The following is a 922,746-nucleotide window of genomic DNA, read 5'->3' on the forward strand; positions in this document are numbered from 1 at the left end:
GTTGCCCTGCCATTGGTATTCCCAGCCACCTTGCTGCCATTATGGAGGGGCGGAATTTTCAAGGGTTCTTTTTTTTCGTATTTTATCGTATTGTTTAAGTTCGGATTTTGAATATCGCCGTATTTCGGCCTTACGGTCAAATTCATTTTCTTCAATCCAAAAATTGTTCTTAGAATTTGTATTTTCACTTAAGAAAGATGAATTTTTTGGTAAATTATTGGCAGAATTTTTAAAATTTATCGGAGTTTTTAAAATAAGATTTCCCTGTTTATCATAAATATAATTCCAATTTTTATCCTTTAGAATCTTACCCGATGCACCATATATTTGATCGGATTTTTTGAAGATTGGTATACAAATTTTATAGAAAAAATCATCATTCAAATATAAAGAAATATAAATCCTCAAGAATTTTTAATTATTTTACTATATCTAAAATTGAGTCCTGATGATAAGAATTTAGGTTTTTCGCTTAACTCTATTTGTAATATTGGGCAAACAGCCTTTTTAGCGGAAACGCAGTGCAAAGGGCTTACGCTCTGCCATTCTCACCTAGATTTTTATAACCTGCTCTGGCTCGTTAAAATCCTTCACCCTAACTCAGAATCGGAATTGTTAGAGAAACTAAATTGATTGTTAAACCAAAAAACCAAATTTTACATTGGTTTTTCCCTTTTAGTTTTTATTTAGTATAGTAAATTCTACACCGTCATTTTCAATATACAAATCATAAATGCGTATATTATTCCTTTCAAGGAATAAATCAAAACTATTGATTTGTTCATCAAGCTCATCTAAAATAGAAAATAAACCCGTATTAATAGATTCTTCTTTTTCTTTTAAAAGATTTTGTAAAGACTCTGGTATTATATCTTTTCCTTTACTTATATTTCCACTATAATGCAATTTATTAATATTATTAAAACTAATTTCTCTATGTAGGCTAACATTGATACTTCCTATGTTCAATTTATTAGAACCTACTATCAATATGATATTATCTATTATTTTCTTCATTTCGTTAAGGACATTTAAAGTTATCTGATAATTTTTTCAAATTACTATTACTAAATCCATCGGCTCCATCCGGATGGATTAATCTAGCATGCGCATCACCTATACCTTTTGTAGGATTATGAATTACATCAAAACCTGCTTCTCTTATACTTTTTGCATCTATTTCTGCAATATTTCCAGCATTAATAATATCATGTAATCGAGTAGCTTTAGTAAAAGCTTCTTTAGCACTACTCGCTTGAACTATTTGAAATTTCAAACCTTATTAAAATCCTTATCCCTAAGTATGAAGTCGAACTAGTAGATAAGCTAAATGCTTAGAAAAAAACCAATTCTATAAGTTGGATTTTAAGATTATTTTAAATATCTATCTAAATTTTCTAATAAATAAAAATCTTCTAGATTTTCTTTATTGTAACCCGTTTTTTTTAAATCTTCTTTTATCTGATTTAATAACTTTAACCATTCTTTGATAAATGCATCTATATCTATAATTAGTTCATTTGAAACTTTCTTTATCTCATTAAGTATTTCATTCCCCCCTCTTAATGCAGTCCAATCAGATTTTATCTTAATAGTGTTTTTATATTGCAAACACTCCCATGTTCCAAAGAAAATATTACTTCCCCAATTAATTGTGAATTGTTTCTCATTTTTTAAAGAATTAATTAATAATAAAATATCTTTGAAAATATCTGAAATTTCTGCACATAACCACAGTTCTAAAATATAACCATTCCAATACATATAAATTGATGATTCTCTTGTGTATGGATAAATTGTTTGTAAAGCTTCATTTATAGTAATATCTTCTTTATCTCTAGGTAAAAGATTATTAGGGTGGCTTATTAATAATTTAAAATTCATTATAATATCATTTTAATGACAGGTTGATTTTAATTTAGCTTCTTTCCCTTGGGCTATAGGTTCAGCTGTGCAATCTATTGGAAAACCATGAAATGTACCATCTCCATTATTTCTAACTCTATAATGTGTCGCCGGATGAGGAGTTGCTACATCAGGAGCTATTCCTGGATGAAATACCACACTCTTACTATCAGCATTTACAGGAAAATCCTTAAATCCACCAGGTTCTAATGTATCTGCTAATTTTCCCGCATAATTTAAATCAACTTTATTTCCCCATTTTCCGTGTGGTAAATTCTCTGTATTAGCTAAAATTTGAGCATCTTTATTAGATAACTTTGTACCATGACGTTTCCCTCTAGTATATCCATTTTCAGGTTTTAAATCCAATCCAAACGGATCAACCCAAGCATTACTATCATGCACATACGCATAAAAATTCGGGTTGTTTCCTTCAAGTTTTATAGGGTCTTGGCTTATATAAGTTCCTGTATTACTGTCGTAATACCTAAACCGATTGTAATAAAGCCCATCTAGTTCTTCGTCTTATATTGTCCTAGATGTATGAAGAGTATAAATCACCTGTTGTTAAATTTATCATGATTTTAAAGCAAATTTTTATGGCCGTATTTTTCATAATTAAAAATATTTCTCAATATTTTTATATAAAGTTTTTAATTCTTCTAAATTATTAAAATCTTTTCGTTGATGAAGAACATTTTTTTCAGATAAAATTTCAATTAATTCAAAAAAACAACTATTATCATCCCAAACAACAAATTTTCCGATGTAATTGTCATTTGTAATATCTATAACTATAGTTCTTTTTAGAGTACTATCTAATATATTTTCACCAAAATTTATTTTTTGTATTTCTAATTCACAATTATTAGGAGGTATTAAAGTTAAAAACCAATTGTAAAATTCATCTATTATCATAATAAAAATTTACCTACATTCAATTTTTGCCCCCTTTCTTTATTCCGCTTTGAAGCGGTTTTTTGGTAGCCAATTTATTTTACAATGTAAATTTTTTCAGGGTTATATATTGGAATTTTTATCGTAATACCTTTTGTGCTTCTTACTTCGATGAAATCATTTTCTAATTTCACTTCTATAAAAGGATTGCTATTATCTAAAAATAAGAACCAAAGTAATTTTCCTGTTTTGTCATTAAGTTGAACAAAACCGTCATTACCAAAACTTCCTTCACCAACATTTATAATAAAGTTATCTGTTTCAAATTTTTTAAGTATATCAAAACAGGAAACCCAGTCTTCATTATTGTATTTAAAAAAACTTTCAATCGTTGATTTACATAATACTCTTATATATTCATTATTATTTTTTAAAACTAACATTTCTCCATTTGGAAAAAATAAAGCATTAATTAATGGACACTCAAAATTATCAATTAAATCATTTATATTCATAAAAATATCTTTTATCCACAAGAAATTCGAGGTTTTTCTTTTAGTCCTTTGTCGGGAACAACTCCACCTGCTTTTTTATTTCTTATATCGTTAAATCGTTCTTTGATTTTTTGCCCCCAAGTTTTTCCTGTTGTAGAATCGGGAAAAACATCATCTGCTTTTACAACATTAACTTCAAGTTTATCTATACATGCATTTTGGGCGGAAAGCAACCTTCTATTATCGTAAGATACCAATTGTCCATCAACTTCAATAACATTTATCGGCGTATATTTAGACGCATCAAATACTCTTACTTCAGACACAGTCCTTTGTGAAAAGTTAATATCATTGGGATTTACAAATATGGGGGACAACCCAAACGGATCCACCCAAGCATTACTATCATGCACATAAGCATACAAATTCGGGTTATTTCCTTGCAGACCGATGGGGTCTTTGCTGATGTATTGCCCTGTTTCAGAATTATAATATCGGAACCGATTGTAATAAAGCCCCGTTTCAACATCCTCATACTGCCCCAGTTGCCTGAACGGAATAAATAACTTATTGTTAAAGATATCTTCCCGTATTCTGCCATAGATGTCAAATTCTACCTGCCAAACCAATTCACCTTTGTCATCATAGGCCTGAGCGGGTCTGCCCAAATAATCCGAAACAATCGAGTAGGCCTTACCCTCGCAAAACTTAGCAGTGGGTACTAAACTTCCTTCCTCATAAACCCAAGTGGTCAGGTTTTCGATCGGTTCGGGTTGTTCCAACATAAGCATTCCCAGCTCATCAGAAACAACCTTTGGACGCCGTTCACACTCATAAAACCACTCATGCAATATTGCATTACCATCCCAAAGATAACGATAAATCTTTGTATTTACAATTTTTGCTGTTCTTCTACCTAACGCGTCGTATTCAAAACGGATCCATTTCCCCTGAGGATTGCGTACCGCTTTTAACATTCCGTTGCCCTGCCATTGGTATTCCCAGTCACCTTGCTTCCATTGTGGAGGGGCAGAATTTTCAAGAGTTCTTTTTTTTCGTATTTTATCGTGTTGTTTGAGTTCAGAATAAAAATGGAAAAGAATCCTTAATTCTTAAGAATTCTTACTACTTTACCATAACTTAAATATATTCCTGTAAATAAGAATTCAGGCTTTACCCTTAAATCTTTATGTATTATTGGGTAAAGGCTCTTTTAGTGGAAACGGAATGCAAGAGCTTACGCTCTGCCATAGCCCGTTAGATTTTTATAACCTTTTTTTGCTTATTAAAAACCTGCTCCCTACCAGTGAATGGGAATTGTTAGATCAATTGAAGAATTCTTAAAATCAAAAAGCCAACCTTTTAGGTTGGCTTGTTAATTTAGTTTACTTTATTAATCATATTATCTATTTCTTTTTTTTTAGCTAATTTAGATAGCCATTCTTGAGGAATATTCTTATAACTATATAATAACCCTGCTAATCCTCCAGTTACTGCTCCTGTTGTATCTGTATCTTCTCCTAAATTAACTGCTTTTAAGATTGCTTCACTATAATTTTGTGTTTGGAATAAACACCAAATGCTAGCCTCTAATGTATCTATAACATAGCCACTACTTTGTATGTCTTTTTCTTCTAATTTATATATTTTATTTTTTAAAAGGCGATCAAATTTTTTAATTTCGTTTGGTTGAATATTTTGTTCTAGTAAAAAAGAAGAAATGTGTTCTTGTGTTTTTAAATATATTTTTTCTAAATCTTTTTCATGTAATAAAAGCAATGCAAATTCCAGATAATAGAAACAAGCTATAATTGAGCGAATATGTGCGTGGGTTATGGAAGAAACTTCCTTAACTATTTTAAATCTTTCTTTTGGAGAAGAAACATCTTTAAGTATTATTAATAAAGGCAATATTCGCATTAAAGATACATTTCCATTCGAATATTCGTCATTCCCTCCTGCTAAAATGGGATTTATTCTTTGTTTCAGATTGTATATGGCTTCTTGGGTGGCTATACCTATATCAAAAACTTGATTATGTGCTCCCCAATATCCTTCATCATTCCACTCAATAAATTTATTTGCAACATCTTTAATGTTATAACCATTCATTATAATAGATTCGGCTAAACATAAGGTTAGAGAGCCATCATCTGAAAAAGTCCCTGACGGTTGATTATGAGTTCCATAACCAAACATATCTTTTGCAGGGTATTTTTTCATAATCTCTCTGGTTCTAAATTCATAGGGAACTCCTAATGCATCGCCTATTAAAACGCCATAAAGGATATTTTTTAGTAATTCTTTTTTTGTCATTTTAATATGGTAAGCCTTCTATACTTTTTAACCATTGATTATAATAAGCATTCTGTTCTTCAAGTGTAACTACTTTTTCAATATCTTCTTCAGAAGAAAAAATACTAACTTTAGTTGTTTTATAATCAACTCTTTCCCCTAGGGATAATTTCATAGCATACAGAGTATTCTTAAGAAATTTAACCATATAATAATCTATACTACAACCTTTTATAAGCATTTTTATGTTATAACTATCAGTATCTTTATAAAGTTTATAAAAAGCATCACTAGTTCTTATATCCTTTTCTTTAAAAGTCCTTCCTTCTTCATCATTATAAATGAAATAATAAACTTTATAATCTCCTTGAAAAGTATAAGGCTCCCTTGTCTTTAGATCTATAATTGTAGGGTTTTTTTCCTGTTTTATATCTAAATTTATTGTTGCTTTAATTTTTAATCCATTTGAATTTAAACATTCTATCTGAAAAAATTGATTCTCCATATTATTATTTACATTTTGTCCATTTAATATCATTAACATTATCAATATCCTCAATATTAGCATATCCTTTTATATTTTCATTAGGTATTTTTTTTATTACTGCAAATTCATTTTCATTGGGGAAAGGACTATTTTGTTTTAATCGTTCATTTACATTAATTCCTTTGCTATCATCAATTTCTATTTTATAAATATAACCAGTATCATAATATTCTTTACCAAATTCGATTGTACTTTCTAAATTATATGAAGTAGAAATATATTGGGATTTTGTATTATTTTTAGCATAATCTAACAGGTCTACATTAGCATCTGGCTTATATGCGCCAAATCCACCTCCTTTTTTTATTACATCTGGAGATCTCTCATCAAATCTGTAAACAGTTATAATATCTAGTCCAAAAGGATCAAAAAATGCATTAGAATCATGCGCATACGCATATAAATTCGGGTTATTTCCTGCCAGTCCGATAGGGTCTTTGCTGATGTATGCGCCTGTTTGAGGATTATAGTAACGGAAACGATTATGAAAAAGAAGTAGATAATGTAATTCAGAATTTTAAAACTAAAAAGACTTAAAGATAATTTATCTAACGCTTTAAATAGATTAGAAATAACAAACCAACCTAAAAGGTTGGCTTGTTATTATCAATTTAATTCAAAGAAATCTTCTAAAAATTCATTAAAACTATTCCATTCTTTATCAAAATTATTATTTTTTAGTTTATCAATATTTCCACCCTCTATGAGTACAACATGCTCATTTTCTTTATTATATAACAAATAATCTTCTGTCTCTAAGTTAAATAATGAAATATACTTTAAAGGGACTTGTTCTTTCTCATGCAATATCTGTGTGACATTATCATCTGTACTTAAATCTGCTGCTATATCATATAATAAACCATATTTACCATAATATTCATCACTATATTTCGATACAAATTCAAAAAATGCACTATTGGGATTAATGTGGTATTTTGATAAAGTATTTTTATATTTTTCTTGGAACTCTGGAAGAACAGTACCATATTCTTCATCTAAATAGTTTTTAATATTTTGTTTTAACATATTATTTACATTCTATTTTTAATTTTCTTGTTTCTATTTCAGCATTAGCTCTATCTTTCCAATATTGTTTTCTATCAACATCAAAGGCTTTTCTATCAACTGGATCATACGGATTAAATTTAGTCCCATCAGGATTAGGAGTTACTCTATATGGATGTAAAGCATTTGTATGTCCATATTGCTGATGTGAAGTAGCTGACAATTCAAATAGAGGGCCATGTGCTTGTTGTTTGGAATGGTGTAAATTTATAGATTTGCCATCTGCTCCTATAGGAGCTAGTCCTCCTAAAGCTCTATCTAAATTAGTTCTACCTTTAGAATCAATTAAATCCCAATTTACATCTTTTTGGAAAATTTTGTAAGTATACCCTGTTCCTCCTTTACTAGGATCAGGAGCCGTCCAATCAATAACACTAAAGATATCTAACCCAAACGGATCTATCCATGTATTACTATCATGCGTATAGGCATAAAAATTCGGGTTATTACCTGCTAACCCTATCGGGTCTTGGCTTATATAAGTTCCCGTATTACTGTCATAATATCTGAAACGATTGTAATAAAGCCCCGTTTCTATATCCTCATACTGCCCCAGTTGCCTGAACGGAATAAATAACTTATTGTTAAAGATATCTTCCCGTATTCTGCCATAGATGTCAAATTCTACCTGCCAAACCAGCTTACCTTTATCATCATAGGCCTGAGCGGGTCTGCCCAAATAATCCGATACAATCGAGTAGGACTTGCCCTCGCTTAACTTAGCAGTGGGTACTAAACTTCCTTCCTCATAAACCCAAGTGGTCAGATTTTCAACCGGTTCGGGCTGTTCCAACATAAGCATTCCCAGCTCATCAGAAACAACCTTTGGACGCCGTTCACACTCATAAAACCACTCATGCAATATTGCATTACCATCCCAAAGATAGCGATAAATCTTTGTATTTGCAATTTTCGCTGTTCTTCTTCCTAACGCGTCGTATTCAAAACGGATCCATTTCCCCTGAGGATTGCGTACTGCTTGTAACATTCCGTTGCCCTGCCATTGGTATTCCCATTCACCTTGTTGCCATTGTGGAGGGTCAGAATTTTCAAGCGTTCTTTTTTTTCGTATTTTATCGTATTGTTTGAGTTCGGATTTGGAATATCGCCGTATTTCGGCCTTACGGTCAAATTCATTTTCTTCAATCCAAAAATTGTTCTTAGAATTTATATTTTCACTTAAGAAAGATGAATTTTTGGGTAAGTTATTGGCAGAATTTTTAAAATTTATCGGAGTTTTTAAAATAAGATTTCCCTGTTTATCATAAATATAATTCCAATTTTTATCCTTTAAAATCTTACCCGATGCCCCATATATTTGATCGGATTATTGTGGATCGGAATACAAATTTTATAAAAATCAATTTTTATAAAACGGAAAAGAATCCTTAATTCTTAAGAATTTTTAATTAATTTACTATATCTAAAATTGATTCCTGATGATAAGAATTTAGGTTTTACGCTTAACTCTAGTTGTAGTATTGCACAAACACCCCTTATAGACGAGAATCGGAATTGTTAGAGAAACTAAATTGATTGTTAAACCAAAAAGCCAACTTCTAAAGTTGGCTTTTTATAAAATTTATAATTTTATTTTTAATTAAAGTTTTATTTTCTACAAGATCGTTAGTAGTAATCACAAGCATACTTTTATTATCAAAATCACTTAAAAAATCATTGAAATCAATGTCAGGATCTTGAATAATCTTAATGATTTGTGTTTGATTAAAATTAATTAAGCTAATGATTGGATCTAAATCTTCAAAAAAATTACCGTTACTATAACGAGTTTTAAAGAATGGAAATTGCCAATTATCTATTTCATCAGATTCAATTAATAAATCAGTAATAAAGTAATACCATTTTTTTTTAATTCGAGTATGTGAGGTGTTTTCATACAAAAGCTTTCCCTGTAATTATTTCAATGTCTATTCTAACATCTTTAGTACCTTTTATTAAGAAAGTTTTACTTACAGGTGCATCCGCTCCACCATTTTTACCAGCATTAATAATCCACTTTTTTAGCTTTATCAATAGCTTCTTGTCTTGCTTTACGTTCTCCCTTTGTTAAACTTTCAGTTAATTCATCTAACATAGATAGCCCTTCCTTTGACGTTGGTGGAGTCGCTCTATTCCATGATACAGATTTTTCTAAACCATCACCTTGAGCTTGAATTATCACCTTATGTCAATCCAACCCGAACGGATCGACCATCGTATTGCTATCATGCACATACGCATAAAAATTCGGGTTGTTTCCTTCAAGTTTTATAGGGTCTTGGCTTATATAAGTTCCTGTATTACTGTCGTAATATCGGAAACGATTGTAATAAAGCCCGTCTAGTTCCTTATCTTCGTACTGCCTCAGTTGCCTGAACGGAATAAACGGCTGATTGTTAAAGGTATCTTCCCGAATTATGCCATAGATGTCAAATTCCACCTGTCAAACCAGCTCACCTTTATCACAATAGGCCTGAATCGGTCTGCCCAAATAATCCTATACAATTGAGTAAGACTTGCCCTCGCATAACTTAGCAGTAGGAAGATAGCTTTACACTTCTTAATTTTTAAAATTAAGAATTTAAAACAGCTCGAAAAACACTGAAAAAACAAAAAAGCGCTAAATCGCCAAAAATACGTAAAAAAACATTCTCAAACCGCCAAATACAAATTGATAGTTTGTAATAAGGTGGAAATGTTGAACAGTAAAGGGATTTAAGCAATTTTTATAAATGCGTGGCTTTGCCACTCCTTTTTTTGCCCCTTTTTTTCTTTTTGACACAAAGAAACTGCTTTTCTCGAAGCGGTTTTTTATCTACTTGATGTTTTTTTTAATATTCTATTTTCTAAATCAAAAAGAGGCTGTCTCAAAAGTGAGACAACCTCTTTTTCTATTTTTGACATAGACTATATTCATAATCTTTAAAAATATATTCAAGCCAACATCCTGTATCTTTGCTAAATCCTTTCAATTCCAAAATATTGTCTTTAGCTAAAATTTCTTGAATGAATTCGAACGATTCATATTCTGAAATTGATAAATTTTTCTCTATGAATTTTGAAAATGGTTGTTCTGAAATATATACTTTTATTTTAAACTCTTTCCAATTATTAATCTGGAGTTCTACATTTTGAATAAATTCTTTTTTTTGAATATCATATGCCTGTTCAAAAAAAATACTTACAAAATTGTTATCTACTATTGTATTTGTAACATTACAATCTGCTACGCTTATGTTAATTAAATCCATTAGTTTATCTTATGTGCATTTTATTTTTATATGAGCATCTGGGGATTTTGAATCAACTTTATTTCCGTTAATATTTAAAGAATTTCCATTATTATCATATAAATGAACATGGTCATATTTAGTAACGGCATCAGGTGGATCTATCCTTACAGCTGTATTTCCTGTATCAGTATATTTCCATTGCATAAATTGTCCATCAGGAGATCCTCCTTTCCATGAAATATTTTCAACACCTGATAAAATTTCACCAATTTGGTCTCTCCTCATATTGCCTAAATCTAACCCAACTAAAGGATTAAGCCCAAACGGATCCACCCAAGTATTGCTATCATGCGTATACGCATATAAATTCGGGTTATTACCTGCTAACCCTATCGGGTCTTGGCTTATATAAGTTCCCGTATTACTGTCGTAATATCGGAAACGATTGTAATAAAGCCCGTCTAGTTCCTTATCTTCGTATTGCCCTAGTTGCCTGAATGGAATAAATGACTTATTGTTAAAGGTATCTTCCCGTATTCTGCCATAGATGTCAAACTCAACCAGCCAAACCAATTCACCTTTATCATCATAGGCCTGAGCGGGTCTACCCAAATAATCCGATACAATTGAGTAGGACTTGTCCTAGCATAGCTGATAGACACCTATAAAAAACGGGTAACTGTCAGATCAGGTTTGAGTTACTACATCTAAGATTTTACTTGCATAAAATAAAATTGAACTTCATAAAATTTATATTAAATTTAATGTTTATAACCAATCCCATGAACAGTTTTAATTAAAGTTGGTGTGGATGGATTAATTTCTATTTGTTTTCTCAATTTTGAAATATGTTGATCGAGCGTTCTGCTATTAGGTAAAAAATCATATCCCCAAACGTAATCAAAAAGCATATCTCGAGTAACAACCTGATTTTTAAATTGATATAAACACTCTAAAATCTTAATTTCTCTTAAGGTTAATTCGATAACCTGATCGTTTCTTTTTGCATACAATTCGGAAGAATAGACATTTAAATCACCAAATTGAAAATAATCTTCTTTAGAGCAATTTGAATATTTTGATTTTAAGTAACGTTTGGCAATTGCCTTGATTCTTGCCCTAAGTTCATGAATACCAAATGGCTTATTCATATAATCATCAGCACCGAGCTCTAATCCAATTACTCGGTCGATCTCTTCATCTTTAGCAGATAAAAATAGAATTGGCACATCCTCATTTAATTTACGAATTTCACGACAAACAGAATAACCGTCAAGTTCAGGCATCATAATATCTAAAATAATAAAATCGGGTTGATGTTGATTAAACATTTCAAGTGCAACTTTACCATCATTTGCTTTGATAATCGTATAACCTTCTTTTTCTAGAAGATCTGACATACCATTAAGAATATGCTTATCGTCTTCAGCAATTAAAATCTTCATTTTCTAACTCCATTAAAATAAGTGAAAACGCAATTCCTGGATTCTGATTCATAACTTTAATTTCACCATTGATCTGATTAGCTAACTGATTGGCAATCGTCAACCCTATTCCAGTACCTGAAACCCCTTCGGTTATGGATGAGCTAACCCGATAAAAAGGATCAAAAATCTGTTTTAATAAATGATTCGCAATGCCCTCACCATAATCTCGAACCGTAATTATCACCTGTTTTCCCGATTTAGTTAAAGATAAATCAACTTGCTTGCCCTTAGAAGCATATTTCTCAGCATTACTTAGAAAATTATTGAGAATTTGCATTACACTGTCTTCATCTGTATTAACAATACAATCACTTGCAATATTAGTGATATTAAGATGTAACGATTTTGCCTCTAAAATAGGACTAAAGGTATGATATATCTGGTTGATTAGCTCGGTTAAATTAACTGGTTTTATATTGATACTAAGTGGTTTATTAAAACTTAAAACATTTTGAACTAGCCTAGTTAATCGCTTACTTTCAGCACTGATTACATGCAAATAATCAGGAATGGGCGCAGGCTCATCTTCTAGATACTCTGATAACATATCAGAATATAGTGTGATATTGGTTAGAGGTGTTTTAAATTCATGGGAAACTTGTCCAACAAAACTAACCTGCTGCTTTGCTAAGCGCAATGTTCGAGTATATTCTCGATAGCTATAGAAAATCAATCCAAGTATTACGGTAATGAAAAGACCAATAACAACAGAACCTAATAAATACAAATTAACAACATTTGGGGAGGAATAATAATAGGTTAAATGCCAATTTTGTAAAGGATAGTCAAGCGATATCAAAATTTCATTATCAGATATTTCACCATTGGTATAAATCTGCTTATCGCCATCGGATAATTTAAAATTATCATCAAAAGCTTGCTTATCTAATAAATTGATCATATCAAAAGAAAGCTTGATGTTAGAAAGCTCAAAACCAATAATATTATCCGATTGAATTGACCAGTAAATTAAGTGGTTATACATTTGATACCAACCAGAACTTGGTTGAAACTGTTCAGTATGATCTTGTTGATTGAATAAAACAGAATTATCTAAAGCGATGGATTCTACTATCTTATGCCATTGCGAATCATACACATCACTTACAAATAAAATTTTATTTTTATTGATGATAAAAATATTTTTAATATCAGTTTCTGATCCTAATAAATCTTCCGCTTTATCGTTGTCGTCATTAATTTGAAGTGTCAAACTACTCAAATAAGATAGACGCTGATTTAGCAACGATTCAATCGATAACTTGATATTATTTATACGGCTTTTGGCGAGTAAGATTTGGTTGCTTTCTCGTAATAACACTTCGTGTTCTACACTTCGCCAACCTAAATAGCTTATAAACGCTATTAACATCATTAAAGATAAAATCGTTGCTAATCTTTTCATAATTATTTCTTAATTACATTGCTTTTTGACTCAAACTGCTTTTCAGCTGAAATTTTGTTGAAAACGTCTTTATCAGCTTTAGCAGCATCAGCCATAATATTATTTTTTTCAATTTGGCCTCTTAATCTTTCTTTTGCCTCTTCTGAGGATACTGAATTTGAAATTGAGCTAAGTTTTTTACTATTTTCCATAAGAATATCTTCTGCTTCTTGGAACCTACCTAGATTGTAATACTCTAAGGCTTTTTCATTCTCAATGGTTACCTTCTGGATCTCTGATTCAGCTAAAACTTCTTGAATCATTGAATCCTTGACCAACTTTTTATCATCGGTATACGCTACGCTTACAAATTGAGTTTCGTGTTCAGCTTTATTTTTCAATAAATTGTCATATGATAAATCAATTTGAGCTAACGTTTTACTTTGGCCAACTTTTCCTTCCTCAGGGATGACTTCTAACAGTACATATTTTTCTTGATTTGAAAACAATTGATTCATTTTAATCGTAACTTGATTACCTTTGATTACACCATCTCGACCAAGTAAACGCACTGGTTTAACGCCATCTTTCAATTGGATAGTAATCACAACATTTTGAGCAACCGTGGACATCACGTCAGTAAACTCGTGAACAAACATTTTTTCAAGATCAAAAGTATTATTAACAAATACATGATTACCATCACTATAACTTGCGATAGATGACATTAATATTTCATTATAATCTGAACCGATCCCCATTGTGGTAATAGCAATATTCTTTTTAGCCGCAATAATAGCTAATTGAGAAAGTTCAGCTACTGAACTAGGACCTATATTGGCTTGACCATCAGATAACAAAATAATACGATTAACTTTATCTTTCGTAAGTTGGCTTTCAACTTGTTTTATTCCCTTACTCAATCCTGCAAATAAGGCTGTTCCTCCACCTGCAACTAAATTTTTATTGATTAGTTCAATAATTTGTTCTTTATTCTTTACTTTAGTTGCTGGAACAATAACTTTCGCATCATAATCATAAGTAACAATAGATAATGTATCTTCTTCATTTAGCATATTAACCGCAAAAATAGCAGCTTCTCTCGCTTTTACTATGCGATCGCCTTTCATTGAACCTGATTTATCAATAACAAGCGCTAAATTGATCGGCACATGTTTATTAGAGTTCGCTTTTTCACCAGTTAATGAAACTTTTAAATAATTGGTTTCTTCACTTCCTGCCATAATAATAGGTGAAGACAATTCTGAACGGACGTTAATTTGTGAAACTTGTGAACTTGGTAGAATTGTCGTGGCATAGCTAAATAAACTAGACAAGACAAAACCTAACATGACAAATATTTTAATAAATTTCATAGTATTTTCCTTCCTATATAAAGTTTATTCAATTATTCATCAATCGCCAAATAAATTGTCTAAATAATGTATTTAATTGTAAAAAGTTGTAAATAGTAAAACCGTGATAAAAAACACCTATTAGTACTTAAACTAACCAATCTCTCTATTTTACGGTGCGTTAACTGTTTGTTTATTGCCAGTCTAAAGTGCAAAGGTATATAATAAAAAATTAGTCGCTCTTGAAGAGAATAGTTAGAGAACATTTAAAATGACTCAATCAAAACTTGAACTTATTAAAAATAGCATTATCACAATACCAAATTATCCTAAACCAGGTATCTTATTTCGTGATATCACCAGTCTACTTGAAAACCCTATTGCATTTAAAACATCTGTCGATCTTTTAATTGAGCATTATAAAGATAAAAAAATCGACAAAGTGGTTGGCACCGAAGCTAGAGGTTTTATCTTTGCAGCGCCACTTGCGTTAGCATTAGGCGTTGGTTTTGTACCAGTAAGAAAACCAAATAAACTGCCGCGTAAAGTATTTAAAGAAGAGTATCAACTTGAATACGGTACAGATACCTTAGAAATGCATTGCGATGCGATCAAACCTAACGAACGAGTGTTAATTATTGACGATCTACTTGCAACTGGAGGCACAGTTGCAGCTACCGCAAAATTAATTCAAAAAGCAGGTGGTATTGCTCAAGATGCGGCATTTGTAATTAATTTACCTGATTTACACGGGAAAACAAAATTAACTGATATGGGAATTAACTGTTACACATTAGTCGATTTTGCCGGTGAATAACGCATATTTTTAGGGCGAAATGTCGCCCTATTCGTCTGCAACATCCTCATTTATTAATATCCTTATTTTTGCCATCAAATTCAGGCTTATCTTATCCGCTACTCTAATTTCATTTTAACTAGCCCAAACCACAACAAATATCGCCATACTCAATTTGCATAAAATATCAACTTAACGCTTGAAATAGTTATTATTATGAATTATTATTCAAAAATAATGAATATTTATAACAGGAATTAAACAGTGAAAAAATTTAATCATATTATTGCCAGAACCCCAGCTAAGTCACTTATCAACGGATTAACCTCTGCCAATTTAGGAAAACCAGACTATCAAAAAGCGCTTGATCAACATAACAACTACATTCGAGCATTACAGCAATGCGATGTCGATATCACAATATTACCTGCCGATGAACGATTTCCAGATTCTGTTTTTGTCGAAGATGCCGTGTTATGTACGCCCTGTTGCGCCATTATTACTCGCCCTGGCGCGGTAAGCCGTCGTGCAGAAACAGAAATCATCGTTGATACTATTGAACGATTTTATCCTAATAATGTTGAACACATTACCGCCCCTGGCACTATTGAAGCGGGCGATATTATGATGGTTGAGAATCACTATTACATTGGTTTATCCGCTCGTACCAATCAAGAAGGTGCCAATCAAATGATTGCTATCTTAGAAAAATACGGACTATCCGGTTCAGTGGTGACTTTAGAGAAAGTATTACATCTAAAAACCGGACTTGCTTATTTGGAACACAATAATTTATTAGCTGCGGGTGAATTTATCACTAAGCCAGAATTTCAACATCTCAATATTATTGAAATACCAGAAGAAGAGAGTTATGCCGCTAACTGTATCTGGGTTAATGAGCGAGTCATCATGCCGGCTGGTTATCCAATTACTAAAGCTAAAATTGAAGCGCTTGGCTATCAAGTCATCGAAGTTGATACCTCAGAATATCGCAAAATTGATGGCGGAGTTAGTTGTATGTCATTGCGATTTTAATTAAAACTTAACTGAACAATTAAAATAAGAAAACGATATGAATATGCCAGTAAGAAAAAAGCTTGGCATACTCCCACTTACATTAATGGTAGTGGGCAGTATTGTCGGTAGTGGTATTTTTAGCCTTCCTCAAAACATGGCCGAAGGGGCTGGAGCAGGTGCAATTTTAATTGCATGGGTAATAACCTTATTTGGCATGTTTATGCTTACGCGAATTTTTCAGTATCTTTCAATTCGTTTTTACAAAATCAATGAAGGATTATATGGCTATGTTCGTGAAGGATTTGGTGATTATATTGGTTTTAATGCCGCTTGGGGCTATTGGATATCGGCATGGATGTCATGTGGCAGCTATTTAGTTATCCTATTTAGCGCATTAGGTTCATTTGAGTGCTTCAATTATTTTGGTAATGGCACAACTATTCCCGCTGTGATTGCTGGACTTATATTCTTATGGATTATCCATTTTTTTGTCATAAAAGGCATCTATCAAGCATTCTTACTTAATTGTTTAGTCACATTAGCTAAAATTGTGCCTATTTGTTTATTTATTGTTTGTGTCGTTTTAGCGTTTAAAGTTGATACTTTCAATATGGACTTTTGGGGGACACCTCAATTAGGAACCATCCTCAGTCAAGTAAAACATACCATGCTTTATACCGTATGGGTTTATTTAGGGATTGAAAGTGCAACAGTTTATGCCGCTCGAGCTAAAAATATAATTAGTATAAGTCGAGCCACCTTTTTTGGTTTTGCTATTACCAGTCTATTATTAGTCTGTGTTTCGGTACTATCTTTAGGGATCGTCCCACAACACGAACTAGCACAAATGAAAAATCCATCCATGGCCTTAGTGATTGAACATGTTGTAGGTAGTTGGGGAGCTAAATGTATCAACATTGGTTTGATTGTGTCGGTCAGTGGTGGACTATTGTCTTGGTTAATGTTAGCGGCTGAAATGCTGTTCCTTTCTGGCCAAGGAAATCAACATACCGTACCTAGTTGTTTCGGTAAACTTAATAAAAACAGTACACCCGCTAATGCATTGTGGTTAACAACGAGTTTAATTAGTGTACTTATGATTTTGGCACATTTTTATCAATCGGGTTACAACACCTTAATTCAGCTATCAACTTCAATGGTACTCATCCCCTATCTACTATCAGCATTATTCGTGTTTAAACTATCTATAAGGCAACGAAAAAAACATCTATTATTCATCGGTACACTGGGTTCAATTTATGGATTCTGGTTAATCTATGCTGGTGGAGTTTCTTATTTATTACTATCCATGATCTTATATAGTGTTGGATTATTATTCTACCTTTATGCAAGAAAACAAAGGCATCTATCATCTTTCAGTTATTTGCATGACAAAATTTATGCCATAACCATAGTTATACTAGCTATTATAGCGATAATATACTTCTACATTATTCCGCAATAACCAAAAAGGCATTATTTACGAAACAGATAAAAATCAGCCAATAATTCTCTAAATGGTTGAGAATACCTCCCATGGTCATCGCGCATACACAATGATTGACTAAGGAAATTATCATTTTGATGAAATGAAAAGGCCATCAGTGCCAACGAAAAATCCTTATCAGCTGAATATTTTACTTGCATTTCACTGCATAAAAATAACCTATTTAACTCGCATAACTGTTTAAATTTATCTGCAACATGATAAGGTAATACTAAACAAAATAATCCATTTGATTTTAATAAACGAATTACCGCATCAATAAGTTGCTGATAGTTTAAACTCTCGGTATAACGAGCCAACTGACGTTCTGTATTTCGACATTCGACTGCTGATTGGAAATAAGGTGGATTAGTTATAATCAAATCATAACAAGCATTATCATCTATTCTAAATTGATTAACATTGATATTTAATGCTCGGATCGTTTGAAAATTAGCATTTAAGCTATTTTGCTGACATTGCATAATCGCTTGCGGATCAATGTCGATCGCATCAATTTGACATGAATGGTTTTCTAAACGCTGGGCAAGCATCAATGCAATAACGCCACACCCAGTACCAATATCTAAAACATTTTGTATATCAGGTTTAATTGGTGCCCATGCACCTAACAAGCAACTATCCGTTGTCACTTTCATGGGACTTTTATCATGGGCAACAAAAAAACGCTTAAAGGTAAATCCACCTTTTTTTAATGGTAGCTGATTATTTGGCATGACTAAACTTTCTAAATAATGGCTTATTGGACGCAATTGCATCAGCCCAACGAGTTGGCTCCGGCAAACGGTAACCGCGTAAACATTGTTTGACCCAATGTAATGCACTGTCCTGACTGATTCTATGCCCTGCGGAAACAAATAACGGATTACAATTATCTTTACTTTGTAAAACCCAGCCTATCTGTTCTTGCTTATCAAACAGAGGCGTTACATTTCCCGCTTTTTTCGATTGAGGCTCGAATTGTCCACATAATTTTCTTTTTGCTACACCAATCGTAGGTATATCGAGCAATAAACCTAAATGACTTGCAATTCCTAATCGTCTGGGATGAGCAAAACCCTGCCCATCAACCAACAACAAATCAGGTTTGTGCTTAAGCTGTTGCCATGCTTTAAGCAATGCCGGATACTCCCGAAAAGACAAATATCCTGGAATATAAGGAAAATTTGTTTCCAATCGAGCAATATTATATTCAACCACTTCAAAATCAGGAAATGCCAATATCACAATCGCAGCACGAGTTATCATGCCACCTTGTTCAAAACCGACATCCGCCCCACCAATCAATTTTATTGCTGGGTTAAAATCATCCACCAAGCTAACCTGATTGGCTAATTGCTGTTGTGAAAGTTTTAATTGTGCTAAATTAATAGACATTTCAACTCTGCTGAGTATTATTAGTTACAATAAAATGATTTTACCAGAATAAGTATGCCTTATACATTAGCAAATCCAACCGAATTAACCGAAGAAATAAAAAAAAGTCGCTTTATTGTCAACGCGGCACCCATTATAAATGCGGAGCAGGCTGCACAATTTATTGATAGCATTAGTGATCCAAATGCAACTCACAACTGTTGGGCATGGAAAATAGGACAACAATATCGTTTCAATGATGATGGAGAACCAACCAGTACTGCTGGGCGCCCTATTCTATCGGCTATTGAAGGACAAGATTGCGATCAGGTCGTCGTTGTTGTGACTCGCTACTTTGGCGGAATTAAATTAGGTACAGGTGGACTAATCCGTGCTTATGGCGGCTCAGCAAGCCATTGCTTACAACAAGCTGAATTAATCGAACTTATTGCCAGAACAACCTTAGAGTTTCACTGTTACTATAACGAGTGGCCTATCATAGAAAACCGGCTGAAGGAATTCGATGCAATTATTGAACAGCAAAATTTTGATGCAGAAGGTGTCACAGTTGGCATCGCTATCACGCAAGACAATTTGCTCACACTTAAAAAGAATATTAGTGATATTACTCGCGGAAGAGTGATTATTGAATGAAATCTGAAAACTTTTTAAATACCTTCAATAACGTTAAATATACTCTTGATTGAAATGACTTCGAAATAGATAAGCATAAAAATAATTTAAATACTGCTTCAATCAATGCACTCAGCACGTTGGAAAATATACACTTAAAGTAGCGGGATGACGTTTAAAATTAATTTAAATGTTTTTAATCATTCAAAAAATGACCTCAAAAACCCCGCTCCTCAACTTTTTTTCTTTCCCCTTAAGGATAAATAATTGCTAGTGATAAATAGTTAATTATTAAACTCATATACACTACCGTCACCCCACGTGCCAATGTAATAACGGCTATTATGATAAGCTAATGCAACAGCTTGAGATAAGTTCGAAACTAATGTCGTCACTTTTTTGCTTTGTACATCAATTTTTCGCACCATACCGGCACCATTATCAACCACTGCTACTACATTTGGGGCAATTCGTACAATACCTACACCTGGGCGACTAAATTCGGCGCCGAGTTCCGTTTGAATACCATTTGGACTGATCATAGTTAGACGTCCACTGTATTGAGAAACAACTAAACTATTATCCGCTAATTGAGTCACGCCAACTGGTGTAGTTAATCCACGAGCAACAATATTTTTTTGTTTTGTTTGAAGATCAAGCGAAACAATTTCACCTGTTGAACGATTAGTGATGAGTAATTGCCCCTGATTAGAAAAAGCGATTCCGGTAGGCGTATGATAACCATCAGAAATTTTTTCTGATTTACCATCACGATTAATTTTTAAAATATAATCATCGCCATAAGATGAAACATACATATTATCTTTTGCATCAAACACTATTCCAGCTGGTGATGATATACCCGAATAAAAAGTCTCTTTTTTACCATTAGCATTTATTTTCAAAACTGAATTATTTGACCAATCTGTCACATACATCTCCCCTTTACTATTAAATGCGATTCCTGTTGGAGCATTGAAGTCTGAGGAAATCTTTGTTAAACCTGCCATAGATGACCCTCCATAAAAACAGCAAAATATAAACATCGATATACGCAGTAAAAATTTTTTCATTATTAATTTCCTTATTTATAACACATTAATTTTTGATACTATTTCTAATTAATCGAATCGCAATTAACGCTAGAATTAAATTAACGATAGACAAAAAGACACAAAGTATTATGGCGCCAATCCAAGCTTTGTTTTGATAAACAATACCGAGTAAATAAGTACCAATACTACCGCCAGCCAAACAAGCAAGAAGATATAAAGACGAAATAGCACCTCTAGAACTAATTGGTACAATTTTATTTAGCATTGCAATAACTAATGGTTGAATACCAAAAACGAATAGGAATAAACAAAAAATGCCTAATCCAATAACATATAATGATGAGCTAAATCCGATAGTGACAATCGACATACATACAGCTAACAGACAGATAATGAATAAGTATTTTTCATTGATGACTTGAGTTAACTTACCAGTGATCATGCTACCGACTACCGCACTTAAACCAGCAAAATTCAACCAACCTAAAACGGTTGAAGATAAGTAAAAAGGTGCGCCTTTCAAATAAAAAGTGAGTAAAGAAGATATTCCAAGATAAACAAAAAATAGTAAAAAACCGATTACTAAAAAAATAACGACAGTTTTATCTAGAAATAATTTAAGTGCAGATAAATACGTACCTATCAAACTGGTTGTTGGAGATTGATTTGTTGTTTGCTTTATACCAAAAGGAACAAAAAGACATGCTACAATGATTAATCCCGCATAAATGATAAAAGCAATCTGCCAAGACCAAAAATCAGTTAACATCGCAATCACACTTCGGCTAAAAATGATGCCAACAATTGAAGCTGAAATCATAATTCCCATTGCTTGTGGTAACTTATGATTTGGCGTGTTTTTAGCGGTATAAGCGAACAGAGCTGCAGGAACAGCAGCTGCAAAAAAGCCTATTAATGACATAACAACCAAATATAAATTAAAACAATCAATGATCACCGATAAAATAAGACAACAAATAGTTCCAATACTACCAATCAGAACTAATAACTTTGTTGAAACGTTATCCGAGAGTGGACCATAAATAAAAAAAGAAATGGCATAAAAAAAACAAGATAAACTAAACACATTTCTCGCTTCTAAAATATCAATATGATAACTTTTTGATATTTCTTGAAAGATAAGTTGACTTATATAAACCGAGCCGACTAATAGCACAATTAAAATTGCTGATAAAATTAGACTGGATTTTTTCTGTATTGTTTCTTCTTTTAACATAGATTTCATAATAAAGATTGATTAGTTTTCAAGAAGACTATCTGACAAATAGCTAATTTAAAAATACATATTTTGTTATACGAAAATCGTATAGAAAAAAATGATGATTAGCAAAAGATGTAAAACTCATTCATAATAACTAAATGATTATCGTGCTAAAAAACTATACGACGATTTGGACACCAAACTAATTCATGTATTAAGAACTGTGTAATTATGGACATTTACAGCAAAAGATTACCGACTATTAAGCAATTACAATATTTCATTGCGGTCTGTGAAGAACTTAGTTTTACTGGCGCAGCCAAAAAACTTGGTATTAGCCAACCTCCTCTTTCAACTCAAATTAAAAATTTGGAAGAAACCCTACAAAGCACACTTTTTTTAAGAAACTCTCACAATATTGTATTAACCAATGAAGGCGTAATACTAAAATCTAAAGTAACACAATTATTAAGTGATCTTTGTTCAATGGTTAAATCAACAAAGCATCTAGAAAAAGTTATTATAGGAACAACTAAAACCTTAAGTTTTGACTATATTCCTTATTTCAAATCGTTTTTATCCAAATTTAGTGATGAAACAGAAATATATAAACATAACTATACCTCTAAAGAGCTAATACTAGAGTTACAAAAAGGCAATATTGATTTTGCCTTTGTTTCCGACTATCCAACTAGAGATTTTAATGAAAACTCAATACTAATCTATCAAGAACCCATGACCTTAGTATTGCCAGCTCATCACCCATGCAGTAAACAAGATAAAGTTAACCTTAATGATGTGATTGATTTACCACTGTTTTGGTTTAAACAACATTTAAATCCATTTTTTTACGACCAGTGTGAAAAGGTTTTCAATAGCTTAAACCACCCACTACATCGTCGTGCCGAACTTGCGGATAATTTATCTATGCTACTGGAAGTTGCATTAGGTAAAGCAATAATGCTTTTACCACAATCGATGACACAAGTGAAAGTCGATGGTGTTATCTATAAAAAGTTGATCAACAACCAAGATAAAAAATTAAAAATAAATATTTATCTGATATGGCGTAAAAACATTAAAACTTCAACTGTTAATCAAGCAATAATTGATTATTTTAATCAGCATAAAATCAGCTAAATTAAACCTCAAAAACCCCGCTCCTCAACTTTTTTTGCTAATTTATTCATTATTGAAATGGTGTCAAAAATGTTGAGGAAAGGTTTTTTTGGTAAATTCTTTTAAACTATTTTTCTTTTTTTAGCTATTAAATCGCCTTTGGTTGCTTGTACATAATAAAGCCATTACAATTATGCAAAACTAATCACTTTTCTTTTAACCTTATGATTACTTACACAGATGCAACTTTAGATGATTTGCCTTTTATCGTGGATGTATATAATTCAACAATTGCTAGTCGCCAAGTTACAGCTGATTTACAGCCGGTGTCTGTTGAAAGTCGTTTAGCGTGGTTTGATCAGCATAATCCACAAAAACGCCCACTTTGGTTAATCAAATATCAAAATCAATCTTGTGGTTGGGTGAGCTTATCATCATTTTATGGTCGCCCGGCTTACGATAAAACGGTTGAAATTAGTTTATACATTCATCAAGATTTTAGAGGGAAGAAAATCGGCCAAGCCACAGTGACACAAATTGAATCATTTGCAAAAAAAGTCGGTATTCAATCCATACTTAGCTATGTTTTTGGACACAATACGCCTAGCATAAAACTATTTGAAAAACTTCATTATCAACATTGGGCACTACTCCCCAAAATTGCCGAACTTGATGGCGTCAAACGTGATTTAGTTATTTTGGGTAAGCATCTGGATTAACACATTTATCTAACTTAGTTATGATTTATTTTTTTTCAAAAGGGATACTCCACACATGAGCAATCTAAGAAATCTTCAATATTTATTTCAACAAGCAAAGATTACGAGTATTTTAGTTCTGCTTAATGTTGCATGGTTTGTTATTTCTCATCTACTTGATTCTCGTGGTTTTTCAACATATATGGAAAACGCCTTCTTGATTGACTGGGGTGCTGATGTTGCTCAGTTAACTTTTTCTGGTGAATATTGGCGTTTATTTACCAATATCTTTGTACATGCAGGATTAGCTCATCTTGCTATGAATATGTTAGCATTATGGAGTGTTGGGATTGTTTTAGAACGATTAATCCCACCATTTTCTTTTATTGGTATCTACTTATTGTCCGGCTTATTTGGTAGCTTAGCGAGTGACGTTTCAACCATTCGTCATAGTGTTATTAGTTGTGGTGCTTCGGGGGCTATCTTAGGTATTATCACTGCACTGCTTGCTTATTCGCTCATCAATCGTACCGATCTGCAAGAGATGCCTATCAAGTCTATTGTAATCAGTTTATTTCTGACTCTGGGATTAGGTTTGTTACCTTCTATTGACAATATGGCGCACATTGGTGGTGCGATTACAGGGTTTATTCTAGGTGGGATAGTTACGGTATGTTTGAAAAAATTTCGCTATCAAAGCAATATTTACACTCTATTAATCTTAATCCTCTTTGCGGCATCGTGTTTGCTGTTATATTCAATTTATCAATATTATAAAACAACATATGGTTTTAATTATTAAAAATAAAGGCGCAAATTGAACTTTACGCCTTTATTATTTTATCTGATTTATTAATAACTACTTAGCACTCGAGCCGGATCAATTTTATACGCTCTTCGAGCTGGGTAATAGCTGGCAATCAAACTTAATAACATTGCTGTAATAAATACAATGACAACATCAAATAAATGAATTTCAGATGGTAAAAAATCAACAAAATAGATGTTGCTATTTAAGATTTTATGTCCCATCATCGACTCAAAAACACCCATTATGTTTGAAAGTTGCCATGAAACGATAACGCCAAGCACCACGCCAATCACACTACCAATCAAACCTGAAATTACACCATACCAAATAAAAATACGTTTTATAAGATTATTGGTTGCGCCAAGTGTTTTAAGAATAGCGATATCTCGTTGCTTATCTTTAACTGCAATAACTAGCGTCGATACTATATTAAAACAAGCAACGCCAATTACGACAATCATCGCTAAATACATAATTTGTCGAATCATTTGAATATCACGATACATAAATCCAAATGTACGTTCCCAACTATTAAAATCGAGATTCTCTTCAAGATTCAACGTTGCCTGGCCAATAATATCACTAGCTTGATAAACATTATCTACATTGATCATCAATCCTGTGACACTGTCACCAATATTGAGTAGCTTTTGTGAATCAGTTAAAGGTAATAAAGCCATATTGTTACTCAATGAACCACTAAGATCTAAAATACCATGTACTTGTAAACGAACTCGACGAGGTGGTTTAAGTTGTTCTGGATTGTTTGAAACCGGAATAAGCAAAGAAACCCACTGCCCTTCTTGAACTGCAAGTGATTTAGCTAAACCGGCACCTAAAATGATTTGTTGATTATCGGCTTTAAAATCTTGCCATTTATTATTAAGTACATAATTAGGTAATGCACTTATCTTCTTTTCTTGTTCTGGGTCAAGCCCTTGCACTTCAACCGCACCAAGCTTGCTACCATTTTCAATCAATCCCGTAAAACTAACAAACGGCATGGCAGATACAATACGTTTATTTTCTTGCAGTTCAGTTTGAATATGTTCCCAATTTTCCAAATTGCCCATATGAGAATAAACTTGTCCATGAGGCACGACCGATAAAACTCGATCATTCAATTCACGCTCAAAACCATTCATGGCACTTAAGCCAATGATCAGCGCAGCAATACCTATAGCAATGCTCAGAGTTGAAATAATTGATATCAACGAAACCATACCGCTTTTACGGCGTCCTTTACGGAATTTTATGGCTGTGATTAATGATAAATTCATAATCCATTTACCTTTATTTCACCGAATGAGACAACTGCCCATCACTCATAATCAATTGATGATCGAGTTGATTTGCTAAAGCGAGATCATGCGTCACCACTAAAAAAGCCGTACCATGTTCACGATTAAGTTTTATCAGTAACTCAAAAATTGAATCAGCTGTTGATTTATCTAAGTTACCCGTTGGTTCATCAGCCATCACGAGTGCAGGATTATTAATCAACGCTCGTCCTATCGCAACGCGTTGACGTTCACCACCTGATAGTTCAGATGGACGATGATTAGCACGTTTAACTAGATTTACCGACTCTAACATCGCCATAGCACGTTTTTTAGCTTCGCTAGGTGATGTGCCTCCAATCAACAAAGGCATTGCTACATTTTCAAGCGCAGTAAAGTCAGGCAATAGATGGTGGAACTGATATACAAATCCAATTTCTTGGTTACGCAAATGTGCTTTTTCTTGTTCTGATAAGCGATTCAGTTGTTGAGATTTAAATGTGATTTCACCTGAAGTTGGTTTGTCTAATCCACCAAGCAAATGCAACAAAGTACTTTTACCTGAGCCAGAGCTACCAATAATTGCCAGCAATGATTTAGGATAGATATCAAACGAGACATCTTTTAATACCTCGGTCACCATTTTGCCTTCTTTATAGGTTTTATAGAGATTTTTAGCTGAAAGAAGTGGCTGTGAATTATTCATAACGTAAAGCCTCGGCTGGTTGGATATTGGCTGCACGATATGCAGGATAAATAGTTGAAATTAGCGATAACATAAGTAATCCGAAAATAATAAATATAATTTGTGCAGGTTCAACTAGCGTTGGTAATTCAATACCAGCAAAGGATAAACCAAGCACCGACATCAACTCATTTAAATATGAGGCAAGTAACAAACCAATGGCGCTACCTAATAAAGTTCCAATGACACCTGAACTAGCACCTTGAATAATAAAAATCAGCATAATCTTAAAGCGTGATAAACCCTGCGTTTTTAATATGGCCACCTCGCCTTGTTTTTCCATAACTAACAAGCTAAGCGAAGTAATAATGTTAAATGCCGCGACAATTACAATTAAACTAATCAACAGCCCCATCACATTTTTTTCCATCTTAATAGCTTGGAACAGCTCACCTCGTTTTGCTCGCCAATCGGTAAACACCAAGTCTTCAGGTAATGGATTTTTTGTTACAGATGAAATTTCAAGTGGATGAGCTAAAAATAGACGCCAGCCACTAATATTATTAGCAGGATAACGTAATAAATTTCTAGCATCAGTTTGATTGATATAAATTAACGCTTGATTGATATCATGATTAACGGAAAACAACCCGCTCACGGTAAATAAACGTTGGGAAGGAATACGCCCTACTGGTGTAATCTGACTGGCATCGGTGACCATCAAGCGAATCTTATCACCAACTATCACCCCTAATTGATCGGCTAACGTCTGCCCTAATATTACATTATAGCTACCCGCCTGTAAGGTATCGATTGAACCAGCATAAACATAATCTTCAATCGGATCGTGGTCGTCAACAGTAATCCCCATTAAGGTGCTAACCGTGATACTTTGTTGGCTTTGTAAAACCACATCACCGGTAATAATCGGCGTTATCCGCTCAACACCTTGGATATTTTCAAATTGCGATGAAGTGATAATACTAGAATCAATTTTACCTGTTTTAGAGGTAATTTGTGCTTGAGGAAAAAACTTTAAGATACTATTTTGCATCTGCTCTTCCAGCCCATTCATTACCGACAATACCACAATTAAACCGATAGAACCAAGCATAATTCCAATCATAGATAGCCAGGAAACAAAGCGGCCAAAACCATCGTTTTTTTGCCCATATACATAGCGTAAACCAATATAAAATACTAATGGACGAAATATCTTTGACATAATAGTTATTAAATACCTGAAGTTTTCAATCAACTTTTTAAATTTTAGTTGCTTATCATACAGGATTAAACAGTTATAGAAAACAACCATATAATTACGTTATAATATCACGATAACTTTGTCGCAATTATCTATTATTCCAACATGCCTAATAATATTTCTAGCATCATTCCTAAAAAATCAGGTGAAGTTAAACAAGTTGGTCAACTTGTCGGTTCTTCATTATCTCAATTTTGTGCGCAAGTCATTGACGCACATGATGGTTTAGTGGTGATTGTTACAGATGATATGCAACAAACAACTCGTCTCCATGAAGAGCTAAAACAATTTTCACACTATCCGTCGATCTTCTTCCCCGATTGGGAAACGCTTCCTTATGATAGCTTCTCACCGCACCAAGATATCGTGTCAGAACGATTATCTTGCCTTTATAATCTAGGGCATTTGACCAAAGGTGCATTAATCTTACCAATTAATACGCTTATGCAAAAAGTTTGCCCGCAGAACTATTTAGGTGGGCATGTCTTTATGATGAAAAAAGGCTTAGCCATAAGTCGGGAAAATCTACGCTTGCAACTTGAAAATGCGGGTTATCGTTCAGTTAGTCAAGTCATGGAACATGGTGAATATGCTACTCGCGGAGCATTATTTGATATCTATCCGATGGGCAGTGAAAGTCCTTACCGCATTGATTTCTTTGATGATGAAATAGACAGCATTCGTACCTTTGATGTCGAAACTCAACGGACTCTCGATGAAATTACCGAAATTCAACTACTACCTGCTCATGAGTTTCCTTTTGATAAAACATCAATAGAATTGTTTAGAAGCCAATGGCGAGAGAGATTTGAAGTAAGGTTAGATCCTGAAAGTATCTACCAACAAGTCAGTAAAAATATTTTACCAACCGGTATTGAGTATTGGCAGGCATTATTCTTTACTGAACCGCTCACGCCACTATTTAGCTATTTTTTATCTAATACACTGATCATTAACACTGCTAACATCGAACAGTTTGCTAATAAATATTGGCAAGATATTACTCAGCGTTATGAGAGCCGAAAAGTCGATCCTATGCGACCGCTTTTAGAACCAACAATTATTTGGTCAAAAACCGATGAAATCTTTGCTCATTTCAAACACTATCCACGAATTACGGTTTCACGCGCTCAAATCACTGAATCGAACAAAAGTATTAATTTACCATTTAGTTTACTGCCTGAAATAGCTATACAGATTCAGCAGAAAAATCCCTATTCACATTTTGAACAATTTACTCAAAATTTTAATGGCAGGATTATTTTTTCAGTCGAATCGGAAGGTCGAAAAGATGCATTGCTAGAAATATTAGGCCGTATAAGAATACATCCAACCACCATCACTCAACTTAGCCAACAATCGGATAACCGTTATTGTTTAATGATTGGTGCTAGCGAACAAGGTTTTATCGATCATCAACAAAATTTGGCCTTTATTACTGAAAACGAATTATTGGGCCGTCGAGTTATTCGCCGTAAGAAAGAGAGCAAGCAGGCAATTAATACTGACAGTTTAATCCGTAGTTTAGCAGAATTAACACCAGGTAAGCCTGTTGTACATCTTGAGCATGGTGTTGGTCGCTACGCTGGTTTAACCACATTAGAAACAGGTGGTATTACTGCTGAATACCTTATTTTACTTTATGCCAATGATACTAAACTCTATGTACCCGTTTCATCGCTAAATTTAATTAGCCGTTATTCAGGTGGTGATGAAGAAAATGCTCCACTCAATAAATTAGGAACTGATGCATGGAGTAAAGCTAGACAAAAAGCTGCCGAAAAAGTACGAGATGTTGCAGCTGAATTGTTAGATATTTATGCTGAACGCGAAAGTAAGCCAGGCTTCGAATTCAAACAAGATCGTGAACAATACGAGCTGTTTTGCCAAGCTTTTCCTTACCAAGAAACGGAAGATCAGCAAAATGCCATTGGTGCTGTTATTGGTGACATGTGCTCACCTTATGCTATGGACCGATTAGTTTGTGGTGATGTTGGTTTTGGTAAAACCGAAGTGGCAATTCGTGCTGCATTTTTAGCGGTGATAAATCATAAACAAACCGCAGTTTTAGTCCCGACTACTTTACTTGCACAGCAACATTATGAAAGTTTTTGTGATAGATTTGCCAATTGGCCAATACGCATCGAAAGTTTGTCACGATTTAAAACCGCTAAACAGCAACAAGCTATAATTCAAGAACTCGCTGAAGGTAAAATCGATATTGTTATTGGCACCCATAAACTTTTACAAGAAGATGTAAAATGGAAAGATTTAGGGCTTTTAATTGTTGATGAAGAACATCGCTTTGGTGTTCGCCAAAAAGAGCGTATTAAAGCGATGCGAGCCAATATCGACATATTAACCTTAACGGCTACCCCTATTCCTCGAACGCTAAATATGGCAATGAGTGGTATGCGTGATCTCTCAATTATCGCTACACCACCTGCTCGCCGATTAGCGGTAAAAACCTTTCTTCGAGAATATGATAACTTAGTTATTCGTGAAGCCATCTTGCGTGAAATTTTGCGTGGTGGTCAAATTTATTACTTACACAATGACGTATCAGATATTGAAAATGTGGCTGAAAAGTTAGCTGAATTGGTACCTGAAGCACGAATTGCAGTTGGTCATGGGCAGATGCATGAACGCGATTTAGAGCGCGTAATGAATGACTTTCATCATCAACGATTCAACTTATTGGTGTGTACTACCATTGTCGAAACCGGAATCGACATCCCTAATGCCAACACCATTATTATTGAAAGAGCCGATAAATTTGGTTTAGCACAATTACATCAATTGCGTGGTCGAGTTGGACGCTCATATCACCAAGCTTACGCTTATTTATTAACACCACACCCTAAATTACTAAGTAAAGATGCTAAAAAACGTCTTGATGCTATCGCTACATTAGAGGACTTAGGTGCTGGTTTTGCTTTAGCTACACATGATCTTGAAATCCGTGGTGCAGGCGAATTATTAGGCAGTGATCAAAGTGGGCAGATTGAAACAATTGGTTTTAACCTTTATATCGAATTACTTGATGATGCCGTTAAATCTCTTAAGGAAGGCAAAGAACCGACTCTTGAATCATTACTCAATAATCAACAGACCGAAGTTGAGTTACGATTACCAACGTTGATTCCTGATGATTTCATCCCCGATGTCAATACTCGATTGTCACTATATAAGCGAATTGCAAGTATCGAAAGTTTAGATGAATTAACCGATATTCAAGTCGAAATGCGCGATCGCTTTGGTCAGCTACCTGATCCGGTACTTTTTTTATTAGAAACAACGAAAATCCGTTATCAAGCACAAAAATTAGGTATTACAAAAATTGAATTTGGTGAAAAAGGTGGTTTTATTGAGTTTGGATCTAACAACAAAATTTCAGTTGATTATTTAATTGAAACAATTCAAAAATCACCAAAAAATTATCGCTTGGAAGGAACAAATCGATTAAAATTACTCAAAGCTGATTTAGAGCGCATTGAACGCATTGATTATATTAAAAGTTTATTAGCTGATTTTGCTGAACATCAAGAAAAATAGCTCGAAATATACAGGAACATAAGAATTGAAAAAAACAATATTAACTATTATTACTATTGCTATATTAACCATTATTACTATTGCTATATTAGGCTATATTTGTATAGCATGGCATACAGGTATCGTAATAGAAAAGGAACTATACAATACGTTACCCGAAACCGTTGCAAAATTTAACAATGCGCAAAATATCTTTAAGTTAAACATTTCCCATTCTAATCATGAAAGACATCTGTTTTCAACCAAAACACACATCTATATGACGTTAACACCCAAAGATGGAAGTTCAGAGGATGTATTAACGTTAGCTGATAAAGATTTTACTATTCATCATGGACCATTCCCAATTGCAGCTTTAAAACAAGGTATATTTTCACCACAACAGGCTTGGATTGATTATGAAATCAGCCAAGAAGCTAAATCTGCGTTATGGGAAGCTATGGGAAATCAACCATTTATTACTGGCTACATTAGTTTGGATTATAGTAATAATCTGATCATGAAACTTTTTAGTCGAAAATTTAGTGAAAAAAGGGAGTTCGAAACTAATATTAATCTTGAATACGAATTAGGTAATGGTAGTTTTACATTTATTAGTAATAATGATTCCCCTATACCTTCGATAACGCTGGATTTAGATAGATTTCACACCAAAAAAGCTAATGTATATTTCACTTTAGATAAGCTTCACATTGAGTTTGCTGGCGAAAAACAATCAACAAATACTCATTATTTATTGAGTTTAGATTCTTTAAATACAAATCTAAGAGATGCTTTTTTCAATCCTGATTATGACTTTACTAAGTCCGATAATGACACTTTCTTAATAAACAATCTAAAAGTAGATAGCACTATTGATTCCAATAATCAAAATATAACCTTACAAGCTAACCTCGATAAGTTTACCTTAATTCCTGAGTCAGACGATAAACGACCTGCTATAAAAGTAAATAAAATTTCAGTCAATCAGAAAGTTAATTTTGGTGATAGCCGTACTCTAAATGGCTTTTTTAGCGGTAGTATTGATTCGATCTTATATGGACAACAAGAGTTAGGAAAAGCAGAAATAAATATTGATTATCAAGGGTTAGATAAGGCGGAATTTGGTGCAGCGTTTATCGATGAAGATACTCAATATAATCAACCTATCAATAGTCGATTTGAGTTAAAAAAATTAAATTTACATAATGATAATGGTGACATCAATATCAAAGGTTTACTTGATGTTACTAATCTTAATAAAATTTATATAATTAACGATCCGTTAGATAACATCAATAACTTTACATTACACGTGAACGCCCCACTTAACGTACTAGCGCGTACATTTGCTCAATATTATTCTCCTAATAATAGTGGTATAACAGAGGATCAATTTAATAAATCTAAAAAAATAGTCCAAGACATATTGGCACATATGTCTAATGATTCGCCATTATTTACCTTTAGTAAAGACGGAGAGCAAGGTTTATTTATTGATATACTTCAAGATAGCAATGATGTTAATATTAATGGAAAAATTTATAATAAAAGTGATGTATTGGAACTATTAAAATAATAATGAATTAAAACCCAATTAGTCTTAAACCCGAAGTAAAAAGCAGTAAAAATTATTAATTTTAGAAAAGTAACTAACAAGTAATAGAAATTAAGAGAGTAAAAATGAAGAAAACAAAATTAGCAGTTGGTGTTATTGCAATATTAGGTTTGGGGTATGTTGGTACTGCATGGTATACCGGAAATGTAATTGAAAATGGTCTTGATGGCACATTAAAAAATTTAACCCAAAAAGTTAATAGTTTACAAGATAATTTTAATGTACAAATCACGCATACAAATGACGAAAAAAGCCTTTTCTCAACTAAAACACACATAAAAATAGCTGTAATTAAGGACTCAAAAACAGTTGTATTATACGATGATGATGTGATTATTCATCATGGTCCTTTTCCAATTGAAGCGTTAAAAAATGGCGTATTCACACCACAACAAGCTTGGGTTGAATTTCAAAATAGTGAACAATTTAATCCTGATTTATGGAAAAAAGCGGGCAATCAGCCATTTATGAAAGGTCATATAAGCCTGTCTTACTCTGACTTCATAGACTATAACATATCAACTCAACCAATTGTACTTGATTTGAAAGATATCGGAGTTGAAGATGCTGATGGTAAACTTGATCTTGGTGAGATAAATTGGCGTGCTTCAGGAAACATTAATTTTGTTGCCCCATCAATTTCGATTGAAGCAAGTAAAATTAATTATCAACATGATGCAGATAATCAATTAAAAATAACCAATTTAAAAGTTGTTAACGATGCAGATTTTCAAAATAAATATACTTTAAATGCTAGCGTTGATGATTTCTATTTTAATTTTGAATCGGCCAGAGATACACCAGAAATTTCTCTGAAAAATTTAGCTTGGAATTATGTGTTAGAAGCAAAAGAGAGTGGCTTAAATGGTGATTTTGCATTCAAGATTGGTTCATTTAAATATGGTAAACAAGACATAGGTAATGGTTCGTTTGAATTTGATTTTGAAGGATTAGATAAATCTTTTTTAGAAATTTACCCAGAAGCAGCGCCGTTTTTAGCTAAAATTAAACATAGTTCACCTAATACCAAAATAAACATCAAAAAAGTCAATTGGCACAATGCAGTCGGTGATTTTAACTACAGCGCATTTTTTGATGTTTCTGATTTCACTATAATGTCAAGTTTCAGATTGGCTCAAAATATCGATCAACTTAACCAATTTAAAGTAAATCTTGATGCACCATACAAAGTTATAGCACGTATTAAGACTCAATTTGATAATCCAGAAAATGAAAATATTTCTGAACAACAATTTGAGTCTGATGCTAAACAAATGCAATTCATCGTTGAAAGATCTTTCAATAGATCTCCATATCCAGCAATTTTATTTAAAAAAGGAGATGTGGAAGGTATATTCACTGAAATTGAATACACTAAACAAAGTGGTCAATTCAACCTTAATGGCAAAAAAATGAGTTTTCAAGAGCTTCAAAACCATTTTTAAAAGTTAAACTCTTTATCACTAATTTATCCCGCCACCTTTTGGCGGGATAGCTTCAATAAACAATTTATTTGTAAATCCGATACATATTATTTGATTAGTTATATCAAATCACAAAATGAAGTATTTGTTTAAACAATGATAGATGAATATTTAAATCATAATTCAACTTACTTAGAATTATGAATTCTTTTACTTTAACTGAAAATAAATTTTATGAATAAACATTCTTCTGTTAGTAATGAAAATCAATTTAAACGCACCATGAAAACTCGGCATTTAATTATGCTATCTTTAGGTGGTGTAATTGGGACCGGTCTATTTTTTAATACCGGTTATATTATTGCCACTGCTGGCGCAATTGGTGCAATCATTGCCTATTTAATTGGCGCATTAGTCGTTTATCTTGTCATGTTATGTTTAGGTGAACTTGCTGTGGCTATGCCTGAAACGGGTGCCTTTCATACCTATGCATCTCGATTTATCAGCCCTGCTACAGGCTATACGGTAGCCTGGCTTTATTGGTTAACTTGGACTGTCGCATTAGGCTCAAGCTTTACCGCTGCCGGATTGTGTATGCAATACTGGTTCCCGCATGTCCCTGTATGGCAGTGGTGTTTAGTTTTTTGCTTAGTCATTTTTATGTTGAATATAATTACTGCACAATTTTTTGCCGAAAGTGAGTTTTGGTTTTCGATAATAAAAGTCATCACTATCGTAGTATTTATCATTGCCGGAAGCGCAGCTATTTTTGGCATAATTCCGATGAAAAATGATATGCCAGCTCCATTTTTACATAATATTACCGAGTATGGCTGGTTCCCTAATGGTATTACGCCAATAATTATGACCATGGTATCAGTTAATTTTGCTTTTTCTGGAACCGAACTTATTGGTATAGCTGCTGGTGAAACCCATCAGCCTGAGAAATCGATTCCATTAGCGATTAAAACCACTATTTTCAGATTAATCATCTTTTTCGTCGGTACAATTTTTGTATTAGCAGCGCTACTTCCAATGGAGCAAGCTGGTGTAATCAAAAGTCCATTTGTTGAAGTGTTCGAAAGTATTGGTATCCCCTATTCGGCTGATATTATGAATTTTGTTATTTTAACCGCTATTCTATCTGCCGCTAATTCTGGACTATATGCTTCTGGTCGGATGTTATGGTCATTATCCAATCAAGGCACATTACCTAAATACTTTAGTAAACTAAATAAAAAAGGTATTCCAACCACAGCTATTGCCGTTAGTATGATTGGCGGTTTATTAGCGCTGTTTTCTAGTGTCATCGCCCCAGATACGGTGTTTGTCGGCCTAACCGCGATTTCTGGATTTGCTGTGGTGGCGGTTTGGTTAAGTATTTGTGCTTCTCATTACTTTTTTAGAAAACAACTTTCATCTTCTGACATTGAAGGTCTCAAATATAAAGCACCTTTATACCCATTAGTACCAATTTTAGGCTTTATTCTATGCTTAGTTGCTTGTGTTGGTTTGGCATTCGATCCAGAACAGCGCATCGCGCTTTATTGTGGTATTCCATTTGTGGTGTTTTGCTATATTGCCTATCATGTTACCCGAGCTTATCAACAACGAGTAAACCGATAATGTTTAATCCAATATCATTCAACCAAAATATCATAATTGACGGTGCTTTAGCTAGTGAGTTACAGCGCCGTGGCTGTGATCTTAATGATAGTTTGTGGTCAGCCAAAGTATTAATAGAACAACCCGATCTGATTAGGCAAGTTCATTATGACTACTTTAAAGCTGGTGCAGATTGTGCAACCACAGCCAGCTATCAGGCATCACCTTTAGGGTTCGCTAAAAAAGGGATATCTTTAGATGAATCTATAAAGCTTATCAAAAAAAGTGTCGAGCTGGCTCAACAAGCAAAAGAGCAATATTTAACTCAGATTGGTAAAAATAAACCACTATTTATAGCTGGTTCAGTTGGTCCTTATGGTGCTTATTTAGCTGATGGTTCAGAATACACAGGCAACTACCAATTAAGTGAAGAAGAATTTATCGAGTTTCATCAGATCCGAATACAAGCACTAATCGATGCAAAAGCCCATATCCTAGCTTGCGAAACCTTACCCAATTTTGCTGAAATTAAAGCGCTTGTTAAAGTACTGAAACAGTATCCAACAATGACAGCATGGTTCTCATTTACCTTAAAAGATGCTAATCACCTTAGCGATGGCACTCCATTAAAAGAAGTGATCGATTATCTAAATAACGTTGATCAAGTGGTTAGTGTTGGTATTAATTGCATTGCCTTAGAAGAAGTAACTGCCGCATTAACCGTATTACAAACCTTAACTAGAAAACCTTTGATTGTTTATCCAAACTCAGGTGAACAGTATGATCCAACTACCAAACAATGGCATAAAACTCACCAACACAACTGTACTTTCAAAAACCAATTACCAACTTGGTTAAAATTAGGTGCTAAATTGATTGGCGGATGCTGCCAAACTACACCTAAAGATATTGCTGAAATTGCTGACTATTTAAAAAGCATTAAATAGTGATTCAATCTGTAAGGAATAAAATCGCTGTTAATTGAATAAATAAATTAATGGCGGTTTAACTTTTTAAGAGCTATTTGCATTCTCATCCCCTCAAAAACCCCGCTCCTCAACTTTTTTTGAATCAAAAAACCCCGTTCCTCAAAATTTTATAAAAATATTAAATGCTATAATGTTAACTATCCCATATAGTGTAGATGCAATGGACTTGCCTCCAAAAGCATCCATCACTAATTTAGGTTTGAGACTTGGAGTTTTTAAGATTCAATGCTATTCAATATTGGCATGTCGATTTTTCATTGATTCTGGCGTTTGATTTAAATCGTCCATTAGACTATAAATGATGCTGTCATAAGTCAGCAGAGATAGTTGTTCAAAGGTACTGCCCATAGGTTGATTTAATTGAACAACATTGATTGGAATTGCAACAATGTTATCAGCTAGTTTTGCTAAACTTGAGTTGTTGTTGGTGGTAAATAGGATTATTTTAACACCGATTGCTTTTGCTTGATTAGCATAAGCAATAAGACTTTTAGTTTCCCCAGAATTAGATCCTAAAATCAATAAATCGCCAACATTTGCTTTAGGTTTGCTGATTTCAGTTATTAAACTCACATTTAAACCTAAATGCATTAATCGATTAGCAAAGGCACTAATCATTAATCCTGAACGGCCGGTTCCAGCTAAAAAAATATGTTTTGCGGAAATAATAGCATTTTTAAATTCCTGAAGTTGATCTTCATTTAAATTGACTTCCTGCGCCGATATTTCTGTCAATATATTGCTAAGAACATTTTTGATTTTCACTATTTTATTCCTATTTTATTGCCATTTTTAATTTTTCTATATTGCTTTCTATAGCATTATTTTTAAAGATGAATCCACCCGATACAATGCTATTTGCCCCAGCGGCAATGCATGGTGATATAGTTTGGTCAGTAATATTGCCATCAACTTGGATGTCGTAATGATAATTACCTTTTTGCTTTTCACGGGTTAATTGTTCAATTTTTTTTAAGGTAAAAGGTAAAAAGTTTTCTTTTTTTTGACCCGGATTAACAGTCATAACTAATACTAAATCGATAAAAGGTAATAATAATTTTAGGTTTTCAACCGGTGTGCTTGGATTTATAGCTATTCCAGCTTTGATATTGTTACTTTTTATTTTGTTGATAATGAATGAGTGATGGGCCGTTGCTTCGTAATGAAAGGTGATGATATCAGCTTTAGCATCAATAAAATCTGCTATGGCTAACTCAGGCTTCTCAACCATAAGATGACAATCTAAAATAAAATCAGTATGTGTTTTTAAATTTTTGACAAAGCTTGCATTAAAACCGAGATTTGGTACATAGTGATTATCCATCACGTCAATATGTAATTGACGAATACCCAATAATTTAAATTTTTCCAAGTTTTCTTTAATCTGATAAAGATCAGAATTAAATAGTGATGGGGACAGTATCATAATATTCCCTCTTATTAACAGCCCATTAACATAAAATTGACATTGCGTATTCGTTCACGTAACGCATCCCAGTCAACAAAATAGATTTTTCCTAATTGCCCTAATAGTGGCAAACCATCTTTAATAATCAACACCAATGAGAAATGACCAAAAAGTGATGATTTGATATGAGCATCAGTATTTAACATAACCCATTTTTCTGCTGGATAATTGGGATCACTAAGTCCTAAACCAAATTCAACATGCTTTGGACCAGGGCTGTTGTACTGATTTTCACTAGTCATGCGCGGTACAATTTTTTCTAAGGTATTGTTGATATCGACATGAAGAAACTCATCACCAAAAAAATTAGTGTCATGCATACACTCTTCAAAAAATAGTGAGCAAGTTGTATGTGTGGTAGCTATGGTTAACTGACCATTTTGGATATTGGATTGCTTAACAAATTGATTTAATTCTTCAGTAATATCATGGTAAAGTAGTTTAAGTAATTTGATCTGTCTTTCCATTACTCAACTCCTTTTTCTGTATGTAATACCTTCATGATGATTTAAAGTATAGTTAGATAAATAAATAAGACGATTACATTTTTTTCCAGATTAATCTGGAATCCAATGTGATAATAAACAATGTTGAAAAGTCTGAGTGCCTAAATAGCAATCTTAAAGTGGGGTATTTTTCTTAATCTAGATGATTATAAAGGTCTTAATAATGAGGTAATACATTTAGTCATTTGACATGAAATTACTATTTTATACTTCTTTTTAATGAATAAATTAAGAATGATGATTATTTGGATGATTCATTTCAGATAGTAAAGCATACCTTTAATATTTTCATCTTATTAAATAGCTGAGTTTATTTTATATAAAGAGATAAATGTTTGTAATAACTTATGTTATAAGTTAATTCAATAATAATGGTTTGATGCTTTTAATAGTTTGCTTTTATTTCAATAAAAAGTATATTATTTTGCAATAAACCATTATCAAATAATCTTTTGTGCTCAATCATTTATTTTGCTAATACGCGTTCAACCGTATCGACAATAGCTTGAGTTTGTGAATCAATTTCGATATTAACACTATCCCCTACTTTTTTGGTATCCAGAGTAGTAATCGATAAGGTTTCTGGGATCAGGTGAATGTTAAAATGGTTATCTTTAACCTCACCAACGGTTAAACTTGCGCCGTCTATACCAATAAAGCCTTTATATAGCACATATTTCATAAATTTTTCAGGCATAGCTAAGGTCATTTGACAGTTGGTAGCTGTTTTTTGGATATCGATAATGGTTGCAGTACAAGAGACATGTCCAGACATTACATGCCCGCCAATTTCATCACCATATTTAGCACTTCGTTCAATATTAACAAAGTCATTTTGCTTCTTATTGCCGAGAGTAGTTAAAGCAAGGGTTTCTTGCATAATGTCAAAGGTTACGCAATCATTTTCAATTCCGGTTACAGTTAAGCAACAGCCATCATTTGCTATTGATGCTCCGATTTCAATATTATTTGTTAAGTTGTGTGGAAGTTTGACTTTATAGGTTCTTAATTTGTCTCGATCTGTGATACAAATAATCTGACCAACACCTTGTACAATTCCTGTAAACATTATCATAACCTTTATATTTAATCATTTAGCTAAATATTTTAGCGCAAACCAGTAAAAAATAATAACGATTGAAATCGAATATTTAATAAATGAATGATTTTATCTTCAAAAAGATATCCAATTGGATGCTCTACTGATATGATCGGATTTAATTTATGGTTTAAAGGTTGCCCATTTATGTTGAAACTTATTTTAGCTATTTCAATCGGTTCAGTTTTCGGAGGATTGCTTCGCTGGTTCTTATCGTTAAAATTAAATGTCATTGTTTTTGCTATTCCTTTAGGTACATTATTTTCTAATTTGATCGCTGGTTATATTATTGGTTTTGCAATTGCTTTTTTTAATCATGCAAATCTTTCTTCTGAGTGGCGATTGCTGATAATTACAGGTTTTTGTGGTGGGTTATCTACTTTTTCAACGTTTTCGGCTGAAATTGTTAACTTTCTTCAAGAAGGTCGTATTGGTTGGGGATTAGCGACCATTGCAGTTCATGTTACTGGCTCAGTTTTAATGACATTTTTAGGCTTTTTTACCTATCAATTTTTTCGTTCATGAAGGTATATTAATCCAAAACAATATAAAAAATGATCACAAATAGTATTTACAACCTAAAATTACTGTATTAATATACACTGTATATGTAAACAGTATTGAGGTTTTTATGCTTATTGAACATTCTTCACCACAACTTATGGCTATCAATTTTGAAACACCCTTTCAACAGGTGTTACAACAACAGCGACCTTTATTACGTTCATTTAATAAAGAGAAAAAATGGCAATTATGGCTATCAGATCGTCCGATGCTAAAACGATCATGGGTAAATACTGCTGGGCTTGATAAAGGAAAAGTTGTTCATCTAGCTAATTTGAATAATGAAAATTTAGTATCTACTATTGAGAAAGCATTACAAAGTAAAACCTGTAGTTATGTAGTTGCATGTGTTAATGATCTTAATGAGCAAGATAAACTGCGTTTACAACAAGCCGTTTTAACTAGCAATACCTGTTTGTTTTTAGTTCACGATGAACAAAACCAACAACCAATTCAATACCATTAAAAAAATATCTGTTTCTAAAATTTATAGTTATAAAAGAAAGACACTGTCTAATATGGCAGTGTTTTTAATGATTTTTCGTTTTAAAAACTTAGAAAGGAATAGGAAAAAAACACGTTAAGTGTTAGCATCATTTTTCGCTTGATTAATGATAGCGTTAGCTATCCATTGAGAAAGCGATATAATATATGAATCATCTAAATTCCAAACATCTTTTAAAACCGTTATTTGCGAACCACAGATGATTGATATGGTATAAATGACTTTATTATATTGCTCTTCACTAAGCTGTGATTGTAACGGTTGTAATAATTTCGAAATTACCTCTTTACGATTTTCCCGTACTCGTTTTGTTGTATTAGGTGCTAATTTAGAACGCTCATTCGCCCATTGTTGCAAAGATAATCGCATCGTCGCTCTTATAGCACCTTCATGTTTTATCATTTCAGTATAAGCAAACGATATGAATTCATTAACTCTTTGGTTTATATTTTGTTCGTCTGTATGCCATTGTAAAATAGGATCAAGTGAACGATTAACTACAGCCGATATCAGATCATTTTGTGTTGGAAAATAGCGATAAGCAGTCGATCTTGAGATTCCTGATTTATCAGCTAACTCAGTAATCGTAGGTTCAATTCCATTTTCTAATGAGTCCAAAGCAATCTCTAATAGTCGCTCATAATTCTTTTTTTTAAGACTTGTAAAGTTGTTCAAAGAACTAGTTTCAGATTTGTTCATAACAGTGTTTTTTGACTTATATTAATTTTACGCCATTTATTTCATTTTAAATAATAAATTATTAATTGTGAAATATTTTAAAAAAATGAGACTAAAGTCTCATTTTTGATATATAATGTTACCCAATAAAATTTGAATGTTTAGAAACATAATTTAGGCAAACAAATTTAAATACCAATTCTATTCGACACCAACAATAAGTAAGTAATACCGGTGCGACATTAGTCGCACCGCTATTTTATCGCAATTAATAGTACTAATTCATATTGATAAGAAGAACTTTAATTTTTTTAATGTTCCTTTACTATTGATTGTTAACTGTGAGACAATCTCACATGCAGTATCCTATGTTTCAAATAAGTAATAGATATATAAGATTTTTATTATTTTGTTAACTTAATATAGGAAACACACAATGAAAGAATATCAAACTGATGTAGCTGCTTTCGTATTACGAATTGCTTTAGGTATGATGTTTTTAGCCCATGGTTTTACTAAATTACTTGTTCTAACACCAGAAGGTACCGCAGAGTATTTTCACACTCTTGGTTTTCCTGGGTTCTTTTCTTATATTGTAATCGTTTTTGAAATTGGTGGCGGTGCATTGTTGCTATTAGGTATTCTAACTCGCGCTGTTGCATTGATAGCCTTTTTTCAATTAGCAATAATAACTATTGTGCATTGGGCTAATGGTTGGTCATTTACTAATCCAGGTGGTGGTTGGGAATATCCAGCATTTATGTCTTTAACTGCTTTTAGTCTTTCATTGCTTGGAACCGGCAGATTTAGTGTTCTATCTGGTAAAAAATATCCACAAATTATCGAGTCATAATATGTTAAATTTCTAGGAAAGGTAAAATGATTACCTTTCCTCTAATTTTGATTTATCCCTTAAATAAATAGTTCAATCTAGTTTTAATAATGGCTTATTTTTCCTATCGATATTGTTTATTACTCTTCCCTATCTTAACATTCAAATAATTATATTTTATTTAAACCAGTTATGTTTATATGATCTATTTTATTAAACATATTACGTTACAATTTTTTGATTGTTTATTTATTGATAATAAGAAAACTATAATATGTATATTCTGGGTAAATTTATCTAAGCATTGAAAGCTTTATCTGAAATCAATCCTTAAAATATAAACTAACATCAATCGGCAAGTAATTTGAAACTATTTAACTAAAGTCTCAATCCACCATATCTTGCTTGTTACTTAGACTCTCAATAAAATCTTCAACTACTAAAGCGGCTTTTTGAGCACCTTCTAAATATTTATCAATGAACTCTTGGTTGTAAATGGGTTCCTCTCCATAATTGGCTTTATTATCATGATTAATAAATTCATAGTGAAGTGATACTTTAAAATCCCCTTTATATTCGTAAATATAATGACATCCTAAATCTTTATCAATTGAACATTTAATTACTAATGGTTCAGATTGAATAGGTAACCAATTTGGTTGGGGAACAATTAGAATATTTTCATTTGTAAATTTATATAATTCTATATTATTGTCAAATTGATTACTCTCTATAAATTTATTATAACAATAATCACAGTTTTCTTTACTTTTTGCATACTCTAAGTTTTCTTGAAATATTTTAAATGAACTGTCATCAGAGCTATTCTTATTAGTTCTAAAAAAATCAATATCTAAATTGTTAAATTGTAAATTTTCATTTTTTATATTATTGCAATAGGCAGTTAATGCTTTGGATGTTGGATGAAGGCAAATATCACTCGAGTCAATTCTAATATCACTAATTTTATCAATTTTATGAGCTACATCATTAGAAAACTTCTCGCAAAATTTTCTTTCTGAAACATTAGCACTATTATATCCTTCAATAACCCAAAATGGTGAATATTTAGAATTAGGATAAATACGTAAGATTGTATCTTTTGACAGTTCAACTAAACGGCCATTTTTTTTACACTCGCTACTTGGTCTATTTTCTAAATACTTAGTCACGCCAGGTACTATGATTAAATAAGTCGGCCAAAAGAAAGTACAAAATAATGGTAATAATATATAACTGAATAGAGAAGCCAATTTATGTCTTGAACCAAAATATTTTTTCGTTTCTGATTGGCAAAAACGAATGATAAGCGGAAAAACAATAGCTGAAAGAAAAAATACAAAAAACTCTAAATTAGCATTGATTGAAATATAAACAGTTAAAGCCAAAATTATAGTTGCTAGAATTGCTCTAATAATTCGATTCATTCTTACAAAGATAGTTATGAATGAAAAAACATAAAAGAAATAAAAGATTGGCAACAAGAATAATAATATAATAACCTCTCTTGCTACATGATGCACATCAATGGATTGAAACATGTAAAACACCTATAAAATACTAATTAATATTAAATTATTTTTAATTAGCCAGTATTATCACAGATAAATATTAATGTCAAAAATAAGAATATTTACTTCAATTATTAAAGTTTAAAATAGTGTTTTATTTATTTCACTTCATTAAATTTTTTGTATAAATGATTCACATTTCTTTACTGTTGCAAATCGCATTAATGCAGACATAAAACTATCATGAACTATTTGTGAAGCAATTATATTGCCATTAAAGTTAAGATCACGAGTAGTACAAGCATCATGAATCAAAATTGGTTGATAATTTAGTTCAAACGCACAGCGAGTGGTGGAATCAACACACATGTGACTCATCATTCCACAAATCACTAATTGTGATATACCTAATTGCTCTAACGTCTGTTGTAAATGAGTTTGGTAAAAGCTATTTGGATATGCTTTTTGAACAATAAATTCATTATGCTCTTCAAGAGGAAGTAATTTAGAATGTAACTGACTTCCGTAGCTATTTTTTACAAAAAAAGCGGCATTAACATCTTGATTAACGTGCTGTATATAAATAATCGGTAATTGCTTTTGGCGGAAATAATGTTGTAACTTTAAAGTATATTGTAACGTTTGTTCAGTATTATTTAACGGATATTTTCCCTGAGGGAAATAATCATTTTGTACATCAATAATCATTAATGCTTGCCTCATTTTGCTCTCCTTTATAATGTTTTATGTTATTATTCTGCAGGTATTAACTTTTAAATAACATAGTAAGTTGAAGGAATTAACAGCAGTTCGCTTTCAAAATGAAAATATGGATAAAAAAGATCGCGCTATATTAAATGAGTTAAAAGAGAATAGTCGTCAACCTTGGCGAGAGATTGGAGAGAAGGTATTCTTGTCAAGCCAAGCAGTTGGTCAACGTGTGCAAGAGTTATTAAATAATCATATTATCGAAAAATTCACCATTAAAGAACAAAAATCTCAATTACAATTTATTACTATTTATATGAATTCAAATCAATTTGAATCATTTGAAAAGTTAGTAAAATCTTTTGATGAGGTTTCCGAATTTTACAAAATTACTGGTGATGGTTGTTATATGATGGTCTGCCACTTTGAAAATAATAGTCTAGAGAACTTCTTAAATAAAATTGCTGATTATAGTCGTTACAAGGTCAGCCATAAGTTAAAACAAATCTTATAATTAATCGTAAAAATAAATGATTAAATATTTATATTTGATAAGTCATTATTGTTAATAATAATCGCTTGCTTACAATTTATTTTAATAAATTAACAAAAAGCTATTGCTCATTAATCGTTTCTGTTATATTTTGTACAACAGTTAAATTTAAAGGTTTTATTTTTTATGAATTGTTTTTGTATGACTAAACACCATCATCACCATCATTCCTGAATAGTCTTCGGGCGATTGGTGCTGGAAGACAAATGGTCTTCCGGTGATTTCGCAAAAGCAAATAGAGAACCCTCGGAAGATCAAACTTCCGAGGGTTTTTTGTTTGTGGTTAATAATTTTATTTAGGGAGAATAACATGTTGGATAATTCACGTTTACGTATAGCAATGCAAAAATCAGGACGTTTAAGTGATGAGTCAAAAAAATTACTAGCTCAGTGTGGTATCAAAATTAATCTACAAGAGCAACGTCTAATTGCTTTCGCTGAAAATATGCCAATTGATATTTTACGCGTTCGTGATGACGATATACCAGGCCTTGTGATTGATGGCGTAGTTGATATTGGTATTGTGGGCGAAAATGTTTTAGAAGAAGAAGTTCTAGATAGGCAAGCTGAAGGTTATAATCCACAATATAAAAAATTACGTAGACTTGATTTTGGAGGATGTCGTTTATCTATTGCCGCCCCTCGTGACTTTAACTATACAGGTCCTGAGTGCTTAAATAATTTGCGTGTAGCAACAACTTATCCTCACCTACTCCGCCGTTATCTCTCTCAATATAATGTAAGTTTTAAAACTTGTTTGCTTAATGGTTCTGTTGAAGTGGCTCCTCGAGCTGGTTTAGCTGATGTAATTTGTGATTTGGTATCAAGTGGTGCAACTCTTGAGGCCAATGGTTTACAAGAAATAGAAGTCATTTATAAATCTAAAGCATGCTTAATTCAACGTGAAGGTGAAATGTCCTGCACTAAACAAGCCTTAATCGATAAAGTGATGACTCGAATTCAAGGTGTAATTCAAGCTCGTGAATCTAAATATATTATGCTTCACGCTCCAACAGCAGTTTTAGATCAAGTTGTTTCGCTATTACCTGGTGCAGAAAATCCAACTATTTTACCATTAACTGGTGAACAAAATCGGGTAGCATTACACATGGTTAGTACTGAGTCATTATTCTGGGAAACCATGGAAAAACTAAAAGCATTAGGTGCTAGTTCAATCCTTGTATTACCAATTGAAAAAATGATGGAGTAATCAAATGAAGCTTTCTTATTGGCAAAATTGTTCTAAAGAACAGCAAGCAGAATTATTAACTCGCCCGGCAATTGCTGCCTCAGATTCTATTAGCCAAGTGGTTAAAGATATTTTGACACAGGTTAAACAAAATGGTGACCTAGCCCTCAACGCATTGAGTAATAAATATGATAAAACTCAAACCAATCAAATTAAATTAACGGAAGATGAGATAAAAACAGCAACTAGTCGTGTCAAATCGGATTTAAAACAGGCAATGCAATTGGCTGTAAGCAATATTGAAAAATTTCATCAGGCACAAGTAAGACAGACCATAACAGTTGAAACTATGCCAGGTATTCAATGCCAATCAGTGACCAGACCTATTGATTCAGTTGGTCTTTATATACCTGGTGGTTCTGCTCCTTTATTATCGACTGTTTTAATGTTGGCTATTCCAGCCAAAATTGCTGGTTGTCGTAAAGTGATTTTATGCTCACCTCCCCCAATTGCTGATGAAATTTTATATGCTGCCGATCTTTGTGGTGTAACAGAAATCTATCAACTAGGTGGCGCACAAGCGATTGCTGCAATGGCATTAGGTACCGAATCAGTTCCCAAAGTCGATAAAATATTTGGCCCGGGTAATGCTTATGTTACTGAAGCCAAACGTCAAGTAAGTCAACGTCTTGATGGCGCAGCTATTGATATGCCAGCAGGCCCTTCTGAAGTATTGGTCATCGCCGATAGTTCTGCTAATCCATCTTTTATAGCTGCTGATTTACTTTCTCAAGCTGAACATGGACCGGATTCACAAGTGGTACTACTTACTCCTGATGAGAAGATTGCACAGGAAGTTTCGATTGAGGTTGATAAACAACTTATGCAACTATCGCGCCAAGATATTGCTGAAAAAGCGTTGAAAGAAAGCCGACTTATAGTAACCAACGATTTAGAAGAATGTGTAGATATCAGCAATCGTTATGGGCCTGAGCATTTAATTATTCAAACTAAAAATGCCGATCAACTGGTTGATAAAATTAATAGTGCCGGTTCAATATTTATCGGTGATTGGTCACCAGAATCGGCTGGCGATTATGCATCAGGTACAAATCATGTATTACCTACTTATGGTTATACCTCAACTTATTCAAGCCTCGGGTTACCAGATTTTCAAAAACGGATGACTGTACAAAAATTAACGCCTGATGGATTGAAAGCGATAGGTACAGCAGTTGAGCTAATGGCACAAGCTGAGCAACTGACTGCACACAAAAATGCGGTAACGATTCGCTTAGCTAAACTTAATGCTGATAATAAATAATAGGTGGATAAAATGGATATTAATCAATTAGTCAGAAAAAACGTACAAAAGTTGACACCTTATCAATCAGCCAGACGTATTGGTGGTAAAGGTGACGTGTGGTTAAATGCCAATGAATACCCTGTTGCCCCCAATTATCAGTTAACAGAACAAACATTAAACCGTTATCCAGAAGCACAGCCTGAACATGTTATAAATGGTTATGCGCAGTATGCAGGAGTTCGACCTAATCAAGTGATAGTTAGCCGCGGTGCTGACGAAGCGATAGAACTGTTAATGCGTGCTTTTTGTGAGCCTGATACAGATACAATACTTTACTGTCCACCAACTTATGGTATGTATCAAGTCAGTGCTGAAACTTTAGGAATAAAAACTAAAACTGTACCGACCAAATCAGATTGGCAACTTGATCTTGAAGGAATTAAGCAAAATATTGATAGTGTTAAATTAATCTATGTTTGTTCACCAAATAATCCGACTGGTAATTTAATCAATCAAGATGATATTAAAACATTACTTAATATAGCCGAAGATCGAGCGCTAGTTGTGATTGATGAGGCTTATATTGAGTTTTCGCCTAATTCAACGGTAGTCAGTTGGCTTAAAGACTTTCCTCACTTAGTGATTTTACGCACCTTATCAAAAGCTTTTGCACTTGCCGGTTTACGTTGTGGATTTACTTTAGCTAATAAGCCTGTAATCGACGCGTTACAAAAAGTAATCGCTCCATATCCATTAGCTACACCTGTAGCTGACATTGCCACTCAGGCATTGAGTAAAGATGGTATTAATACGATGAGATTGCATGTCATCAATCTGAATAATCAAAAAGAAAAGCTGGCTAAGCAACTTTCAGCACTGCCTATAGTCGAAAAAGTTTATCCGAGTGAATCAAATTATTTATGTGTTAAATTTCAGAGTAATAAGGATGTATTTCATAAACTTTGGAATGAAGGCATTATATTGCGTGACCAAAGTAAATCAATTGGTCAAGATGGTTTTGTTCGAATTTCGATTGGTACTCAAGCTGAATGTGAAGCAGTAATAACAGCACTTAAAGCCATATTATAGGAGCAAGTATGTTACAAAAATATTTATTTATCGATCGTGACGGAACATTAATTGTTGAACCTCCTATCGATTTTCAAGTTGATAGTTTTGAAAAACTTGAATTTGAACCCAATGTGATACCCGCATTACTTAAATTACAAGTTGCTGGTTATAAATTAGTTATGGTGACCAATCAAGATGGTTTAGGCACCAGCAGCTATCCACAAGCCAAATTTGATGGCCCTCATAACTTAATGATGCAAATATTTGAATCACAAGGCGTCAGATTTGAAGAAGTTTTAATTTGTCCACATTTTCCTGAGGACAATTGTGAGTGCCGTAAACCTAAACTAAAACTGGTTCTTCCTTATTTAATGAATGGCAACTTAGACAAACAAAATAGCTATGTAATTGGTGACAGGGTCACTGATATCCAGCTTGCAGAAAATATGCAAATAAAAGGGTTACGTTATGATCCAGTAAATCTTAATTGGAACGAAATAGCTCAACGTTTAACCACAGCAGATCGTTATGCAAAAGTCGAAAGAAACACCAAAGAGACTAAGATTTTAGTTGAGGTTTGGTTAGATAGGCAAGGTGGTAGCCAAATTAATACAGGTATTGGTTTTTTTGACCATATGCTCGATCAAATTGCTATTCATGGTGGCATTAAACTCAATATCCAAGTTGAAGGTGATCTTCATGTTGATGATCATCACACCATTGAAGATACAGGCCTTGCTTTAGGTGAAGCGCTAAAACAAGCTCTTGGAGATAAACGTGGAATCACGCGCTATGCATCAGTTATTCCAATGGATGAATGTTTAGCAAAATGTGCAATAGATATTTCTGGTCGCCCTTACCTTGTATTTTCGGCACAATTTAGTGATCCTAAAGTTGGAGATATGAGTACACAAATGGTAGAACATTTCTTCTACTCTTTAACTTATGCTATGGGGATCACCTTACATATTGAAACATCAGGAAATAATGATCATCATAGAATCGAGAGCTTATTTAAAGCGTTTGCTCGAACACTTAAACAAGCAATTAAAATTGAAAGTGATAGATTACCTAGTTCGAAAGGAGTGCTATAGATGAAAATTGTCATTCTCGATACAGGCTGTGCAAATCTTTCATCAGTAAAATACGCAATACAACGACTAGGCTATAATCCAATTATTAGTCTTGAACCTGATATTGTGCTTGAGTCGGATAAACTCTTTTTACCGGGTGTAGGTTCCGCATCTGCAGCAATGAAAAAGCTAAAAGAACGGAATTTAATCGAGCTGATAAAAGTTTGCACCCAACCTGTATTAGGCATCTGCCTTGGTATGCAACTTTTGGCCGATTATAGTAATGAAGGGCATGTCCATACGTTAGGTATCATTCACGAAAAAGTATCTGAAATTCCTGATTGTGGACTACCACTACCGCATATGGGGTGGAATCAAGTTAACCCTAAAGCTGGCCACCATTTATTCCGAGATATTCCTAATGGTGCTTATTTTTACTTTGTACATGGATACGCCTTACCATTATGCTCATCAACTATCGCAGAAACCAATTACGGCGAAAGCTTTACAGCTGCCGTACAAAAAGACAACTTTTACGGTGTGCAATTTCATCCAGAGCGTTCTGGCTCAGCCGGTGCAAAATTACTAAAGAACTTTTTGGAGATGTAAAAATGGCAGTTTACCCTATTATTATTCCTGCTCTTGATTTAATTGATGGCACTGTGGTTCGATTACATCAGGGTGATTATGAACAAAAACGTGATTACGGTAATGATCCTTTAGCTCGATTACAAGACTATCAGAGGCAAGGAGCTAAATTACTACATTTAGTTGATTTAACAGGTGCTAAAGATCCAAAAGCTCGACAAATCGCATTAATTAAAACACTGATTAATGGTGTCCAAGTTCCAGTACAAGTTGGAGGAGGAATTCGCAGTGAAGATGATGTTAAAGCGCTTCTCTCTGCTGGTGCAACACGAGTTGTTATCGGTTCAACTGCAATTAAAGATCCCAAATTAGTAAAAAAATGGTTTGAAAATTATGGACCTGAATCTTTGGTATTAGCATTGGATGTTCGTATTGACAAATATGGCAATAAAAATGTCGCTATTCATGGCTGGCAAGAAGATTCTAAGCAAACTTTAGAACAAGTAATTGAGGATTACTTACCTTATGGCTTAAAACATGTCCTTTGTACTGACATTTCAAAAGATGGTACATTAACTGGTTCTAACATAAGCTTGTATCAAGAAATTAGCAAAAAATACCCAACTATTGATTTTCAAGCTTCTGGTGGAATCGGACAGTTGAACGATGTAAAGGACTTAAAAGACAGTGGTGTTGCTGGTGTCATTGTGGGTCGGGCATTACTAGAAGGTAAATTTACAGTTCAGGAGGCAATTTCATGTTGGCAAAAAGGATAATACCTTGCTTGGATGTTCGTAATGGTCAAGTTGTTAAAGGTGTGCAATTCCGTAATCACGAAATCATAGGTGATATTGTACCATTAGCTAAACGCTATGCGGAAGAAGGTGCAGATGAACTGGTTTTCTATGATATCACTGCTTCATCTGATGGGCGTGTGGTTGATAAAAGTTGGGTGGCTAAAGTTGCTCAAGTTATTGACATACCCTTTTGTGTTGCTGGTGGTATAAAAACGGTTGAAGATGCTGGGCAGATTTTAACTTATGGGGCAGATAAAATTTCAATCAACTCCCCTGCTTTAGCTAACCCAAACTTGATTACTCAATTAGCTGATTGCTTTGGTGTGCAATGTATCGTGGTAGGGATTGATACTTGGTATGATAAAGATTCAGATAGTTATCACGTTTATCAATTTACCGGTGATGAAAAGCGAACTGTAGCCACCAAATGGAATACAATTGATTGGGTTCAAGAGGTCCAAAAGCGAGGTGCCGGTGAAATTGTATTGAATATGATGAACCAAGATGGTGTTCGTAATGGTTATGATCTTAAGCAACTTAAAACGATTAGAGAAGTTTGCCAAGTACCACTGATTGCTTCTGGCGGTGCGGGTACTATGGAGCATTTTTTACAAGCTTTTAAAGAAACTAATGTTGATGGTGCTTTAGCGGCTTCAGTCTTTCATAAACAAATTATTAATATTGGCGAACTTAAACAATATTTAGCTCAACATGGAGTAGAAATACGATTATGTTAACTCAACATTCCCAAATACAGATAGATACAAAATCACTTGATTGGCAAAAAGTCGATAATTTAATGCCAGTTATTATTCAGCATTATATTTCTGGTGAAGTGCTCATGCTGGGTTATATGAATCAGGAAGCTTTAGCTCAAACCCTAAATAGCGGAAAAGTAACGTTTTATTCTCGAACTAAACAACGTTTATGGATCAAAGGCGAAACCTCAGGCAACTTTTTAAACGTGGTTAATATCTCAACCGATTGTGATAACGATACGCTGTTAATTTTAGTCAATCCGATTGGACCAACTTGTCATACTGGAACAAACAGCTGCTTTAAGAATTCTAAAACTGAATGGGGCTTTCTATACGATTTAGAACAATTACTTGGCTCTCGTAAGCAAGCTGATCCTAACACCTCTTATACTGCAAAACTCTATCATGATGGTACTAAGCGTATTGCTCAGAAAGTCGGAGAAGAAGGTGTAGAAACCGCCCTTGCTGCCACTGTACGAGATAAAGAAGAATTGAAAAATGAATCGGCAGATTTGATTTACCATCTATTAGTCTTACTACAGGATCAAAATCTATCACTCCAAGATGTGATTGGCATTTTAAAAGCTAGACATAAATAATATTAAAAAGAAACCAAGCGAGGCACAATCTTTGAGCTTGGTTTCTTAAAATACATTTCAAAATGACCTATCGGTTTATCTAACAGGTAATTTAACTCCATTAAACATAGCTTGCACTGCTACATTGTTTTCACAAAGACTAATTTTATCTATAGTTTGTCTATTTAAATGTGGAGAAAATTGACTAATAAAATCATACATATAATTACGCAAGAACAGAGATCGTGCGAAGACGATATAAGTTGTACTGTAAGGGAATATATGGCCGGCATTTAGCACCACAAATTCACAATCTGAACTTTCATCAACCGCCATTTTAGCCACAATGCCAACACCAACACCTAATTTGACATAGGTTTTAATCAAATCAGCATCAGTAGTGCTAAATACAATATTTGGGACTTGATTAGCTTTAATAAATGCCTGATTAAGATCGGAACCATCATTAGAAAAATCATAACTAACTAATGGATATTTAGATAGCTCATCAATTGTAACTAAACTGCTTTTAGCTAAAGGGTGATCTTTCATGACAATGACAGCTTGGTTCCAATGATAACAAGGTAATGCAATCATATCATCACTAAGATCTGATAAATCGGTCACGATAGCAAAATCAGCTTGTCCAGTTTGTACTTGCATCAGGCATTGAGGAGATGACCCTTGTTCCATATGAAGAGTGATACTCGGGTACTGTTGCATAAATTGTTGGATAACAAGAGGTAAAGTATAACGAGCTTGAGTATAAGTGGTTGTTATCCTTAATGAGCCTTGATTTGGTTGACTAAACTCTTTAGCTAAAATTTTAATATCTTGTGCTTTATTTAAAATTTCACGGGCTAAAGCTATAATCTGCTCACCAACTGGTGTAACTTCTGAAAGATGTTTACCTACACGGGTAAAGATTTGTACATTTAGCTCATCTTCCAATAATTTAATCTGCTTACTTATTCCAGGTTGAGAGGTATAAAGTTTTTCAGAGGTAAGCGATACATTGAGATCATTATTAACAACCTCAACAATATAACGCAGCTGTTGCAACTTCATGACAAAGGCTCCTTTAACTATATACCTTTCCCTTTTCTCAAAAAAAACTTGAGGAAAGGGGTTTATTAAGGTAATTCCCTTCACACCTTATCACATAAACGGCTTTTTATATTAAACAGCTACTGAACCTGAGCTATTCTTTATAAAATGATTAAGTGTTATTACCTATTTTTTACTATTAACCCATTTACCATGAACATATTGCATGACCCAACCAGTAGATTTGCCGTTAACTTCAGAAGTAACATACTGTTCTTTATTCTTTCGGCTATAACGAACAATACTTGGATTACCATTTGGATCATGGCTTGGTGCTTCAGTTAAATAAATAAATTTTTCTGGTAAACGATATTTAAAGCGTTGTAACTCTTCAACTAATGGTGCACGAGTTTCCCGTGATTTTGGGAAATTATGCGCTGCTAAAAATATACCTGATGCACCATCTCTAAGGACAAAATGTGCATCTGATTTAGTACATTGTAATTCAGGCAAATCAACTGGATCTTCTTTAGGAGGAGCCACATCACCATTTTTCAAGATTTTACGTGTATTTTTACAATCTTGATTAGTACAGCCCATATAGAGTCCAAAACGACCTGATTTAAGGTGCATTTCTGATCCACATTTTTCACATTCGATAATGGGCCCATCATAACTTTTTACTTTAAATGTACCCTTTTCAACCAAAGAACCATCACAAATAGGATTATTACCACAAATATGCAGCTTACGCTCATTATCAAGCAGATAGCTATCCATAGCGGTATGACATTTAGGGCAACGTTTAAGTGCTCTTAAAGCGTTGGTTTCAGCTGTTTCAGCTTCTTCCAAAATGTTTAAGGTTTCATGTTCTGGAATTAAGTTAATTGTCTGCTTACAACGCTCTTTTGGCGGTAATGCATAACCAGAACAAGCTAAAAACACGCCGGTTCCTGCAGTTTTAATCCCCATTTCACGACCACAATTAGGACATTTAATTTCTGGTGTTAAAACTAAAGGATTTAATTGCATTCCACCATGATCTGGATCTTGTTCAGCGATTTCAAGATGCTGGCTAAAATCTTCAAAAAATTGATCTAAAACTTCGCGCCATTCTTGTTTTTTATTAGCGATCTCATCAAGTGCATGTTCCATACGAGCGGTAAAATCATAACTCATAAGATCATTAAAATTTTCACTTAATCTATCGGTAACAATTTCACCAATTTTTTCTGCGTAAAAACGACGATTATCTAATCGTACATATCCACGATCTTGAATAGTTGAAATGATCGTTGCATAAGTAGAAGGACGACCAATTTCTCGTTTTTCCAACTCTTTTACTAAAGAAGCTTCATTGTAACGAGCGGGTGGTTTAGTAAAGTGTTGATCTGGATTTAAGCTAAGTAACTCTAAAATATCTTTGACAGATACAGCAGGTAACATTTTATCTTCATTGTTTTTACTCAACTGAGATTGTACTTTTGTCCAACCATCAAAACGTAAAGTACGACCTTTTGCTTTTAAAGTAAAATCCCCAGCTTTAACAGTAACAGTAATTGAGTTATATTCAGCTGATGTCATTTGACAAGCAACAAATTGACGCCAAATTAATTGATACAACTTAACAGCATCAACTTCAACATCACTCAAACTTGTAGCTTGTATATTAACATCTGAAGGACGAATAGCTTCGTGTGCTTCTTGTGAGTTTTTCTTACTGGTATAAACATTCGGTGATTTTGGTAGATATTTATCACCATAATTTTCACCGATATAATCTCGGACCATCGTTAATGCATCTTGACTCAAATTTGTAGAGTCGGTACGCATATAAGTAATATAACCTGCCTCGTATAAACGCTGTGCTAACATCATTGTCTTTTTCACCCCGAAGCCAAGGCGAGTACTTGCAGCTTGTTGTAAAGTCGACGTAATAAATGGCGCAGTTGGATTACTTTTAGTTGGCTTTTCTTCAATATTAGTTACTTGATATTGTTTATTATTTAGCTCTGCTAAAGCAATATCAATAGCAACTCGATCTTTCGGTTCAAACGCATCATCTTTATAATGCGTAACTTGCATCGTTAGTTTTTCTTGATTAGCTGTTTTTAAGTCAGCATAGAGCTCCCAATACTCTTCAGGAATAAAGGCATGGATTTCACGTTCACGTTCAACAACTAATCGTACCGCAACGGATTGGACTCGACCAGCTGACAAACCTCTTGCTACTTTTTTCCAAAGTAATGGCGACACCATAAAACCAACTACGCGGTCCATAAATCGGCGTGCCTGCTGAGCATTAACACGATCCATATCAAGCATAGCAGGATGCTTAAACGCATTTTGAATCGCAGTTTTAGTGATTTCATTAAATACAACACGTCGATATTTATCATCATCACCACCAATAACATCTTTTAGATGCCACGCGATGGCTTCCCCTTCTCTATCCAAGTCGGTTGCGAGATAAATCATATCAGCATCTTTGGCTAACTTTTTAAGCTCATCAACTACCCGCTCTTTACCGGGTAAAATTTCATAATGAGCCTTCCAACCATTATAAGGATCGACACTCATACGATCGACTAAGATCTGCTTTTCAGATCGTTTTACTTTCTTCTCGGCTTTATCTTTACTGGTTTTTTCATTGCGGTGGCTACTACCACTAACTGGAAGATCTCGAATATGCCCTACGCTTGATTTAACCACGAAATCTTTGCCAAGATATTTATTAATTGTTTTTGCTTTTGCTGGTGATTCCACAATAACAAGGGATTTTCCCATAATTAAACCTATTTATCCTGTAGTTTAAGTTATTTACTGTCTAAATTAACATCAAGTAATGACAGTAAATCATCTTTAATTGTCGACACTTTACTTGCATACTGCTCTTTTTGCTCTGCATCTTCAATTAATTGTGTAATTGTTTGTGACAACGTACATCCCCGGCGTTTAGCTAAATTAGCTAATCTTTGCCAGACTAGAAATTCTAAATCAATAGACTTTTTACGTGTATTTTGCTGCTCGGCATTAAAATGTCGTTTTCGTCGCGCCCGAATGGTTTGCTTCATGCGGTTATCTAAATCGGGATTTAAATGCTGCTTAATCCAATCAACGACGGCTGTCGGTTTATGTTCTAATAACAATAGTTCATTTACGGCTTGTTGAGCTGCACTCTTTTCAACATAACGAGTGATAGGCTCCCCTTCTAAATGTCTTTTTACTAAATAGTGCCACTTCCAACCGCATTCAAGGTTTTCTAATTGTTGATATTTCATAAGCTCACCTTGTGACGCTGTAACTAAATATGTTAGTTGTAGCATAATCTTGACACACAATAAAGAAAATTATTGCATTTGACAAATTTTTTATAAATCTGCTATCGTTCGCCTATCATTTTGAACTTCTACTTAAGGAATTACAAATAATGGCAAAAGCCGATGTTATTTATATTAATGGTTACATTTACACTGCAGACGAGCATGATACCGTTTGTGAAGCGCTTGCAATTAAAAATGGCTATATTATTGCAACTGGTACCACACAAGAGATAAATAACTCCCAATATGTTGATAATTGTACAATAATTCATGATCTACTAGGTAAAACAATGATGCCTGGCATAATTGATGCTCATCTACATACCTTTTGGGGCGGTATGCAATTATCATCATGTAATTTAAATTATCAAAGTTTAACTGTTGATACTACCTTAGCCATTATTCAAGAATATTTAGATAATGATTCCGCAGACAATAGTAAAAATTGGTTACAAGTTCGTGGCTGGTTGCGCCAAGAAGTGTTACCAATCGGAACCGACATTACCCGCTTTGATCTTGATAAACTTAATACCACGCGCCCCGTAATTCTGTTTTCAAATGATTGTCATACGCTTGTTGCAAATAGCATTGCTTTAGAAAAATTTGGACTTGACCGTAATACGCCAGAGCCTTCTGATGGAAAAATTGGACGCACTGAAGATGGCGAATTAAACGGTATATTAGAAGATGCCCCTGCTATGCGCGCGTTTGACAGCATCTCTAAAATTACCGATGAACAAGCAGTAAACATAGCTAAATTATCACAAACTGAATTAAATAAGCAAGGTGTAACGTCAGTTATGGATGCACGCATCACTGAAACACAAGCCGATGCATTTCTAAAATTACAACAACAAGATCAGCTCTCAATACGTTTATTTGGTGCACGTGAATTACCACCTGATGATGTCGGTACTATTGAGGATATTCCTGCTGTTATTGATCGCGTTAAACAATTTGCTAAGCGTTATGATGATAAAAACTGGCAACCTAAGCCAGGTATAAAAGTATCGCATACCAAATTATTTGTCGATGGAGTGATGCAAGCACCATTAATGACAGCTCGCTTACTAAAACCTTATCAATTAGAAAATGAAAAAGATCGCCTCGGTGATCTATATTATTCAACAGAGATGTTAGATGCATTAATACTCGAATCATCTAAAGCTGGATTTCATCCTCACATGCATACTGTTGGCGAAGGAGCAATTGAAGTTGTTCTTAACGCGATTGAAAAAATGCGAAAAACACTACCAGATGCGGATATTCGTCCAAGTACTGCACATAATGAACTCAGTGCAATGCATCAATTTGCTCGTTATAAACAATTGAAAACCAGTGTAGTATTTTCATTCCAATGGGCTGGCTGTAGCTCAGCAATGGTAGAACAATACGAAACCTTATTTGGTGCCGAACGCTATAATGGTTTAGAAGCCCACGGTCAGTATATAGATGCTGGAGTCACTTGTGCGTTTGGTAGCGATTGGCCAATTGATCCACTTAATGAATGGTATGATTTCCAAATCGCCATGACCAGACAAATTGATGCACAGCACCCTCGTTTAAATAGTGACCGCAATTTAACAGCGACCGAAGTCCTACGCTGTGCAACAATTGGCGCCGCTTATGTGTTAAAACAAGATGATTATATAGGCTCTATCGAAAAAGGAAAATTTGCAGATTTAATTATTTTAGATCGTAATCCATTTACCATTCCAGCAACGGATATTCAAAATGTCAAAGTATTAACGACGATTGTTGGAGGGAAAACAGTTTATCAACACGCCTAATAATCGTTAAAAAATTTATTACCCCGCCTATTAGTCGGGGTAATTTTTCAATGATTAATCAGCATCAACAATAACATCGCCTTCCACTGCTGGTTTTCGAGAAAAATGTAAAATCGCAGCAATAATAAATGCTCCGATAAACATATCAATGACATACCATAATGCACCTTTGGTTACACCACCTAACGCAACTAAACCACCAAATGCAACTAATGAATCAATACCATTAATCATGCCTAGCATTCCCGCAACTGCTGTACCAACAACGATCGCAATAATAACGCGTTTTGGATCTTTAGCCGCAAATGGAATCGCCCCTTCTGTAATACCAGCTAGGGATAAAAAGAACGCAGTAATACCAAACTCTTTTTCTTCCTTAGTATATTTAGAGCGAGACACAATTAAAGAAGAAATAGCCAATCCTAAAGGAGGAATTGCACAGCACATACGAAATACACCATTAGGACCGTAAACACCTTCTGCCATAGCTGCTAATGTAAAGGCTGTAGCTGCTTTACTACATGGTCCGCCCATATCTAGCGCTGCAAGAACACCAATTCCTATACCTAAAAATGCCGCGTTAACTTCAGACATGCCTTTTAAAGTTTCGACCATCGCTTTTACAAACCAATCTAGCGGATATGACAAGCCATAAATATAAATAGGAGCCATAACTAATAAGGTCACAGTTGGAATAATCATAACCGGCATAACCGAGGCAATAACTGGATGGACTTTAACTGTTTTAAACCATTTTACAAAATAACCAATTAAAACACCGAAAATCATAGCACCAATAAAGCCTGTACTTACATGATTAGCACCAATTGGATTATTTACTACATACCCCATAATAAATGCTGGAGCTAAAGCGGCATTTCCACCAATCGAATAAGCCATATATGCCGCAAGAACAGGTACCATCATTGCAAAGCCATAAAACGCAACTTGCTGTAAATCGGCAAAGAATTGATTACTTGGTAAAATAGTGTCACCAGTTACATGACCTGTCATTAACACTATTGAAAAAAGAATACCTGAAGCAATAATAACTGGTAAAAATTTACTGATACCGGTATTTAATGACCTAAATATTTCTTTTCCAATACTCTCCTTAACTTCTTTTTTTGATGATAGTGCTTCAGCATTGTTAAAAATATTAACCGTGTTTTTAACCGCTTCACCGGTGCTGACCTTAATCACATTTTTAAAAGGTTCTAACCTTTCAGCATTATCAATAGAAATATCTGTTGCTAACAAAATCACATCAGCACTTTTTAAATCTTGTTCTGTTAAAACATTATCAATCCCTGCTGCGCCTTGTGTTTCGACCTTACAATCCCATCCTCGTTTTTTAGCTTCATTTTCAATTTTTTGTTTAGCAATATAAGTATGAGCCATACCCGCTGTACAGGCACATATGGCCACAATTTTTTTATTTTTTAGCGATTCTTTACTCATATAAACCTCGGATTAATTTTGCTACAGTTTGAATATCACTATTTAAAAGTTCTTCAATAAAATCATCATCAGCCAAATTAGATGCCAATTTAGCAATTATTGTCAAATGCTCTTTATCCGCATTTTCTGGAGCGCCAATCATTACCACTAACTTAACTTTATTTTCATTATTCCAAATTACTCCTGGATTATACTTACCGACAACAATAAATGGTGTTTTTACTGCGCTACTTTTAGCATGAGGCAAAGCAATATCTGTTAGTACATCTGTATCCATTTCTTTTTCATGATTCATAACATCTTGGAAAAATTGTGTGACATTGTTTAAATACTCGTTACTGTTTTCTGCCATTAATTTGACCACTAATGATTTATCTTGAGCAAGATTATCAGTTAGTTCGACGGGAATAACCGGAATTAAAGCCATAAATATGTCCTCTTGATAATTATTTAGTATAAAATTTTAGTAAAATAAAGATATACAAAACAAATATATAACGTTCATTTTTTATTTACACTTAATTTTTTGATTAAATAATTTGATCTTGCTCACAAATATGAAATATTTAAAATTTATTGATGATTAAAGTAATCATTACTTTCAATAGCAAATTATCACACCGAATAAAACTAGTTGATAAAAATTAACTGCTGAGCAGCAACCAATTATTGCGTTATAAAAGAAGTAAAAATTCTAGATGTTGAGAATAACATTCTAAAAATCTCACATGTACTTAACCAATTATCAAATATTAAGATAACATGCTGGCTTTTAAAATTTGTGCTGCATTGAAAAGTAAAGCTTGCATTCGAATTGCATAATCAAAGATTTATAAATCAGTGAAATATGGAGTAATATTATTACAATTTAAAGCATCATCAAGGGTTTAAGCAATCATTTGTTTTCAGCAGATAATAATACTTGAACGTTTAAAAGAATAATCTTCAAGTTTATTAAGCTTTACATTCAACTCTGATGCAGCAAAATTTTTAATAGGGGAAAAGCAATCTAATAAATAACTTGCTTGAAATACTGACAGTTAGAAATTAATACAATAATTTCAAGTTTCTTAAGGAAGGTCTGTTTTTTATTTAGATATAAACTTTAAAATCAACTTATTTTAAAAAACATTAACTTGTTGACTGATTGAATGTTTACCTTATACTATGCGCAATTGTTTACCGGCAGTACAAAAATGTTCAACTCCTCAAATCTTCTTAATTGTGTACTCTTTCCAATCGTTAAGCCTAATTATTCAAAATTAAAATGCCAATTAGAAAATAAAGTGATTGTCATTACCGGCGCTAGCTATGGAATTGGTGAAAGTCTGGTTAATCTTTTAGCCAATATTCAATGTCATCTTATTTTAGTCGCTAGAACACATGATAAATTAATAAATATACAGCAGTCATTAGCTCACAAAAAAGCTAAGATTGATATATTTTCGGTTGATTTGCGCGAATCGGAACAATTGGATAATTTAATTACTAATTTACAGCGACACTCTGTTGATATCTTAATCAATAATGCTGGCAAATCAATTTGTCGGTCAATACTGCAATCATTATCACGTATGCATGATTTTGATAGAACGATGAAGTTAAATTATTATGCACCGGTCAAACTCTGCTTGGCGTTAATTCCCCAATTACAGCGTAATCAAGGGCAAATTATTAATGTTTCTGCCATAAACGTACTTTTAGCCCCAACGGCTAATTGGGCTGCTTATCAAGCCTCAAAAACGGCCTTTGACCAATGGTTAAGCTGTGCAAGGCCAGAATTGGAAAATCAGAAAATCAATGTTTCAACAGCTTATTTATCTCTTGTTAAAACACGAATGATTGAACCTACTAAGATTTATAAGAGATTTCCTGCCTTACAAGCTGATAAAGCTGCAGCCATAATCTGTCGTTTATTACAAACAAAAAAACATCAATATAAACCATGGTGGACCATTATAGTTCAACTTGCCTCATTATTTTTTAATAATATTTGGGTTAAATTGAACCGTTATTTTTTGAAGAAAACGCTATGATAAAACTTATTAAAGCGCTATATAAAAAGAAATTATTAACTTTACTAGGCATTTGGCACTTATTAAATAGCGTTCATATTGTTGGTATCAATTTAATGGCGTTGCTTTATGTTCGTCAAAAGCTTTCTCCTAACCAAATTGCTATCGATGAGAATGGCACTGGCACTGATTATCGCACTCTTTTTAATCAATCTCAGCACCTTGCCAAACAATTAGCGATTAATTTTAAAATAAAGCGTCATCAAAAAGTCGCTATTATAGCGCACAACCACCTACTCTTAGTTCACACTTTATTTGCAATGACAAGATTAGGCGTTGATGTTTATCTTATCAATACTGAACTGTCGACAAATCAACTTAAGTCCATTCACGAAAATGTCGGTTTTGACTGGATAATTCATGATCCAGAAATAGAGTGTTTATCAAATGTAAAAAGCTTACCCATTTATCATGAAAGCCTTATGTCAATTCACTCTCTATTAGCTTCAACGTCAACAATTGATGTAAAAATTAAAACGACCCACTTCTCAAAAATTACAGTTTTAACGAGTGGTACAACAGGACGTTTTAAATTAGCAGAACGCAACAGTAAGGCACAAAATTTTATTAGTCCATTTTGTCAACTACTGGTGAAACTAAATCTTTTCCGTTATCAAAAAATCTATATTGCAACGCCTATTTATCATGGGTTTGGTATGGCAAGTTTATGTATAGCTGTGTTATTAGGTGCGACAATGTTTTTAACAAAAAAATTTGATAGTCAAAAAGCATGCAGGTTAATTGCTAGTAACCAAATAGAGGTGGTCACACTTGTTCCTTTAATGTTAAATAGGATGCTGAAATGCTCTAAACATCAACTCACTAGTTTAAAATGTATTATTACCGGAGGCGCGCCAATTACAGCAATATTAGTTGATCAAGTCATTGCTACACTTGGAAAGATATTATTCAATTTGTATGGTACATCAGAAGCAGGCGTTTGCATGATTGCCTCGCCTGATGCTCTCTCTATCAAGCCAGAAACCATTGGTAAACCGCTGAGAGGATTATCAACAAAATTACAGAAGCAAAACAATGAATCACAAAAACACCATGAGCTGTTTATTAAATGTGCTTGGTCAACTGTAGGCAACCATTGGGTTTCAACAGGAGATTTAGTCTATCAAGATGCTGACGGTTATTACTTTTTAGCAGGTCGCGTTGATGATATGATTGTTTCAGGTGGTGAAAATGTTTATCCATATGAACTTGAACACTGCTTATCAACTCATCCGGAAATTAATGATGTAACAGTGATAAGTGTGCCGGATGAAGAATTCGGGCAAAGATTGGTCGTCTTTATTGTTTTAAATCCTAATACCGAACAATCCGAAACTAAAATACAGGACTGGCTTAAATCAAAAATAGCCCGTTATCAGATGCCCAAAAAAATCATTTTTATAGAAGAACTACCTATGACAAGTATTGGAAAAATAAACCGTAAAAAATTACAAAAGCTATTTTTTAATCATTTAAGTAATGCATAACATTTAGTTAGCAATAAATGAACTGTTGTCCATTATTATATTCTAATAAAAATTTTTCTTAGAAAGGTATTATGAATTTGTAGGCGGCGCTATTTAACCTCTACTTTGAGTTACTCTTCTTGAAAAATAAGCCTGAAAAGTTGACTGGTTTATTTCTAGTTTTCAGTATTTATTTATGGTTAACGTCCTAAAAAAATATCTTTACTGGATCTAGAACTCTCATCTTTAATTTGTTTCTTCTTTTCTATTAAATAGTTATTTGCTTTGATATATATATCTTTATCGCATTCAATGTTTAAGATTAATTTATTATTACTTTTATTTATGACGAGAAAATGATTATCCTTATAATCAAAAATAATATTTTCTACCGATGTAGCGCCTTTATTAAAATTAGATAAATTATAATAATATCTGAAAGTTACATATTGTTTTGAGATATGAATATAACCATACTCTTTTTCATCAACTTTAGCAAAAATTTTTAATGTTAAAGAATCCTCATCTTCAATTTTATCATATTTATAGGATTTTATATAAAACTTAGGGCTAGTAAATGAGCACGTAAATAACAAAGATATTATTAAAAAAGTTATAACTGAAATTACCTTAAAGATTTTCATATCATTATACCTGCTGCTTAAGATGCACTATACATAGAACTTGCACATTGTCTTTTGAGCAAATTATATCCTTTTGTTGTATTTACCACATCATAATTATCAACATACATTTTTAAAATTAGACATTTGCATATCATCTACAACAAAACTTGTTCCTTTGAGACTAACGAACGAGAAAAACAAAACTTGAATTAAAAGAAAAATTTTTCCATTATGCCTATCCCTCTATTTTTAAATTTAAATCTTCTGGTGCTATGAAGATAGTTTCTTTGAAACCAACGCTTTTAGATGCTCCAACCAGAACTTTCTTTATTATCTTTTTCAACTCACCAATACCCATCCTAATTAATATATCCATAGCTTTTCTAGATATTAAAAGACCGTCCCCGAAGGGATTAACGAGAGTATTATAATCATGCGTATAAGCATGAACTTTGGTTATCTTCCTTTTAGTTTTATGGGATCTTGGCTTATATTGGTTCCGGTATTACTGTCGTAATATCGGAACCGATTAGATAAGCAGAAGCGTTGAAACTTTAAAAGGATTATGCATTACCATTCTAACACGAGCTGCTTTACTCATTCCGTCAGTTTAAAAATCAGCACTGGCGAGATATCAACACCATATATCTCCTTATATAGAAATAATGTTTATTTCATTCCTTTATTAAGGATATAGCAACTTTCTTTAAATTTTAGCTCACAAGCTTGTTCAAAATACTTTTTAGCTAACTCGCTATTTTTTTCAATACCATCACCTTTATAATACATAACGCCTAAATCATGCATTGCTTCAGTGTTACCATTATCTACAGATTTTTTATACCAAAATAGTGCTTTCTCTTTATCGACTTCGACTCCCTCACCTTCTTCATACATGCGTGATAAACCATATTGCGCAATAGAAACCCCTTGTTCCGCTGCCTGAGTAAGCCAATATAGCGCTTTTTCAGTATTTTCTTCGACGCCGTCGCCGTTGTAATACATAAATGCTAAATTAAACTGAGCATCTTTATCTCCCTGCTCAGCCTCAGTGTTACAAGCAATAAAAACTTTATCAAAAGCTTTTTGTTCAAAATAGTTAGCGCAATTATTAGCGTAATCCGTCGTCGATAATAATGCTGTTAATACAACATATACCAATATAGCGCTTTTTCTTTATTTCCTTCATGATCAAACATCCAGGCTAAACCACTGTGCTGCGCATAAACAAACCCTTGTTTAGTAGCTTTAGTGTACCAATAGAGCACTTTTTTTCTATTTTTATCGAAATTGAACGACCGCCCTAATTCATATTGAGCAACAATAAATCCTTGCTCTGCTGCTTTAGTGAGCCATTTTTCACGTTCAAACCTATTGGATAAATCATATTGCGCTTGAACAGATCCGGCTTCCGCTGCTTGAGTGAGCCAATAGAGTGCTTTTTCTTTGTTTTCCTCGACTTCCTCACCTTCTTCATACATGCGTGATAAACCATATTGCGCAATAGAAACCCCTTGTTCCGCTGCCTGAGTAAGCCAATATAGTGCTTTTTCAGTATTTTCTTCGACACCGTAGCCGTTGTAATACATAAATGCTAAATTAAACTGAGCATCTTTATCTCCCTGCTCAGCCTCAGTGTTACAAGCAATAAAAGCTTTATCAAAACCTTTTTGTTCGAAATAGGTAGCGCAATGATTAGCGTAAGCCGTCGTCGATAATAATGCTGTTAATACAACAAATAGTACTTTTTTCATTAGTTTTCCTTAAATTCCTAAAAATAATAATAATTTTTTTATTTTGCCTGCTGGCAAGAAAAGAACAAAAATACGCTTACTATCTATTACTTGTTAACAATGTACTTTTAAATCGCTTATCGGTATATGCAGTTGATAAAATGACTAACACGCCAACCCAATATCTTGAGCCGTATTAAAATGTCACTGTTAAGCTAATTTATATCAAAAAAGTGATTGTGTTAACAGAAGAAATAACATTTTGAGTCTATATAAAAAAAGAACTGCCTTAATATATGAGGCAGTTCTTTTAACATGTTTCTAATTTGCATGACTTATGAATAATGTTTATTTGATTCCTTTGTGAAGGATATCGCAACTTTCTTTAAATTTTAACTCACAAGCTTGTTCAAAATACTTTTTAGCTAACTCGCTATTTTTTTCAATACCATCACCTTTATAATACATAACGCCCAAATCATGCATTGCTTCAGTGTTACCATTATCTACAGATTTTTTATACCAAAATAGTGCTTTTTCTTTATCGACTTCGATCTCGTATCCTTTGTCATACATATGTGCTAAACGATATTGTGTTTGACTAAGCTCTTTTTTCATTGCGTTACTGAGCCAATATACCGTTTTATCTTTATTAACTTCGAGACCGTCTCCTTTGTCATACATTTCTGCTAAATCATATTGCGCTTGAGCAATTCCATATTCTGGTACATCGCTTTTTCTAGGTAACCTCTTACGTAGTTCTGCTATAACATCGTCACTTTCATTATTCAAAACTGCTAAATAATACTGCGCCTCAACATATCCTTTTTTTACTGCTTTCGTGTACCAATATACTGCTTTCTCTTTATTGACCTCAACACTGTCTCCTTTATCATATCTCTTTGCTAACTCGAATTGCGCCCAACCATCCCCTCGTTCCGCAGCTTTTGTATACCAATACACCGCTTTTTCTTGATTGACTTCGACACCGAGCCCATAGTTATAAATGTTTGCTAATCCAATTTGTGCAGAAATAAGCCCCTGTTGCTCAGCTTTAGTATACCAATATAGCGATTTTTCTTTATTACCATGTTGCCCTAAATCATATTGCGCAACAACAAATCCTTGCTCTGCTGCTTTAGTGAGCCATTTTTCACGTTCAAACCTTTCGGATAAATCATATTGTGCTTGAACAGATCCGGCTTCCGCTGCTTGAGTGAGCCAATATAGTGCTTTTTCTCTGTTTTCCTCGACTCCCTCACCTTCTTCATACATGCGTGATAAACCATATTGCGCAACAGAAACCCCTTGTTCCGCTGCCTGAGTAAGCCAATTTAGTGCTTTTTCTGTATTTTTTTCGACGCCGTCGCCGTTGTAATACATAAATGCTAAATTAAACTGAGCATCTTTATCTCCCTGCTCAGCCTCAGTGTTACAAGCAATTAACGCTTGAGCAAAGTCTTTTTGTTCGAAATAGGTGGCGCAATTATTAGCGTAAGCCGTCGTCGATAATAATGCTGTTAATACAACAAATTGTACTTTCTTCATTAGTTTTCCTTAATTTCCTTAAATATAATAATTTTTTTATTTTGTCTGCTGGCAAAAATACGCTTACTATCTATTACTCGTTAACAATGTACTTTTAAATGACTTATGGGATATGGAGTTGATAAAATGGTTAACACGCCAACCAAATATCTTTAGCCGTTTTAAAAAGTCACTGTTAAGCTAATTTATATCAAAAAAGTGATTGTGTTAACAGAAGAAATAACATTTTGAGTCTATATAAAAAAAGAACTGCCTTAATATGTGAGGCAGTTCTTTTAACATGTTTCTAATTTGCCTGACTTATGAATAATGTTTATTTGATTCCTTTGTGAAGGATATCGCAACTTTCTTTAAATTTTAGCTCACAAGCTTGTTCAAAATACTTTTTAGCTAACTCGCTATTTTTTTCAATACCATCACCTTTATAATACATAACGCCCAAATCATGCATTGCTTCAGTGTTACCATTATCTACAGATTTTTTATACCAAAATAGTGCTTTTTCTTTATCGGATTCGATACCGTCACCTTGGTCATACATACGTGCTAACTCATATTGCGCAGCAGTATGCTCTTCTTGCGCATCACCATCCCATAGTTCAGCGACTTTTGTGTACCAATATAATGCTTTCCTTTTATCAACTTTGACCCCATCACCTTCAGCATATATACTTGCCAAAGAATATTGCGCCCCAACAAACCCTTCTTCCTCTCCTTGAGCTTGAGAAAACCAATATGACGCTTTTTCCTGATTGACTTCGACACCATCTCCTTGGTCATACATATATGCTAACTCTAATTGCGCAGAAATATCCCCTTCTTCAGCTGCTTTTGTGTACCAATATAATGCTTTACTTTTATTAGGTTTGACCCTATTGCCTTCGGCATACATATGTGCCAAATCAGATTGCGCTTCAACAACCCCATATTCTTGTCTTTCTCCTTGAGCTTTAGCTCGAGAGTACCAATATCGTGCTTTTTCTTTATTGACTTCGATACCCTCACCTTGGTCATACCTATATGCTAACTCTAATTGCGCAGAAATATACTTTCCTTCCGCTAATTTGGTATACCAATATAGCGCTTTTTCTTTATTGATTTCGCCATCTATACCTTGGTCATACATAAGAGCTAACTCATATTCTCCATCAGCAAGTCCTTCTTCCACTTCTTCAACTTTAGAGTACCAATATGCTGCTTTTTCTTTATTGATTTCGACACCCTTACCTTGGTCATACATATATGCTAACTCAAATTGCGCAAATTCATACCCCAGTTCCGCTGCTTGAGTGTACAAATAGAGGGCTTTTTCTTTATCGACTTCGACACCATCTCCTATTTCATACATACGTGCTAAATGATATTGCGCCTCACTAAGCCCATGTTCCATTGCTTTAGTAAACCAATAGAGGGCTTTTTCTTTATTTTTTTCGACACCGTCACCTCTATAATAAAGAAGCGCTAAATCATTTTCCGCCTTATCAAACCCATGTTCTGCTGCTTGAGTGAGCCAATATAGCGATTTTTCTTTATTGACTTCAATACCGTTATCGTCAACATACATAAGTGCTAACTGATATTGCGCCTCAAGAAATCCTTGTTCCGCTGCTTTTGTGAACCAATAGAGTGCTTTATCTTTATCAATACCGACACCATACCCATTGTTATACGTCTGTGCTAAATCATATTGCGCCTTAACATGGCCTTGTTCCCCTGCTTCTGCGTACCAATAGAGTGCTTTTTCTTTATTGTCGGCACCTATACGTTCGTCATATATAAGTGCTAAATTATACTGAGCTTCCCTATCTCCTTGATCAGCCTCAGTGTTACAAGCAATAAACGCTTGATCAAAATTGTTTTGTTCATAATAGGTCGCGCAATTATTAGCGTAAGCCGTCGTCGATAATAATGTTGTTAATACAACAAATTGTACTTTTTTCATTAGTTTTCCTTAATTTCCTTAAATATAATAATTTTTTTATTTTGTCTGCTGGCAAAAATAGAACAAAATACGCTTACTATCTATTACTCGTTAACAATGTACTTTTAAATCGTTTATCGGTATATGGAGTTAATAAAATGTTATCATATCAACCAAATATCTTGGGCCTAATTAAAAAGTCACTGTTAAATCAATCTATATCAAAAAAGATTGGGATAACAGAATCAATGACATTTTGAGTCTGTATAAAAAATTGTCTTAATATATAAGACATTTTTAGCATATATATTTTCAATATGAATTAATCGTGTTTATTTAAGGGAATTATAATCATCACATCCTTTATCAAAACCAAGCGAACAAGCTTGCTTAAAATACCTTTTTGCTAACGCTATATCTTTTTTTACTCCGTCTCCGTGGTGATACATAAGTCCTAAATTATATTGCGCTTCACTATACCCTTGTTCCGCTGCTTTTGTGTACCAATATAATGCTTTCTTTTTATCAACTTTGACCCCATCACCTTCAGCATAAATACTTGCCAAATAATATTGATCTACCATAAACTCATCTTCCTCTTCTTGAGCTAGAGATAGAACTTGAGCTTGAGAATACCAATATAGTACTTTTTCTTTATTAACTTCGACACCAACTCCTTGGTCATACAAATAGGCTAACTCTAATTGCGCAGAGATATCCCCTTGTTCCGCCGCTTTGGTGTACCAATATAGTGCTTTTTCTTTATTGATTTGGACCCGATCTCCTTGGTCATACATACGTGCTAAATTATATTGCTCATCACCATTTCCTTGTTTGGTAGCTTTAGTATACCAATCTAGCGATTTTTCTTTATTGACTTCAACACCATCTCCTTGGTCATAGATATATGCTAACTCTAACTGCGCAAAAATATGACCTTGTTCCGCTGCTTGGGTGTACCAACTCCGTACTTTTTCTTTATTGTTTTCGACACCATCTCCGACTTCATACATACGTGCTAAATTGTATTGCGCGTCACCATCCCCTTGTTTGGCGGCTTTGGTATACCAATATAGCGCTTTTTCTTTATTGACCTCGACACCATCTCCGACTTCATACAAACGTGCTAAATTAAATTGCGCATAACTAGCGCCTTGCTCAGCGGCTTTAGTATACCAATATAATGTTTTTTCGATATTTCTTTCGAGACCTTCCCCTTTGTAATACATAAGGCCTAAATTATATTGCGCGTCACCATACCCTTGTTTGGCGGCTTTAGTAAACCAATATAGGGCTTTTTCTTTATTGACTTCGACACCGAATCCTCTGTTATACATAGCCCCTAAATTAAATTGTGCATTACTAAGACCTTGTTCAGCGGCTTTAGTATACCAATATAATTCTTTTTCAATATTTTGTACGACGCCTTCCCCATTACCATACATAACCCCTAAATTATATTGCGCTTCACTATGCCCTTGTTCAGCGGCTTTAGTATACCAATATAGTGCTTTCTCTTTATTGACTTCGATATCCCATCCTATGTAATAATTATATGCTAAATCAAATTGCGCTTGAGCAAATCCAGCTTCCGCTGCTTTTGTTTCCCAATATAGTCCTTTTTCAATATTTTCTTCAACGCCATCGCCGTTGTAAAACATTAGTGCTAAATTATACTGAGCTTCCCTATCTCCCTGCTTAGCCTCAGTATTACAAGCAATAAAAGCTTTATCAAAATCTTTTTGTTCATAATAGGTAGCACAATGATTAGCGTAAACCGTCGTCGAGAATAATGCAGTTAATGCAACAAGGGGGATGTTTTTCATAAGTTCCCTAAATTTCCTTAAATATAATAATTTTTTTATTTTGCCTACTGACAAGAAAAGAATAGGCTTACTCTCTATTACTTTTTAACAATGTACTTTATGCGTATGTGGAGTTGAAAAAATTGTTAACACGCCAATTATTGGATCACATAAAAATGTCACTATTATTAGAAAAGTATTTAACCATAATATTCCTATAAATATATTTTCTCATTACTTTATATCAAATCCTTAATATTTCCCTTTCTTCAGAAATTAAAAATGCGATTTATTTTTATAGGCAAATAACCTTGGTTTAATCTATTTTTATTCTTATTCATAATAGAGAGCTTAACCTAAATATAAATCACTTTCTTTGAGTCTAAAAAATCTATTTTTATTAAGAATTGTTCAGAAATAATTCATATTAAATGGTTAAATCCAGAATTTACTAAATTAAATGTCAATATAATAAAAATTAGCTTGCATAATTATGATAATGTGGCAGAATTCCCTGCCGCTTCAAGCGGGTAAAAGGCAAAACTATACTTAGTAGTTTTTTATTGTTTTTTGGGACAGAGGAGCAAAAATAAATCATGTCCGCAATAAAAATGAAACGAGTTTTAACCACACCTGCATTAATTGCATTTGGTTTAGCTTATATGGTTCCTTTAGGGATCTTTACCACTTATGGGGAAGTTACCGTTGTCAGTAATGGACACTTACCTATAGCCTACATCATCACCCTTGCCATGATCTTTTTCACAGCATTGAGTTACTGCCGAATGGCAAATAAACTCCCTATTGCTGGTTCGGCGTATACCTATGTACAACGAACTTTTGGTGGAAAAGTTGGTTTCTTAGTTGGTTGGGCACAAATTCTTGATTACCTATTTTTACCAATATTAAATTATTTGGTTTTAGGAATATATCTACATGAGCACTTTGAGAATATTCCAGCCTATGTATTTGTATTAGTATCGATTATGGGTGTCAGTATATTAAATTATCTTGGAATCAAGTTAATCAATTGGGCCAATATCACTTTAAATTTATTTCAAGCGTTATTTATCGTATTGTTTATTATTATAACTTTAATAAATGTTGATTTAACACCTGAAGCGATGCTCAAACCAATATCTGTTACACCAGATGACTTTAGTGGTTTATTTTCTGGAGCCGCCATATTATGCCTTGCATTTTTAGGTTTTGATGCAATAGCGACACTGGCTGAAGAATCAAATGAAGCGAAAAAAACCTTACCAAGAGCTATTATTGGCACCGTACTTATTGCTGGTTGTATATTCCTAGTTGTTTCCTATTGTGCGCATTTAGCGTATCCGCAATGGACTGATTTTGTTGATAATAGAGATACAGCGAGTTTGGATGTAATGCATAGAGTTGATAGCATAAGTCATTTAAGCGATATTTTCGGCAAGTATGGAGATAATTTTATTTATAATTTCTTCCAAACAGCATATCTAACAGGTGTATTTGCCTCAACCATGACAGCCCAAACTAGCGTTTCTCGAATTTTTTATGCTATGGGACGTGAAGGTGTATTACCTAAAAGAATCTTCTATAGAATTCATCCACGTTTTAGAACACCTTACTTATCAATAATTTTTGTTTCTATTTTTTCATTATTCTCTTTGGTTCTTGATTTAACCTTAGTGATATCGATGATAAGTTTTGGTGCATTAGTCGCTTTTACCTTTGTCAACCTATGCGTTATCAAAAGCTACTTAGGTGGTGAAACCAAGAAAACAGTGTTGATGCTATTAAAATATGGACTAATGCCTGCAATTGGTTTACTACTTTCGTTGTGGCTATGGACTAGCCTTGAATCGACAGCAATGATGGTTGGATTGATTTGGTTGGCTTTTGGATTCTGTTATTTACTTTATTTAACTCGATTTTTTACAACAACATTACCATCAATTGATCATTCGGAATTGGATTCAATTATCAAAGATTAGATAATTCTATTAGGTCTACTTAAAAGTATTTAGTTCATGCCCTTTAAAAATAATCCCGTCGACCAAGGTCGACGGGATTTTTATTTTTAAGTAATAAAACTTGATTAAAATCGCTTAAAATTATTCACCAAAACCTGTAGCAAATAATTCACGGATTTCATCCATAGCTGCTTTTTCATCTTCACCATCACAGATGATTTCAACAGTTGAACCACCTTTAACGCCAGCACCAAGTAAACCCATCATACTTTTTAATTTAATAGCTTTATCGTTATAAACAAGTTCAATTGATGATTTATAACGACCAGCTAATTTAACAAGTGTCGTTACTGGGCGGGCATGTAAACCAGTTGAATTTTTTACTACCATTTGCTCTTTTAGCATATTATATGTCCTTACTTATATCTAACGTTAATACGATACCTGTATTTATATCATAAATTCATTTTTTTTGCTCTTTTTTAGCGTTAATTTTTGAAATTTATTCATAACATTCTGATTATTAATAGCTGTTTATTAATAATACTAAAATTACTCTACCCAGAAATATCTCACCACATGGAAAAAAATTGGAGCAGCAAAACAGATTGAATCGAAGCGATCAAGTATTCCTCCATGACCACCTATAAGCCTTCCCCAGTCTTTTACACCCCGATCACGTTTGATAGCAGACATCACTAATCCCCCAAAAAAGCCCAAGAGTGTAATCATTAGCGAAATTAAACCCGATTGCAGAAAAGTAAAAGGCGTGATCCAAAACATACATGCCCCAATAAAACTGGCTGATAAAATACCGCCAACAAACCCTTCTATCGTTTTCGCTGGTGAGACATTTGGGCTAATTTTATGTTTTCCAAATAATTTTCCAAAAACGTATTGCAATACATCTGATAGCTGAACGACGAGTACTAGATAAGCGATTAACAACAGGTTACGACCTTGATAATTTTCGATGTCTAACACTAATAATGCTGGCACACATGAAATACAATAAACCGTAATCATCAATCCCCATTGCACATCCGCTATTCTTTCTAAAAAATTTCGGGTCGATCCTGTAATTGTAGCAAATATTGCCAGGAACAAAAACGCATAAACTGGAATAAAGATACTGAATAGACCATACCAAGCATAAGCGACCAAAATATATTGCACAGGTAAAGCGATACCAAATGCAAAAATTAATGCAAAATAGTCGTAGCGATTAATCGGCGTTAAAATAAGAAATTCACGTAAAGCTAAGCCCGAAACAATAAAAAACAAAAATATCACTGCCAATTGACCTAACCAAAAAGCTCCACCAATAATGGCTACCATCACCCACCATGCATTAATTCGAGCATTTAAATTATCAATACTGGGGGATTTGAAGCGGTATTTTAGAAGCTGACCAATTATCGATGCTACTAACAAAAACAAACCGATGCCCAAAAACAATAAAAATGTATCATATTGATAATGGGACATCTTAATTCTCCTTGTGTGTAATGTTACAAAAAAATCCGTTAATTATTGATAATACCATTAATGACAGCAAAAACGATTAAACAATTTTGTAATAAAAATAAAATTATTTGGAATCTTAACAGCGATAAAACTCCCTTTTGGCGATCATCCACTGTCCTTAATGTTGGAGCATTAATGAGTTTTAAATTGATTAACGCCTTATCCATCGCCAACAACTCATTTTGCAAATGGTCTGAATGATTGGCTAAATATTCAAATAACTTTTTATCAAAAGCGACTCTTATAGCGTAATATTTACTTATTAAACCAAGGAGAAAAATAATCAAACAAAAAATGGTTAAAGCCCCTTCCCCAAAACTTATCAAAGCAACAAAAGCACCTAATACGGATAAAAGCATAGAATAAATATCAATCTGTCTGCTAATTGATAAATAATGACAAAATATCTCCAAATCGGTTTTGCTAATACTATTTTGCAATGGGTCCGAACTTAACATCTCCCTATCCCTTCTTTAATCGTTGAAAACCAATTGGATAAAATCAATTGTTGTTGGTTAGATATAACAATCGAATTCCGACAGGCTTTTACTTTGTTTATTGCTTCTTGTAAATTATTGGCTCTTTTCGTCCATAATAACCACGCAATCACAGCGGTTGCACTTCTAGAATAACCTAAAGCACAACAAACTAATAATTTACCTTGTTGATGATAAAGTTCAATAGTTTTCGCGGCTTGTTGACACTCTTCCTGCGAAAGTGGGGTCATATCTAAAACGGGAATAAGAGTATATGCACCTTTAAAATGCCCAATTGGTAACTCGGCGCACAAATCTACCACGGAATTATAATGATTTTGCTTTAAGCTTTGACTGGATGGAATGCGGCCTAAATAAACTTCATCAACGATCAAATCATCAGTTTGATGTCTGATTGTCCATATCCTTGAATTTAGCCACATAATGATAAAATATGGGAAAAAAAGCAAAATAACGGGAAGCTTAAAATGGCCATTTTGTTGTTTTTGAAAGTCTGATGAGAACAAATAATTAGCAGCAACCAATAACAAAGCACCTGCCAACCATAATAGAGCCCATACAGAATAATAGACAACAACGGCCAGTGATAACAAGCTCAAACCAAAATAAATCAATGCCCAGCAATAGCTTGACGGTCGATGTTTTATCTGTTTTTCTCTCTTATCCGGCCATAACCAAATACAAAAACACCCAACCCATAATCCAGTTGGAATATCAAAAAAATGATGCTGCCAAGTGGTTAAAACTGAAAGTCCAATTAACAAGCACCAAATATGTAAAAGATAACGACTCAATCCACGAAAATAGTTAGCGTAAAACTGCCATAAAATAACTAATAACGTAATATGTAATGAAGGAGCTTGATTAAATGGCTTATCAAATCCCATCAAAATATCAAACATCAATCCAAAAAATCCGTCCAAAGCCGGACGATCAAAATAGAATTTAAGTGGAAAAAGCAAAAAACAAATAATACAAATGACTTGCGCCGTTAACAGCCGTAAACCAAGAGTCTTAAGAGATTGCCATGAAGATGTTAGTAAAATGGCAAAACCATACATGAGATCGATAGACCAATAAGGAACAATCGTCCATGGCCAAAGTGGAATATTACGCTCCCAACTAAAAAACAGACTCGGTACCCCCTCACGTTGAGACGTAAACCAGTTAGCAAAATTGTAACTAGTAAAAAAGAACACCGATAAACCGACTAACCATATACACTTATAAAAGTTAAGTCGGTTATATATTTTTAACATAATTAATTCGAATTTCGTTGTGCAAGCGAAACGGTAAAAATACCCCACTGATCTACCAACATGGTAACTTTAGTAAATCCAGCTTCCTCAACTAACTGATCCATCTCAAGCTGAGTCCGTCGTCGCATAATCCATGCTTTCCCTTCTCGATGAGAGGTTAAAGCTCTAGCAATAAATTCAAGTTGAGGATGCCAAGGTTGATTGGTATAAATTAAATATCCCCCTGCTGGAATCACATCGGACAATCCTAACAGAGATTCACGTAATAACTGATTATCATCAAACAATTCATATAAGCCTGAAACCACCGCTAAATTAGGTTTTGGAGAGAGTTGTGAAAGTTCATTACGACTAAATGCATCACCTTTTTCAAAACGGACAATATCACTTAAACCTTGTTGTTCTATGAGTATACGCCCATCACGAATATTGATATCACTATAATCACGTAATAAAACCGAATTTGGTTTATGGGCTATTTGATTAATCGTTTCTAGAATGTAGCGACCATGTCCTGCAGCTATATCAACAATGTTAACTTCATCAGATTGTAGCTTTTCAATAGTTTGCTTTAACAATTGCTCTAAATGGTTTTTGCGTTGTCGAATACCCCTCCAGCCAATAGATTGCAAATAGAGATAATCAAAAAATTGACCGAGTTTAGAGGAACCAGAAGGTTCATTTCGATAAACATAATCTAGTGTACTACCCGAATCAAATCCTGTTTCTAAGCCTAGCTTGATACCATCCGACATTTTACCAGCATGTTTTAAGGTCGCTCGGACACACTTCCAATACCATGACTTAATCCATCCAGAAGGCGGTAATGCTAATTTATCGGTTTCCATGCGAGTATAACCAACTCGATCAGCATTTGTTAATACCGGAACATTGGGTTGATTTGCAAAACAGCCTTGTATAAACCGCCTCGCCCTATCGATAGCCATATAACGATCTTTCTCGCCAAACGTATCGTGATAAAATTTTGGTAAGATATGGAACTCTTTTTGGTTTGTTCCCAAATTATCATAAAAAATTTTCTGCGGTTTACGACGCACCACAAAATCAGAGCCAGAAACGAGTAATTGAGTGGGAACAGTAATGGCGTTGGCATCTTTAACAATTCGATCTGATACCGCATAAAGATCAAGCAATAATCTAACTGAAATAGGTCGAGTAATTAATGAATCTTTATTAAAAGATTCAGCCCGACTAGTATCATGCGTTAATAAATTCGGTTTGACATAACTATTTACGAAAAAATTTCCTTTTAGATTATACAGTAACTTAAGTCCTGGCACAGCTAATGGTACATATAACTTAACGCTAAATGCGGGTGATCCTAAAACCAAGGCGCGAATATTTGGCACATAATCATGCACCCAAGCGCTTGCAATTACCGCCCCTACACTTTGAGCGATAATGGCAATATCTTGCATAGTCAAAGAGTATTCCTCAATGATATGCTTAATAAAACAATCAGCATCTTTAATTAGCGTGGCAAAATTGGGAGCATCACCACGCTCACCTTCTGATTGACCGTTTCCTCTCGCATCCCAAGCAAAAATATGAAAGTCAGGTAAATCAAGTTCATCAGCCAAATGGGCTACTCGTCCAGAGTGTTCATGACCTCGATGAAAAAGTACAATTGCTTTTGAAGTCATTTGATCATTAGTCTCGACAGCTGGCCAATAACGATAGAATAATTGACAACCATCATGACTAATAAATGTTTTTTGCTGCTGTTCACGCATAAGCTAATCCTTGATACTTGTTGATTCTTGCAATCCCTTTCTAACTCTATTAACTACCGTAATTAATAACAAAAAGATAATTAGCCACAATACAGTATTAAGCCAATCAAGTGGTAACAAATAGGTAGAAATGCCTAAACTTATTAGGCTAAAAACAAAAGCCCGATCACTTTTACCCATGGGGCCATCATAACGTCGTGAGCTACCAATCATCACACCAAGTACTCCAACAAACTCAGTTAAAAAAGATAACAAAACGACTAAAATAACTAAACTGTTATTGACCTGATTCAATTGAGTAAAGATTAATAGTAATACAGAATCAGAAACCACATCACAAATCTCGTTTAAATAAGAACCAAGATTAGATTTTTGGTTATATTCTCTTGCTAGCATACCATCAATCGCATTGAGTGCCATCCGAATAAACATCCATAATGGTATTAACAAAAATAACCATAGATGATCTGCAAAATAACCAACGAACATAGCAACTAATATCGACCCAATACAAGCACCTATTGTCACCTGATTGGCAGTTATTTGTGAATCATAGAGCAACTTCACATAAGGACGAAGCAATGCTTGAAAGCGCGATTTTAATTGATAAATAGAAAACATTTTCGTCCCTTAATACATAATTAAACAATACGTTGTAATTGAGTATACTTTAATGAACTCACCATAAAATGCAAACGGTTAAGCACATTAACTTCACCTGCGCCATCATCAAAATCCAAATAAAGCAAATTAAGTTTTGGATTAAGGTCACGCATACGTTTCTCTACCCCTTTTGAAACAACATGATTAGCAATACAGCCAAAAGGTTGTAGACTAATCACATTATTAATACCGTGTTGAGCAAAAGTCATAATACCAGCTGGAATTAACCAACCTTCACCATATTGATTAGCTAAACTAAGAATTTCTTTCGCTTTTGTCGCCATATCACGAATATTGTGGAATGGTTGATAATATTTAAATCCCGACAAAATCTGATTAGTTTGATCAATGTACTTCTGCGCTACTTTTTCAAAAAAGTGAACAAAATAAGCAACAAAACTCTTGTTGATAATATAATTATCAACATTACTATCATAGTTAACAAAAGACTGAGCAAAAAACTCGATCATTGGCGGAATAACCGGTTCTATTCCCTGTTCAACTAGCCAATCTATGCTATTTTGATTTCCGAAACCGTTATATTTAACGTAAATCTCCCCAACAATTCCAATTTGAGGGCAATCTTTATTTAAGGTTTCGATTTGATTGAAATGATCGACAGCTTCTTTTAACAGCAAAAAGATCGCCTTTTTGCCTTTATGTTGATTGATAATTTGTTGTAACTTTCTAATATAAAGTTCTTTCAACTGATTAGCTTGCTGTCTATATTTTGCTCTAGGCGCAATCGAATAAAACATCTTTGAAATCGAATCGGCAAACAGCATAGCAAAAAAAGTTGTTGGTAATGTTTTCAGCCAGTTAAGTTTAAAGCCTGGTTGTTCGATTTCATTAATATTACCTGTACTTAGCGACACAATCGGAATATCTTCATAACCATTACTAATCATTGCTTTCTTAATTAAAGAGAGATAACTACTCGCCCTGCACTGGCCTCCTGTTTGGGTAATACCGATAGCCACTTCATCACGCTGATATTTACCTGAATTTAGCGCTTTAATAATATCTCCAACAATAATCGTTGCTGGATAACAAATCTCATTATTACAATATTTAAGTCCCCACTCGACCGAACTTTTGTCTGGTTTTGGAAGGATTTCAAGCTTATAGCCAGACAAAGCAAAAATTGGAGGTAACAATGGAGAATAAAAATCTGAAATAAATGGCGCCAATATAGTACGGCGCTGTTTGTCTTGCTTAGCAAAAATAGTCGTATTTTTACGCTTAACTATTTTTAATGGTTGTTGATGATTCATGCGGATTGATTCAATAATCGAACGCAAACGCAAACGAACAGATCCTGTTGCAGTGATCTCATCGACACGAATAATCGTACATGTTTTACCTTTGGATTCTAAAATCGCCTTACACTCATCGGTAACAATTGCATCAGGACCACACCCAAAAGAGTTAAGTTGCACAAACTGAATATTTTTGGGTTGCTCAGCAACAAAACTTGCTGCTGCATACAATCGATTTGGATAACTCCATTGTGAACAGATTTGTAACTCTGGCGATAATCGACTGATTTCACCCAACACGGAATCCTCGGTTATGACATCACAACCTAACGCATTTAAAATCTCAGGTGTTTTATGATTTATTAAACTATCGCTATGGTAAGGTCTACCCGCTAAAATAAACACATAACGACCAGTCTCTTTAGCATTATTCAACACCTCAACAGCTTTTTTATTCAGTGATTGTTTATATTCAGCTTGAGCAACTAGTGCATCTGCAAAAGCCTGACTCGCCACATTTTTAGGAATACCGAGCGACATTAAATAATTGATACATCCTTTTTTCAGTAACTTCTGATCACTAAAATTAATTACTGGATAATCCAACGGCACATTATATTTCGTCTTTGGATTGATCGCGCTATTTATCACCTCAGCATAACTACTCACAATCGGACAGTTATAACTATTAATTGCATTATCAAAATGGTCAGACTCAAATACCACCATCGGCATAAAAATGCGATCAACCTTCTGCTCGATCAACTCCAAAATATGGCCATGAACAAGTTTGGCAGGAAAACAGATGCTATCTGACATCACGGTACCTGCCCCTTTCTCATAAAGATCATATGTCGAATAGGGTGAAAGCGTCACATTTATTCCACTTCTAGTTAACAACGTATGCCAGAATGGAAAATTTTCATATTGCCCTAAAACACGAGGGATTCCAATATGGAGTTTAGCGTCAACATTATGCGTATTAGCTCTATCGAATAACAATGCATTCTTATAATCAAACATATTAAATGCATTTTTATTTTGATGCTGATTATTGCTTAAAAATCGCTCACACTTATTACCGGAATAATAACGTTGACCATTAGCAAAGCGATAAATCATAATATCGCAATTATTCTCACACCCCTTACAACGTGAAGGTTTAGCTTTATTATCTTCAGCTTTTTGTAGATTATCTAAGCCAATAAACTGCGAAGGGGTTTGATTATTTATATAATGATTTTTCGCAACTAGCGCTGCACCATAAGCCCCCATCAATTCAGGAATATTGGACGTAGCGATTTGAGCACCAGTTAACTGCTCTAAAGCACGAAACACAGCAGGATTCTTAAAAGTACCACCTTGAACCACAATATGATCGCCAAGCTTGCGCATATCATGAAGCTTAAGCACTTTATGAATCGCATTTTTAATCACCGAAAAAGCAAGTCCAGCTGAAATATCGCCAACAGTCGCATTTTCACGGAGTGCTTGTTTCACTTTAGAGTTCATAAATACCGTACAACGCGTTCCTAAATCACAAGGATTATTGGATTTACACGCTGCATCAGCAAAATCGATAGTATTGGAATTAAGGGATTTAGCAAAAGTCTCAATAAATGAACCACAACCTGACGAACAAGCTTCGTTAAGCTCAATATGATTCACTACGCCATTGGCTATAAAAATGGCTTTCATATCTTGACCGCCAATATCCATGATGAAACTCACCTTAGGGTCGATATGTTTAGCCGCGGCAAAATGAGCCATTGTCTCAACCAAACCATCATCGATGGCAAAAGCTGCTTTCAACAACTCCTCTCCATAACCAGTAACACCAGTACGAACAATTACAATCTCTTTACCAGATGCCTCAATCTCATCCTTAAGTACCGTTAACCCTTTAATTAATGCCTTAATTGAATGACCATTATTGGGGGCATAATAGGTAAAAAGTAGCTCATCATTCTCACTAATTAGCGTAATCTTAGTAGTTGTTGAACCACTATCGATACCTAAATAAGCGTTTTGCTTTTGATAAGAGGCTAAAGCTAGGCGAGGAATTTCGATATATTTGCGTTTTTGTTGCCAATCATTAAATGATAGCGACTGGTTAAATAACGGTTTTAAGCGAAAAGATTGATTGACTTGAATCTTATTTGACGCACTTAGCCTATCAATGAAATCATTGATAGTAAGTTCACTACGTTCAATAGCATGGATTGCCGCTCCCCAAGCCGACAATAACGTAGGATGCTCTGTAGTAACAATTTGTTCCTCATTTAACTTTAACGTTTCTAATGCGGCTTTGCCTAAAGTTGGAATAAATGAAAACGGCCCGCCAATCAGCATCACTTTTGGCACAATATCATAACCACGCGCTAGCGTATTCACTAACTGAATACAAACTGCATGTAGAACAGAGTATGCAATATTTTCTTTGGAAACATTACGGCTAATTAAATTTTGCACATCGGTTTTCGCAAACACACCGCAACGAGAAGCGATGGGGTAGACTTTATCGTGTTTGGTTGCAAGCAGGTCAAATTCCTGCACAGGGGTATTAAGTAAAGTTGCCATCTGATCGATAAAGGCACCGGTTCCTCCAGCACAGCTCCCATTCATACGAATATCGGGCGGACGATCAGGAAAAAAGAAGATCATCTTACTATCTTCCCCACCGATATCAATTAGAGTTCGCACCTCAGGATATTTTCGTTGTACCACTTCCGATGCTGCTACAACTTCCTGAATAAAAGCGATACCGGCCTTCTCAGAAATCCCCATCCCAGCAGAGCCTGTCACCTTAACCGACACAATAGCATCATCACCAATCTGCTGTTTAATTTCATCTAACAGGGATAAAGCGGTATTAACAATATGGGTGTTATGACGAACATAATTGGTATAAATAAAATTATCCTGTTCATCGAGTACAACACACTTAGCTGTTGTAGAACCAACATCCAATCCAAGCCTATATATTTTTGGCATAAACAAACTCACATTTTGCAAAATTAGACTTAACCAATAATAGGATTATAAATAATTATTATTCTTCTTTTATAAAATTATTATAGCGAAATCTTTCAGATTTTTAATCAATTTGTTAGGGAAATGACATTTTGGATGTTTTGAAGAGGATCAATATCGAGTTATACTTTCTCCAGCCCTTGCTTAGCGATAGCAATTACATTCTTCAGATCGACACCTTGTGCTTTTGCAGCAAAAATACAACCGCAATAACATTGACGATAAACATCGTACTCCTTACAAAGTTCGATAGAACGCTTATAACCATTATTCTTTTTGAAATCGGAAGGTAAATAATTAACTGAAAAAATTTCCTGAATTTCGAAACCAAGTTGGTTGATTTTTTGACTATTCTTTTTAGGACTCAGTGTTAACGCACTAGCAAAATAATCAAAGCCCAACTCTTGCGCCTTAATCGCCGCCAAATCTAACCGCATCTTATAACAAAGATGACACCGCTCACCACCTTCTGGCGCATCACGCAAATGCTCTACCTGTTTAATAAACTCAGCCGGTTGATAAGGTGCTTCTAAGAACTGCACCTGGTTGCCCGTCTTTTGATTAAAGTCAGCAATAAACTTCTGTTGAATGACACTGCGATACTCATATTCCACGCGGGGATGAATATTTGAATTGGCAAAATAGATCGTGATATCAGCATACTGTGCTAAATATTCCAGTACATAAGTACTACATGGTGCACAGCAACTATGGATTAACAACTTAGGTCGAGCCGCTGCCAACTGCCAATCAGCAATCACTTCTTTTAAAATTGAATCATAATTCACTTTATTATGAGGATTTAATTTTTCGAGAATATCTTTGGCGTTGATTAACATTCGTACTCTTTAACGTTTGCTTAAGTAAATAATGGAAAATAAGGCAGCTATAATATAGCGAACTGAAAAAGCGTTCAAGTTTAAGGCGAAAAGATCGCTTTTTGGAGAAAATTAAAGCTTCAAAAACCCCGCTCCTCAACTTTTTTTTGTGATTATCTCTTCTTATCTCAACATTACTTTTTAAACACTTAAAAAAAGTTTATGCCCTTTACTTAATTATGTGTTGAAATTTTACTATAGCTAAATCATATTTTAATGGATCAAGTTTGATCTTCACACACTGAAATCATATAAAGATAAGCTATCTTTTTACATAATCACTATAAGTATGTAGTGAAAATTTCATCCTTTTATAATTTGGTGATTAAGATTTAGTTACTTAGAAAAAAGCATCTTTTTCAAGCACCACTTATAACAAGTTCTCTAGAGAAACGGCAATAAGCAGCTCTAAAATTACCTAATCATTTAATTTTTAATCTTAAATATCATAGATTAAAGAAACAATGCACTGACAATGTTGAGTATTATATCAATTAAAATTGATAGCCATTTTTTTAAAACATAATTTCATTTTTATCACATAAAGGCGTTATAATAGCCACAAATTATCGAATAAAACTTTAGGCCTTAAATTGGATGTTCTAAGTCGATTGAAGAATCTTCAACTTTATAAAAAACGACGTTCAAACAATGTGCTATTCTGGCGCGAAATATATCCTTTAGCAATGCCAATTCTGATTGAGAATTTGTCTGTCATTTTAATGGGTATATTCAGTACATTTTTAGTAAGTTGGATTGGTAAGGCCGAGATGGCTGCCGTCGGTTTGGCCGAAAGCTTTAATATGATTGTGATGTCCTTTTTTATGGCGGTTGCGCTCGGAACATCCGTCGTAGTCGCGTTTAGTTTAGGACGACATAATCGTAAAAAAGCAGTAGTAGCAGCAAGACAATCTATTACGCTATTAGTAATAATCTCAATTTTACTATTTTTGTTCGTTGAGTTTTCAGGCTATTGGATTGTTGAGATTATTGCCGGTAAGGCTGATCCTGAAGTTAAGGAATTAACACTAACCTTTCTAAGATTAACCGTTTTAGGTTACCCCGCCCTTGCCTTTATTTTAGTTGGTTGTGGCGCTTTGCGTGGCGCTGGCAATACTAAAATTCCCATGTATTTAAATATCCTTATGAACATTCTGAATCTATCTATTAGTTATGTACTAATTTATGGTGCTTTCGGTTGGCAAGGACTTGGGTTTATCGGTGCAGGTATTGGTTTAACTACATCTCGTTATTGTGGGATGTTTTTTATTTTGTTGGTGTTGACCATCAAACCAAGCCGGGCATTATTTATCCCACTTCGCAGTTATTTTCATTCATTTAATGGCAAGATACTGATTGATATTTTAGGGATTGGTATTCCGGCTAGTGTTGAGTCGGTGATGTTTAATATTGGAAAATTACTAACGCAAACCTTTGTTGCAGGTATGGGCACATCGACTATTGCGGCAAACTTTATCGCGTTTTCAATTGCTGGATTGCTTAATTTGCCAGGTGGAACACTTGGCGCAACCTCAACCATAATTGTTGGTAAGCGCATTGGTATGGGGCAAATCTATCAACCAACCCGGCAACTTAAGTATATCTTTCATTTAACCAGTTTATTACTCTGCTTTTTAGCGTTTTTATCGATTCCATTTGCTGGTTTATTAAGTTCGCTCTATACCGATGATCAGGAAGTTATCGAAATTTCCAAACACTTACTTTGGTTTAATGCCTTATTTACCCCATTCTGGGCGTCATCCTTTGTTTTGCCATATGGTTTTAAAGGGGCGAAAGATGCTAGCTATACTATGTGGGTCGCTATCGGCAGTATGTGGATGTGCCGTATTGTAGTAGGCTATATTTTTGGTGTTTATTTCGGCTTTGGTGTGATTGGTGTTTGGTTTGGTATGTTCTTAGATTGGATCATACGAAGCATCTTCTTTTATCATCGACTTATCAGTGGCAAGTGGCTTTGGCGTCATCAAAAGCGAATTTAAATCAAATTGACCTATTGAATCTGAATCAATTGAACAAAAAGGACTATTAATTAATTCATCAAAAAATCTACCATATCATTACTCATATTATGGTGCTAAGATATTCATCAATACCTTTAGGTTATTGTCAATCCTTTAAAGCTTTATATTAAAAAACGGTCTGTTAATGAAGCATATATCACGCTCAGTTAGCAGTTTATATAAATATAATAAGGAGATAAAAATGAGAGTATCGTCAATTGCTATGCTAGTTACTTTCGGATTAGCAAGCTCAGCCGCTCTGGCGCATAGTGCCGACCAAATTATCATCCGTGGTGGTCCTGTCTATGTTCATCCTCAAGATAAAAGTGATCATGTTAAAGTGGGTGGTACAAAGAGTGATCTTAAGGCTAAAGCCGATAATGACACGCAACTAGGCCTGAATTTTCAATATATGATTACTGATAATTTTGCTGTTGAATTATTAGGTGCCACACCTTTTAGTCATCAAGTTAAACTTGGCGGTGGTAATTCTACTGGTTTATCCGGTGCTCATTTAGGAAAAATTAAACATTTACCACCAACATTGAGCGCACTGTGGTATCCGCTTGATAGTAGCTACGAGTTCCAACCTTATGTTGGCCTTGGTGTTAACTATACTTTCTTTTTTGATGAAAAACTTAGTGGTGAAGCTAAGAAAGCAGGCTTTCATGGCTTAGACTTGGATAATTCCTGGGGCTGGGCTGCACAAGTAGGTGCTGATTATTCTTTAGATGATAATTGGCTGATTAACGCGCAAGTCCGTTATATCGATATTGAAACTAAAGCTAAAACTCATTTAGGTAATACTAAAGTCACGGCAAAATACGAACTCGATCCTTGGGTTGTAATGCTCGGTGTCGGTTACAAGTTTTAATCATAAAAAAACCTCTCATATGAGAGGTTTTTTATTGATGTCCTTAAAGACTTTTTATTGCTTCATACTGCTCTTGTAATTTAGCTTTGTCAGCAACATAGCCTTGTTGTTTCTCTTTCTCTTTAGCCACTACAGCTGCTGGTGCTTTATCAACAAAGCTAGCATTGGAAAGCTTGTTATCAATACGTGCAATTTCGCCTTCAATGCGAGCTATTTCTTTTTGAAGTCGAGCTAGCTCATCATCTTTATTGATCAAACCAGCCATTGGAATAAGTAGTTCTGCACCATCAACTAATTTGGTTACCGATAATGGCCCTGCTTCACCTTCATCTAACAAGACAATTTCTGATAATCTTGCTAAAGACTCTATAAAGGTGACGTTGTCACCAATAATGCGATGCACCGTCGGTGATGCTTTTCTGATCAATAATTGTAACGGTTTGCTTGGCGCAATATTCATTTCAGCACGAATATTACGAACAGCGATAACGGCATCTTTAATCCAATTGATATCAGCAACTGCTTCATTATCAACTAATTTGCTATCAAAGGCTGGCATTGGTTGTAACATAATAGTATCTGCTTTGATGGCCATTAATGGTTTAACACTTTGCCAAATAGCTTCAGTTATAAATGGAATGATTGGATGAGCCAAACGCAAGAGTGCTTCAAGGACTGTTACTAACGTATGACGAGCTGCTCGTTGTTGATTTTGCTCGCCATTAGCTAATACTGATTTGGTTAACTCCAAATACCAGTCACAGAACTGATTCCAAGTAAATTCATATAAGATATTAGCCGCTAAATCGAAACGATAAGTATCAAATGCTTCGCGGTATGTTTTCACCGTTTGATTAAACTCCGCTAAGATCCATTTATCCGCTATTGAATACTCTAAATCACCACCTTTAAATCCACAATCGTGATCTTGAGTGTTCATTAATACATAACGGCTAGCATTCCATAGTTTATTACAGAAATTACGATAACCTTCTAAACGTTTTAGATCCCAATTAATATCACGACCAGTGGACGCCAGTGCCGCTAAAGTAAAACGTAATGCATCGGTACCATGGGCTTCAATGCCATTAGGAAACTGTTTTTCAGTACGTTTGGCAATTTTTTCAGCAAGCTGTGGTTGCATCATGTTACCAGTACGTTTTTCTAATAAATCGGCAAGTGATATCCCATCAATCATATCTAAAGGATCAATAACATTCCCTTTAGATTTTGACATTTTTTGCCCTTCTTCATCACGAATCAAGCCAGTTACATAAACTGTTTTGAAAGGTACTTGAGGTTTGCCATGTTCATCTTTGATGAAATGCATCGTCATCATAATCATTCTTGCGACCCAGAAGAAGATGATATCAAAACCAGTTACAAGAACATTAGTTGGATGGAAAGTCGCTAAATCATCGGTCTTTTCTGGCCAACCTAAGGTTGAGAATGTCCACAGCGCTGATGAGAACCAAGTATCAAGTACATCATCATCTTGTGATAACTCGATATCAGCAGATAGCCCGTTTTCACGGCGAACTTCAGCTTCGTCACGACCAACATAGACATTACCTTGATTATCATACCAAGCCGGAATTCGGTGTCCCCACCATAATTGGCGCGAAATACACCAATCTTGGATATCATTCATCCATGAAAAATACATGTTTTCATACTGTTTAGGTACAAATTGAATATCGCCATTTTTTACGGCAGCTATTGCTGGTTCAGCTAAGACTTTAGCGCGAACATACCACTGATCGGTTAACATTGGTTCAATAACCACGCCACCACGATCGCCATAAGGAATGGTGAGATCATGTGGTTCAATTTTTTCTAAAATACCTTGAGCTTCACACTCTGCAACAACTAATTTACGTGCAGCAAAGCGTTCTAAATTTTGGAATTGTGCCGGAATCTCAGTTGAGTAAGCGGTGCTTGGCTCGCCATTAGTATCAAATACTTCTGCTTGCGTACGAATCTCACCATCAAAGGTAAAGATATTAATCATCGGTAATTGATGACGACGCCCTACTTCATAGTCATTAAAGTCATGAGCAGGTGTGATTTTTACGCAACCCGTGCCTTTTGTCATATCCGCATGTTCATCGCCAACAATAGGAATACGACGATTGACGAAAGGTAATATAACAAATTTACCAATGAGATCTTTATAACGAGGATCTTCAGGATTAACCGCCACACCAGTATCACCAAATAGCGTTTCAGGACGAGTCGTTGCGACAACAAGATAATCTTTACCATCTGCCGTTTTTGCACCATCCGCTAATGGGTAGCGCAAATGCCACATTGAACCTTTAACTTCGCGATTTTCCACTTCAAGATCTGAAATTGCCGTGCGTAATTTGGGGTCCCAATTCACTAAGCGTTTACCGCGATAAATCAAATCTTCTTGATAAAGTCTGACAAATACTTCTTTAACTGCATTAGAAAGGCCTTCATCCATCGTAAAACGTTCGCGATCCCAATCAACAGAATCCCCTAAACGTCGCATCTGCTTCGTAATACTTCCACCTGATTCAGCTTTCCATTGCCAAATTTTTTCGATAAAGGCTTCTCGACCATAATCATGGCGAGTTTTATTTTCTTCAGCGGCAATTTTACGTTCTACCACCATTTGGGTAGCAATACCTGCATGGTCAGTACCTGATTGCCAAAGCGTGTTATTACCTTGCATACGGTGATAGCGAATTAATGCATCCATAATAGTTTGTTGAAATGCATGTCCCATATGCAAACTACCCGTTACGTTTGGCGGTGGAATAGCAATGCAATAACTAGGCTGAGATTTGTCACCATTAGGCTTAAAGTAACCACTTTCTTCCCAATGTTGATAGATAGGTTGTTCGATTTCTTGTGGATTATAAGTCGTATTTTTCATAATAAAGGCATCAATCCTAATTCAAGGCATAAAAATGGCTATTATTCTACAGTAAAAAGACATAACAATAAATTGCTAGACGAATAAAGTCGTTGATTAAATCGATTTTCCTAGACGGTAGGAATATGGTAAACAAAAGATCGCTTGTCGATAAGCGATCTTTTATCTCAATAAATGGATTGTTAATGATGATAAATAAAATTATCGATCAATCTAGTTTTACCAATATAAACCGCTAAAGCGCATAGACTATCTTGCTTTAATACATCAACATTGGTTAACGTTGCAAAATCAACAAATTCAATATAATCAATTTTAGCTAATGGCTCATTATTTATAATGTTTTGCATGGCATTTAAGATAGTCGCAACTGATTTTTCACCAGCTTTGATCATTTCCTTAGCCTGCTCAATTGAACGATATAAGCAAATAGCGGCTAAGCGTTCTTGTTCAGACAAATAGCTATTACGCGAACTTTTAGCCAATCCATCACTTTCACGTACAATCGAGCAACCAATAATTTCGATGGGAATATTGAGATCTTGTACCATTCGTTGAATGACGGCTAATTGTTGCGCATCTTTTTGTCCAAAATAGGCACGATCAGGTTGAGTAATATTAAATAGTTTGGTGACAACTGTACAAACACCTTTAAAATGTCCTGGTCGCTTTTTTCCACAAAGCGCATCAGTTAAACCATTAACATTGACATAGCTATTGAAATTCGCATCATACATTTCATCGGCGGACGGACAAAAAATCAAATCAACGCCCATTTGCTGACAGGCTTTTTTATCTCTTTCTAAATCACGCGGATAGCTAGCTAGGTCCTCTTTAGGACCAAACTGCATTGGATTAACAAATATTGTAACAATCACTCTTTGATTATCTTTTTTAGCACTAGCCATTAAGCTTTGATGACCTTCATGCAGATAACCCATGGTCGGCACTAAACCAATACTTTCGCCATTGTTACGCCATGATTTAACCTGATCGCGGACTTCATCAATAGTGGTTATAACTTTCATGTTTATTATCCTTCCAAGCTAGTTTGAAAATTCAGATTTGAGTTTGGTCATGATCTCATCATCAATAGCAAACTCATGAATAGGTGCAGGGAATTGTTGCTGTTTAACTTCTTGGCAATAATCCGCAAATGCCTGTTTCATTTGATCACCCATTGGGGCAAAAGATTTAACAAATTTGGACGATACACCATCATACATAGATAACATATCTTGATAGACTAAAACTTGCCCATCACAACCATGACCAGCACCAATCCCAATAGTAGGCACGCTAACAAGTTCAGTTATAAATTTAGCTAAATCAGCAGGTACACACTCGAGTAAAATTGCCGCAGCGCCAGCCTGTTCAACAGCTAAAGCATCTAAAATAATCGCTTTGGCTGCTTGATAATTCTTACCTTGTACTTTGTAACCACCTAATGCTAATACTGATTGTGGCATTAAGCCAATATGGGCAATGACAGGTATTGAGGCTTGAGCGATCATCTTAATATGCTCACAAAATGCTTGTCCACCTTCAAGCTTCACCGCCTGAGCATTCCCTTCTTGTATCAATCGTCCAGCATTATGCACGGCATCATAAACAGATGCATGGTAAGACATAAACGGTAAATCGGTTACAACCAATGCTTTTTTAGCACCTCTGGCCACGGCTTTAGAGTGATGGATCATATCGTCCATAGTGACTGATACTGTGCTTTCATAACCCAGCATAACCATACCTAAAGAATCACCTACTAATAGACAGTCGACACCGCTATCATCCATCAATTTTGCTGTCGTATAGTCATACGCGGTTAGCATGGTGATCTTTTCTTGATTTTGTTTGCGTTGTTGTAAAGTCAAAATTGTATTTTTCAAGGTAACAGTTCCATTTCTAATTGATGATAATCCCTATCCGGATGTTTTTGACGACTGATATTAAGCAAAATAGTCGATAATTGTTGATAAATTGGTTTGAGCTCATCTGGCATTGCCATCATATGTTGCTTAATGGTTTCAATATCGTTACGCTCCACAGGTCCAGTTAATGCATCTATGACTCCCGCTTTACAAATGTTGTTGGCATTACCAAGAAATAGCGGATGCCAAGCTTGTTCAATAAACTCTTTATCTAATCCACATTGATTAAGTAAATCTACACCTATTTGTACGAGAGCTAGCACTTGATTACTTAGCATGACACAAGCAGCATGATATAGTGGCTTTTTATTTGCTGAAAGAATTGCTAAGCGATTAGGTAATAGCGCTAAAAAACGTTGTAATTGGTCGATAATAGCTTTATTTGCTTCGAGCGTAAAAGAGACGTCCGACATATTATTATAGCAATCGAACTTATCATAAATAGCGTATAAAGGGTGTAATGAAAAAGCGAATGGATGCACAACTTTATTTTGCTGAAATATGTGTGATGTCAATAAGCCACTACAATGACCAATCCACTTATTGGTAATAGGTAATTGACATAATTCATGCCAGACAGAAGCAATTTGACCATCAGCTACTGTCAACAATAAACAATCGCAATTATTCACTAAATCAGCTAAAGATGAATAAGCATAAGATTGAGTAAAATCACTAGCTTGTTTAGCGTGTTCATAAGTTCGGCTATAAAAACCTGCAACTTGTAAACCCGATAAACTAAAATATTTCGCTAGTGTACATCCAACTTTACCAGCTCCGATAAAACCAATATTCATTATTAATAACAAAATTTAAACAAAGCGGCATTATAGCCTAATTTGATTGAGATTCAATTTTTAACCCAAAAACAAGAAAATACTCAAGAATTACTCGCGAATTACCCCCACAAAAACCCCGCTCCTCAACTTTTTCGATAATTTAAAAAAGCAATATAAGCGATTGAGAATGATAAAAATAGTTATTTTTCAGGATAGTCAGTTAATTCTTCTTTTTTCTTAATCTTTTTTATCTTTCCTGCTTTCTGAATTGAGTTGACGTTTATCTTCTTCCAATTTTTTATTTTGCTTTGATTCTTCATAGTTTTTGTAAATATGATATAAAATAATACCAACTGCAATGGCGAATAGTAAAATGATAATTATAGAGGCATCATCTCCGTCGCTCCCCCTTGATTGATGACTAGGAGAATAATGCATGTGAACTCGTGGGATATAAGTTCTGTTATATCCAATCCCATACGCATTTTGTATCAGAGTAATTAAAAAAACTAAAGCTACTATTATTTTTGTTTTCATTATTTATACATCCCTGTAATAACGAAGTGATCTTATTTTAAGTAATCTTAATTATCTTATTATTATACAATAATATAATTATACTAACAGTTAACTATCTTAAAAGTCATTTTAATGAAAAACACACTGATTCTTTTACAAAGAAATCGCTGAAATAGAGGGTTTTAAGGTATGCGCTTATAAGTCGCTTCAATATTATACTCCACAAACATTTTTTGAATCTTATCCCCCTTTATTATTAATAAACAATCTTACTTCAATTTGCCTTCTAAAATAAATTTATTCGCCATTTCAGTTATAATGTTATTAAGTTGAACCTTCGATTCACATTCAATTGCATCTTTAAATTTTGGGTAATTATTCTCAGGTAAAATTTGAAAAATAATTATTTTTCAATATAGTAGGTTGATTGTATATTTTGAAATTGTTTTGTATTTTCATACCATTTTTCCAATCTCGATCGACAAAAATAATCTTTTTCGTTTGATATTGATTCTATTTTGCCAATAGTTTTTAAATAATATTTATCTTCTTTAGGTATGAAAATGAATTTCTCTTTATTCCATTCGCATGTATATGAGTTTATATGAGTAGCACCAATCCAAAGAGAACTAGGCACATAGTCATATTGTCCACCACACTTGGTATCTATATCAAAATTATTAAGCGCTGCATAAATTTGAATTAAAGCGCTGAAATCAACTTTTAAAAAATTATAATTTAAAATTGTAATTTGTTTTGTATAATCGGAATACTCATTTAGAAATGGAAATTTAGTGAGTTTATAAGTTGGCGGTATAACTGCATCATCGACAAATCGATAAAAATGTTGAATTCTATAAGAACCTCTATAGATTGCTTCATAACGTTTTTTTTTCTCTTCTTCTACTTTTTTATTTTTTTGATGTTTTAATTCAGAATAAGCATAGTAAATACTAAGTAACATACAAGCCGATACAAACGTTAAAAACATAATTATGATGGCATATGTTGTATCCATATCAACTTTTGTATGCCTTGAATGACCGTGTAAAGCAGGAGTATTATGCATCATAAACCTACCATACGCATTTTGTATTGTAGTCATAAAATAAACTAAAACTACTATTACTTTTGTTTTCACTACTTGTACGTCCCTGTGAAGAGCAAATAATCCTTAATTCGAATCAATCTTAATCTTCTAATTATTTAATATATTATTAATTTACTATCAGTAAACTATTCTAAAAATCCTTTTAATTCAAAATACGATGCATCTTCCTACAACAAAAAAACGCAAAAGGAAGTTAAATTCAAGGTACACGTTTACAAGTAGCTTCAATATTAAATTCCATAAAGGTTCTTCTTGGATCACAATGTTCGTATTTTGTAAATGAACTCTCTTTTAATTCATTTTTTGAAATAAACTTATACTCAATTTCAGTTATAATATTATTGATTTGATCTATCGATTCACATTCAATTGCACCATTGAGTTTTGCGTAGTTATTATCAGCAGAAATAGGCGCAATAAACGCATAATATTTTGTTTGTACTGCGAATCCTTCTTCCTGTTTCTTAATAAGCGCTACATAACCTGTATTATTGAGTGTATAAGATTGTATTCCTTTCAATTTTGAGTCGTAATAATGATAGCTTGTACCGCGACTATCGTCGACTTTACAATCCCAAGTTCCTTCTAGCATTTCAGCAGTAACTTTTTGTCGCTCTTGACAACCAACTAGAGTCAATAATGATATTGAGAGCGCCAATAAATTTTTAAACATTTTACTTCCTGTATAGAATTGACTATTGTCTATTATAACAAACAGTTTAATAAATTATTCATTAATTTAATAGGTTACACATAGCGACAATATTATTCATAGGTGAAATTTCCTTTCAATAAAGCTTTGCCAACCTTCGACTAAGGTCTTTTTATAATTTGAGATGCTGATAGGATTTTGAAATTTTATTAAGCAGATTTTCCAGCTCGTGATGCTGTCTTTATACAGTATTACTGATGCTAGAACTACCTTGCCACATCAGATATAGCCATTACTTGTAATAATAAATTTATTGATAAAAACCTTATTTTTATAAATTTAAGAGCATAAAACAGGGATGGTTTTTAGGTTAAATCCAGCTTCTTTGTAGGTTTTATATCTTTCACGGGCTAGCGATTTTTGTTGTTCTTCAATGGGGACAAAGTCAATAATATCGCGGTATACACCAGCAAATTCTGGGTATTGCTCTTGTAGATTGATAAGTAAGTGACGTGAACCATTGCTACTGCGCTTTTGTGGCCAACAGATTTCGACAGGTGATCCGCTTTTCAGGCCTTCGCCAGCTAGATTATGGGGAACAAAATTTTCAGTATCGAGTTGCCATAAATATTCATCAATACGTTCGGCTTGAGCTTGATCTTGACAGGCCACTAACACACGTTGCCGATTTTGCCATGCTTCAACAATTTTTTCACACGCTAACTTTTCTTTGAATAAAACCCCGGCATCATTGGCTGGGGTTGGGTTTTCAAGTAGATAAAATATCACTTTTTTCATGTATTTACTCATTTTTGGTTAAGTAAGTATTGAATTAACATCGCGACTGGTCTGCCTGTAGCACCTTTGTTTGCACCCGATTTCCAAGCTGTTCCTGCAATATCAAGATGTGCCCATTGGTATTTTTCAGTAAAGCGAGATAGGAAACAAGCGGCTGTAATCGTTCCTCCATCTCGACCACCAGCATTGACAATGTCAGCGCAGGTTGATTTGATTTGTTCTTGGAAATCACTATCAATCGGTAATGACCACGCTTTGTCTCCTGCTTGATTTGAGGAATTTACCAATTGTTCAGTAAGCTCTGCGTTATTACCCATCACGCCAGTATAATGATGACCGAGTGCAATGATACAAGCACCAGTAAGTGTAGCAATGTCAATCACAGTCTTGGGTTGGAAACGTTCAACATAAGTTAAAGCATCGCATAATACTAAACGACCTTCTGCATCGGTATTAATGATTTCAACGGTGGTGCCCGACATGGTGGTTAAGATATCACCAGGACGGTATGAATTACCATCTGGCATGTTTTCACAACCAGCCATCACGCCAACTACGTTGATAGGTAGTTTTAATTCAGCCACAGCTTGCATTACACCAAACACAGTGGCAGCACCACACATATCATATTTCATTTCATCCATACCGGCTGAGGGTTTGATGGATATGCCACCTGAATCGAAGGTTAATCCTTTACCAACTAATACATATGGTTTGGCTTTTTTGTCTTTGGCACCATGATATTCTATGACCGTCATAATTGATTCGTTAGCTGAGCCTCGTCCAACCGCTAAATAAGCGTTCATGTTGAGTTTAGCAAGCTCTTTTTCACCTAAGCATGTCACTTTCAAGCTTGAATGCTGTTTACCTAAACTTTTGCCCTGCTCTGCTAAGTATTTAGCATTGCCGATGTTAGATGGCATGTTGGCAATGTTTTTGGTACTGACAATAGCATTTGCAATAATTTGTCCTTGCGATAATTGACTTTCTACATGCTTGATTGTTTTTTTATCGCTATAAAGTAGCGTTACTTTTTGTAAGCTTGGTTTTTCTGATTTTATTGATTTGAATTGGTCAAAGCTATAGGTTAATTCGCTAGTAATTTGTGGTAGTTGTTTAGCAATTTCACCACTTATTGCAGGATTTAGAGTTAGAATGTCCCAACTTATATTTTTAACTTGTTTTGTTATTAACTCTTTTGTAGCTGCTTGTATCATTTTTTTTGCAGCGTTAATATCAAAATTTTTTGCTTGGCCACACCCTACAACTAATATTTTCGGAGAATTCGGGCAAGCGTATAAAAAGGTGGTTTTGCCTAATTCGCAGTTAATGTCACCTGACTTGATCAGCTGACTAATCATACCCTTGGTTAATTCATCTATATCCTTGATTAAACTAGTTTGTTTCTTGCCTAATTGGACAGTTACCACTAAACATTCTTCTTTTTGTAATGTGATTAATGAGCTGTTTTTGATTGAGTATTTCATAGCGTTCTCTTGTAAGATTTTTATGGTGAATAGTAACATTTTATCGGTTCATTAAACGATAGCAACAAAAAGATAACGAAACAACGCAAATCAGATTATAATAGTGCGATTTGATAAAACGGATAGATAGGTAAAAAAGTGATAATTCGCCGATATTTAATTAAAGAGACGATGAAAACACAAGGTGCAATACTGTTTATTTTATTGCTAATTTTCTTTTCTCAAAAATTAATCAGAATTTTATCCAGCGCTATTGATGGCAGTATTCCACGTGATTTGATTATGCCACTTTTAGTGTTAGGTGTGTCGAATATGGCTGATCTTATTTTGCCACTAAGTCTGTTTTTAGGTGTGCTTGTTACCTTTGGTCGGCTTTATTCGGACAGCGAGATGGTCGCAATGCATGCATGTGGGATTAAGAGAAGACTTAACTATCAGGTTGTGCTATTTCTGTGTGTGATCACCTGTATATTCACAGCACTCAATAGCCTTTGGTTTGGGCCTTGGTCTAGTGTGAGACAAGATCAGCTAGTCGAAAATGCCAAGATTAATCCAAGTTTAGCCGGTTTATTAGCTGGCCAATTTCAACAAACACCTGATGGCAACTCGGTAATTTATATTGGTAATGTTGATCATAATAAGCTAGATAACGTATTTATAGCCCAAATCAATCCGAAAAATGCTCAACGCCCTTCTATTATTATTGCTAATAAAGGAAAAACTGAAGAAGATAAAGATGGTAATCAAATCATCACACTTGAAAATGCAAACCGTTATGAAGGCACAGCACAGTTAAAAGATTTTAGAATTTCGAATTTTCATAACTATTTAGGTATTATTAAACCTAAGGAGCTAGAAAGCAATGTTGATGATGATAAAGTGGATGTTCAGCAATTAGGATTGCTTGAGCTTCATGAAAATCCAACACCGAAGGCTAATGCTGAATTTTATTGGCGATTGACGTTGATAATTTCGGTTCCTTTGATGGCTTTTTTAGTGATTCCATTGAGTGTGTCAAATCCAAGACAAGGAAGGCTTGCACAAATTTTACCAGCGTTACTGCTTTATTTAGTCTATTTTTTACTTTCTAGTTCGGTTAAAGCTAATGCTGGTAAAGGTCGCTTAGATCCCGCTTTGTGGTTTTATCTGATTAATCTAGGGTATTTTGTTCTGGCTTTGATTTTAAATTGTTGGGATAACTTATTTATGCGTAAACTTCGTTTAAAATTTATTGCGTCTTAAGGGGAGAACGATGTTTTCGATTTTAGATCGCTATATTGGTAAAACTATTTTAAATACCATTGGCATTTGCTTATTTTTATTAATTAGTTTGTCAGGAATTATTCGTTTTATTGACCAACTTAGAAAAATCAAAGTTGATTATGATGCCTTGTCAGTTGGTTTTTATTCTTTGCTAATGGTACCTAAAGATATAGAAATATTTTTCCCTATGGCAGCACTTTTAGGCGGCTTAATCGGTTTAGGGATTTTAGCTTCAAGAAGCGAGCTTATTGTGATGGAAACTTCAGGCTTTAGTCGTTTTAAAATTGCATTAGCTGTGATGAAAACTGCTCTCCCTTTAGTGCTTATAACAATGGCAATTGGTGAATGGGTTGCTCCTATCAGTGAACAAACCGCTCGTAATATGCGCTCAGAAAAGCTTTATGGTAATTCTTTATTAGCTCAACAAGGCAGTTTATGGGCGAAAGATGGTAATGATTATATCTATATCGACCATGTTAATAATGATAGTTCTATCTCAAATATTGATATTTATAAAGTTGATAAAAATAAATTACTATCGATTACTCATGCTGATAGCGGAGTGTTTGAAAATGGAAGTTGGACGTTATCACAAATCGAGATGAATGATTTAACCAATCCACAACAAATAACGGGTACGAACTCACTTACTATGCAGTGGAAAACTAATATCACACCTGATAAGTTGAGTATTGTAGCTTTTGACCCTGATTCATTGTCAGCATCAGGACTCTATCAATATTCGCAATATTTGAAAAATTCGGGCCAAGATACAAAATATTATGATTTGTTATTTTGGAAAAAGCTGATTAAACCCGTTTCAGTTGCAGTGATGTTATTGTTGGCCTTATCTTTCATTTTTGGACCATTACGAAGTGTATCTATGGGTATTAGGGTGATTATAGGTATTACTTTTGGCTTTATCTTTTATATCGCCGATAATCTTTTTGCTCAAGCCAGTATTGTGATGGGCATTTACCCTATCGTTGGCTCTATGATAACTAGCTTTGTGTTTTTGTTAATCAGTTATATTTTATTTAAAAGAAAAAATTAAATTATAGCTTTGATCTCCTACGATATTGGCATATAAAAAAATGATAAGTTATATGCCAATTTCATTCGCAATATTCATCAAAATTTTCTTTATGTATATCAATTAAGCTAAACAATGATTTTGTAGGCTTTAGGCTAAGGTTGATTGGTTTAGTTCGCACCCTTTATTTAAATAAAGGATGCGTAAGATTAATTTATTTAAACAATTTTAAGTAGTCACCATAGCCTTGAGCTTTTAATTCTTCTTTTGGTATGAACTTTAGCGCTGCAGAGTTGATACAGTAGCGCAATCCCCCTAAAGCTGCAGGCCCATCATTAAATACATGACCAAGATGTGAATCAGCTTCTAATGAACGGACTTCTATCCTACGCATTCCATGGCTGTTATCTTCTTTTTCAACAATTTGTTGCTGTTTAATCGGTTTAGAGAAACTTGGCCAACCACAGCCTGAATCAAACTTATCTAGTGAGGTAAACAGTGGTTCACCAGAGACGATATCAACGTAGATCCCATCGCGGTGGTTAGCGTTATATTGATTATCAAATGGAGGTTCTGTACCATTTTGCTGCGTAACATGATATTGCATTGGTGTTAGTGCTGATATAGCTTTATCTTTCATTGATTTGTTCATGTTGTATCTGCCTCACGTTATAAATGTGATATAAATAAACGTTTAAATTTGTGTTAATCATTGCTATTTAACATTGATTGCAATACTTTATCTTTAACCCAAAAATAGTGGTACAACGCACCTAATACATGAAATATAACTAAAATAGCTAGTACATAAGAACTAATCAAATGTAATGAATGAAACATTTGGTGATATGGCATATCAATAGCAGGGATCGATATTAAACCAAATATATTAAGGTCCCTTCCACTCATTAAATACCCCGATAATGGCGTAATTAGCAGTAAAAGGTAGATCACTCCTTGAGTGGATTTTGACAAAATTCGTTGCAGTTTTTTGTCTTTCGGTAAGACATCAGGCACACCTTGACTGCGGATCACCATAATTCGCCATATTGTTAATATCAAAACAAGCACTCCAAAGGATTTATGTAATAAATAGACTATTGCCATTCCACCCAATATATGTGACATTGTCACTTTAATTAAAAGGAGCATTGTTACCATTATGACAAGTAAAGCTGATGTCCAATGAATCCATTTTTGTTTACTGCTATATTGCGGGTACTTTTGCATATTTACTCACTTTTGGTTGTTGACTTATCTTGCCAGTTATCTGCAATAAAATTAGCTCGTCCAGATAATTGATAATAACGGTTATAATGTTCTGGCTGTTTTTTATAGTAATCTTGATGATACTCTTCGGCGGGATAAAATATTGTTGCCGGTTCTATAGCGACATCAATCGGATGATTAAATCGTTTGCTTTCTTCAAGCGCTTGTTTAGATGCGATCGCTTGCTGTTGTTGTAATTTGTTATGATAAAATATTACTGGACGATAAGAATCGCCACGATCGGCAAATTGTCCTTGCGAATCTGTCGGGTCAATTTGTTGCCAAAAAATATCAAGTAATTTTTTATAGCTGATCATCGTTGGATCAAAGGTAATTTGCACCGCTTCTGTATGGCCTGTGTTGCCTTGGCAAACTTGTTGATAAGTTGGATTTTCCGTATGACCACCAGTGTAACCTGAGATCACATTAATAACGCCTTCATATTTGTCGAAAGGTTTTACCATACACCAGAAACATCCACCTGCAAATGTTGCTTGTTCATATTGTTGCATAAAAACCTCCAATTAACTTACATTAACAGAAACGATCTTTATAAAAAATATAACACTTACTTTGCTTTTTAAATGATGTGTTCATATTACTTGAAACTGGTCAAATAAGCACCATATTATTCATCTAATATAAATTTTTAGGAGGTGTAATTATGGCTAGTGGCTGGGCATCTGACGATGCCGTTAACCAACAGATCGAAAGTACAATCACAGATGCTATCGAAATCGCCAGACGCCAACTAAAACACGATAAACCTAGTGCCGAGTTTTGTGTTGAATGTGGCGATGCTATTGCAAAAGCCAGACAAATTGCTTTACCAGGTGTGCAATACTGTTTAGCTTGCCAACAAGAAATAGATAAGCAATTGGCAAAATCTGCAATATTATATAATCGACGTGGTAGTAAAGATAGCCAACTAAGATAACAAGCTCTTAATAAGGGGATTGAGTAAAACTCCTTCCCCTTTTATATTTTGCTTTCCTCAATTATTCTTTATTTTTTGAATTACGGACTTCATCATAAGGGTAAACTAATAATTTACCATCAAACCATTCTGCACAAAAAACTTCATCAATATCTTTATAACCTTGTTTTTTGATTTCATTCTTAAGCCATGTTTCACTTTTGTGGAGTTGTTCAAGGTTGTCTTGACTAATAGCGCCATTTTCAATCACCAGTACTGCGATATCTTTATCTCCTTTCTTGATAATGGTTAAAGATCCATTTAATTCGTACCACACTTGTTTTAATTCACTAAATGCGCAAATTCCTTGAATATTGATTAGCGTTTCAAAATCTCTAACAGGTAAATTCGCTTTTTTGAAATTTTCAGAGATTAGATTGCCATTTTTGACTAATTGGATAGGTTCACCATCAATAGCATCTCGGAGTTTTGAATTTTTAGATTTGATAAATCGCACTAAGATAAGAAGACCTGCCCAAATCGCCACAGCTCCAGCGGCTTCCCACGCAGAAACATTAGCATTAAGTAATGTTCCACCTACCAATGCACCAATAACCATGCTACCAACCTGATCCAGCTGTGACATCGGTGCGATTTGGCTTTTTCCTGATAATTTGACATAAATAAGTAAAATGATAAGTGCAATTAAAAATTTTGGTGCCATTTCAAGTAAATACATTCCTGCCTCCAAGTGTAGATCCAATCTAAACGACCATTGCTTAGCTATCTGGTCTAATCGGATAAATAAAAGATGTATTACGAATTAACTAAATTTTTATTTATTTGAAATCAATGACTACTTGTTTTTTAATAGAGATTAGAAAGTTTAATACGAGAACATTGTTATTCTACTCCAAAAAGGATTTTAAAAAAATGATACTTGCAATAGATGTTTACTATTTAAATGATAAAGCAAAAACTGTTGGCATTTTATTTGAGCAATTTACTGATGGTATCAATGAGATAAAATCTGTTATCAATGATTATCAATCGAATGTTCTGCCTTATCAATCAGGCCAATTTTATAAACGTGAATTACCTTGTATATTAGCATTATTGTCTCAGGTTGATCTCAATTCGATTGATGTGATTATAGTCGATGGTTATGTTCATTTGAATGGTGGTAATCTTGGTTTAGGTGGTCATCTTTATGAAGCACTGGATAAAAAGATACCTATTATCGGCGTTGCAAAAAAATCTTTTACAGATAATAAACAATATGCCATTGAAGTAATGCGTGGTAAAAGTAATAATCCAATCTATATAACATCATTAGGAATGTTACTTAAAGAGGCAGCAAATCATATTCAATCAATGGCCGGCAAATATCGCATACCAGATTTACTGACCTATTTGGATCAACAAACTAAGTTGTTTAAATTCGAATAATACAATAAAAATGGTTAAACAGGTTTATGTTATTAATTCACCAAAATACTATTGATATAGATTTTAATATAGTCTTCATATTAGTCATTTAATATTAATAATTTGCACCAAAGAGTTTATATATTGAATATCTTTCGTTTATCTTTTTTTAACTTAAGTTGTTTATTAAAACGCTAGAATTTTTAAGCCAAACTTTTATGTAATATATTTAAGATGTTTCTTAGATCTTTTACATCTAGCTGACCTGGTGCAGATGCATTTTTTGCTGCACCAAAAGTGAGGTCTGACCCAAAAGTTTCACCTGCAATTCGGCTAATCGCACCTGTTCCAGCCATTGCCATAGTAATTAGTGGTTTACGTGCATATTTGTCTTTCATTTCAGCTGTTGCAGCAAGTAAGTTAATTACATCTTCACGCGAACGTGGCATTACGGCAATTTTAGGAATATCTACACCAAGATCCTGCATTTTGCGTAATCTTGCTACAATTTCATCTTTTGGCGGAGTCTTATCAAAGTCATGATTGGAGGCTATCACTAAAACGTTATGCTGATGAGCTAACTGGACAATTTCTTCAACATATTTGTCACCAGTGAAAACTTCGATATCGACAAGATCAATTAAACCACTTTTTATCATCTGTTTATTAAGGTTGATATAAAATTCAATCGTAGCAGGATAAACTCCGCCTTCATTAGCGGTACGGAATGTAAATAAAATGGGTTTGTAGCCAATGATTGTTTGTAATTTATTTGCTGTTTGTTTTACTTTTTCAACATCATCAACTTTTTGAAAATGGTCTACTCTCCATTCAACCATATCAAAGTCAATTTTTGTCAAAAATTCAGCTTCATTAACTAATTCTTCTTCTGTTTTTCCTACAATTGGAACAATGATTTTAGGCGCTCCAACACCAATATCTAAACCTTTAACAGTAATTCTTGACATCTCTCCACCAATTAATCTTTTCTACTCTCTTAATTTAAATTACTGAGAGTATAGTCTATATTTATAAATAATTTTAATAAGTTAACTAAAATTTTTTAGTCATTAAAGCCCATTTTTTCTTTAACATAATCAATTGGAGCTTCTTTTCCTGTCCAAATTTTAATTTGTGCATGACCTTGCCATAACATCATACCTATACCGTTTAACGTTTTACAACCTTGCGATTCAGCTATTTCTAATAATTTTGTTTTACGTGGACTGTAAATACAATCGGTTACGACGAGATCTTTTCTTAGCATAGTTGGATCGGTAATTAAGCTTTTTCCTTCTGACGGCTTCATACCAATACCAGTAGCATTGCATAATACTGCACTTTCAGCAATTTCCTGACGTAATTTTGAGTGATCAGCTAAATCATAAACTACTGCTTCACAGTCAGTTTTTGCATTTATTCGGTTAACTATTTCTACAATTTTGTCAAAGCATTCATCTTTTTGATTAAAAATTGAAATCTTTTTAACACCATCTAATGCGGCTTGTACGGCAATAGCACTTGCAGCACCGCCTCCGCCAAGTAATGTCAACTTTTTACCTATAACATCAACACCCGCCTCTTTTAATGAGCGCATATATCCTATTCCATCAGTATTATATCCGGTTAATACTCCATCATCATTTGAAATGGTATTACAGGCTCCAATAAGCTCTACTGCTGGTGTTAATTTATCTAAATATTGGCACACGAGTTGTTTATTCGGCATTGAAACAGCACTACCGCGTAAACCTAATGCACGTAAGCCTTTTATAGCATCAGGTAATTTTTCTTGCGTCACTTCAAAAGCTAAATAGACATAGGGAATATCTAATTTAGAGTAAATTATATTTTGCATTTTTGGTGATAAGCTGTGCCGAATTGGATATGCCATTAATCCAATTAATAAAAAGTGTCCATCAATATTAGCTCTCATGCTTCTCTCCAATTATTAATGATTAAAATTCAGCGAGTTTTTTAAGTAATCTTTTCGTATCTTATAGATACATTTTTGCTCGTTCAATTGGAGAATGACTCAATAAAAATTCATCATCATTACGCTAAATTGAAATTGGCATTTCATGTAAAGATTTTAGTAATGTTATTACCTCAATACCACCTCGCTCGGTGATAATTGATAATTCTTGCTTAATAAAGTAACTCCTAACTGTTATTAAGCTTTTCTCAAATTATATAATCGCATTTGATAATTCTTAGATGTTTTTTCAAACCTAGGATTAATACTAAAAACACCAACATTAAGCCATAAAAAACACGAAAATCAGCGATAAATACTTTCCAGTATTATTTTGATGTTTAAGATAACTTTCTAAAAATTCTAGGCTTACTAATTTACCATTTTTTTTACTTTAAATTACTTATCATCGTAAAGCACCTTATCGTGATATGGTGCTTTTTTAGTATTGCTGAAAGTCATTAAATTTTATTCATATCAATAACTTTTTTGAAACGTGAATAAACAATTAATCCTAATATTACACTTGATAATGCAACAACTAGATCGACTAAAATAGCATAGCTAACATTGATTAATGCTAACTTAGGGACTATTAGTGGAATGACAATAAATGATAAACCACTGAAAGTATACATTGTTCCAACTGCAAACCCTTTACGATCAGGAAATAGCTGCTGCATAACAACTAAGGTGAGTTGTAATATACCTCCTGCTGCTGTTAATCCCATTCCTATTGCCACAATTAAACTCATTGTAGGATTAAGATTAAATAAAAACATTAATAAAGTTAATGCAGAAAGTAACGGCAATATAATAATGCAATAAATTGGTTTTATGAATTTTTTAACAATATAGGCTGTTGTAAACACAGAAATTATTGATGCAGTACTATAATAACTGATCAATTGTTTAGAAGCGATTGGTTCCATTCCTATACCTTTCTCTGCAATCGCAGGTAGCCATTGTAAAATGATGACAAAGGTTGCAGTGGTGGTGAAGCCCATAATGATTAATAAAATACCTTCAAAGAAAATATTCGGCTTTCCAATGAAGTAGTCACTATGGCCTTCATTGCCACAAATAACTGTATTTTTGGAAGGAAATTTTCTTGGCGCTAAAAGTAAAAAATTAATAATGATAAAAGTAACAAAACCGATGAAAGCATAACCATACCATAAATCATAAGCATGAAAGAATGTAACAATAAATGGTAAGACTAACGTTCCTATTGAAATAAATGCTTTAATTAAAACACTTGCAGTACCTGCCGAACGAGGAAAGCATTCGGTTAAAGCAGGCATGGAGCCGGTATCTAAAAATGAGTTTCCAGCACCAATAAACATAGCCAAACAAAATGCAACATGTATATTGTGACAAAAGAGAGTCCCAACAAAAAAGATAATATAACAAGACATGCCCATAAGGATAAATGGTTTGCGTCCAAATTTATCAGATAGTATTCCGCCAATAAACATTAATAATATTTTTCCATATCCTATCCCTGATGCAACGTAACCAATACCTATAACATCATCAGTTTTTAATTGTGCAGAAATTTCGACAGAAAATTGCATAATTACTATTAAAGCAATACTTTGAATAATGTAATTAGCATAGATAGAGCCAGCTATCGAATATGAGTTGTGATTACTCATTAGTTAATACTCCAATACAAATTTAAAAATCTTATAAAATTAACTGGCTCAATATTAGCGGTAAAAGTATCTGAATAAAAGGAAAAATAATCTTTGAAATAGTTTTATTAATTAATTATTGTTAATTTAGATAAATTTTTTAAATAATCATCTCAGAATTGAAATTGGAGGAGCATTTTTTAAAAGATTATAAAAAATTGAATATTTCTAGCTATGAAAAAAATCTAGATAGTTTATTTGTAATACGAATTGAGTAATGAATTTCAATGATAAATTTGATTGAGGATAATGATTGAAAAAAAATTGGAGCGGGAAACGAGGTTCGAACTCGCGACCTCAACCTTGGCAAGGTTGCGCTCTACCAACTGAGCTATTCCCGCTTACAAAAAAAAGTGTTTTTAATGGTGCCCGGGGCGAGACTTGAACTCGCACGGCCAAAAAGGCCGAGGGATTTTAAATCCCTTGTGTCTACCGATTTCACCACCCGGGCTCAAAACTTATTACCGAAAGGTAACTGCGTTTTGGATGCTGTGCATTTTACCTATCTTAAAATTTACGTCAATAAAAAAATTAAAATAATTGTCTAACTGCTCAATGTTTGTCACATTTAAGGAAATTTTAATCAATTCCCTTAAAATTTGGATTTAATATAAATAAAAATTTTGGCTAATGTTTTGTTACTAATTAGACGCTGAAAGATGATCCACAACCACAGGTTGTAGTTGCGTTTGGGTTATCAACAACAAAACGAGAACCCTGCAATCCTTCAATATAGTCTATAGTGCCTCCAACAAGATATTGTAAACTCATAGGGTCAATAATAAGTGAGACACCATTTTTTTCGATCGCCAGATCATCTTCATTTACTTTTTCATCAAATGTGAAACCATACTGGAATCCACTACAACCACCACCAGTGATATAGACTCTTAATTTAAGATTTGGATTTTCTTCTTCCGTTACTAAAGTTTTTACCTTGTTTGCAGCAGCATCAGTAAAATTAATGGGTAACGCATCGCTCATTTTATTCTCCTACTTTAAGTACTAATATATTATATACTCTTGAAAAAATAAAATACAAAATGAAAACATCAATTAGTTAAATTTGTAATAGCTTGCTTGAATTTAAGTTAATTTTATGAATAAATACGACAACAATTACTATAAAGAAGACCATAATTATGCTTAAAACATTTAAATCTGAAATACTTTACCGCGAAGCAATGGCTTTTATGCCAGGTGGTGTTAATTCACCTGTACGTGCTTTTAATGGAGTTGGTGGTACGCCATTATTTATAGAGAAAGCTAATGGTGCTTATATTTATGATGTTGATGAAAAAGCTTATATTGATTATGTCGGATCTTGGGGACCTATGATTTTAGGTCATAATGACCCTGATGTTGCCAATGCAGTTATTAACGCTGTTCGTAATGGTTTGAGTTATGGTGCGCCAACCGAAATCGAAACAAAAATGGCTAACCTAGTTACACAATTAATTCCATCAATAGAAATGTTACGTATGGTGAATTCAGGCACTGAGGCAACTATGAGTGCAATTCGCCTTGCACGAGGCTATACAGGACGTGACAAAATAATCAAATTTGAAGGTTGTTACCATGGACATGCTGACTATTTGCTTGTTAAAGCCGGTTCTGGCGCGCTCACTTTTGGACACCCTACTTCACCGGGTGTGCCTGAGGATTTTGTTAAACATACATTAGTTTGTGATTATAACGATTTAGAATCAGTAAAAAAACAATTTGAGCTATATCCTAATGAAATTGCTGCAATTATTATTGAACCTGTGGCAGGCAATATGAATTGTGTCCCAGCTAAAAAATCGTTCTTACAAGGATTAAGAAGCTTGTGTGATACTTACGGGGCTTTATTAATTATTGATGAGGTGATGACTGGGTTTAGGGTTGCACTTGGCGGAGCTCAAGAATATTATGATTTAGTTCCTGATTTGACTTGCTTAGGTAAGATTATAGGTGGCGGTATGCCTGTAGGTGCTTTTGGCGGGCGTGCTGAAATTATGCAACAATTAGCACCAACTGGACCAATTTATCAAGCAGGAACACTTTCAGGGAATCCTGTTGCTATGGCAGCGGGTTATGCCACGTTGACAAAGTTAATGGATGTTGGTATTTATTCAGAGTTAGAAGAAAAAACTGCCTCACTAGTTAATGGCCTATATGCAGAAGCAAAACGATATAATATTCCGTTTGTGGTTAATCATGCAGGAGGAATGTTTGGATTTTTCTTTACAAATGCTCTAGAAGTGAGCAGTTATAAGGATGTAATGAATTGTGATGTTGAATTATTCAAGAAATTCTATCATCATATGCTCGCCGAAGGGGTTTACTTTGCGCCTTCAGCTTTCGAAGCAGGTTTCATGTCACTTATGCACACAGATAAAGAAATCGATCATACGATTGATGCAGCAAGTCGTTTTTTTAAAAACATAAGTTAATTTGATAAAATATAGTAAATTATACCCATAGCGATTAAAATTTTAACTATTAACATAGGTAATAAATTTATGGTTAATCCTTTAAAAGAAGGTGAAAAAGCACCTCAATTTTCTCTGCCTGATCAGGATGGTGAGCTAATTAGTTCAAAAGATTTCAAAGGTCAGCGTATTTTGCTCTATTTCTATCCGAAAGCGATGACTCCTGGTTGTACAGTACAAGCTTGCAATTTACGAGACAGTGCTGACGATTTTAAGAAATATAATGTAGTTGTTATTGGTATTAGTACGGATAAACCTGAAAAGCTATCGCGTTTTGTTGATAAAGAATTGTTGAATTTTACTCTACTTTCAGATGAGGATCATAAAACCTCTGAAGCGTTTGGTGTTTGGGGCGAAAAAGAGTTTATGGGAAAAACTTATGACGGTATCCATCGTATAAGCTTTTTGATTGGTAAAGATGGTAAGATCGAGAAAGTCTTTGATGACTTCAAAACGACCAACCATCACACTGTGGTTTTAGATTATCTTAAGAACCATAGTTAACACTTCTAATTAAAGCAGATTATATTTTCATTAATCTGCTTTTTTTCCATTTTTAATATTATTAATTTCTTCAAGATTTGGCCAAGCATTTATAATCGCTTTAACTAAAGTTGCTAACGGTATAGCAAAAAATACGCCCCAAAATCCCCATAACCCGCCAAAAATGATAACAGCTACAATAATCACTAAAGGATGCAAGTTAAGTTTTTCAGAGAAAAGATAAGGAACCAATAAATTGCCATCAAGAGCCTGAATAAGGATATAAAAGAACATTAAATATCCAAATTGTGCAGTAACCCCCCATTGGAAAAGTGCAATTAGGACAATAGGGATACTTGAAATAATAATACCAATGTAAGGAATAAGTACTGAAACACCAACTAACACTGCTAACAATAATCCATAATCTAAACCAAAATACCAAAATGGAATATAGACACAGGCAGTTAAAATAATGATGTGTAAAACATTACCGACTATGTAATTAGATATTTGTTGATCCATCTCTGTAGCTACTTTGTTTAATATTGTTCGATTTTTTGGTAATATTTTCGAACAATATCCCCATATCTTAGATTTATCTTTCAATAAGAAAAACATAATAATCGGAACTAATACCGCATTTATAGCAACAGAAACTAAGCTAAACAGTGAGCTAATTGAAAACTGGAGCAATGAGTTACCTGTTTGCATAACTTTATTAGTTATACCTTGGAGTATTGAGTCAAATAGACCAACATCGATAAGCTCCGGATAATGTTCAGGCAATGATGTGATGAATTTATTTACAAAATTCAACATATTTGGGATATTTGTTATTAAACTAACACCTTGTTGCCAAATCAATGGTAACAAAATCATAATTCCGGTTAAGCCGACAAACATAAATACAAATAGTACAATAACAACAGCTAATGTGTGAGGAACTCTCTTTTGTTGTAAATACTTAACCGGTCTATCTAGTAGATAAGATAAAACAATAGCAATCAAAATAGGCAGTAAAATTTTATTGAAAAAATAGATGATAAAAAATAAAACAATGATAACAATCATTAACGAAACCACATGAGGATCGCTAAAGCGTTTTTTGTACCATTCAATAAACAATTTTAACATCTATAACTCCTTTTTGTAGTTTATTAATCTAACCTATTTTTTGAAACCACCCAAGATTCCTCGAGTAATTTGTCTTCCAATTTGATTTACCATCTGTCTAGTCGCACTTTTAGCAACACTTTGTACGATACCGTCATGCTGTCCACCTTTTGGGCCGGTTCTACCAAAAATAAGTGAACTTAAAAAGTCCATTATACCACCATGTTCCTCTTTATCAGATGGATTCTGATTGGAATCAGTTTCTATTGAATTTTGACTATTTTCAGTATTTATACTAAAACCCTGTTTAAGTTTTTCGTAGGCTGATTCGCGATCGATGGTTTTTGAATATTTATCATAAAAGCGAGATTTTTGAATAATCGTCAACTGTTTTTCTATATCCATAGGCCCCATTTTTGATTCTGGCGCTATTATCATTCCGCGTTGAACAATATTAGGGCGCCCCTTTTCATCTAGAAATGAAATTAAAGCCTCTCCTACCCCAAGCTCCATAATAGCTTTTTCAGTGTTAAAATTTGGGTTAGCTCGCATGGTTTGAGCTGCCACTTTGACTGCTTTTTGATCTTTAGGTGTAAATGCTCGTAAAGCGTGCTGCACTCGATTCCCCAATTGACCAAGGATAGTTTCTGGAATATCGGTTGGGCTTTGTGTAGCAAAATAAATCCCCACTCCTTTAGAACGAATAAGGCGAACAACTTGTTCGATTTTTTCTAATAATGCGGGAGAAATATCATTAAAAAGTAAATGTGCTTCGTCAAAGAAAAAAACAAGTTTTGGTTTATCAAGGTCACCTACTTCTGGTAAATGCTCGAATAGTTCTGATAATAACCAAAGTAAAAATACTGAATATAATTTTGGTGAATTATATAATTTACTGGCAGATAAAATATTAATAACACCACGACCATCAGCATTAGTTTGCATTAAATCATGTATATCAAACATCGGCTCACCTAGAAAGAATTCAGCACCTTGCTGTTCTAAAGTAAGCAATCCACGTTGAATAGCACCAATAGTTGTTAAACTTATATTGCCATATTGGGTAGTAAATTTTTTAGCGTTATCACCAATAAATTGGATGAATGTTCTTAAATCCTTAAAGTCTAGTAATAATAATCCATTATCATCGGCAATTTTAAAAACTAATTGTAGAACGCCAGATTGAATGTCATTGAGATTTAATAATCGACCTAATAATATAGGACCTATATCGGAAACTGTACTGCGAACGGGAATACCATTTTCACCAAATACATCCCATATTTCTAAAGGAGAAGAATTAGGAAGCCAATCTTTTACACCAATACTTTCTAGCCGTGCTTTTAATTTTTCAGATAATAGGCCATTTTCCCCTAAACCGGTCAAATCACCTTTTACATCAGCAAGAAACACGGGTACACCAATCTGCGAGAATTTTTCCGCTATCTTTTGTAGGGTTACGGTCTTACCTGTACCTGTTGCACCGGTAATTAAACCATGGCGATTAGCCAACGATGCAAGGATGTATAAATCATTACCTTCACTTTTTGCAATAACGATCTTTTCATTCATAGACATCTCCCATTCAAAAATTGCTATTAAAACAATTGAGAATATTGTAAGCTGAATTATTGTTAACTGCTATTATTTTAATTAATCTTATAAGGAGGCTGTATGTTTCCAGAATACCGTGATTTAATCTCTAAACTAAAAAACTCAGATTTACATTTCCAAAAATTATTTGATGAGCACAATGAGCTCGATCAAAAAATTAAAAATATCGAGTCTGGTATTGCAATTGATACTTCGGAAACGATTGAAAGTCTAAAAAAACTGAAGCTAAAATTAAAAGATGAACTTTACGAAATTTTGAAAAAAGCTTCTAAATAACTCATCAAATATAAGCTTATAAAGCTTTATTGTGTTATAAAACCCCAAGCTGTGGGGTTTAATTTTATAGCAATTTTTTGCAAATCATTTATAGAAAGTTATTTATTAACTTTCTCTTGTTCTTTTTTCAGTTTGCGATGTTTGATTAGTGTAATTAAATTTTTGTGTGGGGTTTTCATTTTTTACTCCTCTTATTGTTATTTATAGGCTCCTTAAAAACATTTCTAAAAAGCTCGATTATTTATACAAATATTATTATCAATTATATTTATCAAATGTGTACTCATCACTACTATAACACACTAGTTCAATATTTATACTTCTTTAGTTAATGATGTAAGCAACATCGTCACTTACATCAATTTTGTTATTTTAGAACCATTGTCCAAAGCGTTTTATGTAAATCCTTTTCATTATTTGAGCAACCACACAGTAACTTAATAATGTTGCAACTAACCATGGAAAATAGGACCATGGTAATGGTTGAAGACCAATTAGGCTACCTATTGGTGAAAAAGGAATATAAATACCCACCGCCATAATTAGCATAGTCATTACTATTACTGGGAATGCCGCGGTACTTTGTATAAATGGTATTTTCTGAGTCCTTAGCATATGTACAACTAAAGTTTGTGATAACAATCCTTCGATAAACCAACCTGAGTGAAACAATGATTCAGCTGCAACACTATTAGCACCAAAAACAAACCACATCAATGCATATGTTGTTATGTCAAAAATAGAGGATGTTGGTCCAATCCAGATCATAAAACGTCCAATATTTTGTGCATCCCATTTACGAGGTTTTTGTAAAAACTCTTCATCCATCTTATCCCAAGGTAATGATAATTGTGAGATATCATATAATAAGTTTTGGATAAGCAAATGAATCGCAAGCATTGGTAAAAATGGTAGAAATGCACTAGCCACTAATACAGAGAAGATGTTACCAAAGTTAGAACTTGCGGTCATATTTAGGTATTTCATAATATTACCGAAAGTTTCGCGTCCGCAAATTACACCTTCTTCTAATACAAGTAAGCTTTTTTCAAGCAAAATGATATCAGCTGATTCTTTAGCGATATCAGTAGCGGTGTCCACTGAAATACCAACATCTGCATCTCTCAACGCTGGCGCATCATTAATACCATCACCTAAAAATCCAACAGTATGACCATTACTTTGTAACAATCTAATGATTCGAGATTTTTGTAATGGAGTCAACTTAGCAAAAATAGTGCGTTGCTCAATTTGCTCTTTTAACTCAGCGTCACTCATTTTTTCAATGTCGTTACCAAGTAAAGGTATACCCGGTTCTAAGCCAACTTCTCGGCATACTTTAATCGTGATGATTTCATTGTCACCAGTTAGAACTTTAACGCCAACACCATGTTCATTCAATGCAGAAATAGCTTCATAAGCACTCTCTTTAGGTGGATCTAAGAAAGTCAAAAAACCACGAATGGCTAATGATTTTTCATCTTGGACACTATATTGAGCTTTAGTTTGTGATGCTGAAATATCTTTTACACCTACTGCTAACACTCTAAATCCATCTTTATTATAATTGTGTGCAAGTTCAATCAATGCTTGTTTACGATTTTCGTCTAACGGTAAGTATTCGCCGTTTTCATAAACAAAATCTGAAATAGATAGCATTTCTTCAACTGCGCCTTTACAGATCATTAAATGATTTTCATCATTGCCTTGTACAACAACCGATAAACGACGGCGAACAAAATCAAACGGTAATTCATCAATTTTTTTATAAAGACCAACACCCACTTTTTTAACACTGGTTTTTTCTTCAGCAAAACGAATGATCGCTTTATCCATCAAGTTTTTCATTCCACTTTGATAGTAACTATTGAGCCAGGCCAGTTGTAAAACAGATGGATCAATCTGCCCATTAATGTCTAAGTGATGTTCTAAAATGATTTTATCTTGTGTTAAAGTACCTGTTTTATCAGTACATAAAATGTCCATCGCGCCAAAGTTTTGAATAGCATTCAAACGTTTTACCACAACTTTTCGTTTTGCCATGCCAACAGCACCTTTAGCTAGATTTGCACTAACAATCATCGGTAACATTTCAGGCGTCAAACCAACAGCAACAGCTAATGCAAATAATGTTGCTTCCCCCCAATCGCCTTTGGTAAATCCATTTATTAGTAATACAATCGGAACCATCACTAACATAAAGCGAATTAGTAACCAACTTACGCTATTTACACCGCGATCAAATGAGGTTTCGGCTCTTGAACCCACTATTGATTTTGCTAATGAACCAAAATGTGTATCAGCACCTGTTGCAACAACAATAGCTTTAGCTGTTCCACTCACTACATTGGTGCCCATAAAACAAATATTGTTTACATCAAGTACATTGTCCTTATCAATTTTTGAAGAATCTATCTCTTCTGTCGTTTTTTGCGATACCGCACCTAAGGTGTCATATTTTTCAACTGGAATTGATTCACCGGTTAACACCGCTTGACTCACAAATAAATCTCGCGATTCGATTAAACGAATATCGGCAGGAATCATGTCCCCAGCTGATAAAAACACAATATCTCCAGGAACGATATCGCTTAAAGGAACTTCAATATGCTCAGTTGGCATATTTTTATTACGACGACGTAGAACTGTGGCTGTAGTTCGGATCATTGACTTTAATGCTTCAGCAGCTTTATTTGAACGAAACTCCTGCCAAAAACGCAATAATCCACTAAGTGTTACCATGGTTAAAATGATAATAATTCCAGTTAGATCTGTCTCTTCACCGTTTTGTAATGGCAACCAGTAATCAGTAAAAAAACTTACCAGTGCTAATATTAATAGTACAAATATAAATGGGTTCTTAAAAGCTAAAAGTAACTGGACAAAAGCTGATGGCACTTTTTCTCGAGCCACTTCATTTTTACCATACTGTTCCAATCGAGATTTTACATTTTCTTGAGTTAACCCCGAAAGACTTGATTGAAATTTAGACAAAATGCTATCTAAGCTATTCTGAGCTTCTTCAAGTGCTTTTATGTTTAAAGTATTATCTGTCTTTACTTGAGATGTTTTTTTAATCATAGTTTGTACCTATCTATTTTTCAGGCAAAAGGAACCCGCTCTTAGTTAACGTTAAACTAGGAGTTATTAAGTTCTTATCGACTAAAATTTAAACGTAAAGCAATAACTAACCATTGCAGTTAAGGCTTAACATGAAATAAAAATATTAAAAATAATATTAATTAAAAGTTAGATACAACTAGGTGGCTCTAAATGCTTATCTGTCAGATATAACACTCGCAAAAGTGCTTTATGAGCACAAAGGTATTTTGAATTTGTGTGATAGCGTGTAGAAAACTGCATATCGTTCACCGTTACCGTTTTTATCAATTTCGGCTTGTGAACTGAAAAAATAACTATTTAGACAGGTTCATTAACCGATAATGATGTGTTTGAATTTATCTCCCCATAGTTTGGGGTGACCCGATTGACTGTCCATATTTCTCCTGTAAATTGAACTCATCACTTTGTATTTCAACTTTTCTTAAACCTCATTTTTAACCATCTCTTATCGTTAAAAAAGTAAGAAAAGCTCAAAGGCGAGCACTTTATACGCTTTTGCATTCAAGAAGTCAACCGATTACTTGTAATAAAGTTGCAATTGATTAAAAACACCACTACTAGGATGATGAAATGTAGAATTAATACCCGTTTTACATAATATCAGTTACAATTAACCAATTGTTAACAACACTGGTTAAATTGGATGGATATTACTCAATTGTTGCAAGATAATTGGTTTAATTTATTTATTATCTTCGCTCTATCAATTATTGGCTTTATTTATAAAAGAAACACACCTAATAATTACTTTGACAATATTATTAGATATACAGATATATTAGAAAAAGTACCTCAACCTAGTTATCAAAAAGATTATTTAAACAATATCAAGAAAAAACTGATTTGGGAAAAAGTTTGTTTTTATAAACCAGGCAATATTAACAAAGAAAGAATTGCTATTTCTGTTGTTAATGCAGATATTCATAATGTTATTGAATTGAGTCAATTAAATCAATTAACTCAATATTTCGGTATTGAAAAAAACCGTATTACATTTCTTAGACCTTTTTTAATTAAAGACGTGATTTTAACTGCTGCTGTTAGTCTGTTTACCTTTTTTATGGTTATATATAATCTCCATACTATTTTCAAATCAGAATGGATTATTAATGTCATTATTTCTGTATTGACGATTTTTGTTCTAATAATCATTATTGCGCAATTTGCTAAAGGACCATTAAAAAGATTAAATAGTTACCGCATCATTTTAAAGGATAAACAATTTTTAATTAGAGCAAATAAAGTATTTGCTAAAATCCTCGATGAAAATAGACCAATTGAGACAATCTCAAGAGAAATTGACAAAAAAGAGTCTACGGATTTAGAAGAATAATTATTATTTAGATTTTATTATTAGACAGGACAATAAATAATAAAAAAACTATTTATTGTCCTTTTGGTAATAGAAATTTATGATTGAATTTTCAATCTTGAATTTTTTAACTGTTCAACTAATGTAAGCAAAGACGAATTTAATTGATACATAAATTGTTGATAACTGAATTCTTTTTTACTAATTTCTTCAAGCTGCAACTCCCAATGTGCAGTCATATCTGGCATTGAAACACTTTCCGGTAATGATAAAATCAAGTTTTGGCCTACCTTCGTTGAACGAATTGATTTACCTTGACGCGTTAAAAATTGACGTTTAAATAAAAGCTCAATAATACCAGCTCTTGTTGCCTCAGTACCTAATCCATCAGTTTCGCGTAATATTTTTTTTATCTCAGGATCTTTAACAAATCTAGCTATACCTGTCATTGCAGAAAGTAAAGTCGCATCCGTAAATGGTCTTGGAGGTTGAGTTTCTTTACTGAGTAATTCGGTATCAATACATAGGACTGATTCGCCTTTTTTAACTAATTTAGTTAATAAACCATTATTCTCACTATTATCGGTATCGTTCTCTGCTTGATAATTTTTACTTCTAAACAGTACTTTCCAGCCTTCGTCCAACATTTGATTGGCTTTAGAGATAAATTTACCACCATTGATATCAACATCAATCTGTAACTCAGCATATTTATAAGCTGGATAAAATTGTGCTAAGTATTGTGTAGCAATCACTTGATAGACGGCTAACTCATTACTAGATAAACTTTCGGCTCTCACTTTACGCAATGTTGGAATAATAGCGTGGTGAGCCTCAACTTTTTTATCATTCCAAGCTTTAGAACGTAAAGTGAAATCAGCATTATTAATTGCAAGTTGTAACGCAGAACAATTGTTTTCAATCGCAGATTTTACACCATTAATTTGTGTTAAGTGCTCTTCAGGCAAAAAACGGCAATCTGAACGAGGATAGGTAATTAATTTATGTTTTTCATATAATGATTGGCAAATATCAAGCACATCTTGTGCACTTAGACCATTTCGTTTTGCCATTTCAATTTGCAAAGCCGATAAATTAAATGGCATAGGTGGTGCAAGTTCTTTCTTTTTATTACTTACTTTATCAATAGTGCCTGTCTGATCTTTAATTCGTTGACAAACGTTTTCTGCTAAACCTTTAACTAAAACCCTGCCCTCTTCATCTTGATAAGGTTCACATGCCTCGCTTGGTTGCCATTTGGCCTTGAAGGTTTCGTTATCCTTGGTTTGTAATATGGCATAAACTTCATAAAATGGTTTAGGAACAAATTGCGCTATCTCTAAATCTCGTCTAACCACTAATCCTAAAATCGGTGTTTGTACGCGCCCAATAGAAAGTACACCACGATAACCGCTTCGTTGCCCCACAAGAGTACAAACACGACTCATATTCATCCCATATAACCAATCAGCTCTTGCTCTTGCTAAAGCAGAAGTAGATAATGGGATAAAATCTTGATTACTACGTAATTGCTCAAGTGATTTTTCAACAGCGCTAGCATTCAAATCGCTGATTAAACAACGTTGAATAGTTTTCCGCTTTTCTGGTGGTAACTGGCAATAGTTAAGTACTTCATCAACTAATAATTGCCCTTCTCTATCTGGGTCACCCGCATGTACAATTTGTTCAGCTGATTTAATCAATTCAACTAAGGTGTTAAATTGTTTTTCGGTACTATTTTTGGGTATCAATATCCATTTTGCAGGAACAATGGGTAGATCGTCTAAAACCCATTTTTTATAGCGTTCATCATATATTTCAGGTGTTGCTTGTTCTAATAAGTGCCCAATACACCAGCTAACAATATCACCATTACTGGCTTTGATAAATCCATTTCCCTTTTGGTGGGGTTTAGGCAAAACATCAGCAATAGCTCTAGCTAAGCTCGGTTTTTCGGCAATAAATAGACGATAAGGTTCTTTAGATTGCATAATAATTAGTGTTAATCATAAATTCCAAACGACATAAGCATTATAGGGTTGATTTAAAATATAACCCAACTCAGTAGCAAGCTTTAAAGAGGGCTTGTTGTGAGCATCCCAGTTAGGTGTTATTTGACGATCTAGGCAAGCTAAAATTAACTTTGCCGAACTAATTAATGCAAGTCCTTTTCGTCTTTCCTCAACTATTGTATCGACTTCAATGTCGATACTATTATTATATGCTAAATAAGATGATGCACCAGAAACAATAACATTATCTTTTAAAATAATAAATCCCAATCCTGATTTTTCAAAATCCAAGTATGAGTTAAAGTTTTTACACAAGTCTTTAGCCCATTCAAGATTGAGAATTTGCTGATAATACTTTTCATCAATAGCTTTTAATTGATAGTTTTCAGGTAATTTTGAGATAATTAATTGTAGTTTCTGAATATCAAATTCTGTAGGAGTATAAAAACTATAACGTGTAATTTTTTCATAATTGTTGCGATATATATTTTCAATTAAATTTTGCCAGGTTTTATCAATAGGGATAAGAATTGCATAATCATCACTATATACTTTTGGAATATAGTGAAGCATTTGCTGGTTCGGTTGACCTGCTAAAAAAAAGAAGCAACCAAGATTAATTACTACTGATGTAGGCCGCAATAAATCATCAGCATATGCAAAACCGATATTTCCTTCCCAATAAGCTTGAATAATTGTTTGAGTTGTATTTTGAAATAATGATTCAATATCTTTTTTATTAATAATTTTATCAAAATACATCAATATATTTCCTTTTTCATATTTAAGCTTAATTTTTTACCACCATTTTTTTAGCTTAAGCCATACCACTGAAAGTATACTGATCAGAATTAATAGGAATATTAACCCTATAAAAGACCACTCTTTTTCATTGAACGGAATGCCGGCCAAATTAACACCAAGCAAACTAGTGATAAAAGTAATTGGTGTAAAAATGATGGTAAACAAGGACATTAAATAAATACGTTTATTCGTCGATTCGGCCAAAATGCTATTAATTTGTTCCATAACGGAACCAATTCTAATCAAACAACTATCAATTTCAGAGACATAGTGATTTTGTTGGCTAGAAATGTCATGCAATCGCTGGCGATCATTGTCATCAATCCAAGATATTCTTTCAGTCGAAATTTTGACAAATATATCGCGCTGTGGGGAAAGTAAACGACGTAATATAAAAAGTTGTTTACGAACTCTTCCAATTTCCTTGTGAGAAAAAATCCGTTGATTTAATAATAGATCTTCCAATTTGATGATTTTATTGTGAACCCCATCAAAAGATAAATTAACTTGATCACAAATTAATTCAGAAAGTTGAATTAGCCAATCAGCAACATCTACAGGGCCAATACCTTTTTCTAAATTTTCTTTTAATTTGATGATGGCATCAATTTTTTGGTGCCTAGTTGATATTATAAAATTATCAGTTATATAAAATCGGAAAGTGACGATAGGATCAGGTAGCTCATTAGGTGTAAAATTAACACCTTTAAGTACGACTAAAATGCCTGTATCAAAGCGAATTTCTTTAGGAAACTGATTGGGTTTAATCAATTCATTTTTGACAAGATCTGGAATTAAATTTGTTTGGTTAATCCAATTGATTGTTTCGCTTTTAGCAAAATCAAGATGTATCCAATAAGGTTGTGAAATTGAAGCTTCACTTTTATCATTTAAAGGGTTGGCTTTGCCCTTCCCATCCAATTGACAACTAAAGACAGGGTGTGCTGCAAGTAGATCTGAAACCAGAATAGAATTATTACTATTTTCGTTAATCATCATCAGCCCCAATTGTTAAGTTTGCTTAATTATATACTCATTTTGAACGAAAATGGAGCGGATGATATTAGATTTATCCTTTAGGGATTTAAATAGATTTGAGGTATTGATGAATGTTTAGGGTGATTATAAATACCTAATTCAACACCATACCATCGATTGATATTTTCAACAGTTAATACTTCAGATGGTACGCCTTGTTCTACAATTTTTCCTTGGTTAACAAGAATAATTTTATCAGCATACAAAGCAGCTAAATTGAGATCATGTAAGATGCAACATACTGCTAATTTCTGCTTAATAGCTAACTGCTTTAATAATCTTAAAGTATGTTGTTGATGATAAAGATCAAGTGCAGAGGTAGGTTCATCTAAAAATAATAATTTTTCATTAGATTGCGGTTGCCACAATTGAGCTAAGACTCTAGCTAATTGAACTCTTTGCTGTTCTCCTCCGGATAAACCTCTATAATCTCGGTCAGCAAATTGTAAACAATCAGTTTGTATCATCACTTCGTGAATTGATTCATCAAAATGTATTTTGCCATAAGGAGCTCGTCCCATTGCTATTACTTCTTTTACTTTAAAAGGAAAAGTAAGTTGGCTTTGTTGAAGCATAACTGTTCTTATTTTTGCTAATTGTTTTTGTGGCCACTGTGATAATGGTTTATCTAATAGATAACATTCACCAGATAATGGTTTTTGATAACCTGTTAGTAAACGCAATAAAGTGGACTTACCTGCGCCATTAGGACCTATGATAATTACAATTTCGCCTGAATTTATTGATAAAGATACATCATTAATTATCATTCGACGACCATAACCAAATGTTAAATTTTTAGCGGTTAACACAATAAATCTCCATCAGTTATTTATGTCTCAGAATAAGCCAAAGAAAATACGGACCACCAATTAGGCTGGTTAAAAGACCGACAGGAATTTCAGTTGGAGCAACTAATGTTCTAGCTAAAGTATCAGCTAATAAAAGTAAACAAGCACCACCTAATGCAGAGCCAGGTATTAGCCATTTATGGTTTGCACCGACTTGTAAACGAATCATGTGAGGTACAACTAATCCAACAAAAGCAATAATGCCACTCACTGCAACAGAAGTACCAATCAGTACAGCACTAAGTAATAATAGATAGCGTTTAGTGCGTTCAACATTGATACCTAAATAATGAGCATCTTCATCCCCCAGCTGTAATATGTTGAGATGATGAGCAAGTTTAATAACACATAATAACGTAGGTAAAATTAAAGAAATGGATACAATGACCAGGTCCCAAGAGCCTTTTCCTAAATGTCCCATTGACCATAACGAAAGTTGACGTAATTGAGATTCATCACTAATGTAACTGAGTCCTCCCAATATTGATCCAATGATGGCATTAATTGCGACCCCTAACAAAATCATTTTAGCTAAATTACATTGTTCATTAAGACTATAGAGGTATATAAGAATACAGATAGATAAACTACCAGCAAATGCAGCAATCATTTTTCCGTAAAGCATCATAATCGGAGGAAAAACGGCAGGAAATAATATCGATATACCTACCATTAGGCTTGCACCACTACTAATACCTAATAAACCAGGATCAGCTAAAGGGTTTCTGAATAATCCTTGCATAACAGCACCAGAAGTGGCTAATGCCATACCGACCACTACAGCAAGTATAATTCTGGGTAATCGAATGTTACACCAAATATTCCATAATGGATCATCAAATGACATATTAATTAATTGCGTAAAAGATAATTTTAATGCTCCAGAGTTTGCCGAATAGACAATTAAAATTAAAAGTAAAGCAAATAATCCCACTAACAATATTTGTTGACTAGATTTTCGCACCGATTAACCTCATATTTTTAATACTAATAACTCACCGCTAAGCTTGGGTCAACAACACTATATGCTCGGTTATCAAATTGTTGATTAGCAATTTTATCAATGATTATTCTGGCTAATTCTTTGCGATATACAAAACCATGAACTTCCTTAGCGAAATAACATTCACCGCGATTGGTTGTTTCTCCATCTCGTAAACCACCTGGTCTTAAGATCACATAATTTAATGAGCTGGTTTGTAACCAAATTTCAGCTAGTGATTTTTCTCGAACCGCATTACCAAATGCTTGCTTAGCTCGTAAGGATAATGTTGACCATGAATCACCACAACCAAGCGAGGTCACTAATATCATTTGTTTAATTCCAACCTGTTCTGCGCAATCAATGATAATGCGCTGAGCAATGTAATTACCCGTTTCTCCACCTAAAGTTGAAATTACTGTCGCGTCACTACCGTTTTGTTGACATATCTGTTTCACTAATTCAACGTCAGTTGCATCGCCAACATGAGTTTCAATACCTTGTTCAGATAATTGTTTTGCAAAATCGGCATCACGAACTAATACAATACAACGCCACTCAGGGTGGCATTGTTTGATTAATTGAGATACTTGATAACCAGTTCCTAGCTTTGAACTTACACCAAAAATAATTACTGTTTTCATTTTATTGTTTCTTAAAATTAATTGATTTTTTTTGCTAAAGCTCTAAATTTTTCAAGTTGTTCTGCTTTTAATTGATGTTTTTCATCACGCCCAACAAAAATTTTAAACATTGATTGACCTAAATGATTAAGGAATATAATAGAAGCAGTCGACATTTTCATAAATTTTCTTTCAATAAATGCAATATATTGGCAATGTTCTGCTTTTATGTGACCACTTAACCCTTTTTGATGGCGTAAGTTAAAGTATTTTTGGCTATGAGTTCCAGGAGGCAATTCACCTGAAATTTCAGCAATAATGTCACCAGTATGAACTAAAAACAATACGTCACCCCAAGTTGTTACTTCTTCCCAAATTGTATCAAAGTTACTTCCATCTACGATTTTTGCATCAGGTATTGCTTGGATCACTTGCGTCATAGTGACTTTATGATCTTGGGCAATTTTCTCTAGTAATTCTTCAGGGTTAGATTGCATATAAGTTGCAAGACTATTTAAAAGGGTTTGTTTATCTGCCATAGTAATTTCCTTTAATTTTCTGTTTTTACTTGGATGTTTTGCATATGTGGGTGAGATTTAGGCATACCATTACCTTGTTGCATGGCTTGTCTAGCTTGTGCCATCTTGTTTTGTAATTCAATATGCTCAGGATTATTAAGCTGTAGTAAAAGCTGTTGCAAAGCTTGTACAATATTACTTGACCAAAAACGTCCCGATAAAGTCAATCGTAAACAACGATCTTCATTTTGTAGTAATCCTACTTCATGCCATTGCTTGATTAATGGATCAAATAATTCAGCTTGATTAGTAAGTTGCGTTAGATCAACACGCCCTTTTTCTATACCTGCTTGTAATTTATGCAGCCAGTCACCGAGTAATGGTTTACCGGTTAACATCATTAGGGGCTTTTTACCTTGATCTAATAAGGAATAATATTGATTTAAATCACGATGGATCATATATGATTGCCCGTCTAGCTTTCCACCAGCACAAGAACCAAATCCAAAAAAGTGTGAGCCTTGTTTGATTAAAAAATTGTATAAATTCCGTTCACGACTCGTTTTTGCCCAATGAGCATTGGTTAAATGAGTCCAACCCTGTCTATCTAAATATTTAGCTCCTTGATGATAAAAATCGCACTTATCAGTTACTGTTGGAATCTCTATTCTTTTATTTTCAACACCTTTAGCTAATGGCGTTGTTGGTAAAAGATTTAAGGAGTAAAGATCAACCCCGTCGAGAGGCAATTGATCGGCGATTTCTAAATCTCTTTGCCAAGTAACTGGAGTTTGATTAGGTAGTCCAAACATAAGGTCACAAACTAAAGCAACACTATCTCGTGCAGCAATACGTTCAAAACTTTTAATAATTTCCTTTTCAGAAGACTGGCGTCCTAATCGCTGTCTAATTTCGGTATTAAAGGTTTGAATACCTATCGAAAAACGGTTTGCCCCAGCCTCAATGTAACTATCAATTTTATCCTCATCGAAATCAGAAATTCGCCCTTCTACAGTAATTTCGCAGTCAGGTGCTAGAGGAGCATGTTTTTTTAGATAATTTATTACACGAGCTAATTGTCCTGCAGCTAAAGCTGAAGGTGTTCCACCTCCAAAATAAATAGCATGAATTGGCGCAGACTGCATCGCTTTATTGTTAATTTCTAGGAATATCTCTTGTAATAAGTAATCAATATAAGTGTTGGTATCAAATTTACGCAAAGGATTTTGATAAAATCCACAAAATTGACAATGAATATCACAAAAAGGAATATGTATATAAATTAGACGTTTTCTTCCAGATAAATCTGAATTTTGAACAATACTCCATTGTTGTTCCAATTCTTGAGGTGATACTGGTAAACTTGCTTGTAAAGGCATTACTGCCCAACGATCTTTAAAAGGTAAAACTGAGTTTGAAGCGTAAAACGCACTTACATCAAATGATTTCATAACATCCATTCATAAAAATAATCTCGGTGAATTAAATAATAATTATTATCATTTATCAATATTTTTTTAATTATTTTCTTATTTATCTATTTAAATCTGATTATTTTTTAAAATTTATGCTCAGTTTTCAAACTAAACGCTAGTATTTTCATAAAAAATTAGCAAATAAAAACCTTTTTTTAATAATGCTGATCGATTTATTGTATTGATTAGTAACTCGTGGAACCTTTATACAAATTGTATTTACATATTTTGCTAAAGATGAAATTACTATGGATAACATTATTGTTTCCCCAAATAAACGCTTATCTTGTATTGATATTTCGGTAATTTTAAGTCAATTTTATTTCTTAATTCCTTATAATATTTAGCATAATCGTTAATTTTCTTAAGTTATTTAATCAATCAAAACTTGATGATTAAGCGCAAAATGTGAAGCTAGTAAAATAGAATTACTCTATGAAAATATGAGTAAAATTATATTTAAGTTAAATAAACTGAAACAGAAATAAAAAGTACCAAAATTTCCCTACAAGATATCATTCTAATTTTCATATCCCCCAAAATATCAATATATTATTTTTGTAATAATTTGTTATAACATTATTATTTATTTAAATAAATTTTAATTTATCATTTATGCTTGATCAGTTTCTAATGCTTTACTATTAAATCCCCCAATATTTTATGTTGATAATGGTTATCATTTTCACTATATTATTCTTCCAAAATTGAAAACCATGGTAGGTAAATTAAATCATGAAGAAAAATTTTATAAAAAGGATTAGCCTATTTTTACTATTATTTAGTATCAACAGTCTTCTCAATTATAGTTCAGCAAATGAAAGAATTGTTATTGCTGGAGGATCTCTTACTGAAATTGTATTCGCACTAGGTGCTGGAGATGATGTCGTAGGTGTTGATAAAACAAGCAGTTATCCTGAGAAAGTTAAACAATTGCCACAAATCGGTTATTGGAAATTATTAAATATTGAAGGTGTTTTATCGCTTAGACCAACCTTGTTTATAACATTAAATGATGTAGAACCTGATAATGTTATCGAAAAAGTGTCTGAGTCAAAAGTAGATGTATTAGCATTAAGGCGTGTACCTGGTACAATTGAACTGTTATACGAAAATATCAATAAAATTGCATCTAAATTAAATAAACAAGAAGAAGGCGAAAAATTAATCAATAGAATTAAAGCCAATCTTGCCGACATTCAAGCCAAAATCGCAACTCACCCACAAAAAACAAAAGTTTTATCCCTAATGAGTATGAGTGGTTCAAATTCTGTAGCAGGTAAAAATACTACAATTGATGCATTAATTACTATCGCTGGTGGTGAAAATTTGGCAACGCATAATAGCTTCAAAAGTTACACTGCAGAATCAATTATAGCTATCAATCCAGAAGTTATCATTTTAAATAAATATTCGATTGATCAATTAGGTGGTTTAGACAAAGTCAATACTATTCCAGGTATTACTGAAACGAATGCATTTAAAAATAATCGTATTACGGTTATAGATGATAGTTACTTATTTGGAATCGGGCCAAGAGTTGATGAAGCAGCAAAATTGCTATTCCAAAGCTTTTACCCTGAATAAACTATTTTAATAATATTTTTATTAATTGAAGCAATAAATGCGCGCATTAAACATATTAAGTTTGAAAGGATAAAAATGTGAATTTTAAATATTTAAAAAAGACAAGTTCATTAGCAATAGGTTTAACATTAGCACTACCCTCTTTCGCTACTGATAAACATAATGATGAAAAAGACATTGATACTATTACTGTAACAGCTCATGAAGCAACAAAAAATCCGGGAATGAATACTGAAATTTCTGAGCAAGATATTCGCCGTGATGGAGGTACTAATTTTGGTACTATAATGCGTTATCAACCTCTAATTTCTGCCCCAGGAAGTATTTCAGGTTCAGGTAGTAGTAAAAGTAGTTGGGACCGTGGTGGGTTTACTGGATACAATATTCGTGGTTTAGATGCTAACCGCGTGTCAATCGATATTGATGGTATGCCTTTACCAATAGCTCAAGGTCGGGTTAACTCTGTTGGACGAGCTGGGTTTGGATCTTACGGTATTGGCCGAGATTATATTGATACCTATATGTACAATAAAGTTGATATTCAATCAGGAGCGACATCGGTTAGTAATGCAAATAATGCTCTAGGTGGCTCAGTTTCATTCCAAACTAAATCGGCAAGTTATTACCTCTATCCGGGTAAAACGACCTACTTTGGTTATCAAAATAACTATGATAGTTCAGATAGAAGTTTCCACCAGGGCTTAACTATGGCTGGTGGTGATGATTATCTAAATGGTATTTTGGTTTTAAGTCGACGCGATGGCCAGCAAACACGTAATAATGGAGACTCAATAAGTAGTTATCCAGAAAACTGGCACTCTAACTCAATTTTAGCTGGTTTTGGCTGGCAAATGACAGAAGAACATTTAATTAATACAACAGTTGATTACAATAATAAAACCAAAAATTCTCATTATGATACTTGGGATAAATACGGTAAAAAAGTTGAGTCACTTGATCATCAAAGAAGCAAAAACAATCGCTTTAATCTTGCTATTAAAGATCAATGGAAACCAACTGCTATAAGCTGGATTGATAGTTTAACTACTCAATTAAATTATCAACGAACCAATGTCTATGATAGTACCGATATTAGACATACAACTAAAGGTAATTTTAATACTCAAACAAATTACAATACAAAAACTTATAATTTTATTACTACTTTAGTTAAAAACTATGAAAATCAGAAAATTAGCGCTGGTTTAAATGGTAAATGGAGTGAAGATGAATCACCATTCTTTACTTCAGCCCAATCTCAAAATGGTAGAATATTTCCAGACGGAGATTACACTAAACCCCAAGCAGATAGTCGAAGTTATCAATTAGGGGGATTCCTCGAAGACAGAATTAGTTTTAATATTAAAGATAGTAATAATTTCTATCTAGTACCTGGTGTTAGAGTTATTTACCAAAATACTAAACCTCGTAATTTAGAAAATATGGCTGTAACAAACATCAATGGTAGTCAGTTAGGTAAACAATACAGTAGTAATAGTGATTTCCAAGTTTTACCTTCTATGTCATTTATGTATGATATTAATCCTGACTTCACTGCTTATTTACAATACAAACGTTCTGCACAAATGCCAAATCAGAACCAATTATATGGATCTTATTTAGCGCATAGCAATATGTATGTACTTGTTGGTGATTCAAATCTTAACACTGAAACCAGTGACAATTTTGAATTAGGTTTGAAAGGACATCCTGTTTCAGGTGTAACTTTAACATCTTCAGCTTTTTATAATAAATATAAAAATTTCATCGCTTATACACGTTATAGAAAGAACTTTGTTGGAACAGGTAACCGAATTGTTTATCAAGCAGAAAATCGTGATAAGGCATACATCTATGGTGCTGAATTGAGCAGTGAATTCAATATCGGCAAATGGGTAGAATCTGCTAATGGCTTAAGCGCTAAATTTGCAATTGGTTATAACCAAGGCAAATCAAAATCAAGCTATTTAGGTGATAAATATATTGAAATGGATTCAATAGCACCAATGAAAGGTGTTGTCGGTTTAGCGTGGGATGATCCGAATAAATTTTATGGTGTGGCTGTTACAGCAACATTCCAAAAAGGTAAAAAAGCCGAAGCGACATCTAGAGAATCTTATGGTAATGATGGTAGACCACTTCCTAATTCTAAAGATGACTATTTTAGAATCGCCGGTCATGGCATTATTGATTTAACTGGTTATATTAATATTACCAAGAATGTTAAATTGAATGGTGGAGTTTATAATCTTACCGATCAAAAATATTGGGATTATCTAAGTAATAATAAATTATACAGCACATCAGATCATAAATATCTAAACATGTTTACTGCTCCAGGCAGAACATTCCAATTAGGTTTAGATGTTGATTTCTAGAATGATATATCATTTTTTCAAATAAATAACCCGCATCATGCGGGTTATTTATTCTATAGCCTTCTATAAAACCTCCCTAAAGATGTTTAGTTTTTTATTAAAATTAAAGTAAATTTAGCATCAATAAATTGATAAAAAATATCACATGTAATATTTACATGTGATAAAATTATGCTAATATAAGTTGTATAAAAAATTAAAGAATAACCAAAATTTATGAAAAAAACCAAAGAAGCTAAAAGCTCAGCATTTTATCAACAACAATACCGACAACGTTTAAGAGAACAGGGGTTGATAAAAAAAGAAGTTTGGATTTTGCCTGAAAATACTGCTGAGTTACTTGAAATCGAAAAAAAATTTCGTCAACCAGCTGTAGAAAATAAATCTTTTTTGTACCATGTGAAGGAAAACAATGAAATGAAAAATACAGAAATCTGGAAAATTAATGACCTTTTCCAAGAATTAAATCAAACTGATTTAATCAAACAAAGTTCTGCAAGTATTGAAATAATTGATGGTGTCGATGCTTGTTTACATATCATTATGCATGACTATGGTGATTTACCACTTTTTTTAAGCGTTTCAAATCAGCAAATTATTGTAGAAGCACTACTTTGGCCAGTTTCACTAATCAAAAATCCTTCATCATTTAATGAAGAAATTCTGTCTGCTAGAAAACTATTTGCTTTATCAACTATAGCAATTGAAAAAACAGGAGATGGAGAAATCAATTACATTATGTATGGTGCACTTAGTTCATCCTCAACCTTAAACGATATTATTTATGAACTCGAAATGTTATCAGACAATGTGATCAAAGCGACTGAAGCTTATGAGCATTTCTTTAATATTGAATAGTTAAAGCGAAAAGTTATAGAAGGAGTTAAATATGGTTATCTTCAAAAAATTAGTAACAGCATTACGTGGTGGAATAAATGAAGTTGGCGAATCAATAATTGATTCTCAAGCATTACGTATATTAGACCAAGAAATTAGAGATGCTGATGAAGAATTAAGACAAGCTAAAGAATCATTAGCTAATATTCTAGCAGAACAAAAATTAGCAGAGAAACAAGTTGAATCAACAAAAGCTCAAATAACTGAATATGAAGCATATGCTATTAAAGCACTTGAAAATAACAATGAAGAGTTAGCTTTGGAAGTAGCGGAAAAACTTTCGGTACTCGAAAATCAATATGAAAATAACAAAAAGCAAGCTAACTATTTTGCTGAAAGTGTTAAAAATTTACGACAAACTATTTCACAATCTGAAATCAATATTCGTAATTTAAAACAACAAGTTGATATAGTTAAAGCTACTGAAAGTGTCCAAAAAGCACAATCTGCAGTAGCACAGCGTTACGGTGGTTCAACAGCTAAATTGCATACTGCACTCGATTCATTAGATAGAATCAAAAAACGTCAAGAAAAAGCTGCTGCCACTTTTGAAGCAAAAAAAGAATTAGCAGCAACTGAAAATCCTGATTCGCTTGATAGTAAATTAGAAGCGGCCGGTATTAAAGCTGGCAATAATAATGCAGCTTCAATTTTAGCTAGATTAAAAGAAAAACAATCGAATTAAAGTTTTCGCGTTTTGATATTTTTAAGTTAGAATAGCAAAAACAATTATAGAATAATTAATTAGTTAAAACTAGTTTGGATAGATGAAGGGAATATAATGGAACTGTTTTGGGGAATATTTTTTTCTTTTCCCGTAATTATCTTTAGTGCATTGTTAACAATCTGTATCTTATATTGGTTTGTTGCAGCATTAGGACTATTAAGCGTTGACTGTTTAGATTTTGATATCAGTGTCAATGATGTTTATAGTGATGTTCCATCTACTGGATTAGGTGGTTTATTAATGAAATTTGGCTTCAATGAAGTACCAATGACTCTCATCATCACATTGATCTCTTTAATTGGATGGTCAATTTGTTATTTTGCCTTTCGTCTATTAATCCTACCTTTGTATAATTTTGTATTTCTTTATTATTTAGCAGGGATAGCTCTTTTAATTATCTCATTTATTTTATCAGTCTATTTAACTGCTTTTTTTATTAAACCACTTCGTCCTTTATTTAGAAAGTTGATAATTAACCACAATCATAAATCATTGTTAGGACAAGTTATCGAAATACGCTCAAGTACCGTAACCAGAACTAAAGGACAAGCTACCTGTGAAGATGGAGGAGCGGGCCTTATTTTAGAGGTAAGATGTGATGAATCTTATCAATTCAAGCGCGGTGATAAAGCCGTAATCCTTCAGTATGATGAAACAACAAATTGTTATGAAATAATTAGCCTAAAAGATTTTAATGGCTAATAGAAGTTAATTTGGAGAATAGAAAAATATGTCTTTAAGCAGTGATACTATAATGTTTTTTTTGGTAATAGTTGGAAGTATATTCCTTGTAATTGTCGGATTCTTCCTATTATTTAAGGCATTTTACATAAAGGTTCCTCAAGGTACGGCGCTTATTGTTAATGACATGACGTCAAAACCTAAAGTTCATTTTACTGGTGCATTGGTATATCCAATCATCTACAAAAAAGAGTTCATGAAAATTTCCTTGATCACTTTTGACGTAGAACGAAGAGGTAAAGATGGTTTAATTTGCCAAGACAACCTTAGGGCTGACATCTGCGTAGCATTCTATTTACGCGTTAATGAAACAACAGAAGATGTTCTTAAAGTTGCCAAATCAATCGGTGTAGATCGTGCATCAGACCAACAAGCGGTAAGCACATTATTTAGTGCTAAATTTTCAGAAGCATTGAAAACCGTAGGTAAACAATTTGAACTTGCAAAGCTGTTTGAAGATCGAATGAATTTCCGTGAACGTATCATTGATGTAATAGGTAAAGACCTTAACGGTTATGCCCTTGAAGATGTTGCTATCGATTATTTAGAACAAACTCCAATTAAATCACTCGACCCAGATAATATTTTTGATGCTGAAGGTATTAATAAAATTACAGCTATAACTGCTGTACATAAAGATGAAACCAATAAGCGAGAACGCGATCTAGAGTTAGCTCTTAAGAAAAAAGATACTGAAACTATCGAAGCTAAACTTGAATTAGAACGTCAACAAGCTGACGCTGAGGCTCGACAAAAACGTGAAATTGAAACTATTCGAGCTAGAGAAGCCGCTGAAACATTAAAAGTTCAAGAAGAAGAACGTTTGAAAGCTGAACAAGCTAGAATTCAAACCCAACAAGAAATTGAAGTAAGAGAAGAGAATCGTTTACGTGAAGTAGAAGTTGCACAGAATAACCGCCTAAGAGCTATTGCGATTGAAGAAGAACGTGTAATCCGAGCTCGTTCACTTGAAATTGTTGCTCGTGAACGTGAAGTTGAACTACAACGAATAGAGAAAGACAAAGTTGTAGAAGAGGAAAAGAAACAGATTGCTAATGTTATTCGTGAACGTGTAGCAGTTGAAAAAACAGTTGCAGTTGAAGAGGAAAACATTAAAGAAGTTCGTGAAGTTTCAAGAGCAGATCGTGAAAAACAAACAACAATTATTGAAGCTGAAGCTAGAGCTGAACAAGAGCTAGTTAAACAAGTAAAACAAGCTGAGGCAGATGAACAATCATCTAAACATCGCGCAATTGAAATCAGCACGATGGCTCAAGCTGAATTAGAAGCTGCAGCTAAACAAGCTGAAGCTAAAAAACAATTAGCTCAGGGTATAGAAGCCGAAGAAGCGGCAATAGGCCTTGCCGAAGCTAAAGTACGTAAAGCAAGAGCAGAAGCAGAAGAAAAAGAAGGTTTAGTCAAAGCAAATATTACAGCTGAGACATTATTAGCTGAAGCGAAAGGTAATCAAGAAAAAGGCTTAGCAGAAGCTAAAGTTATTGAAGCCAAAGCAATTGCAGTAGAAAAACAAGGTTTAACTGAAGCTAAAGTACTTGAGGAAAAACTTTCTGCTCAAGCTCGTGGTGATGAACGTATTGGATTCGCAAAAGCATCAGCAACAAAAGAACAAGGTCTTGCAGAAGCGTTAGTAATTCGCGAAAAATTAACTGCTGAGGCAAATGGTTTAGTAGATAAGTTCCAAGCAATGGGTACGATGAATGAACAATCGAAAAATCATGAGGAATTCCGCTTAGCGCTTGAAAAAGGTTTCGAACAAGCCATGGCTGCTATTGCTGCTAACAAAGAAATTGCTAGAGAACAAGCTGACGTGCTTGCTGCAGCATTCAGTAAAGCCAATATTGAAATTGTAGGCGGTAATGATAACTTCTTTAATAGCTTCTCTAAAGCAATTAGTGTAGGTAAAGCAATAGAAGGAACTGTTAATCAGAGCCCTGTACTACAATCTGCATTACAATCAGTACTATCTCGCTTATCGGGAGACAAAAACATAAAAGAGACTTTGCAAAACACTGATTTAAAAGCGTTAGCAAAACAATTTTTGTCATCCAATAATGAAAATGAATAGGTTACTATCAGAATAGCCATTTATCTATAATGTAATCAGTTTTAGGTAGGATTCATTTCCTACCTAAAACATTAGGTATTTCAGTATTATCTTCAACGAGTAAAACATGTCAGAAACCCAAGATCAGCAACAAACATCAATTGATAAAGCAGTCGCGGAAGGCGGAGCTTATGAAATTCTTCGTAAACGTTTAACCTCTTTAGGACAAGAACTTAATCAAAAGACAGAAGCTCTAAATCAGGAAAGGCTATCTGAGTTTGGTAAAAGTGACATGTCCATTATTAGCCGTATTCGTATTAGAACGGAAAATAACTGTGTAGCACGAGATATTGTTCGCTTTGGTGATTGGTTGTTGTTTGGTTATAACGTCTATTTAGGATTAAAAAAAGAAACCAAGATAGAAGATGTATTTTCACTTTATCAATTAGTTGAACGTGATAACAATTATGAAGCTGATCCGGTTGATCTCTCAAATACATTCTTAAATATAGATCGATTTATACAAGACTTTAATGAACTTTATACTTATTATAAAAATGCCCAGTTACTTCAGCTTGTTGAACGTGATGGAAAACTTCTTGCTAGTTTTCAAATTGGAGAACGAATTAGTGATATTCGTGTATTTCGATGGTCTATATCCAGCGATAAAAAAACAATTGAATATATAGATAATCGAGGTGAGCGCGACATTGCACTACCTCCTGCCTACGATTTTGAATGGATCGAAACAACACGTGAAGATATTGTTAATGGGCGATTTCCGCATATCAATGTTCTTGATACAGTATTTGTTGAAACCATTGGTGGTGACTTAACAATAAAGTGTGAAAATAATACTAATGATGGTTTAGGAATTTATCGAGAAGAGGTTGTTGATAAAAATCAATCAATTAATGATGCTAAAATAGAATATGCAAAAGTTGGTTCATTAATCCTATTGAAAATTCTCCCTTACCGCGAAGACAATTGGCGCTATTTAGTTTATAACTCGCTAACCCAGCAAGTCCATCGTATAGATTTTATTGGTCAATCATGTATTCAACTTCCAGAAGATCATGGAATTATATTTCCTGGGGGATACTACTTACAAAATGGAGATTATAAAACTTTTGACCAATCAATGTTAGGTATGCGTTTCAGACGAATTCGCCGTTCACCAAATGGTGAAGATGTTTTATACATTTTCTATGACCCAAGCAATGGGCGACTAGCACTGTTCAATTATAATATGATTGAACGCAAACTAGATAACCCAATTTTAGGTCATGGCTACGCCGTTTTTGAAGATGGTCGAATGGTCGTTTTTGAAGGAGAAAGTGATGAGCCAACTAGAGTTCATCCAATGCAAATTTGGCAAACTCCTTTTTATAGTGATGAATATGCAGCACAACAACCGACAAATAATAGCTTCCTCGGAAAAATAGGTAATGCTGAACTTGTTCGCGGAATTTCAGATCTGTATTTTATCTCGCGCGAAATCGATAACCAGGCAGTCTCTTCACAACTCTATAGCAAACTAAGTGAAGATACAAAACGGCTCTTTGATAATTACTTTTGGCTCAATGACGAGAAACAACTATCATTCTCCCCTATTCTTCGTAATATTTCACAAACGAGTGAATTAGTTATAGATGAGTATGAAAAAGTCGAAAGCATTCGACGTCAATCCGAAAGCGCTATGCGTGAGGCAATTTCTAATCAACAAGATTTATTAACCAAGCTTTACCCTGATAGCTGGCAAGAAACTCAAGAATTTGTTGATGCATTAAATGCAATAAAATTACAACTTGGCAGTTTAGTCACATTAAGAACTTACCGATACATTGATTTAGACCAAATCGATGAAATGGAAAATAAACTAAAAGTTAGACAAGCTGAGGTTTCATTAGCTACTGCTGAGTTTTTAGGAAGTGATAAAGCATTAGAGCCATTCAATATAAAAATTGACGATATTGAACAGCAAATTACCAAAGCAGATACTGTTGCAAAATTACTTGAATCTGTTGAAATAACAGAAACTATGTCAACTGATTTAGATATGCTTTCACAATTGATAGCAACTCTAAAATTTGATGACGTCACATTACAAACTAAAATCATAGAATCAATAGCTGAAGTCTATGCAAAACTTAACCAAACAAAAGCTAAAATCCAACAAAAACGAAAAAATTTAGCTAATGTTGAAATGGTCGCTCAATTTGGTGCTCAATTTAAATTATTTGGCCAAAGTATCGCCAATGCCTTGAGTATGGCAACAACACCTGAAAAATGTGATGATGAGCTATCTCGTCTTCTAGTACAACTTGAAGAGCTTGAGAATCAATTTAGTGAAAGTGAAGAGTTCCTTAATGATATTCTGGCTAAACGGGAAGAGATATTAGAATCATTTGAAACTCACAAACAATCACTACTTGAAGATAGAACAAGACGAACAGAAGCGTTACTTACGGCTGCCAATCGAATTTTAGATAGTATACCAAGAAGAACGGCTAAATTTTCTGATCAAAATGAGTTAAATGCTTTTTTTGTTGCCGACACTTTAGCTTTAAAAATTCGTGAAATTGTCGAAAAATTAAGAGCACTCTTTGATAATGTCAAAGCAGATGATATTGAATCTCGTTTCCAAAGTGCCAGAGATCAATCAATACGTGCCTTACGAGATAAATCAGAAATATTTGAATCTGGCGGTAATGTAATCAAACTGGGGCCAAGACATAAGTTTAGTGTCAACACCCAAGAACTTGATTTAACCATTGTACCAAAAGAAGATCATCTTTATTTGCAATTAACGGGTACTGATTATCAAGAAAGAATTAATCACCCTAAATTAGAAAGTTATAAGCCTTTCTGGTCAATTTCATTAGAATCCGAATCGCCTAGTGTTTACCGTGGTGAATATTTAGCATATTCAATAATTAATTCAGCGCTTAAAAAAGAGCATGATTTAAGTTATGACGATTTAAAAAATCAATTAAACAAACCTGAGGTATTAGCTAAAACAGTAAGAGATTATGCGTCAATGCGATATCGTGAAGGCTATGAAAAAGGGATTCACGATCACGATGCATTAAAAATATTAGCCAAACTGATCCCGCTAGGTGAAGCGGCCGGTCTATTACGCTATAACCCTTTAGCCCGAAGCTTAGCTATCCTTTTTTGGCATCATAATCAAAAGAATGAAATTGCCAAATTATGGCCAGAGCGAGCCAAAACTTGTAAAGATATACAGGCGTTATTTGGTCATGATGAAGGTATAAGAAATCTTCAAACAGAGATGTCTTTTGAATTAACCCAATTTTTAGAAAAGTACCCTATTCAACATGAACAGTATCATGTAAAACAAGCAACTGAATATTTAAGCTATATATTAGCCGAAACACCACAAGAATTTACGTTAAGTAAATATGGCCACTATCTATTTGAAGGTTTAAAAGCCCGCCTCGAGGAATCTCATATGTGGGGTGATTTTAACCAATCACAAAGCAATCTTCAAAAACGACTTGCCGATCGCTGGATTCTAATCGAAAGTTGGTTTAAAGGTCTTTGTACCCTCCCCCAATATCAAAAACTATCAGACTATATTGCTGAAGCTTTAGTATTGTGTATGTTAGATAAAGAAAGTAGCATTACGCTGGGAATTAGCGAGCTTGAGCTTGATATTTCCGTCAACGATTTACTTGGCGATCATCCAAGTATAATTCAGGGAGTGTTGAATATTAATCTTGATGATTTCTTTAGTCGCATGCGTAAACAGTCCAGAATTATTATTCCGGAGTTTCAGCATTATCAAAGTCTTCGTCAGGAAGTACTCGATGAACAACGTGATCTTCTACATCTGGAGGAATTTAAGGCTAAACCATTAAGTTCGTTTGTGCGAAACAAACTCATTAATCAAGTTTACTTACCTATCATTGGTGATAACTTAGCTAAACAAATGGGAACGGTTGGTGAAACTAGACGTACCGATTTAATGGGGTTATTACTGCTTATATCTCCACCAGGTTATGGTAAAACGACGTTAATGGAATATGTTGCTAATCGTCTTGGATTAATCTTTATGAAGATTAACGGTCCGGCTTTAGGTCATAGTGTGTTATCTTTCGATCCAAATCAAGCACCGAATGCAACTGCCAAACAAGAGTTAGTAAAACTTAATCTTGCGCTTGAAATGGGAAATAACGTCATGCTTTATATTGATGATATACAGCACACCAATCCGGAATTCTTACAAAAATTCATCTCCCTTTGTGATGGTTCACGCCGAATAGAAGGTGTTTGGAAAGAGAAAACTAAGACCTATGATCTCCGAGGTAAAAAATTCTGCGTTATTATGTCAGGTAACCCGTATACTGAATCAGGAGAAGTATTCAAAATACCAGATATGTTAGCTAACCGTGCAGATATTTATAATTTAGGTGAAGTTCTTGGTGGTATGGATGAAGTTTTTGCTTCAAGTTATATTGAAAACTGCTTAACTTCAAATCCAATTCTAGCGCCACTTGCGTTGCGTGACTTAAATGATCTTTATCAACTCATTGACCATGCACAAGGCAAGCCACTTAATAGCAATGAATTAAGTTACGCTTACAGCCAAGCAGAAATCAGTGAAATTGTTGCAGTACTTAGTCACTTATTGAAAATTAGAGAAGTGGTGTTCAAAGTTAACCAGCAATACATCGTTAGTGCTGCTCAATCAGATAAATACCGTACAGAACCACCTTTCAAACTTCAAGGTAGTTATCGAAACATGAATAAACTTGCTGAGAAGGTTTCTTCTGTTATGAATGATGATGAACTTAATCAAATCATCAACGATCACTATGTGGGTGAAGCTCAACTATTAACTAATGGTGCTGAAGAAAATCTTCTTAAACTCGCTGAAATTCGTGGCGTATTAACTGATACACAAACTAAACGTTGGCAACAAATCAAAGCTGATTTTATACGCAATAAAGCACTAGGTGGTGATGAAAGTGATACCGGAAACCAAATTGTTACGCAATTGGCTGACTTAGTGCAAAGTGTACAGGCTTTACAGTTATCATCAAATAAAAAACCGAAAAAAGAGAAAAGAAATACAAAAGGTAAATAGCGAATTTTAATTATATTTTATTGTTAATAAAAAAGGCGGAAATAGACTTCCGCTTTTTTATTATTTAGTAAAAAAGGTAATTAAAATAGGTCAAATCAACATTAATGATAAAAATCCGTATAATAAATAGGCAAAAATATAACAACTTATTGGTGTGATTATCAATAAAATACCTAATCTTCGCATAATTTTGGTTTTAGCGAAGCATAAAATTATTATACCAATTACGAAAACTAATAAATAAACCCACCAAAACATAAATAGTGACAATAAAAAAAACTACTCCATTTAAATAAATCATTTAATTAACTCCATTAATTATTATTTTTTCTATTTTTATCCTTTTCGAGTTATTTACCATAATTGACTAATCCGACTTTTATTTCAGAAGCTAAAGAAGACAAAACGATACTGGGTATTAATTCATCAAGCTCAGACAAATAAAGTATACTAGAAATAATATTTAAAAATAGATTTCATATGTGTCGACCATTCTAACACTTTTTGCGATCCACTTCCCAACTTCTCATTTCAATTCACACTTCCAAAAATATCGGGCTATGATGAATAAAACTAGCTAAACTTTAATAACATGATCACAATAAACTACACAAAACAATTTACATACTAACCTACCCTGATAACTATTCAATTTACGGTTGCGAAAATGATTCATACTTGATTTTTCCGTCTCTCGATATACACAATGTATTGTGTGGTGCTTTTATCATAATGACAGATTAAACAAAATCCAAATTTTTGAATCGTATCAGGATGCGGTTGAGTATGTGAAGCTGAAGGTTTATATCGTTTAGTTATTCAGGTTTTTCAGGCCAGTCGATATCAGGTGCGGTATTAACATCTATCTGATTTAATTCAAAACGATATTTTTTCCATTTTTTTAACATTTCTCTTTGATGTTCTGTAGCTATATCAGCATCAACAGCATCCTGCAAATTACTTATGGCGCTATTTGCTCCGTTTAGTAATTGCAATTGTTGTGATTGAGCAATCGCTATCTCGTATTGATGTTGTTTGTCTTTATCTAACACCCACTTTTTACCATTCCATGAATCAAAATCTGAATTTGGTTTTAACAATGTAAAATCGTCTGGTATATCACCTATAAAAGTTACTATTGATTCAGCACCAGTTTCTATTGAATAGATTCTTTTACCACGATAATCAGTTGGGTATATCCATTTATCATCTTGTCGTACAATAGCATGATCATCGTCTACTTCTTTTGGCGCATCTAAATATGACTGAGCAGGCAATCCAACACCGGCAGGCAAAAATTGATAGGTTGATCCTTGATATTCATTCGTTTGAGAATTAACATTAAAAACCATCCTCCAACCTGGATGTGTTGTTATTCCACTATTATTTAAAATAGCTGTTTCTGGTTGTAATTGATATTTCATTATTTTCTCCTGTTATTCGGCTCTAACAATATAATTAAATGCAACATTACTCGGATGATTGTCGTGAGAAACTGGTACCACACGAGACGCATCAAAATTAATTCCACCTGCGTCCCCTACATCAACCTTTGTAGGTGTCCCTGAGGCATGTCTACTATAAGCTCTAAATGCTCCAGTACCTGTCCCTCCATTTTGCCCGAATGTTTCTGATATAGGACCTACATCTCCCCAAATATTTCTAATTGCGTCATTCTGGAAACTAAGTATGTTACGATTTGGATCTAATCCACGCCCGTTATCTTTCCCCCTAATAAATACACCTCGTAAATCTGGTAATGTTCCCCTTGGATAAACACCAGCCAATTTGGGAAATTGATTAACATCAAACTGTGCACCATTACATAAAAACCATCCATTTGGTATATGATCACTAGGCCAAGGTTGCGGAATTCCTGCCGGTAGCATTTTATCTCGAACGAACAAATCCAGATTTGTTACTCGTTCAGCAGGTACGTAACCCTCACATAGCGATCCCTCAGAATTAAATCCCCACGCTGCCCTATTGCTCACCCTATTATACATTGCAACAACACCGTCATCACGTACAAACAAATAAAATCGTTTATCGTGAGAATGTACCCGGGATTCATTTGAGCACAACTCAAATTTATCAGAAATATCGCCGATTCTATTATGTGCATTGTTAGCATTGGTATTTGCCTTCGCCGCATTATCATTAGCTTTTTTAACAGCCAGAGGTGTAGCCGCTTCGGTTTCTGATTCGCTGTTAGTTGATGAGTTAAGCTTTACACTACCTTTACTGACAAACTCTTTAATAGCTGTGGCAAGTTGATCATGTTTTGTTTTATCAAGCACGAAACCTGCTGATTCAATGGCATTAGCAATTTCCTCTTGAATCGAATCACAATACAAATAATCAAGTTGTGTTGCTGGTGTACCAGTTTGTGGATTTCCCCTAGTAAACCCATTTTTTCCTTGCCCAAATTTATCTTTTTGGGCTGTTGGTGTGTCAATTCTATGCATTGATTACTCCGTATTTAAAAATTACATAGGTATGTGATGGGCATAATTTGTCAATTATGCATTCGATCTGTTTGTCACTCCATTCCCTTAAATATGAATCACAATGATCCTCACATGTCATTTCTGTTATTTTATAATTGTGGGGAATGTTAATAATCCAGTAAAAACGCCATTCTTCATCATACAAATAATCTTCACATGATGATTCACATGTAAAAACTTCATTGTTATAGTTAGTGATAGTTGCATCTGGATAACCGTTGATAGCTAATATATTTAGATAAAAATCTTTATTGATTGCTCCAGTCAGATTTAATTTAGAATCTAAACGATTTCGACGAGTTGTTAATGTTTGAAATAACTCTGAATAACAACTATCAGGTAAACCACAAACTTGCTCATATCTGTCAATAAGTTCTGTTGAAGTTCGCGGATCAATTTCTAGCATTAGGTCATCAACTCGATGATGTGTTTTTGATAATGTTAATGCTAATGATAAAAGTATTGGCTCTTCTTTATCCCATGCTGGGCCGTATGGTAATAAATGACTAACCATACTTTGATATTGTTTTTCTATATCCATTCAATATTCCCCAATACTGCAACTTCATTTTTTTCTATAAAAATATTTTTATTTGGGTACATTAATTCATGAGAATATTCACCAAATGAAGCACTAATAACTTCACTAATACGAGATCTAAATAGTGTCGATTGTGGTCTTCCTTCGCGTAAAAGAAAATCTTTTAACTCTGCTTCTATTTGATAACGAATTTCTGGGTTGTCGGGGGTTACTATAATTTTAAAATCAATGGGCTTGGGGAGAGGCGAAAAAACGATTAACCTAGAGCCAGCAACAGGTGCTAGAGGTTCAATGTGCTTTTTGATATTTTGAATTGTGGTATTGTCTAAAATAGGATTAACAGGATCGCTATTTGCAACCATCAAACCTACGCTACCTGTGCCGACCCAATGACGATAACACCAAGCCCTTGTAACTCCTGATACTTCTTTAGCCCATTGTACATAATCCTGATCTGCTCCACTTTGAGGGGTGTAATACCACCTATCTATAACTCGTTTTCTGAATGTTTCTATATCTTCAACATCTGAACCGCTTTCAATAGAATCAGCGTAACATGTTGATGATAGCCCTGTAACTGGTGAAATCAGTGACATGCTTGTGCCATCATCACAGTTCCCTTTTTTTCCAAGTTCATCACAAATTACAGGCACTCTTAAGATATTATTTGCAGATGTTGTTGTCTGTGTAACTGTATACATGCATTGATCAACTTGGCGTCTAACCTTTTGATCTTTTCTGATAATAATGCCGTCTGATACTTCATCAAACCTAATATAGCCAACCGCAGATGTAGGTTGTTTTCTATAGCAACGCTTCATATTACCGTGCCGAATTAGCCAATTATCATCAGCTTGATCCGGTAAAATATTTTTGGCCATGTTTTCTATATAACCCAATAATATATGAGTCGCCCCAGCGATAACACGCCCATAAACTTCAGGATCATTGCGTCGTAACGATATTAATTCATCATCAATAGCTAAACGTGCATACAAATCATTGCGAATAGTTGTGATTAAATCTGGTAAAGTCGGTCTTGAAAATTCACTAGCCATTGATTTTACTCCAAAGGTTATCAAACCTATATTCTTCATTACTTCCATCTTCTTTAAAGATATTAATAGTAGCAGCTAAAACAGTTAAATCGATTCGCTTAACTGAAACATCGATACGTGATGCCAACCCATCATTAATCATCCATTGCACAGCTTCTTTTATATAAATTTTTGCAAAGTTAGCTGTTTGGTTATTTAATTTTGAACGTGCTAATAAATAAAGGCGTGATCCGATTTTGTCATTAGCGATACTAGGATATGAGTCACCCCACCAACCATATGGATGTTCTGAATCATCACTGGTATTTTTTCTGCGCCAAGTGAATAAGGAAATTATTAGTGCACGATATAGCTTATTTTGATTATCAGTTGGATTGGTATTTTTGCCATTTATTGTCAATATCATTTTTTTTACTCATAAAAAAACCGTCATTAGACGGTTTATATAGTGAAGTGTTAATTATTCTAATCGTTGATTAGGAACATGCGTAATGGAGTTTGTTTCATTATGCGTATGCTCATTATAAATGGTTCTAATATCAGAAATAGTGCTGGTTTGGTCTTCAATTTCACCTGTAGATTTTAATAACGGTGTATCAAAATTTGTCCCAACTGATGCTTTAACAACTAAGTTTTTGGTATTTAGTTCTATTGCATCATCAGCATTCACAATAAATTTTTTAGTTTTTACATTAATTTCATTATTGCGATTAAAAATAATGTAATCACCTTCATCTGTATAAATGGCTACTTCACCCTGCTTAAGCGACTTAATTCGATAACGACGATCCCCTGTTACTAAAATTACACCATGAGACTTATCACCGTCTAAAAATAATGCAACGGCTTCAGCTCCATCTAATGGCCTTGAAGTAAAACCATAAGACTCTATGTGTTCTATATCGCTTTTCTGCTCACCACCAGACATTTTTATTTGCAATGTTTGACATTTACTTGCACTGTTACTAGATGTTATATAACCACGTGAAACCAAATTCATTATTTTATTTAAAACTTGTCGCATTAAAACACCTCATAAATATCTGCTTTAACTATTTTTCCTTTTTCTCAGGTAAATATGCCTCGACTGGACCAACCTTCAATTCACATAGTGTTCCGCGGCTACTTAAACTATATTTAACTTCGGCAATAACCAGTTTTTCACTTTCAAATCCCAATAGAGGATCATCAACAACTACCATTTGATTAGGTTTCCACAATGACCCATCACCTTGTCGCCAGCCTTGAATGGTATAAGTCGCTTCTCGGGTTTTACTCGCTCTTAACGTTTTTTCCATTTCACAGCGCTCCTGGCACGTACCATTATTTGAATCCCCTGATTGTTTAATAATTAGAGGGCGATAACGAATAATTTCTTCATCCTTAGATGAAGAGCTGACTGAAGAAAGCGTTGCTTTTCCAAAGTTTTTATCATCACCAATGCTCTGTCCAGAAACAAAATAATCTGAATAGCGATCTTTAATACTTTTATCAGCATCTCCTGAGAGAATATTAGCACCAAGGACCAATGCAGTTTTTGCCTCATCTGAACCAATATCACCAATAACTAGTTGTCCTTGTTCATCATCAAATACGATAATCTGTTTCATGCCCATTATTTTGCTAATAACATCGAAAACAGTATCACCCTGATCTGCCTGAATGCTTAGAGAACCTGCATCAGTACTTTGGTTAAATACATTTAGTTTGAATGGCTCAACTAAATCTTGTATCACTTGTATTGTTGAACTATTACTATATTGTTTTGGTAATGCACTACAATCAACACAATCAGCAGTTTTACTCCTACCAACGATGCCCATAGATAACGATCCTGCATCATATCGAATCGGCAACGATTCAATATAACCAGTTAAAACAACATCATCATCAATAAACACCTCAACAAGATCACCGTTTTTAACAGCTATTTTTGTTTCTAGATTTTCTCCTGATGAAGGCCATTGACGGGTGATAGTGACATTAAAATCTCTTGCCAGTCGTTCAATACCTGCCGAGATACTAATTTCAGTCCATCCTCCGAAATATTTGCCATTAACCTTTAATAAAACGTTATTCATGGTTTGGGTACTCTTAGTTCTTTAACCGGAACGAATCCAGGATGAAAAATACTGTTGCGAATCGAGATATCCTCACAACGTGTAGCATTGTTATAGAGATAGTGAGCTAAAACTAAATCAGGCAACACCTCATTAGGGATATAGACAATTGTCTTTTCTATTTTGATTAGGCGAGCATTGATATCTTGATTTACTGCGGCCTTTAATTTTGCTAACGCAATGTATAATCCATCATACTCAGTTCGCGATAATTCTTTATCAAATGACTTATTGATGAACTCCTTGATATTCAACAAATCATCAAATGAAATGGTATTATGTTTTTCAACTGTTGATGGTGTTGATACATGTGTGCTTGTTATATTAGTAGTTAAATGACTAGTTGGTAACGTATGTTCTTGATCAAAATAATTCTCTTTTTTACCTTTTGTTGACTCTAATGCCACAGGAGCAAAAGCTTGTTTTCTTTTATCTTCAACTTGTTTAGGTAACGATGCAATTATTCGTGATACTTCTGTAAGTGCAGTAACTCGAATAGCAGTATTAATCAAGTTTTGATTTTTCTTTCTTTTTTTTGTGGATTTGCTATCAGTTGACCAAATTGCACTCGGAAAAATGTTTTTTATAAATGATATACCATTAAACACCTTTACTCTTGCTATTAACCCGTTTATAGAATTGGAAAATTTTGTCGCACTATGCCACACCTTTTTGATTGAGTTAACGATTGATGGGCCACCCGTTCCGAGAATAGGCGATAAATTACCATTTAGGATTTTAACTGCATCATTAATATACGGGGTTATTGCATTAAAAGCATCGGCTATGTCATTTAAAATTGACATGGTGTTATCAAGAATACTGTGCTGTACAAAATCAGGTGCATCGATTAAGTCAAAATCCTCAAACGCATCTAAAAGTGCTTGATCTACATCATCTGCATTTTCTTCTACTATGTCATCAGTCGCTACAGAAGAATCGGGGAATATTAACTCACCAGCTTCGACAAATGAAAATGAAATTACACTCATTCGACCGTTTTCAACTGAATTATTTACTGTTATTTGCCCTTCTATATTAACATTAAGTTCACCAAGAAATGGATGAATTAACATTCCTGAACCTTCCTGTTCAATAGCATTAACTAATTTTTCAGTTTGTTCTTGATAGTCATCCCCAATTAAAAAAGCTTCTATTTTATTTTTACGTGCTGAACGCCCCATATCCTCAGTATACGGTATATCTCTAAATGGATATTCATGAGTTTGATTACGCCGTCCAAATTCAGATGAGGTGCTTCTAACTTGAAACCCTACACCACGAAAACTTGCTGGAAGCAAATCATTCAACCAACTTAGATTTATCATCAACCTCTCCCTAAATTCGCATACGGATTCCAGCCAACATCCGTTTTCATATTAAAACCTGATGCTTGTTTAGTTTCCTTTACTATTGTACCTTCAGGTGCATTCTCAAACTTCACAACAAGTTCGCCATTACCAACTGTATTTGAAAATTTATTAATTGGCATTTGAGGTGTTTGATAATAAGGATAATTATCCATCAGCTTTGTTACTTCTTGAGGTAAGCTCGATGTATCAATATTAACCTTTATATTTTTTTTATCATCACCGAAAAGAAATTTCCACACATTCAATAACGGTTCAATGCCAGACTTAACGTTATTCCATAACTCTTTGAAGAAGTTTTTGACACTATCCCACATTTTAGGAATCAAATCACCTGCTGCTTCAAATGGGGTTATGAATACATCAAAAATAGGCATCAGACATGGCTTTATAGTTTCCCATAAACCACTGAAAAACTTACTGACGGCTTCCCATGCCTTTACAATTATTTCACCACCTGCTTTGAATCCCGCTATAAAGGCGTCAATAATAGGCATTACAAATGGTTTGATAAATTCCCATAGCCCACTAAAGAACTTACTGACAGCACTCCAAGCATTAACAATGAAAGAAGCCCCAGCTTTTAAACCTTCAACAAAGAAATTAATAATCTTCATAACATAAGGTTCAATTGTTGACCATAAATTGCTAAAGAATTGACTAACAATTCTCCATCCATTTACAATCAATGCTGCTCCATCTTTGAATACTTCAATAAAATCATTAATAAATGGCATAACGTGAGGTTCGATAATTCCCCAGAGCCATTTAAAGAATTGAACTATTTCATCCCAATATTCGATAATTAAACCAGCTGCTAATGCTATGGCGCTCATAGCAAATCCAATTGGATTAGCTTTCAAAGCAGTGTTAAATCCTATTAATCCTATTCTTGCAAAATCAAATGCTTTTTTTAATTTCAGTTTAGCTATAGCTAATGCCTTTGTGAACCAAATGTATCCCTTTGTTATACCAGTTGCTATTGTAAGCGTGTTAGAAACTGCGCCAACAATAATATTTACACCCGCACATGCAATACGAAGACCAATTAACCCAATAACTGCCATTGCAACCATTTTTACTAGTTCAGGATTTTCTTGAATAAAATGACCAAATTCAACAACTAGCGGCTGTAATTCATTTAAAAGCTCTGTAAATGCAGGTAATAAGGCATCATTTATCGATAAACTAATATTAGTTAACGCATTGTTAAAAAGCTGTAATTTATTAGTCGTTGTATTTGAACTCGAATCATATTTTTTTTGCATCGAACCAGCATATTGTGCTGCATCACTAATTCGGTTAAAGTTAGTTTTTAACAAGTCCATATTGCTAAGCAATGGAGATATATATTCAACATTTTCCTTACCGAATAACATAGTTAGCGCTGTTGCGCGTTTATCTGCTGACATATTTCCCAAAGATTCAAGCACCTTCATAATCGTTCCTTCGGCATCTTTTTGCATGCCTTTGGCTATTCGTGTTGATGTGAATCCCAATCGTTGTAATACTTTTTGTTGTTCTGCTGTAGCTGCCTTACCTGATGTTAACGTCAGCATAAAGTTTTTAAGGCCAGTTGCTGCCTGTTCTGTATTTGTACCTGTTGCAATAATGGTTGAACTTAATGCAGCTAATTTATCAGCACCAACACCAGATTGTGTTGCAAGAGTACCAATTCGTGAAACAACATCAGAAATATCTTTTGCGTTTACATTTTGTGTATTGCTTAATAGATTGATTTTATCTGATAAGCTAACTACCTCTTTTTGTGTCAATTTTAAAGACGTTCGCCATGTAGCCATTGTAATACCAGCTTCCTCAGCAGATGTCTCAAACGCGATCCCCATTTTTATGGCATCTTGAGCAAACTGTATTAATTCATCCCTTGGAATATTTGCACGACTTCCCTGTGCAACAATAGAAGCAATATCTTTAGACGCAATTGGTAAACGTAATGACATTTCGCGAATATCTTGCCCCATTTCTTTAAATTGTTCTGGCGTATCAAAGTTAATAACTTCTCTAATATTTTCCATTTTTTCTTCAAATGCCATGGCATCCTTCATTCCTTTGACAAACATCGAAGAAAAAGGAAGATCAGTAACAGCATTCTTTAAACTAAGTTTCCCAAAATCTGATTTACTTAAGTTTTTGTGAAATTCTTTGAATTTATTATTCATTTTATTTAAATTTGGTGACAGTTTATCAACACCTATCACTAATTTTTTTGAGTCAAAGTCTGCCATTATGATTTCCTACTGCTTTCTATGCGGTTTGCTTGTTCGACTAATTCAAATACTTCCGATAGTGAACGTTCTTCTAAGATGTGAAATGGTGACAATTGCCAGTACTTGGCTATATCAAAACAAAGGTTTACAAGATATTCGATTGTGATTATTCCGGTGTCACTTCTCCCTCCACTGTAGTCTCTTCCTTCGCCTTTGGGCCAAAGAACATCATGATTTCACCGGTAATCATTAAAAAATCGTAAGGTGTTAGTTGTTCGACGGAGCTGGGTGTAACGTTACCTAGTGTAACGATATACTCAGCAATTTTTTTGGGATCCCCAATCATATTACTATCAAATGGAAAGCCTAATTTTTTAATATCCTTAACAGTTGGTTCGTTAAGTTCAAGTACATGTAATTCGTTGCCATGAGCCATAATAGGCTGTGATAATTTGATTTCTTTCATTATTGATAAAATCCTTCTTGACCATGAAATTCGATTTCTGCTGTACCTTCTTCTGCGTTGTGATTTACTTCACCTTCAATCCATGCGTTTGACAGTACATAAACTTTTCCGTTGGCTAGTTCTGCTGTAACTGTCATTGAATCACTTGAAACTAACATGTCTATAGGAAAATCACCTGGCACTTTAAATGTTCCTTTAATGTAGGGAGCACGAAATGTTTCTTTATAATGAACACTATTATCTAACCCTAAAATACTTTCTTTAACGTTAGTATTCATTGGGACTTCTATGCCGCCGGTTAATGACAATTGAAAAGAATCAACTTTGATGTAAGTTGTTCCTGAAATACGTTGTTGTGTCATTATTTTTTCTCCTCTGGATATTGCAATCTAAACTGTGCTAACACAGCAAAAACACGTAATTGATTAACGAGATCGGGTGGAAATAATACATCCAATCGGTTAGGATCATTGATATTTCGCTCAACAATTAAGTTCTTCTTAAACACATCAAAATTTTCAACTAATCCCATTAATTCTAGTTGACGATAAGTTGCGTTAATTTCAGCTTTAGCAACCGCCGGTGTAATAATTGCCTGCCCAGCACCAAATCGAGTACCATCGTTTGCTAGTTTATGTCGTGGATATTTCGATGTAATCACACTGCGTAATTTACGTAACACATATGCAAGCGTATGCAATGTTTCACTATCAAGATAGCTATTATCAGCAATACCATAACTGTTACGTTGATATGTAGTGATATCTCGTTGAATTAATAAATTACCACTTGAAACATATGCCGTAGCAATACCGTGACTTAGCAATGATTGTTGCTCAGTTAGTGTAAACTGATTACTATCAGAAGCTGGTAATGCACCATTTAACATTCCAGATTGAGTTGGACGTGCAGGATCATTACGAATAAAAATAGCATTACGAGCAGTGCGCATTGCAATTAATTCATCAAGTCCTGTTTGAACCCTTGATTCATAGCCTGCAACGCTAATATGTTGATAATTCAATTTATCACCAAATTCGACTAATTCTGTCAAATTACCTTTTTTAGCGGTATAAGCATGTCCATACAATTGGCGCGCATAGCTCCAACGTCCTGTAGTGTCATCCATCTCATGATTAAATGTAGCTAAAGACGATAGGTCATTAAATGGGAATGCTATAAAATCAAGTAATTTGTCGCCCATAGCTGCAATAACGGAGGTTAAATTAGGGGTACCTGTTCCTCCGCTCATTTGATTGATAACAATATTTAAACCATCAGGAGTATCTTCTCCTCCGACTGTACCATAATAGTTAAAACATAGAGGAATATCATTGCCACTCAACCCTTTATTTTTGGCTGTTAGCGTAATTGTGCTATTATTTAAGACCGCGGTGACAGGTAAATCAAGATGAGTATTAATCGCATTATGCAGTCCATTTGCTATGGTTTCTGCACTATCAGAGACGGTTACTTGTGATTGAATTTTACTATTACCGATATAGAGACTTAATGTTCCTGTTTCTTCTGCAGTACCTGATATTTGAATAGTACCAGTCGCATTCGAGCCAGCTGTAGGTTCATCTACCGCGATAACAAAAAGCTCGCCAAAATTATCAATATTACGATAGGATTCTACCATTCTTGATAATTGACTGCCTCGCCCTGCAAGTTTTTTAGCCTGATCTGCAGATGGCATAATAATTAACTTATTACGTTCAATGCTACTATCAGCTAACGGATAAGCAATAATTAGTGAAGCACCGTTATCTTGAATAGTATTGGCCGCAGATGAATCTACTTCCGCATAAAATAAAGGAACCTTTATATTGCTAGGAAAATTGTTAAAACTAATTGTCATTTTTAGCTACCTTTTTTTCTTGTTTCACTTTGATGTTTGTAACTTCTTCAACATCATTATTTGTCAATCGTCTAGCCCAGTACTGGTTATACTCAACATTACGACCGTCTACTGGTAAATAATCCCCATTATTGGGGTCATATACCTGTTTATTATTGACTGGTTTAATTATCATTATTATCCTCATAGATATTGTTATTTAAAAAAGTTATTGTTACTCCTGAGTCTTGTTCATTAGCTGTACCCGAAATGGTATCAAAATTGCCGATATTTAACGGGTTATATAATGGAGGTTTGGTAATACCGGGATTATTTGGATCAAATTGCCAATCAGGAACGGGGATGGGATTATCAGCAACTTTCAAATCAAAATATTGCCGAGTATCTTCAAAGCCAATTTCACGCACCGAACTGAAATTAAATTGATAACAAATTCTATCTTTATCTAAATCGAGTAATTTCCCACCATCATATTGAATTGGATAATGAAATGGAGTTAGTTCAAGACCAAGTAAAACTTGCCAAAGTTCAACTTTGATATTCTCAACAAGATCATATATTTCTTGTTTCCCTTGCTCTCCTATCAGCTTTAATACAACAATAACTCCAAAACTCTCTGTTACATTTTGCCAATAATCTGTTTTTGACTTATTGTTCTGCGCTTTATCATCTAGTGGAACAACATAAGCAGCTGGTAGTTCTGAAAATGTCGTATCTTTAACAGATGAGAATTTTGCAATCCAACTAACTCGCCCTTCAAAACTTAGGCCAAAATGGCGTAATGTATGGACGACATGAGATAATTTCATTGTTTAACCTGCATAATTTAAGGTGTTTTTGACATGCTTTTATTTGCTATATGTAATTTTTTATTTAATTCTTCAATCATAAAGTTTGCACTTGAAGTACCATTGGCAAAATCTCACCAGCCTTTACCACATTTCTATTTAGCTTTATGAGACAACAAACTTGAGCCACTACAATTCAACAATAACCTATCAGTTAACATCGCCACATCGTTTCTTTAATTATTTGTCAATTTGATCCAATGAGCATTTTTGAAGTTAGGTCCATGTATATACTTACTTTTTTGAGTAAATAGAAGATAGTTATATAAATTAGCTGAGTAAGTCATAATTTTATCGCCGTAATACTCAATTAATACGCTATTTATTGATCAGTAATTTGTTTGATAGCTTTTTTATCTGCATTACACTTCTCAATGACATTTAATAAATGCTCGTTATATCGGAGGCTATCACCAAAAGTCATGGGATTAGGTGGTAAATTTGGTAAACAGTCACTTAATAGATTGGCTGTTATAGGTCGATTCACGTATGCCTTTCGCTCGGTTGTACAAGCTTGCAGAAACAGGCATAGGCACAAACTGCTTAGCACAATCATTATCTTTGAGTTGCTCATTAATTTGCTCCTGCCGTTCTAGTGATTGTTTTTCTAGTTCACGTTTTGATAATTCGTTATCTGCGATGATTTGGTTGTTTCTAGATATGGTTTGCTCTAACTGATTTATTTGATTAGTTAGCTCAGCATTAGCGTCTTTTAATCGTTTTTTTTCTTCAAAATTGTTATAACAAAAATAAATAGCAAAAGTGATAATGATTAATGATATGCTCAATATCTTTTCATTATTCATAGCAAACCGCTCCTATAAATAGTTTTACCACCTTGCTTAACGGCTGTTAATACTATTTGTCGGTTATTGTTAGGACTAAATCCTATGTGTACCCATTGATTATGCTCTTGGATAAGTTTGTCGAATTGAACGCCAGCATCAATCAATCTTTGACATATTTCTTTAGGGGTACCATATGATGAACGAAAATCAACCGCTAAGCCCTTAGTATGAGAGCTTGTTGATACTCCTCCTACTCTTGCATTTAATGCAGGACAGCGATATCCAGAGGTGATAATAATGGGTTTATCTAATGCTTTTCTAACAAGTTCTAGCTTTATGGCTGTTAACTGCACATTTGGCATTAAGTTTTGGGGGACTGAATTATCAATTTTTAAACGACTAGCAGTTAATGAACGTGTAAATTCTTCTAACGTGAAATGTTCAGTTAATTTCATTAATCATCTCCTTTGGCTTTTCTTATTAATTGTTCTTCTAATGCCTTGATTAACGCCGCACCTGACCATCCAGCTAAGCCAGCTATACCTCCTGCTAACTCAAAGTCCCAATTAAAATAACTTGCGGCTAATACAACAAGCGTTCCAGCAAATATCGATATAAATATTTGCGCAAATAGCACCCCAATATTAAATTTATTTCCATTTAGGAACTGATAGCAATAACTTGATAGAGAACCAAGCAAAGTAACAAAAAATAAATACACAACAACAGTCCAATTGACGTTGTTAGGGTCTTTTATCGGCATATTTAAATCTTCTTATTAGTTATGAGTGGCAGCATACTAGCTGGATGTGAGTTATGGCTGAGTCTAGCGTTGCTATCGATTCAGTGATGAGCAAATAGTCAAAATATTGATATAAAAAATATAGTAAACGAAAATAAATTAAAATAACTACAACAGAAATAAAATCACAGTTAGTATTTCATTAAATGAGGTTGGCAAAAAAGGAATTAAGCTAGTAGCTAGCGTATTGATTATTATTTTTTCTAGAAAAAAACAGAATAATATAGATATAAAAAAACCCAACTAATTAGCTGGGCTTAACTATATGCGTTCTAAACCGCATTCTTAACTTATTATATATGCGCATTTGCGCAAAGTCAAGCGGTTATGAAACTTTTTTAAAATATTGATAAATATTTCCTCTTATAAACATCTCGGCTTGATTCAATAAATTAATGATATCGTGTGGACGCTTCCCAATTGCTTTTGCCTGCGAGTTACACGAAACACCTCGCAGATAATATGCGGTCAATACAATCCATTGAGAATAATTGTCATTTTTTAAAATCAGTACCGCATTATCAACAATTTCAGCTTCATCTTCTGTTAAATATTGGCGATAATCAACATCTGTTGGCGCTCCCAAAAAAACAGCCGATTTTGAAGGATATTCAGTTCCAATTCTTTTCAATATACGCGTATTTTTCCATGCAGTTAAAATATCTTTAGTTTCTCTCATTACTCTCTCCCTACTTTGCCAATCTTCATTCACTTTTGCCGTTGTTTTGTAATTCATTTCAGTATTAATCCCTTCGATTTGCTTACATTGTTCCGAATGTTTCGTTTATTGACTTGCTTTATAGATTTATATTTATTTTTTGCTACATTTGCTGTTAATCCTAATACACAGTCTTTTACTATTTTGTTAAACATCTAATAAAGTCGCCATTAACAAAGGCTAATCAGTTTTAATACAAGTTCTGCTTTTTTTTAACATCTCTTTAATGTTAGCGATATGCTCCATACTCTTTGCAGAAACCTGATCATCTTTAAACTCAAGCATTGCGATCGTGTTTTCTGGTTTTGGCAAATAGCAATTAGCTTTTTCTGGTGTTAATAAACCAATGAAAACAGCACGATTAATTGCATCAGCACGTTTTGTTTTATCGCTACCAAGTGATACAAACACCTCTACATTTTTGCCATTCATCATTGATGAGTTAACTAAACGTCCATAAGCTTCGATAAAAGTTCTTCTTGCTCCAATTTTGTCGCCATTACGATAAACAAGTTCAGCTTGTGCCCATGCCTTTGCTATTTCCTTAGTCCAAACCAAAGTATTAGTTTCATCACTAGCAAGTATTGCTATTGCCCATGCCTCATCGGGTGATAAATGGTTATTAGGACCACCCATTAAATTAATTAAATCAGCAGGCTTCGGCATAAATTCACTTTTACGCACCCATACATTGGCTGCTCTGCGCAATGAATCAATTGGGTATTGACTAAGTGTTGACCAATAAATATTGATTTTAGTTGTACTCGCTTGCTGTCCGTAGAGTTCAAGAAGTCCACCAATAATTGCTAAAAAACCATCTGAGATTTTTGCCATAATCAGCTCCTCATACTCTCTAAGACAGCTCGATTACGTTCTGCAAGAGTCATAAATCTTGATTGAGAGTGATTCGATTTTTTATAGTTCCCTGCATTACGTAGCCAATTATTAAATGCAGCGTTCCAATCAATATATTTTTTCCCATTAGCCAAGCAATAATCTTTAAACTTAATAAATTCAGTATCCAAATTGACATTTTCATTTAGTGCTATGTTTCGATGATGATCGTTGGGTTTAAAATCATTAGGCAACTCCCGTTTTTGGGGTTGTGGTTTATCCGCAATAATATTTGTAGTATTCTCTGTAATAGTCTTTGTTGTAATCTCTTGAAATAACGAACTCGACTTTCTAGCCTCCCCGAAATCTACGATGTCTACTTCGGGGTGATTACTTTCTTCATTTCGCGGTAAATGATTAATAGATTTGGCGAAATTAGCTAAAATTTCATTGACTTTTTTATTGTCAATTTTGTAAAAAGTTTTATGATCTAATCGCTTTTCAGTAATTATCAAAACGCCTTTATCTTGTAGTTTTTTTATAGCTGTTCTTTGTTCGTTGTGAGATAAACCAGTTTCTTCCTCAAGTTCATCGCGCGTTTTATACACCCCTAAATCAGATATAGCTTTATCTTGCCAATAAAATAATTGAGAAAATAAAACAGCTGCATTAACACCACCTAACGGCTTAGCCATTTTTGGATAATAGGCGTTGGGTCTTCCTTTCAATTTCAATATTTCAACTATATTCATTGTTTTACCTCAAAAATATTCAGCAAAATTGATATCATTTTTATAAATAATTTCAGTCACTATTTGGTAATTTATTAAATCGTGGATACATGCCTTTAATCTAACAATCGGATAAATTTTATGTTTGTGCTGAATTGATTGTTTTATCACTTGCAAGTGTTGTAAGGTTTCGAACGCATTGACTTTAGTTTTTAATGTGTCCATACCCCCTTTTGTGTAATCTAATAGTGATTTTTTATCTCCTTTAACTTCCTAAAATATGGATAGCTTTTGCAGCAGTCTCAATTATTATCTTTTAAGCCTGTCGATAATATTTATTATCAATAATAACCAAAGTTATTGAGCAAATCAATAACTATTGTTATTTGATGGGTGATAACTTGAGTTATATAATTAATAAATCAATAAACCGAGAAGAAACTATGACTACATTTACAGATAGACTAAATTTAGCATTAAAAGAATCTGGGCTGTCTCAGCATCAACTAGCCGAGAAAGTAAAAATTAGCCAACCAGCTATTCAAAAATTGCTTTCAGGAAAATCCAGTACATCACGAAAAATATTAGAAATCGCTAACGCATTAAACGTCGATCCTATATGGTTAACAAAAGGCGTTGGACAAGCCAAAGAAAACAAAAATAAATCTAATGCGACAGTACTAGGAACTATCGGAGATTGGGATAGTAAAACACCACTAGATGATGATGAGATTGAAGTACCATTTTATAAAGATGTACGGCTGGCAGCTGGTGATGGTTTCACTAATGATATCGAGGATTATAACGGATATAAATTACGCCTATCCAAATCAACAATGCGAAAATATGGAATTGATAAAGAATGCACTGTATGTCTAACTGTCTATGGAGACAGTATGGAACCTGTATTTAGAGATGGAGCGACAGTAGCAATAGATCAGGCAGATAGACTTATCCGTGATGGTAAAATTTACGCAATAAATCACGACGGATTATTAAGAATAAAGATTCTAGAAAAAATACCAGGCAACCAAGTTAAAATCAGAAGTTATAATATTGGCTATGATGACGAAATAGTATCTCAAGATGAAATAACTATATTAGGGCGTGTTTGGTGGCAGTCGTCTATATTGGATTGATAATAATATAGCAATAACCACTTCAGCGGTTTTTTGAAAGAGAAAAACAGATAATTGAAATACGGTAAGGAATAATTATGGAACAAAGTTCGTTGTTTGCTTTAGAAATAACAGACAAGGCACCTGCTAATACTATGACAGCTCATTTAAAAATGTTTGTTATTGCTGATGATGGGCAAGAATATGCTGCAAAAGGTATTCATGACGGTTACAACGAACATGTTTCAGTTCCTAACCCAAATCAGATCCCTGCTGCTGAATGGTTGTGTTCAAATTTAGCTGAAATTTGCGGGCTACCTATCCCTAACTATAAAATATTATTAGATAAAAATAATGGCAATTACTATTTTGGATCAAGAATAGAGTTAGCTTGTGATAAAACCAATTTAAATGAATTAAGTTGGTTAAATAGAATAAAAAATGCAAGTGAACAATTTAAAAAACAATTATGGGCCATACATGCTTTTGATTTATTTATTTACAATATAGATCGACATATTAACAATTATTTGTATGTTGTAAATAGAAGTAATTCATTTGATATTCAAGCTTTTGACTTCAGTCTATCATCACTTGTTTTAGGTTGGCCCAAAGGGGTAGACCTTAGCGCATTCCCAAATTGTAACACATCGAATTCTTGGAGTTACATAAAAAAAATAACGGGAATAAAAGATGAATACACAAAAAGCGCACTAAAAATCTTAGATAAATTAAAATTAATAGATGTAAGTAAAATTGATGATATTTTTAGCAAAATGCCAAGCCAGTGGGTTAATGAGGAGTTAAAAATTAATTTAATTGATTGGTGGCAAAGTCCAGCCAGATTAAGTAAAATTGATTTGGTTATAGAGGAGATAAAAAATGAATCAATATAAATATAGCATTATAAGGCTATCGCCTGATCATGTTAAAGGTGAGATTATTAATGTTGGTATTATTATTTATCTTAATGAAAACCTAGATATTAGAACGCTTCAACAGAAAAACAAAATACAAGCCATAACAAAAAATTTAACGTTAGAATCATTACAAGATTTTACAGAAGATCTTAATTGGTTATATCAATTAAACACTGACTCTGAAAATTTCTATAAGCTATTCTCTGGTTCAATAGTTATATCAAGCCCAGGAATGTTTACTTTAAGGGAAAGTATGACTTATGAAAAACAAGTCGATATTTTGTTTGAAAAATACGTCGCGTCACCCCGATTACAAAAAAGGAACACTCAAAATAAAAGAATTATCACACAATTAAAGAATGTATTTGATAAAGCCGGCATTTTAGGAAGGGACCTATCTGATATTTCAAACCATAGAGTAGTAACTAATTATCCAATAGCTGAAGGTGAAGGTATATATGCTGAATTATTACTCAAAAATGGCGCTTACCACTTAACTGAAACTCTTGATTTAAGAACTGACAATAACAAACAAAAAACAGGAGAATCAGCCTTGAAAGCTATAACAATCTCGAAAGCCAAGAGTATATTATCTGGAAATGTTAATTCATTTGTAATTTACGCTAGCGTTGACAGTCAACAAGATAAAAAATTAATACCACAATTAAATCTTATAGATAATTATGCGGACTCAATATTCAACATTAATAGCAAGGAAGATATGTCAACGTATTACGACCATATATTTAATGCCGCTAGTACACAAATGAAGATTTATAATTAACATATTAAAACAGCTGATCCCGCCCGCTTCATGCGGGTTTCTTCACGCCTAAAATCCGCATCAATCCCCTATAGATACAGCCCACTGATAACCACCGATAACCTCACTCCTTGTGATAACTTTTGTTATTGACATTAATGATAACTTATATTATCATTGTCGTATCAAAACAAATCAACTTAACAACAAAGTTAAACAAGACCACGAGTTATTTAACAAGTTAAGAAGGTTCAAGTAGCTAGCTGAGGCATATGAAAGTACAGCTGTTTTGGAAAGCAATCAATAAGAGTACGCATCGGGTGAGCGACTAAATCACTCCTAGCCTCGATAGAGACCGACTAGCCATCAAGTTCTTTAGTAAATAAGGATTGCTAATTAAATTCAAATCAAAGCCCATTCAGTGAGTGGGCTTGAGTTTGAGCAAATACTGACAGCTCGGAAAGACGGCGCAATGCTACATCCTATTTGCCCTCCAAGCGAGGTCTTTTTTCGAGGTGATTATGACTAATAAAGATTTTGTGAATATGAAAATCAAAGATAGATTTCACAAGGATTATGAGTTAACAGACAGCGAAATAAAGTTTGCCCTCTTTTGCACATACTTTGTGATTTTAGGTGGATTATTTTGCTTGTTCTACTGGATGCTACAGATTGCTACGAGGTGAGTTATGCAGTTACATAAATTGGTTGAAAATGGTTACGAAAGCGCTTACTGCAATATGTTAAACAATATTGAAATGCAAGATGCTAAGGATGAATGGATTGAAAGCCGAGCCGAAGAACTAATTAAAAACTTTGGTAATGACAATGACTGGCAAATCATCGAACTACTCAAAATCAAACTGGAAAGTAAAAGTATTGATGATGATATTTATAACCAATTTATTGTTGACATCTGTTATTCGCAAGCTCGCTTTGAATATAATAATCAATCATATTAATAAATTTAATAAAGATTAATTATCCCATATAAAAAAGTTAAAGCTCCTAAATATTATGCTAATAATTCTGTCGTTAATGAATTGAATTTGCAATATTTAAATATGAAATAGGGTTAATAAAAAGCGTAAAAAAAACGAACCAAAATTAATAACCAGGCAAATTCAGAACGACGATTTTATAGATGACGGACGTTCATATTAGATTCTTTTTTATTTTGTTGTATCTAATAGGCTTTACGCCTGAACAATCACTTTCTTTTAAGGTAATCATAAACAAATATTTATTCTCCTCGGTGGAGTATAGATATTGAAAAATTGCGCCTTTTTTTAATAATTGTTTAATTTGATCATTAGTACAACCATCATTTTTTATTTGAGAAAACAGAAAATCACGGAATTTATCAATTTCACTTTTATCTATCTCATTAAAATTAATTTTTTCAACAATATATCTATAAGTTAATGTATTGTTTTCTGCATAAGATGTGGTCAACATAGTAAATTGATCTAGACGAATTGGAGTGCGTTCATTCAGTGACTGAGAAATCTTAAAGAGTTGGCCACTAATAGACCTTTTATTAAATAGATCAAACTGGTTAACAAAAAAATAGCAAACAACTGAAACAATAATACTTAAGATAATGTTTCGAATTTTTTTAATACTCAATTAATACTCACTTATAAATTCTAATAATTTTGAAAATGATAATATGGATAAACGAATATTATAGAATTATCAATACCGTTTATAACATTCATTTTATAATATTGATTTAATTAAATTAATGCAATTATTAATTATTAAAATTTATTATGACGTAAACACTTTAAATAGTGTGATAGAGTATGTAAAGATATTAAGGATTAAACTTAAGACTCGTTGATTATATATAGCTTTAATGGCGTCCCCTACAGGATTCGAACCTGTGACCTACGGCTTAGAAGGCCGTTGCTCTATCCAGCTGAGCTAAGGAGACATCGATTGGATTTAGTGATTAATCGCTGAGTATTATATAAAGCTATTTTGATCCGTCAATGCTTTTTAATTGATTATCAATCTATATAGACAAAATATCGTCAATTTTGACGTTATCGGCAATAAATTCAATACTAATAATCAGAAAAAATAAAAAAATATTCATTTATTCGATCTCAAAAACCCCGTTCCTCAACTTTTTTTTCAATTATTGCGATAAATTACTTTAATAATTTGAGCAGTAGTTAATTGTTTTTGATATATAGATAATTTATTTTGCGCTAGCTATTTGCGCTTTTAGCATCGCTAACCGGCTTTGACCTTGTTGCATTTTCTTTTCTGGTGATAGTTCATTACGCTGATCTTGCCAAGCTAAATCGTCTTGTGGAAGTTCGAGTAAAAAGCGACTTGGTTCAACATAAACTGTTTCACCAAATTGTTTTCTCTGTCGGCTGAATGAAAAGGTTAGCTCTTTTTGGGCTCGAGTTATGCCTACATAAGCAAGTCGTCTCTCTTCTTCGATATTGTCTTCATCAATACTTGTTTGATGAGGTAATACCCCTTCAGACATACCAACTAAATAAACATAAGGAAATTCGAGGCCTTTTGAAGCGTGTAATGTCATTAACTGTACTTGATCTAGCTCTTCTTCAGTTTCATTTCGCTCTAACATATCACGTAACGTAAATCTTGCTACTGCTTGTTCTAGCGTTAATGCTTCGTCTATTTCATCACCCTGTAACATTTCATTTAGCCAGCTAACTAATTGTTCAACATTACGCATTCGCATCTGCCCTGCTGTTGGTGAGGTAGACGTTTCATAGATCCAACTTTCGTAGTGAATCCCATGTAATAATTCATGAATCGCGGCCATTGGTTCGGAATGTGATTTTTCTATCAGAGAATCGAACCAATGGATAAAGGCATGTAGGGTTTCCATCCTTTTGCCTGATAATAATTCGGTTAGCCCCATATCATGACTTGCATGATATAAACTTACACCACGTTGATTTGCCCATTCACCCAGTTTTTGGATAGTTGCTGGCCCTATTTCTCGTTTTGGTGTATTAATAATGCGGATAAAAGCATTATCATCATCAGGGTTAGTTAATAGGCGTAGGTATGCCATTAAGTCTTTAATTTCAATGCGAGCGAAGAAAGATGTCCCACCAGAAATTCGGTAAGGTATTCGATACTGCATTAGCATTTTTTCAATTAAGCGAGACTGGTGATTTCCGCGATATAAAATAGCATATTCACCGTATTGGCTATTATTAGCAAAACGATGACCAATTAAGTCATTAACAACTTTTTCCGCTTCGTGTTCTTCATTGTCGGCGGAGATCACTTTTAAATGTTCACCATAACTGAGTTCTGAAAATAATTTTTTTTCAAAGATATGCGGATTGTTTTCAATTAAGATGTTAGCAACTTTTAGAATTCTTCCTGATGATCGGTAATTTTGTTCTAATTTAATCACTTCTAACTTAGGAAAGTCTTGTTTTAGTAAAATTAAATTTTTAGGGCGAGCCCCCCGCCATGAGTAAATCGACTGATCATCATCACCAACAACCGTAAATTTAGCTCGGCTACCTACTAATAATTTGATAAATTCATATTGGCTGGTATTAGTATCTTGATATTCATCAATAAGCAGGTAGCGGATACGGTTTTGCCATTTTTCTCTAACTTCTTCATTTGTTTTTAGTAACAATGTAGGTAGTAAGATTAGATCATCGAAATCTAATATACTGCAAGACTTAAGTTGTTTTTCGTAAAGTTGATAGCAGTGAGCAAATAATTTTTCTTTGTTGGTTTGTGCTCTAGCCATTGCAACTGTCGAATCAACGATATCATTCTTCCAATTTGAGATGGTAGAGCGTAATTGGTTGATGAGATCTTTGTCTCCATCGAACCATTGTTGTGTTAGTTCTTTGAGTAGAGCAATTTGGTCGTGGTCGTCAAATAATGAAAAATTAGATTTTATACCAAGGTGTTTATGTTCTCGTCGAACAATATCTAAGCCTAAAGTATGAAAAGTTGAAATTTTCAGACCTCTTGCCTCTTGCTTACTTAGCGATTGAGCAATACGTTCTTTCATTTCTCGTGCAGCTTTATTAGTAAAAGTCACGGCAACGATATGACGAGGTAAATACTCTTTGACTCGAATTAGATAAGCTATTTTATTAATGATTACCCGAGTTTTGCCCGAACCCGCACCAGCCAATACAAGGCATGGCCCAGAAACATATTCCACAGCTTGTTGTTGACTTGGATTTAAACGCACAGAAGAAAAGTCCTAAGTAAAATTGTTCGTTAGTATATACTGATTTATCAATCCCGCGCAATCAGACGCATGACCAATTAAGCTAGACAAAATTCTTTAATGAATGAAAGTTAACGCGTGTTCAACAACTTCAATTCCCGCTCCTGGTTTATGCGCATTTTCGCTAAGATAACGTCGCCACTGTTTTGCACCTTTTCTACCATTAAATATTCCTAAGGTGTGTCGCATAATATGATTGAGTTGTCCGCCTTGACTAAGTTGTGTTTCAATATATGGATAAAGAGTTTGTATTGCGACAATAGGATCGATAATTGGCGTATCATCTCCAAAGATTTGCTGATCAATCTGAGTTAATAGCATTGGATTTTGATAAGCTTCTCGCCCAACCATGACACCATCAACATAGTTTAGATGATGTTTGATTTCTTCAATGGTTTTAATCCCACCATTTATGGCGATAGTTAACTGCGGATAGTCACGCTTTAGCTGATAAACTCGCTCATAATCAAGTGGTGGTACTTCTCGATTCTCTTTTGGGCTTAGCCCAGAAAGCCATGCTTTGCGAGCATGAACAATAAATGTATCGGTATATGGCATCACTTTTTCAATAAAATCACATAAAAATGAATAACTATCTTGGTTATCAATACCTATGCGTGTTTTTACCGTGACAGGTATATTTACCTCTTTTTGCATGGCATCAATACAATTTGCGACTAAATCAGCTTTTCCCATTAAACAAGCACCAAACATACCATTTTGAACGCGATCTGATGGGCAACCTACATTAAGGTTAATCTCATTATATCCTCGTTCCTCTGCCAACTTAGCGCATTTAGCCAGAGCTATGGGATCACTTCCACCTAATTGTAAACTTACTGGCTGTTCCTGTTCATTAAAAGCGAGATAGTCTCCTTTACCATATAAAATTGCGCCAGTGGTTACCATTTCGGTATAAAGTAATGTTTGTTTAGTTAATATTCGATGAAAATATCGACAATGTTTGTCAGTCCAATCGAGCATTGGAGCTATAGAAAATTTATTTAAGGTTGATTTCATTGATATACCGGTGATTAAAACTGTCTTTGTTGGTTATATTAAAATATTATTATACTTGGAACAACTTCATCTACACTCTTTAAACCTTCATTGTAAATACACTTTAGCCTCAATCAGGCATTAAGCAGCTAATTTTAAGATGTTTAAAGTCTTTTTCTAATATCATTCCCAGTGGTACTATTTTTTCATTTAATTATCTTACTCAAATGCACGTTGGAGCTAGTCGTTTCGTTATTTCAGGGGTTTACCTTTGAATGATGTGATTAATATAAAAGTTAACAATGTACAATTCTTAAACAAATTTACCTCGACATAGGTAAATAACGTGTTATTCTGACTTGCATTTTTTTAAATATAATAATTGGTAGTGATAGGAATGGAAATGTTAACAGATAATACAGATACTATTTTAATTAAATCAACAGAATTGTTAAAAAGCCAATTGAGATTTATTGGAGTTATGCAACAAATCTTTGGCGTAGTAAATATTGTTATAGGTGCAATTAGCTGTTTAGGTATAATTACAGCTATTGTTGGTATTCCAGTAATAATCAACGGAGTTAAACTTTTTCAATCCGGTAGTGCATTTAGTCTAGCAGCAGCCCTCGGTAGAGGAGAAGACTTTACTGAAGCTATCAGAAATTTACATGGGTATTGGAAATATGTATTAATTGGAATTATATGTACAGTTATTCTTTTCTTTATCTACTTTTTAATCATCTTTTCAATCATTGCTTCTATAGCTAATCACTAATAATTTCCACAGTAATAATTTATCGAATTAAATAAATAAAAACCTCGCAGAATGACGAGGTTTTTTTGAAAATTATATTCCGATTGTTACTCTTCAGGGGCTTGTGGCGGACGTGAACTATTCGGTTGATCATCATCAGATTTTATATTAATTGGGTCTGAAATACCCTGTTGGTTCATCTCTTCTAAAGATAAAGAACCTTCTAAAGACGAAGTTTTAATATCAGTAACTATACCCATCTCATTAAAGTAAATAGCATAATTAATTTGGCTTAATTTTCCATGTTGAGGTTGTTGACGGAAAACATAGTACCAAACATTGCCACCAAAAGCTGAAGTTAACATTGGCGAGCCCATAATAAATACGACCTGATCTTTGGATTGACCAACTTGTAATAATTCAATCGCTTCTGGAGAGATATAATTACCTTGATTGATATCAGGTCTATAAACTAAACGGTCAACAAGTGAACAACCAGTTATCGATATACTAGTCACAATTGCAAGCGGAATAAGTTTGAAAAACGACATCTAAATTAATCCATTCAAATATATAATGTCGCTTATTATCGCTGATATTTTGACTAAGCGCTAGATAAAATAAAAAAAACTTTAGGTAATAGGATATAAAATGTTTGCTTATATTGATGATAATTAACAACTGTTAATATTTTACTTTTTATCTCGAATGTTAATGCTCTATAATAAAAAACTATTCTCAACAAATGACAGGTAAAAAATGAAATTAGATACAATTGAGCAAAAAGCAAGTTATGCAATTGGACTTCAAATTGGCCAACAGCTAAAAGAATCTGGCTTACATAATTTAGAGTTAAATGCATTGAAACTTGCTATGGAAGATGTGCTAAGCGGTAATCAACCGGCTTTACCTTTACAAGAATTGCATGATGCCCTTCGTCATGTTCATGAAGAAGCAGCTAAAGAAAAAGCTAAACAAGCAGAAAAAATTGCCCAAGCAGGTAAGGACTTTTTAGCTGAGAATCTAAAAAAAGATGGCATCAAATCGACTGAATCTGGTTTACAATACGAAATTATTAAACAAGGTGATGGTGCATTCCCTAAAGCAACAGACCGTGTTCGAGTCCATTATACTGGACAGTTAATTGATGGTACGGTATTCGATAGCTCAGTTGAAAGAGGACAGCCAGCTGAATTCCCTGTCAATGGTGTGATTCGCGGTTGGGTTGAAGCATTACAATTAATGCCAGAAGGTTCAAAATGGCGTTTATATATTCCTCAAGAGTTAGCCTATGGTTCGCAAGGGGCTGGCGCTTCAATTCCTCCTTATAGTGCATTAATTTTCGATGTAGAATTATTAAAAGTGCTATAAGTTTATATGGGCGCATTCGCGTCCATATTATCAAGTTCAATCGCAAATCAATTGCTTTATTTGATCTCTCAATATTTCGCAATAAAAAATGGATATACCAAGCAAGTATTATCTATAAAATAAGACAACGCTTTTTGACTAAAGTGTAAATTATCAGCAATAGGCAAAAATGCCCCCTTCAAATCAATCCTCTTAAAAATATGGTTAAAAGTGCCGTCTTATGGCATCCGTTATTGCTATTTAGTTTCGACTTAGTCTCATAAAGCATGAAATGTATATCATTTTGTTTAAGTATATAACTTGAAAGTTTTCCGCTATAATAATTTGTTATAAATATCTGATAAAAAAGTTAAGGAAAGTTATATGGCTACAAGTATGATTCGTATCGCTATTGCTGGCGCTGGTGGAAAAATGGGGCGACAGCTTATTCAATCTGTGTCACAAATAGAAGGGGTTACATTAGGTGCAGCATTTGAACGAGAAGGATCATCATTGGTCGGTAGCGATGCTGGTGAACTTGCCGGAATTGGGGCCTGTGGAATTAAAGTGACTGATAATCTACAACAGGCAAAAGACCAATTTGATGTATTAATCGATTTTACTCGTCCTGAAGGCACACTGGCTCATTTAGCTTTTTGTACAGACAATAAGAAAATGATGATTATCGGTACAACAGGATTTGATGAAGCAGGCAAAAAAGCTATTGCAACAGCCGCTAAGCAAATTGCTATAGTATTTGCTGCAAATTTTAGCGTTGGCGTGAATTTAGTGCTCAAGTTACTTGAAAAAGCGACTAAAATTATGGGTAGTTATACTGATATCGAAATTATAGAAGCACATCATCGTCATAAAGTTGACGCACCTTCTGGCACCGCACTAGCCATGGGCGAAGCAATTGCTGATACTTTAGGCTGCGATTTAAACGACCGCGCAGTTTATTGCCGAGAAGGACATACCGGTGAAAGACCAAAAGGCGCTATTGGATTTGCAACTATTCGTGCTGGTGATATTGTTGGTGAGCATACGGCTATTTTTGCCGATATTGGCGAAAGAGTCGAAATTAGCCATAAAGCCTCAAGCCGAATGACGTTCGCCAATGGTGCAGTCCGTGCTGCATTATGGCTTGCTGAGCAACCTGAAGGACTTTATGATATGCGCGATGTGCTTAATTTAAACAATCTATAATATTGAGTATGTTAGATGAAATTTGGATGCGACGAGCATTAGAATTAGCAAAACACGCAGAATCACTAGGCGAAATTCCTGTTGGAGCGGTTATTGTTGATGAACATAACCAAATCATTGGTGAAGGTTATAACCAATCAATAATTAATCATAATCCAACTGCTCATGCGGAAATTATGGCAATAGAACAAGCCGGTCAGCATAAAAAGAATTACCGATTAGTAAATACAACTTTATATGTCACCCTTGAACCTTGTATCATGTGTGCGGGTGCAATCATTCATAGTCGCATCAAGCGTGTGGTCTATGGAGCAAGTGATTTTAAAACTGGTGCGGCAGGTTCTTACATTGATATTCTTTCCCGAACAGGAATTAATCATTATGCTCAAATCATTGGTGGCGTATTGGCTGATGAGTGTAGTTCAATGTTAAGCGCTTTTTTTCAGAAGCGCCGCCAACAAAAAAAGCAGAATAAACAATCAATCCTCAAAACAATTGAAGATTAATTTAATATTTAAAAGAAAATTCTTTTAATCATTTCTTAATTATTTGATAAAAAATTAATTCTTTTTACCTATGAAAATTGTTAAAATCTGTTCTGATTTTTTTAAAGTACACTGAGCATTATTGATGAAAAAGCACACATTAGAAACGATGATATCGGCTGAAGATATCCAAACACGAGTAAGTAAATTAGGACAACAAATTAGCCAAGATTATGCTCAAAGTCAAAACGAGCTTATATTAGTTGGTTTGTTAAGAGGTTCGTTTATTTTTATGGCTGATTTAAGCCGTGCTATTACTGTCGGGCATGAAGTCGATTTTATGACGGCTTCGAGTTATGGCAATGCGGTGGTAAGTAATAGAGATGTTAAAATATTAAAAGATTTAGATGAAGATATTCGCGACAAAGATGTGTTAATTGTCGAAGATATTATTGATACAGGTAATACGCTTAGCAAAGTGATGGCAATACTTAAGTTGCGTCATCCGCGTAGTATTGAAATTTGTACATTACTAGACAAACCATCTCGGCGTGAAGTAGCAGTACCTGTTAAATATATTGGATTTTCCATCCCTGATGAGTTTGTGGTTGGTTATGGTATCGATTATGCACAACATTACCGCCACTTACCTTATATTGGACATGTGAAATTACTTGAATCTTAAACATTATCGAGGTGTATGTGTTACGATTTTCTCGCTCATTATGCTTACTTTTAATGGTTACGACAGCATCAACTTATGCAAATATGAAGTTATCCATTAAAGGATTGTCTGGAGAGCTTGAAGAAAATGTCGACGCGCGCCTTTCTTTAATTACGCCAGATAAGATTAATAATACGCCAAATTTCAAACGTTATTTTGAGAGTGAAACGCAAAAAGCACTACGTGCTTTAGGTTATTATTCCCCTACTTTTGAATATGATGAAACCGATCCTAAAGTATTATCAGTAAAAATAACTCCTGGACAACCTGTTAGAATAAAACAATTAAATATCAATCTGAATGGTGAAGGGAAACAAGATAAAGATTTTCAAGAATTAATGGCGACACAATTACCTAAAATTGGTGATGTGTTGAACCATGGCACTTATGAGAATTTCAAGAAAGGATTACAAAGCATATCGTTAAAAAAAGGGTACTTTGACGCAGATATGCCTACTCATCAATTGGCGATAGCTCAATTTGATCATCAAGCTTTTTGGAATATCGACTTTAATACAGGTAAGCGTTACAAATTTAGTAAAGTCAATTTTCCTAATGCAAAAATCCGTCAGGATTATCTTCAAAATATTGTACCGTTTAAAGAAGGTGATGAATACTCTGCTGAAGATTTATCTTTATTAAATCGCCGTCTTAGTTCAACTAACTGGTTTAATTCTGTTGTGGTTACACCAGATTTTCCTCATCTTACAGCAGATAAAGCATTACCCATTGAAGTTGCAACAACACCTAGAAAAAGAAATGCAATGGACTTAGGTTTAGGCTTTTCAACCGATAATGGTGTGCATGGTAAAATTGGTTGGAATAAACCTTGGATTAATAGCCGAGGACAGAGTTTTCAAAGTAGCTTATCCCTCTCATCGCCTGAACAGATTATTACGATGAGCTATAAAATCCCATTGAAAAAAAATCCGATTGAACAATATTACACGATTCAAGGTGGTTATAAGAAAATCGATAATAACGATACTTATTCTCGATCTTATACATTTGGCGTGCTTCGTAATTGGGATAACTTTGATGGTTGGCAAACAGCATTAGGCTTAAATATGTTGCGAGACAACTTCACCCAAGGTGATGACAGTTACAAAACCAACTTATATTATCCATCAGTTAGTATTTCGCGTGTTCGTAATGATGGTAAGTTATTGCCTATGTGGGGCGATTCTCAACGTTTTTCAATTGAAGGCGGTGCTGATGCGTTAGGATCTGATATCAATTTAGTGCGTTTTCAAACGCAACAAACTTGGATTCGTTCAATAAATCAATCTCATCGATTCATTGCTAGAGGTAATTTCGGCATTATCCAAGCCAGTAACTTTGAACGAGTTCCGCCCTCTTTCAGATTTTTTGCTGGTGGTGACCGAAGCATCCGCGGATATAGTTACCAATCCATATCACCTAAAGATAAAAAAGGTAAATTAAAAGGCGCGTCAAAACTGATAACCGGTTCTGCTGAATATCAATACAATGTTACTGGTTCTTGGTGGGGAGCGGCATTTATTGACACGGGTGAAGCGATAGATAAAGTCGATAAAGCTAAGTTTTATACAGGTACAGGCTTAGGTGTTCGATGGGCTTCACCGGTAGGCCCAATTAAGTTCGATTTAGCAACACCTCTAAACAAAAAAGATAAAGGCTCAATACATCTATATATTGGTTTGGGAAGCGAATTATAAAATGGCAAAAAATCCAAATAGAGTAAAAAAAGCTGAAAAAATAAAGCGAATCCGAAAGTGGAAAAAACGCAGTATTGTCGTGTTATCCATTTTTGTTTTTCTCATCACCTTTATTATTTTGATGATCTATACCAGTTTAGGTGTAAAACTAACAACTTACGTACTTAATAAGTTTTTACCCGAATTAAAAATTGAACAAGTAGATGGCACTTTTCATAATTTACACCTTCAAGGGCTGTCATTAGAACTTCCGGGCATTGATGTTAAAGTAAAAGATGCAAAATTCAAATTGAATGGTTCATGTTTGATTCAAACCAAAATTTGTGTCAAACAGTTTGATGCTGATGGTGTAAGCGTTATTATTGATACTGACAAAATCAATCGTTCACCAGATGAACCTATTCCCGAAAAACGAGAAACAATTAGTACACCACTACCAATTGATCTTAAGCAGACCCATATCACTAATGTCAATGTAAAAGTCAATGATATGCAATTTGGCATGTCAGACTTTACAGGTAAAGCTAGATGGGTGAATGAAAAAATTTATGTTTATCCATCAGTTGCTATGGATTTATCAGCTATCCTTGCCGATACTGATGATAATAAATCAATTACTACTTCAAATGATGATTTACCATTAAATCAAAAAATTAACCAAATATTTAATCAACCTCTAATTACGTCACTACCACAAGTTAATATTCCATTAGATTTTGATGTTACTAGTTTAACCGGTAACAATTGGTTGCTACATATTGGTGGTCAAGATTACCATTTCAACCAGGTTAATATTAAAACGGATATGATTAATAATCATATTATTGTAAAACAAGTTGAAACTGATGCTATAACACCATATGCCAATGGACATGCTTTTGTATCAGGGCAGATTACCTTAGGCGATGATTGGCCTATTTTTGCTTTAGTGAAAGTGGATACTGAAAGTAATCATCTTAATGGACAGTTTTCAGGAAAATTATTAGGTCAATTGTCCACTTACACCAATATTAACGGATTGAATCAAATTACTATTGATGGGCAAATTAACTTTATTGAGAAATATTTACCATTAATGGCTAAAATCAATGGTAAACATATTCAATGGCCAATTGAAGGTAAGCCACAATATCAGTTAGATAATTTTGATATCGCATTAGATGGAAATACCGAAAAATATAATATGCTAGCCAAAGGCGATATTAAAGGTGAAGGTTTACCTGATACCAGTTTCGACGTTATTGGTAATGGAACAAATCAATCAGCTTCCTTTGATCATGCTAATATTAAATTACCTCAAGGTAGCATTAATATTACAGGTTATTTAGATTGGCAAAAAGCTTTAAAATGGGATACTAATATAAAATTAGATAATGTTGATCTTACTAAAGAATTACCTGCCTACCCTATTCGTTTAGCCGGACAATTAAAAACCACAGGGGCATTCGATGAGGATTCATGGCAATTAAATATACCGGATATGCAGTTAAAAGGTAATATAAAACAAGCAAACTTTTCAGCTAATGGTAATTTGTTTGCCGATTCTAACCACGCTATATCAGCCAATAACCTTGAAATGGTTTGGGGTAAAAACCAAATTAACATCAATGGTTCTACAGATAAGGGAAATTTGACTGCGCAACTTAATTTAAGTGCTTTATCATTACTGGCTGATAATCTCAATGGTGCTGTTGTAGGTAATATTAAAATGACAGGAAATAGTGCTTCCCCTGTTATTAACACGAACTTAAATATTAACGCATTAAGTTATGAAACTATTTCGATAGCCAAGGCAAACCTAACTGGCAAAGTTCAATATACCAATCAATTTAGTGGTCAATTGAATCTAGTTGGTCAAAATATCGATATTACAAGTGAAAGTATCAAAAAAGCTAACATAGAACTTTCAGGTAATGAAGCTCATCACACATTAACCATCAATCTTGATGGTAGCCCTCTTTCCATGACAACTTCTTTAACAGGTGAACTTGATAAAGAACGTATTATATGGACTGGAAATATACCACGTAGTTTAATAACATTAGGTGATAAGAGCCGTTGGCAATTAACCAAGCCGATCAGTCTTTCTTATGATATCACTAAAGAAATTCCAACTATTGGCGCTCATTGTTGGCGTGATAATATTTCAAGTATCTGTTTAGATAAATCATTTTCTATTGCGCCAAATAATGAAACATCAATTACATTAAAAGATATTGATCTGGCTAAGTTACCTATTCCAAATGATGGTGAAACTAAAATTGATGGTTTCATAAATGGAAAGGCAAATATTAAATTTGATGACTCAAGCAAAATTCCAAGTATCAAAGCAAATATAACTAGTAATAAAGTTTATGTTAAACAAATGATCACTAATCAAGCTTTGCCGATTCCATTTGATTTATTCAATATCAATGCAGAATTTAATGAGCAACAAGCTAAGCTAGATTGGCGTTTTAGTTTAAATAAATTAGGAAAAATCACTGGTGATTTATTAATTAAAGATCCTACCGCCAAAAAAGAGTTAAGTGGCCAATTGAATATTGACAATTTGGCATTAGCGATTGTGAATCCGTTATTGAGTAAAGATGAATATGCCAAAGGCGCTATCAATGGTAATATCAAATTCTCTGGCTCATTAATGGACCCAATCTTAAATGGTGGCATCAACTTAAGACATAGTGATATTAAGACTTATCAATTACCAATTGATGTAAAATCCGCTATGGTTGATATTAAATTTAATGGTAAATCATCAACATTAAAAGGTGTATTAGTAACTAAATCTGGAAATATCAATATTAATGGCCAAGCTAGTTGGAATAACTTCGAAAAATGGCAAGCTAATATAACTGTAAATGGTGCCGCTATGGAGGTTACTGTACCGCCAATGATTGTTATGTCTGTCATTCCAGACATTAAGATCGAGGCAACGCAAGATGAACTAACGGTACTTGGTAAAGTTTCAATTCCAAAAGGTAAAATTACGGTTGATTCACTTCCGCCTTCAAGTATTGATGTTTCTCCTGATGAAGTAATGTTGGATAGGAACTATAAACAAATTCAACCACAAAACTTTGGTATGAAAATTAATAGTCATATCGAAATCAATATTGGTGATAACGTCACGGTCGATGCATTTGGATTAAAAGCATCATTAAAAGGGAAATTGATCGCAACACAGACTAATAAAGGGTTGGATTTACATGGTGAAATTCTTATTCCTAATGGTCGATTCCATGCCTATGGACAGGATTTAATTATCCACAAAGGCGTTGTCACTTTTTCAGGACCAACCGATCAAGCTATCTTAGACATAGAAGCAATAAGAAATCCTGACTCAATGGATAATAGCAATATTACAGCAGGGATTCGAGTTAAAGGATCTACAGAAGATCCTAAGATCGAAATATTTTCTGATCCAGCTATGTCACAACAAGAAGCACTTTCTTATTTAATTCGAGGTCAAGGTCTTGATAGCTCCGATCAGAGTGACAACGATATGATGACGGCATTTTTAGTCGGTGTTGGGACAGCAAAAACAGGAAAATTCATCGGTGATATAGGTAATGCTTTTGGAATTAAAAATCTTACTTTAAATACTCAAGGAGCAGGTAATAATTCAAAAGTGGTAGTAAGTGGCTATATTTTACCTAATCTACAATTAAAATATGGTGTAGGTATTTTTGACTCATTAGCAACGTTTACCTTACGATATAGACTTTTACCAAATTTATACGTGGAAGCTGCTTCTGGTCTAGCACAAACTTTAGATCTTATTTATCAATTTGAATTTAATTAATTTCAAACATCTAATTTAGTTTGCCAAAATTGGCAAACTAAATTAAGATTTACTACCAATAAGCATTTCTCGCTTAACCCCAAATCCCTTATGTTTTTTGACATTAAAACCTGCATTGATTAAATTACGTCGAACAAATCCTGCCGCAGTAAAAGTAGCAAAAGAACCTCCTTCATTCGTTAAGTCATAGCACTTTTTAAAAAGCGATTCCGACCACATTTCAGGATTCTTTGCAGGTGAAAAACCATCAAAAAACCAAACATCAATCAAACAATTTTGTTGTTTTAAAAACTTTGGATAGTGAGTGATATCGTCATAGCAAATAACTAAATGAGTATCATCTAAAACAATACTTTGAGACTCGTTTAAAGAATCTCTTAATTGTTTGGCTAGTAAACTCAAAGAATCATTACTGTTGATTATTTTACTATGAACTTTTGACATTTCTTTTTCAGATAAAGGATATTTTTCAACACTAAAAAAATCCAATCTTTTAAGAGGACTATTAGGTTTATTCTCTCTAAATTGTTTGAATATCTGCCAAGCAATTAAAAAACTTAGACCTGTACCAAAACCTGTTTCTGCTATAGTGAAGATTTCGCGCTGATGTTGCAAAAAACGCTCATATAAACTATTTCCTTCAATGAACACATAACGTGTTTCATCGATTGCGCCGTTGGTATTAAAATAGATATCATCAAAATAACGAGAAATTGGGGTTTGATTTTCATCCCAAATGATTGTTGATTCGTGCATAAACATCCTTCAAAGCGATATTTAACAAACTGTATATTCTTATAGATTACGTATATAATACGCCAAGTTAACTTATGAGGTAAATTATGGTTTTTCTTTTTCGCTTAATCATCGTGTTATTTATTGGTATTTTAACTTGTGTACTAGGCGTTATTTTTTGCTTATTCAATCCTCGCAACCCCAAAAATGTGGCTCGATTTGCCCATCTTTTCAGCTTTTTCTTTAAACCAATATTAGGAGTAAAAGTCGATACTCGTAAATACCCCGAAATTGAAAATTTAGGTAGCTGTGTATTTATTGCTAATCACCAAAATAATTATGATATGGTTGTCGCTGCTGATATTGTACAGCCTAAAACAGTTACAGTAGGCAAAAAAAGTCTTGCTTTGATTCCATTCTTTGGTCAACTTTATTACCTTACAGGAAATATTTTGATTGACCGTAACAATAAATCAAAAGCTCGTGATACGATTAATTTGGTCGTTAAAGAAATAAAAAAACGTGGTATATCAATTTGGATGTTTCCTGAAGGAACCCGTAGTAAAGGGCGAGGTTTGTTACCCTTTAAAACAGGCGCATTTAAAGCAGCTATTGCAGCTGGAGTCCCTATTGTGCCAATTTGTGTATCGGATACGAATAACATTAAGCTAAATCGCCTCAATAATGGTCATATGATTGTCGAAATGCTATCACCTATTGAAACAAAAAATTTACGTAAAGAAGATGCAAGAACTTTGATGGAACAATGTTATCAACAAATGTCAGAAAAAATTGCTCAAATTAATTTAGAAGTAACTAAATTAAATAATAAATATGACTGTTAACGATCGTAATTTTGATGATATTAGCCATAAATTTGCTAAAAATATTTATGGTACAACTAAAGGCAAAATCCGAGAAGCTATTGTTTGGCAAGAACTTGAAACCATATTGGCCAAATATCCTAAACCTATCAACATCCTTGACGCTGGTGGTGGTCAAGGACAAATAGCGCGTAGACTTGCCAAATTAGGACACAATATAACTGTTTGTGATATTTCCAAACAAATGCTTGATTTAGCTAGCCATCAAGCGCAGCAAGAAAATTTAACCTTAAACTTTATTAATTGTTCAATTCAAAATCTTGATCAGTTTATCGATCAACCTTTTGATCTTGTGATTTGCCATGCTGTATTAGAGTGGGTGGCTGATCCTGTACAGATAGTCCAATCTTTAAAAAGACATCTAAAAAAAGAAGGTTATTTATCTTTAATGTTTTATAACTATCATGGACTATTATTTAAAACGGTGACATTAGGTAACTTTGGATATACTCAATCAGGACTTGCTAAACGCAAAAAGAAAACCTTATCGCCTGATTATCCTCGTGATCCAAATCAAGTGTATCAATGGCTAATTGAACAAAGTTTTGAGATTACGAATAAAACAGGAATCCGAGTCTTTCATGACTATTTAACTAATAAGTCAAAAGCAGAAACTCATTTTGATCAGTTATTAGAAATTGAAAAACAATACTGCCAAAGCGAACCTTATATTAACTTAGCTAGATATATTTTAGTTACTGCAAAATTATTAAATTAAGATTTTGAGATAGCGTAGTCCCTTATCAGATGCTTTAAATATAATGGAACAACACAAACCAAGACCAATAACAGTTTTACCGGTACTTGATGTTAATAAAAAATTCATAGGTATGATTCACATAACTGATATATACCATTAAATCGTGTCATTTTTTATCATAATTTCATTAGCAACAAAACTAAGATGTAGAAATGAATACTCGAAAATTTGCCAATAAATCGTTATTATATCAATTTTACTAGTTAAAGGTTGTGATTATGATTGTTGTTACTGGCGGTGCTGGGTTTATTGGAAGTAATATCGTTAAAGGATTAAATGATCTAGGGCACAAAGATATTTTAGTGGTAGATGATTTAACTGATGGTACTAAATTTTCAAATTTAGCCGATTTAGATATTGCTGATTATATGGATAAAGATGAATTTATAGCAGAAATAATATCTGGCGAAAATCTTGATATTGATGTTATTTTCCATCAGGGTGCTTGTTCATCCACAACTGAATGGGATGGCAAATTTATGATGGAAAATAATTATAATTATTCTAAGGATTTGCTCCATTATTGTTTAGATTTTGATATTCCTTTTTTATATGCTTCTTCAGCTGCCACCTATGGTGGTCGGAGCGATAATTTTATTGAAGAGCGTTCCTATGAAAAACCATTAAATGTTTATGGTTATTCAAAATTCTTATTTGACCAATATGTCCGTGAAATATTACCACAAGCAAGTTCACAAATTTGTGGATTTCGTTATTTTAATGTTTATGGTCCACGGGAAAACCATAAAGGTAGCATGGCTAGCGTCGCATTCCATTTAAATGAACAAATCAATAAAGGGGAAAAACCTAAATTATTTACTGGAAGTGATAATTTTAGACGTGATTTTATTTATGTTGGAGATGTCGTTGAGGTAAACTTATGGTTCTGGAAAAATAATGTTTCTGGCATCTTTAATTGTGGAACTGGACGAGCTGAATCTTTCCAATCAGTAGCTGATGCCGTTTTAAATTATCATCAAAAAGGTGAAATTGATTATATTCCTTTCCCAGATCACCTGAAAGGACGTTACCAAAGCTTTACTCAAGCTGATTTGACTAAATTTAGAAAAACAGGATGTCCAATTGAGTTTAAAACAGTTGCACAAGGTACAACTGAATATATGAAATGGTTAAACGAGCAATAAGAGGAACAACAATGAAAACCCTGATTATTGGTCCATCTTGGGTTGGTGACATGATGATGTCCCAAAGTTTATATCGCACTTTAAAGCATCTAGAGCCAAGTATTGAAATTGATGTAATGGCACCAGCTTGGTGCCGTGCTTTATTGAATAAAATGCCTGAAGTCAATCAATCAATTGCTATGCCAATTAATCATGGGGAGTTTGCATTAACTAAACGTTACCAACTAGGCAAAGAATTACGTCAATACGACCAAGCAATCATTTTACCTAACTCATTTAAATCAGCACTGATTCCTTTCTTTGCTAAAATTCCTAAACGCACTGGCTGGAAGGGTGAGATGCGTTATGGTTTATTAAATGATATGCGCATACTTGATAAAAAAGCTTTTCCATTAATGGTCGAACGTTATGTCGCCCTTGCCTACCCTAAACAAGATATCCATTCAGCAAAAGATATTCCTCAACCAATTTTATGGCCAAAACTGAGTGTTGAAAAGGATGAGGTTGAGCAAGCATTATCAAACTTTAATATTCCTACAGATGTTCCTTTAATTGGATTTTGTCCTGGCGCTGAATTTGGCCCTGCTAAACGTTGGCCTGATTATCACTATGCTGCATTGGCTGATTTGATAGTAAAACAACATGCTAAAATTATTATCTTTGGTTCAGAAAAAGATAAAGCTGTTGGTGAACAGATTATTGCCAAAATGGCGCATGGTGATCAGTGTATTAATCTTGCTGGCCAAACAAAATTAGAACAAGCGATCAACTTGATTGCGGCATGTAAAGCAATTGTCACTAATGATTCAGGCTTAATGCATGTTGCAGCTGCACTTGATAAGCCTTTAGTTGCACTTTATGGACCAAGTAGCCCTGATTTTACTCCCCCATTATCAAATAAAGCAGAAGTCATTAGACTCATTACTGGCTACCACCGCGTCCGTAAAGGTGATAGTGAGCAAGGTTATCATCAAAGTCTAATTGATATAAAACCCGATCATGTTTTTGAAACATTGATGAAACTTATCGTTCGCTGTGAAAAGAGTAATTAATTATGCGTGTATTGGTTGTTAAAACTTCATCAATGGGTGATGTGTTGCATACTTTACCGGCTTTAACCGATGCCGCCAACAATCTACCAAATATTACATTTGATTGGGTAGTTGAAGAAAACTTTTCACAGATTCCAAGTTGGCATTTTGCTGTAGATGAAGTTATCCCAGTTGCAATAAGGCGTTGGCGAAAAAACTGGTTTGCTAAAACGGTTCGTCAAGAACGTCACCAATTTATAGAACATTTAAGACGACAACAGTATGATTGCATTATTGATGCTCAAGGTTTAATAAAAAGCGCATTTTTAATTACTCGTAAAGCGCGAGGTATTAAGCATGGCTTAGATCGTCAAAGCATCAAAGAACCCATCGCTAGTTGGTTTTATGATGTTAAACATCATGTCCCTAAACAGATGCATGCGATAGAACGTGTTCGTATGTTGTTTGCTAAAAGTCTTAATTATTTGCAGCCTGATTCAATCGGTGATTATGCTATTGCTCGTCATTTCTTATCTGCGTTACCTGATGATAACCAAAACTATTTAGTCTTCCTTCATGCTACTACTCGTGAAGAAAAGCATTGGACAGAAGAAGCATGGCGAGAATTAATTAAATTAATTCAACCAACAGGACTAAGGATTAAACTACCATGGGGAGCTCCTCATGAGCAAGAACGGGCTTTACGCTTAGCACAAGGATTTAATCACGTTGAAGTATTACCAAAGCTTTCTCTTAACGAAATCGCAACGGTTATTGCGGGTTCAAAAGCTGTAGTGTCAGTAGATACAGGATTAAGCCATTTAACAGCGGCACTAGATCGTCCTAATATAACTTTATTTGGAAAAACCGATCCAAACCTAATTGGAGGATATGGCAAAAACCAACACAGCATCATTTCAAAAGATAAAACGATGCAATCAATCACATCCAATGAAGTTTATCAAATTTTAACTGCGTTTATTTAAATTGTATTTGAGTTTCAAAAAATAGGAAGATAATAATATGAACAAATATCATGAGCTAATTCGTGAAAGATATGCTCAAATTGGCAGTAATGATTTAGGTTATATTGAAGATGCGTTAGTTGCGGTAATGATGGTACTTAATGAAGTAGTCGATAATCAACTAGTACCGCAAGATCTAAGAGAAAAAGCCGCATACGCTGCAGCTAATCTCTTAATAAGTGATTATGATGTTAAATAACGGTCGGAAGATTGATTATAAAACGTGTAGACAGATCATCTGATTCAACATAAATATGCCCCTTATGTGTATCGATAATCGATTTTACAATAGCCAAACCAATTCCGGTACCTGAGCTATCTTTGTTATTTCGATGACGCGATTCATCAACTCGATAAAAGCGGTCAAAAAGATGAGGTAAATGACGACTTTCAATCTTTTTACCAGGGTTAGAGATGATAATTTGAATTCGTTTTTGTGTAAGTTGACCCAATTTAATCTTAATTGTTTGATTTTCAGGGGTATAACGAATCGCATTGGAGATGATATTACTTATCGCCCGCCCTAACATCATTTTATCGCCTTGAATATGAGAACAATTACCTTCAAGTTCAAAAGTAATATTTTTCTCATCAGTCAAAGGTTCAAAATATTCACACATTAAACTAATCATCGAATGTAAATCTATATCGATAAGATTAGGTACTAGCTGATGATTATCGGCTTGTGCTAAAAAAAGCATATCCGAGATCATCTGAGACATTTTTTCATACTCTTCTAAATTAGAATATAAAATTTCTCGGTACTCTTCTGTAGAGCGCGCATTATTTAAAACAATTTGCGTTTGTGTCGTTAGATTTGTGATTGGTGTTCGCATTTCATGGGCAATATCTGCGGTAAAATTGCGTTGTCGTTCAAAGACATCTTCCATTCGATGAAGCATATCATTAAACGCCTTAACCAAACTCACATATTTTACAGGAACCGAAGCTGTTGAAATACGATAATTTAAGCTTTTCATATTAATTCGTTCAATTTTTTTAATTAAACGATTAATTGGTTTTTGTGTGTAATAAATGGAAATTAACGATCCAATCAATGCTAACACACAAGAGATAGCAATTAGTAAACCTAATCCATTTCTCAATCGATTTATAAATTCAAGCTGTAAATTACGTGCTACTGCAACTATTGTCGTATATTGACGCCCTTCATCCAGTAGAACTCTGGAAGCCCCGATACGATAAGATGATTTATCGATATTCCAAATCGCCGTACTATTTTCGGTAATCAATCGTTCAAAATCTTCTTGTGATAAAGCAATAGATAAATTAGGACCACGAGTGCGATACACAATTTTTCCTGAATCATCAATGATATAAACAAATAGATGATGATGACCGGTCAAAATGAGTAGTAGATTTTGAAAGAATTCATCTCGATTTTCATCGGGTGAATAATAGGTAAGTTCACGTTCAATTGAGGTAATAACTGAATTCAATTCCGAAACATTTTGCTGAATTGAAATTTTTTCAAACGTATGTTCAATAAGATAACTGAAACAATAAAGTAGCCCGCAGGTTAGCAGGCATACGATAAGTGGTATACGAAACGATATGAAGTTACTCTGCTTCATCCAAGACATCTAATTTATATCCCATTCCACGGACTGTATGAATTAATTTAGGTTCAAAATCGGCATCGATTTTGTTCCTCAATCGCCTAATTGCTACATCAATTACATTGGTATCGCTGTCAAAATTCATATCCCATACTTGTGAAGCAATAAGGGATCTTGGTAAAACTTCTCCGGGATAACGTAAAAAATATTCTAGTAATAAAAATTCTTTATTCGTTAAATCAATTCTTTTATCACCTCGGGTTACTGTTCGTTTAGGTAAGTCCATAATTAAATCAGCAATGCTTAATTGATAATTATTGACTTGTGGAACGTTTCGTCTTAATAAGGATTTAATTCTTGCTAACAATTCAGCGAAAGAAAAAGGTTTAACTAAATAGTCGTCTGCGCCTAAATTGAGTCCTTTCACTTTATCTTCAACACTTCCCATTGCAGTAAGTAAAATAATTTGAGTATCTTTCCCTGCTTCACGCAAAGACTGTACAATTTTCCAACCCACAATATCAGGTAGCATTACATCAAGAATAATCAGATCATAATCTTCAGTCATTGCTCGATGATAACCATCGAGTCCGTTATCAGTAAGATCTACAATAAATCCTGATTCAACTAAACCTTGACGAAGATATTCACCGGTTTTTTGTTCATCTTCAACAACTAACAATTTCATATTGAATATTCCTTAATGTTTTATCAGGTTATCGAAATTGCATAATGCAGTTATAGGATATATTAGGAAGTCAAATGACATCATGACATTTCAGTGACTATTTTGTAATTTTGCAGTCATTAAAACGTCTGTTTAGGTTTGCTATAGTAGCACCACAATGATTCATGAGGCTAGACAGTATTGTTTCATTGTTTTATTTCCTTTCATCCATTCCTTGCAATTTAATGCAGCCCTAGTTTATCTAGGGTTTTTTTTTGCTTTTTAAACCACTTAATATGAAATAATTGGAATAAAACAGTTAATTTGGCATAAAATTTATCTTATTTAAACCAGATTAACCGTTTTTGAATATTATTGATATTCCTTTTTACGTAATACAATACCTGTTTCAATATGATCAGTATAAGGAAATTGGTCAAACATAGCAAAATGTTCTATATAATGCGTTTGAGTAAGTTGTTGCAAATTATCTTTTAAAGTATAAGGATTACATGAAATATAGACAATTCGATCATAACTTTGAATGATATTAATCGTTTTATCGTCTAATCCCGCTCGAGGAGGATCTACCAACACAGTTTGACAATGATAATCTTCTAAATTAATACCATTTAATCGATTAAAATCCCTCTCTTTCCTAATGGCAGAAGTAAACTCCTCAGCAGATAATCTCACAATAATTAAATTATCAATATTATTGATTTTGATATTATGTTGTGCTGAATAGACGGAAGCTTTTGCAATCTCAGTTGCTAAGACTTTATTAAAATTTTGAGCCAATGCAATAGAGAAATTACCGTTACCACAATAAAACTCTAGAAGATCACCTTTAGACTCTTTAGTTACCGAAATAGCCCATTCCAACATTTTTATATTGATAGCCGCATTAGGTTGAGTAAAACTGTTTTCAACTTGTCGATACTTAAAAGTCTTATCAAATATTGGTAAAACCTCATCAACATAATCAGCATCAATGGCAATTTTTTGATTACTTGCTCGACCAACCAGATTAGCATTAATCCCTAGTTCAGCTAATTGTTGTTTTAAACGCTCAGCAGCAATTATCCATTCGTCACCTAATTTTTTATGATACAAAAGCGTTATTAATAACTGCCCACTAAGTGTAGAGAAATAATCAATTTGAAAAAGCTTATGACGTAAATTATCGTTATATTGAATTAAAGGTAAAATTGACTGCATTGCCTTGTTAATCAGTTTTGAGGCAATAGGAAAACTATCTATTCTGACTCTTTTTTTCTTATCATACATTATATGATAAAGCTCATCACCATTATGCCAAATTCTAAATTCAGCACGCATTCGATAATGACTAATAGGTGAAGAATAAGTCACTAACTCGGGTAATTGAAAATCAGATAATATCGTTTTTAAATTGATTATTTTATTTTGTAACTGCTGGTTATATTTATCGTTCGAAAAAGATTCTGTCATATTTATAATTCGACCATCAATTTTGATAAAGAGTGAATAGTATTTTATAATTTCTAAAAATCATAATTCTATCATAATCCCCAGCTTATGATAAGCTCATACGCCAGTAGTTGCCTATCAAATAAAGCGTCTGCAATTAAAACAATTTTTACTTTCATATAATATGATTGGTTGCTGATAAAGATTGTAGTTATAGCGATTGCCGTTATAATGTGGGGCAAAATGATAGATTAGAAGAGCACTATGACAACGCAAACTTTCTCTGATTTACAGTTAGATGATATTTTAATTGAAAATCTGCAAGCGCAAAACATTAACGAACCCACAGTAATACAAGCACAAACTGTCCCTGTAGCCCTAGACGGTAAAGATGTTCTAGGATCAGCTCCGACAGGAACAGGTAAAACATTGGCATTTTTAATTCCAGCAGTACAACATCTGCTTGATTTTCCGCGTCGAAAACCTGGACCTCCAAGAATATTAATCTTAACCCCCACTCGAGAATTAGCTATGCAAATAGCTGAACAGGCAAAACTACTAACAAAGTCAACACACTTGAGTATAGCCACGATTACAGGTGGAGTTGCTTATATGAATCATGCCGAAGTTTTCAGCAAAAATCAGGATATAGTCATTGCAACAACCGGACGTCTATTACAATACATTAAAGAAGAAAACTTTGATTGTCGTGCAGTTGAAATGCTAATTTTGGATGAAGCCGATCGCATGTTAGATATGGGGTTTGCTCAAGACGTTGAAACCATTTCAGCTGAAACGCGCTGGCGTAAACAAACATTATTATTTTCAGCAACGTTAGAAGGTGAAGGTTTACATAGTTTTGCTAATCGAATTCTTAACGAACCTGTTGAAATCAATGCTGATCCTTCCCGAAAAGAACGAAAGAAGATTTTACAATTTTATTATCGTGCTGATGATTTAACACATAAAGTCGCATTGTTAACTCACTTATTAAAGCAGAAAGAAGTTAAAAAAACTATCGTCTTTGTTCGTAAACGTGAACGTGTACATGAATTGGTTTCACTGCTGCATCAAGCGGGAATTCATAGTTGTTATTTAGAAGGAGAAATGGTTCAAGCCAAACGTAACGAAGCTATCAAACGGATGAATAACAACACGGTCAACGTACTGGTCGCAACTGATGTTGCTGCTAGAGGGATAGATATTAACGATATTACCCATGTTATAAATTTTGATGCACCTAAAACGGCTGATGTTTATCTACATCGAATTGGTCGAACCGCTAGAGCAGGGAAAAAAGGTACAGCAATTATGTTGATTGAGGCACACGATAATGAGTTATTACAAAAAATTGAACGTTATATTCGTGAGCCTATCAAATTAAGAACAATTGATGAACTACGCCCAAAAACCAAAGCACCTAAACCAGTAACAAAAAAGAAACCTTCGCAAAAAGCTAAACAAAAAAATGCGGCTAAAAAGCAAGAAGAGACTAAAAAGAAAAAGTTAAAACAACGTCACCGAGACATTAAAAATAAGGGAAAACCCAATAAAACGATAACTAAAACCGAATAATAATTTATTTACCATAGGTTAAACTTATGAAATCAATTGCTGATAACAACTTGGCGTATTGGCTAAGATTGATATAATAAAACGCATATTCAGTATATACATTAGCTACACAAGGAAAAAATTTTATGACATTAGTCACTCGTAAAGCACCAGATTTTACTTCAGCAGCAGTACTAGGTACTGGCGAAATTGTAAATAATTTTAATTTAGCTGAGCATATTAAAGGTAAATATGCCGTAGTATTTTTCTGGCCTATGGACTTCACTTTTGTATGCCCATCAGAAATTATTGCATTCGATCACCGTTTAGAAGAGTTCAAAAAACGTGGTGTTGAAGTAATTGGTGTCTCAATGGACTCAGAATATGTTCATAATGCATGGCGTAATACACCACAAGATAAAGGTGGTATCGGAGAAGTGAAATTCCCTATCGTTGCCGATATAAAACATAGCATTATGCAATCTTATGGTGTTGAACATCCTGAAGCAGGTGTTGCTCTTCGTGCATCATTTTTTATCGATAAATCAGGCGTTGTTCGTCATGAAACAATTAATGATTTACCAATCGGTCGTAATATTGATGAAATGCTGCGTATTGTTGATGCTTTCCAATTCCATGAAGAACATGGCGAAGTTTGTCCTGCACAATGGACAAAAGGAAAGCAAGGAATGCAAGCAAATCCAAATGGCGTTGCTAGCTACTTAAAACAACACGCTAATGAAATCTAAGTTGAGAAACATGCTATTATAATTAGCTTAGAAATATTTTAAAAACGCAAACCGGAGTACAACTCCGGTTTTTTTATGTTCAAACGCGAACTACAGTCAGATAACGTTCAAATAGTATTTAAGTTATTATCAACGCAATATGTTTATATTAATGCCCGCTAACATTTGAAAATAGGTTAATAATAACCACACCAAATATAATAAAGCCCATACCAATTAATGCTGCTAGATCTAAAGATTGCTTCATAAAAATCCAAGCTATCAAACTGATAATAATAATCCCGATCCCCGACCAAATCGCATAAGCAATACCGACAGGAATAGTTTTTAAGGCCAATGAAAGAACATAAAATGACGCGCTATAACCAATAATAGTAATTATTGAATACATTAAATGCGTAAAACCGTTAGAAAGTTTTAATGAAGAAGTTGCAATCACTTCACAAATAATTGCAATAAAAAGTAATAGATATGAATTCATATTATGACTCATAAGTTAGTTGAAATAAAAAATGAAGACTCGCCATAAATCTTAGTGTGATCTATACAAACTCAGTAAACACACAATTCAGGAAAAAATAGAATAAATGCAGGGGTATGAGGGATCAGAAAAGAGCTATTAAAAAAATACTTATTAAACATATAACGTTTATTATCCACTCAACACCTTGATGTAATATACCACTCCTCAATAATAAAGTAAAAAGTTAAAAGAAAACGGATTACTTTTTAGTATATTACTTTTCGAGTGATGAGTCCCTTAAAGTCATTATCAATTTTCATTGATTTATACATTTGATTCAGAACTTTTTATAAATTACGCTAAACGATTAAATATGTTAATCAGCACGACAATTGCTCACTATTTTTGATAAAATAAAAAATACCCTATTAAAAGATTTCGGTAGTCGATTCAATCTCAAACATTGAAAAAATTGTTCAAGTTCGATTAAATACCGCACTTCAATTAGCATTCAATACTCTTATCTTATCAGCATCATCTCAAAAAATATTCAGCTATTAAGTAAACACAAAATGCTTAATAATGAAATAATTAAGCTAACAATGATAAATCCAATTAAAAATTTACCAACTTTATAATAAAACCTATTTGTCTCATTTTCTCGCTTCTTTCTATTGAAACAAAGCAAAAGAATACCTATGAGAAGAATTGGTAAATAGATATACCAAAAATAAAACGGTGCAACTATTAACAGAATTAGAATTACTTGGCCTGTAGTTAGTGAAAACATTTGGAATTTCTATACTTAAATAATTATAACGTGCTATTAAGAATCATAACAAATCTATGATTCAACTTCATAGAAGAGAAATAGTATATGTAACGCCTTAATAAATCAATAATTATTTTCCAAGATGTGGGATAATAGTATTGGATGAATCTGGTGAATGGTGGGTTGTGAGGGGATCGAACCCGCGACCAATTGATTAAGAGTCAACTGCTCTACCGACTGAGCTAACAACCCATTTAGTTAGTGGGGATATTCTATATAACTTTATATTCTAATGCAAATCCTCTATTCTCAAATTAATATAAACTCATTTACGACTAAATAGTCACATGCAAACCAACGATACCGATAATAATCACACTCAGCCCAAATATTCGAGTGAAATTCTTCGGTTCATTGAAGATGAGCATATTAGCCAAAACCGCACCCGAAGTACCTAGCCCTACCCACACTGGATAAACTATACTTAAATCCAGATACTTGAGTGAAAAATAAAATAGTATAAATGAAACAAAAAAACCACCCCAATAAAATATTAATCGCAACAAGCTTTTTTGTTGCGAGTATAGCTTAAGACCTATAGCGCCAATAACTTCGAAAATTGCAGCAGTTAAAATAAATAACCATCCCATATCTCAATCCAAATTTTAGTTAATTAGCTATCAGCTCGTTTTAATTGCACAACACCAATGATAATTAATGCTACAAAAAATATTTCAATCAGTTTAATTTGTTTGCCAAATACAACCATATCAATCAGTAATGAGCCAATCGCGCCAACACCAGAAAATATTGCATAGACAGTGCCTGTAGGAATAGTCTTACATGCATTAGTTAAAAACGTAAAATCAACAATAATGACTAATACAACAATCACCCAATGCCACCACTGGCTCGCAGTAGTAAAACCAAATACCCAACACAATTCAAAAAAGCAGGTGAGAACAACAAATACCCACTCTTTATTCCTGCTGTACATAATGACCTCATTATTTTTTGTTTATATTGCTTAATTTTATTATTTCATTAATGTGCTTAATGAAAACAAAAGACGGTTCGCAAACTAAAACATTTGCCACCTAAAGATTATGATGTTTATGCAGAGAAACAGTTCAACCTTATATATAATATCGATAGTTTCTGAAACACTTTAATGCTATTTCTTACTATTTATTAACAATTCTATAATGACGGATGAAAAATGGCAAGTCTAGAATTATTGATAATTGTATGCTTTTAAATAACTTTCTCAAAAATTGAGAGAAAATCCGAAATAAAATTAATCCATTTAACTTAAATCAATTACCAAAAATGATAACTTAATATAGCTTAGATCCTATCCTTAATCCCAGCAAATGATCAATCTTACTCAACGCGTAATTGACGAATAAAATCTATCTAATTTAAAAAAAAAGTTGAGGAAAGGGGTTTTTTTTCAATTAAATCAATATAGAATACGTCGCTTAGTATTTTAATTCATTTTAAATCAAAATAATTCAAGTACTTTAAGTGTAACTTATTTAATATTTATATTAGAAAATAAGTCAGATAAATCAAAAAGGAATAGACAATGTCAAATAAATCGGACAATGAGTTTAAAGTCGGAATAAAGGCCTATGTGTCACTAGTTGTTGCCATACTGTTTTTTTCCGGGCTATTTTATAACGTGGATGGAAAAGCTTGGTTAGGTGCATTTGATTTTACCAGCTTAAGTGGTAAGTTTGGTACGATGCTTCACCCTGAAAAAAATACCTTTGTTGGTGAAGGTGGAAATAGCGCCAGAGCCGGCTTTATTTTTGCCTTATCACTAATACCGACAGTGATGCTTGCGTTAGGTGTTTTAGAAATTTTTACCCATTACGGTACAATTCGTGCAGCTCACAAACTATTAACTCCCCTTCTTAAACCTATTTTAGGGGTTCCTGGTAAAACGGGTCTTGCGTTAATTACTGATTTACAAAGTACTGACGCTGGAGCCGTATTAACTAAAGAGTTGTATGATGAAAAACAGATCAGTAAAAAAGATCTTATCATTATCAGCGCCTGGCAATATTCAGGAGCAGGCTTAATTAATAACTATTTTTCTATTGGTTCTGCGCTTTTCGCTTCAATGACTGTCGCAATATTTACACCATTAGTCATTATGATTGTATTGAAATTCGTTGGTGCAATTTTAGTACGCATGATTTTAAATTCAGTTTATAAAAAGGATTTTATCAATGAATAACTCAACCAATCAAAAACAGACTAACAATCCATTAGATATTTTCGTTATTGGTGCTCGAAAAGGTTTCAATATTGCAATAAACAATTTAATGCCTAACATTATTATGGCATTTGTTATCACGGAAATATTAAAAAGATTAGGTTTGATGCAATTAATCGGTGAAGTATTTGCACCCGTTATGGGGCTATTTGGTTTACCGGGTGAAGCTATAACGGTATTGTTGACCGCTTGGCTATCAGCTTCAGCAGGAACGGGTGTTGCTGTAAATTTAATTTCTGGCGGTATTTTAAGTGGTGTTGATATCACGATCTTAGCACCAGCTATTTTCTTAATGGGCTCACAATTACAATATATGGGACGTTTATTGGGTGTTGCTGATGTACCTAAAAAATATTGGCCACTATTAATGCTTAACAGTATAGTTAATGCTTTAATTGCGATGATCATCATGCGATTTATAGTGTGATAAAGGAGATATCTATGTCTAATGTACTTGAACATTACCACTATTTACATCAAATTCCTGAGTTGGGTTTTGAAGAATTTAAAACCTCAGCCTATATCGCGGATAAACTTGAAGCTGCTGGCTATAAAGTAACACGAAACATTAACAATACCACAGGAATTATTGCTGAATTTGACAGTGGAAAACCCGGTCCAGTGTTAGCATTACGAGCTGATATGGATGCTCTAGGTCATATCATTGAAGGTGAACACTGTGCGAGACACACTTGTGGACATGACGGTCACTCATCAATGTTATTAACTGCAGCCCAAGAACTCATTAAAGAAGGTAATATAAAAAAAGGAAAATTAAAGCTAATTTTTCAACCTGCTGAAGAGTTAGGTTCAGGTGCTTTAGCCATGATAGAAGGCGGTGCTATTGACGATGTTGATATGATCATTGGCTTACATGTACGTCCTAAAGATGAATGCCCAAAAGGCTGTGCATCAGCTGCCATGTTTTATTCAGCCTCAACGACAGTTGAAGTAAATATTCATGGTATTCCTGCTCATGGTGCAAGACCACATTTAGGCGTAAATGCATTAGATGCTGCAACTATGGCAATTCAAGCTGTGAATACTATTCATCTAGCGCCTAGCTTAACTTATAGCGTGAAAGCAACGCGTTGTATATGTGATGCAGGTGTAACGAATGCTATTCCATCAGAGGCCTATGTTTGTTGGGATTTAAGAGCCCCAACTAATCCTGCCATGGATGATTTAAAAGCAAAAACACTTAAAGCAATCGAACTCAGCGTTGCATCAATTGGTGCTAAAGCTGATATCAAAGTATCAAAAGAGATACCAGCAGCTGAAATTGATGATGAAGTCACAAAAATTATTGCTGAATCTATTATAGATGTGCTTGGCAAAGATGGATTAAAAGATCCTATTTTTACCCCAGGTGGAGAAGATTTTTTCAATTATCCTCGTGAAAGAGATGTAAAATCAGGTTTTTGGGGATTGGGTGTTGACTTAACACCAGGTCTACATCATCCAGATATGACTTTTGATACATCAGCATTAGAAAATGGTGTAAAAATCACTAAAACTTGTGCTTTAAAAGTTTTGGGTTAAGTAAATTATTCCGCCGAATATTTCGGCGGTTTCTTGAAAGGCTTATAATGATTTACGATAGGCCACAATATCATCAATTGTCACTACTGGTAACTGATGCTTTTTAGCAAATTCGACAACTTGTGGTGCTCTAGCCATTGTTCCATCATCATTCGTTAATTCACAAATTACTGCTGCTGGTTTAAAGCCCGCTAATGAAACTAAATCAACAGAGGCTTCTGTATGACCTCGACGACTCAAGACACCATTCTCTTTTGCGACTAATGGAAAGACATGACCTGGATGATTTAAATCACTTGGTTTTGCATTATCTGCAACCGCAGCTTTTACCGTAGTGACTCTGTCCGCAGCCGATACGCCAGTTGTTACGCCTTTCGCAGCTTCAATAGTAATAGTAAAAGCGGTCTGGTTTTTACTGGTGTTGTTAGCAACCATCATTGGCAACTCTAATTTATCGCAAAAAGATTGTGGCATACATAGACAAACTATACCACTTCCATATCGAATCGTTAGCGCCATTTGTTGTGTTGTAATTGTTTGTGCAGCCCAAATAATATCGCCTTCGTTTTCGCGATCTTCATCATCTAGCACTAATACGCCAGATCCAGCTTTGATTGATGCGATTGCTTTTTTGACACGCTCGATGGGTGTTCCGAATTCATTTAAGTTAAACTGATTCATGGTAAATACCTATCCTGTTTTATTAAACTAATTATATTTATTCTTAATAAATATGAATTCATTAAGTTATAAATATATTAAATACCAGAATCAGGGCAAGTGCTTGACCATAGTGATTTTGCTATAGCGCAAATATAGAAAAGATAAGCTACTCTCTTTCATCCAGACTTTAACTGTCGGCTTTGGAATCTCACCAAATCTGCTAGTCCTTAATAAAATCTATTTTATTAAGCGCTCGTGGGCTATACCACCGGTGGGGAATTGCGCCCCGCCCTGAGAATTTTTTGTCAGTGAACTGACTTCAAACACTATAATATAATTCAATAAAAAAAACACGTATATTTTATGAGGATAAATAAATTGCCGCATAAAGCGGCAATTTTTGATGAGGCAATTAATGCATTCGAATTTCACGCAAATGCCGTTTTTCAGCTCGACGCATCCAAAGCCATGAAATGAAGCCAATAATACCAACAATTAATAAAATAATTGTCGCTAAGGCATTAACTTGAGGATCAACCCCTAATCGGACTTTAGAAAATACCAGTTTTGGTAAGGTCATCGCACCTGGCCCTGTCACAAAATTAGCGATAACCACATCATCAAGTGATAAAGTAAATGCCAATAACCAACCAGATACAAGAGCTGGAGCAATCATAGGTAACGTTATAATGAAAAATACCTTTAATGGATTAGCACCCAAATCTAATGCCGCCTCTTCAATTGACCTATCTAACTCTCGTAATCTTGCGCTAATAACGACTGTCACATAAGCGGTACAAAATGTTGCATGAGCGAGCCAAATAGTAATTGCACCTCTTTGTGTTGGCCAACCAAGTACTTGTCCCATTCCAACAAATAACAATAGTAATGCCAAGCCGGTTATTACATCTGGCATAACTAGTGGTGCCGTTGTCATAAACGAAAACAAATTAGAACCTCGGAATCGTCTATATCGTATTATGGCATAAGCAGCTAAGGTACCAAGTACGATTGCTAATGATGCAGCACCCGCAGCAATAGAAAGGCTCAATCCTACCGCTTTAAGTAAGGCTTCATTATGGATCAATTCAAAATACCATTTAGTTGAAAATTCAGACCAAACAGTTACAAGTCTTGAACTATTGAAAGAATAAACAATCAAGATGATCATCGGTATATATAAAAAGGAAAACACTAATAATAGAATTAATCCTTTTAAAAATTTACCTAGCAATGATATCGTTACAATAATTGTCAAAATAAGACTGAAGACAAAACATCCCACATATAAGCTACTACTACTTAATAAAGCAAATCCTGAAATCAAAACCGATAGCACCAATGAACCTAAGAATGCGGAGATAAAAACAATCAATGCTGATCGCACGATTAATGGTAAATTATTCATTTATTTACCTCCCATTTGTCGGTTTTGGAATTTGTTAAAGTAATAGATAGGGACAATTAATATCAATAACATCACTGTTGCGACAGCTGATGCGGCTGGCCAATCGTGATTATTAAAGAATTCAGCCCATAGCTGAGTACCAATCATTAGACTATCTGAAGGCCCTAACAGTTCAGGGATTACATATTCCCCAACCGCCGGAATGAATACCAACATGGCTCCAGCAATAACACCATTTTTAGTTAATGGTACAATAATCCTAAAGAAGGTTTTGATTGGCTTACAGCCTAAATCTAATGCTGCTTCAATTAGGGTTGAATCGACTTTACTTAATGATGTGTAAATTGGTAACACAACAAATGGTAAGTAAGAATATACAATACCGATATAAACAGCTAGATAAGTTTTCATAATGATTAGCGGTTGATCAATAACACCTAACCACATTAAGAAATGATTTAACAAACCATTAGGATTCAATATTCCAATCCACGCATAAACACGAATTAAAAATGATGTCCATGATGGTAATATAATCAATAATAATAAAATATTTCGAGTAGATGGTTTGCATTGCGATATAGCCCATGCTAATGGATAACCAATCAAAATACATAATAATGTCGAAATTGCAGCCACTTTCAATGACTGTAAATAGGAGTCTAGATAAATAGTATCAGCTAATAAATTTAGATAATTACCAAAATTTAAAACAATATTTACCAGTCCATCTTCATAACTAAAAAGTTCAGTATAAGGAGGAACGGCTATCGCCACTTCCGAAAAGCTGATTCTAAATACGATTAAAAATGGTAATAAAAAGAGTAACAGCATCCAAAAGTAAGGAATCGCGATAACTAACAAACGACCATATAATGTCATTAAGTCAGAATCATCACGTTGTTGTCGCATCTTTTTATAAGCATAATAGATAGCAACCAAACCGACTAATTCAGGTATATATAAAATACTACCAGCTATTATCAACCGATAAGCAAATTTAGATGGTTTATAATGCGCTAAATATGCACCTAAACATGATAATAAAAAGCTTAATACCATTGATGTAAATAACGCATCTAAAAAAAGATTGTCAAATGCATTTGTTGTTACAAAACGTAAATAAATACCTAGTAACACCAAGGCATTTAATAACAAACCCCATATAATGGATCGCATCAATATATCCTCTTGTGTTTATTCAGTAAGCACAACACAACTATCGATTTCCCAACTAAGGTTGACAATATCACCCCAAGTAGGCATACCTTTACGATAGCGATGTTCGTTTTGTAGCTGTGCAATAATTATCTGACCACTTTGCAATTTTACGTGATAAATTGAAAGATCGCCTAAATAAGCAATTTCAACAACTTCACCTGTTGCAACGTTATAGGCATCCTCAGCAATTTCATCACAAAGTTTGATTTTTTCAGGTCTTAAGGCAACTTGAATAGGAACCCCTTCGACAGCGGGTGAATCATAATCAACTTTTAAAGAGTGCTTAATCATAGGACAACTAATAATTAATCCATCTTCTAATGTTTCTTGTAAAATGCCATCAAACACATTTACTGAACCGATGAACTCAGCGCTATAACGACTATTTGGATGCTCGTAAATCTCTTCAGGCTCACCAATTTGCACAAATTGACCTTTGTTCATAATCGCAATGCGCCCTGCCATTGTCATCGCTTCTTCCTGATCATGGGTTACCATTACACAGGTCGCACCAACTTGTTCTAAAATGCTAACCACTTCAAGTTGCATACGATCACGAAGTTGTTTATCCAAAGCGCCCATCGGTTCATCTAATAATAGAAGTTTTGGTCTTTTGGCTAGACTTCTTGCTAAAGCAACTCGTTGTCTTTGACCACCAGATAGTTGATGAGGCTTACGTTTACCAAATTGCTCCATGTGTACAAGCGCTAACATCTCTTCTACACGCTGTTTAATGTCGCTTTTAGCTAATCTATCTTGTTTAAGACCAAAAGCAATATTTTGCTCAACCGTCATGTGAGGAAAAAGAGCATACGATTGAAACATCATATTAATTGGACGATTGTAAGGAGGAACTTGTGATAAATCCTTACCATCTAAAATAATTTGTCCGGATGTTGGTTGTTCAAACCCTGCAAGCATACGCAATAAGGTCGATTTACCACTACCCGATGCACCTAATAAGGCGAAAATTTCCCCATCATAAATGGTTAAATTTACATCATCGACGGCATAATAGTCGTCATTAAAAACTTTAGTTAAATTTTTGATCTCCAATAATGGAGTTATCATCTTTTTTTTAGGCTGTACCTGATTTGTTGTTTTATTGTTCACACTTTTTTCCTCATAACAACAAGCCAAAAAAAACGAGACGGAAAGGTTATTAAACCTCTCCGCCTAGAATATATAAGTCAATAATTTGACGTTCAAACGGTTATTTACCCGTTTTAAGTTTTGTCCATGTGCGAGTAATCACACGTTCGAGCTTAGGATCTTTTACTGTAAGGGTAAATAATTTTTCCATAACTTCTGGTTTTGGATAAACTGCAGGATCATTTTTCACTGCTGGTCTTACAAACTGATCGTTAGCCGCTTTATTTGCACTAGCAAAGTTAACATCATTAGTTACCTGTGCAGCAATTTCTGGAATCATAACGAAGTTTAAAAACTCGTGAGCTTCATCAGGATTAGCTGAATCTTTAGGAATAGCAAATGTATCAAAAAATACTAATGCACCTTCTTTAGGAATATGGTAGCCAATATGCACACCATTATTTGCTTCGTTAGCTCTGTCACGAGATTGTAATATATCACCTGACCAACCTAAAATTACACAAATATCACCGTTAGCTAAATCAGTTATATATTGTGATGAATGGAAATAACGAATATTTGGTCTTACTTTTTCTAACAACTCGTAAGCGGCACCGGTATAATCTTTCGCATCAGTACTGTTCGGATCTTTACCTAAATATTTAAGTGCACTTGCAAAGATTTCAGTTGGCGCATCTAAGTAAGCAACACCACAATCTTTAAGTTTTTCCATATTTTCAGGTTTAAAGACTAGATCCCAACTATCAACTGGAGCATTATCGCCAAGACGTTCTTTAACTTTATCAATGTTATAACCAATACCTGTCGTCATCCATACATAAGGAATTGCATATTTATTATCAGGATCGTGGTTTGCCATTAATTTCATCAAATTAGGATCAAGATTTTTCCAATTTGGTAATTTACTTTTATCTAATGGCAGATAGATATCAGCTTTGATCTGTCTTGCTAAAAAACTATCAGAAGGTGAAACTACATCAAAACCAGAATGACCGGCCATTAATTTACCTTCAAGTGCTTCATTAGAGTCATACACATCATAAACTAATTTGATACCAGTCGATTCTTGAAAATCAGTGATAGTATCGTTACCAATTTGACCTGCCCAATTATAAAAATGCACAACGCGATCTTTAGCTATAGCAGATTGAGATAATGCTAGTGAAACACCAGCTATGATTGAAAGAATTGTTTTACGTTGAGTAAACATGCTCACCACTTCTCCTCTAGTTAGGGATATTACATGTTAGACACAAGCCCATTGTGAAACACAACGGACCCCCAAATTTTACCATTATCTTAATTAACGGCGAAACCGAGGTAATCAGGCAATTACGAGTCATTAATTGAATTAATGAACAAGTAGAGCTAACCTTGCATTACGAGGGATAAAATACCTTTTTTTTTACAGATGTCTACATAAAAAATCAAATAAACTTAGATTAAGGACCGAATGACTATATTTTAATCAATCAGCCCTTTGTTAGCGAGCTATTAACAATTAATTAACGTTTTTTATTCGGCAGTGGCTTGCAAAACTTTTGAATCTGGTTGCCAAATTCTATATCTAACTGTTACATCGTTTGGTACATAAAATACCAATGGTAACTGACTGTTATAATTTAATAAACCTAAATTATGTCTGATTGTAACGAACTGGTTTTTGTTAGCACTTTCAGGGCAAGCCATCATGGTTGAAAGCGTTCCTTTAACTTCTTCAACTTCGTAATAAGAATATCCCCATCCTTTAAGCTCTTTTTCTTTAATTACCCCACCTAAATTATGTGCATTACAATCTACATTCATATCTTTACCAACTAATATTTCTACTTTTGCGTTAGCTTCATCTTTTAAGCTAGGAAGATGAATCACATAACGCGTAGCACCGACTTTAGCGTTAGGATATGGCGCGATTTCATTCAATTTTTGCGCAACTTGAGGAACTTTTTGTGTATTTGCACACGCTGATAATGTTACACCCATCAAAACTAACAACATTAATTTTTTCATTTTATATCTCCAAGAAAATTGTCTAATTGATACGACATCGTATGCTTTTCAAAACATAATGCGTATAATAACATTATCTAGATTAAAGAATATGAGGTAAAAATGCCAGCAGAAAAAAAAAACGATGATTTACTAAAGCTAATTTTAAATCTATTACTGATAGGTTTACTTATAACAGTAACTTATCGAGTGATAGAAGTATTTTTGTTTGGCTTTTTTTGGGCTGTTATGGTGGTTATTGCTACTTGGCCATTAATGATAAAAATCCAACAAAAGCTGTTTAATAAACGTTGGTTATCACTGTTAGTTATGGCATTAATATTGGCATTTGTTTGTGTCATTCCTTTTCTTCTCATCATTAGTAGTGTCGCTCAAAATGGACATTACCTTATCGAATGGGTTAGAAACCTATCTCATAGAGAATTACCTACTTTTGACTGGTTAATAAATGTTCCTATGTTTGGTGAGGAGCTACACCAAAAATGGCTCGAAATTATTAAAACCGATGGGTCGGAATTAGTATCTGATATTCAACCCTATATTGGTACAATGATTGGCTGGCTATTAGAACAAGTCACCAACATTGGCGTTTTCATATTCCATGCTGGTGTGATGATTATATTTAGTTTATTACTATTTCTTAAAGGTGAAAGCATTACTAAATATGTTTATGTTTTAGCTAATCGTTTATCTAAACAATATGGAACAACTACCGTTACATTAGCCGGTCAATCTATACGAGCGGTTGCATTAGGCGTGGTTGTCACCGCCATTACATTAGCTTTAATTGGTGGCTTAAGCTTTATTATTACCAAAATGCCATTTCCAGGCATATTAACCCTTATTTTATTCATCTGCTGTGTTGCTCAAATTGGACCAGTTATCGTAATGATTGGCTGTATTATTTGGCAATTTTGGGATGGTCATATCGTATCAGGTATTGTATTAATTGTAGTTGCCATCATATTAACCACACTAGATAGCGTAATGCGAGCATATTTGATAAAAAAAGGGGCCGATCTACCTTTCTTACTTATACTTTTTGGTGTAATTGGAGGTATTCTGGCTTTTGGTATTATGGGACTATTTATTGGTCCAGTCGTGCTAGCATTAAGCTATAAAATTATTCAAACTTGGGTTAATGAACAATCTTAAATATTGAGTTAATAGACTGAATAAAAACAGATTAATTTAAACATAGGATAACCTATGAAAAATAGGAGTGTTATTTTCTGACATAAATTGTGATATTCTACACTTTGTGTCAGTTTTAATGATATTTAAATCATGCGAATACCATTTATTAAATACAACCATCAAAAGCATCTAAATGAATTAGCAAAACTTCAGCAAAATGCTGAGCAATATCATATTGTATACGATCCAACATCTTATCGAATTACATTGCTTGAGCATATCATGAAAGCTAAGCACCGTATCTACATTGTTGCACTTTATTTAGAAAAAGATGAAGCCGGCCGTGAGGTACTTGATGCACTTTATCAAGCAAAAACAGCGCACCCAGATTTAGATATCAAGATTTTTGTTGATTGGCATCGTGCTCAACGTGGACGAATAGGTGAAGATAAAGCCCAAACGAATGCTCGGTATTACTATGATCTAAAACAGCAACATCCAAATATTGATATTCCTATTTATGGTGTCCCCGTTAATCGCCGTGAAGTACTTGGTGTACTACACTTAAAAGGTTTGATCATCGATGACACCGTGATTTATAGTGGTGCGAGTATCAACAATGTATATTTACATAAACTGGATAAATACCGCTATGACAGATATCACTTTATAACCAATAAAGCGCTATCTGACACCATGGTCAATTACGTCAATAACAATTTCCTTTCTGCTGAAGGGGTGCAACGTTTAGATGTTAGTGAACATAAAACTCGCAAACAAATTAAACCAGAAATTAAAGCGTTACGTCAAAATCTTACCGACGCAAATTATCAATATGTGGCAGATACGGATAATGATACATTATCGGTCTCTCCAATTGTTGGTCTTGGGCGAAATAATCAGCTCAATAAGGTCATTCACCATTTAATAAATGTCACAAAACAAAAAATTATATTTTGTACTCCGTATTTCAATCTACCCAATATATTAGTGCGCGATATTATTCGTCTCCTAAGAAAAGGTAAACAAGTTGAGATCATTATTGGTGATAAAGTGGCTAACGACTTTTATATTCCAGAAGATCAGCCATTTAATATTTCGGGTGGACTACCCTATTTATATGAAATCAACTTAAGACGCTTTGTTGAACGCCTTCAAAATTTCATAGACAAAGAACAGTTAATCATTAGGTTATGGAAAGATGGCGATCAAACCTATCATCTAAAAGGTATTTGGGTCGATGATAGCTGGATGATGATCACAGGTAATAATCTTAATCCTAGAGCATGGCGTTTAGATCTGGAAAATGCAATATTAATCCACGATCCAAAACATGAATTACAAAAACAAATCAAACAAGAACTTGTCGCAATTCGTGAAAAAACGACCTTAGTTACGCATTTTCAACAAATTCAAGCTAGCCTGTTCTATCCTAAAAATGTACATAAATTAATTAAACGATTAAGCCGAATTCGGGTTGATAGAATTATTAAGCGTTTATTATAATTAACAAAGTGATAATAAATAGCTATTTGTTACACAAATAGCTTATATACAACTTAAATTTTATTTAGGTTTAACACCATCCTAGCATTTGAAGCACTAGTAGCAATAATATCAATGACACCAGAGCGAAGCGCACCTAAAATTGCTGTCGCTTTAGTGTTTTCTGATGCAATGGCAATAACACAAGGAATGTTACGTAGCTCATCAATACTTAAACCAATTACCCGATCATTCATGGTTGTATCAACAGGATTGCCATTTATATCAAAAAAACCATAACCTGCAATATCACCAACAACACCTTGATTCAAAGTCGCATATGTAACTTCTTGCGGAGTAAACCAGCCCAGCTGCACCATGTAACAGTTTTCATTCATATCACCAATACCAACTAACGCAATATCAGCTTTGCTAGCGCGTTCTATCGTATCTTTAATAACCCGATTTTGCATAAACGCACGTTTCAGTTCACGATTCTCAACATAAGCTGGCGCATACAGAGTTTCGCTACTTGCGTTAAATTTTCTCGCAAAGCTACGGCTGATATGATCGGCATCGATAATCTCTCCAACGCGCTGAGTACCACCAATACCACAGATAAATTTACACTGTTTTTCAGGAAAAACGCCTACATGACTAGCAATTGCAGCCACATTACGCCCTTGCCCAACCGCTACTGTCATACCATTTTTTAAAGTACTGGATAGATAATTTGAAACAAGTGCCGCCACTTGTCGTCGTTGCTCATCCTCATCTTGGTGATCTAAAGCAATTAACGCTCTTTTAATACCAAAATTATTAACGAATTGCTGTTCAATACGGGAGCTAAAAATTGGGTGATATTTGACATTAATCTCAACAATCCCTTCCGCTCTCGCTTTTTTTAGCAAACGCCCTACTTTAATACGTGAAAGACCAAATCTCTTGGCAATCTCTTCTTGCGTTTGTTCATACTCATAGTAGGCAACGGCAATTTCAGTAAGTAGTTCTGACTCTTGTTTATCTTCAAATATATCCATTAGGCTTGCCTTTCATTCTTAGCTTAGCTGATTGTTAATATATTACAAAATCCTCTAGCTTGCCATTCTCCATATCTAATAAATGATTTCGCAATGTTTAGTTTATCGATTAATAATCTTTAATTTTCGAGATTTGCACTATCTTTGTATAGTTAAATTATTAAAATTATTATCAATTTAATCAATGCAGAACATAATTTAACATATATATTTTTCTTCATTAGGATGAGAAATAGATCTTGTTTGGTAATGGCAAATTGGTTGATGAGCTATTATGACTTAGCTAACTTGTATTTTATAGAAATAGAATAAAGCTACCTTCATTTATATAACAGCGGCTTGAGCTTAGACATCATTTTTCTTTAGCTCGCTCATCAGTATATATAAATGGAGTAAAGTTAGATTTTAATAAAAAATATTCGCTTTTTTAAGTTCAAAAACCCCGTTCCTCAACTTTTTTTTCATAGTTAAAGAGTTGTCATACAGATTAATCAAACCCATGTGATGATTATCACATGAGCCTATATCTAATCGAATTTATGCGTTCTTACCAAGTTTCTTTACAAACTTCAAACGTTACTGAGAAAGGCGCACTAGGCCAAGGATTGTTATAAGCTTTAAAAATTCCACCATTTAGCATAAATACAACACGATGTACTTTTCCTTGAGGCTCCATAGTGAAATCAGAAACCCATGCTAGCCGTTGGTTAGTACCATTAATTGCACTGGATGTAGGAAAATCTGATTTAGGATAATAATCAATAGCTAGCTGTCCCCATTCACCGCTTAAACCACCATTCATTTTTCTGGTCATCGCATTTCCGGTTTCTCTAAAACTTGAGTTAGTATTTGTGTTGGTTGCTTGAGGCGTATTAACCCAGTCAGTAAGCGTTAATTGATTTTGAATTCCTCCGCAAAGACCTTCTGAATATGTTAATGTCTGTTTCCCGGGTTTTGCCCAGAAATTTAAATCACTCCAAAATACAATCCTATCAGACTCTCCGCTTGCATCTTTAGGCCATGCAAAAATTTGGATGGTTCTTTTTTTAGGTTTGCCATTAAAAGTTACAATACCAAGTTTATCAATTGAGATATTATTATCATCTGTTGAAAACAGATAATCTTGTTGTTCATTACTCATCCAAAGTTGGAATGATGCTCCTTTAAATGCAGTATGAGGAAAACGATTATTATGCCCAGCACTGGTATTGAGTAAAAATCCTAATTCTGGATGCCACTCATCTTTATTATAACCACCTCCATGTTTTGGATTAGGTGTAGGATCTATTGACGCTCCCCAACCATAACCACTAGGAGTATCATTATTATATTGAGTCCAAGACCATATATTTTTATCCATGGTTGGATAAGTCCGAGCATAACACACTTGATTAATTTTGGATTTAAAATTATATGTTTTAAAAACATCGTCATAAATATGTTCTGATTCATTTGGCAGACCATATTCTGTTTGCACTTTTATATTCTTAATTGAAAGCTCTAATTTATAAGGTGCTTTACAGGGATCTATTTTTTTAGTTAACTCATTTTCAGGTACTTTTTTATATTCACCTAGCCCATTTTTATTACCACCAGGAACACTATAATACCAAGTAGCCGTTAATACGCCATCAGGAATACCTGTATCTCCATCTTCATCAAAAATACTGATATTGAGATTATTGGCGATATCCATCAATTTAACATCGTGACCATTGGCATCAATAATTATTGTAATTTCATTTGAACCTTTTTTTCCTTCAATTATCCAATTTATTTGGCTAAGAGTGATATTAGAGTCCAATTTAAAATCGTTAATATCACTTTCTGAATTGCGTAGCCGACCATCCGGCATGCTAACAACACTCAATTTCTCGTTAAAGGCAGTTGAGTCAACTATTTCATCATTGATCGCTATCATTGGTGAATTACCATGAATCAATTGAGTCGTTGAGACGGGTAGTAATGCATTAATATTATTAACTAATGACAATAGTAAAATGCCCAATAAATAGTTTTGTTTATTTTTTAATACTTTATTGCCTAATATAGAAATTGAATTAAAGTATCCACTTTTTAATATTGCTAACCAGTTCAAGGTAAATCTCCTTTTTATTAACATGCTGTTGCAAATAAATATAAAAACACTCCTTTATATGTCCACTTTTGATACACTACCTCAAACAGCTAAACCGAATAGAACTCATACAGCTTGTTATTATGAAATTGTTCTTTAAAGATCAGACATTAAAGCTTTTAAATTTTAAAACGATCAAATTATTGATCGAAATTATCGATCAATCAATAATAATTTAATCAAATTAATCTATTGAATATGCAAGTTAAATTTCTGAAGTATGAAATATGATAAAAGTTGATTTAATATACAATTTCATATAAAGACTATATTTATATGATTAATATTGATTAATATTAATTAATAAGAAATTTTTATAATAAAATTATGTGTTAATAAAAAATTAGATAATTTTTAAGAATGGTTAAGAAAGAATAATTTTAACTATTTGATCAATAGACTAAATAAAAGATAATTTTTAGTTAATCAAAGATCATTTTGCAAATATCGATAAAAAATAATTTCAAATAGAGTTAATTAATTAAAAACGATTAATTAAATAAATATAGAAGAGTTATTAGAATTTTAAATCAGTTGTATTATGGGTTAAATAAACAGTTTTACCAAGTAGCTAAGAAGTCTAGCTACTTGGTGAGATTTAAATATTAAAAATTAATTTCTGTTCCAATAAAGTAACGACGCCCTTCTAATGTTTTACCAAAGTCATCGTTTGAAACATCTTTGTCAAACAAGTTATAAACGCCACCATATACTTTAGCATTTTTATTTATTTGGAAAGACGCACCGACATCCCAGAAGGTATAGCCTGGATATTCAATTTTCTTACCACTGCGATCTGTGGTAGTTTCTACCCCATAATAAGCAACCTTAGTCCATAAATCCAACTCTTGAGTGAGATTCCAATCAAGTTGAGTATTGAATTTTTGTTTTGGTGTACGGTTTAAAGGGTTACCCTTATTTTTACCGGTTTTTTGCTCTGTTTTGATCCAAGAGTAATTAGAACTTAATACGAAATCAGTAAACAATGGTGTTTTGAATGAAAGCTCAAGACCTTTAAGATCGGCTTTATCAACATTTTCTCGCCCTTGAACAAAATCAAATTTTTCCCTATAACCAGAAATTTGACAATTTCTTGAACCCGCTGCACCACGACAAATATAATATGATTGGATCTTATCTTTATATTTTGTATAGAATGCCGTTGCAGAAGCATCAATACCATATTCATTGGTATAACCGACACCTATTTCGAATTCATTTGTTTTTTCTGGTTTAAGATCTGGATTACCCATTATCATCCCTTTATTACCCGTTCCAGAACCACCAGTAACTTGACCCCAGTCAGAAACAACTTGACGCAGTTGAGGCGTCGCAAATCCAGTTGAATAGCCACCTTTTAAAGTAAAGTTATCATTAATATTCCAGACACTATAAATCCTTGGATTCCAGTTATTACCATAGTTTTCATCTTTATTATAGCGAAGACCTAATGTCATACTCCAATTGTCTAAAATACTTAACTCATCCTCAGCGAACAACGCATAGTTCCAACGATCGATTTTGGTTAAAGTTTTCTTTAACTGGTTGCCTTTATCATGAAGTTCTTGATAAGTATATTTACCACCGATAGTTAACATATTGATTGAAAATGGAATTGTCATACGTGAGTCAACATCAGTATTACGAATTTTCATTTTTCTTTCTGGATTATTATTGTCTTCATGAGCAATAAAAGATGTCGTTGATACATCACCAAATAAACCATTATGAGTTAACGCATAAGAGTTTCGGCGATTATCTCGATTGAAATTACCACGACTAAGAGGTCTTGTTTTTCCTGCTGATGCATTACTATTTTGTCTAGAGCGACCAAAATCTAGATCAAATTTTTGTGTGTCTGAAGCATTAAGCGATAATTTTCCATTTATACTACGTAATCTTTGTCCGGAATGGCCATTCAAAAATGTATCTTCATGACGCTTACTATATTGACCATATAATTGAATCCCCAAAATATCATCAATAATTGGTCCCATAGTTGAAAAACTACCTACATAGGTATTTTTTTCATCTGAACGATAAGGCATGATTGATTCAACTCGAATACCGCTATACCATTTATTTGAAACTTTCTTAGTAATGATATTGACGACCCCACCCATAGCATCTGAACCATATAACGATGACATTGGTCCTCGGACAACTTCAATACGTTCTATAGCAGTTAAAGGCGGTAACCAGCCTTGTTCAAAACCAGAATTATCACTATTAGGTCTGGTTTCACGAGTGCTAACTTTTTTACCATCAATTAATAATAAAGTATATTTGGCATCCATACCACGAATACTAATATCAGTTGAATCACCGCCACCAGTTATCGTGACACCTGGAATATCCTTAAGCGCATCAGTCACATCACGATAAGGTTTTTTGCTGATTTCCTCTGGCGTGATTACCGAAATTGTTGCTGGAGCTTCTTTAATTTGTTGAGAAAATCCTGATGCTGTCACCACCATAGTATCAGTATTTTTATCAGTGTCTGCTATCGCTAAACCAGATAATGAAAATAAAATACTTGTATTTATGACATGTGTTGCCAGTTTAATTTTAGTATTCATGTTTTATAACCTTATTATTTATATTGATATTTTGCAAAGCAAGCCGTGCGTTACAATAACCTACATGAGAATAATTATCAATAACTTTTCGATAATAATTATCAATATCTTTACGAAAAATTATTTATATCTAGACATTTCACATCATTTAAATAATAATGGTTATCATTTTCATCAAAGCGAAAGGTATCAATATGAATAAAAAAATATTATTAAGCACTCTAATAGCTTTTACTTTAGGGTTATCAGGTTGCCAATCATCAATCACTGTGAATCCAGATAATAAACAAACCGTTGTTGTTCCTAAATCACCAAGTAAAGTGGTAGTAATGAACTATGGTGCTTTAGATACCTTAGATGCATTAGGTAAAGGTTCTATTGTTGTAGGAACACCTCTTTCCGTTCTTCCTTCTTATCTTGAACAATATAAAAGTGTCTCTGATACAGGTAGTATGAAAGAACCAAGCATCGATGCAATTAAACAAGTTAAACCGCAACTCATCGTTATTGATGGTCGTCAAGCTAGTCGAACTGAAGAATTATCGAAAATTGCACCAGTAATTAATTTAAGTGTTGACGCGAAGAATTATCTTGAATCAACTAAAAATCATATCAATGTTCTAGCAGATATAACTGGAACTAAAAAGAAAGCTGAAGATTTGATTCAATTGCTTGATACAAAAGTGACCAACGCACAAGCTGTTGCACAAGCGAGTCACAAAAAAGCAATAGTTGCTATTCATAATGATGGAAAAATGATTCTTATTAATGGCAGTTCAAGCGCAGCATTAATTCATGATGTGTTGAAAGTAAAACGGGCTGTACCATTAACACCACAGCCTAGTGGCAAACCAAAACCGACCTTTATTGATAACAGCTATATTAGTAAAGTAAAACCTGATATTGTTTATGTCGTTGACCGAAGTAAAGCTATTGGTCAATCAGCAATGAAAAACGACTTTTTAAATCCAAAAGTATTAGCGAAAAGTAAAACTGAGGTTATCTATTTAACACCCGATCTTTGGTACTTATCGGGTGGTGGTATCGAAAGTTTAGATCGTCAAATTGATGAAGTCATTAATGCATTGAAATAATTTTTTATCATAATGTAGGCCCTTATTTCAGTAAGGGCTTGTTTCTCGTTTCTCTCCATATTCATCACTGCAAATTAAAAATTTTTATTTCGACTAATTTAATTATGTTAGAATGCTCACCTATTATTTTAATCTAAATTAATAAACTTTTAGATTCTCGATAAATACCTCAATAAATTTTAAATTACTATGAATATGTCATCCCCTACTATTGGATTTGTGAGCCTTGGTTGTCCTAAAAATTTAGTTGACTCTGAGCGAATTTTAACTGAACTACGTACTCAAGGTTATCAAGTAGTGCCAAGTTACGACAATGCTGATTTGGTTATTGTTAATACTTGTGGCTTTATTGATAGTGCTGTACAAGAATCATTAGAGGCCATCGGTGAAGCCCTTAATGAAAATGGCAAAGTTATTGTGACAGGTTGTCTTGGCGCGAAAGAAGATCAGATACGTAATGTTCATCCTAAAGTCCTAGAAATATCAGGACCTCATAGTTACGAAGCTGTTCTTGAACATGTTAATAAATATGCACCAAAACCTAGCTACAATCCATTTACAAGCCTTGTACCGGAGCAAGGAGTAAAATTAACACCTAAACATTATGCTTATTTAAAAATTTCTGAAGGTTGTAACCATAGCTGTACATTTTGTATTATCCCATCATTACGTGGGGAGATGGTTAGTCGTCCTATCGGTAATGTTCTTGATGAGGCAAAACGTTTAGTCGATAGTGGCGTAAAAGAGCTTTTAGTTATCGCACAAGATACCTCTGCTTACGGTATCGATGTCAAAAATCGTACAAACTTTTGGAATGGTATGCCATTAAAAACTGATATTCATACCCTTTGCGAGCAATTATCTACCCTTGGTATTTGGGTGCGTCTACATTATATGTACCCTTATCCAAGCGTCGATAATTTGATTCCATTAATGGCTGATGGAAAAATATTACCTTATTTAGATGTCCCTTTACAACATGCTAGCCCTAGCGTTTTAAAATCAATGAAACGCCCTGGCACAATTGAAAGAACCTTAGAGCGAATTCATCATTGGCGTGAGATTTGCCCTGAAATTACCTTACGTTCAACGTTTATTGTTGGCTACCCTGGTGAAACTGAGAAAGATTTCGAACTATTACTCGACTTTTTATCTCAAGCGCAATTAGACCGTGTTGGTTGTTTCCCTTATAGCCCAGTGGAAGGTGCTGCTGCAAATCAACTAGCTGATCAAATACCAGAAGAAATCAAGCAAGAACGCTTTCATCGTTTTATGCAATTACAACAATCGATTTCAACACAGAAACTTCAAAATAAAATAGGTAAAACATTATCTGTATTGATTGATGAAGTTGATGATGAAGGTGCTATTGGGCGAAGCATGGCCGATGCGCCAGAAATAGATGGTGTTGTCTATCTAAATGAAGAAAAAGATGTTAAAGTCGGCGATATTGTTCAAGTAAATATTGAACATTCAGATGAATATGATTTATGGGGTACTGTAAAACAGTAAATAAATCCAATGAAGCAACATTATCGACACGAAATAAAAAACTTAGTTACGTTAGCAATCCCTGTCATGATTGCACAGATATCTCAAACCGCAATCACGTTTGTTGATACCATTATGGCTGGTAATTACAGCAAAACAGCGCTATCGGGTGTAGCCATAGCTGTATCAATTTGGTTGCCTACTATTTTATTTGGACAAGGCTTATTAACGGTATTAACACCAATAATTTCCAATTTAAATGGTGCGGCTAAACGTGAACAAGTTGCTGATCAGACTCGTCAAGGTGTTGTGATTGCTTTGATCTTATCCATCATCATGATGCTAGTTTTGTACAATTCGGACAAAATAATTAGCTTTAGAAGCTCAGCTGACCATCCAATCGATCCAGAAATGGTTGATGTGGCGGTATCATTTTTACGCTCAATTATGTGGGGCGTACCTGCTTTCTTGCTATTTTTAGTTTATCGTAATCAATGTGAAGGTTTATCTAACACAAAACCTGCTATGGTGATTATATTTATTGCATTACTTGCCAATATCCCCATTAATTATGTTTTAATTTACGGTAAATTAGGATTGCCAGCATTTGGTGGTGTAGGTTGTGGTATTACCGCAGCAATAATCTTTTGGTTAATGTTTGCTTTAATTCGTATCTATACATTGACGACACCTAGTCAACGGGATATTCGTAAAACACCGCTAACAAAACTGATTGATTTTGCTATTATCAAAAAAATAGTTGTATTAGGCACGCCTCTTGCTTTAGCCTATTTTTTCGAAATGAGTTTGTTCGCGGTAGTTGCATTACTTATTGCACCGCTTGGTCAAATAACGGTTGCTGCACATCAAATTATCTTCACGATTAGCAGTTTAACGTTTGCAATACCTTTATCTTTAGGGGTAGCAACTAGTATTAGAGTTGGTTATCTATTAGGAAAAAACAAACCCATATTGGCCAAACAAACAGCTTATGTAAGTTTAGCCATATCATTCATGATAGCCGTAGTGGTAGCATTAATTCTGGTGATATTCAGATCACCAATTATTACCATATTCACCCATGAGATTGATGTTATCACTATTTGCCTACAACTTATTATTCTACTCGCTATCTATCAAGTATCTGATTACTTGCAAGTTGTAGCAAGCAATGTATTACGTGGTTATAAAGATACTAAAAGCATATTTTTTATTACCCTTATCTCTTATTGGGTAGTAGGGTTACCAGTTGGATATATCTTAGGATTAACCGATCTTGTCATACAGCCAATTGGTGCTGCCGGTTTTTGGATAGGAATTATTTTAGGGCTAGCTGTAGCAGCGTTCTTACTTATCGGTAGAATGATCTACATTCAAAAACAACCGCAAGATATTATACTGAAAAGAGCTTCACGATAATAAAAATTTCTCGCCAAACTTATCAATAAACAGAGTAAGTTTGGCTATATTTTATCTAAAATTGTTAATATCTATACTTAATCTAACTTAATAAATATAAAAGTCATAAAAGAAACTAAATTGTAAATAAATTTATATTGCTTAAAATTTAATTACTTATATAATTTTTACATCTTCAATGGATTGTTATTAATATAAATTTGTAATGTTAAAAAAAGAATTACTATCGCATGTTATTTGTATTTGTCTTTCAGTAGTATTGGTTTACTTATTAGGTTACCCGCTAAGATTTGATAGGATACTTCTTACTTATTTTTCTCTAATTTTTTTAGCTAGATTCACTTTTTTCCGTTTCTTATTCGGATTAACATTCGTCATAGCTGCACTTTATTTTCCAATAGGATTTTACTATGGATATCCCAATGTTGCTGTAGTCAGTGCCATATCAGAAACTGATATCGATGAAATGCAAGAATTCTGTTCGCAATTACCTCTCTATTTTTATTTAATACCATTCCTATTAGTAATTTTCTTTATTCTTTTTTTTAAAAAGTTTAGATTTCCTAAAATAAAAAATTATTATGTTATTGCACTAGCATTAATGATTTGTTTTTATAAACCGGTTAAAAGTGCCATCAAATATCAGCCAACTACTTTATCTTCGATAACAACTTTAATAATAGATAATTTCAAATATCCCGCATTTGAGTTTTGCTTCGATTTATATTTAAGTGCAAAAATATATCAGACTGAAAAGGCTGAACAACTTAGACAAATACAACAACCCAATACAATACCCATTGTTTCTGTCAATCCTAAACATAAAACCTATGTTGTTATCATTGGTGAAAGTGTTCGTAAAGATTACATGAGTGCTTATGGCTTTAAATATGATAATACTCCTTTCACCAATAAAAATGCCTCGGTGATTTGGGACGGATTAATTGTTCCTGCATCAAATACCCAATCCTCAATTCCACATTTAATTAGTCAGTCTAGCTATTTAGATGATAATGAAGTCAATGCTCAATTAAATAATAATATTATTGCTATTGCTAATGATGCTGGATTTGAAACCTATTGGCTATCTAATCAAGGAAAACTAGGTAGAATGGAAATAACTGTACCAAGAATTTCCGCTTATAGTAAAAATATCTTTTACACTAAAAAAGGTGAGTACAATGGTAAATCAACTCGTGGTAAATATGATACTTTACTACTACCAGAATTAGATTCCTTATTATCTAAAAAACAAGATAAACCAAAACTCATTATTATGCATTTAATTGGTTCACATCCTCATTTTTGTAAAAGATTACAATTTGATATTCAGTTCGATCTCAAAAACGAGAATATATCTTGTTATGTCAGTAGCATTAAAGAAACCGATGACTTAATAAAATCTACAATTGATATATTGAAAAAACACAATGAAGATTACTCTGTAGTCTACTTTGCCGATCATGGGCTTTCTCACGCTGAGAAATATCAAGATTTAAGGCATAATTGGGAATACCAAAATAGTTATCAAGTGCCATTAATATTTTTTGATTCATCAGAAAAAAATCAAATTAAAATCAATAAACAAATTACCGGATATCAATTCGTATATCTACTAAGTCATTGGATGGGGATTGACTTAAACGTTCACCATGATTATATGCAATATAATCTGATTGATATCCCCGAACAAAAAGATATTCAAATTAAAGATTGGAAAAATAAGTTATATCCATTTGATAATTTGAAGAAAGATCCTAATCCGTATTAAGTATTGATGTTTACTGATTAAGATCAATTCACCATCACTAAATTAATAGTGATGGTTTTTCAAAATTTGTTGAATCAAAAATAATAATTATTGTCTACAAAATGGATAAATTCCTAGCTATTATTCAAAACAAATATCATCACCAATATTTAAATCAAGAAAAAAGCAAAAAATATAAAATAGAAATATAAAAAAACTTCGCTAAAGTTATTAGCGAAGTTTTATTTTGTTAATGAAACTATAATTTATTTCAAGAGACTTTTGGCTTGGTTTAAAACATTTTCAACCGTGAAACCAAACTTAGCAAATAATTGTTCTGCTGGGCCTGATTCACCGAAGGTTGTCATGCCAATGATTTTGCCGTTTAAACCGACATATTTAAACCAATAGTCACTAATACCCGCTTCGATAGCGATACGAGCTGTTACTGAAGATGGTAATACTGATTCTCTATAAGCTTGATCTTGCTTATCAAATGCATCGGTTGATGGCATTGAAACAACTCTTACTTTTTTACCTGCTTCGGTTAATTTGTGATAAGCCTCAACAGCTAGCTCAACTTCTGAACCTGTTGCAATAAGGATAAGTTCTGGCGTACCGCTACAATCATTTAAGATATAACCACCACGGTAAACATTAGCTAGTTGCTCAGCTGTACGCTCTTGTTGTTTAAGATTTTGTCTTGAGAAGATAAGTGCAGTTGGACCATCTTTTCGTTCAACCGCATATTGCCAAGCAATGGCTGATTCAACTTGGTCACAAGGACGCCAAGTACTTACATTTGGTGTCACGCGTAAGCTTGCCATTTGTTCTACTGGTTGGTGTGTTGGTCCGTCTTCCCCCAATCCAATTGAATCATGAGTATAAACGAATAAAGAGCGAATCTTCATTAATGCTGCCATACGTACTGCATTTCTAGCATATTCCATAAACATCAAGAAGGTTGCACCATAAGGAATAAAGCCACCATGTAAAGAAATACCATTCATAATTGCTGACATACCAAACTCACGCACACCATAATGAATATAGTTACCAGCAGGGTTGGCTAAAATTTCTTTAGAACCAGACCACATGGTTAAATTACTTGGCGCTAAGTCAGCAGAACCACCTAAGAATTCAGTTAATACTGGAGCAAATGCTTCAATTGCATTTTGTGACGCTTTACGAGTTGCAATTGTTGCTGGATTTGCTTGTAATTTATTAACAAAATCTTTGGCTGTTTGTTGCCAATTACTTGGTAAGTCGCCATTCATACGGCGTTTAAATTCTTTCGCTAAATCAGGATAAGCTTTAGCATAGGCATCAAAACGAGCATTCCATTCATCTTCGCGTTGTTTACCTTTAGCTTTTGCATCCCATGCATCATAATATTCTTTAGGAATTTCAAATGCAGGATGAGACCAACCTAATGCTTTACGTGTTGCTTCAATTTCAGCATCACCAAGAGGAGCCCCGTGACTTTCATGGCTACCGGCTTTATTAGGCGAACCAAAACCGATGACAGTTTTACACATTAATAATGATGGTTTATCAGTTACAGCTTGTGCTTGTTCGATAGCTTCAGCTAACGCTTTCGCATCATGTCCATCAATACCGCGAATCACATGCCATCCATAAGCTTCAAAACGTTTAGCAGTATCATCAGTAAACCAACCTTCAACTTCACCATCGATTGAAATACCATTATCATCGTAAAAAGCGATAAGTTTGCCTAATTTAAGGGTTCCCGCTAAAGAACAAACTTCATGAGAGATCCCTTCCATCATACAGCCATCACCCATAAATACATAAGTATTGTGGTCAACAATTGTATGGCCAGACTTATTAAATTGAGCAGCTAATGTTCTTTCAGCTATTGCCATACCCACTGCATTAGCAATACCTTGACCAAGTGGACCTGTTGTGGTTTCAACACCTGGAACATGACCAAATTCAGGGTGACCTGCTGTTTTAGCATTTAGTTGACGAAAGTTTTTTAAATCATCAAGCGTTACGTTATAACCAGTCAAATGTAACAAGCTATAGATTAACATTGACGCATGACCGTTGGATAACACAAATCGGTCACGATCTGCCCAATTTGGATTGGTTGGATTATGTTTTAAAAATCCACGCCAAAGTACTTCAGCCATATCAGCCATCCCCATTGGTGCACCTGGATGACCTGATTTTGCCTTTTGCACGCCATCCATACTTAATGCTCTTATCGCATTTGCTAATTCGCGGTGGGATAGTGTGGTTGCATTCATGATAATGATCTCCAAAAAATATTTAATAATTCATTGATAGTCTGCGATCAGCAGACAAATAAAACAGGTTAGTAACAAAATTAAAAAGGGGAACTATTTCCCCTTTTATTAATAATTAAAGCAGTGCCCCGATCATATCTTCGAGTTTACCTTGATCGACCGCAAAGGCTCGAATTCCTTCAGCTAATTTCTCAACTGCCATTGCATCACTATTATGTTGCCATCTAAACTCAGCTTCAGTCATTAACGATGGACGCTCTACAATTGTTTGATTCGGATTCAATTTGCGTTCTACTGGCGCATTTGATTGTTGCATTTCCGCTAATAAATTAGGTGAAATGGTCAAACGATCACAACCCGCTAACGCTAATATTTGATCGACTTTACGGAAACTCGCTCCCATCACAATTGTTTTATAACCATGCTGTTTATAATAGTTGTAAATATTACGAACAGATACTACGCCCGGATCTTGATCAGCAACATAAGGTTCTATTGGTTTCTTTGCTTGATACCAGTCATAAATACGTCCAACAAATGGTGAGATTAGAAATGCATTAACTTCTGCACAAGCTCGCGCTTGAGCAAAGGAAAATAGTAAAGTTAAATTACAGTTAATACCTTCTTTCTCTAAAACTTCTGCTGCTTTAATTCCTTCCCAAGTTGAAGCGATTTTGATTAGAATTCGCGATTTATCAATACCTTTTTGTTTATATAAATCGATAATTTTCCTAGCTTTTTCAATACATCCCTGTTTATCAAACGACAATCTAGCATCGACTTCGGTTGAAATTCGACCTGGAACTGTTTTTAGAATTTCGGCGCCTATATTCACCGCAACTTGATCACAAGCATTAACCAATTGCTGTTCTTTACTGCCACCTAATTTTTTAGCTGTATCAACAGCTGAATCAATTAAAGAACGATATTGAGGAAGTTGAGCTGCTTTTAACACAAGCGATGGATTCGTCGTTGCATCTTCTGGAGAAAACTGTTTAATCGAATCAATATCACCTGTGTCGGCAACCACGACAGTTAATTTTTTAAATTCATCTAATTGGCTCATACTTCAAATTCCTCTACTACATGTTTTTTAAACATAATTATAATAACATTTATTAAGTAATAAAACGACAGGATAAAGTCGTTTCAGTTCAGGCTATTTTTATCAAAAATAGTATAAAAACAAAGCAAAATTAAAAGTTAGCAAGCTCAAGCAAGCTAAATTTAAGCGTAATTCAACAACTCGTTACTTTAAAACTCATCGTAATAAAAAACGTTCTACTTCTTCAGAAAATAGACCACTTTTAAATTATGATTTTTATCTTAGTTGAATCAATTTTTAGCAAATTCAACCCTTTTGCATCCATTGCCATAATGTGATCACTATTTTTCACGGCGGATATTCTATCACGGCTTATACTGCATGTATTTCATGACTTTATTTAAGCAATGTAAACTAAAATACTGTTTTAATATTCTACAATGCTTTGTCTCACTTTACATACAGCATCATCTGCACCAATAGCTTCATGTTTTATATTTTGTGTTTCATCACACCAAAATGAACATGCGTTCATATTAATATCATTTGTTACTTTGAGGTATAAATAAATTCAATTTTGTGATGTAAGTCTCGAAAAAAGATATTGAATAAAAAATATATTGACCTTTTTATTTAAAAGATAACAAAAATAGGCAAAAATAAGCGGTTAAATTTTTAAAAAAGTGACAGGGTTTAATCAAAGGTTAAAGATTAATACATTTGATACATTTAGTCTATTTAAGGCAGGTTAACCTGATTTAATTAATTAAGATTGTTAAAAGAAGATAAATTATTGAACCCAAACATAATTGGGATAAACGGCTAAATTACAACTAATACATGCAGAACACTGCTTACCAGCACAAGTTAATAAATTATTATTTACTAATTTAATGACTCCTTTATTTACCCAAAAATCAAGCATCGGTTCAACGGCGCTTTCAGGCAAACGAAAGTGACGAGCCACATCTAGCAAATTGGCTCGCCCTCGTAATTGAACATAATCTCGGATTGATGTTATCAGCATAAAAATTAAAGTCTATTATTCACAACAAGCCGATTTATTGTGTGAGCGTGGTTTAGGTAACTGATAATGATTAAAGCATGGCAGATTCCCAAGTTTACGCATAACAACAAAAGTCAGAATAATAAATACCCCTATACCAGTTAGCCAATATGGTGCAAATGTTGAATGACCTAATAGACTAGATTGGTAATAAACCGTTGCACATAACCACCCTATAACAAATGTCCAAACTGCGACAAAGATCATCCATTTTAGCCCTGCCTCACGATAAATGGTGCCTAATGCTGCTGCACACGGTGTGTATAGTAGAATAAAAATGAGATAAGCAATGGCAGAAGTTGAAGTAATGAAAGAATTGCTTATTTTAGTTATCGTAATTGAATCAACAGATAATTCATCTTGTCGGCTATCTTGATTAACGAGCCCGAGTGGATCGCCAATTGAGTTTGCTAAATCAATAAGATGAGCAGGAATCGTGGAAAAAGCTGACTTAATTCCACCATAAAATGAAAACTCTTCTTGATCATGATGATCCATTGAATAGAGTGAATTTAAAGTTGCCACCACTGATTCTTTGGCAAAAATTCCGGTAAAAATACCCACGGTAGCTGGCCAATTTTGTTTATCAATCCCCATGGGTGTAAAAGCTGGCGTCACTTTTTGGCCAATAACAGATAACATAGAGTCATTTGAATTTTCATGCCCAAACGAACCATCAACACCCCATGAGTTTAATATGCTAAGTACTGTCACCATCACTACAATTGCTTTACCTGCCCGTAAAACAAAGCTTTTTAGCCGTTGGCAAGTTATTCGCAACATACTGCGTAAAGTCGGAATACGATATACCGGCATTTCCATAATAAATGGTGTTAATTCGCCTTGTAGCAAAGTATTTTTTAAAACAAAACCGGTCAGCATCGCCACAAAAATACCAAGTAAATACAACATAAAAACCACAACCGATGCATAATTAGGAAAGAATATCACAGCAAACAATGCATAAACTGGCAAACGTGCACTACAAGACATAAACGGAATTAGACAAATAGATAAGAGACGATCACGTGGGCTATCTAATGTTCTTGTCCCCATAATAGCTGGCACGCCACAACCAAATCCCATTAACATTGGTACAAAGGCTTTACCGGGCAGTCCGATACATCGCATAAAACGATCTACAATCATCGCAGCTCGAGCTAAATAACCTGAATCTTCCAAAAAAGATAAAACAAAAAACATCGCGGCAATAACTGGAATAAATGTTGATACAGTCGTGATCCCATTACCAAGCCCGTCAGCTAAAATAACCGTTAACCAAGTTGGCGCATGTAGCATATTTAAAAGGTAATTAAAGCCATCAACAAAAATCGTACTAAAAATACCTTCAAAAAAATCAACAAAAACCGAACCAAAATTAATCGCAACCAAAAACATGGCATACATTGCAAACAAAAAGAATGGAATCCCAGTAAAACGTCCTAAAGCTAATTTATCCAATTTTTCAGTAAGATTTAAGCTGGCTTCACGAGGTTTATCGACCACCATTTTGCAAACCATATCAATCGTATCGTAACGTATAGAGGCTAAGGCTACATCAACTTGATAATCAAAATTAATCGATACCAAACGACGACAAGTCTCTAACTTCTCATTTTCAACTAAATCAAATGAGCGATCAGAACCATTAAGCAATGCTTCTATTAATTGCCACCGGTTAAATTGATGGATTTTGCTCGTCACGGGTAATTCATCCAAATAGCGATTAAAGATCACTTTTGAATCCCAATTTAAGGTATCTATTGTTGGTTTTGCTATTTTCAGATCTAGAGTGCTAATTTGTATTTGCTGATAAAATTGTGTTAATCCCATTTTCTGCGTAGATGAAATAGCCACAACTGGGCAACCTAATAGTTTCGCAAGTTTAGCGATATTTAACTTTTCCCCCATCACTGTAAGTGCATCAACCATATTAAGCACAATTATCATCGGCACTTGCATATCAATTAGCTGAAAAGTTAAATACAAGCTACGTTGCAAATTGGTTGCATCAATAACATTAACAATCAAACTGTCTTTGTCTGTTAACAAAAACTGACGTGTAATAAATTCATCTTGAGCGGTTGAATCTGACTCAATGGAATAAGTTCCAGGCAAATCAACAACATCATACTGTGTATTTTGATAATCAAATGAGCCTGACTTATGCTCAACCGTTACACCAGGCCAATTACCAACACGCTGCTTTGAGCCAGTTAACAAATTAAATAAAGTGGTTTTACCACAATTGGGATTACCAATTAACGCAATTTTCATGCAGCTACCTCAACTTCGATGGCTGCAGCTTCTCGACGACGCAAACAGAGCAAAAAACCTCGAAGGCTTATTTCAATCGGATCACCTAGTGGTGCAATTCGCAATACCTTCAATTTACATCCGGGTGTCATTCCCATAGCTAAAAGTTTGCTTCGAAAAGGTAAAGAGTCAGGTAACAGGCGTTTAACAACAGCCTCGTGACCTATAGAAAGGTGTTCAAGGGTAAATACAGACATCATACTTCCTATCAAATACGGTTGTATTTCAATAAATGGCGACATTTTAAAAGATAATCATTCGCATTTTTAGTGTTTAACTGCGAACAAATCGCAAAGAACATCTAAAATAAGTGAAAACAATTGAATTTATAGGCAAATTAGAAGATAACCCTGACAAAAGTTGATAATTCAAGGCTCAAAAACCCCGCTCCTCAACTTTTTTTGGCATTAGAAAAGCGCTTTTCTACAAATCTCTTCAAAATCGTTTTTAAGTTTTTATTAAGATGCTTGATAGCCATTATAGGGTGATAAATCATCATTCTTGGACCAGAATAACGCATGACTTCTTTTATTCGCTGTTTGTAGTCTTTACGGTAACAATGTTTTAAACAGAGTTCGCAGGTAGTTTTAGACTCGCCAAATCGGCACATAGTCAATCGTTGCATAGCATACTGTAATAGATCATTACACTCATCGCATAACTGGTTTTTTGAGGTGTGGTGTTTTTGGTGACAATAAAGATATATCATCACTTTTACTGTGTTTTTTTCCTGATTTATTTTGGGGCCAGTGTTGTTTGCAACCATAATTAAATATATATCGGTCAAAAAGATGCTAGAATACTAAATTAATTAGTATGATCACAAGGATTTTGGTTAATGGCAAGAATTATCAACAAAGATACTACTGTTTGTATGTCACTTTCAGCTAGACCAAGTAATTTTGGTACTCGCTTTCATAATTATTTATATGAAAAATTGGATCTAAATTATATCTATAAAGCCTTCACCACCAATAATTTGAAAGATGCAATTTACGGCATTAAAGCATTATCTATTCGTGGTTGTGCAATTTCGATGCCTTATAAGCAAGCTTGTATAGAATTTATTGATGAATTAGATGTATCAGTACAATCCATTCAAGCAGTGAATACGATCGTTAATACCGACCACTATTTAAAAGCGTATAACACCGACTATATTGCTGTAGAAAAACTAATTAAGGCAAATCATATTAACAACAACACGCCATTTGTTTTAAAAGGCAGTGGAGGCATGGCTAATGCGGTAATTGGCGCTTTTTATGATGCTGGTTTTAAACATGGGATTGTATGTGCCCGAAATCAGATTAAAGGCGAAGCTTTAGCTGAGCGTTACAATTATAAATGGGTTAAGGATGAATCAACCATTACGCCAGAACAAGCAAAATTAATTATTAATGTGACCCCTATTGGTATGCAAGGTGGCGTTGAAGCAGATCAACTAGCATTCAGTGAAGTCCTGATTAATCATGCCGATATTGTATTTGATGTGGTCGCCCTACCAATTGAAACACCACTAATTAATTATGCAAAAAAATTAAATAAAACTGTCATTACCGGTGCAGATGTTGTTGTGTTACAAGCCGTTGAACAATTTATTTTGTACACCGGTGTTACGCCTAGCGATGAACTCATCAATCAAGCTGCTGAGTTTGCCAGACAAGGTTAATCTCATTGATAACATAATTTGTAAAGCACACTCTAAAAAATCTCTTGGTTCGGACGTTTATTCCTTAATGAAATACAGGTTAAAACGTCCAAACTTACCTAAAATCTGTTTAATAGAAAAACTCGAAGCCCCCTTTTTTACTCCAAAAAAAGTTGAGGAGCGGGGTTTTTGATGTTTGCAAACCTTCTATAAAATATCATTAATTAAAAATAGGAAGTAAAATGCTTACTAAACGTTTTACCTACTCGATTAATATCAACCAAGTTTGGCATAGCGCTTCGCCCTCTTTTTTGCTGGTTAACAGCAGCAACTGATAGATTCGCAAATAATAGGGTCTTTTCTAATGGCCAATCATAACTAATGCCATAAGCAAAAGCGCCCTGAAAAATGTCACTTTCGGTCATCTTATCAATCGGTTGGTTTTTAAAACCGGGAATAATGATGACCTCTTGACGATCAAGATATGCACTCCCCTTTTCACCCATGCGGATGATGACTTTACCGCGAGTTAAACTACGCAATTTTTTAAATGCGTCTTTAATTGTTTTCTTATCACTAAAGGATTTTATTTTTAAAAATGCACACGCAAATTGTTCAGTTACAATGACATAATCTGCATGTTGAGCTAGGTACAGACTTGAATCAGACAGACTATCTATACTCATAATAACTTTCGTTTTAGGTAAATTCTTGATGATATATTCACTTAATTCGGCTTCATATCCATCGACTAAAATAACAATATTGTAGCCACGAATGGTTTGCATAAAGTGATTGAGTTTATTTTTTTCATCATCAGTTAATTTTGGTGGCGAGGTTAATCGGTGCGATATAACGGTTTGCATTCCGGTTTGTTCATCAATAGTGATTGCTTCTAATGGGGTGATCATTTTTTCTGAAAAAATAAATTGCTCAGTATTCACGCCTGCATCGGTAAGTTCAGAAACAATCTGATTACCATAGGAATCATTATTTAAATGACTAATGTGATAAATAGCTTCGCCCCAAAGTGCGAGCAAATAAGCCGTATTAGCACAAGAACCACCTCCACAACGGACTATATTATCTGGCGGGATAACACCGTTTTTTTCTAAATTAGGTGAAGTAAAACAAACTAGATCTAAACAAGCAAAACCTACGGTAAGAATTGTCATCATTTAGCCTCAATAAATGGATTAATTTAAAAAAACTAAAAATTGAAAATTTTTGACTTAACTTTGTTCGACTTGATTTAAATAATTATGCCAGCGTTCAAACTGCTAGAGAGAAAATGAAAAGCAATAAGGGAATCTACTTATTGCTTTTAGAAAAACGATGCCTCAAAAAGGCTTTATCATATAAAACTATAATATATTATTATAGAACAACCCGTTTAAGGATTCATTTTATGCTAAGTGAATTTTTTAAGTTTAGTAAGCATAAAACTTAAATTTTGTGATAGATGTCTCAAATATAGTCCTTTTATCACTAAATATCAAATTCAAATGTACATAAAATCATCAGCAAAGATGGTTTAGGTTTATCACTGATGATGAATGCTTTCTCTTTAAATAATGATTTATCTTAAAAAACAGCAATTTTACATGGTCTGTTTTAATTTGTTGTAGACCTCTAAAAGTTTTTGATGCATCACAAATTGATCCATTGGATGATTATGCTCATTGCTAATCAAATCAGCGAGGCCAAAAAACTGTTTTTTGCCTGTTGCATATTGCCACATTTCGTCAACGCAAGTTTTTCCATACATTTTATTGAATGCATTTTGGTAATCACTAAATTGGTTTTCACCTCGTTCAATAATAAAATTCACTAATGTTTGCAAACAACGATAAGCATGGTTACGTTCAGGCGTAAAGATGGATTCGTTCATTTCAACCGTCCAATCGATCCACAATTTTGCTTGCGGTAAATCACCAGCGGCTAATGCCAGCATAGCTTTTAATTCACCAATTCGTAAAGTCAGCCATGCATTATCTTTACCTGTTGCAATGCCAAGCAGTTCACGAACACGAGCAAAATCATCTAAACCTTCATCATCGAACTGTTCAATAATTGCCTGCAACTCTTTTGCTGTTCGCTTTTGATGAGGAAGCGATAAGATCAATTCGCGTAAATGGATCGCCATATTATTGTTTGCGATCAATAGATCTTCAGGTGGATAGATTTCTGACATGCCGACAGCTAAAATACGGCAAGCATAAACCCCAAGATGTTGGTAATCCATGATCAGGACTTCAATTTGATGACGATTAAAAATTGCCATTAAATTAGCAAATTCTTGCTCTGTCGATCCTGAAAAATCCCAATCTACAAATTCATAATCCGATTTTTCATTAAACAGATCCCACGAGATTAAACCACTTGAATCGATAAAATGCGTTTCTAAGTTGCTTAAATCGGCAACATCATCATTATCAAAACTTGGTGGTGAAAACACATCCAAATCTTTAAGGCTTCGGCCTTGTAAGAGCTCGGTAACGGTTCGCTCAAGAGCCACACCAAAATTAGGGTGTGCACCGAAAGAGGCATAACAAGTACCATTTTGAGGATTAAATAAAACAACACAAATAACGGGGAATTCGCCACCTAATGAGCCATCAAAGCAGTAAATCGGGAAGCCTTCGTTTTCTAGAGCGTCGATTGCAGCTAATACTGCTGGATAACGATTGAGTACTTCGACAGGTATGGTTGGCAAACTGATTGCCTCAGTAATAATTCTATTTTTAGTGTAACGTTCGAATATTTCTGACAGACCTTGTACTCGTGCTTCGTTTGGAGTATTGCCTGCTGACATTCCATTAGAAGCATATAAATTAGCTATTAAGTTAACCGGTACATAGATGGTTTGACCATCGGATTGTTGTACAAACGGTAAAGCACAAATCCCACGTTCACCATTACTTGACTGTAAATCAATTAAATCAGTAGCAGTTAATTCATGATCCGGATCATAAAACTTGAGTAATTTTGGCGATAATAATCCTTTAGGTAAACTATTATCTTTCGGTATCATAAACCATTTTTCAGTTGGATAATGAACAAATTCACTATTGGCAGCTTTTTCACCTAAATAAAAATCAGAAAAAAAGTAATTGGTTGAAAGCCTTTCAAAATACTCACCAAGAGCAGAAGCTAATGCCGCTTTTTTGCTGGCGCCTTTACCGTTAGCAAAACAGAGTGGACATTTAGTATTTTGAATATGTACCGACCATACGTTAGGTACAGGATTAAGCCAAGATGCTTCTTTAACAACTAAGTCAAATTTTTCCAATTGTTGCTGAAAATAGTTAATCGAATCTTCAAGTGCTGCATCTTTACCGGGGATAAATGTTTTCATTAAAAAACCTTTTTAATATAGCTTGAACAATTTATTTGTCATTAAGTTCACTTAATGGCGATCTTGGTTTAACTTCTATTGCCAGATCAGCAAATTGTGAGGATTTAAGATGGATCATACCTGCATAAGCAATCATCGCACCATTATCTGTACAAAATTCTAATCTCGGATAATATACCTGCCCTTTTCGCTCAGCCATTAGTTGAGCTAATTTACGGCGTAACGTTTTATTGGCGCTAACACCACCAGCGATAACTAAACGATTAAAACCGGTGAGATCTAAAGCTCGACGTGATTTAATCAACAACGTATCAACTAATGCATCTTCAAATGCTCTAGCAATATCAGCTTTGCTTTGCTCGTCAAGGTCTTGCCCTTGTTGATGAATAGTATTTGCTGCGGCCGTTTTTAGACCAGAAAAACTAAAATCTAAACCCGGTCTATCTGTCATCGGTCTTGGAAAATGAAAACGTGACGCATCACCTTGCTCAGCAAGTTTAGATAATTTAGCGCCACCAGGATAATCCAAACCTAATAATTTTGCTGTTTTGTCGAACGCTTCACCTGCGGCATCATCAATCGATTCGCCAAGTAACTCATATTCGCCAACACCAGTAACTTTAATTAATTGAGTATGACCACCGGATACGAGCAAAGCAACAAAAGGAAACTCAGGCGGATTATCTTCTAACATCGGCGCGAGTAAATGGCCTTCCATATGGTGCACCGCAACCGCAGGCACATTCCAAGCATAAGCAAGCGAGCGACCGATAGAAGCTCCAACCATTAATGCACCAATTAACCCAGGCCCAGCGGTATAAGCTACGCCGTCAATATCACTGGGTTTTAAATTTGCTTCTTTCAATGCAGCTTGAATGAGCGGTACCGTCTTACGAATATGATCGCGCGAAGCGAGCTCAGGTACAACACCACCGTAATCAGCATGTAATTTGATTTGTGAATAGAGTTGATTGGCGATAAGACCTTGCTTGTCATCATAAATAGCAATCCCCGTCTCATCGCACGAGGTTTCAATGCCTAAAATCTTCATTAATGTTTACTCATCAGATCAGAAATTTCGTCTTCACTCCAAAGATCTTGTTCAGAAAGTTCTTTATCAGCGATGCGATGTTCTTCTGTGGCCCAATCACCTAAATCAATCAATTGGCAACGTTTACTACAAAATGGACGATATGGACTTTTTTCAGACCATTCAACATCTTTTTGGCAGGTAGGACATTTTACAATGGTATTTTTATTCATTTAAACGCTCTTAAATTCTATTTGACTAACAACATGCAAGTTCAAATTCGATTGCATCAATATTGTTATTATCGCCAGCATAAAGGGGTAAAAAACGAATACTATAACGAGACATGTGACCGGATACTTGAGGATAAACATTTTTATCCAAAGCAACACGAATTCGAATCAAACTCACATCACCATTGGTTTCTTGGAAGAAGTTGTTGGTACAAGTGAAAAGACTAAATTCGCCTAATTGTCGAATAAATTGTAAACAAGCTTTCAAAGGCTCATCAAGTACCGCAATATGTTTTAACCACTCATCAACTTGTGAATTGCGTTTTTCTTGTGTTTGATTTAACCATAAATGAAATGATGGTAAATCAAAACTACAACATCCACCTGGGATCATCAAACGCTGACGAATTGCCGTAATAAAACGGTCATCTTTCAAAGCTTGTCCTAAGCGTAAACTCGAATTAAACTTTGTTAAAAAAAGATCATATTTTTTAAGCATATCGCCAAGTAACTCTTTGTCTACACCATCAAGTTCAATCCAAGATAGTATTTTCTGTTTTTGAGCTTCGATCTCTTTAATTAAATCGCCTTTAACATCATTACGCTCAACGATTTCTAATAACTCTGATAATGCATGAAAAAACAATAATGCATTATTTTGTGAGAAATGGCGATGTAAATGTAATTGTTTAAGTAAAAACTCGATCCGTAACCAAGTACGCATTCTTTCATTTAATGGATGTTCGAAAATTATGTTATTCATAGCTATTCTTAACTTTTAAGTTATGTAGATATTGCTTATGCAAGTTATCTACTTGAATTTTCAGTGACTCTAAATCACCATCATTCACAATAATATCATCGGCAAAGGCTAAACGATCGGTCAAACAAACCTGTGTTGCAATCATTTTTTTTGCCAATGACTCACTAATTCTATCTCGATTAATCAGGCGTTCTAATTGTAACGCTTCTGGAATATCAATCATCAAAACGCGATCAGCCAGCTGGTGTAAATTGTTCTCAATTAATAAAGGCACCACCCATATCACATAAGGTTTGGTTTGCTGAGCAAATTGTTTTTGCGTCTCTTGTGCAATAATCGGGTGCAATAAATTATTTAACCATAACCGTTCATGATCATTGTTAAAAATGATCTCTCTTAATTGGCTACGGTCTAATTCACCATTTTCTAACAAGATTTCTTGGCTAAAATGTTGAGTAATTTGCTCCAAAGCAGGCGTACCTACTTCAACCACTTGGCGAGCAATAATGTCAGCATCAATAATTGGAACGCCTAATTGAGCAAATAGATGGGCAATGGTACTTTTACCACTTGCAATGCCTCCACTAAGGGCAACAATATAAGACATAAATCAAATTCCAACTAAAATGACTATATTAAGGGATTATATCATACAACTGGGCAACAGAATATATAGCATTTATCACTAAAATAATTTTAATCATTCCCCCCAAAAGGTCCCGCATAAAACGTTTAAATCATTTCTGTCAGAATATCATCAATAACGCAATTTGATGAAAAAATAGCGCCATATTTTGTGATTTAGATCAAAAATAATACTTTTTGTGGATTTTTTAATGTCCAATATCAAAAAAATTAGATAAAACAGTTGTTTTGTTCGTATAGCTGTATATAATCACATGTATCTGTATATAAAAACAGGAATAAACCATGAGACCATTAACCGAACGCCAACAACAAATTTATGATTTAATTAAAGAAAATATTCAAACAACCGGTATGCCACCGACTCGAGCGGAAATTGCCCAAAAATTAGGATTTCGATCCGCCAATGCAGCTGAAGAACATTTAAAAGCATTAGCTAAAAAAGGGGCGATTGAGATGATAGCTGGCTCATCTCGTGGAATTCGTTTATTACTTGAGCAACCTGATGACGCATCCGATTTTGAAGGCATCCCTTTAATTGGTAAAGTAGCCGCTGGCTCACCAATTTTGGCACAAGAACATATCGAAAGCCATTATCAAATGTCACCAGCATTATTCAAACCACAAGCTGACTTTTTATTAAGAGTAGAAGGCATGTCAATGAAGGATATCGGTATTTTAGATGGTGATTTACTTGCCGTACACAAAACTCAAGATGTAAAAAATGGCCAAGTGGTTGTAGCGCGCATTGATGACGAAGTTACTGTAAAACGATTATCGCAAAAAGGAAGACATGTAAAACTTCTTGCAGAAAATCCTGAATTTGCGCCAATCGATGTTGATTTAGAGCAACAAAATTTTGCCATTGAAGGTATCGCAGTTGGTATTATTCGTAATGGTTCATGGATGTAATCTTAAAGTTAGTATAAAATATCCAATAATTGTTGCTTAGGAGATAACAATATGTGGTTATTTTGGGTATATGAATTTTTAGGATTTGTTGGCGTTATATTATTAGTCTTCGCTTACTGTCGTATTCGTAAACAAGGGTTTTGGTTTTTTTTGTGGCACAATTTAAAATGGATTTCGATTGGTGTTGCTTGTGTTTGGCTACTAATAGCACTCATTTGTCGAAATGATTTATACAGCGCTGCAAAATGTTATTTCCGTGGTGAAAGTATGCACGCTAACACCAAATACTCTATCTTTTGGAGTGAGTGTCAAATCGAAACGTCTAATGGTAACTTTCTGCCGATTGACCGCACCCGAGCACTGCCTGGCGCCAAAGATGGTGGTGATAGTCATGGTGACGGAGTGCCTGCTGATGATTTAATCATCAATTAAATGGGTTGATTCTAAAAACAGGCAATGCAAAACGTTGCCTGTTTTTTATTTGGTAAAATTCTATTTGATTGACTTTATTTATATCACTTTTTCATTAACCCGCATGTAAGCTAAGCAATGTTTTTCGAGTTGTTTAAAGCCAAAAATCAGAACAAAACTCACACACAAATAGATCACCGCTGCAATCCCAAAGGCATGAAAAGGTTGATAGGTTTCAGCATAAATATCACGGGCTATCTTCATCACATCTTGAACCGTCACAGTAAAAGCTAATGCGGTTGAGTGCAACATAAAAATCACTTCATTGCTATAAGCAGGCAATGCAATTCGAAAAGCTCTTGGTAAAATAATATAGCGATACAATTGCCAACGATTAAAACCAAGTGCGGTAGCGGCCTGAATTTCACCACTTGGTACATTACGAATCGCACCAGCAAAAACCTCAGTAGTGTATGCGCAAGTATTGAGTGTAAAAGCTAAAATAGTACAATTTAATCCACTTTGGAAAAAGTCACTTAAGTATTGATGTTCGCTAACAAAACTTAATGTATATATGCCGGTATAGATAATCAATAACTGCACATAAAGTGGCGTCCCACGAAAAACATAAGTAAACAAACAAATCGGGCATTTAATGAAGATATGGTTAGCATTTCGCCCCACCGCTAACACTAGTGCTAAAATCCCACCTAATGACACAGACAGAATCAAGATCCAAAGCGTCATTGCCAGACCTGTAATATGGTATCCATCCGACCATAATAGTGCTTTCCAATAATCTTGAATGATTTCTAACATAATATGGCTCGATTATAATTTTGCTTTAGTGATTCCGGCGGAATAATGTTTCTCAAGCCACCATAAAACAACATTAGATATAGAAGTAAAAAATAGATAAAACGCTCCGGCTAGTAAGGCAAAAAATAGCGGTTGATAGGTTGCCTCGCCAGCGGTTTTGGTTGCTTTTACTAGATCAAACAATCCTAATAATGATACAAGTGCCGTGGCTTTTAAAATGACTAACCAATTATTAGCAACTCCGGGAAGAGCATAACGCATCATCAATGGGAATCGCACATAGATAAAAACTTGACGCTTGTTTAAGCCTAATGCAGTAGCAGCATCAATTAATGTTTTGGGAACCGATTGAAAAGCACCGCGGAAGGTTTCGGTAAAATAAGCACCGTAGATAAATCCTAATGTTATAATACCTGCCACAAAAGGATTGATTTCGATCATATCAACTTCAAGAAAATCAGTAATGCTATTTAACAAAAATTGCAAACCGAAAAAGATCAGCATCATCAAAACTAAATCAGGCACACCACGAATTAATGAGGTATAAGCCTGACAAAGTAGTTGCAAAATAGGCTTTTGAGATAATTTGCCAAGAGCACAAACTACCCCCATCATTATGGCAAGAATTAGCGAACAAATCGCTAATTCAATTGTAACTAGTGCACCTTGTAATATTAATGAACTATAGCCTTGCATATAATTTATTTTTTATTGCCATAAACGTTAAAATCAAAATACTTATCATTGATTTTCTTATAGGTGCCATCATTTAAAATTTCAACAAGTGCCTGATTAAACGCTTCACGAAGCTCATCATCCTTTTTACGGAATCCTAGCCCAACACCAACATCAAAATAACCTTTATCACTAAGCACATCACCAGCGAACGCAAAGTCTTTACCTTGGGGCTGTTTTAAAAAGGCGTAGCTACCAGTAACCTCATCTTGCAATGCCGCATCTAAACGCCCCGCGGCCAGATCCGAAAACACTTGTAACTGATTTTGATATGGCACAATCACTACACCATTTGGGCGCCACTTATCATTAGCAAAATGCTCTTGAGAAGTCCCCTGCTCAACGCCAATCCGCTTACCTTTTAATGACTCAATGGTTGGTAACAAATCAGAGCCTTTTTTTGCGATTAAGCGAGAATTAGTAATAAAAATTTCGTCGGAAAAAGCTATCTGTTTTTTACGTTTTTCCGTCATCATCAATGAAGAGGATATCATGTCGATTTTGCGTGACAATAAAGAGGGAATTAACGCATCAAAATCAGTAGTTTGAAACTCACATTTGATCTTAGCCTTTTCACAAAGTGCTTTGGTGATTTCGATATTAAAGCCACTAATCTCACCATTTTTATCAATAAAATCAAACGGCGCGTAGGATGTATCCGACCCAATTTTAATCGATTCAGGCACTTTGGCTTGAATTGCCCAAGCACAACTTAACAACATCGCTACCGAGGCAATTTTAAATAGACGCTTCATGATTTAATCCTATAAAATTTTTGAACGCATAATATAGCGTGTTATTAAATGAATTAATAATAAAAAAAAATTATCAACATGAGGGTGAAAATTGAGTAAAAGTTATAATTAACATTGTTAAAAGGCGAATTTTTAGGCCTCAAAAACCCCGTTCCTCAACTTTTTTGGCTTAAAAAGTATGCCATTCAATACTTTTAAGTCTGATTTGATATTAATAAATTTACTTTCGCTAATTATATAGTATGCTTTGCATTATGATGTTAACTCATTTCAAACACTAAATAACGTGCATTCTTTTATCTTATCTTTGCGTAAAGTTTTTTATAGCAGTAATTTGCTATTTAGTATTCGTATGCTGGTTAGTTTAACTGGCTCTACGCTCGTGCCTTGGTATTTTGGTTCAGTTTCGTTGGTGATTCCACTCACTTTAGGCGTGGTTGCCGCAGGCCTGACAGAGATTGATACCCGGTTGCTCAGTCGCTGTATTAATATTTTACTTACGTTAGTTTGTTTTGCGATTGCAACGTTTTCGGTCGAGTTGTTGTTTAATTTTCCTTTGTTATTTATTGTTGGATTAGTTAGCTCGACGTTTATGTTTATTATGCTTGGTACGCTTGGACAACGATATGGCGTGATTGCTTTTGGTTCGTTATTGATTGCTGCGTATACCATGCTGGGCCACAATCTGTTTGATGATAACTATACTCTGCCTTGCTTTCTACTATTGGGTGCACTTTGGTATAACATTGTTTCATTGATTGAATCTATAGTACAACCGATTCGTACAACTCAGCAGACATTAGCAAATTGCTTCTTGAAATTATCACTTTATCTTGATGCCAAAGCAGCGATGTTTGATCCTGATGAAACTGATGGCTTTAGACGACAAACGCTTGAATTAACAGAATGCAACACTCAAGTGATTAATGCGTTTAATGATACCAAGCGTTCGCTATTTAATCGTTTAAAAGGCTTTCGTGGGCAATCTTATATTAGAAAGATGCTTAGTTATTATTTTGTTGCCCAAGATATTCACGAACGAGCAAGCTCCTCTCATGGTGATTATCAAGCACTCAGTGAACACTTTAAGCATAGCGATCTGTTATTTCGTTTTGCAAGAATTTTGAATTTACAAGCTAAAGCTTGTGCCAAATTAGCGGTATCGATTAAATTAAATCAAACTTATCACCATGATCCGCTGTTTGCTCGTTATTTTGCTTATTTAGAAGAGGCAATCGTCCAATATCAACAGCATCCTAATGCCAATATGTTATTTATTAAATCGTTGCAAAATCTCTATCAAAATTTGCAAGCCATCGATTTATTATTGGCCAATATTGATACCGAGCAACACTTATCTAAGATACAAGAAGATAATCAGTTGATTGACGAGGAACTAACTCGCTTTCATGATATATTTTCACGAATTAAGCAAAATTTAACTTTGAAATCATCATTATTTCGTCATGCTATTCGTATGAGTCTAGTGCTTTTTGTGGGTTATATGGTGATTTTCTTCTCTCATCTTTCACATGGCTATTGGATTATTTTAACCAGTTTATTTGTTTGCCAACCTAACTATTCCACCACTAAATACCGCTTAAAATTGCGAGTAATCGGGACAATTTTAGGGATCATCATCGGGATTCCGTTAACCTATTTATTTCCAAGTATTGAAGCACAATTAGTATTGATTATTTTGACCGGCTGGTTGTTTTTTCTATTTAAGAATTCGCAATATGCCTATGCGACTGCTTTCATTACTTTATTAGTATTTTTTAGTTTTAGCTTGATCGGTGAAAGTAGTATTTCGGTGGCAATATCACGTATTATAGCAACGTTAATTGGATGCTTTATTGCATGGTTTGCGGTCAGTTTTATCTGGCCTGATTGGAAGTTTAGAAACTTACCTAAATTACTTGATCGAGTCTGCCATGATGATAGTCACTATTTGGCGCTAATTGGTAGTCAATACGTATCAGGTAAAACCAATGATCCTAAATACCGTGTTGCACGGCGAGCTGCACATGATAGTAACGCCGATTTATCTTCACTTATCAGCTTAATGACCAAAGAGCCTCATGTAAAACCCGATCTGATTGAGCAAGGTTTCCGATTATTAACACTTAATCATACATTTATCAGTTACTTGTCAACCTTAGGGGCGCATCGTGATAAAAACATCTCGCCCCACACGCTTGAACTATTTGATGATGTTTCGCTTTATATTATTACCATTTTGAGCAATAAGAAGATCGACTCTGAATATCTTCCTTTGAAGAAAATGGTGGATGATCATCTTGAGATTGTATCCGATGATGATAAAGATAATGATTTGCTGGTCATGCAACAGTTAGCTTTGATTTTGGATATTCTTCCGGAAATCATCGATTTAATTACCTCAATTGAAGAAAAAACTAATTGATCACCATGCTTATTAATTTAACTTCGTTATTGAATAAATGGGTTTTGTTCACCAATGTAGACTAAGGGTTGTTCGAAGTTGTTAACTTTATCTGCATCAATTTCAAAACCATATAAATAATCTGATTCGAAATATGGACCTTGGTTTTGATTCGGTTTAATCACTGCTGATATTTTGAGATCTTTAATATCAAATGATACTGATTGCTTAGTGGCTTTGTCATAAATAAATATTGACGAATTTGGTAGACCTATTTTGCCAAGAAAAATGTCGTGGTATCTGCCGTCAATTGAATAATAGGGTTTTGAATATTGTGCATTGACAGGATCTGAGTGAGTTCGTTCTTCATCTGGTATCAAAAAGAAAGCCTCAATTGATTTATCGCCATGAGCAAGTAAATCATCTGTCACAGAAACGAATGCAAATCGCTTTTTATCTTTTATATAATCAATAAACGTTAGTTGATGAAGATTTACTTTTTCAGTTGATGATGAATGATTCACTGTTTTTGGATGCACTGATGTTTGAGAATAAGCACCAAAGCTTAATAAAGAAATAATAGATACAATTAGTATTTTTTTCATTGTTTACCTACTCCTTAAGTACATATCCACAAAATTAATCTGAATTTTATCTTGATCTATGATCTTCCTGTCGATAATCAGATTTTATATCTAAACGTTTAAATGTATATAATGGATCAATATAATAAATATATGAATACGGAAATATCATTGATTCAAATCCAAATGCCACTAAAGGTTGATTTTTAAACAATTTGCCAGTCCATTTGTCTTTATTCATTTCATTAAAATCTTTGTCAGTTAGACTTCCAATCCTTGAACTTTCAGTATTGGAATATTCAAAATAAGTAAAAATGTTTTTTTCATTATCAGCTATTACCAATTTCCTATGATAGGTCCCAATAAAGTTGTCATGCTTAATTATTTCATCTTGAAGATAGTAATTTAATTCATTTAATTGAGCTAAATAGCTTTGAGTAATGCTATTTTGAACAGAAGTATCGTTATTTTTCGAGACTTTTGGAAAATCTTGATTGTCAATTTTTTGCCAGTCTAGTCGCGTTAGTTGTTGCATAGCAAACGGACTTTCCTTACCGATATAAACAAATGTATTTTTAGGGTTTAAGTTGTGTAATTGCTTAAGGTTCAGTTTAAAACCAAATTGATAACTCTTCTCATCATGATGTGGTGTTTTACCGATACTATAAATATTTATGATTGCAAAAGCTTCTAATTTGCGAATAGGGTAAGTAATTAGTCGATTATGTTCGTAATCATAAAGATAGAAATTATCGTCTTCAGATATTCCAGCTTCTTTCAAAAAACGTTGTCGATAGATTTTTGTTAATTTATAGCTATCTTTCTTATAATTACCTATTTCATCTGGAATTAAGTGTGGAACGATTCGAGTATTTCCATTTTCATCATATGAGTTAAAATTAATTTTTTCTGATACTGAAGTAAAATAGAAAATGGGGTTATCTTTTTTCTCAACGATAAAAATATCTAAGTCTTTTATAGTGTTATCTGAATGATTTTTTATTTCCTCGTTAGCATTTACAAAACAACTCAGTAATAATAATATTAATAACTTTATTTTCATTATTTTCACTTTTCTTGCTCTTTTAACCAAGCTATTTCTTGTTTCCAAAGATCCGGATCGACAGTTTCGAGGATGAGAGGGATTTCATCGATTCGCGAGTCTTGCATGATAAATTTAAATGCCGTTTCACCGATGGTTCCTTTGCCTAAGCTATCATGACGGTCAACATGGCTTGCCAACTCACTTTTAGCATCGTTTAAGTGCATACCTCGTAAGTATTTAAAGCCAACAATTTTTTCAAACTCATCAAAAGTCTCTTTGCAGGCTTTTTCAGTACGTAAGTCATAACCGGCAGCAAAGGCATGACAGGTATCAATACAGACTCCAACACGACTTTTATCTTCTATTTTGTCAATAATTTGTGCAAGATGTTCAAATTTATACCCGAGATTAGACCCTTGCCCTGCGGTGTTTTCTATCACTGCAACAACATTTTTAGTTTTATCTAAAGTGATATTTATCGATTCGGAAATACGCGCCAAACACTCATCCACCGAAATTTTTTGTAGATGACTACCAGGATGAAAGTTGAGTAAAGTTAACCCTAGCTGTTCACAGCGTTGCATTTCGTCTAAAAAAGCTGTTCGGGATTTATCGAGTTGCTCACTATCAGGGCTACCTAAATTGATAAGGTAACTATCATGCGGTAGGATTTGTTTACTAGTAAATCCATATCGTTCACAGCGTTTTTTGAAACTATCAATCACTGCTGATTCAAGCGGTTTTGCATGCCACTGGCGTTGATTTTTAGTAAATAAAGCAAAAGCCGTTGCACCAATTTGATAAGCATTAATTGGAGCATTATCGACACCACCAGAAGCACTCACATGAGCACCAATATATTTCATAATTTTTTCCTAGTTTGAGCCACTGTTTCGTTGAAGTTGGTCACGTAAATTAGGTGGAACACCTTTAATCACAAGTGAGTCAGTTTGCGGGTCCCATTTGATTCGTTCGCCTAATAGATCAGAATCAAAGCTTAAGGTTAATCCACCACCGCTACCAGAGAATTTTTTAAGTTGGCGTAGTGCACTACGATCAACGGGGAAAGTGTCCTCTAGATCATATTCATTATTTTTGACAAATTCCATAAAATTATTCTCGTCAGTCGTTGGCAATTCGTTAGCAAGATTTTTCAGTTCAATCTCTTCACCTGCTTGTAATTGCGCTTGGCAATAATTATAAACATTTTCACGGGCATTATTCTTGTTGTCAAATTGCATTTCTTGGCAATAGTCATCAACCGCTTTAACAAGTGTTTTATTTTGCGCTTTAGCATCTAATCCTTCACTCGCACCTAAATAATCCATAAAGAAGTCAGAAACCTTACGCCCTACTCGTCCTTTTAAGAAAGTTAGGTAACGTTTTGAGTCAGGAGCCGTTTCCCATTCGGTTATATCTATACGAGCAATGATGTCGGCATGGTCAATATCTAAATACTGGGTTTCTGATATATTGAGTTGTTCGTTGACTAACATACTTAAACAGCTATTTAATACAGCAATAATAAGGTATTCAACAGCTAGATATCGATAATGGCAAAAAATAACGGTGCCACCTTCAGCAAATGGATATTTGGCCAGTTCATTACGTAATTGTTTGGTAGATTCTTGACTAAAATTAAGGAAGTCTTGATTACCTAAACGTAATTCTTTAAGCGACTGTTCAAAGAGGCTTTCACTATTAAATAGTCCATAAGCTTTACTTTTGTTGTTATAAACGCGGTTTATATCTTCAATCAAGTTGGTTACCGCTTGTTCATTGTTCAGTAATGAGTCACGAAGTTGTAATTCGATTTCCGTATCGCTTTTTCTTATTAATTTATGTAAAACAACGTTTTCTATTTGTACACTCATGAAAATTCCTAATACGCTAGACGATTTGATAATTGACTATTTTATCAAAGCACTAAAAAAGTGCTATCATCAATTTTTATCTCTGTTAAACTAGTTATGATTATTCAAGTCAATTTTATACTTTTACGTATATTCTAAAATTCTTAGCAACTTTAACTTTTTTTCAATGTGAATAAAAATGACAAACTCACGCGATATTTATGATGATTTTAAACATAAAAAAATTAGCCTAATATTTTGGCAATATGCGCTACCATCAATTATTGGGACAACAGTAAATACGCTTTACAATATTATTGATGGAATTTTTATTGGTCATTGGATCGGTCGCGAAGCGTTAAGTGGCGCTGGTATTATTTTGCCTGTGATGAATCTTGCTGCCGGCATTGGTATGTTGGTCGGTATTGGTTCGGCAAGCCGTATTTCGATATTTTTGGGTCGAGGCGAGATTGATAAAGCCGAAAGAGTAGCAGGCACATCGTTTATGTTAACTGCCGTGCTTAGCGGTATTACTTTAGCATTATTACTTTATTTTATTGATCCGGTTTTACACTTTATCGGTTCAAGCCCCACTAATCATATTTATGCACGGGAATTTTTAGAGGTATTTTTACCGGGTAGTATTTTTATCACACTAACATTTAATTACAACAACATGATGCGCGCCAGTGGTTATCCTTTCAAAGCCATGGTAACGATGTTTATCAGTGTGATTGCTAATATTATTCTCGCACCAATTTTCATTATTGCTTTAGGTTGGGGAATGCGCGGTGCAGCGTTTGCAACTACACTATCGATGTTTATTAGCTTTTTGTTTGTAATGCAACACTTTATTAGCAAAAACAGCAACATTAAATTATATCGTCGCAACTTTAAGCTCGATTTTACTTATGTTAAATCTATTTTATCGATTGGTATGTCACCGTTTGCTATGCAGGTGGCTGCGTCGGTTGTTGTGGTATTTATCAACTGGCAGTTAACCCATTATGCACCAATATCACATGTTTCAAGTGATGATGCAATTGCCGGCTATTCTAACGCTAACCGATTAATTACACTGATTATTATGATTGTTATTGGCGTAAACCAAGGTATGCAACCGATTATTGGTTATAACTACGGTTCCAAAAATTATGCTCGGGTTAAGGAAACGTTTATTTATGCGGTTAAAATTGCCACCGTCATTACTAGCGTTGGTTTTGTACTAGGTTGTTTTATTCCTGATGTGCTGGTTAGAGCATTTAGCTCTGATGTTGATTTAGTAGCAATATCTGCAATTGCACTACGTTATACTACATTTTCTTTTGCGTTTGTTGGGTTCCAAATGGTAACTACCAGTTTCTTCCAATGTATTGGTATGGCAAAAATTTCTATTTTGTTAAGCCTTTCAAGACAAATTCTAATCTTGTTACCAACACTTTATATTCTTCCATTATTCTTTGATTTAGATGGTGTTTGGGCTGCCTCTCCAACTGCGGATCTGTTATCGACTGGCACGGCTTATGTCGTACTTCATTGCTATTTTAGATCAATCAAAAATAGAGATTGTTCACCAAAACTCAATCAGTAGATCTTTTTGCAAATGGGATAAAATAGGAAATAATAATATGGTTATAAACAATAAAAGCATCCAATAAAAGTAAAATACCAGTTAAAAAATTACTATTTCCTAATAAGATAATTGTTTTATGTCAATATAAAGATACACTTACCTATAAAAAGCAGTACATTTAGTACTGCTGCTTATTTAGGAAGTTATTTTAAAATTTATTAGAATGAATAATTAATGCCTAGTTGTCCTCCTATATGTGAATATTTATCAGAACCAAATCTGGTATCTAATTGAGCATAACCACTAAGTGAATTTGTGAAATTACCGTTCACACCCACTTTAACCTCAGCAAAGTTTTTGCCTAAATTTGATTCAACATTTTTACCTTTTACTTTAGCTTCAGGTGCTGAAGAGTCATAAAGCCAGTTTGCTTCAATAAATGGTAATACACCAAATCCTGATTTAGTGCTTTGGCCATAGTAACGAGCACCTAAGCGTAATTGGGCACCATCAGCATTGATGTCATCCACATCACCTGCGCGACCGAAAGTGAATTTATCGCTGTTTAACCAGGTATATCCAACTTGAGCATGAGGTTCAAGTAACCAATTTCTTTCATCTCCTTCAAGCATAACCATTCCGTAACCTACTTCAGCAGATAAACTTACCGCATCTCCATCGTATTTACTTGAATAGTTTCTTATGTTTGATAAATGAACTGATGTTTTGTGTTTGAACCAACTGTATTGTGCCCAAGTATCAACAAAAAGACCTTCGCCATTGGTTTGTGCATTCCAATTACCGTATACGCCTAAGTTATACCCTGTAACACTACCGTCACCTTTACGGCGAGAATGTTTTTGTTTAGTATCGATTGTACTGTGACCGTATCCGCCATAAACCCCAGCTTTGAATTGGTCTAAACTTAATACATCAACACCCATTTCGATCATTGAGGTTTTCATGTCTAATGACTGTTTGCCATTAAACAAATCGGTTTTGGTTCGGTCATAGTTATAACGCATCCAAACATTAGAATCTGGAACATAAATCGAAGTATCTCGATCATGGGCACTATGACGGAACATATTTAATGCAGCTAGCTGATTACCAAATATAGAAGCAACGACTGGAGAATTAGTTACACTTGATAAAACATTGGTATATTCAATAGTTAATTTACCATCTTTATCTCGTCCAATGGTGTAATCAAATTCACTGTCAGCTTTTTCGACTACATTCCATTTACCGCCATCTGTACCACCAACCTCAATAACATTAATGGTTCCGTTATTAGCTTTACCATTACCAATTTCATTTATATCGATGTTAGTTGTACCAGTGACATTACCAGTGACAACCATTTTATCTGTCTTACCATTTTCGGTATCCATATAAATATTTAGTTTACCGTTATCTCCGTGGTAATCGCCATTGACTGTTAGTGTGGTATCAGGTGAGTTTTTACCTAAGTCAATAGTACCCCCATTAACAACACTTCCAATGGTTTGGTTATGATCATTTAAATTAAGTGAACCATCTTTACCAATATTGTAATCAGAGTTAGGACTAAAGACATTTTCACCTTTTGCAGTCCATGACCCGCCAGTTATATTAGTTTTTCCTTCATAAGAGTGATGCCCACTAATTAAGTTATCACCAGAAGTTACATTCACATCACCTTTTCCAGCTATATCCCATGTTATATCGTAATCGGTGTTAGTATGATTAATATTTAATTTACCACCATCGTTTAATCCAACTTTTGATGTATCAATGGTACCGGCTTTTTCAGCTGCTTTTCCAGCTTCTCCACCGATATTGACGACACCATTCTTATCAATTGTTATACCTAAATCTTCACCTGATTGGTCACCTTTTTGAGTTTTAACCACAGCATCATTTGAAACGGTTAAACTTGAAGAATGATTACCGCCTTGATTAACAACAAGTTCAGTCATAACATTCAATTTAGAATCTTTACCGTCAACTAATACTTTACCATTTCTGATTGCTAACTTTTTGTATAGACCCCAGTCACCATCAGAAACATTCATGGCTCCGCCATTAGTTATATTGATTTCACCATAGCCAGTTTTATCCGCAGAAAGCGCTCCAACTCTCATACCACCTGTATTAAAAGCTGAACCTTTTCCACTAATATTAATAATACCCTTGCCGTTTTCATGACCAACAAATGTACCTCTAGTAGAATTGATAACACCGCCATCTAATACGTTAACCACTGCGTTACCATTAGAAGCAATACTCATATCTTGTGATTTAACTTGATTTAACTCACTACCTTTACCGGTTACAGTTAGATTTACATTTGAATTAACACCAGAAGCCACGCGCAGAACCGCCCAACCAGCATTAGTAAAAGTACCACCATTGGTAATAAGAACATTCGCGTTACCTTCAGCACCAAAATAAGGATCGCCAAAAGTATTAATTAGATGACCGTTATCAAGTGTTAATTGGCCAGTGCTTCCATCAACATGTCCCACCATGATTCGGCCCATTGATAACTTACCATTATCACTGATTGTTAAATGTCCATTTTGACCAATAAAATATTCATCTTTAGTGTCTTGGCCACTCGCTATTGTTCCTGTGTTATCTCCTTTGATAGTTTGATTTGTATCTATATTAACTCGAACCGCAGATGCATTACCTGCCATTAATACAGATAAAGCACTGGCTACAGTAGCACTAATTAATATTGATTTCGTTTTTTTCCCTCTTCCCTTGGCTAGTTCTGAAACCGCCAAGCTTATTCCTTTACTATTTTTTAAAACTTTGTAAATTTTGTTCATTTGTTAATTTTCCTTATTTTACAACAATTAAACATTGCTAATAATTAATTAGCGATGTCTTAAACATTATTGATCGAAATAAACGATCAATCAATATTTAATCATTCGAAAATTTCTATTAAAAAATATTTAAATTATTTCCAATAATCGACATACATTGTTAAAAATAAGTTAATGTAATGAAAATTAAGAGATTTTTTGCTCGTCAAATTTTGTTAAATATTTATAAAAAATATTATTAATTTATTATTTTTCTATTACTTTTATTTACAATTGAGAAGGAAAAGATCATTTTAAAAATGATCCTTTTTAGAACTAACTCGTACACATATTCAAGGGTAAAATTAATCTTTTAGTTTTGAGGGAAAAATAGATGATCGATTTCAAGTTTATGAAGGAATAATTTACAGGATTCCATTTTTTATCACAAAAAAGCCTCAGCAGTTTTAATTTTATACAATAAAAAAGGGACATCTGTCCCTTTTTATCTTTCTTACCAATTTATATTTCTTTTTCAAATAATGCATCGGTTTTGTTATCAATATAGGCATCTTGGACTATAAATCCATCACTAACACCTTTTAATTCATACTCTTTTTTGTCTTTTTTCAACAATTTTTTCTCTATGGTAAGAATGCTTTTCTGACGACATTTTGGGCATTGGCAATATTGATATTCTAATACATCGATATTTCCTGCTGATTGATCGACTTGATTAACTATTCCTTTTGTATCTGTATAAAAAGTTGTTTGCGATAATACATCGGCATAACTACCAGTTAAATTGGCAGAAAGTTTAGTTTCTAGGCTTTCATTACTTGATGAAAAGAATTGATATTTTTTGTACCATGCTTGGCAATCTTCACAATAATAATCGTCAATATGAAATGAAACGATTAATGGGTAGAAGAAAACAAGCAACTCAATTAAATAAACAACACCCAACATTAAACCAGAAATGTGACTTGTATTCGATTTTCTGGTGATGGATATTTCACGGTATGGAAGAATTTCATCAAACATAATGTCAACGACTGTGAACGGTGAAAAAAACAGTTTAATATAATCTGTAAAATCACCCGAAAAAAGACCTACTTCAAATCCACATACACTTGAGTAGTAAGCAAATAAACAGATAAAGAATGCCATAAAAAAATTAACCATGGTATTTCTTACTTTTGCTGCTTTTGCAAGAAATGAAGCAAGATAGGCTAACGTCAATCCCATTACAACGACTAAACCAATATCAATTATGACAAACGGAGAATAATAAGAGATGATTGAATAGATAATGCCCAAAACAATTGCGACAAAAATACCTATTATGGTAAAGACAATGGTTAAAAGCGGATTAAACTTATGTGACAACTGATAATGACTAACTGTAGAGCTCATTGTTTTATTCCTTATTATTCCTTAAAAATTATAATACTAATAAAAAAACTTCTAGCTATGTTTAAATGATAATTGTCAATTTTTGTTATTTTTTCCAATAACTAGGACTGAGTTATTAATTTGACTGGTGCATTTTAAACATGCTCTATGAAAAGTAAAGTTTATTAGACTAGATAAAAGTAAAGATTTTTCTTTTTAATTAAAAATAATCTTTGAAAAAGCAATTCATAATATCTTGACATAAAAAAGGGGCATTGCGCCCCTATTGTTAATTTAATCTACATTGATTGTTTTTTAGAGTAAATAATAAATCAGTCTGTTAATCGATATAAACATTTAAGACTATATTGAGTGAAGTACTTTGCCGATGACAAAATACTTGCTCATTAAATTACTCGATATTTTGTACTTGCTCTCGAATCTGCTCAATCAATACTTTAAGTTCAATCGCACTTGCAGTTACATCCGCATTAATTGATTTTGAAGCGATGGTATTTGATTCACGATTAAATTCTTGCATCATAAAATCAAGTCGGCGCCCTACTGCTTCGTTTTTCTTTAAGATTGCATAAGTTTCTTTAACATGAGTAATTAATCGATCTAACTCTTCAGCCACATCAATTTTTTGTGCAACCATCACAATTTCTTGTTCAAGACGTGAGCTATCAAGTTCAATATTAGCTTCTTCTAGTTTACTTTTTAAACGCTCTTTCTGCCAATCTAAGATTTGTGGCATCCAATCTCGAATTTTATTAACTTCGAGAGTTATTGCGTCTAAGCGTTGAGTAATTAATTCGCTTAAGGCTTTACCTTCACGTTCACGAACAGTGATAAATTCATCGATTGTCTTTTCAAGTAAAGCTAAAATTTCTTGCGAAATTGCATCTAAATTTTGTTCTTTACTCGACATCACTCCCGGCCAACGTAACACATCAAGCGGATTGATTGGACCGGTTTGGTATTCACGTTTAATCCAATCACCTGCATTTAATATCTGTTTAGCTAGCTCAATATTTAATGATAACTCTTGGTTCTGAGTAGCGGGATCAAGTTCGAAGCGTAAGTTACATTCAATCTTTCCGCGAGTTAATCGAGCACGAAGACGCTCACGAACGATCGGCTCAAGTGAGCGGAATTGTTCTGGTAAACGAATATAGGTTTCTAAGTAGCGTTGATTGACCGAACGCAACTCCCAAGACGCATTACCCCATGATTGGTTCAACTCTTTTCTCGCATACGCGGTCATACTAGAAATCATAATAGGTTCCTAAATTTATAAAAACTTAGTGTGCATTGTAACACAAATTCTGTATAATGTGCCCTTAGCTTAGGCTAAACATCGACGCTTTCTTGTTGATGTCCCCCTAAAAAATTAATTCGAAGATAAAATAAACTGCTGGAGAATTGCATGCGCCCGTCTGGTCGATCTGCGGAACAAGTCCGCCCAATCAAAATAACCCGTCATTACACTAAGCATGCAGAAGGTTCTGTATTAGTCGAATTTGGTGAAACCAAAGTACTTTGTAATGCAACAATTGATGAATCTGTACCCCGCTTTTTAAAAGGTCAAAATCAAGGTTGGATCACTGCTGAATATGGCATGTTACCTCGCGCAACAAATTCAAGAACACAACGAGAAGCTGCAAAAGGCAAACAAACTGGCCGAACAATGGAAATCCAACGCCTAATTGCCCGTTCACTGCGCGCGATGGTTGACCTTGAATTATTAGGTGAATACACCATTACCCTTGATTGTGACGTTATTCAAGCCGATGGTGGCACAAGAACTGCATCGATTACCGGAGCTTGTGTTGCACTCGTTGATGCAATAAACATATTAATTTCTAATGGCAAAATCAAAGAAAATCCAATTAAATCTTTAGTGGCGGCCGTATCGGTAGGCATTGTAAACGGTGAAGCGCTATGCGACTTAGAATACATTGAAGATTCTAATGCTGAAACCGATATGAATGTCGTTATGACAGATGATGGTCGTATCATAGAGGTTCAAGGCACTGCCGAGGGTGAACCATTTAGTCATGAAGAATTATTAACCCTATTAGAACTAGCAAAAAATGGCATAAAAACTATTACAGAAGCACAAAAACAAGCTTTAAAAGATTAATTGGAGAGGATCGATGAAATCATATAAAAGTGAATTTATAGAATTTGCTTTAGATAGGCAAGCATTAAAATTTGGCGAGTTTACTTTAAAATCAGGTCGAAAAAGCCCTTACTTTTTTAATGCAGGACTATTTAATACCGGTAAAGATTTAGCGTTATTAGGTCGTTTTTATGCCGCTGCATTGATCGATGCAGATTTACAATATGATGTTATCTTTGGTCCAGCCTACAAAGGCATTCCAATCGTTTCATCAACAGTGGTTGCCCTATCTGAACACCACAATGTTGATGTTCCTTACTGCTTTAACCGAAAGGAAGCGAAAGACCATGGCGAAGGTGGTAATCTTGTAGGTAGTTCAATATATCAACAACGCGTTATGTTAGTTGATGATGTAATTACCGCTGGTACAGCAATTCGTGAATCAATGCGAATTTTGGAAGACAATCAATCTAAACTTGCTGGCGTATTGATTTGCTTAGATCGTCAAGAAAAAGGCCGAGGTGATTTATCTGCTATTCAAGAAATCAAACAGACTTATCATTGTGATGTAATTTCAATTATTACTTTAGATGATTTGATCCAATACCTCTACCAAGATCCATCACGAAAAGACCAAGTCACCCAAGTCGAAGCCTATCGTGCTGAATATGGAATAAAATAATAAAGCGTCGTAAGACGCTTTTTTATATTCATAAAGTTTTACAATTTTTTTACAACTTTCCAATTATATTAATTATAATCATCTTATCTTTCTACATTGAACCTACTTTACTATCCCATTTCACTAGACTGAATAAAGGAAATAAAATGAAAAAAACCTTATTATTAATCCTATTAATGAATATGAGTACCATCTTTCCATCTCACGCCCAAAATAATGCGTTAAACGTTAGCAATAATTATTTAGAACTACAGCAATTAAAATATGGAAAGAACCTTATCCCTGTTGGAGAAATCACCTCCAAAATTACTGATAACATTATATTAAAACCCGATACAGTTGAATTTTATGTAACCTTAGAAACAGAGGGTGAAACACCAACGGAAGCTTCTAATCTTAATGTCGAAACAATGAAGAAGTTAAAAACTTATTTAAATACACTTAATATTACCGACGATAATTTAGTTACCACCGACTACAAAAACAGTGTTAGAACTATTACGAAACCAGATAGTAAAAACAATACCACTTATGCAGCTATTCTTAATGTTGTATTAACGATTGATAATAATGATAGCTTCATCAAGCTTAATAAAATACTTGATAAATATGGTATAAACAACATTTATCAGATTGACGATAAAAATTTGACTAACTACTATGAATTCTCCATTGCTACAACCAGTAATAGAGAAAGTAGAGCAAAGGATGATCTGTACAAAGACTTTAACAATATCGCTAACGAATTAAAAAAGATAGGCTTAACGAACGTATCAATTAAAAAATATATGGTACGCGAAATGGAGGCTAAAGAAATTGAAGAAAAACACTATTTCGTCAATAACACACTAAAAATAAAAATAAATAAATTAGATCTTATTGGTAAAATTATTGCTAAAGCGCAAGAATTAAAGATGCAAGTCAACAATAACATCTCTTATAGTGTTTCACCTGAAGCAATTCAAGCTGCGCTAAACGAGCATGAAACCCTTTTACTAAACAAATTGAGCGCTAAAGTTGAACGATTACTGGATAAACAGTATGTACTAGGCGCACCAATTACACTTTCACTTGACTCAAGAGATTTTGATACATCATATTCATCATTTAACAACGCCAAAAGTCAAAAACGTTATCTAGGTATGGATAGAAGTGTTGATGATGCTATGGATGTAGATATCAATACCCCACCAGAATATGAAGTCACATTAACTTTATCAGGTACATTCGAAACACTTAAAAAAGTTGAACAAAAGTAGTAGCTGTTAAATTGATAAAATTTCATTTAGTTAGTAATTTATTTTATTAACTAAATGAAATACCTTCGACTATTTTGAATGACTTTGTACATAGAATTTTGCATTGTCGTAATGATAAATAATTCTTGAAAAATCGAAAGGTTCGCCTGCTGTAGTATAAAAAATCTCTTCAACACATAAAGCGGGATCGCCAGGTTTTAATCCTAAATAAGGGGCGATCTCCTCATCTAATTTTATCGCTTTGAAATATTTATCAGAAAAACCAATATTGATTTTACAAATCTCTTTAACGTAACTAAAAATTGAGTTTTCGGCAATTTCCCGATTAAGGTAAGAGATGATCTTTTTACGATAATAAGATTGCTCAAAACCATAAACCTTGCCTTCAACCAAACGTAATCGTTTTATATAATAGACTTCTTCACCATCTTCACACTGTAAGTTCTCTTTTACTTTGGCATTAGGCTGAATAACGTCAACATTAAATACTTGTGAAGCGCCTGGTAAATCATTTAGGTCAACACTAAAACCATGACTCTCTAAAAAATTCAGATAACCCCGTTTTTTGGGTTGCCTAACAAAAATTCCACTGCCTTGAATTTGATAGATCACACCGTGCCTTTCAAGGCGATTAAGTGCTTTGATAATGGTGGTACGACTAACTTGATATTGTTGAATTAACCCTTCGATATTAGGCAATTGTGTATCTTTAGGCAGATTTTGTTGATAAATCGACTGTTGAATTTTCTTTGCCACATCTTGGTATTTTAACATTAGTCTTTCTTTGATATTGGTATAAATGACTGACATTCTATACTTATCGTTAATTAAATAAATCAAAATTGCTTGAAAACGCGATCTAGATCACAAACAATAAAATTGGTCATTAACAATTTTCAATTTAAGGATAATATATGCTCTCTTACCTGTTAAAAGGAGCTTAATTGATGTCATCTAAAATTAGAGATTATAATAAATTAGCAGTTGATATATTAAATGAGTTAGGCGGCGAAAATAATATTGTTTCTGTCGCGCGTTGTGCAACTCGTTTGCGTGTCGTTACTCAAACCACCCCAGCAGAAGCGAAAGAGAAAATCGCCAGTTTACCTGGTGTTATCACCGTGGTTGAAAAAGGTGGACAAATTCAAGTTGTTATCGGCACCAATGTTGACAAAGTCTATAATGCATTTACTCAATTGATGAGTGGAAACAATAAAATTGATGTAAATAGCAAAAGTAGTATGTTAAATCGTATTATCGCAACAATGTCAGCTGTTTTTGCCCCATTCGTTTATGTTTTAGCTAGTGCGGGGATATTACAAGGGATCTTAATTTTAATTAAGCTTGCCTATCCAGAATTTGAACAAACTGGCACTTGCCAAGTATTTAGCTTTATCTCATGGGCGCCATTTACCTTTTTACCTATCTTTATTGCCATTACTGCATCGCAACATTTCCGTTGCAACATCTATATTGCAGTTGCATGTTGTGCAGCGCTACTATCACCAACATGGGCAGAAATTGCAGCATCAATAAAAAATGGGGGAACTTTTGATCTATTTGGTTTACCGCTATCGGAAACCACCTATATGTCAACAGTATTACCACCACTATTTTTAGTCTGGTTACTCTCTTATCTAGAACGTTTCTTAGAACCTCGCTTACACAGCATTATTAAGCCACTCGTTATGCCTTTAATCTGCTTGGTCATTATGGTTCCATTAACCTTACTAGTAATTGGACCAATTACAGCGGGTGCAGCGCACTACCTTGCAAGCGGATACAACTGGATTGTAAACCTTGCGCCTTGGGTCGCGGGTGCAATTATCGGGGCATTTTGGCAAGTTCTGGTTATATTTGGTGTGCATTGGGGTATTACACCAGTTATTATCGAAAACATTAACCAATATGGTAAAGACTCTTTCCAAGCCTACCAAACTATCGCGGTAATTGGTCAAGTCGGTGCAGCATTAGGATTCTATATCAAAACTCGCTCAAAAGAGATGAAAGGTGTATCAATCTCTGCATTTATTACGGGTCTATTTGGTATCACAGAGCCAGCTATTTATGGAGTTAACTTACGCTTTAAAACACCATTTATTTATGGTTGTATTTGTGCTGCAATTGGTGGGATGGTCGCTGGTATCTTTACGCCTTACTACTACACCTATGCAGCATTACCTGGACCACTAACTATTGTTAATGCAATTAATCCAGAACATTATGGTTCAATCATCGGCGTAGCACTGGGTTCAGCAATAGCACTATTTGGGCCAGTGATTTTGATGCAAATTTTCGGTACTAATGAAAAAACACAAAGTGATGAAAAAATTGAAAACGACACCCCAAAAGTCGTTCTTGATAAAGTGAATATCACTAGCCCAATGATCGGTAAAGCATTACCACTAAGCGAAGTACCAGATCCCGCTTTTGCACAAAAATTAATGGGTGAAGGTATTGCTATCGAACCAACAGATAACCATGTTTATGCACCATTTGATGGCGTAGTTAGTGCGGTATTTGAAAGTTCAAAACATGCTATCGGCTTAGTCCTAGATAACGGTGTAGAATTATTAATTCACGTTGGAATAGATACCGTTAATTTAACTAATAACGAATTTAGTTATCACATCAGTATGGGTCAACAAGTTAAAAAAGGTGATTTGCTAATCAGCTTTGATCCACAAGCGGTCAAACAAGCAGGTTATCCACTAATTACACCAATTATGATTGTTAATACAGATCAATACCAATTGATCACATTAACTGAAAATAAAGACGTAAATCTTGACGATATCATATTCGAAATTAAGCAATAACAAGGAATCAAAAATGACTAAAAAACCATTTTTATGGGGCGGTGCATTAGCCGCTCACCAATTCGAAGGCGGCTGGAATGAAGGGGGCAAAGGACCAAGCGTGGTTGATGTCATGACCGCTGGCGCACATGGTGTTGCAAGACAAATCACTCAAGATATCGAAGCAGGCAAATTTTACCCAAATCATACAGCAATCGATTTCTATCATCATTATAAAGAAGACATCAAATTATTTGCTGAACTTGGACTAAAATGCCTTCGTACCTCCATTGCTTGGACTCGAATTTTCCCTAAAGGCGATGAGCTAGAGCCAAATGAAGCAGGCCTACAATTTTACGATGACGTATTTGATGAACTCATTGCAAATGGAATTGAACCGGTTATTACCCTTTCACATTTTGAAATCCCATTACACATTGCTCGTCAATATGGTGGTTTTCGTAATCGTAAAACCGTAGAGTTTTTTGAACGTTTTGCTATAAGTTGTTTTGAACGTTATAAAAACAAAGTTAAATATTGGATGACTTTTAACGAAATCAACAACCAAATGGACACCAGTAACCCAATCTTCTTCTGGACCAACTCAGGTGTACAAGTTAAACCAGGTGAAAATCCACAAGAAGTGCTTTACCAAGTTGCGCATTACGAATTATTAGCCAGTGCTAAAGCCGTTATTGCTGGTAAAAAAATCAATCCTAACTTTGAAATTGGTTGTATGATTTCTCACGTGCCAATTTACCCATACTCATGTAACCCTGAAGACATGATGGCATCAGAAATTGCTATGCATCAACGCTTCTTCTTCCCTGATGTACATGTTCGTGGATATTATCCATCGTACGCATTAAAAGAGTTTGAACGCGAAGGCTACAAACTTGATATTACAGAAGAAGACTTAGCTTGTTTAAAACAAGGTACGGTTGATTACATCGGCTTTAGTTACTACATGTCAACGGTCGTAAAAGCGGATGTTAAAAACGACAACCGTGACAACATCGTCAATGGTGCATTACCAAATGCAGTTGAAAATCCATACATTAAAAGCAGTGACTGGGGTTGGCCGATCGACCCAGAAGGATTACGTTACACACTTAATCGCTTATACGATCGTTATCAACTACCACTATTTATTGTTGAAAATGGTTTTGGCGCGATTGATGAACTTGAGCACGACAACCAAATTCACGATAAACCACGAATCGAATACCTCGGCGCGCATATTAAAGCGATGCAAAAAGCGATGGATTACGACGGTGTTGATGTGATTGGTTATACCGCTTGGGGGATTATCGACGTCGTTTCATTCACCACTGGCGAAATGAAAAAACGTTATGGCGTGATTTATGTTGATCGTGACAACGAAGGTAACGGAAGCATGAAACGCTATAAAAAAGAGTCATTCGAATGGTATAAAAATGTGATTAAGACCAATGGTCAAAGCTTAAAATAATCACTTAATAATATAAAGGATCTGATTTGCGAATTAAAATCAGATCCTTTAACCCATCTCATCTAATCAAAACATCATCAATCAAAACTTAAAAATAAGTTGCTTTTCAACTTGTGGATCAATCAACGTCACATGAAAACCAATTAACCTAACACCCCGATCATTGCGCCTTTCTAGCCAAACTTTATGAGCTTGTTCAATCAAATCAGCTTTATCCAACTTAGACCAAACATGCTCTTGAGTCGTAAGCTGAAAATCATCAAACTTAAATTTCACACCTTGGCGAGCAATAGAGAGATCGGAGCGGACTTTACTTAAACGCTTCTCCAACTCCTCAAATAGCGGATCAAATTGCGCTAAACACTCATCCCAACTGTGAATATCATCAACCAACGTGCGCTCTACCCCAACTGACTTGCGTTGCCTATCATTACAGACTTCGCGTTCATCAATCCCTTGGCAACGTTCATATAAAATACGTCCAAACTTACCAAACTGATTAAGTAACTTAGTCAAATCATAATTAACCACATCTTTACAGGTATAAAGCCCCAACTCTGCTAGCTTCTTCTCGGTCACTTTACCCACACCGGGGATCTTCTTCAGTGGAAGTTGCTCAATAAATCCTTCAACCTGATCGGGTGTAATCACATATTGCCCATTTGGCTTATTCATATCGGAGGCGATTTTAGCTAAAAACTTAAGTGGTGCCACACCTGCTGACGCGGTTAACTCTAGCTCCTTATAGATTGCTTGTCGAATATCTTGGGCGATTAACGTAGCAGAACCATGACAAAGCTTACAATCCGTCACATCCAAATAAGCCTCATCAAGCGAAAGCGTCTCAATGGCTTGAGTATAACGCTTAAATATTTGATGGATTTGATTGGAAACCTCTTTATAGACGGCATGACGACCTGGAATGACCTTAATATTAGGGCACAGCTTAATTGCCTGTGCCATTGACATCGCACTATGCACACCATATTGACGAGCAATATAATTCGCAGTTGCCACCACACCACGCTTACGTGGATCGCCTCCTACGGCGATCGGCACATTGCGATAACGTGGATTGTCTCGCATTTCGACAGCAGCATAAAAACAATCCATATCGACATGAATAATTTTTCGCATATTGAGGGTATTAGTATATAGAAAATAACTGTATAAATATACAATACCATACCTTTACTTTATCTGTAAATCCCTATTTAGCCAGCTGATCGAAATCGGTTAACCCCTCTTTACCATGAGGATCACCAATCCATCGAGTTGGCTGTGCAAATTTTTCATTCACAATACTTTTTTCGGGTTGATAATCATCGAAGCTTAACCCAGCCAAATCAGACCAAGTATGAATCAAATCCTGAGTACTAAATTTTCGATTCACATAAGACTCAAAATGATTATTAGGATGACTCACTAACCACTTAGGCGATTGCCAAAGCATAAAAGGAACCGTATACATAGCTTTAGTTGGCGCCTTCTCATTACGCCCTAAAACATCATGCGGAGCCGTTTGATAAACTTCCTCACCATGATCGGAAAAATACAAAATAAAACCATTTGGATCACTATTCTTAAATAGCTTAAACAGCTCAGTGGTAACAAAATCATTAAACGCGACCGCATTATCATAACTGTTATAAACTTTTAACTTATCGTTATCCAAATCAAAATTTACGCCAGTCTTATCTTTAAAACGCTGATACTCCTCACCTTCCGGATAGCGCAGCTCATATTTCATATGCGTACCGAGCAGATGAATAACAATAAATTTCTTTTCAGCAGGATCATTTAGCACATTCTTAAACGGTTCAAAAACCGACGAATCATATTGTCTGGAACTCTGGTTACGATCATTATTCATATAAAACTGCTCATCAGCTTGCTTAGAGAACATCGTCAACATCGTATTGCGCTTGGTCATCGTTTGTTGATTGGTAATCCAAAAAGTCTTATAGCCGGCCTGTTTCATCAAATGAATTAATGATGGCTTAGAAAGATATAAATCAGGATGTTGCTCATCGGCCAAAGTTAGCGCTTGTTGCAAAATCTCGATCGTATAAGGTCTTGATGAAACAACATCATTAAAAGCAAGAAAATCAGGATTATCTTTTTTAAATTGCTCGATTAACGGCGTCGTATCACGGTCATAACCATAAATGCCCATACGGCTACGAGTCGTTGACTCACCAATCACCAGCACTAACGTTCTTGGAGTATTTCCATTGGCATCAGTTAAATTTTCGAATTTAGGCAAGGTTTCGAGATGATTTAAGATTTTTTCCATATTAGAAAGCTGAGAACGATAAGCAATATAACTACTGAGCAATTGCCATGGAACCGTCGTTTCCATCCGACTTAACAGATGCTGGGTAGCGCGCTCAAACGAAGTCTTCTTAATCGCCACACTAATAAACAAAGGCATCAACGCATAAACCACAATGATTATCGACACTAACCATTTAGTCATATTTTTTACATAAACCGGTTTAACCTTAAACCACAAAAACACCCCAACCAAAATATAAATCAACAGCACGGCGACGAGTTTAATACTAAGGTACTGGGAAATAAATTCATGTGACTCATTATAATTCGACTCTGCCATCACAAAAAAAACACTCTGCGAAAACTCCTGTCGATATATCGTAAAATAACCAATCGAAATTAGTGACAACCCACCGACGATAATGCCATAAACGGTAGCAAATTTTTTGGTAATATTAGGAAAAAAGAGAATAGGCACCAGCCAAATCATACTATAAATTATCGAGTCACGAAGCCCAATAAAATTAGCATGTCCTGACAATGCAATGTAAAGTTGTAATGCACAAGAAAAGTAACAGAAATACAAAATAGCATAAACCAACGAGCGCCAACTAAAATTTCTATCCAAATTTTGCTCCAATAATTACAAATAAAAGTGCAACTAAACTAACAAAAACAGATTAACAAAACCTTAAGATGGAACTAATAAAGATTATTTATTGATTGATTATGATGAAAGGGATTCAAAAACCCCGTTCCTCAACTTTTTTTGATGCAAAAAACGGCTACTAAAAAAAGCCACAGTTTAAGGCCGAATTATTTATTTAGACAACATTGCAGAATTTTAAACCCTAAAAACCCCACTCCTCAACTTTTTTTCGATAAAAAACTAAAAAAATCACCCTAGTTGAAACGGATGATTTATTTTCAACATCACTCTGTTATTAATGCAATTCACTAAAATAATTCTTCAACTCCTGAATAAACGCACTATCTACCATAGCAGGATATTTATTTGCCTGCCATGATTGTAAAAATAATAGATGCTGAACCGTTAACGGTTTGTTCATATCGCGAAATTCGTTTAACTGTTCGTTTACCTCTTGGGATGTTGTGAGAAGGGATTGTGGTGTTTTTTGCTTCGGTATTTGGCAATGCTTTTGATACCATAGCTCATAGCCACTTAAATCATAATCACCCAATAACTCATACCCCGTTAAATTAGGGCTGGCATTGGGGTAACGTTTAGTAATAGAACTGGTAGGAAACCCACCGCAAACGATAATTTGGTCTATCTTTTTTATAAACTTTGCCGTTACCTTTAAGTTAAAACCCAATAATTGCTCAACCACATATAATGATTGATTATAAAGCTTTAAAAAATTACCTTCGGCTATAAACTGAACCGGCCTTTTACTTAACGCTATTTTTTCTTCAATATTCATTTTATATTACTCCTTTAATATCAATATTTTTAACCACCACCTCGGTGCCCAGCATTTTTGCCGCTTAGCCACAAAATCGCTTTTTATAGCTAAACGACGTTGACTCCTTGAGTCAGCTTACTTTTAATCACCTAATACTATTTTTTATCACCCCCACCCCCGCCCTAAGGATTAAGGACGAAGAAATAAATACTAAGGATGGGAGCAAAGTCCGAGGCTGCTGTTGTAGATGTAGTTCGTAGACACGATACCTTCGTTTGTGTTCACGACAAACTGGTCAATACGATTCGGGTCACTAGTCCAGTGCCACTGGTAGTAGAAGCCCAAACCTGAATAATCATCCATTTTGCCCCACTCCGCAACAAAGCCAGAACCTATATGACGCATATAATAATTAACTGGCGAGGAAGGGGTGGCGCCTAAATTATGATAATTTGAATTTGTTAAATCCCTTACGCTAGGTAGACGATAACCAAGACTATTACACCAAGATAATGTATTAGGATAAGTGTCATACTTAGAACCTCGGTTGACGAACCACTGCTTCAAAGTAAAACCATATTTGACGACTGGAGTACCATTACTATCACGACCGACCAACTCGAAAGTCTGAGGCAAAGATGGAGTGGAAACACGACTAGGACTGGATGAATTAATCTGGGATTGAGTAGCGTAAGGACCAGTTAAAGTAACACGAACGCTTGTAGCAGTAGGATTAGACATTGTGACTGTGATACCACCCAGAGAAACAGGAGACCAAGACAATGGCTGACTAACACCACTAATATCTAAATCAAAGTACAATCCATTAGCGCCAGTTGTAGGAAAGTTTCTACCGTAAGAGGATGGGCCAGTTGACTGAGGGATAAAACCATTACGAGGGTTCCACATTGAAGCTGGGCCAGCATAATTATCTGTACCTTCTGTCAAATTAGGTCTGGCAAAACAAACTACAGGCGCAGCCTTAGGATTGACGTAATAAGTCTCACTACGGGCACTGAAAGTACTACGATTAGGAAATCCGTAACGAGTAGATAATGTACCGTTAGTACTGGATAACTTAACTTTATAAGGTGCGTTACAAGTTGTTAACACGGAATTACGTGATACTGATTGACCTCTTTTATCGACGATAGATAAACTTAAAGAGCCTGTAGCAGTAACGCCAGAATCACCATCATCATCTCCCCAATAATTATTAGGAGGACCGATAAGAGAACTCAAAGCGACTGAATTAGTATTAGTAGGAACGAACATACTTATATCAGCAAAACTCTGACTTGTGGCAGGTAACACAATAGGTGTTGTTGATGATGAGGGATTGGATGATGGCGTATATTGCGTACCATCAGATAGTGTAATCCCAAGCAGACCGTTAGTATCAACAACACGAGTACGACCACCATCGAAAGTCAGATAAGGTGCACTACCCTGTATCGCATTCCTAGTTGTCTGTGATGTCAATGCATGACTGGAAAAAGGAAGGAAAATAACCACGAAAAAAACAATCTGCCGGGATAATTGGGAAAAGGATCGAAAACAGGATCCGAAAAAGGATCTGTAAAACGATCGAGAAAAGGATCGCGCGAAAATTCGCAGAATTTCACTTGATTGAGTAGAAAAATAAGCTTCTGTGAAAAATTTAAACTGGGTGCTGGAGTTAGACGAATTTAAAAGATAGGTTTGGCAGGTTGGCTGTTGGCTGTTGGCTGTTGAAAATTATAATGCATTTTAGACTATCCTGTCAAGTAATTTTTTGATTAATTTACAATTTTATACGTTTCTATCAAATTTTAGCCTCATAGCTAAAACCGTGTAAAAAGTATAGTGACTGGAAAAACACGATGCAACACTTTTTTTCGCTCATTTACGTTAACTTTTGTAAATAGGATCTAAAAAGGATCTAGATGATAATTGATTAAGCGCTGTTTTAATTAAAGGTTGTCATCATTACAAATCTTTAGAATCACAGCTATTGATCCTAAAAAAATTATTTTAGTATTTAAAATAGTGGTTATGATCATTTAAAAGTTTTAAGTGAAATTTAAAACCTCAAAAACCCCGTTCCTCAACTTTTTTTACTGAGGACACTAATTATGAATAATAACTTATCCCTAACAATTTAGCTATCTCTTGATTTTCAGCTAGCTGTTTTGGTTCTGCATTAAAAATGACGTTTCCATTTTCAATAACCACACAGCGGGAAAAATGGCTAAGTGACTCATCCAGATAATGCGATACCATCATTAAGGTCAGATTAAATTCACTACAAACCTGATTAACCAATGCCAACATTTCAAAGCGCAGAGCTTGGTCAAGAGCAGAAAATGGCTCATCTAATAATAGTATAGGACGATGTTGTATAAGACAGCGAGCCAAAGCCACGCGTTGCCGTTGACCACCCGATAGCTGTTCGGGATAGCGATGGTTAAAGCCTTCCAGCCCGACACGAACCAGAATATCATTAATAGTCGTTTGTTCAGCTCGACTCAGTTTTAATGTCGGCTTGATGCCTAAAGCAATATTTTGTTCAACCGTTAGATGGCTAAATAAGTTATTTTGTTGAAATAGCATCGAGACAGGGCGTTTACCGGGTAACGTTGTTGTGACATTTTGGTTATTTAAGATGATTTGTCCTGATTTAGGAAAGATGAACCCCGCAATCAAGCTAAGTAATGTACTTTTGCCCGCACCACTTGGACCGACAATAACAACCCGCTCTTTAGCAGCAATATTTAGCGTAAAGTGCATGTTGAAGTTGTCATATTGATATTCAATTTTTTGAAGTTCGATCATAATCCATCACAACCAATAAACTAAAAGATAAAAGTAATAATATCGCGGCTGTCACGATACTTTCTTGATAATGATAATGCGATATCTGTTGATATAAATAATAAGGTAACGTGGTCACCGACTGCCCGCCAAACAGAGCTATTACCCCAAAATCGCCCAATGACAATATGGCAGCAAGGGCAAAACTCATCAACATAAGGCTTTTTAACCCCTTAAAATCGACCAAATAAAAATGCGTTAATCCATTGATATTAAGGGTTTGGGTTAATTGCCAATAGCGTGCCGTAATATCATACATCGGCGTAGCTAAATTTTTAAGGATGAAAGGTAGCGCCATTAACCCATTACAAACCATAATTAATAAGCAGATAAAAACAGTGTGATGACTATAACCAAATAACAATAAAAACAATCCCGATGCTAATACCATGTTTGGTATGGCTAATATCAGTGAGGCAACCAGCATAAGCCGATTACTTAATTGACGTTGTTGGTTAATCAATAGTCGGCAATTGGTCCATAGCAAAAGTAACCCAAGTAACATCGCTATCATAGCGGAACCTATAGCAATAAGGATTGAATAGAGTAAGGCTTGTTGCAACATCGATGTGAGTAATGAGATTTGGAAAAAATAGAAACCTTGAAAAAGTATGGTAATCATCGGAGACAGGATAAATAATCCCCCTATTACGATAATGATCATGCTAATCATTTTTAGCCAATTGGTTATCGGTAATTGATAGTTGGAGTGACTAAATTTAACACTCAGCTTTCTATCATTTCTATTTATTTTCTGCATCAAGCTGATAAAAACAATACAGCAAACCAACTGCACGCAAGATAGTAATGCGGCTTGTAATAGATCAAAGTCTCGCACCGCTTGATAAATAGCCACTTCCAGCGTGGTATATTTTGGACCACCACCCAATGCAAGCACTATGGCAAAACTCGAAAAACAGAGCATAAAAATAAGTGCTGCCATAGGCAATATTTGTCTACGAAGTAACGGCCATTCAAGTAATTTAAAATAGGTAAATGTTGAAAAATTAAGTTGTGCCGCTAGCTGTCTTTGTTCTATCGCAACACTGTTTAATGTTTTGTAAAAGAGCACACAAGCATAAGGAAAATTCAAAAAAACATGAGCCAACAAAATACCTTGCAAGCCATAAATAGGAAATGAAAATGGGATATGCAGTACTTGGCAAATGTAAGCCAGTAAACCTTGTTGCCCATATACCGACAACAACCCTGTCACAACCACTAAAGCGGGTAAAATAAAGGTAATTGGCATTATTTTTATCAGTAACTTTTTACCTTTAAAATCAATAAAGGAGAGCGCCTTAGCCATTAATATTGCTGATGCCAGCGAAAGTATTGTCGATAACAAAGCTTGATAAAAAGTGATCCAAACAATATGAAGTACATAACTATCAAGATAAATCGTCAAATTTCCTGACTCTAAGGCAAATCGCCAAATAGCAATAAGTGCCGAGCTTAAAATAATGAGTATTAAGCTCGCTGCACTCATTCCGGGTAATAACGATTTAAATTTCAACATTGGCGATACGGATCTATTTACTAATTGCCGATTGCCATTCTCGAATCCAAGCCTTTTGATGTTTTTCAATCTCTGCTGGCTCAAATTCTAACGATTTATTGACCGAATTAATTTGCGCAAAGGCATTAGGTAGATCCGTTTTGATAATCGGATACATCACATTTTTCTCAGCAAATTGGTGTTGGACTTCAGGTGTCAGCAAATAACGTAAAAATTGGCGCGCTAGGTCAATTTCTTGACTGTATTTAATAATTCCGGCTACTTCAACTTGACGATAGTGCCCTTCATCAAAAATAGCTGCTTCGTAGTGATGCTCGTTTTCATTAATGATATGTGCCACTGGCGATGTACTGTAACTAAGTACAAAATCCGCTTCGCCTTTTAAAAACATACCATAAGCTTCGCTCCAACCTTTGGTGACTGTCACCGTGTTTTTAGCGATTTGTTGCCACGCTTCTGCTGCTTTATCACCATAAACTTTTTTTACCCAAAATAGTAAACCAAGTCCTGGTGTACTGGTTCTTGGATCTTGGTAGATGATTTTCCAACCGGCTTTATTTTCAACCAGTTCATGTAAAGAATGAGGTGGATTTTTGACTTTGTTATTATTGTAGATAAAAGCAAAATAACCAAAATCATAAGGCATAAAACTATCATCCCACCAATTGGTGTTGAGATTGTCGGGTTTAGCGATTTGATGAGAAATAAGAATATTCGCTTGTTTGGCTTGCTCTAATAGGTTGTTATCTAACCCTAAAATAACATCCGCATTCGTTTTATCGCCTTCAAGGCGAATACGATTTAAAACCGACACACCATCACCTAATGTCACAACCTCAAGTTGGCAATTGCATTGGGCTTCAAACCCTTTTTTGATTGCCTCACCGGGTCCCCATTGTGACATAAATGAATTATAGCTATAAACCGTCAAAGTCGGCAGTTCTGCATTGGCTAATGGGCTAAAAAGTGAAAATAAAAAAATAACAGGTAGTAAAAAGTTTTTACAAAACATTTTGCCTCCAAAGAAATAGGTAAAAGACAAAAGGTTTGAGCAGATATAATAACTCAAATCCCTCCGCTGGCATTATCCAGTTCAGGTTCGACGAGTTATGTCAGTCAATCTGACACTCTCAGCCCACTAGGGCACCCCGTTGAGAACGACATTAGTTTAGAGGGTGAAGGTATAATTGTAAATAGTTACCTTCAACGGTTGCCTGCAAACTTATCTACGATTTTAGAAGAGAGTAACTGCGCTTGATCAAACTGATAGCTTTATAAAATTTCCGCTTAACCCTATTTGTAATCGGAAAATCGATTTCTTGCTTATTTAAGGGGGGAGTGAGTTTTGCATATTTATCCAAAAAGATATTTTCACCATTATTATCATACTATTTTGTCAATTGTGAATCTGAGTTGTTGCAGATGGTCTTGAGCAAACACCAACGTTGAAAAGAGCAGAAGGATATTTATAATCAGGCAGTTAAACAAATTTCGGCACCTGTTTTCTCTTTATTTTTTTATCTATTTTATAATTGAATTGATAGATTACATCTAAATAAAAAAATTTTCGTTTATAAAAGAATCAGCTATTTACTTGTCCTTAACTAATCCCACAGTGACAATTTATCAATTTATCAGTATTATATTGGGCATTTTATTTTAATCGATTAGGTTCAGTGTGAATATTCAACAACTATTAACACAACGTGTTTCTCAAGCAATGATTATGGCGGGTGCTGATAAAAACTGCGACGCTTTAATCAAGCAATCAGCTAAAGCCCAATTTGGTGACTACCAAGCAAATGGTATCATGTCTACCGCTAAAAAATTGGGAATGCCACCACGAGCATTAGCTGAAAAAGTTTTACAACATCTTGATATTGATGATATTGCCGATAAAATCGAGATCGCCGGTCCTGGTTTTATTAATATCTTTTTAAAAGATAGTTGGATTGCTGAACAAAACGAAGTCGCGCTAAATAGTGATAAACTGAATATTACTTTACCAGCCAAACCACAAACTATTGTGGTTGATTACTCTGCACCAAACGTAGCAAAAGAGATGCACGTCGGCCATTTACGCTCAACTATTATTGGTGATGCTAGTGTCCGAGTATTAAGCTTTCTTGGTCATAATGTTATCCGTGCCAACCATGTTGGTGATTGGGGAACCCAATTTGGGATGTTAATCGCCTACCTTGAAAAAATGGAAAACGAACATGCCAACGATATGGAACTTTCAGATTTAGAATCGTTCTATCGCGCAGCTAAAAAACATTACGACGAAGACGAAGCCTTTGCCGAAAAAGCCCGTAATTATGTCGTAAAACTTCAAGGTGGTGACCAATATTGCCGTGAAATGTGGCGAAAACTGGTGGATATCACCATGACACAAAACATTGCCACATATAAACGCCTTAATGTCACCTTATCGGTTGAAGATACAATGGGCGAAAGCATCTATAACAGTATGCTACCAGGCATTGTTGCCGATCTAAAACAGAAAAAATTAGCGGTTGAAAGTGACGGTGCCATCGTCGTATTTCTAGATGAATATAAAAATAAAGAAGGCGAACCAATGGGCGTTATTATCCAAAAACGTGATGGTGGCTATCTTTATGCAACAACCGACATTGCCTGTGTAAAATATCGTTACGAAACACTTCATGCTGAACGTATTTTATATTATACCGATTCACGTCAACACCAACATCTAGAACAAGTTTGGGATATCGTGCATAAAGCGAAATATGTACCAGAATCCTTAAAACTTGAACACCACATGTTTGGTATGATGTTAGGTAAAGACGGCAAGCCGTTTAAAACTCGTTCAGGTGATACCGTAAAATTAAACGACCTGCTTGACGAAGCTACAGAGCGAGCAGAAGCACTCATTAAAAGTAAAAATGCCGATCTTTCACCAACAGAACTTGCCAAAGTGATTGATGCTGTGGCGATTGGCGCAGTGAAATATGCCGACCTATCCAAAAATCGTACCACCGATTATGTTTTTGATTGGGATAACATGTTGTCATTTGAAGGCAATACTGCACCATATCTACAATATGCCTATACACGCATACTGTCGGTGTTTAGAAAATCAAATATCAACGAAGATAGCTTAACTGGTAATATCAATTTAGGCACGGACAAAGAGCGAACATTAGCAATTCGATTAATTCAATTTGATGAAACCGTTTCAACCGTTGCTGCAGAAGGCACACCGCATGTGCTGTGCGCCTATTTGTATGATATCGCCACCCTATTCTCTAGCTTCTATGAGCACTGCCCAATTTTGGCAGCCGAAAATGAAGACTTAAAACATAGCCGTCTAAAACTGGCATCTTTAACAGCAAAAACCCTTAAAACCGGTTTAGATATGCTTGGTATTAAAACGGTTGAAAAAATGTAACAAAACCAGCCACCGATATTGTTCAATATCGGTGGTATATCGCCACTTAAAAACATCTTAAAAATTTCAGCGTTTAAAATTGAGGGGAGTTTTATAAAACGAAATTTATCCCCAAAAAATCCTCAACTTTTTGATATAAAAACACAACTAAACGCTACAGCTTAAAGCTGGATTATTCATATAAAACAATATTAAAAAGTAGGATTTAGAACCCCAAAAAACCCGCTCCTCAACTTTTTTTGTGATAAAACACCTCAAAAATAAACCCGCGGGTAATTCAAACGTCGCTAAGCCACAAAATCGCTTTTATGGCTAAACGACGTTGACTCGTAGCTTACTTTTAATCACCTAATACTATTTTTTATCAATCCCCCCCCCGCCCTAAGGATTAAGGACGAAGAAATAAAAACTAAGGATAGGCACAAAGTCCGTCGCTGCCTAAGAGGCTCTGCCTCACCACATTACCACGCTGCGTACCCACGATAACCTGGTCACGACCAATGGAGTCACTAGTCCAGAAAAAAAGTTCGAAGGCGGTGCCAACGGTATTATAACCCCACTCAGTGAAAAAACCCGAACCTATATGACGCATAAAACTATTACCAAATGAGGAAGGAGTGGCACTAGGTACAACTAAATCTTTACGAACTGCATTGGTTAAATCCTTTACGCGAGGCATTCGATAACCGATACCATTACACCAAGATAAGGCAGGAGAATAATTGCCATTCCAAGAAACACGGTGGACGAACCACTGCTTCAAAGTAAAACCATATTTAACAACTGGATTACCTTGACCATCACGACCGACCAACTCGAAGGTCTGAGGCAAAGAAGGTTTGGAAATACGACTAGGATTGTCTGAATTAATCTGGAATCTAGTAGCGGAAGGACCAGTTAAAGTAACACGAACGCTTGTAGCTGTAGAATTAGTCATTTTAACTGTGATACCACCCTGAGATATTGGAGGCCAAGACAACGCCTGACTACTGCCACTAATAAGTAAATCAAAATACAATCCATTAGCACCAGTAGTAGGAAAGTTTTGACCGTAAGAGGATGGCTCATTTGACTGAGTGAGAAAACCCTTAGTAGGGTCCCATATCAAAGCTGGGCCAGCATAACCACCTGAATTAGGTCTGGCAAAACAAACCATCGGTGTAACGTTAGGGTTGATGTAATAAGTTACACTACTTGCACTGAAATCACTACGATTGGGAACGCCATAACGTGTAGATAATGTGCCGTTAGTACTTGATAAGGTAAACTTATAAGGTGCCTTACAAATTGTTGGCACTGTACTACGTGATACAGATTGACCATATTTATCGACGATAGATAAACTTAAAGAACCTGTAGCAGTAATGCCAGAATCACCATCTTCATCCCCCCAATAGTTATAAGGCGGACCGATAAGAGAACTTAAAGCGACTGAATTAGTATTAGTAGGGACCAACATACGAATATCAGCAAAACTCTGACCTGCAACCGGTAAGACGATTGGGGTTATAGATGAAGAATTGGTAGAAGGCGTATAATGTTTACCATCAGATAGTGTAATACCAAGCAGATCGTTAGTATTAACAATACGAGTACGACCACCGTCGAAAGTCAAATACGGCGCACTACCCTGTATCGCATTCCTAGTTGTCTGTGAAGTTAATGCGTGCCCCGAAAAAGGAATAAAAAGAGCCACAAAAAAAACAATCTGCCGGGATAATTGAGAAAAGGATCGAAAAAAGGATCGCGCGAAAATTCGCTGAATTTCACTTGATTCAGTAGAAAAATAAACGTCAGTGGAAAATTTAAGATGGGAGCTGAACTTAGACGAATTTAAATTATAGGTTGGCCAAGTTGCCTGTTGCCTGTTGCCTGTTGAAAATTATAGAACATCTGCGACAATCCTGTCAAGTATATTTATGATTTATTTAATATTTTTTTATTTATTGTTTTAGCTATCCCGCTAAAATTATGTAAAAAGTATAGTGACTGAAAAAACACGGTGCAATACTTTTTTTACTTTAGATCGTTAACTTTCGTAAAGATTATCATGAAATAACATGGTTAAAAAATAACTACATATTGTTTTAATTGGAAATATAGCATTTACAAAACCTTAGTAATTATAATTATTGATCCTGAAAAATTTTATCTTAGCATTTAGAATTAATGATGTTGATCATTAAATAATTTTTAAGTGAAATTTAAAACCTCAAAAACCCCTCTCCTCAACTTTTTTTCGATAAAAAACCACAAAAATAAACCCGCCGAGGCGGGTAATTGTAGCGTCACTAAGCCACAAAATCGCTTTTTTTATGGCTAAACGACGTTGACTCGTAGCTTACTTTTAATCACCTAATACTATTTTTTATCACTCCCACCCCTGCCCTAAGGATTAAGGACGAAGAAATAAAAACTAAGGATAGGCACAAAGCCCGGGGAGAGTTTGACGATAGGAGTACCCATTCACATGACCGGAGTTTGTTTGCACGGCAAAATTGATATCCTGGGCATTACCATAGACATTGGGGTCACTAGTCCAGTGCCAATTGCTGATGAAGCCAACGCGATAGTAAGACATAACGCCCCACTCCGAGAAAAAGCCAGAACCTATATGACGCATAAACTCATTTCCTGGTGAGGAAGGGGTGGCACTAGGTACGACTACACCAGGATAAGTATGAACAGCGTTGGTTAAATCCTTTACGCGAGGCATTCGATAACCAATACTATTACACCAAGATAAAGTATTAGGATAAGTATCAACCTTATCACCACGGTGAACAAACCACTGCTTCAAAGTAAAACCATATTTAACGACAGGATTACCTTGACGGTCACGACCGACCAACTCGAAGGTCTGAGGCAAAGATGGAGTGGAAACACGACCAGGATTGTCTGAATTATGCTGGGATGTGGTAGCGTAAGGACCAGTTAAAGTAACACGAACGCGTGTAGCAGTAGGATTAGACATTGTGACTGTGATACCACCCTGAGAAACAGGTGACGAAGACCAAGACAATGGCTGAAGACTACCTCTAATATTTAATTCAAAGTACAGTCCATTAGCGCCAGTTGTAGGAAAGTTTAAACCGTAATGTGATGGGTCAGTTGACTGAGGGATAAAACCACCTCTAGGGTTCCACATCGAAGAAGGACCATCTATACCACTATTCGAAGCAGATCTTACAAAACAAAGCACCGGCGTAGTCTTAGGAATTACGTGATAATACGCATTACGAGCACTGAAATCAATACGATTAGGAACACCATAACGTGTGGATAATGTACCGTTAGTACTGGATAACATAATAACATAAGGAGAATTACAAGCCATTAACACGGAATTACGTGATATAGCTTGATTAAATCTATCTAAGATAGATAAACTTAACGAACCAGTAGCATTAATGTCACTATCACCATCATCATCCCCCCAATAATTATAAGGTGGACCGATAAGTGTACTTAAATCGACTGAATTAGCACTATTAGGAACCAACATACCAATATCAGCAAAACTCTGCCCCTCAACGGGCAAGACGATAGGTCTTGAATCAGATGAAGTATTCGTAGAAGGCGTATAATGTGTACCATCAGATAGTGTAATCCCGAGCAGATCGTTAGTATTAACAACACGAGTACGACCGCCGTCGAAAGTCAAATACGGCGCACTACCCTGTATCGCATTCCTAGTTGTCTGTGAAGTCAATGCGTGACCCGAAAAAGGAAGGAAAAGAGCCACAAAAAAAACAATCTGCCGGGATAATTGAGAAAAGGATCGTAAAAAGGATCCGAAAAAGGATCGCGCGATAATACGCAGAATTCCGTAGAATTGCGTGGAAAAATAAGTATCGGTATAAAAAAGATGTTGGAAGCTGAACTTAGACGAATTTAAATTATAGGTTGGCCAAGTTGCCTGTTGCCTGTTGCCTGTTGAAAATTATAAAACATGTGCGACAATCCTGTCAAGTAGTTTTTTGATTTATTTGAAATTTTACACTTCTAAGCTGCGTTTTAGCCTCGTAGCTAAACCGCGTAAAAAGTATAGTGATTGGAAAAACACGTTGCAACACTTTTTTTCGCTCATTTGCGTTAACTTTAGTAAATAAGATCTAAAAAGGATCAAAATGATATTTGGTTAATTGTTGTTTTAATTAAATATATTTCAATTACAAATCTTTAAGAATGTGATTATTGATCCTGAAAATTTTATCTTTGAGTTTAAAATCAATGACATTGATCATTAAATAATTTTGAAATGGAATTTAGAAGATCAAAAACCCCACTCCTCAACTTTTTTATTAAAAAGATTATCCGTTTTCAACGCTTTTAAGCTGTCTTTAGATATTATTTATTGGGATTAAGAATATTCTGGAGAAGGCGTTCACTGGGTTTAATGATTGTCTATTATTGTTATGACTTGGCATTTTCTAAAGATTTTACTAATTTTTCTGAATATCACCTTGATTAGTAAAAATTGGCGTTAAATTTGGTCGCGCTGTGTTGAGTTTGGAATTAACCCTTTTATTGTTTTGTACTGATAAATTATTAAATTTGCAGTCAATACAATATTGTGACGGTATAGACTCCTCAATTATTTTTACATTGATAATGTTAATCTCATTTTTTCGACTCTCGTTAATTATTATTAAATAATCAGTTAGCTAAGTTTGGGTTATTTGTTTAGAAACTATAGACTATTTTATGATGATTTGGTTGGGTTAAAATCTCAAAAATAATACTTTAACCATTTCATTTGTTTAAATATTTTTTAATTTAAAGTGCTTGATCTTATCATTCAAATGATTAGAATTCTCTGCAATTTATTCAAGATTAAAGTTAACTATTTATGACAAATTGTAATTTTGCAGTCCTAAACAATAATGAATGTAAAGTAGTTTGATCCTCCTTTTTGGGGGATTTTTTTTGTCCAATTAATTTTAAAAGTAACTCAATTGTAGAGGCCCATTATGACCGATAGTAAAACCCTGTTATCAACGAGTCGAGATCAAAGTTTAAAAGCATATTTGATGAATAAAATTAAGCAAAATGGTGGTTGGGTTAATTCACATATGCACGCAGACCGTGCTTTTACCATTACGGTTGATAGTTTTGATGTCTATCAAAAACAGACGTTGATTGAGAAATGGGATACGCTTGATAAAGTAAAAGCCGCTATGAGCGAAGATGATTATTATCGCCATTTTAGCATGGCAGTTGAGCGGATGATTGAGCAAGGTGTGTCAGCAATGGGGTCGTTTGTTGATATTGATCCGATTGCTGAGGAACGGGCGATTCGAGGTGCTCTGCGGGCACGCGAGACGTATAAAAAAGATATTACCATTAAATTAGTGAACCAAACGCTTAAAGGGGTTATTGATAAAGAGGCGCGTTATTGGTTTGATAAAGGGGCTGATTTAGTGGATATTATCGGTGGCTTGCCTCGTCGTGATGAGCGTGATCATGGTGAAGGTATGGGGCTTGTCCATTTAGATGTGTTGATGCAAACAGGTAAATCATTAGGCAAAATGGTACATGTGCATGTTGATCAATTTAATTCATCAGATGAGATCGAGACTGAGCAACTTACCGATAAAACTATTGAGCATGGTATGCATGGTAAGGTGGTCGCTATTCATAGTATTTCGATTACTGCGCATAGTTTGGAATATCGCCAAAAACTTTATCAAAAAATGAAAGAGGCAAAGATGATGGTGATTGCTTGTCCATTTGCTTGGATTGATAGCCCTCGTCGTGAAGAACATGGCCCTACTCGTAATTCTTTAACGCCTGTAGATGAACTTGCTGCTGCGGGTATTCCTGTTGCAATCGGTACAGATAATGTGAGTGATTATATGTTACCTTTTTCAACCGGTAATATGTGGGAAGAGCTTAAATTACTCGTGACGGGTTGTCGTTATACTGATTTAGATAATGTGGTGAATGTTGCAACCAAAAATGGGCGAATGGTTTTAGGGCTTGAATAATTGCCTAGAAATCTGATTTTAAATTTTTATAAAATCTCACTTTTTGTGGGATTTTTTTGTTTATAGACGATAGTTTTCATTTCTCTTTATTTTTTTATTTTTAGCTTACTTACGTATCGTCTTTTCACTATTTAATCTGCTTTGATTAAAGTTGTAGAAATTTGAAGATAGATTATGCGTATAATTGTTTTAATTCATGGGTCTATTGATAAAAAGGGATCATCTTGATGAAAGAAGTTAAGACTGGTTGGCGGATTGATTTTTAACCCTTAAATAATATTTTATTTAAGGGTTAATCGCACTTTAAATGCGAGTTTTTCTTACGCGTTTATTCGTTCTTGGATTGAGTTTAACCCGTTTTGGAATGCGCTTTTCTGAGGTTGATTTGCTGGTAAAGCTTTTTACTTCCTCTGGTAAGCCTACTAATTGTCGTAAGTAATTAACCGAGTCTATGTTTAGTTCCATCCATGTGCCACGAGATAAGCCTTTCGGTAAGGTGATATTACCATAGCGAATTCGGAGTAATCGGCTAACTTGGACACCTACGGCTTCCCACATGCGACGGACTTCTCGGTTGCGACCTTCAGTAATAACCACATTGAACCACTGATTTAAGCCATCCCCACCTTGTGGTTTGATGGAGTTAAATGCAGCTGGACCATCTTCAAGCTGTACACCTTTGCGAAGTTGATTCAGTTGTTGGTCGGTAATATTGCCGAATACTCGTACCGCATATTCCCGTTCGATTTCATGCCTTGGGTGCATAAGGCGGTTGGCTAGTTCGCCATCGGTTGTGAAGAGTAATAATCCAGAGGTATTAATATCAAGCCGACCAATATTGATCCAGCGTGCGTTTTTTATTCGTGGTAATCGTTCAAATACGTTTGCACGACCTTGCGGATCATGGCGAGAGCAGATCTCCCCTTCTGGTTTATAGTAAGCTAGTACGCGACAGACTTCTTTTTCTTTGCTTCTTAACTGGACTAAGTGGCCGTTGATACGGATTTTAGGGTTGGCATTGACGTCAACGCGATCACCTAGCGTTGCTATTTTACCGTCAACGCTAATTTTGCCAGCTACGATCATGGCTTCAATCTCACGACGAGAACCATTGCCTAAATTGGCTAATACTTTTTGTAATTTTTCAGAATTCAATTTTTTCATTTTGCCTCGCTACCTTCACAGGTATCTTTATCTAAAGTTGGTTTATTTTACCTTGGGTAAAAAACGTATATCGACATAATAACGTTTTGGGTTTGCTTCATCAATATAGACGGTTATTGTCTCTTGATTAATGAAAGGTTTTGGATCAAACCAAATGTTTTCACTTTTAAAAAGATGAATCTCATCGGGTGTTGTTCTGTCTTGCCACTGGCTATAAATGATGTAAGGAGAGCGACCTCGGACAGTTAATGCGGTATTTTTTTCAATCGAATTTATCTTGGCTTCAATTTGTCGGCCACTTGCTAACAATGCTCGTTTTAGTTTATTTTTTTTAGATTTAAAATAAAAATAACCACCACTTGTTAAAAATAGTAGGCTTGCGAGTATGCCTAAAATTATTTCTCCAAGCCACATTGAGAAAGTATCGTTAATTTTAGCATGATCAGCGTTTTGCGGATCATAGATAATATCAACCACATCACCTTTCTGATAAGCTGAAGGATTACTACCAACATTTGATTTAACCTTTCTGACTTGTTCCTGAGTATCAACAAATTGAAAGATAGGATAATAAGATACGGATCGATTGCCATTAGAATCTTTTGAATACGACTCTTCAAAGTCAATAACGGTGCCGGTAGTACTTAGTGAAGAGTTAATAAAATTGATCTGTTTTATCGATAGATAGAGTACCAATGACATTAATCCAATACTTATAATTAAAATAAGTGCCATTATTTTCTTCATTTCTTTCCCTATATAATGTTTAATTTTTTTTATTTAAAAGGTGAAGTATCACCACTTCCTTCTCGAATAATATCAGGATAATCGTGAGTTAGATCAATAACGGTGGTTGGTTGTTCGCTGATATAGCCACCATGAACGATGGCATCAAGTTGATGACCAATTTTATCTTCTATCTCTTCAGGATCAGACTGGGCTTCATTTTCGTTAGGTAAAATTAGCGTGGTGGTCATTAAAGGTTGTCCAAGTAATTCGAGAAGCGCTAAATCTATTTTATTATCGGGAATGCGAAGTCCTATGGTTTTGCGTTTTTCGTTCATTAAGCGTCGTGGCACTTCTTTACTTGCAGGTAAGATGAAGACGTATTTTCCGGGTGTATTGTTTTTTAGCAACCGAAAAGTGGTGTTATCAACGAACGCATAAGATGAGAGTTCGGATAGATCACGACACATTAAGGTGAAGTTATGGTGTTTATCAAGGTTGCGAATTTGGCAAATGCGATCTACACCATACTTGTTATCAAGCAAACAACCTAGCGAATAACCGGAATCAGTCGGAAATGCTATTACACCGCCGTCATTTAATATTTTGACAACTTGATCTAATAATCTTGTTTGTGGATTATCTGGGTGAATATAAAATGTTTGGCTCATAATATTCTTCTTTGTTGATTGCTGGTTAAAAAATGTGAGGAACGGTGTTTTTCATCACGGTTTAATTTATATCCAATCATGCCATATAGGTGTTACGCTACCCGGCAATGGTGTTGTTTTACCTAAATCAAGATAATTGACCAAATCATGAAAATCAGAGCCTTGCGAAGCCAATAACTCAAATTCATTAGCCAGTTTGGCTAGTTTTTGTAAATCATCTTGTGTTTGTCGGCTTTGTGAAACTTCAATCGCATCACCGCCGAATGTTTTAAATTCACTAATTAATAATTTTAATTTAGTTAGGGTCAAATCATAACGAGATGGGTGTGCTAATACAGCTTGTCCACCAGCAGAATGAATGGCATTAATCGCATCAGCAATACCGCAACAATTGGCCGGAACATAAGCATAACCACCTTTGCCTAGGTATTTTTTAAATGCTCGTTTCATATCTTTGACATAACCATTAGCCACTAAAAAGCGAGCAAAATGGGCTCGAGAAACGATATCGCCTTTCGAATATTGTTGGGCTTGTTGATAAGCGTCGTGAATATTGACTTTAGCCAATTTTTCACTAATGCTTATTGCTCTATCAATTCGGCCTTTTTCTTGGGCTAATAACAATTCAAGCAACTGCGTATTTTCAATATCGACATTCAATCCAACAATATGAATTTCGCTATTTTTCCATATCGTCGATATCTCTACACCGTAAATCAATTTTACTGGTAAGTTTTCACGCGCGATAGTCTCTTTTGCTTCAGGCAAACCTTTGATCGTATCGTGATCGGTGATAGCTAGCATGTTGATTTGATTATCTGTAGCTCTTTTAACCAGTTCAGTTGGCGTTAAGATGCCATCTGATGCAGTTGTGTGCGAATGTAAGTCGACAATCACTTTTTTCTCGAAAATTATTTTTAAACGTGTAATATACCACACAATTTGCACGACCACTAAAAGGTATATTATGAAAGATCAAATTCAGCTTGCTCAGCAAGACACTCTTGCTATTATTCAGGAACTTTTAGAAGACGGTAGTGATCCACATGCTATGTATATTATTGAGTACCATATCTCATCACAAAACTTCGATCAGCTCGAAAAAGTGGCAGTAGAAGCTTATAAATTAGGCTATGAAGCAACCGATCCTGATGAGGATGTTGATGATGAAGGCAATGTTGTTATTGGTTTTGATATTATCGCTGAAAGTCCGTTAAATGCTGAGTCAATCAATAATCAAATTGCTCAGGTGATTACATTGGCAAACCAATTCGGGGTTAATTATGACGGTTGGGGAACCTACTTCGAGGATGGCAGTGATGATGATGCTGAAGATGTGGAAACTTTGCACTAATTAATCCCCCCTTCTTAATCACCCTTCAACTTTTTGGGATTTATTCTTATCCGCTAAAATAGCGGATAAGAATTATATTTTACATTTTTAAGCCTACAGCCCTACTGGTTCTTTTCTGATTTGGAGAGACACTACGAACCAATACGTGTTCGACATTGTTAATGGCAACGGGTCCTTTATAACGCTGCCAACTTTCGCCTTGATTAGTTGAATATTCAATGGCTAATCCCGGATAGACGATATTAGCAATGAGTTTACCATTTTCAATTTTCGCCCCCGGTGTTGGTAAGCGATAAACAATTTTGGCTAAATCAAGTTTGGATAATTCGCGTTGTCCCACTAAATTAGCAAATAATGTCCAATCTTTAAGTAATTGGTTTTGATTGACATAATGCGTCGTTCCTTTCGAAAATTCACGATCTTTTTGGTAAGCAATTTCCCAATCAGCTTGATGCCATGCTCGTTCCGCGACAGCTATTAACCTTGGATATATCATATATTCCATCTGATTATCAGTACGAACAATTTCGCTCCATAGTTGTGCGGATAAGCCGTAACTGCCAGACCAATCTAACGTGCCTTTAGCATTGAATGGGTTTCCATCACGATCAACGGATGTTTCAGCATTTTGAGGTAAGTTATTTGGCGCGAAGCTAAATATTTTACGTTCATCATTAAAACGAGTAGCCCAATAATAACCGGGTTCTAACGTATTAACTTCGTAAGGAAAATCAAGATAAACATAATCAGGATTCGATATCACTATTTGATAACCTTTGTTGGTCCATTCACTCGCTGAGTCAAAACCACCCCAGTAAAGTGTGTCCCAAAAGTTAACAGTGACTTTATCGACAGCGAAGTCTTTGGCACTTTCGGCATATTTTACGCCGTCTTGCCATGCTTGCATGTGATTGATGCCATGATTTTTAACTATTTTACTGGCTTCAATAGCAAAATAACTCGGTAGATGTTTTATATCTTTGATGGTGCCTTGTTTAACCAATGTTTGGCAGGCTTGGGATTTTGCCCACGGTAGATCTTCAATGCTTTGATCGATTAAGCCTTTACCCGCCTCTTTTGCGTGGATATCTTGATATCCCGGACCAAGTCGAATATTTTTGGCTTCATCACCGCCAAAGTGCCAAACAGTCAGTGGTTGTCCTGCTTGATTATGCATTTTGGCAATTTCAGTGATCACTTTATCGACAAAGCGTTTAGATGAATCTAAGCAAGGATTTAGGTAACTTTTTCGATCGTAAAATTGTACCGTTGTGGTATTTGAATCATCACTTGGATCAACTAAACGAAACTCATTAGCTTCTGCTTGTTTACCTTCTTGCATTAGGCGTTGATAACGTGCTTCCATAGACACAATTGCAGCTCTGGCATGTGCTGGCATATCAATTTCAGGGATCACCTCAATAAAGCGATCTTTAGCATATTTGACAATTTCAATGTAATCATCACGACTAAAGTAGCCACTACCTAAATTATCACTATCAGGTCCTGATCCTAATTGCGGTAATAGGCATTTGTTTTCGCTCAGATCATGACAACGCTTGCTACCGACCTCGGTCAATTCCGGAAGACCTGGGATCTCAATTCGCCATCCTTCATCATCACTAAGGTGAAAATGGAATTTGTTTAATTTATAACTCGCCATTTGATCGAGTAATCTTAATACCGCTTGCTTTGTTTTAAAGTTACGTCCGGTGTCTAACATAATGCCACGATAGTCAAAGCGTGGGTAATCTTCGACTTTTAGCATAGCAATGGTTGGGTTTTCGTTAACGGGAATCAACGATAAGATCGATTCTACACCATAAAAAATTCCGCGTTCATCAAAGGCAGTTATAGTCGCTTGCTTATCGCCAATATTCAGTTGATAAGCACCTGATACGCCATTTTTAAATTTGGCCGCATCAATATTTGCTACAATCTTATAACCTTTATCCGTTAATGGGATATTTAAATTGTTAAATTGTTGATTGAGTACGGCTAAGCTGGCGTCATTAAGTCCTTTTAATTGAAGATGAATGCCATTTTTACCAAGCTGTATATCTTTTTCAGCAAGGGTAAGTTTCACCGGCGTTGGAATAATTTGCCCACGCATGGCCTTTTTATCAAGTGGCTTAATATCGGCATTACGTTCAAATCGATTAACCGTCGTCATTAAAATATTATGATCATCGGGCGTGCGCTTCCACTGTTCACCGGTTAGGGAAACAAAATCATCGAATTCCGTATTACTGATCACTTTTGGTGTAGCGTCGGTTGATGTTACATACCAGCGAGGGATAACATCCGATTCGCTTAACTGCCAATACTCACCGATAATAGGTATATCTATGCTGGCTTTAGCCGGAAATCCGGTAAATTTTTCAGTTGGCTCTATTTTATGAAGATCACCGGTAAGATGAGTGATTTTGAATTGATCGTTGTCAACCGCCAATATCATTCTGATACTACTAAAATAGATTGCCCAATCTTTGTCGTTGATAGCTTCGCCATCATTGTTTAACGAGATTGTAGCTTTGAAACAAGATGCCCAATCAGCACCTAAAATTGCACAATCAACACCATGTTCACCAGCTTGATTATCAACAATAGTATATTTGACACTAAGCTTTGAACTTATTTCATCAACAATTTTCTGAGAGGCGTAAGCCGAAGAAGATACTCCAAAACTTAGCAGAGAAACGATTGAAGTAAACAATATTTTAGATTTTTTCATAATATTTCCCTATTTTTGCTTTGCTTGAAACACAGTGAAAGGTATTGTGACAATAAACTTGATATCTCGTTCATCTTGGAAAATGTTGCCATATCCACCACCCCAACTGTTGATATGATTTTCATGGTTATTATATTTGGTGTAATGTAATTGGAAAGAGGTGTCTTTAGCCCAAGTGTCTTGAATAGTGTAGCCTAAATCAAAATTGTAAGCTGATTCAACTAAGCGATTCTTTTGATTTTTTGCTATTGAATTTGGTTTTGCATCCCAACCAAAAGCATAAGATGCCCCCGTTCTCCAGCCGGTTAGATACGTTGATAGATTCCCTAAATCGTAAGTCACTTCAGCAAATAGGGCTTTTTCACCATTAGCATTAAAGTCCGATCGTGAGTTCCACCAAACATCTAGTCGTCCATTAGATGAAGCATAATCTGGCGTCATACGTTGTAAAAAGAAGCCTTGTTTACCTTCAGCCTTAATTGCTACCCCTTCAAGGCGTAGACCAACTGGTCCAACTTGGTAAGCTAATGTTGCCGCTTGTAACCATGCTAAGCCGTCATAGACCTTATCCCCTTTATGAGACTGGTCTTTGGCACCATAAAATTGATAACTCATGGTTAACGGATTATCAAGCATATCTGTTTTATAAGATGCTTTACCAAAATATTGATTCATGTAATTTTTGGCTTGACCAAAGGCGGTTTCTAACACTAAATCATTTTTAAAGTCATATTTCAAACCGGCTGAGTGTAGATAATCAATCTTCTTCCCTTTTCCCCATTGTTTAAATTCATAAAGGCGTTTGTACCATGGCGCTTTATATTTATCTGTCCACATATAAGACATCGATAAGGCACCAGCTTGATCAAAATCGAGCGTTGTGCCTAATTCAAAACCTCGATAAGTACCCGGTAATAAACTCCAGTGAGGGGCTAATAGTGTTTGACCAGATGGCTGAATAAAACCGGCTTTTAGCCAAAACCGTTCATCTTGTTTAAAATTGACCTGTGCTTTATAAAAACTCACACCACTGACATCTTTTTTCCAATCCTCATCCCAGCGGGTGCGTGCGCCACTAAAACCAATTTCATTAGGATGACCATTGCCACCGTTACTGACTTCCCATGCACCATATCCGCCCAGTTCAATACCAAGGTGATCAGCAATATAGCCTGATCTAAAATCTAAATTTGTGTTGAATGATGAGTGCCTGAGGTTTTTTTCATATTTATGTTCTTCAATATTTTTTCTTTCTCGATCACGATTCCAAAAAAATACGTTACCGGTTAATGATGCATCATCAATAAATTCACTAGCATATTGAGCTTGTGCGGGGCATATGCTACTTAAAATGGTTATCGATAAAAAAAGTTTAGTAAAATGATTAAAACGATAGGGTAAACCAAGTGCATTATCCAGACTCATAATTTCATTCCCATATTTATATAACTGACCGCTAAATTGCTTTAATCGGATGCTATAAGCCAAACTAAATTCGTTATTACTTTGAATTGCTTTCTAAACTACGAAACATATTTAGGTCGAGATTGGACAAATATGCATTTTTATAATGCATAAACATATTTTAGTTCGCAAATTAATTAATCTAAATTCGTGATCTAAATCACCAAAATGATGAAAATTCGGCTTATTTTTGTGGGATTTTCGGCTCTTTTTTTACGTGATAAATTAATTAAGCTCTATTTTTTTGATGGTTTTTAAGTCATGAAATTAAGGGCAGAATTAGTAATGAAATGAATAAGTTTAATGGGGTGAGTAATAGGTAAAAAAAAGAGAAATGTATAACATCTCTCTTAGGAATTGATAGCGCAATTAGTTTTCAGTATCTAGCTCTTCAAAACTTTTTACTAATTCATCAATGGCTTTCATCTGTTTTAAGAATGGTTCAAGTTTTGCTAACGGTAATGCTGATGGACCATCACATTTTGCATGACTTGGATCAGGATGTGATTCTAAGAATAATCCGGCAATACCTACCGCCATCCCTGAACGAGCTAATTCAGTAACTTGACCACGACGACCACCTGACGCTGCTCCCATTGGGTCACGACATTGTAGCGCATGAGTTACATCAAAAATCACTGGCGAACCCTTGCTAACTTTTTTCATTACGTTAAAGCCAAGCATATCAACAACAAGGTTGTCATAACCAAAGCAGCTACCACGATCACAAAGGATAACTTGGTCATTACCCGCTTCTTCAAATTTTTCGACAATATTGCCCATTTGTCCTGGGCTAACAAATTGTGGTTTTTTGACATTGATTACCGCACCAGTTTTCGCCATTGCAACAACTAGGTCTGTTTGTCTTGCCAAAAAAGCGGGTAATTGAATAACATCAACGACATCTGCAACGGGTTGGCACTGCTCTTCGGTATGAACGTCAGTGATAATTTTTATACCAAATTGCTGTTTTAATTCTTGGAAGATTTTCATCCCCTCTTCTAACCCTGGTCCTCGATAAGAATGAACTGATGAGCGATTAGCTTTGTCAAAAGAGGCTTTGAAAATATAAGGAATATTCAGTTTATCGGTTACTGTGACATAGTGTTCACAAATTTTCATGGCTAAATCGCGTGATTCAAGCACATTCATACCACCAAATAATACAAACGGTAAATCATTAGCTACCGTGATATTACCTACTTTTACTTTTTTTTGTTTAATCATAAACTCATTCCTAGTTAAGGTTTAAACCAACGACCAAGTGTGACTCTGTCATTGCCACTGTAATCGGTGAAGGTTTCGACTAATTGAAATCCGTGTTGTTTAAAAATAGTTTGCACCGCTAAGCCCTGTTTCCAACCATGCTCGATTAGCAGCCAACCATATTGATTTAAATGTTTAGTTGCGCCTTGTACAATGACTTTAATATCGGCAAGTCCATCATCTTCAGAAACTAATGCACTGCGAGGCTCATAACGAACGTCGCCTTGCGATAGATGAACATCGGTTGGATCAATATAAGGGGGATTACTGGTAATCATAGAAAATTTACGATTTTTTATCGGCTTATACCAATCACCCAGTAAAAAGTAAACATTATTAACATCGATTTGCTTGGCATTTTTTTGAGCTAATATTAACGCATCTTTGTTTTTTTCGATTGCGGTAAATAAGCAATCAGGACGTTCAGTTGCCATGGCGATTGCTATCGCTCCGGTTCCAGTCCCCAAATCCAAAACTTCACAAGGTACCTTTGGCAAATATTCTAAACCAAGTTCAACAAGCTTTTCAGTATCGGGGCGCGGGATTAATGTCGAGTTGGAGACATTAAATTTTAATGACCAAAATTCTTTTTCACCTGTTATGTAGGCAATTGGCTCACCTTCTTGACGTCTTTTTAAATAAGCATCTAACGCAATGACTTCATCGTCAGTTAATGATGTTTCACTAAAAGCCATTAAAAAGGTGCGTGTTCTATGAGTTACAAAACTCAATAAAATTTCTGCATCACGTTTTGGGCTTTCGCTTTCAGTTAAGGTTTGCGACGCAAATTTAAGCCATTCTAAATAGGTCATTCATCCTGTTCCGATAACGCTGCAAGCTGATCTGCTTGGTACTCTTGTACTATTGGTTCAATTAGCATATCTAATTTACCTTCCATCACTTCATCTAAGCGATAAATGGTGAGATTTATACGGTGGTCAGTAACCCGTCCTTGAGGATAGTTATATGTTCGAATACGGTCTGAACGATCACCCGAACCTAATAAGTTACGTCTGGTTGATGCTTCTTCTTGTTGACGTTTGCGCGCTTCGGCATCTTGTATACGTGCAACTAATACAGACATCGCTTTCGCTTTGTTTTTATGTTGTGAACGTTCATCCTGACATTCAACCACAATCCCAGTTGGAATATGGGTAATACGGATTGCTGAATCAGTGGTATTAACATGCTGACCACCTGCACCGGATGAACGGTAGGTGTCAATTTTTAAATCCGCTGGATTGATTTCTGGCATTTCTGCTTCAGGAATCTCAGGTAAAACAGCAACAGTACAAGCAGATGTGTGAATACGCCCTTGTGACTCAGTTTCAGGTACGCGTTGAACACGATGTCCACCTGATTCAAATTTTAAGTGGCCATAGACTCCATCACCACTGACTAACATGATCACTTCTTTATAACCGCCATATTCACCATCATTTGCACTCATGATTTCAACACGCCAGTTGCGAGATTCGGCGTATCTTGTGTACATTCTGGCTAAATCACCAGCAAAGATTGCAGCTTCATCACCGCCTGTGCCCGCTCTAACTTCAACAAAACAGTTGTAGTCATCATTCGGATCTTTCGGTAACAGGAGTACTTGTAATTGTTTTTCTTGCTGTTCAACTTGAGCCATGGCTTCATTTAACTCTTCTTGAGCCATTTCACTCATTTCAGGATCAGATAGCATCATCTTGGCAGTTTCGATATCTTCTTGAGTTTGCTGCCAATTAGCAAAGCACTTAACCACATCGGTTAATTGTGCATATTCTTTTGAAAGGGTTCGAAATCGGTTTTGATCGGCAATAACCGTTGCATCAGATAGTAATGCTTGAACCTCTTCATAACGCTCTTGTAGCGTTTCCAATTTACTGATAATTGAAGGTTTCATAACTCTATATATTTGATAATGATTAATTGAATTTGCCCGGCATTATATACTTAATTGCCTTTAAAATACAGTTTCTACTTACTTATGGCTAAGCTAAACAATATTGTTAATTGCACTGTATTGGTGAGGATATGATTATTAGATTGAATAAAAAATGTTACACGTGTCACAGATTTCAATTTTGGTCATTTTAAATTTACTTAACTCCATATAACATCATTTGTAAACGATGTCATCACGAATCAATAACGCTTTTATTAAGATTGAACCACCATTTTGCTTTAAATTTTGTTATCGCATACATAAAACTGTTGTTAAATATTATAACTATTCAAGGAGTTAATTTTATGAAGAAGATGTTTATGTGTAGTCTGATTGGGTTAAGTTCAATGGCAAATGCGGCTATTCAATGGGATACTCCGCAAGGACAGTTAAAGTTATATGGAGACGTCGAATTTAATGTGGATGCCGCTAGTAGCAAACAGCAACTTAGTTCTTTGAGGGAGACTGCTGATAAAAAAAATAAACCTTCTGACAAAGATCGTTGGGATATCAATGGTCGTATATTGATTGGTTTAGATGGCTATCGTGAAATTAACAACAAAAACTTTGCTGGATTCATGGTGCAACCCTTAGCAGATTTAGGTGGTGATGTGAATCTGGATGATGCGGCATTTTATTTTGGTCAGAAAAACGAGTGGAATATTAAAATTGGTCGTTATGAAGCTTATGATATGTTCCCGCTTGGACAAGATACCTTTATTGAATATTCAGGTAATACTGCCAATGATTTATATGAAGACGGCTTTGGCTATATCTATATGTTGAAAGAGGGTCGTGGACGTAGTAATAATGGTGGCGGTATTCAATTAAATACACCGCTATTTGATAATGTCAATTTTGAGTTAAATGCATTGGTCAATAATGGCGAGAAAATGTTTAATAAATCGGCTTATCATGGTTATGAAATTGATAAGAAGAAAAACGTGGTCTATTTACGTCCAGTTTTATCATGGAAAAATGAAAGCATTTCAACCGCAATTGCTGCCGAAACAAATGTGGTAAAAAATGCTTACGGTTATCATGATGATAACGGTAAATTCCGCGATCAATCACAAAGAACTGGTTATGGCGCGACTTTTTCATGGAACAATCAAGGCGATTGGGACGCAGCAGGATTCAGATTCAATGCCAGCTTTGCTTATATGAATGCTAAAGATGAAAAAGATATGACCATTGGCACCAATATTGTTTGGGAAAAAATCGGCTTAGGTTACTTATTTGCGAACAATGATATCAAAAAATTTAATCCATATAATCGTGTTAAAGATGGCCATATAAATAGCAAAGGTAAATATAAAATTCATACTGTTAATGCCTCATATCTAATTGATGATGTGTTAGATATGGATAATTTTAATATCTATTTAGGTGCTTATTGGTCATTACTTGATAGAAGTAAATCTCATGGCGATAACACCGATGATCGTTATGGTGCTCGTGTAAGATTTAAATACTTCTTTTAATTAGTTGAAGTAAATTCTCGATTAAGCCAGTTTAATACTTATTTTTAAAACTGGCTTTTTTATTGCTTTTGGCTAGTTAGTTAAATGATCAACCAATTAATAATTATTAATGATATTAAAATCAATTTTTTCTTATCAATTAGAAGACTCTCATTATAAAAAAGAATTTTAGCTACAATTTTATTTCCCATAATTTTACAAAAAACACCTTCAAAAACCCCGCTCCTCAACTTTTTTTGATATTGTAATTTATCATTTTGCGAATCATTAGATCATTTTTAATAAATAAGATTGTCGAAATTGTAAGTTTTTATTCGTACTTTTCCGATAATGTGAAAAAATTTAGCGGTTAAAAATCGCAAGATATTAAAATCAAATCTTCCCTATCAATTAGAAGACTCTCATTATAAAAAAGAATTATAGCTACAATTTTATTTCCCATAATTTTACAAAAAACACCTTCACAAACCCCGCTCCTCAACTTTTTTTGATATCGTAATTTATCATTTTGCGAATCATTAGATCATTTTTAATAAATAGGATTGTCGAAATTGTAAGTTTTTATTCGTACTTTTCCGATAATGTGAAAAAATTTAGCGGTTAAAAATCGCAGGATATTAAAATCAAATCTTCCCTATCAATTAGAAGACAATCATTATAAAAAAGAATTTTAGCCACATTTTTATTTTCCATAATTTTGCTAAAAACACATTCAAAAACCCCGCTCCTCAACTTTTTTTGATATCGTAATTTATCATTTTGCGAATCATTAGATCATTTTTAATAAATAGAATTGTCGAAATTGTAAGTTTTTATTCGTACTTTCCGATAATGTGAAAAGATTTAGCGATTGAAAATCGCAGGATAATAAAAGTAGGTTAGATTATTCTGATGAATTAGATAGTTATCTCCCCTTTTATACTCATTTAATCGGGAAGTTTGGGATGTTAATGTTCTCAAGCTAGAAAAATAAAATGCCGTCAGTAAGCTAACGGCATTATTTCAATGATAAGAATAGATATTACTTATTTTTTAACGGCCTTTGGATTAGGTAGATCGGTAACCGTACCTTCATACACTTCGGACGCGAGTCCGATTGATTCATGTAAGGTTGGGTGAGCGTGGATGGTTAGTGCAATGTCTTCTGCATCACAGCCCATCTCTACAGCAAGAGTGATCTCTCCAAGAAGTTCACCACCATTTGCTCCAACTACCGCACCACCAAGAAGGCGATTATCGGCTTTGTTAAAGATTAGTTTAGTCATCCCTTCTGAACAATCAGAGGCAATTGCTCGCCCTGATGCTGCCCATGGGAATATGGCGACCTCATAATCGATACCTTTTGCTTTCGCTTCTTTTTCAGTTAATCCTACCCAGGCAACTTCTGGCTCGGTGTAGGCAATGGATGGTATGGTTTTCGGATCGAAATAATGTTTTTTACCCGCTATCACTTCAGCAGCAACATGACCTTCATGAACCCCTTTATGAGCCAACATTGGTTGACCCACAATATCACCGATCGCGTAGATATGTGGAACGTTAGTTCTCATCTGTTTATCGACTTCAATAAAACCACGATCGGTCACATTTACTCCAGCTTTTTCAGCATTGATAAGTTTACCATTTGGCGCTCGACCTATCGCCACTAGTACTGCGTCGTAAGTGTGAGTTTCGATGGTTCCATCTTTCTTTTCCATGGTGACATAGATTGCATCATGTTTGGCTTCGACCGTATTTACTTTAGTTTCTAAGCGTAAGGTAAATTTCTTTTGAATTTGTTTGGTAAAGACTTTTATCACATCTTTATCCGCAGCTGGGATCACCTGATCTAGCATTTCAACCACATCCACTTCTGAACCCAATGCGTGATATACGGTACCCATTTCCAGACCAATAATACCACCACCCATTAACAGTAATTTTTTAGGAATAGTGGTTAATGCTAATGCATCGGTTGAGTCCCATATACGAGGATCGTCATGAGGAATGAATGGTAAGGTTATTGGTCGAGATCCTGCTGCAATAATAGCATTATCAAAGGTAATTTTAGTTATCCCTTTGGCAGAGGTGACATCCATTGTGTGACTACCGGTGAATTGCGCTTCACCTTGAATCACATTAACTTTACGCATTTTGGCCATGCCTGCCAGCCCGTTAGTAAGCTGATTGATGACCTTTTCTTTCCAAGCACGAACTTTGTCGAGTTCTAGCTTTGGCGTTCCAAAATGGATGCCATGTTCGGTGAGGGATTTTGCTTCATCCATTACTTTAGCAACATGCAATAATGCTTTAGAAGGAATACAGCCAACATTAAGGCAAACACCACCCAAGGTTGAGTAGCGTTCGACTAATGTCACATCTAATCCAAGATCAGCGGCACGGAAAGCAGCGGAATAACCCGCTGGCCCAGCACCTAATACAACAACTTGTGTTTTGATATCTTGACTCATAACTGATTTCCCCCCTTACATCACTAGTCGACGTAAGTCGGATAAAACATTAACAATATGGCTTAAGAAGCGTGCACCATCTGCGCCATCAATCACTCGGTGATCGAAGGATAATGATAAAGGTAACATTAAGCGTGGTGTAAATTCTTTACCATTCCATACTGGTTTCATACTTGAGCGAGATACACCAAGTATTCCCACTTCTGGCGCATTTACAATTGGGGTAAATGATGTCGTTCCGATGCCACCAAGGCTTGAAATAGTGAAACATCCACCTTGCATATCACTACCTGTGAGTTTACCGTCTCGCGCTTTTTTGGAGATTTCAGCAAGTTCACGTGAAAGTTCAATAATGCCTTTTTTATTTACATCTTTAAATACAGGAACAACTAAACCATTTGGCGTGTCAACTGCCACACCGATGTTGATGTATTTTTTAATGATAAGAGTTTGTGCATCTTCTGACAATGAACTATTAAAACGCGGATAAGCAGTTAAAGCACTCGCTACAGCCTTCATGATAAACACAAGCGGTGTAATTTTTAGGTCGAGTTTTTTCTTTTCTGCTTCAGCATTTTGTTGCTTACGAAATGCCTCTAATTCAGTGATATCTGTTTCATCAAATTCAGTGACGTGCGGAATCATCACCCAGTTTCGATGTAAATTTGCACCAGATACTTTTTGAATTTTGGTTAATGGTAAAGATTCAATTTCACCAAATTTACTGAAATCGACTTTCGGCCATGGTAATAATCCTGGTAATGCACCAGATGATCCACCGTTTTCGACTTGTTTTACGGCATTTTTGACATAGTTTTGGATATCTTCACGAAGTACACGGTGTTTAGGGCCTGTAGGTTGGATTTTTGCAAGATTGATACCAAATTCTCTTGCTAATCGTCGAACTGATGGTGTGGCATGTGCGTAAGCATCGTTTTCTACAAATTCATTTGCAGTTGGTGCAGGTTTAGCAGTCTCAGCAACTGGTGCAGGAGCTTGAGCTTGAGCTTGAGCTGGCGCAGGTTCAGCTTTAACGGGTGCACTATTCGTTTCAAACTCCATTATTTTGGAGCCAGTTTTGACTTTATCACCAATTTTAACAATGATGCTTTTTACTGTACCAGCTATAGTTGCAGGTACTTCCATCGAGGCTTTGTCACCTTCAACGGTGATGAGTGAATCATCAACTGAAACAGAGTCACCAACTTTAACTAATATTTCAGTCACTTCTACTTCATCGCCACCAATGTCTGGGACATTGACATCAACGACTTGGCTACTATTTTGTGCTGGCGCTGGTGCTGAAGCTGGAGCTGAAACTTCTGGAGCAGGCGTTTTTGACGCGCTTGCGCCCTCTTCGTCAAATTCCATAATACTAACACCTGTCGTCACTTTATCGCCAACTTTGACAATGATTGACTTGACAATACCTGCCTGTGGTGCCGGTATTTCCATCGAGGCTTTATCGCCTTCAACAGTCAATAGTGATTGATCTACATCAACTTTATCGCCAACTTTAACTAGGATTTCTGTTACTTCAACTTCATCGCTTCCGATATCAGGTAATTTTATTTCAATACTCATTATTTTTACCTCTTATGCAATACGTGGATTGAGTTTGTCAGCATTGATTTCGAACTTTTTAATCGCGTCTTCAACAATACTTGGCTGAATATCACCACGTTTAGCTAGTTCTCCTAGTGCTGCAATCACAACATAAGATGCATCGACTTCAAAATGATGACGTAAATTTTCTCGGCTATCACTACGACCGAATCCATCTGTACCGAGTACTCGGTAGCTTTCTGCTGGTACAAATCCTCGAATTTGTTCTGCATAGAGTTTCATGTAATCAGTGGAAACAACAGCAGGATTGTTATTCATTATTTGAGCAACATATGGCACTTTTGCTTCTTCGCTTGGATGTAACATGTTGTAACGTTCGCAATCTTGACCATCTCGAGCAAGTAAGGTGAATGACGTTACACTGTAAATGTCAGAACTGACGCCATAGTTTTTAGCAAGGATATCAGCCGCTTCACGAACATGACGTAGCATTGATCCAGAACCTAATAATTGAACTGTTGGTTTGCCTTGTTGGCCTTCAACGGTATCTAACTTATAAATACCACGACGAATCCCCTCTTCTGCACCTTCAGGCATTGCAGGTTGGGCATAGTTTTCATTTAGTGTGGTGATGTAGTAGTAAACATTTTCTTGTTCACCATACATACGACGTAAGCCATCTTGCATAATAACCGCGACCTCATAAGCGTAGGCTGGATCGTATGATAAGCAGTTAGGGATGGTTAATGCTTGAATATGGCTGTGACCATCTTGGTGTTGTAAGCCTTCACCGTTTAATGTTGTGCGACCAGAAGTTCCTCCAATCATGAAGCCTCGAGCTTGTTGGTCACCCGCCGCCCACATTAAATCACCAATGCGTTGGAAGCCAAACATTGAGTAATAGATGTAGAAAGGAATCATCGGTAAATCATTATTACTATAAGAAGTAGCAGCAGCTAACCATGATGCAGTCGCGCCACATTCGTTAATACCTTCTTGGAGAATTTGACCTTTTTCATCTTCACGATAGTAAGCAACTTGCTCTTTATCTTGTGGGGTATATTGTTGACCATGTGGGTTATATATACCAATTTGGCGGAATAAACCTTCCATACCAAACGTACGCGCTTCGTCAGCGAGAATTGGTACTAGTCGCGGTGCTAAGTCTTTATCTTTTAGCATGATGTTAAGTGCACGCACAAAAGCGATAGTGGTTGAGATTTCTTTAGATTGTGCTTCAAGTAACGGCGCAAATTCGCTTAAAGGAGGGATAGAAACCGTTCCTGAGAATTTAGTTAGCCGTGAAGGCACATAACCATGTAATGCTTGACGTCGTTCATGAATATATTTGTATTCCGGGCTATGTTCTTCGAATTTGATATAAGGTAATTTTTCGAGTGCTTCATCAGTAACTGGAATGTTGAAGAAGTCACGAACATGGCGAACGCCATCCATATTCATTTTTTTGACTTGGTGTGCAATGTTTTTCGCCTCTGCGGCTTCCCCCATTCCATAACCTTTAATGGTGTGGGCTAAAATAACTGTTGGGCGATCTTTTGTCTCTTTTGCTCTTGCAAATGCAGCAAACATTTTTTCGGGGTCTTGACCACCACGGTTTAGTCTAAAGATCTCTTCATCAGACATATCTTTGACTAATTCAGCCGTTTCAGGATATTTTCCAAAGAAGTGTTCACGTACATAAGCGCCGTCTTTTGATTTGAAAGTTTGATAATCGCCATCAAGAGTTTCATTCATTAAACGAATTAATTTTCCTGATTTATCTTTTTGCAATAATTTATCCCAACGATCGCCCCAAAGTACTTTAATCACATTCCAACCAGCGCCAGCAAACACACCTTCTAGTTCGTTCACTATTTTGCCATTACCGGTTACCGGACCATCAAGACGTTGCAAGTTACAATTGATAACAAAGACTAAATTATCAAGTTTTTCACGTGTTGCAACTGTGATTGCACCTTTTGCTTCTGGCTCATCCATTTCACCATCACCTAAGAACGCGTAAACAGTTTGTTCAGTGGTATCTTTTAAACCACGATGGTTTAAGTATTTTAAAAAGCGAGCTTGGAAGATTGCACTAATTGGTCCTAACCCCATTGATACGGTTGGGAATTGCCAGAATTCCGGCATTAATTTTGGATGAGGATAAGATGATAAACCTTTACCGTGAACTTCTTGCCTAAAGTTATCAAGCTGTTCTTCAGTTAAACGACCTTCAATAAAAGCGCGTGAGTAGATACCCGGTGAGATATGACCTTGGAAATAGATTAAATCCCCACCATCTTTTTCATTGCGAGCACGGAAGAAATGGTTAAAACATACTTCATAAAATGTAGCAGCAGATTGGAATGATGCCATATGACCACCAAGCTCTAAATCTTTTTTAGAAGCTCGTAAGACCATCATAATTGCATTCCAACGAACAATTGAACGGATTCGTCTTTCAATTTCCCAATCACCTGGATATGCTGGTTGTTCTTCGACTGGGATTGTGTTTATATAGTTACTGGTTGAAGAACCAAATAGTAAAGGTACACCACCATCTCTAGCTTTATTGACAATCTGTTCAATAATATATTGAGCACGTTCGACGCCTTCTTCTCGAATAATAGAATCTAAACTTTCCAGCCAATCCTTTGTTTCGACTGGATCGATATCATTCATTTGCATGTCCGACATATAAAACCTCTTTTTTGTTTAAAAAATGCAGTTTTTGCTATCCTTAGCTATAACAGACGCCATAACTAAAATTATAAGCTTCAACTTTGCATTACGGATGCTTAATTGATATCAGTCTGCCAGTTTCCATTAAAAAGTAAAGCAAACCACCGCTCTGAAAAGAATGTTAATTCCTATTAAATTAATCAACTATTTCAATTATTAATATAAATAAAAAGATAATTATTTGATATAAGTCAAATTTAACTCATGAGATTGGAAAGAATACTGCATTTTGAGTTATACCTTGAATAGTTAGCGGTTGTCAAGTTATAGTAAAATCTGCTATATAGTTGTTAATTTATTGTTAAATTAAGACTGAATTGACAGATAATATGCCAAGTAAAAACGTCATTATTAAAGAGTTAAAAACTATGCCTTATTGGCATACTTATCAAGCTATGCATGATTTTACTCAGCAGCGTGATAAGCAAACTCAAGACGAGATTTGGCTAGTTGAACATCCTCCGGTTTTTACTCAAGGTAAGGTTGGAAAACCTGAGCACCTGCTTACTAAAACGGATATTCCTGTTGTGCAAACTGATCGTGGTGGTCAAATTACATACCATGCGCCTGGACAACAAATTATGTATATCTTATTGGATTTAAAAAGGCGTAAAATAGGTATTCGTGATGTCGTCAATTATTTAGAAAATAGTGTTATTCAAACATTAAAACACTATGAGATAGTCGCCTATTCAAAACAAGACGCTCCTGGCGTTTATGTCAATCAACAGAAGATCTGTTCTCTTGGATTACATATTAAGCGTGGCTGTACCTTACATGGATTAGCCCTTAATATCGATATGGATCTCACTCCTTTTAATTATATTAATCCATGTGGTTATGCTGGATTAGAAATGACGCAGTTGAAACAACATGTTTCAAAAATTGATCGCCAAGAGATTAACCATTTATTGACTGATTATTTTATTAATCAGCTACCAAACTATTAAGATGTGAATTATGCAAAATACTGAAATCCGCAGTTCAAAATATCGTGATGCCGAAAAAACGCGTCTAATTCCCTCAATCACTATAGAGGATACAGCTCCTTTAAAAAAACCTGATTGGATGAGAATTAAGTTGTCGGCAAATACAGAAAATATTACGCATATTAAAAATACGATGCGTAAACATGGGTTACATTCGGTTTGTGAAGAGGCTTCATGCCCTAACTTGGCGGAGTGCTTTAATCATGGGACCGCGACTTTTATGATTTTAGGGGATATTTGTACTCGTCGTTGCCCTTTCTGTGATGTTGCTCATGGTCGCCCTTTGCCACCAGACCGTGAGGAACCGAATAAGCTTGCGCAAACAATTCAAGAGATGAAATTGCGTTATGTTGTGATCACCTCTGTTGATCGTGATGACTTGAAAGATGGCGGAGCGAGTCACTTTGCTTCATGTACTCAAGAGATTCGTTCATTAAGCCCGAATATAAAAATTGAAACTTTAACTCCTGATTTTCGTGGTTGTGTTGATGAAGCCGTTGCGGTTTTAAGTGAAAACCCTCCGGATGTGTTTAATCATAATTTGGAAAATATTCCTCGTTTGTATAAAAAAATACGCCCAGGAGCAAGTTATGAGGGATCGTTACAATTACTTGAAACGTTTAAACAAAAACATCCCGAAATTCCCACAAAATCAGGATTAATGGTCGGATTAGGTGAAACCAATGAAGAACTTATTCAGGTTTTAAAAGATTTGCGTAGCCATGGTGTTACCATGCTAACTTTAGGTCAGTATTTACAACCAAGTAAGTATCATTTGCCAGTGGAACGTTATGTTTCACCTGAGGAGTTTGATGAATTAAAACAGATGGCGCTGGCTATGGGATTTACCCATGCAGCTTGCGGACCATTTGTGCGTTCATCTTATCATGCTGATCTACAAGCAATGGGAAAAGAGGTGAAGTAATATTCACCTCTTTGGAAAAAATTGTTTAATTATCTACCACAATAAAATGACGATTTTCGGTGACAATTTGTAAGAATGTAGGTAAGTTTATCTTTTCATCTTTCAATTGATTACCGTTTAGATCATAGATTTTAGATCGTCCATACGCATCAATTACCACGGTTTTATTACCATAAAGCGCAGCAACCTGATTTTCACTTCCAGCTAGAATCCATTCACGCTCTTGAAATAGATTTTGACCTTGGCTATACTGTTTTGCAGGTGTAGTGACGTTGAGAGCATCTTGCATTAATGTTCTTAATATATCCGTTTCAGAAGTTATATTATCAACTTCTTTTGCCTCTTTACCTGGCCACGAAATAATTAATGGTACTTTTAAGGTATTTCGATTAAAGCTAATTTCATCATTACGTAAAGCAGATTTTTTAGCATCATCTATTTTTATGTCATTAGAACCGGTAATAATAATTATGGTGTTTTCGTATGCATTAGATAATGTTAAATATGCAATTAAAGATTCTAAATATTGGTCGAGTTTTTTGGCATCTGTCTCTAATTCGGTTATTGGCATTTTTTTATTTTTGGCACCCAGTGAATATTGGATGACAGAAAATAGAGGAGCGTGGTTTTCGAGTTGATTTTGTTCATCATGCCATGCCATCCAATTATCAGTGGTTTGCTTGTTAGACTGCTTTTTACCATCTGGGGTAGTAAAATTAGACAATAATGCATAACGATAAAGTGGTTCAGAAAAACCATCAGCAGAAAATAGACCAACGTTATAATGTTGTTTCGTTACAGTTTCGAATAATACCGATGGCTTATGCCCTGCCAAGATACTATTATAATAATTCGGGTCAAGTCCATAGAATAATGAGAAGTTATTTAAGTAGGCTTGGCTACTTGCGCCATAATGATTAGTAAATTGTATATTTTGGCTAGCAAATTCTTTCAGCCAAGGCATATTATTGGCTAATAGTCGATCATTCCAACCATTAATATCAATAATCAAGATATTCGGTTTATCTTGATTTTCATTAAATGAAATTTTATCGAGTGGGTATTCAATAGCGATCGCAAATGGGTTACCTTCTTGAATTGCGCGATTACGATAACCATTCTCTTCAATAAATCCATAGCGCTCAAGAAAATGACGCGCCGTTAACGGATACGACAGCGGTAAGCTTGATCGTTGCATCGTAATTGGACGATAGAAGTTAGCATCGGCCCAAATATGAATCAAATGTGATGAGACAAAGCATAGAATAAAACCTATTACTACAGGTCTAGCAAAACGTTTGCGTTTACTTAAACTGCGTTGTTTTTTCCAACTCCAAATCGAGAATAATATTTCAACCAAAAGAATAAAGGGTATTAATATAAATGCACTATTGAGAAAAGATGCTTTATCCGAGGTAAATAGTTGCCAGATAGATAAATTTAGATGCATTCTAAAATGCGAGAAAACTTCAACATCAATAAGCAGTAAACTAATTCCTATGGTTGCAACGATAGTTGCAATAATCCTTTGCCATCGTGAAGAGTGAATAAGAAAACTTAACGGAAAAAGCAATATCAAATAAACAATGAAAGTAAGAAAACTAAAATGCCCAATCGCACTAATAATTGCATAAAAACGCCCCATAAATGTTCGGGGCCAATCAGCAATGAGCAAATATTGGCTACCAAGTAAAATGACTACCAGAATATTAAATAGCGTAAACCAATGCCCCCAACTAACTATCTGCGAGGTTTTATCGTCTTTGATATGATTGTTTTTGAGTTTGAGCATATTTAATTGTAGTAATTACCAAGAAAAACTTAATTGAAATTTACGTCACAGTTTAACTGATTTTTTAAAATCTTTCCGTAATTTTTTTAGCATAAAGCCTTTGGTTATTTGTTGGCGTTGCTATCGATACTTGTTATAATTTGCTTTAATAATATAGCTAATTAAAAAGATACTAACTTTGGCAATCAAACAACTCAACTCTCAAGAAGTCCAACCTAACGTAAATGACATTGTAAATAATAGCGATATTAAAACAAATTTATGCAGTGATGGATTAACCAATTTGTTATCGTGGCAACCTCGCGTTGCTGCTGCTGTATCCTTATTGTGCAAAAATCATAATACGCAGTATCGTTCTCGCTTTGTGCTTTTAAAAGCATCTGAAAGCGAGCTTTTTTTTGATTTATTAAAGCAGTCGGTAAAGCGTAATCTCACAACGACCCATTTAGGTTATAGCTATTACTTTAGTGATAATAAAATTACCTTAACTGAAGCGAAAAGTAAGCAAGATAATTTTGCATCCCAAGATAATTGTCTATCAGCAACAATCGTTGATATGGAAAAACTATTTGGTTGTGTTAGGCAACCTGAAAATAGTCCAATCAAATTACAAGCTGGTTTAGTTCATGATGCTAATGGTGGTGTTTTAATTTTAGGATTGCGTTCACTGCTTGCGCAACCAGTAGTTTGGGCTAAGTTAAAACAGATGGTTCTGTCACAAACTTTTGAATGGTTTTCAGCTGATGATTCTCATCCATTACCATTATCTATTCCTGCCATGCCGTTGGATTTACGCATTATTTTAGTCGGAGATAGGCTCTCTCTAGCTGAATTGCAGGAATTTGAACCAGAATTTTATTCATCATCTATTTATGCTGAATTTGAAAGTGAAATGCATATAACTGAACCTCAGCGAATTAATGATTGGATGAATTATTTACAATTTATAAGTCACCACTTAGCGCTACCTAAAATTGAGCAATCTGCTTTTGCTAAAATTTATAAACACGCAACAAGATATACGGGTGATAAATATTATTTACCACTTAGCGTTGAATGGGTGCAATCGATTCTGCTAAATTCATCTTATTTTATAGAAAATGAGAATATTGATGCTTTAGCCGTCACAAAGGCTATAGAACAAAAAGCATGGCGAGAAAATTATTTAGCTGAGCGGTTCCATGATGAGATTTTTACCAATCAAATTTTGATTGATACTCAGTCACAAGTGGTTGGGCAGATTAATGGGTTGTCAGTTATTGAATACCCCGGTTATCCAAAAGCGATTGGTGAGCCAACACGGTTAAGCTGTCTTGTCCATTTTGGTGACGGTGAATTAATTGATATTGAACGTAAAACCGATCTTGCTGGCAATATTCATTCTAAAGGGATGATGATTATGCAAGCGTTTATTATGTCGGAGTTTGCAATCAATCATCAACTTCCGTTTTCTACATCATTAGTATTTGAACAATCCTATAATGAGATTGATGGCGATAGCGCTTCACTAGCGGGGCTCTGCGCGCTGATTAGTGCGCTATCTAATCAACCTATCGATCAGCAATTAGCTGTGACAGGATCGGTTGACCAATTTGGCCATGTTCAATCTATTGGTGGCGTTAATGAGAAAATAGAAGGCTTTTTTGCTGTTTGTCAGCACCAAGGTTTGACGGGCCAACAAGGTGTTATTATTCCTGCTAGTAATCAGCGCCATTTAAGCTTAAGCGATGACATTATTGAGGCAATTAATAATGATAAATTCTCTATTTGGACTGTCGAACATGTCGCCGATGCGCTCTATTTATTAACTGGTATTCCTTACAAAGATGAGAATAATATTAGTCTTTATAAGTTGATTCATGCTCGTATGCAATCAATGCTAATTCAAGATAGAAGACGTGATGGTTGGCTCAGTCGCTGGAAAAAAATTGCAAAAAGTAACAATACACAATAAACTTGAGACCAAAATTTCATTGATGCGATTAATGAAATAATCATGTAAAACTTTACAGCTTAGGTTAATTATTAGTTTTTTAATCAATAATGATTCTATAAGCAATTATGTAATGACAACAAAATAAAAGGTTTTTTTATGACATTTGAACGTAAATCTTCGTATGATAAAGCAGATCTAATTAAATCAGGTAATAGTGAATTATTTGGTCATGATGGACCACCATTACCGTCTGATTTGATGCTAATGATGGATCGCGTTATTGAAATGAATGAAGACGGTGGTAGTTTCGGTAAAGGTTATGTTGAAGCTGAGTTTGATATTAATCCTGATTTATGGTTTTTTAAATGTCATTTCAAAAACGATCCGGTAATGCCTGGTTGTCTTGGTCTTGATGCTTTATGGCAATTAGTCGGTTTTTATTTAGGCTGGATTGGTGGTAAAGGTAAAGGCCGAGCGCTTGGTGTTGGTGAATTAAAATTAAAAGGTCAAATATTACCTAATAACAAAAAAGTGACTTATAAAATTAATTTTAAACGTGTTATTAATCGTAAATTAATCATGGGAATCGGCGATGGTGAAGTTTACGTTGATGGTAAATTAATTTATGAAGCAACTGATCTTAAAGTTGGTTTATTTAAAGACACGTCTGAATTTTAATTCAATATAATCTTACACTCCTTGCTCACTATTATTAATTACTGATAATTAGCAAGGAGTAGCTTTTTTTACGCTACTATTTTAAGAAACAATCCGTAATGTATTTTTTAAGAAAATCTCTCCTAATCCTCTTATTTGTTGTAATCGGTCAAGCACAAGCAGACTTTAATGGTAAAGTTGTAAAAGTAATTGATGGTGATACCGTTGATATATTAACAAATAAAAAAATTCGCGTTCGGTTACTCGATATTGATGCACCAGAAAGACGACAAGCATATGGTAATGCATCAAGAAAATACTTAGCATCGTTGATTGCAGGTAAAACTGTTTATGTTAAAGAAAATAAAAAGGATATTTATCGAAGGACATTAGGCGTCATCTATCTAAAACAAGTCAACATTAATGCTAAGATGGTGGAAAATGGCTTTGCTTGGGCTTACCGCTTCAAAGGCGTTGCTAGTAATAAGAATATGGAGAAGCTCGAATTAAAAGCGAGACAAAACAAAAAAGGACTATGGAAAGATAAACATCCTATAGCCCCTTGGGATTTTCGCTATCGTAAGAAATAATAGCGCTTAAACAATAACTTTATTTTTTAGCTGGGATTGAAGCTTCTAGTTGTTTTAATACTTCAGTTGCTTGTTTACAGCCTTCTTCTTGATTTGCAGCAGGCATTGCTGAAATTTGTTGTTTAGCTGTTTCTAAATTTTGTTTGATCATATCTGTTTGTTGTTTAGTTGCAGCATCTTCAGGAATGGCTTTAACAAAGCTATCAACTTTTTCAAAGTAAGTTTTGCAAGATTCTGATAACTCAGCCATAGCAACAGAAGATAAACCTAATAATGCAACAGATAATACTAATTTTTTCATTGTTTCTTTTCCTTAAAATTATAAATATTTAGAACTTAAAATATGTTATTGAATTACTTCGGAGGGATAATATAAGAATTGCTAAGGAAAGTCTATAATTTAAATGTAAAAACTCTTATCAGTATTTGAATACTGATAAGGTTATATGAGAATACAATTAGATAATTGTAACATCAGCAGCAGCAGGGCCACGAGGACTATCTTGGATAGAGAACTCAACTTGTTGACCTTCGCCTAAAGTTTTAAATCCATCGCCAGAGATTGCAGAAAAATGAACAAACACATCTTTACTTCCATCAGCAGGTGAAATAAAACCAAAACCTTTACTTTCATTGAACCATTTAACTTGACCAGTTTTTTTAGACATAAAAATCTTCCTATAAATAAATTAATTACAGCCATCAAAGGCGAAACATTAGAACATAAAACCTAGACTACTTATTAACAAACAGAAGAGAAGACTGAAGAGAACTAATACAAATGTGATTAAAGTAAACTACAAACTGCATAAATCTAAATGTTACAAAATATATCTGCATGTAATATGCTGATGACTATTAACTCATAAATAGATGACTAACACAAGCAATGATTTGCTATTATTTACAATTAAAAATGAAATGAACAATAACTATTTGTTATTGTTCATGTTAACAATCTTTAATTTTTTGACAAATCTTTGGATTTTTGAATTGAAGCCTCTACTGCGTCAATGATAGCTGCTCGAAAGCCTTTTTCCTCAAGTACTTGCACGCCTTCAATTGTAGTACCGGCTGGTGAACAAACCATATCTTTTAATTCACCTGGATGTTTTCCTGTCTCCAGCAATAATTTAGCTGAACCCATCACTGTTTGTGCCGCAAATTTGTAAGCTTGTTTTCTAGATAAACCACCTTTAACTGCACCATCAGCCAATGCTTCAATGAACATAAATACAAATGCAGGAGAAGAGCCACTTGCCCCAACTACGGCATCAATTAAGTATTCAGGTACAACTTCTGTTTCACCAATACAATTTAATAAAGTTTCAACAATTGTTAATTCTTGATCAGTAATTTCTGTATTAGGTGTGATAGAACACATAGCGGCATTAACTAAAGCTGGAGTATTTGGCATAACCCTAACAATTTTTTGTTCATAGCCTACACATTGCGCAATAGTTTTAATCGTTACACCGGCGGCAATCGAGATAACAATAGTATCTTTTTTTAACTCTTTTTGAATATCATTTAATACATCCACAATAACATTGGGTTTAACTGCTATGAAAACAATATCTGATTCTCGTGCAACATCTTTTGCCGATTCTAAATTATTTATTGAATGAGTTTGATTAAGTTCTTGGCCCTTTTCGGGATGAGGATCATAAACGTAAATTTGCGTTCCCGGCACAATATTACTTGCTAAAATACCTTGTAAAATAGCATTACCCATATTACCAATACCGATAAGACCTATACGCTGTTCCATTTGTTTATACCTTTATGAATGAAATACTATAAAGATTATAAAATAAATTTTTGAATAAAACTTATAAAATTTACGAATAAAAAGAAGACGAAATTTTTACTATTTAACTTAATCAATCATTAATTGCATACCAAATTGTTGACCAGTTTGCATTAATGATAATATCTGCCTTGTTTTGCCTTCGTTGATCAAATTGCTGACGGCTGGGGTGTTGATCAGAACTTCAAAAATGGCTTTTCGGCTATCATTATAAGGGACCAATTTTTGACATATTATTGCCTTTAAACTATTTGATAGTTGAGTGCGAATTAATGCACGTGTTCCCTCTTCAAAGACATCAATAATACGGTTGATTGTCTGTATTGCGGTACGTGTGTGCAATGTAGCAAGAACTAAATGACCGGTTTCAGCAATAGTTAATGCAGCTTGAATGGTCTGTTTATTGCGTAATTCACCCAATAAAATGATATCTGGATCTTGCCTTAATAAACTATCAATTGCTTCACCAAAATGGTTAATTTCGCGTTGTTGGATAAGTGATTTATCACTTTGATAAATGAACTCAATAGGGTCTTCTAATGTGATAATATGTTTAGCTAACGTCTGATTTATATGATCAATTAATGCAGCTAAAGTTGTCGATTTACCGCTACCTGTTGCGCCAGTAACTAAGATAATTCCAGATTCTGCTTTTGCTAATTCATTTAGTACATCAGGTGCCTGAATATCAGTTAAGCTTGGTACTTTTTGCTTAATAATTCGAAATACGGCCGAAATACCACGTTTTTGATAAAAAATATTTACCCTAAAACGACCTATATCTTCAAGATGATAACCAAAATCAATTTGTCGATGCTGTTGTAATAGCCCCTTTTGATCGTCATTTAATAGATTAAATAAATCAATTTCAAGTTTTTGTGGCGATAATTTATCTTGCGCAATAGGTTTTAGCTCACCATTAATACGAATCCACGGTTTTTCACCACTAGAAAGATGCAAATCAGAAGCTTTTTGCGTTACACTAAAAGCCAACATTGAATTTATCATTTTCACTCACTATCCATTAGTTTATTGGGAATTAATATGAATACAGTACATGACAATTTAATCAAGATTAAAAATGAAATACATAAAATTGCCTTAGATTGCGATCGAAATCCCAATACAATTGAACTTATTGCAGTAAGTAAAACCAAGCCGGTCACATTAATCGCTCAAGCAATTGATGCAGGCCAATTAGCCTTTGGTGAAAATTATGTTCAAGAAGGTGTTGAAAAGATTGCTTACTTTAATAAAAATATGCCTAATACCCCGATTACTTGGCATTTTATCGGGCCATTGCAATCAAATAAAACTAAGCTAGTTGCTGAAAATTTTGATTGGATGCACACCATTGAACGTTTCAAAATTGCTCAGCGTTTAAATGATCAGCGACCTACAGATATGGATAAGCTAAATGTTCTTATTCAGGTAAATATTAGTAATGAAGAGAGTAAATCTGGAATTGCAGTAGATGAAGTCGTCGATTTAGTTAAGCAGATAATTACATTACCTAATTTAAGGTTACGTGGCCTTATGGCCATCCCCGAGATAGAAAATGATTACGCTAAACAACTTGAGGTATTTGAACAGATGACTCAGCTTTTAGAATCATTGAAAACGGATTATCCTTTTTTAGATACATTATCAATGGGCATGTCAGGCGATATGAAAGCAGCTATTGTTGCAGGCAGTACAATGGTTCGCATTGGTAGTGCGATCTTTGGAGCACGGCAATATGTGTGATATATTGCAGATCATTTTAGATTTTAGGAGTATTAAATGATTTCGTTAATCTTCTTAGGAAGGGCTATTTTCACTATTTGCTTATACATACTTATTCTACGTTTGTGGATGCAGTATGCGCGAGTAAATTTTCATAATCCCTTTACTCAATTTATTGTTCGTATTACCCAACCGATTATTGGTCCAATGCGAAAACTTATTCCATCTATTGGTCGTATCGACACGGCGACATGGATTCTTTTTTATGCAGTTGCATTACTAAAAATTATGTTTATTTTCCGTTTTGAGGGATATAACGCACCGTTGTTTAGCTCTTATTACCTATTATTCGCCTTGGCTGCAATGGCTCATGCGATTGGACACCTCATTTTTTGGTTATTATTATTTAGAGCTATTTTAAGTTGGGTTAGTCGTGGACAATCTTATACTGATGAATTACTTGCTCAATTAACAGAACCACTTATTGCACCTATTCGGCGCATTATACCGCCATTAGGTATGATTGATATTTCATTTATGATATTTGTTTTTATATTAATGTTTTTAAACTTATTAGCTGTCGATTTTCTTGGAAATTTATGGCTTATACTATAAAAATAAAAGAGAGCCTAGGCTCTCTTTTTAAATAATATGATCTTCCCAACAAATCACATCTTTTTCATACACAATTCGATTTTTGACTGATATTTTTAATTTGTGCATTAACTTTTTATTTCCAACAATTAATGGGTGCCATTGCGGTAACTGCCCTGTTTCTGAAAAATAACGATAAGCGCAAGTTGCTGGTAACCACTCAATTGTCAGTAAATTTTCTCTTGTTAGCTTGATGCAATCAGGCTCATATTTAAAACGGTTGTGGTAATGTCTGCACTGGCAGGTATTTGAATCAAGCAAATTACATGCAACATTGGTATACAGTATTTCGTCAGTATCCTCGTCCTGTAATTTATTTAGGCAACATTGGCCACAACCATCGCATAGTTGTTCCCACTCGTCATCACTCATTTGATCTAAAGTTTTATATTCCCAAAATGGTTCAATCATACTTTAAAATCGTCTTCATTTAACATTTGTAAGAAAAATCCATCCGCTTTAATTTTTTCCTCAATTTCCTGTGCTGTTCCTACCACAAAACGCCGTTTACCATCGAGTAAGACTTTCATGACAAAAGCTGGCGTGCCAAAAATTGACATAATTTTTTCAGGAATTGGAGAGAAATCGTTCTCTTTTTCCATATAAAGATAACAATTTTCTTTTTTTGTGCTTCTATAAATATAACACCACATCATAAACTAAAATCCTATTTCTCAATTATCTCAGGCTATTTTGCAAATAGACACCTGCACCAAATAATCCCGGATCTTTATGAGTAATCACATAAACAGGAATTTTTTTAACTAAATAAGACATACGACCTTTATGTTCAAATGCTTCTCTAAATGGTGATGATTTAAAAAATTCTATAAATCTAGGCACAATACCGCCAGCAATATACACACCGCCTTGAGTATTAAGTGTTAAAGCTAAATTACCCCCAAATCGCCCCATAAAAGTACAAAAATGAGTTAATGTTTCTGAGCAAATTGGGCAACTATTTGATAATGCTTTATTCACAATAATATCTGGGGTGATATCTTCAACTGGTTGATTATTGATCTGCAACAAAGCTTGATAGATATTAACAATACCATTACCCGATAAAAAACGCTCTGAAGAAACTCGACCAAATTTTTTTCTTAACTGAGCTAAAATTCGATCTTCTTGTTCATTAACCATAGGTAACTCTGTATGACCACCCTCGCCTGATAGGCTAATCCAATGACCATTAACTTTAACTAAATGAGAAACCCCTAACCCCGTTCCGGCACCATAGATTGCTATTGGATAATCAAGATTCGGCTCCTCACCACCAATTTTAACCACATCTTGCGCGGATAATTGAGGAATAGATGTTGAAACTGCAGTAAAGTCATTAATTACTTCTAACTTAGTTAGTTTAAGTTCTTTGATAAGTTCTGAACGAGAAAACGACAAATTATTATTAGTCATTTCAATCAAATCACTTTCATTGATTGGGCAAGCTATGGCAATGCAAGCCATATCCACTGTTACCGCTTGGGATTTCAAATAGTTTTTAATTAATTCAAGTAGTACATCATCTTTTGAAATGAGGATTTTAGTTATTGCGGATAATTCATTAGTTGCTAAATCATAAAGTGCAAAACGAGCGTTGGTTCCACCAATGTCGGTAACTAGTGCATATTGACTCATGTTATTCCCTTTTTCTAAAAATAAAATCTTTCTATATGAACAATAGTTCAATAAATATTAAAAATAAAACTGGCAATATTATGGACTATTTATAATGATTTAACTAGATTGCTTTAACCGAATTTACTATTACCGCTAACAAAATTGTTAGCGGGTAATTTTTAAAAAGTTGAAAGGAAAATAACCACTAAAGCCATTTTTTGAGTTTAAAGTAAATGTAAGGAGCGACCCCTGCTATTAACATCAACAATAAAGATAATGGATATCCATATTCCCATTTTAACTCAGGCATATTTTCAAAGTTCATACCATATGCTGATGCAACTACTGTTGGCGGTAAAAATACCACAGAAACAACCGAGAAAATCTTAATTATTCTGCTTTGTTCAATATTTATAAAGCTAGTAGCTGCTTGCATTAAAAAGTTAACCTTTTGGAATAATGACTCATTATGGGGTACCAATGATTCAATATCTCGAATAACTTCTCTCGCTTGTTCTAACTGTTCAACAGGCATCTTAGCACGACGAACTAAATAGTTAACCGCACGCTGACTATCCATTAAACAGAGGCGTACTTTCCACGCCGTATCTTCGAGCTCAGCTAAGGAAGTAATCGCTTCATCATAATGCTCTTGAGCGGAACGATCCATAATAATTAAGCTCAATTCTTCTAGCTCACTATAGATGTTTTCAATTTGATCGGCTAATTGTTCAACTTTAACTTCAAATAAATCTAATAAAACTTCATACGGATTTCCATCATTCATTCCCTGATAACGAGAACGCATTCGGTATAGTCGAAATGCAGGTAAATCGCGTTCACGCAGTGTAAATAAACGTCCATTATGCACGGTAAAAGCGACGGTAGAGTTACCGGCGCGATCTTCTGCATCTTCATAAAAAAAGAAGGAGTGAACATGTAGTCCTTCATTATCTTCGAAAAAACGAGCTGATGCTTCAATATCGTCTAATTCGATACTTGTTGCTAAATTTTGACCTAAATTGGTCAGGATGAATTCACGATCAGCTTCTTCCGGCTCGATCAAGTCAATCCAAGTCGCATTCTTTATATCGCCTTCATTAATTTTTACTAATTGTTTGTTTTTTAATCCAAACGCATTAATCATAAGGCCTCCAGCAGAAAAATGTTTAAGATATGAAATGGGTGGCATTATACTCGTTATAGGCAAAAATTCCTATGTCTAAGCCAATCTTTCTGAATTTTTAAAATTTGGATACAAACTTCCAAATTTAAATTAAATTCGGTGATGTTATTTCAGTCTCATGTTACAATAGCGCAATTATATATCTATGCAATTGTTAGGAGTTTATAATGGCAACCCGAGGAATTAATAAAGTCATTTTAGTTGGTAATTTAGGTCAAGATCCAGAAGTACGTGTCATGTCAACTGGTAATACTGTCGCAAATTTTAATGTTGCTACATCAGAAACTTGGAAAGACAAGCAAACTGGCGAGAATCGAGAAAAAACAGAATGGCATCGAATTGTCGTATTTGGTAAATTAGCTGAAATTACTGGTGAATACATTAAAAAAGGAACACTCGTTTATATTGAGGGGCAACTACAAACTCGTAAATGGCAAGACCAATCAGGTCAAGATCGTTACACTACAGAAGTTGTTATCAACCCTATTGGTGGCGTATTGCAAATTTTAGGTAACCGCCCTAATAATGACTCTTATAATGAAGGTTCAAAAAGTTGGGGACAAAGTGCAAATAATACATCCTCTGTGCCAACTACTCCTGCAGCATCTCGTGCTTCATCAACTGCACCAGCAAGTCAACCATCTATGCCTGAACCACCAATGGATTTCGATGACGATATTCCATTTTAATCGTTATTTATTCAATTCATTATTATATAGGCGTATAAATTACGCCTTTTTCAAATAATATTGCATTTATACCTCTTGCTATACCAAGCACCACTGGTCTAGGAATTATTTCGACGATTATCAGTATGTCCTCAACTTTGAAAAGTGGGGGATATAACCTATCAACTTGGGTAGTTTATGCATCATCTATTCCATTACTATTATGTATTATTTTATAGTTCTGTATGCGTAGCGCAGGCAACATAATGCGGTTTATGGGAAAAAGTGGCATTGAAGCCACTTCAAGAATTATGGTTTTTTTATTGGTTTGTGTGGGTACCCAGTTTATTATAAATGGTGTTAAAGAATTAATATTAAGCTTTCCAAATATTTGAGGAGCGCTATTTTTCATAGCTATTTTACAGATTTGGAATGTTTTTAATCATTTCAACCCGCATTAAATAATCATATAGTGGTAATAGTTGTTTAAAACCTTTAGCAAGTTTATCCGCTAAATTACCATCTAATACATCTTCAATATGATTATTGGTTACCATCACAGCAAGATTTTTTCGGTTATACCATTTCGATATTTTTTCATCTTTGATTAAAGGTCTTTTGTAAGACTCACCAACTAATTCAAATGGCTTTTTAACACAGCGAATAACTTTTAGAAATTTTTCGGTATCATTCAAAATTTCTTCACGAAATATATCCATAGTCTGTTTCGATGCACAATAATAACCTAATCCGTAACGATAACAATCAGGACTGATTTCAAAAAAATAGGCTGGCGCCTCTTTCCAATCACGATTTGGGCGTTTGAAAGTTAACCATAGTCGGCTACGATATAACGATTTGTCTTTTGAGAATCGAGTATCACGATGAATGCGAGATATGGTTTTACCAATAGCGGGACGCGTTTCAAACCACTCATCAATTTTAAGCATAGCTGGCGTTAACTGCTCAACTAATAATCTAAAAGGTTTTACTAAATCATTGTCATAAATAGCTCGGTGCTCATCAAACCAAGCCTTACTATTATTAACCCATGCATCTTGTAAAAAGTTTAATCCTGCCTGGGTAAAACCTGTAAACGTTGCCATCATCTACTCCTTAAATAATGTTCTTACTTTTTCTAAATCTTCTTGAGTATCGACACCAATTGCTGGAGGCTGTTTAGCGACAGCAACATGAATTTTTTCACCATACCAAAGTACACGCAGTTGTTCTAACATTTCAATTGACTCTAATGCCGAAGGTGCCCATTTTATATACTGTCTAATAAAACCAGCTCGATAAGCATATATTCCTATATGACGTAAATAAAAATCGCCAATTTGATCTACCTTACCTTGCTCATTTAAATTAGCAAAACGGTCTCGCTCCCAAGGAATAGTCGCTCTTGAAAAATAAAGTGCATAACCATCTTTATCTGTCACAACTTTTACTGCACCCGTATTGAACGCCTCTTCAACGCTATCAATCGGAACAGCTAACGTTGCCATGCCAGTTTTGAATTTCACTAGATTTTCGGCTACCTGATCAATAATAACTGGGGGAATCAAAGGCTCATCACCTTGAACATTAACGATAACTTCATCATCAGCAAATTTGTAACTATCAATTACTTCCGCTAACCGTTCTGTACCGGAATTATGCTTATCGCTAGTGAGAATTACTTCACCATTATAGCTTTTGACTACATCAAATACTTGTTGGTTATCCGTTGCAATGATTACTCGATTAGCTGACGATTTTTTAGCCTGCTCCATAACTCGAATTATCATTGGTTTGCCATGAATATCTGCAAGCGGTTTTCCTGGCAAACGACTTGAAGCATATCTTGCAGGAATAATTACTGTAAAACTCATAAAATTACCTCTAAACTTTTTTATTCTTTATCACAATGAGATGGAACTAATTGCTTTGCTTCGCTTGCTAATAAAACCGGAATACCATCTTTAATCGGGTAAACCAGCCGATCTTTTTGGCAAATTAATTGTTGATTTTGCTTATCATACTCCAATTGACCATGGCATATAGGACAAGCAATAGCGCTTAATAGAATCATTTTTTTTCTCTTAGTGATTTTTTTTCTACAAACAGTGAATAAATCTTTTCAATAGCTTGATTTGGTATTACTGCATCAATGGGTAAATACCACCAGTTAGGTAATGCAAATTGACGACATTTTACTGCATCTTTTTCAGTCATTAAAAGTGTTTGATTATTTTCCACTACTTTCTCTAATAACGGAAGCGTAAAATTTTGGTGATCAGCAAAAGATTCTGTATGAACTAAATCAGCTTTCATTTTAATTAGCATATCAAAAAAACGCTTTGGATTACTGATACCTGCAATTGCACAAATATGATGAAGTGATGACAATTCACATTGTTGGTTAGTTAAGAGATTTACTACATGACCAGGTAATAATTGCATGGTGAAGGTTTTATCTGAAAATTGATTTACTATATCACCTGTACTATCTCCATTGATAATAATTAAATCAACCGATTTTAATCTTTCTCTTCTTTCTCGCATAGGTCCAGCAGGTATCCACCACCCATTACCAAATTGGCGTTTCCCATCTACCACAACAATCTCAATATCACGAGCTAACGCATAATGCTGTAGACCATCATCGGTTAAAATCACATCCAATTGATAAGATTCTAATAACGCTTTAACTGCGTCAACTCGTTTTGGCGCGACTGCTACCGGTATATGGGTTCGCTGAAAAATTAATACAGGCTCGTCACCGGCTTGTTCAGTTCCAGTATGTTCATCTAAGACTAATGGATAGTGATCAGATTTTCCACCATAACCTCTCGAAACTAATCCTACTTTTAGCCCTTTAGATTTCAACGCCTCAATTAAACTAATGGCAAATGGCGTTTTACCATTACCACCCGCCGATAAATTTCCAATAACAATAATTGGAACAGGAGACTGCCATGATTTTAATACACCAAGTTTGTATAGTTGACGACGAACGGAAGCAATAAATCCATATAATAATGAAAATGGCAGTAGCAACCAAAATGATTTATTTTTACCATACCACAGTTTTTCAATCATCATATCGCCTGCTATTTTCAATCATTTTTAAACCTTTAGTGACCCTATTTAAAGTACTTCCCTTATTTTACTCATAAAACGGTAAACTACCAAACCAATCATGATACCATCTTAGATTAATGTCATGTCGCAACGTTTTTTGCTGCCATGAAGTAGGATAAAAAAACAGACTTATTTGCCCCTCTCTTCCTGTAACAAAATAATTAATATTTAACTCTTTATAACGAGCAGTGATTTTATTTGAAGGGAGTTGCCAAGGGTTATAACGTGAGGTTGAAGTTAATGCATTAACTGGATTAACGTAGTTTAAAAATGGGTAACTTGACGAAGTATTACTACCATGATGTGGAGTCTGTAATATTGTTGAAGATAGATTTTTCTTATGTTGCATAACTAAATCATACTCTTGCCTTCGTTCTAAATCACCGGTTAACAGCACTGAAAATCGACCATCAGTAAGTTGTATTACACACGAATCAGCATTTTCCGTGTTATCAACTAATTTAGTCGGCCATAGCACTTTAAGATTTAAGTGTTTCCAATAAAAATTATGCTTAGCTAAGCAATTATAATCATTGAGTAAACTTAAAGATGAACTCATAAGCCAGGCATTGGGATAACGTTGTTGTAAATAGGATAATCCTCCAATATGATCATTGTGACTATGGCTAATAATAATTCCTTCAAGCAGGAGGTTATGCCATTGCAGAAAAGGAGTAATAATTTGCTCTGCTGCTGAGCTATTTTCCCATTTTGCACCCGTATCATATAAAATAGCTGATTCACCATTGTGAATTACAATAGCAAGACCATGCCCAACATCTAGCATATCCATTCGCCAAAGATAATCTGGTTGTTTATAGAATGGAGAAAAAGCCAGCGTCAAAATAATGAAAAGTGTAAAACTAAACCTTCGCCAAACTGCTGCTCTTATTATTATAAAGGCTAACCAACCAATAAAGCTTAGAAAGTAAAAATCCATTGAGATAGTTAACCACATATAATTTAGACAATCTAAACAATGAAATAACCATTCAAGCGAATATTGGGCAACAAACCAGAACCATAAAGCAAGATAAAAACAGTTGATTAAACTAAATACTAGTCCCAGTAAAATTGCTGGGAAAGTGATTAGAGAGATAATAGGAATAGCAATCAAGTTAGCAACCAGTGAAACAACGCTTATACCATGAAAAACATACAATTGGATTGGTAGAAGTAATAGTGTCAAACCAAATTGTAAATGTAATAATCTAAATAAATACCACCGTTTTTTATTTTTCATCGCGTTAGGTAGTGGTAACCAATCAAACAAAAAAATTAAACTAACAACAGCATAGCAAGACAACCAAAAACTTTCGGACAATATCATTAACGGATCAATAACTAATAGTAATGCAATAATACGATTAACTTTTTGCCATGCACTTATTTGATTATTCTTATAACGCAAATATATCCAAATCGATAAAGCAAAAATCGCTCGTAATGCTGGTGGATTAAAGCCGGTTAACCACGTATAACCAATACTGCACAACCAACCTACTATAATCGGTAGGAAGAAATAAATATAACGTTGTGGTAAGCAAAAAAAGAATCCTTTAGTTATTCCAAAGCAAATATAAAAGACTAATAGAATATGCATTCCAGAAATAGCCATTAAGTGAGCAACACCTGTTTGCATCATTGTTATTCGATTATGAGTTTCAAGTTGTGAGCGATCACCAAAACCAAGTGCTAATAAAATATCTCGATAACTAAATAAATTAATATAAGGTAGGCATTTATCTGCAACGATTTGTCGAAAATTAGATTTATCCTCGAGTAAAACTGGTTTGATGACTTTGGCTTTCAATAAAGATTTATTGGCTATCGCAAATCGTTGTTTATCAAATCCTCCTTCATTTAAATAACTATGGACTACTTTAGTTTTTATGGTTAATTGCCAAATTTGTCCAGCTTTTATTAATTCGGGTTGTTCCCAATAGATAATGACGGGTATGGGTGAAGGCAAAGGTTGATCGGAAATATTGGTAATTGAAAATTTTACATAATGGGGAGTCATGGTTTGAATTTTAGCAGGAGCCTGTGTATTAATACTTTCAACTTTTGCCGTTATTGCTAATGTTTGGTCTATATAAGGTTCAATTGAATTGAGATATTGCTTTGCTATAGCGGTCGACCAGAGAAAGCTTAATCCAAGGATGATGATAAAAGTAAAATAACGTTGAAATTTAGCCGCTAAAATAATCAGTATCAAAGCTAAAATATACCAATCTTGATCATTGGGTAACGATGGTAAAAAAATTAATGGAATGCTACCTAATGAAATTGCTATTGCCATTAAATCTATTGAACACCGCATCAACTTCTACTTCTTATATTGACTAAACAGCCAATCTAACATGCTCAGACTTTTTTGAAGTTAATTTATAATTAATATTAGATCTCTATTCCAATTTACAGATAACTCTTTCACTTTTTATATTAAAGAAAATAACTTATTCAATAACAAAAAAGCCTTTGATTTTACTCAAAGGCTTTTTTGTTATTAACTAAATTTAATTATGCTTTAGCTGCATTATTTACGCGTTCACGTAGCTCTTTCCCTGGTTTGAAATGAGGAATATATTTGTGTTTAACTTCAACATTTCCACCTGTTCTAGGGTTTCTTGCTTTACGTGGAGCACGATAATTTAAGCTGAAACTACCAAAACCGCGGATTTCAACACGATCGTTAGTCTCCATCGCTAATGCGATTTGCTCAATAATATCTCTAACAGCATCATCAACCAGTTGCACAGGAAGGTGTGCCCGCCAGTTGACTATTTTTTCAGCTAAATCGGATCTGTTCATGGTCACTCCTAATTTAATTTATGTAGTATATAATTTATTCATTTTATACCACAAAAGAAAAAGAGGGCAAGCCCTCTTTACTCTTTCAATAGATATTTTTTACTCAGTTTTTGACGCAGCTTTGAATGCTTCAGCCATTGCGTTAGTAAATGACGCATCTTCTTGAGGTGCAGTATTATTTACAGCAGCAAGTGCTTCTTTCTCATCAGCTTCATCTTTAGCACGGATAGATAAAGAAATTGCACGAGTTTTACGATCGATATTTACAATCTTCGCTTCAACTTCATCACCAACGTTCAATGCAGTAGTTGCATCTTCAACACGTTCACGAGCAATATCTTGTGCTTTTAAGTAACCTTCGATACCTTCAGCAATCTCGATTGTTGCACCTTTAGCATCAACAGCGGTAACTTTACCTTTAACAATTGATCCTTTTTTGAAGTTAGATGCAAAACTGCTGAATGGATCGTCTTCAAGTTGTTTGATACCTAATGAGATACGTTCACGCTCAGCATCAACTTGTAAAACAACGGCTTCAATATCATCACCTTTCTTATAAGCTTTAACTGCTTCTTCACCTGGCATATTCCAAGAAATATCAGAAAGATGAACTAAACCATCAATACCACCGTCTAAACCAATGAAGATACCAAAGTCAGTGATTGATTTGATCTTACCGCTAACTTTATCACCTTTATTGTGTGCTTCAGCAAATTGTAACCATGGGTTTGGTTTACATTGTTTAAGACCAAGAGAAATACGACGACGTTCTTCATCAATTTCAAGAACAACAACTTCAACTTCATCACCTAAGCTAACCACTTTAGATGGGTGAATGTTTTTGTTAGTCCAATCCATTTCAGAAACGTGAACTAAACCTTCAACGCCAGTTTCGATTTCTACGAAACAACCATAATCAGTTAAGTTGGTTACTTTACCAGTTACTTTAGTACCTTCTGGGTAACGTTTAGCGATTGAAACCCATGGATCTTCGCCTAATTGTTTTAAGCCAAGAGAAACACGTGAACGATCTTTATCGAATTTAAGAACTTTAACAAGTAATTCTTGACCAACTTCAACCACTTCACTTGGGTGTTTAACACGTTTCCAAGCCATATCAGTGATATGAAGTAAACCATCAACTCCGCCAAGATCAACGAATGCACCGTAATCAGTAAGATTTTTGATGATACCTTTAACTTCAGAACCTTCTTGTAGATTTTCAAGAAGTTGTTCTCTTTCTGCGCTATTTTCAGATTCAATTACTGCACGACGAGAAACAACTACGTTGTTGCGTTTTTGATCTAATTTAATAACTTTTAATTCGATTTCTCTATTTTCAATATGAGAAGTATCGCGTAATGGACGAACATCAACAAGCGAACCAGGTAGGAACGCACGAACGCCATTAAGATCAACCGTAAAGCCACCTTTAACTTTACCATTGATAACACCTAAAACGGTTGCAGCATCTTCAACTGCTTTCTCTAATGTTAGCCACGCTTCATGACGTTTAGCTTTTTCACGAGATAAAATTGTTTCACCAAAGCCATCTTCAATTGAGTCAAGAACAACGTCAACAACGTCGCCAACTTGAACTTCTAATTCGCCTTGGGCATTTTTAAACTGCTCTACTGGAATTGCTGATTCAGATTTTAAACCAGCATCAACTAAAACAACATCTTTGTCGATTGCAACGACAGTACCACGGATCATATTACCAGAACGAGTGTCTAGTTGATTTAAAGACTCTTCAAAGAGTTGAGCAAAAGATTCAGTCATATTTTATTTACTTTAAGTTTAATTTAACGTCCACATTACTTCATGTCTTGTGGGGTTGTTTACGATACTCCACTCATCCTTGTAATGGAGCTTGGTTCACGCCAAAGTTTAAATATAAACTTACAGCGCAAGTTTTTCTTTAATATACATAACAGATTGATTAAAAACATCTTGAATTGAAAGCGATGTTGTATCAATTATTAGTGCATCAACCGCAGGCTTTAATGGCGCAACAACTCGATTACGATCTCGTTCATCTCGCGCGGTTATCTCCTGCAAAATTTCGGCGAATTTAGCATGAATTTGCTTATCTTGCAACTGTTTCATTCTTCTTTCTGCCCTTGATTGTGCACTAGCATCAAGAAATAGTTTAACTGGGGCATCAGTAAATACCACTGTCCCCATATCACGACCATCAGCAACTAGCCCTGGCAACTGTCTAAAGTCTCTTTGTCGCTGTAATAAAGCAACTCTAACTTCATTTATTGACGCAACTTTTGAAGCGGCTCCACCAGTCTCTTCTGTTCTTATCTCGCGAGAAACATCCACATCATCTAACAAAACTTTCACATCATCACTACTGGTATCAAACGTAAGCGGCAGGTTAAGAGCCAATGTTGCTAATTGCTTAGCATCATCTAAAGCAATATTTTGTTTCAAAGCAGCAAGTGCAAGCACACGATAAATTGCACCAGAATCTAAAAGGTGCCACTTAAAATGATTCGCTAATGCTTGACACAAAGTGCCCTTGCCAACTCCACTTGGTCCATCAACAGCAATAACCGGAATATTTTTAGTCATGTTATATTTCGCTTAATCGTTTAAATTGTTCAAAATAATCAGGAAAGGTTTTCATTGTGCATTTTGGGTCTAAAATTGTGACTGGAGTATCAGACAGTGCAACTAATGAAAAACACATTGCCATACGATGGTCATTGTAAGTTTTAATATCAGCATGATTTAATTTAATTGGAGGAATAATTGTAATATAGTCATCCCCTTCCTCAACGGTCGCACCTACTTTACGTAGCTCGGTTGCCATTGCTGATAAGCGATCCGTTTCTTTAACACGCCAATTGTAAATATTTCGAATAGTCGTTGGGCCTTTAGCGAATAACGCAGTAGTTGCAATGGTCATTGCTGCATCAGGTATATGGTTCATATCCATATCAATGCCATTTAATTCATTGCGAGTACATTCAATATAATCATCAGCCCAAGTGATTTTGGCACCCATCTTTTCAAGCACATGTGCAAATTGGGTATCGCCTTGTAAACTCTTTTTACCAATACCGGTTACACGAACGGTGCCACCTTTGATTGCTGCAGCAGCTAAAAAATAAGAGGCTGAAGAGGCATCACCCTCAACCAAATAATGGCCTGGTGATTGATAAGTTTGATTAGCTTTAATGATAAATTTTTGATATTTTTCATTAATAACCGAAACACCAAACATCTCCATCATTTTTATCGTGATATCAATATAAGGTTTAGAAACCAGATCACCAATAATAGTAATTTCAGTATCGTTGGCAGCTAGCGGTGCAGCCATTAAAAGTGCGGTTAAAAACTGGCTTGATACCGAACCATTTACCTCAATCTTTCCACCGGTAAAACCACCATGGATATGTAATGGAGGATAACCTTCGTTTTCAAGATAATCAATCTTAGCCCCACCTTGACGCAAAGCATCAACCAAATGGCCAATTGGACGCTCTTTCATACGAGGTTCGCCGGTTAATACAATATTGTTATCAGCTAAACACAACGCAGCGGCTAATGGACGCATAGCGGTCCCAGCATTACCTAAAAATAGCTCTAATGGATGAGTAGAGTGTAATTTGCCACCTACTCCTTCAATATCACAAATTGTTCGATCACTTGATAATTGATATTTAATATTCAAAGCTTTTAAAGCATCAAGCATATAGCGCACATCGTCACTATCAAGTAAATTAGTTAATCGTGTTTTACCATTGCTAAGTGCAGACAAAAGTAAGGCACGATTTGAAACACTTTTAGAACCAGGTAGATTAATCGTACCACTAAATTTTTTTATCGGTTGTAATGTTAAAGATAACATAGTAACTCTCTTTAATAATTTCAATATTCTTTAGAATTTATCTAAGGTGGCTTTCAATAAATTTATCGCTTGCTGATCTTTGGCACTATCTTGCCACAATTTATCAAATAAATGACGATAACGCTTAATCGCATCTTCTGATGAAGTTATTGAGGCGATACCAGTTGTAATATTAGGTAACTCACCTAATCTAAACGGGCTCATAGCTAAAGCTAACGCATTATCATTTTGATAAAATATTTGGAAAGCAATAGATGGAATAGCTTGCTCAGTAATAGCAATTGTTGGTGCATAAGCTTGATCTTCAATTAATTCGATTAAATGATAGACCTCCTTGCGCGCCAACAACATTCTTTCAGACTTTTTACCCGGCGAAATAGTCAGATTGCCAACTAAGCCAATATGCAAAAACCGTTCAACATTACGTAAGCTAATTAAATTAATTACTTTAGGGACAGATTGATAAAACTGAGTTTTGCGATCATGTAAAATAGATAAAGAAGTCGCATATCTTTCAGCTTCAATATTATCACTCGATTCTCTTAACATCATCCCTAAATGAGACAAATAATCAGGCGAAGTTAAAAGAAAAGAAAAGGGATCGAAATGAGAAAAGATATGAGTGGACTGCTCTTCGAGTTGACGCATACGCTCAAAAAAACCCTCACCACTTGAATAATATTCTGTATCAATGCCAAGTAAACTAGCAAATGACGTATCTAACAAAGAAGCTAATCGTTCAAGCGTTTCTATTTTAACGATTTCGCCTTTTTCTAAACGGTAAACCGCAGCTCTTGAGATCCTAAGACTTTCAGCAACCTCTTCAGCCCTAAGAGAGGCAGCGATACGATAAGCTCGTAACCGCTGTCCGATAGCAAAATAATCAGTCGATCCAGTAATCATAATTTACTCAAACTATTGGGATTTCGGCAGTGTACCATATGATAAGTACAATGCCAATTTAATGTAATGATATTTCAGATCGAATCTATGTTTGAGAATATTATTTTAACAATTCGTCTTGTAACGATGATGCATTTTTGAACTCAGTATAATCGGTAATCGCTTCAGGTTGTTTTTTACCATCCTCTGGTTGACCTAATACTTGCGATGCTATTACCAAACCTTTTTGTTCAATAACTGCACTTTTATAAAATTCAATTAAATCCTCTTTAGTGAGTTTTTTAAGTAACTCTATTTTTTTATCACGCGAATCGAATTGGAAACGAGATAAGCGATAGTCTGATCTCAAACGATCAAACTCTTCATCTAAAGATTGTGGTGGCATTGTCTGCTCTTCGATGATACTTCTTTTATACTCTTCAACATCATCATTAGATAATGCTTCTAGTTTAGTTAACATTGTTGGATAAAACGCTTGGTAACGTTTTAATAAATAAGCCGGATCATATTGATTGCTTTGAACAGCAAAACCCAATCCTACTGATTCACTTATGTATGATGGAAAAACACCAACTAGATAACCTAATTGTTCATTGCTACGCAGTTGATCAAAAAACCAAGAATACATAATGTTAGCTAAAGTATATCCAACTATTTGACTCTTAGTTGAATTATAATTTGTTGGAAAATAGGTCATTAACAGCGCATTATCTGTGCTTTTTGCTTGTTGGGTGATTCTAGCTGTAAAGGCAGTGTTAATTTTAATATCATCTAATGGCGTGAATTCAACATCGCGCTTTAAAGTCTTTTGAACGGCGTGATAAAGATCTAATGAATCTTCATTTGAGATATTACCCAAACTAATCATATAAGGAACTGATTGAGTCATTAAGCTATCGCGATAAGCTTGAACATCACTTACGGTGATATTATTAGTAATTTGTCGCCTTTCACCTCGTTCATAATAGTGAGGCATTTTCGATAAAGCGAGAACTGGCTCTGACGCTAGACGTATACTTTCAAAATGGTCAGCCCCATCAAGTCGTTGAAGATACCACGATTTAGCTAATTGTAAATTTTGCTCATCAATGGTCACTTGTCGATAACTATTAAGAATAGCTAAAACCATATCCGGTAAATGTTGATTAAAACCATTAGCGGTTACCATCAAACCATTATCAAGACCCGTTGATAATGATATTCCAGCATTACTTGCTTGAAATTGTAATTGCGTCAAATCTCGACTCACGATGTAATCAAGCAACTCAAAAGCAACTGACGATTTTGCATCTTTAAACGCCTGATTATTGCGTAAAGAAACAGCAATTACAGCCTTAGGATCGTTACTAAAGTGACGACTAACAAAATGGATATGATTACCCCGTTTACTAAATGTAGTAGGTTGAATCTGATCATTATTTTGTTTCACAATATCAAAGTTATCAGGAATATACGGATTTAACTCAGGCAAACTAAAAGAAAACACTTTACCTAAATCGGTCCAAGTTGTTTTTAATTCATCAGTAATATTATCAACTTTATAAGGTGCATTAAGAAAATAGGCCGTTTTATCTGTAGTTTGATTTGGGGCAATTAACCACACACGAGCATTTTCTGGAGTAAAACTTTTGATTCGATTGATAACCGCATCTTTATTCAAATGTTCAGCAACATAATCAGAATCTAATACATTTTTAACTGGATAAAGAAGCATCTGATCAGATAACCATTCTACATAAGACATATCACGGTTAACATCTTTATACTTAAAGGATAAAGCAAAGACCTTTTTTATCTCATCATAATACGCATCAGAAATACCTTGCTTCTCAATTAATTGTAAATAATTAAAAATCGCAGCAATAACCTTATCTTTCTGAGCTAAGCCTTCATCGGTTAAAATAACATTAATATTAAATGTGCCACTATTACCATAATATTTACTATCACTAGTAGCTTGAATAGCTTCAACCAATCCCTGTTTTTGTAGCTGATCAGCTAAAGTATTTTTACTATTATTACTGATGAGATAAATAAGGTACTCATTGGTCTTATCAGAAAATTTGTCGATATCATTTTCAATCGGAAATTTTAACGACAACATTTTTCTAGGTTGGGCTGGTATCATAGTAATTTCTTTACCAGTAAACTCCTGAGTAACAGCTTGTTGAGTAATTGGCGAAACAGTTATATTTTTATTAGGAATTTGACCATAAGTTGATTCAGCCAACGCCTCTAAATTTTTGATCGGTTGATTACTATAAATAACCCCAACCATAATATTAGCTGAATAATATTTATCATGAAAATTAACCAATGCATCTTGCAATTTACTATTATCTTTATCACGTAAAGTTTCTAAATTCCCACCAGAAAATTGTGATGCCGGATGATCCGGATTAATCGTCTCAGCATCAACCTGCTGAATTCGAAAACCATCACTAGAGCGGTATAACGTCATCTCAGCATTAACAGCATTACGTTCTTTATCAGCAAATTTAGGATCAAAAATTGGCTCAGCAATGGCATCGGCTAAATAATCTAACGCCTTATCAATTACACTATTTTCAACTTCAAAGAAAAATGCGGTGCGATTACCGCTAGTTGTCGCATTGTAGTTACCAGCATGTCGAGCCAAAAATTCTGTAAAACTTGATGGTTGTGGATATTTTTTCGAACCCATTAACACCATATGTTCTGTGTAATGGGCTAAGCCTTGTTGAAGGGCTGGATCATATAATGAACCAACAGGCAATGCGATAGAGCCGAGTGATTTGGTTGCCTTAGGATCGGAAACTAATAACACACGCATTTTATTATCAAGTTCAATCACTTCATATTGACGATCATCTCGTTCGCTTTGGTGAACTTTATCTAATAAAACAGAATGATCATGCTTATTTTCAATAGCAAATGAATTGTTAAAAGAAAAAAGAGTTAATGCAGTAAAAAATAGTGTTCTTGTTTTCATATTATTCATAGAATTCTTTCCAAATAAGCGTTCATTATATTCCGAATTAATAAATAAAACGATTAAAAACCAACAATAAAAGGACATATGTCAAATTTCAAAAAACATACTTAATTTTTATATGTATTTTATTATCTGTTTCATATATAATTCGGCCCAATACGTTTATCGTATTAATCTAGTAAAAATACGTTAGACGCTACTCAGTCCCAAACTTTCCCAAATTTGTCGATTTTATCGACGCATAAAGATACACATTAGTTTTTGATATTTAGAAATAATTTAATGGATTAAGGTAATTATATGTACTATAAGTTTGTCTTAATTGTCAGTATTTTGTTTTGCAGTTATCAAACAGTAGCAACCACAAATAGAGATAATGATGCAATAAAAGCAGATCAATTATTAAAAGAAAGTATTGATGCGAAAAAAACACAAAATTTTGAATTAGCAATATCAAAATTAATAAAAGCGAATCAACTACAGCCAAATAATTCCGATATTCTTGTCCAACTAGGTTTCAATTATTACGCACTAACTCAGTTAGAACAAGCAAAAAAATCGTTTGAATCCGCACTTGATATCGCCCCCAATTACGTAGATGCGCAATATGGTTTAGTTAGTGTTGTTTTAGCAAAAGATCCTAACCATCCCGAAAAAGCCAAATTGTTACTTGATAAGTACTTAAATCTAACACCTAATGACGAACAATTACTGTCCCTACAGGCAAACATTGATAACATAAAAAAAAATACACATTACTGGAATATTGTTCTATCTGGCACACATGGTCGATTATCTAAATCTTTGCCGAATTGGAATGAAGTGGATTTAGCACTATCTTATCGGCTATCACAACAAAATACCCTAACCGGCCATTTTACCCAAGCAAACCGTTTTCATAGCAACGACCAAAAAATAGGCCTCACTTATTGGCATACATTCAACAATAAAGCGTATGGTTATCTATCAGGTTCTGTCGCCACATCTAAAAAATTTTACGCAACATATACAATAACAACCGGTGGGGATTATCAATTATTTTCCCCGTATAATGATCAAATAAATTCATTCCATATCACCCTCGATGCAAAGTTGGACCACTATAACGATGGCAACATTAAAACTATTTCACCGGGTATTGAACAATTTTTCTTTAATGATCGTTTATCCATAGCAGGTAAATGGTTCAACACATTTGATCAAGACAACCATCATATGAGTGGTTATTTATTTAAAACCACCATATCACCTACAGAAGAATTACATCTATTTGCAGGATATGCAAATAGTCAAGAAACATCCGACCGTTCGATAAAATTTAATCGTTCATTAATTAAAGTCAAATCTCATTTTATTGGATTGTCATATGACATATCTAATTCAATAACTGGGTTTGTAAACTATAATAATGAAGAAAGAGTTCAAACCAACCACAGCCGTAAGTTATATACTAAAAAAACACTAGGATGTGGAATAAAATGGACATTCTAACTCGATACCTAAATTTATATAATGCCTGTTTCATTTTTATTAGCTTTATTGTATTGATAGTAACCATTGCAATTTACATCAAACGTGAAATTCAATTTAGAAGACACAAGAAATTAAAATTGCAATTGCTAAAAATTTACAAAAAAGCATTGAAAACTGGTGATGAATCTTATTTTAAGCAAGAGATAACAAAAAAATTATCGCTAAATTGCGTAGCAATAATTGCTGCCTATTTTTTCGAGAAGCATCGCGAAAAACATATTTTAACTTATTTTGATCTGGAACCATTCCAAAATAAACTTAGGTTACTATTAAAAAAAGGCACAATAAAACAGAAAATTGATGCAGCTAACATGTTAGCATATTATCCTTGCGAAAAAACGAATCAAGCGTTAATTCAGGCTTGTAACAGTTCTCGCCAAGAAGTCGCCATTGCTGCAGCATTGAGTCTAGTTAAAAACGCTTCAGGTATTTCGATAATTCAGATAATTATTACGCTATTTAACAAGATACCGCAAAAAGGCGTATTTTGCTTTTTTAGGCTTTTACCTTCTAATAAATTTTTAGAGCTTGAATCGCTAATCAATTGTGAAGATTTTAGCAATCACCAATTTTTTACTATCTTAAAAAAAATTTCTAAGAACTACATTACCCCCTATCTTATTCTTGCAAAAGAAGATGAGCGTACTTATATGCAAACTTTTTTTGAAAACTTACTGGAACTACAAACAACACCACAAGGGATTATACACAGTTGTTATCTTCTTAATTTCATTAATGAAGAATGTTACATAAAGAAATCATTAAGCATTGAAAAACTAATAACAGAACATTTTGATTTAAAAAGCAAACTATTTATCGATAAAAATTAAATAATTCTTAAAGCAAGAGATGTGGGTAAAACAATGAGTGATTATATAAACAACATAATGATGTTTGGTGTTAAATTCTTAGTTATAACGATAATGCTAATTGGATTAGTGCAAATATTCATCTATTTTGTGCAGCTACTAGTAACAATTTATGTGTTACTCAAAAATCCGAACAAAGAGAGAAAGATCCAGACCGAAAATGATGGTATTTCACATCCAATTACAATCATTTTACCAGCTTATAATGAAAGTGTAACTATAATTGATAGTATCGAATCAACATTAGCGACTCATTACCCTAATGTTGAAATGATAGTTGTAAATGATGGCTCAACAGACAACACTTTTTCAAAAGTGAAAGAATACTTTGATTTACAACCTATTGCGCATCACTTAAATGAACGTAATCAACTCTCTCATGCTAAAATAAGAGATGTTTATGTATCAAAAAAAGATAGCCGGCTTAGAGTTATAGATAAAGAAAATGGTGGCAAAGCAGACGCGCATAATGCAGCAATTAATTTAAGTAATTCCCCAATTATCTGTCTTATAGATGCTGATTCAATTTTAGCACCTGACGCCATTAACAAAGCTGTAGTCCCTCTAATTGACGACCCAAAAACAGTTGCAGTAGGTGGAGCTGTGCGAGTTGCTAATAGTTGTTCTATTAGAAATGGAATAATATCTAAAATCAATTTATCTAAAAGATTCATCGTACAAATTCAAATTCTTGAATATATGAGAGTATTTCTCTTGGCAAAAATTGCTTGGAATCATTTTAATACTTTACCGATAATTTCAGGTGCATTTGGTTTATTTAGACGAGATTTTGCAATAAAGGTCGGTGGTTTTTGTGTCGGTTCTGTTGGCGAAGACTATGATATTACTCTAAAATTGCACAAATATATTTATGACTCTAATGTTGATTACAAAATTGATTATGTACCAACCGCCATATGTTGGACCCAAGTGCCTGAAAAATGGAAGGTATTAAAAAACCAACGTATACGATGGCATATTGGCGCACTACAAACTTTTATAAATTTTAAGTCGTTAACGTTTAAACTAAAATATAAAAAGTTAAGCCTTATGCTATTACCTTTTTCAATATTAACCGATATTTTAGGTCCAATTGCTGAACTGCTAGGGTACTTTTTAATACCGCTTATTTGGTCTCTTGACATGATAGATAGCAACGTAATGTTATCTTATTTTTTAATTGTTTTTGGATACAATAGCCTTATAAGTGCTTTTGCTATAGCGATTGATGGTGTGTTATTATCAGGATTAGATAAAACTAGATATCTACTAAAACTATTTATTACTGCATTACTAGATAACTTTGGTTATCGACAGTTATACCTATATTGGAAGCTTAAAGGCTATGCTAGATTAATAAAGGGCAATTTATCTTGGGGAAAAATGGAGAGGGTAAAATTTGACAAATAAACTTAAAATCATCTATTTATTATTTGTGATAAGTTTTATGAGTCCTGCAACAGTTGCTGAAAATTTAGCATTAAATATTAGCTCCATCAATTTAAAACATTGGTATTACTTAAGTACTCATGAAATCAAAAAAAGTGCTACCTTACTATTAAAGCTACTTGAAAAAAAAGATTTCATAAACACTAATTCAGTGCTTAAAAATGCCAATGTCTATTCAAATATTAATCAATTAAATGCGGATAAGATGAAGTCAAATTATACCTCTTTGCCCAATCAATATAGATCCGATATCAATATTTCGATGTGGAATTGGCATACTGAAAATTGGATTCATTCACCAAGTCAATTTCTGACTAAACTAAAACAAAAAGGTATTAATCAAGTTTATCTCCAATTGAATATTGTAAATGGGCATATTCAAAATCAAGATAAGCTATTTCAGCTACTTGATATCGCAGCTAAAAAGAAAATGAGCATTATTGCTGTTGAAGGAGCACCTGATATGATTACTGATTCAGGTTTAAAAAATGCCATTGAACGCAATAAAGTCATTAAAAAGTTATGCCAAATACACAATCCTTGTCTTGCGGGAATTCAATATGATATTGAACCATACTTATTGGCTGAATATGCACAAAATAAAAGCCACATTTGGCAAAGATGGAATAATGCAATAAAAACATTAAGCGAAACTTGGCATGATAAAATTGAAATAGTCTTGCCATTTTGGTTACTTGATATAGAAGACGGAAAAAATATAGTCGAAAAGACACTACCATATAGCTCAAAATTAATTATTATGGCTTATCGCACAAAGTTAGCACAAATTTATACGATTAGTTCTCAATGGCTAACTTGGGGAGAGCTCAACAATAAAAAAATTGTTATCGCTCTTGAAAGCAGCATTATTGAAGATGAAACATCAGAAAATTACAATCAATATCCACAAAGTGACGAATCACAAACCACAAGCTTAAATCAATCTATTAGCTTTATGGGGGAAGAAAAAAAATTATTTAGCACGATTAACCAGCTATCAACCTATTTTTCTCAATGGTCATCATTTGAACGATTTGCTTTGAATGGTTTGGAAAGTAAATAAAAGAGACAGCGTCTCTTTTATTACATAGCATATTAATGTTCGCGAGTTTTTCTGAACTCAACATCCGGATAACGTTCTTGGGTTAAATTTAGATTAACCATACTTGGTGCAATATAAGAAAGATTATCACCACCATCTAAAGCCAAATTCTGTTCACATTTGCGTTTAAAGTCTTCAAGTTTCTTAGCATCGCTACACTCAACCCAACGCGCAGTGGTGACGTTAACTGGCTCATAAATTGCTTCAACGTTATATTCAGATTTCAAACGGGCAACCACCACATCAAACTGTAACACCCCAACTGCCCCAACAATTAAATCATTATTAGCAATTGGTCGGAATACTTGAACAGCCCCTTCTTCTGAAAGCTGAACTAAACCTTTTAACAATTGTTTTTGTTTAAGTGGATCTTTTAAACGAATTCGACGGAATAATTCCGGTGCAAAGTTAGGAATACCAGTAAATTTAAGATCTTCACCTTGGGTAAACGTATCACCAATTTGAATCGTACCGTGATTATGCAAACCAATAATATCACCAGCATAAGCTTGCTCAACATGATCACGATCGCCTGCCATAAAGGTTAATGCATCAGAAATATTAACATCTTTAGCAATACGAACATGGCGTAACTTCATACCTTTTTCATATTTACCTGAAACAATGCGCATAAATGCAACACGGTCTCGGTGTTTAGGATCCATATTTGCTTGGATCTTAAATACAAAACCGGTAAATTTTTCTTCGCTTGCTTCAACTTCTCGTTTATCTGTTTGCCGAGGTTGTGGTGCTGGCGCCCAAGCAGTTAGACCATCAAGCATATGATCTACACCAAAATTACCCAACGCAGTACCAAAAAACACAGGCGTTAAATCACCAGACAAAAATGCATCTAAATCAAACTCATTTGATGCACCTTGCACTAATTCTAATTCATCGCGAAGTTGTTGGGCCAAATCATCACCAATGGTGCTATCAAGTTCAGGATTATCTAATCCTTTAATGATTCTAACTTCTTGAATGGTATGACCTTTACCGGTTTGATAAAGATAAGTTTCATTTTTAGCTAAATGATAGACCCCTTTAAATAACTTACCACAACCAATTGGCCAAGTAATTGGGGCGCACATAATATTAAGCTCGTTTTCAACTTCATCTAACAACTCCATCGGATCACGAATATCACGGTCGAGCTTATTCATAAAAGTTAAAATAGGTGTGTTTCGTAAACGTGTAACTTCCATTAATTTACGCGTTCTGTCTTCGACACCTTTTGCTGCATCAATCACCATCAAACAACTATCAACTGCGGTTAAAGTTCGATAAGTGTCTTCCGAAAAATCCTCATGCCCGGGGGTATCAAGCAAGTTTACCAAACAGTCATTATAAGGAAATTGCATAACGGAGGTCGTAATTGAAATACCACGCTGTTTTTCCATCTCCATCCAGTCTGACTTAGCGTGCTGCGCATTAGCACCACGCCCTTTTACGGTTCCCGCAGTTTGAATGGCTTGTCCAAAAAGCAAAACTTTTTCGGTAATGGTTGTTTTACCAGCATCGGGGTGAGAGATAATTGCAAAAGTACGACGAGCATTCACTTCGTCTAAATAAGCTTGTTCTGTCATAAAATTAATTAATTTAGCTAAGCAAAAAAATGATGCGGTATTCTAGCAGGTCTCTATCTATATTGCCATTGATGAACGCTATTTTGCTATTTGCCTGATATCTATGCATAATAGAGCAAATAAAATCGATGATGATATAATTAATCAATTATAACTGTGTCTACGCTAAATATTTCTCAATAACTAAATAGATATGAATATTCGTGACTTAAAATTGTTTTTACATCTCTGTGATACATGTCATTTTGGAATAAGTGCCGATGCTATGCATGTAAGTCCTTCCACCCTTTCAAGGCAGATTCAGCGCCTTGAAGAACAATTTGGTCATCGATTATTTATCCGTGACAACCGGCAAGTTCAAATTACCCACGAAGGTGAAAAAGTAAAACACTTTGCCCAACAAGTCATTAATCTACACCAACAATTAAAACAAGAATTAGACCAAGCCGATCAACGATTAGTTGGTGAATTAACCTTATTTTGCTCGGTCACAGCGGCTTACAGCCATCTACCTGAAATACTTGATCGCTTTCGCCTACACTACCCATTAGTAGAAATTAAACTATCCACAGGAGATGCAGCCGATGCTGTTGAAAAAATTCAATCTCATCAAGCTGATTTAGCTATTGCAGGAAAACCCAAACAACTACCATCTGGTGTTGAATTTATTAAATTAGGCGAAATTGAAATGGTATTACTCATACCTAAACTTAATAGTTCATTCAGTGACAAATTGCATCAAAAAGCACCAGATTGGCATAATATCCCATTCATATTGCCTGAGCACGGTCCAAGCCGACATCGAATAGATTTATGGTTTAAACAACAAAAAATCATCAGCCCCAAAATTTATGCAACGGTAGCTGGGCACGAAGCCATTGTCTCCATGGTTGCTTTGGGTTGTGGAGTGGCTTTATTGCCTAAAGTAGTAATGGAAAATAGCCCAGAAAGAGTAAGAGAACGCATCACCGAATGGTCAACCAATTTAATGGAACCGTTTGATGTTGGCATCTGTGTGCAAAAAAGACGATTATCAGAAAAAATTATTTCAGCATTTTGGGCTATTAGTAACCCAAATTTACCAACCCAATAATAAATTATATAATAAACTGTAGTTAATGAGTAAATAGCTGTTAAGCAAAATGTAGGGAATGAATGTAATGCCAATAAAATTAAAAAAAACAAGCACGTTATCCACCTTACTCTTTTTAATAATATTTTCAAATCCTAGCGGTGCTGAATTAGGTGATCCTGCAAACCAAAATCCAATTAATCATAAACCTCAATGGTTGGTTGTTCATAGCTCAAACTACTATGATGGTGATAGTGATGATCTTGTTACCGCTGGAATGGGGTTTACAGCCTTATCGAAAATGATCCAAAAGATCAATTATGCCGATCCATCAAATCCAACCCCCCAAGAATTACGCCGTGCAAAATTAAATCGATTTATTGATACAAAAACCGGAGAAGGCTCTCTATTTGGATTCAAAAGTGAAGAATTGTCGCCTTTATTTGATGGAAAAATTGCAGGCACAGAAATTTTAGCCACAATAAAAGATGAAAATGTTGGCTTGCTATTACAAGTTCCCATCGATTTTAATAAGAAAAAACCCTGTATTGTTGTCGTACCAGCTTCTGGTTCTGATGGACTATATAACGCCAAAGATATACAAATCCGTGGATTGTGGGGTCTTAAACATAACTGCGCAGTAGTTTATAACGACAAAGGTTTAGGTACTGGTATTTATGATATTACCAACGAGCAAGGCTTTACTGTTGATGGTCAAGTTGCTAAGGACAATATACTCTTTAAGCCAACTATACAAAATCAAAAAGAGTTTATCAAAAATAATCCACACCGTTATGCAGTAAAACAGCTACATTCAAAGCAAAATCAAGAAGCAAAATGGCCAACATATACCTTCTATTCAATTGTTTTCGCTTTATATGAATTAAATGAACTATTTCCGGAACCTAATAATCTTTACTTTAACGATACTAATACCATCATATTAGTCTATGGAGCTGAGGATGGTGGAGCTGCGGCACTTAAGCTAGCTGAATTACGTTTAAGAAGTAGAATTAATGGTGTGGTTGCAGTTAATCCACAAATTCAAACAAGTTTAGAAAATAGTAACGAAAACATAAGCTCTCGTTCATTACCCGATTATAGCTCCTATGGGGCACTTTATATTCCTTGTGCCATACCGGCAATTGAACCCAATAAGCAGGACAAATACGTCCCCGATGCCTCTAAATATCTTTTTTCACAAAACCGTTGTGATGCATTAAAGCAAGCCAACTTACTATCAACCGGCACGCCGAAAGAGGCATTAAACAAGCTGTATGATTATGGTTGGAAGCCTGAAATGAGCATCCAATTACCTTATTTCTATCTTAATGAATCAATTGCCTACCCTTATAAATATATTAGCGCCTATGGTCGATATGATGTAACTGAAAACATGTGTGACTTTTCAGTGGCGAGTACCCAACAAGACCCATATTACAATTCTGGTGAAGTAAAACCACTAAAACAAGTCAATTTTGCCGAAATTTGGGGATTATCTAGTGGCCAGTTACCAATCTGGGCCAACCCTGATGCCACCGCTATTGACCTTGTTGAAAATAAAGATGTCACCTCTCCTCGACGTGAATGGTATTCAAGTTCTACCATTGAACATCAAATAGATTATGGAACTAAAGGTGCCATCTGTTTAAGAGAAAAAATAAAAGATCCACGCGTGATTAAAGGTTTAAAAGAAATCCAGGCAACAGGTAACTTAAACAAAGTCAAAACCTTTATTGTTCATGGTAAAAATAACCCTAAACAACTTATTGACTACACATCTCGACCTTATGTTGCATTAAACAGTAAAGTGGAAGGAAAAGAGTCACAACTCCGTTATATTGAAGTTGAAAATGCAAGTTATCTTGATGGCAAAGCGCCTTTTGACAATACGCTATTACCTATTGACTATTATGGTGATGAAGCCATGGAATGGTTATGGGCTAATATAACCAATCAAACCACTTTACCGGAAAGCCAAATCATTCGCACAAAACCGAGAGGAGGCATAAGTGGACAAGCGCCACAAGCTACGGCTGAAAATCTAATCCCAATATCGCAAACTCCAGATACCAACAATCTAATCACTGTCGATAATGGCAAGATTACCTTTTCGCAATAAAATCAAATTCACAAATGACTATCGAACAAATCAAGTACGATTCGATAGTCATTTAATCAGCTATATTCGATACCTTAATAAGTGAACACATTTTAGGATAAAGCTCGAAAAACAATGTTTTTAGTGGCGTATAGTTTTGTTCAAAATCAATAAAGGTATCGCTTAATAAATAGAGCTTAGGTCGACGTTTTGCCATACCGTTTAAAACGTTACCAATAAAATCCACCGAGGCATAATTTACCAACCATTCACCACGCCACATTGCGCCCATAAAATCTTGATAATCAACTGGATAATTTGCGATATAAGGCTGAATCTGCAACTTAGTGAAGGTATTGAATGATGAAAGAGATTGCTTAGCGTTAAATTCCGCCCAATATTTTGACAAAAAATGGTCCCAAATAATATCCAAGGTGATCGGTGCAACACGTTGATGTGATTGTCGAAAAAGCAATTTAGCCTGCTTAACTTCAGCAAAACTATCAATCAAACGATCAATCCTACGATGCAACATAATCCCATCGGCAATCTCTTTAGGATATTGTCGATAAGCATCACCTTTAACAAAATCAGCAACTGTATTACCAATCAACGAACTATTCGCCAAAGTTGCCAAATGTAAATGTGCAAGAATATTCATGGCTAATCTCGATGTTTAAACTCCCCTTCAGCAAAACCTTCTCGCCAATAACTAGTAATGTGGACCGAACTAGGTTGCAAATCGACATATTTATCTTTAATTGCCTGACGTAATTGCCGAGCAAGCGAACACTCTAACCCGCCCCAAAACAATAGATTATCCTGCTGACTCAAATCCCAACTCATCACCGCATCAACTAATTGATTAGGATGATTGGCATCTTTAATCAACCATTGAACAGTTAAATCAGATGGCAGTTCAACGATATCGCTCTTATGATTAACCTCAATAAAAGCAACTGCTTTATGATTTGCAGGTAAATGTTCAAGGGTATAACAGATGGTTGGCAGAGAAGACACATCACCCATCAAAATCAAATATTGATTATCAAATTCTAACTTACCTGCTGTCCCAACTATACCGATTTGATCGCCCACTTTTGCCTGTTGAGCCCAAACCGTCGCTAAACCGCTGTCGTGAATCGCAAAATCAATCACCATTTGATTGGACGACTCATCATAAGCACGAATACTATAACTGCGAGCAAATTGTCGAACTTTATCACTCACTAAAATTTTATTATTTTCATCTAACATCGGGAAAGTAATTTTGCCAGTCAAAGGATCAGCAAATAACAACTTTAAATGAGGACAAATCCAATTTGGATTAACTTCTAAAGGCTTATCACAACTAAAATGTAACCGAAAATAACTCTCTGACGGCCTTTCAACTTTAATCACCGTCAATGAAGCATTAATAATGTATTTTTTTGATTTTTCGTGCATTTGGTGTTCTCTTCTATTCCTCTAATATCGCATCACTATCATACAACATAATTGGTATAAAAAAGGGGAATTTTTAATCGCGGGAAAGAGAAAAAAAACCACCCTAAATGGGTGGAACCTAAATCAATAGCAAGTATTAAAAACGTAAGGCTCCAAACGCCCCACACCAATCCTGATCGAATTTAACCACCGCAGCATCGACGGCAGGATCTGAAATAAACAGCTCCGCCACATCCACCGGCAACGTAATTGACTGACAACCGGCAAGCATACAATCTAAAGCTTGTCTTGGCGTTCTAAAACTGGCTGCTAACACCATCGATTCAGGGCAATGCAAATCTAACAGCGCTTGTAGCTCATAAACCGTATCTTTACTATTACCACCTTGGGCATCAATACGGTTGACATAAGGAGCAATATATTTTGCACCAGCAAGCGCAGCCAAAAAGCCCTGACCCGCACCATAAACGGCCGTACCTAAAGTTGGAATACCCTGCTTGGTCAACTCCTTAATCGCCATCAACCCCTCGGCATTAACAGGGATTTTAGTCACAATCGATGGAATGACTTTACGAAGTTGCTCAGCTTCCTTAATCATCTCTTTAGCATTATGAGAAAGCACTTGCGCGAATAACAACTTATCAGAACCCAGCAAATCTTGTAATTCAGATAACAAATCAAAAATTGGCTTACGCGATTTAGCGACAATACTTGGATTAGTGGTAACCCCCTTTATTGGTAAAATTGCAGCTAAACGCTTAATTGCTGCAACATCGGCTGTATCTAAATATAATTCCATACCCACTCCTAATTAAATGCTTAATTGATGAGTAGCATAGTAAAAAAAAATTTAATTCAAGCCTAGAAGACAAAATTTCTATTTACTGGACTTTTGTACGATAAATAGCAAAATGCGATCTCGATCACATTTTTAATAATAATTAATAACACATTAAATTAAATAAATTTTTCAACTTTAACTCTACAAGCTATAATTAAACAAACTGCACATTACTTGGTTTACTAACAATATGACCACAAACCTAAAAAACGTATTAACTCAGCTCACTAACCAACAAATCAACCACCTCTATTTTGCCAATAACCAACAAACGGCACCGCTACATGCTTATCAAGTTGATTTTCCGAGGATCGAAGTGATTATAGAAGGTCAACAGCTTATGCAATGGGCTGACAGCAATGGCAAAATAATGACACAACAACTTGAAGTTAATGATCTGCTCTACATTACCGCTAACAGTTGGAACAAACCTATCCGCACAACCCCAATCACCTGGTTAAACATCTTATTTGGCAAACAGCAAATTGGCATCAGCATTGTTTATTGGGACGGTAACCAATTAATTCCGCTAGCACAAACCAACATACCAAGGCGAGGTCCACGAGTTGGCACCTTTATTATTCAAGCGCTATCTGAATTGACATGGCAAAATCAACCACAAACGCAAACCGGCTACTACTTGATTCAAAGCCTGCTTAGTAACACCCTAGATTTACTTAATGCCGACATAAAAACCGCATCAAAAACCACCAGCTTATTCGAAGCAATACGCCAATATATTGATACTCATTTTCGGGAAGATATAAGCCGTGAATTTCTAGCTAAAATGTTTTATATCTCACCCAACTATTTATCCTATCTATTCAAAAACGAAGGCAAAATTGGCTTAAATGAATATCTCAACCATATCCGGATAGAGTACGCAAAATCACTACTTAAAGATTACGACTTAAACGTCAAAGAAATCTCGCTTGAAGCGGGTTTTAAAGATAGTAACTACTTTTGCCGAATTTTTAGAAAAAAAACAGAACGAACACCCACTGAATATCGACGGCAATATCATAGTAAATTATCGGAAAAGTAAACTCAGTTAATTGAAAGTAAGACAGAAGTTTCTAATTGCAAGCAATTAAGGAGCCCAAAAACCCCGCTCCTCAACTTTTTTACTATAAAAACAAAAAAATTAGTCCTAATCAAGACGGTGTTTTAAACACTTCAAGTCAACTATCTAACGGACTTATTGCTATCTCCAGTTTATTTACTCAAGTAATATGAACTATCGAATAAAAGTTAAGGAGAAACACAAAGTCCGTTGTAGTTGCGAGATCGGTCCACGAATAGCGTATTACCGTAGTACGAGCCCACAACAAACGGCTGATTATATGTAGGATTGGTATCAACTGTCCAATAATTTTTAAAGGAAAAATTGGCTTGTGAGTAATTTTTCATCAATCCCCACTCGGTAAAAAATCCTGCGCCGATTATACGCTGATAATAATTATCGATTGAAGAAGGAGTTGCACCGACTGAACCTCTACATTCATTATTTAAAGTACTATTTTCAGCACAAAAAGCATTAGTTAAATCTTTAACCTTAGGAACTTTGTAACCGATACGTTTACACCAAGATAATGTATTAGCATAATTGTCTTCAAAAGTACCTCGGTTGATGAACCACTGCTTTAACTCAAACCCATACTTAACAACTTCATTACCTTGGCTGTCACGACCGATTAACTCGAAAGTCTGAGGTAAGGAGGGGCTTGGTATATTTCCAGGATTTTTAGCTCTCCATTGTGATGAAGTTGCAACAGGGCCAGTTAATGTAACACGAATCCCTGTATTTGATGAATTTGTCATAGTAGCGGTAATACCGCCATGGGAGACCGTATCCCAAGTTAATGGCTGATGATTACCAGCAATAATTAAATCAAAAAACAAATTGTTAGCGCCTGTAGTGGGGAAGTTTAAATTATAAGATGACGAAATAAAAGACTGTGGAATAAAACCCTTATCAGTTTTCCACATAGTAGTTGGACCAGCATAACTATAATTACCGTAAGTTGTATCTGGCTTGGCAAAACAAACCGTTGGCAATTCTTTAGGATTAATATGATAAGTAACACTATTAGCATTAAAAGTACTACTATTAGGAATGCCATAACGAGTAGTTAATGTTCCACTTGTATTAGCTAATGTAACACGATAAGAACCATTACACAGTGATGGCACTGTATCACGTGATAAGAATATATAGTCTTCATCAACAATATACAAATTTAGGTCACCAGTAACTGAAACATCAGCATCTCCATCATCATCGCTCCAATAATTAAAAGGCGCAGCAATAAGAGTATTCAAACCAACTGAATAGCTATTCCTTGGCATTAACATATCAATATCAGAAAAGCTTTGACCAGCTACAGGCAATTCAATTGGGATTGTTGACGAATTATTTGTTGAAGGTGTGTATTTATCCCCATTAGAAAGAGATATCCATAACAGATCGTCAGTATTGATGGCTCGCGTGCGCCCTTCATCAAATGTTAAATAAGGCGCATTCCCTTGAATCGCATTTGATGTTATAGAAGTTAATGCATCACAAGAATACGAAGTTATAAACAAAAAGCCATACGACAAAAGCATTTGGCGAGATAATATGAAAGCATAATATAATCGTTTGGAAGATATTTGCAATGATCTACATAACGATCTTAAAATTTTGACGATTAATAAACTAGAGTTAAAAAAAAGACTTTTTGAGCTTAAATTAAGTAAGTGTAAATTATAAATTGAACAGATTTGGTCTTTGAAATTGCATATCATAACAAATACCTTATCAATTAAGTTTTATTTAAATTTTTATTTTTATCTACTGCTCCTTAACTAACAATAACTTCTCATTAAAATACTACTTACTAAACTGCGAGTAAAGGATAAAAATCTCCCACCCTATGCGCAATGTATTTCATTACTAAATAATTAATACTGTAACATTCTATCTTACAAATAGACATTTTAACAATGAGAATTGTGATTTTATAATACAACACATTCGTCAATAAAATCCATCATAGCCTAAAGGCCGATTATTGATATGCTTTACAAAATCGTTTTTTAACGCTTGGCTACATTGACTCTTTGAGTCAGCTAACTCATAACAACTTAAGGCTATATTTTCTCAACCACCTTCATTGAGCTTACAATTAGGCACAGCAAAACTCTAACCTGTAGCAGGGAAAACGATGGGGGTTGCAGATGAAGAATTGGTAGAAGGCGTATATTTAACACTATTAGATAACGTAATACCGTTCAGATCATTTGTATCAACCGTTCGAATACAACCATCATCAAACGTTAAATATGGAACATTACCGTGGATAATATTTGAAGTTTGTTTGGTTAATGCATAGCTGGAAAAAAAGACAGACAGCAAAATAGCTAAAATAGTCTGCCTGAATAATTGAGGAATTATCGCGTTTGAGATCTCTTGTATAAACGCCTTAAAAACATGCAAAACATCGGCATTTAACTCCATTTAATTTATAATATATATTTGCAATTAACATAGTGATTTGATTTATTTTATTTTTATGCCTTCTGTTTCATCTTTTAGCCATTAAGCTAAAATTGGGTAAAAAGTATAATCGCCACCCAAAATTGGATTTTTCAATTCGTTAACGAATATACTTTTTATATTTCCACCTCGCTAATGGCACTAAGGATAAGTGCAAAACCCTACCGATTTATCATACGAGGGTTCAGCCCAATGTATATGACCATCTGTAGGAAAAACGACGAACCGACTCAAACTTTTTTCATCACTGGTCCAGTACCATCGGACGGCGTCAAAGTTGGTTCGATCATATTTGCCTATATTACCCCACTCCGCAAGCAAGCCTGCACCAATTGTACGCATATAATAATCACCTGATGATGAAGGTGTACCACCAGTAATTTCATAACGTTTTGCATTAGTTAAATCTTTAACTCTAGAAAGGCGATAACCAATACTTTTACACCAGGATTCCATGCTAGAATAGGTGTAATAGCTTTTACCTCGGTTGACAAACCATTGTTTTAATGTAAAACCATATTTAACGATAGCTTTACCTTTACTATCTCGACCAACTAACTCGAATGTCTGAGGCAAAGTAGGCTTAGTAATAGGACCTGGATTGCCGGAATTCCATTGGGATTGAGTTGCAACAGGGCCAGTTAAGGTAACTCGTGCGCTTGTAGCTGTAACATCAGTCATAGTAGCAGTGATACCACCATGCGAAACAGGAGCCCAAGATAGTGCCTCAGTATAACCAATCCGCAAATCAAAGAACATGTTGTTAGCTCCAGTAGTTGGAAAGTTTTTACCATAATCTAATGGGTTAGTTGACTGAGGGAAAAAACCAAGAGAAGGATTGAAAATTTCAGGAGGACCTGCTTTTACACCACCCTCTCCCTCATAAGATAAGCTTGGGCTGACAAAACAAATATCAATACCCACAGGTTTGACATAATAAGTGACATTATTGGAATTAAGACTACTACTATTTGGAAGACCATAACGAGTGCTTAATGTACCACCTATAGCCTCTAATACAATCCGATAAGGTGCACCACAAGACGTTAGCACTGTATTGCGCGATGATATAGTTCTACCGATTCTATCATAGATAGATAACCTTAAAAAACCAGAAATATTAATATCACCATCACCATCATCATCATCCCAATAAGGAAGTAGAATTCTGTCTAATTCGACTGAATCTTCTCCTCTTGGGATGAACATATTTATATCAGAAAAGCTTTGACCTTTAGCAGGTAACTCAATTGGTGTTGAAGATGATGAAGTATTGGTTGTAGTCGTGTATCGCTTTCCGTTAGATAACGTAATATTGAGCAGATAATCAAGATCAAGAGTACTAGTCCGGCCACCATCGAAAGTTAAATGCGGTGGATTACCATGAATCATATTCGTGGTTTTAGAGGTTAATGCATGGCTAGAATAAAAAGGTATTAACAAAAAGCCAAGCGGTAAAAAGATCTGCCGAAATAATTTAGATCTGAGAGTTGATCGGAATGATCTAAATGACGATCGAAATAACGATCGGTGCAACGATTCACTATGCGATCTTAAATTTTCGTCGAATAATAAACCGGAGTGAAAAAAAAGAGGTTTAGAGTTTAAATTTGGTGAATTTAAATTATAGGTTGGCCAAGTTGCCTGTTGCCTGTTGCCTGTTGAAAATTGTAATACATATTCGACTATCCTGTCAAGTAAATTTTTGATTTATTTACTATTTTATGTTTGTTGATAAAATTTTAGCTATTCAGCTAAATTGATCCGAAAGTATAATAACTGGAAAAATATGACGCAATAAATTTTTTACTTTATATTGTTAACTTTTGTAAATGCGATCAAAAAAAGATCCAAATAATTATTTGCTAAATTTGGGTTTAATTGATAAATATCAACTTTATAAATCTTTAAAATTATAGTTTTTAATCCAGAGAAAATTTAATTTTATTTAATTTTTGTTTATTTATTGATTTCTAGGTAGAGATTTAAATGCCAAAAACCCCGCTCCTCAACTTTTTTGATTATCATTTTTCGCTCTTCTTGATCAAAAAACGTCCACGCAACAAAACGGCTAATTTTTTGTCCTTGAGCCATAGAGACAATTTTATATTCAGTTGCCACTTTTAGTTGTTTTTTTATTTTGCTTAGCGTCTCTTTTTTCGATACCAATGAGGTAAACCACAGGCATTGCGTTTTGTATTTGATACTCTCTTTTATCATTCTAGTGATAAATGCACTTTCACCCCCTTTGCACCAGAGTTCAGCGTGTTGTCCACCAAAGTTGAGGATGAGATTATCTTTCGTTGAATTTACTTTTCCCAACTTTTTAAGTTTAGTGTAAGCACTTGCATGCGCTTCTTGTTCGGAGGCGTGAAAAGGTGGATTGCATAGGGTAGCTAGGTAAAATTCTTTAGGTTGAATGATATTTTCAAAAATAGCTTCGTTGTCAGGTTGTAAGCGACATTGTAATGTGTTTTTTAATAGATCATTAGATTGTGCTATCAATGAAGCAACTTTTATTGATGTTGGATTGATATCACTACCAACAAATGACCAACCATACTCTGCACAACCAATAATTGGATAAATAATATTCGCCCCAACCCCAATATCTAAAATGCGAACCTGTTTACCTGTAGGAATTTGGTTATCTTGCGCTAACAGATCGGCAAGATAGTGTATATAATCTGCTCGTCCCGGAATTGGCGGACATAGATAGTTGTCAGGAATATCCCAATACGAAAGTTGATAATAGTGCAATAATAGCGCTTTATTTAGCATTTTTACTGCAGTAGGATCAGCAAAATCAATCGTTAACCGTCCATATTGATTAGGCTTTACAAAATTAGATAGCTCGTTCAATGTTTTGATAAGTAAATCAAATGGATAACCATTAATGTGTTTATTGCGGTGGTGTAAAGCTGTTTTTTTGATTGATTGCATGGATGATCCAACATAGAGAATTAATCACTATTATAACGTTTTTGAGCAAATTTGTGAAAATAGCGAGAGATTTTATGCTTCAAAAACCCCGCTTATCAACTTTTTTTATAATCGTTAAGTTATACGATTGTGGATGATTCGAAAATTAATTTTGAATTTGTTATAATCATCCACTTTAAATCCAACCGATAATACAATGAAAAATATAAAAAAGTTTTTGATATTCCCTTTTTTGAGTTTAATGCTTATGTCTTTTGATTCCTATGCGAGTGAGTTTAATGGACAGGCGTTATCATTACTTTGGGTGATCCCTTTCGTTGGAATTTTGTTATCGATTGCTTTATGTCCACTATTTTTAGCCCGATTATGGCATTATCACTACGGTAAAGTTGTTGCCGTTTGGACGTTATTATTTTTGGGGTTTGCACTGGTTTCATTTGGTTTAACGACCACAATTGAGCTAACAGTACATGCCATTGTTCAGGAGTATATTCCTTTTATATTATTACTTTTGGCTTTGTTTACGGTTTCCGGTGGCATTCTGGTTAAGAGTGATAAAATCAGCACACCAAAATCCAACGTTATTTTACTGATGATTGGCGTTGTGCTTGCTTCAATTATGGGAACAACTGGCGCTGCGATGTTGATGATTCGTCCACTACTTCGAGCTAATCGTCAACGACAGTATGCTGTACACACGGTAATATTTTTTATCTTTTTAGTTGCCAATATTGGCGGTGGATTAACGCCTTTAGGCGATCCACCGTTATTTATTGGTTTTTTAAAAGGTGTCGATTTTTTCTGGACAGTTAAGCATATGCTGTTGCCTGTTGTGTTTACATCTGGGTTATTGCTAATTATTTATTATTTTATCGATCATTACTATTACGTTAAGCAGTATGGTGTGAATAGCAATCCAATTAGTGCTAAGCCTGTTAAGTTATATGGTCTAAATAATCTTGTATTATTATTGGCTATTATTGCTAGCGTGATTTTGTCTGGTGTGTGGCATTCATCGATAAGTTTTACTATTTTAGGTTCACAAATCGCATTACAAAATTTAGTTCGTGATGGTCTTTTTATTGCTATTACGATAATTTCAATAATGATTACCCCAAAACAAGTTCGAGCAGGCAACGAATTTAATTGGGAGCCGATAAAAGAGGTTGCTAAGTTATTTATTGGGATTTTTATTACTATTGTACCTGTGCTGGCGATTTTACGTGCGGGTAATGATGGTGCGTTGGCTTCGGTCATTTCATTGGTGACTAATGACCAAGGTGCGCCAATAAATAGTATGTATTTTTGGTTATCAGGATTGCTATCCGGATTTTTAGATAATGCACCAACTTATCTGGTCTTTTTCAATCTTGCTTCGGGTAATGCTAGTAGCTTAATGACGACGTTTGAAAGCACTTTACTGGCCATTTCAATGGGCTCGGTATTTATGGGCGCTTTAAGTTATATTGGTAATGCCCCTAACTTTATGGTTAAAAGCATTGCAGACCAAAATAAAATCAATATGCCTAGCTTTTTTGGTTATATGAAGTGGTCAATCGGGATTTTGATTCCGGTTTTTATTATTGATAATTTGGTGTTTTTTGTGTTTTTTTAAGAAATGACTCTTTTTAGAATTCCCCAAGCAAAGTGCGTATTATTTTTACTTGGGGTGAATGTTAATTAGTCTTATTTAAAAGAAATATTTAAAACGGACCCTTGCACCATAACGATTATCGTTACCTCCTCCTTGTTTTTCATCGCGCTCTAATCTAGATAAGTAAGTCCCTAAATAGATATTGAAGTTATCCATATCCATCACATTTGAAATTAAGTATGAGGCATTGACAGTATGTAATTTATATTTACCTTTAGCATAAATTTCACCATCACCTCGATAATTTGTATTAAATGCTTTTATATCATTGGCAGCATAGATGTAACCAAGACCAATACCTTTCCAAATACCATTGATACCCGCGGTAAAATCTTTTTCTTGTTCGGCATCTAAATAGGAGATGCTGCTATTGAGCAGTAATCCCTCAGATGATTTATCAAAATCACCTGCACTATTCCAACTCATCGTTAAGCCATACCCATTACGTTTTGACTGATCATGCCATTTGCCGTTTATATCATGATAAGCGTTATTAACAACATTACGCTCCATTGCTAGAGCTGCTGATATATCATTATTTCGGTAGGATATGATGGGACGTAAGTAAACGACGTTTTTATCTTTTTGCAATTTATATCCATGATAACGGCTATGATCAAATAAGGAGGTACCATCTTTTACCATTGCATTAACTTGCAAGTTCAAATCCCCCAACTCTTTGGTTAATTCGATTGCACCGCCGTTACTGCTACGCCCTCTACCCTCTTTCATCATATAGATGTAACCACACTATATAAATCGTTGGCAGTATTGCCAGAATATTCTATGAAGGTATCTTGCCCAAGTGGGAACATGTCGTAAGCTTCATAGCGACCAATTCGTAGGCGCCAATCATCTTTTTTACCAAAATAGAAACTAGCATCATCTAGGTTAACTTTACCTCCCATATCAGCAAGCGGTTGCACCGAGAATCCTGCATAGTTCTGATTCGCTAATTCTCTTTTCCCATCCAAGCCGAATAAAATACGGCCATTTATATCCCACTGATCTGTGTCATTAGCATCAAAGTCTGCCGATGTTCTAAGTGAGGTTAACTGCTTTTTTTTGCTTGCAGCATCAATATTAAATTCGACATCGCCATAAAGTTTAAGTGTTCCTTGTTCGGTCTGCCATTCAATGGATGCTAATGCGGATAAAGAATAGAAACAGCAGACTCCAGCTATTATTTTTAATTTCATCGTTATTTCCTTTTAATGTAAATTGATTAAACTTTTTGTTCATCATTAAGATTTCTGGCATCTAATTCAGCTCGAATTGAAGTATAACTGTCATCAAGTTTGTAGAACTTAGCTATCCAAATCATCGAGGCAATAATTAAAATGGCAGGTAAATATAAGTAACAGAGTTTGATTGCAAAAAGCGCACTTGGTACTTGAACTGCATTGGCAACATATCCACCAGATGAGAGTAAAAAACCGGTAATAGCACCAGCGCCAGCCATCGCCACTTTGCCAAAGAATCCATTGATTGATGTCAAAATTCCAGCAGTATTAATACCGGTTTTCCATACACCATAATCAACCGGGTCAGCCTGCATTGAAAAATAGATAGCAAGGCGTTGCCCAGCACCGAGTGATAAGATAACCGCGCCGATGATAAGACCAAGATGATTCACGCCCGATAACATCATTATTCCCATACCAATTAAGTTGATAGCGCTTGAAAATAGATAGACATGTCGTTTTTTCATCTGATTGGCTAAGAATGGTACGGTAAGTGTGCCAATTAAGGGGACGAAAGTTGATATTCCCGCAATTATTGCGGTAAGGTTTTCGCTTTGGACGTAATAGTTGAAGAAATAGACTAAGGAGCCAGTTTGTAAAAAGAATGCGCCCCACATAAGAAAGATGTTAGTTGCAAAGATTTTCCATGGGTTGTTGTCTTTAAACCTTTCCATGCTCTAGTTAAGGTCATTCGCTCTTGTTGTATAGTGATTTTTTCCTCAACATTTTTAAAACTGACTATCAGAAAGAAAGTCGCAATAATCCCAAAAACAATAGCGGTATATAAAAAGCCATGTGTTTGATCACCATTTCCCAATGTCGCAACTAGCGGTAATGTTGCCACTGCAACAATCGTTGAACCTAAGGAACCTAATAAAATTCTTACTGAAGATAAGGTTGTTCTTTCTAATGAATCCGCAGTTAAAAATGGCAACATTGCACTAAATGGTATATTGACCAAGGTATAGATAAAAGAGAGGCAAAGATAGGTGATAAAGGCATAGATTAGTTTACCTGTCGTACCAAAATCAGGCACATAGAAAACTAAAATACACAATATGCCAAACGGTATTGCGCCGATTAATAGCCATGGACGACAACGTCCCCAACGTGTGGATGTATTATCGATAACTAAGCCCATTAAGACATCAGCAACACCATCAACCAGCCGGGTAACTAAAAACATTAGACCGACATAATAAGCGGGTAGTGCCATTACGTCCGTATAAAAATACATAAGATATAATGAGATTAATTGCCATACTAAATTACAAGATAAGTCAGCAATCCCATAACCTATGCGTTGCCGCCAAAGAGAAAATAATGAATTGACCATTTTTTTATTCCTTATAAATTTTTAGTTAAAGTTTATTTTGTCGAATAAACCAAGCCGGTGTGCAACTCCAAGCATGACAGTAGCTATTGATGATTTTGCTACCATACGGTGAATAATTAAGGTCGTTTGGATCAAACAATTCCCAAAATGTGTCTGCCCCAAATTCGACCATTTTTCCCCAATATGCTTTAATCTCATCAATGGCTTGTTGTTTCATGCCTGTTTTGAACAAGGCTAAGATGTAGTGATGTCGTAAGTAAGGCGTGTTCATGCCGATTTCTGGTGGAGTTGTTATTAATTGGGTTAATAATTTTTGTTGATGAGCTAAATCGCCTACATCAGCTAAAACCATCCAAATTTGTGTGGCGTAACTAATTTGTTTTTGTTCGCCACTGGTGTAAAAACCGGCTTGCTCGTCCCATAATGTTTGTGCTGCTCTTTTAACCAAATCTAATTTTTGGTTAAGCGCCTGAGTTATATCAGGTTGAAAATGTTGGGAAAGTCGACATGCTTTGTCTAAACAGTAAATTAAAACACCTTGAGAAGCGCCTTGTTTATTGAGTTTTTCGTGCCAATCAATAAATGACCACCAATCATCACTATCTTGAACTAATCCTTGCGCGTCACAACGTTTTAGATTTATTTCAATTTGCTGTAATGCGATCGGCCATAGCTCTTTAACCGTTTGTCGATCATTAGTTTGATTAAAGTAGTCGTAAAGGACATCGACAAAAAGAAGTGAGTAATCAAATAAGAACGTATCGTCAGCAATAATGTCAGGTTTAACAAAGACATTAGAGGAAACCAGACCATCTTCCCGACGATGGCTAGCAAAGAGGTATAAGCATCTGCGAACTAAATCGTGCTGTTGAAAAGTGACGTTGTTCACTAGGGCTTGTAAGCGTAAATCGCCTAACCACAGTCTTCTATCTCTTTTCGGTCCATCCTCGAATACGTCTTGCATACAATTTCGAAGCGTGTGAATGGAGACTTGATCTATCTTCGCTAATAGCGGATCTGATGATTGATAGCTAAGACAGTGTTCTGGTGCTGAACTGACTGTGTTAAAAGTGATATCTTTAAATAAAATTTGGTATTTAGGCGATAGTGAGACAATATCTATTTTTAAGTATCGAAAACAGTAGCGTCGAGATAAGTTGATTTTAGCGGGTAAAATATCAATGTACTCATCATGCTGTTGTAACCAGCTTTTGCTAAGCCAACCTTGATATTGACTGAATGGTTCAGCAATTTCACACAGTGTTTCACCAAATGTTAATTTTATATGCGCAGGCGCATCAGGAGGGCTACCAGTAGATTCGCACAAGAAAGAGAGGTAACCAACATTGTGTTGACCAAAATCAATTATAAAACTATCACCTGAATGAAAACTCTGATTGAGATAATCATTTGCATCACTCACTATTTTTGATGACCAATGATGAATAGCACTTGGATCATTGATGAGCGAAATAATCTTTTGGGGTGAGATCTTTTTTTGATAAATCTTTGGTTGTAATTGCTTTGCTTTCAGAATAAATGCATTATCTTTTACCATAACTGCATCAATATTTTTTTGAATTGCTTGTGCCATATTCTTCTCCTATAGAAAACATTTAGGAGTATAGCTATGCAAAACAAAAGCTAGCCACTAAGATACTGCCAGATTGCGTTTATAAATGGCAATATTAAAAAGCTTATACCGAGCAAGTTCACATTTTTAAGAATATTATTTTTTATCTCATGTTTAATTACTTTATTGTATTTATATGACGGATAAAAATTGTCTTTTATTTAACGGGATACCTTGATAATAAGTTACCGTTGTAAGGATATAATCAATATGTATACTTTAAAAATTGACACTTATTTTAATCATAAATCAGATAAATTAGCCCTTTATAAGAGTGACCCTGAGGACAACGGTTGCGAGCATAATCATGAGTTCGATGAGTTAGTGATTGTTGAGCACGGTCATGGTTTACATGTTATTAATGGTAAGCCGTTATTTATTCAACAAGGTGATGTTTTTTTAGTTAGAGGGCATGATTACCATTTTTATGATGATCTCGGAACGCTAAAGCTAACTAATATCCTGATTAATCCCAATCAGAATTTTACTTTTTTGAAGAATATGGAGGAGCTATTAAGGCCTATCTCCGCAAGTGATTTAAGTTCTTATATTTGGTTAGCGCCTAATATTCGTAAAGAGTGTAATTCTGTTATTGATCAGTTATTTAATTTAAATAATTCAATTGAGCATCGTGAGTATCTGTTTTTTAAATTGCTTGTTATCATTAAGCAATATCAACGTCAGTCACAACAAAATAATACCCGCTATAAACTCCATCTTTTGCTTAACCATCTTCAAGAAAATTGCTTTGATGAATATGATTGGAACAATATAGCGCAAACATTTCATTTAACAACACGTACAATGTTTAGGCATATTAAACAAGCAACCGGCCTAACTCCTGAAAATTACATCAGACGATTACGGTTAATGTCAGCAAGATTAAAGATTAGAGAAAGTGATATGACTATTACCGAAATATCATTACTTTGTGGTTTTGTTAATAGTACTCATTTTACTACACTGTATAAAAAAACGTTTGGTATCACGCCATCTGAAGAGCGAAAATTTAACTAGATTTTAATATGGTTGGGTTTTAAATAACGATTAAGGATTTAAGTACTTGTGACAGTTTACACTGTCACAAGCATTAACTTAATTATTCAACGGATATTTGAGCCATGGGCTTTCTTCCGAAGTGGTGCTTTCGGTGTAGATATCAAATAGACCAGAAAGCGAAGCATCATCAGGCTGGTACACAGCACGACCTAGCATATAACTTTGACCAAATTCTTTCCAATTGGCAAAATTTTCTTTAACCGTTGGTAAAACTGAGTTAATCGATTGCCATGCTTGATCTTTGCTAATATAGCCCGCTATATAGCTTGCTCTGGCAATATAAACTAGGCGTCCTAAATCCCATGCAATTGAACCTCGTAGTAAAATTTGACGCAATTCGTCTTGGTCTTCAGCGACTTTGTTTTCAATCAGCATTGAAGATACTTGATCTAATCTTGAGCAATAGATTGTAATAATATCACGGTAATCTTCTGGAACTTGGTCATCAATACAACTTTGCCACTGCTCTTTAGGTACGTTTAGATAAATTTCAATCGCTACATCAATGAGTTTGTGAGTTGATCCAAAAGAGGATAAACATTCAGTAGCACTTTCCGGAGAAGTAATATCCCAAGCTGTACTTAAGCGATATCGCTGTTCTTTTTTACCAGAGTTTCTGGCATCACTTTCTAAGCTATCCCAACAAAACATATGCTGCTCAGCAATAATAAGTCCAGCTGATAATGCATTTTGCTGGTCAACTGTCAGTTGTTCAGTTTTTTGAGAATTTTGGGGAAAAGATTTGTGTTTTAAAGTTTTAATGAGAATCGTAATCACTCTATTGTATCGTACAAGTAGTGACGCTAAAAGAATCAAAATTACAATTAAGATTTCCATATGAGTATCTTCAATTTTTGACATAAATCAATTTAAGTGCTCAAAAAATATCACAAATAATAATTTCCAACAAGATAAAAATTAAAAAAAAATTAAGCTGTTTATATCACTCATTTTTTAAACAAAGTAGTTTGAAAAAATGTGAAGCTTCGCACATTTTTAATAAAAATTCCTGTATAGCTATAATTTATTGCCAAAATATTATATTAGCTGTCCAAATTTTAAAGGTGAGATTTCGATTTACTTTTTAGAATGTGGTTGTAGGTTTTTTATAAGGAGTGAGGTTCAAAATGATTGAGATGTTACTTGATAAAGATTTTTTTTCGTCTAGCGATCAAAATATCACCGTTGAGCCTCGGGCGCCTCAACCCGTCTACCCTGAACATACGCATAATTTTAATGAAATTGTTATTGTGACAAGTGGGTATGGAAAACATATTTTAAATGGGCGACTATTTGATTTATATCCAGGTATGATGTTTTATATTAAGGCTTCGGACTGCCATTTGTATGAGAACGTTAACAATCTACATTTGACCAATATTTTATTTAGGGATCCTGAGAATTTTCATTTTATTAATGGGATAAATCAGTTAATTCCAAATCCTGATCCGATTCATTCTCATTACTTTTTTGATAAAAAATCTGATGACAATATTCAATCGATTATTAAACAATTGACGCAAAATCAATCAAGTGCTGTACAGGAAAGTTTATTTTTACAATTACTACTTATTTTTAATAAGAATTTTTATGTCAATGAAGGTTCTGGATCATCTGATAATCGCGTTAAGCAGTTGTTGCGTTGGTTACAGATCAATTTTAAGGAGCAAATTGATTGGGAACAGTTAACGGCACAATTTTCATTGTCATTGCGCTCTTTTCATAGGAAGATGAAAAATGAGATTGGCATCACGCCTCAAAAATATTTAATCAAGTTGCGTTTAGCTAATGCTTATACTCAGTTAATTTATAGCAATAAATCTATTACAACCATTGCGCAAGAATGTGGTTTTAATGATAGTGCTTATTTTTCTACCTGTTTTAAACAAGAATTTACGTTTTCGCCACAAGCATTACGTAATAACCCAGATAAAGGGTATCATTAGTTGTTTTACTAGTAAGTCAGGAACAGTTTATGGAAAGATGTTTGCGTTTATATAAACAAGATTATTTTATTTCAAAGATGAATACTGTTACTGTCGAAAAACGTGATCATCAACACCCTTTTCCTTTACATGATCACGATTTTTATGAAATTGTGATTGTTTGTTCAGGTAATGGTTTGCATTATTGGAATGATTATATTTATCCAATTACCAGTGGGGATATTTTATATATTAATCCTAACGATGTGCATGGTTATGAGTCAGTTAATGATTTAAAATTGGATAATATTTTATATTTGAGAGAGTCACTTTTTTTATTATCGACTATCGAGTCTTATTTACCTAAAGTGACAGCCAAACATAATGAGCGTTCTTGGCGAATTCAACCTTCATACCTTAAACTTTTATCGCCTCTTATCGAAAAATTAGCTATTGAATCAAAGAAAAATAATTTAGCCTCCGTGCATTTATCTGAGGCACTATTTTTGCAATTAGTTATTTTGTTAGACCGGATAAAACAGGCACCCAAGGTAACGGAGCCGACTGCGACTCATCAGTTAGATTTATTGTTTACCGCGCTTCATAATAGTATTGCAACGCCATTTAATGTTGATGTTTTTTGCAAGGAAAATCATATTGCAAGCCGTTCACTTAGTCGTTTATTTAAAAGCCAAACAGGGATGACCATTAGTGGTTATTTACAAAAAAGGCGATTATGTGATGCCATGTCTTTACTTCGTAATACTAACTATTCGATTAGTATGATTGCTGCTGAGTGTGGTTACGATGATAGTAACTATTTTTCCTCAGTGTTTAAAAAGCAAACCAATCAAACGCCTTCAGAGTACCGGGCTAAATTTAATGATAAGAAGTGCTAGGTGAAGGTAGATTAAAAATATATTCAATTTACTCTCTTTTAGGCTTTAAAAGAGAGTAATGTTTTATTCTAAATAAAAGACTTCTGCTAATGATTCACTAATTGGGCTGTTGTCTGGGTTGCTTGGCATGATATCTTTCATAAACGCCCACCATTTTTGACAAGCTGCTGTTTTAGCTACTGCATCCCATCGCTCTTCTGATTCGATTTCAACATAAGCAAAAAGTAGATTTCTTTTGCTGTCTAAAAATATTGAGTAATTGTGAGCGCCATGGGCTTTTAGTTCTTTTACCAGCTCGGGAAAGATTTCGTCATGCCGTTTTTTATATTCAGCATGTTTGTCAGGATGAACCTGCATTATGCTTGCTTTTCTTATCATAATTGCTCCTTTTTAATGAAAAGGTTAAATTTGCATTTAACCTATTTCATTATCACGTGTACATTCAATTTTTATTGGTAAATAGAATGATATAGTTGCTCAATTTCTTTTACGTTAGTGTCACGCGGATTGCCTCCGGTACAAACATCATCAAAAGCAGCTTGAGCTAACGCAGGGATATCCTCAAGTTTTACGCCAATATCTTTTAATGTAGGAGGGATACCAACATCTACGTTAAGTTGTTTAACAGCATCGACAGCAGCTTTTCTTGCTTGTTCGATCGTCATTTGTTCTGTTTTAGCCACTCCCATCGCTTTAGCAATATCACGATATTTTTCACCAGTAAATTCGGCATTGTAAGCCATGATATGAGGTAAAAGTACCGCATTAGCTACACCGTGAGGCGTTCCATAAAATGCTCCAAGTGGGTGAGCCATTCCGTGAACTAAACCTAATCCCACATTTGAAAAGCCCATGCCAGCAATATATTGGCCTAATGCCATGTCTTGAGAACCTTTTGCAATCCCTTTTACTGAGTCACGTAATGAACGAGATATGACTTCTATTGCTTTAAGATGGAACATGTCTGATAGTTCCCAAGCGCCTTTGGTTATATAACCTTCAATGGCGTGAGTTAAGGCATCAACACCTGTTGCTGCTTTTAAACTCGCTGGCATACTTGTCATCATATCGGAATCTATGATTGCGACAACGGGAATATCGTGAGGGTCAACGCAGACAAATTTACGTTTTTTCTCTTCATCGGTAATGACGTAGTTAATGGTCACTTCAGCTGCTGTACCTGCTGTTGTAGGAATAGCGATTGTGGGTACTGCTGGTTTTTTCGTTGGCGCTACCCCTTCAAGACTACGAACATCAGAAAATTCTGGATTGTTGATAATAATACCGATCGCTTTTGCGGTATCTTGTGGTGAGCCACCACCAATTGCAATTAGGTAGTCGGCACCCGATTGTTTGAAGACTTCAACCCCTTTTTGAACAATACCAATAGTTGGATTTGGCATGACTTCATCAAATATTTGATAAGCAAAGCCATTGTCATCTAATAGTTTTGTTACTTTAGTTGCTACTTTGAATTTAATTAAATCTTTGTCAGTAACCACTAATGCTTTTTTAAAACCCCGTTTTTTTACTTCATCTACGATGTGGCTGATTGAACCAGCGCCAAAGTAAGATGTTTCATTTAGAATCATTCTATAAGCCATAATGTTTTCCTTTTAATTCGTCATGCCTAAACCAACAATGTTCGCTGCAAAAATGATAACTAAGCAGCCAATACAAAGTATTCGTACTGGTTTTTTGCCAGTACCAAACCACTCTTTTAGTGCTAATCCAACAATACCACCACAAAGTACATAGAAACTCATATGTAACATCCAACTCATGAAACCATATTCAGTTGGAATATTTGCATGCCCCCAAGCATAGAAGAAGAATTGGAAATACCACATTGCGCCACCTAAAATGGCAAATAGTATGTTGCTAATAAGTAGGGATTTGGCAACTGAGATATCTTTTTTAAATGAAAGTTCTTTTTTAGCGCAGAGTCGACTAATACAGAAACCTAGATTAATAATTGCACCACCACCCATAATAATGACATAGCTTGGGAGAGCTACGTATAGATGGTCTACGCCAAGTTCGGCAGCTTTTTCGTGCATTGGTACTGCTGCACTCATGGCAAATGACATACCAGCAGAGAAGATACCACACATGATGGCAAGAAGAAGTCCTTTCTTTAAATTAAAATCTTCAACTTGTACTCCGAGTGTTTTTTCTTTCAATAAACCCGCATAAGTTACGATAGCGACACCAATAACAGCAACAACGACACCTAATAATGTCATTTTTCCGCCAGTTGAAGCCAATAATTCACCAAATTTACCTTGTAGTATTGGCGTCATTAGCGTACCAACGATTAAGGTTATGCCAATCGCAATACCTATGCCCATCGACATGCCTAAATAACGCATTGTTAGTCCGTAACCAATGTTACCTACTCCCCACATGGCGCCAAATAAGAAAACTGGAATTAATATATCTGAACTAAACGATCCGTAATAAGACCAAAAGTCAGGCAATAAGAAGTAACTAATTGACCATGGCAATATGATCCATGAAAATAGTCCGGCTATTGACCACATGGTTTCCCATGACCAATTTTTTACTTTTTTAAGTGGTGCGTAAAAACACGCGGCAGAAGCGGCACCAACAAAGTGCCAAAATATGCCTAAAATAATTGAACTACCCATATATTTATCCTTATATTTTTGAAATATAATTTGATATTTTTTATTAGTAGCTTTTACTGTTTTAATGCTTCTTCCATTGGGTTCACATCAAAACGCTCAGCTAATAATCTGAACTCTTCCGTGGATATGGTTTGACGTTTTCCTCCCATTGATAGGACTTTTACAAGAACTTCTGCTGATTTTTCAGCTGTATCAATCAAGCCGAAAGCTTCATCTAACGTTGGTCCTGTTCCAAATACACCATGGAAAGCCCATAACACTAAACTATGTTTTGCCATCTGTTTTGCTGTGGCATAACCAATTTCGTCTTTTCCTGGAACCATCCAAGGAACGACACCAACACCATCTGGAAATACAACTAAACATTCGGTACTCATTTCCCACAACAATCGCGTTATTACCGCAGTATCAAGTTCTAGGACATAAGTTAATGCAATTAAATTGGTCGCATGACAGTGCATGATCACGCGGTCTTTTCCTTGGCTTTGTTCGATTCTTACAATATGTGATTGCAGATGAGCAGCGAGTTCAGAAGTCGGTAATCCACCATTTATTAATCCCCACATGATGTAATAACCCTTGCCTTGTTCATCAATTTTGACAATGGCTAACGTATCAGCAGGATCTAAAATGACATTGCGGAAAAACTTACCTGATCCTGTGACAATAAAGTACTGGTTAGCAAGTTTAGTCACATCTTGTGTTAACGATACGTGACGGGGATTTTTATAAAAGTCACTTTGAAAAGAGACCACATCACTTTCAAGTAATCTTAAGCTAACATTACCACCATTACGCTCATCCCATCCTTTTAACCACATATCGTAAGTGGCTTTGATCATCCCTTTTACAAACCAAGAAGAAAGAATCTGTTGCATTTTGTTTTCCTTATGATCGTTTAGTTAAAACTGTTGTTTCATATTGACGAACTTCATCTAACCATCGGCTACCAACTGGGACGTCATTCAATAAACAGTACTGATCCCAAACTGCTTGCCAAGGTAATGATTTTTGTTCTTCGAGTAATGCTAGTCGTGAAGTAAAGTCACGATCGTGTTCATATTTTTTTAATTGTTCGGTAGGTTCTAATAGTGCTTTTAACAAGCATTTTTTCATGTTGCGAGTGCCAATTACCCAAGCGGCAATACGGTTTATAGAGGCATCAAAGAAATCTAAACCAATATGTACGCGGTCAAATAGTTTGTTTCGAATGATTTCGCTCGCGATATTTTGAGTTTCATCATCAAAGAGCACTACGTGATCACTATCCCAACGCACTGGACGGCTAACATGTAGTAAGAGATGTTCAACAAAAGGCATTACGGCAGAAATTTTGTCTGAAATGACTTCAGTTGGATGGAAATGTCCAGCATCTAAACATAGTGCAGTTTTACGTGATGTAGCATAAGCGAGATAGAATTCATTTGATCCAGCAGTATAAGATTCAAGACCAATACCGAACAATTTACTTTCGACTGCATCAATGTGATATTTTTGATCAATCTTTTCTCGAATAATTTCATCCAATGATTCAACTAAATGTTGTCTTGGTGCAAATTTATCGACAGTAATGTCTTTCATTCCATCTGGTAGCCAGATATTCATGACTGATGGTGTACCTAATTCTTTACCAAAATATTCTGATACTTTACGACAAGCTTTTCCATGATCTATCCAAAATTGACGAATTTCTGGATTAACATGAGTAAGAGTGCCTTCGTTACTTAAAGGGTGTGAAAAATATGTTGGATTGAAATCTAGACCAATCTGATGTTTTTTAGCCCATTTGACCCAATTGGCAAAGTGTTCTGGTTTGACTTCATTACGATCGACTTTTTGATCTGATTCTAAATAAGAAGCATGTAGATTTAATCGTTTTGGTCCTGGTATAAGGCTAAAGGCTTTATCTAAATCTGATCTTAATTCATCTGCATTACGAGCTTTACCCGGATAATTACCTGTCGCTTGTATACCACCAGTTAATTCACCTTCTTGCTTTTCAAAACCAGCAACATCATCGCCTTGCCAGCAATGTACAGAAATCGGTAATTTTGCCATTGCTGCTATAGCAGCATCTGTATCCACACCGATTTCAGCAAATCTTGCTTTAGCGATCTGATAGGCATTTTCAATTGCGCTCATGAAATACTCCTTAATAAATATAAAATTTTTCTATAATTGGTTAATTACTTTTGGGTTGATAATATTTAGTGTCAAAATTCTGTGAAATGAGTTGTCTTAATGCGTTAACATCAGCAATTTCACCTAATGAAATTAACTGGTAACCCACATTGCCTAAGGCTGATGATTCAATGGGACCTGCGGTAACATTGACATTGCATAAGTCAGCACATAACTGGTTTAAAAAAGCATTTTGGCAACCACCACCGACAATATGTAATGTGTTAATTGGTTTACCACTTAGCATCGATAATTCGTTTAATACATCTCGATATAGATGTGCTAGGCTGTCAAAAATACATCTCACCAATTGAGGGAGATTTTTAGGAGCCTGACCAATGTTTTCTAAACATACCTGTTTGATGGTTTCTGTCATTTCATCAGGATTTAGAAACCTTGGATCATTAGGATTAATGAGAAAAGCAAAAGGTTGCTCTTGTTTTGCCAATGTGATTAATTGATTGATATCTTTGACTTCGTGTTCAGAACAAACGCGTTGGAATAACCATAATCCCATGATGTTTTTTAACACTCGATAATTACCATCAACACCACCTTCATTGGTAATATTCGCTTTTAACGCTTCTTTTCCTGTGAAAGGTTGTTTAGATTCCAATCCCATAAGTGACCAAGTACCTGAACATAAATAAGCACTATGTTGGTCCATTAATGGCGCAGCTATAACAGCACTGGCAGTATCATGGCTTGCAATTGCAATTACTGGAATACGATCGCCCTTTGCACTTTGCCAATATCCAACTTGGTTTCCGGGCATACAAATATCACCAAACCATTTACGTGGTATGCCTAGATAATCAAGTAGATCTTTGTCCCAAGTTTGAGTTGCAACATTAACAAGTTGGGTTGTGGTGGCATTGGTATATTCACGATTTAAAACACCGGTCAATCGATAAATCAGATAATCAGGAATCATCACAAAATCAGATGCTTGCGATAGCCAAGATGGTGATTCAAGCATCATAGCTTTGAGTTGATAGAGTGTATTGAAGGTTAAGAATTGAATTCCGGTTTTTTGATAAATATTTTCTGTTCCAATTTCATCTTGTACCTTTGACATGATATTGTCAGTACGATGATCGCGATAAGAGTATGTCGGTCCGACGATTTGGCCTTGCTTGTCAAGCAATACATAATCAACGCCCCATGTATCTATACCAATACTATCGAGTTTGATTCCTTGTTGAATAATTTTGTTTAATCCATTTAAGATTTCTTGTTCTAAATAGTTCAAATCCCAACAAAAATTTTTACCATCACTTTTATACCCATTACTGAATCGGTGGATTTCTGTTAATGTGATTTTTTGAGATTGATAACTCGACAACATAACTCGGCCACTAGATGCACCTAAATCAATTGCAGCAATATATCTATCTGCCATTATAACTTACCCTCAATTTTGCTAATGGGGATAGTCTAGAGAACTATTTTGATAGACACTTTTAATTGACTGCCATTGTTAGTGAAGTTTGGCAAAATTTTTAAAATTCTTGTGATCTTTGCCACAAAATATGAATTAAGTTGTGCTATTTATACTTTCAGAATAAATATTGATATAATGCATTATTTCGAAAATAATTTGAGAGCTATCTATGTTAAATCAGTTAAAAGCAATTATTCAGTATCTTCTTCCAAAACAATTATTAACTACCCTATTTGGTTGGTTAGCTAACAGACGTTTAGGAAAAGTCACTACATGGATGATTATCGGTTTTTGTAAATTATATAAAATCGATTTAAGTGAAGCTAAATTGACTGATGCTAAAGAGTACAAAACGTTCAATGACTTTTTCGCTCGTGAGCTAAAAGAAGATGCGCGAACAATCGATGATGCGGCAAATAGTATTGTAATGCCAGCAGATGGGGTAATTAGTCAATTTGGTAACATTCAAGATAATCTTCTTTTGCAAGCTAAAGGACATTTTTATTCTTTAGAATCCCTGCTTGCTTGTCATCCTGATATGATTAAGTTTTTTAAAAATGGATCTTTTGCAACTACTTATTTATCACCTAAAAACTACCATCGTTTTCATATGCCTTGTGATGGTATATTGCGTGAGATGATTTATGTTCCTGGCTCACTATTTTCAGTGAATAAAGCAACAACAGAAACTATTCCTAATATTTTTGCTCGAAATGAACGTGTAATTTGTCTATTTGAAACTGAATTTGGACCAATGGCACAAATTATGGTTGGGGCAACGATTGTAGGAAGTATTGAATTAAATTGGGAAGGCGTTATTACGCCTCCTCGTGACGGCATAATGAAACGTTGGACTTATTCTGGTCAGATTAAATTAGCGAAGGGTGAAGATATGGGTTGCTTTAAATTAGGTTCAACCGTTATTACGCTGTTTGCTTCAAATGCTGTTGAATTTGACAGCCATCTTAAACTTGGTGACGTTACTCGTGTAGGTCAAAAACTAGCTGAAAGGATCTAACTTTATGTTGATGCGTGGTTTTTTGGGTGGAATATTACTCCTTCTGTCTTGCTTTGCTTTTGCTGAAGAATCAATACCTAATATTGATAATGAAGATCAGCTTACCGAAGTTATTGCTAAGCTTAATGAAAAAAATGAAGATCTTCGTCAGAATATGGAGTATCAAAAAGCGCATTTAACCAGCATCATCAATGAACAAAATAATATTAATACCCAAATTTCCCATGTTCAAAATACGCTCGCAACCCTTGCTGAACAGGGCGAATGGTTAAGTTTTTCAACAGCATTAGGTGAAACCCTTCGCCAACAATTATTACGATTACCTGAAAAACCTAAATCACAACCCCTTGATGCTGAAATCGCAGAAGCCAAAGTTCAGCAACTCAATTATTCAAATACCTTAGCTAGGCTAGATAGTTACCCTACGTTACCAAGTAATTTGAATAATCTAAAATCAGCTAGTCAATATCGCCGTTTATTAAGAGAACAAAGTGAGCTCATCAAAACGTTGATTTCGGGTACTGATACCACGATTCTTGAACTAACTAAATTAAAAATATCGAATAAGCAACTAACCAATGCTATCGATGAGGTTAATGATGCTGCACACCGTTACTTTTTCTGGGTTGCTGACGTCAATCCCGTTTCATTAAGTTTTATTCTTGATTTAGCCAGAGATGTCGTTTATGTCACCGTTCAAATTGATACGCTGTCACAACTATATAATGCTGGTGTTGAAGTGCTTAGTGCGCCAAAACCACTGTTTTTCCTAGTATTATCTTTATTGTTTGTATTTGTACATTTCAAAATGCGAGGAAAATATAACGCTTTCTTAAATAAATCGGCGGCTCGGGTTGGTAAAGTCACCCAAGATAGTTATTCACTTACTTTGGAAGTGATTGTTTTGTCATTAATTATGGCATTGCCTGTTCCTATTTTATGGGCTGCTTTAGGTTATGCTCTTCAAATTAACTGGGATTATCCTGTAGCCGTTGCTCTAGGCTATGGCGTTAATGCAGCTGCTCCAATTTTGTGGGTGTTTATTATCACCGCGCATTTTGCGTCTCAAAATGGGCTATTTATTACTCATTTTGGATGGTCAAAGAAAAATGTCCGTCAAGCTATGAAATATTATCAACTGTCGGTTTGGGTGGTTATCCCTTTAGTAATGGTTGTAATGAGCTTTGATCAGTTTAACAATCGTCAATTTGCAGCAACTATCGGTCGTACCGCATTCATTATTCTCTGTTTTGCACTCGTATTTATGACTAATTCTATTCATCGCGCTGAAGTTCCACTTTATATCGATAAAAAAGGATCTGGCGATAATTTATTAAGTCATATTCTGTGGTTTGTGTTGTTGAGTGCACCATGGTTAGCCATTATTGCTGCTTGTTTAGGTTATTTATCGACAGCTGAAGTATTATTAGGACGGTTAGAAGCTTCGGTCATTATCTGGTTTGGCTTGTTAGTGGTCTATTTTATGATACGCCGTTGGATGTGGATACAAAAACGACGAATTGAATTTGAACGTACAAAACAACGTCGATTAGAACGTATGCAGCGCGCTAAAGGAATTGAAGAAGATCTCACCCCATTAAATGATAATATGGATGAACCTGTTATCGACTTAGATGTGATCAGTGCCCAATCATTACAACTAGTCAGGTCAATTATTATGCTAATTGCTTTAATTAGTATGATTTTACTTTGGTCTGAACTTCATTCCGCTTTTGCCTTTATGAATAATATCAAGCTATGGGGAACAAGTACCATTATTAATGGCAACGAAATTGAACAACATATTACCCTAGGTGCTGTCTGTATCGCGATCTTGGTTATGACCATTACTGTTCAGTTAGTAAAAAACTTACCGGCGCTGCTTGAGTTAGGCATTTTACAACATTTAGACCTCGCACCCGGCACTGGATATGCCATTTCAACCGTATCAAAATATATTATTTTGATGGTTGGTTGTATGATTGCTTTTTCATTTATCGGGATTGATTGGTCTAAGATTCAGTGGTTAATAGCGGCATTAGGTGTTGGTTTAGGATTTGGTTTACAAGAGATTTTTGCTAACTTTATTTCTGGCTTAATTATTCTGTTTGAAAAACCGGTGAGAATTGGCGATACCGTAACTATTCGTGATTTAACAGGTAACATTACCAAAATTAATACTCGTGCAATAACGATTGTTGATTGGGATCGTAAAGAAATTGTTATGCCAAATAAGGCTTTTATTACTGAACAATTGGTCAACTGGTCTTTATCTGACTCAATTACTCGTATTGTGTTAACTATACCCGCTACGATTGATGCCGATAGTGAACTGGTTATGAAGCTATTACAACAAGTTTCAGAGGAGTGTGAATTTGTTCTTAACGATCCTGAACCGCAAGTCTTTTTAGTGGATATTCAAGAAGGTATTCAATTATTTGAGCTACGTGTTTTTGCAGCTGAAATGGGGCATCGTATGAAATTACGTAGCTCAATACAAAAATTGATTCTTGAAGCTTATCGCCAACATAATTTGACATTGCCATTCCCACCTTTACAAACCAATTTAGAAGCGCTTGGTCGCAAAAGTGGGCGTCGTAGTTATACAATTGGTACTATTTAACCAAACAAGGTTTCTAACCATGGCACCCCAAATGCACCGGGTGCCAATAAAACAAATGCCCAGATTGGTGCTGAAGCAATATTGGCGATATTGAATTTTGCTGCTGGCATATGCATTGTTCCTGCAATTAATGGAACGATTGCACGCAATGGCCCAAAGAATCGACCAATAAACACGCCGAAAGTACCGTATCGCTGGAAAAATTGTTCAGCACGAAATATCATTTTTGGGTATTTATTTAAAGGCCATGAAGAGATTACCTGTTGGTGATAATGTTTACCTAACCAATAAGAGATGAAATCCCCTACAATGGCACCTAATGATGCCGATATCAAAACAGGAACAAATGAGATCACCCCTGTTCCCACTAATGCTCCTGCACCTAATAAAATTGCTGTAGCAGGTACCAGCAATGAAATAATCGCTAATGACTCGCCAAACGCTAATATGAAAATAATTGGCAATGCCCAAATTTGATGATGCTCAATAAATTGCATAATAGTATGCGTAATCTCATTTAATGACATAATTTTTTAGCTTCTATTTTTTTAGAATAACTCATTTTAACACAACAAAAGCAGTATAGTTCGACTAATCATTGGTAGAAACTAACAAAAGTAATAAGTTAAATGACAGGCTTTTTATTGATATCAACCTCAGTTATTATAATTGGAATTAAATTGCTAATAATGATGAGACATACCATGACAGTAGGCATTGAAAAATGTAATGTGAATAAATTTAAACAAGGTCAATTACAACCATTGCAAGAAGATACTGTCGCAATTGAAAAACCTGTTGCGCTTATTTATAACGGTATTTCTCACGTGGTAATGATGGCAACACCCAAAGATCTTAATTATTTTGCTATTGGCTTTTCATTAACAGAAAAAATCATCGAGTCTGTTGATGAAATTTATGGTATTGAGATCATCGATACTAAGCAAGGCATTGAAGTCCATATTGAGCTATCTTCACGACGTTTTATGCAATTAAAAGAAAAACGTCGAAATTTAACTGGTAGAAGTGGCTGTGGAATTTGTGGTACCGAACAGATAGAGCAAGTTTGCCAGTTTATTCCCCCCCTTTCTTTAAACGATAAAATTCATCTTTCTGATTTTGAACAGTCCCTTAATTATCTGAAGAAGGTTCAAACTGTGGGCAGCCAAACTGGTTGTACCCATGCTGCGGTATGGTTAGATTTAAACGGTAATTTTATTGTTGGATTTGAAGATGTGGGTAGGCATGTCGCTTTAGATAAACTATTAGGCTATCGTGCCACATTTCTACGAAAACATAATGAAAATTTAAAAGGGGTAATTCTTGTTTCAAGTCGGGCAAGTTATGAAATGGTACAAAAAACAGCCCGTTGTGGAGTCGAGATCCTCTTTGCCGTTTCAGCAGCAACTTCTATGGCGATTGAACAAGCTAAACAGTGTCAGTTAACATTAGTTGGATTTTTTAGAGATACTCAAGGTGTTATTTATTCGACTAAAGAACGTATTCTCAAATAATATGCAGTTTTTATTTAAATTAATTAAAAATTAATCGATATTAATTATCATAATAAAAACAATATATTAACTTTTTTATACGAAGATATCTCATCCCACGTCTTTCTTTATTGGTCGAAGACCATCATAATATACGCTAAAAATAAAAATGACTTTGTTTTTATTATAGATTACGTGAACTTTTTCTATTTATGATTTTGATCACACAGTTTTATCAATTAAGTATCTACTAAAATTTGAAAGGATAGTGTTATGCATCAAACAGCAGATATTCAACAAGCAGTTAACTATATTCAACAACACACAGACAAAAAACCAACAATCGGGATTATACTTGGATCGGGTTTAGGTCCTTTTGCCGAGACTCTTGAAGATGCCGTCCATATTCCTTATGACAATATCCCTCACTTTGCTAAATCTGCTGCTGTTGGCCATGCAAATGAATTAGTGATTGGTAAATGCGGTGATAAGACTGTTGTCGCAATGAAAGGCCGTTTTCATTACTATGAAGGTTTTTCATTAGATCAAGTTACCTTCCCTGTGCGTGTAATGAAAATGCTAGGCGTTGAAAAACTAATCATTACCAATGCTTGTGGCGCAGTCAATACTAGCTTTAAGCCAGGGGATTTAATGATAATCACTGATCATATTAACTTAACCGCTAATAATCCATTAATGGGGCAAAATAATCCTGAATTAGGGGTTCGCTTTTTGGACGTAAGCGAAGTTTATAATAAGCAATTAAGAGCAACAGTTAGCGAAATAGCCAAGGAACTAAATATCACATTACAACAAGGTGTTTATGCTTGGTGGACAGGCCCTACTTATGAAACCCCAGCAGAAATCAGAATGATCCGTACGCTTGGTGCTGATGCGGTTGGTATGTCTACGGTTCCTGAAGCAATTATTGCTCATCACTCTGGCATTAAAACTATCGGTATTTCATGTTTAACTAATATGGCTTGTGGCATTTTAGATCAACCTTTAGGGCATGAAGAAGTGATTGAAACAGCTGAACGCGTTAAATCAACTTTCTTACAATTGATAACTAAAACAATTGCGCGTTTTTAATTTGTATAATTTCACATCAGCAGTTCACTTTATTTTGGATATAAATAATGAACATGAAGCATAGATTACAAGTAATGATGTTTTTCCAATATTTTATTTGGGGAAGCTGGTTGACAACTTTTGGTATTTATTTAATCAATACGTTGCATTTCTCTGGTGCAGAAGTCGGTCTGGTTTATAGCACTAAAGGCTTTGCGGCATTATTTATGCCGTTTATTATTGGAATAATTGCGGATAAATTTATTCCACCAAAATACTTATTTATGCTTTGCCATACTGTTTGTGCTATTGCACTATTTTATGCGGCAACCGCAACAACACCAATTCAACTTTATTGGTTGATGCTTATCAATGCAATGGCTTTTATGCCAACAATTGCATTATCTAATTCAATTAGTTATCACTGTTTAGATAAAAGCAATTTAGACTCTATTACTGTTTTTCCAAAAATTCGTGTTTTTGGGACAATAGGCTTTATTATTGCTATGTGGACAATCAGTTTACTAAAATTCGATATTAGTAATGCACAACTCTATATTGCTTGTGGTGCGTCTGTGATTTTGGTCATCTACAGTGCGACTTTACCTGATATTAAAGTCATCGCTAATCAACAACAATCATGGATTTCACGCCTTGGCTTAGATGCGTTTGTATTATTGAAAAACCCTGTAATGTCGATATTTTTTCTCTTTTCGATGCTATTAGGGGCTATATTACAAATCACCAACACCTTCGGCGGAGCATTTTTGAAAGATTTTGGTAGAATCCCAGAATTTCAAGATAGCGTGATTGTACAACATCCAGCAATATTATTATCAGTGTCACAAATGGCTGAAGTTGCCTTCATTTTGACGATCCCATTTTTTCTCAAGAAATTTGGAATCAAAAAAGTCATAATAATCAGCTTAATCGCTTGGACACTTAGATTTGGCTTTTTTGCCTATGGTGATCCTACGCCATTTGGTTTTGTATTATTGATGTTATCAATGATTGTATATGGTTGTGCTTTTGACTTCTTTAATATTTCAGGCTCTATCTTTATTGAGAAAGAAGTTAACTCTAATATACGTGCGAGTGCCCAAGGGCTATTTATGACGATGGTTAATGGTATTGGTGCGATTATAGGTTCTTTCATCAGTGGTTTTGTCGTTGATATCAATACTCATGATGGATTAAAAGATTGGCACTCAATATGGTTAATTTTTGCGGCTTACGCATTAATTTTAGGTTTTGTTTTTTATTTTACCTTTAATTATAAACAATCTGCGAAGTAACATCTTATCAATATAAATAAGGGATACATCGTCCCTTATTTATCCTCTGTTTTTTTTGAGTATTACCATACCGTAAAAAATAGTGACATAAAGCCGCAAGATATAGCTTGTTGGCTATGATTGTTTTATGCGCCAATTATTGGCGATAAATATAGTTTTAAAAGTAATGAGATTTTAGTATGAAAGAAAAATTTTTTGGTGGTTTATTAGTTTTTTTAGGTGCATGTAGTTTTGGCGTTCTCTCTTCTATTGTAAAAACCGCTTATCAATCAGGTTATACCCTAGGACAAGTTACTGGTGTTCAATGTTTTTTAGGTATGTTGATATTATGGGGGATCCATCTGATTGTAAAAACGCTCAAACAACCAAAGATTAAAAATAAAAAAACATTAACCCCAAAATGGAAAGTATGTGCAGTAGGTATATTTCCCGGATTAGTGGGTATTTGCTATTATCAATGTGTACAGTTGGTGCCAGCATCAATTGCGATTATTTTGCTTATGCAATACTTATGGATTAGTGTCATTATTGATTTTGTTATTTTTAAAAATAAACCTTCACCACTTCAATTAGTCACAGTCGTTATCATAATTGTTGGTAGTTGTTTTGCTGCGGGTCTTTTTAATCAAGCTATTGAATTAAATTTAACAGGTTGTTTATTTGGTTTTCTAGCAGCGCTTATGTATTCGCTTTTTATTACAACTAGTAGCAATATCGGCAATGAATTACCAAAATTAGAGAAAAGTGCCTTGATGATAACCGGTGCTTGTATTGTGACTTTCTGTATTTTTCCGCCACTATTTTTCTTTGAACTCAGTATTGACGATAAAATTTATCAACTCGGATTTTTATTGGCCTTATTAGGCACAGTCTTACCCCCTTTTCTATTTTCAGTCGGTATGCCTAAAATCGGTATTTCGCTTAGTGCTATTTTATCCGCTGCAGAACTACCTGTTGCAGTAACCTGTTCTTATTTTTATTTAAAAGAATCGGTCTATTTGAATCAATGGATTGGAGTAGTGATTATTTTGTTTGCAATCGCCTTACCAAATCTAAAACATTTAAAGAAATAATATTCAACAAATTAAGTGTGGTTATCCACACTTAATTATCTTCAAACAGGTTTTGTACTTAACTTTTTAACCAATAGTCTAAATATTCTTTACAGGATTCTTTTGTTACTCACAAATATTATAACGTTAAGCATAGGCTGTTTTTATCTATCGTGGAGATACAATAAGTTGCCCGGATCCCCACTATTTTATCCTGAAGAATATTTGACGTGATAACAATTAGTATATTGTAATGATTCTGAGCTCAAAATCGCTCGAGTGAAAAGAGCAAAAAAAATAATCAGAATGCCAATAATATTTTTCACCGTTATTCTGCCCATTAAAATAATGAAATGTTTAAATAATCTCGCTAAATTAAATTAACAATATATCATTTATCAAATACTGGACAAAAATATAAAAAAATACTAGTATTTAATAACCTGAAAAACAGTAATGTTATTGATAAAATAGTTTATGTTTTTTAAGGTATTTTTTACATCTTTAAAATAAAGTCTTTACCGAGGTTGATACATTTTGTTATTTAGTTTATTTAGTTAAATAAAGTAGAAATGAAGTAATATTATCTTTTGGTATTTAAAAATTTATTGATCGTCCCAATATAAAGTAATATATTTTTATCTGAAAAATATTTTGCATCACCAAGAGTTAATTATTTTCTAAAAATATTTTCTAGTAGAGTAATAACGAAAGAGTTTAAGTCCGATATACGATAAATTAGTAGTTGAGTTTATCCCTTTTATTGCAAACATTTTCAAGAAGATTTGATACTTCTTAAATGGACTTATATCAACCAATGATTGGATTGAGGTATCAATATGCCCCCTAATCTATATTCTAAGACAAATATTTTATCAAGATGAATAGCTTGACTGAGTGATAAATGTTTAGTTGTAAGAAGTCTTATTTATTTTAATCCAGATAGAGTTTATTTAGTTAATCTTTGATTTGTAGATCATAATTGGTATTTTTTTAATTAGTTTTTTCAAAATATTATGGAGGGTACTGAAAAAATAGCCGGTTTAAATAAGCTAGTAATTAGTCTGATAGGCTTATCGTAATCGTATGGTCTTTTTTGTAAAAAAACCACAAGTTTTAATAGTCAGTAGTAAATAGCAGTATTTTAAAAATCTTAATTGATTTTTATTTATAAACATAAAGTTATACAGATATACCTTGGCAATGAGTGTTTATTATCAAATTTATTGTTCTATTTTTACCCTGAATTAAAAAGGAAGTTACAGAATGAAGACATATAAAAAGCCATTATTTACCTTAGTGCACAGTAATGATGCTATTCCTGAACACAAAACTTTAGCTTATTTAGATTCAACATTAAATGATTATACCGATCACATCGACGAAATTATTGGTTTACGTATCAAGGAGTTAAAACTACACCATTCTGAATACAGGGAACATCATAATGACACTAATAAGAAATCAGGTTTTTCATTTATTTTCCCTGAAATATTTGAATCAGAACACCATAAAAAACAGATTGGCATGTTAAAAGAAGAGATGTTAATTGCCAAAGAGTCCAATAAAGTTATGGAATTACTTAGTGATCGTTTAAAAGAATTTGCCAAATTTTACCCAGAAATACAACTTAATTTAAATAATGTTCAACTATTACCAACTAAATTTAAAGAGTACCTTTTTGCTCCACCTTTAGTCTTAACCGAAGATAATGCAATTATGCTTTGGGATGACTAGAAAAAACTTAACAATAATTAATAAGCTAAAAATCTACAGTAGTAACATACTGTAGATTTTTTTTATTTATAGTTTTTATATATTAACTATTAAATGCGCTTTCACCGTGACTGTTAATATCAAGTCCTTCACGTTCATATTCTTCTGAAACACGTAAACCAACTGTAATATCAGCGATTTTATAAGCAATGAAGGCAATAATTGCAGTCCAAATTACACAGGTAATCACACTCATTAATTGTATGCCAACTTGGCTAGCCATAGTAACACCTTCGGCAAAGCCTATACCACCCAGTGATTCGGAGGTAAATACTCCAGTTAATATACAGCCAACAATACCACACACGCCATGAACGCCAAATACGTCGCAAGTATCATCTACTTTTAAGACTCTTTTTAAAGATGATACGCCCCATACTCCTGCAAAACCACAAGCAAGCCCAATTAACATTGCTCCACCAACACCAACAAAGCCAGCAGCAGGTGTTACACCAACTAATCCAGCTATTACACCCGATGCAGCGCCTAAACATGATGGTTTGCCACGTAGTATCCATTCGGCAATGGTCCAGGCGAGTACGGCTGCAGCTGTTGCAGCTACGGTATTGATGAAGGCTAGTCCAGCGATTTCGTCAGCGTGTGTTGATGATCCTGCATTGAATCCAAACCAACCAATATATAATATTGCGGCCCCTAAATAAACATAAGGTAGGTTGAATGGTTTTAATGGTTCACGGTTATAGCCAATACGGCTTTTAAGCATATAAGCACCTAATAGACCGGCAACAGCTGCATTGATGTGCACAACGGTTCCGCCAGCGAAATCCAATGCACCTTCATCACCAAGGATACCACCACCCCATACCATATGTGCCATCGGAATATAGGAAAAAGTAAACCATAACACCATAAAGATAAGGACAGCTGAAAAACGGACTCTTTCAGCAAACGCACCTAAGATCAAACAACAAGTAATACAAGCAAATGAACCTTGGAATGCAATCCAAATTAGTTCGTAAATCGAACCTGAAATATCAGTAATACCAACATTAACCAATAAGAATTGCTCAAAATTGCCGAAAAACCAGTTACCTTCACCAAATGCTAATGAATACCCATAAGTAATCCATAATACAGCAATTAAAGAAAAGGTGACTAAAACTTGCGATAACATGGATAGCACATTTTTAGATCGTAATAATCCGCCATAAAAAAATGCGATACCAGGCACAGACATAAATAACACTAATGCAGTACAAATCATCATAAAACCATTATCGGCTTTATCCGCAATTTCCACTTCGTCGGCAAAGACTGGACTGGCTAAAACTAAACTTAAAGAGAGAATAATTTTCTTCAACATAATGATATCCTTATTGATAGTTATAGTGCTGACTCATCAGTCTCGCCGGTACGAATTCGAACTACATGTTCTAATGGCGTAACAAATATTTTGCCATCACCTATTTTTCCGGTATACGCAGCTTTTGTAATGGTGTTAATGACTTCATCGAGTAATTCATCGCTAATGGCTAACTCTATTTTTACTTTTGGTAAAAAGTTAACATTGTATTCAGCGCCTCGGTACAGTTCGGCGTGACCTTTTTGTCGACCAAAACCTTTAACTTCAGTAACAGTTAAACCAGTAACACCTATATTGGATAGTGATTCCCTAACCTCTTCTAATTTAAAAGGCTTAATAACTACAGTGACAAATTTCATCCATTACTCCTTATAACTATTAATCTTATTAAAGTTAATGCAAAGGGCGTGCCAAAAATTAAAAAGAGGGTGATTAATATTGTGAAATACTTAAAATGAGTAAGGGTTATTAGTTGCTATTTAAAAAAAGTTGAGGAACGGGGTTTTTGACGCTAAAAATAGCCTCATTGTCGCACTAATATGGTGCTTGTGCTTATTTTTGGTGCTGTTTTAAATGTGCCAAATTAGAATGTTACCATTAATTTTCGATATTCATCATAAGCAAAATGGTCAGTCATACCGCTGATATAATCTTGAATTAAACGACAACGATAGTAAAATTCCCAACAATCAAAGTGTTGATTGTCTATCTGCTCAAGTGCTTGTTGATAAGCTACGCAATGTTTTGCTGATAGTTTGTGATACAACCGAGTTTCGATAGGATATTTTTTGTGATTACCTGTTTTGACTAATTTTATAAAATCATCAGTAGGCATAGCTAAAAGTGGGCTGTAGATATCTAGCAATCCAGTAATGATTCGGTAACCTTGCAGTTCGATATTTTCAACCGTTTCATGGTTAAAGATGTGTTCAAAGCCAACTGTTTTGAAGATACTAAGTAATTTATATTCCGCACCATGATCTTCAAGTAGAGCATGATTAAAGGAACCATGATAAATTGCTTCGATGTTTTCGATAAATCGTTCAGCTGCATGAGGTACGAGTTGACCAATGGTATTTACGCGCAGATACATAAAAAACTGGTCGATACCTATCGCTTCAAATTCATTCTTTTTCAAATTTTCATAAGGGCGATTCACAACTTCATCAAATAAATCACCTTTTTTAACGGGTCCCCATGCTTCTTTTAAATAATGATAAAGCTGCTGAACAGTTAAAATTTTCTTTTCTACAGCATCTTCAAGATCGGCGATGCAGTAAGAAATATCATCTGCTGCTTCCATAATATAAGTGAGCGGATAACGATGGAAAGGTTGGATATCAAGTTGTTCCGAAAGTGTTTTAATAAAAGACTCTTCAGATAGATAATACCCAGGTTTTTTCATTAAGTAATTAAATTCATCAGGTATAGGATCAGACCAATAAGCTGGTTTCGAATATTTAAGAATTGACGCAATTTGCGAGTAAGTTAAATTGAGTCGTAAAATCGTATGAACTAATCGAATCGCTTGTGCATTACCCTCAAAATTAGAGAGATCTTGGCGTATTTTTAATTTTAATGATTGAGTTGATTTATCATCAGTATCCTGAATATTAAGCACTGAGTAGCATGACGTTTTATCTATACCTAAACGCATACCAAACCAATGATTGATTGCCGCTTCACCAAAGTGACCAAATGGTGGATTACCTATATCATGCATTAAACATGCCATTTCAACTAAGCTTTCAATTGACATAACTGAATTTTCAAGGCCAAAGGCTTTTAATTGTCCAGATTTATTAAGTCGATAAATAATCTCTTTTACAATATAACGACCAACTTGTTGTACTTCCATTGAATGAGTAAGGCGTGTTCGAACGACAGAATTACGCTCTAAAGGAAATACTTGTGTTTTTTGTTGTAAACGCCTAATGGCAGCAGAATTAAGGATGCGACCACGATCACTTTCGAAAAAGCGTAAAACCGAGTAATCATCAAATGCTTCACGCGGTTTACTTGCATATCGTTGATAATTAATTTTTTTACTAAAGTCGATCATATCGCAGTCCCTTGATTTAATCAGCTATAATTTTTGTTTTGCCCACGCTATTGGTTGACTATATTCCGCTGGTAATAAAAAGGATAATTGCTTTAATGCTTCAATTAATTTTGGGCTATAGTTATGAGTTAGGTTGATGTGTCCAACTTTTCGCCCTTCTCTTACTTCTTTTTCATACCAGTGTAGATGCGCTAAATCAACTGATAACCATTTGAGATTAAAATCTGTTCCAATCAAATTCACCATGACCGATGGGCAAAAAACATCCGGTTTAGGCATTGGTAGTCCTAAAATTGCCCTTAAGTGTAATTCGAATTGGCTAATAGATGCCCCATTTTGGGTCCAATGTCCGCTATTATGTACTCTTGGGGCTAATTCATTAATTAATAAGTTATCACCCATGACAAAACATTCCATCGCCATAACGCCTACATAATTGAGTTTATGCATGATGCTTGAAAGCATCTGTTCAGCTTTATTCTGCAATGTATTATTTTTACCAGGAATGGCAACACTCATTTTTAAAATGCCATCTTGATGGAAATTATTTGTTAATGGATAAAAGACAGTTTCACCTTTGGCATTTCTGGCACCAACTAGTGATAGCTCTTCTTCAAAAGGAATGGCTTGTTCAACAATAGCATGTTGATAAACATCGTCTGGAATCGAATCGTGAGCAGTTATGCGCCATTGGCCTCGACCATCATAGCCACCTGTTCGACGTTTAACGATTAATAAATCACCCAAATTTTTAAATAAATTCGGCCAATCATTTTCATTATTAAGCGGGTACCATTTAGCCGTAGGTAAATTAAGCTCATCAAGTAACTGCTTTTGACTTAAACGATCTGCTATTATTGGAAATACATCTCGATTAATGAAGTGGGGGTGGCTCGCTAAGAGTTGAGTAAATGTTGTTTCGGGCCAACGCTCAATTTCAGCAGTAATGACTGAACTTTGGTAAGGGATGGTTGCAGGATCAACATCCAAGCCAACTGGATAGACATGGATTCCTAAAGGTTCACCAGCTTGTCTAAGCATTCGTCCTAGCTGGCCATTTCCTAAAACACAAACAGATTGCATTGTCATATTAAATATCGACTCTCGGATCAGGATTATTCAAAACTTCATCAGTTTGACTCAATCGCCAATTTGATAAACGTAGATAGATCTCTGGGTTATGCAATGCCAGAATTTGTGCAGCTAATAAAGCTGCATTTGCCGCTCCAGCTTTACCTATAGCTAATGTTCCAACAGGAATACCTTTAGGCATTTGTACGATAGAATAAAGGCTATCAATACCACTAAGCGCTGCACTTTGAACTGGAACACCTAACACTGGTACTAGTGTTTTCGCCGCTAACATACCAGGTAAATGCGCAGCCCCACCTGCTCCAGCTATGATCACATCAAAACCTCGTGATTTGGCATTTTGCGCAAATTCAAACAATTTATCGGGTGTTCGGTGTGCAGAAACAATTTCGACATGATAAGCAATGGTTAAAGTATCTAAGATATCCGCAGCATGTTGCATGGTACTCCAATCACTTTTCGATCCCATTACAATGGCAATTTTAGGTTGAGTATGCATAAACGTTTATAGGAAGATATAAAATATTAAGTGTTCAAAGTATACACTAAAATTAAATGAATGGGCTAGCAAGAAGTAAGGTTGATTATCAATAAGTTAAATTATCAGATTGAGAATATCCGCCAAGATTATGACGGATAATTATCTGTATATTACGGACTCACTGCCGCAACAATTTTTATTTCAATTAAATACTCTTTTTTCATTAACCCTGCATGAACGGTACAACGAACAGGCGCTTTTCCTTTTGCTACCCATTCGTCCCATGCTTTGTTCATGGCAGAGAAATCGTTTTTATTTACTAAAAATAGTGTCGCATCAAGAATGCGAGTTTTATCACTATTTGCTCTAGCCAAGATGTGATCTATTTCAGCTAATGCACTTTTAGTTTGTATATAAGCATCATCACTCAAATCAGTTGGTACACTAGTATAGTAAATTACATTGTTATGAATTACGGCTTCCGACCACCTTTCCGCAGGATCTATTCGTGTTATTGTCATTATATTTTCCTTAAAGACTAATTATTAAGATACCTTTATAAAATCCGAACGCAATTTTTTAATCTCATCACGTAATACACCTGCTTTTTCAAATTCAAGATTCTGAGCAGCTTCGTACATCATGGCTTCAAGTTCTTTAACTCTTGCCTGAACTTCTTTTATTGAAACATAATTATACTGACCACCTTGTTCAAAGGCTTGAATTTTAGCCGTTGATTTTTTAGTGCTTAAACCTGCATCTAAAATATCTTTGATTTCTTTACGCACTGATTTTGGTGTAATACCATGTTCCTGATTGAAATCTTCCTGTTTTTTACGACGCCTTGCAGTTTCATCAATAGTAAGTTGCATTGCTGGCGTAATTTTATCAGCATATAATATTGCTTTACCATTAACATTTCGAGCTGCGCGTCCCACGGTCTGAATTAATGAGCTTTCTGAACGTAAAAATCCTTCTCGGTCAGCATCTAAAATTGCGACTAATGATACTTCTGGGATATCTAATCCTTCTCGAAGTAAGTTAATACCAACTAATACATCAATTTTACCTAAACGCAAGTCGCGAATAATTTCCATTCGTTCAACAGTGTTGATATCAGAATGCAAATATTTAACATTGACATTATGTTCTGATAAATAGTCTGTCAAATTCTCAGCCATTCGCTTAGTCAATGTGGTCACAAGAACGCGTTCGTCTTGGTTTATGCGTAATTTAATTTCAGACAAAAGATCATCAACTTGAGTAGCCACAGGCCTAACTTCGATGATTGGATCTAATAATCCTGTAGGTCTTACCACTTGTTCGATGATTTCACCTGCTGATTTTTCAATTTCATATTTAGCAGGTGTTGCCGAAACATAAATTGTTTGTGGCATGATATTTTCAAATTCTGTAAATTTTAATGGTCTATTATCTAAAGCCGAAGGTAATCGAAAACCGTATTCAACCAGATTAAGTTTTCGCGATCTATCACCATTATACATTGCACCCAATTGTGGGATTGCTACATGCGATTCATCAATAAACAATAAGCCATCAGCCGGTAAATAATCAAATAATGTTGCTGGCGGATCGCCTGCATTTCGTCCTGCCAAATAACGAGAATAGTTTTCTATCCCAGAACAATAACCAAGCTCTGTCATCATCTCAATATCAAATAGTGTGCGTTGAGTTAATCGTTGCTCTTCTAGTAGACGATTATTGTCCAACAATACTCTTTGGCGTTCTTGAAGCTCTTGCTTAATTTCGACAATTGCGTCATCCATGATATTTCTTGGTGTGACATAGTGTGTTTTTGGATAAATAGTAATACGTGGTACTTCATTAATTGCATTACCTGTTAATGGATCAAATATGACTATTCTTTCAACTTCATCATCAAAAAGCTCAACACGCACTGCATGTTCATCTGAATCAGCTGGAAATATATCAATTACATCGCCACGAACACGAAAAGTACCGCGACTAAAGCCAATTTCATTACGTGTATATTGTAATTCTGCTAAGCGCGTTAATACTGCGCGTTGGTCAGTAATCGTCCCTCTTGCCAAATGTAATATCATTGACATGTAAGTTTCAGGTGCACCTAAACCATAAATAGCCGATACCGAAGCAACGATAACAACATCACGGCGTTCTAATAATGATTTGGTTGCCGATAGTCTCATTTGTTCAATGTGCTCGTTAATCGATGCATCTTTCTCAATAAATGTGTCTGTAGACGGAACATAAGATTCTGGCTGATAATAATCATAATAAGAGACGAAATATTCCACCGCATTATCTGGAAAGAACGCTTTCATTTCACCATATAGTTGAGCAGCCAAAGTCTTATTAGGCGCTAAAATAATTGTTGGGCGATTATGCTTTGCAATAACATTAGCCATGGTAAAAGTTTTACCAGATCCTGTTACTCCTAATAATGTTTGATGCGCAATTCCATCATCAAGATTTTGATTTATACGATCAATTGCTACCGGCTGATCACCTGCTGGTTTAAAATCAGAACATAATTTAAATTTTCTCATTACATCGCAACCTAAAATTTCACCTATTAATAAAAATTATCCCCAAAAACACTTGACCTTTAAAAATGTTATATTTTTTGTTCAGTTAAGTTAAAAGTTTGTTAAGACATTATTAAAACTATACCTTGATTTATCGTAACGTTATGATTAATAATAATTATTAAAATCATGGCTAAGTTGTAATCAAATTAAATAAAAACCTGATAGACATTGAAGTTAGCACACTTTTCAATTAACTATTCACAGACTTATCCACAGGCAACGGGGATAACTTGCTAAGTATAATCAATATAGACTTTTTTAAATTTTTAGCTTAAAAAAACGCCACTAAAAAAAAGTTTTTTTATTGATTATTTCTATTTTTAAGTCTTATTTTAATAGTCTATAACTAATCCATTATTTGATACGCTCAATTTTATATTGATAGCCAACAGTATCATTTGGCACAAAAGTTAATCGATGAGTGATGCATTTTGGTGCATCTTCTGCATGATGTGAAACAAACAATAATTGTGTACGACCTTTACCAATTAAATTATCAATCCAATTTTTTACTAGTTCTCTATTTAGATGATCCAGTCCTTGTAGCGGTTCATCTAAGATAAGTAATGTTGGATGTTTCACTAAAGCTCTCGCTATCAATACTAATCGCTGTTGTCCCCAAGATAATGATTGAAAGGGTTTATCGGCTAAATCAGTCAAATTTAATAATTGTAACCATTGCTTAACTAACTTTGCTTGTTTATCACTAATCGCTTGGTAGACCCCAATTGAATCAAAGTACCCCGATACCAATACATTTTCCACACTCAAGCTAACTCGATAGTCAAGATGAAAACTACTACTGACATAACCAATATGACGTTTAATATCCCATATTGTTTCGCCAGACCCTCGTTTTCGCCCAAATAGCGTCAAATCATTACTATAACCCTGAGGATGATCGCCAGTTATTAGACTTAATAATGTCGATTTACCTGCGCCATTTGGACCAATGATCTGCCAATTTTCATTCGCTTTTACCAACCAACTAAGTCCATTAATAATTGCCTTTCCATCATATTGAACATGACCATTATTTAATATAATGCGGTCTAATGTATCGGGTAGTTGAATGGGTGTTTCATCCGGTTCGGGTAAAGTAAAGTTTGATAGCTGTTCTAAATTCGCAAGTTGCTTGATGGCTACGTCATTTAATATGGTGTCTTTGGGTCCAAATTTCAATAGCTGGCAGTTAGCAAGTATTCCAATATTTTTTACAAATATTGGGATTTCATTAAAACGATTCAACACCATTACAATCGTAATATTTTTTTCAGCGAGTTGTTTAAGTTTTTCAGCTAGGTTTGCTCGAGATGCAACATCTAAACCATCAAACGGTTCATCTAAAATTAGCAGCTCCGGTCGACTCATTAATGTGCGACATATCAATGTTTTGCGTGTTTCACCGGTTGAGAGATATTTAAAGCGACGATCTAACAGATGTTCAATACCAAATTGTCGGGCTAAATGTTCGCAAAGTTCGGCATCTTGATTAACTTCTTGAATAATTTCTGCTGTAGTTAATCCAGTATCATCTTCGTTGTCACTAAGCATATCGGTATTATTGCGTTTCCATTCATCATCTATTATTTTTTGAAGTTGCTCAAATGAGATATGCGCTATTGATTTAAATTGATTGATAACTTTACCCGACACTAACGGTTGATTACCAGCTAATGCTTTAGCCAATACCGACTTGCCTGAGCCATTTCGACCTACAAAAGCGACAATGTCACCACTATTGATAGTCAATGATTCAATTTTAAAAACGTTGAAATCACTTATTTTATATACTGCATTTTCAATTTGTAACATAAATACCTCAAACTGCTAGACTAATGTGGCAACAATGATGTTCTGGGGATGGATGGATATGGTAGTTTTTTGGCCTTCGGTTAATTTTAGATGATTAATTTCACTGGTTGATTTATTAGCATAAAGCATCATACCGGAAGGTAATGAAAATGAGATCTCAGATAATTGACCATCGCTTACTATTTTTTCAACTTTAACTCTCAATTGATTTTCATTTAAATCATTCAATTCAATCAAAGGTGCTTTAATCAATAAAAGAACAGTTTTATCAATATTCAATTTTAAACGCGCAATACTTTGTTGAGTTATATAAGCTTTTAATTCAGTTTGGTTATCATTTAATTTTACTTTTACAAACCCAGCTATATTGTTAGTTTCAATGCTCGAAACATTGCCATAGATTTGATTACGGGCGCTAGTCTGTAATGATAATTTAGCGGTTATTTTTAATATATCATCAAGAGGAATATTGTCATCATTTAGAATATTAAAAGCATTATATTGGAGTTGAGTTAAGAGATCATAAAGCTGAATAAACCTTACCGCATAAGCGCTAAGTTTTGTACCTCCGCCATTTTTACCACCCGTTGCTGTTATTAAAAAAGGTTTTGGTGATAACTGATTGATTTCGTTTATCGCATCCCAAGCAGTTTTATAGCTAATACCGACTTTCTTAGCCGCTTGGGTTAGTGAGCCAGTTAGTTCTATTGCTTTTAATAAGGCAATTCGTCTGGGATCAGTAAATAATTGCTGATTTATGTTTAAAGTTAATAATATTTCTGGTGACAGCATTACTTTATGCCTTAATTGAATAAACAAGCTACTTTCAATAAAAAAGTAAATCTATTGTAGACGTTTTTTTCTTTTCCTTCAAAAAATGTCCTTAGCCATATTCGTAAAGAATAAAAATAGTGTACTGCTTAAAGTTTGATTGTACTTTATTAATAAATTTTGATAGCATCGCTATATAGTTCATTATATAACGAATGTGAGGAATAAAATGCGTAGAATCATTGGTGTATCACTATTTATAGTAACTTTACTCGTCAGTTTAACAACATCTGCCACCCAAAAAATTACGGTATTTGCAGCAGCATCACTTACGAATGCAATGCAAGATATTGCAACTACTTACAAAGATGCAGAAATTGTTTTCTCATTTGCTTCATCTTCTGTATTAGCCAAACAAATTGAACAAGGGGCACCTGCTGATATATTTATGTCTGCTGACCAAAAGTGGATGAATTATCTTATTGAACACAAAGTTGCAGCAGATAAACAGAATTTGTTAAAAAATGGATTAGTATTGATTGCTCCAAAACAATCTAAATTAGAAAAGGTAGAAATTAATGCAAATACTGATTGGCAAGCCATTTTACCAAAAGGAGAAAGGTTAGCTGTTGGTGATCCTGACCATGTACCTGCAGGGCTTTATGCTAAGGAATCTTTAACCAATTTAGGCGTATTTGATAAATTATTGCCTCAAATGGCGCCAGCAAGTAATGTCCGTGATGCATTAATGTTAGTTGAGCGTAATGAAGCTGCATTAGGTATTGTTTACAGTACTGATGCGAAAGTAAGTGATAAAGTGAAAATTATTGGTAGCTTTCCCGCTGAGACATTTACGCCAATTGAATATCCGATCACATTACTTAAACCTGAAGCAAAAGAATTTTATCAATATTTAAGTTCTGAAACTGCCAAAAAGATTTTCCAAAAATATGGTTTTATAACTGAATAGAATTTAAACAAGATGATGTTAACTGAGTATGAATGGCAAACATTGCTGTTAAGCTTGAAAATAGCAGGAGCAGCAATTGTCTTTAGCCTTCCAATAGGTGTGTTGACAGCTTGGATTTTAGCAAAATGTCAATTTATCGGTAAATCACTATTTGATAGCATTGTCCATTTGCCTTTAGTGTTACCTCCAGTAGTATTAGGCTATCTTCTACTCTTAACAATGGGTCGCCATGGCTTTATTGGCGAATGGTTAGATAAATATTTTCATTTAAGCTTTAGCTTCAATTGGCAAGGTGCAGCTTTAGCTTCTGCTGTGGTTGCGTTCCCGCTTATGGTTCGATCGATTCGATTAGCAATTGAATCGATCGATTCACGTTTAGAAAATGTAGCTCGAACCTTAGGTGCTAAACCATTTCGAGTCTTTATGACTGTCACGTTACCGTTAGCTTTCCCTGGGATTTTAATGGGAGTCGTGCTCGGTTTTGCTCGTTGCTTGGGTGAATTTGGCGCGACAATTACCTTTGTATCAAACATTCAAGGAGAAACACGCACCCTTCCATTAGCAATGTACACCTTATTACAAACCCCAGATGGCGAGTCAGGAGCATTACGACTTTGTATTGTTTCGATCATTTTATCTTTAGTTGCCTTATTCGTTTCAGAGATGCTAAATCGTTGGCATAAAAAGAAATTAACAGGATAGCGATAATGTTAAATATCAATGTAAGCAAAAAACTTGCCTCGTTTGTTTTCGAATTTAAACATGAAATTAACTGCCAAGGTGTGACTGCTATTTTAGGGGTTTCTGGTTCGGGAAAATCAACACTTATCAACCTTATTAATGGTTTAATCAAACCTGATAATGGTTATATCAATTTAAAACAAGATAGTTTAGTCGATACAGAAAAACATATTTTTGTCACACCAGAGAAAAGACAAATTGGTACTGTTTTTCAAGATGCGCTACTTTTTCCTCATTATAAAGTAATCAAAAATTTAACTTATGGGGCAAAATCGTTAGATACAGAAAAATTTGATGATATTGTCACTGTGCTCAATATTGGCTCACTACTTGATCGTTATCCAGCGATGCTGTCAGGTGGTGAAAAACAGCGAGTTGCTATTGGTCGAGCTTTATTAACCAACCCCAAATTATTATTGATGGATGAACCTTTATCCGCTTTAGATATGCCTCGTAAAAAGGAGTTATTAAGCTATATTAATAAACTAGTGAGTGACTTGAACATACCTATTATCTATGTCACTCACAATATTAATGAAGTCAAACGTATTGCTCAGCATGTAGCCGTGTTAGAACAGGGGAAATTAATAGACTTCGGTACGACAGAACAAATATTACAAAGTAACTATTTGAAAGACTGGCTATAAAGCTTTAATGTAGTACTATTCTCTTCTTGTTTTATATATGAAATACCATCATGCCAAGCACCTAATACTATTCTGGTTACTGATTCACCATTAATGGTTAGATGATGGGTTGCAGGTTTATGAGTATGGCCATGAACCATTATATTGGCATTATTCTCAATCATCATATCAATCACTGCTTGTGGATTTACATCCATGATCGTTTCTGATTTTATTTGATTATGCTGACTACTCTCTTTTCGTAATTTCGTCGCAATTTTTAATCGAATAAATAATGGTAAGAATAAAAATAACTTTTGTAGCCACTTTTTATGCATGATTTTTCGGAATTTTTGGTATTGATGATCATCAATACAAAGCAGGTCGCCATGTAAAAAAACAATATTTTTATCCTGATTGACTAAACAATTAATATCACCTAGTAAGGTCATATCACATCGTTTAGCATAGTCTTTACCAATCAGAAAATCACGATTACCGTGGACAAAAAACTTTTTAATTTGCTTTGAGGATAACTCATTTAAAGCATCCGAAATCTGCTTGTGTAGTGTTGAATCAACATCATCCCCCACCCAATAGTCAAACAAATCCCCTAGAATATAGAGTTCACAGCCATTAGGTAATTGTTTAAGAAATGACAAAAAGCCTGCTGTAATATCAAAATGATGTGCAGCAGGCTCGTTTTCACCGAGGTGAATATCTGCGATAAAAAAGCGAACAGGATTATTCAACCGTTACACTCTTAATCACGACATCTTCAACTGGCACATCAGAATGCATTCCATTACGGCCAGTTTTAACGGCTTTGATCTTATCGACAACATCCATGCCATCCACAACTTCAGCAAATACGCAGTAACCAAAACCATTAATATCAGAAGAACGATAATTTAAATAATCATTATCAACGACATTAATAAAGAATTGAGCCGTCGCGGAATGAGGATCACTTGTACGTGCCATAGCTAAAGTACCACGACTATTTTTTAGACCATTAGCAGCCTCATTTTTGATTGGAGCCTTGGTTTTTTTCTGTTTCATACCTGGCTCAAATCCACCACCTTGAATCATAAAATTATTAATCACTCGATGGAATATAGTGTTGTCATAGAAACCTTCTTTACAATATTCAACAAAATTTTTGACTGTTTCAGGAGCTTTATCATCAAAAGTATTGATCTTAATATCACCTAAAGAAGTATGAAATATAATCATAAGATGTCCTTATTTTCATTTTTTAATTCATAAAAATCATAATACAAATCTGTCTATTATCTTAGACTTACTCGCTAAATCTTTCACATGCCTCTAATGTATTACTCATTAGCATTGCAACCGTCATTGGCCCTACTCCACCAGGTACAGGTGTGATCCAACCAGCATGTTGGCTAGCGATATCGAATTCTACATCTCCAACAAGTTTGCCATCAGGTAAACGGTTAATTCCAACATCAATTACGATAGCACCAGGTTTGATCCATTCTCCCTTAACATAGTTAGGGATTCCAACACCCGCAACAACAATATCAGCATTACGAACATGCTTTTCTAAATCAATAGTTCTGCTATGAGTAATCGTTGTGGTACAACCTAATAACAATAATTCTAACGCCATAGGACGTCCAACAATGCTTGATGCGCCTACAACTGTTGCGTTTAAGCCAGATAAATTAATGGCGGTTGATTCTAACATTTTAACAACACCATACGGCGTGCATGGGCGTAATATCGGATCGCGTTGTAATAAATGGCCAATATTATAAGGATGAAAACCATCAACATCTTTACGAGGATCGATACGCTCTAACACTTTTGTCTTATCAATGTTATCTGGTAATGGAAGCTGAACTAAGATGCCATGAACATCGGCTCGTTGATTTAATTCATCGATCAACGCTAATAATGCCTCAGTGGTTGAAGATGGATAATCATAAGCAAAAGAAGCAAAGCCGACATCGTCACAAGCTTTTTGTTTATTTTTAACATAAATTTTAGAAGCGGGATCAGAACCAACTTGTATAACAGCTAGTCCTGGAACAGATAAACCTTGTTCAGTCCGTGATTTTACCTTTTTGGCTATTTCGTTACGTATTTGCTGCGCTAACGCTTTACCATCAATTATTTTTGCAGTCATAAGCGATTACTTCTTTTACCCAATGAATGGGGTATTCTCGCAAAAGTTTTTATTATTGTCTATTCACTTATCGGTTGATTGACTAAGTTCTGTTAAAATCTGTTGATATTGTTTGTCTATATCAGTAATTACCGAACAAATATGTGAATCGAATGCTTTAAGTTTAGGTTTTTGAGCTTTCCATTCATTTTTTGAGATATCTTTGATGGCACCGAAGTTTTTAAAGAAGTTAAATTCTAAAATACTTCCCCCCACAACATTATAAAAAATACGTTCGCCGATATCTTGTCCATCTTTTTTTAATTTATTAAAGTTTTGGTAATAAAATTTTGTTGTTCCATTTTCAGTAATAATTGAACGATGTAATAACTTAACTAATCGTTTATATAATTTATTTAATTCGCCATGTAGTTCGCGGTCATCACTTAATTTTCTTGTTATTGCTAGATCAAAAGCAACTTTTACTTCCAATAATAAATCTAATGATTGTTGTTCTAGTAGTGGTAATTGTGATCTTAGACTTTTTTGAAATTCATTGAGATTTTTACGTAATTGAGGGCTAGCTGATATTGTTTTCTTATTAAGTATTACTTTGCCATCATTCTTGATCGACAAATCATTCGACTTATTTACGATTTGGATGTTGTCTTTATTTATCACTATATCGTAATTGGGTTTTACAGCACACTCTTTTTGTGCCGCAAACACTGTTATTGATAAGGTTAATGAAAAAATAACTATTATTTTTTTTAGCATTTTGACATCCATTTAATGGTTGAAATTTAAATTATAGCGAGTAATATCAAATTAGCATCAATTTAAAGAATTAAAAAACCCCGTTCCTCAACTTTTTTTAATAAAAGCAGCTATAAAATAATCAATTAATCATTTAAATGATTAAAACGTATACCTTACACGCTATGCGGATGTAATATCAATAGATATAATCTATTATATCAACTAGATTTATCTACTTTTTTTTATTCAAAACTAAAGTATAGTAATTTTATTCAATTTAACTCATAGAGGTGAAATATGTACGCTGTTATTTTTGGACGTCAAGGATGTCCATATTGTGTGCGAGCTAAAGAGCTTGCCGAGAAGTTATCTCAAGAACGTGATGATTTTTCATATCGATATGTAGATATAAATGCAGAAGGTATTACCAAGGAAGATCTTTCTAAAAGTGTTGGTAAACCGGTTGAAACCGTACCGCAAATTTTTATTGATGAAAAACCAATTGGTGGCTGTACTGATTTTGAAGCATATGCCAAAGCTAATTTGGGATTATTTCAAGACTAAATACTTTTGCACATCAAATACAGATAAACCATTTCGGTGGTTTATCTTAACGCCCCGGCAATTTTTGCCATGTAACTTCATTACGCAAATAAGTTGGCTCGACATCTTCAACTTTAACAACTTCTTTTCTTAACCATTTTTGATGAGCGATAACCACCAAATCTTGTGCTTCTGGTAAGAATACTTCACTAGGCTTAGTTCCTGTTAACATTTCAGGATAAGTTTGCCAACCCGTACCTGCTGAATAATAATCATTGTGACTTTTTTGAATTTTATTTATTACATTTTCAGGTTTGACGACACATTCTGGAATGATCGTTTGCCAATTTTGGTTTTGATACTCATATTGTCCTAAATAGACTTCGCCCATTCTAGCATCTATCGCAGGTATGACTTTCTTTGCCTCTGTTTTCCTATAAGCGCCTTGCGCTAGGGTCATCAAAGTTGAGACACCTATCATCGGTTTATCAATTCCTAATGCTAATCCTTGAGCTACACCAATACCTATTCTTACTCCAGTAAAGCTACCAGGACCTTGAGCAAAAGCAATAGCATCAAGTTGTGAAAGCGTGCAACCTGATTGACTTAAAATTTTATCAACCATTGGTAAGATCTTTTTAGTATGATCACGTGCCGAAATCATAAAATCATGAGTGATTTCATTTTGAAAATATAGAGCTACAGAACAAGCTTCTGTCGAAGTATCAATGGCTAAAATAGTACTCATTTGGTTTCCAGATTATCTGATTGGTTGTTAGATAATAAAAAATTGATTACCTTATTAACATCTCGGGTTCTTGGCGATGGTGGTAAACTATTTATAAACGTTGCCCCATAAGGTCGCATAACTAATCTATTATCGCAAATAATAATTGCTCCTCGATCATTATGATGACGGATTAATCGCCCAACACCTTGTTTTAAGGTGATAACGGCTTCAGGTAATTGCACTTCATTAAAGGCATCGCCACCTTGCATTTGGCAATCTTCCATTCTCGCTTTCATTAAGGGATCATCTGGTGAGGTAAACGGTAATTTATCTATAATAACACAAGATAAAGTATCTCCCCTAACATCAATCCCTTCCCAAAAACTGCTCGTTGCGATTAATAGTGCATTACCACTTTCAATAAACTGTTCAAGAAGTTTTGATTTGCTTGTTTCACCTTGAACTAAAACCGGTAACTCGGTATGTAAGCGAAAATGTTCAGCTAATGCATTCATCATTGCATAAGATGTGCAAAGGAAAAAACAACGCCCTTTGTTTGCCTCAATAACCGGTAATAAAATATTGACAAGTTTTTCAGCATTGCCCCTTTCATTTGGTGATGGTATATAACGTGGTACACACAAAATAGTCTGATTGGTATAATCAAATGGGCTTTCTAAAATTAATGATTCTGCATTAGTTAAACCTAAACGTTTGGTAAAGTAATCTAATTGATTATCAACTGATAATGTTGCTGATGTGAAAATCCAGGCACCTTTACGCTGGATTAATAATTCCTCAAATTTTTCCGTTACCGACAATGGAGTTAATGCAAAGAGGAAAGAGCTGTATGAACTTTCATACCAATAACTGAAACCTGGTACATGAGTTTCGGACAATTTTTTTAATAATTGCTGGTATTGGTTAACTCGATCATAACAATTATCTAAAGTTGTGGATCGCCCTATCGCTAATAACAGAACTTCTTTGCAAAAATCAAGCGCATCAAATAAATAAGATAATTCTTGTTTAATATTGGTTTGATTGAATAGATAACGAAGATTTCCTTTATTATTTTGCTGGCTTATCAACAATCTTAAATCTTGGGTACATTTTTGTAGTTTATCAGCACACTGCTGGAGTTGTGACATGTCTTTGACTTCTGTTCTATAAGCCAAATTTATCTCTTTAGCTAAGTCGAACAGTTGTCGACTTGTTAACTGCTCACCAAAATAGTGACACGCAAGATCAGGAAGTTGATGCGCTTCATCAAATATCATCACATCAGCTTTAGGAATTAATTCACCAAATCCGGTATCTTTCACAACAACATCAGCTAAAAATAGATGATGATTAACAACAACAATATCAGCGTTCATGGCTCTTTTACGAGCTTTAACCACATAACAATCGTTGTAATGTTCACAATCACTACCCAAACAATTATCATTTGTGCTAGTTAAAATTGGCCAAATTGGATTATCTTCGGTAACAGTTGTACATTTACTAATGTCACCATCTTTTGTTTTGATTGACCAATTTTTAACCCGAACCAGATCAGTTCGTAAATTCTTATCTAAATCTCCGGCAGCAGCATATTGATGATACATGCGCTCTAAACAGAGATAATTGGCTCGACCTTTAAGAAGTGAAATTTTACCAGTATAGTTTAAAGCTTTTTTGATAATGGGTAAGTCTTTACTATATAACTGTTCTTGTAAATTCTTGGAGCCTGTCGAGATTATTGCTTTTTTCTCACTGCGTAATGCAGGAACTAAATAAGCAAATGTTTTACCCGTTCCAGTACCCGCTTCGACCACCAATGACTTTTGTGCATTTATTGCTTCAGTGACCTTATTTGCCATATGTCTTTGTGGTTCTCTAGCAACAAAACCATCTATAGCTGTCGCAAGCAAACCATTTTCTGCAAAATCATTAATCACTTAAAATGCACCTAATTAGAAGATAAGCCCAATTTGTCTATGTATATTGGAAAATTTATTTAAGAAATAAGCTAACGTTTGAAAAAAATAAAATATTCATAAAGTTGAGATGAAATTATAAATAAACAGTTATCTAAATTACAAGCTATACTATAGCAATAACCCAGACAAAAATATATACATGAATATTCACTATAAAGAAAAAGCTTAGTTAGAAATAGATTAAGTTTCAAATCTATTGACTAAATAAGCTTATATCTATTAACCGTATATATTTTAGTATTACTTTTTAAACTTAGTTTTCAAATAAATTAGATAATGCTTTATTCCTAATAGATATTTTTTTTGCTTAAGCATTAACTTTGAATAAGCACGAATTGAAGAGGTTTTTTTAGGATTATACAAAGGTAAACTGTCATTCTGCCATGGTGATTTTTCTAAATAAGCATCAAATAATTTAGAACGATAAGGCTCATGCCAAGGTTTATTTTTCGTTATATAATGAATAAAAATAGTTTCGCTAGGGACATTTGCATCTTCATTACCATTAACCGATAATGCTAATAAATTATTAAATTTTCTTGGCAATATTAATCGTTTTTCTCCGACACAAATATTCAAAACATCTTGGTCTGGATATTGGTACTTTTCACCACTATTCAATAGTTCTAATGTCTTATCAGTAATTTCGTCTTCGCACCAAAGAGGAATATTAATCAGCATAACACCAGAATTAAAATAAGAGCCTTCAACTATATGATATTTAGTACATTGAGATTGTTGCATATATGGTTCGTCAGCAACCGCGGCGACTAAAATACCACTTAAATCAATACTATCAATATCTGATAAACTATTAATACATAAAGTATCACTATCAACATAGAGTAATTTATCAGTAGTATTTTTTAATAATATTGGTGCTATTAAACGAACACAGGCTGAAAGTGGAAATTGTTCGGTATTTTTTTGATCGACTTTAAACTGATCATTAATAATATATTCAGTTATTGATATAGTATCGAACTTTATTTCACTAAATTTAAATCTATTTTCATCAGATAGATTATGAGTAAATAAATGAAAATGAATCGGTCTTAAAGGATTATTTTCAAAAATAGATAAAATATTTATACCAGCTGATAATGCATAATTATCATCAAAGCATAATAAAATATGCAAAACAGACTGGTTATTGTCAAAATTATGTGACAGTAATTCATTTCTTTTGTTAATAAATCTATCAACTTGAATCACGACGAACATCCTTATCGTTTTTTAGTAACTTTGTGCTTAAGATAAAGTAAATAATATTTGAACGCCGAAAAATACTTTTTCTGACTAGCTAACAATTTTGCATACCGTCTTGTAGTTGAAGGCGCATTTTCATTAGCCAATGATAATTTTTGATTAGCCCATGGTGAAGAAGCAATATAAGTTTGATAAAGTGGAGTTAAATATAACTGATACCATGGTTTATTGCCGGTAACATAATGAATAATAACAGTATCTTCACTTAACAAATTATCTTCATTACCACCAACGGTAAGTGATGTAAGTTGATTATAAATTTTAGGAAGAAAAACAGTTTTACCTTGCATTAATATATTTAAAACATCTTGATCAGCAAACTTATATACTTTACCGCTATTTATCATAGCAAACGCTTTATCAGTAAGATTATTATCTACCCACATATCAGTATTAATATAGATCATTCCGGCATTAAAATATTCACCGTAAGGGATATCACAAGCTGGGCATTGTTTTTCTTGCGTTTTATCAACATCAGGTACCACTGCTGCATATTTATCACTTAAATCAGTGTGAATTAATTCATTAAGATTATTTGTACAAAGTACATCGCAATCTAAATACAAAACTCGCGAAGTCACTTTATTTAATATCTGAGGAACGACAAATCGTAAGCAGGTTGAGGCAGACACATGCAATACTAATGTATCAGGATTAATCGAAAAATCATCCCCTATTTCATAACAAATTATGCTAACATTATCGTTGTTTAGTTGATTAAACATTGATATTTTTTCATTAGTTACATTATTAGCAAATAAATGGAATACCAGATTTTTATCCATATTATTTGAGATAACTGAGGACATCGCTATTCCTGCTGGCATTGCATAATTGTCATCAAAACAAAATGCAATATGTGTGGTTTCTAAAGATGCTTGAGCATTTTCAAATAATGTAGAGATTTTTTTGATAAAAAGATTTTCTTTCATTTTTACTAATATTTAAGGATGATTTTAGAAAATTTGAAATAACATTGTAACATACGTTAAATTAAACAATGAAGTAATAATCAATTTTATATTGACATATTAATTGGGTAATGACTAAATATCACGATTAGTTATTTAAGAGTGTCTGGAATGAATAATATTATTAATATCGCATATTGTACTGATTCAAATTATCTTGAACATGTAGGTGTGTCGATAAGTTCTATAATGCATAATAATCTCAATAATAATATTCATTTTCATGTTTTTTTGTATGATGTTTCGCTAGAGGAACAACAGAAGTTAGAACAACTTAGTCCTTCAATTACGCTACATTCAATCCCTTTAGATGAGTTGACAAAATATTCTGATACTCAAAATTACAAAGTCAAACATATTAATCGGTCGATGTATATACGACTATTAGTTCCCAGACTATTAAAGGGTGTTGTTGATAAATTCATTTATCTTGATGCGGATACTTTATGTTTTGCTAATATTTCTTCAATTTCGGATATTAATATAGATTCGGTGGTTTGTGGTGTAACGCCCGATTCATTAGACAAAGAAAATATGTTGAAAAACCAGAAAAGGCTTCAACTTAATTCAACTAATTATTTTAACTCTGGTTTTTTGTATATTAATGTTAATAAGTGGATTGAGTTTGATACTGAAAATAAAGTTAATCAAATATTACTATCGTCTGAAAAAAAACATCTAATTTATCCTGATCAAGATGCTTTAAATGTCGTATTACAAAATCAAGTTTTATGGATAGATCCTAAATGGAATTATTTATTTACCTGGATAAATGACAAGCAAAAAGAGACATTTTTTTACAACAAAAAATCGTTACCATACATAATTCATTTTACTGGTGCAAGAAAGATGTGGTATCAAGAACACACTGGACTTGCACAAAATTTGTATAATTTTTATAAACACTTCACCCCTTGGGCAAATACCCCTCTTAAAAGTTATAAGTATAAAATGCGGGTTAATGATTATCGTATTTATGCCAAATCTCATCTTAAAGATAAAAATTTGATTAGTAGCTTAAAGTATTATTTGCTTTATTTAGTTTTGAAAATAAAGAAACAGTCTTAATTTAATTAAATATATTTATGCATAGTTGTAATTAATCTATCAGGCTTAAATGTATTATTACTAACATAAAAAATTTTTTGTTTATCCATATTATTATTAGGTAACCAGATATCTTTATCTATTCACAATTCCATATTTGTATGATATCTTCTATATATTATTTATCTGAAATCAAATTTTATTATAACCATTTGAAATAATTTGATAATTAAATATAAAAAGACTTTGAATTTTTAAATCTATCCGGAAATGTTTAAAGGTGTTATGATCATTATATCGTCAATGTAATCATTTCTGATTAAAAATCTTTTTTAACAAACTTAGGATTTAGCTGATTCTTTCTTTTGACAAATAAAAAAATTAAAATAGAAATAAATTTTAATTAAATGAATATCCTAATTTTTAGGAAAAAATAACATTTCCAATTGAATTTTTGAAATTTATATTTCAATCCATTTAAAATTATCTCTATTTAGAGCGTTATTTCATTCTAATTTTATTAATTCTTCTTTTAACTGTTCAAGTACAATGTTTGGATTAAGATTTGCAATTGGATCACCTAGACCTGTACCAAGATTTTCTTTAGTGAATATTTGCAATGCATTAGGATAGTTAGGTCCCCATACAAAGTTATTAATAAATTTATTATCAATTATTCGATTATTATATATACAAAGCATTTTTTTATCATATATCGATGCAACATGTACAATTGAAGTATCAACGGTAATAACTAAAGTTGCGAACTTAATCAAAGCTACAGTTTCAAAAAAGGAGCCTAACGGATTAATAATGATATTTGTTGAGGTCTTAATATGTTTTATTTTATTCGGCTCCCCAACTACTATAGTTACACAATTATCATAGTGAGATAGGAAAGATAAAATAGTTTCAATTTGTGTATCAGAAAAGCTTCTTGCTATATTGGAACCATAAGGGTTAAAAATAATAATATTTTTACCTGATAATAAATAGGGCCTAATAAATTTTTCTACAGATTCATGAGCTTGATCAGGAAGATTCACATGATATTTAATTGAATCAGCTTCTATATTTAATAGTTTTAAAATTTGTTCACTTCTCTTTGAAATATGTGATGTATATTGATCATAAAAAATCGATGTATCATACAATTTATATTTTTCTTGATTAAAACCTATAGCATGTAAAGGATTAATCGCTAAAATTATTTGAGAACGTCTTATACTATTATGACCTTTATCAACAAGATCAATAGCTACGTCAATAGATAAACTATTAAGTTGTTTTTTAAATTGCTTTATCCCTTTCTTTTTATCATACAATATAACACCATCAACGGTAATAAATTGTTCAAATAGAAATGCAATTCTTTTTTCAACTACAACATATACTTTTAATCTATTTTCTCTTAAAGATTTAATCAAATAAGAGGTAACTATTGCATCACCAATACCTTGATCATTCATTAAAATAGCTGCTGAAAGGTACTCTTTCGGAGTTAACGGTGATCTTACCTTTTTTTTTCGATTTAAAAGAGCTAATTTAACAGCTAGTTTTATTGGTTTAATTTTTAAATTCCGCTGCCTATTTAAGAATTTAATAAACTTCAAAAATTTATTTATCATCTTACTTTTAAGATCCTAAAGTGAAAAATTTTAGCAAATTATTTATTATTAATTTTTGATATTATTTATTAAAATTTATTTGATACAAATCTGCATACAATCCATTTAATGACAACAACTCTTTATGGGTACCTTGCTCTATAATTTTACCACTGTCTATTACTAATATTTTATTAGCATTTTCAATGGTGGATAAACGATGTGCAATAATGAGCGATGTTCGCCCTTTTTGTAAATCATCTAAAGCTTTTTGTATTGCTTGTTCTGATTCTGTATCTAAGGCTGAAGTTGCTTCGTCAAGAATTAAAATAGGAGTGTTTCGTAATAACGCTCTTGCTATAGCAATCCTTTGGCGTTGACCACCAGATAATAATACACCACTCTCACCAACAATTGTTTCGAATCCGTTTTCAAGTCCCATTATAAAATCATAGGCATAGGCTTGTTTAGCTGCTTCCTCTATTTGCTCTTGTGAATAATCTCCAACTCGGCCATAAGCAATATTATTTGCAACAGTATCATTGAATAAGTGTACATTTTGTGAAACCAAACCAATTTGATTGCGTAAACAACTTAGTGTTAAATCTTGAATATTATGGTTATCAATCAAAATTTCACCGTTACTGATATCATAAAAGCGAGTAAGCAAACTTGCTATTGTACTTTTTCCTGAGCCAGAACGACCAACCAAAGCAATGGTTTTATATGGTTCGACTGAAAAACTAATATTTTGTAAAGCTGGTTCTTGTCTGCTTTCGTAAGTAAAACTGACATTTTTAAATTCAATGGCGCCTTGTACCCGTTGAATATTTATTTTGCCATCATCTTTTTCAATTGGTTGTTCAAAAATAGCAAATAGAGTTTGACAAGCAGCCATACCTTTTTGAAAATCAGCATTAACACTTGTTAGACTTTTTATTGGTTGCATCAACGCAACTAGTGAAGAAAAAACAACTGTAAATTGACCAGGTGTAATATTCAAATCAGGGTTACTCGCCATTAATAGAACAAACGCAATGGCAAAGGAAATTATAAGTTGAACTATAGGTGTTGATAAAGCTGATATTGAGACTAGTCTCATACCATCTCGCCGAAATTTATTATTTACTTTATTGAAGTTTTTAGACTCTTCATCTTGCGCACCAAAAAGAATGATTTCACGATGCCCTTTCAACATTTGCTCGACGGACATAGTTACCCCACCCATCGAATTTTGCATGTTTTTAGCTAATTTCCTAAATTTTACCGATATAAAAGTTATTAAACCTATCACAATGGGAGTAATGATAATTAATGATAAAGATAGTTCCCAACTATTAATAAACATTGTATAAAAAAGCCCACAAATAAAGGCAGACTCTCGAACAATTGTAATTAATGCATCAGAAGAAGATGAAGCGACTTGGTCGGTATCATAGGTTATACGTGAAAGTAATCTTCCTGTTGAGTTTTTATCATAAAAACTTACTGGTGCATCAACAAAATGGTTAAAAAGTTGTTGACGAATTTTAAGTACGATTTTTGTGGAAATAAAAGATAAAAAGAATGAATATCCATAATTAGCAACTCCTCTCAGAAGAACTAACCCAAAAATATAGAAAGGAGCCATAATTAAAAATTGCTGATCGTTTTGAACAAATCCCTTATCCAATAAAGGTTGTAGCATACCAATCAATGAAGTATCAGCAAAAGCACTAATAACGAGTAAAATTATTGATAATAAAAGAATTAATTTATGTTTGGCAATATAAGGCCATAACTTGGAAAAAGTTTGCCATGTTGAAGCATCTTTATCGATATCACTATGAGCTGATTGAATATTTTTTTTCATAAAATTTTTTTATTAAGAATTAAATTGCATTTGGTACATTTTGGCATAAATACCATTTTCAAGTACCAGCTTATTATGTGGGCCTTCTTCGACTATTTTTCCATCATCAATAACTAATATACGATCAGATTGTTCAATAGTTGATAATCGATGAGCAATAATTATAGAAGTTCGATTTTTTTGTAAATTTTCTATTGCTTGTTGAACTAATCGTTCAGATTCATTATCTAACGCTGAAGTAGCTTCATCGAAAACTAATATTGGGCTATTACGCAAAAGCACTCTGGCGATCGCAATTCGTTGTCGTTGTCCACCTGAAAGTAAAATACCATTATCGCCAATTTCTGTATCAAAACCATGTTCTAATTTTTCGATAAATTCTATCGCATTAGCCTGAATTGCTGCATTAATAATATCTTGTTTCTTATATTTATTTTTGGCACCATACACAATATTGTCAGCTATAGTACCATTAAATAAATGCACTTTTTGTGATACAAATCCAATTTGATTACGTAGCGATTTTAGCGTGTAATTTTTAATATTTATACCATCAAGCAATATTTCCCCTTTTTCTACATCATAAAATCTTGGAATCAAACTTGCTATAGTTGATTTTCCTGCACCAGAACGACCGACCAATGCTACTGTTTCACCTGGCTTGATTTTAAAACTTATATTATTTAAAGAAGGAGTAGTTCTTGAAGGATAAGTATAGGTTACTTGATGAAATTCAATTTCCCCATTTGCCCGCTGCAACTCAACTGTTCCATTATCTTCCTCTAAAGGGGAATTTAAAAGCCCAAAAAGCGATTCGCAGGCCACAGAGCCTTTTTGTAATTCAAGATGAACACTCGTCAATTCTCTTAAAGGTCTCATAACAGCAACCATAGCAGAAAAAACAACAGTAAAAGATCCAGGAGTAATATCTATAGTTTGGTTTGCCACAAGAAATAAAATAAAACCTAACGCTAATGTGGCTACTAGTTGAATTATAGGAGTTGACAATCCAGACACTAATACGATTTTTAATAAGCTTCGTCTAAAAATTTTATTGATTGTATAAAAATTGTTTTTTTCGTGTTTTTGAGCATTAAAAACTAGTATTTCTTTATGACCTTTTAACATTTCATCGGCAGCTGTTGTGATATTCCCTATCCCTTTTTGCATAGAAAGAAGTGAATTTCGGAATTTTTTTGCAATAAATTGAGCAATAAAAATAACTAAAGGTACGACAATAATAAGGACTAGTGCCAATTTCCAATTCCCATAAAACATCACTATGCATAACCCGATAGCATAAGCTATTTCTCTTACTAATATGATAAGCGCATCAGAAGATGCTTTAGATAACAGCTGTGTGTTATATGTAATAACAGTAACAAGCTCACCAACTGGGTTTTTGTCTAAAAAATTAATAGGACTTTTGACTAAATGATCAAAAATTAATTGCCGAAACTTAGTTACTACTTTACCTGAAAGCCAAGAAAGACAATAGGTTGAACAGTAGTTAGACAAACCACGTAATGCGATTAATGCAATAATACCAACTGAAAAAAGAATAAGTAATTCATAATTTTTATCCATTAATCCATTGTCTAATAAAGGTTTAGTTAATGAAATTAATGTTGCATCAGTTGCGGCATTCAATAAAAGAGCAAAAATTGCAACAATTAAAGCTTTTTTATGGGGATAAATAAAAGGCCACAATTGTTTAATGGTATTCAGAGAGCTATATTTATTTGACATAAGAAAGTAAATAAGTTTATTTGAAGTCGAATTATACTATACATACTTTGTGAATTTAAATTTAATTGCAATTCTTTTTCAACTAGAAATAATTTCTATAACCTATATAATAATGTAAAGAATATCTAAATTAACTATCACTATTTAAACTGATCAACAGATAATATTAAGTTAAAAAGAACAGACACATCGATTTTCGTGAATTTTTCAATAAGTAATAAACATGATTTATTATAACTCAATAACAATAATAATAAATTAGATAGAAGTTAATTTAGTTCAAATAATGCAACAGGAAACTAGCAATGTATTTTAATGCGAGTAGTGTTATTAAAAAAAAAATTACAATTGGAACCACTAGTGATATTAATATCAATCAGTTAAACATTGCTTATGGAATTGATAAAAACTTTTTTTTAGGCTGTGCTGTTTCAATTATGTCTATCTTATTAACTAATTCAGAACTCAATTTTAATTTTCATATTTTCACAAATTCTATTAATGATGATTTTCAGCAAAAATTACAACAATTAACAGACAAATATAAAACCCAGATAACTATATATTTAGTGGAAGATTCTTATTTTACTAATTTACCAACAACAAAAAACTGGACATTAGCTACGTATTTCCGTTTCATTGTCGCAGATTATTTTTACAATAAAATAGACAAAATCCTTTATTTGGATGCTGATATTGTATGTAAAGGGTCTTTAGCAGAATTATTTAACTTAGAATTTGATAACAATATTGCTTATGTAGTTATTGAAAAAGACCCAATATGGTGGGAAAAATGTGCAAAAAGGCTTAATGAAAATAAATTATTGAATGGTTATTTTAACGCAGGTTTTCTACTAGTTAATCTGAAAAAATGGAAAGAGAATAATATAAATGAAAAAGCATTAAAATTGCTAACAAACGAGAACTTACGTAAGAAATTTACCCATTTAGATCAAGATGTGTTAAATCTATTATTATTGGATAAAGTTAAGTACCTTGATAGAAAATATAACCAACAAATTAGTATTAATTACGAGTTAAAATATAAATCAAATAAAGTTCGCAAATATCCTATAACCGATGCAACTATATTAATTCATTATATTGGACCTACAAAACCTTGGCACAAATGGGCTGAAAATTATGAATGTTCAAAATATTTTTTGGATGCAAAAAATAATTCTCCATGGCAAATGACACCCTTATTATTAGCTACCACTTCGAGCCAAATGAGATATTGTGCAAAACATAAGTTACATCAAAATAAAGTCGTTGAGAGTTTAATTAGTTATTTAATTTATTGCTTGAAAAAATTAAAATTATAGTTTAATCGAAAGCATCTGTAATTGTTTCTAACATTGCATTGGAGCTATATTTGTATAATTTATCTAAACTGATTGGAACAAATGGAGATTCTAAAAATTTTTTTATTTGATGGTGATTATTTTCATCAAGAATAAAAATTTGCTCTGGAGAATAAAAATCATATTCTTTTATAGATTTATTAGTAGTAATTAATCTTTTATTCAATAACACTGCTTCAATAGCTCTTAAAGTTACACCTGTTTGACCTATTTGTCCTATTTCTAAGATGACATCACTATGTTTTACTTTTTCAATATTATCTAAATAACTAATTTTATTACCGAGTTTATAATAATCTGATGAGTGAAATAAACTTTCAGTATTGGTTGCATTATAGTTAATTAAATTAAAATCTGTTTGATAACCATTTACATGCAAAATAGGGGCAATTCTGTTAAGCACTTTAGCTCTATCATCCCAATACTCCCCGATGAAAAAACATGTTTTAATAATATTAGATTTGTTATCTTGTTCGGCTCGCAATTTTTTCATTTCTGAATATGTAAAAGGAAGAAACTGATTCAAATATATAAATTTATATTTCTTACAATCATTAAAATCAAAACTGTATATTTTATCAAAATATGGTGTAATTTTACTTATATAATCTTCATTTTGTTGTAACCATTTTTTTTTATTTTTCATACTATCGTTTAAAACATCAATAGTATCTCGTAACACCAAAACTCGATGGCATTTAACATCCTTAATTAAATCTATAAATCCTGAAACACCAAAACCACTACATAATAAGATATCATCATATTTCAATTGTCTTAATTTTATAAATTGATGAAATTTTATAAACCAATGTCGAGGAAGGTTATTTCTATCAAGTTTTAAATTAATATTTCTAAAATGTTTCATTAATTTATTAAAAAGTACAACATCGTACTCAGACTTAAGGGTATTAACCATATATTTTTCATAGTCAGCATTCCACTCGGCAAAATAAATAGTCATACTTTAACCCTTAATTGAATCAATTTTAGCTATACAAAGTTCAAGTTTTTCAACCATATCTGAACTAAAAATACCATATTGATTTAGTTTTTTCATATCAAGAACAGAATATTTTGGTCTTTTTGCTTTAAATTGAAAAAATGAGGTTTTAACAGGAAAAACTTCCGGTATCTTATTCAATTTGCCTTGATTGGTAGCTGTCGTTATTATTTGCTTGGCAAATGAATACCAAGACATAGATTTATTACCACAATAGTGATAAATACCCCCTACAATATTTTTTTCGATAATACGAATCATCAACTCAGCTAAATCTCCTGCATAGGTTGGACATCCAATCTGATCATCCACTATAGATAATTTATTATTCTGATTGATTAATTTTAAAATAGTTTTTACAAAGTTATTTCCATATTCACTAAATACCCAAGATGTGCGAATTATTATTGCTGATGAATCAACACTCATAACAGCAATTTCACCTTCTCGTTTTGTTTTACCATAGACATTGATAGGATTTGTCAAATCATCTTCTGTATAAGGGTATTTTTTTAAACCGTCGAAAACATAATCCGTTGAAATATGGATGAATTTAGCTCTATTTTTTTTTGCCGCTAAAGCCAAGTTTTCCGGGCCAAAAACATTAACTTTATAAGCCAAATCGTATTCAGTTTCAGCTTTATCAACAGCAGTATATGCAGCTGCATTTACAATTACATCAGGTTTATATTTAGCAACCCATTCTTCGACATTGGACCTATCGCTAATATCCAGTTCAAAATGATCTGCAGTAATCAATTGCCAATTATTAGGATATATATCGCAAAAGCACTGACCTACTTGACCTTGAGCACCAGTTAACAAAACTTTCATTAAGTTATAATAATTCCTGTAAAGTTTTACCTAATTTATCTTTATCTGATAATATTGGATTTTTCATCGGCCAATTAATATTAATAGTAGGATCATTCCACGACAAGCATTCCTCAGAACTTGGATTATAATAATCAGTACATTTATATTCAAAAGCAGCAAAATCAGATAAAACTTGAAAACCATGTGCAAATCCAGGTGGAACCCATAATTGAGTATGATTATCTGATGACAAAATCATGCCCACCCATTTACCAAAAGTCTTAGAGTCCTTTCTTATATCTACTGCAACGTCAAAAACTTTACCTTGAACAACTCTCAGTAATTTTCCTTGAGGATTATCTTTTTGGAAATGCAATCCACGTAATACATTTTTATATGAATATGAGTAATTATCTTGGACAAAGTCATATTCAATCCTTAACAACTTTTGATAAAGTTTCTTCTGAAAAATTTCAAAAAAATGTCCTCTATTATCTTTATAAATTCTTGGCTGAATAATTTTCAGCCCAGGAATTGTTGTTTCAAAAATTTGCATAATTAAATCTTTTCAACTAATTGATATAAATATTGACCATATAAAGTTTTTTTAGCATCTAACGCCTCCCTTCTCACCTGTTCCGCACTCAACCAGCCATTTCTAAATGAAATTTCTTCTAAACAGGCAACTTTCAATCCCTGCCTTTTTTCGATAATTTGGACAAAAGATGATGCTTCAAGCAAGCTATCGTGGGTTCCTGTATCAAGCCAAGCAAATCCTCTACCAAGGATCTCAACATTCAATAATCCAGAATCTAAATACATTTGATTAAGTGTAGTTATTTCTAATTCTCCGCGGCTCGATGGCTTAACTTGTTTTGCCATCTCGACTACATTTTCATCATAAAAATAAAGTCCTGTCACAGCCCAATTTGATTTCGGTTTAATGGGTTTTTCTTCAATAGACAGTGCTTTGAAATTTATATCAAAATCTACAACCCCAAAACGTTCAGGATCTACGACTTGATAACCAAAAATAGTCGCTCCTACTTTGTTAGCTACAACTTTCTCTAACTTTTTACCAAAACTTTCACCAAAAAAAAGGTTGTCTCCCAAAATAAGAGCACAACGTTGTTTTTGAATAAATTCCTCACCTATAATAAATGCTTGAGCTAAACCTTCAGGTTTTGCTTGTACTGCATAACTCAGTTTAATTCCAAAGCGTGAACCATCACCTAATAATCGTTGAAACATAGGCATGTCATCCGGAGTTGTAATAATTAAAATATCACGAATCCCAGCTATCATTAATACTGATAATGGATAATAAATCATTGGTTTATCATAAATAGGTAATAACTGTTTAGATACACCTCGAGTTATAGGATAAAGACGGGTTCCTGAACCACCTGCAAGCACTATACCTTTCATAAATATTCCTATTTTTTGATTATCCCTTGTCGCGAACTTATATATGTACCATCTTTGATATGCTCACACCAACTTTTGTGATCTAGATACCATTGTACTGTTTTTCTCATTCCGCTTTTAAAAGTTTCTTGAGGTTGCCATCCTAAGTCTTTATATATTTTTGATGCATCAATTGCATATCGCTGATCATGCCCAGGTCTATCAGTTACATACGTGATTAGATCTTTATAGTGATTAACACCATTAGGTTTAATTTGCACTAACTCTTCAAGCAAGTCACAGATTATATTCACAACATCAATATTTTTTTGTTCATTGTGCCCACCAATATTATAGGTTTCACCTACAATGGCTTTAGTCGCAACTAAATAAAGAGCTCTAGCATGATCTTCAACATATAACCAATCCCTTACTTGCTGACCATTTCCATAAACAGGTAACGGTTTGCCTTCAATTGCATTAAGTATTGTTAGAGGAATTAGCTTTTCAGGAAAATGATACGGACCATAGTTATTAGAGCAGTTCGTAATAATAGTAGGTAAACCAAATGTTCTATACCAAGCACGGACTAAATGATCGCTTGAAGCTTTTGAAGCTGAATAAGGGCTACTTGGTGAATAAGGCGTTCTTTCAGTAAATAGATCATTGGTACCATTTAAGTCACCATATACTTCATCAGTAGAAATATGATGAAAACGAAAATTATTTTTCTTATCTTTTTCTAAACTATGCCAATATGTTAAAGCTGATTCCAAAAGCGTATATGTGCCAATTATATTTGTTTCAATAAATACTGATGGATTATCAATAGAACGGTCAACATGACTTTCAGCAGCTAAATGCATTATAATATCAGGTCTAAAATCATTCAGAATATTGTCAATAGCTTTTCGATCACAAATATCAACTTGTCTGAAATTAAAGCGATTATTTTTAGATACTTCATCTAAAGATTCCAAATTACCAGCATATGTTAATTTATCAATAACTAATACATGATGTTCAGTTTCTTCTATAATATAGCGCACAACAGCAGAACCTATAAATCCAGCTCCACCAGTAATAATAAATTTCATATGTTATCAATCCTAATTAGCAATACTTTTTTAAATTAATATTCTAAATTTCACTATTACAAAAATAGCTTAAGTCATATCTGTATTTTTATCATCAGATAAAATTATATTAATATCAAATACACAAATTTTTTTTTAATTTTTACTCTTGGATAATTTGTTTTTTTATCAGTTTCAATCTATATTTCATAAATTAAAATATCATACAACGCTCTAATTATTGCTAAGTTAGCACTAAATCTAGCTGCTAGGTGTTGTGAGATATAATTCCTTTAAACAATAATAAAGCTTTTTAAAAAGATAGATTTTATTATTTTATAAAATTTTTTTGCAGATAATAAAATCAAGTCCCAATAAATGTAATACCCACATTTTTACTCTATTTTTTTTATATCTACGTAATTCAATTATTTTGTAAAGCAAGATTAGTCTTTTTGTCAATTTCCCGTACAAGAAACAATTGAGCACCTCTTTGTTAACACATCTAAAATCTGTTTTAGCTAATAAAATATTTTCATACTGAAAAGTCAAATCATATAACTTCTGAATTTTTTCACTGTGTTTAATAGTATTATTTTGATGCCATCTATAAGAAAAAAGTACTTTATCTAAATATTTAATTTTAGCATATTTAGCAATTTGAAGATTCATAAACCAATCTTCTAATGGAGCATTTTTGTTATACAATCCTGTTTTATCATATATCGATTTTCTAACTAAGTAACCATTAGGTATATGATTACCTCTATACAAATACAGGTATGTTCCAAAATTATTTTTTAATTGTTTTATTTTTAGGAAGTCAGCAAATGTCTTATAGTAAGCCTTATCTTGATTATAAGTAATATTTCTAAATTTATCCCAATAAGAAACCTTACCATTATCATCAATAATTTCATTATCTCCAACTACTAAAGCATAATCACTATTTTTTTGTAAAAATAAAACTTCATCCTTAATTGCATCAGCCTTAGCTAAATCATCAGATGCTATGTAATAAATGTAATCACCTGATGATAAATTTATTAACTTGTTACAAGTTGAACCAATACCCTGATTTTCTTGTTTTTTAAATATAACATTAACAAATCTTTCTTTGCATAAACTTTCCATTTCAAGAATTTTTTCATAAGTGGAATCTGTTGAACCATCATCAATAATAATTAATTCTATATTCTCATAAATTTGAGAAATGATTGATTTTATAGTTTCTTGAACGTAATTTTCATGATTATAAGATGGAACAACCACAGAGACTAAAGGTAACTTATTGATAAGCATTTACTACCTCAATAACCTTCTCAATTTCTTTCTGTGTCATTACAGGACTAATTGGTAACGAAAGAACCTCATTATGTATTTTTTCAGTTATAGGATAGTTTAAATCATTCCATTCTTTATATGCTTCTTGTTTATGAATAGGAATTGGATAATGGATTAGGGTTTGTATTCCATTTGATTGAAGGTAACTTTGTAGCTTCGCTCTATTTTCTGTTCTTATAACAAAAAGATGCCATACATGCATATCTTTCTCTACAGATTTAGGTAAAACAATTAAAGGATTATTGATATTACTAATATAACAATTTGCTATTTTACGACGCTTGTTATTATCTTCATCTAAATAAGGTAATTTTACATTCACTACTGCAGCTTGTAATTCATCTAATCTGGAGTTGACGCCCTTATATAGATTAATGTATTTTTTATTAGAACCATAATTGGCAATTGCTTTGATCTTTAGATATAATTCTTCATCATTTGTAGTTACTGCTCCTCCATCACCTAAACAACCTAGGTTTTTTCCTGGATAAAACGAAAAACCGCTAGCATCTCCCAAATTACCTACTCTACGTCCTTTATAGATAGCACCATGAGCTTGAGCAGAATCTTCTATTATTTTTAAATTATACTTCTCAGCTAACTTCCATATAGATTTCATCTCAACCGCTTGACCATATAAATGGACAACCATAATAGCTTTTGTTTTTGATGTTATTGCACGTTCAATTAAGTCAGGATTAATATTATAAGTATCAAGATCAGGTTCAACCAAAACAGGTTTACACCCATTTTCTGAAATAGCCAGTACTGATGCAATATAAGTATTAGCAGGAACAATGATTTCATCTTCTGGACCGAAACCATAGGCTTTAATTATTAAATTAAGCGCATCTAAACCATTTGCCACACCAACTGCATACTTAGTTCCACAGTACGCTGCAAATGCCTCATTAAAAATATTATTTTCTTCTCCTTGTAAATACCATCCTTTATCAAAAATTTGTTTAAACCTTTCATTAATTTCTTTTTCATACATATTGTTAATACTAGCTAAATCAAGAAATTTAATCATATTATCTACCTTTTATCCATTTAATAATTTTCAAAATAAATGCAACATCTATTTTAATTACAGTCCCCCCTTTTTTAATAGTAAAAGTCAATAAAGGTATTTTCCAAAGATATAAGTTTTTTCGATTTCTTTCATTTGATTGCTTATAGTAAAAAAGAGGAATAAGATTGAAAATGTTTATTCTGCTATCGTTATAACGATTTTTGAATAAAGTAACTATTGAGATCCCCATTACCTTCCATCTTTTACACTTTTTATAGATTTTATAATTGAAACTTTCAAAATATCTATAAGTTAAAGATGTTTTTTCCATGGCATCTTTTAAATAAACGATTACAGATTCAATAGTATGATTCTTGATAAAATATTTATATGCATCCTCACCTAATATTTTTTTCTGATTATGAACATAAATATCTTCTATAATATCCTTTAGTGGTTTTGCATTCAAATTCAATTCTTCCATTTGAGAATCAAACCACCCAAGACAATATTTAACTGTATCTTGCAGATAAACATATTTATTACAAGTAAAGGGTACAACATTATGTGGAATAATTATAGAAGGTAATTTTAATGCTGCGCCCTCTAGAATCGACGTCCCCATTGCAAATAAAGCATCTACTTTAGTCGATAAAAATTCATCTAATTTATTATCAGTTATTGTCCCCATAAAATGAATTATCAAATTAGGAAAATCATTTATATGGATTTTTTCTTTATCTTCACCTGAACCTATAATATATATTTTTTTTTTAGTAAAAGAATCTAACTTATTTAAATGATTTAATAAATCAATAATTGAATATATCTTATCTGTACATAGCCTGCCTAAAACAGCAATATTAATTTCTCCAACTTTAACTAACTCATAACTAGCACATTTGCTTTTTTGTTTCATTACAACTGGAACATAGCATTCATCAAAAATTATTTTTTTTGTATTTTGTGCCATACGATGTGAGTAATCAGCAAAAAACACAGAATTGGTTGATTTAACTATCCTTAGGAATTTATTTAAAATTTTACGTTTTATACCCCATACATTTTTTAAGACAGAAATGCAACTATTATGCCAATTGAAAAATAAAATTTTACTATCTGGATGCATAGATGGTAACCAACATGCCCAGTATATTGGAGTGATCAATAAAATCGGTTCATTATCCATATGAATACCGAAATCCTGTTCACTAACTTCAATTTTTTTTACTAATGGATTTTTAAGAAGTTGATCTGATAACCCTTTCTTATAATCGGTATAATATACCTCAAAATTTGAATCTTCGGCTAGCTTATCAGCTAATCTAGTTAAATAATAGGGACCACCAGAAACCTCTTTCCAAGGAAAATAAAACACAACCTTTCGTTTTACAACATTAGTCATGTTTATACCTCAATCAACTCAATTATGTAAGTGTTTGGTAACATTAAGAAACAAATTCTTTTGTGAAAGTAAACCGATTTTTTTAAAGGTGAAATTACTTTGAATCTATTATTTTTAAATATTTCCAATGCTCTTTCAATGTTTTGAACATAATATGCAAAATGGTACATTTTATTTTTATTATTGATCCAATAGTTCAAAGTTGTACTATTATCAAGATTTTCTAATAATTCTAATCTTGGTTGATCATCTGCCACAATAAACATACCTCTAATACCTTGCAATTCATCCTCGAAAACATCACTTTCTTTTGAATAGCCTAACATTTTGTAAGTTTCAAATTCTTTATGAATATCTGTTGTGGCAACCCCAATATGGTGAAACTTAAAACCGTGAATATATTGTTTAAAATTTCTTTGAAAAATTAAAAAAATCTTCTTAGTTAATATAGTTTTTAATTCTTTCACAAAATAGTCGTGAGTAACAAAATGTTCAACACAATCATAGGGCAAATTGTTTAACATTACTTTAATTGTAGCTTCTCTTTTGTCTTCAGATAAGGAATCATGAAAAGATACAACAGATACATTATCAGAAATGGTTTTACAATATAATTCATCTAAATTTAGATGGTTGAATGCTACTTCATAAATCAAATAAACACTTTCTATTGCTGCTAAAGAACCTTTACGGATGACCCACCGTCCCCACTCAGCTTTATTGTCTTCTAAATTATAAATTGCTATGAGGCCTTCTTTTTTTAAAGTTAATTTATTTTCAATGACAAAATAATAATCACCTGTCTTCTCAAAATAAGTATTCAACCATTTAATTTGGTCATTAACATCTTCTGAAATTGCATTGATATATTTATTTCGTTCTTTGTCTTCTAATCTGACCGACACAATGAATTCAGCATCATCCATCGTAACAGGCCTGAGTTTATAACTATAACCATCTATATTTATAGAGTGTCTCATCTTTAATTCATTTTTCCTAATAAACAATTTAATATTTCATTTAATGTTATCATTTGAGCTATATCATTCTCATCAAATGAAACACCGAATTCATTTTCAAGCATTAAAACAATCTCAACATGTGATATAGAATCCCACAATTTATCTGAATCCTTATTATTTGATAAATCGTTAACGTTGATTTTTGTAATTTTAGATACTATTTCAATAACTTTTTCTTCCATTTTAAATACCTTTTTTGACAATGATTTTAATTAATTCGTCAGGCAATTGATAATCAAATTTATTAGACATATTATAGTTTGACAGATATTTATTGAAAAAATTTAAAGCTGGTGTATTTCGTTCACCTTTAATACACTTAGCTTCAAAACTATGTAAATTTAAATAATCCAAACCAATTTTTACTGCACCTAAAACAATAGTATCATCTATGCCACGACCTAAAGCTCTACAGCTTATGAAGCATTCCTCTAAAATGCCTACTTTATTCTTTTCTGAAATAATTACTCCACCTATAATACCGCTATCAGATAATCGATCGCGTAGGCTTATCGAAATAACTGCTGATCTCTTATCTTTAACCAAATTTTCAACTTCATTAAGAGAATATCTTTTATAACTAAAAATAAATTGATTTGTTTTATTTGCTAGCTCTGCAATTCTATCTGATTGTTGAATGTCATTGACACAATACTCTAACTGCATTTTTAAATCCGCAAAATATTCTTCCTTTGACAATAAATTAATAATTTTATTCCTAGCCTCATTAGATTGCGTATCTTTTTGTCTAAGTGAATCTTCAGCTTTGACATTCAATTTCAAAAGTCCAGGATAATTATTCAGTATATTGTTAGTTATATTTGCATCGTTATTCGCTAATAATATATGTATATTAGGATGAGCATTAGTAACACTATGCAATTCGCCTGTGTTATCATCAATAAATAACAAGCTATCGGTGTTGACATTCAAGTAGTTAGATATTAATCCAATTGATTCTGATTTACTGTTCCAGTTAGCATAAATTTTAGTAAAATCATCTAAGGATAAAGGAAAGTCTTCTCTCTTATTGAATAAGTCTATGACATCTTGCTCATTATTTTTAGATGCAATACATAGAAAAAAACCTTTCTCTTTTAATTTTTTTAAAGTGCTTTGTAAATTTCGGTGTCCCTGTGTTAAAATTACCCCATCTATGCCATCTTCACCTAAAACACCTTTATATAATGTGTTATCTAAATCAACAATTATACCTTTAAGGTTTGGTTTTAAAAGACTTGGAATATAATTCAACCCTATCTCTTTCGAGACTTCAAGGCATGATAATGAACTTAATTTAGTGCCAGAAAATTTTTCTAATCTAAGATCAACAAATTTATCACCTAATCTATCTTCAACTTTATCTAAATTGTAAACCACAACCTGCTTATCATTTAATTTGAAGTGATGCCCAAATGGTATAAATAAAATAGGTTTTTTATATTTTTTCTTCAGAAAATTCATTCTTTCTTCAATAAATGAATCTACATTTTCAATTCTATAGCGACTGAAATCAATCCACAAAATCAATAAATCTGATGCAAAATTCAAATTAAAAAAACTTAATGAATCATCATAATCACTGTACTCAAACTTTACACTAGTTTCGCTAAAAGCTAGATAAGGATAAATTGTATTTTCAATTAATTCAAAAGAATGATTTCGGTAAATTGAAATAGTGTAACACTCTGAAGGCAATCCTTTTTCTTTGGGATAATTTAACAAATCTAATCGTGAAGGATTATCTTCAAATAAAAATTTTTGTAATTGCAATTGATTTTTCATCAGTGATCACCTTTTAACTGAGTAAAATCATTAATATATTCGTTAGGATCATATAATTCATTAGATAAAACTAATAAAACAGCTTTATCTGAAAAATCATACATTTCTTTCCATACTAATTTATCGATCCATAATGCAGTATTAGGATTATTTAAATTGAATATCTTATCTACACCAGATTGTTCTTTGATCTTAATTTTAATAGAGCCATTGATCGCAATAAAAACAAACTGTGATTTTTTATTTGCATGAGCCCCTCTGGGAACATTACCCTGTACATTAAAAACATAAAAAATTCTCTTAATTTCAAAAGGTATCTGATTTAGGTTTTCCAATACCACTAAAGATCCTCTATCATCTGATATACTTTGTAAATTTATAATCCTATAGCTTTCCACAAACCCCCTCCCAGAAACTGTGTAAAGAATTTTTAATTTCATATTAAAATCTTTACAATATACCTAATTTATTACAAATTAACCTAACGAAATATTTAAAAATTAACAATATAATATTACTGCCCAATTTTGTAACACCTAAGCTTATTAGCAATCGCAGTATGCGATACACCCAATCTTTTTGCGAGTTTTCTAGAGCTTGGATATTCGGTATACAAGCTTTTTAAAACTTCTTTTTCGAATTGTTTGGTCATTTCATCAAGTGTTTTATTTTCGATATCATTGATCCAGGAAACTTGGGTCGATGTTATCGTAGGTAGAACAATATCTTTTACTGTTAATTGTGATGATGTCAATTGAGATAATGCGGAATAAAGTACATTTTTAAGCTGTCTTACATTACCTGGCCAAGAGTATTGCGTTAAGTAAGGAATAACATCCTGACTCACTTTTGGCGGTGTAATACCTTGCTTATTAGCAAATTCATCAATGAAAATATGAGTAAGTGGTTCTATGTCATCCTTGCGCTCTTTTAGTGAAGGTAAATTTAAAGACAATACATTCAAGCGATAATAAAGATCTTTCCTAAACTTTCCTTGTTCCACCAACTCAGCTAAATCAACTTTAGTCGCACAGATGATTCTAACATCAACGTAAACTTCGTTATCGTCACCTACTCTTCGAAAATATCCATCATTAATAAAACGTAATAATTTGGTTTGCATTTGGAATGACATCTCATCAATGCCATCAAGTAATACAGAACCACCATTTGCTTGCTCAAAAAAACCTTTTTTACTTTCAACTGCTCCTGGATAAGCGCCTGCTGCATGTCCATAAAGTTCACTTTCAACAACATCATCGGGCATTGCTGCACAATTTAAACCTAAAAAAGCTTTATCACCCCTAGGACTATATTGGTGACATGCGCTAGCTAATAAATCTTTACCAGTCCCAGTTTCACCAGTGATTAGTAATGGTTCTCGTTGCACCGAAAATGCTTTAGCTTGAGCAATCAACTTTTGCATAGCTTGACTTTGAACGGCGAAAATATCAAAAGCATGACTGCCAACAACATTGATTTTTGATAGTCGTCTTTTTAAATATTCAACCGGTTGTAAAACAAAAGTAATTTTGAATGATTCACGGACTTTTTGCAATAAAAAATACTGCGAATTTAAAACAATAATAGCATCATCATGCTGAGCCAAATTGAACGCTGCATCCAAATTAAATACATTTTGATAATCAAATTTTTGATTTAAATTCAATAGATTAATGGAAAATAGCGCTTTTGCTACATTATTATAAGCCAACAGTTTTGAATTATTATCGATTTCAATGATGGCTGCTTGCATTATAATTTTCCCACTTTTCATTTAACTTCATTAAATTGTTGTGACGAACTTGCCACTCATGGCTATTAATTAAGTCAACACAATTGATTTTAGTTGTCGTCAATAACTGTTTTGCTTTATCAGTTAGTAATGATTGTTTTTTATTTAAATTAGTCAACGCATCTAAAATAGCTAATGTGCCATTGCGGTTATTACATGCCAATAATAAATCACAACCGGCATTAAGTGCAGCTTCTGCTCGTTGAGCATGATTACCTAAAATCGCTGCACCTTCCATTGATAAATCATCCGAAAATATAATGCCATTAAAATGTAATTGTTCACGTAATACAGTTTTAAGCCAAAATGCTGATCCGCTAGCTGGTTTATCATTAAATTCAGGATAAATGACGTGAGCAGGCATAATGGCATCAAGTTTCTTTTCTGCGATCAATTTTGCAAAGATCTGCATATCATTTTCAATAAGTGCTTTAGAGCGATGATCAATTGGTGTTTCTTTATGAGAATCAGCAATCACATGACCATGACCGGGAAAATGTTTACCCGTTGTTTTCATTCCTGCACTATGCATACCATCAATCATAGATGATGCAATTTGATAAGCAATATTGATATCTGAATGAAAGGATCGACTACCAATTGCTAAACACTCATGGCCTAAATCTAATACCGGCGCATAACTAAGGTCGATGTCGTAGGCAATCAATTCTATAGCCAACAACCAGCCAGCATCAAAGGCCAATGATTTAGCCTGTTCGATATCATTAAGCAATGCGAATGATTGAGCAGGAGGAATATGGGTAAAACCTTTTTTAAAGCGTTGAACTCGCCCCCCTTCATGATCGACCGAAATTAATAAACGCTCAGATGTGGTAGTACGAATCTGTTTAATAAGTTCAGTTAATTGTTCTGGATCTTCGTAATTACGACTAAATAAGATGATACCTGCAACCAACGGATTTTGTAAAAGCTTTACATCATCATTAGTTAATGATGTTCCTTGCACATCAATCAATAAAGGCCCCATTACTCCGCAGCCCCTTGAACATTATCCGATGTCACATCTTTTGATGTTACCCGTTGTAAAATTTCACCAGTTTGCGTTGAAAGTAATTCCATAGAAAGGTTTGCATTATCATTTTCTGATGGAGATTTATAAAGTGTAGTAAAAAGCACATATCCAGCATTCATTGATTTTGCTAAGCCTATCATTTTGCTTCGTGATACAAGTTTATCATCAGCCGAAATACCTAATGCTTGTTTGGCTCGGTTGATAGATTGCCTATCAGCGACAGTAAAAAGATTTTGTTTATTCATTAAGCTATGTAACGTTTCATCAACCTGATTTGTTGCTAAATAATCCCCACTGCGATTTTGAATGTCACTAATCAACAAAACTTTATTGCCTTCAATTGAGGATGAAGATTGCATTATTTTATTTACAAGTGGTGATAAAATTGTATTCCAATCAATTGTCTTTGCAATCTGTGGAGGTGTATCTACTACACCTGGATCACTCGGTGTTTCAATTGGGGCTTTAACTTCAGTTTTTTGATTAGAACCTAAAAGTTGACAACCAGCCAAGCTTAAAGCCAGCATACTAATTACTGCGGTACGTTTAAACTGTTTCATATAAGTTAACCTATTAATCGCCCTAAATTTTTACCGCCCAATAAATGCATATGAATATGAAAGACTTCTTGTCCCGCATCCTTATTACAATTCATAATTAAACGGTAACCACTTTCATCAATACCTTCCTGCTTGGCAATTTTAGCTGCCACTACCACCATATGACCAAGCAAAGCTTTATCAGACGCTTCTATATGATTTATGGTTGGAATCAATTTATTGGGAATAATTAAGATATGTGTAGGAGCTTGAGGCGAAATATCTCGAAATGCAGTAACTTTATCATCTTGAAAGACAATATCAGAAGGAATTTCACGGCGAATAATCTTACTAAAAATGGTTTCTTCAGCCATATAAACACTCCCTAAAAAAATAGCTATTAATTTTAAATTTTTATTCTGTTAAGAATAGCATACTTTAATGACAAAAATGTATAGATATCGTTACATTTTTATATTTACGCTTCATATTTTGATAAAAAAAGTTGAGGAACGGGTTTTTTGAGGGAGCTAGTAGCCGTTTTTTTGATGATTAAGACTATATTTTGCTCGTAAATAGCCAAATCGTATTTTTATAACTTATTCATTTGTTAAAGAGATTAATTTGATATATAATGCGCCGTCGATTTCAACCGCTTAATTTTCATGTTCCTTGCTTTCAATGGGTTGCGGTTGCCCCGACAGAAAGCTGATTAATCCGTAGGGAGCGATAATGCGTCATTACGAAATTGTATTTATGGTTCACCCAGATCAAAGTGAACAAGTACCTGGTATGATTGAACGTTATACTGGTACATTAACCACTGATGGTGGAAAAATCCATCGTTTAGAAGATTGGGGTCGTCGCCAATTAGCCTATCCTATCGAAAAACTGCATAAAGCACACTATGTGTTAATGAATGTAGAAGCTACTCAAGAAGCAGTCAATGAACTTGAAGATAACTTCCGTTTCAATGATGCAGTAATTCGCAGTTTAATTATGCGCACAAAACACGCTGTAACTGAAACATCACCTATGCTAAAAGCTAAAGATGAACGTCGTAGTTCAGAAGAAGATTATAGCGATGTAAACATGGACGATGATTCAGAAGAATAATCGTTTAGTTTTGTCGGGCTTGGTTACCAAAACCCCGATAAAAAAAATGAGTCCCAGTGGGATTTTACACTGCCAGTTTTATTTAGAACACGTTTCTGAACAAATCGAAGCAGGATTCCCAAGACAAGCATGGTGCACAATGCCAGTTATTGTCAGTGGACAACAAGAGTTAAGTTACAGTATTAAAAAAGGCAGCAAAGTATTAGTAAGTGGCTTTATCAGCACACATACTAAACGAGATAAAACCAGTCAATTAGTTTTACATGCTGACCAAATTAAACTATTAGGAGAATAGCCAAATGGCACGTTATTTCCGTCGTCGCAAATTCTGCCGTTTTACAGCAGAAGGCGTTAAAGAAATTGATTATAAAGATGTTTCTTTATTAAAAAGCTATATCACAGAAAGTGGTAAAATTGTACCAAGCCGTATCACTGGTACTAGCGCAAAATATCAACGTCAATTAGCTCGCGCTATCAAACGCGCTCGTTACTTGGCATTATTACCATATACTGACAACCATCAGTAATTAGCAACAGAGGGAACATATAATGCAAATTATTCTACTCGATAAAGTTGCTAATTTAGGCAGCTTAGGTGATCAAGTTAATGTTAAAGCGGGTTATGCTCGTAACTTTTTAATTCCACAAGGTAAAGCAGTACCTGCGACTAAAAAGAATATTGAATTCTTTGAAGCGCGTCGTGCTGAATTAGAAGCAAAACTAGCAGAAACGTTAAAAGCCGCAGAAGAGCGCGTATCTGAAATCAATGCATTAGGTAAAGTAACTATTACTTCTAAAGCGGGTGATGAAGGTCGTCTATTCGGTTCAATTGGTACTCGTGATATCGCTGATGCAGTTAAAGCGCGTGGTATTCAAGTATCAAAAAGCGAAGTTCGCCTGCCAAATGGTGTATTACGTACTACTGGTGAACACGAAGTGTTATTCCAAGTACATAGCGAAGCTTTTGCTAAAATTATTGTTGAGATTATTCCTGAATAATCATCAGATAATAGCAATAAAAAAACCCGTTTACTATAACGGGTTTTTTTTTATATCAATTTATTTTTCTATCTATTACTACCTTAACAAGAATAATTCATTAAACGATTTTGTGACTTATTCTTCAGTTTCAACTTCAGTTTCTGATTTTACTTGTTCTTCTTTATAAAGTTTATTGTCATACATTTTGACAAACGGCAAATAAATCACCAAAGCTAATATTGCTGAAAGTATCGCAACAAACATAGCACGATAATCACCACCGGTACCAATAAATGCCCCTAATCCCATTGGTGATGGCCACGGCACTAGCGCAATAATAGGATTCATAAAACCACTACTTATAGCAAAATAACCTAAAGTACCACAAGCCATTGGCGCTAATAAAAATGGTATGGCAAGATATGGGTTATAAACTATCGGCATACCAAAAATAATTGGCTCATTGATATTAAAGATTGCAGGAACTGCTGAGGCCCGACCTAAAATTTTCAATTGACTCGACTTAGCACAAAAAGCAATAAAGAATGTCATAAGAAGTGTAGAACCTGAACCACCTAAAATAACCAAAGAATTGTTAAACTCTCCCGCAAATGGAATATGAGCACCACCAACGTTTTCATTCATATTAGCCAGCATTATTGGTGTTATAAAAGCACCAATGATACTTGCACCATGAATACCTACAACCCAAAGCGCATGAATTAAAAATAAAATTACCATAATACCAAGCCAGCTTTTAGTCAAATTGGTTACAAAGGTAAATGGAACACCAATAATATCGAAAATATCAGTACCAAAGAAAATTAAAATACCGTTTAAAATAATAACTGTAAAAGCAATAACAAAGGTTGGAATTAGTGCAGTAAATGAGCGTGATACACCTAATGGAACGGTTTCAGGCATTTTAACCACCCAGTTACGACGTACACAGAGGAAATAAAGTTGAGTTGCCACAATAGCCATTACTATTGCAATAAAAATACCCGAAGTACCTAATCGGAAAACAAATGGTTGTAATCGTAATCCATTGAAGACTTCACTTTGGTCACTAAGTAATACCATAGAACCATTTTGTAGAACTAATTCCGGTAAAGTCATAACAAAAGCAAATACTGATAACATAGCACCATTAAGCGCATTCACTTTTAAACCGGTTTCTTCTTCCTCAATTTTGGTTAATTCATAACCAACTACAATGTTAAAATAAAGCGCCAATATTCCCATTGTCGCTGTGTTCGCAATCATATAAAGATCGCTTACTTTGAAAATGGTATTTTGGAAAAGAGTTTCTAATCCAGTAAATGTCATTGGTAATGTATTAAATACTAAAAACATCGACCCAACGATACAAAAAGGAACTGATGCCATCCCCGCTGCCATTACTGCCCTTACAATCTTAAACTGCGATATTTTAGCCATCGGAGTCATTAGATATTTTTGTAGCAACACAAATCCGGTATTCATTTTGTTTTCCTCATTTAATTAATGATTTCTTGATAAGCTTGAATTCTTTTAAAATGTTTATCCTCATTACGTTCGATTTTTTTCAATTTTATTAATATAAGAATTGTAAAAACTAAACTTGTTAACATTATTCCCAATAGTATGTTTATGGCCTCTTGTGAATTTTTTAAGAATGGAAAGAAAAAGTGAAATAATGGAGTGAATATCGAAACAATTAACGCAATGATAGATATCAACATTATTTGATAAAATAAACTTGCATAGCGTAGATGGTTTTTATGATTTCGATAAAGTTTAATTTGCTCAAAACTGGTTAGCGTAGCAAGTATTATGAGCATAATAGGTAGCACGATAGCTATAGATAAACTTCCCATCAAAAAAACTGCCCAATAGAGATTTATAAACAAAAAAAATGCTGTAGCATATCGAACCGCTAAAAAGCGATTAAAATAGAGGTTAGTCAAACTAACTTTTTTATGTAATTTAAGTTGGCTTTCTAGTGGTGTATTCATCTCAAACCTCTTTATTGATTTGATAACTTATATGTTTGTTGATATAGATGGGACATCTCAATAGCAATTTCTCTCAATGTCATCGTCGTCATCAAATGATCTTGAGCATGAACCATAATGATTTCCATCTCAATTTTAGTGCCACTTGCATAAGATTGAAGCAATTCAGTTTGAGATTTATGTGCTTCTAAAATCTCATGATTGGCTTCTTCAAGTAACTGCGTTGCTTGTTCGAAATTAGCCTCTCTCATCGCTTTAAATGCAAGGTGAATTTTGGTTTTGGCATTACCACTATGCAAAATAATATTGAAAGCAGTAATTTGAATATCCTCCGAGCTCATTATGTCAGTCATTGCTACGCTCCTTTTTCAATTAGTTGGATAAAGTAAGATTTGAATTGATTAAAATCGGTAATTTTTAACATTGCATCTTGCATAGCTAAATCATCAATTAAATTGACAATCGCTTTGGTCATCATAGCTAAGTTGGAATTTTGGTATATTGATGGAGAAATCATAAAAATAAACTTAACATCTTGATAATTTATATCCCAACTCACACCTTGAGGCATAACAGCAATCGCTATTTTGGCTATCTTACCTACTGGAATAGCTGGATGAGGAACCACTATGGTTGGACTAAAGATTATTTCACCTAACGCCATCCTTTTTTCCATCTGTTTTTTCATCTCTTGCTTAAAGTTCTTTGATTCATTGATAGATAATAAATCAAGCAAATGATCCAACACGGCTTGTTTAGATGGTTTATCGGGACACAAGTAAAAAAAATCAGCAGCAATTTCATCAAATACTTGAGCTATATATTTTGAATGATTCTGTTTTTTATCATCAATTGGTAAAAAATTTTTGGGTAATGAATTGGGGGGTTGTCTATGAGAAAGATATCGGCGAATTGCTTGAACATCTTCCTCACAAAAAAATACAGAAACATGAAATACTGGTACTTTAAATACTTTGGATGATAAATCGACAGAAGAAATAATAAAATCGATATCATTTAACATCTCTTGTTCTATTTCATAATAACCACGTGTTGCTATAATTTTTACTCGCTCATCAAATTCACTTTCTACTCGATTTTTAAGTAATTGAGCACTACCAAGCCCCGTTGCGCAGATAATTAATACTTTAGCTTTCTGTTCATTTTTTAATTTTTCCAGTGATGCCAGAAAGTGAAGAGCTAAATACCCCCACTCATCATCAATAACATTATATTTATTTAAATTGGGTAATTGATTGAAGTAACGCTTAACTAACCCAAAAACTTCACCATATTGGCTTTTAATTTCATCTATTAGAGGATTTTCTAATTTTATATTCTGTGCTAAACGCACAAGCATTGGTTTTAAATGCTGAATTAACCCATTTTTCAACTGTTCATCATGCCAAAAAGGATAGCCTGTTTCTTGTTCAATTTTTAAAAGTAAATTAGTTAATAAAGCGCCAAGTTCTTCATCAAGATCGTCTTGGATTAAATTTGATTTACTCATCAAATGTAGCGTAAGGTACATTTGCTCTTCTTTAGGAAAATGAAAACCAATTATCGATTCAATACGAGCGATGATTCGATTAGCAACTTGATATTCAATAGCTGAATCAGCTGAAACAAGTAAATCAAGATTTTGGATTGTAAGCCCCGACTGCAAACGTTTAATACTTAATGACAAATGTAGGACTATATTTTGAATCATTACATCAGATAATTTGATATTCGCTTCACGACACTCATCTAAAATAATGATAGTTAAGGTATCAAAGCTAATTGCTTCACATGCTTGATTAAAATAGGATAAATGGTGTAAAAAATTGATTGAATCCTCATGAAAAAAGTAACTCATAATAAAATGACGTTTAGCTTTTTCTTCACCATCAACATAAATTAAAGAATGGCTTTTTTTAAGCGTGAGTTCATAAGGTTGTAATTGGGACTTAATTTCCGTAATATCTTTATTCAATTGGGATGAGCTAATAAATAGCTGTTCAGATAATGCTTCAACATCAATTTTTTGGCTTTCAAGTAATAATAAATTAAGGATATAGTGCTTTCGTTCACTTGCTTCCCGGCATTGGGATTTCTCAATATTTTTATCTAATAAATGATATTCAATCAAAAATAAATTAAATGCAGTTCGATCTAATATTTCAAGTTGAAAACCATAGCCTTGTTTACTAACAATATTACCGCCATTGCGTTCTATTAATGTTTTTAAATCTTTAAGATAGGTACGTACAGTACGATCTGATAACGATAATTCCTTCGCGAGTTCTTGACTACTTTTAAATCCATTTTTAGAACGAATTAATAAACTAATAAGTTCTCGTTGTTTTTGTTTTATCATTATCTACTATACCTTAACTATTAATGAGAATTATCCTAAAAGATCAAGTCATTAAAATATAAGCTACTTCAATGATGCGATTATTAAACTAAACAATCGCATCAAGAACGGTAGAACTCAGATTTGCCTAAAATTAATTAATATTGTCCTCAACTAATTTAGCTAGTTGTTCAATACCAGATTGAATTGGAATATAAGCCTGAAAAGGAATACTCACAACAGGTTTCCCCACTTCATCACCTAATGATTTTAATTTATCAAACATCATCATGGTTTGAGGACTAATTAAAAACAGTGAAAAATCACTATTTTTAATTTTATTACTACCTTCAGTTGCAGATACCGCATCAAGTTCAATAGGTACATTTTTACTAGCAAAAAATTCAGTGACCTTTTTGGCCATAAGCGATGATGACATACCAGCTGCACAAATAATTAACGCTTTTTTCATAACTTCTCCTAATGAATTTAAATCGTTATAAGGTTTCACCATTTGACTCAATGACTTTTTTATACCAAGCAAATGAATCTTTACGGCTACGTTTTAAGGTTCCATTACCTTTATTGTCTTTATCAACATAAATAAAGCCGTAACGTTTTTCCATTTCACCGGTTCCAGCTGACACTAAATCAATACAACCCCATGGAGTATATCCCATCAAATCTACACCATCTTCTTCAACCGCTAACTTCATTTGTTTAATATGTTCTCGAAGATATTCAATACGATAACTATCATGAATACTTCCATCAGCTTCAACTTTATCATATGCACCAAATCCATTTTCCACAATGAAAAGCGGTAAATGATACATATCAGTTAGCCAATTTAATGTGTAGCGCAAACCTTCCGGATCGATCTGCCACCCCCAATCAGATTTTTTAACGTATTGATTACCAATTAAATCGGTTTTTTCATTATATTCATAGTTATCTGATTTTTTTCTAATCGCATTAGACATGTAATAACTAAAACCAATGTAATCAACAGTACCGTTTTCTAACACTTCGAGATCTTGGCTTGTCACGTCTAATTTAAAGCCTTTGCGTTGCCAGTATTTGATAATATGATTAGGATATTGACCATGAACATGAACATCAGTAAAGAAATACTTACGTTCCATGACTTTTTGAGCCATTAAGATATCACCTGGTTTACAGGTTTCCGGATAGATTGGCACAACGGCAATCATACAACCAATTTGAAAATCAGGATTGATAGCATGACCTATTTGCACCGCTTTTGCACTAGCAACCAATTCATAATGTGCCGCTTGATACATTATTTGTTCACGATTATCGCCAGCTTTATAGTAGATACCAGAGTTAGTAAACGGTGCAAAATCTTCATTAAAATTAGCTTGGTTATTGATCTCATTAAAGGTCATCCAATATTTCACTTTATTTTTATAACGATCAAAACAGACCTCAGCAAAGCGAACAAAGAAATCAATTAATTTACGATTACGGAAGCCACCATATTCGGTAACTAGATAATAAGGTAATTCAAAGTGCGAAAGGGTAACAACCGGCTCAATATTATATTTTAAACATTCATCGAAAAGATCATCATAAAACTTCAACCCTTCTTCATTTGGTGCAAGCTCATCACCTTTCGGGAAGATTCGAGTCCAAGCAATCGAAGTTCGAAAACATTTAAACCCCATTTCAGCGAAGAGTTTAATATCATCTTTATAATGATGATAAAAGTCGATAGCCTCGTGATTAGGATAATACTCACCAGGAATGATTCCTTCGGTAATTTTTCGATAACTTTTAGGCGATCCAACAGTCATCACATCGGCAACACTAGGCCCCTTACCACCAGCTTGCCAAGCACCCTCTAATTGATGAGCAGCAACCGCACCACCCCATAAAAAATCTTTTGGTAAACCTTTATTATTCATGATCAAATACCTGTATTAAATGAGAGATTAAATACAGTATAAAAGGAAAAAATTTGAATTACTAACCAACTTTTTCCGTATTGATCAGGAAAATATACGCAAACAAAATAGATGTAAAAGCGTGATGATTAAAAAAATTAAATTGCCCTTACCGTGATCATTAACTAAATAAATTGTTCAAAACCAGCGGCATATTTGGACGGTACAAATTCGATAATATCGTACTGGGCAATTTGCTGAATATAAAACGGATCTTTTTGCATTATAGTTAATGCTTGTTCTTTATTCTCAGCACGACAAAGTATCACACCGCCAGTACGTGGCACTTTTCGGCCTGAAGCAATAAAATGTCCCTATCGATAATTATCTTCAAGGTAATCGATATGCTGCTGTAAAAATTTTTCAACTTCACTAATGGGTTTAATATAAGTGAGGGTGAATATAAACATAATAATTCTCCATATAAAAAACCAGCTTAATAGCTAGTTTTTATTGACTATACATATTGATAATAAACCCATATCTATAATAACTTAGTTGTGGACTTGATAGCATTTATAGTATTGAGTTTTTACTTGCGTTCCCATTGACCATTTTCATTTTTGCGGTAAACCTTTTCTACAGCTGACCACGCCACTCTAAATGCGATTTGCTCTGGCGAACTTTTATCTCGTCTTTTTTTGGGATCTTGGTACTCTTTTATGGCATTGTTAAAAGATTCTTTAAAAATATCTTGAGCATGTTCGGGTAAAACATGGCGTACAGATTCGGGTAAATCATCTCGTGTTTGATATGGCATATAACATTTCCTCAATAAATTAGTCATACATGAATGAAAATTTAAAAACGGTAAAAGTTAAAGCTGCTACAAAATCAAAATACGTTTAAAATTTAGTCTCTTTTTGGCAAGAATACAAGTTTTAATTTGCTTTGATTAATCACCCTATTTTTTCTTTTATCAGCTAGCTTACCATTGCGGTATTTTGGCTAAAAATAAGATCCAAATAGCTAGCCTTTAGTGTAATTAACAAAACTATCCAATTGAATAGTTGAAAATGACCAACACATGCAAAGTAGCTAACTACTTGACAGTAAATAATTTAGCTACTTGCATAGGTGACGATTTTGCTAATCATAGAAAACCAACAAATCTAAATAAAAAATGAATTGCGTTCAATAACACAACAAAAATGTGTATTAAATTCAATATAAAGTTATTTTATTTGTTCACATCTACCACAAAACGACCTTTTGTTTGTCCTGCTATCATGTTCTGCGCAATATCAACACACTCGTCTAAACAAATAGTATTGCCTATATGAGCCAAAATTTTATCATCTAAATACTGAGCTAATAAGTTCCATGCGGCAATACGATTATCATAACTTGCCATTACGCTGTCGATACCGGCCAATGTTACCCCGCGCAAAATAAAAGGTGCGACAGTTGCCGGGAAATCCATTCCTTGTGCTAGCCCACAACAAGCTACAATGCCACCATACTGAGTTTGGGCACATACATTAGCTAAGGTATGAGAACCAACCACATCGACAACGGCTGACCACTGTTCTTTTTGTAAAGGTTTACCAGCCTCTTTCAACTGTTTACTATCAATAATATTGCTTGCACCAAGTTTGTTTAAATATTCTTTGTCAGTTAATTTACCTGTTGATGCAGTAACTTGATAACCCAATTTGCTTAATAAAGCTACCGCAACCGAGCCAACTCCGCCACTCGCCCCTGTCACCAGTACTGTTCCGCTTTGTGGTTTTATCCCAAAATCAACAATACGTTTTACACACAATGCAGCAGTATATCCAGCGGTGCCAATAATCATCGATTGATAGGGTGTGATATTTTGGGGTAATGGAATTAACCAATCTGATTTTAAGTAAGCATATTGCGCCAGACACCCCCAATGGGTTTCACCACATCCCCAACCATTTAAAATAACAGTATCTCCAGCATGATAACGATCACTGCTAGATTCAATAACTGTACCGACACCATCAATACCCGGCACCATAGGCCATTGCCTAACAACAGGACTTTTATTAGTTAACGCTAATGCATCTTTATAATTGATACTTGAATAGTGAATTTTAACTAGAGTATCACCCTGTTGTTGCAGCAACTGTTGTTTAGTGATGGTTTTTAATGAATGTGAAAACCCATTAATCTCATCTTTTTCTAAAATAATGGCGTTGAATGACATGATAATTCCTTAATAATAAATATTGGTTAACTTAAAATTAAGATATCATTATCTAGTTTTTCCACGATTTACTTTTTCTGATACTGCACCAATAAATACAACATCACTTGATGAATTAAGCGCAGTTTCAACCGAATCTTGAATAACACCAATAGCTATACCGATACCAATGACTTTAGCTGAAATTTCGTTAGGTATTCCAAACATACTACAAGCGACAGGAATAAGCAGTAATGAACCACCTGCGATTCCTGATGCACCACAAGCGCATATACTCGTCACAATACAAAGTAATACTGCAGAAAGAATATCAACGTCTATATGCAAAGAATTTACGGTAGCTAACGTTAAAATAGTGATAGTAATTGCCGCTCCTGACATATTAATTGCTGCTCCCAGTGGTACAGCGACAGAATAAGTATCTTCATCCATTTTTAATTTTTTACAAATTTCGATATTAACTGGAATATTTGCTGCTGAGCTACGAGTAAAGAAAGCAGGAATAGCACTATCTTTTAATGAGGTAAAAACCAATGGATACGGATTTTTACGCATTACAATATAAGCTAATAATGGATTAATAATCAATGCCACAATTAACATACAAGACACTAATACAACTAATAGATGAGCATACTTAAGTAATTCACCAAATCCTGTTTCTGCAAGTGTTGAAGCAACCAAACCAAAAACCCCTAATGGAGCAAAACGAATAATGATTTTTACAATGAATGAAATTGCTAAAGAAAGATCGCTCATCATCGTTTTGGTTGTTTCACTTGAGTGTCTTAATGCAATCCCAATTCCGACTCCCCAAACAATGAGCCCAATATAGTTAGCATTAACAAGCGCATTAACTGGATTGTCTATCATTTTATTTAGCAGAGTTTTTAATACTTCAATAATACTACCTGGAGGTGTTAATTTACTCTGATCAGCAGCATCACCTAATGAAATATCAGAAGGGAAGATGAAACTAGCAATAGTTGCTAACAAAGCGGCCAACATCATTCCCGAAAAATATAGGGCAAAAAGTTTACCCATATTAGCGCGTTTACCACGTTGGTGATTAGATATTGACGCAATAACTAAAATAAGTACCAAAATTGGCGCGACTGATTTTAAGGCATTAATAAAAAGCGAGCCAATAAAAGACATATTTAACGCAACGTCTTTAGAAATTGCTGCTAATGTTATACCTAAGAGCAAACCCAAAACAATTTGAGGAATAAGCCCTACTTTAAAATAAAAACGCACCAAAGGATTGGTTGAATGAGTCATGGAACTTCCTTATATAACAAAACAATGCAAAAACATTACCATAAATAAATCTTAAAACTATAAAAAAATTATTATGATAACTATTTTTTATATGACTTAGATTAATTATTAAGATTAATTATTTTAAATGAATAAAGAAAAAAACCGATACTTTCTATTAAAAGTATCGGTCAGGAAGATAAACAACTTAGTTTATTACTCGTGTTACCAATTAGCTCTTATTCCTAAAGAGCCATTAATTGGCGACTTAACGTTTGCATCTCCACTATTGGACCAAGTATGACCAATCTCAGTATAAGCACTAACTTGATTATTAAATTCATAACTACCACCAATAGCCAATTCCGTACTTGTATAACCAGCACCACTATTAAATTTAGTTGAGGCTCTGGAACAATCAAATCTTATACGATCTGAACCATCGGGCGAATAGTATAAATTTAAACGAGTATAAGGGTGGAATGTTCCTAACTCTGACTGAAAATGATTTTCAAGTCTAGCACCCACTCGGAAAAGCCATGAATCATTATGACTTTGTTTGACGGTGGTATTACCACTTATATGACTATTATTAAGATTCATCCATTGGTGAATAATTTGAAACTGAGGTTCAATTCGCCAATCATAATAATTTAAATCAAATGGTTTACCGACTTCCGCAGAAGCACTTAACCCTATTCCTTTTTGTTTACTATTTTTATTATAATTTGGTTTAATGTCTACTTTATGACGCCCCCCTTGGAACACCAAATCTAAGTAAGCCCCATTCTCATCCATATAGTTGCCATAGAGACCTAAGAAATAACTATTTGAGCGATTTTTTCCTACATATCCTTTCATACTGCTGGCAAAACCATCAACATCTAAACTACCATGTAAATAACCGAAGTAACCACCTGCACGCCAATAGCTATCTTCTTTTTTCCAGATATCGCTACCTATTTGGAAACCAGTATAATTTCCTTTGCTATGTGTATCAGCTATACCATTTTGTTTTATATCTGTGCGCTCAGCGATTATTCGTCCCCAACTAATTTCTGAGTCTGGTAGTAAAGTATTACCAATACGTTGATGCATATTTGCTTGCATAATTAAATCAGCCTGACGTAATTGTGCCGCTACCCCAGCAAACATTGGTACTTCTTTACGATAAGCAACCTTATTCGGAGACACTGGATTAACAGGTTGCTCTGGGTTTGTTGGGTTTGTTGGGTTTGTTGGATTCGTTGGATTAGTTGGATTAGTTGGATTAGTTGGATTAGTTGGATTAGTTGGTTCAGTAGGTTTACTAGAACGTAAGTACCAGTTATTATTTTGTTGATTAATATCGCCTTTATGTAAATAGTATTCATAAGCGCCCACATCTAAATGTGATCCTTCTAAATTAAATGCATCGTTCGAACTTACACCATTAACATTGACAATTTCAATACCATTCGTTTTGCCAGTATCTGCACCTAATCCACCAATATTGGTTATTTTAACCAATGTATTTCCGGAAGCATTCCCTCCAATAAACAACTTATCAGTTGAGCTACTACTATCTTGCAATACTGTATCAAGCAAAAGCTGACCATTATTACCAATATAATTACCGGTTATAGTTAGATGATCTCCAGTAAAATTATTATTCAGCGCAATAGTACCACTATTATAAACATCGCCACTTACCGAAGCTTGATGTATCCTTGGAACAAAATCTAAAATAGCATTTGAATTTAGAGTAAGCTTATCGGTATTTAAGTTACCAGTTAATGATAACCTTCCGTTTGAACCAACATTGATATTTTCCCAGTTAAGAACCGCTACATCACCACGAATACCTACTGAATCAGAAGATCCAACTAGATGGGTACTAAAATTAAGAACATCCATTTCATTCGATGAACTAGCTCGAATATTTTTACGTCCACCATCAATCATGGTTAAATCTGAAATATCAGAGCCTTGATTGATATTAAGCGTATCATCACCTGTTCCTAGCAATATTTTACCACTTACTTTAGAACCACTATTTAAATTAACAATAGAATTGGTCACATCATTTCTTATTGCTGTACCAAGAACAGAATAAACATTAGCACCATCATTAAGGTTAATATTAGTTGTTGTGTCTGATTTACCTGTTGTATAGATACCCGCATCTAAATTATTGTTTACATCGGTCCCATTCGCATAAACCGTATCATAGATATCAATAACCGTTGAGCCAGTACCACTGTTATTGATTGTTATTCCATTATTTTTACCAAAAATTGTTCCAGAATTTTGTTTAACATTAACATCAGTGCTTGTACCTCGATTATTAATAACTATACCAGCTTGTTGTTCACCACTAACCGTTCCATAAGTAGTAATAATTGTAGAACCAGATCCTGTATTCTCTAATTCTATGCCATTTCTTAAACCATTAAGACTACTGGTTACTAATTGTTGAACAGTCAAGTTAGTAGCATTATTTTCATTTATAGCATAAATAGCATCATCTTGATCAGCTTCAATGTTGCCATTTAAGAGAATTTTTGTTTCACCATTTCCTTTATTTCTTAAATTGAGTCCTTTATTATGACCCTTAACAAAACCTGAGTCATTTAAAGAAACAATTAAGTTCTGTGCCGCAACATCATTAAGCACAAAAATGCCATCAGAATTATTACCAAAAACCTTACCTGCAATTTTTATTTCAGTCGTTCCACTTCCTTTATTGGTTACATTAAGTCCATTATAATTACCTGTAATCGTACCTCCAAATTGTTCAATATTAAGATTATTGGCTGTACTATTATTTAAAACGAACAAACCATGTTGTTGAACACTCTCTAAATCGCCTGAAGTTTTTACACTTGTTGAACCGATACCATTGTTAACTAAATTAACCGAATTTAATAAACCTTTGATTTTTCCAGCTATCTGAATTAAATTTAAGTGACTTGATTGTGTACCATTTTGAACTACAACGCCTTCATTAATATCGCCTGTTACTGAGCCACTAAGATTAACATTTGTATTCCCTTTTCCATTATTGGTTAAATTAATGCCACGAAGTTTGCCAGCAATACTACCTGCTGATTGGATTATCGTTAAATCACTTGATGTATTACCGTTAGTAACCACAATACCATCATTTTGATCACCAATAATATTTTTAGCTGTTTGAATTGACGTATAGCCCTGTCCATTATTCGTTACATTTATGCCATTAAGATTTCCATGAATTGTGCCATTTGACTGAATAACGCTCATATTAGAGGTTGTCGAATTGTTATTGATTGCCCTAATTCCATCGTTTTGAGCACCTTCAACAACACCAGAAGTTGAAATGATCGTCGACTTTTTACCATTATTAGTGATATTTATGCCATTATTATGACCTTTAATCGTACCTGATATCTGATTTAATTTTATATTATTAGAACTATTACCATTTACAACTACAATACCATCTTGTTGATCACCCTGAATATTATTTTTAGTTGAGATAGTGGTATCACCATTACCATTATTCAATAAATTCACACCATTCACATGACCATAAATACTACCGCCTAACTGTCTTAAAGACATAGCAGTTGATGTATCTGAAAGATTTTTAGCAACAATACCATCAATTTGCTCACCTGTTACCGAACCAGAAATGATTAAATCACTAAATCCATTACCATTATTAAGAATATTAATACCGTTATTATGACCTTTAATTTGAGAATCAGCCATTTGCGTTAAAAAGACATCTGATGTTGTACTTGATGACTCTGAATAAATTGCATCATTATTACGACCTTCAACATAACCAGCAATGGTGATATCAGTTTGTTCCTTACCATTATTATAAGCGGCCAAACCATAACTTTGCCCACTAACCGTACTACCATCATATTGATTAATTGTAATATTCTTGCCATTAGTGCTATTTTTAACAAATATACCTTCACTACTCAATCCATTCACATTACCGGAAACAATGATTTCAGAGATACCATTCCCTTGATTTTCAGCACTTATTCCACGATTATGCCCTTCAATACTGCCTCTTGATTGATTAATAGTTAAATCGGTAGATTGAGTCCCATTGAGCACTGATATACCGTTATCCTGATTACCAGAGATTATTCCAGCTGTATTAATAATGGTTAAACCTTTACCATTATTAGTAGCCTCTATGCCCGATTTACTCCCTCTCGTTTCACCACTCACTAATTGTGTTATTTTGATATCTTGTGAATTGCTACTATTTTGAGCATTAATTCCATCCCCTCCGTTACCAAAAACTTTCGCTAATGTATTGATGCTCAAAATACCATTGCCATGGTAATTAATTTCTACCCCATTTTTACTACCTGTAATGGATCCATCAGATTGGACAAATGAGAAAATATCAGAAGAATTTGTATTTTCATACCCATTACCGTTGGGATTATTTACATCACCGGTACAAGCCTGATTATTTGGATCGCTAGTAATACACTGAGCAAAGCTTGGATTTGTCATTGCTAAAGTTATGCTTGTTGTAGTAATAAATTTGATTAGAAATGCTTTACCTTTAAATTTTCCTTTCCTTGAATTACTAACAGCATATTGCGAATTCAAAATTAACTTATTTATTTTATTCATATTTTATCTCACTAAATCTTTTATTGGTTATAATCCAATTTTTAATTTAAAAACATGAAAAACTTAATTAATGAAACTCTTGAATAATGTGATCCTTACATTTCAAAATAAATACTGGATTTATTTTTTAAATAACTTGGATAACATGTTGATAGATAAAACAATTATTACTTTATTGAAAAACAAAGCTCAAAATCATTTTTAAATATTTAAGATGGAAAAAAGAAAAGTATTGATAGTTCAGAAATATTAAGGAATTAAACTTTCAAAAAAATGAACTATCAATTGCTAGTTGTACCATATACCATTAAAAACAACAATAAAATTATAAAAATTTACATATAATAATGTAAAGTTTCTTAAAAAACGGCTAAGCAATATTCTAATTCGAAAGCAATTATAGAAAATTATTGTTAAAAATTAGTCAATAACATAATTTATAGGAATAAAATTCTTCATCTCGGTTTTATTAAATCAACACACACATAATGGTCGTTTTTATAATCAAAATTTTATAAACTAAAAAGTTATATTAATTACTTTTCAATTTATTTATAAGAACTGACATAGAATTATAATTAGGAATATAGGAAATGAAATATTATCTGGAGTTTAAAGATACATTATCAAACAAATTTTGGTATATCACCCAACAAGACGAATCCCTAACAATCGTATTTGGTAAGATAGGTACAAAAGGACAAACACAAGTTAAAACGTTTTCATCGCCTGCCGATGCGGAAAAAGAAGCCAACAAACTGATCAAATCAAAAATCAAAAAGGGATATGAGGAAAAAGCAATTCCACCAACGCTTGAACAATCAACCTGTACAGAAAAAACAATCATCAAAATGCCCGATGCCCCAAAACCGAAAAACCACCCCAAACCCACACCACCCAAAGATGTGATTGATGACGGTAAAGAAAAACCATGGTTTTACCTCGACGAATGGGTTGGTGAAGGTCAACCTAACCCATTTGATTTTGAAGAGTTACGTAAGGTTCCGCCTAAAAAAGTTGCTCCAGTTAAACAACCACCAAAACAAAGTAATACTCCGATTAAAAAAGAGACAGTCACCAAAACACCACAAGAACAAGAATTTGATAACTTAAAAGTTTTGTTACGGAAATATATAAAGCAAGGTGAGCAGTTCGATATTGAAGCTAAGTTCGAACAATTAAAAGCGTTAAGTCCAAACAATAAGGAATTTCAAATTTTCATCAAAGATATGCTTCAAATGATATTTTCAAAATTTATGAAGAAAATATCACCGATTCACTTTGATTGCATTCCTTATCTTTTGAGAATCAGAGATCCAGAAATTCTTTTCCAAGAAATCTTTGCGCAAGGTGTGATGAAATATATTTATGACCGTTATCAGACTCATTCCGAATCAATCCATTATCTGGCTGAACAATATCTTACCGATTATCCGGTACAAATGGTGGATAAAATAGTTAACGCATTACAGAGTATTTTTGAAACTACCCAGACAGAAGAAGATGAAAAAAATACTCCAGCTAACAAATTCCCTGAAAATGTTTGTGGCTTTAATATCACCTTTGATTATAAAACGCTGGAAATATATGCTTTATTCAATGAACGAAATTCCAAACGCTATTATTCAGAAAGTCTAAATGAGCTAGAATATGATGGGACTAGTTATGGCGTTGAGATAAATAATCAATACTTTGTTCCATTACTTACCGAAAAACTTCAAAAAATGCTGGATGATGGTTTTTTTGGTGGTATGACTGATAAATATTTCAGAATTGCCCTTTTCCAAACAGATAATATTCTTATTGAAATACCAATAGAACAAACCTACCGACAAACAAGGATATTTAAGCTTGAAAGCGACCTAAAATATCTCGAGCAATCAGAAGAATATTATGCAGATTTGCTAACTGACACGATTGAGGAATATTTTGCCCTTAATGGCGTTATTGAGCAATACGATACCGATAGAATTTTAGCATTACTAAAGAAATATATTTATTCATGTGAAAAAGAGGCTGAATCGAAAGGACGTTCTCTGTTAAGGAAATACAAAGATTTTGATTATAACAAATGGAGTTTAGTTTCTTTACAGTTTGAATGGGAAAATTTTAGTTATAAATATGCTTATAACGGTGTTGAATGCTTAGTTGATAAAGGATATGAACCAGCAATTATACAAAAACAAGCATGGGATAAACTGGGCATTATTGATAACAAGCCTGATATTAAACTAGAAAAAAAAGACGATCCAGACGATCAATCAGAAACCGAACGTTTTTATGATACTTTTACTGAAACTGATGTTTTTTGTGAAACTGACACTATTATCGCCAGAGCCATGCCAACTGACGGAGAAATTTATTTACGCTTTAAACAAGAAAGCGAACAGGCATATTCCGATGCGCTTGATTATTTAAATAACTTAATGGCAAAAGGTTATTCAAAAATCTTTGAGGGGCATTGGCTTCATATTTATTTTGTTGCCAAGCCTGAATACTATTCTGAATTCGCTAAATACGTTGAAGAATATGAAGACTTTGAAGAATTAGAGCTAGGGGCAGGAGGAATCGCCTGTTGTTCACATGTCTTTTTCCGCAAAGCAGCCATGTACGAAAGTTTACATGATAAAATAAGAGAGTTTGTTGACTTAACCATGTATGAACTTGATTATAGTTTTGATTTACAAGATGAATATAATTCAGTCGCCGGAGCATTTGCTGCTATTGCCCTGGCAATGACGGATGTGAAACATATGGATTTGGCTATTAAATTTGCACTTGAAACCGATGGTGACCATGAATATTTGGCAGGTAATTTTGGTATTGTTCTTGAAAAATATTGGGGTATTACGCCCGAAACTGCGGTTGCGATTGCTCTATTGCAATTAACTCAAGGTCAACATATGTATGAATTATCCAGTCAATTTTATAAAATTCCGCAAAATTTAGCTAGTTTGACCGATTATTACAGTATGAACGAGCCAAAAAATCCATATTGTAAATTGAGTTATTTAGTAAAATATCTTTTTGGTAAACCTAGTGATAGTCTTAAAAAGTTAAAAAAATTATTTAATAATGCGACTGATCCGCAAGAGAAATTGATTTATGCTGATTTTTATAATTTAGTTTTAGAAGCTCTTGAGGAAGAAGGAGAAGTTAGAGGTCAACCAATTATCTATAATCTCCCACCTAAATATGAAAGCGAATCTGAAGCGTCAACAATAGTTGACCAAGATTTTATTGAAAATCCACCATGTGTTATTACACCCTTGCAAGCTAAAAAGCGTGGGTTTAATGTTAGAGAATTAGAAACTTGTGATTCCTCATGGATAGCCGTTATTTTTGCCCCATTAACGATAACTAATCCCTATATTTTCGACGCTATTATCCAATATTATAAGGTGCGAAATGACATAGGTGCCCGCTCTGTTATCATTTGGGGCGCTGAAAAAGCTTACTGTTTTGGTAAAAGGGTCGTGATTGATTTTAGTGGCACACCTTATCAAGTGGGTATGGGAATTTATGGTAAAAACCAAGCTCAGCTAATTTATGGTGTAATGGATTTTGCTAAGATTGCAGAAGCAATGAACAAACAAGCGCCCGATAAAGAGAAATTATTCGCACTGCGAAAACAATACTATTACTTCGATAGTCCAAAAGGAAGCCCAAACATTGATTACTCCAAGCCCGGTATGATGTATTTGGATGAAGCTATAGCCGCCGGAGTTTTGAAGGATGATAATTATCGGGCAATCAAACAGCTTGAAAAAATCACCCCGGATATGGGCGAAGCCTATGATGCCTCACTACTGTTTAGGGCATATATGCAGCAGAAAAAACTAGATTATGCATTGGAGAGAATGGAAAGAAAACTCGATACTACTGAACTAAAACAGGTGTACCAAACTGCACAAAAACGCCTGCCACAATATCAAGAATACTGGCAGGAAAAGTTAGCCAAATTATAATTAATAAAAAGGTTTACTAATTGGGGCTTAAGCCCCAATTAACAGGATAAATTCAAATTATTCTAATAAATATAAAAAAGATAAGTATAAGGAAAACATAAAACAATGAATCAATATTTTGAATGCATTGATGAAGTGAATAATAAATTTTGGTATATCGAGCAAAAAGATAACCTTTACACGGTGCTTTACGGTGCGGTTGGAACCGAAGGGCAAAAGCATACTAAGACTTTTGCCTCGCAGGAGGAAGCAGAAAAAGAAGCCGTCAAAATAATAAAATCAAAAATTAAAAAGGGTTACCAAGAAAAAAACATACCAACAACCCTATTGCCCGCGATAGCCCGATTAAGTCAAATTATCAAAATGCCCGATGCCCCAAAACCGAAAAACCACCCAAAACCCATTCCCCCCAAAGATGTGATTGATGACGGTAAAGAAAAACCATGGTTTTACCTCGACGAATGGGTTGATGAAGGTGAACCTAACCCATTTGATTTTGACGAGTTACGTAAACCCTCTGTAAAAAAAAACATATCAAAATCAACCAATACATCGGTTAGTCCATCATCCGCAAAATCTGTAATTGAGTCGCCGCCAATACACGTGAGTCAATCACCCAAAAGTAGCAAAGAATATCTGGATTTAAGAGAATTATCTCGAAACTATATAAAACAGGGCGTGAATTTTGATGTGGTAGCAACATTTAAAGAATTGAAAACATTAAGTCCGTCTATAGAAGTATTTAATACCTTAGTCAAAAATACTGTAGGAATTATATTTTCAAAATTTATAGAGAAAATAGCTCCGATACATTTTGATTGCATTACTTATTTTTCAACAATTCTTGATCCAAATATTCAAATAGCTGAACGAGAATCTAAAGGTGTATTAAAATATATTTTTAATCGTTATCAAACCAGTCCTGTTTCTATTCATCATCTGGCTGAACAATATCTTACCGATTATCCGGTACAAATGGTGGATAAAATAGTTAGCGCATTACGATACATTGTTGACACAATTCGAGCTGGTGGTGAAGATAATATTCCAGCTTACAAATTACCAAATCATGTTTATGGTTTTTATATTACCTTCGATGAAGGATATCTAAGAATACTCGCTTTAATTCGAGGCGAGAATCCCAAAAGTTATCGATCATTTGCTATCAATGATCTAGAGTATAATGCGCTTCAGTATAGTGATCAGATAAATAATCAATATTTTATCCCACTACTTACCGAAAAACTCCAGAAAATGCTGGATAGTGGTTTTTTTGAAGGTATTACAGATCATTATTTTAGAATTGCTTTCTGCAATAAGGACAATATTTTTATCGAAACACCAATAGAACAAACCTACCGACAAACCAAGATACTTGAGCTTGAAAGAGACCTAAAATATCTGGAGCAATCAGATGAATATGATGTAGATTTGCTAACTGACACGATTGATGAATATTTTGCCTATAATGGCATTATTGATAATTATGATACCGATAGAATTTTAGCATTAATAAAAAAATATCTTTATTCAGGTGAGAAAGAGGCTGAATCGAAAGGATGTTCTCTGTTAACAAAATACTGCAATCTTGATTATAACAAATGGCGTTTAGTTGATTTACAGTTTGAATGGGAAAATTTTGCATTTAAATATGCAGATGTACATATCAAATACTTAGTTGATAAAGGATATGAACCAGCAATTCTACAAAAACAAACGTGGGATAAGCTGGGCATTAGAGATAGCAAGCCAGGAAAAAAAGACGATTCAGACAATCAATCAGAAACCGAACGTTTTTATGATACTTTTACTGAAACTGATGTATTTTGTGAAACTGACACCATTATCGCCAGAGCCATGCCATGGGGCGGTGAAATTTACTTACGCTTTAAACAAGAAAGTGAACAGGCATATTCCGATGCGCTTGATTATTTAAATAGCTTAATGGCAAAAGGTTATTCAAAAATATTTGAGGGTTATTGGCTTCATATTTATTTTGTTGCCAAGCCTGAATACTATCCTGAATTTGCTCGCATTATCAAACAATACCCTGGGCTGGCCAGTAATTCACATGCCTTTTTCCGCAAAGCTGCCATGTATGAAAGCTTACATGATAAAATTCGAGAGTTTGTTGAATTAACTATGTATCAATATCACTACAGTTTAGATTTACAGGATGAAGAATCATCGGTAGCGGGAGCATTTGCCGCCATTTCACTTGCCATGACCGATGTGAAATATATGGATGTGGCAATCAAATATGCTAATGAAACTGACGGTGAACATGAATTTTTAGCAAGCCGTTTTAGCAATATTCTTGCAAAACATTGGGGTATAACACCAGAAACAGCGGTCGCAATTGCCTTGTTAAAATTGAGTTTTGACTGGTTATCTGGTGGTTTATCAAGTCAATATTATAAAGTACCACAGAATCTTGCTGCATTAACTGAATTTTTCCAACATGGTTCAATGTACCATAATAGTAATAAGATTATAGAGATTGCCAGCCGTTTATTTTGGTTTGGCTTTGAAGATGATACGGATATAAAAAGTATAAAAGCTTTAAGAAAAATTAAAGAGTTATTTAATTCTGCTAGCGATTTCGACGAAAAACTAATTTATGCTGATTTTCATGATCTGGTTTGGGAAGCATTGAATGAAAAAAATAAAGCGGTGGGTAATAAAATTGAATTTACACCACATAAACCAAAAAGCGATTCCGAAACGTTAATCATCGATGAGCAAGATTTTATCGAAAATCCACCTTGTATCATTACACCATTACAAGCTAAAAAACGCGGGTTTGATCTCGATGAATTAGATTCTGATGATTCATTGTGGAAAGTATTTGTTTTTGCCCCATTAACGATAACGAATCCCTACATTTTCGACGCTATTATCCAATTTCATAAAGTGCAAAATAACATAGGTGTCCACTCTTTTATCATTTGGGGCACTGAACAAGCGTACCGTTTTGGTAAAAAGGTCGTGATTGATTTCAGTGGCACCCCTTATCAAGTGGGTATGGGAATTTATGGTAAAAACCAAGCTCAACTAATTTATGGTGTAATGGATTTTGCTAAGATTGCTGTTGCAATGAACAAACAAGCGCCTGATAAAGAAAAATTACTCGCACTGCGAAAACAACACTATTACTTCGATAGTCCCAAAGGAAGCCCAAATATTGATAAATCCAAGCCCGGTATAATCTATTTGGATGAAGCTTTAAGAGCCGGGATTTATAAGGATGATAATTATCGGGCAATCAAGCAGCTTGAAAAAATCACACCGGATATGGGCGAAGTCTATGATGCCTCACTATTGTTTATGGCATATATGCAGCAGAAAAAACTAGATTATGCATTGGAGAGAATGAAAAGAAAACTCGATACTACTGAACTAAAACAGGTGTACCAAACTGCACAAAAACGCTTGCCACAATATCAAGAATACTGGCAGGAAAAGTTAGCAAAATTATAAAAAAGATGCAAATGAAATTAAAATGGACCTCCTTCTAGGCCTATAGAACTAGGAGGAAGTCAAATCTAGGTATATTCAATAATTTGGATATTATTACCTTGTTCATCTTTAGCTTAGTTTTTTATCACAGTTTAATTAAAATTTATATTTCACAACTAATTAATCCTAATTTGTGATAACTTTTCTAGTGATATATAATCTTTTTAGTTTTCTTAATTAACTAAGGAACAATAGTTAAAGGAATATTAAACATGTCTAGTCAAATAGTTTCATATGTAGATAGAGCAGTACAGTTGTTGAATAAAATCGGCATCATGGTTAAACCTCAGGCTGATGCGCCAATTTTAAAGTTATTGGATAATGTTGCTGAAATTGATAAAAATCGTATTATCGCCATTGCTCACACTTTGCAACAACAAAGTGCATTTAATGAAGTAGTCCGGGAACAAATTGATGGCGTACATGTTTCTGATCGCTATTCTAATATTGTTAAGCATTTTGATAGTATTCGTACCGATATGGAAAAAATGCTTGGTTGGTTAGATGACGGAAAGTTAGATTTTTTGGAAAAAATTAAAATGGGTTGGATGACATTTCAACGTGGTTCTATTCCTGATCGTTTTAGTTTAATCAAAAAAACCTATTTAGATGTTTCTAAAGAAACAAGTAATCAAGTCGAGCGTGAACATATTATTTTAAACGCCTACCAAGATTTCCGTTTTGGACTGAAACAAGCTCAAATCGTTGCTGAAGAAGTACTGCAAATTGCGACAGGTCGTCTTGAAGAACGCAAACAAAAATTAACCGACGCCATTGCTCAAGTTGATAATTTTACAGGTGATGATCATGTCGCTCGAGGACGATTAGAACTTGCTAGAGACGAAGCACTACGCAATGTACAACAAGAAGATAGCCGTTATCAAATCATCTTAGATCTCGCCAATAATTTAACCGTTTCTTATAATTCTGCCGAAGCAGTATTTGCAAGATTGCAACAAACAACCTCCATAAAAGAGCGTGTCTACCAACAAAGTGTAAGCTTTTTTTCAACCAACGAAATTGTATTTACTGCATTAAGCGCTTCTATAACTTCATTGACAGGTTTGAGCGAAAGCACTAAAACACTAGAAGCAATGAAAGATGGTATGAATAAAGGCATTGAAAGTATTGCTACTTCAGCTAATAAGCAACTTGAAGAAGGTTTAAGAGCTGGTTATGGTTCGACGATTAAAGCTGATTCTTTACGTGCATTAGTTGAAGCCATTGTCAATTATCAAGAATCAAGCCAACAATTAATTACAGAGCTAAGAAATGAATCGATTGATAATGCTAAAGAAATCGATCGTATAGTGGAAGATGGAAAACAGCGCTTTAATAATATTATCTTGAAGGTTGATGGTTAATGCAGGATGTTAAACTTAGTGACCAACTAGGTGCAATGGCAATAATTGATGAATTATATCAAAAACAACAATTACTACTTGAGCACCTTGACCGCGAAGGATTACGAGCTAATTTAAAAGAAAACATTAAAACCTTCTATGAAGCCAAAGGTCAAATTGTGGACGATAAAATCGTTGATGAAGGAATCGATCTTTGGTTTGATAATCGGTTACGGTTTGTTGCACCTAAACGTCCTTGGTTTCAACATTTTCTAGTTCGTTGTTATATCAAAAGAAAGTTAATATTTAGCCTTTTTAGCATATTCTTATTTATTTTAGCCTTAATCTTTTTTAATAATTTAATCTATACAAGAGACGTTAGACAAGAAATTGATAGTTACTATAGTCAAATATTAGCGTCGGAAGATTCATTAGCAGAATTACGCAACGAGTTTAAGCAAATTGATAAAACTTCTGTTCATTATGCGCAGATTCCAGTAAAAAATTTAAAGACCTCAATTTCTAATCTACTTAGCCAGAAAATTATTCCCACAGTCACCAAGCCAACCATTAACGGGGCTTTTATTACAGATGATGAAAATGATTTAGTTAAACAATTTAAGCAAATTAATGACTCAGTAACCACTAAATTGTCGGATATTAGAACTCAATTAAATATATTAAAAAAATTATTGGAAGATGATAAGCGGCTAGCTAATTTAATAGATGATGATGAGTTTATAAAAACAAGCAAAGAGTATCACGTACTACAAAATGCAGTCGATACCGTTCTTGATAATCTTAATCAAGGACAAAGAGTTATCGATTTCAATCAAATTGAAACACTTTACAATTCCACTGAACGAGCAAAAACCATTATAAATAAAATTCAGATTGATAATCAGAAATTATTAGCCCTAAAAGTTCCGAAGTCGGATATGGTACCGGTTATTGCTTTACAAAGTGATTTACAAGCTGACCTAAAAAATCTCAACTTTGATAAGTTTGAAAATTATCAACAAATGATGTCTTATTATTTCAATCTAGCTCAAACTAATTTGACACTTACTATTGTTGACAAACCTAATTATAAATCAGGAGTTGAGCGTACCCACGAAAAAACAAACGGTAAATCTTGGTATGTGATTGTCACACCAACAACATCATCCGGAATAGCAACACCGCTATGGGTAACCAGTATTGAAACAGGTGAAACGAAACTCGTAGATATGTTTGGTCAGCAGGTTTCTCAAAAAGAATTTAATAAGGTTAAAAGAGATAAAATTGCCGATGGGCATATTGATGAAAATAAATTATGTAAAAAACCAATTGGTCGTCTAGAATTTAACTGTCCTAATACAGTTAAAACAGGTAGGATTTTAGAGTGGTAAATATGCAATCTAGCAATATTGAACGAAGTATTGAAATAAAACTTCAGGAAATCTTTAGTGCAATCGAGAAAACTAATAACGAGGTGCAAAACTCTCGTCAAAAAATCCTTGATTTGACAAATAAACAAGTAGAGATTTATCAAAAGATAGCGACTATTTATCTATTAGAATCTCCCCAAAATAACGATTTGGAAATTCAGAAAATCATTAAACAGTTAAAGGATTTAAACTGTAATTTAAAAAATAAATCCGGAAATTTAGATCATTTTATTGCTGATTCCCAACAAAAAATGGATGAAACATTATTAAAATTAGATGAATTAACCGCGGAAAAGATTCGACAACTTGAAAGTGATGCAGATTATCTATCACTATTAAATAATTATAACATTACTAAAGACGAGCTAACCAAAGAAACAAAAAACTTCAAAAGTTCACAACAAGAATTTTCAACCAAATTGAAACAATATCAACAAAATTACTATTACAATTATTTAATTAATCGTCGCTTTGGAGAGAAAAATTATAAAGCCTTCAAAATATTTCGTTATTTAGACTCATGGGTAGCAAGGTTTATCAATTTTTCAGAAAATTTCAAAAATCATAAAATGCTTAAAGATTTATATAAAGAATCTCAGTTACGGTTTAATAATAAAAAACGAGCATATGAGCAAGCATTAAAAGCAAAAGAGCGTAAAGAACGCGAGGTTGATACTAACCTAAATTTATCTAAATTGAAAAAAACAATTGCGCTAACTGAGCAAGATTTAGCACATTATAAAAAACAGAAACAAAATACAGAAAATACCTTACAAGAGCTTCAAAAAGGCAATAATTCGCAGTTTAAACTAATTTCAAATCAATTAGTTAAACTGTTACAAAAACAATCTCTAAGTCAACTTAATGATTTAACTTTACAAACTAAATCAACAGAAGATGATAAATTATTAGAAAGAATTGTCGCGATAAATAAACAAATACTTGATATTGATGCATATCTTGCCTCGTTATTAAAAACGCTTAACGAATTAGACAATGTTTATAATCGTTTTGAACAAACATTTTATTTATTTAGGGAAAACAATATTCCTAGCTCAATTTATGAATATAACATACCATCGTTCAAGCTTAATGATTTATTAAACCAGTTATTTAGCAATCAAATTTTTCCAGAAACAGTTGTTCAAACCCTTTTTGGGTATAGAGCAATAAGGAGAGAATTAAAATCATCTAATCATAATTCAGGATGGGCGAGTGACGATTCATCATCAAGGAGATCTTCTTCTTTCTCTTCATCCTCTTCACGCTCATCATCATCATCTTCCTATTCGAGCTCATCTTCCTCTTCGAGTTCTTCCTCCTCGTCATCTTATAGTTCATCAAGTGACAGTGGGTTTTCATCCAGCTCATCAACAGGTGGCGGAGGTTTTAAAACGACTGATAGTTTCTAATTAGGACAAAAATAATCGTGTTTATAAAATTTTAATTACTGCTTTTAATAGCAAGAATTTCAAATTCCAGCAATGAGATCTGTTGCTAATGTATCAATTTATTTGTATTGTTGCTTTGTGGGTGTTAAAAACCAGAAACAGCATAATTATTCATTATTAACTTATTAATTAATGAATACAAAAATAATAATGTTTTAATTGTAAATAAGTTAACCATAACGGCTAGCTTATTTAATTATAAAGCTTAAAATTCCACAAAATTCATTAAGAATTAATCGTTTTTTATTCCAGATTAAATAATAAAACATCTAAAAAATTTCAGAAAAAATTTTGTGTTAAGATGAAATTGGAGCGGGAATCGTTCTTTTTTATTTAAATTTAATTCATTGAAATGTAATCATTTTAAAAAAACTATATAGTACTAATGTAGCACTTTCTATTGTATACCTATTTTAATATGAGAGAGCGGTTAACCAATACAAATCACCTAGAATGCACAAGGGAAAAGACTTTAAATCGTTATGCGGTATGTGAGCTAACCTAAATCATTTCTATTAACTGATAAGATCGTTATCGCCTAGCGCGCCCAATGCTTTAGTAAAAACGATTTATTTGACAAACCAGCATAAAAGAGTTTTTCACAAAAAACTGCATCAACAGTATTAAGTGCGACACAAATAATAGCTAGACATTTTCTTGTTGATGTAGTTAGCATCGGCTTTCCTGACTGCATCAGCTAAATCGTAGTCGTTATTGTTAAAAGGTATCTACGAAAAAAAAGATTCTGTTTGCTGATGAATAGTCATCGCATTATCTATCGTAATGTTGTAGTTAACAGCCTTGTTTTGTTCTATCGTTACTTACTACATCCTAGTTATAGTAAATCAATAAGGTATTTTATAATCATTTAGTTAGATCAATTCTGCATTATTGAGCGATTAAGAAAACATCTTTATCGATAGCTCTTTAAGGCAAAATTAATTTATTTGAGTGATAACAAGGATATTTTTATATCCTATAAAAGTTTTTTATTGGTTAATATAACGACTAAAATAGGCATAATACTATTTTCAAAAGTAACAACTTAAAATATAAAATTTAATATATTGTATACTTTACTCATTATACTTTTATACCTAAATGCATATTACCTATAAATAAATCTAAACTAACCATCATTTATTAGCATGAAGCTAAAACCATCGTTAACATCTATTGGAATTACCAAAAAAACATTCATAGACAACCGGTCTATTTTATTGTTTAATAAATTGAACTAAAGAAGTATTTTTATACTCAATATATAAATAAGGAATTTTATGAAAAAACAACTCGCTCTGATCATGCTAGTCTTTTGTAGTATGAATACTTTAGCTAAAACGGATGTTCCTAGTTTTATTGATTCAAAGTCTATTGAAAATGCTAAATTTATTTGTCGTAATGCTCCACAGAATTATTCTGATGAAGAAAAAATACTAGTTGATAAATTGTGGGATGAAACCATCATATATTTAGGTACTTTAGCAGAAGCACTAAGTACATCTCAGTCACCTGATTGCACAAATTCTGACACCGCTATTATACAAACAGGTTCGTCTATCTCACCAAATAAACCAATACGCCAATGTATTATGGATAACCGGGATGTACAAGTACTTGTTAAGCATTTGTATACAATTGTCCATAATAAAGAAAAAGCGTTTCAATGTTTTTCACCACAAAAAAGAATAGATGGATTATATAGTCCTAATGACACATTAGAAAGACAATCAGATGTTGCTATGTGGTTAAAACGACCATCATTACATAAATACTATCAAAATAGTGACAAAGTTCAAATTCAAACCGCTGGTACTAAGTTTTCAGAACAATTTTATTCAGTTACAACTGATGATTCTATCAAAATGCCACTAAATTTTGTAAATGATATCAGTGCCAGAGCACTTCCTACTCTTTGGGCTAGTGTCGGTTGGGTTCCGATGTACTCAACAAATACAGAAAGAAACCAACACACAGGAGATGAAAATTTTCGTGCGGGTTATGCTTATGCTGAAATTATGGGACATTGGGGGTTGCTACAAATTGATTCAATTAATGGTGAAGCAGTAGGAGCTGAAATTGGTATGACAGTTCAATCAGGTAACACTTTTTACCCTTATCATCATCATGACACAAATGAAATCTATTATACAATTCGAGAACCATCATGTAATGATGGAATTAAACAGTTTGTTGTCTCTCCAGAAGAAAATATTTTTACCTTATTATCTTCATTGCCAAATCAATTAGTTATTCAATTAGAAGGATCTAAAATAGTGGATTTAGATAGTTATTGGGCGCCAACAACCCCTTCAAAGGATGCTTTATTATATATTCCCAGAAATTCGATTCATGCTTTTAATCTAACAGAAAAAAAATGTGATAATCAAGATTATGCTCATGTAACCGTATGGGCAAGAACTAATGCCCATGAAAAAAATGAAGATTATGGTACAACCAATATTTGTCGATTAAAGGATACAACATTACCCAAAGATACCATTAATAAGATAAATCCAGATATTATCTGTTATATCAACAGAACTAGTAAGTAGTATTTTATATTAATAAACCCTTTAATATATTAAATTTGAAGGGTTTATAATTATCTATTAAGGTTATTACTCTACTATTTTCTGAATACAGAGATTATTTCGAACAAGCCCATTAGTTAGGTAGATCCTTTCATCACAAGTAATAACAATAGCTTCAATATTCGTTTGCTGATTTAAAAATTCGATACTTTGCTGAGCGTTTGACAGGAAACCAGCAGTACTCCATATTTCACCATCAAGAGATTGCTTTGAAATAATAGTAATACTCGCAATATTAGTAATAATAGGCGCTCCAGTAATTGAATCAAGTATATGGTGATAACGTTTATTATCAACAGAAAGAAATCGTTCATAAATTCCAGATGTTACAACAGAGCAATCTTTTGTTAGAACAGCACAAATCATATTACCACGTGGCTTAAAAGGATTTTGAATACCCACAACCCAGTTATTATTGAGATTATTGGGTGAACAACCAATAGTCAGTACATTTCCTCCTAAATCAATAAACCCACTACTTACTCCATGATTGAGAAATATTTTTTTTATTTGATCAGCAAAATAGCCTTTAGCAATTGAACCCAAATCAAGTTCCATTCTCTCTTTTGTTAGATAAATAGTTTTATCTTTTTGATTGAGTAAAATATTTTTGGGATTAACTAATGATAGGCAATCAGCTATTTCTTGATCAGTTGGGTGCTTTGCGTTATTGAAACCTATTCGCCAAGCCTTAACTAATGGACCGATTGCGATGTTGAATGGGTTATTAGCTTGTATACTTATATTTTTACTTAGTTTAATTAACTCAAAAATATCCTCTTTAACATATATCGGTTTTCTTCCTGCATTTTTATTGATTTCCATTAACTCGGAGTGTGTTCGGTTTACAGTAAAACGCGTTTCAAATTCTAATAGTAAATTATAAGCTTCGTTAAGGACTTTTTCACCATGAGTATGATAAATAAGTAGATTAATCATTGTTCCCATCAGAGGAAAGTTCGCCTCATATCTATTCATTACTAGGACACCTTATATTTTTGGCGGAGAGTGTAATTTAAAAGAAGAATGAATGGTGATCATCCTTCTTTTATTTAATGACATCTCTTATTTAAATCGACGCAGCCGCGCTTTCGCCTGCGATTCGACCATAGGTAAAAATATCAATTAAGGCATTACCACCTAAACGATTACCGGCATGAATTCCACCAGCAACTTCCCCCGCAGCATATAATCCACTAATAACATTACCCTGTTTATTAATTACTCGAGCATAAGTATCAATTTTAAGCCCACCCATTGTATGATGAACAGAGGGTTTTCTTGGTGTGGCATAAAATGGGGCTTGTTCTACTTTTAAACTCAATGCACTTTTATGAAACTCAGGATCTTTTCCTTGTGTAACATAATTGTTATATTTATTTATGGTTTCTATTAATGAAGACGCAGGCACACCAATTTTATCGGCTAATTCTTCTAAAGAATCAGCCTGATAAATAATACCTTCTTTAATTTCTCTTTCAATAGTTTCGTCTGAAGTATTCGCTGCTGTTTGTCGAATTTTTTCGTCTGCTATCATATAAACTAAACCGCCATTATCTATAAAGGCTTGCGATAAAATATCTCGGCTTTCACACTCATTTATAAACCGTTTACCTTGTTGATTAATAAAAACGAAGTTCTCAGGTGGAACGATTAGCCCGGTAAGTAATGCACCAGATTTAGGGTCTCCTACTGGCATAAGTTGTACAAACCCCATACCAACTAAATCAGCACCAACTTCTTCTCCCATTTTGATACCATCACCAACCAAAGCAGGTGAGTTAGTTGTTTTTATATCATCCGCGATTTCTTTCCAATAGGTATTATATTGTTTAATCATTTGTGTGTTGGCACCAAAACCGCCACAGGCTAGAATAACGCCATTATTTACATGAATAATCATTTTTGAACCATTAGCTTGCTTCGCTTCAATGCCAATAACTTTACTATCTTTTAAGATCAGTTTTTCTGCTTTAGTATCTACTATGATTCGCCCACCTTTTTCTTCAATACGTTGTTGTAATACATTAATGAACTCAACCCCCTTCGGACGTTTTGGTTTATGACTTCTACGCCATAAGGCACCCACAGGAATTTCTACTACGCTTCGATCAAAGTCAACGCCTTTTTCCGTTAGCCAATGAATTGATTCCATTGAACGGTTGGTGAGCGTTTTTACTAAATCATATTGGCCGTAAATAATTTGTCCATTAAGAGCCGTTCTTTTACCACCTAAATAGGTTTGAATTCTGTGCAGCTCAGTAGAATCAAATAGAAAATCACCTTGCTCGGTTTTTGCTAGGTATTCTTTTATTTGCTGTTTTAATATTTGAAAGTCTTGTAGATATTCAGCTGTAAACTCTGATTCAGGCATATTGATAAGCTCAACGAGTGTTTGTTTTTCTCCAGCTAAACTAGGGAATTGTTTTTGCCATTCTGGTTCGGCGGCATTAACCCAACCTCCAGTACGAATTGTATTACCTCCAATTGCCGGAAATTTTTCTAATAAAATAACAGTTTTCCCTTTATCAATAGCTGATAACGCTGCGCTTAATCCAGCACCACCACCACCGACAACAACAATATCCACCGTTTCTTCTATAAGCTGAGATGACCACTCTACAGGTACTTTCGCTCGATAACGTAGTGCTTCCGAGTTGCCTCCTGCCATATCAACCGCCTGAGCAACACCATTAATAACAGCTTGACTGCTGACCGTTGCACCTGAAATCACATCAACGTTAAGAGTTTGTCCATCAATAATTTGTTGAGGTATACGCTCAAATGCTGGATTAGCAATACCTTCTGACTCTTTAGATTGATCAACTAAAATATCTAGAATCTTATTTTCAGAGAAGGTGACTGTAATCGGTAGTTCACCATTATGTCCTCGACCGAAGGCGGTGTATTTACCTGCATTAAAACGAATGTCAATATTTTGTAATGCTTTAATTTTTTGATATTTTTGCTGTTCAGCTAAACTATCAACAATCATAAAATCCATAACATGCCATAATGGGAATGGGATTTTAAGTTGTTGTCTTTGCGTGATATCAGCAAAAGTAGCACATAGCTCATTATTTTTAACTTTCGTTGCCCACGTAGGTTCAACCAAATAACCTTTACCAATACTAACAAGATCATAACCACTCAATAGTGCATTTTCTGCATCAATACCTTGTGCTATACCACCTACACCAATAACTGGAATTTTCGCTAAAGTGGTTGATTGTAGTTTACGATATTGGCTAATAAGTTGCTGTTTATTATCAGTATCAACAATAGATGTTCTATCCCAATTGCCCATAGAGAAATGGATATAGTCCAAACCATAAGAACTCAATTTATTTAAAAGATACATGGAATCAGAAAAACGAATCCCCGGTTGTTCAATTTCTTCTGGTGAGAAGCGATAACCGACAATAAAATCACTTTTACCATATTCCTGTATAATTTGGTGGACTCTTTTCAATATCGCTAAGGGAAAAGACGACCTTTTTTCAATATCTCCACCCCACTTATCTGATCTTTGATTGGAATGAGGTGAAAAAAATTGCTGAATCAGGTAGGTATTTGCACCATGAATTTCAATGCCATCAAAATTTGCTAATAAAGCACGTTTGACTGCTTGCGCAAAATTTTCAATCATTAATTCAATTTGCTCTGACGTCATTTGCAATGGTGTTACTGCATTATCCCTAAGCGCAGCCACTGGGCTAGCAGAGATCGGCTGATGACCACCATTATATTCAGGATTAGCCATTCTACCAGCATGATAGATTTGTATAATCGCTTTAGAACCTTTGACTTTAATTGCCTCAGCTAATTGTTTTAGACCTTCTATTTTACTGTCGTGATCAATCCCAAGTGCACCAGGAAAAGCTCTTCCATAGTTTTCAACAAAAGCACTCTCGACAATGATAGCGGCCGCATCACCCGAGCGTAATGCATAATAATCGATCATCTCTTGCGTAACGCTACCATCAAAAAAAGCGGATTCAATTGTCATTGGCGCCATGACAATTCTATTTTTTAATACTGCCCCAGATCTTAAAGTTAATTTATTAAATAGTTGGCTCATTAGGAGTGTCCTCTGTTATGTTAATCATCTATCCATAGTACGTATTGTCGATTTATCAAATTAGTGTTTAGCTGGATGTTATTGGTTTACATCAACAATAAACCGACCTTTGATTCTCCCTGAGAACATATTCTCAGCAGCTAGTTGACATTGATCCAAGGTAATAATATTAGCGATATGATTAAGTTGTTGTGCATCTAAGTACGTTGCAAGAAAATTCCATGCTGCAATACGTTTTTGATAAGGGGTCATAACACTATCAATCCCTGCTAATGTTATCCCTCTTAAAATAAACGGAGCAACAGTTGATGGAAAATCCAAACCTTGAGCCAAGCCACAAGCAGCAACAATGCCACCATATTGAATTTGGGCACAAATATTTGCTAAAGTATGTGATCCTAATACATCAATAGCAGCTATCCATTGTTCCTTTTGCAATGGTTTCCCTGACTCACTTAGTATTTTTCTATCAATGCAATGACTAGCACCAAGTTGGTATAAATAGTCCGTATCCTGCATTTTAGATGTAGCCGCTGTTATTGAATAACCTAATTTAGCCAGTAGCATAATTGCGATAGAACCAACTCCTCCTGTTGCTCCTGTAACTAAAATACGACCTTGCTCTGGTTTAACGCCATGATCAATAATGCATTGCACACATAATGCTGCCGTATAACCAGCGGTACCAATATTCATTGCTTGTTGTGGTGTCATATTAGGTGGTAAAGGAATTAACCAGTCTGATTTTAAATAAGCATATTGGCTTAAACATCCCCAATGTGTCTCACCGCACCCCCAGCCATTTAAAATAACAGAATCGCCTTCTTTATATTGGCGATTGACGCTGTGAATAACCGTCCCAACACCATCAATTCCCGGAATCATTGGCCACATCCTTACCACGGGTCCTTTATTAGTGATAGCTAATGCATCTTTATAATTTAGGCTTGAATACTGAACTTGAATAAGTGTATCGCCTTCTTGTTTAAATAATTCTTTTTTTGAGAGAGAACTAACCTCGCAAGAGAATTTGGTATCATTTTTTTCTAATAGAATGGTTTTAAACAGCATATTTTATTCCTTAGCAATCATTACTAGACAATCGGTCTAATAATTATAGACCGATCGTCTAGTAATGATCAATAGAATTTGTAAGGTTAATTATTTATATGCTGTATAGGGGCAATTTAAGAGGAAAGAGCCAAGTCAACAAACGTGAGTTTTTGCTCTAATCTGTTAGTAAAATGAATAAAGAAACAAAAATATAATAATTAATCTGAAGGTTCGGATTTTATAGATAGTAAAAACTGTCGCATAAATATATCAAGCGGTTCGGCATTCTTAATCAATTTAGAACGAGTGACCGCACCTTCCCAGCCTAACCAGAAAAATACCGCAAGCTCTTCACAATTGACATTAGATTTTATTTCTTTTATTTTCTGAGCTTGTTGCAAACAAATTGCTATTTTCTGCTGCCAGCTTTGTAAAATATCCACTAATAAAGTGCTATAACCTTCGGGTAAAAGCGACTCCTCTTGTGTTAATTCTCCGATTAAGCAGCCCCTATCAAAATTATATTTTGCCATACTCAATTTTGCATCTTCATAAAACGACTTAATTCGAGATAAAGGCAATTCAATTGACTCATTTAAAAGGTGTTTATCTAACTTATAACGAAAAAAACTATCATAACTTTCTATGATTGCTTTACCGAAATCTTCTTTGCTTTTGAAGTAATAATAAAAAGATCCTTTTGGCACACCAACTTTTTTTAAAATATTTTCAATATTTGAAGATACATAACCATTGATGGTCATAGCCTCCACACCACTGCGGATCAATGCCATTTTAGTATTATTGCCTTTTTTTGAAAGCGAATGCTCTTTTGGGGTATCAATGACTGCCATAAAGACCTTAAAATATCTATTAATTTTGATTGTCTATTCTGGTTGTCATCATAACAAAATTTATCAATTTTTAATATAACCGAAGATAACAATTGGTAACAGATAAATAAATCTGCCTTACACTTCATAACTATACTATTTAATGCAGTTTTTTATTCCATCAAGAAGTTGTGGATTTAACTTTAATTAATAAGCACAACTTATTGTTTAAATCTTTTATAATTATGCTAAATAGTATAGCTATTCTAACCCATAGAAAACAAGGGTGTGAAGCCAAAATAAAATAGAAAAAAGAGATTCCAATTATTGATAGATAGAACTAAAAAACAGTCAAAAATACAGTAAACAGCTTGTTCTATTTAATGATCCGTTGGTTGTGCCACTTACGAATAGATTATAATACACATAAATACTCTTTAATGATATAAAAACAAAGCTTAATAACTGATACTAAAAGATAAAAATTCTTAATTGTGTGATTATAAAAAACTATAAATCTTGACTTGGAGCGGGAAACGAGGTTCGAACTCGCGACCTCAACCTTGGCAAGGTTGCGCTCTACCAACTGAGCTATTCCCGCATATTGAACGCTTCGAAAGAAGTGGTGAGCATTATACAAAAATATTTATATCTGACAACCTATTTTATTCTTTATTTTTTGTTTTTCCAGCTAAGTGCTTCAAAAACACCAAAAATAAAAAATCTAAGTGCTTTAAATTTATCCTGTTCTTTTTCTTGATTAACCATTGTTGATTGTAATATCCATGCTTGTAATCCATGAATAAGTGTAAAAGCAACCAATCCTATATAAGCGAGAATATTTGCTGGTTTAGGAAACGGATGAACAAGATTAAATAATAAAAATAACCATATAAATAAATAGACTAGTTTACCTAAAAGTATGAACATTATCTTTCTTCTCGTATAAATAAATAGCTATGAACTTGCCCTGCTGTCTTCTCTCGATGCAAATACCAATTTGATGGAATATTAAAAACATGCCCCAGCTCAGATTCGATATAAATATAAGCAGATGGGCTTAGCCAATGGTTATTCTCAAGAAGCCCTAGTGTTTTCTCGATTAAAGAATAATGAAAAGGCGGATCGATAAATACAATATCAAATTGTCTTTGGGCTGGTCTATCAAGCCATTGAAAAGTATCTGTCGAATAAATTTCGACATTATCACATGCAATCAACTGCTTATTTTTCTTAAGCTGATTGGCAACTTGTTTATCTTTCTCTAATAATGTGACATTTTGAGCACCGCGTGATGCGGCTTCAAAACCTAATGATCCACTACCAGAAAAACAATCCAAACAAACACTATTTTGTATAACTGGCATTAGCCAGTTATACAAAGTCTCTTTTACTCTATCTGTGGTTGGTCGCAAGCCTTGTTTATCAAGTACTGACAACTTTCTTCCGCGCCATTTTCCACCAATAATTCTTATAGAACCATTCATATAAAAACCTTACTTAGAATAGTTCTTGCGTATTACCTTGTGAATCCTTCACGCTGGTACCAACTTCTTGCGATCCATAGGTAGTTGGCTCGGTTCCCTTGATAAAGTATTCTGACATCGTTCTCGCTCCAGAACCTGGTAACATACCGGTTCGCTGATCGATAGTAACAGAAATAACATTATCCGGTTTTACATCTTGTTTTTCAGGTACATCTTTAAGAGCAACTTTCATATAGTCAACCCAAATAGGATTAGCGGTAACTGCACCGGCTTCAGCGCGGAAAGTTCGACCTAAAGCACGTCGGTGGTCATCAAATCCCATCCAGACCGAGGTAACAATGTTACCACCGAATCCAGAAAACCAAACGTCTTTCGATTGGTTAGTTGTACCCGTTTTACCACCAACATCCTTACGACCTAATGCTTTTACACGCCAAGCAGTACCTTGCCAATCCGAACCGCCAAAAACAATTGTTCTTAGTCCATCTTTCATAATATATGCAATACCACTATCAACGGTGTGTGGTGCATATTTAGGTGTAACATCAGTGGTTTTATTGTCTTTATTAATATTAGGTAAGATTAAATTATCTTCTGTTTTAAGATTTGCCTCTTCAGGCTCTTCACTACCCGTCTCATTTGATTCGTTTTCAACGTTATCTAACGATACTGAAACAGAATCAAATTTTACCACTTCATCTTTACAGTTATGACAAGCAATCAATGGTTGATGCTGATAAATTACGCCACTATCATTGTCATATTCAATTTTTTCGATCAAGTAAGGCGTAATTAAATACCCACCATTAACAATAACGGAATAAGCACGTGCAACCTGCAATGGCGTAAATGAAGCTGAACCTAAAGCAAGTGATTCATTATGTGAAATATTCTCTTTTGGGAATCCAAAACGTTCTAAATACGTGGCAGCATAATCGATACCGATTGCGCGTAATGCACGTACCATCATCACATTTTTAGACATCCCTAAACCAATTCGCATTCTTAATGGACCAGCATAAGTAGGCGGTGAATTTTTTGGACGCCAAGTCACACTACCTGTTGTACGAACGATCGGCGCATCATTAAGTAGCGTCGCCATCGTTAGCCCTTTCTCTAACGTAGCCGTATACACAAATGGTTTTATATTAGAACCTAGTTGACGTAAAGCTTGTGTTGCACGATTAAATTTACTTAAATTGAAATCATAACCACCAACAATCGCCTTAATTGCACCATTATCAGAATCCAGAGAAACCAGTGCAGCGTTAACTGCTGGAATTTGCGCTAATGCCCAATTCTCACCAGATTTTTTAACCCAAATCAGCTGACCTGGTTTTAAAGTATCATTAACCTTTCTCGGCGAGGCACCTTGTTGATTATCACTGATAAATTTTCGCGCCCATTTCATATCTTGAAAGGCAATAGTAATATTACTTTTATCGGATAATACTGCTTTTGCTTCCTTATCAGATGATTCTAGAACCACGGCTGGGCACATCCCGCTATAGCAAATATATTTATGTAAAGCTTCTTGAATTTTCTCGTCACTCAGTGCCGGTTCATTATTTTGCCATAACACTTTTTCAGGCCCACGATAGCCATGTCGCATGTCATAATCAATAATATGCTTTTGTATTGATTCTGTTGCTGCCACCTGATCTGTCTTAGATATGGTGGTATAAACTTTATAACCATCGGTATAAGCGTTCTCACCAAATTTATCGAACATAAACTGTCTTGCCATTTCAGCAACATATGGCGCAGAAAATTCAATTTTTGGCGTATGATAACTTGCATTTAAAGGCTTCTTAGTCGCTTCATCATATTGCGCTTGAGTAATATAATTTTGATCAAGCATACGACCTAAAACCCAATTACGTCTTGTTAATGCTTTTTCTGGGTGGGAAATTGGATTATAGGCAGAAGGCGCATTGGGTAGACCAGCTAGTAGTGCCGCTTCATCGATAGTCAACTGATCTGGCGTTTTACCAAAGAAAGTATATGAAGCAGCAGCCACACCATAAGCACGCGAACCAAAGTTGATCATATTAAGATATAACGCCATTATCTCGTCTTTAGATAATTCTCGCTCCATACGAATTGCAATAATCATCTCTTTTACTTTACGAGAAATACTTTTTTCTGGTGTTAAAAAGAAGTTTTTCGCCACTTGTTGAGTGATAGTACTACCACCTTGTGAAAAGCTCTTATCCTTCAACCCGATATACATAGCACGCACAATACCGATAGGATCAATCCCAAAATGCTCATGGAAACGTGCATCTTCGGTAGCTATAACAGCATTAACGACAATCGGTGGGATTTCATCATATTTTAGAGGAATTCGGCGACGTTCACCAAAAATAGCGATTAGTTCACCATCTTTACTTAATACTTGCATTGGGGTTTGCAAGCGAACATCTTTTAAAGTCGCTACATCAGGCAGATCTTTAGAATAATAACTGTAGCCAGCGATACCTATCACTAAGCCACAAAGTACTAAACCGATTATAAGTTTAAGGCAAAATTTTAATATTTTTAATATTATCACAAATCATTCCTATCCAATTGATTTTAAATCAAAGAAAGATAATAAAACTGTATTAATTGATCTCAATCCATTTTAGCCGATGAGTATACTACTTACTCGAAAAGACTCAAAATAAAAAGCGACGCTAACCCATGCTTAAAAAATTGTTTAAATCCATTAAACAATTATTAACATATTAAATTAAAAAAAGAAATTTACCTTTAATATATTTTCACTTTCATATTCCATTACTTATTAGTTTATAACTTAATTTTTTTAGCAGAACTTAATAGATCAGATATTAAATACTACATAGGTTTGCTACAGGTTAAACAACTAATTGATAGGTTCTCAAAAGTTAGTAAATTTTCAAATTATTTTGTGTATTATCTCACAATATTTTTATATTTTTAAATAAAACTGATAAAACGAATAGATAATTGTGATTTTATCAATTTAAACAAGATTAATATGTGGAGCACAAAACTTACCCCTTCGTTATTACAATTTTTGAGTGCAACCTGCTTTTATCTTATTTTGATTATTTTTTGCTTATTGCAATTAGCGCATACTTCATTAAATAGTTATACTTTTATTTTAATATTAATCTTAATAATCGAATGGTGGCGTAGTATTTGCTATTTCAAAACTATAAAAGGTGAATTTGCGCTATTTGAATATATACACCAAATTTATTGGTACAAACAGCGTTGGTATTTAACGCGAAAACCACTACTACTTCGTTACATAATCATTATTAATTTAAAATCACGGCGAAATGGTAAAAGAAGAACTCTTTTTTTAATGATTGATAACCTTGCGCCTAATGACTGGCGCACACTTCGTTATCATTTCAAAAAAATTGATTTATCAAAATAGGTAATAAAAAATAGCTTAACACACTATATTAATGAGATTTTTTAATCCAATATTCAAATGGTATGGATTCAACTTGTGAGTTAACTAATTGGTGATCCATATGCCGGCAAAAGCTGGGGATATCACGCGTTGTGGCCAAATCATCAGCAACAACGTGCAGTATTTGACCAACAGCTAATTCCCTAATCGCTTTACGCACTAGCATAATCGGCTCAGGACAACGCAAACCTAATGTATTTAATTCTTTATCAATAATCATAATTAATAGATTAAAGTAAAAGATTAGCTAAATAATGGGGAACAGCATCATCAGCATTAGATCCAATAACTTCCAACTCAGGAAGCAGTGCTTTAAGTTCAGGACTCGCATCTTGCATAATACAGCCCTTACCTGCCATTTTTAACATCTCGTAATCATTCATACCATCACCAAAAGCGATGCTGTCTTTAAGTTGATAGCCCAAGCTTTCAACCACTAACTTTAATGCACTGCCTTTAGTCACATTTTCCGCCATAACTTCAAGACAGTTTGGCGTTGAAAACGCGATGCTAACTTTATTACCATATTGCTTTTCAATTTTGTCCTTCAACTCCACCAAATAATGGTTATGGCTAATATCAGAGGTGGTAAAATAAATTTTGGCAATATCATCAGTCTCAAAATTAGTTGGATCAAAAAATTGATATTTAAATTTTGTATCAACAAAAAAGCTAAGCGAATAGGCATCAGGTTTATTAATTAGCCAATCATCGCCACGGTAAACATGGGTATAAATATATGGACTGTCTTTACAAATTACCGCCAACTCTTTAGCTAAATTAGGATCAAAACTACGGCTAAATACTAAATTACCATTACTATCGTGAACTCTTGCCCCATTTGATGTAATCATAAAAGCATCGATTTCCATATTTTCACGCATTTGAGTAACATCAATATGGTGTCGGCCTGTCGCAAAAGCAAAATGAATACCCATTTCCCGTAATGCCTGAAGAATTTTTTTTGTAAACGGCGATAAACTATGTTCGGTATTTAACAAAGTACCATCTAGATCAGAAGCAACAAAATGAAACATGATATTCTCAACTTTTATAATAATTGGTGATTAGAATAACGACACTTTGCAGAGAATCAACTAACTCAATACAAAGTCATAAATTATGGTAGAGTATGATACAACTCCATCGCTATTTACTCAACTAATTGCGGAGTAATAAAAATCACTAATTCCCTTTTTTGATTTTTTTTAGCATTATATTTAAAGGCATTCCCAATAATTGGCACTTGAGCAAGACCAGGTACTTTCTTTTTCCCATTACTATTAACTTGCTGAAAAATTCCACCCAAAACCACGGTTTCACCATCTTTAACTTTCACTTGAGTTTTAATTTCTTGCGTTTCAATGGCTAAAGCTTCTCCCCCATCACGGCGCTTAATCGAACGACCCGTAGTATTTTGTGTGATATATAAATCCAAAATCATTTGTTTATCAGCAACAATTTTAGGCGTAACTTTTAAACCTAATACCGCTTGTTTAAATTCAATGGATGTCGAACCATTCCCCCCCGTTGACACTTCGTACGGAATCTCTGTTCCCTGCTTAATCGATGCCATATTTTGATTTGCAGTTAATAAATTCGGACTAGCAATAATTTCTAACTGATTTTCTGATTCTAATGCTGAAAGTTCCAAATTCAACAAACTACCAGAAAGTTTAGCTAAATTAAAACCCGCAGAAGAAGAAGGATTAACGACCCCAAGGTCAACATCCAGCTGATTAAAAAATTGTGAAGATTTACCCAAATATCCCCATTTAATCCCTAACTCCTCCATACTCTCATCGCTCATAGTGACAATATGGGCCGAGATATGGACTTGTGGAATGGGTTGATCCAAAGCCTTAACTAACTTCTTAATATCCGCAAATTGTTTGGTCATATCAGTAATAAGCACTGAATTGGTTCGCTTATCAACTATCGCCTTACCGCGTTCAGATAATAATCCTTGTTGCTGGATGGTTTCTACTAAATTATTAGGATCGCCATGTTTAATCGGAATGGTTAACAAAGTTAACGGCTGATTTAATTCCTGTTCCTTCTGCTCTAATAACTCTCTTTGCGCAAGCACCTCCGGCTCAATAGATTTTGAGACAAACAAAATGTTGTCTTCAATTTCGGCCTGTAAATTTGCTGAATTTAACACCACCTTTAAAGCTTTTTGCCAATCAACATTCTTAAGTTTGATGGTTTGTTTAGTTGATATATCATCTATTATCACTAAATTCATCTGCTTATTATCAGCCAGCGCTTGCAAAATAATTGCGACATCCGTTTGATAAAAATTCATTGAAATAAGATCATTTGATTCTTTCTTTGCTGAAATGGAAGGCTCAGCCAAACATGGAATTGATAAAAGCATAAGCAAAATCGTCAATTGCCTTAAATTCTTTGCTAATTGACTAACTAATTGACTAAATAGTTGGCTAGCTTGATTCATTAATTACCACCTCAAATATCGATCTCATCTTATTTAGTTAACGGCATTGTCCAAAGCACTTTATCGTTACAATACTCTGGTAAACTTGCTTGCCATAAAATTTTATCGCTTAACACAGCTTCAATTTCCCAAGGAAACAAAACATGAGGAACATTATTATCAGTAATAGCTAACCAATCATTATCTGACGAAAGCCATAATTGCTGATAATTAACGCGTTGAATAGATCCTCTAAATTGCCAAGCCTGAATCTGCATATTTAAAAGATCGATTTGTTCTTGGCAACCTAGCTCAATCTTTTGCAAAAAAGGATCGCGATGACCATCAGCATTCACTATGAAACAACACATCATCAATGCAAAAACAAATAAATAGCGACTCATTACATATCCTTCTTAAACAACAAACTAAATCTAATCCGCAAATAATTATCTTGCTTACCGATTGATAACTGTTGAAAGTTCAAATAGTAGAAATTTTCGTTAAAATCGCCAATAAATTTCATAAAATCAAAAAATTGCCCATTTAATTCAACATCCCAATAAGTTGCTGAATCATTTTGTTCCAGTTTGAACGACATCAACTTCAAATGATGACGATCAATAGCGTTAGCAAGTTCATGCTCGGTTATCAAAGTTAGCGAACTATTTTTAGCAGCATGATAACGTTCAATTCTTGCTTGAAGCATTTCAATTTCAACTTGCTTTTCTTGATACAACGCCATTTGCTGATCAGCTTGTTGCTTTAAGTCCTGAATAAAAAATTGATAACCAATAAAAAACAGTGTTAACGGTAATAAAATACAAACTAAGTATTGTTGCCAAATCGGCCTCTCTAGAAAGTCGTTATTCATTCAACTCAATATCCATTTGAAAAAACAAACTATCCTGACTTTTCTCGATATTTTTTACCTGACTTTTCGTCACATTTGCAGAAAGTTGCTGATTAAAATTGATAATATCCACATAATTGACACTACGACCGGTAATTTTAATTTTTTCAGGCTCATATTCGTACAGATTTAACCAAATCGTTGCTGGTAGTTTGTTAGAAAGCATTTGTAGCGACTGTTGGATCTGTTTTTGACTTGGTGAAGGATTAGGAATATAAGATTCAGCCAACAACTCTTGTTGCAACACTTGTTGAGCAGATAATTGTTGAGAATAGTGTTCGATATCTGACTGCGTGTTCATCAAAAGATAAAAAAAATAACAGGTCAACCCCCCGATAAAATTAATAACAAAAAGAAGTAACTTGAATTGGTGCTGTTTTGCCTTTTGTTTTCGCCATGGTAGAAAGTTAAATGAACTATTTTCAAAATGACTACCAACGAATGTTACTCCATATTTTTGGAACAAATCTAACCAGCCATTAACCGTTTTACGCTCACAAATAGCAATCATTAATGTTTTAGGTGAAATGGATACATAATCAAAAAAAAGCTGATTGCCAGATTGTTGGAAAAGTTTATATAGGGATGCTTCAACATAACTAGTCAATTCGCTTACCGTCAGTTTAACATCGGGATAAGTGGTTTTTTGATACTGTACAAAATCATCACTTAAATTTAATTCAATTGACGTTAATCTTGGTAGTTTTAGATTATGCATAAACTGATCGATATCAGCCAAATCTTGATAAACGATAAAATCCTTATTCACCTTCCCGCTTGATTCGACTAACTGATAGTGCAGTTTTGTGGGTTCGATAAAAATTACTACGCGACTTTTATTAAAAACCATCATACTAAATAGATTGAAAAACAATATCGCCCAATCTTAATCACAATTATCTAGATTCAAACCTACAAAATCCATTTTTGCGAAGTATCATCCAAAAAATGACTAAAATTACACCGAACAGGGCTAAATTTTAGGAAAAGTAAAAAAAAAGGTTGACTGAAATAAGACACGCCTTATAATGCACATCCACACGGTAAGGGTGATTAGCTCAGTTGGGAGAGCACCTCCCTTACAAGGAGGGGGTCACTGGTTCGAACCCGGTATCACCCACCAATTCTTACCGTGAAGTTTTCGAAAGAAACATTGGGGTGATTAGCTCAGTTGGGAGAGCACCTCCCTTACAAGGAGGGGGTCACTGGTTCGAACCCGGTATCACCCACCACTTACTACTTATTTTATGGGTTGTTAGCTCAGTCGGTAGAGCAGCGGACTTTTAATCCGTTTGTCGAGCGTTCGAATCGCTCACGACCCACCATTTTTTCTCTCTTGTCAAAACATCATTAATTAAACGCATCATTCAATATATTTATTATTTACCTCAAAAAATTTCGCTGAAGCGTCCCTTCAAAAGAAAAATAAAAGAAATAAGTGAGAACTGTTGATTAAAGATAAAATTAATAGAGAAAATGATTTAACGCAAAACAGCTATTGCCTTTAGGCAATAGCATTAAATAAAACGACATATAAAAGGTCCAAACGACTAACGGGTTACTCCATAACCTAACGGATAGAGCGCCTTCATATCGTTTGGTAAATCAGAAGATTGTTTGATAACACTATCCATTGAATCTGGTAATGCAATTGGCAATTTAGCATTATAAGGTTTGCTATCAAATAAACGTTTAAATAGCACCTCATCTTTTAATACCAAAATTTGCAACGATAGCAATGAGAAAAAACGAACAGATTAATAGAAAATGTAACGCCAAAAACGTCACATTATTGACCACAAATCACATAAACAATAAGTCGATAAGCAATATAAAACATCACCAGCCCAACAACCGAATCCAATATAACCCACATCCTTTTTTGCCTAAATAGAGGCGTAAGCAACCTAGCGCCATACCCAATACCAAAAAACCAAATAAATGACACACAAACTGCACCAATTAAAAACGCCCATTTTTGCTCAGTAGAAAACGTACCGGCAATCCCACCAACTATTACCACTGTATCCAAATAAACATGAGGATTAAGTAAAGTCACCGCAATTGTCGACAAAATCACTTTTGTTAAAGAACTCTTTCGTTGCTCGGCAGAATCAACCTGCATACTGCTATCACCTATCACTGCGCTTTTAAATGCATTAAATCCATACCAAAGCAAAAACAATGCACCAAAGATGGCTAATGAATTAGTAATTATAGGATAACGACTAATAAAAGCCCCCACGCCCCATATACCAATAGTCATCAAAGCGAAATCACAAAAAAAACAGATGGCAGCAACAAAAAAGATATGATTTTTTAACAACCCTTGCTTAAGCACAAACAAATTTTGCGCGCCAATAGCAATAATTAAACTCGCTGAAATCATCGCGCCACGTAAAATATCGGTCAGCATTAAACCTAAAATCCTTAATCAACGAAAAGTAAGCATTATACAAAAACAATAAAGAATTTTGTATCAAAACCAAGAATTATTACGCACTTATAAAAAACAGTTATAATTATCCTCCTGAATAAAAAAATAAAAAAGTACAAGAAATGGTTGTCGAATTTATAATCTTCTTAATGATAGGCGCATTTGCGGGATTGCTAGCAGGTATATTTGGCGTGGGTGGTGGATCGTTAATTGTACCTGCATTAATTATAGTACTTAATCACTTTAATCATGGTGGAGAATGGATAAACCACATCGCCGTCGCCTCATCGCTTGCCACAATTATTGGCACCAGCTTATCATCAAGTTGGGTTCAGAATAAAAATCATAATATCCAATGGTCGATTCTAAAAAAGATGGTGTTAGGATGCATGATTGGCACGATGGGCGGATCGTATATGACACCTTATATTCCCGGTGTTTGGTTAAAATGGATTTTTATCGTTTTTCTTATCTACACCGGAAGTAAATTTATTCTCAAAAGCACCAATGTCGCCCAAAATCGAAACGCTGTATCATTTCATGACACGATTTATATCATTATTGGTGGACTAATTGGCGTGTTTGCAGCCCTAGTTGGTGTCGGTGGGGGTGTATTGGTGGTTCCTTTCTTAAAAAAATGCGGGGTAGATATACGTAAAGCGATTGGCACCTCTGCAGCATTTACCTTACCGGTAGCGCTTGGCGGAACGATTGGCTACATTATTGCAGGATGGAATATTGAAGAATTACCAGAATATAGTTTAGGCTTTGTCTATCTACCAGCAGTAATATCCATTATGATCACCAGTATCCCCATGGCAAAAATGGGTGTTCAAATTGCACAACGATTATCGATAAATAAATTGATAAAATACTTTGGTATCTTTTTATTGCTAATAGCTATAAAGCTTATAATTTCGTGATTTGAAGCTTCAAAAACCCCGCTCCTCAACTTTTTTTAAAAATAAGGCAAAAATAAACCCGCCTAAGCGGGTGATTCAAGCGTCGATAAGCCACAAAATCCTTTTTATCGCGTTGGTTGTGACTTCAAGTCTGCTATCAATTAATAACCTTTTTTCTATTCCAATTCCCTTAAAAATTAGGATGTAAAAAATAGTTAAGGTACAACACAAAGCATACCAGCTTTTGTATCATATAATCGCGCCACTTTTGCAAGACCTGTGCCTAAATGCACTACAATCGAATTGCTACCTAACTTATTACGAGTCACATACCAATCGTTGTAGAAATTGGCTCCAGAGTATAGGTACACAGTGCCCCACTCTGACAAGAGCCCTGCACCAATTCGTCGCTGAAAATGATTACCTGATGATGATGGGGTAGCACCTAAGCCATCAAAATTTGCATTAGTTAAATCCCTTACCGTCACAACTTTATAACCTCCTATTTTTTTACACAACGCACTTAATTCATCCAGTTTATTAACCCCATCACCGTTATTAACAAACCACTTATTTAACACAAAACCATACTTAACAACTTCGTTACCTCGACTGTCACGACCAATTAACTCGAAGGTCTGGGGTAGAGTCGGCTTAGCTATACGATTAGGATTCTTAGAATGCCATTGAGATGGCGGAATTACTGGACCGGTTAATGTAACGCGTAGAGTGGTATTGTTTAAATAGTACATATTCGCGGTTATACCCTCTCGTGAAACAGGCGCCCATGACAGCGGACCCACACCACCAATATCCAAATCAAAGTACAAACCATGAGCACCCGTTGTAGGAAAATTTAAGTTATAAGATGATGGGGATGTTGACTGAATCCGAAAACCTTTATTACTGTCCCACAACCAATCTGGACCATTGTACTCTCTTCTCTCATGAACAACATTTGGCTTAACAAAACAAATCGCTGGCGGTAAATTAGGTTTAACATAATATGTTACATTTCCAGCACCATAGAAACGGCTATTCGGAACACCATAACGTGAACTCAATGTACTGAATGTATTACTTAATACAATTCGGTAGGGCGCATTACAAATATCCAGTACAGTATAACGTGAAACAGGTTGGTCGTTTTTATCAAAAATAGATAAATTTAAACTGCCTGTCGCAGAAATATCACCATCACCATCATCATCGCCCCAATAATTATATGGCCAACCGATAACGGTACTGAGCGCAACTGAATTGGTATTAGTTGGCACAAACATACTGATATCTGCAAAACTTTGCCCTACTATCGGTAGCACTATTGGAAAATTTGATGAGCTATTCGTTGACGGGGTATATCTCATTCCATTTGATAAAGTTATCCCTAGCAAACCGTCGGTATTAGTTGCACGTGTGCGACCGCCATCAAATGTTAAATACGGAACATTACCATTAACAACATTTGATGTTTTAGATGTTAATGCATGGCCAGGAAAAGGATGAAAAGTAACCACTATTAACACTAAGAAGATTTGCCGGGATAATTTGGAACCACGAAAGAAGCATTGAAAAGCACTTCGCAATGAACAACGAAGCGTTCTTAAATTTTCGTGGATGAATAAACTGAAATTGAAAAATAAGCGTTGAATGCTTAAATTAAATGAATTTAAATGATAAATTGACCTGTTTTGTCCATGTTTGAAATTATAATGCATAACTGCCATCCTTGCTGATTAATATTTTGATTTATATATCGTTTTACTCTTAACTGTTAAGTTTTATTCGTTTATCTAAAACAACTTAAAATGAGTTGGTACTGTAAAAATACGGCTCATTAAAAATAAATCAGCCTCTATTTATGCACTCCACAACATCACTTTTTTGACATATTTTTCACTCTTTGAGTTAACTATCCTTTTAACGAGTTAATACTATTTTTACTATCTCTAACACCCGCTCACTAAATCAAAAGCGAAGGTTTAAGAACTAATCTGAAATGCAAAGACCTTTAATTTCATTTCCATCACGAGCAGGAAGAAGGGTTAAACTTCCTTGAGCCGCGTACACGGAAACATTGGCACTATCATAAACGTCACTAGTCCAATAAAAATTATTGCTGAAATTAGCTCCAGTGTAGTAGCTCATCATCCCCCACTCGCTAAAGAATCCTGCAGCAACTCGTCGCTGATAATAATCTCCTGATGATGGAGGTGAAGCACTAGCCACTATCACATCTGAACGAACAGCATTAGTTAAATCTCTGACAAGGGGAATTCGATAACCGAGACTATTACACCAAGAGACTGTATTAGAATAAGAGTAATTATCAGTGCCACGGTTGACAAACCACTTCCTTAATGTAAATTCATATTTGGCAACTTCGTTACCTCGACTGTCACGAGCTACTAACTTAAATTCTTGCGGCAAAACAGGTTTAGCAATACGCCCAGGGTTATCAGAATTCCATTGAGATGATGTTGCAACTGGACCTGTTAATCTAACAACAGCTTCATCAATTGATAAACCGCTTATAGTAGCCGTAATACCACTATGCGAAACAGGTGCCCAAGACAATACTTCACTACTACCTTCAATATTTAGTTTAAAGGACAAATTATTAGCGCCAGTTGTAGGAAAATTTATAGCATTGACTCTAGCTGTTCGAGTAAAAAAACCTTTTTTAGGATCCCATAAAGAAGCAGGACCAGCATATTTATTTGTACCATTTCTCAAGTTAGGAGTAACTAAACAAATCTCTGGCGTTCTCTTAGGAGTTATATAATATGTCACATTACTAGCATTAAAATTACGACTGCGAGGAACACCATAATTTGTAGCCAATGTACCGTCTGTATTGCTTAGTTCAACCTTATAAGGTGCGTTACATATCGTTAATATAGTTTTACGAGATATAGGATTATTGTTTTTATCAAAAATAGATAAACTTATATTACCGGCTGCTGTAATATCATCATCACCATCATCATCACCCCAATAATTATAAGGGGGTTTGATCAGCGTACTTAAAGTGATTGAATAAGTATTAGTTGGTACAAACATACTAATATCGGCAAAACTTTGACCCACAACTGGTAGCTCAATTGGCGTTGTTGATGAATTATTAATTGAAGGTGTGTATTTAACTCCATTAGACAAAGATATCCCGAGCAAACCATCAGCGTTTACAATACGTGTACGCCCAGCATCTAAGGTTAAAAATGGAGAGTTACCATAGATAACATTCGATGTTGTAGATGTTAACGCATGGCCAGGAAAAGGATGAAAAGTAACCACCATTAACACTAAAAAGATTTGCCGGGATAATTTGGAACCACGAAAGAAGCATTGAAAAGCACTTCGCAATGAGCGGCAAAACGTTCTTAAATTTTCGTGGATGAATAAACTGAAATGGAAAAATAAGCGTTGAATGCTTAAATTAAATGAATTTAAATGATAAATTGGCCTGTTTTGTCCATGTTTGAAATTATAATGCATAGTTGGCATCCTTGCTGATTAATATTCTGATTTATATATTTTTCTATGCTTACTCATTAACGTAACTAAGGTGAAACACAAATACCTGTGCCTCCAGCATTCGAATTAACAACCATGCCATCGACAGCGCTCACAACAAAAAATACAGATTGTTTACTACTATCATAGAGGTCACTAGTCCCGTACCAATGATTGATGAAATTAGCTCTGGCGTAAGTGGTCGTATCGCCCCATTCCGTAAACAGCCCGGCACCAATTCGACGCTGATAATGATTATTCAGAGACGGAGGCGTCGCACCAACTACCCCTTGACACAAATTGGGAGAAGAATCCGCACCCTGACAAGATGCATTTGTTAAATCTTCAACCTTAGGCATCCGATAACCAAGGCTATTACACCAAGATAATGTATTTGAATAATCGTAATAGCTGGTACCTCGATTGACGAACCACTGTTTTAACTCAAATCCATACTTAACGACTTCATTACCTTGACTGTCTCGTCCAATTAACTCGAAAATCTGAGGTAAACTAGGTATAGCAATACTACCAGGAGAGTTAGATGCCCATTGGGATGAACTGGCAACAGGACCGGTTAAGGTAACGCGCACGCTTGTACGTTTGGAATTGGTCATCGTCGCGGTAATACCACCATGCGAAACCGGTTCCCAGGACAATGCCTCATTAATACCACGAATATTTAAATCAAAGTACAGATTATTAGCACCTGTTGTAGGGAAATTTAAACCATAAGATGACGACTCAAAAGACTGAGGGAGGAAACCTTTATTAGGGTTCCATATCGAAGCTGGACCGGCATATTCATCAAAACCATCATCCAATTCAGGTTTTGCAAAGCAGACCACCGGTACCGCCTTAGGGCTTACATAATAAGTGACTTTACTTTCACTAAAAGTACGACTTTGAGGAACGCCATAGCGTGTGGTTAATGTGCCTTTTGTACTGCTTAATTTAACCTGATAAGGCGCATTACAAATCGTTAACACCGTGTCACGTGATACAGCTTGTTTGTTTCTATCCACGATAGATAAATGTAGACTACCCGTAGCTGTAATATCATCATCACCATCATCATCACCCCAATAATTATAAGGGGATTCAATGAGCTTACTCAATGTGATTGAATCAGTATTAGGTGGCACTAACATATTAATATCAGCAAAACTCTGACCTACATCAGGTAACTCTATTGGCGTTTTGGATGAAGTATTCGTTGATGGTGTATATTGCGTTCCATCTGATAAGGATATCCCTAGTAAATCGTCAGTGTTAACTACGCGTGTACGACCTCCATCGAAGGTTAAATACGGCGCACTGCCATGAATAATATTAGTTGTTTTAGAGGTTAATGCATGACTTGAAAAAGGGATCAAAAAAAACACCCCTAAAAAGATTGGCTGCGATAAATTAGATCGATAAAAGGATCGTTGAAATGATCCTAAAAAGGATCGCGCGAAAATTTTGGAAATTTCGCTGACTCTGGCGAAAAAATGAACTTTTGTAAAAAAAGAAGATTGAGTGCTTAACTTTAGCGAATTTAAATTAGAGGTTGGCCAAGTTGCCTGTTGCCTGTTGCCTGTTGAAAATTATAGAACATCTGCGACAATCCTGTCAAGTATATTTATGATTTATTTACTATTTTTCTAATTATTGTTTTAGCTATCCCGCTAAAATTATGTAAAAAGTATAGTGACTGAAAAAACCAGGTGCAATACTTTTTTTAATTTAGATCGTTAACTTTCGTAAAGATAATCATAAAAAAGCATGATTAAAAAATAACTAACCATTGTTTTAATTAAAAATATAGCATTTACAAAACTTTAATAATTATAATTATTGATCCTGAAAAATTTTATCTTAGCATTTAGAATTAATGATGTTGATCATTAAATAGTTCTGAAGTGGAATTTAGAAGATCAAAAACCCTGTTCCTCAACTTTTTTTACGATAAAATACTTAAAAATAAACCCTGCCCAGTTATGGGATAAGCTGTTTATGTTGAACTGTAAAGCGAGATTTAGCCCCCCAAAAACCCCGTTCCTCAACTTTTTAGATAGTTTATTAGGATTAATAAAAAAGGTCGCAACTGCGACCTTTTGCTTTTAAGGTTAATTTTATCTAGCTTGTTTAACGGCTAATCCCAATTGCCATACTGCCATTGCATAATGTGTGCTATGGTTGTAGCGGGTGATGACGTAGAAGTTAGGTAGTCCATACCAAAATTGGTAATTATCACCCATGTCTAAACGTAATAAGCTGACTTCTTTATGACCGTCGATTGAGCTTTTTGGTTTTAATCCTGCTTTAGCTAGATGTTCAATCGTATATTTGGTGCTAAAGCCTGTATCGAGTTCGATCGCTTGACCATCAGCAACCACTGCGACTTTTTTGTTTCGTTGCCAGCCGTGAGCTTTGAAATAGTTTGCTACACTGCCGATTGCATCAACCGGATCCCATAAGTCGGTATGACCGTCATGGTTGAAGTCGATAGCATGATTTCTAAAGGCTGATGGCATAAATTGTCCGTAGCCCATTGCTCCTGCAAATGATCCATTTAAATCAAACGGATCAACACCTTCATCACGACACATAATTAAGAAGTCTTCAAGTTCCTTAGCAAAGTATTGTGATCGTCTTGGGTAATAAAATGCTAGGGTTGATAATGCGTCGATAATTTTGGTTTTGCCCATTACTCTTCCCCACCCGGTTTCAACGCCTATAATTCCGACGATAATTTCAGGTGGTACACCGTACTCTTTGTAAGCACGTTGTAGATCTTTGTCATATTTATTCCAAAATTCGACACCTTTAGGTAAGTTACCTGGGGTGATGAATTTATTTTTATAACGAATCCATGCGCCATTAGGTACGTTTGACGTTCCTGATTTTGGCGCTTGTTTGTCCATTAAACCAATAACCCAATCAAGTTTGTTGGTTTGTTCTAAAACATTGCGAAGTTGTTGGCGATTAAAGCCATGTTTATTTACCATCATTGTGATGAATTTTTCTTTATCGACCGATAAAGGGGCACTATTGGCTTTTGGTTCTTCGTGTTGTTTTTCTAGATAAACGCCACCCTTTACATTCGAATGTCCTCGATGCTGCTGCATTGGCGATTTTGATGATACCCCACTCGAACAAGCAGTGAGCCATAAAACCATCATGACACAAATAACGATACGTTGCATAAATCATCCATATTCATTTAGTTAAAAAACGGCGACATATTAAATTATTTATTGTTATTTAACAATATTTTGACACTCTTTTCCTGCTGCTATTTGCGCTATATTATTTAAGGTTGTGTCAGAGATATTTAATAGTGCTTCTTGGGTTAAAAACGCTTGATGACCAGTAAAAATCACGTTATGGCAGGCTGATAATCGACGGAATACGTCATCTAATATGACATCATTAGATTTATCTTCGAAAAATAGGTCTCGTTCGTTTTCATAAACATCCATACCTAGTGCACCGATTTTGGTCTGTTTTAACGCTTCGATTGCAGCGGTTGCATCCAATAAACCACCTCGGCTTGTGTTGATAATCATCACACCATTTTTCATTTTGTTGAATGACTCTTTATTTAGTAGATGATAATTTTCAGGAGACATTGGGCAATGTAAGGTGATAACATCTGATTTGGCATAAAGTTCGTCTAATTGAACATATTGTGCACCTAATTCAACAGCAATATCATTTGGATAAGGATCATAAGCAAGGATATTCATGCCAAATCCTTTTAAGATGCGGATCACTGCTTGGCCAATTTTACCCGTTCCAATCACACCTGCTGTACGATTATGCATGTTAAAACCAGTTAAGCCGTCTAACGAGAAGTTAGCGTCGCGAGTACGTTGGTAAGCTTTGTGGGTTCTGCGGTTTAGTGTCATCATCAATGCAACAGCATGTTCAGCCACCGCTTCAGGAGAATAAGCTGGCACACGAACAACGGTGATCCCTAATTTTTTTGCTTCATCGAGATCAACATTATCAAAACCCGCACAGCGTAATGCTAAGATTTTAATACCATAATGGGCTAATTTTTGTAGAACTAATTTATCAACTTCGTCGTTAACAAATACACAAACAGCATCATAACCTTGTGCGGTGACAACCGTTTTATGGCTTAATTTATGCTCATAATATTCGATATCAAAACCAAAGTGTTTGTTGGCGATTTCGAGATGTTCTTTGTCGTAATGCTTACTGCTAAAAACAGCGACTTTGACTGTTTCTTTCATACTGCAATCCCCCTTATAGGCGTTTAATTAATGCATCTTTTAAGTTTTAGTGATGATTGAAACGCATTGTTTACTTGATATTTTTTTGGCGAATGTTGATTAAATGCTTACTTTTGAAAGTTGAGTTAAAAATTAACCTGTATAGTAAAACGCTTTATGTTAGCTTTAGCAATTATTTTTTTTATTAATATGCTATGATAGCACTTTGCTATATAACTGACCGATAATGTTAACTAATGAATAAAAAACAAGTTTCTCTTCTTAGGACTATCTTTTCCACTAAAATGCTTATTTGTATTTTTACTGGTTTGGCTTCCGGTCTTCCTTTTTATTTGTTAATTCAACTTTTACCTGCTTGGTTAACCAGTGAAGGGCTGAATATAAAAGCTATTGGTGCATTTTCATTAACTCAACTGCCCTATATTTTTAAATTTGTTTGGGCGCCATTTATGGACAATATTTCACTGTTTGGGATGGGGCGTCGACGGGGATGGATGTTTCTGTCGCAAATAATATTGCTCTTTTTTATTGCTATATTGGGGTGTTTTTCACCTACTCTGAATATTTGGATTATTGCTACACTCTGTTTCATTATTGCGCTGTTTTCAGCCACGCAAGATATCGCTTTAGATGCATTTCGCCAAGAAATTCTTTCTGATACTGAACTTGGATTAGGGAACAGTATTCATATTAACGTTTATCGTCTTGCCAGTTTGGTGCCCGGTTCATTATCGCTAATCTTATCTCATTTTTTACCTTGGAGTAGCGTTTTTATGGTCACGGCGCTATTTATGTTGCCCGTGATAATTATTACCTTGTTGATAAAAGAGCCAATTAATAAACCAATACCAAAATCCCATAATTTTGAAGATATTATTATCAATCCTTTTTTAGAATTTATTAAAAGAAAAGGCGTTAAATCCGCGATGATCATTTTGGCCTTTATATTTTTATATAAGTTAGGCGATAGCATGGCGACATCGTTAGCGACTACTTTTTATATGAAAATGGGATTCAGCCTACCTGACATTGGTTTGATCGCTAAAAATGCGCAATTATGGCCAGGGATATTAGGCGGGATTATGGGCGGCATTTTGATGATAAAAATAGGGATTAATCGGGCTTTATGGTACTTTGGTTTTGTTCAAGTCTTTTCTATTTTAGGTTTTGCCTGGTTATCAATTGAAGGCCCTTTTAATGATATTGGTGTCAGTGAAAAAATAATGTTAGCCATAGTGATCAGTGTTGAATCATTGGGGGTTGGTCTTGGTTCGGCAGCTTTTGTTGCTTTTATAGCCAAAACCACGAATCCATTATATACTGCAACACAGTTTGCGTTATTTAGCAGTATCGCTTCTATTCCTCGAACATTGATTAATTCAACAACAGGAATTATGGTTGAATATTTAGGATGGACCAACTTTTTTGGTTTATGTACGCTATTAGCAATACCCGGCATGGTGTTACTGTTGAAAGTGGCACCATGGAATAAGAAATCTTAGGAGACATTATGGACAAACTATCGTTAGCTTTGGAGTTTAGACATGCTTGTAAACGGTTTGATGAATCAAAAAAGATTAGTCATAGCGATGTTGAAATTATTTTAGACGCGGGTCGTTTATCGCCTTCTTCGTTTGGTTTTGAGCCTTGGCATTTTGTCGTTGTCGATAATGCAGATATCAAAGCTGAATTGCGTGCTGCTTGTTATGACCAAGAACAAGTTACTAGCTGTTCACATTTTGTGATTTTACTTTACCGTAAAGCGAATAATTTTACTTTGCAAAGTCCATATTTACGTCAAGCTATAGCAAGAACATTGCCAGATCAGAACGATCAAACGGCAATTGATAAAGCTAGCCAAGATTTTCTTAACTATATTGCTTATGGTTTACGAGAAGGTTTAAATGCTGATAGCTGGTCAGAAATGCAAGGTTATATTGCTGCTGCAAATATGATGACTACAGCGGCTTATCATGGCATAGATTCTTGTGCGCTTGGCGGATTCCAATATGATAAGGTGATTAATATTTTAGAAAAACATATTCCAACATTTAGTCGTGAGGTATTTGGTGTTGGGCTGTGTTTAGCGTTTGGTTATCGTATTGATGAGCAACCACCTCATATTCGTTGGTCACTTGAAGATGTCACCACTTTCTTATCTTAATTGCTATTAGTCTTATGTCGCCAACTGGCGGCATTAACTCTTTTTTTAACAATTATTCAGACGTGTTATTAAGCGTTTGCGCATCTGCTAATAGTGAATCTAAAATAAATTCAACACCCAATAATATATTTGCGATTTTTGGATCGTTAATATTCTGCTGAGTTAAGTTTAAAATTTCTTTTACCCACGTAGTTTTAGCTGATAGCATTTCCATTTTTTAATGGTGGCTTGTCGTATTTCGAGTGAAGGCGTTATCGCCTAATGATTAAAACAGTAATAATTAATTATTAAAACTTATAAAAACTTTAAATAAATAAAATCAATTTGTTAAAAACATAAATTAATTTAACAATTTGAAAATATAAGGAAAATTAACGTTACTCCGTGTTATTTATCACCTTCACCTATTGCTGTAATAAACATTTTTTTTACAAGAAAATAGTTGATAATGTTAGACTTATCATCTATAAATTGCGCTAATCATATTTTATTTAGCCAGAATAATAGGAAGGATACAAAATGAAAACCAAACATGCCCGTTTATTAATTTTAGGGTCAGGCCCTGCTGGCTATACCGCAGCGGTTTATGCCGCGCGAGCAAATCTCTCTCCAGTATTAATAACTGGTACTCAACAAGGTGGACAACTTACCACCACGACCGAGATCGAAAACTGGCCAGCAGCAAATCCAGAATTAACGGGTCCTGAACTTATGGTGAAAATGCAACAACATGCCGAACGATTTGATACCGAAATTATTATCGATCATATCGATAGCGTTGATTTTAGCCAAAAGCCATTCAAACTATTTGGTAGCGATACGGAATATAGTTGTGATGCGTTAATCATTGCAACTGGTGCCTCCGCACAATATCTCGGGTTGCCTTCTGAAGAAGCCTTTAAAAGCAAAGGTGTGTCAGCCTGTGCTACATGTGACGGTTTCTTTTATCGTAATCAGAAAGTGGCTGTTGTCGGTGGCGGTAATACTGCTATTGAAGAGACCCTTTATTTAGCTAATATTGCCAGTGAAGTCCATTTAATCCACCGTCGCGATAGTTTTAGGGCTGAAAAAATCTTAATGAATCGTTTAGCTGAAAAAGTGCAAGAAGGTAAAGTCATTTTGCATACTCATCAAATCGTCGATGAAATTCTTGGCGATAATATGGGCGTAACCGGTGTAAGATTACGAAGTACTATCGATTCTGATCTAACCGAAGAGTTATCAGTAATGGGGGTATTTATTGCTATTGGTCATAAACCCAATACCGCAATTTTTGAAGGCCAACTTGAACTTGATAATGGTTATATCAAGGTGAAATCAGGTACTGAAGGTAATGCAACACAAACTAGCGTAGAAGGAATTTTTGCTGCGGGCGATGTTATGGATCATATTTATCGACAAGCCATTACCTCGGCAGGAACAGGCTGTATGGCTGCGTTAGATGCTGAACATTATTTAGATAAATTAAAATGACACTAGATAAAAAACGTCAAAATTATTTACTTAGCTGGTTAAAACAGCACACAAAAATGCATAAACCAGATTTGCGTGCTTCAGTTTTATTCGGTTTTTTGTTGAGTCTATTAATGATCGGCCAAGCTGCTTTATTGGCGATTATTTTGCAGAAGTTGATCATCGATCAGACTCCTTTTACCACCGTTTTCCCTTATTTTTTATCTTTACTTGTCATCCTATTGGCGCGTGGCTTGCTTATTTACTTCCGTGAAAAGATTAACTTTGCTTTAGGCCAAAAAATCCGCCAACAAATTCGGCAAAAAATTATCGATCAGTTTGAATTGTTCGGCCCTGCATATTTAAGTCAAAGTACTACAGGAGCTTGGAGTACCTTAGTTATTGAGCAGGTTGATAATTTGCATGATTTTTTTGCTCGCTATTTACCGCAAATGCGCCTGGCAAGTATGGTGCCGATATTAATTTGTATTGCTATTTTCCCTTTTAACTGGGCCGCGGCCGTTATTTTGCTTTGTACTGCTCCGCTAATTCCTATTTTTATGATTTTAGTGGGAATGGGAGCCGCGGATATTAATCGCCGTCATTTTAAAGCACTCTCTTATTTAAGTGGGCACTTTTTAGATCGCCTTAAAGGACTGAGTACTATTCGCTTATTTAATCAAGGCAAACAGCAAACCGAGCAAATTGCCAAGGCGTCTGAAGATTTTCGAATTAAAACGATGCAAGTATTAAAGATGGCGTTTTTGTCATCAGCGGTTTTGGAATTTTTTACGTCGATTTCGATTGCAATTGTGGCGGTCTATTTTGGTTTTTCGTATTTAGGGGAGTTTGATTTTGGTGCTTATAATGGCACTGTCACGTTATTTGCTGGTTTTTTTGCCTTGATTTTAGCACCTGAATATTTTCAACCGCTACGTGATTTGGGAGTCTATTATCATGCCAAAGCAGAAGCCATTGCCGCAGCTGATAATATTGAAACTTTTTTAAATAAAAAATTGCCACTTGATAGCGTTCAGAAAAAAAATGAGTCTAATCAATCATCATCAACCATTCCTTCTGAAATAAATGTTTTAAAAACAATTGAAGCGAAAGATCTTATCGTGTTATCTAACGAAGGTTTGCCTATTGTTGGCCCACTTAGCTTTTCATTACAAGCGCCATTTAAATTAGCGTTAATTGGTACTAGTGGTGAAGGTAAAAGTTCTATTATGCAAGTATTGCTTGGCTTTTTACCTTATCAGGGTTCGCTAAAAATTAATGGGATTGAATTTAATCAGCTTGATTTAGTAAGTTGGCAACATCAAATCAGTTGGATTGGGCAAAATCCTTATTTGATTAATGGTTCTATTCGTGAAAATATTCTACTGGGTAAACCCATGGCTAGCGCCAATGAAATTGACGAGGTTATTGCAAAAGCGCAATTATCTGATGTTATTGCTCAATTACCAGAAGGCGTCGATACCCAAGTTGGTGAAGATGCGGTTAGATTATCAGTCGGACAAGCTCAGCGCATCGCCCTTGCTAGAGCAATGCTGAAACCTTGCCAATTACTGATACTTGATGAACCGACCGCAAGTTTAGATAAGCAGACAGTTCAGCAGTTGGCACCCTATGATATTGCGACAAATAGTATCACTATCACTCATCAACATGATGATATGCATGAATTTGACCAAGTATGGAAATTGTCGAAAGGACAACTTAACGCCATCAAGGAGAGCTTATGCTAGCGCTATTACGTCCCTATATTGCACTTTATAAGCACTACTTTTGGCAAATTGTTATTGGATTAGGTTTAGCTATTCTTACATTATTTGCCAGTGTTTTTTTACTTTCTTTATCTGGATGGTTTTTAGCTTCTACCGCGGTAGTCGGTGTGGCGGGTTTATATACTTTCAATTATATGTTACCTGCCGCGGGCGTAAGAGCGGCTGCCATTATGCGAACGGCATCCCGTTATGCTGAGCGCTTGGTTGATCACAATACCACCTTTAAAATATTAGCGTATTTAAGAACATTAGCATTTAAAAAAATCCTTCCTTTAAGCGCTAACCAGTTATCCCAATATCAAAAAGCCGATCTTCTTAATCGTTTTATTGTGGATATTGATGCCCTTGATCATCTCTATCTAAAACTCTTTTCACCTATTGTAACGGCACTGGTAATTATTGTGCTCTTGTTTGTCGGATTAAGTTATATCAACTTTCCTATTGCATTAATTATCAGCATGGTACTAACTACTACTCTACTTGCTATACCGGTGATCTTTTATTATGCAGGTAAACAATTAGGCGAAATACTGGCTAAACAGCAAAGTGAGTATCGCGCATTGTTGGTTAATTATCTACAAGGCCAAGCTGAACTGACTTTATTTAATGCGCAAGATCGTTATCGCTCAAAACTCGACAAACTTGAATCAGATTGGCTTTATCATCAACAAAAGCAGTCTACCTTAATGGCGCTCTCGAGTGCTCTTGTGGTATTAATTGCTGGCTTTTTGACTTTGTTAGTGCTTTGGCTTATCACTCAATATACATTATCGCCTTTAGTTGCCCTATTTGTGTTTGTCTGCCTTGCTAGTAGTGAAATTTTAGCGCCAATCCCTACTGCATTTATCTTTTTAGGGCAAGTATTAGCGTCAGCCAAACGAACAACCGCTTTATTTGATCAAACACCAGATATCCAGTTTGTCGAGCAAGGCAGTTCGATAGATTTGACTACCGCAAAACTGCGGTTTGAAGATGTTTGCTTTAGCTACCCAAATCAACCTTTTGCAGTTTTAAGCCATTTTTCATTAACAGTTGAAGCCGGTAAACATATTGGCTTAATTGGTAAAACCGGTTGTGGCAAATCCACATTACTTAATTTAGTCACGCGCGCGTGGGAACCCACTTCAGGTAATATCTTTATCAACGATATACCGATTAATCAACTTGACGAGCCAACTTTACGTCAGGCGATTGCTGTGGTTCCTCAAGTGATTACTATTTTTAGTGACTCGCTTAGACAAAATTTGTTAATCGGTAATCCAAACGCTTCTGATCAACAGTTAATGGATATTTTACATCAAGTTGGGCTTTCCAAATTGATCTCAACCGATCAGGGTTTAGATTTGCCATTAGGGCAAGGAGGACGATCATTATCAGGTGGTGAAACTCGACGTATCGGTATTGCTCGGGCATTACTACATAATTCACCATTAATGTTGATGGATGAGCCTACCGAAAGTCTTGACCAACAAACTGAACTGCAGATAATTGAACTTATCAAAAACTACGATAAAACTTTGCTGATGGTTACACATAGATTAACGGATAATCCATTGTTTGATCAGGTGGTTGAGTTGTAAGATTTGGGGTGTCAAAAACCCCGTTCCTCAACTTTTTTTATTTTAAAAGTGCGCTCCTCACATTTTTTGATTTGTACTGATTGAGATGTGCTATTTTCAAGGGCGATTTTGAAAAAATATGCTATACTATCGCTTTATGTATATTAGTAGAGAGTATATTTTGCAACAATCATTACAAGACTTTATTATTGATAAAATTGATGATTTAAAAGGCAAGGATATTGTTACCCTTGATGTGCGTGGTAAGTCAAGTATCACCGACTATATGATTATTTGTACTGGAACTTCAAATCGTCATGTTTCTTCAATTGCAGGGCATCTACTTGATGAAGCTAAAAAGCAAGGACATGTGGTATTAGGCAGTGAAGGCCAAAATGATGCGGATTGGGTAGTCGTTGATATGGATTCGGTGATCGTTCATATAATGCAAGAAGAGAGCCGACAATTATACGAACTCGAGAAGCTTTGGAGTTAGTTACGTGAAACTACAGCTTATTGCTGTTGGCAACAAGATGCCAAATTGGGTAACCACCGCTTTTGATGATTACCAATCTCGATTCCCCAAAGATATGCCTTTAGAACTCATTGAAATCCCCGCAGGAAAACGGACTAAAAATGCCGATATTGCGCGTATTTTAGATAAAGAAGGTGAGCAGATGCTGGCTTCTTGTAGTAAAGGTAATCGCATCGTGACGCTAGATATTCCCGGTAAACCTTATACCACTCATGATTTAGCTAAGCAACTTGAACGTTGGAAAGCAGATGGGCGTGATGTTAGTTTGTTAATTGGTGGACCTGAGGGACTGTCTCCCGCTTGTAAGGCTGCTGCTGAGCAAAGTTGGTCGCTATCACCTTTAACGCTACCACATCCACTAGTTAGAGTGATTGTATCTGAAAGCCTTTACCGTGCTTGGAGTTTAACGGCTAATCATCCTTATCATCGTGAATAGGTTGGGTATTTGAATGAATATTTTAGATTTGCAAATTGCCACAGAGCAACAAGATAATCTGCCAAGTGAGCAACAAATTATGCAGTGGTTAGAGGTAATTTTACCGCAGTTTGTGGAGAATGCTGAAATCACTATTCGGATTGTCGATAAGGAAGAGAGTCAACACCTTAATCATACTTATCGCAATAAAGATAAGCCAACCAATGTTTTGTCGTTTCCGTTTGAATCGCCGGTTGAAATTGATGTTCCATTACTTGGCGATTTGGTGATTTGTAAGCAAGTGGTTGAAGCTGAAGCAATTGAGCAACATAAATCGTTAACATCACATTGGGCGCATATGATTGTTCATGGCTGTTTGCATTTATTAGGATATGATCATATCCTTGACGAAGAAGCCGAAGAAATGGAAAATATCGAAATCGATATAATGGCACAGTTAGGATTTGATAATCCTTATTTATTAATTGATTAGATGACTAATTTTTAATAGTCTGTTTAATATAAAATTATAACTCAAAATACATTTGATATATGAAAGGAAGAGAGCAAATGAGTGATGATAATCACCGGAGACCCAAAAAAGGGTTTACATTATGGTTAAGTCAATTATTCAATTCAGAACCAAAAGATAAAGATGAACTTATTGAAGTGATTCGTGAAGCTGAAGAAAACGAACTTATTGATCCAGATACCCTTGATATGATAGAAGGTGTAATGGATATAGCTGATCAGCGCGTTCGCGATATCATGATCCCCCGCTCTCAAATTGTAACAATCAAAGATAATTTTTCCCTTGATGAATGTTTAGATATTATTTCTGAACACGGTCATTCACGCTACCCGGTTATTAGTGAAGATAGAGACCATATTGAGGGAGTACTTTTAGCTAAGGATTTACTTATTTATATTCGACAAGGTGTTAATGATTTTGACTTGAAGAAGATCCTTAGACCGACTGTTGTTGTTCCTGAAAGTAAACGCGTTGATCATATGTTAAAAGAGTTTCGTATGCAGCGCTATCATATGGCGATGGCCATTGATGAGTTTGGTGGCGTTTCAGGTTTAGTGACTATCGAGGATATTTTAGAACTTATTGTTGGCGATATTGAGGATGAATACGATGAGGTTGAAGATCGGGATATTCGTCGTTTATCACCAACTATGTACTCCGTTCGTGCCCTTACGCCAGTTGAAGATTTTAATGAGATCTTTGGCACCTCATTTAGTGATGAGGAGATGGATACTATCGGCGGTTTGGTGATGCAACATTTTGGGCGTTTACCAATTCGTGGCGAGACGATTACTATTGATGGCTATCAATTTAAGGTAACCATTGTTGACCGTAGACGAATTATTCAATTGCATGTCACAATTCCTGAAGATGCAGTTGTTCCTAATTTAGAGCAAAATGCTTAAGCATATTCTATTGAGCCTTTTTTTAGGCGCCATTGCCGTATTTAGTTACGCGCCCTTCCATTTTTGGCCAATTGCCTTTGTGTCTTTTGCTGGGCTTTTATGGCTAGTTGCTGATAAAACAAAAAAGCAAGCTATGCTAGTTGGCTTTAGTTGGGGTGTTGGCTACTTTTTAGCTGGTGTTCACTGGGTTTATATCAGTATTAAACAATATGGCGAAGTGCCAACGTCAGTTGCGATTATTATTTTGGGGCTGTTAGTTAGCTATTTAGCGCTCTATCCAATGCTATTTGCTTGGTTATTGAGAGCCTGTGACCGTTTTGCAACTAAGTGTTCAATGAAACAATTGGTTTTACTGGCACCAATTTTGTGGCAAGTTACCGAATTTTTACGAGGCTATATTTTAACAGGATTCGCTTGGTTAGAATTAGGTTATAGTCAACTTGATAGCCCTTTACGAAATTATTTCCCGATCGTTGGAATTAATGGGGTAACGTTACTCTTTACTATATGCTGTGGATTGGGTGTTTATTATTTGTACCATTTCAAGCAATCAGCCTTTATAAAGCACACATTTGGTGCAATTGTCGCACTATTTGCGATCATTTTTGCACCAGTTTCACTCAATTCAATTAATTGGACAACCATTGATCATTCCCGGACAGCTAATTTCAGCTTAATTCAAGGAAATATTTTACAATCACTACGTTGGAGCAGAGAGCAGTTAGATAACACTTTACAAACCTACGCTTCATTAACCGAAAAGAATTTTGGTAAAGATAAAATTATTATTTGGTCAGAAGCCAGTATTACTGATTACGAGATAAATCAGCAACCTTATTTACAGTTTTTAGATAATGAAGCCAGAGCAAATGGCAGTGAAATTGCAGTTGGTATTATTGATTATCGTATTGGTAATAATGGTTATCAAGCAAATCCAGATATTTATAATACTTTACTCGTTTTAGGTGAACATACCCCATATCAATACCCTACCGCAAATCGATATCAAAAACATCATTTGGTACCTTTTGGCGAGTTTACACCACTCCAATCGTTGTTAGATCCTATTGCAGATATCCTTGATATCCCTATGTCGTCAATGCAAGCGGGAGCAGAAAAGCAACCTCAGCTTACAATGAAGGGATTTAAGTTTACTACTGCAATTTGTTATGAGGTAATTTTATCAAATTTGATGTGGAAGAATTTTGCGCCTGATACAGATTTTTTATTGACCGTTTCAAATGATGCTTGGTTTGGTGATAGTATTGGGCCAAAACAACATTTGCAAATGGCGCAAGCTAGAGCGTTAGAGTTTGGTCGACCAATGATTCGTAGTACCAATACCGGCATTACAGCAATTATTGACCATCATGGTTATATTATTGAGCAGTTACCGCAATTTCAAACCAATGTTTTAAATTATACGTTATCTCCAACTGTTGGTTTGACTCCTTATGCTAGATTTGGCGATCTAGCTTATTATCTTATTCTTTCTTTGCTATTTATTTTGGTTTTTGTAAAAAAACGTCGATAATCAATTTTTTGGCATAAATATTGCTTGTATATTATTGAAATTCAAAAAATTGTCTGAGTTAAATTTTTGTGAAAATCTAGATAAACCTAGGTTGTAGCTTGTCCTTTTAATCGATAAATATACAGTAAAAAGTACTTTTATGATGAAAAATAAGTTATAATATACGCCCTTTGTAAAAATATTAAATTTATTTAATATGATACAAATTAAACAGTAGGAGATGAGTATGAACAAAAAGACAAAATTAACCAAATTAGTGTTATCATTAGCAATGCTTGGACTAATGAGTGGTGCCGCTGTTGCTGAAGAATTAAGTGGTACATTAGCCAAAATTAAAGATAGTGGTGTGATTGTTGTTGGTCATCGTGAATCTTCTATTCCATTTTCCTACTATGGTGAAAAACAAGAAGTTATTGGCTATTCACAAGATTATTCTAATTTAATTGTCGATGCAGTTAAAAAAGAGTTGAATATGCCAGATCTTAAAGTTAAATATTTACCGGTTACTTCTAAAACGCGTATTCAATTACTTAATAACTATACTTATGATTTTGAATGCGGTTCTACTACTAACAATCTTGAGCGCCAAAAGACAGTAAGCTTTTCTGATAGCATTTTTATTGTTGGTACTCGATTCTTAGTGAAAGCAGACAGCAATATTAATAGTATCGAAGATTTAAAAGGTAAAAATGTGGTAACTACTGCGGGTACTACCTCTGAAGTCCGATTAAATCAAATTAATAATAAAGATAATTTAGGTATTCGTATTATTACGCCTAAAGATCATGGTGATGCATTTAATGCCCTTGAAACAGGTCGTGCTGCTGCATTTTTAATGGATGATGCACTTTTAGCTGGTGAACGTTCACGCGCTATCAATCCAGCTGAATGGAAAATTGTTGGCGAGCCATTATCTTACGAATCCTATGGTTGTATGTTAAGAAAAGGCGATACCCAATTTAAACAATTGATGGATAAAGCTATTGCTGATGCACAAAAATCTGGTAAAGCATTAGAGTCTTATAACAAATGGTTTACTCAACCAGTTCCACCTAAAGGTGCGAATATGGCTCTTGAAATTTCACCTAAAATGGTTGAGCTTTTTGCAAATCCAAATGATAAAGCATTAGATTAATACTTTTCATATCTTTCTAATCCAATGTACTAAATGTTTTTGCATTTAGTACATAATCTAATTTAGTGAAATAAATATATTATGAGTTTCAATTGGACACTATTTTTTGAATCCACCCCTTATGGTGATGGAATTTACTTAAACTGGCTTTTTGACGGTATTATCGTTACCGTTTCATTGGCAGTAACAGCTTGGATTATTGCGTTCATACTAGGATCACTAGTAGGGATTTGCAGAACTTTAGAAAATAAATTTCTAAATAGCTTTGCTGCCGGTTATATCCAGCTTTTCCGTAATATCCCATTACTTGTTCAGATGTTTTTATGGTATATGCTTTTTCCAGAAATTTTATCTGGTAGCTTAAAAACATGGTTTATTTCTGGCATTTCTCCTAATGTCAGCGCATTTATTACTGCGGCAATCGCTTTAGGTTTGTTTACTTCTGCACGTATTGCAGAACAAGTTAGAACAGGTATTCAAACTCTACCTAAAGGCCAACGTTATGCGGCAATTGCGCTCGGTTTAACCAATCGACAAGCTTATATGTATGTTTTATTACCTAATGCTTATCGTCGTATTATTCCACCATTAACATCTGAAATGACCAACATCATTAAAAACTCATCAGTGGCTTCGACCATTGGGCTTATTGATTTGATCGGTCAAATCGATCGTATTAATGATGCAACTAATAGTATTATTGAAATATTATGTGGCGTTACCATTGCATTTATGTTGATAAATTATGCTGTGTTAACGATTATGCGTTTTGTTGAAAAACATACACGCTTACCTAATATGAGTCATGGAGGTTAATATGCAAATTTTAAGTTGGATTGCAGATATACCTTCATTGGTTTTAAACAATTATCATTTATTGTTATCTGGATTATGGCTAACAACTAAGATCACCTTTACCGCTGTTGTATTCGGTATTATTTGGGGAACTGTGCTAGCTTTAATGCGTTTATCAAATAATAAAATTTTAAATATTTTTGCTAAATGTTATGTCAATTTATTCCGTTCCATTCCATTACTATTAGTTTTGTTATGGTTCTATTTAGCATTACCACAAGTTATTAAGCATGTATTTAATTTGCCACCATATGCTGATGTTAGGGTTGTTTCAGCAATGATTGCGTTTGCTTTATTTGAAGCAGCCTATTACTCAGAAATCATTCGTGCTGGTATTAATGCCGTTGCTAAAGGTCAGTATCATGCCGCTTATGCGTTGGGTATGACTAAAGGCCAGGCAATGCGTTTGATAATATTACCGCAAGCATTTAGATCAATGGTACCATTGTTATTAACCCAAGGTATTATCTTGTTCCAAGATACATCGTTAGTTTATGTGATGAGTTTAATTGATTTATTTGGTGCAAGTGTGACACAAATTGGTGTCGTTCAAGGTGGCACAGTTAAGTATTCAATGATTATTTTTGCAGCAATAAGTTACTTTATAATTTGTTATACTGCTTCTCGTTTAGTTAATTATTTCAAGAAAGGGATAAGTAGATGATCTCCTTAGAAAATGTATCAAAATGGTACGGAAAATTTCAAGTATTAAAAAACTGTACTACTAAAGTAGGTAAAGGCGAAGTTGTTGTTGTCTGTGGACCATCAGGTTCTGGTAAATCAACATTAATTAAAACCGTTAATGGTTTAGAGCCTATTCAGAAAGGTAAAATTACGATTGATGGTACTGAGATTACTGATCCATCGACTAATTTAGCAAAACTACGTTCTAAAGTGGGTATGGTGTTTCAGCATTTTGAGCTTTTCCCACATCTGACAATTTTGAAGAATCTGACACTAGCTCAAGTTAAAGTGCTTGGCCGATCAAATGAAGAAGCACGTGAAAAAGCCCTTTCTCTTTTAGATCGTGTGGGTTTGTTAGCACATGCAGATAAATTCCCTGCTCAACTTTCAGGTGGACAACAACAACGTGTTGCGATTGCTCGTGCACTTTGTATGGATCCAATTGTTATGTTATTTGATGAACCAACTTCAGCACTTGATCCAGAAATGGTTAACGAAGTGTTAGACGTTATGGTTGAATTAGCCTATGAAGGGATGACAATGATGGTTGTGACCCATGAAATGGGCTTTGCTCGCAAAGTTGCGCATCGCGTTATTTTTATGGATGCCGGTGAGATCATTGAAGATACTTCTAAAGAACAGTTCTTTACTAATCCACAATCTGATCGTGCTAAAGACTTTTTAGCGAAGATCATCCATTAATATATAAAAAGCACCAGCTATTATTAGTTGGTGCTTGCTTAATCTTTTCTTTAATTCTTTTGCGAATAATTTGCTATTTGCTCAACTAATCCACTTTCCCGATCTATTTGACTTTTAACCACGCGCTCTAATATTTTGGCATCAGCATAAATGGATACGGACTTTTTCGCCCTAGTGATTGCCGTATAGAGTAGAGAGCGATTAAGTAACGGTGAGAATTCAGTGGGTAGTATTATATTTACATGATCAAATTCAGAACCTTGTGATTTGTGTATTGTCATTGCATAGGCTGTTTCATGTTCAGGTAGTCGATAAGGTGAAAAACCTTTAATGACTCCATCCGAAAATGGAAAATAGACTCGCAGTTTTGAACTATCGTGTTCAGCTGTTAGTGTAATGCCTATATCACCATTGTATAAACCTAACGATGTGCTGTTACGTAAAATCATAACTGGTCGACCGATATACCATTGTTCACGTTGATTTAATTTGATCAATTTATGCTTGGCTAGTAGCAGTTCAATTTGTTTATTTAATCCTTCTACGCCAAATTTTCCTTCACGCACAGCACATAATAAACGGCATTGAGCGAATTTAGCTAAAACTGTAGCGATATCATTATTGGCGTGATGTCTAATGGCATTTAAGTAATCTTTATAGTGTTCAACACAGTCTTCTAAAAGCGCTTGGTAGGTTTGATTTGATGAAAGTTCATAATAACTGACATCTTGTAATGTATTATCAACAAGTAGCTTTTTAACATTATTATACTGCCCTTCTTTTACTGCATTTGCTAACAATCCAATACCGGATGATTCGTTAAATCGATAACTTTTTTTCAGTAAACAGATGCTATCAGCGATTGTTGTTACAGGTTGATCCGTGATTGGGATGGTATAGCCGGTTAACTTGCTTAGCTCATCAGCTCTTGATTGGCTATACCCATTTGAAATAAAGTGACATAAATCTCCAAAGACCGCTCCGGCCTCAACTGATGAAAGTTGGTCTTTGTCACCTAATAAAATTAATCGGGCAGAAGTCGGTAAAGCTTCAATAATTCTCGCCATCATATTGAGATCAACCATTGAGGCTTCATCAATTACAAGAACATCGATATGTAATTGATTGTTCTTGTTATAACTAAACGAGCGATTATCCGTCTTTGCGCCCAATAGTCGATGAAGTGTTACCGCTTCGGTTTTAATATTTAATGATTCAAAAGATAGCTGTTCAATTGCTCGCCCTAATGATTCAGTTAATCGTGATGCAGCTTTGCCGGTTGGCGCAGCTGCTACGATTCTTGTTGCTGGGTTGTTTAATACGATTCCAGCTAGAATTTTAGCTACGGTAGTTGTTTTACCTGTTCCCGGTCCACCAGAGATGATGGCAACTTTCCGTGTTAATGCAACAGCAACAGCAATTTTTTGCCAGTCAATACTTGCGCTGTTGTGAGTAAAGAGTTGGTCGAGTATTTTTTTTAAGTCGATGCTCGACGTAATATCCAATTGAGTTTGATTGAAATATTGCGCAACAAAACGTTCATCTAACCACATGCGTTGAAAATAGAGTTTGTTTTCAATAAAAACTAAAGGTGCTAGTTGATCTCCAAAACTGACAACATGTTTATTAGACGCTAACTTAAGTACATTAACCCAATCGTCATTCGTCGGTGAATTAAGTTCTGACCAGATTTGTGGCTCAATATTTTCTAATCGAGTAAGATCAAGGCACACGTGCCCTGCTCTTACTTCCATACTTAAGGATAAAACTAAAAAAGCAAAACGTTTAGCAATGACTTCATCTTCACAATCAATTTTATTAACCAAAAATTGAGCCAAATGAAGATCTAATAAACTGATCTGACTATTTTGCTTAAATTGTTCTAACCACGTAATTAACATACTTTATTCTTTGTTTTATTAGGTTTATAAACCATATATATCTCGTTCTTTACCATCTGGATAAGTGATTTTAAAACTTAGATTAAGGTTTTTAGTTTCACTTGGGTTTAAGTTGAATTGCCACGTTAATAATCCGGTTTGTTTGTCATATACTGCGCCATCATATTTGGCATCATCAAGTGTTACCGCTTTATTTAAGATAACAGGTAGTTGATCCTTCACAACAATATTTATTGGCAACGCTTTGGTATTTTTGACATCAATAGTATAAGCATATTTTTCTGAAACATCATTACCAAATAGTGTAGGAGTCGAGGTCTCTTTTATATTACGATTTCGAGAAACTAAGATATTTTTATCACGCCCTAATGAAAAATCCAATGAGCCTTTAGTATTTTTAGTTGAAATGATAGTTTCCCCCATAAAATCACCACTGAAAAAGATATTGGCTTTTCCTGATAATAAATTCAGCTTATCCCAATCATTTATTTGCGCTAGTAAGTATACGCTACTATCAAATTTTGGTATTGAAACATATTGGTAATTTGCTTTAACATCTTTAGTTTGTAATGTGATTATGTTACTCTTACTATCATTTTTGATTGTATAAGGTAATTTGATATCAAAATGGGTATTGATACCTAATGTATTAACATTGCCAATTTGACTAGGATTAACCAATTGCGATTTGGCATCGCGTTCATAATAATCTTCTTTATCAGATTTGGAAAAAAATAAACCGCTTTTTTCATTATAAACGTCAATATACCAGGGATTAAAATCTGGTGGAGTAATATCTATGCTCGGATTAGATGTCGATAAACTAAAATCAACATTTTGCCAATCTAAACCCGTGTTTTGGTGGATTTCTGCTTTATATGTTAATTGGAGTGGTGAATTGATATCCGCTACTCGCACATCATAAGCTGGTTCCCAACCTGCTTTAGTTGTGATATATGAAAGCGTGATAGGTAGCGTTATATCTTTGTCAGAAGCAACTTTGATTATAACGGCATTGTGTAATTTTCCATTGTTAGTCTGATTTTCATCTAGTTGTTTTTCATATTCGCTTATCTGCCTGTCTAACTCATCGACTTCTTTTTGTAATCGATTTTGTTCATTTAATGCAGTGGTCAAATTGGTTTTCACAAAATCTAATACATTTTTCATTGCTGTTAAGTCATCAGGTCCTTTTTTAGCTAAAGTATCTAAACGGTTACCTTGTAAAAGCATAATTTGTTCATTAACAGCTTTGAGTTCGATTTCTAATGTATCGCGATCTTCTTGTAACTTATTCATTTTTTTAACAGTTAATAGAGTATCTTCGCCGTTACGAATATTAGCCAGATAGTTATCACTAAATGATGTAGATAATACTCGGACGTCACTATTATTACCAAAACCTACATTGATTGTATTTGGTTTAACATCATTAGCAATACCTGTTAATACTATTTCACTTTCACCTTTGGTTAATGAAACAGTTGACTGACCTTGTAATTCTGCTCCCTGAATAAATAATGTCACTTTATTTAATTTAACGTTATTATCTGCCAAAGCACTACCTGAAATTAATGCAATTGCTAATGCAATTTTTTTCATTGAATTATTTCCTTATATCATTCTGATTTTAATTATTAAATTATAAATGTTACTTAAAATGAAGATTGCCTATTTTTAAGATTATAAAAGTATCTCCTATTTTATATTTAATTACTATTAGATTTAAATTGATTAGGCAAAATTATTTTCCATGTTTAATATATTGAACATTTATTAAAAATGATGTAAATTTAGTTCCAAATAAAAAACAAAAGGTAAGGAGGCGATATGAATGGTTTTAGTTATTTAAAAACTGCCATAAAACGCAAAAATTTATCGTTACAGACAGTTGCTGATGCCTGCCAAATGACCAAAGGTTATTTGAGCCAATTAATTAATGATAAAATCAAAAATCCTAGTGCTCAAAAATTACAATCACTACACCGTTATTTGCAAATTGATCCCAACAGTAAACATAAAAAGGTAGGTGTCATTTTTGGTAAGTTTTATCCATTACATACCGGACATATTTATCTTATTCAAAGAGCGATTAGCCAAGTTGACGAACTTTATGTGATTCTTTGTTCCGATACGATGCGAGATATGGCACTATTTAAAGAAAGCGCAATGTCACGCCAACCAACAATTAACGATAGGATTCGTTGGTTATTACAAACGTTTAAATATCAAAAAAATATCCATATTGAACTTTTAGAAGAAGACGGTATTCCTTCATATCCAAATGGTTGGAATGAGTGGAGCGATCGCGTTAAAAAGTTATTCAAGGAAAAAGGCATCAATCCTAGTTGCGTTTATTCGAGTGAACCACAAGATGTAGCGATGTATAAAGATTTATTCGATTTAGATACTGTGCTTATTGATCCTACCCGCCGATTTATGCAAGTAAGTGGTACACAAATTCGTCAAGCGCCTTTAAAAAATTGGCAATATATTCCAACTGAAGTTAGACCGTTTTTTGTACGAACTGTTGCTATTCTTGGTGGTGAATCGAGTGGTAAATCAACATTAGTTAATAAGTTAGCCAATATGTTTAATACCACTAGCGCTTGGGAATATGGTCGTGATTATGTGTTTTCTCAACTTGGTGGCGATGAACGAGCATTGCAATATGCTGATTACGATAAAATTGCATTAGGACATGCACAATATATCGATTTTGCTATCAAACATGCGAATAAAGTGTCGTTCATTGATACTGATTTTATTACCACGCAAGCATTTTGCAAAAAGTACGAAGGCAAAGAGCATCCTTTTTTACAAGCCATGATCAACAACTATCGCTTTGATTTGGTTATTTTATTAGGTAATAACACACCTTGGGTTGCTGATGGCTTACGTAGTTTAGGAAGTCCAAAACAACGGAAAGATTTTCAGCAACTACTAATCTCATTATTGAAAAAGAACCATATCAGCTATGTTCAAATCGACTCATCTGACTATGATGAACGTTATTTACGCTGTATTGAATTAGTCAATCAACTTATTAATGATAAGAGTATTAATTATGAATAATTTAAGAGATGTTATCATCGCTATTGGACGAAACAAGTTTTATCCACTATTTTGTATTATCTGCGTCACCCTTGCATTTTTGTATACTGATCCATTTAATAATTTCAATTTACGCTATGCCGTATCGTATGCTGGTGCATTTTTGGGATTATTGTGTGTCATTTTATTAGCTAAACGAAAAAACTTAGGAAATGTGCTGGGAATGCTTGCTGTAGTAGCTGAGTGTTGTGCCAATTTTCTTGGTGGCAATATTGGGGCTGGCTTACCTACTTTTTACTATTTTGGTTCACATATTTATGGATTATTTACTTGGCAAAAAAATCTCGATCAGAATAAAAATGTTAAAGTTCGTTCCTTAAATGAAAGTGCATTTTTATATGCGTTGATATTTTTAATTGTTGCAGCATTTTTTAATATCTATTTAACTAACGAAATCGGTGCGAGCAATACTTCATATCAACTCATTACAAATTGCTTTATATTTGGCTTAGGTGTAGTTGCGCAACTATTATTAATGATGAGGTACGCCTTCAATTGGTATTTGTGGGTATTGTTAAATGTATTAGTGATCGGTTTGAATATTTATACTGACAATATTGTTATTGCAACTCAATATTTAATTTACCTATTTAATGCATTATACGGTATTAGTGAATGGAAGCTTTCAGAAGAAAAAGCAAAAGAAAATAAATTATAGAGAACATTCAATCAAAAAATAGAAAATAATTGATTATTTTCTATTTTTTGCGATTTATTCAACATCCCCATCAACAAGCGGTACAAATTTTACTTCCCCAATATTTGTAGTTATAAAATTGTCTCCATCACGCTCAATTAATTGTAACGTTTGTTTGTTTTTACCAACAGGTAAAACTAAGCGCCCTTTGTCAGCAAGCTGTTCTAGAAGGCTTTGAGGAACTTCTGATGCTGCAGCAGTAACGATTATGCCGTCAAATGGACCTCGTTCAGGCCAACCTTGCCAACCATTACCATGACGAGTTGAGATGTTATGAATATCAAGTTGCTTTAATCGCCGTTTTGTATTCCATTGTAAACTTTTTATTCTTTCTACTGAGCAGACATGATCAACCAGCTTGGCTAGTACTGCGGTTTGATATCCTGAACCTGTACCAATTTCAAGCACTTTGGCTGTCGGAGTTAACCTTAGTAATTCAGTCATTTTGGCAACGATATATGGCTGAGAAATGGTTTGACCGCTACCTATTGGTAATGATCGGTCATCATAAGCTTGATGAGAAAGCGCTTCATCAACAAAATTTTCACGCGGTATTGAAGCGATAGCATCTAAAACACGATCATCTTTTATTCCCTGCTGGCGCAATAAATTAATCATAGCCTGCATTTTTGAATTTTGCATTACTCATTTCCAATTATCAATTCGCGTAAAACACTTGTAGCATAGCAACCAGAAGGTAAGTAGAAATTGATTTCAATATCATTTTCGCCTATCCATTGCCATTCAAGTTGCTCGGGGCGCAATAATATTGAGCGCCTGATTGTTTCCATTCGTTCTTTCTTGAATAATTCCTCAAAGCAAGACCAATGTTTTAAACAATTTGTTTCAAATTCTAATGCAACTGATGTTGTGCCCAATGGCGAATCACCAACCATTGGTGCAGTAATATTAATTTCGCCATTTTGCAAACGTTGTTGTAAAAGTGATAATTCATCAGTTTTAGACAAAAACCAACTATTACTTTTAGATAGTTGTAATATATCACCATCGAGCACCGTTTGCTGAATATTTTGTTTAATTCTTTGACTGACAATATCATTGAAAATAGCACTACGAGCAGCAGAAAGATAAAAACCTCTTTTTTTACGATCTTTAACTGATATTTCGCCAGTTGCCCATTTTATTGCTTGGGTTATGTTATTTTGATCTCGTCCAAATCTTTGTTCACCAAAATAATTAGGGACACCATATTGTTTAATTGTGTTTAATTTAGGCTCAATATTATCAGTTAAGTTTCTTAAAATAATTTTAAAGCGATTACCTTTTAAAGCCCCTATTTTCAATTTTTTATTATGGCGTGTAATTTGCAATATTCGACAGCCTGCTAAATCAAATTTTGAAAAATCAGGTGTTTCTTTACCTGGCATATGTAAGCTAAACCATTGCTGGGTAACTGCTTGACGGTCTTTAAGACCAGCATAACTGACATTTTTAGCTGAAATACCGACATATTTAGCTAATTGTTCGGCGACAAAGACCGTATTGCAATCTTTCTTTTCAAGATAAACTAAAACATGTTCACCTTCACCAGTAAGCTCAAAACCAAGCTCTTCAATAACGATGAAATCTTCAAATTGCTGTTTATATAAACCATGAGTTGTCGGTTTACCATAAAAATAATTAAGTTCTGCTAACACTTATTTTGCCTATCGTTTATTTTGTATTTGTTTTTTTTGCTAATAGTACTACTGCCTCACAAGCTATCCCTTCTTTACGGCCTGTAAAACCTAGTTGCTCGGTGGTGGTTGCTTTAACACTAATTTGGTCAAAATGTACATTCAAATCTTCAGCAATATTAACGCGCATTTGATCTACATGAGGTCTCATTTTAGGTTCTTGGGCAATAATAGTTGTATCTAAATTAACTAATTCATAACCTTTAGATTGAACAATTTGGTAAACTTCTTGTAATAACAATCGGCTGTTTATATTTTTGTATTTGGGATCATTATCAGGAAATAGTTTACCAATATCGCCCAAAGCTAATGCGCCAATTAAAGCGTCAGTGATAGCATGTAAAACGACATCGCCATCAGAATGAGCAATAAGTCCATATTGATAAGGAATTGTTACTCCACCTAGGATAATTGGTCCTTCCCCACCAAACTTGTGTACATCAAATCCATGACCTATTCGCATAATCTACCTATATTAAATTTGATTAGTTAAATAAAACGTAGCCAAGCTTAAATCTTCTGGGCGAGTAATTTTTATATTATCTCGACGACACTCAATTAATAATGGATGACCACCACAATACTCTATCGCTGATGCTTCATCAGTGATGGCGACATGATTATTTAAAGCCTTACTCAAACATGCTTTAAGTTCACCAGCATTAAACAACTGAGGTGTAGCAGCACCCCATAAATATGTACGATCCACAGAGTGGCTAATGATATTCGGATCATCAGTATAAGCTTGCTTGATCGTATCACTGAGGGGGGTTGCCAATATTCCACCTTTGTTTTGATGTAAAACTCGATTTATTAATTTAGTGATATCTTCATGACTAACACAAGGCCTTGCGGCATCATGGACTAATGCCCATTGATTTTCAGCAACTAAGTTTAAGCCTGCTAAAACAGAGTCAGCACGAGTTTCACCACCATAAGTCACTTTAACTTCTGATGCAACGTCAAGTGTTTTGAAAAGCTTATCTTCTTGGTTTATCACCACTACTACTTGACTGATTTTAGGGTGGGTTAATAATTTTTGTAGGGTGTGTTCTAAAATGGTCATTTGACCAATTTTTAAATATTGTTTAGGTAATTGACTATCCATGCGACAACCAATTCCTGCGGCAGGAACGATTGCGATAATATCACTATTATTTGCCACGTAATACCTTATTGTTGTGAGTTGGAATCAATAATTATTCGATAAAAATACTCATTAGGTTTAACCATACCCAAATGACTTCGAGCTCGTTCTTCTATTGCTTCATAACCTTTTTGTAAATCTTCAACTTCAGCAAACATCTGTTCGTTGCGAGCTTTTAACTTATCATTCTCTTGATGTAGGTTTTCAAGCATTTGCACATTTTCTTGGTAATCATAAAAATTATTTTTACCATACCATAATGAGTACTGCAAATACCCTAATACAAGAAGTAATATAAATGGGAGTTTCCATCTAATCATGAGTATAATTGTTCTCTTAACTTAAATACATTTCACAGGTTTAGGTAAGCCTGCAAGTTTAGTTGCTTGTTTAGCTGGTCCGTCAGGAAATAATTTATATAAATAGCGACTATTACCTTTTTCTGGACCAAATTTTTTCTCCATTGCTTTAACTAACGCACGGATTGCTGGTGATGTTTTATATTCTAAATAAAAATCACGAACGAATAAAATGACTTCCCAGTGAGCATCAGTTAATTCAATAGACTCTTTAATAGCTAATTCAGGCACCAAATCAACAGACCAATCCTGCCAATTCTTTAAATAGCCTTTTTCATCGGTTTCTATTTGATTTAACATATTTCAAAACATGGTTTGATATTTGCGGTGTATTATACTCAAATAATAAGATTCCAACACTAATTTTGGTAAGTAAACCATATCAATTTACTTAAATTGACCCGAATTTGGCGAAAATTAGAGCAGTTGATGAAAAATATTAAATTAGCTATTTACAAATAAGTCCGTCTCCTTTAATATTCACAGCCATTGCGGAAGTGTGGCTGAGCGGTTGAAAGCACCGGTCTTGAAAACCGGCGAGGGGCGACCCTCCCAGAGTTCGAATCTCTGCGCTTCCGCCATCTTTCCAAGTATATAAATTATTCCTAATGTAATCATAATAAACTACATAAAGAAATTTACATGCTTGCGATGACTAATAATCAAGAAATTTAATTACTTAGAAATGCTATATTTTTAATAAAATACATTGCAAAAATATAAATAGATAAGACTCCACTTGTCTTGTTCTCCCCCAATCCAAAAACATAGACTCTGCAAAATCTTAATCTTCAAATAAATTTAATAAGATGCTTTTAACCATGAAAACTTATTCATATAAAACATGAAATTATAAAAATAACAAAATTACAGAGGTGAGTATTACCATATATTTTTATTACTTCCTTCATATAGCCTTAATGTTTTTGAATAATTTTATTACACTATTAGTAATGCTTAATAGAAAAAGACACTATATATAATTTTTAATGAAGTAATTAGGTATAATTTATTTTAACAAGCATTAGTATAATCATAACGAATATGTGCAGAAATATCGAAATGATAATCTTTTACGACTAATATTAATTTTCTCTTTCATAATAATTGTAAAAAATGTATTGTTCTACTTACACTTGATTCACATTTGACTTTTTCTATACCAGCTATTTTCTCTAAAAATTTCTAATACTAATCACATTTTCATTTATTTAGGTTGTAATTCATCATTTTATAAGCATTATACAACGAAATATTTTTGAAAATATTAACTTATTAATAACTCAAACTACCAACTTTCTTTGCTACAAGTGCTATGTCATTTGATAATAGATTGAAAATAAAATATTTTTATTGTTTTTCATAGGATTATTTGATTGATTTTTCGTATTACAGTATTCAAAAAACATACGTAAGAATAAATGAATAATTTGTCAATGTTATTATAATTATATTCGAACTAAAATTGGTTCTTAATTATTTGCATTCAAGGTATTATCAAACAGTAAAATAATTCAAGTTAAATATCACGCAAATTTATTGATTAAAGGGAACTATTTTTTAAGGCACTTCTCAAATAAATAATAAACTCTTAGTTAAAAAATAATTAGTTATGTGTTGAATAGGTGTCTATAAAACAACTTAAACACATATTATTAGATAAAGTTTCATCAAGTACTTTTTATCATTTCTTTCGCCAAAATCAAAGCTATCTATTCGAAAATAATTGACAATAATTTAAGTAATATATACTATGTCATACATATTGGTAAGGTACCTTACTAATTACCAAAAATTATAAATATTTTTGTTAAAGGATGTAAAAAATGAAGTTAGACGAAAGATATCTTTCATTCTGTACAGTTTTAGAAAAAGAAAAAAAAACTAATTTGAGAAGAATAAAGACATGTTTTACTCTATTATCTGTCGCAAAAAAAATTGATCAACAATGTGCTCAGCGTTTATTAAAATTTAAATTATCTGAAAGCCGATTTATTATTCTAGTATTGCTTAAAGAATATACAAAACTACCCCTTCAAGATATCTCTAAATTATTAGGTATAAAAAAAGCTTCAACTACAACACTTATAAGTTCTTTAGTTGAGGATCGCTTAATCCAAAAACAAAACTTTAATGCCGATAAAAGAATTTACCTTGTTTCACTTACAGACTCGGGAGCTCAATTGGTAGAAAAAGTTCTATCTCAACACAGTATTTGGATAGAAAAAATGACGAATAGTCTAACTGAAGACGAGATGAATAGCTTTAATAAAATACTAAATAAAATATACAAAAATATTTAACAAATACAGAAAGAATATTTATGAATTCGTTTTTTAATCAAAGAAAAAAGAGATTTAGGTTTCAATCTCATTTACTAGAAAGTTATAAAGATAATAATTTGAGTATAAGAATGGTTAATTCATTTCCTGACTATTTGGGTGCAATGAGATTACTTTATAATGAATACTCAACAAAAGGTTTAATTGAAAAAAACGATAGCCATCTTTATTTCTCTCCTTACTTACTGCTTCCTCGAAATATTTTATTTAATGCAGTTATAGATAATAAAATTATTGGAACTATTGCTCTTATTGAAGACTCTCCTATTGGACTGCCCATTGAGAATGTGCATTTCGATGACATCAAATTACAAAGAATGAGCAAAAAAGCAAGATTAGCGGAAATAGGATCTTTTGCTGTTGATAGCAAATTTAAGAATAAAGGAATAACAATTTTATTATATAAAGCAATGTTTCTTTATTTACAAGATTATAAAAAAATAGATAGTGTCTTAATATCAGTTCATCCCAGAAGTTATAATTTCTATTTATCAATGTTCCAATTCAAACAAATTGGTAAAGAAAGAAAATATGATTCTCTTAATGGTGCTCGCTCAATCCCCCTTGTTATGAATGTAAGAGAAACCGTTAATATTCTGAATAACAATAAATTATTTGATACAAATGCCAATATTCTCGAAGTGAAAGATTCTCTAAAAAAAAATATCAATAAAGAAAATATTAATAATGCTAAAGAAAAAGATATTTTTTACTTACCAATTTGGAAAGAATCTCACATTAAAAAATATTTCCAACATTGTGGTGTTAATGATAAATCGCTGACTTCAAAACAAAAAGAAATTATCTATTGGTTATATCCATCTTTAAAATTCAGTATAAATAAGGAAAACAATAATGTTATTTAAATTATTTCTCACAATTATTAGAGAAATGTTATTTATTTCAAATTTTAAACGACAAGCTGAACCAGAAATGTTAATGGAAGAAGCACTAAATATTCAGGCTTATGATATAGAGGGTCAGGAAGGAGTACTTCTTGGTGTATATTATTATCAAATTGCTCAAATGTGTGCAATTATAAAACCTGGAGATATTGTTGCAGATCTAGGTTGTGGTCCATGTAATTTGCTTTGTATCTTAGCTAAGTTGAATCCCGATGTAAAGTTTATTGGTGTAGATCTTTCGACTAATATGTTGCAACAAGCAAAGAAAAATATCTTAAATAATAAAATACAAAATATAGAACTTCTTTGTGACGACATTACAAATATAACTAAATTAAAATCTCAAAGTATTGATGTCATTATTTCTTCAATGGCTATGCATCATCTTCCTTCAGTTGAGTCATTAGAATCATTATTTATAGAAATTAACCGGTTATTAAAATCTGAAAAACGACTATATATATATGATTTTGGTAAAGTTAATAGAGTAGAAACTATAAATTTCTTTTTATCAACAGTGCAAAATAAATATGTTAAAGAGGATTATAAAAATTCTTTAATTGCTGCATTTAAAGTAAAAACATTTAGAACGTTTTCTCAAAAATATTTAGGCAAAAATATAGATATATATTACACCCGACCTGCTCATATTATTGTAGTCATTAAAAGCCCATCTCACGCTATCACGAAGAAACAAAAAGAGGACATCAAAAATAGAATTTTACAATTTAACTCCCAACAAAAAAAAGATTATTACATGCTTAAATACTTTTTAAGCCTAAATGGGCTAAGGAGCCAGGTTTAATATGGAAACACTAATTAAAGCATTTGAGAGTATTATTCCTAAGGATTGCATAATTTCTGACGTTAATAAAATGGCAAATTATAACACTGACACATCCACATTTAAACGTCAGATTAAATTAATTATTGAACCTGAAAATCATCAACAGATTCAAGCAGTTGTTAAGTTAGCTAATCAATTAAAAATCTCCTTATATCCAATAAGTTCAGGGCACAACTGGGGATATGGTACCTCATTACCTACATTTTCAGGAGGAGTTGTTCTTAGTCTTAAGAAATTAAAGAAAATAAGTATAGATGAAGAATTAGGTTTATTAACAATAGAGTCTGGAGTTACTCAACAAGAACTGTATGATTTTTTTTCAAAAAATAATTATCCATTTCTAGTCCCCACTACTGGAGCAGGTCCTAATTGTAGTATAGTTGGTAACGCCTTAGAAAGAGGATATGGAATTACACCTATTACTGATCATTTTGCATCTGTCATGGGAATAAATGCAATTTTACCTACAGGCGAAATATATAAGTCACCATTATTAGAAAATAATTTTACCCCCATACTTAAATGGGGATTAGGTCCTTATTTGGATGGTTTATTTGCCCAAAGTAACATTGGTATTGTGACTGAAATGACCTTACTCGTAGAAAGAAAACCTGAAACAATTAATACTTTTATTTGTAAGGTAAAAGATAAGCAATTTACAGCCGCTATTCCAATTATCAGAAAACTGTTAATAGAAGCTAGAGGCAATATAGCAGGCATCAATCTAATGCACAAAAAACGTGTATCGATGATGAGTGAAGATTATTTTGATTGTTCAAAAAAAAAATACTCAGACTGGATATTAGTCGGAACTATATATGGTACAAAACAGCATGCAGAAGCGACAAAAAAACAGATAAAATATTCACTCAAACAAATCACTAAAAAAATTCTATTTTTGTCTGTTAAAAAAGCAAGATTCATATCTAGATGTTCTAAATTATTACCGTCTAAGCTACTTCCAAAATTAAAAACAGAAATGTACCAGCTGAAAGATATTATAGGCTTATTTGATGGTATACCTTCTGAAGTATCCTTAAGATTATCATATTATAAGAATAGAGAAAACGAGCATAGCTATGGCTTAGATCCAGCCTTAGATGGTTGTGGCTTGTTATGGTATTCACCAATAATTCCAATAAAAAATGATTATGTAGAATCTTACATCAAATTTGTAACAGAAACATGTGTTAAATATAACATTGATCCAGCATTAACCTTTACCTCAATGTCTACCATTGCTTTTGACTGTACTTTACCTATTTTATATCGGACATCTGATCTTATTGAAGAAGAAAAAGCAATTTCTTGTTATAAGGAGCTTCTTACTGAAGGTCGAAAGTTAGGATTTACACCCTATAGATTGAACGCTAATTTGATGGATACAACGCTTATTAGAAATAAAACATATCATCATTTATTCCAAATGATTAGACGTACCATTGATACTAATAACATTATTGCACCAGGTAGGTATGAATAATGAAACGTTATCAAGCTTTAAATCAAGGATTAATTCAAAGTAAAGTTCTTAATGAATGTCTTAAAGTTGATCAAAAACAACTTTTTTCTGTCGTCATTAATCAGTATTTTAGTAATACTAATAAAAATACTGACGCATTATTAGAACAAATTAATAATAATAGCAAACCTAGTATTACTTATATGATGAAGTTAATCTCTACAACACTAATTGAGCACTTATCTGAACAAGAATTAAAAAAAATATTAACATATTTTAATCATCATGTTTCCGATACAGTACGAGGCTGGGGATGTTTTGTTATTGGCAATTCAAAATACCAAATTTCATTTGAAGAACGACTTCGTTTAATAATGCCATTCGCTAAAGATGAACATTTTGGAGTAAGGGAATGGGCTTGGTTAGCACTACGTGAGCAATTAGAAGCCAATTTAATACAATCAATCACAATATTAGAAAAATGGGCTAAATCTTCTAATCCTTACGTTCGGCGATTTGCTATCGAAAGTATTCGACCGAGAGGAGTATGGAGTTCTCATATTAAAGCATTAAAAGAGAAACCAGAGTTAGCATTGGCTATTTTAGAAATACTGCATAATGATCCTGAAAAATATGTACAGGATTCTATTTCAAATTGGCTTAATGATGCGAGTAAAAGCCAACCCGATTGGGTTATTACTCTTTGTAATAAATGGACTCATCAAAATCCGTCTCTTTATACCCGACGTATTATTAAACGAGCATTAAGGTCTATTAAACCAACAAAAATTTCAAAAGGAAATTCGAAATGAAACTAATTAAAGAACTAACCGAAATACAACACTCAATGGCAACTCAATTACCTGCAGACGTTTTAAACATTATGAGTTCTTCGTTATCTGAAATGTTGAGCCAAAAACTAGATATCAATGCATTAACTTGCGGCGATACTGCCCCTGATTTTACTTTAAAATCAACCAATCAAAGTAACGTCAATTTGTATGAGTTACTCAAAACAAAACCAGTAATTATTAGTTTCTTCAGAGGTAGTTGGTGCCCATTCTGCTTAAAAGAATTAGAACATTATCAAAAAAATTTAGTTACAGAAAATAAATCTATTTTAGCTCATTTTTTAGCTATATCTCCTCAGAAAACAGAAATCAGTTCTCAACTATGTCAAAATAATAATATTAGTTTGACTATTCTATCTGATCAGGGCAATGAAATTGCTAAAAAGTATGGATTAGTATTTACATTACCAAATAATATTAGACCTCTTTATAAAAACTTAGGTGCAGATTTACCTGATTTTAATGGTGATAACAATTATCAGCTCCCTATCCCAGCTACTTATATCATCGATCAAAATAAGAAGATTATTTTTTCTTATATCAATGTCAATTATATGGAACGAGTAGATATTTCAGAATTACAAAATGTTTTACAAAATTACTAATAAACTGTTATTAAATAATTAGGATTTAATATGCAAAAAAATAAATTAACTATTATTGGTAATGGTATCGTTGCTAATTTGGCAGCATTGTACCTTATAAAAAAGTTACCTAATATTGAAATAACAATTGTTGGTAAATCGGATAATAATAGAGCTATCGTTGGAGAATCAACTGTTGAATTATCTACCCATTTTTTTGAAGGATTAGGATTAGGTAGTTTGTTAGAAGATAATCACTATCATAAATATGGATTAACCTATTATTTTAAATCAGATGATATAAATTCTGATCGAAAATATGTAATCCATGAAGCACCTGGTGTCATAAGATTACCTGCTTATAATTTAAACCGATTTACATTTGATAAAGATTTAAGAAATATTATTAGGCAAAAAAGAATTACTGTTATTGAAGGAATTGTCCAAGATGTTTACATGAAAGAAGAAAACAATTCAGAATACAGTATAAATGTTAAAATGACTACAGGCGAAAAATTATTATTAACTTCAAATTGGTTAATTGATGCTTCCGGCACAAATCGATTTTTAACAAAAAAATTAGGATTACATAAAGACACTCCTTATCAGAGAAGTTCTTTCTGGTTTCGACTGATCAAGTTTGACAAAAGTATTTTGCAAAAAATCGATGCTTCTCGTATAAGCCATCTTTGTTATAACCCTTATTATGTGACACATCATTTTTACGGTAAAGCATATTGGGTTTGGATGATTCCTATGCGCGGTGCAAATGGTGAAACAATGATGAGTATTGGTTATACCTATCGTCCTGAATTAGGAAGTGAAAGAGTTAAAAATATAAGTGATTTCCTATCTATTATAGAAAAAGATCATCCAGTAATAGCTGAATTAGTTCGTAGTGGTGATATTTATAAAAATAATAATATAGATGATATAGTGACATATCGTAATTATATGTATGAATCTAAGCAATATTATTCTGAAAAAGGTTGGTTCATTATCGGGGATGCAGCTTTTCTATTCGATCCAATTAACAGCTTAGGATTATCCTATGTTTCTCATATGATTTGTCAGGTTGCATCCATAATAGAAAAAGATAAGAAAGGGAAATTATCCTCATCTTATGTTGCGCTTCATGAAAAGCATATTCAAGCAATATTAAAACTACAAGATACATGGAGCAATTGGTATGAATTTATGCATGACCCAGTAAAGTTATCTTGGACCTTACTAATCAATAATATGGCTTATTTTCATGTTCTTCTACCTTCATTCATCAATGGTGGTTTTTTAGATGGAAAACACATAAATGCTTTTTCAAAAATTTTCAATCGGGACAAAAAACAATTAGCAGCCTATCCTTATAGCTATTTGCTAAATATTTTATCAAAACAAACTGAATATATAGATTTGAATACATTACCTAATTTCTATTCTGATAATATTCCATTCAAATTATATAAGGCAGACGAAAAATTAAGAAAGAAATTATTGATTCGGTACTTTTATCGCTCTATGGTATTACGTTTAAAAATCATGAGAAAAATAAAATGGAAATTGAATAAAGAACATAGCTATGCATTTTTATTATCTCTAAAAGAAACTAGTTGCGATTTATTAAAAATGGTTATTATTTCTATATTCTCGCATGATCTAGTTAAATATAATCCAGATAATCATCCTAACGCATCTCCATTTGGCAAAAATGGAGATTTTTTAAAATTTTCTAAAGAAAATTTGGGGGATAAATAGAATGTTGAATGAATGTTTAAATATGAGTGCGTTAAAACTATCAAACTTAATTAAAACCAAACAACTATCTGTATACGAAGTTGTTTCCGCTCATATCGAACGTTCTCAATATTGTAATCCATATATTAATGCGATTGTTTGCAAACATTTTGAGGAAGCATTACTTTACGCTAAAAAATTAGACCAATGTCGCAAAATAGATGAACAACAAATATTTTATGGAGTTCCTTTTACCGTTAAAGAAAGCATTGCTGTGAAGGATAAAAGAAATACTAGTGGCTCTTTATATCGTAAAAACCATATAGCCAATTCTCATGCAACGTCTGTAGATAGATTATTAAATGCTGGAGCAATAATTATAGGGCAAACAAATCTTTCTGAACTTGCTCTTTGGCCTGAATGTAACAATCTAATTTATGGAAGAACAAATAATCCTCATAATTTACATCATACTTCAGGAGGAAGTAGTGGCGGTGATGCGGCTATTGTTGCATGTGGTGGAGTACCTTTTGGATTAGGAACCGATGGTGGCGGCTCGATTCGAATTCCTGCAGCTTGTTGCGGTGTTTTCGGCCATAAATCTTCAAGCAAATATATCCCAATGACAGGTCATTTACCTTTGGATAATTACTGGATTAATTATAAAAAATCCCAATTCATTGCTCGTTTTTTTTCTATAGGACCAATATGTAGAAAAGCTGAAGATATATTTCCTATACTTAGTATTATTAGTGGTCCAGATGGAAAAGATAAGAATATTACTAATAAATTTAGTTATTTCAGAAAATTATCTTCATTTGATGAAATAAAGATTTATTGTATAGACTTTAATATTCATCCTTTACTCAAAAAAGCGAATAAAGAAGTCAAAACAGCCTTAAGAACAAGTGTAAAGTTACTAGAAAGTGCTGGTGCAACAACCATTTATTTAGGTAATAATATTTTATATCAAGCCTGTGAATTATGGTTTGAAATATTTCAAATTACTGAAGAATTAAATATTCATTATTTAGTAAACGAAAATCGAAGTTTACTAAGTGAATTATTCAAACTTACGCTTGGAAAAAAACAACTAATGTTCAGTACTATTATAATGTTAATCATGGAAAAATTTCCTAAAAAGAAAAAAATGATAATCGATTTTTTATATAAAAAAAATAAAATTAGTTCACAGATTAATAAATATTTATCACCTCAGAATGTATTACTACTACCTACATTACCTACTAGCTCTGTAAAACATCATCAAACCTATTTTTCTCCGTTTAATTTTTTATATTGTGGATTATTTAATGTACTGGAATTACCCGCCACTTCTATACCTATATCTTGGTCAAAAACATATAACCTACCAATATCAATTCAAGCTATATGTGCACATGGGAAAGATCACATTTCTATTTCTGTAGCTTGTTTTTTAGAAAAAATGTTGGGAGGTTGGAAGTTACCTAACTTAGTAAAAAATATTCACAACACTACTTTGGGATGATAAATATAATGGATTCTGAATTAATAACAGTCAAAATACTTTTGCAATTACTTCTAATAATATCTTTCTCTAAAATTATTTCTCTAATAGCTAGAAAAGTTCTTAAACAAACTAATGTAGCGGGAGAAATATTGGCTGGAATTTTGTTGGGACCTAGTTGTCTTTCCATGATGTTTCCCAATCTAATGAATATAATTTTTGCTGAAGAAACTACAATTGTATTTAATGGACTTGCTCAAATAGGTCTTATATTTTTGATGTTCCAGATAGGTATGGAGTTTAATTTCTCTAAAAAATTAGGTCCATCTAAAATTACCTTTATATTGATTAGTATTACGGGGATTATTTCACCATTCTTGTTGGGATTTTTTTCTGCAGAATTTTTTTGGCAGCGACTTCCTTTCCCTCGTCCTGATATATTCAGTTTTAAATTATTTTTCGCTGTAGCTATGTCTATTACAGCAATTCCTATCTTAGGCCGAATTTTTATGGAGCTAAATTATTCTCAGACTAAAACAGCATCGCTAATTATTAGTGCCGCTGCAATTGACGATGTTGTTGGCTGGTTATTATTAAGTATTATTACAGCACTGGTTACATCCAGTTTTTATCTGTTCTCTACAATTCAAAATATATTTTTGTTAATATTATTTCTGATATTAACAATATTATTTGGAAAAAAAATAGTTAGTCCTTACCTAACCAGAACAATAAAAAAATATCATTGCCTTAATTATAACTGCATTTTCTTTATCATTATTAGCGTATTAGGTTGCGCTATTGTTACAAGTTATTTAGGGGTATTTGCTATAATAGGCGGTTTCATATTTGGTTTTAGTCTGCATGAAAATAGAAATTTTGTAAATATATGGGAACTTTCCATTGGTCGTTTCGTTAATGTTTTCTTTTTACCATTATTTTTTGCATATACCGGACTTAGAACCAACATAGGTTTATTAAATGGAGTTGATGAAATATTGCAGACAATATTAATTTGCATGATTGCATTTATTGGTAAATTTGCAGGAACTTATTTGATTAGTCGAATATTGAAAGAAAGTCATATTAATGCTCTTATTATCGGTTTTTCTATGAATACCAGAGCATTAATGGAATTAATTGTATTAAATGTCGGATACGAATTAAATATTATTCCTCAAAAAATTTTCACCATGTTAGTGATAATGGCTGTAGTTAGTACCTTTATAATAACACCTATACTAAAACTATTAATTAGTAAAATTGACTTATCTAATGCTTAATTGAAGATCCAATAAACCAAAGATTTGATGTTAATATGTAACTTAATCACAAAAAATTGTTTTATCTTACTCATGAATTGACAATGATTTTTTCTAAATTTAATGTTTATTTTTATAAACATTACTTTGAATAGAAAAATAATAGCCTGATTAAACCATTTTAATTCAACTATCTTTGGCGGTTTTCAATGATTAGGATCTCTGTCGATAGTATTGTTTATACATTAACAAACTAACTTGAGCATCAAAGAAATAAATCATGAGTATAAAATTGGTTTAAATTGGTCTGAATTGATTTGTTTTGATGATAATCAGATCTTCTATTTTATCCATCAATTTTTGTTCGCTTAATGGGTTATTTTTCGAGGTTAATGCTAACAAAATTAGTATAAACTCACACGCATTACCAACCATTACCGCGTCACCTGATTGGTAAGCATTACTATTGAATATCCTTTTAGGATCATAAGATAAAATTCTATTATTCAACCTCCCCTAAATGCATAAATTATGGATTTTGCATTGGTAATAGGTTCTGTAGTGGCATCATAATAATGAGTTAACAATTGATTGCTTTCTGATATAGTAAATTTAATGCGGTTTAACAACCTTGATCAGTATCCATCATTTCACACAATGCACTTATTGAATTCGAAAATTATTATTTTTCTGATTTGACAGTTACTTTCAATTAAACATTTTTAATTTGTATTCTTAATTCCTATTCATCATCTCTGATACTAAATTAATGGTATCTTGTTCAATCTGATCATTAAGATCCCTATCATTTTTATACACTACACTAATATTAATTAATCCTTCAAGAATCACCATCAGTTTATTTGTCAAAGACTCTTTATATGAATAATCTTCAAGTTTTGAATAAATTAGATGTCTAACAAATTCTTTATGCTCCATAAGTATATCTGATACGCAAGGCAAGGTTTCACGCATTTCCTCAACTGCTCGCATGAATAAACAGCCATTATAATCCACTTCAGAAAACCATTTTTTATGCCATTTAAATATTTCCAAAATAGCATTTTTTCCATTGAGTCCTTTAATAGAATCCTCAAGCTTTGAACGAAATATTGAGTCTCTATGTTTTAACACTTCTACGATAAGTTTATCTTTGCTTCCAAAGTGATTGTATAAAGTTGTTTTAGAACATCCTGATATATCCCTAATATCATCTACTCCTACACTAGAAAAACCAGTTCGATAAAACAGTTTTTCTGCTGTCTTAATAATTAATTCATCTGTTTTTTTCAAAATAAATCACCTAAATAAATTGCAAAGTGAACAGATCTGTACTACTATCAATTTTGTGTACAGATCTGTTCATATTTTCTATTCATATATTATAACTTATAAGGAAAACAATTAATGAAATTCTTTCTTTGGGGTAGTGAAAAACTACCTAATAGACCTAAATTACTTGATTTATTTCAAGGACTGTTAGGCGGAACTTTGGCAATTTTAACTCTGGAATATCTGACTATCTATTCTGGTAGCTATTTTATTATGGCTCCGTTTGGAGCTTCATGTGTTATCTTATTTGCTGTTTCTCAGTCTCCTCTTGCACAACCAAGGAATGTAATTTTTGGGCATCTTATATCAGCATTTATTGGTCTTATATTTTTGAAATTATTTGGTGATTCAATTTTTATTACTGCTTTAGCGGTGGGTTGTGCTATTGCAGCAATGCAATTCTTAAGATGTGTACATCCACCTGCAGGTGCTAATCCGTTGGTTATATTATTAACAGCAAGTCAGGTTAATTACGATTTCAGTTTTTTATTGTTCCCCGTGCTTTCAGGCTCCATCTCTCTGGTAATAATAGCCTATGCTGTTAACAATCTACTATCTAAAAACCAGTGGCCAATTTATTGGTTAGCATTTTTTAATGATAAAAAGGAGAAGTGATTAAATTAGATGCAAAGTAATAATTTTATGAGAACATTCAAAATGTGTTGCTATATGAAATAGTGTTGAACATTGCGTCATGATTTACAGTCACATCCATAAAAAAAGCCACTAAACAACGATAAAAAAATCAATATTATTGAATTAACTTGTTTCTTATTAGAATTGAATAACTAATATTTATAATGAAATTTGAGAGATATAAGAGAAAAAACCCTAGATAAACTAGGGTTTGATAGTAGAGTTGATAAGTTAATCAGTATGATTATCTATTTTTTATTAGCTTTACCTTGGTACTCTGCATAATACTCTTGTGCAAGTTTACGCATAGATAAACCAATTGCTGCATATTGATATTCATTTAAGTTAGCTAATGAAGCCCGAGCAGATGGATGTTGCACTGCAAACCCTTTACCTGGTAATAAAACTACACCAGCTTCATCAGCAATTCTAAATAACATTTCAGATGGATTTTTATTTTTTAAGATCCATTTAGCAAACTTATCATCATAAAGTTCACGACAAATATGTTCTAGATCAATTAAGGTATAATAATCGACACTATTTTCATCAGTATGATGTTCAAGTCCTAAATGTTGATACAATGATGCTGCTCGACGACGAATTAACGATTTCAATGCGGCTTTATAACTTTGATCGGTATCCATCATCTCACATAATGCAAATAACACCATTTGAACCTGTTGTGGCGTAGAAAGACCAGCAGTATGATTTAACGCAACCGCACGGCTATCTGCTACTAAACGATCGATAAATTTAAGATTTTCAGGATCGGTCACAATTGAGCTGTAACGTTTATCTAAAATCTGTCTAGCCTTGCTTGGTAATGCTTTAATTTTGTTATCTAAAATATTATCGTGTGCTATTGCAATCACACCTAAACGCCAACCTGTTGCACCAAAATACTTAGAGAATGAATAAACTAAAATCGTATTTTTAGGGCAAATAGCAAATAAGGATTGGAAATCATCAGCAAATGTACCGTAAACATCATCAGTTAAAATAATTAAATCTGGACGTTTTTTCACAATATCAGCAATGATTTTCAAACTTTTATCATCAATTTTTACTGATGGAGGATTAGATGGGTTAACTAAATAAAATGCTTTGATAGAAGGATCTTCTAATTTGCGCAATTCGGCTTCAGGATATTGCCAATTTTTATCAGGATCAGAATTAACTAACACTTCAACCAATTGATAATCATTAAGCTCTGGAATTTCCAAATACGGCGTAAAAATAGGTGCACCAATTGCAATTTTATCACCTTTTTGGATTAAGTTATTTTCTTTCATTGAATTGAAAATATAAGCCATTGCAGCAGTACCACCTTCAACAGCAAATAGATCAAGATCATCTCGTCTTAAATATTGCGCACCCATTTGAGAAAGAACATAGGCTTTAACCACCTCTTCACTAAAATGCAGCATTCTATCAGGTACTGGATAGTTACAGCCCAAAATACCTTCCACCATCTCTTGTAAGAAGGCATTTTCATCTAGACCAAGTTGATCGCGAATATATGAAAATGCTTTACCTAAAAATGACACGCCAGGAGTTTGATAATTTTGACGGACAAAATGTTCAAAACGACCTGTTAAACCAGCCTTAATTGGCATTCCTCCTATGCCTTCATTCATATATGAAAAAGACATTTCAGACTCTTGCAAAGCAAAAACACCAAGTTGGAAAAAAGCTTGTCGTGGCCATGTTGCCAAGAAATTAGGATTACCACGCCCCGCATTTAACATTACACGGTCAGTATGGCTTTGTGCTAGTTTAATTAAATTATCTTTCAATTCAAAAGGACTTAAATTCGCATATTTTGCATATTCATTATTACTTTTCATAACCATGTATCCTTAATTTGAGATGTCAATTAAACAAAAGCAACAACTAATGGCCCTAATAAAGTTAGGAAAACATTAGCTAAAGCATAGGTAATAGCAAAAGAGTTAGTAGGTGTTGAGTTACCCGCTTTATTTAGTACTTCACCAAAAGCTGGATTTGCACTACGAGAACCCGCCAAAGCACCAGCGAATACTGCAGAATTTTTATAACCCAGCACATACTTACCAAAGTAAATACCAAGCAACATAGGCAATAAAGTAACTACAACACCAATTAGAAATAAAGAAATACCTTGATCTTTAATGGTATCAATAGCTTGCAATCCAGAGCTTAAACCAACTACGGCTACGAAGCCAGCTAGACCAAAATCTTTAAGTAATTGCACCGCACCCGTTGGGATGTTTCCAACAGTTTGATGTAAAGATCGATACCATCCAAATAATAAGCCTGATAACAAAGCACCACCACCAGCACCTAAGGTAATTGGAATACCACTAACACGAATTACAATAAGACCAATAATAAGGCCAACGACAAGACCTAAACCATGGAATATCCAGTCAGTTTTTTCGCTCTTTGTTATCGGCGCACCAATTTTATCAACTACTCGCCTTAAGTCACCATCAGTACCATAAACCGTAATAATGTCACCTAATTTGAACACCATATCATTATTTAATGGCAATGGTTGCCCATCGCGATGGACAGCAATTAAATAAATACCATGTTTTAGTTTCATTACTTCATCAGATGAAAGTACTTGCGTTAAGTTTTGACCAACATAACGTGTATTACGCATTTCGACATCTTGAGTATTCATAACCACATCCATACCCTGTGCCGAATTCACCTCTTCACCTAATAAATCAGTGGCTTTAATCATGGCATCACGATGACCAACAACTAAAATAATATCTTTGGCCTTTAATATAGTTTCTGGCCCAGCTTCAATAATACGATTACCACGTTTGATTCGTTCGATGCTTATACCGTTAATCACCTTTTCTAAACTTTCAACGGTCTGATTAACTTTATTGGTAATACGATATAAACGACCAGTTACATCTGATAAGGCAAAGTTCTGACCACTACCTAATAAAAGTGAACCATGTAATTGTTCTGCTTCTGCCTGAATTGCATCATCGTTAATTTCACGACCCATAATTTTAGGTAAAATATTAACACAGACAATTATGGCTCCGAGTGAACCAAAGATATAAGTTACGGCATATCCAATAGTCACATTACCTTGTAATCGGCTTAACTCTTCAGGGCTTAAACCTAACTGAGTAAGAGCATCTGATGCCGTCCCCATTATTGCTGATTGGGTTAATCCTCCTGCAGCTAAACCAGCAGCAAGACCTTTATCTAAATGGAATAATTTGGCTAAAACGAGCACCGTAATAAAGCCAGCAACGGCAATAAATAGTGCTAAAAAGATTTCACGAAGGGTTTTAACCCCCAATGAACGAAAGAATTGTGGTCCACTTTCGAACCCTACTGCATAAATAAATAAAGCAAAAAGTACAGCTTTGACACCAGCATCAACCGTAACACCAAACACGCTTAATGCGACAGCAACTAGTAGGGAACCAGCCACTCCACCTAATTGAAATTTACCAATTCGAATACCACCAATCAAATACCCTAAGCTCAGTGAGAGAAATAAAAGTATTTCTGGTGAATGTTTAAGTCCATCTAAAATCCAATTTGAAAGCCATTGAAACATAATAATTGTCCTCAAGTGCTAAAATTTATGAAATAGAAAAAGATAGAAAAGAAAAGATTGGAACTTGAACTTTAATATTCATCACATTTTATGAATACTGTTATATATTAAACTTCAATGCAAAGAATAGATAGTTAATTTTAACGATTAATACTATTGTTAGGAGATAACAGATTATTAAAAAAGTAACATATTGTCATATTACAATATCTATAAATTGTTCTTAAAAAGAAGCCCAAACAATTTTTGGGCTTAAAGGTGGTTTAATTAAAAAATAAATTTCATTAAGTTCAAAGCGTTATTTTGCTCTGAAAATATTTTCTCTAATTTTAGCATCAAGATTGTTTATCCAACGATTGTAGTTGCGATGAACTTTTCCATTACTACCTTGTAAGTTTGAACTAACTGAAACATACTTAATTGAATACCCTGTTGCAGAGTAAGGGATATCAACAACAACTTCAAATTTACGATTGAATAATTGACCTCGGATAGTATCATTATTTAATGCTTGCATTTTCCAAGTACCAAATGCTGCTCTACCTTTAGTACCACTATCTAAAATAGCTTGTTTAACTTGTGCTTTAGTCAAACCATTAACTGGGGTACTAATACTATTTGGCGCTTGATATTTACTTGCACAACCGAATAATATTGAAACTAAAAAGAATGCTGCAATATATTTAAAAAATCTCATTGTTTACTCCTTAAGGATAATTTTAATTAACGTTTTTTACATATTAATAAAGTGTGTCCAAATCCAATCCCATCAATATCTTCCTCAACGTGAAACCCTGCTTCATTTAGACATTGATAAAATACTTTTGAATGGTAAAAACGGCTATTACCATTTGCTAAACAAGTAAAATAGAGAGAAGAAGCATTTAAACTTAATGCTCCTGCCTCAAAGTTTTGGCGATCCCAAAAAAGATCCATAATACAAACAGAAGCATCATCATTCATACTACGGTGTATTGTTTTCAAAATATGGACAATTTGATCTGAACTAAAACAATCTAAAAACTGGCTCATCCACCAGATATCAGCTTGGTTAGGGAAAATATCAGTTTCCAGTACATTTACACCAATACCATCAATACGATCTTCAAAGCCCGATTTTTTAATATTTTCTTTTGCAACTGAGATTTGTTCAGGTAAATCTAAGATAGTCACTTGAGTTTCAGGCAAATGTTTAGCTGAAAAAATTGCCCATTTACCTGTATTACCACCTATATCATAAACATGTTTAGGGTTCAATTTCATGATGTGAGGTAAAACAGCAGGAAAAGCGTGATCTGAATAAAAATGGTCGAAATCAAACCAACTTTTTTTTGCTTGTTCAGGCAGAGACTGCAACATGGGGTAAATCGTTTTACCATCACCAAAAACTTTGAGGCCACTCGGTTCGCCTTTTTCAAGTGCTTCTTGAAGAAAAAACATACTTTGGTAGCAGATATCTTGGGAAAAATTAAGGTTAACTTCTGTCATTTTATCATGCAATAAAAAATGACCAATTTTACCTAAAATATAGTTGGAGTCTTGCTGATAAATGACACGCATACTAAGTGCAACATCCAGCAGAAGTTCAATTGCATAAGGTGATAAAGAAACTTTTTTAGTTAAATCCTCTAAATTAATACCAATCTTACCAGACTGATCAATAGAAGATAAAATTCCTTTGTTTTTCATGCACATTATGGCTTGGAATAATATAGGAGCAAAGGCAATTTTTTGAGCTTCAGTAATTGCTTCTAATGCTGTATAAATTTCCTTATTGAATCCATACTTGATGTTTTCTTGTCCAGTCAATGTATTGCCTTTTTATTGTTTTACTGTATTGTATAAATAAATCAGATTTTTTCAGTATTATCGAATTAATAATATTACAAAAAGTTGCTAAGTAAAGAATTAATTAAAAAATATTAATATGAGACTTTCTTTTTCAATCGAAAATTGGTTTGCTTTATCTGCTGGTTTATCCTCCAAATCTGACTGGCAATTATGGTCAAAACAGATTAATCACAATTGGGATTTACACATACCCAAACTCAATAAACTGCCTATGATGCAAGCAAGAAGAATGAGCATTTCTTCACGCCTTGCTGTTGAAGTTGCTTTAGAGCTCATAGAAAATAATAATGTGGATTTAGCGATTTTTTCAAGCCAACATGGTGAACTTGAAAAAACATATAAAATACTAGTTTCACTTAATCAAGCTAATGACATTTCACCAACCGATTTTGCATTATCGGTCCATAATACTGCTTCAGGTTTATTCACAATTATTGCCAAGCAAGCTATCCCTATCACATCGCTTAGTGCAAATAATGATGGTTTTCAACAAAGTTTGATTGAGGCTCTACCAACACTACAACAAAAAGATAAAAAAGTACTATTGATTGATTTTGATGGAATGGTTCCTGAATCTTACCAAACAGAAATTCATCAAATAATTCCATATTATGCGGTAGGTTATATCTTAACAAATGGCAATCAGTTAACATGCCAAAGTATTAATAAAACATCACAGAAAAATCCAATCAATTATCCTCAATCATTGGCTTTTTTACATGCTTATCTAAATAAAAAACAAAATTTCATCATACAAGGATTATCTCAAGACTGGCAATGGACGATAAATACATAAATAAACAAAAATTCTATACTATAAACCAGTGGTGGCGATTATTTGCGACCGCACTGGGTTTTATTATATTTGGTCTTTTTGGATTATTCGTTTTATCGTTGATATGGTTTAGTTTATTGAGATTATTTGTTTGGAAGAAACAAAAAAGAATTATTATTGCTCAATACAGCATAAGTATTAGCTTTAAAGTGTTTTTATGGATAGTAAAATCATTATGTATTTTCAACTATCAATTTAATAAAGTTGAAAAATTAAAGCAAGATGACGGATGTTTAATTGTTGCTAACCACCCATCTTTGCTAGATGTTGTTCTTCTCGTTTCAGTTATGCGTCGATGTGATTGCTTAGTTAAGGGTGCGTTACTCAATAACCTTTTTATTAGCCGCATTATAAAAACAGCAGGTTATATACTAAACGGTGAATCAGGCCAAATACTGCCACAATGTAATGAAATCTTATCAAACAAAGGAAGAATTTTGATATTTCCCGAAGGAACTAGAAGCATACCTAATCATCCTATAACATTACAAAGAGGAGCTGCTAACATAGCATTAAGGTGTCATGCTGATATCCGAATAATACATATTCAATGTAATCCACCATGGTTGATAAAAAAACAAAAATGGTATGACATCCCTGAAAAAAAGGCATTGTTTAATATTACAGTAGGTGAAAAAATCAAAATAGATAACTTTCTAGAAGAAAATACAACTGTTGCAGCGAGAAAACTTACCAGACATCTCACAACATTATTAACGCTGGAACCATAAAAAAGAATAATAGATAAAAGGGAAATTAAATGGAAAAATTACATCATGATATAAAATCATTAATAATCGAAGTGCTTAATTTAGAAGATATCACATCTGAAGATATCGATACCCAAGCTCCATTATTTGGTGATGGTTTAGGTTTAGACTCAATAGATGCATTAGAACTAGGTCTTGCTATCAAAAATCAATATGGTATTGTTTTATCGTCAGAAAGTGAAGAAACCAAAAAAGCATTTTACTCAGTTAAAACGCTAGCTGATTTTATTAATTCTCAACAGTAATAAGGAAGATTTTTAATGGATAAGCAACAAATTTTTCAACAAGTACAATCAGCACTAATTCAGCTTTTTGAATTATCTGCCGATGAGATTAAGCCAGAATCTAAACTTTTTGAAGAATTAGACTTAGATAGTATTGATGCAGTAGATTTAGTTGTACATTTACAAAAAAAGATAGGCAAAAAAGTTGATCCTGAAACGTTTAAAGCAGTAAGAACTGTTCAAGACGTGGTTGATGCAGTGTACAATTTGCTAAATACTAAATAGCATAATGAATAAATTTAAGTTAATAATAAAAGCAATGACAGGAATAATCCTGTTTTGCTATCCGATAGTTATTTACTTATCTTTAAAATATCAAATTATTAATATCGCTGTTTTATGCATTGCTGCATTATTAGTGTTAAGGCTAATCGCCTTACCTAATTTATTTTCAAATATTGGTTGGTTAGCAAAAGTAACAACTTGCTTTGGTTTGCTTTTAGCATTAACCAGCTGGATATTTAACAAATTTCAATTTTTGCTCTATTACCCCGTAGCAACAAATCTTCTATTCTTAATATTTTTTGGATATTCATTGTATCAACCACAAAATATTATCGAAAGATTCGCCAGATTAAAACATGATAATTTACCAGCAAGTGCAATTAACTATACAAGAAAAGTAACTATATGTTGGTGTCTATTTTTCATACTAAATGGTTTAATCGCATTAATAACTTGTCTTATTAATGATATTTATTGGTGGACAATGTATAACGGATTAATAAGTTATATTCTTATCGGATTATTAATGGGGGGAGAATGGATTGTTCGTCAAAAAGCAAAACATTAGTTTTATTATCCGAGCAATTATTACGACCAGATAATGAAATAATTGCATTTAGAAAGCAACTAGCTTTAACTGTTGGAGATCTAAAACAACAAATTAGCATAATTGTTAATGAATTAGAAAATCATACTGAAGAAAATTGGGTTTTATTCATGGATGATAGTTTTAATTTTGTTGCAGGATTTCTCGCTCTCTTATATTCAGGAAAGCATCCACTTTTACTAAATCCTAGGCATGTCGAATTATTACACTATTATCAAGCTGTATTAACCGATACACATCTTACAAATATTAATTTGCCAACTAATTTGCCAATTATCAACATCAGCAATATTAATCAACATCAATCAGTTAAATCAGTAAAAAATAATCCGGATTTTAGACAAACATCATTTACATTATTCACCTCTGGCTCAACAGGTTTGCCAAAACCAATTAAAAAATCTATTTCTCAACTTGAGCGAGAAATTAATATATTAATAGATAATTTAAAAATTTCACCTTGTGACTTACTTATTGCTTCTGTGTCACATGAGCATATGTACGGATTAACCTTTAAGATAATGCTTTCTTTAATCTGCAATATACCTTTCGTTTGTGAAACAATACTCTATCAGGAACAATTAGCAACTTACCAATCTAAAAAAATCACTTACATCACAACGCCATCAATTATCAAAAATTTAGATCATAATTTATCTACTATTAACTGTACTTGTGTATTTTCATCTGGTGGTGAGCTTAGTTTTGAAAATGCCCAATTTTGTTTACAGAATTTCAAAGTGTTACCTTATGAAATTTACGGTTCAAGTGAGACAGGTATTATAGCCAAAAGACAACAAAAATCGCTTAATACACCTTGGGAACTCTTTTACCCATTACAATTAAAATATACCCCCAATCAACAACCATTATTAATATCACCTTTATTACCACAAGCTGAATTACTAAATGATAAATTACAAAAAATAGATGACATTAAATTTTATTTAAAAGGCCGGATGGATAAAATAGTCAAAATTGCAGAACAACGCCTATCTTTAACCTATATAGAGAACCAGATCAATAAAATTACAGCCGTTGAAAAAGCAATTGTTATTCCATTAGAAAAAAACAATAGAACAATATTGGCCGCCATCATTAAAATAAAACCATCTCATAGTAAGGAAATAGATAACTTTAATTATTTCAAACTTACACAATATTTTCGACATTTACTTAAAGATACATTATCATTAGTTGAAATACCTAAGAAATGGCGTTTTATTGAAAGTTTTCCGGAAAATTTGCAAGGAAAATGCACATATACTGACTTAAAAGCATTATTCGATACTCCAAATAAGATATGAAAAAAGAGTTTCCCAACGAAATAAGCATTAGTAAAACTGAAACAGAAGCTAATATTGAAATCACAATACCGCCAGATCTTTTTTGGTTTAAAGGACATTTTCCTACACAACCAGTGTTACCAGGTGTGACTCAGGTTAATTGGGTAATTGGTTATGCCCAAAAATTAATTAATCCAAACTTATCAATATCGTCCATCGAGGTGGTAAAATTTCAATCGCCAATATTACCTAATGATCGCCTAAAACTAACGCTACTCTGGAATGAAAATAAGCTAAAATTCACTTATAGTTTTATTACACAGCATGGCAACATAGCAAGTACAGGAAAGCTTACACTATGTCAGTAATTGAGCCTTCGCTATCAAAAAACTATTGCTTTATTATACCTTGTTACAATCATAGTGATGCTTTACCGCGTGTTTTACAAAATATTGAACATTATCAATTGACTTGTTTTCTAATTGATGATGGTAGCTCGTATGAACATGCACAAAAACTGACAGAAATAGCAAAACAATATGCATGGGTCAATTTAGTGCGTTTAACTAAAAATGAAGGTAAAGGTGCGGCAGTAATGTGTGGTTTTAGTCACGCATTAGATCATGGTTTTGCTTATGCCATTCAGATAGATGCTGATGGCCAACATGATAGCCAAATTGTCAAACAGCTTATTGAACAATCACAATTAAATCCCAACACTTTAATATCTGGTTGTCCTATCTATGATGATTCAGTTCCTAAACACCGACTTATTGCGCGATATATTACCCATTTTTGGGTATGGATTGAAACCTTAAGTTTTAATATTAAGGACAGCATGTGTGGGCTTCGTGTCTATCCATTAAAACAGACTTGTCACCTCATCAGTCAACAACAAATTGGTAAAAAAATGGATTTTGACACCGACATAATGGTTCGATTATATTGGCAAGGTACTGATTCTATTTTTGTACCAACACATGTCACTTATCCCGCTGATGGTGTTTCTCACTTTAACGCATTCAAAGATAACCTATTAATTACTTGGATGCATACTCGACTATTTTTTGGCATGTTGCCACGAATTCCAGCATTAATAAAACAAAACCGACGTAAGAAAAATAAAGATAGTCACTGGTCTCAAACTGACGAACGCAAAGGTTTAATGGGGATCAAGTTAATTTTAATGCTTTATCGCCTTCTAGGAAGACGTGTTGCTCAAATGTTCATGTTCCCAGTTATCAGTTATTTCTGGTTAACAGGGAAAAAACAACGACAAGCATCCAAAGCATATTTAGAAAAAATCCTTAAACAATATCCTAATGTGCCATTGATTGAAAAGAAAAAATTAACCTCTTTCCGACACTTTCAACAATTTGGTGAGTCACTGTTAGATAAACTAGCCAGTTGGCAAGGCGATATTAAGCTTGATGATATCTATTCACCAAACAAAAGCGAATATTTAAGACTAATTTCTGAGAAAAAGGGGATTATCTTAATTTGTTCACATTTAGGTGATATTGAAATGTGTCGAGCACTAGCAGAATTATCCCATAATGTGACAATAAATGCTTTAGTGCATAAAGGTAATGCTGTACGATTTAACAAAGTATTAAAACAGGTTAATCAAAATTCAATAATCAATCTAATAGAAGTTGCTACATTAGGAGCAGATACTGCCATAATACTACAACAAAAGCTAGAAGCTGGTGAATGGGTAGCTATCATTGCTGACAGAACATCAATTAATCCTTACCAAAGAGTGCCAGAAAATGCTATTGTTTGGGCCAATTTCCTTGGTAAACCTGCACCTTTTCCTAAAGGGCCATTTATACTATCTTCTGCATTAAAGTTCCCGGTTTACTTTTGTTGGGGATTAAAACCCAATGGTCGATTCCAAATATATCTAGAACATTTTACTGATGAGCTAAAGTTATCTAGAAAAAATAGACAAGCGGAACTAGAACAAACCATTGAGTATTATGCCAATCGATTAGAATATTATTGTTTACAATCACCACTTGATTGGTTCAATTTTTTCGATTTTTGGCAATTTAATCCACCTGAAATAACGAATAATAAAAATGAATAATTTTAATCACTGTCATATCACCATCGACTATAAACCATCTTTCCATGACACAGACGCCATGGGCGTGGTTTGGCATGGTAATTATCTTAAATTTTTTGAAAAAGCTCGCGAAGCATTATTTCGAAAATTTAATTATGGTTATAAAGAAATGGTTGACTCGGGTTATATTTGGCCTATTGTCGATGCAAGAATAAAATATACAGCCCCCGCCCTTGCAGAACAAACTTTAGAAATCTTTGCCAAACTAGAAGAATATGAGCATCGCATAAAAATTAGCTACCTAATAAAAGATAAAAAAACTGGTAAAAAAACAACTTCTGGCTACACAACTCAAGTTGCGGTCTCTACAGATACCAAGGAAATGTGTTTTGTTACACCTGATATATTTTTGAATTGCTTTGGATTAATTAAATGAACAAATGCCTAGTTGCTTTCGCAACAACACTATTATTAACTTTCTCAACAATAACGAGTGCAATCACGCTAAGTGATATACAACTGCTATTTAGCAAAAAACAAGTTGTTCGAGCTGATTTTACCCAAGATCGCTATATTAATGGTTTAACCTCACCCATCCATTCAACGGGAAAGATGATAATATCTAAGGAATTAGGTCTATGGTGGCAACAAAATACACCATTTGCTATGACATTGAAAATGAATCAACAGCGAATGGAACAATGCATAGAAGACCAAACTCCAGAAATAATAACTGCAGAAAAACAACCTCAGCTATTTCAGTTCAATCATTTATTAACGGCAATTTTCACTGCAGATAAAGAGATGCTTGAAAATAATTTTGATATAACAGTCACCGAACAAAATAATATTTGGACATTAACGCTAAAACCTAAATTAGCACCGCTAAATAAAATTTTTAAACAAATTATTCTTAGTGGAAAATCCTATTTAGAAAAAGTCACTATTAATGATATGCAAAATGACAAAACAGAGCTTACATTCAAAAATCATAAAACGACAAAATTAAATCAAGATGAACAATTGCTATTCAGATAATCAATTAACATTAAAAAGAAGAGCAATCTTATGGTTGATGATGGTCGCTTGTCTGATTCTTGCTGCTTATTACCTTTTAGCTAATAGTAAAATCAACAGTAGTGTTTTATCTCTATTACCTAAAGAGCAAACCAACAATGTTCCTACTGAACTTATTGATGGTTTTCAAAATCGATTAGATAGGCAACTTGTCTGGTTGATTAAGCCCACTAATGGCGAATTAGAACCAGTTAATTGGTGGTATCAAACCCTAAAAAAACAATCTTTTATTAGCCAAGTAAACGGTTATTTTGATGAAACATTTCAAAAAAATTGGGGAAAATTTGCTTTTCAATATCGTTATCAGCTACTGGACTCAAAAACTAGTGAAAGATTAAAAAATGGCACTCAGCTGAATTGGATAAAAAGCCAGCTATATTCTCCTTTTAGCGGAATAAGTGCAACTGAATTGGAAAATGATCCATTATTATTAACTCGTTCATCTCAATTAAATCAACTGGCTAACTCAGGTGGGTTGACCATTCAAAATAATTGGTTATCTGGACAAGATGACCAAGGCAATCAATGGTACATGATTTTTGCTGAGTTAAATAATTCATCATTTAACATGAGCCAATCTCACCAAATTACCACACAATTAAATGAACTTACCAAACAATTACATGAAAAGTGGCCAAATGTTGAAATTTTAAAACGAGGCGTGCTTTTTTATAGTGATTACGCAAGCAGTGAAGCTATAGATGATATAACAACCATCGGTAGCTTATCAATTATAGGCATTATCATATTGATAATTAGTGTATTTCGATCGATAAGACCAATTATTTTATCGATACTATCAATTTTTGTTGGAATTATTTGTGGTTTAGTGGCTGTTTTAAGCCTATTTGGTGAAATTCACATAATGACAATTGTTATGAGTACTAGTGTAATAGGAATAACTGTCGACTATTCACTGCACTACTTAACTGAACGACTGCTACATGGTAATCAAGAATCACCTTATGCAAGTTTAAAAAAACTCATTTCAACTTTGACGTTAGCGTTATGCACAAGTTTTATTGCTTATCTAATCTTATTAATTGCGCCGTTCCCGGGCTTAAAGCAATTATCAATATTTGCAGTTTTTGGTCTACTCGGTGCTTTTTTAACTGTAATATGCTGGTATCCTCTGCTGGTTAACAAATTACCAGTACGTGAAGATGTTGGTTATAAGTTACTAAGTAGCTGGCTAAATTTATGGAAAAATAAACAGATGCAATTGATAATGGTATCAATCGCTCTATTATTTATCGGTTATGGGTTTATTAATTTAAAAGTTGATGACGATATTGCCAAACTACAAGCATTGCCAGAACAATTACAACTACAAGAACAAAAAATTATCAGTATTACCCGTCAAACAACAGATCAAAAATGGTTTGTTGTTTTTGGTGATACAGCTGAACAAACCTTACAACGACTTGAACAATTTTTACCTAAACTTGAACTTGCAAAATCAGAAGGTTATTTTGAACAATATCAGAGCATAAACTTACCTTCATTCCAAAAACAGCAAGAAAATATCGAATTTGTTAAACAATATAGTCCTGAAATTATATCCTCTTTAACACAAATGGGAATTAAGGCTAACTTACCTACTTTTGAACAACCAATTATTACACCAGAACTATGGCAACAAAGTGAACTTAGCCAAGGTCGAAAACTACTTTGGTTAACCTTACCAACGGGAAAAAGCGCGACTTTAATTCCAATAAATGGAATTAAAAATATCATTGAAATAAAAAAATTATCGGAAGTAGATAAAGGAATCTATTGGCTTGATCGCCGTGAAGAATTTAACACTATGTTTGCCCATTACCGAATACAATTATCCCAGCTGATTGCTGGTGCTGTGATTCTTATTTGCTCTTGCTTTATCTTCTATCATCGCAAATATGGTTTAAAAGCTGCATTAAAAAGCACATTACCTACATTATTATCAACAGGTATAGCATTAGCTATTAATGGCATAACCAATCAAACTCTTAATTTATTCTCAATGTTAGCACTAATTCTTGTTATTGGTATTGGTATCGACTATAGTCTATTTTTGAGCAACAATAAAAGCCAAAACCAAAGTGCATTATTAGCAGTAAGCATGGCGGCATTGACTACTATATTATCTTTTGGGTTATTAATAATAAGCCATACCGTTGCCATAAAAGGATTTGGATTAGTATTAACTGGCGGTATTTTTACAGCATTTTTATTTGCACCACTAGTCATCAATAATAGACAAGAAATATTAGGGACAAAAGGATGAAGAAATATTTATATTTAACTTTTTTATTATTAAGTATGTTGATTTCAGCCTGCTCGTCCCAACCTAAATCAGAAGCTTGGTTAACCAAAGAAACCAAAGTTAACTTGCCTAAGATAAATCTAACTCAAGACTATCACGATCAACAACTATTAACCTTTAAATATAACAATCAAGAAAACTCGGTAATAGTAATCGTTGATATCAAAGATAACCAATTGAAAGTAATTGGGTTATCCACTATAGGTATTCGTTTGTTTGAAATTGAATACGACGGTAGTAAAGTTAAAGCAAAACAACATATATTTGTTAAGCAACTTCCCCCTCCTGAGCAAGTATTATCAGACATAATGCTAAGCATATTACCAACAATTTCATGGCAAAACGTATTACCGGCGAATTGGCAACTCATTGATAACGACTTATTTAGGACCCTTGTCAATGATAAAAAACAAACAATCATTAAGATAACTTATAACCAAAAATCTTCAACAGACATTAGAAAACCAATTAAAATTCAACATGCTATATTTGGTTATCAAATTACAATTAAGAGTATGGAATAGATGATTTATGTTGCTGCGCTTGGCGCGATAAACACATTAGGACACGACAAACAACAGATAATCGATAATTTATCCCAAAATTATTGTGCAAAGCACTACTTGACTCAAGAAAAGGGTTGGTTATTAAATGGCCAAAATACTTGGTTAGGTAAAGTAACGGGGGAGCTTCCCTCCATTCCTCACAATTTGACGCAATATGCGACAAGAAATAATCAATTACTTTATGCTGCATATTTACAAATTAAACAGCAGATACAACAAGTTATCGAAAAATATGGACCAAAAAGAATTGCGGTTATAATGGGTACTAGTACTTCTGGAATACACGAAGGCGACGTTAACATTGAGCACTATTTAAAGACACATCATTGTCAACCCCATTTCTATTATCACCAACAAGAACTTGGTAATCCATCGTGTTTTTTAACAAAATTACTCAATTTACAAGGTCCTAGCTATACCATTTCCACTGCTTGTACATCTAGTGCAAAAGCCGTAATAAGTGGCCAACGACTAATTGAATCAGGATTAGTTGATGCTGCCATTGTCGGTGGTGCTGACAGTTTAAGCAGAATGCCAATAAATGGTTTTAATGCGCTTGAAGCACTATCGAATAATCCCTGTATGCCATTTGCACAAGACCGTAACGGCATAAACATTGGTGAAGCCAGTGGATTGATGTTAATAACTAAAGAAGAATCAAGTGATATTGCATTATTAGGTGTAGGTGAATCATCCGATGCTTATCATATCTCCTCCCCTCATCCAGAAGGAATAGGAGCACAAGTTGCGATGGAAATGGCATTAGAAAATGCAAACTTAAAACCAAATCAGATTGGCTATCTTAATTTACATGGCACGGCAACGGTGCTTAACGACCAAGCTGAAAGTAGAGCTGTTTATCGATTATTTGAGCAAAACTTACCTTATTGTAGTTCAACAAAACATTTAACAGGACATACATTAGGTAGCGCAGCTATTACTGAATTGGCAATTAGTTACTTATTACTTAAACAAAATATTAATTTACCACAGCAAGATTTTTCAGTATCACCTTATGATAAAAATCTAGATAAAATTAATATTGTTACAGAAAAAATGATGCTACAAACACCAATCATTATGTCAAACTCTTTTGCTTTTGGTGGCAATAATGCATCTCTTATTATTGGAAAAGTATAATGCAATATCAATCAGCAAGTTACTATTTGCCACACAGAACTCCCATGATCATGATTGAGAAAGTTCATTTAGTCGATGAAAAACAATGCATTTGCAGTGTTCAAGTTACCAAAAATGGCATACTTTCTCCATTTTTAACTGATAATTATCAGCTACCCAATTTTTATGCTATCGAATTAATGGCACAAACTATTGGTGTTTGGAATGGATATCATGATTCCAAAAAAAATCACTCACCACAATTAGGCATGTTACTTGGAGGGCGAGCAATAAAAACCAATTTACCTTCATTTGAGCTTAATAGTGAATTAATTATAACCGCCAATTTAGTTCTTTTTGATTCTAAACTAGCTAACTTTGATTGTGATATCAGTATAAATCAACAATGTGTTGCATCAGGTAAATTAAATGTTTATGAACCTGATCCTAGTGAATTAGACCAACTTTTTGGTTCCCAGCGATTAAAAGGATAACAATTATGAGTCGAACAGTACTTGTAACTGGAGCAAGCAAAGGAATTGGTAAAGCAATTGCCTGTAAACTAGCGTCCGACGGTTTTGATATCGTCATACATTATCATAGTGACAAAAAAGGGGCGATTGAAACTCAAAAAATTATCGAACAAACCACCCAAAAAGCTAGACTAATTCAATTTGATGTAAGTAACACTGAGCAATGTCAGCAAATGATAGAAGCAGATACTGAACAATATGGAGCTTATTACGGTGTTGTTAATAATGCAGGTATTATCCGTGATGGTGCTTTCCCTGCTTTAACACAAGATGATTGGAAAGCTGTAATTCATACCGATCTTGATAGTTTTTACAATGTATTACATCCTTGTATTATGCCCATGATTGGACTACGTAATGGTGGAAGAATTATAGTTATATCATCAGTTTCTGGCATCGTTGGAAATCGTGGTCAAGTCAATTACAGCGCGGCCAAAGCAGGCGTAATTGGTGCAACCAAAGCGTTGGCACTTGAATTAGCTAAACGAAAAATTACCGTCAATTGCATTGCCCCGGGTCTAATAGACACGGGTATTTTAGATATGGAACCAATCGCTTTAAAAGAAGCAATGAACATGATCCCTCTTAAACGAATGGGGCACGTTGACGAAGTCGCAGGACTTGCAAGTTATTTAATGTCAGATAATGCGGGATATATAACAAGACAAGTCATTTCTATTAATGGAGGAATGGTATGACAAAACGAGTAGTCATAACTGGCGCAGGTGGCGTCACCGCATTTGGTAATGAATGGGATGATGTTGAGCTCAAACTAAAACAACTTCAAAATGCTGTTCGATATATGCCAGAATGGGAAATTTACGATGGATTGCATACCAAACTTGGTGCCCCAATTGATGATTTTGTTTTACCAGACCACTATACACGGAAAAAAATTCGTTCAATGGGCAGAGTATCATTACTCTCAACCAAAGCAACTGAAATCGCATTAGAAAAGGCAGGATTACTAGATGAACCTGAACTAACTAATGGAGATACAGGTATTGCATTTGGGTCATCAACAGGTAGTACTCAGCCCGTTGCATCATTTGCAACCATGTTAAATGAAAAGCATACTAACAACATCACCGCAACGACCTATATTCAAATGATGCCACATACAACTGCAGTTAATACAGGTTTATTTTTTGGTTTAAAAGGTCGATTAATTACCACATCAAGTGCTTGTACATCTGGAAGTCAAGCTATAGGTTATGCATATGAAGCTATAAAATACGGTATGCAAAAAATCATGGTAGCAGGTGGAGCCGAAGAGTTATGCCCTTCGGAAGCAGCTGTTTTCGATACCTTATTTGCTACGAGCCAACTTAATGACACACCAAAGTTATCACCAAGACCATACGATCGGGATCGCGATGGGTTAGTTATTGGTGAAGGAGCCGGTGCATTAATTTTAGAGGAATATGAACACGCCATGGCTCGAGGAGCAAAAATTTATGGTGAGATTATAGGCTTTAAAACTAACTGTGATGCGAGTCATATTACCCAACCAAGGCAAGAAACAATCCAATATTGCATTGAACAATCACTCAAAGATGCAGGTTTAGATCCAAGCCAAATTGGTTACATCAGTGCTCACGGTACCGCAACTGCTCGTGGAGATATTGCTGAAAGTAATGCTGTTGCCAATATCTACGGTAATAAAACCCCAATATCATCTTTAAAAAGCTATTTTGGTCATACTCTTGGTGCATGTGGCGCGATAGAGGCATGGTTAACATTAGAAATGATGCATACTGGCTGGTTTAATCCAACTATCAACTTAAATAATGTCGATCCTCAATGTGGTGATTTGGATTATATCGTTGGTTCAGGACGAAATTTAGATATTGAATATTTTCAAACTAATAACTTTGCTTTTGGCGGAATTAACACCTCAATTGTGATTAAAAGAATATAATTTGTAATTTCTTGTCATTAAAACAAGGCAAAAAAAGTTGAGGAGAGGGGTTTTTGAGGTTATTTTCAAACCACAAAAAACTTTTAGGGTTTAAAAACCCCGTTCCTCAACTTTTTTTGGCTTAATGGTAGATAAAAAAATAGCGCTATATAGCGCTATTTATTTGAAATTTATTTATTTTTTTCGCGTTCAATAGCTCGATAGCCAATATCATGACGATAGTAACAACCATGCCAATAGATACTTTTAATTTGTTCATACGCACGTTTTTGAGCGTCTGAAACACTATCGCCTAAAGCTGTAACACATAGAACTCTCCCACCATTGGTATAGACTTGACCGTTTTCTAAACAGGTGCCGGCATGGAAGATTTTGCAATTAGTATCTGTTTCAGTAGGTAGACCTAATATAACATCTTTGGTATTGTAATCGCCTGGATATCCGCCAGCAGCAAGAACTACACCTAAAGCAGGCCTTATATCCCATTTTGATTTTACTGTATTTAGTTCGCCCTTTGTGGCAGCCAAGCAGAGCTCAACTAGATCAGATTGCATTCGCATCATGATTGGTTGAGTTTCAGGATCGCCAAATCGACAATTGAATTCGATTACTTTAGGATTTCCTTGTTTATCAATCATTAATCCGGCATAAAGAAAACCAACATATACATTGCCTTCTTTTGCCATGCCATTGACGGTTGGGTAAATGATTTCTTCCATAACTTTATTGAAGACGTCATCGGTTACTACTGGCGCTGGAGAGTAAGCGCCCATTCCACCAGTATTCAAACCAGTATCACCATCACCAACACGTTTATGATCTTGGCTGGTTGCCATTGGTTCGACATGTTTACCATCGACCATTACGATAAAACTGGCTTCTTCGCCATCAAGGAACTCTTCAATTACGACTCGATGACCGGCATCACCAAAGGCATTTCCCGCTAACATATCGTGTACTGCCTCTTCGGCTTCCTTTTGTGTCATGGCAACAATCACGCCCTTTCCTGCCGCTAAACCATCAGCTTTTATCACAATTGGTGCGCCTTTTTGACGAATATAAGCAATGGCTGGCTCAATTTCTGTGAAGTTTTGGTATTCAGCAGTTGGGATGTTATGTCGAGCTAAAAAATCTTTAGTGAAAGCTTTTGATCCTTCTAGCTGAGCAGCCGCTTTTGATGGGCCAAAGATAGTTAATCCAGCTTTTTGAAAACTATCGACAATACCAATCACTAATGGCGCTTCTGGTCCAACAATAGTTAAGTCTATTTGTTGCTCTTGAGCAAAGTTGAGTAGACCAGCAATATCTGTTGCTTTGATGTTGATATTTTCTAAATTTGGCTCAAGTGCGGTACCTGCATTACCTGGTGCAACAAACACTTTAGAAACTAATGGCGATTGTGCTGCTTTCCAAGCTAAAGCATGTTCGCGCCCACCATTACCAATTACTAATACTTTCATACAAGGTCCTTTCAATACTTTTATAATTAATGCCTAAAATGACGCATATTGGTGAAGATCATGGCAATATTATGCTCATTAGCGGCTTGAATTACTTCGTCATCACGGATTGAACCACCCGGCTGAATAACACAGGTGACACCAACCGCAGCCGCGGCATCAACACCATCTCTAAACGGGAAGAATGCATCAGAAGCTACAACTGATCCAGCAACTTCTAGATTCTCATCTTGTGCTTTTATTCCAGCAATTTTGGCCGAATAAACACGACTCATTTGCCCTGCACCAATGCCAATAGTCATCTTATCTTTAGCGTAAACAATAGCATTAGATTTCACAAATTTTGCCACTTTCCAACAAAATAGTGCATCAGATAACTCTTTTTCAGTCGGTTGTCGTTTGGTAACTACCGTTAATTGGTCTTTGGTTACCATACCTAAATCACGATCTTGTACAAGCAATCCGCCATTAACGCGTTTTAAATCTAAACTGGCTTTTGTGCTCGCAGACCATTCGCCACATTCTAATACTCGAACATTTTTTTTAGTTTGTGTAATGGCCAAAGCGTTTTGATCAACCGATGGTGCAATAATTACTTCAACAAATTTTTTATCCACAATAGTTTGGGCTGTTTTAGCATCTAATGGACGATTAAAAGCAATAATGCCCCCAAAGGCAGAAGTTGGGTCGGTTTTAAAAGCATTAAGATAGGCATTTAAGATGTTATCACTCACCGCAACACCACATGGGTTAGCGTGTTTAACTATTACACAAGCTGGTTCATCAAATGATTTTACACATTCTAATGCAGCATCGGTATCGGCAATATTGTTATAAGATAGCTCTTTACCTTGTATTTGTTTGGCAGTAGCAATAGAACCTGGCTCAAGATGTTCTTCCACATAAAAAGCTGCATGTTGATGTGAGTTTTCGCCATATCGCATATCTTGTTTTTTAACAAATTGTAGATTTAAAGTGCGAGGGAATTCACCAGCAGGCTTTTCAGTATCGCCATAATATGGAGGTACAAGTTTACCAAAATAGTTAGCGATCATACCGTCATATTGAGCAGTATGTTCAAATGCTTTTATTGCTAAGCTAAATCGATACTTGAAAGAGAGGCAATTTTGCTGTTTATCTAACATATCAATGATTGTGCTATAGTCCTGACAATCAACAACAATGGCGACATCTTTATTATTTTTAGCTGCAGATCGCACCATTGTTGGTCCGCCAATATCAATATTTTCTATCGCATCTTCTAAACTAGAATTTGGGTCAGCTACCGTTTTCGCGAAAGGATATAAGTTGACAACCACCATATCAATCGGTGCGATCTGATGTTGTTGCATCACTTCGTCATCAATCCCTCGACGCCCTAAAATGCCACCATGTATTTTAGGATGTAACGTTTTGACTCGACCATCCATCATTTCAGGAAATCCCGTATAATTCGATACTTCGGTAACAGGAATGTGGTTGTCGATTAAAAGTTTGGCGGTGCCACCAGTAGAAAGGAGTTCAATATTACGTTCAGATAAAGCTTTAGCAAATTCAATGATTCCTGTTTTATCAGAAACACTGAGTAAAGCACGACGGATAGGACGAAACTGCTGCATGAAAAAGCTCCGAAATTGATATTCTAAATCCAAGTCTGTGAGCGGCTATTATATATAAAACGAGGAGTGATGTTTAGTATTAACTTTCTGAAAAAATAATTACCTAATAATTTGTATTTATTCAATGATATGGTCATTTTGCTTATCATAAAAGTAAAGCGAGTTGACACTTTGGATTTTTCTTTCATTTTGTTCTCGAGTGCTATTGCGATATTTTTGAGGACATAGACCAATTCTTTTTTTGAAGATTCGCGAAAAATAAAGTTGATCATCAAATCCGATTGAACGGCTAATTTCTGCGATACTCATATTAGTGGTTTGCAATAACAGTTTTGCACGATTTACCCGTTGCTCTTGTCGCCATTCTCCAATAGACATACCAATCTGGTCTTTAAATATATGAGCAATTCGCGATGTCGACAAACACACTTTCTGCGATACGATATCAAGCGTAAAATTATTTTCATCCAGAGTATCAATTAAATAGTTGCAAACTTGTAGTACTCGGGTATCTATTTTAGGGGGATTAGTGCAAGAAGTCTCTTGTGCGCAACGTATCAAGAATTGCTCTAACATGCTCATAGCTAAATTTTCAGAATATATCGTATTTGATTGCCCTACCTCGACAATTTTTATAAATAGCTGTTCTAGTTCATCTTTTACTTGGGTATTAGGGCGATAAAATCCCGTTTCTTTTAATCGGTTTTCCCAACTTAATAAATATTTCCATGTTGATTTTGGTCTGAAATATACCCAAAAATGAAACCAATTATTCTCATCTTCTTTACGTCCGTATAAATGGGGTTCTTTGGGAGGAAAAAGAACAAAGTCACCGGGATAACAATTAAATGATTCATCATCACGATAAATAGTACCTTGGCCTGCATAAGTGAGGTTAATAATGTAACCATTTAATCCATTAGGACGATCAATGAAAAAATCAAATTTTCCTTCTTTTTCGATCGGTGTTAAACCAGATACAAGATGGACATTAAATGAATAACCAGGTAACAAAGGGTTATTTTGTTGTTTATTGCTCATTTGTCATCACCAATTTTTTGAAACTATTTTATTTTTACATAAAAATTTTTTTTGAATAGTGATAATTGTGAGATCTACATCACAAAACAAATTAGGTGTGCAGAATCGTCTATATTTATAGCAACAACATACCTACTTGTTTTATCGATAATTATTTATTCTTCCAAAAAACTCCATTTAATTAGTCTTTGAGGTGTTAGCGGATGAATAAAAAAATAACCATTGGATTGGATTTTGGTAGTGATTCTGTCAGAGCTTTAGCGGTCGACTGTCAAAATGGGAAAGAGTTAGCTACAGCAGTAGTTTATTACCCACGCTGGTCTAAGGGCCAGTTTTGTGATCCGCAAAAAAATCAGTTCAGGCATCATCCCCTTGATTACATTGAGTCAATGACTCAATCAATACAATCTGTTGTCAATCAACTTAAATCTGATGCACAAAATATAGTTGCTATTGGTGTGGACTCAACAGGTTCTACCCCAGCACCTATTGATGAAAATGGCGATGTGTTAGCTTTAAAACCAGAATTTATGAACAATCCTAATGCAATGTTTATTTTATGGAAAGATCATACCTCGGTACACGAAGCTGAAGAAATTAATAGAGTGTGCAAAACTGAACCATACTCTAAATATTTGGAATATTGTGGTGGAGTTTATTCTTCAGAATGGTTTTGGGCGAAGATTATGCATATTTTTCGTCAAGACAGTGCTGTAAAAAATGCTTCGGCTTCTTGGATTGAACTCTGTGATTGGGTACCCGCTTTACTTTCTGGAACGACAGCGCCAAATGCAATAAAGCGTGGTCGATGCGCTGCCGGTCACAAATGTTTTTGGAGCGAAGAATGGAATGGTTTACCCCCTTATGAGTTTTTTGAAAAACTCGACCCAAGTTTAGTTAATAACTTACCTTATCCTCTATTTGAAAAGACTTATACCGCTAATCATAAAGTGGGCACTATTACCCAAGAGTGGGCAGAAAAATTAGGATTACCAACATCGACCGTAATTTCTGGTGGTGCATTTGATTGTCACATGGGTGCCGTTGGTGCGGGTGCAAAACCTTATACATTAGTTAAAGTAATTGGCACCTCTACCTGCGATATTTTATTGGCAGAACAAAACGTTATAAATAATCGTTCAATTAAAGGCATTTGTGGTCAAGTAGATGGTAGTGTAATACCAAACTTTATAGGTCTTGAAGCCGGGCAATCAGCTTTTGGAGACATCTATGCATGGTATAAAAAACTCTTGTGTTGGCCTCTTGAAAAGTTAGTTTCAATCTCACCAGAATCTCAACCAATAGTGAAGGAGTTAAAGCATAAATTATTAAATGATATTGCTCAAGCTTGGGCAGAAAATCCAAATCTAGACACAATTCCTATAACGCTTGATTGGTTTAATGGTAGACGAACCCCTTATGCCAATCAACGAATCAAAGGTGTTATAACCAATTTAACGATTTCAACTGATGCTGCAACATTATTTGGAAGCTTGGTTTTATCAACAGCCTTTGGCGCTAGAGCAATTATGGAATGCTTTATTAATCAAGATGTGCCTGTTAATGAAATTGTCGCTTTAGGAGGAATAGCTAAAAAATCCCCGGTTATTATGCAAGCTTGTGCAGATGTAATGAATAAACCGCTGACCGTTGTGAGTTCAGAACAATGTTGTGCATTAGGTGCAGCAATCTTTGCGGCTGTAGCGGCCAATGTTTACGCCGATATTTCCACCGCTCAAAGTAGCATGTCTAGTAAGCTAGAAACCACCTTTATCCCTGATGAAAACAGGGTCCCTAAATATGAAGAATTATATAGAAAGTATTTAGTTTGGTCAGCATCTAGTGAACCCAACTATAACGCTTAACTTAAAAAATATGAATAAATTATAAAGGAGTCCATTATGTTTGTTTATTCAGAAGCTGAAATTTGGTTTGTTGCAGGTAGTCAACACCTTTATGGGCCAGAATCACTTGAACAAATTAAAAGAAATATTCAAGAAGTAACAGATTACTTTAATCATGAAGCAAATCTACCCGTTAAAATTGTTCTCAAACCACTCGCAACAAAACCTGAGGATATATATAACCTTTGTCAGGAAGTAAATTATTCTTCAAAATGTGTTGGATTAATCACATGGTTACATACATTTTCGCCAGCTAAGATGTGGATTAATGGATTAACTCATCTGCAAAAACCTCTTCTACAACTTCATACTCAATTTAATAAAGTCGTTCCGTGGGATTCAATGGATATGGATTTTATGAATCTTAACCAAACTGCACATGGAGGACGTGAATTTGGTTTTATCGGTTCTCGTATGCGCCAACCTCATTCTCTGGTAACAGGTTACTGGAAAGATAAAGATGTTCATGAGCAAATTGGGAAATGGATGCGAGTTTGTGTGGCAATTAATGCAGAAAAAACCATGAAAATCGTTAGATTTGGTGACAATATGCGCGAAGTTGCTGTAACAGAAGGAAATAAAGTTTCTGCACAAATTAAATTTGGTTACTCAGTCAACACTCATGCAGTTGGTGATTTGGTTTCAGTAATTAACTCAATTGCTGATGGTGATGTCAATCAGCTAATTGATGAATATGAAACACTTTATAAACTTGCTCCCGTCGCCCAAATTGGTGGAGAGAAAAGACAAAACTTAATTGAGGCAGCGAGAATCGAATTAGGTATTGAGCAATTCCTTAAACAAGGTAATTATGGCGGATTTACCACAACGTTTGAAGATCTATACGGTATGGCACAATTACCAGGACTTGCTGTCCAACGATTAATGGCTAAAGGTTATGGCTTTGCAGGTGAAGGTGATTGGAAAACCGCAGCATTACTAAGCACAATGAAATTAATGGCCAAAGGACTTTCTGGCGGCACCGCATTCATGGAAGATTATACCTATGATTTTACTGAAGGTAATGAGTTAGTTGTCGGCTCACATATGTTAGAAGTTTGCCCATCTATCATAGATGATGATGTCAAACCTTTACTTGATATTCAACATTTGGGCATTGGTGGTAAAGCCGATCCTGCTCGACTTATTTTCCCTGCAAAACCTGGTTTAGCAATCAATGCCAGTTTAATAGATATTGGTAACCGCTTTAGATTAGTCGCTAATGAACTTGAGACAATCAAGCAACCTTATGCACTACCAAAATTACCTGTAGCATGTGCAGTTTGGAAACCAAAACCATCGTTAAAAGTATCAGCTGAAGCATGGATTCTTGCTGGAGCAGCACATCATTCTGTTTATACCCAAGCACTTTCTATGGATTATTTTAAACTTTATGCACAACTGCATAAAATTGAACTGTTGGTTATTGACGAAAGTACTCGAATCGATGATTTCAGGAATGAGTTACGTTGGAATGAGATTGCGTATTGTAATCCTTATGCTTGATAAATTTATTTTAGTTCAATAATTGGAAATATTATTTCCAATTATTATCAAAATTACAGAATAAAGGGAATAAAGAGGTGGATATGAATACGTCTTTAACAACGAATAAAATGGAAATAAATTCTGCAAAAAAAATGACCTTTCTAATCGGCTTTTCAGCTGCAATGGCCGGTCTACTATTCGGTCTAGATATAGGTGTAATTGCGGGAGCTTTACCGTTTATTACTATTCAGTTTGAACTAACGACTCAGCTACAAGAATGGGTAGTGAGTTCAATGATGTTAGGAGCTGCTTTGGGGGCTCTATCCAATGGTTGGTTATCTTTTTATTTAGGTAGAAAATATAGCTTATTAGCGGGCGCCTTATTTTTTATTATAAGTTGCTTTGGATCAGCTTTAGCACCTAATGTAGAAGTTCTTTTAGTCTGGCGAGTTATTTTGGGGTTTGCTGTTGGTATTGCATCCTATACGGCGCCACTTTATCTTTCTGAAATGGCGCCAGAAAACATTCGCGGTAAGATGATTGCTGCTTACCAACTTTTAGTCACAATTGGTATTTTAGTTGCATTTTTATCAGATACTTATTTTAGCTATACAGGTGATTGGCGAATGATGCTTGGTATCATTTCTATACCTGCAATCATATTGTTTATAGTAGTGATTTTCCTGCCTAATAGTCCTAGGTGGTTGGCATCAAAAGGACGATTAAATGAAACTGAGAAAGTTTTAAAATCAATTCGTAGCGATCCTGTAAAAATTCAACAAGAATTTAATGATATCAAGGATAGTTTACAGGAAAAACAGGAAGGCTGGACACTGTTTAAAGCAAACAAAAATGTACGCAGAACAGTTTATCTTGGTATGGCATTACAAGCGATGCAACAATTTACCGGTATGAATATTATTATGTACTATGCACCAAAAATCTTTAGCCTTGCAGGATTTGAAAGTACCCAGCAACAAATGATTGCTACAATTATTGTTGGTCTTACTTTTGTGTTAGCTACATTTATTGCAATTTTTACTGTTGATAAGTTAGGACGAAAACCAATTCTAAAAGTTGGTTTTGGTATTATGGCTTTAGGTACATTAGTACTAGGTATTTGTTTGCAACTTATCGAAAATGGTAATCCATCATCATTTACATCCTATGCAGCAGTTGGAATGGCAATTATGTGTATTGGTGGTTATGCAATGAGTGCAGCACCAGTGGTGTGGATTTTATGTTCTGAAATTCAACCTTTAAAAAGCCGTGATTTTGGTGTGACTTGTTCAACTGCGACCAATTGGATTTCAAATATGATAATTGGTGCAACATTCCTTACATTATTAAATCATATAGGTGTTGCTCAAACATTTTGGTTATATACCGGCATGAATGTTTTATTTATCTTCATTGTAATTTTCTTTGTACCTGAAACCAAAAATATTTCATTGGAACGTATCGAAAAAAATCTGATGTTAGGTAAAAAACTTCGTCATATTGGAGATGATCATTGAGGTTTATATTAGAACAATTGATATTGTTTTATGTTTATTCCTGATGTTTTATTTATTATCAAACAGGATGTTAATATGTTTACTGAATTAAAAGAACATGTTTTAGCAGCAAATTTATTATTACCTTATTATCAGCTTGTGACATTTACTTGGGGGAATGTATCTGCAATTGACAGAAGTAACGGTGTTATTGCTATCAAACCGTCAGGAGTCGCTTATGATAAGTTGCAAGTGAATGATATTGTTATTGTCGATCTTGATGGTAAAAAAGTCGAAGGTAAACTTAATCCTTCAAGCGACACACAAACGCATATTGAGCTTTATAAGGCTTTTGAACAAATTGGTGGAGTTATTCATACTCATTCAAGAAACGCAACAATTTGGTCTCAAGCAGGGTTAGATATTCCAGCTTTAGGTACAACTCATGCAGATTATTTTTATGGAGATATTCCTTGCACTCGCCAGTTAACACCAACTGAAATAATTAACAATTATGAACTCAATACAGGTAAAGTGATTATTGAAGAGCTTAATAAACGATCCATTGATGTATTGGCAATACCTAGTGTATTGGTATCCGGACATGGTCCTTTTAGTTGGGGAAAAAATGCAGATGATGCTGTTCATAATGCTGTTGTCTTAGAAGAAGTCGCTGCTATGGCATTAGCTACACGCAATCTAAATGTCGGCATAAAAATCCAACAAGAATTATTGGATAAACACTATTTCCGTAAGCATGGACAAAATGCTTATTATGGGCAGGGTTAGATATTTTTGGATAATATCAATCTACTACAAGTAGATAAAAAAAATCAGGCAAACTTTTGCCTGATTTTTTAGAGAGTTAGATTAATCGTCACTATAGCCTAAACTACGTAGCGCACGCTCATCATCAGCCCAACCAGCTTTGACTTTAACCCATAATTCTAAATGAACTTTGTTATCAAAGAAAAGCTGCATATCTTTACGGGCTTCAATACCGATTTTTTTGATTTTTTCACCTTTGTTGCCAATGACCATTTTCTTTTGTCCATCGCGTTCAACTAGGATTAAGCCATTAATGCGGTACATGCCAGTACGTTCATCAACTTTAAATTGTTCAATTTCAACCGTAACCGAGTAAGGTAATTCATCACCTAAAAAACGCATTAATTTTTCTCGGATGATTTCTGAAGCCATAAATCGTTGTGATCGGTCAGTGATATAATCTTCAGGAAAGTGGTGTTCACCAACGGGTAAATGTTTTTTGACAATATCTTTGATGATGTCAATCCCTTCACCTTTTTCTGCACTAATTGGCACAACATCTAAAAAGTTAATTTTTTGACTAATTTCTTGGATATGTGGTAACAGTTGGGTTTTATCTGTTACATTATCAATTTTGTTGATAACTAACAGTATAGGTGCCTTGCAATCTTTGAGTTTGCCTGCAACCATTTCGTCATCTTCAGTCCAGTGGGTTCCTTCCACGACAAAAATAACTAATTCAACATCACCAATTGAACTGCTAGCGGCACGATTCATTAAGCGATTAATCGCTCTTTTTTCTTCAATATGTAAACCGGGTGTATCAATATAGATAATTTGATCATCGCCTTGGGTATCAATTCCGACAATACGGTGACGCGTTGTTTGCGCTTTACGTGAGGTGATTGATACTTTTTGACCAAGTAGTTGGTTTAATAGTGTTGATTTGCCGACATTTGGTCTTCCGACTATGGCAACAAATCCACAATGTTGTTTTGATTCTGTCATTTTATTCCTAATTGGTTTAATGCTTCTTGAGCTGCGGCTTGTTCAGCCTTGCGACGGCTTAAACCTCGCCCTAAGTATTGGTGATCATCGTTTTCAATTTTACATTGAATTAAGAACTCTTGCTCATGATTGTCGCCAGTAACTTCAAGAATTAAATAACATGGTCTTTCATGTCGTATACCTTGCAAATATTCTTGTAAACGTGTCTTAGCATCTTTTTGCTTAATACCAGGTTGAATTTCATCTAAGCGTTTTTGATACCAAGATAAAATTATGCGGCGAATGTTTTCAATTTCACTATCTAGATAAATAGCGCCAATGATAGCTTCTACTGCATCAGAGATAATGGATTCACGGCGAAAACCACCACTTTTTAATTCACCTTGACCTAAAATTAGGTAATCACCTAATTTGAATTCTTTTCCCATTTCAGCAAGTGTCTGTCCACATACTAAACTTGCTCGCATTTGACTAAGATCACCCTCATCTTGCTTGAGAAATCGATGATAAAGTTCATCAGCAATGACAAAACTTAATATCGAATCACCTAAAAATTCAAGGCGTTCATTATGCATTTTATTAGCACTACGATGAGTTAGTGCTAACTGAAGTAAAGACGTGTTTTTAAACTGATATCCAATAGCTTGTTGTAGTTGATTCAAATTTTTCATCACAGTTAGTGGATTCCACCTATACGGCTAAAACGAATTCCTGTTGGCCATTGATCAGGTTGTTTTTCAAAACTGATCCAGATAGTTGTAGCTCGACCAACAAAGTTTTTTTCAGGAACAAAGCCAAAATATCGACTGTCACCGCTGTTATCACGGTTATCACCCATCATAAAATAGTTATCTTGTGGAACAACCCATGTTCCGATCGGTTGACCATTTTGATGATAAAAATAACTTGTATCTTCCATTTTTCCAGGCGTTGTTAGAACATCGTGAGTAATTTCACCTAAGGTTTCTTGTTGAATTTTCATATCTAATGTAATTCTAGAGTTAGAATCAACAATACCCTTATCTTTATATTGTTCTATTGTATAGAAGTCTGGGTTTTTCCCCATTTCGTCCACTTCTTTCCAATTACTTGCTTGGGGTTGAGTATAATGTAAATCTAATGGTTCAGAACGCTGACCAACACAATTATTATCGGTTGATTGACAAGCTGGATAAATGAGAATTTTCTTTTCATTAGACAAATAGACAATTTTATCGCCAGGTAAACCTACAACGCGTTTAATAATATCTCTATTTGATCCATCGGGGTGTTTGAAAACCGCAATTTCACCGCGTTTTGGGTGGCCAGTTGAAATTAAGACAGTATTGGTGATCGGATCACGTAATCCATATGAAAACTTTTGAACAGCAATAAAATCACCAACTAATAGTGTTTGCATCATTGACCCTGAAGGAATTTGAAATGGTTCATATATAAATGATCGAATAACAAAAACCACAAAAAGAACAGGGAAAAACGATGCTAAATTTTCAATCCAGCCTTTAGGTTTTCCAACTTCTGCCAAAATTTTACCATCAATTTCACCATTAGCTTGCTTACGAATCTCTTCAACTTTACGTTGTCTAGCTGGTTTCCATCGGTACTTCTCTAAAAACCAAAAGATCGCAGTAATGAATGTTGCTATTGTTAATATGATGGCGAATAAGTTAGCCATTTTTTATCCTCTTTAACTGATTAATCTTTACCAACATGTAGAATAGCTAAAAACGCTTCTTGCGGTAATTCTACATTACCTACTTGTTTCATGCGCTTTTTACCTTCTTTTTGTTTTTGTAAAAGTTTTTTCTTACGACTTACATCACCACCATAGCATTTAGCTAAAACATTTTTACGAAGTTGTTTAACTGTTGAACGAGCTATGACGTGGTTGCCAATTGCAGCTTGAATCGCGATATCAAATTGCTGACGCGGAATAAGATCTTTCATCTTTTCGACTAGTTCACGCCCACGGTATGGTGCATTGTCTTTATGGGTAATGAGTGCTAATGCATCAACACGCTCACCATTAATTAATACATCAAGCCTAACCATGTCTGCGACTTGGAAACGTTTGAAGCTGTAATCTAAAGAGGCATAACCACGTGAAGTTGATTTCAGTTTGTCGAAGAAATCTAAAACAACTTCAGTCATTGGAATTTCGTAAGTTAATGCAACTTGATTACCATGATAAACCATATTGGTTTGTACACCGCGCTTTTCAACACATAGAGTAATTACATTACCTAAATACGTTTGTGGAACTAATATGTTACATTCAGCTATAGGTTCACGAAGTTCTTGAATGTTATTCACCGCAGGTAATTTTGCAGGGCTATCAACATAGATAATTTCATTTTGAGTAGTCAAAACCTCATAAACTACTGTTGGTGCAGTAGTAATTAAATCAAGATTATACTCTCTCTCTAATCGTTCTTGAATGATTTCCATATGCAATAAACCAAGGAAACCACAACGGAAACCAAATCCTAACGCACCAGAATTTTCAGGTTCATAAAAAAGCGAGGCATCGTTAAGGCTTAGTTTTCCTAATGCATCACGAAATGCTTCGTAATCATCAGAACTGGTTGGAAATAATCCTGCATATACTTGAGGTTTAACTTTTTTAAATCCTGGTAGTGGCTTGTCTGCTGGAGATTTTGCTAAAGTTAACGTGTCCCCTACAGGTGCTCCTAATATATCTTTGATTGCACAAACAACCCAACCTACTTCACCACAATGCAAGCAGTCTTTATCTATTTGTTTTGGAGTAAAGATCCCTAGGCGATCAACATTATAAGTCATTCCTGTACTCATAACTTTGATTTTATCACCTTTATTTAACTCACCATTCTTGATACGAATTAGTGATACAACACCTAAATAGTTATCAAACCATGAATCAATAATTAGTGCTTGTAGTGGTGCATTCGAATCACCTTCTGGCGCAGGGATATCATGAACGAGTTGTTCAAGCACATCAACCACACCTACTCCGGTTTTAGCCGAGCATCTTACTGCATTGCTAGCATCAATACCAACAATGTCTTCAATCTCTTCTGCCACTCTTTCAGGTTCGGCTGCCGGTAAGTCGATTTTATTAAGTACTGGTACAACCTCAAGGTCCATATCAAGTGCTGTATAACAGTTTGCAAGAGTTTGCGCTTCAACACCTTGCCCTGCATCAACAACAAGTAATGCACCTTCACATGCAGCAAGTGAACGAGAAACTTCATATGAAAAATCCACATGTCCTGGTGTATCGATGAAGTTTAGCTGATATGTTTGGCCATCTTTAGCATGATAATCTAAAGTAACACTTTGTGCTTTAATTGTAATACCACGTTCACGTTCCAGATCCATTGAGTCTAAAACTTGAGCTTCCATTTCACGATCAGAAAGTCCTCCACAGATTTGGATAATACGATCAGAAAGCGTTGATTTACCATGGTCAATATGAGCAATAATTGAAAAATTGCGGATATTTTTATTCATATCAATAAGTTATATTTTAGTTATGTACTGTTAATTATCGTTAGTGTTATTGGCTATAAATAACAAGTCAAATAATCACGAAAATAGAAGCAAACATTCTACACATTAATGGTCAGTAAGCATAGTGTTATCGAGAGGTTTACGGCGATTTCTCAACAATATTTTGGGCAATTCTTTCAATTGTCCCTTCAGGTAAATTACCAATAATAATAATATTTTTGTTACCCAGATTAGTTGAGAATATTGTTCTTCCGCCCTGCTGAATAAGTTGATTAGGTTGACTTGCTTGCTCTAAAGAGACATTTACTGTAAAAGAAAATACGCCATCAGAAAACAATTTAGTTGCAATATCAGAACTATAAAAATTGACATTATACGCCGCTATTTCTTTAAATCCTTTTGGCAACCATGCTAAGCGCCAAGCATCAAGTAAATTATTCTGTTTTTCGATTGATAATAAAATTGGGTAAGTTCGATTATCAATATAATTTTTGAATTTTTTAACATCGAAATCAACATCGATATCAACAACTTTCAATTGATTAACAATGTCATTATCATCATCAATTAAGTCTATTCGTAATGGTAAGAAAGTCTCATCATCGATCCATATAACATAGCTATAGCGATCTTTGTCTTTTGCAATTATTTTAACTAATTGAGCACCACGATTTGCCGTTCTAGTTTTACCTAATAAAATAAAATCATAAATATTCGCTATTGAATTAAAGTCATTATAAATTACATCAGGAAATGCCTCTGTTATGCGAGAACTAGCAATCGAAAATGAAGGGCTATCAGGTTGAAAATAACTGGTGGTGTTGTTATGCAAGATAATCTCTTTTGCTGGACCTTCAAGATAAAGCAATTGCGCATTAATATTTTCTTTTTTAGCTGCGCCTAAGTGATTATATTCAAAAGTTGAGCCAAATTGTTCTCTATCTTGTGATACAAAATGAATTTGATAATCATTGATTTGCACCGCTTTACTCATTTTATTTAATAAATTTAACGCTTCATTTGTTTCTGTTGCCATGGTTGAGGCAGAAAACAATATAAAAAACAGAGTAATAATAAAATTATTACTCTGTTTTAGCTTTATTTTTATTAAAGAAAATAGAAAATTCATTTTTATTTAACGGGCATTTAACCTTTTTTGTAATTCATAATCTTGAACGAGCAATCTAATTTTATCGTATTGTCTTTTTTCAAGTAATTGCTTGTCATTATGTTGTATTCCACCAACAGGAGCTACATTAACACCCATAGGAACAGTATTAAGCGTTGGAGCACCACTGGCATCATCCGATTGACCTTGATGATATTGAACACCAGCAATAATTGCTAATGTAACACAAGCAGCAAGTCCAACTTGGCTAACTTTAGCCACAACATCTTTAATTCGCACCCAAAATAGATTTTCAGCTTTAGGAATTGAAATCTCATCTTGAGAAGGTTGCTCTGTTAATTGTGGGTATAAATCATCATCCGCAATAGCCATAGCAACTTGATTGCTAATATCTAATGTTAATGAACTACCGTGCAATTCTCCTCGCATTGCTTCTCTTGCGATATGATAGCGATGCCAGCAGGATTGCAAACGTTCATCATGGCTAACGACATCAACAAAGTTATCGTCTGTAAACTCACCATCCATCAATAATGAAAGTTGCTGCTTCTGTTCTATTTGCATAGTAGATACCTTAATTTCTTGCTACCTATTTTAATTTGTTCAAACCACTAACTAATTAATGGTTTTATTTTTTCATCAATAGCATCACGTGCTCTAAAAATACGTGATCTCACAGTTCCGACTGGTGTACCCATAATTTCAGCTATTTCCTCATAACTTAATCCATCAATTTCACGTAGTGTGATGGCGGTTCTTAAATCATCAGGTAATGCTTCAATTGCTTCAAATACTACTCTTTCAACTTCTTTAGAAAGAACTAAACTTTCAGGGTTATCGACATCTCTTAATGAGTCTGCACCTTCGTAACTTTCCGCTTCACTTGCATCAATATCCGAAGATGGTGGTCGTCTGCCTTGCGAAGTTAAGTAATTCTTTGCAGTATTAACCGCGATTCGATACAACCAAGTATAAAAAATACTTTCACCTTTAAAAGAGCTTAATGAACGATAAGCTTTAATAAAAGTTTCTTGCACAACATCAGGTATTTCAGAAGGTAAAACATAACGTGATACCAAATGAGCTAGCTTATTTTGATAACGTACCACAAGTAAATTAAACGCATTTTTATCTCCGTTTAAAACGCGATCTACTAAAACTTGGTCTGTTATTTGCTCCCCCATTAAAGGCCATCCCTCATTATATTATCACTATTAGTGTGGCCCAAAATTGTGCACTCTAACAGTTAGATTCATAAATTTAAAAAAAGTTCCCATTATTTTAATAGAAATTTCATTTTCATTGCTAATTCTTTTATTTTTTATCATGTTGCATACTAAAAAAGTACGTTCCTCAACTTTTTTAATATACTTTTTGAACAAAACTAATTAAGTAAGAAGATTTCGCGTTCACCAGCATCGTTGTATGTAATTTGGTAAAATTGTGGTAAATTAAAATTAACAGAGCTACTGGTGGTAAACGTAAAGCGGTCATCAGATAATACATAAAAATCATTAATATCCTTGACCATGTTCTCTTTGGTACCGTTACAATTACGGTAAATTTCGATCTGATTATGCTCGTTTAAAATGTATAAATCAAATCCATTTGCGGTATCTTCAAAAAAGAATTGAATAATACCTTCATAAGCGACGCTATCTATCTCTTTAGGTAATTCATTACTTTCATCTAAAATATTTAGCGGTCTACCTTGAACTTTGTTGTTTGATACTGCACCATAAAAATCAATAGCACTTTCAAATTGATGGAATGAAACGCCAAACCGTTCGAAGAATAGATACCAAGACGCCCCATCAATTCTCAATGGCTTAACTTGTGTTGAATTATTTTTAGTTGTCGATAATCTCAAATCAACACAATTGTACATCAGCCTTTTCATTTGATTTTTAATTTCATTACTTAGCTGGTTACTATAACAAAAGATTTCGACCGAATTGGGTAAATCAGCATCTTTGTGCATACGATTGAGTAAAGCTTTTATAGCTTCTAGCACACACAAAGTACCACTAAAATGCAAGACCCGAATTTCATTCCATGAGTTACGATAAAGCAAATCAATTGAGCTAACCAAACTTAATTCTTGCCTACCATAGTTTAGAACATTAGTGCTGATTTCATCTTCTAACTTTAAATTAACCGTTGGATCGTTTTCTAAATTCAATATGATTGCTAAATGGCGTATTTCACACGGACCATATAATTGTTCTTCTGTTGCTGTTGGAACATCAATTGGAAAGTAATTTTTCAGATCTTTAATCAGTTTGGTGATTTTTTTGTTATCACGGTCATCACCATCATAATAGTAAAATTGAGTTGAATCTGAAATCAAACCATTAAAGTAACACCAACCAACTAATTTGACTAAGTATTTACTATATTCTAGATATTGATGTCCAACAATCGAATTGAGTTTAGGTTTTTGGTTATAAACATACCAACCAGCTCGATTAATCCGGTCTTCTTTAACATGGATAAAAGTTAAAACATCTTCCTGTAAATTATCAGAAATATTCAATTTCAATGTAGAGATTTTACCAGGAAGAACTTCAAAAGAGGCATATAATTTGCGAGTCAATATTGCAAGATCTTGTGGGCTAATCAATGAATCTAAATTGTTACGACGACCAAAATTGAGCAAATTTCGATAACCCGTCATCATAGTATGTAGTAATATTTCGTGTATTTCACGAACTTGTTCTATTTTCCAAGTTTTACTAGCATCTAATTTTTCCAATAATGATTGTTGCCACCCCCAATTTTGTACAAATTCATTTAATATGTCACGTCGCCATGACGATGAATTTGCTTTTTGTGACAATTTTTCATTCACTTTTAAATAAAAGCAATGTCTAACTAACTCCAGTCGTTGAAAATCTCTAATCTTTGTTAAATAGTTTGAGATCCTATCCAATAACATCGAGTATGAATCAAGATAGTGATGGGAATGGATTTCTCCTTTTTGAATTAATTCCCGCATATCAAACGCGATAGGCCTATTTTTTGGATAGATCGAAGAATAAGCTTCAAGTAATAATGTTTTTAATACTGCTTTGAATGGTGAATCGATACTTTTATACAGTTGCCATAAACTTGCACCAAAGTACTCTTCAGCAGATAAACCCGTCAAAGGTCCAAAATCAATCCATTCTTCGCGTTTGATGATATTCGATACAACTAATGCCTGGACACATTTTTCATAGGTTGGATAAGTGACGTCATTGACTGTAAAATCAGAAGGAATCGCAAACCATAACAGTCGTTTACCTGCTAAAAGGTTGGCTGAACGGTAAAATTCTTCAAGTAGTAATATGTGCTGTGCAGATCCACAGTTTTCACCCATTAGACATTCATGATGTTGGTTAATAAACCGATCGACGTCAACAACAAATAAAGTAAGTTTAATGCCGAGATCTTCAGCCCAAGTTTCTATTAATCTGCACTTCTGTATTAATGCTTGCTTTTTAACATCAGATAAACTATTTTCGATACAGATCCATATATCAAGATCTGATGAGGTAGATTGCCCGATGGAACATGTGCTACCCATTGAATATAATGCAGAAATATTGGCGTGATTTTTTTTATTTACCTCACTGAAATTGAACTCATTTTTTAACTGTTCAACAATTTCATTGGAGGGTTGATAATACGCAATACCTAATGGAGTCTCTTCGCCCACATAACCTGGCAGATTGGGATGGTTAAAATGAAAAAGAACAGGCAATAATGAAAAGACACGCTGAAATTCCAGAGACATACCACTTTGAGCACGTTCGTGTTTTAGTATTGCAAGATCATCAAGTTCTTTTTTTATATTATTTATATCGTATTGCATAGCATTATTCAGGTGAAACAGATGTACTATTGACTAACAATTTCTCCAATAATTTTCTATTATAGCGTAAAAAGAATGTAAATTTACAAATAAATGAAATAAATATTATGATCACCCTAGAAAAAATATCACAATCTTTGAAAAATACCAAAAAGCAATTTCAATTCATGAATAAAGCTGCCGTGTTAATCCCTATTATCACTATTGAAAACCAATTGCACCTGCTTTTTCAGGTACGTTCAAAAAAACTTAAATGGCAACCAGGCGATATTTGTTTTCCTGGAGGACGAGTTGAGTTATCGGATATCAGCCCTGAATATACCGCCAAACGTGAAACTTTCGAGGAGTTGGGTATTACGCTTGATCAAATTACAATACTAGGTCAATTACCTAAATTTTATGCCTCATTAGGCATGATAATTTATCCTTTTGTTGCAAAAATTGAGCATGTAGATAAATTGGATAACTTACAAATTAATCATGATGAAGTTGAGTCGGTTTTTATGGTTCCATTAGCATGGTTTATTGAGCATCCCCCCAAAAAAGCAACTATGTTTGTTGGCTTTAAACCTGATGATAATTTCCCTTTTGAATTAGTTCCAAATCGCACAGCAAATTGGCAAAAGAAATCGCAACATGATGTACACTTTTATCAGTATGGTGATTATGTCATTTGGGGATTAACTGCACAGATAATTAATTGTTTTATAAGCACCATAAATATAAATATTTAGCTGTAATGTGATGATTTATTACAAAAATAATATTATTTAATATCGTAATATTTCTTTAGCATAAAATGCTTAAAAATATATTCTTTACAAAAATTTAAAGTGATACCTACAAAAATATTCTAATTGATATATACTATTTAACGGTTATTTTTCTTTTCCACAATTTCCACATTGTTTTATCTAGCTGTTTGAAAGAATTAGTAAAAGATAGATCCCGAGAGCGTTTTTCGTTTTCATACTCTCATGCAATACCCTCATAGAATAAGCGTTACAGATTGTTTTTTTATTTTTATAACATAAATACAAAGGACATTATTATGAAACGTTATAATAAATCATCTATTGCATTAGCTTTACTATTATCTCTACCTATTGCCAATATTTATGCGGCTTTACCATTAACAGCAGAAGAAAGTAATAACTTAATTCCCTTCAAAGAAATCTCTGTAACCGGTAGCTACTTACAAGCACAAAATGCAGCAGATGATATATCAAAAGCTGCAGACGAAGTTGGTGCTAAATATTATCATATAACTGGTATTGAACAACCTTCTACAGGCACATCAACTGATCGTGCAATTGTTTATGCCGATGTTTATAAATCAAATGCACCTATTGCGGTAAGCAATGAAGAAGTTACTCACAACGGTGTTGTGCTTTATCCTCGTTCAAAAGCTCTTTATTATTTACCATTTGCAGTCGTAAAATTTAAAGGCGATTATAATAACACTTCTGAAATTTTAGATGCAGCGAGTAAAATCGCTTCTGAAAAAGATGCCTACGCGTTTTATGTTTACTCAATTATTGCTGATGATGTAAAAAATCGTGAACAAGATGTTGATGTTGCATTATACAAAAAAGAGGCGCCAGTTCGTGACTTTATCATTTCTAAAGCAATCGCAGGTCAAGATGCTTATGAAATTACGAGCGAAGCATTCAAAATCATGAAGCCATATAAAACAATCGTTTTCCATGGAACATTTAATAATACCAGCGAAGTTAGCGCAGCAGCACAAAAATATGCTATCGCTAACGATGCACACTTCTACTATGTAAAAGAAATATCAAATAACCGTGCTGAAACAGCGCAAACTGTTTATGTAAATTTATATAGATAATCATTTTTTCAAGGCTGTCCATGCGTAAAAACTCTTTTTTCCGCATGGATAGTTTTTATTCAATTTTTGCATGTCAGTAATAAAAAAATATTTTTATCAATAAATTAATTTTCCCACATTTTTAACATTTTTAACATTGAAATAAGTATCAACTTAATTGAAACGTAATGATTGTATCTTTCTATTAAATTTAAGAATTAAAAGGTAAGGTAACATGATGTTATTGAAAGGATTTAAATTTAAAAAGTTTTCTCAATTTTCAATAAGGTTTATTGTTTTATTTTCGATATTTTTAATGAGTAATTTAGCTTTTGCACTGGTAGCAGTCACAGCACAATCTATTAATGGCAATCGCCCATATTTTATCGATCCTGATGCGGTTGGTGTTAATGGTTCCCGAGAGTATGATCAACAAAACTTCCAATATTTTGGGATAAAATTCCAATCTCAGGTTTTTACGGGAATCAATGACCTAAATCGTCAACTAAAAAATATCAATTTCCCTCAAGTTGATCCCAATGCCACCACACCTAATCAATTAATGACATCGTTAAAATCTAATTATGGTCTTGACGGTACAATGATACCTTTTTCCATGTCTAATCCAGTTGACAGTCAATTAGTTGCTGATGATGATGGAGATAGTATAACTCAAATAACCCCACCCGATGGGGGATTTAAAATAGATTGGTTCTATCGCTATGATAATAAATCCTATTTATTACTTGAATCAGATAGAAACAGAACTTTTTGTGAGTTGGCAAGATTAGGTTGGAGTCCTTATATTAGAATTTCAGGCTCTATTGCTTTAGTAACGCAATATGGTGTTCCAAATTATAAAGTTTATCCAGGAGCTAAAAAAGATTTTTTGATTTACAATGCAATCAAACCAACTGTTTGTGCCAATCGTCCATCAATTGTGCATTCATTCCTCTTCGAAAATCGGGATTATACTGGTGATTGGGTCTATTTAACTTGGGGGGATGCTAATCAACACGTTATTGATTCTGGTTTCGTCAATAAAGTAAGTTCTGGTGGGTTTCCAACAACGGGATTTGATCAAGCCCGATTCCTTATGTTTATAGCTGGAGCACCATTTGATTTATCGACGATAACATCATCAAATAGTTCAAAAGGCGTGAATATAGAAATAAACCAAATTACTGTTGGTGATATAGATAGTCATCTAATTAATACAGGGCTTCAAGTAAAATTGACAGGTGAAGCAACGGATGTAAATCCTACCTTTACCATAAAATCTGATGGCGAAGATATATACACGTTTACGATTAAGAAATGGTTCACATCGCCAAGCCAAGATGTTTACCATTACAACCAAAGCGCAAGTGTTTGCAATGGTAAATATGTTGTTCCTACTATTGAGGATTTGACCAATAGCGACCAAAACCTTATAACCAATGGTCCATGTAAATCAGATAATAATTCTGATAACTGTTTGGCTATTACAACTAATCACTATTATCGTAGGATTGGTAATAGCCTTCTAGGAGAATGGGGTAATGTAACAAACGAAGGAAAACTTTATCACCACACCTACCCGGGTAATCATTTTCCTAAAGGTCATCTATATTGGACATCTGATGAACGAGATGCTACCAACCAATATACTGTTGGTACAACTATAGGAGCGATTGAGTGGCAACCCAAAAATAATGAATTAAATTTCGTCTGTGTACTTAAATAATAATTGTTCTAATCATTGCGCTTGTAGATTAAAGTGCGATGATTATTACTTTTAAGTTTGACTGCACATTAATTCATTTCTCGACAGCAAACTAAAGTATTAAGTTAGGTCTTAATGGCTGGGGTACCAGGATTCGAACCTGGGCATGGCGGGATCAAAACCCGCTGCCTTACCGCTTGGCTATACCCCAATTATAAAGGAGAAAAGATATCTGGTACGGGTAGTGAGATTTGAACTCGCACACCTTTCGGAACTAGAATCTGAATCTAGCGCGTCTACCAATTCCGCCATACCCGTGAAGAGGAATAACTAAGAATGTAAAAAGCAAAACAGATTAGCTAATAGATATCAAAATTTGCAGATTGGAATGGCTGGGGTACCAGGATTCGAACCTGGGCGTGGCGGGATCAAAACCCGCTGCCTTACCGCTTGGCTATACCCCAATAAAGGATAGATATTAAGATTAAATGGTGCGGGTGAAGGGACTTGAACCCCCACGCCTCGCGGCGCCAGAACCTAAATCTGGTGCGTCTACCAATTTCGCCACACCCGCATAATATACTTTCGGTTAAAGTATAACTTAATCTTAATGGTGGCTACGACGGGATTCGAACCTGTGACCCCATCATTATGAGTGATGTGCTCTAACCAACTGAGCTACGTAGCCATTTCATTCGCAACGTCATAACCAACACTGCGAGGCGCATTATGCTTGTGTTACGGCAAATCGTCAACCCTTTTTTTTAGATATTTTGAAAAAAAGTGACAATTGATTAAGATGCAATCAAATACCGTTTAATAACGCTTCAATTCGCCTTTTTTGTAACTCATCTTGAATCAACTTTCCTTTATAACCTTCAGCAATAATATTTTGAACATTGACGCCATGAGCTAATTTATATGCCCTTTCTAGGTACTTTGCTTGTGGAAATGATTCTGTTTTAGCATAAGATTGGCTAGCAATAATTAATTGATTAAGATGATGAGGATTACGCCAAACATCTATTCGATTGAATAAATCAATAATTTGTTCAGCTGTTAATTGTGTCACGTTTTCAACTTTAAGACGGTATTGCTGCACCATTATCGCTAATTTTGTATATTGATTTGGTGCTTTAATTTGTGAACAAAGTTTTTCTGCTTCAGTTGTTAATTCACCAAATAATACTGCAAAACGAACCGTTAAATCATCGGTTAATAAAGTTGATTTCTTTAATGCATCTGCAACAGTATAAGAAAGAGTTAATGATGGAAATAATATCGCCAAAGCACCACATTGTTTTAACACTTGAAAATAAACTTGTGGATCGGAACTTGCTAATGCCCTCTCGGTCTCATTCCAAACACGCTCTGGAGTAAGAGTATTTATTTCACCGGCTAAAACCATCTCTTCCATTAACTTTTGCGTTTCAGATGCGATTCTAAAACCTAAATGATAAAAACGAGCAGCAAATCGAGCAACTCGTAACACTCGTAAAGGATCTTCTCTAAACGCAGGGGAAACATGACGCAATAATTTAAGTTTGATATCATCAATACCATGATAAGGATCGACAAGATTACCATCTTCATCCATGGCAATAGCATTAATAGTCAGGTCTCGGCGGATAAGATCTTGCTCTAAGGTAATATCCTTACTAAAGTCACAAATAAATCCAGTATAGCCTTTACCCGATTTTCGCTCGGTTCGAGCTAAGGCATATTCTTCTTTAGTTATGGGATGTAAAAAGACAGGGAAGTCTTTACCAACTTGTTGATAACCTAGAGCTAAAAGCTCATCGGGTGTAGAACCAACTACAACCCAATCTCGATCAACAAGAGGAAGATGTAATAATCTATCTCGAACAGAACCGCCAACAAGATAGAATTTGCTCATTTAGCGCATCCAGCGATCTTTTTTGCGGCGCCCCGGCATAATAGCTGGCAAAATTAAACCTAATAGGAATCCACCACCAGCTACTAAGCCACCATAAGTAAACCAAGTAACAATAAGGTCTCGTCGCTTGTCATCAACTTGATTTAGCATTGATTCAAGTTTAGTGTCTTGTGATTTATTGATTTGTTCTAATTCTTTATTTCTAGCTTGTAGGCTTTCAATTGTTTGTTCGGCTTGTTTTAATTTTTCGGAATAATCATTGATAGCATTTTGTCTATACTGCTCTGCGTTATCAACCTTATCTTTATATTCCGCAAGTTTTGACTCTAACGTTGGGACAAGTACTTTAAGGCTAGGTTGATCTTTTAGTTTATTTGATTCAATCCAAGCCGAGCTACCGTTAGGAAGTTGTATCCGGGTGTATTTACCGTCAGCGCTTTTCTCTAGTTCTGCAACTTTTTCCCCTGCTTTAACTGCATTCGTATAGGCATATTGAGAACCTGGACCGCGGCGAAGATAAATATCAACATTTTCAGTCACATATTTATCTGCTGCTTCAACACTAAAAACCAGCGTAATTAAAGAAAATAAAGTAATAATATTTTTCATAATATTTTAAAATTTCACCCATGATTAAAAATCATAATAACACAAAATACTGCCTTTTCGCACAACCATTTGCAATAAAAATTGCTTAATTAGCCATTTTAGAAAAATAAAATGGAAACGATTACATTAATTGGGATCTTAATCACAAAATTAAAAATTAATCATATTAATTAATAAAAATTATTATTATTCTATATCCGAAAAGTGATTAACCTTTGGAGAGAATATGAATTGCCATCTTAGAACCCGCGATATAGATATTATCTTACGCACCCAACCTTATGCTGAACTCTGCTATTTTGGTAAACGATTACAAAACGTAAATCTTGATGATATCGATATGCTTATACCTGCCGTGCCCAATTCACGTATTGATATCGATGTCCCGTTCACCCTTTGTCCTGAGGAAGGAGTAGGAAACTTTAGCTCGCCAGGACTAGAAGGTCATCGAAATGGTAAAGATTGGTCACCAGTTTTTGTTACCAAAAAAGTAACCAAGAAAAAAAATGATATAACTATAATTAGTGAAGATAGTATTGCAAAACTTCGTTTGACTAGTAAGCTGATTTTAGATGAAACCGGTGTATTACAATGTCAAAATAGTCTGACTAATCTAGGTAAAGAACCATATCAAGTCAACCGTTTATCTGTAACATTACCAATTCCTGAACGTGCACAAGAATTAATGGCATTTAGTGGTCGTTGGATTAAAGAGTTCTTCCCTCACAGAACAAAAATCGAACATTGTGGATACCTGCAAGAAAACCGCCGTGGTCGAACTTCACACGAATACTTTCCGGGTATGGTAGTTGGTACCGATGGATTTAAAGAACAAACTGGTGAAGTTTGGGGTATCCATTTAGGTTGGAGTGGTAATCATCGTATCCAAGTTGCAGTGAAAAGTAATGGTAAGCGCTTTATCCAAGCCGAAGCACTTTATCTTGCTGGAGAAATATCATTAGCTAAAGGTGAAACATTAAGTACTCCTTGGCTTTATGCAACTTATAGTAATGAAGGCTTAAATAAGATGAGTCAGCATTTCCATCAATTTTTACGCCAAAATATTATCCATTTCGCAAGCGATAAACCTCGTCCAGTCCATCTTAATACTTGGGAAGGAATCTTCTTCGATCACAACCCTGATTACATCATGAAAATGGCGACAAAAGCAGCACAACTGGGTGTTGAACGTTTTATCATTGATGATGGTTGGTTTGGCAAACGTGATGACGATTATCAAGCATTAGGCGATTGGTATTTAGATAAACGCAAATATCCAAAAGGACTTGAACCAGTTATCAAACATGTAAAAAAACAAGGAATGGAATTTGGTATCTGGGTTGAGCCAGAAATGATCAGTAAAAACTCTGATCTTTATCGAGCACATCCTGATTGGTTACTTGAATTACCTGGCTACAATCAACCTGAAGGGCGTCATCAATACTTACTTGATTTACAAAATCCAGCGGTATTTGATTATCTACTCGAAAGATTAAATTGGTTACTCGGTAGTTATGATATTGACTATATTAAATGGGATATGAATAGAGAAATTGTTCAGGCAGGCCACGAAGGTCACCCAGCTGTAGTTGGACAAACTAATGCGGTTTATCGTTTAATGGATATTCTGCAAGAAAAATATCCTAATGTTGAAATTGAATCATGTTCTTCTGGTGGTGGTCGTATAGATTTTGAAGTGTTAAAACGTACTCAACGTTTTTGGGCCTCAGATTCGAATGATGCATTAGATAGACAAATCATACAACGAGGTATGAGCTACTTCTTCCCACCTGAGGTAATGGGTGCTCATATCGGCGGCAAAACTTGTCACACCACCTATCGTGAATTAGATATGAATTTAAGAGGATTAACAGCATTATTTGGACATATGGGTGTTGAACTCGATCCCGTGAAAGAATCGGCAGAAGAACAAAAAGGTTTTACTCATTATATCCGTTTACATAAACAGCTACGCCCATTATTGCATAGTGGTAATAGTGTTCGTTTAGATGTTGATGATAGCGCAGCTATGCAAAGCTATGGTGTGGTAAGTCAGGATAAAAAAGAAGCAGCATTTATTATAGCGCAATTGGCATTACCGACTTATGCATTAAGTGGTAACTTACGCTTAGTTGGATTATTAGCTGATAAGCAATACAAAATCGAAATTCTAGATCTACCTGATCACATTGATCCGCAAGTAAATGGCCACGCCATGAAATCATTTCCAAAATGGATGACAACAGATACCACACTGTCAGGAGATTGGTTAATGAATATCGGCTTACCATTACCTGTACTCGATCCTGCTACCGCAATGTTAATAAAAGTTACGGCAAAATAGCACGAACTGGTTAAAATTTAACTAATTTGAGGGGAAATTAGTCAATTAATCATTCCCCTTATTAATAAATTACAACTGAAACGATTCAGGCGTCAATGCTTTGTTGGCAAAGCCAAAATTTTGCTTTATTATCATACATTAAGTCATAAAAGTGAGCAGATATCTGTATCAGCTATTTAAGATAAGTAAGAACGTATTCTGTAATATTTCATAACTTCATTATGAATCATTTTTGGCTTAGTTATTAACAGCTCTACTTAACTTGATACCAACACAAAACTAATAATAAACTTTAAAAAAGTTACGGTAATAATTTAAAAGGTTTTTTTTATGGCGACAATAAAAGATGTTGCACATTTAGCTAAAGTTTCTGTTGCGACAGTCTCGCGAGTGATTAACAACGCCGAAAACGTTAGTGATACCACACGCGAAACCGTAAAAAAAGCCATGGAAAAATTAAGTTATTATCCTGATGCTAATGCTCGTGCATTATCACAACAAAACTCTAATACTATTGGAATTGTTGTGGCTGACGTATCCGATCCATTTTTTGGTGCTATGGTTAGCACGGTAGAAAGAGTTGCATCCAAAACAGGACATTTTTTGCTAATTGGTAATGGTTACCATAATGAACAACAAGAATATAATGCAATAACTCACTTAATAGAGCATCGCTGCTCATCACTAGTTGTTCATGCAAAAATGTTACCCGATAGCAGATTGATAAAATTAATGGAGCAAGTGCCAGGGATGGTATTAATCAATCGGCTATTGAAAGGTTTTGAAAAGCGTTGTATTGCTCTAGATGACCGTTATGGTTCATATCTAGCCGTAAAACATTTAATCCAGCATGGACATACTAAAATTGGATATTTATGCTCTAACCATGAAATTTCTGACTCGTCCGATCGGTTACAAGGCTATAAAGATGCATTAATTGAACACAATATTGATGTTAATGAAAACTTTATTGCCTTCTCCTCACCTAATGAAGAAGGAGGAGAACAAGCAATGATGTCACTATTGGAACGTAATCGAGAAATTACCGCAATTGCCTGTTATAACGACTCAATGGCCGCTGGTGCAATGTCAGTGTTATATGATAACGACATAAAAATTCCAGCAGAAATTTCCATTATTGGATTTGATGATTTGCTACTTGCGCGCTATTTACATCCAAAATTAACCACCATCCGTTACCCACTTCATACAATGGCTGAACAAGCTGCGGAACTAGCATTATGCTTGGCAAAAGGCGAAGCACCTTCAGCAAATTTAATTAATATATATACGCCCACCCTCTCTAAACGGTATTCTGTCTATCCAATTGAATAATTGATACAAAATATAAATTAATCAAAGTATACCTACCAATGTAATCGCATACATAAAAAATTAAAATTATAAAAATAAAGTCAATTAAATAAAAATGTATTCGATTACACAAATGTTAACTTGATCACTGTTTTCAATAATTGAATCATTATAATTAAAAAGTCAAAAAAGATTTTAGACATTATCAGATATACTTGAACAAATGGAGAGGCTTATGAATCCGTCCCTAGATGATATTATCAACAGACAAGATTGGAATAATCTATCTGTATTAAGCATGAACAAACTTGATACCCATCCAAAATTTCATAGTTGGCGAAACAAGCAAAGTGCTAAAAATAATGCTGATTCAAGTGCCATTATTTCACTTAATGGTGACTGGTTTTTTAGTTATTACCAAAATCCTAAACAAGTACCTGTATCATGGTTAAAAAAAGAAATAGATAAAAATACTATTCCAGTTCCATCAAATTGGCAATTACATGGCTATGATGCGCCTGTTTATACTAATATCCGATATCCATTTCCTTATAATCCCCCATTTGTTCCTGAAGATAACCCAACTGGTTGCTATTCTCGCTATTTTAAAATTGATAAAAAATGGTTAAATAAAGGGGACACAAGAATTATATTTGATGGTGTCAGCTCAGCATTTCATCTTTGGTGTAACGGCAATTGGGTTGGCTATTCACAAGACAGTCGCATCGCTGCTGAATTTGATTTAACGCCTTTTTTAAAAGAAGGTGAAAATCGAATTGCTGTATTAGTATTGAAATGGTGTGATGGTAGTTATTTAGAAGATCAAGATATGTGGCGATTAAGTGGTATTTTCCGTGGAGTTTCACTACTTAACAAACCAAAATCACATTTGAGTGATATTCATGTTAAAACGGAGCTTGACGCTTGCTATCAAAATGCAATATTAACATTGCAAGTTAACGTAAAGCATGACAGTGAGATAGACATGCTAAATGTCGGTATTGAGTTATGGCAAAAAGACAAACTCATTCTTGAACAAACGCAACCAATCGGAATATCTTTTGTTGATGAAAAAGGTGGATATAATGACCGAATGACATGCCATATTCCCGTCAATAAACCACAATTGTGGAGTGCCGAAACCCCAAATCTTTACCGACTAGTTGTTAGCTTAAATCATAAGAAAACCGGCTTGATTGAATCAGAGGCTTATAATATTGGTTTCCGAACTGTTGAAATCAAACATGGGCAACTCTGTTTAAACGGTAAACCACTTCTTATTAAAGGAACTAACCGTCACGAATTTTATCCTGATATGGGCTATGCTGTTACCGTACAAGCCATGTTGCACGATATCAAGTTAATTAAACAGCACAACTTCAACGCTGTACGTTGCAGCCATTACCCTAACGATCCTCGTTGGTATGAACTTTGTGATGAATTTGGACTATACGTAGTTGATGAAGCCAATATTGAATCGCACGGCATGTTCCCAATGTCTCGATTATCTGACGATCCTCGTTGGTTAGCAGCTTATAGTGAACGAGTAACTCGCATGGTTCAACGTGACCGAAATCATCCTGCCATAATTATTTGGTCATTAGGAAATGAATCAGGGCACGGGGCAAATCATGATGCACTATACTCATGGATAAAAAGCAATGACCCAACTCGTCCAGTGCAATATGAAGGTGGTGGTGCCAATACTAAAGCTACTGACATTATTTGCCCTATGTATGCCCGAGTTGAACAAGATCAACCTCATCCTAATGTGCCTAAATGGGCGATAAAAAAATGGATATCCATGCCTGATGAAGAACGACCACTTATTTTATGTGAATATGCTCATGCAATGGGAAACAGTCTAGGTGCATTCTATAAATATTGGCAAGCCTTTAGACAATATCCTCGATTACAAGGAGGATTTATTTGGGAATGGGCTGATCATGGTATTCGTTGCCATACCAAATCTGGCGAAAGTTATTGGGCTTACGGTGGTGATTTTGGTGAAGCGTATCATGATAGACAATTTTGTTTAGACGGTTTAGTGTTTCCTGATCGCCAAGCACACCCAAGTTTAATTGAAGCTAAAAAAGTACAACAACCTTTCCAATTTAAACTTGTAAACCAAAAACCATTAGTTATTGAAGTAAAGAGTGAGTATTTATTTTATACTACTAACAATGAAACATTAGAATGGGAATTGTTGGTTGATGGTAAAATCCAACTGAGTGGTAAAGTTAAACTGACTATTTCACCTAATAACCCTATTGAACTCAAACTTATAGATGACATTGATAATAACTTTGATGGTGAAGACTTACACTTATCACTCAGAGTTATCCAAAATAGAGCTACTTCTTGGTCTCCAGCAAAACACGTTGTGGCTTGGGAACAATTTAAATTAACCAATAGGTTTATTCCACAATTAGCATTTAGTAACAACAAAACATCACTAAAATTAACTGAAAATAAAACCGAATTTGTTGTTAATTGGAAGAACCAGAGTTGGCAAATCAACAAAAAAACTGGCCAACTTAGTCAATGGAGCAAAAACAAAAAACCACTATTAGCCAGCGCTATTGCAGATCAGTTTATACGAGCACCAATCGATAATGATATTGGAATTAGTGGTGACTTTGACAGTAATAACAATCCATATGCATGGGTCGAACAGTGGAAGGCGGCGGGTTACTTTGATTTAAGCCACAAATGTTTAGCAATAAGAGCATCACAAACTGAGAATTATGTGATCATTGAAGTTTTGCACAGCTACTCGGTAAAAAAACGCAAAGTTATTCAAAGTAAGTGGGTACATCAGTTTGATCAAGATGGTATCTTAACTATCTCAGTTGAAGTGGACATTGCCAATGACATGCCAGCACCAGCTCGTATAGGTTTGACGTATCAATTAAAAGGGATACCAAAACAGGTGAAATGGCTTGGCTTAGGACCACATGAAAATTATCCAGATCGAAAAACTTCAGCGATTTTTGGTGATTGGTCATTACCATTTTCTGAACTTTACACACCTTACATTTATCCATGTGAAAACGGCCTACGCTGTGATGTAAAACAATTAACACTTAATGAGATGATGATTACTGGTCATCAATTTAAATTTAACATCAATCAATATGGAACAAAACAGTTGATGGAAAAAAGCCATAGACACTTATTAGAACCACAACAAGACGCCTATGTCAGTATTGATGCTTATCATATGGGAATAGGCGGTGATGATTCTTGGACACCAAATGTTCACAGTGAATATTTACTAACCGATAAACATTATCGATATCAACTAAAATTTACATGTTGATTTACATAATTTCTTCAAAAAATTAAAGGCACAACTATTTGTGCCTTTTTATTTAAGCTAAATTCTCACCATCAAACAATTTATCAAGTTTCTCAATAAACTCTTGTTTTGGTAGATGGTAAAAAACGCCTTTATCCGGAAGCCCACGTAAGAATAGATAGTAAACTCCGCCAAAATAAGTTTCATATCGATAGTCGGGTAAACGACTTCGCAAAAATCGATGCAACGCCAAACAATAAAGTTGATATTGCAATTCATAACGATGCTCACACATTACTTGATTTAATGCTTGCTCAGTATAGGCCTCCATACCATCACCTAACCAATTTGATTTATAGTCAACAATATAATATTTACCTTGATACTCAAACACTAAATCGATAAATCCCTTTAACATGCCTTGTACCGTTTCAAAATCTAAAGGTGGACACTGTTTAGATAAATCATCGTATTGTTTGCATAAACTATCTAGTTGCGAGCTAGTCAGGGCATGGCGAATAGGAAAATAAAATTGTAGTTCATTAATGCATTTGCTATTTAAAATACTGGCTAATGTCGAACAATCTTGATGTAGCTTAGTTGTTAATACTTGTTGAAGCCAATCATTTAGTACCCTTAACCAAGGTTCATCCAAACCCAATTTTTTAATCGTAGTTGTACATAATTCATCGGCATTACTTGGCGTTAAATTTTCCATAATGAAATGTAACAATGTACCAACATAAGCACCTTTTGGAAAATGATGAATATCATATTGCACCTCAGATAATAAAGAAGCATTTGGCTGTACACGACTCTCACTCCAATCACTAGCTAAATTAAAACCATTGTTATGTTTTTGTAACTCGGTATAGCTTGTCACTCGCCAACTATTAGATAATTTACGTTTAAATTCATTAGCAGCCAGTAACATATTAGGAGCTTCTGTGGCAGTATACTGCTCCCCCAATATAGGTAATTGTAGTTCAACCAAATCAGCAAATTTACCAATCGAGCGTAATTGGCCTTTTAATAAATAATCAATTGCTGATTGACTCTTTTTCAATGATGCTAAGCCAACACTACAATGATAGATTGAGCGCGTCATCGCCACATAAAGTAATCGTAGATCTTCAGCTAAACGTTCATCTTCAATTTGTTGTTTGACATCATCGGTTAATAACCAAGCATAAGTGGGTTGATAATCATTATTTTTATCATGATAAAACTGACTATCTGAATTACGAAATTGGGCAGCAAATGGTATCCATACGATAGGAAACTCTAAACCTTTTGATTTATGGATCGTAATAATTTTTACTAAATTTTCATCGCTTTCTAAGCGTTGTTCATGATTTTCTATATTAGAGTCAGGGCTGACAATTTGCCTAGATAACCAACGAACCAAAGCATGTGGGCTATCTAGTTCATCAGCGGCTTCTTGCAGCAATTCGCCTAAATGCATGAAGTTAGTTAATGTACGTTCACCATTTGGGCTAGCTAGGATATTTTCAGCTAACTTACGCTTTTTCATCATCCGCCGCAACATTACTAATACACCGTAATATTGCCAAATAATCTGGTACTGTTTGAACTCCTCTATCAACCCTTCCCATTTATCTTGATCATCGATAATTTGCTCTAGCTCGGCCATTGTTTGCCCTAATAGTGTCGTCATTAAAGCTAAACGCAAAGCCGCTTCATTTTCCGGCATTAAAACAGCTTGTAATAGATATAGAATCTCTTGTGCTTCTTTAGATAGGAATACGCTATTGCGATTGGATAAATAAACGCTTTTAACCCCAAAAGCAGCCAATTTTTGTTGGATGATTTCGGCTTCGCGCCCAGTTCGGACTAAAATCGCAATATCAGCAGTGGTGATTGAACGATGCTCATCTTTATCCTTTATCAAAATTGTTGGATCTGTCAACCAAGTCACAATTTGCTTAGCGCAACAGCTAGCAATATGTTCTTGATAATCTGTTTTTGTGGTAACTTCATCAGGTAATAAATAGGCTGTTAACGCATTAACTTCACGTTGATTGATGATCAATCCTTTATGCTGATTTCTTTCAGCACTTTCCATTGGAAAAAAAGAAATATTTTCAAAAATAAAAGGATTATGATGATTGCTAAATAGTGCATTGACTGCATCAACCATAGACGATGAGGAGCGATGATTAACCTGCATAGTAAAATTATTTTCACCGGTTGATAATTTCGCTTTTAAATAAGTAAAAATATCCGCACCACGAAAACTATAAATAGCTTGCTTCGGATCACCAATAAACAGTAAACCGGTTGATTCAGGATAACAACCATAGATACGATCAAAGATTTTATATTGCACAGGATCAGTATCTTGAAATTCATCAATCAAGGCCACGCAATATTTTTGCGCAATACTTTGTGCTAATCGCTTTCCATTTCTAGCTCGTAAGGCGCGATTTAGCTGGCTTAATAAATCGTCAAAACTCATCTTACCAAGTTTAACTTTTTGCGCATAAATACCTTTTTGAATGACGCTAACGATATCCATTAAAATTTCGCTACGTAAATCAATAGCACTATTGCATAACCGATCGATCTTTTCAAAAACAACATGAACAGGAGGATCTTTATCTTGCTTAGTTTTTTCAATTAAAATCGATTGGCTAAATTTAGTTAATTCACTAGGTATTATGAATGATTGGGTGGGTAATTGAGCCCAAGCAGTCACTTTAGCAAACCAATTCGGTAAAAAGCGGTTATTATAAGATTGTTTATTAACTCCTGATCGAGCAATGATTTCAGGAAGATCTGCAACAGAATCTAACCACAGTTTTTTAACTAATTCGATCTGCTCAAGATGTTTTCGATAAAACTGCTCGATCTTTTTAGTAATGTCAAAATTCTCTTCTTGCGATTGATCAAATTCAAAATTTAAATAAGGATTAATATCTGTTAATAATGATTTTGGATCTTGCCAATAATCAAGAATTAAATAAACTAATGCTCTATCAAGCGGAACAAAATAGTGACGCCAAAAATCTTGGACAACTTGTAACTTTAGGTCTTGCTCATCAGTAATTAGCGTCTGCTCAAACAGTACCCCAGATTCAAAAGCATGGCTAGTTAAAATGCGTTGACAAAAACCATGGATAGTATAAATCGCTGCATCATCCATTGATTGTTGAGCTTGAGTTAGTCTTTGGATAGCATCATCTGTATCTTCAACTAAATCAATTAGCTGTTGATAGATAGGATCTTCATGACGACCTTGTAAAAGTCCTAAACGCAGTTCTTGGATATTTTGTCTTATTCGCGATCTAAGTTCTTGAGTTGCAGCTTTTGTAAAAGTCACAACTAAAATTTGATTAACCTCGAGCGGTGTAGGATAGTTATTTTTACCAATCCCAAGTAATAACCGGAGATAAATGAATGCGAGCGAATAGGTTTTACCAGTCCCAGCCGACGCTTCTATCAGCGTTCGACCTGTTAACGGTAAATCAAAAAGATTAAGTTTTTTTATTCCACTGCATGAAACCATTCTAACTTTCCTGCCGCATTGGATGATAGTTCAACACAAGCAATAGCAGCTGTAGGAAACATTGGTGGTGAAACATCTGGACATAATTCATTAACCAAATAACCAACTAAAGGAAGATGGGAAACAATAATTACATTCTCGATCCCACGAGCGGGAAGTGTCATTAATAAATCGACAATATGGGAAGGACTTCCACCTGGCACCAAAAAATTATCACTTTCAACTTTAGGTATGTGGCAGTATGAAGACAATTCAGAGAAAGTTTGTTGTGCTCTTAGATAAGGACTAACTAACCCTAAATCAAATTTGAAATCTTGCTGATTAAGCCATATACCAGCCAAACTGGCTTGTTTTCTACCAAAATCAGTCAATGATCGACTTGCATCAGATGAAGCAGAAAAAACTGCTTCACCATGCCTCATAATACAAATCTTCATAAAACAGGAATTAACGTAATTTTAATTGGAAGATCATACATTCTGCACCACAACAGAAAGTAAATTTAGCTGTCAATTTATAGCCATTTTCTACTTTATCGATGCTGCTATTGATTTCGCAAGGTTCTGTTTCAACATCTTTAGCTGCTTGTGTCAAAGAGGCTAATTTTGCTTTTGCTTCTGATTCAGTTGTGAAAATATTTTCATATTCTGCACTACAATCTTCATTATCAATAATTGTGCCGACATCAACACAACAACAAGCTGGTGTTTCATTAGCTTTACATTTATTTAGAGAATCTGTCATCCTATACCTCTGTTCACCGATTGAATTGGTATTAGTATACTCTGAATAAACACCAAGGGCAAAATGTAAAAAAGCTTTACCACGGCAAAAATTTTTAGCGTATATTAGTTCCTAATTTTTATATTTTTGAATTAATTTGTAATATTATGGAACACTATAATCACATTCGTAAAATGGCTATTTTAGTAGCGGCAACCTTCTTCATGGAAAATCTAGACGCTACGGTGATAACCACAGCAATTCCCGCAATGGCGAAATCATTTTTAACTAATCCACAAGATTTATCTATCGGTATTAGCGCCTATATGTTAGCACTTACAATTGGCCTTCCCGCGAGTGGCTGGATCGCAAATCGATTTACAGCTTATCGTGTCTTCTCGATTTCAATTATATTATTTATGTTGGCATCAATATTGTGTGCTTTATCAACTAACCTAACCATGTTTACTATCGCAAGATTGATTCAAGGTTTAGGGGGATCATTAATGGTGCCAGTAGGTAGAACAGTAGTACTAAGTCGAACTGAAAAACAGCATCTTGTTAGCACAATATCAATTCTCGTTTGGCCAGGTTTAATTGCACCATTGATGGGACCCATTATTGGTGGATTTTTTGCCCAATATCTCACTTGGCATTGGATATTTATCCTCAATATTCCATTAGGCTTTATTGCATTATTTTTCGCTCATCACCTATTACCTAAAGAACTACCTGAAAAACGCTCATTTGATATTGTTGGATTTATCGCTTGTGGCTTAGGCTTATTATTGTTTGTGTATGGACTTGAAATGGTTTCCCACTCAAATAGTCGTTTATGGCTAGCTCTCGGCACTTCCTTTGCAGGTTGCCTAATATTAATCTTCGCCTATTATCATCTCACGCACACACAATACCCATTAATTAGCTTATACGCATTTTCAAAACGCACATTTAGAATGACCTTCTTTGGAGGCTCACTAATACGGATGGGCTTGAACAGCGCTCCATTTATTTTACCACTAATGTTTCAAGTCGGTTTTGGATGGTCACCATTAACAGCTGGTTCCTTATTACTTTCACTATTCGCAGGAAATATCATTTTCAAAACCATTAATACACCTTTAATTCACAAGTTTGGGTTTCGTAAAATTCTAATCGTTAATGGTCTATTATTGTCATTTAGTTTTGTATTGTGTGCGCTCTTCACACCAAAAACACCAATCATTTGGATTATATTGGTTCTATTCTTTTCTGGTGGTACACGTTCGATCCAATTTACTACAATAACAACCTTAAGTTTTTCAGAAATTGAAAAAAACGAAATGCAAAGCGCTAATATTTTATCAACCCTTTTTCAACAACTAAACAACGTGCTAGGCATTGTTTTAAGTGCCTTATTTCTATTTATTGCGTCAAGCTATAATAAACATAATCAGATAATGATTGAAGATTTTCGGTTAGCATTATTTATGGTGGCAGGAATGACTTTATTGGCGATGATTGATTTTATCATGTTACCCAAAAATGCTGGCAACAATTTAAATGAAAAAAAACCTCTGCCATAAGATGCAGAGGTTTAAGATGAATTAAAGTTCTAAAACTTAGGTGCTGATGGGCGACCCCGTTTTTTCGCAAAACCTTTATCCTTAGACTCAGGTTTACTACTTCTACTTCCACGCTTAGCTTCAGATGGTTTACCTGTAACTAAACTCATTTTCATCGGTTGATTTAGCACTCTAACGCGCTCAAAGTGCTTAAGGATATCTTTAGGCATACCTTTTGGTAATTCTACTGTTGAATAAGTCTCGTAAAGTTTGATATTACCAATATAGCGACTACTAATATCAGCTTCATTGGCAATTGCACCAACAATATGGCGCACTTCAACACCGTTTTCTTTACCAATTTCAATACGGTACATATCCATCTCACCAACATCTCGACGCTCACGACGTTTTGGAGACTCACGATTATCGCCTCGTAAACGGCGCTCACCACTTCGACCATCACGATACTCTCTTGTTGGTTTAAAGACCGGATCAGGAGGAAGAATTAACGGACGATCACTTTGTGCTAAACGTAACAGTGCAGTTGCAATCGTTTCAAGATCTGCACCACTATCAGCTTGGATTTGAGTTAATAACGATTGATACTGATCTAAATCCGCACTCTCAAGTTGTTGTTGAACTTGCTGAGTAAATTTAGCCAAACGACGTTTTTCAAGCAATTCTTTAGATGGTAGTGCCACTTCCGGAATGGGTTTCTTGATAGTTTGCTCAATATTTTTTAGCAAACGACGCTCACGACTATCCACAAACAAAATCGCTCGCCCTGCTCGTCCAGCGCGCCCAGTTCGTCCGATACGATGAACATACGATTCAGAATCAAGTGTAATATCATAGTTAATTACTAAGCTAATACGCTCAACATCTAACCCTCGCGCTGCAACATCGGTTGCAATTAAAATATCTAACCGACCATTACGTAAACGATCGAGTGTTTGTTCTCGTAGTTGTTGCGTCATATCACCATTTAAGGCTGCACAACTATAACCGTGTTTTTCTAATACTTCTGCTACTTCTAAAGTTGCAGTTTTAGTACGCACAAAAACAATCGCAGCATCAAAATCTTCAGCTTCTAAGAAGCGCACAATTGCTTCATTCTTACGCATACCGCGTACTAACCAATAGCTTTGATCAATATCAGGAGCCGTTTGATTAGTCCCTTTGATTTGCACTTCTTTTGGATTATGCATAAAACGTTTAGTAATACGACGAATTGGGGCTGGCATAGTTGCTGAAAACAGCGCCGTTTGATGCTCTTCTGGAATTGAAGCCATAATGCTTTCAACATCATCAATAAAGCCCATTCTTAGCATTTCATCAGCTTCATCTAATACTAAACCTTTAAGATTAGAAAGATCTAAAGTCTTACGGTTTAAATGATCTAATAAACGACCAGGCGTCCCCACAACAATTTGAGGGCCTTGTTTTAATGCACGCAATTGCACATCATAACGTTGACCACCATAAAGAGCTAATACTTTAACCCCTTTTACATATTTAGAATACTCAGCACAAGCATCAGCAACTTGAATAGCTAGCTCACGTGTTGGTGCTAAAACCAATAATTGTGGCGCTTTCAAATTAGCATCAATATTCATTAAAAAAGGGATTGAAAAGGCTGCAGTCTTACCACTACCTGTTTGAGCCATACCTAATACATCATTACCCTCTAAGAGTAAGGGAATACATTCAGCTTGGATTGGTGATGGTTTGGTAAAACCAAGATCATTTAATGCATTAAGGATTTCCTCAGATAAACCAAGGTCAATAAAAGATATTTCTTTTGTCATGTAAACTCGCTTATAAATTTGCCTATATACGCTTAATATTTGGTTAGGATTACATTTGATCGTTATTAATCAAGATAATTCATGAGGATTACTGCATACATCACAAATTATGACTATACCAAAATAAAGAAGCCTATATAAATTTATGCCAGCTCACTAAATTGAAAATTTACAACTCACCCCAATAACTAACAACCAATACTTACTCAATCAAATAGCCATTTATTCTAATGCAATTGATATTTGAAAAAATACAATTGATAAGAAACATGTAAAGAATCGAGAATATATTTTGGGCAAATCAGAACTACGCTATAACAATATTTTCACTTTTAAACTGGCATGACCCTTGTTACTTTTCGTCAAGTAACTTAATTTCATAGAGCGCCTGTTGATGTTCAACAAAGTTATAAATATTATTTGCTAAAGCATATTTAAATAACATTTTGGCACGCTCACTGTTACCTTTACTCTGGTAATACTTACCTAAATAAAAGTAAGCTTCACAAAGGCGCTCGGCTAATTGCCGATCATTTTCAACACCTTGTTGAAGGTTTTGCATTAATTTAGATTCGCTTATCTTACCTAAATAAAATGCAATGATATTACTGCCATAACTCGATTTATCGTTAATAAGATCGTAACGTTTTTGTAGCTGAGTTAAGGCAGCTTGTTTATCTATTTCTTTTTCAATCAAATAAAGCCATAAAATCCGAATAGGCTCATTGACATCATATTTATAAAATTTTTCTGCATCAAGCTTTGCAGCTTGATAATGCCCTGTACGATACAGAGTTACTGCACGATTGAAATAGGCATAAGCATAAGATGAATCCAGCTCTAATGTTGTATTAAACGCCATCATCGCATTATCGAAATCACCGTCTCTTAACGCATAAGTACCCAGAAAATTATATACATCTGGAATTTCTGGGTTAAAGCTTAAAAGATGGTTAAAATCACTTTGTGCAAATGCTTTAAAACCTAATGAATCGTAAATAATTCCTCGTTCAAAAATAAGCTGCATCCTAGATGGGGTATCAAGATCGCGACTTGATAACTGCTGACTAATTTGCGCTATTTTCAATTCATCGTCATAGGTAACTTGCTCAGGAGCAACAAGTAACGGCTGAGAATTTGAACAACCTGACAAAATAATGACTGCAAGAATACAGCACAACATCCTCAGGTTGAATAATCTCATTTTTTAACTCCTGGTGAATAATATCTTATTCAGCTGCTGGCTCAACATCAGAATTCGGCTCAACAGCATCTTTCATACTTAAACGAATTCGACCTTGGCGATCAATTTCAAGTACTTTAACATTCACTTCTTGACCTACTTTCAAGTAGTCTGCAACTTTCTCAACACGGTGATCAGCAATTTGAGAAACATGAACAAGTCCCTCTTTACCACCAATAATTGATACAAAAGCACCGAAATCAACAATACGGGTTACCTTACCAGTATAGATTTTACCAATTTCAACATCAGCAACTAAATTATTAATACGTTCGATTGCATCTTTAGCCTTATTGCCATCAGTTGCCGCAATTTTAACTGTACCATCATCAGTAATTTCAATGGTAGTACCAGTCTCTTCAGTTAGTGCACGAATCGTAGCACCACCTTTACCGATAATATCGCGTATTTTATCTGGATTAACATTCATCGTATAGATACGAGGAGCAAATTCAGAAATTTCCTGACGAGGTTTATTAATTGCTTGTTCCATCACCCCTAAAATATGCAAACGAGCACCTTTAGCTTGATTTAATGCAACTTGCATAATTTCTTTAGTGATACCTTCAATTTTGATATCCATTTGAAGTGCACTCACACCTTCACGGGTACCAGCTACTTTGAAGTCCATATCACCTAGATGATCTTCATCACCTAAAATATCAGATAACACCACAAAGTTATCGCCTTCTTTCACAAGCCCCATTGCGATACCTGCAACAGAAGACTTAATTGGCACACCTGCATCCATGAGCGCTAATGAAGCACCACAAACTGAAGCCATTGAAGAAGAACCATTAGATTCAGTAATCTCTGAAACCACACGAACAGTATATGGGAACTCTTCTTTACTTGGCATTACAGCAGCAACACCACGCTTAGCTAAACGACCATGACCAATTTCACGACGTTTTGGCGAACCAACCATGCCAGTTTCACCTACTGAGTATGGAGGGAAGTTGTAGTGTAATAAGAATCGCTCAGTATACTCACCAGTTAACTCATCAATAATCTGAGCGTCACGTTCAGTCCCCAAAGTTGCTGTCACTAGTGCTTGAGTTTCACCACGTGTAAATAAAGCACTGCCATGCGTTCTTGGCAATACATTGGTACGAATATCAAGCGCACGAATCATATCTTTTTCGCGACCATCAATACGTGGCTCACCAGCAATAACACGTTGACGAACGATTTGACTTTCTAAATCAACAATAATATTGATAACTTCGTTTTCATCAAGCTCTTCGTCTTTCTCTTTAAGTACCGCTAACACTTCTTCTTTGATCAAATCGATTTGTGCATAACGAGCTTGTTTTTCAGTGATACGATAAGCTTCACCTAAACGAGCTTTAGCTAACTCAGATACGGCATTAAACAGCTCTTCATTTTTAGCTGGTGCAACCCAATCCCATTTTTCACAGTTCGCTTTCGCTACAAACTCATTAATATTATCAATAACAACTTGTTGTTGATCATGACCAAAAACCACCGCAGCTAACATCTGATCTTCAGTTAACAAATCAGCTTCTGATTCAACCATTAACACGGCACTTTTGGTACCTGCAACAACCAAATCTAAACGGCTTGATGCTAGCTCTTTAACTGATGGATTTAGCACAAACTCATCATTGATAAAACCAACACGTGCTGCACCAATTGGACCATGGAACGGTACGCCAGATAAACAAAGCGCAGCCGATGCACCAATCATCGCAACCAAATCAGGGCTAACATCTGGATTTACAGACACCACAGTTGCAATGATTTGAATCTCATTAACAAAACCCTCTGGGAATAAAGGACGAAGTGGACGGTCAATTAAACGAGCAATTAACGTTTCGCCTTCGCTCGGACGACCTTCTCGTTTAAAGAAACCACCTGGAATACGGCCTGCTGCATAAGTACGTTCTTGATAGTTAACGGTTAAAGGAAAGAAGTCTTGCCCTTCTTTCACTTTCTTATTAGCTACTACAGTCACAAAAACCGCAGTATCGTCCATATTGACCATAACCGCAGCTGTTGCTTGACGCGCCATAATACCCGTTTCTAATGTAACTGTATGACGACCATATTGAAATTTTTGATATGTCGGATTAAACAAAATAAATTCCTCTTGTTATAAATCATGTTGAAGTTTGATATTTCGACAGGAAGCAGCGCAATGCTGGAACATATTGATACACACTTCAACCATGTGGGGGATACTCAACAAAAGATTATTTCACTGTCACGACTAATGACAAATCTATAAATTATAGAGCTCTCATTAGTCGCGCGAAACATGAGACATAATCTTCTATTTTTATTAATTTTTCTCTACAAAGCAATTAAACATGCTTTTCGAGCTCAGCATTATAGCAAAGCCCTAAATTTATACAACGAAAAAGAGGCCTAAGCCTCTTTTCAAGTAGATAAATATTAGCGACGTAAACCTAGTTTTTGAATCAACTGGTTATAACGGTCAAAGTCTGTACGACGTAAATAATCTAATAATTTACGACGGCTAGAAACCATACGTAATAAACCACGACGGCTATGGTGATCTTTCTTATGCTCAGAAAAATGACCTTGTAAATCATTAATACGCGCAGTTAAAAGAGCGACTTGAACTTCAGTTGAACCAGTGTCGTTAGTACCACGACCATATTCAGCAACGATTTTCGCTTTTGCTTCTACAGTTAGAGACATAATAAACCTCTTAAAATAAATAAAAAAATGGAATGACCGATCTCTAATTCAGACATTCCTCGGTATTCATATAATCAATATATGAATTGTGCGCAATTATACTGGAATTTATTGAAATAGCAATTTGATTTAGTAATTTAAAACGCTTATTTAAGTTTAAAACCATATTCTTCTTGGATAAGCTTTTTCAACGCTTCAATATAATTTTGCGCCGACAAACTTAATTGCGCTTTTTGCGAAGTTATCCAACCGATTAAAATCTTCTCATCAACGGCTAAAGGAATAGACAAAATATCCGAACCATTCAAATCAGTACTGAGCACGCCAGTACTAATTGTATAACCATTTAACCCATGCAATAAATTAAACAACGTCGCTCTGTCACTTACATGAATACTTTTCTTATGATAGACGGTACTTAAAATCTCTTCCGAAAAATAAAAAGAGTTATATTCACCCTGTTCAAAAGAGAGATATGGAAAATCCTCCAAATCTTCAAGCGTCAACGACTTCATAGCAGCTAAAGGATGATGGGTGCTAATAAACACATGAGGATCGGCTTCAAACAAAGGATTAAAAGTAAGACGATGCTCTTTAAGCAGTCGCAAAATAACCTTTTGATTAAAATCGGTCAGATACAAAATACCCACTTCACTACGCAAATTGGCAACATCAGTAATAATGTCGTAAGTCCGCGTTTCACGTAAGGTAAACTCATATTCATCTGTATGATTCTTCTTGATTAAATTAACAAACGCATTAACTGCAAACGCATAATGTTGCGTTGAAATACTGCATAACTGCTTAGAGGGTTCTTTTTTTGAAAAATGTTGCTCCAACAATTGAGCTTGATCTAAAACCTGCTTAGCATACCCCAAAAATTCCACACCATCAGCCGAAAGTGAAACCCCTTTTGATGTTCTTACAAAAATCTCGATACCGAATTCGGCTTCCAAATCCTTAACCGCAGTAGAAAGACTAGGCTGAGTAATATAAAGATTCTTAGCAGCCTCATTAATCGAGCCTGAGCGAGCTATTTCTAAAATGTAACGTAATTGTTGAAGTTTCATGGCATCACTTAATGGATTGTTATAAGCAAATCATTTTGCAATATAAATTTAACTATATATTAAATATAATTATATGTGCAGTAAAAACTATAGCTCAAAAATCCAATTTAACAAAATAGATAGACTGTTTAATTTAATATAGCATTTTGTTTACAATATAATTCATTGCTGTTATTCACCTTTGGATCGTCGATAATTATCATACTCATCAATTATCTAGTATCAATATATCTTACCAGTTTCCTATATAGATACCACAATGATAACAAATCACTTCTTCAATTTAGTAATTAAATAAATTTTTACTGAATTTTGTACGATTTATCCCTATGTATATAGGGAACACGTACTGAAATAGGGTGCGACGTGAATGGTATGCCGGTTTATCCCTATGTATATAGGGAACACTTAAAAAAGCCGTCATTTAGACGGCTAAACTGCGGTTTATCCCTATGTATATAGGGAACACATATCATCAGACAAAAAAGTAAGTCCGGTGCTCGGTTTATCCCTATGTATATAGGGAACACTTTATTAAAAATCTTCAAACCATATTGAGTTTCGGTTTATCCCTATGTATATAGGGAACACGTTGCTCAGTAATGTAGCAATTACATGTAAATCGGTTTATCCCTATGTATATAGGGAACACTCCCACGCCCACGCAAATTACTATTTTTTTGCCGGTTTATCCCTATGTATATAGGGAACACAACAGAGTTAGCTGAACGATTAAATTTGCCTGCGGTTTATCCCTATGTATATAGGGAACACTTCGAACCAGTCGCAAAGCTCGTTTTCTATTGCGGTTTATCCCTATGTATATAGGGAACACTCAATTATTACCCTAGCATCATTTAAAGTCCGCGGTTTATCCCTATGTATATAGGGAACACCGTCTTTTACAATAGAACGTGCAGCCCAGTTTCGGTTTATCCCTATGTATATAGGGAACACTCTTATTATAACCAATTGTTTTATAATTAAAATATTAACCTGGATTTTTCTACCAACTTTTTTGTGTTTTTTTATATCTAAGATAATAATCATAACAACAAAGATATAGTGCTACAGTTTTGTACAAGAAATTTAAGAAATATTTATGGTTTAGAAGAAGATATTTAATATGAAATTATTCAATATCAAATAATTTTTGTAAAAAAGATTGAGGAGTGTATACCGTTTCATTTTTGTAGTCTTTTAACTTCAACTACAAAACAACAACAAGTTTGTTATGAAAACCCTACTTATTAGTATAAAACGGAATAACTAAAAGAAGTTTTCATAGATGAGTTTGATACTCATAATAGTGGAAACGGTAATAAGCATTGGTCTTATCAATTTTCGCCCTTTAGCGATAACCATTTTGGCCCCTAATCTTGCGCCAATAAATTGACCAACAAGCATAACAAGACCAATTGACCATACCACTTCTCCACCAACAATAAAAAAGATTAAGCCCGCTAAGTTAGAGGTAAAATTGAGTACTTTGGTATGTGCAGTGGCTTTGGTTAAATTAAAACCGGCAAGGGTGATATAGGCGAGTGCGTAAAATGAGCCAGCTCCGGGCCCAAAAAAACCGTCATAAAATCCGATAGCTAATGCTGGTAATAAGGCGAATTGGATTATGGTTAGACGACTTTTACGGTCATTTTCCCCAATGGTCGGGGAGAGTAAGAAATAGAGCCCAACACTAATAGTTAAGATCGGTAAGAGTAATTTTAAGAAGTCAGCTTGTATATGCATGACGGATAATGTGCCAAGCGCCGAGCCAATAAAGGCACAGGTAATTGCGAATTTTTGCTGTTTTAAATCAACCATGCGTTCACGAATAAAGTAAAGGCTGGCAGAGAAAGATCCCCCAGTACTTTGTAATTTATTGGTGGCTAAAGCGCTGGCTGGCGGTAAGCCAACCGCCAAAAGTGCCGGTACCGTTAATAGCCCACCGCCACCAGCGATAGAATCAATAAAACCAGCCAACATGGCTATAAAAAAAAGTAAAGCCAGTAATTCGTAACTCATGATTATTTTACATCACTACATTGTGCTCGATGTCGAAGATAATGATCCATTAAAACAATTGCAACCATTGCTTCAGCAATTGGTACTGCTCGGATCCCCACACAAGGATCATGTCGACCATGCGTCGATACTTCAACGCTATCACCATAAACATTAATCGACTGCCCGGCAATTTCAATACTTGGCGTAGGTTTTAAAGCAATACTTGCCAAAATGGTTTGCCCGGAGCTAATACCGCCTAAAATACCGCCAGCATGATTAGATAAAAAACCTTCAGGGGTAATTTCATCACGATTTTCACTTCCGCGTTTGTTGACAGTAGCAAATCCGTCGCCTATTTCAACGCCTTTGACGGCATTGATGCTCATTAGGGCATGGGCAAGATCGGCGTCGAGTTTGTCAAAGACTGGTTCTCCTAACCCTACTGGCACATGCTCAGCCACTATACAAACTTTAGCACCGATAGAATCACCCTCTTTTTTTAGTTTTCTTAGTAATTCATCAAGAGCTTGCAATTTGCTTTCATCAGGGCAAAAGAAAGGATTTTGGTCTACTTGTTGCCAATCTTTTAGTTGGCACTCGATATCACCCATTTGAGCTAAATAGCCGCGAATAGTGATACCCAGTTTTTCATGTAAATATTTTTTAGCAATAGCACCTGCAGCAACTCGCATGGCGGTTTCACGAGCTGATGATCGACCGCCACCACGATAATCACGAATTCCGTATTTTTTTTGGTAGGTGTAGTCAGCATGACTAGGTCTGAAGATATCTTTTATTTTGCTATAATCTTGCGAACGTTGGTCAGTATTTTCAATAAGTAATCCAATGCTGGTTCCTGTAGTTACCCCTTCAAATACACCTGAAAGAATTTTTACTTGATCCGCTTCGCGACGCTGAGTTGTGTAGCGAGATGATCCTGGGCGACGACGATCAAGGTCATGTTGCATATCGGATTCGTTTAAACTCAGTCCTGGTGGTACACCATCGACAATGCATCCTAATGCAATGCCATGTGATTCACCAAAGGTAGTGACTTTAAATAATTTACCAATTGAATTTCCTGCCATAGTTCTCTATTCCGATTTTATTTTTTATATTTAATTTATTTAAAATAGTGTTGATAAGCTTTTAAGTCATTATAGGTCAGTGAAAATACACCAAGTCCACCATGTTCAAAAGTTATCCAGTTAAATGGTACGTCTGGATACTGTTCTTGTAAAGATACCCAGCTGTTGCCGACTTCGCAAATTAATAAGCCTTCTGGTGTTAAATAATTACTTGCATCATGTAAAATTCTTTTCACTAAATCTAACCCATCAAGCCCAGCTTCAAGCGCCAATTTTGGTTCATATAAAAATTCGTCTGGAAGATCATTCATGTCTTCATCATCGACATAAGGCGGATTAGTGACGATTAAGTCATATTTGTTATCAGGTAATCCATTAAATAGATCAGATAGAATTGGGGTGACTTGATATTGCATATCGTGCATTTCAATATTGGTTTGAGCAACATCAAGAGCTTCAAGTGAGATATCGGTAATATCAACTTGCGCCTCAGGGAAGGCATAAGCACAGGCAATCCCAATACAGCCACTACCGGTACAAAGATCTAAGATTTTCTTTGGTTGACTAATAATTAAGTCTTTAAATTGATTGTTAATCAATTCGCCTATCGGAGAGCGAGGTATTAATACTCTTTCATCAACATAAAAGCAGTGACCACAAAACCATGCTTGATTGGTTAAGTAAGGTGTTGGTAAGCGATCAGTAATTCGCTTATTGATGATCGCATTTAATTGTTGTTTTTCATCGCTAGTTAGATTTGATGCATAAAACTCAGGGGGAATAAATAATGATAAGCCTAACGTTGCTAAGATAAGTTGTTTAGCTTCATCTATAGGATTATCTGTTCCATGCCCTAGAAAGATATCTGATTGACTAAGTTGTGACGTGGTCCAGCGTATATAATCCTGAACGGTGCGTAAATTTTCCATATTAACTCCGGAAGATCAAGGAGAAGATGAGGTTACTCGTCAGGTCATTAACCTTGTGCGAATATGTCTCCAGTAATGAGATAGAACCTCTGGGTTCTTTGCTGCAATGACTAAATAAATTTTAATGGCGGTGAGGAAGGGATTCGAACCCTTGATACGTTGCCGTATACACACTTTCCAGGCGTGCTCCTTCAACCACTCGGACACCTCACCTTAATTTAGCACCCGCTTTAAAAAAGCAGGGTGCATACTATAATTATCTGGACCAAATTAATCAAGTCTTAATTCATGCAAACAACAACGCCAAAAGCTGCAATAATGGATAAAATTAATACGGTTGCAACTAAAGCATATTTTAAGTCAGTACACATAGTCTTTTCTCCTTACTTTCGTTTTAACACTATTCAATTGGTTTATCTAAAGATAAAAATCCACCTAAGTTTTTGCTTTCTTCAATACTTGGATAATTAGGTATTAAGTCAAACAAGATCTCTACCGATTCATCTAAGAATGGATCTGGCTGTTTATAATCTTTAGGGAGTTCCTTTAAATTTTTAATAGGTGCTAGACCTGCACGGTTTAAGCGTTCATTCATACGCTTAAGGTCTCGCTCTTCTTTAGTTTTTTGCTCTGTTTCACGTTCATTTTTATTTAATGAGACAGTGAGATTGTCATTTTTTTTGCTATTAAATTCTTTAATGTCTTCTTCGATATAGTTGAATTCTGGGTTTTTATCAATTCGAGCTTCATGTTGCGATTTTAAGTTTGCTAATAGTGGTTTGATGTTTGCTACAGTTAAATAGTCTGCAGAAGGAATTTTATCCCATGGCATAGCATTATCTAAGAATCGTTCACCAGTTTCATCAACATATTGGCTTTTGGTCATTTCAATATCAGGATCAACACCCTTTAATTGGGTACTGCCACCATTAATACGATAGAATTTTTGGACAGTATATTGAGCACCACCAAGTTCAGGCCAGCTTGGGTGTAAACGAGCATCAACTGGGTATGAGATACCTCGTGAAGTTTGTACTGTTCCCTTGCCATAGGTGGTTTCACCAACAATTACTGCCCGACCATAATCTTGCATCGCTGCTGAGAAAATTTCTGATGCTGAAGCACTATAACGGTTAATCATCACAACAATTGGACCACTGTAGTCAATACCTTTATTTTTGTCATCATAAGTCGTGATTTTTTGAAGATTATCACGTACTTGTACGACTGGACCATTGTCAATAAATAAGCCTGTTAACTCAATAACTTCAGCTAATGAACCACCGCCATTATTGCGCAAATCAATAACTAGGCCTTGTAATTTTTCGCTGTTAGCTTCCATTAATAATGATTGAACCTTTTTGCTTAACCCAATATAAAAGCTTGGTATTTCAATAATACCGACTTTGCCTCGGCTATTATTGATAACTTTTAATTTTGCTTCTCGATCTTCAAAATGAATTTTGTCACGTTTAAGTTCAATGATTTTAGGTTTGCTGTTGTTGCCCGCTGGTAAAATTTCTAATTTTACTATGGTGTTTTTAGGACCGCGTATTTTGTCAACAATATCCTCTAATCGCCAACCGATTACATCTTCTATAGGAGAATTGCTTTGCCCTACCCCGATAATTTTATCGCCAACTGTTAATAATTTACTTTTTTCGGCTGGGCCGCCTGTTACAAATGACATGATTACGGTATAATCATCTTGTTGACTAAGTGTGGCACCGATTCCTTCGAAAGATAAACTCATTTCAGAATCAAAATCCCGTTTTTTACGCGGCGCTAAATAGCTAGTATGAGGGTCAATTTCGCGTGCAAATGCATTCATAAAGACTTGGAAACAATCTTCATTATTAGATTGTTCAATAGTTTTTAATACGCGTTTATATCGTTTAGTTAATACTTCACGAATCTGAGTCTCGTTTTTACCCGTTAATGCTAAATTTAGCTCGTCATATTTAACGCGTTTTTCCCAATAGTCATCAAGTTCTTTTTCATTAGTTGCCCATGCTAGGTCTTCACGCTTAAAATTAATTTCGTCTTTAGCGCTAAAGTCCATTGGACGTTGCAATACTTCAAGCGCATATTGATATCGGTTGTAGCGTTTTTGTAAAAAAAGGTTGTAGATATCGTAAGCTGTTTTTAGATCGCCATCTCTTAATTCTTGACCTAATTGTTCTTGGTAATTACGGAATTTGTTTACATCATCTTGAAGAAAGATAGTTTTATTACCATCTAATAATTTGAAATAGCGATCGAAAATTTTAGCTGAAAATGCACCATCTAAGGAAAAATCACGATAATGTGATTGAGTAAAGAAATTAGTTACTCGTTTGGCGACAACTTGATGTACTTCATCTTGTTTTAAAACTGGAATTTGTTCCGTTGCAGGAGTTTTGGCCTGAGCCGTTGTACTAATAATACATAAAATGAGACCGAATTTAACAAAACCTTTCAGTAACTTATTCATATAAATTCTCTATCGATTAATAATATGCTCAGGTTTGACTGTTAGTTCCATTCCTGTTCCTACTTTGACTTTGATGTGCTCTTTTTCAATAGTAATGATCTGTCCTTTGACTGGTTTTTGACCAACATTGACTCGAACAAAATCACCAATTTTCAAAGCTCTAGGTTTTCGAGAAGGTTTAGGGGCTGCTTTACGTTTTTGTTTTGCCCTTTCCTTAGCTTGCTCCTTGCTTTCTTTTAATTGTTGCTGAGCATGTTCCATTTGTTCTTTGGTAATAACTTCAGTTGGGTTACCATCTAAGTCAACGCGATTTGCACCTTCCTTTATGCAATATAGATAGCGCCAACCCATGGTGTAGGTTCTAAGTGCAATGCGAAGTTTGGTTTTGCTCAATAATTCACTATTTTCTAGGCGAGAGATAATATCTTGAAAGATGCCAATTTTTAAAGGCTTTGCTTCCCCTTCAATAGTAAAACAATTAGGAAACTGCTGGTTTAAATAATTAATAATCTCTTTAGTATTTGTTAATTGAAACTGATTTTCCATTGATTATTCCATTGCTACTAAAAATTTTCTGACGATAAAGTATATCTCAGCTTGTACAATAACACTAATTATCTTTTTTGTGTTTGTTAATAAAAGAAACAAAATCTTTGATACCATTTCGCATTATCCATGAACTGACAATCGTTTGTTCTTCTGCAGATAATTGTTCAAATGCTGTCATCCACAGTTGTAGTGGATTAATTGGCGAAACAACATAAGTTGCACTCTCTTCCTCAAGATACAAAGCTTTTTTAACTTCTATTGACAAGCTGCTAATGTGATACTCAATAGCTTTACCACGAACACCTGAACGTTTACGAGAAGTCCAGTTTTCAGATCTTGCTTTACGATTTATACCTTGTGTTGTTGATGGCATCCCTGCAATACTTAATAGTTCTTTTGGTGAGAACCACTCTTTCATTCTAATAATCCTATTTTTAAGAAACAAGAAAAAGTTATAGAAATTAAAGAAACTTTGTTACAATACTAAGAAACTACCTACCATTGTTATTTAAAGTTAAATTATAAACTTACTGGTTTTGATAACTAGAAAGCATAACATAGATATTTAAGGTTATAAACTAAGAAGGAAGAAAAAAATGGAGATTAAATCTAATGATTGGCATAAAGCAGACATTATTGCCGCATTAAAAAAGAAAGGGACAACTCTCGCTGAACTATCTCGTCAATCCGGACTAAGTTCTTCAACACTTAGCAATGCGCTTGTTAGACCTTGGACAAAAGGAGAGTCAATTATCGCTAAAGCACTCAATTTAAAACCCTCGCAAATTTGGCCAAGTCGTTATATAAATTCAATGACAAGACAGCCAATTAAGCGAGTTTTGAGAAAAAGTTCAGATAATACATCTTCAAATCATTAACTGACAACAATCTAATTAACACTTTTTTACAAACATATGGAAACATATAGAAACACTTGTTTTCATGTGTTCGTTTTTGCTTTATTCTTTTATCAATTCAATTCATCTATTTTCCTTATTTAAACTAACTTGATTATTTTCATCAATATTAATCCTATGCTATGATTAGCCATCTTTTGATATAAATCATAGTTTAATAGGCAATTATTATGAAAAATCTTAGTAAAATTTTGGTGCTTTTATTTTCAGTATTAGCATTATCCGCATGTTCACAAAAAAATTATTTAGAACAAGGTACCCCACTAAGTCATGAGAAGGTGGATAAAATTGTTGAAGGCTCAACCACTGAGGCACAACTGCTGCATATTTTTGGTCAACCAGCAAGTAAGGTTAGTATTAATGCTAACGAATCAAAATGGACTTATACATATCTTAAAAAAAGTTCAACCAAAAATGCAATTTTTGGGGAAACTCAATACGACATTCTTGAGGGTACGTTAGAAGTAGTGGTAAACCAAGGTGTTGTAACTTGGTTTAACTATTCGCAAAACAATAAACAGAAGAAGTGGTAATTATCATTTGATTATTAAGCACATCAATTAGATGTGCTTTTTCATCTATTTGCTTAATGATTGTTTTTACCGTTAAATCACCTTATTCTCAGATTTTCATTTCATATTTTGTTTAGATTCCATTCATATACTTTATTCCGCTCTGGACAAAAGTCTTTATTACGTTATACTCGTTTGCGAAATTAACCAGACAATCGCTGCTTTGTTGTAGTCCCTTGCAAAAGGGAGACAAACAGAGGGGAGGAAAGTCCGGGCTCCATAGGGCAGAGTGCCAGGTAACGCCTGGGGGGTGTTGGCGAGAGCGAGCATTCACGACTAGTGCAACAGAGAGTATACCGCCGATGGCTTAGCAATAAGATCAGGTAAGGGTGAAAGGGTGCGGTAAGAGCGCACCGCGCAGCTGGTAACAGTTGTGGCACGGTAAACTCCACTCGGAGCAAGGTCAAATAGGGATTCATTGGCGCGGCCCGCGTTGAATCCGGGTAGACTGCTTGAGCTAATGCGTGAGTATTAGCCTAGAGGAATGATTGTCCACGACAGAACCCGGCTTATCGGTTAATTTCACCTTTTTATTCTTTACGGTTTTGCTTTGCTTGTTTTTTATTACCTAACCAACGCTTTATTGCTAACCAAATCGAAAATACTAATCCTAATACCAATAAAAATACTGGTATTAACATTAATAAAGACATAATCTGTTTTTCGTATGTTTTAAAAATTGGTGATAAACCAAATAAATAGCCTAATGTAACAATCAAAAATATCCATAATGTTGCACTTACCCAATTGTAGATATGAAATTTACGGCTATGCAAACCTGATAACCCCGCCATCATTGGTAATAATGTGCGAACAAATGCAATAAATCGTCCAATAAATAGTGCTTGTAAGCCATATTTGTGGAATAGTACCTCTGATTTATGGTGATATTTTTCTGGCAAATGTGCCATCCAATTCTGTACAGTTTTGGTATTACCCAGCCACCGGCCTTGTGCATAACCGAGCCATGTGCCGAAGGCAGCACCAGCAATTAGAATTAAGTTTATAAGACCAAAATGAAAAACATCAAGACTTATCAATACGCCAGTTAGAAACAGTAAACTATCACCCGGTAAAAAAGCTGCGGGTAACACACCGTTTTCTAATAGAATGATGACAAATAGCATTCCATATAATATCCATAACACATCTGGGTTTGAGAGTGTTTTTATATCCATATGAACAAATGCTTGGTATAGTGTAATGATTGTATCCATTTAGCTTATTTTCTCATTAATGTATTATTATTAGTGGTTAATAGTACCACCTACGGTTAAATTATTCACTTTTAAAGTCGGTTGACCAACTCTAACAGGAACGCTTTGCCCTGCTTTACCACAAACACCAACACCTGGATCAAGTTCGAGATCATTGCCTACCATTGAAATCTGTTGCATCGTTTCAATACCTGATCCAATAAGCGTTGCACCTGTGACCGCCGTAGTAATTTTACCTTTTTCAATTAAATAGGCTTCTGAAGTTGAGAAGACAAATTTTCCTGAAGTTATATCGACTTGCCCACCTGCAAAATTAGGTGCATATAGTCCATAATCTACACTTTGGATGATTTCATCAAAACTCGATGTTCCCGCTAGCATATAGGTATTGGTCATTCTAGGCATTGGTAAACAGGCGTACCCTTCACGGCGACCATTGCCAGTCGAATGGCAATTCATTAATTTTGCGTTAAGCTTATCAAACATGTAGCCTTTTAAAACACCGTTTTCGATTAATACCGTTTTTTGACTTGGCGTACCTTCATCATCAATAGAGAGTGAACCTCGACGATTTTCAATGGTTCCATCATCAACGATAGTACAAAGCTCTGAGGTAACTTGTTCGCCAATTTTTCCTGAAAACACAGAACTATTTTTACGGTTAAAGTCTCCCTCTAGCCCGTGTCCTACTGCTTCGTGAAGTAACACACCTGGCCAACCTGCACCTAAAACAACTGGCATAGTCCCTGCTGGAGCCGGTTTGGCTGAGAGCAAAACTAAAGCTTGACGCACAGCTTTTCGGGTATAACTATCTACATAACTTTCACCTGTTTCCGCGTTAGTCGTTAAAAAATAGTCATAACTAAATCGACCACCACCGCCACTACTCCCTCGTTCACGTTTACCATCTTGTTCGACAAGGACGGATACTGATAAGCGAACTAAAGGCCTAACATCTGCACATAAGGTACCATCAGTGCCAGCGATTAAAATGTCTTCATAACTACCAATTAAGCTTGCTGAAACTTCAATGACTCTTGGATCAATTGAACGTGCTAACTTATCAACTTGGTGTAATAAGGCAATTTTTTGCTCTTGCGAAAAGCTATTTATCGGATTAAGCGATGGATACTTGATGATATTATTAGCCGTTTTAAATGGAGTAACCATAATTGGTGTTTGATTTTTAGTAATAGAGTTTGCGGCTAATACACTTTGCTCTAATCGAGCTAAAGAAAGCTGATCAGTATAGGCAAATCCTGTTTTTTCACCAATAATCGCTCTAACACCAACACCTTGATCGCGATGAAAAGAGGCATTTTTAATAATGCTATCTTCAAGAGACCAACTTTCGTAATAACCAGATAAAAAATATAAATCACCAAAATCAATTTGCCTTGAACTAAGCATATCAAGCAAATTTACTATATCTTGCTGATTTAAGTTATTTGGATTGAGTAACCGTTCACTCACTTGGGCTACGTTCATAAATTCCTTAATCTAATGATTATCAATATAAAAACTGTAAAATTTATTATTACATAAGTACTACATCATATTGTTCTTGAATATAAAGTGGTTCAACTTTTACTTCAACACGTTTACCAACAAACACTTCAACTTCTGCTAGCGCATGTGATTCATCCGTCGTTAATGCATTAGCCACTGCAGCTGAGGCATAAACCAAAAAGTATTCAGAGCGGTGAGCTTTGTATATACGAACAATTTCACGGAGTATTTCATTACAAACCGTTTCTACTGATTTAACAATCCCTCGACCTTTACATGCAGGACACTCTTCACAAAGTATATGACCAATACTTTCTCGAGTCCGCTTACGTGTCATTTCAACTAACCCCAAACCAGAGAAAGTGTTCACAGATGTTCGTGCTCGGTCTTTAGCTAAAAAGTCTTGTAAAGATAATAACACTCGTTCACGGTGAATATCTTCTTGCATATCAATAAAATCGATAATGATAATACCGCCTAAATTGCGTAATCGTAATTGACGCGCAATCGCAATAGTTGCTTCGATATTGGTGTTGAAAATAGTTTCTTCTAAATTACGATGACCTACAAATGCACCAGTATTAATATCAATGGTCGTCATAGCTTCGGTTTGATCAATAATTAAATAACCACCCGATTTTAATTTGACTTTACGGTCTAACGCTCGTTGAATTTCGTTTTCAATATCATACAGATCGAAAATAGGGATATTACCGCGATAATGGGTTAATTTGTTGGTAACTTCTGGCATAAATTCCTGTGTAAACTCAACCAACAAATCATAAGTAAGTTTAGAGTCAACCAAAATTCGTTCAATTGGGTCGCCAACAAAATCCCGTAATACTCGCTGAGATAAAGCAAGCTCACCATAGACTAAATATTTGCTGATTGGACGCGCCATTCGTTCTTGAATTTTTGCCCATAAACGTTTTAAAAAATTGGCATCTTGTTCAAGTTCGTGAGCATTTGCTCCTTCGGCAGCAGTTCTAACAATAAAACCACTTTCATCGGTAACATATTGTTCAACAATTTTTTTTAGCCTTTCACGCTCTTCTTCCGATTCAATTCGTTGCGATGTCGCTACATGAGCAGAGTTTGGACCAGGCATTAAAACTAAATAACGCGAAGGTAAAGTTATATCTGTAGTAAGTCTGGCACCTTTAGTCCCCAAAGGATCTTTAACAACTTGTACCATTAAATCTTGGCCTTGACGTACCAATTCAGAAATATCTTTAACTTGAAACTGTTCTTGTTCACTGTCCGATACGCATTCGGTATGCGGCATGATATCCGAAGCGTGCAAAAAAGCAGCTTTTTCAAGACCGATATCAACAAACGCAGCTTGCATACCCGGTAAAATACGAATGATTTTGCCTTTATAGATATTTCCTACAATACCTCGACGTGATTCACGATCTACGTGGATTTCTTGTAATATCCCATCTTCAATATATGCCACCCGAGTTTCTGATGGCGTTACGTTCATTAATAATTCGACAGACATAATGATCCCTTATTAATTAATAGCAAAGTTTCGTCTTATTAGTCGTAAGAATAGATAAATCACTATCCATAATACCCCATCAACAAAACTAGATACTAAAATTAAAGGTGAAATCGTTATGGTATGATAAATACTAACTTGAAACAGAAATACTAATATATTATAACAAAGCGAAACGGCAAAAATAATAATTGATTGTTGCCATAAAGCTAAATTACGGATTAACTGGAATTTAAACATTAACAAATAAGCCACGCATGAAAAAATAAATGCGTGAATACCTAAAAGCGATCCTGAGAATAGATCTAAAATGATACCTAATAAAAATGCCATGCCCATACCAATTCGGTGCGGTAATGCTATTAACCAATAGGCCATAATTAACATTAATAAATGTGGCTTAAACATATTATATTCAGGTGACCACGGTATGATTTGTACACATAAGCCAATTAGCAACGTTAACCAAATAACCAGTATACTAATTCGATTATTACCCCTCATGTTTTACTCCTTGATCGCCCCACAATAACAGTAGATAACGTAAACGTTTTAAATCTGCGGTTGGCGTAGCAGAAATAATGGGGGTGGAATCACTTATATCAAGCTTTACTGAACTAACGACAGCCACTGGGTACCCTTCTGGGAAGCGACCATCAAGCCCAGAAGTGACTAAAACATCACCAACTTTGACATCAACATTGTTAGGTAAAAAATCAAGCGTTAAATCGTTACTGCATCCATTACCAACAGCTACCATTGAAATATCATTTCTTAATACTTGTACTGGAATTGCATGTTGATAATCACAAACTAAGATCGCTCGGCTTGTTGATTGAGCGGTTTGATAAATTTGTCCAACGATACCTTTTTCATCTACTACCGGCTGACCTATATATACACCGTCATTTTTACCTTTATTAATTACCACTTGATAAACGTAAGGATCAGTATCAGCTAATAATACTTGAGCAGCCATTTTATGTTCATCATGTCTTAAAGGTGAACCTAATAGCCCTCTTAGGCGGTCATTTTCATGCTTTAAATGTTCAAGCAATAATAGATTACTTTTTTGTTGCATTAAGGTTTCTTGCAGTTCTGCATTTTCTTTAATTAGTGTCTCTTGTGTTTTCGACATTTCATACAGCGAATCAAATGATGATTTTGGTGCATTTGAAACATGATAAAGTGGCGAAATTAAGGTATCTAAATAATAACGAACCTCTTTAAAAGGACGATAATTGATATCTAGCACTATTAACGTCAAAGCGAGTGCCAGTGATATAAATAATTGAACACTCAGAGGCGAACGTTTAGAAAAAAGTAATTTCATTGTCCAGTATTTACCTGTTATATATCTAGAATTTAACTATTTTAAGATATGACTCCGCCGACAATGTCGGCGGAAAAAATGAAATATTCGTTACTTGCTAGTAATATTATTACTCTTCACTGAAGAGATCACCACCATGCATATCTACCATATCAAGAGCTTTACCACCACCACGAGCTACGCAAGTAAGTGGGTCTTCAGCTACAACAACGTGAATCCCTGTTTCAGCAGATAATAATTTATCAATATTACGTAATAATGCACCACCACCAGTCAATACCATACCATGTTCTGAAATATCAGAAGCTAGTTCTGGAGGACACTGTTCTAGAGCAACTTTAACAGCACTAACAATACCACTTAATGGCTCTTGTAATGCTTCTAAGATTTCATTCGAGTTTAGTGTAAAACTACGTGGCACACCTTCAGCTAAGTTACGACCACGTACTTCGATTTCAAGGACTTCATCACCTGGATAAGCACTTCCAATGAAGTGTTTAATTTTTTCTGCGGTCGCTTCACCAATTAATGCACCATAATTACGACGAACATAATTGATTATTGCTTCATCAAAACGGTCTCCACCAATGCGCGCAGAAGCGGAATAAACTACACCATTTAATGAAATAACAGCAACTTCTGTTGTACCGCCACCGATATCAACAACCATTGAGCCAGTTGGTGCAGAAACTGGTAAATCAGCACCAATTGCCGCAGCCATTGGTTCTTCAATTAAATAAACTTCACGAGCACCAGCACCTAATGCTGATTCACGAATAGCACGACGTTCCACTTGGGTTGCGCCAACTGGCACACAAACCAATACACGAGGGCTTGGTCTTAAGAAGCTATGGCTGTGAACTTGTCGAATAAAATACTGTAACATTTTTTCAGTGACGGAAAAGTCTGCAATCACACCGTCTTTCATTGGTCTGATAGCTGCAATATTACCAGGTGTCCGCCCTAGCATCTGTTTCGCAGCATGGCCAACGGCAGCAACACTTTTAGGTGTTCCTGAGCGATCTTGACGAATGGCAACAACTGAAGGTTCGTTAAGCACAATGCCTTGCCCTTTTACATAAATAAGCGTGTTGGCTGTACCTAAATCAATCGATAAATCATTTGAAAACAAGCCGCGAACTTTTTTGAACATAATAAAAACTCTTCCTAGAATTAATCTTGTTTAAATATATTTGAGTATTAGAAGCAAACTTAGGCGTCTACAGAATATATATTTTAATTTTATCCGACAAATAATAGTTCATTTAGCAGATAAAAACCACAGCCAGCCTCAATAATAATTAAGGGTTATATTGTATCGCAATTTAAAAATAATACCTAGAAAATAGTATAACAAGTGTTTGTAAAGGAGATATATAATGACAAAATATGATTTACAGTGTATCCTTCCGCGTTAATGTTGAGTTACTATTTTTAGTATCGAATTAAAAGATTACTTTTAAGATATTAAAGGTACATTAAAATAATTGTTATTTATATCAAATAAACACGGTGTAATTCATGGATATACGTAAAATTAAAAAGTTAATTGAATTAGTAGAAGAATCAGGTATTTCTGAGCTTGAAATTTCTGAGGGTGAAGAATCGGTTCGAATTAGTCGGTCGACACCTACCTATACAGCTCCAGTGCAAAACATTCAAATTCCCCAACCGGTTGCTGTTCCTGCTCCAACAGTCACTGCGGCTACAGTTGAAGCAGAAGTCATCACAGAAACTAATAGTGGCACAACCATAAAATCACCAATGGTTGGTACGTTCTATCGAACTCCAAGCCCTGAATCTAAAGCATTTGTTGAAGTCGGTCAATCTGTAAATGTTGGTGATGTGCTTTGCATTGTTGAAGCAATGAAAATGATGAACCAAATTGAATCAGAAAAAGCAGGGACTATTAAAGCTATCTTAGTTGAAAATGGTCAACCAGTTGAATTCGATCAACCACTATTCATTATTGAATAATCAGAATTATTTGTTAACTTAGACGATTAAGAGATTGAATATGCTTGATAAAATTCTTATTGCTAACCGCGGAGAAATCGCTCTTCGTATTTTAAGAGCATGTAAAGAACTTGGAATTAAAACTGTCGCTGTTCACTCTTCGGCAGATAAAGACTTAAAACATGTGCTACTTGCAGACGAAACCGTTTGTATAGGTCCAGCAGCTTCAGCCAAAAGTTATCTTAATATCCCTGCATTAATCTCTGCTGCCGAAGTAACCGGCGCAGCAGCTATTCATCCTGGATATGGATTTTTATCAGAAAATGCGGATTTTGCTGAACAAGTTGAACGTTCAGGCTTTATATTTATCGGTCCAAAACCTGATACTATTCGTTTAATGGGTGATAAAGTTTCAGCCATTGAAGCAATGAAAAAAGCAGGCGTACCTTGTGTTCCTGGTTCTGATGGTCCTCTTGGCAGTAATATGGACCTTAATAAGCAAATTGCTAAAAAAATTGGTTATCCAGTTATTATTAAAGCGTCTGGCGGCGGCGGTGGTCGTGGAATGCGTATTGTTCGTGAAGAAAAAGATCTCGAACAATCAATCAAAATGACTAAACTTGAAGCAAAAACCGCATTTAATAATGATATGGTTTACATGGAAAAATTCCTAGAAAACCCACGCCATATCGAAATACAGGTTTTATCTGATGGGCAAGGTCATGCAGTTTATTTAGGTGAACGCGATTGTTCAATGCAAAGACGTCACCAAAAAGTACTTGAAGAAGCACCAGCGGTTGGTATTACACCGAAAATGCGTAAATTCATCGGTGAACGTTGTGTTAATGCATGTATCGAGATTGGATATCGTGGTGCAGGTACTTTTGAGTTCTTATTTGAAAATGGTGAATTCTACTTCATCGAAATGAATACTCGTATTCAAGTAGAACACCCAGTTACTGAAATGGTTACTGGAGTTGATCTTATTCGTGAACAAATTCTGATTGCAGCTGGACAACCTTTGTCAATTAAGCAAAGTGACATTGAAATTAAAGGCCATGCAATTGAATGCCGAATCAATGCCGAAGATCCTAAAACATTTATGCCATCTCCGGGCAAAATAACACGTTTCCATGCTCCGGGAGGATTTGGTATCCGTTGGGAATCACATATATATGCTGGCTATACTGTACCACCATATTATGATTCAATGATCGGTAAATTAATCGCCTATGGTGAAACTCGTGAAGTCGCTATTGCCCGCATGAAGAATGCATTAGCAGAACTGGTTATTGATGGTATAAAAACCAATATCGAACTTCATCTAGAGATTTTAAATGATGAAGGCTTCATAAAAGGTGGCACGAACATTCACTATTTAGAAAAGAAATTAGGTATTTATGAGTAAAATAAGCCCTCAATAATTTGAGGGCTTATTGCTGTATAGAAGTAAATAAAGTATAGGTAATACATATGAAAAATTGGAAAAAAAGCGCTGAAGAAATTTTAACATTAGGTCCAGTAGTTCCTGTTATTGTTATTGAGCGTTTAGAAGATGCCGTTCCTTTAGCAAAAGCATTGATTGCTGGTGGCGTGAAGGTTTTAGAAGTCACCTTAAGAACAGCTTGTGCACTTGACGCAATTAAGAAAATTATTAACGAAGTTCCAGAAGCTGTAGTCGGTGCCGGTACTGTAACCACAGTAGAGCAACTTAAACAAGTAACTGAAGCGGGTGTAGAATTTATCATCACTCCGGGTATTACTGACTCTATTTTAAAAGCAGCAGTTGAAGGTCCTGTGCCAGTTATTCCTGGGATTGCAACCATTTCAGAATTATTAACAGCTCAAGAATATGGTTTAACAGCATTAAAATTCTTCCCTGCTGAAATTAATGGCGGTGTTGCTGCGTTAAAAGCGTTTGCTGGTCCTTGTGGTTATATGAAATTCTGCCCGACAGGTGGTGTGAATCCTAAAAACTATCGCGATTATTTAGCGCTTGATAATGTTCTTTGCGTTGGTGGAACTTGGTTTATTCCAACTGATGCAATTGCTAAAGGTGATTTTGCTAAAATTACTGAAATGGCAAAAGAAGCCGTTGCAGGAGCAAAATAAGTTTTATCTTACCGCCGATATAAGTCGGCGGTTTAGTCTGATTTGTCTAACTTCTAAGCCCTCTTCCACTTTCAATTATTCGCCATGCTATAAAATATAAAATGCTAACAAATAATATAAGCATCGAAAAAGTAATAACTAATGAAACATCACTAATACCTAAAAAACCATAGCGAAAACCATTGATCATATAAACAATAGGATTAAGTTTAGAAACCCATTGCCAAAAAGTCGGTAACATAGTGATTGAATAAAAAACTCCGCCCAAGTAAGTTAACGGTGTTAATACAAAGGTTGGAATAATACTTATATCATCAAATGATTTTGCAAATACTGCATTTAACAATCCAGCTAATGAAAACAAAATTGAGGTTAATAATAAGGTGAAAACTACAAAAGTCCACGAATGAACTTCATATCTAACAAAAAATAACGATACAGCAGTGACCAACACACCAGTTAATAAACCACGCATTACACCACCACCAACATATCCCCAAATAATAATATGAGTCGGAACAGGAGCAACAAGTATTTCTTCAATATTACGTTGAAATTTAGCACTAAAAAATGAAGAACAGACGTTTGTATATGAATTGGTTATGACCGACATCATAATTAAACCAGGCACAATGAATGCCATATAACTAAAGCCACCCATATCACCAACTCGCGAACCGATTAAATTACCGAAAATAATAAAATATAGTGACATTGTAATAACAGGAGGAATCAGTGTTTGGATCCAAATTCTTAAAAATCGGGTAACTTCTTTACGCCAAATACTTTTTAAGGCAATCCAATATAAATTATTCATCAATAGCTCCTTTGGTATCATTTCGCAACAAATCTACAAATAATTCTTCTAATCGATTAGCTTTATTACGAACACTAATCACTTTTATGTTTTGTTGATTGAGTTGTTCAAATAACTGATTTAATCCTTGTTGTTTATCTACGTTTACTTCTAACATGCCAGATTCAATATCAGTATAATTATACCCTTTAAGGGAGATTGGTGTTGATGTTGGTACATAATCAATAATAATTGTTTCAGATTGACTTTTTGCTAGTAAATCACGCATTGAAGAGTTAGCAATTAATTCTCCGTGCTGAATTATACCAATGTGACGGCAAAGCATTTCTGCTTCTTCCAAATAATGCGTGGTTAATATAATGGTGATACCTTGTTTATTAATCTCACGTAGAAAATCCCACATGGAACGACGTAACTCTATATCAACCCCAGCAGTAGGTTCATCCAGAATTAATAATTTAGGTTCGTGGACAAGTGCGCGAGCTATCATTAGTCGTCTTTTCATCCCACCTGATAACATATTAGCTCTACTATGTCGTTTATCCCATAAATCTAAAATACGCAGATACTTTTCAGCTCGTTGTAAAGCCAATTTTCGTGGCAACCCATAGTAACCACCTTGATTGGTAACAATTTGGATTACTTCTTCAAATTGGTTAAAGTTAAATTCCTGAGGAACAAGTCCTAATTGTCTTTTTGCATTAACAAGATCCGTATCTAAGTCATATCCAAAGATTTTAACTTGGCCTGAGGTTTTAGTAACTAAAGAGCTAATAATACCAATGGTGGTTGACTTACCTGCACCATTTGGTCCAAGTAAAGCATAAAAATCTCCTGCCGCTACAGTTAAATTAATTCCTTTTAATGCTTCTACACCATTTTTATATTTTTTCTTAAGCGCTATAAGTTCTAGTGCAGGTGTTGACGACATAAATGTATCCTAATTGAGTAAATTGCTATTTGAATAATATGATATCATGTTTAATCAATTGACAATATTGTTTAATATTTAGATAAATATATGGATTAAGGAATAAATGTTATGGTTAAAATTGGATTAGTTTCAATATCAGATAGAGCATCACAAGGCGTTTATCAAGATGAAGGTATTCCAGCTTTGTTATCATGGTTAAAATCTGCATTGAAAACAGCTTTTATTACCGAACAACGCATTATTCCCGATGAACAAATCATCATTGAAAAAACATTATGCGAATTGGTTGATGATTTGCAATGTAATCTGATTTTAACCACAGGCGGAACAGGACCAGCAATAAGAGATGTAACACCTGACGCAACTTTAGCTATCGCAGATAGAATAATGCCCGGATTTGGCGAACAGATGCGGCAGATTAGTTTACATTTTGTTCCAACTGCGATCTTATCCAGACAAGTTGCTGTTATTCGTAAGCAATGTTTAATTTTGAATTTACCAGGTCGACCAAAATCAATCAAGGAAACACTTGAAGGTGTAAAGGATGATGAAGGTAACACTATTGTTACTGGCATATTTGCAAGTGTTCCATATTGTATTGATCTGCTAGAAGGTCCTTACATCGAAACACATGATCACATCATTAAATCATTTCGTCCCAAAAATGCTATAAAATCTAATCTTTAATTTTATGCAAATATCATGCATAATTATGTAGATTATATTCAATATTTGAATGAAGCTTTATAAGCATACTAGCTTAATTAGCAATCATTAAAAATAACTGACCGTAATCAAGCATTTTAGTTAACCCGTTAATATGACTTATTGTTTTAATCAGTTAGTCATAAATTAAATTTAAAGGAACAGTATGAAACAAAAAGATCTCACTAAAACTTTCAAAGAAATGCTTTTACAAGAAAAGTTTAGTTCTCAGATAGGTATCGTACAAGCCTTACAAGAACAAGGATTTGATAATATAAATCAATCTAAAGTATCGCGAATGTTAACTAAATTTGGCGCTGTAAGAACTCGCAACGCAAAATCTGAGATGGTTTATTGTTTACCTGCTGAAATGAGTGTTCCAACAACAAGCAGTCCATTAAAAAATTTAGTGTTAGATATTGATTACAATAGTTCAATGGTTGTTATTCGAACAAGCCCAGGCGCAGCTCAGCTTATTGCGAGATTGTTAGATTCAATCGGTAAATCAGAAGGGATTTTAGGCTCAATTGCCGGTGATGATACGATTTTTAGCACACCAACTAAAGATTGTTCTGTGAAAAAACTATATCAAACGATTATTGAATTATTTGAACGGAGTTTATAATTAACAGTTTATTTTAACAAAGCTCTATAATTTTTTTTAATATTTAACCTATTGACACATTTGGTAAAATCGTTAATCCTATACGACACTGAAATCAGAATTAAGAAGAGGCGCATTACTCAGGCAGATCATTTTAGGGACTGGAGCCGCAAATAAATGATTGAGGGGATGTAATGCCGAGGTTTAATTGTTATTCCAGAAAGCAATTAAATCGACTGCAAGGGCTGAATCCCTTGGGTTGTCACCCTAACAGGTGGAGCGCTTCATGGTATGTATTTTTTTAACTGTATTAGGACATGCCCGCTCTATCTCTGTTAAAAATAAAAATTTTTAATATGAGGAATACATGGAAAGATCATTTATAATTGCTAAGTTTGGCGGTACTAGTGTTGCAGATTATCCCGCAATGGTTAATAGTGCCAATATTGTTATAGCTAATCCTAGTGTCAAAGTTGTTGTGTTGTCTGCCTCTGCAGGTATAACAAATTTACTGGTAGCATTAGCTGAAGGTCGTGATGCCAATGTAAGAGCAAAACATATCGCTAAAATTCAATCGATTCAATACAACATATTAGAAAATCTTCCTGAAAATCCAACCCTACGCGCTGAAATTGACCAAATAATTGCAAATATTGCCTCATTATCAGAAGCAGCAAGCTTGGCAACCTCCCCTGCTTTGACGGATGAATTAGTCAGTCATGGCGAAATAATGTCATCAAAACTATTTGTTGAAATATTAAAACAAAAACAAAAAAATGCCCTATGGTTTGATGTACGTAAAGTCATGCGTACCGATGACAAGTTCGGTAAAGCAGTACCAAAAATTGACGAAATTAAACAACTTTGCTGTGCACATTTGAAATCTTTGAATCCAGAAGCTATCGTAGTTACTCAAGGATTCATTGGTAGTGAAAGTACGGGTAAAACCACAACTTTAGGTCGTGGTGGTAGTGATTATACCGCAGCTCTTCTTGGTGAGGCTTTAAACGCCACGCAAATAGACATTTGGACCGATGTTGCTGGTATTTATACTACCGATCCTCGTATCACATCAGGTGCGAAACGAATTGACGAAATATCATTTGCTGAAGCAGCTGAAATGGCGACCTTTGGTGCTAAAGTTCTACACCCTGCAACACTTGTTCCTGCTGTACGTAGTAATATTCCAGTATTTGTTGGTTCAAGTAAAGCGCCAGAAGCAGGTGGAACTATCGTTTATAACACACATAGCATAAAATCTGCACTACCTTCATTTAGAGCGTTAGCGCTTCGTCGCAAACAAACATTATTGACCTTAACTAGCTTAAATATGCTACACGCACAAGGTTTTTTAGCTAATGTCTTTACCATATTGGCTAAACATAATATTTCGGTTGATTTAGTCACCACCTCTGAAGTTAGTGTCGCATTAACCATTGATACTACAGGCACTAATACCAATGGAAATAGCCTATTAACAAAAGCATTATTCGATGAATTATCAACAGTTTGCCATGTTGAAGTTGAAGAAGATTTAGCACTAATTGCCATCATTGGTAACAATCTAACCACAACAAAAGGTATCGCTAAAGAAGTCTTTGGCGCTTTAGATGACTTTATTATTCGACTTTGTTGTTACGGTGCTAGCACCCATAATCTTTGCCTTCTAGCAAGAAGCAATGATGCTGAAGATGTAATAAAGGTTCTACACAAAACGATTTTCGAATAGTTTAATATCAGGGGCGATTACATTATCGCTCCTAATCATTAATCATATAAATCAACAATTAAACAAAATACCTAGAATATTTGAAAAAATAATTGTAAACTACGCCTAATATTTGTATGAATTTGTGATTCATACATCTATAGCTTCATACTGTTCTACATAATAATCATTTTTCTTCATATTTAGATAACAATTTTTAAAGCTGTAAATTTTACGTTTTATTAATATCTGTTCAACAACTATCATCGTTATTTTTTAGCTATACTAGTAACTTTCAACTTAATTAGACGAAGGAAATTATCATGGGTATTTTAAGCTGGATTATTCTAGGATTAATTGCTGGATGGATTGCTAAGTTTTTTATGCCATTAGGCCGTGTTGGTGTGATAAAAACTATCCTACTTGGTGTAGCTGGTGCATTAGTCGGCGGTTATATCAGTACCTTCTTTGGTTGGGGTAGTGTGACTGGTTTTAACTTCCCAAGCTTGTTTATCTCTGTGCTTGGTTCTATTTTACTTATTTATCTTTACCGCCTTTTTAAATAAATTTAATAGCAATTTAAATTGGCGAGTTTACTCGCCAATTTTCACTCATCTATCCAATCAAAGTTCTCTCATTTATATCAATGTTTAAAACCTATTAACTTAAATAGCTTTTTAAGTATCCAAATTAATATATATGATAGTGAGTGATAAATTAGCAAAAGACGCTAGAAGACATGCCAAAAAACCAACAAAAAGTACAATAAACTTATAAAACCCTATATTGCCAAAGCCTCCTAAATCCTTGTTACCAAAAACCACAAAGAATACTATTGCTAAAAGAATCCACGTAAATAAAAATAGTAATTTTTCTAAGCGATTATCAAATTTAAAGCCTATTGCAATACAAATAACTTGAAAGGCAGTGAATATAATCATTAAAATTAGCCCAAAACTTCTACCCCAAATTTTGATATCATCAATTAATTCCATTTAATTTATTTAACGAGATTATAAGAAGTAATTTCGCCACTTCCAGTTTTTTGTTATATTAAACACTAAAATTTATCAAATTTATTCTGCAGGATAAAATGCTCAAAATATTTAATACATTATCACGTGAGAAAGAAATATTTAAACCAATTACACCAAATAAAGTTGGGCTATATGTTTGTGGTGTTACTATCTATGATCTATGCCACATTGGCCATGGCCGTACTTTTGTCGCATTTGATGTCGTTACTCGTTATTTACGTTTTTTAGGTTACGATCTCACTTATGTTCGTAATATTACCGATGTCGATGACAAGATCATCAAGCGTGCATTAGAAAATGGTGAAACTTGTGACGAATTAACTGAACGTATGTTAAATGAAATGTATGCCGATTTCGATGCACTTAATATCAAACGACCCGATGTCGAACCTCGAGCAACTCGTCATATGTCACAAATCATTGAACTTGTTGAAGAGTTAATAAGAAAAAATCATGCTTATATTGCTGACAATGGAGATGTGATGTTTTCGGTAGATAGTGATCCTAACTACGGTATTTTATCACGCCAAAATTTAGAACAGTTACAAGCAGGTGCTCGAGTTGATGTAGTGGACGTAAAACATAATCCAATGGACTTCGTTCTCTGGAAGATGTCAAAACCCAACGAACCAAGCTGGGATTCACCATGGGGGAAAGGTCGACCTGGTTGGCACATTGAATGCTCTGCAATGAATAGCCATCAATTAGGCAACCATTTTGATATTCATGGCGGTGGTTCTGACTTAATGTTCCCACATCATGAAAACGAAATTGCCCAATCAACCTGTGCCCATAATGGTCAATATGTAAATTATTGGATGCACTCAGGCATGGTAATGATAGACCAAGAGAAAATGTCCAAATCACTGAATAACTTTTTCACTATCCGTGATGTTTTAAAACATTATGATGCTGAAACTGTTCGATATTTCTTATTATCAGGCCATTATCGTAGTCAACTTAACTATAGTGAAGAAAATCTAAAACAAGCTCGTACCGCTTTAGAAAGACTTTATACGGCTCTGAGAGACACCGATGCTAACTATCCGCACAACACGCCAGATAGCGATTATCATCGACAATTTTGTCAGGCAATGGATGATGATTTCAATACTCCAGAAGCTTATTCAACTCTATTTGATTTGGCTCGAGAGATCAACAAAGCTAAGGCAGAAAATAACATGCCATTAGCTAATGAACTAGCTGCTGAGTTACGTTATTTATCTTCTGTACTTGGTTTACTTGAACAAGATCCGGTTAAATTCTTACAAGGTAATAGTCAAGATGATGAAGATACACAGCTAATTGAAGCGTTAATTAAACAACGCAACGATGCTCGAGCAAGTAAGAATTGGGCTTTAGCTGATGAAGCTCGAGACAAACTCAATCAGATGAATATTATTTTAGAAGATGGTGCTAACGGCACAACTTGGCGTAAAAAAACTTAATAATAGAAAATCCCCTAGATTTACACAAAACTAGGGGACTAATCTCACTATTTTTTATCTATTGACGTTAAAATTCCCCGTAAAATATTGAGTTCTTGCTGTTCAATACCAGCTCGCGTAAATAATCTACGTAAACGACCCATAATCTGCCCAGGATGATTAGGATTAATAAATCCGGTTTTTAATAACGTCTGCTCTAAATGCTGATAAAACCGTTCAATATCTTCGCTTTTAGGATACTGAACCTCATTCAGATTATCATCATCATGTTTTAAAGATGCCTCTAAAGTTGACAACATTGACATTCGAATTTCGTAAGTTAGAACCTGAACTGACATAGCTAAATTTAAAGAGCTATAATCTGGATTAGCTGGAATACCAACATGAAAATGGCACTTTTGTAATTCATCATTAGTTAATCCAACTCTTTCTCGACCAAAAACTAAAGCCACTTGAGCATGATGCGCGGTTTCAGCAATAATTTTGTCGCCACACTCTTTCGGAGTTAAGTTTGGCCATTGCAAACTTCTAGGACGCGCACTGGTACCTATAACCAATGAACAATCTGCTACCGCCTCCTCAAGGGATGAAAAAATCTGTGCCTGTTTGATAATATCACTCGCCCCGGCTGCCAGTGAAATCGATTGGGAATCGGGTTTTATTACAGGGTTCACTAAACATAAACGAGTTAATCCCATCGTTTTCATTGCACGAGCAGCAGACCCCATATTACCAGTATGCGAAGTTTCAACTAAAACAATCTTAACATTATCTAAATAGCTCACATATTCCTCATTAAATAACTAAACTTAATACTTTAAATCAATCTAAATAAACCACAGTATATAATAAAAAACAGATTAAAAGCAGTTCTGTGCTACCTAATATCAAATACCAATAAATTATTTTAGACAAAAGTCACAAAAATCTTAATATAAACCTAATAACCTATTGACGAAATGTGAAAAATTTGTCAATGTAATCAATATAATAATAGCTCAATTAGTAAGTAAACATAGTGGAGGTCAATTATGACTTTAAGTATCACAAGTAAACAAATGGACATTACTCCTGCAATTCGCAGTTATCTTGAAGATAAGTTTTCGAAATTAGATAAATGGAGAGCTCTACTAATCAACCCTCACTTTATCTTATCTAAAGAGCCCGATGGATTTATTATTGATGCAACCATTGCAACCAAAGGCTCGCCACTAGTTGCTTCCGCTAAACACATTGACATGTATGCTGCAATTAATGATTTAGTTGGTAAACTTGAAAGACAACTAAATAAACTCCAACATAAAGGTGAGTCGCGCCGTGCATTTGACAGTATTAAAAGTACAGTAATTGAAGAAGAATAATAATTTATAATTTAACAAAAAGGCACTTTAATAGTGCCTTTATTTTTTTGCTTGTTATAATATTACCTATCTAATTTTTAATCTATTAATGAATATGACAACCAGTCCTTTATTGCCTTTACGAAACAAAATTAACCAACTTGATCAAAAATTAATTGAAATCATTGCTGAAAGACGCCAAATTTCAGCCGAAGTTATCCAGGCTAAAATAAAAGCAAATATCCCTGTGCGTGATTTAGATCGTGAACGTTCATTGATTAAGGCATTAATCGAACAAGGTAAACAATATCATCTTGATGACCTATTAATTAAGCGTTTATACCAAATTATTATTGAAGATTCGGTTCTACTACAACAGAAGTTTTTACAAGAAAAACTCAACCAAGGCGTTATCTCATCAGCTAAAATTGCTTTCTTAGGACCAAAAGGTTCATATTCACATTCAGCAACTCGACGTTATGCTAGTGCCCATTTTGATCAATTGACTGAATCAAGTTGTAATACATTTAAAGATGTTTTTGAAAAGATTGAATCAAAAGTTGTTGATTATGGAATTGTACCGATAGAAAACTCGAGTTCGGGATCTATTAATGAAGTGTATGATTTGTTACAAAAAACCAATTTACATATTATAGGTGAACTATCCTTAATGATTGATCACTGCATTTTAGCTCTTCCTAACACTAAACTTGAGCAAATAGATACTATTTATAGCCACCCGCAACCATTCCAACAATGTAGTAATTTCTTAGAAAAGTATCCGCATTGGAAAATTGTTTATTGTGATAGCACTTCGTCAGCAATGGAAACCGTAGCTAAATTAAATCAACCAAACATTGCAGCTATGGGAAATAAAGACGGTGGTGAATTATATGGCTTACAAGTTCTGGAGCACAATTTTGCTAATCAAAAAGAAAATATCACCCGCTTTATTGTGTTATCGCGTGAATCGATTGAAGTTTCCGATCAAATTCCGGCCAAAACTACAATCTTGATGAAAACGGGCCAACAAGCTGGGGCTTTGGTAGATGCTTTATCCGTATTACGTAATCATAATATTGTTATGACAAAACTTGAATCACGCCCTATCCATGGCACATCTTGGGAAGAGATGTTTTATATTGATTTACAAGGTAATATTAACGATTACGAAATGCAGATCGCACTTAAAGAATTAGCTTCCATCACTTTATATACTAAAGTGCTTGGTTGTTATCCTAGTGATTCTATTACCGCTGTTATGTAATGACTAATTTAAGTTTTTCAAATGCCGTACTCAACTGGTATGAACAGTACGGCAGAAAATCATTACCATGGCAAATTGAAAAAAGCCCTTATCATGTTTGGTTGTCAGAGGTTATGCTGCAGCAAACACAAGTTGCAACTGTTATTCCATACTTTAAGCGCTTTATTAAACAGTTTCCTAAAATTACCGATTTAGCTAAGGCTCCAATTGACGATATCTTACATCTTTGGACTGGCCTTGGTTATTATGCACGTGCTCGTAATTTACATAAAGCAGCACAAGTTATTGCTGACAAGTTTGGGGGAAAATTTCCAACCAAATTTGAGGATGTTATCGCCTTACCAGGCGTTGGGCGCTCAACCGCTGGGGCTATCCTATCTCTATCACAAAATCAACATTATCCAATATTAGATGGTAACGTAAAACGGGTTTTAACTCGAACTTTTGCTATAGAAGGATGGCCTGGTAATAAAAATGTCGAAAATCAACTTTGGCAATTAAGTGAGCAAGTCACGCCTAAAAATGAAGTTGCTAAATTTAATCAAGCCATGATGGATATTGGTGCAATGGTTTGTACTCGTTCTAAACCCAAATGCACTTTATGCCCTTTACATCAATTATGTATTGCTTATAAGACCGACAGTTGGCAACAATATCCAACTAAAAAACCTAAAAAGACTATTCCTGAAAAAACCGCCTACTTTTTAATGCTTGAACATGACAACATGATTTGGCTTGAAAAAAGACCGCCTGCTGGTATTTGGGGCGGATTATATTGTTTACCACAATTTGCAAGCGAGCAAGCATTAACTGACTGGCTAGACAGCCATGGTATTAAAACTAGCAAACCCAAACAGTTAATTGCATTTCGACATACTTTTAGCCATTTTCATTTAGAGATTGTGCCTATTTACTGTGAGATCAAAAGCAAAACTAAATGTCTAGATGAATCGAATGGTTATTGGTATAAACTAAAATCGGAAAATGCAAAAATTGGCTTAGCAATACCTATTTATAATCTATTAAATCAATAATCAACACAATCTATCAGTATCTAACAACCTTTTGATATATAATTACACATTATTTATTTTCTAAATTGTTTATTATGAATAGCAAACAAGCTCAAGGGCTATCTGCATGGTTAGTATTCCTAATGGCATTTGCCATTGGCGTCGCGGTAGCGAGTAATTATTATGCACAACCACTATTACACTCGATAACTAATGATTTACATATTGCAATTAAACATGCAGGTTTTATCATTATGGCTGCACAATTTAGTTATGCTGTTGGCTTGCTGTTCATTACCCCACTGGGTGACAAAATAGAACGTAAACGATTAATATTGACCTTGATGATATTATCAACCTGTGGGCTAATTATTAGTGCAACTTCACAAAACTTATGGTTACTTATGCTTGGTACGGCTATGACAGGTCTATTTTCAACCGTAGCCCAAGTACTAATTCCATTTGCCGCAACACTATCACGACCAGAGCATCGAGGTAAAATTGTCGGTACATTGATGAGTGGTATGTTGCTAGGTATATTATTAGGTCGTGCATTCGCTGGTTTTGTTTCTTCGATGACTGATTGGCATTATGTTTATTGGATTGCCGCGTCAGTAATGATCATTGTTACTTTGCTACTTTGGTTATCATTACCAACTTATAATAACACCATCAGTATTAACTATTTTCAACTGTTATTATCAATTGGCTCACTATATAAACAAGAACCTGTTTTACGAATTCGCTCATTGTTGGCAGTTATTTCCTTTGCGTTATTTTCACTGTTATGGACGCCGCTTGCCTTTTTATTAAGTAATAAACCTTACTATTATTCTGATTTTATAATCGGTTTATTCGGCCTAGCCGGTGCCGCTGGTGCACTAGGTTCACCTATCGTTGGCAAATTATCAGACAAAGGAAAAGGCTTTTTAGCCACGACCATTGGCCTAATATTACTACTCGCTTCATGGGTACCACTTTCTCTTGCTGAATATTCACTTTTAGCCTTAATTATTGGGGTAGTATTACTGGATTTTGCTGTTCAAGTTACTCATGTATCAAACATGAACGCCATTTATCAAATTCGACCAGAAGCACGTAGCCGTATGAACACTGGTTATATGGTAAGTTATTTTATCGGAGGCATGTTGGGTTCTATCGCTTCCACTTATCTGTATAGCAACTATGGTTGGATCGCGATAATTATTGCTGGAACAGTTTTAGGATTATTGGGTTTATTATGTTGGCTCTACTATCTTAAATCAGTTCGCAAACCATAAACGATTTAATTGCAAAAAAAGTTGAGGAACGGGGTTTTTTAACGTTTATTTGCTCTAATAATCCGTTTTTAAACACTATATACTATTCGTCAGTTAACTTAAACATTTGCACCATTAATAAAAACAGGAGCCATCCATGGCTAAAATAGCCTATATTAATACGCCATTTAAAGTAAAAAATTTATCACTCAAAAATCGTATTGTTATGCCACCCATGTGTCAATATCAAGCAAAAGACGGATTGGCTAATGATTGGCACTTTGTTCATTATGTTTCACGAGCGGTTGGTGGCGTGGGTATAATAATTTTAGAAATGACCAATATTGCTCCAAATGGTCGAATATCGCCAAATTGCTTAGGTCTATGGAATGACGAGCAACGCGATCAGCTTAAACGTATCGTTGATGCGGTTCATGCTCAAGAAGGAAAAATCGCTATTCAAATTGCCCATGCAGGACGTAAAGCTTTGGGTGAGTCTGACGTCGTATCCTATTCTCCTATCCGCTATGATGGGAACGTCGAAGCGAATCCAAAATGGCAATATCAAACGCCAAGAGAATTAACCAAAAGTGAAATCGCTGATATTATCGAAAAATTTAAACAATCAACCAAACGTGCGGTTGAAGCAGGTTTTGACGCAATTGAAATACACGGTGCACATGGTTATTTAATCCATCAATTCAGCTCATCAAAAACGAATATTAGAACGGACGAATATGGTAAGGATAAATTATTATTTGGTGAACAAGTAATTAAAGCAGCAAAATCAGTGATGCCAAAAGATATGCCACTAATTGTTCGGTTTTCGGCTCAAGAATACGGTACTAATGGTTACGATATTAATTATGGTTGCCAAATTGCTAAACGTTTTGCACAAGCAGGCGCAGATGTTTTAGATGTGAGTGGCGGTGGTGATGGTCAGTTAGATCCAAAGCATACGCCTCTATTTCATGCTGGATACCAGGTTTATTTAGCGCGTGCTATTAGGAAGGTCACTAATTTGCCAATTATTACTGTTGGTATGCTTGAAGACCCATATCTTGCTGATTATATATTAAGTACTGGCGATGCTGATTTAGTTGCAATTGGTCGAGGTTTATTGAAAGATCCTTACTGGCCACTAAGAATTCCAGCATCTCCATTTATCCCAACATCTTATCAAGTAGCTTTTAAATAAACTAATGATAATCCTGTAGTGTTAGCTACAGGATTAATTTACAAACTAATTTTTCATGGCATATTTGATGAGACGTTTCTTTATTGGCGAAAAGTTATCAATTGCGTTCATCCCAATTGTTCTCACCATTTTTTTAAAAGCATTATCGCCATTAAACATATCTTGAATAGTTCGCATTGCGGTTAACATGACTAAAGCATCTTTACGGCGAGTGAATTGGAATGATTTTAAGTTTTCTACTAAACCAATATCTTTAAGTTCATCAATAAGTTTATTAATGGTTGCCACCAATAATGCAGAATCTTCAAATCCTAAATTAACTCCTTGACCAGCCAATGGATGAATAGTATGGGCAGCATCACCAATTAGCACTAATCGATGTTTAATAAATTGTTTTGCAAACCGGGCTTTTAATGGAAACACCATTCTCGGATTGACCAACTGACATTGTCCTACTTTATCACCGCTTAATTTAAACAGCTCTTGGCAAAACTCAGATTCAGTTAAGGAAGTTAAAATAGCCGCTTGCTCTGGTTTAGTTGACCATACTAAACAACTGTAATTGGGTTGCCAAAGTGGTAAAAATGCCACAATACCATTGGGATAAAAAATCTGCCTAGCACATGCTTGGTGAGGATATTGTGTTTCAACAGTTGTAATCACTGCATGATGAAGGTAATCACGCTCAAACACAGAAATTTTTTCCTGTCTGCGCAGCCAAGAGTGTGCGCCATCAGCACCTATAATCAGTTTTGCTTGTAACCGAGTATTATCCGAAAGTGTTAAAAAAGCATAATCTTCATTATAGCTATTGTCTATAGCGGCCAAATTGAAAATAGTGATATTTGAATTTGCTTGAGCATGTTGATACAGGTAGTAAGAAATTAAATTATTTTCGATGATATACCCAAGATTTGGATAACCATAATCTTTAGCATGTGCAGTAAGATGCGCTAAACCGTTTTTTTCCCAAACTCCGATCTCGCTAAAAGCATTAACGCGTTCGCTCGCACATAAATCGTTCCAAATACCAATTTGAGAAAAATATTGCTGACTTGCGCCATTAATTGCAGAAGCTCTAATTCCTATTTCGTCAAAAGCAAAATTTTGATTATCATTAACGTTAACATCAACAATAGCTACAGTTAAATTAGATTGGCTAAGAGCACATGCAGTTGCTAAACCAACCAATCCACCACCAACGATGGCCACATCAAATTGCGTTTTCATATCAATAAATAGGGTTATTTCTTATCAAGCTTATTATCATCTTCAACATCATCATTCATCGCTTTTTTAAAACCTTTCAATGCTGAACCAAGATCAGAACCTAAATTACGTAACTTCTTTGTTCCGAAAATGAGAACCACCACGGCAAGAAAAACTAATAGATGTGGAATGCTAAATGACATAATTAAAACCTCATTTAAAAATGTATCGCTATTTGAACAAGTTAAACGAACAAATAGATTATTAAATATTGGAATTGATTATACTCTTTTTATGATGGGATTTCATGACAAGTTAATTTAGATAAAAAAAGACCCGCATAAAATATACGGGCCAACATGAAATATAAGGAATATAAGGAAAGAAAACAATGAAAAATCCTTACGCTGCTTATTATCCACTTTTTTTCTTTTTAGTCAACGTTTTTATTTGCCTTTCAGCAAATGTAGCAATTTTAGCTAAAAAATAACCTTAACCATTATAAATCAATAAGTTAAAATAACCCTCAACATATAAATAAGAATAATATATATTTGATAAATATCAATTACTCATTAAAAAAAACTTAATATCTATAAAACTACTTGAAATTTCAACGGAAAAACAAAGACAATAAAACGGAAAAAAAAGCCACACTTCTCATTATAACACTCGCTGTTTTTTTATTTTTATGCGAGAAAAGAATATTTTTCCATAATATAAAACGCGTTTAAACAAAAAATCGCATTAAAACTTAATAAAATTAAGAAGATTGATTCAAATTCATATATAAAACTCATAAAAAATACAATATAATTATCAAACGGATGAAAAAATAAAAACGAAATAAGTATGATTAAAAATAAAAATGTAAAAACTTTTAAAGATAGGCTACATTCGTCAATGCAAGGATTATCTGTTTCATCCTTTGCAAAAAAATGTGATATGTCAGAAACGGTAATACGAGATTATTTGTCTGGAAAAACCTACCCTTCACTAACTCGTTTAGAAGTAATTGCTGAAAAATGTAATGTTTCATTCAACTGGTTAGCTACCGGTTATAAATTGGAAGTGTTGGATCCTAAAGACGATGATAATAACGAAGTTTATAATGAAAATATCTATCGTATCCCGGTTTATAAAAAACAATTACCAACTAAAGAAGAGGCGCAAAATCAACGTTACGTACGTGAAACGCCACCAGTAATGAATTATCCTATTGTTGAAGGTTGGGCTTCTCATCGTGGTTTAGATATCAAAAAACTTATAATCTATTGGGCGAAAGGTGATTTAATGGCACCTGAAGTCGAAAATAATAATGGATTAATTATTAATACAGAAATAAACGAAATAATCGATGGCGCAATTTATTTAATTGAATATGAGAATTTTACTCTACTAAGAAAAATTCGCCTATCACTCGGAAATTGGATTTTGATTTGTAATAATCATCAATACCCAACGATTGAGGTTCCTAAAGCTCATTTCGAAAAATATAATATTGTCGGGCGCGTTGTACAAATTATTAAAGATGTTTTTTAAGACAATTATTAGTAATCTAGTACTTTTCACTATATAATTTGCCATGAGGAAAGCTCAAAAACCCCTTTCCTCAACTTTTTTTAATTTTTATTAATGTTAGTTTAATAGGTATTGGAGTGATGTCTCTTTTAATTTAAAAATATCATACTTAGCTTATAGCACTCAGCATTTGGTAATAAAACCCTCACTTTTTTAGATCATTGGTAAACCTATCAATGAATAACCTTTTAACTAATAGGTCTAATATGTATCGATTTTTTGAAAAATTGGTATCACCTTATCCACAAGATGAACCACAGCCGATGGCTAAAAGTTTTTTTAGTTTTATTTGGCAATCGACGAAAGGCACACGTTCTTTCCTTCTATTATTAATCATACTGAGTTCATTAGCTGGCGCTTTTGAAGCCTTTTTATATGCTGCACTCGGTAAAGTTGTTGACTGGCTGGCAGCTGTTTCACCAAGTCAATTTTGGCAGCAGGAAAAATCAACCTTAATTGTATTTACGATTATTATATTAGCTAGCACGATCATTATTGCCTTACAAACCATCATTAAACATCAATGTTTGGCGGGAAACTTTCCAATGCGACTGCGTTGGAATCTACATCGATTAGTGCTAAATCAAAGTATGCGCTTTTTCCAAGATGAATTTGCCGGCCGTATATCAGCAAAAGTGATGCAAACCGCACTTGCGGTTAGGGATACCTGCTTTTTGGTTGCTGATATCTTTATCTATGTTTTGATTTCGTTTATTACTATGGCAACAATCATAGGTCAGTTAGATCTTTGGTTATTAGTACCGTTTATGGTTTGGTGTTTTGTTTATGGCATTGCAATGTATTACTTTATTCCACGACTAAGTAAAGTGGCAAGTATGCAAGCAGATGCACGTTCTACCATGACAGGCCGAGTGACTGATGCTTACACGAATATTATGACAGTTAAACTGTTTTCTCATGCTGGCAATGAAGCAAAATATGCACAAGAGTCGATGGACGAATTTTTAGTTACCGTTAATAAACAAATGCGTTTAGTTAGTAGTTTTGAAATTGTTAATCATTTATTGTCTATTTTCCTCGTTCTTGGTACTACTGGCTTATCATTATGGCTATGGACTAATGATTTAATTGGTGTTGGAGCTATCGCCACTACAACCGCTGTCGCACTTAGATTGAACGGCTTTTCACATTGGATTATGTGGGAAATGGCAGCATTATTTGAAAATATCGGCGTGGTTAAAGATGGTATGAATACGTTTTCTGTTGCTAAAACCGTTGTCGATGAACCTGATGCGCCAACTCTTAAGGTGACTGATGGTAAAATCGAATTTAAAAATATTAATTTTAGTTACGATGCAAAATTAAACAATGCCATTATCGACAACTTAAATTTAACCATTAAACCAGGTGAAAAGATCGGTTTAGTTGGCAGATCAGGGGCGGGTAAATCCACTTTAATCAATTTATTGTTGCGATTTTATGATTTACAAAATGGTCATATTTTTATTGATAATCAAGACATCACCAAAGTCAATCAAGAAAGCTTACGCGCTCAAATTGGTATGGTTACCCAAGATACTTCACTATTACACCGCTCAGTAAGAGATAACTTATTATACGGTAATAACCATGCCACCGAACAAGAGATGATAATCGCAGCTAAAAAAGCTCATGCCGATAGTTTTATTGAAACCTTAGTAGATGCTAATGGAAGAACTAAATATGATGCTTTTGTTGGTGAACGTGGGGTTAAATTGTCCGGAGGACAACGTCAACGTATCGCTATTGCTCGAGTTATTTTAAAAAATGCACCAATTCTATTGTTAGATGAGGCAACTAGTGCGCTTGATTCTGAAATTGAACAAGCTATTCAAGAAAGCTTATATACGTTAATGGAAGGTAAAACGGTTATTGCTATTGCCCATCGATTATCTACAATCGCGGCGATGGATCGATTAATCGTTTTAGATCAAGGAAAAATCATCGAACAAGGAACACATCAAGAGTTGCTTAGTAAAGATGGACTTTATGCTCAACTTTGGAAGCATCAAAGTGGTGGTTTTTTAGCTGAAAATTTTTAACTTAAAATTTAGGGCGATGAGTAAATAACATCGCCCCAAAATCTTAATTCTCAAATTAGTCAAATCTAATTAATGAAATTTTTATAAAACTCAGATTCGAACTTCATAACTGCCCCGTTTTTAGGTTCCCCTTTACTATCAGCCCGATACCCTGATAATAATTGAACAAAAGCGACATAACGTCCGTCTGATTTTTGAATAAATCCGGCTAAATTATAACTACCTTGAATATAGCCTGTTTTAGCCATAACTACATCTTTAAATGGTGCTTGACTGAAGCTTTTACGGTTTTGCAACGTTCCATCAACACCCGCAATTGGTAATTTTTCAATAAAAGCGAGTTGATTGTTATGTGCTGAAATATACTGCAACACTTCCATTAGTTTGTTGGCGCTAACTAGATTAAGACGAGATAAACCCGAACCATCGGCAATCACTAAGTTTTCTAAGTCAATACCCGCTTTTTTGCGAAGGATTTGTTTAACCGCATCACCACCATTACGCCATGTTCCTGCAGTATTATAATAGCGTGCGCCAAGTGTTCTAAAAATGGTGTCAGCATACAAATTATTTGATTTTTTGAGCATAACCGTTATTAACTCAGAAAGCGGTGCTGATTGACTTGATGTTAATAACGTTAAGGAACCAGTGGATTTTTGTTTTCTTTCAAAAACACGTCCACCATAAGTTATTTTTTGTTGTTTTAATTCATTTTTTAAAACAGTCGAAAAATATTCGGTTGGATCCATTACTGCAAATTTTAATGGTGTTTTATCCGCATTAGAAGCGATGCATCCAGATAAATAGTAGCGATTTTTATCCGCAGTAACATCAAGCTCACAATATTTATCATGTGCGTCTTTACTACTAGCGGAAATCGTTCTTACATCACCTGAAACCATAACTGGAATATTAGATGAAACAGAAACTGATGCTTTACCACCTACTTTACCCGGGGTTATTGTTGCATAAAAGCAGTTATCATCAATTGTTGCAGCTGATGCAGGGGCATTGTAACAAGCAGTTAAATTATTCCATGACCACCCTTCTGCTTTATCATGACTAGCAAAAATTGAAGTGTCTAAAATAACATTACCTGAAATTTTTTCTACACCCTTTTGACGAAGGGCGCTAATCATATTTTTTAATCTTTCTCGACTAAAAGTGGGATCACCACTCAATTTGATAATCAGATCACCATTGAGTTGTTTATTACTAACTGAACCATTCGCGTACATTCCAGTAACAAACCGAAAGTCACTACCTAGTTCAAGCTGTGCAGCTAGTGCAGTTATTACTTTTTGTGTACTAGCTGGCTGTTTAAATTGATCACTTTTGTATTTGGCTAATGTTTTAGGATTGCCATCAACAGTTTGCACTAAAATTGATAAATCACTCCCTTTGGGTAATGATGATATATATGGTTCAACCGATTGTGCTTGCAATAAGCTTGAATAAAAAGCAACGATAAATAGAAAAGATACCCTTATATTTGTCATGAATGTATGCTCAAAAAATTTTTTAAATATATTAGTGTGGAAACAAATATATCTTTTTTTGATAAGCCTATCAATATATACTCAGTCTCTTTAAAAATAATGTTCTAAATACCATTATATTTTACATTTTTGAATTTAATCCAAGAGATAATTTAATATAGGTAACAAGGCTATGATTCATCATTCATTAGGTTTTCCAATCGAAACTGTACTGATGTTCGTCATTTTGGCTTTAACTGCGATTATAATTGATTTATATGCTCACCATAACGATAAACCCATTAGCCTAACCAGCGCAATATTATGGTCTTTATTCTGGGTTGCTGTTGCATTAGGTTTTGCACTTTATCTTTATCTTCACCATGGAAGTGAGATAGCAAGTTTATTTATCACAGGTTATGTGCTTGAAAAAGCGCTTTCGGTAGATAACTTATTCGTTATTATGGCGCTGTTTTCATGGTTTGCTATCCCTAACAATTATCGACATCGATTACTTTATTGGGGCGTAATTGGTGCGATTATTTTCCGAGCTATTTTTGTTGTAATAGGTACGGGTTTATTATCGTTAGGTCCTTGGATGGAATTGTTCTTTTCAGTAGTGGTTGCATTAACTGGATTTATGATGCTGAAAAACCAAGGTCAAGATGAAAAAATTAAAGATTATTCAGAACATTTTGCTTATCGTATTGCTAAACGTATTTTCCCCTCTTACCCTAAGATAGTTGGTCATCACTTTTTATTAACCCGAAAACAACTAAACGCGGAGTTAACGAAGCCAGAAAATAGCGACCTGATTCATAAAATGCCAAAAAGTGCCTTATATGCAACACCACTATTTTTATGTGTTGTGGTGATTGAGTTGAGTGATGTTATGTTTGCATTTGATTCTGTTCCCGCAGTAATCGCGGTCAGCCAAGAACCTCTCGTTGTTTATAGTGCAATGATTTTCGCTATTTTAGGGTTACGGACTATGTATTTTGTTTTAGAAGCAATGCAACAATATCTTGTTCATTTAGGCAAAGCTGTAGTCTGCCTACTATTTTTTATCGCAGCAAAACTGGCTTTAAATGCTAGCGACCATCTATTTAATTATGGTATTAACATAAGCCCTACTCTCAGCCTTTATATAGTATTAGGCATTTTATCTTTAGGTATTGTTGCAAGTTTTATTTGGCCAAATAAATCATAAAAAATAATAAGGGAATTGATAATCGGCAGTAAACCTGCCGATTAAAGATGAGAGCTATTGGCGTGTTGATGAACGAATAAAGTAACTCACACCTAAAATAATAAACCATAGTGGGGTCGCGATCAGCGCTTGGCGAGTATCAGCTTCAAATGTCAATAACACAATCACAAAAGCAAAAAACGCTAAACAAACATAACACATAAAAATTCCACCAGGCATTTTAAATTGTGATTCATGATGCAAATTAGCTTTTTTACGGCGATAAGCAATATAGGAAATCAATATCAACGACCAAATAAACATAAATAAAATGGCAGAAATAGTCGTTACAATAGTGAATGCTTCCATCACATTTGGTACTAAATAAATCAGTACTACCCCACCGAACAAGCAGGTACATGAAAATAACAAACCATTAGCGGGGACTGAACGTCTTGATAATTTACCAAATGGTTCTGGTGCATCTTGTTTTTTAGCAAGACCAAACAACATTCGACTGGTTGAGTAAATACCACTATTTGCTGAAGAAGCCGCCGAAGTTAATACCACAAAATTGATAATACTTGCCGCAGCAGGTAAGCCAATCAAGGTAAATAGTTCAACAAATGGGCTTTTATTGGGTGAAATAAACTGCCAAGGTGTTACACTCATGATAATAATCAAGGCAAAAACATAGAAAAAGATAATTCGTGCTGGCACTGAATTAATTGCCCGTGGTAAATTTTTATTTGGATCTAGTGTTTCAGCCGCTGTAGTTCCAACAAGCTCAATACCAACAAAAGCAAAAATTGCAATTTGGAAACCAGCAAAAAATCCCATCGTACCATGGGGAAAGAAACCACCATACTCCCAAAGATTAGAAAACGCAGCCGTAGTATTGGTTTGTTCTGAATGATAAGCCGTGAAGACTAAAACAAGTCCAATAGCTATCAAGGCTAAAATGGCCACTATTTTGATCATAGAAAACCAAAACTCAGTTTCACCAAACATCCTAACAGTTAACAAATTCAAAGTTAAAAGCACAATAACTGTAAGTAGCATTGGGATCCATGCTTGTAGTTCTGGAAACCAGTGTTGAGCGTATCCTGCGATAGCAACAACATCTGCAATTCCGGTAATTACCCAACAAAACCAATAAGTCCAACCAGTAAAAAAACCAGCCCAAGGACCCAATAAATCGTTAGCAAAATCACTGAATGATTTATAATTTAGGTTGGATAATAAAATTTCTCCCATTGCCCGCATAACAAAAAATAAAACAAACCCAATAATCATGTACACAAAAACAATAGATGGTCCGGCAAGGCTGATTGTCTTCCCAGAACCCATAAATAATCCCGTACCAATTGCACCACTTATTGCTATTAGTTGAATATGTCTACTGGAGAGATTTCGTTTAAGATCATTATTTGAAGACGTACTGTTCATCGTATCGATTACCTGTCGTTTTTACAATTTTCGTTTTTTTATAAGAAGTAAAGGACTATAAAGTCTACAGCGCTAAATCGCAAGCTCAATCACATGAAAAATTTTTATAGCAATATCATAATTATTGGTAGTTTCTTATAATAGAATTGTGTAGCATAACCAACCATATCATTTAACTTATTACAATAAATTATCAAGATGAAAGAAAACAAATTTCACATTTATCTATTATGTTTAGCATTTATCATGTCACTACTTGCTGGCTGCCAGAGTGATCCTAATTCATCAAGTAAACAATTTAAAGACGGTAAACTACCACATGATTTAAATGCCAGTCGTCCGCATTTAGCTGTGCCTGTAAATATTTCTGACTATACGATTCAAATTGAAAAAATAAAAACAACATCGCCTTCTTTGTATCGTAAAAATGAACATATTTATAAAGCCGTTGATGCTTGGATTAATCGCTCATTGGGCTCAGCAGAATTCCATAAAGTGGGTCTAAAAAGTTATGAAATGGCTGGTAAAGATGGATATGGTAATGTACATCTAACCGGTTATTACACTCCGGTTATTAAGGCTAGATACCAACCAACTGGTGAATTTAAATATCCAATTTATAGAATGCCAACCCAATCTAAAGGGCAGTTACCAAGTCGAGAACAGATCTACAATGGCGCATTAGCTGGAAAAGGACTGGAGATCGCTTATAGTAATTCATTAATGGACAATTTCATAATGGAAGTCCAAGGAAGTGCCTATATCGATTTTGAAGATGGTAATCCGCTTGTTTTCTTCTGTTATGGTGGAAAAAATGGCCATGGCTATTCAAGTATAGGACGCTTATTGGTTGAATCAGGAGAGATCGCTAAAGAAGATATGTCTATTCAATCCATAAGAGATTGGGCAAAAAGTAAGAGTGAAAAGAAAGTCAAAGAGCTATTAATCCAAAACCGATCATTTGTGTTTTTTAAACCGCAATATAACGCCGAAGTAAAAGGTGCAGCAGCAGTACCTTTAGTTGCCAATGCAGCAGTGGCATCAGATAAAACATTAGTCCCAACCGGTTCAGTTGTATTAGTTGATGTACCACTGCTTGATAATGATGGTCAATATCGTGGAAGGCGGGAAGTTCGTTTAATGGTTGCGCTTGATGTTGGCGGGGCAATTAAAGGCCATCACTTTGATCTTTATCTAGGTATTGGAAACAAAGCAGGTAAACAAGCAGGTTATTACAATCATTTTGGTCGAGCTTGGGTGATACAACCTTAACCAACCAACATCGACGCCATCAAAAGAACCTGCTAGAATAAGATAAAAAGCAGACTTTAAGGATAACTTATGAGATTATGTGACCGTGATATTGAAGCATATTTAGATAGTGGTAAATTAAAAATCACGCCACAACCTGCATCAAGTTGTATTAATGGAGCAACAGTAGATGTTCGATTAGGTAATCAATTTCGTACTTTCAGAGAGCATACAACACCTTATATTGATTTAAGTGGACCTAAAGAAGAAGTTGCAGCCGTTCTAGATCGCGTTATGAGCGAAGAGATGATATTAGCTGAAGGTGAAGCATTTTATTTACATCCTGGCGAACTTGCTTTAGCAGTGACACTCGAATCAGTTACTATTCCTGATGATTTGGTTGGCTGGTTAGATGGCCGTTCATCATTAGCTCGCTTAGGACTTATGGTACATGTTACTGCTCATCGTATCGATCCAGGCTGGCATGGACAAATTGTTTTAGAGTTTTACAACTCAGGAAAGATACCAGTAGCACTTAGACCTGGTATGACTATTGGTGCATTAAGTTTTGAAACACTTAGTGGACCAGCTTCTAGACCATATAATCGCAGACAAGATGCAAAGTATAAAGACCAACATGGCGCTGTCGCCAGTCGTATTGATAAAGACTAATACAGTTCATAACCTTAATAAAGGACATTAATATGATAAAAAAAATATTGGTTACGCTATTTATCTTAATTTTGGTCATTGTTATCAGTATCGCTTCCCTTATTATATTTGTTGATCCTAATAATTTTCGTGGTTACATCTCACAAACAGTGAAAGACAAAACAGGGTATGAACTGACTATAGAGGGCAATCTACGTTGGCATATCTGGCCTCAAGTTAGTATTTTAACTGATTCGGTTAAATTATCCGATAGCGGTGCAACAAAACCTCTTTTAACCGCTGACAACATGAGGCTTGATGTTGAGCTTCTTCCTTTGTTTTCAAAAAATTTAGCAATTAAAAATGTATTTATTAAATCAGCAACAATCAATATTACGGATGAAAGCAAAGGTGAAAATGCTAAAAATAGCACTCAAGCTATAACTAATTCTTCTGAAAAACAACCATCTGAAGATAAAAAAAATCCATCTGATTGGAAGTTCAGTTTAAATAAGTTTGAAATAGCGGATAGTACAATTGCATTTCAGCATAATCGTGATTTGATAAATTTCAGAAATATTAATCTGTTATTAGAAAAAAATAACGATAAAAACCTTTCTCTTGAACTCAATGGGAATATCGATAAAAACCAGCAAGACTTATATTATTCATTAAACGCCAATATTGATTTAGCCCAATTCCCTGAAAAAGCAGTTATTGATTTAAAAAAATTGGATTACACGTTTAACGGCATAGTCAATTCAGAAAAAGAGATAAAAGGTAATGTAACTGGCGTATTTAATTATCAAAAAGCACCAATGCAATTGGATAGCCAAAATTTGGTTTTCTCAATTAACGATAATGATTTTACAAGTAAGATCAATGTCCGTTTTGATAACAAACCGGTGATCGATTTCCAATTAAATTCAAATAAATTTGATTTAACACCTTTTATCCAAAAAAATGAAAATTCAACGAAAAGTACTAACGTTCAACAAACTTCACCAGTTGTATCGAATGTTTCCAAAAATGATAATGAATTAAGTATGCTTAATTCATTTGATGGAAAAGCAAAAATAAATATCAAAGAAGTCAAAGCGGATAAAATTGCATTAGGTAATTTGAATGTTGAAGTTGACAATCAAGATGGTATAGCAAACTTAAAAAATCTAACTTTCAATTTTGCAAATGGGCAAATTGCTGCCAACGGCACCGCTAATGGTAAACAAAAAAACCCACAAGTTAAATTGAATACTAAAGTTAGCAATATCAATTTAAGCTCATTTTTTACGCAAATGAATATGGCTTATGATCTTGATGGTATATTCAATGCTTCTGGAGTATTAGAAGCCAATACATTATCAACAACTAAATTATTAGAGAACATTAAAGGTAATGCTAATATCGTCATTACTAATGCTAAACTAAATAATATTAACATCCAAAGCATCATCGAAAATGCCGCCGCGAAATATAGCAATGGTAATATAAGTTCTGAAAATCATAAAAAATATACTGAGTTTCATAAAATCACAACCAATGCTTATATAAATCAAGGTAACATTGATCTTAATCCACTCAATGCAAACTCTGAAACATTAAATGTGATAGATAGTTCAGGAAGAGTGGGAATGGTTAATCGTGATTTAGATGTTAATCTAAATATAAAAATATTAGGTGGTTGGAATAGTAAAAGTGAAACTATTGCAAAACTACAAAAAGTGACTATACCACTACGTATATATGGTCAATTTTCTAATTTACACTATCAACTAGATATTGCCAAAATAGTATCTGATGTGCTTAGTGATAAATTACAACAACGTTTAGATAAGCTACGTGATAAATTAGAAAACAATGGTTCCAGAGATAAAGATAAATCTAGACAAAAAGCAGTTGATATTTTAGGTGAATTTATCAAGAAATAAATATTTGATGAAATAATGATAATAGATATAAAAAAGGTGAGCTAAATAACTCACCTTTTTTTATTCAATTAATCTATTTGATTATAAAATGAATTTGCTCAAATCTTCATCAGCAACAAGTTTATCAAGATGATCGCTGACATATTTAGCATCAATTGTAATGGTTTGACCACCCAATTCACTGGCTTCGAAAGAAACCTCTTCCATCAAACGTTCAAGCACAGTATGCAAACGGCGAGCACCGATATTCTCATTTTGTTCATTAACTTGCCAAGCAGATTCAGCAATTTTACGAATCCCATCTGGTGTAAAATCAATATTAACACCTTCTGTTGCCATTAATGCTTTATATTGCACTGTTAACGACGCATTAGGTTCCGTTAAAATACGCTCAAAATCTTCACTAGTTAATGCTTGTAATTCAACGCGAATTGGTAAACGTCCTTGCAGCTCAGGAATCAAATCTGAAGGACTTGCAGTTTGGAACGCACCTGATGCGATAAACAAAATATGATCAGTTTTTACTGAACCATGTTTAGTTGAAACAGTACAACCTTCAACAAGTGGTAGTAAATCACGCTGAACACCTTCACGTGAAACATCAGGACCAGATGAATTACCACGCTTACACACCTTATCGATCTCATCGATAAACACAATACCATTTTGCTCGACAGCTTCAATGGCTTCGTGTTTAAGATCATCGGGATTAACCAATTTAGCAGCTTCTTCTTCAATTAGCTGTTTCAAGGCATCTTTGATCTTCATTTTACGAGCTTTGGTTTTTTGACCACCTAAATTTTGAAACATTGACTGAAGTTGGTTGGTCATCTCTTCCATACCTGGCGGTGCCATAATTTCAACACCAATATTAACGCCAGCTATTTCAATCTCAATTTCCTTATCATCAAGAGCGCCTTCACGTAATTTTTTTCTAAATGCTTGTCTAGCAGTTGAATCATTATTGTTTTCAACTTGTCCCCAACCATCTTTTGCTGGCGGTACTAGCACATCTAAAATACGTTCTTCAGCTAATTCTTCTGCTCTATTACGATTTCGTTCAATTGCTTCTTGACGAATCATCTTAACAGCAGAATCGGTAAGATCACGAATGATTGAGTCAACTTCTTTACCTACATAACCAACTTCCGTAAATTTTGTGGCCTCTACTTTGATAAATGGAGCATGTGCAAGTTTAGCTAATCGTCTTGCGATTTCTGTTTTACCCACCCCTGTTGGGCCTATCATAAGAATATTTTTTGGGGTAACTTCATGACGTAATGCTTCATCAAGTTGCATACGACGCCAGCGATTACGTAAAGCAATAGCAACAGAACGTTTTGCTTTATCTTGTCCAATAATATGTTGGTTTAATTCGCTTACAATTTCGCGAGGAGTCATTTCAGACATAATAATATTTCTCTTAAATCAGTTTTAATTAGTAATTAAGCTCTTCAATAGTTTGGAAGTTATTGGTGTAAACACAAATGTCACCAGCTATTGATAGCGATTTTTGTACAATATCATGTGCAGATAATGAAGTATTATCTAATAAAGCTCTTGCAGCAGCTTGAGCATAAGGTCCACCAGATCCAATCGCAATCAGATCATCTTCTGGTTGAATAACATCCCCTGTACCAGTAATAATTAATGATGCGGTTTCATCAGCTACAGCAAGTAATGCTTCTAACTTACGCAACATCCTATCGGTTCGCCAATCTTTGGCTAGTTCAACTGCTGCTTTAGTTAAATGACCTTGGTGCATTTCTAATTTACGTTCAAATAATTCAAATAATGTAAAAGCATCTGCTGTACCTCCAGCAAATCCTGCTATCACTTTATTATTGTATAAACGGCGAACTTTTCGAGCATTACCCTTCATAATAATTCGTTCACCTAATGTAACTTGCCCATCGCCTCCAATAACGACTTGACCTTCACGACGGACACTGACAATTGTTGTCATATTCTGCTCCTTCTCTTACTAAAACACTTATTTCGGAATGAATAGAGAATATATTGGGATGATTAGTAAATTTTCAACATCTGATTATTAAAATGCGAAATATTTATTTATTAATAGATGGAATAGTTAAATATGGTATTGAGATTTAAGCAGTTCAGATCTTACTTATTTGGGTTGGAAATCAATAGTCATTGTTTTAACTTCATTGTATAACTTACTAGAAGGTTTTGGTATAACCGCTAATTTAGTAGCTGCTAAAGCCTCTCGACATAAATCAGCATCACCGCCTTTTGAGGTTACATTCAGCAATAAACCATCAGGCGCTATCTGGATTTGTAATGTACAAGTTTTTCCTCGATAAAGATTTTGCGGATTAATAAACTTATTGCTAATTGCATTTTGTACTAACGATCGATATTTATTTAATTCGCCATCTGAGACACCTCTACGACTAGCTGCACCACCGGAAACATCAGGAGAGCCTGATGTAAGACCGCCTAAGAGATCATTAAGCGCTTTATCCTTTTTTGCTTGCTCAGCCCTTTTTGCAGCTGCGGCCTTTTCGGCGGCAGCTTTCTCGGCAGCGGCTTTTTCTGCAGCGGCTTTCTCTGCAGCAGCCTTTTCTGCAGCGGCTTTCTCAGCAGCAGCCTTTTCTGCAGCGGCTTTTTCTGCGGCAGCCTTTTCTGCAGCGGCTTTCTCAGCAGCAGCCTTTTCTGCAGCGGCTTTTTCTGCGGCAGCCTTTTCTGCAGCAGCTTTCTCTGCAGCAGCCTTTTCTGCAGCAGCTTTCTCGGCAGCGGCTTTTTCAGCAGCAGCTTTTTCGGCAGCGGCTTTTTCAGCGGCAGCTTTTTCGGCAGCGGCTTTCTCAGCAGCAGCCTTTTCAGCAGCAGCTTTTTCGGCTTCGGCTTTTTCGGCTAATTCTTTAACTTGTTTGTCTAATTGCTCTTGACGCTGTTGATTTGCTTTTTCCTGATTAACTTGCGCCTGCAATTGTCTTTGATATTGTTCGGTCATAACTGACGGATCAATCATGATTGCGTCAATAGAATTACCATTAATGCTACCGTAATTTTCTCCATTATCATCAGGAATAAATTGATATCCTAAAACAATAATCAATATACCATGTAAAATAATGGATATGATAACTGGTAGACTTAGTTTTGATCTTAACTTGTTAGACATTGCTGACATTTTTTATAATTATTAATTTAAATTGGTTGAGTCATCAAACCGACAGATTTAACACCCGCAGATTGAAGCAAATTCAAAGCTTTTATAATTTCTTCATAAGGAACTTGTTTAGCTCCACCGACTAAAAATACTGCTTTATCATTTAATGACATTTGCTGTTTAACTTCTGCAACAATTTGCTCTTGAGGTATATTCGATTGTCGATTTTGATCAATAATTATTGCATAAACACCAACTCCGGAAACCTCAATAATAATTGGTTTATTATCGGAAGGTGAAACAGTTTTTGACTCTGTCGCTTCAGGCAGATCAACTTCAACACTTTGACTAATAATTGGGGCTGTCGCCATAAAAATCAATACTAATACAAGCAATACGTCAAGTAACGGTACAATATTGATTTCTGATTTGGTTGAATAGCGTGAACGTCTACTCATAATTATTTCCTAACAGCTACTGCTTGACGTTGTAAAATTGTAGAAAACTCATCAATGAAGTTCAAATAGTTTTGTTCCATTCGACTTACACTTAATGATAATCGATTATATGCTAATACCGCTGGAATCGCCGCAAACAAACCAATAGCTGTTGCAATTAACGCTTCCGCAATACCTGGTGCAACCATTTGTAATGTAGCTTGCTTAACTGCGCCAAGTGAAATAAAGGCATGCATAATACCCCAAACAGTACCAAAAAGACCAATATATGGACTGATTGAACCGACTGTTCCTAAGAATGGGATATGCAATTCTAAGTTATCTAATTCACGATTCATTGCTAAACGCATTGAACGAGATGCGCCATCTAATGCAGCTTCAGGCATATTTGGATTAATTTGATATAAACGAGAAAATTCTTTAAATCCCGAATAGAAAATATGTTCTGTGCCACAGATCTCTTCTTTATTGAATTTTGCTTTATCAAAGAGCACATTTAAGTCTTCGGCAGACCAAAAACTATCGTCAAACTGTTCGACTTGTTTTTTTGCTTTGCTTAAAATTTTGCTACGTTGGAAAATGATAGCCCAAGACATTACCGAAAATGCTAATAACAATAACATAACACCTTGTACTAAAAGTCCAGCTTGTAAAAATAGATCAATAATATTGAGATTATCCACTTAAATTAACTCCAAAACTAATAACTTGGGAAGCGCACACGGCTTCATTTTAGTCATATTGACACAAGCAATAACGACATCAGCGCTGCTGATAATTTGCTTATTCTGGTTTAAAATTGTCTGTTTAAAAATAATAGACGCCTTACGAATTTGCTCAACCTTAGTGCTGATAGTTAGCATGTCATCTAAACGGGCTGGAAAATCGTAGCTAATATCCATCTTTTTGACAACAAATGCAATACTTTCCTGTAATAACTTTTGCTGACTAATATCAAGATGTCTTAGCATTTCCGTTCTAGCTCGTTCAAAGAAGGCTAGATACCTAGCATGATAAACTACTCCGCCAGCATCTGTGTCTTCATAATAGACTCTTGCATTCCAATTGAATTGTTTCATATTTTATAATTTGAACAAAAAATTTGCGTCATTATATATGATTATAAAATTCGCTGCACTATGATATAAAAATAGTTAAATGAAAACAATTATCATTTGTTAATTATTTGTCTAATATACAGCCCTATAACTAAAAAGGTGGCAATTTGCCACCTTTTTATTTATTTTATGACTCTTTAGTTTCTTTATCGTTATTTTCAAGCCAAAGTCCTGTAACAACTGCAAGCATACAAGCTGCAATTAATCCTGCTAACCATAGAAAGTAATACATAATAAATCCTTAATAAAGTGAATGTTTATTATTTTCAATATGATTTTTATCTAAACGGCCAAACATCTTAATGTAACACCATGTGGTATAGAACAGAATGAGTGGTACAAAGATTAGTGCTACACCAAACATGATATTAAGTGTTAATTGGCTAGAAGATGCGTCCCAAATTGTCAAACTCGCATTTGGCATAATGCTTGAAGGAATGATGAATGGGAATGTCGCAATACCATATGTCAGTAATACACAAGCAATGGTTAGTGCAGAAGATAAAAACACTAATCCATTTTTATTTAAACTAGAAAATAAAATAGTAAATAAAGGTAATAAAACACCTAAAGCTGGTACAACCCATAATATTGGATAGTTCATGTAATTTTTTAACCATGAAACATCTGTCGAAACAGTTTTGCTCAATGGGTTTGAAACACCATTAGGATCTATAGCGCTAGTTACCTCATAACCATGAATACCGAAGGCAACCCAAACTCCAGCTAATACAAATGCAATTAACATAATTAAACTAGCTATTTGAGTTGCTTTTCTTGCTCTTAAATAAAGTTCACCAGAAGTTTTCATTTGCAACCAAGCACCACCATGAGCAACGATTAACATTAAACTCACAACACCTGCTAATATTGCAAATGGGTTAAGTAAACCAAAAAATGAACCATCATAAAAAGAGCGATAACTATTATCAAATCTAAATGGAACGCCTTCTAACAAGTTTCCGAATGCAACACCGAAAACAAGAGCAGGAACAAAGCTACCTAAAAAGATTGCAATATCCCACATATTACGCCATTTAGAATTTTCTAATTTACTACGATAATCAAACCCAATTGGTCTAAAAAACAGTGCACATAACACCAAAATCATCGCAATATAAAATCCGGAAAAAGATACCGCATAAGCCATCGGCCAAGCAGCAAAAATACCTGCACCACCAGTAATTAACCAAACTTGGTTACCATCCCAGTGCGGTGCTATTGCATTTATCATAATACGGCGTTCAGTATCAGTTTTGCCAATAAATGGTAGTAAGATACCAACACCCATATCAAATCCATCGGTGACAACAAAGGCGATTAACACAACGCTAATCAGCACCCACCAGGTGACTCTTACAATTTCATAATCAATCATTGTATATACTCCCTATGCCTTATTCTGATATCGATTGTGTTTTTTCATAATGATAGCTGCCAGTACCTAAAGAGCTTGGTCCTAATCGAGCAAACTTAAACATTAAGAACATCTCAGCAACTAAGAACATTGTATAAAGTCCACAAATAAGAACCATAGTGAATAGTACTTCACCTGGAGTTAATGATGAATTAGCTACTCCAGTTGGCAATATGTCTTGAATTGCCCAAGGTTGACGACCATATTCTGCAACAAACCAACCACATTCACATGCTAACCAAGGGAATGGGAGTGATAAAAGAAGTAAACGGCATAACCAACGTTTTTCACCAATTTTATTTTTGTAAGTTGACCATAAAGCAAGGCCAGTACCTAAAATCATTAATAAACCAAAGCCAACCATTCCTCTAAATGCCCAGAATAAAGGCCATACAGCTGGGATTGAATCTTCAGTCGCTGCTTTAATATGTTCTTCAGTAGCTTCTGGAATTGTTAGGTTATCTTTATCGGTAAAACGTTTAACTAGGTAACCATAGCCTAAATCAACTTTATTATCTTCAAAGGCTTTTAAAACCGCAGGGTCTTTATCGCCTTTTTGAATTTTTTCTAAACTAGAATAAGCGACAATACCATTACGAATTCGAGTCTCATTATCCGCTAAAATATCTTTTAAACCAGTTACTTTGGTATCTAATGAGCGAGTTGTCATAATTCCCATCACATAAGGAATTTCAACCGCAAACAAGTTCTCTTTTTTCTCTTGTGAAGGGAACGCTATAACGTTGAACGATGCAGGTGCTGGTTGAGTTTCCCATTCAGCTTCAATTGCAGCTAATTTAACCGGCTGTACAGTAGTCATTTCATGACCAGCTTCATCACCCATAATAGCGACCACAATTGACATAATAAAACCAAATACTGCAGCTACAGCAAAAGAGCGCTTAGCAAATGGTAAATCACGTTTTTTGAGTAAATAATATGAACTAATACTTAAGACAAAAATAGCACCAGTTAAATAACCCGCTGCTACGGTGTGAACGAATTTATATTGAGCAACAGAATTGGTAATTAACTCAAAAAAACTTTGCATTTCCATTCTTGAGTTAATCGGATTAAAGTCTGAACCGACAGGGAACTGCATCCAACCATTGGCAACTAAAATCCAGAGCGCAGAAAGATTAGAACCAAAAGCCACGCACCAAGTGACCATTAAATGCTTGCCACGGCTTAATCTATCCCATCCAAAAAAGAATAAACCAACCATGGTTGATTCTAAGAAAAATGCCATTAATCCTTCTATTGCAAGCGGTGCACCGAAAATATCACCTACATAATGCGAATAATAAGACCAATTTGTACCAAACTGAAATTCCATAGTTAAACCAGTAGCAACACCAACAGCGAAGTTGATACCAAATAGTTTACCCCAGAATTTAGTCATATCTTTCCAGACTTGCTTACCACTAACAACGTATACCGTTTCCATAATTGCAAGCATAAACGCCATACCAAGCGTTAATGGTACAAAAATAAAATGATACATCGCAGTGAGTGCAAACTGAAGGCGTGACAGTTCTACTATATCTAACATAAAGCGCTCCCTTATCCTTAAATGCCCACAAATTTTGTAACGTTATTATTGTACAACAAAATTTAATGAATAAAAATTGATTAATGTCAAAAAAATAAAACTTAAAAATGTTTTTTTATTGCTTCACCAATTTGCGCTAAGCTACTTACAACAGTAACACCTGCTGATTGCAGTGCTTTAGTTTTTTCTGCTGCAGTACCTTTATTGCCAGAAATGATTGCACCTGCATGTCCCATACGTTTGCCGGCTGGGGCCGAAACACCAGCTATATAAGCAACCACAGGTTTAGTAACATTATGTTTAATATAGTTGGCGGCTTCTTCTTCTGCGCTACCACCAATTTCACCAATCATAACTATTGCTTCTGTTTTAGGATCTTGTTGGAGTAATTTTAATATTGAAATAAAATCACTGCCGGGAATGGGATCACCACCGATTCCGACGCAAACGGATTGGCCTAATCCAATATCGGTTGTTTGTTTAACTGCTTCATAAGTTAGCGTACCTGAACGCGAAACAATCCCAACTTTACCAGCTAAATGAATATGTCCAGGCATGATACCAATTTTACACTCATCAGGAACAATAATTCCTGGGCAATTTGGACCAATCATCACAACATCATTTTGGGTTAATTTTTCTTTAACAATAAGCATATCCATGGTTGGAATGCCTTCTGTAATACAGACGATTAATTTTATACCTGCATCAATGGCTTCTAAAATTGAATCTTTACCAAATGCAGCGGGAACATAAATAACGGTTGCAGTTGCACCTGTTGTTTCAACCGCTTCTTTAACAGTATTAAAAACAGGTAAACCTAAATGTGTCGTACCACCTTTGCCTGGTGTTACGCCACCAACTAATTTAGTACCATAAGCCAGTGCTTGTTCAGAATGGAATGTACCTTGGCTGCCAGTAAATCCCTGACAAATAACTTTTGTATCTTTATTAATCAAAATTGACATAGTAATTATTCTCCACCCATTCTCTTATTGTGCAACACTGACGATCTGTTGGGCTGCATCGACTAAACTTTTTGCGGTAATAACATTTAATTTACTTTTAGCTAAAATATCTCTTGCTAGTTCTGCATTATTACCTTCAAGACGAACGACAACAGGAACAGTCAAACCTATTTCCTTAATTGCATCAATAATGCCATTAGCAATAAGATCGCAGCGAACAATACCACCAAAAATATTGACTAATATTGCTTTCACATTTTTATCAGAAAGTATCAATTTAAAGGCTTCGGCAACCCGTTCTTTTGTCGTGCCACCACCAACATCTAAAAAGTTTGCTGGCTCACCACCATAAAGTTTAATCATATCCATAGTTGCCATAGCAAGGCCTGCGCCATTAACCATGCAACCAATATTGCCATCTAAAGATACATAGCTAATGCCTTGTTTAGCCGCTATCGACTCCCGTTCGTCTTCCTGTGTAGTATCTCTTAATACGACTAAATCAGGATGTCTAAACATAGCATTATCATCTAGCACAACTTTAGCATCTAGACAGATTAACTCCTGTGTATCGGTAATAACTAAAGGATTGACTTCTGCTAAAGAAACATCTTTTTCAATGAAAAGATTAGCAAAATTAACAAATAATTTAGCAAATTGATTGACTAATTTACCGGTTAAACCAAGTTTAAAAGCTAACTCTCGGCCTTGATATCCGCATGGTCCTGTTAAAGGGTCGAGTGATATTTTATGAATTAAATGTGGCGATTGCTCAGCGACTTTTTCGATCTCAACACCACCTTCGGTAGATGCCATAATCACAATGCGTTTTGTACTACGATCAACAACCGCCCCTAAATAAAGCTCTTTCTCTATATTAGACGCTTTTTCAATTAAAATTTTATTAACTGGTTGCCCTTTAGACGTTGTTTGATAAGTCACTAAATATTGACCTAACCATTTTTCAGCAAACAATCTAATTTCATTAAAATCTTTAGTACAAATTACCCCACCTGACTTACCACGTCCACCTGCATGAACTTGGCACTTTGCTACCCAAGCATTAGATTGAGAAGAGAGCTCAGCCAATGTATCTTGTATTTCATCGATTGAATTACACACATAACCTTCTGGCACTGGCAAATTATATTGTTTAAATAGGTGTTTTGATTGATACTCATGCAGATTCATAAATAATTCCGAAACGTCGATTGCCATAAAATAGTGGCTAATTTTAATTCAAGTTGAAAAAATTGTGTAGTAAATAATTACTTATGTTTGGAGTTATTGAGAATTATTGCTGATAACTACCGACAGTGTTATACTCAAAATATGTATATTGTAAAAACAGTAAAGGTAAAAATATGGCACAAGTTGGAATTTTTTTTGGTAGTGACACAGGCAACACAGAAAATGTAGCTAAACAAATCCAACAAATTTTAGGTACAGACAAAGCAGATCTTTTTGATATTGCAAAAACAACAAAAGAACATATCGAAAAATATGACTTCTTATTTTTTGGTATCCCAACTTGGTATTACGGCGAATCTCAAGCGGATTGGGATGATTTTTTTCCTAACTTAGAAAACGTTGACTTTAATGGCAAAACAGTCGCAATATTTGGCTGTGGTGACCAAGAAGATTATGCTGAATATTTTTGTGATGCAATGGGAACAATCCGCGATATTATCGAACCTAAAGGCGCAAAAATTGTTGGTCATTGGTCTACTGAAGGTTACAGTTTTGAAGCATCTAAAAGCTTAGTTGATGACAACCACTTTGTAGGTTTAGCCATTGATGAAGATCGCCAACCAGAATTAACAGAAGAAAGAATTAATAATTGGGTAAACCAAGTAAAAACCGAAATGAATATTTGATCTATCAGAGTGATTTATTTTATTTTCCGTTCATATTTTATAATATGCCTAATTAATTAACTAAATTGGAATGTAATATGACAAATCATGATAAAGATAACAATGCAGCACTCAAAAGTGCGGGTTTAAAGGTTACGTTACCGCGATTAAAAATTTTAGAATTACTACGCGATCCTTCATGCCAACACATTACTGTGGAAGATCTTTATAAAAAACTACTTGATATGGGCGAAGAGATTGGTCTTGCTACTGTATATCGTGTATTAAATCAATTTGATGATGCGGGTATTGTAACACGCCACAATTTTGAAGGAGGAAGAGCCGTTTTTGAGCTTGCCTCACAAAAACATCATGACCACTTAATTTGTTTAGATTGTGGAGAAGTTTTTGAATTTCGAGACGAAATTATCAACAAACGTCAAAAAGAAATTGCAGAGCAATATGGCGTGGAACTCACCTTTCATAGCTTATATCTTTATGGTCATTGCAAATCAGGTAACTGTAAAACTCATCCGGAACTTCATACAAAAAAATAAGCCTATTTAATAGGCTTTTCACTTATTGAGAACTCTTACTTTTATCTTTCAGGTTAATAATTAAATGAAGCAGCTATTAAATTTTATACCACTTATCGTCTTTTTTATATTTTTAACAATTTACGATATTTTTGTTGGCGTACAAGCCTTGATGGTTTCAGCAACCATCTCATTTTTAATTATTCTTGTTATGTATAAAAAAATTGATAAAGTCGAGCTCGTCTCCTATCTGATGATAATGATTTTTGGTGGCATAACACTTTATACGCAAAATCAAGACATAATTAAATGGAAAGTAACCATCATAAACTTCTTATTTGCTGCTGCATTATCTATTAGTCAGTTTGGTTTCAAAAAAAATCTACTACAAAAAATGTTAGGTAAAGAGATACATCTCGATATCGCTATTTGGAATAAACTCAACTTGATATGGATCGCTTTTTTTACGGTTTGCGGTTCATTTAGCCTAGTTGCAACCTATTATGCATCAAGTGATTTCTTCTGGATCTTCAAAGTATTTATTTTACCGATTGCATCATTAGTCATGTCATTGATATCGGGCATTTACATCTATCGGCATATGAATAAAATGGCTGATAACGGATAAAAAAATATAAGTAGGAGTACTTTCAACATGACGCAAGACAACCCTAATGGACAACTCGTTTTACGCACTTTAGCCATGCCAGCAGACACCAACCCTCATGGCCATATATTTGGCGGGTGGATAATGTCACAAATGGATTTAGCCGGTGGTATTTTAGCTAAAGAAATTGCTAAAAGAAGAGTAGTAACAGTAAATGCAAGTAGTATCACCTTCTACAAACCAGCAATGGTTGGCGATGTTGTTTGTTGTTATGCTCATTGTATAAAAACCGGTACAACATCCATTACAATTGGTATTGAAGTTTGGATAAAAAAAATAACAGATGCTGACAATGCAACACAACGCTTCTGCATTACTGACGCGACATTTACTTATGTTTCTGTAGATAAACATAATAATCCAAAACCGTTGCCTGAAATATTTCAAAATTTCGATTGTACTAAAGACCCAATTAGTAAACTAAACTTAAGTTATAGCTGATAATTATGCAATTTACATCATTTCATGCCTTAGTAAGTACATTAATATTTCTTGTTTACTGGTTGCTTATTGTGTCAACCACCTTACGTATTGTCTTTAAAAGACGACCAACCACTTACGTAATCGCATGGATGTTAGTAATATATATATTACCTATAATTGGTGTCATTCTCTATTTTGCACTAGGTGAAGCTCATCTTGGGCAACAAAGAGCCAAACGTGCGCAAAAAATGCGCCCGACTATTACAAAATTTATTAATCGATTAAGTGCTTTTCCTGACATCTTTACCACCAAAGTCAGCCAGGTTAGCAAACCTATTTTTCAACTCTGTAAACATCAAACAGGTCTTGATGGGATCAGAGGCAACCACATTGAATTACTGAGCAATACCGATGCCATTTTTGACCAACTAATTCAAGACATAAATCAAGCCAAGTCAAATATCGAAATGGTCTTTTACATCTGGAACGAAGGTGGTAGAGCTGACGATGTTGAACAAGCGCTTATACAAGCCACACAACGAGGCGTCACCTGTCGCCTAATGATTGACTCAGCCGGTAGTCGACATTTTATTCGCTCCAAAGCCAGCCAAAGAATGCGAGACGCTGGCATAACCATCATCGAAGCATTACAAGTAAATCTATTAAGATTTATGTTTAGACGACTTGATTTACGACAACATCGAAAAGTCGCCATTATTGACAACTACATCTCATATACAGGTAGCATGAACATCGTAGATCCACGATTCTTCAAACAAAATAAACATGTTGGGGAGTGGGTTGATATCATGATCAGAATGTGTGGTCCAGTAACCACACTAATGGGTGCAATATACGCCAGTGACTGGGAGCTAGAAACAGGAAAATATTTAGCCCTACCTCAAATTACTGATTTCGCAGAGCCGCCAGAAGATAAAAAACATATTATGCAACTGATTGCTTCAGGTCCTGGTTATACTGAAAACATGATCCATCAGGTACTCTTAACCGCAATCTACTCAGCTCAAGAACAAATTATATTCACAACGCCATATTTAGTACCAAGTGATGATATTTTACATGCAGTATGTACAGCCGCTCAACGAGGTGTTGAAGTAATCATCATCGTACCTAAAAAGAATGATTCGCTAATGGTCAAATGGGCAAGTCGAGCATTCTTTTCTGAATTATTAAACGGTGGGGTTAAGCTTTATCAATTTAATGATAATTTACTCCATACCAAAAGTGTATTAATCGACAACCAACTTAGTTTAGTTGGAACCGTTAACTTAGATATGCGAAGTTTATGGCTCAATTTTGAAATCACAACGGTAATTGATGATGCACAGTTTGCAAAATCACTATCTACACTGTTAGAACAATATTTATCACAATCAGATAAAGTGGATATTGAAAAATGGAAAAAACGACCAATCTGGCAACGGATTGTTGAAAGACTATTTTATTTTTTTGCTCCATTGCTCTAAACAATCGTTGTAAAAATTAACGTTTGAGTAACCTTTGAAAAGATAGATATTAGTAACCTTTTTGCGAAACATCAGGCAAAAACAGATTATCTGCAATACGGAAAACGCTAGATTCAATTGTTCCATCTTCATTAAGCTTAATTTCACGCCAGCCTGGAGCTTCATCATTAGATAATTGAAACTCATAACAATTTGGCTTGAATTGAAAACAAGTAGATGGTGTAGAAAACGCGTGGCAATTATGCCAAACATGATCTTGTTGTTGATGAATATGCCCCCAACCAAGACCTTTTATTGAAGGAAATTTTTTAACGATTTCCTCAAGTTCATTACTATTTTTTAAAATATGCTCATCTAACCAATGACAACCCGAACTAATAGGATGGTGATGCAAAAAGACCATCACATTTTTATCAGTATGAGCTAATAACGTCTTTTCAAGAAATTGCAACTCAGATTGAGGTAACAAACCACATGCCTGACCAACAACTTGGCTATTTAAAAGCACAATCAACCAATTATCACCTAGCGATACCACTTTATTTTCAGCCAGTTGGTAATTCGAAAAAACTTCCTGCATATAACTAAAATTATCATGATTACCAGCCAACCAAACACATGGCGTATTAAACTGCTTAATCTGCTCGGCAAAGCGGGCATAGGATTTCTTCGAACCATCTTGCACAAAGTCACCTGTTGCAACGATCAAATCATACTTTCTATTACCGCGCTTAATTTCATTAATAACCGATAAAAAACTCGCATTTGACTTAATGCCTAATAAAGCACCATCCTCATCAGCAAACAGATGTGTATCAGTAATATGCAAAATATTTGCACAATGCTTATTCTTTATTTGAAGCGTTAAAAGTGACGCCAAAATCTACCTCAATAATTATATATATGAAATCATGCCAGCAATAGAATTGATATTGTGATCAACATCACAATTTTTTATTTTTAAATCATGATGTTATACTAAATTGTAAAATAAAATTTATTTTTAGGGAAGCAATAATTTCCTGAATTTAACAAAAATAGCTTATTTCCACTCATTTCTTAGTGTCGAATGATTAAGTTGTAACCATTGTAATGCAATAATTGATGCCGCATTATTAATTACGCCTTCTTCAACCCACTTATAAGCTTGCTCACGGCTGACTACATGAACCTTGATATCCTCGTTTTCTTCAGCTAAACCGTGCACACCTTTTGCGGTTGAAGCATCAACTTGACCAACCAAAACATGTAACTTCTCAGTTAAACCACCTGGTGATGCAAGATAACTAATAATTGGCTTACATTGCCCAACAACAATACCCGCCTCTTCCAAGGCCTCTCGTTTTGCTACTTCTTCAATCGACTCATTCTCATGATCCATCATCCCGGCAATCAACTCTAACATCCAAGGCGAATCTTCTGTCTCAATTGCAGCTATCCGAATTTGCTCAATAAGCACAACTTCATCACGCTTATCATCATATGCTAAAAGCACCACAGCATGGCCACGCTCCAGAATTTCGCGACTCACCACCTCACTGATTGAACCATCAAATTTACGGTATTGAAAACGGTATTCCAATAACGAAAAAAAGCCCTTATATAAAATGCGTTTAGTTAAATTAAAAACATCTTTCTTGTTATAAAGCACAGGTTTAAATTTCATATCAAATTCTCAATTTTAAGCTAAATTTTAATAAAAAGTGCGAATCACGAATAAGTATACTTTCTATATGCTAATTATCTGTTAAAATTATGCAATTGAAAATATTATTCTATTTTATTGCTTTTAAAGAGAAAATTAATGAAAAAAACTTTAACCTTTTTAATTGGCTTAGCATTAAGTCAATCTGTGTTTGCTGAAAACTTAGTACAGGTTTATGAACAAGCGAAACAAACCAACCCAGATCTACGCAGTTCATTAGCTGAAAAAGATAAAGCTTACTCAGCAATTTCAGGTTCTCGTGCAAGCTTACTTCCGCAAGTTGGCCTTAGTGCTTCTTATGGTGTATCACATGGACGTCGAGACGATAGCGGTGTTAAAACTAAAAACGGTAGCTTATACCAAGTTGGTGTATCACAAAGTATCTTTAATTTTTCTAATTGGAAAGCGTTAGATATCACCAAAAAACAAGCCACTATTGCGGATATCTCTTATCAATATCAAGGCCAAACATTAATTTTAAACACCTCAGTAGCCTACTTTAACGTATTAAAAGCTCTTGATGCATTAAGCTTCATCGATGCACAGAAAAAAGCAATTGGTCGTCAATTAGAACAAACTCGCCAACAACATCAAGTTGGTCTAGTTGCTATTACCGACGTACAAAATGCTCAAGCAAATTACGACTTAACTGTTGCACAACAAGTTAATGCATTAAATGATCTAAATAATGCGCTTGAAGCATTACGCCAAGTAAGTGGACGCTTCTATTCTCAACTTGCCAGCGTTGATACCAAAACCTTTAGAACTGAGCAACCAACTCAAATCAACACATTGTTAAAACAATCTGAAACCACTAATCTCAATTTATTAACAATGAAGTTAAACCAAGAGATTGCTCGTGACCAAATCAAAATGGCTCAATCCGGTTTTATGCCTACTGCTAGCTTAGAAGCATCAACCAACCTAAATAAAAGCGAGAGTTATGGTAATACCAATTACAAGCGTCAAAAAAAATATGCAGGTGATAACAAAATTGGGGTTAGCGTAAGCTTACCACTATTCTCTGGTGGCGCAACAGTATCACAAGTACAACAAGCACAACACAGCTTCGTAAGCTCAAGTGAAAAACTTGAAAGTACTAATCGTAGTGTGATTAACCAAATCCGCTCATCCTACAACAACATCTCATCATCGATCAGTGCGATTAAAGCTTATCAACAAGCGGTTGTTTCAGCACAAAGCTCATTAGAAGCAACCTCTTCTGGATACCAAGTAGGAACTCGTACTATCGTTGACGTACTTAACGCAACAACACAACTGTATAGCTCAAAACGAAATCTTTCTGACGCTAAATACAACTATTTAACAAGTTTATTACAGTTAAAATATGCAGTTGGAACCTTAACGGCAAGTGATCTAGATTACCTAAACAATATGTTAGGTAAAGAAGTAAGCACACTTGCAACAATAAAATAATTCAATAAAAATTAATAAAAAAGCGATCATCAGATCGCTTTTTTTATTTATCCAAATACTTATTAAGTCATCGCATTAATAATAAAATCGATAAAAATATTGAGCTTAGGCAACCGTTGCTTATCGGCGGTATACAACAAATGGACTTCCCTCGCCGGCGGTAAAAAATTTTGTAAAACTGGGATTAATTTATTTTGTTTAATTGACTCTCTCAACGTCGACTCAGGTAACATCGTAATACCTAACCCTTCAAGGGCGGCCACAGCTAGTGCTGCCGTATTATTACTTTGAAATGATCCTGTAATTGGAACATTAATCAATTCACCATTTATCTTAAACGGCCACAAATTATCTTTTTTGTTTGAATTAACATATTGATAGATCAAACATTGATGCTTTTTCAAATCATCGGGTACTGCTGGCACACCATAACGAGCCAAATAACTTGGCGATGCAGCAAAAATAAGTTGCAAATCACTAAGCTTTCTCGCAATTAATCCCGAATCACTTAAAGAACCGATTCGAAACACCACATCAAAATCATCTTTAACTAAATCAACATAACGATCGTTTAACTGAATATCAATATTCACCTTCGGATAACATTTCATAAAATGGCTAATAACCGGAACCAAATTAAATTGACCATAACTCACCGGTGCACTAATTCTTAAACGACCTTTCGGCTCCTTACTATATGTTTGTGCTAATGTCTTAGTATTCTTAATCTCACTTAAAATAAATAGACATCGCTCATAATACTGCTTGCCAAACTCGGTCAAATTTTGCGATCGCGTCGTTCTATTTAACAACTTCAAGCCCAAATAATTTTCTAAAAACAAAATATACTTCGCGACCATTTGTGGAGAGGTATTTAAAGAGATTGAAGTTGCAGCAAACGATCCGGTCTTAACCGTTATCACAAAAGCTTCCATACACTTAACTAAATCCATATTATCAACCTCCAGTTGTTAATAAATAAATTTTCACACTATTTATAGTCATTTTATATACAAATATAATACACATCATTAATTAAAAAAAGAAAATACTCTAAACAAAAAATTGTTATCATAAGTGGGAACTTTGATGTTCGCTGAACAATTTTAATGCAAGCAACTAAAATTGACTAATTAGGACATAGATACGGATATAAAAAGGATTCAAAATGGAAATGGAAATGGAAATGGATATCGAAACAAAAACAGAAATTATTAACACTGAAAAAAGATATACAGCCATCACTGGCGCTAGCTCAGGGATAGGTTACGCGACAGCAATAGCTTTTGCAAAAAGAAACAAAGACCTTATTATAATAGCAAGAAGAATTGAAAATTTAGAATCATTAAAAAACAAAATAGAAACAATCAACCCCGACATTGAAGTCATTATTAAAGTTTGTGATCTCACCAATACACAATCTCTCTACACATTATTTAATGAACTAAGAAATTACTTTATCGAAACGTGGATCAACAATGCTGGTTTTGGACATTATGGTAGTGTAAGTACACAAGAGTTAACTAAAATTGAGTCAATGCTCCACCTAAACATAGAAGCATTAACCATCCTATCAACCCTTTATGTACGTAAATACCATAATCACACCAACACACAACTGATTAACATCTCATCACGAGGTGGTTATACCATTGTACCTAACGCGGTAACCTATTGCGCCACCAAATTTTACGTCAGTGCCTTTACAGAAGGGCTTGCTCAAGAATTAATACAGACTAACGCAAAACTAAGAGCCAAAGTACTCGCCCCAGCAGCAACGCAAACTGAATTTGGCAAAAAAGCCAACAATGTCAGTGAATATAATTATGACAAAAGTTTTGCCAAATATCATTCTGCCGACCAAATGGCTGAATTCTTACTAGCGCTCTATGACAGTGATAAAACCGTTGGGGAAGTTGATACTAAAGATTTCTCATTCCAACTAAAAGACAGCCATTTTCCATATTCAGGCAACCCAGCAGAAAATCAAAAATAAAAGTTGAATATGGAAGGAACAATAAAGGGATTTTGGGGTTCAAAAACCCCGTTCCTCAACTTTTTTCAATAAAACACATAAAAATAAACCCGCCTAGGCGGGTGATTCAAACGTAACTAAAGATTGAGGATGAACAAATAAATACTAAGGATAGACGCAAAGCCCATAGAATCTGTTGTCGGTGTAATGGTAAAAGACAACTCCGTCTCTAGGTTTCACAACTCTTACAATCTCTGAGCCTCGACTCCAATACCAATTGGAAAGAAATTCAGCTTTGTAATAGCCGTCCTCAAGAGCACCCCACTCGGTAAAAAAACCTGCACCTATGCGACGTTGATAATAATTACCTGATGATGGGAAGTTGGCTCCTCGCTCATACGTTGAATTAGTTAAATCGACTACTCTTGGCATACTATAACCTATACGATTACACCAAGATACAGTATGCGAATAATCGAATTGTGCTTGGCCTCGGTTGACGAACCACTGTTTTAACTTAAATCCATATTTAACGACCGAATTACCTTTTCTGTCACGACCAATTAACTCAAATGTCTGAGGGAGACTAGGTCGATAAATACGGCGTGGATTTTCAGACCAATGCTGGGAGGAATCGGTTACAACGGGCCCCTTTAATGTAACACGTACTCCTGTATTTGTAGAATTGCTCATAGTAGCAGTTATACCTTCACGAGAAACAGGTTGCCAATACAAAGCCTTACTATTTCCACTAATGGCTAAATCAAAGTATAAACCATCAGCCCCAGTTGTCGGAAAATTTAAATCATAAGATGACTGCTCGGTTGATTGAGTAAGAAAACCTCTCTTAGGGTTCCACATCGAAGATGGACCAGCATATGAACCTGAACCGTAGCTTAGATTCGGCTTAGCAAAAAGAATTACTGGTCGTTCCTTAGGATTAATATAATATGTCACATTACTAGCACTGAAATAACCGTTTTTAGGAACCCCATAACGAGTCATTAATTTACCATTGGTACTAGTTAATATAACTTTATAAGGTGCCCTAGCAATTTCTAGTACAGCATTACGTGATACGGCTTGGTTATTTTTATCAAGGATAGATAAGCTTAAAGTACCATCAACAAGAATGTCACCATCCCCATCATCATCTCTCCAATAATTATAAGGAGGACCGATAAGAGTATTCAATGCGACTGAATTAGTATCAGTAGGAACCAACATACTAATATCGGTGAAACTCTGACCAGTAACTGGCAACTCAATTGGATAGTTATATGATGAAGAATTAGTTGATGGTGTATATTTAGTTCCGTCAGATAACTTAATCCAAAGCAAAGCGTTGATGTTAACAGCACGATTACGACCACCATCGAAAGTCAAATACGGCGCACTACCCTGTATCGCATTCCTAGTTGTCTGTGATGTCAATGCAAGACTCGAAAAAGGAAGGAAAAAGGCCACGAAAAAAACAATCTGCTGGGATAATTTGGAAAAGGATCGAAAGCAGGATCCGAAAAAGGACCGCGGAAGCGAACGCGCGAAAATTCGCAGAATTTCACTTGATTGCGTGGAAAAATAAGTTTCAGTGAAAAATTTAAGTTGGGAGTTGAAGTTAGAAGAATTTAAAAGATAGGTTGGCCATGTTGCCTGTTGCCTGTTGAAAATTATAATGCATTTTGGACTACCTTGTCAAGTAATTTTTTGATTTATTTGTAATTTTATACTTTTATATCAAATTTTAGCCTTGTAGCTAAAACCGTGTAAAAAGTATAGTGATTGGAAAAACACGATGCAACACTTTTTTTCACTCATTTACGTTAACTTTCGTAAAGATGTTCTAAAAGAAATCTAGTTTATAATTGATTAACTACTGTTTTAATTAGAGATATTTCAATTACAAATCTTTAAAATTAGAGCAATTGATCCTGAAAATTTTATTTTAGGGCTTTGAATTAGAAATTTAGTGATTTTGATATTTGAATAATTTTTTAAGTAAAATTTAAAACCTCAAAAACCCCGCTCCTCAACTTTTTTTGATATAAAACACCACAAAAGCCTTTTAAGTTGAGAGTTGAGTTGTTTATGCTGGGAGCCTATTTTACAATGCCAATATTATCCTAAATACATCTTAACAAGCATTTAACTTGTTAAGATGTCGATAATTTAGAGGACTACGAAATTCGCATACCCGGTTTTGCCCCGCTATCTGGTGATAATAGGTAAACACCTTCACTATCATCTTTACCGCTTGCACAAAGTACCATGCCTTCTGAGATACCAAAACGCATTTTACGCGGCGCTAAGTTAGCGATCATTATGGTTAGTTTACCGACTAAAACCGCAGGATCAGGATAGAACTGTTTGATGCCGGAAAATACGTTGCGAGTTTCATCGCCAATATCCAGTGTTAACTGCAATAATTTATCCGACCCTTCAACCACCGTGGCATTTTTAATTAACGCAACACGCATATCAACTTTGGCAAAGTCATCAAAATTGATAGTATCAGCAATAGGTTCTGCCACTTTTTCTTTGGCAGGTGTTGCTAAAACGCTTTTGGTTTCTTCAATCATAGCAGTAATTTTATCCATATCTATACGGTTAAACAGGGCTTTGAATTGGTTGATCGTGTGCCCAGTTAATGGTTTATCAATCGTGTCCCAGATTAATTGGCTGTTTAAAAACGCCTCACTGCGCTCCGCTAATGACGGCACGACTGGTTTTAAATAGGTCATTAAAATGCGGAATAGATGAATACCCATAGAACAAATATCTTGTAATGCTTGATCTTGTCCCTCTTGTTTAGCCACCACCCATGGCGCTTTTTCATCGATATAACGATTTGCTTCATCAGCCAATGCCATAATTTCACGAATTGCTTTACCGGATTCACGTTGTTCAAAATAATCAGCGATGACTTTTGATTTTTCAACGAATAAAGCATAAAGTTCCGGCTCTGCAAGATTGGCGGATAATTTACCACCAAAACGTTTACTGATAAAACCAGCCGAACGGGATGCAATATTCACCACTTTGTTAACTAAATCACTATTCACCCGTTGCACAAAATCTTCTAAATTTAAATCGATATCATCGATATGTGGCGAGAGTTTGGCTGCATAATAGTAACGCAAACAGTCAGGATCTAAATGTTTCAAATAGGTACTTGCTTGAATAAAGGTACCACGTGATTTTGACATCTTCGCCCCGTCGACAGTGACATAGCCATGCACAAAAATATTAGAAGGTTTACGATGTTCGCTACCGTCTAACATTGCCGGCCAAAACAGGCTATGGAAGTAGACAATATCTTTACCGATAAAATGGTAAAGTTCAGTGGTTGAATCTTTATTCCAAAACTGATCAAAAATCGGTTTGTTGTGTTTATTACAGTAATTGAGGAATGATCCCATATAACCGATTGGCGCATCTAACCAAACATAAAAATATTTGCCCGGTGCATCGGGAATTTCAAAACCAAAATATGGCGCATCCCGACTGATATCCCATGGTTGTAGGCCTGCTTCAAACCACTCTTGCATTTTGTTAGCCACTTGATCTTGCAATGTTCCTGATCGGATCCACGCTTGTAACATATCGGAAAACGCAGGCAAGTCAAAAAAGAAGTGCTCTGAATCTTTCATGATCGGCGTTGCACCCGATACCACTGATTGCGGATTAATTAAATCAATCGGATTATAAGTTGCACCACAAACTTCACAGTTATCGCCATATTGGTCTGGTGATTTACAGCGAGGGCAAGTCCCTTTAACAAAACGATCCGGTAAAAACATCTTTTTTTCGGGATCGAATAGTTGTGATATTACTTTGGTTTTAATATAGCCATTAGCCTTTAATCGTTTATAGATCTTTTCAGATATTTCCCGATTTTCAGGGCTATGGGTTGAGTGGTAATTATCGTAACTAATATTGAAACCGGCAAAATCACGTTGATGCTCAATTTTAACTTCATCTATCATCTGTTCCGGGGTGATGCCTAATTGCTGTGCTTTAAGCATAATTGGCGTACCATGAGCATCATCAGCGCAAATAAAATAGATCTCATTGCCACGCATACGTTGATAGCGTACCCATACATCTGCTTGAATATGTTCGAGCATATGACCTAAGTGAATTGCACCATTTGCATAAGGAAGCGCACAAGTTACTAATATTTTGCGTTGAGTTGTCATATCGAATTAATACCTTTTATTACATAATGGCGGAAATAGTACATCAATCGTGGGATTATCGCCAGATTTATGCCATAATTTGATAAAAATTCTTTATATACTTTGAGCGATATTGTGCAGGGAATGGTTATCATTCTATCAGAAAGAGTGATCACTCTTATCAAGTTAAAACAATATCGATAATCATATCTATTTGAAGCAATATGAGTATAAAACTTGTTGATAACAGTTAAGGCTAATAACCATGGAAGCAAAAAAAATTCTAGAGAATTTTACTCATCCCACTTTATCCAAAAATTTGATTGAGCTTGGCGCAATTACTCAATGTGAACAGGCTAACCAAGAACTGCTAATTAGCTTAGTGATGCCTTTTGCTTGGCAAACTGGCTTTGAAGACCTGAAAACAACAGTTACACCTCAGTTACTTAAGTTGGATGGGGTTGAAAAGGTTAATTGGAAGATTAACTATAATATTGCGACGTTAAAGCGGGCGAATAATAATCATCCTATCAATAATGTTAAAAATATTATTGCGGTAAGTTCGGGCAAAGGTGGAGTTGGTAAATCATCAACCGCGGTTAATTTAGCTTTAGCATTACAAAAGCAAGGGGCTAAAGTGGGGATTTTAGATGCGGATATTTATGGTCCTTCTATTCCTACCATGCTCGGCACCGAAAAAGAGCAACCAGTAACACCGGATAATAAACATATGTCACCAATTATGGCCTATGGTCTTGCGAGTAATTCTATTGGTTATTTGGTTGAGCCTGATAATGCTATGGTGTGGCGTGGACCAATGGCAAGTAAAGCATTGTGTCAGATTTTGGAAGATACGCTTTGGCCTGAACTTGATTATTTGATTATGGATATGCCACCTGGGACAGGAGATATTCAATTAACTCTAGCCCAAAATATTCCGGTTACTGCTGCTGTGATTGTGACGACGCCACAAGATATTGCTTTAATTGATGCCCAAAAAGGGATTGTGATGTTTAATAAGGTTAACATCCCTACCCTTGGTATTATCGAAAATATGAGTTATCACATCTGTGAAAATTGTGGGCATCACGAAGCGATTTTTGGTGAGGAGGGGGCTAAGCATTTGGCTGAAAAATATCATACGAAATTACTGGGTCAGATTCCTCTTCACCGTTTATTACGTCAAGATTTAGATTCCGGTAAGCCGACGGTTATTAGTCATCCTGATAGTGAGTTTACCCAGCTATATTGTCATATTGCCGCACAAGTTGCTAGTCAGCTTTATTGGCAAGGTGAAACCATTTTACCGGATATTTCATTTAAGGCGTTATAGTCGAAATGATATTGGTTGTTAGGCGTTAACAACCAATATCATCATGCGTGCTGTAGATTGGTTTTATGCTAAAATTTTATCTTTAAACATAAAAAAAACTGCACCAAGTAGACATAGCCCAGCCCAGATGTAATCAGTTTTGAATGGTTCTTTTAATATGTAAATTGAAAACGGAATAAATACAGATAGGCTAATCACTTCTTGAATAATTTTCAATTGCCCAGCACTGGCTACTTGAAAGCCGATACGGTTTGCAGGTACTTGTAGCAAATACTCAAATAATGCTATCCCCCAACTAACCAATACAGCCACAATCCAAGCTTGATTATGCAAAAAGCGTAAATGCCCATACCAAGCAAAAGTCATAAAAATATTACTACAGGTTAATAGACAAACTGTGATAAGAATTTGATTCATGATAGTTAATCGAAGAATGATTTAGGTGGTAATATTATAATCCATTAAAGCAGTACTGTGGTTAAATGATTTAATTTGATCTTATTATTTATTTGCTTTCTCTGTTTAATCGTAAAACATATTCAGCTATAATTACACTATTAAATATCAATCCCTTCTTAAAACTAATCATGAGAAAAGTTAACCACCGGTCTCGAATCTGGTCATCGATCTTTTGCCTTGCTTTTGCTGCATTTATATTTAATACAACAGAATTTGTACCGGTTGGGTTGCTACCCAATATTGCCGAAAGTTTTTCGATGGATGTTGCTCATGCTGGGTTGTTATTAACGATTTATGCTTGGGCTGTATCGTTGTTGTCTTTGCCGTTAACGGTTTTAACGTCAAGGATGGATCGCCGAAAACTTTTGATTTTTCTGTTTTGTTTGTTTATTGGTAGCCATATCCTTGCTGGCTTTGCTTGGAGTTTTTACAGTTTAATGTTTGCGAGGATTGGTATTGCCTGCGCTCATGCTGTGTTTTGGGCTATTACTACGCCTTTAGCGGTTCGGTTAGCGCCAAATGGTAAAAAAGCTAAAGCCATGGGCTTTATTGTGGTTGGTACTTCAATGGCAACTGTTTTAGGTATTCCAATTGGAACAATGATTGGGCAACTGGTTGGCTGGCGAGTAACTTTTTTATGTATCGGTTTTATTGCTTTTTGTGTCATGTTATCGTTGCTCTACTTGTTACCCTCTGTACCAAGTTTGAACAAGATTTTAGTCAAAGATATTCCTAAAGTTCTTAAACGCCCTGTATTGCTAAATATTTATTTGTTAACGGCAATTATGATTACTGGTCATTTTACGGCTTATACTTATATTACGCCGTTTATGATCAATGTTGGCGGTTTTGATGAGCACGTGATAGTTAACTTGTTATTAGCCGTTGGTTTTTCAGGGATGATTGGTAGCGTTATTTTTGCTAGGTATGCTGATGCTCACCCTATTGCGATATTTGTTGTTCCTGCACTACTATTAATAATCTGTCTATTATCGCTTTATGTTTGTTCGTTCAGCCTTATTACCGCAATATTACAAGGGATGGTCTGGGGGCTTTCGATTACCGTTATTAGTATGGTGATGCAAAGTAAAGTAATTGATGCTGCACCTGATGCTGCCGATATTGCAACTTCGGTTTACTCCGGTATTTATAATATCGGTATTGGTGGAGGCGCTTTTGTGGGTAGCCAAGTATTAGTCTATTTGTCTACCCATTACATTGGCTTTGTCGGTGCTATTTTTGTGATTTTGACACTTATACTTTTCTGCTTTATTTCAAGAAAGACTTGGTAAATTAGCGCTCATAGTGAGCGCTTATTGTGTTAATGCTTCTAATTGTTCCCAACGTTCGAACACGGCTTCAAGTTCCGCTTCTTTATCGGCTAAAGATTGTAATATTGGGCTGGTGACTTCATGTGGTTGATTGAAGAAGTCACTATGGCCAATTTGTGCTTGTAAATCAGCAATCGCTGTTTCAAGTTCTTCAATTTTATTGGGTAACTGTGCCAATTCTCGTTGTTCGTTATAGCTTAATTTTACCTTCTTTTTTTCCGTTTTTGCTGGGTCATTTTTAACCGATTCATGACTTTTGCTATTAGTAACTTGTGCACTCATTGATTGTGCTTGCTGTTGTAATGCGTCAGTGTAACCACCAGCATATATTCCAATTCGCCCTTGATCTTCAAAAAACCAACATTGAGTCAACACGTTATCAACAAATTGTCTGTCGTGGCTAACGAGTAAAACCGTTCCTTGATAATCATTAACCAATTCTTCTAATAACTCTAACGTTTCAATATCAAGATCATTGGTTGGTTCGTCAAGTACTAATAAGTTACTTGGTTTCAAAAAGAGTTTTGCGAGTAATAGACGGTTGCGCTCTCCACCAGATAGTGCTCGTACTGGTGTTCTAGCGCGTTTTGGCGGAAAGAGGAAATCTTGTAAATAGCTAAGCACATGTCTTAAACGACCATTTACCATCACTTCTTGCTTACCTTCTGCAAGGTTATCCATCACAGTTTTTTCGGGATCGAGTTCTAGTCGATACTGGTCAAAGTAAGCAACTTCGAGTTTGGTTCCACAGTGCACACTTCCTGATGTTGGTGCTAGGCTGCCTAACATTAGTTTTAATAATGTCGTTTTACCAATACCGTTCGGTCCAATTAAAGCGATCTTATCGCCTCGTAATACTTGCACGGAAAAGTCATTAACCAGTCGTTTATCTTCAATTTGATAAGTGACATTTTCCAGCTCGAATACAATTTTTCCTGAACGTAATGCTTCTTCGATTTGCATTTTAGCGCTACCCATAACTTGGCGACGCTGTGAGTATTCTTGCCTCATGGCTTTTAGTGCTCGAACGCGTCCTTCATTACGTGTTCGACGGGCCTTGATTCCTTGGCGGATCCAGACTTCTTCTTGTGCTAATTTTTTATCAAATTCCGCATTTTGTAGCTCTTCGACGCGTAATGCCTCTTCTTTACCAAGCAAATAACTATCATAATTGCCACCCCAAGAGGCGACTTTACCGCGATCCAAATCGATAATCCGAGTCGCCATCTGCCGAATAAAAGATCGGTCATGCGATATAAACACAATGCTACCATTAAAGCTTTTTAAGAACTCTTCGAGCCATTTAATGGTTTCGATATCTAAATGGTTGGTTGGCTCGTCTAGTAATAGAACTGAAGGTTGGCAAACGAGTGCTTTTGCCAACGCCGCTTTACGTAGCCAACCACCTGATAATGATGATAATAAGGCGTCGCCATCTAACGATAGTGAAGAAATAACATTACGAATACGATTATCCAGTTGCCAACCGTTTTGGTGATCAAGCTGTTCTTGCATTTTAGCTAACTTAGATAGATTACTTTCACTTGGATCCGTTTCAACCAAATGTGATAATGCATAATAATCTTTCAATAATTGAGCTTGCTCTTTTAATCCTTCAGCTACAAAGTCAAAAACATTACCTTGAATATCTCGAGGCGGATCTTGTTGTAATCGAGAGACAACAACGTTACTTTCATAAACGATCTGACCCTCATCCAATGGAATTTCTTTGTTAAGTACTTTTAGCAGTGTTGATTTACCTGCACCATTACGACCAACAAGACAGACTCGTTCATTGATTTCAATCGACATATCAATATGGTCAAGTAGTGGTGCATCACTAAATGACAGATAAGCATTGGTAAGATTTATTAATGACATATTTTTTATTTGGATATTAAATAATAAGGCGTTATTCTATCATAAAGTTGCAATTGGCAATCAATTATAAAAGATATATTACAGCTCTTAAATATGAGCATTCCTTTTCTCTTCTAAAAATAAATACTGCTATACTTATTAATAAATTGAATAAATTAATAATATTTTAGTATGGAGGTGATTATGAGTCATACTTGGACATTTCAGCGTGTTGGTGGTTTAGATCAAGTCGTTTTAAAAAATGCCAATGACATTATCAATTTGCCCAATTTAGATCCAAAATTATGGGTCGCACTAAGTTGCCCGACTACTGGTTTAGATTTTGATCAAAGAACATTAGAGTTATTAGATTCTGATAAAGATGGACGCATCCGTATTCCTGATATTTTAGATGCGATTAGTTGGGTAAAAGATAAAATCGTCTCTTTCGATACTATTATTCAATCATCCGAAACTTTGTCGTTATCACAAATTGATGATTCAACCGAGCAAGGTAAAAAATTATTAGTTACAGCGCATAGTATTTTGGCCAATTTAAATAAAAGCCAAGCCGATTATTTGACTCAAGATGATGTCCAACAATCACTAAAAATTAATGCCAGCAAGCTCTACAATGGTGATTTGATTTTTCCACCTTCTGCTGAGTTATCGCCTGAAATGCAAAGCTTTATCCAAACAGCCATTAAGACTACTGGCGGGCAAAAAGATATGAGTGGGCGAGATGGGATAAATCTGGAAATAGCCCAAACTTTTGTTAAAAATCTAAAAAGTTGGCAAGCGTGGCAAACTAATATCAGCAATACCCAAACACCTTTTGGGGAAAATCGCTCAGAAATATGGAAATTAGTTCAAGAGCTCAAACCCAAAATTTATGATTATTTTCTTCGTGTTGAATTAGCTCAATATGCGCCTCAAGCACAAACGGCATTAAATGTTGATGAGAAATATATTGTCCCTTCTCAAAATGGATTACTTTCAGATGAAGCGCTTTCTGAACTGCCTTTATCTAAGATTGATACTAATAATTCATTGGATCTCGTTAATGGACTTAATCCACTTTGGAAAAGTAAAATCACTCGATTTAGGGCTTTAGTGGATTCTCACTTATCCGACCCAAATCATTTAACACAACAAGAGTGGCAAAATATTCAAACTAGTCTTGATGCCTACGCGACATTAATTAGTTCTAAACCCGATATAGAGCAGTTAAGTGTTGCAACTAAACCAACGGCGAGTATTGAGGATATTCCCGCCGATCAGATCACTCATTTTATCAATGATAATTTATTAGATGAATTTGAGAAAATGGTCGAGCAAGATAATAAAACGCCTATTTCAGCTTCGGATGTTTTTGTGTTAGAAAAGTTAGTACTTTTTCAAAAACATCTTTATCGTTTATTGATTAACTTTGCTTCATTTGCCGAGTTCTTCTCACTTGACCATTATGCCGCTTTTCAATTAGGCAAGCTTTATATTGATGGTCGCTGTGCTACGCTTTGTGTTGCCGTTGAAAACATCGCTAAACATTCAACAATGGCAAATTATTCAGAGCTATGTTTGCTGTATTGTGAATGTACAAGGCTAGGTCAAAAACAGACGATTGTCGCTGCCATAACCGCCGGACAAGGTGATTTATTAATGGAAGGCCGTAATGGGGTGTTTATTGATAATGCTGGTAATGATTGGGATGCTAATGTGGTCAAAATGATTAGTAAGCCAATTAGTATTCAACAAGCAATTTGGGCACCTTATCAACGTATTGGTCGATTAATCACGGAACAGATTAATAAATGGGCAAGCAATAAAGACGCAGATATTGAAAAGACCAGTACCCAAGCTGTGCAAAATCCAGAAAATAAATTTGATATTGGTAAGAGTGTTGGCATATTTGCTGCGATTGGCTTAGCAATAGGCGCGATTGGTACTGCACTTGCTACCATTTTTCAGGCTATTTTTTCTCTTTCCTGGTGGCAATTTCCATTGGTGATTTTAGGTTTATTCTTAATTATATCTGGGCCATCAGTCATTTTAGCTTGGTTAAAATTAAGAAGAAGAACACTAGGTCCATTGCTCGAAGCTTCAGGTTGGGCAATCAATGGGCAAGTAAAAATCAATTTACTCCTTGGTGGGCTACTGACCAGTAAGGCCGAATTACCAGCCAATGCTAAACGAAACTTAAGTGATCCTTTAAGAAAACGTAATAAAAAAGCACGGATAATATTTTGGTCAGCTATCTTAGTTGGTGTATTACTTGTTGGCAGTGCAGTATGGTTTAAAGATGATATTGCCAATTATGTTAAGCAGCAGCAACAAATGACTCAAAAAACAACTCAAAACTAATATTTTATAATAATTTCGCCGACATAACGTCGGCGAGAATATTAATGTTGATAAACAGGTAATCGATGACAAATTGCCAAAACTTTTTGTTTAACTGCTTGAATCGCTTGTTCATCATCAATATTATCTAATACATCACAAATCCAGTTGGCTAATTCACGAGATTCTTCTTCTTTAAAACCTCGACGAGTTATGGCTGGTGTACCAATTCGAACGCCAGATGTCACAAATGGACTTTGTGGATCATTAGGTACGCTATTTTTATTGACGGTGATATTAGCACTACCTAAAGCGGCATCAGCCTCTTTACCGGTTATCTTTTTATCAACCAAATCAATTAAGAATAAGTGATTTTTTGTTTCGCCAGACACGACTTTGTAGCCACGTTTGATAATTACATCAACCATCGCCTGAGCATTTTTAACAACTTGTTTTTGATATTCTTGATATGCTGGTTCCATCGCCTCTTTTAATGCAACTGCTTTGGCAGCAATGACATGAATTAATGGACCACCCTGTGCGCCTGGGAATACAGCTGAGTTTAATTTTTTATAAAGTTCTTCACTGCCACCTTTGGCCAAAATAAGTCCACCACGAGGTCCGCCAAGCGTTTTGTGCGTTGTGGTTGTCACTACATGCGCAAATGGGACAGGATTTGGATAAACCCCTGCTGCGACTAAGCCGGCCACGTGTGCCATATCCACAAATAAGAAAGCGCCTACACTATCAGCAATCTCACGCATACGCTTCCAATCAATCACGCCAGAATAAGCTGAAAAACCACCTATGATCATTTTTGGTTTTGACTCTAAGGCCGTTTTCGCCAATTGGTCATAATCAATATGTCCAGTTTCGTCAACGCCATAAGCAACCACATTATAGAGTTTACCGGAAAAACTAACTGGTGAACCATGAGTTAAATGACCACCTTGCGATAAATTCATACCTAACACAGTATCGCCCGGTTTTAACAATGCCATATAAACAGCAAAATTCGCTTGTGATCCTGAATGTGGTTGTACATTGGCATAATCTGCACCAAATAACGCTTTGGCTCGTTCAATCGCTAATTGCTCAACAATATCAACATATTCACAACCGCCATAATAACGCTTACCTGGATAGCCTTCAGCATATTTGTTAGTTAATTGAGTACCCTGTGCCTGCATCACTCTTGGACTGGTATAGTTTTCGGAGGCAATTAATTCGAGATGATCTTCTTGACGTTGCTCTTCACCCTTAATGGCGTCCCATAATTCCTTATCATAATCGGCAATAGTCATTTCTTTACTAAACATATTGACTCCTTGTTTTTGGATTACATTGACTTTTTGACTTAATTATTGTTTTCAAGTATGGAAAACAGCATAACGAATATCCTTACTTAATCAGCCAACGATTTCAATCCTTTTTTTGAATTATAAAAAATATTTATAGTAAAGCAGAAGATCGCAATTATTGTTTTTTAGCCAGTTAATAAAAAATCAAACAACTTGTAAAAGTATCAGGACTAGACAAAAAAACGCTTTTTTTTTAATTAAATTTTTTGAATAATATTGGAAATTTGTCTTACCGAGTCTATTAACGCTATGAAAACGATTTGCCGCATAATAAGTTTTATTATTTGTATTTTATTCAGTCAGATAGCTACTGCCTCTTTCCAAAATCTCTGTTTGCTAACCGGGACATTATTAGAAGATCCACAACACGGTATTTTTTCTATTGGCGAAGGCGAACAGGAACATGAAAAAAGTATATTTGATATCAAGGTGTTAATTACCAAATCGGAAAAGAGGGGGCGCGCAGATCATGGTTGTTTTTTACCCAATGATAAACCTTACGAGTTAGAAGTAGGATTAGAAAAAGCCTTTCAATTACGCAATTATAAAAAAGGTGATCAGGTCGAATTAATACAATATGAAAGAGATATCCAAGATTGGAAAGATGATAGTAAGGTAGAAACTGAAACATCTTATTTTCTAGGTACAGAAAAATAAAAAGATTAGATTACTCGTATAATTTTCTCAGTATTAAGCTTTGAAAATATTGCGATTCTAAAAATCATCAATAAAACTTATTACGGCATAATGTGTTACACCATAGTGTTCGTTTCAAAACATCTTAAAGAAAAGCCGACTAAAGTTACGTTAATTGTATATAAAAATTTATCATCGGTTGAATTTAACTCATTCGCTTCGTAAAATAGGCAAAATTTTATTTTTGGCTGATTATGCAACTTCATTTAGTGGTCAATACGTTTGGTGCTGACCTGCAACGCCGTTATGGCGAAAAAATCTATAAACTCACCTTACATGGCGGTTTTAGCTGTCCTAATCGGGACGGAACTATCGGTGTAGGCGGTTGCACCTTTTGTAATGTCGCATCGATTATCGATGAGTCGATTCAAGTCAAAACCATTTCACAGCAACTTGCCCAACAGGCGCATCAGATGAAAAAATCTAAGCGCTATCTTGCTTATTTTCAGGCTTATACCAGTACTTATGCCGAAGTCGAAATACTCAAAAATATGTATGAAGAAGCACTTAATAATGCCGATATTGTTGGACTTTGTGTTGGTACTCGCCCTGATTGTGTGCCGGATGAAGCGCTGGATTTACTTGCCAGTTATCATGCCAAAGGCTTTGAAGTTTGGCTGGAGCTTGGCTTACAAACCGCTCATGATAAAACCTTACACAGTATTAATCGTGGACATACGTTCGATGTTTATCACCAAACCGTTCAAAAGGCGCGTAGACTTGGTATAAAAGTTTGTACTCACTTAATTATTGGTCTACCTAAAGAAACTAAGCAAGATAATTTAATTACGCTAGATTGTGTTTTAAATAGCGGTGTTGATGGTTTAAAACTACATCCACTACATATTGTAGAAGGTAGTATTATGGCTAAAGCATGGCGTGCAGGTCGGCTTGATGTATTGTCCTTAGAGCAGTATGTCGATATTGCTGGTGATATTATTCGGCAAACCCCTGCCAATATTTTATACCACCGTATCTCCGCCAATGCCCGCAAACCCACCCTACTTGCCCCTGATTGGTGCGAAAACCATTGGCAATCGATGAATGCGGTTGATAATAATTTACGCCAATTTGGTGCGCAAGGTAGTGCAATTAATGACACTTATCACTTTGAGTTATAATATTGCTATAGCCTAACTTTGCTATCAATCATTTAGTTGCAACTTGCTATAAATTAATTACCTAAAAAGTGTAGATAAAACAGGATTCAATCATAGTAGATAAGGATTGACTTTGATAAGTGTTAAAACCATTCAAAGTCAATCGATGTCTGAATCAAAAAATCAAGTTAACCTTTTGTTGAAGTAACTATTTATTGATTGTCTCTATTTTTGTCGCTCTTTATCCACTTTTTAAAAACATTGACAGGTAATTTTGTTATAGCAAACCCACACAACATAATGATTGTACAAATGATGAAGTTAGTTGAAATGATTTTATGCTCATAAATCGATGAAAAAAAATAGCAACGACCGGGAAAATAATAAAAATAAATGACAATACTACCGGGCTCATTCGTTTTAATAAAAAGAAATAAGCAATAAAGCCAAATACGGATGCAAAAATACCGAGATAAATTAATGCTAACCAGCTATTTAACGAGATAGTTTGAAAATTCTTTTCTTCAAAAGTAAAACTCAACAAACAAAGTGCGATACCCGCAACGCCTATCGGTAGAGTATTGAAGGTAAATACATTTATACCTTCGCCAGCTTTTTTGGAGTAAACATATAAAAAACCATGCATCAATGCCGCTAACAGTATTGATATTACGCCCCAAAAATCGCTATAGGAAAGAATAAAACCTTCAGAGATTAAAATGTACATCAAACATAAAAATCCCACTGTAATACCTATTACCTGATTTATATATATTTTATCTTTTAAGATTATCTTAGCGAAAATAATTGAAAAAATCGGCATAGTGCTAAATAACAATGAGGTTAAACCTGACGATACATATTGTTCACCAAAACTAATTAAATAATAAGGAATGGTAAAATAAAATAACGTTAATAGTAGAAAAAAATGGAATGATTTTCGAGGAAACAGTATTGGTGATTTAGCAATAATTGTAATTAATACTAAAAAAGGAAATGCGATAACAAAGCGCAGACCTGCGGCTAACAAAGGGTTAACAGTTTCAACGGCAATTTTTATTCCAATCCATGTCGTTCCCCATGTGAAGCACACAACGAGAAAGAGAAATAAAATAACATATTTGTTATTAAAAAAAATGTCCTTATTCATACTAATCTTCTCTTATCCATTAATAAAAACTAAGTTTGCTAATATAATATAAAATATAGGTTTTTGTAAGCTTATAAAAAATATTGTTAGATTCTCTTCAGAAAAATAGTTTTAGCTATGAATTTACTTTGATATAAAGTGCTTTGAACATGTCTAAAACAATCATTTATTTTTTAGTTCTTTTAATATTGTTAATAAAAAATGAAAAGATAATTATTTGCGATTCTAACCGTTAAAATCGCTTTTAGATTCTATTTAGTTTTTACTATTTCACTCTTAAATACTGGAATTTATAAATAGTCTTAACCATCCTTGTAGGCAAAATCAAGCTTTGCGCATCAATCAAGAGTGAGTATATAATATTCCTTTCTGACTTGAGGCAATCTAGATGCAACTAGCTTTTTGTATTTATAAATATTTCCCTTTTGGCGGGTTACAACGTGATTTCTTGCAAATTGCTACCGCTTGCCAAGCTCGTGGACATCAGATCCGTGTTTATGTATTGGACTGGCAAGGTGATAAACCAGCTGGGATTGATATTATTATCGTGCCCCAAAAAGGATTCTCTAACCATAGCCGAAATCAAGCCTATTATCATTGGGTGAAGGCTCACATACAAGCTAATCCAGTAAACTGTGTGGTGGGTTTTAATAAAATGCCTGATTTGGATGTCTATTTTGCTGGAGATACTTGTTTTGCTGAAAAAGTCGCTCATAAAGGCTTTTTTTATAGATTATCGAAACGTTGCAAGCACTATTTAGCATTTGAAAATTCAGTATTTTCGCGAAGTTCACAAACTAAAATCATGGTGCTAACTAAGCAACAAATTCAAGATTTTAAGAATCACTATCATACCCAAGATGAGCGATTTTTTTTATTACCCCCAGGGATTGCTTTAGATCGAAAATATTGTGCTGATAGCCCCAAAAAACGTGAACAATTTCGACAAGCTAATCAAATTAGCTTAGATGATTTTGTAATTGTGCAAATTGGGTCAGATTTTAAACGTAAGGGGGTTGACCGTTCTTTGAGAGCTATTGCAGCTTTACCCGATGCGCTTAGGCAGAAAGTTAGCTATCTGGTCGTAGGACAGGATAATCCTGAACCTTATCAGAAGTTAGCCGATGACTTAGGCATTAGTAAACAAGTGCGTTTTTTCTCCGGTCGTAATGATATTCCTGATTTTCTATTTTCAGCCGATCTCTTGTTGCATCCGGCAAGGCAAGAAGCCGCAGGCATGGTATTGATTGAAGCTTTAGCGGCTGGGGTACCGGTGATTGTGTCGGATATTTCTGGGTATGCTTATCATATCAGCCAAGCTAATGCCGGCATTGTGCTGCCAGAACCTTATGATCAAAGCACATTGAATCAAGCGTTAGAACGGTCTATTAGTGATAAGGAGCAATGGGGTAATTGGCATAATCATGCGATTGCTTATGGTGATAGTGAAGATTTATATCATCTAGCACAACGCGCAGCAGACATTATTTTAGGATGTCGTTATGAATGAAATCAAACTAAAATCACCCTTTAAAGAGTTATGGTTAGGTAAAGACCCATTCACTGAAGTTGAATTAATTTCAGGTAAAGTTTATCGTGCGGTTAAACAAAGAAAAACCCTTAATTTTGAGTTGGATGGTGAATCTTATTTTATTAAAATTCATCGTGGCAGCACGGTTAAAGAGATTGTAAAAAACCTTATTTCTTTACGTTTGCCAGTTCTAGATGCTAAACAAGAGTGGGATGCAATTCATCGTTTAGAGCAAGTTGGTGTTAATACGATGGATGGGCGCGCTTTTGGGCGCAAGGGATTAAATCCGCTTACTCGGCATTCGTTTATTATTACTAAAGATCTTAATCCAACCATTAGTTTAGAGGATTTTACTCGACCATGGTTAGACAATCCACCTAGCTATCATTTAAAACGTTCGTTAACTATTTATTTAGCTAATATGACCGCTAAAATGCACGGCGCGGGTGTGAATCACCGTGATTGTTATTTGTGTCATTTTTTGTTGGATTTACCGTTATATGAAAATAGTGAAGAAATAAAACTTTCTGTAATTGATCTTCATCGAGCACAAACACGTGATAAAGTCCCGACGCGTTGGCGTGATAAAGATTTAATTGGACTTTACTTTTCATCAATTAATATTGGGCTAACTCAGCGAGATATTTGGCGTTTTTTAAGAACCTATTTTAATAAACCCATTAAAGCCATTGTACGTGATGAGCATAAGTTAATTGATAGTGCTAAGCGTAAAGCTGAGCGCATTGCGAAACGAACTGAAAAGTACCAACTTTAACCATAAGGATATGTCATGTTTATTGAACAAATTGATATCAAAGGGTTTAGAGGAATTAAGCAACTTTCGTTAAAACTTAACGCTAAATCAAGCGTTCTAATTGGTGAAAATCAATGGGGGAAATCCAGTTTACTTAGTGCGTTAAAGTTGCTAACTCTAGATAATAAGTTTTATCAGTTTGTCGATTCAGATTTCTATTATGATAATGATGATGGTAATCATATCTCAATAAATGTTGTCTATTGTGAATCCTATCCAAATCAATTAAATGAACAAGCTTATCAACCTTTGCAAGCCGTTAGCTATAGCTCGCAGTTAGATAATTTATATCGAATTACTTACCAAATGAGTGCTCAAAAAAGTGTTGATAGTATTATCACTGAGCATCATTTGTTAAATGAGCACGGACAGTTGTTAAAATTAGATGATTCTAAGTTATTAATTGCTATTTTAATTAATTTGAATCCAGTGATGCCGCTTAAAAATTCGATTAATGCTAAAGATTTACCTGTTACTAATCAACCTTTATCACAACACTTTATTGACCAGCTTTCCGAACAGTTAAAAGCCCATTCAGAGCAATTGAGCCAAGCTGAACTTAATCGAGGATTACAAGCTGCTCGTTCATTATTAGAATACTATTTTGTTGATTATCAACAACGTTCTAATTATAAAAAAATGGCGCAGAAAAATAGTCCAAAAGTAGAAGATTGGAATTCTCTTGAGCGCATCAATAATATTTTGGATGATTTGAATAATGATTATTTACGTACTGCCCTTTTAGGTATATTTGGTTCTATTGTTAATGCTAAGGGTGATAATCCACTATCACACAGCTCTGTGCCTATTTTAATTTTGGAAGAGCCAGAAAGTCAGCTACACCCAATTATTTTATCGGTTGGCTTTCGATTATTGAAAAATTTACCCGCTCAAAAAATTATTACCTCTAATTCAAGTGATTTGGTGTCGTTATTTCCTTTGGAGAGTATTTATCGATTAATCCGACTTCCAGATCAAATTGTCACTAAGTACATTTCACCTCATTCATTGAGTGTTGCCGATAGTCGACGCATTTTGTTCCATGTCCTTTATCGACGCCCTATAGCCCTATTTGCCCGTTGTTGGTTACTGGTTGAGGGTGAAACTGAAGTGTGGTTATTAAGAGAGCTCGCAGAACAAAGTGGTTATCACTTAAGTTCGGAAGGAATTCAATTGTTAGAATTTGCGCAATGTGGTTTAAAACCATTAATCCATTATGCAAATAAAATGGGCATTCGTTGGTACGTGATTACTGATGGCGATATGGCTGGAAAAAAATATGCCGAAACCGTGCAATCACAATGTGCTCCAGGTGAAAATCTAAACGATTATATTACTGTATTACCCGCGCGTGATATTGAAAACTTTTTATTCAAACATGGCTTTAGTCATGTCTATAAATTAGCTGCTTATAATACCGTTGCTCATATTGATATGTCGGTACCCAAAATTATTCAAAAGGCGATCCATAAAAGTTCAAAACCAGATTTGGCTATTGCAGTGTGTGATGATGCTAAAGCTAGAGGTATTATAGCAATTCCAAGATTATTAACCGATACTTTTGCTAAGTTGGTTAAGACATCTAAATCCTTGCTTTAAATTTTTATTGATTAGAGATTGATAAATCCGCCGATAACTTTCGGCGGAATAATTTATGAAGTTATTTTGTAATTCGTTTATATTTGGCTCGTTTAGGTTCAAGTGCCTCCGCGCCTAAAGTCCGTTTTTTCCACTCTTCATATTCGGTAAAGTTACCTTCAAAGAACTCAACATGCCCTTCGTCTTGGTAATCGAGAATATGAGTTGCAATGCGGTCTAAGAACCAACGGTCATGCGAAATGACTAATGCACAGCCCGGAAACTCTAATAACGCATTTTCAAGCGCTCGCAGTGTTTCAACATCAAGGTCATTGGTTGGCTCATCGAGTAATAGTACATTACCACCAACTTGAAGTAATTTAGCTAAATGCACCCGACCACGTTCACCACCAGACAATTCACCAACTCGTTTTTGTTGATCCACACCTTTAAAATTAAAGCGACCAACATAAGCACGGCTTGGGATTTCGAAGTTACCAATACGCATGATGTCTTGTCCATTTGAAATTTCATCCCAAACAGTCTTATTATCATCCATACTGTCACGGAATTGATCGACAGAGGCAAGTTGTACGGTATCACCTAATGTGATAGTTCCTGAATCTGGTTGTTCTTTACCCGATAGCATTCTAAATAGCGTCGATTTACCCGCACCATTTGGACCAATGATCCCAACAATCGCCCCTTTAGGAATACTAAATGAGAGATTATCGATTAATACTCGATCGCCATATGATTTAGTTAAATTAGCGACTTCAATGACTTTATCACCTAAACGTTGCCCAGGCGGAATAAAGAGTTCATTGGTCTCATTACGTTTTTGGTAATCGTTGCTATTAAGCTCTTCAAAACGCGCTAAACGAGCCTTGCTTTTTGCTTGGCGACCTTTTGGATTTTGACGCACCCATTCAAGCTCTTTTTCAATCGATTTACGGCGAGCTGATTCGGTTGCCGCTTCTTGCGCTAATCGCTGATCTTTCTGTTCAAGCCAAGATGAATAATTACCTTCCCATGGAATACCTTCACCACGGTCTAGCTCTAAAATCCAACCAGCAACATTGTCTAAGAAATAACGGTCATGGGTTACAGCGACCACCGTGCCTTCATAGTCATGTAAAAAGCGTTCTAACCATGCGACAGATTCAGCATCTAAATGGTTAGTCGGTTCGTCAATTAATAACATGTCTGGTTTTTCCAACAATAACTGACAAATCGCCACTCGACGGCGTTCACCACCCGATAAATTTTCGATTTTTGCATCCCAATCAGGCAAGCGTAGTGCATCAGCAGCTCGTTCTAATTGATTATCCAGATTATGCGCATCTTGCGATTGTATAATGGCTTCAAGTTCGGCTTGTTCTTTGGCTAATTTGTCAAAATCAGCATCTGGATCAGCATAAGCCGCATAAACTTCATCTAAACGAGCCAATGCTTTTTTGGCATCACCAACGGCTTGCTCAATAGCTTCACGTACAGTTTGCTTAGGATCAAGTTTAGGTTCTTGCGGTAAATAACCTATTTTTATGTCCGGCTGTGGACGAGCTTCACCTTCAATTTCGGTATCCACTCCTGCCATAATTCGTAGTAATGTCGATTTACCTGCCCCATTTAAGCCAAGAACACCAATTTTGGCACCGGGGAAAAAACTTAATGAGATATCTTTTAAAATATAACGTTTAGGAGGAACAATCTTCCCAACACGATTCATGGTATAAACATATTGCGCCATAAAACATCATCCGTTTGTTAAATTAATCATAGCCAAGTTAATTTTACTTGCTATAAAAGTCATGCCGTATATTGTAACGATTCTGTCAATGGGGTCTAGGGTTATTTGTCGAATTGATTAGATTTATTCACTGTCGGTTTTGTTTTTTACATACAATTTACTCAGTTTTATATATAATCAATTAAATTGACAGTATTAGTGATAAAGACCATTTTAGGAGCAAGGATGAGTAATATCACCGTTAATTGCCACATTGATCGACAATATTTAGTCGATACTTATTACGCACTGCTAGATTGTTTAGATAATGATTTTGCAGAACAATTAGATGATTCGATTGCTGATAATATGCGTAATTTTACCTTCACCTTCGATAATGAAAAAATAGTACAGCTAAATAGAGATAAAAACGAAGTCAGTACTTTCTATTACTCTGATTTGTATCAAATAAAAGAAACCACAACTGGATTATTTTTTTTTAGTAATAAGATTATTTTTGAATTTGTTCGTTATGATCTTTTTCAACCGGATGAGTTACTGCTGCTAAAAGATTATCTGGCTCCTTATTTAAACAAAAACCAACAACCCGAAATAGCAACGGTAAATTATCAATTTGACTATCAAAAAGTATATGCTTTTATTTGTTATCAATTTCGAAATTCAAGAAAAAGGATGTTTATTTTATCTACTATCCTTTTATTTTTGAGTTTGTTGCTATTTCCAAAAAATCCTACTTTATCAGTACTAATTTTCATACTGCCTATTTTATTACTTACCTTATTTTTGGCTAATTTTAAAAAACAATCAAAAAAGCAGGTTTTAACATTGAATGAACGCTTTGGCAGTATGACCTGTATTTTTTATGATGATCATCTAACATTCAATTACAAAAAAACAGTTGGATCTTTTAATATTAACTATGCTGAATTTCATAAAATAGATAAAACATCAAAAGGTTATGTGTTTTTCATACAAGAGAGTTCGGGGTATTACTTTTTTTATAACGAGTTTAGTTTAGAACAACAACAAGCGCTGGAAGAGAAACTGAAACACTATAAAAATTATTCAGTGAAATAAAAACATACCTTTTTTACTCATCCCACCTAATACGAGGTGGGATGTTAATCAGATTATAAAAAGGTGAAGATTTGATCTTTCGGCAGACGTGATTTTGGACGATGCGCATTACCATCATCTTGAGCACGATAACCTAACGTTGCAACCACAATGCTTTTCAATCCTTTGCTTTTAAGATCTAAAATTTCATCCATTTTAGCAGAATCGTAACCCTCTATTGCGGTAGAATCAACACCAATTGCCGCAGCAGCAAAAAGCAATTGCCCTAATGCAATATAGGCTTGTTTACCTTCCCAGCACTGTTGTGATTCAGGTGTTTTGCTATTTAAATTTACAAAATAACGGCGTCCCTGATCTTGAGACGCCTTTAATTCCGCCGAAGGCAAACGACCGTCTTTCTCTTCTTGATTAAGGAGATTAACTAAATGGGCTTCATCCAACGGAGTTTTAATACAAAAAACAATAGTATGTGATGAGCCGGTGACACGTGGTTGATTAAAATCAGCTATTGCCGGCAAAATTTTATTTTTGGCCGCTTCATTATCAATAACATAAAAATGCCACGGTTGAGAGTTGACCGATGACGGACTGTTTCTTAAAACAGTTAATAACTGCTCAATCTTATCTTGGGGAATCTTTTTCGTTTTGTCATAATGTTTGGTGGTATAACGTTTTTGTGAAATTTCGACAATATTCATAATGGCTCCAATAATTGATAATTAATTCTGAAATAGCGTTACTTGTGTAAAACTATTTTTTAGAGCAAAAAATAATACATAAATAATGAACATTCTTATTTTTAAAATGATTATTTTGAATCTATTGAAAAGTACTTATCAGGCACCTTATCGCTTATGCCCTTAAACTCCTACCATTTTGCATACTATTAAACTATTTTTCAATTCAATTCTTGACGTTCTTTATTATGCATCATCAATAAATCAAAATAAAAGCTTAATAGTTAGACAAATTTTAACTAATGTTTTATCAAGTAAAAGGGTAAATTTTAAACATCTTTCTTGACATGCGTGAAGATTTTTGATAAAAAATGCAATAATATTTAATAAGTAATATAACAATTGAGAAGTTAATGATTAAATTTACTAGCCTCCTACTCAGCCTCCTCCTCGCATCAGTTTGCGCGGATAGCTTGTGTGTGGAGTAAAAGTGATTTAATACTTAACTCGATAGATTAACAAGAACCCGCGCTAAAGTGCGGGTTTTTTGTTTTCTTAACTTGAAATACCGAGATAGCACCAAAATATAAAGGAAATAACAATGAGCGATCAGATTATTATTTTTGACACAACATTACGTGATGGTGAGCAAGCGTTACAAGCAAGTTTAAGTGTTAAAGAAAAATTACAAATAGCTTTAGCATTAGAAAGAATGCGGGTTGATGTGATGGAAGTTGGTTTTCCTATCTCATCGCCTGGTGATTTTGAATCAGTTCAAACTATTGCTAAAACCATTAAGAATAGTCGTGTATGTGCGTTGTCTCGTTGTATTGACAAAGATATTGATGTTGCCGCTGAAGCGCTAAAAGTAGCCGATCAATTTCGTATTCATACCTTTATGGCAACATCAACCTTACATGTTAAAGATAAATTAAAAATGACATTTGAAGATGTCGTTGAACGAGCGGTGCACTGTGTTAAACGTGCACGTAATTATACAGATGATGTGGAGTTTTCTTGTGAAGATGCAGGCCGTACCCCAATTGATAACTTATGTCGGATTGTTGAAGCAGCAATTCAAGCAGGGGCAACAACGATCAATATTCCGGATACTGTCGGTTATACTGTCCCTTATCAATTTGGTGGCATTATTCGTACCTTATTTGAACGTGTCCCGAACATTGATAAAGCGATTATCTCTGTTCATTGTCATGATGACTTGGGCATGTCGGTGGCTAACTCGATTAGCGCGATTCAGGAAGGTGCTCGGCAGATTGAAGGCGCGATGAATGGTTTAGGTGAACGAGCCGGTAATACTGCTTTAGAAGAAGTGATTATGGCGATCAAAGTTCGTCAAAATATCTTAAACGTTCACACTAATATCAATCATCAAGAAATCTACCGTACCAGCCAAATTGTAAGCCAAATTACTAATACACCAATACCGTCTAACAAGGCGGTTATTGGTAGCAATGCTTTTGCCCACTCTTCAGGAATACATCAAGATGGTGTATTAAAAAACCGCGAAACTTATGAAATCATGACACCAGAGTCGATCGGTTTAAATCAAATCCAATTAAATTTAACTTCACGCTCTGGTCGAGCAGCTGTTAAACATCGCCTAGAAGAATTGGGTTACCACGATAACGATTATAATTTAGATCAAGTTTATGAAGCTTTTTTAGAGCTTGCTGATAAAAAAGGCCAAGTTTTTGATTATGATTTAGAAGCTTTGATATTTATCAATCAACTTAAAGATGATCAAGAGCATTATGTTTTAGATTATTTTAATGTTCAATCAGGCTCTACTGTCGTTTCAACTGCGTCAGTAAGTTTGATTATTGGCGATCAAAAATATTCAGATGCGGCAACTGGTAATGGTCCAGTTGATGCAGTTTATCAAGCAATAAATCGTATTACCGGTGAACCAATTACCATTGTAAAATATCAATTAGCCTCTAAAGGTCAAGGTGAAAATGCCTTAGGTCAAGTTGATATCGTTGCCGAATATAAAGGGCGCAAATTTCACGGTGTTGGGCTTGCGACTGATATTGTTCATTCATCCGCATTAGCATTAATTAATGTTTTAAATAATGTTTATAGAGCTAATCAAGTTGCTGAGCAAAAACAAAAATTGCACCACGATTAAATAATAGATGCGATTTCGTTATTTATTGACGAAATGCTTAAATTAATTATAAGGAATAGATATGTCTCAAAATTACCATTTTGCAGTATTACCTGGCGACGGTATTGGTCCAGAAGTGATGAAACAGGCTTATAAAGTGCTTGAAGTCATTCGTCAAAAATATAACCTTGCAATTACGACTAGTGAATATGATGTCGGTGGTGCAGCAATTGATATTCATGGTTGTCCATTACCTAAAGAAACACTAGAAGGTTGTGAAAAAGCCGATGCTATTTTGTTTGGCTCAGTTGGTGGTCCAAAATGGACAAACTTACCGCCAGATCAACAACCTGAACGCGGAGCTTTATTACCATTACGAAAACATTTTAAATTATTTGCGAATATGCGTCCTGCTAGTTTATATCAAGGTTTAGAAGAATTATGTCCCTTACGTGAAGATATTGCTAAGCGTGGTTTTGATATTTTATGTATGCGTGAGCTAACTGGTGGTATCTATTTTGGTTTACCTAAAGGGCGTGAAGGTTCTGGCCCTCAAGAACGTGCTTTTGATACTGAAGTTTATCACCGTTTTGAAATTGAGCGTATAGCTAAAATGGCATTTGAAGCTGCAAAAATTCGTCGTAAAAAAGTCACTTCTGTTGATAAAGCTAATGTATTACAAACATCAATATTGTGGCGTGAAGTTGTAAACGAAGTTGCTAAACAATATCCAGATGTCGCACTTGAACATATGTATATCGATAATGCAACCATGCAACTTGTTAAAGATCCTTCTCAATTTGATGTATTATTATGTTCTAATCTATTTGGTGATATTCTATCTGATGAGTGCGCTATGATTACCGGTTCAATGGGAATGCTACCGTCTGCTAGCTTGAATGAAGATGGATTTGGATTATATGAACCAGCTGGCGGTAGTGCACCAGATATTGCTGGTAAAAATATTGCTAATCCAGCGGCACAAATTTTATCTTTAGCATTATTAGTGCGTTATAGTTTAAAACGTGATGATATCGCCAAAGCTATTGAAAATGCAGTTAATAAAGCTTTAGAACAAGGGACCCGCACTATCGATCTTGCTCGTGGTGGTAGTTATGTTTCAACCGATGAAATGGGTGATACTATTTGTCGTTTAATTTAATTTTTAGACTAAGGGTTAAGCTATCATATTAACCCTTTTAAAGAATATTAAAGGAATATAAGCAATGTCTACAAAACCAAAAACATTGTATCAAAAATTATATGATGCACATGTTGTCTATGAAGCACCGAATGAGACCCCTATTTTGTATATCGATCGCCATTTGGTTCATGAAGTAACCTCTCCTCAAGCCTTTGACGGCTTACGAACGATGAATCGTAAAGTCCGCCAACCACATAAAACATTTGCTACGATGGATCACAATACTTCAACGAAAAGCAATGAGTTAAGTGCTTGTAGCGAGATGGCTCGAATCCAGTTAACTGAGTTAGCTAAGAATGCTGAAGAATTTGGCGTATCTTTATATGGTTTACAAAGTCCATTACGAGGTATCGTTCATGTTGTTGGACCTGAACAAGGCATGACATTGCCTGGTATGACCATTGTGTGTGGTGACTCACATACTGCAACGCATGGTGCTTTTGGTGCATTAGCTTTTGGTATTGGGACATCAGAAGTTGAACATGTTTTAGCTACCCAAACCTTAAAACAAGGTCGAGCTAAAACCATGAAAATTGAAGTAAAAGGCAAAGTAGCCAGTGGCATAACTGCTAAAGATATTATTTTAGCCATCATTGGCAAAACAACGAGCGCTGGTGGTACTGGCCATGTAGTTGAATTTTGCGGGGAAGCAATTACATCTTTGTCAATGGAAGGTCGAATGACATTATGTAACATGGCGATTGAAATGGGTGCCAAAGCGGGACTAGTTGCACCGGATGAAATCACATTTGAATATTTGAAAGGTCGACAATTTTCACCTAAAGGGGCAGATTTTGAGCAAGCAGTCGCTTATTGGAAAACCTTAAAAACAGATGAAGGTGCACATTTCGATACGATTGTAACTTTGGAAGCTAAAGATATTGCTCCACAAGTAACTTGGGGAACTAACCCAGGTCAAGTAACCGCTATTGATAAGCAAGTTCCAAATCCACAAGATTTTTCCGATCCAATTGAAAAACAGTCTGCTGAACGTGCGTTAGCTTATATGGGTTTAACTGCCGGTACTAAGATGTCTGATATTAAGATCAATAAAGTGTTTATCGGCTCTTGCACGAATTCTCGTATCGAAGATCTTCGTGCTGCGGCTGAAGTCGCCAAAGGACGCAAAGTAGCTGATGGCGTTCAAGCTTTGGTTGTTCCTGGTTCTGGGCCTGTACGTGAACAAGCGGAAGCTGAAGGATTAGACAAAATTTTCATCGATGCAGGTTTTGAATGGCGTTTACCAGGATGTTCAATGTGTTTAGCGATGAATGATGATAAGTTAGCTCCTGGCGATCGCTGTGCATCAACCAGTAATCGTAATTTCGAAGGACGACAAGGACGTGATGCCAGAACACATTTAGTTAGCCCTGCAATGGCTGCTGCTGCTGCCATTACTGGTCATTTTACTGATATTCGCAAACCATTTTAAGGAGACTTGTCATGGCGAAATTTACAAAACATACTGGATTAGTCGTTCCTTTAGATGCTGCAAATGTGGATACTGATGCCATTATTCCTAAACAATTCTTACAGAAAGTTACTCGTACAGGATTTGGACAACATGCATTTCATGAATGGCGATTTTTAGATGATGCCGGTAAACAACCAAACCCAGAATTTGTGTTAAATAAAGCTCGTTATAAGGGTGCGAGTATTTTATTAGCTCGTGAAAACTTTGGCTGTGGATCTTCTCGTGAACACGCTCCATGGGCATTAACAGATTATGGTTTTAAAACTATTATAGGATCGAGTTTTGCCGATATTTTTTATAATAACTCGTTCAATAATCAACTATTGTTAGTGAATCTACCTGAAGAAGATGTTGATGAGCTTTTCAAGATTGTAGAAGCCAACGAAGGAATTGAGTTTACTATTGATTTGGTTAACGAAGTTGTCATTGCTGGAGATAAACAATATCCTTTTAAAATTGATGCTTTTAAACGCCATTGTTTATTAAATGGATTAGATAATATCGGTTTAACACTTCAACATGAAGATGCAATTAGTGCATTTGAACACAAGATTCCAACATTTTTAGCTTAAAATCTTTATGAAAATATCATCGCTTGTTGTTTAAGCGATGATATCTCACTACTTCTTAAATAAATTTTCAACTACACTTCATATAAATAACTAATCGAAGCTATACTTGTAACCACTTAGTTTTATATTAATAAATTCAATAAGATAAATGGCTTATTGTTTATCAGTTAAGTTATCACTTAAGGTGTGATGACTACATATTAAGCATTAAGTTAAAGTTGTTTTCGATGGCTTGATGGAGGTATTGATAACGCTTCACGATATTTGGCCACTGTACGGCGAGCAATTATGATACCTTGATTTTCAAGGAGTGAGACTAATTTACTATCACTCAGAGGTTTTTTAGAATCTTCATCTGAAATATATTTTTTAATTAATGCCCGAATTGCTGTGGAAGAGGCTTCCCCACCTGATTGAGTGTTAACATGACTTGAGAAAAAGAATTTTAACTCAAAAATACCGGTTGGGCATTGTAAATATTTTTGCGTTGTCACTCGTGAAATAGTCGATTCATGCATATCTATAGCTTCAGCAACATCAGATAAAATCATTGGCTTCATATATTCAGCGCCATTTTCAAAAAAGTCTTGTTGATGCTCAACAATAAATTGACTAACTTTTAATAACGTCTCGTTACGATTCTCGACACTTTTTATAAACCAATTAGCGTCTTGTAAATGTGAGCGAATATATTGGCTGTCATGTTCATTGCTGACTTTTTCCATCGCAGCATAGTGTTGATTAATACGTAGCGTTGGAACAGTATCATTATTTAATTCTGCTATCCATTTACCATCAATTTTTTTCACTACAACGTCCGGAATAACATAATCAGGTGGCGTGGTATTAACAGAATCCCCCGGATAAGGCTGTAAATGTTGAATAAAATTAATAGCCTCTTTTAGTTGTTCATCAGAAGTATTTAATCGTTTTTTTAGTGTTCGGTAATCATGACTTGCTAATAAATCTAAATAGTCATTAATGATCTCTTTTACTAACGCCGGTGGAGTGACATGTTGAATTTGAATAGATAAACATTCTTGTAATGTTCTTGCCCCAACCCCGATCGGATCAAAATGCCAAATTCGCTTTAATACAGCTTCAACCTCGTCGAGCTCAATTTCACTATTACCTTGTTCCTCTAAAATTTCTTCAGTTGAAACAGTCAGGTAACCTCTTTCGTCTATTGCTTCAATAATGGATAGCGCAATTGCACGATCAACCTCACTAAAAGGCGTTAAATCTAACTGCCAATTTAAATAATCATGCAAGGTTTCGTGTGTTTCACCTTGATAGATGGGTAACTCATCATTACGATAATCAGAATAGGTTCCTGATGGTGTGCCCGCTGTATAGATATCATCTAAAGTTGCATCTAAAGGAATATCCTCTGGGATTTCTTGACTATCGAGTGCTTCACGAGTATCAATATTTTCGTTAGGTTCATGCTGTTCAACATTGATCTCATCGTATTGCTCAGCAACCTCTAATAGTGGATTGTTTTCAAGTGCGGTTTGAATTTCTTGTCGTAATTCTAATGTAGACAATTGCAACATTCGAATCGCTAGTTGCAATTGTGGCGTCATTGACAACTGTTGCGATACCTTCAGTTGTAACCCTTGTTTCATCATAATCTATAATCTGAATTCATGTCCTAAGTAAACGCGTTTTACATATTCATTATTTAATATGCTATCTGGCGTACCTTCAGCAATTAAATGTCCTTTATTTACTATATAGGCACGTTCACAAACATCAAGCGTTTCGCGGACATTATGATCGGTAATTAGTACGCCTAACCCACGATCTCGTAGATGTTTAATGATATTTTTGATATCAATAACAGAAATCGGATCAACCCCAGCGAATGGTTCATCAAGTAAAATAAATTTTGGATTAGCAGCCAAAGCTCGAGCAATTTCAACTCTTCGTCTTTCACCGCCTGATAAAGATTGGCCTATATTGTCTCGAATATGTGTGATATGAAATTCTTCAAGTAACTCTTCTGCTCGATTTAATTTTTCATTTTTGTCAATATCTTGGCGTGTTTCTAAAATAGCCATAATATTATCTATAACAGATAATTTTCTAAATATTGAGGCTTCTTGAGGTAGATAACCAATACCTTTTTGAGCACGCTCATGTAATGGTAAAATACTGATATCATGATCATCAAGATAGATTCTTCCTGCATTTAAAGTCACAATGCCAACTACCATATAAAAAGTAGTAGTTTTACCCGCACCGTTAGGACCAAGTAAACCAACAATTTCACCAGAATTGACAGTGAGACTTACATCTTCAACAACACGTCGTTTTTTATAGACTTTTGCGAGGTTTTCAGCTTTTAAAATTGACATTTTATTTATTCATCTCTTTAACTTGACTTGGGATGATAGTAGATTTTACCCGTCCTGCATTACCCGGCTGCGCAAGTATTCGTTGTTTTTTGACATCATAAGTAATGATTGGACTTTTTATACGGTTATCTTGCTGAATAAGCTCCGCATCACCTTGCAGTACAATATTACTTTCTTTCACATCATAAATAACCTGTGATGAATGACCTGTTACAACTTTATTATTTTTAGGCATAACTTGCTTATATCTTACAGGGTTACCATATCCAGTAATTTTTTGTTTGGTGGAGTCTTGCATATCGGTTATAACAACCTTATCAGCCCAAATGGTAAGACCTTCCTGAACAATCTGTACATTACCACTAAAAGTAATAATATTTTTTTCAATATCAATTTGTTGGTTATCTGCATCAATTGTAATAGGTTTATCATTAACAACCATCTTTTGATCTTTTTGATGGGAAGACGCTTCAAAATTAGGCTCATCTGCAAAACAAGCAAATGATACATATAACATAAAAAATAATGGATAAATTGCTTGTTTTCTCAATCTCATTTTTTATTGTGCCTCAGTATTATAATAGGTTTTTATATTCTCAAGTATATTTGCCGTCTTTTCTCTTAAATCGCCGACTAACCCTGTCCCCGTCGATAAAAAGCCAATCCCTTTTATTTTTACAGGATCATTTGATGTGACAAGTTGTGTTTTTAAATCGACCACTGCGTTATCTGTCAATACTTGCTGTAATTGTGAATCAGGTGATAAATTTGTTAATTGTACATCTTGATAAAGGTAAATTAATTTATCATTAGTCAATGTTGCACGTTTTGCTTGAATATGCCAAGTCGCGGCATGTTCCTGATCGTAAAGCGTGACATTAGGTAAATCAAAATCTGTATTTTCATTGCTATCAAAATGTTTTACTTTGCTTGATGCAATTTTATATACCATAGTGCCTGATAAATCATAGACATTGGTTATCATCTCATCACTTTGATAAATGGGTGTATCAGGCGAATTTGCGTTTGATGGTGCGACCGAAACACTATCTTCTGTTTGGTAAACAGAATAAATACCAATTATCAGAATAAGGAGTAGGATACAGATTAAATTTTTTTTATTCATAGTTTACGTTAATTATGTAAATAAAGTTAATCACTAATAAAAGTAGACCTTTATTACAAATCACCCAAAAATTGACTTATTTTACTTTATTTTTTAGTAAATTAATATCTAACATTAAAAGAAGTTAAATCATTTTGGGGTACCATTTGAATAATTTTAATATTTGAAATTTTTGCTGAAGTTGGTCCTCCAGAATTAAGCCAATTGACTAGTGAATCTATCTGTTTACTCTCGCCAAGTGCGATAATTTCAACATTACCATTATCTAAATTTTTGACGTAACCTAATAAATTAAGTTTTTTTGCTTGCTGATAAGTAAAAAATCGAAATCCAACACCTTGAACTCTTCCACTAACCTGTATTTTAATTTGTTTTATCATCATATAACCTAAATAATTCAAGTTTACCTATTAGCCTAAATCAGTTATCGTTTTAATTAAACACTAATATTAATATTTTGGTTAAAATTTATTAAATTATTTAAAACATTAGTAATCTATCAGGCTGATTTTCTTTTGAATGAAATTGATAATATGGCTTCTAGTTTATTTAATATTCAACCATCAATACTAATTAAGTAAAAGTAAGGTTGCATAAAACACATAAAAAAGATCCTAGATTATTTTGCCTTAAAACAGGATAAATAAACTAGGATCTTATTTTATTTAAGTAATGTTTTTGAAATTCAATTAAAATGATTAATTTTCAATTATTGTATTTTGATTGTTATCAACAAAATCGCCTTGCATATAGCCTTTATTGATAAAGTCAACCATATTGCCATGTATTGTTTCTGTAATCATACTACCCTGACTTGAATTTTCAAATTTATCACCTGATAATCTAATATGTATGTTTGATTTCAATTTGCCATCATTTTTGATGTTTTTACCATTAATATTAATAGCGTGATTAGCTAAAATTGATCCTTCATTGTGTATTTGATTTCCCTTTATATCAATTTGCCAATTTGAGCTTAATTCACCTGATCTGTAATTTTTGACATTGTTTGAATCAAATCTTAGATAGTTAGCTGAATATAATTTGTTATGATTCTCAACGTTGGTTGAATTAATATCGAAATTATGAAGGGCATTTGCATTACCATAATTTTCAAATTTATCACCTGCTATGGAAATATCAGCACCCTTAATTACGCCAAGCCAATCATTTTTGAAGTTTTTTGCATTAATAACAGCCTTGATAGTATCTATCAAACCATTATTTAGGATATTATCACCTCTCAAATCAATTTGCTTATCGGATTTTAAAATACCTGTTGAGTTGTTTGTAAAATTGGTAGAGTTAATTGTAAGGTATTCTCTAGATAACAAATTTGAAGCATTCATAACATCAGTTGAATTAATATAGAAATTATGTTCTGCTCGTGCACTACCATAATTATCGAATTTATTACCACTTATCGTAATATCACCACCTTTAATTACTCCATACCAATCATTTTTGAAACTATCTCCAAAAATGATAGCTTTTTTAGACGCTATTATTTCACCAGTATTGACACCACTTTCAGTATTAATTTTGATATCACCACTATTGAGTGTACCAATCACTTTAGTGCCATCTTCTGTAGTATAACGTCTATTGTTAAACTCTTTCTTGGCTTTAATTTCAATAAGATCAGCTGATTTTATTTGTGAACGATTTTGGAAATCATGTGCTTGAATTTTAACAATATGCTCGGATTCAATTGATGAACCATGATCATTATTTAAATATTCCGTATTCAAGTTAACTTGATTTTTTGCAAAAATTTTAGCGTAGTTATCAATTTTTTTAAACGCAAGGTCCAATACATTTTCTGCACGAATTTGACCTTTATTATCTAAAGTATCACCTTCTAAATTAACATTTCTACCTTCTATAGTAGCTCCATCTCTATTGTGTAGTGTTAATACATAGCCTTTTAAGTCTTGTTTTGCCTGTAATTTTCCAATATTTTCAAGGTAATCGACTTCTAATTCCAGATTTTCAATTGGCTCAATTTTTCCATAATTAATTAATTTAATTGCATTAATATCAGCATTGTTCGCAACTATATTTCCGTACCAATCATTTATTAATGAATCAGATTTTATGTTTAATTGATTGCCGGCAATTATATCTTTTTGGTTTCCAAATTCATGAGTCAAAATATTCAAATTATTATTTGAGTATATCACGCCTTTATTAACTAGTTTATCAGCTTTAAATTGAACATTCTGCCCCTTAACAAGACCAGCTGAATTAATGGTTTCAAAAATATTACTTACTACTGATACTTGCTTGTTACTCGAAAGTTCTCCTGAATTGGTAACATCTAACACATGAACAGTAAGGTCTTCTGAAGCATGAGCTTTACTTCTGTTAAATAATTTATCACCCTGTAAAAGTATGTGTTTGGCTGAAATAGAACCGCCGTAATCGTTTATAATTTCTTTACTAGCAATATGAACTTCATTATCAGCTGACATATTACCTTGATTTTGGGTAAGTTCAGATTTAATATCAATGTTATTTTTTACTTTCATATCACCAGTATTTTTAGTTATATAACTTGTAACATCAATATCTTGAGCGTCAATCGTTGCCCCAAAACCATTATTGAATTCATTACCTTGAGCTGTTACCGTTTTACCAGCAGTAATTACACCATTATTACCAGTCCAACTCCCTGATGAAAAATTAACATTTTCTCTAGCCTGTAATGTGCCGTTATTTTTGATTTCATGATAACTAGCTAATGATATATTCTTATTTAAACTTTTTATTTTTCCATTATTTTCAATAGCATTACCTTTACTTCGCAAACTTACATCACCAACAGCATCTATTATATTTTCATTAACAACTTTACCATCAGTAGTAATATTGATAGAACCAGCGTTGGTATATATTTTACCTTGATTACGTACACCTACACCATTTTCTGTACCTACCATAGTAATTTTACCGGCATACATTCCACCTAATGCAGAAACATCAAGCGCAAATTCAGGTTTATCTGCATTAGAATCCGCACCTTGTCTTTCAACCTTACTTAAGTCAGCACTGACTTTATTTTTACCTGTTACAATATTCACTTCATTATCTGCCCATAACTTGGCATTAATTGAAACTGAACGCGAAATTAAATCAGTATAATTTTGACCGCCACTACGTAAACCATCACCTTGGATTTCAATTTTGCCTTGTCGAACATCGTAACCTTTTAATTCTCCATCTTCCATGATCGGCTTACCTGTAGTTAATGTTGTACGATCAGCATTAATAAAACCGCAACCATTACAAGTAATACCCGCAGCATTAGCAATAACCACTTGAGCGTTTTGACCCGCTACTTCAATAGAGCCAAGTAGTTGACTTGGATTATTAGAATTTACTTCATTTAAAATGACTCTTGCATTATTTTTTAATCCTTTATTCCCATTAATATTTCCTGCTAACTCGGTATTTGTATCGGTGAGTGAGTTATTAAGAATCAAACCATCTTTTGATACATCAAATTGTGTAAATTTGTTATGTGATATACCGCCTTTAGTTGGAGATACGATATCAACTTGTGTCGTACCATTATTTAATTCTTGAACATTAGGTCTTTGATTTTTTCCTGCACTAGGATCTACAACGACACCACCTGCATAACTATTACTAACAACACTTACCATACCTAGAACAATATAAGATAAGAAAACTATAGGTTTTAAAACTGCTTTTTTCTTACCTATAATATCCGTTTGAGTATTCGTATCTTTTTTTCTTTGACTCTTACCTGAAATAGCTTGATGTGATTTAACAATTTCAGACACCACAATAAATAATCCACGAGCTTGATTAAAAACAATTCGATAAAAATTTTTATTCATAGTATTTCGCCTTTCATCTTATTTTGTTATTCAAATGTCTAAACAAAAAGTTATTATTTCCAATAAAAACGATTTATTTACAACGATTAATATTTACCACAAAATAAATTGCAAATAATTAATTAGTTACTTACAACTTATAACAATATGATTTATTTATCTTTTATAACCAATAAATAAAACTATATTTTTAGAGAACTACTTTTACTACAAACTTAACTTTAACTATAAAATATAATCCTTTTTCCTAGTTACCATTAAATCCAATTTATTTTTATGAAAGAGTTATTTAAATTATCTATAAGATATTCAAAGAAAAACTAAAGCATCAATTGTTATTTACTTTATTTAAAAAGGGGAAAGGATATTTAGCATCCAAATAGGCAAATTAAAACTTAATCGCCATTTATTGAAGACAAATTAAATGTGATCAATAAAAAGTCTCCTTTTTAATATTACTCATACCATAAAACCATATTACTTAGTTGTATTACGTTACTGACATTAATAAATATTAAAAATTACTAAAACTTTTTACTACAATTTGATAATTAAAAAATCAATTAATTCTTGATAAATAGTATTGTTTCTTTTGACAAAAGCCTAAAAAGCTATTGCATACATTATAATAATACTCAATATAACATAAGATAAAAGATTTTTTCATTATTTATATACATAGTTTTTATTTGTTTTCTAACTAATTCTTAGTTTATGACCAAAAAAGACAAAAAATACTAGTAAGTCCAATTTAAATAAAAGGCAACCGTTAAATGATTTGTTTTAAAATTATCCGGTTTGTGCAAAGGTACTCCAGCAAATACATCATAATAGACATTAAATTGTTGACCTCTTATACCTAGTGCCGAACCAACAAGTCGTTTACCGCTCAACCGTTCTGAATTTCGCCCACTAACTTGCCCAGCATCTAAGCCAAAGTATAATTGTTGCCTTATAGGCATTTGCCAAATCAAATCATTACGCAGATACCAGCCATTATCAGCCGTCAACATTTGCTCGCCATCAAATCCTCTAACAGTCCAACGGCTTCCGATCGAAAATCGATCAGGCGGTGTTAATTTATTACCTCGTGTCATTTGACCGTTATAATCAAGACTATAAGCAAAATTCTGATTACCTAGATTAAATGGAGCATAAAATGAAACATCAAACTTAAAAATATTAGTCAAGGCACTGGCTATATTTATCTCTTCTTCTCGAGCTTTTTCAGCACCGAACCATCGCACTCCTTTTTGATACCATACATCAACATCCAAAGTCATATCGTCAATATAATGACGATGTTGTAAACCTAATTTCCAATTAGTTGTTTTTCGACGCTGATTTTCAAGTTCAAGATCATTCATAAAGTTGTGAGATTGTCTTAAGTTAATACCATAACTTAAAGTTGTTTTTTGTGTTGAACTACGGTGCAATACCCGGCTAATCTTGAAATTGTAATTTTTACTTCGACCTTTGTATTGATAATCTACAATACCTGGGATATTTTGGTGGTAGGTATTACCATAAATTAAAGTTTCAAACATCCAATATCCATAAGGAACTGAATAAGAAAAATAATAATCACGGTTACCATATTTGTCTTTATTTTCTAGATCATGATCACCTGAAACATAAAATGAATCACTAAGGCCTAGAGGATTATCTAAATAGAGCGTTAATCCGCCTAGATATCGACCCGTATCTTTAGTGCCCGAGTTATCTACAGACATCCCTACCCGCCAAAACTTTGATTGATTGCGCTTTATAACAATTTCGGTTTCCCCTTCTTTAGCACCAGGGATTAACTCGATTTTAGCATCTACAGTAGGAATTCTTTGTAAATTCTCTAAACCTTGTTCAAGTGCCCGTAAATTAAGTAATTCACCACTTCTTAAAGGAATACTGGTATACAAATTTGCATAGGTATCACTACCTTCTGAATAGTCTATACTTTTTACGGAACCCTTTAAGATTAATAGAGTGAAAGTACCCTGTGATAAATCTTGTTGTGGAGCAACTACACGAGTAGTAATAAAACCATAATTAATAAGTTGGTTTTGCAATTCGGTCATCAATAAATTTAGACCCTGACTACCTAAACATCGCCCTTCGGCTTGCTTTGTTAAAGGACTTAATGGAACATAAAATGGTAAAGTTTCCTTTTCTAATAACTTAACATGGGAAATAGGGAAACATAATTTTTCTTCTGGAAAATCAATATTATTAATTTTCTTTAATGGGGATAATAAATTAACATCAGGCGTTTTGGGGGATAGCGCTTCTTCCGCTGCTTTTTGCCGTTCCTGTTGATAAATTAGCTGTTTGTCACTAACTTTTTGATTTTGAATGGTTACTTGAGAATCCGCCCCAACATAACCAGAAAGAATAAAGCCTACTACAATAACTGATAACTTCCTGACATTCATCATTTTCTTTACCAAAATTATAATATTTATGCTTTTGTGCTGTCATATGTTAAAACGATTACATGATTTAGTCTATAAAAAGAATCAATCAAAAATTAATGATACATAAAAAAATAAAGTTTAAAAACATCAATTCATCAATAAGAGAAGTTAAATAAAAAAGGTTAATAACTCTTCTTTTTTTGAGGTAATCGGCGATATTTAGATATATAAAAACATTGATGAATATTTCTTAAATCAGCGCACCATGAAAAAAACTAAATTTTATTTATCTTTATTTAAGAAAAAATGATAATGAAATTATTACCTTTGAAATTAAAAAAATTAATCAACAAACCATTCATTATGCTGTTGTGATACTATTTTTATCGTTTTTAATATAGTTGATAAATGCTCATGAAGTGCAAGTATTGCCATTTCTGGATCATGCTTTTTTAATGCAATAACAATTTTTTCATGCTGTTTAACTAGATCTTCTGGTGGGGATATATCTTCTAAAGTAAGGTATCTGACCCTGTCCATCATTGCTTTGATATTTTCGACGGTGTCCCATGCCATGGGACAATCAACAACATTCATTATAATCTGATGAAATTCATCATCTTTTTCAAGAAAATAACCAATATCTTTATGTTTGTTAGCTTCAATTTGTTCTTTTAAATTTTTTTCAAGTAATAAAAGATCTGAATCATTAATTTCTTGTGCTGCGCGTTTAATAATTGCACACTCAACAGCATCACGAATAAATTGACCATCAATTACTTTTTTAACAGATATTTTACTTACAAAGGTGCCACGTTGTGGAAGAATTTGGACCAATCCAGCTTCTGCTAGTTTAATAAAAGCTTCACGAACTGGTTGGCGTGAAACATTAAATTGACCCGAAATGTCTTTTTCAGACAATAAAACACCTGGTAATACTCGGCAAGTGATAATGGCCTTTCTTAATTGGCGATATATTTGTTGATTAACAGGTTCTGAGATAGTTAACGCTTCAGATTTGAACATATATTACTTTCAAAAAACAAATTACAAGAAAAGAGAATATAGGGGATTTTTGAATATAAGAAAAGTTTTTTATTTAATAATAAAAGTGCAATCATCTAAAGATGATTGCACTTTGCTTATTAATTAGTGGAATTAAAAATTTTGAGTTATTTGTTTAACTGTCTCTTTCGCTCCTATGTCTCTTAAAGAATGATAAGCTTTAGTTACCTGTGCAATAAACAATGGATTTTGGGGTAGATCCTCTCCAAAAACATGTTTTAAAGATAACAGCGCATTAACTCGATCTTGATTATCAGAACTATTTAAAACAAACTCTTTTAATTTCTCAGCTGCTGGATCGCAAACTTCAATAACGTTACCACTATCATCCACGCCACTAACATAACGCATCCAAGCTGCAATACCTAAAGCTAAACAATCAAATGGTGTACCATTAGCCAAATGATATCTAACAGAATCAAGCATACGTTGAGGAAGCTTTAATGTTCCATCCATTGCGATTTGCCATGTACGATGTTTTAAACCGGTGTTGCGATATCGATCTAGTAATGAATCAGCATAAGCTGACAAATCAACATTTTTCACCCGTAATGTAGTTGCTTGCTCATTTAACATTAAATGCCTAGCTGCTTTAACATAATTAGGATCTTGCATACATTCATCAATATGCATATAACCAGCTAAATAACCTAAATAAGCGAAAAATGAATGGCTACCATTTAACATACGCAATTTCATCTCTTCATAAGGCAGTACATCATTAACTAATTCTGCTCCTGCTTTTTGCCACTCTGGACGACCAGCCACAAAATTATCTTCAATCACCCATTGTCTAAATGGTTCACCAGCAATACCTGCCGGATCATCAATACCACCAAGTTGTTTTTTTATTTTAGCCATTGTTTCTGGCGTTGCAGCGGGTACAATTCGATCAACCATTGTTGATGGGAAAGTAACATTTTCCTCAATCCATTGCGCTAAACTTTCATCGCGCTGCTTAGCCAAGGCTAACACAACATTACGAGTAACATGTCCATTTTCTGGCATATTGTCACAAGACATAACTGTAAAAGGTTTTAAACCTTGCTCTTTACGTAAACGTAGGGCTTCTACAATGACACCAGGAACAGATTTGGGTGTATGTGGATTAGTTATATCATGAATAATCAATGGATTATTAGTATCAATTGATGCCGTTGATGGTAGATAGCAATAACCTTTTTCGGTTACAGTGATTGACACAATTGCAATTTCTGGACGAGTCATCACATCTAAGACTTTCTGAATTCCATCAACATCTGCATGTAATGCTTCTTTTGCAATACCTACAACACGAGTATTCCAGTTGTCATAAGACATTTCACACACACTAAATAAACAATCTTGTTGTTTTAAATCTTGAATTTGTGCTTCACCACCTATCAAGTTAACTTCACAATATCCCCAATCGCTATCATATTGCGCAGCCAATATATCTGCATAAATAGCTTGATGAGCACGATGAAATGCCCCAAAACCAAGATGAACAATTTTGGTTTTAATTTTGCTTCTATAATAAGTTGGAACAACTACCTCTTTAGGTAGTTGTGATAAAGTTTGATTCGATAATCTCATTATTTCTTCCGTTTAATTTTTACTATCTGCCGCATCATGTAAGTCAGCTAAATCACGATCTTTTACCTCAGGCATAAGAATAGCCGAGATAAGACCAATACATGAGTAAACAATAATCATAGCCACAATTGGCCACCAATCATTTACCATTTTACAGAAAATTCCAGCCAGAATTGGGCCAAATCCTACGGCAATTAAACCACCTGCTTCTTTAGATATTGCCATTTGGGTGAATCGATTTCGAGCACCGAACATTTCGGCCATGGTGATGTTTTCTAGGGCAAATAAACCTAAAACTGCAATATTATGAATGAGAATCAAACATAATGTAATAGTATTTACAGAATGATTTATATCTACAATGATAGATAACATTGGGTATGCTAGTATAATTGCAGACAATGTTAGTATTATATAAGGAATTTTTCGACCAATCTTATCTGATAACCAACCTAAGAAAGGAATAGTCAAGAAGCCGACAATTGAACTAAACATAATTGCATCAGTTGGAATACTTTTATTAAATAATAATGCTTGCACTAAATATCCCGCTAAGAAAGTTTGGATTAGCCCAGAATTTCCTGCTTGACCAAAACGTAATCCTGTAGCTAACCAAAATGATTTACTTTTAAACATTTCAAGTAATGAGATATGTTTTGTAACATCATTATCATTTTTTAGCGTATTAGTATCATTAACCTCATCAAATACAGGGCTTTCTTTTAAATTCATTCTTAACCAGATTGCAAAAATCATAACAATAACACTTGCTATAAATGGAATGCGCCAACCCCATGCAACTAATTGATCTTTATCTAATAAAAAGAACATAAATGCCCATATTGCTGTTGCACTTAATGTCCCACAGTTAGTTCCCATTGCAACTAATGAAGAAATTACTCCTCTTTTCCCTTTCGGTGCATATTCAGCGAGCATTGTTCCTGCACCAGAAATTTCAGCACCGGCACCTAATCCTTGAATTATACGTAAAATAACCAACATCAATGGCGCTAAAATACCTACTTGAGCATAAGTTGGTAGTACACCAATTAACGTAGTACATACCCCCATCATGGTAATAGTAATGAATAGAACTTTTTTACGACCGATAGCATCACCCATGCGACCAAAAACGAAGGCACCAATGATTCGTGCAACATAACCAGCACCATAAGTACCCATTGCTAAAATCAACGCCATAATAGCAGATTGTTCTGGAAAGAAAATTTCATGAAAAACTAAAGCAGCACCTAAAGAATATAATTGAAAATCCATAAATTCTAAAGCTGTTCCTAACCAACCTGATACTGCAGCTTTAACTAAATCCGAAGTATCCCTCTCACACTTATTTCCTATATTATTCATACTGTTCTCTCTTTTAATATTTTATCTAAAAAGGTTTTTCACAAGACTTTTTTAGTGCTAATTAAAGGTCAATAAAACTTTGCAGCAATGTTTCTGATCTTTTTCAAAAGTTTCAATCGCTTGAATTACTTGGGTATAATCAAATTGATGTGTGATTAACTTTTTGGGGTCGATTAATTTTTTCTTTAACCAATCGATAACAACTGGAAACTTATTCGCATTTAATCGAGAAGAAAAAATAGATAACTCTTTACTGGTTATCCCTTGTTGAGTAATTACACAAGGATCACTTGAAAAGCCCATGATTAGGATCCTTGCTGCAGGGGAGGCAATAGAAATTGCTTCTGGCAAAATCGAAGGATGACATGCAGCGTCAATTATAATTGTCGGTTTAATATTAAGTTTTTCTAATTCATTTTTCAGTGATAGATTAGTATTATTGATAACTTTATCTGCACCGCTGGTTTGTGCCATAGCCAACCGTTCATCAATTCGATCGACAACGATAACTTGTTTAACTTTATAAACATTTTTTAGCGCTTGTACTGATGTTAGTCCCATTGGACCTGCACCATAAATTAAAGCAACATCATTTTCAGCTGGTTTCAAATGACTAGTAGCATTCGCTGCAATAGTAAACGGTTCAATCATTACAGCAAATTCATTACTAATGTCATCTGGAATCGGATAGGCATTTTTGCTTGGCACTGTTGTATATTGACTAAATCCACCATCACGGTGAACGCCTAAAACAGTCAAAGATGTACAAACATTGGGACGGCCAACTGAACAAGGATAACAACAACCACAGCTAATGACGGGATCGACAGAAACACGTTCACCAATTCTTGATCGATCTACTCCTTCACCTACTTCATCAATAACACCAAAAAATTCATGTCCTATAACTCTTGGGTATTTTGCAAATGGGTTGTGCCCTCGATAAATATGACTATCTGAACCACAAATGCCAGCTAGTTTAACTTTGACTCTTACTTCACCTTTAGCTGGTTGAGGAAGTTCACGTTCCTCGATTTCCAGTTCATTAGGTTTTTTTACAACGATACTTTTCATATAAGCTCCCTCAATTTACCAATTCCACAACGTGCCATCTTCTAAACGAGCAATTGGCAAATAAGCGGGGTTGTATGGATATTTAGCTGCTAGTTTTTCATCAAAATCGATCCCTAAACCTGGTTTGTCACTTGGGTGCATATAACCATCAGTAAAGGTCCAGTTTGGTGAGAAGACTTCTAGCATTTGCTCTGAGTAACCCATAAATTCTTGAACACCAAAGTTAGGTACCCACATATCAAAATGAAGTGCAGCTGCATGACAGATTGGTGATAAATCTGAGGGGCCATGAGAGCCTGTTCTAACTTGATAAAGCGACGCAAAATCAGCTATTCGACGCATATGAGTTATACCGCCTGCATGGGTTATTGTGGTTCGGATATAGTCAATAAGCTGTTCTTCAATTAACTGTTTACAGTCCCAAATACTGTTAAATACTTCACCTACGGCAATTGGTGTTACGGTGTGTTGGCGAATTAAGCGGAAACATTCTTGATTTTCAGCTGGTGTTGGGTCTTCCATCCAAAATAGGCGATAGTCTTCAACACTTTTACCAAATCGAGCTGCTTCAATTGGTGTTAAACGATGGTGCATGTCATGCAATAAATGTTCGTTAAAACCAAATTTATTTCTCACTGCCTCAAATAATTTTGGTGTGAAATCAAGATATTTGTCTGTTGCCCAAAACTGTTCTTCTGGATAGTTACCTCGTGTTGCTGGTTCGTAAGCTAAGTTTTTACCTTTACTTTGACCGTAAGTGGTTTTCATTCCTGGTATGCCACACTGTACTCGAATGGCCTTAAAGCCCATTTCTTTATGTTTAGCATAATCATCTAAGGCTTCTTCAATATCTTTACCTGTGGTGTGGCAATACACCATTACACCGGTACGAGAAGCTCCACCTAATAATTGATAAAGTGGCATATTGGCAACTTTACCTTTGATATCCCATAACGCCATATCTATGGCTGATATCGCTGACATTGTCACAGGTCCACGACGCCAATAGGCACCTTTATAGAAATATTGGAAAATATCTTCTATTTGACTGGCATCTCGCCCTATTAATTGTGGGCAAAGATGATCTTTAAGATATGATGCGACGGAAAGTTCACGTCCATTGAGCGTTGCATCACCTACTCCATATACGCCGTCATCTGTCGTTATTTTTAGTGTGACAAAATTCCTTCCTGGACTACAAACAAAAACTTCTGCTTTTACAATTTTCATTGAATACCTCATAAATAATTTCTGTAGCAACAAATTAATTTATTAAATACTACCATACAAGTAGATTAGTATATTTTTGTGAGTAAGATCACATTAAGAAAAAATATGACAAAGAAAAAAGTGTTTTTAATATGCTTTTTAAAAGAAACGTTTAAGTAGGGATATGTTATGCTTTGAGCATTATTGACGGTGGAATATCATTTATTTTATATACCATCCAATGTTATAGATGGTTTCGATCCCCTAAATTTTTACTTAAATTGTATTGAGAAAATACGTTCCTCAAAATTTCAAAAAAAGTTGAGGAACGGGGTTTTTGAAAGCTTATATATAAACTGCTTTATGTGATATCCCTTTTTATAATAGAATCATCTGTCACATTTCAAACCTTCATTTTTTAAAATAATTAGTATTGGATATAATTTTGATTCTTCTGATTGATAACTACGATTCATTTACATTTAATATATATGATTACCTGTGCCGTGCTGGCGCGAAGGTTATGGTCATCAAAAATGATGAAAAATCTATTGATGAATTAAAACGATTGTCGTTTTCTAAAATGGTAATTTCCCCAGGGCCAGGTACGCCAGATAATGCTGGGATATCGTTGTCAGCAATTCAGGCTTTTGAGAATAAATGTCCAATACTTGGTATCTGTTTAGGCCATCAAGCGATTGCTCAATATTTTGGATTCTCGATTATTAAAGCACCTGTACCCATGCATGGAAAAATTGATGAGATCATTCATGATGAAAAGGGATTATTTTCTGGAATTAAAAATCCTCTGTCTGTTGTAAGATATCATTCATTAATTGTACAAAATTCGTCAAATGAGTCACCTTTAACAATCACTGCTACTAATAAACAAGGGTTGATTATGGGGTTACGTCATAAAACATTACCTATCGAATCAGTACAATTCCACCCTGAAGCGATCAAGACTGAATTTGGTTTAAAAATGATAAGCAATTTTGTTAGTGAGCAATAAGCATGAAAATTTATATCGATTTTGAGGGGCAACGTAAATATTTTTGTGATCCAATAAAGATTATAAAGTCATCTGATTATCACTCAATAAAAAAACATATTGATGAGATAGAAGAGTTTATACAACAAGGTTATTTTGCTTGCGGCTATCTTGCTTATGAAAGCGCTATGGGTTTTAATGAGTCAAATAAGACCAAAATAGTCACAAAGTCAGACCAGGATTTACCTTTACTTTTTTTTGGTATTTTTGAGAGCTATACAACAATAGTTCATACTGAGTGTGCTTCACCCGAGTATTTTGAATTGTCTTGTGACACAAATATTGACGAATATCAGCAGAAAATTAGTTATATTCGATCACAAATTGAATTAGGCAATACTTATCAAACTAACTATACCATTCAATTTAACGCTCCATTCAATGGTGATCCTTTAGATTATTATCATTTTCTACAAAAAAATAATCAGGCAAATTATTGTGCCTATATTGAATTTGAAAATTATCATATTTTATCTATCTCCCCTGAGCTATTTTTTAAATTAGAAAATAGAACCATAACAACTAAACCGATGAAAGGAACAGCAGCACGAGGTTTAAATTCTGACCAAGATAAACAACAAGTGGCCTTGTTGAAGTCAGAAAAAAATCTTGCTGAAAATATGATGATTGTTGATTTACTTCGTAATGATTTAAGCAAAATATCAGTGCCAGGTTCAGTAACCGTTCCACATTTATTTACAGCAGAAAAGTATCCGACTGTCTGGCAACTCACTTCAACTATTCAAGCAACCGTAAAAGAAAATATAAGTTTGTATCAGCTATTTCAAGCGCTGTTCCCGTGTGGTTCAATTACTGGTGCGCCCAAATCAAGTACCATGCAAATCATTAGTGATATTGAAAACTCGGCCCGTGGGGTTTACTGTGGCACAATTGGTTATGTAGAACCTTTAATGAAAAAGGCAGTATTTAATATTCCAATACGAACTTTAACCATACATAATCAACAGTTGAATTATGGTGTTGGTGGTGGCATTACATGGGATTCAACTGCTGATGATGAATATCATGAGATTTTAGCTAAAACAGCTATCTTAAATCGAACGCTGACTATTCCTGAATATATTATTGAAACATTATTGCTTAAAGATGGCGAGTTGGTTTTGTTTGATATGCACTTAGATAGGTTGATAAATTCAACGAGTTATTTTGATTTTGAATGTGATATTCAAACAATTAAACAGACATTAACTAATTTAGCAAAAACTCATTCATCAGGAAGATATAAAATTAGGCTTCTGCAACCTAAATATGGCCAAGCAAAAATAAGTCTCGATAAACTTACTCATTCAATGGTAATTGATAAGCTTGATTTTGCACCCAAATGTGTCGATAAGGAAAACACTTTTCTCTATCATAAAACGACTAATCGACAACACTTTCCCGAATTAGCAGTTGGGCAAGAATATATCAATTATAATCAATATGATGAAATCACTGAGTTTGTTAATGGTAATATTGCGTTGTTGATTAATGAAAAGTGGGTAACACCAACTATTACTTCGGGTTTACTTGCTGGTACTATGCGACAGTATTATTTGGATAATCATCAATTAACCGAGCAAAAGATTGTCAAACAAGATATTTTACAAGCCGATAAAATTGCATTTATTAATAGTGTGCGAGGATGGGTTGAAATTAAAGACCAGATATTAGATAAATTAAAAGCACAGTTTTGATGATCTGAAATTAAGAGCAGAGAACATTCCGTCATCATATTGACGGAATGTTTAGTAAGTATTAATGTTTAATTGAATTTGCAAAGTCTAATTCTTCATTTTGCCAGCCTTCGGATAAGGCTTTTACCAAAGCATCATAACCATTTGTTGCAAGTGGAACATGACGTTCAATAGCTTTAGTAACGATTTTACCTTTCTTATCTGTCACTACCCAGCGTCCTTTTATGATTGCATCGCCATTATAACCGCCATGGAAACCATCAATAAAAAGTTTAACTGTAAAAGTTGGAGTGGTAATTGATTTAGTTGACACCAAATAATTAGGCAAAATTTGAGTTAAGTCTTGTGACAATCGATCGGCAAGTTGTTGAGACAGCGTTGATGCCCATAAATGATTAGTTGCTGTGACATATTTTATGTCCTGTGTTTGCAGGACAATACCGGGTTTGTTTAAGAAACTAGCTACCTCAATGGACTCAATCCAAATAAAATGATCTGTAGTTTGTGTCATTCTTGAGCCAGTCAAATTACTAGTTAATTGAAAATAACTTTTACTCGGTGCATTTGATGAACAACCAATTATAGTTCCTAATAATGTCACCAATATCGTAACTTTTAGCGTTCGAATTAATTTAACCATTATTTCTTACCTCTGGCTTTGGGTTCTTGGTCTTTTTTATTTGGCGCTGAGAAAATCAATGCATTACTTTTATTATTTAATGTGTTAAGTAAAGGAGTCAGCTCATCCATCATTAGTTGAATTTTCTGTAAACTTTCGATCATTTGCGTGTTAAGTTCAGATCCCGGTTGCAACCCTTTCATGGTCTCGTGTAATGAACGAATTGCCTTTTGTAAATCCTTAGGCATAGCTTGCATCTCTTTACTCGCCATAATTTGATTTAATGAATTCATTAGTTTTTCACTTGATTCTAATGATTTATTAAATTGTGTCATCGTGTTATTCAACGGTAAACTGTTAAAGTTGTCGAGTAATTGCAATATTTTTGCTTGAATTTGAGCAAATCCTGTTGATGTTGTTTCGATAGTATCGTAACCATATTGGTTAGCTAATTTTATATTGTATTTATTTTTTAAATCAGGATAAAAATCTAGATCAATATAAAGCGCACCAGTAAACATATTGGACGTTTTTAATGATGCTCTTAGTCCATTTTTTTGTTCATCTTTTATCAAAGCTGCTATATCGATCTTATCATCAACTAATTCTGATAGACGATCAGGCTCTATTCTGATTAATACTGGTACTTTTTGGTTGAGAATTGATCTTTCTTTTAACATTTCTGTGGTATAAAACGGTACTTTACTCACTGTACCCAATCTTATACCATGATATTCCACTGGCGCACCTTCGGTTAATCCCGATATGGAATCAGTAATCATAATTAGAAATTCTTTATATTCAGTGTACTGTGAATCTTGAATCGATTTTCTATCGTCATATAATTTATAAACATCATGTTGCTTCGCCGGTTCACCTAATTTCGCGCCATCTGGTAAATCAAAGCTGATTCCACCAGACATTAGAACATCTAACGAAGGAACTTCAAGACTTGCTCCTCGTGAAGATAGCGATAAATTGATTCCGCCCTCTTTCCAAAAGCGTACATTTTCGGTAACTAATGCATCATAAGGTTTCGTTATAAAAATTTGATATTTCATTTTACGAGCATCGACATCAAATAAGGATGTTTCAACATTACCGACTTGATAACCACGGAACATCACTTTTGCACCTCGAGGTACTACACCACTTTGGTCACTTTCTAAATTTAAGCGAATTCCTTTTATACTTGGATCAGATAACGGTGGTGTATCAGATAGAATAAATGGGTTATTTTTGAAACTATGCGTATCGTTGCCTGAGACCAGTTCAATATATACACCAGATAAAATAGTGCCAAGTCCTGTCACACCATCACGGCCAATTTCAGGTTTAACTACCCAAAAAATTGAGTCATTTTTTAACAATGGCTCCATATCATTATAAATTCGACCTTTTATGACGACTTTCTTGTAGTCATCAGATAATGTCACTTCATCAACTATACCAACGTCAACACTACGATTTTTGATTACTGTCTTACCTGCAACAATGCCATTTGCATCATTGGCTAATAAGGTAAAAGATGTGCCTCTATCAGCAAAGTGGGCATAGATAATCCATAATCCAACAACGGCGGTTACTATGGGAATAATCCATATTGCAGAAATTGCTCGGATTTTAATTATTTTTGCTAATTTTCTTGAGGTTGCCATATTATTCCTATTATTCTATTTTCGATTTCGATCCCAAAGTAAGCGTGGATCAAATTTTTGGGATGCAATCATAGTAATGATGACGACGGTTGCGAAAAAAGTAACACCAATATCAGGATAAACTCCCATCATTTGTTGGTTTCTAACTAAAGAACAAACTACAGAAACAACAAAGATATCTATCATTGACCATTTACCAATAAATTCTACCGCATTATATAATTTCTTCATTTTTAAGCAATTATGTTTATTTTTATCTTTCACGGCTAAAGCAAAATAACATAACCAGCTGAGTGAAATAATCTTTAAAATTGGAATAACCACACTTGCGGAAAAGATAACTAATGCCACTGGTACATCCCCTGACTGCCACATATAGATAACACCATCCATAATAGTTGAGGTCGACGCTGAGCCAAATACAACTGTGATCATAATTCCGAATAAATTAGCGGGAATATAAATTATTAATGAAGTTACCAATAATGCAATTGTCCATTGTATTTTATCTCGCCCTCTTACTTGGCTTTTTTGTTTACATCTTGGGCATTTAGCATACTCAACAGGGACGATTGCATGGCAACATTGACACAATTTTATATTTTGAGAAATTCCCGTCTCACCTACTTCTAATGCTTTTATTGAAAAATTACTTCGATGAATTTCATTCCAAATTTTACCCGGAGTGAAGATAACTAATGCTTTAATATAAAAGAATACAAATAAACAAAATGCCCAAAACGTGCTAGTGACACCAATATTGCCATAACTCATTAATTTAACGAAACTAACTAATATGCCAGTTAAAAATATTTCAGGCATACACCAATGTTGGAATTTTTCATAAACAATAAGTAAATCTCTTTTCCGATATTTGGTTAAATTAATATTTGAACAAAGTAAGGCAATAATAGATAAATTGAGTAATGGAAAGACTAATACGAAAAAAATAAATAATGCTGAAATATAACTATATTTATCAATAAAAAGTATTCTTGGAATGTCCAGCACACTTACGCCATTGACATTACCAACTAAATTGATATCAATAAAAACAAAACCACAAGCAACAATGAGCATAATTAGAGAGCAAATTGCATACATTGCCGCTCTAAACTTCATATTGACATTGTTTTTAAATAATATTGTATTACATCGTGGACAAACAGCTTTGTGGCCAACTGCAACATCAGCTAATTCGATGACCAAATCACAATGAGAACACAATACATAGTCTTGACTATCAGTGGTCATTATTTTCCTTTATTTATATTTTAAGCTATAAAGATGTTTTTGATTAGCATAACATTTAGGTATAAAAATCTTCAATGATTATAATATGTTGAGGCAATTAATTTAATACATCAATAACGACTAAAATTTATTTCTATCATCATACCAAATGGTCTTTTTTTATGAAAGTATTACCTAATTAAATTACTTTAATTTGATTATTCTCATTTTTTAAAAGCTCTATTTTTTAGTCGCCTTTTTAAATAATTCAATATCTTTTTCAGCACTAGATCATAAACAAATTCTGCAAAAAATTAATAAATTTTGTGACCAATTTCACAGAGTTAACTAATTTATGAATGTTTATAAAAAAAACTTGATACTGTATAACAATACAGTATAATGTACCCCAATATCCTTACTTATTGGAATTTTATTATATGAATGAAAACAAACAACGTGCACTTTCTGCAGCATTAAGCCAAATCGAGAAACAATTTGGTAAAGGTTCAATAATGCGTTTAGGTGATACTCAGACACTAGACGTAGATGCGGTTTCAACAGGTTCTTTAGGGTTAGATATTGCATTAGGTATCGGCGGCTTGCCAATGGGAAGAATTGTTGAAATTTTTGGGCCGGAGTCATCAGGGAAAACAACATTAACATTATCTGTTATTGCTCAAGCACAAAAAGAAGGTAAAACCTGTGCATTTATCGATGCTGAACATGCTTTAGATCCTATCTATGCAGCTAAGTTAGGTGTTCAAGTCGATGATTTATTAGTTTCTCAACCTGATACAGGAGAGCAAGCTCTTGAAATTTGTGATGCATTAGTTCGTTCTGGTGCAGTTGATGTGATTATTGTGGACTCGGTTGCAGCATTAACACCAAAAGCAGAAATTGAAGGTGAAATGGGCGATTCTCACATGGGGTTACAAGCACGCTTAATGTCTCAAGCATTACGTAAATTAACCGCTAATATCAAAAATGCAAATTGTCTTGTCGTTTTCATTAACCAAATTCGTATGAAAATTGGTGTAATGTTTGGAAATCCAGAAACCACTACCGGTGGTAATGCCTTAAAATTCTATGCATCTGTTCGTTTAGATATTCGTCGTACTGGTGCGGTAAAAGAAGGCGAAGATGTTATTGGTAGTGATACGCGTGTAAAAGTAGTTAAAAATAAAGTAGCTGCGCCGTTTAGACAAGCTGAATTCCAAATCCTTTATGGATGTGGTATCTCTAAAGAAGGTGAATTGATTGATTTAGGTGTTAAACATAAATTAGTCGATAAGGCTGGAGCTTGGTATAGCTACAACGGTGAGAAAGTAGGTCAAGGTAAAGCAAATTCAATTAAGTTTTTACAAGAACATCCTGAAATTGCCAAAGAACTTGAAACTAAATTACGCGATTTATTGTTAAACAGTCCTGCTGTTTTCTCTGCTGATGATGAAGGCGTTTCGGCAGATGATGAAAGCTTTGAGTAATGGAAAAAAAACTCAATAAATTAATCTTAAATAAAGCTGTGCAATTACTTGCACAGCGTGATCACTCATCATGCGAACTTAGCCGAAAATTAACATTATTTTTTAGCAAAAAAATTACTTGCTCAAAAGATGATTATCCAGAACAACTAAATAAGTTAAAAACAGAAATAGGACATGTAATTGCACACTGTACTAATCAACATTGGATGGATGATAAGCAGTATATTGAAAAGTATATCTTTATGCGTGCTCATAAAGGTTATGGAAAATATAAAATAAGCTTGGAATTAAAACAGCGAGGTTTGTCATCAGATCTTAGTAGAGAGTTATTACTTTTAGCTGATATTGATTGGTCAAAAATTGCACATCATCAATTATTAAAAAAGTTCAAACTTATCGCCCCCCAGAATAATCAACAAAAACAAAAAGTAATACAATTTTTAAAAGCTCGAGGATTTACACAACTTGATATAAAAACTGCGTATAGTTTGTTGACTTAAATTATTATAGTCCCTACAATATTACTTAGATAATACCCATTACGTAAAAAGCTCTCAAGATCTTTTAATTTTATTCCTTATTACTTATTAATAGTAACTAGATCAATCGTTGTACTAAGAATATTTACTTTTCAACTTAAGTTGTAACGGGTATATTACTATGTCTAAAAATTTATCGTTTAATATGGAAGCATAAATGAAAAGCACTGCAGAAATTCGTCAAAGTTTTCTTGACTTTTTCCATAGCAAAGGACACGAAATCGTTGCAAGTAGTTCCCTTGTTCCACACAATGACCCAACACTTTTATTTACAAATGCGGGAATGAATCAGTTTAAAGATGTTTTTCTTGGTATTGATAAAAGACCTTATACCAGAGCAACAACATCTCAACGTTGTGTGCGAGCAGGCGGAAAACATAATGACCTTGACAACGTAGGTTATACTGCTAGGCATCATACTTTTTTTGAAATGCTTGGGAATTTCAGTTTTGGCGATTATTTTAAACGTGATGCGATTCATTTTGCTTGGGAACTACTAACCAGTGAAAAATGGTTTAATCTACCAAAAGACAGATTGACGGTTACTGTTTATGCAACTGATGATGAAGCATTTGCTATTTGGGAAAATGAAATCGGTATTCCTAAAGAGCGTATCATCCGCATAGGCGATAATAAAGGTGCACCATATGCATCCGATAACTTTTGGCAAATGGGTGATACAGGACCTTGTGGACCTTGTACAGAAATTTTTTATGATCATGGTGATCATATATGGGGTGGACCACCTGGAAGTGCTGAAGAAGATGGTGACAGATTTATTGAAATTTGGAATCTCGTCTTTATGCAATTTAACCGTCTCGCTGATGGTACTATGGAACCTTTGCCTAAACCATCAGTTGATACTGGTATGGGGCTTGAACGAATAGCAGCTGTGTTACAACATGTCAATTCAAATTATGATATTGATCTGTTTAAAACATTAATAAAAGCTGCAGCTGAAATCATTCAAGTTAAAGATTTAGAAAGTAAATCATTAAGAGTAATTGCAGATCATATACGTTCTTGCGCCTTTTTAGTTTCTGATGGAGTCCTACCTTCAAATGAAGGGCGTGGTTATGTATTACGTAGAATTATTCGCCGAGCAGTACGCCATGGACATATGTTAGGTGCTAAAGATATTTTCTTCTATAAGCTAGTTAAACCATTAATTGACGTAATGGGAAGTGCTGCTAATGAATTAGCAAATAATCAAAAGATAGTTGAAAATACACTTAAAACTGAAGAAGAGCAGTTCTTAAAAACATTAGAACGGGGTTTATTCTTACTTGACCAAGAGTTAGGAAAGATTACTAACAATGTATTACCTGGCGATATTGCTTTTAAACTCTATGATACTTATGGTTTTCCATTAGATTTAACCGCTGACGTTTGTCGCGAGAAGAATATCACTATTGATGAAAATGGCTTTAATCAATGCATGGAAGAACAACGTAAACGAGCTCGTGAATCTAGTTCATTCAGCGTTGATTATAGCAATATGATTAAGCTTGATGATAAGACAGAGTTTTTAGGTTATCAGTCTAGCGAAGCTTCAGGAAAAGTGATTGCAATCTTCCAAAATGGAAACAAAGTTGAAACAATAAATGCCGGTGATCAAGCTGTTGTCATATTAGATAAAACACCATTTTATGGTGAATCTGGTGGTCAAGTTGGCGATAAAGGTGTATTAACCGCTGCCGATTTAGTATTTAACGTTTCAGACAGCCAGAAATATGGTAAAAGCATTGGTCATATAGGTAAGGTCACCAAAGGATCATTGAAAGTTGGTGATATAGTAACAGCTGCAATCGATGTAGAGATACGTGAACGCATTCGTCGTAATCATTCTGCAACACATTTATTACAAGCCGCGTTACAACGTATTTTAGGAAGTCATGTACATCAAAAAGGATCATTAGTTAACGATAGCTATCTTCGGTTTGATTTTTCACATAATCAACCGATTACATCAGAACAAATTGAAGAAATTGAAAATTTAGTTAATCAACAAATTCGACGTAATTTACCAGTAGACATAGAACTCATGCCTATTGATCAGGCTAAAAATAAAGGTGCTATGGCGCTATTTGGTGAAAAATACGAAGATATTGTAAGAGTATTAACTATGGGAGATTTCTCCATTGAGCTTTGCGGTGGAACACATGTTGATAGAACTGGAGATATAGGACTATTTAAAATTATTTCTGAGTCAAGTATTGCATCAGGAGTACGTCGTATTGAAGCTACTTCAGGTCAAAATGCGATGGAATATATACACCATGAATCCAATTTGCTAAATCAAATTGGACAATTGGTTAAAAGTGATAAATCTGCTGTTTTATCACGAATCGAGCAACTGCTCGATCAAACCAAAACACTTGAAAAAGCAATAGAGCAGTTAAAAGCCCAACAAGCTAGCCAACAAAGTGGGCAATTGCTTAATCAATGTGTGGAAATCAATAATAAAAACTTACTAATTGCTAAGGTTGATAACGTCGAGGCAAAAATGTTACGTACCATGATTGATGATCTTAAAAATCAATTAAAAACTGGTGTAATTATTTTAGCCGCTGTCAATGATGGCAAAATCAATTTAGCTGCTGGTGTAACCAATGATTTATTAAACATTGTTAAAGCTGGCGAATTAGTTTCTCAATTAGCATTAAAAGTAGGTGGTAAAGGCGGTGGGCGGCCTGATTTCGCTCAAGCAGGTGGAATGGATCTTTCGGCGTTACCAGAAGCGTTATCTTCTGTAAAAAAGGAAATCAGTAATAAATTACAAGCAAGTTAGCCGGAAGTACTCCAGTGTTGTTAATTAGACATTAGTGTATTTCTGTAAAATTACGTCTTTCTATCTTATCGATAGTAGGCTGACGAAGCTATATCTTAAAATTGTTTGGATATATACTTAACTGATATTAGGAGATCTAATGTTAATTTTAACTAGGAGAGTAGGTGAAACACTTATCATTGGTGACGATGTTGTTATTACCGTCTTGGGCGTGAAAGGCAATCAGGTCAGAGTCGGTATTAACGCACCTAAAGAAGTTTCTATTCATAGAGAAGAAATTTACAACCGTATTCATCAATCACAAGACAAAGTTGATGAATTAGTTCAACCCAAAGAGTAATATTGGGCACTAAATAAACAACCAGCACGTGTTCGCAAAAAAATGTTTGACTTATTTTTTGTAGAACGTAATATGTGCGCCACACATTATGATTTTGTTGTTCAAGCAGAGTCATAATGTTTTGGTGAGATGGCCGAGAGGCTGAAGGCGCTCCCCTGCTAAGGGAGTATGCGGTCAAAAGCTGCATCGAGGGTTCGAATCCCTCTCTCACCGCCATTTTAAAAATTAAAATATGCATCCGTAGCTCAGCTGGATAGAGTACCCGGCTACGAACCGGGCGGTCAGGGGTTCGAATCCCTTCGGATGCACCATTTTAAAAACCTAATACGCATCCGTAGCTCAGCTGGATAGAGTACCCGGCTACGAACCGGGCGGTCAGGGGTTCGAATCCCTTCGGATGCACCATTTTTTTACGAACTTACAAGCATCCGTAGCTCAGCTGGATAGAGCACTCGGCTTCGAACCGAGCGGTCAGGGGTTCGAATCCCTTCGGGTGCGCCATTTAAGCATCCTAAAAACCTTCTTCGATTTATAATGCCAATTAAACGTTATATTGAATATCATAAAAGGTTATACTCATTAACAATGTTATTTACTTTTAGCTTATTAGGACTACAAACTATTTTAAAAACGTTGAATGCTATAAATCACTATACAAAGCTTTTTCTGTTTTCCCTTAAATATTACCCTACCCGCTCTTAAAAAGCTTCGTACGAGCTTAAATTTTAAATTGGCAATAATAAAATTAAAGTACATCGACTTAGAAAAATAAAGTTATAAAAAGAACATCAAGGACAACCGAAAAATAATTACTTAAAAGCTTTGTTTATACTTTCAATGATGAAATTAAAGAATTAAATATTAAGAAGCCTATATTGAATGTTTGATATGAAATGCAATGCGTTTATTGCAGAAACAATTGGGTATTTATTAGAACACAATCTTTTATTCATAATAAGCTGACAGCTTTTAATTCACCATAACATTATTCTTTATTTATGAGATTAATGGTTAGCTGATAATAATATACTGCCAATTACGAAAAAGAATAAAAACCATAATACAAGGGTAATGATTCCACAAACGATTCCTGCTGTTGCAAAACCAGAACCACTTTTGTTATTAGTTTTTATATCACTTTTAGCAACTGCACTTAATACTATAGCTACAATAGCTAATACAATGCTTATAAGGCCTATTGGGATTAGTGATATAATTCCGCAAACCATCCCTGCTATAGCTAAACCACTTATTACTTTATATTGCTGTTGATCCACTTATTTTTTGCTCCGTAAAGATTTCGAAAAGTTAAACAAATTGTGATTAAGTATAATATTATCGGTTTAGCAGATCAATCTAAGACAGATTCCACTTTACCAATGGCAAATCATAATAATTTATTCCATTAAATATCTTAATAAGATTTATATCAGCAAAAATAAACATATAATCTTAAATAAATGGTTTGTACGTTGATTTACAACTATGAAATACAGAAAAATAGACTTCAACTCAAAATACAGCATTGGTATTATAAAATTTACTAAAAAATGATTGTTAATAACTTGTATTTGTTTTTCCTTTTATGAATAATAGTTAAGTTAAAATATTCAACAGTATTAGCAAATAAAATAATAGATAAAATTTATATATGTATAAAATCAGCATATATAAAAAATGATTATTTTTTATCCTATTGAACTACTTTGATTTATGGCTATCAGTTAGATTTCTTCGGGTTTACCACTTCGGTTGAAACCCGATATAATTCTAGTATACTAAGCTCACAAATTTCATATGTGTTATTCATCATATTTTTTGTTAACTCAAACAGAAAATTAAATAGATAACATTAATAAACGATAATGGACTTTTTTATGTTGGACCCAAATTTACTTCGAAACGAATTAGATCTTGTTGCTAGCAAATTAGCACGTCGTGGTTTTAAATTAGATGTTGAAACCATTCGACAATTAGAAGAAAAGCGCAAAATATTACAAGTTGAAACTGAAAATTTACAAGCACAGCGTAATGCCCGCTCTAAAGCTATTGGGGAAGCTAAAGCTCGTGGTGAAGATATTTCAGTTGTACGAGAAGAAGTAAACCAATTAGGCGAAAAGCTTAACAGCGCTAAAGCAGAGCTTGATATCCTTTTAAACCAAATTAAAGATATTGCATCCAACATTCCAAATATTCCTGATGACTCTGTACCCGATGGTAAAGATGAAAGCGATAATGTTGAGGTATCTCGTTTTGGTACACCAAGGACTTTTGATTTTCCAATACAAGACCATGTCGCTTTAGGTGAACGTTTTGGTGGCCTTGATTTTGCTGCTGGGGTAAAACTTACTGGTGCACGTTTTGTGGTGATGAAATCACAATTAGCCCGTTTACATCGAGCGATTACTCAATTTATGTTAGATCTGCATACTGAACAACATGGCTATGCTGAAATCTATGTTCCATATCTTGTTAATCATGCTACCTTATTTGGCACAGGTCAATTACCTAAATTTGCAGGTGATCTTTTCCATACTAAACCTCTCGATGAAGAAGCTGAAAGCAGTAACTATGCATTAATTCCAACGGCAGAAGTGCCGGTAACTAACTTAGTGCGTGATGAGATACTTGATGAAAGCCAGCTTCCGATGAAAATGACTGCTCATACACCTTGTTTCCGTTCTGAAGCAGGCTCTTATGGCAAAGATACCCGTGGCTTAATTCGTATGCATCAGTTTGATAAAGTCGAACTTGTGCAAATTGTTAAACCGGAAGAATCTATGAAAGCTTTAGAAGAGCTGACAGCACATGCGGAAAAGGTTTTACAGCTACTTGAATTGCCATACCGTAAAATCGTATTGTGTACCGGCGATATGGGCTTTGGTTCATGCAAAACTTACGATCTTGAAGTTTGGGTACCGGCTCAAAACACTTATCGAGAAATCTCGTCTTGTTCTAATATGTGGGATTTCCAAGCTCGCCGAATGCAAGCCCGATATCGTAATAAAGCGGATAACAAAACCTATTTAGTCCATACCTTAAATGGCTCAGGATTAGCTGTTGGACGCACATTAGTGGCAATCATGGAAAACTACCAACAGGCAGACGGAAGCATTAAAGTGCCTTCTGTTTTAGTACCATATATGAATGGTGTTGAAGTAATCGGTTAACCATGTACTAAAAGTTTGCTTACTTCATTTTTAGCGCTATTAATTAGCGCTATTTTTTTATTAAAGGTGGAAAAATGATTAAAGGTGTTGTTCTTTCAATACTCGCATCATGCCTTTTTGGCTTACTTTACTACTATCCGGTTTTACTACAGCCTCTTCCTGTGGTTGACATCTTTTGCTGGCGTTTATTAACCTCGTTTCCAGCCATAGTGGTGTTAGTCTTTATAGAACACCAGTGGTCCGCAATTAGGGATTTATTTAAGCGTATTAGAGAGCAACCGATGATTTTAGTCGGATTGATCTTTTCCTCCCTATTGTTAACTATTCAGATGTTAATTTTCATTTGGGCACCGCTTAATGGGCATGGCTTATCTGCTTCTTTAGGTTATTTCTTATTACCATTAACCATGGTGATTTCAGGTCAGATTTTTTACAAGGAAAAACTCAGCTTTTTGCAAAAGATTGCCGTTTGCCTTGCTACTATCGGCGTAGCCGTTGAAATCTATACCACAGGCGCATTTTCGTGGGAAACAGCAGTGGTTGCATTGGGTTACCCCATTTACTTTATTACACGTCGTAAATTGCAAATAGAGGGGATTTGTGGCACCTTTTCCGACTTCTTTTTTATATTTATTGGTTGCGTGATTTATTTCGCCTTTAATTACCCATTTAGCCAGATTGTGAGTGATATTACGCACTTTCACATTTTTATCCCAATGCTGGGGATCATTACTGCTATCGCCTTTGCTATGTACTTTTTAGCTAGACGACTATTACCTTTGGGATTATTTGGTTTGCTTGGATATGTTGAACCCGTTTTATTAACGCTTGTATCAGTTCTATTTTTGCATGAATCGATCTCGGCACAACATATTGTCTCTTACAGCTTTATTTGGTTGTCAGTATGCGTACTTGCGCTGGAGGGAACGATTTTTGTTTTGCGAGCAATAAAGCGTAAAAGAATTAGATAAAAAAGGATAGCAACGAAAAAGGTACCATAGCTGGTACCTTTTTTATTATCATGTTATTTACTAAATGTAACCGATTGACCATAACTTTCTATGATCTGTTGTATTCTGTCTAAGGTTTCTCGCGGTGGCGCCTCTACCCCTTCTAACTGATATTTATCTCCGAACGTATCCCATTTGTAAGCGCCCATTTTATGATAGGGTAATAACTCTACTCGCTCAATATTCTCCATACCTTGAATAAATTGCCCTAAAAGATGTGCGGAATTATCATCATCAGTCCACCCCGGTACAACTACATATCGTATCCAGGTTCGCTTATTAATTTTTTGTAGATATTTAGCAAACTCGAGCACACGCTTATTAGGTACGCCAACTAGTTTTTGATGTATTTCATCATTGATTTGTTTGAGATCTAACATGACTAAGTCTGTCACTTCCATAAGTGCTTCAACTGTGTGATCTAACTGTCTTGCATAACCATTGGTATCTAAGCATGTGTGAATACCTTCTTGATGACAAGCTTTAAACCATTCAGTAATAAACTCAGATTGTAGTGTCGCTTCACCGCCAGAAGCGGTTACGCCCCCGCCATTAGGCATAATAAAACTTTTGTAAGTAACGATCTCTTTCATCAATTCATCAACAGTGACTTCACGGCCTGCTTTTAAATCCCAAGTATCTCGGTTGTGGCAGTACAAGCAACGCATCAAGCAACCCTGAAAAAAAACAATGAAACGTATACCTGGCCCATCTACGGTACCAAACGACTCATAAGAGTGGATGCGACCTTTGATTGGTTGCTTTGTTGTCATAATAATATTTTGTTCCATAAAAATTCTCTAGTGCTTGCTCATATTACTTTTTTATTGTTTAAGATATTTTAACTCATATGATACTTTCTTACACCAATTGTATTAATTGGATAATCGCTTATTAAATTAATGATGAGAATAACAGTTGAAAAACGTTCTTTTTAATAATATTGATATGGAATCAATAAATCTTAATCTTATTCTGATAAAAAAATAGCGCCTCAAGTAGGCGCCATTTTAAGTTAGTATCAGTTAACTAAAGTCGGGTAGCAACGACACATTACTGTGTCGCCGCCCCCTAAGAACTGTACGAGCGAATTTCTCCGCATACAGCTCAAGCCTTTCTATTAACTTATTGCTAAGTCGGTTTCAATACCTCCAACTTCAGTGCATGAACTTTAGTATGACATACAGGATGTAATAATACCCTATTTTTCAGTTTATTATCTCCACCCTGTACACGGTATATAATATGGTGGTCATGCCATCCCGTCTCTTTTGTGATAGGGAGATGACATAATCCACAACGCCCTTTTTGTTCCTTATACAACCTTTGCCATTGACTTCTGTGCGAATAATCCTCGTACATCCGTTTTTGGTATAATGTTTCGCCGTATAATTCCCATTCAGGTAAAAACGGGTTGTATTCCGATTTTACCTTAACATGACGTTTAATCTCTGTCCTACTGCAAAACAGTAATTCAGTCCATATTTTCTCGCCGTGTCGATTCTTTGTATGTGTCCCGAATATCCAGTCTCTGCTTTGTATCTTTGTAAAGTATTTCTCTTTAACAAATCGTTTCCGCCTATTACCGTGTCTTCGGCAACACCATTTCCAAATCGCTTTCCAGACTAAGTGGTCTACTTTACTGTACGTTTCTTTAGCGACAATGCTACGGTGATAGTTAGCCCATCCCCTTAACATTGGATTTAATTTTCCTATTAGTATGTCTTGTTTAACCATTTTCATGGCACTTATTGTTTCTTTCACCTTGCGATAAAATGCTTTCACATTCTTTTTGCTAGGCTTAATCAACAATTTGCCTTTAAATGATTTCACCGTCCAACCGAGAAAATCAAATCCTTGCTCGATATTAACAACGTGAGTTTTCTTTTCCGATAAGGTTAATCCCCTCTCTTTCAAAAATTCCCGCATTATTGGCAGAACTTCATTTTCAAGTAATTCTTTCGAACTCCCCGATATAATAAAATCGTCCGCATATCGAACCATATACACCTTATTAGCTCGCCGTTGTCTATTTCCAATTACACCAAAGTGTTTAGTTAATAGCTCGTCAATGCCATCTAGTGCCATATTTGCTAAAGTTGGTGAGATGATACCCCCTTGTGGTGTACCCTCTGCCGTCCGTGTAACCTGTCCCATATCTACTACGCCAGATTTTAACCATTTTGCTAATATCCGTTTATTCATCGGAATATTTTCGATTAACCAATCGTGGTTAATATGGTCAAAACAACCCTGTATATCCGCATCCAATACCCATTGCGCCGTTTGTCTCATTTGACTTCCTTTGCGTGAGAATATTTTATGCACGTGGCTTATCGCATCCGCCGTTGAACGATTGATTCGAAAACCATACGAGTTTTTATCCGCCGTTGTTTCTGCAACAGGCTGTAAAGCGAATAAGTACAGCGCTTGCATTGCTCTGTCTTTCATGGTCGGAATGCCTAAAGGGCGCTTCTTTCCATCAGACTTAGGGATATAAATCCGCCTTAATGGCATCGGTTTATATCCTTTACTTGTCAGCGTTGCAATCGCTTCCCATTTACTCTTAGGTGTTGACCATGTAACTTTATCAACCCCTGCCGTTCTTTTACCTCTGTTTTCTGTCACTCTCCGCACCGCTAATTGCTTAGCATACGTTGAGCGTGTTAGTAACCGTTGTAAGCGTTTAACCTTACGGTAGTCACCTTCAATTGTCGCCTTCGCAATCCGTACCTGCAACCCTTTAACATGCTTTGTTGCTTTGACCCAATCAATTTTGTGCCATAGCTCATTCATGTCAGGAGTCGCTGGAGCTGGACTACTTTTAACTTTTTCGTTAAACTTAGTGTACTCTTTCATACTTACTCCTGTAGTAACAGAAATAAGCAGAAATCTACTTGGTTTTTTGTGAATAATTTCTTCGAGTTGGACCACAGGAAGAAGAATTATTCAATGTACCAAATAAATTCTACTTCTCTGTCACATGGTGAATTGTTAGAGTAGGGAAATGGGCTTGTTTTCACTTGCCTATTTCCTGTCCTCACCCAATCACTCCCGAAGAAATGACCACAAAAGGATTTGCCAACATCTTACGATGAAAGACCAGTTAGAAGTCTGCACCCTTTCGGATTAGGTCATGTTTCATACCCTATATCAGCCATTACAGCCAATCATTCGCTTTCTCTAACCTCCTTTACCTGCACCCCCATCAGTATCGCTTGCGCTTTACCTGCCCTAAGGCGGAAATACAGGCTTACCAAGTTCCATTATTATCACACAAATAGTTAAGATGTTGTCTGTTCGCCGATAGTGTTATGATGACGTATCCCCAATGTAAAAAGAGATATCCCACTATATACCTTTTTGGTTAGAGCTTGTCAGTAGCTTAAGCTCTTTACAATTCACGACGTTTATCAACAATTCACTTACGTTCATCTTTCTATTTAGCCTAGCCCCTCATGGCATGCTACTTGCCATTACTTAATGTTACCTCACGATAAACATTAACCTTGCTACTCCTCAAGGGGGTACATTGTCAGGAAGCTCCGCACCAGACCGTTACCAGTCTCGCACTATCCCTAGGCTACTGTTAGTCATATAACAGGTTGACTCGCACTTTTACCTAATTTATAAGCAATTGTGCTTCAACAATGATAATAACAGCTTATGCACTTATAACTTCACAATAGGTCAATTCTAGCTTAAACTATACGCTGATGGGTTCTTTCGTTTCCTTGGGCGTTTCAATAATCTCTTATTGAACTCCTTGGAATCTTCCAGAATATCAGATATGATTAGTTGAATTGTCCAAAGAATTTGTTCTTTAAAGTATGAGAGTTGTCTCCCACGGACTTTAATATATTCTTTACCGAATACAGGTTATACAATATCCTTTCGGACATGTATAAACGCCCTACTCGGATATTGTGAGGGTGGTTAATTAAAGTTGTTCACCTTAATTAACCCACCTAACTTTTGATTAAAAATCAAATAGTTAGGCGCATAAGTGCGCTCTTGTCGCACTTACATTGATTGTGTGAAAGTACGTGTAATAACGTCTTTTTGTTGTTCTTTAGTTAGTGAGTTGAAACGTACTGCATATCCAGAAACACGAATAGTTAATTGTGGATATTTTTCAGGGTGTTCCATCGCATCTAATAATGTTTCACGATTTAATACGTTAACATTTAAATGTTGACCACCTTCAATAGTAGCTTCGTGATGGAAGTAACCATCCATTAAACCAGCTAAGTTACGTTTACGAACATCATCATCTTTACCTAATGCATTAGGAACGATTGAGAAAGTATATGAAATACCATCTTTCGCATAAGCAAATGGTAGTTTAGCAACAGATGTTAATGAAGCAACTGCACCTTTTTGGTCACGTCCGTGCATTGGGTTAGCACCTGGTCCAAATGGAGCACCAGCACGACGACCGTCTGGAGTGTTACCTGTTTTCTTACCATATACAACGTTTGAAGTAATGGTTAATACAGACTGTGTAGGAATCGCATTACGATAAGTTTTAAGTTTTTGAATTTTCTTCATGAAACGTTCAACTAAATCAACTGCGATATCATCTACACGTGGATCGTTGTTACCGAATTGTGGATATTCACCTTCGATTTCAAAGTCCACTGCTAAACCATCTTCATCACGAATCGTTTTTACTTTTGCATATTTGATAGCTGATAATGAGTCAGCAGCAACAGATAGACCTGCAATACCACATGCCATTGTACGAATAATGTCACGATCATGTAGTGCCATTAATGATGCTTCATAGCTGTATTTGTCATGCATATAGTGAATTGCATTTAGTGCAGTTACGTATTGTTTTGCTAACCAATCCATAAAGTGATCTAAACGAGCAAATACTTTGTCAAAATCAAGGTATTCGTCAGTGATTGGATCTTCTTTTGGTCCAACTTGCATTTTAAGTTTTTCATCCACACCGCCATTGATTGCGTATAGAAGAGTTTTAGCAAGGTTGGCACGCGCACCGAAGAATTGCATTTGTTTACCAACGATCATCGGGCTTACACAACATGCGATTGCATAGTCATCGTTATTGAAGTCAGGACGCATTAAATCATCATTTTCATATTGTAATGATGAGGTATCAATAGATACTTTAGATGCGAACTCTTTGAATCCACTTGGTAACTGTTCTGACCAAAGAATAGTCATGTTAGGCTCAGGTGATGGACCCATTGTATATAGTGTGTTTAAGAAACGGAATGAAGTTTTAGTAACTAAAGTACGTCCGTCAACACCCATACCTGCGATTGATTCAGTTGCCCAAATTGGGTCACCAGAGAATAATTCATCATATTCAGGCGTACGTAAGAAACGAACCATACGTAATTTCATAACGAAATGGTCAACAATTTCTTGAGCGTCTTTTTCAGTAATTAAACCTGCTTCAAGGTCACGTTGGAAGTAAATATCAAAGAATGTAGAAGTACGACCAAGAGACATTGCCGCACCATTTTGAGATTTAACTGCAGCTAAGTAACCGAAATATGTCCATTGCACTGCTTCTTGAGCTGTTTTAGCTGGTCCAGAAATGTCGTAGCCATATTTAGCTGCCATTTCTTTGATTTGACCAAGAGCACGATGTTGTTCAGCGATTTCTTCACGACGTTGCATAGTCATTGCTAAATCAACACCATTTTCAAAATCAGCTTGTAATGAATTGAATTGAGCAAATTTATCTTGCATTAAGAAGTCGATACCGTAAAGTGCAACACGACGGTAATCACCAATGATACGACCACGACCATAAGCATCAGGAAGACCAGTGATAACACCTGATTTACGACAACGAAGGATATCCGGAGTATAGATGTCAAACACACCTTGGTTATGTGTTTTACGATAGTCAGTAAAGATTTTTTTGACTAATGGATCAAGCGTTCTGTTGTAAGCTTTACAAGAGTTCTCGATCATTTTGATACCACCAAACGGGATAATCGCGCGTTTTAATGGTTTTTCAGTTTGTAAACCAACAATCTTCTCTAAATCTTTTTCGATATAACCTGCATCATGAGCAGTAATAGTAGAGATTACACTTGTATCAAAATCTACAGGAGCATGAGTAGCATTTTCAATTTTAATGCCTTCCATGACTTTATCCCATAATTTAGTTGTAGCATCTGTTGCGCCAGCTAAAAAAGATTCATCACCCTCATATGGTGTGTAATTTTTTTGAATGAAATCGCGAACATTGACATTACTTTGCCAATCACCCTCTTTAAATCCTTTCCAAGCTGCTGCTTGTACTTCGTTTAAATTACTCATAGTTATTAACCTCAGGTTTACAAAAATATCTATCTACTCTTATATAAGGGTAAATATTATAAAATCAATGTGGCTTACGAAGATGTAAAGCCCAGTTAGGGATAGCGACTAACAAGCCTCCTAAAATATTCCCGATAGTAACAGGAATTAAATTATTTACAATAAAATGCTCTACGGTTAAAGCTTTAAATGAGTCAGGAGATATCCCAACAGTAGTCCAAAACTCAGGTGATGCAAAATTATTAATTACAATTCCCATAGGAATCATAAACATATTTGCAATACTATGTTCAAAACCACTTGCAACAAACATTGCTACAGGTAATACCATAATTAGCATTTTATCAAGTAGACTACGACCAGCATAACTCATCCAAGCAGCTAAGCAAACCATTAAATTAGCTAATAAACCAAGAAATACAGCTTCGATGAAAGTATGATGTAATTTATGGTCTGCGGTTTGTAATACATTCAATCCCCACAAACCATTGGCTACCATATATTGCCCAGAAAACCAAATAATTCCTACAAATAGTATAGCACCGATAAAGTTACCAATATAGACCAAAATCCAATTACGGAACATTTTTATCCAACTAATTTTATGTGTCATTTTAGGTAAAATGGTTAAAATAGTTGAAGTAAAAAGATCTGTTCCACAACATACAACAAGCATCAAACCTAACGAGAAGCAGATACCGCCAACTAATTTAGCCAAGCCAAAAGCAACGGTTGAAGTTCCTGTTGTAGCAGTAATATAGAAAACGAATGCGATAGAGATAAAAACACCTGCAAGGATAGCTGATACTATGGTACTAGTAGGGTTTTTATTTACTTTATAGTTGCCAAGTTCCTCGGCGATTTGGGTCATTTGCGCGGGAGAAAACGAGTCCACAAGCTTATCATTACTCAAGTTGACATCCTCAAAAAAACTATGCTTTTATGAGGCGCATAGTATACTACTAATTTAAGTCAGATCATCAATTTTTTAGTTAAAAAAAAACATTTTTTTTAACCAATTGTTTTTTTAGTTACTTTTCAATGTTTTTTTTCTGCACTTAAATAGTTAATATTTAGAGATAAACAATTATAAATCAATGTAATTATCAGTTAGAAATATAAAATTCCGCCCTTTTCCTAATAAATCAGAAAAGGACGGAAATTAAGGTGGTTTAAAATTTGGATCTTACGATCCAAATTCATTTGTTATTGACTCTTTTCCTCTGAAACTGTGAAGTCAACTTTACTTGGTAAGCCTGGTGATACTCTCACTACTTTAGGATTACGCCCAATTACTTCATAGCCTTTCGGTAGTGATCTTGTATCTAATTTAAGAACAAAATTCGCACCTCGTTCCCAACGTCCACCAGATACACCGACTATGTGATAACGACCACTAGCATCAGTTGTAATAATTTCACCACGTACAGTAACTAGTTTTACACCACCTAAGCCTTCTTCACCTTCGTCCTGAACACCATTACCATTTTTATCAACATACACTTTTCCGAAGATTAGTGCATCATCAAATAATGGATCAGCAGTAACAGTTACTGTTGCCTGAGAAGTATTAGATACAACTTTTCCATTTATTGAATTAACTGCTACAGCTGTATTAGTGTATTCACCTTGAGTGACACCAGCACCAACAACAAGCATATAGGTAAAGGTTAATTCACCTTTTGGTTTTAATTGAATAAGTTGTGAATTTACTGTTCTTCCTCCAGTAGGATCTTCAACTTTTTTACCATTAAGGCGAGTGGAGCCTTTAACAAATTTAAAGCCTGCTGGTAAAACGTCTTTGATCTTAATAGTTGAAACGCGTGAACTATTATTCGTTATTTTAATTGAGTAAGGAACAATATCACCAACCGTTACCTTATCTTTTAATGCAATTTTAGCAATAGTTATATCTGCATCTGAACTACGATAACCTAATAAAATTCCATATGCTAAATTACTTGTTCCATCATTTACCATAACTGGTACAGTATGTTCACCACCTACACCATTAAAGTTTATTGTAGCCGGTGGGTTAGAGAGATTAATTAAATCATGCTCAACTAAATTACCACTAGCATCTCTATACTTATCAAATGATGGTATTAGATCATATAAAGGATTACCTCGACCTACACTAACAGTTCCATCATTATAATCGCCATAAAGAACACGGATAAAGTAACGTGCGCTTGTACTACGAGTAGTATCACTGATTAGATTACGGAAATTAAATTTACCATTGTCATTGCTGGTCGAAACAATTGGACGACCATTTCTATCCATTATATGGTTTTTATTACCATCTAATAAGTAAACTTTAACTCCAGATAAACCTTTATAACCAGATACTCCAGTTAAACCAGCACCTTGATTATCATCTAGAACTTTACCTTCGATAATACCACCATTGATATAACCAAAGTTTTGATCAGATAACTTACCTGTAATATTTATAACGGCAATATTCGCAGTTTGCGGTAATTTTAATTCACCACTTGCATTATGATGCGCATCATCAGGGTCAAAGCTAGCTTTCAGTGTTGATGGTACACCAGCAATTTCAATACTCCATTTGCCCGGAATAAGATTAGCAACATCATAATCTATATCACCAGCAGCTAAATTACGTGTGAAGTTAATTGACGGATTATTCACATTTTTAAAGGTAATTGTTATTGGAGCATTAATAGCTGTATCTATTGAAGGATTATATTCTCCATCATCATTATTATCCAAGAACACTTTACCTTTAATGCCACTAATACCACTCCAAGCAAATGTAACGTTTTTAGCTTGGTCTGTTGCACTAGCAAACTGATAGGTTTCTTCCATCAAGTTATCTGTTTTATTGATTGTTGCTGCAATATTACTATCAGTAAGCATGAAGCTACTAATGTAACTATTACTTCCCATACTAACTTTAACTTTATAATTAATACCAGAAGCTAAATTTTCAAATTGATATTTACCAAGCTCATCAATATTTGTTCCAGTAGTAGTTGCGGCTTTCTTATCAATTAAATTATTGTCTACAAATAACTCAACTTGATAATTTGGAATTAGAGAATCAATACCGATATCCCGAGATGAAATAGCATTACCATCTTGAGTATCAACATCAATTACAACTTGACCGCTAATACTTGCTTGTCCCTTCAATCCAAAATCAACATTTGTGACCAAATTAGAAGATGTTGCTTCAATTTTAATTCTTGTTCCATTTGTTATAGATGTTGAATTTGAACCTTGAGGCTGAATTACATAACTGTAACTATAACCTGCAACGGCTGTTGCGTTTACAGTTACATCCCATTGACCTTCAGCTATATTATTAATTTCATATTGACCATTAGGATCACTAATTGCAGTTAATACTATATTATGATCATTAACATCTCTTGCCTCAACGGTAACTCCCGCTAAAGTTGTATCGTATGTTTGATGCACACCTTTTCCAGAAACATCTTTATAAATAGTTCCTTTCAAGGTTTTTTGGCTCTTATAACCATAGTCAATCTGAGCAAGATCTTGAGTAGCAGATGTTAATGCTAATGTATCATGATTAATTGCAAGTCCACCATTTATCATAGCAGGACTGAAACTGATTTGATAGCCAGCTCTAGTCAAGTTACTATCATTAACAGTCAATTCATAATCATTATATGCGGTAAGGTTTTCAAACTTATAACTACCGTCACTTCCTGTAGTTGTTGAAATAGCCGTTGTACCGTTTAAACCATTTGCTTTAAGGGTAACCTCTACACCGCTTAATGGTCTATCAATTGATGCTGCATGATAATTTAAACCGACATTATCATTTACATCCACGTCAACAACAACTTTACCTGATATTTTTGCACTACCTTTCAAACCGAAATTAATATTTTTTCCTACCGTATCATTTGACGAGATTATTATTTTCAATTCGCCTGGGTTAACTTCGCTAATAGTTGCATTACCTACGGCAGCATCAAAATAACTATAATTCCAACCTGAAGGTGAATTTGAAATTTTAATTATCCAAGTACCAGCAGTTAGATTGTTTAGTGAATAACTACCATCTGCAAGAGAAACTGCATTAATAGCTAAATTATTACTTTGATTAACTGCGGTAATTCCAACACCAGCTAACGGAGGATAGTTAGTATTATGCTGACCATTCCCCATAATGTCTTGATAGATATGTCCACTTATACCTAAATTAGATTTATAACCAAAGTCATTCCTATCCGATTGCGCAGCATCGCCTGAAATAGAAATTGTCGCAATATCCGAAGCAGTATTTGCAGATGCTTTACCCGAAGGACTAAAGCTGATGACATAACCATTTAATTTATTAGATGGGTCAGTCACTCTAATTCGGTAGCTGCCATTGGCTAAATTATCAAAAGTAAATTCACCATCACTATTCGATACAGCTTCCTTATAAATAACTGTATCACTATTTAGGTCTACCAATTTTATGGTTAAACCATCGACACCAGTATCGAGTGATGACAATTGCTCATCCGTATCATTATCAAACACGACTTTACCAGTAATCTTAGCTTGGCCTTTCATACCTAAATCAAGCTTGATCTCATTGCCAGTATTTGAATCTACTTCATAAGTGATACTATTATTATTGACAACAGTTGGAGTTACCAATTTTTCAACAAAATAACTATAGGTTAAATCAGTTCGTGTCGGATGAGAAACAGATACTGTCCATTTACCTTCAGTAATATTATTGAAGGTAAATTCACCGTTACTCCCTACAGTTTTAGTATAAGTTACATGCTTATTGTTAATCAATACGCCTTCAACTTTAACTACCGCCCCATCAAGTTTTGGATTAAATGTTTTTTCAGACTCATTCCCACCGATATCTAAATAAACATTCCCTGATAATTTACGAGCAAATTGATACCCAAACGCTCTTGTATTTGGATTTGTTTCAAAACTTGTATCATTTGGTCCATTAACATTAAACGTTGCTGTCGCAGATGCAGGTGATGGATATCCAGGACTAAAGACTAATTTATAATTAGAATCACTCACATTACTACTTATTTCATAATTATAAGCGCTCAATCCTGTTATTTCGAAAAGACCGTTTGATGCATCAACAGTAAATTCTTTTGTTTTAAATCCAGCTTTATTGGTTGCCGAAGTTAGTGTTATTTTCGGAGTTATAGGAGTAGCTAGCTGACCAAAGCTCATATCGTTAGAACTATATTGTTCATCACTATCACTATCAATAACGACATAACCGGTAATCTTACTATTACCTCGATAACCAATATCAATGTTATCAACAACACTTTGAGTAGTTGTCACTTCAACTTCTAACGATAAATTATTACCTGATTGTATTGGAACAACATTATTTCCAATAGTCGTATAATTTAGAACATAACTATTCCAATCAGTTATTGTTTGTGAAGATGCTGTTGAAATAGCCCATTTTCCTACCGGAACATTATCAAATGCAAAGTTACCATTTGGATCAGTTGTTGCTTCAAATGAAGTTTGTCCACCACTGAAAGTTGAACTTGATACTTTCGTTAGAACCAGTTTAACACCTGCAAAACTAGTGTCTGCACCGGTTCTATCTTTGCTATCATCAACATCAATAACAATTTGTCCTGATATTCGTCCAGTATATTTGAAAGCTGTACTGCTATTAAAATCATTATCAGTTAAAGGTTCAAAATTGAATGTATTAGTATTATTCGGTATATCAGTCGCTGGTACTAATACAGTCGAATTAGGCGTACTAACCTTAATTTGATAATTATAATCTTTTGGTAATTTATCAAACAAATATTGCCCATTTTTCGATGCATTACCATTCAATGCAATATTAGCCGTTTTTGTCTTCTTAAGCGTTTTAAAAGTATTTGTATTTGGTACTTGATAAGATAATTCAACCTCAACATCATTAGTCAGTTTTTGATCAGTTTTAATCTTATCATTATTATTATCTATCCAAACATCACCACCTAGTTGTTGTTTACCTAAAACTACATAGTGATTATCTAATGATCCCTCTTCTTTCAATGCTTTTACAGGAATAACAATATCTTGTACTCTATTACCTGCTTTACTGAATTTAAAGTCATAGTCCGGAAGAGTGTTCATTTCAATTTTAACTGAGTAATCAACATCATTTCCATATAAAAGATCTGCAAAATGATAGTGCCCATCGGTTGTCAATTGTGTCATTAACAACTGACCTGTACCATTTAAACCATCATAAAGCTTAACTGTTACTTGGTGTGAACTATTGATTAAATGTGCATACTCATTCAAATGACTTGTATCAGTATTAGTATCACTAAAATCAACATAAATATTACCTTGGATACCATCATGGCTTGCTTTGCTATAGAAGAAGGTTTTATCCGTTACCCCTGTATTAGTAATAGCAATACCTGAAATAGTATCAATTGGTTGAATGGTACTCACACTATTTCTAACAATAGCATAATTTGCTGGTGGTTGTTTCACATTTACCTTATAAGTTCCACTCGGCAAATTATAAAAGTGGTATTCGCCATTAGAATCACTATATTGACGTGCTAACTCTTTACCATTTCCATCAACTAAACTTAATAAAACATTCTTTAATGGTTTATAGTTTGCTGGTTCTGGATCATCAATCAATGTTTTACCAGCAATACCACTATTTTTTGCTGTAGGACTATTAATACCATCTGAAGGATTTGGGTTCGTTCCTCCTGCTAATAAAAAGTATTTACTTCTTTGACTTTCTCTTCCTGTACTAAAATTGATTGGAGATAAAATCGTATTAGTATTATTATCCACATTAGAAATAACACCATAACCAGTTGGAGGTACAATTTCTATAAAATAAGTATCATTGAGTTGATTTTTATCTAAATCAAAACTGTAAACCCCAATTTGATTTGTTTGTATTGTCTTAAATGGTGAACTATTCGTAGAACCTTTATACAAATTAATAGTAACATTTTGTACTGGCATATCACCTGTTTTATCAAAATGAATATCTGCTACACCATTATTATTAATATCAATCAATACATAGCCATAAATAGAAGTGTCACCTTCTTTTTTATAAAGAAAATCTAACGCTCCACTAGTAACAGTTGGATTACTTTGTGTAATTTTGATATTAGAAATTGTGTCAGATAAACTTTTTAATTCATAACGAGTCTTATCTAAACCTTCATCTGTGACTTTAATTGTATAGTCATCATATAAAAGATTTGTAAACTTATAATTACCGTCACGATCGGTCGTTGTAAATGAGTATAAATTACCATCACGATATAATTCTACTCGAACTCCAGTCATTGGTACGTCACCGCTACTAGGCTCAAAAGCGCCATTATTATCGTAGTCGTAATAAAGTTTCCCACCAATTTCTGTTGTTTCTCTTAATCTTAATAACCAATATTGATCTCGAGCACCACTTGGCGATATTCCAACTTTCATATACTCCAAACCCTTTTGTACCTTGTTGGGTAAGAAGTTTCCTTTTATTTCACTGCTATTTCCTACTATTTCAAATGCATTATCTAATCCTTTGAGTTTTAACATCATATTGGAAAGGTATAATTTATTTTTTCTTCTTGAGGTAGATAGATTATAAACAAAGCTACCTTTTTGTTTTACTTCATTATCAGTAAAATCTGGTGTATCAAAGATTGATTCAAAATTTCCATTGTAATACTTATTGTAAAGACGAGGAGTAAACACCCCTTCAACAGTTATTTGGGAAGAATTATATTTTTCTAATTGTTCCTTAGTTAACAATATTGACTGTTCATTCTTAACATTTGAACCAGTAACATCTAAATACAAGTTACCTGTAATACCTTCAGTTAAAGCATCTGGAGCTCTAGTTGCTTGCATAAACCACTGTTTATCTGCTTGCATATCATTAGCTAAAGAACCATCAGCTAAAACTTCAAACTCTAATGTACCAGGACTAGTGGCTGGATCTTGATCTGCTATATCAATATAGTCAAAAGTGTTAGTGTCATGAACAATTCGATATTTGCCCTTTGGTAGTGATTTTAAATTGAATGTTCGATAATAATCACCAAGTTTAGACCAATATGCCCATTTATTAGTCTCCTTATCCCAATAATATAATACAAAGAGCCCTTTACCATTTTCACTTGATTGATCACCAGCATATTCAGTGTCACCATTTAAATCATTAACTGGACCACCAGAAATAGTACCTTTACCTTGCATAAGAAAGTTTTTAGTAATAGGTGCATCAAGTTTTGTAAAGCTAACTCTATAAAAAGGATATAAATTCTCACGAGGATTAGTAACTGTTTTTATTCCATCATATTTTACCTTAATCATGTAATTTTTATTAGCAGTTACACCATTAAGTTGACTATCAAATAAATACTCGCCTTTATCATCTGTAATTTTCTTATCAAGGAAATTCCTACCGTTTTCTGTACAATCGCTTTCATCACCATCTTGGCAAAGTAAAACAGTTGCATATTTCAATGGCAAATCATTAGAATTATAAAGTTGTCCAGTCTGTATTATACTGTCGCCTAGCCATGTATCAAGATATACGGTTCCTCGTATTACATATTCATTGACTTTCAATTTATACCAAAAATTAGTATTAGTATTATATGTATTACCTCCATTAACTGATATTTCAATTTGTGAGATTGTTCTTTGGTTATTACTTGGATCTATTAAAAAACCGTTATTTTTATCGTTATTTTCAAATACTAAATCACCGTCTTTTATATTACTAGCTAAACCATATATTTGTTTGGCAGTAATTCGATAATCACCGTTTGGTATATTTGTAAATTCATATTTACCATTTTCATCAGTAGAAAAGACAGTAAATTCAGTCCATCTACCTTGAACTTTCCTTTCTAAAACAACTCGATTATATTTAATAGGAGTATCATAACCAGGTACATAACTACCTAAAGCATCAGGGTGACTATTATTTAAATAAATATAACCTGATATAGTATTTCTTTGTTTAGGTGTGAAATATAATGCATCTTCCCAATTTTTACCAGGAATTACAGTTATTTCATAATTCTGGTTTCTTGATCTAGGTGTATCTAAAAGAGTATCATCATAATCCACGACTGAATAATAAAATAAACCAGCGCGATCAACGAAATAATTTTGAGAACCTCTTAAACCATAAAATCCTGGTGTTTGATATGAAACTTCAAGTTTATTATTTTTAGAATCAGTTGCTTGTGTAACCCCATCTTCTTCATAAAACACTATTTTGGTATAGGTACCTGCCGACTGAGCCTCTAATCCATTGTAAGTTGTACTCCAGCTCCAATGTCCACCAGCTGTTTCTAGATAATTAACAACAAATAAATCACCTAGCTTATCTAGTATTGATGAATACCAGAAATTTTGATTTGCTATTTTATCACCTAAATTAGGTAAAATAATTTCTTTTCCAGCAATATTGTCTTTTGTGTTATTGCTTAATGTCACTTTACCTTTATGACTACTTCTTGATTTTGGTGAAGTACTTGTTGATTTACCATCCGTATCATTGATGAAAAAGAATTTACTTTTATCAATACCTTTTTCAGTCAATACAACTTTGTAATCTTTACCTTTAGTAAGACCTATAAATTGGTAAAACCCTGAAGAACCTTCTGTGTTTACAGTAGAAATTTTCTTCCATGCAGAACCATCATGTTGATGAAGTTCAACTACAGTTGCAATACCAACATCTCCGGCCGAAGCATCATAAAGGTTATTGCCCGTTTTACCAGAATCAGGACCTGCTTGAATATATTTTTGAATTTTAAAAACATTACCAGATATACTTGATAAAGTTTTATCTTTTGGATCGATTTGAAAAACGAAATCAGGACCAGTAGGAATACCTATTGCATCGGGTATTTTTGCTTTCTTTTTTAAATCACTTTGTAAGTATTTATATGGAGGAGCTGGTACGCCCGATACTACAATATCATAAGTCGCTACAGGTAAGTCGATGAAACCATAGAAACCATCAACCCCAGTTGTAACAGTTGTTGTTCCCATTACAGGAATATTGGTATTTTCATAATAAATATTTACTTTGATACCTTCTATACCTATATCTGTATTGACCGTATACAGTCCATCATTATCTATATCGGTTACAACAACACCATCTAGTTTATTTTGATTTCGTTGTTTAAGATTAAAAGAGCCTTTTTGTACCGCCCCTTTCATTAAGAATTTAACTTTGTCTTCATAAACATTATTACCATTAGGTAAGGTTACATCCCACAATTTATACTTTAAATTTTTTAGGAAGACATCAACTTCGTTATCGAAGTAAACAGTATATTCATCATTCAATAATGTATTTTTTATCTCTATCTCACCATTAGTATCAGTATTTAACACTATGACATTTTTGGTTGATGAATTAAGTAATTTAACAGGGATATTACCAACCCCCTGATTATTATCATTTTTAACTTTAAGATAAATTGATCCTCCATTACCTTTTAAAAATAGGTTTTGACCTAATTCCCCCGTCATACCATTTATCGAAACTGACTTCGCTACACTTTCATTATTACTAGTTTTTACTTCAATCTTATAAGAACCTAATGAAGAGACATCAAATTGAAAGGTCCCACTATCATCAGTTTGTACGCTAGCAATTTTCGCACCTGTATAATCTTTTAGTTCAACAGGTAAGTTTTTTAATGGGAAGTTGACATTATTAGATTTACCATCATAATCTAGAAAAACCTTACCTGAAATCGGTATCGCGTTTGCTACCGATAGAGCCATAAACGAAATAAAAAATGAGAACAACACTAAGTTAAAGTGTTTTATTATCGCTTTATAATTAAAAATTTTTACTAATGATCTTTCTTTAGATTTTGCGTTATGCTCAGTTCGCATTATCTTATCTCCTGATATGCGTAAATTCTTTTTAACGTTTTCAACTTTTTGATCTGATTTAACTTGCATATGTAAATGCGGTTGACCATTTTTAACTTTTTGCCAACTTTTCATTAGAAACTCCCCACGACATTTACAAACCAACCATGTGAACGATAGTTCAGGTGCGTTAAGTTATCGTTATAATCAGTGAAGTTGTAACCTACACCCATCTTGATATTGTCACCAACATTGCGATAAACACTTGTGACTAAACCATCTTTATGGTCATCAGCTAAACTTGTGCGTAAGGTTCTTCCTTCTACTTGATATTCCCAATCGCCAAGCTTGTAATTGACTCTTAAGGCATATAAGTCTGCGCCTGATGAGTACCAATTACTTTCGCTTTTGTAACGTAAATGCCCTTGACGGTGCGCCGCTTTAAACGCCGTTTCCCAATTTGCATTCCATTCATAAACCCCTTCTAACGACCACACCCAGCTCTTCTGATCATATAAGCTTGATGTGTAACTTTTACTGCCTGATGAGGTAGAGTTTGCGATTAGTTGATCGTCAGGATCTAATCCATATACATAGGTTAGTTTTCCAAACAGATTTAGGTTATTAATGGCTTGGGGTCGATAAGCAAAACCAACCATAGATTCAGTATAATTGCTCACAACTTTATCATCGCGTTCACCTAATGTTTTAGCAAAATCAAACTGAGTAAGCCAACTTAAGTTCTCACTTACGATAGTTTTAGCTCGGTTTGTCGTTACCCATTGTTTGATACGCTCACTCGCTTCATCTATACGATATTCAAGGCGGTTACGCATTTGAAACTTGTCATTTTTAAAGCCATAACCTACTGCATATACATCTCGGCGAGTTTCATCATTTCCCGTCAGACTGGTACTATTTCGATTACGGTTATTTACTCGACCTATAGAGTAAGACCCTTCGACATATTGCGCTTCAGTTGGCTTATAATTGACACCATAGATATCTGAAGTAGTGTGATCGATTTTGCTGGTTTTAAATTGACGCTCAGAATATAACTCCATTTTACTTGTCGCATTGGTTTTTCCACCAAAAACAGTAGTTATTCCACGACCAGAAGTTGAATCGACATCATTTAATAATTTAGTGTATAAACTGGTTCGTTCATTAACATCCCAGCTACCTTGTACACCACCTCCTGCACCTCGGTTAGAACCAAAAACTTCAGCACCGATATTGATGTTTTCTGTCACTTGAGAGTTATAACCTAACGTTGTGCGGTTATCATCGGCAACATCGCCTGATTTATTTAAGGTTAATTGTTGGATGATATAACCTTTATCTCGACCATCAAAAAATGAACGTTCTAATTTTGCTGCCACTAATGTTTCTTTAGTTGAATCACTACCATAATTATGATCATTTCGTTGTTGGAGCTCTAAAGCGGTTTTATATAATTCACCTAAGGCAGTGTAATATTGTGCACGAGTAATTCGTTCAACGTAATTTGCTTTATCTTTTTCTTGGCTATGACCAACCAATACACCTTGTTTATCTGGTTCAAAGTCATAACGCAATTCACCGCCCCACTCTTCTAAATCACTACTACGAGCTTTAGCAAAAGATGAAAAACCTTCTTGTTGCATCGAGTAATAGCCTTTGAAGCTTAGTGGAACATCTTTTTCGGTAAAATCATTAAAATCGATTTTTTGTTCTATTTTCCAAGCGGCTCCACGAGTATCACCTGATAGCACAGTTTCAGTAAATGATAGACCACCATTGCTCGATACAAATATATCATTCATTTTCGCTTTGGTTTTGGCGTATTCTAATTGAGTATGTGTTCCTTGCGTTGGCCTTACAATTAAATCCACACCTTTCAATTCATAATTATCACCACTAGCCTGATCTTCACTTAGGTAAGTCCCCCCAATACGTAGATAATCGTTTAACCAGTGATAAGCTCTTCCACCAAATACTTTCTGACCTTCAAGATCAAATCCATCCGAGTAATATTCATATTCAGCAATAATCCAAACTGGGTCACCACCAACTAAATTTCCACCTTCGATAATAGAACTACCCGAGCCACCACTGGAGGTCATCGGTAATGGTTTAGTTAGCATTATACGACCTTGGAATTGGTTAACTTCATAATCCACACCTTCGTTTAAGGTGCTGGTGCTTAATACTCGTCCAGTGTTACGATCACGCACTTCGACAGAAAGTTTTAAACTACCCTGAGTTACACGTTGATGTTTCAAAAAGTATAAGCTACCACCCGTTGAGGCTAATTCATTGTGACTACCTCGTGTTTCACCATTTGATAAAAATATGGTGGCTAATGTACGAGTATCACCATATTTTGTTGTCTGCTCACTTTCATGGTAAAGCTTAGCACCGTATAGACTTCGGTTAAAATTTGCAAATTCATTGCCAGTAATTTGGGTATTATAATTACCCCATAACGCGTAATTTTTTCCTTTCTCTAACTTAACATAGAATTTACCTTCGGTATCAACATCACTTTCAGTGGTTGAGTCATCACCATAAATTGGATAATAAGCTTGAGGATCGATTTCTCGAACAAAACGCGTTGGGTCTTTTTCACCTAAATGACCAAACGCATTTTTTAATTTGGTTTCGGTGGTATCTAAATGAGCTGTTAAACGATAATCTTCTTTATTGGCTTTTAAATAAAATGCGACTCGACCATCCCAACTACCTTTACCACTATAATGATGGCTATCAGCATCTTCCACTATTGATTGACCTTCACCACTAACATTATTTTGAGCATAAGTGACATCAACAATACCGACATAAAAAACATCATTTTCTTTTTGAACAACTAATTTTTCGTTTTGTGAATGAGTTTGACCAAATTCATCTTTCCAAGTTAAATCGAACTGATATTCTCCTGGCGATAAGATCATCTCTCGCATAGCACGACCACTATTGTCCACCACCAATCGTTCACCATTTAACATCACATCTTTTTTATCTTTTAGTCCCGCCATTTGAATGACAACTTTACGATCCTGCGCACCACTGACAATGCCTTGATGATCGATCCGACTTTCTCCAAAACCAGGAATAGTACTATCTGATTTTAATTTACCAAAGGTCAAGTTAGTGGCTGGTGAGAAAGAAACATTAGATTTGCTATATGAAATAAATTCACTCTCTTGTTTTATACCACGCCCTAATGTACTAAAGTTAACGGCATGAACGTTATCTTTTAAACCGTCATGACTAGTCGTGGTTAAAATCGCTTTATAATCACTATCAATTGACAATGGTTCTCCATTGTCGGTATCACCTTGCCACAATAGTGCTTCATATGGGCTAATTTCATTAAACTTCAATGTTTTTATTGGATGTTGGTTATCAACATCAGATTGGCGATAAATAGTGATTTGATATTCTGCTATTTTACTCGGATAGTTGGTATAAACATAAAGCCCCATTGGGGTATTGAATAAACCTTGGGATGTTAATTTAAGTTTCGGATTATAGATACTTAAATTTAGTTTTTCCGCTGAATTAAATTCATCGCGGATAATATTTAATTTTGGTACGGTCTCTGTACTCGCATAAACACTATTTGAACCAAGTAAAAATGCAGCACTTATACTTAGATAAGAAATGTTACGGAAACGATTAAATTTGACCATGAACTATTATTTCCTTTCACTTAAATACATCTTGTTGTTATAAAAATAGAGCTGAAGAAATTTCAAAATTAAAGAAATGAAAATTTTCTATATGTTCATTTACAAACATATAAATATTAGAAATTTATTATAAAAATGTTGATATATTCTAGATTTGCCATTGATAGCCAGCAACTTCATATTTGATAAGAGTTGTAAGTCAAAATATTATTATAAAACAAATTGTTATGCGTTATTTACAACTCTTGTGGTAAGCTATTTTTAAGAAATGAAAGGGGAAGGTTAAAATATTAAATTTTGCATAAGAAATTTAATATTTGTTAAAAGGACCATCACAATATTATTTATTTAAAATAATGTGATAGTCCTATAAAAAATAGATACTTTTTATTTATTATCTAGAATTCTACTAACTTTGATAAGATAATTTCGTGACTCTTGAGAAACATGTGAAGTCACTAATTTGCGATAAACTTGTTGAGGTGTCATGGAGTTAATTATATTGATCGCCTCATTTCGGTCATCAGAAAAAGTACGTAATACACTTCCAGCCCCACCATTATAAGAAGTGATCATTGCATATCGTAGTGATATTGGATTATTTATGCCTGCTAAATACTTCGTTTTTAGTAAAGATAAATAGGCAGTTCCCATATCAACATTATTACGAGGGTCAAGTAAAAACTGACGACTCGGTTCACCTGGTTTTCCACGCAACTTGAAGATATCTCGACCAGCAGTATGTTGTTGTACTTGCATTAATCCTAATGCATCTGTACGACTTACCGCAAATGGGTTAAATGCTGATTCAACTTCCATAATAGCTAAAATCAATCGTTCATCAATAAAGTAACGATTTGAGGCTTCAGTCACTAAAGGTAAGAATTTTCTTGCACGTTGATTAATGTGGTTTGGAACAAGTTTGATTTCAACATAAGTGATTTTATGAGCTCCAGAAGAGCGTACTTTTAAATTATTGGCAAGCAAATAATCGGCAAAGCTATTTGCCCTACCACTCCAACGAATTGGTTGTCTTTCTTGATCAAGAACCTGGTTATATAAAAAAGGTTCTTGTGATAAATCCTGACTTATTTTATCTCGCCTGATAATATCAACAGGTTCTGGCATAAGTAATGTTGATACAATTGCGTCCTTCAAATTATTGATTGGTGTATCAGATAAAGTTTCGATGGTAATTATCCCAGAAACAAAATTGATATGAACTCGAGTTTGTAGATTATCTTCATATTGAACATAATCTTTAGGACCAGCAATAAGAACCTCTTTAGGTCCCCAGATTTGTTCTATGTTATTAGCGTACTGACTTATTAAAATATTAAATGCATTAGTATCTTTTATATAATAGTCTTCATCAGTTTTTTTGTTATTTGAGCCAGGACAGGCTGTTAATAAACTTACTGAAATGAGTAATGTCAGAATTTTAAAATTGTTTTTCATTGTAATCTCTCAATTTTCAGGTTTATATCCATCAATAACCACATCTTCACCTTCAAACAAAAACTTTATCATTTCGGTTTCAATTTTTTTACGATGTTCTAAATTCATCATATTAAGCTTATTTTCATTAATTAACATTGTTTGCTTCTTAAGCCATTCTTGCCATGCTATTTTAGAAATTTCATTATAAATACGCTTGCCTAGCTCTCCTGGGTAAAGCTGAAAATCTAGACCTTCGGATTCTTTTTTTAAATAATGGCAATAAATAATACGACTCATATTTATTCCTATTTTATTAACGATTATTAATTAATCGCTAATTATACCCGAAAATAATTGCAGAAAAGAATAAAATATACAAAATATCCAACTTTTTTAAATGAATATAAATTCAGTATTTATGAATAAATATTTACTTTACTATCTTTATAAATAACATAAAATAGAAAAATACTGTTAGATAAGATAAGGATCGTATAATGCAGCCAGAAATAACACGAGAACTGTTTGACAAAGTAATCCTACCCGTTTACTCACCAGCTAAATTTATACCTATTAAAGGGAAAGGTAGTAGAGTATGGGATCAACATGGTGAAGAGTATATCGATTTTGCAGGAGGGATTGCGGTTAACGCGCTTGGTCATTGCCATCCTAGGCTAATTAATGCCTTACACCAACAAAGTGAACAATTATGGCATGTAAGTAATGTTTTTACTAATGAACCGGCTTTACGCCTTGCCCAAAAAATTATTAATAATACCTTTGCTCAGCGCGTTTTCTTTGCTAATTCAGGCGCTGAAGCAAATGAAGCTGCTTTCAAATTAGCAAGATACTATGCGGCTCAAAAATATACTCCTTATAAAACTAAAATTATCTCGTTTTATCAATCGTTTCACGGTCGCACCTTTTTTACAGTATCAGTGGGTGGACAAGCTAAATATTCCGATGGTTTTGGTCCTAAACCTGCTGATATTATTCATGTCCCTTTTAATAATTTAGATGCCGTTAAAGCAGTAATGGATGATCATACGTGTGCCGTAGTGTTAGAACCAGTACAAGGAGAAGGAGGATTAACCTCAGCAACACCAGAATTTTTAAAAGGTGTACGAGCGCTTTGCGACCAATATAATGCCTTGTTAATCTTCGATGAAGTACAATGTGGAATGGGAAGAACGGGTACTTTATACACTTATCAACAATATGACGTAGTTCCAGATATTTTAACTTCCGCAAAGGCACTTGGCGGAGGATTCCCTATCAGTGCAATGTTAACAACCGATGACATAGCATCAGTAATGCACCCTGGTGTTCACGGCACAACTTATGGTGGCAACCCTCTTGCTTGTGCAGTTGGTTGTGAAGCATTTGATATTATCAACACACCTGATGTACTTCAAGGCGTTCAAAAACGCCGAGCAATCTTTATTGAACAACTTGAAAATATAAATGATAAATTCAAAGTATTTCGAGAATACCGTGGTAAAGGACTACTTTTAGGTGCTGAATTACAGCCAGTGTTTCATAATAAAGCACGTGACTTCTTGAATGTTGCCTCCGAATTTAAAGTAATGATCCTTAATGCAGGACCAAATGTGCTTCGTTTTACCCCTTCACTAATTATATCTGAAGACGAAATAAACGAAGGAATGAACCGACTTAGTAAAGCAGTCGAAAAAGTTGTCAATTCCTAAGTTTTTCTATACAGTAACGGCATTTTAAGTGATTAAGTGCCGTTAATGCACTTAAAGGACATTTTTTATGACCGACATTCGACCATTAAACTATGCTAAAACGCATTTTATTTTAAGTGCCCCCGATATTTCACATTTACCAATTGATAGTGGCGTTGAAGTTGCCTTTGCCGGCAGATCTAATGCCGGTAAATCAAGTGCACTTAACACATTAACCAATCAAAAATCTTTAGCAAGAACTAGTAAAACACCGGGACGAACGCAACTTATTAACCTATTTGAAGTGGAAGAAAATTGTCGTTTAGTCGATTTACCGGGCTATGGTTATGCACAAGTTCCGGAAGCGATTAAACGCAAATGGCAAAAATCATTAGGCGAATATCTGCAAAAACGAGAAAGCTTAAAAGGCTTAATTGTATTAATGGATGTTCGGCATCCGCTTAAAGATCTCGACCAACAAATGATTGAATGGGCTGTATCAGTTGATATTCCTGTTATGCTACTGTTAACTAAAGCCGATAAACTCGCTTCAGGCGCATTAAAAAAACAGGTTAACATGGTTAAAGAAGCTATCTTACCTTTTCAAGGTGATATTACTGTTGCACCGTTTTCATCGCCAAAACGTATCGGCTTAGAGCCTTTGAAAAAGAAATTAGACCAATGGTTCAGCCAGCAATAAAGGAACGCTAAAATGGATAGTTCAGCCTTTTCATTTCAATCATTATCACCCGATGTTATTTTTGCTAGTTTGGCAACCGTTGGTATTCGGGTTGATTCCGGGCTGACTGCTTTAAATAGTTATGAAAATCGTGTCTATCAATTTTCTGATGAGGATCGCATACGATATGTCGCCAAATACTATCGCCCTTATCGTTGGAATCAGGCACAAATTCTTGAAGAGCATCAATTTACTAAGCAACTATCAGAAGCTAATATTCCTGTCGCTGCACCATTAACCTTTAATGGTCAGACTTTGCATGAATATGAAGGCTACCTATTTGCTCTGTTCCCAAGTGTAGGAGGACGGCAATATGAAAGTGATAATATCGAGCAAATGGAATCGGTAGCCACTTTGCTGGGACGTATTCATCAAATTGGTGCAAAACAACCTTTTATTTATCGCCCCACAATTGGACTGGAAGAATATCTTTATCAGCCTAAAGAAGTTTTGTTAACCTCTAATTTGATCCCTAAGAAAATCCATGACGAACTCAAGACCAGTTTAACCCACTTAATACAGATTGTTGAGCAGCATTGGCATACCGATTGGCAACCAATTCGCCTTCATGCTGATTGCCATGCGGGTAATATATTATGGCGTGATAGTGCCATGTTTGTCGATTTTGATGATGCACGTAATGGACCAGCGATTCAAGATATTTGGATGTTACTCAATGGCGATCTAAAAGCGCAACAATTGCAACTTGATAGCATTCTTGAATGCTATCAAGAGTTTTATAATTTTGATATGAACCAACTGAGTTTAATTGAACCACTTAGAGCAATGAGAATGGTGCACTACCTGGCTTGGATAGTTCAGCGTTGGCAAGACCGAGCTTTTCCAATCGCATTTCCTTGGATAATCGATGCTGATTTTTGGTATCAGCAATTAGCTGAATTTAATCGTCAAAGTCAAGCCATTAAAGCGCCACCGCTACAATTGATGTCAATGTTTTAAATTGAGCAGTATCAAGAATAAATTACGCCAAATAACCTCTATTGCAAATCAGGACAATAATATCATTCAATATTCTGCAATTGAGCAAATCATCGATTGATCAAAGTTAATAAATTCACTAAGTCGGGGTCGTTTGCCAGCAGTTGCTCTTTTTTCTGTTTAGAAAGCTGTTTTATACGATACTCAAGTTTCAATGCGGTTGATCTGTCACCTACACTGATTTGATAAACAACGGTTAAATTATGATGCCCTTTAAGGTGTTTAGCTCCTTTACCATTTTGATGCTGGCGTAAACGCCTGGCGACATCAGTTGTGATACCGGTATATAAAGAGTGTTTAGCCGTTCTGATAATATACAAAAACCAAATAGCAGAATGATTACCCATAACCAAATTTAAAACGTAGATGTAATTTAGATGGATATAATACGCTGTTTAACCAATTTAATCAGTAAAGTCCTGTTCTATTATTAGAGATGATCGGTTTGGTAGATCGACATCTTTGTCAAAGAGCCACATTAATGTCATATCATCCTTTTTATATTTGACAATGCTAATACAAGGATTTAGCCTAATTTGTATAATTCTATCAACTGATAACAATAAACTCATTTGTATTTAATCGCTAAGCTAAATTGCATAATTAGAGTAAAGATTGATTTAACTTTATTGGCAATAAATACACTGAGACATAGCAAAAATGCTATTGTAGTAAACGTTACTTGCCCGCCTTTTGCCAATTTTATGTAAAATAAACTTCAGCTAACTAGTAACCAATATTTTTTCGCACGCATCACCTGTTAATATTGACTGTTTCATTTACTTTAAGCTTGATAGTGTTTAAGATAAACTCATTTTTTGATGTATCTTAGGACTTTAAAACTTGAATAACTTTGCAAACATTATTGAAATCGATCGCGGCAATATGAAGTTCGCTTACGTACAAAATGATGAGATAAATTATTTGGAACTTTTTGACCAATTTTTGGCCGAAGAAGGACATCATGAGCTACTCGATCCAAGTGATAAAATTGAGAGATATACTTATCTAATTAATCACAATCAATCTAAATTTATTTTCAAAATTGATGGCGGTGTTGAGCATCGTTTAGAACGTAGACTTATTGCTAAAATAACTGGTGATTTTTATTTTAATCTAATTCGTAAGCTAGCTAAAATTTCGTTGGATAAATGCGATATCGCTTATGAACTCTATTTAGTTGCTTTTGATAAAACCACCAATCGCCACTATATGATCTTTAATTTTATAGAAGGACGCTCATTAACATGGGATGAAATGCGTGAATATGGAGAACAAGTTAAAGCATGCATTGAAAAACTGCATAGCTATAGTCTTGTTTCAAACGATGTTCATGGTGGTAACTTTATTTTAACTCCAGACGGTAAAATCAAAGCAATAGACTTAACTAACTCCGGTTTTATTTGGTTAACTAAAGCCAATGATGCAATCGAATTACGTGAACGCTTTGGTATTAAAATTAATGTTCCTTTCATGGCTATGGCAATTAAAAAATTTACTCACGGATTTAAACGGTTATCGCGTAAAATTCGCGGTAAAGAAGATTAATAAATTAAATGAGAGAAAGACAAGCTTCTCTCATTTTACTGCAAATAAATATAATTAATTCAATATATTAAATTATACATTTTAATGCTTTTCAGCTCTAAAAAATATTTAAATCCTTCTGTTCTAAATACTGGTAAATACTTTTATAACCGTTTAGAATAAAACTAATCATGCAAAGAAGGATGAGTTATGAGAAAGTTAATTGGTTTTACTGTTTTAGTTGCGTTGCTAACTGGTTGTTCTTCTCAGAAGATGCTGTCAATCTATCAAACAGAAGGTGTAGAAATTACTCAAAACACTTCTGGTGAGGATATCATAAATAAATACATTACTTCACGACCTATCCTTTATTCTTCATTATCACTCTGTATTGCACAAGAACTTGATAATAGCCCAGTAGTTTTGAACCGTGAAAACTATTTAAGTTCGGCATGGTGGCCATATTATAATATGCCTTCTCAACAAGCAATTACGATAAATGGTGGTGATACTATCAAATTAGTTGAAGGTAATAATATTGTTGCTAACGCTGTTACCAATTATCAATCACAATCCAAATACTTCGTTAGTTATACATTAACCGCAACTCGCAATGCCAAAAATATCCGTTACCTATTTAGCAATATCAAACAAGCTCAACAATATACTGGTTCTATTGGCAATGAAGGGTTTGAAAATGTAAAAACCTTAGAAAGAGCCCACCCAGATTTAGTTATTGATGCACTCAATAAAGAAGTCGATAAAATTCAAGCTTGTTTATTACATTAATACTGCATCCTCAAAAAAAGTTACAGTTGAGGAACGTTTTTTTTTAGTCTAAAATCTATACACAATTTTTATCAAAACTTTTTAAAAAGTAAAACTCATCATGAAAAAAATTCTTTTTTTATTATTGCTTCCATTTTATAGCTTTGCACAAAATGACATAAATGACTTTTGGAAAAATGATTTTTGGCAAATTAATAAAGTAGTAAATCATAAATTGGATTTATTTGAGTTATCGAAACCTCCCGCTGAAAAAATACATATAAGTTCAAATGGAACGAAATATATTTACGGTAACTCGTTAACCTTTAATATTAATGGTACTTTCATATCAAAATACTCTGCCTGGTGTGGTAACGATTGTTTTACCCGTTCAGAAGGTACTTTTGAAAAAATTGATGAAACACATCTTCGATTACAAATCAATTTATTCCAGCGTTCTGGCGACTGTGAAGGCGTAGAAGATAAAACAGTTCGAGATTTAGGAACCTTTGAAATTAAACCAACTGAAAATGGCTATCAATTAGTTAAATTAAAGGATGAGTGAAGACTAGCTATAAAATAATAAACTAAGAAGCTAATAAGCAAGTAATATCCTTCTTTTCAGTATATTAATTAAACTAACTCCTTAATTTATTATTCCCTAAATTATTTGTTATCTATTAGATAAACAATACAAAAATTGTTGATTCATTGATGTATAAAAAAAGTTGAGGAGCGGGGTTTTTTAAGTCTAAAAATAGTCAAAATTTGACATCAATCCATTCTTTAATTAGATAACTGATAAAAGTCTTTCTAATAAATTAGTCATTACTAATTCTTCCATTTTAAAGGTGACTTTGTCATAAAAACCTATATAAATCAATCATAAAATTATTAAGATACTTACATTAGTTACAAAACTAGTTAGTTAACTTTCTTATTCTTCTGATTTCTTTCTGCATAACTATACTGCATATGTGCTATAAAAAAATAAAGAGGTTTAGTTATGAGTATGTTACAAGATATAAAAGAAAACAAAATGTATATAGGTTCACTTCCCCTCCCCATATTTTTAGTTTGTTCGATTATCGTTATTATTGCTGCACAATTAGATATGCTACCTAAAAGCCTTATTGGTGGTTTTGCTGTGATATTACCTTTAGGTTGGTTTTTAGGCACTGTCGGGCAGAATATTCCATTTTTCAAAAAATTTGGGGCGCCTGCCATTTTGTCACTTATTGTTCCTTCATTATTGGTTTACTACAACGTTTTTGATGAGAATACTTTATCAGCAACAAAGATGTTAATGAAAGACTCTAACTTTTTACTCTTTTATATCGCCAGTTTAGTGTGCGGTAGTATTCTTGGTATGCATCGAGTTATTTTAGTTCAAGGCTTTATTCGAATGATGATTCCGATGCTATTAGGTATGTGTTTAGCTGCGTTTGTTGGCGTCTGTGTCGCCGTAGCTTTTGGTGATGATTGGGAGCACGCCTTCTTTTATACAGTTTCACCAGTAATGGCAGGAGGAATTGGTGAAGGTGTTTTGCAACTTTCCAATGCCTACAGCAATATCCTTAATCAAGATTATAATGTTTTTGTTAGCGCATTAATTCCTGCAACTGTTGTAGGTAACTTTTTTGCAATCACTTTTACGGCGATTATGAGCCGAATTGGTGAAGTTAAACCTCACTTAAGTGGGCACGGTCAATTAGTAAAAATTGAATTTGATGGCTTAGCTGAAGCGTTAAAAGATGATAAGACACCTCTTGATGCTCGTGCAATGAGTGGCGCAGTTATGATTTTAGCTACGCTATTTATCTTCGGTATGATTTTAGAAAAAGTAACTCATTTCCCTGGTCCTGTTTTAATGATTATTGCTACCGCTGTAGTTAAATATTTTCGTTTATTACCAGCGAGTGTCGAACGAGGAAGCCAACAATGGTACAAATTTATCTCAGGCAACTTTACCTTTCCATTAATGGCAGGACTTGGGCTACTTTATATAGATTTAAATAGCGTAGTTAAAGTATTAACTATCCCATACTTTATTACCATTATCTCTATCGTCTTCACTGTTTCAATGACAGGATTTGTTTGTAGCTTCTTCTTAAAAATGTATCCAGTTGAGGCATCTATTATTTCATCTTGCCAAAGTGGAATGGGTGGAACTGGTGATGTAGCAATACTTTCAACAGCCAACAGAATGAACTTGATGCCTTTTGCTCAAGTTGCAACACGATTAGGGGGAGCTTTAATGGTGATATGCACCACGGCACTGATGCGTTATTTACATATGTAGTTTTATAAACATTAAAGAATGAATTAGAAGTTTTAAAAGCAGTTTGAGATAAATATTGGTTTGATCTCAAAAAATATTAAATATAGTTTTAAGTATTTAAAAAGGTAAGCATTATGACAACAGTACAAGAAAAAGCGTTAGCAATCAGTAAACAAATGCACGGTAAATTTGAAACCCACTCGAAAGTCCCTGTTAATTCAATGGCAGATCTTAGTGTTGCTTATACACCAGGAGTTGCGGCAGTTTGCACAGAAATTGCTAAAAATCCCGATTCAGTTTATGAATATACCAGTAAACGTAATTTAGTTGCGGTTATCACTGATGGTTCAGCTGTTTTAGGGTTAGGAAATATTGGGCCAGAAGCAGCAATTCCAGTAATGGAAGGCAAGGCAATTTTATTTAAACAATTTGCAGATGTTGATGCAATACCTTTATCAATTAATACTCAAGATCCAGATGAGTTAGTTAAACATATAGCAGCATTAGCGCCCTCATTTGGCGGTATCAATCTAGAAGATATTAGTGCACCAAGGTGTTTTGAGATTGAAAAACGATTACAAGAATTATTAGATATTCCTGTATTCCATGATGATCAACATGGTACAGCAATCGTTGTATTAGCAGCGCTTTATAATGCACTTAAAGTTGCAGGTAAGTCGATCGAATCGGCCAAGGTGGTGATTAACGGTGGCGGAGCAGCTGGTTTAGCAATTGCCGATATGTTATTAGCCGCTGGAGTAACCGATCTTAAAATTGTCGATAAGATTGGTATTTTATCCGAAGATGATCTTTCTTTACCACCTCACCATTTAGCCATGGCGAAGAGAACCAATAAGAACAAACAAAAAGGTACATTACAAGATGCGGTTAAAGGTGCTGATGTGTTTATTGGTGTTTCAGCCCCAGGAGTATTAAAAGCAGATTGGGTTAAAACGATGGCAGAAAAATCAATTATTTTTGCTATGGCAAATCCAACACCAGAAATATTCCCAGACGAAGCTAAAGCAGCTGGTGCTTATATTGTCGGTACTGGGCGTAGTGATTATCCGAATCAAATTAATAATGTTCTAGCATTCCCTGGCATATTTAGAGGCGCTTTAGATGCTAGAGCAAAAAATATTACATTGGCCATGCAGCTTGCAGCAGCAAAAGGATTAGCCAATATCATTACACCTGACAAACTATCAATTGATTGTATATTGCCAAATGCATTTGAACCTAATGTAGCCAAGGTGGTTGCTGAAAGTGTAAAAAATGCAGCAAATAATCTTTAATAGTCGATTAAATTAGCTAAAAACCTACTAATACGAAATTTATTAGTAGGTTTTCCTGCCTAATAAGTTATGATAGTAAGTGATCGCTTTTTATACAGTAAATGAGAATGAGATATTTATTTAATAAATTACCACTCAAAGTTAAGTTAATAAGCCTGATTTGCTTAGTGTTTATACTTTCAGTTATTGCACAAAATATTTATATTGTTCATGTAGTGAATAACGAATATCTTATCAACTCTCGCCAACGAGTTGAGAATATCGCAAATATTATCTCTACATCACAAAGTATCATTGACGAAATACAAAATCCAACACCACAAAATATTGCTTCCATTCAAAAAACAACAGAACAATCCAGAGTATTAACACAAACTGATTTTATTGTGATATTTAATATGCAAGGCGTTCGATATTCGCATCCCGATGAAAATAAAATAGGTCAAACTATAGTCGGCGGAGATGAACAGCGCGCATTAAATGGTGAGTCCTATACTTCAATTGCGAAAGGCACATTGGGAGATTCTGTTCGGGCTTTTAAGCCAATTATGAATGATAAAGATCAACAAATTGGTGTAGTTTTAGTTGGTCAGACCTTGCAAAAAATTAATCATTTAGCATCAAGAACAAGTCAGCCGATTTGGCTATCCTTGTTTGCTTCATTATCGATAGCTATTCTTTTGGCCTATTTGTTATCTCGCAATATAAAGAAAATTTTATACGGCCTTGAGCCAGTTGAAATGGCACAGCTATTTGCTGAGCGAAATGCTATTATCCGAACGGTAAAAGAAGGCATTGTGGTTATCAATCGAGATGGATTAATTACACAGATCAATGATGAAGCAATTAGAATTTTGCGCATTAAAAAAGATAAAGAAAATATTATAAGCTTACCTATTGGTGACTTTATTCCAAATACTCGACTGCATGAAGTGATGATGAGTGGAAAAGCTGAATATGATTGTGAACAAAATATTAATGGGGTGGTGATACTAACCAATCGAACTCCATTATTTGTTAATGATATTTTAGTTGGAGCTATTGCTTCATTTAGAGATATGACAGAAGTACGTAGATTGGCAGAAAATTTAACAGGAGTTAATCGTTATGCCGATGCTTTACGTTCACAATCTCATGAGTTTAATAATAAATTACATGTCATTTATGGGTTAGCCTTTAATGACAATAAATCTGAATTAATTGATTATCTTGAAGAAATTATTGGCAATCAACAAGCGGAATCTAAACTTGTCAGTCAATATATTAAAGATCCAATTATTGCAGGATTTTTAAATAGTAAATTTAGCCGAGCACGTGAGCTAAATGTGACATTAACGTTTAATATTGATGGTATTTTGGCACCAATAACAGATACATCTGTGACACATGGTTTAGTTACAATACTTGGTAATTTAATTGATAATGGACTTGATGCAGTACAATTTTTAGATGATAAGCAGATAAAGGTGAGTTTAGTTATTGATAATTCTAATTTTCAGATTGAAATCAATGATAATGGTGAAGGTATTTCTGAAAATGATATTCAATATATTTTTCAAAAAGGCTATTCGACAAAGGGCGATAATCGTGGTTTTGGGCTTTATTTAGTGTTAGCTAGTATTGATGAGTTAGATGGGCAAATACAATTATGTGATTCTGATAATAAAAAAGGGACTTGCTTTAAGGTATTATTACCATTAGAAGAGATTTATAGGAAAAAATAATCATATGGTAGAAGTTTTAATTGTTGAAGATGATCCGATGGTAGCAGAGCTCAATAAAAAATATTTGCAAATGCTTCCTGGTTTTAATTTAGTGGCAACTGTTACTAATGGCGAACAAGCGCTACATTTTATCCATGATAATCATATTGATCTATTGTTGCTTGACGTTTTCATGCCAAAACTAAATGGTCTTGATCTGTTAAAATATATTCGAATTAGTTACCCTAAAATAGATATTATTATGGTAACCGCCGCATGTAATACCAATGATATCCAAACCGCATTACGTTTAGGAGTCATTGATTATATTGTTAAACCCTTCACTTTTGAGAGATTTCGTACGGCTTTGATTTCATATCAAGAAAGGGTTCGCCTATTATCATCTTCCGAAATACTAAACCAGAATCAATTAGATGATCGAATTTTCACTAAAAACTTTAATACTACAAATAGATTACCAAAGGGAATCGACTCACAAACTTTACAATCTGTTCGAGATGTTATTGTTAACTATCAACAAGATTTCTCTATGAGCGATATTATCGAATTGATTCCTTTATCTAGGATATCGGTTAAGAAATATCTTGATTATTTAGAAGAGTTAGGAGAAATAGAAAGCCATTTGACCTATTTACCAATTGGCCGTCCAGTAAAACGTTATATTTATCAAAAATAGTTTATTTACTTCGTTATTAATTGTGCTGTAAATGATTACTCAGTTGACTAAAACTATTCATCCATTGTAATTTCATCTAATGATAAGCTGAAACTTGGGACAAATACATCTAAAAAATAATCCATTTCTGGAGTATTACGATCTGATAATGTTTTTTTCAATCGTTGTTCTGCTAACCTAAACTCATTATTACCCGCACTAAGCTCTTCAATTGTTTTAAGATATGCACACAAAGCATCTGCTTGTTTTACAATGCTTTTTTCATCTTCATCATAATAATCGTCATCAATTAGTGTTTTAAAGTCATCTTGTAACTCTTTTGGCAACATATTAATGAGTTTATTTTGAGCTATTTTTTCAATCTTTTTGTATTCAGATGTGATCTGTGGGTTGTAATATTTAGTTGGTGTCGGTAAATCACCCGTTAATACTTCTGATGCATCATGATACATAGCCAGTAATGCTATGCGTTCAGGGTTAACATTACCATTAAATCGTTTGTTTTTAATTATCGCTAAAGCATGTGCAACAAAAGCAACTTGAAGGCTATGTTCTGATACATTTTCAGTTCTCACGTTACGCATTAAAGGCCAACGATTAATTAGTTTTAAACGCGATAAATGAGCAAAAAAATGGCTGTTATTCATTATGATTATCTCATTGATTCTAAAATAAAAAACGCCTCCAAATCGGAAGCGTTAGTAAATTTATAATACGATTTTAATGACTTATGCTAAAACAAGCTGTCTTGTACCTAAAGCAACAGGAACATTTTGTTCTTCATCAAAGGTGACATATTCCCAAGCATCTTGTTTAGCTAATAACGCTTGCAATAGTTGGTTATTTAAAGCGTGACCTGATTTATAACACACTACTTCACCAATCATATTATGGCCACTCATGTATAAGTCACCAATGGTATCTAGCATTTTATGACGTACAAATTCATCTTCAAAACGAAGACCATCTTCATTAAGAACTTTATAATCGTCAACAACAATTGCACAATCTAAGCTACCGCCTAAACATAATCCTTTAGATTGTAATGCTTCAATATCTCGCATAAATCCAAACGTTCTTGCACGACTGATTTGACGAATAAAAGACTCTGAAGAAAAATCCAATTGGTAACGTTGTGAACTGTTATCAATAGCTGGATGACGAAAATCAATAGTGAAATCTAATCGAAAACCACTATATGGTCTTACCTCTGCCCATTTATCACCATTTTCGACACGAACAGTTTCTTTAACTCGTATGAATTTTTTCAGCGCATTTTGCTCAGTAATTCCAGCATCTAATAATAAGTAAACGAATGGGCTTGCACTTCCGTCCATAATTGGGATTTCGGGCGCATTTACTTCAATAATAATATTATCTATACCGAGCCCAGCTAATGCAGAATTGATATGTTCAACAGTTGAAATACGAACATTATCTTCATTAACCAAACAGGTACAAAGCATTGTATCACGCACAGATTTTGCATCCACAGGAAAATCAACATACGGATTTAAATCTGTACGGCGATAAATAACACCTGTGTTCTCTGGCGCAGGACGTAAAGTCAAAGTAACTTTTTTGCCAGTATGTAAACCGACACCAGTTGCTTGAATTGTCTTTTTTAAGGTTCTTTGTTTCACTTCGCACCTACTCTTTTTATTCGCTTCCATTATCCATTAGACAATAAGAAATCAAATAAGTTCAATACTAATTAGCCTGCTTACGGATAAAAGCAGGAATATCTAAAATTTTATGTTCTTCCATTGGAGAAACCGCTGGTTCATTAACAACTTTAGGCATTGGTTCCTCTTGTTGCTGTGGCAAATGATTTGTTTGGCCAAATAATGAACCATGTGATGTAACTGGCTTATTAATTTTAACTTCTGGACGTTTATCCATACCAATACCAGTTGCAACTACTGTAACACGAATTTCATCAGACATGTCTGGATCAAATGTAGTACCAACAACCACAGTTGCATTGTCAGAAGCAAAAGCTCTAACAGTACTACCAACAGTTTCAAATTCTTCTAAACCAAGATCAAGACCAGCTGTAACATTAACTAACACGCCACGTGCACCCGATAAATCAATATCTTCAAGTAACGGGCTTGAAATAGCCATTTCAGCAGCTTCTTCGGCACGGTTATCACCACTCGCACGACCAGAACCCATCATAGCGTAACCCATTTCGGACATTACCGTTCTAACGTCGGCAAAGTCAACGTTGATATGACCAGGTTTGGTAATTAATTCAGCAATACCTTGTACTGCACCTTTTAAAACACCATTAGCAGCAGCAAAAGCGTCTAATAGCTTAACGCCTCGACCTAATACTTTTAATAATTTATCATTTGGAATTGTGATAAGAGAGTCAACGTGTTTAGCTAACTCAGCAATACCTTGCTCAGCAAAAGCCATACGTTTTTTACCTTCAAATCCAAAAGGCTTTGTAACAACAGCTACAGTTAAAATACCGAGTTCTTTAGCAATTTCTGCAACAACAGGAGCTGCACCTGTTCCTGTTCCGCCACCCATTCCGGCTGCGATGAATACCATGTCGGCACCCTCAATCGCACTACGAATAACATCACGATCTTCTTCTGCTGAATTCCTTCCCACTTCTGGATTAGCTCCAGCACCAAGTCCTTTGGTCACATTATTACCGATTTGGATAGTTTGACCAACTTTAATTCTTTTCAATGCTTGTGCATCAGTATTTGCTGCAAAAAACTCAACGCCTTCAATATGTTCAGCAATCATATGCTCAACAGCATTACCGCCGCCGCCACCTACACCAATAACTTTAATGACTGCTGCTGGCTCATCATCCGCAACCATAGGCTCAAACATAACTTATCTCCAAATTTACGATCTAACAACATTGTACAGATAACCAGCTACAATGTCTACGAAGTTATTAAATATATTAGCTAAAATTCTTTTTTAAACCAACCGGTCAATCTTTTAGCTATCCCTTTCAATGATGATTTATTGCTATCTTTAGTATCATCATTTAATAAACTTTGTTTTCCATAGTGCAATAAGCCTACGGTTGTAGAACAATAAGGCTTTTGCACATAATCAGTTAATCCTGAAATATTCAAAGGTTGTCCAATACGAACTTGATTTTGAAAAACTTTTTCAGCACACTCAACCATGCCTTTAATTTGAGCTGCTCCACCAGTTAAAACAATCCCTGCCGCCAACTGATATTTCACATTTTGTTTCTTAAGTTCATCTTGTAACACTAGTAATTCTTTTTGGACTAAAGATAAAAGTTCTGAATAGCGTGGTTCTATTACATCTGCTAATGTTTGTCTTTGTAATGAGCGTGATGGTCGTCCTCCAACACTCGGCACATCAATAACTTCATCTTTACCAACTAATGAACCGACAGCACAACCATAACGAATTTTGATATTTTCTGCATCCATTGGCGGTGCACCAAATGCATAAGCGATATCACTAGTAACAACATTGCCAGCATAAGGAATAACTACCGAATGACGTAATGCACCACCGGTATAAACAGTAACATCCATTGTTCCGCCACCGATATCAATAACACATACACCTAATTCTTTTTCATCATCAGTCAAGACTGCATAACTAGAAGCCAACCCAGAGAAAATAAGTTGATCAACTTTTAAACCACAACGTTCAACAGCCTTAACAATATTTCTTGCCATATCATTATGACAGGTGACCAAATGAACTTTCGCTTTCATTCTTACACCAGATAATCCGATAGGATTTTTAATACCTTCTTGTAAATCAATTGAATACTCTTGAGCAATAACGTGCAAAATACGATGTTCATCTAATATTCGAACGGACTTAGCTGTATGAACTACGTTTTCGACATCTTCTGCCGTAACCTCTTCATCAGCAATTGGCACCATACCTATTTCATTTTGACAACGAATGTGTTTACCCGATAGGCTTAAATAAACAGAAGATATTTGGCAATCAGCCATTAATTCAGCTTGGTCAACTGCTCGTTGGATTGATTTAACAACTGATTCAAGGTCATTTACACCACCTTTATCAACGCCTTTCGATGGACAATGTCCAACACCTATAATATTGACCACACCATCAGGAAGCACTTCACCGACAAGGGCAAGTACTTTGGATGTGCCAACTTCAAGTCCAACAACCAATTTTTTCTCTGTTGCTTTCATACTTAAGCCTTTATTTATTCCTTATTGCGATATTTTTTCTCGTTGTACTGCGATGCCGTTTTCATAACGCAAATCAGCAGCCGTTATTTTTTCATCAGCTGGCATTCTAGACTGAATTTCAGGAAATAATTTAATAAATTGTTGATAGCGTTGTTCTATTTTTTCACTACCAACTATCAATTTTATATCCTGACTTTCAGAACATAAATCAGCTGTACATTGTTTAATCAGCAATTGCCAAGCATTACGTTCATCAGCTATAGCTGCTTTAATTTCTGATGCAAACTTGTTATTAGCTAACTTTCTAGAAATTTCTTCTAGCTTAAAATACGTTTCTAATATTGTTTTTGCTTTACCTTCAGGGCCATATATCCTAGGTAATTGCAATTCACCCAAACGATCTAATGGCACACTAAATACATTGCCAGCATTATCAAGTAGATATAAATCATTCCAGTAAAATGCAGGTTTGTATTCTTCAATATAAACAATCAACCTATCCGGCCATTGCTTACGGATACTAGCTTGTTTAACCCAAGGGTATCGCATTATTTCTTGTTGAATATCGTCAACATCCTGTCCTATATAGGTATTTGGCAATCCTAAACCTAATATTGCTTGTCGAAGATCATCTTCAGTTGTGTAAGTATACTCTCCACTTAAAGTCAATTGTGATAAAACCATCTGATCTGGATCTTCCATCCAGTTCTTAACACAATTGATAGCCCAGGCACTAATACAAATAATTATAATAAAGAACAAAAAACCTATCATTTGTTCTGAATTACGAAAAACAAGCAACCTTCTTCTATTTTGGTGTTCTCGTTTGTGTGCTGCTTGTCGGACTTTTTTCATAAAAATAAAGCCAATTATATGGTTGCTAATTGTAAAATACGTTTAACCAATTCACTAAATGACCATCCGTATTCTTTTGCTGCCATTGGTACTAAACTATGGTCTGTCATGCCTGGAGCAGTGTTTACTTCAAGTAAATATGGTTTTTCATTATTATCAAACATAATGTCCACTCTACCCCAACCTCGGCAACCAACGGCTTTATAAGCATCTAAAGCTAATTTACGAATCTCTTGTTCTTTTTCATCAGATAATCCGCTTGGACAGAAATATTGGGTTTTATCTGACAAATACTTTGCATCATAATCATAAAAATTGGTAGCAGGCTTAATGTAAATTGCTGGTAAAACCTCATCACCAACTATCGCAACGGTAAACTCAGGGCCTGATAAAAACGATTCAACCATTACGGTATTATCATATTTGAATGCAACATCAATAGCAGCTTTTAATTCTTCTGCCTTATCAACTCTTGTCATACCAACACTTGAGCCTTCATGGCTTGGTTTAACAAATAATGGTAATCCAAGATTTTTAACAATATTTTCAATGTCAATTAATTGCGATTTTTCAACCATAACGTAATCAGCAACAGGTAAACCAAGTGATTTCCAAACTAGTTTTGTTTTTAACTTATCCATGGTTAAAGCTGATGATAAAACATCACTTCCGGTATAAGGAATGTTTTGATAAGTTAAAATAGCTTGGGTAATACCATCTTCGCCACCTCGACCATGTAAAATAATAAAAGCTTTAGTAAACCCTTCTTGCTTCAAATTTGTTATACAATGATCTTTAGTATCGATAAGATGAGCATCAATACCATTTTCTTGTAACCCTGAAAATACTGCTTTACCTGATTTTAGTGATACTTCTCGTTCAGCAGAGGTCCCACCATACAACACAGCAACTTTATCAACCATTATTATAAAACCTCTTTTGAAAATAGTTGGCTACTGGCTAACTGACGGGCAACTCGGCCAACGCTTCCAGCACCTTGAGTTAATAACAAATCCCCACCTTGTAATAATTCTTTCATTATTTCAGGTAGAAGATCTAAATCAGAAACATAAATTGGATCAACTTTTCCACGATTACGAATTGAACGGCAAAGTGATCGACTATCTGCGCCTGCAATAGGCTGTTCACCAGCAGAATATACATCTAACATAACTAACGCATCAACTTGAGAAAGAACCTGCGCAAAATCATCAAATAAATCACGAGTACGCGTAAATCTATGTGGTTGAAATAACATCACCAATCTACGGTCAGGCCAACCATTTCGAGCAGCCTGAATTGTGGAATTAACTTCGCTTGGGTGATGTCCGTAATCATCAACCATCATAATATCTTTTCCATTTCCATCAGGAAAAATACCTAATAGATCGAATCGACGGCTAGTTCCAGCAAATTTTGCTAAAGCTTGTATAATTGAATTATCATCAATACCATCTTCAGTCGCAGCGATAATTGCTGCTGCTGAGTTTAAGGCATTATGTTTGCCAGGTGCATTTAATTCAATTTCTAAATCGTTATGATCTGGGCGACATACTGTGTAGTAACTAACGCCTCTTTCCTGACGATAATTTTTAATAACAACATCGGCTTCTTCACTAAAACCATAAGTGATAATTTTACGACCAACAATCGGTAACAATTCACGATTAATAGGATCGTCATAACACATAACAGCTAATCCATAAAAAGGAAGATTACGTAAAAAGGAAATAAAGGTTTGTTTAAGATTCTCAACACTTCCTTGATAAGTATCCATATGATCAGGTTCAATATTAGTTACTATAGATACCATAGGCTGTAAGTGTAAAAATGAAGCATCACTTTCATCGGCTTCTGCAATAAAATATCGACTACTACCTAATCTAGCATGGGTTCCTGCTGCTTTAACCAAACCACCATTTACAAAAGTTGGATCGAGTTTAGCTTCTGCATAAATAGCCGTTACCATTGCTGTGGTAGTCGTTTTACCATGGGTTCCTGCAATAGCTATACCATATCGAAAACGCATTAATTCGGCTAACATTTCAGCTCGTTGAATTACAGGAATACGAGCTTCTCTAGCTGCAACGACTTCTATATTATCTTGAGAAATCGCTGATGAGATAACAACAACACTTGCACTAAGAACATTTTCAGCAGCATGTCCGATAACAATCTTTGCGCCTAATGTTTCTAAATGTTGTGTTACTGCATTTTCAGCAATATCAGAACCGCTAATTTGATAGCCTTCATTAGCAAGAACTTCAGCAATCCCTCCCATTCCGGCACCGCCAATACCCACAAAATGGATATGTTTGACACGTTTCATTTCTGGAATGATTGCTCTTAATTCAGCTAATTCCTTAGTATTCACTATTAAACCCCTGGTTAATTATTTATTAAGTAAAGTCATTTTTTGATCTCAAACAGAACTTAACAAAACTGTTACTTAAAATTATAAATAAAATTCGTTATTTTACCACTGAAATCAGTGTTTCTGCCACTCTTTCTGTCGAATTTATAATGGATAAACTTTTCGCTTTTACAGCCATTTCAACTAATTCTTGTCGACTTAGGTTTGAAAGTAATTGAAATAATGAATCAACATTAAAATCATGCTGTTCAATAATCTTAGCTGCATCAATATCAGCTAAAGATTTTGCATTCCAAAATTGCTGGCGATCTTTATGCATAAAAGGAACAAAAATAGCACCAATACCAACAACTTCTATTTCACTCACAGTTAATGCACCGCTTCGACAAATAACTATATCAGCCCAACTATAGGCTTCTTTAACATCACTAATAAATTCTGTTACTTGGTTAATGTTACAGTTCTGATAAGATTTAATTACATCATCTAACATTCCTTTGCCCGTTTGATGCCAAACAATAAATTTATCAGACAATTTTGATATTGCTTGAGGAACAACAGTATTGATTACTTTGGCGCCTTGACTACCACCCATAACCAAGACTCTAATAGGGCCTTGTCTATTTTTGAGTCTTTCACTGGGTTCTTCAATTGTTAATAAGTCACTACGAACTGGATTACCAACCACTTCAGCATTTTTAAATGCTGTTGGAAAAGCTTGTAAAACTTTAGTTGCAATTTTAGCCAAATATTTATTTGTTAATCCCGCAATGCCATTTTGTTCATGTAGTACCACTGGAATACCTAAACTTTTGGCAGCTATTCCACCAGGCCCTGAAACATACCCGCCCATACCTAAAACAACATCAGGACGATACGCTTTTAAAATTTTCCTAGCTTGTAAAACAGCTTTCAATATTTTATAAGGCGCTTTTAATAATGCTAGTTTACCTTTGCCACGTAGTCCTGATATTTGAATAAAGTCTATTTCAATTCCATTTTCAGGCACTAACTGTGCCTCCATACGATCAGCTGTACCTAACCATCTTACTTGCCAACCTTGTTTCATTAAATGATGAGCAACAGCAATACCAGGGAATACATGCCCACCAGTACCACCAGCCATGACTAATAACTTTTTCATTATTTAATTGACCTTATTCTTGCTTGAGCTTGTTGTTGTCTAAACTCAAAATCTATTCTTAGTAATATTGCAACTGCAATACTCATTACAATAAGGCTTGAGCCGCCATAACTAATAAATGGCAAAGTTAAACCTTTTGTAGGTAACATACCGGATGTTACACCAACATTAACAAAAGTTTGAAAACCAAACCAAATGCCGATTTCACAAGCCAAATAGCCTGAAAATTGAGATCCTTCGTTTAACGCCCGATATCCTATAGCTAATGCTTTAAATGTTAGAAAGAAAAGTAATAACAACAAAGCTACGACACCGATATATCCATACTCTTCTGAAATAATTGAAAAAATAAAATCAGTATGACATTCAGGTAGATAGCGTAATTTAAAAATAGAATTACCAATTCCTTGTCCAGTTATACCACCATTACCAATAGCCATTAATGAAGCAACAAGCTGATAACCGGCTCCAGTGGCATCTTGCCATGGATCAAGGAATGTCATTAAACGTGTCAAACGGTAAGATTCATATAAAATAAGGCAAGCAACTGCACCAACCCCAGTTAGTAAAATGGCAATAAATTGCCATAATTGTGCACCAGCAATAAATAAAATGCCAATTGTGACCATGAATAATACAATCACCGTACCTAAGTCAGGCTGTTTTAGTAATAAAATTGATAAAACAGCCATCACCACCATAGGTTTAAAAAAGCCCCAAAATCCGTTTTGAACTTCATCTGATTTACGAGCTAGATAACCTGCTAAAAATAGAAATAATGATAATTTAGAAAGCTCAGCTGGTTGAAAATTAAAAACACCTAACGGAATCCAGCGCGACGCACCATTAATTGAAGAACCAATCCCCAAAACCACTATCAGCATGATAATTGAAATAATTAATAAAACTGATCCAAATTGTTGCCAACGTTGCATAGGAATATATAAAGCTATACACATTAAAAATAGCGACATTCCAATTTGGATTAACTCGCGTTGGGTATAAAAGAAAGGAGCACTTTCACTAAATGCCATTGATGAGGATGTCACCATAATTAAACCAAATATCATTAAACCAATCACTGTCCAAAGCAACTGGTTATCGAAAGGAATATTTGGATTTACTTGTTTTCTTATCCAAAAGAATGTCATTTTTCACCCCTTTGAGTATACTGCTTAGCAAGTTGTGCAAAAAGATTTCCGCGTTCAATGTAATTTTTAAACTGATCTAAACTTGCACAAGCAGGCGAAAGCAACACCACGTCTTTTGGTGCTACTTTTTTAGCTATACATTCAATAGTTTCAGCCATCGTTTCTGTAATCGTTGATATATTAGGAGCTAAATTAGCAAGTAAATTTCGATCTCGTCCAAAACAGAAAATTTCAATATTTCTACCTTTTAAATAAGGAATCAAAGGTGAAAAGTCTGCTGATTTGCCATCTCCACCTAGCAACAAAAACAATTTTCCATTACATATAACACTATTTAAAGCAGCTTCTGTGCTACCTACATTTGTTGCTTTAGAGTCATTAATCCATTTTACCCCATTACTATCAAATACTAACTCAAAGCGATGAGGTAACCCCTGAAAATTAGCAATAGTTTTCAAACTTGAATCACGATCAATGTTTAAACTATCGGCAATAGCTAATGCTGCTAATGCATTCAAATAATTATGACATCCAATTAATTTCATTGCGTTAGTCGCTAGGACTGGCTTTTGTTGTGCAATCAAGTATTCATAATTATCATCTAAATGATAATCTCCAGCCTTTATTCCAAATGAAACACAGTGGTGATGATTATTCTTTGGTTTAGTTAATTTATCATCATGATTAATTACACAACATTTTGCATTGTGATAAATACGTTGTTTAGCTTCAGCATACTGCATTAAACCAAGAGGATAACGATCCATATGGTCTTCGGAAATATTCAATATTGTTGCCACAGAAGCTTGTAAGCTTGATGTCGTTTCTAACTGAAAACTCGAAAGTTCTAACACATAAATATCACAATCTTGTTTTAATAGTGAAAGAGCAGGTTCACCGATATTGCCACCTACGCCAACTTTTAATCCAGCCTCTTTGACAATATCCCCAACCAATGTAGTAACGGTTGTTTTACCATTTGCCCCTGTAATAGCAATAATTTTTTTATTTCTATCTTGATTAACTTCACGGCAAAAAAGCTCGACATCACCAACAATCTCAATACCTTTTTCAGCGGCTTTTTGTAATTCAGGTGTAGATAATGCAATACCAGGACTGGCAATAATCAGATCTGCTTCAAATAGCCAGTCTATATTTAGATTTCCTAAATGATAAATAACACGATCATCTAATTGCTCTAATCCTGAAGGAGATAAACGTGTATCAATCACTTTCGGTATAACATTCTGAGCAAGAAAATAGTCAACACACGAAAGTCCTGTTATCCCTAATCCGATAATAACAACTTTTTTACCTTGATAGTCAACCATGATGCAATCCTACTCTATTTTATTTAACGTAATTTCAAGGTTAATAAACCAATTACGACTAACATCAGTGAAATAATCCAAAACCGAACAATTACTCTTGGTTCTGGCCAACCTTTTAATTCATAATGATGGTGAATTGGTGCCATTTTGAAAATTCGTTTACCTCTTAATTTGAACGAGCCTACTTGTAAAATTACGGATAATGTCTCTATAACAAAAATTCCACCCATTACTAATAATAAAAATTCTTGTCTCAGTAGTACTGAGATAATCCCAAACACACCACCTAAAGCTAACGAGCCTACATCACCCATAAAAACCATCGCCGGATAGGTGTTAAACCATAGAAAGCCAAGACCTGCACCAATGATTGCAGTACAAACAATCATTAGTTCGCCACTAAATTTGATATATGGAATATGTAAATATGCAGCAAAGTTAACATTACCTGTCGCCCAAGCAACAAGAGCAAAACCAGCAGCTACAAACACAGTTGGCATAATTGCTAAGCCATCTAAACCGTCAGTAAGATTTACTGCATTACCTGCACCAACAATAACCACATAAGTCAGTAAAATGAACCATAACCCTAATTGCGGCATAACATCTTTGAAAAAAGGAACAACTAATACTGTTACGGAACTATCTTTCCCATATGCATAAAGACCAAAAGCCACAATTAATGCAATAACTGACTGCCAAAAATATTTCCACCTAGCAATTAAACCCGCAGTATTTTTACGGATAACTTTTAAATAATCATCAGCGAACCCAACAAGACCATAACCAAGTAAAACAAATAAGGTTACCCAAACATAAGGATTTCGTAGATCTGCCCATAGAAAAACAGAAAACGAAATAGAAGCTAAAATAAGCGTTCCACCCATTGTTGGTGTTCCCTTCTTACTTAAATGAGATTCAGGACCATCGTGGCGAATAACTTGACCAATTTGTAATTTTTGAAGCCAATCAATTACTTTTTGCCCCATAATTAACGAAATTGCCAATGATGTTAATAACGCAAGAATAGCCCTTACCGTTAGATAAGAAATAACATTAAAAAAAGTAAAATATTTAACTAAATATTCTGATATCCACACCAACATAATTTTTAATCCTGACCTGTTTTTAATTGAATTTCTGTGATTAGTTCTTCCATTCTTGCACTACGTGAACCTTTAACTAACATAGTTAAGTTTGGATATTTTTGTAATAACGCTAACAAAAACTCCACTGCTTTATGTTTATCAACGAAATGGTGTCCAACACCACTAAATTGACTAATCAATTCGCTTAAATCACCAACACTGACAACACAATCAATTTTTTGTTGTTTAGCTAATTCACCAATTTGTTGATGATAATTTTTTGCGTTATGTCCCAATTCCGCCATATCACCTACAACTAAAACTCGATAACCTGGTTGAGTTGCTAAAACATTAATAGCAGCCGACATTGACCCAACATTAGCATTATAGGAATCATCCCAAATTAATTGAGTTTGATTTAATTTAATTGGGTAAAGACGCCCTTTCACAGATTTCGACGTTGCTAATCCCTTCTTAACTTCTATTAAAGTTGCACCTACTGATATTGCTAAAGCTGCAGCAGCAATTGCATTAGATACATTATGCTCACCAACTAATGGTAAGGTGATTTCACTCTCACCAATTGGTGTGCACAATGTGAAAATAGTCTGATCCATTACTTTTATATTACTAGCATAAAAATCAGCAGAAGAATTATGTAAAGAAAAGGTCCAAACAGTTTTATTATTTAGCTCTTTTAACCAATTATCAGAACAACTATCTAAATTAATAATCGCGATGCCGTTTTCTGAAAGCCCTTCAAAGATTTCACCTTTAGCTGTTGCTACCCCTTCAAGTGAACCAAAACCTTCAATATGAGCTAAAGCAATATTATTAATGAGTGCACTATTTGGTTTAACTAAACGAGTGGTATAAGCAATTTCACCAATATGATTTGCACCCAGTTCAATAACTGCAAATTGATCTTGCTTTGATAATCTTAATAACGTTAATGGAACTCCAATATCATTATTAAAATTACCTTGAGTATAAAGTGTTTCACCACACTGCTGTAAAATAGTAGCAGTCATTTCTTTCACAGATGTTTTACCTGATGAACCAGTCAACGCGACAATTTTAGCTGAGCTTTGATCTCGCACAAATGAAGCGATTTGACCTAATGCTAAATGGGTATCATTTACTACTATTTGAGGAATATCATCGTCGAGTTTGTGATTAGCAATTACCAAACAAGCTCCATCTTTAATAGCTTGTTTAGCAAATAAATGACCATCAAATTTATCACCCACTAATGCAATAAATAGTGATTTATGAGTAATTTTTCGTGAATCAGTACAAATTTCTTCAATAGTTAATCTCTCATCTTGAATATGATAAGAAGTCCCATTAACTATTTTTTCAACTTGCTTAATATCTAAAGGAATCATGATTGATTCTCTACTCCTAAAATCTGTTTTACGGTTTCTTGATCTGAATAATGATGCTTTGTTATACCTATAATCTGATAATCTTCATGTCCTTTCCCAGCTATTAGAATAACATCATCAGGTTTGGCTTGAGCTAGGGTCTTTGTGATAGCTTCAACTCTATCAGTAATAACTTGTGTATTTTTAACGTCAGTTAGCCCTTCTTGTATATCATGAATAATTTTTATTTCATCTTCAGTACGAGGATTATCATTAGTTAATACAATTTTATCGGCAAACTGTTCAGCAACTTCCCCCATTAATGGTCTTTTACCTGTATCTCTATCGCCTCCACAGCCAAAAATCACCCATAATTTACCTTTGCAATGAATGCGGCTTGCTTGTAATGCTTTTTGTAGAGCGTCAGGTGTATGGGCATAATCAATGATTACCGTTGGGCTATTTTTCACGTGTATCACTTCCATGCGACCACATATTGGCTTAAGGTACGATGCCATATTGACTACTGCAAAAAATGGATAATCAAGTGTTAGTAATGTTGCGATTGCTAATAGTAAATTTGATACATTAAATTCACCTAGTAATCGGCTATGAATAATGGCATTACCCCAGCTTGATTCCATGTGAATTTCGGCACCTTTATCATGATATTCAATCATCGACACACCAACAAAAGGGTTGTCCATCATCTTCAAGCGTCGCAAGGACTTAGGTTGGCATGATACTGCAGTCGCTTTTGATAATTTATCAATCCAACGTCGTCCATAAGCATCATCATAATTAATAATGGGTTTTCCTGAACTAGCTACCTGCTTTTCTTTTTCATCAGAACTAAATAGCGACCATTTTGCCTTAGCATATCTATTCATCGTTTTATGATAGTCAAGATGATCTCGGCTTAGATTAATAAATACTGTCGCTGCACAATGTAATTCTTTTACCCGATTCATCGATAACCCATGGGAAGAAATTTCCATTGCCACAACTTGAACACGTTTTGCTACAAAATCAGCTAGATAAGACTGAACTTCTACAGCAGATAAAGTTGTGTTTGGCGAGGGTTCGAGATGATTGTAAACACCATTACCAATCGTGCCTAACAATGCGGATTTTTTATTTAATAAAGTTGCACATTGTGCAATCAACTGCGTAATTGTCGTTTTACCGTTTGTCCCCGTTACTCCAATTACAGATAAATGTTTAGAAGGTGAATGATAAAAATCAGCTGCAATTTTTGATAATTTTTGAGAAAGTTGAAACACACTTATTTGTGGAATAACTTTCTCGTCTTTTTGATTTAGGTAATCAATTTTCAAATCATTTGATTTTCTGTTTGTTTCAGTTAGAACAAGAACAGCACCTGATGAAATTGCTTGAGGAATAAAATCTTTACCATTAACGGTATACCCTTTAATAGCTACAAACACATCTCCTTTTTGCACTTTCCGACTATCAATTACTAATTGATTAAGCGGGAAATCATCTACTGGTAGTTGATTCCCACCTAATAAGTTATATAAAGTTTTAAATGTGCTTGTTGCCATTATTTATTACCTATTAATATACAATCATTTGACCATCAACTTGACGATCTGGTTTTACATTCATTGTTCTAAGAACTCCCCCCATAATACGGCTAAAAACAGGGGCTGAAACAGAACCACCATAATATTGCCCAGCTTTTGGATTATCGATAACAACAACCAGTGAATATTTAGGTCCTGTTGCTGGTGCAATACCAGCGGTATAAGCTAAATATTGATTAACATATCGTCCACCAGATAGTTTTTTAGCTGTACCCGTTTTAACACCTACACTATATCCAGGGACAGAAGCTTTGGTACCACCTCCAGTCACAGCAACCGCTTCCATTAATTGCACTACTGTTTTAGCTGTTTTTTCAGCTACAACACGTTTACCTTCTACTGGCTCGTTAATTTTTAATATTGAAACAGGTCGATAAACACCATAGCTACCGATAGTTGCATAAGCCCTAGCTAGCTGTAGTGGGGTAACACTTAATCCATAACCAAAAGAAAACGTCGCTCTTTCTATATCAGCCCATTTTCTTGTTCTATCAGCAGCAATTGAACCACTCACTTCTCCACCTAAACCGAGTTCAGTTGGTTGTCCTAACCCAAAACGGCTATAAAACTCAACAAGGTCACCTGATTGCATTTGTAAAGCTAACTTACTCACACCGACGTTACTTGATTTTTCAAGGATACCAGCCAAATTTAGGGCTTTTTGATAAGACACATCTTTGATTTCATAACGATTTACCAAAAAAGGTCTAGTATCAATAACCGTGTTTAAATCAGCTATTTTTTTCTCTAATGCAGCCATAACAACTAAAGGTTTAACTGTTGAACCTGGCTCAAATGCATCTGTTATCGCTCGATTTCGTAATAAACTATAATCAATTGAAGAGCGATTATTCGGGTTATAGGATGGACTGGTTGCCATGGCCAATATTTCACCCGTGTGAACATCAATTAAAACAGCTGTGCCACTATCAGCTTTGTTAAATTCCACAGCTTGACTAAGTTCACTGTAAACGAGCGATTGTAAACGTTCATCAATACTTAATGTCAAATCAGAAGCAACTTCACTTTCAGTCCTTTCTAATTCTTCTATAACTCTACCAACACGATCTCGCCTAACAACACGTTGTCCTGATTCACCAATCAGCCATTTATTAAAGCTTTTTTCAATTCCTTCTGAACCTTTTTCCGTTCCATTTTCATCAATGTCAGTTAAACCAATTAATTGTGCTATATTTTCAGCTGCTGGATAATAACGTTTAGATGTTTTGGCAAACGAAATACCAGGTAATTTTAATTGTTTTAAATAATCCGATATTGTTGGTGTAATTTGTTTAGACAAATAAACAAAACGCATCGATGGATTACTCAATTTTTGCTCTAGTGTCGACATTGGAATATTCAATGTCTTTGCTAATCCTTGCCAACGGATATCATTAGGATCAACTCCGCCTTTTTGTACAACAATTTTCGGATCAGCCCAAACATCATACATAGGTACACTAACAGCCAATGCTCTGCCATTACGATCCGTAATCATTGCTCGAGGTGCGCTCATTTCTTGATGACGAATTGAGCGTTTATTGGCTTCAGCAATTAACTTATCAGGTTCTATTATTTGTAAAATTGCCAATCGGACAAGTAAACCAATAATTGCTAAAATAATAAAACCATAAACAATATAAAATCGAGTGAGGGTAAAAATTTGTTTTTTACTATTTAATTTATTCCCTTTATTCGATTTTGTAGTATGTTTTACATTATCTCTTTTATTAGCAAACTTCATTATTTACTCTTTATCACAATAACGGTTTCATTTTGCGGTGTCACATACGACATGCCCAATTGATTTTTAGCTTTATCTTCAACACGTTTTGGATCAGCAAGTACATTTTCCTCAATAACTAAATTACGCCATTCACTTTCTAAAACATCTTGTTCGAGTAATAATTGTTCACGTTCAAATAATTGTTTACGGACTTGCTGGGTTATAACTAATACAGCTCCAGCAGAAATAACAATAAAAACCAATAACAATAATGAAATTTTTTGATGGCCGAGCAAATCACTAAGGATTAATCCAAATAAACTTTTGCTGGGTCTTTTTTGATTGTGTATATCTACACTTATTCTTTGATAAATTTCATTGTTACTATTCATTTTTCCTTTCTGCTATCCTTAATATCGCGCTTCGAGAACGCGGGTTACCATATATTTCATTATTGCTTGGCTTAATTTTGCCAAGTGATTTTAATTTAGCATCACCATATTGTTTAATTTGTTGTTCTGTTAATGGTAAGCCAGCTGGTAAATTAGGACCTTTACTCTGTTTATTTATAAATTGTTTTACAATTCTATCTTCTAATGAATGAAAACTAATAACTGCAAGTCTTCCTTGAGCAGCAAGCACTGACAAACTGCTATTTAAGGCTTGCTCAACTTCTTCCAATTCACTATTTATATAAATGCGAATAGCTTGGAACGAGCGTGTTGCTGGGTGTTTATTTTTGTCTTTTTTCGGTGTTGCTTTTTCAATTAGATTTGCTAATTCTAATGTACGAGTAATTGGTGAAACTTTATTCTGTTCCACAATTGCACGTGCAATCCTTTTGGCAAACTTTTCTTCCCCAAAAGTTTTTAAAACCCATGCGATATCATTTTCATCACTATTTAGTAACCACTCACTTGCAGTTACACCTTTGCGGTTATTCATCCGCATATCAAGTGGTCCATCTCGCATAAAAGAAAATCCTCTTTCAGGATCATCTAATTGTGGAGACGAAACCCCCAGATCTAATAAAAAGCCATCAATATTACCTAACAACCCTAAATCATTGATATATTGATGTACATTCGAAAACTCTCCTCGAATAAAAATAAACCTAGGATCGGTTATATTAAGTGCGGCTTGTTCAGCACGTTCATCTCGGTCAATTGCAATTAGTTTCCCTTGTTCGCCCAATTGTTCAAGAATCAACCTAGAATGACCACCACGCCCAAAAGTACCATCAATATAAATACCGTTTTTTTTTATATTTAATGCAGCCACAGCTTCATTTAACAAAACAGTTTTATGTTGATAATCCATCTTTATTTACTCTTATTAAATTGTTAGACTTTTTAAATTTTCTGATAAGTTTTCAACATCTGTTGATAATGTGGCAATGTCATCACTAATTTGTTGATACCAAATTGCTTCATCCCATATCTCAAATTTATTAGATTGGCCAACAAACATGGTATGTTTTTCTAGTTTTGCATAAGTACGTAAAGTTGGTGGAAGTAAAATACGTCCTGCATTATCTAAATTACATTCCGTTGCATAACCTAATAATAGTCTTTTAATTCTTCGTTCTGCTTCAACAACTGTTGATAATGTTGATAGCTGTAATTCAATTTTTTGCCATTCAGTCATTGAATAAAGTGTCAAACAGGGGTGATATAAACCAATGGTACAAACTAAACCATCAGGCAAAAATTCACGATAACGAGTAGGGATTGCTATTCGCCCTTTGCTATCTAAATTGACTGAAATTGCACCACTAAACATGAAAGCACCGTAATTGTTAATTTTTATTGTTTTTAAATTATTAAAAAATCAATATGTTAATTAAAAACCTATTTTTTACCACTTAACCCCACTTTTTACCACAAAAGTTACAAAAATAATAGATATTTAATCAATTAATTTCTAACAATTTAAGAAATTAATAAGATAATAAGTGAGCACTAACAAATTAAGTGAAGCGCTTAGAAATGGTAAGACGAAATTATTAACAGTGTTTATTAATATCCGAAACAAACTAATAATAAAAAAAGTCACAAATAATCAATTTATTAATAATTAAAAATAGCTCAATAGGTGTTTTAATATAAGACCAGAAATGAGAGCTTTGCCAGTAAAACTGGCAAAGTTGATTGTTCAGTTAAGATGCTGTCCAAAAACCAATTACATTGACTTTGTTTTGTTGCAGTATTGCACGAATTGGCATTTGATTAATATCATCTCCCTTTTCTGCTTGTTGTAATACCTGCATTTTGCTTTCTCCAACTAAATGCAGATAGATATTTTGACTATCTAAAATAGTTGGTAATGTTAAAGTAATGCGGTCTAATGGAGCCGTCAATGGAGTCATTCCAACAACTTTGCGACCTGATTTCATATCCAAACCAGCCCGCAAATTTGCTGCACCCGGGAAAAGTGAGGCAGTATGACCATCTTCTCCCATTCCTAAGATTAAAACATCTAAAGGCATAGGAATTTTATTTAAAATTTTGTCTGTAATTTCTGCACCATCAAATGGATTATCACAACTATTTTTTAAACCTACAAAATTGGCCAATTTAGCTTTATTTTGTAATAAGTAAGTTAACACTAATTTTTCATTACTAGCATCATCGGTATCATCTACCCATCTATCATCTACTAATGTAATAAAAACATTGTGCCAATCTAAATCTTGTTGGCTTAATAGTTTAAATAATGGAATAGGTGTTTTACCACCTGATACAGCAATAGAAGCATGTCCCTTTTTATCAATAGCTTGTTTCAAATCTTTGACAATATAAGCAGCTAAATCTTCAATTAATAATTGACTATTTGGATATTTTTTTAATGTAAACATATTGTTAAATTCCTCTATTCAAACTCATGCCATGAATGACCATCTTTAGTTATCAAAGCAACCGAAGCGACAGGCCCCCAAGTACCAGCAGGATAAATTTTAGGTTGTTCATTATCTAATTTCCAGGCACTAATAATTGAATCAACCCATTTCCAAGCTGCCTCTACTTCATCTCGATGAACAAATAATGCTTGTCTTCCTCGCATCACTTCAAGTAACAACCGCTCATAAGCATCAGCACTTTGTTGATGAAAAGTTTCACTAAAACTTAAATCTAACTTAGTCGTTTGTAAATTATGTGTACTGTCTAATCCTGGCACCTTATTTAAAATTTCAATATCCATACCTTCATCTGGCTGTAGACGAATTGTTAGTTTATTCTGCGGTAGTTCAGAATAAGACTCACTAAATAAATTAAGGGGTAAAGATTTAAAATAAACTACTACTTCAGAACACTTGCTTGGTAAACGTTTGCCGGTTCGTAAATAAAAAGGCACACCCGCCCAACGCCAATTATCAATATCAACTCGAATAGCAACAAATGTTTCCGTATTACTTTGTTTGTTTGCACCATCTTCTTCTAAATAACCAGGAACATTGATACCATTAACAAACCCTGCAGTATATTGTCCTCTAACAACTTTTTCACGGATATTTGCTTTATTAATTGGACGTAATGCATTAAGTACAGCAATCTTTTCTCTACGCAAGCTATTATCTTCAAGATTTGCAGGTGGAGACATGGCAATCATCGTCAGAATTTGTAATAAATGGTTTTGCACCATATCACGCATTTGACCCGCTTTATCAAAATAACCCCAGCGACCTTCAATTCCTACTTGTTCTGCAACGGTGATTTCAACATGATCAATAGAATTTCTATCCCAAAGCGAAGCAAATACAGGATTAGCGAAACGAAGTGCGAGTAAATTTAAAACTGACTCTTTTCCTAAGTAATGGTCGATACGATAAACTTGTGATTCACTGAAAAATTTTGCAACTGAATCATTAATTTCCTTTGATGATTGCAGATCAAAACCTAGTGGTTTTTCCATTACAATTCTATTTTGAGCCTGATTTAAACCTGCTTCAGCTAACCCTTGGCAAATCGTACCAAAGGCATTGGGATGCATCGCAAAATAGAAAATAGCAGGATGTGACTTTTCAAGCTTATCTTTTAATAAATTAAAACCGGCAATGTCATTAACATCTAATTTATGAAAGTTAAGACGTTGGCTAAAACGTTGCCAAATACTTTCATCTAGTGGTTCAGTCATAAATGTGGTTAACGCATCTTTTGCAACCTCAGTGTAAGCGGCTTGATCCCAATCAGCTCGACCTACACCTAAAATTTTTGTCTGCTTTGGCAACTTTCCATATTTTTCTAATTGATATAGAGACGGTAAGAGTTTGCGCCTTGTTAAATCCCCTTTAGCGCCAAAAATTACCAAATCGCAAGCTGGGATATCAGACATGAGTTTCTCCTAAAATGGTGTAATCTACAATTTATTTTATTATGTTTGATACCAATATACATCAAGTTAATAGAATAAATTATAACAATAGGTATTTGTCGTTTTAAGACTATAGTAAAAAATAAAAGGTCACCATTTAGGTGACCTTTTATTTAAAGATATTGTTGAATGATTTTTCAACAAACATATGATTATGCGCGTACAAAATCCATGTGAACTAATTTTGGTTTAAATGGATGACGTTGTACTGCTTGCACTTTAGCTTTAACTGCTTTACCGTCGATTTCAATAGTTAGTACTTCAGAATAAAACTCTGGTTTTTCTTGCATATTGAAAATTTGATTGTGATCTAACACAATAGAAATTGCAGGTTCTGTTCCACCATAAACAATTGCTGGGAACTGACCAGCGTGACGCAGGCGGCGGCTCGCACCCTTACCATGCTCTTTTCTAACTTCTGCTTTAAATTTAAACATATTGATTTCTCTTGTTTATTCTAAATAAAAAACCAATTACAGGCGACCCAGTAGTTGGCTATAAAATTGATGCCCTAAAAAGCGCTAAGGATTATAAAGTGTTATGATTGTAAACGCAATCAAATAATCAGTTTAATAAAGATATAGTCTTATATTGATTGCGTTTGCAATATCAAAACCTAATGATTAAATAACTTCAATCTTAAATCCATATGTTGATTTCTGTATTGGCGATAATTTTAACGCCTTATTAATACGACACGTTTCAACACATACCATAGATTGATATTCTTCATCAGCAAAATCCGCCATTGCTTTAGCTTTATCTATCCAAGGATTCCAAGTAACAACATCACTTGCATTAACATTAGTTAATTTAATTGTTCGTTTACCATCGGTAATAAGGATTGAGTCATCCGCATGGGTATAAATGCGATCAACCTCTTGATTAAAGGTAAGTTGCCCTGAAATTGATGGTTTATTTTCAACTGCTAAGCGTTCTTGATAAGAATCGCCTAAACCTTTAACAGTGACATCATTAATATTATTAACTTCAAAATAAGTATGTAATGCACTTGTTGCTTCGAAATCCCCAGTGCAAGATAAATTCACTTCACACGTTTGTCCAACATGAATGGTTAACCAGGCTTGGAAAGGTTTTGTGGAAAACTGTTCTGTTTGCTGATTATTAGTTAATGATAAAGTTAAATTCACTCCATTATTATCTTCTTTGCAAGAATCTAATTTCCATTCAACCAGACGCGCAAAACCATGCATAGGATCACCCAATTTACCAAACCATGGCCAACAAATTGGTACTCCCCCTCTAATTGCAACTTCCTTTTTAAAGTTAGCTTTTTGACTTAACCAAATAACCGGTGTCGGTTCTGTTGAAGGTTGCCAAAATAAAAGATGAGCACCTTGTAACGATACTGCTGCTGAACACGTTTTATGTTTAATCACTATGACAGGCAATTCACCAAATGTACATTGATTAACTGATGCACTCACTAATGTACTTGATAAATCACTATCTAAAATCTGCTTAATAATACTCATATTTACTCCTAACTATCTAATTTGCTTGGCGAACATCGTCTTTAACTATTAATTGTACGCGCATTATTCTAATTATAAAAACGGAATAAAAGCTTTTTTTACTAAATTGAAGTAATATAGCCAGCTATTTCTTATCAGTTGCTGACACTTTTTTAAAAAATTTGAGGAAAGGTATATGGTTCAATATGAAATCCCGTTGAGTTTATATATACATATGCCATGGTGTGTACAAAAGTGTCCTTATTGTGATTTTAATTCACATAACATGAAGAAAACGCCCGATTATTCAGCATATATAAATCATTTAACTAATGATTTAAAACAAGACGTCGTGCTTTCAAATGATCGTCCTATTGACTCGATTTTTATTGGTGGAGGTACACCCAGTCTTTTCTCCGCGGAGTTAATTAATAAATTATTAATGAGTATAAATAAAATTATACCAATTAATCACGACGCAGAAATAACAATTGAAGCCAATCCTAATTCAGTTGATGTAGAAAGATTTAAGGGATATCAACAAGCTGGAATTAATCGAATATCAATTGGCGTACAAAGCTTTCAAGCAGATAAGCTTGCAAAATTAGGACGAGTTCATAATCCGCAAGAAGCAATAGATGCTGGAAAATTAGCACAAAATTTAAAGTTAAAAAGCTTTAATATAGATTTAATGCATGGCTTACCTAATCAAACAGTATATGATGCATTGAGTGATCTAAAACAGGCAATAGAAATTTCACCGCCACATTTATCTTGGTATCAACTTACAATAGAACCTAACACTTTATTTGGTTCTAAACCGCCTGTTTTACCTGATGATGATATGTTATGGGATATTTATCAACAAGGCCATCAATTATTAACTAAGCATGGTTACCTACAATATGAAACATCTGCTTATGCAAAGGCCAATTATCAATGCCAACATAATTTAAATTATTGGCGGTTTGGTGATTATATCGGTATTGGTTGTGGTGCTCATGGAAAATTAACCCAAAATGATGGCACAATTATTCGCACCGTAAAAACAAAACATCCTAAAGGATATTTAGAAGGACGTTATTTGGAGCAATCTTATACTGTCCCTAAAGATGAGTTAGCATTTGAATTTTTTATGAATAGATTTAGATTATTTGAAGCCACACCTAAATCCGAATTTGAACAACGAACTTTTTTACCTTTACACTCTATTGATAAGCAGATATCGACTGCTATTGAAAAAAAATATTTGATTGATAACAACCAATGCTGGCAAATCACAGAGCATGGGAAATTATTTTTAAATTCATTACTTGAAATATTCTTATAACGAAATCAGTTAAAAGATTTACTATTTATTAACAAAACAAATACTAACAATTTAACTAAACCTACGCATATCTTAACTAAAATTTATCTGAAAAGAGTGCATAATATGTACAACAATGCATTTATTTCATTGTTTTCCTATTCCTTATGTTTTCCCAATAACATTGTTATTGGGATTTTTTTAGGGTTTGAAATAAGATTAATTATTTATATTTTCCGATAAGAATTTTTCAATCGCGATAAGGGATGATGTTCCTTCCATTGGTCCTTTATAAGATGAAGACAACGCATAACAAGCATTTGCATACATTAAAGCCTGTTCAGCACTAAATCCTGACAGTAGTAAACTCACAAAAGTTGCATCAAAGCAGTAATCAGCACCCGAATGGTCAATCGCATCAATACTAAAACCTTTAGAATAAATTGTATTAATATTATTTTTATCATCGCAACAATAATAATTTGCACCATCACTGCCTTTTTTCACCACGAGATGTTTGATACCTTTCTCCAATAAAGCTTTAATCGTTTCTTCATCACTTTCATAATTTTCAGAAAAATACCTAACTTGTGTTTCATTAATCAAAATGATATCGGTAAATTCTAATATATAACTAAAAGACTGTTCTATCTCACGAATCTCCGACATTTCTTTATGCAAATTAGGATCAAAAGAAACAGTTCCACCATGGCTTTTAATAAAATTTATTACTTTGCACATCGCATCAATGGCTCGAAATGAATAAAGTGATGATCCCATAATATGTAAATGATTGCAGTCTTTTAATAAAGCTTCATTCACATGATCAAATGAAATTAAGCCACAGGCACTATTTAAAACGTTATAAATTAAACTTCGCTCTTTTGGACCAATTTGCGTTGAAAATGCGCTAGCTGTTTTTACTTTATTGTGAGAAGTGATCCCATTAACATTTACCCCATCTTGTTTAAGTCGGTTAATGCACATCTTTCCAAAAGGATCTTTTCCTACACAACTTAAAAAGATAACTGGAAAACCTAATTTGGCAACTTGATTTGCAAAGATAGCCGGGGCTCCACTAGGGTATGGTCCAATATATTCATTTGTATAATCAAACCGTTGATTGAATTCCTTAGCAACAAATTCAACAAACAATTCGCCCATTGTACAAATTTTAACATCCATGTTAATTAGGCCTCCAATGCATTATGATAAGTCACAGAATATTTAGTTGTTGTATGTTGCTTAAAATTAGAATTAAGCAATAGTTGATGATATTCATTAACAGCGGAGCGGGATAAAATAATAACATCCATGTTTTTTAATTTACCAATAGTATGATTATCATTACTGCTGATTCTTGGTGGTAAAATACCTATAGAATGATCTGAACTTTTTAATATCTGTTGATAAAGTTCCTGATGTTCAATATCTTGAATAGCTAAATAATTGTTAGTATTAATAGCTGCGAATTCGAATATAAAGTGCGATATTGGGAATTGCGTTAAAATAGATGACGAAAAGTTAGGATGCTGTAGTACATTACCATTTATTAAAAAACCACCAATAAGAATCACTTCTGCATCTGAGAATTCTCTAACCAGTTTTGCGTTATTAATATCATTTAAAATAACTGTTAATGATTTTTTATTATGCAGAAAAGGAATCAATTTTCGAATCAAATGACCATGACTTAAAAAAATTGTATCACCATCTTCAATATAATTTAGACAAGTTTTTACTAAATTAACATCACTATTATCAGTATTAAGATATGATGCCAAACGACTTGGATACACACTATTTGAATTGCTAATAAAATCTTCAGGCGAAATATAGATAGCTCGCCCAAAAAAACGTTTTAAATACCCTTGATGTTCTAAATATGTTAAATCCTGACGAATAGTTACATTAGAAACCTGTAGCATGTCAGATAACTCATCAACTTTTATTTCTCCATTTTTGCGCACAATCGCAGCAATTTCCAATCGCCGCTTTAATTGTGCCGAAGATACTTTAGCCATTTCACATCCTATGTTAAAAGATAAATACCTAACTCAAAAACAGATAAAATTTATCATACAAGTTGTAAACGATAAACCCTAGAAAGGAACTGAACCGATTAAGTAGTGTAAAAATATACTCAGTTTGTACTTTATTTTTAAATTACAGAGATATAGTTAATCGTTAAAATAGAATATTAACAACTCAAAAATTGTTAAATAGCACAATATATTTAAATAAAAGTTATCAAAAAACCCCGTTCCTCAACATTATTTTCAGATCATCTCCCACCATTTCAACAGATTCAAATCGGAACTGAGGTGCTAACGAAAGTTTTTGTAAGTGAGGTAATACAAACATATCTTGTGCATTATGACCAAGCAATTTAGGTGCATAATAGATGATTAACTCATCCACGAGATTTTGCTCAATTAGCGCACCGGCTAAATGAGATCCAGCTTCAACCCATACAGAATTTATTTGCTGCTTGGCTAATATGGATAATAATTCTAATAAGTCGACTTGATGACTGTTTGATGATTCAATGATAAGTTTTGTATTTGGTGATGATATTAGAACATTTTGCTTTCTAACCAACCAAGTTTCACCAGGCTGATTAAAGATATTTTCATCACCCGTCATTTGATTTTTGCTATCGATTATCACTCGTATAGGTTGACGAATTTCGGTAGAAGGGTAAATTTCTTTAATTGAAATAGGTAATTCATTATATCTAACCGTTAAACTCGCATTATCTTCCTGAACTGTTTTTCTGGTACTTAAGATACAACTTGCCTGAGCTCTATATTGCTGAACATCTTGTCTTGCCGCAACGGAGGTTATCCATTTACTTTCGCCTGATGCCATAGCTATTTTACCATCTAAAGAAACTGCCATTTTAAGTTGTACAAATGGCAAACCTGTTCGCATCCGTTTTAAAAAGCCTTTATTAATGGCTTCGGCTTGATCAGCTAACACACCAACACAAACTTCAATGCCTGCATCAGTTAATCTCTTTATACCTTGTCCTGCGACATTGGGATTAGGATCCTGCATAGCAATAACAACTCGTTTAATTCCCGATTTAACCAGTGCATCTGCGCAAGGAGGTGTTCTTCCATAATGGCTGCAAGGCTCTAGCGTTACATAAGCCGTAGCATCTTTAGCTTCATCACCAGCCATTTTTAGTGCATAGACTTCTGCATGAGGTAAACCAGCTTTCATATGAAAACCTTTACCAATGATGTGATCATTTTTAACAATGATACAACCGACATTAGGATTAGGGGTAGTAGTGAAGCGACCAAATTTAGCAAGCTCAATAGCTTGCTGCATATAAAATTGATCTTTATTCATAGTCATAATGAGGATTACTTTTGTTGTAACTTAGCAATTTCATTACTGAATTGTTCAATATCATCAAAGCTAAAATAGACAGATGCGAAACGAATATAGGCAACTTTATCAAGATTTTTAAGCTCTTCAATAACAAAATTACCAATTAATTTGGCCGGTACTTCCCTTTCTCCTGTTGCTCTCAGTTTCGATTTAATTCGAGTAATTGCATCTTCAATTGCATCAAAACTAACAGGGCGTTTTTCTAGTGCTCGTTTTATACCATTTCGGAGTTTATCTTCATTGAAAGGTTCGCGAACTTTATTGCTTTTAATAACATTAGGCATAATTAATTCAGCCACTTCAAATGTCGTAAAACGTTCATTACATTCGACACATTGTCGACGACGACGAACCTGAAACCCTTCACCAACTAAACGAGAATCAATAACTTTTGTATCATCTGCATTACAAAACGGACAGTGCATAAATATATCCTGATAACGTTTTAACTTACATTACAATAGCCGAAATTAGCCATTTAAACAAGTTATCAACAAAGTAATATAAACTAGCTCTATTAATTAACTTGTAATTCAAAAAAGCTAAAAACCGTCACCAATCTGGTGACGGGAATTGAATTTACCATGTCAATGAGATTAAGAAATCACGTAATTTATTAAAATCATCAGGCATATGGTGAGAAAGTAAAGGCATATCAGCTCGTTCAGCCAGAGGTTGTGGTAGTGAGATTGATCGGCCAAGGATATCCTCAACTACTTCTTTAAACTTAGCTGGATGAGCTGTACCCAAAAATAAACCATACTCTCCTTCTTGCAACTGGTCTCGTAATACACGATAAGCAATAGCACCATGAGGCTCGGATAAATATCCTTTTTTATCTAATTCCTGAACCGTTTCTACGGAAACTGCATCAGAAACAGCAGCATGCCCTAATGATTTCAGTACCCAACCTTCTCGTTTATAAATTTCTTCGATTCTTGGCCAGTTGTTTGGCTGACTAACATCCATAGCATTTGATAATGTTGCCACAGTTTCATGGGGTTCCCATTTTCCTGTTTCTAAATAACGTGGAACCGTATCATTAGCATTAGTAGCAGCAATAAAGCGTTTAATTGGTAACCCCATCGTTTTTGCTAGTAAACCAGCAGTTAAATCACCAAAATTACCACTTGGTACTGAAATAACTAATTGTTCGCGTTGTTTTGGCGTAAGCTGTGCATAAGCCTCAAAATAATAGCAAATTTGAGCTAAAAGCCGACTGATATTAATCGAGTTAGCTGAGTTTAAACCAATTGTAGTTTTTAGCTCTTCATCATCAAACGCTTTTTTAACTAAAGCTTGGCAGGCATCAAAATCACTTTGAATAGCAATTGTGTGAATGTTATCGCCTAAAGTACAAAATAGTTTTTCTTGTAACGGACTAATTTTACCTTCCGGATATAAAATCACTACACGAATATTGGGTAAGTTATAAAACGCATGGGCAACAGCAGCACCAGTATCACCAGAGGTTGCTGTTAAGATAGTAATCTTTTTATCTGCTGCCACTTGGACTAAAGCCTGAGCCATAAAGCGTCCACCAAAGTCTTTGAATGCTAATGTTGGGCCATGATAAAGTTCTAATGTTCCAATATCATCTTCTACTGATTTAACTGGAGCTGGAAATTGGAATGCGTTTTGCACTAGTCGATGCATATCATTATCGCTAATTTCATTGCCAATAAACGCCGATAAGATTTTGGCACTACGTGTGATAAAATCCATTTTTAAAAGTGCTTCTATTTCTGCTGATGAAAATTTTGGCAATTGTTCTGGAAAAAATAGACCTTGTTCTTTCCCTAAACCTTGTTGTACCGCCTGCGCGAAACTAACTTGCTCTGAATGATCTTTTAAGTTATACAGTTTCATAATGTGTTCCAATTCTTTTATGCTTTAATTGTTTTCTTATTGATTTAATATTATTGTTTTGTTTAATAATTTAAATCTCTCTTGCACCTTGTGGATCTATTTTACAAATATGAGTAAAACCTTCTTCATTTTGTAGATAAGAACTTTTTAACAACGACTCAATCTGCTGTGCAGTTTCAAGGTTGTCGGCCACCACAAACATCGTCGGCCCTGAGCCTGATATACCCGAGGCTAGTGCACCAAGTTGTTTGACCTTTTTTTGTGTTTCATCGAAATTAGGTAGCAATTGTTTACGATAAGGTTCTGCAATATTATCAATCAACATTGCTGCTGCAAGTTTTGGTTGTTTAGTATAACAAGCATGTAAAAAACCACCTACGTAACGACCGTGCGCGACACAATCGGCTTTTTGATATTGAGCTGGTAATATTGCTCGAGCTTCAGCTGTAGAAACTTTAATACCAGGATAAGCCATCACCCAATACCAATTTTCAAAATGAGGTATTGACTCACTTATGATGCCCATTTCGTCGAGAATAAGTTGCATTCCACCTAAATAGCAAGGAGCAACATTATCATAATGAACACTACCAGAAATGCAGCCTTCAAGTTCGCCCATCATGGAGAGCAATTCAAATTTATTAAATGGTTCATTAAAAAACTTATTTAACGCAACAAAAGCACCAACAACAGAGCAAGCGCTTGAACCTAATCCAGAACCAATTGGCATGTTTTTTTCAAGCGTCATTTTTATCGGTAATGTTTTCCCCATGGCTTTACAAAAACGCTGCCAACATTGATAAACAATATTTAATTTGGGATCCTTTGGTAAATTTTTAACAAATTGACCTTGGCTGGTAAAGCTAAACTCAGTTGCAGACTCGATAGTAATACAGTCACCCAACATCGCACCACTAATTGGATTGATTGCTGCACCTAAAATATCAAAGCCAACACTAATATTTGCCATTGATGCAGGTGCATACACAGTTAATGATTTTTGACTCATTTAGCCTCCAATTTTTCCAGATGTGGTTCGTAAAATATCGGCAAACACACCCGCAGCTGTAACGTCATTACCAGCACCATAACCACGTAATACTAATGGAATTGGTTGATAGTACCTAGTATAAAATGCTAAAGCATTTTCACCATTTTTAACTTTATAAAGTGGATCATCATTATCAACAGATTCTATCTTAACGCTACATTGGTTTCCATCAATACTACCAACATAACGTAACACTTTTCCTTCTTTAGCTGCCTTTTCTGATTTTTCTTTAAACTGAGCGTCTAATTGTGGTAGTTTTGCCATGAATTCATCGATACTACCTTTAGAATATTCAGCTGGTAATACTGACTCAACTTTAATTTGATCAAGTTCTAGTTGTAATCCAGCCTCCCGAGCTAAAATTAATAGCTTTCTTGCGACATCTGTTCCTGATAAGTCATCTCTAGGATCAGGCTCGGTAAAACCTTTTTCTTTCGCTAATTTAGTTGCTTCTGACAATGACATACCTTCGTCTAACTTACCAAAAATGAAAGACAATGATCCAGATAAAATCCCTGAAAACTTGATTAATTCATCACCCGCGTTCAGTAGATTTTGTAAATTTTCTATCACAGGTAAACCTGCACCAACGTTAGTATCATATTGAAATTTTCGCTTACTATTAGCTGCTTCTTGCCGTAAACGATGGTAATAAGCCATCGAGCTTGTATTGGCTTTCTTATTTGGCGTTACAACATGAAAACCATTAGCTAAAAAATCAACATATTTATCTGATACTTCACTACTTGAAGTACAATCGACTAAAATTGGATTGAGGAGCCGGTTATTTTTAGCAAAATCAATAATGCTATTTAGAGTATAATTGGTCTCGCTTTGTTTTATTTGATCGCGCCAATTTGTTAAATCAATACCATCCCGATTAAGTACAGCATGTTTGGAATTAAATAATCCACAAACACGTAAATCGATTTGTTTGTTTTTAAGCCATTTTTGTTGCCGACCAATTTGATCAACCAATGCACCACCAACACCACCAACACCAATAACAAACACATCTAACATTTTGTCAGTACCAAATAGCATTTGATGCGTCACACGTACACCCATTACGGCAACATCATTATCAACGACGACCGAGATTGAGCGTTCCGAGGAGCCTTGAGCAATTGCTACGATATTAATATTGGCACGGGCTAATGCAGTAAAGAAATTAGCCGATAAACCACGTAAAGTACGCATACCATCACCAACAACTGAGATAATTGCTAATTTTTCGATAACTTCAATTGGTTCAAGTAAGCCATCTTTTAACTCTAAGTAAAATTCTTCACTTAATGCCTCTTCAGCTCGGTAGAGTTCAGTTTGAGGCACACAAAAACTAATACTATATTCAGATGATGATTGCGTAATAAGTACCACAGAAATACCAGCATAAGACATAGCGGAAAAAACCCGCGCTGACATACCTACCATTCCTTTTAATCCTGGACCTGATACATTAATCATAGCCATGTTATTTAAATTAGTGATACCTTTTACTGGTGTTGAGCTATCAACAACATTAGCGCCGATTAACGTGCCTGCTGCATCTGGATTATTAGTATTTTTAATTAAACATGGAATTTGAAATTGAGCGATAGGTAATATTGTTCTTGGATGAAGCACTTTTGCACCAAAATACGATAGTTCCATAGCTTCTTGATAAGACATCGTTTTTAGTAATTTAGCATCAGGCACAATTCGAGGATCACAAGTATAAACTCCGTCAACATCAGTCCAAATTTCGCAGCTGTTGGCACGTAAACACGCTGCTAATACTGAAGCTGAATAATCAGAGCCATTACGGCCAAGAACAACTAATTCTCCTTTTTCATTACCAGCGGTAAACCCTGGCATCAAAATTATATTTTCTGGAGGTATATGCATTTCACTGATTCGATGCGATGACTCGACAATATCAACTGTAGACTCTAGATAGTCCCCCTCAGCAATCAGCATTGCCACAGGGTTAATAACTGTTACAGCATGACCTTTCGCTTTAAGCAATTCTTGCATAATTGCAATCGAAAGTTTTTCACCTCTACAAATGATACTTGCATTAATACTATCCGGACATTGACCTAATAGCCGAATACCTTCTAATAGTTGTTTAACGTTATTTAACTCATCTAGAGCAAACTTTTTCATTTCTTCATAGGCAAAATTAGGTACCGCTTTCGAAATACCTTCTAGTAAGTCTGCAAAGATTTTTTCAGCATCGTAGATATTAGTTTGGATATCTTGTTTTGCAATGGTTTTTTCAACCATTGCCACTAGATGATTAGTAATTTTAGCTGGTGCAGATAAAACCGTTGCCGTTTGTTCTTGTTTAGCATTATTTTCAATAATCTCTGCTACACGCAAAAAACGTTCTGCGTTGGCAACAGATGTTCCTCCAAATTTTAAAACTTTCATATCACACCTTACTTATTTTTCTAACTTATGCCAATGATAATTCAAAATGCAATTTTTAAAAAATACTGATAAAACTAAAATTTTGAATTCTTTTTACTTTAATTTCTATTTAAGAACTTTTTTATTTCACAAAGTAAAAAACCCGCCTTTGGGGGCGGGTTTTTCGATATTTTTAAGGAAAAATCAACCCGCCCTATATTTCATAATAGTGCCGGTGGTACCAATAATGCCTGAAATCATCATTACCATTTTCATTATTTTTCCTTAACTAAACCATAAACAAAACAGCCCGACATTTTCATGTCAGGCTGTAAATAATTAAAATACCTTTTTGCTGTTTTCGTATTCATTCACTACCTTATTTAAGGCTTGATAGATACTTTCGGCATTTTGTTTTTGTAATGCCTCATCAAGTATGTTGAGATACGATAACATTAATTTTTGATTGTCTTCAGCAAATTGTGGTGAAACTTCCTGATCTTCATATAACATCACATAAGTGCGAGCAAATCCAAAGATTAAAAAGTAAACCGATGCGTTATTCGGATCTTCTTGGATTAATGACCTCATAGCCTTACGTAGTTTTACATACGAATCGGTACCAGGTAAGCTTGTCGCAAATGTTTTTGTTACTTCTGAAAATGTCATTGCTAAAACCTCAATCAAAATCACAAATAAGAAGAATAGCAATCCATTAACATAAGTGCAAGTCTATTTTGTTTTTCAATTCACTTTTTTATTATTTTTTTAAAACCTCGGTATCATATAATGGTAATTTAATTTCACCTTAAACTTCTTTGCAAACTGATAACCCTGCTGAAGCTTGTGCGACCGGCATAATTTCAATTGAATTCACATTAAAATGATTTGGTGTATTAACTAACCATGAGACGGTATTGGCAATATCTTCTGGTGTAATAAAATCCACATCTTTATAAACCGCAGCAGCTTTTTCGTCATTACCATGGAATCGGACATTGGAAAACTCTGTTCCTCCACATAATCCGGGTTCGATATTTGTTACTCTGATTTTTTTACCCAATAAATCTGTTCTTAAATTAGCACTAAACTGCTTAACAAATGCTTTTGTTGCACCGTAAACATTTCCACCTTTATACGGATATGTACCGGCTACTGATCCAAGATTAATAATATAACCATAGTTACGCTCTACCATGCCAGGTAATATTTGATATGTTAAATGCACTAATCCAATAACATTGGTTTCAATCATTGTTTCCCAATCATTGTAATCAGCTTCATATGCTGGTGCTAAACCTAAAGCTAATCCTGCATTGTTAATTAATATATCGATAGGCTGAAACTCTTTAGGCAGCTGTAACAAAATTGTTTCAACAGAGTCTTTTTTTGTCACATCAAGAGTTAGCGGTAAAAAATTATCACCTAATTCTTGTGCAAGTTTTTGTAATTTATCAAGTCGTCTGGCTGCACCAATTACTTTATAACCATCAGTAATAAGTTTTCGGCAAATTGCTTTACCAAAGCCAGAAGAAGCACCAGTAACTAAAGCAATATTCATATCCAATCTCCTTCATAATAATTACAAGTGTATAACGATATTGAATGAAAAGAAAAATAGGTGCCAAAATATATACAACTTGTTTGAAAATATAACTATCTAAATTTTAGATAAAAATATATAAAAAAACCCGCTACAAGGCGGGTTCATATCGTATGTTTCATTTAGATGGTTCTTCGGATGGCTCATCATCTTTCAAAGGAACAATCAATGTATCGATATGGGTATTATTAATTAGCTGGCGTGCTGAAGACATTAATTTACTCCAAAAATCTTGGTGATGACCACAAACAACTAGATCTGCACCATATTCGTGGATAGCTTCAATTAATACTTGTCCAAATTCACCATTACCAGAAAGAGTATGTGCAATTGGATAACCTGCATCATCAGCTAATTTATTTAATGCAATATGGGCATCTTCAGTGATACGATCTTTCATATCATTCATATTAATATCAACTAGGCCTGTATAAAGGTCAGAGTAATTGATGCCCACATGAATGAGTGATATTTGAGCATTATATGGTCTAGCCATTGAGACTGCTTTTTCAACAAGAACTTCACTTTCAGGTGATAAATCCACTGCGACTAAAATGTGTTTATAAGCCATAATATTCACTCCTTCCTATTTTGACGCTCTAATTAAATTAAGATTTTATTCTTCCTTTTTACTACTAAATTAATTTTTGAGCAAGCCAAAAAAGTGACCCAGATAACAAAATTGAAATAGGTAAAGTAAGAACCCAGGTTAATGCAATATTTTTTATCGTTTTACTTTGCACTCCTCCACCATCGACAATCATCGTACCTGCAACAGATGAAGAAAGGACTTGTGTTGTCGATACAGGCATTCCTGTATAGCTTGCTATACCAATTGATAACGCTGTAGTAATTTGAGCTGAAACCCCTTGTGCATAGGTCATTCCCTTTTTACCAATCTTTTCACCAATAGTAATAGCTACTCGCCGCCAACCAATCATTGTACCAACTGCAAGTGCTGAAGCTACTCCGATAATTATCCAAATTGGTGCATATTCAATTGTTTTTAATAAATCATTATTTAATGATTTTAGGTACTGTTTATCTTCTGCTGATACATTTGGTTGTTTAGCAACATGAGATACCGTATCAGATAAACATAATAAAATACGTCTAGTTTGAGAACGTTGATCTACATTAAGCGAACCATAATCGTTAATTTTATTGAACAAATTGTTAGCAATACTTAACGTAGTGAAGGATCGAGAATAATCACAATGATATTTATTTAAATCATTTTCAGGAGTTGCAGTATCAACTGCTGATTGTTTACCAATTACTGTATTGAGATCATCATTATGAGTGATAAAGTACTCTTCAATATTATGAATCGCATTTCTGGTATTGGTAATTTCATAAGTTGATGCCCCCATGTTAACAATAAAACCAGCGGGTGCAATGCCCATCAATACTAACATCAATAAACCAATACCTTTTTGCCCATCATTTGCGCCATGCGAGAAACTTACACCAGCGGCTGAAATAATAAGCATAATACGAATCCAAAATGGCGGTTTCTTTTTACCATATAGCTTTTCACGCTGTTCTGGTGTCATAAAAATTCGTTCTCTTTTTTTACTACGTTTTTTACCTTGACCTTTACGGGTCCAATATTTTCGTAATAAAAAAATCATTAATCCAGCGATAACAAGACCAACAATTGGTGAAATAATTAATGATAGGAAAATTTGTATCATTTTTGGAATATTAAGTGCATCAATGATAGATGTATCCATAATAAATGCATTGGCCAATGCAACACCAATAATTGCACCAATTAAAGTATGAGAACTAGAAGCAGGAATACCTACATACCAAGTACCCAAATTCCAAATGATAGCAGCAAATAAAATTGAAAAGACCATCGCAAGTCCATGAGAAGAACTTACATTAAGTAATAAATCAGTAGGTAAAAGGTGAACGATTGCATAAGCAACACTAAGCCCGCCAAGTAATACCCCAAAAAAGTTAAACATACCAGCCATAAAAACAGCGAGCTGTTCTTTTAATGCTCTAGTATATATTACTGTCGCAACTGCATTTGCGGTATCATGAAATCCATTAATTGCCTCATAAAAAAGAACAAAAAATAGCGCTAAAACTAGTAATATAATCGTAGAAAATTCTAAATCAGCAAATAGATGAAACATAATATATCTTTCTGTTGTTAATAGCGCTTCTATTATCCTTGAGAATAACCCAATGAGCAAAACAATTTTTATATTTTTCTTTTCGCGTAATGAGAAGCTAAAACAGCGCAGATCATTAATTGTACTTGATGGAAAATCATTAGCGGTAAAATTATTATGCCTGTTATAGACATAGGAAAAATTACACTAGCCATTGGAATACCACTCGCTAAACTTTTTTTAGAGCCACAAAATACAATAGTAATTTCATCCTCTTTGTTAAAACCCAAGAATCTCGAGCTATAAGTCGTAATTAATAACACAATAGTTAATAAGATGATTGAATACACAATGATTTCTAAAAGAGATAAAAAGCTGACTTTCGACCAAATACCATTAACCACTGCATCACTAAAAGCCACATAAACAACTAATAATATCGATATACGATCGGTCTTAGAAATTACACCTTTATATTTATCAACCCATTTACCAATAAAACGTCTTGATAAATGACCGACAATAAATGGCACCATCAGTTTAAGCATAATAGATTCAATGGCATCTAATATATTCATTGAAGCAGCAGCTTGAGTATGAATTAATAATCCAACTAATACCGGCGTGATAAAGACACCTAATAGGGTCGATGCAGAAGCACTACAGATTGCAGCAGCAACATTGCCTTTTGCAATTGATGTAAAGGCTATGGCTGACTGAACGGTAGCTGGTAGGACACAAAGATATACAAAGCCTAAATAAAGATCTTCTGATAAAAAAGTTGGAACCAGTACCTGCATCATCACCCCTAAAATAGGGAATACTACAAAGGTAGTAGTAAATATCAACAGATGCAATCGCCAATTTTTTATACCAACAACTATCGCATCAAACGACAGTTTTGCACCATGCATAAAAAACAATAGACCAATAGCAAAAGTTGTAAGATTTTCAAATAACACTTTTGCTTGTCCTTTACATGGAAAAATACTTGCTGTAGTGACAACGCAAATCAAAGTCAGCAAGAAGGGATCAATTTTAAATCGTTGAAGTATATTCATGATATTGGCTTGATAAGTTAAAAAAATCGCCACATAAGTGGCGATTTAGCTAAAGTTATAATTTATTCCAAGAAACTTCTAAGAACATCAGATCGGCTAGGATGACGTAATTTACGTAATGCTTTAGCCTCAATTTGACGGATACGTTCACGCGTTACATCAAATTGTTTACCTACTTCTTCAAGAGTATGGTCTGTATTCATATCAATACCAAATCGCATACGTAAGACTTTTGCTTCACGTGGTGTTAGACCAGATAAAATATCACGTGTTGCACTACGTAAACTTTCCGATGTAGCTGCATCTAGTGGTTGCTCAAGTGCAGTATCCTCAATAAAATCACCTAAGTGTGAATCTTCATCATCACCGACTGGTGTTTCCATTGAAATTGGTTCTTTTGCGATTTTTAGTACTTTACGAATTTTCTCTTCAGGCATTTGCATGCGGTCAGATAACTCTTCTGGTGTTGGTTCACGCCCAATTTCCTGAAGCATTTGACGAGAAATACGATTTAGTTTATTAATTGTCTCAATCATATGCACCGGGATACGAATTGTTCTTGCTTGGTCAGCAATTGAACGAGTGATAGCTTGTCTAATCCACCACGTTGCATAGGTTGAGAATTTATACCCTCGGCGATATTCAAACTTATCAACCGCTTTCATCAAACCAATATTACCTTCTTGAATAAGGTCTAGGAACTGTAAACCACGATTAGTATACTTTTTAGCAATAGAGATAACTAAACGTAAGTTTGCTTCAACCATCTCTTTCTTGGCTCGACGAGCTTTAGCTTCACCAATAGACATTCTTCTATTAATATCTTTGATTTGTTCGATAGAAAGATTAGTTTCTGTTTCAATTTGCTGTAAAGCTTTAATTTGCTCTTCAATTGATGATTCAAATTCTTTTAATTTAGCAGCAAATGCACCTTTACCAGTACTCGCTTTTTTATACCAGTCCATGCTATTTTCATTGCCAGTAAAATGAGTCATAAACTGTTTTTTCGGCATTTTACATTGTTCGACACAAATTCGCATAATAATACGCTCATGAGATCTTACTCGATCCATCATACTTCTCATATTATTAACAAGAATATCAAACTGCTTGCCAACTAATCGGAATTGTTTGAAAACTTCAGATAGATTTTCAATTTCTTGTTGTGCTTTTTTATGAGCACGTCCATATTTTTTAATTGCTGCAGAAGTTTTATCATGTTGCTCTTGTAATTCAGCAAATTTCGCTTTTGCTACTTCTGGATCGATAGAGACATCATCATCAGCTGAAGAATCACTTTCTTCTTCACTTTCATCATCACTATCGTCAATATCAATCTCTTCTTCACCGTCTTCCAATTCTTCAGGAAGTTCTTCTTCTGACTCTTCAGCATTCGGATCGACAAAACCAGTAATAAGGTCGGACAAGCGAACTTCGCCGCTTTCGATTAAATTATATTGTTCTAAGAGATAAGTAATGGCTTCTGGATATTCAGATACTGAGGTTTGAACTTGGTTAATCCCATCTTCAATACGTTTTGCGATATCAATTTCGCCTTCACGGGTTAATAGTTCAACCGCACCCATTTCACGCATATACATACGTACTGGGTCAGTAGTTCGACCTATTTCTGATTCTACATTAGATAAAACTAATGCTGTTGCTGCTTCAACTGCCTCTTCATCTGGAACATTATCTGAAAGTAATAATTCATCTGAGTCTGGAGCTTCTTCAAGTACTTGAATCCCCATATCATTGATCATTTGGATAATATCTTCAATCTGATCTGAATCAATGATTTCTTCAGGCAAGTGATCATTGACGTCAGCATAGGTCAGGTATCCCAGCTCCTTACCCCGTATAATTAGGAGTTTTAACTGTGATTGAGAATTTTGCTCCATAAAGTATCACCATTTAGTTATTCGGTCATGTGTATTATATGTGCAGAATAAAAAGTATTTTTCTACACATACCCTATATATTTAGTCTTTTTTTGATAAAACAAGTATTAGTGTCGCTAATTCTTTTTTCTCTGCGGTACTTAATCCGGAGACTCTCTCTTTTGCGATCAGTTCATCTTGCCTTTGGGCGAGTATATTATCATATAACTCTTTTAAAGTATTAGAAAAAATTGATTCTATTTCATCATCTTGGTAATGGTACTCCCAGGTTGCTAAACGACTTAGCTGTTTATTATATGGTCGGTTAATACATTCAGTTAATATTTGTGCTGTAGTTATATTTGGATATTGTTGGCATAATTCAAGTAGTTCAATAAATATATCAATTCCCGCTAAGTTAACTTGCCTCATAACGTTAATATCAGATACCATCTTAGCTAGATTTGGATATTGAAGTAACAAACCAATTAAAATCCGCATAGTGGTCAATTTCATTTTTGGCACAGGTGCTGAATCAATAGTTCTATTTTCGCTTATATTATTATTCGCGATTAATTGTTCAATTTGGGATAGATCCAATAGCCCCAAATAACGCCCTAATTTTTGAAGTAAATTAAGTCTAAATACTTTTGCTTTTACCTGTTCAAGTAAAGGAATAGCAAGTGAACTCAATTTAGCTTTACCTTCAGCTGATTTTAAATCGACCTGTTTTAATAACTCATCGAACAAAAATTCAGATAAGTTAGGCGCCTTTTTTATGTAATCTTCAAAGCCATCTTTTCCGACTTTACGCACGTAACTATCTGGATCTTCATCTTGTGGTAAAAAAGCAAAAGTTATATCTTTACCATCAATCAAACAAGGTAGTAATACATTAAGCGCTCGCCATGCAGCATTTCGCCCGGCTTTATCACCATCGTAACAAAATATGACGGAATCTGTTGCTCTAAATAGAAGCTTAATATGCTCTTCTGATGTTGCTGTTCCTAAAGCAGCTACAGCGTAATCAATACCGTACTGTGCAAGAGAAACAACATCCATATAACCTTCAACAATGATTAATTGCTTTAAATTACGATTAGTTTCTTGAGCTTCATAAAGTCCATATAATTGAAAACCTTTATGAAAAATAGGAGTTTCAGGTGAATTTAGATATTTCGCCGACTCATTGAAGATCGTCCTTCCACCAAAAGCGATAACATTACCTTGTCTATCGCGAATCGGGAACATGATACGCCCACGAAAGCGATCATATCGATTACCTATATCGTTATTGACAGACATCCCTGCCTTGTCATATAGCACCACTTCATTTTCAGTCTTAACTATATTTTGAAAAGTTAGTTGTTTTGAATTAGGTGCATAACCGATTTTATACCTAGCTATAATCTCTGCGTTTAATCCGCGTTGTTCAAGATACTTTTGAGCATCTACCGAAGTCGATAATGCTAATTGCTGCTGGTAGAAATCAGTTATTTTAGACATCAATGAATAAAGATCTCGACGAACATTACGAGATTCAATTTGCTTTGATGCATCAGCTTGATTATTTTCGTTATCCGTGTATGGAACACGGATTCCTTGCATACTAGCTATCTCTTCAATTGCCTCAGGAAAAGACAATCGCTCATATTGCATCAAAAAATTTACTGCAGATCCAGTCGCGCCACATCCAAAACAATAGTAAATCTGCTTTTTTTCGCTTAATGAGAAAGAAGCGGTTTTCTCATCATGAAAAGGACAACAACCAAAATAGTTATTTCCTTTTTTTTTCATTTTAACGCGCTTACCTATCACATCAAGGATATTTGTGCGGGCAAGCAAATCTAAAATAAAATCGCGAGGAATAAGACCTTTCATGATAAAATTCAACCATTTATGGCATTACACAAAGACAACAAGCCGTAGTAAAAGTACGGCTTGTTAAAATTTTTATATTAAAAAAATAAATAAATTAAATTTTCAGTATAAATATTAATATAGACGAGTGCGACGAGCGTTTTCTCTTTCTAATTTCTTAGCGTGGCGTTTAACAGCAGCTGCTTTTGCGCGTTTACGAATAGTTGTTGGTTTTTCGTAAAATTCACGGTTACGAACTTCAGCTAAAACTCCTGCTTTTTCGCAAGAACGTTTAAAACGACGTAATGCTACATCGAAAGGTTCATTTTCACGTACTTTAATTACTGGCATGTGCCTCTCACCTCAAATTTGGTTAATATCACAAGGGACTAAAAATTAGTGCGCAATTTTACCTCTAAATCATATAAGTTGTAAAGTAAAATATCGTATAATTACGACATAACAAATTATTTGCTAATCTTACTTTTGAGTCAGATAATAAGACCGTTTAATCAAAAATATAGGTATTTATATGTCATCAGTCTTTACCGGTCAATATCCCCAAAGACGATTACGTCGTAATCGTGCTCATGATTTTAGTCGTCGCCTAGTTGCAGAAAATCGTTTAACAGTTGATGATTTGATTTATCCAGTATTTATCGTTGAAGGGAAAAATATTATTCAATCTGTATCATCAATGCCCAATGTTAAAAGAATGAGCGTTGATGTATTAGTGAAAGAGGCGGAGCAAGTTGCCAAATTAGGCATTCCTATATTGTCTTTGTTTCCTGCTATTGAGCCTTCTCAAAAATCACTGTTAGCTGAAGAAGCTTATAACGAAAATGGATTAGTTCCTAAAGCAATTAGGGCACTAAAAAAAGAGTTACCAGAACTCGGAATTTTAAGTGATGTTGCACTCGATCCTTATACCACTCATGGCCAAGACGGTATTATTGATGATAGTGGTTATGTTTTAAATGATACATCTGTTAGTACTTTGGTTAAACAAGCATTAGTTCAAGCTCAAGCAGGTTCTGATATTATTGCACCCAGTGACATGATGGATGGTCGAATTGGCGCAATTCGTAATGGGCTAGAATCACATGATTTTATTAATACGCAAATAATGGCTTATTCAGCAAAATATGCCTCTAGCTTTTATGGACCATTTCGTGATGCTGTAGGTTCAGCAAAAAACATTAAAGGTGGTAATAAAAAAACCTATCAACTTGATCCGGCCAACGCTAATGAAGCATTACAAGAAATTTACCAAGATTTAAGTGAAGGTGCTGACATGGTAATGGTTAAGCCTGGGTTGCCTTACCTAGATATTGTTCGTAAAGTAAAAGACACTTTTGCGGTACCAACCTTTGCCTATCAAGTATCTGGAGAATATGCAATGTTGATGGCCGCAATTGGAAACGGTTGGTTAGATGAAAAATCTGTCATCATGGAATCATTACTCTGTTTTAAACGCGCGGGTGCAGATGGGGTTTTAACTTATTTTGCCAAACAAATAGCTCAATGGCTCAATAACCCAGAGCATTGATGGTTTTATCTGATTCATATCAATCGGCAACTTATCGCAGATTGATATGATCAATATTTAAATTTTCTTACCTCATCATTTTTTTCGAAGTAATCTGTTAATTTAAAAATAAAAATTCTGACGAAAACTATATCTTTGACCTCCAATTTGCTAATATTTGTAAAGCTTATCTATAAGAAACGAATACTAATGAAATTCAAATTTATGCTCTAAACAGACTAAGATTGCAATAAAATACTGAAGTTGATTAAGCTTTTTTATTAGATATAAATAAAACTCTAACTCTAACATTAAGAGACTAATATTATGAAAAATTATATCTATCTATTCTTTTTGACTATTTTTTTATTAACGGGATGTGATAATCAAAAAAAGGCAGAAACAAATGCCGCCTCTAGTACAAGCAAAAATCAAGAGGCCCAAACTGAGAATAATGCTGTAAACAAAAATATAAATAATGAATTTAAATCCCAATCATCAATATTGGTAAGTAATAGTTATCTTTTTCATACCGAACCAGAACTCCTACCTCATAAAAAACTGATCAAACACCAAAAAATCCAAGGACCGACAGAAAAAACGATCAATTATAATGCTCAAGGTTATGTACAGAATTATGATCTTGAAGGTTTATATGGCGAAATAAACTATGATACAGCCAAATATATTTATGGCATGAAAGATGTTAGGAATAATTACGATGTTTCTTTTGACGATTCAAAAAATATTATTGGTATGAAAGATGATAATGGTGACATTGTTGCCATTAATGAATTTGATGAACAAGGTCATTTAGTTGAAACAACCTTATCCAACTTTGCCGATAATAATATTGTTTTTAATAGTAAAATTATTTATAACGGCGATCTGGTTGAACAAGTTTTATATAATGCTTATATAAAATCAGATGAACGAACTAAACTGCCCGTTTTAGTGAGAGAGAAAGATATAGTTTATAACACTAATAATCAGCTCGAAAAAACAATTACTAGAACATATAAATTATCAGCAAAAGGTAATGTAATCATCAATGATAAAAATGAACAAGAGTTAGAATCAACTGAGACTTGTACCTATTTCGCTTATAACGAAAATAACGACTGGACTAAAGCTGTTTGTGAAACAGTAGGAGAAGGTTCAAGTAAAATTGATTTAACCAGAACCATTGAATATTTATAAATTGTTAATTAAGTGAATATGATGAATTTTACTCACCAAACTCATCATATTCACGACAAAGTATAATTGTATCTTCAATCAAACGTCTTGCTATCGTGCCATATTCGGGTATTTTAGGTAATTGAGAATAATGATACCAATTTGCCTCGACTAACTCATTTTTATCGATAGTAATTTCACCACTCTCATAATCAGCTAAATAGGCCATCATCATGGAGTTAGGAAACGGCCAAGGTTGTGAACCAATATAACGAATATTTTTAATTTTTATTTTTGACTCTTCGTACACTTCTCGGGCAACCGTCATTTCCATTGTTTCACCAATCTCTGTAAAACCAGCTAAAACGGTATATAAATTTTCTTGATTATGCCTAACATGCTTTGCCAATAAAATTTTATTTTTATCTCGAATAGCAACGATAATTGAAGGGGAAATTTGTGGGTAATAACGTTGGTGACAATTACTGCATAAACAACACCACTCTGTTTTACTAATATGCATCTCATGACCACAATAACCACAATATTTATGAGAACGATAAAACTCAGACAATTGTACCGCCCTGCCAGCCATATTAAATAATGATTGATCAGCATTATTAAGTAAGGGGCGAATCGTTGACATAGAGTTTTTCATTTCTTGGCAAATCAACCAAGCGGTTTGCCCATTCCACTCACCAATTGGTTGAGCTAGTTTGTTGGTAAAACCTAATTCACTAGCAATACCATGAGGAACTTCGCCATTTGGCAACCATAATCGCCAATTTTGACTAACAAACCAATAACCTTTTTCGTTACCAATTAAATTAAATTGTTGTTGTATATTCATCACATCAATACCAAAAAATAACTATTAAAAAGGAGGATCTTAATCCTCCTTTTTGGCAATACTATTTCTTTTTCTTTTCGTGTAGACCTTTTTTCTCAAGCTCCCAGTAAATTATACGTTGCTGAGCAATCGTAAATAAATTACTTACAATATAGTATAAAACTAAACCTGATGGGAACCATAAGAAGAATACCGTAAAGATTAATGGCATATAAGTCATTAATTTTTGTTGTAAAGGATCGGTAACCGGTGTTGGTGACATCTTCTGAATTAAGAACATAGTTGCACCCATTAACAATGGGAAAACATAATATGGATCTTGTGCAGATAAGTCATGGATCCAAAGAGCGAATGGAGCATGACGTAGCTCAACCGTATTACCTAACATGTAAAATAATGACAAAAAGATAGGCATTTGAATCAATAATGGTAAACAACCACCAAGAGGATTAACTTTCTCTTGTTTATAAAGTGCCATTGTTTCCATACTCATTTTTTGTCTATCATCACCATAACGCTCTTTTAATGCTTGTAAACGAGGTTGCAATAACTTCATTTTAGCCATTGAACGATATTGTGCTCGTGTTAATGGGAATAAAATACCACGCACAATAAAAGTGATCACAATGATCGAAAAGCCCCAGTTTCCAATAAAACTATGGATAAATTTCAATAAGTAAAAGAGTGGTTGAGATAAGAACCATAACCAACCATAGTCAACGATTAAATCAAGATGATTAGCTGTTTCTTTTAATTCACTTTGAATTTCAGGACCTAACCATAATTTGGCATTAATTAATTTCGTTTCACCTGGTTGAATAACTGTTGTTTCACCTTTAAAACCAATTGTTGCTTGTGAATTGTTAGCTGTTGCACGTGAATAGAATAAATTATTTTGTTCCTGCGTAGGAATCCAAGCTGAAGCAAAATAGTGTTGCAACATAGCAATCCAGCCAGTTTCAGTTTTGACTTCTAAAGCATCATCTTTGATATCACTGAAACTATATTTACTATAATTAGTGTTGGCACTGGAATAAGCTGTACCGCGAAATGCGCTTAGTCCTAATCCGCCACCGCCTTCAGTAACGGCATCTTTAGGGAGTTCAATAGTCTGCTTCAACTGACCATACATTGATACTTCTAACGGACTTTGGGTTTGATTGTTCACGTCATACTGTACATCAACAGCATAATTACCACGATGTAAGATGTAATATTTAGTATAAGTTACACCATTAACTTGATAGGTAAATGGAACCTTCAACTCATCTTGACCATCAGCTAAAACATATTCAGATTGATCAGTTTGATATAATGGTCTTTTTGAGCCTTGAGTTGCATTGTCTGGACCATCTTTACCTGTTAACCCACTTTCAGCAATGTAAATAAAATCAGGTTTAGAAGTAAGTAGTTGGAAAGGTGTACCTGAATGAAGAGACTGCTCATATTTCAACAATTGAGCAGATTGCACATCGCCACCATAGGTATTAACCGTTAATGACAATACATCAGATTTTATTGTGATAGTTTTACCTTGCACTGAATCCGCTGTTGAACTATCTTCACCTATTTGTTGTGTCAATTGGTTAGCAACTGGGGGTTTTGGTGCATGATCATCTACCCACGCTTTCCAAATCAGGAAAGAAACGAAAAGTAAAGCAATGACTAATATATTACGTTGAGATCCCATTAGTGTTTTTCTCTATTGGTTTTAGTTTTCTTAGGAGGAACAAAATCTTCACCTCCTTCATGTAAAGGGTGACATTTTAATACACGTTTGACCGTTAGCCAACCACCTTTTATCAATCCGAATCGCCTTAATGCGATTATGGCATACTGTGAACAGCTGGGAGTAAAGCGACATTTAGGACCAAATAACGGACTAATGATACGTTGATATAAACTAATAATAAAAACAAAAACATTAATAATCAAAGCTTTAACCGCATAAACATGCTGTTTGATAATTAATATTAATTTACTTAGTTTTTTTTGATGATTTGCTGACATAGTTTATCTAATGTCTCAACTAATTGTTGATTATTCAATTGTATAACAGGCTGTTTAGCCATCAAAATAAAATCGATATTAGGAAACTGATGTTGGTGGTGACGAAAATATTCTTTGACTAACCGTTTAATACGATTACGCTCATGGGCTCTTTTAACCTGTTTTTTAGCTATAGCGAAGCCTAATCTGGGATGACTTAGATTATTTTTACGTGTAACTAGAGTCAGGAAAGGCGAACCTGCACGAATAGATTCTTGAAATACATGATTAAAATCAAAGGGAGTTAACAAGCGTAACTCCCGAGGAAAAGTGAGTTTAGTCACTCAACTTTAAATTAGCTAGCAACAGTTAAACGAACACGGCCTTTAGCGCGACGGCGAGCAAGAACTTGACGACCGTTTTTAGTAGCCATACGAGCACGGAAACCGTGAGTTCTATTGCGTTTTAATACTGATGGTTGAAATGTGCGTTTCATGACGATTTATATCCAAATCTAATTTATCAACAAGTTGTAGAGTATAAACTCCACAGCATTAATTAAAGAGGTCCGAATTATAGAGTCTATTTTATTTTTCGTCAACGGGATTTTGAAACATAAATTGTAAGGACCTTTTCAAATTTCATTAATCACTAATAGCTAAAACTCGCTTACTTGCTTCACCACCAACTTCACGCGCTAATTTTGGAACTAAATAACCTGATAGTTTTTTTGTCAATTGCCGCATGATTTTTTTGGCCTCATCATCATCGACTAAAAAATGAGCCGCACCTTGTACTTTATCTAATAAATGGATGTAATAAGGTAAAATACCAATTGAAAATAACTTATTACTTAACTTCGCTAGCACATCAGCATCATCATTAATATTTTTTAATAAAACACTCTGATTTAGTACTGTTACCTCACTTTTCTTTAAATCTTTGATGGCATGAGCTACATTATTATCAATTTCATTCGGATGATTAATATGGGTAACTAACACAACTTGTAAACGTGTTTTTGCAAATAATCGACACAGCTCAGAAGTAATACGATTAGGTATCACCACCGCTAAACGACTATGAATACGTAAACGCTTAATATGACGAAATTTCTCTAATTCAGCTATTAAAAAAGCCATTTCATGATCTTTTGCCATTAAAGGATCGCCCCCCGAAAGAATAATTTCATCAAGTTCGGTATGCTGTGCAATATACTCTAATGCGAAACTAATATTCTTTTTGTTACTTTGATTATCATGATAAGGAAAATGTCGCCTAAAACAATAACGGCAATTAATCGCACAAGCAGTTTTAGTCATTAATAATGCGCGATTATGATATTTATGTAGTAATCCTGGAATATTGTTATGTTGCTCATCAAGAGGATCTTTAGTAAAACCCTGTACGTTTATTAATTCCTGTTCATCACAAAGTACTTGAAGCAGTAAAGGATCTTGAGGATCACCTTTTTTCATTCGATTTATAAAAGCCATAGGCACACGAAGTGGAAATTGCTTTCTTGCCTGTAACATGGGTAAAGAAATTTCCTCAGAATCTAAATCCAGACAATGATAAAGCTTTTTGATATCTGTCACTACATTAGCGAGATCAAAAATCCACTCATCTTTATTTGGTTGTTCAACATTTTGCTGTATAATATGACCCATTTTTGTAATTCAGAATGATAGTTGGAGCTTTTATGGCATCTTATAGTACTAATGAGTTTAAAGCTGGTCTTAAAATAATGCAAGATGGCGAGCCGTGTGTAATTGTTGAAAATGAATTTTACAAGCCAGGTAAAGGACAAGCAATTAACCGTGTAAAAATTAAAAAATTACTTTCTGGTAAAACTGTTGATAAAACATTTAAATCAGGAGAATCTGTTGAAGCGGCTGATGTCGTTGATATGAACTTAACTTATCTTTATACCGATGGTGAGTTTTGGCATTTTATGAATAATGATACATTTGAACAACTTTCTGCTGATGCAAAAGCTGTAGGTGACAATGCTAAATGGTTAGTCGATCAAGCGGAATGTATTTTAACCTTATGGAATGGTCAACCAATTGCTGTTACTCCACCAAACTTTGTTGAATTAGAAGTTATTGAAACTGATCCAGGATTAAAAGGTGATACAGCGGGAACTGGTGGTAAACCAGCTACATTATCAACTGGTGCAGTTGTACGTGTTCCTTTATTTGTGCAAATTGGTGAAGTACTTAAAGTTGATACACGTTCAGGTGAATACGTTTCTCGCGTTAAATAGTAATTCATCAAAATAATTATTTAAATAATGAGGTCTATATGACCTCTTTTTTTTAAGTAAAAAAATTTAAGTTAAATTTTTGAGTTGAGGAACGGGGTTTTTGAGTTAAAAATCTGCAAAAATTTTTCATTTATTTGGTAATTAAAAATCAAAATTTGAATTTATTTAGCCCCGATATAATTAAGCTGTCGCCATGACTCATAAACAACTACTGCAACTGAATTAGACAGATTCATACTTCGGCTATTAGCAACCATTGGAATCCGAATTTTTCTATCTTGCGGCAATGCATCAAGAATTTTTGCTGGTAAACCTCTCGTTTCTGGGCCAAACATCAAAAAGTCAGCCGGTTTATAATTTACTTCACTGTGTGGTTTTTGACCTTTTGTCGTTAAGGCATAAACTTGAGAAGCTAAATCAAGTTGGTTCTCATCTAAAAAGCACTCAATATTTTTATAACGTTTTACATCAACAAATTCTTGATAATCTAATCCTGCTCGTCTCAATTTTTTATCATCCCAATAAAATCCCATTGGCTCAATAATATGTAAATTAAAACCAGTGTTAGCACACAAACGAATGATATTACCAGTATTAGCAGGAATTTCAGGTTCAAATAAAACAATATTTAAAGATGCATCTGACACAATTATTTCTCTTAGCTGTTAATATTTTTGAAGAGGTAATACTATCACAATTCTAAGTCCACCTAAGTGGCTTTTCTCTGCTTTAACAGTGCCATTATCTCGAGTAATAGCGTTAGAAACAATGGCTAAACCTAAACCTGTGCCACCTGACTCACGATCACGAGCTTCATTAGTACGATAAAACGGTCTGAATATTTGCTCTAACTCACTATCAGCAACACCTGGCCCATCATCATCAATAGTGATAATTGCAGTTTGTTGTTGAATAACAAAATTAACATCAATTCGCTGATTTGAATAACGAAATGCATTCCTTACTACATTTTCAAGCGCGCTACATAACGCCGTTGGATAACACAAAATTGTATTATTAGTTGGGGGAGTAAGAATTGAAAATTGTTTTGAAATTTGATTAGCTTCAAAAGTCGCATTATCTAAAACATTTTTAAATAATTGATCTAACTGTTTATATTCACGAACTTCGTTATTATCATGCTGATTCCTTGCTAATGACAATAAATCACCAATCATTGAATCAAGCTTTATCGCTTCATCACTTATTCGTAAAACTTCGTTACTTTCACCTTGTTTACGACGTAGCAGTGAAGTTGCTAATTGCAATCGAGTTAATGGTGTCCGCAATTCGTGAGAAATATCAGAAAACAATTGTTGCTGTAACTCTTGCATCCTTTTCAACTCTCGAAGCATGCGGTTAAAACTTGCCCCCACGGCTTTATATTCATATGATCCAACTTTTTCAAGTTCAGGCCACTGTTGTAGATTACCTTTGGCTACTTGCTCAGCAGCCAACCGCAATCCACGTGCTGGCCTAGCAATACTCCAAGATAGCCACAACAAGAATGGCGTACTTGCCAACATGGTTAATGTCAAAAGCAAGAAAGGATGATCAAATATTAAATTAACAAATTGAGACTGAATATCCGATGCAGGTTGTAATAAAAATAATTGATAGTCTTCATTAGCATAATGAAGCAAGAAAGGACCAATAATTTCTTGGTTATCATAGATTTTCTTAGCTGGATCATCAACATCGTGGGATTTTTCACTAAAACTTTTTACTAAATCAATATTATTAGTATCTGCTGTAATAATTTGTTGATTGGGTGTAACAATAAATAATAGCTGCCCAGCTTTTTGATGATTATCCATTACAACAATGAATCTCATCCACCAACGGAAACTATCTTTAGGAATCTTGGTTAAATCTTTTTCGATTTCTTTAGCCAATAGATTACCACTTTCTTTATCTTTATTGGCTAAATAGGTTAAATTTCGGGAGTCTAGCTTTGGCAAGGCCATTACCAGAATAAGAAAGAAAGCAATAGTAAGTAAGAATATTGTGAAAATTCTAATTGTTAGACGATCAAAGATCCACATATATTCTTACCATATAAAGAAATAGCTAGTTTTGTAATACATCATCATTTTGATCTACAACAAACAGATATCCTTTTGAACGTAATGTTTTAATCCATGGTAAACCATCACTACGAGGAGGAAGTTTTTTACGCAAATTAGAAACATGAACATCAATTGAACGAGCTAATGGTAAAAATTCTTTACCTAATACGTTTTCACTTAAATCATCTCTTGATATGATTTTTCCCGCATTTTCTAAAAGTTGTAATAATATTTGGAATTCAGTACCCGTTAATTCAATATATTTATCATCAAATGAAACAGATTGCTGTTTTCGATTAACGGTGAGTTTATCAATGGTATATTGAACTGACTTCTCACCAGAAGTTACAGCCATATTATCCCAACGTTTCCTACGTAATAATGCATTAATTCGAGCAATAAGCTCCCGATCATTAAACGGCTTTAAGATATAATCATCAGCACCAAGCTCAAGCCCAATGATTTTATCAAATTCGTTATCTTTAGCTGTTAAGAAAATTACTGGAACAGTATATTTATTTCTAAGTTGAGATAATACACTTAACCCATTCATTTCTGGCATCATAATATCAAGTAAAATAAGATCAATGCTATCATCAAATTTATCTAAAGCCTGAACACCATTATTAGCTATTACGACTTCAAACCCTTCTAATTCTAATAATTCACATAACATTGAGGCAATTTCTGGATCATCATCAACTACGAGCAATTTGTTCATTACTACCCTCATTAATTAACAAATTTATAATTTTTCTATTGGTTTTTTATTATTGTAAATTTATTTTATATTTTTAGAAATATTATATAGGTAAAATGCAATAATGTCGTAAATAATTGTTAAGATTTATAGTTTAAACACTTTTATATTACTAAATCCTTGTTCAATAAGATAAAGTGCTTGTAATTTACTCATAATACCTTTCGCACAATACAATAAATATTGTTTTGATTGATCTAGATCGCCAAATTGTGTCGCCAATTTATAAAAAGGGATGAGCTTAACATCGACATTTTCAATTTCTAATGGGTTATCCTCTTGTTCCTCAGGTGAACGAATATCAATTATAATTTGATTCTCTTCTAATGTTGAAACCATATCGACTTGTGTAATTGTGTCATCAGTCTGTTTAGCAATTTCACGAATATCAATATTTTCGGCTTCTTCAACTGCTTTATTTAATATAGAGAAATCAAAATTTTGTTCTTCCTCTTCTATTTTTTCTTTCACCGCTTTTACAGTAGGATTTTTTGATATCACGCCACAAAATTCTGGCATTGTCTTAGCGATGTCTTCAGTACCGATTTGACGAGCAAGATTAATTATAGTTTCTTTATCATACGTTATTAGTGGGCGTAAAACTAAAGTATCACTCACATTATCGATTAAACGTAAATTAGTTAAAGTTTGGCTTGATACTTGCCCCAATGCCTCGCCAGTAATCAACGCTTCAACATTATAACGTCGAGCAACCATAGAAGCAGCACGAATCATCATCCGTTTTAAAATAACGCCCATTTGTCCATCGTCAATTTTCTCAAGAATCTCACCTACTACATTCGAAAAATCAATGGCGATAAAACGAACTTTATGAGAAGAACCAAATCTCTTCCATAAATAATGAGCCATTTGTTTAACGCCAATTTCATGAGTTTTTCCACCTAAATTAAAGAAGCAATAGTGGACTCGGCAGCCTCGTCGAATAAACATATAGCTCGACACGCCAGAATCAAATCCGCCAGAAATAAGAGAAATAACATCTTCTTGAGTTCCTGTCGGAAAACCACCAATTCCTGCATGACGTTCTTTAACTAATAATAGCTTGTCTTTATCTATTTCAAGATTAACTGTTACATCCGGACGAGTTAATTTTACTTTAGCTGTCGAAACATGCTGATTCAGCCCTCCACCAACATAACGCTCTACATCAATTGAAGTAAACTCATGCTTACCTCGACGTTTTACTCTGACACAAAATGTTTTATTCTCAATTAAAGGGGCAAAATGATTAAACGCTTTTTCATATATATCATGCAGATCGACAAAACTAAGCTCTTCAACTACTAATATATGGTGAATACCAGGAATTCGAGTTAATAGTTCTAAGATTTGACTTTCACTATTAATAACTTTAGGGCGAACTTCAATAAAATCCCAATGACGAATAACGGCAACATCATCAATTGAATGTTTTAAAATATTACGAATGTTACTCGTTAATATTTTAATAAAACGTAAACGAACAGATTCACTTTTGATCGTGATTTCAGGAAAAAGTTTAACTATAAATTTCATACAACAGAATTTGCGAGACTAAAAATGGCGACATTATACTTATTTTTCCCTAAAAACGTACAATTGATTATGATAAATACAGAAAATAACAAAATATACTTGCTTGTTGCTCACTCTTTCGCTAATATTTCGCATCAATAAATTCTGTTCTATAACATAAAATTGACAGGTTGAAATGTACGAACTATTAATTATAGGTTATTTAATTATCGCACTTGCGATAATCGTTTTAGTGTTAATACAGCGCGGAAAAGGCGCTGACATGGGCTCATCTTTTGGTGCAGGTGCATCTGCGACTCTATTTGGCTCATCAGGTAGTGGAAACTTCCTTACACGTACAACGACAATATTAGGTGTCTTATTTTTTGCATTAAGTATTATTTTGTCCAATATTGGTAGTTCAAAAACAACTAATATCAGCGATGATTTCAAAAATATTGGCGATAATACACAGCAAAGTACAGATGAATTAAACAGTAATAGACAAGTAATTCCAACTACTGATCCAGTTATACAGCCACAGAGTATTAATCCGACTTCAGATATTCCAGAATAAAAACAGCGCCGTGGTGGTGAAATTGGTAGACACGCTATCTTGAGGGGGTAGTGCTCTAAGGGCATGCGGGTTCAAGTCCCGCCCACGGCACCAATTTAATAAACAGGAACATTCTTTAAAATCCTTTAAACCACACCAAAACCAGTATAAACAAGGCTTATAGCCTATTTTACTATTCTATAAGCATCAGTAAGATACATTTACATTCATATTTTTGGGGACTATATTAAGGACTACGTGAACATAGTCCTATAATTTCATAGTCCCAAAAGGTGAAAGTATGCCTAAAAGAATAGCTCCAATGACTGATACACAAATTTTGTAGTTATCTTGATGCGCTTGATTATCCTAATGGGATGTTTATGGGAGGTTTGGGGATGATCACCCCTTTAACCCAAGAAGATATTTGTATCATGCTTATATTGAATATATACGCAATACAGGCTTAAACAACCTTTTATCGCTCACACAATTTGGTACATCACTTAATTATGCAATGAAAGAAAACGGTAAAAATTATATCCGCAAAAGATCAAATAAAGGAATGAGTACAAACGTAGAGATTAATACCTATACTAGTCAGGATTGGCTACCAAGAGCAGAAGAACCTAGTTAGTTGTTATTATTTGTTATCATATAAATCGCTTAATTTTGGCGTTTTTTTGTTACAATTAACGAAATAAATAATAATGGCTTTTCTCTATAATGAAAAAAATAACTAGTTGTATTTTTATAATTTGTTTAATTATTCCTAATATTCTTTTTGCAAACGATAGAAATAAAAGCGTTGAACTTAGAATAAAAGTATTCAATGAACATAAAAATATTACGACTTGTATTTGGGGATATGCATCTGAACAGATTAAAAAAACTCAACATTCATCAGAACAAATCGCTTTTGAAGCTATTGTTTCTTGTGATGATGTTATAGAAAAAATGAGGCTATATAATCGAGAATACATTAAATTAGCTTATAAGGATGATCTGAGAAGTAAAGGATTGTTGTTATACAGTGCGGAGAAGCAACTTTGGGAGCAAAAACAAGCATGGATAAATAACATCCAAAATTATATTGATCTTAAAAGAAAAAATGGTGATTAATTACTAATATTGGGCTAAGTCATAAGTTCTATTTCCAACTAAAATAAAAAAGTGAATACCTAAAGTGAACACTAGTTAATAACAAATCCTAAAGTGTTAACCGCCTAAAGCCTGTTTCACTATTTTGCAAGTATCAGTAAGTTACATTTATAACCACGTTTTTAATTATATGCTTATTTATGTGAATCTTGTATAACTAAAAATTTTATAACGATAGAAAGAACCGTCAAATAAAGATAGGAATAAATCAAATCACTAGAAATACCCTTTGACTGAAATTGAAAGTCTACATAGTTATATTGATAAGGTTTGATAGAAAATGAAAATTTCATTAATGCAAAGTCTAACATATAATTGATATTGAATAATAATTCTCATATTATTATTCAAAAACAAAAGAATGTTATGAAAAATTTTATTCTTAGCATGGTTAGTCTAATTCTATTCGGTTGTGGTGAGAGTGATAATAAAGTTCTCAAAGAATATCTTGTGGGCGATTGGCAATGCACTATGATATATAGTATAGGGCTAAATGTATCCCCAGAAGAAGAGCTTAAACATACCACTGAGCCTGAAGATTTTACAATTAAATTTAGAATATTAGATGATAAGCTTTATGAAATTAAAAATGATGGAACAAAACAAGCTATCGATGTCAACGGCTTTAACAGTACAGTAAATGAAATATGTTATGAAGCAAATTGTACTCTGAAACAATATTTAGAAATCAAGGATGACGACTCATTTAACAACATAATAACGAAACGCTTAAAAAAACTCAATAATCACACAGATACTATTGATTTTAGATCTAAAATCGAAACAGTTTGTAATAGAATAAAATAAGTATCAGAAATAACACTTTATTTGCTTATAGATACTTTAATATTTATTAGTAACAAATTTTGTGCAACTATTATTAATAGATAGGATACATACACTAGTAAAAAATTTGGCCATTGGCTAATTATGCTGCATATGTTATTGTTCTGAAGTATTCATGAGATTTAAAAGATCCGCCACCCATTCACCAATTCAATATTCAGCAGCATTCTTTAAAATCCTGTAAAGCACATCAAAAAGAGTATAAATAGTTTGTAGCCTATTTTGTTATTTTAAACGAGGCAAATACCAATCATACTTTTTGATTAGATTGAACGCTACCATATATCGCCGACATAAAGTCGGCGAATTAGTTTGTTAAATTAAATTATGCAAAACCTTTTAAACCAACCACATGAACATGTTCTTGGTTATTAATGACTTTCCGTACTAATTTATACGTTGTGCCTTTTTCCGGACTGATATTTTCTGGCGCTGCAATAATAAGTTGCATTTCCAATCTTTCGCAAAGTTCAAAGAGCGTTGCAATTGATTTAGCATCAAGTCGGGCTGCTTCATCTAGGAATAATAAGCGACAAGGTGATATGTCTTTATTACGCAAGCGTTTAGATTCTTCTTCCCAACTTTGAATCACCATCAATAGGATCGACATACCTGTACCGATTGCTTCACCTGTTGATAATGCACCACTTTCAGCACGTAACCAGCCATCAGCGCCACGATTAACTTCAACATCCATTTCCAGATAGTTTCGATAATCAAGCAATTCTTCACCTATATTTTGCGCAGTTCGCTGCCCCATATCAATATGAGGATTCAAGCGTTGATAAAGTTTAGCTAATGCTTCTGAGAAAGTAATACGATTATTACTAAACAGATCTTGATGCTCGTTTTGATCATCAGCTAATGCTGCTAATAATGAAGAGTGAGCTTCCCGGATACTAACATTAAGACGTACACCATTTACCTGACCAAATGCCACCGCTTGCAGACCTTGATTAAGCATACGAATACGGTTTTGCTCTCGTTGAATAGTTTTACGAATAATATTAGCCACACTTTTTGAGCTAATTGCCAATTGCTGTTCACGTGAGGTAAGTTCTTCAGTTAATCGTGATAACTCAATTTCCATTTGCTCAATAGCTTCAATTGGGTCATCCGTTTTAACAATATCTTGACGAATTCGTTCACGAAGATGTTTATAAACCGCAATATAAAATTGTATTTTACGTTCTGGTCGTTTTGGATCTTCGGATAATCTTAATACATCACGTAAATGTTCATTATCATTTACTGCTAGACGCAATGAACCGAGTGCCTTATCTGACATAGAGCGCAATTCATCAGCACTTAGATAAGCTAATTCTCGACGATGTAACCTTCGTTCAACGCTATTTTCTTTAACTAATCGTAAAACTAAACACCACCCTGCTTTCGCTTCCACAACTTGTTCACGTAATTGTTTATAATCACGTAGTGTTTGTGCTAAACGTTTTTGCATTTGTGTCATTTCGCTTTCGCACATAATAAGTTGTTTTTCAAGCGATGTGCATTGTTGCCGATTAGTGTTAAGTTTTTGATGAATTTCATCACGACGAATACGTGCTCGTTCTTCGGTTGCTGCATCCGCTTTAACACCTATTTGTTCAACCTCTTTATGCAACTCATTGAGCATGTCACGTTTAGTTTCAAATGCACTTTTTAAAGAAGCAAAAGTTTGATTATATTGATTGTATTTATCTTGGTACTGTTGCATCTGGCTACGTGCTTCAGTACGCTGTGCTTCAACCACCTCAAGTCGAGAACGTAGTTTTTCATTCAAATCACTATTTTCATTTAGCATTCCAGCCGAATCTTCATAGCTAAAATGCGCACGGCGTTGCATGACTTCGGTTAAGGCAAAAACTTGTTGACGAATAGTTTGTTGCTGAGCTTTGATAGTATTATATTGCTCACGTAGTGAATCATTCTGTTCAGGATCACTTTGTAACACAGCAATAATTGGTTCTAATTCCGAAACAGTATGGCGATGACGACTCACATATTGCGCAGCTTCTTGCGCTTCAGCCACTTGTTCACGTAAATCATCAACTCGATCGGCTAAATCATCATCAGCCAATAAATGCATCTGAGCAACTAATCGATTAACTGTAGCTAGCTGCTCTTTACACATTGCCACTTGCTGTTGGTTTTGTTTATCAATGCTTTCTTGTGCTAATAATTGGCGTTCGATTTCATTGCGTCGTGTTGTTAGTTTTTGTACTTCGGCTTCTGGATCGATATCAAAAGCTACAGATAAATATTCACCAATAAACTGCCCAACATTTTGCTCAATACGTTGCAATTTTTGAAGGTCAAACGAAATTGTTGCATAAAGTTCATGTAGCTCATCACGTTCAGCTGATAATTTCTCAAGATGTATTTCACGTGCAGCTCGACCAAACAAAGGAACTTTAGGAAAACTTGAGAAACGCCATTGACGATCACCTGTTTTAACAAGAACCGATTTATTCATCTCTTCACAATCAAATACGCTATCATCAAATGATGATGGATCACCTTCGATAAAATAGATATCTTCTGGATAATCTTCTTCACTGCTAGTAAGGCTTTCGAGTTGTGCTTTGACTAATGATAAATCCGGTACCACAATGGCTTGCCTTGACGGACCATACAATGCTGAAAAATAAGGTGCATCATCAATTGTTACGTCTTCATAAATTTCAGAAAGTAAAACACCATTGAATCGTTCAGCTAAAACAGATAAACGTCCGTCATCAACACCACTTGGTTGATTAAGTTGTTCTATTTGCGTATCAAGTTGATTTCGTTTGAAGTTTATTTGATCACGCTGAGTAACTAAAGCACGTTCCTGTTCAAGCAGTTGTTGCATATGCTGAGTAACTGATTGACTATTAGTAAAAGTTTGTTGTGTTTGTTCTTGCAATACTATAAGTGCATCTTGAGCTTTTAACCATAATGGGGCTTTTTGACGATAGTCACTTATTTTTGTTTGTATTTGCTCAAACTCTTGCCTAAATTCAATTCGTTTTTCACTTGATTCGTTAGCAAGCTCGGCATTTTGATCCAATTGAACTTCAAGTTCTTGTTTTAATTCATCAAGTTCATCATAATTGATTTGACGACCAAAACGCTTACAGAATTGAGTTAGTAATGATTCAGCTTCTTTTTGTTCAAAAAAGCGTTGTTCTAATTCATCTAATTGTAGCTGTAAATGTTCTGCTTGCTCAGCTTGATAACATTGTGAAGGCCATTGTTTTAATGCTTCTCTAGCAGCACTCCATGCTTCACTTCGTACTACATCGCCAACCAACTTAACAACTAGTTGATACGCTCTATCAAATTGACTTATTGCAGCATCAGAAACACTAACTCTCTGTTCCAATTCTAATAATTTTTCAGTAACTTCTTTTTGTTTTTCTTGAAAAACTTCATAGTGATTTTCAACATTGCTTATACCTAATTTAGGCAATTGGCATAGTTGTTGGGCATTTTTCAGAGCTTGAATTGCTTGCTGATATTGAATAGCTCGAGTTTGTTGTACATCTAAAGCTTGTTGATAATCTGCCAATTGAGTTTTAATCTCATCAACTTCTTGTTCTGTCTGTTCAACTTGATCTCGGTAAGTTTGATACTGTTCATTTGCTTCAAATACAACTTCATTTTGCTCTTCAAGTTTTATATTAAGATCATCTAAATCTGCTTGATAGCGGTCAATTTTTTCTTGTTGACGCAAAGCAGTTTGTGCAAGATTAAGATGATCATTTGCTGCCTGAAGGTCGGTCTCTAAATCGCCTTGAGCATCTTGATATTCTTTAAGCTCTTTTGCCATCTCAACTTGTCGATACTGATTACTGATAAGCAGATCTTGCGTTTTGAACATATCTCGACGTAGTCCTAAAACTGATTCGATATGAACTCTACGCTCATTAGCATGACGCATATAATCAGCAGCCACATAGTTTGTAGATTCAGTAATGAGATGTTTGAATAAATCGCGATCTGATTGTGTAACTCGAATAGCTTCAAGTGTCATCCGATTTTCACGAAGTGCTGCTTCCATATCTTGGAATGCTTTTCTAACACCACTATTTTCTGGTAATAAATAATCACGTAATGATCGCGTGATAGCACTTGAAATTCCACCATAAAGAGAAGCTTCAATTAAACGATAATATTTACTTCGATCAGATGAAGAACGTAATCTTTTAGGTAAAATACCAAAATCAAACATGACTGAATGATAATCAGTAATGGAATTAAATTGCTTAAAGATAACCCCTTCCATTGATTCAATCTTATCTTTTAATTCCGGTAAAGATAAAATTCTAGCCTGTTTTTCATTTAAGCGCTCTGTTACTAATTCTGTTGGAGTAATATTGACAGGCAAACCTTGTATTAAAAAAGGTTTAATATCAACTTTTTTATCACGACCAGCAACCTGCTGTAAACGCACACCACAGATAATCCGTTGATTACGAGAATTAATTACATCCAGCATCGAGTAACACACGCCTGGCTTTAATTTACCATGTAAACCTTTATCCCTAGAACCCGAAGTTGCTCCTGCTTCAGTTGTATTTCTAAAATGTAATAAGGTTAAATCTGGGATTAATGCAGTGACAAATGCTGCCATAGTGGTTGATTTACCAGCACCATTACCACCAGAAAGTGTGGTAACAAGCTGATCAAGCTCAAACGTTCGAGCAAAAAAACCGTTCCAATTAATTAAGGTTAATGAGTGAAATTTACCGTGTCCCATTATCATTATTCAATCTCCTCATTAACATCTTCATCATCACTATTATCATCATCTAATATAAGTGATGATTCAATTTTAATCGCTTCACCATCGCGAATCAGGCGTAATTGTGCTTCTTGAGCATCATCACTGCTACGCACATCAGCTCCAAATCGGAATATAGATTCATTAATACGAAAACGGCTACTATCATTACCTACAATAAAGAAGATCATACCAAGTCGACGTAATCGATTTAATGCAGTTTTTACTTTATCAAATAATTTTTGGCGATCTAAATCCGAGCCTGTAGAACGCTGATTGACTAGTTTCAATAATTTACTTTCATCCGCTAATGAAACAAGCTCATCAAAAAGTTCTTGTAAGGTAAAAATGCCTTCATGTGCTAATCGCTCTGGACTTAAATAGAGATAACAAAGCACTTTACCGACTAACATATCAAGTTCAGATAATACTGAACGTGGAATCAGAGTAGTTGAACGAGGACGCAGATAGAAAAATCCTTCCGGTGCGCGAATAAGCTCGACATTATAACGTTGATAAAACTGTTCAAGCTCAAGTTGGAAATCCATTAAAAAAGCATGATTATCAAGCTCATCGATACCAATATGACGACCTGACCTTAATAGACTGTCAAGTTCCGGAAATATTGGATTGGCAATAGCTTGAGCTAATTTTACCGGCATAAACTTATCTATCGACGCTTGAGAGCTTGCTGCAATGCGCCCCATAACCTCATCAAGATGATAGGAAGTTTGTTCTATTTCTAAATCATTAATATCTGTTGATGACATGTGCTTGTACCTTAGCTCCATAATCGTTAATAGGTTTCCATTCGGCTGGGATACCGAGTAAATCGCTTTCGGCAACACCTAATCGAATAGCCTGATCAATAAACAATCTTGCAATATCAAAATGTTGTTCACGTGGGAACTGTGCTAAATAACTATGAATTGCATTACTCATATCAAGTGGTTTATTTTCTTGTTTAAAGATCAATAAATTTTGTTCTATATGCGAAATAATATGTTCTTGAATTTCTTCAATCATTTCAAACTCAAGCTCGGATGGTAATTCACCCGTCACTTCTGCTTCATGCAGTGCTAACTCTTCATCACGCATATCAAGTAAACGCTCAGCATTAGCAAAAGTGAGTGACCATGGTAAATCAAAATAGCTTTGAATCGATTTACGTAATCGCTGAGAAAAAACTCGATTCTTATCTAAATCGATTGCTGTACGAATAAATTTATGAACGTGTCTATCATAACCAATCCATAGGTCTATTGCTTTTTGTCCCCAGCCAATAATTCGGTCTAGTTTTCCTTGCAGATCCATAACAACATTGTTAATTTTATCAAGATCTGGATTATCTAATGTGGCATCTTGTATCAGAAGCAAACTGGCTTGTAGCTTATCACCTGCAGCTGCCAACGTATCTTGCAGCTCACGCAATGTTTGTGATGTTTCGGTAAGTAAACCTTCACAACTACTGATGGCTGCTTGCCAATCTTGACTTAACAATGCTGAAATATTTTGTTTAACTTCAGCTTGTTGTTCATCCATTACTCTCTGTGTGATATCAATACTGTCAAAAATTTCTGCAACAGAATATTTTAATGGAGCAAAAACATTTCGATGCCAATGTAAATCATCGCCACCTTCAAGGGCCGCATCTGCTGCACGCTTTAATTCTTGTGCAACAATAGAAAGCTGAATAGATAAGCGTAAAGTTGAGAATTCTCGTTGGCGTATATAGTAATCAGAAATGCCAATTCCTAGTGGAGTCAAACGATAAATAGAATAACCATCGGTCATTTCGCTAGCAAAGCGAGTAATTAAACGTTGGCGAACTAGATCATTAATGGCATTATTAGCCCGAACGGTAATAGTATCTTCACTTTGCTCAAAGATCTGAGAGACATGTCTGAATCCGTCAATTAATTCAGATTCAGTCATTTCACCATCAAAGCGCTCACTGTTTAATACAGCAATTGCTAATAAAAAGGCTAATCGCTCAACAGGTAGAGCAATCGAAAAATCATTCTTTTTTGCCCAAGAGACCAGTTCTGGCACTGATTGGGAAAAATCCATCATAGTGATTCCTTAATTAAAGATGCACAATATCGCGACATCTTAAAATAATATGAGAAACACAATATATTGTGTTATGGACAAAATTTTATCGATTATATAACAAATTGTAGTAGTTAAAAATAGCTAAGTTTAGGATTTATTATTAGATGTGATAACCAATATTTAATTTTCTTAAATAAACTTGTTACCAAGACAAAAAAGACCATTTTATTAGCCAATTAACTTTATATTTAAATTGACTTATATAAATATAAAAATGATAATAATTATCGTTTTCATTTAAAATATTGAGGTATCTATGCGTAAAGTATTATTATCAGTTTTATTGGGGACTTTAATGGGTTTAATTTCACAATCCGTGACAGCTCATGGTATATGGATTACTGATCGAGTCGATCAAAAGCAGATTATTTTAGGTGAAGGAGCTTTAGATAATGGCTATCAACCTGAAATGGTGAAAAAAGTTAAAGCTTATAATAATGATTGGTCGGTACTACCCGTTTCAAAAATAGCACATAATAACTTTGTGACCATCGAACCTGCAAAAGATACAGCTGTAGTAACAGTTGATTTTGATTATGGTTATTGGACCAAAAATTCGGATGGTAAATACGTTAATTTGCCAATGAATCAAGTTAAAGGTGCAGATAAGGGCACTCATGCCATAAAATATAGTGTCAACTATTTATCATCCGTTAACAAACCCAAAATAATAGAAGATATTCCACTACAAATTGTTCCTTCTATTGACCCAACAAAATTAAAACGAGGCGACAATTTACCGATAACCGTTTTCAAAGATGGTAAACCACTAACCAATACACCTGTCATCATTGATGTTGTAAATAATTTAGACAAAACAGTGAAAACTGATGATAAAGGCCAGGCTACTATTATTGTGCCAAATCAAGGTTTAAACGTTATAGGTGTTGAAATTGGTTTCCCGCTTAAAGATAATCAATTAGCTACCCAAGACAAATTTTTTACTACATTAGTTTTTACATTAATTCCTGAAGAAGATTAATTTATATATAAAAAACGGGATCATTATCCCGTTTTTTATAATTATCTTTTTAAACTTCAGCACTAATCGGACGAGGTATAAGAAAACTACAAAATAGAGCTAACACCGTAATGATTAAACCAAACAACATACCATTAAAGTAACCATCAATTGTGTTTCCATTTATCATCTGAATTGCTGGTAATAAAGCAAAACTCAAACCAGCACCTAAATTAAATGCCCCTGCATTCATACCAGGTAAAAATCCTGGATTATCAGTAGGAGATAAGACGATACCTAATCCATTTAAAATGATATTAGCCATTCCAGCATAAAAAATACCTAAAACAATCACGCCAACCGATAAAATAGGTAAAGAATGAATGCCATAAAACATAATAACCAAAATACCAATAATACAACCCACTAAACCTAACTTGAGCACTTTATTATAGCCCATTATTGGTGCCAATCTTCCTGAAAATGGCCCAACAAACCAACCAATTAAAGCATAAGGCGTGAGAAAAATTAATGATGCCCAATCTGCATCTAACCCAAAACCTATTTCATGATTTTGGGCAATTGACATCACTAAACCATTAACGATGGCAAAGATCCCAGTCATGGTTAATGTGGTTGTTAATAACAACGCCCAGGTGGCACGCTTTTTCAAATGATTGATAGTGACTAAAGGTTGCTTACTTCTTTTTTCTACATTCCAAAATAAAATAAAACATAAAAAAGCCAATAAACTTAATCCAGTAACAATCAGCCAATTGGCATTGTCAAGTTTACCGGCTTCATTAAGTGCAAGTAATAACGCAGCTATTGTTAAAACAATTAACAAAACGCCTAGCCAATCCATCTTGGTACCTTTAGAGGGCTGAGATTCTGACGCAAAACGATGAACAAAAAAAGTCGAGATTGCTGCAACAATAGCTATAATCCAAAATACTGACCGGAAGCCAAAATGCGTAGCAAGTAAACCTCCCGCAATAGCATCAACACCAGCAATACCACCATTTACTGCTGTTATGATACCCATTAACATACCATATTGCTTAACGTCTTTTACTTCAAAACTTAACATTAACAAACATAATGGAACCACTGGCCCTGATACACCTTGAATAATGCGAGCAACATACAAAACTTCAATATTCGGCGCAATAGCAGCAATGACTGTACCTAAAGTCATTATAATCAACATGGCTGTTAATACTTTTTTTCGCCCTTTTATATCACTTAATCGGGGCAAGAATAGTGAAAATAGTGCAGCTGCTGTAAAAAAAGAAGTTTGAGATAGTCCGACAGCTGCATCATTAGTTCCTAATTCTTTCGCTATAGTAACTAACACTGGGCTTAACATACTTGCATTGAGTTGGAAAGCAACACATGCAGCAAGCAAAGCAACCATTAAAGCCAAGATATTATTTTTTTTCTGGCTTAGATCTGCCATATATTTACCTCATTAAATGTTTTAATTGATCGGCATTTGAATATCATTAGTAACTATACTCAAATGAGATGATTCTTTATTTGTATCTATTTGATATATAATTAAATATCAATAATTTTATTTTCTCACGTATAAAACCAATAAAAGGTTATTATCAGAGATCGTGCTGTCGTTGATGTTTTCAGCTGACTATGAAATATTAATTAAAGTTCAAATTAACCTTGTTGAATTATCAGATAATTGCAAAACTTAGTCTGATAACTCACTCACCAATTGAAATATCTAATTAATATTTAACCATAGGTAGAAAAACAATTTTTTGGCAAACAGAGGTGTTCTTAATGGCGATTAAGATAGTTCACTTTTAAAACAAACTATTCACACTGATTACAAGAGAAATATTCTAATTTCAATTCTCAGATTTAAAATCCACTTATTATTAAATTTAATATTAAGATTTCGATAATAAAAAATAAATTACCTACTCGCACTGTCGCTAATTTGTGCTAAAATCGGGAGACATGAATAATCTTTTTTAACATAAGGATGTAACGTAATGCATATCGGTATACCAAAAGAACGGTTAGCCAATGAAGCTAGGGTTGCAGCAACACCTCAAACTGTTGGACAACTATTAAAACTTGGATTTACAGTTTCAGTAGAACAAGGTGCTGGACACGCTGCTCATTTTGAAGACCAAGCTTTTATTGATGCTGGGGCCACTATTCAAAACACAAAGGATATTTGGCAAAATGATCTTATTTTAAAATTTCACGCGCCAACTGATGATGAAATCGCTATGATGAAAGAGGGATTAACACTCATTAGTTATATTTATCCAGCTCAGCATAAAGATCTTTTAGAAAAACTTGCCACTAAAAATATTACTGTAATGGCAATGGATTGTGTGCCTCGTATTTCACGAGCTCAATCACTAGATGCATTAAGTTCTATGTCTAACATTGCAGGTTATCGCTCTGTTATTGAAGCTGCGAACCAATTTGGTCGATTTTTTACCGGTCAAGTCACTGCTGCAGGTAAAGTACCACCAGCAAAAGTATTGGTAATCGGTGCTGGTGTTGCTGGTCTTGCAGCAATTGGTGCAGCAGTTAGTTTAGGTGCTATTGTTCGTGCATTTGATACACGTCCAGAAGTTGCTGAACAAATCAATAGTATGGGTGCTGACTTTTTAGAATTAGATTTCGAAGAGGAAGCTGGTTCTGGAGATGGCTACGCAAAACAAATGTCTGCAGCCTTTATTGAAGCTGAAATGGCTTTATTTGCTGAACAAGCAAAAGATGTTGATATTATTATCACTACAGCATTAATTCCAGGTAAACCTGCGCCAAAACTTATCTCTAAAGAGATGGTTGAGTCAATGAAACCAGGTAGTGTTATTGTTGATTTAGCAGCCTTAACTGGTGGTAACTGCGAATTAACCAAACCGGGTGAAGTATTCGAAACAGATAATAATGTTAAAATAGTTGGTTACACAGATTTAGCTAACCGAATGCCGGCACAAGCATCACAACTATATGGAACTAACATTGTTAACTTATTAAAATTACTCGCCAAAGAAAAAGATGGTAACATCGACATTAATTTTGACGATGTTGTGATTCGTGGCGTAACTGTCGTTAAAGATAAAGAAATAACATGGCCAGCTCCACCAATTCAAGTTTCTGCACAACCACAGAAAAAAGCGGTTGAACCTATCGCCAAACCAGAACCAACACCAATACAACCTGCAAAAAAATTTGGCATTTTAGCTTTATTGATTATTGCTTATTTCTGGTTAGCTAATGTGGTTCCTGAAACCTTTTTAGGACACTTCACTGTATTTGCTTTGTCTTGTGTAGTAGGGTATTACGTAGTATGGAATGTAACTCATTCATTACATACACCATTAATGTCAGTTACTAATGCTATCTCTGGTATCATATTAGTAGGTGCAATACTGCAAGTCGGTGATGATAATGGCTTAACTACGGCAATTGCCTTTGTTGCTATTTTAATTGCTAGTATCAATATTTTTGGTGGATTCTTTGTTACACAAAGAATGCTAAAAATGTTTCAACGTGGCAAGTAAAGGAGATTATTGATAATGTTTAGTCATGGAATAATTCAAGCAGCCTATGTACTTGCTGCATTACTTTTTATATTTAGTTTACGAGGACTATCAAATCAAGAATCAGCCAAATCTGGAAACATTTATGGCATGGTTGGTATGGTAATTGCACTTATTGCTGCTATTGCAAGTATTAAAGGCGGACTACACTGGATCATTATTGCTATGGTCATTGGTGCAGCTATTGGTCTTTATCTTGCTAAAAAAGTAGAAATGACACAAATGCCAGAGCTTGTTGCACTACTCCACAGTTTCGTTGGTATGGCTGCAGTTCTCGTTGGTTTCAATAGCTTCTTAGATTCTAATATTATGGTTTTCACTGGCAGCGAACTTACTGTACATTTAGTAGAAATTTTTATTGGTATCTTTATTGGTGCAGTTACTTTTTCTGGCTCAGTCGTTGCATTTGGAAAACTAAATGGCCGCATTAGCTCTAAACCACTTTCTATTCCTTATAAACACTACTGGAACTTAGCGGCAATCGTTGTTTCAGTAATTTTGATGTTTACTTTTATTGGTGTGAAAAGTGGCGCAGGCGCACTTGTTAGTCTACTTGTTATGACTATCATCGCATTAGTATTTGGCTTCCATCTTGTGGCATCAATTGGTGGTGCAGACATGCCTGTAGTTATTTCAATGCTTAACTCATATTCTGGATGGGCAGCAGCTGCAGCAGGATTTATGTTAGGTAATGATTTACTTATTGTAACCGGTGCTTTAGTTGGTTCTTCAGGGGCAATTCTTTCTTACATCATGTGTAAAGCAATGAATCGCTCATTCATCAGCGTCATTGCCGGTGGTTTTGGTAGCGATGGTAGCGCATCAAGCTCTTCAGAAGAAGAACAAGGTGAATACCGTGAAATGCAGCCAGCAGAAGTTGCTCAAACATTAAAAGAAGCACGTTCAGTTATTATCGTACCAGGTTATGGTATGGCTGTTGCTCAAGCACAAGGTGCTGTAAGCAATATTACTGAAAAGCTTCGTGGTATGGGTATAGAAGTCCGTTTTGGTATTCACCCAGTTGCAGGGCGTTTACCTGGTCACATGAATGTATTATTAGCCGAAGCAAAAGTACCTTACGATATTGTATTAGAAATGGATGAAATCAATGATGACTTCCCTGATACAGATGTTGTTTGGGTAATTGGTGCAAATGATACAGTTAACCCGGCAGCGGAAGAAGATCCAAACAGCCCTATCGCAGGTATGCCTGTTCTTGAAGTTTGGAAAGCAAAAACGGTTATTATATCCAAACGCTCAATGAATACCGGATATGCTGGAGTACAAAATCCACTATTCTTTAAAGAAAATAGCTATATGTTATTTGGTGATGCTAAAGATAGTGTTGAAAAAGTGCTACAAAATCTTTAATAACGTTATGTTGTTAAAAACAAAAATTACTGCGGTTTAACCGCAGTAATTTAATAAAAAATGAATTATGTTCATTCAAATTTTGTTTAGCTAGAAAATCCGATATTAAGCTTATTCTTTCATGATGTATTTCGTTTCTACTTTTATTCCCACCATCCATACAAATAATGTCTTCTCCTTTTTAATCTTTCTCTAAATTATCTATTGCGCCTGATTTACAAACTTGTATGAAGCTCAAGTGCATTGCATCTGAAATGATAAGATGATAAAGGCTTTGTTAAAAATCGTTGTAAATAGCCAGATTGTAGATTTACATCCATATCTCCAACATCAATGCCAGCACCAATAATTAAAGAAGGAAATTGAATATAACAAATAGTGTACTTTAGGCATTATCTTAACCCTTATTTAAAAGTACAAATATAATCTAGATTAATCAAGAAAATACCTTTATGGTAAGTTAAAATGTCAATATCAACCTACCATAATTATTCATTATTATTTTTGATTTTTTCTTTATGATAAAGGTAATAAGCGCCACGAGAAACCATACGAAGTTGAAATATAAGATCTTCAATTAGTTTTTGGCGTTGTACTATGTCGAAATCAATTGCTTCCGCGCCAGCATTAAATGCGATAGTCACCATTGCTTCGGCTTGAGCTTCATTATAATGATGTGGCATTTGATTGGCATTGTCTAAATAATCAACAAGCTCCACAATAAAGTGCTGAATTTCGCGTGCAATTGCCGATCTGAATGCTGAAGAAGTTCCGGCTTTTTCTCTGAGCAACAATAAAAATACTTTAGGGTTTTTATCAATAAATTCAATAAAGGTGGTTACCGAAGTTCGAAGAACACTCCCTCCCTTTTCAATACGTTTTCGAGCTTGGCGCAATAATTGACGAAGAGTTAAACCGCTCTCATCAACCATCGCTAAACCTAACTCATCCATATCACGAAAATGGCGATAAAATGATGTAGCAGCTATACCTGCCTCACGGGAAACTTCGCGCAGACTTAAACTTGCAAAACCTTGTTCCGCGTTGAGTTGATGAAATGCAGCATCAATTAAACTTCGACGAGTTCTCTCCTTTTGCTGCGCTCTAACTCCACAGGTTTTAACATTTTTCATTTTTTAAATTCTGCGCTATAAGAAATATAAATTATTTCTGGCCTAACAGTCGTTCTTTTTCAGCAAAGACTTTTGGCATATGGTCACGAATAGTTTTAGCGATAGTTTCATAACGAGAACGTAATGGAGAACCAGGTCGATAAATTAAAGCGATGCTTCGTGTTGGGACAGGATCAGTACATGGAATATAGCAAATATTATCACGAGTACGTTCATTTGGAGCCGCTAACTCTGGAAATAAAGTAATTCCACGTCCTGCTGATATCATACTACGCAATGTTTCTAAACTCGTCGCTTTAAATTGTTTATCTTCATCAATTCCTACCTGAAAACAATACCCCATAGCATGTTCGCGTAGACAATGACCATCCTCCAACATTAAAAATTTCTTCCCTTTCAGACTAGAAAGCTTAACTGTCTGTTTACTAGCTAATTCATCATTTGCAGGAACGGCTAAAAACATAGGTTCATTGAATAAAGGTAGTTCAATAAATTGTGAGGTTTCTTTTACTTGAGCGATAATAGCACAATCCAATTTTCCACTTTCAAGTTGAGCAACAATATTGGCAGTTTGCGCTTCATGTAAATAAAGTTCTAGTTGAGGAAAGGATTCATGTAATACGGTAATCACATGTGGTAATAAATATGGAGCGATAGTCGGAATTAATCCAATATGCATAGGACCAGCCATCTCTTCCCCCTGACGACTAGCCATCTCTTTTAAAATCTGTATATTACGTAAAATTTCTTTAGCTTGCTCAACAAGCATCATGCCAGTTTGAGTAAATAACACTTTACGACTAGTACGTTCAAGTAACATTACGCCTAATTCGTCTTCAAGTTTTCTGATTTGACCACTTAGTGTTGGTTGACTAACATTACAAGCATCAGCTGCTTTACGAAAGTGCCGGAATTCAGCTAATGATACAAAATATTCCAAATCTCGAATATTCATAGAGTCCCCAATAAGTTATCAGTTAATATTTTTATACTCTTAATTGTAAACCAAATTAATAATTATTTTTATCAAAAATCTTTTTTTAAAAGAGTATAAGTTTAATTAAATCAATTAGTCATTAATAAAATAAATAAGATAATCTATTTTGAATTAATTTTTATTAAGTTAAAAAATAATCTAACTAATTGTACTATATAAATTACTATTGTTGATAATTATGTTCAAAAAATCAAATAAAATATTTAATTAATATAAAGAAATTTCCTTTATTTTGCTTGGTATAACTATTTCAAGAAAAATGGAAAGTTAGATTTAATTGCGATATAATCGCGCGCTATATTTTAGTATAGACCATTATTGATTCGAGGTGCGCTATTTTTAAACAAGTTTCTCGCTTTTATCGTAAAATGTTCCATCATAAAGAGCGACAAGAGTCGCATTATATTTCCATCTCACGTAATGAGCATAATATTTCTCGGAAAAATATAAGCGAAAATGCGTTGAAAGTACTTTATCGATTGAATAAACAAGGATATGAAGCCTATCTCGTAGGTGGTTGTATCCGCGATCTTCTTTTAGGTAAAAAACCAAAAGATTTCGATATTGCGACAAATGCTACACCAGAACAAATTCAAAAGATTTTTCGAAATTGCCGCTTGATAGGTAAACGCTTTCGTTTAGCTCATATTATGTTTGGAAAAGAGATAATTGAGGTTGCAACGTTCCGAGGTGATCATGATGATCAGAGTGAACAAAAGAACATATCAAAACGATCACAAGCAGGTATGTTATTACGAGATAATGTCTATGGAACGATAGAGCAAGATGCCGTTCGTCGTGATTTCACTATGAATGCGCTTTATTATAGCGTCAAAGATTATACAATTCGTGATTATTGTGGTGGACTAAAAGATTTACAAAATGGCATTATTCGATTAATTGGTGAGCCACAAACAAGATATCGTGAAGATCCAGTCAGAATGTTAAGGACAATCCGTTTTGCAGCAAAACTTAACATGAAAATTGACCCTGCTACTGCTGAACCAATAAAAAAACTGGCTCCATTATTAAATAATATTCCTTCTGCCCGCCTTTTTGATGAATCTTTGAAATTATTACAATCAGGATATGGTTACGATACTTATATATTATTAAAGCAGTATCATTTATTTAAACAATTGTTTCCAGTGGTTGAACGTTTATTTACACATGACCATGAAGGAAATATGGAAAAAATGATTGCTCAAGTGTTAAAAAATACTGATTACCGTATAGCAAATGAGCAACGCATAAACCCTGCTTTTTTATATGCAGCATTTTTTTGGTATCCAATTATAGAACAAACTCAATTAAACTGCATTGAGAGCGGTTTGCAATATTATGATTCTTTTTCTATGGCAATTAATGATGTACTAAATGAGCAATGCCGTATTATCGCTATACCAAGACGTTTGACAGCGGTTATGGGTGATATGTGGCGATTACAATTAAGAATGAAAAAACGAGAAGGAAAACGTGCATTTATCATCTTAGAGCATCAAAAGTTCCGAGCAGCTTATGATCTATTAGAAATGCGAGCTTCTATCGAAAAAGGTGAGCTTTTAGATTTAGCTAAGTGGTGGGATGAATTTCAACAAGTATCGACTGAAAAGAAAATAGTCATGGTAAGACAACTTGGTAAAACGAATAAACGACGGACTAAACGTTAATTTTCATTCGCACTTTTATAAATAACCGCTATAATGTTTCAATTAAAATAATCATAATCATATTCTAATCATTAATGAAAAAATTATCGCTTTCTCGTATTGCTATAGCTATAACATTTTCTTTGTACAATTATAGCAGCCCAAGTTATGCAATAGATTTACCAAAAAATGACACTACTAATCCGCAGTGTCTTGTTGGTGTACCTAAATTTGAGCGACCAATTGTTAATGGAGATATAAATACATTACCTATTAATGCAGAAGCAGATGAGTTTGAAGGACTTTATCCTAATTTAGCTATTTACAAAGGTCGTGTTTATGTAGAGCAAGGCAATCGTACAGTTTTAGCTGATAAAGTGACGATTGACTCAAAAGATGCAAATAATCGGATGGTTACACTCGATGGTGATATCACTTATCAAGATAATATGATACAAACCAAAGGTAACCACGCATCAATGAATCTAAATAGCAATGATGCGAATATAAATCCAAGTGAGTATCAATTAGTTAATAGACTTGGACGAGGTGAAGCCGATGAGATCAAACTTGAAAAGAATCGCTATGTAATTCTTAAAAATGGTAGTTTTACCTCCTGTCCTGTAGGAGATAGTGCTTGGAATATTACAGGTTCAACAATTATTCACGATAATGAAGAACAGTTGTTGGAAGTTTGGAATGCGGTATTTAGAATAGAGAAAGTACCTGTTCTTTACTCACCTTATTTACAATTGCCTACAGGCAATAAAAGACGATCAGGATTGTTAATTCCTAATTTTGGTTACGATAGTGTTGATGGTATCGATTTTTCATTACCGTATTATTGGAACATTGCTCCAAATTATGATGCAACTATAACACCACGAATACTACAACACCGTGGTGTACAGTTACAAACTGAGTTTCGCTACTTAAATCAATTAGGATTAGGGACTTTCGCTTTTGACTGGTTACAGCATGATAATCAATACAGTGACGATAGAAAAAAATCAACAAATGGCAACAGATACGATAACAATCGTAATCGATGGTTATTCTATTGGAAAAACGACGAATTAATTAACTACAATTGGCGTTTTATAGCTGATACTACACGAGTCAGTGACAATCAATATTTAACAGATCTCAGTTCTAAATATGCGTCTCAAACAGCTGGATATCTGACTCAGTTTTATAAATTAGCATACAATGATGAAAATTGGGATGTTGCTTTAGGTTACAAACACTTCCAACCATTCCACTATGATATTCTTTACCAAACTCAGCCTCAATTAGATATCAACTATTATAACTACGAGCTGGGACCATTAAAATTTAAGACTTTTTCACAACTTTCTCATTTTATAAATTCAACAGATAATGAACCCGAAGCTTGGCGAGTCCATATAGAACCAACTATCAATTATACAGTTACAAATTCTTGGGCAAATTTATCTGCAGAAACTGGTTTTATGGCAACTCATTACAACCAGAAAAACATATTTAAATATAATAATAATCTTGAACACATAAAAGAAGGGATAAAGTTAGATCGCACAGTAAATCGTTTTATACCGAGATTTAGTATTGATGGTAAAGTAATTTTTGAAAGAGACTTTGATCTAATCGATGGGTATAGCCAAACACTCGAACCTAGAGTGAAATATACTTATAACCCTTATCGTAACCAATCAAATATTGGAAATTACGATTCCACACTCTTACAAGCTGATTACATTGGTTTATTTAGAGATCAAACATATAGTGGTTTAGACCGTATTGCATCAACAAATAAACTTTCAACGGGTGTAACTACACGTTTTTATGATAGTAACAAAGTTGAAAAATTTAATATGTCCTTAGGGCAAATTACCTATTTTACAAAATCTAAAACCGGTGATCACAATAATGAATTAGATAAAAATTCTGATACAGGTAGTGTCACTTGGGCAACAGATAATTTCTGGCGAATTAGTGACGATATTATTTTCCGAAGCGGGATTCAATACGACACCCGTATTGATACTATTTCGCTAGCCAATACAACGTTTGAATATCGACCATCGGGTGACAAATTAATTCAATTATCTTATCGTTATGCCAATCGTAACTATATTGACACTGTAGATGACAGGTATAAGTATTCCGCATATAAAGGTTACAAACAAGATCTTTCTCAAGCCGGCATTATGGTTAGTTGGCCACTATCTGAAAAAGTGAGTGCTGTGGGATCTTATTATTATGATATTAAGCAAAAACAGATTTCAGACAGTTTTATTGGGGTAAATTATAGCGACTGCTGTTGGGGAGTAACCGTACAATATGGACGCAAATTAACCGACTGGGATAACACAGAACATATAAGTAAATACAAAAACAAACTGTCAATTAACTTTGAACTTAAAGGTTTAGGAAGTAATCGTGACACGCAAGCCAAAATGTTAAACTTTGGTAAATTACCTTATACAACAACATTTGAATAAACATACTAATAAATTTATTGTGGGAAATTTAATACCGCAACAACATAATGAGTTGAGTAAATATGAAATTATTAAAACTTTTTATTGCATTAAACTTGAGTGTTAATTTAGTGCTCTTTACACCTTTTTCAGCAAATGCAGCTCCAAAAGTGGTAGAACAGGTTGCAGCTGTTGTGAATAACAACGTCATTTTAGAAAGTGATGTTAGTGACATGCTCAAAACGATTAAAGCGAGCGCCGATCCTAAATCTTTACCTAATGATAAAATACTTAGAAAACAAATTATTGATCGCCTTGTTGTTGAAAAATTAATTTTACAAAGAGCGGCTAAAGCAAAAATTACTATTAGTGATGATGAAGTTACCGCCGCAATCGATAGAATAGCTGCTGAAAATGGTATGACAATAGATCAACTAAGAAGCAGATTATCAACTATGGGCATGAGCTATAGCACTTATCGTGATCGTATTCATACTGATATGCTAATAGAACAAGCGCGCTTGCATGAAGTTCGACCTAGAATCAAAGTCTCTAACAGAGAAGTAGAACATTTAACCAAAACAATAGCTAACCAACCAACTAACAATATTGATGTTAAAATTAGTCATATTCTCATTACTATTCCAGAAAAAGCGTCTAAACAACAAGTTGATAGTGCTACCAATAAAGCGATGGACATCATCAATCGTGCAAAAAAAGGGGAAAATTTTGCTAAATTAGCCGCGTCATACTCAAATGATGATCTTGCTTTAAAAGGTGGATCAATGGGCTGGAAAAAGTTAAATGAGTTACCTACTATTTTTGAGGAACGACTAATTCGAGCGCCAAAAGGAAGTATTATAGGACCAATTCGCTCTGGAGTTGGGATTCACATATTAAAAGTTGACGATAACCGTTCTGAAACACCACAAAAAATTACACTTCAAGAAGTTAATGCTCGTCATATTTTAATTAAAACCAACGTATTAGTTACCGATCAGGTGGCTAAACAAAAATTAATTAACATTCGCAAAGCCATTACCAGCGGAGCAACAACTTTTGCTGCAGCAGCAAAAGCTAACTCAGAAGACACTGGTTCAAAAGATAGTGGTGGTAATTTAGGATGGAATAGGCCAGAAGTTTATGATGAAGGTTTCAGGACTGCATTATCACAATTGAAAAAGGGTGAAATCAGTCAACCAATAAAATCATCTTATGGTTGGCATATAATCCAACTAATTGATACCAGACAAACTGACGGTACAAACTTAGTTAAAAAAGATCAAGCTTATCGTATGATTTTCAATAGAAAATTTGCTGAAGAAGCACAAGTTTGGATTCAAGAGTTAAAAGGTGATGCATATATCAAAATTACAGGTGACGGTAAGAATGAATAATCGTGTTCATCAAGGTCATTTTGCCCGTAAACGATTTGGTCAAAACTTTCTACATGATAATTATATTATTGAAAGTATTGTGGCAGCCATACAACCTAAGAAAGGAGAAGCACTGGTTGAAATAGGACCAGGGCTTGCCGCATTGACAGTACCTGTAAGTAAATTGGTAGATCATTTAACTGTTATTGAGATTGATAGAGATTTAGCTAGCCGATTAGTTGAAAATCCTTTTTTACAAAATAAAATCAGTGTGATTGAACAAGACGCACTAAATTTTGATTTCAACAAATTGTCCGATACATTAGGTCAACCTCTGAGAGTTTTTGGTAATTTACCTTATAATATTTCAACACCATTGATGTTTCACTTATTCGAATATGCACCAATCATTACTGATATGCATTTTATGCTGCAAAAAGAGGTTGTTACTCGTTTAGTTGCTGCACCTAACAGCAAAAGTTATGGTCGATTGAGTGTTATGGCACAATACTACTGCCAAATCATCCCTGTTTTAGAAGTACCACCTACAGCTTTTAAACCAGCACCTAAAGTTGATTCAGCTGTAGTTAAACTAATACCTTACAAAGAAAAGCCCTATTTAGTTAATGATATTAAAGTACTATCACGTATTACTACCGAAGCTTTTAACCAAAGACGTAAAACAATTCGTAATAGCTTAAGTAATTTATTTAACAGTGAGCAAATAGCTGAATTAGGTATTGACCCGAATTTACGTGCGGAAAATTTGACAGTACAACAATATTGTCTGTTAGCAAACGCTTGGAAATAACCTTATGGCAAATCTAATAATTGGTGATATTCACGGCTGTTATGATGAGTTTATGCGACTATTAGAGAAAGCTGATTTTTCATCATCAGATACCTTATGGCTTACTGGAGATTTAGTTGCTAGAGGACCAAAATCACTTGAAGTTCTTAGATTTGTAAAACAAAACAGCGAACAAACAAGATTAGTTTTAGGTAACCACGACTTACATTTACTCTCAATTTACGCCAATGTTACACCATCAAAAAAGAAGGATAATCTTGACGAACTCATCCACGCTGATGATTTCGATGAACTAATGAATTGGTTGCGTAAACAACCATTAATTCAAATAGATGAAAAATTAAAACTTATTATGACTCATGCCGGAATATCTCCACAATGGGATCTTGAAACATTGAAAAAATGTGCTAATGATCTTCATCAGGTTTTAAGTAGTGACTCATATCCCCTCTTTCTTGACAAAATGTATGGTAACTTTCCTGATGAATGGTCATATGAATTACAAGGGTTAGATCGATTACGCTTCATTGCTAATGCTTTAACAAGAATGCGTTACTGTTACGAAGATGGACGGCTTGATTTTTATTGTAAAGATCAACCAGATGAGGCTCCATCGAAACTTAAACCATGGTTTTCATTACCAAGTAAAATTCCATCAGAATATAGTATTGCTTTTGGTCATTGGGCAGCATTGAATGGAAAAGGAACACCTGAAAATATTTACGCACTCGATACAGGGTGCTGTTGGGGTGGCAAATTAACATGTTTACGATTTGAAGATAAAAAATATTTCAAAAAGAAAAACATGAAAAATTAAAAATAAAAGAATAATTAAAGGGTTATTTTATTATGTCTGTACTAACTGTTATAAAAGCAATATGGAAAGGTATCAATTTAATTAGAGAAATATTTCTTAACCTAATTTTCTTAATCATAATCCTATTGATCTTTAGTGGTATTGCATTATTTAAAGAATCACAAAAGCAAGACATCATTCCTCAATATGGCACATTAGTTATAAATCTTGAAGGCGTTATTGTCGACAACTCGCTTTATAGTGATGAATTGTATGAAATACAAAATAAATTATATGGTAAAAGAGTAAATCTATCACGCGAAAATAGTTTATTCGATTTAGTGCAAAAAATATCACAAGCTACATCAGATCCTAATATAAATAGCATAGTCCTAAAATTGGACAACTTTGTCGGAGCAGACTTAAGTTCTTTGCAATATCTTGGTAAATATTTAAACAAATTCAAAGAGGCAAATAAGCCTATTTACGCTATCGGTTCAAGCTTCAATCAAAGCCAATATTATTTGGCCGCTTATGCTAATAAAATCTATTTAACTCCATTAGGTGCAGTTAATGTTTTTGGATTATCCGCCAATAATTTGTACTACAAAACATTACTAGACAACTTAAAGATTAATACTCATGTTTTTCGTGTAGGAACTTATAAATCAGCTATTGAGCCATTTATCAGAGATAATATGTCAGAAGAAGCAAGAAGTAACACATCTCGATGGTTAAACTTAATGTGGAATAACTACCTTAATGACATTTCTGCAGAACGCAAAAAAGCACCAACACAACTAGTTCCCCCAACTGGTAAAATGTTATCAGAACTAAAATCTGTTAATGGTAATATGGCCCAATACGCTTTAGCAAACGGTTTAATTGATGCTATAAGTGATGAATTTGATTTTGAACTTGAACATAAAATAAAGCAAAAAGTCAGTATCTATGATTATAGACTTAAGGAAGATGCTGAAGAATCAAACAAAGAACCCAAAATAGCTGTTATTTTTGTGAATGGAACTATTACTAACGGCGCAAATAGCAGTAATGTAGCCGGTAGCCAAGATATTGTTAAACAATTAAGAGATATTCGTAATAAATTACAAAGAAATAATATACAGGCTATCGTACTCAGAGTAAATAGTCCAGGAGGAAGTGTCGAAGCTTCAGAAGCAATTCGCAGTGAACTAGAAACTTTACGTCGTTACCAAATCCCGGTTGTTGTTTCTATGGGTGGTATGGCTGCTTCTGGAGGATACTGGATATCAACTGCATCTGATTATATTATCGCTAGTCCGAATACGATTACAGGTTCTATAGGTATTTTTGGCATTTTACCAACCTTTGAAAACTCACTTTCTCATATTGGTGTTTATAACGATGGGGTTTCAACCTCACCATTGGCAAATAACAGCCTAACTCAAAATTTATCCGATGAAATGAATCAATTCATTCAACTGAATATTGATAATGGTTACTTGAATTTCATCTCTTTGGTAGCAAAAGCTCGTAATATGACGCCAGAACAAGTAGATCATATAGCTCAAGGGCAAGTTTGGCTCGGCTCCGAAGGAAGTAAAAATGGCTTAGTGGATAAATTAGGGGATTTTGACGATGCGGTTGACATGGCTGCAACATTAGCCAATATTTCTAATTATAAAATAGATTGGCAAAAGCCTGAAGGAAGCTGGTTCAATGCACTTTACTCAGATATGCTTGCTATGATGCCAAAATCAACAGCAGAGGTATTTTTTGAGCATATCCCAGAAGTAAAACAAATCAAGCAGCAAGTTTCACTATGGGATAAGTTCCAAGATTCACAAAACCGTTATATCTACTGTCTAAACTGTGCTGATGTTCGATAATAAAAATCCACCTTACGGTGGATTTTTTTATTTTTGTGCCTGGAAAAAATAACGCATATTATTCATTGCCGACTGGATCGTTTTATAATCAGGTGTCTTATCGACCTGATTATTATGGCAATCAAAATAGTGGCTTATACCAAGACGATTAACAAAATAGATGTTATCTGTGGTCCGAACTGCATAAGAACTATAATTTGACATTAATAGCCAATCTCGATCGATTATTGGGCTAAATAAATCATAACCTGTTGAATAATCTGAAATATCATTTTCCACATGCAAATAATGTCGCATTATTGTTGGAACGACATCTTCATGGCTGGTAAATTTATTTATATTATCTGTGATATATTTAAGATCTTTTGCTCCAACTATGATAAAAGGCACTTTAGTTTGAGCATCAGTATAGTTACCATTATGTCCCCAAAAACCCAGTTTATTGTCATTCATTTCTTGTGAATGGTCACCGGTTATAAAAATTAACGTATTATCTAGCGAGCCTGATCGCTTAAGTTCATCATAGACTTTTTGAAGTAAATAATCATCATAGTAGACACTTTGCTTATAACGATTAAAAATGGGAACAGGATCAGTATTATTGCTTAATGTCATATAATTCAGCTCGCCAATTGGGTTGAATTTAACTTCAAAATAATTGGGAAAATCATAAGCATGTGGTGCATCAAAAAATAAAAATGAAAAACTTGGTTTAGATGTATCTCTACTCTTATACCAGTTTAGCCAATCATCAGTTAACTGTTTATCTCGACTCGATGCAGATCCATCTTTACTACTAATTCTTAAGTTTTTAATGGTTAAAAATGCCGTACGATCGAATTCTGGCGCAGTAACTTTGGCTGAAGTAAATATACCTATATTATAATTTTCTTTTTGCAATGTTGTTACGAATAACGAGGGAACTCTATTTCTTAAAAAAGCATCCCAATACGTGCCGGGGATACCATAAAAAAGTCCAAAAATACCAGTTCGAGTTGCATTCCCTGTTGAGTAATGATTATTAAAAATTATTCCTTTATTCTGTTTCACAAAATGGTAAGTATTGGGTGAAATTTCTTGACTAAAAGTATCATAACGCCAAGAATCTAAGACAATAAACATAATATTGGGTGTTGTAGTATTATGAGGGTTAATCATCAGCTCATTTTTAGGATAATAGATAGTTGCGTGTTGGTTCTCCTTTTCTATAAGTGTCTTACGTTGCCCTGATTTATCAAACAATCCCATTATCTTTTTCGAGGTAAATGGACGATATAATGGAATATATTCTTTAACAATCATGATGGGGGAATAGGCATAATAAAACGCAACCATATGGATTAAATGACTAATAAAAAAACAACCGAAAAGAAATACTGTCGATACGATTAATATTCTTGAACGTTTTTGGCTAAATTTTTTATCTAACAAATAAAGAATTAAATATTCTGCTCCAAAAGATACTAATATTAACAAAAACATCAAAACATAAGTGATCGTTGAAAAATCGACAACTTGCCCCGAGAAAACCATTGATAGCACAGATTCATTGATATGAAATCGATACTGCTGAAAAACAATAGTATCAACATACAGCACAATCTGTAACAAACTAAATAAAGCAGCTAAACAAATATTACTCAACGTTCTCTTCACCCAAATAAACGGAAAACATAAAATAAAAAGTAATAAATAAACAGAGAAAAAATGGCCTAACACGGCAAATAGAGAAAAAAAACTTCCATCCCAACTAAACGATGAACCCGGCACCAAAAAATATCGGATAGTAATGATAGACGAAATAAAAATATTTATTAATACGAACGAATAGAGTTTTTTCATATAGCTCCACGAGCAATAGGATTAAAAATTTTTAATAATAGCGATTTTTCTACTTAAAATTAATACTTTCCTCAAAATTTTTAACAAAAAAAGATAAATATGAAGAGATTAATATAAGCTTAACAAAAAAGGCTCATTTTTGAGCCTCTGAAGACATTTTGATGATGAAATCTATTATAGACTAAATAAATATTAATACCATTTCTTCAATGCATTTATATCGGATTGCTTGGCTTCTACCCAATTTTCGCCACTAGAGGTCTGTTCCTTCTTCCAAAATGGTGCCTCATTTTTTAGTACATCCATAATAAACTCCGCAGAAGCAAAAGCATCACTGCGGTGTGCTGCACTAACACCAACAAAAACAATACTTTCATTTGCATAAATTTGACCGACACGATGGACTATTGCAACACGATTAATCGACCATCTATCTCTGGCTTGATTAATAATATTGCACAGCACCTTTTCAGTCATTTCTGCATAATGCTCTAACGTTAAACTTATAACTTGGTTTTCAAAACTACGCACCTTACCCATAAAAGTCACTACAGCACCATCTATAGGCGATTGATACAGCCAAGTTATTAATGAATTCACATCAATGGGCGATTGATTAACCTGAATAATGTTCACGCTGTTAACCACCTGTAACGGGAGGGAAAAAAGCAATTTCATCACCCTTTTCAATGACATAGTCATAGTCAACTAAAGTCTGATTAACTGCACACAATACTGTTTTTTCTTTTAAAGCTAATACCCACTTATCACCATGCAAACTAAGGTGATCTAAAAGTTGATTTATTGACATTTGCTCTACCGATAATTCAAGTTTATCAACCCCAATTAATTCTCTAATTTGTGCAAAAAAAATAATTTTGTTCATAGTAGTATCACTGCTCTGCTGCATTAAATTCGCCCGATTTACCACCAATTTTATTCAGTAAACGAACTTGATTAATAACCATATCTTTTTGATTAGCTTTACACATATCATATATCGTTAATGCAGCAACTGAAGCAGCAACTAAGGCCTCCATTTCGACACCAGTTTGCCCCCTTAGCCGACAAATTGATTCAATCCTAATGCTGTGATTTTCAAATACAGGTTCAATATTAACTTCAATTTTACTTAGAAGTAATGGATGACAAAGTGGAATCAAATCCCATGTTCGTTTAGCCGCTTGAATACCGGCAATTCTCGCTGTTGCAAAAACATCACCTTTATGATGTTTCCCTTCAATAATTAGGTTAAATGTTTCAGCATTCATTAATACTATTGACTCGGCTCGAGCTTCTCGTAAAGTTAACTTTTTTTCAGAAACATCAACCATATGTGCATCACCATGTTGATTAATGTGTGAAAATGATGCTGACATTTTTAACTACCTTTAAATATTATGCTTTAACTTGCTGTTCAAGATAACAAATTTTGTTTATGGATACTACTATCATATAAATAAAGTTTTTAGATAGTTAACTCAAAAATAATTAATTTCTCTATGTAACTTTTGCGAGTTAAATAAAATCTGCGTACAATATCAATTTTTAATAATAGTGATTGTTAATGCTGATTGCCCATGTAGCCTTACCGGTACCCCTTTATCGACTGTTTGATTACAAACTAACAGTACCTGCTGAAATTGGTGCGCGGGTTAGAGTGCCTTTTGGTAAAAGGGAAATGATTGGAATAATCATTAAAATTGATCAGCAATCGACCTTTGATAGCGAAAATTTAAAATCAATTACCGCAATTATTGATACCAAAAACCCCTTTCCTCAACCAATTTGGCAGTTATTGAATTGGGCAACAAGTTATTATCACTTTCCAATTGGCGAAGTCATATTTCATGCCATGCCAGTTCTATTAAGGCAAGGTCGTCAAGCTATCAAGGATGATATAAAACAGTGGCACTTAACATCTCTAGGGCAACAAATTGATTTAAGCTTATTATCACGTGCACCAAAACAAAAGTTATTATTATCTTCACTTAGAAACAACTGTTTAAATGAAGACGAATTTAGTTCAAATTTATATCAAGAATTACAAAAAAAACAGCTTATAGAATTAGTTTATCAACAACCTGACAATATTTGCTGGCAATACTCGACCAACCCAACATCGATCCAATTAAATGATGAACAATCTAATGCCATAGAGACTATTAATAAACAGAATAAACAATTTGGTGTATTTTTGCTTGATGGTATAACTGGTTCAGGAAAGACTGAAGTTTATTTAAATATCATTGCAGATGTGTTATCACAAGGTAAGCAAGCTTTAGTTTTAGTTCCTGAAATTGGTTTAACACCTCAAACAATAAAGCGTTTTAAACAGCGCTTTAATGCCCCGATTGATATTTTACATTCAGGCTTAACAGACAAGGAACGTTTAGATGTTTGGTTAAGAAGTAAAGATGGTGAAAATGCCATTGTCGTAGGTACTCGTTCTTCGCTTTTTACTCCCTTTAAAGATTTAGGTATCATTATTATCGACGAAGAGCATGATAGTTCTTACAAACAACAGGAAGGATGGCGTTATAATGCTAGAGATCTAGCAATTATCCGAGCTAGAATTGAAAATATACCTATAGTTTTAGGTTCCGCAACGCCTTCTCTTGAATCGATTAATAATGCACAAACTCATAAGTACCAGCACCTCAAGCTTACTCAAAGAGCGGGTAACGCCCAATTAGCCAAACAATCTATTTTAGATATTCGAGGCATGGCTTTAGCTTCAGGTTTATCTCAACCACTTATAGAAAAAATAAAAACGCATTTAAATAACAATAACCAAGTGATGTTATTTCTTAACCGTAGAGGGTTCGCACCATTAATAATTTGCCATGATTGTGGTTGGATAGCGGAATGCCCACGTTGTGATCGCCCTTATACTTATCATAAAAAGCAGAATAAACTGATTTGTCATTATTGTGATACGCCAAGAGAAGTACCTAAACAGTGCCCTAAGTGTGGTTCGACCCAGCTACTACCAATTGGATTTGGGACGGAGCAACTTGAAAAACAACTCAATATTCTGTTCCCAAATATAAAAGTTACTCGTATTGATCGCGATACGATCACTAAAAAAGAAGCATTGAATACCTATTTAAATGATATTCATAAAGGCGGAGCTCATATTTTAGTCGGTACACAAATATTGGCTAAAGGTCATCACTTTCCTGATGTGACGTTAGTTGGCATAATTGATGTTGATGGCGCCTTATTTTCAAGTGATTTCAGAGCAACTGAAAGATTTGCTCAGATTTATACTCAAGTATCAGGCCGAGCTGGTCGTGAAACAAAAGCTGGCGAAGTGATTCTACAAACCTATCATCCAGAGCACCCATTATTAAATACTTTATTAAATGAAGGTTATCAGGCATTTGCAAAACAAACATTAATTGAACGTCAACAAACTTTACTGCCACCATTTAGCTATCAAGTGTTAATTCGTGCTGCTGACCGTAATAATTTACAGGCACCAAAATTTTTACAGCGTATCCATGATTGGTTAAAGTCTAATTATGACCATAACTTATGGCAACTTGGTCCAATGCCTGCTAGTCAACCTAAAAAAGCGGGTTATAATCGTTGGCAATTATTGTTACAACATACGAACAGACAATTATTACAACAAATATTAGATAATCTTATAGCTGAACAGTGGAGTGAAGCATCAAATGTAAGATGGAGTATTGACGTTGATCCAATTGATAATTAGAAATATCTTCCAACAGATAGATTATCTGTTGGAAGATAGAATATTTATAAAGTGATTTTTCCTATATTTTTATCCAGCGTTGCTTGACCAATACCAGAAACTTCCTTTAATTGTTCTATCGAGACAAAAGGACCAAATTTTTCTCGATACTCAATAATTTTCTTAGCCTTACTCATCCCAATACCAGTTAATACTTTACTTAGCTCTTCAGCTGTTGCCGTATTAATATTGACTTGTACAATTTGCTCTTCTTTTATAGTGACATCTGTTTTCGAATCAGCAAAACTAACTGTTGAAAAAAGTAAAGATGAAAATAAAAGGCATAATAGTGTAAAAATTTTCATGTAAATTAACTCCAAAATAATTATGCAACTAAATTTGCTTCATAACTATCTCATGGAATTAATTTTCTAAATTTTAATATTCATAAAAATGCGAAAAGCCACAAAAGTGGCTTCTCTTTTTTTGATTTATCACCAAAATTTTTCGATCTTTATCACAAATTTGCATCTGGCATGATTTCAATCTTCGCTTTAGAACGAATATCATCAGCAAAGTAATAATGAGTATCAGCTATAGATAATGGTAATAATTCGGCAGAAATATCTTGATATTCTTTAGGCGTATCAACATCAGTTATGACTACAATATAAGCGGTATTATCCTCTAAAAATTCCGCATTAAAACGATTAGATTTTCGCCCCGAAATTGATGGTTCTAAATTAAAGACCATATCTACGACTTTTTTGTCTAAATCTGTCGAATCTCTATGTAAAACATATTTATTACTAAAGCTTATTTTATCTGATTTTCCAGTAGTATTTAACTCATTTAAAAGATTTTCAACATTAGCTTTAAAACGATTCTCAGAGATGTCTTTAGATAGTTTTCTATTAATGTCTTCTTTAACCTCATCAAAAGGAGCTACCCCTTCGGGGCGATAGTCAGTAACTTGAATAATAAAATCATAACTACCATTAGATCTTTCAACAGGAATTAAGTCTGATATATTAAGAGTCGATTGTCCATTAGCGATCATTTCTTCGCTAAAGACTAAATCACTAATTTCAGGATGAATCATGATTGTAGATATCTCTTTATAACTTGTCCAATCAGTTGTTTGAACTGGAAGACCTGTTTTTTCAGATAACTCTTCAATAGATTTAGGCGATTGAGATAAGGCATTTTTCATTTTATCTTCAATAGCATTAAATTCATTTTGTAATTTTTGTTTGCTTAAATTCTCGTAAATTAAAATTGAAGCATAATCAAAATCCATAGTCTTTGATGGTACCTCACCATCAAGTTTAATTATAATAAAGCCATCATCAGTAGGAATGGGTTTTGAAATTTGGTTAACTTTTTTCAATTTTGCTTTTTTAAAGAACTCAGGCAGAGAATCATCATCAACAAACCAACCTAAAGAACCATTCTTACCATAGGCTGAAATATTATTATTATTTTGATTTAGACTTTCAGCTGTATTTTGAAAATTTGCGCCTGAAGATAACTCTTTAACGATCTTGTCTGCTTGCTCTTTGTCTGTAACAAAAATAGCACTAAACTCTTTTTTTGCTGGGTAAGAATATTTTTTTAAATTTTGTTCATATTCTTTTTTGATATCATTATCAGTTACCTTAATGGTTTTAACGATGTCATCTTTTGAATTATAGATATATTTTAATTTTACTCGATCTTTCTTTAAAAATTCATTTTGATGTTCATCATAATACTTTCTTTCATCTTCTTCAGTGATATTAACATCTTTCATATCATCTATTGAGGAGTCAACTTTAGCAGCATAAATTTTTCTTGTTTGATTTTGTAACAAATTGATTTCAGAATCAGATGGTAAAACAAAACTAGTTTTAACTAATGCATCAATAACTTGTTCTTGTTGTAATGATGTTTTTAATATTTCTGCATAACTATCTGGAGTAAAACCGTTTTCAGCAAGTAGATTTAAATAATTTTGATTATCAAATTTACCATTTACAAAAAATACTTTTTGCTGTTTAATGAAATTTTTTACCCGTTCATTACTAATTGCTGCATGAATTTTTTGTGAAAATTGATAAGCTAAATAGTTATCTATTTGCTGAGCTAAAACACTTCGTCGGACCATTTTAATAAACGAAGCATCACCACCCTTGATATTATTTAATTGTTGTTTTACTTGAGTCTCAAATTGAGCTCGACCAATACCTTCTCCGTCAACTTTAGCAATATATAATTGCTCATCATTTACATTTCTACTACTGCCACCAAAGCCTAAGAATCCAACACCAGTAAAAATAAAACATAAAATAATAATAGCAAAGATTATTTTAACAACAAGACTGTTTGCAGCTGTTCGAATTTTTTCCATCATAGCTTGTCATTCTCCATATACCTGAATTTTAATTTCGCAAGTATATCATATTTGCCAAAATTGGCTATTATCTAATTAAAAGTCGAAAAAAAAGCCAACATAAAGTTGGCTTTTTGATTTGTTTATTTTAGTTTAATCGAGTTGAAATGTTAGCTGTGTTTTTAATTTTTTTAACAGATTTTTTAACAGGCGACTTTATTTTAACTTTTTCCTTAACTTGCTCGATACCAAACGGATTATTTTGCAATGCAATCGTCAATACGTCATCTATCCATTTAACAGGTTTTATATCAATTTCAGCTTTAACATTTGCTGGAATTTCTTCGAGATCTTTAGCATTATCAATAGGAATTATAGCTGTTTTTATACCACCTCGATGAGCAGCCAATAATTTCTCTTTTAATCCACCAATTGGTAATACTTCACCTCGTAGAGTAATTTCACCTGTCATGGCAACATCTGCACGAACAGGGTTACCCGTTAAAGTAGATACTAATGAGGTACACATTGCAATGCCTGCACTTGGACCATCTTTAGGTGTAGCACCATCAGGAACATGCACATGTATATCACGCTTTTCATAAAAATCGCTATTAATACCCAATTTTTCAGCGCGCGAACGAACAACAGTAAGTGCCGTTTGAATGGATTCTTGCATAACGTCACCAAGTGAGCCGGTATAAGTTAATTTTCCTTTACCAACAACACTCATTGATTCAATGGTTAGCAAATCACCACCAACTTCTGTCCATGCCAGACCATTCACTTGACCGATCCGATTTTCACTTTCGGATTTACCATAATCAAAACGCTGTACACCCAAGTAATCTTTTAAGTTAGTTTGAGTTACACTTACTTTACGCAAACGCTTATTTAAAGCCAATTGTTTAACAACCTTACGGCAAATTTTAGCAATTTCTCTTTCTAAGCTTCGAACTCCAGCTTCACGAGTGTAATAGCGAATAATGCCAATTACAGCTGAATCATCAATATCAATTTCATTTGCTTTTAGGCCATTATTAGCAATCTGTTTAGCGATTAAATGTTGTTTAGCAATGTTCAATTTCTCGTCTTCCGTATAACCAGATAGCCGAATAACTTCCATTCTATCAAGTAGTGGTGCTGGAATATTCATTGAATTAGCTGTCGCAACAAACATTACATCAGATAAATCATAATCCACTTCTAAATAATGGTCATTAAATGCATTATTTTGTTCAGGATCCAGAACTTCCAATAATGCCGATGCAGGATCACCACGCATATCAGAAGCCATCTTGTCAATTTCATCTAATAAAAATAGCGGGTTTTTTACGCCAACCTTTACCATACGCTGAATTAATTTACCTGGCATTGAACCAATGTAGGTTCTTCGGTGTCCTCGTATTTCGGCTTCATCACGCACACCACCTAAAGCCATACGAACATATTGTCTTCCCGTAGCTTTAGCAATAGATTGACCTAATGATGTTTTACCAACACCTGGGGGCCCGACTAAGCATAAAATTGGGCCTTTAATTTTATTTACTCGACTTTGTACGGCCAAATACTCTAAAATTCGGTCTTTTACGCGATCCAACCCATAATGATCTTTATCTAAAACTTTTTGTGCAGAATTGATATCTTTTTTTACTTTACTGCGTTTATTCCAAGGAACTTGTAACATCCAATCAATATATCCGCGAACAACAGTTGCTTCGGCAGACATAGCGGGCATCATCTTAAGCTTATTAAGCTCAGATAGTGTTTTTTCCTTTGCCTCTTTTGGCATTTTTGCTTTAGTAATTTTTGAGTTTAGCTCTTCAAATTCATCAGGTTTATTATCTATATCACCTAGCTCTTTATGAATAGCTTTGATCTGTTCATTTAGATAATATTCCTTTTGCGCTTTTTCCATTTGTTGTTTGACGCGTTGACGGATGTTTTTTTCAACTTGCAACAAGTCAATTTCTGATTCCATTAATGAAATAAGCAACTCGAAACGTTTTTCTAAATCAGCAGTAACTAAAATCTCTTGTTTTTGTTCAACTTTTATATATAAGGTAGCAGCTATGGAATCTGCTAATTGAGATGATTCTTTAATTAAATGAATAGAATCAACAACCTCTTGAGTGACTTTTTTATTAAGTTTCGCATAATCATCAAAATTTGATAATAAGACTCTTATCATCGCTTGACTAATACTATCTGCTTTTTTAGGTTCTTTTAGTGGCTTAATATTTGCGATTAAAAAATCTTCTTCTTTTCGCTCAATAATATCAACAATTTTAGCTCGCGCGACACCCTCAACCAGAACTTTAACTGTACCGTCAGGTAATTGAAGTAATTGTAAAACATTGGCTATAGTACCAACTTCATACAAATCCTCTACATCAGGTTCATCTTGTGAAGGATATTTTTGTGTTACAAGAAAAACTTGTTTATCCATCTCCATTGCACTTTCCAAACAACGGATTGATTTATTACGACCAACGAAGAGAGGAATTACCATATGTGGAAATACAACAACATCACGCAATGGTAAAATAGGCATAATCATTTGTTTAGTTTGTTTTGTCTTCATTTTATTCTCTCGGTAGTACAAACTTATCTGTCTTATATTGGGGTGATTTTAAGATATTCAAGCTTATCCTGTTTTAAATACGTAGTACAATAAATGTACATACGTATTTCATTTTTTACATAAATGCTACTTACCAATTTGAATAGGATAATTGCTTATCTATTATGCAGATAGTTCTGTATCTTCACGAAAAATCAATTTAGGTGATTGCAAATGATTTACCGTATCTTTCTCAATAAGTACTTTTTTGACGTTTTGCATTGATGGTAAATCATACATTGTATCTAACAGTATATTTTCGACAATTGAACGTAATCCTCGAGCACCTGTTTTACGTTTCATCGCTTTAATTGCAATGGCATCTAAAGCTTCTTTAGTAAATTCCAGTTCTACACCATCCAATTCTAATAACGCATTAAACTGCTTGGTCAAAGCGTTTTTGGGTTCAGTTAGGATATTAACTAAAGCATCTTTATCTAGCTCTGATAACGTTCCAATAACAGGTAATCTACCAATAAATTCAGGTATAAGACCAAATTTGACCAAATCTTCAGCCTCTATTTGAGCTAATAACTCAGACTCAGTCGCTTTATTTTTAGTACTTTTCACATCAGCACCAAAACCAATACCCGTATTAGTAGAGACTCGATTTTCAATAACTTTATCTAATCCACTAAATGCCCCTCCACAAATAAAGAGGATTTTAGAAGTATCAACTTGTAAGAATTCTTGTTGAGGATGTTTACGTCCGCCTTTAGGAGGAACGGATGCAACAGTGCCTTCAATAATTTTTAATAAAGCTTGCTGAACACCTTCACCAGAAACATCTCGAGTAATAGATGGATTATCTGATTTTCTAGAAATTTTATCAATTTCATCAACATAAATAATGCCACGTTGCGCTTTTTCTACATCATAATCACAACTTTGTAATAATTTCTGGATAATATTTTCTACATCTTCACCCACATATCCTGCCTCAGTCAATGTGGTTGCATCAGCCATGGCAAAAGGGACATCGAGAAAACGCGCTAATGTTTCAGCTAATAATGTTTTACCGCTACCCGTAGGGCCAATTAATAAAATATTGCTTTTACCTAATTCAACATCACTACGGTTAGAATAGCTACGTAAACGTTTATAATGATTATAAACAGCAACTGATAATACTTTTTTAGCCCGCTCCTGACCAATAACATATTCATCAAGATGAGCTCGTATTTCGTGCGGTGTCGGTAATGGTTTACTAATAAATTCTTCATGAGAAAGAAAACTTTTCGTTTCTTCTTTTAGAATATCATTACATAGTCCAATACATTCATTACAAATATAAATAGATGATGGCCCAGCAATTAGCTTACGGACTTCATGCTCACTTTTGCCACAAAAAGTACAATAGAGTAATTTTTCTGAGTTTTCTTTATCCACTTTCTTTACCTATTTATTATTAAGATCGTTTACTGTATATGGCGTCAACTAATCCATATTCAACTGCTTTCTCGGCTGACATAAAGTTATCACGATCTGTATCTTTTTCAATTACACTAATATCCTGACCAGTATGCATTGATAAAATATTATTTAATCGGCTTTTAACCTGTAATATTTCTTGAGCATGAATTTGAATATCTGACGCTTGTCCTTGAAAACCACCTAATGGTTGATGGATCATGACGCGTGCATTAGGCAGGCAAAAACGTTTACCTTTAGTACCAGCAGTTAAAAGTAATGAGCCCATTGAACATGCTTGTCCAAGACAAATAGTACTAACATCTGGTTTAATAAATTGCATCGTATCATAAATAGCCATACCAGCAGTCACTACTCCACCAGGAGAATTGATATATAAATGGATATCTTTTTCAGGATTCTCTGCTTCAAGAAAAAGCATCTGAGCAATAATCAAATTTGCCATATTGTCTTCAACTTGCCCAGTTAAAAATATAATTCTTTCTTTTAATAATCGTGAGTAAATATCATAAGCTCTCTCGCCACGAGAACTTTGCTCAACAACCATTGGAATCACACTCATGTATGGTTCTAAAGGCATTTTCATCTCCTAATTAAACAAAATAGCCCAAACAATTGATCCTTATTTGGGCTTATAATGAATTTTAATTAAATAAAGTGACAAGCTGCTTAAGCAACTTGTTGATTCATTAATTCTGAGAATGAATAAGTCTTATCTGTTACTTTTGCACTAGCTAATAATAAATCAACTACTTGATCTTCAAGTGCAACAGAACGGATATTATCCATTGCTTTCTTATCTTTACGATAATAATCAACCACTTCTTTAGGATCTTCATAAGCAGTTGCAATTTCATCAATTAAAGATTGTACTTTTGCTTCGTCAGCCTTTAACTTGTTACTTTCAATGATTTCGCTAAATAATAGTCCAACTAATACACGGCGTTTAGCTTCTGCTTCGAATAACTCTTTAGGTAGATCCATTGATTGTTTAACATTACCACCAAAACGAGTTAAGGCTTGTTGACGTAAGACATCAATTTCTCGATCAATTAAAGCAGATGGAACTTCAATATCATTATTTTTTACTAAACCATCAATGACTTGTGTTTTGATTTTATTGCGAATTGTTGCATTAAGTTCACGTTGCATATTTTTGCGTACTTCTGCTCGTAAACTTTCAACTGTGCCATCAGCAATACCAAATCTTTTCACTACTTCTTCAGTTAGTTCTGGTAACTCAAGTTCTTCAACTTTTTTAAGTGAAGCAGAAAATACTGCTGGTTTACCTTTTAAATTCTCAGCATGATAATCTTCTGGGAATGTAACATTAATATCAAATTCATCTCCAGCTTTGTGACCGATGATTGCATCTTCAAAACCAGGGATCATTCGACCTTGTCCTAATACAAGCGCAAAATCATCAGCTTTGCCGCCTTCAAATTCAGCACCATCAACTTTACCTAAAAAGTCAAGCGTGACACGATTTTGTTCTTTCGCTGTCTTTTTAACAACTTTCCAAGTACCTTGTTGTTTACGTAAGGTTTCAATCATTGTTTCTACATCAGCATCAACAACTTCAGCTACTGGTTTTTCAACTTCGATTTTATCTAAATCTTTGATTTTAATTTCCGGATAAACTTCAAATTCAACAGTGAAAGTATAATCTTCACCATTTTTATATTCTGTTGGAATATATGTTGGCGCACCAGCTGGATTTAATTTTTCTTGGATAATTGCATCGATGAAATTACGTTGCATCAAATCACTTAAAGCGTCTTGTAAAATAGAAGCACCATAGCGTTGTTCAACAATTTTTAAAGGTACTTTTCCTTTACGGAAACCATCAATACGAACTTTCTTTGCTGTATTGATAAGTTCTTTATCAACTGCTTTGGTAATATCTTCTGATTTAATTGTAATTGATAAACGACGGCCTAAACCTTCTGTTGTTTCTACCGAAACTTGCATCTTTATACCTCGGAATTATTGAATATATTTGCTCATAATTATAAATTGATTAATTGAGCTAATTAAATTTATAAAATAGGGAAGCATTATACCGACCGTAATCGTCTACGTCGAGACATTTAATAGCTTCTTCTCAAGTGCTTTCAAACGTTTATTCATTTCATCAATATGTAAAACTAATGAAGCTGTTTTACGCCATACTTTATTTTGTTGTAATGGAATACCCGATGAATATACACCCGGCTCAGTAATTGGTCTCATAACCATACCCATTCCAGTCACAGTTACTTGATCACAAATTTCCATATGGCCGTTAATAACACTCGCACCACCAATTAGGCAATGGCGTCCAATCTTTAAACTACCAGCCATAATAACACCACCAGCAACAGCAGTATGATCACCAATAACATCGTTGTGCGCAATTTGACATTGATTATCAATAATGACGCCATTACCGATGACAGTATCATCTAAAGCACCACGATCGATTGTTGTTGATGAGCCAATTTCAACGTTATTACCAATTACTACCCGGCCAAGCTGAGGGATTTTTATCCATTTACCTTTATCATTTGCATAACCAAATCCATCTGCACCTATTACTGTTCCTGATTGGATCAAACAGTTTTCACCAATAATACAGTTATGGTAGATAGATACATTAGACCATATTTTTGTGCCTGCACCGATTTGAGTATCTTTCCCAATAAAACAGCCAGCACCAATACAACAGTTATCACCAAGATTTACACCACTTTCTATAACAGCATTTGGACCAATTGAGACATTTTGTCCAAGCTTAGCAGTAGAATCAATCACCGCTGATTGTGCAATGCCTTTAGCTGGTAACGGTGTCGTATCTAAAAGTTGTGCTAATTTTGCATAAGTAAGATAAGGATCTTTAACAATCAAAGCAGCCCCATTCCAATATTTAAGGCTATCTTCTGTCATAACAACTGCTGAAGCGTTACAAGTTAATAAATTGTTTTGGAATTTTTTATCCGACAAAAAAGTGATTTGGCCTTTTGTGGCACTTTTCATTGATGCTACACCGGTGATAGTTAATTCACCATCACCATATAATGTAGCATCAAGCTTGTCAGCTAATTGCTCTAGACGAAAAGCAAACATTATTTTTTAACCTTCTCCAAAACTTTGTCAGTAATATCTACAGCGTCAGAGGCATATAAAACGGTATCTACTCTTAAAATAAGATCATATTTTTCTTCAGCAACGATGGTTTTGACTGCTTCTTGAATTTTGGTTAGTAATTTACCAGCTTCTTTTGTTTCGCTTTCACGATATTCATTTGCGAAAGCTGTGGCTTTATTCTGAAAATCTGCAATAGTTTTATTTAATTTAGTTTTTTCGGAAGATGACAAAGTTAGACCTTCTTTCTTTAAACGTGCAGCAGCTGCATCAGCAAGCTTTTCTTCTTTTTCTAATGCTTTAGCTCTCGCTTCAAATTTTTGGTTCAATTCTTTACCGATTGCTTCTCGTTCTGGCATACGATCCATTACGGATTTAATATCGATAACACCAATTTTAGTTTCAGCGTTTGCAAAGCCTGTAAAAAGTAGAGCAATACTGATGCCAATAACAGATATAATTTTTTTCACTTTATTCACCTATGTGTATTTTAGTTATTAACAACATGGCATTACCATGTTGAACCTATATTAAATTGGAATTGCTGCGCTGAATCACCATGATATTTCTTTAACGGCTGTGCATAAGAAAATACCAATGGCCCTAATGGGGACATCCATTGAACAGCAAGACCAGCAGACATTCTAATATCAGATGGGGAACTATAATCAGGAATATTTTTGCCTTTTAGATCCCATTCACTATCCCAAACCGTTCCTGCATCAAAAAATACTGATGTCCTAATACTATCTGCATATTTTTCACTTGCAAATGGTGTTGGGACTATTAGCTCCGTACTTCCGAATGCTAAGGCATTACCACCTATTGCATCTTTAGAACTAGTACATTGAGCTGTATCGCCTAAGGTTCTACATCCATCTACGCCTGTTTTAAAATATACTGCTTTAGGGCCGACAGTGTTTGTTTTAAAGCCACGCAATACAGTTGAGCCACCTGCATAGAAATTTTCATAGAATGGTAATTCTTTTCCACCAAATCCGCCACCATAACCTAATCGGCCTCGAGCTAAAAATACCCATTTATGATCGGCATCAATTGGATAATAATAAGAAGCATCACTAACCATTTTATAGAATCTATTATCAAATACTGGCACTGTCGCTTTTAAATTAGCGGTTAGTTTTAACCCATCTGTTGGGAAGTAACCACGATCTAGTGAGTTATATGTCCAATAAGCGTTCAATAACAAATCATTGGTGTCATATGAATAAGACTTATCTTTATTTTTCATATTTTCACCCATTGATTCAAAATAGCGCCACATATTATACTGAGGTTTCATATCAGCTAATTTATGATTAGCGTATTCTGTACCAAAACGAACAAAATTATTTTCACTAATCGGGAAGCCTAGGTCTAAATTAGCCCCCCAAGTTTTACTTGAATACTCAGATTCATCATCATCACTATCAGTTTTATAAGTATTGTAGTAAACGCTACCACCTAAACTAACACCATCAACAGTAAAATAAGGATTAACAATCGAAACAGATGCACTTTTATCACTACTGGTTGTATTAATATCAAATGAAACGCTATTCCCCGTTCCTAACCAGTTATCTTGAGAAATTCCAGCATTAAAACTTATACCACTGTCTGAGCCAATACCCACGCCAAATTTAATACTACCCGTATTACGTTCAGCTACTTTATAAATAATATCAACTTGATCATCAATGCCAGGAACTCGTTCAGTATTCGCTTCAACACTTTCAAAGAAACCTAATCGATTTAAACGTTCTTTACCAAGTTCAACCAAACCATTGCTCAACCATGATCCTTCCATTTGACGAAGTTCACGACGAACCACACTTTCACTTGTAATTGTATTGCCGACAATTTTAATATTGCGTACGTAAAAACGTTGCCCTACATCAACTAATACTACTAATTTAACAGTATGTGATGAGTCATCCATTTCAGGCTGAATAGCTACTTGAGGATAAGCATAGCCAAAATTAGCCAACAATCGCTTAATATTATCCTCAATATCAGTTATTTTTTTACCATTATAAAGTTCACCTACAGTAAGCTTTTCTTTGGCTAGTTTTTGGATTGCCTCTTCATGTCCTGCAAAGTTACCTTTAAAATCAAAATCGGCTAACTTATATTGTTCACCTTCATGAATATTAATAGTGACATAAATCCCTTTTTTATCTGGCGTTAAGCTAACTTGTGTAGACTCAATATTAAATCGAGCATAACCTCGATTTAAATAAAAGCTTTGCAACTCATCTAAGTCCGATGCCAATTTTTGCTTTTGATATTTACGATCACCAAGCATATTCCACCAAGGCACTTCATCACGTAATGAAAACCGTGAAATAAGCTCTTCAGATGAAAAAGCTTTTGCACCCACGATATTGATTTGATCTATTAAAGCAGATTTACCTTCAGCAATAACTAATTTTAAATCAACACGATTTCGAGATAATGGTGTTACGACGGCTTTGATTTGAGCATTATATTTACCAACACTATAGTAAAAATCTTCTAGCCCTTTTTCGATTCCTGAAAGCATTGTACGATCTAATGCATCACCTTCTCGAATACCGGTACTATCTAAATTCTTTTTCAACATGTCATCTTTGACAGATTTGTTACCAGAAAAGGTAATACTTGCTATAGTTGGGCGTTCTTGGACATGGATAATTAATCTATCTCCATCACGAGAAACAGTAATATCATCAAAATTACCGCTGGCGTAAAGTGATTTGATAATGCGACCTAAATCAGATTCATTCACATAGTCACCGACTTGAACAGGCATTTCAAGCATCGCAGCACCGATTGTAACTCGTTGCAAACCTTCAAACTTGATGTCCCTAACCACAAAATCATCAACACAAAATGCATTGGAACTATATACTGCTGTGGTACTAAACAGCAAAGATGCTATAAGTAATTTATTTATTTTCATCGTATATATTTATAACCTCATCCCATTACAATCGTAAAATATCATTAAATAGTGCAATTCCCATTATTACCATTAATAAAACAAATCCGATACGAAAAAAACGCTCTTGTGCTTTATTCGATAAGGCATTTCCTTTTATTTTCTCAAAAAATAAAAAAAGCAACTGCCCGCCATCTAACATAGGTAATGGAACAAGATTGATAACTCCTAAACTTATACTAATAAAGGCTAGAAAATATAAGTAAGGGGTAAATCCATAACTTGCTGTTTGCCCTGCGCTTTTTGCTATTGTAATTGGTCCTGATAAATGTTTTAGACCAATCACTCCTGTTACTAATTGATAAAGAGAACGAACCGTTAACTTAGTCGTTAACATTGTTTGTTTCATCGCTTTATCGAATCCATTAAAAAAACCATATTGTTTAATTACTGCATCAGATGTCGGATAGAAACCTGCAACACCTTCTCCATTTCTATTTCTTGTTGGCTCAAGTGTAAGATCTACGTCTTTATTGTTCCTACTTACTTTAAGTTTTATAATTCCAGCTTTTTTTATAATATCTGTAAAATCATTCCAATTTTGATAAAAATGATCATTATAACTAATTATTGTATCACCTACTTTTAAACCAGCTTGAGCTGCTGCTGAATCGGGTACAATTTTACTTACAATTGGATAAATTTCCAATTGTTTAGGTATAAATCCAAATGCTGTAATTGCAGATTCCTTTTCTATATCAAAATACCAATTACTAATATTAACATCTCGACTAACTACTTGTTGCTCAATACCAGTACTATAGGTAACATTAATATTGCTTTTACCTAAAGCAGAAATCAATGCTGCATTTACGTCATTCCAAGAGTCTATTTTAGCATTATCAATCATTCTTAACTCTGCACCTGCTGGCATATTGATAGATGCAGCTGGAGTTGAAGGTATAATACTTTTTATTCTAACAGGATAATCAACCACACCCGTCAAAAAAATAACCCAATAAATAATTAAAGCTAAAACAAAATTGGCAAATGGTCCTGCAAAAATAATTGCAGCCCGTTGCAAAATACTTTTTTTATCAAAAGCGCGTTGTTCTAAATTAGGGGATAATTCACTCGTTCTGCTATCGAGCATTCTAACATATCCGCCAAGTGGAATCATAGCGATAACTAATTCAGTTCCATTTGAAAACCTATGCGACCATATTTTTTTTCCAAACCCGATTGAAAAACACTCTACATGTACTTTACATAGCCGAGCAACCAAAAAATGCCCAAACTCATGAACAGTAACTAATATACTGATAGTAATAATAAATAACAACAGTGACCAAAGCAAAATCAGTAACCCTTTAGAATAAATGCAAAGATAATATAGTAAATACAGGAACTGCCGCGGTTAAACTATCAATACGATCTAAAATACCACCATGCCCTGGGATAAGATTTCCACTATCTTTAATTCCTGCTTCACGCTTAAACATGCTTTCAGTCAGGTCACCTAATACCGAAGCCAAAACAGCCAATAGAGAGCTAAATAAAAATTGAGTAAAATTAATATTAAAATAACCAGTTAAGTAAGCGATCACACAAACTAAAATTGCTAAACTGACACCACCGATAAAACCTTCTACCGTCTTTCCTGGTGAGACTTTAACAGCCAACTTCCGTTTACCAATCGCTCTTCCAGCAAAATAAGCACCGGTATCGGTTGCCCATACTAACACAAATACATAGAGCAACCAAATAGCCCCCGTATAACTATTAACACCGTAATTAATAGTCCGTAATTCAAGCATTCCTATAAAAAAAGGTACTAAGGTAAAAAAAGCAAACAACAGCTTAATTAATGGTGATTTAGACCAGTATTTTGCTGAGTTAGGATAACCTACAACTAGTAACAAAGCGGTTAACCACCAAATAACTGATAAGCAAATTATTAAAGCAAATAACTTACTTTTTAGTGTTGACTCAATTGGTATGAAGTAAAGCAAAACTATTGAAAAAACAATTAAAAACAAAAGAACTGTTTTCTCGGTTCTTTCTGCTAAAAAATTACTCCATTCCCATGCTGCTAATGCACAAATAGCAATGATTAAATAAGAAAATATCGATAAAGGTGCAAAAAATAGTGCAATAATAACAAGGGGAATAAGTACGATGGCTGTTAAAATACGCTGGATTAGCATGAAAGGTCCTCATTTAGAACGCCACCAAAACGCCGTTCTCTAGTGTTAAAAATATTTATCGCTTCATCAAATGATGCCTGATTGAAATCAGGCCACAATGTGTCAGTAAAATACAATTCTGCGTATGCACATTGCCATAATAAAAAATTACTAATTCGGTATTCGCCACCGGTGCGAATAACTAAATCAACTTCAGGTAAATCATTCATACAAATAATCGAGCCAAAATATTCCTCATTGATATCCTGTGGCGTTATTTTACCATCTAATGCTTGTGAAGCTATTTTTTTAGCTGATTCAACAATATCCCAACGACCACCATAATTAGCTGCAATATTCAAGGTAAGGCCAGTATTATTTTTTGTTAAATGCTGAGCATCAATAATAAGATTTTGAAGATTTTGATTAAATTTTGATATATCACCAATGATATTTAATCGAACATTATTTTTATTTAAATTTTTAATTTCGCGATTTAACGCATAAATAAACAGTGAAATTAAAGCAGTAACTTCATTAGCTGGACGTTTCCAATTTTCACTACTAAAAGCATATAAAGTAAGCACTTTTACATCTAATTTTGCTGCATATGTGACAATTTTACGCACCGCTTTTAAACCAGCTCGATGGCCTTTAGCGCGTAATTGATTTCTTTGCTTAGCCCATCGACCATTACCATCCATAATAATCGCCACATGATTGGGAATATATTGTGTCATGTATAATCTCGTTATATATCTATCATATTAATGATAATTTCGATAAATCAACGGGTGCCATAAACAACTATCGTCTTACCATGTGCTGAAATTAGGTGTTGATCTTCAAGCATTTTTAAAATTCTTCCAACGGTTTCACGTGAACAACCGACAATTTGCCCAATCTCTTGGCGGGTTATTTTTATTTGCATACCATCTGGGTGAGTCATCGCATCAGGCTGTTTAGTTAAGTTTAATAGTGTTTGTGCAATTCGACCGGCTACATCCAAGAAAGCTAGATTGCTTACTTTTTCTGATGTAACTTGTAACCGGCTTGCCATTTGACTAGCTAATCGCATTAATATATCTGGGTTAACTTGCACTAGCTGTTTAAATTTTTTATAGGATATTTCGGCCACTTCACAGCTTGTTTTCGCTTTAACCCAAGCACTACGTTCTGTACCTTCTTCAAAAAGACCTAATTCACCTAAGAATTGATTTTGGTTTAAATACGACAAAATCATTTCATTACCTTCATCATCTTTAATCAATACCGCTACAGATCCTTTTAAAATATAATAGAGAGTTTCGGCTTTTTCACCTTGATGAATAAGGGTACTTTTCGCTGGATATTTATGAATATGGCAATGAGATAAAAACCATTCCAATGTTGTATCTGATTGCTGTTTACCAATCATTATTCCTTCCTCTCTATTCAAATTACTACAGTAACACTATAACAAAGTTACAGAATAAATCATATACTCACTAAAATGATTTTAATCATTATTTAATAAATTTAATATCTACTGTTTCGTGTAATTCAGACCAAAAAATTGCAGCTGAACCATTAATTAAATGAAGTTTTACATCATTCACTTTATCTTCAAGTGATTTTTCTTGTTCACCATAATCAGTCCCTTCACGTAAAACAAAGTATTCTATTAGATTGTTTAATGTAGTTGAATCAAGAGATTGCCAAGGAATTATCATAATTATATTTGCTAAGTTAACTTACATTAATTTATTTTAACAAGTTAATTGTAAGAAGTGCATACGGAATATTAAATAAAAAAACCACTCAGTTGAGTGGTTTTAATTAGTTTCATTAAATAATGATTAGTTTGCAGTAACTTTAAGTTTGTAGCCTTGAAGACCTGCTTTAGTGCCCATTGAATATTTTGAGTTATGTTTAACTGTAGCAGAAATATCTCCTAATTCAATTGTTCCATAGCCATGAGTATTATCTCTACCTAATCCAACGTTAATTGCAGCAGCAGGAGCTGCATCTCCCGCATAAGTACCATCTAGATGCCATGTATAGTTATATGCTGAAGATTTATTCATATCAGGAGTAGATCCCGTAAAATTAGGGGCATTCGAAATAGTACTACCTGAATTATTCAACCATACAATAGCCGCTAATTTATCACCATACATTGGAGTTGAAGCTGCATCGGTATTCGCTGTAGTAGCAAGGTTAACTGCTAAATCTACAGAACCATCAGACTTATACTTGAAGATACCCAAAGTAGTAGCCCCTGGAAGTTCGACAGGACCAACTGGGTTGTCTGGATCAGGATCACCTGGACCTTCATCGCCCGTACCTGGATCGTTTGGTTTATCATCATCATCATCAGCCTTAGGAGGATTAGTAGAAGACCAAATATCAGCAACAGTTAACCATTTACCATGGTCTGGACTACCAAATTCTGTCCTTTCCTGAAGTTGGAAACCAATTTGTTCAGCCCCTGCCATTGAATTACTAATTTGGAAAGAAATATGACCTTCTTCACCATTAGCATCATACGCTATAGCGGTATCAGTGATATCTGTTACTTGTTGCCAAGCACCATTAACACGATCCAATTTCATCCAAACTGTTAATGTACCTGCTACTTTCTTTGCTGATGTTGGATCTTGATCCCCATCACTATCTTTTAAATTATAAAAAATGTGAATGTAATCACCAACTTTAGCTTTTTCACCATTACCAATAGCAGTTGCACCAGTAGCATTATTTGAGATACGAACTGTCATAGTATGAGCTGCTGTTCCAGCTTTAGACCACATCACAGGAGCGCTACCTTGAACTGCGTTTGTTGTAGTTACAGGACTTATTGCATAAGCACTACTTGCAGCATAACCTGCTAAAAACAAGCTTAATGCAATTTTTTTTATTGCTAATTTTTTCATGTTTAACTTCCTATTTTCTCTAATAAATTAACATGTTATATTTATATGAATACACCATTTTTTGGTGTTGCCTTTTAAATCACCTTCGATAATTCGAAGATGATTAAAATTTTTCTCTAATTAACTGAAACTTGTAATTTAAATCCTTGATCTCCAGCACATGCTACTGGTGATGCTGCTACCTGATTAAGATTTATATACCCTGGAGCTCCAGCCACAGCAGGAATGCTTGTACCTGTTGTTGCATAACTAGTCATGTTCGTTCTGATAGTGTAAGGTGCATTCGGTCCCATACTTACGTTAAACCAAGGACCATTAGGATTATCAACATAACTTGGTAATGTTGTCATTGCACTTCCAGGACATGCCAAGTTATTTGAACCAACAAGTGACCATATAATAAATGGGTTGGTAATTTCCACAGTTTCAGTATCATCAACGTAAGCTTTTACGTTATATTCAGTACCTACATACCATCCAGTAATACCGGGTTCAAAATCAAGTACGTTTCCATTTTGTCTAGCAACTAAAGTCCCATCATTACGATATACTTTAATGTAACCAGCTCTACCCCCACCAAAATTAACCGAAGCTTTGTTGAAAGACTGACCATAACCATCTAATTTGATAGAAAAATCAACTGCTCCATCAAAGTTTGAAGCAACGTCGATAGTGTAAGTATCACCAATAGCTGTTGTACCCGCTGCGGTAGACGCATTTGCTGAAATGTTATCGCCCATTTTAACTTTTTCAAAAGATTTAACAATGACACAACGTTCTGATGTAGGACAACTTCTTACAGTACCGGAAGTACCATCAATTAAATTGACTTTTGTACCATTACTGGTTGCTGTCCACAAATCAACCACTGAGGATTTGAATGTATTGCTTACCTTAGACATCAATGATTGGTCACTAAAACCATCATAACCATCCCCAAAGCTTCCACTTCCAGTAGGCGTTCCAGGGGTAACCAAACTTGCTAATAGTGTTACTGAAGTCGTACCATCAGCTACAGCTTGTACAGACGTTGTTGGATTTCTTAAACTATCAATCGCCCAAACACCTACTTTACGAATATTTAAATTAGGTAGAACTTCAAATGAAACTGAATTAGATGTTGCTGATTTTCCTTTGCTATCAGTAACCGTTACTGCTAGGTTATAAACGCCATTTGTACTAATTGGCAATCTGTTCCCATTTCGGTCTACATAACTAGGTGCAACAATCTTCCAATTCTTAACATCAGCAGGAGGTGTTAACCATGAAGAGCTAGTACACACTCCCACAGCAGAACATAAGAAACCACCACCATTATCAATATCTTGCATATTGCCTGACCAAGCTAAACTTGATATACCTTTGGCATTATGAACACCTATAACTAGATCATGAGTAGTACCTTCAAGTAATCGAAGAGAATCTAACCCTAAATCAACAGTCATTTTCTTTTCTTTATATTCAAGAACAATATAGTTATTACGATCAACTAGATCATATCGACTGCCTTTTAAAGAACGAGCCGCTTGAACCATATCTGGGTCTAACTGATCTTTTAACGGTGTACCAATACGATAATTCATTGTTAATTCAGCAGATGTGATTTTTTTACTATCCTGTCCGCGCTTATGTTGAGCTTTAACGGTAAATAAAGGAACTGGGGTATAATCTAATCCGACTGTGATCGCTCTTGGATCTTTTTGTAAATTATCCTTACCAAATAAAGCGACCTTATCACCATAGTATTGTTCATACATAAGTGATCCGCCTAAATGAGGATATTGAGGTAAATAGCCCTGAAAGCGAATGTCAAAACCTCTAGCTGCTCGTTCTAAATAGTCATCAAAGTCTCTGGAATCTTTCCAGTCAGATAATGGATGATAATAGTTAGCAGCAAACTTCATATAATCAGTCCAAGCTTCAGCACCTAGACCTAAACGATTGTGTGAACGTTGGAAATCATGATCAAGAAAGGCGTTATACCCTAATAGCCATGTATTATCAGCAACATCCCAACGTTGACCAATACCAAAGTTACCAATATGACGATTATGTTCGTATTCTTGGAATGATAACTGACTAAAAATCAGCGTGCTGTCCGTATCAATCAATGGGCTAAATAATTTAACATTAATATTATTGAATTCCCCCTTATCGCTTAAATCAAATTGTAATTGAGCAGTACCAAAACGGCCTAAAAAATTTTGAGCAGCGCTACGAAGAGGATCTACTACTTGTGAATGAATACCATTACGGACATAATTTTCAGCATAATCTTTACCTTTGTTTTTCAAATGTCCTGAGATACCACCATTATCCGCTGAAGTAATACTTTTCCAATCTTGAGTTGCAAGTGTTTGCAAGGTGGTAGCTATTTGGCTTGATAGTGCATCTTTGTCTTTATTTACATCGTAATTATCATCAGAGCCTAGCGAAGGTAAATTTGAGTATTTATCTTTCTTATTATTTTTATTTATTGCTGGTAATAAAGGAGAATTTTCAGGTAAAACTAATCGTTCATCGACTTCAACCATATCTTTTTTATCGAAACGACCTGCATTCATAGCACGTAATTCAGAAATTGAAATATTACTTAATAATGCAATTTGGTACAAACTACGTTTTTGATTATTAATCATTTCTCGAGCTTTAGTACCATTTTTTAATTCAATGATTTTATTGCTATCAACCACATTCGACAATTGCTGAGTATCAATAGCATAAGCATAATTCCAACTTAATGTAGCCATTACAAATGCTGAGATAACTCTTAAATTAAGATTCTTTCTCACCGTAATCATTCCTTATATTTCACCAACTTTAATAAAGGCATCGTTTTTATTTACTTTGCTATACTGTTTTTAAAGTTGCTATTATTTAATATGTTGTTTTCATTATGCGACTTTTATACTAAATATTATTCGCGTCAAAATTAAAACTTCTTTACAAAACAGCTGTATTTGGAAAGATTTTATTACATAAATGTAATTTATAAAACTATTTTATAACTTTTTTTGACATCTTTTTGTAAAGACTATTTTTTTTGATATTAATCAAAGAGTTAATTCATTATATTTTTGTGTAAAACTTACGATTTTTATTAATTAATCAACTTAATATTACTTTTTAGTAATAGAAATTAAGCAACAGAGTAATATTTCATATTGTAAAATAGGGAGGCTAATTTATGGGGTAGAAATAAGCTTGAACTATTCAGGTCAAGCTTATTCAAAATTATAGGTTATATTTTAGAAAATTAAATAACTAGTATTGACCTTCATTATAAATTTCAAGATTTTCAGATTCTGGTATGATTGATTTATTTTCGGCTCTGTGATGCTCTAGAGTATCAAAATAATTATCATCAATTCCTTCAGTAACATATTTTCCATCAAAAACAGAACATTCTAGATGATGAATATTAGGATTTTGCTCTTTAATACAATCAATTAAATCAGAAAGATTTTGAAATATTAATTTATCTGCTCCAATTTCTTTTGCAATTTGACCAACAGAACGGTTATAAGCTATAAGTTCACTAGCCACTGGCATATCAATACCATAAACATTAGGATGTCTAATTTCAGGCGCTGCCGAAGCTAGATAAACTTTTTTAGCACCAACTGAACGCACCATCTCAAGTATTTTTTCTGATGTAGTCCCTCGAACAATGGAATCATCAACTAGAAGAACATTCTTACCTTCAAATTCAATACGATTAGCATTTAGTTTTCTTCTTACTGAAAGTTTTCGTTCCGCTTGACCTGGCATGATAAAAGTACGCCCAACATAACGGTTTTTAACAAATCCTTGTCGATAGGGTTTATTTAGAATTCTGGCAATTTCAAGCGCGGCATCACATGATGTTTCAGGAATAGGAATTACGACATCAATATCAATGTCTTTCCATTCTCTAGCAATTTTTTGACCTAGTTTCTGTCCCATTAATATACGAGATTGATAGACTGAAACACCATTCATCAATGAGTCTGGGCGGGCAAAATAAACATATTCAAAAATACATGGGTAATATTGAGGATTATTTGCACACTGTTTTGAATAAAGTTGTCCATCTTGAGTAATATAGATAGCTTCACCGGGTTCTACATCACGCATAAATTCAAAATCGAGAATATCTAAAGCAACACTTTCTGATGCAACCATATATTCTGTCTTTTGATTATCAAGCACTTTTTTACCTATCACCAAAGGACGAATACCAAATGGGTCACGAAATGCGACTAATCCATGTCCAATAATCATTGCAACACATGCATAAGCACCTTTAATGATTTGATGTACCCGATTGATAGCGGTGAAAATATTTTCTGCAGTTAATGGATAGGTAGGGAATTTATCAAGTTCGCTAGCAAAAATATTAAGTAATACTTCTGAATCAGAGCTTGTATTAATGTGGCGTCTTGCTAATTCAAATACTTTATTTCTTAATTGGTCAGTATTAGTTAAATTACCATTGTGTGCAAGTGCAATACCATAAGGTGAATTGACATAAAATGGTTGCGCTTCTGAAGGACTTGAGCTGCCCGCAGTGGGATAACGAATATGCCCTATTCCTAAATTACCTTGTAAACGCAACATATGATGTTCTTGAAATACATCTTTAACTAAACCATTTGCTTTACGTAAGCGAAAACGATTTTGCTCGTCGATAGTTACAATCCCCGCAGCATCTTGTCCTCGATGCTGCAAAACAGTTAAAGCGTCATAAATAGATTGATTAACTGTACTGCATCCTACAATACCAACAACACCACACATACAATGATTACCTCAAAGTTATTGAACTAAAAATGAAGACGACTGCTGTATAAAATCAAAAAACCAACGAATAATAAAATGAAAATGCGGAATTAGCTGCGATTGCTCCCATTCAGGAGATTGGGATAACGGTGTGAAAGTATCGACAAAAAAGAGCACTGCCGCAACAACTAAAATACCCCTTAATACACCAAAACAAATACCTAATACGCGATCTGTACCTGATAGTCCTGTTTTTTGAACCAATTGCCCAATAATATAAGAAACAATGGCACACACAATTAGTGTAGCAATAAATAAAATAGCGATAGCTACAGCAATACGAATTACATCACTATCAAAATAAGTTAAGTAACTAGTGATATGCATGTAAAAACGGCTTGCTATAAAAAAAGCCAGAACCCAACTTATTAGGGATAACGCTTCTTTAACAAAACCTCTAATAATACTAATTAGTGCAGATAAAATAATCACACCAATAATCGTATAATCAACCCAATTCATCATAATAACTCACAATTTTATATTAATATTTTTATTTAATGTTTGTACTCACTAAAGAGTAAAATAATTTTTAATTTGTAACAATAACACCTTTTAATTTTGTTAAATTGTTTAGGTTACTAAGCAATTGTTCTGCTTGCTCTTTTTTTGCATAAGGACCAACCTGTAATTTTATTAATTGATTAGGTCCTGGATTACTTGGAATGATTCTAACGTCATAATTGTTTAGCCTTAATAATGCCACTAATTCCTCAATTTTTTTCTTATTTTTTAATGCTCCAAGTTGAATCATATAGGGCTTATCTGTTTGTTCAGAAATAGATGAAGAATCACTATTATCATTATCAGGTGATGCTAAAGAGCTAGTATATTGATCGGAATCAGGTGTATAAGATTGTTCAAATCGTGAACCGCCATTAATCGTTGACTCATTTTGTGATGTGATCACTTGATTTTGTTCATTTACTACTTCTGGTTGTAAAATAGGAATTGTAGGCGTATGTAAATTAGATTTATCTGTAATGATATTAGGTGCAATTATAGCAATAATTAGCAATAATGTAGCAAAACCAACTAGTTGATTCCTAATTTTATTTGAAGTAGTTTTCTCTTGATTAGTACCCATGATTACATTTGCCTAATTTATCTAACACGGCAGATACAGTATAAAATGAACCACAGACGACAATAATATCATCTTCTTTTGAATCTTGCATGGCCTTTTGATATGCATTATCAACTGATTCAAACGTAGTTATATTTTCTACTTTATTATCTTGCAAATACTGCTTTAATACCTCAGCATTACACCCACGCTCACCATAAAGTGAAGCACAATACCATTGATCAGCATTTAATAAAGATAGAGTGTTTTTAATATCTTTATCTTTCAACATACCAATCACAAACCTAATCTTACCAATAGTAGGTTGTTTGTTTACCAATAACTTAATTTGGTTAGCTAAATAGTTAGCTGCATGAGGATTATGTGCAACATCAACAATTACAATTGGTGATGTCTGTATTATTTGAAATCTTCCAATTAAATTTGTTTTTTCAAGGCCCTTTATTATTTGATTCTGGTTAATAGAAAGCGAAGAATAAGTTAGCGCAGCTATTGCAGTAGCAGCATTAGCTAAAGGCACATTGGGAATAGGCAATTGATCATACTGTTTTAACGGTGAAATGAATTGCCATAATGAATCATCAATTTGTTGATATGACCAATCTTTATTAACTACATAAATAGGACAATTCACAGTTTTAGCAACATTTATAATAGATGATGGTATCTCTGGCTCACCAACAATAGCAATACTATTGGGTTTAAAAATACCTGCTTTTTCTCGACCAATACTTTCTCGAGTATTACCTAAATATTCTACATGGTCGATACCGATTGTGGTAATAATTGCCATATCAGCATCAATAATATTGGTGGCATCAAGTCTTCCACCTAAGCCTACTTCTAGAATAACTACATCCAATTGAGCCTGTTTAAATTGATATAATGCAGCTAACGTTGCATATTCAAAATAAGTTAAGGAAATATTTCCTCTCGCTTTTTCAATTTCAACAAATGCATCAACTGTGTCTTGTTCTTTTGACTCTTGATTATTTATTCTAACCCTTTCAGTAAAACGCACTAAATGAGGAGAGCTGTAAACTCCAACACGCTTATTTGCAGCAAGTAATATCATCTCAAGCGTGCGACAAGTCGTTCCTTTGCCATTAGTTCCTGCCACCGTAAAAACATAAGGGGCTGGCTGTAAAAGATCTAGATGCTCTGCGACTGTTCTAACACGCTCAAGCCCTAAATCAATGGTTGTTGGATGTAATTGTTCCAAATAAGAAAGCCATGTTTCAAGATTAGACATGGCATCAGGAATTTCAGTTCGCATGATTAATTAAATAGTCTCATCATCAACAATAGAATCAAAAGGAACTGGGAGTTGCATTAATTTAGCTAACAGGCCTGCAATTTTAGGGCGCATATCACGACGATCAATAATCATATCAATCGCACCTTTTTCTAATAAGAACTCGCTACGTTGGAATCCTTCTGGCAGTGTTTCACGCACTGTTTGTTGAATTACTCGAGGCCCCGCAAAACCAATTAACGCTTTAGGTTCAGCAATATTAATATCACCTAGCATCGCTAGACTAGCAGATACACCACCCATTGTTGGATCGGTCATCACAGAAATATAAGGTAAACCTTCATCTTGCATTTTTGCTAAGATAGCACTCGTTTTTGCCATTTGCATTAATGAAAATAATGCTTCTTGCATTCGGGCTCCACCGCTGGTAGAAAAACAGATTAATGGGCACTTATCTTCAATTGCCTGTTCTGCAGCTCGAGTAAATAAAGCACCAACCACAGACGACATCGAACCACCAATGAAAGCAAATTCAAAGCAGGCAACAACAACTGGAATGCCCAGTAATGTGCCTTTCATTACTACCATGGCCTCTTTTTCATGCGTTTCTTTTTGAGCAGTTGCTAAACGATCTTTATATTTTTTTGTATCTTTAAACTTTAAAATATCTTTGGGAGCAAGTTCTGAACCAATCTCTATATCAGAACCTTCGTCTAAAAAACGATATAAACGAACACGGGCAGGAATATGCATGTGATGATCACATTTTGGGCAAACCTCTAAATTACGATCAAGTTCAGCTTGATAGATAACCTGCTCACAATTACTACATTTGGTCCAAACACCACCTGGAATATTTGCCTTTTTATGATCTGACGATATATTATTTTTACTCAGAATTTTTTCAATCCAGCTCATTATGATTCTCTCATTTGGTACTCTTTTCAATTAACGACACATTGTATAATACTTTGCAATAATTCTTAATAGTTGTTTTTATTTTTATCGCAATTAGAAGGAAAATCGATAAATTTATCGACAATTTTATAAAAATATTATTATTTCATACTTCAAAAAATTTGATTTAAAACAAAACTCAGCAAGCTTGATTGATATTTAAATTTAACATTTTTCAATAAAAGTATATTTAGTATGACCTTAAAAAATTATTGGTATATAATTAACTCAGAATCGTTTTCCATTTTTTAGAAATAAGGGGTTATAGATGGACAAGGAAAAATCAGCCGCACCATCATTTCAAGATGTACTAGAATATATTCGTTTATCACGTCGTTTAAATAAATTAAAACGTGAAATTTCAGATAACGAGAAAAAAATTCGTGATAACCAAAAACGTGTGCTATTACTTGAAAATTTAAGTGATTACATTAAACCTGATATGACTTATGAAGAACTTCAAGCTATTATTGCTAATATGAAGAGTGATTATGATGATCGTGTTGATGATTATATAATCAAAAATGCTGAAATATCTAAAGAAAGACGTGAAATCAGCAAAAAAATGCGAAGTTACCGTTCTAATTAATGTTTTTTGAATAACAACGCCCTTTTTCTCAATAGGGCGTTATTATTTTTAATCAATTAACCGCCAGCAAATTTAACTTTAAAATCTTTATCTTCTAATAATGATTTTAATAGTTCACGTTTGTCGCCTTGAATTTCAATTTTTCCGTCTTTAACTGAACCTCCACAACCACAACGCTTTTTCAGCTCAGCAGCTAATTGCATCAACTGAGAATCCTCTAAATCGAATCCCTCAATAACACAAACTCCTTTACCTTTACGCCCTGATGTCTGGCGTGAAATACGGATAAAACCATCGCCTTTAATACGAGGTTTAGCAGCCTGCTTTGGCGTAATTCGACCGTGTTCAGTTGAATAAACAATAGCGTTATCAGACATAATTATTAACTCTTTGATAAATCTAGTGTTGTTAAAATAGTATGTAATGCTTTGGTTGGGTCTTCCGCTTGAGTAATAGGACGCCCAATAACTAAATAATCTGAACCAGCAGCTTGTGCGCGTTGGGGTGTCATAATACGGCGCTGATCATCAGGTGTTGATCCTGCTGGACGAATTCCTGGAGTAACTAATTTAAAATCACTTCCTAGTCTAGTTCTAAAACTTTGTACTTCTTTAGCAGAACATACAACTCCATCGAGTCCGCAATTCTTTGCCAGTAATGCCAGCTTCGTTGCTTGCTCTAATGGTGAAACGTTAATACCTATTTCTTTAAGATCAGAAGACTCCATACTCGTTAATACAGTCACTGCGATTAACATTGGTGCATCCTTACCGTATGAATAAAGCGCATCTTTTGCAGCTTCCATCATACGAACACCACCACTAGCATGAACATTTGTCATCCAAACACCTAAATCAGCAGCAGCAGCTACTGCTTTGGCAACAGTATTCGGAATATCATGGAATTTAAGATCTAAAAAGATATCAAATCCTTTTTGTTTTATTTGCCTAATAAAGTCAGGACCTGCATGAGTAAATAATTCTTTGCCTATTTTAAGACGACAATCTTTTGGATCAACTTGGTCTATAAAGTTCCATGCTGACTTAGTATCTGAAAAATCAACAGCAACAATGATTGGAGATGACATAACTTATTTGTTCCTTTTTATAAACTCATTAAAACCAGTATAGAAAATTTTAGCACTTTCTTTGTAGCCTTGTAAGGTTTGATGTACTAAATCTGGTCGAGTCAGTCCACGTTTTTGCCAAACTTTAACTGAACCAGCTCCCCCCATAGCTGCTTGCCAATTCCAATATAGTGTCCTTTCAGATTTAGCTACTTGCTTTTGAATACTCATAATTGCTGAAAATGATTTAGGGATCTTATTTTCATTTACCATTGTATCTGGTGGTGTCATCAATAAAATGGCTGCATTAGGTAATACTCTACGAATTTGGCGAATATTATTCACTAAGTTTTTGCGGTAACCATTAACATCTAAAGTTTCATCAAAACTTTCATTTGTTCCGTATTCAAGAATAACTAAATCACTTTTTGAAGCAGATAATTCTTTCAACCAACTTGAACCCCATTTTTGCCATATGCTCTGTTTAGCGCCATTAGTTGCAATTGAAGATACAATAACCCCTGATTTTTTTGAGCGATTTAACCAAATTCCTCCAATTTCAACATCGCGGTTTCCTTTAATCGTAAAAGGGTTTTTAGTCACAAATGACACCGTTTGCCAAACACTACTTTTGGGTAAATAACTTATATTTATTTTTTTACCATCAGCATCATAAATACTCAATAAATTAGGGGTATTTTTCAATGCTCTGAAGGTTAATTTTACTTGCCAATTTTTGTTATCTAAACTTTTTGGTATTATTTGTATAGTGGCTGAATCGTTAGTCGCTTTTGCAATAAATCCACCCATAGGAAAATCTACGTCACTTACTGTACGGCTACTTATTACACGCCAATCTTTTACTTTCCAACCAACTGCTGTATGGTTTTGACCTTTAATGGCAACAGGTGTAACCCAACCAATTCCGGCATCACCATATTTTTGTTGCATTAATGTTCGAAATTCACCAGTAAAAAAATCTGCTGCTGAATGCGAATCTCCAAATTGTGTAATATTAACGACTTGGTTACCATTTCTATTTCTAGCTAAGGAATTTAAACGTTGAGCAAATTGCTTTGCATTTGGGTCACCAAAGTCAACAACAGTAGATTGTGCATCTGTTTTACTTTCTGCTACACTGCATCCTACTGAAACAGTGATAGTCACTATAGTAATAATATACTTTAAAAGTTTAATCACTATCGTCATCCTCTAATTGTTTAAAAATGATTTTATCCATAATTGCTTTAGCTAAAATTTTTTGGCCTATAGGTGTAAAATGGATTCCATCATCAACTCTAACTTTTATTTTATCTTTATTAGATTCAATAAAACTATTAAATGTTTCATAAGTACAACCTAATAATTGGTTGGTTGTTAAAAAGTGTTGTTGTCTCTTTTCTACTTCAGATTGATACAGCGTATTTAAATAAACCATCCCTAAATTTAGTTGCGGTTTGCGCATACAAGGAGCAGCCAGCCAAAGCACTTGAACATTATGTTCACTAGCACTATTTAAAATTGTGGCGATACGTAAACGGTATTGTTCTTCCCACAACTCGGATTTAAATTTAACGTATTTAGCATAACCTTTTACAGGAAAGTCCCAAGGATCATTAGGTCCTAAAAAAACAACAAGTAACTTGATAGAAGGATCGGCAATTAAATTATCATTGATTGTTTTTGGCCAATTGAAAGCCTTTGGATAAGCGAGTCCAGTCAGTACTTTGTTTGCTTAGATTCACACTTTCTATTTTATATTGTTTAAATAACATTTTTTTAACATATGGTGCAACGCCTTGCATCAAAGAGTCGCCAACAAACAATACTTTGTCATTTTGAGTTAATACAATCGGTAAGGGCTCATGAATTAATGGAATATTTTGAATTTTAGGTGCTTCATCTTTAGCTTCGGTATCTATCTGTTCAGTTTCTGGCGTTCCATCAAACTTAGTTTTGCTTAATTTAGTATTTTCTTGCTTAATTGATATTGGTTGAACATGAATTTTTTGCCTTTTTTTATCTTTTTTAATATTAACCATTTCGGATGGTGAAATAACTAACACATTTGTTACTGGTTGGTTTAAATGTGACTCATCATCAATGGATCTAATGACATTATTTTCATCAATAACTACATCTTTCGAATATTCTTCTACTCGGCCATCAGAATCGTCTAGATCCATTTTTTGGGTCATACTTCCTGAATTAAAGAGATCATGATGATACGTTTGTTGCCAATAAATTAATACCGATTTGTGATAAATTGCTATTAATGCTATTGCGGTAATCAATAGCATAATAAAAACATATTTAGGTGAAAGTGATTCTTTTTGAGTTATTGCAGCTTCTGATACTTTAGTCTTAGCATTATGCTTTCTTGATTGCTCATGTAAGCCATTTTCGAACAAATCAATTTGTTGCCTATTTTTTTGAGGCCTATTTCTTCGTCTATTTTTTGATAATGTTTTTTTATATTTCATTTTTATTGTTCATCATAATCAAAAATTAGCATAAATAAAATTTGGCATTCCAGATGGTGCAAAGTAGATAGTTAGCCATAATATAAATATAAAAATGATAGGCAAATAAATCCTATTTATTTTGCTAAGTTGTAAAGAGCACCAATCAGGAATATTTTTAAATAATGGGTATAACAAAAATATGACACATATACTTAGAAATACCTCAATATAATGTGACTCAATTAAAAAGTTATGACCTAGAGCCGTCAAATAATCTAATGCGTCAGGTAAGCTTACACAATAAAAAAATAACCAAGTAAAACAGATATAATGCCAAGTAATTAATCTAGCAATAATTGGGGAACGTTGAGTAATCCAGCTTCTTCCCATATAACAATCTAATATATTAAGAACAATAATCCCCAAACCATGACATCCACCCCAAATAACAAAATTAATCCCAGCTCCATGCCATAAACCTGACAATAACATAGCTGACATAACATTAATTTGAGTGCGAATAAAACCACGACGATTGCCACCAAGAGGGATATAAATATAATCGCGGATCCAATGAGATAAACTAATATGCCAACGTTCCCAAAATTCGCGGACATTACAGGCTAAATAAGGAAAGTTGAAGTTGATAGGAAGTCGAAAACCTAATAATAAAGCAATACCTGTAACAAGGTCGGTATAACCAGAAAAATTCAGGTAAATTTGTATAGCATAACCGTATAAGCCTACCAATAAATCAAGAGTACTGTATTCTAATGGATTTGAAAAAATCGGAGTTATCCAGTTTTCGCTAATTAATCCACCTAAACAATAAACTTTTATCACGGACAGAATAAGTAACGTAAATGCCCGAAAGGGTTCTAAAATCTCTCTAGGTTGACTAACCACAATTTGTGGAATAAATGTTTTTGCTCGATTAATTGGACCCGCAATTATACAAGGAAAAAAGGATAAAAATAAGGCAAAATCCCAGAATTTAGCAACAGGTAATTCTTTCTTTTTTATCGAAACTAAATAGCTTACCGAGTGGAACGTATAAAAGGAGATGCCTATTGGAATAAAAATGGTTATTGCTGGCAATAATATAGATAAATTTAAATAGTTAAGCAATGACTGTAATTCATATCGAAAAAAATCAAAATATTTGAACAATGCTAAATTGATTATTGCGGCACTTAATCCTAAAACCAGCCATATTTTTGCGTGTTGTTTAGACGTTGCAATCATTATTGAAAAGAAATATATCACGCAAGTGTAGCTAAAAAGGATAACAGCAAATTGAACACTATAACTAGCAACAATAAGGTAACTTGAAATCAAAAGTAAATTATTTTGGAATTTTGGTAATAATCTAAAAGCCCAATATATAGCAAAGAGAACTACAAAAATTAGACCAAACTCAATTGATAAATAACTCACTGCAATCCTTTCATATGTAAATCTACTATTGACCTAAAATTTTATTATTCTATAAAGTCTATTTCTGATACCCAATTAATTGTGATTGAGCTAGAACATTATAGACAATCAACTCCCTATTTAACCCATTTATCGATAACAAGTTTTTTGCCTTTAACCACAGTTGATAAAGCGAAATAATTTCATCATTACTTTTTGTGGCAAGTAGCCTAACTAACGGAACCTGATCACGATTCACAATATATCGACCAACTTTCTGTTTAGCTTTTAACGCATCACCTAGCAATGCACAAAACCAAGTGATACGCTCAAAAAATTCCTCATGATTAAATGTCTTTGCTAATTGCCAAAAATTGTTTTGTGGCAAGACATTTAACAAGTTTTCACAAAATAATTTTCGTTGTTGCCAATTTTCGGGTTGCAACAGAAGAGCTGCATTTAGTGGCGCATTTTCACTCAATAACAGAGCAGTGGCAAGCTCATTATCACTGTATAAATCATTATGTATCTTTTTTAACCAATTAATAGATTCTTCTATTTTGGGTATTTTTAAAAAATAACAAAAACAACGGCTATGAATTGTAGGTAAAAATTGACTATTATGGTTATCACTTAAAATAAAATAGGTATTTTCTGGAGGTTCTTCTAACGTTTTAAGCAATGCATTTGCAGCGGCTTCTGTCATAAAAGCAGCATGTCTAATCCAGATGACCTTATTACCGCCCTGTTGGGATTTTTCATAGATTTTTGTAGAAATATTCCGTATTTGATCAATACCAATCGATTGTTTTCCCTGTGCATTTGTTATTTGGTAATAATCAGGATGATGTTGAGATAAAAATAACTGACAACTATGACATTTACCGCATGGTTCCAACTGTTTTGAAGATTGACAGAGTAATCGATTAGCTATTAAGTTGATTAATTCTTCTTCGCCACTACCTTGAATATAATTGATTAACAAAGCATGATGAGCACGATGATTAACAATCGTTTCTGCTAACTGTTCAAAAGGTAATTTAAGCCATGGATATTCGTTGAAAATCATAAAATCGAAACCTAATTTGTTAACCATGAATTTAATGTTGTTTCAATTTGAGCTGTCACTTCTGTAATTGATTTTGATGCATCAATAGTAATGATAGTGTTATCATTTTCAGCTAACTCTAAATAACGCTGACGAATTCGCTCAAAAAAAGGTAGTGATTGTTGTTCAATACGATCAAGTTGCCCTCGAGATCTGGCCCTCATCAATCCAAGTTCTGGTGAAATATCTAAATACAACGTTAAGTCTGGTTTAAAATTACCTAAAACCTGAGAGTGTAGTGTTTCGATAAAAACTCTGTCTAACTCTCGTCCGCCACCTTGATAAGCTTGAGTAGATAAATCATGTCGATCACCAATGACCCATTTCCCCATTTTCAGTGCAGGCTTAATCACGTTATCAACTAATTGAATACGCGCAGCATATAACATAAGTAATTCAGCTTTATCAGTTAATGGCTCATTATCTAAACCATTTTTAATAATATTACGCAATGCTTCAGCAATCGGCGTACCACCCGGTTCACGAGTAAATTGCAGATCGCAAATATGATGTTGATTCAAAACACGCGCAACAGTATTTATGGCTGTCGTTTTACCGGCGCCTTCCAAACCTTCGATGACAATAAATTTGCCTGTCATACTTATTTCCTAAACTAATTAAGCTGATGAACGAGTAAACATTGCGCTATTGTACGCTATTTTTACCAATTATTTTAGTTCGTATCGTAAATACCTTGTTAATAGTTATCAAATATGAGTACTTTTTAATATACCGACATAGTAGAACATCCTGTTTACTTATTAGCGATTCGTTTATAAGATCGAAATAAATCAAAATAAAAATAGTTTGATGTTGTTCATTAATAGGAAAATCATTGAGTATATGAACTTTGTATTTATCGCCTTCTAAAAAAGCGATATCGATTGGTATTTTTCACTCACTTATCATTTGTTTAGTAAGCAATTCATAGTATTATGAATTAGTATTTAACACTGTGTTGCTAGAGAAAATAAAATTTTTAGATTATAAAATCATTAGGCGGATTTCCAACCATACCTGAACAAGAATATAAAACAAAATTAATCTGGAATGCCAAAAAATGAAAAAAATACTCCTACTATTAGTCGCATTTATGTCAATAGTAACATTAACCAGTTGCAACAAAACACCTTTAGAAAAAATTGACAGTTTTTTGGATAATGCAAATTCATCAGATACATTAGTATTATATAATTTCACAAACTTTAACTGGGATTATTTCATAATTATTACAGCAAGAGATATAAAAAAAACGGGCTCTATATTAAATCAAAAAGGAATTTCAACGAATAATATTCAAAATATAAAAGTATTAAGAGAAACTGAATCTTGGACTGAAGTAATATATTTTATTTATAAAAATGATGTTATTTATGTAGATGTTTTTCCGGATAATAACAAGTACTATTTTGATAATATAAAGGATGGAAAAACTATCTTTAAAATAGATTATCTATGGCCTAGAGAAAAAAGTATTTTTAAGATAAACAAAGATTCTTTGCAAGGGAATTATTATAAATTAACACCTATAATTAAATAGATAATGAATTATTAATTTATCAAAAAATTACTTCTTTTGTTATTTTTCATATAATCAGGATGTCAGAAAGGCGAACCTCTTGAGTCTAGAATTTGGGGTTCATCAAATATTGATAATAGAAAATATGATATGTCAATTTGGATGATAAAAAATAATGAGTAAGGAATGCCAAATGATTAAAAAAATCATACTATTATTATTTATGTGTTTATTTCTAACCAATTGTAACAAAACACCTTTAGAAAAGGTTTTAAAAGATATAAAAAACAATCATCCTAAAACCATAACATTATCTGATTATACTAATTTTAAATGGGATGAAGCATGGTTAATCTATGGAAATGTTGGTGTAAGTTATTTAAACCTCATGAGAGATCAAAATATTAATGTGGAGAGAATAGATGATACTATCAAAATGTGGAAGGAATTTTCAAATACTATAGTGTACATATATAATAAAAAAGTTGTTTATTACGAATTCCCTCCGGATAATAGGGATGGTGAGATTTTTGGTTTTGCCGAGCCATTTTCACTTTTAGATTTTAATTTAGAAAGAGGACAAATTATAGTTCTTTCAAGTAATAATTCTGAGTGTGAAGTAAAAGGCAAAACATTAATCCCCATTAAGCCAATTAAGATCTATGAAAATATGGATAAAAAACTGAAATAAACTGCTAACAAATTGTTTTAAACAATTTAGAGGTTAAACAAGAAGACATAGTCTGGTTTATGGCCATACCTAAAGCAAAAAAATATTAAGAAATTAGAAATGAATAAAATAATAATACTATTAGTGATAACATTCATATCAATAGTAACATTAAACAGTTGCAACAGTGAAAGACCTTTAGAAAAAGCATTAAAAGATATAGAAGAAAATCACCCTCAAACCATAAAACTCTCTGATTATACCAATTTTAAATGGGATGAAGTTTGGTTAATCTATGGCAATATTAGCGGACGTTATATTACATTAATGCGGGAACAAAATATTAATGTTAAGAAAGTAGAATTTTCTGATAAAAATCCTAATTTTGGTAAATATCAAGAGCATTCTGATGCTGTAGTGTATGTATATAATAAAAAAGTTGTCTATTACGAATTTCCTCCGGATAACAGGGATAGGGAGTTTTCTCTTTTAGGTTTTGTAGAACCATATGCACTTTTAGATTTTAACTTAGAAAGAGGACAGATAATAGTTGTTTCCAGTAATAATTCTGAGTTTGAAGTAAAAGATAAAACATTAATCCCCATTAAGCCAATTAAGATCTATGAAAAAATGGATGAAAAATTGAAATAAACCGATAATGAATTATCAGACAAAGTGTTAGATTATTATCATGAACATGGTTTATGGAAAGCGAAAAAAACAGGAAGTGGAAAATGGCAAGCAGTCCAAACCAAGTTATCGAATAAATAATACAACGCACTCAAACTAGCTGTTAACCTAATGAATCGTTATGGGTACTATGAAAATACTTTCGATTTATTTTAAGCAATTTAGAGGTTAAACAAGAAGACATAGTCTGGTTTATGGCCATACCTAAAGCAAAAGAATATTAAGAAATAAAAAATGAATAAAATAATAATACTATTAGTAATAACATTCATATTAATAGTAACATTAACCAGTTGCAATAGTGAAAGACCTTTAGAAAAAGCATTAAAAGATATAGAAGAAAATCACCCTCAAACCATAAAACTCTCTGATTATACCAATTTTAAATGGGATGAAGTTTGGTTAATCAGTGGCAGTATTAGTGGACTTTATATTACATTAATGCGGGAACAAAATATTGATGTCAAAAAAGTAGAATTTTCTGATGAGAATCCTGACTTTGGAATAGCTCAACATCTTTCTAATACAGTTGCATACGTATATAATAAAAAAGTTGTCTATTACGAATTTCCTCCGGATAACAGGGATAGGGAGTTTTCTCTTTTAGGTTTTGTAGAACCATATGCACTTTTAGATTTTAACTTAGAAAGAGGACAGATAATAGTTGTTTCCAGTAATAATTCTGAGTTTGAAGTAAAAGATAAAACATTAATCCCCATTAAGCCAATTAAGATCTACGAAAACATGGATAAAAAATTGAAATGATCCCTAATGAATTAACAATTCTAGATATTCTGAAAATTTCAAATGCCATGATTTTTATATATTGAGTTTTTATGATATAGATAATGGTTATACCTGTGTATACAGGGAACTCCGGACTGCTCAGTCTGACTGGAGTTAAATTCCCGGTTTATCCCTGTGTATACAGGGAACTCTGCTGAAATATTTTTGATATTTGCAAATTCATCGGTTTATCCCTGTGTATACAGGGAACTCCTATTTATTGTTATTTGATCCATTCTTTCATTCGGTTTATCCCTGTGTATACAGGGAACTCGAGTGTATCAGGCGATGATTTTTTAAATTCGGCGGTTTATCCCTGTGTATACAGGGAACTCTAAAATTGAAAAAAATGAAACTCGATCGCCAGCGGTTTATCCCTGTGTATACAGGGAACTCGTTGGCGGGCAAGTAATTCAGTTATGTGATTTCGGTTTATCCCTGTGTATACAGGGAACTCTCATTGACCTGAATTTTGGACATTTATATCTCCGGTTTATCCCTGTGTATACAGGGAACTCCTATAAGCGCAAGGTTGAGAGAAAAAAGCAAACGGTTTATCCCTGTGTATACAGGGAACTCCTCACCAACATTGAATGAAAGCGCGGTGTCGTCGGTTTATCCCTGTGTATACAGGGAACTCTGGGATGGGTAAATCAACATCATAAATCGTGTCGGTTTATCCCTGTGTATACAGGGAACTCGATCTGTTTAGAAGGTCTTATTCATGAGTAGACGGTTTATCCCTGTGTATACAGGGAACTCTGTTGAGGCTTACTGTAAAGACATCCCATCACCCGGTTTATCCCTGTGTATACAGGGAACTCATCCCCTCGATGTTGGGAACGAATCGCCTCCGCGGTTTATCCCTGTGTATACAGGGAACTCTTTTCTTGATAACAGAAGATGGTAAAATTTTACGGTTTATCCCTGTGTATACAGGGAACTCAATTGTAATCGAGGCCTGTAACGCCACCCATGCGGTTTATCCCTGTGTATACAGGGAACTCACTATAGAAACAAGCAATATTCTCACTCCAATCGGTTTATCCCTGTGTATACAGGGAACTCTCTAAACGTAGCTATTTGTTTTATTTAAACTTATAGCGACCATAAAATTCTACCAGATTTTTTGAATTTTTAAAGAACTTTAACTTATTGATTTTCAATAGGTAAAAAAGAGACCAATCTGAGTCCATCGAGTTCTACCGGCACTCTTCTGTTGGTACCATAAGTTTGGAAGTCAAATCCAGATTCAGTATTGGTTGCCCAAGCAAGTACAACATTACCTTCTTCAGCAAGCTCGATGATTTGTTGCCAAATCATCTCCCTTACCGGTCTGGAAATATCGCCTATGTAAACACCGGCTCTGATTTCTAATAACCATATAGCTAAGCGTCCTCTTAATCTAGGTGGTACATTTTCTGTAACGACAACACTCATACTCATGATTAATGGCTCCTAAAGCCACTATCGGCAAGTGATTGTGGTTCTGGTATCGCAGGTGGTGGTACATCATCTGGAGGTGGTGGAGGCTCAATCCCTCCAGCGGATAATACCTCTTCAATAAGTGGAATTAATGTCGCTAATGTTTTTTGACTTCTAAAAATTTCACGACAAGCAATACGCACTTCACGATCGGGATCAGCTCTATTTTGGGCAGCAATTTCAAACGCTTTCGGAACTACCGTATCAAATTTTATAATATCAGCAATATCATAAACAAAAGATAGCGGTTTTCCGCTATGCACAAAACCGATAGCAGGCGCATAACCAGCCGCCAAAACTGCTGCTTCAGTAATACCATAGAGACAAGAAGTGGCAGCACTAATACATTGATTGACTGTATCTCCTTTTTGCCAATCTTTAGGATCATATTTACGTCCATGCCACTTAACACGATACTTTTTAGCTAATAATGCATAAGTTGCACGTACACGAGCACCTTCAACTCCTCGTAGTTGTTCAACAGAACGTCGGCTAGGAGCCGGTTCACCAAATCGTAGTTCAAACATCTTTTTAACAACTTTTAAACGAAGTTCATCATCCAAGGCTAATTTGGCTTGATAAAGTAGTTTATCCGATCGAGCACCGCCTGGTTGACCTGACGAATACATTCTGACACCAGCCTCACCCACCCATACTAACAGAGTTCCCACGGTAGCTGCTAATCTAACCGCAGCATGCGATACGCGTGTACCTGGTTCAAGCATAATACAAGCGATAGAGCCAACTGGAATGTGGGTTCTAATGCCTGTTTTATCTATTAATACAAAAGCACCATCTAAAACATCAATTTGTCCATATTGGAGAAAGATCATTGATGTTCTATTTTTTAAAGGAATAGGATTCAGTGGAATATACACCATATTAAATATCCTATTGACAGTGTTTGATTAAAAATAGCCCACAGCCAAACCCTTTGCTTTTACCAATACCTTGATAAAGTGTAGCTAAAAATAGTTTTGGATCAGTAACAGTCAATACTCCCTCAAAATCAACACTACTATAACTAATCGGTTTAAGTTCTGACTTTTTATTAAGCAGATGTTGGTTGTAACTGATAACATTACAGCAAACTGCCGAATGCTCATTTTGTTGTAATGAGAATCCACGTTTTTCACTTTGCTTAATCAACCAATCTATGGCCGCTTGATATTGCTGAGCTTTGATCTCATTAGATGATAAACTCTTCTGTTTAGCCAGATATTTAGCATTCATCATCACATCACAACGTTTCCCTTGTTTCATTACAACAGGATTGGCACGTAATAAAAAACTTAACTTCATACCTGTTGTTAATTGCGGCGCATAAAGTTTTGTGTCAACTTTAAATAACTCATGATTAACCAGTGGTGCAACTTCAGATAAAAGATAAAACTGAGTTTTTTTAGCATTAAGATCTTCATGAAATAAAAAAGAACGTTTATTTTCATCAGGAAACAGCTGCCATAACCATTGATGTATTGCATACTCACCTGCATGAAGTCTTTTTTGTTGCATCACATAAGGAAGCCGTTCAAGTTTTAGCTCCACTTTTGAAAAAAACATCTATTCGCTCCTTTTTAAATGTCCTGCATATTGATGGCGATTGATAAATTGCCAACGCTTCCTGTTAATGGGCTGATCTTGTCGAAGTTGTATTTTAATCACGTCAAAATACGCATCTTGATCAGGATGATCCCAGTAATATTCGTTAGCATCACTATCAATTAAATCTTTAAGGATAGAATCACACTGGTGATATTTACGATAATGGTCATTAGCGAAGATAAAAGCATCACTAAGTTCACCATCATAAACTACCGGCGCTAATGGCAATGACAATGGCGAGTTTTTCCTGCCCACATAGAGAGGAAATACAGGCGTTAATAATGCCTGCTGTATCTGTTTTACAGAATAAGGAGCTCCATTCGTTTCTGTAATAACAATTTGATAATAAACGTCATTGTAATATTCACGCCTAGTAAGTAAAGTTTCAAGATCCTGAGGATTACGACGTATTTCATCAAAACGAGTGTAAAATACTTCTTTTTTATTCGCTTTTGGCATCTGAACGGTATGAAAATCAGAAAACCAACTACTCTTAGAAATAAAAGGGCGAACTGCAACATGATAATGTTGATTGAAAACTTCAATATGATCATCATCTCGCTGAATACCTAGTGCAGCAGCTAAAAAACCCAATAAAGCTGAACGGGAAGGAATAATATTACTATGACGAATTTCCCCAACAGCTGGTTCTCCCCACGATGTTAGCGGTGCATAGATCTGAAAAATAAGGTGTTTTTTCATCTTGACCGCTCCTTATTTTTGCGCAACAAACTCTAATGCAGTTGCAAGTTTTCCTTCTCCAGTTTCAATATTAAGTTTGTAGCGATTATCGGCACATTGACCATAAACTTGATCAAACTTATCCAATTGTTGTTCTAATCGAGTAATGGCATCATTCACCATATCTTGACTACGGATTGGATTAAAATAAGCAACAGCTAGTGAACGTGGTTGTTGAGTACCTTTTTCTATTAATAAATAAGAGGTATAAGCTCGTGATGCAAAGCTATTCTGCATGCCTGATGGTGCTACTTTGGCAGCAGATTCAGTTAATGCTTTTAGTGTCTTTTCAACCAATGCTTCATTACCATTTAAATTATCAAGGAGTAAATCACGGCTAATACAGATATAAGTATAAAACAGCGCAGAGGCAAATCCACGTTCGCCTAAATGGGCTGAACCAGCATCTTGCTCTTTATTGTTTAAATCATCAACAGCAGTAAAAAAATCATCTTCGATTGTGACTGAACTAACCCCTAAAGCATGAGAAACTTGACATGCAGCATCAACATTAAATACAGGACTATCCGCTAACATTCGACCAAACAGTGCTATATCAACACTACTATTTTGTTTACGTAACAGTTTAACTTCGTCATCTGTTGGAACCCTTTTTTCGCTAATTAACAGCTTAACCAACGAGGCTATTGCTTGTTGCTCATCGTTACTAATATGGACTAACTGTTCAATATCTATGTTAGCAAGCGGATCTTTTGGTGCTTTTTCATTTTTAACTTTGCCAAATTGTCCTGCAATTTTAATAGCGCTTTCTTTGGCTATTTTTTCAGAAACTCCCTGTTCAACCATCGGTACATAAATCCAATCTCTTGCAAACCGACGAGAACGAACACCTATATGATCGTTCAAAGATTGATAAAAACAATCTGATGTACGCCATGCTCTTTTTAAACTCTGAGATGAAATACGTAGACGATCGCTGTTACCCATCACAGCGGTTTTTGGACGTCCAAGATCATCTCGATTCAAATTAGAAGGGGCATAAGCCGTTAATAAATGTAATTGAATAAATGTGCTCATATTAATTATTCCTTAGATATTTTTTTAGTTGAGTTATAATCCATTGCCCAACGAACAGAAAGACGTTTAAATGGATCAGAATTAAAAGATAAATTTTGTTGACGTTCATGCCACTCTTCTACCCGTAAAAATATACCATCAGCCAGAGAAGAAATATTCACACCATTTTCTCCACGCATTTTTACGGCACGAATTAAAAGACGACAAAACTCTTCATTCGTTTCACTAGCTAAAAGCTGTTCAAAGCGTAATCGGGATAGAAAGTTACGCTCACCCCCTTTAACTTTTTCACTTAGTTGTGTAGCAAAAGGCGCATTGCCATTATTGGCACTGGCAAATGAGGCAACCCACGTAAAACAAGCTAATGCTTGCAGATGGATCGGATTATTACTGGATAAAGTACTATTTTTATCAAATAGAGTATCCTTTAAAATAACATAACCTTCTTGTAGAATTATCTCATGAAGCAACGTTGTACGACGCAGCTCTGCACGTAATTGCCGACCGTTATAAGTACCTCCATTAAATCCACATAGTCGTTGTTGCAGCATCGAAAACCAATCATCAATAATTTTTTTGTGGTTTTCTTTAAGTATAATCGACTTTTTTATAAAACTTTCCGACATCTTGTTCTCCCTTTTTCAAGCAAGGTTATTTGCTATTTTTTATTTTCTTAAAATATGTAAGTTTATTAAAATCAGAAAGCAACTTTTCTCTAGCATTAATCTGAATACAGACTTCTTGATTCGTTTTATTATCCTTGATGTATTTAAACGGCTGATTAGGATCATCAAAAGCAGCTTTATCATAAATTTGGGTAATATAATGTAATAATGTCTTAGTCCAATCAGCTAATAATGGTTGCCGACCACTAGGATTATCTTTTTGTGATATTAGTTGTTTTACAAATTGGTAAAATGGCAGCTCTGTCTCTTTCCAAAAGGCCATATCTATTGCCGTTGACTGCTTATTGATTGCCGTCATCGCTTTACGCAAAATCGGTAAGGTATCTTTGCTAAGAGCTAAAGCTTGTGCAATTATCTCTTTTAAATCACTGTTAGGATCCGCCAAATCGCGGTAGACAGGAAATGTGTGTTCATACCAACAACGAGCTTTCATATTGTCAAAATCGTAACCAAAACACCATAAATGATAGTGTTGTTTATCTTTAAAGTTTCGATCAAGATGAGTTGTAACAACTCTAGCCGACTGTGTATCATCATTGGCGCTTACCATACCCAACCAATCTCGATAAATTAATCCACCTGGTTGCCCTTTAATGGCAAGTTGCTCGCCTGTTTTTTTATCTGTGCGATATGGCGTTAGCGGATGTTGCCAATGTTGATATTGGATGCCATAATTTTTGGTTTGATATTGGGTAATTAGTTGTGTTGAATCTTCACCACAAATGTCACATTGCCCCTGCTCAGTTTGGTGAAAATCTAACTCAATTCGCCTAGGCATTCCCCAAAAAGCTTGGCAGTAATTAGCTTGCTCAGGAAATAAACTTAAATTTTTTGGTGGTTCACTGGTCTTCGTTGGGGCTAACCAAGGAAAGACTAATGCATCAAACTGCTGTGGTTTTTCTTCTTCATCTAAAGGAATTACATTCAACCACAATTTTCTCCATAATGGAGTCTGTATATTCAGTTGAGGCATGATTAAAGTCGTGATAGGTCCTCCACCACGCAGGCTCACCCGATGTCCTTGACCACCCGAAGGGGCATTAGTTTGTAACGTAAACAGTGCCATAACAGCACAGTGTGGGCATATAGCCTTGACGAAATCTCGTTTAATAAAGTGATCGGTATTTCGTTTTAATGCATTCTCGCCTGGGGCTTCAACTAATAAACCCGATATAGGTACTTTATTCCCATCTAACGCTGCAAAGTCTTGCATAAAAGAGGGTTTAGTAGCACCAAATTGCATGGCGGATCTGACTTGTTCAAACGCTTCGATTAGTTGCTGTGATGAAAAACCATTATTCCAATATTCTCGCCATTCAGAATTATCTTCTGGCGATAGAGTAGTTTGTAATAAACCAATAAGAAACTGGTAAGCCGCACCTTGAAAATCGGGTCTAAAATAAGCTAAATCTGAAATTGTTTCATCAACCAATTGACTAGGTTGAATTTTACTAAGATGACCATCGAAATGAACAACGGGTATCCATTTTTCGTCTAATAAAGATAAGATAGACAAATTTTTCTCCTTAATTTCAATTAAAATCGATGCCGCCACACGACACCGATTATCGTTTTTAAATCATAAAAAAACAAAACATAAAAAATAATTTATTGATTTTAAAACAGAATATATAACTGCTTTTTTTACTCTGATCTATTTTTTTGCTGAATTTAAAAACCAAAGATATTTTTTTAAATTTAATGATATTTAGCAATTTAAAAATATTATCCACAATAAATTTAAATAAATTCATTATTATTTCCTTTTGGAATTAATGATTGAAAATATTAGCAATACATGTATACTCAAGGAGCTCTAATCCATGGGGGTTACATGAAACGCTAAACGTTTTTTGGCTAACGTGTAACCAACCATGATAAATTTAACACAGTTAAAAAACATTGCAACAAAAATTTAAAGGCAGAAAATAATAATAAATATTTCAGGATTTTTTATGATATAATATGTATTGTTCCTTATGATAATAGGGTTAAACCAGCAGAAAATAAAAATTATAACCTGTTCCCCACAATTGTGGGGATTTTCATATTAAAAGTATTTAAACTTTATCCACCCACAATATTACAATTTTTACAATAATAAAAATTTGATTTACCACAAATTTTTGATAAATTTAATTTAAACTGCTTTTATTATTTGTTAATTTAACTTTTTACATAGATATATGTTAAAAATTAAAATCTCGCACATTATGAGTAACTTCAAAATAATAAATCCATTATTATTCAATTTTTATTAAATTAGCGACATCAAGTTGGTTTGCTAATATAATTGCTAGCTAAAAGCCAATATAGAAAAGATAAAAATTTAATAGTAGATAGATAAATTTAATATTGAGAGAGTTATGAATCCCCAAAATAACACTAAATATCCACTAAATAATCATAAACATCTAATAGATAATCCTCATCAACTTGACAATGGACTAGTAAAATCAAAGATGTTTTTGATTCTTTCGGTCATTAGTAAAATTACCCCTTTTTCCATGATTTGGGTAAGTATAATATTGATGTATGGGGTTATTTGTATGTACACAAACGCAATGGGGCAAGACGAGTTTTATCGTTTTATCTTTTTCTTGCAAAAGCCTTTAGTTGTTGTCATCAATTCTATTGCTTTATTACTTGCTTTATTTCATTCAATTAATTGGTTTAGATTAATACCAAAAGTTATTTTTAAGCAAGATTCGCATAAAAAGGGTAAGGTATATTTACTTATTATTGGCTTTTGGTGTGTAACACTTTTACTTTCATATTACTTACTATTATTGATTATTAAATAAGTGGTGTTTGATTAATGAAAAAACAAGAAAATCAACCAATACGCTCTGATTCAACAGTGGCAAAAGGACTATTTGCTTTAGGTGGACTTTGGGCAGCTATTTTTGCTCCCGTGGTATTGGGTATCATTGCATTTATTATCCCTTTTGGTGATGCAATAACACGTTCATCAATTCTTAAATTAGCCAACACTGAATTAGGCAAACTATTTTTATGCTTAATGATTTCGCTACCAATTTGGTGTGGATTACAACAGATTCTAACTTTGCTGCATCATTTCAACATACATCCAAAACGAGAAAAGCTACTAACTTTCTGTTTAGCATTCGCATGGACTGCTCATGCAATTTATATTTTATTTGTCAGAGCCTAAAGCTACTTTGATATTAATTTATTGGCGCTATCGATTACTTTTGATAACGCCATTTAAATTTGATTAATAATAGGTAATTTGTCGAACAATATTAGTCTGTTTGTTTTTTCTATTTTGTTTAGACTGACTTGCACTAAGCCAATCATTTTTTTCATTAAAAGTTAAGAAATCGGTTATATAATTTGTTGTATCTTTACCCACCATTGAATAAGCTGAATGAATGGCCATTAATCGGTTAATTTCATCAAATTGGTAAGAAAAATTACTTTCATTTTGGGTTTTATTGCTATATTGCGCTGACACTTTTGCTAATTGATGGTTTTGGTAAGTAAATGAATATACCGAAGCACCTTTTTGAACAGCTCCGACTACATCTCCATTAGCATTCAACTCTTTTAGCTGCCATTGAACATTTTTATTAACTAAACAATTGTTATTATCAAACTGATAATTGTCATTCTCAATAAATGTAAAATCAGGAGCCTTCTTTATTTGTTCCGACGCAATAATACGGCCCTTTTCATCTGTTTTGAATTGAATCGTACTGTTAGTTTTATCTTCAATATCTTGAATAACATTTTGCCAACCAAATTCTGTTTTTTGTAAATGCTCAGAATAAAGTTTTTCATTTTTATCAGAATAAAGGTCGTAATGACTTTCAGTAATTAAGCCATTGGAATCATAATTTAAACTATGTTTCGCAATTGAACGGATCGCACCTGTATCTGATGTGATTGTTGAAGTTCTAACTTCTTGTTTTATACCTTTAGCTTTAGAATCAATAAAATCTAATATTTTGAAGATATAATTATTTGCCTCAACTTTATTTTGCTCAACATCATCAGAACACGTTAATGCCATGACATTTATTGAGACAAATGATAAACATGAAGCAGTTAAAAATCGGAATACTCGTTTTTGCATAATTAACCTGTTTAATCTTTTTTACTAAATTAAATTTTTAATTATGGCCTATACCTAAGCCGTATAAATTTATTTTTTGCGCATTAACAATGCATCTTCCCAATTGACCTTTTTTTCTTCTTCACCATCATGCTTTTCAACCTTTTCTATATTTTCTTCTGTTTCAGCTTTCTGCGTTTTTTCCAGAATATCAGCATGAATTAGGGTTTTAGTTGCTTTTCTAGGTGGTTTATCTAAAAATGAAAGCAAATCTTTCGTATAGTCAGTTTCAGGCGTATAGAAGATTTGTTCACGAGAGCCTTGTTCAATAATTTTTCCCTCTTTCATCACAACAATTTGGTGGCAGAAAGAATAAACTAAGGCAAGATCATGACTAATAAATAGATAACTAAGGTGGTGTTTTTCTTGCAATGATTTAAGCAAATTAATTATTTGCTTTTGAATAGTATGATCTAATGAAGAAGTTGGCTCATCTAAAATCAATAATTCTGGTTGTAAGATTAAAGCTCTAGCAATGGCAATTCGTTGTCGTTGTCCGCCAGAAAATTCATTAGGGTAACGAAAACGCATTTCAGGCTCTAATCCAACTTCTTGCATAATATCAATCACGGCTTGTTCACGCTCTGTTTTACTCAATTTCTTATGAGTAATTAAGCCTTCACTAATAATTTGTTCAACGTTTAAGCGCGGATTAAGTGAAGAGTATGGGTCTTGAAATACCACTTGGATTCGGCTGCGAAATGGTAATAATTTTTTAGCGGATAAATTCTGTATAGGATGGCTATCGAATAAAATATCACCTTGTGATTGAATTAAACGCAAAATAGCTAGTGCAGTAGTACTTTTACCTGATCCTGACTCGCCAACTATACCTACAGTTTCACCTTGGTGCACCGTGAAGCCAATGTTATCAACAATTTTCTTCTTTTTACTACTAAATAATCGTTTTTGTGCGATGACTTCAACATTCAGATGATTAACACTGAGCAATATACCCGGTGTATCAGGTAAAGGAACGGGTTCACCACTAGGTTGTGAATTTAATAATGTTTGGGTATATTCTTGTTGAGGGCGTAAGAAGATGCGTTGTTTATTATTGAATTCAACAATTTGCCCATTTTGCATTACTGCCACTTTATCTGCCAGTTTTTTAACAATCCCCAAATTATGTGAAATAAATAGCATACTCATATTAAGTTCTTTTTTAAGTTCTTTGAGTAAATCAATAATTTGTGCTTGAACTGAAATATCTAAGGCTGTAGTTGGTTCATCGGCTATTAGTAATTTAGGATGCGTTAAAATTGCCATTGCAATCATGATCCGTTGTCTTTCACCGCCAGACAATTGATGTGGATAAGCAGAAAGTTTAGTTTTAGGCTCTTTGATTCCAACACGATCTAAATATTGTAAAATCTCCCCCCGAGCAACATTACGTCGCATACCACGATGTAATGATAGTACTTCGTAAAGTTGTTTTTCCACTGTATGTAATGGATTAAGTGATACCATTGGTTCTTGGAATATCATACTTATTTCATTACCACGAATTTTACGTAACTCTTTTTCAGGCGCATGTAATAACGATTTATCCTCAAAAATAATATCGCCAGATGGATAGATCACCTGCTCTTTGGGTAACAATTTTAAGATCGATAGTGCAGTCACACTTTTACCAGAACCAGATTCACCAACTAATGCAACCGTTTCTTGTTCGCCGATATCAAAGCTAATATTTTCGACAATTTGACTTTGCAAGTCTTGACCAGTTTTAAAAGCAATACTTAAATCAACAATCGATAATAAAGGAGAACTCATTTATATACTCCTTTGTTTGGATCAAATGCATCTCTAATTCCTTCACCAATAAAAATTAAAAGTGACAATAATATAGAAATAACTAAAAAAGAACTAATACCGAGCCAAGGTGCTTGTAAATTGTTTTTACCTTGTAGAAGTAATCGACCTAAGGATGGTGAATCAATGGGCAAACCAAAACCTAAAAAATCCAATGCAGTTAAAGTTGAAATTGAACCACAAAGAATAAATGGTAAATATGTTAATGTCGCAACCATCGCGTTGGGCAACATATGTCGAAACATAATTTTACTATCACTCACTCCCATTACTTTGGCAGCTCGAATATAATCAAAGTTACGAGTACGTAAAAACTCGGCTCGCACAATACCAACTAAAGCCATCCATCCAAATAATACTGTAATAGCTAATAACCACCAAAAATTGAGTGGTAAGATACTTGCAAGTAGAATAATTACAAATAATTCTGGTAATCCACTCCAAATTTCAATGAATCGTTGTCCCAATAGGTCGACTTTTCCGCCATAATAACCTTGGATTGCACCGATTAGTACACCAATAATGGAAGTGAAGAAAGTTAAAAATACCGCAAAAAACATCGATATTCTAAATCCGTATAAAATATTGGCTAATACATCAAATCCAGCATCAGTTGTGCCAAGCAAATGCGTTTTAGATGGTGGTGTTGGAAATGTGCTAGCTGTATCATGAATTACAGTATTATAGGTATATCGAAATGGAGGCCAAAATATCCAACCATCTGATTCAATCTTATTTTGTACTGCGGGATCTAAATAATTAGTTTGCGTTTGAAACTGCCCACCAAACTCTGTTTCCGGATAAAAATGAAATATTGGCGAATAATAGTTATTTTGATACTTTATGAATATGGGGCGATCATTAAATATAAAATCAGAAAATAGACTTATTATAAATAATATTAAAAATAGCCATAACGAATAATACCCACGTCGATTGCGTTTAAATCGTTGCCAACGTAGCTGATTAATTGAATAATGCATAGTCATCAGTTGCGAGCCTCAAAGTCAATACGTGGATCAATTAACATATAAGTTAAATCTGATAAAAGTTTAGTGAGTAGGCCAATTAATGTAAATATATATAATGAGCCAAAAATAACAGGATAATCTCGTTGAATAATTGCCTCATACCCTAATAAACCTAATCCTTTAAGTGAAAATATCGCTTCAATAAGTACAGAGCTAGTAAATAAAATTCCGACAAATGAGGTTGGAAAACCCGATACGATAAGTAAGGTTGCATTGCGGAAAACATGTTTATACATAATTTGCCTTTCACTCAAACCTTTAGCTCTAGCAGTCACAACATATTGTTTGCGAATTTCATCTAAGAATGAGTTCTTAGTTAGCATAGTTAATGTTGCAAAACCACTAACCACCATAGCAATAGTTGGTAAGCAAATATGCCAACAATAATCTTTGACTTTGCCCCAAAAATCTAATTGTTCAAAATTATTTGAGATTAATCCTCGAAGCGGGAAAATATCCCAATAACTCCCCCCAGCGAAAAGGACTATTAGCAACACGGCTAATAAAAAAGCGGGTATTGCATAACCAATAATGATTAAAGTACTTGTCCAAAAATCAAATATTGAACCATCTTTAACTGCTTTACGAATCCCTAATGGAATTGAGATTAAATAAATGATTAATGTACTCCATAACCCCAATGAAATAGAAACAGGTAAACTTTTTGCAATTAAACTTAGCACTGATTCACTTTTGAAAAAGCTGTTACCAAAATCAAACTGAATAAATTGTTTCAATGTATTAATGTAGCGTTCCCAGATCGGTTGATCAAAACCATATTGCTTTTCAATCATTGCCACAATTTCAGGATCAAGACCTCGCCCGCCCTGATAATTTGATTGTTTTTTTTCTTCTTTTAATATTGTTGGGCTAGTTTCACTGCCTGGTAACAAGGTTTGTCCTGCTTCTGGTCCATTTTCAATCATAGACAATGCTTGATCTACAGGACCGCCGGGTGCAATTTGTACGATAAAAAAGTTGATCGTCAAAATGATTAGTAATGTTGGAATAATTAGCAATAATCGACGGATAAAATAATTCAGCATATTAGTGTTCTCTATTCTTTGATAAGCTAGCTGCTTTATCTTCATCATACCACCAGCTATCAATTCCTATTGCATAAGTTGGTTGTTGGGTTGGCTGGCCAAATTTATTCCAATATGCATAAAAAGTTTTACTGTTATACCACATTGGAATCATCGGATATTCTTGCGTCAAAATTCGATCTAGTGCTCGTCCAAGTGGAACTAATTCCTCCTGGTTTCCAACATTTTTAATTATTTCATTAATAATTGAATCAATTGCCTGATTATGTAAGCCTGAGCCATTATATGTAGAGTTTAAATATTCGGTTCCCCAAAAAATCATTAAACTTGAAGATGGATAATCTATCGAACTATAATTACGTGGCATCATATCATAATCACGTTCACGCATTCTGCGATTGATCTGCGCGTAATCAAGTGAGATTATATTCATTTTAATACCTAAACGAGCTAAATTTTGCTGGAAAGGAATGGCATATTTGATGTCATCACCAAGATAAGTTAACAACTCAAATTCAAAAGGTTGTTGGGTTTTAGGATTAATTAATTTACCGTCTTTAATGATCCAACCTGCTTCTTCCAATAATTTAGCAGCTGTTAATAAGTTATTGCGATTAAAACCTTGCCCATCACTTTTAGGAATAGTAAAAGCTTCATCAAACGCTTGTTCAGGAATAATATTTTTATAAGGAGTTAACCATTTAAGCTCAAGTTCACTCGGTTTACCTTTGGCGGCATAAATAGTATTTTCAAAAAAGCTAGATGGTCTTTTATAACTATCATAATAAAATGCATGATTTAACCATTCAAAATCAAAAGCTAAGGTAATCGCTTTTCGAACTTTTATATCTTTAAAAAAATCTTTCTGCAAATTAAACGCTAACCATTTAGTATCTACTGCTGTTTCAACGATTTTTTCTTTTTTAATGATATCCTTTGAATCAAAGTATTTTCCTTGATATTGAGTAAACCAATTTTTCGGTTGCCCTTCACCTCGAAAATCATACTCCCCAGCTTTAAAAGCCTCTAAAGCAATACTGGTATCCATATAATAATCGATACGTTTTTCATCAAAATTATTTAGACCTCTATTAACTGGTAAATCTTTTGCCCAATAATCAGGATTTCGCTTATAAACGACATACTGTCCCATTTTATAATCACTAATATAATAAGGTCCGCTACCAATCGGAGGAGTACTTACTGGCTCGGAAAAATTACGATCTTTCCAATAATGTTCAGGAATAACATGCATATTACCAACAAAGGATAGTAATTTTTCACGGTCGGCTTCAGGTAAGTCGACACGAACGCGATAATCGTCTATGGCTTTAACATTTATCCCTTTGTTGTAAACCCGATATTGCGAAACACCTTCAGTCATAAATTTTTGAAAAGTAAATTCCACATCATGTGCGGTTATTGGCTTACCATCTTGAAAAAGCGCATTAGCATTAATTTCTACCTCTGCCCAGCGATAACTATCTGAATAAGTGATTGAGGTGGCAATTAGTGGATAAAAACTCGAAATATCATCAGCTGTTGTGGTAAATAGAGAATCATATAAGGAGCCTGAATAATGTTCAGGTGCGCCACGACTTGCGAAACGATTAAAATTATCAAAAGTACCTATTTCATACAATTTAATAATTCCACCTTTAGGAGCATTGGGATTGACATAGTTAAAATGTTCAAAATTTTCAGGGTATTTAGGTTCACCTAACAATGAAAATATAGTTTTGTGATAAATATGTTCATTAGGTTGAGAAGGCTCAACATTATCAATTGATTCTATAGTCTCAGTTGAGGAATTAACCTCTTCTACCCTCTCGGTTTGCAACGTGAGATTTGAGTCTTCGGCATAAGCAGTCATTGAACAAAGGAATAATCCACTCAAACAGCTTGAGATGAATAACCTCTTAATAATTTTTTTTCTTTGACTAATCATCCTAATTTAGTTCCTGTTTTATCTTCAACCTATCAATATGAGATTTTACTTTAATTAAAATTTTAAATTATCTAAAGTACTTAAAATAATACATAGTAAGTTAGCTATTTTGCCAAACTTCAATCAAATGAGCAAAACCTAATTAATAAACTTAATAGCTAATCTTAATTACCCCATTAATATTTATCGATATTTGTTTAAGATATATCCTCTTATCGTTAACCGAATATTTTTAGTAGGCAAATGTGATAGCCAATTAAAAAAAGTTGAGGAACGGGGTTTTTGAGTATAAAAATTTAGCAATTTAGCCAATATTCTTTTATTATTCTAATATTAATGGTGATACTCAGCTTCACATTTCAAACAATTGGCTGATAAATATAGGGATATCCTTTTTAATGTGCGAATTATTTTATCAATATTGGGGAAAGTGCCAACCAGTAGAACAATCAAGTGATTATCATCTTTTACCTTACCACAATTTAGATGTCGCCGCTTGTGGATACCATATTGTCAAAAATAATTATTTTAATTCTACTGAATTATTTGAGCAGATTGGTTTTTCTCCCAACGAAATAGAAAAAGCGGCTCTTTGGTTTGCTTATTTTTTAGCTTGGCATGATATTGGTAAATTTGCGAATGGATTCCAAGCTTTATTTAAACACAATCATCCGCAGCTTGTCAGCGTCGATCCATCTAAAAGCTATAGTTCCAGACATGATTCGCTTGGTTTTTGGTTATGGAGTAACTCACTTAAACACCAACCAAACATTAAGCTTGAACAAAATAGTGAAGATTTTGATGAATTATTTGACACATGGCTGCTTATTATGACGGGACATCATGGCAAGCCACCAGAACGAGAAGCTTATGGTAATTTATCATTTAATGAACAAGATAAACAAGCTGCCTTGGACTATATTATCGCACTGAATAAATTGTTTATTGTCGATAACAATCTAGTACACTATGCTTGTCATTTTTTCGATAAGAACAGTCATAAAAAATTAAAACAAATCAGTTGGCTAATTGCGGGGTTAACTGTTATCAGTGATTGGCTTGGATCGAATAAACAATTTTTTCCGTTTTGCTCAGAGCCCATGCCGCTTGAAAAATATTGGCTCAATCATGCAATTGTTAATGCAGAAAAAGCCATTGCTACTTTACCGATAGCCTCGCCAATCACTCCTTTTAGTGATATTAAAAATTTGTTTCCTTTCATTGAAAAACCAACACCACTACAGCAACAAGCATTAACCTGCCAACTTTCTGATAATGGAGCAGAGCTTTTTATTATGGAGGATGTGACGGGGGCAGGTAAAACGGAAGCGTCAATGATTTTAGCACATCGGCTTATGACAGCTAAAAAAGCACAGGGTATCTATATCGGCTTACCAACGCAAGCAACAGCTAATGCTATTTATCAGCGTACCGCTCAAGTATACGAACAATTATATCAAGCTGATAGCCATCCTTCGCTGGTACTGGCTCATGGCTCTAGCTATATGAATCCGCATTTTACTCAATCAATTTTAAATCAGGATGATATTAGCCAGCAAAAATATCCCAAGGGTGAACAATCAGTGAGTGGAGAATGTAATGAATGGTTTGTTGATACTCGAAAAAAATCGTTATTAGCTGAAGTTGGAGTTGGCACGTTAGATCAAGCGTTAATGGCAATTATGCCTTTCAAACATCAATCGTTACGTTTATTAGGATTACGACATAAATTACTGATATTAGACGAAGTTCATGCTTATGACAGTTACATGGTAAAATTACTCGAAAACTTATTATATTACCATGCGTTACAAGGTGGCAGTGCTATTATTTTGACAGCAACATTACCTTTTTTTCTGCGTCAGAAACTGCTCAATGCCTTTTATAAAGGCTTAAATGGCAATAAACAAGCTTTAGAATTAGAACAGTCATTACCTTTTCCACTCATGACACAGCTTAATCATAACGGCTTAGTTGAACAAGCGATTGAAACCCGACCAGAAGTGAAACGCCAAGTAAATATCGAATGGATTAACAATATTGAAGCAGGTATAGACAAAATCAGCAAAGCTATACAACAAGGTAAAATTATTTGTTGGATCAAAAACAGTGTACAAGATGCAATTAGTCTATATCAACAAATTCAACTCAACTTACAACTGGATCATACACAAATCCTACTTTTTCATAGCCGTTTTGCCTATTGTGACCGTTTGGACATTGAAGAAAAAACATTACAATGGGCAGGAAAAACATCCAATCATCAAATCCGTGCAGGAAAAGTCATTATAGCAACACAAGTGATCGAACAATCCTTGGATCTTGATTTTGACGAAATGATCAGCGATATTGCCCCGATAGATTTATTGATACAACGAGCTGGACGTTTACAGCGACATGTTCGCGATAAACAGGGTAATATCAAGCCATATGATGAAAAAAATCAATCGTTAGATGAACGCCATCCCCCTTCCCTAACCGTGCTTGCCCCAGATTGGCAAGCTGAACCTAACGAGAATTGGCTTGACGAACCAGCCTTTCGAAATACCAGTTATGTTTACGCTAATCCGGCTCATTTATGGTATACCCAAAAAATACTATCCGAGCAAGGTTGCATTAAAATGCCGGATGATGCAAGGCAATTAATTGAATCCGTTTATGAACAAGATCTTGAACCACCAGCAGGATTACAAAAAGGTTATTATGGTGCTCAAGGAGCTAATTTAAGTAAATCATCAATCGCCAATCAAAGCGTATTAAATTTGAATGCAGGTTATAAGCGTGATTCAACAAATGGATGGGATAACGAAGTCGAAGTAGCGACTCGTTTATCAGAAGATAGCGTTGATATCTATTTAGCTTATCAACAAAATGGAAAAATTATTCCTTACTGTGGTAATGCCGAATATGCCTGGGAGCAAAGTCGAATTTCGCTAAGACGTGCCAAATGGGAAAAAATCAAAAATCAGATCCCTCAACTTGATCAAACAAGTTTAGAAAAACTCCGACAACAAATACATAGACCGAACGCTATTATTGTTTTAATTGATACAGAAAAAGAATCTTCTTTTTATTCTAAAGAATTGGGTTTTTATTTGAATTGAATTAGTTTGATTTAATTTAAAAGTAAACACTTTTAAATTGGAATGTATTGAATAAAATTTATCAAAAATTAAAAATTTAAATCAATTTGTTATAAAATTAACTTATTTCTTTATACATAGAGATGAACCGCAATGGGGCTGGAAATTAAAGACTGTCTTTAGTGTTCTCTATATACATAGGGATAAACCGTGTAAACCGCAAGTCGCAGTCTGACCGAAGGGGGGGCCCTATATACATAGGGATAAATAAAATAGCCACATATTAGTGACCGCAAATTAAACACATTGATTGACCAAAGCCAAAATATTTTGGATTGCGGTTTTTGCCTGATGGCTGTTTTTCCAACATGATGATCCGGTTAATAAGGCACCTTTATTCAGTATTTCATCTAAAGAAGTATTACGCAACTTTTCAAATGAATCGAATCCCATCTGTTGTAATCTTTCTATGATTTTATCGCCAACGTATTTTAGTTCTAAAAGGTGTTTCTTTTCTTGTTCTGAAAAAGCCATACAGTTCCTTATCTTTTTGGAAATAAATGCTATGATTTTACTGATTTGAATTTAATTTTTTCCATTTTCTAATTTTAGCTCTAAAGGATTTAAATGGTGCAACAGAATTAATGTGGATAAATCGTGCAACAGTCCATGCTGAAGGAAAAGGTTTAGTCCAATTACGCGTGTCTTTTATAAAAAGTGTACTATCATCTAATGAGTTAATCCAATTATTCCAGATAACAAGTTTCTCATTAAATAATTTAATCAGTTCTTGTAATGAATAATCCTGATAAATCTTATAAAAGTGTTGATATAATGTGCCTAACTGATTCCATTTGTAGCCTTCTGCTGGTAATGTTGGGGTTTGTCCAGCAAGTTCAAGATCATCCCAAGACTTAACAAGATCCAACCATCCTAACTGATAAGCAATCATTTGACTTGGAGTTCGATCTACTCCATCTATTAACTTATCTTTATCTAGTTCGGATAATTCGCTGAATTCATCAATAAATAGCTTAGCAGTTTTATTTATCTCATCCAATAGATGCTGTTTGTTTTCATAATTCATCTTATTTATTTGCCTTATTAAAATGTTTCATTTCTTCATTGATAAAATATTTAACTAAGTTAGCATACAATTGTTTAATCACTTCACCATCAAGTCCCAACTCATTAGCCCAAAGCATACGTTGCTCTAACATACTGTTAAAACGAGCTTGAGCCTGCACATCAGTGACATTTTTTTTGAATTGACTTGCAGCTTTAACATACTCGAACCGAGCGGCTAATAATTGAATTACCAAATGATCTATTCTGTCGATTTCAGCTCGAATATCATTCATATCACGACATTCATTAGCTAATATTTTTGAATGGTATTGAATCATATAGAGTACTCAATAGTTAATAGTTTAGCTATCTTAGCACTAGATATATGTATCTGAAAGAATTTGATTTAAGAAATAGGGAATTGGTGGAGCCAAGGGGGATCGAACCCCTGACCTCAACGCTGCCAGCGTTGCGCTCTCCCAGCTGAGCTATGGCCCCTAAATAGGTAAAACTGTGGCTAATAATATGCAACTAGTTAAAAGGTGTCAAATAGTTTGGTATTATTCGCTTAAAAAACAGTCTAATAATGCTCTGTCAAACTATGACAGAGCTTAGGTAGTTAACGAATAATTGCGTTTTGATCTGCACCTTCAACTTCAACTTTTGGTGGCATAAAGTGCTCACGTTTAACACCCAACTTAAGTGACATATATGCAGCCACATAGATTGATGATATCGTGCCTAACACAATCCCTACGCCTAATGTTTCAGAAAAACCTTTTAACATTGAACCGCCAAATATATACAAAATAATAACAACAGCTAAGGTTGTACCTGATGTCATTAAGGTTCGATGTAATGTTTGAGTTAATGAGATGTTGATCACATCGTATGGCGACGCACGTCGAATTTTTCTAAAATTCTCACGAATTCGGTCAAATACAACGATGGTATCATTAAGCGAATAACCAATGATAGATAACATCGCTGCGATAATAGTCAAATCTAACTCTCGATTAAATAACGATAAATATCCTGCGGTTATTACAACGTCATGCGCTAATGCGACAACAGCACCTGTACCAAATCGCCATTCAAATCGAAACGCAATGTAGATTAAAATACAGATTAAAGCAGCACAAATCGCTAATATTCCATCTTGAGCTAATTCAGTACCAACTGTTGGGCCAACGAATTCAATTCGTTTAATTTCAGCATTACTATCAATATTTTTATGCACTAAATTTGAAATTTTCATACCTAATGCATTATCAATCGTTGATGATACACTACCTTCACTTTGGTTGGCAGTTGGTAGTCGAATAATGATATCTTTACTGCTACCATAATATTGAACGATTGGTTCATGATAGCCCTCATCACGTAAACTGTTACGTAGGTCATCAAGGTTTATAGCTTTAGTAACGGTTAACTCAACAGTTGTCCCACCAGTAAAATCTTGTCCAAGATTAAATCCTTTAACAAAAATTATTACAAATGACGCCACAACTAATATCATTGAGATGGCAAAAGCAATAAAACCAAATTTTAAAAAGTCGAGGACTCTGCGGCCATGATTTAGATCTCTAACATCATGATTTTCTTTTTTATCAACAATCACAATAAACCTCTAAATTGATAACTTATCAACACGACGGCCACCATAAATAAGATTGGCCAATGCTCGAGTCCCTACGATCGAGGTAAACATCGATGTTACAATACCGATACCTAATGTAATAGCGAAGCCTTTAATTGAGCCAGTACCAACCGCATAAAGAATAACCGCAGTAATCAGTGTGGTGATGTTGGCATCAAAAATACTACTCCAAGCACCCGCATAACCTTCGCTAATTGCGTGTTGAACACCTCGTCCGTTACTTAGTTCTTCTTTTATTCGCTCGTTAATCAACACATTAGCATCGACTGCCATACCTACGGTTAAAACTATACCGGCAATACCTGGCATACTCAATGTCGCACCTGGTAATAATGACATGGTACCAACAATCAAAATTAAGTTCGCTACCAGTGCAAGACTTGCAAATACTCCAAATAAGCGATAAACCACCAACATAAATACGACAGAAATTAATAATCCCCAAACACAAGATTCTAAGCCTTGTGTGATATTTTCTTGCCCCATTGAAGGACCTACTGTTCGTTCTTCAATTATTTGAATCGGAGCAATCAACGCACCGGCTCTAAGTAATAATGATAAATTCTTAGCTTCATCAATACTACTTATGCCTGTTACTTGGAATCGGTCACTAAAAATACCTTGGATAGTTGCGACATTGATGACTCTCTCTTGTTTTTCAAGAATAGGTTTATCATTTTCATCACGTTTTCCAGTATCTTTATACTCGACAAAAAGTGTTGCCATTGCTTTTTTCAGATTTTTTTGCGTGAAACCAAGCATGGTTTTACCACCAGCACTATCAAGAGTGATAGAAACCTCTGGTTGGCTATATTCGTTTATTCTAAATGAAGAATCGGTAATATGATCACCTGTTAATACTACACGTTTATAAAGTAAAACTGGTCGGCCGTTTTCCATATATTTTATTTCAGAACCATATGGAACACGCATATTGCCGTTTAAAATTGCAGCTAAGTCAATTGAGCTATCATCATTCACTTGCCTAAATTCAAGGGTAGCTGTCGCGCCTAAAATGCGTTTAGCCAATGCAGTATCTTGGATACCTGGTAATTCAACCACAATACGATCTGAGCCTTGGCGTTGAACAATTGGTTCAGCCACACCTAACTGATTAACTCGATTACGTAAAATGGTAGTATTTTGTTGAACTGCATCATTTTTCGCTTGTTGCAGTCTCTGTTGACTAACACTAATGACAATGCTGTTTTCATCTTGTGAAGTTAACTCATAATCTTGTAATCCATTGATCTTAGTAATAGCTTTATTTCGATCTTCAACATTATCAAATTGCATTGTTATTTGTTGATTAGGATTTTTGCTGATTGTTTTATATACAAGATTGTTTTTATTAAACTCTGCTTTTAAATTTTCAATCGACTGGTCTGTCAATTTACTTAATGCAGTAGTCATATCTACTTCCATTAAGAAATGAACACCGCCACGCAAATCAAGGCCTAATTTCATTGGCTCGGCGCCAATCACAGCTAACCACGATGGTGTTGCTGGTGCTAGATTTAGCGCAACAGTATAATCTTCACCTAATTCTTGTGATATTAATTCTTTAGCTTTAAGCTGAGTATCATTATCACTTAATCGAATTAAAATAGATTTATTTTCATATACGAGTGATTTAGGTTCAATCTTGTTTTTCACCAAAAGTTGCTTAACTTTATCTTGCATAGCAACATTAATTTCGGTACCGTTTGAACCTGAAATTTGTATAGCAGGATCTTCACCATAAATATTTGGAAGCGCATAAAGCAGGCCGACGCAAATTACGACGACCAACATAATGTACTTCCACAAAGGATAGCGATTTAGCACGACATTTTCTCTTGTGGAATTAGATAATTAATACAATGAAATTTATTATAATGATTTCATTGTTCCTTTTGGTAAAACAGATGTGATAAAGTCACGTTTGATAACAACTTCTGTTGTATCATTTAACTCTAACGCAATATAGCCATTGTCGTTAACTTTTGAAACTCGACCAATAAGTCCACCATTAGTTAATACTTCATCACCTTTAGAAATTGATGCCATTAACTCACGATGCGCTTTAGCGCGTTTTTGTTGTGGGCGCATAATCATAAAATAGAAAAATAACCCGAATACCACTAACATAATTAGCATAAAATAATCACCACCAGGCTGAGCGCCATCGGCTGCATATGCATTAGAAATAAAAAAGTCCATATCGGTCCTCTTAATTTTTACAAAAATATTAAAGTTCAGAATTATAACACAATAAATATGTCGATAATTAACTATTTCTTGTCAATGTCTTTTTAATCAATCTCAATAAAGTAACAAAAATAATTAAGTCGTTAAATATTGAGCCATACTAACTAAGTTAACTAACCATTTTGGATAGACACCACATACAATCGTTAAAACTGCTGCAAGAACAATTAGCAATTCGCTCATTTTTATATCCTGCCATTTTAATTTGATGTTCGAATTCAGCTGTTCATCATTGGATGGTTTGATATAAAGGTTGAGAATAAGTCTTGCATAAAAATAAAGTCCTAGTGTGCTACCAATAACCACTGCCGCAATTAACCACCATAATTCAGCCGTTACACCCAACAATATTAGAAGGAAACGCCCAACAAAACCAGCTGTTAGTGGAGCACCGGCTAAAGAGAGTAAACCTATACCCATTGCTAATGCTAAAACAGGACGACGCCAGAATAATCCTGAAAGATCGACTTCGTTTTCATGATCCTGTAACTCGTTGGAATGTGATTCTAAACTGATCACGCCCAAAATACAGATATTGGCAAGAATGTAACCAATCAAATATACACCAATGGTTTCTAAGGCCAATACTTGATATTGCACCGCAATTAAAGCAAGTAATAAATAACCAAAGTGAGCTACGGATGAATAAGCTAATAAACGCTTTAAGCTACTTTGCATTAAAGCAGATAAATTACCCCATAGTATTGAACAAAAAGCCATAATCACCAAAATAATACGAATTGTTTCATTATTAACAATTGGCGCAAGTAAAAATAATCTGGCAATAGCACAAAATACCGCCACTTTTCCTACTGTTGATAATAATAATGCTACTACAGTCGGCGCACCTTGATAAACGTCAGGCAACCAAAGTTGAAAAGGTACCAGTGAAAGCTTAAAACCAATTCCCACTAATATTAAACAAATGCCAATTAATAATAATGTACTTTGATAATTCATGGTTGAAAGCTGGTAACTTAAACCACTAAATGTAAGCTCTCCAGTTGTTGCATAGTAGAAGGCTATTCCCATTAACAAAAATGAACTAGCTATTGCAGATAGGATCATATATTTGATCGCAGCTTCTAACGCATGTGTTTGTATATATTGATAACCGATCAATCCAATAAATGGTATCGAAAGTAATTCTAAGCCTAGGAAGAATGACATTAAATGACTTGCATAAACTAAAGTTACGCCGCCTAATGCCATAAGTAATAAAATTACATAGAATAAACCATGTACGACCAGTTCTTGTACAAACCATTGATAAGCGAGTGAAGCAACTACAATAGAAATAATCAAAATCAAACTGGTATAAAGTAATCCATAGCCATCACAGGTAAATAACGCTGTAACTTGATGAGCACGCCATTTATTATCAGTATTATCATCAGTTTGTGTAGTATCAATAACATTCTGAGGTGGGCCTACAAAATCTTGTTGAACCATAGGTTCAGAGTTCTGGTCATTTTGAGGGGATGATGTTTCCGTTGGAACTTCATCAACGGCTATAGTTTGCTCACTTGATAAATCAGTATCAGTTGAACCTTGTGAAGTAGGTACAGATATTTGCATATTGTCACTACTAATATCAGTTATTGCGGGTGTGTTATGAGAAATTTTAAAGCCTAGAATTGATGAACAAATTAAAGCGCATATCAACCCTGATATAGCTAAAATAGCGCATTTTTTAGTTCTTACTTTAAAAACAAAAAGCGCTATGAGCAAAACAATTATGGCAAAGCTCAATATGAATATTGGCAATAAAGCTATCATAAATTTTTACTCTCCCACTCGTTCTGCTGTTATATACTGCTGTGTTTGGTTGACAGTAGAATAAGATATATCTAACACTATCTTAGGGTACAACCCGATAAAAATTAGAACAATCAACACACTAGATAATAATAAAATATCTTTTTTACTTAAAAAGTGTTTGGTTACATCTACTTTATCAACTACTCCATAAAAAATAGGTTGCATACGAATAATTAAGGAAATTGACAGTAACAGCAACCCAATTACCAACAAAATTGTATAATATGAATAAGAGGTATAACTACCTAATAACATCATATAATTACCAACAAAATTAGCTGTACCTGGTATGCCTAATACAGCTAACATAAAAAATAAAGTAAAAGAGGACAGATATCTCACTTGCTCTTTTAATCCAATAAATTGGTTTATATTCCGAGTTAAATAGCATTCAGCCAATAATCCGCTAATCATAAACATGCCAACGATAGCTAGGTTTATGGCTATCATTTGAATAACAACGCCTTGAAATGCTATTACAGATCCACTATAAATAATTGTAGTAACAAATCCCATTAACGCGATATGGATATAAGCAATTAATTTTTTTATATCTGTTTGGTTAAATGCTAGTAAAGCAGCATAAAAAACAGTAAACATAGCTAGTATTGAAATAACAGGCATAATGGCCAAAGACGCGTTTGGAAAAAGGGGAATTACAAAACGTAATAAACCAAATGTTGCCGTATTAAGTAATAAACCACTTATCATCATTGAACCACTTGTTGAAGATTCAATATGTGCTTCAATAAACCAATTGTGAAAAGGAACTAAAGGAATACGAATAAGGAAGGCTGCTAGAAATCCTAACATTAATAAAAATTCAGTATTACTTGAAATTGGTGTTTTAGTTAAAATTTGATAGTCAAAAGTCCATTGACCGGTTAAATTCCAATTAATTAGTGCTAATGAAACAATAGATATTAGCATTAATAAACTACTTATTTGTGTGTAGATTAAAAATTTATTAGCACCATTGAAGCGTTGTGAATTTAAATCTCTCCTTCCCCACAATGAAATTAAGAAATAAATCGGAATAGCTACCGCTTCCCAGAAGAAAAACATCAAAAACAGATCAGTAATGACAAATAACATCATAATGGCTGATGTCATAAATAATACACATAAGTAAAACAACCCAAGGTTATTTAGGTTTTCTTTGCTAGAATAAATAATAACTAGTAGTACAATGAAAAGTGTCGAAGTAATTACTACCAACGATAGGCCATCCAATAGAAGATGAAAATGGATACCAAGTAATGGGATCCAGTCATAATTAACCTCTTTACTCCAACTTGTATCTGGTTCTACATTTATTGCATTCGCCCATAAAATTATGGCTAATATTAATGTGATTAATATAGTCGTGAAAGCAACCATAATTGGTAAACGTTGCCAACGCAATTGTACATCAGTTGATACTACGATTCTTTGTAAGAATACTTGACATAACCAACCAATGAATCCGCCAATTACAGGTAAGAAGACAAGCCATAACAACATGAAAGTTCGCACCTTTATTAAATAAAAATCAATAACATTAATATAATAATGCTACCTATGACCATTGAAACCATATACCATCGTATCTGTCCATTTTCTAGGCTAACAATATATGAGTTTATTTTTTTAATTCCCCACATTATCCAGTTGTCCCATATCGCTAATGGATCCTTTTTCAGGAAATCCGCTAGATAGATATAAGGTTTTACGAAGATATTGTTCAAGACAAAATCAAATCGCCAATTGCTTTTACATAATCTTCCTAAAAATTTGACCATCGGAGTATTAAGTATTTCATGAACCTCACTATTAAGATGCCCATAAAGAATATAAGCAATAACTAAACTCAATAAAGTCACTGCACTTAATAATATCCGAAATGGTAACTGTTCCTGAGTATCAAGATGGGCTATTGGAATTATTCCTTGTATTGGCAATGGGAAATAAATAAATAATGCAGTAGTAAATATTAACAATATAAAAATTGGAAAATAATTTATCGTTTTAATTTTTATAATATGATCCATTTTATGGGTATGATGGAAAACTAAAAAGATTATGCGCCAAATGCCCAAACTTGATAATAAAACACCTAATAAACCTATGGTGCCAGCCATCAAGCTATCTTGTGCCATTAATCTCCAAATAATATCGCCTTTAATATAAAAAGATGCAGAAATATAAGGGAATGCACTAAGTGAAAGCATTATAATTAGAAAAATAGCATATAATATTGGGTTAGATTTTAATAAACCACCAATTTTGCTAATGTCTCTTTCACCTTGGCATTGTTTTAATAAAATTGCTGAAGCTAGTATTAATAATGTACTGGTTACAGAATAATTTATTAAACAATTTAATGATAAATTCCAACTTTGAGTTGAAAAGGCAAAAAACAGGTAACTAATTTGAGCTAAATTAATATAGGTTATAATTCGTTTTATATCATTTTGAACCAAAGCAATACTACTAGCAAATATAATAGTTAAAGATGCAAATAAAAGCATTATATAAAGTGTATCACTAGACATCATAAACAAATTGCTTAATCTTAAAACAAGATAAACTCCGGCCAATATGACTGTTGAAGACTGTAATAAAGCAACAGCTGGCATTGGTGCTAATGTGGTTTCTGTGAACCATGTATGCATTGGAAAAAGAGCCGATTTACTCATAGCGCCAAGGAACAACATAATGGTGATCCAAAAGATAATATCTGAATCGATAGCTAAATCGTTATGTGCTTTAAATAAAATCTCGCTGATTTTTAATGTTTCTACTGTTTGATAAAGTAAAAATATACCAATAATTAGAAATATGTCGGTTAAATGCATCATAACAAAAGCTTTAACGGCAGCATAACCATTACGAGCCTGTTTGTAATAAATACCAATAAGTAAGTAAGTGCTTATACTCACACCTTCCCAACCGAGTAGCATCACAAACAAATTATCAACAAGCACAACTGTTAACATGCTAGTTATGAGTAAATTACTATATGCATAGAAAGTATAAATATCTTCTCGTGATTTTAGATAACAGGCAGCAAAGATAGAGATCAATAAACCAAAGAAAGAAATTAGCACTAAAAAAGTTAGCGATAACCCATCCAAAGTTAAGGAAATCGGAACTTCAAAATCACCGACAGAAAACCAAGTCCATAGATTTCTTGTATAAACGAGTGTCATATCTGGGACGGTATTGGTAGAAAAATCAATACATGAAAATATTGTTATTAAACCAACAATAAATATAGTACTAATTCCGATTAACTTAACATTAATGGATTGTATTTGTCGCCCAAAACAAACCTGTATTAGAAAAGATAGTAATGGAACAATGATAGTTAAATAAAGTAAATTCATCCTTTCATTTCGCTCAATGAATCAATATTAAAGTTTTTACGTCGATAAATTAATTTAACAAGTAAAGCAAGCCCGACACATATTTGAGTTAAGACAGTAATTACAGCTAAGATAGCTAAAACGCCACCATCTGATTGCTGCCAATAACTACTCGCGACAAACAAAGCTGCTATTGCTCCATTATTCATGATAATAAGGCTTAATAATAAAAAATAGAGATTTCGTCTAATCATTACACCTAACAGCCCGATTACAAACAAGATAGAAGCAAAAATTAGCCCATGCATAAGTGGTATCACGTTATTTCTCCGAAAACATTCGATGCATAAAATGATAAGATATAACTACTGCACCTAATAACAAAAATGCAGCTAACTCCGTCATCAAAATATAAGCATAGATAGACATTTGATGCATTAATTCATGTGTTTCTTTAAGTTGTGAATAGTCAGTGCTTACTACACCATATATAAGAATAACTAACAATATGAATGCCAAAACTAATGGCCCCAACCAAATCTTAGGACTTATGCCATGTTTATTATTTTCAACATTATCATTACGAATTTTAAGCTTTAAAGAAACACCCCAAAAAAGGATTATGCCACCGCAAATAAAAAAGAGGATATATAAAGCAGCTGAAATATATGTTTGTAACAGAATAAATATTAATGCTGATGCAAAAAGTGAAATAGCGAGATATAAAATTGCCTTCTCTACCCTTCTACAAAAAATCACTTTTAAACTAGCAATAATAGCTATTATCGATGCAATATAAAAAACAACGATCATTAGATAATCCAATACTTATTCATAATGATATTAGTATATACCCAATCGACGACAATATACAGTTTACTAACGTTTCGTTAATACAAAAAATTCTTTCTAAATAATTTATTATCTTTATATAGTCAACAGAATGTCATTTTTACCAAATATAATAAAAACGATGGAAATAATAAAAACTATAAGATTTTATTATTTAAATTCAATACAACATTGTTATAAAGTATATATCCTGAGCAATTAACTTATATTTATACCTTTTTCTTTAATTTTTGATCATACAGCTTAAAGGCTCTTAGGCAAAATATAAACAAAGTAGAGAATAGAATGAATAGCCAATACTCATCAATGCGAAGCAACGTCAATATGCTAGGTACATTATTGGGCGATGCAATTAAACGAGCAACAGGGAATGAAACTTTCGATTTGGTCGAAAAAATAAGGCAGTTATCAAAATCAGCTCAACAAGGTAACAAACAAGCACATAATGAATTACTAAGATTGATTGAAAATCTTAATGATCAAGATTTACTCCATGTTGCACGTGCGTTTAATCAATTTTTAAACTTAGTTAATACTGCTGCTGAGTATTATGGAATTTCACCACATGGGGAAGCATCGAGCAGCCCTAAAAAAATGACCGAATTATTTAAAACACTTAAAAATTTAAATTTCGCGCCTAAAACAATTGAACAAGCTATTGATAATTTATCTATTGAGTTAGTGCTTACTGCACATCCAACTGAAATCAATCGCCGAACAATGATTAATACTTATACCGCTATTAATAATTGTTTGTCACAACTTGATCATAACGATTTAGCGGATTATGAAAGAGAACGTATCATGCGTCGCCTTAAACAACTTGTTTGCCAAGCATGGTACACCGACGAAATTCGTAAAAAACGCCCTACTCCTCTTGATGAAGCTAAATGGGGATTCTCTGTAATTGAAGATAGTTTATGGGAAGGCGTCCCGTTATTCTTACGTGAGTTTAATGACCAATTAGTTGATGCATTCAATGCTGAACTATCTGTTGAACATGTTCCAGTGAAATTTACCTCTTGGATGGGGGGAGATCGAGACGGCAACCCAAATGTAACAGCTAAAGTTACAGGAAGGGTGATGTTGCAAGCTAGATTAAAAGCAATTGAACTATTTTTAGCTGATATTCAAATTTTAGTTCGTGAATTATCAATGACTGAATGTAGCCAATCAGTCATTGACTTATTAGATGAACAAAATAAAACAGCATCAGAGCCTTATCGGGCTGTAATGAAACAGTTACGTTCACGTTTAACTAAAACCCATAGCTACATAGTTGCATTATTAAATAATGAACAAGTTTTAGCACCTAATGATCTTTTAATAAAGAATGAACAATTATGGACACCACTTTATACATGTTATGAATCATTAATTGAAAACGGAATGTCAACTATTGCTCATGGCCCACTATTAGATACATTAAGACGTATTAAAAGTTTTGGATTGCAATTAGTTAGATTAGATATACGTCAAGATAGTTCAGTGCATACTGAAGCGTTAGACGCCTTAACTAAAGAGTTAAACTTAGGCAGCTATGCTTCATGGTCAGAAGAAGAAAAACAAGAATTTTTATTAACCGAATTACAATCTAATCGACCATTACTACCCTATAATTGGCAACCAGATGAAATGGTTAAAGAAGTATTAGACACTTGCCGTGTTATCAAAAAAGCAGGTGAAGAATCGATTGCGTCTTATGTCATTTCGATGGCAAAAGCACCTTCTGATGTCCTAGCTGTTTACTTACTTTTAAAAATTGTTGATTGCCAAAAAAATATTCCTGTTGCGCCTTTGTTTGAAACCTTAGAAGATTTAAATAATGCAAAATCTGTTATGCAAAAGCTTTTAGATATTCCTTGGTATCGTGAAAAAATCAATGGCAAGCAGATGGTTATGATTGGCTATTCTGATTCAGCAAAAGATGCAGGAACTCTCGCAGCATCATGGGTACAGTATCGTTCACAAGAAGAATTAGTTAATTTATTTGAACAATATAATGTTAACTTGGTGTTATTTCATGGTCGTGGAGGTTCAATCGGACGGGGAGGCGCTCCTGCTCATGCAGCTTTGCTGTCACAACCACCAGGATCATTAAAAGGTGGCTTACGTGTTACAGAACAAGGTGAGATGATTCGGTTCAAACTTGGTTTACCTGAAGTTGCACTTAGTAGCTTAATGCTTTATGCATCAGCTATATTACAAGCTAATTTATTACCACCACCTGAACCGAAGCAAGTCTGGCGTGATATTATGGATGAAATGTCTGATTATTCATGCCAATGTTATCGTAGCTACATAAGAGAAAAAGCTGAATTTGTTGATTATTTTAGATCAGTTACACCAGAAACCGAACTTGGAAGATTACCTCTAGGCTCTCGACCACAAAAACGTCGTACCGGTGGAGGAATAGAAAGTTTACGAGCAATTCCGTGGATTTTTGCTTGGACTCAAAATCGCCTAATGGTTCCATCATGGCTAGGTGCAGGAAGCGCACTTAGGCAAGTTATCAATGAGGGCAAAAAAGAACAACTTAAAGATATGTATCATAATTGGCCATTTTTTAATGCCCGATTAGGTATGTTGGAAATGGTTTACGCTAAAGCGGCGCCGAATATTCATGAGTACTATGAACAAAGGCTAGTTTCTCCTACATTATGGCCATTAGGAGAGGAGTTAAGAAATTTATTAACCGAAGATATTAATACCGTATTAACGATTACTGATGATATTAGCTTGATGGCAGACTTACCTTGGATTGCGGAGTCTGTTGCATTACGTAATACATATATTGAACCACTTAATTTATTACAAGCAGAATTATTAAGTCGTTCTCGTAAAAATGATAACGAAAATACTATAGTTGAACAGGGATTAATGATTACCATTTCTGGTATTGCGGCAGGAATGCGAAATTCAGGATAAGAAAAAAGGGCTTATTCGCCCTTTTTATTTTTTTTAGCTATCTCTTCTAAATAAGCTTTAGCGTCGGTATCCCCTTGCTCACTAGCTTTAGTAAACCAATAAACTGCTAGGTTATTATTTTGTTTAACGCCTTCACCTTCTAGATATTTAATACCTAAATTATATTGCGCATCAACACTTCCTTGCTTGGCTGCTTTGGTATACCAATCTATTGCTTTTTGTTCATCTTTAGGAACACCCCCGCCAACATCATACATAACCGCTATATTATATTGTGCATCAGCGTTACCACCTTCAGCAGCTTGAGTAAACCAATATGCGGCTTGAGTGTTATCTGGTCTTGTTCCTGTTCCAGTTGCATACATAATGCCTAAATTGTACATTGCTAGTACATAACCGCGTTCGGCAGCTTGAGTATAAAAATAAAGGGCAGCAACATTATCCTGAGTTAAACCGTCACCAGTTTGGGACATTAATCCTAAATAGTAGTGTGCTTCTGGATTGTTATCTTTTGCGGCTTTACTAAACCAATCAGCCGCTACCAGGCGATCTTTATCAACGCCATCACCCGCAAAGTACATAATGCCTAAATTTAAATAAGCATCATAAATACCTTGATCGCCAGCTTGGGTAAAATAATCAATTGCGGTAGACGTTTTTTTTTCTACGCCTTCACCATTTTTATACATCAAAGCTAAATTATATTTAGCTAAAGCATAATTTTGATCGGCAGCCAATTTAAACAATTTGAATGCCTCAGATAAATTAGCTTTAGTCCCTAAACCATTTTGGTACATATAAGCTAAATTATTTTGAGCTTTAGCTAAACCTTGATCAGCGGCTTTCTTAAACCAGAAAAAAGCCTTTAGATCATTAACCTCAACCCCTAAACCCTGCTTATAAATTGTTCCTAGCGTATATTGTGATTGCATATCACCCTTTTCAGCAGCAATTAGCAACGAAGGAATTAATGAACTAGGGTCACTTACTTTTAACTCAGTATCCGATTGAGTTTTAGCTTCGCTTGCAACTGCTCCACAAGAGATAGATAACACAAAAGCCAATATAATTTGAAGTTTTTTCATAATTTTTTAAATGTCATAATATTAGCAATAATTATACATAATTGATTAAAAGGGGAATAGTTTTGTTTTTTTAAATATACTTTTTTTTATTATTTAATTGAAAGTTAAAGTTATTCAAATATTGTAAATATTATTAAATCGCTTAATCGGACTCATTATAAAAAAATATAATTAATTATTTAACAAAAGCTATCACAATCCAAGTTCATCCCAAATTTCATCAATATGAGCGACTACTTTAGCATCTTTAGTAATAATTTTACCCCACTCACGATTAGTTTCACCCGACCACTTGTTAGTTGCATCAAGTCCCATTTTAGAGCCTAAACCGGAAATAGGTGAAGCAAAATCCAGATAATCAATTGGCGTATTATCAACAAATGTTGTATCTCGATGTGGATCCATTCTTGTCGAAATAGCCCACATAACATCTTTCCAATCTCTAGCATTAATATCGTCATCACAAACAATAATAAATTTAGTATACATAAATTGTCTTAAATAAGACCATACACCCATCATCACTCTTTTAGCATGCCCTGGGTATTGTTTTTTGATTGTCACAATGGCAATACGATAAGAGCAACCTTCAGGAGGTAGATAAAAATCAACAATTTCAGGAAATTGTTTCTGTAATATCGGGATAAATACTTCATTTAATGCTAATCCCATTACAGCCGGCTCATCTGGAGGTCTACCCGTATATGTAGAATGATAAATTGCATCTTTACGTCTGGTTAAATGTGTAACTGTAAAGACAGCAAATTTTTCTACTTCATTGTAATAACCAGTATGGTCACCATAAGGCCCTTCAACAGCTTGCTCATGGGGATCAATATAACCTTCTAAAATAATTTCGGCGGCTGCAGGAACTTCTAAGTCATTTGATAATGATTTGACCACTTCTGTTCGGCTATTACGCAATAATCCAGCAAAAGCATATTCTGATAAGGTATCTGGTACTGGTGTTACTGCACTTAATATTGTTGCAGGATCAGCCCCAATAGCTACACTAATAGGAAATTTTTCATTTGGATAAGATTGTTGCCATTCAGCAAAATCAAGTGCCCCACCTCGATGTGACAACCAACGCATGATTAATTTATTTTTACCTAGTAGCTGTAATCGGTAAACACCTACATTTTGACGATCTTTATGTGGTCCTTTAGTTATAGTTAGTCCCCAAGTTACAAGTGGAGCTACATCATCTGGCCAACAATGCATAATAGGTAATTGAGTTAAATCGATCTCATCATTTTTAAATATTAATTCCTGACAAGGCGCTGAGGAACGCCGTTTTACCGGCATATTTAGAACTTGTTTATATTTAGGTAATATATTAAAAAATTGTCGAATACCTTTGGGTGGCTCTGGTTCTCGCAAAAAAGCTAGTAATTCACCAATTTCTCTTAATTCTGTAGTCTTTTCTCGCCCCATTGCCATAGCAACTCGTTTAGCTGTTCCAAAAAGATTGCAAAGTACAGGAATGTCATAGCCAATTGGGTTTTCAAATAATAGAGCTGGTCCCTGAGAGCGTAAAACTCTATCAGCTATCTCGGTCATTTCAAGATAAGGGTTAATTGGATAAGTAATGCGTTTTAATTCACCTTGCTGCTCAAGGTAATCTAAAAAATCACGAAAATTAGACAACGACATTATTACTCCTTTTAACTCTCGCTATTAAAATACTAATTGATGAAGATTAACTAATCTTCATCAAAGTTCTCACTATATATGGGAAGTTGTTTTGTTTGATTACATTCAACGATTTTAGGTAATAATGCTTCAAATTGTTTTTGGTCAACTTCAATAAGTTCGTTTTTATCAACTTGATAAAATAGATAAAACTCTGATTTATCATCAGTTTGTATCGATGCTAACCAATAATTACGATCTTCACTATTTTCATTTGTAAAAATTTTAATAATGCTATTTTCTCTTTTTTCAGGTTGATTAAATAACTTGTAATCAATAATTTTTTCAGCAATTTGTGAATCATATTCATCAAAAATTAAAGCTTCTTCTTTAGTTACTTTGCATTTTTTTATATTTATTTCTGCATGACTGACAGATATTACAAAAAACAAGCTGAATAACGAAATAACATAATGGCTAAGTTTCATTTTGGATCTCTTGTATTAATTTTTATCAATTGAACCAATTTTACTAATAGCCTCACAATTATTTGGCGATATAGTAAGATTGGCTGCACTATTTATAGTTAACCATTGATAAGATAAATGTTCAGTAAGCAATGGCGTTATTTCATCATTAAGAGCTAAATAAAACCAATGTTCTTTATTTATCTTTACTTCTGGTGCGTACCGATATCTAAACTGAGGAAAAATTTCAAACTCAACCGTATGTTTTGCATCAATTAATTTAAGATTTTCTCCGCTAATATCTATACCAGTTTCTTCAAAAACTTCACGAATTGCCGTATCTCTAGGTAATTCATTATCTTCCATACTACCTGTAACTGATTGCCAAAAATTAGGATCATCCTTACGTTGCAACATAAGAACACGCAAAGTCCGTTTACAATAAATAACGACTAATACTGACTCAGGGTTCTTATATTTTTGCATATAAATATCGCTATTTTTTGCTCACTTCTATACCTAATTCCATTAAAGCTGTAGGATTTGCAGGACTAGGCGCATCAGTTAATAAACATGTTGCTGCAGTCGTTTTCGGGAAGGCAATAACATCTCGAATATTATCTGTTCCAGTTAACAGCATAGTTAATCTATCTAGGCCAAATGCTAAACCCGCATGAGGTGGCGTACCATATTTTAATGCATCAAGTAAAAATCCAAACTTTTCACGCTGATCATGTTCATCAATTCCTAAAATAGAAAAGACAGCCTGCTGCATTTCACTGCGATGAATACGTACAGAACCACCGCCAACTTCATAACCATTGATTACCATATCATATGCATTAGCTACTGCATTTTCAGGATTGCTAATTAATTGCTCTGGAGTAAAATCTTTTGGTGATGTAAATGGATGATGCATTGCACTTAAGCCTTCGTCAGTTTCCTCAAACATAGGGAAATCAACAACCCAAAGTACCGCCCACTTACTCTCATCGGTAATACCTAAATCTTTACCAACTTTCAAACGCAATGCACCTAATGCATCACTCACTACTTTATAACTATCCGCACCAAATAATAAAATATCACCATCTTTAGCATTGGCACGATTAAGTAATGCTTCCATTTGAGGTTCATTAAAAAATTTAGCTACTGGGCTTTGCACACCTTCAAGGCCTTTACTACGATCATTAACTTTGATCCAAGCCATACCTTTAGCACCATAAACTGAAATAAATTGCGTATAATCATCTAATTGTTTACGTGTTAGTTGGGCTCCATTTGGAACGCATAATAAAGCCACTCTTCCTTTAGGATCATTTGCTGGTGTTGAAAATACTTTAAAATCGATATCTTTAACCAAATCCGCCACATCAATAATTTCAAGCGGATTACGTAAATCAGGTTTATCACTCCCATAACGACGCATTGCCTCAGCAAAAGTCATAATTGGGCATTTGCCTAAATCAATATTTTTAACATGCAACCAAAGTTCACGTATCATTTTTTCCATGATTTCGCGCACTTGTTCAGCTGTCATAAATGAGGTTTCAACATCTATTTGTGTAAATTCTGGTTGGCGATCGGCTCGTAAATCTTCATCACGAAAACATTTAACAATTTGATAATAACGATCAAATCCAGACATCATCAGTAACTGTTTAAACAGTTGTGGAGATTGAGGAAGCGCATAAAACTCACCATTATGAACTCGACTTGGAACAAGATAATCTCGAGCACCTTCTGGTGTTGCTTTGGTTAACATTGGTGTTTCGATATCTAAAAAACCATGCTCATTCATAAATGAACGGACAAATGCCGTAATTTTTGCGCGAGTTTTAAATATAGTCGCCATTTCTGGACGGCGTAAATCTATATAGCGGTATTTTAAACGCTGTTCTTCACTATTATTTTGGTTGAAATCAAGCGGTAAAACATCACTACGATTAAAAATCACAAGCTCAGTCGCTAGTATTTCAACATCACCAGTTACCATATCTTTATTAATTTGGCCCTCTGGTCGTGCTCTTACTTTTCCTTTAATTTGAATACAAAATTCATTACGTAATTCGCCAGCTAATTGATATGCTTGTTGATAATCAGGATCAAAAAAAACTTGCACAATTCCTTCACGATCACGCATATCAATAAAAATCATCCCACCTAAATCTCGGCGTTTATTAACCCATCCACATAGTGTGACTTCTTGATTAATATAACTTGCGTTTAGCTGTCCGCAATAAATTGTTCTCATTAAAAATATCCTGTGTACAGTTGTCAAAAATAATAATTATTATAGAGCAATTTATCAGGGGATAAAGACTATGTTTGAAAATAATCACTATTTAATTTATTTATACTCGATTTATTATAATAATTTTACTTTATACATTTTTTTACAAACTATTTTAAATTCAATTAGATAATAAATATAAAATCGTTTTATCTTGATAAGCTTTTAAAATGATTTATTTAAGAGCTTGTCTTATCAGATATTTATTACTAAGCTTTAGTATTATTTGGATATTGCTCATATGATATGAAAGCTTTAATTTCAATTGACTATACTAATGATTTCATCGCTGACGATGGCGCTTTGACTACAGGTTCTGTTGGGCAACAAATTGAGTCAGAAATATTAAATTTAACTAAATCATTCATCCAAAATAATCAATTTATCGTTTTTGCGATTGATTCTCATGACCCTTCAGATAAATATCATCCAGAAAATAAACTCTTTCCCCCTCACAATATTATTGGAACTTTTGGGCAACAGTTATTTGGTAATTTACATACTCTTTATCAAAAACATCAGAATTCAGATAATATTTATTGGATGAATAAACGACACTACTCGGCATTTTGTGGTACGGATCTTGATCTACGCTTACGCGAAAGACATATTACTGAAATCCATTTAGTTGGTGTCTGCACAGATATTTGCATATTACACACAGCGATTGATGCCTATGATTTAGGCTACAAATTGATTATTCATCAAAATGCAGTTGCTAGCTTTGATCCAATAGGACATCAATGGGCTTTAAAACACTTTCAAAACACTTTAGGGGCAACCGTAATATAAAATATAGATAAAAATTAAAATAAGGAGCAGGAATGGAAGTTTTACGAGACTATAAATTGCATATAATTGCACTGTTAGTAGTAATTATTTGCGAACTAATCGGTAAACAATCAATATGGATTATCGCCGTTTATCCAATGTTATATGCAATGATCTTCGGCGGTGTAATCAGCCTACCAAAGCTAAAAATATTAACTAATAAAAATATGCAGCATGCCAGTTTAGTGATGATGGTTACATTAATATTACTTATTGCAAAACTTGGTGTGGCTGTAGGTCCTAAAATTGATATGATTTTAAACGATGCCAAGTTAGCCCTAATTTTTCAAGAATTAGGCCATTTCGCAGGAACAATTTTACTAGGATTACCATTAGCTATGTTATTAGGTATGAAAAGAGAGGCAGTTGGTGCAACCTACTCTGTTGCTCGCGAACCTAATATAGCTATTGTTGCAGATAAATATGGGCTAGATTCACCTGAAGGACGAGGTGTTATGGCTATGTATGTATGTGGGACTCTTTATGGTGCAATTTGGATGAGTATCCTTGCAAGCATAATAGCACAATTGAATATTCTTCACCCTTATGCTTTAGCAATGGGAGCTGGAGTAGGTAGTGGGAGCATGATGGCTGCTTCATTGGCACCGATAAGTGATTTATATCCTGACTTATCAGAAAATATCAATGCTTATGCAACAACAGCGAACTTAATGTCTGGTATTGTAGGCATATATATTTATACACTATTTTCTTTGCCTTTCGCTTCTTTCATGTATAACACTTTAGCTCGCCTTCGTCGCAATAAATAAGGAATCGAATATGAAAATTTTAGAAACAATTTTTGTACTTATTTTAGTAGCCGTTATCATGGCAGCAGGTAACACTGTAGGATATGAAATTGATTTTATGCTATCGCTTCAAGCATTAGCTGTGTTAGTTGTCATATCTATTGCAGGATTATTAATAAGTAAATTACCTGTATTAAATAAACTTCCTGTAATTCTATGGGTATCCGTTGTTGCTGCTATTGTATCAGCACCGATATTCCCATATCATCAAGAAGTGGTTGCAATTACAGATCAAGTCTCATTACTTGCTGTTTGTACACCAGTACTTGCTTATGCGGGACTAGCGATTGGTAAAGATCTTGCGCTATTTAAAAATATATCTTGGCGTATCATTCCCGTATCTTTAGCTGTTTTTTCTGGTACGTTTATTTTTGCTGCCCTAATTGCTCAAATTACTTTACATTGGGAAGGCGTTATCTAATTTGGATAAGGATTTTATTTATGACTAAAGAAGAACTAAAGAAAAAAGTCTGCGATGCAATTGCAAATCGAAAAGCAGATATCAAGTCGATTGCTGAAGCAATTTGGTCAGAGCCAGAACTTGGTTACAAAGAACATAAAACAGCTAAAAAAGTAGAAGACGCTTTAGAGAAATTAGGTGTTCCATTTAAAAATAAATTAGCCTTAACTGGTGTTAAAGGTCGATTAAAAGGTGTGAAAGGAAGTAAATATAGCATTGCCATTATTGGCGAGCTCGATGCAATTATTTGTGCCGACCACCCTGCCGCAGACGAAACTTCAGGAGCGGCTCACTGTTGTGGCCATAATGCGCAAATCGCTAATATGATGGCTGTCACTATGGGGCTAATTGACTCAGGTGCAATGCAATTTTTAGCCGGGGATGTGGTACCATTTGCTGTCCCTGCAGAAGAATATGTTGAAATTACCTATCGAAACCGATTAATTGAAGAAGGCAAAATTAAATACATTGGCGGAAAACCAGAATTGATTTCACGAGGTGATTTTGATGATGTTGATATGGCATTACAAATACATTTAACAAGCGTCCCAAATGAACGTCAGGATGGTTTTATTGAAATCTCAACCACAAGTAATGGTTTTATCGGAAAATTAATTAAGTATAAGGGAGAGGCAGCTCATGCTGCGGCAGCCCCTCATGCTGGCGTAAATGCTTTAAATGCAGCTATGATGGGGATGATGGGTGTTCATGCTATTCGCGAAACCTTTCAAGAAAAAGATTATATTCGCTTCCATCCAATTATTACCCAAGGTGGTGACTTAGTAAATGTTGTACCAAGCGATGTAAGAATGGAAAGCTATGTACGAGCAGGTAATGTTCCTGCAATGATTGATGCTAATGAAAGAATCAATCAAGCATTAAAAGCTGGTGCGATGGCTGTTGGTGCAACTTGTGAAATTAAAGATTTACCAGGCTACCTACCATTACATAATAACCCAACACTTAATGACCTTTTAAAGCAAAATGCTGAAAATTTAATTGGTGAAGAAAACGTTTCAATCGCACCACATATGACTGGAAGTACAGATACTGGTGACCTATCACATATTATGCCAGTAAGTCACCCTTGGATTGGTTCGGTTAGAGGTATTTTACATGGAAAAGACTATACCGTATTTGATGAAGATATGGCCTATATTCGCCCTGCTCAAATGATGGCTTGTACCATTATTGACTTGCTCTATGATGATGCGAAACCAGCCGAAACATTAATGGCGAATTACAAACCGTTAATGTCTAAGGAAGAATATTTAAAATTCCTATCGGGTTTTGACAAATAAAGTTAAAAACTTGGCACAATCTTGTGCCAAGTTTATACTATCCACTTCATCATCAACCTTTATAACTTCATATGTTAACGCTTACCGACCAAGAATTGTTTCGTTATGACAGGCAAATAGCTTTGCATGGTTTTGATATTGATAAGCAGCAAGTTTTAAAAAACAGCTCAGTTTTAATTATTGGATTAGGCGGGTTAGGTTGTGCTGCATCCCTCTATTTAGCTGCATCTGGCATAGGCAAAGTGACTTTAATTGATTTTGATACCATATCCGAATCAAATTTGAATCGACAAATTTTATACACGCCAAAATCCATAAATCAATATAAGGTTGATATAGCCAAGCAAAAATTAACTCAAATCAATCCAAACATGATTATTGACACCATTAATCAGAAGCTGGTTGATAGTGAATTAATTACAGTAATCAAACAGCATGATATCGTCATTGATTGCACTGATAATTTAACCAGTCGTGAACAAATTAATCGTTGCTGTTTTCAAGAAAAAAAACCTTTAGTTTCAGGCGCTGCAATTCGAATGGAAGGCTTACTGACTGTATTTAATTATGAAGAAGATCAACCGTGTTATCATTGCTTAAGTCATTTATTTGGTCAAAATCAACTTACTTGTATCGAAGCAGGTGTAATGGCGCCATTAGTCGGTATGTTTGGTTCAATTCAAGCACTAGAGTCCATCAAAGTACTTACCAAGTATGGGAAACCTCTAGTTGGGAGAGTATTGATGGTTGATGGCATGACAATGGAGTTTAACCAAGTTACATTTGCTAAACAAAGTAATTGTATTATTTGTGGAAATCAAAATACTACACAGGTCATAAAATGCAAATAAATCGAATTATTTTAGCACCAATGGAGGGAGTGCTTGATTATCATGTTCGAGAAATATTAACTGAAATTAATAAGTTTGATTATTGTGTAACTGAATTTGTAAGAGTGACCAACCATAAATTATCTAATCGAACTTTCTACCGACTATGCCCAGAACTTCATAATGATGGCAAAACAATATCAGGAACGCCTGTACGTATCCAGCTACTGGGACAATCACCTGAATGGGTAGCTGAAAATGCTGTTAAAGCTATCGAGTTAGGCTCTTATGGTGTAGATATTAATTTTGGCTGTCCGGCTAAAACAGTAGTAGGCAACCATGGCGGTGCTTATTTATTACAATATCCGAATCAAATATATAACATTGTGAATCAAGTTAGAACAGCAATAGGTTCTAATCCCGTATTATCAGTTAAAATTCGATTAGGATGGGAAGATAAATCTCGCTGTTACGAAATTGCAAAAGCAATTGAAAATGCAGGAGCAAATGAAATTGTCATTCATGGTAGAACAAAAATAGATGGATATAAAGCTGATAAAATTGATTGGTCAACAATTGGAAAGATAAAACAAAAACTAACCATTCCAGTTATTGCTAATGGCGAAATTTTTTCTATTGAAGATGCCTACAACTGCATAAAACATAGCCAAACAAATGACATCATGCTTGGCCGTGGGATACTAAATATTCCTAATTTAGCTAATAAAATTCGTTATAAACATTCATCATTAACTTGGCAAGAAGTCATAAAAATACTATTTAGTTATTCGATGACGGCTATTGACGATGTAAAGCCACTTTATCATTCTGCTCGAATTAAACAATGGTTAGCTTATTTAAAACAGCATTATCCAGAAGCATCGGTATTACTTCCTGAAATAAGACAATTAAAATCACAAATTGAAATCTGTGATTTTTTGAAAACTAAATTAAATAATTAATTCGATTCGTTCTGACTCTTTTTAAAATTTGTCATACCGAAATAATATTTAGTTATTTTATTAAGAATTAGAGAAATCAATAAAACAATCAATAATGCTAAAAATAATTTATTAATATGGTTAAATATTGTACCAAACGAATCAATATAGTATTTGGTTGGATTGTTATAAATAATGGTAAAGGTAATATAAACAACGGCTAAAATTAAAATATTTGATATTGATACACTTTTAAAAAGTTTTATATATAGAACTTTATCAGAAAAAATATGAAACCATCGTTTACTCAATACAAGACCCAATAATAAGGCACTCAGATAAATAGTAGTAAAAAAATTAGAAACATCAAATTTATCTAAAAGAGGTTGGTAAAGAAGGTTAAAACCTTTAAGAAATATAAAGCAACTAAAAATAGAAAAAAGAATAAAGTGAATTTCAGAGGAATTTTTTTTAGTCAAAACAAATTCATTTTGATCTTTAACAAAATAAATTTTAGAAAAGTCAATAAAATAATACAAAAGCAAGGCTTCGAGTGAATAACGAATAATAGCAAATGCTAAACTGAATAATATTGAATAAAGGTGATAATTTTGGGGTTTAACGTTTGTATTAATTGCAATGAAAGATGCAACAATTGAATAAATTAACATTAAAATGATTAGTAAAGTTATATTAGCTTTATTAACAATATGAATATGGAAAGAATAAAAGAAGACCGCTAAAAGACCAAAAACCCATAATGCTTCTATAAAACTTTTTTCAAATAAAAACCGAAATAAAAAATCTGATTCAAAAAAGAAATACCAAAACATATTATCTGGAATTGAAGCATTGTGTTGCAAATATAAAAAAGATGTATTCAAAAATGTGCTAAATAAAAAATAAACTAAACATCCTGTTAACGGCAATTTAAAAAAAGATACTTTTTGCATTTAACTTCCTTGTTATCAATACCACAACTTATTCAATTCTTTTAATAAAATGTTTTATTTTAAAGCCCATCAAGACCAGCGAGCCAAAATAGATACAAATACCAACAATAACTAGCAAGAATAAATATCCAATTCTAGTTAGCATTGAGCCTGTAGACCAATCGGGTAATAACTGAGCTCCAAACCACAACGCTACTGACATCAATAAAACAGCAATAATAACCTTGAGTAAAAATCGATACCAACCTGGTTGTGGTTGGTAGAGTTTCTTCTTACGAAGTTGCCAAAACAATAAACCAGCATTAAAACATGCTGCAAGTCCAATTGATAATGAAAGGCCTGCATGTTGTAAAGGTCCTATAAAAGCCAGATTCATCAATTGCGTTAAAATAAGGGTTATTATTGCAATTTTCACCGGTGTTTTAATATCTTGTCTGGAATAAAATGCGGGGGCTAATACTTTAATCAAAATTAATCCAAGCAAACCAATTGAATAAGCGACTAATGCGCGTTGAGTCATCAAAGTATCATTTAAAGTAAATTGACCATACTCGAAAAGAGTTGATATTAATGGTTTAGAAATAACACCTAATGCCACAGTACTTGGCAAAGCTAATAAAAAACAGAGGCGAAGCCCCCAATCTAACAACTCTGAATATTGTTTGTGGTCACCTTTGGCAAAACTTTTGGCTAAAGAGGGTAACAAAATAGTTCCTAATGCAACACCTAGTACACCTGCAGGAAATTCCATTAATCTATCAGCATAATACATCCATGAAACAGAACCTGAAATCAAAAATGATGCAAATATTGTATTAATAATTAATGATATTTGACCGACTGATACACCTAAGATAGCGGGTCCCATCTGCTTTAACACTCGCCAAACACCGCTATCTTTAAAACTAATACGAGGCAAAACCAACATACCAATCTTTTTCAAATAAGGTAGCTGGTATAGCAATTGTAAAATTCCCCCTACCACAACAGAAACAGCTAACGCAAGCACTGGTGGATTAAAATAAGGGGTTAAGAATAAGGTAAAAGCAATCATGCTAATATTTAACAATGTTGGCACAAATGCAGGTACAGAAAAACGATTCCAAGTATTAAGTATAGCACCCACTAATGATGCAAGTGAGATAAAAAAGATATAAGGAAAAGTAATTCTCAGCATAATTGTTGCAAGTTCAAATTTATCTGATGATTCTTGCATAAAACCTGGTGCAGTTATCATTATAATAAATGGTGCAGTTACAACACCAATTAAAGTAACGATAGCTAATACCAGTGTTAATAAACCTGCGATATAAGCCACAAAAGTACGTGAAGCCTCAATGCCTTGCTGATTTTTATATTCAGCTAAAATCGGTACAAAAGCTTGGGAAAAAGCCCCTTCAGCAAAAATTCGTCGAAGTAAATTGGGCAGTTTAAAAGCAACAAAAAATGCATCCGTAGCCATTCCCGCTCCAAAAAAACGGGCAATAATAGCATCACGAACAAACCCCAAAACGCGTGAAACCATTGTCATTGAGCTAACTGTAGCTAAAGATTTTAAAAGATTCATATACGATTTATGTACCAAGTACATAGTCAAAAACGATTAATGAAGCATAGTCTACAAACTATTGTTCTAAATCACCATGATTTTTTAATAAACAGCCATTTTAGTATCACCGTCAGAATGATACTGAAGGTATATGTATCAACGATCTTTCAAAGGAATAAAAGGCATAAGTTCGCCAATGTTTTTATAGGCAGGACGTATAATTCGACGATCATCAAAATTAAGTTCTTCAATGCGATGAGCACACCAACCAACGATTCGCGACATAGCAAATAGTGGCGTGTAAACTTCTTTTGGTAACCCAATCATGTCATAAACAAAACCTGAATAAAAATCGACATTAGCACAGACTTGTTTTTTAGTTCTGGCATTTTTACGATTAACTATTGCATGAATCGCACGTTCCTCAAGTAAGTTTAGAAAGTTAAATTCTTTTTCTCGGCCTTTTTCTTGAGCAAGTTTATGGGCCATCTCTTTTAGCAACATGGCTCTTGGGTCTGATACGGTATAAACCGCATGACCAATACCATAAATTAACCCTTTTCTATCAAACACTTCTTTATTTAAAATACGTTGTAGATATGCATCAATTTCATTTGCATCAGTCCAATTTTTAATCTCTTCGGCAAGATGTTTAAGCATTTTTCCTACTTGCAAATTAGCCCCACCATGCAATGGACCTTTCAATGATCCTATACCTGCAGCAATAGATGAGTAAGTATCGGTACCCGTAGAACTCGTTACGCGAACGGTAAAAGTTGAATTATTCCCGCCACCATGTTCAGCATGAATAATCATGGCTAAATCAAGTACTCTTACATCAAGTTCTGTATATCTACCGGATCCTTTCATCATATAGAGAAAATTTTCTGCAATTGAAAAATCTTCGTGTGGATGGCGGATATGCAGTGATTTACCTTTAGCACTATGACTTAACATATTGTAAGCATAAGCAATAATTGCTGGGAATTTAGCAATTAAATCGATGGATTGACGCATTAAATTATCACGTGAGGTATCATCAGGTTCAGGATCATAAGTATACATTTCAAGAACAGTTCTAGCCAAAATGTTCATCACATCATGGCCTTCAAGTTCCATTATGGCAATCTTAGTTTGTTTTTCTAACGCCATCGACTCACAGAGTAAACGTGAAAAATCTCGTAATTCTTCTTTATCGGGTAAGTAACCAGATAATAATAAATAGATAGTTTCTTCAAACCCTGTTCGTCGCTCTTGTTGAGCATTATGAACCAGCTCTTCAATATCAATTCCTCGGTATAATAATTTACCGGCAATTGGTTTTAGTGAACCATCTTCTAAGCGTTCATAGCCTAATACATCACCAATTTTGGTTAATCCAACTAATACACCAGTATGATCTGCATTACGTAATCCACGTTTTACATTAAATTGTTCGAATAACTGCGATTCAATTTTACTAGTATTTTTAATGGTTTCCGATAATTTATAAACCAAGAACTTTTCTTTCATTAACCATCCCCTTTGAATTATAAATTATCGATAACTGCTTGAGTAAATTCAGTTGTTGATAATGATTGTCCATTTTGCATAAAGCGTGCTAAATCAGTTGTTGCTTTACCTAATTGAAACAAACTTTCCATCGCATTAGTGATTAATTGTCCTACTTCATGCCAACCTAAGTATTCAAACATCATCACTCCTGACAATATAAGTGATGATGGATTGGCTTGATTTTGACCTGCTATATCAGGTGCAGTACCATGTGTTGCTTCAAATATAGCATGTCCGGTTAAATAATTAATATTAGCACCTGGCGCAATACCAATACCACCAACCATGGCAGCCAGCTGATCCGATACATAATCACCATTGAGATTTAATGTTGCAACAACCGAATAGTCCTCAGGTTTTAATAATGTATTTTGTAAAAATGCATCACAAATAACATCTTTAATAATTAATTTAGAGTTTGCTTTAGCGGTTTGTAATGCTTGTTCTGCTGCTGCTTTACTTTGGGCCTTCTGAATTTTTGCATATTGATTCATGGTGAAAACTGCGTCAGCAAATTCTCTTTCCGCAAGTTCATAACCCCATTGCTTAAATCCACCTTCGGTAAATTTCATAATATTACCTTTATGAACAAGGGTCACAGATGGTAATTTATGTTGTAATGCATACTTGACTGCTGAGCGTATTAGGCGTTCAGATCCCTCAATTGAGACAGGTTTCACTCCAAAAGCTGAGGTTTTAGGGAACCTAACTTTAGTTACTTTCATTTGTTCAGATAAAAAATGATAAAACTTTTCAGCATCATCAGAACCTTGTTGCCATTCAATACCGGCGTATATATCTTCGGTATTTTCACGAAAAATGGTCATGTTTACTTTTTCAGGATGCTTTATTGGTGATTCAACACCTTTGAACCAACGGACAGGGCGCAAACAAACATAAAGATCTAATTCTTGTCGCAATGCAACATTTAGTGAGCGAATCCCTCCGCCAACAGGTGTCATTAATGGTCCTTTGATACCGATAAGATAATTTTTGAAGGCACTCATGGTCTCTTCAGGTAGCCATGATCCATTTAAATTAAACGACTTCTCACCAGCAAGTACTTCTTTCCATTGAATACTACGCTTACCTTGATAAGCTTTTTCAACTGCTTTATCAAAAATAGCTCGAGCAGCGTGCCAAATCTCTTTACCCACACCATCACCTTCAATAAAAGGAATCGTTGGATGATTTGGTACAACTAATTGTCCATTTTCAATTGAAACTTGCTGATTCATATTGTCTATTCCTCTTATTTTACTTAACTTCTTCTTTTAACTTATTCAATGCACTACCTGCCTTGAACCATTCAATTTGTGCTTGATTGTAAGTGTGCGAAACGGCGAAAGACTCTTTGCTACCATCACGATGATGAAGGGTTAATGTTAGATTTTTTCCCGGAGCAAAATTACTGAGTCCAGTAATGCTAATTTGATCATCTTCACGAATTTTGTCATAGTCATCTTTATTGACAAAGGTTAAAGCAAGCATACCTTGTTTTTTTAGATTGGTTTCATGAATACGAGCAAACGATTTAACTACGATGGCTTTAACATTTAAAAAACGTGGTTCCATTGCAGCATGTTCTCTTGATGAACCTTCACCATAATTCTCTTCAGCAACAACTATTGATCCGATTCCTTGTGATTTTAATTTACGCGCTAATGCTGGTACTTCAACATAATCTCCAGTTTGTGCATCCAAAACACAGTTCGTTTTTTGATTAAAGGCATTAACCGCACCTATTAGCATATTATTTGAAATATTATCTAGATGACCACGAAATTTTAGCCACTTTCCAGCCATTGAAATATGGTCTGTGGTACATTTACCAGTTGCTTTAATCAATAGTGGTTGCGAAATAATATCTTTACCATCCCAAGGAGTGAAAGGTAAAAGCTGTTGTAGTCGATCTGAATGAGGATCGATACGAACTTCAACTGCACTACCATCAGCTATTGGCCCAATATACCCAGCATCATCAACCGCAAATCCTTGTTTTGGCAACTCATCACCGAGTGGCTCAGGAAGTTTCACTTTTTCACCTTTAACATTAATGAGATGGTCAGTAAGTGGATTAAAGCTTAATTTACCTGCAATTGATAATGCCACTACAATTTCTGGGGAACAAACAAACGCATAAGTGTTTGGGCTACCATCATTACGTTTAGCAAAATTACGATTGAACGAGGTGACAATCGAATTTTTGTGTTCATCGGCAACTTCATCACGACGCCATTGCCCAATGCAAGGGCCACATGCGTTAGCCATAATAGCAGCACCTGCTTGTTCAAAACGACTTAAAATGCCATCACGTTTAGAAGTATATTTAACTTGCTCTGAGCCAGGATTGATAATTAATTTTGCATTTACTTTTAAGCCTAATTTATTAGCACTATCAATAACTGAAGCTGCGCGCATCATATCTTCATAAGAAGAATTAGTACATGATCCAATAAGTCCAACTTCCATATTGTCTGGATAATCGTGTTCTTTAACGGCAGAAGCAAGCTCTGAAATAGGATAAGCTAAGTCAGGTGTGAATGGACCATTCACATAAGGTTCTAAGGTCGATAAATTAATTTCAATAACTTGGTCATAATAATTTTCAGGTTGCTTTAAAATTTCTTTATCAGGATTGAAACAATCTACCAATGTATTAGCTAAATCCACTACTTCTTGACGACCAGTCATGGCAAGATAATCAGCAGATTTTTTACTGTAAGGGAAGATTGAGGTTGTTGCGCCTACTTCAGCTCCCATATTACAAATTGTTGCTTTACCAGTAGCTGATAACGACTCAGTACCTTCTCCAAAATATTCAATAATTGAATTAGTACCACCTTTAACGGTTAAAATGCCAGCTAGTTTTAAAATGACATCTTTTGGTGATGACCAGCCAGATAATTTTCCAATCAGCTTTACACCAATAATTTTTGGCATTTTTAGTTCCCACGGCATACCCGCCATCACGTCAACAGCATCAGCGCCACCGACACCAATGGCAATCATGGATAGGCCACCTGCATTAGGGGTATGCGAATCGGTACCGATCATCATACCACCAGGAAAGGCATAATTTTCAAGCACTACTTGGTGAATGATTCCTGCATCAGGCTTCCAAAACCCGATGCCATATTTGTTCGAAACATCACGTAAAAATTGATAAACTTCATGGTTATTACTTTCAGCAATGATGAGATCATCATGGGCATTTTTATAAGCTTGAATAAGGTGATCACAATGGACTGTTGAAGGTACCGCAACTCGTTTACGACCAGAATTCATTAATTGTAATAGTGCCATTTGTGCCGTTGCATCTTGCATAGCGACACGATCTGGGGAAAAATTTACATAATCTTCCCCTCTTTTATAAGCTTTAAGCTCTTCACCTTCAGCAAGATGGGCATAAAGGATTTTTTCCGTCAAGGTTAATGGTTTTCCAATTTTCTGGCGAATAAGATCAATTTTTTGCGGGTAATGTTGATAAATATCTTTTATTAAATCAATATCGAAAACCATAATTAAGCTCCCATTGCTTATATTATAATATCCTTTAGAGCCTTACTCACAATCAGGATGATTGAATATTTATTCTTTTTTTATGATTAAATATTCAGGCAATATAGCATTATTTTTGTTTTATGCAATCTTGCAGCAATACTTATTGTTAACTTTGATTAAAAACAATAAATTTAGATGTCATCGTTAACAGGAATTCTATACTAGCGAAATATTAAATATTATGCACATTAAAGAAAATTCAAAATTAGTAAATCCCATAAGTAAAAATAATGTAAAAAAAGTTGAGGAACGGGGTTTTTTAAGTCATTAAAATAGCGCCAACGCATTGTTTACTTACATTATTAAACTATGTTACATTGTTTTCCCGAATAATATTTACACTTTTTTTCATGAATCAAATAAAAAATACGTCACCATTAAAAACTGGTGGATTTTTAAATACAATAGAACGAATTGGAAACAAAATTCCTGATGTTACAACTCTTTTCTTTTATGCATTAATAATTTGTCTGGTTGCTTCATTATTACTTTCTTTTGTCAGCTTTAATTATATTAATCCAGTAACGCAAGAAAAACTGGCAGTAGTGAATATGTTAGCACCAAACCAATTAGTTACCTTTTTTACAAAACTTGTATCAAATTTTGTCTCATTTCCACCTCTTGGAATTACCATTGTAGCTACATTGGGTATTGGTATTGCTGAAAGCAGTGGCTATATTCATGTTCTGCTCAAAAAGTTATTAGCTATCACACCTAAAAAACTGGTTACTCCATCAGTTATTTTTGTCAGTATGGTTTGTCATATCGCGTCAGACTCTGCTTATGTAATTTTAATGCCTGTGTCAGCAATGATGTTTTATGCAACAGGGCGTCACCCATTAGCGGGGATTGCTGCTGCATTTGCTGGATTAGCTGGAGGTTTTAGTTCAAGCTATACCCCGTCAATTATTGATCCAATAATGCAAGGCTTTACACAAAGCGCCGCTCAAATTATTGACCCAACATATCAAGTCAATGTTCTTTGTAATTACTTTTTAAGTTTTGGTGGTACTTTCTTTGTATTGATAGCCTGCTGGTTTGTTACAGATAAGATTGTTGAGCCTCGCTTAAATGCCACGATGCCTTTAAACAATGATATTCAATTAGATAACATTGCTGATTCTCCTGAGATTTCACCAATTGAAAATAAAGCATTTAAAATTGCATCAGCTGTTTTTTTAATTATTGCTGTCGGCTTAGTATTGGTTTTATTACCAGAAGATTCTTTATTACGCGCACCCGACGGTAGTATGACGAGTAACAAAGCACCAATCATGCAAATTATTGTGCCGTTGTTATTTGTATTTTTTGCAATACCAGGCTTAATTCATGGCTTTATCACTGGCGCATTTAAATCATCGCGAGATATCGTCAAATCAATGGAAAATATTACTAAGTCACTTATTCCATTTATTGTTTTTGCTTTCTTTTGTGCGCAATTTTTATATGTATTTTCAAACTCACAAATTGGTACCTTAATTGCTATTGGTGGAGCTGAGTTTTTAAAAGCATTACATTTGCCATCAGTTGTTACTATTTTTGGCGTAATAATTCTAACTAGTCTGCTTAATGTGTTAATCACTTCAGCCTCTTCCAAATGGGCTATTTTAGCGCCGATTTTTGTTCCGATGCTTATGTCTGTGGGGATCTCGCCAGAATTAACCCAAGCAGCTTATCGTATCAGTTCAGCAGTTAATGTTAGCACGCCTATGTTTGCTTTTTATCCTTTGATCATTGCTTATTGTCAGCAGTATTGTAAAAACACTGGTGTGGGTACTTTAAGTTCGATGATGATCCCATATACGGCTGCTCTCTTAATTGCTTTGACAATAAATTTATTACTGTTTTGGTTTTTAGGTCTTCCTATCGGTTTTGATAGTGGTTATGTCTATCCTCCAATAACTAGTTAATCGCAGATAAGGATTTTAATCATGAATATTACCGAACAATTAGTTAAACGATTTTTACGTTATGTAAGTATTCCAAGCCAAAGCAAAGCTGGCTCGGCAGTTGTGCCCTCTACTCCAGGACAAACTAATTTAGCAAAACAACTTGAACAAGAGTTAATTGATTTGAAGTTACAAGATGTTCACCTTGATGAACATAGTATTGTGACAGCCAAATTAACCGGTAACCAACCTAATGCGCCAAAAATTGGCTTTGTTGCGCATCTTGATACTGTAGATGTCGCACTGTCAGAGAAGATTAATCCACAAAGGGTGACTTTTACTGGTGAAGATATCTTATTAAATAAAGACAAAGATATTTGGTTTAAGGTGGCAGAACATCCAGAGTTGAAAAAGTATCTCAATGAAGAGCTGCTCGTTACAGATGGTACCAGTGTTTTAGGCGCTGATAATAAAGCAGCAATTGCAGTTGTCATGACCATGTTAGATCAGTTGCAACAGCAAAATTGCCTACATGGTGATATTTATGTTGCTTTCGTACCAGATGAAGAAGTTGGGTTAAATGGCGCCAAAAAACTGGATCTGCAACGTTTTAAACCTGATTTTGCTTATACCATTGACTGCTGTGAATTGGGTGAAGTCGTTTATGAAACATTCAATGCTGGCTCGGTTACGTTTGAAATTGAGGGTGTATCTGCTCATCCTATGTCAGCAAAAAATGTCTTAATCAATCCAATTCGCATAGCGAATGATATTATTAACTGTTTTGATAGCTTTGAAACACCTGAACATACCGAAGGTAAAGAAGGATATTTTTGGTTTAATGATATTATTGGTAACCAAAGCACAACTACATTAAAAATGAGCATTCGTGATTTTGATTTAACTCGATATGACGCTCGTAAAACTTACATTCAAGATGTGGTTAGTTTTATCAGTCGTAAATATCCTAAAGCAAAAATTGAATGTCAAATTACTGATATCTATAGCAATATTGCTAATTATTTAGGTGATGATCGTCGTTGTATTGATTTGATTTACCAATCATTTGAATTATTGGGTATTAAACCAAATACTATCGCCATGCGTGGAGGAACAGATGGTTCAGCACTATCAGCAAGAGGACTCACCACGCCAAACTATTTTACTGGCGCACATAACTTCCATTCTTGTTTTGAGTTTTTACCATTATCATCATTCTTGAAATCATTCGAAGTCACGATGAAAATTATTGAATTAGCGGCGAAAGTTTAAAAATAATCAACAAGAGGGAATACCATTCCCTCTTAAAAATACTTATCGAATATTATAATTTATAACTTGCAGTTAATAAAAATGCGCGAGGAGTGCCTGGCATACTACTTGAGCGCCAATATTTTTTACCCAATAAATTGGTTAATGCTAAGGTTAGATCAACAGATCGTGTTTGATAACCGATTGCGGCATTCCATGTTCCATATCCAGGGCGTTTAACGAGGTTTTTATCATCATTATACATTGAACCTTTATAATCAAATCCCACTTCCGTGAACCAATCTTCATGAGGAAGGTAGCGAACACTTAGATAGCCACTATGTTTAGCTGTATTAGATAGGTATTTTCCTTGGTTAGCTGGTGTTTTTTTATCTTTATGCACTTTAGCTTGTTGATAACCAATACCGCTATTGATATACCAATTTTTACTTAATTGTCCAATAGCACTCAACTCTATTCCCTGACTGCGATCACTGCCTCTAACTTGCCAATTATAAGGATCATTGACCGAGTCAGGTTGATACCTAACATTATAAAGTTCAAGATCATAGAGTGCGATTTGAGTAGAGAGCTTATCATTAAACCAATCACTTTTGACACCGATTTCATACTGACGTGAATACTGAGGCTTATCATCATAAACAGTTTTAGAATCTGTAGCTATGGTTATTAAACCTCTACCACCATAAGGTGCAAAGTTTTTACTATACGAAGCATAAAAACTTTGAGACGCAATCGGTTGCCAAATTAAACCAATACGTGGACTTAAAGTGTGACCATCATATGACCGATTTTGATGATTCAATTTGTTATCTGAAGCAAATTCATAATTATCATAACGTAATCCTGCAAGTAATTTCCATTGTTCTGTAAAGCTGATGAGATCCTGCCAATATAACCCTCTAGAAGTAGCTTTATGATTAGTTTTGGTATTCAATGTTGTGAAGTGAGGCTTTTTAGAGCGCCAATGAGGATGATAAGGATCCACAGCTTCAGGATATTGGCTAGCTAAAGCTAATCGTGGTTCCCTTTTTTCAATGTTATATTCAACTCCGATTAACATATCATGGGCAATACTTGCAGTATTAAATTTACCGGCTAAATCAAGGGTATTACTGTAGGTTTTGTTCGAAGTTTCTTGCCAAGCTCGACGGAATTTTAATTTACCTTTGTAATTACACGGCTTACCATTGTTTAATTTCCCATTCCAATCACAATAATTACCAGCATAAAGATGATCGAAATTTTGGTCAGCTTTACGATACATATTTGTTAATTTAATAGACCAATGATGATCAAATTCATATCCCATCACCGAACGTAACGAATTAAAATTATCTTTCACATAATCATCTGGGTGAGCATAGGCCGTTTTGATTGAAACACCTCTTGGTAAATCATAATAAGCCGGCGCCCTATCTGGTTTACGCCATAATTTATCATTTGTATATTGTACTAACCAATTAAATCCGTTTAGATTATCATACAAAACGCTTGGCGAAACCATTGTATCTCGTTGTTTAATGCCTTTACGAAAACCTTTATCTGATTGGTGATCTATAGTCATTCGTACGGCAAGTTCATCACTTAAAACATGGTTAACATCTATCATTCCACCATATTTATCCCAAGATCCACCTCGTAAACTCAAGGTAGACGGTGAATCAAAATTTGCCTGCTTACTGATCATATTTATGATTCCACCACCTGAACCTCGACCATAAAGTACCGAAGCAGGTCCCTTTAAAATTTCAATTCGCTCTATATTAGCTGTACTTTGTCTAACTTGTCCGCTAGCACGGACACCATCTCGGTAAATATCGCCGGAACTGGCAGAAAACCCTCTAATTTTGATACCTTCATCTCGCATATCATAAGTTGCATCGACTCCGGGTAATTTATTGACAATGACACTGAGATCAGTTTGTCCATAAATTTTTTGTTGTTCAAGGTTAATCGAATTAATGGTTTGAGGAATATCCTTTATTTCAAAGGTTTGTTTAGTTGCAGTTGATGATAGTTTTATGCGCTGATCATTATTATCCTTAGCGACTACCTTCATAGTTTCAATATCATCATTAACTTTATCTTGGGCGTAAGCTATAAAAGTAAATAAGCCCAGAGTACATGGGAAGACTAATTGATTAACTAATTTCATTATTTTTCCTATTGTTTGATTAATTTTAAAACAACAGTTATTAATGATAATGATTGTTATTTGCGATTACAACTTTTTTCTATCTTGACGGCTTTCAATATAAACCTTAAATCATATTTTTATAAAAATATAAATTTGATTTGAAAGTCTCTAAGTTAATTAGTGGATGATATGGTAATATTTTGATTATTTGATTTTTTTTGAATTATCTTCTAATAACTAACAGTGGATTTTATTAAAATAGATTTTTAATCAGATCACCAACCGACAAGTTTAGTATGTCTAGTTTGTTTGGAAGATAAATTCATTATGTAAGATGAAGTGGTGGGTCGTGAGCGATTCGAACGCTCGACAAACGGATTAAAAGTCCGCTGCTCTACCGACTGAGCTAACAACCCATTTTGATAGAATTACTTTCTGCTTTATTACTTAACGCTTCAAGCAATTTCGGGTTGCTATAATACTTATAATTATAAGGCGGTGCAACCCTTTTATTGCTATTTTTATTCAATAGCTGGTTATTTATACATTTTATTATAACGATGCTATTTTTTTATTTGCTAGATCAACTGTCTTTTTATCTTTAGGGTATTTATTTACGACTTGTTGAAATACAGTTTTGGCATTCTTTTTATCACCTTTATCAAGTAAAATTAAACCCACTTTATAAAGGCTATCTGCTGCTTTTGGAGAAGATGGAAAATCTTTTACTACTGTTGCATAATAAAATGATGCATTATCTTTTTTTCCTTTTTTATAACAAAGTTGACCAAGCCAATAATTTACATTTGCACGGTAACTTGTCTTTGGGTAGGCTTTTAGATAATTTTGAAAGGCTATAATTACGTCATCACTCTGTTTGTCATCATTAATATATTGCATGACGTAATTATAATCCGCTTTATCATCACCTGAAGTAGACCATCCAGATAAACCTGAAGATGATGATGGCGATGCCCCAGCATCAGTGCTTGATGTTGAATCAGAACTGTCACCTTGGGCTTCATCATTTGAATTTGATGAGAATCCTGTCCCATTAGTCATTTGCTGTAATATCATTTTTTGGCGTTCAATTGTTTGATTAAGTTGATGCTTAGTTTCTTCCAATTGACCACGAAGTGTATCTACATCTGATTGTAGATCATTAATTTTTTGTTGATTTTGAATTATCAACTGTCCTTGCGCTTGTATTGTTCTATCCACATCAGAACTACCAGCAGCACAACCATATCCAGCAAATAATAAAAATAAGGACATTGTGAGTATTTTTTTATACATATTATATAAACTCGACGTGAACTTAAACATAAAAAACGGCTGATAAATCAGCCGTCATTAAGATGGGATTAATATCCAGCGTAAGTAATTACTGCACGACGGTTTTTAGCATAAGCTGCTTCGTTGTGACCTAATACTGCTGGTTTTTCTTTACCATAAGAAACGATTGAAAGTTGTTCACCAGAAACACCATTACTTTGTAAGTAAGATTTAACTGCTCCTGCACGACGTTCACCTAACGCGATATTGTATTCTGGAGTACCACGTTCATCGGCATGACCTTCAATAACAACATTTAAGAATGAATTTGCACGCATGAAGATAGAATGTGCATTTAATAATGTTGAATATTCTGATTTAACATTGTATTTATCATAATCAAAATAAATTGTATTGATTTGTTGTAATTTTTGTAATTGAGCTAGAGCTTCTTTAGATAAAGAACCGTTACCTGCTTTGCTGCTGCTGTTTGAAGAACATGCTGTCACAGCAATTAATGGTAAAGCAACTGCAGCTACCTTAAGAAATTTAGAAAATTGCATTGAATTAACTCCTTTGTGTTTAAATAAATTATTATTGATATTTTGTATACTTCTAACCAACTTCAAAGTAACACCTGTTACCAACTAGAAAGATTAGAAGTATATATTATAACGACCTTAACATTTACACAATTTTAATAATTATAATATTGCTTAAAATTTAGTCGTTCCTCATAAATAAGGTGACCAAGATGGGAATTTTACTTGTCCATCAGTCGCTGGTAACCTTGCTTTAAAATTACCATCAGTTGAAACAAGATTTAAAATGGTACCTAAACCTTGCGATGAACTGTAGATAATCATAGTGCCATTTGGAGCAATACTCGGGGTTTCATCTAAAAACGTATCAGTTAATCGTTGATAAGTATTCGTTTCTAGATCATATCGAGTAATATGTTGCTCACCATTATTAGTAGAAATTACAGCAATAAATTTACCATCTGGAGATACGCGAGCATTTTGATTCTGGGTATTATCCCAAGTTATACGTTGTGATGCTCCACTATTAATGTTAATTGAATAAAGTTGAGGACGCCCAGCCTGATCAGAAGTATAGACAATTGTTTCATTATCAGGCATCCATGAAGGTTCGGTGTCATTACTACGCCCAGAAGTAATTTGAGTGATTTTTTTACTTCTTAAATTCATCATATATAAATTTAAGCTACCACCTTTTGATAAGGCAAAAGCTAATTTGCTACCATCTGGTGAAAATGCTGGTGCACCATTATGCTGTGGAAAAGATGCAATAGTTTCAACTGCACCACTATCTAATGTTTTTAACACTAATGCAGAACGACCACTTTCAAAAGTTACATAGGCTATTTTTTTGCCATCAGGTGACCATGTTGGTGACATTAATGGTTCTTTTGAACGGTGTACGGTGACTTGATCAAATCCGTCATAGTCAGATACACGTAATTCATGTGTGTAAGGACCCTTACTATTTTTAACGACGTAGGCAATACGTGTTCTAAAAGCACCCTTGATACCAGTTAACGCTTCAAAGATTTCATCACTTGCAGTATGGGCTGCATAACGTAACCAACGTTGTTCAATAGGAAATTGATTTTCAACTAAGACCGCGCCAGGACGTTCAACAGTATCAACTAATTGATAGGTGATAAGATATTTTCCTGATGCATCAGGTTGGATTGTACCGACTACAACGGCAGAAATACCAATATTGCTCCAAACACTAGGATTGACTTCAGAAGCGGTAGTTGGTTTTTGCGGCATTGCTGCTACATCAATTGGATTAAATTTACCACTATTACGTAAATCAGAAGCAATAATATTATCCACAACTTGTGGAGGTTCACCGCTACCTGTCCATTTAAATGGTATGACCGCAATTGGTTTAGCAGAACTTACGCCATCAGTGATTATAATTCTAACTTCAGCAGTAGCTATCATTGTATATAAAAAAACAAGACAAGCTATCAAAAAGCGAGAAGCAAATTTGATCATCTTAAATTCCTTAATCAAAAAGAAATATATTTAAGTTAAAATAAGTATAACAACCGTATTTAAATACAAAAAGATAAAACCTTTTAACAATTAACAAAATGTTATTAAATGGTATCACTCTTTACAAAATATAAATATCAGCGTGAAAGATAGCCGAAATTGCGTAACAAGTCCATAGCTATTTGAGTAAAAAAGATTTTTCTATATAAATTATTTATTATTCTTATATTCGCAATTACTGTCGCTTATTTACTATACTATGCTGATTTGGGTGGAGTTAAAAGTAGTCGCCAAAGATTTTTATTTAAATTAAATATAATCAGGCTAAAGATATTAAAGAATGATCAATAAGAATAAATTTTAAAATTTGCTATTTTTGGCATTTTTCGCAATAGAACGTATTGCGTTGGCCTATTCGATGAGACTTTATGTCAGATTTACAAATTAAACACTTTTCGCCTTCTCTACCATATACTTGGAGCTTTTGTACAAAATAACCAGGCTTACCATCAGATTGAACAAAGTCTTTAAGTGTAGTGCCACCTTGTTCTATAGATTTGGTGAGCACTTGTTTAATTGCTGTGACTAATCGTTCAAATTCGTCTAAAGTTAAACTGTTTACTTTCCGGTGCGGATTAATTTTTGCCATAAATAATGATTCTGAAGCATAAATATTACCAACACCGACCACAATATGGTTGTCCATAATCCAGCTTTTTATAGGAATATTTCGATTAGTCGCTTTTTCGAAAAGATAGTTTGCTGAAAACTCCTCGCTTAGAGGTTCTAATCCTAAATGCTTCAATTGTTTAAGATCATCAATAGAATTAGTCCAAAGCCATGACCCAAAACGCCTTGGGTCGGTATAACGTAATGTCACACCATTTTCTAATACCAAATCAACATGATCATGTTTATCTGGTTTTTGGTTTGATTTTACTATGCGTAAGCTACCAGACATACCTAAATGAATAACAATCCAATTTTGCGTCAACTGTAGTAATAAATATTTAGCACGTCTTTTAATATCTATGATTATTTGGCCTTGAGCATCAGAAATAGCCTCATCAATAGGCCAACGAAGCTTGGGTTGTCGAACAACAACTTGCTTGATAATTTGGCCTTTTAAATAAGGTAGAATACCACGCCGACTAGTTTCTACTTCTGGTAATTCAGGCATTTAATAATCTCATTTAATTATTGAACATGTCAGTAACCCAGCTAGGAGCCGATTGATTTGTCTCAGTTTGAGAACTGACAGCACATAAACTTTGCGGATTGACCGTCCATGCAGGTAGAGTCCTTACTCCTCCTCCATCGCATTGCCATTGGCCACTACTATCAATAGGTACCATAAAGATATTTTGTGGTACTGAAAGTTGTAATTTTTTCGGTGGATTATTTTGTAAGTATTCACTATATATTTTTAATGCACCTGTAGCGCCTGTTAATTTCATAGGTGAATGATCATCAAGCCCTATCCAAATGACTGCAACATTTTTTCCATCAATACCAGTAAACCAACTATCACGCGAATCATTACTTGTTCCAGTCTTGGCAGCTAAATTGAATGATCCATATTTAGCTTTCAATGAACGTGATGTTCCTGATTCAACGACTTGTTGCATAGCGTAAGTGGTTAAATAAGCCGATTGCTGAGAAACCGCTTGAATTTGTTGCGGGTAATTTTGATAAACAAGTTCACCTTTATCAGTTAATACATACCGTAGTATTGTGAGCGGTGCACGTTGGCCATTATTGGAAATAGTTTGGAACATTTGTGCTGTTTCTAATGGTGTTAACTCTAGAGCACCTAATAAGCGAGAAGGCAAATTAGGGATACGATCTTCAGGTACCCCCAATGCTTGTAAACTCGTTTTAGTTGCGTCTAAACCTAATGACATACCTAAGTTAACTGTAGGTACGTTAAGTGAAAGAGCTAATGCATCAATTAACATCACTTTATCGCGAAATTTCCGATCAAAATTCTTCGGTTGCCAATAACCGCCGTTATCAAGTTTGATTGATAATGGGTTGTCATTTAACCAAGTATTAAGCTGATAACGTTCTGGCTGACCTAATGCAGTTAAGTAGGTTGACGGTTTTGCCAGTGAACCAATTGCTCGTCTAGTTAACCACGCTCTGTTATAACCAGGGTAACGTGGCTCAGCGCTACCAATAATAGAACGGATTTCACCTGTCTCACGGCTAACAATAACCATTGCTGTTTGTAATTCTTTATTAGTCGATTTACGTAATGTTTCTATTTCATCCGTAACCGATTGTTCTGCTGCAGCCTGAGCAACTGGATCGAATGTGGTGAAAATTTTCATTCCTGACAGGTGGTCTGCTTTGTCACCCAACTGTTTTCTAAGCTCACTACGGACAACTTGCATAAATGCTGGTTGCGGTGATATCACTCCACCTTTTGGTAAAACTGAAAGTGGGCGTTGGCTAAGTAAATTATATAATTCCTCATCAATAATTCCTTGTTGCTCAGCAAGTTTTAATACAACATTACGACGTTCAATTACTTGTTGCGGTTGAGTCCAAGGATTATAGTACGAAGCACCTTTTACCATACCTACTAATACAGCTTGCTGATCTAATGTCAATTCATTAACTGGGCGACCAAAATAGTACAGGCTTGCTAATGGGAAACCATGAATTTCTTCACTACCAGCTTGACCTAAATAGACTTCATTTAAGTAAAGTTCTAAGATACGCTCTTTACTATATCGAGCATCTAAAATGATAGCCATATAGGCTTCACGTATTTTACGACTGATACTTCTCTCATTAGTTAAAAAGAGGTTTTTAACCGTTTGTTGTGTTAGTGTGCTTCCACCTTCAGTTCGGCCTGTTGTTAAATTAACATATATGGCTCGACCAATAGAATATAAACTTACACCATGGTGGTCATAAAAACGTTTATCTTCAGTTGCAACTAAGGTTTTTATTAACGAGTCAGAAAATTCTCTTAAAGGCACAAAAAGCCGTTGTTCACCATTTGGGGAATGCATCATCGTTATTAATTTAGGATCAATCTTAAGTAAGCCAAAATCACGACCTGTGTCTAAATTAGATATGCGATCTATCCTGTTTTCATAGAAAGTAATTTTGACACGAAAAGCTTTTTCTTCACCATCAGGAAATGTAAATGGACGACGGTAAATTTCAACAGCACCATTTTGAACAATAAATTCACCTGGTCGAGTTGCTTTACTATCTTGCTGACGATATTGTGCACCTTTTAGCAAAGTAACAACATCGCTAAGACTATAATCACTATCTGGTTCAAGGTCGACTATCTGTCCATAAACAGCCGCAGGTAATTCCCAAACATTACCATCTATACGTTCTTTAATTTGTTGATCTAAATAAATCCCATAAACGACAGTTACAGCAACAAAGATAAGACATAATTTGAAAAGCAACGACCAAAGTCGACGCCACAATGATTTCTTATTTTTTTTTGAAGCTTTTTTAGTCGATTTCTTTTTAGTTGGTCTGTTCAAACTGCACCCAATATTAAGATTAAATAAAATTAACTTATAATAACATAACTTTTTAATGAAGCATTGAGCTTCTTATCAATAAGATATTTTAGTTTAAATAATATAGTTGAATATATAAAATCAATTAAAAACTAAGTTGTGGCTGAATATTTTTAACTTTTTCTATAAATGCTTTTTTAGACTTACCGGTTAAACCTTCATTAATCGGTAAACTTGCTGTTAATGGATTAACAGGTTTATTATTGATATGTAATTCAAAATGCAAATGTGGTCCAGTAGAACGCCCTGTATTACCAGATAAACCAATTTTGTCACCCAGTTTAACTTGTTGGCCTGGTTTCACTAAAATTTTGTCTAAATGCATGTATGCCGTCATATATTGCCTACCATGGCGTATAGCGACATAGTTACCTGCTGAGCCACTGTATTTCGCAATAACAACTTCTCCATTTCCTACAGATAATACTGGCGTTCCTCTAGATACTGCAAAATCAACACCATTATGTGGTGTAACAACTCCTGTAACTGGATGTAACCGACGCGGATTAAAACCTGATGATACGCGAGCTTTTTTAGCTAAAGGATATCGGAAAAAACTTTGAGATAAACTACCTGCATTAATATCATAGTATTTACCATCATCAGCTAGAATCGCATAATAATCTTTAGACCCATTTTTAATGCGAACACCAAGTAATTTACTATTTGATAAACGATTTCCATGCATTTCACGAGATAAGTATACCACGAATTTATCGCCTACTTTTAAACGTCGAAAATCCAAACGCCACTGCAATGCACGTGTAATAATTCCAATCTCATTACTCGTTAAACCAGCTTTACGCGCATCAGCTACAAAACTGGATTTCAGCTCACCTTTAATAACATTATTTTGTGAGACACCTTCTACTGTTTCAGTACTTTCTATAAATTGATTGCCTGACTTTTCAAAAATTCGAACATTATTAGTTGATATTGTCCAGTTAAAAGTGAGCAAATTGTGATTATCATCGGTCGTCCAACTAACCTGCTGTCCAATTCTCAAATTGGCTAGTTGTTTATACTTACCTGTTAACTGTGCAATATCATTTTTATTTACATTATAACGATTCAAAATATCGTGTAATGTATCACCACGTGATATGGTATATTGCACTGTGTTATCTTTTTCTTCAGCAAGATCATCTAATTCATCTTTAGCTATATCATCTTCAGGAACATCAGACGACTCTGTAACATTGTCAGTTTTAGATTTATCACTAAGCATATCAATTCGCCCATCGCCAATAACAACTGAAGACGAAGGCGTATCTGTAACTGTAGTTTGAGCTTGAGAATTTAGAGGGACGTACACTGTGCGATCTAAATTTAAAGGTCGCCACAATATAGTTACAAAAATAACAACAACAAGGGCTCCTAATATTGAAAAATAGGGAATTTTGAATTTATTTTTTGCAATATTAGGGGATTTAATCTGCTGTGCCAAAATTAACCTTAACTATCTTATAATCTAAACTATTTTTTATCTAAACAATCCAACAGCTCCTGAGTTAATGTTAATAAAAAGTGTGAATAGGCACCTTTTTCGACAATGATACCTGTCCCTAATGGATTTAATTCACCAATTTTAACATTTGTACCATTTACTAACTTCTTTATAACTGCAGGGCTAAACTGTGGCTCTCTAAAAACACAGACTGCTTGATGTTCCGCTAGCTTTTTTTGAATTGCATAGACAGTTTGAACGCCAGGCTGTACTGCTGGGTTTATGGTAAAACTTCCTAGATTTTTTAATCCGAACTGTGATTCAAAGTACCCATATGCATCATGAAACACAAAATACCCTCTATTTTGTACGCTAATTAGTTTTTTTGCAATGTTTTGTTCTGTTTCTGATAGATTTGTAATGAATTCGTTCAGATTTGCATCAAGCAACTGCACTTTATTAGGATACAGTTCTATAAGCTTATCATGGATTGATTTTGCAATAATTTTAGCAATTTTTGGCGAAAGCCATATATGTTCATCATATTCACCATGATGATGGTCATTATCATCATGAGGTATTTCTTCATCGTGATGATTGGTTCTAAGCAAACTCTTAATTTCGGGAACATCCATTAATTCTATCTGCTTGTGTTCATCAACATTTTTTAAAACAGTTGGCATAAAAACTTCCATATCTTCACCAATCCAAATTATTAAATCAGCATTCTTAATTTTAGCCAAATCGGAGGGTTTCAATGAATAAGTATGAGGAGATGCGCCATCCGGCAATAGTATATCTGTATTTGTTACACCTGATGTAATTGCTTCAGTAATAAAACCTATCGGCCTTACTGAGGAAATTACATTGGCATTAACATTATTTGTTAATCCAATAACGATTAGCGTAAGTTGTGTTAGAAAACGTAGAACTTGTCTGATGTTTTTAGTTAAATTTTTCACTTTGTCATCCAATATTTATAAAATATGATGGAATAAAACTACATTATTGTTATAATATAACATAACATATTGATCGGCAAGGACTATCGATATCATGACACAATTAATGGCTCTAAATAATATTTCGGTTAAAATAAATCAACAAAAAATATTATATGATGTTTCATTGACGATTAACTTAAGCCAAATTATTACGATTCTAGGTCCAAATGGTGCAGGAAAATCAACACTCGTCAAAGTTATTTTAGGATTAATTTCACCTACAACAGGCACCATTGAACGTGCTTCTGATTTGACTATCGGTTATGTCCCTCAATCAATAAACTTGAATCCAACTTTACCTATAACCGTCAAACGGTTTATGCAGCTAAATAAACAATTAAGTTATGATGATATCATCCAAACATTATCTTTAGTAAAAGCTCAATACCTGATTGATCGATCTATGCATCAATTATCAGGCGGGGAGTTACAGCGAGTACTACTTGCTCAAGCATTAGCAAAACGCCCAAAACTACTTATTTTAGATGAGCCTACACAAGGTGTAGATGTAAATGGACAAGTGCTATTGTATGATTTAATTATTAATGCTAAAACGAAGTTTAGTTGTGGTGTTGTAATGGTTTCACATGATTTACATTTAGTTATGGCAAAAACAGATGAAGTAATTTGTTTAAACCATCATATCTGTTGTTCAGGAACACCAGCTAGTGTCTCAAACGATCCAGAATTTGTTTCTTTATTTGGACCTCACGGCGCATCACAAATCGCTTTATATAAGCACCATCACAATAATGATTGTTGCCAGCATCACAATGATCATAATCGAAAAATTATATTACCTGATTCAAGAGGAACAAAATAATGATTGAGTTACTCTTACCCTCTTTACTTGCAGGTTTATGCTTATCGTGTTTAACTGGTCCATTGGGTACATTTGTTGTTTGGCGAAGAATGTCTTATTTCGGAGATACGTTATCCCATGCAGCATTATTAGGGGTTGCTTTTGGCTTCCTTTTTGATATCAATCTATTCTATGCCATCGTTTTAGTGACACTGATATTAGCTATCGGGCTGTTATGGTTAGAATCTCAAAAACAACTACCTGTTGATACATTACTGGGTATTTTAGCTCATAGCGCTCTTTCACTTGGTTTAGTTGTGATAAGTTTAATGAATAGTATACGCATTGATTTGATGGGTTATCTATTTGGTGATCTTTTATCTATAACAATGTTTGATGTTTATCAGATTTTAATTTGTGTATTAATAATTGGAATTCTGTTGATATGGCGTTGGAATCAATTTTTATTTATCACTGTTAGTGAGGAACTAGCATTTAGCCATGGCATTAATGTACCACTAACAAAATTTATGCTTACAATACTTTTAGCATTAACAATTGGTATTGCTATGAAATTTGTTGGAGCTTTAATTATTACTGCACTATTAATCATTCCTGCTGCTACAGCAAAATATTATGCTAAAAACCCAGAATCAATGGCATTTTTTGCAATATTAATTGGGATGCTATCTATTTTGGGTGGAATTCTGTTTTCATTAATTTATGATACTCCAACAGGTCCTTCTGTTGTATTAAGTAATACTTGTTTATTTTTTATATCATTATTTATTTCTAAATTCTTTTTAAGAACTAAAAATTAAAATATCAGTAAAATTAGAAAATTTATTGCGAGGGAACACGCATTTTTAGTTATCTGTTTGTTCACATTATTTAATTACTAATAAAGTGCTAAAAATCAGAAACTAATGAAGACAAAACTATGTCTCTCGCAATTATTTATACAAGAGCCTCTATTGGAATACAAGCACCTCAAATTAATGTTGAAGTACATATTAGTAATGGATTACCAGGTTTTGTTCTGGTTGGTCTTCCAGAAGCAACGGTTAAAGAATCTAAAGACCGAGTTAGAAGCGCTATTATTAATAGTGGCTTTACATTTCCAGCAAAAAAGATAACTGTTAATTTATCTCCAGCAGATCTTCCTAAAGAAGGTAGTCGCTTTGATTTGCCTATAGCTATCGCTATTCTTGCAGCAACCGAACAAATACCTAACGATAATCTAGCTAAATATGAATTTTTAGGTGAATTAGCCTTATCTGGGGAGATTAAAGCAGTAAAAGGTGCTATTCCTGCTGCTATATCATCTAAAAAAAATAATCGTACATTGATTATTTCTAGAGAAAATCAATCTGAAATATCATTAATCCATCATAATAATACGTTAATTACCCATAATTTATTAGAACTATGCCAATATCTATACAATGAAATTAATTTACCTACTGTTGAATACAGAGAATACAAAGATGATGATGAGCAAATAATTAACCTACAAGATATAATTGGTCAAGAACATGCTAAAAGAGCCTTAGAAATTGCCGCTGCAGGTGGACATAATCTATTGTTAATTGGTCCACCAGGGACCGGTAAAACTATGCTAGCCACTCGGTTAACTTCATTATTACCATCATTATCAGATGATGAAGCACTTGAAAGTGCAGCAATCACCAGTCTTGTTAGCGCTAATGGTTCGATTCAAAATTGGCGTAAAAGGCCATTTAGAGCCCCGCATCATAGTGCATCAGCAGCAGCTTTAGTTGGTGGCGGCTCAATTCCTAAACCAGGAGAAATTTCATTAGCCCATAATGGAGTGTTATTTTTAGATGAATTACCAGAATTTAACCGTAAAGTATTAGATGCCTTAAGAGAACCCATTGAGTCAGGAGAAATAGTTATATCTAGGGCAAATGCAAAAATAAAATTTCCAGCAAAGTTTCAACTCATTGCCGCCATGAACCCTAGCCCTACGGGTCATTATCATGGAACCCATAATAGGACAACACCACAACAAATTATACGTTACTTAAATCGACTTTCTGGTCCATTTTTAGATCGTTTTGATATATCAATTGAAGTACCATTACTACCTAAAGGTACACTAAGTCAAAAAGTTAGTGTAACTGAACCAACTGATAAAGTGAAAAAAAGAGTTATGGATGCTAGAAAAATTCAAATGATAAGAAATAAAAAGTTAAATAGTCAATTATCACCAAAAGAAATTCAAATTCATTGTTTGTTAACTGATGAAGATAATGAGTACTTAGAACAGGCTTTAATTAAATTAGGGCTTTCTGCTCGAGCTTGGCATAGAATATTAAAAGTATCTCGGACTATCGCCGACTTAGATTGTTCAAAGAACATAGAACGAAAACATATTTCAGAAGCACTGAGTTATCGTTCTATGGATAGATTATTAATTCAGATGCACAAAAATATTGGCTAATAAATTAATCATCACTATCGACAAAGTCATCACTCACGTCAACTTGAGGTTTTCCACCTGATAACGTGTGAAAACGTTTTGGTTTGTTAATTTTAGAAAGGTACTTTATCCATGTTTTTTCATAATCTGTAACTGGTTCCTTTTTCCCTTTACAAACTGCAACAAAAGATTTCTCTTCTGATGTAGTTGGCTTTTTAGTTTCTGCATCGAGATCTCTAAAAGCACAACCATATTTTTCTAAGATCTGTGCTTCTTTGATAGTAAAATCGCCATGACGAGAAAATCCTCTTGGATAATTCTTATTATCAAAAAAACGTTGTTGACTTACAAAACTTTCAGCCATGTTATATCCTCTAGATTATAAAAGTTGTTGGGCGGGAATTATAATTGACAAAGTTAATCTGTAAACAAAATTTTTTTATTTATATAAATAAAATTGAATAAATGACTAAAATTAGAACAAATCTATTATTTTTATGGCAGGGGCGGAGAGTCTCGAACTCCCAACACCCGGTTTTGGAGACCGGTGCTCTACCAATTGAACTACGCCCCTAGATAAGGTGGCGGAACGGACGGGGCTCGAACCCGCGACCCCCTGCGTGACAGGCAGGTATTCTAACCAACTGAACTACCGCTCCACCGTATTTTTTGGTGTGTTTATAAATTAAAAGTCTGGCGGCACCCTACTCTCACATGGGTAATACCCACACTACCATCGGCACTACGGCGTTTCACTTCTGAGTTCGGCATGGGGTCAGGTGGGACCACCGCGCTATTACCGCCAGACATATTCTGTCTTCTCTTTCTTTCAACTGATGATGATTATCACATATCTTCACCAATCGCTCAATCCGGAACAAACTGTTTTATTAATCTTTAACCATCTTTCGATGATTTCTTACTCTCAACTTCGCGTAACCCAAAACAACTCCGAGTTGTAAGGTTAAGACTCTCGGTTCATTAGTATCAGTTAGCTCAATGTATCACTACACTTACACACCTGACCTATCTACGTCTTAGTCTCAAACGGACCTTACTGAATCTCTTCAGGGAAAACTCATCTCGAGGCTAGTTTCGTGCTTAGATGCTTTCAGCACTTATCTATTCCGCACGTAGCTACCGGGCAATGCAATTGGCATCACAACCCGAACACCAGCGGTGCGTTCACTTCGGTCCTCTCGTACTAGAAGCAAACCCTCTCAATTTTCCTACGCCCATGGCAGATAGGGACCGAACTGTCTCACGACGTTCTAAACCCAGCTCGCGTACCACTTTAAACGGCGAACAGCCGTACCCTTGGGACCTACTTCAGCCCCAGGATGTGATGAGCCGACATCGAGGTGCCAAACACCGCCGTCGATATGAACTCTTGGGCGGTATCAGCCTGTTATCCCCGGAGTACCTTTTATCCGTTGAGCGATGGCCCTTCCATTCAGAACCACCGGATCACTATGACCTACTTTCGTACCTGCTCGAGCCGTCACTCTCGCAGTCAAGCTAGCTTTTGCCATTGCACTAACCTCCTGATGTCCGACCAGGATTAGCTAACCTTCGTGCTCCTCCGTTACTCTTTGGGAGGAGACCGCCCCAGTCAAACTACCCACCAGACAGTGTCCCTTACCTCGATTCAGAAGTATAGGTTAGAACATCAAACATTAAAGGGTGGTATTTCAAGGATGACTCCATGCATACTGGCGTACACACTTCATAGTCTCCCACCTATCCTACACATTAAGGCTCAATGTTCACTGTCAAGCTATAGTAAAGGTTCACGGGGTCTTTCCGTCTTGCCACGGGTACACCGCATCTTCACGGCAATTTCAATTTCACTGAGTCTCGGGTGGAGACAGCCTGGCCATCATTACGCCATTCGTGCAGGTCGGAACTTACCCGACAAGGAATTTCGCTACCTTAGGACCGTTATAGTTACGGCCGCCGTTTACTGGGGCTTCGATCAAGAGCTTCTGCTTACGCATAACCCCATCAATTAACCTTCCAGCACCGGGCAGGCGTCACACCGTATACGTCCACTTTCGTGTTTGCACAGTGCTGTGTTTTTATTAAACAGTTGCAGCCAGCTGGTATCTTCGACTGATTTCACCTCCATCCGCGTGGGACTTCAATTAACATCAGCGTGCCTTCTCCCGAAGTTACGGCACCATTTTGCCTAGTTCCTTCACCCGAGTTCTCTCAAGCGCCTGAGTATTCTCTACCTGACCACCTGTGTCGGTTTCGGGTACGATTAACTATAACCTGAAGCTTAGAGGATTTTCCTGGAAGCAGGGCATCAATTACTTCACTACCTTAGTAGCTCGTCATCACGCCTCAGGGTCTCAGTGACCGGATTTGCCTAATCACACCCCTACACGCTTAACCCACCATCCAATAGGTGGTAAACCTAGCCTTCTTCGTCCCCCCATCGCAGTTATAGCCAGTACGGGAATATTAACCCGTTTCCCATCAGATACGCCCTTCGGCCTCTCCTTAGGGGTCGACTCACCCTGCCCCGATTAACGTTGGACAGGAACCCTTGGTCTTCCGGCGAGCGGGCTTTTCACCCGCTTTATCGTTACTTATGTCAGCATTCGCACTTCTGATACCTCCAGCATGCCTCACAACACACCTTCTACGGCTTACAGAACGCTCCCCTACCCAATACACTTACGTGCACTGCCGCAGCTTCGGTGCATAGTTTTAGCCCCGTTACATCTTCCGCGCAGGCCGACTCGACTAGTGAGCTATTACGCTTTCTTTAAATGATGGCTGCTTCTAAGCCAACATCCTAGCTGTCTAAGCCTTCCCACTTCGTTTCCCACTTAACTATGACTTTGGGACCTTAGCTGGCGGTCTGGGTTGTTTCCCTCTTCACGACGAACGTTAGCACCCGCCGTGTGTCTCCCATGATTGAACTTGTCAGTATTCGGAGTTTGCATCGGGTTGGTAAGCCGGGATGGCCCCCTAGCCGAAACAGTGCTCTACCCCCAACAGTTATACATGAGGCGCTACCTAAATAGCTTTCGGGGAGAACCAGCTATCTCCCGGTTTGATTGGCCTTTCACCCCCAGCCACAGGTCATCCGCTAATTTTTCAACATTAGTCGGTTCGGTCCTCCAGTTAGTGTTAACCAACCTTCAACCTGCCCATGGCTAGATCACCGGGTTTCGGGTCTATACCCTGCAACTTAACGCACAGTTAATACTCGGTTTCCCTTCGGCTCCCCTATTCGGTTAACCTTGCTACAGAATATAAGTCGCTGACCCATTATACAAAAGGTACGCAGTCACTATTACCCAACGGTAACAGCTCCCACTGATTGTACGTACACGGTTTCAGGGTCTATTTCACTCCCCTCCCGGGGTTCTTTTCGCCTTTCCCTCACGGTACTGGTTCACTATCGGTCAATCAGGAGTATTTAGCCTTGGAGGATGGTCCCCCCATCTTCAGACAGGATATCACGTGTCCCGCCCTACTCTATAAGCTTCCACATAATGCATTTTCATGTACGGGACTTTCACCCTCTATCGTGCGACTTTCCAGACGCTTCCACTAATACATTATGCTACCCGCTTGGGCTACTCCCATTTCGCTCGCCGCTACTTTGGGAATCTCGGTTGATTTCTTTTCCTCGGGGTACTTAGATGTTTCAGTTCTCCCGGTTCGCCTCATCTGACTATGTATTCATCAGATGATAGTGCAGTCGCCTGCACTGGGTTTCCCCATTCGGACATCAACGGTTATAGCGCCTTTTATCGGCTCACCGTCGCTTTTCGCAGATTAACACGTCCTTCATCGCCTCTGATTGCCTAGGCATCCACCGTGTACGCTTAATTTCTTAACCTTACAACTCACAGTTGTCTTGGTTTTAATTACGCTTTTTTCTCTTTTCTACTTCATTACATTCATATTTTCATACAAATGCCTTCCGTAAAAACGAGAACTCGTTTCTTTCAGCTTGTTCCTAATTGTTAAAGAGCTTTATCTTTCTATTCATTCGAATATTAAATAAATACAAAAATAATTTTATGATTTTTAAAAGAGGTATCTTTAATGGTGGAGCTAAGCGGGATCGAACCGCTGGCCTCCTGCGTGCAAGGCAGGCGCTCTCCCAGCTGAGCTATAGCCCCATTGTTTCACTTCATCAACTAATCAAGCCATCAGCTTAATTGTCGAATTGGTGGGTCTGAGTGGACTTGAACCACCGACCTCACCCTTATCAGGGGTGCGCTCTAACCACCTGAGCTACAGACCCAATAAAGTGACTCTTTCTAAACAAACAATCTGTGTGAACACTTACGAGCTCTTCGTAAGGAGGTGATCCAACCGCAGGTTCCCCTACGGTTACCTTGTTACGACTTCACCCCAGTCATGAATCACACCGTGGTAAACGCCCTCCCGAAGGTTAAGCTATCTACTTCTGGTGCAACCCACTCCCATGGTGTGACGGGCGGTGTGTACAAGGCCCGGGAACGTATTCACCGTGACATTCTGATTCACGATTACTAGCGATTCCGACTTCATGGAGTCGAGTTGCAGACTCCAATCCGGACTTAGACGTACTTTCTGAGGTCCGCTTGCTCTCGCGAGGTCGCCTCCCTTTGTATACGCCATTGTAGCACGTGTGTAGCCCTGGTCGTAAGGGCCATGATGACTTGACGTCGTCCCCACCTTCCTCCGCTTTATCAACGGCAGTCTCCTTTGAGTTCCCGACCGAATCGCTGGCAACAAAGGATAAGGGTTGCGCTCGTTGCGGGACTTAACCCAACATTTCACAACACGAGCTGACGACAGCCATGCAGCACCTGTCTCACAGTTCCCGAAGGCACTCTCGCATCTCTGCAAGATTCTGTGGATGTCAAGACCAGGTAAGGTTCTTCGCGTTGCATCGAATTAAACCACATGCTCCACCGCTTGTGCGGGCCCCCGTCAATTCATTTGAGTTTTAACCTTGCGGCCGTACTCCCCAGGCGGTCGATTTATCGCGTTAGCTTCGGAGCCCATCACTCTAGGCAACAAACTCCAAATCGACATCGTTTACAGCGTGGACTACCAGGGTATCTAATCCTGTTTGCTCCCCACGCTTTCGCATCTCAGCGTCAGTATCTGTCCAGAAGGCCGCCTTCGCCACCGGTATTCCTCCACATCTCTACGCATTTCACCGCTACACGTGGAATTCTACCTTCCTCTACAATACTCTAGTTAACCAGTTTTAAGTGCAATTCCTAGGTTGAGCCCAGGGCTTTCACACCTAACTTAATTATCCGCCTACATGCCCTTTACGCCCAGTCATTCCGATTAACGCTCGCACCCTCCGTATTACCGCGGCTGCTGGCACGGAGTTAGCCGGTGCTTCTTCTGTAATTAACGTCAATTGATGCACCTATTAGATACATCACCTTCCTCATTACCGAAAGTACTTTACAACCCGAAGGCCTTCTTCATACACGCGGCATGGCTGCATCAGGGTTTCCCCCATTGTGCAATATTCCCCACTGCTGCCTCCCGTAGGAGTCTGGACCGTGTCTCAGTTCCAGTGTGGCTGGTCATCCTCTCAGACCAGCTAGAGATCGTCGCCTTGGTAAGCCTTTACCTTACCAACTAGCTAATCCCATATGGGTTCATCAAATGGCGCATGGCCCGAAGGTCCCATGCTTTGGTCTCTCAACGTTATGCGGTATTAGCAGTCGTTTCCAACTGTTGTCCCCCTCCATTCGGCAGATCCCCATACTTTACTCACCCGTCCGCCACTCGTCATCAAGTGCAAGCACTCATGTTACCGTTCGACTTGCATGTGTTAAGCCTGCCGCCAGCGTTCAATCTGAGCCATGATCAAACTCTTCAATTTAAAGTTTGATGCTCAATAACTGTCTCTGACATATTCAAATGAATCTTCAGTGTCACTTATCAAGACTTAATTTTTGAGTCCGTAGACTTTTAATTTTTCGTCTCGTAAGTGCCCACACAGATTGTCTGTTTCTTCTTTTTAAAGAGCTGACAGCTTTAAGTTAACTTCACAATTTCTTGCTTCAGTTTGCTGTCTCAAGGGCTGCGTATACTACGCTACACCTTTTTATTCGTCAAGATCTTTTTTCAAAATTTTTGATCGTGTTCACCAACTTCATTATCGTCTGCTTTCGCTGACGCCGTGTCAGTGGATGCGCATTATAGGCACTTCTTTTTTTTTGGCAAGTGAAAAATCACACTTAGAATTCCGTTTGTTTTTTATTTGTTCAGCAGCAATATTGATATACTCTAGATAAAGCAAAATTTGTTACTATAAAAATTCGAAAAATCAAAATGTTGCTTCAAGATACATATTGTTATATGTTTTGAACCATAAAAACACATAATTTCTATCAAGTATTCGTTTAACTATCATAAATATTAACGATTACCACCAATCAAATATTTTGCTTTATCTTTGAATACTAATTTAATGGTATACGCAACAAGAACACTTATAGTTAATGTACATATTAAAAAGCTAATAGCACCAAGTGATGCTAATTCACCATTATCTGTTTTGATAATGTATCCAAAAGGTGAGTTCAGTAACTGTGCTTCTAAAAGGATTACGATAATTTCATGAACAAAATAGATGGGAAAACTAACATTTGCCATAAAAGAAAAAAACTTAAATGTTTTACTTTCATTATTTTTATGGTTCAAGCTATCCAAAAAATAAAGTGCTAAAATAAATAAAATAATCTTTTGTAATGTATCGTAATAAAGTTTTTCAACACAAAGATGATCAACATAGCGATAAGCAAATGGAATAAAAAAGCATAAACAAAAAAAGAAAATCACCAAAACTAAATTATCTTTAACTAGTTTCATAATTTTTTCATAATTTTGCTTTATCATCATTCCCGTCAAATAAACAGGTCCATAATGCAATAAATTTAGCAATGGCTGAGTATAATCAGGCTTCGTGAACATAACTACCCAGAACATCGAAACTAACCCTACGATAATCAAACTTTTTTTTGACCATTTATATAATAAAGGGCTAATTGCGAAAATGATGATAATCATCGGCATAAACCATAATGGCAAAAGCTGGGTTCCGGTCAACATCATTTTAATGATTGAAGTACTCGAACTTGGTTCCGTTAGCGAAAATATAGGTAAACTGGATAGATATTGGTAATGAAAATATAGGAAACAAAATATCGATACAGAAATATATGGGCAAACTACTGTTTTAAACTTAGATAAATAATACGCTTTTACATTATATTTATAAGTTAAATGTTGAAATAAAAACCCCGCAATTAATACAAAAAATGTTGTGAAATTAAAAGCAAATAAATTTAAAAAAGAAAATAAATAACTATTAGCAATTAAATGGCTATTTTTAAATACACCTAAACAATGGCTAAAAACAATCATAATGATGGCTACGCCACGCAATACATGAATAGAATGAATTTTTTGGGGTTTGACTATTGTCATTTCAGTTATCAAAACATAACAAAGAAAATTTGCTATACATTAGCACAAAATTTCAAGATAAAAACTAGTATTATTTTAGAAAATGCACAAAATATTTCTTGACAAATTTCTGAAAAAATTACAAATATTTATCAAATATAAACACAATTAGTTGTCTAGCTTACTCGCAGCAAAAGAACATAAAGGTATGATTTCACGTTTTTCTTGCTTTAATGTTTTTATCACAAGCTCAAGTAACTTATCTGCTATTCCTTGTCCACGATAATTAGGATCTGTATAGGTATGATTGATGGTTGCTTTATCTTGCCCAATTCGAGTAAACGTCATTTCTGCTATTTCTTGATTATTGTCATTACATACATAGAAACGATCGTTATCTTGCTTATATTGTAATGTCATAAAATTCCTCAATTAGTATGATTTTCATCGAAATTAATTAAATAAGAAAAGAAAAATTTGTTGGAATTTATAAAAAAAATAGTTTTAAACTTATAAAGTGAATAATTGATAAACCAAAATCAAACTATAGTATATCAATTATCCACATCTTATTAGATTATCAATGGAGCAATATTTAGAATAAACGTTTCGCTGTATTGTAAAGATCCATATCAAATGGTCTTTTCATATTATTGATAGCATCAATGATATCATGATGAACCAATTTACCATTTTGAATTCCGACACAACGTCCAGCATGACCATCAATGAGTAATTCAACCGCATAAGCCCCCATACGTGAACCTAAAATTCGATCATAAGGTACAGGTGAACCACCTCGTTGTACATGGCCTAGGATAGTTGCTCGCGTTTCATGATGTACTGCTGCTTCAATATCTTTTGCTAATTGGTTTACATCACACATATGTTCAGTAACAGTGACAATTGCATGTTTTTTACCTTTAGCAAAACCTAATTTTATCTCTTCAATTAAGTCTTCTTTAGTATAAGAAACTTCAGGAATGATCATAAATTCACAACCACCAGCTACTGATGCACTTAATGTCAAATCACCACAATCTCGCCCCATAACCTCAATTACAGAAATTCGGTGATGTGAAGAACACGTGTCTCTTAATCTATCTATAGATTCAACAACTGTACTTAATGCAGTAAAATAACCAATCGTGTAATCAGTTCCTCGGATATCATTATCAATGGTGCCAGGTAAACCAATACATGGAAAACCTTCTTCAGTTAATCGCATCGCACCCATATATGAACCATCACCACCGATAACCACTAAAGCATCAATTTGATGTTTCTTTAAATTAGCAATCCCTTTTTTTCTAATTTCTTGATCTTTAAATTCAGGAAATCGAGCTGATCCTAAAAATGTTCCACCTCGGGTAATAATATCTGAAACACTAGAACGATCTAACTTGACAATGCGATCTTCACAAAGCCCCAAGTAACCATCATAGATACCGAAAACCTCTAAGCCTTCAGTTAACGCAGTTCTCACAACTCCACGAATAGCTGCATTCATCCCTGGTGCATCACCACCACTGGTTAAAATACCTATTTTTTTTATCATAAAAAATAACTCCAATTTATAAACCTTTGGCTATTATAAAGTCATAATAATTAACTAACAATATAAAGTTTAGAAGCTATTTTGAATAGTTTTTCAGCTGATTTGTTTCAAGAGGAACAACAGAAATCGGATCTTGATGGATAATCACTGTTGCTGGAGCAAATTCTCTAGAGATATGTTTTTCGATTGCATCAGCAACTGCATGGGCTCTTATTAATGGCATATCATCATCTAATTCAAGATGTAGTTGTATAAACTTCACCGGACCTGCTTGCCTAGTTCTCAAATCATGAAAACCACGCACATTTGAATAAGAAGAGACAATTTCACTAATTCTTTGGTTATCACTTTCAGGTAAAGCCTTATCTAATAAGTCTTGAATTGCACTATAGGCTATTTTACAAGCATTATAAAAAATATATAACGCAATAAAGAATGCAAAACAAGCATCAGCATACGTAATACCATACCAGCTTAAAAATAGTGCAATAATAACTGCAATATTCATAAACAAATCTGATGAGTAATGCAACATATCTGCTTGAATCGCTTTACTATTTGTCTGTTTTATCACATGCTTTTGATATAAAACTAATGTGGCAGTCACAACAACCGAAATCATAGATACGATAATACCGAATAAAGGGAACTCTATTGCAGTTGGATGAATAATAGATTTAATACTTGATAATAATAAAATGGTCGCCGAACCAATAATAAAAGCACTTTGTGCTAATGCGGCTAACGATTCAGCTTTTCCATGACCAAAAGTATGATCATCATCAGCAGGTTTTAATGCATAACGGACTAAGAAAAAGTTAAGCCCAGATGCAAGCAAATCAATACTTGAATCCAACAGTGATGCAAATAAACTCATTGAGCCAGTGAACCAGCACGTAATTAACTTAATAATGATAAGGAAAATAGAAATTAAAACTGCACTCAATGTCGCCTTTTTAATTAATTTTTCATACAAATGTGATTTTGACATTTGTTACCTATTTATTGGTAGGATTCTATCCCTTGTGGAAGCACCAATTGCGCAGCTACTTCGGCTGCAATCTTTTTGTCTAATAAAACTTCAATAATTTTCAAAGCAAAATCAATTGAAGTTGCAGGGCCTTGACTAGTAATAACTCTATTTTGAACATCAAAATAAACTCGATCCGATTTCCAATTTTTTATAGCATCTTTGGTTGATGGATAACCCGTCATATATGCATTAGGGAATAAATTATGATGTTGAAAAACCATCGCTGGAGTTGCACAAATAGCTGCAATAACAACCCCGGCTTGATGAGCTTGCTTTAATTTTTCAATTAATTGTTGAGAGTCTCGAAAGTTTTCAGCTCCAACTAATCCACCAGGTAAAATAATCGCATCAAAATGAATATCGCTAACTTCAGAAAACGTTTTTTGAGTTAGGATAGTGACACCGCGAGAACATTGAACTATTTTATCTTCAGTAATACTTGCATAGGTAACTTTAATTCCAGCACGTGTTAACAGATCAATTGTTGTCACGGCTTCAGTTTCCTCACAGCCATTTGATAAAAAAACTAATGCTTGCTTTGTCATATTACACCCCTTCCTATCAACTGACTGTCTTTACAAAATGTTAAAAATAAAACTATTTAACACGTTCAATGTTAGCGCCTAATTTTCTCAGCTTATTTTCAATATTATCATAACCACGATCGATATGGTAAATACGATCAACAATTGTTGAACCTTCAGCTATACATCCAGCCAAAACTAGACTCGCAGAAGCACGTAAATCAGTTGCCATTACTTGAGTTCCACTAAGTTTCTCAACGCCATGAGTAATCAGGGTATTACCTTCGATTTCGCCATGAGCTCCCATACGAATAAGTTCTGGTACATGCATAAAACGATTTTCAAAAATTGTTTCTTTGATAATTCCTGTGCCTTCTGCCACCATATTTAATAACGAAAATTGGGCTTGCATATCAGTTGGAAAACCTGGGTGAGGAGCAGTATGAATATTAACGGCTTTTGCTCGTTTACCTTGCATATCTAAACAAATCCAATCTTCGCCAGTTTCAATATTGGCTCCCGCTTCCTTCAATTTTGATAATACAGCATCAAGTAAGCTTGGATCAGTTTTACGACAAGTTATTTTGCCACGTGAAATAGCTGCAGCAACTAAAAATGTTCCAGTTTCAATACGATCAGAAACGACTGAGTGTACACCACCACCAAGACTAGCAACACCTTCAATTTCAATGCGCATAGTACCGGCACCAGTGATTTTAGCGCCTAACATATTTAAAAATTTTGCGGTATCAACTATTTCTGGCTCACACGCAGCATTTTCAATTATCGTTTTACCTTCAGCTAGAGTTGCTGCACACATAATAGTAACTGTCGCACCAACACTAACCTTATCCATTACAATATGAGCACCTTTTAAACGACCATCAACTGTAGCTTTAACATACCCCTCATCTAAAGTAATTGTCGCACCTAATTGTTGTAGTCCAGTAATATGTAGGTCTACTGGCCTTGCACCTATTGCACATCCACCTGGTAATGAAACTTGCCCTTGACCAAATCGAGCAACAAGAGGACCTAGAGCCCAAATTGAAGCTCGCATCGTTTTTACAAGTTCATAAGGCGCACAATAGTTATCAATCTGACCTGCATCAAGATGAATAGAACCATTCCGTTGATATTTCACGCCTAATTGCTCAAGAAGTTCCAGTGTAGTATCAATATCTTTTAACTTGGGAACATTTTGTAATTCAACTGGTTTTTCAGCCAAAATTGCAGCAAATAAAATAGGTAGCGCCGCATTTTTAGCGCCAGAAATGACAACTTCTCCATTTAAAGAAGTTGGGCCTGTAACGTGAAACTTTTCCATAGTTAACTCTTATTCATTTTAAATGGCGATTATTATAAAAGCTATTCACTAATAGATAAATGAATTTTATCAAAATATGGTGACTATATTTGTCATCACCAATCCATAACAAAATAATTTCAATTATTTATTATCAATAAATAATTTGTTATCCCATACAAAATCAGATAAATATTAAATAAAAAATTCTTAATTTTGTTTTTAAATCAACTAGTAAGAAGTATAAATAGGTTTCAAAAACCCCGTTCCTCAACTTTTTTTACTAAAATTGATTAATTTCCTTATTTTCCTATTCACTACAATTTTATCGAAGTATGGTAAAATAGATAATATTCAATCTTATAAATCAAACAATACAATAATATGGATTACGATATTGCTATCATTGGACTTGGACCTGCAGGTAGTACCTTCGCACGTCTACTTAACCCGTCTTTTAAAATTATTGCATTAGATAAAAAGCATCAAGCTGGTATTGAGGGTTTTCATAAACCTTGTGGTGGATTATTAGCAGATGACGCTCAAAAAGCATTTGTGCGACAAAAGTTAAATTTACCTACTGATATATTGACTGATCCACAAATTTTTAGCGTTAAAACGATCGATCTTCAATCCAAACTTATTCGTAATTATCAACGTAGTTATGTTAGTTTTGACCGACATAAATTTGACCTATGGTTAAAATCATTAATTCCCAACACTGTTAATGTTTTACATAACACACTATGTAAAGAAATCAGAAGAGTAATCGATGGATATCAAGTTACTTACATCGATGAAAATAAAATCGAACACAAAATTACGGCTAAATATGTAGTTGGTGCAGATGGCGCTAATTCGATTGTTAGACGAATGCGTTATCCTCATCATTCCATCAGACAATATGTTGCTATTCAACAATGGTTTACTGAAAAACATCAACGACCTTTTAATACATGTATTTTTGATAATCAATCAACAAATTGTTATGCGTGGAGTATTTCTAAAGATGGATATTTCATTTTTGGTGGTGCTTTCCCGAAAAAAACAGCGAATCAACACTTTGAATCGTTGAAAGAAAAGCTAACAAAGCAAGGGTTTATTTTTGGAGAACCGTTAAAAACTGAAAAATGTCTTGTGGTTTATCCAAATCGCTTCCAAGATTTTTATACAGGCAATGAAAATATCTTTTTAATCGGTGAAGCAGCAGGTTTCATAAGCGCAAGCTCATTAGAAGGTATTAGTTATGCGCTTGATAGCGCAGAGATTTTAAGCAAGATATTAAATAGTGGTATAGCAAAACCAAATAAGCGTTATTATCAAAAAACAATTCCATTACGCTTAAAGCTTTATAGCAAAATTATAAAGGCTAAAATACTGACTACACCGTTGTGGCGTAAATTAATTATGAAAAGTAAAATTCAACATATCAAAACAATTTAATTTATAAAAAATGAAATAATGAAATATAACAAGGAAAAGACATTATGTTTGATGTCAACGATCTAATTCGCTTTAATCATGAATGGTCAGAAAAGATAGCACAGGAAGATCCTGAATTCTTTAAACAGCTCGCGGTTGCGCAAAATCCTAAATTTTTGTGGATCGGTTGTTCCGATAGTCGCGTTCCAGCAGAAAAGCTTATCAAACTAAAACCGGGTGAAATGTTTGTTCATCGGAACGTTGGCAACCAAGTGATTCATACGGATCTAAATTGCCTTTCAGTTGTCCAATACGCAGTTGATGTACTTAAAATCGAAGATATTATTGTTTGTGGTCATTTAGATTGTGGTGGTATCCGTGCCGCAGTTGAAAATCCCGATTTGGGCCTTGTTAATAATTGGCTACTTCATATCCGTGATTTATGGTTTCGCAAAAGTTCTTTACTTGGTAAGTTTCCTGCTGATATTAGAATGGATATTTTATGTGAACTCAATGTAATTGAACAAATCTATAATTTAGGGCATTCGACCATTATTCAAGCAGCATGGCAACGTGGTCAAAAGGTTAATTTACATGGTTGGGTTTATGGGATCGATAATGGAAAAATTACAGATTTGCATATTACATCATCAAGTAGTGAAAATCTCGAAATCAACTATCGTGAAGCGATTTCTTATCTGTTAAATCTGCATAAATTACAATAAATTTATTTGAATCGATGGATAATTTGATTACTGCTACCTCGCCATAATAGTTTAGGATCAGCAAGATCTTGTACAAATTTTCCATCAATCAAGACATCAATATAAGCCACTACAGATTGCTGTTCATCGGTTAATTCATTAAGTTTATAACCTGTCCATAACCAAATATCTTTATTATCACATTCGGCTTTTACTCGTTTAACTAATTTCAAAATGGTTGGCACATTTTTAGGGTGTAAAGGATCACCACCAGAAAGTGATAATCCTTGACGTTTTATTTCGGTATCTTGTAAATCTTTAATGATTTGATCTTCAAGTGATTGTGTAAATGGCTTACCAGAGTTTACTCCCCATGTGCTTTTGTTATAGCAGCCAGGACATTGATGTACACAACCTGCTACAAAAAGTGTACAACGAGTCCCTTCGCCATTAACAACATCAACAGGATAATAACGATGATAATTCATAATAACAAAATTAATTTTTTAGCCTATTTGGCCATTATCCAAATGTTTAACTCGACGTTTTACTTCTTCTTGCTTACCGGCATTAAATGGACGAGCATCAGGACTTCCTAAATAACCACAAACACGGCGAGTAACAGAAACTTTTGACGAATCATGGTTACCACAACTAGGGCAAACAAATCCTTTGCTAGTACATGAAAACTCACCGGTATAACCGCATTCATAACATTCGTCAATCGGGGTATTAGTGCCATAATAAGGTACACGAGTGTAACTGTAATCCCAGACATCCTCTAATGCTTTAACATTATTAATCATGTTAGGATACTCGCCATAACAAATAAATCCGCCACTTGCTACTGCTGGGTAAGGTTTTTCAAACTCGATTTTTTCATATGGGTTAACCTTTTTCTCAACATCGAGGTGGAAACTATTCGTATAATAACCTTTATCTGTTACTCCAGGAATAATACCAAATTCAGCTGTATCTAAACGGCAGAATCGGTCACATAAATTTTCACTTGGTGTACTATATAAGCTAAATCCATAGCCTGTTTCTTTCTTCCATTGGTCAACAGCTTTAGCTAAGTGTTCAACTATTGCTATACCTTTTTTGCGTAAAGTTTCACTGTCAAATGGATGGTTTTGGTTTCCGTATAGTGCATTTAGTGTTTCATGTAGACCTATATAACCTAATGAAATTGACGCACGACCATTTTTAAAGATTTCAGAAACACTATCATCTTCTTTCAATCGAACGCCACACGCCCCTTCCATATATAAAATCGGAGCAACACGTGCTTTTACTCCATCAAGGCGAGCAATACGCGTCATCAATGCTTTTTTACAAAGGTTTAAACGTTTATCTAAAATTTCCCAAAAACGTGCTTCATCACCTTTTGCTTCAATTGCAATACGAGGTAAATTAAGGCTAATTACACCTAAATTGTTACGTCCGTCATGAATTTGTTGTCCGTCTTCTTCATAAACACCTAAAAAGCTTCGGCATCCCATTGGTGTTTTGAATGATCCAGTTACTTCAACAACTTTATCGTAATTTAAAATATCTGGATACATACGTTTACTAGCACACTCTAACGCCAATTGTTTAATATCATAATTAGCATCACCTTGTTTATGGTTAATACCATCTTTAATAGCAAAAACAAGTTTTGGGAATACTGCAGTTTTATGATTTTTTCCTAACCCTTTTATGCGCACTTTTAAAATTGATTCTTGGATAAGTCGTGATTCCCAACTGGTTCCTAAACCAAAACCAAAAGTAACAAAAGGCGTTTGTCCATTTGCAGTATGAAGTGTATTAACTTCATACTCTAAAGATTGAAATGCATCATAACATTCTTTTTGCGTACGGCTTTCTGCATACGCTTCAGGATTTGGAATATCCCACTCTTCTGCAACTTTTTTATGCTTTTGATAACTGATAGTCACAAATTTTGCTAGAATTTCATCAATTCGATTAATGGTTGTACCACCATAAATATGACTAGCGACTTGTGCGATGATTTGAGCTGTTACCGCAGTTGCAGTTGCAATAGATTTTGGTGGCTCAATTTCAGCATTACCCATCTTAAAACCATTTGTTAACATCCCGTCTAAATCAATTAACATACAGTTGAACATTGGGAAAAATGGCGCGTAATCGAGATCATGATAATGAATTTCACCACAATCATGTGCACGAGAAACATCTTTAGGTAACAAATATTGTTTAGCATAATGTCTT

787 protein-coding genes, 26 tRNA genes, 3 rRNA genes, 1 other RNA gene, 10 pseudogenes, 2 CRISPR repeat arrays, 3 riboswitches and 1 other annotated feature (1 of these 833 running past the window's edge) are annotated in these 922,746 nt (G+C 34.4%); of the genes and pseudogenes, 295 read left to right on the top strand and 532 right to left on the bottom strand.

Going from position 1 to position 922,746, the window contains the following annotated elements:
- Positions 1 to 675: 675 nt before the first annotated feature.
- The 21 genes and pseudogenes from GYM76_RS04735 to GYM76_RS04830 form a co-directional block, all read right to left on the bottom strand.
- Entirely contained in the window at positions 676 to 1,017 is a 342-nt protein-coding gene (locus GYM76_RS04735; protein WP_187755189.1) for a hypothetical protein, read from the bottom strand.
- A gap of 4 nt (positions 1,018 to 1,021) precedes the next feature.
- Entirely contained in the window at positions 1,022 to 1,276 is a 255-nt protein-coding gene (locus tag GYM76_RS04740) for a hypothetical protein (RefSeq protein ID WP_220226067.1), read from the bottom strand.
- Between the two features lie 95 nt (positions 1,277 to 1,371).
- Complete coding sequence (locus GYM76_RS04745; protein ID WP_220226068.1) at positions 1,372 to 1,884, bottom strand: hypothetical protein; 513 nt, start codon at positions 1,882 to 1,884, stop codon at positions 1,372 to 1,374.
- Positions 1,885 to 1,896: 12 nt separating this feature from the next.
- A complete protein-coding gene (locus GYM76_RS04750) occupies positions 1,897 to 2,310 on the bottom strand; it encodes a hypothetical protein (RefSeq protein WP_255561391.1) in 414 nt (137 codons plus the stop codon).
- A 213-nt stretch (positions 2,311 to 2,523) separates the two neighbouring features.
- Positions 2,524 to 2,823 (bottom strand): hypothetical protein, encoded by a 300-nt coding sequence (locus GYM76_RS04755; RefSeq protein WP_220226069.1) that lies wholly within the window; start codon positions 2,821 to 2,823, stop codon positions 2,524 to 2,526.
- 74 nt (positions 2,824 to 2,897) lie between these two features.
- Positions 2,898 to 3,317: a hypothetical protein gene (locus GYM76_RS04760; protein ID WP_220226070.1), complete on the bottom strand. Its 420-nt coding sequence runs from the start codon at positions 3,315 to 3,317 to the stop codon at positions 2,898 to 2,900.
- Positions 3,318 to 3,328: 11 nt separating this feature from the next.
- Positions 3,329 to 4,273, bottom strand: a complete 945-nt coding sequence (locus GYM76_RS04765; protein ID WP_220226071.1) for an RHS repeat domain-containing protein — start codon at positions 4,271 to 4,273, stop codon at positions 3,329 to 3,331.
- A 403-nt stretch (positions 4,274 to 4,676) separates the two neighbouring features.
- Complete coding sequence (locus GYM76_RS04770) at positions 4,677 to 5,612, bottom strand: ADP-ribosylglycohydrolase family protein (protein ID WP_220226072.1); 936 nt, start codon at positions 5,610 to 5,612, stop codon at positions 4,677 to 4,679.
- A 1-nt stretch (position 5,613) separates the two neighbouring features.
- Positions 5,614 to 6,135: a hypothetical protein gene (locus GYM76_RS04775; protein WP_220226073.1), complete on the bottom strand. Its 522-nt coding sequence runs from the start codon at positions 6,133 to 6,135 to the stop codon at positions 5,614 to 5,616.
- On the bottom strand, positions 6,101 to 6,487 hold the full coding sequence (locus GYM76_RS11040) for an enterotoxin A family protein (protein WP_370632614.1): 387 nt from the start codon (positions 6,485 to 6,487) through the stop codon (positions 6,101 to 6,103). The genes GYM76_RS04775 and GYM76_RS11040 overlap by 35 nt, the downstream gene beginning before the upstream one ends.
- Before the next feature lie 15 nt (positions 6,488 to 6,502).
- Positions 6,503 to 6,619, bottom strand: a pseudogene (locus GYM76_RS11100) (RHS repeat-associated core domain-containing protein); the annotation flags it as partial.
- Between the two features lie 125 nt (positions 6,620 to 6,744).
- Complete coding sequence (locus tag GYM76_RS04785; protein WP_220226074.1) at positions 6,745 to 7,167, bottom strand: hypothetical protein; 423 nt, start codon at positions 7,165 to 7,167, stop codon at positions 6,745 to 6,747.
- Between the two features lies 1 nt (position 7,168).
- The gene (locus tag GYM76_RS04790; protein ID WP_220226075.1) at positions 7,169 to 8,194 is read right to left on the bottom strand and encodes an HNH/ENDO VII family nuclease; all 1,026 of its coding nucleotides are present in this window, start codon (positions 8,192 to 8,194) and stop codon (positions 7,169 to 7,171) included.
- Between the two features lie 571 nt (positions 8,195 to 8,765).
- Positions 8,766 to 9,107: a hypothetical protein gene (locus tag GYM76_RS04795; RefSeq protein WP_220226076.1), complete on the bottom strand. Its 342-nt coding sequence runs from the start codon at positions 9,105 to 9,107 to the stop codon at positions 8,766 to 8,768.
- Between the two features lie 104 nt (positions 9,108 to 9,211).
- A complete protein-coding gene (locus GYM76_RS04800; protein ID WP_220226077.1) occupies positions 9,212 to 9,388 on the bottom strand; it encodes a hypothetical protein in 177 nt (58 codons plus the stop codon).
- 6 nt (positions 9,389 to 9,394) lie between these two features.
- Positions 9,395 to 9,646, bottom strand: a complete 252-nt coding sequence (locus tag GYM76_RS11105; protein WP_220226078.1) for an RHS repeat-associated core domain-containing protein — start codon at positions 9,644 to 9,646, stop codon at positions 9,395 to 9,397.
- A 451-nt stretch (positions 9,647 to 10,097) separates the two neighbouring features.
- A complete protein-coding gene (locus tag GYM76_RS04810; protein ID WP_220226079.1) occupies positions 10,098 to 10,457 on the bottom strand; it encodes a hypothetical protein in 360 nt (119 codons plus the stop codon).
- A 9-nt stretch (positions 10,458 to 10,466) separates the two neighbouring features.
- Complete coding sequence (locus tag GYM76_RS04815; RefSeq protein WP_305054771.1) at positions 10,467 to 11,051, bottom strand: RHS repeat-associated core domain-containing protein; 585 nt, start codon at positions 11,049 to 11,051, stop codon at positions 10,467 to 10,469.
- 149 nt (positions 11,052 to 11,200) lie between these two features.
- A complete protein-coding gene (locus tag GYM76_RS04820; RefSeq protein WP_065563435.1) occupies positions 11,201 to 11,884 on the bottom strand; it encodes a response regulator transcription factor in 684 nt (227 codons plus the stop codon).
- Positions 11,865 to 13,331 (bottom strand): cell wall metabolism sensor histidine kinase WalK, encoded by a 1,467-nt coding sequence (locus tag GYM76_RS04825; protein ID WP_220226080.1) that lies wholly within the window; start codon positions 13,329 to 13,331, stop codon positions 11,865 to 11,867. Before GYM76_RS04825 ends, GYM76_RS04820 begins: the two co-directional genes overlap by 20 nt.
- A 2-nt stretch (positions 13,332 to 13,333) precedes the next feature.
- Entirely contained in the window at positions 13,334 to 14,686 is a 1,353-nt protein-coding gene (locus tag GYM76_RS04830) for a VWA domain-containing protein (protein ID WP_220226081.1), read from the bottom strand.
- 250 nt (positions 14,687 to 14,936) lie between these two features.
- Here GYM76_RS04830 and apt point away from each other — a divergent pair, with 250 nt between their 5' ends.
- The 3 genes from apt to GYM76_RS04845 all read left to right on the top strand — a co-directional run bounded on the left by apt (position 14,937) and on the right by GYM76_RS04845 (position 17,943).
- Positions 14,937 to 15,482 carry an adenine phosphoribosyltransferase gene (gene apt, locus GYM76_RS04835; protein WP_220226082.1) on the top strand — a complete coding sequence of 182 codons (546 nt, stop codon included), beginning with the start codon at positions 14,937 to 14,939 and terminating at the stop codon, positions 15,480 to 15,482.
- Positions 15,483 to 15,725: 243 nt separating this feature from the next.
- Entirely contained in the window at positions 15,726 to 16,496 is a 771-nt protein-coding gene (ddaH, locus tag GYM76_RS04840) for a dimethylargininase (protein ID WP_220226083.1), read from the top strand.
- A gap of 37 nt (positions 16,497 to 16,533) precedes the next feature.
- A complete protein-coding gene (locus tag GYM76_RS04845; protein ID WP_220226084.1) occupies positions 16,534 to 17,943 on the top strand; it encodes a basic amino acid/polyamine antiporter in 1,410 nt (469 codons plus the stop codon).
- Positions 17,944 to 17,954: 11 nt separating this feature from the next.
- On the opposite strand, the gene GYM76_RS04850 is transcribed toward GYM76_RS04845, so the two are convergent.
- Positions 17,955 to 18,701 carry a tRNA1(Val) (adenine(37)-N6)-methyltransferase gene (locus GYM76_RS04850; RefSeq protein ID WP_220226085.1) on the bottom strand — a complete coding sequence of 249 codons (747 nt, stop codon included), beginning with the start codon at positions 18,699 to 18,701 and terminating at the stop codon, positions 17,955 to 17,957.
- Complete coding sequence (gene nfi / locus GYM76_RS04855; RefSeq protein WP_220226200.1) at positions 18,691 to 19,356, bottom strand: deoxyribonuclease V; 666 nt, start codon at positions 19,354 to 19,356, stop codon at positions 18,691 to 18,693. The genes GYM76_RS04850 and nfi overlap by 11 nt, the downstream gene beginning before the upstream one ends.
- A 60-nt stretch (positions 19,357 to 19,416) precedes the next feature.
- On the opposite strand from nfi, the gene GYM76_RS04860 reads away from it, so the two are divergent.
- Positions 19,417 to 19,995: a YigZ family protein gene (locus GYM76_RS04860; RefSeq protein ID WP_220226086.1), complete on the top strand. Its 579-nt coding sequence runs from the start codon at positions 19,417 to 19,419 to the stop codon at positions 19,993 to 19,995.
- 263 nt (positions 19,996 to 20,258) lie between these two features.
- Here the strand turns inward: GYM76_RS04860 and GYM76_RS04865 are convergent, their stop codons facing one another.
- Together GYM76_RS04865 and GYM76_RS04870 are read right to left on the bottom strand one after the other, a co-directional pair.
- Positions 20,259 to 20,984, bottom strand: coding sequence for a hypothetical protein (locus GYM76_RS04865; protein ID WP_220226087.1), 726 nt, complete (start codon positions 20,982 to 20,984; stop codon positions 20,259 to 20,261).
- 88 nt (positions 20,985 to 21,072) lie between these two features.
- Positions 21,073 to 22,266: an MFS transporter gene (locus GYM76_RS04870; protein WP_220226088.1), complete on the bottom strand. Its 1,194-nt coding sequence runs from the start codon at positions 22,264 to 22,266 to the stop codon at positions 21,073 to 21,075.
- A 216-nt stretch (positions 22,267 to 22,482) separates the two neighbouring features.
- Here GYM76_RS04870 and GYM76_RS04875 point away from each other — a divergent pair, with 216 nt between their 5' ends.
- The 3 genes from GYM76_RS04875 to GYM76_RS04885 all read left to right on the top strand — a co-directional run bounded on the left by GYM76_RS04875 (position 22,483) and on the right by GYM76_RS04885 (position 24,870).
- Positions 22,483 to 23,391, top strand: coding sequence for a LysR family transcriptional regulator (locus GYM76_RS04875; protein WP_220226089.1), 909 nt, complete (start codon positions 22,483 to 22,485; stop codon positions 23,389 to 23,391).
- 203 nt (positions 23,392 to 23,594) lie between these two features.
- Positions 23,595 to 24,089 carry a GNAT family N-acetyltransferase gene (locus tag GYM76_RS04880; RefSeq protein ID WP_220226090.1) on the top strand — a complete coding sequence of 165 codons (495 nt, stop codon included), beginning with the start codon at positions 23,595 to 23,597 and terminating at the stop codon, positions 24,087 to 24,089.
- A gap of 55 nt (positions 24,090 to 24,144) precedes the next feature.
- The gene (locus GYM76_RS04885) at positions 24,145 to 24,870 is read left to right on the top strand and encodes a rhomboid family intramembrane serine protease (RefSeq protein ID WP_220226091.1); all 726 of its coding nucleotides are present in this window, start codon (positions 24,145 to 24,147) and stop codon (positions 24,868 to 24,870) included.
- Between the two features lie 50 nt (positions 24,871 to 24,920).
- On the opposite strand, the gene lolE is transcribed toward GYM76_RS04885, so the two are convergent.
- From lolE to lolC, 3 genes are read right to left on the bottom strand one after another with little or no spacing between them, the layout of a single operon-like run.
- The gene (lolE, locus tag GYM76_RS04890; protein ID WP_220226092.1) at positions 24,921 to 26,159 is read right to left on the bottom strand and encodes a lipoprotein-releasing ABC transporter permease subunit LolE; all 1,239 of its coding nucleotides are present in this window, start codon (positions 26,157 to 26,159) and stop codon (positions 24,921 to 24,923) included.
- A gap of 13 nt (positions 26,160 to 26,172) precedes the next feature.
- Positions 26,173 to 26,865, bottom strand: a complete 693-nt coding sequence (gene lolD / locus GYM76_RS04895; protein ID WP_065563449.1) for a lipoprotein-releasing ABC transporter ATP-binding protein LolD — start codon at positions 26,863 to 26,865, stop codon at positions 26,173 to 26,175.
- A complete protein-coding gene (gene lolC / locus GYM76_RS04900) occupies positions 26,858 to 28,060 on the bottom strand; it encodes a lipoprotein-releasing ABC transporter permease subunit LolC (protein ID WP_065734904.1) in 1,203 nt (400 codons plus the stop codon). Before lolC ends, lolD begins: the two co-directional genes overlap by 8 nt.
- A 153-nt stretch (positions 28,061 to 28,213) precedes the next feature.
- On the opposite strand from lolC, the gene mfd reads away from it, so the two are divergent.
- The 5 genes from mfd (at position 28,214) to mmuM (ending at position 37,236) form a co-directional block, all read left to right on the top strand.
- Positions 28,214 to 31,663: a transcription-repair coupling factor gene (gene mfd, locus GYM76_RS04905; protein ID WP_220226093.1), complete on the top strand. Its 3,450-nt coding sequence runs from the start codon at positions 28,214 to 28,216 to the stop codon at positions 31,661 to 31,663.
- Between the two features lie 25 nt (positions 31,664 to 31,688).
- Positions 31,689 to 33,221, top strand: coding sequence for a DUF945 family protein (locus tag GYM76_RS04910; protein WP_220226094.1), 1,533 nt, complete (start codon positions 31,689 to 31,691; stop codon positions 33,219 to 33,221).
- A gap of 104 nt (positions 33,222 to 33,325) precedes the next feature.
- A complete protein-coding gene (locus GYM76_RS04915; RefSeq protein WP_220226095.1) occupies positions 33,326 to 34,705 on the top strand; it encodes a DUF945 family protein in 1,380 nt (459 codons plus the stop codon).
- A 213-nt stretch (positions 34,706 to 34,918) separates the two neighbouring features.
- Positions 34,919 to 36,310 carry an S-methylmethionine permease gene (gene mmuP, locus GYM76_RS04920; RefSeq protein ID WP_220226096.1) on the top strand — a complete coding sequence of 464 codons (1,392 nt, stop codon included), beginning with the start codon at positions 34,919 to 34,921 and terminating at the stop codon, positions 36,308 to 36,310.
- On the top strand, positions 36,310 to 37,236 hold the full coding sequence (gene mmuM, locus GYM76_RS04925; RefSeq protein ID WP_220226097.1) for a homocysteine S-methyltransferase: 927 nt from the start codon (positions 36,310 to 36,312) through the stop codon (positions 37,234 to 37,236). Before mmuP ends, mmuM begins: the two co-directional genes overlap by 1 nt.
- Before the next feature lie 270 nt (positions 37,237 to 37,506).
- Here the strand turns inward: mmuM and hxlB are convergent, their stop codons facing one another.
- The 4 genes from hxlB to GYM76_RS04945 all read right to left on the bottom strand — a co-directional run bounded on the left by hxlB (position 37,507) and on the right by GYM76_RS04945 (position 40,321).
- On the bottom strand, positions 37,507 to 38,043 hold the full coding sequence (gene hxlB / locus GYM76_RS04930; RefSeq protein WP_220226098.1) for a 6-phospho-3-hexuloisomerase: 537 nt from the start codon (positions 38,041 to 38,043) through the stop codon (positions 37,507 to 37,509).
- Between the two features lie 10 nt (positions 38,044 to 38,053).
- On the bottom strand, positions 38,054 to 38,704 hold the full coding sequence (locus GYM76_RS04935; protein ID WP_220226099.1) for a ribulose-phosphate 3-epimerase: 651 nt from the start codon (positions 38,702 to 38,704) through the stop codon (positions 38,054 to 38,056).
- A gap of 14 nt (positions 38,705 to 38,718) precedes the next feature.
- Positions 38,719 to 39,213 carry a YjbQ family protein gene (locus GYM76_RS04940; protein ID WP_220226100.1) on the bottom strand — a complete coding sequence of 165 codons (495 nt, stop codon included), beginning with the start codon at positions 39,211 to 39,213 and terminating at the stop codon, positions 38,719 to 38,721.
- Positions 39,214 to 39,718: 505 nt separating this feature from the next.
- Entirely contained in the window at positions 39,719 to 40,321 is a 603-nt protein-coding gene (locus GYM76_RS04945; protein WP_220226101.1) for a riboflavin synthase subunit alpha, read from the bottom strand.
- 177 nt (positions 40,322 to 40,498) lie between these two features.
- Between GYM76_RS04945 and crcB the strand changes: the two genes are divergently transcribed.
- Both crcB and GYM76_RS04955 read left to right on the top strand, forming a co-directional pair.
- Positions 40,499 to 40,876, top strand: coding sequence for a fluoride efflux transporter CrcB (gene crcB, locus GYM76_RS04950; protein ID WP_220226102.1), 378 nt, complete (start codon positions 40,499 to 40,501; stop codon positions 40,874 to 40,876).
- Between the two features lie 106 nt (positions 40,877 to 40,982).
- Positions 40,983 to 41,381, top strand: coding sequence for a cell division inhibitor SulA (locus GYM76_RS04955; protein WP_220226103.1), 399 nt, complete (start codon positions 40,983 to 40,985; stop codon positions 41,379 to 41,381).
- A 114-nt stretch (positions 41,382 to 41,495) separates the two neighbouring features.
- On the opposite strand, the gene GYM76_RS04960 is transcribed toward GYM76_RS04955, so the two are convergent.
- Positions 41,496 to 42,119: a TetR/AcrR family transcriptional regulator gene (locus tag GYM76_RS04960; protein ID WP_220226104.1), complete on the bottom strand. Its 624-nt coding sequence runs from the start codon at positions 42,117 to 42,119 to the stop codon at positions 41,496 to 41,498.
- Positions 42,120 to 42,534: 415 nt separating this feature from the next.
- Between GYM76_RS04960 and GYM76_RS04965 the strand changes: the two genes are divergently transcribed.
- Positions 42,535 to 42,951 carry a DoxX family protein gene (locus tag GYM76_RS04965; RefSeq protein ID WP_065734870.1) on the top strand — a complete coding sequence of 139 codons (417 nt, stop codon included), beginning with the start codon at positions 42,535 to 42,537 and terminating at the stop codon, positions 42,949 to 42,951.
- A 365-nt stretch (positions 42,952 to 43,316) separates the two neighbouring features.
- Here GYM76_RS04965 and GYM76_RS04970 read toward each other — a convergent pair whose 3' ends face one another.
- The gene (locus GYM76_RS04970) at positions 43,317 to 44,471 is read right to left on the bottom strand and encodes a hypothetical protein (protein WP_220226105.1); all 1,155 of its coding nucleotides are present in this window, start codon (positions 44,469 to 44,471) and stop codon (positions 43,317 to 43,319) included.
- A gap of 141 nt (positions 44,472 to 44,612) precedes the next feature.
- On the bottom strand, positions 44,613 to 45,164 hold the full coding sequence (locus GYM76_RS04975) for a cysteine hydrolase family protein (RefSeq protein ID WP_220226106.1): 552 nt from the start codon (positions 45,162 to 45,164) through the stop codon (positions 44,613 to 44,615).
- A gap of 106 nt (positions 45,165 to 45,270) precedes the next feature.
- Here GYM76_RS04975 and GYM76_RS04980 point away from each other — a divergent pair, with 106 nt between their 5' ends.
- The 9 genes from GYM76_RS04980 to hisIE all read left to right on the top strand — a co-directional run bounded on the left by GYM76_RS04980 (position 45,271) and on the right by hisIE (position 53,083).
- Positions 45,271 to 45,663, top strand: coding sequence for an Lrp/AsnC family transcriptional regulator (locus GYM76_RS04980; RefSeq protein WP_220226107.1), 393 nt, complete (start codon positions 45,271 to 45,273; stop codon positions 45,661 to 45,663).
- A 191-nt stretch (positions 45,664 to 45,854) separates the two neighbouring features.
- Positions 45,855 to 45,980 (top strand) — a sequence feature (His leader region).
- A gap of 32 nt (positions 45,981 to 46,012) precedes the next feature.
- The gene (hisG, locus tag GYM76_RS04985; protein WP_065563470.1) at positions 46,013 to 46,912 is read left to right on the top strand and encodes an ATP phosphoribosyltransferase; all 900 of its coding nucleotides are present in this window, start codon (positions 46,013 to 46,015) and stop codon (positions 46,910 to 46,912) included.
- A gap of 4 nt (positions 46,913 to 46,916) precedes the next feature.
- Positions 46,917 to 48,215, top strand: coding sequence for a histidinol dehydrogenase (gene hisD / locus GYM76_RS04990; protein ID WP_220226108.1), 1,299 nt, complete (start codon positions 46,917 to 46,919; stop codon positions 48,213 to 48,215).
- Between the two features lie 12 nt (positions 48,216 to 48,227).
- Positions 48,228 to 49,286, top strand: coding sequence for a histidinol-phosphate transaminase (gene hisC / locus GYM76_RS04995; protein WP_220226109.1), 1,059 nt, complete (start codon positions 48,228 to 48,230; stop codon positions 49,284 to 49,286).
- A gap of 8 nt (positions 49,287 to 49,294) precedes the next feature.
- Positions 49,295 to 50,362: a bifunctional histidinol-phosphatase/imidazoleglycerol-phosphate dehydratase HisB gene (gene hisB / locus GYM76_RS05000; RefSeq protein WP_220226110.1), complete on the top strand. Its 1,068-nt coding sequence runs from the start codon at positions 49,295 to 49,297 to the stop codon at positions 50,360 to 50,362.
- Positions 50,363 to 50,950, top strand: coding sequence for an imidazole glycerol phosphate synthase subunit HisH (hisH, locus tag GYM76_RS05005; protein ID WP_065563474.1), 588 nt, complete (start codon positions 50,363 to 50,365; stop codon positions 50,948 to 50,950).
- Between the two features lie 17 nt (positions 50,951 to 50,967).
- Positions 50,968 to 51,705 (top strand): 1-(5-phosphoribosyl)-5-[(5-phosphoribosylamino)methylideneamino]imidazole-4-carboxamide isomerase, encoded by a 738-nt coding sequence (gene hisA, locus GYM76_RS05010; protein ID WP_370632616.1) that lies wholly within the window; start codon positions 50,968 to 50,970, stop codon positions 51,703 to 51,705.
- Entirely contained in the window at positions 51,687 to 52,463 is a 777-nt protein-coding gene (gene hisF, locus GYM76_RS05015) for an imidazole glycerol phosphate synthase subunit HisF (RefSeq protein ID WP_065734876.1), read from the top strand. The genes hisA and hisF overlap by 19 nt, the downstream gene beginning before the upstream one ends.
- Entirely contained in the window at positions 52,457 to 53,083 is a 627-nt protein-coding gene (gene hisIE, locus GYM76_RS05020) for a bifunctional phosphoribosyl-AMP cyclohydrolase/phosphoribosyl-ATP diphosphatase HisIE (RefSeq protein ID WP_220226112.1), read from the top strand. Before hisF ends, hisIE begins: the two co-directional genes overlap by 7 nt.
- A gap of 75 nt (positions 53,084 to 53,158) precedes the next feature.
- On the opposite strand, the gene cysB is transcribed toward hisIE, so the two are convergent.
- The 3 genes from cysB to matP all read right to left on the bottom strand — a co-directional run bounded on the left by cysB (position 53,159) and on the right by matP (position 57,390).
- Positions 53,159 to 54,130 carry an HTH-type transcriptional regulator CysB gene (cysB, locus tag GYM76_RS05025; RefSeq protein WP_220226113.1) on the bottom strand — a complete coding sequence of 324 codons (972 nt, stop codon included), beginning with the start codon at positions 54,128 to 54,130 and terminating at the stop codon, positions 53,159 to 53,161.
- Between the two features lie 165 nt (positions 54,131 to 54,295).
- Positions 54,296 to 56,896 carry a type I DNA topoisomerase gene (gene topA, locus GYM76_RS05030; RefSeq protein WP_065563478.1) on the bottom strand — a complete coding sequence of 867 codons (2,601 nt, stop codon included), beginning with the start codon at positions 56,894 to 56,896 and terminating at the stop codon, positions 54,296 to 54,298.
- Positions 56,897 to 56,925: 29 nt separating this feature from the next.
- Positions 56,926 to 57,390, bottom strand: a complete 465-nt coding sequence (gene matP / locus GYM76_RS05035; protein ID WP_065563479.1) for a macrodomain Ter protein MatP — start codon at positions 57,388 to 57,390, stop codon at positions 56,926 to 56,928.
- 149 nt (positions 57,391 to 57,539) lie between these two features.
- Between matP and GYM76_RS05040 the strand changes: the two genes are divergently transcribed.
- Positions 57,540 to 59,222, top strand: a complete 1,683-nt coding sequence (locus tag GYM76_RS05040; RefSeq protein ID WP_220226114.1) for an amidohydrolase — start codon at positions 57,540 to 57,542, stop codon at positions 59,220 to 59,222.
- Between the two features lie 54 nt (positions 59,223 to 59,276).
- Here the strand turns inward: GYM76_RS05040 and GYM76_RS05045 are convergent, their stop codons facing one another.
- Both GYM76_RS05045 and GYM76_RS05050 read right to left on the bottom strand, forming a co-directional pair.
- Entirely contained in the window at positions 59,277 to 60,683 is a 1,407-nt protein-coding gene (locus GYM76_RS05045) for a PTS fructose transporter subunit IIC (RefSeq protein ID WP_065563481.1), read from the bottom strand.
- The gene (locus GYM76_RS05050) at positions 60,676 to 61,110 is read right to left on the bottom strand and encodes a PTS sugar transporter subunit IIA (protein WP_220226115.1); all 435 of its coding nucleotides are present in this window, start codon (positions 61,108 to 61,110) and stop codon (positions 60,676 to 60,678) included. The genes GYM76_RS05045 and GYM76_RS05050 overlap by 8 nt, the downstream gene beginning before the upstream one ends.
- A 724-nt stretch (positions 61,111 to 61,834) precedes the next feature.
- On the opposite strand from GYM76_RS05050, the gene GYM76_RS05055 reads away from it, so the two are divergent.
- Complete coding sequence (locus GYM76_RS05055; RefSeq protein WP_220226116.1) at positions 61,835 to 62,719, top strand: SDR family NAD(P)-dependent oxidoreductase; 885 nt, start codon at positions 61,835 to 61,837, stop codon at positions 62,717 to 62,719.
- Positions 62,716 to 64,245 (top strand): AMP-binding protein, encoded by a 1,530-nt coding sequence (locus GYM76_RS05060; RefSeq protein ID WP_220226117.1) that lies wholly within the window; start codon positions 62,716 to 62,718, stop codon positions 64,243 to 64,245. The genes GYM76_RS05055 and GYM76_RS05060 overlap by 4 nt, the downstream gene beginning before the upstream one ends.
- Before the next feature lie 179 nt (positions 64,246 to 64,424).
- Here the strand turns inward: GYM76_RS05060 and GYM76_RS05065 are convergent, their stop codons facing one another.
- From GYM76_RS05065 to GYM76_RS05095, 7 genes are all read right to left on the bottom strand, one after another.
- Positions 64,425 to 64,868, bottom strand: coding sequence for a hypothetical protein (locus tag GYM76_RS05065; RefSeq protein WP_220226118.1), 444 nt, complete (start codon positions 64,866 to 64,868; stop codon positions 64,425 to 64,427).
- 217 nt (positions 64,869 to 65,085) lie between these two features.
- Positions 65,086 to 65,226 carry a hypothetical protein gene (locus tag GYM76_RS05070; RefSeq protein WP_220226119.1) on the bottom strand — a complete coding sequence of 47 codons (141 nt, stop codon included), beginning with the start codon at positions 65,224 to 65,226 and terminating at the stop codon, positions 65,086 to 65,088.
- Positions 65,227 to 65,519: 293 nt separating this feature from the next.
- Positions 65,520 to 66,011 carry a tetratricopeptide repeat protein gene (locus tag GYM76_RS05075; RefSeq protein WP_220226120.1) on the bottom strand — a complete coding sequence of 164 codons (492 nt, stop codon included), beginning with the start codon at positions 66,009 to 66,011 and terminating at the stop codon, positions 65,520 to 65,522.
- Positions 65,993 to 66,604 carry a tetratricopeptide repeat protein gene (locus GYM76_RS05080; RefSeq protein ID WP_220226121.1) on the bottom strand — a complete coding sequence of 204 codons (612 nt, stop codon included), beginning with the start codon at positions 66,602 to 66,604 and terminating at the stop codon, positions 65,993 to 65,995. The genes GYM76_RS05075 and GYM76_RS05080 overlap by 19 nt, the downstream gene beginning before the upstream one ends.
- A gap of 327 nt (positions 66,605 to 66,931) precedes the next feature.
- Complete coding sequence (locus GYM76_RS05085; protein WP_220226122.1) at positions 66,932 to 68,131, bottom strand: tetratricopeptide repeat protein; 1,200 nt, start codon at positions 68,129 to 68,131, stop codon at positions 66,932 to 66,934.
- Between the two features lie 313 nt (positions 68,132 to 68,444).
- Complete coding sequence (locus tag GYM76_RS05090; protein WP_220226123.1) at positions 68,445 to 70,073, bottom strand: SEL1-like repeat protein; 1,629 nt, start codon at positions 70,071 to 70,073, stop codon at positions 68,445 to 68,447.
- A 311-nt stretch (positions 70,074 to 70,384) separates the two neighbouring features.
- Complete coding sequence (locus GYM76_RS05095; protein ID WP_065563488.1) at positions 70,385 to 71,878, bottom strand: tetratricopeptide repeat protein; 1,494 nt, start codon at positions 71,876 to 71,878, stop codon at positions 70,385 to 70,387.
- A 575-nt stretch (positions 71,879 to 72,453) separates the two neighbouring features.
- On the opposite strand from GYM76_RS05095, the gene GYM76_RS05100 reads away from it, so the two are divergent.
- Positions 72,454 to 73,836, top strand: a complete 1,383-nt coding sequence (locus GYM76_RS05100; protein WP_220226124.1) for an APC family permease — start codon at positions 72,454 to 72,456, stop codon at positions 73,834 to 73,836.
- Between the two features lie 120 nt (positions 73,837 to 73,956).
- Here GYM76_RS05100 and GYM76_RS05105 read toward each other — a convergent pair whose 3' ends face one another.
- The 8 genes from GYM76_RS05105 to GYM76_RS05140 all read right to left on the bottom strand — a co-directional run bounded on the left by GYM76_RS05105 (position 73,957) and on the right by GYM76_RS05140 (position 84,646).
- Positions 73,957 to 74,220, bottom strand: coding sequence for an HPr family phosphocarrier protein (locus tag GYM76_RS05105; protein WP_065734887.1), 264 nt, complete (start codon positions 74,218 to 74,220; stop codon positions 73,957 to 73,959).
- Positions 74,221 to 74,367: 147 nt separating this feature from the next.
- Entirely contained in the window at positions 74,368 to 75,303 is a 936-nt protein-coding gene (locus GYM76_RS05110) for a phosphatidate cytidylyltransferase (protein WP_220226125.1), read from the bottom strand.
- 38 nt (positions 75,304 to 75,341) lie between these two features.
- Complete coding sequence (locus GYM76_RS05115) at positions 75,342 to 75,800, bottom strand: hypothetical protein (protein WP_065563492.1); 459 nt, start codon at positions 75,798 to 75,800, stop codon at positions 75,342 to 75,344.
- Positions 75,794 to 77,098, bottom strand: coding sequence for a phosphatase PAP2/dual specificity phosphatase family protein (locus GYM76_RS05120; RefSeq protein WP_220226126.1), 1,305 nt, complete (start codon positions 77,096 to 77,098; stop codon positions 75,794 to 75,796). Before GYM76_RS05120 ends, GYM76_RS05115 begins: the two co-directional genes overlap by 7 nt.
- A 2-nt stretch (positions 77,099 to 77,100) precedes the next feature.
- Positions 77,101 to 78,852: a bifunctional alpha/beta hydrolase/class I SAM-dependent methyltransferase gene (locus GYM76_RS05125; RefSeq protein WP_220226127.1), complete on the bottom strand. Its 1,752-nt coding sequence runs from the start codon at positions 78,850 to 78,852 to the stop codon at positions 77,101 to 77,103.
- Between the two features lie 3 nt (positions 78,853 to 78,855).
- The gene (locus tag GYM76_RS05130; protein ID WP_220226128.1) at positions 78,856 to 79,473 is read right to left on the bottom strand and encodes a CDP-alcohol phosphatidyltransferase family protein; all 618 of its coding nucleotides are present in this window, start codon (positions 79,471 to 79,473) and stop codon (positions 78,856 to 78,858) included.
- Between the two features lie 20 nt (positions 79,474 to 79,493).
- A complete protein-coding gene (locus GYM76_RS05135; protein ID WP_220226129.1) occupies positions 79,494 to 83,768 on the bottom strand; it encodes an acyl-CoA dehydratase activase-related protein in 4,275 nt (1,424 codons plus the stop codon).
- Positions 83,769 to 83,929: 161 nt separating this feature from the next.
- Positions 83,930 to 84,646, bottom strand: coding sequence for an epoxyqueuosine reductase QueH (locus GYM76_RS05140; protein WP_220226130.1), 717 nt, complete (start codon positions 84,644 to 84,646; stop codon positions 83,930 to 83,932).
- A gap of 632 nt (positions 84,647 to 85,278) precedes the next feature.
- On the opposite strand from GYM76_RS05140, the gene GYM76_RS05145 reads away from it, so the two are divergent.
- A complete protein-coding gene (locus GYM76_RS05145) occupies positions 85,279 to 86,685 on the top strand; it encodes an EmmdR/YeeO family multidrug/toxin efflux MATE transporter (protein WP_065563498.1) in 1,407 nt (468 codons plus the stop codon).
- Positions 86,686 to 86,908: 223 nt separating this feature from the next.
- On the top strand, positions 86,909 to 87,580 hold the full coding sequence (locus GYM76_RS05150) for an OmpW family protein (RefSeq protein ID WP_220226131.1): 672 nt from the start codon (positions 86,909 to 86,911) through the stop codon (positions 87,578 to 87,580).
- A gap of 43 nt (positions 87,581 to 87,623) precedes the next feature.
- Here the strand turns inward: GYM76_RS05150 and GYM76_RS05155 are convergent, their stop codons facing one another.
- From GYM76_RS05155 to GYM76_RS05195, 9 genes are all read right to left on the bottom strand, one after another.
- Entirely contained in the window at positions 87,624 to 90,482 is a 2,859-nt protein-coding gene (locus GYM76_RS05155) for a valine--tRNA ligase (RefSeq protein ID WP_220226132.1), read from the bottom strand.
- A gap of 182 nt (positions 90,483 to 90,664) precedes the next feature.
- Positions 90,665 to 91,510: a pantoate--beta-alanine ligase gene (gene panC, locus GYM76_RS05160; RefSeq protein ID WP_220226133.1), complete on the bottom strand. Its 846-nt coding sequence runs from the start codon at positions 91,508 to 91,510 to the stop codon at positions 90,665 to 90,667.
- 18 nt (positions 91,511 to 91,528) lie between these two features.
- Positions 91,529 to 92,371: a 3-methyl-2-oxobutanoate hydroxymethyltransferase gene (panB, locus tag GYM76_RS05165; RefSeq protein WP_065563502.1), complete on the bottom strand. Its 843-nt coding sequence runs from the start codon at positions 92,369 to 92,371 to the stop codon at positions 91,529 to 91,531.
- Entirely contained in the window at positions 92,368 to 93,210 is an 843-nt protein-coding gene (locus tag GYM76_RS05170; RefSeq protein WP_220226134.1) for a Rossmann-like and DUF2520 domain-containing protein, read from the bottom strand. The genes panB and GYM76_RS05170 overlap by 4 nt, the downstream gene beginning before the upstream one ends.
- Before the next feature lie 219 nt (positions 93,211 to 93,429).
- Positions 93,430 to 93,729, bottom strand: coding sequence for a hypothetical protein (locus GYM76_RS05175; RefSeq protein ID WP_065563504.1), 300 nt, complete (start codon positions 93,727 to 93,729; stop codon positions 93,430 to 93,432).
- A 385-nt stretch (positions 93,730 to 94,114) separates the two neighbouring features.
- Positions 94,115 to 94,852 (bottom strand): hypothetical protein, encoded by a 738-nt coding sequence (locus GYM76_RS05180; protein ID WP_220226135.1) that lies wholly within the window; start codon positions 94,850 to 94,852, stop codon positions 94,115 to 94,117.
- Between the two features lie 169 nt (positions 94,853 to 95,021).
- Positions 95,022 to 95,495, bottom strand: coding sequence for a hypothetical protein (locus GYM76_RS05185; RefSeq protein WP_220226136.1), 474 nt, complete (start codon positions 95,493 to 95,495; stop codon positions 95,022 to 95,024).
- A gap of 318 nt (positions 95,496 to 95,813) precedes the next feature.
- On the bottom strand, positions 95,814 to 96,272 hold the full coding sequence (locus GYM76_RS05190) for a DNA polymerase III subunit chi (RefSeq protein WP_065562503.1): 459 nt from the start codon (positions 96,270 to 96,272) through the stop codon (positions 95,814 to 95,816).
- An 8-nt stretch (positions 96,273 to 96,280) separates the two neighbouring features.
- Positions 96,281 to 97,759, bottom strand: a complete 1,479-nt coding sequence (locus tag GYM76_RS05195; protein ID WP_220226137.1) for a leucyl aminopeptidase — start codon at positions 97,757 to 97,759, stop codon at positions 96,281 to 96,283.
- A 138-nt stretch (positions 97,760 to 97,897) separates the two neighbouring features.
- Between GYM76_RS05195 and lptF the strand changes: the two genes are divergently transcribed.
- A complete protein-coding gene (gene lptF / locus GYM76_RS05200; protein WP_065734190.1) occupies positions 97,898 to 99,001 on the top strand; it encodes an LPS export ABC transporter permease LptF in 1,104 nt (367 codons plus the stop codon).
- Between the two features lie 10 nt (positions 99,002 to 99,011).
- Positions 99,012 to 100,076: an LPS export ABC transporter permease LptG gene (gene lptG, locus GYM76_RS05205; protein WP_220226138.1), complete on the top strand. Its 1,065-nt coding sequence runs from the start codon at positions 99,012 to 99,014 to the stop codon at positions 100,074 to 100,076.
- Between the two features lie 193 nt (positions 100,077 to 100,269).
- Here the strand turns inward: lptG and msrB are convergent, their stop codons facing one another.
- From msrB to msrA, 3 genes are read right to left on the bottom strand one after another with little or no spacing between them, the layout of a single operon-like run.
- Entirely contained in the window at positions 100,270 to 100,707 is a 438-nt protein-coding gene (gene msrB / locus GYM76_RS05210; protein WP_220226139.1) for a peptide-methionine (R)-S-oxide reductase MsrB, read from the bottom strand.
- 53 nt (positions 100,708 to 100,760) lie between these two features.
- Complete coding sequence (locus tag GYM76_RS05215) at positions 100,761 to 101,285, bottom strand: cytochrome b (protein ID WP_220226140.1); 525 nt, start codon at positions 101,283 to 101,285, stop codon at positions 100,761 to 100,763.
- 2 nt (positions 101,286 to 101,287) lie between these two features.
- Positions 101,288 to 101,836, bottom strand: coding sequence for a peptide-methionine (S)-S-oxide reductase MsrA (msrA, locus tag GYM76_RS05220; RefSeq protein ID WP_220226141.1), 549 nt, complete (start codon positions 101,834 to 101,836; stop codon positions 101,288 to 101,290).
- 152 nt (positions 101,837 to 101,988) lie between these two features.
- On the opposite strand from msrA, the gene GYM76_RS05225 reads away from it, so the two are divergent.
- Positions 101,989 to 102,261 carry a DksA/TraR family C4-type zinc finger protein gene (locus GYM76_RS05225; RefSeq protein ID WP_220226142.1) on the top strand — a complete coding sequence of 91 codons (273 nt, stop codon included), beginning with the start codon at positions 101,989 to 101,991 and terminating at the stop codon, positions 102,259 to 102,261.
- A 61-nt stretch (positions 102,262 to 102,322) separates the two neighbouring features.
- Here GYM76_RS05225 and GYM76_RS05230 read toward each other — a convergent pair whose 3' ends face one another.
- Complete coding sequence (locus GYM76_RS05230; protein WP_220226143.1) at positions 102,323 to 102,979, bottom strand: DUF421 domain-containing protein; 657 nt, start codon at positions 102,977 to 102,979, stop codon at positions 102,323 to 102,325.
- Positions 102,980 to 103,173: 194 nt separating this feature from the next.
- On the opposite strand from GYM76_RS05230, the gene GYM76_RS05235 reads away from it, so the two are divergent.
- A complete protein-coding gene (locus tag GYM76_RS05235; RefSeq protein ID WP_220226144.1) occupies positions 103,174 to 103,689 on the top strand; it encodes an endonuclease V in 516 nt (171 codons plus the stop codon).
- 182 nt (positions 103,690 to 103,871) lie between these two features.
- Here the strand turns inward: GYM76_RS05235 and aroD are convergent, their stop codons facing one another.
- The 6 genes from aroD to erpA all read right to left on the bottom strand — a co-directional run bounded on the left by aroD (position 103,872) and on the right by erpA (position 108,324).
- Positions 103,872 to 104,636 carry a type I 3-dehydroquinate dehydratase gene (aroD, locus tag GYM76_RS05240; protein WP_220226145.1) on the bottom strand — a complete coding sequence of 255 codons (765 nt, stop codon included), beginning with the start codon at positions 104,634 to 104,636 and terminating at the stop codon, positions 103,872 to 103,874.
- A 95-nt stretch (positions 104,637 to 104,731) separates the two neighbouring features.
- The gene (locus tag GYM76_RS05245) at positions 104,732 to 105,604 is read right to left on the bottom strand and encodes a shikimate dehydrogenase (protein ID WP_220226146.1); all 873 of its coding nucleotides are present in this window, start codon (positions 105,602 to 105,604) and stop codon (positions 104,732 to 104,734) included.
- A gap of 500 nt (positions 105,605 to 106,104) precedes the next feature.
- Entirely contained in the window at positions 106,105 to 107,301 is a 1,197-nt protein-coding gene (locus GYM76_RS05250) for an MFS transporter (RefSeq protein WP_220226147.1), read from the bottom strand.
- 304 nt (positions 107,302 to 107,605) lie between these two features.
- A tRNA-Gly gene (locus GYM76_RS05255) sits at positions 107,606 to 107,681 on the bottom strand.
- A 22-nt stretch (positions 107,682 to 107,703) separates the two neighbouring features.
- A tRNA-Leu gene (locus tag GYM76_RS05260) sits at positions 107,704 to 107,791 on the bottom strand.
- Positions 107,792 to 107,985: 194 nt separating this feature from the next.
- Positions 107,986 to 108,324 carry an iron-sulfur cluster insertion protein ErpA gene (erpA, locus tag GYM76_RS05265; RefSeq protein WP_065734199.1) on the bottom strand — a complete coding sequence of 113 codons (339 nt, stop codon included), beginning with the start codon at positions 108,322 to 108,324 and terminating at the stop codon, positions 107,986 to 107,988.
- Positions 108,325 to 108,482: 158 nt separating this feature from the next.
- On the opposite strand from erpA, the gene hemL reads away from it, so the two are divergent.
- Both hemL and bcp read left to right on the top strand, forming a co-directional pair.
- Positions 108,483 to 109,775: a glutamate-1-semialdehyde 2,1-aminomutase gene (gene hemL, locus GYM76_RS05270; protein ID WP_220226148.1), complete on the top strand. Its 1,293-nt coding sequence runs from the start codon at positions 108,483 to 108,485 to the stop codon at positions 109,773 to 109,775.
- 69 nt (positions 109,776 to 109,844) lie between these two features.
- The gene (gene bcp, locus GYM76_RS05275) at positions 109,845 to 110,318 is read left to right on the top strand and encodes a thioredoxin-dependent thiol peroxidase (protein ID WP_065562491.1); all 474 of its coding nucleotides are present in this window, start codon (positions 109,845 to 109,847) and stop codon (positions 110,316 to 110,318) included.
- A 30-nt stretch (positions 110,319 to 110,348) separates the two neighbouring features.
- Here the strand turns inward: bcp and GYM76_RS05280 are convergent, their stop codons facing one another.
- Together GYM76_RS05280 and GYM76_RS05285 are read right to left on the bottom strand one after the other, a co-directional pair.
- Positions 110,349 to 111,434 (bottom strand): AI-2E family transporter, encoded by a 1,086-nt coding sequence (locus tag GYM76_RS05280; protein ID WP_220226149.1) that lies wholly within the window; start codon positions 111,432 to 111,434, stop codon positions 110,349 to 110,351.
- A gap of 33 nt (positions 111,435 to 111,467) precedes the next feature.
- Entirely contained in the window at positions 111,468 to 112,985 is a 1,518-nt protein-coding gene (locus tag GYM76_RS05285; RefSeq protein ID WP_220226150.1) for a helicase HerA-like C-terminal domain-containing protein, read from the bottom strand.
- Between the two features lie 102 nt (positions 112,986 to 113,087).
- Here GYM76_RS05285 and GYM76_RS05290 point away from each other — a divergent pair, with 102 nt between their 5' ends.
- Entirely contained in the window at positions 113,088 to 113,303 is a 216-nt protein-coding gene (locus GYM76_RS05290; RefSeq protein WP_065562488.1) for a YdcH family protein, read from the top strand.
- A gap of 372 nt (positions 113,304 to 113,675) precedes the next feature.
- Here the strand turns inward: GYM76_RS05290 and mgtA are convergent, their stop codons facing one another.
- Positions 113,676 to 116,384, bottom strand: coding sequence for a magnesium-translocating P-type ATPase (mgtA, locus tag GYM76_RS05295; protein WP_065734202.1), 2,709 nt, complete (start codon positions 116,382 to 116,384; stop codon positions 113,676 to 113,678).
- A gap of 685 nt (positions 116,385 to 117,069) precedes the next feature.
- Between mgtA and GYM76_RS05300 the strand changes: the two genes are divergently transcribed.
- Positions 117,070 to 117,759 (top strand): hypothetical protein, encoded by a 690-nt coding sequence (locus GYM76_RS05300; RefSeq protein WP_220226151.1) that lies wholly within the window; start codon positions 117,070 to 117,072, stop codon positions 117,757 to 117,759.
- 77 nt (positions 117,760 to 117,836) lie between these two features.
- Here the strand turns inward: GYM76_RS05300 and GYM76_RS05305 are convergent, their stop codons facing one another.
- From GYM76_RS05305 to hutW, 8 genes are all read right to left on the bottom strand, one after another.
- Positions 117,837 to 119,729, bottom strand: coding sequence for a DNA topoisomerase III (locus GYM76_RS05305; RefSeq protein WP_065562485.1), 1,893 nt, complete (start codon positions 119,727 to 119,729; stop codon positions 117,837 to 117,839).
- 15 nt (positions 119,730 to 119,744) lie between these two features.
- Complete coding sequence (locus tag GYM76_RS05310; protein ID WP_220226152.1) at positions 119,745 to 120,512, bottom strand: GNAT family N-acetyltransferase; 768 nt, start codon at positions 120,510 to 120,512, stop codon at positions 119,745 to 119,747.
- Between the two features lie 36 nt (positions 120,513 to 120,548).
- A complete protein-coding gene (gene zntB, locus GYM76_RS05315; protein WP_220226153.1) occupies positions 120,549 to 121,553 on the bottom strand; it encodes a zinc transporter ZntB in 1,005 nt (334 codons plus the stop codon).
- Between the two features lie 77 nt (positions 121,554 to 121,630).
- Positions 121,631 to 122,404, bottom strand: coding sequence for a heme ABC transporter ATP-binding protein (locus GYM76_RS05320; RefSeq protein ID WP_220226154.1), 774 nt, complete (start codon positions 122,402 to 122,404; stop codon positions 121,631 to 121,633).
- 16 nt (positions 122,405 to 122,420) lie between these two features.
- Positions 122,421 to 123,407 (bottom strand): iron ABC transporter permease, encoded by a 987-nt coding sequence (locus GYM76_RS05325; protein ID WP_220226155.1) that lies wholly within the window; start codon positions 123,405 to 123,407, stop codon positions 122,421 to 122,423.
- Positions 123,408 to 123,430: 23 nt separating this feature from the next.
- A complete protein-coding gene (locus GYM76_RS05330; RefSeq protein ID WP_065734206.1) occupies positions 123,431 to 124,069 on the bottom strand; it encodes an NAD(P)H-binding protein in 639 nt (212 codons plus the stop codon).
- A 17-nt stretch (positions 124,070 to 124,086) separates the two neighbouring features.
- Positions 124,087 to 124,587, bottom strand: coding sequence for a heme utilization cystosolic carrier protein HutX (gene hutX, locus GYM76_RS05335; RefSeq protein WP_065562481.1), 501 nt, complete (start codon positions 124,585 to 124,587; stop codon positions 124,087 to 124,089).
- Between the two features lie 11 nt (positions 124,588 to 124,598).
- Positions 124,599 to 126,026, bottom strand: coding sequence for a heme anaerobic degradation radical SAM methyltransferase ChuW/HutW (gene hutW / locus GYM76_RS05340; RefSeq protein ID WP_370632590.1), 1,428 nt, complete (start codon positions 126,024 to 126,026; stop codon positions 124,599 to 124,601).
- A gap of 750 nt (positions 126,027 to 126,776) precedes the next feature.
- Between hutW and GYM76_RS05345 the strand changes: the two genes are divergently transcribed.
- From GYM76_RS05345 to GYM76_RS05375, 7 genes are all read left to right on the top strand, one after another.
- Positions 126,777 to 127,628 (top strand): hemin ABC transporter substrate-binding protein, encoded by an 852-nt coding sequence (locus GYM76_RS05345; protein WP_220226157.1) that lies wholly within the window; start codon positions 126,777 to 126,779, stop codon positions 127,626 to 127,628.
- 77 nt (positions 127,629 to 127,705) lie between these two features.
- A complete protein-coding gene (locus tag GYM76_RS05350; RefSeq protein ID WP_220226158.1) occupies positions 127,706 to 130,006 on the top strand; it encodes a TonB-dependent receptor domain-containing protein in 2,301 nt (766 codons plus the stop codon).
- 216 nt (positions 130,007 to 130,222) lie between these two features.
- Positions 130,223 to 130,864 (top strand): YjfI family protein, encoded by a 642-nt coding sequence (locus tag GYM76_RS05355; RefSeq protein WP_065734406.1) that lies wholly within the window; start codon positions 130,223 to 130,225, stop codon positions 130,862 to 130,864.
- Positions 130,865 to 130,895: 31 nt separating this feature from the next.
- Positions 130,896 to 131,588: a PspA/IM30 family protein gene (locus GYM76_RS05360; protein ID WP_065734407.1), complete on the top strand. Its 693-nt coding sequence runs from the start codon at positions 130,896 to 130,898 to the stop codon at positions 131,586 to 131,588.
- A 96-nt stretch (positions 131,589 to 131,684) separates the two neighbouring features.
- Positions 131,685 to 132,332, top strand: coding sequence for a hypothetical protein (locus GYM76_RS05365; protein WP_065734408.1), 648 nt, complete (start codon positions 131,685 to 131,687; stop codon positions 132,330 to 132,332).
- A 28-nt stretch (positions 132,333 to 132,360) separates the two neighbouring features.
- Positions 132,361 to 134,457 (top strand): hypothetical protein, encoded by a 2,097-nt coding sequence (locus GYM76_RS05370; protein WP_220226159.1) that lies wholly within the window; start codon positions 132,361 to 132,363, stop codon positions 134,455 to 134,457.
- 106 nt (positions 134,458 to 134,563) lie between these two features.
- A complete protein-coding gene (locus GYM76_RS05375) occupies positions 134,564 to 139,549 on the top strand; it encodes a DNA repair ATPase (protein ID WP_220226160.1) in 4,986 nt (1,661 codons plus the stop codon).
- Positions 139,550 to 140,364: 815 nt separating this feature from the next.
- Here the strand turns inward: GYM76_RS05375 and GYM76_RS05380 are convergent.
- The 20 genes from GYM76_RS05380 to GYM76_RS05475 form a co-directional block, all read right to left on the bottom strand.
- Positions 140,365 to 140,973: a tail fiber assembly protein gene (locus tag GYM76_RS05380; RefSeq protein WP_220226161.1), complete on the bottom strand. Its 609-nt coding sequence runs from the start codon at positions 140,971 to 140,973 to the stop codon at positions 140,365 to 140,367.
- A gap of 12 nt (positions 140,974 to 140,985) precedes the next feature.
- On the bottom strand, positions 140,986 to 142,017 hold the full coding sequence (locus GYM76_RS05385; RefSeq protein ID WP_220226162.1) for a phage tail protein: 1,032 nt from the start codon (positions 142,015 to 142,017) through the stop codon (positions 140,986 to 140,988).
- Positions 142,010 to 142,600, bottom strand: a complete 591-nt coding sequence (locus GYM76_RS05390; protein WP_220226163.1) for a YmfQ family protein — start codon at positions 142,598 to 142,600, stop codon at positions 142,010 to 142,012. Before GYM76_RS05390 ends, GYM76_RS05385 begins: the two co-directional genes overlap by 8 nt.
- Positions 142,591 to 143,658: a baseplate J/gp47 family protein gene (locus GYM76_RS05395; RefSeq protein WP_220226164.1), complete on the bottom strand. Its 1,068-nt coding sequence runs from the start codon at positions 143,656 to 143,658 to the stop codon at positions 142,591 to 142,593. The genes GYM76_RS05390 and GYM76_RS05395 overlap by 10 nt, the downstream gene beginning before the upstream one ends.
- On the bottom strand, positions 143,651 to 144,064 hold the full coding sequence (locus GYM76_RS05400; RefSeq protein ID WP_220226165.1) for a phage GP46 family protein: 414 nt from the start codon (positions 144,062 to 144,064) through the stop codon (positions 143,651 to 143,653). Before GYM76_RS05400 ends, GYM76_RS05395 begins: the two co-directional genes overlap by 8 nt.
- A gap of 54 nt (positions 144,065 to 144,118) precedes the next feature.
- The gene (locus tag GYM76_RS05405) at positions 144,119 to 144,682 is read right to left on the bottom strand and encodes a phage baseplate assembly protein V (RefSeq protein ID WP_220226166.1); all 564 of its coding nucleotides are present in this window, start codon (positions 144,680 to 144,682) and stop codon (positions 144,119 to 144,121) included.
- 28 nt (positions 144,683 to 144,710) lie between these two features.
- Entirely contained in the window at positions 144,711 to 145,739 is a 1,029-nt protein-coding gene (locus GYM76_RS05410; protein ID WP_220226167.1) for a phage baseplate assembly protein, read from the bottom strand.
- Positions 145,736 to 147,106: a DNA circularization protein gene (locus tag GYM76_RS05415; RefSeq protein ID WP_220226168.1), complete on the bottom strand. Its 1,371-nt coding sequence runs from the start codon at positions 147,104 to 147,106 to the stop codon at positions 145,736 to 145,738. The genes GYM76_RS05410 and GYM76_RS05415 overlap by 4 nt, the downstream gene beginning before the upstream one ends.
- On the bottom strand, positions 147,106 to 149,394 hold the full coding sequence (locus GYM76_RS05420; protein ID WP_220226169.1) for a phage tail tape measure protein: 2,289 nt from the start codon (positions 149,392 to 149,394) through the stop codon (positions 147,106 to 147,108). The genes GYM76_RS05415 and GYM76_RS05420 overlap by 1 nt, the downstream gene beginning before the upstream one ends.
- A gap of 148 nt (positions 149,395 to 149,542) precedes the next feature.
- Positions 149,543 to 149,842, bottom strand: a complete 300-nt coding sequence (locus GYM76_RS05425; RefSeq protein ID WP_220226170.1) for a phage tail assembly protein — start codon at positions 149,840 to 149,842, stop codon at positions 149,543 to 149,545.
- Positions 149,842 to 150,204 carry a phage tail tube protein gene (locus GYM76_RS05430; protein WP_220226171.1) on the bottom strand — a complete coding sequence of 121 codons (363 nt, stop codon included), beginning with the start codon at positions 150,202 to 150,204 and terminating at the stop codon, positions 149,842 to 149,844. The genes GYM76_RS05425 and GYM76_RS05430 overlap by 1 nt, the downstream gene beginning before the upstream one ends.
- Complete coding sequence (locus GYM76_RS05435) at positions 150,204 to 151,703, bottom strand: phage tail sheath subtilisin-like domain-containing protein (RefSeq protein WP_220226172.1); 1,500 nt, start codon at positions 151,701 to 151,703, stop codon at positions 150,204 to 150,206. Before GYM76_RS05435 ends, GYM76_RS05430 begins: the two co-directional genes overlap by 1 nt.
- Positions 151,693 to 151,878 carry a DUF2635 domain-containing protein gene (locus GYM76_RS05440; RefSeq protein WP_220226173.1) on the bottom strand — a complete coding sequence of 62 codons (186 nt, stop codon included), beginning with the start codon at positions 151,876 to 151,878 and terminating at the stop codon, positions 151,693 to 151,695. The genes GYM76_RS05435 and GYM76_RS05440 overlap by 11 nt, the downstream gene beginning before the upstream one ends.
- Positions 151,868 to 152,512, bottom strand: a complete 645-nt coding sequence (locus tag GYM76_RS05445; RefSeq protein WP_220226174.1) for a hypothetical protein — start codon at positions 152,510 to 152,512, stop codon at positions 151,868 to 151,870. Before GYM76_RS05445 ends, GYM76_RS05440 begins: the two co-directional genes overlap by 11 nt.
- A gap of 491 nt (positions 152,513 to 153,003) precedes the next feature.
- Positions 153,004 to 153,357, bottom strand: a complete 354-nt coding sequence (locus GYM76_RS05450; protein ID WP_220226175.1) for a hypothetical protein — start codon at positions 153,355 to 153,357, stop codon at positions 153,004 to 153,006.
- Positions 153,354 to 153,794 carry a D-Ala-D-Ala carboxypeptidase family metallohydrolase gene (locus tag GYM76_RS05455; RefSeq protein ID WP_220226176.1) on the bottom strand — a complete coding sequence of 147 codons (441 nt, stop codon included), beginning with the start codon at positions 153,792 to 153,794 and terminating at the stop codon, positions 153,354 to 153,356. The genes GYM76_RS05450 and GYM76_RS05455 overlap by 4 nt, the downstream gene beginning before the upstream one ends.
- Positions 153,794 to 154,102 carry a phage holin family protein gene (locus GYM76_RS05460; RefSeq protein WP_065563242.1) on the bottom strand — a complete coding sequence of 103 codons (309 nt, stop codon included), beginning with the start codon at positions 154,100 to 154,102 and terminating at the stop codon, positions 153,794 to 153,796. The genes GYM76_RS05455 and GYM76_RS05460 overlap by 1 nt, the downstream gene beginning before the upstream one ends.
- 364 nt (positions 154,103 to 154,466) lie before the next feature.
- Entirely contained in the window at positions 154,467 to 154,877 is a 411-nt protein-coding gene (locus GYM76_RS05465) for an antiterminator Q family protein (RefSeq protein WP_065563241.1), read from the bottom strand.
- 162 nt (positions 154,878 to 155,039) lie between these two features.
- Positions 155,040 to 155,693, bottom strand: coding sequence for a hypothetical protein (locus GYM76_RS05470; protein ID WP_065563240.1), 654 nt, complete (start codon positions 155,691 to 155,693; stop codon positions 155,040 to 155,042).
- Positions 155,694 to 155,695: 2 nt separating this feature from the next.
- Positions 155,696 to 156,445 (bottom strand): hypothetical protein, encoded by a 750-nt coding sequence (locus tag GYM76_RS05475; RefSeq protein WP_220226177.1) that lies wholly within the window; start codon positions 156,443 to 156,445, stop codon positions 155,696 to 155,698.
- A 422-nt stretch (positions 156,446 to 156,867) separates the two neighbouring features.
- On the opposite strand from GYM76_RS05475, the gene GYM76_RS05480 reads away from it, so the two are divergent.
- From GYM76_RS05480 to GYM76_RS05495, 4 genes are all read left to right on the top strand, one after another.
- Complete coding sequence (locus tag GYM76_RS05480) at positions 156,868 to 157,563, top strand: helix-turn-helix transcriptional regulator (protein ID WP_220226178.1); 696 nt, start codon at positions 156,868 to 156,870, stop codon at positions 157,561 to 157,563.
- Between the two features lie 77 nt (positions 157,564 to 157,640).
- A complete protein-coding gene (locus tag GYM76_RS05485; protein ID WP_220226179.1) occupies positions 157,641 to 158,438 on the top strand; it encodes a HipA family kinase in 798 nt (265 codons plus the stop codon).
- Positions 158,425 to 159,246 (top strand): DUF3037 domain-containing protein, encoded by an 822-nt coding sequence (locus GYM76_RS05490; protein WP_220226180.1) that lies wholly within the window; start codon positions 158,425 to 158,427, stop codon positions 159,244 to 159,246. The genes GYM76_RS05485 and GYM76_RS05490 overlap by 14 nt, the downstream gene beginning before the upstream one ends.
- Positions 159,247 to 159,914: 668 nt before the next feature.
- Positions 159,915 to 160,187: a hypothetical protein gene (locus GYM76_RS05495; protein ID WP_220226181.1), complete on the top strand. Its 273-nt coding sequence runs from the start codon at positions 159,915 to 159,917 to the stop codon at positions 160,185 to 160,187.
- A gap of 193 nt (positions 160,188 to 160,380) precedes the next feature.
- Here GYM76_RS05495 and GYM76_RS05500 read toward each other — a convergent pair whose 3' ends face one another.
- The 4 genes from GYM76_RS05500 to dusA all read right to left on the bottom strand — a co-directional run bounded on the left by GYM76_RS05500 (position 160,381) and on the right by dusA (position 164,509).
- Positions 160,381 to 160,854: a hypothetical protein gene (locus GYM76_RS05500; RefSeq protein ID WP_220226182.1), complete on the bottom strand. Its 474-nt coding sequence runs from the start codon at positions 160,852 to 160,854 to the stop codon at positions 160,381 to 160,383.
- Between the two features lie 233 nt (positions 160,855 to 161,087).
- Positions 161,088 to 161,164, bottom strand: a tRNA-Arg gene (locus GYM76_RS05505).
- A 270-nt stretch (positions 161,165 to 161,434) separates the two neighbouring features.
- Positions 161,435 to 163,450, bottom strand: coding sequence for a DNA helicase Rep (gene rep, locus GYM76_RS05510; protein ID WP_065734450.1), 2,016 nt, complete (start codon positions 163,448 to 163,450; stop codon positions 161,435 to 161,437).
- A 96-nt stretch (positions 163,451 to 163,546) separates the two neighbouring features.
- Positions 163,547 to 164,509: a tRNA dihydrouridine(20/20a) synthase DusA gene (gene dusA, locus GYM76_RS05515; protein WP_065734452.1), complete on the bottom strand. Its 963-nt coding sequence runs from the start codon at positions 164,507 to 164,509 to the stop codon at positions 163,547 to 163,549.
- Positions 164,510 to 164,891: 382 nt separating this feature from the next.
- Between dusA and GYM76_RS05520 the strand changes: the two genes are divergently transcribed.
- Complete coding sequence (locus GYM76_RS05520) at positions 164,892 to 165,263, top strand: DUF5362 family protein (protein WP_220224822.1); 372 nt, start codon at positions 164,892 to 164,894, stop codon at positions 165,261 to 165,263.
- 86 nt (positions 165,264 to 165,349) lie between these two features.
- On the opposite strand, the gene bamE (GYM76_RS05525) is transcribed toward GYM76_RS05520, so the two are convergent.
- Complete coding sequence (bamE, locus tag GYM76_RS05525) at positions 165,350 to 165,793, bottom strand: outer membrane protein assembly factor BamE (RefSeq protein ID WP_065563231.1); 444 nt, start codon at positions 165,791 to 165,793, stop codon at positions 165,350 to 165,352.
- Positions 165,794 to 166,001: 208 nt separating this feature from the next.
- On the opposite strand from bamE (GYM76_RS05525), the gene GYM76_RS05530 reads away from it, so the two are divergent.
- The 6 genes from GYM76_RS05530 to GYM76_RS05555 all read left to right on the top strand — a co-directional run bounded on the left by GYM76_RS05530 (position 166,002) and on the right by GYM76_RS05555 (position 174,506).
- On the top strand, positions 166,002 to 166,613 hold the full coding sequence (locus tag GYM76_RS05530; protein WP_220224823.1) for an FKBP-type peptidyl-prolyl cis-trans isomerase: 612 nt from the start codon (positions 166,002 to 166,004) through the stop codon (positions 166,611 to 166,613).
- Positions 166,614 to 166,976: 363 nt separating this feature from the next.
- Positions 166,977 to 167,798 (top strand): 4-hydroxy-tetrahydrodipicolinate reductase, encoded by an 822-nt coding sequence (dapB, locus tag GYM76_RS05535; protein ID WP_065563229.1) that lies wholly within the window; start codon positions 166,977 to 166,979, stop codon positions 167,796 to 167,798.
- An 8-nt stretch (positions 167,799 to 167,806) separates the two neighbouring features.
- Positions 167,807 to 168,304 carry a tRNA adenosine(34) deaminase TadA gene (gene tadA / locus GYM76_RS05540; protein WP_220224824.1) on the top strand — a complete coding sequence of 166 codons (498 nt, stop codon included), beginning with the start codon at positions 167,807 to 167,809 and terminating at the stop codon, positions 168,302 to 168,304.
- Between the two features lie 124 nt (positions 168,305 to 168,428).
- Positions 168,429 to 168,968 carry a hypoxanthine phosphoribosyltransferase gene (gene hpt, locus GYM76_RS05545; protein WP_065563227.1) on the top strand — a complete coding sequence of 180 codons (540 nt, stop codon included), beginning with the start codon at positions 168,429 to 168,431 and terminating at the stop codon, positions 168,966 to 168,968.
- Positions 168,969 to 168,985: 17 nt separating this feature from the next.
- Positions 168,986 to 170,704 carry an autotransporter assembly complex family protein gene (locus GYM76_RS05550; RefSeq protein WP_305054752.1) on the top strand — a complete coding sequence of 573 codons (1,719 nt, stop codon included), beginning with the start codon at positions 168,986 to 168,988 and terminating at the stop codon, positions 170,702 to 170,704.
- 1 nt (position 170,705) lies between these two features.
- On the top strand, positions 170,706 to 174,506 hold the full coding sequence (locus GYM76_RS05555; protein ID WP_220224825.1) for a translocation/assembly module TamB domain-containing protein: 3,801 nt from the start codon (positions 170,706 to 170,708) through the stop codon (positions 174,504 to 174,506).
- A 42-nt stretch (positions 174,507 to 174,548) separates the two neighbouring features.
- Here GYM76_RS05555 and mnmD read toward each other — a convergent pair whose 3' ends face one another.
- Positions 174,549 to 175,262: a tRNA (5-methylaminomethyl-2-thiouridine)(34)-methyltransferase MnmD gene (gene mnmD, locus GYM76_RS05560; RefSeq protein ID WP_220224826.1), complete on the bottom strand. Its 714-nt coding sequence runs from the start codon at positions 175,260 to 175,262 to the stop codon at positions 174,549 to 174,551.
- A gap of 86 nt (positions 175,263 to 175,348) precedes the next feature.
- Here mnmD and GYM76_RS05565 point away from each other — a divergent pair, with 86 nt between their 5' ends.
- The 7 genes and pseudogenes from GYM76_RS05565 to GYM76_RS05595 all read left to right on the top strand — a co-directional run bounded on the left by GYM76_RS05565 (position 175,349) and on the right by GYM76_RS05595 (position 180,285).
- The gene (locus GYM76_RS05565; RefSeq protein ID WP_065734458.1) at positions 175,349 to 176,086 is read left to right on the top strand and encodes a 1-acylglycerol-3-phosphate O-acyltransferase; all 738 of its coding nucleotides are present in this window, start codon (positions 175,349 to 175,351) and stop codon (positions 176,084 to 176,086) included.
- Positions 176,076 to 176,843 (top strand): methyltransferase domain-containing protein, encoded by a 768-nt coding sequence (locus tag GYM76_RS05570; protein ID WP_220224827.1) that lies wholly within the window; start codon positions 176,076 to 176,078, stop codon positions 176,841 to 176,843. The genes GYM76_RS05565 and GYM76_RS05570 overlap by 11 nt, the downstream gene beginning before the upstream one ends.
- Positions 176,844 to 176,874: 31 nt before the next feature.
- Positions 176,875 to 176,985 (top strand): annotated as a pseudogene (locus GYM76_RS11110) (CBS domain-containing protein); the annotation flags it as partial.
- Positions 176,986 to 177,103: 118 nt separating this feature from the next.
- Positions 177,104 to 178,030 carry an ADP-glyceromanno-heptose 6-epimerase gene (rfaD, locus tag GYM76_RS05580; RefSeq protein WP_220224829.1) on the top strand — a complete coding sequence of 309 codons (927 nt, stop codon included), beginning with the start codon at positions 177,104 to 177,106 and terminating at the stop codon, positions 178,028 to 178,030.
- Between the two features lie 11 nt (positions 178,031 to 178,041).
- Positions 178,042 to 179,082 carry an ADP-heptose--LPS heptosyltransferase RfaF gene (gene rfaF, locus GYM76_RS05585; RefSeq protein WP_220224830.1) on the top strand — a complete coding sequence of 347 codons (1,041 nt, stop codon included), beginning with the start codon at positions 178,042 to 178,044 and terminating at the stop codon, positions 179,080 to 179,082.
- A gap of 2 nt (positions 179,083 to 179,084) precedes the next feature.
- Positions 179,085 to 180,047, top strand: coding sequence for a lipopolysaccharide heptosyltransferase RfaC (gene rfaC / locus GYM76_RS05590; RefSeq protein ID WP_220224831.1), 963 nt, complete (start codon positions 179,085 to 179,087; stop codon positions 180,045 to 180,047).
- 37 nt (positions 180,048 to 180,084) lie between these two features.
- Entirely contained in the window at positions 180,085 to 180,285 is a 201-nt protein-coding gene (locus tag GYM76_RS05595) for a YaeP family protein (RefSeq protein ID WP_220224832.1), read from the top strand.
- Here GYM76_RS05595 and GYM76_RS05600 read toward each other — a convergent pair.
- The 3 genes from GYM76_RS05600 to trmA form a co-directional block, all read right to left on the bottom strand.
- Positions 180,278 to 181,690, bottom strand: coding sequence for a heavy metal sensor histidine kinase (locus GYM76_RS05600; protein WP_220224833.1), 1,413 nt, complete (start codon positions 181,688 to 181,690; stop codon positions 180,278 to 180,280). The two genes, GYM76_RS05595 and GYM76_RS05600, sit on opposite strands and share 8 nt — an antisense overlap.
- Positions 181,668 to 182,354 carry a heavy metal response regulator transcription factor gene (locus tag GYM76_RS05605; protein WP_065563213.1) on the bottom strand — a complete coding sequence of 229 codons (687 nt, stop codon included), beginning with the start codon at positions 182,352 to 182,354 and terminating at the stop codon, positions 181,668 to 181,670. The genes GYM76_RS05600 and GYM76_RS05605 overlap by 23 nt, the downstream gene beginning before the upstream one ends.
- A 351-nt stretch (positions 182,355 to 182,705) precedes the next feature.
- On the bottom strand, positions 182,706 to 183,806 hold the full coding sequence (gene trmA / locus GYM76_RS05610) for a tRNA (uridine(54)-C5)-methyltransferase TrmA (RefSeq protein ID WP_220224834.1): 1,101 nt from the start codon (positions 183,804 to 183,806) through the stop codon (positions 182,706 to 182,708).
- 243 nt (positions 183,807 to 184,049) lie between these two features.
- Between trmA and srmB the strand changes: the two genes are divergently transcribed.
- Both srmB and GYM76_RS05620 read left to right on the top strand, forming a co-directional pair.
- Positions 184,050 to 185,360, top strand: a complete 1,311-nt coding sequence (srmB, locus tag GYM76_RS05615; RefSeq protein ID WP_220224835.1) for an ATP-dependent RNA helicase SrmB — start codon at positions 184,050 to 184,052, stop codon at positions 185,358 to 185,360.
- A gap of 125 nt (positions 185,361 to 185,485) precedes the next feature.
- Positions 185,486 to 186,088 (top strand): peroxiredoxin C, encoded by a 603-nt coding sequence (locus GYM76_RS05620; protein ID WP_065563210.1) that lies wholly within the window; start codon positions 185,486 to 185,488, stop codon positions 186,086 to 186,088.
- 148 nt (positions 186,089 to 186,236) lie between these two features.
- Here the strand turns inward: GYM76_RS05620 and GYM76_RS05625 are convergent, their stop codons facing one another.
- The 4 genes from GYM76_RS05625 to GYM76_RS05640 all read right to left on the bottom strand — a co-directional run bounded on the left by GYM76_RS05625 (position 186,237) and on the right by GYM76_RS05640 (position 188,320).
- Positions 186,237 to 186,569, bottom strand: a complete 333-nt coding sequence (locus GYM76_RS05625; RefSeq protein ID WP_065563209.1) for a multidrug efflux SMR transporter — start codon at positions 186,567 to 186,569, stop codon at positions 186,237 to 186,239.
- 930 nt (positions 186,570 to 187,499) lie between these two features.
- Positions 187,500 to 187,575: transfer RNA gene (locus GYM76_RS05630), tRNA-Lys, on the bottom strand.
- An 83-nt stretch (positions 187,576 to 187,658) separates the two neighbouring features.
- Positions 187,659 to 187,973, bottom strand: a complete 315-nt coding sequence (locus GYM76_RS05635) for a multidrug efflux SMR transporter (RefSeq protein ID WP_220224836.1) — start codon at positions 187,971 to 187,973, stop codon at positions 187,659 to 187,661.
- Between the two features lie 23 nt (positions 187,974 to 187,996).
- Positions 187,997 to 188,320, bottom strand: a complete 324-nt coding sequence (locus GYM76_RS05640) for a multidrug efflux SMR transporter (protein WP_065734479.1) — start codon at positions 188,318 to 188,320, stop codon at positions 187,997 to 187,999.
- Positions 188,321 to 188,911: 591 nt separating this feature from the next.
- Between GYM76_RS05640 and GYM76_RS05645 the strand changes: the two genes are divergently transcribed.
- Genes GYM76_RS05645 through GYM76_RS05655 form a run of 3 tightly spaced genes read left to right on the top strand, consistent with a single transcriptional unit; the run spans position 188,912 to position 191,149 of the window.
- Positions 188,912 to 189,568 (top strand): nucleoside recognition domain-containing protein, encoded by a 657-nt coding sequence (locus tag GYM76_RS05645; RefSeq protein WP_065734480.1) that lies wholly within the window; start codon positions 188,912 to 188,914, stop codon positions 189,566 to 189,568.
- Positions 189,561 to 190,034 (top strand): YjiG family protein, encoded by a 474-nt coding sequence (locus GYM76_RS05650; protein WP_065563280.1) that lies wholly within the window; start codon positions 189,561 to 189,563, stop codon positions 190,032 to 190,034. The genes GYM76_RS05645 and GYM76_RS05650 overlap by 8 nt, the downstream gene beginning before the upstream one ends.
- A gap of 14 nt (positions 190,035 to 190,048) precedes the next feature.
- Positions 190,049 to 191,149, top strand: coding sequence for a M20 peptidase aminoacylase family protein (locus tag GYM76_RS05655; RefSeq protein WP_220224837.1), 1,101 nt, complete (start codon positions 190,049 to 190,051; stop codon positions 191,147 to 191,149).
- A gap of 42 nt (positions 191,150 to 191,191) precedes the next feature.
- On the opposite strand, the gene ribB is transcribed toward GYM76_RS05655, so the two are convergent.
- From ribB to eco, 6 genes and pseudogenes are all read right to left on the bottom strand, one after another.
- A complete protein-coding gene (ribB, locus tag GYM76_RS05660; RefSeq protein ID WP_220224838.1) occupies positions 191,192 to 191,830 on the bottom strand; it encodes a 3,4-dihydroxy-2-butanone-4-phosphate synthase in 639 nt (212 codons plus the stop codon).
- A gap of 146 nt (positions 191,831 to 191,976) precedes the next feature.
- Positions 191,977 to 192,115: riboswitch (FMN riboswitch) on the bottom strand.
- A gap of 109 nt (positions 192,116 to 192,224) precedes the next feature.
- Positions 192,225 to 192,983, bottom strand: coding sequence for an ABC transporter permease subunit (locus GYM76_RS05665; protein WP_370632617.1), 759 nt, complete (start codon positions 192,981 to 192,983; stop codon positions 192,225 to 192,227).
- A 237-nt stretch (positions 192,984 to 193,220) separates the two neighbouring features.
- Positions 193,221 to 194,093: pseudogene (gene potH / locus GYM76_RS05670) on the bottom strand (putrescine ABC transporter permease PotH); the annotation flags it as partial.
- 324 nt (positions 194,094 to 194,417) lie between these two features.
- Positions 194,418 to 195,554 (bottom strand): putrescine ABC transporter ATP-binding subunit PotG, encoded by a 1,137-nt coding sequence (gene potG / locus GYM76_RS05675; RefSeq protein WP_220224840.1) that lies wholly within the window; start codon positions 195,552 to 195,554, stop codon positions 194,418 to 194,420.
- A 100-nt stretch (positions 195,555 to 195,654) separates the two neighbouring features.
- Positions 195,655 to 196,764, bottom strand: a complete 1,110-nt coding sequence (locus tag GYM76_RS05680; protein ID WP_220226203.1) for an extracellular solute-binding protein — start codon at positions 196,762 to 196,764, stop codon at positions 195,655 to 195,657.
- Between the two features lie 305 nt (positions 196,765 to 197,069).
- Positions 197,070 to 197,564 (bottom strand): serine protease inhibitor ecotin, encoded by a 495-nt coding sequence (gene eco, locus GYM76_RS05685; protein WP_220224841.1) that lies wholly within the window; start codon positions 197,562 to 197,564, stop codon positions 197,070 to 197,072.
- Between the two features lie 102 nt (positions 197,565 to 197,666).
- On the opposite strand from eco, the gene ydiK reads away from it, so the two are divergent.
- Both ydiK and pssA read left to right on the top strand, forming a co-directional pair.
- Positions 197,667 to 198,719, top strand: coding sequence for an AI-2E family transporter YdiK (gene ydiK / locus GYM76_RS05690; RefSeq protein WP_220224842.1), 1,053 nt, complete (start codon positions 197,667 to 197,669; stop codon positions 198,717 to 198,719).
- A 132-nt stretch (positions 198,720 to 198,851) separates the two neighbouring features.
- Entirely contained in the window at positions 198,852 to 200,207 is a 1,356-nt protein-coding gene (pssA, locus tag GYM76_RS05695; RefSeq protein WP_220224843.1) for a CDP-diacylglycerol--serine O-phosphatidyltransferase, read from the top strand.
- Positions 200,208 to 200,260: 53 nt separating this feature from the next.
- Here the strand turns inward: pssA and GYM76_RS05700 are convergent, their stop codons facing one another.
- From GYM76_RS05700 to GYM76_RS05710, 3 genes are all read right to left on the bottom strand, one after another.
- Positions 200,261 to 201,226 carry a sugar-binding transcriptional regulator gene (locus tag GYM76_RS05700; protein ID WP_220224844.1) on the bottom strand — a complete coding sequence of 322 codons (966 nt, stop codon included), beginning with the start codon at positions 201,224 to 201,226 and terminating at the stop codon, positions 200,261 to 200,263.
- Between the two features lie 547 nt (positions 201,227 to 201,773).
- A complete protein-coding gene (locus tag GYM76_RS05705) occupies positions 201,774 to 203,324 on the bottom strand; it encodes a hypothetical protein (RefSeq protein WP_220224845.1) in 1,551 nt (516 codons plus the stop codon).
- A gap of 644 nt (positions 203,325 to 203,968) precedes the next feature.
- Positions 203,969 to 205,942, bottom strand: coding sequence for a TonB-dependent receptor domain-containing protein (locus GYM76_RS05710; protein ID WP_220224846.1), 1,974 nt, complete (start codon positions 205,940 to 205,942; stop codon positions 203,969 to 203,971).
- Between the two features lie 194 nt (positions 205,943 to 206,136).
- Between GYM76_RS05710 and GYM76_RS05715 the strand changes: the two genes are divergently transcribed.
- From GYM76_RS05715 to GYM76_RS05730, 4 genes are all read left to right on the top strand, one after another.
- On the top strand, positions 206,137 to 207,036 hold the full coding sequence (locus GYM76_RS05715; protein WP_220224847.1) for a siderophore ABC transporter substrate-binding protein: 900 nt from the start codon (positions 206,137 to 206,139) through the stop codon (positions 207,034 to 207,036).
- A gap of 195 nt (positions 207,037 to 207,231) precedes the next feature.
- Positions 207,232 to 208,548 (top strand): 30S ribosomal protein S12 methylthiotransferase RimO, encoded by a 1,317-nt coding sequence (rimO, locus tag GYM76_RS05720; RefSeq protein WP_220224848.1) that lies wholly within the window; start codon positions 207,232 to 207,234, stop codon positions 208,546 to 208,548.
- A gap of 9 nt (positions 208,549 to 208,557) precedes the next feature.
- On the top strand, positions 208,558 to 209,946 hold the full coding sequence (locus GYM76_RS05725) for an MATE family efflux transporter (RefSeq protein ID WP_220224849.1): 1,389 nt from the start codon (positions 208,558 to 208,560) through the stop codon (positions 209,944 to 209,946).
- 205 nt (positions 209,947 to 210,151) lie between these two features.
- Entirely contained in the window at positions 210,152 to 211,717 is a 1,566-nt protein-coding gene (locus GYM76_RS05730; protein WP_220224850.1) for a phosphoethanolamine transferase, read from the top strand.
- A gap of 245 nt (positions 211,718 to 211,962) precedes the next feature.
- Here GYM76_RS05730 and tkt read toward each other — a convergent pair whose 3' ends face one another.
- The 6 genes from tkt to GYM76_RS05760 all read right to left on the bottom strand — a co-directional run bounded on the left by tkt (position 211,963) and on the right by GYM76_RS05760 (position 219,162).
- The gene (gene tkt, locus GYM76_RS05735) at positions 211,963 to 213,969 is read right to left on the bottom strand and encodes a transketolase (RefSeq protein ID WP_220224851.1); all 2,007 of its coding nucleotides are present in this window, start codon (positions 213,967 to 213,969) and stop codon (positions 211,963 to 211,965) included.
- 115 nt (positions 213,970 to 214,084) lie between these two features.
- Positions 214,085 to 215,035, bottom strand: coding sequence for a transaldolase (gene tal / locus GYM76_RS05740; protein ID WP_065561718.1), 951 nt, complete (start codon positions 215,033 to 215,035; stop codon positions 214,085 to 214,087).
- Between the two features lie 769 nt (positions 215,036 to 215,804).
- Positions 215,805 to 216,041, bottom strand: coding sequence for a FeoC-like transcriptional regulator (locus GYM76_RS05745; protein WP_065561719.1), 237 nt, complete (start codon positions 216,039 to 216,041; stop codon positions 215,805 to 215,807).
- 15 nt (positions 216,042 to 216,056) lie between these two features.
- Positions 216,057 to 218,357, bottom strand: coding sequence for a Fe(2+) transporter permease subunit FeoB (gene feoB, locus GYM76_RS05750; protein ID WP_220224852.1), 2,301 nt, complete (start codon positions 218,355 to 218,357; stop codon positions 216,057 to 216,059).
- Positions 218,354 to 218,593, bottom strand: coding sequence for a FeoA family protein (locus GYM76_RS05755; protein WP_220224853.1), 240 nt, complete (start codon positions 218,591 to 218,593; stop codon positions 218,354 to 218,356). Before GYM76_RS05755 ends, feoB begins: the two co-directional genes overlap by 4 nt.
- A gap of 194 nt (positions 218,594 to 218,787) precedes the next feature.
- A complete protein-coding gene (locus tag GYM76_RS05760; protein ID WP_255561409.1) occupies positions 218,788 to 219,162 on the bottom strand; it encodes a nitrous oxide-stimulated promoter family protein in 375 nt (124 codons plus the stop codon).
- Between the two features lie 72 nt (positions 219,163 to 219,234).
- Here GYM76_RS05760 and GYM76_RS05765 point away from each other — a divergent pair, with 72 nt between their 5' ends.
- Positions 219,235 to 220,065 carry a shikimate 5-dehydrogenase gene (locus GYM76_RS05765; RefSeq protein WP_220224855.1) on the top strand — a complete coding sequence of 277 codons (831 nt, stop codon included), beginning with the start codon at positions 219,235 to 219,237 and terminating at the stop codon, positions 220,063 to 220,065.
- Positions 220,066 to 220,268: 203 nt separating this feature from the next.
- Here the strand turns inward: GYM76_RS05765 and GYM76_RS05770 are convergent, their stop codons facing one another.
- The 6 genes from GYM76_RS05770 to coaE all read right to left on the bottom strand — a co-directional run bounded on the left by GYM76_RS05770 (position 220,269) and on the right by coaE (position 226,035).
- Positions 220,269 to 221,222 carry a carbohydrate kinase family protein gene (locus GYM76_RS05770; RefSeq protein WP_220224856.1) on the bottom strand — a complete coding sequence of 318 codons (954 nt, stop codon included), beginning with the start codon at positions 221,220 to 221,222 and terminating at the stop codon, positions 220,269 to 220,271.
- 422 nt (positions 221,223 to 221,644) lie between these two features.
- Positions 221,645 to 223,402, bottom strand: coding sequence for a 30S ribosomal protein S12 methylthiotransferase accessory factor YcaO (ycaO, locus tag GYM76_RS05775; protein ID WP_220224857.1), 1,758 nt, complete (start codon positions 223,400 to 223,402; stop codon positions 221,645 to 221,647).
- Positions 223,403 to 223,433: 31 nt separating this feature from the next.
- The gene (gene tsaD, locus GYM76_RS05780; RefSeq protein ID WP_220224858.1) at positions 223,434 to 224,453 is read right to left on the bottom strand and encodes a tRNA (adenosine(37)-N6)-threonylcarbamoyltransferase complex transferase subunit TsaD; all 1,020 of its coding nucleotides are present in this window, start codon (positions 224,451 to 224,453) and stop codon (positions 223,434 to 223,436) included.
- Positions 224,453 to 224,665, bottom strand: a complete 213-nt coding sequence (gene yacG, locus GYM76_RS05785) for a DNA gyrase inhibitor YacG (protein ID WP_065734517.1) — start codon at positions 224,663 to 224,665, stop codon at positions 224,453 to 224,455. Before yacG ends, tsaD begins: the two co-directional genes overlap by 1 nt.
- Before the next feature lie 25 nt (positions 224,666 to 224,690).
- Positions 224,691 to 225,428, bottom strand: a complete 738-nt coding sequence (gene zapD / locus GYM76_RS05790) for a cell division protein ZapD (protein WP_065734518.1) — start codon at positions 225,426 to 225,428, stop codon at positions 224,691 to 224,693.
- A complete protein-coding gene (gene coaE, locus GYM76_RS05795) occupies positions 225,421 to 226,035 on the bottom strand; it encodes a dephospho-CoA kinase (RefSeq protein ID WP_220224859.1) in 615 nt (204 codons plus the stop codon). Before coaE ends, zapD begins: the two co-directional genes overlap by 8 nt.
- Positions 226,036 to 226,358: 323 nt before the next feature.
- Here coaE and lexA point away from each other — a divergent pair, with 323 nt between their 5' ends.
- Both lexA and GYM76_RS05805 read left to right on the top strand, forming a co-directional pair.
- Positions 226,359 to 226,985: a transcriptional repressor LexA gene (gene lexA / locus GYM76_RS05800; RefSeq protein ID WP_065561729.1), complete on the top strand. Its 627-nt coding sequence runs from the start codon at positions 226,359 to 226,361 to the stop codon at positions 226,983 to 226,985.
- Positions 226,986 to 227,036: 51 nt separating this feature from the next.
- Positions 227,037 to 227,417 carry a hypothetical protein gene (locus tag GYM76_RS05805; RefSeq protein ID WP_220224860.1) on the top strand — a complete coding sequence of 127 codons (381 nt, stop codon included), beginning with the start codon at positions 227,037 to 227,039 and terminating at the stop codon, positions 227,415 to 227,417.
- 78 nt (positions 227,418 to 227,495) lie between these two features.
- Here the strand turns inward: GYM76_RS05805 and hisM are convergent, their stop codons facing one another.
- The 3 genes from hisM to GYM76_RS05820 are packed head-to-tail and all read right to left on the bottom strand — an operon-like array spanning position 227,496 to position 229,705.
- Positions 227,496 to 228,215 (bottom strand): histidine ABC transporter permease HisM, encoded by a 720-nt coding sequence (hisM, locus tag GYM76_RS05810; protein WP_220224861.1) that lies wholly within the window; start codon positions 228,213 to 228,215, stop codon positions 227,496 to 227,498.
- A 12-nt stretch (positions 228,216 to 228,227) separates the two neighbouring features.
- Positions 228,228 to 228,911, bottom strand: a complete 684-nt coding sequence (locus GYM76_RS05815) for an ABC transporter permease (protein WP_220224862.1) — start codon at positions 228,909 to 228,911, stop codon at positions 228,228 to 228,230.
- Between the two features lie 5 nt (positions 228,912 to 228,916).
- On the bottom strand, positions 228,917 to 229,705 hold the full coding sequence (locus GYM76_RS05820) for a lysine/arginine/ornithine ABC transporter substrate-binding protein (protein ID WP_220224863.1): 789 nt from the start codon (positions 229,703 to 229,705) through the stop codon (positions 228,917 to 228,919).
- A 334-nt stretch (positions 229,706 to 230,039) separates the two neighbouring features.
- Between GYM76_RS05820 and yccS the strand changes: the two genes are divergently transcribed.
- Positions 230,040 to 232,130, top strand: coding sequence for a YccS family putative transporter (yccS, locus tag GYM76_RS05825; protein ID WP_218060024.1), 2,091 nt, complete (start codon positions 230,040 to 230,042; stop codon positions 232,128 to 232,130).
- Positions 232,131 to 232,156: 26 nt separating this feature from the next.
- Here the strand turns inward: yccS and GYM76_RS05830 are convergent, their stop codons facing one another.
- The 4 genes from GYM76_RS05830 to yejK are packed head-to-tail and all read right to left on the bottom strand — an operon-like array spanning position 232,157 to position 235,612.
- On the bottom strand, positions 232,157 to 232,714 hold the full coding sequence (locus GYM76_RS05830) for a hypothetical protein (RefSeq protein WP_220224864.1): 558 nt from the start codon (positions 232,712 to 232,714) through the stop codon (positions 232,157 to 232,159).
- 46 nt (positions 232,715 to 232,760) lie between these two features.
- Positions 232,761 to 233,756: a hypothetical protein gene (locus GYM76_RS05835; protein WP_220224865.1), complete on the bottom strand. Its 996-nt coding sequence runs from the start codon at positions 233,754 to 233,756 to the stop codon at positions 232,761 to 232,763.
- A gap of 5 nt (positions 233,757 to 233,761) precedes the next feature.
- On the bottom strand, positions 233,762 to 234,604 hold the full coding sequence (nfo, locus tag GYM76_RS05840; protein WP_065561737.1) for a deoxyribonuclease IV: 843 nt from the start codon (positions 234,602 to 234,604) through the stop codon (positions 233,762 to 233,764).
- Positions 234,605 to 234,613: 9 nt separating this feature from the next.
- Entirely contained in the window at positions 234,614 to 235,612 is a 999-nt protein-coding gene (yejK, locus tag GYM76_RS05845; RefSeq protein ID WP_065561738.1) for a nucleoid-associated protein YejK, read from the bottom strand.
- Between the two features lie 178 nt (positions 235,613 to 235,790).
- Here yejK and GYM76_RS05850 point away from each other — a divergent pair, with 178 nt between their 5' ends.
- Entirely contained in the window at positions 235,791 to 237,182 is a 1,392-nt protein-coding gene (locus GYM76_RS05850) for an MATE family efflux transporter (RefSeq protein WP_220224866.1), read from the top strand.
- Positions 237,183 to 237,382: 200 nt separating this feature from the next.
- On the opposite strand, the gene GYM76_RS05855 is transcribed toward GYM76_RS05850, so the two are convergent.
- The 3 genes from GYM76_RS05855 to GYM76_RS05865 all read right to left on the bottom strand — a co-directional run bounded on the left by GYM76_RS05855 (position 237,383) and on the right by GYM76_RS05865 (position 242,636).
- Positions 237,383 to 239,983 carry an autotransporter outer membrane beta-barrel domain-containing protein gene (locus tag GYM76_RS05855; RefSeq protein ID WP_220224867.1) on the bottom strand — a complete coding sequence of 867 codons (2,601 nt, stop codon included), beginning with the start codon at positions 239,981 to 239,983 and terminating at the stop codon, positions 237,383 to 237,385.
- 501 nt (positions 239,984 to 240,484) lie between these two features.
- Positions 240,485 to 241,378, bottom strand: coding sequence for a hypothetical protein (locus tag GYM76_RS05860; RefSeq protein WP_220224868.1), 894 nt, complete (start codon positions 241,376 to 241,378; stop codon positions 240,485 to 240,487).
- A gap of 391 nt (positions 241,379 to 241,769) precedes the next feature.
- Positions 241,770 to 242,636, bottom strand: a complete 867-nt coding sequence (locus GYM76_RS05865; RefSeq protein ID WP_220224869.1) for a YicC/YloC family endoribonuclease — start codon at positions 242,634 to 242,636, stop codon at positions 241,770 to 241,772.
- Positions 242,637 to 242,786: 150 nt separating this feature from the next.
- On the opposite strand from GYM76_RS05865, the gene rph reads away from it, so the two are divergent.
- From rph to GYM76_RS05880, 3 genes are all read left to right on the top strand, one after another.
- Complete coding sequence (rph, locus tag GYM76_RS05870; protein ID WP_220224870.1) at positions 242,787 to 243,503, top strand: ribonuclease PH; 717 nt, start codon at positions 242,787 to 242,789, stop codon at positions 243,501 to 243,503.
- A gap of 13 nt (positions 243,504 to 243,516) precedes the next feature.
- Positions 243,517 to 244,164, top strand: a complete 648-nt coding sequence (pyrE, locus tag GYM76_RS05875; protein ID WP_065561745.1) for an orotate phosphoribosyltransferase — start codon at positions 243,517 to 243,519, stop codon at positions 244,162 to 244,164.
- Between the two features lie 146 nt (positions 244,165 to 244,310).
- Positions 244,311 to 245,423, top strand: coding sequence for an SIMPL domain-containing protein (locus GYM76_RS05880; protein WP_220224871.1), 1,113 nt, complete (start codon positions 244,311 to 244,313; stop codon positions 245,421 to 245,423).
- A 69-nt stretch (positions 245,424 to 245,492) separates the two neighbouring features.
- Here GYM76_RS05880 and GYM76_RS05885 read toward each other — a convergent pair whose 3' ends face one another.
- Positions 245,493 to 246,197: a GntR family transcriptional regulator gene (locus tag GYM76_RS05885; protein WP_065734532.1), complete on the bottom strand. Its 705-nt coding sequence runs from the start codon at positions 246,195 to 246,197 to the stop codon at positions 245,493 to 245,495.
- A gap of 173 nt (positions 246,198 to 246,370) precedes the next feature.
- Between GYM76_RS05885 and GYM76_RS05890 the strand changes: the two genes are divergently transcribed.
- Together GYM76_RS05890 and GYM76_RS05895 are read left to right on the top strand one after the other, a co-directional pair.
- The gene (locus tag GYM76_RS05890; protein WP_220224872.1) at positions 246,371 to 248,242 is read left to right on the top strand and encodes a glucose PTS transporter subunit IIA; all 1,872 of its coding nucleotides are present in this window, start codon (positions 246,371 to 246,373) and stop codon (positions 248,240 to 248,242) included.
- Positions 248,243 to 248,255: 13 nt separating this feature from the next.
- Positions 248,256 to 249,692 carry a 6-phospho-beta-glucosidase gene (locus tag GYM76_RS05895; RefSeq protein WP_220224873.1) on the top strand — a complete coding sequence of 479 codons (1,437 nt, stop codon included), beginning with the start codon at positions 248,256 to 248,258 and terminating at the stop codon, positions 249,690 to 249,692.
- 81 nt (positions 249,693 to 249,773) lie between these two features.
- Here GYM76_RS05895 and dinB read toward each other — a convergent pair whose 3' ends face one another.
- The 7 genes from dinB to thiB form a co-directional block, all read right to left on the bottom strand.
- A complete protein-coding gene (dinB, locus tag GYM76_RS05900) occupies positions 249,774 to 250,829 on the bottom strand; it encodes a DNA polymerase IV (RefSeq protein WP_065561749.1) in 1,056 nt (351 codons plus the stop codon).
- Between the two features lie 73 nt (positions 250,830 to 250,902).
- A complete protein-coding gene (gene cptA, locus GYM76_RS05905; RefSeq protein WP_220224874.1) occupies positions 250,903 to 252,597 on the bottom strand; it encodes a phosphoethanolamine transferase CptA in 1,695 nt (564 codons plus the stop codon).
- Between the two features lie 316 nt (positions 252,598 to 252,913).
- The gene (locus GYM76_RS05910) at positions 252,914 to 253,414 is read right to left on the bottom strand and encodes a hypothetical protein (protein ID WP_220224875.1); all 501 of its coding nucleotides are present in this window, start codon (positions 253,412 to 253,414) and stop codon (positions 252,914 to 252,916) included.
- 192 nt (positions 253,415 to 253,606) lie between these two features.
- Entirely contained in the window at positions 253,607 to 254,911 is a 1,305-nt protein-coding gene (locus tag GYM76_RS05915) for a hypothetical protein (protein WP_220224876.1), read from the bottom strand.
- Positions 254,912 to 255,508: 597 nt separating this feature from the next.
- Positions 255,509 to 256,210 (bottom strand): thiamine ABC transporter ATP-binding protein ThiQ, encoded by a 702-nt coding sequence (gene thiQ, locus GYM76_RS05920; protein WP_065562860.1) that lies wholly within the window; start codon positions 256,208 to 256,210, stop codon positions 255,509 to 255,511.
- Positions 256,188 to 257,768, bottom strand: coding sequence for a thiamine/thiamine pyrophosphate ABC transporter permease (gene thiP, locus GYM76_RS05925; RefSeq protein ID WP_220224877.1), 1,581 nt, complete (start codon positions 257,766 to 257,768; stop codon positions 256,188 to 256,190). The genes thiQ and thiP overlap by 23 nt, the downstream gene beginning before the upstream one ends.
- A gap of 13 nt (positions 257,769 to 257,781) precedes the next feature.
- The gene (gene thiB, locus GYM76_RS05930) at positions 257,782 to 258,780 is read right to left on the bottom strand and encodes a thiamine ABC transporter substrate binding subunit (protein ID WP_220224878.1); all 999 of its coding nucleotides are present in this window, start codon (positions 258,778 to 258,780) and stop codon (positions 257,782 to 257,784) included.
- 40 nt (positions 258,781 to 258,820) lie between these two features.
- Positions 258,821 to 258,929: riboswitch (TPP riboswitch) on the bottom strand.
- Between the two features lie 517 nt (positions 258,930 to 259,446).
- Here thiB and argS point away from each other — a divergent pair.
- Positions 259,447 to 261,180 carry an arginine--tRNA ligase gene (argS, locus tag GYM76_RS05935; RefSeq protein ID WP_220224879.1) on the top strand — a complete coding sequence of 578 codons (1,734 nt, stop codon included), beginning with the start codon at positions 259,447 to 259,449 and terminating at the stop codon, positions 261,178 to 261,180.
- Between the two features lie 409 nt (positions 261,181 to 261,589).
- Here the strand turns inward: argS and GYM76_RS05940 are convergent, their stop codons facing one another.
- Entirely contained in the window at positions 261,590 to 262,876 is a 1,287-nt protein-coding gene (locus GYM76_RS05940; RefSeq protein WP_141673939.1) for a hypothetical protein, read from the bottom strand.
- Between the two features lie 720 nt (positions 262,877 to 263,596).
- Positions 263,597 to 264,892, bottom strand: a complete 1,296-nt coding sequence (locus GYM76_RS05945; protein WP_220224880.1) for a hypothetical protein — start codon at positions 264,890 to 264,892, stop codon at positions 263,597 to 263,599.
- A 1,261-nt stretch (positions 264,893 to 266,153) separates the two neighbouring features.
- Here GYM76_RS05945 and GYM76_RS05950 point away from each other — a divergent pair.
- Positions 266,154 to 267,170, top strand: coding sequence for an amidohydrolase family protein (locus tag GYM76_RS05950; RefSeq protein ID WP_065734544.1), 1,017 nt, complete (start codon positions 266,154 to 266,156; stop codon positions 267,168 to 267,170).
- A gap of 303 nt (positions 267,171 to 267,473) precedes the next feature.
- Here the strand turns inward: GYM76_RS05950 and rluB are convergent, their stop codons facing one another.
- The 4 genes from rluB to GYM76_RS05970 all read right to left on the bottom strand — a co-directional run bounded on the left by rluB (position 267,474) and on the right by GYM76_RS05970 (position 270,670).
- The gene (gene rluB, locus GYM76_RS05955) at positions 267,474 to 268,334 is read right to left on the bottom strand and encodes a 23S rRNA pseudouridine(2605) synthase RluB (protein WP_220224881.1); all 861 of its coding nucleotides are present in this window, start codon (positions 268,332 to 268,334) and stop codon (positions 267,474 to 267,476) included.
- A 42-nt stretch (positions 268,335 to 268,376) separates the two neighbouring features.
- Entirely contained in the window at positions 268,377 to 269,081 is a 705-nt protein-coding gene (locus GYM76_RS05960; protein WP_220224882.1) for a DUF3592 domain-containing protein, read from the bottom strand.
- 29 nt (positions 269,082 to 269,110) lie between these two features.
- Positions 269,111 to 269,731, bottom strand: a complete 621-nt coding sequence (locus GYM76_RS05965; RefSeq protein ID WP_065561914.1) for an L-threonylcarbamoyladenylate synthase — start codon at positions 269,729 to 269,731, stop codon at positions 269,111 to 269,113.
- Positions 269,732 to 269,797: 66 nt separating this feature from the next.
- Positions 269,798 to 270,670 carry a PHP domain-containing protein gene (locus GYM76_RS05970; RefSeq protein WP_220224883.1) on the bottom strand — a complete coding sequence of 291 codons (873 nt, stop codon included), beginning with the start codon at positions 270,668 to 270,670 and terminating at the stop codon, positions 269,798 to 269,800.
- A gap of 28 nt (positions 270,671 to 270,698) precedes the next feature.
- On the opposite strand from GYM76_RS05970, the gene rraB reads away from it, so the two are divergent.
- Positions 270,699 to 271,085, top strand: a complete 387-nt coding sequence (rraB, locus tag GYM76_RS05975) for a ribonuclease E inhibitor RraB (protein WP_220224884.1) — start codon at positions 270,699 to 270,701, stop codon at positions 271,083 to 271,085.
- A 79-nt stretch (positions 271,086 to 271,164) separates the two neighbouring features.
- On the opposite strand, the gene GYM76_RS05980 is transcribed toward rraB, so the two are convergent.
- The 5 genes from GYM76_RS05980 to prfA form a co-directional block, all read right to left on the bottom strand.
- Complete coding sequence (locus GYM76_RS05980; RefSeq protein WP_220224885.1) at positions 271,165 to 273,819, bottom strand: beta-N-acetylhexosaminidase; 2,655 nt, start codon at positions 273,817 to 273,819, stop codon at positions 271,165 to 271,167.
- A 9-nt stretch (positions 273,820 to 273,828) separates the two neighbouring features.
- Positions 273,829 to 275,244 carry an OprD family outer membrane porin gene (locus GYM76_RS05985; RefSeq protein ID WP_081299435.1) on the bottom strand — a complete coding sequence of 472 codons (1,416 nt, stop codon included), beginning with the start codon at positions 275,242 to 275,244 and terminating at the stop codon, positions 273,829 to 273,831.
- Between the two features lie 408 nt (positions 275,245 to 275,652).
- Positions 275,653 to 276,507, bottom strand: a complete 855-nt coding sequence (kdsA, locus tag GYM76_RS05990) for a 3-deoxy-8-phosphooctulonate synthase (protein WP_065561962.1) — start codon at positions 276,505 to 276,507, stop codon at positions 275,653 to 275,655.
- 17 nt (positions 276,508 to 276,524) lie between these two features.
- A complete protein-coding gene (gene prmC / locus GYM76_RS05995; RefSeq protein ID WP_065561917.1) occupies positions 276,525 to 277,361 on the bottom strand; it encodes a peptide chain release factor N(5)-glutamine methyltransferase in 837 nt (278 codons plus the stop codon).
- Positions 277,358 to 278,443: a peptide chain release factor 1 gene (gene prfA / locus GYM76_RS06000; RefSeq protein ID WP_065561918.1), complete on the bottom strand. Its 1,086-nt coding sequence runs from the start codon at positions 278,441 to 278,443 to the stop codon at positions 277,358 to 277,360. The genes prmC and prfA overlap by 4 nt, the downstream gene beginning before the upstream one ends.
- Before the next feature lie 347 nt (positions 278,444 to 278,790).
- On the opposite strand from prfA, the gene GYM76_RS06005 reads away from it, so the two are divergent.
- Entirely contained in the window at positions 278,791 to 279,969 is a 1,179-nt protein-coding gene (locus tag GYM76_RS06005; RefSeq protein ID WP_220224886.1) for a carbohydrate porin, read from the top strand.
- A gap of 1,025 nt (positions 279,970 to 280,994) precedes the next feature.
- Here GYM76_RS06005 and lpdA read toward each other — a convergent pair.
- From lpdA to aceE, 3 genes are read right to left on the bottom strand one after another with little or no spacing between them, the layout of a single operon-like run.
- Positions 280,995 to 282,419, bottom strand: coding sequence for a dihydrolipoyl dehydrogenase (gene lpdA, locus GYM76_RS06010; protein WP_065561920.1), 1,425 nt, complete (start codon positions 282,417 to 282,419; stop codon positions 280,995 to 280,997).
- Positions 282,420 to 282,434: 15 nt separating this feature from the next.
- The gene (gene aceF, locus GYM76_RS06015) at positions 282,435 to 284,003 is read right to left on the bottom strand and encodes a pyruvate dehydrogenase complex dihydrolipoyllysine-residue acetyltransferase (protein ID WP_220224887.1); all 1,569 of its coding nucleotides are present in this window, start codon (positions 284,001 to 284,003) and stop codon (positions 282,435 to 282,437) included.
- A gap of 12 nt (positions 284,004 to 284,015) precedes the next feature.
- A complete protein-coding gene (aceE, locus tag GYM76_RS06020; RefSeq protein ID WP_220224888.1) occupies positions 284,016 to 286,682 on the bottom strand; it encodes a pyruvate dehydrogenase (acetyl-transferring), homodimeric type in 2,667 nt (888 codons plus the stop codon).
- Positions 286,683 to 287,056: 374 nt separating this feature from the next.
- Between aceE and lipB the strand changes: the two genes are divergently transcribed.
- Entirely contained in the window at positions 287,057 to 287,677 is a 621-nt protein-coding gene (gene lipB, locus GYM76_RS06025) for a lipoyl(octanoyl) transferase LipB (RefSeq protein ID WP_220224889.1), read from the top strand.
- 10 nt (positions 287,678 to 287,687) lie between these two features.
- The gene (gene lipA, locus GYM76_RS06030; RefSeq protein ID WP_065734553.1) at positions 287,688 to 288,641 is read left to right on the top strand and encodes a lipoyl synthase; all 954 of its coding nucleotides are present in this window, start codon (positions 287,688 to 287,690) and stop codon (positions 288,639 to 288,641) included.
- Between the two features lie 25 nt (positions 288,642 to 288,666).
- Here lipA and GYM76_RS06035 read toward each other — a convergent pair whose 3' ends face one another.
- Positions 288,667 to 290,433 carry a DUF3413 domain-containing protein gene (locus GYM76_RS06035; RefSeq protein ID WP_220224890.1) on the bottom strand — a complete coding sequence of 589 codons (1,767 nt, stop codon included), beginning with the start codon at positions 290,431 to 290,433 and terminating at the stop codon, positions 288,667 to 288,669.
- Between the two features lie 178 nt (positions 290,434 to 290,611).
- On the opposite strand from GYM76_RS06035, the gene GYM76_RS06040 reads away from it, so the two are divergent.
- The 3 genes from GYM76_RS06040 to GYM76_RS06050 all read left to right on the top strand — a co-directional run bounded on the left by GYM76_RS06040 (position 290,612) and on the right by GYM76_RS06050 (position 293,616).
- The gene (locus GYM76_RS06040) at positions 290,612 to 292,387 is read left to right on the top strand and encodes a Lon protease family protein (RefSeq protein ID WP_220224891.1); all 1,776 of its coding nucleotides are present in this window, start codon (positions 290,612 to 290,614) and stop codon (positions 292,385 to 292,387) included.
- Between the two features lie 138 nt (positions 292,388 to 292,525).
- The gene (fabA, locus tag GYM76_RS06045; protein ID WP_065561925.1) at positions 292,526 to 293,047 is read left to right on the top strand and encodes a bifunctional 3-hydroxydecanoyl-ACP dehydratase/trans-2-decenoyl-ACP isomerase; all 522 of its coding nucleotides are present in this window, start codon (positions 292,526 to 292,528) and stop codon (positions 293,045 to 293,047) included.
- A 98-nt stretch (positions 293,048 to 293,145) separates the two neighbouring features.
- Positions 293,146 to 293,616, top strand: a complete 471-nt coding sequence (locus tag GYM76_RS06050) for a thermonuclease family protein (protein WP_220224892.1) — start codon at positions 293,146 to 293,148, stop codon at positions 293,614 to 293,616.
- Between the two features lie 19 nt (positions 293,617 to 293,635).
- Here the strand turns inward: GYM76_RS06050 and GYM76_RS06055 are convergent, their stop codons facing one another.
- From GYM76_RS06055 to GYM76_RS06070, 4 genes are all read right to left on the bottom strand, one after another.
- Positions 293,636 to 293,917: a DUF5339 domain-containing protein gene (locus GYM76_RS06055; RefSeq protein ID WP_220224893.1), complete on the bottom strand. Its 282-nt coding sequence runs from the start codon at positions 293,915 to 293,917 to the stop codon at positions 293,636 to 293,638.
- A 157-nt stretch (positions 293,918 to 294,074) separates the two neighbouring features.
- Complete coding sequence (locus tag GYM76_RS06060) at positions 294,075 to 294,284, bottom strand: cold shock domain-containing protein (RefSeq protein WP_034909833.1); 210 nt, start codon at positions 294,282 to 294,284, stop codon at positions 294,075 to 294,077.
- A 293-nt stretch (positions 294,285 to 294,577) separates the two neighbouring features.
- A complete protein-coding gene (gene proC, locus GYM76_RS06065; RefSeq protein ID WP_220224894.1) occupies positions 294,578 to 295,387 on the bottom strand; it encodes a pyrroline-5-carboxylate reductase in 810 nt (269 codons plus the stop codon).
- A gap of 108 nt (positions 295,388 to 295,495) precedes the next feature.
- A complete protein-coding gene (locus GYM76_RS06070; RefSeq protein ID WP_255561410.1) occupies positions 295,496 to 296,434 on the bottom strand; it encodes a type IV pilus twitching motility protein PilT in 939 nt (312 codons plus the stop codon).
- 36 nt (positions 296,435 to 296,470) lie between these two features.
- On the opposite strand from GYM76_RS06070, the gene GYM76_RS06075 reads away from it, so the two are divergent.
- Both GYM76_RS06075 and GYM76_RS06080 read left to right on the top strand, forming a co-directional pair.
- Positions 296,471 to 297,172 carry a YggS family pyridoxal phosphate-dependent enzyme gene (locus tag GYM76_RS06075; protein ID WP_220224897.1) on the top strand — a complete coding sequence of 234 codons (702 nt, stop codon included), beginning with the start codon at positions 296,471 to 296,473 and terminating at the stop codon, positions 297,170 to 297,172.
- A gap of 36 nt (positions 297,173 to 297,208) precedes the next feature.
- The gene (locus GYM76_RS06080; RefSeq protein ID WP_220224898.1) at positions 297,209 to 297,766 is read left to right on the top strand and encodes a YggT family protein; all 558 of its coding nucleotides are present in this window, start codon (positions 297,209 to 297,211) and stop codon (positions 297,764 to 297,766) included.
- Positions 297,767 to 297,793: 27 nt separating this feature from the next.
- On the opposite strand, the gene GYM76_RS06085 is transcribed toward GYM76_RS06080, so the two are convergent.
- From GYM76_RS06085 to corA, 4 genes are all read right to left on the bottom strand, one after another.
- Positions 297,794 to 298,216: a YcgN family cysteine cluster protein gene (locus GYM76_RS06085; protein ID WP_065561932.1), complete on the bottom strand. Its 423-nt coding sequence runs from the start codon at positions 298,214 to 298,216 to the stop codon at positions 297,794 to 297,796.
- On the bottom strand, positions 298,213 to 298,461 hold the full coding sequence (locus GYM76_RS06090; protein WP_081299438.1) for a YcgL domain-containing protein: 249 nt from the start codon (positions 298,459 to 298,461) through the stop codon (positions 298,213 to 298,215). The genes GYM76_RS06085 and GYM76_RS06090 overlap by 4 nt, the downstream gene beginning before the upstream one ends.
- A 22-nt stretch (positions 298,462 to 298,483) precedes the next feature.
- Positions 298,484 to 299,443 carry a glucokinase gene (locus GYM76_RS06095; RefSeq protein WP_065734559.1) on the bottom strand — a complete coding sequence of 320 codons (960 nt, stop codon included), beginning with the start codon at positions 299,441 to 299,443 and terminating at the stop codon, positions 298,484 to 298,486.
- Between the two features lie 187 nt (positions 299,444 to 299,630).
- A complete protein-coding gene (corA, locus tag GYM76_RS06100) occupies positions 299,631 to 300,572 on the bottom strand; it encodes a magnesium/cobalt transporter CorA (protein ID WP_065734620.1) in 942 nt (313 codons plus the stop codon).
- A gap of 206 nt (positions 300,573 to 300,778) precedes the next feature.
- Here corA and ssb point away from each other — a divergent pair, with 206 nt between their 5' ends.
- On the top strand, positions 300,779 to 301,300 hold the full coding sequence (gene ssb, locus GYM76_RS06105; RefSeq protein ID WP_220224899.1) for a single-stranded DNA-binding protein: 522 nt from the start codon (positions 300,779 to 300,781) through the stop codon (positions 301,298 to 301,300).
- Positions 301,301 to 301,359: 59 nt separating this feature from the next.
- Positions 301,360 to 301,674, top strand: a pseudogene (locus GYM76_RS11115) (MarC family protein).
- A 24-nt stretch (positions 301,675 to 301,698) separates the two neighbouring features.
- On the opposite strand, the gene GYM76_RS06120 reads toward GYM76_RS11115, so the two are convergent.
- From GYM76_RS06120 to ptrA, 11 genes are all read right to left on the bottom strand, one after another.
- On the bottom strand, positions 301,699 to 302,388 hold the full coding sequence (locus GYM76_RS06120; RefSeq protein WP_370632540.1) for a DUF2461 domain-containing protein: 690 nt from the start codon (positions 302,386 to 302,388) through the stop codon (positions 301,699 to 301,701).
- Positions 302,389 to 303,153, bottom strand: a complete 765-nt coding sequence (gene kdsB, locus GYM76_RS06125) for a 3-deoxy-manno-octulosonate cytidylyltransferase (protein WP_065734564.1) — start codon at positions 303,151 to 303,153, stop codon at positions 302,389 to 302,391.
- Between the two features lie 20 nt (positions 303,154 to 303,173).
- A complete protein-coding gene (locus GYM76_RS06130) occupies positions 303,174 to 303,353 on the bottom strand; it encodes a Trm112 family protein (RefSeq protein WP_220224904.1) in 180 nt (59 codons plus the stop codon).
- A complete protein-coding gene (lpxK, locus tag GYM76_RS06135; protein WP_370632618.1) occupies positions 303,350 to 304,363 on the bottom strand; it encodes a tetraacyldisaccharide 4'-kinase in 1,014 nt (337 codons plus the stop codon). Before lpxK ends, GYM76_RS06130 begins: the two co-directional genes overlap by 4 nt.
- Positions 304,364 to 304,430: 67 nt before the next feature.
- On the bottom strand, positions 304,431 to 306,728 hold the full coding sequence (locus GYM76_RS06140; RefSeq protein WP_220224908.1) for a DNA internalization-related competence protein ComEC/Rec2: 2,298 nt from the start codon (positions 306,726 to 306,728) through the stop codon (positions 304,431 to 304,433).
- 200 nt (positions 306,729 to 306,928) lie between these two features.
- Positions 306,929 to 307,219 carry an integration host factor subunit beta gene (ihfB, locus tag GYM76_RS06145; protein WP_065561940.1) on the bottom strand — a complete coding sequence of 97 codons (291 nt, stop codon included), beginning with the start codon at positions 307,217 to 307,219 and terminating at the stop codon, positions 306,929 to 306,931.
- 99 nt (positions 307,220 to 307,318) lie between these two features.
- Entirely contained in the window at positions 307,319 to 309,001 is a 1,683-nt protein-coding gene (rpsA, locus tag GYM76_RS06150) for a 30S ribosomal protein S1 (protein WP_065561941.1), read from the bottom strand.
- Between the two features lie 120 nt (positions 309,002 to 309,121).
- Complete coding sequence (cmk, locus tag GYM76_RS06155) at positions 309,122 to 309,802, bottom strand: (d)CMP kinase (RefSeq protein WP_065561942.1); 681 nt, start codon at positions 309,800 to 309,802, stop codon at positions 309,122 to 309,124.
- 1 nt (position 309,803) lies between these two features.
- Positions 309,804 to 311,084, bottom strand: a complete 1,281-nt coding sequence (gene aroA / locus GYM76_RS06160; RefSeq protein WP_220224909.1) for a 3-phosphoshikimate 1-carboxyvinyltransferase — start codon at positions 311,082 to 311,084, stop codon at positions 309,804 to 309,806.
- A 30-nt stretch (positions 311,085 to 311,114) separates the two neighbouring features.
- A complete protein-coding gene (locus GYM76_RS06165; RefSeq protein WP_065561944.1) occupies positions 311,115 to 311,987 on the bottom strand; it encodes a helix-turn-helix domain-containing protein in 873 nt (290 codons plus the stop codon).
- 100 nt (positions 311,988 to 312,087) lie between these two features.
- Entirely contained in the window at positions 312,088 to 314,967 is a 2,880-nt protein-coding gene (gene ptrA / locus GYM76_RS06170; RefSeq protein WP_220224910.1) for a pitrilysin, read from the bottom strand.
- A gap of 294 nt (positions 314,968 to 315,261) precedes the next feature.
- Here ptrA and GYM76_RS06175 point away from each other — a divergent pair, with 294 nt between their 5' ends.
- The 4 genes from GYM76_RS06175 to GYM76_RS06190 are packed head-to-tail and all read left to right on the top strand — an operon-like array spanning position 315,262 to position 319,875.
- Positions 315,262 to 316,452 (top strand): YaiO family outer membrane beta-barrel protein, encoded by a 1,191-nt coding sequence (locus GYM76_RS06175; protein WP_220224911.1) that lies wholly within the window; start codon positions 315,262 to 315,264, stop codon positions 316,450 to 316,452.
- Positions 316,440 to 317,324: a hypothetical protein gene (locus GYM76_RS06180; protein WP_220224912.1), complete on the top strand. Its 885-nt coding sequence runs from the start codon at positions 316,440 to 316,442 to the stop codon at positions 317,322 to 317,324. Before GYM76_RS06175 ends, GYM76_RS06180 begins: the two co-directional genes overlap by 13 nt.
- A gap of 33 nt (positions 317,325 to 317,357) precedes the next feature.
- Positions 317,358 to 318,773: a glycosyltransferase gene (locus GYM76_RS06185; RefSeq protein WP_220224913.1), complete on the top strand. Its 1,416-nt coding sequence runs from the start codon at positions 317,358 to 317,360 to the stop codon at positions 318,771 to 318,773.
- Between the two features lie 37 nt (positions 318,774 to 318,810).
- Complete coding sequence (locus tag GYM76_RS06190; protein ID WP_220224914.1) at positions 318,811 to 319,875, top strand: hypothetical protein; 1,065 nt, start codon at positions 318,811 to 318,813, stop codon at positions 319,873 to 319,875.
- Positions 319,876 to 319,907: 32 nt separating this feature from the next.
- Here GYM76_RS06190 and prfC read toward each other — a convergent pair whose 3' ends face one another.
- Positions 319,908 to 321,500, bottom strand: a complete 1,593-nt coding sequence (prfC, locus tag GYM76_RS06195) for a peptide chain release factor 3 (protein WP_065561949.1) — start codon at positions 321,498 to 321,500, stop codon at positions 319,908 to 319,910.
- Between the two features lie 193 nt (positions 321,501 to 321,693).
- On the opposite strand from prfC, the gene ilvY reads away from it, so the two are divergent.
- Both ilvY and GYM76_RS06205 read left to right on the top strand, forming a co-directional pair.
- Positions 321,694 to 322,593, top strand: a complete 900-nt coding sequence (gene ilvY, locus GYM76_RS06200; RefSeq protein ID WP_220224915.1) for an HTH-type transcriptional activator IlvY — start codon at positions 321,694 to 321,696, stop codon at positions 322,591 to 322,593.
- 67 nt (positions 322,594 to 322,660) lie between these two features.
- A complete protein-coding gene (locus tag GYM76_RS06205; protein ID WP_220224916.1) occupies positions 322,661 to 324,694 on the top strand; it encodes a D-(-)-3-hydroxybutyrate oligomer hydrolase in 2,034 nt (677 codons plus the stop codon).
- A gap of 52 nt (positions 324,695 to 324,746) precedes the next feature.
- Here the strand turns inward: GYM76_RS06205 and GYM76_RS06210 are convergent, their stop codons facing one another.
- The 3 genes from GYM76_RS06210 to fsa form a co-directional block, all read right to left on the bottom strand.
- The gene (locus GYM76_RS06210) at positions 324,747 to 325,334 is read right to left on the bottom strand and encodes an ACP phosphodiesterase (protein ID WP_220224917.1); all 588 of its coding nucleotides are present in this window, start codon (positions 325,332 to 325,334) and stop codon (positions 324,747 to 324,749) included.
- A gap of 2 nt (positions 325,335 to 325,336) precedes the next feature.
- Positions 325,337 to 326,119 (bottom strand): siderophore-interacting protein, encoded by a 783-nt coding sequence (locus GYM76_RS06215; RefSeq protein ID WP_220224918.1) that lies wholly within the window; start codon positions 326,117 to 326,119, stop codon positions 325,337 to 325,339.
- Between the two features lie 136 nt (positions 326,120 to 326,255).
- Entirely contained in the window at positions 326,256 to 326,918 is a 663-nt protein-coding gene (gene fsa, locus GYM76_RS06220) for a fructose-6-phosphate aldolase (protein WP_220224919.1), read from the bottom strand.
- A 232-nt stretch (positions 326,919 to 327,150) separates the two neighbouring features.
- Here fsa and GYM76_RS06225 point away from each other — a divergent pair, with 232 nt between their 5' ends.
- On the top strand, positions 327,151 to 328,005 hold the full coding sequence (locus tag GYM76_RS06225) for an AraC family transcriptional regulator (RefSeq protein ID WP_065734578.1): 855 nt from the start codon (positions 327,151 to 327,153) through the stop codon (positions 328,003 to 328,005).
- A 206-nt stretch (positions 328,006 to 328,211) separates the two neighbouring features.
- On the opposite strand, the gene GYM76_RS06230 is transcribed toward GYM76_RS06225, so the two are convergent.
- The 4 genes from GYM76_RS06230 to rlmF form a co-directional block, all read right to left on the bottom strand.
- On the bottom strand, positions 328,212 to 329,546 hold the full coding sequence (locus tag GYM76_RS06230) for a hypothetical protein (protein ID WP_220224920.1): 1,335 nt from the start codon (positions 329,544 to 329,546) through the stop codon (positions 328,212 to 328,214).
- A gap of 598 nt (positions 329,547 to 330,144) precedes the next feature.
- The gene (locus GYM76_RS06235) at positions 330,145 to 330,459 is read right to left on the bottom strand and encodes a hypothetical protein (RefSeq protein ID WP_220224921.1); all 315 of its coding nucleotides are present in this window, start codon (positions 330,457 to 330,459) and stop codon (positions 330,145 to 330,147) included.
- A gap of 180 nt (positions 330,460 to 330,639) precedes the next feature.
- A complete protein-coding gene (locus GYM76_RS06240; RefSeq protein ID WP_220224922.1) occupies positions 330,640 to 331,941 on the bottom strand; it encodes a hypothetical protein in 1,302 nt (433 codons plus the stop codon).
- Positions 331,942 to 332,457: 516 nt separating this feature from the next.
- Positions 332,458 to 333,441, bottom strand: a complete 984-nt coding sequence (rlmF, locus tag GYM76_RS06245; protein ID WP_220224923.1) for a 23S rRNA (adenine(1618)-N(6))-methyltransferase RlmF — start codon at positions 333,439 to 333,441, stop codon at positions 332,458 to 332,460.
- Between the two features lie 247 nt (positions 333,442 to 333,688).
- Here rlmF and GYM76_RS06250 point away from each other — a divergent pair, with 247 nt between their 5' ends.
- On the top strand, positions 333,689 to 335,056 hold the full coding sequence (locus tag GYM76_RS06250; protein WP_220224924.1) for a sodium:proton antiporter: 1,368 nt from the start codon (positions 333,689 to 333,691) through the stop codon (positions 335,054 to 335,056).
- A 75-nt stretch (positions 335,057 to 335,131) separates the two neighbouring features.
- Here the strand turns inward: GYM76_RS06250 and GYM76_RS11120 are convergent.
- The 3 genes and pseudogenes from GYM76_RS11120 to GYM76_RS06275 all read right to left on the bottom strand — a co-directional run bounded on the left by GYM76_RS11120 (position 335,132) and on the right by GYM76_RS06275 (position 339,269).
- Positions 335,132 to 336,294 (bottom strand): annotated as a pseudogene (locus GYM76_RS11120) (carbohydrate porin).
- A 26-nt stretch (positions 336,295 to 336,320) separates the two neighbouring features.
- Positions 336,321 to 337,675 (bottom strand): annotated as a pseudogene (locus tag GYM76_RS11125) (MFS transporter).
- A gap of 25 nt (positions 337,676 to 337,700) precedes the next feature.
- Positions 337,701 to 339,269 (bottom strand): hypothetical protein, encoded by a 1,569-nt coding sequence (locus GYM76_RS06275; protein WP_220224928.1) that lies wholly within the window; start codon positions 339,267 to 339,269, stop codon positions 337,701 to 337,703.
- Positions 339,270 to 339,518: 249 nt separating this feature from the next.
- Here GYM76_RS06275 and GYM76_RS06280 point away from each other — a divergent pair, with 249 nt between their 5' ends.
- Positions 339,519 to 340,325, top strand: coding sequence for a helix-turn-helix domain-containing protein (locus tag GYM76_RS06280; protein WP_065734585.1), 807 nt, complete (start codon positions 339,519 to 339,521; stop codon positions 340,323 to 340,325).
- A gap of 78 nt (positions 340,326 to 340,403) precedes the next feature.
- On the opposite strand, the gene GYM76_RS06285 is transcribed toward GYM76_RS06280, so the two are convergent.
- Positions 340,404 to 341,204 (bottom strand): DUF1266 domain-containing protein, encoded by an 801-nt coding sequence (locus tag GYM76_RS06285; protein ID WP_220224929.1) that lies wholly within the window; start codon positions 341,202 to 341,204, stop codon positions 340,404 to 340,406.
- A 290-nt stretch (positions 341,205 to 341,494) separates the two neighbouring features.
- Between GYM76_RS06285 and rhaS the strand changes: the two genes are divergently transcribed.
- Positions 341,495 to 342,313, top strand: a complete 819-nt coding sequence (rhaS, locus tag GYM76_RS06290) for an HTH-type transcriptional activator RhaS (RefSeq protein WP_220224930.1) — start codon at positions 341,495 to 341,497, stop codon at positions 342,311 to 342,313.
- 29 nt (positions 342,314 to 342,342) lie between these two features.
- Positions 342,343 to 343,191, top strand: a complete 849-nt coding sequence (locus tag GYM76_RS06295; protein ID WP_220224931.1) for a helix-turn-helix domain-containing protein — start codon at positions 342,343 to 342,345, stop codon at positions 343,189 to 343,191.
- A 63-nt stretch (positions 343,192 to 343,254) separates the two neighbouring features.
- Here GYM76_RS06295 and rhaM read toward each other — a convergent pair whose 3' ends face one another.
- The 6 genes from rhaM to rhaB form a co-directional block, all read right to left on the bottom strand.
- On the bottom strand, positions 343,255 to 343,569 hold the full coding sequence (gene rhaM / locus GYM76_RS06300) for an L-rhamnose mutarotase (RefSeq protein ID WP_065562547.1): 315 nt from the start codon (positions 343,567 to 343,569) through the stop codon (positions 343,255 to 343,257).
- A 71-nt stretch (positions 343,570 to 343,640) separates the two neighbouring features.
- Positions 343,641 to 344,795, bottom strand: coding sequence for a lactaldehyde reductase (fucO, locus tag GYM76_RS06305; RefSeq protein WP_065562548.1), 1,155 nt, complete (start codon positions 344,793 to 344,795; stop codon positions 343,641 to 343,643).
- A gap of 12 nt (positions 344,796 to 344,807) precedes the next feature.
- Positions 344,808 to 345,842 carry an L-rhamnose/proton symporter RhaT gene (gene rhaT / locus GYM76_RS06310; protein WP_220224932.1) on the bottom strand — a complete coding sequence of 345 codons (1,035 nt, stop codon included), beginning with the start codon at positions 345,840 to 345,842 and terminating at the stop codon, positions 344,808 to 344,810.
- Positions 345,843 to 345,895: 53 nt separating this feature from the next.
- Positions 345,896 to 346,720: a rhamnulose-1-phosphate aldolase gene (rhaD, locus tag GYM76_RS06315; RefSeq protein ID WP_065562550.1), complete on the bottom strand. Its 825-nt coding sequence runs from the start codon at positions 346,718 to 346,720 to the stop codon at positions 345,896 to 345,898.
- A gap of 10 nt (positions 346,721 to 346,730) precedes the next feature.
- The gene (locus tag GYM76_RS06320) at positions 346,731 to 347,984 is read right to left on the bottom strand and encodes an L-rhamnose isomerase (protein ID WP_065734588.1); all 1,254 of its coding nucleotides are present in this window, start codon (positions 347,982 to 347,984) and stop codon (positions 346,731 to 346,733) included.
- Positions 347,985 to 348,024: 40 nt separating this feature from the next.
- Entirely contained in the window at positions 348,025 to 349,425 is a 1,401-nt protein-coding gene (rhaB, locus tag GYM76_RS06325; RefSeq protein WP_220224933.1) for a rhamnulokinase, read from the bottom strand.
- A gap of 211 nt (positions 349,426 to 349,636) precedes the next feature.
- Here rhaB and asd point away from each other — a divergent pair.
- Both asd and mscM read left to right on the top strand, forming a co-directional pair.
- Positions 349,637 to 350,482 (top strand): annotated as a pseudogene (gene asd, locus GYM76_RS06330) (archaetidylserine decarboxylase); the annotation flags it as partial.
- Positions 350,483 to 350,489: 7 nt separating this feature from the next.
- Complete coding sequence (gene mscM, locus GYM76_RS06335; RefSeq protein WP_220224934.1) at positions 350,490 to 353,108, top strand: miniconductance mechanosensitive channel MscM; 2,619 nt, start codon at positions 350,490 to 350,492, stop codon at positions 353,106 to 353,108.
- On the opposite strand, the gene GYM76_RS06340 is transcribed toward mscM, so the two are convergent.
- Complete coding sequence (locus GYM76_RS06340; RefSeq protein ID WP_065734591.1) at positions 353,105 to 353,635, bottom strand: DedA family protein; 531 nt, start codon at positions 353,633 to 353,635, stop codon at positions 353,105 to 353,107. The genes mscM and GYM76_RS06340 overlap by 4 nt on opposite strands.
- Positions 353,636 to 353,812: 177 nt before the next feature.
- On the opposite strand from GYM76_RS06340, the gene fdhD reads away from it, so the two are divergent.
- From fdhD to GYM76_RS06365, 5 genes are all read left to right on the top strand, one after another.
- Complete coding sequence (gene fdhD / locus GYM76_RS06345) at positions 353,813 to 354,622, top strand: formate dehydrogenase accessory sulfurtransferase FdhD (RefSeq protein ID WP_065734592.1); 810 nt, start codon at positions 353,813 to 353,815, stop codon at positions 354,620 to 354,622.
- Between the two features lie 252 nt (positions 354,623 to 354,874).
- Positions 354,875 to 355,693, top strand: coding sequence for a purine-nucleoside phosphorylase (locus GYM76_RS06350; RefSeq protein WP_220224935.1), 819 nt, complete (start codon positions 354,875 to 354,877; stop codon positions 355,691 to 355,693).
- A gap of 47 nt (positions 355,694 to 355,740) precedes the next feature.
- Positions 355,741 to 356,967, top strand: a complete 1,227-nt coding sequence (locus GYM76_RS06355) for a nucleoside permease (protein WP_220224936.1) — start codon at positions 355,741 to 355,743, stop codon at positions 356,965 to 356,967.
- A 179-nt stretch (positions 356,968 to 357,146) separates the two neighbouring features.
- Positions 357,147 to 358,040, top strand: a complete 894-nt coding sequence (locus tag GYM76_RS06360; RefSeq protein ID WP_220224937.1) for a DMT family transporter — start codon at positions 357,147 to 357,149, stop codon at positions 358,038 to 358,040.
- Between the two features lie 1,245 nt (positions 358,041 to 359,285).
- Positions 359,286 to 359,756 carry a hypothetical protein gene (locus GYM76_RS06365; RefSeq protein WP_065562560.1) on the top strand — a complete coding sequence of 157 codons (471 nt, stop codon included), beginning with the start codon at positions 359,286 to 359,288 and terminating at the stop codon, positions 359,754 to 359,756.
- Positions 359,757 to 359,838: 82 nt separating this feature from the next.
- Here GYM76_RS06365 and amtB read toward each other — a convergent pair whose 3' ends face one another.
- The 9 genes from amtB to GYM76_RS06410 all read right to left on the bottom strand — a co-directional run bounded on the left by amtB (position 359,839) and on the right by GYM76_RS06410 (position 369,952).
- Positions 359,839 to 361,119, bottom strand: a complete 1,281-nt coding sequence (amtB, locus tag GYM76_RS06370) for an ammonium transporter AmtB (protein WP_065734595.1) — start codon at positions 361,117 to 361,119, stop codon at positions 359,839 to 359,841.
- A 20-nt stretch (positions 361,120 to 361,139) separates the two neighbouring features.
- The gene (gene glnK / locus GYM76_RS06375; protein ID WP_065562562.1) at positions 361,140 to 361,478 is read right to left on the bottom strand and encodes a P-II family nitrogen regulator; all 339 of its coding nucleotides are present in this window, start codon (positions 361,476 to 361,478) and stop codon (positions 361,140 to 361,142) included.
- Positions 361,479 to 361,702: 224 nt separating this feature from the next.
- Positions 361,703 to 363,181: a dGTPase gene (gene dgt, locus GYM76_RS06380; RefSeq protein ID WP_220224938.1), complete on the bottom strand. Its 1,479-nt coding sequence runs from the start codon at positions 363,179 to 363,181 to the stop codon at positions 361,703 to 361,705.
- A gap of 24 nt (positions 363,182 to 363,205) precedes the next feature.
- The gene (purK, locus tag GYM76_RS06385; RefSeq protein ID WP_370632619.1) at positions 363,206 to 364,264 is read right to left on the bottom strand and encodes a 5-(carboxyamino)imidazole ribonucleotide synthase; all 1,059 of its coding nucleotides are present in this window, start codon (positions 364,262 to 364,264) and stop codon (positions 363,206 to 363,208) included.
- Between the two features lie 7 nt (positions 364,265 to 364,271).
- Entirely contained in the window at positions 364,272 to 364,772 is a 501-nt protein-coding gene (gene purE / locus GYM76_RS06390) for a 5-(carboxyamino)imidazole ribonucleotide mutase (RefSeq protein WP_065562564.1), read from the bottom strand.
- Positions 364,773 to 364,924: 152 nt separating this feature from the next.
- Positions 364,925 to 365,275, bottom strand: a complete 351-nt coding sequence (locus GYM76_RS06395) for a RidA family protein (RefSeq protein ID WP_065562565.1) — start codon at positions 365,273 to 365,275, stop codon at positions 364,925 to 364,927.
- Positions 365,276 to 365,299: 24 nt separating this feature from the next.
- Positions 365,300 to 367,303 carry an excinuclease ABC subunit UvrB gene (gene uvrB, locus GYM76_RS06400; protein WP_065562566.1) on the bottom strand — a complete coding sequence of 668 codons (2,004 nt, stop codon included), beginning with the start codon at positions 367,301 to 367,303 and terminating at the stop codon, positions 365,300 to 365,302.
- A 396-nt stretch (positions 367,304 to 367,699) separates the two neighbouring features.
- Complete coding sequence (gene modF, locus GYM76_RS06405) at positions 367,700 to 369,160, bottom strand: molybdate ABC transporter ATP-binding protein ModF (RefSeq protein WP_220224940.1); 1,461 nt, start codon at positions 369,158 to 369,160, stop codon at positions 367,700 to 367,702.
- 15 nt (positions 369,161 to 369,175) lie between these two features.
- Positions 369,176 to 369,952 carry a TOBE domain-containing protein gene (locus GYM76_RS06410; RefSeq protein ID WP_220224941.1) on the bottom strand — a complete coding sequence of 259 codons (777 nt, stop codon included), beginning with the start codon at positions 369,950 to 369,952 and terminating at the stop codon, positions 369,176 to 369,178.
- 208 nt (positions 369,953 to 370,160) lie between these two features.
- Here GYM76_RS06410 and modA point away from each other — a divergent pair, with 208 nt between their 5' ends.
- The 3 genes from modA to modC are packed head-to-tail and all read left to right on the top strand — an operon-like array spanning position 370,161 to position 372,289.
- A complete protein-coding gene (gene modA / locus GYM76_RS06415; protein ID WP_220224942.1) occupies positions 370,161 to 370,901 on the top strand; it encodes a molybdate ABC transporter substrate-binding protein in 741 nt (246 codons plus the stop codon).
- Positions 370,902 to 370,913: 12 nt separating this feature from the next.
- Positions 370,914 to 371,603 carry a molybdate ABC transporter permease subunit gene (gene modB / locus GYM76_RS06420; protein WP_220224943.1) on the top strand — a complete coding sequence of 230 codons (690 nt, stop codon included), beginning with the start codon at positions 370,914 to 370,916 and terminating at the stop codon, positions 371,601 to 371,603.
- A gap of 5 nt (positions 371,604 to 371,608) precedes the next feature.
- Positions 371,609 to 372,289 (top strand): molybdenum ABC transporter ATP-binding protein, encoded by a 681-nt coding sequence (modC, locus tag GYM76_RS06425; protein WP_220224944.1) that lies wholly within the window; start codon positions 371,609 to 371,611, stop codon positions 372,287 to 372,289.
- Here modC and GYM76_RS06430 read toward each other — a convergent pair.
- The 4 genes from GYM76_RS06430 to GYM76_RS06445 all read right to left on the bottom strand — a co-directional run bounded on the left by GYM76_RS06430 (position 372,268) and on the right by GYM76_RS06445 (position 375,179).
- Positions 372,268 to 373,020 (bottom strand): UDP-2,3-diacylglucosamine diphosphatase, encoded by a 753-nt coding sequence (locus GYM76_RS06430; protein ID WP_220224945.1) that lies wholly within the window; start codon positions 373,018 to 373,020, stop codon positions 372,268 to 372,270. The two genes, modC and GYM76_RS06430, sit on opposite strands and share 22 nt — an antisense overlap.
- Positions 373,013 to 373,504, bottom strand: coding sequence for a peptidylprolyl isomerase B (ppiB, locus tag GYM76_RS06435; RefSeq protein ID WP_065562573.1), 492 nt, complete (start codon positions 373,502 to 373,504; stop codon positions 373,013 to 373,015). Before ppiB ends, GYM76_RS06430 begins: the two co-directional genes overlap by 8 nt.
- Positions 373,505 to 373,571: 67 nt before the next feature.
- Positions 373,572 to 374,423 (bottom strand): bifunctional methylenetetrahydrofolate dehydrogenase/methenyltetrahydrofolate cyclohydrolase FolD, encoded by an 852-nt coding sequence (gene folD, locus GYM76_RS06440; protein ID WP_220224946.1) that lies wholly within the window; start codon positions 374,421 to 374,423, stop codon positions 373,572 to 373,574.
- Between the two features lie 63 nt (positions 374,424 to 374,486).
- Positions 374,487 to 375,179 carry a DUF2884 family protein gene (locus GYM76_RS06445; protein ID WP_220224947.1) on the bottom strand — a complete coding sequence of 231 codons (693 nt, stop codon included), beginning with the start codon at positions 375,177 to 375,179 and terminating at the stop codon, positions 374,487 to 374,489.
- 279 nt (positions 375,180 to 375,458) lie between these two features.
- On the opposite strand from GYM76_RS06445, the gene GYM76_RS06450 reads away from it, so the two are divergent.
- Positions 375,459 to 375,725 (top strand): GrxA family glutaredoxin, encoded by a 267-nt coding sequence (locus GYM76_RS06450; protein ID WP_065562576.1) that lies wholly within the window; start codon positions 375,459 to 375,461, stop codon positions 375,723 to 375,725.
- A 46-nt stretch (positions 375,726 to 375,771) separates the two neighbouring features.
- Here the strand turns inward: GYM76_RS06450 and tsaB are convergent, their stop codons facing one another.
- The 4 genes from tsaB to GYM76_RS06470 form a co-directional block, all read right to left on the bottom strand.
- Positions 375,772 to 376,452 carry a tRNA (adenosine(37)-N6)-threonylcarbamoyltransferase complex dimerization subunit type 1 TsaB gene (gene tsaB / locus GYM76_RS06455; RefSeq protein ID WP_220224948.1) on the bottom strand — a complete coding sequence of 227 codons (681 nt, stop codon included), beginning with the start codon at positions 376,450 to 376,452 and terminating at the stop codon, positions 375,772 to 375,774.
- Positions 376,449 to 378,377, bottom strand: coding sequence for an ATP-dependent DNA helicase (locus GYM76_RS06460; protein WP_220224949.1), 1,929 nt, complete (start codon positions 378,375 to 378,377; stop codon positions 376,449 to 376,451). Before GYM76_RS06460 ends, tsaB begins: the two co-directional genes overlap by 4 nt.
- 282 nt (positions 378,378 to 378,659) lie before the next feature.
- Entirely contained in the window at positions 378,660 to 379,634 is a 975-nt protein-coding gene (locus GYM76_RS06465) for a glycosyltransferase family 8 protein (RefSeq protein ID WP_220224950.1), read from the bottom strand.
- Positions 379,635 to 379,645: 11 nt separating this feature from the next.
- Positions 379,646 to 380,623: a glycosyltransferase family 8 protein gene (locus tag GYM76_RS06470; protein ID WP_220224951.1), complete on the bottom strand. Its 978-nt coding sequence runs from the start codon at positions 380,621 to 380,623 to the stop codon at positions 379,646 to 379,648.
- Positions 380,624 to 380,773: 150 nt separating this feature from the next.
- On the opposite strand from GYM76_RS06470, the gene GYM76_RS06475 reads away from it, so the two are divergent.
- Positions 380,774 to 381,730 carry a glycosyltransferase family 8 protein gene (locus GYM76_RS06475; protein WP_220224952.1) on the top strand — a complete coding sequence of 319 codons (957 nt, stop codon included), beginning with the start codon at positions 380,774 to 380,776 and terminating at the stop codon, positions 381,728 to 381,730.
- 485 nt (positions 381,731 to 382,215) lie between these two features.
- Here the strand turns inward: GYM76_RS06475 and GYM76_RS06480 are convergent, their stop codons facing one another.
- The 3 genes from GYM76_RS06480 to msbA (GYM76_RS06490) all read right to left on the bottom strand — a co-directional run bounded on the left by GYM76_RS06480 (position 382,216) and on the right by msbA (GYM76_RS06490) (position 386,917).
- Complete coding sequence (locus GYM76_RS06480) at positions 382,216 to 383,337, bottom strand: glycosyltransferase family 9 protein (protein ID WP_220224953.1); 1,122 nt, start codon at positions 383,335 to 383,337, stop codon at positions 382,216 to 382,218.
- A 61-nt stretch (positions 383,338 to 383,398) separates the two neighbouring features.
- Positions 383,399 to 385,168: a lipid A ABC transporter ATP-binding protein/permease MsbA gene (gene msbA, locus GYM76_RS06485; RefSeq protein WP_065563058.1), complete on the bottom strand. Its 1,770-nt coding sequence runs from the start codon at positions 385,166 to 385,168 to the stop codon at positions 383,399 to 383,401.
- A gap of 12 nt (positions 385,169 to 385,180) precedes the next feature.
- Positions 385,181 to 386,917 (bottom strand): lipid A export permease/ATP-binding protein MsbA, encoded by a 1,737-nt coding sequence (gene msbA, locus GYM76_RS06490; RefSeq protein ID WP_220224954.1) that lies wholly within the window; start codon positions 386,915 to 386,917, stop codon positions 385,181 to 385,183.
- 305 nt (positions 386,918 to 387,222) lie between these two features.
- On the opposite strand from msbA (GYM76_RS06490), the gene GYM76_RS06495 reads away from it, so the two are divergent.
- Entirely contained in the window at positions 387,223 to 388,242 is a 1,020-nt protein-coding gene (locus GYM76_RS06495) for a glycosyltransferase (RefSeq protein WP_220224955.1), read from the top strand.
- A gap of 1 nt (position 388,243) precedes the next feature.
- On the opposite strand, the gene GYM76_RS06500 is transcribed toward GYM76_RS06495, so the two are convergent.
- The 16 genes from GYM76_RS06500 to GYM76_RS06575 all read right to left on the bottom strand — a co-directional run bounded on the left by GYM76_RS06500 (position 388,244) and on the right by GYM76_RS06575 (position 402,895).
- On the bottom strand, positions 388,244 to 389,245 hold the full coding sequence (locus tag GYM76_RS06500; RefSeq protein WP_220224956.1) for a hypothetical protein: 1,002 nt from the start codon (positions 389,243 to 389,245) through the stop codon (positions 388,244 to 388,246).
- Positions 389,246 to 389,248: 3 nt separating this feature from the next.
- The gene (rfbD, locus tag GYM76_RS06505; RefSeq protein ID WP_220224957.1) at positions 389,249 to 390,118 is read right to left on the bottom strand and encodes a dTDP-4-dehydrorhamnose reductase; all 870 of its coding nucleotides are present in this window, start codon (positions 390,116 to 390,118) and stop codon (positions 389,249 to 389,251) included.
- A 4-nt stretch (positions 390,119 to 390,122) separates the two neighbouring features.
- Complete coding sequence (gene rfbC, locus GYM76_RS06510) at positions 390,123 to 390,656, bottom strand: dTDP-4-dehydrorhamnose 3,5-epimerase (protein ID WP_220224958.1); 534 nt, start codon at positions 390,654 to 390,656, stop codon at positions 390,123 to 390,125.
- A gap of 2 nt (positions 390,657 to 390,658) precedes the next feature.
- Positions 390,659 to 391,528: a glucose-1-phosphate thymidylyltransferase RfbA gene (gene rfbA / locus GYM76_RS06515; RefSeq protein ID WP_065563064.1), complete on the bottom strand. Its 870-nt coding sequence runs from the start codon at positions 391,526 to 391,528 to the stop codon at positions 390,659 to 390,661.
- Positions 391,529 to 391,536: 8 nt separating this feature from the next.
- Positions 391,537 to 392,604 carry a dTDP-glucose 4,6-dehydratase gene (gene rfbB / locus GYM76_RS06520; protein ID WP_065563065.1) on the bottom strand — a complete coding sequence of 356 codons (1,068 nt, stop codon included), beginning with the start codon at positions 392,602 to 392,604 and terminating at the stop codon, positions 391,537 to 391,539.
- A 315-nt stretch (positions 392,605 to 392,919) separates the two neighbouring features.
- A complete protein-coding gene (locus tag GYM76_RS06525) occupies positions 392,920 to 393,885 on the bottom strand; it encodes a glycosyltransferase (RefSeq protein ID WP_220224959.1) in 966 nt (321 codons plus the stop codon).
- Complete coding sequence (locus GYM76_RS06530; protein ID WP_065563067.1) at positions 393,872 to 394,960, bottom strand: DegT/DnrJ/EryC1/StrS aminotransferase family protein; 1,089 nt, start codon at positions 394,958 to 394,960, stop codon at positions 393,872 to 393,874. Before GYM76_RS06530 ends, GYM76_RS06525 begins: the two co-directional genes overlap by 14 nt.
- A 1-nt stretch (position 394,961) precedes the next feature.
- A complete protein-coding gene (locus GYM76_RS06535; protein WP_220224960.1) occupies positions 394,962 to 396,347 on the bottom strand; it encodes a hypothetical protein in 1,386 nt (461 codons plus the stop codon).
- A gap of 2 nt (positions 396,348 to 396,349) precedes the next feature.
- Entirely contained in the window at positions 396,350 to 397,327 is a 978-nt protein-coding gene (locus tag GYM76_RS06540) for a GNAT family N-acetyltransferase (protein WP_255561336.1), read from the bottom strand.
- A 2-nt stretch (positions 397,328 to 397,329) separates the two neighbouring features.
- Entirely contained in the window at positions 397,330 to 397,551 is a 222-nt protein-coding gene (locus GYM76_RS06545; RefSeq protein WP_081299532.1) for an acyl carrier protein, read from the bottom strand.
- A 1-nt stretch (position 397,552) separates the two neighbouring features.
- Complete coding sequence (locus GYM76_RS06550; protein ID WP_220224962.1) at positions 397,553 to 399,154, bottom strand: HAD-IIIC family phosphatase; 1,602 nt, start codon at positions 399,152 to 399,154, stop codon at positions 397,553 to 397,555.
- On the bottom strand, positions 399,154 to 399,594 hold the full coding sequence (locus GYM76_RS06555; RefSeq protein ID WP_065563071.1) for an FdtA/QdtA family cupin domain-containing protein: 441 nt from the start codon (positions 399,592 to 399,594) through the stop codon (positions 399,154 to 399,156). The genes GYM76_RS06550 and GYM76_RS06555 overlap by 1 nt, the downstream gene beginning before the upstream one ends.
- Before the next feature lie 74 nt (positions 399,595 to 399,668).
- Positions 399,669 to 400,910 (bottom strand): sigma 54-interacting transcriptional regulator, encoded by a 1,242-nt coding sequence (locus GYM76_RS06560; protein WP_220224963.1) that lies wholly within the window; start codon positions 400,908 to 400,910, stop codon positions 399,669 to 399,671.
- Entirely contained in the window at positions 400,891 to 401,937 is a 1,047-nt protein-coding gene (gene nagZ, locus GYM76_RS06565; RefSeq protein ID WP_220224964.1) for a beta-N-acetylhexosaminidase, read from the bottom strand. The genes GYM76_RS06560 and nagZ overlap by 20 nt, the downstream gene beginning before the upstream one ends.
- Positions 401,937 to 402,542 carry a penicillin-binding protein activator LpoB gene (locus GYM76_RS06570; protein ID WP_220224965.1) on the bottom strand — a complete coding sequence of 202 codons (606 nt, stop codon included), beginning with the start codon at positions 402,540 to 402,542 and terminating at the stop codon, positions 401,937 to 401,939. The genes nagZ and GYM76_RS06570 overlap by 1 nt, the downstream gene beginning before the upstream one ends.
- Before the next feature lie 5 nt (positions 402,543 to 402,547).
- Entirely contained in the window at positions 402,548 to 402,895 is a 348-nt protein-coding gene (locus GYM76_RS06575; protein ID WP_220224966.1) for an HIT domain-containing protein, read from the bottom strand.
- A gap of 358 nt (positions 402,896 to 403,253) precedes the next feature.
- Between GYM76_RS06575 and rpsF the strand changes: the two genes are divergently transcribed.
- The 4 genes from rpsF to rplI are packed head-to-tail and all read left to right on the top strand — an operon-like array spanning position 403,254 to position 404,636.
- Positions 403,254 to 403,637 carry a 30S ribosomal protein S6 gene (rpsF, locus tag GYM76_RS06580; protein ID WP_034882519.1) on the top strand — a complete coding sequence of 128 codons (384 nt, stop codon included), beginning with the start codon at positions 403,254 to 403,256 and terminating at the stop codon, positions 403,635 to 403,637.
- The gene (priB, locus tag GYM76_RS06585; RefSeq protein WP_065563076.1) at positions 403,621 to 403,932 is read left to right on the top strand and encodes a primosomal replication protein N; all 312 of its coding nucleotides are present in this window, start codon (positions 403,621 to 403,623) and stop codon (positions 403,930 to 403,932) included. The genes rpsF and priB overlap by 17 nt, the downstream gene beginning before the upstream one ends.
- A gap of 4 nt (positions 403,933 to 403,936) precedes the next feature.
- Positions 403,937 to 404,164 (top strand): 30S ribosomal protein S18, encoded by a 228-nt coding sequence (gene rpsR / locus GYM76_RS06590; RefSeq protein WP_025314965.1) that lies wholly within the window; start codon positions 403,937 to 403,939, stop codon positions 404,162 to 404,164.
- Positions 404,165 to 404,186: 22 nt separating this feature from the next.
- A complete protein-coding gene (gene rplI, locus GYM76_RS06595) occupies positions 404,187 to 404,636 on the top strand; it encodes a 50S ribosomal protein L9 (RefSeq protein ID WP_065563077.1) in 450 nt (149 codons plus the stop codon).
- Positions 404,637 to 404,753: 117 nt separating this feature from the next.
- Here rplI and celB read toward each other — a convergent pair whose 3' ends face one another.
- From celB to GYM76_RS06650, 11 genes and pseudogenes are all read right to left on the bottom strand, one after another.
- On the bottom strand, positions 404,754 to 406,103 hold the full coding sequence (gene celB / locus GYM76_RS06600) for a PTS cellobiose transporter subunit IIC (protein WP_220224967.1): 1,350 nt from the start codon (positions 406,101 to 406,103) through the stop codon (positions 404,754 to 404,756).
- Positions 406,104 to 406,117: 14 nt separating this feature from the next.
- Positions 406,118 to 406,615 (bottom strand): hypothetical protein, encoded by a 498-nt coding sequence (locus tag GYM76_RS06605; RefSeq protein ID WP_065563079.1) that lies wholly within the window; start codon positions 406,613 to 406,615, stop codon positions 406,118 to 406,120.
- An 11-nt stretch (positions 406,616 to 406,626) separates the two neighbouring features.
- On the bottom strand, positions 406,627 to 406,968 hold the full coding sequence (locus GYM76_RS06610; protein WP_065563080.1) for a PTS cellobiose transporter subunit IIA: 342 nt from the start codon (positions 406,966 to 406,968) through the stop codon (positions 406,627 to 406,629).
- A 2-nt stretch (positions 406,969 to 406,970) separates the two neighbouring features.
- Positions 406,971 to 408,974, bottom strand: coding sequence for a transcription antiterminator (locus GYM76_RS06615; protein ID WP_220224968.1), 2,004 nt, complete (start codon positions 408,972 to 408,974; stop codon positions 406,971 to 406,973).
- Positions 408,975 to 409,107: 133 nt separating this feature from the next.
- Complete coding sequence (locus GYM76_RS06620; protein ID WP_220224969.1) at positions 409,108 to 409,425, bottom strand: PTS cellobiose transporter subunit IIB; 318 nt, start codon at positions 409,423 to 409,425, stop codon at positions 409,108 to 409,110.
- A 25-nt stretch (positions 409,426 to 409,450) separates the two neighbouring features.
- Positions 409,451 to 410,881, bottom strand: coding sequence for a 6-phospho-beta-glucosidase (locus GYM76_RS06625; protein WP_220224970.1), 1,431 nt, complete (start codon positions 410,879 to 410,881; stop codon positions 409,451 to 409,453).
- A 164-nt stretch (positions 410,882 to 411,045) separates the two neighbouring features.
- A pseudogene (locus GYM76_RS11130) lies at positions 411,046 to 411,330 on the bottom strand (YciI family protein).
- Positions 411,331 to 411,452: 122 nt separating this feature from the next.
- Entirely contained in the window at positions 411,453 to 411,680 is a 228-nt protein-coding gene (locus GYM76_RS06635) for a ChaB family protein (protein WP_220224972.1), read from the bottom strand.
- Between the two features lie 420 nt (positions 411,681 to 412,100).
- The gene (locus GYM76_RS06640) at positions 412,101 to 413,096 is read right to left on the bottom strand and encodes an MDR family oxidoreductase (RefSeq protein ID WP_220224973.1); all 996 of its coding nucleotides are present in this window, start codon (positions 413,094 to 413,096) and stop codon (positions 412,101 to 412,103) included.
- A gap of 48 nt (positions 413,097 to 413,144) precedes the next feature.
- The gene (sstT, locus tag GYM76_RS06645) at positions 413,145 to 414,377 is read right to left on the bottom strand and encodes a serine/threonine transporter SstT (RefSeq protein ID WP_065563085.1); all 1,233 of its coding nucleotides are present in this window, start codon (positions 414,375 to 414,377) and stop codon (positions 413,145 to 413,147) included.
- A 204-nt stretch (positions 414,378 to 414,581) separates the two neighbouring features.
- Positions 414,582 to 418,988, bottom strand: a complete 4,407-nt coding sequence (locus GYM76_RS06650; RefSeq protein ID WP_220224974.1) for an autotransporter outer membrane beta-barrel domain-containing protein — start codon at positions 418,986 to 418,988, stop codon at positions 414,582 to 414,584.
- A 593-nt stretch (positions 418,989 to 419,581) separates the two neighbouring features.
- Here GYM76_RS06650 and GYM76_RS06655 point away from each other — a divergent pair.
- From GYM76_RS06655 to GYM76_RS06675, 5 genes are all read left to right on the top strand, one after another.
- Positions 419,582 to 422,956: a DUF6138 family protein gene (locus GYM76_RS06655; RefSeq protein ID WP_220224975.1), complete on the top strand. Its 3,375-nt coding sequence runs from the start codon at positions 419,582 to 419,584 to the stop codon at positions 422,954 to 422,956.
- Positions 422,957 to 423,061: 105 nt separating this feature from the next.
- Positions 423,062 to 426,436: a DUF6138 family protein gene (locus GYM76_RS06660; RefSeq protein ID WP_220224976.1), complete on the top strand. Its 3,375-nt coding sequence runs from the start codon at positions 423,062 to 423,064 to the stop codon at positions 426,434 to 426,436.
- 251 nt (positions 426,437 to 426,687) lie between these two features.
- On the top strand, positions 426,688 to 427,839 hold the full coding sequence (locus GYM76_RS06665) for a merozoite surface protein 3b (protein WP_065734366.1): 1,152 nt from the start codon (positions 426,688 to 426,690) through the stop codon (positions 427,837 to 427,839).
- On the top strand, positions 427,839 to 429,209 hold the full coding sequence (locus GYM76_RS06670; RefSeq protein WP_220224977.1) for a DUF6384 family protein: 1,371 nt from the start codon (positions 427,839 to 427,841) through the stop codon (positions 429,207 to 429,209). Before GYM76_RS06665 ends, GYM76_RS06670 begins: the two co-directional genes overlap by 1 nt.
- On the top strand, positions 429,203 to 430,660 hold the full coding sequence (locus tag GYM76_RS06675; RefSeq protein ID WP_220224978.1) for a hypothetical protein: 1,458 nt from the start codon (positions 429,203 to 429,205) through the stop codon (positions 430,658 to 430,660). The genes GYM76_RS06670 and GYM76_RS06675 overlap by 7 nt, the downstream gene beginning before the upstream one ends.
- Before the next feature lie 577 nt (positions 430,661 to 431,237).
- Here GYM76_RS06675 and GYM76_RS06680 read toward each other — a convergent pair.
- Positions 431,238 to 431,375, bottom strand: a complete 138-nt coding sequence (locus GYM76_RS06680; RefSeq protein ID WP_176701530.1) for a hypothetical protein — start codon at positions 431,373 to 431,375, stop codon at positions 431,238 to 431,240.
- Between the two features lie 604 nt (positions 431,376 to 431,979).
- Here GYM76_RS06680 and GYM76_RS06685 point away from each other — a divergent pair.
- Entirely contained in the window at positions 431,980 to 433,254 is a 1,275-nt protein-coding gene (locus tag GYM76_RS06685) for a dimethylsulfonioproprionate lyase family protein (RefSeq protein WP_065563091.1), read from the top strand.
- Positions 433,255 to 433,320: 66 nt separating this feature from the next.
- Here GYM76_RS06685 and GYM76_RS06690 read toward each other — a convergent pair whose 3' ends face one another.
- From GYM76_RS06690 to GYM76_RS06725, 8 genes are all read right to left on the bottom strand, one after another.
- Complete coding sequence (locus GYM76_RS06690; protein ID WP_220224979.1) at positions 433,321 to 434,271, bottom strand: FAD:protein FMN transferase; 951 nt, start codon at positions 434,269 to 434,271, stop codon at positions 433,321 to 433,323.
- Between the two features lie 91 nt (positions 434,272 to 434,362).
- Positions 434,363 to 437,374 (bottom strand): flavocytochrome c, encoded by a 3,012-nt coding sequence (locus GYM76_RS06695; RefSeq protein WP_220224980.1) that lies wholly within the window; start codon positions 437,372 to 437,374, stop codon positions 434,363 to 434,365.
- Positions 437,375 to 437,452: 78 nt separating this feature from the next.
- Entirely contained in the window at positions 437,453 to 438,442 is a 990-nt protein-coding gene (locus GYM76_RS06700; RefSeq protein WP_065563108.1) for an MDR family oxidoreductase, read from the bottom strand.
- Positions 438,443 to 438,645: 203 nt separating this feature from the next.
- The gene (locus tag GYM76_RS06705; protein ID WP_065563093.1) at positions 438,646 to 439,281 is read right to left on the bottom strand and encodes a TetR/AcrR family transcriptional regulator; all 636 of its coding nucleotides are present in this window, start codon (positions 439,279 to 439,281) and stop codon (positions 438,646 to 438,648) included.
- 504 nt (positions 439,282 to 439,785) lie between these two features.
- Positions 439,786 to 439,861 (bottom strand) — tRNA-Gly (locus tag GYM76_RS06710).
- 71 nt (positions 439,862 to 439,932) lie between these two features.
- A complete protein-coding gene (locus GYM76_RS06715) occupies positions 439,933 to 440,190 on the bottom strand; it encodes a DUF1145 domain-containing protein (RefSeq protein WP_065563094.1) in 258 nt (85 codons plus the stop codon).
- On the bottom strand, positions 440,190 to 440,747 hold the full coding sequence (gene rsmD, locus GYM76_RS06720) for a 16S rRNA (guanine(966)-N(2))-methyltransferase RsmD (protein ID WP_220224981.1): 558 nt from the start codon (positions 440,745 to 440,747) through the stop codon (positions 440,190 to 440,192). The genes GYM76_RS06715 and rsmD overlap by 1 nt, the downstream gene beginning before the upstream one ends.
- A 13-nt stretch (positions 440,748 to 440,760) precedes the next feature.
- Positions 440,761 to 443,301: a penicillin-binding protein 1A gene (locus tag GYM76_RS06725; RefSeq protein WP_220224982.1), complete on the bottom strand. Its 2,541-nt coding sequence runs from the start codon at positions 443,299 to 443,301 to the stop codon at positions 440,761 to 440,763.
- Between the two features lie 450 nt (positions 443,302 to 443,751).
- Between GYM76_RS06725 and GYM76_RS06730 the strand changes: the two genes are divergently transcribed.
- Positions 443,752 to 444,159, top strand: coding sequence for a protein YgfX (locus GYM76_RS06730; protein ID WP_220224983.1), 408 nt, complete (start codon positions 443,752 to 443,754; stop codon positions 444,157 to 444,159).
- Positions 444,160 to 444,187: 28 nt separating this feature from the next.
- Here the strand turns inward: GYM76_RS06730 and tusA are convergent, their stop codons facing one another.
- The 6 genes from tusA to GYM76_RS06760 form a co-directional block, all read right to left on the bottom strand.
- Positions 444,188 to 444,418: a sulfurtransferase TusA gene (gene tusA / locus GYM76_RS06735; RefSeq protein ID WP_065563097.1), complete on the bottom strand. Its 231-nt coding sequence runs from the start codon at positions 444,416 to 444,418 to the stop codon at positions 444,188 to 444,190.
- Positions 444,419 to 444,428: 10 nt separating this feature from the next.
- Positions 444,429 to 445,235 (bottom strand): Cof-type HAD-IIB family hydrolase, encoded by an 807-nt coding sequence (locus GYM76_RS06740; protein WP_065734362.1) that lies wholly within the window; start codon positions 445,233 to 445,235, stop codon positions 444,429 to 444,431.
- A 116-nt stretch (positions 445,236 to 445,351) separates the two neighbouring features.
- Positions 445,352 to 446,656 carry a secretin N-terminal domain-containing protein gene (locus tag GYM76_RS06745; protein WP_220224984.1) on the bottom strand — a complete coding sequence of 435 codons (1,305 nt, stop codon included), beginning with the start codon at positions 446,654 to 446,656 and terminating at the stop codon, positions 445,352 to 445,354.
- A gap of 29 nt (positions 446,657 to 446,685) precedes the next feature.
- Entirely contained in the window at positions 446,686 to 447,039 is a 354-nt protein-coding gene (locus GYM76_RS06750) for a hypothetical protein (RefSeq protein ID WP_220224985.1), read from the bottom strand.
- A complete protein-coding gene (locus tag GYM76_RS06755; RefSeq protein ID WP_220224986.1) occupies positions 447,039 to 447,509 on the bottom strand; it encodes a hypothetical protein in 471 nt (156 codons plus the stop codon). The genes GYM76_RS06750 and GYM76_RS06755 overlap by 1 nt, the downstream gene beginning before the upstream one ends.
- Positions 447,502 to 448,317, bottom strand: coding sequence for a PilN domain-containing protein (locus GYM76_RS06760; protein ID WP_220224987.1), 816 nt, complete (start codon positions 448,315 to 448,317; stop codon positions 447,502 to 447,504). The genes GYM76_RS06755 and GYM76_RS06760 overlap by 8 nt, the downstream gene beginning before the upstream one ends.
- A 278-nt stretch (positions 448,318 to 448,595) precedes the next feature.
- Here GYM76_RS06760 and GYM76_RS06765 point away from each other — a divergent pair.
- From GYM76_RS06765 to GYM76_RS06775, 3 genes are all read left to right on the top strand, one after another.
- A tRNA-Val gene (locus GYM76_RS06765) sits at positions 448,596 to 448,671 on the top strand.
- A 33-nt stretch (positions 448,672 to 448,704) separates the two neighbouring features.
- A tRNA-Val gene (locus tag GYM76_RS06770) sits at positions 448,705 to 448,780 on the top strand.
- Between the two features lie 17 nt (positions 448,781 to 448,797).
- Positions 448,798 to 448,873, top strand: a tRNA-Lys gene (locus tag GYM76_RS06775).
- Between the two features lie 225 nt (positions 448,874 to 449,098).
- Here the strand turns inward: GYM76_RS06775 and GYM76_RS06780 are convergent.
- Both GYM76_RS06780 and GYM76_RS06785 read right to left on the bottom strand, forming a co-directional pair.
- A complete protein-coding gene (locus GYM76_RS06780; protein ID WP_220224988.1) occupies positions 449,099 to 449,251 on the bottom strand; it encodes a hypothetical protein in 153 nt (50 codons plus the stop codon).
- Positions 449,252 to 449,337: 86 nt separating this feature from the next.
- The gene (locus GYM76_RS06785) at positions 449,338 to 449,961 is read right to left on the bottom strand and encodes a LysE/ArgO family amino acid transporter (protein WP_370632620.1); all 624 of its coding nucleotides are present in this window, start codon (positions 449,959 to 449,961) and stop codon (positions 449,338 to 449,340) included.
- A 146-nt stretch (positions 449,962 to 450,107) separates the two neighbouring features.
- Here GYM76_RS06785 and GYM76_RS06790 point away from each other — a divergent pair, with 146 nt between their 5' ends.
- Positions 450,108 to 450,908: a sulfite exporter TauE/SafE family protein gene (locus GYM76_RS06790; protein WP_220224990.1), complete on the top strand. Its 801-nt coding sequence runs from the start codon at positions 450,108 to 450,110 to the stop codon at positions 450,906 to 450,908.
- A gap of 194 nt (positions 450,909 to 451,102) precedes the next feature.
- On the opposite strand, the gene GYM76_RS06795 is transcribed toward GYM76_RS06790, so the two are convergent.
- The 5 genes from GYM76_RS06795 to GYM76_RS06815 form a co-directional block, all read right to left on the bottom strand.
- Positions 451,103 to 452,605 carry a hypothetical protein gene (locus GYM76_RS06795; RefSeq protein WP_220224991.1) on the bottom strand — a complete coding sequence of 501 codons (1,503 nt, stop codon included), beginning with the start codon at positions 452,603 to 452,605 and terminating at the stop codon, positions 451,103 to 451,105.
- Positions 452,606 to 452,876: 271 nt separating this feature from the next.
- Positions 452,877 to 454,385: a hypothetical protein gene (locus tag GYM76_RS06800; protein WP_220224992.1), complete on the bottom strand. Its 1,509-nt coding sequence runs from the start codon at positions 454,383 to 454,385 to the stop codon at positions 452,877 to 452,879.
- Between the two features lie 65 nt (positions 454,386 to 454,450).
- Positions 454,451 to 455,779 carry a hypothetical protein gene (locus tag GYM76_RS06805; protein WP_220224993.1) on the bottom strand — a complete coding sequence of 443 codons (1,329 nt, stop codon included), beginning with the start codon at positions 455,777 to 455,779 and terminating at the stop codon, positions 454,451 to 454,453.
- Positions 455,780 to 456,520: 741 nt separating this feature from the next.
- Positions 456,521 to 457,594, bottom strand: a complete 1,074-nt coding sequence (gene mltB / locus GYM76_RS06810; RefSeq protein WP_220224994.1) for a lytic murein transglycosylase B — start codon at positions 457,592 to 457,594, stop codon at positions 456,521 to 456,523.
- 54 nt (positions 457,595 to 457,648) lie between these two features.
- Complete coding sequence (locus tag GYM76_RS06815; RefSeq protein WP_065562123.1) at positions 457,649 to 458,650, bottom strand: 2-hydroxyacid dehydrogenase; 1,002 nt, start codon at positions 458,648 to 458,650, stop codon at positions 457,649 to 457,651.
- A gap of 236 nt (positions 458,651 to 458,886) precedes the next feature.
- Here GYM76_RS06815 and GYM76_RS06820 point away from each other — a divergent pair, with 236 nt between their 5' ends.
- The 14 genes from GYM76_RS06820 (at position 458,887) to GYM76_RS06885 (ending at position 472,912) form a co-directional block, all read left to right on the top strand.
- Positions 458,887 to 460,152, top strand: coding sequence for an AmpG family muropeptide MFS transporter (locus GYM76_RS06820; protein ID WP_220224995.1), 1,266 nt, complete (start codon positions 458,887 to 458,889; stop codon positions 460,150 to 460,152).
- Positions 460,153 to 460,160: 8 nt separating this feature from the next.
- Positions 460,161 to 460,814 carry an NAD(P)H-dependent oxidoreductase gene (locus tag GYM76_RS06825; RefSeq protein WP_220224996.1) on the top strand — a complete coding sequence of 218 codons (654 nt, stop codon included), beginning with the start codon at positions 460,161 to 460,163 and terminating at the stop codon, positions 460,812 to 460,814.
- Between the two features lie 519 nt (positions 460,815 to 461,333).
- Entirely contained in the window at positions 461,334 to 462,287 is a 954-nt protein-coding gene (gene trxB / locus GYM76_RS06830; RefSeq protein ID WP_220224997.1) for a thioredoxin-disulfide reductase, read from the top strand.
- Positions 462,284 to 464,017, top strand: coding sequence for a cysteine/glutathione ABC transporter permease/ATP-binding protein CydD (gene cydD, locus GYM76_RS06835; RefSeq protein WP_220224998.1), 1,734 nt, complete (start codon positions 462,284 to 462,286; stop codon positions 464,015 to 464,017). Before trxB ends, cydD begins: the two co-directional genes overlap by 4 nt.
- Positions 464,011 to 465,636: a cysteine/glutathione ABC transporter ATP-binding protein/permease CydC gene (gene cydC, locus GYM76_RS06840; RefSeq protein WP_220224999.1), complete on the top strand. Its 1,626-nt coding sequence runs from the start codon at positions 464,011 to 464,013 to the stop codon at positions 465,634 to 465,636. Before cydD ends, cydC begins: the two co-directional genes overlap by 7 nt.
- 157 nt (positions 465,637 to 465,793) lie before the next feature.
- Positions 465,794 to 466,111 (top strand): ribosome silencing factor, encoded by a 318-nt coding sequence (gene rsfS / locus GYM76_RS06845; protein ID WP_065734345.1) that lies wholly within the window; start codon positions 465,794 to 465,796, stop codon positions 466,109 to 466,111.
- Positions 466,112 to 466,115: 4 nt separating this feature from the next.
- Positions 466,116 to 466,586: a 23S rRNA (pseudouridine(1915)-N(3))-methyltransferase RlmH gene (gene rlmH, locus GYM76_RS06850; protein WP_220225000.1), complete on the top strand. Its 471-nt coding sequence runs from the start codon at positions 466,116 to 466,118 to the stop codon at positions 466,584 to 466,586.
- 13 nt (positions 466,587 to 466,599) lie between these two features.
- Complete coding sequence (ybeY, locus tag GYM76_RS06855; RefSeq protein WP_065562131.1) at positions 466,600 to 467,058, top strand: rRNA maturation RNase YbeY; 459 nt, start codon at positions 466,600 to 466,602, stop codon at positions 467,056 to 467,058.
- A gap of 77 nt (positions 467,059 to 467,135) precedes the next feature.
- Positions 467,136 to 468,002, top strand: a complete 867-nt coding sequence (gene corC / locus GYM76_RS06860) for a CNNM family magnesium/cobalt transport protein CorC (protein WP_065734343.1) — start codon at positions 467,136 to 467,138, stop codon at positions 468,000 to 468,002.
- Positions 468,003 to 468,012: 10 nt separating this feature from the next.
- Complete coding sequence (gene lnt / locus GYM76_RS06865) at positions 468,013 to 469,536, top strand: apolipoprotein N-acyltransferase (protein ID WP_220225001.1); 1,524 nt, start codon at positions 468,013 to 468,015, stop codon at positions 469,534 to 469,536.
- A 226-nt stretch (positions 469,537 to 469,762) separates the two neighbouring features.
- Positions 469,763 to 470,671 carry a glutamate/aspartate ABC transporter substrate-binding protein gene (locus GYM76_RS06870; RefSeq protein ID WP_065562134.1) on the top strand — a complete coding sequence of 303 codons (909 nt, stop codon included), beginning with the start codon at positions 469,763 to 469,765 and terminating at the stop codon, positions 470,669 to 470,671.
- Positions 470,672 to 470,752: 81 nt separating this feature from the next.
- Positions 470,753 to 471,487 (top strand): amino acid ABC transporter permease, encoded by a 735-nt coding sequence (locus GYM76_RS06875; protein WP_065734340.1) that lies wholly within the window; start codon positions 470,753 to 470,755, stop codon positions 471,485 to 471,487.
- 1 nt (position 471,488) lies between these two features.
- Positions 471,489 to 472,190: an ABC transporter permease subunit gene (locus GYM76_RS06880; RefSeq protein ID WP_065562136.1), complete on the top strand. Its 702-nt coding sequence runs from the start codon at positions 471,489 to 471,491 to the stop codon at positions 472,188 to 472,190.
- Positions 472,187 to 472,912, top strand: a complete 726-nt coding sequence (locus GYM76_RS06885) for an amino acid ABC transporter ATP-binding protein (RefSeq protein ID WP_065562137.1) — start codon at positions 472,187 to 472,189, stop codon at positions 472,910 to 472,912. Before GYM76_RS06880 ends, GYM76_RS06885 begins: the two co-directional genes overlap by 4 nt.
- Before the next feature lie 50 nt (positions 472,913 to 472,962).
- On the opposite strand, the gene recD is transcribed toward GYM76_RS06885, so the two are convergent.
- Both recD and GYM76_RS06895 read right to left on the bottom strand, forming a co-directional pair.
- Complete coding sequence (gene recD, locus GYM76_RS06890; protein WP_220225002.1) at positions 472,963 to 474,813, bottom strand: exodeoxyribonuclease V subunit alpha; 1,851 nt, start codon at positions 474,811 to 474,813, stop codon at positions 472,963 to 472,965.
- A 24-nt stretch (positions 474,814 to 474,837) separates the two neighbouring features.
- Positions 474,838 to 476,415: a DUF4139 domain-containing protein gene (locus GYM76_RS06895; RefSeq protein WP_220225003.1), complete on the bottom strand. Its 1,578-nt coding sequence runs from the start codon at positions 476,413 to 476,415 to the stop codon at positions 474,838 to 474,840.
- A 228-nt stretch (positions 476,416 to 476,643) separates the two neighbouring features.
- Between GYM76_RS06895 and nadR the strand changes: the two genes are divergently transcribed.
- Both nadR and pnuC read left to right on the top strand, forming a co-directional pair.
- On the top strand, positions 476,644 to 477,888 hold the full coding sequence (gene nadR / locus GYM76_RS06900) for a multifunctional transcriptional regulator/nicotinamide-nucleotide adenylyltransferase/ribosylnicotinamide kinase NadR (RefSeq protein ID WP_065562140.1): 1,245 nt from the start codon (positions 476,644 to 476,646) through the stop codon (positions 477,886 to 477,888).
- Positions 477,881 to 478,585, top strand: coding sequence for a nicotinamide riboside transporter PnuC (gene pnuC / locus GYM76_RS06905; RefSeq protein ID WP_065562141.1), 705 nt, complete (start codon positions 477,881 to 477,883; stop codon positions 478,583 to 478,585). The genes nadR and pnuC overlap by 8 nt, the downstream gene beginning before the upstream one ends.
- 54 nt (positions 478,586 to 478,639) lie before the next feature.
- Here pnuC and GYM76_RS06910 read toward each other — a convergent pair whose 3' ends face one another.
- From GYM76_RS06910 to GYM76_RS06935, 6 genes are read right to left on the bottom strand one after another with little or no spacing between them, the layout of a single operon-like run.
- A complete protein-coding gene (locus GYM76_RS06910) occupies positions 478,640 to 479,266 on the bottom strand; it encodes a protein-L-isoaspartate(D-aspartate) O-methyltransferase (protein ID WP_065562142.1) in 627 nt (208 codons plus the stop codon).
- On the bottom strand, positions 479,266 to 480,282 hold the full coding sequence (gene truD / locus GYM76_RS06915) for a tRNA pseudouridine(13) synthase TruD (RefSeq protein ID WP_220225004.1): 1,017 nt from the start codon (positions 480,280 to 480,282) through the stop codon (positions 479,266 to 479,268). The genes GYM76_RS06910 and truD overlap by 1 nt, the downstream gene beginning before the upstream one ends.
- Positions 480,283 to 480,298: 16 nt before the next feature.
- Positions 480,299 to 480,784, bottom strand: a complete 486-nt coding sequence (ispF, locus tag GYM76_RS06920; RefSeq protein WP_305054762.1) for a 2-C-methyl-D-erythritol 2,4-cyclodiphosphate synthase — start codon at positions 480,782 to 480,784, stop codon at positions 480,299 to 480,301.
- Positions 480,785 to 480,796: 12 nt separating this feature from the next.
- Entirely contained in the window at positions 480,797 to 481,498 is a 702-nt protein-coding gene (gene ispD / locus GYM76_RS06925; RefSeq protein WP_370632621.1) for a 2-C-methyl-D-erythritol 4-phosphate cytidylyltransferase, read from the bottom strand.
- Positions 481,495 to 481,788, bottom strand: a complete 294-nt coding sequence (ftsB, locus tag GYM76_RS06930; RefSeq protein ID WP_065562145.1) for a cell division protein FtsB — start codon at positions 481,786 to 481,788, stop codon at positions 481,495 to 481,497. The genes ispD and ftsB overlap by 4 nt, the downstream gene beginning before the upstream one ends.
- Before the next feature lie 21 nt (positions 481,789 to 481,809).
- Entirely contained in the window at positions 481,810 to 482,127 is a 318-nt protein-coding gene (locus GYM76_RS06935; RefSeq protein ID WP_065562146.1) for a TusE/DsrC/DsvC family sulfur relay protein, read from the bottom strand.
- Between the two features lie 193 nt (positions 482,128 to 482,320).
- On the opposite strand from GYM76_RS06935, the gene GYM76_RS06940 reads away from it, so the two are divergent.
- The 10 genes from GYM76_RS06940 (at position 482,321) to GYM76_RS06985 (ending at position 493,321) form a co-directional block, all read left to right on the top strand.
- Positions 482,321 to 482,408, top strand: a tRNA-Ser gene (locus GYM76_RS06940).
- Positions 482,409 to 483,653: 1,245 nt separating this feature from the next.
- Complete coding sequence (locus tag GYM76_RS06945) at positions 483,654 to 484,130, top strand: MarR family winged helix-turn-helix transcriptional regulator (protein WP_220225005.1); 477 nt, start codon at positions 483,654 to 483,656, stop codon at positions 484,128 to 484,130.
- Between the two features lie 20 nt (positions 484,131 to 484,150).
- A complete protein-coding gene (locus GYM76_RS06950; RefSeq protein ID WP_220225006.1) occupies positions 484,151 to 485,035 on the top strand; it encodes a GNAT family N-acetyltransferase in 885 nt (294 codons plus the stop codon).
- Entirely contained in the window at positions 485,025 to 485,879 is an 855-nt protein-coding gene (locus GYM76_RS06955) for a class I SAM-dependent methyltransferase (RefSeq protein WP_220225007.1), read from the top strand. Before GYM76_RS06950 ends, GYM76_RS06955 begins: the two co-directional genes overlap by 11 nt.
- A gap of 1 nt (position 485,880) precedes the next feature.
- Positions 485,881 to 487,404, top strand: coding sequence for an FAD-binding oxidoreductase (locus GYM76_RS06960; RefSeq protein ID WP_220225008.1), 1,524 nt, complete (start codon positions 485,881 to 485,883; stop codon positions 487,402 to 487,404).
- Positions 487,404 to 488,195 (top strand): DNA alkylation repair protein, encoded by a 792-nt coding sequence (locus tag GYM76_RS06965; RefSeq protein ID WP_220225009.1) that lies wholly within the window; start codon positions 487,404 to 487,406, stop codon positions 488,193 to 488,195. Before GYM76_RS06960 ends, GYM76_RS06965 begins: the two co-directional genes overlap by 1 nt.
- Positions 488,192 to 488,839, top strand: coding sequence for a peroxiredoxin-like family protein (locus GYM76_RS06970; RefSeq protein WP_220225010.1), 648 nt, complete (start codon positions 488,192 to 488,194; stop codon positions 488,837 to 488,839). Before GYM76_RS06965 ends, GYM76_RS06970 begins: the two co-directional genes overlap by 4 nt.
- 30 nt (positions 488,840 to 488,869) lie before the next feature.
- Positions 488,870 to 490,570, top strand: a complete 1,701-nt coding sequence (locus tag GYM76_RS06975) for an NAD(P)/FAD-dependent oxidoreductase (protein ID WP_220225011.1) — start codon at positions 488,870 to 488,872, stop codon at positions 490,568 to 490,570.
- A 1-nt stretch (position 490,571) separates the two neighbouring features.
- Positions 490,572 to 492,059: an amidase gene (locus GYM76_RS06980; protein ID WP_220225012.1), complete on the top strand. Its 1,488-nt coding sequence runs from the start codon at positions 490,572 to 490,574 to the stop codon at positions 492,057 to 492,059.
- Positions 492,060 to 492,067: 8 nt separating this feature from the next.
- The gene (locus GYM76_RS06985) at positions 492,068 to 493,321 is read left to right on the top strand and encodes a cation:proton antiporter (RefSeq protein WP_220225013.1); all 1,254 of its coding nucleotides are present in this window, start codon (positions 492,068 to 492,070) and stop codon (positions 493,319 to 493,321) included.
- A 276-nt stretch (positions 493,322 to 493,597) separates the two neighbouring features.
- On the opposite strand, the gene GYM76_RS06990 is transcribed toward GYM76_RS06985, so the two are convergent.
- The gene (locus GYM76_RS06990; protein ID WP_220225014.1) at positions 493,598 to 493,810 is read right to left on the bottom strand and encodes a hypothetical protein; all 213 of its coding nucleotides are present in this window, start codon (positions 493,808 to 493,810) and stop codon (positions 493,598 to 493,600) included.
- Between the two features lie 225 nt (positions 493,811 to 494,035).
- Positions 494,036 to 494,593: a TetR/AcrR family transcriptional regulator gene (locus GYM76_RS06995; RefSeq protein ID WP_220225015.1), complete on the bottom strand. Its 558-nt coding sequence runs from the start codon at positions 494,591 to 494,593 to the stop codon at positions 494,036 to 494,038.
- A 114-nt stretch (positions 494,594 to 494,707) separates the two neighbouring features.
- Between GYM76_RS06995 and GYM76_RS07000 the strand changes: the two genes are divergently transcribed.
- Entirely contained in the window at positions 494,708 to 495,247 is a 540-nt protein-coding gene (locus tag GYM76_RS07000) for an HPP family protein (RefSeq protein ID WP_065562153.1), read from the top strand.
- Between the two features lie 269 nt (positions 495,248 to 495,516).
- Here GYM76_RS07000 and GYM76_RS07005 read toward each other — a convergent pair whose 3' ends face one another.
- The 4 genes from GYM76_RS07005 to GYM76_RS07020 all read right to left on the bottom strand — a co-directional run bounded on the left by GYM76_RS07005 (position 495,517) and on the right by GYM76_RS07020 (position 500,639).
- Positions 495,517 to 497,118, bottom strand: a complete 1,602-nt coding sequence (locus GYM76_RS07005; protein WP_065562154.1) for a bifunctional aspartate transaminase/aspartate 4-decarboxylase — start codon at positions 497,116 to 497,118, stop codon at positions 495,517 to 495,519.
- Positions 497,119 to 497,147: 29 nt separating this feature from the next.
- Positions 497,148 to 498,848, bottom strand: a complete 1,701-nt coding sequence (gene aspT / locus GYM76_RS07010) for an aspartate-alanine antiporter (protein ID WP_220225016.1) — start codon at positions 498,846 to 498,848, stop codon at positions 497,148 to 497,150.
- A 298-nt stretch (positions 498,849 to 499,146) separates the two neighbouring features.
- Positions 499,147 to 499,545 carry a hypothetical protein gene (locus tag GYM76_RS07015; RefSeq protein ID WP_065562156.1) on the bottom strand — a complete coding sequence of 133 codons (399 nt, stop codon included), beginning with the start codon at positions 499,543 to 499,545 and terminating at the stop codon, positions 499,147 to 499,149.
- Positions 499,546 to 499,571: 26 nt separating this feature from the next.
- A complete protein-coding gene (locus GYM76_RS07020; protein ID WP_370632622.1) occupies positions 499,572 to 500,639 on the bottom strand; it encodes a methyltransferase in 1,068 nt (355 codons plus the stop codon).
- 136 nt (positions 500,640 to 500,775) lie between these two features.
- Here GYM76_RS07020 and GYM76_RS07025 point away from each other — a divergent pair, with 136 nt between their 5' ends.
- From GYM76_RS07025 to GYM76_RS07100, 16 genes are read left to right on the top strand one after another with little or no spacing between them, the layout of a single operon-like run.
- Positions 500,776 to 501,495, top strand: a complete 720-nt coding sequence (locus GYM76_RS07025) for a beta-ketoacyl synthase chain length factor (RefSeq protein ID WP_220225017.1) — start codon at positions 500,776 to 500,778, stop codon at positions 501,493 to 501,495.
- Entirely contained in the window at positions 501,477 to 502,265 is a 789-nt protein-coding gene (locus GYM76_RS07030; protein ID WP_220225018.1) for a lysophospholipid acyltransferase family protein, read from the top strand. Before GYM76_RS07025 ends, GYM76_RS07030 begins: the two co-directional genes overlap by 19 nt.
- Before the next feature lie 29 nt (positions 502,266 to 502,294).
- A complete protein-coding gene (locus GYM76_RS07035) occupies positions 502,295 to 502,549 on the top strand; it encodes a phosphopantetheine-binding protein (RefSeq protein WP_065562159.1) in 255 nt (84 codons plus the stop codon).
- A gap of 15 nt (positions 502,550 to 502,564) precedes the next feature.
- Positions 502,565 to 502,813 carry an acyl carrier protein gene (locus GYM76_RS07040; RefSeq protein WP_220225019.1) on the top strand — a complete coding sequence of 83 codons (249 nt, stop codon included), beginning with the start codon at positions 502,565 to 502,567 and terminating at the stop codon, positions 502,811 to 502,813.
- Between the two features lie 34 nt (positions 502,814 to 502,847).
- Positions 502,848 to 503,381: a hypothetical protein gene (locus tag GYM76_RS07045; RefSeq protein WP_220225020.1), complete on the top strand. Its 534-nt coding sequence runs from the start codon at positions 502,848 to 502,850 to the stop codon at positions 503,379 to 503,381.
- Entirely contained in the window at positions 503,351 to 504,727 is a 1,377-nt protein-coding gene (locus GYM76_RS07050) for an AMP-binding protein (protein WP_220225021.1), read from the top strand. The genes GYM76_RS07045 and GYM76_RS07050 overlap by 31 nt, the downstream gene beginning before the upstream one ends.
- On the top strand, positions 504,724 to 505,074 hold the full coding sequence (locus GYM76_RS07055; protein ID WP_065562163.1) for a hypothetical protein: 351 nt from the start codon (positions 504,724 to 504,726) through the stop codon (positions 505,072 to 505,074). Before GYM76_RS07050 ends, GYM76_RS07055 begins: the two co-directional genes overlap by 4 nt.
- Entirely contained in the window at positions 505,065 to 506,798 is a 1,734-nt protein-coding gene (locus GYM76_RS07060) for a glycosyltransferase (protein ID WP_220225022.1), read from the top strand. The genes GYM76_RS07055 and GYM76_RS07060 overlap by 10 nt, the downstream gene beginning before the upstream one ends.
- Positions 506,791 to 507,213 carry a thioesterase family protein gene (locus GYM76_RS07065; RefSeq protein ID WP_065562165.1) on the top strand — a complete coding sequence of 141 codons (423 nt, stop codon included), beginning with the start codon at positions 506,791 to 506,793 and terminating at the stop codon, positions 507,211 to 507,213. The genes GYM76_RS07060 and GYM76_RS07065 overlap by 8 nt, the downstream gene beginning before the upstream one ends.
- Positions 507,210 to 507,815: an outer membrane lipoprotein carrier protein LolA gene (locus GYM76_RS07070; protein ID WP_220225023.1), complete on the top strand. Its 606-nt coding sequence runs from the start codon at positions 507,210 to 507,212 to the stop codon at positions 507,813 to 507,815. The genes GYM76_RS07065 and GYM76_RS07070 overlap by 4 nt, the downstream gene beginning before the upstream one ends.
- A complete protein-coding gene (locus GYM76_RS07075) occupies positions 507,793 to 510,120 on the top strand; it encodes an MMPL family transporter (protein WP_220225024.1) in 2,328 nt (775 codons plus the stop codon). The genes GYM76_RS07070 and GYM76_RS07075 overlap by 23 nt, the downstream gene beginning before the upstream one ends.
- Positions 510,117 to 510,683, top strand: a complete 567-nt coding sequence (locus GYM76_RS07080; RefSeq protein ID WP_220225025.1) for a DUF3261 domain-containing protein — start codon at positions 510,117 to 510,119, stop codon at positions 510,681 to 510,683. The genes GYM76_RS07075 and GYM76_RS07080 overlap by 4 nt, the downstream gene beginning before the upstream one ends.
- Complete coding sequence (locus tag GYM76_RS07085) at positions 510,684 to 511,865, top strand: beta-ketoacyl-[acyl-carrier-protein] synthase family protein (RefSeq protein ID WP_220225026.1); 1,182 nt, start codon at positions 510,684 to 510,686, stop codon at positions 511,863 to 511,865.
- Entirely contained in the window at positions 511,865 to 512,338 is a 474-nt protein-coding gene (locus GYM76_RS07090; RefSeq protein WP_255561339.1) for a 3-hydroxy-fatty acyl-ACP dehydratase, read from the top strand. The genes GYM76_RS07085 and GYM76_RS07090 overlap by 1 nt, the downstream gene beginning before the upstream one ends.
- Before the next feature lie 5 nt (positions 512,339 to 512,343).
- Positions 512,344 to 513,075 carry a 3-ketoacyl-ACP reductase FabG2 gene (locus tag GYM76_RS07095; RefSeq protein WP_220225027.1) on the top strand — a complete coding sequence of 244 codons (732 nt, stop codon included), beginning with the start codon at positions 512,344 to 512,346 and terminating at the stop codon, positions 513,073 to 513,075.
- The gene (locus GYM76_RS07100; RefSeq protein WP_220225028.1) at positions 513,072 to 514,298 is read left to right on the top strand and encodes a beta-ketoacyl-ACP synthase; all 1,227 of its coding nucleotides are present in this window, start codon (positions 513,072 to 513,074) and stop codon (positions 514,296 to 514,298) included. Before GYM76_RS07095 ends, GYM76_RS07100 begins: the two co-directional genes overlap by 4 nt.
- A gap of 170 nt (positions 514,299 to 514,468) precedes the next feature.
- Here GYM76_RS07100 and purD read toward each other — a convergent pair whose 3' ends face one another.
- From purD to araC, 3 genes and pseudogenes are all read right to left on the bottom strand, one after another.
- Positions 514,469 to 515,758, bottom strand: coding sequence for a phosphoribosylamine--glycine ligase (gene purD, locus GYM76_RS07105; protein ID WP_065562173.1), 1,290 nt, complete (start codon positions 515,756 to 515,758; stop codon positions 514,469 to 514,471).
- A gap of 26 nt (positions 515,759 to 515,784) precedes the next feature.
- Positions 515,785 to 517,377: a bifunctional phosphoribosylaminoimidazolecarboxamide formyltransferase/IMP cyclohydrolase gene (gene purH / locus GYM76_RS07110; RefSeq protein ID WP_220225029.1), complete on the bottom strand. Its 1,593-nt coding sequence runs from the start codon at positions 517,375 to 517,377 to the stop codon at positions 515,785 to 515,787.
- Positions 517,378 to 517,572: 195 nt separating this feature from the next.
- Positions 517,573 to 518,418 (bottom strand): annotated as a pseudogene (araC, locus tag GYM76_RS07115) (arabinose operon transcriptional regulator AraC); the annotation flags it as partial.
- 203 nt (positions 518,419 to 518,621) lie between these two features.
- On the opposite strand from araC, the gene GYM76_RS07120 reads away from it, so the two are divergent.
- The 4 genes from GYM76_RS07120 to GYM76_RS07135 all read left to right on the top strand — a co-directional run bounded on the left by GYM76_RS07120 (position 518,622) and on the right by GYM76_RS07135 (position 524,095).
- Positions 518,622 to 520,283 (top strand): ribulokinase, encoded by a 1,662-nt coding sequence (locus tag GYM76_RS07120; RefSeq protein ID WP_220225030.1) that lies wholly within the window; start codon positions 518,622 to 518,624, stop codon positions 520,281 to 520,283.
- 36 nt (positions 520,284 to 520,319) lie between these two features.
- The gene (gene araA, locus GYM76_RS07125; RefSeq protein WP_220225031.1) at positions 520,320 to 521,828 is read left to right on the top strand and encodes an L-arabinose isomerase; all 1,509 of its coding nucleotides are present in this window, start codon (positions 520,320 to 520,322) and stop codon (positions 521,826 to 521,828) included.
- 83 nt (positions 521,829 to 521,911) lie between these two features.
- Positions 521,912 to 523,327: a sugar porter family MFS transporter gene (locus tag GYM76_RS07130; protein ID WP_065734316.1), complete on the top strand. Its 1,416-nt coding sequence runs from the start codon at positions 521,912 to 521,914 to the stop codon at positions 523,325 to 523,327.
- Between the two features lie 75 nt (positions 523,328 to 523,402).
- On the top strand, positions 523,403 to 524,095 hold the full coding sequence (locus tag GYM76_RS07135) for an L-ribulose-5-phosphate 4-epimerase (RefSeq protein ID WP_220225032.1): 693 nt from the start codon (positions 523,403 to 523,405) through the stop codon (positions 524,093 to 524,095).
- An 81-nt stretch (positions 524,096 to 524,176) separates the two neighbouring features.
- On the opposite strand, the gene era is transcribed toward GYM76_RS07135, so the two are convergent.
- The 8 genes from era to GYM76_RS07175 all read right to left on the bottom strand — a co-directional run bounded on the left by era (position 524,177) and on the right by GYM76_RS07175 (position 533,559).
- A complete protein-coding gene (era, locus tag GYM76_RS07140) occupies positions 524,177 to 525,082 on the bottom strand; it encodes a GTPase Era (RefSeq protein WP_065562179.1) in 906 nt (301 codons plus the stop codon).
- Complete coding sequence (gene rnc, locus GYM76_RS07145; RefSeq protein ID WP_370632544.1) at positions 525,079 to 525,756, bottom strand: ribonuclease III; 678 nt, start codon at positions 525,754 to 525,756, stop codon at positions 525,079 to 525,081. The genes era and rnc overlap by 4 nt, the downstream gene beginning before the upstream one ends.
- A 2-nt stretch (positions 525,757 to 525,758) precedes the next feature.
- Positions 525,759 to 526,757 carry a signal peptidase I gene (gene lepB / locus GYM76_RS07150; protein WP_220225033.1) on the bottom strand — a complete coding sequence of 333 codons (999 nt, stop codon included), beginning with the start codon at positions 526,755 to 526,757 and terminating at the stop codon, positions 525,759 to 525,761.
- Positions 526,758 to 526,777: 20 nt separating this feature from the next.
- A complete protein-coding gene (lepA, locus tag GYM76_RS07155) occupies positions 526,778 to 528,574 on the bottom strand; it encodes a translation elongation factor 4 (RefSeq protein ID WP_065562181.1) in 1,797 nt (598 codons plus the stop codon).
- 139 nt (positions 528,575 to 528,713) lie between these two features.
- Positions 528,714 to 529,610, bottom strand: a complete 897-nt coding sequence (locus tag GYM76_RS07160) for a MucB/RseB C-terminal domain-containing protein (RefSeq protein ID WP_220225034.1) — start codon at positions 529,608 to 529,610, stop codon at positions 528,714 to 528,716.
- Between the two features lie 99 nt (positions 529,611 to 529,709).
- Complete coding sequence (locus GYM76_RS07165; protein WP_220225035.1) at positions 529,710 to 530,267, bottom strand: RseA family anti-sigma factor; 558 nt, start codon at positions 530,265 to 530,267, stop codon at positions 529,710 to 529,712.
- Positions 530,268 to 530,314: 47 nt separating this feature from the next.
- Positions 530,315 to 530,887, bottom strand: a complete 573-nt coding sequence (rpoE, locus tag GYM76_RS07170) for an RNA polymerase sigma factor RpoE (protein WP_065562184.1) — start codon at positions 530,885 to 530,887, stop codon at positions 530,315 to 530,317.
- A 200-nt stretch (positions 530,888 to 531,087) separates the two neighbouring features.
- Positions 531,088 to 533,559: a class I adenylate cyclase gene (locus GYM76_RS07175; RefSeq protein WP_220225036.1), complete on the bottom strand. Its 2,472-nt coding sequence runs from the start codon at positions 533,557 to 533,559 to the stop codon at positions 531,088 to 531,090.
- A gap of 167 nt (positions 533,560 to 533,726) precedes the next feature.
- On the opposite strand from GYM76_RS07175, the gene GYM76_RS07180 reads away from it, so the two are divergent.
- The 3 genes from GYM76_RS07180 (at position 533,727) to GYM76_RS07190 (ending at position 537,116) form a co-directional block, all read left to right on the top strand.
- Positions 533,727 to 534,293, top strand: coding sequence for a CoA pyrophosphatase (locus GYM76_RS07180; protein ID WP_220225037.1), 567 nt, complete (start codon positions 533,727 to 533,729; stop codon positions 534,291 to 534,293).
- A 317-nt stretch (positions 534,294 to 534,610) separates the two neighbouring features.
- Positions 534,611 to 535,411, top strand: a complete 801-nt coding sequence (locus tag GYM76_RS07185; protein ID WP_220225038.1) for a YdgH/BhsA/McbA-like domain containing protein — start codon at positions 534,611 to 534,613, stop codon at positions 535,409 to 535,411.
- Positions 535,412 to 535,706: 295 nt separating this feature from the next.
- Positions 535,707 to 537,116: a hypothetical protein gene (locus tag GYM76_RS07190; protein ID WP_220225039.1), complete on the top strand. Its 1,410-nt coding sequence runs from the start codon at positions 535,707 to 535,709 to the stop codon at positions 537,114 to 537,116.
- 115 nt (positions 537,117 to 537,231) lie between these two features.
- Here the strand turns inward: GYM76_RS07190 and GYM76_RS07195 are convergent.
- The 7 genes from GYM76_RS07195 to GYM76_RS07225 form a co-directional block, all read right to left on the bottom strand.
- Positions 537,232 to 537,306: transfer RNA gene (locus GYM76_RS07195), tRNA-Gln, on the bottom strand.
- Between the two features lie 22 nt (positions 537,307 to 537,328).
- Positions 537,329 to 537,413: transfer RNA gene (locus GYM76_RS07200), tRNA-Leu, on the bottom strand.
- A 71-nt stretch (positions 537,414 to 537,484) separates the two neighbouring features.
- Positions 537,485 to 537,559 (bottom strand) — tRNA-Gln (locus GYM76_RS07205).
- Positions 537,560 to 537,584: 25 nt separating this feature from the next.
- Positions 537,585 to 537,669 (bottom strand) — tRNA-Leu (locus GYM76_RS07210).
- A gap of 37 nt (positions 537,670 to 537,706) precedes the next feature.
- Positions 537,707 to 537,783 (bottom strand) — tRNA-Met (locus GYM76_RS07215).
- A gap of 117 nt (positions 537,784 to 537,900) precedes the next feature.
- A complete protein-coding gene (locus tag GYM76_RS07220; protein ID WP_220225040.1) occupies positions 537,901 to 538,992 on the bottom strand; it encodes a hypothetical protein in 1,092 nt (363 codons plus the stop codon).
- Entirely contained in the window at positions 538,993 to 539,601 is a 609-nt protein-coding gene (locus tag GYM76_RS07225; protein WP_065562190.1) for a TIGR04211 family SH3 domain-containing protein, read from the bottom strand.
- Positions 539,602 to 539,827: 226 nt separating this feature from the next.
- Between GYM76_RS07225 and GYM76_RS07230 the strand changes: the two genes are divergently transcribed.
- The 3 genes from GYM76_RS07230 (at position 539,828) to GYM76_RS07240 (ending at position 546,581) form a co-directional block, all read left to right on the top strand.
- Entirely contained in the window at positions 539,828 to 541,945 is a 2,118-nt protein-coding gene (locus tag GYM76_RS07230; protein ID WP_220225041.1) for an alpha-galactosidase, read from the top strand.
- Positions 541,946 to 542,275: 330 nt separating this feature from the next.
- A complete protein-coding gene (locus tag GYM76_RS07235) occupies positions 542,276 to 543,280 on the top strand; it encodes a substrate-binding domain-containing protein (protein WP_065562192.1) in 1,005 nt (334 codons plus the stop codon).
- A 202-nt stretch (positions 543,281 to 543,482) separates the two neighbouring features.
- Positions 543,483 to 546,581, top strand: a complete 3,099-nt coding sequence (locus GYM76_RS07240; protein ID WP_220225042.1) for a beta-galactosidase — start codon at positions 543,483 to 543,485, stop codon at positions 546,579 to 546,581.
- 52 nt (positions 546,582 to 546,633) lie between these two features.
- On the opposite strand, the gene recB is transcribed toward GYM76_RS07240, so the two are convergent.
- The 3 genes from recB to GYM76_RS07255 are packed head-to-tail and all read right to left on the bottom strand — an operon-like array spanning position 546,634 to position 550,833.
- The gene (recB, locus tag GYM76_RS07245; RefSeq protein WP_220225043.1) at positions 546,634 to 550,089 is read right to left on the bottom strand and encodes an exodeoxyribonuclease V subunit beta; all 3,456 of its coding nucleotides are present in this window, start codon (positions 550,087 to 550,089) and stop codon (positions 546,634 to 546,636) included.
- Positions 550,068 to 550,511, bottom strand: coding sequence for a phosphohistidine phosphatase SixA (gene sixA, locus GYM76_RS07250; protein ID WP_220225044.1), 444 nt, complete (start codon positions 550,509 to 550,511; stop codon positions 550,068 to 550,070). The genes recB and sixA overlap by 22 nt, the downstream gene beginning before the upstream one ends.
- Before the next feature lie 25 nt (positions 550,512 to 550,536).
- Positions 550,537 to 550,833 (bottom strand): YfcZ/YiiS family protein, encoded by a 297-nt coding sequence (locus GYM76_RS07255; RefSeq protein ID WP_065562196.1) that lies wholly within the window; start codon positions 550,831 to 550,833, stop codon positions 550,537 to 550,539.
- Positions 550,834 to 550,979: 146 nt separating this feature from the next.
- On the opposite strand from GYM76_RS07255, the gene GYM76_RS07260 reads away from it, so the two are divergent.
- Positions 550,980 to 552,377: an MFS transporter gene (locus GYM76_RS07260; protein ID WP_065562197.1), complete on the top strand. Its 1,398-nt coding sequence runs from the start codon at positions 550,980 to 550,982 to the stop codon at positions 552,375 to 552,377.
- A gap of 29 nt (positions 552,378 to 552,406) precedes the next feature.
- Here the strand turns inward: GYM76_RS07260 and GYM76_RS07265 are convergent, their stop codons facing one another.
- The 13 genes from GYM76_RS07265 to GYM76_RS07325 all read right to left on the bottom strand — a co-directional run bounded on the left by GYM76_RS07265 (position 552,407) and on the right by GYM76_RS07325 (position 566,629).
- The gene (locus tag GYM76_RS07265) at positions 552,407 to 554,167 is read right to left on the bottom strand and encodes a DEAD/DEAH family ATP-dependent RNA helicase (protein ID WP_220225045.1); all 1,761 of its coding nucleotides are present in this window, start codon (positions 554,165 to 554,167) and stop codon (positions 552,407 to 552,409) included.
- A gap of 352 nt (positions 554,168 to 554,519) precedes the next feature.
- Positions 554,520 to 555,371 (bottom strand): lipoprotein NlpI, encoded by an 852-nt coding sequence (nlpI, locus tag GYM76_RS07270; protein WP_220225046.1) that lies wholly within the window; start codon positions 555,369 to 555,371, stop codon positions 554,520 to 554,522.
- A 25-nt stretch (positions 555,372 to 555,396) separates the two neighbouring features.
- On the bottom strand, positions 555,397 to 557,511 hold the full coding sequence (pnp, locus tag GYM76_RS07275) for a polyribonucleotide nucleotidyltransferase (RefSeq protein ID WP_255561341.1): 2,115 nt from the start codon (positions 557,509 to 557,511) through the stop codon (positions 555,397 to 555,399).
- Between the two features lie 317 nt (positions 557,512 to 557,828).
- Positions 557,829 to 558,098 (bottom strand): 30S ribosomal protein S15, encoded by a 270-nt coding sequence (rpsO, locus tag GYM76_RS07280; RefSeq protein ID WP_065562200.1) that lies wholly within the window; start codon positions 558,096 to 558,098, stop codon positions 557,829 to 557,831.
- A 146-nt stretch (positions 558,099 to 558,244) separates the two neighbouring features.
- A complete protein-coding gene (locus GYM76_RS07285; protein ID WP_065562201.1) occupies positions 558,245 to 559,168 on the bottom strand; it encodes a LysR family transcriptional regulator in 924 nt (307 codons plus the stop codon).
- 317 nt (positions 559,169 to 559,485) lie between these two features.
- Positions 559,486 to 560,125: a CRISPR direct-repeat array (repeat unit 29 nt; unit sequence CGGTTTATCCCTATGTATATAGGGAACAC).
- 312 nt (positions 560,126 to 560,437) lie between these two features.
- The gene (locus GYM76_RS07290; protein ID WP_220225047.1) at positions 560,438 to 561,190 is read right to left on the bottom strand and encodes a TSUP family transporter; all 753 of its coding nucleotides are present in this window, start codon (positions 561,188 to 561,190) and stop codon (positions 560,438 to 560,440) included.
- Between the two features lie 2 nt (positions 561,191 to 561,192).
- Positions 561,193 to 562,260 (bottom strand): chorismate synthase, encoded by a 1,068-nt coding sequence (aroC, locus tag GYM76_RS07295; protein WP_220225048.1) that lies wholly within the window; start codon positions 562,258 to 562,260, stop codon positions 561,193 to 561,195.
- A 35-nt stretch (positions 562,261 to 562,295) separates the two neighbouring features.
- Positions 562,296 to 563,189 carry a 50S ribosomal protein L3 N(5)-glutamine methyltransferase gene (gene prmB / locus GYM76_RS07300; protein ID WP_065734290.1) on the bottom strand — a complete coding sequence of 298 codons (894 nt, stop codon included), beginning with the start codon at positions 563,187 to 563,189 and terminating at the stop codon, positions 562,296 to 562,298.
- Between the two features lie 125 nt (positions 563,190 to 563,314).
- Positions 563,315 to 563,402, bottom strand: a tRNA-Ser gene (locus tag GYM76_RS07305).
- 68 nt (positions 563,403 to 563,470) lie between these two features.
- Positions 563,471 to 563,560, bottom strand: a complete 90-nt coding sequence (locus tag GYM76_RS07310; protein WP_141673908.1) for a YnhF family membrane protein — start codon at positions 563,558 to 563,560, stop codon at positions 563,471 to 563,473.
- Between the two features lie 29 nt (positions 563,561 to 563,589).
- Positions 563,590 to 565,662, bottom strand: coding sequence for a carboxy terminal-processing peptidase (gene prc / locus GYM76_RS07315; protein ID WP_220225049.1), 2,073 nt, complete (start codon positions 565,660 to 565,662; stop codon positions 563,590 to 563,592).
- Positions 565,663 to 565,671: 9 nt separating this feature from the next.
- On the bottom strand, positions 565,672 to 566,208 hold the full coding sequence (proQ, locus tag GYM76_RS07320) for an RNA chaperone ProQ (protein ID WP_220225050.1): 537 nt from the start codon (positions 566,206 to 566,208) through the stop codon (positions 565,672 to 565,674).
- Positions 566,209 to 566,272: 64 nt separating this feature from the next.
- Positions 566,273 to 566,629, bottom strand: coding sequence for a DNA-binding protein (locus tag GYM76_RS07325; RefSeq protein WP_065562207.1), 357 nt, complete (start codon positions 566,627 to 566,629; stop codon positions 566,273 to 566,275).
- 178 nt (positions 566,630 to 566,807) lie between these two features.
- On the opposite strand from GYM76_RS07325, the gene GYM76_RS07330 reads away from it, so the two are divergent.
- From GYM76_RS07330 to rnpB, 3 genes are all read left to right on the top strand, one after another.
- Positions 566,808 to 567,089, top strand: coding sequence for a helix-turn-helix transcriptional regulator (locus GYM76_RS07330; RefSeq protein WP_065562208.1), 282 nt, complete (start codon positions 566,808 to 566,810; stop codon positions 567,087 to 567,089).
- Positions 567,090 to 567,298: 209 nt separating this feature from the next.
- On the top strand, positions 567,299 to 567,661 hold the full coding sequence (bamE, locus tag GYM76_RS07335) for an outer membrane protein assembly factor BamE (protein WP_065562209.1): 363 nt from the start codon (positions 567,299 to 567,301) through the stop codon (positions 567,659 to 567,661).
- A gap of 178 nt (positions 567,662 to 567,839) precedes the next feature.
- Positions 567,840 to 568,228, top strand: an RNA gene (rnpB, locus tag GYM76_RS07340) — RNase P RNA component class A.
- A gap of 2 nt (positions 568,229 to 568,230) precedes the next feature.
- On the opposite strand, the gene GYM76_RS07345 is transcribed toward rnpB, so the two are convergent.
- From GYM76_RS07345 to GYM76_RS07370, 6 genes are all read right to left on the bottom strand, one after another.
- Positions 568,231 to 568,917, bottom strand: coding sequence for a DedA family protein (locus GYM76_RS07345; protein ID WP_220225051.1), 687 nt, complete (start codon positions 568,915 to 568,917; stop codon positions 568,231 to 568,233).
- A 30-nt stretch (positions 568,918 to 568,947) separates the two neighbouring features.
- Positions 568,948 to 570,405 (bottom strand): metalloprotease TldD, encoded by a 1,458-nt coding sequence (gene tldD, locus GYM76_RS07350; RefSeq protein WP_220225052.1) that lies wholly within the window; start codon positions 570,403 to 570,405, stop codon positions 568,948 to 568,950.
- Between the two features lie 49 nt (positions 570,406 to 570,454).
- Positions 570,455 to 571,930: a ribonuclease G gene (gene rng / locus GYM76_RS07355; RefSeq protein ID WP_065562212.1), complete on the bottom strand. Its 1,476-nt coding sequence runs from the start codon at positions 571,928 to 571,930 to the stop codon at positions 570,455 to 570,457.
- A gap of 12 nt (positions 571,931 to 571,942) precedes the next feature.
- Positions 571,943 to 572,434, bottom strand: coding sequence for a rod shape-determining protein MreD (mreD, locus tag GYM76_RS07360; protein ID WP_220225053.1), 492 nt, complete (start codon positions 572,432 to 572,434; stop codon positions 571,943 to 571,945).
- Entirely contained in the window at positions 572,424 to 573,263 is an 840-nt protein-coding gene (gene mreC / locus GYM76_RS07365; RefSeq protein WP_065562214.1) for a rod shape-determining protein MreC, read from the bottom strand. Before mreC ends, mreD begins: the two co-directional genes overlap by 11 nt.
- Before the next feature lie 109 nt (positions 573,264 to 573,372).
- The gene (locus GYM76_RS07370) at positions 573,373 to 574,416 is read right to left on the bottom strand and encodes a rod shape-determining protein (RefSeq protein WP_065562215.1); all 1,044 of its coding nucleotides are present in this window, start codon (positions 574,414 to 574,416) and stop codon (positions 573,373 to 573,375) included.
- Between the two features lie 368 nt (positions 574,417 to 574,784).
- Between GYM76_RS07370 and accB the strand changes: the two genes are divergently transcribed.
- From accB to GYM76_RS07385, 3 genes are all read left to right on the top strand, one after another.
- Positions 574,785 to 575,240: an acetyl-CoA carboxylase biotin carboxyl carrier protein gene (accB, locus tag GYM76_RS07375; RefSeq protein WP_065562216.1), complete on the top strand. Its 456-nt coding sequence runs from the start codon at positions 574,785 to 574,787 to the stop codon at positions 575,238 to 575,240.
- Between the two features lie 40 nt (positions 575,241 to 575,280).
- On the top strand, positions 575,281 to 576,627 hold the full coding sequence (gene accC, locus GYM76_RS07380) for an acetyl-CoA carboxylase biotin carboxylase subunit (RefSeq protein ID WP_065562217.1): 1,347 nt from the start codon (positions 575,281 to 575,283) through the stop codon (positions 576,625 to 576,627).
- Positions 576,628 to 576,692: 65 nt separating this feature from the next.
- Positions 576,693 to 577,331 carry a bifunctional 4-hydroxy-2-oxoglutarate aldolase/2-dehydro-3-deoxy-phosphogluconate aldolase gene (locus GYM76_RS07385; protein WP_065562218.1) on the top strand — a complete coding sequence of 213 codons (639 nt, stop codon included), beginning with the start codon at positions 576,693 to 576,695 and terminating at the stop codon, positions 577,329 to 577,331.
- A 46-nt stretch (positions 577,332 to 577,377) separates the two neighbouring features.
- On the opposite strand, the gene GYM76_RS07390 is transcribed toward GYM76_RS07385, so the two are convergent.
- Positions 577,378 to 578,148, bottom strand: a complete 771-nt coding sequence (locus GYM76_RS07390; RefSeq protein ID WP_065562219.1) for an ABC transporter permease — start codon at positions 578,146 to 578,148, stop codon at positions 577,378 to 577,380.
- Positions 578,141 to 579,079 (bottom strand): ABC transporter ATP-binding protein, encoded by a 939-nt coding sequence (locus tag GYM76_RS07395; protein WP_065734285.1) that lies wholly within the window; start codon positions 579,077 to 579,079, stop codon positions 578,141 to 578,143. Before GYM76_RS07395 ends, GYM76_RS07390 begins: the two co-directional genes overlap by 8 nt.
- Before the next feature lie 111 nt (positions 579,080 to 579,190).
- Here GYM76_RS07395 and mog point away from each other — a divergent pair, with 111 nt between their 5' ends.
- The 4 genes from mog to GYM76_RS07415 all read left to right on the top strand — a co-directional run bounded on the left by mog (position 579,191) and on the right by GYM76_RS07415 (position 582,665).
- Positions 579,191 to 579,769: a molybdopterin adenylyltransferase gene (gene mog, locus GYM76_RS07400; protein WP_220225054.1), complete on the top strand. Its 579-nt coding sequence runs from the start codon at positions 579,191 to 579,193 to the stop codon at positions 579,767 to 579,769.
- A 184-nt stretch (positions 579,770 to 579,953) separates the two neighbouring features.
- Positions 579,954 to 580,412 (top strand): transcriptional regulator ArgR, encoded by a 459-nt coding sequence (gene argR / locus GYM76_RS07405; RefSeq protein WP_065734283.1) that lies wholly within the window; start codon positions 579,954 to 579,956, stop codon positions 580,410 to 580,412.
- A gap of 97 nt (positions 580,413 to 580,509) precedes the next feature.
- Positions 580,510 to 580,684, top strand: a riboswitch (Lysine riboswitch).
- Between the two features lie 74 nt (positions 580,685 to 580,758).
- Positions 580,759 to 582,120, top strand: coding sequence for a lysine-sensitive aspartokinase 3 (lysC, locus tag GYM76_RS07410; RefSeq protein ID WP_220225055.1), 1,362 nt, complete (start codon positions 580,759 to 580,761; stop codon positions 582,118 to 582,120).
- A gap of 302 nt (positions 582,121 to 582,422) precedes the next feature.
- On the top strand, positions 582,423 to 582,665 hold the full coding sequence (locus GYM76_RS07415; RefSeq protein WP_065562224.1) for a GlsB/YeaQ/YmgE family stress response membrane protein: 243 nt from the start codon (positions 582,423 to 582,425) through the stop codon (positions 582,663 to 582,665).
- 111 nt (positions 582,666 to 582,776) lie between these two features.
- Here the strand turns inward: GYM76_RS07415 and GYM76_RS07420 are convergent, their stop codons facing one another.
- Positions 582,777 to 583,094 carry a hypothetical protein gene (locus GYM76_RS07420; RefSeq protein ID WP_220225056.1) on the bottom strand — a complete coding sequence of 106 codons (318 nt, stop codon included), beginning with the start codon at positions 583,092 to 583,094 and terminating at the stop codon, positions 582,777 to 582,779.
- A gap of 98 nt (positions 583,095 to 583,192) precedes the next feature.
- On the opposite strand from GYM76_RS07420, the gene cysS reads away from it, so the two are divergent.
- Entirely contained in the window at positions 583,193 to 584,584 is a 1,392-nt protein-coding gene (cysS, locus tag GYM76_RS07425) for a cysteine--tRNA ligase (RefSeq protein ID WP_065734280.1), read from the top strand.
- A gap of 47 nt (positions 584,585 to 584,631) precedes the next feature.
- On the opposite strand, the gene trmJ is transcribed toward cysS, so the two are convergent.
- Entirely contained in the window at positions 584,632 to 585,369 is a 738-nt protein-coding gene (gene trmJ, locus GYM76_RS07430) for a tRNA (cytosine(32)/uridine(32)-2'-O)-methyltransferase TrmJ (protein WP_081303351.1), read from the bottom strand.
- A gap of 246 nt (positions 585,370 to 585,615) precedes the next feature.
- On the opposite strand from trmJ, the gene raiA reads away from it, so the two are divergent.
- From raiA to GYM76_RS07455, 5 genes are all read left to right on the top strand, one after another.
- The gene (raiA, locus tag GYM76_RS07435) at positions 585,616 to 585,945 is read left to right on the top strand and encodes a ribosome-associated translation inhibitor RaiA (RefSeq protein ID WP_220225057.1); all 330 of its coding nucleotides are present in this window, start codon (positions 585,616 to 585,618) and stop codon (positions 585,943 to 585,945) included.
- A 94-nt stretch (positions 585,946 to 586,039) separates the two neighbouring features.
- Complete coding sequence (pheA, locus tag GYM76_RS07440) at positions 586,040 to 587,191, top strand: bifunctional chorismate mutase/prephenate dehydratase (protein ID WP_065562227.1); 1,152 nt, start codon at positions 586,040 to 586,042, stop codon at positions 587,189 to 587,191.
- Positions 587,191 to 588,225 carry an A/G-specific adenine glycosylase gene (mutY, locus tag GYM76_RS07445; protein WP_220225058.1) on the top strand — a complete coding sequence of 345 codons (1,035 nt, stop codon included), beginning with the start codon at positions 587,191 to 587,193 and terminating at the stop codon, positions 588,223 to 588,225. Before pheA ends, mutY begins: the two co-directional genes overlap by 1 nt.
- Positions 588,226 to 588,299: 74 nt before the next feature.
- Positions 588,300 to 589,484, top strand: a complete 1,185-nt coding sequence (locus GYM76_RS07450) for an MFS transporter (RefSeq protein WP_220225059.1) — start codon at positions 588,300 to 588,302, stop codon at positions 589,482 to 589,484.
- A gap of 136 nt (positions 589,485 to 589,620) precedes the next feature.
- A complete protein-coding gene (locus tag GYM76_RS07455; protein WP_220225060.1) occupies positions 589,621 to 590,661 on the top strand; it encodes an NADH:flavin oxidoreductase/NADH oxidase in 1,041 nt (346 codons plus the stop codon).
- A gap of 45 nt (positions 590,662 to 590,706) precedes the next feature.
- Here the strand turns inward: GYM76_RS07455 and GYM76_RS07460 are convergent, their stop codons facing one another.
- Together GYM76_RS07460 and tatA are read right to left on the bottom strand one after the other, a co-directional pair.
- Positions 590,707 to 591,891: an FAD-dependent monooxygenase gene (locus tag GYM76_RS07460; RefSeq protein ID WP_220225061.1), complete on the bottom strand. Its 1,185-nt coding sequence runs from the start codon at positions 591,889 to 591,891 to the stop codon at positions 590,707 to 590,709.
- 14 nt (positions 591,892 to 591,905) lie between these two features.
- Positions 591,906 to 592,076, bottom strand: a complete 171-nt coding sequence (tatA, locus tag GYM76_RS07465) for a Sec-independent protein translocase subunit TatA (RefSeq protein ID WP_141673909.1) — start codon at positions 592,074 to 592,076, stop codon at positions 591,906 to 591,908.
- Positions 592,077 to 592,722: 646 nt separating this feature from the next.
- Between tatA and GYM76_RS07470 the strand changes: the two genes are divergently transcribed.
- Together GYM76_RS07470 and GYM76_RS07475 are read left to right on the top strand one after the other, a co-directional pair.
- Positions 592,723 to 593,412 carry an XRE family transcriptional regulator gene (locus tag GYM76_RS07470; RefSeq protein WP_220225062.1) on the top strand — a complete coding sequence of 230 codons (690 nt, stop codon included), beginning with the start codon at positions 592,723 to 592,725 and terminating at the stop codon, positions 593,410 to 593,412.
- Between the two features lie 245 nt (positions 593,413 to 593,657).
- Complete coding sequence (locus tag GYM76_RS07475; protein WP_220225063.1) at positions 593,658 to 595,493, top strand: ABC transporter ATP-binding protein; 1,836 nt, start codon at positions 593,658 to 593,660, stop codon at positions 595,491 to 595,493.
- 65 nt (positions 595,494 to 595,558) lie between these two features.
- On the opposite strand, the gene dacB is transcribed toward GYM76_RS07475, so the two are convergent.
- Positions 595,559 to 596,992, bottom strand: a complete 1,434-nt coding sequence (dacB, locus tag GYM76_RS07480) for a serine-type D-Ala-D-Ala carboxypeptidase (RefSeq protein WP_220225064.1) — start codon at positions 596,990 to 596,992, stop codon at positions 595,559 to 595,561.
- Positions 596,993 to 597,164: 172 nt separating this feature from the next.
- Between dacB and GYM76_RS07485 the strand changes: the two genes are divergently transcribed.
- Entirely contained in the window at positions 597,165 to 598,181 is a 1,017-nt protein-coding gene (locus tag GYM76_RS07485; protein ID WP_065562235.1) for a TerC/Alx family metal homeostasis membrane protein, read from the top strand.
- A 54-nt stretch (positions 598,182 to 598,235) separates the two neighbouring features.
- Here GYM76_RS07485 and cycA read toward each other — a convergent pair whose 3' ends face one another.
- Positions 598,236 to 599,609, bottom strand: a complete 1,374-nt coding sequence (cycA, locus tag GYM76_RS07490) for a D-serine/D-alanine/glycine transporter (protein ID WP_220225065.1) — start codon at positions 599,607 to 599,609, stop codon at positions 598,236 to 598,238.
- 198 nt (positions 599,610 to 599,807) lie between these two features.
- Here cycA and mltA point away from each other — a divergent pair, with 198 nt between their 5' ends.
- The 3 genes from mltA (at position 599,808) to asmA (ending at position 603,439) form a co-directional block, all read left to right on the top strand.
- Positions 599,808 to 600,881: a murein transglycosylase A gene (gene mltA, locus GYM76_RS07495; RefSeq protein ID WP_065734271.1), complete on the top strand. Its 1,074-nt coding sequence runs from the start codon at positions 599,808 to 599,810 to the stop codon at positions 600,879 to 600,881.
- A 69-nt stretch (positions 600,882 to 600,950) separates the two neighbouring features.
- On the top strand, positions 600,951 to 601,532 hold the full coding sequence (dcd, locus tag GYM76_RS07500; RefSeq protein WP_065562238.1) for a dCTP deaminase: 582 nt from the start codon (positions 600,951 to 600,953) through the stop codon (positions 601,530 to 601,532).
- 32 nt (positions 601,533 to 601,564) lie between these two features.
- The gene (gene asmA, locus GYM76_RS07505; RefSeq protein ID WP_220225066.1) at positions 601,565 to 603,439 is read left to right on the top strand and encodes an outer membrane assembly protein AsmA; all 1,875 of its coding nucleotides are present in this window, start codon (positions 601,565 to 601,567) and stop codon (positions 603,437 to 603,439) included.
- Positions 603,440 to 603,520: 81 nt separating this feature from the next.
- On the opposite strand, the gene hslU is transcribed toward asmA, so the two are convergent.
- From hslU to sucC, 11 genes are all read right to left on the bottom strand, one after another.
- Positions 603,521 to 604,849: an HslU--HslV peptidase ATPase subunit gene (gene hslU, locus GYM76_RS07510; RefSeq protein ID WP_065734269.1), complete on the bottom strand. Its 1,329-nt coding sequence runs from the start codon at positions 604,847 to 604,849 to the stop codon at positions 603,521 to 603,523.
- Between the two features lie 28 nt (positions 604,850 to 604,877).
- Positions 604,878 to 605,405, bottom strand: coding sequence for an ATP-dependent protease subunit HslV (gene hslV / locus GYM76_RS07515; RefSeq protein WP_065562241.1), 528 nt, complete (start codon positions 605,403 to 605,405; stop codon positions 604,878 to 604,880).
- A gap of 165 nt (positions 605,406 to 605,570) precedes the next feature.
- Positions 605,571 to 606,596, bottom strand: coding sequence for a cell envelope integrity protein TolA (tolA, locus tag GYM76_RS07520; RefSeq protein ID WP_370632545.1), 1,026 nt, complete (start codon positions 606,594 to 606,596; stop codon positions 605,571 to 605,573).
- Between the two features lie 17 nt (positions 606,597 to 606,613).
- Positions 606,614 to 607,033: a colicin uptake protein TolR gene (gene tolR / locus GYM76_RS07525; protein ID WP_086364301.1), complete on the bottom strand. Its 420-nt coding sequence runs from the start codon at positions 607,031 to 607,033 to the stop codon at positions 606,614 to 606,616.
- 2 nt (positions 607,034 to 607,035) lie between these two features.
- On the bottom strand, positions 607,036 to 607,716 hold the full coding sequence (gene tolQ, locus GYM76_RS07530) for a protein TolQ (protein WP_065734266.1): 681 nt from the start codon (positions 607,714 to 607,716) through the stop codon (positions 607,036 to 607,038).
- Complete coding sequence (gene ybgC / locus GYM76_RS07535; RefSeq protein ID WP_220225068.1) at positions 607,717 to 608,112, bottom strand: tol-pal system-associated acyl-CoA thioesterase; 396 nt, start codon at positions 608,110 to 608,112, stop codon at positions 607,717 to 607,719.
- A gap of 166 nt (positions 608,113 to 608,278) precedes the next feature.
- The gene (cydX, locus tag GYM76_RS07540; protein ID WP_065562246.1) at positions 608,279 to 608,383 is read right to left on the bottom strand and encodes a cytochrome bd-I oxidase subunit CydX; all 105 of its coding nucleotides are present in this window, start codon (positions 608,381 to 608,383) and stop codon (positions 608,279 to 608,281) included.
- Between the two features lie 9 nt (positions 608,384 to 608,392).
- Positions 608,393 to 609,529, bottom strand: a complete 1,137-nt coding sequence (gene cydB / locus GYM76_RS07545; RefSeq protein ID WP_065562247.1) for a cytochrome d ubiquinol oxidase subunit II — start codon at positions 609,527 to 609,529, stop codon at positions 608,393 to 608,395.
- Positions 609,530 to 609,548: 19 nt separating this feature from the next.
- Positions 609,549 to 611,120 (bottom strand): cytochrome ubiquinol oxidase subunit I, encoded by a 1,572-nt coding sequence (locus tag GYM76_RS07550; RefSeq protein ID WP_220225069.1) that lies wholly within the window; start codon positions 611,118 to 611,120, stop codon positions 609,549 to 609,551.
- Positions 611,121 to 611,221: 101 nt separating this feature from the next.
- Positions 611,222 to 612,088, bottom strand: coding sequence for a succinate--CoA ligase subunit alpha (gene sucD, locus GYM76_RS07555; protein WP_220225070.1), 867 nt, complete (start codon positions 612,086 to 612,088; stop codon positions 611,222 to 611,224).
- Between the two features lie 24 nt (positions 612,089 to 612,112).
- Positions 612,113 to 613,279, bottom strand: coding sequence for an ADP-forming succinate--CoA ligase subunit beta (sucC, locus tag GYM76_RS07560; protein WP_065562250.1), 1,167 nt, complete (start codon positions 613,277 to 613,279; stop codon positions 612,113 to 612,115).
- Between the two features lie 173 nt (positions 613,280 to 613,452).
- On the opposite strand from sucC, the gene fldA reads away from it, so the two are divergent.
- The 5 genes from fldA (at position 613,453) to cls (ending at position 617,057) form a co-directional block, all read left to right on the top strand.
- Positions 613,453 to 613,965: a flavodoxin FldA gene (gene fldA, locus GYM76_RS07565; RefSeq protein WP_065562251.1), complete on the top strand. Its 513-nt coding sequence runs from the start codon at positions 613,453 to 613,455 to the stop codon at positions 613,963 to 613,965.
- Positions 613,966 to 614,042: 77 nt separating this feature from the next.
- The gene (fur, locus tag GYM76_RS07570; protein ID WP_065562252.1) at positions 614,043 to 614,501 is read left to right on the top strand and encodes a ferric iron uptake transcriptional regulator; all 459 of its coding nucleotides are present in this window, start codon (positions 614,043 to 614,045) and stop codon (positions 614,499 to 614,501) included.
- A gap of 64 nt (positions 614,502 to 614,565) precedes the next feature.
- Positions 614,566 to 615,108 (top strand): inner membrane-spanning protein YciB, encoded by a 543-nt coding sequence (locus GYM76_RS07575; RefSeq protein ID WP_220225071.1) that lies wholly within the window; start codon positions 614,566 to 614,568, stop codon positions 615,106 to 615,108.
- Positions 615,109 to 615,135: 27 nt separating this feature from the next.
- Positions 615,136 to 615,588 carry an acyl-CoA thioester hydrolase YciA gene (gene yciA / locus GYM76_RS07580; RefSeq protein ID WP_065562254.1) on the top strand — a complete coding sequence of 151 codons (453 nt, stop codon included), beginning with the start codon at positions 615,136 to 615,138 and terminating at the stop codon, positions 615,586 to 615,588.
- Positions 615,589 to 615,593: 5 nt separating this feature from the next.
- Positions 615,594 to 617,057, top strand: coding sequence for a cardiolipin synthase (cls, locus tag GYM76_RS07585; RefSeq protein ID WP_065734259.1), 1,464 nt, complete (start codon positions 615,594 to 615,596; stop codon positions 617,055 to 617,057).
- Positions 617,058 to 617,106: 49 nt separating this feature from the next.
- On the opposite strand, the gene cpdA is transcribed toward cls, so the two are convergent.
- Both cpdA and nudF read right to left on the bottom strand, forming a co-directional pair.
- Positions 617,107 to 617,937, bottom strand: coding sequence for a 3',5'-cyclic-AMP phosphodiesterase (gene cpdA, locus GYM76_RS07590; RefSeq protein ID WP_220225072.1), 831 nt, complete (start codon positions 617,935 to 617,937; stop codon positions 617,107 to 617,109).
- 162 nt (positions 617,938 to 618,099) lie between these two features.
- Positions 618,100 to 618,723 carry an ADP-ribose diphosphatase gene (gene nudF / locus GYM76_RS07595; protein ID WP_220225073.1) on the bottom strand — a complete coding sequence of 208 codons (624 nt, stop codon included), beginning with the start codon at positions 618,721 to 618,723 and terminating at the stop codon, positions 618,100 to 618,102.
- A 138-nt stretch (positions 618,724 to 618,861) separates the two neighbouring features.
- Between nudF and tolC the strand changes: the two genes are divergently transcribed.
- Entirely contained in the window at positions 618,862 to 620,199 is a 1,338-nt protein-coding gene (tolC, locus tag GYM76_RS07600; protein WP_220225074.1) for an outer membrane channel protein TolC, read from the top strand.
- Between the two features lie 62 nt (positions 620,200 to 620,261).
- Here tolC and GYM76_RS07605 read toward each other — a convergent pair whose 3' ends face one another.
- The gene (locus tag GYM76_RS07605; protein ID WP_065734255.1) at positions 620,262 to 621,152 is read right to left on the bottom strand and encodes a LysR family transcriptional regulator; all 891 of its coding nucleotides are present in this window, start codon (positions 621,150 to 621,152) and stop codon (positions 620,262 to 620,264) included.
- Positions 621,153 to 621,373: 221 nt separating this feature from the next.
- Between GYM76_RS07605 and GYM76_RS07610 the strand changes: the two genes are divergently transcribed.
- Entirely contained in the window at positions 621,374 to 622,195 is an 822-nt protein-coding gene (locus GYM76_RS07610; protein ID WP_370632623.1) for an SDR family NAD(P)-dependent oxidoreductase, read from the top strand.
- A 144-nt stretch (positions 622,196 to 622,339) separates the two neighbouring features.
- On the opposite strand, the gene GYM76_RS07615 is transcribed toward GYM76_RS07610, so the two are convergent.
- Positions 622,340 to 623,608 carry a hypothetical protein gene (locus tag GYM76_RS07615; protein ID WP_220225076.1) on the bottom strand — a complete coding sequence of 423 codons (1,269 nt, stop codon included), beginning with the start codon at positions 623,606 to 623,608 and terminating at the stop codon, positions 622,340 to 622,342.
- Between the two features lie 743 nt (positions 623,609 to 624,351).
- Complete coding sequence (gene metG, locus GYM76_RS07620) at positions 624,352 to 626,373, bottom strand: methionine--tRNA ligase (protein WP_220225077.1); 2,022 nt, start codon at positions 626,371 to 626,373, stop codon at positions 624,352 to 624,354.
- A 244-nt stretch (positions 626,374 to 626,617) separates the two neighbouring features.
- Here metG and apbC point away from each other — a divergent pair, with 244 nt between their 5' ends.
- Positions 626,618 to 627,685, top strand: coding sequence for an iron-sulfur cluster carrier protein ApbC (gene apbC, locus GYM76_RS07625; RefSeq protein WP_220225078.1), 1,068 nt, complete (start codon positions 626,618 to 626,620; stop codon positions 627,683 to 627,685).
- A gap of 63 nt (positions 627,686 to 627,748) precedes the next feature.
- Here the strand turns inward: apbC and GYM76_RS07630 are convergent, their stop codons facing one another.
- The gene (locus tag GYM76_RS07630) at positions 627,749 to 628,102 is read right to left on the bottom strand and encodes a DMT family protein (protein ID WP_065734248.1); all 354 of its coding nucleotides are present in this window, start codon (positions 628,100 to 628,102) and stop codon (positions 627,749 to 627,751) included.
- A gap of 170 nt (positions 628,103 to 628,272) precedes the next feature.
- Here GYM76_RS07630 and GYM76_RS07635 point away from each other — a divergent pair, with 170 nt between their 5' ends.
- Positions 628,273 to 629,436, top strand: coding sequence for a sugar transporter (locus GYM76_RS07635; protein WP_220225079.1), 1,164 nt, complete (start codon positions 628,273 to 628,275; stop codon positions 629,434 to 629,436).
- 21 nt (positions 629,437 to 629,457) lie between these two features.
- On the opposite strand, the gene GYM76_RS07640 is transcribed toward GYM76_RS07635, so the two are convergent.
- Entirely contained in the window at positions 629,458 to 631,356 is a 1,899-nt protein-coding gene (locus GYM76_RS07640; protein WP_220225080.1) for an ABC transporter ATP-binding protein, read from the bottom strand.
- A 183-nt stretch (positions 631,357 to 631,539) separates the two neighbouring features.
- Here GYM76_RS07640 and GYM76_RS07645 point away from each other — a divergent pair, with 183 nt between their 5' ends.
- Positions 631,540 to 633,696 (top strand): phage holin family protein, encoded by a 2,157-nt coding sequence (locus GYM76_RS07645; RefSeq protein ID WP_220225081.1) that lies wholly within the window; start codon positions 631,540 to 631,542, stop codon positions 633,694 to 633,696.
- 41 nt (positions 633,697 to 633,737) lie between these two features.
- On the opposite strand, the gene glyA is transcribed toward GYM76_RS07645, so the two are convergent.
- Positions 633,738 to 634,994: a serine hydroxymethyltransferase gene (glyA, locus tag GYM76_RS07650; RefSeq protein WP_220225082.1), complete on the bottom strand. Its 1,257-nt coding sequence runs from the start codon at positions 634,992 to 634,994 to the stop codon at positions 633,738 to 633,740.
- Between the two features lie 291 nt (positions 634,995 to 635,285).
- Between glyA and GYM76_RS07655 the strand changes: the two genes are divergently transcribed.
- Positions 635,286 to 635,693, top strand: coding sequence for a hypothetical protein (locus GYM76_RS07655; protein ID WP_220225083.1), 408 nt, complete (start codon positions 635,286 to 635,288; stop codon positions 635,691 to 635,693).
- A gap of 233 nt (positions 635,694 to 635,926) precedes the next feature.
- Positions 635,927 to 636,853 carry a TIGR01212 family radical SAM protein gene (locus GYM76_RS07660; protein ID WP_220225084.1) on the top strand — a complete coding sequence of 309 codons (927 nt, stop codon included), beginning with the start codon at positions 635,927 to 635,929 and terminating at the stop codon, positions 636,851 to 636,853.
- Positions 636,854 to 637,109: 256 nt separating this feature from the next.
- Here GYM76_RS07660 and GYM76_RS07665 read toward each other — a convergent pair whose 3' ends face one another.
- On the bottom strand, positions 637,110 to 637,982 hold the full coding sequence (locus tag GYM76_RS07665) for a DMT family transporter (protein WP_220225085.1): 873 nt from the start codon (positions 637,980 to 637,982) through the stop codon (positions 637,110 to 637,112).
- Positions 637,983 to 638,370: 388 nt separating this feature from the next.
- On the opposite strand from GYM76_RS07665, the gene GYM76_RS07670 reads away from it, so the two are divergent.
- Genes GYM76_RS07670 through GYM76_RS07680 form a run of 3 tightly spaced genes read left to right on the top strand, consistent with a single transcriptional unit; the run spans position 638,371 to position 641,926 of the window.
- The gene (locus GYM76_RS07670; protein WP_220225086.1) at positions 638,371 to 639,492 is read left to right on the top strand and encodes a glycosyltransferase family 4 protein; all 1,122 of its coding nucleotides are present in this window, start codon (positions 638,371 to 638,373) and stop codon (positions 639,490 to 639,492) included.
- Positions 639,485 to 640,288, top strand: a complete 804-nt coding sequence (rfaP, locus tag GYM76_RS07675; protein WP_220225087.1) for a lipopolysaccharide core heptose(I) kinase RfaP — start codon at positions 639,485 to 639,487, stop codon at positions 640,286 to 640,288. Before GYM76_RS07670 ends, rfaP begins: the two co-directional genes overlap by 8 nt.
- Positions 640,289 to 640,303: 15 nt before the next feature.
- Complete coding sequence (locus GYM76_RS07680; RefSeq protein ID WP_220225088.1) at positions 640,304 to 641,926, top strand: DUF2813 domain-containing protein; 1,623 nt, start codon at positions 640,304 to 640,306, stop codon at positions 641,924 to 641,926.
- A 61-nt stretch (positions 641,927 to 641,987) separates the two neighbouring features.
- On the opposite strand, the gene ettA is transcribed toward GYM76_RS07680, so the two are convergent.
- Entirely contained in the window at positions 641,988 to 643,655 is a 1,668-nt protein-coding gene (gene ettA, locus GYM76_RS07685; protein ID WP_065562273.1) for an energy-dependent translational throttle protein EttA, read from the bottom strand.
- Positions 643,656 to 643,880: 225 nt separating this feature from the next.
- Here ettA and GYM76_RS07690 point away from each other — a divergent pair, with 225 nt between their 5' ends.
- The gene (locus GYM76_RS07690) at positions 643,881 to 644,732 is read left to right on the top strand and encodes a YcxB family protein (protein ID WP_065734239.1); all 852 of its coding nucleotides are present in this window, start codon (positions 643,881 to 643,883) and stop codon (positions 644,730 to 644,732) included.
- A gap of 53 nt (positions 644,733 to 644,785) precedes the next feature.
- Here GYM76_RS07690 and nfsB read toward each other — a convergent pair whose 3' ends face one another.
- Complete coding sequence (gene nfsB, locus GYM76_RS07695) at positions 644,786 to 645,430, bottom strand: oxygen-insensitive NAD(P)H nitroreductase (RefSeq protein WP_065562275.1); 645 nt, start codon at positions 645,428 to 645,430, stop codon at positions 644,786 to 644,788.
- A 580-nt stretch (positions 645,431 to 646,010) separates the two neighbouring features.
- Between nfsB and leuA the strand changes: the two genes are divergently transcribed.
- The 4 genes from leuA (at position 646,011) to leuD (ending at position 650,787) form a co-directional block, all read left to right on the top strand.
- Positions 646,011 to 647,558: a 2-isopropylmalate synthase gene (gene leuA, locus GYM76_RS07700; protein WP_065734235.1), complete on the top strand. Its 1,548-nt coding sequence runs from the start codon at positions 646,011 to 646,013 to the stop codon at positions 647,556 to 647,558.
- Between the two features lie 61 nt (positions 647,559 to 647,619).
- A complete protein-coding gene (gene leuB / locus GYM76_RS07705; protein ID WP_220225089.1) occupies positions 647,620 to 648,699 on the top strand; it encodes a 3-isopropylmalate dehydrogenase in 1,080 nt (359 codons plus the stop codon).
- A 64-nt stretch (positions 648,700 to 648,763) separates the two neighbouring features.
- A complete protein-coding gene (leuC, locus tag GYM76_RS07710; RefSeq protein WP_220225090.1) occupies positions 648,764 to 650,173 on the top strand; it encodes a 3-isopropylmalate dehydratase large subunit in 1,410 nt (469 codons plus the stop codon).
- Between the two features lie 11 nt (positions 650,174 to 650,184).
- A complete protein-coding gene (gene leuD, locus GYM76_RS07715) occupies positions 650,185 to 650,787 on the top strand; it encodes a 3-isopropylmalate dehydratase small subunit (RefSeq protein WP_220225091.1) in 603 nt (200 codons plus the stop codon).
- Between the two features lie 212 nt (positions 650,788 to 650,999).
- On the opposite strand, the gene GYM76_RS07720 is transcribed toward leuD, so the two are convergent.
- The 12 genes from GYM76_RS07720 to manD form a co-directional block, all read right to left on the bottom strand.
- Positions 651,000 to 652,415 (bottom strand): RNA polymerase factor sigma-54, encoded by a 1,416-nt coding sequence (locus GYM76_RS07720; protein ID WP_305054774.1) that lies wholly within the window; start codon positions 652,413 to 652,415, stop codon positions 651,000 to 651,002.
- Positions 652,416 to 652,421: 6 nt separating this feature from the next.
- Positions 652,422 to 653,147 carry an LPS export ABC transporter ATP-binding protein gene (gene lptB, locus GYM76_RS07725; RefSeq protein WP_065562280.1) on the bottom strand — a complete coding sequence of 242 codons (726 nt, stop codon included), beginning with the start codon at positions 653,145 to 653,147 and terminating at the stop codon, positions 652,422 to 652,424.
- 1 nt (position 653,148) lies between these two features.
- Positions 653,149 to 653,703, bottom strand: coding sequence for a lipopolysaccharide transport periplasmic protein LptA (lptA, locus tag GYM76_RS07730; protein ID WP_220225093.1), 555 nt, complete (start codon positions 653,701 to 653,703; stop codon positions 653,149 to 653,151).
- 3 nt (positions 653,704 to 653,706) lie between these two features.
- Positions 653,707 to 654,273 (bottom strand): LPS export ABC transporter periplasmic protein LptC, encoded by a 567-nt coding sequence (gene lptC / locus GYM76_RS07735; protein ID WP_065562282.1) that lies wholly within the window; start codon positions 654,271 to 654,273, stop codon positions 653,707 to 653,709.
- 101 nt (positions 654,274 to 654,374) lie between these two features.
- A complete protein-coding gene (gene yccX, locus GYM76_RS07740) occupies positions 654,375 to 654,653 on the bottom strand; it encodes an acylphosphatase (protein WP_218058384.1) in 279 nt (92 codons plus the stop codon).
- A 318-nt stretch (positions 654,654 to 654,971) separates the two neighbouring features.
- Positions 654,972 to 658,139 carry a filamentous hemagglutinin N-terminal domain-containing protein gene (locus GYM76_RS07745; protein WP_220225094.1) on the bottom strand — a complete coding sequence of 1,056 codons (3,168 nt, stop codon included), beginning with the start codon at positions 658,137 to 658,139 and terminating at the stop codon, positions 654,972 to 654,974.
- A gap of 737 nt (positions 658,140 to 658,876) precedes the next feature.
- Complete coding sequence (locus GYM76_RS07750) at positions 658,877 to 660,571, bottom strand: ShlB/FhaC/HecB family hemolysin secretion/activation protein (RefSeq protein ID WP_220225095.1); 1,695 nt, start codon at positions 660,569 to 660,571, stop codon at positions 658,877 to 658,879.
- 321 nt (positions 660,572 to 660,892) lie between these two features.
- Positions 660,893 to 661,576: a GntR family transcriptional regulator gene (locus tag GYM76_RS07755; RefSeq protein WP_220225096.1), complete on the bottom strand. Its 684-nt coding sequence runs from the start codon at positions 661,574 to 661,576 to the stop codon at positions 660,893 to 660,895.
- Between the two features lie 132 nt (positions 661,577 to 661,708).
- Positions 661,709 to 663,190, bottom strand: a complete 1,482-nt coding sequence (locus tag GYM76_RS07760; protein ID WP_220225097.1) for a mannitol dehydrogenase family protein — start codon at positions 663,188 to 663,190, stop codon at positions 661,709 to 661,711.
- A gap of 12 nt (positions 663,191 to 663,202) precedes the next feature.
- The gene (locus GYM76_RS07765; RefSeq protein ID WP_220225098.1) at positions 663,203 to 664,555 is read right to left on the bottom strand and encodes an MFS transporter; all 1,353 of its coding nucleotides are present in this window, start codon (positions 664,553 to 664,555) and stop codon (positions 663,203 to 663,205) included.
- 57 nt (positions 664,556 to 664,612) lie between these two features.
- On the bottom strand, positions 664,613 to 665,629 hold the full coding sequence (locus GYM76_RS07770; RefSeq protein ID WP_220225099.1) for a Zn-dependent oxidoreductase: 1,017 nt from the start codon (positions 665,627 to 665,629) through the stop codon (positions 664,613 to 664,615).
- Positions 665,630 to 665,644: 15 nt separating this feature from the next.
- Positions 665,645 to 666,859, bottom strand: a complete 1,215-nt coding sequence (gene manD / locus GYM76_RS07775) for a D-mannonate dehydratase ManD (RefSeq protein ID WP_220225100.1) — start codon at positions 666,857 to 666,859, stop codon at positions 665,645 to 665,647.
- Positions 666,860 to 667,283: 424 nt separating this feature from the next.
- Between manD and GYM76_RS07780 the strand changes: the two genes are divergently transcribed.
- Positions 667,284 to 667,850, top strand: coding sequence for an aminodeoxychorismate/anthranilate synthase component II (locus GYM76_RS07780; RefSeq protein WP_065734224.1), 567 nt, complete (start codon positions 667,284 to 667,286; stop codon positions 667,848 to 667,850).
- A 2-nt stretch (positions 667,851 to 667,852) separates the two neighbouring features.
- The gene (pabB, locus tag GYM76_RS07785; RefSeq protein ID WP_220225101.1) at positions 667,853 to 669,586 is read left to right on the top strand and encodes an aminodeoxychorismate synthase component I; all 1,734 of its coding nucleotides are present in this window, start codon (positions 667,853 to 667,855) and stop codon (positions 669,584 to 669,586) included.
- A 61-nt stretch (positions 669,587 to 669,647) separates the two neighbouring features.
- On the opposite strand, the gene GYM76_RS07790 is transcribed toward pabB, so the two are convergent.
- The 3 genes from GYM76_RS07790 to GYM76_RS07800 are packed head-to-tail and all read right to left on the bottom strand — an operon-like array spanning position 669,648 to position 673,117.
- Complete coding sequence (locus GYM76_RS07790) at positions 669,648 to 670,226, bottom strand: membrane integrity-associated transporter subunit PqiC (RefSeq protein ID WP_220225102.1); 579 nt, start codon at positions 670,224 to 670,226, stop codon at positions 669,648 to 669,650.
- Positions 670,226 to 671,863 (bottom strand): intermembrane transport protein PqiB, encoded by a 1,638-nt coding sequence (gene pqiB / locus GYM76_RS07795; RefSeq protein ID WP_220225103.1) that lies wholly within the window; start codon positions 671,861 to 671,863, stop codon positions 670,226 to 670,228. The genes GYM76_RS07790 and pqiB overlap by 1 nt, the downstream gene beginning before the upstream one ends.
- A 15-nt stretch (positions 671,864 to 671,878) precedes the next feature.
- On the bottom strand, positions 671,879 to 673,117 hold the full coding sequence (locus GYM76_RS07800; RefSeq protein WP_065562293.1) for a PqiA/YebS family transporter subunit: 1,239 nt from the start codon (positions 673,115 to 673,117) through the stop codon (positions 671,879 to 671,881).
- A gap of 419 nt (positions 673,118 to 673,536) precedes the next feature.
- Here GYM76_RS07800 and recA point away from each other — a divergent pair, with 419 nt between their 5' ends.
- The 8 genes from recA to GYM76_RS07840 all read left to right on the top strand — a co-directional run bounded on the left by recA (position 673,537) and on the right by GYM76_RS07840 (position 678,754).
- Positions 673,537 to 674,583: a recombinase RecA gene (gene recA / locus GYM76_RS07805; protein WP_220225104.1), complete on the top strand. Its 1,047-nt coding sequence runs from the start codon at positions 673,537 to 673,539 to the stop codon at positions 674,581 to 674,583.
- Complete coding sequence (locus tag GYM76_RS07810; protein WP_220225105.1) at positions 674,583 to 675,083, top strand: regulatory protein RecX; 501 nt, start codon at positions 674,583 to 674,585, stop codon at positions 675,081 to 675,083. The genes recA and GYM76_RS07810 overlap by 1 nt, the downstream gene beginning before the upstream one ends.
- A 196-nt stretch (positions 675,084 to 675,279) precedes the next feature.
- On the top strand, positions 675,280 to 677,913 hold the full coding sequence (gene alaS / locus GYM76_RS07815; RefSeq protein ID WP_220225106.1) for an alanine--tRNA ligase: 2,634 nt from the start codon (positions 675,280 to 675,282) through the stop codon (positions 677,911 to 677,913).
- Positions 677,914 to 678,052: 139 nt separating this feature from the next.
- Positions 678,053 to 678,253, top strand: a complete 201-nt coding sequence (gene csrA, locus GYM76_RS07820) for a carbon storage regulator CsrA (protein ID WP_065562297.1) — start codon at positions 678,053 to 678,055, stop codon at positions 678,251 to 678,253.
- Positions 678,254 to 678,376: 123 nt separating this feature from the next.
- Positions 678,377 to 678,469: transfer RNA gene (locus tag GYM76_RS07825), tRNA-Ser, on the top strand.
- Positions 678,470 to 678,487: 18 nt separating this feature from the next.
- A tRNA-Arg gene (locus tag GYM76_RS07830) sits at positions 678,488 to 678,564 on the top strand.
- Positions 678,565 to 678,581: 17 nt separating this feature from the next.
- Positions 678,582 to 678,658: transfer RNA gene (locus GYM76_RS07835), tRNA-Arg, on the top strand.
- 19 nt (positions 678,659 to 678,677) lie between these two features.
- Positions 678,678 to 678,754, top strand: a tRNA-Arg gene (locus GYM76_RS07840).
- A gap of 503 nt (positions 678,755 to 679,257) precedes the next feature.
- On the opposite strand, the gene GYM76_RS07845 is transcribed toward GYM76_RS07840, so the two are convergent.
- On the bottom strand, positions 679,258 to 679,530 hold the full coding sequence (locus tag GYM76_RS07845; RefSeq protein WP_065734217.1) for a DUF4190 domain-containing protein: 273 nt from the start codon (positions 679,528 to 679,530) through the stop codon (positions 679,258 to 679,260).
- A 600-nt stretch (positions 679,531 to 680,130) separates the two neighbouring features.
- Between GYM76_RS07845 and serS the strand changes: the two genes are divergently transcribed.
- Positions 680,131 to 681,423 (top strand): serine--tRNA ligase, encoded by a 1,293-nt coding sequence (serS, locus tag GYM76_RS07850; protein ID WP_065734216.1) that lies wholly within the window; start codon positions 680,131 to 680,133, stop codon positions 681,421 to 681,423.
- 74 nt (positions 681,424 to 681,497) lie between these two features.
- The gene (rarD, locus tag GYM76_RS07855; RefSeq protein ID WP_220225107.1) at positions 681,498 to 682,394 is read left to right on the top strand and encodes an EamA family transporter RarD; all 897 of its coding nucleotides are present in this window, start codon (positions 681,498 to 681,500) and stop codon (positions 682,392 to 682,394) included.
- A gap of 53 nt (positions 682,395 to 682,447) precedes the next feature.
- Here the strand turns inward: rarD and pflA are convergent, their stop codons facing one another.
- From pflA to GYM76_RS07895, 8 genes are all read right to left on the bottom strand, one after another.
- Positions 682,448 to 683,224, bottom strand: coding sequence for a pyruvate formate lyase 1-activating protein (gene pflA, locus GYM76_RS07860; RefSeq protein ID WP_220225108.1), 777 nt, complete (start codon positions 683,222 to 683,224; stop codon positions 682,448 to 682,450).
- A gap of 340 nt (positions 683,225 to 683,564) precedes the next feature.
- On the bottom strand, positions 683,565 to 685,229 hold the full coding sequence (gene ltrA, locus GYM76_RS07865) for a group II intron reverse transcriptase/maturase (protein ID WP_220226213.1): 1,665 nt from the start codon (positions 685,227 to 685,229) through the stop codon (positions 683,565 to 683,567).
- A gap of 1,227 nt (positions 685,230 to 686,456) precedes the next feature.
- Positions 686,457 to 688,739 carry a formate C-acetyltransferase gene (pflB, locus tag GYM76_RS07870; RefSeq protein WP_220225109.1) on the bottom strand — a complete coding sequence of 761 codons (2,283 nt, stop codon included), beginning with the start codon at positions 688,737 to 688,739 and terminating at the stop codon, positions 686,457 to 686,459.
- 64 nt (positions 688,740 to 688,803) lie between these two features.
- A complete protein-coding gene (focA, locus tag GYM76_RS07875) occupies positions 688,804 to 689,652 on the bottom strand; it encodes a formate transporter FocA (protein ID WP_218058385.1) in 849 nt (282 codons plus the stop codon).
- Between the two features lie 293 nt (positions 689,653 to 689,945).
- Positions 689,946 to 699,761, bottom strand: coding sequence for an SdrD B-like domain-containing protein (locus tag GYM76_RS07880; protein ID WP_220225110.1), 9,816 nt, complete (start codon positions 699,759 to 699,761; stop codon positions 689,946 to 689,948).
- Complete coding sequence (locus GYM76_RS07885) at positions 699,761 to 703,303, bottom strand: hypothetical protein (RefSeq protein ID WP_220225111.1); 3,543 nt, start codon at positions 703,301 to 703,303, stop codon at positions 699,761 to 699,763. The genes GYM76_RS07880 and GYM76_RS07885 overlap by 1 nt, the downstream gene beginning before the upstream one ends.
- Positions 703,304 to 703,690: 387 nt before the next feature.
- Complete coding sequence (gene mltC / locus GYM76_RS07890) at positions 703,691 to 704,761, bottom strand: membrane-bound lytic murein transglycosylase MltC (RefSeq protein ID WP_065562304.1); 1,071 nt, start codon at positions 704,759 to 704,761, stop codon at positions 703,691 to 703,693.
- Between the two features lie 9 nt (positions 704,762 to 704,770).
- Positions 704,771 to 705,040, bottom strand: a complete 270-nt coding sequence (locus tag GYM76_RS07895) for an oxidative damage protection protein (protein ID WP_065562305.1) — start codon at positions 705,038 to 705,040, stop codon at positions 704,771 to 704,773.
- 200 nt (positions 705,041 to 705,240) lie between these two features.
- Between GYM76_RS07895 and GYM76_RS07900 the strand changes: the two genes are divergently transcribed.
- The 3 genes from GYM76_RS07900 to GYM76_RS07910 all read left to right on the top strand — a co-directional run bounded on the left by GYM76_RS07900 (position 705,241) and on the right by GYM76_RS07910 (position 708,130).
- On the top strand, positions 705,241 to 706,452 hold the full coding sequence (locus GYM76_RS07900; RefSeq protein WP_220225112.1) for an aspartate aminotransferase family protein: 1,212 nt from the start codon (positions 705,241 to 705,243) through the stop codon (positions 706,450 to 706,452).
- Positions 706,453 to 706,519: 67 nt separating this feature from the next.
- A complete protein-coding gene (gene yihA / locus GYM76_RS07905) occupies positions 706,520 to 707,131 on the top strand; it encodes a ribosome biogenesis GTP-binding protein YihA/YsxC (RefSeq protein WP_370632546.1) in 612 nt (203 codons plus the stop codon).
- A gap of 12 nt (positions 707,132 to 707,143) precedes the next feature.
- On the top strand, positions 707,144 to 708,130 hold the full coding sequence (locus GYM76_RS07910) for a serine/threonine protein kinase (protein WP_220225113.1): 987 nt from the start codon (positions 707,144 to 707,146) through the stop codon (positions 708,128 to 708,130).
- Positions 708,131 to 708,219: 89 nt separating this feature from the next.
- On the opposite strand, the gene GYM76_RS07915 is transcribed toward GYM76_RS07910, so the two are convergent.
- Entirely contained in the window at positions 708,220 to 708,516 is a 297-nt protein-coding gene (locus GYM76_RS07915; protein WP_220225114.1) for a GIY-YIG nuclease family protein, read from the bottom strand.
- A gap of 496 nt (positions 708,517 to 709,012) precedes the next feature.
- Between GYM76_RS07915 and GYM76_RS07920 the strand changes: the two genes are divergently transcribed.
- From GYM76_RS07920 to GYM76_RS07950, 7 genes are all read left to right on the top strand, one after another.
- On the top strand, positions 709,013 to 709,717 hold the full coding sequence (locus GYM76_RS07920; RefSeq protein WP_220225115.1) for a lipopolysaccharide core heptose(II) kinase RfaY: 705 nt from the start codon (positions 709,013 to 709,015) through the stop codon (positions 709,715 to 709,717).
- A 189-nt stretch (positions 709,718 to 709,906) separates the two neighbouring features.
- Positions 709,907 to 710,485 (top strand): hypothetical protein, encoded by a 579-nt coding sequence (locus GYM76_RS07925; protein ID WP_220225116.1) that lies wholly within the window; start codon positions 709,907 to 709,909, stop codon positions 710,483 to 710,485.
- A 100-nt stretch (positions 710,486 to 710,585) separates the two neighbouring features.
- Positions 710,586 to 711,029: a hypothetical protein gene (locus GYM76_RS07930; protein WP_220225117.1), complete on the top strand. Its 444-nt coding sequence runs from the start codon at positions 710,586 to 710,588 to the stop codon at positions 711,027 to 711,029.
- Positions 711,030 to 711,470: 441 nt separating this feature from the next.
- A complete protein-coding gene (locus tag GYM76_RS07935; RefSeq protein WP_065562313.1) occupies positions 711,471 to 712,766 on the top strand; it encodes a 2-hydroxycarboxylate transporter family protein in 1,296 nt (431 codons plus the stop codon).
- Between the two features lie 113 nt (positions 712,767 to 712,879).
- The gene (locus tag GYM76_RS07940) at positions 712,880 to 714,040 is read left to right on the top strand and encodes an NADP-dependent malic enzyme (RefSeq protein WP_065562314.1); all 1,161 of its coding nucleotides are present in this window, start codon (positions 712,880 to 712,882) and stop codon (positions 714,038 to 714,040) included.
- Between the two features lie 107 nt (positions 714,041 to 714,147).
- Entirely contained in the window at positions 714,148 to 715,764 is a 1,617-nt protein-coding gene (dcuS, locus tag GYM76_RS07945; protein WP_065562315.1) for a DcuS/MalK family sensor histidine kinase, read from the top strand.
- 4 nt (positions 715,765 to 715,768) lie between these two features.
- Positions 715,769 to 716,440: a response regulator gene (locus GYM76_RS07950; RefSeq protein ID WP_220225118.1), complete on the top strand. Its 672-nt coding sequence runs from the start codon at positions 715,769 to 715,771 to the stop codon at positions 716,438 to 716,440.
- A 53-nt stretch (positions 716,441 to 716,493) separates the two neighbouring features.
- Here GYM76_RS07950 and yfbR read toward each other — a convergent pair whose 3' ends face one another.
- The 21 genes from yfbR to GYM76_RS08055 all read right to left on the bottom strand — a co-directional run bounded on the left by yfbR (position 716,494) and on the right by GYM76_RS08055 (position 739,140).
- Positions 716,494 to 717,087: a 5'-deoxynucleotidase gene (gene yfbR, locus GYM76_RS07955; RefSeq protein ID WP_065562317.1), complete on the bottom strand. Its 594-nt coding sequence runs from the start codon at positions 717,085 to 717,087 to the stop codon at positions 716,494 to 716,496.
- Positions 717,088 to 717,168: 81 nt separating this feature from the next.
- A complete protein-coding gene (lpxC, locus tag GYM76_RS07960; RefSeq protein ID WP_065734818.1) occupies positions 717,169 to 718,113 on the bottom strand; it encodes a UDP-3-O-acyl-N-acetylglucosamine deacetylase in 945 nt (314 codons plus the stop codon).
- A 37-nt stretch (positions 718,114 to 718,150) separates the two neighbouring features.
- A complete protein-coding gene (gene ftsZ, locus GYM76_RS07965) occupies positions 718,151 to 719,284 on the bottom strand; it encodes a cell division protein FtsZ (protein WP_370632624.1) in 1,134 nt (377 codons plus the stop codon).
- A gap of 92 nt (positions 719,285 to 719,376) precedes the next feature.
- Complete coding sequence (gene ftsA / locus GYM76_RS07970; protein WP_065562320.1) at positions 719,377 to 720,630, bottom strand: cell division protein FtsA; 1,254 nt, start codon at positions 720,628 to 720,630, stop codon at positions 719,377 to 719,379.
- 21 nt (positions 720,631 to 720,651) lie between these two features.
- Positions 720,652 to 721,485 (bottom strand): FtsQ-type POTRA domain-containing protein, encoded by an 834-nt coding sequence (locus GYM76_RS07975; RefSeq protein WP_081299464.1) that lies wholly within the window; start codon positions 721,483 to 721,485, stop codon positions 720,652 to 720,654.
- A 14-nt stretch (positions 721,486 to 721,499) separates the two neighbouring features.
- A complete protein-coding gene (locus GYM76_RS07980; protein ID WP_065734816.1) occupies positions 721,500 to 722,408 on the bottom strand; it encodes a D-alanine--D-alanine ligase in 909 nt (302 codons plus the stop codon).
- Between the two features lie 2 nt (positions 722,409 to 722,410).
- On the bottom strand, positions 722,411 to 723,859 hold the full coding sequence (murC, locus tag GYM76_RS07985; protein WP_370632547.1) for a UDP-N-acetylmuramate--L-alanine ligase: 1,449 nt from the start codon (positions 723,857 to 723,859) through the stop codon (positions 722,411 to 722,413).
- A gap of 97 nt (positions 723,860 to 723,956) precedes the next feature.
- Positions 723,957 to 725,003, bottom strand: a complete 1,047-nt coding sequence (gene murG / locus GYM76_RS07990) for an undecaprenyldiphospho-muramoylpentapeptide beta-N-acetylglucosaminyltransferase (protein ID WP_220225119.1) — start codon at positions 725,001 to 725,003, stop codon at positions 723,957 to 723,959.
- A complete protein-coding gene (ftsW, locus tag GYM76_RS07995) occupies positions 725,003 to 726,154 on the bottom strand; it encodes a cell division protein FtsW (protein ID WP_065562324.1) in 1,152 nt (383 codons plus the stop codon). The genes murG and ftsW overlap by 1 nt, the downstream gene beginning before the upstream one ends.
- Entirely contained in the window at positions 726,151 to 727,485 is a 1,335-nt protein-coding gene (gene murD, locus GYM76_RS08000; RefSeq protein ID WP_220225120.1) for a UDP-N-acetylmuramoyl-L-alanine--D-glutamate ligase, read from the bottom strand. The genes ftsW and murD overlap by 4 nt, the downstream gene beginning before the upstream one ends.
- Positions 727,486 to 727,508: 23 nt before the next feature.
- Positions 727,509 to 728,591, bottom strand: coding sequence for a phospho-N-acetylmuramoyl-pentapeptide-transferase (gene mraY, locus GYM76_RS08005; RefSeq protein WP_065734813.1), 1,083 nt, complete (start codon positions 728,589 to 728,591; stop codon positions 727,509 to 727,511).
- Positions 728,592 to 728,596: 5 nt separating this feature from the next.
- Positions 728,597 to 729,961, bottom strand: a complete 1,365-nt coding sequence (gene murF / locus GYM76_RS08010) for a UDP-N-acetylmuramoyl-tripeptide--D-alanyl-D-alanine ligase (protein WP_220225121.1) — start codon at positions 729,959 to 729,961, stop codon at positions 728,597 to 728,599.
- Entirely contained in the window at positions 729,958 to 731,505 is a 1,548-nt protein-coding gene (murE, locus tag GYM76_RS08015) for a UDP-N-acetylmuramoyl-L-alanyl-D-glutamate--2,6-diaminopimelate ligase (protein WP_220225122.1), read from the bottom strand. The genes murF and murE overlap by 4 nt, the downstream gene beginning before the upstream one ends.
- Positions 731,506 to 731,518: 13 nt before the next feature.
- Complete coding sequence (gene ftsI, locus GYM76_RS08020) at positions 731,519 to 733,291, bottom strand: peptidoglycan glycosyltransferase FtsI (RefSeq protein ID WP_081299465.1); 1,773 nt, start codon at positions 733,289 to 733,291, stop codon at positions 731,519 to 731,521.
- On the bottom strand, positions 733,291 to 733,665 hold the full coding sequence (gene ftsL / locus GYM76_RS08025) for a cell division protein FtsL (protein WP_220225123.1): 375 nt from the start codon (positions 733,663 to 733,665) through the stop codon (positions 733,291 to 733,293). Before ftsL ends, ftsI begins: the two co-directional genes overlap by 1 nt.
- A complete protein-coding gene (gene rsmH / locus GYM76_RS08030) occupies positions 733,658 to 734,599 on the bottom strand; it encodes a 16S rRNA (cytosine(1402)-N(4))-methyltransferase RsmH (protein WP_370632625.1) in 942 nt (313 codons plus the stop codon). The genes ftsL and rsmH overlap by 8 nt, the downstream gene beginning before the upstream one ends.
- Before the next feature lie 9 nt (positions 734,600 to 734,608).
- Positions 734,609 to 735,055: a division/cell wall cluster transcriptional repressor MraZ gene (gene mraZ, locus GYM76_RS08035; RefSeq protein WP_065562331.1), complete on the bottom strand. Its 447-nt coding sequence runs from the start codon at positions 735,053 to 735,055 to the stop codon at positions 734,609 to 734,611.
- Positions 735,056 to 735,431: 376 nt separating this feature from the next.
- Positions 735,432 to 736,130 carry a 6-phosphogluconolactonase gene (pgl, locus tag GYM76_RS08040; RefSeq protein WP_065734809.1) on the bottom strand — a complete coding sequence of 233 codons (699 nt, stop codon included), beginning with the start codon at positions 736,128 to 736,130 and terminating at the stop codon, positions 735,432 to 735,434.
- A 14-nt stretch (positions 736,131 to 736,144) separates the two neighbouring features.
- Positions 736,145 to 737,605, bottom strand: a complete 1,461-nt coding sequence (gene zwf, locus GYM76_RS08045; protein WP_220225125.1) for a glucose-6-phosphate dehydrogenase — start codon at positions 737,603 to 737,605, stop codon at positions 736,145 to 736,147.
- Between the two features lie 191 nt (positions 737,606 to 737,796).
- The gene (gene rplY, locus GYM76_RS08050; protein ID WP_065562334.1) at positions 737,797 to 738,081 is read right to left on the bottom strand and encodes a 50S ribosomal protein L25; all 285 of its coding nucleotides are present in this window, start codon (positions 738,079 to 738,081) and stop codon (positions 737,797 to 737,799) included.
- A 186-nt stretch (positions 738,082 to 738,267) separates the two neighbouring features.
- Entirely contained in the window at positions 738,268 to 739,140 is an 873-nt protein-coding gene (locus GYM76_RS08055; protein ID WP_220225126.1) for a D-hexose-6-phosphate mutarotase, read from the bottom strand.
- Between the two features lie 175 nt (positions 739,141 to 739,315).
- On the opposite strand from GYM76_RS08055, the gene hemW reads away from it, so the two are divergent.
- Positions 739,316 to 740,449, top strand: a complete 1,134-nt coding sequence (gene hemW, locus GYM76_RS08060; RefSeq protein ID WP_220225127.1) for a radical SAM family heme chaperone HemW — start codon at positions 739,316 to 739,318, stop codon at positions 740,447 to 740,449.
- A 198-nt stretch (positions 740,450 to 740,647) separates the two neighbouring features.
- Here the strand turns inward: hemW and GYM76_RS08065 are convergent, their stop codons facing one another.
- The 15 genes from GYM76_RS08065 to rpsU all read right to left on the bottom strand — a co-directional run bounded on the left by GYM76_RS08065 (position 740,648) and on the right by rpsU (position 758,028).
- On the bottom strand, positions 740,648 to 741,613 hold the full coding sequence (locus tag GYM76_RS08065) for a sugar kinase (RefSeq protein WP_220225128.1): 966 nt from the start codon (positions 741,611 to 741,613) through the stop codon (positions 740,648 to 740,650).
- A gap of 5 nt (positions 741,614 to 741,618) precedes the next feature.
- Entirely contained in the window at positions 741,619 to 742,452 is an 834-nt protein-coding gene (locus tag GYM76_RS08070; protein ID WP_220225129.1) for a DeoR/GlpR family DNA-binding transcription regulator, read from the bottom strand.
- Positions 742,453 to 742,678: 226 nt separating this feature from the next.
- Positions 742,679 to 743,794, bottom strand: a complete 1,116-nt coding sequence (gene ribD / locus GYM76_RS08075) for a bifunctional diaminohydroxyphosphoribosylaminopyrimidine deaminase/5-amino-6-(5-phosphoribosylamino)uracil reductase RibD (protein ID WP_220225130.1) — start codon at positions 743,792 to 743,794, stop codon at positions 742,679 to 742,681.
- Between the two features lie 8 nt (positions 743,795 to 743,802).
- Entirely contained in the window at positions 743,803 to 744,255 is a 453-nt protein-coding gene (nrdR, locus tag GYM76_RS08080; RefSeq protein ID WP_034882816.1) for a transcriptional regulator NrdR, read from the bottom strand.
- A 154-nt stretch (positions 744,256 to 744,409) separates the two neighbouring features.
- Positions 744,410 to 745,699 (bottom strand): threonine synthase, encoded by a 1,290-nt coding sequence (gene thrC / locus GYM76_RS08085; protein ID WP_220225131.1) that lies wholly within the window; start codon positions 745,697 to 745,699, stop codon positions 744,410 to 744,412.
- Between the two features lie 70 nt (positions 745,700 to 745,769).
- On the bottom strand, positions 745,770 to 746,708 hold the full coding sequence (gene thrB / locus GYM76_RS08090; protein WP_220225132.1) for a homoserine kinase: 939 nt from the start codon (positions 746,706 to 746,708) through the stop codon (positions 745,770 to 745,772).
- Complete coding sequence (gene thrA / locus GYM76_RS08095; RefSeq protein WP_220225133.1) at positions 746,709 to 749,165, bottom strand: bifunctional aspartate kinase/homoserine dehydrogenase I; 2,457 nt, start codon at positions 749,163 to 749,165, stop codon at positions 746,709 to 746,711.
- 318 nt (positions 749,166 to 749,483) lie between these two features.
- Positions 749,484 to 749,813 carry a hypothetical protein gene (locus tag GYM76_RS08100; protein ID WP_065562343.1) on the bottom strand — a complete coding sequence of 110 codons (330 nt, stop codon included), beginning with the start codon at positions 749,811 to 749,813 and terminating at the stop codon, positions 749,484 to 749,486.
- Positions 749,814 to 749,952: 139 nt separating this feature from the next.
- Complete coding sequence (locus GYM76_RS08105; protein ID WP_220225134.1) at positions 749,953 to 750,705, bottom strand: SDR family oxidoreductase; 753 nt, start codon at positions 750,703 to 750,705, stop codon at positions 749,953 to 749,955.
- Between the two features lie 160 nt (positions 750,706 to 750,865).
- Positions 750,866 to 751,318, bottom strand: coding sequence for a universal stress protein UspA (gene uspA, locus GYM76_RS08110; RefSeq protein WP_065562345.1), 453 nt, complete (start codon positions 751,316 to 751,318; stop codon positions 750,866 to 750,868).
- A 64-nt stretch (positions 751,319 to 751,382) separates the two neighbouring features.
- The gene (gene pitA, locus GYM76_RS08115; RefSeq protein WP_065562346.1) at positions 751,383 to 752,897 is read right to left on the bottom strand and encodes an inorganic phosphate transporter PitA; all 1,515 of its coding nucleotides are present in this window, start codon (positions 752,895 to 752,897) and stop codon (positions 751,383 to 751,385) included.
- Between the two features lie 68 nt (positions 752,898 to 752,965).
- Entirely contained in the window at positions 752,966 to 753,937 is a 972-nt protein-coding gene (locus GYM76_RS08120) for a bile acid:sodium symporter family protein (protein WP_220225135.1), read from the bottom strand.
- 62 nt (positions 753,938 to 753,999) lie between these two features.
- Entirely contained in the window at positions 754,000 to 755,838 is a 1,839-nt protein-coding gene (rpoD, locus tag GYM76_RS08125; protein WP_065562347.1) for an RNA polymerase sigma factor RpoD, read from the bottom strand.
- Positions 755,839 to 755,919: 81 nt separating this feature from the next.
- The gene (gene dnaG, locus GYM76_RS08130) at positions 755,920 to 757,698 is read right to left on the bottom strand and encodes a DNA primase (RefSeq protein ID WP_220225136.1); all 1,779 of its coding nucleotides are present in this window, start codon (positions 757,696 to 757,698) and stop codon (positions 755,920 to 755,922) included.
- A gap of 114 nt (positions 757,699 to 757,812) precedes the next feature.
- Complete coding sequence (gene rpsU, locus GYM76_RS08135) at positions 757,813 to 758,028, bottom strand: 30S ribosomal protein S21 (protein WP_034882800.1); 216 nt, start codon at positions 758,026 to 758,028, stop codon at positions 757,813 to 757,815.
- A gap of 181 nt (positions 758,029 to 758,209) precedes the next feature.
- Between rpsU and hemB the strand changes: the two genes are divergently transcribed.
- Positions 758,210 to 759,226, top strand: coding sequence for a porphobilinogen synthase (gene hemB / locus GYM76_RS08140; RefSeq protein ID WP_065734799.1), 1,017 nt, complete (start codon positions 758,210 to 758,212; stop codon positions 759,224 to 759,226).
- A 306-nt stretch (positions 759,227 to 759,532) separates the two neighbouring features.
- Positions 759,533 to 760,405, top strand: a complete 873-nt coding sequence (locus tag GYM76_RS08145; RefSeq protein ID WP_065562350.1) for a hypothetical protein — start codon at positions 759,533 to 759,535, stop codon at positions 760,403 to 760,405.
- A gap of 28 nt (positions 760,406 to 760,433) precedes the next feature.
- On the opposite strand, the gene nudC is transcribed toward GYM76_RS08145, so the two are convergent.
- The 6 genes from nudC to epmB form a co-directional block, all read right to left on the bottom strand.
- Positions 760,434 to 761,234 carry an NAD(+) diphosphatase gene (gene nudC, locus GYM76_RS08150; RefSeq protein ID WP_220225137.1) on the bottom strand — a complete coding sequence of 267 codons (801 nt, stop codon included), beginning with the start codon at positions 761,232 to 761,234 and terminating at the stop codon, positions 760,434 to 760,436.
- Positions 761,235 to 761,295: 61 nt separating this feature from the next.
- Complete coding sequence (gene yidC / locus GYM76_RS08155; RefSeq protein ID WP_220225138.1) at positions 761,296 to 762,924, bottom strand: membrane protein insertase YidC; 1,629 nt, start codon at positions 762,922 to 762,924, stop codon at positions 761,296 to 761,298.
- Positions 762,924 to 763,244: a membrane protein insertion efficiency factor YidD gene (gene yidD, locus GYM76_RS08160; RefSeq protein ID WP_220225139.1), complete on the bottom strand. Its 321-nt coding sequence runs from the start codon at positions 763,242 to 763,244 to the stop codon at positions 762,924 to 762,926. Before yidD ends, yidC begins: the two co-directional genes overlap by 1 nt.
- Positions 763,217 to 763,567: a ribonuclease P protein component gene (gene rnpA / locus GYM76_RS08165; protein WP_267338196.1), complete on the bottom strand. Its 351-nt coding sequence runs from the start codon at positions 763,565 to 763,567 to the stop codon at positions 763,217 to 763,219. The genes yidD and rnpA overlap by 28 nt, the downstream gene beginning before the upstream one ends.
- A gap of 11 nt (positions 763,568 to 763,578) precedes the next feature.
- Positions 763,579 to 763,719, bottom strand: a complete 141-nt coding sequence (rpmH, locus tag GYM76_RS08170) for a 50S ribosomal protein L34 (RefSeq protein WP_025314679.1) — start codon at positions 763,717 to 763,719, stop codon at positions 763,579 to 763,581.
- Between the two features lie 148 nt (positions 763,720 to 763,867).
- Positions 763,868 to 764,893, bottom strand: coding sequence for an EF-P beta-lysylation protein EpmB (epmB, locus tag GYM76_RS08175; protein ID WP_220225141.1), 1,026 nt, complete (start codon positions 764,891 to 764,893; stop codon positions 763,868 to 763,870).
- Between the two features lie 32 nt (positions 764,894 to 764,925).
- Here epmB and efp point away from each other — a divergent pair, with 32 nt between their 5' ends.
- Complete coding sequence (efp, locus tag GYM76_RS08180) at positions 764,926 to 765,492, top strand: elongation factor P (RefSeq protein ID WP_034882790.1); 567 nt, start codon at positions 764,926 to 764,928, stop codon at positions 765,490 to 765,492.
- Between the two features lie 161 nt (positions 765,493 to 765,653).
- On the opposite strand, the gene trmL is transcribed toward efp, so the two are convergent.
- The 4 genes from trmL to thiI form a co-directional block, all read right to left on the bottom strand.
- On the bottom strand, positions 765,654 to 766,139 hold the full coding sequence (gene trmL / locus GYM76_RS08185) for a tRNA (uridine(34)/cytosine(34)/5-carboxymethylaminomethyluridine(34)-2'-O)-methyltransferase TrmL (protein WP_220225142.1): 486 nt from the start codon (positions 766,137 to 766,139) through the stop codon (positions 765,654 to 765,656).
- A gap of 18 nt (positions 766,140 to 766,157) precedes the next feature.
- A complete protein-coding gene (cpxA, locus tag GYM76_RS08190; RefSeq protein WP_255561413.1) occupies positions 766,158 to 767,531 on the bottom strand; it encodes an envelope stress sensor histidine kinase CpxA in 1,374 nt (457 codons plus the stop codon).
- 31 nt (positions 767,532 to 767,562) lie between these two features.
- A complete protein-coding gene (locus tag GYM76_RS08195; RefSeq protein ID WP_065562357.1) occupies positions 767,563 to 768,282 on the bottom strand; it encodes a response regulator in 720 nt (239 codons plus the stop codon).
- A gap of 126 nt (positions 768,283 to 768,408) precedes the next feature.
- Entirely contained in the window at positions 768,409 to 769,857 is a 1,449-nt protein-coding gene (gene thiI / locus GYM76_RS08200; protein WP_220225144.1) for a tRNA uracil 4-sulfurtransferase ThiI, read from the bottom strand.
- 175 nt (positions 769,858 to 770,032) lie between these two features.
- Between thiI and secG the strand changes: the two genes are divergently transcribed.
- The 5 genes and pseudogenes from secG (at position 770,033) to GYM76_RS08225 (ending at position 772,360) form a co-directional block, all read left to right on the top strand.
- The gene (secG, locus tag GYM76_RS08205; protein WP_220225145.1) at positions 770,033 to 770,413 is read left to right on the top strand and encodes a preprotein translocase subunit SecG; all 381 of its coding nucleotides are present in this window, start codon (positions 770,033 to 770,035) and stop codon (positions 770,411 to 770,413) included.
- A gap of 7 nt (positions 770,414 to 770,420) precedes the next feature.
- A tRNA-Leu gene (locus GYM76_RS08210) sits at positions 770,421 to 770,506 on the top strand.
- 298 nt (positions 770,507 to 770,804) lie between these two features.
- Positions 770,805 to 771,029, top strand: a pseudogene (locus GYM76_RS11135) (primase-like DNA-binding domain-containing protein); the annotation flags it as partial.
- Positions 771,030 to 771,118: 89 nt separating this feature from the next.
- The gene (locus GYM76_RS08220) at positions 771,119 to 771,514 is read left to right on the top strand and encodes a hypothetical protein (protein WP_220225147.1); all 396 of its coding nucleotides are present in this window, start codon (positions 771,119 to 771,121) and stop codon (positions 771,512 to 771,514) included.
- A gap of 405 nt (positions 771,515 to 771,919) precedes the next feature.
- The gene (locus GYM76_RS08225; protein ID WP_220225148.1) at positions 771,920 to 772,360 is read left to right on the top strand and encodes a hypothetical protein; all 441 of its coding nucleotides are present in this window, start codon (positions 771,920 to 771,922) and stop codon (positions 772,358 to 772,360) included.
- Between the two features lie 364 nt (positions 772,361 to 772,724).
- On the opposite strand, the gene mukB is transcribed toward GYM76_RS08225, so the two are convergent.
- From mukB to mukF, 3 genes are read right to left on the bottom strand one after another with little or no spacing between them, the layout of a single operon-like run.
- The gene (gene mukB, locus GYM76_RS08230; RefSeq protein ID WP_370632626.1) at positions 772,725 to 777,143 is read right to left on the bottom strand and encodes a chromosome partition protein MukB; all 4,419 of its coding nucleotides are present in this window, start codon (positions 777,141 to 777,143) and stop codon (positions 772,725 to 772,727) included.
- Between the two features lie 2 nt (positions 777,144 to 777,145).
- Complete coding sequence (mukE, locus tag GYM76_RS08235) at positions 777,146 to 777,871, bottom strand: chromosome partition protein MukE (protein ID WP_065562474.1); 726 nt, start codon at positions 777,869 to 777,871, stop codon at positions 777,146 to 777,148.
- Positions 777,872 to 777,914: 43 nt separating this feature from the next.
- Positions 777,915 to 779,237, bottom strand: coding sequence for a chromosome partition protein MukF (gene mukF / locus GYM76_RS08240; RefSeq protein ID WP_220225151.1), 1,323 nt, complete (start codon positions 779,235 to 779,237; stop codon positions 777,915 to 777,917).
- A gap of 298 nt (positions 779,238 to 779,535) precedes the next feature.
- Here mukF and GYM76_RS08245 point away from each other — a divergent pair, with 298 nt between their 5' ends.
- Positions 779,536 to 780,261, top strand: a complete 726-nt coding sequence (locus GYM76_RS08245) for a DUF4198 domain-containing protein (RefSeq protein ID WP_220225152.1) — start codon at positions 779,536 to 779,538, stop codon at positions 780,259 to 780,261.
- A gap of 49 nt (positions 780,262 to 780,310) precedes the next feature.
- Here GYM76_RS08245 and GYM76_RS08250 read toward each other — a convergent pair whose 3' ends face one another.
- The gene (locus GYM76_RS08250) at positions 780,311 to 781,699 is read right to left on the bottom strand and encodes an MFS transporter (protein ID WP_220225153.1); all 1,389 of its coding nucleotides are present in this window, start codon (positions 781,697 to 781,699) and stop codon (positions 780,311 to 780,313) included.
- A gap of 556 nt (positions 781,700 to 782,255) precedes the next feature.
- Between GYM76_RS08250 and pntA the strand changes: the two genes are divergently transcribed.
- Complete coding sequence (pntA, locus tag GYM76_RS08255; RefSeq protein ID WP_220225154.1) at positions 782,256 to 783,788, top strand: Re/Si-specific NAD(P)(+) transhydrogenase subunit alpha; 1,533 nt, start codon at positions 782,256 to 782,258, stop codon at positions 783,786 to 783,788.
- A 15-nt stretch (positions 783,789 to 783,803) separates the two neighbouring features.
- Positions 783,804 to 785,198 carry a Re/Si-specific NAD(P)(+) transhydrogenase subunit beta gene (pntB, locus tag GYM76_RS08260; RefSeq protein WP_065562366.1) on the top strand — a complete coding sequence of 465 codons (1,395 nt, stop codon included), beginning with the start codon at positions 783,804 to 783,806 and terminating at the stop codon, positions 785,196 to 785,198.
- A 488-nt stretch (positions 785,199 to 785,686) separates the two neighbouring features.
- Here pntB and fabR read toward each other — a convergent pair whose 3' ends face one another.
- The gene (gene fabR / locus GYM76_RS08265; protein WP_220225155.1) at positions 785,687 to 786,331 is read right to left on the bottom strand and encodes an HTH-type transcriptional repressor FabR; all 645 of its coding nucleotides are present in this window, start codon (positions 786,329 to 786,331) and stop codon (positions 785,687 to 785,689) included.
- A 31-nt stretch (positions 786,332 to 786,362) separates the two neighbouring features.
- A complete protein-coding gene (gene oxyR / locus GYM76_RS08270) occupies positions 786,363 to 787,286 on the bottom strand; it encodes a DNA-binding transcriptional regulator OxyR (RefSeq protein WP_220225156.1) in 924 nt (307 codons plus the stop codon).
- 410 nt (positions 787,287 to 787,696) lie between these two features.
- On the opposite strand from oxyR, the gene pcnB reads away from it, so the two are divergent.
- The 6 genes from pcnB to sppA all read left to right on the top strand — a co-directional run bounded on the left by pcnB (position 787,697) and on the right by sppA (position 796,293).
- Positions 787,697 to 788,998, top strand: coding sequence for a polynucleotide adenylyltransferase PcnB (gene pcnB / locus GYM76_RS08275; RefSeq protein WP_220225157.1), 1,302 nt, complete (start codon positions 787,697 to 787,699; stop codon positions 788,996 to 788,998).
- Between the two features lie 74 nt (positions 788,999 to 789,072).
- Positions 789,073 to 791,460, top strand: coding sequence for an LPS assembly protein LptD (lptD, locus tag GYM76_RS08280; RefSeq protein WP_220225158.1), 2,388 nt, complete (start codon positions 789,073 to 789,075; stop codon positions 791,458 to 791,460).
- Between the two features lie 62 nt (positions 791,461 to 791,522).
- Entirely contained in the window at positions 791,523 to 792,836 is a 1,314-nt protein-coding gene (gene surA, locus GYM76_RS08285; protein WP_220225159.1) for a peptidylprolyl isomerase SurA, read from the top strand.
- A complete protein-coding gene (gene rsmA / locus GYM76_RS08290) occupies positions 792,829 to 793,626 on the top strand; it encodes a 16S rRNA (adenine(1518)-N(6)/adenine(1519)-N(6))-dimethyltransferase RsmA (protein ID WP_220225160.1) in 798 nt (265 codons plus the stop codon). The genes surA and rsmA overlap by 8 nt, the downstream gene beginning before the upstream one ends.
- A 4-nt stretch (positions 793,627 to 793,630) precedes the next feature.
- Positions 793,631 to 794,443 carry a bis(5'-nucleosyl)-tetraphosphatase (symmetrical) ApaH gene (apaH, locus tag GYM76_RS08295; RefSeq protein ID WP_220225161.1) on the top strand — a complete coding sequence of 271 codons (813 nt, stop codon included), beginning with the start codon at positions 793,631 to 793,633 and terminating at the stop codon, positions 794,441 to 794,443.
- A 32-nt stretch (positions 794,444 to 794,475) separates the two neighbouring features.
- Positions 794,476 to 796,293, top strand: a complete 1,818-nt coding sequence (gene sppA / locus GYM76_RS08300; protein ID WP_220225162.1) for a signal peptide peptidase SppA — start codon at positions 794,476 to 794,478, stop codon at positions 796,291 to 796,293.
- A 27-nt stretch (positions 796,294 to 796,320) separates the two neighbouring features.
- Here sppA and GYM76_RS08305 read toward each other — a convergent pair whose 3' ends face one another.
- The 4 genes from GYM76_RS08305 to moaC form a co-directional block, all read right to left on the bottom strand.
- A complete protein-coding gene (locus GYM76_RS08305; protein ID WP_220225163.1) occupies positions 796,321 to 798,135 on the bottom strand; it encodes a sulfatase-like hydrolase/transferase in 1,815 nt (604 codons plus the stop codon).
- A 192-nt stretch (positions 798,136 to 798,327) separates the two neighbouring features.
- Entirely contained in the window at positions 798,328 to 798,771 is a 444-nt protein-coding gene (gene moaE / locus GYM76_RS08310; RefSeq protein ID WP_255305717.1) for a molybdopterin synthase catalytic subunit MoaE, read from the bottom strand.
- A 4-nt stretch (positions 798,772 to 798,775) separates the two neighbouring features.
- Positions 798,776 to 799,021, bottom strand: coding sequence for a molybdopterin synthase sulfur carrier subunit (gene moaD / locus GYM76_RS08315; protein ID WP_220225165.1), 246 nt, complete (start codon positions 799,019 to 799,021; stop codon positions 798,776 to 798,778).
- A gap of 7 nt (positions 799,022 to 799,028) precedes the next feature.
- A complete protein-coding gene (moaC, locus tag GYM76_RS08320) occupies positions 799,029 to 799,514 on the bottom strand; it encodes a cyclic pyranopterin monophosphate synthase MoaC (protein ID WP_220225166.1) in 486 nt (161 codons plus the stop codon).
- Positions 799,515 to 799,702: 188 nt separating this feature from the next.
- On the opposite strand from moaC, the gene priA reads away from it, so the two are divergent.
- Positions 799,703 to 801,859, top strand: coding sequence for a primosomal protein N' (gene priA, locus GYM76_RS08325; protein ID WP_220225167.1), 2,157 nt, complete (start codon positions 799,703 to 799,705; stop codon positions 801,857 to 801,859).
- A gap of 44 nt (positions 801,860 to 801,903) precedes the next feature.
- On the opposite strand, the gene GYM76_RS08330 is transcribed toward priA, so the two are convergent.
- The 21 genes from GYM76_RS08330 to accD form a co-directional block, all read right to left on the bottom strand.
- Positions 801,904 to 802,203, bottom strand: coding sequence for a helix-hairpin-helix domain-containing protein (locus GYM76_RS08330; RefSeq protein ID WP_220225168.1), 300 nt, complete (start codon positions 802,201 to 802,203; stop codon positions 801,904 to 801,906).
- A gap of 152 nt (positions 802,204 to 802,355) precedes the next feature.
- On the bottom strand, positions 802,356 to 804,230 hold the full coding sequence (locus GYM76_RS08335; RefSeq protein ID WP_220225169.1) for a SurA N-terminal domain-containing protein: 1,875 nt from the start codon (positions 804,228 to 804,230) through the stop codon (positions 802,356 to 802,358).
- A 127-nt stretch (positions 804,231 to 804,357) separates the two neighbouring features.
- Positions 804,358 to 806,793: an endopeptidase La gene (gene lon / locus GYM76_RS08340; protein ID WP_220225170.1), complete on the bottom strand. Its 2,436-nt coding sequence runs from the start codon at positions 806,791 to 806,793 to the stop codon at positions 804,358 to 804,360.
- Between the two features lie 162 nt (positions 806,794 to 806,955).
- The gene (clpX, locus tag GYM76_RS08345) at positions 806,956 to 808,221 is read right to left on the bottom strand and encodes an ATP-dependent protease ATP-binding subunit ClpX (RefSeq protein WP_065562383.1); all 1,266 of its coding nucleotides are present in this window, start codon (positions 808,219 to 808,221) and stop codon (positions 806,956 to 806,958) included.
- A 19-nt stretch (positions 808,222 to 808,240) separates the two neighbouring features.
- Positions 808,241 to 808,843: an ATP-dependent Clp endopeptidase proteolytic subunit ClpP gene (clpP, locus tag GYM76_RS08350; RefSeq protein ID WP_305054763.1), complete on the bottom strand. Its 603-nt coding sequence runs from the start codon at positions 808,841 to 808,843 to the stop codon at positions 808,241 to 808,243.
- 89 nt (positions 808,844 to 808,932) lie between these two features.
- A complete protein-coding gene (tig, locus tag GYM76_RS08355) occupies positions 808,933 to 810,234 on the bottom strand; it encodes a trigger factor (RefSeq protein WP_065734764.1) in 1,302 nt (433 codons plus the stop codon).
- Between the two features lie 105 nt (positions 810,235 to 810,339).
- The gene (gene lpxD / locus GYM76_RS08360; RefSeq protein ID WP_220225171.1) at positions 810,340 to 811,368 is read right to left on the bottom strand and encodes a UDP-3-O-(3-hydroxymyristoyl)glucosamine N-acyltransferase; all 1,029 of its coding nucleotides are present in this window, start codon (positions 811,366 to 811,368) and stop codon (positions 810,340 to 810,342) included.
- Positions 811,368 to 811,856 carry an OmpH family outer membrane protein gene (locus tag GYM76_RS08365; protein ID WP_220225172.1) on the bottom strand — a complete coding sequence of 163 codons (489 nt, stop codon included), beginning with the start codon at positions 811,854 to 811,856 and terminating at the stop codon, positions 811,368 to 811,370. Before GYM76_RS08365 ends, lpxD begins: the two co-directional genes overlap by 1 nt.
- A 41-nt stretch (positions 811,857 to 811,897) precedes the next feature.
- Positions 811,898 to 814,327: an outer membrane protein assembly factor BamA gene (gene bamA, locus GYM76_RS08370; protein ID WP_220225173.1), complete on the bottom strand. Its 2,430-nt coding sequence runs from the start codon at positions 814,325 to 814,327 to the stop codon at positions 811,898 to 811,900.
- A 25-nt stretch (positions 814,328 to 814,352) separates the two neighbouring features.
- Positions 814,353 to 815,663, bottom strand: a complete 1,311-nt coding sequence (rseP, locus tag GYM76_RS08375) for an RIP metalloprotease RseP (RefSeq protein WP_220225174.1) — start codon at positions 815,661 to 815,663, stop codon at positions 814,353 to 814,355.
- 13 nt (positions 815,664 to 815,676) lie between these two features.
- Complete coding sequence (locus tag GYM76_RS08380) at positions 815,677 to 816,513, bottom strand: phosphatidate cytidylyltransferase (protein ID WP_220225175.1); 837 nt, start codon at positions 816,511 to 816,513, stop codon at positions 815,677 to 815,679.
- Positions 816,507 to 817,232 (bottom strand): isoprenyl transferase, encoded by a 726-nt coding sequence (locus GYM76_RS08385; RefSeq protein WP_220225176.1) that lies wholly within the window; start codon positions 817,230 to 817,232, stop codon positions 816,507 to 816,509. Before GYM76_RS08385 ends, GYM76_RS08380 begins: the two co-directional genes overlap by 7 nt.
- A gap of 47 nt (positions 817,233 to 817,279) precedes the next feature.
- Positions 817,280 to 817,912, bottom strand: coding sequence for a cAMP-activated global transcriptional regulator CRP (crp, locus tag GYM76_RS08390; RefSeq protein WP_034903327.1), 633 nt, complete (start codon positions 817,910 to 817,912; stop codon positions 817,280 to 817,282).
- Between the two features lie 85 nt (positions 817,913 to 817,997).
- Positions 817,998 to 818,204, bottom strand: coding sequence for a YheU family protein (locus GYM76_RS08395; protein ID WP_065734758.1), 207 nt, complete (start codon positions 818,202 to 818,204; stop codon positions 817,998 to 818,000).
- 126 nt (positions 818,205 to 818,330) lie between these two features.
- Positions 818,331 to 819,407, bottom strand: a complete 1,077-nt coding sequence (locus GYM76_RS08400; RefSeq protein WP_220225177.1) for a hypothetical protein — start codon at positions 819,405 to 819,407, stop codon at positions 818,331 to 818,333.
- Between the two features lie 116 nt (positions 819,408 to 819,523).
- Entirely contained in the window at positions 819,524 to 822,199 is a 2,676-nt protein-coding gene (locus GYM76_RS08405; protein WP_220225178.1) for an inverse autotransporter beta domain-containing protein, read from the bottom strand.
- Between the two features lie 472 nt (positions 822,200 to 822,671).
- Positions 822,672 to 824,186 carry an amidophosphoribosyltransferase gene (purF, locus tag GYM76_RS08410; RefSeq protein WP_065562395.1) on the bottom strand — a complete coding sequence of 505 codons (1,515 nt, stop codon included), beginning with the start codon at positions 824,184 to 824,186 and terminating at the stop codon, positions 822,672 to 822,674.
- 18 nt (positions 824,187 to 824,204) lie between these two features.
- Positions 824,205 to 824,690 (bottom strand): CvpA family protein, encoded by a 486-nt coding sequence (locus GYM76_RS08415; RefSeq protein WP_065562475.1) that lies wholly within the window; start codon positions 824,688 to 824,690, stop codon positions 824,205 to 824,207.
- A 70-nt stretch (positions 824,691 to 824,760) separates the two neighbouring features.
- Positions 824,761 to 825,315, bottom strand: a complete 555-nt coding sequence (locus GYM76_RS08420) for an SPOR domain-containing protein (protein ID WP_220225179.1) — start codon at positions 825,313 to 825,315, stop codon at positions 824,761 to 824,763.
- Positions 825,305 to 826,594 carry a bifunctional tetrahydrofolate synthase/dihydrofolate synthase gene (gene folC / locus GYM76_RS08425; protein WP_370632628.1) on the bottom strand — a complete coding sequence of 430 codons (1,290 nt, stop codon included), beginning with the start codon at positions 826,592 to 826,594 and terminating at the stop codon, positions 825,305 to 825,307. Before folC ends, GYM76_RS08420 begins: the two co-directional genes overlap by 11 nt.
- 3 nt (positions 826,595 to 826,597) lie before the next feature.
- Positions 826,598 to 827,488, bottom strand: coding sequence for an acetyl-CoA carboxylase, carboxyltransferase subunit beta (gene accD, locus GYM76_RS08430; protein WP_220225181.1), 891 nt, complete (start codon positions 827,486 to 827,488; stop codon positions 826,598 to 826,600).
- A gap of 307 nt (positions 827,489 to 827,795) precedes the next feature.
- Between accD and tmaR the strand changes: the two genes are divergently transcribed.
- Positions 827,796 to 828,116, top strand: coding sequence for a PTS system regulator TmaR (gene tmaR, locus GYM76_RS08435; protein ID WP_065562399.1), 321 nt, complete (start codon positions 827,796 to 827,798; stop codon positions 828,114 to 828,116).
- A 56-nt stretch (positions 828,117 to 828,172) separates the two neighbouring features.
- Here the strand turns inward: tmaR and yciH are convergent, their stop codons facing one another.
- From yciH to tmk, 8 genes are all read right to left on the bottom strand, one after another.
- Positions 828,173 to 828,493: a stress response translation initiation inhibitor YciH gene (gene yciH, locus GYM76_RS08440; protein WP_220225182.1), complete on the bottom strand. Its 321-nt coding sequence runs from the start codon at positions 828,491 to 828,493 to the stop codon at positions 828,173 to 828,175.
- A 5-nt stretch (positions 828,494 to 828,498) separates the two neighbouring features.
- The gene (gene pyrF / locus GYM76_RS08445) at positions 828,499 to 829,203 is read right to left on the bottom strand and encodes an orotidine-5'-phosphate decarboxylase (protein WP_065562401.1); all 705 of its coding nucleotides are present in this window, start codon (positions 829,201 to 829,203) and stop codon (positions 828,499 to 828,501) included.
- A gap of 3 nt (positions 829,204 to 829,206) precedes the next feature.
- On the bottom strand, positions 829,207 to 830,382 hold the full coding sequence (locus tag GYM76_RS08450; protein ID WP_220225183.1) for a hypothetical protein: 1,176 nt from the start codon (positions 830,380 to 830,382) through the stop codon (positions 829,207 to 829,209).
- Positions 830,375 to 830,740 (bottom strand): hypothetical protein, encoded by a 366-nt coding sequence (locus tag GYM76_RS08455; protein ID WP_220225184.1) that lies wholly within the window; start codon positions 830,738 to 830,740, stop codon positions 830,375 to 830,377. The genes GYM76_RS08450 and GYM76_RS08455 overlap by 8 nt, the downstream gene beginning before the upstream one ends.
- Before the next feature lie 112 nt (positions 830,741 to 830,852).
- Positions 830,853 to 831,665 carry a hypothetical protein gene (locus GYM76_RS08460; protein WP_220225185.1) on the bottom strand — a complete coding sequence of 271 codons (813 nt, stop codon included), beginning with the start codon at positions 831,663 to 831,665 and terminating at the stop codon, positions 830,853 to 830,855.
- Positions 831,666 to 831,683: 18 nt separating this feature from the next.
- On the bottom strand, positions 831,684 to 833,084 hold the full coding sequence (locus tag GYM76_RS08465; protein ID WP_220225186.1) for an MBOAT family protein: 1,401 nt from the start codon (positions 833,082 to 833,084) through the stop codon (positions 831,684 to 831,686).
- A 58-nt stretch (positions 833,085 to 833,142) separates the two neighbouring features.
- A complete protein-coding gene (gene holB, locus GYM76_RS08470; RefSeq protein ID WP_220225187.1) occupies positions 833,143 to 834,132 on the bottom strand; it encodes a DNA polymerase III subunit delta' in 990 nt (329 codons plus the stop codon).
- Positions 834,133 to 834,143: 11 nt separating this feature from the next.
- Positions 834,144 to 834,770, bottom strand: coding sequence for a dTMP kinase (gene tmk / locus GYM76_RS08475; RefSeq protein WP_065562405.1), 627 nt, complete (start codon positions 834,768 to 834,770; stop codon positions 834,144 to 834,146).
- A 461-nt stretch (positions 834,771 to 835,231) separates the two neighbouring features.
- Here tmk and GYM76_RS08480 point away from each other — a divergent pair, with 461 nt between their 5' ends.
- The 4 genes from GYM76_RS08480 (at position 835,232) to GYM76_RS08495 (ending at position 837,815) form a co-directional block, all read left to right on the top strand.
- A complete protein-coding gene (locus GYM76_RS08480) occupies positions 835,232 to 835,711 on the top strand; it encodes a hypothetical protein (protein WP_220225188.1) in 480 nt (159 codons plus the stop codon).
- Between the two features lie 172 nt (positions 835,712 to 835,883).
- Positions 835,884 to 836,381, top strand: coding sequence for a hypothetical protein (locus GYM76_RS08485; protein WP_220225189.1), 498 nt, complete (start codon positions 835,884 to 835,886; stop codon positions 836,379 to 836,381).
- Between the two features lie 99 nt (positions 836,382 to 836,480).
- Entirely contained in the window at positions 836,481 to 837,011 is a 531-nt protein-coding gene (locus GYM76_RS08490) for a hypothetical protein (RefSeq protein ID WP_220225190.1), read from the top strand.
- 273 nt (positions 837,012 to 837,284) lie between these two features.
- Positions 837,285 to 837,815 carry a hypothetical protein gene (locus GYM76_RS08495; protein ID WP_220225191.1) on the top strand — a complete coding sequence of 177 codons (531 nt, stop codon included), beginning with the start codon at positions 837,285 to 837,287 and terminating at the stop codon, positions 837,813 to 837,815.
- Between the two features lie 83 nt (positions 837,816 to 837,898).
- Positions 837,899 to 838,904: a CRISPR direct-repeat array (repeat unit 29 nt; unit sequence CGGTTTATCCCTGTGTATACAGGGAACTC).
- Positions 838,905 to 838,988: 84 nt separating this feature from the next.
- On the opposite strand, the gene cas2e is transcribed toward GYM76_RS08495, so the two are convergent.
- Genes cas2e through casA form a run of 7 tightly spaced genes read right to left on the bottom strand, consistent with a single transcriptional unit; the run spans position 838,989 to position 844,907 of the window.
- Positions 838,989 to 839,282 (bottom strand): type I-E CRISPR-associated endoribonuclease Cas2e, encoded by a 294-nt coding sequence (gene cas2e / locus GYM76_RS08500; RefSeq protein ID WP_220225192.1) that lies wholly within the window; start codon positions 839,280 to 839,282, stop codon positions 838,989 to 838,991.
- Positions 839,283 to 839,284: 2 nt separating this feature from the next.
- Positions 839,285 to 840,202, bottom strand: coding sequence for a type I-E CRISPR-associated endonuclease Cas1e (gene cas1e, locus GYM76_RS08505; RefSeq protein WP_220225193.1), 918 nt, complete (start codon positions 840,200 to 840,202; stop codon positions 839,285 to 839,287).
- Positions 840,203 to 840,212: 10 nt separating this feature from the next.
- The gene (cas6e, locus tag GYM76_RS08510) at positions 840,213 to 840,884 is read right to left on the bottom strand and encodes a type I-E CRISPR-associated protein Cas6/Cse3/CasE (RefSeq protein ID WP_220225194.1); all 672 of its coding nucleotides are present in this window, start codon (positions 840,882 to 840,884) and stop codon (positions 840,213 to 840,215) included.
- On the bottom strand, positions 840,885 to 841,628 hold the full coding sequence (gene cas5e, locus GYM76_RS08515) for a type I-E CRISPR-associated protein Cas5/CasD (protein ID WP_220225195.1): 744 nt from the start codon (positions 841,626 to 841,628) through the stop codon (positions 840,885 to 840,887).
- A gap of 12 nt (positions 841,629 to 841,640) precedes the next feature.
- Positions 841,641 to 842,705: a type I-E CRISPR-associated protein Cas7/Cse4/CasC gene (gene cas7e / locus GYM76_RS08520; protein WP_220225196.1), complete on the bottom strand. Its 1,065-nt coding sequence runs from the start codon at positions 842,703 to 842,705 to the stop codon at positions 841,641 to 841,643.
- A 5-nt stretch (positions 842,706 to 842,710) separates the two neighbouring features.
- Positions 842,711 to 843,331, bottom strand: a complete 621-nt coding sequence (casB, locus tag GYM76_RS08525) for a type I-E CRISPR-associated protein Cse2/CasB (RefSeq protein WP_220225197.1) — start codon at positions 843,329 to 843,331, stop codon at positions 842,711 to 842,713.
- A gap of 25 nt (positions 843,332 to 843,356) precedes the next feature.
- A complete protein-coding gene (gene casA, locus GYM76_RS08530; protein ID WP_220225198.1) occupies positions 843,357 to 844,907 on the bottom strand; it encodes a type I-E CRISPR-associated protein Cse1/CasA in 1,551 nt (516 codons plus the stop codon).
- Positions 844,908 to 845,853: 946 nt separating this feature from the next.
- On the opposite strand from casA, the gene GYM76_RS08535 reads away from it, so the two are divergent.
- Both GYM76_RS08535 and frdD read left to right on the top strand, forming a co-directional pair.
- Positions 845,854 to 846,195, top strand: a complete 342-nt coding sequence (locus GYM76_RS08535; protein ID WP_255561414.1) for a hypothetical protein — start codon at positions 845,854 to 845,856, stop codon at positions 846,193 to 846,195.
- Positions 846,196 to 846,209: 14 nt separating this feature from the next.
- On the top strand, positions 846,210 to 846,566 hold the full coding sequence (frdD, locus tag GYM76_RS08540; RefSeq protein ID WP_220225200.1) for a fumarate reductase subunit FrdD: 357 nt from the start codon (positions 846,210 to 846,212) through the stop codon (positions 846,564 to 846,566).
- Between the two features lie 63 nt (positions 846,567 to 846,629).
- Here the strand turns inward: frdD and GYM76_RS08545 are convergent, their stop codons facing one another.
- From GYM76_RS08545 to GYM76_RS08565, 5 genes are all read right to left on the bottom strand, one after another.
- Entirely contained in the window at positions 846,630 to 847,490 is an 861-nt protein-coding gene (locus tag GYM76_RS08545) for a hypothetical protein (protein WP_220225201.1), read from the bottom strand.
- 69 nt (positions 847,491 to 847,559) lie between these two features.
- Positions 847,560 to 849,305, bottom strand: coding sequence for a microcin C ABC transporter ATP-binding protein YejF (yejF, locus tag GYM76_RS08550; protein WP_220225202.1), 1,746 nt, complete (start codon positions 849,303 to 849,305; stop codon positions 847,560 to 847,562).
- Entirely contained in the window at positions 849,302 to 850,333 is a 1,032-nt protein-coding gene (locus GYM76_RS08555; protein WP_220225203.1) for an ABC transporter permease, read from the bottom strand. The genes yejF and GYM76_RS08555 overlap by 4 nt, the downstream gene beginning before the upstream one ends.
- The gene (locus GYM76_RS08560; protein WP_220225204.1) at positions 850,333 to 851,421 is read right to left on the bottom strand and encodes a microcin C ABC transporter permease YejB; all 1,089 of its coding nucleotides are present in this window, start codon (positions 851,419 to 851,421) and stop codon (positions 850,333 to 850,335) included. Before GYM76_RS08560 ends, GYM76_RS08555 begins: the two co-directional genes overlap by 1 nt.
- Position 851,422: 1 nt before the next feature.
- Positions 851,423 to 853,369: an extracellular solute-binding protein gene (locus GYM76_RS08565; protein WP_220225205.1), complete on the bottom strand. Its 1,947-nt coding sequence runs from the start codon at positions 853,367 to 853,369 to the stop codon at positions 851,423 to 851,425.
- A 398-nt stretch (positions 853,370 to 853,767) separates the two neighbouring features.
- Between GYM76_RS08565 and cas3 the strand changes: the two genes are divergently transcribed.
- Positions 853,768 to 856,473 (top strand): CRISPR-associated helicase Cas3', encoded by a 2,706-nt coding sequence (gene cas3, locus GYM76_RS08570; protein WP_220225206.1) that lies wholly within the window; start codon positions 853,768 to 853,770, stop codon positions 856,471 to 856,473.
- A 276-nt stretch (positions 856,474 to 856,749) separates the two neighbouring features.
- Here the strand turns inward: cas3 and GYM76_RS08575 are convergent, their stop codons facing one another.
- The 12 genes from GYM76_RS08575 to GYM76_RS08630 form a co-directional block, all read right to left on the bottom strand.
- Positions 856,750 to 856,986, bottom strand: a complete 237-nt coding sequence (locus tag GYM76_RS08575) for a hypothetical protein (RefSeq protein ID WP_220225207.1) — start codon at positions 856,984 to 856,986, stop codon at positions 856,750 to 856,752.
- A gap of 37 nt (positions 856,987 to 857,023) precedes the next feature.
- The gene (locus tag GYM76_RS08580; protein WP_220225208.1) at positions 857,024 to 857,539 is read right to left on the bottom strand and encodes a ClbS/DfsB family four-helix bundle protein; all 516 of its coding nucleotides are present in this window, start codon (positions 857,537 to 857,539) and stop codon (positions 857,024 to 857,026) included.
- Between the two features lies 1 nt (position 857,540).
- A complete protein-coding gene (locus GYM76_RS08585) occupies positions 857,541 to 857,858 on the bottom strand; it encodes a chorismate mutase (protein ID WP_065562418.1) in 318 nt (105 codons plus the stop codon).
- 84 nt (positions 857,859 to 857,942) lie between these two features.
- Positions 857,943 to 858,018 (bottom strand) — tRNA-Ala (locus GYM76_RS08590).
- A 121-nt stretch (positions 858,019 to 858,139) separates the two neighbouring features.
- Positions 858,140 to 859,138 carry a protein translocase subunit SecF gene (gene secF / locus GYM76_RS08595; protein WP_370632629.1) on the bottom strand — a complete coding sequence of 333 codons (999 nt, stop codon included), beginning with the start codon at positions 859,136 to 859,138 and terminating at the stop codon, positions 858,140 to 858,142.
- 12 nt (positions 859,139 to 859,150) lie between these two features.
- Positions 859,151 to 861,007 carry a protein translocase subunit SecD gene (gene secD, locus GYM76_RS08600; RefSeq protein ID WP_255561346.1) on the bottom strand — a complete coding sequence of 619 codons (1,857 nt, stop codon included), beginning with the start codon at positions 861,005 to 861,007 and terminating at the stop codon, positions 859,151 to 859,153.
- A 45-nt stretch (positions 861,008 to 861,052) separates the two neighbouring features.
- On the bottom strand, positions 861,053 to 861,382 hold the full coding sequence (gene yajC, locus GYM76_RS08605) for a preprotein translocase subunit YajC (RefSeq protein WP_220225214.1): 330 nt from the start codon (positions 861,380 to 861,382) through the stop codon (positions 861,053 to 861,055).
- A 123-nt stretch (positions 861,383 to 861,505) separates the two neighbouring features.
- Entirely contained in the window at positions 861,506 to 863,008 is a 1,503-nt protein-coding gene (locus GYM76_RS08610; RefSeq protein WP_220225215.1) for an NADH-quinone oxidoreductase subunit N, read from the bottom strand.
- A 207-nt stretch (positions 863,009 to 863,215) separates the two neighbouring features.
- The gene (locus GYM76_RS08615; RefSeq protein ID WP_065735177.1) at positions 863,216 to 864,754 is read right to left on the bottom strand and encodes a NuoM family protein; all 1,539 of its coding nucleotides are present in this window, start codon (positions 864,752 to 864,754) and stop codon (positions 863,216 to 863,218) included.
- Between the two features lie 17 nt (positions 864,755 to 864,771).
- Positions 864,772 to 866,619 (bottom strand): NADH-quinone oxidoreductase subunit L, encoded by a 1,848-nt coding sequence (locus GYM76_RS08620; protein WP_220225216.1) that lies wholly within the window; start codon positions 866,617 to 866,619, stop codon positions 864,772 to 864,774.
- Positions 866,616 to 866,918 carry an NADH-quinone oxidoreductase subunit NuoK gene (nuoK, locus tag GYM76_RS08625; RefSeq protein ID WP_065562424.1) on the bottom strand — a complete coding sequence of 101 codons (303 nt, stop codon included), beginning with the start codon at positions 866,916 to 866,918 and terminating at the stop codon, positions 866,616 to 866,618. The genes GYM76_RS08620 and nuoK overlap by 4 nt, the downstream gene beginning before the upstream one ends.
- A 1-nt stretch (position 866,919) precedes the next feature.
- Positions 866,920 to 867,411, bottom strand: a complete 492-nt coding sequence (locus GYM76_RS08630) for an NADH-quinone oxidoreductase subunit J (protein WP_065562425.1) — start codon at positions 867,409 to 867,411, stop codon at positions 866,920 to 866,922.
- Between the two features lie 324 nt (positions 867,412 to 867,735).
- On the opposite strand from GYM76_RS08630, the gene ppc reads away from it, so the two are divergent.
- Complete coding sequence (gene ppc / locus GYM76_RS08635; RefSeq protein ID WP_220225217.1) at positions 867,736 to 870,378, top strand: phosphoenolpyruvate carboxylase; 2,643 nt, start codon at positions 867,736 to 867,738, stop codon at positions 870,376 to 870,378.
- Positions 870,379 to 870,389: 11 nt separating this feature from the next.
- Here ppc and GYM76_RS08640 read toward each other — a convergent pair whose 3' ends face one another.
- The 5 genes from GYM76_RS08640 to aspS form a co-directional block, all read right to left on the bottom strand.
- The gene (locus tag GYM76_RS08640) at positions 870,390 to 871,463 is read right to left on the bottom strand and encodes a tetratricopeptide repeat protein (RefSeq protein WP_220225218.1); all 1,074 of its coding nucleotides are present in this window, start codon (positions 871,461 to 871,463) and stop codon (positions 870,390 to 870,392) included.
- Between the two features lie 192 nt (positions 871,464 to 871,655).
- Positions 871,656 to 873,119 carry a 4-hydroxy-3-polyprenylbenzoate decarboxylase gene (gene ubiD / locus GYM76_RS08645; RefSeq protein WP_220225219.1) on the bottom strand — a complete coding sequence of 488 codons (1,464 nt, stop codon included), beginning with the start codon at positions 873,117 to 873,119 and terminating at the stop codon, positions 871,656 to 871,658.
- A 50-nt stretch (positions 873,120 to 873,169) separates the two neighbouring features.
- On the bottom strand, positions 873,170 to 873,586 hold the full coding sequence (locus GYM76_RS08650; RefSeq protein ID WP_220225220.1) for a hypothetical protein: 417 nt from the start codon (positions 873,584 to 873,586) through the stop codon (positions 873,170 to 873,172).
- A gap of 15 nt (positions 873,587 to 873,601) precedes the next feature.
- Complete coding sequence (gene nudB / locus GYM76_RS08655; RefSeq protein ID WP_065562430.1) at positions 873,602 to 874,051, bottom strand: dihydroneopterin triphosphate diphosphatase; 450 nt, start codon at positions 874,049 to 874,051, stop codon at positions 873,602 to 873,604.
- A gap of 10 nt (positions 874,052 to 874,061) precedes the next feature.
- Entirely contained in the window at positions 874,062 to 875,819 is a 1,758-nt protein-coding gene (gene aspS / locus GYM76_RS08660; RefSeq protein WP_220225221.1) for an aspartate--tRNA ligase, read from the bottom strand.
- Between the two features lie 285 nt (positions 875,820 to 876,104).
- Between aspS and GYM76_RS08665 the strand changes: the two genes are divergently transcribed.
- From GYM76_RS08665 to dusC, 6 genes are all read left to right on the top strand, one after another.
- Complete coding sequence (locus GYM76_RS08665; protein ID WP_220225222.1) at positions 876,105 to 876,650, top strand: cysteine hydrolase family protein; 546 nt, start codon at positions 876,105 to 876,107, stop codon at positions 876,648 to 876,650.
- Positions 876,651 to 876,682: 32 nt separating this feature from the next.
- Positions 876,683 to 877,459, top strand: coding sequence for a DUF3100 domain-containing protein (locus GYM76_RS08670; RefSeq protein WP_065562433.1), 777 nt, complete (start codon positions 876,683 to 876,685; stop codon positions 877,457 to 877,459).
- A gap of 10 nt (positions 877,460 to 877,469) precedes the next feature.
- A complete protein-coding gene (locus tag GYM76_RS08675; protein ID WP_220225223.1) occupies positions 877,470 to 877,919 on the top strand; it encodes a hypothetical protein in 450 nt (149 codons plus the stop codon).
- 20 nt (positions 877,920 to 877,939) lie between these two features.
- Positions 877,940 to 879,259, top strand: a complete 1,320-nt coding sequence (locus GYM76_RS08680) for an amidohydrolase (RefSeq protein ID WP_220225224.1) — start codon at positions 877,940 to 877,942, stop codon at positions 879,257 to 879,259.
- Positions 879,260 to 879,330: 71 nt separating this feature from the next.
- Complete coding sequence (locus GYM76_RS08685) at positions 879,331 to 880,110, top strand: molybdopterin-synthase adenylyltransferase MoeB (protein ID WP_220225225.1); 780 nt, start codon at positions 879,331 to 879,333, stop codon at positions 880,108 to 880,110.
- A complete protein-coding gene (dusC, locus tag GYM76_RS08690; protein ID WP_220225226.1) occupies positions 880,101 to 881,051 on the top strand; it encodes a tRNA dihydrouridine(16) synthase DusC in 951 nt (316 codons plus the stop codon). Before GYM76_RS08685 ends, dusC begins: the two co-directional genes overlap by 10 nt.
- Here dusC and GYM76_RS08695 read toward each other — a convergent pair.
- From GYM76_RS08695 to GYM76_RS08715, 5 genes are all read right to left on the bottom strand, one after another.
- The gene (locus GYM76_RS08695) at positions 881,048 to 881,983 is read right to left on the bottom strand and encodes a hypothetical protein (protein ID WP_220225227.1); all 936 of its coding nucleotides are present in this window, start codon (positions 881,981 to 881,983) and stop codon (positions 881,048 to 881,050) included. The genes dusC and GYM76_RS08695 overlap by 4 nt on opposite strands.
- A 28-nt stretch (positions 881,984 to 882,011) precedes the next feature.
- Positions 882,012 to 883,550 carry a murein biosynthesis integral membrane protein MurJ gene (murJ, locus tag GYM76_RS08700; protein WP_220225228.1) on the bottom strand — a complete coding sequence of 513 codons (1,539 nt, stop codon included), beginning with the start codon at positions 883,548 to 883,550 and terminating at the stop codon, positions 882,012 to 882,014.
- 138 nt (positions 883,551 to 883,688) lie between these two features.
- Entirely contained in the window at positions 883,689 to 885,044 is a 1,356-nt protein-coding gene (locus GYM76_RS08705) for a citrate/2-methylcitrate synthase (RefSeq protein WP_220225229.1), read from the bottom strand.
- Positions 885,045 to 885,061: 17 nt separating this feature from the next.
- The gene (gene icd, locus GYM76_RS08710) at positions 885,062 to 886,324 is read right to left on the bottom strand and encodes an NADP-dependent isocitrate dehydrogenase (protein WP_220225230.1); all 1,263 of its coding nucleotides are present in this window, start codon (positions 886,322 to 886,324) and stop codon (positions 885,062 to 885,064) included.
- A gap of 19 nt (positions 886,325 to 886,343) precedes the next feature.
- Positions 886,344 to 888,608 carry an aconitate hydratase gene (locus GYM76_RS08715; RefSeq protein ID WP_065562442.1) on the bottom strand — a complete coding sequence of 755 codons (2,265 nt, stop codon included), beginning with the start codon at positions 888,606 to 888,608 and terminating at the stop codon, positions 886,344 to 886,346.
- A gap of 392 nt (positions 888,609 to 889,000) precedes the next feature.
- Between GYM76_RS08715 and GYM76_RS08720 the strand changes: the two genes are divergently transcribed.
- Positions 889,001 to 890,560 (top strand): AbgT family transporter, encoded by a 1,560-nt coding sequence (locus GYM76_RS08720; protein ID WP_065735161.1) that lies wholly within the window; start codon positions 889,001 to 889,003, stop codon positions 890,558 to 890,560.
- A 21-nt stretch (positions 890,561 to 890,581) separates the two neighbouring features.
- Positions 890,582 to 891,811 carry a peptidase T gene (pepT, locus tag GYM76_RS08725; RefSeq protein WP_220225231.1) on the top strand — a complete coding sequence of 410 codons (1,230 nt, stop codon included), beginning with the start codon at positions 890,582 to 890,584 and terminating at the stop codon, positions 891,809 to 891,811.
- A gap of 52 nt (positions 891,812 to 891,863) precedes the next feature.
- Here pepT and GYM76_RS08730 read toward each other — a convergent pair whose 3' ends face one another.
- The 9 genes from GYM76_RS08730 to znuA all read right to left on the bottom strand — a co-directional run bounded on the left by GYM76_RS08730 (position 891,864) and on the right by znuA (position 903,225).
- A complete protein-coding gene (locus tag GYM76_RS08730; protein WP_220225232.1) occupies positions 891,864 to 893,969 on the bottom strand; it encodes a TonB-dependent siderophore receptor in 2,106 nt (701 codons plus the stop codon).
- Positions 893,970 to 894,291: 322 nt separating this feature from the next.
- A tRNA-Lys gene (locus GYM76_RS08735) sits at positions 894,292 to 894,367 on the bottom strand.
- Between the two features lie 136 nt (positions 894,368 to 894,503).
- Positions 894,504 to 895,247, bottom strand: a complete 744-nt coding sequence (gene ybgF / locus GYM76_RS08740; RefSeq protein ID WP_220225233.1) for a tol-pal system protein YbgF — start codon at positions 895,245 to 895,247, stop codon at positions 894,504 to 894,506.
- A 68-nt stretch (positions 895,248 to 895,315) separates the two neighbouring features.
- Positions 895,316 to 895,789 carry a peptidoglycan-associated lipoprotein Pal gene (gene pal / locus GYM76_RS08745; protein WP_220225234.1) on the bottom strand — a complete coding sequence of 158 codons (474 nt, stop codon included), beginning with the start codon at positions 895,787 to 895,789 and terminating at the stop codon, positions 895,316 to 895,318.
- A 171-nt stretch (positions 895,790 to 895,960) separates the two neighbouring features.
- Positions 895,961 to 897,256, bottom strand: a complete 1,296-nt coding sequence (gene tolB / locus GYM76_RS08750; protein WP_370632630.1) for a Tol-Pal system beta propeller repeat protein TolB — start codon at positions 897,254 to 897,256, stop codon at positions 895,961 to 895,963.
- Positions 897,257 to 897,629: 373 nt separating this feature from the next.
- Positions 897,630 to 898,439 carry a bifunctional DNA-formamidopyrimidine glycosylase/DNA-(apurinic or apyrimidinic site) lyase gene (gene mutM, locus GYM76_RS08755; RefSeq protein ID WP_220225236.1) on the bottom strand — a complete coding sequence of 270 codons (810 nt, stop codon included), beginning with the start codon at positions 898,437 to 898,439 and terminating at the stop codon, positions 897,630 to 897,632.
- Between the two features lie 13 nt (positions 898,440 to 898,452).
- Positions 898,453 to 900,777, bottom strand: coding sequence for a bifunctional glycosyl transferase/transpeptidase (gene mrcB, locus GYM76_RS08760; protein ID WP_220225237.1), 2,325 nt, complete (start codon positions 900,775 to 900,777; stop codon positions 898,453 to 898,455).
- Between the two features lie 124 nt (positions 900,778 to 900,901).
- Positions 900,902 to 902,263, bottom strand: a complete 1,362-nt coding sequence (gene mepM, locus GYM76_RS08765) for a murein DD-endopeptidase MepM (protein WP_220225238.1) — start codon at positions 902,261 to 902,263, stop codon at positions 900,902 to 900,904.
- Positions 902,264 to 902,292: 29 nt separating this feature from the next.
- The gene (gene znuA / locus GYM76_RS08770) at positions 902,293 to 903,225 is read right to left on the bottom strand and encodes a zinc ABC transporter substrate-binding protein ZnuA (RefSeq protein WP_220225239.1); all 933 of its coding nucleotides are present in this window, start codon (positions 903,223 to 903,225) and stop codon (positions 902,293 to 902,295) included.
- Positions 903,226 to 903,319: 94 nt separating this feature from the next.
- On the opposite strand from znuA, the gene znuC reads away from it, so the two are divergent.
- The 3 genes from znuC to GYM76_RS08785 all read left to right on the top strand — a co-directional run bounded on the left by znuC (position 903,320) and on the right by GYM76_RS08785 (position 906,533).
- Positions 903,320 to 904,090, top strand: a complete 771-nt coding sequence (gene znuC, locus GYM76_RS08775; RefSeq protein ID WP_220225240.1) for a zinc ABC transporter ATP-binding protein ZnuC — start codon at positions 903,320 to 903,322, stop codon at positions 904,088 to 904,090.
- A complete protein-coding gene (gene znuB, locus GYM76_RS08780; RefSeq protein ID WP_220225241.1) occupies positions 904,090 to 904,890 on the top strand; it encodes a zinc ABC transporter permease subunit ZnuB in 801 nt (266 codons plus the stop codon). Before znuC ends, znuB begins: the two co-directional genes overlap by 1 nt.
- Positions 904,891 to 905,009: 119 nt before the next feature.
- On the top strand, positions 905,010 to 906,533 hold the full coding sequence (locus tag GYM76_RS08785; RefSeq protein ID WP_220225242.1) for a YifB family Mg chelatase-like AAA ATPase: 1,524 nt from the start codon (positions 905,010 to 905,012) through the stop codon (positions 906,531 to 906,533).
- A gap of 4 nt (positions 906,534 to 906,537) precedes the next feature.
- On the opposite strand, the gene GYM76_RS08790 is transcribed toward GYM76_RS08785, so the two are convergent.
- The 14 genes from GYM76_RS08790 to murA form a co-directional block, all read right to left on the bottom strand.
- Positions 906,538 to 906,876 (bottom strand): DUF413 domain-containing protein, encoded by a 339-nt coding sequence (locus tag GYM76_RS08790; RefSeq protein ID WP_065562455.1) that lies wholly within the window; start codon positions 906,874 to 906,876, stop codon positions 906,538 to 906,540.
- Positions 906,877 to 907,010: 134 nt separating this feature from the next.
- Positions 907,011 to 907,086, bottom strand: a tRNA-Trp gene (locus tag GYM76_RS08795).
- 8 nt (positions 907,087 to 907,094) lie between these two features.
- Positions 907,095 to 907,171 (bottom strand) — tRNA-Asp (locus GYM76_RS08800).
- A gap of 32 nt (positions 907,172 to 907,203) precedes the next feature.
- Positions 907,204 to 907,319: ribosomal RNA gene (rrf, locus tag GYM76_RS08805) — 5S ribosomal RNA — on the bottom strand.
- 153 nt (positions 907,320 to 907,472) lie between these two features.
- Positions 907,473 to 910,371, bottom strand: a 23S ribosomal RNA gene (locus tag GYM76_RS08810).
- 210 nt (positions 910,372 to 910,581) lie between these two features.
- Positions 910,582 to 910,657, bottom strand: a tRNA-Ala gene (locus GYM76_RS08815).
- A gap of 48 nt (positions 910,658 to 910,705) precedes the next feature.
- A tRNA-Ile gene (locus tag GYM76_RS08820) sits at positions 910,706 to 910,782 on the bottom strand.
- 55 nt (positions 910,783 to 910,837) lie between these two features.
- Positions 910,838 to 912,375: ribosomal RNA gene (locus GYM76_RS08825) — 16S ribosomal RNA — on the bottom strand.
- Together the 16S, 23S and 5S rRNA genes with 4 tRNA genes alongside form the textbook arrangement of a ribosomal RNA operon.
- A gap of 539 nt (positions 912,376 to 912,914) precedes the next feature.
- On the bottom strand, positions 912,915 to 913,985 hold the full coding sequence (locus GYM76_RS08830; RefSeq protein ID WP_220225243.1) for an acyltransferase: 1,071 nt from the start codon (positions 913,983 to 913,985) through the stop codon (positions 912,915 to 912,917).
- A 147-nt stretch (positions 913,986 to 914,132) separates the two neighbouring features.
- Positions 914,133 to 914,384, bottom strand: coding sequence for a GNAT family N-acetyltransferase (locus tag GYM76_RS08835; RefSeq protein WP_065734913.1), 252 nt, complete (start codon positions 914,382 to 914,384; stop codon positions 914,133 to 914,135).
- 175 nt (positions 914,385 to 914,559) lie between these two features.
- Positions 914,560 to 915,522 carry a 6-phosphofructokinase gene (gene pfkA / locus GYM76_RS08840; RefSeq protein ID WP_065562788.1) on the bottom strand — a complete coding sequence of 321 codons (963 nt, stop codon included), beginning with the start codon at positions 915,520 to 915,522 and terminating at the stop codon, positions 914,560 to 914,562.
- A gap of 76 nt (positions 915,523 to 915,598) precedes the next feature.
- Entirely contained in the window at positions 915,599 to 916,513 is a 915-nt protein-coding gene (locus tag GYM76_RS08845) for a cation diffusion facilitator family transporter (RefSeq protein WP_220225244.1), read from the bottom strand.
- 11 nt (positions 916,514 to 916,524) lie between these two features.
- A complete protein-coding gene (locus tag GYM76_RS08850) occupies positions 916,525 to 917,100 on the bottom strand; it encodes a DJ-1 family glyoxalase III (RefSeq protein ID WP_220225245.1) in 576 nt (191 codons plus the stop codon).
- 52 nt (positions 917,101 to 917,152) lie between these two features.
- Positions 917,153 to 918,406: a UDP-N-acetylglucosamine 1-carboxyvinyltransferase gene (gene murA / locus GYM76_RS08855; RefSeq protein ID WP_065734915.1), complete on the bottom strand. Its 1,254-nt coding sequence runs from the start codon at positions 918,404 to 918,406 to the stop codon at positions 917,153 to 917,155.
- Between the two features lie 363 nt (positions 918,407 to 918,769).
- On the opposite strand from murA, the gene GYM76_RS08860 reads away from it, so the two are divergent.
- Both GYM76_RS08860 and can read left to right on the top strand, forming a co-directional pair.
- Positions 918,770 to 919,828, top strand: a complete 1,059-nt coding sequence (locus GYM76_RS08860) for an FAD-binding protein (protein ID WP_220225246.1) — start codon at positions 918,770 to 918,772, stop codon at positions 919,826 to 919,828.
- Positions 919,829 to 919,872: 44 nt separating this feature from the next.
- Complete coding sequence (can, locus tag GYM76_RS08865; RefSeq protein WP_220225247.1) at positions 919,873 to 920,532, top strand: carbonate dehydratase; 660 nt, start codon at positions 919,873 to 919,875, stop codon at positions 920,530 to 920,532.
- Positions 920,533 to 920,534: 2 nt separating this feature from the next.
- Here the strand turns inward: can and nrdG are convergent, their stop codons facing one another.
- Positions 920,535 to 920,999: an anaerobic ribonucleoside-triphosphate reductase-activating protein gene (nrdG, locus tag GYM76_RS08870; protein ID WP_220225248.1), complete on the bottom strand. Its 465-nt coding sequence runs from the start codon at positions 920,997 to 920,999 to the stop codon at positions 920,535 to 920,537.
- A gap of 18 nt (positions 921,000 to 921,017) precedes the next feature.
- Positions 921,018 to 922,746 carry the 3' portion of an anaerobic ribonucleoside-triphosphate reductase gene (gene nrdD / locus GYM76_RS08875; protein WP_220225249.1) on the bottom strand. Its footprint extends 407 nt past the window's final position, so 1,729 of the gene's 2,136 nt are visible here — the last part of the coding sequence; its start codon lies off the right edge, out of view — the gene reads right to left on this strand; the stop codon is at positions 921,018 to 921,020.

This window comes from Gilliamella sp. ESL0443, from assembly GCF_019469165.1.
In the GTDB taxonomy this organism is placed as follows: Bacteria; Pseudomonadota; Gammaproteobacteria; order Enterobacterales; family Orbaceae; genus Gilliamella; species Gilliamella apicola_E.

Coding starts and splice junctions, on each gene's coding strand:
- GYM76_RS04735 (WP_187755189.1), bottom strand. CDS start 1,017: ATGAAGAAAATAATAGATAATATCATATTGATAGTAGGTTCTAATAAA.
- GYM76_RS04745 (WP_220226068.1), bottom strand. CDS start 1,884: ATGAATTTTAAATTATTAATAAGCCACCCTAATAATCTTTTACCTAGA.
- GYM76_RS04755 (WP_220226069.1), bottom strand. CDS start 2,823: ATGATAATAGATGAATTTTACAATTGGTTTTTAACTTTAATACCTCCT.
- GYM76_RS04760 (WP_220226070.1), bottom strand. CDS start 3,317: ATGAATATAAATGATTTAATTGATAATTTTGAGTGTCCATTAATTAAT.
- GYM76_RS04765 (WP_220226071.1), bottom strand. CDS start 4,273: ATGTTAAAAGCGGTACGCAATCCTCAGGGGAAATGGATCCGTTTTGAA.
- GYM76_RS04770 (WP_220226072.1), bottom strand. CDS start 5,612: ATGACAAAAAAAGAATTACTAAAAAATATCCTTTATGGCGTTTTAATA.
- GYM76_RS04775 (WP_220226073.1), bottom strand. CDS start 6,135: ATGTTAATGATATTAAATGGACAAAATGTAAATAATAATATGGAGAAT.
- GYM76_RS04785 (WP_220226074.1), bottom strand. CDS start 7,167: ATGTTAAAACAAAATATTAAAAACTATTTAGATGAAGAATATGGTACT.
- GYM76_RS04790 (WP_220226075.1), bottom strand. CDS start 8,194: ATGTTACAAGCAGTACGCAATCCTCAGGGGAAATGGATCCGTTTTGAA.
- GYM76_RS04810 (WP_220226079.1), bottom strand. CDS start 10,457: ATGGATTTAATTAACATAAGCGTAGCAGATTGTAATGTTACAAATACA.
- GYM76_RS04820 (WP_065563435.1), bottom strand. CDS start 11,884: ATGAAGATTTTAATTGCTGAAGACGATAAGCATATTCTTAATGGTATG.
- GYM76_RS04825 (WP_220226080.1), bottom strand. CDS start 13,331: ATGAAAAGATTAGCAACGATTTTATCTTTAATGATGTTAATAGCGTTT.
- GYM76_RS04830 (WP_220226081.1), bottom strand. CDS start 14,686: ATGAAATTTATTAAAATATTTGTCATGTTAGGTTTTGTCTTGTCTAGT.
- apt (WP_220226082.1), top strand. CDS start 14,937: ATGACTCAATCAAAACTTGAACTTATTAAAAATAGCATTATCACAATA.
- GYM76_RS04845 (WP_220226084.1), top strand. CDS start 16,534: ATGAATATGCCAGTAAGAAAAAAGCTTGGCATACTCCCACTTACATTA.
- GYM76_RS04850 (WP_220226085.1), bottom strand. CDS start 18,701: ATGCCAAATAATCAGCTACCATTAAAAAAAGGTGGATTTACCTTTAAG.
- GYM76_RS04860 (WP_220226086.1), top strand. CDS start 19,417: ATGCCTTATACATTAGCAAATCCAACCGAATTAACCGAAGAAATAAAA.
- GYM76_RS04865 (WP_220226087.1), bottom strand. CDS start 20,984: ATGGCAGGTTTAACAAAGATTTCCTCAGACTTCAATGCTCCAACAGGA.
- GYM76_RS04870 (WP_220226088.1), bottom strand. CDS start 22,266: ATGTTAAAAGAAGAAACAATACAGAAAAAATCCAGTCTAATTTTATCA.
- GYM76_RS04875 (WP_220226089.1), top strand. CDS start 22,483: ATGGACATTTACAGCAAAAGATTACCGACTATTAAGCAATTACAATAT.
- GYM76_RS04880 (WP_220226090.1), top strand. CDS start 23,595: ATGATTACTTACACAGATGCAACTTTAGATGATTTGCCTTTTATCGTG.
- GYM76_RS04885 (WP_220226091.1), top strand. CDS start 24,145: ATGAGCAATCTAAGAAATCTTCAATATTTATTTCAACAAGCAAAGATT.
- lolE (WP_220226092.1), bottom strand. CDS start 26,159: ATGAATTTATCATTAATCACAGCCATAAAATTCCGTAAAGGACGCCGT.
- lolD (WP_065563449.1), bottom strand. CDS start 26,865: ATGAATAATTCACAGCCACTTCTTTCAGCTAAAAATCTCTATAAAACC.
- mfd (WP_220226093.1), top strand. CDS start 28,214: ATGCCTAATAATATTTCTAGCATCATTCCTAAAAAATCAGGTGAAGTT.
- GYM76_RS04915 (WP_220226095.1), top strand. CDS start 33,326: ATGAAGAAAACAAAATTAGCAGTTGGTGTTATTGCAATATTAGGTTTG.
- mmuP (WP_220226096.1), top strand. CDS start 34,919: ATGAATAAACATTCTTCTGTTAGTAATGAAAATCAATTTAAACGCACC.
- mmuM (WP_220226097.1), top strand. CDS start 36,310: ATGTTTAATCCAATATCATTCAACCAAAATATCATAATTGACGGTGCT.
- GYM76_RS04935 (WP_220226099.1), bottom strand. CDS start 38,704: ATGATACTGTCCCCATCACTATTTAATTCTGATCTTTATCAGATTAAA.
- GYM76_RS04940 (WP_220226100.1), bottom strand. CDS start 39,213: ATGGAAAGACAGATCAAATTACTTAAACTACTTTACCATGATATTACT.
- GYM76_RS04945 (WP_220226101.1), bottom strand. CDS start 40,321: ATGTTTACAGGAATTGTACAAGGTGTTGGTCAGATTATTTGTATCACA.
- crcB (WP_220226102.1), top strand. CDS start 40,499: ATGTTGAAACTTATTTTAGCTATTTCAATCGGTTCAGTTTTCGGAGGA.
- GYM76_RS04955 (WP_220226103.1), top strand. CDS start 40,983: ATGCTTATTGAACATTCTTCACCACAACTTATGGCTATCAATTTTGAA.
- GYM76_RS04960 (WP_220226104.1), bottom strand. CDS start 42,119: ATGAACAAATCTGAAACTAGTTCTTTGAACAACTTTACAAGTCTTAAA.
- GYM76_RS04965 (WP_065734870.1), top strand. CDS start 42,535: ATGAAAGAATATCAAACTGATGTAGCTGCTTTCGTATTACGAATTGCT.
- GYM76_RS04970 (WP_220226105.1), bottom strand. CDS start 44,471: ATGTTTCAATCCATTGATGTGCATCATGTAGCAAGAGAGGTTATTATA.
- GYM76_RS04975 (WP_220226106.1), bottom strand. CDS start 45,164: ATGAGGCAAGCATTAATGATTATTGATGTACAAAATGATTATTTCCCT.
- GYM76_RS04980 (WP_220226107.1), top strand. CDS start 45,271: ATGGATAAAAAAGATCGCGCTATATTAAATGAGTTAAAAGAGAATAGT.
- hisG (WP_065563470.1), top strand. CDS start 46,013: ATGTTGGATAATTCACGTTTACGTATAGCAATGCAAAAATCAGGACGT.
- hisD (WP_220226108.1), top strand. CDS start 46,917: ATGAAGCTTTCTTATTGGCAAAATTGTTCTAAAGAACAGCAAGCAGAA.
- hisC (WP_220226109.1), top strand. CDS start 48,228: ATGGATATTAATCAATTAGTCAGAAAAAACGTACAAAAGTTGACACCT.
- hisB (WP_220226110.1), top strand. CDS start 49,295: ATGTTACAAAAATATTTATTTATCGATCGTGACGGAACATTAATTGTT.
- hisH (WP_065563474.1), top strand. CDS start 50,363: ATGAAAATTGTCATTCTCGATACAGGCTGTGCAAATCTTTCATCAGTA.
- hisF (WP_065734876.1), top strand. CDS start 51,687: ATGTTGGCAAAAAGGATAATACCTTGCTTGGATGTTCGTAATGGTCAA.
- hisIE (WP_220226112.1), top strand. CDS start 52,457: ATGTTAACTCAACATTCCCAAATACAGATAGATACAAAATCACTTGAT.
- cysB (WP_220226113.1), bottom strand. CDS start 54,130: ATGAAGTTGCAACAGCTGCGTTATATTGTTGAGGTTGTTAATAATGAT.
- topA (WP_065563478.1), bottom strand. CDS start 56,896: ATGGGAAAATCCCTTGTTATTGTGGAATCACCAGCAAAAGCAAAAACA.
- matP (WP_065563479.1), bottom strand. CDS start 57,390: ATGAAATATCAACAATTAGAAAACCTTGAATGCGGTTGGAAGTGGCAC.
- GYM76_RS05040 (WP_220226114.1), top strand. CDS start 57,540: ATGGCAAAAGCCGATGTTATTTATATTAATGGTTACATTTACACTGCA.
- GYM76_RS05045 (WP_065563481.1), bottom strand. CDS start 60,683: ATGAGTAAAGAATCGCTAAAAAATAAAAAAATTGTGGCCATATGTGCC.
- GYM76_RS05050 (WP_220226115.1), bottom strand. CDS start 61,110: ATGGCTTTAATTCCGGTTATTCCCGTCGAACTAACTGATAATCTTGCT.
- GYM76_RS05055 (WP_220226116.1), top strand. CDS start 61,835: ATGTTTACCTTATACTATGCGCAATTGTTTACCGGCAGTACAAAAATG.
- GYM76_RS05060 (WP_220226117.1), top strand. CDS start 62,716: ATGATAAAACTTATTAAAGCGCTATATAAAAAGAAATTATTAACTTTA.
- GYM76_RS05065 (WP_220226118.1), bottom strand. CDS start 64,868: ATGAAAATCTTTAAGGTAATTTCAGTTATAACTTTTTTAATAATATCT.
- GYM76_RS05070 (WP_220226119.1), bottom strand. CDS start 65,226: ATGGATATATTAATTAGGATGGGTATTGGTGAGTTGAAAAAGATAATA.
- GYM76_RS05080 (WP_220226121.1), bottom strand. CDS start 66,604: ATGAAAAAAGTACTATTTGTTGTATTAACAGCATTATTATCGACGACG.
- GYM76_RS05085 (WP_220226122.1), bottom strand. CDS start 68,131: ATGAAGAAAGTACAATTTGTTGTATTAACAGCATTATTATCGACGACG.
- GYM76_RS05090 (WP_220226123.1), bottom strand. CDS start 70,073: ATGAAAAAAGTACAATTTGTTGTATTAACAACATTATTATCGACGACG.
- GYM76_RS05095 (WP_065563488.1), bottom strand. CDS start 71,878: ATGAAAAACATCCCCCTTGTTGCATTAACTGCATTATTCTCGACGACG.
- GYM76_RS05100 (WP_220226124.1), top strand. CDS start 72,454: ATGTCCGCAATAAAAATGAAACGAGTTTTAACCACACCTGCATTAATT.
- GYM76_RS05105 (WP_065734887.1), bottom strand. CDS start 74,220: ATGCTAAAAGAGCAAATGGTAGTAAAAAATTCAACTGGTTTACATGCC.
- GYM76_RS05110 (WP_220226125.1), bottom strand. CDS start 75,303: ATGTCCCATTATCAATATGATACATTTTTATTGTTTTTGGGCATCGGT.
- GYM76_RS05115 (WP_065563492.1), bottom strand. CDS start 75,800: ATGTTAAGTTCGGACCCATTGCAAAATAGTATTAGCAAAACCGATTTG.
- GYM76_RS05120 (WP_220226126.1), bottom strand. CDS start 77,098: ATGTTAAAAATATATAACCGACTTAACTTTTATAAGTGTATATGGTTA.
- GYM76_RS05125 (WP_220226127.1), bottom strand. CDS start 78,852: ATGCGTGAACAGCAGCAAAAAACATTTATTAGTCATGATGGTTGTCAA.
- GYM76_RS05130 (WP_220226128.1), bottom strand. CDS start 79,473: ATGTTTTCTATTTATCAATTAAAATCGCGCTTTCAAGCATTGCTTCGT.
- GYM76_RS05135 (WP_220226129.1), bottom strand. CDS start 83,768: ATGCCAAAAATATATAGGCTTGGATTGGATGTTGGTTCTACAACAGCT.
- GYM76_RS05140 (WP_220226130.1), bottom strand. CDS start 84,646: ATGTTAATCAACGCCAAAGATATTCTCGAAAAATTAAATCCTCATAAT.
- GYM76_RS05150 (WP_220226131.1), top strand. CDS start 86,909: ATGAGAGTATCGTCAATTGCTATGCTAGTTACTTTCGGATTAGCAAGC.
- GYM76_RS05155 (WP_220226132.1), bottom strand. CDS start 90,482: ATGAAAAATACGACTTATAATCCACAAGAAATCGAACAACCTATCTAT.
- panC (WP_220226133.1), bottom strand. CDS start 91,510: ATGAAAGTTATAACCACTATTGATGAAGTCCGCGATCAGGTTAAATCA.
- GYM76_RS05170 (WP_220226134.1), bottom strand. CDS start 93,210: ATGAATATTGGTTTTATCGGAGCTGGTAAAGTTGGATGTACACTAGCG.
- GYM76_RS05175 (WP_065563504.1), bottom strand. CDS start 93,729: ATGAAAACAAAAATAATAGTAGCTTTAGTTTTTTTAATTACTCTGATA.
- GYM76_RS05185 (WP_220226136.1), bottom strand. CDS start 95,495: ATGTTTAAAAATTTATTGGCGCTCTCAATATCATTATTGACTCTAGTT.
- GYM76_RS05190 (WP_065562503.1), bottom strand. CDS start 96,272: ATGAAAAAAGTGATATTTTATCTACTTGAAAACCCAACCCCAGCCAAT.
- GYM76_RS05195 (WP_220226137.1), bottom strand. CDS start 97,759: ATGAAATACTCAATCAAAAACAGCTCATTAATCACATTACAAAAAGAA.
- lptG (WP_220226138.1), top strand. CDS start 99,012: ATGTTTTCGATTTTAGATCGCTATATTGGTAAAACTATTTTAAATACC.
- msrB (WP_220226139.1), bottom strand. CDS start 100,707: ATGAACAAATCAATGAAAGATAAAGCTATATCAGCACTAACACCAATG.
- GYM76_RS05215 (WP_220226140.1), bottom strand. CDS start 101,285: ATGCAAAAGTACCCGCAATATAGCAGTAAACAAAAATGGATTCATTGG.
- msrA (WP_220226141.1), bottom strand. CDS start 101,836: ATGCAACAATATGAACAAGCAACATTTGCAGGTGGATGTTTCTGGTGT.
- GYM76_RS05225 (WP_220226142.1), top strand. CDS start 101,989: ATGGCTAGTGGCTGGGCATCTGACGATGCCGTTAACCAACAGATCGAA.
- GYM76_RS05230 (WP_220226143.1), bottom strand. CDS start 102,979: ATGTATTTACTTGAAATGGCACCAAAATTTTTAATTGCACTTATCATT.
- GYM76_RS05235 (WP_220226144.1), top strand. CDS start 103,174: ATGATACTTGCAATAGATGTTTACTATTTAAATGATAAAGCAAAAACT.
- aroD (WP_220226145.1), bottom strand. CDS start 104,636: ATGTCAAGAATTACTGTTAAAGGTTTAGATATTGGTGTTGGAGCGCCT.
- GYM76_RS05245 (WP_220226146.1), bottom strand. CDS start 105,604: ATGAGAGCTAATATTGATGGACACTTTTTATTAATTGGATTAATGGCA.
- GYM76_RS05250 (WP_220226147.1), bottom strand. CDS start 107,301: ATGAGTAATCACAACTCATATTCGATAGCTGGCTCTATCTATGCTAAT.
- erpA (WP_065734199.1), bottom strand. CDS start 108,324: ATGAGCGATGCGTTACCCATTAATTTTACTGATGCTGCTGCAAACAAG.
- hemL (WP_220226148.1), top strand. CDS start 108,483: ATGCTTAAAACATTTAAATCTGAAATACTTTACCGCGAAGCAATGGCT.
- bcp (WP_065562491.1), top strand. CDS start 109,845: ATGGTTAATCCTTTAAAAGAAGGTGAAAAAGCACCTCAATTTTCTCTG.
- GYM76_RS05280 (WP_220226149.1), bottom strand. CDS start 111,434: ATGTTAAAATTGTTTATTGAATGGTACAAAAAACGCTTTAGCGATCCT.
- GYM76_RS05285 (WP_220226150.1), bottom strand. CDS start 112,985: ATGAATGAAAAGATCGTTATTGCAAAAAGTGAAGGTAATGATTTATAC.
- GYM76_RS05290 (WP_065562488.1), top strand. CDS start 113,088: ATGTTTCCAGAATACCGTGATTTAATCTCTAAACTAAAAAACTCAGAT.
- mgtA (WP_065734202.1), bottom strand. CDS start 116,384: ATGATTAAAAAAACATCTCAAGTAAAGACAGATAATACTTTAAACATA.
- GYM76_RS05300 (WP_220226151.1), top strand. CDS start 117,070: ATGGATATTACTCAATTGTTGCAAGATAATTGGTTTAATTTATTTATT.
- GYM76_RS05305 (WP_065562485.1), bottom strand. CDS start 119,729: ATGCAATCTAAAGAACCTTATCGTCTATTTATTGCCGAAAAACCGAGC.
- GYM76_RS05310 (WP_220226152.1), bottom strand. CDS start 120,512: ATGTATTTTGATAAAATTATTAATAAAAAAGATATTGAATCATTATTT.
- zntB (WP_220226153.1), bottom strand. CDS start 121,553: ATGATGATTAACGAAAATAGTAATAATTCTATTCTGGTTTCAGATCTA.
- GYM76_RS05330 (WP_065734206.1), bottom strand. CDS start 124,069: ATGAAAACAGTAATTATTTTTGGTGTAAGTTCAAAGCTAGGAACTGGT.
- hutX (WP_065562481.1), bottom strand. CDS start 124,587: ATGGCAGATAAACAAACCCTTTTAAATAGTCTTGCAACTTATATGCAA.
- hutW (WP_370632590.1), bottom strand. CDS start 126,026: ATGGATGTTATGAAATCATTTGATGTAAGTGCGTTTTACGCTTCAAAC.
- GYM76_RS05345 (WP_220226157.1), top strand. CDS start 126,777: ATGAAGAAAAATTTTATAAAAAGGATTAGCCTATTTTTACTATTATTT.
- GYM76_RS05355 (WP_065734406.1), top strand. CDS start 130,223: ATGAAAAAAACCAAAGAAGCTAAAAGCTCAGCATTTTATCAACAACAA.
- GYM76_RS05360 (WP_065734407.1), top strand. CDS start 130,896: ATGGTTATCTTCAAAAAATTAGTAACAGCATTACGTGGTGGAATAAAT.
- GYM76_RS05365 (WP_065734408.1), top strand. CDS start 131,685: ATGGAACTGTTTTGGGGAATATTTTTTTCTTTTCCCGTAATTATCTTT.
- GYM76_RS05370 (WP_220226159.1), top strand. CDS start 132,361: ATGTCTTTAAGCAGTGATACTATAATGTTTTTTTTGGTAATAGTTGGA.
- GYM76_RS05375 (WP_220226160.1), top strand. CDS start 134,564: ATGTCAGAAACCCAAGATCAGCAACAAACATCAATTGATAAAGCAGTC.
- GYM76_RS05380 (WP_220226161.1), bottom strand. CDS start 140,973: ATGAAATATCAATTACAACCAGAAACAGCTATTTTAAATAATAGTGGA.
- GYM76_RS05385 (WP_220226162.1), bottom strand. CDS start 142,017: ATGCATAGAATTGACACACCAACAGCCCAAAAAGATAAATTTGGGCAA.
- GYM76_RS05390 (WP_220226163.1), bottom strand. CDS start 142,600: ATGGATATAGAAAAACAATATCAAAGTATGGTTAGTCATTTATTACCA.
- GYM76_RS05395 (WP_220226164.1), bottom strand. CDS start 143,658: ATGGCTAGTGAATTTTCAAGACCGACTTTACCAGATTTAATCACAACT.
- GYM76_RS05400 (WP_220226165.1), bottom strand. CDS start 144,064: ATGATATTGACAATAAATGGCAAAAATACCAATCCAACTGATAATCAA.
- GYM76_RS05405 (WP_220226166.1), bottom strand. CDS start 144,682: ATGCGACAAGTTTTAAATAAAATAATGAATTTGGTTTCACGTGGTTAT.
- GYM76_RS05410 (WP_220226167.1), bottom strand. CDS start 145,739: ATGAATAACGTTTTATTAAAGGTTAATGGCAAATATTTCGGAGGATGG.
- GYM76_RS05415 (WP_220226168.1), bottom strand. CDS start 147,106: ATGATAAATCTAAGTTGGTTGAATGATTTGCTTCCAGCAAGTTTTCGT.
- GYM76_RS05420 (WP_220226169.1), bottom strand. CDS start 149,394: ATGGCAGACTTTGACTCAAAAAAATTAGTGATAGGTGTTGATAAACTG.
- GYM76_RS05425 (WP_220226170.1), bottom strand. CDS start 149,842: ATGAAAGAAATCAAATTATCACAGCCTATTATGGCTCATGGCAACGAA.
- GYM76_RS05430 (WP_220226171.1), bottom strand. CDS start 150,204: ATGACACAACAACGTATTTCAGGAACAACTTACATCAAAGTTGATTCT.
- GYM76_RS05435 (WP_220226172.1), bottom strand. CDS start 151,703: ATGACAATTAGTTTTAACAATTTTCCTAGCAATATAAAGGTTCCTTTA.
- GYM76_RS05440 (WP_220226173.1), bottom strand. CDS start 151,878: ATGATAATTAAACCAGTCAATAATAAACAGGTATATGACCCCAATAAT.
- GYM76_RS05445 (WP_220226174.1), bottom strand. CDS start 152,512: ATGAAATTATCTCATGTCGTCCATACATTACGCCATTTTGGCCTAAGT.
- GYM76_RS05450 (WP_220226175.1), bottom strand. CDS start 153,357: ATGAATAATGAAAAGATATTGAGCATATCATTAATCATTATCACTTTT.
- GYM76_RS05455 (WP_220226176.1), bottom strand. CDS start 153,794: ATGAAATTAACTGAACATTTCACGTTAGAAGAATTTACACGTTCATTA.
- GYM76_RS05460 (WP_065563242.1), bottom strand. CDS start 154,102: ATGCCGATAAAAGACCCTAACAACGTCAATTGGACTGTTGTTGTGTAT.
- GYM76_RS05465 (WP_065563241.1), bottom strand. CDS start 154,877: ATGAATTACAAAACAACGGCAAAAGTGAATGAAGATTGGCAAAGTAGG.
- GYM76_RS05470 (WP_065563240.1), bottom strand. CDS start 155,693: ATGGCAAAAATCTCAGATGGTTTTTTAGCAATTATTGGTGGACTTCTT.
- GYM76_RS05475 (WP_220226177.1), bottom strand. CDS start 156,445: ATGAATATAGTTGAAATATTGAAATTGAAAGGAAGACCCAACGCCTAT.
- GYM76_RS05480 (WP_220226178.1), top strand. CDS start 156,868: ATGACTACATTTACAGATAGACTAAATTTAGCATTAAAAGAATCTGGG.
- GYM76_RS05485 (WP_220226179.1), top strand. CDS start 157,641: ATGGAACAAAGTTCGTTGTTTGCTTTAGAAATAACAGACAAGGCACCT.
- GYM76_RS05490 (WP_220226180.1), top strand. CDS start 158,425: ATGAATCAATATAAATATAGCATTATAAGGCTATCGCCTGATCATGTT.
- GYM76_RS05495 (WP_220226181.1), top strand. CDS start 159,915: ATGCAGTTACATAAATTGGTTGAAAATGGTTACGAAAGCGCTTACTGC.
- dusA (WP_065734452.1), bottom strand. CDS start 164,509: ATGAAATCAACCTTAAATAAATTTTCTATAGCTCCAATGCTCGATTGG.
- GYM76_RS05520 (WP_220224822.1), top strand. CDS start 164,892: ATGTTAACAGATAATACAGATACTATTTTAATTAAATCAACAGAATTG.
- bamE (WP_065563231.1), bottom strand. CDS start 165,793: ATGTCGTTTTTCAAACTTATTCCGCTTGCAATTGTGACTAGTATATCG.
- GYM76_RS05530 (WP_220224823.1), top strand. CDS start 166,002: ATGAAATTAGATACAATTGAGCAAAAAGCAAGTTATGCAATTGGACTT.
- dapB (WP_065563229.1), top strand. CDS start 166,977: ATGGCTACAAGTATGATTCGTATCGCTATTGCTGGCGCTGGTGGAAAA.
- tadA (WP_220224824.1), top strand. CDS start 167,807: ATGTTAGATGAAATTTGGATGCGACGAGCATTAGAATTAGCAAAACAC.
- hpt (WP_065563227.1), top strand. CDS start 168,429: ATGAAAAAGCACACATTAGAAACGATGATATCGGCTGAAGATATCCAA.
- GYM76_RS05555 (WP_220224825.1), top strand. CDS start 170,706: ATGGCAAAAAATCCAAATAGAGTAAAAAAAGCTGAAAAAATAAAGCGA.
- mnmD (WP_220224826.1), bottom strand. CDS start 175,262: ATGCACGAATCAACAATCATTTGGGATGAAAATCAAACCCCAATTTCT.
- GYM76_RS05565 (WP_065734458.1), top strand. CDS start 175,349: ATGGTTTTTCTTTTTCGCTTAATCATCGTGTTATTTATTGGTATTTTA.
- GYM76_RS05570 (WP_220224827.1), top strand. CDS start 176,076: ATGACTGTTAACGATCGTAATTTTGATGATATTAGCCATAAATTTGCT.
- rfaD (WP_220224829.1), top strand. CDS start 177,104: ATGATTGTTGTTACTGGCGGTGCTGGGTTTATTGGAAGTAATATCGTT.
- rfaF (WP_220224830.1), top strand. CDS start 178,042: ATGAAAACCCTGATTATTGGTCCATCTTGGGTTGGTGACATGATGATG.
- rfaC (WP_220224831.1), top strand. CDS start 179,085: ATGCGTGTATTGGTTGTTAAAACTTCATCAATGGGTGATGTGTTGCAT.
- GYM76_RS05595 (WP_220224832.1), top strand. CDS start 180,085: ATGAACAAATATCATGAGCTAATTCGTGAAAGATATGCTCAAATTGGC.
- GYM76_RS05600 (WP_220224833.1), bottom strand. CDS start 181,690: ATGTCTTGGATGAAGCAGAGTAACTTCATATCGTTTCGTATACCACTT.
- GYM76_RS05605 (WP_065563213.1), bottom strand. CDS start 182,354: ATGAAATTGTTAGTTGTTGAAGATGAACAAAAAACCGGTGAATATCTT.
- trmA (WP_220224834.1), bottom strand. CDS start 183,806: ATGACAGAATCTTTTTCGAACGATAAATATAACCAGCAGTTACAAAAT.
- srmB (WP_220224835.1), top strand. CDS start 184,050: ATGACAACGCAAACTTTCTCTGATTTACAGTTAGATGATATTTTAATT.
- GYM76_RS05620 (WP_065563210.1), top strand. CDS start 185,486: ATGACATTAGTCACTCGTAAAGCACCAGATTTTACTTCAGCAGCAGTA.
- GYM76_RS05625 (WP_065563209.1), bottom strand. CDS start 186,569: ATGAATTCATATCTATTACTTTTTATTGCAATTATTTGTGAAGTGATT.
- GYM76_RS05635 (WP_220224836.1), bottom strand. CDS start 187,973: ATGGGATGGTTATTTATTTTAACTGCTGCAATTTTCGAAGTTATTGGC.
- GYM76_RS05640 (WP_065734479.1), bottom strand. CDS start 188,320: ATGTACAGCAGGAATAAAGAGTGGGTATTTGTTGTTCTCACCTGCTTT.
- GYM76_RS05645 (WP_065734480.1), top strand. CDS start 188,912: ATGTCAAATAAATCGGACAATGAGTTTAAAGTCGGAATAAAGGCCTAT.
- GYM76_RS05650 (WP_065563280.1), top strand. CDS start 189,561: ATGAATAACTCAACCAATCAAAAACAGACTAACAATCCATTAGATATT.
- GYM76_RS05655 (WP_220224837.1), top strand. CDS start 190,049: ATGTCTAATGTACTTGAACATTACCACTATTTACATCAAATTCCTGAG.
- ribB (WP_220224838.1), bottom strand. CDS start 191,830: ATGAATCAGTTTAACTTAAATGAATTCGGAACACCCATCGAGCGTGTC.
- GYM76_RS05665 (WP_370632617.1), bottom strand. CDS start 192,983: ATGATCATCTTGATTGTTTATTCTTTCAATAGTTCAAGACTTGTAACT.
- GYM76_RS05680 (WP_220226203.1), bottom strand. CDS start 196,764: ATGTTTACTCAACGTAAAACAATTCTTTCAATCATAGCTGGTGTTTCA.
- eco (WP_220224841.1), bottom strand. CDS start 197,564: ATGAAAAAATTAATGTTGTTAGTTTTGATGGGTGTAACATTATCAGCG.
- ydiK (WP_220224842.1), top strand. CDS start 197,667: ATGCCAGCAGAAAAAAAAAACGATGATTTACTAAAGCTAATTTTAAAT.
- pssA (WP_220224843.1), top strand. CDS start 198,852: ATGCGAATACCATTTATTAAATACAACCATCAAAAGCATCTAAATGAA.
- GYM76_RS05700 (WP_220224844.1), bottom strand. CDS start 201,226: ATGGATATATTTGAAGATAAACAAGAGTCAGAACTACTTACTGAAATT.
- GYM76_RS05710 (WP_220224846.1), bottom strand. CDS start 205,942: ATGAATACTAAAATTAAACTGGCAACACATGTCATAAATACAAGTATT.
- GYM76_RS05715 (WP_220224847.1), top strand. CDS start 206,137: ATGAATAAAAAAATATTATTAAGCACTCTAATAGCTTTTACTTTAGGG.
- rimO (WP_220224848.1), top strand. CDS start 207,232: ATGTCATCCCCTACTATTGGATTTGTGAGCCTTGGTTGTCCTAAAAAT.
- GYM76_RS05725 (WP_220224849.1), top strand. CDS start 208,558: ATGAAGCAACATTATCGACACGAAATAAAAAACTTAGTTACGTTAGCA.
- GYM76_RS05730 (WP_220224850.1), top strand. CDS start 210,152: ATGTTAAAAAAAGAATTACTATCGCATGTTATTTGTATTTGTCTTTCA.
- tkt (WP_220224851.1), bottom strand. CDS start 213,969: ATGAATGCAACCACACTATCCCACCGCGAATTAGCAAATGCGATAAGA.
- tal (WP_065561718.1), bottom strand. CDS start 215,035: ATGAGCCAATTAGATGAATTTAAAAAATTAACTGTCGTGGTTGCCGAC.
- GYM76_RS05745 (WP_065561719.1), bottom strand. CDS start 216,041: ATGCTGATAACATCAATCCGAGATTATGTTCAATTACGAGGGCGAGCC.
- feoB (WP_220224852.1), bottom strand. CDS start 218,357: ATGAAAATTGCGTTAATTGGTAATCCCAATTGTGGTAAAACCACTTTA.
- GYM76_RS05755 (WP_220224853.1), bottom strand. CDS start 218,593: ATGTCTGTATTTACCCTTGAACACCTTTCTATAGGTCACGAGGCTGTT.
- GYM76_RS05760 (WP_255561409.1), bottom strand. CDS start 219,162: ATGGTTGCAAACAACACTGGCCCCAAAATAAATCAGGAAAAAAACACA.
- GYM76_RS05765 (WP_220224855.1), top strand. CDS start 219,235: ATGGCAAGAATTATCAACAAAGATACTACTGTTTGTATGTCACTTTCA.
- GYM76_RS05770 (WP_220224856.1), bottom strand. CDS start 221,222: ATGATGACAATTCTTACCGTAGGTTTTGCTTGTTTAGATCTAGTTTGT.
- ycaO (WP_220224857.1), bottom strand. CDS start 223,402: ATGAAAACATTTATCCCCGGTAAAGATGCAGCACTTGAAGATTCGATT.
- tsaD (WP_220224858.1), bottom strand. CDS start 224,453: ATGAAGATTTTAGGCATTGAAACCTCGTGCGATGAGACGGGGATTGCT.
- yacG (WP_065734517.1), bottom strand. CDS start 224,665: ATGAATAAAAATACCATTGTAAAATGTCCTACCTGCCAAAAAGATGTT.
- zapD (WP_065734518.1), bottom strand. CDS start 225,428: ATGAATAACATAATTTTCGAACATCCATTAAATGAAAGAATGCGTACT.
- coaE (WP_220224859.1), bottom strand. CDS start 226,035: ATGTCTTATATTGTTGCCCTTAGTGGAGGCATTGCAAGTGGTAAAAGT.
- lexA (WP_065561729.1), top strand. CDS start 226,359: ATGAGACCATTAACCGAACGCCAACAACAAATTTATGATTTAATTAAA.
- GYM76_RS05805 (WP_220224860.1), top strand. CDS start 227,037: ATGTGGTTATTTTGGGTATATGAATTTTTAGGATTTGTTGGCGTTATA.
- hisM (WP_220224861.1), bottom strand. CDS start 228,215: ATGTTAGAAATCATTCAAGATTATTGGAAAGCACTATTATGGTCGGAT.
- GYM76_RS05815 (WP_220224862.1), bottom strand. CDS start 228,911: ATGCAAGGCTATAGTTCATTAATATTACAAGGTGCACTAGTTACAATT.
- GYM76_RS05820 (WP_220224863.1), bottom strand. CDS start 229,705: ATGAAGCGTCTATTTAAAATTGCCTCGGTAGCGATGTTGTTAAGTTGT.
- GYM76_RS05830 (WP_220224864.1), bottom strand. CDS start 232,714: ATGAAAAAAATACTAATTGTATCTATTATTTCTTTATTAAGCTTTGGT.
- GYM76_RS05835 (WP_220224865.1), bottom strand. CDS start 233,756: ATGAAAATAAAGTTATTAATATTATTATTACTGAGTTGTTTTGTAAAT.
- nfo (WP_065561737.1), bottom strand. CDS start 234,604: ATGAAATATATTGGTGCTCATGTGAGTGCTTCTGGTGGTGTCGATAAT.
- yejK (WP_065561738.1), bottom strand. CDS start 235,612: ATGAGTGTACAAATAGAAAACGTTGTTTTACATAAATTAATAAGAAAA.
- GYM76_RS05850 (WP_220224866.1), top strand. CDS start 235,791: ATGACAAACTCACGCGATATTTATGATGATTTTAAACATAAAAAAATT.
- GYM76_RS05855 (WP_220224867.1), bottom strand. CDS start 239,983: ATGAACAAAATTTACAAAGTTTTAAAAAATAGTAAAGGAATAAGCTTG.
- GYM76_RS05860 (WP_220224868.1), bottom strand. CDS start 241,378: ATGAGCTCTACAGTTAGTCATTATCAGTTGTCACATAAGTTTAATCCG.
- GYM76_RS05865 (WP_220224869.1), bottom strand. CDS start 242,636: ATGATTTCTAGTATGACCGCGTATGCGAGAAAAGAGTTGAACCAATCA.
- rph (WP_220224870.1), top strand. CDS start 242,787: ATGCGCCCGTCTGGTCGATCTGCGGAACAAGTCCGCCCAATCAAAATA.
- pyrE (WP_065561745.1), top strand. CDS start 243,517: ATGAAATCATATAAAAGTGAATTTATAGAATTTGCTTTAGATAGGCAA.
- GYM76_RS05880 (WP_220224871.1), top strand. CDS start 244,311: ATGAAAAAAACCTTATTATTAATCCTATTAATGAATATGAGTACCATC.
- GYM76_RS05885 (WP_065734532.1), bottom strand. CDS start 246,197: ATGTTAAAATACCAAGATGTGGCAAAGAAAATTCAACAGTCGATTTAT.
- GYM76_RS05890 (WP_220224872.1), top strand. CDS start 246,371: ATGTCATCTAAAATTAGAGATTATAATAAATTAGCAGTTGATATATTA.
- GYM76_RS05895 (WP_220224873.1), top strand. CDS start 248,256: ATGACTAAAAAACCATTTTTATGGGGCGGTGCATTAGCCGCTCACCAA.
- dinB (WP_065561749.1), bottom strand. CDS start 250,829: ATGCGAAAAATTATTCATGTCGATATGGATTGTTTTTATGCTGCTGTC.
- GYM76_RS05910 (WP_220224875.1), bottom strand. CDS start 253,414: ATGAATATTGAAGAAAAAATAGCGTTAAGTAAAAGGCCGGTTCAGTTT.
- thiQ (WP_065562860.1), bottom strand. CDS start 256,210: ATGATCGAACTTCAAAAAATTGAATATCAATATGACAACTTCAACATG.
- thiP (WP_220224877.1), bottom strand. CDS start 257,768: ATGTTGAAATTTAAATCGTTATTACCCGGAATGAGTGCAGCGAGCTTA.
- thiB (WP_220224878.1), bottom strand. CDS start 258,780: ATGTTTTGTAAAAACTTTTTACTACCTGTTATTTTTTTATTTTCACTT.
- GYM76_RS05950 (WP_065734544.1), top strand. CDS start 266,154: ATGACCGATAGTAAAACCCTGTTATCAACGAGTCGAGATCAAAGTTTA.
- rluB (WP_220224881.1), bottom strand. CDS start 268,334: ATGAAAAAATTGAATTCTGAAAAATTACAAAAAGTATTAGCCAATTTA.
- GYM76_RS05960 (WP_220224882.1), bottom strand. CDS start 269,081: ATGAAGAAAATAATGGCACTTATTTTAATTATAAGTATTGGATTAATG.
- GYM76_RS05965 (WP_065561914.1), bottom strand. CDS start 269,731: ATGAGCCAAACATTTTATATTCACCCAGATAATCCACAAACAAGATTA.
- rraB (WP_220224884.1), top strand. CDS start 270,699: ATGAAAGATCAAATTCAGCTTGCTCAGCAAGACACTCTTGCTATTATT.
- GYM76_RS05980 (WP_220224885.1), bottom strand. CDS start 273,819: ATGAAAAAATCTAAAATATTGTTTACTTCAATCGTTTCTCTGCTAAGT.
- GYM76_RS05985 (WP_081299435.1), bottom strand. CDS start 275,244: ATGAGTCTGGATAATGCACTTGGTTTACCCTATCGTTTTAATCATTTT.
- prmC (WP_065561917.1), bottom strand. CDS start 277,361: ATGACCTATTTAGAATGGCTTAAATTTGCGTCGCAAACCTTAACTGAA.
- prfA (WP_065561918.1), bottom strand. CDS start 278,443: ATGAAACCTTCAATTATCAGTAAATTGGAAACGCTACAAGAGCGTTAT.
- GYM76_RS06005 (WP_220224886.1), top strand. CDS start 278,791: ATGAAGAAGATGTTTATGTGTAGTCTGATTGGGTTAAGTTCAATGGCA.
- lpdA (WP_065561920.1), bottom strand. CDS start 282,419: ATGAGTCAAGATATCAAAACACAAGTTGTTGTATTAGGTGCTGGGCCA.
- aceF (WP_220224887.1), bottom strand. CDS start 284,003: ATGAGTATTGAAATAAAATTACCTGATATCGGAAGCGATGAAGTTGAA.
- aceE (WP_220224888.1), bottom strand. CDS start 286,682: ATGTCGGACATGCAAATGAATGATATCGATCCAGTCGAAACAAAGGAT.
- lipB (WP_220224889.1), top strand. CDS start 287,057: ATGCCAAGTAAAAACGTCATTATTAAAGAGTTAAAAACTATGCCTTAT.
- lipA (WP_065734553.1), top strand. CDS start 287,688: ATGCAAAATACTGAAATCCGCAGTTCAAAATATCGTGATGCCGAAAAA.
- GYM76_RS06035 (WP_220224890.1), bottom strand. CDS start 290,433: ATGCTCAAACTCAAAAACAATCATATCAAAGACGATAAAACCTCGCAG.
- fabA (WP_065561925.1), top strand. CDS start 292,526: ATGACATTTGAACGTAAATCTTCGTATGATAAAGCAGATCTAATTAAA.
- GYM76_RS06050 (WP_220224892.1), top strand. CDS start 293,146: ATGTATTTTTTAAGAAAATCTCTCCTAATCCTCTTATTTGTTGTAATC.
- GYM76_RS06055 (WP_220224893.1), bottom strand. CDS start 293,917: ATGAAAAAATTAGTATTATCTGTTGCATTATTAGGTTTATCTTCTGTT.
- GYM76_RS06060 (WP_034909833.1), bottom strand. CDS start 294,284: ATGTCTAAAAAAACTGGTCAAGTTAAATGGTTCAATGAAAGTAAAGGT.
- proC (WP_220224894.1), bottom strand. CDS start 295,387: ATGGAACAGCGTATAGGTCTTATCGGTATTGGTAATATGGGTAATGCT.
- GYM76_RS06070 (WP_255561410.1), bottom strand. CDS start 296,434: ATGATAAATTCAATGTTGGCTTTTAGTGTAACGCAAAAAGCTTCTGAT.
- GYM76_RS06075 (WP_220224897.1), top strand. CDS start 296,471: ATGAATACAGTACATGACAATTTAATCAAGATTAAAAATGAAATACAT.
- GYM76_RS06080 (WP_220224898.1), top strand. CDS start 297,209: ATGATTTCGTTAATCTTCTTAGGAAGGGCTATTTTCACTATTTGCTTA.
- GYM76_RS06085 (WP_065561932.1), bottom strand. CDS start 298,216: ATGATTGAACCATTTTGGGAATATAAAACTTTAGATCAAATGAGTGAT.
- GYM76_RS06090 (WP_081299438.1), bottom strand. CDS start 298,461: ATGATGTGGTGTTATATTTATAGAAGCACAAAAAAAGAAAATTGTTAT.
- GYM76_RS06095 (WP_065734559.1), bottom strand. CDS start 299,443: ATGAGTCAATATGCACTAGTTACCGACATTGGTGGAACCAACGCTCGT.
- corA (WP_065734620.1), bottom strand. CDS start 300,572: ATGATTAATGCGTTTGGATTAAAAAACAAACAATTAGTAAAAATTAAT.
- ssb (WP_220224899.1), top strand. CDS start 300,779: ATGGCAACCCGAGGAATTAATAAAGTCATTTTAGTTGGTAATTTAGGT.
- GYM76_RS06120 (WP_370632540.1), bottom strand. CDS start 302,388: ATGATGGCAACGTTTACAGGTTTTACCCAGGCAGGATTAAACTTTTTA.
- kdsB (WP_065734564.1), bottom strand. CDS start 303,153: ATGAGTTTTACAGTAATTATTCCTGCAAGATATGCTTCAAGTCGTTTG.
- GYM76_RS06130 (WP_220224904.1), bottom strand. CDS start 303,353: ATGATTCTATTAAGCGCTATTGCTTGTCCTATATGCCATGGTCAATTG.
- lpxK (WP_370632618.1), bottom strand. CDS start 304,363: ATGATTGAAAAACTGTGGTATGGTAAAAATAAATCATTTTGGTTGCTA.
- GYM76_RS06140 (WP_220224908.1), bottom strand. CDS start 306,728: ATGCGGTGTTCAATAGATTTAATGGCAATAGCAATTTCATTAGGTAGC.
- ihfB (WP_065561940.1), bottom strand. CDS start 307,219: ATGAACAGATCCGATTTAGCTGAAAAAATAGTCAACTGGCGGGCACAC.
- rpsA (WP_065561941.1), bottom strand. CDS start 309,001: ATGACTGAATCTTTTGCTCAACTCTTTGAAGAGTCTTTAAATCAACTA.
- cmk (WP_065561942.1), bottom strand. CDS start 309,802: ATGACTAAAAATATTCCGGTTATTGCTGTTGATGGACCAAGTGGAGTT.
- aroA (WP_220224909.1), bottom strand. CDS start 311,084: ATGTTATCTTTAACATTACAACCGATAAAAAAATTTAGTGGTACGATT.
- GYM76_RS06165 (WP_065561944.1), bottom strand. CDS start 311,987: ATGATTACTGGATCGACTGATTATTTTGCTATCGGACAGCGGTTACGA.
- ptrA (WP_220224910.1), bottom strand. CDS start 314,967: ATGAATAATATGAAAACAAGAACACTATTTTTTACTGCATTAACTCTT.
- GYM76_RS06175 (WP_220224911.1), top strand. CDS start 315,262: ATGTACTATAAGTTTGTCTTAATTGTCAGTATTTTGTTTTGCAGTTAT.
- GYM76_RS06180 (WP_220224912.1), top strand. CDS start 316,440: ATGGACATTCTAACTCGATACCTAAATTTATATAATGCCTGTTTCATT.
- GYM76_RS06185 (WP_220224913.1), top strand. CDS start 317,358: ATGAGTGATTATATAAACAACATAATGATGTTTGGTGTTAAATTCTTA.
- GYM76_RS06190 (WP_220224914.1), top strand. CDS start 318,811: ATGAGTCCTGCAACAGTTGCTGAAAATTTAGCATTAAATATTAGCTCC.
- prfC (WP_065561949.1), bottom strand. CDS start 321,500: ATGACAGAACAAGCTTATTTAGACGAAGTGAATGCTCGTCGTACTTTT.
- ilvY (WP_220224915.1), top strand. CDS start 321,694: ATGAATATTCGTGACTTAAAATTGTTTTTACATCTCTGTGATACATGT.
- GYM76_RS06205 (WP_220224916.1), top strand. CDS start 322,661: ATGCCAATAAAATTAAAAAAAACAAGCACGTTATCCACCTTACTCTTT.
- GYM76_RS06210 (WP_220224917.1), bottom strand. CDS start 325,334: ATGAATATTCTTGCACATTTACATTTGGCAACTTTGGCGAATAGTTCG.
- GYM76_RS06215 (WP_220224918.1), bottom strand. CDS start 326,119: ATGCACGAAAAATCAAAAAAATACATTATTAATGCTTCATTGACGGTG.
- fsa (WP_220224919.1), bottom strand. CDS start 326,918: ATGGAATTATATTTAGATACAGCCGATGTTGCAGCAATTAAGCGTTTA.
- GYM76_RS06225 (WP_065734578.1), top strand. CDS start 327,151: ATGACCACAAACCTAAAAAACGTATTAACTCAGCTCACTAACCAACAA.
- GYM76_RS06235 (WP_220224921.1), bottom strand. CDS start 330,459: ATGGAGTTAAATGCCGATGTTTTGCATGTTTTTAAGGCGTTTATACAA.
- rlmF (WP_220224923.1), bottom strand. CDS start 333,441: ATGCAATCAATCAAAAAAACAGCTTTACACCACCGCAATAAACACATT.
- GYM76_RS06250 (WP_220224924.1), top strand. CDS start 333,689: ATGTCTTTTGATTCCTATGCGAGTGAGTTTAATGGACAGGCGTTATCA.
- GYM76_RS06275 (WP_220224928.1), bottom strand. CDS start 339,269: ATGGCACAAGCAATTCAAAAAAATATTGATGCAGTTATGGTAAAAGAT.
- GYM76_RS06280 (WP_065734585.1), top strand. CDS start 339,519: ATGTATACTTTAAAAATTGACACTTATTTTAATCATAAATCAGATAAA.
- GYM76_RS06285 (WP_220224929.1), bottom strand. CDS start 341,204: ATGGAAATCTTAATTGTAATTTTGATTCTTTTAGCGTCACTACTTGTA.
- rhaS (WP_220224930.1), top strand. CDS start 341,495: ATGATTGAGATGTTACTTGATAAAGATTTTTTTTCGTCTAGCGATCAA.
- GYM76_RS06295 (WP_220224931.1), top strand. CDS start 342,343: ATGGAAAGATGTTTGCGTTTATATAAACAAGATTATTTTATTTCAAAG.
- rhaM (WP_065562547.1), bottom strand. CDS start 343,569: ATGATAAGAAAAGCAAGCATAATGCAGGTTCATCCTGACAAACATGCT.
- fucO (WP_065562548.1), bottom strand. CDS start 344,795: ATGGCTTATAGAATGATTCTAAATGAAACATCTTACTTTGGCGCTGGT.
- rhaT (WP_220224932.1), bottom strand. CDS start 345,842: ATGGGTAGTTCAATTATTTTAGGCATATTTTGGCACTTTGTTGGTGCC.
- rhaD (WP_065562550.1), bottom strand. CDS start 346,720: ATGCAACAGATTCTTTCTTCTTGGTTTGTAAAAGGGATGATCAAAGCC.
- GYM76_RS06320 (WP_065734588.1), bottom strand. CDS start 347,984: ATGAGCGCAATTGAAAATGCCTATCAGATCGCTAAAGCAAGATTTGCT.
- rhaB (WP_220224933.1), bottom strand. CDS start 349,425: ATGGCAGATAGATATATTGCTGCAATTGATTTAGGTGCATCTAGTGGC.
- mscM (WP_220224934.1), top strand. CDS start 350,490: ATGTTGATGCGTGGTTTTTTGGGTGGAATATTACTCCTTCTGTCTTGC.
- GYM76_RS06340 (WP_065734591.1), bottom strand. CDS start 353,635: ATGTCATTAAATGAGATTACGCATACTATTATGCAATTTATTGAGCAT.
- fdhD (WP_065734592.1), top strand. CDS start 353,813: ATGACAGTAGGCATTGAAAAATGTAATGTGAATAAATTTAAACAAGGT.
- GYM76_RS06350 (WP_220224935.1), top strand. CDS start 354,875: ATGCATCAAACAGCAGATATTCAACAAGCAGTTAACTATATTCAACAA.
- GYM76_RS06355 (WP_220224936.1), top strand. CDS start 355,741: ATGAACATGAAGCATAGATTACAAGTAATGATGTTTTTCCAATATTTT.
- GYM76_RS06360 (WP_220224937.1), top strand. CDS start 357,147: ATGAAAGAAAAATTTTTTGGTGGTTTATTAGTTTTTTTAGGTGCATGT.
- GYM76_RS06365 (WP_065562560.1), top strand. CDS start 359,286: ATGAAGACATATAAAAAGCCATTATTTACCTTAGTGCACAGTAATGAT.
- amtB (WP_065734595.1), bottom strand. CDS start 361,119: ATGTTGAAGAAAATTATTCTCTCTTTAAGTTTAGTTTTAGCCAGTCCA.
- glnK (WP_065562562.1), bottom strand. CDS start 361,478: ATGAAATTTGTCACTGTAGTTATTAAGCCTTTTAAATTAGAAGAGGTT.
- dgt (WP_220224938.1), bottom strand. CDS start 363,181: ATGATCGACTTTAGTAAAAAAATTAATTATCAACGATATGCAAGTAAA.
- purK (WP_370632619.1), bottom strand. CDS start 364,264: ATGCAATCTGTTTGTGTTTTAGGAAATGGCCAGCTAGGACGAATGCTT.
- purE (WP_065562564.1), bottom strand. CDS start 364,772: ATGCATACTCAACCTAAAATTGCCATTGTAATGGGATCGAAAAGTGAT.
- GYM76_RS06395 (WP_065562565.1), bottom strand. CDS start 365,275: ATGACAATAACACGAATAGATCCTGCGGAAAGGTGGTCGGAAGCCGTA.
- uvrB (WP_065562566.1), bottom strand. CDS start 367,303: ATGAGAAAATTTAAATTATGTTCTGATTTTAAACCAGCAGGTGATCAG.
- modF (WP_220224940.1), bottom strand. CDS start 369,160: ATGTTACAAATTGAAAATGCAGTATATAAAATAAGTGATTTCAACGTT.
- GYM76_RS06410 (WP_220224941.1), bottom strand. CDS start 369,952: ATGCTGTCACCAGAAATATTATTAACTTTAAACATAAATCAGCAATTA.
- modA (WP_220224942.1), top strand. CDS start 370,161: ATGCGTAGAATCATTGGTGTATCACTATTTATAGTAACTTTACTCGTC.
- modB (WP_220224943.1), top strand. CDS start 370,914: ATGATGTTAACTGAGTATGAATGGCAAACATTGCTGTTAAGCTTGAAA.
- modC (WP_220224944.1), top strand. CDS start 371,609: ATGTTAAATATCAATGTAAGCAAAAAACTTGCCTCGTTTGTTTTCGAA.
- ppiB (WP_065562573.1), bottom strand. CDS start 373,504: ATGATTATATTTCATACTTCTTTAGGTGATATTAAGATCAATACTTTT.
- folD (WP_220224946.1), bottom strand. CDS start 374,423: ATGACTGCAAAAATAATTGATGGTAAAGCGTTAGCGCAGCAAATACGT.
- GYM76_RS06445 (WP_220224947.1), bottom strand. CDS start 375,179: ATGCTAAAAAAAATAATAGTTATTTTTTCATTAACCTTATCAATAACA.
- GYM76_RS06450 (WP_065562576.1), top strand. CDS start 375,459: ATGTACGCTGTTATTTTTGGACGTCAAGGATGTCCATATTGTGTGCGA.
- tsaB (WP_220224948.1), bottom strand. CDS start 376,452: ATGAGTACTATTTTAGCCATTGATACTTCGACAGAAGCTTGTTCTGTA.
- GYM76_RS06470 (WP_220224951.1), bottom strand. CDS start 380,623: ATGAAAGAAAATCTTTTTATCAAAAAAATCTCTACATTATTTGAAAAT.
- GYM76_RS06475 (WP_220224952.1), top strand. CDS start 380,774: ATGAATAATATTATTAATATCGCATATTGTACTGATTCAAATTATCTT.
- GYM76_RS06480 (WP_220224953.1), bottom strand. CDS start 383,337: ATGATAAATAAATTTTTGAAGTTTATTAAATTCTTAAATAGGCAGCGG.
- msbA (WP_065563058.1), bottom strand. CDS start 385,168: ATGAAAAAAAATATTCAATCAGCTCATAGTGATATCGATAAAGATGCT.
- msbA (WP_220224954.1), bottom strand. CDS start 386,917: ATGTCAAATAAATATAGCTCTCTGAATACCATTAAACAATTGTGGCCT.
- GYM76_RS06495 (WP_220224955.1), top strand. CDS start 387,223: ATGTATTTTAATGCGAGTAGTGTTATTAAAAAAAAAATTACAATTGGA.
- GYM76_RS06500 (WP_220224956.1), bottom strand. CDS start 389,245: ATGACTATTTATTTTGCCGAGTGGAATGCTGACTATGAAAAATATATG.
- rfbD (WP_220224957.1), bottom strand. CDS start 390,118: ATGAAAGTTTTGTTAACTGGTGCTCAAGGTCAAGTAGGTCAGTGCTTT.
- rfbC (WP_220224958.1), bottom strand. CDS start 390,656: ATGCAAATTTTTGAAACAACAATTCCTGGGCTGAAAATTATTCAGCCA.
- rfbA (WP_065563064.1), bottom strand. CDS start 391,528: ATGAAAGGTATAGTGCTTGCAGGTGGTTCAGGAACCCGTCTTTATCCT.
- rfbB (WP_065563065.1), bottom strand. CDS start 392,604: ATGAAATTTATTATTACTGGTGGAGCTGGATTTATAGGTTCTGCTGTT.
- GYM76_RS06525 (WP_220224959.1), bottom strand. CDS start 393,885: ATGCTTATCAATAAGTTACCTTTAGTCTCTGTGGTTGTTCCATCTTAT.
- GYM76_RS06530 (WP_065563067.1), bottom strand. CDS start 394,960: ATGATTAAATTTCTTGATTTAGCTAGTATTAACAATATGTATGAAAAA.
- GYM76_RS06535 (WP_220224960.1), bottom strand. CDS start 396,347: ATGACTAATGTTGTAAAACGAAAGGTTGTGTTTTATTTTCCTTGGAAA.
- GYM76_RS06540 (WP_255561336.1), bottom strand. CDS start 397,327: ATGAGACACTCTATAAATATAGATGGTTATAGTTATAAACTCAGGCCT.
- GYM76_RS06545 (WP_081299532.1), bottom strand. CDS start 397,551: ATGGAAGAAAAAGTTATTGAAATAGTATCTAAAATTACAAAAATCAAC.
- GYM76_RS06550 (WP_220224962.1), bottom strand. CDS start 399,154: ATGAAAAATCAATTGCAATTACAAAAATTTTTATTTGAAGATAATCCT.
- GYM76_RS06555 (WP_065563071.1), bottom strand. CDS start 399,594: ATGAAATTAAAAATTCTTTACACAGTTTCTGGGAGGGGGTTTGTGGAA.
- GYM76_RS06560 (WP_220224963.1), bottom strand. CDS start 400,910: ATGCAAGCAGCCATCATTGAAATCGATAATAATTCAAAACTGTTGGCT.
- nagZ (WP_220224964.1), bottom strand. CDS start 401,937: ATGGGGCCTTTATTGATTGATGTGCAAGGAACATCATTAACTAATGAT.
- GYM76_RS06570 (WP_220224965.1), bottom strand. CDS start 402,542: ATGAAACAGTTTAAACGTACCGCAGTAATTAGTATGCTGGCTTTAAGC.
- GYM76_RS06575 (WP_220224966.1), bottom strand. CDS start 402,895: ATGGCTGAAGAAACCATTTTTAGTAAGATTATTCGCCGTGAAATTCCT.
- rpsF (WP_034882519.1), top strand. CDS start 403,254: ATGCGTCATTACGAAATTGTATTTATGGTTCACCCAGATCAAAGTGAA.
- priB (WP_065563076.1), top strand. CDS start 403,621: ATGATTCAGAAGAATAATCGTTTAGTTTTGTCGGGCTTGGTTACCAAA.
- rpsR (WP_025314965.1), top strand. CDS start 403,937: ATGGCACGTTATTTCCGTCGTCGCAAATTCTGCCGTTTTACAGCAGAA.
- rplI (WP_065563077.1), top strand. CDS start 404,187: ATGCAAATTATTCTACTCGATAAAGTTGCTAATTTAGGCAGCTTAGGT.
- celB (WP_220224967.1), bottom strand. CDS start 406,103: ATGAATACCGGATTTGTGTTGCTACAAAAATATCTAATGACTCCGATG.
- GYM76_RS06605 (WP_065563079.1), bottom strand. CDS start 406,615: ATGAATACACCACTAGAAAGCCAACTTAAATTACATAAAAAAGTTAGT.
- GYM76_RS06610 (WP_065563080.1), bottom strand. CDS start 406,968: ATGACTGACATAATGAGCTCGGAGGATATTCAAATTACTGCTTTCAAT.
- GYM76_RS06615 (WP_220224968.1), bottom strand. CDS start 408,974: ATGATAAAACAAAAACAACGAGAACTTATTAGTTTATTAATTCGTTCT.
- GYM76_RS06620 (WP_220224969.1), bottom strand. CDS start 409,425: ATGAAAAAAGCGTTAATTATTTGTGCAGCTGGTATGTCATCATCGCTT.
- GYM76_RS06625 (WP_220224970.1), bottom strand. CDS start 410,881: ATGAATAATAAAGGTTTACCAAAAGATTTTTTATGGGGTGGTGCGGTT.
- GYM76_RS06635 (WP_220224972.1), bottom strand. CDS start 411,680: ATGCCATATCAAACACGAGATGATTTACCCGAATCTGTACGCCATGTT.
- GYM76_RS06640 (WP_220224973.1), bottom strand. CDS start 413,096: ATGTCATTCAACGCCATTATTTTAGAAAAAGATGAGATTAATGGGTTT.
- sstT (WP_065563085.1), bottom strand. CDS start 414,377: ATGACTCATTCAACCAATCCTTTGGTGCGTTTTTATTTTAAAGTAGGG.
- GYM76_RS06650 (WP_220224974.1), bottom strand. CDS start 418,988: ATGAATAAAATAAATAAGTTAATTTTGAATTCGCAATATGCTGTTAGT.
- GYM76_RS06655 (WP_220224975.1), top strand. CDS start 419,582: ATGAAATATTATCTGGAGTTTAAAGATACATTATCAAACAAATTTTGG.
- GYM76_RS06660 (WP_220224976.1), top strand. CDS start 423,062: ATGAATCAATATTTTGAATGCATTGATGAAGTGAATAATAAATTTTGG.
- GYM76_RS06665 (WP_065734366.1), top strand. CDS start 426,688: ATGTCTAGTCAAATAGTTTCATATGTAGATAGAGCAGTACAGTTGTTG.
- GYM76_RS06670 (WP_220224977.1), top strand. CDS start 427,839: ATGCAGGATGTTAAACTTAGTGACCAACTAGGTGCAATGGCAATAATT.
- GYM76_RS06680 (WP_176701530.1), bottom strand. CDS start 431,375: ATGCTAACTACATCAACAAGAAAATGTCTAGCTATTATTTGTGTCGCA.
- GYM76_RS06685 (WP_065563091.1), top strand. CDS start 431,980: ATGAAAAAACAACTCGCTCTGATCATGCTAGTCTTTTGTAGTATGAAT.
- GYM76_RS06690 (WP_220224979.1), bottom strand. CDS start 434,271: ATGAATAGATATGAGGCGAACTTTCCTCTGATGGGAACAATGATTAAT.
- GYM76_RS06695 (WP_220224980.1), bottom strand. CDS start 437,374: ATGAGCCAACTATTTAATAAATTAACTTTAAGATCTGGGGCAGTATTA.
- GYM76_RS06705 (WP_065563093.1), bottom strand. CDS start 439,281: ATGGCAGTCATTGATACCCCAAAAGAGCATTCGCTTTCAAAAAAAGGC.
- GYM76_RS06715 (WP_065563094.1), bottom strand. CDS start 440,190: ATGTTCATACTTTTAGGTAAACTAGTCTATTTATTTATATGGTTATTT.
- rsmD (WP_220224981.1), bottom strand. CDS start 440,747: ATGAATGGTTCTATAAGAATTATTGGTGGAAAATGGCGCGGAAGAAAG.
- GYM76_RS06730 (WP_220224983.1), top strand. CDS start 443,752: ATGTGGAGCACAAAACTTACCCCTTCGTTATTACAATTTTTGAGTGCA.
- tusA (WP_065563097.1), bottom strand. CDS start 444,418: ATGATTATTGATAAAGAATTAAATACATTAGGTTTGCGTTGTCCTGAG.
- GYM76_RS06740 (WP_065734362.1), bottom strand. CDS start 445,235: ATGTTTCATTTTGTTGCTTCTGATCTAGATGGTACTTTGTTAAATACC.
- GYM76_RS06745 (WP_220224984.1), bottom strand. CDS start 446,656: ATGAATCAAGCTAGCCAACTATTTAGTCAATTAGTTAGTCAATTAGCA.
- GYM76_RS06750 (WP_220224985.1), bottom strand. CDS start 447,039: ATGAGTCGCTATTTATTTGTTTTTGCATTGATGATGTGTTGTTTCATA.
- GYM76_RS06755 (WP_220224986.1), bottom strand. CDS start 447,509: ATGAATAACGACTTTCTAGAGAGGCCGATTTGGCAACAATACTTAGTT.
- GYM76_RS06790 (WP_220224990.1), top strand. CDS start 450,108: ATGGTTGTCGAATTTATAATCTTCTTAATGATAGGCGCATTTGCGGGA.
- GYM76_RS06795 (WP_220224991.1), bottom strand. CDS start 452,605: ATGCATTATAATTTCAAACATGGACAAAACAGGTCAATTTATCATTTA.
- GYM76_RS06800 (WP_220224992.1), bottom strand. CDS start 454,385: ATGCATTATAATTTCAAACATGGACAAAACAGGCCAATTTATCATTTA.
- mltB (WP_220224994.1), bottom strand. CDS start 457,594: ATGCAACGTATCGTTATTTGTGTCATGATGGTTTTATGGCTCACTGCT.
- GYM76_RS06815 (WP_065562123.1), bottom strand. CDS start 458,650: ATGAAAGAAACAGTCAAAGTCGCTGTTTTTAGCAGTAAGCATTACGAC.
- GYM76_RS06820 (WP_220224995.1), top strand. CDS start 458,887: ATGAATAAAAAACAAGTTTCTCTTCTTAGGACTATCTTTTCCACTAAA.
- GYM76_RS06825 (WP_220224996.1), top strand. CDS start 460,161: ATGGACAAACTATCGTTAGCTTTGGAGTTTAGACATGCTTGTAAACGG.
- trxB (WP_220224997.1), top strand. CDS start 461,334: ATGAAAACCAAACATGCCCGTTTATTAATTTTAGGGTCAGGCCCTGCT.
- cydD (WP_220224998.1), top strand. CDS start 462,284: ATGACACTAGATAAAAAACGTCAAAATTATTTACTTAGCTGGTTAAAA.
- cydC (WP_220224999.1), top strand. CDS start 464,011: ATGCTAGCGCTATTACGTCCCTATATTGCACTTTATAAGCACTACTTT.
- ybeY (WP_065562131.1), top strand. CDS start 466,600: ATGAATATTTTAGATTTGCAAATTGCCACAGAGCAACAAGATAATCTG.
- corC (WP_065734343.1), top strand. CDS start 467,136: ATGAGTGATGATAATCACCGGAGACCCAAAAAAGGGTTTACATTATGG.
- GYM76_RS06870 (WP_065562134.1), top strand. CDS start 469,763: ATGAACAAAAAGACAAAATTAACCAAATTAGTGTTATCATTAGCAATG.
- GYM76_RS06875 (WP_065734340.1), top strand. CDS start 470,753: ATGAGTTTCAATTGGACACTATTTTTTGAATCCACCCCTTATGGTGAT.
- GYM76_RS06880 (WP_065562136.1), top strand. CDS start 471,489: ATGCAAATTTTAAGTTGGATTGCAGATATACCTTCATTGGTTTTAAAC.
- GYM76_RS06885 (WP_065562137.1), top strand. CDS start 472,187: ATGATCTCCTTAGAAAATGTATCAAAATGGTACGGAAAATTTCAAGTA.
- recD (WP_220225002.1), bottom strand. CDS start 474,813: ATGTTAATTACGTGGTTAGAACAATTTAAGCAAAATAGTCAGATCAGT.
- GYM76_RS06895 (WP_220225003.1), bottom strand. CDS start 476,415: ATGAAAAAAATTGCATTAGCAATTGCATTAATTTCAGGTAGTGCTTTG.
- nadR (WP_065562140.1), top strand. CDS start 476,644: ATGAATGGTTTTAGTTATTTAAAAACTGCCATAAAACGCAAAAATTTA.
- pnuC (WP_065562141.1), top strand. CDS start 477,881: ATGAATAATTTAAGAGATGTTATCATCGCTATTGGACGAAACAAGTTT.
- GYM76_RS06910 (WP_065562142.1), bottom strand. CDS start 479,266: ATGCAAAATTCAAAAATGCAGGCTATGATTAATTTATTGCGCCAGCAG.
- ispF (WP_305054762.1), bottom strand. CDS start 480,784: ATGCGAATAGGTCATGGATTTGATGTACACAAGTTTGGTGGGGAAGGA.
- ftsB (WP_065562145.1), bottom strand. CDS start 481,788: ATGATTAGATGGAAACTCCCATTTATATTACTTCTTGTATTAGGGTAT.
- GYM76_RS06935 (WP_065562146.1), bottom strand. CDS start 482,127: ATGTTAAATCAAATAGAAACCGATGAAAAAGGCTATTTAAAGAATTGG.
- GYM76_RS06945 (WP_220225005.1), top strand. CDS start 483,654: ATGAAGTTAGACGAAAGATATCTTTCATTCTGTACAGTTTTAGAAAAA.
- GYM76_RS06950 (WP_220225006.1), top strand. CDS start 484,151: ATGAATTCGTTTTTTAATCAAAGAAAAAAGAGATTTAGGTTTCAATCT.
- GYM76_RS06955 (WP_220225007.1), top strand. CDS start 485,025: ATGTTATTTAAATTATTTCTCACAATTATTAGAGAAATGTTATTTATT.
- GYM76_RS06960 (WP_220225008.1), top strand. CDS start 485,881: ATGGAAACACTAATTAAAGCATTTGAGAGTATTATTCCTAAGGATTGC.
- GYM76_RS06965 (WP_220225009.1), top strand. CDS start 487,404: ATGAAACGTTATCAAGCTTTAAATCAAGGATTAATTCAAAGTAAAGTT.
- GYM76_RS06970 (WP_220225010.1), top strand. CDS start 488,192: ATGAAACTAATTAAAGAACTAACCGAAATACAACACTCAATGGCAACT.
- GYM76_RS06975 (WP_220225011.1), top strand. CDS start 488,870: ATGCAAAAAAATAAATTAACTATTATTGGTAATGGTATCGTTGCTAAT.
- GYM76_RS06980 (WP_220225012.1), top strand. CDS start 490,572: ATGTTGAATGAATGTTTAAATATGAGTGCGTTAAAACTATCAAACTTA.
- GYM76_RS06985 (WP_220225013.1), top strand. CDS start 492,068: ATGGATTCTGAATTAATAACAGTCAAAATACTTTTGCAATTACTTCTA.
- GYM76_RS07000 (WP_065562153.1), top strand. CDS start 494,708: ATGAAATTCTTTCTTTGGGGTAGTGAAAAACTACCTAATAGACCTAAA.
- GYM76_RS07005 (WP_065562154.1), bottom strand. CDS start 497,118: ATGAAAAGTAATAATGAATATGCAAAATATGCGAATTTAAGTCCTTTT.
- aspT (WP_220225016.1), bottom strand. CDS start 498,848: ATGTTTCAATGGCTTTCAAATTGGATTTTAGATGGACTTAAACATTCA.
- GYM76_RS07015 (WP_065562156.1), bottom strand. CDS start 499,545: ATGAGATTTTTTAAATATATTGCAGCATTCTTTTTAGTTTCAATATTA.
- GYM76_RS07025 (WP_220225017.1), top strand. CDS start 500,776: ATGAGACTTTCTTTTTCAATCGAAAATTGGTTTGCTTTATCTGCTGGT.
- GYM76_RS07030 (WP_220225018.1), top strand. CDS start 501,477: ATGGACGATAAATACATAAATAAACAAAAATTCTATACTATAAACCAG.
- GYM76_RS07035 (WP_065562159.1), top strand. CDS start 502,295: ATGGAAAAATTACATCATGATATAAAATCATTAATAATCGAAGTGCTT.
- GYM76_RS07040 (WP_220225019.1), top strand. CDS start 502,565: ATGGATAAGCAACAAATTTTTCAACAAGTACAATCAGCACTAATTCAG.
- GYM76_RS07045 (WP_220225020.1), top strand. CDS start 502,848: ATGACAGGAATAATCCTGTTTTGCTATCCGATAGTTATTTACTTATCT.
- GYM76_RS07050 (WP_220225021.1), top strand. CDS start 503,351: ATGGATTGTTCGTCAAAAAGCAAAACATTAGTTTTATTATCCGAGCAA.
- GYM76_RS07055 (WP_065562163.1), top strand. CDS start 504,724: ATGAAAAAAGAGTTTCCCAACGAAATAAGCATTAGTAAAACTGAAACA.
- GYM76_RS07060 (WP_220225022.1), top strand. CDS start 505,065: ATGTCAGTAATTGAGCCTTCGCTATCAAAAAACTATTGCTTTATTATA.
- GYM76_RS07065 (WP_065562165.1), top strand. CDS start 506,791: ATGAATAATTTTAATCACTGTCATATCACCATCGACTATAAACCATCT.
- GYM76_RS07070 (WP_220225023.1), top strand. CDS start 507,210: ATGAACAAATGCCTAGTTGCTTTCGCAACAACACTATTATTAACTTTC.
- GYM76_RS07075 (WP_220225024.1), top strand. CDS start 507,793: ATGAACAATTGCTATTCAGATAATCAATTAACATTAAAAAGAAGAGCA.
- GYM76_RS07080 (WP_220225025.1), top strand. CDS start 510,117: ATGAAGAAATATTTATATTTAACTTTTTTATTATTAAGTATGTTGATT.
- GYM76_RS07085 (WP_220225026.1), top strand. CDS start 510,684: ATGATTTATGTTGCTGCGCTTGGCGCGATAAACACATTAGGACACGAC.
- GYM76_RS07090 (WP_255561339.1), top strand. CDS start 511,865: ATGCAATATCAATCAGCAAGTTACTATTTGCCACACAGAACTCCCATG.
- GYM76_RS07095 (WP_220225027.1), top strand. CDS start 512,344: ATGAGTCGAACAGTACTTGTAACTGGAGCAAGCAAAGGAATTGGTAAA.
- GYM76_RS07100 (WP_220225028.1), top strand. CDS start 513,072: ATGACAAAACGAGTAGTCATAACTGGCGCAGGTGGCGTCACCGCATTT.
- purD (WP_065562173.1), bottom strand. CDS start 515,758: ATGAAAGTATTAGTAATTGGTAATGGTGGGCGCGAACATGCTTTAGCT.
- purH (WP_220225029.1), bottom strand. CDS start 517,377: ATGCAGCAGTTTCGTCCTATCCGTCGTGCTTTACTCAGTGTTTCTGAT.
- GYM76_RS07120 (WP_220225030.1), top strand. CDS start 518,622: ATGAATAAAAAAATAACCATTGGATTGGATTTTGGTAGTGATTCTGTC.
- araA (WP_220225031.1), top strand. CDS start 520,320: ATGTTTGTTTATTCAGAAGCTGAAATTTGGTTTGTTGCAGGTAGTCAA.
- GYM76_RS07130 (WP_065734316.1), top strand. CDS start 521,912: ATGAATACGTCTTTAACAACGAATAAAATGGAAATAAATTCTGCAAAA.
- GYM76_RS07135 (WP_220225032.1), top strand. CDS start 523,403: ATGTTTACTGAATTAAAAGAACATGTTTTAGCAGCAAATTTATTATTA.
- era (WP_065562179.1), bottom strand. CDS start 525,082: ATGACAGAATCAAAACAACATTGTGGATTTGTTGCCATAGTCGGAAGA.
- lepB (WP_220225033.1), bottom strand. CDS start 526,757: ATGGCTAACTTATTCGCCATCATATTAACAATAGCAACATTCATTACT.
- lepA (WP_065562181.1), bottom strand. CDS start 528,574: ATGAATAAAAATATCCGCAATTTTTCAATTATTGCTCATATTGACCAT.
- GYM76_RS07160 (WP_220225034.1), bottom strand. CDS start 529,610: ATGGCAACAGAAACAAATGAAGCGTTAAATTTATTAAATAAAATGAGT.
- GYM76_RS07165 (WP_220225035.1), bottom strand. CDS start 530,267: ATGCAAATAGAACAGAAGCAGCAACTTTCATTATTGATGGATGGTGAG.
- rpoE (WP_065562184.1), bottom strand. CDS start 530,887: ATGGGGGAGCAAATAACAGACCAAGTTTTAGTAGATCGCGTTTTAAAC.
- GYM76_RS07175 (WP_220225036.1), bottom strand. CDS start 533,559: ATGCAATACGATATAAATAATATAAAAAAAGAACTTGATGATCTTGCA.
- GYM76_RS07180 (WP_220225037.1), top strand. CDS start 533,727: ATGAATAAAGCTGCCGTGTTAATCCCTATTATCACTATTGAAAACCAA.
- GYM76_RS07185 (WP_220225038.1), top strand. CDS start 534,611: ATGAAACGTTATAATAAATCATCTATTGCATTAGCTTTACTATTATCT.
- GYM76_RS07190 (WP_220225039.1), top strand. CDS start 535,707: ATGAGTAATTTAGCTTTTGCACTGGTAGCAGTCACAGCACAATCTATT.
- GYM76_RS07220 (WP_220225040.1), bottom strand. CDS start 538,992: ATGAGCAAATTCTATCTTGTTGGCGGTTCTGTTCGAGATAGATTATTA.
- GYM76_RS07225 (WP_065562190.1), bottom strand. CDS start 539,601: ATGAAAAATATTATTACTTTATTTTCTTTAATTACGCTGGTTTTTAGT.
- GYM76_RS07230 (WP_220225041.1), top strand. CDS start 539,828: ATGAATTGCCATCTTAGAACCCGCGATATAGATATTATCTTACGCACC.
- GYM76_RS07235 (WP_065562192.1), top strand. CDS start 542,276: ATGGCGACAATAAAAGATGTTGCACATTTAGCTAAAGTTTCTGTTGCG.
- GYM76_RS07240 (WP_220225042.1), top strand. CDS start 543,483: ATGGAGAGGCTTATGAATCCGTCCCTAGATGATATTATCAACAGACAA.
- recB (WP_220225043.1), bottom strand. CDS start 550,089: ATGGTTTCATGCAGTGGAATAAAAAAACTTAATCTTTTTGATTTACCG.
- sixA (WP_220225044.1), bottom strand. CDS start 550,511: ATGAGGCATGGTGAAGCAGTTTTTTCTGCTTCATCTGATGCAAGTCGA.
- GYM76_RS07255 (WP_065562196.1), bottom strand. CDS start 550,833: ATGACAGATTCTCTAAATAAATGTAAAGCTAATGAAACACCAGCTTGT.
- GYM76_RS07260 (WP_065562197.1), top strand. CDS start 550,980: ATGGAACACTATAATCACATTCGTAAAATGGCTATTTTAGTAGCGGCA.
- GYM76_RS07265 (WP_220225045.1), bottom strand. CDS start 554,167: ATGACAAAAGAAATATCTTTTATTGACCTTGGTTTATCTGAGGAAATC.
- nlpI (WP_220225046.1), bottom strand. CDS start 555,371: ATGAGATTATTCAACCTGAGGATGTTGTGCTGTATTCTTGCAGTCATT.
- rpsO (WP_065562200.1), bottom strand. CDS start 558,098: ATGTCTCTAACTGTAGAAGCAAAAGCGAAAATCGTTGCTGAATATGGT.
- GYM76_RS07285 (WP_065562201.1), bottom strand. CDS start 559,168: ATGAAACTTCAACAATTACGTTACATTTTAGAAATAGCTCGCTCAGGC.
- GYM76_RS07290 (WP_220225047.1), bottom strand. CDS start 561,190: ATGAGTTACGAATTACTGGCTTTACTTTTTTTTATAGCCATGTTGGCT.
- aroC (WP_220225048.1), bottom strand. CDS start 562,260: ATGGCAGGAAATTCAATTGGTAAATTATTTAAAGTCACTACCTTTGGT.
- prmB (WP_065734290.1), bottom strand. CDS start 563,189: ATGGAAAATTTACGCACCGTTCAGGATTATATACGCTGGACCACGTCA.
- GYM76_RS07310 (WP_141673908.1), bottom strand. CDS start 563,560: ATGTGTACTGACTTAAAATATGCTTTAGTTGCAACCGTATTAATTTTA.
- prc (WP_220225049.1), bottom strand. CDS start 565,662: ATGAATAAGTTACTGAAAGGTTTTGTTAAATTCGGTCTCATTTTATGT.
- proQ (WP_220225050.1), bottom strand. CDS start 566,208: ATGGAAAATCAGTTTCAATTAACAAATACTAAAGAGATTATTAATTAT.
- GYM76_RS07325 (WP_065562207.1), bottom strand. CDS start 566,629: ATGAAAGAGTGGTTCTCACCAAAAGAACTATTAAGTATTGCAGGGATG.
- GYM76_RS07330 (WP_065562208.1), top strand. CDS start 566,808: ATGGAGATTAAATCTAATGATTGGCATAAAGCAGACATTATTGCCGCA.
- bamE (WP_065562209.1), top strand. CDS start 567,299: ATGAAAAATCTTAGTAAAATTTTGGTGCTTTTATTTTCAGTATTAGCA.
- GYM76_RS07345 (WP_220225051.1), bottom strand. CDS start 568,917: ATGGATACAATCATTACACTATACCAAGCATTTGTTCATATGGATATA.
- tldD (WP_220225052.1), bottom strand. CDS start 570,405: ATGAACGTAGCCCAAGTGAGTGAACGGTTACTCAATCCAAATAACTTA.
- rng (WP_065562212.1), bottom strand. CDS start 571,930: ATGTCTGTCGAATTATTAATGAACGTAACGCCATCAGAAACTCGGGTG.
- mreD (WP_220225053.1), bottom strand. CDS start 572,434: ATGAGGGGTAATAATCGAATTAGTATACTGGTTATTTGGTTAACGTTG.
- mreC (WP_065562214.1), bottom strand. CDS start 573,263: ATGAAATTACTTTTTTCTAAACGTTCGCCTCTGAGTGTTCAATTATTT.
- GYM76_RS07370 (WP_065562215.1), bottom strand. CDS start 574,416: ATGTTCAAAAAAGTTCGCGGCTTGTTTTCAAATGATTTATCGATTGAT.
- accB (WP_065562216.1), top strand. CDS start 574,785: ATGGATATACGTAAAATTAAAAAGTTAATTGAATTAGTAGAAGAATCA.
- accC (WP_065562217.1), top strand. CDS start 575,281: ATGCTTGATAAAATTCTTATTGCTAACCGCGGAGAAATCGCTCTTCGT.
- GYM76_RS07385 (WP_065562218.1), top strand. CDS start 576,693: ATGAAAAATTGGAAAAAAAGCGCTGAAGAAATTTTAACATTAGGTCCA.
- GYM76_RS07390 (WP_065562219.1), bottom strand. CDS start 578,148: ATGAATAATTTATATTGGATTGCCTTAAAAAGTATTTGGCGTAAAGAA.
- GYM76_RS07395 (WP_065734285.1), bottom strand. CDS start 579,079: ATGTCGTCAACACCTGCACTAGAACTTATAGCGCTTAAGAAAAAATAT.
- mog (WP_220225054.1), top strand. CDS start 579,191: ATGGTTAAAATTGGATTAGTTTCAATATCAGATAGAGCATCACAAGGC.
- argR (WP_065734283.1), top strand. CDS start 579,954: ATGAAACAAAAAGATCTCACTAAAACTTTCAAAGAAATGCTTTTACAA.
- lysC (WP_220225055.1), top strand. CDS start 580,759: ATGGAAAGATCATTTATAATTGCTAAGTTTGGCGGTACTAGTGTTGCA.
- GYM76_RS07415 (WP_065562224.1), top strand. CDS start 582,423: ATGGGTATTTTAAGCTGGATTATTCTAGGATTAATTGCTGGATGGATT.
- GYM76_RS07420 (WP_220225056.1), bottom strand. CDS start 583,094: ATGGAATTAATTGATGATATCAAAATTTGGGGTAGAAGTTTTGGGCTA.
- cysS (WP_065734280.1), top strand. CDS start 583,193: ATGCTCAAAATATTTAATACATTATCACGTGAGAAAGAAATATTTAAA.
- raiA (WP_220225057.1), top strand. CDS start 585,616: ATGACTTTAAGTATCACAAGTAAACAAATGGACATTACTCCTGCAATT.
- pheA (WP_065562227.1), top strand. CDS start 586,040: ATGACAACCAGTCCTTTATTGCCTTTACGAAACAAAATTAACCAACTT.
- mutY (WP_220225058.1), top strand. CDS start 587,191: ATGACTAATTTAAGTTTTTCAAATGCCGTACTCAACTGGTATGAACAG.
- GYM76_RS07450 (WP_220225059.1), top strand. CDS start 588,300: ATGAATAGCAAACAAGCTCAAGGGCTATCTGCATGGTTAGTATTCCTA.
- GYM76_RS07455 (WP_220225060.1), top strand. CDS start 589,621: ATGGCTAAAATAGCCTATATTAATACGCCATTTAAAGTAAAAAATTTA.
- GYM76_RS07460 (WP_220225061.1), bottom strand. CDS start 591,891: ATGAAAACGCAATTTGATGTGGCCATCGTTGGTGGTGGATTGGTTGGT.
- GYM76_RS07470 (WP_220225062.1), top strand. CDS start 592,723: ATGATTAAAAATAAAAATGTAAAAACTTTTAAAGATAGGCTACATTCG.
- GYM76_RS07475 (WP_220225063.1), top strand. CDS start 593,658: ATGTATCGATTTTTTGAAAAATTGGTATCACCTTATCCACAAGATGAA.
- dacB (WP_220225064.1), bottom strand. CDS start 596,992: ATGACAAATATAAGGGTATCTTTTCTATTTATCGTTGCTTTTTATTCA.
- GYM76_RS07485 (WP_065562235.1), top strand. CDS start 597,165: ATGATTCATCATTCATTAGGTTTTCCAATCGAAACTGTACTGATGTTC.
- cycA (WP_220225065.1), bottom strand. CDS start 599,609: ATGAACAGTACGTCTTCAAATAATGATCTTAAACGAAATCTCTCCAGT.
- mltA (WP_065734271.1), top strand. CDS start 599,808: ATGAAAGAAAACAAATTTCACATTTATCTATTATGTTTAGCATTTATC.
- dcd (WP_065562238.1), top strand. CDS start 600,951: ATGAGATTATGTGACCGTGATATTGAAGCATATTTAGATAGTGGTAAA.
- asmA (WP_220225066.1), top strand. CDS start 601,565: ATGATAAAAAAAATATTGGTTACGCTATTTATCTTAATTTTGGTCATT.
- hslU (WP_065734269.1), bottom strand. CDS start 604,849: ATGTCTGAAATGACTCCTCGCGAAATTGTAAGCGAATTAAACCAACAT.
- hslV (WP_065562241.1), bottom strand. CDS start 605,405: ATGACAACAATTGTCAGTGTCCGTCGTGAAGGTCAAGTCGTTATTGGA.
- tolA (WP_370632545.1), bottom strand. CDS start 606,596: ATGTCAGCAATGTCTAACAAGTTAAGATCAAAACTAAGTCTACCAGTT.
- tolR (WP_086364301.1), bottom strand. CDS start 607,033: ATGAGTAGACGTTCACGCTATTCAACCAAATCAGAAATCAATATTGTA.
- ybgC (WP_220225068.1), bottom strand. CDS start 608,112: ATGAAACAATTCAATTGGAATGCAAGAGTCTATTATGAAGACACAGAT.
- cydX (WP_065562246.1), bottom strand. CDS start 608,383: ATGTATTACTTTCTATGGTTAGCAGGATTAATTGCAGCTTGTATGCTT.
- cydB (WP_065562247.1), bottom strand. CDS start 609,529: ATGATTGATTATGAAATTGTAAGAGTCACCTGGTGGGTGCTGATTAGC.
- GYM76_RS07550 (WP_220225069.1), bottom strand. CDS start 611,120: ATGTTAGATATAGTAGAACTGTCACGCCTTCAGTTTGCACTCACTGCG.
- sucD (WP_220225070.1), bottom strand. CDS start 612,088: ATGTCAATTTTGATTAATAAAGATACAAAAGTTATTTGTCAGGGATTT.
- sucC (WP_065562250.1), bottom strand. CDS start 613,279: ATGAATCTGCATGAGTATCAATCAAAACACCTATTTAAACAATATAAT.
- fldA (WP_065562251.1), top strand. CDS start 613,453: ATGGCACAAGTTGGAATTTTTTTTGGTAGTGACACAGGCAACACAGAA.
- fur (WP_065562252.1), top strand. CDS start 614,043: ATGACAAATCATGATAAAGATAACAATGCAGCACTCAAAAGTGCGGGT.
- GYM76_RS07575 (WP_220225071.1), top strand. CDS start 614,566: ATGAAGCAGCTATTAAATTTTATACCACTTATCGTCTTTTTTATATTT.
- yciA (WP_065562254.1), top strand. CDS start 615,136: ATGACGCAAGACAACCCTAATGGACAACTCGTTTTACGCACTTTAGCC.
- cls (WP_065734259.1), top strand. CDS start 615,594: ATGCAATTTACATCATTTCATGCCTTAGTAAGTACATTAATATTTCTT.
- nudF (WP_220225073.1), bottom strand. CDS start 618,723: ATGAAATTTAAACCTGTGCTTTATAACAAGAAAGATGTTTTTAATTTA.
- tolC (WP_220225074.1), top strand. CDS start 618,862: ATGAAAAAAACTTTAACCTTTTTAATTGGCTTAGCATTAAGTCAATCT.
- GYM76_RS07605 (WP_065734255.1), bottom strand. CDS start 621,152: ATGGATTTAGTTAAGTGTATGGAAGCTTTTGTGATAACGGTTAAGACC.
- GYM76_RS07610 (WP_370632623.1), top strand. CDS start 621,374: ATGGAAATGGAAATGGATATCGAAACAAAAACAGAAATTATTAACACT.
- metG (WP_220225077.1), bottom strand. CDS start 626,373: ATGACAACTCAACGCAAAATATTAGTAACTTGTGCGCTTCCTTATGCA.
- apbC (WP_220225078.1), top strand. CDS start 626,618: ATGGAAGCAAAAAAAATTCTAGAGAATTTTACTCATCCCACTTTATCC.
- GYM76_RS07630 (WP_065734248.1), bottom strand. CDS start 628,102: ATGAATCAAATTCTTATCACAGTTTGTCTATTAACCTGTAGTAATATT.
- GYM76_RS07635 (WP_220225079.1), top strand. CDS start 628,273: ATGAGAAAAGTTAACCACCGGTCTCGAATCTGGTCATCGATCTTTTGC.
- GYM76_RS07640 (WP_220225080.1), bottom strand. CDS start 631,356: ATGTCATTAATAAATCTTACCAATGCTTATCTGTCATTTAGTGATGCA.
- GYM76_RS07645 (WP_220225081.1), top strand. CDS start 631,540: ATGAGTCATACTTGGACATTTCAGCGTGTTGGTGGTTTAGATCAAGTC.
- glyA (WP_220225082.1), bottom strand. CDS start 634,994: ATGTTTAGTAAAGAAATGACTATTGCCGATTATGATAAGGAATTATGG.
- GYM76_RS07655 (WP_220225083.1), top strand. CDS start 635,286: ATGAAAACGATTTGCCGCATAATAAGTTTTATTATTTGTATTTTATTC.
- GYM76_RS07660 (WP_220225084.1), top strand. CDS start 635,927: ATGCAACTTCATTTAGTGGTCAATACGTTTGGTGCTGACCTGCAACGC.
- GYM76_RS07665 (WP_220225085.1), bottom strand. CDS start 637,982: ATGAATAAGGACATTTTTTTTAATAACAAATATGTTATTTTATTTCTC.
- GYM76_RS07670 (WP_220225086.1), top strand. CDS start 638,371: ATGCAACTAGCTTTTTGTATTTATAAATATTTCCCTTTTGGCGGGTTA.
- rfaP (WP_220225087.1), top strand. CDS start 639,485: ATGAATGAAATCAAACTAAAATCACCCTTTAAAGAGTTATGGTTAGGT.
- GYM76_RS07680 (WP_220225088.1), top strand. CDS start 640,304: ATGTTTATTGAACAAATTGATATCAAAGGGTTTAGAGGAATTAAGCAA.
- ettA (WP_065562273.1), bottom strand. CDS start 643,655: ATGGCGCAATATGTTTATACCATGAATCGTGTTGGGAAGATTGTTCCT.
- GYM76_RS07690 (WP_065734239.1), top strand. CDS start 643,881: ATGAGTAATATCACCGTTAATTGCCACATTGATCGACAATATTTAGTC.
- nfsB (WP_065562275.1), bottom strand. CDS start 645,430: ATGAATATTGTCGAAATTTCACAAAAACGTTATACCACCAAACATTAT.
- leuA (WP_065734235.1), top strand. CDS start 646,011: ATGAGCGATCAGATTATTATTTTTGACACAACATTACGTGATGGTGAG.
- leuB (WP_220225089.1), top strand. CDS start 647,620: ATGTCTCAAAATTACCATTTTGCAGTATTACCTGGCGACGGTATTGGT.
- leuC (WP_220225090.1), top strand. CDS start 648,764: ATGTCTACAAAACCAAAAACATTGTATCAAAAATTATATGATGCACAT.
- leuD (WP_220225091.1), top strand. CDS start 650,185: ATGGCGAAATTTACAAAACATACTGGATTAGTCGTTCCTTTAGATGCT.
- GYM76_RS07720 (WP_305054774.1), bottom strand. CDS start 652,415: ATGAAACAAGGGTTACAACTGAAGGTATCGCAACAGTTGTCAATGACG.
- lptB (WP_065562280.1), bottom strand. CDS start 653,147: ATGTCAATTTTAAAAGCTGAAAACCTCGCAAAAGTCTATAAAAAACGA.
- lptA (WP_220225093.1), bottom strand. CDS start 653,703: ATGAGATTGAGAAAACAAGCAATTTATCCATTATTTTTTATGTTATAT.
- lptC (WP_065562282.1), bottom strand. CDS start 654,273: ATGAATAAAAAAAATTTAATCTGTATCCTACTCCTTATTCTGATAATT.
- yccX (WP_218058384.1), bottom strand. CDS start 654,653: ATGATAAAACAAATTAAAATACAGGTTAGTGGAAGAGTTCAAGGTGTT.
- GYM76_RS07745 (WP_220225094.1), bottom strand. CDS start 658,139: ATGAATAAAAATTTTTATCGAATTGTTTTTAATCAAGCTCGTGGATTA.
- GYM76_RS07750 (WP_220225095.1), bottom strand. CDS start 660,571: ATGATGAATGTCAGGAAGTTATCAGTTATTGTAGTAGGCTTTATTCTT.
- GYM76_RS07755 (WP_220225096.1), bottom strand. CDS start 661,576: ATGTTCAAATCTGAAGCGTTAACTATCTCAGAACCTGTTAATCAACAA.
- GYM76_RS07760 (WP_220225097.1), bottom strand. CDS start 663,190: ATGAGATTATCGAATCAAACTTTATCACAACTACCTAAAGAGGTAGTT.
- GYM76_RS07765 (WP_220225098.1), bottom strand. CDS start 664,555: ATGAATAATATAGGAAATAAGTGTGAGAGGGATACTTCGGATTTAGTT.
- GYM76_RS07770 (WP_220225099.1), bottom strand. CDS start 665,629: ATGAAAAGTATCGTTGTAAAAAAACCTAATGAACTGGAAATCGAGGAA.
- manD (WP_220225100.1), bottom strand. CDS start 666,859: ATGAAAATTGTAAAAGCAGAAGTTTTTGTTTGTAGTCCAGGAAGGAAT.
- pabB (WP_220225101.1), top strand. CDS start 667,853: ATGAAAATTTATATCGATTTTGAGGGGCAACGTAAATATTTTTGTGAT.
- GYM76_RS07790 (WP_220225102.1), bottom strand. CDS start 670,226: ATGGTTAAATTAATTCGAACGCTAAAAGTTACGATATTGGTGACATTA.
- pqiB (WP_220225103.1), bottom strand. CDS start 671,863: ATGGCAACCTCAAGAAAATTAGCAAAAATAATTAAAATCCGAGCAATT.
- GYM76_RS07800 (WP_065562293.1), bottom strand. CDS start 673,117: ATGACCACTGATAGTCAAGACTATGTATTGTGTTCTCATTGTGATTTG.
- recA (WP_220225104.1), top strand. CDS start 673,537: ATGAATGAAAACAAACAACGTGCACTTTCTGCAGCATTAAGCCAAATC.
- GYM76_RS07810 (WP_220225105.1), top strand. CDS start 674,583: ATGGAAAAAAAACTCAATAAATTAATCTTAAATAAAGCTGTGCAATTA.
- alaS (WP_220225106.1), top strand. CDS start 675,280: ATGAAAAGCACTGCAGAAATTCGTCAAAGTTTTCTTGACTTTTTCCAT.
- csrA (WP_065562297.1), top strand. CDS start 678,053: ATGTTAATTTTAACTAGGAGAGTAGGTGAAACACTTATCATTGGTGAC.
- serS (WP_065734216.1), top strand. CDS start 680,131: ATGTTGGACCCAAATTTACTTCGAAACGAATTAGATCTTGTTGCTAGC.
- rarD (WP_220225107.1), top strand. CDS start 681,498: ATGATTAAAGGTGTTGTTCTTTCAATACTCGCATCATGCCTTTTTGGC.
- pflA (WP_220225108.1), bottom strand. CDS start 683,224: ATGGAACAAAATATTATTATGACAACAAAGCAACCAATCAAAGGTCGC.
- ltrA (WP_220226213.1), bottom strand. CDS start 685,229: ATGAATGAGCTATGGCACAAAATTGATTGGGTCAAAGCAACAAAGCAT.
- pflB (WP_220225109.1), bottom strand. CDS start 688,739: ATGAGTAATTTAAACGAAGTACAAGCAGCAGCTTGGAAAGGATTTAAA.
- GYM76_RS07880 (WP_220225110.1), bottom strand. CDS start 699,761: ATGAAAAGTTGGCAAAAAGTTAAAAATGGTCAACCGCATTTACATATG.
- GYM76_RS07885 (WP_220225111.1), bottom strand. CDS start 703,303: ATGGTCAAATTTAATCGTTTCCGTAACATTTCTTATCTAAGTATAAGT.
- mltC (WP_065562304.1), bottom strand. CDS start 704,761: ATGAAAAACAATTTTAAAATTCTGACATTACTCATTTCAGTAAGTTTA.
- GYM76_RS07895 (WP_065562305.1), bottom strand. CDS start 705,040: ATGAGTCGTATTATTTATTGCCATTATTTAAAAAAAGAATCCGAAGGT.
- GYM76_RS07900 (WP_220225112.1), top strand. CDS start 705,241: ATGCAGCCAGAAATAACACGAGAACTGTTTGACAAAGTAATCCTACCC.
- yihA (WP_370632546.1), top strand. CDS start 706,520: ATGACCGACATTCGACCATTAAACTATGCTAAAACGCATTTTATTTTA.
- GYM76_RS07910 (WP_220225113.1), top strand. CDS start 707,144: ATGGATAGTTCAGCCTTTTCATTTCAATCATTATCACCCGATGTTATT.
- GYM76_RS07915 (WP_220225114.1), bottom strand. CDS start 708,516: ATGGGTAATCATTCTGCTATTTGGTTTTTGTATATTATCAGAACGGCT.
- GYM76_RS07925 (WP_220225116.1), top strand. CDS start 709,907: ATGAGAAAGTTAATTGGTTTTACTGTTTTAGTTGCGTTGCTAACTGGT.
- GYM76_RS07930 (WP_220225117.1), top strand. CDS start 710,586: ATGAAAAAAATTCTTTTTTTATTATTGCTTCCATTTTATAGCTTTGCA.
- GYM76_RS07935 (WP_065562313.1), top strand. CDS start 711,471: ATGAGTATGTTACAAGATATAAAAGAAAACAAAATGTATATAGGTTCA.
- GYM76_RS07940 (WP_065562314.1), top strand. CDS start 712,880: ATGACAACAGTACAAGAAAAAGCGTTAGCAATCAGTAAACAAATGCAC.
- dcuS (WP_065562315.1), top strand. CDS start 714,148: ATGAGATATTTATTTAATAAATTACCACTCAAAGTTAAGTTAATAAGC.
- GYM76_RS07950 (WP_220225118.1), top strand. CDS start 715,769: ATGGTAGAAGTTTTAATTGTTGAAGATGATCCGATGGTAGCAGAGCTC.
- yfbR (WP_065562317.1), bottom strand. CDS start 717,087: ATGAATAACAGCCATTTTTTTGCTCATTTATCGCGTTTAAAACTAATT.
- lpxC (WP_065734818.1), bottom strand. CDS start 718,113: ATGGAAGCGAATAAAAAGAGTAGGTGCGAAGTGAAACAAAGAACCTTA.
- ftsZ (WP_370632624.1), bottom strand. CDS start 719,284: ATGGTTGCGGATGATGAGCCAGCAGCAGTCATTAAAGTTATTGGTGTA.
- ftsA (WP_065562320.1), bottom strand. CDS start 720,630: ATGAAAGCAACAGAGAAAAAATTGGTTGTTGGACTTGAAGTTGGCACA.
- GYM76_RS07975 (WP_081299464.1), bottom strand. CDS start 721,485: ATGAAAAAAGTCCGACAAGCAGCACACAAACGAGAACACCAAAATAGA.
- GYM76_RS07980 (WP_065734816.1), bottom strand. CDS start 722,408: ATGGTTGATAAAGTTGCTGTGTTGTATGGTGGGACCTCTGCTGAACGA.
- murG (WP_220225119.1), bottom strand. CDS start 725,003: ATGAAAAAGTTATTAGTCATGGCTGGTGGTACTGGTGGGCATGTATTC.
- ftsW (WP_065562324.1), bottom strand. CDS start 726,154: ATGACATTCTTTTGGATAAGAAAACAAGTAAATCCAAATATTCCTTTC.
- murD (WP_220225120.1), bottom strand. CDS start 727,485: ATGGTTGACTATCAAGGTAAAAAAGTTGTTATTATCGGATTAGGGATA.
- mraY (WP_065734813.1), bottom strand. CDS start 728,591: ATGTTGGTGTGGATATCAGAATATTTAGTTAAATATTTTACTTTTTTT.
- murF (WP_220225121.1), bottom strand. CDS start 729,961: ATGATTCCTTTAGATATTAAGCAAGTTGAAAAAATAGTTAATGGGACT.
- murE (WP_220225122.1), bottom strand. CDS start 731,505: ATGGCAACAAGCACATTTAAAACTTTATATAACTTATTAGGTGGGAAT.
- ftsI (WP_081299465.1), bottom strand. CDS start 733,291: ATGAAGTTTGCTAATAAAAGAGATAATGTAAAACATACTACAAAATCG.
- ftsL (WP_220225123.1), bottom strand. CDS start 733,665: ATGAATAGTAACAATGAAATTTATCAAAGAATAAGTGTAGATATACAC.
- mraZ (WP_065562331.1), bottom strand. CDS start 735,055: ATGTTTAGTGGTGCAATTTCAGTCAATTTAGATAGCAAAGGGCGAATA.
- pgl (WP_065734809.1), bottom strand. CDS start 736,130: ATGTTTACATTAAAAAAATATCCAAATAGTCAATTATTAATTGAAGAT.
- zwf (WP_220225125.1), bottom strand. CDS start 737,605: ATGTCTGATATCCCAGCTTGCGATTTGGTAATTTTTGGCGCTAAAGGG.
- rplY (WP_065562334.1), bottom strand. CDS start 738,081: ATGTTTAAATTTAAAGCAGAAGTTAGAAAAGAGCATGGTAAGGGTGCG.
- GYM76_RS08055 (WP_220225126.1), bottom strand. CDS start 739,140: ATGAGTATTATTAAGCAGATTTTAGATAGTGATTTATCAAGTACATTA.
- hemW (WP_220225127.1), top strand. CDS start 739,316: ATGGTTCAATATGAAATCCCGTTGAGTTTATATATACATATGCCATGG.
- GYM76_RS08065 (WP_220225128.1), bottom strand. CDS start 741,613: ATGGATGTTAAAATTTGTACAATGGGCGAATTGTTTGTTGAATTTGTT.
- GYM76_RS08070 (WP_220225129.1), bottom strand. CDS start 742,452: ATGGCTAAAGTATCTTCGGCACAATTAAAGCGGCGATTGGAAATTGCT.
- ribD (WP_220225130.1), bottom strand. CDS start 743,794: ATGACTATGAATAAAGATCAATTTTATATGCAGCAAGCTATTGAGCTT.
- nrdR (WP_034882816.1), bottom strand. CDS start 744,255: ATGCACTGTCCGTTTTGTAATGCAGATGATACAAAAGTTATTGATTCT.
- thrC (WP_220225131.1), bottom strand. CDS start 745,699: ATGAAACTGTATAACTTAAAAGATCATTCAGAGCAAGTTAGTTTCGCG.
- thrB (WP_220225132.1), bottom strand. CDS start 746,708: ATGAGTCAAAAATCATTAACTGTGTATGCACCTGCATCAATGGCAAAT.
- thrA (WP_220225133.1), bottom strand. CDS start 749,165: ATGAAAGTTTTAAAATTTGGAGGAACATCTGTTGCCAACGCAGAACGT.
- GYM76_RS08100 (WP_065562343.1), bottom strand. CDS start 749,813: ATGACATTTTCAGAAGTAACAAAAACATTTGCGACAAGCTTACCTGGT.
- GYM76_RS08105 (WP_220225134.1), bottom strand. CDS start 750,705: ATGAATATTGCTTTAGTTACTGGTGCTTCTTCTGGCTTTGGTAAAGCA.
- uspA (WP_065562345.1), bottom strand. CDS start 751,318: ATGGCTTATAAACACATTTTAGTCGCAGTGGATTTATCACCTGAAAGT.
- pitA (WP_065562346.1), bottom strand. CDS start 752,897: ATGTTTCATCTATTTGCTGATTTAGAATTTTCTACGATTATATTACTA.
- GYM76_RS08120 (WP_220225135.1), bottom strand. CDS start 753,937: ATGAATATACTTCAACGATTTAAAATTGATCCCTTCTTGCTGACTTTG.
- rpoD (WP_065562347.1), bottom strand. CDS start 755,838: ATGGAGCAAAATTCTCAATCACAGTTAAAACTCCTAATTATACGGGGT.
- dnaG (WP_220225136.1), bottom strand. CDS start 757,698: ATGAAAGGTCTTATTCCTCGCGATTTTATTTTAGATTTGCTTGCCCGC.
- rpsU (WP_034882800.1), bottom strand. CDS start 758,028: ATGCCAGTAATTAAAGTACGTGAAAATGAACCTTTCGATGTAGCATTA.
- hemB (WP_065734799.1), top strand. CDS start 758,210: ATGTCATCAGTCTTTACCGGTCAATATCCCCAAAGACGATTACGTCGT.
- GYM76_RS08145 (WP_065562350.1), top strand. CDS start 759,533: ATGAAAAATTATATCTATCTATTCTTTTTGACTATTTTTTTATTAACG.
- nudC (WP_220225137.1), bottom strand. CDS start 761,234: ATGAATATACAACAACAATTTAATTTAATTGGTAACGAAAAAGGTTAT.
- yidC (WP_220225138.1), bottom strand. CDS start 762,924: ATGGGATCTCAACGTAATATATTAGTCATTGCTTTACTTTTCGTTTCT.
- yidD (WP_220225139.1), bottom strand. CDS start 763,244: ATGTCAGCAAATCATCAAAAAAAACTAAGTAAATTAATATTAATTATC.
- rpmH (WP_025314679.1), bottom strand. CDS start 763,719: ATGAAACGCACATTTCAACCATCAGTATTAAAACGCAATAGAACTCAC.
- epmB (WP_220225141.1), bottom strand. CDS start 764,893: ATGGGTCATATTATACAGCAAAATGTTGAACAACCAAATAAAGATGAG.
- efp (WP_034882790.1), top strand. CDS start 764,926: ATGGCATCTTATAGTACTAATGAGTTTAAAGCTGGTCTTAAAATAATG.
- GYM76_RS08195 (WP_065562357.1), bottom strand. CDS start 768,282: ATGAACAAATTGCTCGTAGTTGATGATGATCCAGAAATTGCCTCAATG.
- thiI (WP_220225144.1), bottom strand. CDS start 769,857: ATGAAATTTATAGTTAAACTTTTTCCTGAAATCACGATCAAAAGTGAA.
- secG (WP_220225145.1), top strand. CDS start 770,033: ATGTACGAACTATTAATTATAGGTTATTTAATTATCGCACTTGCGATA.
- GYM76_RS08220 (WP_220225147.1), top strand. CDS start 771,119: ATGAAAAAAATAACTAGTTGTATTTTTATAATTTGTTTAATTATTCCT.
- GYM76_RS08225 (WP_220225148.1), top strand. CDS start 771,920: ATGAAAAATTTTATTCTTAGCATGGTTAGTCTAATTCTATTCGGTTGT.
- mukE (WP_065562474.1), bottom strand. CDS start 777,871: ATGGGGCGCATTGCAGCAAGCTCTCAAGCGTCGATAGATAAGTTTATG.
- mukF (WP_220225151.1), bottom strand. CDS start 779,237: ATGATGGATTTTTCCCAATCAGTGCCAGAACTGGTCTCTTGGGCAAAA.
- GYM76_RS08245 (WP_220225152.1), top strand. CDS start 779,536: ATGCGTAAAGTATTATTATCAGTTTTATTGGGGACTTTAATGGGTTTA.
- GYM76_RS08250 (WP_220225153.1), bottom strand. CDS start 781,699: ATGGCAGATCTAAGCCAGAAAAAAAATAATATCTTGGCTTTAATGGTT.
- pntA (WP_220225154.1), top strand. CDS start 782,256: ATGCATATCGGTATACCAAAAGAACGGTTAGCCAATGAAGCTAGGGTT.
- pntB (WP_065562366.1), top strand. CDS start 783,804: ATGTTTAGTCATGGAATAATTCAAGCAGCCTATGTACTTGCTGCATTA.
- fabR (WP_220225155.1), bottom strand. CDS start 786,331: ATGAAAAATGTTAAAACCTGTGGAGTTAGAGCGCAGCAAAAGGAGAGA.
- oxyR (WP_220225156.1), bottom strand. CDS start 787,286: ATGAATATTCGAGATTTGGAATATTTTGTATCATTAGCTGAATTCCGG.
- pcnB (WP_220225157.1), top strand. CDS start 787,697: ATGTTCCATCATAAAGAGCGACAAGAGTCGCATTATATTTCCATCTCA.
- lptD (WP_220225158.1), top strand. CDS start 789,073: ATGAAAAAATTATCGCTTTCTCGTATTGCTATAGCTATAACATTTTCT.
- surA (WP_220225159.1), top strand. CDS start 791,523: ATGAAATTATTAAAACTTTTTATTGCATTAAACTTGAGTGTTAATTTA.
- rsmA (WP_220225160.1), top strand. CDS start 792,829: ATGAATAATCGTGTTCATCAAGGTCATTTTGCCCGTAAACGATTTGGT.
- apaH (WP_220225161.1), top strand. CDS start 793,631: ATGGCAAATCTAATAATTGGTGATATTCACGGCTGTTATGATGAGTTT.
- sppA (WP_220225162.1), top strand. CDS start 794,476: ATGTCTGTACTAACTGTTATAAAAGCAATATGGAAAGGTATCAATTTA.
- GYM76_RS08305 (WP_220225163.1), bottom strand. CDS start 798,135: ATGAAAAAACTCTATTCGTTCGTATTAATAAATATTTTTATTTCGTCT.
- moaD (WP_220225165.1), bottom strand. CDS start 799,021: ATGAACAAAATTATTTTTTTTGCACAAATTAGAGAATTAATTGGGGTT.
- moaC (WP_220225166.1), bottom strand. CDS start 799,514: ATGTCAGCATCATTTTCACACATTAATCAACATGGTGATGCACATATG.
- priA (WP_220225167.1), top strand. CDS start 799,703: ATGCTGATTGCCCATGTAGCCTTACCGGTACCCCTTTATCGACTGTTT.
- GYM76_RS08330 (WP_220225168.1), bottom strand. CDS start 802,203: ATGAAAATTTTTACACTATTATGCCTTTTATTTTCATCTTTACTTTTT.
- GYM76_RS08335 (WP_220225169.1), bottom strand. CDS start 804,230: ATGATGGAAAAAATTCGAACAGCTGCAAACAGTCTTGTTGTTAAAATA.
- lon (WP_220225170.1), bottom strand. CDS start 806,793: ATGAAGACAAAACAAACTAAACAAATGATTATGCCTATTTTACCATTG.
- clpP (WP_305054763.1), bottom strand. CDS start 808,843: ATGCCTTTAGAACCATACATGAGTGTGATTCCAATGGTTGTTGAGCAA.
- tig (WP_065734764.1), bottom strand. CDS start 810,234: ATGCAAGTTTCGGTAGAAACAACAGAAGGTTTAGGCCGTCGTTTATCA.
- lpxD (WP_220225171.1), bottom strand. CDS start 811,368: ATGTTTGCTTTTCGTCTAGAGCAATTAGCTGACAAGCTTGATGCTACA.
- bamA (WP_220225173.1), bottom strand. CDS start 814,327: ATGAAAATAAATAAATTACTTATAGCATCTTTGCTGTTTAGTACCACA.
- GYM76_RS08380 (WP_220225175.1), bottom strand. CDS start 816,513: ATGCTAATCCAGCGTATTTTAACAGCCATCGTACTTATTCCCCTTGTT.
- GYM76_RS08385 (WP_220225176.1), bottom strand. CDS start 817,232: ATGACACAATATATTCCCAATCATGTGGCGATTATTATGGATGGTAAT.
- GYM76_RS08395 (WP_065734758.1), bottom strand. CDS start 818,204: ATGATAATTCCTTGGCAATCTCTTGATTCAACTACATTAAACAATCTA.
- GYM76_RS08400 (WP_220225177.1), bottom strand. CDS start 819,407: ATGAAAAAATTAGCAATAAAAAAAATTGCATTAAGCTTGTTTTTAGCA.
- purF (WP_065562395.1), bottom strand. CDS start 824,186: ATGTGTGGTGTTGTTGGTATTGTAGGATGCAGTACAGTTAATCAATCT.
- GYM76_RS08415 (WP_065562475.1), bottom strand. CDS start 824,690: ATGAATTGGGTTGATTATACGATTATTGGTGTGATTATTTTATCTGCA.
- GYM76_RS08420 (WP_220225179.1), bottom strand. CDS start 825,315: ATGGGTACTAATCAAGAGAAAACTACTTCAAATAAAATTAGGAATCAA.
- accD (WP_220225181.1), bottom strand. CDS start 827,488: ATGAGCTGGATTGAAAAAATTCTGAGTAAAAATAATATATCGTCAGAT.
- tmaR (WP_065562399.1), top strand. CDS start 827,796: ATGGACAAGGAAAAATCAGCCGCACCATCATTTCAAGATGTACTAGAA.
- yciH (WP_220225182.1), bottom strand. CDS start 828,493: ATGTCTGATAACGCTATTGTTTATTCAACTGAACACGGTCGAATTACG.
- pyrF (WP_065562401.1), bottom strand. CDS start 829,203: ATGTCATCTCCAATCATTGTTGCTGTTGATTTTTCAGATACTAAGTCA.
- GYM76_RS08460 (WP_220225185.1), bottom strand. CDS start 831,665: ATGAAATATAAAAAAACATTATCAAAAAATAGACGAAGAAATAGGCCT.
- holB (WP_220225187.1), bottom strand. CDS start 834,132: ATGATTTTCAACGAATATCCATGGCTTAAATTACCTTTTGAACAGTTA.
- tmk (WP_065562405.1), bottom strand. CDS start 834,770: ATGACAGGCAAATTTATTGTCATCGAAGGTTTGGAAGGCGCCGGTAAA.
- GYM76_RS08480 (WP_220225188.1), top strand. CDS start 835,232: ATGAAAAAAATACTCCTACTATTAGTCGCATTTATGTCAATAGTAACA.
- GYM76_RS08485 (WP_220225189.1), top strand. CDS start 835,884: ATGATTAAAAAAATCATACTATTATTATTTATGTGTTTATTTCTAACC.
- GYM76_RS08490 (WP_220225190.1), top strand. CDS start 836,481: ATGAATAAAATAATAATACTATTAGTGATAACATTCATATCAATAGTA.
- GYM76_RS08495 (WP_220225191.1), top strand. CDS start 837,285: ATGAATAAAATAATAATACTATTAGTAATAACATTCATATTAATAGTA.
- cas2e (WP_220225192.1), bottom strand. CDS start 839,282: ATGAGTATGAGTGTTGTCGTTACAGAAAATGTACCACCTAGATTAAGA.
- cas1e (WP_220225193.1), bottom strand. CDS start 840,202: ATGGTGTATATTCCACTGAATCCTATTCCTTTAAAAAATAGAACATCA.
- cas6e (WP_220225194.1), bottom strand. CDS start 840,884: ATGTTTTTTTCAAAAGTGGAGCTAAAACTTGAACGGCTTCCTTATGTG.
- cas5e (WP_220225195.1), bottom strand. CDS start 841,628: ATGAAAAAACACCTTATTTTTCAGATCTATGCACCGCTAACATCGTGG.
- cas7e (WP_220225196.1), bottom strand. CDS start 842,705: ATGAGCACATTTATTCAATTACATTTATTAACGGCTTATGCCCCTTCT.
- casB (WP_220225197.1), bottom strand. CDS start 843,331: ATGTCGGAAAGTTTTATAAAAAAGTCGATTATACTTAAAGAAAACCAC.
- GYM76_RS08535 (WP_255561414.1), top strand. CDS start 845,854: ATGTTTTTGATTCTTTCGGTCATTAGTAAAATTACCCCTTTTTCCATG.
- frdD (WP_220225200.1), top strand. CDS start 846,210: ATGAAAAAACAAGAAAATCAACCAATACGCTCTGATTCAACAGTGGCA.
- GYM76_RS08545 (WP_220225201.1), bottom strand. CDS start 847,490: ATGCAAAAACGAGTATTCCGATTTTTAACTGCTTCATGTTTATCATTT.
- yejF (WP_220225202.1), bottom strand. CDS start 849,305: ATGAGTTCTCCTTTATTATCGATTGTTGATTTAAGTATTGCTTTTAAA.
- GYM76_RS08555 (WP_220225203.1), bottom strand. CDS start 850,333: ATGACTATGCATTATTCAATTAATCAGCTACGTTGGCAACGATTTAAA.
- GYM76_RS08560 (WP_220225204.1), bottom strand. CDS start 851,421: ATGCTGAATTATTTTATCCGTCGATTATTGCTAATTATTCCAACATTA.
- GYM76_RS08565 (WP_220225205.1), bottom strand. CDS start 853,369: ATGATTAGTCAAAGAAAAAAAATTATTAAGAGGTTATTCATCTCAAGC.
- cas3 (WP_220225206.1), top strand. CDS start 853,768: ATGTGCGAATTATTTTATCAATATTGGGGAAAGTGCCAACCAGTAGAA.
- GYM76_RS08575 (WP_220225207.1), bottom strand. CDS start 856,986: ATGGCTTTTTCAGAACAAGAAAAGAAACACCTTTTAGAACTAAAATAC.
- GYM76_RS08580 (WP_220225208.1), bottom strand. CDS start 857,539: ATGAATTATGAAAACAAACAGCATCTATTGGATGAGATAAATAAAACT.
- GYM76_RS08585 (WP_065562418.1), bottom strand. CDS start 857,858: ATGATTCAATACCATTCAAAAATATTAGCTAATGAATGTCGTGATATG.
- yajC (WP_220225214.1), bottom strand. CDS start 861,382: ATGGACTTTTTTATTTCTAATGCATATGCAGCCGATGGCGCTCAGCCT.
- GYM76_RS08610 (WP_220225215.1), bottom strand. CDS start 863,008: ATGCAAATATCTGTACCTACTTCACAAGGTTCAACTGATACTGATTTA.
- GYM76_RS08615 (WP_065735177.1), bottom strand. CDS start 864,754: ATGTTGTTATGGCTTGTCTTCTTACCTGTAATTGGCGGATTCATTGGT.
- GYM76_RS08620 (WP_220225216.1), bottom strand. CDS start 866,619: ATGAATTTACTTTATTTAACTATCATTGTTCCATTACTATCTTTTCTA.
- GYM76_RS08630 (WP_065562425.1), bottom strand. CDS start 867,411: ATGATCGTTGTTTTTTATATTGCATCGATAATAGCTATTATTGCTAGT.
- ppc (WP_220225217.1), top strand. CDS start 867,736: ATGAATAGCCAATACTCATCAATGCGAAGCAACGTCAATATGCTAGGT.
- GYM76_RS08640 (WP_220225218.1), bottom strand. CDS start 871,463: ATGAAAAAACTTCAAATTATATTGGCTTTTGTGTTATCTATCTCTTGT.
- ubiD (WP_220225219.1), bottom strand. CDS start 873,119: ATGTCGTTGTCTAATTTTCGTGATTTTTTAGATTACCTTGAGCAGCAA.
- GYM76_RS08650 (WP_220225220.1), bottom strand. CDS start 873,586: ATGAAACTTAGCCATTATGTTATTTCGTTATTCAGCTTGTTTTTTGTA.
- nudB (WP_065562430.1), bottom strand. CDS start 874,051: ATGCAAAAATATAAGAACCCTGAGTCAGTATTAGTCGTTATTTATTGT.
- aspS (WP_220225221.1), bottom strand. CDS start 875,819: ATGAGAACAATTTATTGCGGACAGCTAAACGCAAGTTATATTAATCAA.
- GYM76_RS08665 (WP_220225222.1), top strand. CDS start 876,105: ATGAAAGCTTTAATTTCAATTGACTATACTAATGATTTCATCGCTGAC.
- GYM76_RS08670 (WP_065562433.1), top strand. CDS start 876,683: ATGGAAGTTTTACGAGACTATAAATTGCATATAATTGCACTGTTAGTA.
- GYM76_RS08675 (WP_220225223.1), top strand. CDS start 877,470: ATGAAAATTTTAGAAACAATTTTTGTACTTATTTTAGTAGCCGTTATC.
- GYM76_RS08680 (WP_220225224.1), top strand. CDS start 877,940: ATGACTAAAGAAGAACTAAAGAAAAAAGTCTGCGATGCAATTGCAAAT.
- GYM76_RS08685 (WP_220225225.1), top strand. CDS start 879,331: ATGTTAACGCTTACCGACCAAGAATTGTTTCGTTATGACAGGCAAATA.
- dusC (WP_220225226.1), top strand. CDS start 880,101: ATGCAAATAAATCGAATTATTTTAGCACCAATGGAGGGAGTGCTTGAT.
- GYM76_RS08695 (WP_220225227.1), bottom strand. CDS start 881,983: ATGCAAAAAGTATCTTTTTTTAAATTGCCGTTAACAGGATGTTTAGTT.
- murJ (WP_220225228.1), bottom strand. CDS start 883,550: ATGAATCTTTTAAAATCTTTAGCTACAGTTAGCTCAATGACAATGGTT.
- GYM76_RS08705 (WP_220225229.1), bottom strand. CDS start 885,044: ATGAAAGAAAAGTTCTTGGTTTATAAATTATCGGAAACCATTAAAAAT.
- icd (WP_220225230.1), bottom strand. CDS start 886,324: ATGAATCAGCAAGTTTCAATTGAAAATGGACAATTAGTTGTACCAAAT.
- GYM76_RS08715 (WP_065562442.1), bottom strand. CDS start 888,608: ATGGTTTTCGATATTGATTTAATAAAAGATATTTATCAACATTACCCG.
- GYM76_RS08720 (WP_065735161.1), top strand. CDS start 889,001: ATGAATCAAATAAAAAATACGTCACCATTAAAAACTGGTGGATTTTTA.
- pepT (WP_220225231.1), top strand. CDS start 890,582: ATGAATATTACCGAACAATTAGTTAAACGATTTTTACGTTATGTAAGT.
- GYM76_RS08730 (WP_220225232.1), bottom strand. CDS start 893,969: ATGAAATTAGTTAATCAATTAGTCTTCCCATGTACTCTGGGCTTATTT.
- ybgF (WP_220225233.1), bottom strand. CDS start 895,247: ATGTATAAAAAAATACTCACAATGTCCTTATTTTTATTATTTGCTGGA.
- pal (WP_220225234.1), bottom strand. CDS start 895,789: ATGCAATTTTCTAAATTTCTTAAGGTAGCTGCAGTTGCTTTACCATTA.
- mutM (WP_220225236.1), bottom strand. CDS start 898,439: ATGCCTGAATTACCAGAAGTAGAAACTAGTCGGCGTGGTATTCTACCT.
- znuC (WP_220225240.1), top strand. CDS start 903,320: ATGACACAATTAATGGCTCTAAATAATATTTCGGTTAAAATAAATCAA.
- znuB (WP_220225241.1), top strand. CDS start 904,090: ATGATTGAGTTACTCTTACCCTCTTTACTTGCAGGTTTATGCTTATCG.
- GYM76_RS08785 (WP_220225242.1), top strand. CDS start 905,010: ATGTCTCTCGCAATTATTTATACAAGAGCCTCTATTGGAATACAAGCA.
- GYM76_RS08790 (WP_065562455.1), bottom strand. CDS start 906,876: ATGGCTGAAAGTTTTGTAAGTCAACAACGTTTTTTTGATAATAAGAAT.
- GYM76_RS08830 (WP_220225243.1), bottom strand. CDS start 913,985: ATGACAATAGTCAAACCCCAAAAAATTCATTCTATTCATGTATTGCGT.
- GYM76_RS08835 (WP_065734913.1), bottom strand. CDS start 914,384: ATGACATTACAATATAAGCAAGATAACGATCGTTTCTATGTATGTAAT.
- pfkA (WP_065562788.1), bottom strand. CDS start 915,522: ATGATAAAAAAAATAGGTATTTTAACCAGTGGTGGTGATGCACCAGGG.
- GYM76_RS08845 (WP_220225244.1), bottom strand. CDS start 916,513: ATGTCAAAATCACATTTGTATGAAAAATTAATTAAAAAGGCGACATTG.
- GYM76_RS08850 (WP_220225245.1), bottom strand. CDS start 917,100: ATGACAAAGCAAGCATTAGTTTTTTTATCAAATGGCTGTGAGGAAACT.
- murA (WP_065734915.1), bottom strand. CDS start 918,406: ATGGAAAAGTTTCACGTTACAGGCCCAACTTCTTTAAATGGAGAAGTT.
- GYM76_RS08860 (WP_220225246.1), top strand. CDS start 918,770: ATGGATTACGATATTGCTATCATTGGACTTGGACCTGCAGGTAGTACC.
- can (WP_220225247.1), top strand. CDS start 919,873: ATGTTTGATGTCAACGATCTAATTCGCTTTAATCATGAATGGTCAGAA.
- nrdG (WP_220225248.1), bottom strand. CDS start 920,999: ATGAATTATCATCGTTATTATCCTGTTGATGTTGTTAATGGCGAAGGG.